The following is a 922746-nucleotide window of genomic DNA, read 5'->3' on the forward strand; positions in this document are numbered from 1 at the left end:
CGATCGACGCGCCCGTGCCGGTCCAGCAGCACACCACGGCCTGCTCCGAGATCCCGGCGGACACGTCCCGCGCCGCCACCTCCGAGCACACCGCCCACTGCGGGTCGTCGCCGGGGCGCAGCGCGCCGTGGGTCACGACGTCGTGCCCGCGACCGCGCAGCTCCGAGACGAGGGCGCGGGCCACGGGTTCGTCCATGTCCGAGGAGACGGAGATCCGCATGTCCGGGAGCCTACTGAGCGGACACCGGTGCTGTCGCCCTCGGGAGCAGGGTGAAGTGGGGGCACCGGGTGACGTTGTCGCACTCAGAGCGGAGCGCGCACTTCACGAGGGCCCTTCGCGTTACCACGGCGACGCTGGTGACGTCGACCGCCCAGTACCGGCGCGAGCAGCACCCGTCTGGGTGACTCCGGGGCGGATCTGGACGACCCGGCCGGGCGCTGGACCCTGTCGAAGGACGAGCAGGGGTTCGTGTCCGGCAAGCGCGGTGCGACGCTCCTGGGCTTCGCCGTGCTGCTGCGGTTCTCTCCGCGGTACGGCTCGCCTCGTGGGCCGCGCAAGCCGCTGACCACCCGCATGCGGACCGTCAGCGGCTCGCCTGGTTCCGGGGCCGGCGGACTGTTCAGCCCGACACGGGCCGGCGCCCGCGGATCCGCGCACGGTGGTGATCGACCGTCCGACCGCTCCACTCGTACGCGTCCAGCTCGCCGGCGGGTACCGGCACCTTCCGGGCGACGCACTCCACCGCCTCGCCCGGCAACGCGAACCGGTCCCGGGGAAACCGGCGAGAGCGAGGGCGAGCCGCGTGGCATGGAGAACCCCACCCGTCACGACACCGACCCGGACAGCATCGGCGCTCTGGGTATCTGCGCGTCCGGTGGTTACGTCCCCTACGCCGCGCAGACCGACCACCGCGTCATGGCCGTCGCCACGGTCAGCGCCGTGGACCTCGGGCCGGTGTTCCGTGAGGGACTGGGCCGCACACAGGAACCGGCGATCCTTCAGGCCATGCTCGACCAGGCCGGTGCGGCGCGCACCACACAAGCACGTGGCGCACACCCGCAGTCGGCGGCGTGGATCCCCGACGACGCCGAGGAACTGCTGGAGACTGGAACCAAGCAGTTCCGGGAGACGTTCGAGTTCTACCGCACCCCGCGTGGCTACCACCCCCGAGCGATCCGGGGATGGGTACCGCGCAGCGTCGACCAGCTCGCCCAGTACGACTCGTACGCGATGATCGAGCTGATCTCGCCCCGCCCCCTGCTGATGATCGCCGGCTCCGAGGCGGAGAGCGCCTGCTTCAGCCGGGAAGCGATCGAGCAGGCGGCCGAGCCCAAGGAGTTGTTCGTCCTCGACGGGGCCACCCACATGGACCTGTACGACAAGGACGAATACGTCACCCTCGCCGTCGCCAAGCTCACCGAGTTCTACGGCAGGCACCTGGCCGACCAGCTGATCACCGACTTCAGTGACTGGCAGAGCCGCATCGGCAAGGCGGAAATCACCGCGACCTCCATGGCCGACGGCACCAAGGAACTGCTCGACGAGGCCGCCACCAGCATGGTCACCGGCGAGGAGGAGCCCTGCTCGCACACCGACCTGGTCGACTTCACGGCCAACATCGAGGGCGCACAGAAGGCGTCCGAGCTGCTGCTCAAGGCGGTCGGGCAGGAGAACGACACGGCGCTGGTGACCGAACTGGACCATCGCTTCGCCAGGCCGAACGCGATGTTCGACAAGTACCGCGTGGACAGGACGTCATACGGCTTCACGTCCTACGACAAGCTCGGCGAGGCCGACCGCAGGCAGCTGTCGGACGCGGTCAACGCGCTGGCGGAGCCGCTGTCGAGGCTCGCCGCCACCATCGCGAAATAGCCGATCGAGGGGCCGACCACCATGACGGACACGAATGCGGCCACGGGCCTGGTCGGCAACCCAGACGACGGCGGGGCCGCCTGGCGCTGTCACATTGCGTTGCAGTCCGAACCCCTCAGGTGTCCCACGGCGGAACGATGCTCTGACTGGGTTGTCAGTGTTGTGTGGATGGAAGTACGTAGAGGTTTGGCAGGTTGACGACGATGGCCTCTTGTGTGCTGCGGGCGATGACGACGACGGCTTCGTCGTTGGGGTGGGGGTTTTCTTCGCGGTGGGGGACGTGGGGCGGCACGAAGATGTAGTCGCCCGGTCCGGTGCGCAGGCGTACTTCTTCGGGTTGGGTTGTGTTGTCGGCTGGGTCGCTGAGGAAGACGAATTCGGGGTGGCCGCTGACGATGTAGATGGCGGTCTCGGAGTCACCGTGGTGATGGTCGGCGGAGGCGGTGGCGGGGGCGACCGTGGTCTGGCCCATCCATATCCGTTCCGAGCCGACACCAGCGCCGCTGATCGCGGCGAAGCGGCGCATGCCTTCGGTCTGTGCGGTGTGGTTGTCCAGGTCGTCGGCGCGGATGTGGTGGACTCGCCTGCGTGTCTCGGGCAGCGGGCTGGTCGTCGTGTCGGACAGGTCAGGATGGAAGCCATTGTGTGAGGTCACAGGAACAATCCTCGGGGTCGGGGAGGGGAGCGAAGGGAATGACGGTTACCGCGCCGGGTTCTCCTTGAGTTCTATTTCGACGAAGCTGAACTCGTAGGCGTTGATGTTGACGAGGCTGTGTGCGACGCCGGCAGAGCGCGTGTAAGAGACACCTGCCTCCATCTCCACCTCGCGTCCGCCGTCCGCGTCCTCCACCCGCACCGTTCCGGTGACCAGAGGAACCACCACATAGTCGTACGCATGAACGTGATGGCCCGTCTGTGCACCCGGCGCGAAGCACCACTTGGTGACCACTACTCGCTCCGAGTCGATCTGAACAGTCGGCTCCGCTTCCACGCGCAACCACCTCCCAGTTTCTGTGAACCGCCCAACTCCGTTAGAGAAGGTTAGAACTGGACGTGATCCAGCACACGCTCCAATCCGTACGACAACGATCCGCAGATTGTGCGAAACGGCGCTTGCAAACTGCGCGGAGTGGGGCGCCGGTAAGACAGCACACGTGCCCGTGCAGCGCGGTGAGGCAGGAAGCCCCCGTGACCGGTGTGATGATTCGGCCGTTCGCGATGTGTGACGACTCGGCCGTCTGTTCAACGACGTAGCCCGGCAACCGCTGCCCCTGGAGCTGGGGTTCGGCTCCGGACAGACCTGCCGGCGGCGCCTGGACCGCTGGCAGAAGGCCGGCGTCTTCGACCAGCTGCACCGCATCCTGCTCGCCGGACCCAACGCGGTCGGCGAACTCGACTGGTCCCGCGCGTGCGTGGACGGCTCCCACGTCCGCGCGAAGAAGGGGGAGCCTGATCCACGACGGACGCGGCACCCCGCTCAAGGTCATCACCACCGCAGCCAACGTCAACGACGTCACCCAGACCCTCGCCCTCGTCGACGGCATCCCGCTCCCGCAAGGGTTCCCCGAACATCCAGGGTCTGGGCAAACTCCGCCGCAGCCTCATCTACTGGAGGCGACTCAAGAAGGCCCGCTCGTGATCGGGTTACGAGCTCAACGCAAAGAGAAGGAATTTACTGACCTCAGGAGTTGATCCTGATAGTCCAGGTCAAGCCCTTGTAAATCTGAGAGAGACCATGCGACGCACATTCGGACGTCAGGGGCAAACACCTGGAGAGTAAGCCCCCAACGCGGAAATAAAAACTAATCCCCCGCACGCCACCATAAATGCGATCTGGAATTTACCTTTCAGTAGACAATACATCACCAAGGAGGCCATTCCGAGAGTGAGGGCAAATTGAACGATCGCTACCGCAGGGTTTCCACTAAGGCAATCCATTTCTTCTCGCCCCTTCCCCGTTTACCCATTCGCGCCACCGCAACAAGAATCGCACGGTCGCGGCTCATCTCCAAGCCGGCAGATTAATGAACATACAGGGCTCGAAGTCGTATTTTTAATGGTCGAAAACGGTTGGGGTGAGTACTGCGCTTGTCGGCTTTGCGTTCGTTCGGCTTGAGGCCGACCGCACCTCTCCACCCACATGGCCGGCGGCAACAACGTGTCCGAGTCCACCGGTCCGCCGCTGGCGCGGCAAGCTGATCACCCTCCTTGCCGCGCGGGCCCCGCGCCTGGATCGCGCCCTGTGGAAAGTCGCCGGGCAGGGCAGGGAAGTGGTCCTGATCGACGGCACTCTCATCCCCACCCAGCGCCGCACGGGAAAGGCAGACCGGCAGAACTTTTCCGTCCCGGCCCACCTGCGCGCCGTCGGCCTTGGGGCCCTCGCGGACCTCGGCTTCCGCGGCCTGGACAACGACATATCCGACCCCGTCGGTGTCCACCGGCTTCGCCCACATCAAAAACCGGCGAACTCCCACCAAACTTCGCTCACTCACCCCCATCGGCCCCATCAAGGCCAACAGCACCGCCGACCGGCTGTTCCCGGCCCTGCCGATGTTCGTGGCTACGGCGACAGAGCCGAACCGGCCCGATCAGCGGCCCGCGCACCCCACCCCACCGCACCGCACTCGGCGGTCCCCCGCCCCCGTGCGGGATCACCTCCCGTCGCTCCCCCAGGAACCCCTGGTCAGTCCCACCGGGTTGGCGGGCGGGACGATCCCCGAGTCCAGGACGGTCCGGGCCAGGGGGGTGAGCAGGTCGGCGAGGCGGGCGGTGGCCTCCGTGCCGAGCGCGTCCCAGGGCTGGGCGGCCGCGGCATCCGTGTCGGCCTCGATCTCGTCGCGGGCGGCCGCCCCCTCCTTGGTGAGGTGCCCGTCCTCGTCGAGCCAGCCGCGCGCACCCAGCCGGGCCCGCGCCGCCCGCCACGCTTCCGCGTCCCACTTGCGGGTCGTCCGCTGCGCCTCCTCGTCCGACTCCCCCGCCGCGCACTTCAGCACCATCGCCTCGACCGGCCCCACACCCCGCGCGACGAGGACGGCGACATGGCCGTCGCCGCGGTGTTCGCGCAGGGTGGTCAGGGCCTGCCAGAGTCTGATGTGCGGCTCGTCCGGGCGGGCGAGCGCCTGGTTGGCGGCGCCGAGCACCCGCCCCGCCGTGTCCGCCGCCTCGGCCGCCGCCCAGGCCAGATCGGCCGCCTCGGCCATCTCCTCGGAGGCGACGGCCTCCGGTCCGTAGACGCCGGTCATGGCGGCCCCGACCGCACGCGCGCGTGCCGCGAGCACGTCCGCCGGATCGGCGTACCCCCACGCGTCCGGCACGGCTCGGGTGACACGGTCGGGGTGGAAGACGTAGAAGCAGCTGGTGACCACCGAGGCGGGCGCGGCGCCGAGCGGAGCCGCGCGCAGGGCGAAGTACCCCATCCAGAAGCCCCGCAGACCCAGGTCGTCGGCGGCCCTGCGGACCTCGGGGGTGAAGTAGACCAGACCGTGGACCGGTTCGAACCGCTCCCACAGGCCGCGTGCGACGGTGTCCCCCACTGCGATCCTCTCCCGTGCGTCGATGACGGCTGCCGCTGGGCAGCATCCATCATGACAGCGGTCATAACAACCCCGCGGGGCGTTGTCGGTGGCCCCGGCTAGCCTGCGTCCATGACCGAGACGATCACCGACGACCGACGCTTCCCGCCCGCCCTGGCCGAGGTGGCCACGGCGGACTTCCCCTACGAGGACGGCGACGGCTTCGATTTCGAGCCGTACGACGCCTTCGACTCCGCCGAGGAGACCACCGACTGGATCCGCAGCTGGACCGGCAACCACGAACTCGACGGCACCGCCTACCGGGTGTTCGGCCAGGACGGTACGGGCGGGCTCGCCGCCCTGTGGTGTGTGCGCCCGGGGCTGCCGCTCACCGAGCAGCCGGTGGTGTTCCTCGGCTCGGAGGGCGAGGTCGGGGTGGTGGCGGGGAACCTGTCGGACTTCCTGTGGGTCCTCGCCGACGGCTACGGCCCGATGGAGGCCGCGATCCACCCGGACCGCGATGTCCGTCCCCGGCCGGAACTCGCCGAGTTGGCGGCGCGGCACGCCACCACCCCGCGCCGTCCCGCGCTCGCGGTCATCGAGGGGGCGAAGGCCGAGTTCCCGACGTTCGAGGACGACCTGTTCGCCCTGTGCCGCTGAGGTCGGTCGCCGCCGCCAGGAACGCCGAGACGGTGCCGGCGAATTGCGCGGAGTCGTCCAGCCAGGGGTAGTGCCCCGCTCCCGGCTGGACGACGAGAGCCGCGTCCGGGAACAGTTCGGCGAGCTCCGCGACCGAGCGGGGCGGGCTGTTGACGTCGAACTCACCGGCGAGCAGCAGGACCGGGGCGGAGAAGGCGGCCAGCGCGGCGCGGGTGGTCGCGGGGGTGAACGCCCCCTCGGCCCCGAAGCGGGCGGCGATCCGTTCGTCGGCCGGGCGCGCCCGCGCATGGTGCCGCCGGGCGGCCTCGTCCCAACGGCCGTGGAAGAAGGGGGCGATCGCCTCCGCGTCCGCGTGCCCGCCCCCGGTGAGCACCTCCAGGGCGGCGTAGGCCTGCGGGAACCACGGCTCGTCCTTCCTGAGCCGTGCGAGCTCACGCCGTGTCGCGCCGGTGATCTCGATACCGACGGCCCGGGTCCCCGGGGTGACGAGCGCGAGCCGCCCGATCCGCCCGGGATGCCGGGCCGCGTACTGCGTCACGACGTTCGCCCCGGCGGAGTGGCCGAGGAGATCCATCCGGGGCAGTCCGAGCTGCGCACGCAGGGCCTCGACGTCGTCGACGAGCCGGTCGCAGCGGTACGAGGAGGTGTCCTCGGGGATCGCGGACCGCCCCGTGCCGCGCAGGTCCAGGACGATCAGCCGGTGATACGCGGAAAGACCGCCGAGATCCCCGAGGTAGGAGGAGTCCGTGGGGCCGCCGGGGACACAGACGAGGGGGGTTCCGGTGCCCGTCTCTCGGTAGGCGAGCCGGGTGCCGTCAGGGGCGCAGAAAGTGGGCATGCGCTGGATCCTGACACTCATAACCTGGTTGTACAACCTGGTTATGGCGATCGGACACGAGCCGATCAGGGTGTATAACCGGGTTGTGGCAGGTGAGGAGAGCAGGGGCGGCGCGCCCGGGACGCTGACCGAAGAGCAGGCCGAGCGCATGCTCTCGGAGATCAACGAGGTCATCCGCGCGGGCGAGGAGATGCGTGCGCTGCGGGCCGAGATGATCCAGGTGTTCGCCGGGCTCGGCTGGACGCAGGACACCATCGCCCGGCTCGCCGGGATGAGCCAGCCGGCCGTGTCCAAGCAGATGACGAAACACCGGGACGCCCCGGCGGCCCCTCCGGCGCTCACCCTCGACCAGCCCGACGCCCCATGGCTCGAGGGACGCCTGTGGGGTCTGGCCGAGGAGATCTCCGAGCTCCTCGACGGCACGGCCCACTGCACCCGGCACCTCGACGCCCTCGGCCGAGGCAGGAAGCGCTTCACCCCGCAGCACGTCGACGCGCTGCGACGACTCGTCGAGGCCGACCTGAGGGTGAGCGCCACGGAACTGCCCCCCGGATTCCGGGCCGCGTACGACGTGATCAGCCGCGGACTCGACCTGCCCGCTCAGGGCGAACCTCCGGCCACCTCGGCCTCGGTGCGCCGTGCCCTGGCCAGGCGGCTCCAGCGCGACCGGCTGCGGGGCGACTGATCCGCGCACGCTTATGGACGGGTCTCGTGGGGCTGACCTAGGGTGCCGGACAGCAAGCGCTTTCTGGCATGCCCCTGCCAGGCACCAGCACCCGCCGTCCGCCGCACCGCACGGAAGGGAAAGCGTCTCGTGTCGCACTCCGCCCCCAAGGGCCCGTGGCCGTTGACCCGCAAGGCGTTTCTGCGCGGGATGGCCGCCGCCGGCGCCGCCCCCTTGCTCCCCGCCGCGCTTCCGGCGTCCCGTGCCGAGGCCGCGCCGGGCCGCCCGGACTTCGCACTCGTGCGGGACGGCAGCGCCGTCGCCCTGTATGTGGACGCGGCCGACGATCCGGCGGTCCTGCGTGTCGCCGGTGACCTTCAGGCGGATGTGGAGCGGGTGACCGGGGTCCGGCCGGAACTGCGGGACACCCTGCCGGACCGCGCCGCGGCCCTCGTCCTGATCGGCACTCTCGGCGCCAGCCCGCTCATCGACCGGCTCGTGGCGCAGGGGCGGCTGGACGTCTCCCGGGTGCGGGGCCGCTGGGAGGCCTCGGTCACCCAGGTGGTCGACCGCCCGGCGCCCGGTGTGGACCGAGCTCTGGTGATCGCGGGCAGCGACCGGCGTGGCACGGTGTACGGCGTGTACGACACCTCGGAGCGCATCGGTGTCACACCCTGGTACTGGTGGGCGGACGTACCGGTCGAGCGGCGGGACGACGTGACCGTGCCCGCCGGGCCGCTCGTACGGCTGGAGCCTTCCGTCCGCTACCGGGGTGTCTTCATCAACGACGAGCAGAATCTGACCACCTGGTCGCACCGCACCCAGGAGCCGGACAAGAACATCGGCCCGAAGACGTACCAGCGCATCTTCGAACTGCTGCTGCGTCTCAAGGCCAACTACCTGTGGCCGGCGATGCATCCGTACTCCGACTTCTTCAACGAGTACCGGGAGAACCCCGAACTCGCCGACCGGTACGGCATCGTGGTCGGTTCCAGCCACCCGGAGGCGCTGCTGCGCAACGGGGTGCACGAGTGGGCGCCCTGGGCGGAGGCGCACCGGGCCGCGGACGGGAGCCTGCCGGTCTACGACTACACGGTCAACCCGGCCGTGATCTCCGACTACTGGAGGGCCAGGGCCCGGGAGAACGCGGCCTACGAGAGCAGTTGGACGATCGGGATGCGCGGGCTGCACGACACCGCGCTGGAGACGAGGAACGCCACGACGATCCCGGAGAAGGTCGCGGTGATGAACGCCATCGTCGCCGACCAGCGCCGGATCCTCGCCGAGGAGGTCGGCGCGGCGGCCGAGCCGCAGATCTTCATCCCGTACAAGGAGGTCCTGGACCTGTACAACGCGGGTGTCGAGGTCCCCGACGACGTGACGCTGATCTGGCCGGACGACAACCACGGCAACATGCGCCAGCTCCCGGACGAGGCGGAACGCGCCCGGGCCGGCGGCAACGGGATCTACTACCACCTCTCCTACTGGGGGCGCCCGCGCAGCTATCTGTGGCTGGACACCACACAACTCGCCAAGGTCTGGCAGGAGTTGCGGCGGGTGTACGAGCACGGCGTGGACCGGATGTGGATCTTCAACGTCGGTGACGTCAAGTCGATCGAGACCGGGCTGTCGTTCTGTATGGACCTGGCCTGGGACGTCGACCGATGGGGCGCCGAAGACGTCGAGGGCTTCCTGGTGGAGTGGTACGGGCGGCTGTTCGGGCGGCGTCACGCGCGGGAGACGGCGGCGATCCGCAGCGAGTACTACCGGCTGGCGGCCGAGCGCAGACCGGAGTTCATCGACCGGAACGTCTTCTCGGTCGTCCACCACGGGGACGAGGCGGGACGCCGGATGGCCGCGTACGACCGGCTGCTGGAGCGGGTCCGGGCGGTCGGCGCCGAACTGCCGGACGCCTGCCGGGACGCCTACTACGAGCTGGTCGAATATCCGGTGCACGGCGCCTACTTGATGAATCTGAAGTACTACTGGGCGGACCGCAACACGCTCGCGGTACGACAGGGCCGGGGTGCCGGGGCCAACCGCCTCGCGGATCTCGCCGAGGCCGCGCACACGGCGGAGGCGGCGCTCACGGCGCGGTACAACTCCCAGGTGGCGGGCGGGAAATGGGACGGATACATCAATCCCTATCCCTCGCAGATCCCCAAGGCCCCGGGGCGTCCGGCCGTCACCCGGGTGGCCCGGCAGGAGACGTCCGGGCTCGGCGTGGCCGCCGAGGGGAACGAGACCGGCACGGCCCGTCCGCTCTCCTTCTCCTCCACCACCCGCGGCCGGCGGTTCGTGGACGTCTTCAACACCGGTTTCCTGCCGTTGACCTGGGCCGCAGAGGCGGACCGCCCCTGGGTGACGCTGAGCGCCACCGGTGGCTCGCTCACCGAGCAGACCCGGGTGTGGGTGGACGTCGACTGGTCGCTGGCCCCCGAGGGCACCCTCGACGCCGTGGTCGTCTTCACCGGTGCCGACGGGCGGTTCGAGGTGCCGTTGCGGGTGGTCAACGACGGAGAGCGGGCCCGGCGCAGGGCACGCGGGTTCGTGGAGGCCGACGGCTGTGTCTCGATCGACGCGGTGCACACCGGGCGGCGGGTGGCGCGGAGCGGGGCCGGCTGGCGGACCGTGCGCGGTCTGGGCCGTCGTACGGGCGCGGTGGAGGCGGTGCCGTCCACGGCGGCGGCGATCACCGGGGAGTACGCCGCGCGGGCCCCGGAGCTGCGGTACCGGGTGCGCTTCACGAGCACGGGCGTCTTCCCCGTCACGGTGTTCCGGCTGCCCTCGCTGGACGAGCGGGGTGCGCGACGGCTGGCGGTCGGCCTCGACGACGGGCCGGTGGCCGTGCTGACGGGGCAGAACGTGGCCACCGGCAACCGGGGGGACGCCTGGGCGCGCAATGTCGAGGAGGGGGTCGAGAAGCTGACCGCCACGGTGACGGTCGCCGAGCCCGGCGAGCATGTCCTGCGGATCTTCATGGTCGATCCGGGGATCGCCGTGGACCAGATCGTCATCGACACGGGCGGGGTGCCGACCGCCGCCTATCTGGCGCCGCCGGAGAGCTACCACCCGGTGTTCAACCCCGACCCGGACTCCGGGGCGGGCCTGGCGGCGCCCGACCTGTAGCGGGTTCCCGGCCCTCAAGCCGCGCCCGCAGCACCCGGGACAGTCCGAGCGCCGCCGTCCGCGCGGCGGGGGCGAGCCGGGCGGGGCGCCTCCGCCGGAAGGCGCGGCATGGTCGGCGGGCAGGAGGACATGATCACCGACGTCGCGCTGGGCCCAACGGCGCGGCCCTGAGCCGGTGTGCGCCCGGGGGCGCGGCCTGCTCGCCCGCTCAGTCGGCCGGGACCCGCTCCACGAAGTGGGCGAGGTGCTCGGGGGCCGGGCGCAGGACGCCGTCGCGGACCGCCAGGGCGGTGGCCTCGGCGCGGGAGGCGCAGCCGGTCTTGCGCAGGAGGTGCTCGACATGGCTGTGCACGGTGCGCGGTGACAGGTAGAGGGCCTGCGCGATGGCCTGGTTCGTCTGGCCGGTGGCGGCCCGGGTGAGCACCTCCAGCTCGCGCGGGCTGACGCCGTACGGCAGTGCGGCGGGCACCTCGGTGACCAGCACCGCCTCCCGCACGGGGCCGACGGCACGACGGCGCAGCACCACCCGGCACCAGTCGGCGCCGACCGGCCACAGCATCCGCAGCCGGAGCCCTCCGGAGGCCTCGAACGCCTCCGCGAGGCGCCGGAAGTCCGGGTCGTGCAGGACTTCGGCGCGTTCCCGGCCCGGCAGGTCGACGACCCCGCCCGCGGCGAACAGTGCGGCCCGTGCTCCCACGGGCAGGTCGCGCGGATCGGCCGGGTCGGCGAGGGCGCCGAGGGCGGGCAGCAGCGAGGCGAGCAGACGGCGCGCCTCGGTGTCGTAGACGTCCCGCCCCTCGGTGGACAGATGCACCAGGCCGACCAGCCGCCCGGCGTGCCGCAGTGCCCCGGTCAGGCCGTCGCGGAAGCCGGTCGGCCGGACCCGCTCGGCGTAGAACCAGCCCTGCCGGAAGCGCGGGCCCGGGGCGTCGTCGGCGTCCTCGGAGATGGACATCGGCAGATCACGGCCCACGACGTGGTCGTACCAGGGCGTGGCGACGAACTCGGTGGCCAGGGCCTGGGAACCCTCGGCGGTGTAGCCGAGGCCCGCGACCTGGACATGGGTGCGGGAGACGGGGTCGATGCAGAGCAGGGTGACCGCGTCGAGGGGCAGGGCCCGGCCCAGCTCCGCGACGGCCTCGGCGCAGGCGCCGGCGGTGTCCCGTTCCCGGGTGAGCATGCCGATGCGGGCGGCGGCGGCGATCTGCCGGTGACCGAACACGCGGGCCTCCGGGGAGTTCTCTGACGGGCGGGACTGGCGGGCAGGAGATGACCGGCAGGAGATGACGGGCGAGTTATTTGGACCCTAACGATAGGGGCGACGGGCGAGCCCCACAAGGTGTTCACGGGACCCGGCGCCGGTCGGTATTTCTACGGATGGCGGGGCGCGGCGCACGGGTCTTTCCTGTTCGGCACAGCCGACGCCCGCCGTGCCGGGCCGCCTTCCCCGGGAGTTCCGTCATGTCCAGATCCCCGTACGCCCTCACCCCCACGGCTTCCCGCCGCCGCTTCCTCGCCTGGTCGGCCGGTGCCGTGGCGACCGGGGCGCTCGGCGCCGCGGGCTGCTCGGCCCCCTCGGGCGCGAGCACGGCCGAGGCCGCGGGCACGCCCTCGGCGAGGACCTCGGAGCTGAAGCAGATCGGCCTCGACTACCCGTTCACCCAGCTCCCCCTCTACGCGACCCTCGTCAAGCTTTCCACCGCCGCCGCGAAGAAGCACGGCGTCTCCCTGCTGACCACGAGCGACGCGAGCAGCGCCGACACCCAGGCCGCCAACCTCACCACCTGGGTCTCCAGGAAGGTGCCGGCGATCGTGTCCTTCCCGATGGTCTTCGAGGCCGCCGAGGCGCTGGCGAAGCGGGCGCTGGACGCGGGGCTGATCTGGGTGACGTACGGCGGATCGCTCGAACACCAGAGCGCGGACATCCAGTTCAGCTTCCTGGAGGGCGGCCGGCTCCTCGGTGAGGCGGCCGCGACATGGGCCAACGAGACGCTGGGCGGCAAGGGCAAGATCGCTTTCCTCACCGACAGCACCATCCAGCTCGGCCGTGAGCGCACCAAGGGCATGGTCGACGCGTTCACCGCGAAGGCCCCGGGCGTGGACGTCGTCGCACAGGAGCAGGCCATCGACCCGGACACCGGTCTGTCGAAGACCCGGGCCGTCCTCGCCAAGCACCCCGACCTCAACCTCGTCCTCGGCGTCACGGACGCGGCGGCCTACGGCGGTTTCAAGGCGCTCCAGCAGACGGGCCGCAAGACGACCGACGCGAGGACGTTCGTCGGCGGACAGGACGGCGCCGCCCCCTCCCTCCTCGCGATCAAGCAGGGCACCTTCTACCGCGCCTCCGCCGCGCTCGCGCCGAGGGACATCGCCGACGCGATCGTGGACGTGCCGCTCGCGGTGGCCGCCGGGAAGGCGAACCCCGGTGTCCAGGTGCCGATCACCCTGGTCGGGCCCACCGACAGCGCGCGCATCGACGCCCTGCTCGCCCAGAACTCCTAGGTGCCGGCGATGACCGAACCCCATCTGCGGATCCGGGGGCTGACCAAGTCCTTCGGCGGTGTCCGTGCCCTGGACGGCGTCGACCTCACCGTCCCGGGCGGCCGGGTGCACGCGCTGCTCGGCCACAACGGCGCCGGCAAGTCCACCCTGATCCGCTGCCTCGGCGGGGCCTTCCCGCCGGACGCGGGCACCATCGAGGTGGGCGGCACCTCCCACACCCGGCTGAGCCCCCGCGAGTCGATCGCCGCCGGGGTGGCGATCATCTTCCAGACGCTCAGCGTCGTCGACTCCCTGACGGTGGCCGAGAACATCTTCCTCGGCCAGGAGTGGACCCGGCACGGCCGGATCGACCGCCGCGCCCAGGAGACGGTCGCCGCCGGCCTGCTCGAACGGGTCGCCGCCACCTGCTCCCCCCGCGCCCGTGTGGGCGAACTCCCCATGGGCCAGCGCCAGTTGGTCGAGATCGCCAAGGCCCTCAGCCGCAGCGCCTCGGTCCTGGTCCTGGACGAGCCGACAGCCGCCCTCTCCGGCGCGGAGAGCGAGGCCCTGGCCGAACGGGTGGAGGACCTGCGCACCCAGGGCCTGGCGATCGTCTACGTCACCCATCTGCTGGGAGAGGTGGAACGCCTGGCGGACGAGGTGACGGTACTGCGGGACGGAAGGGTCTCCCACCACGCACAGATGGCGGGCCAATCCCGCCGGGACTTGGTCACAGCGATCACCGGCCCCACCCGAAAGGGGCGCGGGGAACTGCGCGACCAGCCACGACGAGACCCGCACCCGCAGTCGAACCGCCTCACCCTCGACGCTCTGCGCGGCCCCCGCTTCGGCCCCATCGATCTCACCGTCGCCGAAGGCGAAATCGTCGCCCTGTACGGCCTGACCGGCTCCGGCCGCACCAGCCTCCTGGAAACGATCTACGGCAGACACCCCGCGACCGCCGGAACCATCCATGTCGGCACCCGGACCGTCCGCCCCTCCCGCCCCTCGGACGCCTTGGCGGCACGTATCGCCCTGGTCCCCGGGGACAGGCGCGGCCAAGCACTGTTCCCGATCCTCAGCGCGCAGGACAACGCCCTGCTCCCGAGCATCCGCCGAACAGCCCGGCACGGAATCCGCTCCGCCCGAACCGAACGCCGGATCTTCGGCACGCTGTCCGAGAAGGTCGCCCTGCGCCCGGCCCGCCCGGACCTCCCCGCCGCCTCCTTCTCCGGCGGCAACCAGCAGAAACTCGTCCTCGGCCGCTGGATCAACGAGGCACGCGAGGTGGACGTCCTGCTCCTCGACGAGCCCACGCAGGGCGTCGACATCGGCGCCCGCCAGGAGATCTACGGCGTCGTCCGCACCCTCGCCGCCGAGCGCGGCACCGCTGTGCTGTTCGCGTCCAACGACCCCGAGGAGGTCGTCGCGCTCGCCCACCGCGCTCTGATCGTCGCGGCCGGCCGGGTCGTCGGCGAGCTGAGCGGACCCGAACTCACCGAGACAGCGCTGCTGTCCGCCGTCCACGAAGGAGCAGCATGACCACTCTGACCGCCGCGCGGGTGAGGCCGTACGGGCGGCTCACCGCCGTACGCCGTCATCCGCTGCTCGCCGTCCTCGCCGTGATGGTGCTGGTCTTCCAGGTGACGACGGGCAGTTTCCTCGACGCGGGCAATCTGCGCGGCATCGCCACCGACGCGGCGACACTCGCCGTCGTGGCCGTCCCGCTGGCGCTGCTGGTGATCAGCGGGTATCTCGATCTGTCGGTGGGTTCCACACTCGCCCTGGGCGGTCTGGTGGCCGGCTGGCTCGCCGGGGAGCAGCACCAGTCTCCGGTGGTCGCGGTGCTCGGCGCGCTGGCGGTGGGCGCGGCGGTGGGCGCCGTGAACGGGGTGCTCTGCTGCCACCTGGGGCTGTCGGCGTTCATCGTGACGCTGGGCATGCTGACCGCCGTGCGCGGGCTGGCACAGCAGGTGTTCCCGCTGCCGCTGAGCGGTTTCGGGCCCGGGTTCGCCTGGCTGGGCGGCTCGCGGATCGCCGGGGTGGACGCGCCGGTGGTGATCGCCGCGCTGGTGCTGGCGGCGGGCGCGCTGTTCCTGGCGTTCACCCCGGCGGGGCGGCATGTCTTCGCGATCGGGGTGAACCGGGAGGCGGCCCATCTGTCGGGCATCGCGGTGCGCCGGGCGCCGTTCGCGCTGTTCGTGGTGACGGGGGTGGCGGCGGCGCTGGCCGGCGCGATCAAGGCGTCGGTGCTGGACAGCGCGGTGGCGGGGACGTCGGGGGCGGGCTTCGAACTGACTGTGCTGACGGCGGTGCTGCTCGGCGGGGTCGCGCTGAGCGGTGGCAGCGGCTCGGTGTTCGGGGTGCTGCTCGGCGTGCTGTTCCTCGGTTGTCTGCAGAACGGCCTCACCCTGTTGAACGTGCCCGCCTTCTGGCAGCAGATGGCCCAGGGCGTGGCCCTGGTGGCGGGTGCGGGCCTCGCCTTCCTCGGTCCCCGGACGACCCGGTGACCGCCCCCTCCTCCGACTGCGCGGAAAGGCCTCGCGTGAGCGACAGCACCCCCACCCTCGTCCTGACCGGCGGTCAGGTCCTCACCCTCGACGACGCGTTCACGGTCGCGGAGGGCGTGGCCGTGCGCGGCCGGGACATCGTGGCCGTCGGCTCGGACGCCGAGATGCGTGCCCTGGCCGGGCCCGGTACCCGGGTCGTCGACCTCGGCGGGCGGACCGTCCTGCCCGGCATCAACGACTCCCATCTGCACGGGGCCGCGTACGGGATGACGAAGCCCCCGTTCGCCCTGGACGTCGGTCATCCGGCCGTGCGGTCGATCGCCGACATCGCCGAGGCCGTCGGACGGGCCGTGGCCGCGGCCGGGCCCGGTGAGTGGATCGTGGGCCTGGGCTGGGACCCCGGCTATCTCGCGGAGTGCGTGAGCGATCCGGGGCGTTTCCCGCACCGCCGGGACCTGGACGCCGTGGCGCCGGATCATCCGGTGTGTCTCACCGACTTCTCCTCGCACATGGTGTGGGCGAACAGCGCGGCGCTGCGGGTGTGCGGCATCGACGCCGGGAGCGCGGTCCCGCCGGGCGGGGTCGTCGACCGGGACCCGGACGGCCGGCCCGGCGGGATCCTGCGGGAGGCCGCCCAGTCCCTGGTGCTGGCCGCACTGCCCTCCCCCACGGTCGCGCGGCGCCGGGAGGCCGTCCGGGCCGTCGTCGCGGAGCTGCACACGCGCGGCATCACCAGCTACACCGAGCCGGGGCTCGGGCCGGGCGGTGCCACGACCTTCTTCGGCGGGTTGAGCACCGACAACCTGACCGCGTACGCCGGCCTCGCGGCCGACGGCGAACTCGACGCCCGGGTCGGTGTGCTGCTGCTGCCCGCGCCGATGGGCGGCTCGGCCGACGACCTGCGCAAGGGCCTGACGGAGCTGGGCGCGCCGGGCACGGCCGATCCGCGCCGGCTGAACGTGCTCGGGGTGAAGATCTTCGCCGACGGGGTGCCGCCGAACCGTACGGCCTGGATGAGCGAGCCGTACACCGGCGGCGGTCACGGCGCGCTGTGCGTGCACGGCGACACGCCCGCGCTGCGGACCGAGGAGCTGCGGGAGATGATCCGCGTCGCGCACGGGGCGGGTTTCCAGCTGGGCGTGCATGTCACCGGCGATCTGGCGATCGACGCGGTCGTGGACGCCTTGGTCGCGGCCGACGCGGCCGTGCCCCGCCCGGACGCCCGGCACTATGTCATCCACGGCGACTTCGTCGGCCCCCGCTCGCTGGCCCGGCTGGCCGCCCACGGGTGGGGCGTCAACATGAACCCGGCGATCAAGTGGACCGTCTCGGACCTGATGGACGAGGTGGTGGGGCGGGAGCGGTCCGCCTACCAGTGGCCCGTGCGGTCCGCGCTGGAGGCCGGGGTCGCCGTCTGCGCCAGCTCCGACGCGCCGATCACCACGCCGGACTGGCGGCAGGGGGTGGCCGCGATGATGCTGCGGGAGTCGAAGGCGAGCGGCCGCGCCAGCGGTCCCGAGCAGTGCGTCGGTCTGGTCGACGCGCTGCGGGCGTACACCGTCCACCCGGCCCGGCAGGACTTCGCCGAGGAGTGGAAGGGGACGGTGCAGGCCGGGAAGGTCGCGGACCTGTGCGTACTGGACCGGCCGTTGCTCGGCCTGGACCCGCGCGGGATCACCGAGGTGGAGGTGGACATGACGGTGTTCGACGGGCGGGTCGTGCACGAGCGCTGAGTCAGCCGCGGGCGCGCTGGTGGACGCGGGCGAGGAGGAGGTTCGGGTCGTCCTGGTCGAGGTGGGAGGCGCTGGTCACGTAGGCGCTCCGGCCGCGGACGGCGACGGCGGTCGGGTTGGAGAGGCCGTCGTCGGCGGTCAGGACGACGGCGCGGCTGCCGTTCGGGGCGATCCGGACCACCTCGCCGCTGCTGAACAGGGCGGCGAGGACGGTGTCGCGGTGCCGCTCGACGAAGCCGAAGTCGTCGATGCCGGTGAGGCCGGTCGCCCGGGTGCGCACGGGTCCGGCGGATCCGTCCTCGCGGACGGGGATGCGCAGGAGCGTGCCGGCGTCGCTGTTGGACACCCATACGGCGCCGTGGTGGAACCTCAGTCCGTTGGCGCCGAAGCCCGGGGCGCCGGGGCCGGTCCCCGGGTCGAGCGCGGCACCCGTGGCCCAGGCCGTGCGGGTGCCGTCCTTGAGCGAGACGCGCCAGACGGTGCCCAGGACGGAGTCGGCGGCGTAGAGCACGCCCCGGCGCTCGTCGAGGGCGAGGCCGTTGGGGAAGCCGTCGGCGGGCAGCTCGGCGATCTGCCGCGGGGCGCCGCCGTCGTGTGCCAGGCGCCAGATGCCGGTCCTGCGGGTGCCGGTGGCGTAGTTGACGTAGAGGGTGCCGTCGTCGGCGCGGGCGATGCCGGTGACGACGGCGGCCGTGACGATCGGGGTGTGGGGGTCCGCCACGGCGGGCAGCGTGGCGAGGGTCCGGACGGCGCCGGTGCGGGTGACGTTGACGATCCTCCGGGCGAAGAAGAAGGTCAGGTCGGCGGAGCCGTCGGGTTCCAGGGCGAGGTTCTCGGGCGTCTGCCCCTTCGCGAGGTCGAGGTGGGCGATGACGCGCGGGTCGGACACGCTCGGTCCGCCGCCCGGCGCGGGTGCCGCCGCGAGCAGACCCAGGGCGAGGGTCACCGCGGTGACGCCCGCCAGGCGGGGAAGTCGGGGCATGGGCCTCTCCTTGGGGGAGCGCGGAAGGCGCCGGGGTGCGGCGCCTGACGAACATCGCGGCGGGCGGGTGACGGCGGCGGCAGTCGCGGCCGGGGGTTCCCCCGCGTGGCCCAGGGCATGAACCCGCCTGCCGCATGCGGGAGACTGGGCCGTGCACACGGGCACGGACCGGGAGGGGAACAGCCGCGTGATCATTTTCGGCACCAAGGGCTATCTGTACCAGTTGGCGATCCTGACGCTGGTGTGCGGCCGGTGCGGCAACCCGGCCGCGCACACGCTGCGCAAGCGGGTCACCAAGTTCACGCTGTTCTTCGTGCCGTTGTTCCCGGTCTCGACGAAGTACCTGACGCAGTGCACCTTCTGCGGCGCGGAGGAGAAGGTGACCGGGGAGCAGGCGGAGCGGCTGCGGACCCAGGGGTCCGTCACGGGCTGAGCCCGACCCGCTCACAGGCGGCCCGCACCGGTGGGACGCAGATCCGGTCGACCGTGTACACACCGTCCTTGACCAGGGTCCGTTCGATGTCGGCGGCCTTCACCGACTGCGGGGTGAGCAGGACGGCCGGGATGTTGCGGGTGGTGGGGCTGTCCACGGTGGTCGGCGCGTGGTCGCGGGCGTCCTCGCCGCGGCCCAGGGCGACGGCCATGGCGGCGGCCTCGGCGGCCTCCTCGCGGAACGGCTTGTAGACCGTCATGTACTGCTCGCCCCTGAGGATGCGGCGGACGGCGTCGAGGTCGGCGTCCTGGCCGGTGACGGGCGGCAGCCGGGTCACGCCGGCGCTCTTGAGGGCGGAGATGACACCGGCGGCGATGGTGTCGTTGGCCGCCAGGACGCCGTCGATCTCGTAGGGGCCGAGGGCGGCGATGGCGGCGGACATGTTGGCGTGCGCGGCCTGGGTGCTCCAGTCCTGGGTCTCGTACGACCTGGCGACGCGCACCTGGTCCTGGATGACGGACAGGGCGCCCTTGCGGTACCAGGTGGCGTTGGGGCTGGTCGGGTCGCCGTTCATCATCACGACGGTCCGGCCGTCGGCCCGCTTCTCCATGCCGTCCAGCAGCCCCTGGCCCTGGAGCCGGCCGACCTGGAGGGCGTCGAATCCGACGAAGCCGGAGACGGGGCCCTCGGCGAGCCGGTCGTACGCGACCACGGGGACGCCCGCCTTGCGCGCCTCCTGGATCGAGGAGCGCAGCGCGCGGGTGTCGGCGGCGTCGAGGATCACCACCTTGGCCCCCTTGGTGATCATGGAGGTCATCTGTTGCTGCTGCCGGGTGGCGTCGTTCTCGGCGTTGGCGTACGCGAAGCTGCACCGGGGACAGAGCTTCTTGACCTGCGCCTCGATCAGCGGCCGGTCGGAGTGCTCCCAGCGCGGGACGGACCGGCTGGGCAGGAGCAGGCCGACGGTGAAGGCGTCGGAGCCGGTGCCGGTGTCCCCGCCGCAGGCGACCGCGGGCAGGGCGAGGAGGGCGGCGGCGAGCACCGCGGTGACCGGCCGGCCGAGCCGTCTCATGGCACCCCACCGGCTTCCGCCCCGGCGACCGGTGCACGGCCGGGCCGGCCGTCGTGCCCGCCGCCGGGTTCACCGTCCGGTTCCGCTTCCGGGTCTCCGTCCGGTACGACGATCTCGCTCCACACCTGTTTGCCGCCGGCCACCGGGACCGAGCCGGAGGACTCCGACATCGCCTCGACCAGCATCAGACCCCGTCCGCCGGTGGACTCCCAGTCCACGATCACCGGTTTGGCGGGGGCGCGGGGCGAGGCGTCGCTCACGCCGACCCTTACCCGGTCCCCGCGCAGCACCAGGTCGAGCCGGACCGGTCCGGTGGTGTGCACCAGGGCGTTGGTGACGAGTTCGGAGACGACCAGCAGGACCGCGTCGCCGGCTTCCGCGACCTTCCACCGGCGCAGGGTGCGCGCGGTGAAGCGGCGGGCGTGCATGACGGCGTCGGGGAGCCGCCACACCATCCAGCCGGCCCGGATCGGGCGGGTCTCCATGGCGTCGTAGCGCAGGAGCAGCAGCGCCACGTCGTCCTCGCGGCGGCCCGCGTCGCCGAGCAGTTCGTCGGCCATCGCCCCCAGGTCGGCGGGGTCGGCGGCGGCGAGCGCGGTGCGGGTGCGGCGCATGCCCTCGTCGAGCGGCAGGTCGGCGGCCTCGACCAGGCCGTCGGTGACGAGGGCGAGCACGGTGCCGGGGGCCAGTGCGACGGAGGTCATGGGGAACTCCGCCTCGGCGAGGATGCCGAGCGGGGGCCCGCCCGCGACCTCCACCTCCTCGGTGCCGCCGTCGGGGTGGCGCACCAGCGGGGCGAGGTGTCCGGCGCGGACGAAGAGGGTGTTGCCCTCCTCCATGTCGAGCTCGGCGTAGCAGCAGGTGGCGAAGAGATCGGTCTCCATGCCGACGAGGAGCCGGTTGGCGTGCGAGACGACGACGTCGGGCGGGTGGCCCTCCATGGCGTACGCCCGGACCGCGGTGCGCATCTGGCCCATGATCGTGGCGGCTCCGGCGCTGTGGCCCTGCACGTCGCCGATGACGAGGGCGACCCGGTCCTCGGACAGGGCGATGACGTCGTACCAGTCGCCGCCCACCTGCAGTCCGCGCCGGGCGGGGAGATAGCGGGCGACGGCGATCCCGCCGGGCAGTTCGGGCAGCCGGCGGGGCAGCAGGCTGCGCTGGAGCATGGTGGCGAGTTCCTGCTCCGCGTCGTGGGCGTGGGCCCGCTGGAGGGCCTGGCCGACGAGGGCCGCGGTGGCGGTGAGCAGCGAGCGTTCCTCGGGGACGAAGTCGTGCGGGAGGTCCCAGCCGACCAGGCACACACCGGCGACCCGGCCCTTCGCGGGCAGCGGCAGGACGGCGAGTCCGCCGGGTCCGATGCCGGCGAGGCCGGGTTCGAGGGCGGTGCCCGCGGGCCACAGGTCCATCCGGCCGTCGCCCAGGGCGGCTTGCAGCGTGGGCAGGGCGCGGACTGGTGCGTCGGGCCACTCGGTGCGCCATTCGGCCCGCCAGGCTTCGGGCCAGGCGGCGGGCTGCGGCGGGTCGAGGACGGTGACCATCAGCCGGTCGTCCTGGAGGGCGGCGAGGGCGACCCGGTCGGCGCCCAGCGGCTCGCGCAGGGCCGAGACCACCACACGGCCGACGTCCCGGACGGTCACGGCGTCGTCGAGGGCGGCGGTCAGCCACTGGATGCGGGAGACGTCGTCGGCGCTGCGGCGCAGCACCGGGGTGGCGGTCACCACGCCCAGCACCTGTTCCGGCCGGTCGGCGGTGGCCGGTTCGGCCCGGCAGATCAGGCTGAGCCAGCGCATCTCGCCCGTGGGGCCGCGGACCCGGAACTCCAGTTCGCGTCGGCCGGAGGCCTGGGGGGACGGCTCCAGGACCGACATCAGGGCGTGCATGTCCTCCGGGAGGGCGTGGGCGAGGAGGGTGTCGGCCTTGCCGTCGAAGTCGTCCGCGGAGATGCCGACCAGGTCGAGCAGGGTGTCGTCGGCCTCGATCAGACCGGTGTCCGGGACCAGGACGAAGGAGCCGACGCGCAGGCTGCGCAGGGCGGGGTCCAGCAGCGAGGACGGCTCGGGCGGGCCCGTCACGGGCTGGAGGAGACCGGCGACGGCGTCGGCGTAGCGCTCCAGGAAGCGGCGCTGGTCGGCCTCGAAGCCGTCGGCCGAGGCGCCCGTGACGACGAGGCAGCCGAGTCGCCGGCCCTCCGCGTCGAGCGGCAGTGCGCCGAGTGAGGGGTCGGTGGTCAGCCACAGGGGGCGGTCGGTGAGGAAGGCGCGTGCGGCGGGCGAGTCACCGGGCAGGGGGAGCCGGACCGGTGGCCCCGGCTCGGAAGGGGTCCCTCCCGCCGAGTCCACCAGCCGAAGCTCTTCGTTCCCGGCCCCGGGCGTGTAGACCGCCGCCTGTGTCGCTCCGGCCAAGATCAGGGCCCGGTCGAGGCATGTCCGCAACGTACCTCCCGTCCCCGCCGCGGGTGCCGACAGGTTGAGAACGGGGCACCCACCCACCAGAATCGCATATACGAACCATCCCGACATACCTGCCGGAGCTTCTGCCGATCTCCATCGATCGCCACCATTGATCCCCACCATCGATCGCCACCTCGATCGCCACCATCGTCGTCTACATCAGGTACCACTCATGAAGGCCTGCATACGGGACACGGCCGCCGCCGTGACCGCGGTCTCGGCGGCCGTCGCCCTCGCGGCCTGCGGGGCGGACGCCGGGAACGACCCCGACGGGGGGACCGCGCCGAGCATCGGTCTGCTGCTGCCGGACGCCACCACGGCGCGCTGGGAGGCACAGGACCGGCCGCTCCTGGAGAAGAAGATCAAGGAACTGTGCGACACCTGCGTGGTCGAGCACGCCAACGCCAGGGGCGAGGTGGCCACCCAGCAGGAGCAGATGGACTCGATGATCACCAAGGGGGTGGACGCGATCGTGCTGGTGGCCGTGGACGGGAAGTCACTCGCCTCGTCGGTCGCGGAGGCCCACGCGGCGGGCATCCCCGTGATCGCCTACGACCGGCTCGCCCAGGGGCCGATCTCCGGGTACGTCTCCTTCGACGGCAGGGAGGTCGGCCGGCTCCAGGGCCGGGCGCTGCTGAAGGCGATGGGCGACGGGGCGGCGCAACCGCAGATCGTCATGATGAACGGCGATCCCGCCGACCCGAACAGCGCGCTGTTCAAGGAGGGCGCGCTGTCCGTGCTGCGCGGCAAGGTGAAGATCGGCAAGGCGTACGACACCCTCCAGTGGCGGGCGGAGACCGCGCACATGAACATGTCCGCGGCCATCGCGGCCCTCGGCGCCGACACCATCGACGGGGTCTACGCGGCCAACGACGGGCTGGCCGGCGGCAGCATCTCGGCGATGAAGGCGAACAAGGTCGCCCCGCTGCCCCCGGTCACCGGCCAGGACGCCGAACTGGGCGCGCTGCGGCGGATCGTGGCCGGCGACCAGTACATGACCGTGTTCAAGCCCTTCGGCCCGGAGGCCTCGGCCGGCGGGGCGATGGCCGTGGCCGCGGCCCGCCGGGAGGGCCTGGACCGGGTCGCGACCAGCGAGGTGACGCCGCGCGGCGGCGACCGGGTCCCGGCCGTGCTGCTCAAGCCGGTGCCCGTGACCGCCGACACCATCAAGGACACCGTGGTGAAGGAAGGCCTGCACACGGCCCAGCAGATCTGCACCCCCCAGCTCCGGCCCGCCTGCGAGGAGGCGGGGCTGATCTGACGGGCGCATCGCGCGACTCCGGACTGGTCCGGGTCCAGGGAAGGAGTTGGTTGCCGTGCCCGATGCCCCCTTGCTGGCGCTGCGCGGGGTGTGCAAGCGCTTCGGCGTGGTCGACGTCCTGACGGACATCGAGCTGGAGATCCACTCCGGTCAGGTCGTCGCCCTCCTGGGGGACAACGGGGCCGGCAAGTCCACCCTGGTGAAGGTGATCTCCGGGGTAGCGCCCGCGGAGAAGGGCGTCATCGAGTGGGAGGGCCGGTCGGTCCACATCAGACGCCCGCACGACGCGCGGGACCTCGGCATCGCCACCGTCTACCAGGACCTCGCGCTGTGCGGGAACCTCGACGTCGTCGGGAACCTCTTCCTCGGGCGGGAGATCCGCCGGTACGGGTTCCTCGACGAGATGGAGATGGAGCGCCGCACCCGGGAGCTGCTGGAGCGCCTGACCCGGCGGGTCCCCGATCTGCGCGGGCCGGTCGCCTCGCTCTCCAGCGGTCAGCGGCAGACGGTCGCCATCGCCCGCTCGCTGCTCGGCGACCCGCGCATCCTGCTGCTGGACGAGCCGACCGCGGCGCTCGGCTTCGAGCAGACCTCCGAGATCCTGGACCTCATCGACCGGCTGCGGGACCGGGGGCTGGGCGTCCTGCTGATCAGCCACAGCATGGGGGACGTGAAGGCCCTCGCGGACCGGGCCGCGGTGCTGCGGCTCGGCCGCAACAACGGCTTCTTCGATGTGAACACCGCCTCCCAGGAGCAGATCATCGCGTCCATCACCGGCGCCACGGAGAACGTGCCCCGCCGGCCGTCCCAGCGGGAGTCGGGGTGGTGAAAGGCATGCGCAAGGTGGCGGAAGGCACCCCGGCCGACCCTGTCGCACCCGGCGGCGGGGACCGCCCGCCGCAGCGCGAGCGGCTCGTCTCCCGGGCCGCGGAGGGCGGGGTCCGTGCCCTGCGCGGCGTGGTCGCGCTGCTGGAGCGCAAGGTGCGGGCGGGCGAGCTGGGCTCGCTGCCCGTGGTGCTCGTGCTGGCCGTCGTCTGGATCACCTTCCAGTCCCTGAACCCGAACTACCTGTCCCCGCGCAACCTGTCCAACCTCAGCGTGGACATCGTCGGCACCGGTCTGATCGCCGTCGGCATCGTCTTCGTACTGCTGCTCGGCGAGCTCGATCTGTCCGTGGGGTCGATCAGCGGCCTTGCGGCGGCCGTCTTCGCCGTGCTGAACGTGAACAACGGGGTCCCGGAGTGGCTGGCCCTCATCGTCGGCGTGCTCACCGGCACCGTCGCGGGCACCGTCCAGGGCTTCTCCATCGCCCGGACCCGGGTACCGGCGTTCGTCGTCACGCTCGCGGGGCTGCTCACCTGGAACGGCCTGATGCTCGCCGTCCTCGGCGACAGCGGCACCGTCAACCTCGACGAGAACGGGCTGGTCGCCAAGCTGACCAGCTACTACTTCACCCAGGACACCGTCGCCTACGGTGTGGCGGCGGTGGCCACGGGGGCGGTGTTCCTCGGGGCCGACCTGGACCGCAGGCGCCGCCGGGCGGTCGGCATGCCGCACCGCTCGTCGGCGGCCGTGTGGCTGCGCACCGCGGTCACGGCGGTGGTCGCGTTCGGGGTGGCCTATCTCCTCAACCGTTTCCAGGGGCTGCCGCTCGCCCTGCTGATCTTCCTCGTGATGGTGGCCGGCCTCGACATCCTGCTGCGCCGCACCCACTACGGGCGGCAGGTGTACGCCCTCGGCGGGAGCATCGAGGCGGCCCGCCGCGCCAGCCTCAGCGTGTTCCGGGTCCAGACCGCCGTGTTCGCGATCTCCGGCACGATGGCCGCGATCGGCGGGCTGTTCCTCGCCTCGCGCATCACGTCGGTGAGCCAGAGTTCGGGGTCGGGCGTCCTGCTGGTGAACGCCATCGCGGCGGCCGTCATCGGCGGCACCAGCCTGTTCGGCGGGCGTGGCACGACCTGGTCGGCGGTGCTCGGCATGCTCGTCATCCAGTCGATCTCCTCCGGCATGGCGATCACGGACACTCCCCCGGCGGTGCAGTTCGTGATCACCGGTGGGGTGCTGTTCGCGGCGGTGGTCATCGACGCGCTGTCCCGCCACTCACAGGAAGCACACGGCCGAGCGTGATGTGCGCCACATCACGCAACCTTCGCAACTTTCATTGAAAGTTTTGTCATCTAGGCTGACAAACCCTTCGGCCCCCAGCAGGCAACTGGAGCGTTCCTCCATGACCGACAGGTCCACTGCCGTCCCCGCTCAAGCCTCCGCGACCGCCGCGTACGCCCGGATCTACGAGGAGCAGCAGCCGCGACTCGTCGCCTACGCCCGCTCGCTCACCCGGAACGCCTGGACCGCCGAGGACCTCGTCGCCGAGGCGCACTTCCGGGTGTGGCGACGGCTGGCCGAAGGGCACGAGATCGAGAACGTGCCGGCGTATCTGAGGACGACGGTGCGGCATCTCGCGATCGCCTCCGGGACCGCGGTGCGCGAGACGCCCCGGGACCCGCACACGGACGAGCGGGCGGAGCCGGGCGGCACACACGAGGGCGACCCGGCCGAGCAGGTGTCCCAGGTCGATCTGGTGGTGCGGGTGCTGGGCCAGCTGCCCGAGCGCTGGGTCAAGGCGCTGTGGCTGGCCGAGGCGGAGGGGCAGCCGCTGGCCGCGATCGGGCCGCAGCTGGGCACCAAGGAGGGGGCGACGGCCGTCCTGCTGCACCGCGCGCGGGAGGGCATGAGACAGGCCTTCCTGCGCACCCAGACCGGCGCCCCGGAGGACCCGGCGTGCCAGGTGCACTGGGCCCGGATGCCCGCGTACGTCCGGGGCGCCGCGACCCCGCGCCAGGGTGAACGGCTGCTCGGCCATGTGGACGCGTGCGACGACTGCCGCGTCCGGCTCGCCGCGCTGATGCGCGCCAACGACCGGCTGCCGGCGATCGCCGCGCCCGCCCTGCTGCTGTTCGCGCTGGGCGGCACGGGCAAGTTCCTCATGACCTTCACCGCGGGATCCGCCGGCGCCGCGGCTGCGGCGGGCGGGCACGGGGCCGGTCTGCTGCACGGCGTGCGTCATGTCGCGGTCGGCGGCTCGAAGGCGCAGGCCGCGGTGGCGGCGGGCGCGCTCGTGGCGGGGGCCGCCGCGTTCGTCCTGGTCATCGGTTCGGGCGAGTCCGCTCCGATACCGGCCCAGCGCACCCCGATCGCCGACGCGCCCGTGCGCCGGCTGCCCGTGACGGAGGCGCCGGCGGATCCTCCCGTACAGGCCGCCGCGCCGGTGGAGGCCGCCGCGGACCGGTCACCGTCCGTGCGGGTGGCCGACGCCGCCGGGGGTGTCCGGACCGACACCGCGCCCTCGACGGCCGACACCGGGCGGCCCGCCACGACCGGTGACGGGAAGGGCACCGAGGAGCCCTCCCCCACCGCCACCCCGCCGGCCGAGGAGCAGACGCCTCCCCCTGCCGACGACGGCAAGGACGACGGCTCGGAGGAGACCCCGGCCCCCACGACACCCTCCCCCGAGACCCCGCAGCCCGAGCCGCCCCAGACCTCGACCCCCGACCCCGGAACCGGGGACGACGGCGACGACACCGGCGAGGCCCCCGGAGACGACGAGAACCCGAACTGCCCGTCCGGCGGCGACAACGACACCGACGCCGGCACGGAGACCGGCACCGGCACCGGCACCGACCAGGACTCCTCACACGGCAAGGGCCACCACGGCGACCACGGACACCACCGGGGCGGCCACTCCGGGCGGGAATCCGCCTGACGGGCCCGCACCGCCTCCGCACGCCACCGGGGGCCGGGCCCCTATGACACTCGTTACAGATCCCGGAGCAGCGCCGGGCGCCGGCCGGGACTCCGACGGACGCGGTTCCGGTGCCCGAGGCGGGCCGGTTCGCCCCGGCGGCCCGGGCCGGGTTCCGGGTGCACTTGCTGGAGCGCGAGCCGGACATGATGGCGATCGGCGGGCGCCTGCTCTCCACACCGGCCGAGGCGATCCGCGCGGCGATCACCGACTGACGCGGCACACCGAGGCGCTCTCCGCCGTCAGTCCGCGCGCCTGAGGGCACCCGCGAGCACGGCTTCGAGCTGCCGGGGCGAACCGGTCCAGCGGCTTGACACTGCGCCCGGCCCGGCACCTGGCGGTGGCTCCCTCGACGGCGGCCACGACCAGGGCCGCGAGTTCGGCGGCCTGATCGGGGGCGGCGCCGCGCACGCACAGTGCGTCGGCGGGCAGCCGCTCCCAGGTCGCGAAGGCCTCCGCGGCGGCGAGGGCGGGCGTCGCCGCCTCGCCCGCCACCTCGTCCGGAGGCTCCTCCACGGAGACGGCCAGCACGGGACAGCCCGCCCGGAAGTCACTCTCGACGACGATGCCGCGCCACAGCGATCGCTTCCCGGGCGTAGCTCACCGCCTCGGTCGCGAGTTGCCGCTTGCCACCGGCCACGCTGCGTTCCCGCGACGGCGCACTGGACTTGGTCACGACCGCGCTCTCTCCGGCCGCACCGATCCGGCCGTACACCCTTGGCTATAACGCTCGTCATAGTCCAGGCCCTGGAGACAGGGCCGCACCCGCGCCCCTTTCCCCGGGGCGCGGGTCTGGCCATGGATCAGACGTTACGGCGGTACTGGCCGCCCACCTCGAAGAACGCGTCGGTGATCTGCTGGAGCGAGCAGACCCGGGCGGCGTCCATGAGGACCGCGAAGACATTGCGGTCGTTCACCGCCGCGTCCTTCAGGGCGGCCAGGGCCGCGTGCGCCCGGTCGCGGTGACCGGCCTGGTAGTCGCGGACCCGTGAGAGCTGGGAGTGCTTCTCCTCCTCGGTGGCGCGGGCCAGTTCGACGGTGGCGGGTTCGGCGGTGTCGGCGTGCGGGTTGCGGAAGGTGTTGACGCCGATGAGGGGCAGGCTGCCGTCGTGCTTGCGCTGCTCGTAGAGCATCGACTCGTCCTGGATCCGGCCGCGCTGGTAGCCGGTCTCCATCGCGCCCAGGACACCGCCGCGTTCGTTGATCCGCTCGAACTCCTCGAGCACCGCCTCCTCCACCAGGTCGGTGAGTTCGTCGATGACGAAGGAGCCCTGGAGGGGGTTCTCGTTCATCGCCAGGCCCCACTCCCGGTTGATGATCAGCTGGATGGCCAGGGCGCGGCGGACGGATTCCTCGGTGGGGGTGGTGACGGCCTCGTCGTAGGCGTTGGTGTGCAGGCTGTTGCAGTTGTCGTAGATCGCGATGAGCGCCTGGAGGGTGGTGCGGATGTCGTTGAAGTCCATCTCCTGGGCGTGCAGGGAGCGTCCGGAGGTCTGGACGTGGTACTTCAGCTTCTGGGAGCGCTCGCCCGCGCCGTACTTCTCCTTCATCGCGACGGCCCAGATCCGGCGGGCGACCCGGCCGAGGACCGAGTACTCGGGGTCCATGCCGTTGGAGAAGAAGAAGGAGAGGTTGGGGGCGAAGTCGTCGATACGCATACCCCGGGCGAGGTAGGCCTCGACGTAGGTGAAGCCGTTGGCGAGGGTGAAGGCGAGCTGGCTGATCGGGTTCGCGCCCGCTTCGGCGATGTGGTAGCCGGAGATCGACACCGAGTAGAAGTTGCGGACCTTCTGCGCGATGAACCACTCCTGGATGTCGGCCATCATCCGCAGGGAGAACTCGGTGGAGAACAGACAGGTGTTCTGCCCCTGGTCCTCCTTGAGGATGTCCGCCTGCACCGTGCCGCGCACGTCCGCCAGGGCACGGGCGCGCAGCCCGGCCGTCTCCTCCTCGTTCGGCTCGCGGCCCTCGGCGGTGCGGAACCGCTCGGTCTGCTGGTCGATCGCCGTGTTGAGGAAGAAGGCCAGGATCGTCGGCGCGGGACCGTTGATCGTCATCGACACCGAGGTGGTGGGGGCGACCAGGTCGAAGCCGTCGTAGAGGGCCTTCATGTCGTCGAGGGTGGCCACCGAGACGCCCGAGGTGCCGACCTTGCCGTAGATGTCGGGGCGCTCGTCGGGGTCACGGCCGTAGAGGGTGACGGAGTCGAACGCGGTGGACAGGCGAGTGGCGGGCTGGCCCTCGGAGAGCAGCTTGAAACGGCGGTTGGTGCGGAACGGGTCGCCCTCACCGGCGAACATCCGGGCCGGGTCTTCGCCGTCGCGCTTGAAGGGGAACACCCCGGCGGTGAAGGGGAAGGAACCGGGCAGGTTCTCCGCGCGCCAGAACCGCACCAGCTCACCGTGGTCGGTGAACCGGGGCAGGGCGACCCGGGGGACCTTGTTCCCGGAGAGGGACTCACGGGTCAGCTTGGTGCGGATCTCCTTGTCCCGGACCTTCACCACCTGCTCGTCGCCGGAGTAGGCCGCGACGACCGCGGGCCAGTTCGCGAGCTGCTCGGTGATCTCGTGCGGGAGGTCGCGGCGGGCGCCGTCCAGCAGTGACTGGACGTTCGCGGCGTCGGAGCCGGCCGCGGCGAGTTCGCCCCGTACGGCGTCGAGGCGCTGCACGCGCCGGGCCGCCTCGGCCAGCCGGCCGGTCTCGGCGTGGTAGGCGCGCACCGTGTCGGTGATCTCGGCGAGATACCGCACCCGGTCGGCGGGGACCACCTGGCGGATGCCGGAGGAGTGACGTACGTCGACCGGCGCCAGCGCGCCCTGGACCAGCGGCAGCCCCTGTTCGCCCAGGGCGGTCCTCAGGTGCTGGTAGAGCGCGGTGACCCCGTCGTCGTTGAAGGTGGCCGCCGAGGTGCCGTACACCGGCATGTCCTCCGGCCGCTTGCCGAACGCCTCCCGGTTGCGGACCAGTTGACGGCCCACGTCACGCATCGCGTCCTTCGCGCCGCGCCGCTCGAACTTGTTGATCGCCACGACGTCGGCGAAGTCGAGCATGTCGATCTTCTCGAGCTGCGAGGCGGCGCCGAACTCCGGCGTCATCACATACATCGACGTGTCGACGAACGGCACGATCGCCGCGTCGCCCTGGCCGATGCCCGGCGTCTCCACGACCACCAGGTCGAACCCGGCCGCCTTGACCACGTCGATCACGTCCGACAGGTGCTCGGGCAGCTCACGGCTGCCCCGGGTGGCGAGGCTGCGGAAGAACACCCGGGCGCCGTCCAGGGAGTTCATCCGGATGCGGTCGCCGAGCAGCGCGCCGCCGCCCCGGCGGCGGGTCGGGTCGACCGCGATCACCGCGATCCGCAGCTTGTCCTGCTGGTCGACCCGGAAACGGCGCACCAGCTCGTCGGTCAGCGAGGACTTGCCGGAACCGCCCGTCCCCGTGATGCCCAGCACCGGCACCGTCCGGGCCGCCGCCGCGGCCCGCACCTGGGCGAGGAAGTCGCCGGGCAGCTTGCCCAGCTCCGCGCCGGTGATCGCGCGGGCGATCGCGAACCGGTCGCCCGCGAGGACGGCGGACAGATCGGCGGGCTTGCCGTCCCACAGGTCGAAGTCGCAGTCCGCGACGACCGAGTTGACCATCCCGGCCAGGCCCATCCGCTGACCGTCCTCCGGGGAGAAGATGGTCACCCCGCTCCCCCGCAGCCGGGCGATCTCCTCCGGGACGATGACCCCGCCCCCGCCGCCCACCACCCGGACGTGTTCGGCGCCCCGGGCGCGCAGCGAGTCGACCAGATACTCGAAATACTCCACGTGCCCGCCCTGGTAGGACGAGACCGCCACCCCGTGGGCGTCCTCCTCCAGCGCCGCGTCCACGACCTCCTGCACCGACCGGTTGTGGCCGAGGTGGATCACTTCCGCGCCCTGGGACTGGAAGATCCGGCGCATGATGTTGATGGACGCGTCGTGCCCGTCGAACAGGGCCGAGGCGGTGATCAGTCGAATGGGGTGCACGGGACGGTGCACTTCGCTCATGGGGACCTTCCCGGACGGGTCAGGGGTACGCCGACCCCGAGATACTAGGACGTCCTACTAATTTACCGCAGGGCGGGGCTCAGGGGTGGCGGTCGGGTGCAGAGGCAGCGGATCGGGCACTCCCGGGTGGCCACCATCGCCTGGACGGGGAGCGGTCCCGCGAGGAAGCCGCCCTGGTGAGCGGGCACGAGCGGGCACGAGCGGGCACGAGCCCGGGGAGGCCCTGCCCGCGCGCGACCCGCCCGGCAACAATTCGCTCGACCCTTGACTGTCAAAGTTCATACAAATACGCTGCGAGCGGTTCAGCAGGTCAACACGGTCTCTGCGGTGCAGTGGGGGGCTCTTGTGACAGACGCATTCGACGCCGACGTGGCGATCGTGGGCCTCGGCCCGGTCGGCGCCACGGCGGCGAATCTGGCCGGCGCCCACGGGCTGACCGCGGTGGCGTTCGACCGGGCCACGGCCGTCGAGCCACGGCCGCGTGCCATCGGGTTCGACCAGGAGGCCATGCGCACCTTCGGCGGCCTCGGCCTCGCCGACGCGCTCGCGCCGCATGTGATGCCGTACCGCCCGTCGGAGTACCGCAACCGCCACGGGCAGGTCATCAAACGGATCGACACCGCGCCGCCGCCCCACCCGCTGGGCTGGGCGCCCAACTACGTCTTCCTCCAGCCGGAGCTGGAGAAGGCCCTCCGGCACCGCCTCGCCGGGGCGGCCGGGGTCGACGTCCGGCTCGGCACCACGGTGACCGACGTGCGGACCGACGGCGAAGGCGCGACCGTCGCGACGGTGGACGGGGCGGGCCGCCGACGCACGGTCCGCACGCGGTACGTCCTGGCGTGCGACGGCGGCAGCAGCCCGATCCGGGCACGCGCGGGGCTGCCCCTGCGCGACCTGGAGTTCGACGAACCGTGGCTCGTGGTGGACGTCCTGCTGCACCCCGGCGCGGGCGAGGAGCTGCCGCGGACCAACGTGCAGTACTGCGAGCCGGCCCGGCCCAGCACCTTCGTGGTGGGGCCCGGCCGGCTCCGCCGCTGGGAGCTGATGATCAACAAGGACGAGGATCCGGAGGAGATGACCGAGCCCCGGGTCGTCCGTGAGCTCCTCTCCCGCTGGCTGGACCCGGCCGACTACGACCTGTGGCGGGCGTCGGCCTACCGCTTCCACGCCCTGGTTCTGCGACAGTGGCGTGCCGGGCGGCTGTTCTTCCTCGGGGACGCCGCCCATATGACACCGCCGTTCCTCGCGCAGGGCATGTGCCAGGGAATCCGCGACGCCTCGAACCTCGTGTGGAAGCTGGCCGCGCACCGGCACGGGGGTGCCGGCGGCGGGCTGCTCGACACCTACCAGCGGGAGCGCGAGCCGCATGTGCTCCAGGTGACGGCCACGGCGAAGGAGTTCGGGCGGATCATCTGCGAGCGGGACGAGGTGGCCGCGGCGTCGCGTGATGCGGCACTGCTGGCCGAACTGGCGGCCCGGCCCCTGGGCACCGTCCGCCAGTCCCTCATCCCGCCGATCCGCGCGGGCTTCCTCTCGCCCGACGGCTCCCCCGCGCGGGGCGGGATCCTTCCCCAGCCGCGCGTCATCGACAGCCGGGGAGAAAGCGGGCTGCTGGACGCGTTCACCGGCGACGCCTTCCGGCTGGTGCTCGGCGAGGACGCCGACGTCCGCGCCGCGGAGTCGGCCCTGCGCGCGCACGAGGCCGAGGGAGGGTTCCCCGTCCGGCTCGTACCTCTGCGGCCGTCGGACGGTCCGGCGCCCGGGGGAACGTACCGGGAGGAGGTGCCCGTCCTCGCCCCCTGGCTGCGGTCGCACGGCTGCGAGGCGGTGCTGGCCCGCCCGGACCACTATGTGTTCGGCGGAGTCCGACGGGCGGCGGAGATCACCGAGCTGCTCGCCGCGGCACGACGCCAGTGGTCGTCGCCGCCCTCCGCTGCCGGGGAGTGAGGCCGGCCGGTCAGCGGGTGGCCGCGGCGAGCAGTTCCTCCACGCGGCGCACGGGGAGCGGCACGCCGGGGGTCTCGAAGAACCAGCGCTGCCCCTCCTCCTGACCGAGGCCCTCGGGTCGCGGCGCCATGTACGGCTGCACATAGACCGGCGTGCCGGGCCGACTGCGCCAGCTGTCGCGGGCGGCCCCCATGTCCACCGCGTCGTAGCCGAGCAGGTCCAGCAGCCGGGCCACCTCCGCCTTGGCCGACGGGTCGTCGCCCGCGAGGGGCAGGGCGCTGCGGTCGGCGGAGCCGGCGGGGCGCGCGCTGGTGAGCAGCCGGCGGAAGTCGATGTTGTTGAAGGCCTTCACCACGTGCGCGTCGGGGAGCTGCCGCTGCACCAGCTCCGTGGACGTGACCTCACCCGTCTCCAGCGCGTCGAACCGGCCGTCGCGGTCCGGGTAGTAGTTCATCGTGTCGATCACCGTCCTGCCGGCGAGGGCGCGAGCGGGCAGCAGTCGGTAGTTCTTCAGCGGGATCGTCGCGACCACCAGGTCACCGGCCAGGGCGGCCTCCTCCGGCGTCGCGGCACGGGCCCGGCCGCCCAGTTCGGCGACGAGTCCGGCCAGTGTCTCCGGGCCGCGGGAGTTGCTCAGGACGACGTCCAGACCGGCGGCGACGGCAAGGCGGGCGAGCGCGCCGCCGATCATGCCGCTGCCGATGAGAGCGAGGGTTTTCATCACGATGTGCCTCTCCATTTCAATCATGGAACTCAGTGTCAGACTAGGAATGAAGAGCCAGCTCTGCAACCTTGTCTCGTACGCGGTACGATCCCGGCGTGAGCCGAGCAGCACGCAGCAGTACGACACGAGAGATCGCCCGGGCCGCCGTACGCGCCGAACTGGCCCAGGCCGCCTTCGGGCTCTTCCTGCGCGAGGGCTACGAGAGCGTCACCCTGGACGATCTCGCCGCGGCGGCCGGCGTCTCCCGCAGTACGTTCCTGCGGTACTTCGGCAGCAAGGAGGAGGCCGTCCTCAGCGCCTTCGACGCCCATGGGCGACAGGTCGCCGACGCCTTGCGCGAGCGCCCCGCGGCGGAGGACGACTGGGAGGCGCTCAGGCGCGCTTTCGACACCGTCGTCGGGAACTACCGCCGCGATCCGGCCAGCGCACTGCGGCTCACCCGCCTGGTCCTGGACACCCCGGCCCTGTGCGGGCGCCAGCTGGAGAAGCAGCGGGGGTGGCAGCCCGTGCTCGCCGACGCCCTGGCCGAGCGTTCCGGGCCCGGGCAGGGGGTGTCCGTCGCCCTGCATGTGCGGGCCGCCGCCGCACTGGACTGCCTGAACGTCGCCCTGGACCACTGGACGGCTTCGGACGGGCGTCTCGATCTCGAGGACCTTCTGGACCAGGCGTTCGGCGCGCTGAGCCCGAGCGGCCCGCCGCGCCACTGAGGGCGGGGCCCGGCGCGGCGGGTCAGGAGCGGGTGTGGTCCGGCGTCTCGTGGCGCGGCGACGCCGCGCCCGCGACCCGGCGTGCGGACGTGTCGACCGCGGGGGCCAGGAAGGCCGCGCAGGCGACGCAGCCGAGGACGACGAGCATGGCGGGGCGCAGGCCGATGTGATCGCCGAGGAAGCCCAGCCCGGGCGGGCCGACGAGGAAGGCGACATAGCCGATGACGGCCACCAGGCCGACCCGGGCCGTCTCGTCGGGACCGGACTCCCCGGCGGCGGAGAGCGCCAGAGGGAATCCGAGCGAGGCGCCCAGTCCCCAGAACAGCACGGCGGCACCGGCGAGGACGGGACTGTCGGAGACGATGACGATCAGCAGACCGAGCGCGCCGGACGCGGCACTGGCGCGCACGACGGTGATCCGGCCGAAGCGGTCGAGGACGTAGGTGCCGCCGAAACGGCCCAGCGTCATCGCGGCGGCGAACCCGGCGTAGACGAGGGAACCCGCGGTGGCGTCCATACCGTGTCCGTCGACCATCAGCAGCGGCAGCCAGTCGTTGGCCGAGCCCTCGGCCAACGCCATGGCCAGCACGATCGCGCCGATGAGGAGGAGCCGGCCGTCCTTCCACACCGCGGGGTGCCGTCCCTCGGCGTCCCCCTCCCGTCGTTCCCCGCGGACGACCCGGCCGGTGCCCGCCGGAATGGCGTGCGCGGCGAACAGCAGGAGCCCCGCGGCGAGCAGGACGACCGTCGCGAGATGCCAGTGCACCGGCACCCCGGCCGCCGTCGCCGCCATCCCGGCACCGGCCCCGAACACCGTGCCCAGGCTGAAGCAGCCGTGCAGCGCGGGCAGGGTGGTCGTCCCGCCGATCCGCTCGACGTCGGTGCCGTCGACGTTCACGGCCACGTCTCCGCCGCCCATGCCGGCGCCGAAGAGACACAGGCCCGCGGTGACCCCGGCGACCGACGAGGCGAGCGCGCCCGCGCAGATCACGGCCATCCCCGCGATGAGCAGCCAGGTCCCCCAGACGATCACCGGCCGGGTGCCGAACCGGGACACCAGCCGCCCCGAGCAGCTGATCCCGAGCATCGAGCCGAGCGACAGCCCGAACAGCACCAGCCCCATCTGGGCGGTGGACACCTCCAGCCGGTCCCGGATCGCGGGCGTGCGGGTCACCCACGAGGACATCGACATCCCCACGATCAGGAACACCAGGAAGAGCGCCCGACGGCGCCGGCGCACGGCCTGGTCCATGAGACTGCTCCTGTGGGGCTGCTCCTGTGGGGCTGCTCCGCCGAAGGAGCGGGAACGGCTGCTTCGAGGCCGCGTACGGTGCCCGCTCGACCCGGAAAATGTACCTGCTTGTCCACGGCAACGGGGAAGCGCTTTCGAGACCGGCCTGGACCGGCCTGGACCGGCCTGGACCGACCTGGAACGCTCCCCGTGGCCGCACGCCGTGCCGTCAGTCGGTCGACATGGCGGACAGCAGGGCGGCGGGGTAGCGGCCGCCCGCCGAGCCGCGGGGCAGGATCTCCGCGAGCCGTGCGAGGTCGGCGCCGGTGAGGTCGACGTCCGTGGCACCGGTGTTCTCCGCCAGGCGGTCGGCGTTGCGGGTGCCGGGGATCGGGACGATGTCGTCGCCCTGGGCGAGCAGCCAGGCCAGCGCCAGCTGGGCGGGGGGATGCCCTGCGCGGCGGCCAGCTCCTTGAGCTGCTCGGTGGCGTTCAGGTTGTAGGTGTAGTTCTCCCCCTGCCAGCGCTCGTCCCAGCTGCGCATGTCATCCGCCGGGTACTCGGCGGCGGGCTTGACCACACCGGTGAGGAATCCGCGGCCGAGCGGGGAGTAGGGCACGAGGCCGATGCCCAGCTCCCGCAGGACGGGCAGGGTCTTCTCCTCCACCTCGCGCTCGAAGAGCGAGTACTCGAACTGCAGGGCCGTGACCGGGGTGACGGCGTGCGCGCGGCGGATGTACTGCGGGCCGACGTTGCTGAGGCCGAAGTACGCGACCTTGCCCTCGGCGATCAGCTCGCCGACCGTGCCCGCGACCTCCTCGACCGGCACGTCGGGGTCGAAGACGTGCTGGTAGAAGAGGTCGATCCGATCGGTCCGCAGGTGGCGCAGGCTGTTCTCGGCGACCTTGCGGATGTTCTCGGGGCGGCTGTCGAACCCGGCGCCGAGCCGCTCGGCGGTCATGTCGAAACCGAACTTGGTGGCCAGGACCACCTCGTCCCGGAAGTCCCGCACGGCCTCGCCGAGCAGGATCTCGTTGCTCCCGGTGCCGCCGCCGTACAGCTCGGCCGTGTCGAAGAAGTCGACCCCGAGGTCATGGGCGCGACGGATGGTGGCGACGCTCTCCCGCTCGTCCGAGGAGCCGTAGGCGAGGGTCATCCCCATGGTGCCGAGACCGAGCGCCGAGACGCGCAGTCCCTGGGAGCCGAGGGTGCGGTGCTGCATGGGTTCTCTCCAGACATGGGTGCGGAGTCCGGCGGGCGCTTGCACCAAACCAGACTGTTTGGTTTGACCCTGCGCCTCACCCTCCGCAACACCAAACGAAACGGTTCGGCCACTTATCCTGTTCGTATGCGCCGTTCACCCAGCACCGACCAGACCGCCGAGCCCGCCGCCCAGGACGGCGCCGACTCGACCCGGGAGCGGATCGTCACCGCCGCGAGGGACGAGTTCGCCCGCCACGGCATCGCCGGCGCCCGGGTGGACCGCATCGCCAAGCAGGCCAGGACCAGCAAGGAGCGCGTCTACGCGTACTTCCGCGGCAAGGAGGCGCTCTACGCGCATGTGTCCGCCCGTGAACTGGCCCTGGTCGCGGAGGCCACCCCGATGGACCCGGCCGACCTGCCGGGGTACGCGGGCCGCCTCTTCGACCACTTCACCGTCGCCCGCCCCGACCACCACCGGCTGATCGCCTGGGGGCGCCTGGAACTCGCCGGCACCGCCGCCCCCGTCCAGGCGACCGTCACCCGCAAGGTCGAGCAGTTGCGCGAGGCGCAGCGGGCGGGACTCCTCGACCCGGCCTGGGACCCCGTCGACATCCTCGCCCTGGTGAACCAGATCGCGACGACCTGGGCGACCCAGACCGAGATCGGCGCCGTCGCGGCGGAGAAGGCCGCGGACCCGTCCCTCGACGCCCGCCGCTCCGCGCTGGTCGGCGCGGTGGAACGCCTCTTCCCCCGCGCGACGCGGTCCCCCGGACCACCGCCCACGTGACCTTCACCGCCACAAGGTCGATAATTCCCTCGGAGGAACCCAGCCTGCTCGTGTCAGTAGGAGGTACCCATGAAGATGTTGATCAACGTTCCGGAGACCGTGGTCGCGGACGCGCTGCGCGGGATGGCGGCCGCCCATCCCGAGCTGACCGTCGACGTGGAGAACCGGGTGGTCGTACGGCGGGACGCCCCGGTGGCCGGCAAGGTCGGGCTGGTGTCCGGCGGCGGGTCGGGGCACGAGCCGTTGCACGGGGGGTTCGTCGGACCGGGCATGCTCTCGGCGGCCTGTCCCGGTGAGGTGTTCACCTCCCCGGTGCCCGACCAGATGCTGCGCGCGGCGGCCGCCGTGAACAGCGGCGCGGGCGTGCTGTTCATCGTCAAGAACTACACCGGCGACGTGCTCAACTTCGACATGGCGGCCGAGCTCGCCGAGGACGAGGGCATCCAGATCGCCAAGGTCCTGGTCAACGACGACGTGGCCGTCACCGACAGTCTGTACACGGCGGGGCGCCGCGGTACCGGCGCGACGCTGTTCGTGGAGAAGATCGCGGGCGCCGCCGCCGACGAGGGGCAGCCGCTGGAGCGGGTCCAGGCCGTCGCCCGTCAGGTGAACGAGAACTCCCGCAGTTTCGGTGTCGCGCTCAGCGCGTGCACCACCCCCGCCAAGGGCAGCCCGACCTTCGACCTGCCGGCCGGCGAGCTGGAGCTGGGCATCGGCATCCACGGCGAACCGGGCCGGGAGCGGCGGGCGATGATGACGTCCGGGGAGATCGCCGACTTCGCCGTCCAGGCCGTCCTGGACGACATGCCCCCGCGCAATCCCGTCCTCGTGCTGGTCAACGGCATGGGCGCCACCCCGCTGCTGGAGCTGTACGGCTTCAACGCGGAGGTGCAGCGGGTGCTGAACCAGCGCGGGGTGGCCGTCGCCCGGACGCTCGTCGGCAACTACGTGACCTCCCTCGACATGGCCGGCGCCTCGGTGACGGTCTGCCAGATCGACGAGGAGCTGCTGCGCCTGTGGGACGCGCCGGTGAGCACACCGGGCCTGCGCTGGGGCATGTGAGGGGAGATCCTGTGCTCGACGCCGACTTCTTCCGCCGTTGGATGACGGCGACCGCCGCATCCGTCCACCGCGAGGCGGAACGGCTCACCGCCCTCGACTCCCCCATCGGGGACGCCGACCACGGCAGCAACCTCCAGCGCGGGTTCACCGCGGTGACCGCCGCGCTGGCGAAGGAGGAGCCGGATACCCCGGGCGCGGTCCTCATCCTCGCCGGACGCCAGCTCATCTCCACCGTCGGGGGCGCCTCCGGCCCGCTGTACGGCACCCTGCTGCGCCGGACCGGGAAGGCGCTCGGCGACGCGGCCGAGGTGAGCGAGGCGGAGTTCGCCGACGCGCTGCGGGCGGGGGTGGACGCGGTGATGCAGCTCGGGGGCGCCGCGCCGGGCGACAAGACGATGATCGACGCCCTGGTGCCGGCGGTCGCCGCGCTCGGGGACGGTTTCGGCGCCGCCGGCACCGCCGCCGAGCGGGGCGCCGAGGCGACGACACCGCTGCAGGCCCGCAAGGGCCGGGCCAGCTACCTCGGGGAGCGCAGCATCGGGCACCAGGATCCGGGGGCCACCTCGTCCGCCCTGCTGATCGCGGCGCTCGTCGAGGCCGACGGGAAGTGAACGGGAAGTGAGGCGACGGTGAGCGACGAGAAGCTGGTCGGGATCGTGCTGGTCTCGCACAGCGCGGCGGTGGCGACCGCCGTGGCCGAGCTGGCGAAGGGCCTCGCGGGCGGCGGCGCGGCCGTCCCCGTCGCGGCGGCGGGCGGTACCGAGGGCGGCGGGCTGGGCACGAGTGCGGAGCTGGTGTCCGCCGCGGCCGCCTCCGTGGACCGGGGCGCCGGTGTCGCCCTCCTCACCGATCTGGGCAGCGCCGTCCTGACGGTCAAGGCGCTGCTCGCCGAGGGCGACGAACTCCCCGCGTCCGCCCGCCTGGTGGACGCCCCGTTCGTCGAGGGCGCGGTGGCCGCGGTGGTCACCGCGTCGACGGGGGCCGACCTCGACGCGGTCACGGCGGCCGCGTCCGAGGCATACGACTACCGCAAGGTGTGACCCGGCCGCGCCGTTCGACCGCCGGGCGTACGACGCCCCGGCGGTGGCTCACTTCAGGCCCTCTCCTACGACGGTGAGGGCCGCGCGGATGGCCCGGGCCAGTTCGGTCCGGGCCGCCGCCGGGTCGGGGGCGCCGTCGGTGGCGTGCCAGGCGTGCTGCTCCACGGCGGCGCGCAGGGCCGCGTTGAACATCGCCGCCTGGATCGCCGGGCGCAGCGCGTCCGCGGGCAGCCCGGACCGCTCGGCGAGGGCGCGCGCGAACGCCGGTTCGGCCTCGTCGTAGGTCTGGAGCCAGACGGCGCGCAGGCCCGGTTCGGTGCGGGTCAGCCGGACGAGCGCCCCCACGGTGGCGGGGTCGGGTCCGACGACGATCCGCTCGTCGGCCTCCAGGATCCGGACCAGGGCGTCGCCGAGGGCGGTGCCCGGGTGCCACTCCCGCAGACAGGCCGCGAGGGTGTCGATGCCGGCCGTCAGCAGGGGCCGTACACAGGCCTCCTTGCTCGGGAAGTACCGCCAGACCGTGCGCGCGGAGACGCCCACCGCCTGGCCGATCTGCTCGCCCGTGGTGGCCGCGACGCCCTGGGCCACGAAGAGGTGCACCGCGGCATGGGCGATCTCCAGCCGGATCTCCGCCTTCCGCGCCTCGGTCAGGGGCGGCCGGCCCGTGCGTCCACGGGATGTCGTCATCCAGTCGTCCTCCGGTCCGGGTCGCCGCCCACAAGATCCTCCGTGCCTTCCGAATTCTCCCCCACGAATTTATGTCACTCACAGACATTAAGTCGTAGGGTGTCGCCATCAGCGCGGACAGCGCGCACAACGCAGCTAGGAGCACCCCATGGCCACTGGACTGGAAGGCCGCAGCGTCGTCGTCACCGGAGCGGGCTCGGGCATCGGGCGCGCCACGGCCCTGGCCTTCGCCGCGGAGGGAGCGCGTGTGCTGGTGGCCGACCTCAACGCGGACGGCGCGCAGGCCGTCGTCAAGGAGATCGAGGAGGCGGGCGGTACGGCCGTCGCGGTCACCGGGGACCTCGGCGAGCAGTCCGTCGTGGACGAGGTGGCGAGCACCGCGGTCGAGCGCTTCGGCGGCATCGACGTGCTGGTCAACAACGCCGGGATCATGGACCGGATGTCGGCCCTGGCGGACGTCACCGACGCCGAGTGGGAGCGGGTCATCCGGGTCAATCTCACGGCGCCCTTCCTGCTGACCCGCGCGGTGCTGCCGCACATGCTCGCCGCCGGCAAGGGGGCGATCGTGAACACCGCCTCGGAGGCCGGCCTGCGGGGCAGCGCGGCCGGCGCCGCCTACACGGCCTCCAAGCACGGCATCGTGGGACTCACCAAGAACCTCGCGGTGATGTACCGGAGCAAGGGCATACGGGCCAACGCGATCGCGCCGGGCGGCACGAAGACCGCGATCGTCGTCGACGCCGACCAGGGGGCCCACGGTCCGGCGGCGCTCGGCCCGCACTTCGTCAACGTCGGCCGGCTCGCCGAGGCGGAGGAGCAGGCCGCCGCGATCGTGTTCCTCGCCTCGGACGCGGCGAGCAACATCAACGGCGTGGTCCTGCCGGTCGACGACGGCTGGTCGGCGGTCTGACCCGGGGCCGCCGCGGCGCGGACCTGCTCCGGCCGGGGCGGCCGCTCCGGCACCCCTACTCCTCGCCCGCCTCCGCCCCGGTCGCCTCGTCCGCCTCCTCGTCCGTCCCGGCGTCGGTGGCCTCCGGGCTCTCCTCGGTGCCCTCATCGCCCTCGGCCTCCTCGGCACCACGGCCGTCCGGCTCCTCCGACGTCGCCTCCCCTGCGGCCCGGGCGTCCGGGTCGGCCTCGGACCGTTGGTCCGTGCGGGCCGCCGAGCCCCGGCCCGCCGGGGCACCCGGAGGCCGGTCCGCCGCGCCTCCGCCCGCCGCGCCCGGCCCCTGCGCCGCCCGGTCGGCCGACCGCACGAACGAGCGGGCCAGCCGTTCGCCCACCTCCACCGCGGACTCGTGGCTCTCGATCGGGGTGGCGCGGGAGTTCCTGAAGACGATGTAGGTGACCCCGGAGGGCGCGCCGCCGCCGTGCGGGTCGGGGCGGATGCCGAGGGCCGCGGCCGTGGCGTAGGACGCCTCGCCGATAATATCGGGCGGGCCCACGTCGCCGACGACCGCGTACTGGACCCGGTCGCGGTAGACGACCGCCGCCACCGCGCCTCCGCCCACCCCGTGATCGCGGGGGTTCCAGAGGTCGCTCGCCTCGGGCACCACGATGTACGGCAGGGTCTCGGCGCTGAGGTAGCGGCCGTCGGACTGGGGGAACGCGGTGGCGTCGGAGAACAGCGGGTCGGTTCCGCTGTTGCAGTGCGCCCCGGGGCGACCGTCGCAGTCGATGTCCATGTCGGCCGTCCAGTACACCGCCTCGCGGGCGCCGCAGACGGGCACGGTGGCGGGCGTCCCGTCGTCCGTGCGGTAGCGGCCCCGGGACACGGGGGCGCAGTCGCGCACCCGGGCCAGCAGGTCTGCGGCGCGGACGGCGCCCTCGTGGCGTATCCCGGGTGCACCCGGGCTGCCCCGGTCGTGGCGGGCGGCGACGGAGCCGGTGGTCGGGGCCAGCAGGACGAGGCCGGCCGCGGCCAGGGTCAGCGACTGGGCGCGCACGTGGGGGGACCCTCTCGTGGGACGGTGACGGACACTCAGCCCAATCTGGTGGGAGCGGCCTGCCCAGGCCAATCCGAGGGGGCCGTACGGTGCACGCTTCTGACGGCCCGACAGGGGGCGGGGGGCCGGTGCCCTCTCGGCTCCGGCCCCCCGGCCCGCTGCGCCGGCGCGGGATCAGCGACGACAGCGGTCCGCGCCACCGGCCGGAACTCGACCTCCCTCAAGGAGAGTTCGGGCCGGGAGGAGGTTCAGCATACGTAACTTTCCTGAGCCGTCACGCAACCCCCGGAGCCCAGCGGCCGTCTTCATGAGCTTGCCGTCTTGCCGCGCCCGCACTCTCACGCCATATTGGTCCGGACCAATATGGCCGTGCGTCGGTCCCGGGAGGCGAAGCCGTGCGCCGTGTGCTGCTCTGCGGGCTGGCGCTGGCTTTGGCGTGCGGGTGTTCGGCCGACGGCGGGGGCGGGGAGCGGCCCCCGGGCGCTCCCACGGGGGTGACCGCGCGGGCCGGGAGCGCGACCAGCGTGCACGTCATGTGGAACGCGGTCGCCGCCGATCCGCCGGTCGACGTCTACGAGGTCTACCGGGGCACGGCGAAGGTCGCCGACGTGCCCGGCTCCGCGCACATGCTGGACGTCGTCCGGCTCGCGCCCGCCACCTCCTACGTCTTCACCGTGCGGGCCCGCGACGGCGAGGGCCGGCTCGGGCCGCCCGGCCGACGGGTGCGGGTGACGACCCCGGCCGCGGCTCCGGCGGACACCTCGCCGCCGACCCGCCCGGGCCGGGTCACCGGCCGGGCCGCCGGGAGCCGCGCGGTCCAGCTGTCCTGGTCGGCCTCGACGGACGACCGGAAGGTGGTGTCGTACGACGTCTGTCAGGGCGGTGCGCGGATCCACACGGTCGGCGGGGGCCAGACGGCGACCGTCGTCACGGGGCTGCGGCCGGGCACCGCGTACGCGTTCACCGTCCGGGCCCGGGACGCCGCCGACAACCTGTCCCCGGCGGGCCCGGCCGTCCGCGTGACCACGCCGGCCGGCGCCGGGGAGGGAGCGGGGACGGCGCCTTCCGGCTTCCGCGCCACGACCCATCGCGCGGCCGACGGGGCGTACTACCTCGACCTGTCCTGGGTGGCGCCCCCGGTGGACGGTGTGGTCACGGAGTACGGGATCCGGCTCGACGGCTCGACGGTCACCTCGCTGGTGTGGGGCGGGGCACCTCCGCGCGGCAGGGCGGCGTACAGCTTCTACCTGGGACGAGAGAAGGGGGTCGCGCACCGGGTGCGGCTGCGGGCGCGGCTGCCGGACGGGACGTGGGGGGCGTACTCGGCCGAACGGTCCGTCACGACCGGGGCGCGCGGCTGACGTCCGTCGCCTGGGCCGTCCGAAGGAATCCGTCACCTGCGCGGATGCGGTCCGGGTGCGGGCCGGTCCGGGGGCGCATTGGCTGCCCCTGAGGCAGCACGGGCGTACCCGACCCTCGGCGGCGCAAGGGATGTACCGCCAACCGTGCCGCCGGAGGGCATCCGATGCGCACTTCCCGTCTTCTTCTCCGCTCGGGACCGGCCGTGGCAGCCGCCGCCGTGCTGCCGCTCGTCCTGACCGCACAGCCGGCGGCCGCGGTCTCCGGCATCTCCGTGAGCACGACCGGCTCCACGGTGTCGGTGGTGACCAGCGCCTGCACCCAGATCAACGGCAGTTGGGGCACCGCGGCCCTGCTGGGCAGCGGTCAGGCGAGCTTCTCCCAGGGGCGCCAGGTGGCGCTGTCAGGGACGAGCGTCAGCCAGTCCGCCGCCTGGTCCGGCGTCTCCCCCGGCACCTACACCGTCGTCGTCATGTGTTCCAACGGGACCACCGCGGGCACCCAGTCCGTGATCGTGTCGGCCCCGTCCACCCCGACGATCTCCGCCACCGCGTCCGCGTCACCGTCGCGGGGTGTGATGGGCGGGCTCGGCGGCGCGGCCCGGGACGTCGGTCCGGTGACGATGGGGGTGGGCGGTGCGCTGGTGGGCGTCGGGGTGATCGCGGCGGCCTGGTTCCTGCGCCGCCGCGCGAAGCCGTACCGCCTGTAGCGGCCGTACCGCCCGAGAAGTCCTGTCCCCCTACGGGATGTCCTCCACGACCGGCAGGTTCTCCAGTGCCTCGGTGAGCCACTGGATCCAGAAGGTCTCCAGTTCGATGCCCGCGCGCAGGACCAGGTGCTGGAGCCTGGCCTGCGCGCTGTCGTCACCGGGCGGGAAGTCGCGCTTCTCGATCTCCTCGTACTCGGCCAGCTGCCGCCGGTGCAACTCCCGGTGGCGGCGCAGGTCGGCCTCCAGGCCGGCGGTGCCGACCACGGCCGCGGCGCGCAGCCTGAGCAGCAGCGCGTCGCGGAGCGGCTTGGGATCCTGCGACGCGGCCGTCCACCGCGCCAGTTCGGCACGGCCCGCGGGCAGGACCTCGTAGGCCTTCTTCTGTCCCCGGGCCGGCTGTGCGGCGGGCAGCGCGCGGATATGGCCCTCGGCCTCCAGTTTTCCCAGCTCGCGATAGATCTGCTGGTGCGTCGCCGACCAGAAGTACCCGATCGACCTGTCGAACCGGCGGGTCAGATCCAGCCCCGAGGACGGCTTCTCGAGCAGGGCGGTGAGGATCGCGTGCGGGAGTGACATGACGTCATCCTAGGGAGGGGCCCCTACGGGCCTACAGTGCCGCCGCCAGCTCGGTGCCCTGCTTGATGGCGCGCTTGGCGTCGAGTTCGGCGGCCACGTCGGCGCCGCCGATGAGGTGCGCCTTCGTCCCGGCGGCGAGCAGGGCCTCGTAGAGGTCGCGGCGCGGGTCCTGGCCGGTGCACAGCACGACGGTGTCGACCTCCAGGACCGTGCTCTCGTCACCGACGGTGATGTGCAGGCCGGCGTCGTCGATACGGTCGTAGCGCACGCCCGGGACCATGGTGACGCCCCGGTGCTTGAGCTCGGTGCGGTGGATCCAGCCGGTGGTCTTGCCGAGGCCGGCGCCGACCTTGCTGGTCTTGCGCTGGAGGAGGTGGACCGTGCGCGGCGGGGCGGGGCGCTCGGGGGCGGCGAGGCCGCCGGGGGCCGCGTACTCCATGTCGACGCCCCACTGGCGGAAGTACACCGCCGGGTCCTCGCTCGCGCCGTCGCCGCCGTCGGTGAGGAACTCGGCGACGTCGAAGCCGATGCCGCCCGCGCCGAGGATCGCCACCCGGTCGCCGACGGGCGCGCCGCCCTGCAGGACGTCGAGGTAGCCGACGACGCTCGGGTGGTCGACGCCCGGGATGTCGGGGGTGCGCGGGGCGACGCCGGTGGCGACGACGACCTCCTCGTAGCCCGTCAGGTCGCCCGCCGCGACGGGGGTGTTGAGGCGGACGTCCACACCGTGTGCGTCGAGCTGGTGGCGGAAGTAGCGCAGCGTCTCGTCGAACTCCTGCTTGCCGGGGACCTTGCGGGCCACGTTGAGCTGGCCGCCGATCTCGTCCGCCGCGTCGAACAGCGTGACGTCATGGCCGCGTTCGGCCGCCGACACCGCGCAGGCGAGGCCGGCCGGTCCGGCGCCGACGACCGCGACGCGCTTGCGCAGCCGGGTCGGGGAGAGGACGAGTTCGGTCTCGTGGCAGGCGCGCGGGTTGACCAGGCAGGAAGTGATCTGTCCGCTGAACGTGTGGTCGAGGCAGGCCTGGTTGCAGCCGATGCAGGTGTTGATGGCCTCCGGGGTACCGGCCGCGGCCTTGTTCACGAAGTCGGGGTCGGCGAGCATCGGCCGGGCCATGGAGATCATGTCGGCGCGGCCCTCGGCGAGCAACTGCTCGGCGACTTCGGGGGTGTTGATGCGGTTGGTGGTGACGAGCGGGATGCTCACCGCGCCCATCAGCCGCTGCGTCACCCAGGTGTAGGCGCCGCGCGGCACGGAGGTCGCGATGGTGGGGATCCGGGCCTCGTGCCAGCCGATGCCGGTGTTGATGATCGTCGCGCCGGCCTCCTCGACGGCCTGCGCGAGGGTGACCACCTCGTCCAGGGTGGAGCCGCCGGGCACCAGGTCCAGCATGGACAGCCGGTAGACGACGATGAAGTCCTCGCCGACCGCCTCGCGCACCCGGCGCACGATCTCGACGGGGAAGCGCATGCGGTTCTCGTACGAGCCGCCCCAGCGGTCGGTGCGGTGGTTGGTCGGGGCGGCGATGAACTCGTTGATGAGATAGCCCTCGGAGCCCATGATCTCGACGCCGTCGTAGCCGGCCTGCCGGGCGAGGCGGGCGGTGCGGGCGTAGTCGTCGACGGTGCGCTCGACCTCGGCGTCGGTGAGCTCACGGGGCGGGAAGGGGCTGATGGGCGCCTGGAGGGGACTCGGGGCCACCAGGTCCCGGTGGTAGGCGTAGCGGCCGAAGTGCAGGATCTGCATCGCGATCCGGCCGCCCTCGCGGTGCACGGCCTCGGTGATCGCGCGGTGCTGCTCCGCCTCCTCCTCGGTGGTGAGCTTGGCGCCGCCCTCGTACGGGCGCCCCTCGTCGTTGGGGGCGATGCCGCCGGTGACGATCAGGCCCACTCCACCGCGGGCCCGGGCGGCGTAGAACTCCGCCATGCGCGCGAAGCCGCGATCGGCCTCCTCCAGGCCGACGTGCATCGAGCCCATCAGGACGCGGTTGGGCAGCGTGGTGAAGCCCAGGTCGAGCGGGCTCAGCAGATGGGGGTAACGACTCATGGCGGCGGCCTCCGTGCGCGGCGGTGTTCGCCTCCAGTTCTAGAGGACCGCGCACGGTTTATGCAACTAGTTGCAAAACAAGTTCAGGGGTGACGTGCGGCACTCACCTGCTCTCCAGGAGGACATGCAGTTCGCGTTCCTGGTCCCCGGAGACCGAGGTCAGGTCGCGCACCGAGAACATCGAGTCGAGCGTGGAGCGCAGCCGCTCGATCGCCCAGTAGCCGCCCTGGGCGTCGGCCTCGACGGAGGCCGAGAGCCGGGCGGGCGGCGGGCACTCGTGGGCCTCGGTGACCTCGAAGGTGCCCAGCCACACCATCGGGCGGGTCTCGTGGAGCTGCTGCGGCACCTCGTCGGGGCCGCGGTCGGACTCGAAGCAGGCGCAGAGGGTGTCGAAGACGATCCGCGCGTCCTCCTTGCTGCATCCGCTGATCTCGAGGGAGACGGGCTCCTCGTGCGGTCGTGCACGGTCCATCGCGATCGCTCCTCTCGTGCGTCGTGGCGGGGCTGCGCGGGTTCCCCGCACACCGCGCCACAACCCCAGAAAAGCACCACTCCGGTCTTGAGGCGAACGGCGTCCGCCCGCGTACTGGAGGAGCATGGAGAAGTACGCCCCGGTCCGTGGGAGAAAAGGATTGAGCGCCGTGGAACAGGGGGAGTCGGCACGGGGGACAGCGTGCCTCGGCGAGGTGCGGAGGCGGTGCGTGGCATGAGTGCGGCAGCCGGATCGTCCACCGCCGCGGGCGGCGCCCCCGCCCTGCCCAGCGGGCTGCTGGACGTGCTGAACGTGGCCTCGGTGGTGCTCGACACCAAGGGGCGCGTCGTGCTGTGGAGCCCGCAGGCCGAGGAGCTGTTCGGTTACACGGCGGACGAGGCGCTGGGGCGGTACGCGGCCCAGGTGATGATCCACGAGCGCCATGTCGACCTGGTCGTCAAGCTGTTCGCCGACGTCATGGTGACCGGCCAGAGCTGGGCCGGGGCCTTTCCCGTCCGCCGCAAGGACGGGTCCACCCGGATGGTGGAGTTCCGCAACATGCGGCTGGTCAACGACCAGGGCACGGTCTACGCCCTGGGGCTCGCCGCGGACCAGTCGACGGTGCGCCGGCTGGAGCGGGACGTGGCGCTGTCCACGCGCATGGTCGCCCAGTCCCCCATCGGTCTGGCCGTGGTCGACCCGGACCTGCGGTTCGTCTCGGTCAACCCTGCGCTCGCCCGGATCAACGGCCTGCCGCCCGAGGAGCACCTCGGCCGCCGGATCCGCGAGGTGCTGACCTCGGTGGACGCGGACGCGCTGGAGGCGGCGGTGCGGGAGGTGCTGCGGACCGGGGAGCCGCTCGTCGACCGGTCCACGGTCGGCCGGACCCGGGCCGACCCGGACCGCGACCACGCGTGGTCGGTCTCGCTGTACCGGCTGGAGGACTCGCGCGGCACCGTGCTGGGCGTGGCCGCCTCGGTCGTCGACGTCACCGAGCAGTACCGGGCGGGCCTGGAGGCGGAGGCTGCCCGGCGCAGGCTCGCGCTGGTCGCCGACGCCTCGGCCCGCATCGGCACCACCCTCGACCTGGAGCGCACCGCCCACGAACTGGCCGAGGTGACCGTGCCGGAACTGGCGGACGTGGCCTCGGTGGACCTGCTCGACGACGTGGTGGCGGGCCGCCCCTACGGTCCGCACCCCACCGAGGCGGCCGCCATCCGCTCCCTGGCGGTCCGGGCCGTCGACGCGCCCGAGGCGCTGCGCGCCGCCGACCCGGCCGGAGAGGTGGTCCGCTACGCCCCCGACCAGCTCGTCACGGAGTGCGTCCGCACCGGGCAGCCGGTCGTGATCGCGCAGGTCGAGGAGGCGGACCTGGCCCGGATCGCGCCCTCCGCCGAGGCGGCCGGGCTGCTGGCCCGCGCCGGGGTGCACTCCTGTATGGCCGTCCCGCTGATCGCCCGCGGCGAGGTGCTCGGCGCGCTGGACCTCAAGCGGATCCACAACCCACTGCCGTTCGGCCGGGACGACCTGCTGCTCGCCCGGGAACTGGCGGCCCGCGCGGCTGTGCAGATCGACAACGCCCGCTGGTACCAGAACGCCCGTACGACGGCGCTCACCCTCCAGCGCAGCCTGCTGCCCAGCCATCCGCCGGTCACCGGCGGCCTGGAGGTCGCCTCGCGCTACCAGCCGGCGGGCGCCACCACCGAGGTCGGCGGGGACTGGTTCGACGTCATCCCGCTCGAGGACGGCAAGACCGCGCTGGTGGTCGGCGACGTGATGGGCAGCGGTATCGACGCCGCCGCGACGATGGGCCGGCTGCGCACCGCGACGACCACCCTGGCCTCGCTCGATCTCGACCCGGCGGTGCTCCTGGAGCACCTCGACCGGATCACCCAGGGCCTGGACCACTCCATCGCCACCTGTGTGTACGCCGTCCACGACCCCCGGCTGGGCCGCTGCCGCATCGCCAACGCCGGGCATCTGCCGCCGGCCCGGGTGCGCCCGGGGGTGCCGCCGGAACTGCTGGAGCTGCCCACGGGCGCCCCGCTGGGCGTGGGCGGGGTGGCCTTCACCTCGACCGACGTCGCGTTCACGGCCGGCGACCAGCTGGTGCTGTACACGGACGGGCTGGTGGAGACCCGGGTGCACTCCCTCGACGAGCGCCTGGACACGCTGCTCGCGCTCCTGGACGACCCCCGGCGCCCGCTGGAGGAGCTCTGCGACCATCTGCTGACCGAGCTGCACCACCCCGACAACCACGACGACGTGGCACTTCTCGTGGCTCGGGCCCGCGACTGAGAACCGGGCCGCCCGATTCACAGGGATTTATTACCGCTTCCTTATCGCGCCGATCCGACAATCACAGGGAGGAGTGCCAGCCGTTTCCAGCCGCGCCCGCCGGCCGGGCCGAGGAAGGTGAGCCGTGATGCAGGAGCAAGAGCAGCCGGAAGAGGTCGAGGTGCTCTCGGGGCCGGGCGGCGAGGAGCGCGAGCCGGGATCGCCGGGCGCGCGCCGGTGGCGCCGGTCGACGCGCGGGCGGGCGGTGATCGCGGCCACGACCGTCGCGGTGCTCGCCCTCGGCGGCACGGTCGCCTACGCGGCGGCCTCGGGCGGCTCGTCCGCCGGCTCCCCCTCGTCGTCCCCGTCGGCCTCGTCACCGTCATCGCCGTCGTCGGAGGGGCCCGGCGGCGGCCACGGGCGTGGCGGCCCCTGGTTCGGTTTCGGGTTCGGCGGCGACGCGGCGCACGGCGAGGCGACCGTGAAGGACCGCGACACCGGCAAGTGGGTCGTCCGGGTCTGGCAGCGCGGCACGGTCGAGAAGGTGGACGGCGACCGGGTCACGGTGAAGAGCGAGGACGGCACCTCGTGGACCTGGACGGTCGGTTCGGACGCGACGGTGCGCACCGACGGCGGCTCCGGTTCCGGGGCGTCCGCGCTCAAGAAGGGCGACACGGTGGTCGTCGTCGGCTCCCGCTCGGGCGACACCTACACGGCGGCCCGGGTCGTCTCCGGCGACTTCTCCGACGTCCGCGGCCGTGGCCCGGACAAGGACGACCGGCACGGCGGCTTCCCGGGGCACGGCCCGTGGAACCGCGGGGACGACAGCTCCCCCGGCCCCACGGGCAGCGGCGCCGCTACCTGACCCTGGTCCCCAGCACGACGTGGGCGTACCGCTCCTCGTCCTCGGCCGGACGGACCGTCAGGCCGGCGCGGGCGAAGGCCTCGACGGCGGCGGGGGCCTGTGGCCCGCTGGTCTCCACCAGGAGGATCCCGCCGGGCGCCAGCCACTCGGGCGCCCCGGCGGCGACCCTGCGCAGCACGTCGAGTCCGTCGCCGCCGCCGTCGAGGGCGGTGCGGGGCTCGTGGTCGCGGGCCTCCGCGGGCAGCAGGGGGACCTCGTCGGTGGGGACGTACGGCACGTTGGCGGCCAGGATGTCGACCCGGCCCCGCAGCCGGCCGGGGAGTGCCTCGAACAGATCGCCCTGATGGGCGTGGCCGCCGTGGGCGGCGACATTGGCGCGGGCGCAGCGCACCGCCGCCGGGTCTATGTCGGCCGCGTGCAGTTCCACCGCGCCGAGCGCCGCGGCCAGGGCGGCGCCGACCGCGCCCGAACCGCAGCACAGATCCACGACGACCGCGGCGTGCGGGGCGTGCGCGAGGGCCTGTTCGACGAGGAACTCGGTGCGGCGGCGAGGCACGAAGACGCCTGGTTCCACGGTGATCCGCAGACCGCGGAACCCGGCCCAGCCGACGACGAGTTCAAGCGGGTGCCCGGCCACACGGCGGGCCACCATGGCGTCGCGTTCGGCGGGCGTACGGGCGGTGGAGAGGATCAGCTCCGCCTCGTCCTCGGCGAAGACGCACCCGGCACCGCGCAGCGCGGCGACGACGGCGTCACGGGAGGAGGAGGAAGGAAGAGAGGAGAGAGACATCGAAGAACGAACACCTTTCGGGGAAACGAACGGCGGTAATCGGTCTCACCTCCTCGCGTCGCACGGGCCGTGAGGTCCACGGCCGATCGATCACATTAGCACCCCCACGGCTGGAGTTGTAGAATGCAACCAAGAACGTTGAGGGAGCCCCCATGCAAGCAGCCGAGGCCGTGGAGACCATCCAGCGGGAGATGACGGTCTTCGCCCGGCGCGCCCGCGCCTCCGCCGGCCGGCTGCATCCCGAGCTGTCGCTGGTGTCGTACACCCTCCTCGGGCATCTGGAGGAGAGCGGCGGGTGCCGGGCCACCGACCTGGCCGCGCTGCACGCCCTGGACAAGTCGACGGTCAGCCGCCAGGTGGCCGCCCTGGAGCGGGCGGCCCTGATCGAGCGCCGGGTCGACGCCGAGGACCACCGCGTCCAGCTCCTCCATCTCACCGACGCCGGCCGCCGCATCCTCGGCCAGGTCACCGAGAGCCGCCGCGCGGCTTTCCGGGAGCGGCTCGCCGACTGGCCGCAGGGGGACCTGGAGCGGTTCGCGGAGTATCTGGTCCGGTACAACGCCTGGGGCACCCCGCCCGTCGGCTGACCGGCCCGGCCCCGGATGTCAGTGCCGTGCGGTTCACTTCCTCCTGTACGTCACTCTTGCACCGCATCCCGGGAGTTCGCCCATGTCCGACGCCCACCCGACCCCGACCGCCGACGCCTGGCGGGACACCCTCGCCCAGGCCCTCGGCGAGGTGGTCGGCCGACCCCTCTCCTCGTTCCCGGACGTTCCCTACGGCGCCTACTACACGGGCAACTTCCTCGCCGAGAGCGAGATGGACCGGGAACCCGCCTGGGTGCAGCGCGCGGCGCTGGCCGGTGAGGAGCCCGTGCGCCTGGACCACCTGCTGCTGACGCCGCCCGGTGACTGCGACGAGACGGTCCTGGTCTTCGACGCGAGCCGGTCCCTGTTCACCGTGGTTCCGGGCGCGTTCCCCGCCGGGCTCGCCGAGGAGCTCGCCGCGCTCGGAGCGGACCACGACGACGTGCTGTCCGGCGCCGAGCTGGGCCGGCTCGCCGCCCGGCACGGCGTCGACCTCGCCGCCGCGGGCCTGCCCGGCAAGGCCTGGACCGTGTGGGAGGCCCGGATGGCCTCCGGCGACAGCCTCCTCGACGCGCTGCGCGCCGCCACCGGGCTGCACGCCGCGACCGGCCCCCACGACGTCCCCGCCGGCCTCGGTGACGCGGCCGACGAGGTCGACGAGGAGGCGCACGAGCGGGTCGCCGCCGTCCGGGACGACGCGCTGCGCGACTACCTGGCCGCGTTCTGCGACCCGGAATCGCACGCCCTGGCCCTGAGCCTCCACGCCATGGCGGACGCGGAGGCCGATGACGCGCTCGTCGTCCAGTGGGAGGGCGCGGTCGACCAGTACGAGGTCACCGTCCGGCGGGCGGACGCCTGACCCTGCCGACGGGAGTCCGACGGCCCTCGGTCACGGCACCAGCGCCCCCGGCCGCTCCGGTGTCCGCGCCGCCAGGAAGGCGGTCCTGCGGCGCAGTCGGAAGCCCAGCGACTCGTAGAGGCGGATCGCGCCGGTGTTGCCGGCGCCGGTGTGCAGGAACGGGGTCTCGCCGCGGGCGCGGATGCCATGGGCGACGGCGAGGATCAGCCGGGTGGCGAGACCCTCACCCCGGTGGGCCGGGTCGGTGCAGACGGCGCTGATCTCGGTCCAGCCCGGCGGGTGGAGCCGCTCGCCGGCCATGGCGATCAGGGCGCCGTCGCGGCGGATGCCGAGATAGGTGCCCAGTTCGACGGTGCGCCGCTCGAACGGTCCGGGCTGGGTACGGGCGACCAGATCGAGCATCTCGGGGACGTCGGCGGGACCGAGCCGGACGGCCTCCGGATCCGGGGCCGCCGCGAGGCCGTCGTCGACGAGCTGGACCCCCTCCACCCGGAAGGTGATCTCCCAGCCCTCAGGGACCTCGCCCCGGAAGCCGGGCAGCGGCACCTCCGCGCCGGGACCGGCGAGGGCCGCGAGGTCCGCCCAGTCGTCGGCGTCCGGTTCCTCCGGAAGGGCCAGCCAGGGCGAGACGTCCACCGGGTAGCGCAGCACCCGGCCCCGGCGCTCGGCGAAGTGCGCGTGCGGCCCGGTGAGGGAGGCGAGCGCGGGGTTGTCCAGGATGTGCGCGCTCATCCGGCGACCTCGATCACTATCTTGCCCTGCGCGTGCCCGCTCTCGACCTCGCGCAGGGCCTCGTCGGCCCGCTCCAGCGGGAAGGTCCGGGTGATGTGCGGGTCCAGGGTTCCGGCGACGACCAGGTCCGCGACGGCGCGCAGGACGTCCGCGCTGCGGGCCCGGAGCACCCGGGCGCCGCCCAGCGCCTCGACCTCCTCGGCCGGCGCACCGGCGGTGATCAGTTTCGCGGGGTCCTTCACCAGGGCGGCCGCGGTGTGCAGCGCCTCGCCGCCGACGAGGTCGTAGACCCCGTCGACCCCGTCCGGGGCGGCGGCGCGGACGCGTTCGTCCCAGCCGGGGCCCGAGGGGACGTGGACCACGCCGAGCGACTCCAGGAGGGCCTTCTTGCCCTCGCCCGCGACCCCGACGACCCGCACTCCGAGGGCGCGGGCGATCTGCACGGCCGCCACGCCCACGCCGCCGCCCGCGCCCGTCACCAGGAGCGTCGCACCGGCGGGCAGGCCGAGCTGGTGGACGCCGTCGTAGGCGGTCGCGGCGGCCACGGGGAGGGTGGCCGCGGCGGCGAAGGACAGGGCGGCCGGCCGGTGCGCGGTGATGTCGGCCGCGAGCAGCGCGTACTCGGCGTAGCCGCCCGCGACCGCGGTGCCGAACACCTCGTCGCCGGGCGCGAACCCGGTGACGCCCTCGCCGGTCTCCTCGACCACGCCGGCCACCTCGTTGCCCAGCACCGAGGGGAACACCCGCTCGGCGCCGTCACCGGGGCGCCGGTAGCCCTGGCGGAGCTTCCAGTCGACCGGGTTCACCCCGGCGGCGCGCACCGCGACGAGCACCTCCCCGGGGCCGGGGCTCGGCCGGTCCACGTCCACGAACGCCTCGGTCTCCGGTCCGCCGTACCGCGTGAAGACGTACGCCTTGGGCATCTTCTTCCTCACTCTCCTTGCGCTGCGTCCGGAGCACGGGCCCCGGCACCGATCGCCAAGGAGCGGCGCCCGGCGGCTATTCCCCGTGCCGCGCAGTGTTCATACGGCCGCAATGATGGGTGCGCTGACCTGGGACGGAGCACCCTCGACCACAGCGTACGGTGGAAGCATGAACGTCACCCGAGGCTTCACCGGGCGCGCCCGTGTCGACCACCCCGGTCTTCCGCCGGGGCAGTACGACGCGGGCGACGACTGGCCCGTGCTCTCCGCCGAGGTCACCCCGGACCTCTCCCCCGCCGACTGGACCTTCCGGATCGACGGGCTGGTGCGGGAGCCCCGTACCTGGGACTGGGACGAGGCGCACGCGCTGCCGGGGTCGGCGTACGAGGGTGACATCCACTGTGTGACCAGCTGGTCGAAGTTCGGGGTGCGGTTCGGGGGTGTGTCGCTGGACGCCTTCCTCGATCGGGTGGGGGTGGACGCGTCGTCGACGCACGCCGTGGCGTACGCGCACACCGGGTACACCACGAACCTGCCGCTGGCCGATCTCACCGGCGGGCGGGCCTGGATCGCCTGGGAGTACGACGGCAAGCCGCTCGCCGCGGAGCACGGGGGCCCGGCGCGGCTGCTGGTGCCGCATCTGTACTTCTGGAAGAGCGCCAAGTGGATCGCGGGCCTCAGACTGCTCGACCACGACGAGCCGGGGTTCTGGGAGCAGAACGGCTATCACGAGCGGGGCAACCCCTGGGAGGAGCAGAGGTACTCCGGTGACTGAGACCACCGCCTCGCCCTCCTTCGTCCCGCCGACCCGGTTCGCCGTGCCCGGCCGGATCGCGGTGAGCAACCGGGCCGCGGCCGTGTGGCAGACGGCCACGCTCACCGAGATCCGGCGCGAGACCCCGTACGCGGCGACCTTCCGGTTCGCGGTGCCGGCCTGGGCGGGGCATCTGCCCGGCCAGCACCTGATGCTGCGGCTGACCGCCGGCGACGGCTACACCGCCCAGCGGCACTACTCGCTGGCCTCCGCGCCCGACGACGGGGGGCACGTCGAACTGACCCTGGACCATGTCGAGGGCGGCGAGGTCTCCGGCTGGTTCCACACGCGGGCACGGCCGGGCGACCGGGTCGAGGTGCGCGGGCCGCTCAGCGGCTTCTTCGCCTGGCCCGGGGACCGGCCCGCGCTGCTGATCGGCGCCGGCTCCGGGGTCGTCCCGCTGATGTCGATGGTCCGGCACCGGCGGGCGCGCGCCCTGGACGTGCCGCTGCGGCTGCTGGTGTCCGCGCGCGGCCCCGAGGAGCTGATCTACGCACACGAGTACGGCGCCGAGACCACGCCCGTCTACACCCGGCGGGCCCCGGCGGGCGTGCCCGTGGGGCGGCTGGGCGCCGCGCATCTGCGGCCGGCGTTCGAGGAGCTTCCGGCCGGCGGCTGGGAGGCGTACGTGTGCGGGTCCAACGCCTTCGCCGAGCACGCCTCGCGGCTGCTGGTGGCCGCCGGACAGCCGGTGGACCGCATCCGGATCGAACGCTTCGGCTGAGCGGACCGGCGCGACGGTACCCCCCGTGCGTCCGGCCCCGGGTCGCGGATGCACTCCAATGGGGGTACCACTTTCATGTGGGCACTCGCGTGACGGCGAGGAGGTCGACATGCGAAGCCGGATGCATGGCTGGCGGTGGCGGAAGAACCCGCTGCGCCGCCGGTCGGACGTGGTGGAGGCGTGGACGGCGCTGGCCGTCGCCCTGCTGCTGCTGGTGGCCGTGCCGCTGGCCGGGGCGGTGGCCGGCCTGTGGGCCCATGACGAGGCCCGGACCGTCGCGGTCCAGCAGCGCGCCGAGCGGCACCGGGTGCGGGCCGAGGTCGTCGGCCGGGTGCCCGAGAACCTGCCCTCGGCGGACGGGGTGCGGCAGCGGACGTACCGGGTGACCGTGAGCTGGACGCCGCCGGGCGGGAAGGCGCGCACGGCCGAGGCCCGGGTGCCCGAGGGCACGCACAAGGGCGATCTGGTGGACGTGTGGTTCGACGCGCACGGCCGCAGCGTTCCGCCGCCGCCGACCGGTACGGCGGTCTGGCAGCACACCCTCACCATGGGCGCCTGCGCGGCGGGCGGGACCGCCGCCCTGGTGCTGCTCGGCCACGCCGTGATCCGCCGGACGGCGATGCGGCACCGGCTCGACGAGTGGGACCGGGAATGGGCGCGCACGGAACCGGAGTGGACGCGGCGCAGGCCCGCCTGACGAGGACGGCGGCGGGGCCGGCGACGCGGTCTGGCGAGGCCCGCCGAGGGGCACGTACGGTGTGATCATTCGTATGGCCACTTAACAAAAGGCGGTCCTTCATGGCCCTGTTCGACCTGTCCCTCGAGGAGCTCCACGAGTACCGCAGCGAGTCCGCCGAGCCGCAGGACTTCGACGCCTTCTGGTCCAAGACGCTCCAGGAGGCCCGCGAGCACGACCTGGACGCACGCTTCGAGCGGGTCGAGACCGGCCTTGCGACGGTCGACGTGTACGACGTGACGTTCGCGGGGTACGGCGGGCACCCGGTGAAGGGCTGGCTGAAGGTGCCGGCCGCCACCAAAGGGCCGCTGCCGCTGGTCGTGGAGTTCATCGGGTACGGCGGCGGGCGCGGGCTGCCGCACGAGAACCTGCTGTGGGCGTCGACCGGCCGGGCCCACTTCGTGATGGACACCCGGGGCCAGGGCAGCGCCTGGGGCGGCGGCGGTGGCACCGCAGACCCGGTGGGCGGCGCGCCCTCCTACCCCGGTTTCATGACCCGGGGCATCGACGCGCCGGAGCACTACTACTACCGCCGGGTGTACACGGACGCGGTGCGCGCGGTGGAGGCGGCCCGCTCGCACCCGCTGACCGACGCGAGCCGCACCGTGGCGCTGGGCGCGAGCCAGGGCGGCGGCATCACGATCGCCGTCGGCGGTCTCGTACCGGATCTGGTGGCGGTCGCGCCGGACGTGCCGTTCCTGTGCGACTTCCCGCGCGCGGCGACGCTGACGGACCGTCACCCGTACCGTGAGATCGGCCTGTTCCTCAAGACGCACCGGGGCCGCACCCAGGACGCGCTGCGCACCCTGTCCTACTTCGACGGTGTCCACTTCGCCGCGCGCGGCGCCGCGCCCGCCCTGTTCTCGGCGGCGCTGGAGGACCAGACCTGCCCGCCGTCGACGGTGTTCGCCGCGTTCAACGCCTGGGCATGGGAGGACAAGGCGATCGAGGTGTACGACTTCAACGACCACGAGGGCGGCGGCCCCTACCAGGAGGCGGCCAAGGTGAGCTGGCTGCGCGCGTACGCCTGAGCCCTCGGCACGCCCCTTCCCTCCAGTCCGACCAGTCGGTACGTTCAGGGAGCCCGGGCCGCAGGGTCGCGGTCCGGGGTTCCGGCGTACCACGGAGGGCCCCATGTCCGAGCACGTGCCCCAGGTCCACGGCCATTGCGACGCGCGTTTCGCGGCGGTGCGCACGGCGTTCGAGGAGAACTTCCGCGACCGGGACGAGCTGGGCGCCGCGGTCGCCGTCACGGTCGACGGGGTGCCGGTGGTGGACCTGTGGGGCGGCTGGGCCGACGCGGCGCGCACGCGCGCGTGGGAGCGGGACACGCTCGTCAACGTCTGGTCGACGACGAAGGGGCCCACCGCGCTGTGCGCGCACATCCTGGCCGACCGGGGGCTGCTCGACCTGGACGCGCCGGTCGCCGCGTACTGGCCGGAGTTCGCGGCGGCGGGCAAGGAGAACGTGCCGGTACGGCATCTGCTGTCGCACCGGGCAGGGCTGTCCGGGCTGCGCGAGCCGCACTCGCTGGAGGAGTTCTACGACTGGGGGACGACCACGGCCCGCCTCGCGGCGATGGAGCCCTGGTGGGAGCCGGGCACCCGGTCCGGCTATCACGCGTTCACCTACGGCTTCCTGGTCGGGGAGGTCGTCCGGCGGGTGTCGGGGCTGCTGCCGGGGGCGTTCCTGGAGCGGGAGGTGACCGGGCCGCTCGGCATCGACTTCACCATCGGGCTGCCGGAGAAGGAGACCGGGCGGGTCGCCGAACTGGTGCCTCCACAGGCCCCGCCGGCCAGTGAACAGGCCGCCGTGTTCGCCCAGTTGGCGCCCGCGGCGCTCGCCGCCCTGGCCAATCCGCTGGTCGGCGCCGCCGAGGCCAACTCACCCGCGTGGCGGGCCGCCGAGATCCCCGCGGCGAACGGCCACGGAACGGCCCGCGCGGTCGCCGCGCTCTACGGTGTGGTGGCCGGGCGCGGCTCCCACGGGGGTCACCGGGTGCTCTCCGCCGAGGCTGCCGAGCGGGTGCGCGAGGGGCAGGGGGCCTGCCTGGACCTGGTGCTGGGGGTCGGGCTCGGCCACGACACGGAGATCGCGCTGGGGCTGTGGCTCAGCGGCGCGAGCGGCTCCTACGGACCCAATCCGCGGGCGGTCGGCCATGACGGGTTCGGCGGGTCCTGCGGGCTCGCCGATCCGGAGGCCGGGGTGTCGCTCGGCTACGTCATGAACCGCATGGGGCCGAGGATCGCGGACGATCCGCGCAAGATGGCCCTGGTCGACGCCCTGTACAGCGCCTTGTGACCGCCCCGGCCCGGCGATCACGCCACCCGGCGGGCCTCGACCATACGGACCCGTGGGCTTCCGTCGCCGCGCGTGCCGAACTCGGGCAGCGCGCGGAGGTCCACGCGGAACCCGGCACGCTCCAGTTCCCGCCGTACCTCGCCGAGCCGGAAGGCGCGGTAGTACATCACGAACGGCGGCCGCCACACGGCGTTGCGCACCCGCATCACGGCGTCGAAGCCGAGCAGCATCCAGAAGGCGGGGTCCGTGGGGCGGGGCGGGGCGAGCACGGGGAAGGCGAAGCGTCCGCCCGGCCGCAGCACCCGGTGCACCTGGGCGAACAGACCGGGCAGTTCGCGCGGCAGGAAGTGCCCGAACGCGCCGAAGCTCACGACCAGGTCGAAGGCGGCCGTGAACGGCAGGGCACGGACGTCGGCGCGCACCCAGGAGACCCGCGCCCCCGTCCCGGGTGCGCGTCCACGGGCCTCGTCGAGCATGCCCGCGCTGAAGTCGACACCGGTCGCGCTGCGGGTGCAGACGCTCGCGAGGACGTCCAGGCCGGCGCCCGTGCCGCAGCACAGGTCGAGGCCGTCGTCGTAGGGGCCGGACTCCTTCAGGGCGGCGGTCACGGCGGACAGCACCGAGTCCGGGGTGCGGAACGGGGTGTGGTCGAACTTGGGCGCGAGGAGGTCGTAGCCGTGCTCGACGGACGACAGGGCCTGGACGGCGAGTTCGCGCAGGCTGGGACCTTCGGGACTGAACATCGCCCTCAGCCTACGGCGGCCCGGCGCCCGATGAGCACGCTCGCGCGCTCGCACCAGCGGATGTTCTCCTCCTCGAAGCCGATCCCGGCCATCAGGGTCAGGTACGGGCCGATCCGGTCGGCCTCGGCCAGGTACGCCTCCTCGGTGCGCCCGGCGAGCAGCCGCTCCCGGACGCGCCGGTAGCGGGCCAGCTTGGCCCGGGACCAGCCGAGCCGCTCCTCGATCAGCGCGAGGCCCGCTGCCGGGTCGACGCAGTCCACCGCCTGGATCTTGATGAGGAGCTCGTCGCGGATCGCGGTGGGTCTGCGGGGCGCGGTGGCGGCGAAGGCGTCCAGGTCCGTCCGGCCGGCCTCGGTGAGGGTGAACATCCGCTTGTTGGGCCGGCGTTCCTGCTCCACCACCCGTGCCGCGATCAGCCCGTCCTGCGCGAGTCGCTCCAGCTCGCGGTAGAGCTGCTGGGGGGTCGAGGACCAGAAGTTCGCGAAGGAGACGTCGAAGAGCTTGGACAGCTCGTAGCCCGAGGCCTCGCCTTCCAGGAGGGCGGCAAGGACGGCGTACTTGAGGGACATGTGGACACGGTAGCAGCGGGTGATTATTGTCAGCCGCACCTAGTAAACAAATTGACTATGAATCTCTGTGGGGTGATCCGATGCGCGCGTTCCGTGCGGCGGTCGAGGCCGGCGATCTCGGGGCCGTCGAGGCGCTGCTGGCCGAGGACGTGGTCTTCAGCAGCCCGGCCGTCTTCAAGCCGTACCCCGGCAAGGCCATCACCGCGGCGATCCTGCGCGCGGTGTCGGAGGTCTTCGAGGACTTCCGGTACGAGCGTGAGCTCACCGGCGGCGAAGGGCTCGACCACGCGCTGGTGTTCACGGCGCGGGTGGGCGGGAAGCAGCTGACCGGCTGTGACTTCATCCATCTGAACGAGGAGGGGCTGATCGACCAGCTGACGGTCATGGTGCGGCCGCTGTCGGGTCTTCAGGCGCTCGCGGCGGCGATGGGGGAACGCTTCGACGCCATCACGCGGGAGGCGGAGGCCCGGTCGGCCTCCGCCTCCTGATCGTCCGCTTCCCGGGTCAGGCGACCGTGAGGGTGAGCGCGCCGGTGTAGGTGCTGCCGGGGGTGATCGCGGTGACCGTGCCGTCCACGGTCAGGGTCACCGCCTTGCCGCGCGGCGCCTTCACGGCCGCGTCGGCGGCGAGGGTGAGGGAGGTCAGGTACGAGGTGCCGGTGACCGTCCAGGTGGAGCCGCCGGCCAGGGTGACGATCGCGCCGTTGTTGACGGCGGCCTGGACGGTGTTGGTGACGATGCCGAGCTCGTAGAAGGTGGAGGCGTCGATGGACGCCACCCGGTGCTTGGTCCGTGTCGCCGAGATCACGCCTTCGAGGGTGGCGCCGTCGAAGGTGAGGACCATGTTCTTGCCCTTGCGCATGCCGTTGTAGAAGTCGCCCTTCAGCTTGATGTCCGTGAAGGTGGCGGCGCCGTCGGAGGAGTGGACGGCGGTGACGTCGAAGGAGGAGTCCTTGGCGGGGTCGGTGGTCGGCTCGGTGTAGACGCCGACGTTCATCATCTTGCCGTTGACGTTGACCGGGCCCGGGTCGTCCAGCTCGATCATCTGCAGGATGACCCCGTCGGCCGGGTTGAGCCGGGCGCCCTTCGAGCCGTCGACCGTGATGGCGGTCTGCTGGCCCTTGTTGAGGAACGTGGCGCGCTCGGAGTTGATGACGGTGCCGCCGTCGAGGGTGAGGGTGCCGGCGCCGAAGAACATGTAGCCGAAGTGGCCCGAGTTCACGACCGTGTTGCGCACCGGCAGCGCCTTCAGTTCGGCCGCCGACAGACCCAGTTCCAACTCGGTGTTGAGCGCGGCGACGGCGTCGCGGGTGCTGTCGCCGTAGTGCACGACGGCCGCGGGGCCGGCGATGATGGTGGCGTAGCTGCCGACGTCGAAGCGGGAGCCGAGGACGCGGACGGTGGCGTCGCCGATGGCGTAGGTGCCGTAGCCGTACTCGCCGGTGTTGCCGACATGACTGTTGACCGCCGTGAGCTTCAGCCCGCTGCCGCCCTCCACCGACAGGGCGCCCCAGGTCTCCGAGAAGACCGTGGAGTTGAGGTAGGTGGCCCTGCTGTTCTTCCCGATGAGGTTGGTGGCGCGGACGTTGCCGTCCAGGCCCAGCATCCACGGCACGGACTGCATGTACGGGGTCTCGACGGTGGCCTGGTAGTCGCTGGGCAGCGTGCCGTTGCGGGTGCGCAGGTACGAGTCCTTGACGACGACGTTGGCGCCGTCGTTGGAGATGACCGCGGTACGCACCACACCCCTGGTGCTGATCCGGGCGCCCTCGACGACGAGGGTGGTGGCGGAGCCGTCGCCGACGACGGCCGCGCCGTACCCGGCGAAGTCGCACCGGCCGTTGCCCGTCAGGGAGATGACGGGCCGCTGGAGCGTGTACGTGCCGTCCTGCACGAAGACGCCGTCGAAGCACTCACCGGTGGAGGTGATCGACACACTGCGGGCGAGGGTGTCGGTGAGCCTGCCGCCGAGCACGGCCGCCAGCACCGACTTGTCCTTCACCACGCCGTCGGCGTCGACGTACACCGCCTGCCGGAACGGGAAGGTCAGGGTCTCGTAGGTGATGTCGTTCGCGACCGCCACGGTCAGGACGACGTCCCCGCGGTAGGTGCCGGGCCGGACGACGGTGGCGGTGCCGCCGGTGGCGGTCAGCTGCTGGCCGGTCTCGACGCCGTCGACGGTCAGGGTGAGGCCGTATCCCTCGGGGGCGGTGAGCGTGCCGCCGTCGGCCAGGGTCAGCCGGTTCAGCCGGGTGGTCGCGGCGACCTCGTACGTCTCGCCGGAGCCCACCGTCAGCTGCCGCCCCGACGTCACCGGCGCGGCCTGCACGGAACCGACGGGCACCAGCAGGGCGCCGGCCGTGGCGGTACCGGCGATCAGGAGGGAGCGTCGGGTCATCAGCGTCATGACTTGCCTTTCCACGGATTCGAGTACACCGTCACGCGATGTGACGAACCGGCCGCCGGACAGGGGGCGGCAACGGTTCCGCGTGGGGCACCTGGGGTGCGTACGAGGGAGTGAATCAGCCCTGGAAATAGGCGAATAGGCCTGGCGCACACCCATTCCGGAACCCGATGCCTTGGATCGGGCGGATGGGTTGACAGGGATCACACAGCGTGGCGAAAGCACGAAGGGGGCGGTGTGACACCGCCCCCTTCAGCATGTCCCTCCGGTCTCCGTTCAGGCCGGTGCGATCATCCCCGCCGACAGGTCGATGTCGGCGCCGCACAGCCCCGGCATCGCCAGCATGGCCACCAGGGCCTGGGCGACCTCGTCCTCCTCGACCAGGCGGCCCAGCGCCGCGCGCGAGGCGAAGTCGTGCTCGGCCTCCTCGACCGTGCAGCCGGTCAGTTCGGCGGTGAGCCGGAAGTTGCGGTCCATGCGCGGGCCCCGGACCGGTCCCGGGGAGAGCGAGTTGACCGCGACACCGCTCGGGCCGACCTCCCCCGCGAGGGTGCGGGTCAGGCCGAGCAGGGCCATCTTGGAGGCCGTGTACGGGGTGCGGTGCAGCAGCGGGCGTTTGCCGCTCACAGAGGCCACGTTGACGACGTCGCCGCGGCCGGCCGCCAGCATCGGCGGGAGGAAGGCCCGGCACATCAGATAGACCCCGCGGACGTTGGCGGCGAACACGTCGTCCCACTCGTCGGGTTCGATGTCCGTCAACGGCTTCACCGGGCCCGCGACTCCGGCGTTGTTCACGAGCAACGAGACGTCCTCGTCGGCGAGTTCGGCCGCGAGCGCACGCACCGCGCCCGGGTCGGAGACGTCACAGACCGCCGCACGGGCGGCACCGCCCTCCTTCTCCACCCGGGCCGCCGCCTCCGCGAGCGCCTGTTCGTTCCGGCCGGCGAGGACCACCCGGGCCCCGGCCGCCGCCAGGGCGAGCGCGAAGGCCCGCCCCAGCGGCCCGCCGCCGCCCGTGACCAGTGCCGTACGGCCGTCGAGGCTCATACGGTGTTCCAGGGAAGGTCGTCGCCCGCGGCCTTCGCGGCCCGTACGTCGCCGGAGCGGGCGTGCCCCTCGAACAGCTCCACCCTGGACGCGCGGCCGCACAGCCGGCCCAGCAACGCCTGGGAGCCGGTGTCGGTGACCTCCTGGTAGGTGACCGTCTTGAGGTACTTCCCCACCCACAGGCCGCCGGTGTAGCGGGCGGCGCCACGCGTCGGCAGGACGTGGTTGGTGCCGATGACCTTGTCGCCGAAGGAGACACAGGTGCCCTCGCCGAGGAACAGGGCGCCGTACTGGGTCATCCGCTCCAGGGCCAGACGCGGCTCCCGGGTGAGGACCTCCACGTGCTCGAAGGCGAACTCATCGGCCAGCGCGTACAGTTCGTCGGTCGAGTCGACGACGTGCACCTGCCCGTGGTCGCGCCAGGCGGGCTCCGCGAAGTCCCGGGTCGGCATGCCGGGCAGCAGGCGTTCGACCTCGGCGATCGTCTTCTCGGCGACCTCGCGGGAGGTGGTGATCAGGACGGCGGGCGAGTCGGGGCCGTGCTCGGCCTGGGAGAGCAGGTCGACCGCGCAGACGAAGGGGTCCGCGGCGTCGTCGGCGAGGACGAGGATCTCGGTGGGGCCGGCGAACAGGTCGATGCCGATCTCGCCGAAGAGCTGGCGCTTGGCCTCGGCGACATAGGCGTTGCCGGGGCCGGCGATCAGGTTCACCGGGCTCATGGTGCCGGTGCCCACGGCCATCGCGGCGACCGCCTGGACCCCGCCGAGCAGCCAGATCTCGTCGGCGCCCGCGAGATGCATGGCGGCGACGGTCGCGGCCGGTATCTCGCCCCGGATGGGCGGGGTGCAGGCCACGACCCGCGGTACTCCGGCCACCTTGGCGGTGACGATGGTCATGTGGGCGGAGGCGGTGAGCGGATAGCGGCCGCCGGGGATGTAGGCGCCCGCGGCCTGCACCGGGATGTGCTTCTGACCGAGCCTCACCCCGGGCAGGGTCTCCACCTCGAACTCACCGAGGGAGTCGAGCTGCCGGCGGGCGAAGGCCCGCACCTGGTCCTGCACGAAGCGGATGTCGTCGATGACCTGCCGGGGCACCGAGACCACGATCTTCTCGATCTCCTCCTCGCTCAGCCGGAAGGAGTCGGGGCTCCACCGGTCGAACTTCTCGGAGTACGCGCGCACCGCGTCGTCCCCGCGCTCGCGGATGTCCGCGACCACGTCCGTCACGGTCGCGCGCACCTGGTCCAGCGAGGCGGTGACCTCGGCCTTGGGCACGGCGTGCTTCAGGATCTCTGCCACAACTGCGGCCTTTCTACGAGTGATCAGACGGGCGGCGCTTCGAAGAGCACATCGGGGTCGTTGAACTGCTCCTTGGCGACCGACTCGCTCATCGGGTCGGCGGTCCCCCACTGGTCCTGGGTGATCGGGTCGTCCACGTCGTGGCGGCCGGGGTGCCACAGGTCCTCTTCGAGGACGGCGAGTTCGGTGGTGTACTCCACGGTGTTGCCGTGCGGGTCGTGGAAGTACGAGAAGGTGTTGTCGCCCGCGAGATGGCGGCCGGGGCCCCAGGTGAGCCGGGTTCCGGCGCGCAGCGCCCGCCCGGTGCCGCGCATGTACTCCTCGACGCCGCGCATCTCGAACGAGGCGTGGTGCAGCGAGACATGGGGGCCGCGCGCGATGGCGAAGGAGTGGTGCAGGGGGCTGCACCGCAGGAAGTACATGAGGTCGCCCATGTGCGCGGAGTACAGGGTGTCGGTGAGCCGGAAGCCGAGGTGCTCGATGTAGAAGTCCCTGAGCCCTTCCGGGTCACGGGAGTTGATCACGCAGTGCGACAGGCGCACCGGGATCGCCTCGCGTTCCTCGATCCTGCGGTGGGTGCGGGTGGCGACCTCGGCCGACACCTCCACCACCCGGCCGTCGGGGTCGAAGAACCGGATGCCGTAGCCGCCGCCCGGGGTGTCCAACGCCTTCGGCTCGTGGACGAGTTGTACCCCGGCCCGGCCGAGCCGCAGGGCCAGTTCGTCCACGGCCGCCGCCGAGACCGCGCCGAAGGCCACCAGGTCCATGCGCTTGCGCGCGTCCTCGCGGATCCGGACGACGTAACTCTCGGGACTGCCCTCGGCGGCGAAGAAGGCGAGCCCGCTGTCGTTCGCGATCTCGGTCAGGCCCCAGGTGTCGCCGTAGAAGGCACGCTGCTTCTCGAAGTCGGGGACGGCCAGGTCGACATGGCGCAGATGGCTGATGGGCTGGAAGGTCACAGGGCGCTCCTGACGTTGTTGCGCTGCCGGCCCAGGCCCGTGATCTCCGCCTCCAGCACGTCACCGGGCTGGAGGAAGACGCCCCAGTGGGCGCCGTTCCCGGCCGGGGAGCCCGTGAGGAGCAGATCGCCGGGGCGCAGGGTGGTGGTCGTGGAGACGTAGGCGATGAGGCGTGGGATGTCGAAGATCATGTCCTTGGTGGACTCGTCCTGCCGGACGGTCCCGTTGTGCCGGAGGGTGATCCTCAGGTCGTCGGGGTCGCCGACGAAGGCGGCCGGGACGAGGAAGGGGCCGGTCGGCAGGAAGGTGTCGGCGTTCTTGGCGGTGAACCAGTCGGTGCCGATGGCCTTGAGATCGGGCCGGTAGAGGCGGTCGCGGGTGGTGAGGTCGTTGCAGATCGTGTAGGCGGCGACGTACTCCATCGCCTCCTCCTGCGGGATGTCCTTGCCCGGCTTGCCGATGACGAGGGCGAGTTCCAGCTCCCAGTCGTGCTGTTCGCCGAGCGCGGGCAGCACGATGTCGTCGTAGGGGCCGCACATCGCGCGCGGGGAGCCGAGGAAGACGTACGGGACTCCGTTGCGGATCCGTTCGTCCATCATCCGCTCGGCGTCCGCGCGGGCCTCCTCGGGGGTGGCGCCGTGCACGCTCTCCTTCTCGGCGGCGACCAGATCGACCACATGCCTGCGGTAGTTGGCGCCGCTCTGGAGGATCTGGCCGGGCTCGATCGGGGCGAGGACCTGCAGGTCGGCCAGATCGTGCCAGGCGCCCCCGGGGTCGTCGGCCAGCTCGTGCAGTCGGGGCAGCCAGGCGTCCCAGTCCTCGACCAGGGCGCGTACCGACGCCACCAGGCCGGAGAGGTCGCGCACCCGCGCACCCGTGACCAGGCCGGGGAAGGCGGCTGCGCCGCCGCGGAAGGTGCCGAGCGCGAAGGGGCCGGCAAGGGAGGGGGAAGGTTCGGGCACGGGCGGCTCTCCTCGTACGGATGGGGGCTCGCCATCCGACGCTAGGCACCTCGGCCGGACGGCGGAAATGGCCATCCGCGATGCCAGCCATCACCCGGGCCCGCGGGCCCGGCCGGCCGCCTGCCCGCGCCCTGCCTGCGGCGATGTACGGCCGCCCGGCGCCGCCGCCATCGCCGTCCGGGATGGATGACGTCCCCCTTGCCGATGACTCGATCCGTTGACCCTGCACGGACCGCCGATCAGGCTCGGAGCCACCCCGAACCGAGGAGTACGCCGTGATCGTCGAGCATGCCGAGCTGACCGTCGAGGAAGGCCGGGAGGCGGAATTCGAGGAGGTCTTCGGCAAGGCCCGCGAGGTGCTCGCCGAGGCGGACGGGTTCCGCTGGGCGGAGCTGCTGCGCGGCGCGGAGCGGCCCCGGACCTATCTGCTGCTCGTCGGCTGGGAGTCGGTCGAGGCGCACACGGTCGGATTCCGGGAGTCGGAGCGGTTCGGCCGCTGGCGGGCCCTGGTCGGGCCGTTCTTCGCCGCCCCGCCGGCCGTCGAGCACTACCACGAGCTGGGCCCGCGCTTCACCGGCTGACCCCCCACTGTCGTCTTTCTACTTTCGCAAGGACTGCCCATGCCCGTTCAGAAGGTGCTCGTCGTCGGCGGCGGCATCACCGGAAGCGTGCTGTGTCTCGCTCTCGCCCAGCGCGGGGTCGAGGTGGAGCTCGTCGAGATCTCGCCCCAGTGGTACGGAGTGGGCCATGGCATCACCGTCCAGGGCAACGCCCTGAAGGCCCTGCGCTCCGTGGGCGTGCTGGACCGGGTGCTGGCCCGGGCGGTGCCCTTCGACATCATGCGGCTGCGGCGGGCCGACGGCTCCCTGATCACCGAACTCGCCACCCCGCACACGGGTGGCCCCGATCTGCCCTCGACCGCGGGTGCGCTCCGCTCGGACCTCCAGGGCGCGCTGTGCGACGCGGTGCGCGCGCACGGGGTGACCGTCCGTCTCGGCCTGAGCGTCGAGCGTCTCGACCAGTCCCCCGACCACGTCGACGTCACCTTCAGCGACGGCACCACGGGCCGCTACGACCTGCTCGTCGGCGCCGACGGCATCAACTCGGCCACCCGCGCCCTCATCGGCCTCACCCAGCGGCCCCGGCCCGTCGGCATGTCCATCTTCCGGGTGGTCGCCGACCGGCCCGCCGAGATGGACTGCGCCGAGGTGTACTACGGCGGCCCCCGCTTCAAGGCCGGCTACAGCCCGATCTCCCCCGACCAGTGCTACGCCTACCTCCTCGACGAGAACCTGGACGCCTCCCTGATCGGGCCGCGCGCCCCGCTGGCCCTGCTGCGCGAGCGCGGCGCCGGCTACGGCGGCACCTGGGGCGCGATCCTCGCCGCCCTGCCCGACGACACGGCGGTCGACTACCGCTGGATCGAGGCGGTGCTGGTCGACGAGGACTGGTACCGGGGCCGGGCGGCGGTCATCGGCGACGCGGCGCACGCCTGTCCGCCGCTGATCGCGCAGGGCGCCGCGATGTGCATGGAGGACGCGGTGCTGCTGGCCGAGCTGGTGACCGGCGAGGAGCCGCTGGAGAAGGCGCTGGAGCACTTCATGTCCCGGCGGCTGCCGCGGGTGCGGATGGTGCTGGAGAACTCCCTCCGGCTCGCCGACTGGGAGATCCACCCGGGTACGCCCGGCGCCGACCCCGCCCGGATCATGTCGGAGACGCTGCACTCGCTGACGGCGGCGGCGTGAGGCCGCCCGAGAGCGGCCGCGTCATCGACTTCCACGGCCATCTCGCCGTCCCCGCCGCCGCGGCCCTCGTCGCGGGCGCGCCCGGCTTCGCCGCCGAGCTGGCCGCCGAGCAGCGCGCCCACTCGCCCGCCTCCCTGGCCGTCAACCGGGCCCAGCTGGAACGGCTGCAACCGAAGCTGACGGACGTCCCCGAACGACTGGCCGACCTGGACGCGATGGGCGTCGACATCCAGGTGGTCGGGCCGATGCCGATGCACCACTACTGGACGGCCCGGACGAGCGCGGTGCGCCTCACCCGTACCGTCAACGAGGCCGTCGCCGCCCACTGCGCCCTGGCGCCGCACCGGCTGTACGGACTCGGCACAGTGCCGCTCCAGCACCCGGACCTGGCCGTCGCGGCGCTGGAGCACGCGGTCACGGACCTCGGGCTGTACGGCGTCAGCGTCTCCACGAGCGTGGACGGACGCGAGCTGGCCGACCCGGCGCACGACCCGGTGTGGGCGGCGGCCGAGGACCTCGGGGCCGTCGTGTTCGTGCACCCGTGGGGGTGCTCGCTGGGCGAGCGGCTGGCCACGCACTACCTGGGCAACACGGTCGGGCAGCCGGTGGAGACGACGGTGGCGCTGTCGCGGCTGATCTTCACGGGCGTCCTGGACCGGTTCCCCCGGCTGAAGCTGGTGGCGGCGCACGGAGGCGGCTATCTGCCGACGTACATCGGGCGCTCCGACCACGCCTGGCGGGTGCGCGAGGACGCGCGCGGCTGTGCCGAGCCGCCGAGCGCCTATCTGCGGCGCATGTGGTTCGACGCGCTGGTCTACACCCCGCGCGCGCTGCGCCATCTGGTGGAGGAGGTGGGTGCGGACCGGGTCGTGCTCGGTACGGATCACCCCTTCGACATGGGTGTCGACGACCCGCTGGCCCGGCTGGACGCCGCCGGTCTGGCCCCGGCCGACCGGGCCGCCGTCGCGGGCGGCAACGCTCTCGACCTGCTGCTGAAAGGACGTACCCGATGACTGCCGGCCGTACCCTCGGTCCCATCGAGGAGGAGCTCGCCAAGGCCCGCGCCGCCTACCGCAACTGGGGCCGGTGGGGCGAGGACGACGTGCTGGGCACGCTCAACTTCATCGACGACGCGATCCGCGCCCACGCGGCCGGGCTGGTCCGGCGGGGGCGGTCCTTCTCCCTGTCGCTGGAGTTCAACGAGTCGGGTCCGCAGCGCGGCTTCCGGGGCCGGATCAACCCGGTGCACTACATGAAGGACACCGGCTCGGACGCGGCGGCGGGTACCCAGGGCTTCCCGCACGGGTTCGGCGGCGCCGACGACCATGTGGTGATGCCGTTGCAGGCGTCCACGCAGTGGGACGGGCTCGGCCACATCTACGACAACAAGCAGGCGTGGAACGGCCGTCCGTGCACCATCGTCAACGGCGACGGAGACTCGGTCACGGGCATCGAGCACATGCGGGACGCGTTCACCGGGCGGGGCGTCCTGCTCGACGTGGGCCGGGCCGTCGGCGACGAGCACGGTGAACTCCCGGACGGCTTCCCCATCAGGGAGGAGCATCTGCGGGCCACGATCGAGGCGCAGGGCGCGACGTCGGGCGTACGGCGCGGCGACCTCGTCCTGCTGCGGACCGGCCAGCTCGGCCGGGTACGGCGGCTGGGCGAGTGGGGCACGTACGCCGCCGGTGACGCGCCCGGTCTCTCCTTCACCTCGCTGGGCTGGCTGCACCGCACCGAGCTGGCCGCCATCGCCTCCGACACCTGGGGCCTGGAGGTACGGCCGTACGAGTTCGCCGAGCCGGCGATGTCCCCGCTGCACCAGATCGCGATCCCCAACATGGGTCTGCCGCTGGGCGAGATGTGGGACCTGGAGGCCCTCGCGCAGGACTGCGCGGCCGACGGCGTGTATGAATTCCTGCTGGTCGCGGCGCCGCTTCCGGTGACCGGAGCGGTCGGCGCCCCCGTCAACCCGATCGCGGTCAAGTGAGGACGCGTATGAACAGGTTCTCCGGCACTCTGCACCTGCCCGGTGACGACGGCTTCGAGGAAGCCGTCCTCGGCCGGGTGTTCAACGCGCGCCGCCCGTCCGACCGCAGGCCCGCGGCCGTGCTCATGGCCGCCTCCGAGGAGGACGTCGTCGAGGGCGTACGGCTCGCCCTGGAGCGCGGCTGGCAGGTCGCCGTCCGCTCCGGCGGGCACAGCTGGGCCGCCTGGTCGGTGCGCGCGGACGCGCTGCTGATCGACCTCGGCGGCCTGCGTGAACTGGCCTACGACCCGGACACCGGGATCGTGACCGCCGCGCCCGGGGTCAAGGGCGGCGACGAACTCAACCCGTATCTCGCCGGGTTCGGCCGGTTCTTCAACGGCGGGCACTGTCCCTCCGTCGGCATCGGCGGCTTCCTGCTCCAGGGCGGGCAGGGCTGGAACGCGCGTGGCTGGGGCTGGGCGGCGGAGAACGTCGTGGCGATCGACGTCGTCACCGCCGAGGGCGAGCTGGTGCGCGCGGACGAGACGAGCAACAGCGATCTGTTCTGGGCGGCGCGCGGCGCGGGTCCCGGGTTCTTCGGGGTCGTCACCCGCTTCCATCTGCGCACCCGCCCCCTCCCCCGGCACCTCGCCCACACGGTCCACGCCTACCCGCTGGATCTGTTCGACGAGGTCATGACCTGGCTGCACGGGATGCACCACACGGTGTCCGACCTGGTGGAGATCGTCGCCCTCACCCAGACCCCGCCGGGCTCCGACACGCCCGTGCTGCTGGTCACGGGGGTGTCGATGACGGACACCCCCGAGGAGGCGGCCGAGGCCCTCGCCCCGCTGCACGCCAACCCCTTCGCGGACCGCGCACTGTTCCGGGTGGAGGCCGAACCCACCACGCTCGCCGCCCAGTTGGAGAACCAGCGGACCGCCAACCCGGAGGGCCACCGCTACCTGGTCGACAACGCCTGGCTGACCGGTGAGGCGGCCGAGGTGGTGCCCGCGATCCGCAAGGCGTTCACCGAACACCCCACCCCGGGCACCTTCACCATCTGGTTCTCCATGGCCCCGCTGCGCCGGCTGCCCGACATGGCCTTCTCGTTGCAGTCCGAGATCTACTGCGCGACCTATGTCGTCCACGACGAGCCGGCGCGCGACGGCGAGCTGCGCGCCTGGCTGGACGCGGCGATGGCGGCGATGCAGCCGGTGACCGCCGGCCAGTACCTCGGCGACTCCGACTTCACCGTGCGGCAGCTCAGGTTCATGGGCGACACGCAGTGGCGTCGGCTCCAGGGGATCCGGGCCGCCCGCGACCCCAAGGGCGTGTTCGCGGGCTACCTCAGCGCGGGGACCGTCACCAACACCAACCACTGGGAGCAGTGAGGCATGCGTTTCGCGACATACGCGTACCAGGGCGTGGAGCGCGCCGGGGTGGTCAGGGACGGGATCGTGCACCCGCTGCCCGAAGGCGTCACCGTGCTGCGACTGCTGGAGGACGGTGTCCTGCACGCCGCCGGGACGGAAGCACTGTCCCTCGGCAGTGAGTTGACGGTGGATCAGGTGCGGCTGCTGCCGCCGCTCCAGCCTCCCTCCCTCCGTGACTTCGTGGGCTTCGAGGCGCACATCGAAGGCGTGTCGAAGTCGCTGGACGGTCTGGAGCACGTGCCCGAGGAGTGGTACCGGGCGCCCAACTTCTACTTCACCAACCCGCACGCCGGGCACGGCGCCCACGACGACGTCCGGATCCCGGCGGGCTGCTCGGTGCTGGACTTCGAGCTGGAGGTCGGGGCGGTCATCGGGCGGTCCGGGCGGGATCTCACCCCGGAGCAGGCACGCGAGCACATCGCCGGGTATCTGGTCTTCAACGACTGGTCGGCCCGTGATCTGCAGAAGCCGGAGAAGAACCTCGGGCTGGGGTTCTCCAAGGGCAAGGACTTCGCGAACACGCTGGGCCCGTGTCTGGTGACCGCGGACGAGGTGGAGGACCGGCGCGACCCGGACGGTTTCCTGGACCTGGAGATGACCGTCACCCTCAACGGGAAGCTGATCGGTCGCGACAGCCTGGCGAACGTGTCCTGGACCTTCGAGGAGATGGTGGCCTACGCCTCCCGGGACGCCTGGGTGCGGCCGGGGGACGTCCTCGGGTCCGGCACCTGCGGCTGGGGCGCGCTGGCGGAGCACTGGGGCCGGCTCGGGGAGCGGGTGCCGCCGCCGCTCACCGCCGGTGACGTGGTGGAGCTGACCGTGGAGCGGCTGGGCACCCTGCGCAACCGGGTGGTGCCGGGCCGTACGGACGCCTATCTGCCGCGGGCCCGCAAGCGGGGCCGCACTCCTCGGCCTTAACGTTCTTGACCTGCGGGTATCCAGGGATCCGATGGCTGCTATCGGATCCCTGTGAGTTGCGTCCCGGTGTCTTCCTCGCCGCCGCCCGCGGTGGTTACTCTCCGATGCAACCGAGCTTCAAGGACGCGGCGCGGCCGGAAGGGGACATTACGTGGGTCTGGGAGCGATCGACCTGAATCTTCTGGTGGCGCTGGAAGCCCTCCTGGAGGAGAAGAACGTCACGCACGCGGGGGTGCGGCTGTCCACCAGCCAGTCCGCGATGAGCGGCTCGCTGGCGCGGCTGCGCCGGCACTTCAACGACGAGCTGCTGATCCGGGTCGGCCGCGAGTACGAGCTGACGCCCCTCGCGGAACGGCTGCTGCCGGTCGTCCAGGCCTCGCTGCACAAGGCCGAGGAGGCGCTCTCGCTGACCCGGCACTTCGACCCGGCGCGCAGCCGCCAGCGGTTCTCCGTGGTCATGTCCGACTATGTGATGACGGTGTTCGTGGAGCCGCTGCTGCGGGTCCTCGCGGCCGAGGCGCCGGGGGTGCGGATCGACTTCCATCCGATCATCGACGGCCAGCTGGAGACGGAGACGCATCTGCGCTGCCACGATCTGATGATCGTGCCGCTGGGCTACCAGCTGCCGGGGGTCAGCGAGGCGGTGATGCACGACCGGTTCGTCTGTCTGGTCGACCCGGCCAACCCGCGGCTCGTGGACGGGCGGCTCAGCCTGCGCGACCTCGCCGAGATGCCGCACGCCGCGTGCGCCATCGGCAAGAGCCACACCCCGGCCGACCGCCAGCTGGAGACCCTCGGTATCACGCCGAAGGTGCAGGTCAGCACGCCGGGCTTCAGTGTGCTGCCGTTCCTGGTGAGCGGCACGGACCTGGTGGCGCTGGTGCCGGAGCGGCTGGTCCGCCGCTACGACGGGTTCGCGCGCTGTGCCGTGGTGGAGCCGCCGTTCCCGGACGTCCCGCTGGTGGAGGCCATGTACTGGCACCACAACCGGCACGCCGACCCCGCGCACCGCTGGCTGCGGGAGACCGTGCGCAGGGTCGGGGCCTCGCTGGACGAGCCGGTGATCGCCGAGGTGGATGACAGCCATGGGGAACGCGCGTTTCCGGAGCTGTCCGCGGCTTCCTAGCGTGGACGGGTGGGAACCCGTACCGACCCTGGAGGAGCCGTGAGCCGTACCCGTCTGGCCGGACGCACCGTCGTCGTCACCGGAGCAGCGCAGGGGCAGGGGGCCGCGGAGGTCGCGGCGGCCGCCCGGGAGGGCGCGCGGGTGATCGCCACAGACGTCCTGGACGAGGCCGGTGAGAAGCTGGCGGCCGCCCTGCGCGCCGACGGTCTGGACGTGTCGTACCGGCGTCTGGACGTGTCCTCGCCGGACGACTGGGCCGCGCTCGCGGGCGGGCTCGATGTCGTGCACGGCCTGGTGAACAACGCCGGCATCCCGATGCGGGCCCGCCTCGGCGAGGTCGCACTCGCCGACTGGGAGCGGGCGTTCGCGGTGAACACCACGGGCGCGCTGCTCGGCATCCAGGCGCTCACGCCGCTGATGCCGGCCGGTTCGTCCATCGTCAACGTGGGTTCCGTGGCCGCGCTCACCGCCCATCACGCGGTGGCGTACACGGCCAGCAAGTGGGCGCTGCGGGGGCTGTCGAAGGTGGCGGCGCTGGAGCTGGCGCCGCGCGGCATCCGGACGAACCTGGTGCACCCCGGCTATATCGAGACCCCGCTGATGGCCACCGCGAACCCGGTGTTCGTCGCGGCGCACCTGGCGATGACGCCCCAGGGCCGGGCGGGCGCGGTGGAGGAGGTCGCCCCGCTCGTGGTCTATCTGCTGTCGGACGAGGCGTCGTACGTCAACGGCGCGGAGATCACCGTGGACGGCGGATACGCGGCGCACGGCGGGGTGAAGGCGATCACGAACGCGCTGGACGCGCCGGTGGCCGACCGCTGACGCGGTACCGGCCACCGTTGCGCGGCCGACACGGCGGCCCTGGCGGGGACCTCACTCCTTGAGGTCCGCCAGGGTCGTCCTCGTGTCCGTCCTGAGCATGTCCGAGACCTCGTCGAGGGTCGGCGGGTCGGTGTCGTCGTCGTACGAGGAGTAGTAGGCGCTGTAGCTCATGGTGTACGTCACCCAGCCGTCCCGGACGGCGAGCGTCGCGTAGAGCGAGCCGCTCGACGAGCCGGAGGTGGTGTCGTTGCTGACGAGGTAGGCCTCGTCGCCGATGCCGGTGACGGTCTCCACGTCGTAGCCGGTGTGGCTGTCGCCGTAGTTCTTCCAGGTGGCCGTGAACTCGGGCCCCGGATCGGTCTTCTTGTGCAGGTCCAGCTGGGTGTAGAGGTACGCGTCCGCGTAGGTCGACGTGCTCTTCTTCAGGCTGAGGCTGCACAGGCCCTCGTCGAGGGCGTCGTCCTCGAGCCGGTTGCGGGTCGGGGAGCCGTCGTTGTCGGGGTACTCCTCCTTGAAGGACGAGTAGTCGATGGCGTTGCACAGGTTCGACGGCGCGGTGTAGCCGGCCAGGTCGGCCTTGTCGCCGCCGGCGATCAGGAAGACACCGGCCGCCCAGGCGGCGGAGGCCACCAGCGCGCCGAGGGCGGCCCACAGGACGGCTCTGCCGGCGCCGCCGCCGCGGCCGCCGGGCGGCGGACCCACCACGGGGTACGGGCCCGGCTGGAGGTAGGGGTTGCCCGGCTGCGGCTGGGGCTGCTGGCCCGGCTGGCCGGGCTGCGCGGGGACGCCGACCAGGGTCGGCTGGGCGTAGACGCTCTGCGGGGCGCCCTGGGGCGCGGGCGCGGCGGGCGGGAATCCCAGCGGGCCGCCGGGGCCCGGCGTCTGCGGGTTCGGATAGGGGTACGCGCTCGGCGGGGCCGGAGCGTCGGACGGCGGTGTGGGCTGCTGCGGAGGCTCAGGCGGCGTGGACATGACGTGAAGATAATGGTCTGATGACAGTCAAGTCCCTTGACGTGACATATCGTTACCCTCTAGGGACATCTGCCGTAAACATCGGAGAGGCCGGGTTTTCACCCGGCCTCTCCTGTGCTGTGCGGTGCTGCGGTGGATCAGGCGGACGCGGTCTGCACCGGGGCCGTCACCGTCGCGCGGGCGGTGTTCTTACGGACCAGCAGCAGGGTGACCAGCGCGCCCAGCAGGGAGGCGCAGCCGCAGATCACCACACCGAGGGACATGCCGTGGGCGAGGGCGGTCTGCGCGGCGGCCCTGGCGCTGTCGCTGCCGGCGTTGACGACGGCGAGCGGACCGGCCGCCGCCTCCATGCCGGCGTCCGCGCCGCTGAGCTTGCCGACCAGCGCGGAGGACGCGGCGCTCATCGCGACCGTGCTGATGACGGCGGGGCCGAGGCCCTGACCGAACTCGCGGACCAGGCTGGTCGCGCCGCTCGCCATGCCGGTCATGTGGAGCGGTACGGCGTTCACGGCGGCGGAGGTGAGCGAGGAGACGACACAGATGAAGCCGATGCCGAGCAGCAGCACCGGGCCGATGAAGGCGGCGAGGGAGGTGGTGGTGATGGGCAGGGCGGCGATCCAGAACTGGCCGGCGGCCATGGGCAGCAGACCGCCCATGAGGAGCCAGCGGGGCTCGACACGGGTGAGCATACGGCTCAGGACCGGGGCGAGGAGCAGCGGGACCAGCTGGAGGATCACGAACGGCATGCCGGCCCGCAGAGGGCTGAGGTGCATGACGGCGCCGAGGCGGATGGAGACGCAGTAGGCGGTGCCGATGAAGCCGAACATGCCGGCCAGGGCGACCACGGCGGCCGCGGCGAACGAGGGGATCTTCAGCAGGTCGAGGTTGAACATGGGCGACTCGGCGCGCTTCTCGGCGACGACGAAGGCGACCAGGGCCACGGCGGCGAGGCTGAGGGCGCCGACGATGGCCGGGCTGCTCCAGCCCCGCTCACCGCCCTCGATGACACCCCAGAGCAGGGCGGTGAGACCGACGGCGACGGTGATCTGTCCGGGCCAGTCCAGGGCGCGGCCCTCGGGGGCCTTGGAGTCGGTGACGAGGAGCTGGCTGGAGACGGCGACCGCGAGGCCGAGGACGACCGGCGGCACGAACGCCCAGCGGAAGTCGGCGACCGTGGCGAGCAGACCGGAGGACAGCGGGCCGACGGCCGAGGCGAGGGAGATGCTCAGCGCCCAGGTGGACACGGCCTTGGCCCGGTCCTTCTCGCCGGGTGTGGCGGCCGCGATCACGGCGAGGGAGCTGGGGAAGAGCGCCGCGGCGCCGACACCGGCCAGGGCCTGGCCGATCCAGAGCATGGTGATGTTCTGCGAGAGGGCGTTGAGGAGTTCACCGAGCGCGAGGACGAGTCCGCCGAGGACCAGCAGGCGCTTGCGGCCGAACAGGTCGCCCACCACACCGAAATTCAGCTCGAGAATGGCGGTGGGAAGAATGAACGCCGAGGTGACCCAGGCGACCTGGGAACCGGAGGCGCCGAATGCCGCCTGGATTTCTCCGTTGATGGGAGAGGGGACGGTAATGCACAACTGTGCGGCGGCAACGGCCAGACAGCAGGCTATGAGAGTTCCCCTGTCGAGTCTTTTCAGCACGCTTGTCATTCCGTACTCCGTCGCTCTATGAGTTCGATGAGATTTCCCTCGGGGTCGGTGACCCAGGCCATGCGTACGCCGGGCTCGGGGGACGGTCCGGGGGCGAGTGCCTCGCCCGCCCCGAGCGCCCGCAGGGCGTCGTGGACGGGGTCGAGTTCGGGGGTGGTGACCGCGAAGTGGCCGTAGCCCTCCGTGAGAACGGCGGTCACCGGATCAGGGGCCCTGAGGCCCGGGGCGGAGCCGGCTCGGGCCAGCAGTTCCAGCCGCCAGCCGTGCGGGTGCTCCAGGACGACACCGCTGAGGCCGGGTCCGTCGAGATGGAACTCGAAGACGGACTTCAGCCCGAACGCGGCCTTGTACCAGGCGGTCTGGGCGGCGAGGTCGCGGACGTTGACGCCCACGTGGTCGAGTCGCGTGTCCATGCCGGCTCAGCCCGCCATGGCGCTGTCGCCGCCGTCGACCATGAGGTTGGCGCCGTTGACGAAGGCCGCCTCGTCGGAGCAGAGGAACGCGGCGACCCGCGCGATGTCCTCGGGCTGGGCGATCCGCCCGACCGGGATCCGGGCCTCCAGGTGCGCCTTCGGGCCCTCGGGATCGTCGAGGAAGGGCGCCGTGGCCGAGGTGCGGGTCATGCCGGGGGCGATGGTGTTGACCCGGATGTGGTGCGGGGCGCCGGCCGCGCACAGGTGCTTGCTCATCGCGAGCACCCCGCCCTTGGCCGCGCCGTGCGGCACCATCGGCAGGAACGGGGCACCGCGTACGGCGGCCACGGACGCCACGTTCAGGACCGCGCCGCCACCGCGCGCGACGAGGTGCGGCCAGGCCGCCTGGGTGCAGAAGTAGGGGATGTCCAGCTCGTTCTTGATGGTGAAGTACCAGTCCTCGGCCGGCATGGACGCGAAGGGGCCGTTCCGCAGCGCGGAGGCGTTGTTGTAGAGGATGTCGATCCCGCCGAAGGCCGCGATCCCGGCCTCGATCCACTCCCGAGCGCCGTCCTGGGTGGACAGGTCGACGGGGGCGAGGGAGCGCATGACTCCCCCGGCCTTCTCGACGAGCTCCACGGTCTCGGCCGCGCTCTCCGCGTCGATGTCACAGCCGAATACCAGCGCACCCTCGGCGGCGAATACCTGTGCCGCGGCCCGGCCGATTCCGGCTCCTGTTCCACTGATGAAGGCGATTTTCCCGGCCAGTCGACCCATGATGGAGAAGTCCCTTGTTCATGCCGCCCGAGTGCGGTGGTGGCAGCGTAGGGAGGGGATATCGCCGGAACAAGAAATGTGTCAGGCCGGGGGCATCGGGGGTTCGTATGGCTGGTATGCGGCGGACGCCCCCAGGGCGGTGCGGAGGGTCTGCGCGAAGCCCTTCGACGGTGCGGGGCGTGGTGCGCCCGGCGGCGAGATCACCACCCGCACCGGCCTGCCCCAGAGCGCGGTGTCCGGCTGCGTGGCCCGGCTGAAGGACGTGGGGTCGGTCCTCACCGCCCCGGATCCCGCCGACCGGCGCCGGACCCTGCTGCGCCGCAACCCGGAGGTCTCGGAGCGGCGCGCCGAGGTCGCCGCCACGCCCATCGAGGCCGCGCTCGGCGCGGCCCTCGGCACCGCGGACACCGACGAGATCGCCCGGACCGTCACCCTGCTGGAACAGCTCGCCGCACTCCTCTCCCTCGACGTTCTCGGTCGACTCCGCTAGGGAGTACGTGGTACAGTCCCACCAGTACCTGTGTAAGTCCCCGTCGGGGCTCGGTACCGATTCTTCTTCAACCAGCTGATCCGCCGCCGTTCTTCCGGCCGGCGCAGTGGCTTTCCCGCACCACCTCGCCGGCGGCTCCGTGCCGCCGTACCCGAGGTGCTGCTTCTCGCCGCCCGAGGTGCGCGATGCGCCCTCCCCTCGCGGCCGCACCCCCTCCTTCGCATGCCTCATGCCTTCCGTCCGTGAAAGGACCGACCCTCATGACCACCACACTCGAACACCCCCCTGTGCAGCAGCCCCCGGCCCGGGTCGCCTCCGGTGTCCTCGACATCGACGGCAGCGGGAAGGGGCACCTGCGTGCCGCCGACTGCCTGCCCACGCCCGCCGACCTCCAGGTCCCGGCCGCCCTGATCCGCCGTCACGGACTGCGCAAGGGCGACCTCGTCGAAGGGGTGCGCGGCACCCAGCGCGCCCTGACCGAGGTGGCGCGCGTCAACGGCCGTACACCCGAGGCCCTGAACGGCCGCCCGCACTTCCGTGACCTCACTCCCCTCCACCCCCACCGGCGACTTCGCCTCGAACACCCGGCCGCCGGACTGGCCGGACGGGTCACCGATCTGATCGCACCCGTCGGCAAGGGCCAGCGCGGGCTGATCGTCGCGCCGCCCAAGACCGGCAAGACCGTGCTGCTCCAGCAGCTCGCCGCCGCCGTCGCCGGCAACCACCCCGAGGCCCGGCTGATGGTGCTGCTGCTCGACGAACGCCCGGAGGAAGTCACCGACATGCGGCGCTCGGTGCGCGGCGAGGTGTACGCCTCCACCTTCGACCGGGCGCCCCGGCAGCACATCGCCCTCGCCGAACTCGTCGTCGAGCGGGCCAAGCGGCTCGTCGAGGCGGGCGAGGACGTGGTGATCCTCCTCGACTCGCTGACCCGGCTGTGCCGGGCGCACAACAACGCGGCCGCCGCCGGGGGCCGCACCCTCAGCGGTGGCGTCGACGCGACCGCGCTGATCGGCCCCAAGCGGTTCTTCGGCGCCGCCCGGGCCGCCGAGGAGGGCGGCTCGCTCACCATCCTCGCCACCGCGCTGGTCGAAACGGGCTCCCGCGCCGACGACTTCTTCTTCGAGGAGCTGAAGAGCACCGGCAACATGGAGCTGCGCCTCGACCGCGAACCGGCCTCGCGCCGTGTCTTCCCGGCCGTCGACATCAACGGCTCCGGCACCCGCCGTGAGGAACTCCTCCTCTCCCCCGCCGAGTTGAGCACGGCCCGCGGACTGCGCCGGGCGCTGCAGACCCGCGACGGCCAGGCGAACCTGGAGACCCTCCTGCAGCGGCTGCGGGAGACCCCCGACAACGCGACCTTCCTGCGCCGGATCCAGCCGACGCTGCCCTCGGACCGCTGAACGTGCGGCATCCGGGTGCTCACTGACCGGCGCACGGCACGGGCAGCACGGGGAACGGCTCACCCATTCCTACGTTGATCATATGAAGATCGGATTCCCTTCTCGGGTCGGACTGTCGGCCTGTGTCTTCTGTGCGGCAGGTGCCCTGGCCCTCGGGCCCACCGCGGCCGCCGCCCCCGCCGGAACCGGCCCCGGCCCCACGGCGGTACGGACGCGGACGCCGGAACGGGCGCACACGCCGAAGCCGTCGCTCCTCTTCCGCCCCGGTACCCAGGTCAGACCCCGCCGCGGCGCCCCCGAGGTCCCGGACCTCTCGGCGCTGTCCTGGCTGGTGGCCGACGCCGGGAGCGGCGAGGTGCTCGCCGCGGCGAACGCGCACCGCAGGCTGCCGCCCGCCAGCACCCTGAAGACCCTGTTCGCGCTCACCGTGCTGCCGGTCCTGCCCGCGGGCCTCCGGCACGAGGTGTCCGACGAAGAACTCGCGGACATCGGGCCGGGCAGCAGTCTCGTCGGGGTCGCCGAGGGGCAGACGTACTCGGTCGCCGATCTGTGGCGCGGGGTGTTCCTGAACTCCGGCAACGACGCCGTGCACGTGCTGGCCGCCCTCAACGGCGGCTGGCGGGCGACGACCGCGCGGATGCAGGAGAAGGCGCGGGCGCTGGGCGCGCTGGACACCCATGTCCGCTCCCCCGACGGCTACGACACACCGGGCCAGGTGTCCTCGGCGTACGACCTGGCGGTGTTCGGCAGGGCCGGGCTGCGCCGACCGGACTTCTCTCGGTACTGCGGCCTGGCGGAGGCGACCTTCCCGGGGCGGAGGGGAGGGTCGTACGGCATCGCGAACACCAACCGGCTGCTCACCGGGCACGACGGCGTCGAGCCGTACCCGGGGCTGATCGGCGTCAAGAACGGCTACACGAGCAACGCCGGCAACACCCTGGTGGCCGCCGCCCGCCGGGGCGGGCGCACCCTCCTCGTCACGGTGATGAACCCGCGGCAAGGTGGCGGGCACGCCGTCTACGAGGAGGCGCGCGAGCTGCTCGACTGGGGGTTCGCGGCCGGCGGGCGGGTCGAACCGGTGGGGTCGCTGGACGCGCTGCGCGCCCGGCCCAGGCCCGCCGCCGGGCCCGTGGCCGATCCCCCGGCACGGTCGGTGGCGCACTCGGCGGCGGCCGTGCCCGTCGCCGTCGCGGCCGGGCGGCCGGGCTGGTCGCAGGCGGCGGCGATCGCGGCGGCGGCCGTGCTGGGCGGGTCCGTCGTCACGCTGGCGCTGTGGCTCGTGGGGCGGCGCTCGGCGCGCGACTGACCGACCGGCAGGAACAGCAGCAGGCCCAGCGTGACCCAGGTGTAGGTGTTGCTGCCGAGGAAGCCGTCGACGCCGGACGCGTCGTCGAACCAGAGCCACACCACGCTGGTGCAGAGCACCGCGTACAGGGCACCCGCCACGCGCGCGTGCCCCGCACGCACCAGCACGGCGAACGACGGCAGCAGCCACACCAGGTGGTGCACCCAGGTGACCGGGCTGACCAGGCAGGCGGTGACGCCCGTGAGGGCGAAGGCCGCCTGCCAGTCCCCCGCGCCCACCGCCTGCCGGGCCCGCCGGGCCCACACGCACAGCACCACCAGGACCAGCACGGCCCACACGGCCTTGCCGTCCACCCCGAGCCGGGCCAGGACGCCCTGGAGCGACTGGTTCGACACATAGCCCAGCCGGCCCACCCGGCCGGTGTCCCACAGCGCCTGCGTCCAGTAGAACCGGGACGCGTCCGGGGCGACCAGCGCCGCGCACCCCGTGGCGGCGAGCGCGACGGCCGTCGCGACGGCGGCCGCGCGCCGTCGGCCGGCGACCAGCAGCAGACCGATGAAGACGGCCGGGGTGAGCTTCACGGCCGCCGCGAGCCCGATGCCGACCCCGGCCCAGCGGCCCCGGCCGCCCGCCAGCAGCCAGGCGTCGGCCAGGACCAGGGCCAGCAGGAGCAGGTTGACCTGGCCGAAGCTGAAGGTGTCCCGCAGCGGTTCGAACAGGGCGAGGACACAGGCCGCCAGGACCACGCCGTACCAGCCGTGCCGCCGCCAGCCCGGCCCCGCCAGCACACGGACGACGACGGCCAGCGCGGCCAGGTTGAGCAGCAAAGCAACCGCGATCGCGGTCCGCAGCCCGACCAGCGCCATCGGCAGCATGGTGACGGCCGCGAACGGCGGATAGGTGAAGCCGTACGGCGTCCCCGGCACCCGGTAGTCGTAGACGCGGCCGCCGTGATGGATCCAGGTGTTGACCGTGCCGTAGTAGACGCGCAGGTCGAACCAGTCGCGCAGCAGCGGGACCGTGGCGGTGAACAGGGTGACGGCCGCGACCAGGCAGCCGAGCAGCAGCAGACGGCCCCGGTCGGTGGCGGGTGCTCTCATGCCGTACGTCCCGGCGCGGCCGGCGCCCGGGCCGCGAGGTGGGCCTGCCAGAGGACGACCACGGCGAGCGCGCCGCCGCAGACCGCGAGAAGCAGCCGGCTGCCGTCGGCGGGCCCGCCGTCCGGGAGGACGGCGAGGGCGAGGACACCGGCCACGGCCGCCATGCGGTGCCGTACCGAGGTGCTGGGGGCCGCCGCGGCCATGAGGAACAGGCCCCAGAGCGCGTACCAGGGGCGGATCGCCGGGCCGAACGCGGCCACCGTGGCGAGGCTCAGCCCGAGCGCGTACACCGGGCGGGGGCGCAGCCGCCACCATATGGCGACCAGGGCGACGGCGGTGACGGCCAGGCCGAACGCGTGCCAGGCGGGGACGGCCAGCGGGGCGAGATCGCTGCCGAGGTGTTCCAGGAGGGCGCCCGTGGCGCGGCCGAGAAGGCTGGTGAGGGCCCAGTTCTGCGGGGAGACCGGAGTGTTCAGGGCGGCTATCCAGCCGTAGCCGGTGCCCGCGAGGGCGGTCGCGGCGACCGTGGTGGCGGCGCAGGCGGCCAGCGTGGTCAGCACGGCCCGCGCGGGATGCCGGCCCGCGCGCACGGCCAGCAGCACGACCGCGGCGAGCCCGAGGATCGCGGGGGCCTTGACCAGGGATGCGAGGGTGACGAGGACGGCCGCCGGGACCGGCCGCCGGGCGAGTGCGGCGACCAGTCCGATGCCGAGCAGGCCCAGCATGATGGCGTCGTTGTGGGCGCCCGCCACGAGATGCAGCAGCACGAGGGGGTTGAGGACGCCCAGCCACAGGGCGGCGGCCGGGTCGGCGCCGCTGTGCCGGGCGAGCCGGGGCAGCGCGGCGGCCATCAGCGCGACCCCGCACAGCGCGACCAGCCGCATGCCGAGCAGCCCGGCGGGCAGTTCCCCGTGGGTCAGGCCGTACAGCGCGGAGGCGACGGCCATGAAGACCGGTCCGTACGGGGCTCCGGTGTGCTGCCACAGCGGGGCGACCTCGGCCGCGAGCGGGCCGCCGAGCTGGGCCGGGCCGTGGGTGTACACGTCGATGTGGGCGTCCACCATCGCGCCCTGGGCGAGATAGCTGTAGACGTCCCGGCTGAACAGCGGCGGCCCCACCACCAGGGGCGCCGCCCACACCGCGAGGACCAGCACCAGGGCGCGCGGCGTCGGCGGGTCCGGGCTGCGGACGAGCCCGCCCAGCAGGACCCAGGCCGCGGTCAGCAGCACCAGCCCGAAGTACACGCCGACCAGACCGAGGACGGCGTGCACGGAGGACGGGGCCAGGAGTTCCCGCGCGGGCAGCGCGCCGGCGCTCTCGCCGCCCAGCGCGAGACAGGCCGTACCGGCCAGACCGATGACCTGGCAGCGACGGAGATCGACGGGGAAACCCATGGCCAACACTCGGTCAGGGTGTCAACGCGGGGTGGCCGGAACCTGACGTGCCGCCCTCCGCCCGGGGACCTGCGCGTGACCAGTACGTTTCCCCGGGCGCCGGGCGCCAGGCGCCGGCTCAGAACACCGAGAGGCCGGTCAGGGTCGTGAAGCGGTCCAGGGCCGCGACGCCCGCCACCGAGTTGCCGCGTTCGTCGAGGCCGGGGCTCCAGACGCACAGGGTGCAGCGGCCGGGCACCACGGCGATGATGCCGCCGCCGACGCCGCTCTTGCCGGGGAGCCCGACGCGGTAGGCGAACTCGCCCGCCGCGTCGTAGGTGCCGCAGGTCAGCATGACCGCGTTGACCTGCTTGGCCTGGCTGCGGGTCAGCAGCCGGGTGCCGTCGGCGCGGATGCCGTGCCGGGCGAGGAAGGTGGTGGCGAGAGCCAGGTCGGCGCAGGACGCGGTGAGCGAGCACTGGCGGAAGTACTGGTCGAGGAGGGCCGGCACCGGGTTGTCGATGTTGCCGTAGGACGCCATGAAATGGGCGAGGGCGGCGTTGCGGTCGCCGTGCGCGGACTCGGACGCGGCGACCTCCGCGTCGAAGTCGAGCGCGGGGTTGCCGCTCTCGGCGCGCAGGAAGGCGCGGAGCGCGCCGGACGCGTCTCCGGTACGGGTCTGGAGGCGGTCGGTGACGACGAGGGCGCCCGCGTTGATGAACGGGTTGCGCGGGATGCCGTGCTCGTACTCCAGCTGGACCAGGGAGTTGAAGGGGTTGCCCGAGGGCTCGCGGCCCACGTGCTCCCAGAGCGCGTCGCCCTCGCGGGCCAGGTCGAGGGCGAGGGTGAAGACCTTGGTGATGGACTGCGTGGAGAACGGCTCGCGCCAGTCCCCCACGCCGTACACCGTGCCGTCGAGCTCGGCGACGGCCATGCCGAAGCTGCGCGGATCGCGGGCGGCGAGCGCCGGGATGTAGTCGGCGGACCGGCCGCGCCCCGGGGTGTGCTCCATCTCCTCGGCGATGCGCTCCAGGACCGGCTGGAAGGCGAGGGACGACGTCGTTGTCATGATCACCATTGTGCCTCCGGGCCGGTCCTGGTGCGTCACCGCAGGTCAGGAAGGGGTCACAGCTGGGGTGCTCCGCTGCCGGCCAGCACCTCGGGGCGCAGCAGGTCGGCGAGCCGGTCGGCGGGCAGCAGGCCCTTCTCCAGGACGAGTTCGGCGACGCCCCGGCCGGTGACGAGCGCCTCCTTGGCGATGTCGGTGGCCGCGGTGTACCCGATGTGCGGGTTGAGGGCGGTGACCAGACCGATGGAGTTCTCGACGGTCGCGCGCAGGGCCTCGGTGTTGGCGGTGATGCCGTCCACGCAGCGCTCGGCCAGGGTGAGGCAGGCGGCCCGCAGATGCGTGATGCTCTCCGACAGGGAGTGCAGGATGATCGGCTCGAAGGCGTTGAGCTGGAGCTGTCCGGCCTCCGCGGCCATCGTGATGGTGACGTCGTTGCCGATCACCTCGAAGGCGACCTGGTTGACGACCTCGGGGATCACCGGGTTGACCTTGCCGGGCATGATGGACGATCCGGCCTGCACGGGCGGGAGGTTGATCTCGCCGAGGCCCGCGCGCGGACCGGAGGACAGCAGGCGCAGGTCGTTGCAGCTCTTGCTCAGCTTGACCGCGATCCGCTTCAGCACGCCGGACATCTGGACGAACGCGCCGCAGTCCTGGGTGGCCTCGACCAGGTTGGCGGCGGTGACCAGCGGGAGGCCGGTGATCTCGGCCAGGTGACGGCGGGCGGACTCGGCGTAGCCGGCGGGAGCGTTGAGGCCGGTGCCGATGGCCGTGGCGCCCAGGTTGATCTCATGGATCAGCTGGACGGCCTCGTCAAGACGGTTGCGGTCCTCGTCAATCATGACGGCGTACGCGGAGAACTCTTGACCGAGCGTCATGGGGACCGCGTCCTGCAACTGTGTACGGCCCATCTTGAGCACACTGCGGAACTCGACGGCCTTACGGGCGAAGGAGTCCTGCAGTACAGCCATCGCCTTGAGCAGTCCACGGACCGCGAAGACCGTCGCGATCTTGACGGCGGTCGGGTAGACGTCATTGGTGGACTGACCGAGGTTGACGTCCTCGTTGGGGTGCAGGTACTGGTACTGCCCCTTCTCGTGGCCCATCAGCTCCAGGGCCCGGTTCGCCACGACCTCGTTGGCGTTCATGTTGGTGGAGGTGCCGGCGCCGCCCTGGATGACGTCCACGACGAACTGGTCGTGCAGCCCGCCCGCGCGGATCTCACGGCAGGCGGCGACGATCGCGGCGGCCTTCTCGGGCGCCAGCAGTCCGAGTTCCTCGTTGGCGAGGGCGGCGGCCTCCTTGACGGCGGCGAGCGCGTCCACGAGGTGCGGGTAGGCGGAGATGGTGGCGCCGGTGATGGGGAAGTTCTCGGTGGCGCGCAGGGTGTGGACGCCCCAGTACGCGTCGGCGGGGACGTCCCGGTCGCCGAGCAGGTCGTGTTCGCTGCGGGTGGCTGCGGCGGTCATGGGGTGCGGGTCCTCTTTCTGAGGGTGATGAGGGTGAGGGGGAACCGGCGACGGCGGGTGGCACGGGGGCCGGCTCGGACGGAACGGGGTACGTCCGCCCGAGCCGGCCGGAACACCGGCCCGGTGGTGACCGGACCGGCGGGTTCGGGGCCGCCGGGGTGGGTGCGGCCGGCGCTTCGGGGCAACGGCCTCGCGGATCCGGACGCGCGGACCAGGCCGTCGTACGACCGGATGAAGCCGTCGTACGAACGGATCGGGCCGTCCGCCGGTGGCCACCGCGCACACTCGGTGGCCACCGGAGTCGTCAGGCGCAGGCGCGGACGGTCACCGGGTCCAGGGCCCGTACCGGGCGGACCGAGCCGACCGGTTCGCCGCCGCCGAGCAGCGCCTCGCCCGCGAACTCCGTGAGAAGGGCGGGGTCGACGCCCGCGCGGGCGAGGGCGGCCGCGGCGACCGGGATCCGGGCCCGGTTCGCGCCGTCGGAGATCTTGACGGCGACGGCCCGGCCGTCCGGGAGGGCGGCGACCTCCACGCCCTCGAAGCCGTCCTTGGCGAGCAGACCGGGGACGGCCCGCATGAGGGCGGCCACGTCCCGGCCGGCGCCGGAGGCCATCTCGGCGTGGTCGCGCATGGCGTCCGCGACCCGGGCCTCGGGGGTGCCGGGCGCCGCCGTGGTGATCCGGGCGGCGGCCCGGGCGAGGCCGTGCAGCGAGACGGAGAAGAGCGGGGCGCCGCACCCGTCGACGGTGACCCGGGCGATCCGCTGTCCGGTGAGGTCCTCGACGATCTCCGCGATCGCCTGCTGGAGCGGGTGCTCCGGGGCGAGGTAGTCGTCGAGGGACCAGCCGTTGAGCTTGCAGGTGTACAGCATGGCCGCGTGCTTGCCGGAGCAGTTCTGCGCGAGACGGGAGGGCTCGCGGCCCTCGCGTATCCAGGTGTCGCGGACCGCCGGGTCGTACGGCATGTCCTTGACGTTGCGCAGGTCGTCCTCCGTGACGCCGGCCAGCTCGAGGATCCGCCGGCTTCCGGCGAGGTGGCGTTCCTCGCCGGAGTGGCTGGCGGCGGCGAGCGAGAGCAGCTCGCCGTCGAGCGGCAGTCCGGCCCGCAGCATTGCGACCGCCTGCACGGGCTTGAGCGCGGAGCGCGGGTAGAAGGCGGCCTCGATGTCGCCGAGCTGGAAGGCGACGTCACCGTTCGTGCCGAGGACGACGACCGAGCCGTGGTGGACGCCCTCGGTCACTCCGCCTCGGACGAGGTGGGCGACGGGCGCGTGGAGGGGTTCACGGATCACGGGGGCGTCCGCGAGGGAACTGCTGTACATCACTGCCTGGATCACTTGGGGGTTGTCGTGGGCCGGCGCCGGGTTCACGCGTCGGCCTTGGCCGAGGTGCGCTCGCGGTTGCGGCGGATGGCGTACCAGCCGGCGACGAGCGCTGCGACGATCAGCGGCAGGCACAGCACGGTGGTGCGTCCGGCGCCGCCGTCGGCGTACATGAGGACCAGGACCGAGGCGAGGAAGAACAGGGTGACGAGTTCGGTCCAGGGAGAGCCCGGGAGCTGGTAGCCCGGGCGGGTCAGCTCGCCCTTCTGGGTCTTCTGCCAGAAGAGCAGGTGACAGATCATGATCATGCCCCAGGTGGAGAGGATGCCGATCGCCGCGAAGTTCAGGACGATCTCGAAGGCGTCCGCCGGGACCACGAAGTTGAGGCCGACACCCAGGACGCAGATACCGCTGGTGAGCAGAATGCCGCCGTAGGGGACCTGGCTGCGGCTCATCCGCGCGGTGAACTGCGGGGCGGAGCCGTTGACGGCCATGGAGCGCAGGATGCGGCCGGTGGAGTAGAGGCCGGAGTTCAGGGAGGACATGGCCGCGGTGAGGACGACCAGGTTCATCACGCCGCCGGCCGCGGGGACGCCGATGTTGGACAGCACGGTGACGAAGGGGCTCTCGCCTGCCGTGTACTTGTTCCACGGGAGCAGCATCGACAGCAGGACGACCGAGCCGACGTAGAACAGGCCCACGCGCCACATGATCGAGTTGATCGCCTTCGGCATGATCTTCTCGGGGTTCTCGGTCTCACCGGCGGCGACGCCGACCAGCTCGACGGAGGCGTAGGCGAAGACGACGCCCTGGATGATCAGCAGCATGGGCAGCAGGCCGTTGGGGAAGACGCCGCCGTTGTCGGTGATCAGGGAGGGGCCGGGGGTGGTGCCGTCCACCGGGTGCTGGGTGACCAGCAGGAAGATGCCGATGACCATGAAGACCACCAGGGCGCTGACCTTGACGATGGCGAACCAGAACTCCAGTTCGCCGAAGATCTTCACCGAGATCAGGTTCACGGTGAGGACCACGGCCAGGGCGATCAGGGCGATCACCCACTGGGGGATGTCGGAGAACATGCCCCAGTAGTGGGTGTAGGTGGCGACCGCGGTGATGTCGGCGATCCCGGTGGTGGCCCAGTTCAGGAAGTACATCCAGCCGGCCGTGTACGCGCCCTTCTCGCCGAGGAACTCCCGGGCGTACGACACGAAGGCGCCGGAGGAGGGGCGGTACAGGACGAGTTCGCCGAGCGCGCGCACGACGAGGAACGCGAAGACGCCGCAGACGGCGTACGCGACGAAGAGGGAGGGCCCGGCGTCGGCGAGCCGGCCGCCCGCGCCGAGGAAGAGGCCGGTGCCGATGGCACCGCCGATGGCGATCATGTTGACGTGCCGGTGCTTCAGCGACTTGCTGTAGCCGTGGTCTCCGGCGTCGATGTGACCGGACGAGGGGCGCGTCTCGTCTTTGAGGTGCTGTTCGCTCACGCCTCGGGTCCGCCTTCCAGGGGAGTGGTCGTGCCAGGGGAGCGCACGATGTCGGTGAGGGTCGTCTCGACGCGGTCGAGGTGATGGCTCATCGCCTCCACCGCGTCGTGCTCGGAACCGTCGATCAGCGCCTCGACGATGGCCCGGTGCTCGCGGTTGGACTGTTCACGCCGGCCGCCCAGCTCGTTGAGGAAGGCCGACTGACGCGCCAGTGCGTCCCGGATCTCCTCGATGACCCGGCGGAAGACCGGGTTCTGGGCGGCTTCGGCGACGGCCAGGTGGAAGAGGGTGTCCATCGCGACCCACGCGGTGGTGTCCGTCTCCCGTTCCATGCGGTCGAGCAGATGGGCCAGGTGGTCCAGGTTCTCCGGGGTGCGACGCGCGGCCGCGTACCCGGCGACCGGGATCTCGACGTGCCGGCGCACCTCCAGCAGATCGCTGGCCGCGTAGTCGCCGAAGGTGGGGTCCTCGACGGTGTTCGCGACGACGAAGGTGCCCTTGCCGGTCTTGGAGACGGTCAGGCCCATCGTCTGCAGGGCCCGCAGGGCCTCGCGCAGAACAGGCCTGCTGATCTCCAGGGTGCGGCACAGCTCCGCCTCGGAGGGGAGCTTGTCGCCAATGGCGTACTCGCCGCGCTCGATGGCGGTACGCAGATGCGCCAGCACCGCTTCCATGGCGCTCACACGCCGCAGCGGCTGTCCGGCTGTCGGGCTGTCTGACAGGTTCACGGGAGTGATGCTGCGGGTGACGCAGGGGTGATGTCAAGGGAGGTGAAATGAGAAATTCAGCGGACGGGAGACCTGAATGGCCTCCCGTCCGGGCGGTCAGGCGTTCAGCGCGCCCGTGGCCAGCAGTCCGAAGAGCGCCGCGCCGACGACGATCCGGTAGATCACGAAGGCGTTGAAGGAGTGCTTGGCGACGAACTTCAGCAGCCAGGCGATGGAGGCGTACGCCACCACGAAGGAGACGGCGGTGCCGACGGCCAGCGGGGCCGCGCCCGCGCCCGTGCCGAGCGCGTCCTTCAGCTCGTACAGTCCCGCGCCGGTCAGGGCGGGGATGCCGAGGAAGAAGGAGAGCCGGGTGGCGGCGACCCGGTCCAGGTCCAGGATGAGCGCGGTGGACATGGTGGCGCCGGAGCGGGAGAAGCCGGGGAAGAGCAGCGCGAGGATCTGGGAGCTGCCGACGAGCATGGCGTCCTTGAACGAGGTGTCGTCCTCGCCCCGCTTGTGCCGGCCCATCTGGTCGGCCGCCCACATCACCCCGCTGCCGGCGATCAGCGACCCCGCGACGACCCACAGGGAGGCCAGCGGACCCTCGATGAGCGGTTTGGCGGCGAGGCCGACGACCACGATCGGGATCGTCGCGTAGATCACCCACCAGGCGAACTTGTAGTCGTGGTGGACGCGCTCCTCGCGGTGCCGCAGACCCCGGAACCAGGCCGACACGATCCGCACGATGTCCTTGCGGAAGTACACCAGCACGGCGGCGATCGCCCCGACCTGGATCACCGCGGAGAAGCCGACGACCGCGTCGTCGTCGACCGGGATGCCCATCAGGCCCTCGGTGATCTTCAGATGGCCGGTGGAGGAGACGGGGAGGAACTCGGTCACTCCCTCGACGGCTCCGAGGACGACGGCTTGGCCGACGGAGATGGCGCTCATGGAATCCAGTTCTGAGGAGACGATTAGGTCGACAGTGCTGTAGACGGTCGAGTGGTGTACACAGTCCTACCAGGCGCGGACGCGAGGCCGGACCGCCTACGGCCAGACCGCCTGCCCTATCGCGACCCCGGCGAACGCGGCCCCGAGACCCGCCACCAGGCTCCCGAGGACGTTGGCGGCAGCGTAGAGGCCCGCGCCGGTCTCCGTCAGCCGGAGCGTCTCGTACGAGAACGTCGAGTACGTGGTGAGCGCCCCGCAGAAGCCCGTGCCCAGGAACAACCGCAGGTCGGGGCCGAGGGAGGCGGCTCCGGTCAGGGTGCCGAGGATCAGACAGCCCGTCACGTTGACGACGAGGGTGCCCCAGGGGAACACCGAGTCGTGCCGGGACTGCACCGCGCGGTCGGCGAGATAGCGCGCGGGGGCGCCGATCATGCCGCCCACGACGACGACCAGCCAGTTCACAACGACTTCTTACCCTTCGTGTCCGGTTCATCCTGGTTCCTGGCGCGGCCCTCGTACCTGATCACATGGCACTCGTCGAGCACGGCCAGGCCGTCGACGACCAGCTCGTCGAGTTGCGGCAGGAAGGCCTGCACCCGCTCCTCCGTGTCCACGACGACGATCGCGACCGGCAGGTCCTCGCTGAGCGAGAGCAGCCGCGAGGTGTGGATCCGGGAGGAGGCGCCGAAGCCCTCGACCCCGTGGAAGACACTGGCGCCGGCGAGTCCGGCCGCGTGGGCGCGGTGGACGATCTCGCTGTAGAGGGGCTTGTGGTGCCAGGTGTCGTTCTCGCCGACGAAGACGGTCAGGCGCAGGGCGTTGCCGGTGAGTCGGGTCATCGCGGCCTCCGGCCGAGGAGACGACGTGTCGTGGTGGCGGCGACCCACACCGCGCCGAGGGCCGCGCACAGGGTCGCGGCGAGGTAGGCGAACGCGGTGCCGGGGCGGCCCGCGTCGACCAGCCGCTGGATGTCGACGGTGTACGTCGAGAAGGTGGTGAAGCCGCCGAGGACCCCGGTGCCGAAGAAGGGGCGCACCAGCCGGTGCACGGTCAGCACCTCGGTGATCAGCACCAGGAAGACGCCGATCACCGCGCAGCCGACGACGTTCACCCAGAAGGTCGTCCAGGGGAAGCCGCCGGTGGCCGTGGGCCACCCCAGCGCGGCCGCGTAGCGGGCGGCGGCGCCGATCCCACCGCCGACGGCGACGACCGCGACCACCGGGAGCTGACCGGTCCCGGTGGTCCCGTGCGGGGTCCTGGTACGGAGGCTCTCGGCCTCGGAGGCTGACATGTCGCACCAGCGTAACGCCGTCTCACATGGTCGAGGGCGCCTCACAGACGGCGATGCCGGGCTCCCGCAGGCTGCCGAGGACGAGTCGGCCGCCCGTCTCGCAGACGCTGGTGACCATGCGATAGCCCGAGTGGCGGCGGGTGAGGTGGGCGAGGGTCCGGCCGTCGTCGTCGAGTGCGAGGACCCCGACCGTGCCCGAGGGGCGGTACGGCGCGCGCAGGGCCGCACGGGCGGCGCGTCGGCGTACGGCGGGGCCGGCGCGGTGCAGGAGGTCGAGCGGGGGGACGCGCGGGCCGGCCAGGGCGACCCAGATCGGGCCGTCGGAGGTGCCGCGCCACAGGTTGTCGGGGAAGCCGGGCAGGTTCTCGACGAAGGGTTCGGCCTGGCCGGCGCGGGGGCCGGTGAGGTGGAACCGGGTGAGACGGCGGGCGCCGGTCTCGGCGACGACCAGGAACGTGTCGTCGGCGCCGCGGGCGATCCCGTTGGCGAACTGGAGCCCGTCCAGGACGACCTCGGCGTCGTCCGCGCCCGGGGCGAGGCGCAGCAGCCGTCCGGTGCCGGTGTGTTCGACGAGGTCGCCCATCCAGTCGTTCAGCGGGTGGGCGCGGTTGGAGACGGTGAAGTAGACCGTGCCGTCGGGCAGGGCGACGACGTTGCTGCAGAAGCGCAGCCGCTCCCCCGCCGCCGTCCTGGTGAGCACCCGGACGTTGTCCGAGCCGCCCTCGGGGTCGACGCGCAGCAGGGCTCCCTCGGCGTCGCACACCAACAGGTCGCCGTCGGGGAGGAGTTCTAGGCCGAGCGGGCGGCCGCCGGTCTCGGCGACGCAGGTGACGCGGGTCGTGGACGGGTCGTCCAGGCCGTCGATCCGCAGGATCCGTCCGTCGGCCACGCCGGTCAGCACCCGTCCGGCGGAATCGGCCACGACGTCTTCGGGGCCGTGCCCCGGGAGAGTGAGGTACCTGATCGGAACGAGGGCCGTCCGTCGGTCCATGAGGGTCCGCCTTCCTGGAGGAGACGGCCATCCTCGCAGGTGCTCGGGCGTCCTTTGCCGGGGGCCTTCACCATCCCTTCTCGAACATGCGCGCCACCTCGGCGATGCGTATCTCGTCGCGCCGGTAGTACAGACGCCGTTTGATGCGGGTGGCGCGCAGCAGGCCGATGTCGGTGAGCAGGGCGAGGTGGGTCTCGGCGACCTCGCGGCGCACCCCGAGTCTCGCCGCGATCGCCTCCGCGGTGACGCCGTCCTCGACCAGGTCGGCGTGCCGCTGGGGCGGGAAGTGCCGGTGCGGCTCCTTGAGCCATTCCAGGATGACCAGTCGTTTCTCGCCGACAGGAGTCCTCAGCATCGTCGTCCCCCTAGGTCCGGGCCTCCTCGTGTGCTGCCGTCCCACTCTTCCGCAGTCGGGGGTGCCGTGTCCCGGAGTCCGCAAGCCTTGGCCGGGATCGAACAGCCGTGCCGCGCGGGGTCGTTCGGGCGGGGAGGGGCGGCGGCACGGCGTGCGGGCCCGGCCGCGGGGTGCGGCCGGGCCCCTGGTTCACCGGGTGGCGGGGGTCAGCGGTGGCTGAACCACGCCATCGAGGACAGGGCCTTGTCGTCGTAGCCGAACAGGGCCTGGTTCTCCCAGCCGTTGCCCGAGGTGGCGTCGGCCGGGTCCCAGCCGTTGCCGGTGACGGCGGTCCAGGTCGCCTCCCAGTGGAAGACGCCGAGCCCGCGGCCGTTCGGCACCGCCTCCACGATGTTGGCGACGGCGTTCATCCAGGCGAGCTGGCCGGCCGCGGTGGCCGGGTAGCCGGTGACCAGTTCACCGGTGGTGTCGATCTGGTTGGTGAGCGAGTCGTCGCTGTCGAGACGGAAGGGGTAGGCCGTCTCGGCGATGAACACCGGCTTGGCGTACCGGGAGGCCACGTCGTCCAGGGTGGTCTGGGCGGCGGCGAGCGAGCCGTGCCAGTAGCCGTAGTACGACAGGCCGATCACGTCGTAGGTGATGCCGTACGTCTTGGCGTTGTCGAACCACCAGCGGACGGTGGCGTCGTCACCGGCGTTGGCGAGGTGCAGGGCGACCGTCGTGCCGGAGGAGACCGCCTTGACCGCGCTGTAGCCGGAGTTGAGCAGCCCGGCGAGCTGCGACCAGTTGTCGGTGGAGCCCTCGGACCACAGCATGCCGCCGTTGATCTCGTTGCCGACCTGGACCATGTCGGCCGTGGTGCCCTGCGCCTTCAGCGCGTTGAGCACGTCGTACGTGTGGTTGTAGACGTCGGTCTTCAGCTGGCTGTAGGAGTGGCCGGACCAGGCGGCGGGCTTGGTCTGCTTGCCGGGGTCGGCCCAGGTGTCCGAGTAGTGGAAGTCGACCAGCAGCTTCATGCCGGCGGCCTTGATCCGCTTGGCCATGGCCAGGACGCGCGTCTTGTTGTTGTAGCCGTCGGCGGGGTTCACCCAGACCTTCAGGCGCGCGTAGTTCATGCCGGCGTTCTTCAGGATGGTGACCGCGTCGCCGGTGGTGCCGGAGCTGGTCTTGTAGACACCGCCGTAGGCCTCGCTCTTGGCGAGGGAGGAGATGTCGGCACCCTTGACGGACAGGCCGGTCGATCCCGACGTGAAGGTCAGGTCGTCCACATTGATCCAGTTGCCGGCGTTCGCGTCACTGTTGACGCTGATGGTGCACTGGTTGTTCGTCACATTGACCGACGTGACGATCCGGACCCAGCTGCTGGTGGACACCGGCAGATCGGTGCGCTGTTCGGAACTGCCGCAGTTCTTCAGCGCGAGGTAGGCGGAGTTCTGGCCGCCGCCGGAGCGGACCCAGGCGGTGAGGGTGTAGGTCCCGTTGGTCAGCCCGGAGAGGTACTGGTACGTCTCCACCTTGTAGGCGGTGGACGCCCAGTGGGTGAGGCGGTAGCTGCCGGCGTGACCGCCGGACTCGGTGAAGGAGGCGGAGTTCTGGCCCGCCGCCGAGTAGGTGGACCAGCCCGTGGGGGTGGCGGTGCCGGTGCCGTCGGACTCGAAGCCGCCGTTGGTGAGCGTGCTCGCCGCCTGCGCGGTCTGCGCGGGCAGGGCGGTGAGGGCGAGCCCCGCGACCAGCGGCAGCAGCAGGGCTCTGAGGGTGCGTCTGGGATGGAACATCGTCGTCCGTCGTCCCTTCGACGTATGGGGTGGGGATCCCTCGGATGAGGGAGAGACCCCCTCCGCCCGCGGCTCGCGGCTCCACGGGCGGAGGGGGAGTCGGCTCAGCCGTCGAGCCGGACGACCCGGACGGCTCCCGCCGGGACCGCGAGGCGGCCGGCGGCGCGTTCGCCCGTCAGCAGCTCGGTGCCGGAGGTCTCCAGCGGCACCTTGGCGTCGGCGGCGGTGTGGTTGAGCGCGAAGAGGTAGCTGCCGCTCTCCCCGGAGCGGCGCACGACCTCGACGTCGTGGGGCAGATCGGCGCGCGGGTCGAGGCGCGCGTCCTCGGCGGCCCAGCCGAGGAGGGCGTCCAGTCCCTCGTGGCCGAGACGGGTGGAGACGTACCAGGCGGTGCCCTCGCCGAGGCGGTGCCGGGTGACGGCCGGGTGGCCGGCGGTGAGGCCGTCGGCGTACGTCCAGACGGTCTCGGCGCCGTGCGGCACGACGAACTCGGTCCACACGTCGCCGCCGAGTTCGGAGCCGTCGGGGCCGGTCAGCCGGACGCTCTGGCCGGCCAGCAGCGGGGAGAACTCCTCGACGGTCAGGCCCAGGACGTCGCGCAGCGCGCCGGGGTAGGCCCCCTCGTGGACGCAGTCGTGCTCGTCGACGATGCCGGAGAAGTACGACACCACGAGGGTGCCGCCGTTCTCGACGTACTCCCTGAGGTTGTTCCCGGCCGCCTCCGTCATCAGGTAGAGCGCGGGCACCACGACCAGGGGGTACGCCGACAGATCGGCCTCGGGGTGGGCGAAGTCGACGGTGAGGTGGCGGTCGTAGAGCGCCTCGTAGAAGGCGTCGGCGCGCTCGCGGGCGTCGTGGTCCTCGCTGGGGCGCCAGGCGAGGTTCTGCGCCCACCAGGAGTGCCAGTCCCACAGGACGGCCACGTCGGCCTCGGTGCGGGTGCCCCGGAGGGTGGCCAGGGAGTCCAGGGACGCCCCGAGTTCGACCACCTCGCGCCACACGCGCGTGTCGGTGCCGCCGTGCGGGACCATCGCCGAGTGGAACTTCTCGGCGCCGCGCCGGGACTGGCGCCACTGGAAGAACATCGCGCCCTCGGAGCCGCGGGCGACATGCCCGAGGGAGTTGCGGGCCATCTGGCCGGGGGCCTTGGCGGGGTTGCGGGGCTGCCAGTTGATGCCCGAGGTGGAGTGCTCGAGGAGGATCCAGGGGGCGCCGCCCGCGACGGAGCGGGTGAGGTCGGCGGCCATCGCCAGGTTGACGTGGGTGCGGCGGCCGTCGGTGATGAGGTAGTGGTCGTTGGTGACGATGTCGACCTCGCGGCCCCAGGCCCAGTAGTCGACGGAGTCGCACTGGCTGAGGGCCGTCATGAAGTTGGTGGTGACCGGGACGTCCGGTGCGAGGCGGTGCAGGATGTCCCGCTCCGCGCAGAAGTTCTCGCGCATGGTGGCGTCGGCGAACCGCTTGTAGTCCAGGGCCTGGCCCGGGTTGCCGACGGTGGGGGTGGCGCGCGGTGGGTTGATGTCCTCGAGGCTCGCGTAGCGCTGGCCCCAGAAGGCGGTGCCCCAGGCCTCGTTCACCGCCTCGACGGTGCCGTACGTCGTCGCGAGCCAGCGGCGGAAGTGGGCGGCGCAGGAGTCGCAGTAGCAGGCCGAGACGGGGACGCCGTACTCGTTGTGCACGTGCCACATCGCGAGGGCGGGGTGGTCGCCGTAGCGCTCGGCGAGCCGGGTGGTGATGTTCGCGGCGGCCGCGCGGTAGTCGGCGTTGCTGTGGCAGATGGCGCCGCGCGAGCCGAACTCCAGGCGCACGCCCTCGGCCGTCACGGGCAGGGCGTCGGGGTGGGCGCGGTAGAACCAGACGGGCGGGACGACGGTGGGGGTGCCGAGGTCGACCCGGATGCCGTGCTCGTGGAGCAGGCCGATGATCCGGTCCAGCCAGCCGAAGTCGTACTCCCCGGGGGAGGGCTCGAGCAGGGCCCAGGAGAAGATCCCGACGCTCACCATGGTGACGCCGGCCTCCCGCATCAGGCGGACGTCCTCCTGCCAGACGTTTTCCGGCCACTGCTCGGGGTTGTAGTCCCCACCGAAGGCGAGCCTGGTGAGGCCCCTGGGGGTGGTCTCCGGCATGGATTTTCTCCCGTTTGATCGAACATTTGGGAACGTGCACACATCGGGATGGCGGTGCGGGCCCAACATAACCGCACAGCAACAACCATTGACAAGTGTCCGGGATGTTTCTCTACTGTGAACGCTCACAGACACCAGGACCCAGGTCAGGGGAGAGATCCATGCCCAACACGAAGCGCCGTCGCCTCGTGGCAACTGCGGTTGCCGTCGCTCTCGGCAGCACCGCCCTCGCCGCTTGCGGCTCGTCCGACGACGACAGCAAGTCCGAGTCCGGTCCGGTCTCGCTCACGTACTGGACCTGGACGCCCGGCATGGACAAGGTCGTCGACCTCTGGAACAAGGGCCAGGGCAAGAAGGACCGGATCACCGTCACGGTGAAGAAGCAGGCGTCCGGCGACACGCTGGTCACCAAGATCCTCACCGCGCACAAGGCGGGCAAGGCGCCCGACCTGGTGCAGGCCGAGTACCAGGCGCTGCCGACGCTGGTCAGCAATGACGCGCTGGCGGACATAGCGAAGAACGTGGGCGACGCGAAGAGCAAGTTCGCCGACGGCGTGTGGCAGCAGACGACGCTGGGCACGGACGCGGTCTACGCGGTCCCGCAGGACATCGGCCCGATGATGTTCTACTACCGCGCCGACCTCTTCAAGAAGTACGGCCTGACGGTCCCGACGACCTGGGACGAGTTCGCCGAGACCGCCCGCGCGCTGAAGAAGAAGGCGCCGCAGACGGACCTGACCACGTTCTCCGCCAACGACTCCGGTCTCTTCGCGGGCCTCGCCCAGCAGGCCGGCGCCAAGTGGTGGACCACCTCCGGCGACAAGTGGCAGGTCGGCATCGACGACGCGGCCACCCAGAAGGTCGCCGACTTCTGGGGCGGCCTCGTCAAGGAGGGCGCCATCGACAACCAGCCGATGTACACCCCGGCCTGGAACAAGGCCCTGAACACCGGCAAGCAGATCGCCTGGGTGTCGGCCGTGTGGGCGCCGGGCACCCTGACCACCGCCGCGCCGGACACCAAGGGCAAGTGGGCCATGGCCCCGCTCCCCCAGTGGTCGGCCGGCGACAACGTCACCGGCAGCTGGGGCGGCTCCTCCACGGCCGTGACGACGGACTCCAAGCACCAGGAGGCCGCCGCGAAGTTCGCCGCCTGGCTGAACACCGACGGCACGGCCCTGACGGCGCTGGCGAAGGAGAGCGGCATCTACCCGGCCGCCACGAACGCCCAGACCAGCGGCGCCTTCGCCACCCCGCCGGACTACTTCTCGACGCAGCCGGAGTTCTACACCCTGGCCGCCAAGATCGCGAAGACCACGGCGCCCTCGGCCTGGGGCCCCAACGTGAACGTCGCCTACCAGACCTTCAACGACGCGTTCGGCGCCGCCGCCAAGAACAAGTCGGACTTCTCCGCCGCCCTGAAGACCATGCAGGACGCCACGGTCGCCGACCTCGAGAAGCAGGGCTTCGAGGTCTCCGAGTGACCACCGCACGCCGGAGGTCGTACGGGGTCAAGGGGGCCCCGTACGCCTTCCTCCTCCCCGCGACGCTCCTCTTCTCCCTGTTCTTCGCGCTGCCGATCGGCTACGCGGTCTGGCTCAGCTTCCACAAGGTGCACGTCTCCGGCCTCGGGCTGGGCAAGGGGGCGCGCAGCGAGGTCTGGGCCGGCATCGAGAACTACACGGACGCCTTCACCGACAGCGAGCTGCTGGACGGCACTTTGCGCGTCCTCGGCTACGGCTGCATCGTCGTGCCGGTGATGCTGGGCCTGGCCCTGCTGTTCGCGCTGATGCTGGACTCCGAGAAGGTGCGGCTCGCCCCGTTCACCCGGCTCGCGATCTTCCTGCCGTACGCCATCCCCGGTGTGGTGGCGGCGCTGCTGTGGGGCTTCCTGTACCTGCCGGACGTCAGCCCCTTCTACTTCGTGCTGGAGAGGCTGGGCCTGCCGCAGCCGGACCTGCTGGACGGCGGCCCGCTGTATCTCGCCCTCTCCAACATCGCGGTCTGGGGCGGCACCGGCTTCAACATGATCGTCATCTACACCTCGCTCCAGGCCATCCCGGCGGAGGTGTACGAGGCGGCGAAGCTGGACGGCGCCACCCCGCTGCAGATCGCCCTGCGGATCAAGATCCCGATGGTGGCGCCCTCGCTGGTGCTGACCTTCTTCTTCTCGATCATCGCCACGCTCCAGGTGTTCAACGAGCCGATGACCCTCAAACCCCTCACCAACTCCGTGTCCACGACCTGGAGTCCGCTGATGAAGGTGTACCGGGACGCGTTCGGCACGGGCGACATCTACCAGGCGGCCGCCGAGGCCGTGATCATCGCCCTCGCCACGCTGGTGCTGTCGTTCGGCTTCCTGAGGGCCGCGAACCGTCGTAACAAGCAGGAGGCAGCACGATGAGTTCTCTTGCCGTGCAGAAGGCGTCCAGTGCGGCCGGTACGACCGGCGCGGCACAGAGCCGGCCGCCGCTGCGCAGCCGTGTCGCCTTCGTCCCGACGGTCACCCTCCTGCTGGGCGCGCTCTACTGCCTGCTCCCCGTGGCGTGGGTGGTGATCGCCTCCACCAAGTCCGGCCGCGAGCTGTTCTCCACCTTCACCTTCCTGCCGGGCACGGGCTTCACCGACAACGTCAGGCAGCTCACCGCCTACCGCGACGGCGTCTACTGGACGTGGATGGGCAACTCCGCCCTGTACGCCGTCCTCGGCGCGCTGCTGTCGACCGGCGTGTCGGCGTTCAGCGGCTACGCCCTGGCGACCTACCGCTTCCGCGGTCGCGAGTCGGTGTTCAACGTCCTGCTCGCGGGCGTGCTGATGCCGCCGATCATCCTGGCCGTCCCGCAGTACCTGCTGCTGGCCAAGGCGGACCTCACGGACTCGTACTGGTCGGTGCTGCTGCCGCAGATCCTCTCGCCGTACGGCGTCTACCTGGCACGCATCTACGCGGCGGCGGCCGTGCCCGCCGACGTGGTGGAGGCGGGCCGGATGGACGGGGCGAGCGAGTGGCGGATCTTCACCCGGATCGCGCTGCCGATGATGGTGCCCGGACTGGTCACGGTGTTCCTGTTCCAGTTCGTGGCGGTGTGGAACAACTTCCTGCTGCCGTACATCATGCTCAGCGACGACGAGAAGTTCCCGATCACGCTGGGTCTGTTCACCCTGCTGGAACAGGGCTCGAACCAGCCCGCGCTGTACACGCTGGTGATCACCGGGGCGTTCCTCGCGGTCATCCCGCTGGTGGCGCTCTTCCTGGTCATTCAGCGGTTCTGGAGCCTGGATCTGCTGTCCGGGGCCGTAAAGTCATGACCATGAGCAATGCGGGGGGCCGGCGCAGACCGCCGACGATCCACGACGTGGCGCGGGAGGCAGGGGTCTCCCGGGGCACCGTCTCCCGGGTGCTCAACGGCGGGCACTACGTCAGCCCCGCGGCGGCGGAGGCGGTCAACGCCGCCATCCGCAAGACGGGGTACGTCGTCAACCGGCATGCCCGCTCGCTGATCACCGGCCGTTCGGACTCGGTGGGATTCCTGCTGACCGAGCCCCAGGAGCGGTTCTTCGAGGACCCGAACTTCAATGTGCTGCTCAGCGGCTGCACCCAGGCGCTCGCCGCGCACGACATCCCGCTGCTGCTGATGCTGGCGGGCACCAAGGACGAACGGCGGCGCATCACGCGCTACATCACCGCCGGGCATGTCGACGGGGTGCTGCTGGTCTCCAGCCACTCCGGCGACCCGGTCGCGGAGGAGCTGCGCGCGGCGGGGGTGCCGCTGGTCCAGTGCGGCAAGCCCATGGGGCTGCGCTCCAAGGTGAGCTATGTGGCGGCGGACGACCGGGACGGCGCGCGGGACATGGTGCGCCATCTGCTGTCGCTCGGCCGGCGCCGGATCGGCATGGTCAGCGGCCCGCTGGACACCCCGGGCGGTGTGGACCGGCTGGCCGGTTACAAGGAGGTGCTCACCGAGGCGGGCGTCGAGATCGACGAGCGGCTGGTGGTCTCCGGAGACTACAGCCGGGCCAGCGGGGAGGCGGGCGCCGAACGGCTGCTGGCGCAGGCCCCGGATCTGGACGCGATGTTCGTCGCCTCCGACCTGATGGCGCGGGGGGCGCTGACGGCGCTGCGCCGGGCGGGGCGCCGGGTCCCCGAGGACGTGTCCGTGGGCGGCTTCGACGACTCCGTCGCGGCGACGGAGGCGGTGCCCGCGCTGACCACGATCCGCCAGCCCTACGACCGGGTCAGCGCCGAGATGGTGCGCGTTCTCCTCGCCCAGATAGGGGGCGAGGACCCGGCGGCGGTGATCCTGCCGACGGAGCTGGTGAAGCGGGACTCGACCTGAGAGGTGGCGTCGGTCGGTCAGGATCGGAGAAGCGCGCTCCCCGTTCCCCGGCCTAGCGTGAGACCACCGGCACATCCCGCCGGAACCACGCGAAGACCGAGGAGTGACCGGCCATGACGACCACCACCGGTGTGCAGACGATCATCTACCCCGTCAAGGACCTGGAGCGGGCCAAGGCCGTGTTCGGCGCGCTGCTCCAGGTCGAGCCGTACGCCGACGCGCCCTACTACGTCGGCTACAAAGCGGCCGGCCAGGACGTCGGCCTCAACCCGAACGGCCACGCCCAGGGGCTGACCGGAGCGGTCCCCTACTGGCACGTCGGCGACATCCGCGGGCGGCTCGCGGCCCTGGTGGAAGCGGGGGCCGAGGTGCTCCAGGACGTGCAGGACGTCGGCAACGGCCGGCTGATCGCCGCCGTGAAGGACCCGGACGGCAACCTCGTGGGGCTGCTCCAGGACGCGTCGTAGGAAAATGCTTGCACCCGCACTAGTTGCACACTCAACAAATGCTCGAACGGGTGTTACCGTGCGGGTATGGCAGCGAAGACGGCCGGGGCGGGCCTCGAGGAGCGGTGGCGGGACATCCTGTCGGTGCACGCGCGCACGATGTGCGAGATCGACCGGGCCCTCCATCCGCACGGCCTCGGCGCGAGTGACTTCGAGGTGCTCGACATCCTCGCCGCCGAGGCGCCCCGGGAGAGCGAGCAGTGCCGGGTGCAGGACCTCGTGGGCCGGGTCCACCTCAGTCAGAGCGCGCTGTCCCGGCTGATCGGGCGGCTGGAGAAGGACGGGCTGGTGGCCCGGGCCGTCTGTCTGGAGGACCGGCGGGGGGTGTACGTCACGCTCACGCGCAGGGGCCGTGACCTGCACGCGGAGGTGCTGCCGTTGCAGCGGGGCGTGCTGGAGCGGATGCTCGGCGGTTCCTGAGCGTTCGGCTGCGGCGCCGTTGTGGCTGGTCGCGCGGTTCCCCGCGCCCCTAGGGGGGCGGTTTGCGGTCCGCCGGGCGGTGGGGTGGGATCGGGGTGGAGGGGAAGTCCCGGGGGCCCGTCCACAGGGCGGGGACCGCGTCGCAGCGGCGGCACAGTTCGTAGCCGACCGCCTCGTAGTTGACGCGCCAGCCCCGGAAGTGCGGCCAGGCCTCCTCGGAGCCGCGTTCGGCCCGGAAGCCCGTCGACTCCAGCATCGACACCGCCGCCTCGAACTCGACGTAGGTCAGCCGGACGGGGCCGTCCGGAGCGGGGTCGGAGTCGAAGGGGAAGCGGATCGAGCGGGCGATGTCCCGCAGCGCGGTGAACCCCGCGCGCAGCACCAGCCGGGCCTCCGGCGGCGCGGAGCGCGGGGACAGCGCGAGCTGCATCGCCGCCGCGTCCATCACCGCGATCAGCCCGACCAGCCAGCTGCGCTGCGGGCGCGGGGAGCGGAACGCCAGCAGCACCGGGTACGTCGCATGGCTCTCCCCCATGTCCGAGGCCAGCCGCTCCCAGGCGCGGTACAGCTCGGGCAGCGCGGTCTCGGTGTCGACGAGCCACTGCCGGGCGAGGATCTCGGGGCCCCAGGCGGGTTCGCCGGCCCGGGACTGGAGCAGGGTGACCTCCAGCTCACGGCGGTTGTAGGCGGCGTACAGGGTGGGCAGATAGGCGATCTGGAGGGCGATGACGACCGGACCGGTGATCGCGGCGGCGAAGTCCAGGACGGACAGCCGTACGCGCGCGCCACCGGCGAAGCCGAGGGTGAACAGGCTGGAGCCGGCCTCCCGGAAGGAGGTGGTCCAGTCGAGCGGGGACAGCGCGTACAGCAGCAGCCCGTATCCGGCCAGGGCGCCGAGCAGCCAGATCACCAGCATGCCGACCAGGATCAGCGGGGCGAGCCAGGTCTGCCACCGGTCGACGGCCTCGTACCCGCGGCGCAGGGCGGCGAGGTGCAGCAGCCGGCGCAGGGTCCACCACAGCCGGTACACGACCACGGAGTACAGACCGCGCGGGACGACGAGGGTGCGCAGGACGCTCCCGAGCACCAGTGCGAGCACGAGTGCGCCGGCCGCACCGGAGAGCCAGATCATGGGGTCATTCTGGATCACGGGCGGCGGGCGCGGGCCGGCCGGTGGCGGGTCAGCGGGCGAGCAGGGTGCGCACTCCCTCCGAGGTGAGCGTCAGCGGATGGTCGCCGGCGGCGTCTATGGCGAGCGAGAGTTCCCCGGTGGGCCACTGCGCGGCGAGCGCGCCGAGGGGCACCAGCCGGTAGCGGTCGATCCCGGGCAGCAGTCCGGCCATCTCGGGTTCGGAGGTGAACACCGGGACGACGGGTGCGCCGCCGGGGTTGTCCAGTACGGGCAGGGCCACCCGGGCCGGGTCGCTCACGTCCTCGTCGGTGGCGTCGTCGGGCACCGGCACCAGGACGTCGCAGTGCGCGAGGGTGTCCAGGGCCACCGTGTCCTCGGTGTCCCGGGCCAGCGCGTCCAGCGCCCATCGGGCGGGGTTGGCGTTGCGGTCGTGGGCGGGCGTCTCCATGACAGTTCCCCTTGTCGCGGCGGTCGTACGGCCCGCGCCGGAAGGCTTCTTTCCGGGCGCGGTTCCGGCCTCGCGTACCCGGTCGGGCGGGGATCATGCGCCGACGGAGCGGCCCGTCGCGGCAGGGGGAAGCGGTCGGGGCGACGGCGTGGCGTGCGGCGGGCGGGGCGCGTCACGCGGGCGCGCCCCGGCCTCGTGGTCCGCGCCGCGGCTGTCGCGCACCGGTACCGCGAAGCCCGCCCGGTCGGCGCTGAGCGTGCCCCGGACGGCGGCGCAGCCCTCCCTGCGGACCTGGGCCAGGCAGGCCGAGCACCGCGCCCTCGGTGATGACCGCCGGGGTGGAAGGGCCCTGGGTGTATGGACCTAGGACGTGTGCCGGCGGGCCGACTCGTTCTCCTGGGCCATGCGTCTGAGCGCCATCAGGGCGGGTTCCAGGAGGACGGTCAGCAGCAGGGCGCGCTCCGCGGTCTCCAGCGGGTCGTCCAGTCCTTCGAGCTGGTCGAGGTCGAGGACCGCGGTGCGTTCGGCGAGCCGGGCGTACGGCAGGAGGGTCCGCCAGTCGAGCGGGACGCCCAGGGCGCGCAGGGAGGCGAGGGTCTCGGCGAGGGTGGCCCGGGCGGGCGCCGAGGCGTGCACGTCCCAGTCCAGCTCCTCGACCAGCGCCTCCACCTCGGCCGCCTGCGCGGTGTCGTCGCAGGGCTGCTCGCCCACCCGGATGGAGCCCAGGGCGAGGCCCAGCAGACGGTGGGTGTCGCCGGAGTACTCCGTGAGGGCGTCGAGCACCTCGCGGGTGGTGCCGACCGACAGTCCGCGCACCCCGGTCAGGGCGCGGATCAGACGGAGCCGGCGCAGGTGCTGGTCGTCGTACTCGGCCTGGGTGGCGGCCGTCTGACGGCCCGGCGGCAGCAGTCCCTCGCGCAGGTAGTACTTGATCGTCGTCACGGAGACACCACTGCGGCGGCTCAGTTCGGAGATGCGCATACGGTTCGGCTCCGATTCGTCCGGCCCCACACTTGAAAACTGGATACCTCTACTGTCTAACATAGATAGTAGAGGTATCCAATATTCCTTCGCGCCGCCGGAGAGAAGGCCGCAGCCATGCCCACCCTGCGCTGGACGACAGTCAGCACCCCCGCTCCCGACACCGAGGCGTTCGTGATGGCGTCCCGGCTGGAGGTCCGCTCACTCAAGGACGTACCGCGCTTCTTCCTGAAGTCGCTGGCCGCGTGGAAGCAGGTCTGCGGCGCGCCGGGGGCGTACGGCGCCTCGCTGATCGCCGAGCCCCTCAAGCGCACCTTCTGGACGCTGTCGGCCTGGGAGGACGAGGCCGCGCTCCGCACGTACACGAAGACCGAGCCGCACAAGTCGATCATGAACGGGCTGCGGCCCACGATGAAGGACTCGGTCTTCACCTTCTGGCAGGTCCCCGCCGCCGGTCTGCCCATCGACTGGACGGACGCCCGGCGCCGCCTCGCCGAGCAGGAGCGCACCGGTGCCTGACACCCCTCACCCCACCCCTGACCCAGGAGAGAGCCCCACCATGACCCTGTCCGAAGAGAGCCCGGTCCTCGACGACCCGGCCGCCTCCGCCCCGGCGGCCGCGGGCCGCCGGACACCCCTCTGGCTCGCGATCGTCGCGGCGAGCGTGCCCATGTTCATGGTCGCGCTGGACAACCTCGTCGTCTCCACGGCCCTGCACACCCTGGCCGTGGACCTGGAGGCGGACACCCAGGAACTCCAGTGGTTCGTCAACGCCTATGTCCTCGGCTTCGCCTGTCTGCTGATGACCGGCGCCGCGCTCGGCGACCGCTTCGGGCGCCGGAAGGTGTTCGTCGCCGGCATCGCCCTGTTCACGCTGGCCTCCATCGGCTGCGGCCTGTCGGACACCAGCGCCCAGTTGATCGCCTTCCGTGCGATCCAGGGCTTCGGCGCGGCCGCCGTGATGCCGCTGTCGCTCACGCTGCTGTCGCAGGCGGTCCCGGAGCGGCTGCGCGGCATGGCGCTCGGCGTGTGGTCCGGGGTGAGCGGGCTCGCCGTGGCGATGGGCCCGGTCGTCGGCGGCGCGGTCGTGGACGGCCTGGACTGGCAGTGGATCTTCTGGATCAACGTGCCGGTGTGTGTGATCGCCGTCCCGCTGGTGCTGTTCGCCCTCGAGGAGAGCTCGCTGCCCGGCATCCGGCTCGACCTGGTCGGCATGGTGCTGGCGGCGGCCGGACTGTGCGCCGCGGTGTGGGCCATCGTGCACGGCGAGCCCGACGGCTGGGCCTCCGGCAAGGTGCTCGGCGCGTTCGCCGGCGGCGCGGTGCTGCTGGCCGCGTTCGTCGCCTGGGAGGCCCGGACCGATGAGCCGATGCTGCCGCTGTCCTTCTACCGGGTGCGGGCCTTCACCCTCACCAACGTCGTCTCCGCGACCATGTACTTCGGGGTCTTCGGCTCGCTGTTCCTGCTCGCGCAGTACCTCCAGATCGTGCCGCCGCGCACCCCGCTGGAGGCCGGTGTGCGCACCCTCGCCTGGACGCTGATGCCGATGTTCGTCGCCCCCGTCGCCGGACTGCTCACCGACAAGGTCGGCGGCGGCCGGCTGATGGCCCTCGGGCTCTTCCTCCAGGGCGTCGGGCTGGGCTGGATCAACCTGGTCGCCGACGTCGACACGGCCTACTCGGCCCTGGTCGGCCCGATGATCGTGGCCGGTGCCGGCATGGGCTTCGTGTTCGCGCCGACGGCGGCGGTCGTGCTCGGCTCGGTCGCCAGGGACCACGCGGGCAAGGCGTCGGGCGCCAACACCACCGTGCGCGAGGTCGGCGGCGCGCTCGGCATCGCCGTCCTGAGCACGGTGTTCGTGGCACACGGCAGCACCGAGGGGCCCCGGCAGTTCGTCGACGGTCTGCACCCCGCGGTGTGGGTCGGCGTCGCCGTGGTGTTCGCCGGAGCGCTGTGCGCCCTGGGGATCCCGCGCGGGCAGCAGGCCCCCGAAGAGGCCTGATCGGCCTCCTCTCCCCCGTCCCGCACACCTGAGCGCACCCCCGCTTGAATGATCAGAGGGGCATCGGGTTAGCATCTGAGCGCCACCTAGCTCGAAAGATAGGCCCGTGACGCTCAACGACGATTCGTTCACCCACTGGAAGAACCGCGAGGAGATCGCGGAGTCGATGATCCCGATGATCGGGAAGCTGCACCGCGAGCGGGACGTGACGATCCTGCTGCACAGCCGCTCCCTGGTGAACAAGTCGGTGGTCAGCATCCTCAAGACCCACCGGTTCGCCCGCCAGATCGCGGGCGAGGAGCTCTCGGTCACCGAGACCCTGCCGTTCCTCGAGGCGCTCACCACGCTCGACCTCGGCCCGTCCCAGATCGACATCGGCATCCTCGCCGAGCGCCACCGCGCCGACGACCGCGGTCTGTCGGTCCTGGACTTCACCGCCGAGGCCGTCGCCGGCGCCACGGGCGGCAACAAGATCGACCGCCGCGAGCCCCGCGACGTCGTCCTGTACGGCTTCGGCCGCATCGGCCGGCTCGTCGCCCGGCTGCTCATCGAGAAGACCGGCTCCGGCAACGGCCTCAGGCTCCGCGCGATCGTGGTGCGCGGCGGCGGGGAGCGGGCCGCCGAGGACATCGTCAAGCGCGCCTCGCTGCTGCGCCGCGACTCCGTCCACGGCCAGTTCCAGGGCACGATCACGGTCGACGAGGAGAACGGCACGATCGTCGCCAACGGCAACGAGATCAAGGTGATCTACGCCGACAGCCCGGCCGAGATCGACTACACGGCGTACGGCATCGACAACGCCATCCTCATCGACAACACCGGCAAGTGGCGCGACCGCGAGGGCCTCTCCCAGCACCTGCGGCCGGGCGTCGACAAGGTCGTGCTGACCGCGCCCGGCAAGGGCGACGTCCCGAACATCGTGCACGGCGTCAACCACGACACGATCAAGCCGGACGAGCAGATCCTGTCCTGCGCCTCCTGCACCACGAACGCGATCGTCCCGCCGCTGAAGGCGATGAACGACGAGTTCGGCGTCCTGCGCGGGCACGTGGAGACCGTCCACTCGTTCACCAACGACCAGAACCTGCTGGACAACTACCACAAGGCCGACCGCCGCGGCCGCTCGGCGCCGCTGAACATGGTGATCACCGAGACCGGTGCCGCGTCCGCCGTCGCCAAGGCGCTGCCCGACCTCGAGGCCCCGATCACCGGCAGCTCCATCCGGGTGCCCGTGCCGGACGTGTCGATCGCGATCCTCAGCCTGCGCCTCGGCCGCGAAACGACCCGCGACGAGGTCCTGGACCACCTCCGCGACGTCTCGCTGACCTCGCCGCTCCGGCGCCAGATCGACTTCACCACGGCCCCCGACGCGGTCTCCATGGACTTCATCGGCTCGCGCCACGCCTCGATCGTCGACGCCGGCGCCACCAAGGTCGACGGCGACAACGCCATCCTCTACCTCTGGTACGACAACGAGTTCGGCTACTCCTGCCAGGTCGTCCGCGTCGTCCAGCACGTCTCCGGCGTCGAGTACCCGACGTACCCGGCGACGAGCGCCTAGCCGACGCCCGCACGCACGCCCCTTCCCGGCCACCGCGGACCGGGAAGGGGGCCGGGCCGGTGCGGCACCCGGGGGGACAAACGTTTTCCGGCTTCCCGGAAAGGCAGTTCGCCCGTCGCGCACCCCTCCGGAGACCCCCGGATGCAGTAACGTCAAGCCGTGACGGATCACACCACCGGAGACAGCGCGGGCCGGCGGCCCGCGGGCGGGGGCCGGCGACGGCGCGGCACCGCGGGCCAGGACAAGCCCGCCACCATCCGCGACGTCGCCGCCAGGGCGGGCGTGTCGGTGGCCACCGTGTCCCGGACACTGGCCGGGAACTACCCGGTCGCCGAGACGACCCGGGCCCGGGTGACGGCAGCGGTCGAGGCACTCCACTACGTGGTGAACGTGCACGCCAAGGCGCTCTCGGGCGGCGTTCCCGGCCCGGTCGCACTGGTCCTCCACGACATCACCGGCCCCTCCCTCGCCCATGTGGCGGCCGGCGTGGAGCAGGAAGCGGCGATGCGCGGCCGGCTGAGCCTGGTCTGCGCCACGCACGGCGATCCGGCCCGCGAGAACGACCTCGTGCAGCTGATGCGCGAACAGCACGCCGCCGCGGTGGTGCTCGTCGGCGGCGCGGAGGTCGACGACGCGTACCACGAGCGCATGGCCGGATACGCGCACGGCCTGGCCTCGGCGGGGTCCCGGCTGGTCCTGGTCGGCCGCCCGCCGCTGCGCGCCGAGGTACCGGCCACGGTGATCGAGTACGACAACCGCGGCGGCGCCTTCCAGGCCGCCACCCATCTGCTCACGGCCGGGCACCGCCGTGTGCTGTTCCTCGGCGGCGAGACCAGGTTCGCCACCGCTCAGCAGCGCCGCGCGGGGCACCTCGACGCGCTGCGGGCGCACGGGGTGCCGTACGAGGAGGAACTCGACGTGCCGGGGCCGTACACCCGTACGTCGGGCTATCTGCGCATCCGTGACGCCCTGCGCGCGGGGCTGGAGTTCACGGCCGTCTTCGCCGGCACCGACATGGTGGCCCTCGGCGCGCTGGCCGCGTTGCGCGAGGCCGGGCTGAGCGTCCCGGACGACGTCGCCCTGGTCGGCTACGACGACGTGCCCTTCGCGGCGGACCTCACCCCCGCGCTCACCACCGTCCGGGTGCCGTACGAGGATCTCGGCCGGTCCGCCGTACGGCTCGCGCTGGAGCGGGAGGAACGGGTCTCCGGGGACGACCACGTGGTGCTGAGCACCCAGTTGGTCATCCGGCAGTCCGCGGCACCCCGGGGCTGACCGCACCGGTCCGGTGACGGTCACGGTCGTGGCGGCGCGAGGCGCCCTTACGGGTGGACGCGGTGTGCGGCTGTGTCGCCCTGGACCCGGCCGGCCCGGACGGCTGGTGGCCGTACGGACCGGCGGACGCGGCACCGGCCCCGGTGGGGGCGGCCGTCGGACTGACGGCGGTGCCGTACTACGCCTGGGCGAAGCGGGGACCGGGCGGTATACGGGTCCGGGAGCCGGTCACCGCGGCGCCGTAGGGCCGGCTCAGGCCTGGGTCTCCGGGCGGCCGTCCTGCGCCCAGTGGGTGTGGAAGGCGCCGGGGCGGTCGGTACGGCCGTACGTGTGGGCGCCGAAGTAGTCGCGCTGGCCCTGGAGGAGGGCGGCGGGGAGCCGGCCTGCGCGCAGGGTGTCGTAGTGGGCGAGGGCCGCCGAGAAGGCGGGGACGGGGATGCCCCGGCGGGCGGCGGAGGCGACCGTCTCGCGCCACGGCACCTGCGCGTCGGTGATCTCCATGGCGAACTCCATCTCGCCGAGCAGGCTGACCAGTTCGGAGTCGGCGGCGTACGCGGCACGGATGCGGTCGAGGAAGGAGGCACGGATGATGCAGCCGCCGCGCCAGATCTTGGCGACCGCGCCCAGGTCGATCTTCCAGCCGTACTCGGCGGCCGCGTCCTGGATCATCTTCCAGCCCTGGTCGTAGGCGATGACCTTGGAGGCGTACAGGGCGTGCTCGACCTGGGAGGTGAAGCGGGCGGCCTCGGTGCGGCTGAGCGCGGGGGTGGTGCCGCCGGGCAGCCCGGCGTAGGCGGCGCGCAGTTCGCGCTGGCCGGAGGCGGCGCGGGCGAAGGTGGCCTGGGCGATGGCGGTGACCGGGGAGCCCAGGTCCAGGGCGGTCTGCACGGTCCAGCGGCCGGTGCCCTTCTGGCCGGCCGCGTCGGTGACGATGTCGACGAACGCGAGGCCGGTGGTGGCGTCGGCGTGGGCGAGGACCTCGGCGGTGATCTCGATCAGATAGGAGCCGAGGCGGCCCTCGTTCCAGGTGCGGAAGACGTCGGCGATCTCGGCGGGGGTGTAACCGGCGACCTGGCGCAGCAGGTCGTACGCCTCGGCGATGAGCTGCATGTCGGCGTACTCGATGCCGTTGTGGACCATCTTGACGAAGTGTCCGGCGCCGTCGGTGCCGACATGGGCGGCGCAGGGCTCGCCGTCGATCTTCGCGCTGATGGACTCGAACATCGGGCCGAGGACGTCGTACGACTCACTCGATCCGCCGACCATGATCGACGGCCCGTGCAGGGCGCCCTCCTCGCCGCCGGAGACCCCGGTGCCGACGAAGTGGATGCCCTGCTCGCGCAGCGCGGCCTCACGGCGGCGGGTGTCGGCGAAGTGGGCGTTGCCACCGTCGATGATCATGTCGCCGGGCTCCAGGAGCGGGGCGAACTCGTCGATGACGGCGTCGGTGACCGCGCCCGCCTGCACCATGATCATCAGACGGCGGGGGCGTTCGAGCGCGGCCACGAACTCCTCGGCCGACTCGGCGGGGACGAAGGCGCCCTCGTGGCCGAACTCCTCGACGAGCGCGCGGGTACGGCCGGCGGAGCGGTTGTGGACGGCGACGGTGTAACCGTTGCGGGCGAAGTTGCGCGCGAGGTTGCGGCCCATCACGCCGAGGCCGGTGACGCCGATGGCGGCGGTTGCGTTCACGAGGTACGTCCCTTGGATCGTTGGCGTGTTTCGAAGGGGGGCGGGCAGCCCCGTACCTCCAGGTACGCGCGCCGGGCCGGTTCTTCTCGATCCCGGGCCGAACGAACTGCCGGAACGGGTGTTCCGGGTACGGCGGACCCCTGCGTCAGCGGCGTCGCCAGGGCAGCACCGCCGGATCGGCCTCGGTGCTCTCGGCGCGGTGCAGCGCGTCGCTGATGGCCTCGCCGATCTCGGCGAACTGCCGTATCTGTTCGGGGGTGAGGACGTCGAACACCGCGCGGCGGACGGCCTCGACATGGCCGGGGGCGACCTCGACCAGCAGCGCCTTGCCCTCCTCGGTGAGGAAGGCGAGCTGGCCGCGGCCGTCGGCGGGGTCCTCCCGGCGGTCGACGAGGCCGACCTCGCGCAGCCGGTTCACCGCGTGGGTGAGCCGGCTGCGCGTGATCTTCAGCCGCTGGGCCAGTTCGGACATTCCGAGGACGCCGTCGGGGGCCATGGAGAGGTAGGCGAGCAGGCTGTAGTCGGAGTGCGTCATGCCCGCGTCGCGCCGCAGCTGCCGGTTGAGGTAGTCGGCGAGCAGGGTGGAGAAGTCGACGTAGGCCAGCCAGGCCCGTCGTTCCTCGGCGTTGAGCCAGCGCGGCGTCGTGGACATGGTCACACTTTACCCAGATCACCCTTTGTTTGAAATATCAAATACAGGGACGAGCTCCTTGCCCGTGAGCGGGCCGTGGTGGACGGGGCGCGGCGGACCGTCCGGCCGGCCGACGCGCGGGGTCGGCCGGCCGGAGGATCGGCGTGTCAGGTGGTCGTGCAGGCGCTGCCGTTGAGGGTGAAGGCGGTCGGGACGGTGTTGGTGGTGCCCTTGGCGCCGATGAAGCCGACGGTGACCGAGCCGCCGACGGGGATGGTGGTCGTGTACGAGGCGGGGGCGACGGTCACCGAGCTGCCGCTCTGGGTCGGAGTCCCGCCCCACATGTTCGTCACCGTCTGCCCGTCGGCGAAGGCGAAGGCCAGCTTCCAGCCGTTGATCACGGCGGTGCCGGGGTTGCCCAGCACGATCTCGCCCTGGAAGCCGCCCGGCCATTCGCCCACGACGCGGTAGCGCACGGAGCAGGGGGTGGCGGGTGCGCTGCCCGTCGTGACGGCGACCGTGCCCGAGCGGGCGGAGCGGTTGCCGGCCGCGTCCCTGGCGTAGACCGCGAAGGTGTACGCCGTACTGGCGCTGAGGCCGGTGACGGTCACGCCGTTGGTGGTGGAGGCGGCCACGGCGGACTCGGTGCCGCCACTGACCCGGACGATGTCGTAGCCGGTCACGCCGACGTTGTCGGTCGCGGCCGTCCAGGTGAGCGTCGCGGAGGTGGCCGTCACGGCGGAGGCCGTCGGGGTGCCGGGGGTGGTCGGCGCCTGGCTGTCGGCCGGGGTGCCGCCGCCGTACACCGTGGCTTCCTTCGCGGTCTGGGCGATGCCGTTGACGCCGTTGAAGACACGCTGGCCCCAGGAGCTGAGCCGCGTGGGGTCGAAGGCGGTCGCCAGGTCGAGGACCGGGTCGGTGTTGCCGCTCCAGGACCAGGCCAGATAGCCCAGGTTCAGCTGCTGGGCGGTGGCCATCATGGTGTCCTCGTCCGGGTCGCCCCACTGGTCGGCCGGACCGCCGAACTCCCCGATCAGGATCGGCAGTTCGGCCGTGACGAAGGCGTTGAGGTAGTCGGTGATCTCCGCCGCGGTGTCGAAGACGCTGTACATGTGGATCGAGAAGATCAGGTTGCCGGTGGTGTCGGCGGCGTACACGGACTGGGCGTTGGCGCGCATGACGCCCTGCCAGTCCTGGCCCCAGTTGGGCGCGTCCACCATGATCGTGTGCTGGAATCCGGCGTCGCGCAGTTTCTTGACGGCGGCGATGGTCGGGGCGGTCCAGCCCTCGGGGTTCGTGTTGCCCCAGGGCTCGTTGCCGATGTTGATGACGACGTGGTTCTCCTGGCCGGCCAGGACGTCCTTCAGGCCGATCCAGTAGTCGGCGGCCTGGTCGAGGGTGCCGGCCGCGGAGTCCTCGCCGTAACCGGTGGTGTCGTGCACCTCCAGGACGCAGATGAGCCGGTTGGCCTTGCACTGGGCGATGACGTTCGCCACGTCCGAGGCGCTGTTCGCGCTCCAGCGGTGGCCGTCGGCGAGGACGACGCGGACGGTGTTGGCGCCGAGCGCCTTGATGTCGGCCAGCGACTGGAGTTGGCCGGGGTACCAGGTGTGGGCGTGGTTGACGCCGCGCATGACGAAGTCGTTCCCGTTGGCCTCGACCAGGCGGCCGTCGGCGATGTGCAGGCCGGTGGCGGCGAGGCGGTCGGGGCGGGCCTGGGCCTGGGCCGGGGCGAGGGCACCGAGGGCGACCAGGCCGAGGAGGACGACCAGCCTGGTCAGCAGGGCGGGCACGGAGCGCTTCCGTGACAGGCTGCCGGGCCTGCTCGGCGTCCTTCGCGTCGTGCCGTTCGTCGTGCTTCTTGTCGTTCTCACTGCGACTCCAGGAGTGAGGCCAAGAAGGCGGGGGTGGGTGGGCGTGCGGGTCTGCAGGAGCGTGGGAGCGCTCCCATCAAGCCACCGTGCCCCGTACACGTCAAGAGATCGCGCAGGGCTCCGCTACCGTTTCGCGAGAACCCTCACGCACGGACGGTCCCCAGTGCTTGCTGAACTCGCCCCGATCGTCGCCGCGACCACGCTGTGGCTGACGCGCGCCTTCCCCGCCTCCGGTGGCGCGCTCGCCGCGGCCCTGTGCGAGGCGCAGGCCCGTCAGGCGGTCACCGTCGCGGCCTGGCTGCGTTACCCGACGCCGACGGGCTCGGCGCCGGGCGGCTCGGCGGGGCTCGACCGGCTGAGCGGCGCCGGGGAGGACCCGGACGACCCGGCCTGGCGCTGCTGGGTCGACGAGGTCGTGGCGAGCTGGGCGGCCGGTCTCCTCACCGACCCGGACCTGGCCGCGCGTGCGGTGGCCCGCCTCACCAGGGGCGCCCGGACGCGCGGTACGCCGGTGGAGTACCGGCGCCTGCTCGCCCCCGACGACCACGACCGCCGGGCGGCGGTCCTGCTGCGCCACCCCGACCTGATCGGCCCCGTGGCGGCCCTCCATCACGAGCGACTGCTCGAACGGCTCGGCGCGGGGCGGGGGTTGACGGCCTGAGGCGCGGGCGGCCGGGCGGCACCGGTCGGGTGAGCAAGCGATTACGGAAGTGTTTGAAAGCCTGAGCACACGCGACGACTCGGCTAGCCTCGTTGCTCCCGCTCTAGAACGAACAGGCGTACGCCGAACATCACTTCGGGAGTTCCGTGACTCACCAGCGGCCGACCCCACCGACGGCCATGGCGGCCGAGGCCGCCGCACTGCGGCAGACCGGCGCCTCACCCCTGCGGGTCGGCGATCCGGGCCGTGTCGGCCCCTATGTGCCGCTGGCACTGCTCGGCAGCGGCGGGATGGGACGGGTGTATCTGGCCCGGGCCGCCGACGACGGGCCGGGGCTGTTCGCGGTGAAGGTGATCCGGCCGGAGTACGCCGAGGACGTCCGCTTCCAGCGCCGTTTCGAGCGTGAGGCGGCGGTGCACGCCCGGCTGGGCCCGCCGTACGCGCCCCGGCTGTGCGGTACAGGGTTCGAGGACGAACTGCTGTGGATGGCCACCGAGTACATCCCGGGGCTCGATCTGACGGAGGCCGTCCGCGGGGGCGGCGCGCTGCCCGCGGCCACCGTGTGGCGGCTGGTCGCCGATCTGGGGCGGGCGCTGGCCGCCCTGTCCGCCGCCGGGGTGGTCCACCGGGATCTCAAGCCGTCCAACGTCCTGTTGTCCGTGCAGGGCGCGCATCTGATCGACTTCGGGATCTCCAAGGCCGCGGACGCCAGTGCGCTCACCGGCACGGGAAACCGGGTGGGCACCCCGGCCTACATGTCGCCGGAGTACCTCAGGACGGGCCAGTGCGACGCCTCCTCGGACGTGTTCTCGCTGGCGGGGACCCTGGTGTACGCCGCCACCGGGCGGGCTCCGTTCGGGGACGGCACCGGGGTCGACGTGATGCATCGGGTGGCGTTCGAGGAGCCCGATCCTCAGGTGACCGGCGCCGTCGGCGCGGCCGACCCCGAGCTCGCCGCGCTGCTGGCCCAGTGCCTGGCCAAGGAGCCCGCACTGCGCCCCACCGCCGGTCAACTGGTCGCGCGGGGCACGGTGCACGCCGATGCGTTCGGCTGGCCCGAGCCGCTGCGGGGTGAGGTGCTGGCCCGGCAGGGGGCGTACGAGACGCTGCACCTGATCCCGGTGGAGCGAGGGGTCCAGCTCCTCCCCGCGGGCCGGCCCGCCTCGGCCCCCCGTACACCCGCCCCGGGCCCGGTGAGCCGCCCGGCACCCGCCGGCGTGGCCGCCGTACCGGCGGACCGGCTCGATGCCGCGCACGGGATGCCGTCCGACGTCGGCCGGGCCCCGCTGTCCTCGTCCGCGCCGTACGATGCCGCCGCCTCCTCTGCGCCGTACGATGCCGCCGGCTCCCCGGTGCCGTCCGGAGTCGATGCCGGGTCGGCGCCGTCTTCGGCTCCGTCCGGAGTCGCATTCGTGCCGGCGGCCTCGTCGGCGCCGTCCGGCGCCGGTACCGCGTCGGCGCTGTCGGCCGCCGGTTCCGGGTCGGCGCTGTCCGCTGCCGCTACCGAGTCCGCGCTGCCCCCCGCCGGTTCCGGATCAGCACTGCCCCCCGCCGGTAGCCGACCGGCTCCGTCCGCCACCGATGCCGAGTCGGCCCTGTCGGCCGCCGGTGCCGGGTCCGCGCTGCCCGGCGCCGGTACCGGATCAGCGCTGCCCCCCGCCGGTAGCCGACCGGCTCCGTCCGCCACCGATGCCGAGTCGGCCCTGTCGGCCGCCGGTGCCGGGTCCGCGCTGCCCGGCGCCGGTAGCGGGTCGGCCCTGTCCGGAGCCGGTGCCGGGTCGTTGGATCCGTATGCCCCGGTCGGCGCTCCCGCCGGGTCGGCCGACCCGTCGGCTCCGTCCTCGGCGCCGGGCGCGTCCGACCAAGCCGCCGCGCTCAACCATGACGTCGCCCCCCACCATGGCGTCACGCCCGGTCAAACCCCCGCGTCCGGGCAGGTCGCCGCGTCCGGTGTCTCCGGGGTGTGGTCCGGGGGCGGGGCCGCGGCCGGGCAACCGGCCCCGGACGCGCCCCGTGAAGCGGCGTCAGAAGTCTTACCGCCGAACGGATCCCGTCGGTGGACCCGTCGCAGGCGAGGGCTGGTCGTGGCGGCGGGGGTCGCGCTGTGTGCCGTCGCCGCCGGTGGGCTCGTCCTCATGCAGCCGGACGGCGGGACGACCGCGGCCCCTCCCGGGGACGTCGAGACGGCGAGCGGCGCCGTGCCCGGCGGTCGGCCCGGCAACGTCGCCCTGCCGGGGGTGTCCGGGGCGCCCGACCGGGCCTCGGTGGCGGGCTCCGCGGACGGGCGGGCCGATGACGACGGCAGCCGTGACCCGGCCCAGCCGGAGGCCTCCGGTGCGACGACCGCCGGCAGTACGCCCGGCGCCCCCGTCTCCACCAGCACCGCCGGAACGGGCACCGGTACCGGAACCGGTAGCGGCAGCTCCGCCGCTCCGAGCACGGATCCCACGACCCCGGCGGCCGAACCGCCCGCCTCGCAGCCGTGGAACACCGACTGCACCTACTACAACGGCAACGGAAAGACCGGTGAAGGAGACAGCGGCAAAAAGGTGCTGCAGGTGCAGTGCATGCTGACGAAACGCGGCTACGGCGTCGGAAGCGGCGGTGTGAACGGTGAGTTCGGCCCCGAGACGACGAGCGCCGTGCGGGCCTTCCAGGGCGACAAGGGCCTGTCGGCCGACGGTGTCGTGGCCCACGACACCTGGGTGGCGCTGCGCGGCAGCGACTGAGGGGCCCGCACCCCGAATGGCGTAAACCATCTCAAAAGGCGATGATGACAAGGAAGTCATGACCATCCGCGCACACCCGTCGTAGCGGACTTTCGGCCCGAGTAGGCCGAGGAGGCAGACCATGACGACGGAACTCCGCCCCCAGCGCGCCTCGGACTACCTCTCCCAGCTGACGCGCGCCGCCCGGCGCTACACGGACCGCACCGAGCGGCGCGACCGCAACAAGGCGGTGCTCGCCACCAGCGGTGTGCTGTACGCCGACGATCCCGAGCGGGTCGGGAAGCGGCTGGCCCGGCTCGGCGCCGACTGGTCGCTGGCCCGGGCGATCGAACGGACGCCGTCGGATCCGGCGGCCACGGCGGGAAGCACCCTGCTGCTGCCGCCGGACAGCTTCGGCCGCGACGCACTGGGCCTGGAGCGGCTCATCGGGCGCAACGACCTCACCCCCGTCGCGTTCCTGGAGGAGGGTGTCCTCGCCGCGCGCCCGGTCGGCCGGATCACCGTCAGAGGGCCGGGCGGCGGTCACGGCACCGGCTTCCTGGTCTCCCCCGCACTGCTGCTGACCAACCACCACGTGCTGGGCGACCCGGAGGAGGCGGCCCGCAGCGAGGTCGCGTTCGCCTTCCAGGACGGCGTCGGCGGCGGGCCGCTCGTACCGGCGGTGTTCGGGCTGGAGCCGCAGCGGTTCTTCGTCACCGACGAGCGGCTGGACTTCAGCCTGGTGGCGGTGGCGCCGCGCGGCACCCGCGGCGAGGCGTTGTCGTCGTTCGGCCGGCTCACGCTCAGCGAGGCGCAGGGCAAGGTCGTCATCGGGGAGTTCGTCAACATCGTCCAGCATCCACGGGGCGAGCCCAAGCAGTTGGCGCTGCGGGACAACCAAGTCGTGGATGTGCTCGACGACTTCCTGCACTACGAGTGCGACACCCAGCCGGGGTCCTCGGGTTCTCCGGTCTTCAACGACCAGTGGGAGGTCGTGGCCCTGCACCACTCGGCGGTGCCGAAGACCGACGAGCAGGGCAGGCCGCTGAGCGTGGACGGCACGGTCTGGCAGCCGGACATGGGCGAGGCGCGGCTGGCGTGGAAGGCGAACGAGGGGGTGCGGATCAGCCGGGTGCTGGGCGCCCTGCACACGATGAGCCCGGGTGGGGAGGCGGCAAGGCTGCGGGACGAGGTGTTCACCGCGGGGCCCGCCGTACCCGCCGTACCCGCCCTACCCACTGCCCCCGGGGCACCGCCCGAGAGTGCGCCGGCGGCACCGGCCGCCGCCAACGGGGCCGCGGCCGGGACCAACGGTTCCCGCGCGGCGTACGTCGCCGACGGCACCGCGCGGCTGACCGTCCCCCTGTGGGTCACCGTCGGCCTCGGTCCGTCAGGGTCCCCGCCGGTGGCCGTCGGCGTCGGCGGTGCGCAGCCCGTTCCCGCGTCCCCTCCCCCGCCGCCCGCGCCCCCGGCCGGTCCGCCGCCTCCCGTGGCGGCACCGGGCGCCGCCGCCCCCACCTTCGCCCCGTCGGACACGGCCTCGGCGGTCGGCAGGGATGTGACCGCCGCCCTGGTCAGCCTGCGGCTCGCGCAGGACCGGCCCTACTACGACCGGACCGCCGACCAGGCCGCCCGCGACGCCTACTACGCGGGCGTCGGGGACCTGAGCGGCGACGCGCTGCGCCGCGCGCTCACCGGTCTGCTGGAGCGGACCCACACGCCCCGGCCGAGGTACCAGCCGATCCGGCTGGTGTACCCGTGGGTCGACCTGCACCAGGACGGGCGGCTGCACAGCATCTACTCCGGGCGGGATTTCGCGCCGGAGGAGTTCATCCGGGCCGACGCCGTCGTCGCGGAGAGCCGGCTGACCCGCGTCCGGGAGCTGCTGCTGCACGAGAGCACGGCCGGCCCGGCGGAGTTCGAGGCCGAGTTCGACGCCCTGGAGGAGGCACTGCCGTTCAACTGCGAACACGTGGTGCCGCAGTCGTGGTTCGCCAAGCGGGAGCCCATGCGGGGCGATCTGCACCATCTGTTCGCGTGCGAGTCCGGATGCAACAGCTTCCGCGGCAACTTCCCCTACGTCGACTTCCCCGACGTCCAGGAGGCGCTCCGGGACGCCTGCGGAAGGCGTGAGCACGAGGGGTTCGAGCCGCAGCAGGGCAAGGGGACCGTCGCCCGGGCCACCCTGTACTTCCTGCTGCGCTACCCGGGACTGGTCGGCGACGCCCCGCAGGAGTTCCCCGCCGAACGGCTGCCCACCCTGCTGACCTGGCACGACGGCGATCCGGTGAGCGAGTACGAGCAGCACCGCAACGCGGCCGCCGCGGAGATCCAGGGCAACCGGAACCCGCTGATAGACCACCCCGACTGGGCGCACCGGATCGACTTCGCCGGCGTCTGGCACGCCTGAGGGGTCACTGCTGAGAGATCACTGCTGAGAGATCACCGCTGAGGGGTTCCCGCGGGGGATCCGTCCCGCCCCGTCCCCGAGGTGCGTACGGCGAGCAGGGCGGCGCCCAGGTCCGCCGTCGTACGGGGGTCGGCGAGGGAACGGCCGGTCAGTTCCTCGACGCGGCGCAGCCGGTAGCGGACGGTGTTGGGGTGGACGAAGAGGGTGCGGGCCGTGTCCGCGGCGGAGCCGGCGGCGGCGAACCAGTGCTCCAGGGTGGTCAGGAGCCGGGCCCGTTCCGCGGCGGGCAGCGCGAGCACCGGCCGCAGGACCACCTCCGTCAGGTGGGCCGCCTCGGCCGGCGCGGCGGCGACCAGCATGGCCAGCGGGTTGTCGTCGAAGCGGGCGACGCCGGGGCCGGTCCCGGGCAGTCCGGCCAGGGCCAGCCGGGCGAAGCGCAGGGCCTGCGGGGTGTCGCGCAGCGAGGGGAAGCCGGGGCTGACGCCGACCCGGGCGTGGGCGCGGCGCAGGGAGCGCAGGCAGGTGTCCTCGGCCCCGGGGCCGGCCAAGGCCACCACGCCGATCTGCTGGTGGGGCAGCAGCCGCCAGGCGGAGGGCAGATGGGCCTGGCGCAGTGCGGCCTCGATCCCACTGAGCGGCTCCTCGCCGGGCGCGCCCGCGGCCGCCGCGACGACCGCGAAGGGGCCCTGTTCGGGCAGGCCCAGCTCACGGGCGGCCTCCCACAGCGTGGTGCGGTCGGCGAGGACACCGGTGAACAGGGCCTCCACCAGCGCCGAACGTCGGGCCTCGCGCTGGAGGGTCAGTTCGGCGGCGGTCTCCCGGTGGGCCGCCGCCACGGCCTCCGCGTACCGGCCGAACAGCGCCCAGATCTCCGCCGACCGGGTGACCAGCTCGGCGTCGGTGACCTCGGGGTGGGTGCGGGACTCCTCGATGATCTCCGACCACAGGAGTTCGAAGCCGATCCGGTAGGCGTGCAGGGTGTCCGCGAGCGGCATGCCCTGCTCGGCGCGGACCCGGCCGGTCTCCCGGGCCGGGCGGGGATCGGGGGTGTCGGTGCGGTGGAAGTGGCTCAGGACGAGGTCGGCGTTGGCGGTGCAGGAGCGGCGCAGCGAGTCGAAGGGGATCAGTGACTCGTCCTGGTAGGCGGGGACGGCGGAGCGGATGCGCTGCGCCATCCGCTCGCCGAGTTCCGGCAGCCGCGCGTGGAGCGCCGATGTCACACCCGAGAGGTCCATTGCCGCAGCTTAGACGGGCCTTCTTGTCCCTGCGAACAAACCGGGTGCGCAGACGCTGTGCCGCCGCCCATAGGTGGTCGGCGGATGCGCCAGCACCATGTCGTGCACGTGAACGGCGGATTTCAGCGGTGAGATGCGTGGAGGCGGGCATGGCCAATCTGGCGGGCTTTCTGGTGGACACGGCGGAGCGGCAGCCGGACCGTCCCGCCCTGCGGCTGGGCGAGCGGGTCGTGACGTACGCGGAGCTGGACGGGGCCAGTGCCCGCGCCGCCGCCCTGTTGCGGGCGGAGGGGGTGCGCCCGGGCGACCGGGTGGCGCTGATGCTGCCCAACGTCCCCGAGTTCGTCGTCCTGTACTACGGCGTGCTGCGTGCCGGAGCCGTCGTCGTCCCGCTGAACCCGCTGCTGAAGGAGCGGGAGACGGCCTACCACCTGACGGACTCCGGGGCGAGCCTGCTGTTCGAGTGGCACCAGGCGCCGGGCGAGGGCGCGCAGGGCGCGGCGGCGGCCGGGGTGCGGCAGCTGGCCGTGGAGCCCGCCGCCTTCGCCGGGCTGCTGTCCGGGCACGAGCCGCTGCCGGACGTGGCGGAGACGGACGACGCGGACGTGGCCGTACTGCTGTACACGTCGGGCACCACGGGCCGCCCCAAGGGGGCCGTGCTCACCCATGGCGGGCTGCGCCACAACACCGAAGTCAACACGGTCCATGTGCAGCGGATGACCTCGGACGACGTGGTGGTGGGCTGTCTGCCGCTGTTCCACATCTTCGGCCAGATCTGCACCATGAGCGTGGCCGTCCGCGCCGGGGCCTCGCTCACGCTGGTGCCGCGCTTCGAGCCGCAGGCCGTGCTGGACGCGATCGCCCGCGACCGGGCCACGGTCTTCGAGGGCGTGCCCACCATGTACGCCGCGCTGCTCCAGCATCCCTCGGAGGCGGACGTGTCGACGCTGCGGCTGTGCGTCTCGGGCGGCGCCTCGCTGCCCGTGGAGATCCTGCACGGCTTCGAGCGGCGGTTCGGCTGCGCGATCCTGGAGGGCTTCGGCATGTCGGAGACGAGCCCGGTGGTGACGTTCAACCACCCCGACCGCCCCCGCAAGGCCGGGTCCATCGGCACCCCGATCCAGGACGTGGAGGTGCGGCTGCTGGACGAGAAGGGGCAGGACGTCCCGGCGGGCGAGGTCGGCGAGCTGGCCGTCCGGGGCCCGAACGTGATGAAGGGCTACTGGAACCGCCCCGAGGAGACGGCGGCGGCCGTTCCCGACGGCTGGCTGCGCAGCGGCGACCTGGCACGGCAGGACGAGGACGGCTACTTCTACATCGTCGACCGCAAGAAGGACATGATCATCCGGGGTGGCTACAACGTCTACCCGCGGGAGATCGAGGAGGTCCTCCACGAGCACCCGGCCGTCGCCCTGGCCGCCGTGGTGGGCGTCGGCCACGCCCACCTGGGCGAGGAGATCGCGGCGGCCGTCGTCCTGCGCCCGGGCGCCGGGGCGACCCCGGACGAGCTGCGCGAGTTCGTCAAGGAGCGGGTGGCGGCGTACAAGTACCCCCGCGAGATCTGGCTGATGGACCAGCTCCCGACCGGCCCGAGCGGCAAGATCCTCAAGCGGGAGATCACCGCCCCGGCCTGACCCGCGCCGCCCCTCCAGGTTTATTATTTGGTCTCAAACCAAATGGGATCACGCCTCTCCCGAGGGGGCGGGGGGAGAAGCCAGGTGCGCGCACTCGTCATCCAGCACGACCACGTCACGGAGCCGGGCCTGGTGGGCGCCCGGCTCCGGGAACGCGGGTACGGCCTCACCGCGGTGACGATCGTGCCCGAGGACCGGCATCACGCCCCGGACGTGGCCTTCGACTTCCCCGACCCCGCCGACTGGGACGTGATCGTGGCGCTCGGCGCCCCCTGGTCGGTGTACGACCGGACGGCGGTCGGCCGCTGGATCGACGGGGAGCTGGCGCTGCTGCGCAAGGCGCACCACCTCGGCATACCCGTGCTCGGCGTCTGCTTCGGCGCCCAGGCGCTGACGACGGCGCTCGGTGGCGCGGTCGAGGAGGCCCCGCGCCCCGAGATCGGCTGGGTCGAGGTCGACACCGACGAGCCCGCCCTGATCGGCCCCGGCCCCTGGTTCCAGTGGCACTACGACCGCTGCGTCCTGCCGCCGGACGCCGAGGAGCTGGCCCGTACCGCCGTGTGCGCGTAGGCCTTCCGGGTGGGGAGCAGCCTGGGGGTGCAGTTCCATCCGGAGATCACCGCCCGCATGGTGCGCGGCTGGCTCGACCTCGGGGGCGCCGAGCAGTGCCTGCGCCAGGGGGTGGACCCCGACGACCTGGCGGCCCGCACCCGCGCCCTGGAGCCCACGGCGCGGGCGAACACGGCCCGCCTGGTCGACGCCTTCCTGGACGGAACACCGGGCGCGCCTGAATAGGCGGTGCCTTCGTGCGTGCATTCGGGTGGTCCGCACCCCCCACCGCCCGCCGTGCGGCACTGTCGTGCGGGCCGGCTCGTACCCTCGGCGGAAACGGCGCCTGCCCGGCTGCGGACCACTGCGACCCAGGCCACATACCCGCGGGATTCCGGGATCTCACCGGCGTCGCCCATCGGCCCCGAGCCCCGCAGGGAGCAGCAGATGACGTCGTCGACCGCCGTCCCGAGGTTCTCCGTCTTCACCCCCAGCCACCGCCCGCGTTTCCTCGACGAGTGCCTGGCGACGCTGCAGGCGCAGACCTGTCCGGACTGGGAGTGGATCGTCCTGCTCAACAACGGCGCCCGCTGGCGGCCGGAGTACCCCGACGAGCGGATCCGGGTGGTGGTCGCGGACGATGTCTGCGGGGTCGGCGCCGCCAAGCGCCGGGCCTGTGAGCTGGCCCGCGGCGAGATCCTCGTCGAACTCGACCACGACGACCTGCTGGCGAAGGCGTGTCTGGCGGAGCTGGGCAAGGCGTTCGACGCGCATCCCGAGGCCGTGTTCGTGTACAGCAACACCGCGCAGATCACCGAGGACGGGGGGCGGGACGAGACGCGCTTCGACGAGACCTGCGGCTGGCAGTACGAGGACGTGAGGGTCGACGGCCGTACGCTGCTTCAGGTCGTCTCCATGGCGCCGACTCCGCACAACGTCGCCTACATCTGGTTCGCGCCCAACCATGTACGGGCCTTCCGCAGGAAGAGCTACGAGAAGGCCGGCGGGTACGACGCCACGCGTACCGTCCTGGACGACCAGGACCTGATGTGCCGTCTGTTCCACATCGGCGACTTCCACCACGTCAACCGCTGTCTGTACCTCCAGCGGATCCATCCCGCGAACACACAGAGCGAGCCCGAGATCAACGCACACATCCAGCGTGAGACCGTCGCCCTGTACGACAAGTACATCGAGGCCAACGCGCTCGCCTGGACCCTGCGGCACGGACTGATCGCGCTGGATCTCGGCGCGGCGGACCGGAAGCCGCCGGGGTACGTGGGGGTGGACCGGCGGTCGGGAGCGGGGGTCGACATCGTCGCGACCCTGCCGGAGAAGCTGGATCTGCCCGACGACTCGGTCGGTCTCGTACGCGCGGTGAACTTCCTGGAACACGTCCCGGCGAAGGTGCCCCTCATCAACGAGCTGTACCGTCTGCTCGCCCCCGGCGGAATGCTGCTCGTGAGCACGCCGAGCTCCGACGGCCGTGGCGCGTACCAGGACCCGGGTCACGTCGCCTACTACAACGAGAACTCGTTCTGGTACTACACCGACGACCAGTACCGGGCCTTCGTGCCCGACCTGGAGGCCCGGTTCCAGAGTTCACGGCTGGCCACCTACTTCCCCTCCGACTGGCACTCCGAGAAGAACATCTCGTACGTCGTGGCCAACCTCATCGCGATGAAGGAGGGTGCCGCACGCTGCGGTGGAAGGCTCCTGGTCTAGCCGGCCCCACCGCCTAGGACCCCGACCGGCTCTCCCAGGCCCAGGCGGCTTCGGGCGAGCCGCAGGTTCTGCACCACGCGTTCGCGGTGGTCGAGGGGCACCTTGCCGCTCTCCAGCAGGCGTTCACAGCAGTCCTTCGACTCCTCGTACTCCCCGACCCAGAAGGCGGACACCGCGAGTTCGTCGAGCGCCTGCCACTCGTGCCACCCGACTTCGACGAGGAGGGCGCCGGTCGGACACGGGATCCGGGCCGCCTGACGCGCGAACATATGGGCGAGAGGCCAGCGTTGGCCGCCGACCCGGCACAGCCGGGCCAGTTCGCCGAGCGCTTCGGCGCGCGAGGGTCTGCCCTCGTAGGCACGCAGATAGCGGTCCATCACCTCGGCCGGGGGCCGTTCGAGCCTCTCGGCGAGCCGCGCGGCCCAGAGGCGCGCGCAGTAGACCTCCTCCTCCCAGCCGCCCATCGCGGCCCGGCGGTCGTAGGCCTCGAGGGCCTTCTCGGGTTCTCCCGCGTCGCGCCAGCTCTGGGCGAGGTAGTAGGCGTAGCGGGGATTGTCCGGTTCCTCGGCCAGACCCGCCTGCAGGGTCTCGGCGTCGCGCAGGTACTTCGCCCGCACGCCCTCGGTCCTGTGCCGTCCCCCGCCTCCGACGATCACCATGTCGGCGCCGGTGAGCGCCCCGACGCTGTACGGCAGGCCGCAGTCGAGGTACTCGTGCAGGACGCCGACATACCGCCAGGGCAGGCGTGTCGACACCAGGGCGGGGCGCCAGTAGAGGACGGACCCGAAGCGGATGGTGACGTGGTAGGCCTCGTGGGTCAGCTCCGGCATGCGGAAGCCGGGCTCGGTCTCCATCACGTCGTCGGCGTCGATGAAGAACAGGTAGTCCGCGCGCTCGCGGGCGAGTTCGATCGCCTCCGTCCGGCTCCCGTCGTATCCCTTCCAGGGCCGCTCGTACAGTTCCCCGGGCAGATCGGCGTAGACCTCGCGGATGACGTCCTGTGTGCCGTCGGTCGAGCCGGTGTCCACGATGACCCATGTGTCGATCAAGGGGCGTACCGATTCGAGACAGCGCCGGATCACCGGGGCCTCGTCCTTGACGATCATGTTGAGGCAGACCGTTGGCTTCACTTCTTCTCCTGGGGGATCCATGCCGGCGGGGACACGCCGGACGGCGCCCGCGAAACCGAGGCTCCGGGGCGCCGTCGCTCACTTCACCGCGAGGTCACGGCGTCGTGTCGACGCAGATCACGTAGGCCGTGATCGTCTGGTTGGCGGTGGTGCTGACCGTCCACCCGGTGGCCGGCGGACCCCCGGTCGGGGCGTTGCTGCGCGCGGATCCCTGCTCGAGAACGAATCCGCCGCCGATGACGGTTTCGCCGGCCAGGCAGGACGCGGTCGCCGTCTGCGTGTTGCTCACGGTGTTGCTTCTGACGGTGATGGTGCCCACCGTGCCAGGGGCTCCGGTGGCGCCCTGAGCACCCGTGGCACCCTGAGCGCCCGTCGCCCCCTGGGCACCCGTCGCACCCTGGGCACCGGTGGCACCCTGAGCGCCCGTCGCACCCTGAGCGCCGGTCGCACCCTGAGCACCCGTCACACCCTGACCATCGGCGCCGGTGGCCCCCTGGGCACCTGTAGCACCCTGAGCACCCGTAGCACCCTGAGCACCCGTAGCACCCTGAGCGCCGGTCGCACCCTGGGCGCCGGTCGCACCCTGGGCGCCGGTCGCACCCTGAGTGCCCGTCGCACCCTGAGCACCCGTAGCTCCCTGCACTCCATCCGCACCCTGGGGTCCCGTCGCGCCCTGTGGGCCGGCCGGGCCCTGGGGGCCCGGCTTGCCGGGCCTGCCCTCGTGCCCCTTCGGGCCTTGCGGACCCCGCGGACCCTGAGGGCCGCGCGGCCCCCGCTGAACGTGCGGCTTGTGGGGGTCCCGGTCCCCGCTCGAGTGCGCGTCGCCATACGGGTGCACCGTCGCCTCACCCTGGGCCCCGGCCCGGCGGACGGCGTCGGCGACGGCAGCCTCGGAGACGGTCTCGGGGACCGTCATCACCGGGCGGCGCGCCTCCGGCCTCTGCACCGCGTCGGCGATGGCCTGCGCGGTCGGGGCCATGCTCAGCGCCACCGCTGCCGCGCTCGCCGTCACCAGAGTGGCTGACTTCAAGCGCGAGATTCGGATCGTTCTTCGGTTCAAGAGAACCTTCCTCACATAGGACAGGGATCAGACGGCGGCGCGGCACTGTGCGTGCGTCGGTCCGCCATGAACGACCTCATCCCTTCCACCGCTATGAAAAAATGACGAACGGACGACCCGTCTCGACCATGAGGATCACCCGAGCAGCGTCACAGACCTCCCCGGAATGCCACGCATTCCTCGAAGGACGGCAGCAGCCCCTGCCGCTCGGCCTCCGCCAGATTCGGCGCCGCCGCGTCCTTGTCGGAGAGGACGGGGGTGAGGTCGCCGGGCCAGGCGATCGCCAGGGCCGGGTCGAGCGGGTTGATCCCGAATTCACGGTCCGGTGCGTATCCCTGCGAACAGAGGTAGACGACGGTGGAGTTGTCCTCCAGAGCCATGAAGGCGTGGCCGAGCCCCTCCGAGAGATAGACGCAGCGGTGTGTCGTGTCGTCCAGGCGCACCGCCTCCCAGGTGCCGAAGGTCGGCGAACCCAGGCGGATGTCGACCACCACATCGAGGACCGCGCCACCGACGCACGTGACGTACTTCGCCTGGCCGGGCGGGACGGCCGCCGCGTGGACACCGCGGAGCGTGCCCCGCACGGAGCGGGAGCAGTTCGCCTGCTCGAACGTGAACCCGTGCCCGACGGCGGCACGGAAGGTCGCGCTCCTGAACCACTCGTGGAAGCGGCCCCGGTCGTCCGCGAACACCCGGGGCGTGTCCACCCACGCCCCTTCGATCCCGAGCGCTCTCATGTGCCCGCCTTTCCCGCGGCGCCGAGCCCCTGGTCCGACCGGGCCGTGACGAGGGGCCGGCCGTCCTCCAGCAGCCCCAGCAGATAGTGGCCGTATCCGCTCTTCAGCAGCGGCCGGGCGAGTTCGCGCAGCCGGTCGTCGTCGATCAGGCCGGCCCGCCAGACGGCCTCCTCGACACAGCCGACCTTGAGGCCCTGGCGTTCCTCGATGACGCGGACGAACTCCGAGGCCTGGACCATGGAGGCGAACGTCCCGGTGTCCAGCCAGGCGGTGCCCCGGTCGAGCCGGGTGACCTGGAGTTCGCCCGCGTCCAGATAGACGCGGTTGAGGTCGGTGATCTCCAACTCGCCCCGGGCGCTGGGCCGCAGGGTGCGGGCGATGCCGGCGGCGCGGTGGTCGTAGAAGTACAGGCCGGGGACGGCGTAGCGGGACCGGGGGCGGGCCGGTTTCTCCTCGATGGACACCGCCCGGCCGTGCGCGTCGAACTCCACCACGCCGTACGCCGAGGGGTTCGCGACCTGATGGGCGAACACCCGGCCGCCGACCGGATCCTCGTGCCGGGCCAGCCGGGTGCCGAGTCCGCTGCCGTGGAAGATGTTGTCGCCCAGAATGAGCGCGACGGATTCCCCGCCGATGAATTCGGCGCCCAGGACGAATGCGTGGGCAATGCCTTCCGGGCGTTTCTGTGCCAGATATTCCAGCCGCAGTCCGAGGTGGCCTCCGTCGCCGAGCAGGCGGCGGAACTGGCCCTGGTCCTCGGGGGTGGTGATGACGAGGATCTCCCGGACTCCGGCCATCACGAGCGTGGACAGCGGGTAATAGACCATGGGTTTGTCGAAGACCGGCAGCAGTTGTTTCGACACCGAACGGGTGAGGGGCCAAAGTCGCGAGCCGGTACCTCCGGCCAACAGGATTCCGCGCACGGGTTCACCCTAGGCCAGCTATCCGGAAGTACCGGCATTTAACACGATGTACGACATCAGCAGATGCGCGGCAGTTGCTCCCCGATCGGCAGGTCGACCACACGGGTGCCGCCCAGCCCGGTGCGCGCCACGACCATGCCGGGGTGGGCCTCGACGGCCTCGCCGACGACCACGGCGTCCGCGCCGAGCGGATGGGCCCGCATCGCCGCGAGGACCGCGTCGGCGTGCTCGCGCGGGACGAAGGCCACCAGTTTGCCCTCGTTGGCGATGTACATGGGGTCCAGGCCGAGGATGGCACAGGCGTTGGCCACGGGCGGTGGGACCGGGACGGCGCGTTCCGTGAGGACCACCCCGGTCCCGGAGGCCACCGCGATCTCGTTGAGCGCGGCGGCCAGACCGCCCCGGGTGGGGTCGCGCAGCACATGCAGATCCGGGGTCACGGCGAGCATGGCCTCGACCAGGCCGCCGAGCGGGGCGCAGTCGCTGGCGATCTCCACGCCGAACTCCAGGCCCTCGCGGACGCTCATGATCGCCACTCCGTGGACGCCGATGGCGCCGCTGACGATCACGACGTCCCCGGGGACGACCCGCTGCGGACGCAGGTCCACGCCCGCCGGGACGACCCCGATGCCGGCCGTGTTGACGAAGATGCCGTCGCCATGGCCGGCCTCCACCACCTTGGTGTCCCCGGTGGCCACCTCCACGCCGGCGGCGCGCGCGGCCGCGCCCATCGCCCGGGCGACCCGGGTGACGGTGTCGAGTTCGACGCCCTCCTCCAGGATGAACCCGCAGGAGAGGTACGCGGCACGGGCGCCGCTCATGGCGAGGTCGTTGACGGTGCCGTTGACCGCCAGGTCGCCGATGCTGCCGCCGGGGAAGAACAGCGGGCGCACCACGTAGGAGTCGGTGGAGAACGCCAGCCGGGCGCCGCCCAGGGAGAGGACGGCGGAGTCGCCGAGCTGGGCGAGCGCCTCGCCGCCGAAGGCCGGGGCGAAGATCTGCTGGACCAGTTCGGCGGAGAGGGCCCCGCCGCCGCCGTGGCCCATGACGACCCGGGGCCGGTCGCGCAGGGGTGCCGGGCAGGTCCACCCCTCGACGTCCAGGGCGGGGAGATCGGTGGTGTCAGACAACGGGGGTCGCCTCCCGGACCGCAGCGGTGGCCGGCAGGTCCAGCCGTCGGTAGAGGTAGTACGCCGCGCAGGCGCCCTCGCTGGAGACCATCGTGGCGCCCAGCGGGGTCCGCGGGGTGCACAGGGTGCCGAAGGCGGCGCACTCGTGCGGCTTGAGCAGGCCCTGGAGGACCTCTCCGCTGCGGCACTCGGCCGGTTCCCGCGTCCGGATGTCCTCCACGGAAAAGCGGTGCTCGGCGTCGTGGTCGCGGTACTTCGGGGACAGCCGCCAGCCGCTGCCGGGGATCACCCCGATGCCCCGCCAGGCGCGGTCGGTGACCTCGAAGACGTCCTCCAGCATGGCCCGCGCGGCCGGGTTGCCGTCCGCGCGGACGGCCCGGGCGTAGGCGTTGTCGACGGTGTGCTCGCCGCGCTCCAGCTGCCGTACGGTCCGGCGTACGCCTTCGAGGATGTCGAGCGGCTCGAAGCCCGTCACGACGATGGGCACCCGGAAGCGCTCCGCCAGCTCCGGGTACTCCCCCGTGCCCATCACACTGCACACGTGCCCGGCGGCGAGGAAGCCCTGCACCCGGCAGCTCGGCGAGGACATGATCGCCTCGATGGCGGGGGGCACCCGGACGTGCGAGACCAGCATGCTGAAGTTGCGGATGCCCTGCTTGCGGGCCTGGTGGACCGTCATGGCGTTGGGCGGCGCCGTCGTCTCGAACCCGATGCCGAAGAACACCACCTCGCGGTCCGGGTTCTGCTGTGCGATCCGCAGTGCGTCGAGCGGCGAGTAGACGACGCGTACGTCCCCGCCCTCGCCGCGCACCTGGAACAGGTCCCGGCCGGTGCCCGGCACCCGCAGCATGTCGCCGAAGGAGCAGAAGATCACCTCGGGGCGGGAGGCGATCGCCAGTGCCTTGTCGATGACCTCCAACGGGGTCACACAGACGGGGCAGCCCGGTCCGTGGATCAACTCAACCTGTTCGGGAAGGAGTTGGTCGATGCCGTGCCGGATGATGCTGTGGGTCTGGCCGCCGCAGACCTCCATCAGCGCCCAGGGCCGGGTGACCGTGGCGTGGATGTCGTCGAGGAGCCGGCGGGCCAGATCGGGGTCCTGGAACTCGTCGATGTACCTCACTGCCCCGCCTCCCGTACGACGTCCTGGCCCGCCTCGGCCGCCGCCATCTCCCAGGCGTCGCCGAACTCCTCCTGCAGCATGCCGAGTTCGGCGAAGAGTTCGAGGGTCTGCTGGGCCGACTCCTCGTCGAGCCGCTGCAGGGCGAACCCCACGTGGACGATGGCGTACTCGCCGACCCGGAGGTCGGGGAGGTACTCCAGGCACACCTCCTTGACCACGCCGCCGAAGTCGACGGTGGCCATCCGGGTGCCGTCGCGTTCCTCGATGTCGAGCACTCTGCCGGGTACCGCCAGGCACATGGGCCTCTCCTCGCTGTGGATGTGGTCAGTCGGTGTGCGTCGTCCGCGCGGCCACCATCAGCTGGCCCAGCGCCAGGCCGCCGTCGCCGGGCGGCACCAGACGGTGCCGCAGGACCGTGAAGCCGTCCTCGCGCAGGGCGGCCGAACAGGCCGTCGAGAGCAGCGTGTTGACGAACACGCCGCCGGTGAGGGCGACCGTGTCGAGACCGTGCCGTTCCCGGGCCAGCGCGCACATCCGGCGCACCAGGGCGGTCACGCCCCGGTGGAAGCGGGCCGCGACCGGGGCCGCCGGGTGCCCGGCGCGCAGATCGCGGACGACGGCCGCGAGAACGGGCGCGGGATCGGCCCGTACGGCCCCGTGCTCGCCCCGCTCGGGTACGTGCAGGGCGAAGTCGTAGGCGCTGGTGTCCCCGGCGGGCGCGCGCAGGGCGGCCGCCTCCAGTTCGACGGCGGCCTGTGCCTCGTACCCGGCCTCCTGGCACACACCGGCGAGGGAGGACACCGCGTCGAAGAGGCGGCCCATGCTGGAGGTGGGGACACAGTGCAGTCCGCGCTCCAACTGCCTTTCCAGGATGCGGAGTTCCTCAGGCGGGCAGACCGCAGTGCAGGGCAGGTCGGCCGACCGGTCGAGGCCTGCGGCCCGCAGATGGGACAGCGCCATGCGGTACGGGCGGCGCACCGCTGCGTCCGCGCCGGGCAGCGGGACGTACGCGAGGTGCCCGAAGCGGCTGAAGCCGTCGTAGTCGGCGAGCAGGAACTCCCCGCCCCACACCGCCCCGTCGTCACCGTGGCCGGTGCCGTCGAAGGCGACCCCGATCACCGGACGGGTGCCGTCGAGGCCGTGCTCGGCCATCGTCGCGGCGACATGGGCGTGATGGTGCTGGACCCGGGTCACGAGCCGGTCGCCGGCGTTGCGGGTGGCCCAGCCGGTGGAGCGGTAGCCGGGGTGCCGGTCGGCGGCCAGGAGTTCGGGCCGTACGCCCGTGATCGACTCCAACTGCCCCACCGCGCCCTCGAACACACCCTGGGTGCGCAGATCGTCCATGTCGCCGATGTGCGCCGACAGCCAGGCCCTGCGGCCCGCCCCGAGACAGAAGGCGTTCTTCAGGTCCCCGCCGACGGCGAGGGCGGGCCGGACGGGCAGGGGCAGGGCGACGGGCAGCGGCGCGTACCCGCGCGAGCGGCGGATCACCAGGGGTTCGCCGTCGCAGACGCGCACCACGGAGTCGTCGCAGGGCACCTGGATGGGCCGGTCGTGGACGAGCCAGGCGTCGGCCAGGTGTGCGAGCCGCTCCAGGGCCTCGATGTCGTCGGTGACGATCGGTTCCCCGGACACGTTGCCGCTGGTCATGACGAGCAGCCGGGGGCCGTCCGGATCGCCGGGCAGGCCCAGCAGCAGATGGTGCACGGGGGTGTACGGCAGCATCACGCCGAGGTCGGGACTGCCGGGCGCGACGGCGTCGGCGGGCCGCGGGTCCCCGGTCGCGTACGCCGGGTCGGGGCGTCGGCGCAGCAGGACGACGGGCCGGACGCCCCCTTCGAGCAGGCGCCGCTCCTCGGGGCCGAGCCGGACGAGGTGCTCGACGTCGGCCGTGCCGCGGGCCATGACGGCGAAGGGCTTGTCGCCGCGCGCCTTGCGACGGCGGAGCAGGGCGACGGCCGTCTCGTTCGTGGCGTCGCAGGCCAGGTGGTAGCCGCCCAGGCCCTTCACGGCGAGGATCGCGCCACCGCCGAGCAGGTCACGGGCCCCGGTGATCGGATCGCCTGGCGCGCCCGGGGCGATCAGCCGCAGCCGTGGCCCGCAGGCCGGGCAGGCGACGGGCTGGGCATGGAAGCGCCGGTCGGCCGGATCGCCGTACTCCCGGGCGCAGTCGGCGCACATCGGGAAGCCGGCCATGGTGGTGTGGGCCCGGTCGTAGGGAACGCCGGTGACGATGGTGAAGCGGGGGCCGCAGTGGGTGCAGTTGACGAAGGGGTGGCGGTGGCGCCGGTCGGCGGGGTCGGCCAGTTCGGCGAGACAGCCGGCGCAGGTGGCGGTGTCCGGGGAGACGAGGGTGCGGGCGGGGCCGCCGGTGCGGGAGGCGAGGATGGTGAACGCCTCGCCGCCCGTGAGGGGCACCTCCTGGTGATGGACGGACTCCACCACGGCCAGCGGGGGCGCCTGGACCGCGAGGCGTTCGCAGAACCGGGTCACGGCCGCGCCGCTGCCCTCGACCTCGGCGACGACGCCCTCCGGGGTGTTGGTGACATGTCCGACCAGGGCCAGTTCGGTGGCGAGTCCGTAGACGTAGGGCCGGAAGCCAACGCCCTGCACCACGCCCCGGACGACCACCCGGCGGCGCAGCGGCCCGTCGCCGGTGACGGCGGCCGGGGTGGACGGGGGAGCGCTCACGGGTGGGTGCGGGCCAGGGCGTCGGCGGCGTCGCCGTGCGGAGGAGCGCCGTCGTGGGAGTGGGAATGGGAATGGGAGTGGGAATGACCGTGTGCATGGCCGTGCCCATGGCCGTGCGTGTGCGTCTGACGGGCCATGACCGGCGTATGGACGGGTGCGCCCTCCGCCGCGGCCAGCGCCCGGTCCAGCAGCGCGCCGACGCCCTTGCCCCGGCGGGCCGAGGTCATCACGATCTCCACGCCCGGGTTGACCTGCTCCACGTGCGCCCGGAACGCGATCTCGTCGAACTCGACGGCCTCGGCGAGGTCGGTCTTGGTGACCACGACGAGCTGGGCGAGCCCGAAGGCGGTGGGGTACTTGAGGGGTTTGTCCTCGCCCTCGGTCACGGAGGCGAGGACGACCCTGAGGGTCTCCCCCAGGTCGTAGGAGGCCGGGCAGACCAGGTTGCCGACGTTCTCCACGAACAGCAGCCGGACGTCCTCGGGCAGCCAGCCGTCCAGGTGCCCGGCGAGCATGCCCGCTTCCAGATGGCACAGTCCGTCGGTCAGCACCTGTTTGACGGGAACGCCCGAACGGGCCAGCCGGGCCGCGTCGTTCTCGGTGGCGAGGTCGGCGGTCAGCGCGGCGACGGACACCGACCGCTCGCGGGCCCGCAGCAGTTCCTGCTCCAGCAGCGCGGTCTTGCCGCTGCCGGGGCTGGAGAGCAGGTTGACGACGGTGGTGCCGCCGGCGGTGAGACGCTCGCGCAGGGTGTGGGCGCTCGCGTCGTTCTTCGCGAGCACGGCCTGCCGCAGGTCGACGACACGGCACATGGTTCAGCACTCCTCGTGGATCGGTTCACCGGTGGGCACGGGGGCGGCGGTGCCGCCGTCGTCCCACTGGACGGAGGCGATCTGCAGGTCCCGTCCGGCACACAGGTCGGTCCGGGTGCCGCCGCAACCGGGACAGGTCAGCCGGGGTGGCATGCCGACGGCCCATTCGTGGGCGCAGGCGGTGCAGCGGGCCCGGCCCGGCACGGGCTCGGTGACGAGTTCGGCGCCCTCCAGCAGGGTCCCGGCGCAGGCCAGTTCGAAGCAGAAGGAGAGCGCGTCGGGGACGACCCCGGCGAGTTCGCCGACCCGGAGCCGGACCGAGCGGACCGCCGTGACGTCCCCGGCGCGCTCGGCGGCCTCGGTCACCTGGTCGACGACGGCCAGCGCGACGGACATCTCGTGCATCGGTCTCGGACCTCCCGGGCGTGGGCGTGCCCCCCCGCCGGCCTTCATTAGAGGCGGGGGCACCCGGGCGCACGGCCCGCCGCGCCGTCGCCGGTCGGCGGCTACGCCCGTTCGACGCAACCGCGCGGATCGGCGGGGCGTCCCGGGTCACATGCGGCGGATCCGCAGATAGCGCCGGAGGTCGGGGAACAGCTCGGCGGCGACGGCGGCGGTGGCGGCCATGGCGGCGACGGCGGCTCCACCGATGACGATCTTCTTCATCCGTCTCTCCTTCATCTCGCCGGCGGGGCCTCGGCGGCCCCGGCCGGTGCCGAGGACGGCACGCCGTCCCGCAGCAGCTCTTCGATCAGCCGTACGGCTTCGGGCACGGCGTCGGACACCGGCGCGCTGAGTCCGATGCCCTCCTCCACACAGGCCGGTTCGCAGCCGATGATCACGGTGCGCCGGGGCGGGTGTCCGCCGGTGCCCGCGCAGAGGGTGTCCAGCAGGGCCAGGACGGTGTCGGGGGTCATCCGGTGGCCGTCGATGGCGGGCACCACGCCGGGGTCGGCGCCGCGGCCGTCGTACTCGATCACGTAGAGCGTCCCCGGTGCCTCGCCGCGGGCCGTGGCGTCGACCAGAACGAGGGTGTCGTAGCCGTCGAGGAGCCGGTAGGCGAGGTGCACCCCGCGGACGCCGATGTCGGCGACCTCGACGTGCTCCGGCAGCCGGGCCCCGGCGAGCCGGCGGGCGGTCTCGACGCCGAAGCCGTCGTCGCCGAGGAAGATGTTGCCGATGCCGGCCACGAGGGTGCGGGTCATGGTCCGGCCTCCAGCGGTACGACCTCGTCCGGCTGGAAGTAGAGATAGCGGCCCTGTTCGCGGCGGATGTCGGCGCCGGGGTCGCCGTCGACGGTGACGGCGAGGTGCACGGTGCCGTCCACGTCGTGCAGCACGGCCTCGACGGTCGCCGCCCTGCCGTGCAGGAACAGGTCCTGGGCGTCGGTGTGCCGCAGACCGGGGCGCAGTTCGACGCGGCTGCCCTTGCCGACGGGCCGGTCGTCCACGACGACGGTGTCGTGGTCGGGGTCGAATCCGGCGTCGCTCGCCGGGTCCCACCACGGCGTGTCGGGGCGCGTCACCCCGTCCTCGTCGGGGAAGCCGGTCTCCCCGGTGACCTCGCGCAGGCCGCGCACGGCGCCGTGCAGGCGTTCCAGCACCTCGGCCGGCATCGAGTCCGCCAGGTCGATCACCGCGGCCGCCCGTGGGTCGGTTCCCCGGGCCTCGCGCTTCTCCTCGTCGGTGAGGGCGGCGGTGCGCAGGGCGAGGATCTCGTCGATCTCGGTGGCGTCGTAGAGCGCGCCGGGGCTCTCGGGAGCGATGGCCGGGTGGTCCTCCAGGATGATCGGGGAGGACAGCACGAGGTCGGCGCTGCCGGGTTCGCCGGCGAGGACGGGCCAGGTGTGCAGATTGCGGCAGGCGGCGACGGCGCCCCTGGCCCATTCCGGCGGATCGGTCATCGACAGGAACGATCCGGCGCTCAGGGCCATGAGGAGGTGGGTGGCCACCAGGGAGTGCGGCAGCGCCGCGTCCCGGTCGGCCGCCCGGCCCTGAGGGGGCACCCAGCCGCTGGTGTTCTCCACGACGGCGGTGAGCCGCACCGTCCGGTAGGGGCCGTCGAGTTCACGGGCGGACAGCCGGACGCTCCCGTGGATCTCCTCGGACCGCCGGAGCAGCCGGCCGACGGTACGGCCCGTCCCGTCCAGGACCGCCTCGGTGTCCTCGCGGGCCGGGAGCCGGAAGGGATGCGTGACGCCGTCGCCGAGCAACTCCTCGACCGGTACGACGAGTTCGACGCGTTCCTCGCCTCCCTCGTCCCAGGGCACCAGCACCCGGTCGTCGAGGCGGAGTTCGGCAACGGTGTCCCAGCCGCCGTCCGGGAGGGCCCGCTGGACGGTGCGCCGACGGGCGTGCAGGAAGCGCAGCTCGACGGAGAGCGTGGCGCCCTTCCTCGGTTCCATCAGGCACTCGGTGTGCTGGAAGTCGTGCTCCTCGCACCCGGCGCCCCAGGCGGGCGGCACGAGCACCCCGAACTGCCAGCGCAGCCGGTTCTTGGCGGCGGAGGCGCGGTACGGGTAGAGCACATAGCCCTCGAAGAGGACGGCGTCGGCCACCTGCCGGGCGAGGGCGAAGCGCTCCTCGGTCCCGGGGGCGAACGCGGTCACGGTCACGGGTCGGTCCTCCCGGTCAGGGCGGTGAGCGCGCGCAGCGGGTCGCGGCTCGCGGGCTGCTCCCGAGCGCCCCCGTCGAGCAGTGCCGCGACGGTCGCCTCCCAGGACGGCAGGGCGTGCCGGGAGCGGTAGGCGAGGAGGGCGTCCATGGTGGCGCGGGGCAGCCGGATCCAGCCGCAGCCGGGGAAGTGCTGCTCGACCATCTCCCGCCAGACGGCGACCGGCATCCGGAAGGGCGCCTCGCGGTCCCAGGGGACGGGTTCGACGCGGAAGCCGCCGGAACCGGTGAAGGCGGTGCCGGAGAACAGCATGAGCAGCGGGACCTCGCCGTCGGTGAGGGCGGCGAGATAGCGGGTGGCTGCGATGTCCAGGTCGTAGGTGCAGGGGACGACGAGGTCGGCCTCGGTCTCCCCGGTGAACGCGGTCACCATCAGCGGGACCTGGGCGAACTGCACCGGGTTGAGGGTGGTGCCCCAGCGGGAGCGCTCGCCGAACAGGTCCTTGATGCCGTCGGCCTCCCGGTCGTCGTAGCCGCGCCGGGCGGGTTCGATGCGGATCTGGCAGCGCAGCGCGAGGGCATGCACGGGGGTGTCGCCGGACGCGGTGACGCGCAGCCGGAAGACGAGCGTCGGCCCGGCCGCGTACCGGTCCGCGCGCACGCCGGTGCAGGTGAAGGAGAACTCCGTCATGGGCGGCCCGCCTCCTCCAGGGCCCGGGCGCGGCGCGCCACGTCCGTGAAGAACGCGTCCAGCGCGGCGCGCGCCTCCCGGCCGCCGTCGAAGCCCTGCCACAGCAGGCGCATCCGGCCGACGAGTTCGTAGCAGACGTCGATCGGGACGAGGTGGCAGTCGACACGGTCGTCGGTGCGGCGCAGCAGCAGTGCCTCCACGTCGGGTTCGAGGAGACCGGCGAGCCGGCTGCCGCCGAGGACCGCGGTCCAGGTGTCCGGGTCGAGTTCGCTCTCGGTGGCTCCGGCCGGGCTCGGGTAGAGGGCGACCAGCCGGTCGAGGGCGGCGTTGCGGAAGAAGAAGGCGACGCCGACCGGGATCCCGAGCCCCTCCCAGGCCCGCTCGTCGAGACGGTGGCCGGGGTCGGCGAGGTAGCGGGCCGGGACCGCGCGGAAGCGGCCCGCGGCGGCGCCGGGCTGTTCCATCAGCATCGCGCAGGCCGTGCACGCGCAGGCGAGGGACCGCCGCTCGGTGTCGACGAGATGGCGGTGGTCCCCGGGCACCACGGCCGCGCACAGTTCGCACCGCTCCGGCTGCGGCGGACGGTCGGTGAGGAACCTCCGCAGCCCGGGGGTGGTCGTGCTCATCGCGCCCCCGTCGGTGACGTGCCGATCTGCAGGAGGGTGGGTCCGGAGGGCGCGGTCTCCACGTCCACCGCCCTGACCTCGGGGGCGAGGCCGGCGAGGGCCGTCTCGGCGGCCCGCGCGGCGTCCGAGGCGGAGCCGCAGCCGCAGCCGCCGCCCGCCCGGGCGCGCAGTCGCAGGGTGCCGCTGTGCTCCTCGAAGCCCATCACCTCGAGGCGGTGGTCGCGGACCCCGTCGAGGGCGCGGGCGATCCGGGTGTCGCGGTCCTCGGGGTGCAGGTCGTGCAGGACGAGCAGGCTCGCCACGAGGTCGTCGTCGAGCAGCTCGGCGAGGGGATCGCCGGGGGCGGAGCCCACCAGTTCGACGACGCGGGCGAGGCCGGTGCCGTAGAGGTCCATGAGGGAGCGGACGAGTTCCTCGGCGGCGGCCGCGGCGGCGCCGTCGCCGCTCGCGGCCAGCCGGTCCAGGACCTCCTCGATCCGGCGCCCGGTCCGCTCCGCCGTGACGGGGGGCGCGGCGGTGGGCGCGCTCATCCGCCGAGTCCGCTCAGGCCGGTGGGCACGTGCATCGACTTCACGGTCTTCCCGCCGCCGACGTACATGTGGACGCCGCAGGGCAGACAGGGGTCGAAGCTGCGGACGGCGCGCATGATGTCGATGCCCTTGAAGTTCTCCGGGGGGTTCTCCTCGAAGATCGGCGTGTTCTGTACGGCGTCCTCGTACGGGCCGGGGGTGCCGTAGGAGTCGCGGACGCTGGCGTTCCAGGGGGTGGGCGGGTACGGGTGGTAGTTGGCGATCTTGCCGTCGCGGATCACCATGTGGTGGGAGAGGACACCGCGCACGGCCTCGGTGAAGCCGCAGCCGATGCTCTCGTCCGGGACCTCGAACTTCTCCCAGGTCTGGGTGCGTCCGGCGCGGACCTCCTCCAGGCCCTTCTCCGCGCAGTGCAGGGCGACGGCGGCGGCGTAGGCCTGGAAGTAGGTGCGGGCGCGGTTGCGTTCCAGGGCGTTGGACCACTTCGGGATCTTCCACTCGAAGGTGGTCTCCGGCTTGGTCAGGGTGCGCGGCAGGTTGATGACCACGCTCTGCCCGGTGGCCTTGACGTACCCGATGTCGACGAGCCCGGACAGGGCGGTGGACCACAGTCGGGCGAGGGGGCCGCCGCCGGTGTCCAGGGCGAGGTGGTCCTTGCCGTCGAACCAGCGCGGGGACATCACCCAGCTGTACTTGTCGTCGAAGTTCCGCTTCTGCGGGGCGGGGATGGTGTGCTGGTTCCACGGGTGGCGCGGGTCGACGGGGTTGCCGAGCGGGTCGTGGGTGACGAACTGCTCCTGGCCCTGCCAGTCCTCGTAGTAGGAGCTGCCCAGCAGGATGCGGATGCCGAGGTTGATCGCGGTGAGGTCGTTGGTGACGAGCTTGCCGTCCACGACGATGCCGGGGGTGACGAACATGCGCCGTCCCCAGTCCGTCATGTTGGCGTAGGTGAAGTCGCAGTGCTCGGGGTCGTTGAGGGCGCCCCAGCAGCCGAGCAGGACACGCCGGCGGCCGACCTCCTCGTAGCCGGGCAGGGCCTCGTAGAAGAAGTCGAACAGGTCGTCGTGGAGCGGGACGACGCGCTTCATGAACTCCACGTACCGCATGAGGCGGCTCAGGTAGTCGGTGAACAGCTGCACGGAGGCGACCGTGCCGACGCCGCCCGGGTAGAGCGTGGAGGGGTGCACATGGCGGCCCTCCATCAGGCAGAACATCTCGCGCGTGTACCGGCTGACCTGGAGGGCCTCGCGGTAGAACTCGCCCTCCAGCGGGTTGAGCGAGCGCATGATGTCGGCGATGGTGCGGTAGCCGTGCTCGGCGGCGTGCGGGGCCTCGGTGCGCTCGGCGAGTTCGAGGACGCCGGGGTTGGTCTCCTTGACCATCTTCTCGCAGTAGTCGACCCCGACCAGGTTCTCCTGGAAGATGTTGTGGTCGAACATGTACTCCGCGGACTCGCCGAGGTTGATGATCCACTCACCGAGGTGCGGGGGCTTCACGCCGTACGCCATGTTCTGCGCGTACACCGAGCAGGTGGCGTGGTTGTCGCCGCAGATGCCGCAGATGCGGCTGGTGATGAAGTGGGCGTCGCGGGGGTCCTTGCCGCGCATGAACACGCTGTAGCCGCGGAACACCGACGAGGTGCTGTAGCACTCCGCGACCCGCTTCTGCTTGAAGTCGATCTTCGTGTGGATGCCCAGGCTGCCCACGATCCGGGTGATCGGGTCCCAGGACATCTCCACCAGACCGGTGCCGTCTCCGGCCGCCTTCGTCCTTGCCATGGTCGTTGCCGTGCCCTTCGTTGCGCGGGGGGGGTTCGGGTGTGGGGGGTGCACGAAGCAGAAGCGGGTCACACGGGGTCAGCTGCGGGAGGGCGTCACCACGGCGGCCGGTAGCCGGTGGTGATCTTCTCGCCGCTCCGGCGCCACTTGGGTTCCTTGTCCACGGTCTTGGCGGTGATGTCGCGCAGCCGGCGGATCACGGCGCCGTACGCGCCGCTGGCGGTGCTGGAGACCTTGGCGCCGGGGGGTTCGTCCATGAACGGCATGAACTTGTCGGGGAAGCCGGGCATGGTGCAGGCGATGCAGATGCCGCCGACGTTCGGGCAGCCGCCGACGCCGTTCATCCAGCCGCGCTTGGGCACGTTGCACTTGACGACCGGGCCCCAGCAGCCGATCTTGACCAGGCACTTCGGCGAGTCGTACGTCGTCGCGAACTCGCCCTGCTCGTAGTAGCCGGCCCGGTCGCAGCCCTCGTGCACGGTGGCCCCGAAGAGCCAGGTCGGACGCAGCTTGTCGTCCAGCGGGATCATCGGCGCGGACCCGGCGGCCTGGTAGAGCAGGTAGGTGAGGGTCTCGGCGAAGTTGTCGGGCTGGATGGGGCAGCCCGGGACGCACACGATCGGGATGCCGGCCTGCGACTTCCAGTCCCAGCCCAGGTAGTCCGGCACGCCCATGGCGCCGGTCGGGTTGCCGGCCATCGCGTGGATGCCGCCGTACGTGGCGCAGGTGCCGATGGCGACGACGGCGAGGGCCTTGGGCGCGAGGCGGTCGATCCACTCGCTGGTGGTGATGGGCTGGCCGGTCTCCGGGTTGTCGCCGAAGCCGCACCAGTAGCCCTCGGGCTTGATCGCCTCGTTGGGGATGGAGCCCTCGACGACCAGCACGAACGGGTCGAGTTCGCCCCGCTCACCCTTGAAGAACCACTCGATGAACGTGTCGGCGCCGCCGACCGGACCGCACTCGAAGTCGATGAGCGGCCAGTGCACCTGGATCTTCGGCAGGCCGGGCAGCACACCGAGGACGATCTCCTCGATGCTGGGCTGCATGGCCGCGGTCAGCGCGACCGAGTCGCCGTCACAGCTCAGCCCGGCGTTGATCCACAGGACATGGATCGTGGGCGTCTCTTCGGCGGGCGCGCCTGTGGCGTCCGCAGCGCCGACCGTGTTCGGCGTCGCCTGGCTCATGGGGACCGCCTCCTGGGGAGGTAAGGGACGAAGGCCTGCATTTCGGCCATCAGGATTCTTCGTATCAGTGGTTCGGCCCGGACGAGACACCATCGGGGGCCATTCCGGTGACATCGGCCGCGGAGGGGATCGGCCCGGGTCGCGCAACCGGGGCGAGGTGCGGCGGGGTGCGGGCGGGGCGCTTCTTGTGCACGAACGCCCGGCGCAGGGCGTGGTAGGGGGCGTCCGGGTCGTCGAACGTCTCCCGCATCCGGGCGAGCTCCCGGTCCCGGAAGCCGGACAGCGGGGTCAGGCTCCGGAGCCGGTCCAGTTCCGCCTTCTTCGCGGTGATCCGGTCCGCCGTCGCGGGCAGGGCGGCCACGCGGGCGGCGAGTGCGGCGACCTCGGGGGCGAAGGCGTCCGGGGCGCGGTCGAGGACCCGGTCGACGAGCCCGAGGCGGCGGGCGGCGGCCGCGCTCACGGGGAGGGCCTCGCTCATGAGGCGGGCGGCCACGGCGCGGCCGACCCTGCGCGGGAGGGTGTGGGTCCAGTACTCCGAGCCGTACAGGCCCATCAGGCGGTAGTGGGGGTTGAGCACGGCGCCGGAGCGGCACCAGACCTCGTCGGCGGCGAGGGCGAGCATCACCCCGCCCGCGGCGGCGTTGCCCGCGACGGCCGCGACGGTCAGGCGGTCGGTGGTCGTCAGGACCGCTTCGACCAGGTCGTCGATGGCGTTGATGTTGGCCCAGGACTCGGCGGCCGGGTCGGCGGCGGCCTCGATGACGTTGAGGTGGATGCCGTTGGAGAAGAAGTCGCGCGCGCCGCCCAGCACCAGCACCGAGGTGGGCCGGTCGCAGGCCTCCCGGTAGGCGGCGAGCAGCCGCCGGCACTGCTCGGTGCTCATGGCGCCGCCGGGGAAGGAGAAGGACAGGAAACCCACCGTCCCCTCCTCCCGGTAGCGGATGTCCGTCCAGCCGGGCTCCCGGGCGTCGGGCAGCCGGGGCGGGGTGTGGTCGGGCAGCGGCGGCAGCCGGTCGCCGAGGGCGCGCACGGCGGGCAGTTTGAAGGTGGGCGGCGCGCCGCGCAGCCGCCGCAGTCTCAGCTCGGGGATCCACACGGCGCCGTCGGCGGTGGCCCGGCAGATCGCCCCGGCCCGGGTGGCCAGCAGGTCGCCGGGACGGCCGCGCAGCCGGTCCTCGGGGTGGCCGCCGTGCAGGTACCACTCCTCGCCGAACAGCACGTCCAGGACACCGGGCTGGGAGTCCGCCGCCCGCAGCTTGCGCAGCACGGTCCGGGTGGAGTCCTCGGCCCAGTCGATCCGCCGGACGCCCTGGTCGAGGTAGGGGCGCGTCCGCAGCCGGGGGTCGGGCGCGCCCGCCGGGTCCTGCCGGAGCGGTACGTACGTCCCCTCGGCGAAGCGGTCCACCGCGAGCAGGACGGCCCTGAGCGCGGCGTCGGCGATCTCGCCCCGGTACAGGTCGCTCTTGGCCACCTCGGGGACGGGGCAGGGCACGCAGGCCCAGACGTCCCCGGCGTCCATCTCCGCGTCGGCCCGCAGGACGGTGACGCCCCAGGTGTCGAAGCCCTCGTGGATGGCCCAGTCCAGGGAGGACGGTCCGCGGTCGCCGACGGGGCCGGGATGGACGACGAGACAGGGGTACGCCGTCCACACCTCCTCGGGGATCGCCGTGCGCAGCATCGGCGCGAGGATGAGGTGCGGTGCGTGGCGCCGTACGGCGTCCGGCAACGAGCCGTCGGGCAGGGCGAGTTCGACCGCCACCGTGTGGCCGCGGTCGCGCAGCTCGGCGTGGACGCGCTGGGTGAGGCTGTTGAACGCGCTGGCTACGAGCAGGATGTGCACGACTGCCTCCGGGCGGACGGGCGGCAGGCGGGGATGACCGCCGGGGGCGATCCTCCGTCAGGTCCGTCCGCCGTCCCCGGCGACAGACGGCCGGGTCATCCGAAAGCGGCCGCGGCTCGGCCGTCCGGGCTCACCGGGCGGACGGCCGTCACCCGGCCGCGCTCGGGTGACGCGTCGCCTGCGGGCCACGGCCGACGGAAGTCACCGCCCGCCGCAGGCGGGACGCGTCCTCGGCAGGCGCCGGACGAAGCCACCGCCGCACCGGCCGACCGCAGGCCGGACACCTCCTCGACAAGCGCCGGGCCAGACCACCGTCACACCGGCCGACCCCAGGCCGAACGCCTCCTCGACAAGCGCCGGGCCAGACCACCGCCACACCGGCCGCCGCTGGCCGGACACATCCTCGGCGGACGCCGGGCGAGGCCATCGCCACACCGGCCGACCACAGGCCGGACACCTCCACGGCAAGCGCCGGACGAGGCCACCGCCACACCGGCCGACCCCGGGCCGGACACCTCCTCGGCGGGTGTACACCGCGGTGGTGTCCGCCGTGCCCTGGGGTGATCGGTGCCGCCGGGCGGCAGGGCTCGGCGGGCGTCAGGGGCGGCGCAGGCCGCTGGTGATGCGCTGCCAGGGGGTGCGGGTGGCGCCGAAGTGGGTCTCGTGGTCCCAGACATAGGTGCACGACGGGCACTGGAGGTGGAGCAGGCTGCCGACGTTGGAGAGCAGATAGCGCCAGTGGGTGGCGCAGGTGCGGCGCTCCTCGCAGGTGGCGCAGCCCTGGTGGTCGTTGCAGCGCGGGCAGGCCACCCAGGCGCGGCGGCCGGGGTCGGCCTGCGGGTCAAGCGGCAGCATGCCCGTCTCCCCCGGACGGGAGCACCCCCGCCGCGACGAGTTCGTCGTGGATGCGCTGCTGTTCGGGGCTGAGTCCGGAGTAGAGCAGTGCGTACGCCGCCTCCTCGCCGCGCAGCGCCTCGACCGGGTCCCAGTCGGCGCCGAGGGCGTCCATGACATGGGCCCGCCGGAGCATTTCGTGCGCGCTCAGGTCGACCGACCAGTCGAACGGTGCGCCGGGAGGGGTGGGGCCGTGGTGGGACATGTCTTCGAACGTAGGGAAGCGTTCCTTGCGCGGGCAAGAGCAGGTGGGGGATGTCACAGCAGGTCGGAGCGGGTCACGGCGGTGCCGCTCCGCTTGCGGGGGTCCCTGGGGGCAGGCTAACGTACAACCAAATGGTTGTAGATGAGAGTGCCTCCGGCAGCCTCGACCGGCTCTTCCACGCCCTGGCGGACCCGACCCGCCGGGACATACTCCGGCGCTGCGCCGACGAAGGTCTGTCGGTGTCGCGGCTGGCCGCCGGCTACCCGATGAGCTTCGCCGCGGTGCAGAAGCACGTGGCGGTGCTGGAGCGGGCCGGACTGGTCGGCAAGCGGCGCCGCGGGCGGGAGCAGCTGGTGCGCACCGAGCCCGACGCGCTGGCCCGGGCCCGGCAGGTCCTCGACGACCTGGAGGCACTGTGGCGCGGCAGGGTGGAGCGGATGTCCGGCCTGCTGGCGCCGGAACCCGGTACGGAAGCGCACGATCACCAGGAAGGACCGAACCGATGACTGTGACCAGCGTGGACAAGGACTTCGACAGCCTCACCCTCACCGTGGTCGCCGACTTCGCCGCCCCCGTCGAGGCGGTGTGGCAGCTGTGGGCCGACCCCCGCCGGCTGGAGCGCTGGTGGGGACCGCCGACCTACCCGGCGACCGTCGAGACGCACGAGCTGACCCCCGGCGGCGAGGTCGCCTACTTCATGACGGGCCCGGAGGGCGACAAGCACCGCGGCTGGTGGCGGGTCACCTCCGTCGCCCCGCCCACGGCCCTGGAGTTCACCGACGGCTTCGCCGACGAGGAGGGGAAGCCGGACACCGCCCTGCCGACCACGAGCGTGCGGGTACGGCTGACCCCGCACGGGGACGGCACGCGCATGGAGATCCGGTCCGCGTTCGAGACCCGCGAGCAGATGGACCAGCTCGTGGAGATGGGGATGGACGAGGGCCTGCGGGCGGCGGTCGGCCAGATGGACGCGCTGCTCAGCGGCTGATGTCCTGCTCGGCCCAGATGATCTTCCCCTCGCCCGTGTACCTCGATCCCCACCGGTGGGCGAGCTGGGCCACCAGGAACAGGCCGCGGCCCCCCTCGTCCAGGCTGCGGGCGTGCCGGAGCCGGGGGGCGGTGCTGCTGGCGTCGGAGACCTCGCAGGTCAGCCGGGTGTCGCGGAGCAGCCGCAGGCGGATCGGCGGGGTCGCGTAGCGCACGGCGTTGGTGACCAGCTCGCTGACGATGAGCTCCGAGGTCATCGCCAGGTCCGCCAGCCCCCAGGCCTCGACCTGGCGGGTGGCCCGGGCCCGGACGTCGGCGACGGCGGCCGGGTCCGCGGGCACGTCGAAGGAGACGACCTGGTCGGGGCCCAGGCCGTGGGTGCGGGCGAGCAGCAGGGCGATGTCGTCGGGCTGCGGCACGGGCACCAGCCGCCGCACCGCCGAGGTGCACAGGGTGGCGAGGTCGGCGTCGGACCCGGAGAGCAGGGCGCCGAGCCGCTCCATGCCCCGCTCCATGTCCTGGTCGGTGCCCTCCACGAGGCCGTCGGTGTACAGGCCGATCAGGCTGTTCTCGGCGAGCTCGATCTCGGCCGCCTCGAACGCCATGCCGCCGAGGCCGAGCGGGGGGCCGGCCGGGGGCTCCGGGAAGGACACCTGCCCGTCGGGGGTGACGACGACGGGCGGCGGATGCCCGGCGCGGGCCATCCGGCAGCGCCGGGTGACGGGGTCGTAGACGGCGTAGAGACAGGTGGCGCCGAGGAACGCGGTCGTGCCCTGCGCGGGCGACGCGTCGTCGGTCCGGTCCGCGCTCAGCCGGAGCACCAGGTCGTCCAGGTGGGCCAGCAGTTCCTCAGGAGGCATGTCCATGTCGGCGAGGGTCTGCACCGCCGTGCGCAGCCGGCCCATGGTCGCCGCGGCGGCGATGCCGTGCCCCACCACGTCGCCGACGACGAGGCCCACCCGGGCCCCGGACAGCGGGATCACGTCGAACCAGTCGCCGCCCACCCCGTCGCTGGGGTCGGCCGGCAGATAGGAGGAGGCCACCTCCAGCGCGGTGCCGCCGGAGAGGGCGTCGGGCAGCAGACTGCGCTGGAGGGTGACGGCCGCGGTGTGCTCCCGGGTGTAGCGGCGGGCGTTGTCGACGCACAGCGCCGCCCGCGCGACCAGTTCCCGGGCGAGCAGGACGTCGTCGGGCCCGAACGACACGGGGTTGACCGAGCGGATGAACGTGGTGAGACCGAGGGCGGTGTGCCGGGCCCGCATCGGCACGGAGATGAGCGAGTGCAGTCCGAACGCGCGGATGGTCGCCGCCCGTGCGGGCTGCCGGCTGGTCCACAGCTCGTCGGTGGGGTCGAGGACGGGGATGAGGATCGGCTCGCCGTCGATGAGGAGGTGCGCGTCGTGCGGCGGAGGCAGGAAGTCCACCCGGTCGCCGACCTGGGCCACGGCCTCCGGGCAGCCTTCGCGGACCGAGCTCATCCCGGCGCGGCGCATCGCCGGCCGGGCGGGCGCCGGGCCGGCGTCCGTCAGCCAGGCGCCGTGGCCCTCGGTGCTGAGCACGGGCTCCAGGAGGTCGACGACGACGAAGTCCGCGAAGCGCGGCACGGCGAAGTCGGCGAGTTCCTGGGCCGTCCGCAGCACGTCGAGGGTGGTGCCGACCCGGGTGCCGGCCTCGTTGACCAGTGAGAGCAGCCGGCGGGCCGTCCACCGCTCGGTGACGTCCTGGACCATGTAGCAGACGCCGGTGACGGAGCCCTCGGCGTCGACCAGGGGGAAGAAGGACGTGGAGTAGGCGTGCCGGCGGTGCGGGTCGGCCCAGCTCCACCCCAGATACTCGTGGTCGGTGACCGGGACGCCGGTCTCCAGGACCTTGCGCATCAGGCCTTCGAGGGCGGTGGCCTGGAGGCCGGGCAGCAGCTCGCTGAGCCGGTGTCCGAGCCGCTGTTCCCGGGGCACCCCGCCGAAGCGTTCCAGCGTGTCGTTGAGCCACACGTAGCGCAGTTCGAGGTCCATCACCGCCATCCCGACCGGGGAGCGGGTGAGGAATCCGTCGAGGACGGACTGGTCGACCGTCCAGTGCGGGCTGTGCGGGCGGGCCGAGATCAGGAAGCACTCGTCCGCACCGATCCGGAAGGACGCGGAGACCCGCAGGTCCACCTCGAGCGAGCGGCCGTCGTGGTGCCGTACCGACAGCCGGCCGCTCCACCCCGTGCCCGCGCGGCAGTGGGCGGCGACGCCGGCCACCCGGGCCGGGTCCCCCGGGGTCGCCACGAGCCGCGCGGCGGAGCGGCCCACCACGTCCGCCGCCGGGCGGTCGAGCAGGGCCGCGGCACCCCGTGTCCAGCCGACCACGACACCGTCCGCCCGCACGACGGCCGCCGCGTCGGTCGACGCGTCGAGGAGGTCACGCGGCTGGGCCGGAGCGGTGCCGGGCGCGTCTCGCGCAGCGTCCATGGCTTCTCGCGCAGAGTCCATCGGGCCATCCTTTACACGACCCATGGTGCTGCCTGTCCGACGGATGCGCACGGTCGCGTGCCGCCCGGGCCCCCGGCGCTTTCCGGACGGCGCCGGCGGGGGCAGCATGGAGGGGAGGAGGTGGGCGATGACAGCGGAACCCTTCCCCTCCGAGCAGGACGTGTACGGCGCCGAGGCCGCTCAGGCACCCCCGCCCACCGGTCTGCTGGACATGCTGAGCGTCTCCGCGATGGTGCTGGACGCCGACGGACGGATCGTGTTCTGGACCCCTCAGGCGGAGGAGTTGTTCGGCTACACCGCCGAGGAGGCCCTCGGCAAGTACGCGGCGCGGCTGTTCATCCACTCCCAGCATCTGAAGGCCGTGGTACGGCTGTTCGCGGAGGTGCTGGAGACCGGCCGGAGCTGGGCCGGTACCTTCCCCATCCGGCACAAGGACGGCAGCAGCCGGCTGATGGAGTTCCGCAACATGCGGCTCCAGGACGACCTCGGGGACGTGTACGCCCTCGGCATCGCCGCCGACCACACCCTCCTGCAGCGGGTGGAGACCGACCTCGCGCTGTGCGAGCGGCTGATCGACCAGTCCCCGATCGGACTGGCGCTCCTCGACCCCGATCTGCGGTACCTGCTGGTCAATCCGGCGCTGGAGCGCATCGACGGCATTCCCGCCGAGGAGCACATCGGCCGGCGGCTGCGGGAGACGCTGCCGCTGCCCGACGTCGGGACCATCGAGTCCGCGCTGCGGCAGGTGCTCACGACCGGGACCCCGCTGCTCGACCAGTACCACGTGGGCCGGCCCCCCGCCGATCCGGACCGCGAGCACGCCTGGTCGCTCTCCTTCTACCGGCTGGAGGACCCCGGCGGGCGGGTGCTGGGCGCGGCGGCCTCGGTCGTCGACGTCACCGAACGGCACCGGGCGGCGGCCGAGGCCGACCGGGCCCGGCGGCGGCTCGCCCTGATCGCCGAGGCCTCGACCCGGGTCGGCACCACGCTGGAGGTGGAACAGACCGCCCGTGAGCTGGCCGAGATCGCCGTCCCCCAGCTCGCCGACGTGGTCGCCGTGGACGTCCTCGACTCCGCCCTGGCCTGCCGCCGCTCCCGCAGACCGGACGACGGCCCGGAACTGTTCCGCGCCCTCGCCCTGAAGGCGGCCCACCCGACCGTGGCGCTGCGGGCCGCCGACGCTCCCGGGAACGTGGCGGCGTACGACGGGGACCGGCTGGTCACCCTGTGCGTCCACACCGGCCGGCCGGTCCTGGTACGCCATGTCGGCACCGCCGACATCCCCCGCATCGCCCGGGACGCCGAGGCCGGCGCCCTGCTGGCACGGGCCGGTGTCCACTCGTATCTCGCGGTGCCGCTGATCGCCCACGGCGAGGTGCTGGGCGCCCTCGACCTCAAGCGCACCCGCAATCCGCTCCCCTTCGACGAGGACGATGTCGTCCTGGCCGGTGAGCTGGCCGGGCGGGCCGCCGTGGCCATCGACAACGCCCGCTGGTTCGAGAGCGTGCGCAACACCGCGCTCACGCTCCAGCGCAGCCTGCTGCCCGACCACCCGTCGCACCACGCGGGTCTCGACCTGGCCTCCCGCTACCAGCCTGCCCAGGCCACCAGCGAGGTGGGCGGCGACTGGTACGACGTCATCCCGCTGACCGACGACAAGACCGCGCTGGTCGTCGGGGACGTCATGGGCAACGGCATCGACGCGGCCGCCACGATGGGCCGGCTGCGCACCGCGACGTGCGCCTACGCGGATCTCGATCTCGATCCCGGCGAAGTGCTCCAGCACCTGGACAAGATCACCTGCGATCTGGAGCACTACATCGTGACCTGCCTGTACGCGGTGTACGACCCCCGCACCCGGCGGTGCCGGATCGCCAACGCGGGACACATGCCGCCCGCGCTGGCCGGTCCCGGCCACGCCCCCGTGCTGCTCGACCTGCCGCCCGGCGCCCCGCTCGGGGTCGGCGGGATCCCCTTCGGGACGACCACGACCGAGCTGGCGCCCGGCGACGCGCTCGTCCTGTACACGGACGGTCTGGTCGAGACCCGGCACCACTCCATCGACGACCGCCTCGAGGTGCTGCTGACCTTCCTGGACGAACCCGACCGGCCGCTGGAGGAGATCTGCGACCTCCTGCTGTACGGCCTGCGCCATCCCGACGACCACGACGACGTGGCGCTGCTCGTGGCTAGGGCGCTGTAGCCGGGGGCGGGGAGCCGAAGCAGTGGTGGGGCGGGGTCGGCGAGGTGTGCCGCAGCCAGCGGGCGTCGATCACCCGGCCGTTGCCGAGCCGGTGGCGCGGCGGCCCGTCGGCCGGGACGAAGCCCGCCCTGCTCAGGGCCTGCTCGCTCGCGGTGTTGGCGGGCTCGTACCCGGCCCGCACCACGTCGAGTCCGCGGTGGTCGTGGCCGAGCAGGGCGGCGGCCCGGAACAGCTCGGTGCCGAGTCCGAGGCCGCGGGCGTGCGGCGCCAGCCAGCCGCCGATCTCGCCGGTGCCGGGGGCCAGTTCGGTGCATCCGGCGTAGCGGCCGTCGTCGAGGCGGACGGCGACCAGGACGTCGGCCTGGTCCGGGCGGGGTTCGAAGGGCCGGGCCAGCAGCTGCGTGATCCCCGGGAGCGGAGGCCGCGCACCGGCGTCGGCGGGGCGCAGCCGGACCAGGGTCTCGCGGACGCGCTCGTCGGCCGGCACACCGAGGTCGTCCCAGCCGAGCCAGCGCTGGGCCTCGGGGTCGGCGCCGGCGGCCCGGCAGACCACGAGGTCCAGATGGGTCTCCGGGGTGTACAGCAGGAGGCGCTCGGTGCGCAGGGTGTGCCGGCGCTGTCCGCATCCACCGGGCAGCGGAAGCCTCGGCGCCGCCCGCCCGCGCCGCAGCCGTGACCAGATCATGGGTCCCCCTCGCTCGTCTTCCCCGCGGCAGGTCGCCGTCCCCGAGCCGTGTCGTCCGCCTGGGGACGCTCCGGCAGCCGTTCGGCCCCGCACGGCTGTCGCTGTGAGCGTAGGCCGCCGTGGCGGACCGTCAACGGGTGGCCGCTCGCGGGCGTGCGGCTGGGCTGCGGCCCGCACGGGGTCGGCCGACAATGGGTGGCGGGGCGCGTGTGCGGCCCGCCCGCGATGCCTCGGGGGCGTCGGCCCGAGAGGAACGTGCTCATGCGCGCTGAGGCTTCGCCGACCGCCCGGATCGGCACCCGCCCGGCCGACGCGGGGTGGTCGGGCATCCTGCACCGGTCGGTGCGGGTGACCGTGGCGTCGGCCACGGGCTTCTACCTCTTCCTGTACGGCCTCGACGAGCCGGTCCTGGCCCTGTACGCGCTGTTCGCGCCCATCGCCCTGGGGCTGCTGTCCGCCGTCCCGGGCTCCGGGCGCCAGCGCGCCGAGGTGATGCTGAAGGCGCTGCCGGTGGGCCTGGCGCTGGTGGCGCTGGGGACCGCGCTGGCGGTGCGGACCTGGGCGGCGGTGCTCGGGATGCTCGTCGTCGGCTTCCTCCTGGCGTTCGCCGCCGTCGCGGGGCCGCGTCCGGCCGGGGCGGCGCCGGGACTCCAGCTCTTCTACATCCTGGCCTGCTTCCCGCCGTACGCACCGCAGACCCTGGGGCTGCGGCTGGCGGGGCTCAGCACGGGGGTGGTGCTGCTGGCGCTGTGCGAGGTGGTCCTGCTGCCGCAGCCCGGGGGCCCGGCATACCGCTCGGGCGTCGCGAAGGCCGCGGCGATCGCGGGCGACACCCTCGCCGGCCGGATCCGGCTGCCGCCCGGGGCGCTGCGGGCCGAGGGCGAGCGGCTGCGGCTGTCGGCGTTCCCGCCCGCCGAGCGTCCCGCGGGCCCGGGCCGTGCGGTGCGGGGCCTCGCCCAGGCCGGTTCGGCGGCGCGCCGGCTGCTGGAACAGCTGGCCCGGCTGACGGAGACGGGGCAGCTGCACCATCTGCTCCGCAGCGGCGGCCCGTCCGGCGACCGGGCGTCGCGGTGGCTGCTGCCGCAGGTGGCGGCGCGGTGCGCCGAGAGCGCGGAGGCGCTGCGCACGGGACGCCTCGCCCCGGTACCGCGGCGGCTGGACGAGGCGATCGGCGCCTTCCAGCGGATGCGGATACGGCAGGGGGCGCGGACCGGCGCCGGGGCGCCGGGGACGGCGGCGGTACTGCGCCGGCAGGCCGCCCTGCTGGGCGTGGCCGAGTCGGTGCGGGCGCTGGAGATCTCCGTACGGGTCGGCCTCGACGGGCGGCGTACCGCGCCGATCGAGCCACGGGAGCTGTTCTGGTACACGAACGCGCCGACGGTGCGGCTGTGGGTGCGCCGGTTCGCCGGCAATCTGACGGTCCGCTCGGTGCAGTTCCACAACGCGCTGCGGATCGCCCTCGCCCTGGGCGCGGCCCGGCTGGTGGCCGGGTCGCTCGATCTGACCCACGGGTTCTGGGTGCTGCTGGCGGTGCTGACGCTGAGCCGGACGACCGTCGGGGAGACGTGGGCGGCCATGCGGCAGGCGGTGGCCGGGAATCTGGTGGGCGCCGTCGCGGCGGGCGCCCTGCTCATCGGCCTCGGCGAGCACACCGACGCCTATGCGGCGATCCTGGCGCCGGGCATGCTGATCGCGTTCTCGGTCGGGCCGCTGCTCGGCATCGCCTGGGCGCAGGCGCTGTTCACCCTGGTCGTGGCGTCGGCGTTCGCCCAGATCACCCCGGCCACCTGGCGGCTCGCGGAGGCACGGATCGTGGATGTGGTGACGGGCAGTCTCATCGGTCTGCTGTGCGCGCTGCTGGCCTGGCCGTCGGGTGCCCGGCGTGAGGTGCGGCGGACCATGGCCGCTCTGCTGCGCGAGTGCGCGTCGCTGATCCGGGCCACCGCCGCGGCGCTGGCGGCGGTGCCGCCGGGCTCCGCGCCGCCCCCGTCGACGTTCCACGCCCTGCACCGGATGCGGCTGGCCGAGTCGGCGTACGCGCAGTTCCGCAGTGAACCGGCCGCCCGGGCCGACCCGGGCGCCGACTGGCACGGGGTCCTCATCGCGACCCATCAGATCCTGCTCGGCGCCCACTGGCTGCCCCGCTTCGACCTGCCCGCGACCGGTCTGCCCCCGGACGCGGTGCGGCGGGCGTGGGCCGATGCCCGGGCGGCGGCCGGGACGGTCGACCGGCTCGCGGCCCGGTGCGACGGGAAGCGGCCGCCGCCGAAGGAGGCACGGCCCGCGCCCGCGCCGGCGCCGGCCCCGCCCCTGGTGCCCCTCGTCGACCTGGAGGTCTGGCTGCTGAGCCTGACCGCCCAGCTGTCCCGTGTCGAGGCGGGCCTGCCGGGCGCGGCCGGTCCGCACGAGCGCGGAAGGTAGGGGCGCGCCGTGTCCCGCGAGAGCCTCGACGCCGCGCTGCGGACGCCGTCCCCGCGGCGAGGGTGGGTGTGGTGGCTGCCGCTGATCGCGGTGGCCGTCGACGTCCTGCTGGAGGTGATCGTGCGGGGCCAGGAGCCGGTGAGCTTCATCCTGATCGCCGTGCCTCCGCTCGCCGCCGCGACGCGCGGCCCGCGCGGCACCGCGCTGTCGACGGTGGTCTGTCTGGGCCTGCAGATGTGGATGGCGGCCCGCCGTCCCGGCCACTTCGCCGAGCAGCACCATGTCGCCGTGTACGTCGGGACGTTCCTCATCGGTGTCGCCAGTGTCGCGCTGGCCTGGCAGCGGGAGCGGACCCGGCAGCATCTGATCCGGGCCCACTCGGTCGCGGAGGCCATGCAGCGGACCCTGCTGCGGCCGGTGCCACGCCGGCTCGGTCCCGTGCACGCCGCCGGGTTCTACGCGGCCGGGGAGGGCGGCACGCTGGTCGGCGGGGATCTGTACGACCTGTGCGAGACGCCGTTCGGGGTGCGGGCGATCATCGGTGACGTCCGGGGCAAGGGGCTGGGCGCGGTGCAGACGGTCGCGGCGGTGCTGGGCAGCTTCCGGGTGTCGGCCCACGAGTGGCGGAGCCTGAGCGGCCTGGCCGAGCGGCTGGAGCTGAGCATCGCCCGCAACGGTCCGGCCGGCGAGGACGGCGACCCCGAGCTGTTCGTGACCGCGCTGGTGCTGGAGTTCCCGCCGGGCGGCGGTGAGGTGCGGATCGTCGACCGCGGGCATCCGCCGCCGCTGGTGGTCGGCGCGCGGGCGGCCCGCCGGCTGGTCACCGACCCCGGGCTGCCGCTGGGCCTGGGGACCCTGGCGGCGGGCGGGGCCGCGACGACCGTGCATCGGCTCGCACCCGGCGAGGTGCTGCTCGTGCACACGGACGGGGTGAGCGAGGCGCGCGACGCGGACGGTGCCTTCTATCCGGTCCTGCGTCGGCTGGGCGAGCACTTCCGCGGGGAGTGCGCCCCTGATCCGGAGGCTGTCGTGACCTTCGTACGGTCCGACTCGGAACGCTGGTCCGCGAGCACCGACAACGACGACCGGGCCGTGCTCGCGCTCCGCCTGGACCCCACGGCAGCGGTTCCGGACCCTGAGGACCCGGCCCGCCGGGACGCGGCCGGCCACCCCTCACCCGGCTCGGCCCCCGGCCGCCGCCCACCGGATCGCCTCCAGTGAGCGCGCCACGTCCTCGTCCGTCGTCGACAGTTGCTCACGGAGATCCGCAGGACGTGCCGCCCCCGCCACCGGGAGCCGCTGATCCAGGTCGTGCCGTCGGCGAGCAGCCGGTCGGTCACCCGGTCGGTGCGTCGGTCGTCGCCGAACTCGGCGCAGACCTGGGTGAAGACGACGTCGTTGAGGACGCTCGCGCCGTCGATCGCGGCGATCCCGGCGGCGAACGCCGAGGCGTGCGCGCACAGCCGCTCGACGAGGGCGGCGACACCCGACCGGCCGAGGGAGCGGAGCGCGGCCCACACCGGGAATGCCCGCCCGCACCGGGAGAGCTCGGGAACCTTGTCGACGGGGTCGCCGCGCGCGTCGTGGATGAGGTAGTCGCCGCGCAGGCCCATCGCCGCCCGGAGCACCGCCGGGTCGCGTACGAGGGCGAGCCCGCAGTCGTAGGGGACGTTCAGGGTCTTGTGGGCGTCCGTCGCCCAGGAGTCGGCGTCGGCGCAGCCCGCCGTGAGGTGCGCGTACTCCGGGGAGGCGGCCGCCCACAGCCCGAAGGCCCCGTCGACATGCACCCAGGCACCGGCGTCACGGGCGGCCCGGATCGCCTCACCGAAGGGGTCGAAGGCGCCGGAATGGATGTCACCGGCCTGGAGGATCACGATCGCGGGACCGGGACCGCCGGTCGACAGGGCGCGGCGCAGGGCCGCGGGCTCGATGCGTCCCTGGTCGTCCGCGGGCACCAGGTCGGGTGTGCCGAGCCCGAGGTAGCGCAGCGCGAGGTCGACGGACAGGTGCCGGTCCGCGCCGGCGACGACGTGGACGGCGGGTCCGCCGGTGAGGCCGTCGCGGGCGGCGTCGTGCCCGGCGCGCCGCAGCGTCTCGTCGCGGGCGGCGGCGAGGCAGGTGAAGTTGGCCATCGTGGCGCCGGTGGTGAACCCGACCGCGCTTTCCCCCGGCAGGCCGAGCAGGTCGAGCAGCCAGGCCCCGGCGATCTCCTCCGCCGCCGCGTACGCCGGGGACACGGCACGCATCACACAGTTCTGGTCCCAGGCGCTGACCAGCCAGTCGGCGGCCAGGGCGGCCGGTTCGGTGCCGCCGACGACGAAGCCGAAGAAGCGGCCGCCGGGAAAGGCGGTGAGTCCCGGCTCGCACGCGGTGGCCAGCAGGTCGACGACCTCGGCGGGCGGGGCGGGGCCGTCGGGCAGCTCGGCGCCGAGCGCGCGCACGATCGCGTCGACCGAGGCGCGGGCGGGGACCGGACGGCCGGACAGGTCCGCCAGCCGGCGGACGGCGTGGTCGTGTGCCTGTCGCAGCGCCGCCTCGCGCGCGTCCATACCTCGGACTGTGGAACAGCGACCGGACCGGTGCAAGCCGCGCCCCGTCGCGCTCACGCCTTCGCGGGCACCGGGCGCCGCAGCAGATAGCCGGCCGCGACCGTGACGAGTACCGCCATGCACGCGATGAACACCAGCCCCGCGCCCTCCAGACCGAGGGGGACCGTCAGCACGCCCACCCCGATCACCGGCACCGAGATACCGGCGTAGGCCACCACGAACAGGGTGGAGATGACCGCCGCGCGCTGCTCCGCGGGCGACGCCCCGGCCACCGCGGACAGCGCCCCGCGGAAGGCAAGTCCCTGTCCGAACCCACCGACGACCGCGCTCAGCACGATCAGCGCCAGCAGGTCCCAGCGCAGGGCGCCCGCGAGCAGGGCCAGCCCGGCGAAGAGCACGGCGCAGCCGAGCGGCAGCGACCGTCCCGCCCCGACCCGGCCGACGGCCAGCTGTCCGGCGGTCGAGGCGAAGAAGGCCAGGGCGACGACCGCCCCGCTCACGGCGTGGTCATGGACGTCCAGGGACTCGGCGAGGAACGCCGGGCTGACCGAGGTGAAGACCCCGAAGAGAGCGAACCCGGCGAAGGAGGCGATCGCCGCGGGCACGAACACCGGCCGCACCCGCCGGGGCAGTCCGGGCCGCTGCGGTCGTACGGTGCTCAGGGGCCGTGGCTCGCGCACGGTCTCCGGCAGCCACATCAGCGCGACGGCCGAGGCGGCGACCAGGACGAGGTGCACGGCGAACGGCAGATAGAGGGGCCAGGACGCGTACTCGGCGAGCACTCCGGCGAGCAGGGGGCCACAGCCGAGCCCGCCCATGTTGGCGGCCGTCGCCACGAACGTGGCCCGTGAGGAGCCGCCGGGCGGTGCGAGGTCCATCACGTACGCCGTGGCCGCGCCGGTGAACAGTCCGGCGGAGAAGCCCGACAGCAGCCGCCCCGTGTACAGGGCGCCCAGCCCGCCGGCGAGCAGGAAGCACACCGCGCCGGCCGCCGCGCAGCCCAGCCCCGCCAGCAGGACCGGGCGTCTGCCGACGGTGTCGGAGGCGTTGCCCGTCAGCAGCAGCACGCCGATGACCCCGAAGGCGTACACGGCGTAGACGACGGTGACGGTCAGCTCCGAGAACCCGAACTTCTCCTGATAGAGCGGGTAGAGGGGGGTCGGCAGCGTGGTGCCGGCCATACAGACGGCGAACACCGCCCCGCTGAGCAGACACGGACCCCACCCTCGGCGATTACCGTCCACCCGCCGACGGTAACCCGGGGGGCCGCCCCGGCCCGGGCCGACGTGCCGGGGCGGCCCGGCCCCGCCCTCCGCACCATTGAATGTTTGATTCAACGACTCTAGCCTCATTCGGTGACTTCAATCACCTCACCTCCCCCACACCTCCCCGGACCCCGGTACCGGGGCCGTGCCCTTCTGCCGGCCCTGGCCCTGCTCCTGGCCGCCCTGCTCCCCGTGTCCCCGTCGGCCGCCGCCACCCCGGCACCCCAGATCTGGCCGACGCCCCGTCATCTCGAGGCGACCGGCCACCGGATCACCGTCCCCGACCGCGTGGTCGAGGTCGTCGGCCCGCGCACCGACCCCGCCGCCCGCAGGGTCGTCGAGGCCGCCCTGCGCGCCGCCGGGGCCGACCGGATCGTCACCGTCACCGCCGGAGACCGTCCGCCGCCCGCCGCCGGTCTGACCGTCGCCCTCGGCGGGCCGGGCGAGAACCCCGCCACCGCGGGGGTGCTGAAGAAGCTGGGCGTCGCCTCCCCGGCCGGGCTGCCCGCCGAGGGGTACGTCCTGGCCTCCGGCCGCCACGCCGGGCGCGCCCTGCTCGCCCTGTCCGGCGCCGACACCACCGGCACCTTCTACGCCGCCCAGACCCTCCGTCAGCTCCTGACCGGACCGCGGCTGCCCGAGGTGACGGTCCGGGACTGGCCGACGGCCCGGCTGCGCGGGGTCGTCGAGGGCTTCTACGGCACCCCCTGGTCGCACGAGGAGCGGCTGAGCCAGCTCGACTTCTACGGCCGCACCAAGCAGAACGTGTACGTCTACTCCCCCAAGGACGACGTGTACCTGCGGGAGCGCTGGCGGGACGCGTACCCGGCCGCTGAGCTGAACCGGCTGCGCGCCCTCGTCGACCGGGCCGGCGCGAACCACGTCCGCTTCACCTACGCCCTCTCCCCCGGTCTGTCGGTCTGCTACTCCTCGGCGTCCGACACCGCCGCGCTGGTCCAGAAGTTCGCCTCGCTGTACGACATCGGGGTGCGCTCCTTCGCGGTCCCGCTCGACGACATCAGCTACACGAAGTGGAACTGCCCCGAGGACGGGAAGGAGTTCGGCAGCGGGGGCGGCGCGGCCGGTGCCGCCCAGGCCCGGCTGCTGAACCGGGCCTGGCAGGACTTCTCGGCCGGCCGCACCGGACTCCGGCCGCTGGAGACGGTCCCCACCGAGTACTCCGACCTCGCCGACTCCCCGTACAAGAAGGCCCTGCGCGAGAAGCTGGACCCGGACGTGGTCGTGGAGTGGACGGGCGTCGGTGTGATCGCGCCGACGGTCACCGCGGCGCAGGTGCGGCAGGCCCGGGAGGTGTACGGCCACCCGATCCTGCTGTGGGACAACTACCCGGTCAACGACTACGTCACCAGCCGGCTGCTGCTCGGCCCCTACACGGGCAGGGAGGCGGACGTGGCGCGCGAGGCCGTCGGGGTCACGGCCAACCCGATGGTCCAGGGCGAGGCGAGCCGGCTCGCGCTGTTCACCTCGGCGGCCTACCTGTGGAACCCGGACGGCTACGATCCCCGGGCCGCCTTCCTCGCCTCGGTCCGCGACCTGGCGGGCCCGGCGTCCGGGGCCGCGCCCTGGCTGCGGATCCTCGCCGAGAACAACTACTCCTCCGCGCTGGACGCCACCGAGTCCCCGACCCTCGCCCGGCTCCTCGCCGCGTTCCGCACGGCGTACGGGACGGGCAGCGGACTGGGGCGCGCGACGGTCGCGCTGCGGTCCTACTTCACCGCGATGGCGGCGACACCGGCGCGGTTGCGCAACCGTCTCGCCAACCCGGGCTTCCTCAACGAGACATCGGCCTGGCTGGACAAACTGGGCGCGTACGGCACGGCCGGCCTGACCGCCGTGGACCTGCTGCTGGCCGACCGGCGCGGCGACACCGGGGCCGTGTCGGCGTACTGGAACCGGCTGCGCGACGAGCGCAGGGCGCTGGACGCGATCCCGCAGCAGGTGTCGCCCGGCGTGATGGACCGATTCCTCTACACGACGGCCGTCGAGAACGCCCCCGACCCCGGCGTGGACCCGTCCTTCTCGCCCGCCTCCGTCTCCCTGAAGCCCGGGGCCAGCACCACGGTCACCCTCGCCTTCACCGACAGCCGCTCCACCGCCGCGCGGTCCGTCGACTGGCGGCTCGCCCTGCCCGCCGGAGTGACCGCCTCCCCGGAGGGCGGCACGGTCCTTGTCCCGGCGGGCGGCGGCGCCACGGCCGACGTCACCCTCACGGCCGCCCCGGACGCCTCGGCGGGCGTCCGCTCGGTCGTGGTGTCGGGCGGCTCCGGGGTGCTCACCCGGGCGCTCCCCGTCCGGGTGGCCGACGGCACCGGGACCCCGCGGGCGCTGACGGCGAACTTCAGCGGCGCTTCGGTCAGTTCGGTGGATCCGGCGACCGGCGCGAGCACCCCGGTCAAGGTCGGCGCCAACCCCGGCGAGGTGGTGGTGAGCGCCGACGGCAGGACCGCGTACGCGGCGAACCAGGGGTCCGACACGGTCAGTGTGATCGATGTGCCGAGCGCGACGGTCACCGGCACGGTCGCGGTGGGCCGCGTCCCGTCCGGGCTCGCCCTCACGCCCGACGGCACCACGCTCTGGGTCGCGAACTACACGGACGGCACCGTGCAGCCGATCGACACCGCGAGCCTCGCCGCGGGCCCGGCCATCGCGGTGGGCGACGGCCCGGAGAACATGGCCGTCACGCCCGACGGACGCACCCTGTACGTGGCGGACATCCATGACGCCGCGGTCACCCCGGTCGATCTGACGACCCGTACGGCAGCGCCCGCGATCCCGGTCGGCCCGTCCCCGTTCAACGTGGTCGCGGCGCCCGACGGACGGACGGTGTACGTGTCGAACTCCGGTGGCTCGACGGTGACTCCGATCGACACCGCGACGAACGGCGCCGGGCCCACCCTGCTGGTCGACGGTCAGGCGTACGGCCTGGCGCTCTCCCCCGACGGCCGCACCCTGTGGGTCAGCCCGAGCAACGGCGACGCCGTGACGCCCGTCGACACCGTGACGGGAGCCCCGGGACAGCGGGTGACCGTGGGCAGGTCGGCCTTCGACATCGGCCTGGACTGGAGCGGCACCACGGCCTACGTCACCACGGCCGACGGCGACGCCCTCGTCCCGATCGACGTGGCGTCGGGGCGCACCGGAACCCCCCTCACCACCGGCGCCTATCCCCTGGCGGTGGCCCTGACCCCCTGAGCCGCGCCGGGACCGCGCCCGTCAGCTGGCGGTGCGCCGGATCCTTCCGGCGTACCGCTTCTCCAGTTCCAGGTTGCCCTCGAAGCCGCCGGGTACGTTGGCGGAGACGTAGACCGGGGGGCGGTCCCCGGAGGCGAGGAGGCGGGCCGCCGTCTCGGCGACGGTCTGCTGGACGAGGAGGACGCCGGTCAGGGTGGACAGGGCGCAGACCGCGCCGCCGCCGGGGAGTTCGAGGAGGGCGTCGCCGCGCGGGGCCGCGTTGTCGAGGACGACGTCGGCGAGGTCGGCGAGCTTGCGGCCGCTGGGGTGGGCGGCCGGTACGGACCGGCTGTGGGTGAGGGAGGTGACGGCCAGCAGCCGGTGGCCCCGCTCCTTGGCGTGCAGGGCCATCTCGACGACGACGTTGTTGACGCCGGAGTTGGAGATGACGACGAAGAGGTCCTGCGGACGGGGTGCGGCGAGTGCGTAGAGGCGGGCCGCGATGCCGGGTGCGCGTTCCAGCAGCGGGTCGTCCAGGACCGCGGGGTCCTCGCCGCCGTAGAGGACGAGGTCGGCCATGCTGAGCCGGTTGGTGGGCACGAGGCCCCCCGCGCGTCCGGCGAGTTCGAGGACCAGGGCCTGGGAGTGGCCGGTGCCGAAGGCGTGCACGACCCCGTCCTCGCGGACGCAGCCGGCGATCAGGGTGGCCGCGGCGGTCACCTCGGCGCGCGAGGACTCGGAGAGGCGGTGCAGGACGGCGAGGCTCTCGCGCGCGAAGGTCTCGGCGCTCACGGACTCGACGGACACGTCAGTCACACTCCCCACTGGTGGATTGAACCACCTCATACACAGATATCGGTGAATCAATAAATCATAGGGGGCAGGTCACGGGCAACGGGACCGCCCCCGGTCAGCCTTTCGATCCCGTATCCGGTCCTGGTATCCAAGGAACACCGGATCGGGTGGCTGATACCTTCTGAGCATGCCCTCGACCGATGTCACCACCCTGATCCGCACCGAACTGCCCCGGCTGGCCGGCTCCCTGCGGAAGGTCGGCGAGCTGATCCTGGAGGATCCGGCCGCCGTCACCCACTGCTCGGCCGCGGAACTGGGCCGCCGCACCGGGACCTCGCAGGCCACCGTCACCCGGTTCTGCCGCGCCATCGGCCTGGACTCCTACCAGCATCTGCTGATCGAACTCGCCCAGGAGCGCGGCCGGGGCGAGTCCTCGGACTGGGGCAGCGCCGAGATCGGCCCGGACATCTCCCCCGACGACAGCCTGGAGCGGGTCGTGCAGGTCGTCGGGACCGCCGATCTGCGGGCCGTCCAGCAGACCATCGACCGGATCGACCTGGACGCGATCGAGCGGGCGGCCCAGGCCGTGGCGCGCGCCCGGCGGATCGACGTGTACGGCGTCGGCGGCAGCGGCGCGGTCGCCCAGGAGACCGAGACCCGGCTGTTCCGCATCGGCTGCGCGGTGCGCGGCTGGACCGAGGTGCACGCGGCCACCACCTCGGCCGCCCTGCTCACCCCGGCGGACGTGGCGATCGGCATCTCCCACTCCGGCGCCACCCGGGAGACCATCGAGCCGTTCGAGCTGGCCAGGGAGCGCGGCGCCACCACCGTCGCACTGACCGCCGACCCCCGGTCCCCGCTGGCCCGCGCGGCCGACGTACGGCTGATCTCGTCGTCCTCGGAGACCAGTTTCCGCACCGGCAGCATCGGCGCCCGGCACTCGGTGCTGATGCTCATCGACTGCCTCTACGTCCGGGTCGGCCAGCTCTCCTACCAGCGGGCGAGCGCCTCCCTGGCACTGACCGACCACATCGCGGGGGCGCACGCGGTGAAGTCCCGGCGGGCCCGCTGAGCGGTCCCGAGCGGATCCCGAGCGATCCCGAGCGATCCCGAGCCGTCCGGGAATGCATGGATGAACCAACCAAGACAACAACAGATGGTTGATTGAACCACCCCGCGATGCCAGGATGGGGCTCCCCCGCGCACTCCTAGGAGCCCCATGCGTGTCATCTCCGTCGCGTCGACCGAGCTCTTCACCGGCACCGAGGACCGGCCGCACCAGGTGGTCGCCGTGGAGGTGGAGCACGAACCGGGGCGGCCGGTCCGGCTGGGCGTGAGCGGCCCGGACGTGCACGGCGTCGGTGAGAGTGTCGTGACCGCCGGCGAGGACGGCACCGTGCGCGCGGAGATACCCGTGGCCGCCGAGGGCCTCGCCCCCGGGGACCGCCGCGAGATCACCGTCACCGCCGAGGACGGGAACGAACGCGCCCGGCACACCGCGGAGTTCACGGCCGCCGAGCCCGGCTGGACCATGTTCATGGTCAGCCACTTCCACTACGACCCCGTCTGGTGGAACACCCAGGCCGCCTACACCGAGACCTGGGACGTCGCCGACGACCCGGCCGTCACCGGACTGCCCGCCCGCACCTTCGACTCGCGCGGCCAGTCCGGGATGAGCCTGGTGCGGGCCCACTGCGACCTGGCCCGGCGCGACCCGGCGTACACCTTCGTGCTCGCCGAGGTCGACTACCTCAAGCCCTACTGGGACGCCTTCCCCGAGGAACGCGCCTTCCTGCGTCAGCTGATCCGCACCGGCCGGGTCGAGATCATGGGCGGCACCTACAACGAGCCCAACACCAATCTCACCGGCGCCGAGGCCACCGTACGCAACGCGCTGTACGGCGACGGCTTCCAGCGCGGGATCATCGGGGCCGCGCCGGAGACGGCCTGGCAGCTCGACGCGTTCGGGCACGATCCGCAGTTCCCCGGGCTGATGGCGGACGCGGGGGTCACCTCCAGTTCCTGGGCGCGCGGGCCCTTCCACCAGTGGGGGCCGACCCTGTCCGTGTTCGGGGAGGAGCCGCGCGACCCGCGGCGGATGCAGTTCCCGGCGGAGTTCAGCTGGATCGCCCCCTCCGGGCGCGGGCTGCTGACCGCCTACATGGTCAACCACTACGGCGCCGGCTGGGCCATCGACAACGCGCCCACCCTCCCCGCGGCGGAGGCCGCCGCGCTGAGACTCTTCCAGGGGCTGAAGAGGGTCGCCCTCACCCGGAACGTCCTGCTGCCGGTCGGCGGCGACTACGCCCCGCCGTGCCGCTGGGTGATGGGCATCCACCGCGACTGGAACGCCCGGTACGTCTGGCCCCGGTTCGTCAGCGGGATCCCGCGCGACTTCTTCGCCGCCGTCCGCGCCGAGCTGGAACGCGAGGGCCGCACGGCGTCCCCGCAGACCCGGGACATGAACCCCGTCTACACCGGAAAGGACGTCTCCTACATCGACACCAAGCAGGCCCAGCGGTACGGCGAGACCCTGCTCGCCGACGCCGAGGCCTGGGCGACCCTCGCCTCGCTCGTCACCGGGCACCCCTACCCGGACGCCGCGCTCGACAAGGCGTGGCGGCAGCTGATCTACGGCGCCCACCACGACGCGATCACCGGCTCCGAGTCGGACCAGGTGTACATCGACCTGCTGACCGGCTGGCGCGAACTGCACGACCTGGCGCGGACCGTGCACGCCGACGCCACCGAGGCACTGGCCCGCCGGGTGGTCCCGCTGCCCGGAGGCGCCCCCGACCTGGTCGTGTTCAACGCCGCGACCTGGCAGCGGCGGGACGTGCTGACCGTGCCGGACCCGGGCCTGGTCCCCCTGGACGTCACCGGGCTGCCGCTGCCCGCGGTGCGCGAGGACGGCGAACTGCGGGTCGTCGTACCGGAGGTGCCCGGCATGGGCCTCAAGGCGCTCTCCCTCGCGGACGGGCGGGTGCCCGGCTGGACGGCCGGCGAGGGGACGACCATCCGCAACGCGTTCTACGAGGTGACGGTCGACCCCGCGCGCGGCGGCGGCGTCAGCAGTCTGCGCGCGCTCGCCGAGGGCGGCCGGGAGCTGCTGCGTCCCGGGGACATCGGCAACGAGCTGGTCGTGCAGGAGGAGTACCCGAGACATCCGCGCTTCGGCGAGGGCCCCTGGCATCTCACGCCGACCGGGACCACGGCCGCGAGGAGCCGTGACGTCACGGCTGACATCGATGTCGAGCACTCCCCGGCGGGCTCCCGCATCACGGTCCGCGCCGACCTCGGCCTGTTCCGGTACACCCAGCGGCTCACGCTGTGGGCGGGCGTCGACCGGCTGGACGTGACCACGACCGTCGACGGCTACGACGGCGCCGACCGGCTGATCCGGGTGCGCTGGCCCTCGGACGTGCGGGGCGGGCTGCCGGTGCACGAGGTGGCGGACGCGGTGATCGGACGGGGCTTCGGGTTCGTGGAGGTGGACAGCGAGCGGTTCCCGTGGACGCTGGACAACCCCGCGAACACCTGGTTCGGCCTCGGCTCCACGGCCCGGATCGCCGTGCACGACGGCTCCGGGGCGCTCCTCGGGCACCGCTCGATCGGGGTGGCCGAGCTGGTGTTCGCCGACTGGTGCGCCGCCGGTGAGCTCGGCACCCCGCTGGCCGCCGCGCTGGTACGGGCGGGCGTCACGGCCACCTCGACGATCGCGGGCGGCCCGCGCTACGGCGACCTGGAGGTCGACTCCAATCTGCCCGACGTACGGATCGCGGTCGGCGGGCCCGAGCGCAACGCGCTGGTCGCCGAAGCGCTCGGCTGGGATCCGGCGGCGGCCCGGGAACTGCGCCGGCAACTGGACGCGGACGGCCTGGCGGCCGTCTGGGTGGCGCCCCGGGCGTCGCTGCGCGAGGAGTGGGTGCCCGGTGCCGATCTGCGCGACCTGGAGCGGCTGCCGCTGCTCGTGGTAGCGGGCGCCGAGGACGACGCGAAGGCCGTCGACGCACTGGTCGCCGATCTGGACGACGCGACCGTACGGGCCACGGCGGCGGGCGGCGGCGAGGCGCTGCCGCCGGGGGACGCCTGGGACGGCCGGGGCCTGGCGATCCTCAACCGGGGCACCCCGGGCTGTGTGGTCACCTCCTCCGGCGACCTCTACCTGTCCCTGATGCGCTCGTGCACCGGCTGGCCCTCCGGCATCTGGGTCGACCCGCCCCGGCGCACCGCCCCGGACGGCTCCGCGTTCCAGTTGCAGCGCTGGTCGCACACGTTCGAGTACGCGGTCGTCGCGGGCGAGGGCGACTGGCGCGAGCTGGGCTGGCCGGCCGCCGGGCACGCCTTCAACCATCCGCTCACCGCACGGCTGCGCCCGTCCGGCGACACTCCGGGCGACCTGCCGAGGACGGCGGCGCTGCTCACGCTCCAGCCGGAGGGCCGGGTGCTGCTGGACGCGCTGAAGCCGGCCGGTTCCCCGCTGGCCCGGGGCGGCGCCGAGCCGGTGGACCCCGCCCGCGGGGTGGTCGTACGGGCGCACGAGGTGGACGGACGGCCGGTGCGGGCGCGGCTGGCGGGCCCGGCGGAGTGGGCGGCGGGTGTGCGGGCCGATGTCCTGGAGCGGCCCGGTGAGCCGGTGGCCCCGGGCCCGGACGGCGCGCTGGAGCTGGAGCTGACCGGCTTCGAGGTGGCCACCGTGCTGGCCTCGCCGTCGGCCGCGCGGGGGCCCTCGGGGCCCGGTGTCGCCGCGCACGAGCCCGCGCAGCCGGTGCACACCCGCTACTGGCTGCACAACTCCGGTCCCGCGCCGCGCGGAAACCTTCCGGTCGCCGTCTACCTCTCCCCGACGGTGCTGACGGCCGACGGCCCGGTCACCGTCACCGTGCGGGTCTCCTCCGAGCTGACCGACGCGCCCGTCTCGGGCACGGTGGCCCTGGAGGTGCCGCCCGGCTGGACCGCCGAGCCCGCCGAACTGCCGTACGCGCTCGGCCCGGGCGGCTTCATGCTCACCGAGATCACCGTCACTCCGCCGCCGGACCCCGTACCCGGCCGCCACCGGCTCGCCGCCCGGCTGGCGTACGGCGGACAGGTGTACGAGGACGTGGTCGCCCTGGACGTGCCGGGTGCGCCGGCGCAGGACGGGACCGACGGGCGGACCGGGCCGGGTCTGCTGCTGGACCTGGGCGTCGACCGGGTCCAGGTGCGCCGGGGAGAACGGGTGCGGGTGCCGGTGCGGGTGCGCAACACGACCCGGGGGCCGGTGCACGGGACGCTGTGGGCGGTGTCGTCCTGGGGCACCTGGGCCGGGGTCGCGCCGGGCTGCCAGGGGTTCGCCCTGCCGGGCGGGGAGGGCGCGGTGTACGAGGTGGAGGTGGACGGTTCGGCGGTGCCGCCGGGGTCGTACTGGCTGATGACGAAGGCCGGCTGGCACGGCTGTGTGGCCTACACGAAGGCGGTCGTGCTGGAGGTGACGGAGTGAGCGGGGTGAGTGAGGTGAGTGAGGTGAGTGAGATGAGCGGAACGGGCGGAGTCGGCGGGCACGCGACGGCCACAGGCGAGCACACGACGGTCGTGAGCGCGCACGCCGCAGCCGTGGGCGGGGACGCGAGGGCCATAGCCGGACACACGACCGCCGTGAGCGGCCACGCGGCAGCCGCAGGCGAGCACGCAGCCGCCGTAGGCGGGCACGCAGCCGCCGTGAGCGGGCACGCGGCAGCCGCAGGTGGGCCCACGACGGCCATGAGCGAGCACGCCGCAACCGTCGGCGGCCACACGACCGCCGTGGGCGGGCACACGGCCGCCACAGGCGGACACACGACCCCCGTGAGCGAGCACGCAGCCGCCACAGGCGGACACACGACCCCCGTGGGCGGGCATGCGGCCCCCGTGGGCGGGCGCGCGGCCGCCGTGGGTGGGGACGTGGTGTCGGTGGGGCGGGTGGACGCGCTGCTGGTCGCCGTGCCGGCCCGGGACCGGGAGATCCGGCCGGAGGCGCTGGCGCGGGCGGAGCGGCAGCGCAGACGGTGGGCCACACAGGTCGTGGTGGTCGACGAACTCGCCCGCCGGGCCTGCGCCGAGCGCGGTCTCGCGCCGCCGCCCCAGGTGTCCCCGGCGCGGGTGCTCGCGGTGTCCGGGACCGATGTGGCCGATCTCGGCAGCATCGTCGCCGTGGCGCTCGCCCACTCCCCCGCCGCACGTGCGCTGCTGTCCGCGCTGGAGGCCGAGCGGACGGTCCCGGAGCGGGCGGCCCGGGACTACTACGACCGCAACCAGGACCGCTTCCTCACCGCGGACGCGCTACGGCGCGGTGTCGACCCCTACTACGTCCTCCAGCCCTCCGATGTCCTGCCGTACGACGAGGTCCGCGACCAAGTGGTGCGGGAGCTGCGCAGGGCGCTCGGCCGACAGGCCTTCTTCGACTGGCTGGACGGTGCCCGGGCGGGCGTGGAGTACGCGCCGGGCCATGAGCACCCGGGCGATCCGGGCCACCCGGACCACGAGCACCGGCACTGAACGCCCCGGTAACCACACGGAACCGAAACGCAACACGGCAAGCCATTGACCTCCGATGAATTCTGGTCCACCTTTTCATCAATCGGAGTCGAAGTTGGTGATTTAAACCAACATTCAGGAGGCGACATGCGTGCGGGAAGACTGACCGGAACCATGGCGGGCGTCATCGCCCTGGCCCTGACCGCCGCCGGCTGCGGGCTGTCGGGCGGCTCCGACGGCGGGGACGCGACGGCCGGCGGCTGCAAGGTCGACCAGGGCAACGTCGGCTCCGGAAAGCTCACCGGCAAGGTCGAGGGAAAGATCACCTTCCAGACGACGAATCTGAAGAAAGACTTCGGTGATTTCTTCAACGGAGTGATCAAGGCCTTCGAGAAGGCCCACCCCGGCGCCTCGGTCAAGTGGATCGACGACCCGGGCGACAACACCTTCACCCAGCGCACCGTCGCCGACGCCCAGGCCTGTACGCTCCCCGACGTCGTCAACCTCAACTCGGAGACGGCGACCGCCCTCACCAAGGCGGGCTACCTGATGAACATCGGCGTCAAGGACCCGGACGCGGAGAAGCCGTTCGTCCCGGCGTTCTGGAACTCCAGCACCATGAAGGACGCCTCGGGCATGCCCGCCCACACCGTGCTGCCCTGGTACACGGGCGGCATCGTGCTGACGTACAACACGGATCTGCTGGAGGAGGCGGGCATCGACCCGGACAAGCCGCCGACGACCCTCTTCGGGCTGTTCGCCGACTACGAGAAGATCGCCAAGGCGTCGGACGGCAAGTTCTACGCGACGATGGCCAATCCGGTCTGGCGGATCCCGGCCGACTTCGACCAGATGAACATCAAGGTGCTGTCCGACAACGGGAAGACCGCCGTGTTCGGCGACGACCCGAGGACCACCCAGTGGGTCGAGTGGATGGCGAAGCTGTACAAGGAGGGCGCGATGCCGAAGGACTCGCTGTCCTCGAGCAACGACCCCTCCACGCTGTACAGCCAGGGCAAGGTGGCCTACGGCTCGACGAACCCGAGCTTCGTCCGCTTCGTGAAGCAGAACAGCCCGTCGGTGTACGCGAAGACCGGTGTCGGGCAGCAGCCGTTCGACGCGCTCGGCCACACCACCGGCGCCCCGCAGTACATGGGCGTCGCGGCGACCAGCAAGCACGCGCCCGCGGCGCTCGCCTTCGCCGAGTTCCTCACGAACGCCGAGAACCAGACGGCCTGGTGCAAGGACCCGAACGTGGTGATCTTCCCGACGACCACGGCCTCGCTGGACGACCCGTTCTTCCAGAAGGTGTCCGGTGACGACCCGTTCTCCGAGGCCCGCAAGCTGGTCGCCGAGCAGCTGAAGACGGCCACCGCCGACCAGACGAACCTCTCACCGGCGGTGCAGAACGCGATCGTGGCCCAGGTGCAGCTCGCCATGCAGGGCAAGAAGACCCCGGCGCAGGCCGTGCAGGACGCCCAGGCGAAGGCGAACGAGCTGCTGAAGCAGGCGGGTTGAGCGTGGCGACCCAGACCGTGAAGCCGGTGTCCGTGCCCGGCGCGGAGCGCGCCTCCGTGCCGGGCCCGGCCCCGTCCCGTCTGCGCCGCCTGGGCCGGGCCCTGCTACCCGGCCCCGCTCCCGGCGCCAACGGGGCCGCGCTGTACCGCCGTTGGTGGCTGCCCTGGCTGTGGACCGCGCCCGCGATCGGCTGCGCGGCGGTGTTCGGGGTGTTCCCGTTCCTCAACACCGTCCTGCTGTCGTTCACCGACGCCAAGCCGCTCGGCGGCGCCGCGGGCTTCGTGGGGCTGTCCAACTACACGCGGATGCTGGACGACCCGGACTTCTGGCTGGCGACCCGCAACAGTGTCCTGTACGCGCTGATCGTGGTCCCGCTGATGGTGCTGCTGCCGCTGCTGCTGGCCGTGCTGGTGGAGAGGAACCTGCCCGGCATCGGCTTCTTCCGCTCGGCGTTCTACACACCGGTGCTGGCCTCCAGCGTGGTGGTGGGGCTGAGCTGGCAGTGGCTGCTGGCCGACGACGGGCTGGTCAACACCTGGCTGGAGAAGGCCCATCTGATCAGGGGCGCCATCCCGTTCCTGTCGGACTCCTGGCTGATCCTGCTGTCCGCGATGGGCCTGACGCTGTGGAAGGGCCTCGGCTGGTACATGGTGTTCTATCTGGCCGCGCTCGGGAACGTGCCCAAGGAGCTGCACGAGGCCGCCGCGATGGACGGCGCCGGTGCCGCGCGCCGCTTCTGGCACATCACCGTGCCGGGCGTACGGCAGGCCATGATGCTGGTCGGCACGCTCACCGGCATCGGCTCGCTGCGGGTGTTCACGGAGATCTACATGCTGGGCGGCTCCACCGGCGGCCCCGGCGGCGCCGACCGCACCCTGCCGTTCTACATCAAGGACGTCGGCCTCGACCCGCTCACCGGCAACGCGGGGTACGGCTCGGCGGTCAGTGTCGCCCTGTTCGCGCTGACGCTGGGGCTGACCCTGCTGGCGCAGCGGCTGACCAAGGAGGACGCGTCATGACGACCGCCGTCGACAGGCCCCGCCGCGCGCTCCCGCGCTGGCGGGAGTACGGCCGCCCGCGCGAGCTGGTCGTCCGCTATCTGCTGCTCCTGCTGGTGCTCGGGCTCACCGTGGGACCACTGGTCTGGCAGTTCCTGGCCTCGCTGAAGAGCACGGGCGAGGACGTCTTCGGCTCGGACGCCACCCTGCTGCCGCGCCATCCGACGCTGCGGGCCTACCGCGAGGTGTTCAGCCAGGTGCCGGTCGCGACGTACATCCGCAACAGCCTGATCGTGGTCGTGCTGTCGGTCTCCAGCCAGCTGCTGTTCTCCACGACGGCCGGCTACATGCTCTCCAAGCCCGGCTGGAAGGGCCGCCGGGCGGTGTGGGTGGTGCTGGTGGCGTCCATGATGTTCCCCTTCGAATCGATCATGGTGTCGCTGTTCCTGAGCATCCGCGACCTGGGTCTGGTCGACAGCGTGGTGGGCGTGTGGCTGCCCGGGTTCGTCGGCGCCATCAACGTGCTGCTGATGCGCGGCGCGTTCCTCGCCGTACCGCGCGAGATCGAGGACTCGGGGATGCTCGACGGCGCGAACGAGTGGCAGCGCTTCCGCCATCTGTATCTGCCGTCCGCGTGGGGCGCGATCCTGGTGGTCACCGTGAACACCTTCATCAGCGCCTGGGACGACTTCCTCTGGCCGCTGATCGTGCTGCGCTCCGAGGACCACATGACGCTGACGCTGGGTCTGTCCCGGCTGACCAGTTCGTCGTTCGGCTACGACCAGCGGGTGGTGATGGCCGGTTCGGTGATCTCCGTGATCCCGGTGCTGGTGCTGTTCGTGATCACCCAGCGGTGGTTCTACAAGGGCGTCTCGTCCGGGGCCGTGAAGCTCTGATCGCTCCCCCCGTACACCAGCGGGACGACGGTGAGCGCCTCGCGCGCGGACGCGGCGATCCTGAGCTCCACCGCCTGCTCCGGTACGACCGTCTCCAGATCGGCGCCGACCAGCTCCAGTTGGTCGGCGCCGAGCCGTATCGCGACCGTGCGGCACTCCCCCGGCGCCAGCTCCACCCCTTCGAAGGCGCGCAGTTCGAGGGAGCGCGGCCACACGGGCGTGCGCAGCCGGCGGACGTAGAGCTGGACGACCGCGCGGCCGGGCCGGGTGCCCGTGTTGGTGACGTCGACCTCGACGGTGCGCCCGGTGAGCCGCGGCGGGCCGTGGTGGAAGGTCGTGTACGACAGCCCGTGCCCGAAGGAGTAGAGGGGGCCGGCGTCGCCGTCGGCGTAGCTGCCGTACTCGGTGTCCTTGTGGTTGTAGTGGACGGGGAGCCGGTCGGCCGAGCGGGGCACGGAGACGGGGAGACGGCCGGCGGGTTCGGTGAGCCCGAGGAGGACCTCGGCGATCGCCTCCCCTCCCCAGGGGCCGGGATACCAGGCGGTGAGCAGGGCGCCGGCCCGGTCCGCCGCCTCCGGGACGGCGTGCGGGCGGCCCTGGACGAGGACGACGGCCGTGGGGGTGCCGGTGGCGGTGACGGCGTCCAGGAGCGCGTGCTGGGCCGCGCCGAGCCGGAGTCCGGCGAGGTCGACGCCCTCGCCGCAGGTCATCTCGGACACGGCGGTCCGCGCGGCCCCGTTGGCGTGGAACGCGGTGTCGGGCGTACGGGCGCTGCTCCCGCCGAGTACCAGCACGGCCAGGTCGCAGACGGCGGCCGTGGCGACGGCCGCGGGGATACCGGTGCGGTCGTCGCCGGTGAGGGCGGCGCCCCGGGCGTGCCGGATCTCGGTGCCGGGCGGGGCGAGGCGGCGCAGCGCGTCGAGGACGCTCACGCCGGTGCCGGGGCGCTGCGGTGCGGTGTAGTCGCCGAGCTGGTGGGCGGCGGTGGCGGCGTGCGGGCCGAGGACCGCGATCCGGCGGACGGCGGGGCCGACCGGAAGCACCCCGTCGGTGTTGTGCAGAAGGGTGACGCAGGCGCGGGCGAGCGCGGTGCTCAGGGCGCGTCCGCCGTCGGGCATCGGTGTGCGCCGGGTGTACGGCCGCTCGAACAGGCCGAGGCGGAACTTCAGGCGCAGGACGCGGGCGACGGCGGTGTCCACGGCGGCCTCGCTCACCAGCCCCCGCTCGACGGCCTCCTCCAGATGGGTGAAGCCCTCGTCCCAGAGGCTGAGGTCGACCCCGGCGTCCAGGGCGAGCGCGCCCGCGGAGACCTTGTCGCCGGTGATGCGGGCGAGCCGGTCCACGGCCAGGCCGTCCGCCATGACCAGGCCCTGGAAGCCCCAGCGTTCCCGCAGGAGCCCGGTGAGCAGGGCGCGGTTGCCGGAGCAGGGCAGTCCGTCGACCTCGTTGTAGGCGGCCATCACGGCGGCGGCCCCGGCGCGGACGCCGGCCCGGGCGGCCGGGAGGTGGATCTCGTGGAGCTCGCGGGGGCCGAGTTCGGACTCGGCGGAGTTGCGGCCGCCGACCGTGGCGCCCTGACCGGCGAAGTGCTTGAGGACGACGGGTGCCCTGTCGTCGGCGAAGCAGGAGAGGTCGGCGGGGTGCTCGCCGGTGCCCTGCATGCCGCGCACGAGGGCTTCGGTCAGCCGGGCCGCGAGGCAGGGGTCCTCGCCGAAGCACTCCTCGGTGCGGCCCCAGCGCGGGTCCCGGGCGATGTCCAGGGCGCAGACGAGGGCGACATGGCCGCCCCGGGCGCGCAGTTCGGCGGCGGCGTGGGCGGCGGCCCGCTCGTACAGGGCGGGGTCCCAGGTGGCGCCGACGGCCAGGTTCACCGGCAGGACCGTGCCGTCGAGGGCCATGTGCCCGTGCGGCACCTCCTCGACGAACAGGGCCGGGATGCCCAGGCGGCTCGACTCCAGGACATGGCGCTGGACCAGGTCGGCGAGGTCGGCGCTGTCCGCGGCGCCGGGCCCGTCCCCGTGGCCGACGCCGGACCAGGCGTCGGCGCGCATCAGCCCGTACAGGGCGCCGAGCCCCGCGAAGCGCTCGGTCTCGGCCCGCAGCGCCTCGGTGATCCGGAAGTCCCCGTCCGGGGTGCGCCGGTAGGCGTGCCAGCCGTACATCCGCTGGTTGAGCTGGCCGGTCTTCTCCCGGAGGGTCATCCGGGAGAGGAGGTCGGCCACGCGGGTGTCGAGGGGGGCGGCCGGGTCGAGGTAGGGGTGCCGGTGCCGGGTGACCGGGTGGTGCGGGAGCGGCATGGGGCGTCCTTGTCGGCGTGCGTCAGGGTCTGGGGCCGGGCTCGAGGGCCGCGAGCCGGGCGAGGGCCACGGCGCCCGGGGAGCCGTCCGCCACGGGGGTGACCGTGAGGCCGAGGGGGGCCAGGGTTTCGGTCAGGGGGAGGAGCAGGGGGCCGTGCGGGGCGAGCAGGCCACCGGTGACCACGAGGGGTTCACCCGGGCGCGGCGTCAGCGCTGACACGGTCTCGGCCAGCCGTCGCGCGGCCTCCCGGAGGATCTCCGCGGCGACGGTGTCCTTCTCCTGCGCCGCCGCCACGACGAGGGGCGCGTGGTCGGCCAGCCGGACCGGCGGCCGGTCCGTCAGGGCGGGCAGGAGATGCGCGCGGTAGGCGGTGCGCAGGGTGGCGCTCCAGCGGACGGTGTCCGTGACGCCGTACCCCCGCGGGGGCAGGATGCCCGGTGGGAGTCCGAGTTCCCGGCCGACCGCCCGCACCAGGGCCGTGGGGGCGCCCCGGCCGTCGGTCGCGCGCAGGGCGGCCCGGACGGCGGCGCGGCCGATCCAGAAGCCGCTGCCGTCGTCGCCGAGGAGCCAGCCGTCGCCGCCGGAGGTCGCGGCGGGCACCCGTGCGGCGATCCGGGCGGCGACCGCGCCGGTGCCGGCGACGAGGACGAGACCGTCGGCGGGGTGGCCGGGGGCGGCGGCGAACGTGGTCTCGATGTCGCTGTGGACGTCGACGGTGCGGGCGGTGATGCCCAGCTGGGCAAGTGCGGTGGACAGGGCCGTGCGGGCCCGCACCCGGCCGGGCTCGTCGGTGCCCTGGGCCTGGTGGCCGGCCCCGGCGAAGCCGCCCGCGACCGCCGCGACCCGCGCGCGCAGGGGTGCGGGCACGGCCTGCGCGAGGGCCTCGGTGAGGTGGTCGGCGAGGTCCGGGCCGGGCACGGTCAGCGCGTTGCCGGGCCCTGACGCGCCCTCGCCCCGGGGGCGGCTGTCGCCGAGGTCCGCGAGGACGGCACGGGTGCGGGTGCCGCCGGCGTCGAGGCCGACCACGAAGGCCTGATTCAAATCACTATTCATTGCCCACCATGGTGGTTGATACATTCGTCACTGACAAGGTCCGGCTCCTGAGGAGGACGTCATCGACACGCCCGCGCTTCGCTTCGGGGTCAACTACACCCCACGCCGGGGCTGGTTCCACGCCTGGCACGACTTCGATCCCGGGCTCGCCCGCGAGGACCTGGCGCAGATCGCCGGACTGGGCCTGGACCATGTCCGCGTGTTCCCCCTGTGGCCCCTCCTGCAGCCCAACCGCGCCCTGGTCCGCCCGGCGGCCGTGGACCAGCTCGTGGGTCTGGTGGACCTGGCGGGCGAGTGCGGGCTGGACGTCCTCGTGGACGGCGTCCAGGGCCATCTGTCGAGCTTCGACTTCTATCCGGAGTGGACGCGCAGCTGGCACCACCGCAATGTGTTCACCGACCCCGGGGCCGTCGAGGCCCAGGCGCTGCTGCTGCGCACCCTGGGCCGCGCCCTGTCCGGCCATCCGCGGCTGATCGGCCTCCAGCTCGGCAACGAACTCAACAACCTCGTCGAGCACAACCCGGTGACCCCGGCCGAGGTGGACCACTACCTGGACACCCTGCTGGCCGCGGCGCGGGACGGGCTGGGCGCGGGCGGGGGGCTGGTCACGCACTCGGCGTACGACGCCGCCTGGTACGGCGACGACCACCCCTTCACCCCGCAGGCCTCGGCCCGCAAGGGCGATCTGACCACCGTCCACCCCTGGGTGTTCTCCGCCGACTGCGCCCGCCGCCACGGCCCGCGCTCGCCGCAGGTGCACCACCTCGCCGAGTACGGCACGGAACTCGCGGCGGCCTACGCCACCGACCCGCTCCGGCCGGTCTGGGTCCAGGAGACGGGCGCACCCGAACCCCACATCCCGGCGGCGGACGCCCCGGAGTTCGCCCGCGCGACCCTGCGCAACGCGGCCGGCTGCGCCCGGTTGTGGGGGGTCACCTGGTGGTGCTCGCACGACGTCGACCGCGCCCTGGCCGACTTTCCCGAACTGGAGTACACCCTCGGCCTGTTCGACTCCCTCGGCCGCCCGAAGCCGATCGCCGAGGCACTGGCCGCGACGGTGGCCGAGCTGCGCACCGCCCGGACGCCGCCCCCGCCCCGCGCGCAGGCCCTGGTCCTGGACTGCACCGCGTCCACCCGTTCGGTCTCCGGTCCGGGCGGGGCCTTCTTCGACGCGTGGATGCGGTGGCGCGCGGAGGGCGCCCGCCCGGCGGTGGTCCTGGCGGAACGGGCCGAGGACGAGGCGTACCTGGCGGCGCGGGGGATCACGGAGCTGATCGGGGCGGAGTGAGCGGGGACGGGCGCTCCGGGGCCGGCCGGGACTCCGGCCCCGGACCACGTCCGCGCGGGTCAGCCCGCCCGCCCCGTCAGCACCTCCGCGACGGCGCGCAGGTTGACCCGCCCCCGGCCGTACGCGCACACCGCGCCGCCCGGCTCCGGCAGCCCGGTGGAGACCAGCAGGGCGTCGGGCCGTACGCCCGTCAGCGCGTCCCTCACCCGCCCCTGCCAGGGATGCAGCTCGGCATCGCAGGTGGCGACGACCAGGGGCCGCCCGTCCGCACCGAGCAGCGCCTTGGCCACGACCGACGCGAGGGTCCGCTCGTCCTCCGGCTCCCCGGCGACGACCGTCCCGGTGGCCGCCGGGTCGAGGGCGCGCACCTCGCTCAGCAGGTCCTCGCCGCCCCAGTTGAGAGCGGGGTGGGGGGCCGGGAAGAGGTCGACGACATGCGCGCCCGGTACCGCCGCCGGCAGCGGCTCACCCCCGCGCACGGCCCGCCGTGCCGCCGTGAGCCCGGCCCCGCCGTCCCACGCGGCCACCGCTTCCGGCCGAGGGGGGACGGCGTACCGCCGGGCCAGCCGCCGTACCCGCTCCGCGGCCTCGGTGACCCGCTGCGCGGCCAGCTCGCCCGTGCCGAGGGCGTCGAGCACGGCGTCCCGGCAGGCGAGGGTGACCTCCAGGTCGGGTACGGCGACGATGACCTGGTCCGCTCCGGCGGCGAGCGCGAGACGCGCGCCGGCCGCCTCGCCGTAGCGGTCGGCGATGGCCTTCATCTCCAGCGCGTCGCTCACCAGGACGCCCTCGAAACCGAGTTCGCCGCGCAGCAGGTCGGAGAGGATGCGCGGGCTGAGGGTGGCGGGGCGCTCGGGGTCGAGGGCGGGGAAGACCACGTGGGCGCTCATCAGCAGGGGTACGCCCGCGTCGACGGCCGCCCGGAAGGGGGCGAGGTCGAGACGCTCGTACGGCCTCGGGTCGACGGCGAGTTCGTGGTGGCTGTCGGTGACGGTCCCGCCGTGCCCGGGGAAGTGCTTCGCGCAGCTCGCCACACCGCGTGCCTCGGTGGCCGCGATCCAGGCCCGCAGCTGCCGGGAGACCAGCTCCGGGTCGCCGCCGAAGGCACGGGTGCGCACGATCGGGTTCGCGGAGCGGCTCTGGACGTCGGCGACGGGGGCGTAGGAGGCGGTGATGCCGAGCGAGAGCAGATGCCCGGCGAGCGCGTCGGCGCACGCGGCGGTCAGCGCGGGGTCGTCGACGACCCCCAGCGCCCAGGACCCCGGCACCTCGGGTGCCCCCGCCGCCACCAGATGCCCGATCCCCCCGCCCTCGTTGTCGATGGCGACCACCAGATCGGGCCGCAACGCCCGCAGGCTGTCGGTGAGGTGCCGCACCTGCCCGGCGTCACGGACGTTCCGCGTGAAGAGGATGACTCCCCCCAGCCCGCGGTCGATCAGCCGCTTCAGCGGGTCGGGAACACCGGTCGTACCGTCGAACCCCGCGACCAGACAGCGGTGCGCCGCCTCGTCGAGGGCAGCGGGGAGTACCGGACCGGGGGCCCGGGAGGCAGAGGACGTCACCCTCGGATCCTCTGGCTCGCCGAGCCATAAGTCAACCTGTTCATGAATTGTTCAACCCGTCGGGCAGTCCCGGCGCCCGGCGAGCAGTCCGAGGAGTGCGACCGTGCCGACGACCAGGGCGACGGCGACCGACGACGAACCTCGTGCATCGGTTTGCGCGTGGTGTTGTCGATCGCCGCACCGGGGTGAACCACCCGATGATGTCCAGGGTCGGCACGAAGGCGGCCATTCCCCCCGGCTCTCGCCCATTCCTCACGGGCATCGGGGGGAGACTTCCTGAGGAGACGGTTGCACATCCCACCTTTCTGCCTGCCCCCCGGCGAGCGGCTGGGCCGCGTAGGTGATGCGGATGACGCCGTCGGGGTGGCGTTCCGTGGTGCCGCGGACGCCGAAGACGTCCTGGAGGACGTCCGGCGTCAGGACCTCCAGGACGGGGCCCGCGGCCACCACCTCGCCCCCGTGCAGCACGACGAGACGGTCGCAGAGTCGGGCGGCCAGGTCGAGGTCGTGCAGGACGGCGAGGGTGGTGATGCCGGTGCCGCGGATGAGATCGAGCAGTTCGAAGCGGGCGCGGATGTCGAGGTGGTTGGTGAGTTCGTCCAGGACGAGGAGCCGGGGACGCTGGGCGAGGGCACGGGCCAGCAGGACGCGCTGGCGTTCGCCGCCGGAGAGGGTGGCGTGCGCGCGGTGGGCGAAGGGGGCGACCCCGCAGCGGGCGACCGCGTCGGCCACCGCCTCGCGGTCCTCCGCCCCGTCGCGGCCCAGCAGCCCGTGGTGGGGCGTGCGGCCGAGGGCGACGATCTCGGTGACGCTGAGCCCCGTGGCGGCACCCGCGTCCTGGAGAACGGCCGCGGTACGCCGGGCGGCGGTGCGCGCGGACAGCTCCCACACGTCGTCGCCGCCCACCCGGACCACCCCGCCCGCGGGGCGCAGCGAGCGGTAGACCGTGCGCAGCAGGGTGGTCTTGCCGCTGCCGTTCGGGCCGACGAGCCCGACGACATCGCCCTTCTCCGCCTCCAGGGTGACCTCGCGCAGGATGGGCCTGCCGTCCAGGGTGACGCGGAGGTGATCGACCGTCAGTCTCATGCGGAGTCCATGCCTTTGTCGCGGCGCAGCAGCCACAGGAAGAAGGGGGCGCCGAGCAGGGCGGTGAGGATGCCCAGCGGCAGTTCGTTGGGGCGGTTGACGGTGCGGGAGAGCAGGTCCACGACCACCAGGTGGACCGCGCCGAGGAGGGCGGTGAGCGGCAGGAGTCTGCGGTGGTCGGCGCCGGTCGTGAGGCGCACGAGGTGGGGGATCATCAGGCCGACGAACCCGATGCCGCCCGCGACGGCGATGACGGTGCCGGTGAGCAGCGCGCTGATCACCAGCAGGACGGTGCGCAGCCGGTCGACGTCCACGCCGAGCGCGGTGGCGGACTCGTCGCCGGCGAGCAGGGCGTTGAGCCGTCGCCCGAACAGGGTCAGCAGGACGGTGCTGGTCAGGACGACCACCGTGACGGTGGGCAGCCGGCTCCACTGCGCGCCCGCGACACTGCCCAGCATCCAGAACATCACGGTCCGCAACTCCGTGGGTGTCGCGAGGAGTTGGACGAAGCTGGTCACGGACAGCAGGACATAGCCGACGGCGACCCCGGCCAGCACCAGCCGGGTCGGGGCCAGGCGTCCCCGCCGCTGTCCCAGGACGAAGACCAGCCCCCCGGCGGCGAGGGCGCCAACGAACGCCGCGCCCGAGACACCGAGTCCGCCGAGGGCGGCCCCGCCCAGGGTGATGACCAGCACGGCGCCGAGCGAGGCGCCGTAGGAGAAGCCGAGCACGACCGGGTCGGCGAGCGGGTTGGAGACGAGGGTCTGCAGGACGGCCCCGGTGACCGCGAGGCCCGCGCCGACGAGCGCGGCCAGCGCGACACGCGGGGCGCGGAAGGTCCAGACGATCTGGTCCAGGGCCGGGTCCCCGGTGGCGCCCCGGCCAGTGACGTGGTGCAGCAGGATCCGCCACACGTCGGCCACCGGGACGGTGACCGCACCGATGCTCACCGCCACCACCATGACGGCGGCCAGCACCACCAGCAGCCCGGCCACCGCGACCGGCAGCCGCAGCCGGCTCAGAACCGGTCCGGGTGCAGCGTCTCGGCGATCCTCGCCACGGCCAGGTCGTTGCTCGGGCCGAGGTACATCGAGTCCGACAGCGCCACGTACGTCTTGTTCTTCGCGGCCGGCCACTGGGGGAACTCCTTCAGCAGTTTCTCGGCGTAGGCCGCCGGGTCGGGGTCGTTGTAACCGATGACGACGAGCGCGTCGACGTCCGTGGCGGCCACCTTCTCCTTGCTCAGATCGGCGAAGGAGGTCTCGGAGGCGGACGCGAAGACGTTGCTGCCGCCGGCCTTGGCGAGGATGTCGTTGTAGATGCCCTGGGCGACGACGGAGCTGAAGTCGTTGCCGCCCATGGCCATGTTGGAGAACAGCACCATGACCTTGGGCCGCTTCTCGCCCTTCACCCCGGCCGAGACGGCCGCGATCTTCTTCTCGGAGGCGGCGATCAGCTGCTCCGCCTTCTCGCCGACGCCGAAGATCCTGCCCATGTCGCGCAGGAGCTGGTAGCTGTCGGCGATGGTCATGTGCGAGGTGTCCTGGTCGCAGCCCTGTGGCGAGACGTAGGAGTGGGCGCCGACCTGCTGGAGCTGCTCCCGGGTCGCGAACCCGTTCTTCTCGTCGAAGCCGTACGACGTCGTGGACAGCACCAGGTCCGGGCGCAGCCCGATCATCGCCTCGCGCGGGATGTCGTAGGCGTCGTTGAGTGTCACGTCACCGGTGGGCAGGGCCTTGATCGCGGCGGCGCGGCCGGCCACCTCGGACATGCCGTAGCTCTGCTGGTTGGCGACGATCCGGTCCCCGAGGCCGAGGGCGAGCAGGGTGGAGACCTCGGCGACCGAGGCGCCGTTCATGACGACGACCCGGCCGGGCGCCTCGGTGAACTTCTCCGACACCCCGCAGTTCTTCAGGGTCACCGGGTAGCCGGACTTCGCGGCGACGGCGGACGCCTCGTCACCGGAGGCGCCGCCGGTCAAGGAGCCGGCGCAGGCCGTGGTGACCAGACAGAGGGCGCCGGCCAGGGCGACGGCGGCCGGCCGTTTCTTGGACATGCGGATACTCCTTGGTTCGGGGTGCTGGGGTGCTGTTCCAGTAGTCGGAGGGCGGTGCCGACGAGTTCCCGGAAATTCCCAACTACCTTGCGGATGAGGGAAGTTGCTCATGACGTCCGGTAGGTGCGGGGAGCAGTCCGGTCGTCACGAGGCGGTCCAGGTAGCGGAAGACGAGGTCGCGGTCGACGGGCGGGAACGTGATGCCGCTGTCGCGCAGGCCGGCCGCGACGTGGTCGCAGCGGACCCGTCCCAGCCGTAGGTCGGTGCCCCCACCCGAGGTGTCGAGGGAGTCGAAGAAGGCGAGGATGGTGGCCGCGACGCCGGACGCGGGCGCGAGCCGGGAGCGCCACTCGGCGAGGGGCACCCGCCGCAGGGGGTAGCCGTACTCCCCCAGCCAGTCGTGGACGTCACTCAGCCGCACCGGGGCGCCCACGGTGTGGTGGTAGACGGCGGGCGCCCCCCGGTGCCGCAGGACGAGGTGCACGAGGGCCCCGGCGACCTGGTCGACCGGGGTCCAGGTCTCCTCCTCGAAGAGGTCGGGGACGACCCCGGCGGGAATCCCGGCGCGCAGCACGCTCCACAGGAAGTCGCGCTCGTCGACGTATCCGGTGGTGCGCGGTCCGACGACCCGGCCGAGCCGGTGCACGGTGACCGGCAGCCCCCGCTCGGCCGCCTGTTCCAGCAGCCGCTCCGCCGCCCACTTGGACTGCTGGTAGCCGTGACGCAGTCCGGCGTGGGGCGCGAGGAACGCCTCCGGCACCTCGGGCGCGAGGCCGAGCGGGGGCGCGACGGAGAGCGTCGAGACGAAGTGCAGGGGGATCGAGCGGCGGGCCGTCAGGCGGAGCAGTTCCCTGGTCGACTCGGTGTTGGCGGCGCGCAGGGTGGCGTAGTCGCGCAGGACGCTGACCGTGGCCGCACAGTGGAGGACCGCTCCGCAGGAGTCGGCCAGTCCGCCGAACTGCTCGTCGTCCAGGCCGAGTCGGGGACGGCTCAGGTCGGCCGGGAGGGCGGTGACGCGGGCCTGTGGGGGGAGGTGGATCCGGTGGGTGTGCAGCGCCTCGCGGAGCCGGGCGGTGGCTTCGGCGGGGCCCTGCGCGCGGACGGTGCAGACGATCTCCGCGTCGGTGCGCGCGACGAGTTCGGCCAGCAGGTGGACGCCGACGAAACCGGTCGCGCCGGTGAGCAGGATCCGGTCGGGGGCGCCGGCCGCCCGGGGTCCGGCGCCGGGGCGGATGTCCGGGTCGAGGACGGTGTCGGTGAGCAGGGTCGCCGGGAGGTCGCCGGTCACGGACGGCCGTGGCTGCCGTGCCAGCCGGTCCGCGAGTCCGGCCGGGGTGGGGTGCTGGAACAGCCAGGCGACCTTGACCTCCCGGCCCAGGGCGGTGCCGAGCCGGTTGGCGGCCTGGATGGCCTGGAGCGACTGGGCGCCCAGGTCGAACACGTCGTCCGACACGGAGACGGCCACCAGGCCGAGCACCTCGCGCCACACTCCGGCGACGACCTCGGCGACGCCCTCGACCGCCGTACCGGACGGCCCGGCGGGCGTCTGACACCGATCGACGGACGTGCCGGACGTATCGGCGGTCCCCCGAGCCCCCTCCGCGAACGCACCGGACGCACGGACGGGCCCCCGGCACCCCTCCGCGGACGCACCCGACGAACCAACGAGCCCCCGAGACCCCTCCGCGAACGCACCCGACGAACCAACGAGCCCCCGGGAGGGATCGGCGGGCGTTGCGCGCAGCGGCGTGGCGGCGAGTGCCCTGCGGTCGGTCTTCCCCGTGCCGGTCCTGGGCAGGGCGTCCAGGAACTCGATCGCCGAGGGGACCGTCGCCGCCGGCAGCGCCGCCCGCAGGCGCTCCCTGAGCAGGGCGGGGGCCGGGGCGGGCCCGTCCGGGACCAGGTAGGCGGCCAGGCGGCGCGTGCCGTCCGGCAGCACCTGTCCCACGACGGCGGCGTCCCGGATTCCCGGGAGGGCGAGGAGGGCGCACTCGACCTCGGCCGGGTGCACCCGATGTCCGCTGATCTTGAACTCGGTGTCCGTGCGGCCCAGATGGCGCAGTTGCCCGTCGTCGCCGACGCGGACCAGATCGCCGGTGCGGTAGGAGCGGGGCGCTCCGGGGAGTGCGGGCAGCGGTGCGAAGCGGGCGCCGTCGGGGTGGTCGCCACGGTAGCCGAAGGCCAGGTTGCCGCCGAGGAGATGGAGTTCGCCGTCCACCACCGCGGCGCGGGTGCCGGGCAGCGGCCGTCCGATGGGGACGTCTCCGGGGGCGAGGGCGGGGTCGTGGAGGTCGGCGACCGTGGCGACCACGGTAGCTTCCGTCGGGCCGTAGGTGTTCAGCAGCCGGACCGCCGTGCCGACCGTCCCGCGCCAGCGGTCGACCCGCTCGGGCAGGGCGGGCTCCCCGCCGATGACGACGGTGCGCACCCCGGCGGGGAGGGCGGCCGTGCCGGTCGAGACGGCGTGGGCGAGTTCGTGCCAGTAGGCCGTGGGCAGGTCGAGGAAGCTGATCCGCAGCCGGGCGCAGGCCGCCAGGAAGCCGGGGACCGAGTCGGTCATGTCGTCGGTGCGTAGGACCAGGGTGGCGCCCGCGCACAGGGTGAGGAAGATTTCCTCCACGCTGGTGTCGAAGTGCAGCGGGGCGAACTGCAGGACGCGGTCGGTGGGCCGGAGGCCGTAGCGGGGAGTCGCCCCGGCGACGAAGCGGGCCAGGGCGCGGTGGCCGATCTCCACGCCCTTGGGGCGGCCGGTGGAGCCCGAGGTGTGCAGGACGTAGGCGAGGCCGTCCGCGGCCGGTGCGGCGGGGCCGGGCTCCGATGGGGAAAGCCCCGTGTCGGTCAGGACGAGCCGGGGCCGTGCTCGCGCCAGGAGTTCCGCCCGGCGGGCGGCGGGTGCCGTCGGGTCGAGGGGGCAGTAGGCCGCCCCGGAGAGCAGGACGCCGAGAACCGCCGTGATCGCGTCGATGCCGCGCGGCAGGACGACGGCCACCAGGTCCCCGGCGCCCACGCCCCGATCCGTCAGCCGGCGCGCCAAGTCCGCGGCCTCGCGGAGGAGTTCCGCGTACGTCACCTCGCGGCCCCCGTGCTCGACGGCGACCGCGCCGCCCTCGCGCCCGGCCCGTTCGGCGATCAGGTCGAGGACCGGGCGCGCGGGGCCGGGCAGCGGACCACCGTCCAGGACGGGCACCGGCGCGGCGACGGCACCCGGGGTGGACGGGCGGTCGGCGAGGGCCCGGTCGGGGGCGGTGACGGCCCGGTCCAGCAGGTCGAGCAGCCCGTCGCGGAACGCGGTGACGTCGGCCTCGGCGTAGAGGCCGGGATGGGCGTCCACGGCGAGGCGCAGGCCCGTGCCCTCGGACCGGTCGTAGACGTTGACGGAGAGATCGTCCACGGGCCCGGCGGAGACGTTGTGCACGGTGCTGCGGTGTCCGGCGAACCGCAGATCGTAGGCGAAGGGCATGATGTTGACGCCGGGGCCGGACAGCCGGCGCCGTCCTCCGACGAGCCGGAGGTCGCGCCGCAGTCGTTCGTAGCGGTAGCGCTGGTGCGGCAGGGCGGCGCGCAGTTCGCAGGAGATCCGGCCGGCGAGGTCGCGTGGGCTGTCCCGGTCCGTGACGGGGACGCGCAGGGGCAGGATGTTGCGGACCATGCAGGGGACGCGCAGGGAGACGGAGCCGAGGCGGCCCATCGCCGGGAGGCTGAGGACGATCTCCGGTGCGCCGGTGGCGCGGTGCAGCCGGGCGGCGGTCACCGCGAGCAGGATCTCCGACCAGGTGACCTTCAGCTCCCGGGCGGCCGTGCGGAGGGCCTCCGTGCGCTCCGCGCCGAGGTCGGCGGTGCGCCGGTGGAAGGCGGGGGCGGGGAGGGCCGTACGGCCGGCGGGGGTCGCGACGGGCGGCCGGTCGGCGAACCGGCCGGTCCAGTAGGCGCGGTCGCGGGCGAAGGCCGCCGACTCCCGGTAGGCGCGCTCCTCCTCGCGGACCGAGGCCAGGGTGCCGAAGCCGCTGTCCCCCACCGGTGCGCCCGTCGCCAGGGCCGTGTAGACCTCGGCGACGCGGCGGGCGACCAGCGACAGGCCGTAGCCGTCGAGGGCGATGTGGTGCACGCGGTGGTACCAGAGGTACTCCTCGTGCGCGATCCGCAGGAGGGCGTGGCCGAAGAGCGGGCCGTGGGCGAGGTCGACGGGGCGGGCGAGGTCCTGGTGCATCCAGGCCAGGGCCGCCGCGCGGGGGTGGGGTGCGGTGGTGAGGTCGGCCGTGTGGAGCCGCCAGCCGTCGGCCGGGGCGGGTGTCTCCCAGGGGCGGCCCCGGGCGTCCGCGCCGTAGACGACGTTCAGGGCCTCGGTCTCGGCGACGACGTGGTGCAGGGCCGTGTCGAAGGCGGCGGTGTCCACCGGGCCGTACACGTGCAGGTACTCGGCGGTGTTGTAGGCGGGGCTGTCGGGGTCGAGCCGCTGGCCGGTCCAGACGGCCTCCTGGGCGGCCGGCAGCGGACGGCGCGGGGTCACGGGGTGTCCCCCCGCCGTGCCGCGAGCAGCTGCCACCACTGGGCGAAGGAGGTGCGTTCGGCGAGTTCGACGAAGGTGATCTCCACGCCGGTGGCGCGCCAGCGCTCCATGAGGGTGGTGATGCGCAGGGAGTCCAGCCCGGCATCGAGGGGGTTCTGGTCGAGGTCCACGTCGTCGGGGCTCTGGTACAGGTACTCCGCGAGGTCGGCGCGGAAGCCGTCCAGGGTGAGGGGAGCAGGCATGTCGTTCTCTCTCCGTGGGGGGGCGGTCAGTTGACCTTGCGGGCGGAGTCGCCCCAGAAGCGGTCGCGCAGGGCGCGGCGCAGGATCTTCCCGCTGGGGTTGCGGGGCACGCTGTCGAGGAACTCGTAGCGCGCGGGCAGCTTGAAGCTCGCCAGTCTCGGGACCAGGTGGGTGTGCAACTCCCTGGGGGTGGGAGGCTGTTCGGGGTCGTCGGGTACGACGAAGGCGTGTACGTACTCGCCCCAGCGCTCGTCGGGGGCGCCGACGACGACGGCCTCGGCGACGCCGGGGTGGCCCTCCAGGGCGTTCTCGATCTCGGCCGGGTAGACGTTCTCGCCGGCGACGAGGACGGCGTCCTTGATGCGGTCACGGATGAAGACATGACCGTGCTCGTCGAGGTGGCCGGCGTCTCCGGTGTGGATCCAGCCGTCGACGAGGGTCTCGGCGGTGCGGTCCGGCAGTCCCCAGTACCCGACCATTGCGGCCGGGGTGTGCAGGCAGACCTCCCCGACCGCGCCCGGCGGGAGTTCCCGTCCGTCGCCGTCGACCACCTTGACGCGTACGCCCGGATACGGCCGTCCCGCCGCCTGCATCAGCGGTCCGCCCGGGACGTGGGCGGCCGGGGGCAGGCAGACGGCGGTGTTGCCGGTCTCGGTGAGGCCGTAGATCTGGGCGAACTCGCAGTCCAGGACGGCGAGGCTCTCCTCCAGCAGGGCCTCGGAGATCGGGGAGCCGCCGTAGACGGTCTTGCGCAGGGTGGTGAAGTCCTCGGTGCGCACGCCGGGTTCGGTGAGCATCATGCGGAGCATGGCGGGGACCACACAGGCGGTGGTGACGCCCAGGTCGCGGATGAGGTCCACGGCCCGCCGGGCGTCGAAGGCGCGCATCGCCACGACCGTCGTCCCGGCGTCGAGGTTCTGGGTGGCCCACCACAGGCCGCCGATGTGGAAGCCGGGGATGCCGATCAGCGCGATGTCGCCGTCGCGCCAGTCGATCCAGTCCAGGCCCGCGTCCGCCAGGGCGTCGCGGATCGCGAAGAAGCTGCGGTGGGCGAGGACCACGCCCTTGGGCAGTCCGGTGGTGCCGCTGGTGTAGAGCTGGGCGACGGGGGTGTCGGGGGTGGCTTCGAACGCCGTGTCGTGGTGCGGGTGCGATGCCCGCCATCCCTCCAGGGAGCCCAGGTGTACGACGGTTTCGGGCTCCGACTCGACGGCCGACGCGAACTCCTCCTCCACGAACAGCAGCCGGGTGCCGGAGTCCCGCAGGATGTGGCTCACCTCGGGCGCGGTGAGCCGCCAGTTGACGGGGACGAGGACCGTGCCGCTCTTGGCGCAGCCGAAGAGGATCTCGTAGTAGTGCTCGGACTCCTTGCCCAGGTAGGCGACCCGGTCACCCGGGGCGAGCCCGGCGGCCCGGATCGCGTGGGCGACGCGGTTGCTCTCGCGGTGCAGTTGTCCGTAGGTCAGGGTGCGGCCCTCGCAGAGCACGGCCGCCTGGTCCGGTCGGTGCTCGGCGTGGTGGCGGGTGGTCCGGACGAGTGTCTTCATGGCGAACCCTTCGGCGGTCGGAGGAGGTTGACGAACGCGAGGGTCGCCTCGCCGTCGCAGCGGCCGTCACCGGCGTCCCGGTAGCGGAACGCGGTCTCGGCGTGCAGGAAGGGCGGGCCGCCGCCGGGGCCGCGCCGGGTGACGGAACGGAATTCCATCTCCCCGGAGAAGGACCGCGGATCGACGGGCCGCCGGAAGGCCGACGAGAAACGGGCGATGAGAATGTCCGGCAGCTGGTGCTGGAAGAAGTCGTCCAGCGTCCAGTCGGCGAACACCGGAATCAGCCCGTCCCGCACGGACACGGCGACGAGGTAATACATCATCTGGTTGTAGCAGATGTTCACCTCGACGGAGTTCAGATGGCCGGTGTCGTCGATGTAGCAGGACTCGGATATCGCGAAATCGCCCTGGACGGCGGTCGGTCCGTCGTCCCGCACGGTCACGTTCGCGGACCGCAGATAGCGGCAGTGGGCCTTGTAGGGCGCCAGCACCCGGGCGAGCAGGGCCGCGTCGGTCATGCCGCCCCGATCCCGTCGTGCAGCCGGCGCTCGTCGTGCACGGTGACGCGGTAGGAGACGGTCGGCTCGGGGGCGGTGGTGTGCCGGGCGCGGTGGACGAGGCTGCGGTTGTCCCAGACCAGCAGGTCGCCCTGTGCGAAGCTCTGCAGATGGATGCCGGGGTGCTCGAAGGTCTCGTCGAGCTGGCCGGTGGCCTCGAACAGCCGCTTGAGCAGCTCCTCGTCGAGCGGTGCGCCGTCCTCGTCCTCGATGCCGACGGTGAAGCCCTCACTGACGTAGAGGACCGGCTCCCCGGTCATCGGGTGGGTGAAGACGGTCGGCTGGACGACGGCCGGCGTCTTGCGCTCGACCTCGTCGAGGATCTCGGACAGGGGCCGGTAGACGTCGTGCGGCCGGATCTTGAAGTACTTGCGCACGGAATGCCGGCACCGTGTTCCGGCGATCTCCTTCTTCAGGTCGTCGGGCAGTTCCCGGTAGGCCTTTCCCATGTCGATGAAATAGGTGCCGCGGTTCTTCGCCGGAACGACCTGGGGGTGGATGAGGGTGATACCGAAGGGGTCCGGCATGAACTGGTAGTCGGCGTGCCAGAATTTCCCGGTCTTCGGCACGCCGATCTGCCGTCCGTTCTCGGGGACGTTGGAGGAGACGAATATCTCCGGGACCTCCGGGTGCCGGTACATCGGCTCGTAGTACGTCTCCGGGCGGCCCAGCCGCCTGCCGAGCGCGAGGAATTCCCGGGGGGAGAGGTCCTGGTCCTTCAGGACGGCGATCTTCTTCGTGTAGACGGTGTTCTTCAGGGCGGCCAGGTCGGCGTCCGAGGCCGTGCGGTGGTCGAAGCCCTCGACGGTCGCGCCGATCGCGCCGCCGGGCTGGTCCTTGATCTGCATGGGTGTGTTTCCTTCCGTGGGGTCGGGCCCGTGGGGTCGGACGGTGGTGGCTCGGCGGGAGTCGACGAGGGCGGCGAGGGCGCCGAGGGTGAGGTCCGGCCGGAGTTCGTCGTCGCCGACGTCCACACCGAGGTCGCGTTCGACGCGGATGCCGATCTCGACCGTGGTCAGCGAGTCGACGTCCAGCTCGCCGAGGGTCGCCTCGGGCCGCACGAGGGCGGGCGGGATGTCGTGCAGCGCGGTGAGGAGGTCGGCGAGTCGTTCATAGGTGTCGGTCATGGTGCGATCCGTTCCGGTAGGGGGAGTTCGGGCCAGGTCAGGAGGCAGGAGCCCCAGGTGAGGCCGCCTCCGAAGGCGGTGAGCAGAAGGCGGTGGCCGGGCCGGAGCGTCCCGGCGCGGGCCGCGTCGGCGAGGGCCAGCGGGATGGACGCGGCCCCCGTGTTGCCGACGGACTCGACGTGCGTGACGCACCGCTCGCGGGGCAGGGCGAGCGCGTCCGCCACCGAGTGCAGGATCCGCAGATTGGCCTGGTGCGGTACGAAGCGGTCGACGTCGTCGGTCCGCCAGCCGGCCCCGGACAGCGTGGCCCGCGCCGACGCGGCCATACGGGTCACCGCGTGCCGGTAGACCTCCCGGCCCCGCATGGCGAAGTGCCGCTCCTCGCGGCCGGGTTCGCCGGGCCGGGAGCGCTGCCGTGAGCCGCCGGCGGCGACCGTGATCAGGTCCTCGTGGGCGCCGTCGCTGCCGAGGTCGAAGTGGCCGACCGCGCCCGGCTCGTCGGGCCGGCCCGCGCGCAGGACGACGGCTCCGGCACCGTCGCCGAAGATGATCGCGTTGGCCCGGTCCAGCGGGTCCACGATCGTGGAGTAGGTGTCGGCGCCGATGAGCAGCACCCGTTCGGCGACCCCGGCCGCGATCAGTCCGGCGGCCGAGGCGAGCCCGTAGACGAAGCCGGTGCACACCGCGCCCACGTCGAAGGCGGCCGCTCCCGGCTGGCCGAGCCGTGCGGCGACCGCGGGTGCGGTGGCGGGGCAGGGGCGGTCCGGGGTCGTCGTGGCCACCAGCACGGCGTCGACCCGGTCCGCACCGGCCGAGGCCAGCGCCCGGCGGCCGGCCTCGACGGCCAGGTCGGAGGTCGCCTGCCCGGGCTCGACGACGTACCGCCGGCGGATCCCGGTCCGGGTGCGGATCCAGGTGTCGTCGGTGTCTAGCCGCCGGGCGAGGTGCCCGTTGGTCACCGCACGGGCGGGCAGCCGTCCGCCGAGCCCGCACAGCACGGCGGCCACGGGTGCGGAAGGACCGGCGGGGGTGGGGAACATGAGGGCTCCAGGGCATGACGGAGGACGGCCGGGCGGCCGGACACGGGGAAGGGGGGAGGCGGTGAGGAGGGGTGGGGTTACGGACTCGGGGTGCCGCGGCGGACGAGCAGCGCCAGTGCGCCGCAGCCGATACCGGCCGCCGTGGCGAGGACGGCCGTACGGATGCCGTCGAGCAGTCCGGGGCCGGAGGCGCTCTGCCCGACGCCCCCGGCGAGGGCGACCAGGACGGCGAGGCCGACCGCGCCGCCCACCTGGAGGGTGGTCGAGGCCAGACCGGAGGCGATGCCCTGGTCTCCCGGGGCCACCCCGGCGGACGCGGTGATCCACATCCCCGTCCAGGCGGCGCCCTGGCCCAGGCTCAGCAGGACGATCCCCGGCAGGAGTCCGGCGTACGAACCGTCGGGGGTGAGCGCCGGACCGAGGGCCGCCGCTCCGGCGGCGCCCAGCACCAGGCCTCCGACCAGCATCCGGCGCACGCCCACGACGGCGACGGCCCGTTCACCGGCCCGGGTGCCGGCGGCGACCACCACGGCCGGCACGAGGAACGCGAGGCCGGTGGCGACCGCGCTGTAGCCCTGGACGTTGCGGAAGTACAGGGTGAGGAAGTACGGCACCGAGCTGAACGTCGCGTTGAACAGGGCCGTCACCCCCATCGCGGCCGGCAGGCCGCGCCGGGCGAACAGCCGCACCGGGACGAGCGGGTCGCGGGAGCGCCGCTCCACGACGACGAAGAGGGTCAGCAGACCGGCGGACAGCGCGGCGCTCGTCAGGGCGGCCGGGGTCCCCCAGCCCTGGGCCGGGGCCCGCACCAGCAGGAACACCAGCAGGGTGACCCCGCCCGTCGCGGTCAGCGCGCCCGCGAGGTCGAAGCGGCGTGTGCGGTCGCGCGGTCCGTCCGCGGGGAAGAGGCGCCGTCCGGCCACGGCGAGGGCGCCCGCCACGGGCACGTTGACGAAGAACACGGACGGCCAGCCGGAGGCCTCCACCAGGACCCCGCCCAGCAGGGACCCCAGGCAGAGCCCGCCGGCCCCGGCCGCGCCCCACACCGCGAGGGCCCGGTTCCGTGCCGGTCCCTCCTCGTACAGGGTGTTGACCAGGGACAGCGTCGCCGGGAAGAGCAGGGCTCCGCCGACGCCCTGGACCGCCCGCACCGCGACCAGCACACCGGGGGTCTGGGCCAGACCGCCGACGAGGGACGAGCCCGCGTAGAGCAGGGCCGCGAGGACGAACATCCGGCGGCGGCCCAGCAGGTCGGCGGCCCGCCCGCCCAGCAGCAGGAAGCCGCCGCCGGCCACGACGTAGGCGCTCACCACCCACTGGAGGTCGTGGTCGTCGAATCCCAGCCCGGCGCCGATGTCGGGCAGGGCCACGTAGACGATGTTGTAGTCGAGGGAGATGACGAGCTGGGCCAGCGCCAGCACGAGCAGAGCCATGGTCCGTCGCCCCCCGCCGTCAGCTCTCGCCCAGCAGACGGCGGATCTCCGTGAACAGCGCGGTCAGCGCGCGCCGCTCCGGGAGCGTCGTCTCGGGGTGCCAGAGGTCGAGGAGCAGACAGGTCCTCGGGCGGGCGCCCTCGTTGCGCGCCTCGTGCTCGAAGGAGTAGTCGAAGAGCAGGCACCTCCCCTCCTCCCAGGACCGGGTCTCCCCCGCCACCGTGAGGCGGCAGCCGTCCGGGATGTCCACGGCGAGATGCAGGTTGATGCTGAAGTTCCACAGGTCGCAGTGGGGGGCGATCACCGCGCCCGGCAGCAGGGTGGAGAAGTGGCATTCCAGGAGCGGGCAGATCTTCTCCGTCTCCACGGCGGTCTCCCTGACCACCCGATGGGCGGTGGGCGCGAGCACCGCCGACTCCGCGACGAGCGCGCCGTCGCGGAAGAGATGGAGGGCCTGCCAGTCCTCCTGCCGGGTCAGATAGTGCTCGTAGTCCGAGAACGCCTCGCGGCGCGCGACCCAGGCGGCGTCCAGCTCCCGCTTGATCGCCTGATGGTTCGCTTCCAACGCGTGGACGACGGGGGCGAGTTCGGCGTGGGCGTACGGATCGTGCCAGGGCGTGGGCGAGAGCCCCGGCAGGATCCACTTGGCCGCTCTCCGCAACGGATGCCGATCCTTCCCGGCGCCCGGTTCCAGCATCCGTTCGACCCGCGCGAGCGATACGGCGCCGAACTCGGCGCGGATCGCCTCGAAGGCGGTCTCTGTCTCTGGTGTCACGAACCAGTAGTCGGTCGCGGACGCCGTCGAGTTCCCGACTTCTTCGCGTCAATTTCCTTATGTAGAAGGGGAGTTGACGACTGTCGCACATCAGTGCCCCATGTCGTCCATGCCGTCCATGCCGTCCATGCCGTCCGTGGCACCCATGTCCCCCGTCTGCGAGGACCCGGTCGGCACGGTCCCCGTGCTCACCCCGGGCGCGGGCGTCGCGGGCGCCTCGGGCCTCAGGGCGGAACCGGTGGCGTACGACACCGTGAACACCAGCGCGAGCAGCAGCGCGAAGCCGCAGAGAACGGGCAGGGGGGAAGTGCGGGACTCGTCCATCAACCGTCGCTCCAGGTCGGCTCGCACGGCGTCACCGGGTCGCGCCGCACCGATGCAGTAGTCGCAGCGGCCGGGGGCCGGGTTCCCGGGACGGCCCTGTGGTGCGCGTCACTCCCCGCTCCGTGCGGGCGGCGCGGTCGTCCCCCGTACCTCCAGGGTCGGCGTCGACAGGACGGTCCGCTTCGGGCGGGCCGGGTTCTCGATGCGGTCGAGGAGGTGCTGCGCGGCGCCGCGGCCGACGTCGTGGCCGGCGTTGTCCACCGTGGTGAGCCAGAGGTGGCGCAGCCGGGAGAGGTAGGTGTTGTCGTAGCCGACGAGGGAGAGGTCCCGGGGGACCTGGAGGCCCGACTCCTCGGCCGCCGACAGGGCGCCCACGCAGGCGATGTCGTTGAAGGCGAAGACGGCGGTCGGCCGCTCGGGGGTGCTGAGCAGCCGGACCATGGCCCGGTAGCCGCCCTCCTCGGTCAGGTCGCCCTGCTCCACCGTCGCGTCCGCCGCGAGCCCGTGCTCGCCCATGACCGTCTCGAAGCTGCGCCGGCGCAGTGCGCCGACGACGCCCTGCCCCGCGATGTGGGCGATACGGCGGTGGCCGAGGGCGATGAGGTGCTCGGTGGCCAGCCGCGCGCCGTGCTCGTCGTCGCCCGCGACGACGTCGACCCGGGGCAGATCCGGCTCGCGGGCGCCCGCCACCACGGTGGGGATGTGGGTGGCGGCGGCGCGCAGCGCCTCGGAGGGGGGCAGGGTGCCGACGGCGACGAGTCCGTCGACCCGCAGTTCGGTGAAGGTGCGGGTGAGATCCTCGCCGAGGCGGCGGTTGAGGTGGCCGTCGGCGAGCAGCATGCGCAGCCCGTTGTCGTGGAGGCGGGAGTTGAGACCGTCCAGCAGTTCCACGAACCAGGGGTTGCGCATGTCGTTCAGAAGGACGCCGACCGAGCGGGTGCGGCGCTCGCTCAGACTGCGCGCGGCGGCGTTGGGCCGGTAGCCGAGGTCCTCGACGGCGGCCAGCACGGCCTGCCGCTTCTCGGGGCGGACCTGTTCGGAGCCGCGCAGGACGAGGGAGACCAGGGACTTCGACACACCGGCGCGTTCGGCCACGTCGCGGATCGTCGGAGGTCTCATGGTGTGGACCGTTCCACAGGGTGACCGGCTTGTCAAAGGGTGGTCCTGGGGTTGACACCTGTGGATTCGAGCCCCAGGGTGAGGCAGGTCGCTGTGTGGAACGGTCCAAAACGAAGAGGTGTCATGGCAAGCACGCTCGGTGTCGCCGTCGTCGGGTTCGGCTGGATGGGACGGGTGCACACCCAGGCGTACGCCCGGATCGCGCACCACTATCCGCGGCTGGGCCTGCGCCCGGAGCTGATCCGGGTCGCGGAGGAGGTGCCGGGCCGGGCGGAGGAGGCGGCGGCGCAGTTCGGCTTCGCCTCGACCACCCGGGACTGGCGCGAGGTGGCCGCGGACCCGCGGGTGCGGGCGGTCAGCATCACCGCGCCGAACTTCCTGCACCGGGAGATCGGCGTCGCGATGGCCCGGGCCGGCAAGCACATCTGGATCGAGAAGCCGGTGGGTCTGACCGCCGAGGACGCCGGGGCGGTCGCCGACGCCGTCGCCGCGGCGGGGGTGCAGGGCGCGGTCGGCTTCAACTACCGCAACGCGCCCGCCGTGGAGGCCGCCCGCGAGCTGATCGCCTCCGGGGAGATCGGCACGGTCACCCATGTCCGCGTCCGGCTCTTCAGCGACTACGCGGCCCATCCCGAGGGCGCCCTGACCTGGCGCTACGAGCGGGCGCGCGGCGGCAGCGGGGTCCTGGGCGACCTCGCCTCGCACGGGGTCGACCTGGCCCGCTTCCTCCTCGGCGACATCGTCTCCCTCACCGCCGACACCGCGGTCTTCGTCTCCGAGCGGGCCCGTCCGACCGGCGCGACGGCCGGCCACAGCCGCGCCACCGGCGGTGAGCTGGGCCCGGTGGAGAACGAGGACTACGTCAACTGCCTGCTGCGCTTCGCCTCCGGCGCCCGGGGCGTCCTGGAGGCCTGCCGGGTCTCGGTCGGCGAGCAGAACAACTACGGCTTCGAGGTGCACGGCACGAAGGGCGCGGTGTTCTGGGACTTCCGCCGGATGAACGAGCTGGGCGTCAGCCGCGGTACGACGTACCAGGACCAGCCGGTGAGCACGGTGTACGTGGGCCCCGGCGCGGGCGAGTTCGGCGCGTTCCAGCCCGGCGCCGCCAACGGTATGGGCTACGACGATCTGAAGGTCGTGGAGGCGTACCGCTTCCTGCGCTCGATCGCCGAGGGCACGCCGTACGGCACGACGCTCACGGACGCGGTGCGCAGCGCCGTCGCACTGGAGGCGATGACCCGGTCCGCCGCGACGGGCACCTGGGTGGACCTGGCCTGAGCGACCTGCATGCCTGGGGCGTGGAGACATTCTGCGCCCCTCACGCCCGCGCCCCTCACGCCCGCGCCCGTCGCGTCCCGCCGCCCGCTGACGCCGGCGGCGGCGGCCTGGTGGCCTCGGCGGTGGCCGACCCCGTCGTCACGCCCCTGCGCGGCGGCGGCACGACCGTCGAGGTCCGGATCCCGGAGATCCGGGCGACGTCCGCGCCGTCCGTCCTCCCCACCGCCCTGCCCGAGCGCAGCCTTGCACCGCACCCGTCAAGGCTTCAGCGGTACCCGCCACACCAGTGACGTGCCGCCGTCGGCGGGCCCGGTCGGCTCGAAGGTGCCGCCGAGCTGTTCGGCGCGTTCGGCCATGTTGCGCAGCCCGCTGCGGCGCCCGCCGTCCGGGAGGCCCACGCCGTTGTCCGTGACCGACAGACGCACCTCACGGCCGTCGGTCGCCAGGACGACCTCGGCGCGGTCCGCGCGGGCATGGCGGGCGATGTTGGTGAGCGACTCGGAGAGGACGGCCACGACGTGGTCGGCGACCTCCTTCGGGACGTCGGTGTCGAGGAGTCCCTCCATCCGCACACTCGGGGCGAAGCCCAGGACGGGGGCCGCCTCGCCGACCACCCGGACCGCGCGGGCCCGCAGTCCGGTGCCGGCGGCCCCGTCCCGGGTGCGCAGGCCGAAGATCGTCGACCGGATGATCTTGATGGTCTCGTCGAGGTCGTCGACGGCCCGGGCGACGCGCTCGGAGGCCTCGGGATGCTCGATGAAACGGCCCGCGCTCTGGAGGGTCATCCCGGTGGCGAACAGCCGCTGGATCGCCAGGTCGTGCAGATCGCGGGCGATGCGGTCGCGGTCGGTGAGGACGGCGATCCGCTCGGCGTCCTGCCGGCGCTCCGCCAGCTCCATCGCGATCGCCGCCTGGCCCGCGAACACCTGGAGCGGCTCGGTCTCCTTCTCGGTGAAGGGGGTGTCCCCGGACGCCCTGACCAGCAGCACGACACCGCGTACGCCGCTGTCCCCGGTGCCCACCGGGACGGCCACCGCCGGGCCGAGCCCGGTGAGGCGCAGGGGCCCCGCCGGCATCCGCTCGTCCTCGGTGACGTCCGCGCTGATCACGGCGGCCACCGTGGAGAACGCCTCGCCGATGAGGTTCCCGCCGGCCGGCAGGACCAGGCCCCGCAGCGCCTCCGCCTCCGCGCCGAGGGCGAGTTCCACGGTGAGGGAGCCCGTCTCCTCCATGGGCATGGCGACCACGGCCAGCGCCGCCCCCGTGATCTCCCGGGCCCGCCCGGCGATCAGACCGAGCACCTCGGCCCGCTCGGCCCCCGACATCAGACTGTGGGTGATCTCCGCGTTCGCCCCCAGCCAGCGCTCCCGCAGCCGGGACTCCTCGTAGAGCCGGGCGTTGTCGATGGCCACACCGGCGGCCACGGCCAGGGTGAGCGTGACGGAGACGTCCTCCTCGTCGAACTGGCCGCCGCCCCGCTTCTCGGTCAGATAGAGGTTGCCGAACACCTGGTCGCGGACCCGGATCGGGACACCGAGGAAGGTGTTCATCGGCGGGTGGTGGGGCGGGAACCCGTACGACGAGGGATGCTCGGAGAGCTTCGCCAGCCGCAGCGGCTCGGGGTTGCGGATCAGCTCCCCCAGGATGCCGTGCCCCTCGGGGTACGGGCCGATGCGGGCGATCTCCTCCTCGGAGACCCCGACGGTGTGGAACGCGGACAGCCGTCTGCCGTCGGGGCCGATCACCCCGAGCGCCGCGTACTCGGCGTCCACCAGCACCGCCGCCGCCTCCACGATACTGCGCAGCGCCTGCTCCAGGTCCAGCTCCCGGCCGACCGAGAGCACCGCCTCCAGCAGGCTGTGCACCCGGTCCCGGGTGCCCCGGGCGGCGTCCAGCCGTGCCTGCAGTTCCTCCAGCAACTCGTCGAGCCTCAGTTGAGGCAGCCGTACCCGGGCCTCCTCGGGGCTTCCCACCTGCGCTCCTCCAGGTCCCCTGACCATGCCGGACACCCACCGGTCCGATCATGTGCCACGGTAGTGCCCGGCGCACCGGGGCGGAACCAGTGGGGTCCCGGTCCTCCGGTCCGGCCGGCCCCGAGGGCCGGGACGGCGTCCGGAGCGGGACGTTCGGCACCTGGGCAAAGGGAGCTTTCTGTACGACCCTGGGAAGCAGGAGCGGCACCGATCCCCCGCGGTGTCGCTCCGTCGCCGTGTCACCCGGCCGGGACCTCCGTCTCCGCGCGCCGGCCGATCCGGCGTCCGGTGACGGCGTACGGCTGGATCCGCACCCATACGTCACGCCGGCCGCCGGCCCACGGGGTGCTGTGGACCTGCCGTGCCAGGCGCTGCGCCTCGCCGAGGTCGGTCACCATGCGGGCGTGGCCGCGCACCAGCACGCTCCAGCCCTCGCTGAACACGTCGTCGATGCGGTCGACCTCGAAGGCGACGGGGCAGCCGACCGCCAGGGACGGCGTCGCGCCCCGCGCCGTCCTGAAGACGATCACGCCGTCGACGACGCTGTAGTTGACCGGCACGATCACCGGCGCCTGGGCGGTGGGCACCGCCAGCCTCCCGACGCCGTGCGTGGCGAGCAGATCGCCGCACTCGGTCCGGGTCAGCTCGGTGAACTCGGGCGTGTGCCCGGCCTGTCCGGCACCGGGCGGGAGGTCGGCGTCGCCGCCGGTGAGGGCCGACACCGTGGTCCCCAGCACACCCGCCAGGCTGAGCAGGGCGCCCCTGTTCGGGGCGGCTCCGGGGTGCCGCTCCAGATGGGCCAGGTAGCTGGGGGCCATGCCGGCCCGGTCGGCCGTCTCCCGCAGCGACAGTCCCAGCACGGCCCGCCGCGCGGCGAGCCGGCGGCCCAGATCGCCGGCGGGCGGCCCTTCCGAGACCTGCGTCGGTGTCTGTTCGGCCATGGCCGTCACGTCCTTTCGCGGCTGCTTGGGTGCGTGGGGTGCGCGGACGCGTCGAAACGTCCTACGAGCGGTTCAGTTCATGGGCGATCCCGTCCGCCCAGGTCTCGATCGCGGCGAAGTCCCGGAAGTCGCCGCCCTTGCCCGAGCGCAGGATCATCCCGGCCACCCGGCCCTTGGCGCCCTCTTCGAGGCATCCTCCGAACGTGATGTGCTCCCGGGCGTCCAGCCCCGTCATCGCCCGCCGCACGCCCCGTACGGGCGGGATGTCCTTCTCGGACGCCGAGGGGTCCAGCGGTCCGCTGCTGAAGAGCCAGACGGGGCGTCCGGCCAGCATCCGGCGGTGGCGCCGGACGAACCGGCGGGCGTCCTTGTGCCAGCGTCCGGCGTACAGCCCGCCGCCGACCACCACGGCGTCGTACGCGGCCACGCTCGCCACGTCGCGCGCCGGGCGCGCCTCGGCGGACAACCCGTCCTTGCGCAGTACGTCGGCCACCGCTTCGGCGATCTCCGCCGTCGAACCGTTGGTGGTCCCGTACGTGACCAGCACCTTGTCGGTCATGACGGTTCGCCTCCTCCGTGATCGGCTCCCGCGTCCGACGACACTCCGCGGGACCCTTCGATCCTCGCGCGCCGCGGCGGGCGCCGGCAGGGGCCGCTCGGCCCCATCCGGCGCCGATGGTCCCGCCGGTCCCGCCGGTCCGCCCCGGGGCGGGTAGCGTGACGTCCCATGGCCGGCAAGAAGGCGGCGGAGCTGCCGCGCAAGGTGTACGAGAAGGAACTGCTGCGTCTCCAGACGGAGTTGGTGAAACTCCAGGAGTGGGTGCGGGCGAACGGCGTCCGGCTGGTGGCGGTCTTCGAGGGGCGGGACGCGGCCGGCAAGGGTGGCACGATCAAACGGGTGGCCGAGCACCTCAACCCGCGGGTGGCCCGGATCGCCGCTTTGCCGAAGCCGACCGAGCGCGAGCGCACCCAGTGGTACTTCCAGCGGTACGTCGAGCATCTTCCGGCCGCCGGGGAGATCGTGCTGTTCGACCGGTCCTGGTACAACCGGGCCGGCGTCGAGCAGGTGATGGGTTTCTGCTCGAAGGAGGAGCACGAGCTGTTCCTGCGCCAGTGCCCGATCTTCGAGCGGATGCTGATCGAGGACGGCATCCTGCTGCGCAAGTACTGGTTCTCGGTGAGCGACACCGAGCAGCAGGAGCGGTTCCGGCGCCGGCTGGAGGACCCGCTGCGGCGCTGGAAGCTGTCGCCGATGGACCTGGAGTCGATCACCCGCTGGGAGGCGTACTCCCGGGCGAAGGACGAGATGATGGTGCACACCGACATCTCCGAAGCGCCCTGGTACGTCGTCGAGAGCGACGACAAGCGCACGGCCCGGCTGAACATGATCGCCCACCTGCTGTCCACGGTGCCGTACCGCGAGGTGCCGCCGCCGGTGCTGGAGCTGCCGCAGCGGCCGCCGTCGACCGGCTACCAGCGCTCGCCGCGCGATCTGCGGACGTACGTCCCCGATCACGCGGCGGATCTCTGAGCGCCCCCGCCCCTCACTCCGGCTCGGGCACCACGGCGACGGTGCAGTCCGCCCGGTGCAGCACCCCGTGGGCGACCCGGCCGAGCTGGAGCCCGAGGTGCCCGTGCGTGCGCCGCGCGCCGACCACCAGCAGGCCGGCGTCCCGGGAGGCGTCCAGCAGGACGTCACGGGGCGGGCCCTCGACGGTGCGGCGGCGCAGCTCGACATCGGCCGGGACGTCCGCCAGGGCCTCCTCCAGGGCCTCGGCGGCCCGCTCCTCGTGCAGGCGCGCGGGCTCGCCGGTCAGCAGGGGGTGGTCCGCGCTCTCCCTCGCCGGGCGGCGCCAGGCCCGTACGGCGTCCAGGGGCACCCCGCGCAGTCTCGCCTCCGCGGAGGCGAAGCGCACCGCCGCGGAGTCCTTGCCGTGCGCTCCGACGCCCACCACGACCGGGCCGTGCGGCTCCGTGCCGAAGCCGTCGCCGCGGACCACGATCACCGGGCAGTGCGCGTGCGCGGCCACGGTGAGGCTGACGGAGCCGAGGAGCATCTCGCGGACGCTGCCCCGGCCCCGGGTGCCCAGCACCAGCGCGCAGGCGTCGCGTCCCTCCCGCACCAGGACGTACTCGGGTTCCTCGGCCACCACCTCGGCCGAGACCGTCAGCTCCGGCCGGCGCTCGCGGGCCCGGCGGGCGGCCACCGCCACGATGTCGTCGGCGCGGACCTCCTCGTCGGGCTTGTGCTCCCCGGCGAGCGCCGTGCCCTCGTAGCGCTCCCAGAGGGAGGCGTACACCACCCGCAGCGGCGCCTGGCGCAGCGCGGCCTCGTCGGCGGCCCGGTCCACGGCGCGCAGGCTCGGCCCGGACCCGTCCACGCCGACGACCACCGGCCGTTCGTCGTCGGTCCTCACCGGCCCGCTCCGAGGTCGAAGACGATCCGGGCCTTGACCTGGCCGCGCAGCACGGCCTCGATCGACTCGTTGACGCTCTCCAGCGGGCGGGTCTCGTGGATGACCCGGGTGCGGCCGGCCGCGTGCAGCCGGAACACCTCGGCGAGGTCCTGGCGGGTGCCGACGATCGAGCCGATGACGGAGGTGCCGTTGAGGACCGTGTCGAAGATGGGGAGTTGGACCGTGCCGTGCGCGGGCAGGGCGACCATGACCAGCTTGCCGCCGCGCCGCAGACCCGCGTACACGGCGGAGAAGGCGGCCTCGTTCACGGCCAGCGCGATCGCCGCGTGGGCGCCGCCGTACCCCTTGAGCACCTGGCCGACGTCCTCCTTGCGGGCGTCGATGAGGATGTCGGCGCCGAGGTCGGCCGCCAGGTCGAGCTTCTCGTCGGTGACGTCGATCGCGGCGACGGTGGCGCCGGCGATCTTCGCGTACTGCACGGCGAGATGGCCGAGCCCGCCGACGCCGGAGATCGCGACGAGCTGCGCCGGCCGCACGTCGGCGACCTTGAGCGCCTTGTACGTCGTGACGCCCGCGCAGGTCAGCGGGGCGGCGTCGAAGGGGCTGACGCCGTCGGGCACCGGCTGGGCGAAGTCGGCCCGGGCGAGCATCTTCTCGGCGTACCCGCCGTCGCAGCCGTAGCCCGTGTTGACCTGCTGCTCGCACAGGGTCTCCCAGCCGGACAGACAGTGCTCGCAGCGTCCGCACGCCGTGCCCAGCCAGGGCACGGCGACCCGCTGTCCGAGGGCGAGGTGGGTGACGCCCTCGCCCAGCTTCTCGACCAGGCCGACGCCCTCGTGGCCCGGCACGAACGGCGGGCTCGGCTTCACGGGCCAGTCGCCGTGCGCGGCGTGGATGTCGGTGTGGCACAGCCCGGAGGCCTCCACCCGGACCCGGACCTGGCCCGGGCCGGGTTCGGGGTCGGGGCGCTCCTCGATGACCAGGGGCTCGCCGAACGCTCGGACGACCGCTGCCTTCATGGGGTGACTCCTGCGGATGACGGGTCAGTCGTGGGGGACCACGGCGACGGGGACGGTGGCGTGGTGCAGGACGGCGTGGGTGACATGGCCGATGTGGCTGCCCACCGGGTTGCGGCGGGCGCGCCGGCCGACGACGACCAGGGAGGCCTCGTGCGAGGCGTCCACCAGATGGACCGCGGGGCTGCCGTAGCGGGTGACCTCGACGGTCTCCACGCCCGGGAACCTGCTCCGCCAGGGGCTGAGCGCCTTGGCGAGCTCCTCGGCGGCGTTGAGGGCCAGTGCCTCGTGCAGCGCGGGGTTGGCGGGGGTGCCGTAGGCGTAGTAGGGCGGCGGGTTCCAGGCGTGGACGACCCGCAGCGAGGTCTGGCGGCGCAGGGCGGCGTCGAAGGCGAACGCGAGGAGCGACTCGTCGGGGTGCGCGGTGTCGAGGCCGAGGACCACCGGCCGGAAGGGGGTCGCGGCGGACGGGATGCCCACCGGGTCCGGCTCGTGCTCGTCCGCGGCCTGTTCCAGCGCCCGGACCAGCACGACGGGGCGCTCGGCGTGCGCGACGACCGACAGGCCGACCGAGCCGACCATGAACCCGCCGAGGCCACCGAGGCCGCGCGAGCCGAGGACGAGCAGTTCGGCGTCCTTCGCCGCCTCGGCGAGGACGTCGCCGGGGTGGCCGTAGAGCTGCTCGGTGATGACCTCGAGGCCGGGGTGGCGCAGCGTGATGCCCTCGGCGGCCTCGCGCGGGATCCGCTCGGTCCAGTGCTGCTGGGTCTCCGCGCCGAGGAGCGGGGCCTGGGCCATCGGCTCCGGCACCGGCTCCCAGACATGGACGAGCTTGAGCGGCAGGCTGCGCAGGGTCGACTCGCGGGCCGCCCACTCCGCGGCGGCCCGGCTCTCGGGCGAGCCGTCGAGGCCTGCGGTGACAGTGCGGAGCATGATCTCCACCTCCTGGGGCAAGGGATCGGATTCCAGCGTGGTTTCCCGGGGGCCCGGGCGGCAGGGGCCGGTGGTCCCGGGTGGGGTCCGACCGGCCCGGCCGGCGGGCCCGGGCGGGGTGCCGCCCTCAGTCGTGCGGTACCACCGCGACCGGTGCCGAGGCGTGCTGCAGGACGGCGTGCGTCACGGGGCCGATGCGGCCGCCGACCGGGGTGCGGCGCGGCGCGCGGCCCACGACGACCAGGGCGGCGTCCCGGGAGGCGTGCACGAGATGGCGGCCGGCGCCGCCCACGACCGCCTGTTCGTGGACCTCGACGCCGGGGAACTTGTCCCGCCAGGGCCGCAGGACCTCGCTCAGCCGGTGCCGTGCCTCCTCGGCCAGCTCGGCGTCGAGACCGGCGTCCAGGACGGCGCCGTAGCCGTAGACGGCCGCCGGGTTCCAGCCGTGCACGACCCGCAGCCCGCCGGCGCGGCGACGGGCCGCCTCGAAGGCGAACTCGAGGACGGCGGAGGCCGGGTTCGCGACGTCCAGGCCGAGCACGACGTCGCGGTACGGCGTGGTCTGCGAGGCGGCTCCGGCGGCGTCCGGCAGATGCTCGTCCTCCGCGCGTTCCCCGGCCCGGACGAGGACGACGGGCCGCTCGGAACGTGCCACGACGGCCAGGGCGACGGAGCCGACCAGGAACCCGGTGACCGTGCCGAGGCCGCGGGACCCCAGGACCAGCAGGTCGGCGTGTGCGGCGGCGTCCAGCAGGGCGGGCACCGCCTCCTGCCGGGTCTCCTCGGCGGTGATCCGCAGATCGGGGCGGCGCCGCGCGAGCCGGGACTCCGTCTCCCGGAGCAGGTGCGCGGCCCAGTCACGCTGCCCGGCGAGCACACCGGGCGCGGAGATGCCGCCGAGCGGCGCGTACAGGGGGACCACCGGTTCCTCGGCGTGGACGAGCCGCAGGAGCGCCTCCTGCTGGGCCGCCTCGCGGGCGGCCCAGTCCGCGGCGGCGAGACTCTCGGGCGAGCCGTCGAGACCGACGGTGATGACGGACATGTGCGGACCTCCTTGGGGGATGCACCGCAAGTCTCCGGTCCGGTGCCCCCGGGACGGCAGGGGCCTGAGGTCCTTACCGGGGGCCGAACGGCCCTACGGCCGATACTCCATGACGGTCCGTCAGCCGAGCCGTCGGCCGAGCCGTCAGGCGTGCAGAAGGCCGGCGAGGGAGTGCGGTTCGGGGAGGTGGATCCAGCCCTCGGTGCGCGCGGGTCCGGCGTCCTCGGCGGTGGGCCACGCGGTGCGCCCCAGGCCGATCGCGCGGGCGGTCAGCGAGGCGATGAGCGCGTCGTAGGCGTCCCGGTCGGCGGCGTACGTCTGCCGTGCCGGGCCGGTAAGGCGCAGCCAGGGTGCCGCGGCGGTCAGTTCGTCCACGGTGCCGAGGGACAGCCCCCATCGGTGCCGGGCGGCGGCCGGGTACACCTCGGCCACCCGGCCGGCCCCCGTGCGGTCCACCGGGTGGCCGAGCCGTGCCAGCCGCGCCTGGAGGCGGGCCCAGCGGGCGGCGACGGAGCCGAGCTTGTCGAAGGAGACCGACAGCGGGAAGCGCGGGGCGTGCCGGGCGACGAGCAGATCGGTGCGCCGGTAGCGCAGGGCACGGAGATCGTCGTCGCCCTCGGCGTCCCGGCCCGGCCAGCCGGGGTGCGGTGCGGCGTGGGCGGCCATCGCCTCGACGAACGCGACGGGCCAGCCGAACGGACAGTCCACGCCGGCCCGGTCCCCCTCCCCCAGCGCGGTGAGCAGCTCCAGCAGGCGTTCGTCCGTGCAGCGCAGGACCGGGGCGTGCACGACGGCCCGCTCCCCGGACCAGTCGATCACGGACACGGCGGTACGACGGGGGCGCGCGGAGAGGTCCACGCCGACGGTGCGCATGCCCTCAGCATGCCCTGTCCGGGGCCGGGGCCGACCGGCCGGGACCGGGTACCGGACGGCCCATGGCCCGCCGACGGGCGCCGGGAACATGCTGGACATGGCAGATCCCGCCGACCCGCCCGGAGGCACGCCATGATCGACATCCCTGCGCCCAGCATGCTGCGCGCCCTGCCCGCCGAGCACCGTGAGCGGCTCCTGCGCGTCGCCCGCGAGGTGTCCTTCCCGCAGGGGACGAGGCTGTTCGAGGAGGGCGGCCGGGCCGACCGGTTCTGGATCGTCCGTACCGGCACCGTCGACCTCGACATGCATGTGCCCGGCCGTCGCGCGGCCGTCATCGAGTCCCTGCGGCACAACGAACTCGTCGGCTGGTCCTGGCTGTTCACCCCCCACGTCTGGCATCTGGGCGCGGAGGCGGCGACACCGGTGCGGGCGTACGAGTTCGACGCCACGGCCGTCCGCATGATGTGCGAGGAGGACCCGGAACTGGGCCGGGCGGTCGGCCAGTGGGTCGGGGACGTCCTCGCCCACCGGCTGCGCTCCACCCGCACCCGGCTGCTCGACCTGTACGCCCCGTGGGGCGCCGACAGCGCCGTCTGATCCCGCACCGCACCCGGAGGGCCCCGCGACACTCATGTCGCGGGGCCCTCCGCCCCGTCCCGCTCCGTCCGGCGGTCCGTTTCGGCTGCCCAGAACAGGCCGTCCGGCCCTACCGGGACCCGACGGCACGTCCCACGATGGACGGATGGTTCAGAACGATGCCTTTCGCGTGCTCGACCGACAGGAGTGCCTGCGCCTGCTGGCGAAGGTGCCGGTCGGCCGTGTCGTGTACACCCGACACGCGCTGCCCGCGGTCCTCCCCGTGAACTTCACCCTCGACCCGGACGCCTCCGTCGTGCTGCGCACCTCGGCCGCCTCCGACCTGGTCCGTGCGATCGACGGCGTCGTGGTCGCCTTCGAGGCGGACGAGTGGCACGCGGCGACCCAGTCGGGCTGGAGCGTCGTCGTCACGGGGCAGGCCGCCGTGGTGACCGACCCGGCCGAGCACGACCGGCTGTCCGAGAGCGGTCCCACCTCGTGGATGCCGATCAGGGACGGCGTCTTCGTCCGGATCGAGCCCGGCATGGTCACCGGGCGCGAGGTGATCGGGGCCCGGGAGAGCGCCTGAACACAGCGGTACGGCAAGGGGCCATGGGTCCCTTGCCGTACCGGGCGGAACGGGTGCGCGGGCGCGGGCGCGCGGGGGCAGTGCCCCTTCTGCCTCAGTTCCCCTTCTGCCGGAGCCGGTCCTGGGCCTGGGTGGCGATGACGGCCGCCTGGATGCGCCGTTCCACGCCGAGCTTGGCGAGCAGCCGGGAGATGTGGTTCTTGACCGTCTTCTCGGCCAGGTACAGCCGCTGTCCGATCTGCCGGTTGGTCAGCCCCTCGCCGATCAGGGCCAGGATCTCGCGCTCCCGCTCCGTCAGGCCCGGCAGGGCGTCCGGCTCGGGCTCCGGCTCCTGGCCCTGACGCAGCCGGGCCATCAGCCGGGTGGTGGCGCTGGGGTCGAGCAGCGACTGCCCGGCGGCGACGGTGCGGACCGCGGACACCAGGTCCGTGCCCTGGATCTGCTTCAGCACATAGCCCGAGGCGCCGGCCATGATCGAGTCGAGCAGGGCCTCCTCGTCGTCGAACGAGGTCAGCATCAGACAGACCAGCTCCGGCATGCTCGACCGCAGCTCGCGGCAGACGGTCACGCCGTCGCCGTCCGGCAGCCGTACGTCGAGCACGGCCACCTGGGGGCGCAGCGCGGGCACCCGTACGAGGGCCTGCTCCACGGTGCCCGCCTCGCCGACCACGGTGATGTCCGGCTCGTCGTTCAGCAGGTCGCGCACCCCGCGCCGGACCACCTCGTGGTCGTCCAGCAGGAAGACCCGGATCGGGCTCTCGGGTTCGGGACGCTCGCCGTCCGCCATCGGATCGCTCCTCGTTCATGCCGTGGGACGCCTGGGCCGGCCCCGCCCCGTACGCGGGGGTGACCGGTCCTGGCCTTTATGGAGATCTTGCGCCATCCGGGACCGCAGGGCCAGGGCCTGTCGGCCCTACTGCGCCCGGTCCCCGGGCCGAAGGGCGGTCGTGTCCCGGCGTACGGCCCGGCGGCCGGGCCGCCCGCCGGGCCGATGTTCCCGGACTCCCGGGGCCATTGGTCCCCTTTTCGCCCTCGACGGCCGATCGGGCCCCGAATCCGGGATTTCGCCTGCTAGACAGAGGTGCGCCGCCCCGAACCGAAGCGGCGCCCACCCTTAGCTCACGCCCTGCCCGGGAGGCTCCATGCTGTCCGCAGAATCCGCCGCCGTGGTCCGTGCCACCCTGCCCGCGGTCGCCGGAGCGCTCGACGAGATCACCACACGGTTCTACGCCACGATGTTCGGCGACCGGCCCGAACTGCTGGACGGGATGTTCAACCGCGGCAACCAGGCGAGCGGCGCCCAGCGGCAGGCCCTCGCCGCCTCGATCGCCGGGTTCGCCACCGCGCTGCTGGACGCCCCGGACGCCCGTCCCGACCTGCTCCTGGACCGGATCGCGCACAAGCACGCGGCCGTCGGGGTCACCGACGACCAGTACACGATCGTCCACAAGTACCTGTTCGGCGCGATCGCCGAGGTGCTCGGCGACGCGGTCACCCCTCAGGTCGCGGCCGCCTGGGACGAGGTGTACTGGCTGATGGCGGGGGCCCTGATCGGGCGGGAGGCCCGGCTCTACCAGGACGCGGGGGTCGCGCCCGGCGAGGTGTGGCGGCCCTGGACGGTCGTCGAGCGCCGGGAGGAGACCGCGGACGTGGCGTCGTTCCTGCTGCGTCCCGCCGACGGCGCGCCGGCGCCGCACGCCCGGGCGGGCCAGTACGTGAGCGTGCGGGTCCGGATGCCCGACGGGGTGCGTCAGCTGCGGCAGTACAGCCTGTCCTGTGACCCGGGCGGCGAGCTGCGGCGGATCACGGTCAAGCGGGTCGCGGGGTCGGTGGACGGACCGGACGGGGAGGTCTCCACCCTGCTGCACGACCAGGTCCGGGCGGGGGACGAGCTGATGCTGTCCGCGCCGTTCGGCGACGTCTTCCTCGACGAGCCGGCCGACGCCGGCACACCGGTGGTCCTGGTCTCGGCGGGCATCGGCTGCACGCCCATGACCGGCATCCTGGCCCACCTCGCCGCCCTCGGCTCGACCCGCCCGGTGCTGGTCCTGCACGCCGACCGCTCCCCCGCCGAGCACGCGCTGCGGGCCGAGACCCGCGACCTCGTGGAGCGGCTGCCGGGCGCCCGTGCCACGTTCTGGTACGAGCGCCCCGGAGCGGAGGAGCCCGCCGCCCGGGCCGGTCTGATGGACCTCGACGGGATCGAACTGCCCGCGGACGCCACGGTGTTCCTGTGCGGACCGGTGCCCTTCATGCGGGAGGTGCGGGGCGCTCTGCTGCGCGCCGGCGTCCCGGCCCGGCGGATCCGGTACGAGGTGTTCGGCCCCGACCTGTGGCTGCCCGCCCCGACGGCGTGAGCCCGGCCCCTCCCGACGGCTCCGGCCGGGTTCACAGGTGGTGCACCCGGGCGGAGCCGTCGACCCAGTGCCAGTTCACCGGGGCGTACTCCTTCTTCCAGGCCGTCCGCCCGCGGGCGTAGCTCTTCAGCGCCGCCTCCACCGCGGCCGCGAGGCCGTCGAGGTCCTCCGGGACGGGCACGCGGAGCAGCAGGTGCTGTTTGCGGTGGGCGAGGAGGAGTTCACCGGCGGGTGTGGCCTCCAGGAGGGTGAAGTGGGTGAGCGCCTTGTACGGCTTGTCCTCGGTGGACATCCGCGCGCGCAGCCGGCCGTCGGCGCTCCAGGCGTACAGGCCGAAGCGGTTGAGGTGGAAGGCCCGGGCGCGGTACGGGTCGCCGACCACGGTGAAGCAGAAGCCGGTGAACGGGCTGTCCTCGTAGCGGTGGAGCCCTTCCAGGCGGCCCCGGACCGCGCCCCGGTCGTCGAGGAGCGCGAAGGTGAAGACCTGGCCCCGGTTGCCGGAGCGGTGGAGGCGTCCGAAGACGGGGACGACGAACAGGTCGTCGCCCAGCGCCGCCGGCCGTCCCAGCGTGCAGTCGTGGTAGTCGAAGGAGCGGGCGGAGTCCCGGGACACGATCTCCGTCAGCGACGGTGAGGGGCGGTTGTCGCGGCCCACCGGCGCGCCCCGGAAGCGGACGTGGGGGTACAGGTCGGCGTCGGTCTGGCGGTGGGTGCGTGCGTCGTGGGTGGCGAGGGCGCGGAGCGTGGCCTTGGAACCGGGGGCGAGCGGCTCGCCGGGCTCGGTGAGGGCGACGACGTTGGGGTGGGCGCCGGCGGAGTTGCTCAGCCCGTACTCGGGCGTCACGCACAGCAGCCGGCCCGAGGGCGTGACGGATATCGACGCGGCGTAGGGGTCGCCGTTGCGCTCCTTCTCCTCCTGCCAGCCCCAGGGCATCCGCCAGGAGGCCAGGACCCGGCTGAGGTCCGCGGAGATCAGATGGGTGCTGCCCGGCTTCGAGCTGACGGCCACGGTTCCGTCCGGGAGGACCGCCAGCGTCGGCTCGGTGCCCTCCTCGATCGCCGAGGGCGTGCCGTCCGGCCGCGGCTGTCCGTGGAGGGCGACGGCGACGGGCCGTCCGTCGGCGCCGTAGCGGGTGATGAGCTGACAGCGGAAGTTCCGTTCGGCGGGATCCGTCGTCCCCTCGGCCTCCCATCGATAGCGCCCCGCCCCGGACACCACGTAGGTGTCGCCCGCGGGCGTGGCCACGGCGTGATGGGTGACGAATCCCCATCCGTCGCCGGTGGGATCGACCCGGCGGGCGGCCGTCAGGGAAGCGGGCAGGGTCAGCGGCGAGGTCAGGGGCGACGTCATGATCGGCATCTTCCTCCGGACCACTGACAACGCCCGGGGCGGCACGGGTCAGGAGAAGATCCGCAGCTCCGGGTAGCGCTCCGGAAGGCGGTCGAACGCGCCCTCGTCGCCCCGGCGGCCGAGCCGGCGGTCGAAGAAGGCGGTGAGGCAGGCCCGTTGGGCGGTGATCGCCCGGTGCGGGGCGAGGGTGCCGATGTTCTCCTCGACGGTCGCGCGCGGCAAACCCAGCCGGTGCGCGATCCGGGGGACGAGCGGCTCCGCGTCGGTGTACGTCCCGTGCGCGGCGCCCCGCAGGATGAGGCCCTGGCGCGGACCGCGGCTGTGCCGACAGGGATCGCCAGGACGGCACCGTGCCGAGGTCGTTGCCGTCCTTGCCGAGGAGGAGGAAGGGGCGGTCGAGGCCGTCGGCTGCGACGGTGGAGGGATGACCGGTGGTGCCCTCCTCCTGGACGTGGGCGAGCACCCCGTCGAGGTTGGCCGCCGCCGCGAGACGCGGGTCGTCGTGCAGGGCCTGGAGGGCCGTGAACCCGCCCGCCGGACTGGGGCGCGAGCGTCCGGGAGGCAGGGCCGTGTCCTCGACGCGCTGCTGGGCCGGGCCGGGGCGGCAGTCCTGGACTGCTCCTGCGGGATCGGCACCCGGGCCGTCGGCCTCGCCCTGCGCGGGCACGAGGTCACCGGGACGGATCTCAGCCCCCGGGCCGCCCGGGAGGCCGCGCTCAGGGAGGTCCCGCTGCGCACGGCCGCCGCCGGCCTGCGCCGACTGCCCTTCGCGAAGGCCCGCTTCGACGCCGTCGTCTGCGCCGACAACTCCCTGCCGCGCCTCCTGACGGCCCGGGACGTGGACACCGCGCTGACGGAGACGCGCCGTGTCCTGTGTCCCGGCGGCCGGCTGCTGCTCAGCACCCGCCCCTACGACGACCTGCTGCGCGACCGACCCGCGTCGACACCTCCGCAGGTCCACCGGGCCACGGGCGGGGCGGAGCGGACCGTCTCCTTCCAGCACTGGCACTGGCACGAGGACGGCGAGGACTACGACCGGGACCGTCTGACCGCGCTGGTGACCGACGCGGGTTTCCTGGCCCCCGGGTGGCGGACGCCGGAGGAGTCAGGATTCCAACCGCTGCTCACCGCACGCGCGGCCCCGTAGGCGACCGCGGTGACCGCCCCTCATCGCTGCATCGCGCGGCGCAGCACCTCGAAGTCCGCCACGGCCAGCGGCAGCAGCCCGAAGCGCAGTCCGTAGCCCCAGGTGCGCTCCCGGGTCAGGAGCAGCTCGTGGGTGACGGTGTGCAGGCCGACGGCGTGCACCTGAGCGAAGTCCACGGTCCGCCGCCAGGGCCTCAGGATGCCTCTCGCGCCCATGTCCACCATCTCGTCGGCGAGATGGGGCTCACCGTCGGCGACGGTCCCCAGCGCCGTGAAGGCGCGCAGCTTCGCCCGGTCGCCCCTGCGCTCGGTGGGCGAGTAGATGACGAACCCGTCCCCCCGGCGCAGCCGGGCGAGGTTGCGGCGGTCGCCGTGGTTGAGCTGGATCCAGCCGTGCCGGCTCGCATGGCGGGCGTGCTCGGCCGACACCACACCGAGCCAGGCCCGCTCCGGCGGAACGGCTCCGTCGCGGGCTGCTTCCTCACACCCCAGGGGGATGACGGTCTGACGGCTGTGCACGGGGACTCCTCATGTCGGGGAACGTCGTCCTGGCCCGCCCATGCTTGCCGCCATACCTGTCATGTTCCGTCATGTTTTCCCGGCGGGCGCACGGACCGGCGGACGACCAGCTGGGTGCTGAGGATGACGTGGTCGTCGCCGGTCATGCGCTCGGTCCGCTCCAGCGCCAGCCGGACGGCCGTACGGCCCAGTTCCTCGTACGGCACCCGCACCGAGGTGAGCGACGGGATGAGGTCGGCGGCGAAGGGGACGTCGTCGAAGCCGACCACCGAGACGTCGCCGGGGACGTCCCGACCGGCGTCGCGCAGTGCGGCGAGCGCGCCGAGCGCGACCATGTCGGTGCCCGCGACGACCCCGGTGAACTCCACCCCCGACCTGAGCGCGTCCCGGGTGCGCTGGTAGCCGGAGACACGGGTGTAGAGACCGGGGACGTCCAGTTCCTCCTCGTACGGCAGCCCGTGCGCGCGCAGGGCGTGCAGATGGCCCTCCCGCCGCTGGATCCCGGTGCTCAGCCCGGGATCGCCGCCGAGCAGGAGGACGCGCCGGTGGCCCTGGGAGAGGAGATGGTCCGCGGCCTGGAAGGCCCCGCCCCGGTTGTCGTAGTCCACGACGGTGACCGGGAGGTCCGCCGGCAGCGGCGGGCGGCCCACCAGCACCAGCCGGGAGCCGGCGGCGTCCAGGGCACGCGCGTACTCGGCCATGCGCCGGAAGTACGCCTCGTCCTGCACGGCGCCGCCGACCAGCACGACCGCGGCCGCGTGCTGCTCGCGCATGAGCTGTACCAGGTCGTTCTCGCGCGCCGGGTCCCCGTGGGTCGCGCAGACCAGGCTCAGCCGGCCCCGCAGCGCCGCCTCCTGCTCCACCCCGGCGGCGACATGGGCGAGCGAGGGCCCGGTGATGTCCCGCAGCACCAGGGCGATGGGCCCGGCGACCTGCCCGGAGAGGGCCTTGGCGTGCACGTTGACGACATAGTGCAGCGACTCCACCGCGGCCATGACCCGTTTCCGGGTGGCGGCGGAGACCGGGTAGTTGCCGGCCAGCGTCCTGGAAACGGTTGCTACCGAGACCCCGGCCCGCTGGGCCACCTCACGGATCGTGCTCGGGCGGTCGCCGCCTGCGATGTTCTTCCGTCGACGCTTGGCATCCCTGGGCTCGGGGCCCGCGCCGGAGTCATTTCCCGTCAGCATCACACCGCGACGTTACTGCATCGGTCACTCACCTGAACCCTCGGAAGTCCTCGCCGACCCCTCGATTCCAGCAAACGGTTACTATCACTTCCTTCCCCTGCGCATCCCCGGATCCGGGGTCGAGCACGGTTCACCCGTCCCCGTGACTCCTCGGCTGAACGTTCACATAGGCCGGTTTTCCCGTTCCGGGCGCCTGACCTGCGCGTCTCATCGACGATGGAGGGGCCATGACCACCACTGCTCCGCGTATCTCCATCGTGCGCCCCCGTGATCTGACCGCCGCAGACCTCGACCACTGGAACGAGCTGCGGGCCGCGACCACGACCGCCGCCAACCCGTTCATGAGTGCCCAGTTCAGCCAGGCCGTCGGCCGGGTACGGCACGACACCCGGGTGGCGGTCCTGCGCCGCAACGGCCGTACGGTCGGCTACTTCCCGTACCAGCAGGGCCGTTGGGGCTGCGGCCGGGCCGTCGGCCTGGGCGTCTCCGACTGCCAGGGCGCCGTCCTGGACCCCGGCCTGCGCGTGGACCCGCACCACCTGATGCGGGCCTGCGCCCTGAACACCTGGGAGTTCAACCACCTCGAAAGCGGCCAGGACCTCTTCCTGCCGTACGCGACGGGCCAGTTCGCCTCCCCCGTCGTCGACCTCACCCAGGGGTTCGCGCACTACGAGCACCATCTGCGCGCCCACGCCCGTGGCTTCCTGAAGACGGCACGGGCCCAGGAACGCCGGATGACCCGGAACATCGGGCCGGTCCGCTTCGTCCACGACGACCGGAGCCCGGCGGCCCTGCGCACGCTCGTCGCCTGGAAGTCCGCCCACTACCGCCGCACCGGCCGGCGTGATCCCTTCGCCCAGCCGTGGATCGCCCGGCTGGTGGACGGCCTCGCCGCGACCGAGGCCCCGGACTGCTCGGGCACCCTCTCGGTGCTCTACGCGGCCGGCCGGCCCGTCGCCGCCCACTTCGGCCTGCGCTCGCGCACCGTCCTGTCCTGCTGGTTCCCCTCGTACGACCGGGCCCTCGCCACGTACTCACCGGGCCGCATCCTCTATCTGCGGATGATCGAGGCCGCCGCCGAGTCCGGCATCCGGCTCGTGGACTTCGGCCGGGGCGAGGCCCCGTACAAGAACTCCTTCAAGACGGGGGACCTCCTGGTCCACGAAGGAGCCCTGAGGACGGCGGACCCCGCCGCGGCCCTGCACTGGCTCCGCCACGAGCCCCTGCGCGCCGCCCACCGCGTGGTGCGCGGCCACCCCGCCCTGAAGAACGGGGCGGTCCGCGTCCTCAGGGCCGTCGGCACCCTGCGCCACCGGTGACCGGGCGCCGGTCCGGCAGGGCTCTGCGGAGGCGTCCTCGGAGACGTCGTGGCGGGCGATCTCGGCGCCGCCCGCCCGGTTGACGCCCCGGATGAACGCGTTGCGCACCTGGCCGAAGCTCTGCCCCCCGTTCTCCGCGTCATGGATGACGGCAGTGGGACGCCCGGGTCCCGGATGGGTAGAGAGCTTGCAGTGTTGCGCACATCTCAATGACCGGAGGGCCTTCATGCGGCGGATGCGTGAGGCCGACCTCCGGCTGGGGGCCGCGATGGCCGAGGTCGAGGGGCTCTACGCCGCGGTGCTGCGGGCCGGCACCTCCGGGCGCCGCCGCCGGCTCCAGGCGGAGCTGTCACGTGCCGCCGGCCGGCTCGCCGACCTCGCGGCTCCGCCGTCGGCCCCGCGGGCGCGGACCGCCGTACGGCGCTCACGCCGGGACCGGCGACGCGCCCTCGCCGAGCGGGGCGCCGAGCGGATCATCGCGCGGTACGGGAGGCGCGCGGGCTGACCGCGTTCCGCGGGGCGCGGGCGCGGCGATCGCGCTGGGTCTCGGCTCGGTGTCCAAGCCGGTGATCTCGCACCAGACGGACCCGCTGCCGCACCGGCTGGGCCTGCCCGCCGCGCTCAGTCACGGCGCGGCCTTCGCCGTGGCGATGATCGTGGTGGTGTTCCAGCACATGGTCGGCGAGATGGCCCCCGGGTCCTGGCCCATCGCCCACTCGGAGCGCTCGACGCGCTGAGCAACGCGCTCGTGCGGCTGTGCCCGGTGACCCCGGAGCGGCTCGGCCTGATCAGCAAGGACGACTCCGAGTTGATCACCAATGCGCCGACCGAGCCCCGGACGCGGCCGCGCCTTCGAGGAACTGCGGCGTCGGCGGGTCTCGCCGTTCGTGGTGCGGGAAGCGTCGGGACTGCTCACCGGTCCGGTCACGCTCGACGACCTGCCGGCCCGGCTGCCGCGGCCGCGGACGGTCCGAGTCCGCGGACCCGCTCACCTTCGCCGGGCGTCAGCCCGGGCGGCCGGAACAGAGCTTGCCGGAGGGGACGGGTGAACTGCCGAGCTTCTCCTGGACCTCGTCGAGGGCGTCCAGGAGCGGGGTGGGATCCGTCGTCGCGTCGGTGGCGTAGTCGAGGACGGCCCGGTAGAAGGCGGCCGACACGTCCGGGGTCATCGCGTCGGCGGCGCCGAAGCAGAGCGTGTGGCCGGAGCCGGGCCGCAGCAGCCCGGCGATCCGCCGCTGCACGCGGTCGCGGTAGGTGACCCGGCTGTCGGCGGAGAACGCGGCCCCCTCCCCCTGGTTCACCCAGGCCTGCTGGGCCTTGGTCCCCGCGAGATAGGCGATGAACGTCTCGGCGCTCGGGTTGTCGTCGGTGAACATGCCGACGAAGTCCGCCGAGACCTCCAGCCGACGCGTCGAGGAGTACGTCGTGTAGTCGTGGCTCTGCCCCTTCTTGAAGCCCATGGCGGACAGCGCGCCGTGGGTGAGGGAGCAGGTGGGGGGCTCCGCGGTCATCCCGGCGGCCGCCTCGGCGAAGTTGCGGACGGCCGCGTCCCCGGCACCGGTCCCGACGAGGTGCCGCCAGGTGGTCCAGGCCTCCTTGAGCGGGGCCGAGTTCCACGGCAGACGGCCCGTGAGCCACCGGGTGTAGGCGTCGCCGTTCCCCTGGGCGAGCAGCAGGTCGGCGATCCAGTCGGCGCCCGGCCAGCCGGAGGTGGGGCCGGACTCCAGTCCGAGGCACCACGTCCCGGACGTCCGCAGCACCGCCGGTGACGGCCGCTCGGTGACCGTCGGGTCGAACCAGACGAGACTCTTGACGTCCACCTTGGCCGGCACCGCGTAGACCCCGCCCCGCACCTCGGCCAGCCCGCGGAACGGCTCCAGATAGGTGCTCGTGGGGACGTGCAGCGGTCGCAGCTCCCGGTCCTCCTCCCGTTCCTCGTCCGCGTACCGGTAGATGGCTCCCAGGCTCGGGAGCATGGCGAGGTCGGGCGGCGCCCCGGCCGCCACCGCGGCGTCCAGCTGCTGGGTCAGGGCCCGGGTGACCTGGACGTCCACCTGGATGCCGGTGTCGTGCTCGAAGGACTCGACGACCGAGTAGAACGCCGTGAACTCGGCGCCGGACCAGGGAATCATGATCGTCACCCGGCCGTGCCGCGGCCCGCCGCCGCAGCCGGCCGCGGCGAGCAGCAGACCGAGCACGAGGACGCAGCGTGTGATCCGGGCCGTCAGGGCGGTCATGACCGCGGGAACCGGTACTCGGCGAGGCGGGGCCGGTAGCCCAGGTGGGCGAGCACCCCGGCGGCCGTGAGCAGCCCCAGGGCGAGGGCCGTCGTCGCCCAGTGTCCGACCAGGGGGTCCCGGGCGAGCGCCTGGGCGTCGTGCCGGCACAGCAGGCTCGTGGTGATGCCGACCCCGGCGGTGGCCTGCAGTGCGGCCGGCAGCGACGGGCCGACGCGGCGGCGGAAGTGACGGGCGATCACCCGGCGGGTCGCGAGGACGCACAGCAGCAGGGCGACCGCCGGTCCGACGAGCAGGGACCAGACGTGGACGGGGTCGAGCCAGTACGACCGGCGCTGGACGTCGAGGGCCTGGCGCTGCATCTCCTCCAGGTCGGAGAGCGAGGCGGTGAGGCCGCCCGTGCCGGGGATGGGCGCTCCGGTCCCCGGCTCCTTGGCGCGAGGGGCGGTGAGTGCCTGGCGGGCGGAGTCCAGGCCGGCCCGGCCGCTGCGGGCGTTGTCGCGCACGGCGGTGTTGGCGAGCTGCACACAGGTCGTCAACTGGCCCTGCACGAACTGGAACTGGGCCCGGCCCCGGCTGCCGGCCGCGTTGCCCTCGGCGGCCGAGGTGACGAGCGAGTTGACCCGCGCGGTGTCGTTGGCGAAATCCGTGCCCGTGCCGATCAGGGTGACCTGTCCGGTGTCGGCGGCCTTCGCGAGCGCCTCGTCGGCGGCGACGGCCGTCCGGCGGGCCCGGGCGATGTCCGCGATCGCGTCGCCGGTGCGCCGCGCGGCGGCCAGCTGGGCGTCGGCCCGGGTCGAGACCAGCAGGAACATCAGCGCGGTGGCCAGCACCATGGTGAGCGCGCCGGCCCGGAACCAGCGCAGCCGGCGCACCGGGTGGACGGCGCGGGCGCGGGTTCTCCAGCGGGTCGCCGTCTCCCGGAGCGGTCCGCGGGGGACGCCGGCCGACGCGCTCACGGGGCGTCCACGGACGTACCGCCCGTAGCCGCTTCGTCGAAGAGGCCGCCGCACTCCTCGCAGAACCTCGCGCCGCGGGCCGCCGTCGTCGCCCCGCACCGCGGGCAGCGGCGCGGGGCCGTGCCGTCGGCGGGCGGGAGGTCGGCGGCGTCGAGCGGTGGGACGGTGGTCCTGGTCGACCTCAGTCCGAGGCGCTGCATCTCGCCGCGCGAGGCGTCGCGGCGCACCCGCGGCCGGCCGTCCGGGCCGGTGACCGCCACCGAGCGCAGCAGCCGCAGACGCACGGTGTCCCTCAGGTCCTCGGCGAGTCCCAGGGCGAGGTGCAGTTCACGGTCCGCGCGGGCGAAGTCGCCCCGTTGCTGGGCGTCGGCGCACGCCCGCATCGCCATGCCCAGTTCGTGCTCGTTCTCGACCCGGGTGAGGTCGGCCGACGGCGGGATCCCGAATCCGGGGGTCGAGCGCCGCCGTACCACCATGGCCCGGGACTCCGAGCAGGGCGCGCGGGTCCCGTCGGGCTGTTCGGCGTAGAGCGTGAGGCGGGCGGCGCGCAGGTCCTCGTCGACGGTCAGCGTCTCGGGGTCGAAGCGCAGCGACACCTGGTACTGGCGGGTCTCCGGCGGCCAGGCGCCGAGCGGGACGTGGAGGGTGCCGTCCTGGTGCGGGCGGGCCGTCAGTTCCGCCTCCACGGGTCGGGTCTGGCGTACGAAGCCCAGCCGGAAGCGGTGGTTGAGGCGCAGACCGAGGTAGACGCGGGCCACGACGAGGCGCTGGGCCTGCCGCATGATGCGGGTGAAGTCCTCGGTGAGGTCGGAGACGGTGACGACCGCCTCGGCGCTGCCGTGCAGGGCCTGGGTGATCCGCAGCAGTTCGGCGTAGTTCCAGTCCTCGCCGAGGCCCCGCGCGTCGCACACGAAGCGGTCGGCGCAGGCCCGGAGCACGCCGTCGAGCTGCTCGGGCGTCTCGTGCTCGTCCTTGCCGTCCGTGTAGAGCACCGCGTGGCGCACGGTGCCGGGGGCCCTCACCTCGGTGAAGAGCCGGTCGGCGCAGGCCAGCCACTGTCCGATCGCCGTTCCGCCCTCGGCCAGTTGGCCGGCGATCCGGCTCTTGGCCTCCTGTCTGACCGCGGCGTCGACGGTGGCCAGGCCGCCGGTGGCCGGGTAGACCACGTGGGCCTTGTGGTTGCCCGCGACGACCCCGAGGAGGGTCCCGTCGCGCAGGGTGTCGACGGCGGCGCACATGGCGCGTTTCGCCTCGTCCAGCTTGCCGCGGCCCGCCATGGACAGCGACTTGTCCATGATGAGGACCTCGGCCGCCCGCGTCGGGGGCGGCGGCTGGGCGACGGGGTGCGCCCGGACGGTGACGAGGGCGTCCGCGCGGGTCCCGTCGTGGGCCAGGTCGGACGGGGCGTCCACGTCGACCTCGAAGCTGAGCCCTGTTAAGTGCGGCCTGTCCCCCACCGGCACTACCCGACCGTGTCCCGTGTGTCGCTGCGTGTCCCTGCGCGTCCTCTGTGTAGCGGACTAGGAGCGTAGCGTGTCGGGCTTCGCTCCGATACGGGAAGGACCGGTTCGGGCACGCCTGCGTGGCCATCTCCGCTCCAGCACCGGGCGCAGCCGGTTCGCCAGGTCCACCAGGGCCGTGTACTCCTGTTCGGTGGCGGCGTGCGCGCCGAGTTCCCGCACCGCTTCGGACAGCGCCAGCCCGTCGTGGGGGCCGCCATGGCTGCCGTCGTCGGCGCCGAGGAACGCCGCGTACTGGATCTCGGCGCGCAGGGCGGTGGTCACGGCGTCGTCGGCGTGCAGTCCGTCCAGGGCCGTGCGGGCCCGGGTGAGGTCGTCCTGGGCCGCCCGGACGGCGGGCGGTGCGCCGGGGACGGCGATGAGCAGCCGCACGGCGGCGACGCGCGCCTCGCGTTCGTAGCGGAACTCCTGGGTCAGCCGCTCGGCGGTGGCCACCGCCTGCGCGCGCCGTCCGGCGAGCAGGTGCACCCGGGCCAGTCCGAAGCCCGCCGCGCCGAGCGCGGGGGTGGTGTCGAAGACCGTGCCGTAGTGGGAGCGGGCGACCTCGAGGTCGTCCAGGACCTCGGCGCACAGTCCGAGCGCGAGCTGCGGGATCAGTTCGCCCGGCAGGCTCCGGCGCACCTCGGTGAAGTGGCGGACGGCTCGGGGCACGTCCGCGCGGGCCAGGGCGAGCAGACCGGAGTACCAGGCGTGCAGCCAGTGCCAGTCGGGCAGCCCGGAGCGGGCGAGGGCCCGGGCGGCCCGGGTCTCGTCGCCGCGGCGCAGGGCGAGCCGGCTCTCGGCCAGCGCGGTGCCGGCCGGGTCGCCGACGCGTGGATCGTCCGGGTCGGAGAGCGGGGTGGGGAGCGCGGCGGCGACGGCGCGCGGGCCGGGGCAGGAGAACGGTGCGGGCAGCGTCGGCCAGGTGTCGCCGAACGCCGCCCGGACCCAGTGGCCGAGCGGCCGGGCCGCCCCCAGCCCGCCGTGCAGCGGCTCGGTCATCGGGCCGAACAGCGCGGAGGGGCGGGCCACTTGGCGGGCGGTGGGCGGGGCCGCCACGATCTGCCGGACCACTCCGCTGAGCTGTTCGCCGAACTGTCGTGCCGAGACGAACCGCCGCTGGGGCACCGCCGTGTCCGTGGCGCGTTCGATCAGCAGCAGGAGGGAGTCGACGCCGGGGGCGGCGCGCTCGGTCCCGTACGGGCCGCACACCTCTTCCAGCGTCCGGCCGAGTCCGTACAGATCGAAGCCGGGGGTGGGGCCCAGGTGTTCCGGATCGCCCTCAGGGGGCGCGTACGCCTTGGTGTAGGCGACCACCGGGCCGGCTTCCTCCTGGGAGCGCACCGCGCCGAAGTCGATGAGGCGGACCCGGTCGAGGGGCCGGGCGGAGCCCGCGGACCCCTCCTCCCTGAACCGGATGATGTTCAGGGGTTTGACGTCGCAGTGCAGCAGGCCCCTGGCGTGGAGGTAGTCGAGGGCCTGGAGGATGCGCAGGCCGTGGCCGAGGAGGATCTCGAGCCGGTCGTCCTCCCGGGCGCAGAGGGGAGCGCCGGGGACGTACTCGAGGACGAGGTGCGGGCCTTCGGGTTCGTAGCCGAGGATCCGGACGATGCTGTCGTGCCGGAGCCCGACCAGGACGTCCCGCTCGTGCCGGGCCGTCCTGGCCACCGATCGGTGCAGGGCCTTGAGGACCACCCGGGTCTCGAGGTTCCGGTCGTGGACGAGGTACGCCGTCCCGTACGCCCCGGAGTCGAGGAGGCGCTCGACGTCGTAGCGGCCGGCGATGGTGAGGCCCTGGAGCTGGGCGAAGTCGAAGCGGGTGCCGCAGCGGGCGCAGAACCCGGAGGTCCGGCCCGGCTCTCCGTCGTGGCCCCGGCCGACGGGGCGGGCGCACACCGGGTTGAGGCAGAAGCGGTGCTCCTCGGCGACGGGGCCCGCCGGGGCGGGCCGTTCGTCCGGGGGGTCGGGGGCGTGGTCGGCGTCGATCAGGCCGAGGCCGTACCAGGGGTCGGGGCGGACCTGCGCCACGCCGACGCCGGCCCCGGGCGCGGGATCCGCCGCGGCGGGCCGGGGGGCGGGGCGGCCGGCCCGCAGGGGCCGGTGGTCGCACTCCGGGCAGAATCCGTCCTCGTCGATCTCGCCCCGGCCGCAGTCGGGGCGGTTGCACAGCGGCACGGCGTCACCCTTCTTCGATCCTGCGGTCGACCTCGTCGGTGTACTGCCTGACCAGCGTGCGGGCGGTGGTGAGGTCGATCGGCACGGTCTGCAGCGCACGGGCGGCGGGGGCGTGCAGCTCGGCGAGCCGGCGGTCCTCGTCGCCGAAGAACCGTGCGGCGCGCACGCGGTGCAGTTCCAGGGCCGCGCTGAGGTCCGCATGGGTCTCGACGAGCCGCCGCAGGGCACGGTCGAACCGGGCGACCTCGGCACGGGCGGTGAGGGCGCGGTCGTGGACCGCGGCGAGTTCGGGGTGGGGCTCGGTGGTCCGGGCCACGGCCAGCCGGACCCGTAAGCGGGGGGCGACGCTGTGCGGCAGTCGGGGGGCGGCGAAGAACTTCTCGCCCCAGCGGGTGCGCAGCAGCGCCGCCGCGTCCTCCTCGGCGGCGAGCCGCCCGACGGCCGTCTGCACCTCCGCCGAGGTCACGCGCCGGAGGGCGGAGCCGCCGATCGGCGCGGGGTCGAGGGAGACGTCGTGGACGAGACCGGCGGGGGGCCGGTCCTCGAAACCGAGGACGAGGCGCAGGCCCCGCGCGCGGGCGCGGCGGGCGAGCGGCCCGAGCAGGTCCCGCAGGAGTGCGTCGGGGTCCTCGGCCCGGTCGACGCGGCCGACCACCAGACAGGCGGGCGGGCGGCGGCGCACGAGCCGGCGCACGGCCTCACGGTCGTTGTCGGCGCGGAGCCCGAACCGGCCCAGCAGATAGTCGCGGACCTCGGCGACGGACCGGCCGCAGGCGTCGTAGGCGGCGTCGATGGAGCCGAGAGCGAGGACGGTGTCGCGGGGTGCTCCGGTCAGCTCGGCGTCGGACACGGTGGCCCGGGCCGCGGGGTCGGCGGTGCGGACGAGGCGCACCAGCCAGGAGGAGCCCGCGCCGACCGAGGCGTCGGTGCCGACGACGACGGTGCCGGACCAGTCGCCGTCGAGCAGCCGGGTGAGTTCCTGGGTGAGGGCCAGCCGCAGCGGGTCGCCCAGCACGTCCGTGGGCAACGCGGCGCCGGAGGGCCCCAGTTCGTCGGCGCGGTGGCCTTCGGTGAACTCGGCGATGCCCGGCAGGTACGTCAGGAGTGTCTCGGTCGGCAGGATCCAGGCCGCCCTGGAGTCGCCGTTGACGTGGTCGGCGACCACGACGCCGACGACCCTCCCCCGGTGCTCGCCGTCCAGCGCCACCGCCCCGGCGCCGGAATATCCCGGCTCGACCCATGGATCACCGGTGCGGATGCGCCTCAACTGCCCCCACTCGCCCCGGCGTCCGCCGGATCCCGCCAGTTCCGCCTCGGTCCAGATGCCGTACGGCTCGGCCGCCGGGAAGCCGTACATGCGCACCCTGCCGCCGGAGATGGGGGCCTTCCACAGGGCGGTCCTGGTCCCGCAGTCGACGGGGGCGTCGAGGGCGAGCAGCGCCACGTCGCCGCGCAGGGTGCCGGGCTCGTACACCCAGGTCCCCGGAACCACCCGCGCGGTACGCGTCCACTCCGGACCGCACGCCATGCTCCTGATCCGCACCCCGTCCGCGGGTCCCTGCGGCTCCGCACCGGCGAGCCGGACGACATGCGCGCAGGTCAGCACATGCAGATCGTCGAGCAGCACCCCGGCACCCCGCGGCTCTCCACGCTCGTCGTCCACTCTGACCCGCCAGGGGGCATCGCTGTGGTGATGCAGCGCCATCCCTCAACAGTATGGCAACTGCCTTTCCATGGACCCGACTTGGACCGGCCTCGCCTGCGGACCGTTCGGCCGCCGCCCGCATGACGGGAAGTCGAATCGCCCGTGTACGGGCGGCGACTGTGCCGAAAGAGCGCGCAAACTCTGGACACGCCCCGGGTAACCAGCGGTAACTTCCGCCATATTCAAGTCCGCAACCGCTTTCCCCCCCCCAGGAGACACACCCCATGCGCAGACTCCTCGCCAGCCTGGCGGCGACGGCCGCCGTTCTCGGCGGGCTCGCCGTGGCCGCCCCGCCCGCCGCGGCAGCCGACTCGGGCACCTTCAGCGTCCTCAGCTACAACGTGGCCGGACTGCCGGAGGCCCTCTCCAGCGCGCCGACGCCCCGCCAGTCCAGCACGACCACCATCGGCGAGCGGATCGCGCCGTACGACATCGTGCATGTGCAGGAGGACTTCAACTACCACGCCTACCTGTACGCGGCCGACACCGCGCACGCCTACCGCACCCCCACCAGCGGCGGCGCCGGGATCGGCAGCGGGCTCAACACGCTGTCGAAGATCTCCTACGACGCGGACGACTTCGAGCGGGTGGGCTGGAACTCCTGCCAGCTGGACTCGGGCGACTGTCTCACCCCGAAGGGCTTCACCTTCATGCGCGAGCGGCTCGCCGAGGGGGTGTACGTCGACTTCTACAACGTGCACACCAACGCCGGGACCAACGACGGCGACCTCGCCTCGCGCGCGGACAACCTGGCGCAGCTCACCACGTTCATCTCGACCCACTCCGCCGGGAACGCGGTCGTGGTGATGGGCGACACCAACACGCGCTACACCCGCTCCGGCGACACCATCGCCGAGTTCGCCGCCGCCAACGGGCTGACCGACGCCTGGGTCCAGCTGATCCGCGGCGGCTCGGCGCCCGCCAAGGGCAGTGACGCCCTGGTCTGCGACCAGTCCGGGGCGACCGTCCCCAACACCTGCGAGGTCGTCGACAAGGTCCTCTACCGGGGCAGCAGGCTCGTCTCGCTGAACGCCACCGCGTACAACAACGAGCACGCCAAGTTCCTCACCTCCGACGGGCTGATGCTCTCCGACCACGACCCGATCACCGTCGGCTTCAGCTGGTCGCGCAACTCCGCCTTCCAGCTGAGCGACCAGTTCGGCGGCCCGCACGGCGACTACTACAACGACATCAACAGCGTGCCGGCCGGCGCCCGCGCCTCCACCGTCGCGCTGCGGGCGGGTTCCCGGGTCGACCAGCTGAGCGTCACCCTGTCGAACGGCACCACCCTCGCCCACGGCGGGACCGGCGGCACCGCCTCCTCGCTGACGCTGGGCAGCGGTGAGTACGTGACGACGGCGTACCTGTGCCAGGCCGTGAAGGACGGTCACACCCGGATCTTCTACGCCAGGTTCACGACGAACCTCGGCCGCACCCTGGCCGGCGGCACCACGACCTCGGACTGTGTGACCCGCACCGCCCCCAGCGGCTGGCAGATCGCCGGGTTCCACGGGCGTTCCGGCGACGAGGTCGACAAGGTCGGGTTCATCTACACCCAGCGCTGACCCGAGCCCTCCCGGTTGCGCACCCCTCCCCACCCAAGATTAGGTTAGGCTAAGCTAATAAAATCTTGGGGTCAGTTCCGTGCGGTACGCCGCCAGGGGGAGGGATGCGCCCGTGGGTTCGCCGACCGTCGACGCCTACCCGACGCCCGACCGCTCCTCCCTCCCCGGCCCGCGCGTCCCGTGGCGGATCGATCCGGCGCGTGCTCGATGACCCTTGGGGAACGGCGCGACGCGTGACCACACCGGGACACCGCACAGGGGAGCGAACATGACCGCAGGGGCCGCAGACGTGACCACCGCCGTCGCGGAGCGCACGCACAGTCAGTTCTCGGCCGGTGGACTCCGGCCGCCCGAGGAGCTCCGGGGCAGCACGGTCGTCGTGAAGTACGGCGGCAACGCCATGGTGGACGGGAGCCTCCAGCGGGCCTTCGCCCAGGATGTGGTGGAGCTGTGGCACGCGGGTCTGCGCCCGGTCGTCGTGCACGGCGGGGGCCCGCAGATCAGCGCGATGCTCGACCGCCTCGGACTGGAGAGCCGCTTCGAGGCGGGCCTGAGGGTCACCACCCCCGAGACCATGGACGTGGTGCGCATGGTGCTGACCGGCAGGGTCCAGCGGGATCTGGTCGGGCACATCAACACCCACGGGCCGTTCGCCGTCGGGATCACCGGCGAGGACGCCCACACGATGACGGCCGTGCGCCGGCCGGCCCGGGTGGACGGCCGTCCGGTGGACATCGGCCTGGTCGGCGACATCGTCGACGTGAACCCGGGTGCCGTGCGGGCCCTCCTGGAGCAGGGGCACATCCCCGTGGTCTCCCCGGTGGCACGCGGCGAGGACGGAGAGGTCTACAACGTCAACGCGGACCTCGCGGCGTCCGCGCTGGCCGTGGCGCTCGGCGCCGCCCGGCTGGTCGTGCTCACCGACGTGGCGGGGCTGTACGCCGACTGGCCGCGCGGCACCGAGGTGATCGAGCGTCTTACCGCCGACGAACTCGATCTCCTGCTGCCGGAGTTGGCGACCGGGATGCTGCCGAAGATGGAGGCCTGTCTGCGGGCCGTCCGGGCCGGTGTGCACCGGGCCCGGGTGCTGGACGGGAGGGTGCCGCACGCGCTGCTGCGGGGCCTGCTGGGCGAGGAGAGGTCCGGGACGACCGTGGTCGCCGACGACCGTCTCCCCGAGCACCGGGGCGGGTGAGCTGCCGCACGGACGGCGGGAGCCCACCCGATGGCGGGCTCCTCTACACCGCCCGCCCCAGGACCCGGGCGTCACGCCGCGGGTCCAGGGAGCACACCCAGTCGCCCGTGCCGGACGGGGACCCGTCGGTGTGAAGCCGTGGCGCAGGAAGAGGCCGCCCCCGCCGGTCGTCGCCGTGAACAGGGCGGCCAGGGACAGGGTGCGGGCCCGGGCCAGGGCCGCCTCCAGCAGGCGCGCCCCGGTTCCGCAGCCCTGCCGGTGCCGGGCCACGCAGAAGTTGTAGAGGACGCCGGCCGGGCCGTGCTCGCCGTCCGGATGCACCCGCAGCCCCAGACACCCCTCGAGCGTGCCGTCGAGGGCCTCCACCACCAGGAAGTCGCCCGCGTGGGCGGCGTACAGCGAGAGGGGCCGCTCCCGCAGCGCCCCCGAGCGCACGAACGGACGGGAGAGCGCGGCGAGGGCGGCGGCGTCCTCGGGACACGCGGTGCGTACGAGCGGTGCCCCTAAGGGGTGCGCGTACGGCGGGACGGGGGGGGCGGCACAGCCGTGGTCAGAGTCACGAGAGATAAGGCTAGCCTTACCTAATCGCCTGATCCAAGGTGGCGGCGGTCACGCGTCCATGGACGCGGCGAGGGAACGCGGCCGCAGGTCGGTCCAGTTGGTCTCGATGTACTCCAGGCACGCTTCCCGGGTGGTCTCGTCGAGGGCGACCGTCCACCCTCCGGGCACCTCGGCGAAGGACGGCCAGAGCGAGTGCTGGCCCTCGTCGTTCACCAGGACCAGGAAACGGCCGTCGGCGTCGTCGAAGGGGTTGGTGCTCATGCTGAGTGCCTCCCGGAATGGTCAAGATTAGGTTAGCCTCGCCTAATTAGAATGAGCCTAACCTCTCCCCCACCCCCCTCACAAGGAGACGTTCATGCGGGGCCACCCGGCCGAAATGACAGACGGCTTCGCCGAGTTCGGGCTGCCCGGCACACCCGGCACCGACGCGTTCTGGGCGGCGGCGGGTGCGCCGGCGTCGATCCCCGCCGAGGACGGCGGCTGGCGCACCCTGTTCCTGTGGCGCGGGTCCGCGGCGAGCGTCGGTTTCGAGAGCTGGTCGCAGCCGGTGCCGCTGCGCCGGTGGGGCGTCTCGGACTGCTGGTACGCCGAGGTCCGCATGCCCGCGCGGCTGCGGGTGACGTATCAGTTCCTCGCGGGTGACGAGACGTACGCCGACCCCTTCAACCCGGTCGCCGCGGGCGGTGACCGGTCCATCGCCGCCACGCCGGACGCCCCCGCCCAGCCGCACTGGCCCGAGATCGGCGCGGACGGGGTCCTGCCCGTGCCGCTCGCCCGGATCCGCTGGTCCAGTGCCCGGCTCGGCGGGCGGCGGACCGTCCGGATCCACCCGGCGGGGGGCGGCGGACCGGTCGTCCTGCTGCTCGACGGGGACGACTGGCTGTATCTGCACCCGGCCATGACCGCGTTCGACTCGGCCGTCGCCGCCGGTGAACTGCCCCCCGTCACCCTCGTCTTCCTCCCGGCCCGGGACCGGGTCGCCGAGTTCACGGGCCGGCCCGGGCTGTGGCAGGCGGTCCGCGACGAACTGCTGCCGCTGGTCACGGAGTCCGGGGTGCCCGCCGACCCGGAGCGGCTGGTGGTCGCCGGACAGAGCCTCGGCGGGCTGAGCGCGCTGTACGCGGCCCTGGAGTTCCCGGAGCTGGTGTCCCGCGTCGCCTGCCAGTCGGGGTCGTTCTGGTGGTCGCCCGACGCCCTGGACCTCGCCGACCCGCTGGGCGGCCCGGTCGGCGGCGCCGTCGCCGACCGGCTGCGCGAGCGCCCCGATCTCTCCGGCCTGCGGATCGCGTTCGACGTCGGGGAGCACGAGCGGCGGATGCTGCCCCACTGCGAACTGACCGAGACCCTGACCCGGCAGGCCGGCGCCACCGTACGGGTCTCCCGGTCGGCGTCCGACCACGACCGCGCGGGGTGGCGCCACGCCCTGCTCAGGGATGTCGCCTGGACCCTCGGCTGACCCACCCGGCCACCCCGCCCGCGAGACCCTGACCCGGCAGGCCGGCGCCACCTACGGGCCTCCCGGTCGGCATCCCACCACGACCGCGCGGGGTGGCGCCACGCCCTGCTCAGGGATGTCGCCTGGACCCTCGGCTGACCCACCCGGCCACCTCGCCGCGGCGAGCCGGGCGGCCGTCCGCCCGTCGCGGTACGGCACCCCGCCCCCTGCCGCCGCGCCGCCTGTGCCGGCGTTTCACCGCCGACCGCGACGGCTGTGGCTCGCCCGCTTCCGCCGACCCGGGACGGCTCACCTGGCCACGGCCGCGCAGTACTCCTGATCCGTCGCCAGCAGGTTGCGGTGGGTGTCCTCGGCCGTGATGACGCCGTCGTCCAGGACGAGGACGCGGTCGGCGGCGTCCAGCAGGGCCGGGCTGCTGGTGATGACGAGCGTGGTACGGCCCCGGCGCAGCTGCGCGACGCCCCGCGCGATGAGCTGTTCGGTCACCGCGTCCACGGCCGTCGTCGGGTTGTGCAGCACCAGGACCTCGGTGTCGGCGGCCAGGGCGCGGGCCAGGGACAGCCGTTGGCGCTGCCCGCCGGAGAGGTTCGCGCCGCGGTCGCGGACGCCGTAGTCGAGTCCCTCGCGGTGGAGGGCCACGACATCGGTGAGCATGGACGCCTCGACGGCCTCGGGGACCAGCCGGCTGGTGCCCGACGGGTCGATGTTGGTGCGGAGGGTGCCCGCGAAGATCTCCCCGTCGTAGGGGTTCACCAGCAGGTGCGCGCGGAGCGCCTCGATCGACAGCTCCGCCAGCTCCTGCCCGCCGACCCGTACCACTCCCTCGTACGCCTGCGGCGGGACGTTGACGGCCAGGACCGACGCGAGATCGGCGGCCGTACGCGGCTGGTAGGCGGCGATCGCCACGAACTCACCGGCGGACACCTGGAGTTTCAGCCGGCGCAGGGACCCGTACCGCACACCGTCGATCTCCAGTCCCCCGCCCTCGGCCGGGAGCTCCGGCCCCGGGACCGTCACCGGCGGCGCGGCCAGCACCAGCGCCATCCGCTCGGCCGAGGCGCGGGCGATCATGACGTACTTGGGCATCTCCGAGAACAGCTTCAGCGGGTCCATGATGAACTGCGCCAGCCCCACGGCCATGACGAGTTCCCCGATGTCGATCCGGCCCTCGAAGGCCAGCCAGCCCGCCGTCAGGGTCACCGCGCCGGCGAGGACCGCGTTGAGGGCCAGCGCGGTGCCCGCGTAGGCGCCGTTGACCTTGGCGACGGTGACCGCCTGGCGCTTCGCCTCGGTGCTGACCGTCCGGTAGGAGCGGAACGCCGCGTGGTTGCCGCCGAAGCCGTGCAGCGGGCGCAGTCCGGTGATCAGATCGGCGACCTTCGCACCCGCCCGCGCCACCCGGGCCTGCTGTTCCTGGGTGCTGGAGCCGATCCGCCGGGACAGCACGCTCAGGATCGACATGATCGCGACGGTGCCCACGATCACCAGCAGACCGAGCCGCAGGTCGGCGAGGCCCAGCGCGACCGCCGCGACCACCACCGCGACCAGCGAGCTGATCAGCAGCGGCACCACCTCGATGATGTCGGCGGTCTGGTCGGCGTCCTCGGTGGCGATGGTCAGCACCTCGCCGGACTTGAGGTCGACGTCCCGGGCCACCGGCTGGAGTCCGCAGGCCGCGACCTGCACCCGCCAGCGGTGCGCCTCCGTGGTGTTGGCCTTCTGCAGGACGCGCATGCCGAACCGCCACGACAGCGACACCGTCGTGATGATCACGGCCAGTGCGGCGACGGACAGGCCGAGCGAGCCGAGGCTGCGGTGGCGCATGGTGTGCTCGACGATCAGGCCGAGCGCGATCGGGAACGCCGTCTCACCGGCCTGGTACAGGCCCATGAGGAGGGTGCCCCCGGCCATGGCGCCGAGGTTGCGGCGCAGGGCGGTGCGCAGGATGTCGGACCCCGTGCGGGGCCGCTGGGTGTCAGGAGTGGTCATCGAGGTGGCGGGCAATCGCTTCCGGGGTGCGCAGGGTGAACAGGTCTCGGATCGTGATGACGGGGCCGAACTCACGGCGGAGCAGCCCGTTCAGCCGTACCGCCAGCATGGAGTGCCCCCCGAGGGACACGAAGTCGCTCACCGCGCTCACCTCGTCGTCGTCCAGGTCCAGTGCCTCGGCGAAGAACTCGCACACCACGGTCTCGGTCTCGGTCGCGGGGCCCCGCTCCCCCGCCGTGGTCAGCGCGCCCAGCGGCCTGGCCTCCGGGAGTGCCTTCGTGTCAGCCTTCCCGTTCACGGTCAGCGGGATGCCGTCGACCTGGGCGTAGTGCGTCGGGCGCAGGAAGTCCGGCAGCCCGGCTCCGACCTCGGCGGCGACCGACGCCAGGTCCGCGCCGTCCAGCACGAGATAGGCGGCCAGCCGGTGTGCGCCGTCGACCTGCGGGTCCGGCTGGGCGACCGCGGCGACGAACCGCACCGCCGGGTGGGCCGCGAACACCGCCTCGACCTCGCCGAGTTCGACCCGGTGACCCCGGATCTTGACCTGCTGGTCGGTGCGGCCCAGGTACAGGAGGTTGCCGTCGGGCCGGCGGACCACCAGGTCGCCGGTGCGGTACATGCGCTCGCCGGGCTCGCCGAACGGGCAGGCGACGAACCGGTGCGCGGTCTGGGCGGGCTGTCCGAGATAGCCGCGCGCGATGCCGACGCCCGACACGTACAGCTCACCGGGGACCCCGTCCGGCAACGGCCGCAGCCAGGGGTCGAGGACGTACACGTCGGTGTTGTCGATGGCCACGCCGACCACCGGGTCCGCGCACTCGAAGGTGCCGACGCCGAGGGTGTTGATGGTGTACTCGGTGGGCCCGTACAGGTTGTAGCCGACCGTCCCGGGGGTCTCCGCGAGCCGCTGCCACAGGGTCGGGGTGACGGCCTCGCCGCCCAGCAGCACCAGCGCCGGGCGCCGGGCCGGGTGGTCGAGCAGTCCCTCGGCGACCAGCTGCTGGGCGTAGGTCGGCGTCACGTTGACGACATCGATGCCGTGCTCCAGGCAGTACGCGACCAGCCGGGGCGCGTCCCGGCGCAGTTCCTCGTCGCAGATGTGCACCTCGTGGCCGTCGGCGAGCCACAGCAGCTCCTCCCACGACATGTCGAAGGCGAACGACACGGTGTGCGCGATCCGGAGGACCCGGTGGCCGTGGTCCGCCAGCACCGGCTCGAAGATCCGGCGCTGATGGTTGATCAGCATGTTGGTGAGACCGGCGTACTCCGTCACCACGCCCTTGGGCTTCCCGGTCGAGCCGGAGGTGTAGATCGTGTACGCCGGGTGCCTCAGCCGGTCCGGGTCGCCGGGCGCGAACGTCCGGTACGGCTCGGCCGCGGGGAGCGGACGGTCCAGCTCGATCAGCTCGCCGGGCATGCCCGTCAGCCGGGGTGCCACCGAGCCGACGGTGAGGACGACCTCCGGGCGGGCGTCCGCGACGATCGCGGCGATCCGCTCGTCCGGGTGGTCCAGCTCCAGCGGCACATACGCGGCACCCGTGCGCAGGACGGCGAACAGGGCCACGATCGAGTCCAGGGAGCGCGGGATCGCGAGCCCCACGGTGGTCTCGGGGCCGATGCCGCGCCCGGCGAGCACCCCGGCCACCGCGCGGCTGCGGTCCCGGAGCCCCGCGAAGGTCAGGGTCGCGCCGTCGGCGACCAGCGCCACCCGACCGGGGTCGCGGTCGGCGGCCCGGTCGAACCGGTCGACGACGGTGTCCGTGCCGATGTCCGTGCGCGCCTCGCGCATGGGCTGCGCCCCGAGCCCGGGCAGCGCGCCGACCCGTCCGGTCGCCCCGGCCAGGTCGTCCAGTACGCGCAGATAGTCGTCGAGGAGCCGGCGGGCGCCCTCGGCGTCGCCGTCGCGGTACTCCAGCTTGACCGTGAGCCGGTCGCCCGGCGTGACGACCCAGGTGTACGGGTAGTGGGTGGAGTCGTCCGCCTTGACCGAGGTGATGCCGTGCCGGGCGTTCATCTCGGCGAAGGCGTCCAGGTCCAGGAAGTTCTGCAGCACGAACAGGTTATCGAACAGGGTGTCGTGCCCGCTGGCCCGCTGGATCTCGCCGAGCCCCAGGTGCTCGTGCTCCATCGCCTCGACCCGGGCCGCCTGCACGGCCGACAGGTAGGCGCGGACCGTGTCGTCCGGCCGGGCCCTGGTCCACATCGGCACGGTGTTGAGCAGCACGCCGACGACGTCCTCGAGTCCCTCGCCCTCGCGGCCGGAGACGGTCACGCCGAACACGGCGTCGCCGCGGCCCGTGCGGGCGCCCAGCAGCAGGCCGAACGCGCCGGTCAGCACGGAGTTCAGGGTGACGCCGTGCGTCCTGGCGGCCTCCGCCAGCAGCGCCGACTGCGCGGCGGTCAGGGTGTGCACCAGAGCGCGCGGCAGGTCGTCCGAGAACACCGGGGCCGGTCCGGCGAGCAGTGTCGGGCCGGGCAGTGCCGCCAGGTGCTCCGCCCAGAAGCGTTCCGCCGCGGCACCGTCCCTGGCGTCGAGTGCCCGGGCGTGGTCCTCGAAGCTCGGCACGGCCGGCACCGGGACCGGCGACTCGCCCGCGACGACGGACTCGTAGGCGTCGAACAGGTCGCGCAGCACGATCTCGCGGGACCAGCCGTCCCACAGCAGCAGGTGGTAGCTGAGCAGCAGGCCGTCGCGGCCGTCGGGCAGCCGGACCACGGTCAGCCGGATCAGCGGCGGCTCGGCCGGGTCGAAGCCCGTGTCGCGGTCGCGGTCGCGCAGCTCCTCGACCTCGGCGTCCGTGGCGAGTTCGAGGGTGCGGACCCCGACCCGGCGGCCCGCCCCGAGGACCTGCACCGGGTTGCCGTCGTCGTCGGTGGTGAAACCGGCGCCGACGACCGGGTGCCGGGCGATCACGTACGCCATCGCCTCGGCGAGCGCGTCCGGGTCCAGGCGCCGGTCGAAGGTGAACCAGCTCTGCGCGACGTAGTGCCCGGCCGATCCCGCGAGCTGCGCCTGGAAGTACAGGCCCCGCTGGAGGGGGGTGACCGGTGCCGTGCGCTCGGCCGTCGCGGAGACGTCGGCGAGATGCTCCAGGGCGTCGCGCCAGTGGCCGAGGATCTCGTCGGGGACGCCCTCGGCGAGGGTGAAGGCCGCGTGCAGGCTTCCGGTGGCGGCGTCGAGCCAGGCGTTCACCTCGACGGCGTACGGGCTGCTGCCCTCGTCGCCGCCGTTGATGTGCACCGCCTGGGACTCGCTGCCCCGGCCGAGGTAGTTGAACAGCACCTGCGGACGGGCGGTCAGCAGCGGGGCCGTCTGCGGGTCGAGGTACCTGAGCCGGCCGTAGCCGGCGTGCGCCCGCTCGTCGGGCCGGCGTTCGAGGAGTTCACGCGCCGCGGCGACCGGATCGGTATGCGCGGTGAGCCGTACGGGCGCGATGGCGGTGAACCAGCCGACCGTGCGGGTGTAGTCGTGGTGTTCCTGGACCGGGACCCGGCCGTGCCGCTCCAGCTCGATCGCCAGATCCGTGGGCTCGGGCTGGACGCGGGTGAGGGCGGCGCGCAGCGCGCCGCACAGCAGTTCGGTGAGGCCGATGCCGAGCGCGGTGGGCGCGAGACGGGTCAGCCGGTCGGTCGCATCGGGCGCGAGGACGACCGTGCTCGCGCGGAGCCCGTCGACGGCGGGGAGCAGCGGGGGCGCCTGGAGCGTGGTGATCCAGTGCCCGAGGTCGTCGGTCGTGCGGGCGGAGTCGAGGGCGAATGCCTCGGCGTACTCGGCGTACGAGGTGGTCGGCGGCGCCAGGGGCTCCGCGCGCAGGGCGGCCGCCAGATCGTCCAGCAGGATCAGCCAGGACACCGCGTCGACGGCGAGGTGGTGCACGGTGACCACCAGGGTCCGGTTCCGCTCCAGCCAGGAGAACGCGACGACCTCCCCCGTCTCGGGGTCGAGCCGTCCGGCGGCCTCGTTCGCCGCCGTCGTGGCGTCGGTCGTGTCCGGCCGTACGACGGTGATCTCGCCGGGGGGTTCGGTCCGCAGGGTCCAGACGCCGTGCTCGGTCCTCAGCCGGAGCCGGAGGGCCGGATGCGCGGCGACGACGGCGCGCGCGGCGCGCTCGGCGTCGGCGAACCCGGTGCCCTCGGGGGCCACCAGGGTCCGGGCCTGGGCGAACCGGGCGAGGGAGCCGCCGAGTTCGCGTCGGCGCAGGATGATCGGCGTCGGTGTCAGCGGGCCGTCCTCATGGCGGTCGGGCGCGGGGGCCGCCGTGACCTGCGGTGCCCTTGCCGTGAGTTGTGCGGCGAGCGCGCGCGGGGTCCGGTGCAGGAACACGTCGCGAGGTGCGATCGGCAGGCCGAGCGCCCTGGCGCGGTTGATCAGGGTGATGGCGACGATGCTGTCGCCTCCGGCGCGGAAGAAGTCGGTGTCGGCGTTCACCTCGGCGTCCTGCAGCGCCTCGGTGAAGACGGCGATCAACGCGGCGAGCGCGACGTCTTCGTGCGCGGGTGCGTCGTGGCCGGTCGCGCCCCGCGGCGGAGCCGCTGATGGACACAGCCCCGCGCCCCTGGGGGGCGCGGCGGCCGCGCCGGCCGCCAGGGCCTCGCGGTCCAGCTTGCCGTTCACCGTCAGCGGTAGGGCGTCCAGCGTCAGCACCCGGGCCGGCACCATGTGCGCGGGCAGTTTCGCCGACAGCAGGGCGGTGAGGTCGCCGGGCGCCCGGCCCACGACGTGCGCCACCAGGTGGTCGCCGTCGGCCGCGACCGTGACGGCCGCGTCGACCACCCCGTCCAGTTCCCGGACCGCTGTCTCCACCTCGCCCAACTCGATACGGAAACCCTTGAGTTGGACCTGGTCGTCGGCGCGGCCGGTGAACTCGAGCTCGCCGTCGAGGGTACGGCGGGCGAGGTCGCCCGTGTGGTACATGCGGGAGCCGTCGTCGGTGAACGGGTTCGCCACGAACCGGCCCGCCGTGAGCCCGGGACGGCCCAGATAGCCGAGCGACACCTGGTCGCCGGCCACGTAGATGGCGCCCACCTTCCCCGGCGGGACCGGCCGGAGCCGGTCGTCGAGGAGATAGGTGGCCAGGCCGGGGATCGGTCCGCCGATGGGGCTGACGTCGTCGCCCCCGGCGAAGTCCTCGTCGGTCAGCACCCGGTGGGTGACATGGACGGTGGTCTCGGTGATGCCGTACATGTTGACCAGTTCGGGCGTGGCGGTGCCGTGCCGTTCCACCCAGCCGCGCAGCCGTCCGAGGTCCAGCGCCTCACCGCCGAAGATGATCCGGCGCAGCGCGGGCAGCGGTTCGCCCGCGTGCCGGTCGGCCTCGATGAACTGGTAGAACGCCGACGGCGTCTGGTTGAGCACGGTCACCGCGCGCTCGCGGACCAGCCGGTGGAAGTCGACCGGGGAGCGAGTCAGCGCGTACTCCGGCACCAGCAGCTCACCGCCGTGCGCCAGCGCGCCCCACAGCTCCCAGACCGCGAAGTCGAAGGAGAAGGAGTGGAACTGGACCCACACGTCCCGTGGGCCGAAGTCCATGTCGGGCCGGGTGTTGCCGAGCAGGGCCACCACGCTGGAGTGCGGGACGACGACGCCCTTGGGCCGGCCGGTGGAGCCGGAGGTGTAGATCACGTACGCCGGATCGTGCCGACGGGCCTCGGGAACCGGCGCGGCGGTGGCCTGCTCCGGGTCCGGTGCGTCGCCCAGCACCAGCACCCGGGCCTGGATGTCCGCCCGGGCCAGCAACCCGGTGAAGCGGTCGCGCTGGTCGCGGTCCACGAGGACCACCTGGGGAGCGGCGTCCGCGAGGATGTACTCCAGCCGTTCGTCGGGGTACGCGAGGTCCAGCGGCACGTACGCGCCGCCCGCGCCGACGATCGCGACCAGGGCGACGACCTGCTCGACGGAGCGCGGGACGGCGACGGCGACCCGCCGGCCCGGCCCGACCCCGGCGGCGCGCAGTGTCGCGGCCAACCCGTCCTTCTCGGCGGCGAGTTCGCCGTAGGTCAGGGAGCGGGTGGCGCCGTCGAGGGCGCACTGGGTGACGGCGGTGGCGGCCGGGTCGCGGCGGGCGGCGGCGTCGAAGAGTCCGCCGAGGGTCAGCGGTGTGAGGGGCGCGGGAGGCCGGTCGTCCACCGGTGCGAGGTCGGTGACCAGGGCGTCCGGCCGGGTGAGCAGAGCGGTGAGGGTCCGGGCGAAGGCGTGCAGCAGCGACCGGGCGCTCGTCTCACGGATCAGCTCACCGTCGTGGATCAGGTTGAAGCGGGCGCGGCCGTCGGCGGTGCGCTCGACGACCAGCGTCAACGGGTAGTGCGGCGCCCCCTCGTTGACGATGCCGGTGACGGCCAGGGTGTCGCCGGGCCGTCGCAGGCCCGCCACGTCGGTGGCGACGTCGAACACCACCAGGGTGTCGAACAGGGAGCCGGCGCCGGCGAGCCGGCCGATCCTCGCCAGCGAGAGGTGCTGGTGCGCCAGCACCGCGCTCTGGTGTTCCCGCACGGAGGCGAGCAGCTCGTGCGCGGTGGTGGTCGCGGCCCAACGGGCCCGCACGGGGATCGTGTTGATGAACAGGCCGACCATGTCCTCGATGCCGGGCAGATCGAGGTCACGGCCGGACACCGTGGAGCCGAACACCACGTCGCTGCCGTGCAGGACGGAGCCCAGCGTCACCGCCCAGGCACTGTGCACGGCCACGCTGAGCGGCACCCCGGCCGACCGGGCGGCCGCGTCGATGTCGTCCTCCGGCTCCAGGACGGCGTCCGCGAACCGGTCGGAGGGGGTGTGCCCCTCGGCGACCAGGGAGGTGCCGGGCAGGTCGGTGAGCTGTTCGCGCCAGACGCGGTCGCTCTCGTCCTCGTCCTGTCCGGCGAGCCGGCGCACATGGTCGGGGAAGCCGCCGAGGGGGTACACGGTCCCCGGCGCGTGGTACTCGGCCAGCAGTGCGCGGAGCATCGGCGGCACCGACCAGCCGTCGGCGACGATGTGGTGCACGGTCTGCACCAGGACGTCACGGCCGGGGCCCCCGCGGACGAGGGTGTACCGCATCAGCGGGCCGGTCGCGAGGTCGAACCCGGCGCGGCGGTCCCGCTCGGCGAACTCGCGCAGGGCGGCGTCGGTGATGCCGGGGCGGTCCAGCGTGCGGAAGGGCGCCCGCACCCCGCTCTCCAGGACGGAGACCACCCGGCCGTCGGCGAGGGCCGTGAACCGGGCGGCCAGGTTGGGGTAGAGCGTGAGCAGCCGGGTGGCCGCCGCCTCCAGCCGGTCCGCGTCCACCTCGCCGTCGAGCGTGAGCAGTTGCTGCTCGACATAGGAGCCCGCCGAGTCGTCGTCGAAGACGGAGTGGAAGTAGAGGCCTTCCTGGAGCGGGGTCAGCGGCAGGACGTCCAGCAGCCGGGGGCCGTCGAGGGCGTCGACGTCGGCCTGGGTGAGCCGCACCAGGTCGAAGTCGCTGGGCGAGTGGCCGCCTTCGTCCAGCGCGGCGAGTCCGGCCAGGGCCGTCCGGTAGTACGCGCCGAGGGCGGTGATGTCGTCCTCGGTGAACATCCCCTCGGGCCAGGAGACGGTGGTGAGCAGTTCGTACGCGCCGTTCGCGGCGGGTTCCGCGATGGCGTTGAACTCCAGGGGGCGCGGCAGACGCATCTCCGGATCGCGCTTCTCGCCCAACTGGCCGGTCGTGTGCGCGAGTTGCCAGTCGCCGGGGGCGCCGGCGTCGAAGCGGCCCAGGTAGTTGAAGAGCACCTGGGGGGCGGGCGCGTCGAACTCGGCCTGGGCCAGGTACCGCAGGGCGCCGTAGGACACGCCGTTGTCGGGGACCCGGGCCAGGTCCTCCTTGACCGCCTTGAGCGCGGCGGCCAGATAGGAGGGCGCGGTGAAGTCGGCGGTGTCCCCGGGGTCGACGGTCACGGGGAACAGGGTGGTGAACCAGCCCACGGTCCGGGACAGTTCGGGCTCGAAGCCGGCGGAGGGCGCGACGAACGGGGCCTCGCGGCCGTGGCCCTCGAGTTCGATGTGCGCGAAGGTCTGCCGCTGCCCGAGGTCACGGCGCCACCGGGCGAGGGCGACGGCTAGTGCGGTCAGCAGCACGTCGTTGACGCCGGCGTGGAACTTCGCGGGGATCTCGCCCAGCAGCGCGGCCGTGGTCTCGGGGCCGACCGAGACGTTCCGCAGCCGCTCCTTGGCGACGGTGTCGGTCGCCGACAGGGCACGCCGGCCCACCGGCCGGTCCTCGCCCGGCAGGGGCCGCCGGTAGTACGCGCTGTCCGCGTCGAACGCGGCGCGTTCCAGGAGCTGGGTCCAGCGCCTGAAGGACGTGCCCCCACTGGGGAGTTCGGCCGGGGTGCCTTCGGTGTGCTGCCGCCATGCGGTGGCCAGGTCGTCCATCAGGATCCGCCAGGACACCCCGTCGATCACCACATGGTGGGCGACGAGGACCAGTTGGCGTGCCGCGCGGCGCCATACGGCCCGCAGCATCGCGCCGCCCGCCGGGTCGAGCGCGGCGGTGGCGAGGGCGACGCACGCGTCGAGCGGCCGGTCGCTCTCCTCCCATCCCGCGACGGCCCGGTCCGGCTCGGGGATCTCGAAGCCCCACCGCTCGCCACGCACCAGCCGGGCGCGCAGCATGTCGTGCCGGCGGACCACCGCGGTGAGGATCTCGTCGAGGGCGTCCGCGGTCAGGTCCGCGGGGGTGGTCAGCACCACCGACTGGACGAAGCCGTCGACGGCGTCGGTGGTCTCCCCGAGCCACTGCACGACGGGGGATCCCACGACGGAACCGGTGGCGACATCGCGGTGGTCGACGGCCGAGACGTCCTCACGGCTCGCCACCGCGGCCAGCGCGCCCACCGTGCCGTGGGTGAAGATCTGCCGTGCCGTGACATGCAGCCCGGCCTCGCGCAACGCGCTCAGCAGGGAGATCGCGAGGATGCTGTCTCCGCCGAGCTTGAAGAAGTTCTGGTCGACGCCGACCTCGTCGAGCCGCAGGACGGCCGCGACGGCCGCGCACACCGCGCGCTCGTCGTCGGTGGCGGGCCGCACGAGCGAGCCCGTGTCGAGCACGGGCTCGGGGAGCGCGGCCCGGTCGAGCTTGCCGTTGGCGGTGAGCGGGAACTCCGACAGGACGACGACATGGGCGGGCACCATGTACTCCACCATGTGCGCGGAGGCCCACACCTTCACGTCGTCCGCCCGCAGGTCCTCGCTCCCGGCGGCCGGGATGACGTACCCGACGAGGTAGGTGCCGCCCGCCGTGTTCTTCTTCGCGACGACGCAGGTGTGCCGGACGCCGGGGTGCTCCGCCAGCCCGGCCTCGACGTCCTCGATCTCCAGCCGCATGCCGCGGATCTTGATCTGGTTGTCGGCCCGGCCGAGGAAGTCCAGCGACCCGTCGGCGTTGAAGCGTGCCAGGTCACCGGTCCGGTACAGCCGGGAGCCGTCGGCGGCGAAGGGGTTCGCGACGAACCGGGAGGCGGTCAGGCCGGGCGCGTTGACGTATCCCCGCCCCAGGAGGAAGCCGCCCACGTACAGTTCGCCACCGGCGCCCACCGGGACCGGGCGCAGTTCGTCGTCCAGGACGTAGAGCTGGGTGTTCGGGTTGGCCCTGCCGATCGACGTCGTAAGGCGTTCGGCCGCGCCGCGGTAGATGACGTGCGAGACGCCGATGGTCGTCTCCGCGGGGCCGTAGCCGTGGTACATGGGGATGTCGAGCCTGGTGCGGAAGCGCTCGTACAGCTCCGGGGTCAGGACCTCGCCGCCGCACCACACGTGCCGCAGACTGTCCAGGCGCCCCGACTCGCCCGCGATCTCCAGCAGGACGTCCAGCATGGACGAGACGAGGTAGGTGAAGGTGACGCGCTGCTCGGCGATGACGCCCAGCAGATGGTGCGGGTCGCGTTCGCCGCCGGGCCGCAGCACGACCAGCCGGCCGCCGGACACCAGCGGCAGGAATATCTCGTTGATGGAGATGTCGAAGGACAGCGGCGCCTTGAACAGCGAGGCGTCGTCGTGGCCGAAGCGCAGGATCTCGTGCACCTGCCACAGCAGGCGCTCGCTGATCGCCTCGTGCCGGATCATCGCGCCCTTGGGCCGCCCCGTGGAACCGGACGTGAAGATGACGTAGGCCAGGGCCTCGCCGAGGACCGTGACGCCGGTCCCCCCGGTGGGGTGGGCGCCGAACCGCCAGTCGCCGAGGTCCACGGCCACGGCGTCCGGCTCGCCGGGGGCGGCCTCGCCCGAGGCGTCGAGCTGCAGGACGACCCGGGCGTCCTCGATGACGACGGCCCGGCGCGCGGCGGGCCACTGCGGGTCGAGCGGGACGAACGCGCCTCCCGCCTGGAGCACGGCGAGCAGGGCGACGACCATGTCGGCGGAGCGGCCGAGGGAGATGCCGACGACCTGCTCGGCGGTGAGGCCGCGTTCGATGAGATGGTGCGCCAACTGACTGGAGAGATCAGCAACCTGACGATAGGTCAGGGTTCGTTGTTCGTCCACGACGGCGACCGCGTCCGGGCGGGTGCGGGCCTGTTCGCGGAACATCTCCACGATGGTGGGGCGAAGGCGGTCGGCCCGGTTGTCGTTCCACTCGGCCAGGGTCGCGAGCCGCGCGGCCACGCCGGACGGGCCGATCGTGCCGAGGGGCCGGTCGGGGAAGTCGGCCAGGTCGTCCAGGGCGAGCTGGGCGTCGGCCCGGTGGACGCCGTCGGGGACGGTGATGCCGCGCCCGTCGGCGACGACCTCCCAACCGGTGGGCGCCGCACCGCCGTTGTCGACCCAGCCGAGGACGTCGGCGAAGAGCGTGCCGGGGGTGAGGTCGATGCCGTCAGGACTCAGGCCCGTCGCCCAGTACGACAGCCCGATGGCGCACGCTTCGGCGACGGTGCGGTCGCAGTAGTCGCCGATGCGCCGGCGTACGTCGGAAAGGCGATCGGTGGACAGCAGTACGAGACCAGCGCTCGATTCCATCGACGACTCAACGCCCCTTCTGAGCATGAAAGTTGCCTCACATAACGGAGGGCTGACCTGGCATGGGGCCGATCAACTGCCTTCTCGCCAGGCCCGCCACAGTCGTGCGTAGCGGCCGCCCACCGCCACCAGTTCGTCGTGTGTGCCCTGTTCGACCACGCGTCCCGCGTCCAGTACGGCGATCCGGTCGGCCGCCATGGCCTGGGTGAGCCGGTGCGCCACGAACAGGGTGGTCCGCCCGGAGCACGCGGCCAGGACGGCCCGCTCCAGTTCGGCGGCGCCCTCGCTGCCCGCCTCCGCGGTCGACTCGTCGAGCACGACCACCGGCGAGCGGGCCAGCACCAGCCGCGCCAGGGCGAGTTGGGCGACCTTGGTGACGTCCAGGCGCTCACCGCCCTCGCCGACGGCGGTGTTCAGCCCGTCGGGCAGCGCCTCCGCCCAGGCGCCCGCGCCGACCCGGCGCAGGGCGCCCGTCAGCTCGCCGTCGGTGGCCTGCGGGGCGGCCAGCCGCAGATCGTCGGCGAGCGGACCGGAGAACACATGGGTCTCCTGGGTCAGGATGCTCACCAGGGCCCGGGCCCCGGCCTCGTCCAGACCGGCGAGGTCGGTCGACCCGACGCGCACGGACCCGGACGTCGGGGTGCCGATGCCCGCGATCAGCGCGGCCAGGGTCGTCTTGCCGGCGCCGGTCGCGCCCACCAGGGCGAGCGAACCGCCGGCCGGGATCGTCAGGTCGACGTCCCTGAGGACGGGTTCGTCGGTGCCGGGGTAGCGGAAGGTCAGCCCCTTCACCGTCACCGGCAGCGGCGCGGGGTCCGCCGGGGCGACGGCCGGGTCGCCCACGAGCCGGCCCTCGGCGGCCTCCCCCAGTACACCGACCAGCCGGGTCAGGCTCGCGCCGGACTTCTGCGCCTCGTCGAAGGTGAACATGATGAGGCCCAGCGGGGTGAACAGCCGGTGGAACAGCAGCGGCGCCGCGGACACCTCGCCGAGGGTGGCGGCGTCCGCCTCCAGCAGGCCGTAGCCGACCAGGAGGATCAGGACCAGCCCGATGAACTCTGCGCGGTTCTCCCGGCCGACGAACCGGCCGAAGAACCGGAACACGTCGATGCCCAGGTTGCGCACCCGCCAGGACTCGGCGGTGACCTTCTCGCGGAAGGCGTCCTCGAGGCGGTAGGCCCGCACCGTGTCGATCCCGTTCAGGCCGCTGATCAGCGCCTGGGCGCGGTCGGCCTGGGCCGTCCGCTGCCGCTGGTAGAGGGGCGCGGAGCGCGGCAGGTACCAGCGCAGGGCCAGCGCGTACGCCGGCAGGGCCGCGGCGCCGGCCAGGCCCAGCCGCCAGTCCAGTCCGAACATGCCGGCCGTGGCGATGGTGACCAGCACCCCGGCGGAGAACACCGTGGGGACGGCCGTGCGGATGCCCTTGGAGATGACGGCCACGTCGTCACCGACCCGGGAGAGGACGTCTCCCCGGCCGACCTCCTCGATGCGTGCGCTCGGCATGCCGAGCACCGCGCGGACGGCGCCCTCCCGCAGCCGGGCGAGCAGGTCCGCGCCGAGCCGTCCGATCAGATAGGTCGACACCGCGGTGGCCGCCGCGCCGAGCAGCGCGGCGGCTCCGATCAGTACGCCGACGGTGACGAGGATCGAGCGGGACCCGCCCTCGACGACTCCGTCGACCACCCGGCCGAGCAGGAGCACGGGGAGCACCTGGAGCGCCGCCCCGGCCACCGTGGTGAGCACGGTGGCCGTGGTCAGCCAGGGCGCCTCGCGGCAGTGCGCCGTGACCCATCGGGTGGCCTCGCGTCCGGACGCGGTGCGCAGGGTCGCGGGGGCCACGCGCGTGTCGGTCGACATCTACTGGCCGGCCGCCGACTCGACGAGCTCGTCGATCGCGTACGGCATCGACAGCAGGGTGCCCTGGGAGATGGCCGCGCCGACCGCCGGGCCCTCGCTGTCCAGCAGGTAGGACACGTCGCCCTTCTTCACGGCGTCCAGGTTGGCGAACAGCTTGAACTTCTTCAGGGCGTCCGTGTCGGCCTTGTCGTTGATGACGAAGATGTGGTCGACGTCGACGAGGTCGACGCGCTCGGGCGAGAGCTTGGTGTAGAAGCTGCCGTCCGCGATCTTGTCGATCTCGGTCTGGTAGGTGAAGCCGATGCCGGTCACGAGCCGTCCGCGGACGTCGGTGGAGGTGAACGGCGCCACGGAGTTCTCGTACCAGGACAGCACCACGGCCTTCTGGTCGGCGAACTCGGGGTGCGCCTTCTTCGCCGCGTCGAGCTTGGCCTGGATGTCGTCGACCATCTTCTGGCCCTCGTCGGCCTTGCCGAGGGCCTTGGCGATCTGGAGGGCGTTGTCCTGCCAGGGCGCGCTGAACGGCTCCTTCTCGGTCTTGGTACGGCCCACCGTGGGAGCGATCTTGGAGAGCTTGTCGTAGGCGGCCTGGTCGACCTCGGAGTAGACCGCGATGATCAGGTCCGGGCGCAGGGCGGCGATCTTCTCGTAGTTGGGGCCGGAGTCACCGTTCTTCATGATGACCTCGGGCTTGGAGTCCCCCCACTTGTCCTTCACCCAGGGCCACTGGGTGTTGATGTCGGGGCTCTGGCCCGTGGGGTTCGGGTACTGGTCGACCATGCCGACGGGCTTGATGCCGAACGCCAGGACGGTCTGGTCGTCGGTGTAGCCGACGGTGACGACCCGCTCGGGGGCCTTCTTGACCGTCGTGCTGCCGAACGCGTGCTCCACGGTGACCGGGAAGGCTCCGGCCGCGGTGGTCGAGGTGGCGTCGCCCGCCTTGTCGGCCGTGTCCGTGTCCGAGCCGGAGCCGCACCCCGCGAGGAGGCCGACACCGAGGGCCGCGGCGGACAGGGTCGCCGCGAGCCGACGCCACGGCGTCCTGCGCGTCGTTCTGTGGAGGAGCATCCGTCATTCCCCTTGCTGTTCGCGCTGTCCAGTACGCCCCGGGTAAGGGCAGGCAAACCGTACCGCATTGAAGTAAGGTTAGCCTAGCCTAACTTACCCAACTTTGTTGGCGTCTAGTCCAGTTGGACGTGCGTACGCCCGATCGGGACGATGAGCGGCCGGTCTCCCACCGGGTCGTCGATCACCTGGGCACGCAGCCCGAACGCCTCGTGGAGCAGCTCGGCCGTGATGACGTCGCGGGGGTGGCCCTGCGCCAGGATCGCCCCGGAGCGCATCACGACGAGGTGGTCGCTGTAGCGGGCGGCCAGGTTGAGGTCGTGCAGCACCATGACCACGGTGCAGCCCGCGCCCTGGAGGTCGCTCACCAGGTCGAGCACGTCGATCGCGTGCGCCAGGTCCAGATAGGTGGTCGGCTCGTCGAGCAGCAGCAGGTCGGTGCCCTGGGCCAGGGTCATCGAGATCCAGACCCGCTGCCGCTGTCCGCCGGACAGGGTGTCCACCGCCCGGCCGGCCAGATCGGACACCCCGGTCATGGCGAGCGCGCGCTCCACCACGGCGGCGTCGTCCGAGGACCACTGCCGCAGCCAGCTCTGGTGCGGATGGCGGCCCCGGGCGACCAGGTCGGACACCGTCAGCCCCTCCGGCGCGACCGGCGCCTGCGGCAGCAGGCCGAGCTTCTTCGCCACGTCCCTGGTCCTGAGCCCGGCGATGTCCTCGCCGTCCAGCACGACGGTCCCGCCGGACGGTTTGAGCAGCCGTGCCAGGGTCCGCAACAGGGTCGACTTCCCGCAGCCGTTGGGGCCGATGATCGTGGTGATCACGCCGGGCGGTATCGCCACGTCGAGATCCTCGATCACGGTCCGCGCGCCGTACCCGACCGTGACACCCCGCGCTGCCAGCCTCGCGGCCGTATCGGTTGTATCGGTCCCGGTCTCGACGCCGGTGATGGACTGAGCGACCACAAGGCCCCCTTGTTCAGGCTTACCTAACGTAGTGTCAGCTATCTGCGGTTCGCCCGCACCAGCAGATGGACGAGGAAGGGGCCGCCGATCGCGGCGGTGACCACACCGACCGGGAGACTGACGGGCAGGGCCGTACGCGCGAGCAGGTCCGAGCCGGTCAGCAGCAGGGCGCCGACGACACCGGAGGCCGGCATCGGCGGGGTGGGGGACCGGGTCAGCCGCATCGCCGCCTGCGGGGCCACCAGGGCGACGAACGGGACCGGGCCCGCCGCGCTCACCGCCACGCCGGCCAGCAGGACCGCGCACAGCAGGAGGGCCGCCCGCACCGCCGAGTGACGGACCCCCAGGCCCGCCGCGACGTCGTCGCCGAGGTGCAGCGGCTTGAACTGGAACGACAGGCACGCCACCACGGCCAGGAGGGCGAGTGTGCCCCAGAGCGCCACATGGACCTCGCTCCAGGACCGGTTGTCCAGCGAGCCGACCAGCCAGGCCTGGGACTGGGCCACGTCCCTGATGTCGGCCGTGGCCAGCAGCCAGGTCGTGATCGCCTCCGCCACCGCGCTCACCGAGATGCCGATGAGGATCAGCCGGAAGCCGTCGATCCCGCGCCGCCAGGCCAGGAAGTACACCAGGAGCCCGGTGCCGAGACCGCCCACGAGCGCGGCCGCGGACACCCCCACGGAGTCGACGATCGCCGCGGTGGTGCCACCCGACACCGTCACCAGGAACACCGCGGTCGCCCCCGCGCCCCCGGTGATCCCGAGGATGTCCGGGCTGGCCAGCGGATTGCGTGCGACGGACTGGGTGATCGCCCCGGACACCCCGAGCGCGATCCCCACCACGATCCCGGCGAGGGCACGCGGCATCCGCAGATCCATGATCACGAACTCGTCGACCGGTTCGCCCCGGCCGAGGATCGTGGCGAAGACCCGGGGCAGGCCGATGGGGAAGTCCCCGACGCCGATGGACAGGCAGAACACCAGGAAGGTGCCCGCCGCCAGCAGCAGCGTGACCAGAACGAGCCAGGGCCGCCAGACGAACGACACCCCGCCGAGCCTGAGGCCCGGCGCCACCGAAGGCTTCACGTCCGTCCCGTTCATGCGTTCTTGAACTTTCCGAGCCACACCAGCCCCGCGAAGAACGGCGCGCCGAGCAGGGCGACGAGGACGCCCGCGTCCAGTTCCCCGGGGCGCACCACCAGCCGCCCCACGATGTCGCAGACCAGCAGGACGATGGCGCCGAGCAGTCCGGCGTAGGGCACCAGCCAGCGGTAGTCGGGTCCGGTGAGGTACCGGGCCACATGGGCCACCATGAGTCCGAGGAAGGCGATGGGACCGCAGGCCGCCGTCGCCGCGCCCGCCAGCAGGGTGATGGCGGCGATGCCGACCGTCCGGCTCAGCGCGATGTTCACGCCCAGCCCGCGCGCCACGTCCTCGCCGAGATTCAGCAGGTTGACGGTGGGCAGCGTGGTGAGCGCCAGCACGAGGCCGACCACGATGAACGCGGTCACCGGCCCGATGACGTCGAAGCCGATCCCGGCCACGGAGCCCGCGTTCCAGAACCGCAGGGCGTTCAGCGACTTCTGGTCGGACAGCGCGACCGCCGTGGTCATCGCCGCGAGGAACACCGTGACCCCCTGCCCGGCCAGGGCGAGGGTCAGGGGGTTGCCGGCGCCCCGGCCGATGCTGGCCAGGCCGAACACGACGACACCGGCGACCGCCGCGCCCAGGAAGGCGAACCAGACGTACTGGAAGGGGTGGGAGAACCCGAACACGGAGATCGCCGTGACGACGGCGAAGGACGCGCCGGAGTTCACCCCCAGCAGGCCCGTGTCGGCGATCGGGTTGCGGGTGTAGCCCTGGATCAGGGCGCCGCCCACGCCCAGGGCGATGCCCGCGACGATCGCGAGCACCGTCCGGGGCACCCGTACGGTCTGCACGATGAGCCGGATCTCGGTGAGCCGCCGGTCGGAGTCGGGCGCCGCGAACAGCCCGTGCCACACCTCGCCGGGACTCAACGCGCGCGCCCCCACCGCCAACGACACCACCCCCGCGGCGAGGAGAATCGCCAGCAGCATGCCGAGACCCACAACTCGCCTGCGACGGGCCTGTGTTGGGGCCTCGGACGTGGGTCGCTCCACTGCAGTCGTGCCCATGTCGACGTACGTTATCCCTTTGATCGGCCCGGCGTTGATCGGCCTAGCGCGCGGTGCTGCTGGTGCCGTCGGTGACCGCCCGCGCCCCGCCCGAGGGGACCGGCCCCCGGCCGACGAGCGAGTCGAGGATCTCGCCGACCCGGATGGCGGTGTTGGACAGCAGCGCCGAGGTGATGCCGTGCGTGTGCTCGGTGCCGCCCTGGAGGTAGATGCCGCAGCGCAGGCCCGGGTCGGTGGCGATGCGGTAGTCGCGCTCGACGCGGATCCGGCCCTCGTCGTCGCGCAGACAGCGGTCCGCGACCTCGCCGAGCAGGGCGACGGGGTCGGCGGGGCTGTAACCGGTGGCGAAGACCACGACGTCCGCGTCCAGGAGGATCTCCTCCCCGGTGACCAGGGAGGTGACGGTGGCCCGCACCTTGTCCTGCGCGTCCTTGACGTCGGTGAGCCGGGAGACGTTGAGGAAGCGCAGACGCTCGCTGCCGAGCACCTTCTCCTGGTACATCTGCCGGTACAGGTCGTCGATCAGGTCGATGTCCACCACGGAGTAGTTGGTGTTCCCGTGGTAGTCCATCAGCCGGCGCTTGACGTTCTCCGGCGCGGCGAAGAACTCGTCGACGGCCGCCGGGTCGAAGATCCGGTTGGCGAAGCTGCTGTCGTCGGCCGGACTGTAGCCGTAGCGGGAGAAGACGGCGCAGACCTCGGCCTCGGGGAAGCGCCGGTGGAGGTAGGCGACGTTCTCGGCGGCGCTCTGCCCGGCGCCCACGACGACGAAGCGGGAGGGCGAGCTGCCCGCCAACCCGTCGACTTTCGCCAGGAGTTCGGAGTTGTGCCAGACGCGCTCGGAGCGCTCCACGCCCTCCGGCATGAGGGGACGCAGACCGGTGCCGATGACCAGGTTGCGGGCGCGGTGGACCGCGAGCCCCTCCGCCGACCGGACCGTGACGTCCAGGTACTCCACCGCGCCGTCGCGGACGACGGGCATGACACCGACGACCTCATGGCCGTAGGAGACCATGTCGTCGACCTTGCGGGCGGCCCACTCGAAGTAGTCGTGGAACTCCACCCGCAGCGGGAAGAGGTTCTTGTGGTTGATGAAGTCGATCAGCCGGCCCTGGCTCTGGAGGTAGCACAGGAAGCTGTACTGGCTGGCCGGGTTCCGGAGCGTCACCAGGTCCTTGAGGAAGGACACCTGCATGGTCGCGTCGTCGATGAGCATGCCCCGGTGCCATCCGAAGCGCGGCTGCTGCTCGAAGAAGTGGGCGGTGACCGCTTCCTCGGGGACGACGCCTGCGTTGTGCTCGCTGAGCGCGATCGCCATGGCCACGTTGGACGGCCCGAAGCCGATACCTATGAGGTCGTGGATCAAAGGGGCGTCGCCAGGACGAGCCTGTGCCATGTCACTCCCATCGTGCGGGCGGCCGCCCTCGGGGAAGGCGGCCGTTGGTCGAGCATCGGGAAGTACGAGAAGGCGGGCACGCCGAAGAGCCGCGAGCCCGAACTTAGGTAAGGCTAAGCTGATCCCGTGGAGCCTGTCCATAGAACAAACCGGACAGTCGGAGAGTGACCGCCCGTCAACCCGTGCTTCCCTCGGCCCTGTTGACCACTTAGGTAAGCCTTGCTTTACTGGCCGGGCCCCATCCCTGGCCTGAGGAGGAACCCCATGCGGGTCGTCATGTTCGGTTACCAGACCTGGGGGCACCGCACCCTGCAAGCCCTCCTGGACTCCGAGCACGACGTGGTCCTCGTCGTGACCCACCCCAAGAGCGAGCACGCGTACGAGAAGATCTGGAGCGACTCGGTCGCCGACCTCGCCGAGGAGAACGGCGTACCGGTCGTCATCCGCAACCGCCCGGACGACGAGGAGCTGTTCGAGCGCCTGAAGGAGGCCGACCCGGACATCATCGTCGCCAACAACTGGCGCACGTGGATCCCGCCGCGCATCTTCGACCTGCCGCGCCGTGGCACGCTCAACGTGCACGACTCACTGCTCCCGAAGTACGCCGGCTTCTCCCCGCTGATCTGGGCGCTGATCAACGGCGAGCCCGAGGTGGGCGTCACCGCGCACATGATGAACGACGAGCTCGACGCCGGTGACATCGTGCGACAGGAGGCGGTGCCGGTCGGACCGGCGGACACCGCCACCGACCTCTTCCACAAGACCGTCGACCTCATCGCGCCGGTCACCATCGGCGCGCTCGACCTGATCGCCTCCGGGCAGACGGAGTTCACCCGGCAGGACCGCTCGCAGGCCAGCTTCTTCCACAAGCGGTCCATCGAGGACAGCCGTATCGACTGGAGCTGGCCCGCCGAGGACCTGGAGCGCCTGATCCGCGCCCAGTCCGAGCCGTACCCCAGCGCGTTCACCTTCCACCGGGGCAAGCGGCTGGAGGTCCTGGCCGCCGTAGTCTCCGAGGGCCGTTACGGCGGGACGCCCGGCCGCGTCTTCTACCGCGAGGGCGACGGTGTGGTGATCGTCGCCGGAGCCGACGCCCGCACCGGCCGCAACCACGGCCTGGCGATCACCCGCGTCCGCACCGAGGACGGCCGCGAGCTGCCCGCGGCCGAGTACTTCACCTCCATGGGCGGCTACCTGACCACCCGCCCCTGACCTCCGCCTCGCCCAGGTGTCCGTCACCGTCACGTTCCACGCGGCGGACCGGGGCCAGATCGTGGGCCACACCCTGACGAAGACCGGCACCGACACGCTCGCCCTGGAGGACGAGGGCAGCCAGGCAGCGGGCTCACCGTCCCGAGGCATTCGTGGAGCGCTACCGGGAGGCGGGGCTTCCGCTGCCCGCACGGCGGGTCGTGCACTCGGCCTGCGACACGGCGGTCGGCCGGGCGTGGCCAGATGACGCCCGGCGCTCCCGGGCTGGGCGCCGGTCAGGGCAGGGTCCAGAACCGGACCGTGACGAGATAGAAGACGGCGGCCCAGAAGGCCATCACCACCGCGATGACGCCGACGCCGCGGAGGTTGCTCCGCGCCGCCGGTTCGTCCGGCGGCGGCCGCAGCCAGCGCCCGAGGAGCGGGTTCACGTAGTAGGGCATGGTCAGGAAGCTCATCAGGAAACTCGACAGCAGGTTGCCGACGAGCAGACCGATCCAGAGCGGCAGGTGCAGCGGGAGCAGGGCGAGCGTCAGCAGGACGACGGTCGGGTACAGGCCGACCCAGACGGCGAGGGAGGTCCTGGTCTCGGAGGGCGGCGCCGATGCCACCTTGCCGTCGCCCTCGAAGGCGAACCAGCTGCCGAACGAGTTGTCGATCGTGCGCAGTCCGAAGTCGCTGAACTTCTCTCCCTCGGCCAGCATCTCCTGCCGTCGGCGTGACGTCAGCCAGGCGTCGAGGTGCTCGGCGCTGTCGTAGCGGTACAGCGTCGTCCATTCCTCCTGGAGCCCGGCGATGGGGCGGAAGAGCTCGGTCCCGCGGAACCCCTCGAACTTGCTCTCCTCCTGGACCATGCGCTGCTGCCAGTCGAGGAAGTCGTCGACGTGGTCCGGGTGGACCCGGTGGGTGACCACCACGGTGACCAGCGGATCCAGCGACCGGGTGCCGCTGCTGACGACCTGCTGGGTCGCCGGGCCGTCGAAGTACTGGGCGCCGACGTCGAGATACGTCTGCCGGGTCGCGCTGTTGGTCCACGCCTGCAGATGCGCCACCGAGTCGAACCGGTAGACGACGACCCAGTCGGGTTGCCGCGGTGTCGGCGGGGAGATCTCGGCGCCCAGGAAGCCTGGATAGCAGGCGGCCGCGGCGTTGAGGTCCTCCTGCCACGACTGGTACGCGCGCTCCATCCCGGGCAGGACCTTCTGACCGATGATCGCCGTCGCCGCGGCGGCTCCGTTATGCCCGTTCTGCCCAGTTTTCTCGGTTTTCCCGGTGTTCTCGGTGTTCTCGGTGTTCTCGGTGTTCATGGCGGCTCACCCCGTCGGCATCGACTGCTCCGCGGGGAGCCTGCCGTAGATGCGTTCGGGAGTCAGCGGAAGCGCCCGGTAGCGGACGCCCGTGGCGTCGTGCACCGCGTTGGCGAGCGCGGGGGCGACCGGGTTGATGCAGCACTCCGCCATCCCCTTCGCCCGCATCGGCCCCACCGAATCCGTCGAACCCACCAGGAGGACCTCGGTCCGGGGGATGTCGGCGTAGGCGGGGATGCGGTAGTTCCGGAAGTTCGGGTTGACCATGACGCCGCGGTCGTCGACATGGAAGTTCTCGGTCAGCACGAAGCCGATGCCCTGGGCCACGCCGCCCTCCACCTGTCCCCGCACCTGCGCCGGGTTGATGATCACCCCGGCGTCCGCCGCGTGCACGCTGTACAGAATGCGTATCTCCCCCGTGACGCGGTGCACGGCGACCCGGAATCCCTGGGTGTTGGAGGTGACGCTGCGGGGCGAGCCGTACGCCTTGCGCGCGGCGGTGAAACGGATCCCGCGTCTGCGGGCGAGTGCGATCAGCTCGGCGAGCGACACCCGCCGCTCCCCGCAGAGGACACCGTCGTCGTCCAGCGTGCACATCACGACATGGACGCCCGTGTACGCCGCGGCGAACTGGAGGATGCGGTCGCGCACCGCGTTGGCCGCTCTGAGGACCGCGTTGCCCGCCACGAACAGGCCCGCGCTGGCGAAGGCACCGGTGTCGAATCCCGTGCGGTCGGTGTCGGACTGCACCAGACGGATCCGCGACGGTGTCGTACCCAGTTGGCCGGCCGCGATCTGGACATGGGCCGTGGAGGTTCCCTCCCCGAACTCGACCGTTCCGACGGCCAGTTCGTAGATGAGGTCGTCACCCAGGGTGACCCAGGCCTCGGAAAGGTGGTCCGTCGGGGGCGCGGTCTCGTGCAGGGAGCTCGCCGTGCCGACACCGACGAGCCACCCGGGGCCCGGCGGCGGGCGGTCGGCCGTACGGGCCAGGGCGTCGTCCACCAGGTCGATGCACTCGGCGAGTCCGTCCTCGGTGAAGATCACGTCGTCGGGGCCGTCGTGCAGGGCGACCAGGGGCTCTCCCGGCCGCACGATGTTGCGCCGGCGCAGTTCCAGCGGGTCCAGGTGCAGGGCGCGGGCCAGTTCGTCCATCGCCGACTCCACGGCGAAGGCCGGCTGCGTCATGCCGTAACCGCGCAGGGCCCCGCTCGGCACGGTGTTCGTGTAGACGGAGTACGCGTCGTACCTCTTGTTGGGGCAGCGGTAGAGCATGACCGCGGCTCCGCCCGCGAACACGGTCTCGCCGCCGTGGTTGCCGTAGGCGCCCGTGTTGGACACGTTGCGCACCTGGACCGCGGTGAGCGTTCCGTCGGCCTTCGCGCCGAGTCGGACCGTCAGGGTCATCGGATGCCGCGGCGAGGCCGTGGTGAACTCCTCCTCGCGGGTGAACTCGAGGCAGGTGGGGCGCCCGGTGTCGAGGGTGGCGAGCGCGACCAGGTCCTCGGTGATCACCTCCTGCTTGCCGCCGAATCCGCCGCCGACGCGCCTGCAGAACACCCTGAGCCGGTCCGGACGCAGCGCGAACAGGTACCCCAGCTTGACCTTGGCGATCGACGGCGACTGCGAACTGGTGCGCACGTTCAGCCGGCCGTCCTGCATCCAGGCGATCGAGCCGTGCGTCTCCAGATGCGCGTGCTGGACCCGTGGTGAGGAGTACGTGCCTTCGTGGATCACGTCGGCCTCGGCGAATCCCGCGTCGACGTCGCCGATGTGCGAGTGGAGTTCGAGAAGGATGTTGTGGACGAGGTCGTGGGCGAAGGGGTCGTCGGGATCGTGCAGTTGGGGTGCCCCGTCCGCCATCGCGGCCTCCGGGTCGAACACCGCGGGCAGCACCTCGTAGTCGACGGTGAGACGACGGCAGCCCTCCTCTGCCGCCCCGACCGTGTCGGCCAGGACCGCGGCGACGCGCTGGCCGGCGAAGCGGACCGTGTCGTCGAGGACGCGGGTGTCGTCCGGGTCGACGAGGTGGTCGGTGTGGATCGCCGTGGTGAAGCGCCGGCGGGGTACGTCCTTCCAGGTGTAGACCCGGTGCACGCCGGGCACCGCGAGGGCGGCGCTCTTGTCGATCGAGCGGATCCGGGCGTGCGCGTGCGGCGAGTGCAGCACCTTGAGATGCAGCAGGCCGTCGAGCCGGGTGTCCAGGGTGAACTCGGCGTGCCCCGTCACCACGTCGTGGCCCGCGGGCGCGCCGACATTCGTGCCGACGGCCTTGCCCGGGGCCGCCGTCTCCACCGCGCCGACGCCCCGTACGGCGTCCTCGATCGCCCGGTATCCGGTACACCGGCAGAGGTTGCCCTTCAACGCCCTGGGCAGATCCGCCTTCTGCTCCTCGCTGAAGGCCGCCGACGTCATGATCATCCCGGCGGTGCAGAAACCGCACTGGAACCCCGGGGCCTCCTCGAACTGCCGCTGCACGGGATGCGGGGCGCCGGGCCGTCCGAGGCCCTCGATCGTGGTCACCCGGCGGCCCTCCGCACGGAAGGCGGGGGTGATGCAGCTGTGGACGGGTGCCCCGTCCAGCCACACCGTGCAGGCGCCGCAGTCGCCCGCGTCGCAGCCCTTCTTGACGCCGAAGTGGCCGAGTTCGCGCAGGAAGGTGCGCAGGCACTGGCCGGGGGCCGGCTCCCGGTCGAATTCCCCGCCGTTCACGAGGTAGTTCATGGCAGGTCCCCGTCCATGAGGTCGCGGCGTATCTCTTCGGCGAAGTGCCGGGTCAGATGACGGCGGTGGTCAGGGGTTCCGTTGGGGTCGTCGAACCAGACGCCGTCCGGTACGGCGTCGATGCTCTCCCGCAGCGTGCGGGCGTCGGGCAGCGAGTCGAAGACCATGCGGACCGGCCGTGTGGTGCCGGCGGTGAGGGTGAGCAACAGGTCGTCGGCTCCCGGCCGTTGCGTCCCGACGAGGAACACCGTCGACCGGCCCAGCCGGGTCAGGGAGAAGCGGCGGTGCGCGGTGCGTCCGCGCAGCGCGTGCTCGGGAACGGTGACGCGGCGCAGGATCTCCCCCGGGGCGAGCACGTTGCGGTGGTCGCCCGTGACGAAGTCGAGGGCGTCGATCCGGCGCACGGAGCCGTCGGGCGCCCACAGTTCGTACCGCGCCTCCAGCGCGACCGTCAGAGTGATCATCGGGCCGGCGGGCAGGGACATGCAGATGTTGCCGCCGACGGTCGCCGCGTTCCAGACCTTGAACGAGGACAGGAACGCCTCACAGCTCTCCCGGAAGAGCTGTCCGACGGGCCGGTCCTGCGGCCACGGGTACGCGTACAGGTCACGAATGGTGCAGGTGGCACCGATCTCCAGGCCCGCGTCCGTCGGGACGAGGGGGTCCCAGCGCAACGCCGTCAGATCGATCAGCCGTCGCAGGTCCGGCTGCTCCGTGGAGTAGAGCCACGTCCCGCCCGCGAGCCAGGCATCGCCCTCGCGCCAGTCCACACCCGGCCACTCGGACGGTCGCCGGACCACTTCGGTGATGGTGTTGAGGTCCATGGAGAACCCGCCTGCCCGACCAGCTTCCGGCCGCCATGCCCCACCGTCCGGGCGGCTGAGCCGTACGAGGGCGGCGAGCACGGACACGTTTGCCCCAGTTTATCGCGGCGGGCGGATGGCGTCCTTGCTCACGTTCCGGGGACCGGCAGTGTGACCGGGGCCGGCCGGAGCGCGGACACCGGCCGGGCCTCGTCGCCGGAGACAAGACACAGAACGGGCCGGGTGCCGTCGAGGGTGCGGGCAAGGACGGGCGCGGCCAGCGCGTGGGCGGCGCCGGAGAGGAGCCGCCCTCGGGCTTCCTCCCCCTGCTGTTCACCGCCCACGGCCTCGGACCGGCCGCCGTCGGTCTGGTCAAGGGCATCCAACCGGTCCGTGGCGGTGTCGCCCGGTTCCAGGGGCAGCGGCAGGACCGTGCCGCCGTCGCGGGCGGCGGCGAGGCCCTGCCGGGTCGCCGCGAGGTGGGAGGCGGCGGACCACAGGCGCCGTCGGGCGCGCGCCTCCTGGTCGGCGTCGGAGGTGGTGGCGTCAGGCCGGGCGGCGGGGACGACATGGGTGGCGTCGAGGTCGGAGAAGAAACGGGCCAGGGACAGCGGCACCCCGAGGAGCGCGACCGGGCCCTCGTCGCACACGCCCGCGTCGATGGTCGCCGTGTGCCGGAAGCGGTCGTCACGCGGGGAGTCGTCGGTGACGTACGGGCGGGCGGTCCGGGCGACCAGGCCGCCGAGCCCTTCCTCCATGTCCAGGCGCAGTTGCCGGAAGCGAGCGGCCACCGAGCCCGCGGTGACCCGCAGACAGGTGTCGCCGCGGTCCGGGTCGTTGAGGCTGAGGCAGGCGACGTCGGTGCCGGGCAGGGAGCGGGCACGCTGCGCGATCGCCCGCAGCACGGCGTCCGCGTCGCGCAGCCTCGCCACGATCGTGAGCCGTCTCGACCAGCGCCGACAGCCCGGCCTCCCGGCGGCGCCGGCCCTCCGGCTCGGCGCGCACGCGGCGCCGGCACTCTGGCCCGCTCCAGCGCCGCGACCTGCTCGGTCGGCCGTCCCTCGGCGCGGGCGAGCGACACCGGCCGCTCGTACGCCTCGGCGTCCGCGCTGCGGGCGAGCAGCTCGAGGAACGGCGCGTCGGCGGTGTCGAGGGCGGTCGCGCGCCTTCCGTGTGATCGCGGGACCGTGCCCAGGATCCCGCATGACCGGCTCGCTCGGTCAGCCCTGTGGACAACTCCGGCGGGTGGGCCGGCTCCGACGCCTCACTCGGCCGCCGTGGTCTCGAACCACGTGGGTTCGTCGGAGAGCGCCTGCTTGATGCGGAACACCTGGCGTTCGTGCATCGGCGGCAGCGCGTCCACCTCGAACCAGCCGACCTGGACGGACTCGTCGTCGTTGACCCGCGCCTCGCCGCCGGTCGCCCGGCAGCGGAAGGTGACGTCCATGAACTGGCACTGGTCGCCGTTGGGGTACTCGACCCGCCGCCCGGAACGGATCAGGACGATGCGTTCGGGCACGCAGTGCACGCCCGTCTCCTCCTCGACCTCCCGCACGGCGCAGTCCGCGGGCTGCTCGCCCGGGTCCGGGATGCCGGTGATCACGGTCCACTGGCGGTTGTCCGCGCGCTGTCCCAGCAGGACGCGTCCCCGGTCGTCGAAGACGACGGCGCTGACGCCGGGGAGCCACAGGAGCTGGTGGCCGGCGGAGGCCCGGATCTCGGTGATGAACTCAGGAGTCGGCATGGGACCGACCCTAACCGGACCGGTCCCCCGCCTGACTACGCCTGGGTGCCGACACCCCGCCGGGCGCGGACGCCCGCGGCGACCGCCCAGCCCAGACCGCCCGCGGCGACGAGCACGAGGGCGATCTCCGGGAGGATCCCGAGCCGGGTCGCGGGCGTCTCGGAGGACCGCAGCGGCACCTTCTGCACCAGGTTGTCCGCGACGAACATGCCGGTCTTCTGGGTGATCCTGCCGTCCGGCATGATGATCGCGCTGACGCCGCTGGTGACGGGCACGGTCACGGTGCGGCTGTGCTCGACGGCGCGGACGCGGGACATGGCGAGCTGCTGGTAGGTCATCTCGCTGCGGTCGAAGGTGGCGTTGTTGCTCGGCACGGAGATCAGCTGGGCGCCGTCGGTGACCTCGGAGCGCACCGCCCAGTCGAAGGCGGCCTCGTAGCAGGTGACCAGGCCCACCTTGGTGTCGTCCATGGTGAACACGCCCGGCTTGGTGCCCCGGCTGAAGTCCTGGCGGACCATCGAGGTCCACTCGCTGTTGATCGCGCCGATCAGGGAGCGCAGCGGGAGGTACTCGCCGAACGGCTGGATCTGCCGCTTGTCATAGGTCTGGGTGGGGCCCTTCTCGGGGTCCCAGAGGATCTGCTCGTTGTAGAGCTTGCCGTCGCGTTCGACGACTCCGCCGACCGAGATGGGCACCCCGACGGCCTTGGCGGCCTTGTCGATGACGGCGGCCGCGTCGGCGTAGGCGAAGGGGTCGATGTCGGAGGAGTTCTCGGGCCACAGCACGAAGTCGGGCTGCGGCTTCTTGCCCGCCCTGACCTCGGCGGCCAGCCGTTCCGTCTCGCGCGCGTGGTAGTCGAGGACGGCGCGGCGCTGGGAGTTGAAGTCCAGGCCGAGGCGGGGCACGTTGCCCTGGATGACGGCGACGGTCGCGGTGCCGTCCTCCGCCTTGTCGCTCACCAGGGCGCGCGAGGCCAGGGCGGCGCCGACGGGGACGGCCAGGCTGAGCAGGGCCACGGCGGCGGCGGACCTGCGGACCTCACCGGTGCGCCGGCGGTCCAGGACCAGCCGGACCGTCTCGTACAGACCGAAACCGCACAGGACGACGGCGAAACCGAGGACCGGGGTGCCGCCGAGCGCGGCGAGCGGCAGGAAGACACCGTCCGCCTGGCCGAAGGCGATCTTGCCCCAGGGGAAGCCGTTGAAGGGCGCACGCGCGCGTGCGGCCTCGCCCGCCGTCCAGAGGGCCGCCGCCCACACCGGCCAGGCCGGCAGCTTCGAGACCTTGGCGACTCCGACACCGACCAGGGCGATGAAGACCGCCTCGATGGCGACCAGGGCGAGCCAGGGGCCGGGGCCGACCTCGACGCCGGTCCACACGAGGAGCGGCAGCAGGAAGCCGAGGCCGAACAGGTAGCCGAGGCCGAGCGCCGCCTTCCAGGTACGGCCGCGCAGCACCCAGCCGAAGACCGCGAAGGCCGGCAGGGCCAGCCACCACAGGGTCCGGGGCGGGAAGCTGACGTAGAGCAGCACTCCGGCGAGCGCCGCCGCGGCGGCGGGCAGGAGGCGCAGCAGCCGCGCACGGCGGGAAACCGGCGTGGTCTGGGGCTCGAGCTGGTCGGGCTGGCCCACGGAAGTTGCGGTGACGGTCACTCCGGGAGTGTACGGCGGGTCACCTTTTGGCCGACAGCACGGTCCTCGGGGCGACCTGCGGACCGCTGTCGCGCACAACTCCGGCACAGCTCATCCACAAACCGCCCATCAGCCGTTACGGTGTGCCAGAACCCCGTTCGCACAGACGTCCGGGGGGGGCACTGGCCGGGGGGCGACCGGGTTCGGGGGGTCTGGTGGGGTCCACGGGTTCCACGGGGATGACATCGGCGGCGGCCGCGGACGCCGACGGGGAGAGACGCACCGTCTCCGACGCGGTCGGGGCGGCCGTGCTCGGGGCCTGTGCCGCGTGGTCGCTGGTCAGCGCGGCCGTGCACGGCGGCCGTCCGGAGGGCGTGCTGCTCGCGGTGCTGGCCGTCGCGGCCGGCTATGCCACGGGGCGGATCTGCGGGGTGCTGCTGCCGGTGGCCGCGCCGTGCGCCGCGGCCCTGGCCGGGCTCACCCTGACCGTGGCCCTGCCCCGGCTCGCGCCCGGACCGGAGATCGCCTCGCCCCTGGGCCACGCGGGTGCCACCGCCGCGGTGCTCTCGCTGTCGGCCGGTGCCGCGTGCTGCGCCGCCTGGGCGACGCCCGTGCCGCTGCTGCGGCTCGCCCTGCGGCTGGCGGCCTGCGGTGCGGTGGTGGCGGGGGCCGTACTGGGCTCGGTCGCGGCGGTCGTGACGTGCTGTGCCGTCCTGCTCTGCTCGCTGGCCGCGGGGCGGATGCGCCACCGGGGTCCGGCCCTCGCCGGTCTGGCCCTCGCCACGGCCGCGGTCACCGGTCTGACCTGGGCGGTCGCCGGGAAGGCACTGCCCGCGGACCTCGGCTCCTCGCTGGCCGACCAGCTCACACCGCACCGGGTCGCCCTCTGGCGGGACGCGCTGCACCTGGCGCACGACCACCCCGGGCTCGGTGTCGGGCCCGGCCGCTTCGGGGAGCTGAGCGCCACGGCGGCCCAGTCGACGCTCTCCGACGGCAAACCGCACTCGGCGCCCCTCCAGCTGGCGGCGGAACAGGGTGTCGTAGGGGTGCTGCTGCTCGCGGCGGCGTACTGCTGGGTGCTGTTCGCGCTGTGGCGCGCGCCCCGTCCGACGCCGGTCGTCCTCACGGCGGGCGCCGCGCTCACCGCCCTGGCGGCGCTCGCCGCCGTCGGCAACGCGCTGAGCTTCACGACGGTGTCGGTGGGTGCGGGCCTCCTGGCGGGCCTGGCGACGGCCCGGCCGCTGGCGGACGAGCCGGTGTCCGGGCCGCCGGCGGGCTCGCGCAGGGAACGCGACCGGCCTGTCGTCTGACGTCCGGGAGAGCCGGGGTCACAGCGCCGGGCCGGGCGTCCGCGACCGCAGCCTGTCCCTGATGGCCTCCACGGCGGACTCGGCGTCGTCCACGGTGATCGTGAACGTGTGCCCGTCCCACAGCCGCAGCACCACCCCCTCGCCACGGCGTACGACGACGGCGGTGCCCTTCTCGGGGCGCCAGCGGTAGCCCCAGCCGCCCCAGTGCCGCGGGGTGACACAGGGGTCGAAGTCGGCTCCGGCGACATGCGAGAGCGGGATCCGGCGGCGGGGCACGCCGACGTGGCCGCAGCGCACCTCCAGCGCGTCCTGGTCGAGCTTGAGGTCGACATGGACGAAGGCGAGGGTGCCGAAGAGAACCAGCAGTCCGGCGGCGATGCAGCCGACGACGGACATGACGAGGGGAACGGTGCCGGACGTCCAGGCGGAGTCGACGGCCAGCTCGATGCCGAGCGCCATGCAGGCGGCGCCGACCAGCGCGAGCAGCCACTGGAACCGGTTGGTGGCACGGCCGGTCCACACGTCGGCATGCGGGGTGTCCCCGCCCTCGCCCGGGGGGTGAACGTGGGAGTGGTCCCTCATATACATGAGGTTACTCAGGTTTCCCTGCGCGGGTAGGGCGTCGCACAGGGTGACTGCGCCGAGTGGGCGGCGCACGGGACCGGGGCTACGGGCGGTGACCGCCGGTCACGGGGCGGGAGTGACGGCCTGGAGCAGCCGGCCCTCCGCGTAGGCGAGGGCGGGCTGCGGGATGCCGCCCTCGCGGCCGCTGAGCAGCACGGTCACGGAGCCGAGGCCGGTCGTCCCGGGCTCGGGCGGGGCCCCGATGCGGCGCAGGGCCTGTGCGGCGACGGCACCGGCCGAGCCGTGCAGGACGAGGGGCGGCCGGCCGGGGCGCTGGACGGCGGCGCGGATGCGGTCGGCGACCAGCTCGTAATGGGTGCAGCCCAGGACGACGGTCGTCACATCCGCCGGGGTGAGGGCGGCCGCGGCCGCCACGGCGGAGGCGATCGCCGTCTCGTCCGCGTGTTCGACGGCCTCGGCGAGTCCCCAGCAGGGGACCTCGGCGACGGTGACACCGCCGGCGAACTCCTCGATCAGACCGCGCTGGTAGGGACTGCCGGTGGTGGCGGGGGTGGCCCAGATGGCGACCGGGCCGCCACCGGCCGCGGCCGGCTTGATCGCGGGGACGGTGCCGATGACCGGGATGCCCGGCTCGAGGCGGGCGCGCAGAGCGGGCAGGGCGTGCACGGTCGCGGTGTTGCAGCCGACGATCAGGGCGTCGGGGCGGTGGGCGGCGGCCGCCTCGGCGACGGCCACCGCGCGCGCGGTGAGGTCCTGCGGGGTACGCGGGCCCCAGGGCATGCCGTCGGGGTCGAGGGAGAGCACGAGATCGGCGTCGGGCCGCAGACGCCGTACCGCGGCGGTGGCCGCCAGCAGCCCGATTCCGGAGTCCATGAGCGCGATCTTCACCCGGCCACCATAGACGATGTGCTCCTGCGGACCGGCGGGGTGGGGCAGACTGCGCGGGTGAGCGCCGTCGTGTGGATCGCCGCCCTGTCCCTGGCCGCCTGGGTGCGGCTGTCGCTCTGTCAGGGCTTCTTCTGGCGCACGGACGTCAGGCTGCCGGCCCGGCGCGAACCGGAGGAGTGGCCGCCGGTGTGCGTGGTCGTCCCCGCGCGCGACGAGGCGGCGGTGCTGCCCGCGAGCCTGCCGTCGCTGCTCGCGCAGGACTACCCGGGGCGCGCCGAGGTGTTCCTCGTCGACGACGGCAGCTCGGACGGCACCGGGGACCTCGCGCGTGAGCTCGCGCGGCGGCACGGCGGGCTGCCGCTGACCGTCGGCTCGCCGGGCGAACCGCCCGCGGGCTGGACGGGGAAGCTGTGGGCGGTGCGGCACGGCATCGCGCTGGCACGCGCGCGTGGGCCCGAGTACCTGCTGCTGACGGACGCCGACATCGCGCACGCGCCGGACAGCCTGCGCGAGCTGGTCGCGGCGGCGCGCACCGGGGGCTTCGACGTCGTGTCGCAGATGGCGCGGCTGCGGGTGGAGAGCCGGTGGGAGCGGCTGGTCGTGCCGGCGTTCGTCTATTTCTTCGCCCAGCTGTATCCGTTCCGCCGGATCGCGCGGCGCGGGGCGCGGACGGCGGCGGCGGCGGGCGGCTGTGTGCTGCTGCGCGCCGAGGCAGCCGAGCGCGCGCGGATCCCGGACTCCATCCGGCACGCGGTCATCGACGACGTGGCGCTCGCGCGCGCGGTGAGGCGTTCGGGCGGCCACATCTGGCTGGGGCTGGCCGAACGGGTGGACAGTGTGCGCCCCTATCCGAGGCTGCACGACCTGTGGCGGATGGTCTCGCGCAGCGCCTACGCGCAACTGCGGCACAGTCCCCTGCTCCTGGCCGGTACGGTGCTCGGCCTGGCCCTGGTGTACCTGGTGCCGCCGCTGGCCCTGGTCACGGGGCTGGCCACCGGCGCCACGACCGTCGCGCTGCTCGGCGGACTGGCGTGGCTGGCGATGACGGGGACGTACGTGCCGATGCTCCGCTACTACCGGCAGCCGCTGTGGCTCGCGCCGCTGCTGCCGTTCACCGCCTTCCTGTACCTGCTGATGACGGTGGATTCCGCCGTCCAGCACCACCGGGGGCGGGGCGCGGCCTGGAAGGGCCGCACCTACGCCCGTCCGGACACCGTGACCGACGAGGGCTGACCCGCCGGGCAGGGGGCTATTTGCGGCCCGGTGTCCAGTTCATGCCCCAGTTGTAGACGCGGTCGACGGTCCGCTGCGGGCTGACCCCGCGGTCGGGCACGAGATAGCGGGCCTCGCGCTGGACGATCAGATCGTCTCCCTGCTGCGTGATCAGCGCGAGCGCGCACACGGTCGAGGGGACGGTGCACTCGTCGAGGGCGAAGTCGACCGGGGCGCCGAACTGGGGTTGCAGGGTGACCGTCGCGTGCAGGTCGGCGAAGGAGCGGGCTCCTTCGTAGATGGTGACGAAGACGAGGATGCGCCGGAAGTCGTTCCTGTGGTCGAGGTTGATGGTGAGGTTCTCGCCACTGGCGACGGCCCCGGTGCGGTCGTCGCCGTCGAGGTGGATGTACGGCGGCTGGTGCAGCGCTCCGAAGGCGTTGCCGAGGGCCTGGACGACGCCCTTGCGGCCGTCGGCGAGCTCGAACAGGGCGCACAGGTCGAGGTCGAGGTCGTTGTGGAGGGCGACGGCACGGCCGCGCTTGCTGCCCCAGCCCGAGAACTGCTTGCGCACCTCCCAGTTGAGGTTCACGCGCATGACCCCCGAGGTGCCGCCCTGTTTGGCGAGGGACACCGCGGGGGCGGCCTTGGTGAGCGTCACCTTGGTCAGCCGGACCGGGGCGGCGGGCGGGGCAGGCGGCGGGGGCGGCGCCGGGTGGACGGGCGGGGGCACGGTGACCGGCAGCGCGGGCATGGTCGGCTGGGCGGACGGGGGCGGCGGCGCCTGAACCGTGGGCGGCGGGGACTGGGGCTGCGGCGGGGCGGCGTGCTGCGGCTCGTCCACGGTGATGCCGAAGTCCGTGGCCAGTCCCTCCAGGCCGGTCGCGTACCCCTGCCCGACGGCACGGAACTTCCAGGCTCCCTGACGGCGGTAGAACTCGCCCAGCACGAAAGCGGTTTCGACCGTGGCGCCGGTGCTGTCGAACCGTGCGGCGACGGTGCCCTGCGCCGCGTCCCGCACCTCGATGTAGAGGTCGGGCACGCGCGCGAAGCTGCCGCCGTCGGCGGAGGCCGCCAGCACGACGGTCTCGACCGAGGGCTCCACGCGCGCGAGGTCGACGAGCAGCGTGTCGGTCACCCGGCCGCCCGCCGCGCTCTTGCCCTCGTGGCGGACCGCGCCCGAGGAGTGGGCCGGCTGGTTGTAGAAGACGAAGTCGGCGTCGGACCGCACCTTCCCGCCCACCAGCAGCAGCGCCGAGGCGTCCGCGTCGGGCACCCCGGGCCCCGAGCGCCAGCCCAGCTCGACCCGTAGCGCCGCGGTGGGCACCGGGGTGTTGGAACCCTTCGGCATCGACATGTCCGCCCCCTCGACTCTCGCTGCGCCGGGCCGCGTGCCGGCGCCTGTCGGTTGTCTACCCGGTCAACCTATTCCGCGGGATGGTCCAGGCCCAGGAAAGGCACAGGAACGACCCTTCCCGACCCGCCGGTAACCCGCCCGGAACTCGGCTTTTACACGATCAGGCCACTGTCCGACGCCCCTTTTCCCCACGTTCGCTCGCATTGGGGATCCGAGGGCACTGCCGACACGGAAATCAACCCTCTTATCGGTCTCCCCAACCAGCACATCGTGGGCTTAACTTATGTGCCATGACCTCCCCCCGCTCCACCTATGGCGGCTACTACTCCGCCTTCCCGGACACCCCGATCTACGACTCGCTCGTGGCTGAGCGAGGCACCCCGCAGATCGCCCCGATCCGGGTCCCCGCCGCCTACGACACGCCGAGCAGCAGCAACCTGCCCGCGCTGCCGTCGGCACTGCCCGCCCTTCCGGCGGGCCCGTCGCAGGCGTCGTACGGCTACCCGCAGGCGCAGCAGCCCTCGCCGCTGCAGCAGGCGCCCGCGGCGTACATCCCGCCGCAGGCCGCCGCGCCCCGCGGTTACCCGGGTCAGCAGATGCCGCAGATGGCCCAGCAGCCGCGCCCGGCGGCGCCCGGGATGGGGTACGAGGCCATGCGCCCCGCCGCTCCCCGGCCGGCCGCGCCGCAGTACCAGGACCCGTACAACAACCAGCAGTACCGCGGCTACTGATCCGCCCCGGGGTCGTCCCCGCCCACCTGGCAGGATGACCTCATGCGGAACGCGGAACTGCTGTCCATCCATCGCTATCCGGTCAAGGCGTGCCGGGGCCAGGCGCCCCGGGAGGCCGTCGTGGAGCCCTGGGGGCTGGCCGGAGACCGACGCTGGGCGCTGATCGACGACGGGGGAAAGGTCGTCACGCAACGCCAGCAGCCACGCCTGGCGCCGGTCGCGGTCGAGCTTCTGCCCGGCGGCGGCGTCCGGTTGTCCGCACCCGGGCTGGAGCCGCTGACCGTGGCGGTGCCCGAGCCGGTGGGGCCGGTCACGCTGGAGATCTTCCGGGACAAGGTGGAGGGGGTCCTCGCCGACGCCGAGGCGCATGCCTGGTGCAGCGCGTATCTCGGCGTCGACGTCCGCCTGGTCCACATGGACGATCCCGCGACCCGCCGGCCCGTCGACCCGGCGTACGCGCTGCCCGGCGAGACCGTCGGCTTCGCCGACGGCTATCCGCTGCTGCTCACCACGGTCGCCTCGCTCGACGCCCTCAACGCGCTGGTCGCCGACGGCGATCACGCCGCCGAGGGGCCGCTGCCGATGAACCGCTTCCGGCCGAACGTGGTCGTGGCGGGCACCGAACCCTGGGCCGAGGACGACTGGTCGCGGGTGGAGATCGGCGAGGTCGCCTTCCGGGTCGCCAAGCCCTGCGGACGGTGTGTCGTAACCACCACCGACCAGACCACCGCCGGGCGCGGCCGGGAACCCCTGCACACCCTCGGCCGGCACCGCCGGATCGACGGCAGGCTCGTCTTCGGCCAGAACCTGGTCCCCCTCCACCGCGGCACCGTCCGGATCGGCGACCCGGTCCGGGTGACCGGCTGAATCCGGCCGCGTTCCGCACCGCCTCGAGCGCGGGAACCTCCACCGGGTGCCCAAGCGTTGGGCTGTCGTGAGAAGTTCATGAAAGGCCCCGGGCGCGGGTGATTTCGCTCTCTCTTCGCCCGGGTTCCCGCGTGAACGGCTCCGGCGGGGGTTATCACGGAGCGGGAAGGGGGTGCGGGACGGTGCGAGCGATCGGTGGGATCTGGCGCTGGCGGCACAATCCGCTGCGCCGCGGGACGGATCTGGTCGAGGGTTGGGTGGCGCTGTCGGCGCTGCTGCTGATCCTCCTCGTCGCGCCCGTCGTGGGCTCCCTGACCGGCGCGGTCGCCCAGGACTCCCTGCAACAGGCGGTCCGTGAGCAGCGCCAGGCCCGGCACGAGATCACGGCCACCGTCGTGCGCAGGTCGGGCTCCTCGGCGCTGGAGGCCGATCCCGAGGCCGCCTCCGGGCGGGAGGCCCGCAGCCGGGTCGTCGCCGACTGGACCGCCCCGGACGGCACCGACCGGCACGGCACGGTGCTGGCCGCCCTCAAGACCCCCCACCGCGGCGACCACTTCGCGATATGGACGGACGCGCACGGCACGCTCGTGGCCCGTCCGCTGGACTCCGCCACCGCGACGACACACGCGGTGCTGGCCGGATTCGGCGCGGCCCTGCTGACCGCCGGGGCGGTCGAGGGCGGCAGACGGCTGATCGTCTGGCGCATGGTCCGCCGCCGGTACGCCCGCTGGGACCAGGCATGGGACCGGGCGGGCCCGGACTGGGGCCGTACAGGTACCGGTAGCTGACGTCGTTGGGTCAGTGGTCAACTCACCGCCCGCGCGCACGCTACGGTGGTCCGGCCGGATGATGCATGATTCGGCATCAAACCCGCGTACGACGAGGTGGGGGCACATCAACGCCATGGCACAGGGCACGGTCCAGGTGACGCACACCGGCACATCGAGGTGGCGCCGCCGCACGGGTGAGTACGCATCGCTCGCCGCCGCCCTGGAGGCCGCGGCCGAGGGCGATGTCCTCACCATCGCTCCCGGAACCTACCGGGAGAACCTCGTCGTGCAGCGGTCGGTGACCCTGCGCGGCCCCGAGGGCTCGCCCGGCTCCGTACGGATCGCTCCCGTCGACGGGGTGCCACTGACGGTGTGCGCGTCGGCGGTGGTGCAGGATCTGCATGTGGAGGGCCAGGACGCGGCCGCCCCGGCGGTCCTCGTCGAGGAGGGCACGCCCGAGCTGCTGGACCTGCGGATCGTCACACGGTCCGCCGCCGGCATCGAGGTGCGCGGCAACGCCCGTCCCACGGTGCGGCGGTGCACGGTCGACAACCCGGCGGGCATCGGGATCGCCGTGGTCGACGGCGGCGGTGGGGTCTTCGAGGAGTGCGAGGTCGTCGCGGCCGGACAGGCGGGCGTCCTGGTCCGCGGGGGCGCGCACCCCCGTCTCGAGCGCTCCCGGATTCATCACGCCTCCGGCACCGGGGTGAGCGTCACCGGCGACAACTCCGGCCTGGAAGCGGTGGGTTGCGAGATCTACGAGGTCCGGGGCAGCGGGGTGCAGATCACCGCGCGGGCCACCGCCCACCTCACCGACAGCGCCGTGCACCGCACCACCGCCGACGGGGTCACGCTCGACACGGACGCGGTGCTGACACTGGCCGACTGCCGTATCCACGACATCCCGGAGAACGCGATCGACCTCAGATCGCGCTCCGTGCTGACGCTGACGCGCACGACGGTGCGTCAGTTCGGCCGCAACGGGCTGTCGGTGTGGGACCCGGGCACCCGGGTCGACGCCAACCAGTGCGAGATCTTCGACAGCACCGGCGACTACCCGGCCGTATGGGTCAGCGACGGCGCGACCGCCGTCCTCGACTCCTGCCGGGTGCACGACGTGCCGGACGCGCTGTTCGTCCTCGACCGCGGCTCGCGCGCGGACGTCATCGACAGCGATCTGGCGCAGGTGCGCAACACGGCCGTGTCGGTGAGCGACGGCGCGACCGCCCAGCTCGACGACTGCCGGATCCGCGAGGCCGCGACCGGCGCCTGGTTCCGCGACCACGGCAGCGGCGGCACCCTCAACAACTGCACGGTGGACGGCGTCCAAACCGGGGTGATCGTCACCAAGGGCGCCGACCCCACGATCGAGCGCTGCACGGTCACCTCCCCCGCCGAGGCCGGTTTCTACGTCTCCGCCGGGGGCCGGGGCAGCTTCCTGAACTGCCGGGTCACCGACAGCGGGGGCTACGGCTTCCACGTGATAGACGGTTGCCGGGCGACCCTGCGCAGATGCCGCACGGAGCGCTGCGCCCGCGGGGGGTACGAGTTCGCGGAGACCGGGGCCGACGGGGCGCCCGGTGCGGGAGCCGTGGTCGAGGACTGCACCAGCGACGAGAGCGCCGGTCTGCGGACCGCGGCGAGCCGGGAGACGGCCGTGCAGACGACCCCTTCCGCGGTCGGTCTGCTCGGTCCGATCCCCGAGCAGCGGGTGACCGTGCCGGAGCCGCAGACGGCGTCGGCCGAGGCCGGGACGGAGGTGTCGGTGCGGACGTCGATCGACGTGCTGGGCGAACTCGACGCGCTGGTGGGTCTGGAGAGCGTCAAGCGCGAGGTGCGGGCGCTGACCGACATGATCGAGGTGGGCCGGCGCCGGCAGCGGGCGGGCCTGAAGGCGGCCTCGGTCAAGCGCCATCTGGTGTTCACGGGCTCCCCCGGCACCGGCAAGACGACGGTCGCGCGCCTGTACGGCGAGATCCTCGCCGCGCTGGAGGTGCTGGAGAAGGGCCATCTCGTCGAGGTCTCCCGGGTCGACCTCGTCGGCGAGCACATCGGCTCCACCGCCATCCGTACCCAGGAGGCGTTCCAGCGGGCGCACGGCGGGGTGCTGTTCATCGACGAGGCGTACGCGCTGTCGCCGGAGGACGCGGGCCGGGACTTCGGCAAGGAGGCCATCGACACGCTGGTGAAGCTGATGGAGGACCACCGGGACTCCGTGGTGGTGATCGTGGCGGGCTACACGGCCGAGATGGAGCGGTTCCTGACGGTCAACCCCGGGGTGGCGTCCCGTTTCTCACGGACCATCACCTTCGGCGACTACGGCCCGGACGAGCTGCTGCGGATCGTGGAGCAGCAGGCCGAGGAGCACGAGTACCGGCTGGCGCCGGGCAGCGCCGAGGCCCTGCAGAAGTACTTCACCGAGATCCCCAAGGGTGCCGCCTTCGGCAACGGACGTACGGCTCGCCAGACGTTCGAGGCGATGGTGGAGCGGCACGCGAGCCGGGTCGCGCAGCTCGCGGAGCCCAGCACGGACGATCTGACCCTGCTGTTCGTGGAGGACCTGCCCGAGCTGCCCTGACCCCGCTCAGGCGCGCTGCCCGGGCAGGTCCGGGCTCAGCCGGGCCAGCAGGCGGGCGCGTTCCTCCGCGAAGGCCGGGTCCGCCTGGTAGTCGGAGTGGCCGAGGACGGGCGCGGGCAGCGGGTGCTCGGCGGTGCGGCCGTACGCCAGGGGGTCCGCGAGGGGGGCGCGGTCCACCTCGGGGCCGCAGTCGTCGCCGGTCAGGCGCACCGGGCCGCCGATGGGGTCGGTGAGCCGGTACAGGTTGCGCCAGCAGTCGATGTCCCGGTGCAGGGCGGCGAGCGCGGCCGGGCCGAAGTGGGCGGGGAACCAGCGGCCGTAGAGGCGCTCGATCGGGGAGCCGTAGGTCAGCAGGGCGACCCGTCTGCGGTCGGACGGTTTCAGCTGCCAGGCGGCGGCCGCGGCGAGGACGCTGCCCTGGGAGTGCCCGGAGATGACGAGCCGGCCGCCGGTGGCCCGGGTCCAGCCGGTCATCCGCCAGGTGAGGTCGGGCACCGCGCGCTCGGCGTAGCAGGGCGGGGCGAAGGGGTGCGCGGCGCGCGGCCAGAAGGTGCCCACGTCCCAGAGGATGCCGATGGTGCGGCGTGCGGAGGCGTCCTTGTAGGCGCGCCGGCCCCAGGTGACGAACAGGATGAAGCCGAGGCCGATCAGCCAGGAGCCGAGGGCCTGCGCGGCCTGGGCGGCGCCCTGGACGAAGGGGCCGGCCGCCGCCGTCGCCCGGACCGGGGTCTCGCCGCTCGCGAAGGCTCCGACGAGGGCGCCCGCGCCGAGGAGCAGGGTCGAGCCGGCGGTCACGGCGACGAGGAGGGGGGCGCGGTCGGTGAGCGTGGCCATCGACCGGGTACGGGCGATACGGCCGGTACGGGCCGGGTCGCCGGGGTCGGCCCGGTACTCGCGGACCACCGCCGCCCGCTCGGCCCGGGTGAGCAGCCAGGTCCGCCGGCCGAGCAGCCCGCACAGCACCGCCAGGACGACGAGCAGCACGGGGATCACGGACGCCTGCCAGGTCAGCAGCACCGGCGGGCCGTCGATGGAGGTCCCGGTCCCGTCCAGCCAGTCCGAGACCCGCTGGGCCACCCCGCCGGACATCACCCCGCCCAGCGCACAGGCCAGCATCACGACGGCGGGCCCACCCAGCCCCCGCAACGCGGACCGCTCACCGCCCGCCGACCCGGCCCCGGCGGCCGGACCCACCGGATCCGGCCCCACCGCACTCCCGGCCGGGCCGTCCGACGCGCCCGTTTCGCCCGCACGCGGGACACCCGAGGCGAGGCGACCGGCCGGGGGTACGAGGGTACGGGCGGAGTGCGGGACGGGGTGAGCCGGGGATACGGCGAAGTCCGCCGCCGCTCCCCGCGGGGGCACGGCGGAGTCGGTCACCCCTCCCTGCGGCGGTACGCCAGAATCAGCCGCCCCTCCCTGCCGACGCAAGACAGCCTCGGCACCCCCTCCAGGGCCCGCGTCCCTCCCCCGTCCCGTGCCGGCCCTCGGGCCCCGGCGCAAGGCGTGGGCCACGGCTGCCAGGGCGAGGACGAGGGTGCCCTGGGCCACGGCGAGGGCCCCGAAGGTCGTGTCGCCCGCCAGGCGGCCGGAGGAGTGCCAGTCGGGGCGGCTCCAGGCGGCGTAGACGAGGGTGAGGGCGAGGACGGCGAGGGCGGTGAGGGGGAGGCGGTGGACCAGGTGGGCGTCGAGGGTGCGGTCGAGGCGGTGCTCGCTGCGGCCGCGCCGGCACACCACCCAGACCACGGCGAGCGCTCCGGCGGCCAGGGACACCTCCAGCAGCCGGCCGAGCACGTCCAGGACGGCCGGGCCACCGGGGCGGTGGTCCTCGCGGGCCGCCGCCGTACCGACCGCCGCCGCCACCGTGAACAGGCCCGCCGCGCTGTGGGCGGCGCGCAGTCGGGCGACGAGACGGCGGCCGTACCAGAAGCCGGGGCGGCTCAGCGCGGTGTGGGCGGGGCCGCGCTCCGGCTCGGGAGCGCGATCGAGGGGCTCCTGGGACTCGTACGCCCGCCAGGTGCGGTGGGAGAGGTACCAGAGGAGGCCGGTCAGGGCGGTCGGGACCAGGGCCGCGAGGGCGAGGCGGCGGCCCGGCGGGCTCCACCAGCCGCCGTGCGAGCCGCTGGGGGACAGAAAGCGCAGCCAGGAGTGGCGGACGGCGCACGCGCGGGTGCCGGCGCACTGCCAGGCGGTGAGGTCGAGGGCGACCTCGCAGGCCGCCGCGACGAGGAGGACCGTCAGGCTGAGGCCCGCGAGCCGGACGAGCAGGCCGTAGAGGCGGACCCCGCGGGTGCCCTCGCGGGCGGCCGGGCGCATCCAGTGGGCGAGGTTGACCACCATGAACGGCAACAGCAGCAGCCACAGTGCACGGGTGCCGTTGCCGGAGGTCAGGTTGGACCAGACGTACGCCTCCGGGACCGGACGCCCGACGTGATCGCCGGAGGGTGCGTTGGCGTCGGCCGCCGGGGCGTCCGCGTCGGCGTCCTCGGCGCGCCGGTAGACCGCCGCCGTCTCGTCGCCGGTGATCCGCACCGTGCGCGGATCGTTCAGCATCTTCTCGGGCGTGGCGCCACCGACGCCGTGGACCAGGAGTTCCAGGGCCGCTCCGCCCGTCGAAGAACATTCCACCGTTCGCACTTCCCCCATGACACGCCGCTTCCCTGTCCTCGTGCGGGCACAGGATCTCCGCTCCGGAGGGCGTCCACACCCCGGCACACCGAATCTCCCCGATCCGTGCGACACAGGAACATCACAGCCCCTGGCTGGCATGCACGCGTCGGGGTGCTGGCACGGTCGGGGTCCTGTCGTGCGAGGATGGGACGCCCGCGCACCCGGGAAGGGCGAGAATTCTCTCGTCGCAGCAGGTGAGCAGGCCTGTCGAGCCGTTCGAGGAAAGGACCGGAGCGTACGTGAGCGAGAATCAGAACCTCCTCGCGGAGCAGCGCCGCTCCCTGATCCTGGACGAGGTGCGCCGCCGGGGCGGCGTCCGTGTCAACGAGCTGACCCGCAAGCTCGGCGTGTCGGACATGACGGTCCGGCGTGACCTGGACGCGCTGGCCCGGCAGGGTGTGCTGGAGAAGGTGCACGGCGGCGCGGTGCCGGTGGTGGAGGCGAGCACGCACGAGCCCGGCTTCGAGGCGAAGTCGGGACTGGAGCTGACCGCCAAGGAGGACATCGCCCGGGCCGCAGCGGAGCTGGTCGCACCGGGGAGCGCGATCGCGCTGTCGGGCGGTACGACGACCTACGCGCTGGCGCACCAGCTGCTGGAGGTGCCGGACCTGACCGTGGTGACGAACTCGGTGCGGGTGGCCGATGTCTTCCACGTGGCGCAGCGCACCTCGGGTCCCCGGCAGGGCGCGGCGACGGTGGTGCTGACCGGTGGGGTGCGCACCCCGTCGGACTCGCTGGTGGGCCCGGTCGCCGACCAGGCCATCGCGGCGCTCCACTTCGATCTGCTGTTCCTCGGTGTGCACGGGATATCGACCGAGGCGGGGCTGTCCACGCCGAACCTGGCGGAGGCCGAGACCAACCGGCGTCTGGTGCAGTCGGCGCGCCGGGTCGTGGTGGTCGCTGACCACACCAAGTGGGGTGTGGTGGGCCTGAGTTCGTTCGCCGCCCTGGAGCAGGTCGACACCCTGGTCACGGACGCCGGGCTGCCGGGCGCGGCCCGTGCGGAGATCTCCGAGCATCTGCGGCGGCTGGTGGTGGCCGGCGAGAACGGTGCGGGGGAAGACATCTGACGGGGTGACGGCTAGGGTGGCGGGTCCGTCGACCGAGGGGGTCCGTGTCGCCATGGTCCGTCGTCTGCGTGCCGAGGGCCTCGACTTCGTCGGGGCCGCTCCCGTCCGGCTGGGTTTCACCCGTGACCTGTCCGCCGCGCCGGAGCGGGTCTTCCATGCGCTGGCCTCGGACGTCTCGGGCTGGGCCGTGTGGTTCCCGGCGGTCTCCTCGGCCGAGCCTCTCGACGAAGGGGCGGGGCGGGACGTACGGCTGCGGGGCGGCACACGGTTCCGGGAGACGGTCCTCGCGGCGAAGGAGCCGGAGCTGTACGCCTACCGGGTGGACGTCACCAACGCGCCGGGGGTGCGGGCACTGGTCGAGGAGTGGCGGCTCGCGCCGGCCGGGGCAGGGACCCGGGTGCGGTGGACGTTCGCCGCGGACGGGCCCGCGGTGGTGCGGGGTGCGCTGCGGCTGGCGGGGCCGGGGCTCGGACTGTCGTTCCGGGATGCGATGGGCCGGCTGGAACGACGGCTCGCGACGGGGTCGTAGGACGGCCCGCCCGGCTCATTCCGGCCAGACGCCGGTCGCCAGGAGCGACTCGATGGCCGCCGTGTAGGGCGCGATGTCCAGACCTTGTTCGGCCAGCCAGGCGTCGGAGTAGTACTTGTCGAGGTAGCGGTCGCCGGGGTCGCACAGCAGGGTGACCACGCTGCCGCGCCGGCCGTCGGCGACCATCTCGGCGACGATCTTGAGGGCGCTCCACAGCCCGGTGCCCGTGGAGCCGCCCGCCTTGCGGCCGATGGCCTGCTCCAGGGCCCGTACGGCGGCGACGCTGGCCGCGTCCGGGACCTTCATCATGCGGTCGATGGCACCCGGTACGAAGCTCGGCTCCATCCGGGGCCGGCCGATGCCCTCGATGCGGGAGCCGCAGTCGTAGGTGACGTCGGGATCGCCGGTGGTCCAGCCCTCGAAGAAACAGGAGTTCTCGGGGTCGGCGACGCAGATGCGGGTGTCGCGCTGGGTGTAGTGGACGTACCGGGCGATGGTCGCGGAGGTGCCGCCGGTGCCGGCCGTGGCGACGATCCAGGCGGGCTCCGGGAACCGCTCCGACTCCAGCTGACGGAAGACGGATTCGGCGATGTTGTTGTTCCCGCGCCAGTCGGTGGCCCGCTCGGCGTAGGTGAACTGGTCCATGTAGTGGCCGCCGGTGTCCGCCGCGAGGCGGGCCGACTCCTCGTACATGGTGCGCGGGTCGTCGACGAAGTGGCAGCCGCCGCCGTGGAACTCGATGAGGCGGATCTTCTCGGCGCTCGTGGTGCGGGGCATCACGGCGATGAACGGGACGCCGATCAGCTTGGCGAAGTACGCCTCGGACACGGCGGTGGAGCCGCTCGACGCCTCGATCACCGGGCGGTCCGGCCGGATCCAGCCATTGCACAGGCCGTAGAGGAACAGCGAGCGGGCGAGGCGGTGCTTGAGGCTGCCCGTGGGGTGGGTCGACTCGTCCTTGAGGTACAGGTCGACGCCCCAGCCGTCGGGGAGCGGGAAACGGAGCAGGTGGGTGTCGGCCGAGCGGTTGGCGTCCGCCTGGACCTTGCGGACGGCCTCTTTCAGCCAGTCGCGGTAGAAGGCGTCACTGTGGTCGACGTCGAGGGTGGCGCCGGTCCTGGTCTGCTGGGGGGTGGTCACGGCAGGAGCTCCTTACACACATCGCGCCGACGGACGCCCGAAGCGGCCGGCACACCGATCATAAGCACCTTCCGTACCGCTTCTCACCTGCATAAACATACCTTTGGGGGCCTCAAAGGCGGTCCTGGGGAGGCAGGGCGGGCGCACAGGGGGCGCATTCGCGCGAGTGCTCCTGAAGGCCGTGGTCGGCGGGTCGTACGCACTGGTGCTCGACGCCTGGCGCGGGCAGACTGCACCGGGCGGGACGCGGCTCCCGGTCGGGGCGTACGCCCCTGGGCGCGGCGCGGGTCCCGGACGGGGGCGCACACTGGATCACGGAGGCGACGAGTTCGCTCGCGCGAGGACGACCGCAAGGGGGCGGGAAGGCATGGCGGAGCCGGAGTTCACGGCGACGGGCGTGCGGATCGGGAAGAGACTGCGTTCGCTCACCCGGGCCGGGCAGGTCCGGATCAGCGGCGGCAGGCTGGAGCTGCTCACCAGCTACGGAAGTGAGATCGACAGTGCGCCGGTGCAGGCGGTCCGCGCCTCCCGGCCCTGGTTCGCCCCGGAGGACCGGGCGCTGGCGGACCTCAACGGCAACCGGTACCTGCTGACCCTGGGCGAGCACGACCCCGCGCCGGGTGAGCCGGGGCCGCCCGCGGCCCGCCGGTTCATCGAGGCCGTGCGGAAGGCGGCGGGTCACTCCCGCTGAGACGAGGCAGCCGAGCAGCCCCGGGCCGTGCGAGTTGCGCCGCGGGATCCCCTGAGTCACGCTGTTCTCACGTCACTCTGGGTTTACCGGCGATAACGCTGCGAACCAGCCCGCCGGCCACCGCAGCAGGCGGCCGCCTTGCGCAGCAGCTCTGCTCGATCGATCCGAACTCCGTGTTCTTCCGGACCTCAGTCGGGGAGTCGCAGCCGTGATCAGCAACCCAAGCAGGCACTGCACGGTGGAGCTCCAAGCCCTGCCGTCGCGGATCGGCCAGGTCCGCAGAATCGTATCGGCGCAGTTGCGCTACTGGCATCTGGATCCCCTCATAGACCGGGCCGCGCTCGGTGTGACGGAGCTGTTGACCAACGTCCACCTGCATGCCCGGCCCGACAAGACGTGTGTCGTGGAGATGGAGCTGCTGCTGGACCGGCTCACCGTCTCCGTCCGCGACCACGATCCGCGGCTGCCGGTCGCGGCGGAGGTCCCGGAGAGCGGGACCCTGACCACCTGCGGGCGCGGGCTCGCCATGGTGGCCGCGATGAGCGAGAGCTGGGGCGCGCGGCCGGACGGGGAGTCCGGCAAGGTCGTCTGGTTCACGCTGCCCGCGTCGGCCGTCGTGCCGGAGCGGTCGGCGCGTCCGCCGCGCCGTACGCCCCGCGAGCAGGTCGTGTCCCCGTTCCCCGAGGTGGTCGCGGTGGACGTCCACCGGGCCTCCCACGCTCCCGCCCGGTCCGCCGTCGTCGGCTGACCGGGCGGTGACCTGCCCGCACCGGGTGACCTCCCGCGAGGTCATTCGGTGGCGACGGCCCGCAGCACGTCCAGGCGGGCCGCGCGCCGGGCCGGGCGCAGTCCGGCGAGGGCCCCGGCGGCGAGGCCCACGAGGGCGACGACGGCGAGCCGGGCGGGCGGCAGCGCGAAGGCGAACGCGCTGTCGCTCGCCCCGTCGGCGGCCCGCACCAGCACCCAGCCGAGGAAGGTGCCGAGCGCCAGGCCGCCCGCCGTGCCGAAGGCGGCGACCAGGACCGACTCCCAGCGGACCATGGCCCGCAGCTGGGACCGGGTCTGGCCGACGGCCCGCAGCAGACCGAGTTCCCGGGTGCGTTCGTGGAGCGCCAGCGTCAGGGTGTTGGCGATGCCGAGGAGCGCGATCAGGACCGCGAGGGCCAGCAGGGCGTAGACGAGGGTGAGCATCATGTCGATGCCGCCGGCCGACGAGGCCGCGTACGCGTCGCGGGTCTGCACCTCGGGGTTGCCGTAGTGCGCGGCGACCTTCTCGACGGCCGCCCTGCCCCGCGCGCTGCTCACACCGTCCTTGAAGGAGACGGCGATCAGGGTGTCGGCGTCCTGGATGCGGTGCGGGGCCCAGGCGGCGCGGGTGATGACGTAGTCGCCGGCGAGTTCGGACTGCCCGTAGACCGCGCGGACGGTGAAAGTCCGCCGCTCCCCGTCGGTGAAGACGAGCCGGGCCGGGCCGCCGAGGCTCAGGCCCCGGCGGTCGGCTTCGGCGCGGGTGACGGCCAGTCCGTCGGTGCCGAGGGCGCGCAGATCGCCGCGTACGGTGCCGAGGTCGAAGGTGCGGGCCAGGGCCGCCGGGTCGGTCACGGTCAACGCCCGTCCCACGCCGTCGACTTCGGCGACTCCGCGGCCGAGCCCGACGGCGGTGTCGACCTCGGGCAGCGCGTCGATCGCGGGGGCCAGCCCCGGGCTCAGCCCGCTGCCGCCCGCACCGAAGGACGGGGTGCTGACGGCCACGTCGCCCGCGAAGGACCGGGAGACGGTCTGGTCCATGGTGGCCTTCAGCGAGGCCCCGAACACGGTGAACAGCGACACCACGGCCACGCCGATCATCAGGGCGCTCGCGGTGGCCGCCGTCCGCCCGGGACTGCGCAGGGCGTTGCGCCGGGCGAGGCCTCCGGTGACACCGCGCAGCCGGTCCAAGGGGCTGCCGAGGACGCGTACCGCCGTACCGGAGGCGGCGGGGCCGAGGACGACGAAGGCGACGAGCGCGAGGACGGCGCCGAGGCCGGCCGACCAGACGGAGGGGGAGACGAACACGCCGGTCAGGGTCGATGCGAGGGCCAGGACGAGCAGTCCGGCGCCGAGGACGGCACGCGGCCGGGAGGAGCCGGAGGTGTCGACGGCGCTCTCCCGGAGCGCGGCCAGCGGGGCGGTGCGTCCGGCGCGCACGGCGGGCAGCAGCGCCGAGCCCAGACAGACCAGGACGCCGAGGGCGAGGGGGATGCCCAGCGACAGGCCGCTGACCACCAGGTCGCCCTCGGGGAAGGGGAATCCGATGGCCGGGAACAGTGCCTGGAGTCCGGCCGCGATCCCGATGCCGCCGGCCAGTCCGGCCGCGGAGGCGGTCACCGCGACGGCGCCCGCCTCGGTGAGGGTGGCCGCGGCGACCTGGCGACGGGAGGCGCCGAGGGCGCGCAACAGGGCGTTCTCACGCGTGCGCTGGGCGACGACGATGGCGAAGGTGTTGTGGATGGAGAACGTCGCGACGAGCAGGGCGACTCCGGAGAACACCAGCAGGAACGTCGTGAAGACCGTGAGGAACCGGCTGGCGATCATGTCGGTGTTCTCACGCGCCGCCTCCTGCCCGGTGATGGCCTCGACTCCGCGGGGCAGGACGGGAGTCAGCCGGCGGACCAGCTCGGTCTGGCTCACTCCGGGGTCGGCGCGGACCACGATGCGCGTGGCCTCGCCGGGCCGCGCGGTGAGGTACTTCTCGGCGTCGGCCCGGGTCATGCCGGTGAAGGTCACCCGGGCCATGCCGTCCTCGCCGCCGAAGGTGGCGAGCCCGACGATCCTCACCCGCACCGGGTCGGGCGTGCGCAGGACGGTCGTGTCGCCGATCCTCAGGCCGCCCCTCTCGGCGGTACCGCGGTTGACGACGACCTCGCCGGACCGGGCGGGGACGCGGCCCTCGGCGAGCCGGTACGCATTGAGCCGCGGATCGGCGATCCAGTTGCCGGCGAGGGTGGGCGGGCCCTGGCCCCCGATCGGCCTGCCGTCGGCGCCGACGAGCTGGCCCGCGCCCTGGATGTCCGGGGCCGCGGCCGCCACGCCCGGCACCTTCTCCACCGCCGCGACGAGGGAGGTGCCGACCGGCCGCCGTACGCCCTGGCCCTCGCCGGGCGTGGTGATGGCGTCCGCGCCGCGGACGACGGCGTCGGTGCCGGCGGTGGCGCTGCCGAACATCGCGTCGAAGCTCGCGCGCAGGGTGTCGCCCATGACGAGGGTTCCGGCGAGGAAGGCCACACCGAGGAAGACCGCGAGGAAGGTGCCGGCGAACCGCCGCTTGTGGGCGCGCAGGGAGGTGCGGCTGAGACGCAGGGAGGCGTTCATGACGGCACCTCGAAGGCCTTCATGCGGTCCAGGACGCGGTCGGCGGTCGGGGACTGCATCCGGTCGACGAGCCGTCCGTCGGCGAGGAAGACCACCTCGTCGGCGTGGGCGGCGGCCACCGGGTCGTGGGTGACCATGACGACCGTACGGCCGGTGCGGCGCACGGTCCCGGCCAGCAGCCCGAGGACCTCTCCCCCGGTGCGGGAGTCGAGGTTGCCGGTGGGTTCGTCGGCGAAGACGACATCGGGACGGCCGGCGAACGCCCGGGCCACGGCGACCCGTTGCTGCTGCCCGCCGGAGAGCTGCGCGGGCCGGTGGTGCAGCCGGTCGCGCAGTCCGACGGTGTCGACCAGCGCGTCGATCCACCCGGCCTCGCCCGTCGCGCCCGCGAGATCCAGCGGCAGCCGGATGTTCTCCTCGACGGTCAGGGTGGGGACCAGGTTGAACGACTGGAACACGAAGCCGACCCGGTCACGGCGCAGGAGGGTGAGGCGGCGGTCGTCGAGGGTGCCCAGTTCGGTGCCGCCGATCCAGGCGGCGCCGGAGGTGAGCGTGTCCAGGCCCGCCGCGCAGTGCATCAGGGTGGACTTGCCCGAGCCCGACGGGCCCATGATCGCGGTGAAGCGTCCGGCCGGGAAGGACACGCTCACCCCGTCCAGGGCCCGTACGGCGGTGTCGCCGACGCCGTACACCTTCACGGCGTCGGTGACCCGGGCGGCCGTCGTGAGGGCGGTCGCGGTGGTCACAGCGCGCCCCCCTTCCGGCCGAACTGCTCGTCCAGGACGGACAGCCGGCGCCAGTACTCGTCCTCGTCGATCTCGCCCGAGGCGAAGCGCCGGCCGAGGACGGCCAGGGGCGAGTCGCCGGCGGGCCGGTCGACCGGGTGCCACGGGCCGCGCCGGCCGCGCCGGACCGTGCGGCGCAGCAGGGTGACGACACCGGCCACGACGGCCGCCCAGATCAGCGGGAGGAACAGGATCCAGGGGCCGGGGCCGCCGCCGTCCCAGTTCGCCAGGGTGTTCATCTCGGGTCATCTCCTCGGTGGGGTTCCTCGGTGCGCTTCCACGGCGCTGCGATGCCTCGAGAATCCCGCCGGGAGGGGGCCCGGGTCGTCGTGCGGCCGGCGGCAGTGCGGGTACCTCCCGGGGAGTACGCGCCGGGTCCCGGAGCTGCTCCGAGCCGAGTGCGCGGGTGGCCCGATCGTGTCGGTCCCTGTCCCGCCGGGGCGCTGTCGGCCGCCGTACGGTCCGCGAGCATGGCCGGTGACGGAGAGACCCGCGGGTGAGGAGTGGTGCGGTCATGGCCCTGGAGATGCGTGAGCGCTGCGAGCGCTGTACGACGGCCGCTCTGCCGCCCGAGGGGCCGGCGCTGATCTGCTCGTACGAATGCACGTTCTGCGGGCCGTGCGGCGAGGCCCTGCGGGGTGTCTGCCCCAACTGCGGCGGCGAGTTGGTGCCCCGGCCGCGCCGAGCCGCCAAGGTGTGACGGCTCGGGTCGCCGGCCCGGGGCGTTTCAGGCGGACGGCTTCTCGTCGAAGCTCGCGAAGTAGGCCGCCGCCATGTCCTCGTCGGCGTGACCCTGCGCGGCCGCCCGCTCCAGGCGTTCCGCGCTCGCGGCCGCCACGTCGAGGCGGACGCCGCCCGCGCGGCCGGCCTCGACGATCAGCCGGGCGTCCTTGGCCGCGGTGTCCACCGCGAACTGGGGCGGGGAGAGCCGGCCGTCGAGGATCATCGCGGCCTTGGCCCGCAGATAGACCATGTCCAGCGGGCCGCCCTCGATCAGCCCGAAGAACGCGGCCGGGTCGACCTCCAGCGACCGGGCCAGCGCCAGCACCTCGCCCGTCGCGGCGGTCGCGGCGATCACCCAGCTGTTGGCCACCAGCTTCAGCCGGGTGGCGCTGCCCGCGCCGCCGTCCTCGCCGGTCCACACGGTGCGCGCGCCGACCGCGTCGAAGACCGGGGCGACCGCGTCCCGGTGCGCGGCGGGACCGGCCGCGAGGACCGTCAGCTGCCCGGCCTCGGCGGGCTGGCGGGTGCCCAGCACCGGCGCGTCGAAGAAGACGAGCCCGTGCTCCCGGGCGAAGGCGGCCAGGTCGCCGATCGCCTCGATGCCGGCGGTGGTCGACTGCACCCAGGCGGCGCCGGGGCGCAGGGCGGGAGCGGCCGCGCGCAGGACGTCCAGGGCGGCGGGACCGTCGTAGAGCATGGTCAGGACGACGTCCGCGCCCCGGACGGCCTCGGCGGGCGTGTCGGTGACGGTGACGCCGTCGGCGGCCAGCGGCTCGGCCTTGGCGCGGGTGCGGTTCCAGGCGCGGACGGTGTGCCCGGCGCGGACGAGGTTGCGGGCCATGGCGGCGCCCATGATGCCGGTGCCGAGGACACTCACGGTGGTCTTGTCGGTCATGCCGTCAACCTACTGCGACGCGGCGCTCACGAGGCCGTCCAGCCAGGCCTGGTGACCGTTGAGCATCGGGTTGGGCCGCTCCTGCGCGAGCGCCGCGGCGGGCCGGCCGTGCTGGGTCTCCTGGGTGAGGACGCGGACCCGGCCGCCGGGCAGGTCCTCGACCAGCCAGGCGTGCAGGACGTCCAGCCGCTCCTCGGGTCCGCCGTCCTGCTTCGCGGTCCAGGAGAGCCGGCCGGGGACCCCGTCGCCGGGGGCCCAGAACTCGACGACGTGCGCGTCGAGGGGCGGGAAGCCGAAGGTGCCGAAGCGGAAGGCCAGGCCGTCCGTCAGCCGCGGGCCGCCGCCGTGGGGGAAGGAGATGTCGGCGACGTTGTCGTAGGAGCCCTCCCACTCGGAGGTGTCGGTCAGGAAGTGCCAGACCCGGGCGGCCGTGAGGCCCTGGACGATCACCTCGTTGGAGACGAAGTTGTCGCCGGTGCCGGGCAGGTACTGCTCGGGCCAGTCGATCGCGTGCTGCGTGGTCATCGGAGATCCTTGCGGAGTGCGGGTGCCGCCGGTCGGCGACATCCCCGACCCTAGGGAGGACATCCATCGGAAAACCAATAGGCAGATCGAGGTCTGCGATCGGGATGCCGATGTGTCCCTGCGGATAGGCTGGTCCGTATGACGAACCGCACGGCCGACCTCGTCGACACCCCGACCGGGGGCAGCCGACAGCTTCCGGCGCACACCGACCTGAACCTGCTGCGCACCTTCCTGGCCGTGTACCGCTCCGGCTCGTTCACGGCGGCGGCCCCGCAGCTGCGGCTGTCGCAGCCCACGGTGACCGCCCAGATCCGCACGCTGGAGCAGCAGGGCGGGCGTGAGCTGTTCACCCGGCTGCCCCGGGGCGTCGAGCCGACCCCGCTCGCGCACGAGCTGGCGGCGCGGGTGTCGACGCCGCTCGACGCGCTGGCCGCGCTGGAGGCCGGGGGCCCGTCGGCCGGGCGGACCGCGCCGGTGCACCTCGCGGGGCCGTCGGAGCTGCTGTGCGTACGGGTCCTGCCGGCGCTGGCGCCGCTCGTCGCGGGCGGGCTCCGGCTGCGGGTCGCGCAGGGGCTGACCGATCCGCTGCTGGAGGAGCTGCGGACCGGGCGGCACGACCTGGTGATCGCCACCCGCCGGCCGCGCGGCCGGGCGCTGGAGTCGGTGCCGCTGGCCGACGAGGAGTACGTCCTGGTGGCCTCCCCCACCTGGGCGGACCGCGTCGGCGCGGACGCCCGGGCCGGTGACCTGTGCGCCGCGCTGCGGGACGTGCCCCTGATCACCTACGCCGAGGACCTGCCGATCGCCCGCCGCTACTGGCGCACCGTCCTCGGCCGGCAGCTCACGGCGAGCGCGGCGGTCACCGTGCCCAATCTGTACGCGGTGCTGTCCGCGGTCAACGCGGGCGCCGGATACAGCGTCCTGCCGCACTCCCTGTGCCAGGAGCACCTGGACGCGGGCCGTCTCGTCCGGCTGCACGACCCCGAGGAGCCGCCGCTGAACACCCTGTTCCTGGTCCAGCGGCCCGGGGCCGACGCCGACCCGGAGGTGCTGCGGGTCCGCGACCGGCTGCGGGCCGCCGCCTCCGCCTGGTGACCGCCCGCGCGCCGGCTCAGACGACGGAGATGTCCACGGAGGGCCGCAGCCGGGCCGCCGCCGCCAGCGCCTCGTGCGCGGGATGGGTGTCGAAGGCCTTCACCAGCGCGCCGTCCGCCGGGAGTCCGGCGGCGGGGTAGGCGATCTGTTCGTAGGCCGCCTGGAAGCGCGGCCCCCAGCGGCGGGCGCCGAGCCGGGCCGTGCGCGAGCAGTTGTCGACCATGTACGCGACGTCCCGGGCGTGCATGTACGGCAGCAGGGAGTCCACGGCCTCGATGACGGACTCGTTGACGATCTCCGACCAGGGGTGCCCGCGGTCGGCGAACTCGTCGATCTGGGCGATCGTCGTCGCGACGAACACCCCGGCCGTGAACGGCTCGACGGGCAGCGGCCGTTCGCCCCGCCGGGCGTGGACGCGCGGGGCCACGGCCCACATCGGCGCACCGCCGATCCCGCTCATCGGGCGCCGCGCGAGCCGCCGTTCGGCCAGGACGACGCTGCGCAGCTCGGTGCCGTCGGCGACCTCGTCGTAGATCTCGGCGACGAGCTCGCGGGCCGGTGCGTACGTCGCCGTGTACGCGCGGTCGAAGACCTCCCGTCCGGCCGGGTCGAGGTCCTCGCGCACCGCCCGCAGCCCGGACCGGGAGATCGTGCGGGCGATCGGGCCGGTGACGTTCTCGCAGGACTTCTCGTACGCGGTGATCTCGTCGTCGCCCGCGAGCCGGTAACGGCCGTACAGGCTCTCGACGATGGCGTGCACCGCGCCGAGCAGCACGGCCCGTTCGCCGACCACGTCCGAGCGGTACTCGCTGCCGAGGGTGGTGCGGAAGGTGTACGGCGCCCCCAGCGCGACCGACCAGCCGAGCGCGAGGTCTCCCGCCCGGCCGTCGGGGTCGGCATGGACGGCGTGACTGCTGTTGATCCCGGCGCCGTTGGTCTCCACGCCCTGCCGGTAGAGGCGGCGCACGGAGTCACCCATGCCCTTGGGGCAGACGGCGATCACGGCGTGACCGGGCGGGAAGTCGCCGCCGCTCGCACGGAGATGGCCGAGCAGGAAGCCGTGGGACAGGCCGATGACGGCGCCGGGCTTCAGCGCCCGGAAGATCTCCTCGTGGTGGGCGGCGAGCGCGGCGTCGGCGATGAGGAGGATCACCAGGTCGGCCGCGGCGGCCACGGCGAGCCAGTCGCCGAGCGTGCCGTCCGCCTCGGTGAAGCCGTGGGCGCGGGCGTCCTCGGCCGAACGGGAGCCCGGGCGCAGTCCGACGGAGACGACGACGTCCGTGCCGGCGAGGGAGTCGCGCAGGTTGAGGGCCTGTGCCCGGCCCTGCGGCCCCCAGCCGAGCACGCCGATCCGGCGCACTCCGGCGAAGGCCCGCGGCAGCAGCGGGAAGAGGTGCCGGCCGCCGCGCAGGACCGTCTCGGTGCCGCCGGGCACGGCCATCGTCTCCAGGGGGAACACACGGGAGGTGAACGTCGTCGAGGTCATGGTCGAGTTGTAGGCTCCGGGCCGGTGTTGCGACAAGCGCAACTCCTGCAGCGGAGCGTTGCGCGAAGTGAAAGGTCGAGGTCATGCGGGACGACCATCGGGAGCTGCGGCTGTTCCTGCATCTGGCGCAGACGCTGAACTTCGGGCGGACGAGCCTGGACTGTCACGTCAGTCCGGCGACGCTGACCCGGACCGTGCAGCGGCTGGAGGCGGATCTCGGGCACCGGCTGCTGGACCGGGGGCCGCGCGGGGTGGCGCTCACGGCGGAGGGGCACCGGTTCCGCGCCTACGCGGTCCAGGCGCTGGAGTTGTGGCGCGCCTACCGTGAGGAGCACCCTGATCCGGCCGAACTCACCGGCCGACTGGCGGTGTTCGCGACGGTGACCGCCTGTCAGGCGCTGCTGCCGGACCTGTTGGCGCCGCTGCGGGCCGCGCATCCGCAGGTGCGGCTCGATCTGCGGACCGGGGACGCCGCGGCCGCGCTGGCCCGGCTGGACGAGGGCGAGGTCGACGTGGCGGTGGCGGGGATCCCGGCGCGGCTGCCGGAGGCGCTGGTGAGCCGGACGGTGGCGGTCACCGAGCTGGTGTTCGTGACCGCGCGGGAGCGGCCGGACGACGGGCTCGACGGGCCGTTCGTGCTGCCGCAGCGGGGGCTGGTGCGCGAGGCGGCCGACCGCTGGTTCCGGGCGCGCGGCCGCACCCCCGAGGTGGCCGGGGAACCGGACGGCCACGAGGGGCTGCTGGCACTCGTCGCCCTGGGCTGCGGCACCGGCGTGGTGCCCGCGCTGGTCCTGGAGCACAGCGCGGTGCGGGAGCGGCTGGCGGTGGTGCCGGCGGCCGGTCCGCCGCCGGAGCCGTTCCCGATCGGCCTGTGCGTGCGCCGGGCGGATCTGCGCCGCCCGGCGGTGGCGGCGCTGTGGAGCCTCACCGGTGTGTGAGGGAGACCGTGATTCAGGCCGCGCTCAGCGCCCCGAGGGGGTCGTCGAGCACCGGCTGCCAGGCCAGCTCGGCCGCTCCGACCAGGCTGTTGTGGTCGAGGGTGCAGGCGAGGATGGGGACGCCGCCGCTGCGGCCCCACAGGCTGCGGTCGGCGACGACGGCGCGCAGCCGGTCGGGGTCGGCGTCGAGGAGGGTGCGGTGCAGTCCGCCGAGGATGATCCGGTCGGGGTTGAGGATGTTCACCAGGCCCGCGAGTCCGAGGCCGAGCCGGTCGATGAGGGCCTCGGCGGCCGTGCGGACGACCGGGTCGCCGTACTCCTCGCGGATCAGCTCGTTGGCCTGGTGGAGCAGCGAGCCCTCGGGGCCGGGCTCGCGGCCGGCGGTCGTCAGCAGGGCCAGCGGGTCGGCCTCGACGTCGAGGCAGCCGCGGCCGCCGCAGTGGCAGGGGCGACCCTCGGGGTTGACGGTGAGGTGTCCGACTTCCAGGGCGAGTCCCGAACTGCCCGTGTGCAGACGGCCGTCGAGGACGAGCGCGCCGCCGACGCCCCGGTGCCCGGTGGCCACGCACAGCAGGTCGCGGGCGCCACGTCCGGCGCCGTGCCGGTGCTCGGCGAGGGCGGCGAGGTTGACGTCGTTGCCGACGAAGGCGGGGCCGGCGATCCCGGCGGCCCGGACACGCTCGGCGAAGACCTCCCGCACCGGCGCCCCCACCGGCCAGGCCAGGTGCAGGGGGTTGAGTGCCAGTCCCTCCGGTTCGGTGACGGCCGACGGCACGGCGAGCCCGGCGCCCACGCACCGGCGGCCGGTCCGCCGCAGCAGGTCGGCACCGGCGTCCATGGCGGCGCCGAGCACCTTCGCCGGATCGGCGTCCACGGCCTCGCAGCTGGGGGTGGTGGCGACGATCCGGCCGCCGAGGCCGACCAGCGCGGCCCGGAACCCGTCGGCGTGCACCTGGGCGGCCAGGGCGACCGGGCCCTCCTCGGCGAGTTCGAGCCGGTGCGAGGGCCGGCCCTGGGAACCGGCGGCGGCGCCGGGCCGTGCGTCGACCCGGATCAGCCCGAGCGCCTCCAGTTCGGCGGCGACCGCGCCGGCCGTGGCGCGGGTGACGCCGAGTTCCGCGGTGAGCACGGACCGGGTGGGCGCCCGCCCGGTGTGCACGAGCTCCAACGCGGGCCCGAGCGCACCGCGCCCCCGGTCCAACCGCGCCCTCGAGGTGGTTCCTTCCCCCGCCCGCCGGGGGTCCGCGTCGCCGCTCATGAGGGGGAGTCTCCCATGATCCGTTCGTCAGCCGCCGCCGGGGAAGCGGCCGGGTGCGTCGACCGGGTACGGGGGTGCGCCGGTGAAGCCGCTCACCCGCAGGGTGACGTTCAGCCGTCCCGTCAGGCCCAGCCCCGGCGGTGCCGTGCCCGGCAGGACGCGCGGCACTCCGTGGTGGGCGAGCCGGGACGCCCCGCCGAACACGAAGAGATCGCCGCTGCGCAGTTCCACGTCGGTCCAGGGCCGGGTGCGGGTCTCGGTGTTGCCGAAGCGGAAGACACAGGTGTCGCCGAGGCTCAGGGACACCACGGGCGCGTCGGACCGTTCGTCGGCGTCCCGGTGCAGACCCATGCGGGCGTCGCCGTCGTAGAAGTTGATCAGCGCGATGTCGTACGGCGCCGCGGTCGCCGCCCGGGGTCCCAGCGCGTCGGCCACCGCGCGCCGCCCCAGCTCGCCGAGCCAGTCCGGGAACGGCTTCACCGGCGTGCCGTCGCCGTCGACGACCGTGCGGGCGTAGGCGTACGGGTACCAGTGCCAGCCCAGACAGACCTGGCGGGCGGTCATCGTGCCGCCGCCGGGCGTGCGGACCGTGCGCAGGCCGGCCGGGGGTCGCGCCCACACGCGGCAGGCCGCGAGGAGGCCGGCCTGCCGGTCCGCGTCGAGCCAGTCGGGCACGTGCACCGCGCCCGGCGCGATCCGGGCCCGCTCCCGGGGAAACAGCTCGCCGTCCATGCAGCCATCCTCCCCCACCGCACCGACACCGGGTCTGAGCTGCGGCTGGGCTAGCCTTGGGGCACCATGAACGACCGTATGACGACGCCGTGGGGCGAGGTCGCCCTGGCCCGCTTCCCCGAGGATCCACGCGACCGGCTGCGTGCCTGGGACGCCTCCGACGCGTATCTGCTCCGGCATCTCGCGGAGCGGGACGTGTCCCTGTCCGGCACGGTCGTGGTGCTGGGCGACCGCTGGGGCGCGCTGGTCACGGCGCTCGCGGCACACCATCCGGTGCAGATCACCGACTCCTGGCTGGGGCAGGAGGCGACCCGGGCGAACCTCGCCCGGGCCGGTGCCGGACCCGGCGCGGTGCGGCTGCTCACCACCCAGGACCCGGTGCCCGAACGGATCGACCTGCTCCTGGTCCGGGTGCCGAAGAGCCTGGCGCTCCTGGAGGACCAGTTGCTGCGGCTCGCGCCCGCCGTCCACCCGGGCACGGTCGTGGTCGGCACCGGCATGGTCAAGGAGATCCACACCTCCACCCTGAACCTGTTCGAGCGGATCCTCGGCCCGACCAGGACCTCACTGGCCGAGCAGAAGGCGCGGCTGATCTTCTGCACCCCGGACGCGTCGCTGTCCCTCCCCGCGAACCCGTGGCCGTACCTCTACGACCTTCCCGGCGACGTCGGACCGCTGTCGGGCCGCCCGGTCGTCAACCACGCGGGGGTCTTCTGCGCCGACCGGCTCGACATCGGCACCCGGTTCTTCCTCGGGCACCTGCCGGAGACGGACGGCACGCGCCGGGTCGTGGACCTGGGCTGCGGCAACGGGATCGTGGGGACGGCGGTGGCGCTGGCCAACCCGCAGACCGAGGTGCTCTTCACCGACGAGTCGTTCCAGGCGGTGGCCTCGGCGGAGGCGACCTTCAAGGCCAACGGGGTGCCGGGGCACGCCGAGTTCCGGGTCGGGGACGGGCTGACCGGGGTGCCGGACGGCAGTGTGGACGTCGTCCTGAACAATCCGCCGTTCCACTCCCACCAGGCGACCACGGACGCGACGGCCCGGCGGATGTTCACGGGCGCCCGGCGGGTACTGCGGCCCGGCGGGGAGCTGTGGGTGGTGGGCAACCGCCATCTCGGCTACCACATGACGCTGAAGCGGCTGTTCGGGAACTGCGAACTGGTGGCCGGTGACCCGAAGTTCGTGGTCCTGAGGGCGGTCAGACGCGGATGAACAGCCGCAGGGTCCGCTCCACGGTGCGGGCCATCGCCTCCCGCCCCGCCGTCAGGTAGCGGCGCGGGTCGACGACGGCCGGTTCGGCGTCCAGGAACTCCCGGATCGCGCCCGTCAGGGCCTGGTTGAGCGCGGTGCCGATGTTGACCTTGGAGATCCCGCCCGCGACGGCCGCGGTGAGCTGGTCGTCGGGGACGCCGGACGAACCGTGCAGGACCAGCGGCACGTCGACGGCCTCGGCGAGCCGCGCCAGCAGGGCGTGGTCGAGGGTGGCCGTACGGGTGGTCATCGCGTGCACGCTGCCGACGGCGACGGCCAGGGCGTCCACGCCGGTGCCGTCGACGAAGGCGCGTGCCTCACCGGGGTCGGTGCGGGCCCCGGGCGTGTGCGCGCCCTTGCCGCCGATCTCCCCCAACTCGCCCTCGATCCACAGTCCTCGGGAGTGCGCCCAGCGGACGGCGGCGCCGGTCGCGGCGAGGTTCGCGGCGTACGGCAGGCGGGAGGCGTCGTACATCACCGAGCTGAACCCGGCGTCGGCGGCCTGGCGGAGCAGGGCGTCGCTCCGGACGTGGTCGAGGTGCAACGCGACCGGTACGGCGGCCTGTTCGGCGATGCCCAGGGCGGCCCGGGCCAGCGGCAGCAGTCGGTCCCGGCGGAACGTGACGGCGTTCTCGCTGACTTGGAGGACGACGGGCGCGCCGACGGCCTCGGCACCGGCGGCCACGGCCTCGACGTGCTCCAGGGTGATGATGTTGAAGGCGAGGACGGCGGTACCGGCCGCGCGGGCGCGGGCGACCAGCTCGCCGGTGGTGGTGAGGGGCACGGCAGCTCCCGGTCGGCCGGTCAGAGGATGACGGAGCGGGTGAGATGGCGGGGGCGGTCCGGGTCGAACCCGCGGGCGGCGGCGACGGCCACGGCGAGCCGCTGGGCGCGGACCAGTTCGGCGAGGGGGTCCAGGGCCCCCTGCACCCACAGTGTGCCGGTGTCGGCGGCCTGTCGGGCCAGCCCGTCGGGTGCCTCGCCGATCATCCAGGTGGCCGTGCCGGAGGTGCTGACGCTGATCGGGCCGTGCCGGTACTCCATGGCGGGGTACGCCTCCGCCCAGGCGCGTGCGGCCTCGCGCGTCTTCAGGGCCGCCTCGTGCGCCAGGCCGACGGTCCAGCCGCGCCCGAGGAAGGTGAACTGGCCGCATTCCAGGAGCCCTTCGGGCAGTGGCTCGGCGAGCGCGGTGCGGCAGTCGGGGACGGCGGTGTCGGGGTGCAGACCGAGGTGGGCGCGCAGGAGGGTGAGGGCGGTGGTCGCGAACCGGGTCTGCACGACGGAGCGTTCGTCGGCGTGGTCGAGGACGACGAGCCGGTCGGCCGTGTCGCCGACGGGGGTGTGCGGGTCCGCGGTGACGGCGGTGGTGGGCGTACGGCCCCGCAGTCGGGCGAGGAGGTCGAGCACCTCGGTGGTGGTGCCGGAGCGGGTGAGGGCGAGGACCCGGTCGTAGGGCCGGTGGTGGGGGAACTCGGAGGCGGCGAAGGCGTCCGTCTCGCCCTGCCCGGCGCCCTCCCGGAGGGCGGCGGCCGCCTGGGCCATGAAGAACGAGGTGCCGCAGCCGACGATCGCCACCCGCTCCCCCGGCCGGGGCAGCTCCCGCGCCCACCGGCCCGCTTCGGCCGCGGCCCGGGTCCAGCACTCCGGCTGGCTGCTCAGCTCGTCCTCGACGTGGGTCATGCCCCGCCTCCCGCCGACGGTGATTGTTCCTGCAAGATAGAGCCGGTTTTCGAACAACTTCAAGCATGCGAACGGAGACGGCCGATGTCACGCGACGCCCGCTGGAAGGCGCTGCTGGAGCTGCTGGTCGAGCGGGGCCGGCTGGACGTGGAGGAGGCGGCGGCCGAGCTCGGGGTGTCGGCGGCGACCGTCCGGCGGGACCTCGACCAGCTCGCCGAGCAGCAGATGCTGGTCCGTACGCGGGGCGGCGCGGTGGTGCACGGGGTGTCGTACGAGCTGCCGTTGCGCTACCAGACGGCCCGGCGCGCCACCGAGAAGCAGCGGATCGCGCGGGCGGTCGCGGATCTGGTCGGCTCGGGCGAGACGGTCGGGCTGACCGGGGGCACGACCACGACGGAGGTGGCGCGGGCACTGGCGGTGCGCGCCGATCTCGCGTCCGGCACCCCGGCGCTGACGGTGGTGACCAACGCCCTGAACATCGCGACCGAGCTGGCGGTGCGCCCCCAGTTCAAGATCGTGGTGACGGGCGGGGTGGCGCGGGCGCAGTCCTACGAGCTGGTCGGGCCGCTGGCGGACGGGGTGCTGGGGCAGATCACCCTGGATGTGGCGGTGCTCGGGGTGGTGGCCTTCGACGTGCGGGACGGTGCCGCCGCGCACGACGAGTCCGAGGCGGCCGTGAACCGGATGCTGTGCGAACGCGCCGGGCGGGTCGTGGTGGCCGCCGACTCCGGCAAGCTGGGGCGGCGGGCGTTCGCCCGGATCTGCGCGGCCGACGCGGTGGACACCCTGGTCACGGACACGGGAGCGGACGCGGAGACGGTCGGGCGGTGCGAGGAGGCGGGGATCCGGGTCGTCGTGGTGTGAGGCGGCCGGTGCGGACGTCTGTTGCGGGGCGGGGTGGCCGGGGCGGCCGGGCTGAAGGACCGGCACCCGAGTGGGGCGGATGCCGGTCCGCTCGTGAGGCGGCGCGGGGGCTACTCGCCCGCGTGGGCGAGTTCGATGTCGTGGTCGTCCACGTCACCGCCGCCGAGGCTGACCCCGGTCGCACGGGCCGGGTAGCCGGTCGCGATCACCGTGTACCGGCCGCCGTCCAGATCGCCGAACGCGTACGCGCCGTCGCTGCCGGTCGTCGTGGCGGCGACGACGTTCCCGGCGGCGTCCACCAGTGTCACCCGGGCGTCGCCGAGCGGGGCGCCCGCGCCGCGTACCGTGCCCCGGACCTGGGCGCCGAACCGCAGCTCGACGTCGACCCGGGTGAGACCGGTGGCGCCGATCTCCACGGGCAGCGCCAGGGGCGGGTGCTTGGGCGAGCCGACGGCTACGGTGACCGGTCCCGGCACCAGGTCCGCCACCGCGAACTCGCCCAAGCCGTCGGTCCGCACACTGGCCAGGACGTCCCCGCGCCTGTCCGTGACAATCACGACCGCCCCGGCGACCGGAGCGCCGCTCTCGGCCGAGCGCACCGCTCCGGCGAGTCCGCTGCTGCCGACGAGAAGGACGTCGTACGTCACCGGCGCCGCCCCCGCCAGGACGGTCGTCGCCTGCGGCTGGTGCCCCTCGGCGGCGGTGATCAGTACATAGCGGCCCTCCCCCGGCGCGTCGAGGGTGTAGGAGCCGTCGGCGGCGGTGACCGCGCGGCCCAGCTGCCGTCCGCCCAGCGAGATCAGGGTCAGCGCCGCCCCGGCGACCGGAGCGCCCTCCGCGCCCCGCACCCGCCCGCGCACGGGGTGCGCGCCGGCGCCCGGCTGCCCGTCGTCGAGCCCCGGCACCGTGGCGACCAGCTCGGCGACGGCGCGGGCCAGCGGGACGGCGACGGCCGCGCCGACGGCCCGCTCGTCCGGCCCCGCGGCCCGCGCCGTCACCGCGGCGGGCTCCTGCGCCGCGGGCCGCTGCCCGGGAAGGAACGCGGCGACCAGCAGCGCCAGCACCGCCGCCCCCGACCCCACCGCCATGACCACCTTGAAGCCGTTCTCGGAGGGCAGGGCGACCGTGCCGAAGGTGGTGGTCATCCGGGCCAGGATCACTCCGGCGACGGCGCTCGCGGTGGAGGTGCCGATGGAGCGCATCAGCGTGTTGAGGCTGTTCGCGGCGGCCGTCTCGGAAGGGTCCACCGCGCCCATGACGAGTGCGGGCATGGCGCCGTAGGCGAAGCCGATGCCGGCGCCGACGACGCAGGAGACCAGGACGAGCTGCCACACGGCGTCCATCAGCACGACGCCCAGTCCGTACCCGGCGGCCACGGTCACGGCCCCGATCATCAGGGTCGTCTTCGGGCCGCGCGCGCCGGACACCAGCGCGGACAGTGGCGCGGTGGCCATCATGACCAGGCCGGTGGGTGCCATGACGAGTCCGGCGGTCAGCAGCGACCTGCCCAGACCGTAGCCCGTCGCCTCAGGCAACTGGAGCAGCCGGGGAAGGACCAGGGACATCGCGAACATGGAGAAACCGAAGGCCAGGGAGGCGAGGTTGGTCACCAGCACCTGACGGCGGGCGGTGGTCCGCAGGTCCACCAGGGGCTGTCGGACGCGGAGTTCGAACAGGCCCCACAGGAGGAGCACCACGGCCGCCGCGCCGAACAGGGCCAGCGTGGTGGCGCTGCCCCAGCCCCAGTCCGCGCCCTTGGAGATGCCCAGCAGCAGACAGACCAGCCCGGCCGCCATGCCGAGGGCGCCCACGACGTCGAAGCGGCCGCCGGCGCGCACCGGCGACTCGGGCACGCACAGCGGGACGAGCACGGCGGCGACCACGCCCAGCGCGGCGGACGTCCAGAACAGCGCGTGCCAGTCGAAGTGGTCCGCGATCAGCGCGGCGGCGGGCAGCCCGAGGGCGCCGCCGACGCCCAGGGAGGCGCTCATCAGCGCGGTGGCCGAGCCGAGCCGCTCGGCGGGGAGTTCGTCGCGCATGATGCTGATGCCGAGCGGGATGACACCGGAGGCGAGGCCCTGGAGCGCCCGGCCGACGACCATCGGGGCGAGGGTGTCGCTGAGGGCGGCCGTGACGGATCCGGCGACCAGCATGACCAGGCCGACGAGCAGCATGCGCCGTTTGCCGTACATGTCGCCGAGCCGGCCCATGACGGGGGTGGCGACGGCGGCGGCGAGCAGGGTGGCGGTGACCGCCCAGGTCGCGTCCGAGGCCGACGCGTCCAGCAGCCGCGGCAGTTCGGGGACGATCGGGATGACCAGCGTCTGCATGAGCGAGACGACGATCCCGCCGAAGGCCAGCACCGCGACGACGAGACCCGGCCGCCGGGCGGCGGGCTCCCCCGTCTCCGCGGGTGTGGAGCCCCCCGCCGGGGCGGGCGTGGGATACGCGTGGGACATGGTGGGGGGCCTCCGTGGGGGGATGCGTTCCAGCACGAACTGCCCAGCATCGTAGGCCCAGTTGATTGACTCAACCAATCAGAATGTTCGGTGTGCGGGCGGTGAAGATTCCGGGCGGGGGCCGCCACGCCACCCCCGCCCAGAACTATGCGAAATCAACCGCAATCACCCGTCAACCGCTAGAGCGCGCGCTCCAGCCGTTCAGCGACGAGCTTCACGAACCGGCCGGGATCCGTCGGCCGGCCGCCCTCGGCGAGCACCGCGAGGCCGTGCAGCAGTTCGGCGGTCCCGGCGAGCCCGGAACGGTCCTCGCGCTCCTGGTAGGCCTGGTTCAGACCCTGCACCAGCCGGTGTCCGGGGTTGAGTTCGAGGATCCTCTGGGCCTTGGGCACCTCCTGACCCATCGCCCGGTACATGTTCTCCAGGGCCGGGGTGAGGTCACCGGTGTCGGAGACGAGGCAGGACGGGGAGACGGTGAGGCGCGAGGAGAGACGAACCTCCTTGATGTCGTCGCCCAGCTGCTCCTTCATCCAGCCGAGGAGAGCGGCGTACTCCTCGCCCTGCTTCTCCCGCTCCTCGTCGGCCTGTTCGCCGCTGTCGCCGTCGAGGTCGACCTCGCCCTTGGCGACGGACTTGAGCCGCTTGCCCTCGAACTCGCCCACCACGTCGACCCAGACCTCGTCGACGGCGTCGGTGAGCAGCAGGACCTCGATGCCCTTGGCGCGGAACGCCTCCATGTGCGGGGAGTTCTCGATGCTCTCGCGGGACTCGCCGGTGAGGTAGTAGATGTCCTCCTGGCCGTCCTTCATCCGCTCCGTGTACGCCGTGAGCGTGGTGAGCCCGTCCGCGGCGTGCGTGCTGGCGAACGACGCGGCGGCGAGCAGGGTCTCGCGGTTGTCGGAGTCGCTGAGCAGGCCCTCCTTGAGGACGGAGCCGAACTCCCGCCAGAACGTGGCGTACCGCTCCGGGGCGTTCTCCCGCATCTCCTTGACCGTGGACAGGAGCTTCTTGGTCAGCCGGCGCTGCATCATCCGGATGTGCCGGTCCTGCTGGAGGATCTCGCGGGAGACGTTCAGCGAGAGGTCCGCCGCGTCGACGACGCCCTTGACGAAGCGCAGGTAGGGCGGCAGCAGCGCCTCGCAGTCGTCCATGATGAAGACGCGCTTGACGTACAGCTGCACCCCGCGCTTGTAGCCCTGGGTGTAGAGGTCGTGCGGGGCGTGCGAGGGCACGAACAGCAGGGCCTGGTACTCGAAGGTGCCCTCCGCCTGGAGCCTGACGGTCTCCAGCGGCTCGCGCCAGTCGTGGCTGATGTGCTTGTACAGCTCGTGGTACTCGTCCTCGGACACCTCCTCGCGCGAGCGCGCCCACAGCGCCTTCATCGAGTTGAGCGTCTCGGCCTCGGGCGTGGCGCCGTCCTCGCCCGGCCGCGGGACGGTGCGGATCGGCCAGGTGATGAAGTCCGAGTACCGCTTGACGATGTCCTTGATCGTCCAGGCGGAGGTGTAGTCGTGCAGCTTGTCCTCGTCGTCGGCGGGCTTGAGGTGCAGGGTGACCGAGGTGCCCTGAGGCGCGTCGTCGACGGTCTCGAGGGTGTACGTCCCCTCGCCGCGCGAGGACCAGCGCGTGCCGTGGCTCTCGCCGACGTGCCGGGTCACGAGGGTCATCTCGTCGGCGACCATGAACCCGGAGTAGAAGCCGACGCCGAACTGGCCGATGAGCCCCTCGGCGCTGTCCGCGTCCTGGGCCTCGCGCAGTTCCTTGGCGAACTGGGCGGTGCCGGAGTGGGCGATGGTGCCGATGAGCCGGCCGACCTCGTCGTACGACATCCCGATCCCGTTGTCCCGCACGGTGAGCGTACGGGCCTCGGCGTCGGTGTCGATCTCGATGTGCAGGTCGGTGACGTCGGCGTCGAGCGCGTCGTCCCGCAGCTTGGCGAGGCGCAGCTTGTCCAGCGCGTCGGAGGCGTTGGAGACGAGTTCGCGCAGGAAGACGTCCTTGTTCGAGTAGACCGAGTGGATCATCAACTGGAGAAGCTGACGGGCCTCTACCTGGAACTCAAACGTTTCGGTCGTCATGATTCGGGTGTACCTCACGGGTTGCGGGGACTCCTGGACTGGTGAGGGCCACTTTACAAAGGGCAGGTCGGGCGGCGTTCAGTCTTGGCCGAGGTCGTCCGCCCGGGAGACCCGGATCTTCGACTGTCCGTGCGGGAGCGCCTCCCAGTCCGTCATGAAGCGGGCCCGCAGCCCGTGTCGCTCGGCGAGGGCGAGCAGGGTCTCGGTGCGGTAGTAGAAGTCCTCGCGCAGCACGTGGTGTTCCTCGCCCTCGGTGCGGTCGAAGGTGAAGTCGAACCAGCCGCCCGGCGCGAGGACCCGCCCGACGTGGGCGAGGCACTCCTCGATGACCGGCAGCGGCGAGTGCGAGAAGACGCTGTGCGCGTGGACGACGTCGAAGTGGGCGTCGGGCAGGAAGCGCAGGGTCAGGTCGCGCACCGGGGTCAGACACGGCAGCCGTTTCTCCAGGCCCATCTCCACGAGGGTGTCCTGGGCGGCGACGAGGATGTCGGGCGAGATGTCGATGCCGGTGTAGTGGCCGGGTTCCAGATGCCGGATGAAGCGCCAGCCGCCGCGCAGGTTGCCGCAGCCGATCTCCAGCATGCGGTGCTCGGGGCGCAGCCCGTGGCCGACCAGGTAGTCGAACTGGAGGGCGCCGAGGGCCAGCCAGCGCTCGCGGTTGCGGCTGCCGACCGCCGCGTCGGGGTCGGCGCGGGTGTCGGAGCGCATCACCGCGCGGTAGTAGGAGATGTGGTCCGGGTGGCGGTACCGCAGCCACAGATCGCGGGCGGCGCGGGCGAGATGCCGGGGGACCCGGTCGGGGTGGCGCAGGGCGTAGCCGACGCGGTGGCCGAGCGCGGCACGGTTGGCGGTGAGGTTCCTGGCGGGCACGGTTCGCTGCCTTTCCGAGGTGGCGTGGTGGTCCCTGCCAGCTTCGGCGCCCGGACGGCGGTTCCGTCCCGGCCGACCGGCTGCGGCGGCGGGGCGGTTCGGGCGAGGGCGATGTCAGCCGATCGGTTGATGCGTTCGTGTGCCGGGCGCGTTAGACACGGAGGATGAGACCCACCCCTGCGGAGGAGCGGCTGCTCGCGGCGGTCGTGCACGTCGCGTTCCTCCTGCTGCTCGGCTCGTCGTTCGTCCGCTTCCTGAGCCGCGACCGGGGCGGTCCGCGCACCGGGTGGGTGGTGGCGCTGTTCGCCGTCTTCTGCCTCCTGTACGTCCTGGGTGCGGTCCTCGCGCCGGCGCCCCGACCGGGCTCGGCGCCGACGGGGCGGCATCTGGTGTGGCTGGGCTCGGTGTCCGCGGTCTGGGTGATCCTGCTGGTGCTCGCGCCCAGCGCCACCTGGTGTGTGATGCCGCTGCTGTTCGCGGGGCTGCACGCGCTGCCGCCGCGGCTGTCGGTGCCGCTGGCCGCCGTACTCACCACGCTGGTCGTGGTCTCGGAGGTGCGGGTGGCCGAGGGCGCGCTCAACCCGAACATGGTCGTGGCCCCGCCCGCCGTCGCCGCGGTCGCCACCGCCGTCCTGGTGCATCTGCAGCGTCAGGGGGCCCGGCAGCGGGAGCTGATCGACGATCTGGTGCGCACCCGCCGGGATCTGGCGGCCACCGAGCGGCGGGCGGGCGTGCTGGCGGAGCGGCAGCGCCTGGCCACCGAGATCCACGACACCCTGGCACAGGGCCTGTCCAGCCAGCGGATGCTGCTCCAGGCCGCCGAGCGGGTCTGGGCGACCGACCCCGGGGCGGCCCGGGACCATCTCGGGAAGGCCGCCGCGATCACCTCCCGTTCGCTGGCCGAGGCCCGCCGTTTCGTCCACGACCTGACGCCCGCCGACCTCGACGGGCGCTCCCTGCCCGCGGCGCTCGGCGCGCTCGCCGAGCGGGAGAGCGGTCCGGGGCTGACCGTGGCGTTCCGTCTGGACGGCGAACCCGGTCCGCTGCCCGAGCGGGTGGCGGCGACCCTGCTGCGGATCGCCCAGGGCGCGCTGGCCAACGTCCGCGAGCACGCGGCCGCGACCCGGGCCGCGCTGACCCTGACCTGCCTGGACGACCGGATCTTCCTGGACGTCGCGGACAACGGCCGGGGTTTCGACGCCGGGACGGCCGTCCGGTCCGCCTCCGACGGGACGCGCGGGTACGGGTTGCCCGCCATGCGGATCCGGGCCCGGCAGTCCGGCGGCACGCTCACCGTGGAGTCCGCCCCGGGCGAGGGCACGGTGGTGTCCGTGGCGGTCCCGCTCGTCCTCGACGCGCCCAAGGAGCCCGTTCGGTGAATACGCCTGTACGTCTGCTGCTGTGCGACGACCACGCCGTCGTACGGGCCGGTCTGCGCGCGCTGCTGTCCAGCGCCGAGGGCATCGAGGTGGTCGGGGAGGCGGGCGGCGGCGAGGAGGCCCTCGCGCTGGCCGCGCGGCTGAAGCCCGACGTCGTCCTGATGGACCTCCAGCTCGGGCCGGGGACGGACGGGGTGACGGCCATCCGGCGGCTGACCGCCGAGGGCTCGTCGGGACCGCGCGTGCTGGTGCTGACCATGTTCGACACCGATGCCGACATCACCCGCGCCATCGAGGCGGGCGCCACCGGCTATCTCCTCAAGGCCGAGCGCCCCGAGGAGCTGTTCACGGCGATCCACCGCGCCGCGGCGGGTCGTACGGCGCTGTCGCCGCCGGTGGCCGACCGGCTGCTGGCCCGGATGCGCAGCCCGGCGCCCGCGCTCTCGGAGCGCGAGCACGAGATCCTCGGGCAGCTGGCCCGGGGTCTCGGCAACCGGGAGATCGCCCGGGCCCTGTTCATCAGCGAGGCGACGGTCAAGACCCATCTCGGTCGGATCTACGGCAAGTTGGGGGTGGAGACCCGGGCCGGGGCGGTGGCGGTGGCCAAGGAGCGGCGGCTGCTGCCCTGAGGACGACACCACCCGTCAACTGTCGACAGAATGGCCTCTTGGGGCGCTCACACCCCTTGACCCCCGCATACTGTCGACACTAAGAAGGAAGGGCGAGCCGCGCCGCGTCTCGTACGGACGTTGCGGGAAAGGGGTCCACGTGACCGGCAGGCTCTCCGGGAAAGTCGCTCTCGTCACCGGTGCGGGGGCCGGGATCGGGCAGGGCTGCGCCCTGCTCTTCGCGGAGCAGGGCGCGACCGTCGTCGGCTGTGACATCGACGCGGCCGCGGCCGAACGCACCCGCAAGGAGGCAGCCGACCGGGGACTGGGCGTCGAGGTGCTCGCCCCGTTCGACATGACGGACCCGGCCGACGCCCGGCGCTTCGCCGACGAGGCGTACGAACGGCACGGCCGGATCGACGTCCTGGTGACCGCCGGGGCGATCGCCCCGCACATGGCGACGACCGCCGAGATGGACTTCGGCGCGCAGTGGACGCCGACCATCCGCGGCGAGATCGATGTCGTCTTCCTGCCCGTGCAGGCCGCGTGGCCGCACCTGGCGGCCTCGGGCGGCGGCTCGATCGTCAACTTCGCGTCGGTGAACGCCTTCCGGGGCAGCGGGACCTTCGGGATGGTCGCGCACTGCGCGGGCAAGTCGGCGGTGCTCGGCCTGACCCGTCAACTCGCCGTCGAGGGCGGTCCGTCGGGCATCCGCGCGAACACGATCTCACCGGGCATGGTGCGCACCCCGGCCACGGAGTCCGCCGGCGCCCACGACGGCGCGGCCCGCGAGACCCTGCTCGCCCGGATCCCGCTGGGCCGGGTCGGGACCCCCCGGGACATCGCCTGGTGCGCGGTGTACCTGGCGTCGGACGAGTCGGCGTGGGTGACCGGCGGGAACTTCCCCGTGGACGGCGGAGTGCTCGCCAGGTGACGGGTCCCCACCGGCCGTCAGGAGGCCGTGCGCCGCCGCCGTGCGGGCCCCCGGCCGCGTCCCGACGCGTCCTGCTCCAGCTGCTCCTCCACCGCCCGCTGCGCCCGCACCGTCGCGCCCGCGATCAGCGCGGCGGCCAGCTCCCCGTCGCGCTCCTCGACGGCCTGGAGCAGCCGTTCCTGGTCGTCCACGCTGTAGGCGAGGCGGCCGGCGCGGGTGAGGCTGAGGTGCCGCAGCATCAGGGTGCGCAGCGCGAGGGAGTCCAGGATCTGCTTGAGCGTGGCGTTGCCGACGATCTCCGTCATCCGTTCCTGGAGCGTCACATGGCTCCAGAAGTACCCGTCCACGTCGCCGTCGTCGGCCAGTTTCCGCATCCGCTCGACCCGGGTGCGCAGCTCGGCGATCTCCTCGTCGCCCGCCCGCTCGACGAGCAGGCCCGCGAGCATCGACAGGAGGTTCTTGCGCACCTGGTAGATGTCCCGGATGTCCTGCGGGGAGGGTGCGGCGACCCGGGGCCTGCGGCGGGCCTTCATCTCGACCAGGCCCTCCTGCTCCAGGAGCATCAGCGCCTCGCGCACCGGGGTGCGGCTGGTGTCGAACCGGCGTGACAGTTCGACGCTGTTGAGGTCCTGCCCGGGTTCGAGCCGCCCCTCGATGATGCCCGCGCCGACCCATTCGGCGATCTGCGCGACCAGCGGCTCGCGCCGGTCCCGCAGCCGCAGGAGGCGCTCCAGCACGAGGTGCGTGTCCTGATCGGTCATGCGGCACTTCTCCCTGCCTGGTCCGGGCTCACAGCCGGTTCAACGGTGTCGACACTATCTCACCCCGCGTCGCGCCCGATACGGGATCCCCCGCTTCCTGTCGACTTCCAACATTCCTGTCAACACCCGACGCCCATCCACCGGAGGAAGAATGAAGCGCGTACGCATCCGCCCCTCGGGGCCCGGCAGACGGGCGGTGGTCGGCGGCGCCGCACTGGCCGCTCTCACGACGACCGGTGTCCCGCAGGGTACGGCCTCGGCGGGCGCCGCCGGGGAGTCGTCCGAGCCGTGGGAGCCCGTGCCGGTGCCCGCGCAGGTGCCGGTCACCGAGTACCGGGTTCCGGTCTCCGGCGGCGGCAGTCTGTGGTGCTGGGACACCGGGGGCGACGGGGAGGCCGTCGTGCTGCTGCATCCGGGCTCGGGCAGCGGCGAGAGCTGGCCGTACCAGCAGCCGGCGCTGGCCGGGGCCGGCTTCCGGGTGATCGGCTACTCGCGGCGCGGGGCCCACCTCTCGGTCGCCGGCACCAGGGCGGAGGCCGACACCGCCTCGGGCGACCTGGACACGGTGGCCGACCGGCTGGGCCTGGACCGCTTCCATCTGTCGGGCTCGGCGGCGGGCGGCCCGGTGGCGGTCGACTACGCCCTCTCCCACGAGGAACGGCTCCTCAGCCTCACGGTGTCGGGCAGCGTCATGGGCCTGCAGGACACCGTGTACCAGGAGCTGACCGCGGCGCTCCAGCCCGACCCGTTCGGTGACCTGCCGGTGGACTTCAAGGAGCTGGGCCCCTCCTACCGGGGCGGCGACCCGGACGGGGTCGCGGCCTGGCTCGCGATCCACGAACGGGCCCGCACCGCCGACGCGTTCGCCCAGTCCCTCACCCACACCCTCACCTGGGCGGCCCTGGAGACGCTCACGCTGCCGGTCCAGCTGATCACCGGGGACGCCGACCTGTACAGCCCGCCGTCGGTGATGCGCCTCAACGCCGGTCATCTGGCGGACGTGCGCACGCATGTCGTCCGGGAGGCGGGCCACAACCCGCACTGGGAGCAGCCGGCCGCCTGGAACCGCCTCCTGATCCGCTTCCTCCGGCGGCACGGCGGCTCCTAGCCGGGGGGCTGGACGTCCAGGGCGACCAGGAAGCGGGACACCATGTTGTACGCCGCGACGGTCGCCGTCAGTTCGACCAGTTCCGCGTCGGTGAAGTCGGCGCGCAGGGCGTCGAACAGCTCGTCGGGGACGTGGAGGTCGCGGGTCATCGCATCGGTGTAGGCGATGACCCGGGACGTCCGGCCGCCGAGCTCGGGCTTCTCCCGGCGCAGCTCGGCCAGTTCGGCGTCGCCGAGTCCGGCCCGCCGTGCCTCGGGTTCGTGGGCGATCCATTCGTACGGGGCGCGGTTGAGGACGGCGATCCTCAGGATCACCGACTCGCGCAGGTCCGCGCCGAGCCGGAGCCTGCCCCGGATGGCGCCCAGGAGGCTGTTCCAGCCGTCGGCGAGCTGGGGGCTGTGCAGCAGCATCCGGTCGAGGGGGCGCAGTGCGCCGCCCCGGCGGTCGCGGATGCGGGCGGCGATCTCACCGGTGCCTTCGGTGTCGGGAAGTCGTGCCATGGGGGGATCGGGGTCCTTTCACAGGGGGCGGGGGCAGCGGGCCAGCAGCCGCATCGCCTCGGGGCGTTCGACGCCTCCGAGGCCGACCCGCTCGCCGAAGACCATGACCTCGTCCCCGGTGAGGGCGGGCCAGGCGGGCAGCCCTCCGCCGTTGGGGTCGGCCGTCTCGACGAAGCGCGCCCAGGTGTCGGCCATGGTGCGGGCCAGTGCCCGGTCGGTCTCGGTCCAGGGCCAGGCGCGGCAGTCCAGGGTGTCGAGGGCGTAGGGGAGTTCGGCGGTGTGGTGGACGCCGTATCCCGGCAGGCCGTCCCGCGGAGGGGCGAGGACCAGGTCGTCGGGCAGCGGGGGCCTGCGCGTGAACCGGTACAGCCAGGTCGGCGCGGTCCGGCGGTGGGCGGTGGCCCAGTGCCAGACGGGGTAGGTGAAGCGGCTCTCCCCGGTGAACCGACGGGCCGTGCGGCGGGCCTCGTCCGTGTCCCGTACGGGGTACACCTCGTCGGTGCCCGGTTCCACGGGGAGCCGGCGCAGCACGTCCAGGGTCGTGTACACGGAGCCCTCGTCGGTGTTGCTGCCGACCAGGAGCGGTACCGGGTGCTGGCGTCCGGCCGCGAAGACCGTGTCGGTGGGCTCGATGAGGACCCGGCCGTCGACGACCGGTCCGAAGTGGCCCCGGAGGACCAGTTCCACCCCGTCCAGCCGCCGCAGTCCCGCGAGGTCGCGGTCGCCGAACGTCTCCGCCCAGCGCAGTCCCTGCTTCTGGGCCTCGCCGCGGTCGGTGAGGGGGCCTTCGGCGCGGCCGACGCCCGAGGCGCTCTGGCCGAGGGCGGCCCGGAACAGGGTCCGGGCCGACGGCGCCGCCATGAGGTGGCAGATGTGGGCGGCTCCGGCGGAGTTGCCGGCGAGGGTGACCCGGTCCGGGTCGCCGCCGAAGGCCGTGATGTTCTCCCGCACCCAGGTCAGCGCGGCGACGATGTCCAGCAGCCCGTAGTTGCCGGTGGCGTCCAGGTCGTCCTCGGCGGCCAGTTCGGGGTGGGCGAGGAAGCCGAGGGCGCCGAGCCGGTGGTTCGGGGTGACCACGACGAGGCCGCGGGCGGCCAGCGCGGCGCCGTCGTGGATCTCCTGGCCGCCGTGGCCGTAGCGGTTGCCGCCGCCGTGGATCCAGACCATCACCGGCAGTGCGGCGCCGGGCGCCGGGTCGGGGGTCCAGACGTTGAGGTAGAGGCAGTCCTCGCTCATCACCAGCGCCCGCCGGTCGGCGAAGTTGGTGTGGTACATGATCGAGTCGCGGGGCGGCTGCGGCTGGAGGGGGGCCGGGCCGAAGGCGTCCGCGCGCCGCTCGCCGTCCCAGCGTGCGGCGCGCCGGGGCGGTCGCCAGCGCAGGTCGCCGACGGGCGGCTCGGCGAACGGGATGCCCCGGAAGACGGCGACCCCGCCCTGCCACTCCCCCGTCAGCCGTCCGCCGTCCGTCCTGGTCCGGATCACGCGGGCGCCTTGTGGAGCCGGCCGTCCTTCATGATCGCCGTCAGCCGGTCGCGGTCCTGGAGGAGGGCGATGTCCGCCAGCGGATCGCCGTCGACGAGGACGAGGTCGGCGAGGAACCCGGGCCGCACGAGGCCGAGTTCGCTCTCCATGCCCATGATCTGCCCGCCGTACCGGGTAGCGGCGCGCAGGGCCTCGGCGGGGGTGAAGCCGAACCAGTCGACGAACAGTTCCAGGTCGCGCAGGTTGCGGCCGACCGGGTTCCAGGCGAAGCCGTAGTCGCCGCCGGGCAGGACCCGTACGCCCCGCCGCACCAGCTCCGGCACCACCTCGCGCACGGCCGCCGCCGTCGCCTCGACCTCCATGCCCGGCTCGGGTTCGCCGCCGGCCTCGTGGAGGTTGGCGTGGATGATGCCGGGGGTGGGGGCGACGAAGATCCGGTCGCGGGCGGCTTCGAGGAGGTCGAGGGCCTCCTCGTCGGCGAAGGTGCAGTGGTAGACGGCCCGGATGCCGTGCCGGACGGCCATCTTGACCGACTCGGCGGCATGGGCGTGCGCGGTGAGCCACACCCCGTGCTTGTCGGCGGTCGCGGCCGCGGCGGCCACCTCCTCGTCCGTGAACTGGACGATCCGTGAGGTGCCCTGGACGACCGCGCTCTCCCCGGAGAGGGACAACTTGACGATGTCGACGCCGCGTTCGGCCATGTCGCCGACGAAGCGGGCGACCGACGCCGGGTCGGAGGCGCGTCCGTCGACGCCCGGGAAGTCGTAGACACCGGGCTCGACCATGCCGGCCGTGCCCTCCCAGGAGGCGGCCTTCAGACGCGGTCCGGGCATCCAGCCCTCGGCGAAGGCCTTGCGGGCCGCGGTCTCGGTCCCGGGGAGCCGGTTGCCGCCGGAGTACGCGCTCGTGATGCCGTGGTCCAGGAGCACCCGGCCGGCGTGGGCGACGAGCAGCGCCTTCTCCTCGTCCGGCTCGTCGCGGCGGCGCGAGAGGTGTTCGACGGTGGAGCCGAAGCCGAGGTGGGCGTGGGCGTCGACGAGTCCGGGGAGCAGGGTGCCGCCGCCTCCCTCGATCACCCGGGCGTCGGTCCGCAGGTCGCGCGGGAGCCGGTCGGAGACCTCGGTGATCCGGCCGTCCTCGATCAGGACCTGGGCGGGGAAGGGGTCGCGTCCGGTGCCGTCGAAGACCTGGACGTCGGTGAAGAGGGTGCGGGTCATGCCGTCGTCGCCTTCCGGAAGCGGTGCCGCATCTCGCCGACTCCCCCGATACGGCTGACCAGTTCGTCGTCGGGCGTCAGGAACCGCCGGGGGGTGCGCCGGTTGCCGACGCCCGCCGGGGTGCCCGTGAAGATCAGGTCGCCGGGGAGCAGGGTGCAGAACTCGCTGAGGTACGAGACCAGTCGGGGGATCGGGAAGATCATGTGGGAGGTGCGGTCGTGCTGCACGGTGTCGCCGTTCAGCGCGCAGGTCAGTTCGAGGTCGTCGCGGTCGGGGACCTCGTCGAGGCTGACCAGCGCGGGCCCCACCGGCCCGAAGCCCGGATGCGACTTGGCGAGCGAGAACTGGGCCGGACGGCCCGCGAGTTGGGCGAGGCGCTCGGAGAGGTCCTGGCCCACGGTCAGCGCCACGACCGGCTCCCAGCCCTTCTCCACCGGCACCCGGTGCGCCTCCCGGCCGATGACCGCGACCAGTTCCAGCTCCCAGTCGACATGTCCGGGCGGCAGCTCGACCGTGGTGTACGGGCCGGTGAGACAGGTCGGGAACTTGGTGAAGACGAGGGGGACCTCGGGTTCCTCGTAGCCCGCCTCGGCGGTGTGGGGGCGGTAGTTGAGGGCGACGGCGAAGATCTGCCGGGGGGCGGGGACGGGCGTCTCCAGCTCCGACTCGTCGTAGGGGCGCCCCCCTGTGGCGTCCCTGGACCAGTCGAGCAGTTCGTCCCAGCGGTCGAAGAGCCGCCCCTCGAAGCCGGACGGGACGTCGAGGGCGCCGTCCTCGGTCAGCAGCACGGTACGGCCCGCGAGTCGTGCGATACGCATCGGCCACTCACACCCAGTTTTCCGCGGGCGGCTCTTCGGTGCCGTAGGCGTCGCGCCAGGAGATCACCTGGTTGCGCAGCACCCCGAGGCCCTCGATCTCCGCCTCGACCACGTCACCGGGCTTGAGGTAGTTGGCGAACGGGTCCTCGGTGCTCGCCGCGACGCCCGCGACGGTGCCCGTGGTGACGAGGTCGCCGGCGCTGTAGGTCTGCGGGGAGTGGTAGGCGACCAGTTGCGGGATCGACACCGACATCCGGGCGGTGTTGGACTTCTGCCGGACGTCGCCGTTGACCCTCAGCTCCATGTCGAGGTCGTGCGGGTCGCCGATCTCGTCGGCGGTGACGATGTACGGGCCGATCGGGCAGAACGTCTCGATCGCCTTGGAGAAGGAGAAGACCCCCGACTCCATCTCCTTGCGCTGGATGTCGCGGGCGGTGATGTCGTTGAAGACCAGATAGCCCGCGATGTGCTCGGTGGCCTGCTCGGCGGAGAAGAAGCGGCCCGGCTTGCCGATGACCACGGCGAGTTCGAGTTCGTAGTCGAGTTCGCGGGTCAGGTTCGCCGGGTACACGATCGGCTCGTCGGGGCCGATGATCGCATCGACGTTCTGGAAGAACACGATGCCCTTGTTGACGGGGTGGGACCAGTCGACGCGGACCAGGTCCTCGTGGTGCTCACGGAAGTTGCCGGCCGTGTGGAAGAACTTCCTGGGCACGATCGGCGCCCGCAGCCGTACGCCGTCCAGGGCGAACGTCCGCCCCGTCTCGCGGACCCGCCCCTCCCACTCGAAGAACACCCGGGTGGAGGGCACTTCCAGCTCCACCACGGTGTCCCCGTCGAGGCGGCCCACCAGAGCGGCCTCCGGTCCCGCGTCGAACGTCACCAGCTTCATCAGAACCTCCCTAACTGTCGACACTCAGCCTGCCGATCACACCGTAGACCGTCAAGAGGCGTGCAAAGTGTGGACACAAAAGCGGAGCGTGGCTTACGGTCCGGACATGCGGACAACGTGGGACTTCGCGGGTACCCGCGCCCTGATCGCCGGAGCCGGCGGGATCGGCGCGACGGTGGCCCGGGCACTGGCCGAGGCGTACGCGGACGTGGTCGTCCTCGACGTGGACAAGGACCGGCTCGACGAGATCGCCCAGGACGGGGTGACCGGCCTGGCGACCGACCTCACCTCGGCCGACGCCTGCCGGGCGGCGGTCGAGGAGGCGGCAGAACTCCTCGGCGGGCTGGACGTGTTCGTCCACGCGGTGGGCGTCAACGACCGCAGACCCGTCCTCGAGACACCGGACGAGGTCTGGGAACGGCTGCTCTCGGTCAATCTCAACAGCGCGTTCTGGCTGGGCCAGGCGGCCGGGGCGGTGATGGTGCCGCGCGGGTACGGGCGGATCGTCTACCTCTCCTCCGTCTCCGGGCTGCTCGCCCACCGCGACCACGCGCCGTACGCGGCCACCAAGGGCGGGGTGAACCAGCTGATGCGGGTGATGGCCCGGGAGTGGGCGGCCGACGGGGTCACCGTCAACGCGGTCGCCCCCGGCTACACCGAGACCGACCTCACCCGCGCGTACCTCGCCCGCCCCGGCGTCCGCGACTCCCTGGAGTCCCTGGTGCCCGCCGGGCGCCTCGGCCGCCCCGAGGACCTCACCGGGCCGGTGCTCTTCCTCGCCTCCGCCGAGTCCGCGTTCGTCACCGGACAGGTGCTCTACGCCGACGGCGGGCGGACCCTCGTATGAACTCCCCCGCGACAGCTCACCCCTCACGAACGGAGACCCCCATGAACCCCGTCCCCGAACGGTTCGCCGGCAAGACCGTCCTCGTCACCGGCGCGGGCACCGGATTCGGCGCCGAGATCGCCGTACGGGCCGCGAGGGAGGGCGCCGACATCGCCGTCCACTACCGCGGCTCGCGCGCGGGCGCGGAGGCGACGGCCGAGCGGGTCACGGCGCTGGGCCGCAAGGCGGTCCTCGTCCAGGCCGACATCGCCGAGCACGACCAGATCAAGCGTCTCGCCGACGAGGTGTGGGGGCACTTCGGGCGCCTCGACGTGGCGGTCAACAACGTCGGTGACGTGGCCCGTGAGCAGATGTCCTGGCGGGACATCACCGAGGAGTCCATCGACCACGTCCTCGCCGTGGACGTCAAGGGCACGCTGCTGTGCACCCATGAGTTCGGGGCACGGATGCTGGAGCAGGAGGGCGGCGGCGCCATCGTCAACATCGGCTCCACCGTCGTCGTCCGCGGCAGTGCGCGGGCTCCGCAGTACGCGGCCGCCAAGTACGGCATCATCGGGCTGACCAAGTCCTACGCGCACGCGTTCGCGCCGGCCGTGCGGGTGAACGTGTTCGCGCCGGGGTTCATCGAGACGGCCGCCACGCTGGGGCGCGAGGACTGGAAGGGCGGGCGGGGGGACGTCCTGCGCAACGCGACGCCGATGGGGCGCATTCCCGGGCCGGAGGAGCTTGCCGGAGCGGCGCTCTTCCTGGCGACCGAGGACGCCCAGCACATCACGGGTGGGTTCCTGGTGGCGGACGGGGGCTTCAACATGATCGGGGCGTAGCGCTCCGCGAGGGGGCTACGCCCCCCTCACAGACGCCGGCCCCCGGGAGATGGTTCGCATCCCGGGGGCCGGTTCCTTTGTGGTTACGCCACCGTCAGGGTGAGGGCGCCCGTGTACGTGGTGCCCGCCTTGAGGGTGGTGGTGGTGCCGTTGACCGCGAGGGTGACCGTCTTGCCGGAGGGGGCGGTGACGGTGGCGTCCGAGGCCAGGGTGAGGGCGCTCAGGTACGACGTCCCGGTGACCGTCCAGGTGGAGCCGGTGCCCAGGGTGACCAGGACGCCGTTGTTGACGACCGCGCTCGGGGTGTTGGTGACCTCGCTGATCTCGCGGTACTCGGCCGAGGTGATGGTGGAGACGCTGTGCTTGGCCGTGCTCGCGGAGATCACGCCCTCCACCGTCGAACGGGTGAAGGACAGGCTGAGGTTCTGGCCCTGGATGCTTCCGTTGCCGCCGCCCCAGACGGAGTTGTAGAAGTCGCCCGTCAGGTCGATGTCGGTGAAGGTGCCCTTGGAGTCGGTGGACTGCGACGACGTGGTCACCCAGCTGGAGGACCTGGTGGGCGAACCGGTGGGTTCGGTGTACGTACCGGTCGTCTCGGTGCTCCACGCCTTGCCGGAGACCGAGACGCTGCTCGGCCGGTCGGTGTCCATCAGCTGGAAGATGACGCCGTTGCCCGAGTTGATCGCTGCCCCGTCGGAGCCGTCGACGGTGACCGTCCCCGCGACCGCCTTGCTCATGAAGGTGGTCTCGCCGGTGTTGACCTGGGTGCCGCCGTCGATCGTGACCGAGCCCGCCGCGTACCACATGACCATGAAACGGCCGGCGTCGACGACGGTGGACTTGACCGGGAGGTCGGCCAGCTCGGCGCTGGTCAGGCCGAGTTCCAGGGACTCGTTGAGGGCGGCGACGGCTTCGGCGGTGCTGTCTCCGTAGTGGGCCGAGGCGCCCCAGTGGATGAGGGCGTAGTCGCCGACGTCGAAGGTGCAGCCCAGGAAGTGCTCGGTGACGTTGCCGATGGCGTACGAGCCGTAGCCCTGGCCTCCGGTGTTGGCGATGGTGCTGTTGATGGCGGTCAGGGTGCAGTAGCTGCCTCCGTCGACCGAGAGCGCGCCCCACTTCTCCGAGGAGATCGTGGAGTTGATGTAGGACGCCTTGGTGTTGGCGCCGAGCAGGTTGGTGGTGCGGACGTTGCCGGACAGGCCCAGCATCCACGGCACGGTGATCATGTACCGGGTGTCTCCGGTACCGGCCGTCGGGTACTCGTCGGGGACGACGCCGTCGGCGCAGTGCAGGGTGGAGTTCTTCACGATCACGTTGGCGGTCGCGTCGGCGATGACCGCGGTGCGGACCACGCCGACGTTGCTGATGGTCGCGCCGTCCAGGACGAGGGTGGTGCCCGCACCGGTGCCGACGACGGAGGCGCCGTACCCGATGAAGTCGCAGCGCCCGTTGCCGTCGAAGAGGATCTTCGGGTCGGTGAGGGTGTAGCTGCCGCCTCCGGTGACGTAGACGCCGTTGAACGCCTCGCCGTTGGAGGCGAGAGTGATGTCGCTCGCCCCGGTGTCGGTGACGGTGCCGCCGCTGACGTCGGAGGGGACCGACTTGGCCTCGTCCACGCCGTCCGCGTCCACGTAGATGGCCTGACGGAAGGGGAAGGTGAGGGTGCTGTAGGCGACTTCGGTGGCCTCGGCGACGGTGAGGACGATCGTCCCGCGGTAGGTGCCGGCCGCGATGGCGGTGGCCGCTCCGCCGTATCCGTCCGTCAGCGCGGCGAGTTCGCTGCCGGTCTCCACACCGTTGACGGTGAGGCTGAGGCTGTAGCCGTCGGGGACGGCGATGACGCCGCCCTCGGCGATGGTGAGCCGGGTGGCGGTGGTGGTCTCGGTCAGCGTCAGGGTCTCGCCGGAGGCCACGGTGATCCGCGTGCCGGCCTTGGTCGTCGCGGCCTGGGCGACGGCCGGCGCGGCGAGGGTGGGCGCGAAGGCGGCGGCCACCGCCACGAGCAGGGCGCGGGGGCGGTTCCGGTAGCTGATCTCGGGACCCTGCCTGCTGGTGGTGTGTGTCACGGTGAACTCCCTTGTTCTCGGTGTGCGGTCGGGGGTGCTGGGGGGTGTCCGGGGGATTCGGACGGGGATTCGTGCTGTTTTCGGGCATGCCGGACCGACGCGGGGCGTCGGCCGGTGGAGGGGGGTGGGTCTGTGGGGCTGCGCGCGGTGGGTCAGACCGCGCGGGGCGCCAGCTCGCTCTCGCCCCGGATCAACGCCAGGACGCGGGTGCGCAGTTCGGCGAAGCGGGGGTCGGAGCGGGTGGTGAGCTGGTCGCGGTCGGTGCCGAGGGGGATGGTGAGCGTGTCGAGCACGGCCGTGGGCTTCCCGCCGAGGACGACGACCCGGTCGCCGAGGTAGACCGCCTCGTCGATGTCATGGGTGACGACGACCACCGTGATGCCGAGCCTGCGGCGCAACTCCAGCGTGAGGTCCTCGAGTTCGAACCGGGACTGGGCGTCCACCGAGCCGAACGGCTCGTCCATGAGGAGCACGGGGGCGTCGTACGCCAGTCCGCGCGCGATCGCCACCCGCTGCTGCATCCCGCCGGAGAGCTGCCAGGGGTACTTGTCGCCGACGCCGGTCAGGCCGACGGCGTCCAGGCACTCCAGGGCGCGCCGCTTGCGGACGGCCTTCTTCACGCCCCGGCCCTGGAGCGGGAAGGCGACGTTGTCCCAGACGCGGAGCCAGGGCAGCAGGGAGCCGCGGTAGTCCTGGGAGACCACGGCGATGTCGGCGTGCGGCTCGGTCAGCGGCTGGTCGCCGTAGCGGACCCGGCCGGAGGTCGGCCTGGTGAGTCCGGCGAGGCAGCGCAGCAGGGTCGTCTTGCCCGCGCCGGACGGGCCGACCAGGCACACCGACTCCCCCGGGTCCACGCGCAGGGACAGTCCGTCGAGGACCCGGTGCGCTTGCGGTCCCTGGCCGAAGCACATGCCGAGGTCCTCGACGTGCAGGCTCGATCCGCGTGTCATACGACGACTCCGTTGCTCTTGACGCTGTCGGTGCTGTCGGTGGCCCCGGGCGGGACGGGGCGCGGTGAGCGCACTCGGGGAGCGCGCTGGTGGTACCAGCCCAGGAGGCGGTGCTCGACCAGCAGGAGCAGCACGCTCAGGCCGTAGCCGAGGACGCCGATCAGGACGGTGCCGGCCCAGGTCTCGGCGACGTGGAAGCTGGAGCCGCTCTGCAGGATGAAGTTGCCGAGGCCGATCGGGGAGCCGTAGATCTCGCTGACGACCATGAGGACGACGGCGACGGACAGGGCGACCCGGATGCCCGCGAGGATCTGCGGCAGCGCGCCGGGCAGGATGACGCGGCGCAGCCGGAGCGGCCAGGGGACGCGGTAGCTGCGTGCCGTCTCGTGGACGGCCGGGCCGATGGCCTGGACGCCGCTGACCGTGTTGAGCAGGATCGGCCAGACCGAGCCGAGGAAGATCAGGAAGATCTTCGGTCCGGAGCCGATGCCCAGGGTGAGGATGATGACGGGCACGAATCCGACGGTCGGGGTGGCGCGGGCGAAGTCGAGGAGCGGGGCGGTCGCCAGGCGCAGGGTGCGGATCTCGCCGATGACCAGCCCGGCGCCGACGCCGAGGACGGTGGCGAGCGCGAGACCGCAGAGGATGTTGCGGAGGCTGAACAGCAGGTCGTCGAGGAGGTCGCCGTGCACCAGCTCGCGCCACAGGGCGGCGAGGACCTCGGTGAGCGGGGGGAAGTAGAAGCTGGTGCTGCCGGCCGTCGACACGAGAAGGACGAGGAAGACCAGTGCCGGCAGCCAGAGTTGACGGAGGATCGGTTTCCAGGGCATGCGGCTCACTCCTCTCCGGCCCGGGTCGGCGGACGCCAGCGCAGCAGCCGGTGCTCGGCGAACTGCGCGAGCAGGGTGATCGTGTACCCGATGGCCCCTGCGGTGAGGATGTAGGCGTAGGCCCGGGCGGAGACGCCCGCCTGCTGCGACTCCATGATCATGTGGCCGATGCCGGGGAGCGTGGTGAGCACCTCGACGCCGATGGCGACCAGGACGGAGGTGGTCGCTGCCAGCCGCAGGCCCGTCGTGATGGACGGGACCGCGGCCGGCAGGACCACCCGGCGCAGCCGCAGCAGCCTCGGAATGCGGTAACTGCGCACGGTCTCGTGGACGGCCTGGCTCACCGCCCTCGCCCCGTACTGGGCCTGGAGCAGCACCGGGAAGACGCAGGCGAGGAAGACGACCGTGGCCTTCATCCCCGGGGTGGAGCCGAGGACCAGCAGGAACACCGGGAGCAGGGCGATCACGGGGAAGGACCGGAGGATCTCCAGGAGCAGCCGGGAGGACTCCTCGGCCGCCCGGTACACGCCGGTGAGCAGGCCGACCGGGATGCCCACGGCGATCGCCACGAGCAGTCCGGTGACCGCGCCGCGCAGGGTCTCCCCCACCGCCTGCCAGAAGCCGCCGCTGCCCAGGAGGTCCCCGAAGGCGACCAGGACGGCTCGCGGCCCCGGCAGCGCGGTCGAACTGACCACGCCGGCCGCGGTGACCAGCGCCCACAGCGCCAGCACGGCGGCGAGCGCGGCCAGTTGGAGCAGACGGACCTTGAGCACCGCTACTCCCCGGCCGAGGTCGGGGCCTGGTCCCAGTAGAGGGCGTCGTCCTTGGGCTCCTTGTCGAGCAGGTCGAACTCGTGCATCTTCGTGATCACCGTGCGCATCACGGTGGTGTTCAGGTTCTTGTCGTAGTGGTTGGTGTCGTGCTTGTCGATGAAGTCGGCGGGCACCTGGGTGTACTTCTTGTCGATGGCCTTGACGGCCTCGGGGTGCGCGTTGGCGTAGTCGATGGCCTTGGCGACGGCGTCGATGAACTTCTTGGCGGTGGCGGCGTTCTTGGCGAGGTACTCCTGGCTGGAGAACAGCAGGCCCTGGACCATGCCGGGCACGTCGTTCATGCCGTTGCCGATGGAGCGCAGTCCGCTGTCCTTGCCGGCGAAGTAGAACGGGCCGAAGGAGAAGATCGCGTCGGTCTTGCCGGAGGTGGCGGCGTCGGTCAGCGAAGTCGTCGGCAGGGCCACGAACTTGACCTTGGAGGGGTCGCCGCCGGCCTTCTGCACCAGGTACTCGCAGATGAACTGGATGGTGCCGCCGAGCGCGGAGATGCCGACGGTCTTGCCCTCCAGGTCCTTGAAGGACTCGATCTTGCTGTCCTTCTTGACCAGCAGTCCGTCGGTCGGGTCCGTCTTCGTGGTCGCGGACTGGAGTCCGGTGACGATCCGGATCGGCATGTCCTGGGCGGCGCCCTTGAGGAAGCCGGAGCTGTCCGTCATCGCGAACTGGGCCTCGCCGTTGAGGACGGACGGCGCGTTCTGCGAGGTGTCCTGGGCGCCGGCCTTGATCGTGACGTCGAGCCCCGCGGACGTGAAGTAGCCCTGCTGCTGGGCTATGTAGAGCGGCTCGAAGATGGCGCCGTTGGAGCGCAGGACGGTGACCTTGGCCTTGCCGTCGGCGGTGGTGTCACCGGCGGAGTCGCCCCCGCAGGCGGTGAGACCCAGGGAGGCGGTGACGGCGAGTGCGGACAGGACGATGAGACCACGACGCCGCGGGGTTCTCGAGGTTTCCATGAAACGGCTCTCCTTGATGACTCACGTACGAACCAGCCGGGTTCAGGTCGGCTGGTTGCCGGCTAGTGCGTCCGCGCGTGTCCCGCGGCGGCGTAGGCGGTGGTGGATTCCCCGGGGGTCATATAGGTGCGGAAGCGGCCCTCGGGGTCGTACACGGCCCGGATGTCCTCCAGGCGCGCGGCGTGGGCGGGGCTGAGCCCGTGGTCGAAGCGGTCGGCGAGGTTGTTGTCGGAGAACTGCAACCCGGCCGAGAGGTGCTGGAGTTCGGCGAGCCGCCCGTGCGCCCACCGTTCGTGGGCGAGGTCCTCGGCCGGGTCGGTCCAGCCCGCGTTGGGCGAGAGGTACAGCTTGGCCTGGCTGGACCAGCAGGCGTCCGGGCGCTCGGGGAAGCCGCCCCAGAGCATCCACAGGACATGGCTGGTGGTGTCGGGAATGGTGTCGAACAGCGGCCGGGCGGCCGCCAGGACCTTGTCCACGGGCTCGTCGGTCCAGATCCCGTCGAGCGCCCAGCGCATGCCGGGCGGGGTCAGCCGGTCGGCGTGCTCGTACAGCGCGGCCATGGTGGTCTCCCGCGCGACCAGCGCGCGGACCGCCCGGTCGCGGAAGGGGGCGTCCTCCAGCGGGGCGAGGGGATTGTCGTCGCCCTCGCAGAACGCGGTGGCGGTGACGGAGACCGTCTGCCGGTCGAGGCCGGGGGTGAAGCCCACCTTCGCGGAGAACTCCACCTCGGGGGCGAGGTGTTCCAGGGTGTCGTACGACCAGGTCAGTACCTGGTCGCGCAGCTCAAGCGGGTAGCTGTGCACGGTCCGCAGGAACCGCCGGGGCAGGTCGTGCGCGCTGAGGTGGAAGCGGGTGACCACGCCGAAGAAGCCGGGTCCGCTCCCCCGGGCCGCCCACAGCAGCTCGGGGTGGGTGGCGTCGGTGGCGTGCACGAGGGTGCCGTCGGCCAGGACGACGTCGACGGCGCGGATGCTCATGCAGGCGGGGCCGAGCCGACGGGAGTTCCAGCCGTAGCCGCCGCCGAGGAGGAAACCTCCGACGCCGACGGTGGGCGCGTGTCCCGTGGGGAAGAACAAGCCGTGTGGAGCGAGCTGTTCGAGCAGGGCCGGCCCCTTGACCGCGGGCTGGACCGAGGCCGTGCGCGCGACGGGGTCGACGGTGACGTCCTGGAGCCGGGAGAGGTCGAGCAGCATGCCGCCGTCCCGCACCCCGTTGCCCACCCAGCTGTGCCCGCCGGAGCGGATCCCGATGGCGAGCCCCTCGCTGCGGGCGAGTCGTACGGCGGCCACCACGTCCTGCTCGTCGGTGGCGAGCACGATGACCTCGGGGTACCGGTGGGGCTTGCGCTCGTTCCAGACGGCGTCGAGCCGGGCCTGTTCGTACGCGGCCTCGCCGCGCCTGAGCAGCCTGGCGGGGGGCGGCACAGCCATGGCGGTCCTCCTCTCAAGGGGTTCGAGTCGGGACACTACTGTCGACACTTTTGCCGTTCAAGGGAGGCGACAGGGAAAAACCTGTGGGTTTCTGCCGACACTATGAAACGGTCCGGTGCGCGGCGGGAAAGTCGAAGAGTTCCGCGGGGTTGTCGACCATCAGCCGCCGCAGATGGGCCGGGTCGGGCGCCAGGTGCTCGACGAGGTCGACGAGCAGCCCGTCGTCGGGGGCCTCGCCGGCGATGTTGACATGCGGATAGTCGGTGCCCCAGACGACCCGCTCCGGGGCGTACGCCACCAGGGAGGCGGCCAGCTCCACCGCGTCGGCGTACGGCGGCCCCTGCCGGGAGACCCGGTCGACGCCGCTGACCTTCACCCAGACGTTCCCGGTGTCGAGCAGGGCCCGCAGACTGCGCAGCGCCGGGCCGTCGCGGCCGGCCGCGAGGTCGACCCGTCCGATGTGGTCGACGACCACTCTGCCGGGGAGGGCCCGGACGAGGTCTTCGAGTACGGCGATCTCCTCGCCCCTGACGTGGAGTTGCGCGGCCCAGCCGAGGCCGTCCACCCGCTCCAGCACCCCGTCGATCTCGTCACGGGTGGGCGGGGTGCGCAGATGCGGCAGGAAGTTGAGCCGGAAGCCGCGCACACCGGCCCGGTGCAGCTCCTCGATCTCGGCCCGGGTGGTCCGCTCACCGATCAGCGCCACCCCGCGCAACCGCCCTTCGCCCGCCCGCAGGGCGTCCAGCAGCACGGCATGGTCCTGGCCGTGACAGGAGGACTGCACGACCACCGCCCGGTCGAGACCCAGGTGGGCGTGCAGGGCCCGCAGTTGCTCCTTGGGGGCGTCCAGGGGCGTGAAGGTGCGGTCCGGGGCGTAGGGGAAGACGTCGGCGGGCCCGAGGATGTGGCAGTGGGCGTCGCAGCTGTCCCTGGGCAGCGCCAGGGACGGGGTGCGCGGGGCGGGGTGCGGCGGGGGGCAGCCCGGGGACGGCACCAACTCCTGCTCGTGGACGGCGTGTTCAGTCACAGCGCGCCGTCATTCCACCGTCGACGACGATTTCGGTGCCGGTGACGAAGCGCGCCTCGGCGGAGGCGAGAAACAGCGCCGCGTACGCCGTGTCGCGGCCGTCGCCCATGAAGCCGAGCGGGATCCGGGCCTGCCGCTGGGCGAGCAGCTTCTCCACGTCGCCGCCCGCGCGCTGCCGGGCGAGCCGCGCCTCCACCATCGGGGTGTGCAGCTGTCCGGGCACGACGGTGTTCACCCGGATGTTGTCCGGCGCGAACTCCACGGCGGTGACCCGGGAGAGCTGGATGACCGCCGCCTTGGCCGCCGCGTAGCCGACCTGGGCCGCGCCGGTCCAGCGCAGACCGGAGGCCGAGGCGGTGTTGACGATGGCTCCGCCGCCCGCGCGCCGCATGGCGGGCACGGCGTACTTGCAGGCGAGGAAGGCGCTGGTGAGGTTGGTGCGCAACTGGCTCTCCCAGTCCGCCAGGCCGAGGTCGACCACGCCGCCGGCGCGCGAGCCGCCGACGTTGTTGACGAGGACGTCGATGCGTCCCGCGAGGCGCTCGCACTCGGCGAAGTAGTCCTGGACGGCCTCGGGTTCGGTCACGTCGAGGACCGCCGTGTGCGCGGTACCGCCCTCCTCGCGGATCTGCCGCGCGGTGACCTCCAGGGACTCCTTGTCCCGGTCGGCCAGGAAGACGGTGGCACCCTCACGGGCGAAGATCACCGCGGTGGCACGGCCGTTGCCCCAGCCCGGACCCACACTGCCGGCTCCGCCGATCACGGCGATCCGGCCCTCGAGACGGCCGAGCCGTGGTCCGGGCAGGTCGTCGGACAGGTCTTGAGTCATGGATGCTCCTCGCTCGAAGGGCTAAACTGTCGACAGTTCTAGCCAAGTGTCGACACGAAGTAAACATCCACGGCCGTTATGCGCAGGTAATGCTCATAGTGTCGACAGGTCATCTGCATGGCAGGGACAGGAATCCCTAAGGAGGCCCATGGACAAGCCAGCGGACCAGTCGGCGGACCGGCCAGTGGACAAGCCGGCGGACAAGCCACCCGTGTTCACCCCCGAGGAGATCGCCCGCTTCCGCGCGGAGCTGGCGGCGCGACGCACCCCCGGCGCCCACGAGCCCGGCCGCTGGTCGGTGAGCCCGCTCAACCGCCGACCGGACGTGGTGGGCCCCCTGCCCGCGTCGGTGCGGCTGCGGGACGCGACACTGCGCTCGGTGGAGACCCTGCCGGGGGTCGTGGCGACCGCCGGGGCGAAGGAGGCGTTCCTGCGCGGGCTCGTGGCCGGCGGGGTGGCCGAGGTCGTCACCGCGGGGCTCGGCGGCCGGACCGATGCCGCGCTCAAGGGCGAGGTGGAGCTGGTCAAGGGCACCGACGACGGGTGCCGGGTGATCTGCCCGCTGATGCGGTCCACGGAGGACATCGACCGCGCGGCCGCGGCCGGCTACGACGCCGTACAGGTGTGGGTGCAGGCGTTCGGCGAGGCGGCGCTGCTCTATCAGCCGCAGGCGTACGCCCGGGCCTGGAGCGGCGAGGAGTGGCGCACCGGGGACACCCCGCGCGACCGGGCCGCCGTGCTGGCCCGGGCCGCGCGGCTCGTGTCGTACGCCCGTGAGCGCGGTCTCGACGTCATCGTGCCGCTGCTGATGGTGTCGTACGCGACCGAGGAGAGCCACGAGGAGTCGGTCGCCGTACTCACCGCCGCCGGTGCGGGCGAACTCACCCTGTTCGACGGGCCGGGGGCGATGAGCCCGGAGGCGTACGCCCATCTGGTCCGGCTCACCCGCTCCCTCGCCCCCGAGGCCGAGGTGGGCCTCCATCCGCACAACACCTTCGGCCTGGCGGTCGCCTGCGCGGTCGCCGCCGTACGCGCGGGCGCCTGCGCCGTCGAACTCTCGGTCAACGGCTACTGCGGTGGCCCCGGCAACGCCGATCTGGCGGCCACGGCACTCGCCTTCGAGGCTCTGTACGGGGTGCGCACGGGAGTCAGGACGGAGCGGCTCACCGAACTGGCCCGGATGGGTGAGGAACTGACGGGCTATCACACCGCCTGGAATCACCCGATCACCGGCAGCCACGCCTTCTGCTGGGGCGGACTGGACTTCATCACCCAGGAGACGGAGGTCGACCCGCTCCTCCACAACTGCGTGGAACCCACCCTGGTCGGCAACGCCCGCCGGGTCCCCTTCACCCCCGACAGCGGCCCCTACACCCTCGTCGACAAGCTGGCCGCCCAGGCCGTCGACCTCGGCCGCGCCCAGGTGGACGACGTCCTCGACCGGGCCCGCGCACTGATGGCGCGCGAGGGCCGGTTGCCCACGGACGAGGAACTCGCCGCGCTGGCCGAGGAGGTGCGGTGAACCCGCGCCTGCGGCTGTTGCCTCCGGCCGAACTGGAGCCGGAGCAGAGGAAGTTGTACGAGGACATCACCGGCGGTCCGCGCGCCGCCGGTCCGCAGCACTTCGCGCTCACCGATGACGAGGGCTGCCTGCTGGGCCCGTTCAACGCCATGCTCCTCAGCCCCGCCCTCGGACGCTCGCTCCAGGAGCTGGGCGCCGCCATCCGCTACCGCACCGGGCTCACGGCCCGGGTCCGCGAGATCGCGATCCTCGTAGTGGCGCAGGCCTGGGACAGCGCCTTCGAACGGCACGCCCACGAGCGCGTCGGCGCCGCCGCGGGCCTGACCGAGGCCGAGCTGCTGGCCCTGCGGCAGGGGGCGGACCCGGAGCTGTCCGACCCTGCGGAACGGGCCGCCTGGACCTTCACCCGCGCACTGACCGACCGGTCCGGCGTCCTCGACGAGAAGCAGTACGCCGCCGCCCGCACCGCCCTGGGGGAACACACCCTCTTCGAACTGTCGACACTGACCGGCTACTACAGCACGCTCGCCCTCCAGCTGCGCGTCTTCGCCGTTCCGGCCCCGCCACCCCGAGAATCCCCACCTTGTCCGAAGCCCGGCGCGCCCCTAGCCTGAGTTTGTGCCGCCAATAAACAAACCCCGAACGCACAGTGCCGTGCCGGGCAACTCCCTCACCCGTCTCCGGATCGTCCTCACCGTCTTCTTCGCCCTCGACGGCTTCGTCTTCGCCGGGTGGGTCGTCCGTATCCCCGCCATCAAGGAACAGACCGACGCCACCGCCGGCACCCTCGGCCTCGCCCTGCTCGGGGTCTCCGCGGGGGCGGTCGTCACCATGACCCTGACCGGGCGGCTGTGCCGCCGGTACGGCAGCCATCCGGTCACGGTCGTGTGCGCCGTCCTGCTCTCCCTCGGCGTCATGCTGCCCCCGCTCACCCACTCCGCCCTCGCCCTCGGCCTCGTCCTCCTGGTGTTCGGCAGTGCGTACGGGGGGATCAACGTCGCCTTCAACAGTGCCGCCGTCGACCTGGTCGCGGCACTGCGCAGGCCGATCATGCCCACCTTCCACGCCGCGTTCAGCCTGGGCGGCATGCTGGGCGCGGGGCTCGGCGCGCTCGTCGCCGGGGCGCTGTCGCCCACCGTCCACCTGGTCGGCCTCGGGGTCGTCGCCCTGGCCGTGACGGCCGTCGCCGGACCGGCACTGCTGCGCCAGGCGCCGGCGCCGGCCTCGGGGTCCTCGACGGTGATCACCGTCAAGCCCACCTCGGCGGGACGCCCCACACAGGCCGGGGTGGCGGATGCGCCCGGGGATTCGCGGACACCGGCGGGACCGCCCGCCCCTGCGAAGCGGCCGCGCCCCACCGCGGAGCCGACCGCCCCGACAACGCTGTCACAGCCATCCGGGGAAGCAGCAGCAAGCACGACGCTCTCGCCGCCGCAGCCACCGTCCCCGACGCCGTCCCCGCAGGACGCCGACACCCCCACGACGGAACCGCAGCCCGCCCCTGCCCCGGCCGCCCCCGCAATGCCGCCGCGGCCCTCCCCGGACCCGGCCGCCCCCGTAACACCGCCGCAGCACACCCCGACTCCGACCGCCCCCGTAACACCGCCGCAGCCCACCCCAACACCGCTGCAGCCCACCCCGACTCCGACCACGTCCGTAACACTGCCGCGTCCCTCCCCCGCCCCGGCCGCCACCGCAACGCGGCGGCGATCCTCCCCCGCCCCGGTCGGCACCGCCACGCTGTCGCAGCCCTCCCCCGAGCCGGCGGCAGCCCCCCGCACCCGTCGGCTCGTTCTCGTCTTCGGGCTGATCGCCCTGTGCACGGCGTACGGCGAGGGCGCCCTGGCCGACTGGGGGGCGCTGCATCTGCGGCAGGACCTGGGCACCTCCGCCGGGGCCGCCGCGATCGGGTACTCGTGTTTCGCCCTGGCCATGACCATCGGCCGGCTGACCGGCACCACCCTCCTCGAACGGCTCGGCCGCACCCGCACCGTGGTGGCCGGCGGCTCCGTCGCCGCCGCCGGGATGCTGCTCGGCGCCCTCGCCCCCGCTCTGTGGGCGGCCCTCCTCGGCTATCTCATCGCGGGGCTCGGCCTCGCCAACCTCTTCCCGGTGGCCGTCGAACGCGCGGGCGCCCTGGCCGGCCCGAGCGGGGTCGCCACCGCCTCCACCCTCGGCTACGGCGGTATGCTCCTCGGCCCGCCCACCATCGGCTTCCTGGCCGAGTGGCTCTCCCTGTCCCTCGCCCTGACCAGCGTGGCCGCTCTCGCCGGACTGGCCGCACTGATCGGCCTCGGCACCCGGCGGGTGACCTGAACCCACGGACACCGGCCCCGGACCGCGCCGCGTCCGGCACACTCATCCCCATGGAGACTGCCGAGTTCATCAGCGCCCTCGACCAGGAGGGCCGTGCGCTGGCCGAAGCGGCGGCCGGGGCGGGCACCGGCGCCACGGTGCCCACCTGCCCAGGCTGGCGGGTCGGGGACCTGCTGCGGCACACGGGCATGGTGCACCGGTGGGCGCGGTCGTTCGTGGCGGAGGGCCGGACGGCGTACCACCCCGGCGAAGGCGAGCCGGACCTCGACGGACCCGAGCTGCTGGACTGGTTCCGCGAGGGCCACCTGAGGCTCGTCGAGACCTTGAGCAGCGCTCCGCCCGACATCGCGTGCTGGCATTTCCTGCCCGCTGCGTCACCGCTGGCGTTCTGGGCCCGACGGCAGGCGCACGAGACGGCCGTCCACCGCGTGGACGCCGACTCGGCGCTGGGCCGCACCCCGCAGGAGAGCGCGCGGAGTCTGCCCGCCGCCTTCGCCGCCGACGGCATCGACGAGTTGCTAAGCGGGTTCCACGCCCGCGACAGGAGCAGGGTGCGCACCGAGAAGCCCCGGGTGCTGCGGGTACGGGCGACGGATCTCGAGGAGGACGCCGTGTGGACCGTACGGCTGTCCCCCGAGCCGCCCGTGACGGAGCGCACCGCCGAAGGCGACGCGGACTGCGAGATCACCGGACCGGCGGCACTGCTCTATCTGGCGCTGTGGAACCGCCTGCCGTTCCCCGCCGTCACCGGCGACACGGAACTGACGACCCTGTGGCGGGAGACGTCCGCCGTCACGTGAAGCCAGGCCGGACACGACCTAGGGGGCGTCCGGCTGCGCCAGCATGCGGGTGAGCACTGCTCGCTGCACCGGCAGGACGTCGCCGTGCAGTGCCCGCCCCTTGCCCGTGAGCGCGACCCGGACGCCTCGTCGGTCCTCGGCGCACAGGCCGCGTTCGACGAGGCCGTCCTTCTCCAGCCGTGCGATCAGCCGGGACAGCGCGCTCTGGGTGAGATGGACGCGCTCGGCGATCTCCTGGACGCGGTAGCTGCACGCCGCGTTCGCGGTCGACTCGGCGAGGACGTCCAGCACCTCGAAGTCACTGGCGCACAGGCCGTGCCGGTGCAGCACCCGGTCGAGTTCGCACTGGGTCCGGGCGTGCAGGGCCAGCATGTCCCGCCACTGCTCGACCAGCGCCCGCTCGGCTCTGTCCACCTCGCCGTTCTTCGCCGCCATGGCCCGCACCGTAGCAGAGAAACGATTTTGTTGCATCGGAATTAAATGCACTTGCATTCGATGCATATGCATGTACTGTCTTCGATATGACCTCTCCGCTCACCTCACCCGTCCCCGGCGTGCCCGAGGGACGCTGGACCTCCCGGCTGTGGGGCACCCTGCTGGTGCTGTGCGCCGCGATGTTCCTGGACGCGCTCGATGTGTCGATGGTCGGCGTCGCCCTGCCGTCCATAGGCTCCGACCTGGGCCTCTCCACCTCGACGCTGCAATGGATCGTCAGCGGCTACATCCTCGGCTACGGCGGACTGCTGCTCCTGGGCGGCCGAGCCGCCGACCTGCTCGGCCGACGCCAGGTGTTCCTGGTCGCCCTCGGTGTCTTCGCGCTCGCCTCGCTGCTGGGCGGGCTCGTCGACTCGGGCCCGCTGCTGATCGCCAGCCGCTTCGTCAAGGGCCTGAGCGCGGCGTTCACCGCGCCGGCCGGACTGTCGATCATCACGACGACGTTCCCCGAGGGACCGCTGCGCAACCGGGCCCTGTCCATCTACACCACCTGCGCCGCCACCGGCTTCTCCATGGGCCTGGTCCTCTCCGGCCTGCTCACGGAGGCCAGTTGGCGTCTGACCATGCTGCTGCCCGCGCCGATCGCCCTGATCGCGCTGCTCGCGGGGATGCGGCTGCTGCCGCGCAGCGAGCGCGAACGGGAGCACAACGGGTACGACGTTCCCGGCGCCGTCCTCGGCACACTGTCGATGCTGCTGCTGGTGTTCACGGTCGTCCAGGCACCGGAGGCGGGCTGGGCGTCCGCGCGCACACTGCTCTCGTTCCTCGCGGTCGCCGCACTGCTGACGGTGTTCGTGCGGGTCGAGCAGCGCTCCGCCGGACCGCTCGTCCGGCTCGGTGTGCTGCGCTCCGGCAGCCAGATCCGCGCCCAGCTCGGCGCGATGGCCTTCTTCGGGTCGTACGTCGGCTTCCAGTTCCTGGCCACGCTCTACATGCAGTCGCTGCTCGGCTGGTCGGCGCTGCACACGGCGCTCGCGTTCCTGCCGGCGGGTGCGCTGGTGGCGGTGTCCTCGACCAAGGTCGGCGCGATCGTGGACCGGTTCGGCACGCCCCGGCTGATCGCGGCCGGCTTCGCCCTGATGGTCGCCGGGTACGCGCTGTTCCTGCGCGTCGACCTCGACCCGGTGTACGCGGCCGTGATCCTGCCGACCATGCTGCTGATCGGCGCGGCCTGCGCGCTGGTCTTCCCCTCGCTCAACATCCAGGCCACCAACGGGGTGGCGGACCATGAGCAGGGCATGGTGTCCGGTCTGCTCAACACGTCCGTGCAGCTCGGCGGCGCGATCTTCCTCGCCGTGGTGACGGCGGTGGTGACCGCGGGCGCCCCGGCCGACCCCACCCCGCAGGCCGTCCTGGACAGCTACCGCCCCGGCCTCGCGGTGGTGACCGCCATCGCCGCCGCGGGTCTCCTCATCACCCTTCCCGGTCTGCGCGCCCGCCGCGCCCGCGGCTCGGTCGTCGTCGCGGGCTCCACGGTGGAGACGGCGCCGGACCGCGTGCCGGTCGGCGACTGAGGGATTCACTTCGGGACCGAGGGTTTCCCTTCAAGCGTGCGCCCGGCGGGGGTGGTTGCCCCGCCGGGCGCACGGCGGCGAGAATCACGGGATGAGCGGTCACGGGGGACGGCGGAGCCGGGCGGAGCGGGATGCGATCACCGTGGAGATCGGATACGCGCTGTTCAGCGCCGCCTTCGCGGCGGCGGTCGCCTTCTGCGCGGTAGCCGGTCCGGTGCTGCTGTTCGAACTGCCGGAGTCCGTCGACCGGTTGCTGCCGGGCGCCGGGCTGGTGCTGGCCGCCGCGCTGTTCGTGGTCCGTGTGGTGAGCGTGCTGTGGCGGTTCTCCCGGGCGGCTCAACCCAGCCAGCCCGGTCGCACCAGGCCCGACTCGTAGGCCAGGACGACCAGTTGGGCGCGGTCCCGGACGCCCAGTTTCACCATGGTGCGGCTGACGTGGGTCTTGGCGGTGAGGGGGCTGACGACCAGGCGGCGGGCGATCTCCTCGTTGGACAGGCCGATGCCGACCAGCGCCATCACCTCCCGCTCGCGTTCCGTGAGCCGGCCCAGCTCCTCCGCCGCGGCGGGCTCCTTGGAGCGGGCGGCGAACTCGGCGATGAGCCGACGCGTCACACCGGGCGAGAGCAGCGCGTCACCGGCCACCACCGCCCGCACGGCGCGCAGGAGTTCCTCGGGTTCGGTGTCCTTGACCAGGAAGCCGGAGGCGCCCGAGCGGATCGCCTCAAAAACGTACTCGTCGAGTTCGAACGTGGTCAGCATGACCACCCTGACCCGCGCGAGCGCCTCGTCCCCGGTGATCCGGCGGGTGGCCGCGAGACCGTCCAGCCGGGGCATGCGGATGTCCATCAGGACCACGTCCGGGCCCAGTTCACCGACTTTGCGCACGGCCTCCTCGCCGTCGGCCGCCTCCGCGCACACCTCGATGTCCGGCTGCGCGTCGAGCAGCGCGCGGAATCCCGCACGGACCAGGGACTGGTCGTCAGCCAGCAGTACGCGGATCACCGCTCCTCCCCGCCTTCGCCCGTCGTCGCCCTCGCCGTCGCCTGCACCGGCAGCACGGCGAGCACACGGAAGCCTCCGTCGGCGCGCGGTCCCGCCTCGATGGTGCCGCCGAGCGCCGCGGCACGCTCCCGCATCCCGGCGAGACCGTTGCCGCTGCCGCCCGCGTCCGCGCCGGTCGCCGGACCGTCGTCGTCGACACGCAGCCTCAGCGTCGCACCGTCCTCGTCGAGCCGTACGCGCGCGTGCCGTGAACCGGAATGGCGTACGACATTGGTGAGGGCCTCCTGGAGGATCCGGCACGCGGCGAGATCGGTGCCGGGCGACAGCCGGGGCGGCTCCCCCGTCACCTCGACGGTGAGCCCCGCGCGTGCCGCCTGCTCGACCAGTTCGGGGTGCCGGTCCAGGCCGGGTGCCGGGGCGCGCGGCGCGTCTCCCCGGGTACGGAGGGTGTCGAGCACCTGGCGCACCTCGCCGAGCGCCTCCTTGCTGGCGGACTTGATGGTGGTGAGCGCGGTACGTGCCTGATCCGGGTCGGCGTCGAGGAGGGCGAGGCCGACGCCGGCCTGGACGTTGATGACGGAGAGGCTGTGCGCGAGGACGTCGTGCAGTTCACGGGCGATCCGCAGCCGCTCCTCGTCGGCGCGGCGCCGGGCGGCCTGTGCGCGCTCGGCCCGCTCCCGTGACCACTGCTCTCGCCGGGCCCGCGCCAGTTCCGCGACGGCCACGATCGCGACGACCCAGCCCGTGACCACGATCTCCTGCCCGAGGGACGCCGGCTCGTCCCCGGACGGCGGCAGCCACCGGTACAGCCCGTACGCGACCAGCAGATGTACGGCGCACAGCAGCCCCAGCGCGGTCCACGCGGCCCGCCGGTGTCCGGCGACCACGGCCGAGAAGCAGGCCACGGCCACCGTGAAGAACACCGGGCCGTACGGATAGCCCGCCCCCAGGTAGAGCGCGACCACGACCGCGGTGCCGAACACGACGGCCACCGGATACCGTCGCCGCCACAGCAGCAGCGCACAGGCGGCGAGCAGGAGGACGCGGGCGAAGGGGTCCAGCTCGGCCCGCTCGCCCTGCTGCACATGGGCGGCGAAGGTCGAACCGGCGAGGACGAAGGCGGTCAGCAGCAGGGTGGACCGCCAGGGCCGGCGGCCGCCGTCGCCGTCCGCGCCTTCCCCCGCCCACCCGCGCGGCCAGGGCGGCCGGTGCCCCCGCCACCACCCCGGGCCCCCGCCCCCGCGCTCCTGCTCTGCGTCCATGTCGGCCACGCTAGACGTCGGGAGCCGCGCCGGACGTCCACCGGGCGAGGTGATCAGCCGTACTCCCCTGGAAGTAGGACCGCTCCCGGTCCCCCGCGCGGACGGTCTCCTCAGCGGACCGCGAGCGCCGCTTCCACGTTGCCCGCCATCACGGACAGCACACGCACGGTCTCCGTGTACTGCTCGCCGCTCAGACCGGTGAGGAGGGTGGCCCGGGTGGCCTCGACACCGGCCCGCAGCCGCGTGTGCGCCGCGCGCGCCGCGTCCGTGAGGGCGAGGTGTCCATCCGCGTCGGCGTGGATCCAGTGGCGGGCGGTGAGCCGCGCGAGTACCTCGTCCAAGGTGGGGCCGCCCCCCGTCCGGAACGGGGCGAGGGCGTCGGTGAGCCCGGCCCGGCCGACGGGGCCGGCCGCGGCGAGGGTGTTGAGCATGTTGAGCACCTGCCACTCGCGACGGCTCACGCCGAGACCCGAGAGCGTGGCGTCGAAGTGCTGTTCCAGGAGGTTGTCGAGGTGCTTGAGCCAGTAGCCGATGGGGCGGTGGGCGGGGACGGCGGTGGACACGGAGACCTCCCGAAGAGAGCGCGCAGCCGATTTCCATGTAAGGTGACATGTGGTTGTCTTTTACTATGCGCGGGAGGGCTCGTGAGCTGCAAGCCCCTTCCGGCGGCGGGTCCGGAGACGGCGGCGATCGAGCGGGCCGTCGTGGCCCTGCGGCGGGCGCAGCGGCGCCGGAACCTGGCTCGGCTCGCGGAGCGGCGCGGCGAGCGCGGCGGCGAGCGCGGCACTCTGCCCGACGGCGTCTTCGATCTGCTGGACGCGGTCGAGTCCGCGACGGAGCGGGGCGAGACCCTGACGGTGACCGAGGCCGCGGCCGCACTGGGCGTCGACCAGCCCCGCGCCAGCCGCCTCGCCGCCCAGGCGCTGAAGAGCGGACTGCTGCGCCGTGAGGCCGATCAGCGCGACGGCCGTCGGTCCCTGCTGGCCCTCACCGCCGACGGGCGCACGGCCCTCGCCCGCGTTCACGACTTCCGGCACCGCGTCGTCGCCGAGACCGTCGCCGACTGGCCGGTCGAGGACCGCGAGGCGCTGGCCCGGCTGCTGACCCGGTTCGTCCGGGGCTTCACCCACCTCACCGAGCACCCCGAAGGGGACTAGCGCAGCCCCACCCCGTACGCCAGGCGTGTCACCGCATGCCGGAAGAAGGGCTCGCGCTCCTCCACCATCCGGTTGAACTGGCCGAACAGCTCGAAGCCGACCAGGCCGTACAGCTGTGCCCAGGCCGCGACCAGCGCCGCGACCGCTCCCGGGGGCAGATCGGGGGCGAAGTCGCCCGCCATGCGCACGGCCTCCGGGACGAGGTCGTCGGTGAGCAGCGGCACCTCCAGGGCCTGCAGCCGGTGCGCGTCCCGGACGACGCCGATGAGGAGCAGACCGACCCGGGACGCGGCCGGCACCGTGGTCCGCGGGGCGCTGTATCCGGGGACGGGCGTGCCGTAGATCAGCGCGTACTCGTGCGGATGCGCCTGCGCCCAGCCGCGCACCGCCTCGCACACCGCCACCCAGCGCCGCACCGGCTCCGCCGCGGCGACGGCGGCGTGCGCGGCCTCCGCCCGCTCGCCGAGCGAGTCGTACGCGTCGATGATGAGTGCGGTGAGCAGGTCGTCACGGCTCGGGAAGTACCGGTACAGCGCGGAGGAGACCATGCCCAGCTCACGCGCCACCGCCCGCAACGAGAGCTTGGCAGCGCCCTCGGCGGCCAGCTGTCTGCGCGCCTCCTCCTTGATGGCGGCGGTGACTTCGATCCGGGCGCGGGCGCGGGCCCCCTGGGCGGCGTTGGTGCTCATGCTCCTCAGTCTCCCATGCGATCAGATCAGTGCACACATTCGAGAGCAACGCAAAAATTCGAGAGCAGTGCTCTTGCATTGGATCGCCGATCTCCGGCACACTCGAAGCAAGCGAGAGCACCGCTCTCTCAAATGACTGGGGTCACCGATGTCGTCGCAGCCGTACTACCTCAAGGGCAGCCCGATCAACGTCCGCTTCAACAGGGTCATCGGCTGGCTGGCCCGGCACGGGCTGAGCCTCATGGGCTCGGCGGAGATGTCCGTGCGGGGCCGCAAGAGCGGGCAGATGCAGCGCATCCCCGTCAACCCGCACACCTACGAGGGTGCGCAGTTCCTGGTCTCGGCGCGCGGGCACTCCCAGTGGGTGCGCAACATGCGGGTGGCCGGCGGCGGGGAGCTGCGGGTGGGGCGCAAGGTGCGCACGTTCACCGCGGTGGAGGTCCTCGACGAGGAGAAGCCCGCGATCCTGCGGACCTACCTGGAGAAGTGGGGCTGGGAGGTCAACCAGTACTTCGACGGGGTGACGGCGAAGTCCACCGACGAGGAGATCGCGGCGGCGGCCCCCGACCACCCGGTGTTCCGGATCACGGTCGAGGGCTGACCACCGCCCGCCCCGGCTCAGGCCTCCTCGGGCTCCTCGGCCGGTGTCGCGGCCAGCTCCTGCCTGCGGTCCATCAGGGTCAGCGCGCGCTGGGCCATCGGATGCGAACGGACCAGCTCACCGAGGGTCGTCCGGCCCCGGGTGATGTCGGCGAACGCCCGCCACGCCGGGCGGAAGCCGGTGAGAGCGGCGTGGAAGAGGCCGGGACGGCGCTCGAAGGCCGCCAGCATCCGCTTGCCGACGGCCATCTCCACACCGAGGCCCGCCTTGATCGCGAACGCGTAGTTCAGGGCCTGGCGGCGGGTGTCCACCGCGTCGTGCGCCTCCGCGATACGCACCGCCCACTCGCCCGCGAGACGGCCCGAACGCAGCGCGAAGGAGATGCCTTCGCGGGTCCAGGGCTCCAGCAGGCCCGCCGCGTCCCCGCAGACCAGGACGCGCCCGCGGGAGAGCGGCGAGTCGTCGGCGCGGCAACGCGTGAGGTGGCCGGAGGAGATGCTCGGCTCGAAGCCGGCCAGGCCCAGCCGTCCGATGAAGTCCTCGAGGTACCGCTTGGTGGCGGCACCTTCGCCGCGCGCGGAGATCACACCGACCGTCAGCGTGTCGTCCTTGGGGAAGACCCAGCCGTAGCTGCCGGGCATCGGGCCCCAGTCGATGAGGACGCGGCCCCTCCAGTCCTCGGCGACCGTGTCCGGCACCGGGATCTCCGCCTCCAGGCCGAGGTCCACCTGGTCGAGCTTCACACCGACGTGCGCCCCTATGCGGCTGGCGCTGCCGTCCGCGCCCACCACCGCGCGCGCCAGCACGGTCTCGCCGCCCTGGAGGACGATCGCGACCGTGCGCCGGTCGGGGACCGCCGAGCCGTGCTGCTCGACGCGGGTGACCGTGACGCCCGTCCGCAGTTCGGCGCCCGCCTTCTGCGCGTGCTCGACCAGCTGCTGGTCGAACTCGGGCCGGTTGATCAGCCCGAACAGCATCTGCCGCGAGCGGCGGGTCCGGGTGAAGCGCCCGTTGTTGGAGAAGGTCACCGCGTGCACCCGGTCACGGAAGGGCAGGTCGAAACCGGGGGGCAGAGCGTCCCTCGAAGGACCGATGATGCCGCCGCCGCACGTCTTGTAGCGGGGCAGCTCCGCCTTCTCCAGCAACAGGACACGCCGTCCCGTGACCGCCGCCGCGTACGCGGCCGAAGCCCCTGCGGGTCCCGCGCCCACCACGACGACGTCCCACACCTGCCGCACGTCGTCCGCCGAAGAGTTCTCGCTGCTCACGATGGTCTACTGCTCCCGATCAAGCCGCCTGCCGCACCTGTCCCCCGCATCCTACGGCGGAGATCGTCACGGCCCGATGACAGTCCGCTGTGCGAAGATCGGCGAGGCGCGCGACCCCATCCCGGCAGCGCGTACGCTCGCACGGTCCCCGAACGGACCAGTTCCACCCCGTACAACGTCGCACCCACAAGGAGCGTGCCCATGTCGTCGAATCCGGTCGCCGAGACCGTCGCCTCGCTGATGCCCAGGGCGAAGGCGGAGCTCACCGAGCTGGTGGCCTTCAAGTCGGTGGCGGACTTCGACCAGTTCCCCCGCAGCGAGAGCGAGGCCGCCGCGAGCTGGATCACCGCCGTGCTGGGCGCCGAGGGCTTCGAGGACGTGGCCGTGCTCGACACCCCCGACGGCACACAGTCGGTCTACGGCCGGCTGCCGGGCCCGGAGGGCGCCCGGACGGTGCTGCTCTACGCGCACTACGACGTGCAGCCGCCGCTGGACGAGGCGGGTTGGACCACTCCGCCGTTCGAGCTGACCGAGCGCGAGGGCCGCTGGTACGGCCGCGGCACCGCCGACTGCAAAGGCGGCCTCGTCATGCATCTGCTCGCGCTGCGCGCCCTGAAGGCGAACGGCGGTGTCCCGGTGCATGTGAAGGTGATCGTGGAGGGCTCGGAGGAGCAGGGCACCGGCGGTCTGGAGCGGTACGCCGAGCAGCACCCGGAGCTGCTGGCCGCCGACGCGATCGTGATCGGCGACTCCGGCAACTTCCGGGTCGGCCTGCCCACGGCCACCTCCACCCTGCGCGGTATGACGATGCTGCGCGTGAAGATCGACACACTCGAGGGCAATCTGCACTCGGGCCAGTTCGGCGGCGCGGCCCCCGACGCGCTGGGCGCCCTGATCCGCGTACTGGACTCGCTGCGCGCCGAGGACGGGTCCACGACCGTCGACGGTCTGACCGGTGGCGCCCGGTGGCAGGGGCTGCAGTACGACGAGGAGCAGTTCCGCGGGGACGCCAAGGTGCTGGACGGCGTCGGGCTGATCGGCTCCGGTACGGTCGCGGACCGCATCTGGGCCCGGCCGGCCGTCACCGTCCTCGGCATCGACTGCCCGCCGGTGGTCGGCGCCACCCCGTCCGTGCAGGCGAGCGCCCGTGCCCTGATCAGCCTGCGGGTGCCGCCGGGCGTGGACGCGGCCGAGGCGACGAAGCTGCTCCAGGCGCATCTGGAGACGCACACGCCGTGGGGTGCGCGGGTGAGCACCGAGCAGATCGGCCAGGGCCAGCCGTTCAGCGCCGACACCACCAGCCCGGCGTACGCGGCGATGGCCGACGCGATGGCCGTCGCCTACCCGAGCCAGGAGATGCAGTACGCCGGCCAGGGCGGCTCCATCCCGCTGTGCAACACCCTCGCGGCCCTGTACCCGGCCGCGGAGATCCTCCTCATCGGTCTGAGTGAGCCCGAGGCCCAGATCCACGCGGTCAACGAGAGTGTGTCGCCCCAGGAGTTGGAGCGGCTGTCCGTGGCGGAAGCACTGTTCCTGCGGAACTACGCGGCCGGATGAGCGGACACGTGCCGCCGCGCTGACGGAAGAGGGGGCCATGCCGCGCAGCCGGATCGCCGCCCATCACGCCGTCGCCTCGTGCCTGGACCGGCTGGACGACGGTGAGATCACCGCTCTCCTGTCCGGTGGTGTGCCGCTCGGGACGGGGATCGGGGGGCAGGTCCTGCGGGTGGAGGTGGGCGGGCGGACCGTGTTCGTGAAGCGGGTCCGGTTGTCCGACGCCGAACTGCGGCCCGGGTGGCGGAAGTCCACGGCCGATCCGTTCGGGCTGCCGCCCGCCTGCCACTACGGCATCGGCAGCCCGGGGTTCGGCGGGTGGCGTGAGCTGGCCGTTCAGGTGATGACGACCCGCTGGGCGCTGTCCGGGCGGTTCGCCGGGTTCCCGCTGCTGCACCACTGGCGGGTGCTGCCCGACGAGCCGCGTCCGCTGCCGCCCGAACTGGCGGACGTGGAGCGGACGGTGGCGTACTGGGGCGGCGGCCGGGGTGTGCGCGAGCGGTTGGAGGGGCTGCGGACGGCGACGACGGCCCTGACGCTGTTCCTGGAGTACGTCCCGGACACCCTCCACGGCTGGCTGGGCGGGCGGATGCGCAGATCGGACGCTGCGGCGGACGCGGCGTGCGCGCTGGTGGAGCGGGAGCTGTCGGCCCTGACGTCCTTCCTCCGCGGGCGTCGGCTGCTCCACTTCGACGCGCACTTCCACAACCTCCTCACGGACGGACGGCGGCTCTACCTCACCGATCACGGACTCGCCGTCTCCGCCCGGTTCCCGCTCGGCCCCGGGGAACGGGACTTCCTCGCCGAACACCGGGACTACGACCGGGCCTACACCCACTGCTACCTGGTGAAGTGGCTGGTCACCGACGTGTACGGGTATGTCGGCGAGGAACGTGAGGCCTTCGTGCGCGCCTGTGCCGAGGGGCTGAGGCCGGAGGGGATCCCCGGGGGCGCGGCCGCGCTGCTGCGCCGCCACGCCCCGGTCGCCGTCGTGATGGAGGAGTTCCAGCACCGGCTGGTGGAGGAGAGCCGCTCGACCCCGTTCCCGGCGCGGGAGGTGCGGAGCGCGCTCGGCCGAGGTGCGCTCAGCCCACCGGAACCCCGGCCTCCAGGTACAGGGCGGCGCCACGCTCCCGCGCCCTCAGCGCCCAGCACAGCCGCTCATAGCGGACCGGCGGCAGGAGATCGGCCGCCTCCGCCTCGGTGACGAACCGCCAGCCGCGCAGTTCGGGGCCGGGCAGCAGCAGCCCCTCGACGGCCGCCGTGTCGAGGCGGCCGCCGTCGAAGAGCAGGCGCAGTCCGCCGTAGCCGGGGGGTGCGGGCCGCTCCCAGTCGACGACGAGCAGCCGGGGTACCTCGTCCAGGTGGACGCCGGTCTCCTCCTCGACCTCGCGCATCCCGGCGCGGGCGGGTGCCTCGCCGGGTTCCACGACCCCGCCGGGGAACTCCCAGCCGGGTTTGTAGGTCGGGTCGACGAGCAGCACCCGGTCGTGCTCGTCGAAGAGCAGCACCCCGGAGGCGAGGGTCTCACCGGTGGGTTCGGGGGTCTGGACGATGTCGCAGGCGGGCACGGCGCCCGTGCCGACCGCGTCGGCTATGCGGACGGCGGTCTCGTACGGGGTGAGGTGGCTGGTGTCGACGAGGTGGGCGTCGGCCGTGAGCCAGGACGCGAGGGCGGCGCGGTAGGGCTCGATGTGGTCGTAGGACCACTGGCGGACGCGGATCTCGCCCTCGGGGAGGTCGGGCGGGACCTCGCGGCCGGCTATACGCCCGCGCAGGATCGTTTCCGCCGGGGCGAGGAGGACATGGCGGACCGGTATCCGGCGGGCGGCGAGGGCGCCGAAGATCTCGTCGCGGTACTCCTGCCGCAGCAGGGTCATGGGGACGACGAGGGTGCCGCCGACCTCGGCGAGGAGCGCGGCGGCGGTGTCGATCACGAGGCGTCGCCAGATCGGCAGGTCCTGGTAGTCGCCGACCTCGGCGAGGCGCTTGGGCGGCAGCAGGTGCGGGAGCGCTCCGCCGATCACCTCGGGGTCGAAGAGCGTGCTGTTCGGGATCAGGTCGATCAGTTCCCGTGCGGTCGTGGTCTTGCCCGCACCGAACGCGCCGTTGATCCAAACGACGGTCACATTTCCCCCTCTTCTGGTGGCCCCCTGTGGCTTGCCCGCTCCACCCTGCCATGGAAACCACCTCCGCGAAGAGGGCGCACGAAGGCCGTGGCGCCGGTGCTCCCGCGAGGGGGCACCGGCGCCACGGCCCGATGCGTGCGGCGTGCCGCGCCCCGCCGTCAGTCGCTCTGGCCCAGGGCGTTGTCGTCGATCGCCAGGCTCTCGCTGGCGATGGTGTGGTCGAGGCTGCCGACGGTGTCGCGGACGTTCAGGTCGTCGAGGTCGTCGGCGCCCAGGCCGTGGGAGGGGGTGATGGCCGCGACGACGAACCCGGTGGCGAGGGAGGCGATGGCGAGCATGCTGCGCTTCTTCATGCCCACTCCAACGGCAGGACACGACAGAGGTCACGCGCCGACCGCTCTCACGTCCCGACGACGGCCCGTCCGGCCGACCCGCTCCACCGGGCCCGCCGGGCCCGCCCGAACGTTCCTGCGGAACTCGGAACTGGAACGACAGGCAGAGCAGCACCGCCAGTGCCCGGCGCCCGCTCAAGACACGGCACCGCTCCCAGCACGCACCGCCGCTCTCCACCCAGAGCCCCGCACTCGGAGCCGAGCGCCGAACTCACGGCGGAGCATCTCCCTCACGAGGGAGCACTGCCCCCTGGGCCGAGCAGCACCCTCAGGACAGGGCACCACTCCCGCTCGGCATCCGGCCAGCCCCGGTCGACCAGCGGACGACTCCGGTCGACTCGCAGACGACTCCCGTCGGCTCGCGGGTCGACTCCCGCTGGCTCGCGGACGGCTCCGGTCGGCTCTCGGACGGCATCCGGCGCTCCGGTCGACTCGCAGACGACTCCCGTCGACTCGCGGGTCGACTCCCGCTGGCTCGCCGACGGCTCCGGTCGGCTCTCGGACGGCATCCGGCGGTCCGGTCGGCTCGCAGACGGCTCCCACCGGGTCGCGGACGACTCCCGTCGACTCCCGTCGGGTCGCGGACGACTCCCACTGGCCCGCGGTCGGCTCGCGGACGGCATCCGGCGCTCCGGTCGACTCGCAGACGACCCCGGTCGGCTCGCGGACGGCTCCCGTCAGCTCGCGGACGACTCCCACCGGGTCGCGGACGGCTCCCACTGGCCCGCGGTCGGCTCGCGGACGGCATCCGGCGCTCCGGTCGACTCGCAGACGACCCCGGTCGACTCGCGGGTCGGCTCCCGTCGGGTCGCGTCCGCTTCCGTCCGCTCCCCGAGCGCCGTCTCACACCTGTACCGCCCCCGCCTTCGCCAGTGCCGCGGCGGCCGCCCCGACCAGTCCGGCGTCCGTTCCCATCTGGGCCGGGACCACCTTCAGGCGCTGGACGAAGGAGAGGGTGGCGTAGTCGGCGAGGGATCGGCGCAGGGGGGTGAAGAGGATGTCGCCGGCCTTGCCGACTCCCCCGCCGATCACCGCGATGTCGATCTCGACGAGGGTCGCGGTGGCCGCGATGCCGGCGGCGAGGGCCTGGGCGGCGCGGTCGAAGGAGGCGACGGCCACCGGGTCGCCCGCGCGGGCGGCGGCGGCCACGGCGGCCGCGGAGGTGTCGCCGTCGGGACCGGGCCGCCAGCCGTTCTCGAGGGCGCGCCGGGCGATGTTGGGGCCGCTGGCGATGCGTTCCACACAGCCGCGCGCGCCGCACGGGCAGGGATCGCCGTCGAGGTCGACGCTGATGTGGCCGATGTGACCGGCGTTGCCGGTGGGGCCCGGGTGCAGGCGCCCGCCGAGGACCAGGCCTCCGCCCACCCCGGTGGAGACCACCATGCACAGGGCGTTGTCGTGGCCGCGGGCGGCGCCCTGCCAGTGCTCGGCGGCCGTGATGGCCACGCCGTCGCCGATCAGCTCGACGGGCAGGCTGCCGGTCGCGGCACGGACGCGGTCGACGAGGGGGTAGTCGCGCCAGCCGGGCACGTTGACCGGGCTGACCGTGCCGGCGGAGGCGTCCACCGGGCCGGCGCTGCCGATGCCGACGGCGTACACGCGCGGCCACAGCGGGGAGGCGGTCAGCTCCTTGAGCACCTCCTCGACGGCGGCCATGACGGTGTCGCCGTCCTCCTGCGCGGGTGTGGGCCGCTGTGCGCGGACCAGGAGCGTGCCGTCGCCGTCCACCAGGGCTCCGGCGATCTTGGTGCCGCCCATGTCGAGCGCGGCCACGAGGTCGGTCTGCATCAAAGTCTCGGTTCTCCCCGTCAACCTTGTAAGAAAGGGGCCGGCCGGCCTGTGGTGGGGGACGTGGGCCGGAGTTTGTCGCTGGACAGTCTCTCCCGCATCTGACAACGTTGTCCAGGCTCTATGCTCGACGCCACATCCTCATACAAACCCAGGGACCCCTCCACCCCGTCGGCAACATCTCCGCTCGCCGCCGTGGCCGGAAGTCCCGTGGACGACAGGAACAGGACTCCGCATCGTGCCCGAGACGCCGCGCCGCCCCGACAGCCGTTACGGCAACCGTCCCACCATGAAGGACGTCGCGGCACGCGCCGGGGTCGGTCTCAAGACGGTCTCCCGGGTGGTCAACGGCGAGCCGGGGGTCACCCCCGAGACCGAGCGCCGGGTCCAGGAGGCCATCGACGCGCTGGGGTTCCGCCGCAACGACAGCGCCAGGGTGCTGCGCAAGGGGCGTACCGCGAGCATCGGTCTGGTCCTGGAGGATCTCGCGGACCCGTTCTACGGCCCGCTCAGCCGGGCGGTGGAGGAGGTGGCCCGGGCCCACGGGGCGCTGCTGATCAACGGTTCCAGCGCCGAGGACCCGGACCGGGAGCAGGAGCTGGCGCTGGCGCTGTGCGCCCGGCGGGTGGACGGTCTCGTGGTGATCCCGGCCGGTGACGACCACCGGTATCTGGAGCCGGAGGTCAAGGCGGGCGTGGCGACGGTGTTCGTGGACCGGCCGGCGGGGCAGATCGACGCCGACTGTGTGCTGTCGGACAACTTCGGCGGAGCCCGCGAGGGCGTGGCCCATCTCCTCGCGCACGGGCACCGGCGGATCGGTTTCATCGGCGACATGCCGCGCATCCACACCGCCGCGGAGCGGCTGCGCGGCTACCGGACGGCGATGGAGGACGCGGGGATAGAGGTCGCGGACGCCTGGGTCTCGCTGGGCACCACCGATCCGGACCGGGTGCGCCGGGCGGCCGAGGAGATGCTGTCCGCTCCGGAGCCGGTCACGGCGGTGTTCTCGGGCAACAACCGGGTGACGGTCACGGTGATCCGGGTCCTCGCGGAGCGGGCCCGCCAGGTGGCGCTGGTGGCCTTCGACGATCTGGAGCTGGCCGATCTGCTGGAGCCGGGGGTGACCGTCGTCGCGCAGGACGCGGCGGCGCTCGGCCGGACCGCCGCGGAGCGGCTGTTCCGGCAGCTGGAGGGCACGCTCGTCGTCCCGGAGCGGATCGAGCTGCCGACCCGGCTGATCACCCGCGGTTCGGGCGAGCTGCCGCCCGCGGACTGAGGCAGACTGGGCACAGATGGACGAACGCCGGGAACACCGCACGCTGGAGGCGCTGGGTCTGGCTCGTGCGCCGCGCGACCATCCGCTCGGCTACCCGGGTGTGTGGCCGGCCGAGTCGGGTCTGCTCACCGGTGATCTGCTGCTGCCCCTGGACCGCCTCACGCATCCCGGCCGCAGCCCGGTCCTGGCCGTCGGTTCCAACGCCTCCCCGGGGCAACTGCGGCACAAGATGGCCGTGTTGGGGGTCACCTCACCGATCCCGATGGTGCGGACCCGGGTGACGGGGGTCGATGTGGGTGTCTCGGCGCACGTCAGCCGTCTGGGGTACATGTCCGCCTCACCCGTCGACTCCCCCGGTACGGCACGGGAGTTGTTCGTCATCTGGCTGGACGACGAGCAGCTCGCCGCCGTCGACGCGAGCGAGCCGAACTACGACCGGGTCGTCCTGCCCGCCCCCCGGTTCAGGGTTGAGCTGGAGAGCGGCGAGACACTCGACGAGGTGTTCTCGTACGTGAATCGCCACGGCGTCCTGCACAACGGCCGCGGCTCCCCACGCAGTCACCCCGGCCAGCGCCCCGTCATCACCGAACTCCTCTCCGGGTCAGCGGCGTTGAGACGGCTCTTCGGGACGACGCCGGAGGAGTTCGTGGCCCGGGCCCGGTCCGACGTACGGCTCTGCGAGCGTGGCACGCGACTGCTGGCGGAGGAGGACCGGGTGACGCACTCCGGGCTGGAACACCTGCGATCGCCGTAGAGGCCGGCTCGCGTACAACCCTCTTCCCTCCTCGTGTGTCTCCCCTGTACCCCGCACCACAAGATCAACGGGGACCGGCCCCGGCCGGTCCCGTGCGCACGCAGGAGACGCATGTTCACGCGCAGGATGTCCCGTCCGCTCCGGCTCGCTCTCGCGACCGCCACCGCCGTGTCCCTCACGGGCGGCGGGCTGCTGTCCCTCTCCGGGACGGCGGTGGCCGCGCCCGCGAAGTACGCCGACGACTTCAACGGCGACGGCTACCGGGACTACGCCCAGGCCTCCCTCGGCGGTTCCTTCACCGTGACGTACGGGACGGCGACCGGTCCCGGCACCGTGACGAAGACGTTCACGCAGAACAGCTCGGGCGTTCCCGGGACCGCCGGGGACGCCGGCGGCTACGGGGACGCCTTCGGGGAGGACCTGGCGGCCGCCGATCTCGACCGCGACGGCTATGCCGATCTCGCGGTCACCGACTTCACCGAGAAGGTGAGCGGCAAGGCCGGCTCGGGGGCGGTCACCGTCATGTGGGGTGCGAAGTCCGGCCTCGGCACCAAGGCGACGCGGCTCCCCGTCGGCGCGGTCAAGCAGCGGGGCTTCGGCAAGGCCGTCGAGACCGGTGACTTCAACGGTGACGGCAAGGCGGACCTGGCGGTCGTGGACGCCCTCAACACCACCTATGTGTTCCGGGGCGGCTTCTCCAGGTCCGGGACGACCGGCAAGGTCACCAAGCACCGCCTGCCCGCGAGCTCGCCCGACATCCTCGAACCCGCCGGGCTGGTCGCCGGGAAGGTCACCAAGGACAAGGCCACCGACCTGTACGTCCTGGGTCAGGGCTACCGCAACGGCAAGATGACCCTGGACGCCTGGTTCCTGCGCGGCGGCACCACCGTCAAGCCCGCCGCCAAGGTCACGCCGATCGACAACGCGGGCCCCGACTACAGCCCCACGGGTGTCGTCGCGGACTTCGACAAGAACGGTTACGGCGATCTGGCGGTCGGCGACACCCGCTACGGCAACGGCGCCGGCTCGGTCGTCGTCGTACGCGGCGGAGCGTCCGGTCCCACCACCAAGTACCGCCTCTCCCAGTCCACTTCGGGCGTCGCCACGGCCGCCACCAAGAACGACGGCTTCGGCGACACGCTCTCCGCCGGTGACACCGACCGCGACGGCTACCCGGATCTCGCGGTGAGCTCGGAGGAGGAGAAGGTCGGTTCGGTCGCGTCGGCGGGTGGCGTCCACATCCTGCGCGGTGGGACGAAGGGCCTGACCGGCGCCGGTTCGCTGTGGTTCACCCGCGCCACGTCCGGCGTCCCCGGGGACCCCACGGCGTACGAGAGGTTCGGGCTGTACCTCCGGCTGCGCGACACCGACCGGGACGGCGACGCGGACTTGGTGATCGGCGACAACGACTACGAGCAGACGAGCCTGCTCCTCCCGGGCGGCCCCTCCGGCGTCACCACCACCGCCGTGACCCCGCTGGGGGTGTGGCCGACCTTCCCCCAGTGACCCTGGGCGCGGTCGCGGGCGGATCGGGGGCTCGCAGGCATCGAGGTGCCCGTGAGACTGCCGTGCGGAGGCATTCCGCACATGTCGGATCCGGCCGGGCACGGGATGGAGATCATCACGCGCCCGTACACGTTCTCCGGGCGGTGACCCCTGAGCGCCCGGCCGGGGCGCGGTCAGGGTGCCGAAGCCGTCGGATCGCCTCGCCCAGGGGCCGCGAAGCCCTCCAGGGCCGCCCGGGACAGCCCGGTCGCGTCGGTCACCTCGGCGAGGTCGAGGGCGCCGCAGTCCAGGCCGCGCAGCAGATAGCCGCTGAGGGCCTTGGCGGTGGCCGGTTCGTCCATCACATCGCCGCCGGCCCGCCTCGCGTAGCGGGCGAGGCGTTCGGCGGCCCGGTCGAACCCCTCGCGGTAGAAGGCGTAGACGGCCGCGTAGCGGGTGGGGATGTGGGCGGGGTGCATGTCCCAGCCCTGGTAGTAGGCGCGGGCCAGGGCGCGGCGGGTGAGGCCGTAGTGCAGTCGCCAGGCCTCGTGGACCTTGGTGGTCGGGCCGACGGGCAGGACGTTGGTGGAGCCGTCCGAGACGCGTACGCCGGTGCCGGCCGCGGCGACCTGCATGACCGCCTTGGCGTGGTCGGCGGCCGGGTGGTCGCTGGCCTGGTACGCGGCGGAGACGCCGAGGCAGGCGCTGTAGTCGAAGGTGCCGTAGTGCAGGCCGGTGGCGCGGCCCTCGGCGGCCTGGATCATCCGGGCGACGGTCGCGGTGCCGTCGGTGGCGAGGATGGCCTGGCTGGTCTCGATCTGGATCTCGAAGCCGAGCCGGCCGGGCGGGAGGGCGTGCGCGTTCTCGAAGGCCTCCAGGAGCCGCACCATGGCGGTGACCTGCTCGGGGTAGGTGACCTTCGGCAGGGTCAGCACCAGGCCCTCGGGGAGGCCGCCGGCCGTCAGCAGGCCGGTGAGGAAGATGTCGAGGGTGCGGATGCCGCGGTCGCGGACGGCGGCCTCCATGCATTTCATGCGGATGCCCATGTACGGGGCGGCCGTGCCCTTGGTGTAGGCCTCGGCGACGAGTCGGGCGGCGCGGGCGGCGGTCTCGTCCTCCTCGGGGTCGGGGCGGGGGCCGTAGCCGTCCTCGAAGTCGATGCGCAGGTCTTCCACCGGCTCGCGTTCCAGTTTGGCCCGCACGCGGGTGTGGACGGGTTCGGCGAGGTGGTCGGGCAGACCGAGGCAGGCGGCGAAGGAGGCGGCGTCGGGGGCGTGTGCGTCGAGGGCGGCGAGTGCGCGGTCGCCCCAGGAGCGGACGGTGTCGCTGGTGAAGGCGTCCGCGGGGACGTAGACGGTGTGGACGGGCTGGCGGGTGCCGGGGTCGCCGGGGTAGCGGCGGTCGAGTTCGGCGTCGACGGGGGCGAGGGAAGCGCTGATCTCCTCGGTGACGGCGCTCGCGAGGCTCGTCACGACCGTCTCCTGCTGGCCCTGGCCCATCCCGCAGCCTCCTGTTTCCGTACGACTGTTTCCGTATGGCTGCTTCCGCACAGCTGTTTCCGCATGGCGGAATCAACAATCCGTAGAGCGAAGCTATCCATGGATGTTCCGGTGGGTCAACACCCCGTCCACGCCCTGGTCACCTCGCCCACACCGCCGTCTTGTGTGATCACCGGGTCACCATCCTGTGTGATCACTTCCGCACCTTCTCCCTCTTCCGCACAGACCCGCACACCTTCATCCTGGCTCACGAGGCGAGAGGGGACACATGACAGGCACCACCGGGCCGACGCGACGGACGGGACTGAGAGCGATGGTCGCGGCAGCGGTCGCGGTTCCCGTGTTCGCCGCGGTCGGGGCGGCCGAGCCGCGCCGGTCGGCACCGGCCCGGAAGCCGGAACCCGTGCCGCCGCTGAGGATCATGACGTTCAACCTCCGGGTCCCGGTCGACCAGGACGGCAACAGCTGGGTCCACCGCCGCCCGGTGATGCGGGCGCTGTTACAGCGGACCGCGCCGCATGTCATGGGCACCCAGGAGGGGCAGTTCCAGCAGCTGCAGGCCGTTCTGGCCGACATGGGCCCGCACTACGACTGGATCGGCACCCCCGGCAGCGGTGACGAGGAGTCGGTCGCGATCTACTACGACGTCCGTCGGCTGGAACCACTCGACCACGAGGTCTTCCGGCTCTCCGACACGCCGGACGTAGCGGGCTCCAACACCTGGGGGGCGGCCTACCCCCGGCTCGTGACCCGGGTGCTCTTCCGCGACCGGCGGGACCCGGGACGGGAGTTCCACGTCCTCAACACGCATCTCGACCACCGGAGCGCCTACGCGCGCCTGCGGGCGGCCATGCTGATCGCCGAGCGGATCAGGGAACTCGGTCCCTCCCGCCCGGCCCTGCTGACCGGCGACTTCAACGCCGTCGCCCACACGGACCAGGCCTACGCCACTCTGCTGGACTCCGGTCTCGTCGACACCTGGGACACCGCGCACAAGAACGGTCCGCTGTTCGGGACGTTCACCGGGTGGAAGGCGCTCGAGCCCGACGGGGACCGCATCGACTGGATACTGTCGACCCCCGGTGCCACGGTCCACCGGGCGTGGGCCGACCCGTTCACGGTGAACGGCCGCTATCCGAGCGACCATCTGCCGGTGCTGGCGTCGGTGAGCCTGAAGTGAACGCCCGCGGCCCCCGTGACCGCTGGGGTCACGGGGGCCGCGGGCGACTGCGCCGGTCGGGTGATCAGCCCTTGCGGGTCTTGATCTCCTCGGTGAGCTGCGGGACGACGTCGAAGAGGTCGCCGACGATGCCGTAGTCGACCAGGTCGAAGATCGGGGCCTCGGCGTCCTTGTTGACGGCCACGATGGTCTTCGAGGTCTGCATGCCGGCGCGGTGCTGGATGGCGCCGGAGATGCCGTTGGCGATGTAGAGCTGCGGCGAGACGGACTTGCCGGTCTGGCCGACCTGGTTGGTGTGCGGGTACCAGCCGGCGTCCACCGCGGCGCGGGAGGCGCCGACGGCCGCGCCGAGGGAGTCGGCGAGGGCCTCGATGATCGCGAAGTTCTCGGCGCCGTTGACGCCGCGGCCGCCGGAGACGACGATCGCGGCCTCGGTCAGCTCCGGACGCCCGGTCGACTCGCGCGGGGTGCGGCCGGTGACCTTGGTGCCGGTCGCGGCGGCGGAGAAGGTGACCGCGAGGGCCTCGACCGCACCGGCGGCGGGGGCGGCCTCGACGGCGGCGCTGTTGGGCTTGACGGTGATGACCGGGGTGCCCTTGGCGATACGGGACTTGGTGGTGAAGGACGCGGCGAACACCGACTGGGTGGCCACTGGGCCCTCGTCGCCGGCCTCGAGGTCGACGGCGTCGGTGATGATGCCGGAGCCGATGCGCAGCGCCAGACGGGCGGCGATCTCCTTGCCCTCCGCGGAGGAGGGGACCAGCACGGCGGCCGGGGAGACGGCGGCGACGGCGGCCTGCAGCGCGTCCACCTTCGGTACGACGAGGTAGTCGGCGTACTCGGACGCGTCGTGGGTGAGGACCTTGACGGCGCCGTGCTCGGCGAGCGCGGCGGCGGTGTTCTCGGCGCCCGCGCCGAGCGCGACGGCGACGGGCTCGCCGATGCGGCGGGCCAGCGTCAGCAGCTCCAGGGTCGGCTTGCGGACGGCACCGTCCACGTGGTCGACGTAGACGAGGACTTCAGCCATGGGATTGCTCTCCTGCGAAACGAAGTTGAGGGGGCGGTCGGCGTGTCGAGCCTTAGATGAACTTCTGGCTCGCGAGGTACTCGGCGAGCTGCTTGCCGCCCTCGCCCTCGTCCTTGACGATCGTGCCGGCGGTGCGGGCCGGGCGCGCGGCCGCGGTCTCGACCTTGGTCCAGGCGCCCTCGAGGCCGACCTCGTCCGCCTCGATGTCGAGGTCGGACAGGTCCCAGGCCTGCACCGGCTTCTTCTTGGCCGCCATGATGCCCTTGAAGGACGGGTAACGGGCCTCGCCCGACTGGTCGGTGACCGACACGACCGCCGGGAGGGAGGCCTCGAGCTGCTCGGAGGCGGCGTCGCCGTCGCGGCGGCCCTTGACCGTGCCGTCGGCGACGGAGACCTCGGAGAGCAGGGTGACCTGCGGGACGCCCAGGCGCTCGGCGAGCAGGGCCGGGACGATGCCGGCGGTGCCGTCGGTGGAGGCCATGCCGGAGATCACCAGGTCGTAGCCGACCTTCTCGATGGCCTTGGCCAGCACCAGGGAGGTGCCGATGGCGTCGGTGCCGTGCAGGTCGTCGTCCTCGACGTGGATCGCCTTGTCGGCGCCCATCGACAGCGCCTTGCGCAGCGCGTCCTTGGCGTCCTCGGGGCCCACCGTGAGAACGGTGATCTCCACGTCGTCGTCGGAGTTCTCGGAGATCTGCAGCGCCTGCTCGACGGCGTACTCGTCGAGCTCGGAGAGCAGACCGTCCACGTCGTCCCGGTCGACGGTCAGGTCATCGGCGAAGTGCCGGTCGCCAGTGGCGTCGGGCACGTACTTCACAGTGACAACGATCCTCAAGCTCACGCCGGCTCTCCTACTGCATCGTCAGTTCTCGGCTGCCTTCTTTCAGGCAGCATAGGCGCCACAAGCGGCCGATCCCGATCGGGGCGGCCCGCGCTCCGAACGAAATATTACTCGTCAGTACACCCAGTTCCTGCCCGCTAAGCAAGCGCTTTGAACTGTGACCTCTGCAACGCAGCGTAACCGGAACTCGACGGCTTCGCAGGAGAGCCGGACAGTGATCAATCCCGCAGAGCGGTGAACCGGCCCTGGTGATAGAGCAACGGCCGCCCCGCGCCCGCCGGATCGCCGAGGACGACCTCGGCCAGCACGATCCGGTGGTCCCCGGCGGGGACGCGCGCGACGACGCGGCACACCAGCCAGGCGAGGACGCCGTCGAGGACGGGGACGCCCTCGGGGCCCTCGCGCCAGGCGGTGGGCGCGGCGAACCGGTCGGCGCCGCTGCGGGCGAAGGTGGCGGCCAGCTCCTGCTGGTCCTCGCCGAGCAGATGCACGCCCACGTGCTCCGCCCGGGATATCGCGGGCCAGCTGGAGGCGCCCGTGCCGACGCCGAAGGAGAGCATCGGGGGTTCGGCGGAGACGGAGGTGAGGGAGGTGGCGGTGAAACCGACGGGGCCTGAGGCGCCGGGAGCGGTGATCACGGCGACTCCCGCGGCGTGCCGACGGAAGACGGAGCGCAGGAGGTCGGGCGAGGCGAGCCGGGAGGTGCCGAGGTCGGGCGAGGCCGTCATGGAGTTGTCGTCCTTCTGGAGGGAGCGGCGGGAGGGTCCGGGGGCGGTCAACGGCCCGGACAGCGCGCGCTCGCGGTACGGACCAGGTCGACGTGGACCCGTCCGTGGAGAAGGAGTTCCTCTGGCATGGGGTCAGGCTGACGATAGGTGGCGTGCCCAGTCAAGTACGTTCCGCAATCCGAAATCTGCCTCACCCTCACCCGACGGCAGGTCACACGGCCTCCCCCAGGGCGGCGATGACGTCGGCCCGGCGGGGCTGTCCGGTGGCGCGCCGGACGATCCGGCCGTCGGCGTCGAGGACCAGGACGGTCGGGGTCTTGAGGATGTCGAGGTCGCGGACGAGGTCCAGGTGTGCCTCGGCGTCGATCTCGATGTGGGTGACGCCGGGCACCATCTCCGCCACTTCGCCGAGGACCCTGCGGGTGGCCCGGCAGGGGGCGCAGAAGGCGCTGGAGAACTGCACGAGGGTGGCCCGCTCCCCCAGTGCGCCGCCGAGCCGGTCGGCATCGAGCCGCTTTCCGTCGTCGCGCCCGCGCACCCGCACTCTCCCGCTCCGCCGCCGCTGCAGCACTCCGTAGGCGCTCGCCGCCGCGAGCACCGCCACGCACACCACCAGTCCGGTCACCAGCTGCTCCAGCGTTCATGAGACTGCAAAGATTCCCCGCACCAAGAATCGTTTCTTCTGAGGAATGCTCGATCCATGGACATCGATGTGAGGGGCCCGCGCTTCGGGGCCGCCGTCACGACCGTAGTACTGGCGGTCGTTCTGGTGACCGGCAGTGTGTGGCTGCTGGCCTGGCAGACGCTGGCGTTCGCCCTGGGCGCCGCGGGCGGGGTGGGGCGTTCGCCGTACGGCTGGGCGTTCCGCAGGATCGTACGGCCGCGGATCGGGCCGCCGACGGAGTTCGAGTCGCCGGAGCCGCCGCGGTTCGCGCAGGCGGTGGGGCTGGTCTTCGCCGGGGTGGGACTGGCGGGCCTGGCGCTGGGGCCCGGCTGGCTGGGGCTCGCGGCGACCGGTGCGGCGCTCGCGGCCGCCTTCCTCAATGCCGCTTTCGGGTACTGCCTGGGCTGCGAGTTGTACCTGCTCGTGCGGCGGGTGACGGTCCGCGCGCAGTAAAGGCGGCTTAAAAGACCGAGGTGGATCACGGGGCGGAGTGACGAGGATCTCGTCGTGATGGGGCACGGGGACTGGCCCCCCGGCCGTTCTTCGGGCACGATCTGCGAGATGCCGTAAACCTACGGCAGCGTAACTTTGCCCGAGGGGAACCCCTTCCCGGGCAGAAGGAAGGGTCCGCGCCGCCCATGGCAGAGCTTGTCTACCGTCCCGCCGTCGGCCTCGCCCTGACGTTGTTCAAGGCCTGGGATCTCAAGATCGACTGCAAGGGGTCGGAGAACATCCCGCGCTCGGGCGGTGCCGTGCTGGTGAGCAATCACATCAGCTACCTGGACTTCATCTTCGACGGCCTGGCCGCGCTCCCGCAGAAACGTCTCGTTCGTTTCATGGCGAAGGAGTCCGTCTTCCGCCACAAGATCTCCGGCCCGCTGATGCGCGGGATGAAGCACATCCCGGTGGACCGCAACCAGGGTGAGGCGGCCTACCAGCACGCGCTGGCCTCGCTGCGCTCGGGCGAGATCGTCGGGGTGTTCCCCGAGGCGACCATCTCCCAGTCGTTCACGCTGAAGAGCTTCAAGTCGGGTGCGGCGCGGCTCGCGCAGGAGGCGGGCGTCCCGCTGATCCCGATGGCCGTGTGGGGGACGCAGCGGCTGTGGACGAAGGGCCACCCGCGCAACTTCAAGCGCAGCCACACCCCGATCACCATCCGCGTCGGCGAGGCGATCGAGGCGTCCAAGGACAAGTACGCGGGCGCGATCACCCGCCAGCTGCGCGAGCGGGTCCAGGAGCTGCTGGAGGCCGCTCAGCGCGCCTACCCGGTCCGCCCGAAGGACGCGAACGACACCTGGTGGATGCCGGCGCATCTGGGTGGTACGGCGCCGACGCCGGAGCAGGTCCGGGAGGCCGAGGCGCACTGACGCCCACCGGGGGGGGGGACGTCTCAGGCCAGCCCGGCCGGGAGCGTCCGCCAGAGGTACGGCCGGTCCGGGGCGGCCCTGAGCGCGTCCAGGACCGCCGGGTGCGGAGCCGCGTACAGCGTCGGCCAGTCCAGCTCGCCCGCCTCCCCGTCCGGGAGGAAGGCGAGCTGTTCGCCGTTCAGGGAGAACTGCGCGTCCACCCCCGGTTTGTTGCCCCGCGGGTCCTGGCGGTGCCAGGCGCCGTGGAAGCGCACGGCGACCAGTCCGTGCACGCAGTGCCCCGCACCGTCGTCGTGCGCGAGGCGCTGGTAGCACAGCGCCGTGGGGATGTCCTCGGCCCGCAGCAGCGCGGTGAGCGCGTGGGCCTTGGCGTAGCAGATGCCCGTGCCCTGCTCCAGGACGTCGGAGGCGCGCCAGGTGACGCGCAGGTCGCCGGAGTCGGCGGAGTGGGGGATGGTGTCGCGCACGAAATCGAAGGCCAGGCGCGCATAGGCATACGAGTCCATGGCGTCCTTGGCGAGCCGTGCGGCGGTTTCCCTGACGAGCGGGTGATGGTGGTCGATGACCTCGTCGGCGGCCAGATAGGCGGACAGGTCGGGGTTCTCCTGGATCAGCTCCATGATCGGAGAGCATAGGAACGCGGCCACCCGACAGTCAATGACTTTTCAGGTGACCGCATACCTATGCATGAAGCCCTGCCGGGCCGGCGTCAGTGCGCCATCTCCTCCTTGACCGCCGCGACGAACGCGTCCACGTCCTCCTCGGTGGTGTCGAAGGCGCACATCCAGCGCACGTCGCCCGCGGCCTCGTCCCAGAAGTAGAAGCGGAACCGCTTCTGGAGCCGCACGCTCACCTCGTGCGGCAGCCGGGCGAACACGCCGTTGGCCTGGACCGGGTGGAGGATCTCCACACCGTGCACCGCGCGCACGCCCTCGGCGAGACGCTGGGCCATCTCGTTGGCGTGCCGGGCGTTGCGCAGCCACAGATCCTTGGCGAGCAGTGCTTCCAGTTGCACGGAGACGAACCGCATCTTGGAGGCGAGCTGCATGGACAGCTTGCGCAGATGCTTCATCCGGCGGACGGCGTCCTGGTTGATCACGACGACGGCCTCGCCGAACAGCGCGCCGTTCTTCGTCCCGCCGAGGGAGAGGATGTCGACGCCGACCGCGTTGGTGAAGGTCCGCATCGGGACGTCCAGGGAGGCGGCCGCGTTGGCTATGCGGGAGCCGTCCAGGTGCACCTTCATGCCGTGGGCGTGGGCGTGGACGCAGATCGCGCGGATCTCGTCCGGCGTGTAGAGGGTGCCGAGCTCCGTGCTCTGGGTGATCGAGACGACCTGCGGCATCGCGCGGTGCTCGTCCTCCCAGCCCCAGGCCTGCCGGTCGATCAGCTCCGGGGTGAGCTTGCCGTCGGGCGTGGGGACGGTGAGCAGCTTCAGACCGCCCATCCGCTCCGGAGCACCGCCCTCGTCCACGTTGATATGAGCGCTCTCGGCGCAGATCACCGCTCCCCAGCGGTCGGTGACCGCCTGGAGCGCGACGACGTTGGCGCCGGTGCCGTTGAAGACCGGGAACGCCTCGGCCGTGGCCCCGAAGTGGCCGCGGACGATCCGCTGGAGGTTCTCCGTGTAGTCGTCCTCGCCGTAGGCGACCTGATGGCCGCCGTTGGCCAGGGCCAGGGCGGTCATCACCTCCGGATGCGCCCCGGCGTAGTTGTCGCTGGCGAAGCCGCGGACCTCCGGGTCGTGATGGCGACGGGCGTCGGTCTTCGGAGGGTTCACGGCTTCTCGGTGAGCCACAGACGCTGTCCGTTCACTTCGGGGGCGGGCTTCTCCCAGACACCGGCGATCGCCTCGGCGAGGTCGCTGACGTCGGTGAAGCCGGCGAACTTCGCGTTGGGCCGGTCCGCGCGCATCGCGTCGTGCACCAGCGCCTTCACCACCAGGATGGCGGCCGCGGAGGTGGGGCCCGCGGCGCCTCCGGCCTTGTGGAAGGCGTCCGCGAGCGCGAGGGTCCAGGCCTCGGCGGCGGCCTTGGCGGCGGCGTAGGCGGCGTTGCCCGCGGTGGGATTCGATGCGCCGGCCGCGCTGATCAGCACATACCGCCCGTGCTCGCTGCGCTGCAGGCCCTCGAAGAACGCCAGTGACGTGTGCTGCACGGTCTTGACGAGCAGCAGTTCGAGGAAGTCCCAGTCGTCCAGGCTCGTCTTGACGAACGTCTCGCTGCCGCGCCAGCCGCCGACGAGATGGACCAGTCCGTCGATCCGGCCGAAGTCCTTCTCCACGCGGTTCGCCCAGTCCCGGGTGGAGTCCAGGTCGAGCAGGTCGACGGTGTCGCCGGTGACGGTGGCGCCGCCGGCCTCGTAGCGGGCGTGGTCGACGGCCTCCGCCAGGCGCTCGGGGTCGTTGTCCGAGCCGACGACGGTCGCGCCCGCGCGGGCGAGTCGGAGCAGTGCCGCGCGGCCCGCGGGTCCGCCCGCGCCGGCCACCGCGATCACCGCACCGTTGAGAGCGCCGTTCCCCATGCTTGCCTCCTGCTGAGCGGTGTCCTTACGGTCGCTCACGCGGCGACCTTCTCCGCGCTGTCCGCCGTGATGCCCTTGGTGGAGGCGATCACGTTCTTGAGCTTCTTGGACAGTGCCTCATAGAACATGCTCAGCGGAAACTCGTCGGGAAGCACGTCATCCACGAGTTTGCGCGGCGGCTGCGAAAGATCCAGCGCGTCGGGGCCCTTGGCCCAGCGGGAGCCCGGGTGCGGGGAGAGATAGGCGCAGACCAGCTCGTAGCCGGCGAACCAGTGGACCAGCTTGGGGCGGTCGATGCCGTCGCGGTACAGCTTCTCGATCTCGGCACACAGCTCGTTGGTGACCTGCGGGGCGCGCTGCCAGTCGATGTGCAGCTGGTTGTCGGTCCAGCGGACGACGTCGTGCCGGTGCAGGTAGGCGAAGAGGAGCTGGCCACCGAGGCCGTCGTAGTTGCGGACGCGCTCGCCGGTGACCGGGAAGCGGAACATCCGGTCGAAGAGGACCGCGTACTGCACGTCACGGGCCTGCGGGACGCCGTCGGCCTCGAGCTTCACGGCCTCCTTGAAGGCGGTGAGGTCACAGCGCAGCTCCTCTAGGCCGTACATCCAGAACGGCTGGCGCTGCTTGATCATGAAGGGGTCGAACGGCAGGTCGCCGTGGCTGTGCGTGCGGTCGTGGACCATGTCCCACAGGACGAAGGCCTCCTCGCAGCGCTTCTGGTCGTGGACCATGGCGGCGATGTCCTCGGGGAGCTCCAGACCCAGGATGCCGACGGCGGCGTCGGTGACCCGGCGGAAGCGGGCGGCCTCGCGGTCGCAGAAGATCCCACCCCAAGAGAAACGTTCCGGCGCCTCGCGGACGGCGATGGTCTCCGGGAAGAGCACGGCCGAGTTGGTGTCGTAGCCGGAGGTGAAGTCCTCGAACTTGATGCCGCAGAACAGCGGGTTGTCGTAGCGGGTGCGCTCCAGGTCGGCCAGCCAGTCGGGCCAGACCATGCGCAGCACGACCGCCTCGAGGTTGCGGTCCGGGTTGCCGTTCTGGGTGTACATCGGGAAGACGACCAGGTGCTGGAGGCCGTCGGCGCGGTTCGCGGCGGGCTGGAAGGCCAGCAGCGAGTCGAGGAAGTCCGGCACCTCGAAGCCGCCCTCGGCCCAGCGGCGCAGGTCCTTCACCAGGGCCCGGTGGTAGTCGGCGTCGTGCGGGAGCAGCGGGGTGAGCTGCTCGACCGCGTCGACCACGTCCCGCACGGCCCGCTCGGCCGCGGGGCGCTCGGGGGCGTCGACGGCGGTGAAGTCGACCGATCCGTCCTTGGACTGCCAGGGGCGGATCCGCTCCACGGCATCCTTGAGCACGGGCCACGCCGGGTGCTCCACCACCCTGGTGCCGGGAGGAACCTGCTCCCCCGTCGCCGCCTGCACAAGAATTTCCGTCATGTCCCATCCTCCACGGGAGAACCTCGCGTATGGACACCGTATGCATACGAGGTTTCCCTCAGCAAGTGGGGTCACCGGAAATTATCCTGCGCACACACGGGTTCACGTGAGTTTTTCCTGTCCGACATCCCAGGAGTGACTGGTTCCGCTCAGAGCGGGTACACGGTGCGACCAACGGCATCTACACGTGTCCATGACGAGCCGGTGCCGTTAGGCTGCGGATCTGCGCACCCGCTCGTCGACGGAAGCGAGTCCCGTCTTGAACTTCGTCACCATCGGTCATCGCGGTGTCATGGGTGTCGAGCCCGAGAACACCCTCCGCTCGTTCGTGGCCGCCGAGGAGGCCGGCCTCGATGCGATCGAACTCGATCTGCATCTGAGCAAGGACGGCGCCCTGGTGGTCATGCACGACCCGGATGTGGACCGTACGACCGACGGGACGGGCCCCATCGCCGATCAGACGCTGGCGGAGCTGAAGACCCTGGACGCGGGGCGCGGGGAGCGGGTGCCGGTGTTCGAGGAGGTCCTGGACGCCGTGACGCTGCCGCTGCAGGCCGAGATCAAGGACGTCCAGGCGGCACGGGCGCTGGCGCAGGTGCTGCGCGAGCGGGATCTGGTGGGCCGGGTGGAGGTGTCCTCGTTCCATGACGAGGCGGTGGCCGAGATGTCCCGGCTGGTGCCCGGCGTGCGCACCGCGCTGATCGGCAGCCGCTTCGGCCTCGACATCGTTTCCCGGGCCGCGGACGCCGGGGCCGCGACCGTGTGCCTGAACCTGCGGCGCCTCACCCTGGAGATCGTCGAGGAGGCCCGCAGACGGGATCTGCGGATCATCGGCTGGGTCGTCAACACCCAGTACCAGCTGCGGCTGGTGCGCGCGCTGGAGCTGGACGGCGCGACCACCGACTACCCGGAGATCAGACGCACCGGGCGGTTCACCGCGTGAGGGATGTCCGCACCGCCTGAGAGGTGTCAGGACAGCGGCTTGACCAGCAGCTCGAACTGGAGGTCGTCGCGCTGCGGGATCCCGAAGCGCTCGTCGCCGTAGGGGAAGGGCGTCATCCGTCCGGTACGGCGGTAGCCACGGCGCTCGTACCAGGCGATGAGGTCGTCGCGTACGGAGATCACCGTCATGTGCATCTCGGTGGCGCCCCAGACCTCACGGGCCTGGCGCTCGGCCTCGGCGAGGACGATCCTGCCGAGGCCGCCGCCCTGGGCCGTGGGGCTGACCGCAAACATGCCGAAGTAGGCGTGCTCGCCGCGGTGTTCGAGCTGGCAGCAGGCGACGACCCGACCGTCCCGCTCGACCGTGAGCACCCGTCCGCCGGCCGACCCGATGATCTCCCGGACCCCCTGGGGGTCGGTGCGCTGTCCCTGGAGGATGTCCGCCTCCGTGGTCCAGCCCGCCCGGCTGGACTCCCCGCGGTAGGCCGACTCGACCAGCGCGACCAGCGCCTCCACGTCGGCGTCGGTGGCGTCACGGAAGGTGGGGGCGGTGGCGGCGGTGTCCATGCGGGCGGTCTCCGGAGTGTGGCGCGGCTGGGACTCGGACGAGGGTATCCCCACACGCCCCGGGCCCGTCCGGCCGCTCGGCACGGCGACAGGCCCTAGGCTCCCGGCGCATGGTGCATGTACTCAGCAGTAGGGTCCTTCTCCGCCCCACCGACCCCGAGCGTTCGCGTGTGTTCTACGGCGAGCAGCTCGGCCTCGGGGTCTACCGCGAGTTCGGTACGGGGCCGGAGCGCGGGGTCGTCTACTTCCTCGGCGGCGGCTTCCTGGAGCTGTCGGGACGCTCGCAGACGCCGCCGGACCCCGCCGTACGGCTGTGGTTGCAGGTCGCGGACGTGACCGCGGCCTACGAGGAGCTGAGGGCGAAGGGGGTCGCTGTCGTGCGGGCGCCGGTGAGGGAGCCCTGGGGGCTGGTGGAGATGTGGATCGAGGACCCGGACGGGACGCCGATCGTGGTGGTGGAAGTACCGGCGGATCATCCGATCAGGTACCGGCCGGGGCTGTGAGGGCCGCCCAGCGACACGGTGGGGGCCGTCCGGGGCGCGTGTGCGGGTTGCGTTGCGGCCGGTCGCGCCCGCACGGCGGAGCCGCAGCACGACCGGGCCCCGCGCCCCTACGAGGTTGTCGGCGCCCCCTGTCGACAGCGTGAGCGGATGCCGGGGCGCGGAGGCGGGCTTAGCGTGCTGGAGGGGTCCCCTTTTCTGGAGTTCTCCGGGGGTTTTCTGGGGGTTTCCTGGAAGTTTTCTGGAAGGAGCGTCATGAAGCTCGACGCGCCGGTGCCCGGTGGGCCCTGCTGGGCCGAGCTGGGGACCAGTGATCCGGAGGCGGCGAAGCGGTTCTACGCGGAGCTGTTCGGCTGGCGTGCGGAGACGGATCCCCGGCAGGAGGCCGGCGGCTACACCGTCGCGCACCTCGGCGAGGCAGCCGTCGCCGCGCTGACCCCCCTGTACCAGAAGGCGCAGCCGTGCGCCTGGAACGTGTCCTTCGCGGTGACCGACGCCGATGTCAGCGCACGCCTGGTCACCGAGGCCGGCGGCAAGGTGCTGGTCGGCCCGATGGACGTCTTCGACGTGGGCCGTTTCGTGGTCGCCCTCGATCCGGGCGGGGCCGCGTTCCAGCTCTGGCAGGCGCGGGCCTTTCCGGGCGCGGGACTGTTCAACGCGCCCGGTTCGCTCGGCTGGGTCGAACTGCTGACCCGCGACCCGGACCGGGCGGAGACCTTCTACACCACCGTCTTCGGCTGGACCGTGAGCTCCTCGGAGAACTATCTGCAGTGGGGGGTCGGCGGCGCCGACTTCGGCGGCATGGTCAGGATGGACGAGAAGTTCCCGCCCGAGGTGCCGCCGCACTGGCTGCCGTACTTCGCGGTGGCCGACGTGGACGCCTCCGCCGCCACGGCGACGACGGCGGGCGGCACCGCGCTGATGGAGCCCACGTCGGTGCCCGACGGCCCGCGGATCGCCGTACTGCGGGATCCGCAGGGCGCGGTGTTCGGGGTGTACCGGGCGGGGGACGAGAGGTGAACTCAGGTGCCCTGAAGGCCGGTTGACGAATCGGCCTCAGGCCCGGACGGTCCGCATGTGCCCTTCCAGACGGCTCAGCAACTCGCCCAGCAGCCCGGCCAGTTCGCCCTGACGGTCGCCGTCGAGGGCGGACAGTACGGCCCGCTCGTAGGCGAGTTGCTCGGGGAGGACGGCGTCGACGAGGTCACGGCCGGCATCGGTCAGGCGCAGATGGGCGACGCGGCGGTCACGGGTGTCGCCCCGGCGTTCCACCAGGCCGCGCTCGGTGAGCTGCTTGAGGCGTTTGGTGACGGCGGCCCCCGAGGAGAAGGTCTCCCGGGCCAGGTCGCCGGGGGTCAGTTCATGACCGGTGCGGCGCAGCGCGCCGAGCAGGTCGAACTCGGGGCGGCTCAGGCCCGCCCGGCGCAGGGGCGCGTCCTCGGCCTGCTGGAGCAGGGCTGCGCAGCGGTTGACGCGGCCGATGATCTCCATCGGCCCGGTGTCGAGATCGGGCCGCACCGCCTGCCACTGCCCCACCACCGCCGCGACGGTGTCCCTCCCCGCCCCGTCCCCGGCCGCCGCTGGTCCCCGCGTCGCCGTCATCGCCGTACGCCCTCCGCTCTCGTGGTCGCGTCCCGGCCCGGGGGCAGGCCCCGGTGCCGTACCGTCGCGGCGAGCGTACGGTGTCCGGACCGCTCGGCCGCCATGACCCGCTCCTCGGGCAGGGCGCGTCGCCACCACTCGCCGGACGCGGTGTCGGCGGTCGCCCGCAGGTCCACCAGCGCGGCGGCGAGGGCGCGGCGGGCGGACTCCAGGGCGGCCGCGGGGGCGGGCTGCGGCTGCGCCAGGAGGTGCGCGGCGCGGTCCCGGGCCTCCGACACCGCCGTCAGGGACTGCTCCAGGCGGTCGCCCGAGCGGCGGTTGGTGACGGCGACCGCGGCGACGAAGCCGACGGTCGCGCCGACGAGCGTGTCCACCAGCCGCTCGGTGATCAGCCGGCCCGCGTCCTGGTAGTGGGCGAACTCGGTGATGAGCAGGGCCATCGGGGTCACACAGACGCTGCCGAGCCAGTAGTTGCGGCTGATCAGCGCCTCGGCGCCGAAGTTGAGGGCGAGGCAGACCAGGACCAGGGCCGCCTGGTGGAGGTGGGCGAGGGGGACGAGCGCGGCGAAGGCGAGGACGCCGACGAGATTGCCGACGACGCGCTGGACGGCGCGGTTCCAGGTGAGGGTGACGTTCGCCTGGTAGAGGGAGGCGGCGGTGACGAGGGCCCAGTAGGGGCGGCCGACTCCGAGGGCGAGGGAGGCGTATCCGGCGAGGGCACAGCCGAGGGCGGTGCGGGCCGCGATGGGGGCGAGCGGGCCCAGCCTGCGCCGCAACGACGGTTGACCGGAGGCCAGTTCGGCGTCGATACCGAGGAGTTCGTCGTCGTCGAGGACTTCGCCGTCGGGGAGGCCGCCGTCGGAGAGACCGTCGTCGGAGAGGCCGTCGTCGGAGAGGCCGTCGGGGCGAGGGACGGGGCCGGCGCCACGCAGGGCGCCGGCCCAGGTGCGCAGGCGTTCCGGGTCGGCGTCGGCGGGCGCGGCAAGGGCGGTCTCGGCGCGGACGAGGAGCCGCTCCAGGGCACGGTGGGTGTCCCGGCGGCGGCCGGCGGCGCGTGGGCCCGGAAGGCGGGCGACGAGCAGGGTCTGCCAGGCCGCGTGGACGGCGACGGCAGCGGCGGCGCGGGCACGGCTCTCGGCAGGGCCATGCGGCGGCGCGGCCTGCGGCTCCGCGGTTCGTGCCCCCGCGGTTCGTGCCCCCGCGGTTCGTGCCCTCGCGGTTCGTGCCCCCGCGGTGTACGTCCCCGCCGTGTGCGGCCCGGACGGGTGCAGTCCCGCCGGGTGCGGCCCGGACGGGCGCGGCCTCGCCGTATACGGCCCGGACGGGCGCGGCCCTGCCGGGTGCGGTCCCGCCGGGTGAGCGGCGACGTACGCGGCGGTCGTGCGCAGGGCGTGGGCGGTGGCCCGGCGTTCCGGGCCGTGCGGGCGCAGCAGCCCCGGTGCCATGCCGATCAGCCAGGCCCAGGCGCCCGCGGCCAGTGCCAGGCCCAGATGGCCGGGGACCTGGCCGAGGGTCTGCGGGGTGAACAGCGCGGCGGAGCTGACGAAGGTGAGGACGACATGGGCGGGCGGTCCGAGGCGGGTGGCGTCACAGAGCGCCTTCTGGGCCGCGGCCAGCAGCGCGCCGACGGTGACCAGGAGGACCGGGTCGGCGGTGAGCGAGGCCGCGAGGAGCGCGAGGGCCAGGCCGCCGGTCATGCCCAGGACCACCAGGGCGAGCACCCGGGCGCGGGCGGCATAGGGGCGGTTGTGGGCGTACAGGGCGCACAGGGACCCGGCCATCGTGTACGCCGCCAGGTCGAGCCGGCCGAGCGCCAGCAGGATCAGGTTCGGCGGGGCGACCGCGGCGACGACGCTCAGGGCGGGCTTGAACCAGATGTCGGAGGGACGGCCGAGGCGCAGCACGCCGGCCAGCGGGAGGCGGGATCCGGGCATGTTCATCAATTTGGCATGTGTTTTACTCGTGAATGATTTTTGTGCCATATGCGGCAGGCAAACGCTCACCCGGTGTGCTCCCTCGCATGCTCCCCGTGTACATCGTTGCGCCGCGTGCGCGCCGCGTGCCGTGGGCATCGCAACTCTCGACGCGACCGTCGAGCGGGGAGGTGCGCGTGCACGGACCGACTTCGCCCGGCTGGCTGCTGGTCACGCTGTGTGCGGCGACCGGTGCCTACTGTCTGCTGCGGATGCGCAGCCGTGTGGAGGAGCAGCGCAGAGCTGCCGGGGGCGAGGCGCTCATGGGGTTCGGGATGGCGGTGATGGCGGTGCCGCCGTCGGTGTTCACCCCGCCCCCGTGGGCCTGGCCCGCCCATGCGGCGGTGTTCGGCGCGGCCACGCTGAGGGCTCTGTGGGCGGCGCGTACGCACACCCACCATCTGCATCACCTGGTGGGCACCTCGGCCATGGTCTACATGGCGGTCGCGATGGCCCTCTCACCGCCCGGGGCGCATGCGCACGGCGCGGCCGCCTCGGGCGTCCCGCTGCTCACGGGCGTGCTGCTGCTGTACTTCGCCGGATACGTCCTGCTCTCGGGGGCGCGGCTGCTGCCGCTGACGGAGGCTGCCGTGACCGGCGGGACCGGCGGGGCGGGGAGAGTTCCCGTGCCCTCCGGGGGCGCCGTCGGCTGGAGCGACCGTCCCGAGCTGGCACGGGCGTGCCGGCTGTCGATGGGGATCGGGATGCTGGCGATGCTGCTGACCATGTGATGCCGCGCCGCGTCCAACTCGGCCGTGGCCTGCGTCACTTTGCCGGGACAAGCCGTACCCCCGAGCAGTGCGCCGCTCATAGGGTGCTGTCCATGATGGTCCCCGCGGTCCTGCTGCTGCTCGGCGCCCTGACCGCGGTCGGAGCGCCCCGGCTGCTCGCCCGGGCCGACTGGCCGGACCGCGAGCCGGTGGTCGCGCTGTGGGCGTGGCAGTGCGTGGTGGCGGCGGTCCTGCTGTGCTGTGCGCTGTCGATGACACTCAGCGCGGCGGCGGCCTGGCAGGCGGTACGCGGTCATGTCTTCGCTCCGGCGCCGCGCGCGGTCGTGGATGCCTACGCCCTGGGTTCGACCGGCCCCTGGGCGGCGGCCACCGCGGTGGCCCTGGCCTGCGCGGGGCTGTGGAGCGGGGCGATGCTCGTACGGGAGGTAGCGCGCGCCCGGGCCCGCAGCCGGGCGCGCCGGGCCGAACTGCGGCTGCGCGCACCGCTGTTGCCGGGCGAGGAGCTGACGGCGGGACGGCTCGTCGTCCTGGAGGGCGAGCGGCCCGACGCCTGGTGGCTGTCGGGTGCGGCGCCCCAACTCGTGGTCACCACGGCCGCGTTGCAGCGTCTGAAGGGGCGTCAGCTGGATGCGCTGCTCGCGCATGAGCAGGGGCACGCGCAGGCCCGTCACCACTGGCTGCTGCACTCGTCGTCCGCACTGGCCACCGGGTTTCCGCAGGTGCCGGTGTTCGCGGCGTTCCGCGACGAGATGCACCGGCTGGTGGAACTGGCCGCCGACGACATGGCGTCCCGCCGGTTCGGCCGGCTGACCACCGCGCTGGCGCTGGTCGAGCTCAACGAGGACCGCGGGGTGTTCGGCCCCTCCCCGACCCCGCAGGCCCATGTCCCGCAGCGGGTGCACCGCCTCCTCACCCCGGCGGACCGGCTCTCCCCGGCCCGCAGACTGCGCCTGACGGCGGCGGCCTCACTGGTGCCGGTGATCCCGGTGCTGGTGGCCCTGGTACCGGGACTGAGGGCATTGGGCTGAGAGCAGTGGGCTCAGGGCAGTGGGCTCAGGGCAGTGGGCTCAGGGCAGTGGGCTCAGGGCAGTGGGCTCAGGGCAGTGGGCTCAGGGCAGTGGGCTCAGGGCAGTGGGCTCAGGGCAGTGGGCTCAGGGCAGTGGGCTCAGGAGCAGCTGGGTGGGACGCGGGCGTGGGGTGAGCCCGAGGCGCGGACCGCGCGTGTCGGCCCGTACACCTCGATGTCACCTCGGGTGAACCCCCGGGCCCGGCTCCACGACGCCCCGGGTTGGCCTCCGACCCCACCGGTCGGCGAGGATCGCATCATGCACACCCGGTCCGTCGACTCCCCGCCCGTCCCGCCGGCCCGGCGCACGGCCACCCGCCTCACCGCGGTCCTCGGTCTGTGCTCGGTCGTCCTCCTCGTCCTGGTCGCAGCCGCGTGGCACCCGCTGACGTCCGTCGACGGCGACCTCTCCCGCACCACCCACCGCTGGGCGCTGGCCGACCCCGGCCTCACGCACGTCTGCCGCATCCTCACGGACTGGGTGTGGGATCCGGTGACGATGCGGCTGCTGGGGGCCGCGGTGGCGGTGTGGTTGGTGTGGCGGTACGCGGCCTGGTGGACGGCGGGCTGGCTGGTGGTCACCTCGGCGGTGGGCACACTGGTCCAGCAGGGCCTGAAGGCGGCGGTCGACCGGGACCGCCCGGTCTGGCCCGACCCCGTCGACTCCGCCCACTACCAGGCGTACCCCTCCGGCCACGCCCTGACCGCAACGGTGGTGCTGGGCCTCCTCCTGTGGCTCCTGCACCGCCACGGCGTGAGCCGCCCGGTGTGGCGTGCGGCTGTGTCGGTGGTGGTCGTCTCCGTGGTCGGTGTCGGCCTGACCCGCATCTGGCTGGGCGTCCACTGGCCGTCCGACGTCCTCGGCGGCTGGCTGCTGGGCGGGCTGCTGGTGACCCTGGCCATCAGAGCGCACCAGCGCTGGCGCCCATGAGCGTGCCGCCGTACGCCCACATCGGGCCGTACCCCTACGTCGGGCCCGAGGACATCCTGCGCGTCGTCCTACCGGGCGCCGAGGGGTACGCCGTGCGCGACCTCGCCGGCCTGACCGCGTTCGGGGCGCGGGACGGGGAGCCGTACACGTACGTCGTCGGGCTCGACGGATGGCTGCGCCTGGCCCCTCGGCGCAGCGAGCACGTGGCCTGCGCGGGCGGGAGGGCCGTGCTCGGCGCGGGTGAGGTCTCGTTCCGGCGCGCCGGGCGCGGCTGGGAGGTCCACGAGGTCAGCAACCAGTCCACCGGCTACTGCCCCGACCCCGACTGCTGGCCGGCGGTCGCGGCCGCCCTGGACCGGGCGGGGGTCGCGCGGCCCGACGCGTTCACGTACGCCCTGGTGTTCCGGCGCTGCGAGCGGTGCCGGGAGATCAACGTGGTGCGGGAAGGGGTGTACGTCTGTGTGTTCTGCGAGGACGAGCTGCCCCTCTTGTGGAACGTGGCCCCGCGAGATCCTCCGGGTTCCTAGGATCAACCGCATGACCGCCGTTCTGTTCGACTTCTCCGGGACCCTCTTCCGGATCGAGTCCGCCGAGGCCTGGGTGCGTGCCGTGCTGGAGGAGGCCGGGGCCGGACTGCCGGAGGACGAGACGGCCGCGACGGCGCGGGCGCTGGAGGCGGCCGGGGCGCTGCCGGGCGGGGCGGCTCCGGGGCGGGTGCCCGAGGAGGTGGCCGGGGTGTGGCGGGTGCGGGACGAGAGTGCCGCGGCCCACCGGGCTGCGTACACCGGGCTCTCCCGTCAGGTGGCGCTGCCGGACCCGGGCCTGCACGACGCGCTGTACGACCGGCATATGACTCCGGCGGCCTGGACGCCGTACCCCGACGCCCTCGACGTGCTGAGCGCGCTGCGGGAGTCGGGGGTCGGGGTGGGCGTGGTCAGCAACATCGGCTGGGATCTGCGGCCGGTGTTCCGTGCGCACGGGCTCGACCGGTTCGTCGACGCGTATGCGCTGTCGTACGAGCACGGGGTCCAGAAGCCGGATCCCCGGCTGTTCGCGGCGGCCTGTGAGGCGCTCGGGGCCGATCCGCGCGCGGCTCTGATGGTCGGGGACGACCGGCGGGCGGACGGCGGGGCGGCGGCGCTGGGCTGCGCGGTGCACTTCGTGGACCCTCTCCCGGCGGCCGAACGGCCGGACGGACTGCGCCCGGTCCTGGACCTGGTGGGCCGCGGCCGGGACACCGGTGAGCGGTAACCGGGTCGGGAAGCGGCGGCCCGGCCAGAGAGCGGCGGCCCGGTCGGGAAGCGATGGCCCGGCCAGAGAGCGGCGGCCCGGTCGGGAACCGGCGGCCCGGTCGGAGAGCGTCGGCCCGGTCGGGAAGCGATGGCCCGGTGGGGAAGCGGCGGCCTGGCGGGGAAGCGGCGGCCCGGTGGGGAAGCGGTGGCCGACCCACCGCGCCAGCACAGGTCAGTAGCCCGAGGCCACCATCGGGGCGGAGGTGCGCCCACTCTGGACGATCCCCCGCGTCGCCCAGAGCGGGCGGTAGCCCGGACCCGCTCCATGCGGAGCCGTCCGGGATGTCCTGAGTATAGTTGGCTGATAGCCAGTCAACGCAGGAGTTACAGGATGTCCCCGCGCAGCGCCTCGGTCAATGAAGAATTGCGGCGGCGTTCGCGGGAGCGGCTGTTGCAGGCGGCCCTGGAGCTGGTGAGCGAGCGCGGGTACGAGGCGACGACGCTCGGCGACATCGCGGACCGGGCGGGTTCGGCCCGGGGGCTGGTGTCCTACTACTTCCCCGGCAAGCGGCAGTTGGTGCAGTCGGCCGTGCACCGGCTGATGCACCGTACGCTCGAGGAGGCCCTGGAGCGGGAGCCGTGCACCGAGGACGGCCGGGAGCGGATGGCGCGGGCCATCGACGCGATCCTCGGACTGGCCCGGGACCGTACGGTGCTGATGCGCCAGCACATGGCCGGACTGCTCCAGGCCGAGGGGTTCGTGCGGTGTCCTGAGCAGCAGCGGCTGGCCGAGCTGCTGCGCGAGACATCGGTCCGGCACGGCTCGCAGGACGTCGACCACGACTATCCGATGCTGCGTTCCCAGCTCATGGGCGCCGTGTACGCGCTGGTGCTGCCCAACGTGCCGTTGCCGCTGACCACGTTGCGCGCCGAGCTGTTCGAACGCTACCGGCTGGACTGGGAGTCGGGCCTCCCGCCGGACGCCGAGGCGCCCGGCGGGAGGTGCGACGCGGACCTGTCGCGCTTCTTCGCGACCGAGCCGACCGCCGAGGCCGGCGGGGATCAGTCGAAGTAGTCCGGCTGGGTCTGGACGTTGAGCTCGCGCAGATGGATCCGCTTGGCCGGATCCGTACGCCGGTCACTGAGCTTCAGCACATCGAAGCCCTTGGCGATGTCGTTGGAGTAGATGTAGCCGTTGTAGTAGTACGCCGACCACGCGCCGCCGACCGACAGCGTCGTCGTGCTGATCGGGCCGCGCTCGAACCAGGCGATCTCCTTCGGGGCGGAGGAGTCGGTGAAGTCCCAGACCGAGACGCCGCCCTGGTACCAGGCCTGGACCATGATGTCCTTGCCCTTGACCGGGATCAGCGAGCCGTTGTGGGCGACGCAGTTCTCGGTGTCCGCCTGGTGGCGGGGGATCTTGTAGTAGCTGCGGAAGACGAGCTTGCGCTTGTCGCCCTTGCCAACGATGTCGTAGATGCCGTCGGCGCCGCGGTTCGGGCCGATCGCCGCGTTGCAGGTGGCCGCCCCGCCGCCGCCCAGTTCGTCGGTGAAGACGACCTTGTCCGCCTTCTGGTTGAAGGTCGCCGAGTGCCAGAACGCGAAGTTCACGTTGTCCTGCACCTGGTCGATGACCTTGGGGTTCTCCGGGTCCTTGATGGAGAAGAGGATGCCGTCGCCCATGCAGGCGCCGGCCGCGAGGTCCTTCTCCGGGAGCACCGTGATGTCGTGGCAGCCGGTGGTCTTGGAGACGCCCGGGTTGGTGGGCGAGCCGGGGTTGCCGCCGCCGTCCGGTCCCTCGCCCGGGAAGAGGACGGGGAAGTTCACGACCGCGGCCGTCTCGGGCGCCTTGCGCGGCACCTTGATGACGGAGATGCCGTCGTGCGGGGGCTGGCAGTCGGGGTAGGAGGCGCTCGGCGAGTACGACTGGACGTAGATGTAGACGTTCTTGCGCTTGGGCACCAGGGTGTGGGTGTGCGAGCCGCAGGCGGTCTCGACGGCGGCGACGTACTTCGGGTTCCTGATGTCGCTGATGTCGAAGACCTTCATGCCCTCCCAGGAGGACTTCTCGGTCGCGGGCTGGGTGGTGCTGTTGCAACTGCTGTCGCTGCGCGAGGAGTCGGTGGAGAGGAAGAGCAGGTCTCCGGAGACGGAGATGTCGTTCTGCGAGCCGGGGCAGAGCACCTGGGTGACGGTCTTCGGGGACTTCGGGTCGCTGATGTCGAAGACGCGGAAGCCGTCGTAGTTGCCGGCGAAGGCGTACTTGCCCTGGAAGGCCAAGTCCGAATTGATGCCGGCCAGCGCGTCCTTGGGGATGTTGGTGAGGTGCTCGACGTTGTCGGAGTGGACGATCTCGTCCTGTCCGGGTATCTCGCCGTCGGCGATCGCCGCGGCGGCCTCGGTCTGGGCGCTGCGGGAGATCTCGCGCTGCGCGGCCGGTGCGTCCCCGGGGTCGGGGGTGGCGGCCGCCGGGACCGCCGTGAGCAGCGCGGCCAGGAGCCCGGTACAGGCGGCGGCGACGGTCAGCCGTCTGCGCCGCGTTCGGGGATCGTTCAACAGGGTCACTGCGTCCTCCCTTTGCCGTTCCTGTGGAACGGTTCACGGTTCCCTGAAGTATCGTCTTCATCATGCACATATCAAAGGCTGGCAACGCAGACGTAATGAATCTCTCCGCTGGGTAGTGCGATCATTCAAACTCCCGTGCCCCAGGAGGTCGTTGTGCCCCACCGCCGCGCATCCCTCGCCGCCGTGGCCGCGCTGCTCGTGCTCGCCCTCGCGGGGTGCGACTCCGGTACGCAGGACAAGTCGGCCGCGGCGAGCGGCCCTTCGGTGATCGCGCCGGGCAAGCCGGGCGAGGGCAACCGGACGCTCTCCGCACAGGAGGCGGCCGAGCAGCGGGCCGAGGACGACTCCCCCAACTCGGCGGACGTGTCGTACGCCCGGATGATGATCCAGCACCATGCCCAGGCCCTGGAGATGACCGAACTCGTCCCGGAGCGGGCCGAGTCGGCGGACGTCGAGCGCCTCGCGCTGCGCATCGCGGCCGCGCAGGGGCCGGAGATCGAGGCGATGAGGGCCTGGCTCGGGTCGTACGACAAGGCCGAGACCGGCGGTGCGCACGACCACACCGCGATGCCCGGCATGGCGAGCGAGGCCCAGCTGAAGAAGCTGCGCGCGGCGCGCGGGAAGGCCTTCGACGCCCTCTTCCTCAGCCTGATGATCACGCATCACGAGGGCGCGATCACCATGGCCACCGAGGTCAAGGCACAGGGCAACAACCTGCGGATCGAGGAGATGGCGGACGACGTCGTGGCGCAGCAGACGAGCGAGATCACCCGGATGCGGCAGATGAGCTGACCGGGGCGGGTTCCCCGGCCCGCGCTCAGCGCTTCGCGTGACGCGGTGTCAGATGGCCCGCGTCCCGCGCCCGGGCGATCAGCCGCAGGGATCTGCGGCGGCTGTGCCCTGTCGCGCGCATCACGGCGAGGACGGGGTCCACTCCCTGCTGCTGGGCCGCGCGGTACTCCTGGGCGACCAGCCGGCACCCCTCGCCGCCGCGCGGCCAGGCCGGGCGGGCGCGGCGGGCACCGCCCGGCGAGGCGGGGTCCTCCTCGCCCTCCCCGTTCGCCGCCCCGGTACCGCCCGCGCAGCTGTCGAGGAGTGGGCCCTCGATCCAGTCCGCGAGCTCCGCCAGGTCGACGAGGGACAGGGGCGGCCGGGCGTGGACGTCCTCGAAGGACACGCAGCCCCCGGACACCACGGCCAGCAGGTCCACCCCGGCCCCGTCGGCGAAGGCGAGCCGGACGTCGAACCAGGTCGCGGCGGAGTCGCCGTTCTCCCGCAGCTCCCACGCCGGCCGCACGGACACGGTCCCGTCCTCGGCGGAACGATCAGAAAGATTAAGGAAAGATGCTTCTAGCACACACGCAACGTAACCGCATGATCACTTTCCATACGAACGGACACGCACGCGGCTCGCGGTGACGGCACCCTGTCAGCGGAGCATCCGTGGTGCGATGCTGGAGGCACCAGCGCTCTCCTCCGTCGCACGGGTGTCGTGCGGGTAAGGGGTCACGCCGTGCTGCGTGTCGCCGTGGTCGGTTCCGGGCCGAGCGGGGTCTACACCGCCCAGAGCCTCGTCCAGCAGGATCCCGGGGTGCGGGTCGACGTCCTGGACCGGCTGCCCTGTCCGTACGGCCTGGTGCGGTACGGCGTGGCGCCCGACCACGAGAAGATCAAGTCGCTCCAGCGGAACCTGCGCACGGTGCTGGAGCACGAGCGGGTGCGGTTCCTCGGCGGGGTCGAGGTCGGCGCGGGCGGGGTGCCCCTCGCCCGGCTGCGCGAGCTGTACCACGCGGTGGTGTACTGCGTGGGCGCGGCGGCCGACCGCCGGCTGGGCATCCCGGGCGAGGAGCTGCCGGGCAGCTGGTCGGCGACGGAGTTCGTCTCCTGGTACAGCGCGCATCCGGACGCGGCGGGCGAGGGCTTTCTGCGGGGCGTCCGCTCGGCGGTCGTGGTCGGCGTGGGGAACGTCGCGGTGGACGTCACCCGGATCCTGGCGCGCGGCGCGGCGGAGCTGAGCCCCACCGACATGCCCGAGGCCGCGCTCACCGCGCTGGCCGCGAGCGGGGTCACGGACATCCACATGGTGGGCCGGCGCGGCCCCTCCCAGGCCCGCTTCACCACCAAGGAGCTGCGGGAACTCGGCGCGCTGCCGGACACGGACGTGCTGGTGGACGCGGCGGAGCTGGCGCTGGACCCGGCGTACGGCGATCCGTCGGAGCTGCCCGCGGCACAGCGCCGCAATGTGGAGGTGCTGCGCGGCTGGGCGGCCCTGCCCCCACGGGAGGTACGGCGGCGGATCCGGCTCCGCTTCTTCCTGCGGCCGGTGGAACTGCTCGCCGCCGGGGGCCGGGTGGGCGGGGTGCGGTTCGAGCGGACCGCGCCCGACGGCCGGGGCGGGGTGACGGGCACCGGCCGCCACGAGGTCGTCGAGGCGCAGCTGGTGCTGCGGTCGGTGGGCTATCGCGGGGTGCCGCTGGAGGGGCTGCCGTTCGACGCCGTGCGGGGCACGGTGCCGCATACGGCCGGGCGGGTGGTGCGCGCGGGCGCGGCGGCGCCGGGCGAGTACGTGGCGGGCTGGATCAAGCGGGGGCCGACCGGGGTCATCGGCACCAACCGGCCGTGCGCGAAGGAGACGGTGGCCTCGCTGCTGGAGGACGCCCCCGTGCTCGTACGGAAACCGGTGCCGGAGGATGTGCTGCCGTCACTGCGGGCGGCGGGGGCCGAGCCGGTCGGATGGCGGGGGTGGCTGGCGATCGAGCGGGCCGAGGCGGAGCTGGGTGCCTCGCTGGGGCGGGGTGTGGTGAAACTGCCGGACTGGGCGGCGTTGCGGACGGCCGCGGGCCGGGCAGAGATCGCCGACGACTACACGCAGCGGCAACACCTCGGAAATCAACAATCTGTTTAAGCGCCGTACCGTCCTGTGCTGTTCGGATGTCGCCCCGCTCAGACGCCCCGCTCAGGAGTGCCCATGGCCACGACCGCACCCGTTCACCCCGTCGACGAGGTGCCCCCCGTACGGCAGTTGGCCGCCTTCGGTCTTCAGCACGTGCTCGCGATGTACGCCGGTGCGGTGGCCGTGCCGCTGATCGTGGGCGGGGCGATGAAGCTGTCGCCCGCCGATCTGGCGTATCTGATCACGGCCGATCTGCTGGTGTGCGGGATCGCCACGCTGATCCAGTGCGTCGGGTTCTGGCGTTTCGGCGTACGGCTGCCGATCATGCAGGGCTGTACGTTCGCCGCCGTGTCGCCGATGGTGCTGATCGGGACGACGGGCGGCGGACTGCCCGCGATCTACGGCTCGGTGATCGTGGCGGGGCTCGCGATCGTCCTGCTGGCCCCGGTGTTCGGCCGGCTGCTGCGGTTCTTCCCGCCCCTGGTCACCGGCACGGTGATCCTGATCATCGGTCTCTCGCTGCTGCCGGTCGCCGGCAACTGGGCGGCGGGCGGCGCCGGTTCGCCGGACTTCGGGGAGCCGAAGAACCTCGCGCTGGCCGCGTTCGTCCTCGCCGTGGTGCTGGGGGTGCAGCGGTTCGCGCCGGCGTTCCTGAGCCGGATCGCGGTACTGATCGGCATCGTGGTGGGGCTCCTGGTCGCGGTGCCGTTCGGGTTCACCGACTTCGGTGGGGTGCAGGACGCCGACTGGCTGGGGATCAGCACGCCGTTCCACTTCGGGGCACCCTCCTTCGAGGTCTCGGCGATCGTGTCGATGCTGGTGGTGGCACTGGTGACGATGACGGAGACGACGGGTGACCTGATCGCGGTCGGCGAGATGACCGGCCGCCGGGTCGAGCCGCGCTCGCTCGCCGACGGGCTGCGCGCCGACGGACTGTCCACCGTCCTGGGCGGTGTCTTCAACACCTTCCCCTACACGGCGTACGCGCAGAACGTCGGCCTGGTCGGGATGACCCGGGTGCGCAGCCGCTGGGTGGTGGCCACCGCGGGCGGCATCCTCGTCCTGCTCGGTCTGCTGCCCAAGCTGGGCGCGGTGGTGGCGGCCGTGCCCGCGCCGGTCCTTGGCGGTGCGGGGCTGGTGATGTTCGGGACGGTCGCCGCGAGCGGAGTGCGCACCCTGTCCCGGGTCGACTTCCATGACAACCACAACCTCACCGTGGTCGCCGTGTCGGTGGCCGTCGGCATGCTGCCGGTCGGGGTGCCGACGGTCTACGAGAAGTTCCCCGACTGGTTCCAGACGGTCATGAACAGCGGGATCAGCGCGGGCTGTCTGACGGCGATCGTGCTCAACCTGGTCTTCAACCACCTTCCGGCGAAGGGCGGTTCGGCCCCGCGGACGGCGACACCGCCCACCGGCGGCGGGGAGGCCCGGGGAGAGGCCGCGTAGGCCACCAGGGCTCTCCGCGCGGGACGACCGCCCCGCGCGGAGAGCCGGGTTCACCCGACGGTGGCCCTTCCGGGCCTCAACCCACCGTGCAGGCGGCCCCGTTGAGGGTGTAGGCACCCGGTGCCGCGCTGTTGCCCGTGTGGTTCGCCTGGTAGCCGATGCTGACGCTCGCGTTCGGGGCGATGGTGGCGTTGTACGACGCGTTCGTCGCCGTCACCGCCCCGGCGGCCGGGGTGTACGTGGCGCCCCAGCCGTTGGTGATGGTCTGGCCGGACGGCAGGGTGAAGGCGAGCTGCCAGCCGTTGACGGTGGTGGCGCCGGTGTTGGTGACGGTCACCGAGGCGGTCAGTCCGGTGTTCCAGGCATTGGTCGTGACGGTCACCTTGCAGCCGCCGGGCTGGGGCTGAGGTGCCGGGCCGCCGCTGTCGAGGCCGAAGAACGTGAGCACGCGGGCCGCCATCCCGTAGGTGTACAGGTTGTGGCCGACGCCCTGGAGACTGATCGCCTCCACCGGGGCCTGGTCACCGGTGCCGCCGTAGCGGGTGCGGGTCCAGCCGGACTGCGGTGCGTCCGTGGCGGCCGGGGTCTGCCCGACGCCCCGCACGTTCGTCCACTGCTTGATCTCCTCCCCGAAGTTGGGGTAGCGCAGGACGTCGTCCTCGGTGCCGTGCCAGAGCTGCATCCGGGGTCTGGCGCCGGTGTACCCGGGATGGGCGGCGCGGGCGATGTCGCCCCACTCCTGCGCGGTGCGGATCACCGTGCCGCCGGAGCAGGCGCTGTTCCACTCGGAGCCGTCGGTGGTGGCGAAGCAGCCGAACGGGACGCCCGAGAAGGCGGCGCCCGCCGCGAAGACGTCCGGGTAGTCGCCGAGCAGGACGTTGGTCATCATCGCGCCGGAGGAGATGCCGGTCGCGTAGACCCGGCCGGTGTCGGCGGCGTAGTTCGCGGTCACCCAGTCGACCATGGACTTGATGCCGACGGGATCGCTGCCGCCGCCGCGCTTGAGCGCCTGGGGCGAGGAGACGTCGAAGCACTTGCTGCTGCGGGTGACCGACGGGTAGACCACGATGTACCCGTACTGGTCGGCCAGCGTGTCGTACTCGGTGCCGTTGTACATGTCCGGACCGGAGCCGGTGCACCAGTGCACGGCGACCAGAACGGCCGGGTGCGCGGTGACGCTCGCCGGCACATAGACGTACATCCGCAGACCGCTGGGGTTGGCGCCGAAGTCGGTGACCTCGGTGAGGGTGGCGGCCGGGACGGGTGCCGCGGCCTGCGGGCGGGCCGCGGCGGCGGGGGCGGCGAGGAGGGCCGCGGCGAGCAGGAGCGCGAGGGCTCCCCCCAGGGAGCGCAGCGCTCTTCGTAAGAAGTCGGTCACGTGCTTGTCCCTTTCTGGTGGGGGCTCGGGGGACGTCGTACGTGGAGTCCGCCTCGCATGGTGGCATGCGCCCGCTTTCCATGGAAGCGCTCCCACGGCATTCGCGTACGGCGGCGCGTTCTGCGCAAAGCGTTGACTAGAAAGCGCTTGCCCTCTACGTTCCGTTCAGCAGTGTGACCGAGCCACTCCGTATGACCCCCCAAAGGTCGCACTGCTGGCATTCCTCTGTTCAGATACAAGAACTTCATTCATGAATGCGTTCTCCCCACTTCCCTGAAGGGACGCATCCGCATGCGCGCAGGCCCCCCACGTACACAGGCGCAAAGGTCCGCTCTCGTCGCGGCTGCCGCCGCCCTCGCCACGACGGCGGTGCTCGCCCTCCCCCAGCCGGCCGGTGCGGCCGACACCTCACCGGTCGGGTTCGGCGCCGGGACGACCGGCGGCGGGAGCGCCACGGCGGTCACCGTCTCGACGCTGGACGCCTTCAAGGCGGCGGTGACCGGCAGCACATCGAAGGTGGTCAAGGTCAACGGCCTGATCACGCTGAGCGGTCAGGTCGACATCGGCTCCCACACGACCGTCCTGGGCGTCGGTTCGTCGTCCGGGTTCACGGGCGGCGGGCTGCGGCTGAAGAAGGTGACGAACGTCGTCGTCCGCAATCTGAACATCAGCAAGCCGCTGAAGCCGGCCGACGGCATCGAGGTCCAGGCCTCGACCAAGGTGTGGATCGACCACAACTCCTTCTCGGCGGACCGCGATCACGACAAGGACTACTACGACGGCCTGCTGGACATCAACCACGCCTCGGACTACGTGACGGTGTCCTGGAACACCTTCAAGGACCACTTCAAGGGCTCGCTCGTCGGTCACAGCGACAACAACGCCAGCGAGGACACCGGGCACTTGAGGGTGACGTACCACCACAACCAGTTCAGCGACGTCTACTCGCGCATCCCGAGTCTGCGCTTCGGCACCGGGCACTTCTACGACAACTACGTCGTCGGCGCCGAGACGGCCGTCCATTCCCGCATGGGCGCCCAGATGCTGGTCGAGAACAACGTGTTCCGCTCGACCGTGGTCGCCGTGACCACCAGCCGGGACAGCGACGTGGACGGCTACGCCAACCTCACCGGCAACGACCTCGGCGGAGCCGCGACCGAGGTGTCGCAGGTGGGGACCTTCACCGAGCCGCCCTACAGCTACACCGCCGAGCCCGCCTCGACCGTCGTCGCCTCGGTGACGTCCGGCGCGGGCGCCGGAAAGCTCTGACCACCCCCCACTTCGACCACCCCCGACGAGGAAGAAGGAATCGGGACATGACTTCTTCGGCACGTCCGCGCACCTTCGTGCGCGCGCTGACCGGCATACTGGCCGCCCTCGGCCTCTCGGTTGGCATGATCACGACATTGGGCTCGGCGCCCGCGAACGCCGCCACCTGGCCCACCGCGACCGGCAGCCAGGCGGTCTCCTCCACCATCTCCGTGTCCGGGACCAAGGACTACGGGTACCTCCGTCTCTACGGCACCGGCGACCTGGGCAGCAGCAGCCAGGACGAGGACCAGGGGCCGATTCTGGAGCTGGCCGACGGCGCCGTCCTCAAGAACGTCATCATCGGCGCCCCGGCCGCGGACGGCGTCCACTGCAAGGGCAGCTGCACCCTGCAGAACGTGTGGTGGGAGGACGTCGGCGAGGACGCCGCCACCTTCAAGGGCACGTCCTCGTCGAGCGTCTACACCGTCTACGGCGGGGGCGCGAAGTCCGCCAGCGACAAGGTGTTCCAGTTCAACGGCGCGGGCAAGCTGGTCGTCTCCAAGTTCGCCGTGCAGAACTTCGGCACCTTCGTCCGGTCCTGCGGCAACTGCAAGACGCAGTACAAGCGGACGATCATCCTCAACACCGTCGAGGTCACCTACCCGGGCGGCCGCATCGCCGGCATCAACACCAACTACGGCGACAGCGTCGCGCTGCGCGCCATCACCGTGGTCGGCGACAGCAGCAAGAAGATCATTCCCTGCCAGAAGTACATCGGGAACAACACCGGTGCGGAGCCGACCACCAACGGCACCAGCGCCGACGGCACGTACTGCAACTACACGGCGGCCGACATCACCTACCAGTAGCCCGTCCGCACAGTCGTCCCCCCACGGTGAAGGCGGCCGTACGAAGCGTCCCCGCACGGCGCTTCGCACGGCCGCCGCTCCTATGTCCGGGCGCCGAGGGCGATCCCGGCGAGCGTGCGGCGGTGGTGCTCGTAGGCGGTCCGCAGCGCCGGGCCCGGCCAGTCGGCGGGCAGCAGCGCGGGCGGGAGCACCGGGTCGGCCAGCAGATGGCGTACGACGGCGGCCAGGGCCGTGAAGAGCTCGGCCGGCCCGGGCGAGCGCTCCACATGGGCCAGCAGGGCCCGCGCCGTGCCCGCCCACGCGTCGAGCGGCCACAGGCCCGCTGCCAGCTCGGGGGCGGGGGCCGCCGGCCGGGTGGTGAAGCGCTGCAGGACCTGGTCGAGATCCCCGGGCCAGGACCGGCCCAGGTTCGCGGGACGCAGCCAGACGCCCTCGCGGAGTTCGGCGAGCCTGAGGGCGGTCAACCGGCTGCGCAGGTCGACGCGTTCGGCGGGACCCCGGCCGGTCGCGGTGATCACGGCCATCTCCCAGTCGCCCTCCCACGCGCGCGTGTCGGGACTGACGGCGTCGTCCTGCCGGCGCTGCCGCTCCAGCAGCCGGTCGCTGAGCCGGTAGACCGTGTCCGCGCGCCGCAGATCACCGGCGGCCACCATCCTGCTGAGCGCGGCCCGCACGGTCGATCCGCCCACCCCGAAGGGCTCCACACCGCGCACCAGGTCCCGCGCGGGCAGCTCGGGCGGGTGCGCCCCCAGCAGCAGGCTCAGCACCACCGACCGGGCCGACAGCGGGCGCAGATCGACCCCTCCGGGTTCCGCCGAGACGTTCATCCGCATGGACACGTACTGTACGTCCCCCAGGATGTTGCACTCTTGCTGCGGCCGAAGAGGAAGTGCAACATGGGTCGCATGACCTCGACACTTCCGCAGACCCCGCCGTACGCCACGCACGACGTGGCCAATCAGCCTCCGCCACTGTCCCCCTACGACGCCTGCGACGACACCGCCCTGCTGGAGGGGTTGCGGCGGGAGGGCGCCGGCTGGGCGGAGCCGGACGTGCGCCGGCTCGGGCTGCTGGCCGGCGGGGCCGCGGCACAGGAGTGGAGCGAGCTGGCCAACCGGCACGAACCGGTGCTGCGCACGCACGACCGGTACGGCCACCGGGTCGACGAGGTCGACTTCCACCCGAGCTGGCACGAGCTGATGCGGGTGGCGGTCGCCGAGGGCCAGGCGGGCGCGCCGTGGGCGGACGAGCGGCCCGGCGCGCATGTCGCACGGACGGCGGGCGGGCTGGTGTGGGGGCACACCGACGCCGGGCACGGCTGCCCGACGTCGATGACGTACGCGGCCGTCCCCGCCCTGCGCCGGCAGCCGGAGCTGGCGAAGATGTACGAGCCGTTGCTGACGAGCCGGGAGTACGACCCGGGGCTGCGGGTGCCGACGCAGAAGCGCGGGCTGCTGGCCGGCATGGGGATGACCGAGAAGCAGGGCGGCTCGGACGTCCGGACGAACACCACGGCGGCCGCGCCGACGGCGGAGCCCGGGGTGTACACCCTGCGCGGGCACAAGTGGTTCACGTCGGCGCCGATGTGCGACCTGTTCCTGGTGCTGGCGCAGGCCCCGGGCGGGCTGTCCTGCTTCCTGGTGCCGCGCGTGCTGCCGGACGGCACCCGCAACACGTTCCGCATCCAGCGGCTGAAGGACAAGCTGGGCAACCGCTCCAACGCGTCCTCCGAACCCGAGTTCGACGGGACCGTGGCCTGGCTGGTGGGGCCGGAGGGACAGGGGGTGAAGACCATCATCGAGATGGTCAACTGCACCCGGCTGGACTGCGTGATGATGTCGGCGGCTTTGATGCGCAAGACGCTCGTCGAGGCGGGTCATCACGTACGGCACCGGAGCGCGTTCGGGGCCCGGCTGCTGGACCAGCCGCTGATGCGGAACGTCCTGGCCGATCTGGCGCTGGAGTCGGAGGCGGCGACCACGCTGACGCTGCGGCTGGCCGGGGCGGCCGACCGGGCGGTGCGCGGAGACGACGATCAGGGGGCCGAGCAGGCCTTCCGGCGGATCGCCACCGCCGTCGGCAAGTACTGGGTGACCAAGCGGGGTCCGGCCTTCACGGCGGAGGCGCTCGAGTGCCTGGGCGGGAACGGCTACGTGGAGGACTCCGGGATGCCCCGCCACTACCGCGAGGCACCGCTGCTGTCGATCTGGGAGGGCTCGGGGAACGTCAACGCCCTGGACGTCCTGCGCGCGTTGACGCGTGAACCGGGGACCGCGGAGGCGCTGTTCGGTGAACTCGCCCTGGCGCAGGGGGCGGACGCCCGGCTGGACGCGGCCGTCGCGCGGCTGCGGTCCGACCTCGGCACGGCGACGCCGTCCGGGGCCCGTCGGCTGGTGGAGCGGATGGCCCTCACCCTCCAGGCCTCGCTCCTGGTCCGGCACGCCCCGCCCGCCGTGGCGGACGCGTTCTGCGCGACCCGGCTCGGCGGCGACTGGGGTCACGCCTTCGGCACGCTTCCCGACGGGGCCGACGTCGCCGCGATCCTGGAGCGGAGCCTTCCCGCAAGCCTTCCCGCCGTGAACTGAGGCTCCCCACCTGTGAGTTGTCGTCGGATTCCGCTTCGTTGTCGGTGACGTGGTGCAGACTCGTGATCGGTTGGCACTTCCGACACTCCGTCCGGGGGAGGACAACGTGCTCACGGGGATCGACCGCGTCGACTGGGCAGCGCTGCACCATGCCCACGGCAGCGCGCAGGACGTGCCCGGGCTCCTCAGAGGACTCGTCTCCGAGGAGCCCGGGACACGGCACGGCGCGCTGGACGGGTTGTACGACGCGGTGCACGGCGAGGGCAGGGTGTACGACGCGACGCTCGCCTGCGTTCCGTTTCTGCTCGCGCTGGCCGCCGACGAGCGGGTGCCGGAGCGGGACGGTCTGGTGGAGTTGCTGGTCAGCATCGGGACGGCGACCACAGGAGCGGGCGCCGCCGTGGGGGCGGGCGGCGAGGTGTTCGCCAGGCTGGCCGGGGATCCGGACCCCGGGGTGCGGCGGGCGGCGGCGGGGGCGGTCGTCCGCTTCCTGGACGAACCGGCGCGGGTGCTGGAGCTGTTGCGGCGGCGGCTCGCGGTGGAGCGGGACGAGCGGCTGGTGATCTCGCTGATCGAGTCCCTCGGCGCGTTCGCGCGCCGGGACTGCGGCAGGAGCGGCGAGGCGGTGGAACTGCTGGCCGGGCTGAGCGCCGCGCCGCACGGGCCGGGGCCCCGGCTGGCCGCGCTGGGGCAGCTCGCCGCCCGCGCTCCCGGGCGGCTGCCGACCGATCTGGTGCCCACGGTTCTGGGTCTGCTGGAGGAGCGCGCCCGGGATCGCGCCCGCCACGCGCGCGTGGCGGCGAGCGGTGCGGCGTACTCGCTCGTCGACCGGCTGCGTCGGCTGACCCCCTCGGACGAGGAAGGTGCCCGGCTGCTGCGCACGCTGCACACCGGGCTCGACGACCGGCTGACCGACCGGGTCGCGCTGCTGCGCGGGCAGCTGGTCGGCCCGGTCCCGGCCGACCGGTGCACCGCGCTGCCGCTGGCCGCCGCGCTGTTCCGGGAGTGGCGCGGCGACCACGGCGCGACGGTGGCGCTCATCGGCGAGGGCCTGCGGAGCGCGGCGGACGGGGAGCGGGACCGGTGGCGCGACACCGCCGTGTCCGTCCTGGAGGGCCTGTTCGCACTGGCCGCACCGGCCGCCGACGGGCTCCACGCGCTGGTGGTCGCGCGGCCCGACCTGTGGGTACGGCGGTGGCCGCCCGAGGCGCCCGTGCTGGGGGCGCCGCTGCGGGCCCTGGCCCGGGCCGGGGATCCCCGCGCGGTCCCGGTCCTGGCCCGGCTGGCGGAGGAACCCGTCCTGCCCCGGGACCTGGGTTCCGTCGTCGTTCACCTGGGCGCCCGCGCGGCCCTGCTCGCACCGGCCCTGCGATGCGCGCTCACCGCCACACCGCCGGGTACCCCCGGGCAGGCTCTGCCGCTGGTGGCGGCGGTGGGGGCGCTGCGGGACAGGGAGGCCGTGCCGTCGCTGCTGCGGCTGCTGAAGGACGTACGGGAGTACCAGGAGGGCGAGCACGCGCTCGCCGTGGTGGACGCCCTGTGGTCGATCGAGGGCGACGCGGGGGCGGTGCTGCCCGTCCTGCTGCGGGAGGCGGCACACGGGGACTCCCGGTGCCGGGCGCGCGCCGCCTCCGCTCTGGGTCGGCTCGGCGGTGCCGCGCGTGCGGCCCTCCCCGCGCTGCACCGGATGGCGTCCCCGGGGCGTTCCGGCCCGGAACGGGCGGCCGCCGCCTGTGCGGTGGCCCGGATCACCGGGGAGGTGGAGCCGGCTGTCGCCGCGATCCTGCGCTCCGCCTGGGCCGGGCACCCGCACACGCGCGTGGAGACCGCCGCCTGCCTGACCGCCCTCGGCCGCGGCGCGGCGCCCCTGCGGGACCTGGCCGTGGCGGAGCTCGCCGCACCCCGCCGGCACACCGCCCGCCCGGACGGCCACGGCAGCCATGACATCCCGAGGGACGAGGAGCTGCTGCGGCTGTGCCGGGAGGTGGTGGGCGGCGTCTAGACCGGTACGGAGGGCCGGCCGCGCGGGTGCCGGTCAGCTCATCGGCCGGCCCCGCAGGGCGTCGAAGCGGGCCCAGTCGGTGTCCCACTGTTCGATGCGACGCTGCTCCAGGCGTCCGCGCAGGAGCCGGCCGCCCGCGAAGGGCAGCGCCGCCGCGGCCACCCCGGCCAGACCGCCCACCATGGAGGAGCGGAGCCGGGCCTGGGCGGGGGTGGCGGGCTTGGTGACCAGACGGCCCCGGCGGTCCGTCCAGACGGTGACCGGCGTACCGCTGGGGCTGCCGGTCGCGACCCGGACCTGACCGGTGTGCGAGGAGCCGTCCGGGCCGGTCCAGCCGACCTTCGCCCAGACCAGGTCGCCACCGGCCGAGCCGGACTGCCCGCCGGCCTTCCCGGGCGCCGCTTCGGTCAGCCGGGCCTCCAGGGGACGCCACTCGACGCGCTCTCTGGCCAGCCCGTGTTCGACGGACCCGGCGGCCCCCCATCCCGCCAGGACCCCGACGAGGACGGTCAGTGCCCAGGCACCGAGCACGACCCAGGCCTCCACCGCGTCGGCGCGACGCCTGAGCGGGTTGCGCCGCCAGCGCCACAGCCACACCTTCGGACCACGGAACGCCATCGAAGGCTTCCTCCTCATGAGCGCACGAACATCCTTGGACCGCCCTCCCATACGGGGCGGGCGGTCCGGATGCTCAGGGCGAGTCCCACGTCACGGGGGCCGCAGGCGTCCCGGCGCCCCCGCGAGGGTCCGTCCGAACCGGGCCGAGGACCTGCCGCCGGGACCGGCACGACCGCTGTGACCTGCGGTGACGGGCTGCCCGGAGGTGACTGTCAGTGGCGGGGTGCAGACTGGCCGGTGTCCGGGACAACGAGGTCGAGGACACAGCGGAGGAGAGCGGCATGACCGAGGTACTGCTCGCCGTGGGCACGCGCAAAGGCCTGTTCATCGGGCGCCGGCGCGGCAGCGCATGGGAGTTCGACGAATCCCCGTACTTCAACGCACAGGCGATCTATTCGGTCGCCATCGACACGCGGGGCGAGCGGCCGAGGCTGCTGGCCGGCGGTGACAGCGCGCACTGGGGCCCGTCGGTGTTCCACTCCGACGACCTCGGCCGGACCTGGACCGAACCGGCCACGCCCGCCGTCAAATTCCCGCAGGACACCGAGGCCTCCCTGGAGCGGGTGTGGCAGCTGCACCCGGCGGCGGCCGAGCCCGACGTGGTCTACGCGGGGACGGAACCGGCGGCGCTGTACCGCTCGGAGGACCGCGGGGAGACCTTCGAGCTGGTCCGCCCGCTGTGGGAGCACCCGACGCGCTCGAAGTGGGTGCCGGGCGGTGGCGGGGAGGGCCTGCACACCGTCCTGACCGACCGGCGCGACCCCGACGCGGTGACGGTGGCGGTGTCCACGGCCGGGGTCTTCCGCAGCACCGACGGCGGGGCGAACTGGGAGCCCTCCAACTCCGGTGTCTCGGCGGTGTTCCTGCCGGATCCGCACCCGGAGTTCGGCCAGTGCGTGCACAAGATCGCCCAGGACGCGGCCACCCCGGACCGGCTCTATCTGCAGAACCACTGGGGGGTGTACCGCAGCGACGACACCGGCCGGAGCTGGACGGACATCGGCGCGGGCCTGCCCTCCACGTTCGGCTTCGCGGCCGCCGCCCATCCCACACGCGGGGACACGGCGTACGTCTTCCCGATCAACGCCGACGCGGACCGGGTCCCGGCCGGCCACCGGTGCCGGGTGTTCCGTACGGCGGACGCGGGCGCGAGCTGGGAACCGCTCACGGCGGGCCTGCCGCAGGAGGACCACTACGGCACGGTGCTGCGCGACGCGCTGTGCACGGACGACGCGGACCCGGCGGGCGTGTACTTCGGCAACCGCAACGGCGAGGTGTTCGCCTCGGCCGACGACGGCGACAGCTGGCGGCAGTTGGCGTCCCATCTGCCGGACGTGCTCTGTGTGCGGGCCGCGGTGACCGGATGAGCCCGGTGGGGGGACCGCAGGGCGTTGGCCACCGGTTGATCATCGTCGTGTGTACGGCAGTAGGGTGACGCCCGTGGCACCACGACCCTTGCATGAAATCGTCGAAGCGGGCTGGGCGAAGGCCCTGGAACCGGTGGCCGGACAGATCGCCGTGATGGGTGACTTCCTGCGCGCGGAGATCGCCGCGGGACGCACCTATCTCCCGGCCGGACAGAACGTTCTGCGGGCCTTCCAGCAGCCCTTCGACGACGTCCGCGTCCTGATCGTCGGACAGGATCCCTACCCCACTCCGGGGCACGCGGTGGGACTGTCCTTCTCGGTCGCGGCGGACGTCCGCCCGCTGCCCGGCAGCCTGATCAACATCTACCGGGAGTTGAACTCCGACCTCGGCCTGCCCCAGCCCTCCAACGGCGATCTGACGCCGTGGACGCGGCAGGGCGTGCTCCTGCTCAACAGGGCGCTGACCACGGCCCCGCGCAAGCCCGGCGCACACCGCGACAAGGGCTGGGAGGCGGTCACCGAGCAGGCGATCCGCGCGCTGGCGGCGCGCGGGAAGCCGCTGGTGTCCATCCTGTGGGGCCGGGACGCCCGCAATCTGCGTCCGCTGCTGGGCGATCTGCCCTCGGTGGAGTCCGCGCACCCCTCCCCCATGTCGGCGGACCGCGGTTTCTTCGGCTCGCGGCCGTTCAGCCGGGCCAACGACCTGCTGGTCCGGCAGGGAGGGCAGCCGGTGGACTGGCAACTGCCGTGACCGCCCCCGCGGATCCGGATCGCGGCCACGGCCACGGCATCCTCGCCGTGGACTCGGGAGGCTCGGGTCTGCGGGTGGCCGTGGGAACCTCCGGGGCCGGCGCCCTGGCCGAGCGTTCCTCACCCGTTCCGGTGCGCACCGGGGAGCGGGGCGTCGATCCCGGGCATCTGATGGCGCAACTGGTGCCGATGGTGCGGGCGCTGGAAGCACAGACCGGGGTCGCGGGGCCGGCCACGGCCGTCGTGGGGGCGGCCGGACTGGCCACTCTGGGGGACGGACTGCGGGACGCGCTCCCGCTCTCCCTCGCGCGCGAGTTCGGCGTCCGCACGACCGCGCTGGCCGCCGACGCCGTGACCGCGTTCAGCGGCGCGCTCGGTACGCGGGCGGGAGCCGTGGTCGCCGCCGGGACCGGTCTGATCGCCATCGGCACGGATCTGACGGGCTGGCAGCGAGCGGACGGCTGGGGCCATCTGCTGGGCGACTGCGGCGGTGGCGCCTGGATCGGACGGGCGGGACTGGAGGCCGCACTGCGCGCCCACGACGGGCGACCGGGCGGATCGGCCCGGCTGCTGGCCCGCGCAGAGGCGCGGTTCGGGCCGATGCCCGGGCTGCCGGGCCGGCTCTACCCGCGGCCTGACCGGGCGGCCGTCCTCGCCTCCTTCGCGCCCGAGGTGGCCGGGTGCGCCGCGCACGACCCGGTGGCCTCGGACATCCTGCGGGCGGCGGCACGGCACATCGCCGAGTCGGCCGCCGCGGTCTGCCCGCCGGACGGGCACCCCCCGTTCGCCCTCACCGGAGGCCTGGTGGGACTGGGCGCGCCCCTCCTCGTACCTCTGGCGCAGGAGGTGGCCCGGCTGCTGCCGCACGCGCGGCGGGTGGCGGCCGAGGGGGATCCGCTGCACGGCGCGGTGCGGATCGCCGCCGATCTGGCCGAAGGCCGACTCGCGCTGCCGGTCGACGGAGTGCTCCTGTCGGTGTCGTCTCGCACGTAGACGTGTGGTCGGGGGTGTGCGTAGGGGACGTACGGAGTGAAACGTACGGGACGAGTCGTACAGCGTTACCCAAAAGAGGGATTGCTCTCTTCGAGGGCAAGTCGCCCGGAAAACACGCTGATCACTTCTGATCCGTACGTAACTCATCAGACAAAACCGGACGGATACCGCTCACCTGCACCCTCCCCGAACAGGGGAGCCCAGGAAACAAGTAACATGCGGCGCCATGAGCTCCCCCACTGGGCCCGCGTCCGGCCTGCCCGTACGAATGCCGCGCCCCCGCCAGCCCGGGCGGCACCGGCGACCCGAGCCGTTGGCGGCTCCCGAAGGCGCGCCCGCGCTCGTCCTCGCGGTGCCCGGCACCCCGAGCGCGGCCACCCGCGGCATCGCCGAGGAGATCGTGAGCATCGCCCGCTCCGAGCTCCCCGGCCTCGACGCACGCATCGGTTACCTGGACGGGGACGACGCCGAGTTCCCCGCCCTCCAGTCCGTCCTCGCGCACGCCGCCGAGGAGCGCACCGCCCGCTACGAGCAGGCCCGCGCCGCCGGTCACGACGTCAAGGAGCCGGACGGCCCCGTCGGCGTCGTCGTGCCGCTGCTGGCCGGCCCCGACAGCGCGCTGCTGCGCCAGCTCCGTCAGGCCGTGATGGAGAGCCGGGTCGCCGCCGATCTGACCGATGTGCTCGGCCCGCACCCGCTGCTCGCCGAGGCGCTGCACGTGCGGCTGTCCGAGGCCGGTCTGGCCCGTGCCGACCGGGCCCGGCTGTTCACCGTGGCGACCGCCGCGGACGGCATCATCCTGGCCTCCGTGGGCGGCGACGAGGCCGTGCAGGCCGCCGGGATCACCGGCATGCTGCTCGCCGCGCGTCTCGCCGTGCCGGTGATGGCCGCCGCGCTCGACCAGGAGGGCTCCATCGCCTCCGTGGCCGAGCAGCTGCGCTCCTCCGGCTCCCAGCAGCTGGCGCTCGCGCCGTACCTGATCGGCCCGGAGATCGACGCCGCGCTGATCGAGGAGGCCGCCAAGGAAGCGGACTGCGCCGCCGCCGAGGCGCTCGGCGCCTACCCGGCGATCGGCAAGCTCGCGCTGGCCAAGTACACGACCGCCCTGGGCATCGCCCCACCGCAGCCGCAGGGCGCGCCGGTCCGCTGACCGGCCGACCGCCGAGGACGCCGCACCACCGTCAAGGACGCCGCACGACGCGAAAGGGCCCGCTCCGACAGAGGAGCGGGCCCTTCGCCGTGCCGGCACCCCGGAGGGGGCGAACGCGGGTCAGGGCACGAGCTCAGCCAAGAACCACACGGGAGGCGGCCCACAACGCCAGGCCAGCACGCCCGCACGCCGGGGCAGAGGCCAAGGATGAACCAGACAAGCCCCGGACCCCCGCCGCGCCAGGGCGCCGAAGAAGGCGGGCAACGGACACAGCCCAGAGCCAGCCCAGAACCACACCGGAGGCGGCCCACAACGCCAGCACGCCGGGGCAGGCCGGGGGCGAGGGCAAGCGTGAAGCAGGTAAGCAGCGGCCCTTCGCCGTGCCGTCGGCTCCCGACAGGGCGGGCGACGGTCACGGCCCAGGGTCAGCCCAGGACCACGCAGGAAGCGGCCGGGAGCGGTAGCGAGCCCGCGTGGTGGGGCAGGCCGGTGGTGGGGTCGAGGGTGAACCAGGCGACGTCGCCGGAGCGCTCGTTGGCGACGTAGAGGACCTTGCCGCAGGCGGAGACGGCCAGGTCCCTCGGCCAGTGGCCCGCGCAGGGGACCGTGCCGGCCGGCCGCAGCGCGTCGCCCTCCCCCTCGACGGCGAACACGGACAGCACGTCCTCGCCGCGCGTGGCGGTCCACACGAACCGGCCGTCCGGCGCGACGGCGATGCCCGAGGGGTAGGCGTCCCCGTCGGGAGCGCCGGGCAGCACCGGCACTTCCGCCAGGGGCTTCAGGAAGCCGTCGAGGGCGTCCCAGCGGCACACCGTGACGGTCGGGGTGAGTTCGTTGACGACGTAGGCGTACGAGCCGTCGGGATGGAAGGCGAGGTGGCGCGGCCCCGAGCCGGGGCGCAGGGCGTGCTCGCGGTGCAGGACGGGCGTGCCGTCGTGCAGGGCGCACACCCGCACCGAGTCCGTCCCGAGGTCCACGCTGACCGCCCAGCGCCCGCTGGGGTCGGCCTGCACCTGGTGGGCGTGCGGCCCCTGCTGGCGGCGGGTGTGCGGGCCGGAGCCGGTGTGGTGCAGGACGCCGGAGGCGGTCCGGGCGAGGCCGCCGTCCGCGTGGACGGGGACGGCGGTGACGCTGCCGGAGCCGTAGTTCGCGGTCAGGACGTGCCCGTCGAACAGACCGAGATGGGTGGGGCCGCTGCCGCCGACCGGCACGGGCGCCCCGGCCGCCTCCGGCAGATCACCGGTGACACGGTACGCGGCCACCGCGCCCTCGGTCGTCTCGCTGACCGCGTAGAGCGTGCCGCCGTCGGGCGACAGGGCCAGGTAGGAGGGGTCGGGCAGCGCGTCGAGGCTGCTGAGGGCGGTGAGTGCCCCGCTGTCCGGGTCCACGGCGGCGGTCACGATGCCGGGCCCGCCGGCCGCCGTGAACGAGCCGATGAACGCACGCCGGGTCCGTCCGCCGAGGTCTGCCACCGCTGTCCCCTCTCGGTCGCTGCTGTTCGGGGTGACGGTAGCAGTTGATCAGCGCAGGTCTAGACCAGACCCGCGCCGAAACGTCACGCCGGGCATCATGCCCCGACCAACGGCGATCCCGGCGGGGTCCGCAGCGGCTGGGCCAGTTCCGCCAGGGCGCGCTCCAGACCATGCAGGTGGGCCAGGGCGGGCTCGGTGACCGGGAGCCGTTCCACGGGGGCCGCCGCCGCGCTCTCGCCGTCGGTCAGGGCCTCCACGGCCGCCTGGACGCGCCAGCAGGCCGCGGCCAGCCGGGCGTCGTGCGAGGCCTCGGGGTCGGCGGCGACAGCGGCCAGACCGCGGCTCTCCCGGGCGCAGGCGTCGAGCAGGGCCAGCACCCGGCGGGCGCGCCGCTTGCGGCCGAGCATCGGGTTCAGGGGGTGCACGAGCGGCGCGACGGCGAGCCGGACCCGGCCGAGCAGCTGCTCCAGCTCGGCGGCCCGCCCGGCGGGGTCGGCTGACGGGTCGCCCGCGAGGCGGGCGGCGGCCTCGGCGGTGCAGGCGTGGACACAGCGCAGGGCGCGCTGGATCCAGGCGTCGGTGATCGTGTGCGTGGTGACCGGGAGGACGAACAGCACGGCCAGTGCGGCGCCGAGCGCGCCCACCCCGGTCTCGGCGAGGCGCAGCGCCAGCAGGCCCGGGGTGAGGACGCCGAGAAGGCCGTAGAGCAGCTCGGCGAGCAGGGTCACCCACAGCATCATCCAGGTGTAGGAGACGGCGGCCGTGTAGAAGATCCCGAAGACCGAGACGGCGACCAGGGCGGCGGTGAGGGCCGGGGCGCCGTTCACGGGGACGGCCACCAGGAGTCCGAGTCCGATGCCGATCACCGTGCCGAGGACCCGGCGGAATCCGCGCACCAGGGTCTCGCCGCGCGAGGCGGTGTTGACGAAGATCCACCAGGTGGCGCCGACGGCCCAGTACCAGCGCTGCCCGGAGACGAGCTGGCCGAGGACGAGGGCGAAGCCCGCGCCGGCGGTCGCCTGGACGGCCTGGCGGGTGGTGCCCCGGGCCAGGCCCCGGCCGCCCGGCGGGGCGGGCGCCGGTGCCGGGGGCGTGCGGCGCTCGTAGCACCACGCCCCGAAGCGCACCGCCGCGGCGGCCGTCAGGGACAGCGCGAGGGAGGCGTACAGCTCGGGGAGCTGTCCGGTCGTGGCGTGCAGGAACTGGGCGACGAAGAACATCATGAACGCGAAGACGCCCAGGCTGTGTCCGCGCGGCCCCCAGCGGCGGGCGTACACGCCCGCGCCGACGACGGCGAGGAAGGTGAGGTCGCGGACCGCGGGATGGTCGTGCAGGACGGCCGCCGCGGTGAGGACGGGCAGGCCGACGGCGGGCAGCAGCGCGGTGGTGACCGCCTGGCCGCGCACGGAGGGGTCCGCGACGGTGAACAGGGCGAGCAGGGCCGCGAGCCCGCCGGTGACGGTCCCGGGGAGCGCATGCCCGGCGAGACCGCACGCGACGACGGCCAGGCCGATGCCCAGGACGGCCCGGGCGGCGAAGCGCAGCCGGGTCCGCCCCGGGTCCGCAGCCGTGAACACCCTCTTCAGCACTGATTCCCACCCCTGTCGGACGCCCGCACGAAAAAGGCGCCGCGGGGTCCGCAGCGCCATTGACGCGTCCATAGGAACATCCGGTCGGCAGATGGTTCAACCCGCGCCGGAATCACTGGGCCATTGGCGCAACAGCGGCTCTCCACGGTCGGCCGGCAGGGTGCCATCGGACCATCGGAGGCGGTGATTCACCGGTCGGCCGCCGCGCGCAGGGCGCGCAGCACATCGGCGTCGGTGAGCTGGTCGAAGTCGTCGTACCAGAGGCCGACGGCCATGAAGGCGGTCGGCCGGTGCAGGCAGATCACGTCGTCCGCCTCGGCCCGCAGCAGGGCGACCGCCTCCGGGGCGCCGACCGGTACGGCCAGGACGGTGCGCCGGGGCCCCTCGCGGCGCAGGGAGCGCAGGGCGGCGCGGGCCGTGGCCCCGGTCGCCAGGCCGTCGTCGACCACGATCGCGGTGCGTCCGCGCAGGTCGGGGGCGGGGCGGCCGTCGCGGTAGAGCCGCTCACGGCGGTGCAGCTCGGCGCGCTCGCGCTCCACCACCGGGGCGAGGTCGCGCTCGGTGAGGCCGAGTCCGTGCAGGGTGGCCTCGTCGAAGAGCGGCTCGGCGTCGCCGACGAGCGCGCCGACTCCGAGTTCCGGCTGGAAGGGCGCGCCGATCTTCCGTACGACGAGGACGTCGAGCGGCGCGTCCAGCACGCGGGCGACCTCCTCGGCCACGGCGACACCGCCCCGGGGCAGGGCGAGCACGACGGGGTCGGGCAGTTCTCCGTTCTCCTGCCGGGTGCGCAGCACCTCGGCGAGCACGCGTCCGGCCCGGGCGCGGTCAGGGAACTGCATGGCGACCGCCCTTTCCCTCGCGGCGGTCCCCTTCTGTCTCTGCCGGCTCTGTCTCTGTCGGCGACTGCCGCGGCAACTGATCGACGCACCACCGCTCGGCCGCCCCGGCGACCTGCTCCAGGGCCCCGGGCTCCTCGAACAGATGGGTGGCGCCCGGTACGACGTGGAGGGTGCACGGCCCCCGCAGCAGCCGGGCCGCCCGCTCGTTCAACCGCAGCACCTCCGGGTCCCGGCCGCCCACGATCAGCAGCACCGGCGCCCGTACGGCGTCCAGGGCGGCCTCGGCCAGGTCGGGCCGCCCGCCCCGGGAGACCACGGTCAGCACCCGGCGGGGCCGCTCGGCCGCGGCCGTCAGCGCCGCCGCCGCGCCGGTGCTGGCGCCGAACAGGACGACGGGGAGCGCCGCGGTGTCGTGCCGTGCGGCCAGCCAGTCGATCACGGCGACCAGGCGCCGGCCCAGCATCGGTATGTCGAAGCGGTGCTCGCCCGTGGAGGCGTCCGTGCGTTCCTCGGGCTCGGTGAGCAGGTCGATCAGCAGGGTGCCGAGGCCGGCGGTGCGCAGCTGGGCGGCGACGCCGCGGTTGCGCGGGCTGTGCCGGGAGCTGCCGCTGCCGTGGGCGAAGAGCACCACGGCCCGGGCGTGCGCCGGGACGAGGAGGTCCCCGGTGAGCGCCGCGCCGTCGACGGGTACCCGGACTTGCTGGGAGATCATCACCGTCATCTTCTTCCTCGGGACGGCGGCGCCGCCGCATGTGCCTCCCCGGCGCCCGCACGGGTCCCGTGTATCCAGCATGGCACCGGTCGAGCGGGGTTACCGTGGGGGCGTGGACGGCGGCGCGGTGACGCTGTTCCTGTGCGGTGACGTGATGCTCGGGCGCGGCGTCGATCAGGTCCTCGCGCATCCCGGCAGTCCTCGGCTGCGGGAGGACTGGGTCACGGACGCGCGGGAGTACGTGCGGCTCGCGGAGGCGGCGCACGGACCGGTCCCGGCGCCCGTGGATCCCTCCTGGCCCTGGGGCGAGGCGCTGCGGGTGCTGGAGCGGAGCGGCCCGCACGTGCGGGTGGTGAACCTGGAGACGTCGGTCACGCGCCATGACACCTTCGCGCCCGGCAAGGCGATCCACTACCGGATGCATCCGGCCAACCTGGGGGCGCTGACGGTGGCCCGGCCCGATGTCTGTGTGCTGGCCAACAACCATGTGCTGGACTTCGGGCGGCCGGGACTGGCGGAGACGCTCGGCTCGCTGGCCGGGGCGGGCCTGCGGACGGCGGGGGCGGGACAGGATCCCGACGAGGCCTACGCGCCCGCGGTGGTACCCGTACCGGGCGGCGGCCGGGTGCTGGTGTTCGCGCTGGGGGCGCGCTCCGGCGGGATCCCGCCGGACTGGGCGGCGAGCCCCACGGTGGCCGGGGTCGCCTATCTGCCCGAACTGTCGGCGGCCACGGCCGACGCGGTGGTCCGGCAGGTGCGGCGGACCCGGCGCACGGGGGACCTCGTGGTCGTGTCGGTGCACTGGGGCTCCAACTGGGGGTACCGCGTGCCCCGCGACCAGACCCGGTTCGCGCATGCGCTGGTCGACGGGGGTGTCGACCTGGTCCACGGGCACTCGTCCCACCATCCGCGCCCCGTCGAGGTCTACCGCGGCCACCTCGTCCTGCACGGCTGCGGGGACTTCATCGACGACTACGAGGGCATCACCGGCCATCCGGAGTACCGCGACGACCTGCGGATCGCCTTCCTCGTCCGGCTCGCCGCGGACACGGGCCGGCTGGCGGGGCTGCGGATGGTTCCGCTGCGGGCCCGTCGGCTGCGTCTGGAGCCGGCGCCCGCGGCGGACCGGGCCTGGCTGCGGGCGACCGTGGACCGGATCAGCCCGGGCGTCCGGGTCACGGGTGCCCCGGACGGCTCGTTCACCGTGGCGCACCCGTCCCTCGCGCACGGGCCGGCGGCGGGCTCGTGAGCCGTTCGACCGGGCCGTTGGTACAGTCGGCGAAGATCAGTCCCGTACGAGGAGGCCGGGCGTCATGGCCGTCGACGAACTGGACACCCGCATCCTGCGGCTGCTGCTCGACCAGCCGCGCACCAGCGTGCGGGAGTACGCCAGGATCCTCGGCGTCGCCCGCGGCACCCTCCAGGCGCGGCTGGACCGGCTGGAGCGGGACGGGGTGATCACCGGCACCGGTCCCTCGCTCTCCCCCGCCGCTCTCGGTCATCCGGTGCTCGCGTTCGTGCACATCGAGGTCACCCAGGGGCATCTCGACGACGTGGGCGACGCGCTGGCCGCCGTACCGGAGATCGTCGAGGCCTTCTCGATCACCGGTGGCGGGGATCTGCTGACCCGGGTGGTGGCGCGGGACAACGCCCATCTGGAGGACGTGATCCAGAAGCTGATCAGCCTCCCCGGAGTGGTCCGCACCCGGACCGAGGTGGCCTTGCGTGAGCGGGTACCGCACCGTCTGCTGCCGCTGGTGGAGTCGATCGGCCGTGCGGCCCGGAAGTGACTCTCTCAACTTTCGTTCGTGTCAGACCCGTTGACGCCCTCCCGTCCCCCTTCTAACGTCTGGTCGACCATCCGCACACTGTTCGCAATTTCGAACAAATGGTTTCGGCCATATGCCGGCTCGAAAGAGTGCGAACACACCCCCCTCGTGGATCCAGAGGAGCAGTACATGGCACCTCCCCTCAGCAGACGGACCCTCCTCCAGAGCGCGATCCTCGCCGCCGCCGTCCCCGGCGTCGGCGCGGCGGTGGCTCCGGCGGCCTCGGCGGCCACGCTTCCGCCGCCGGCCTCCTGGGCGCTCCAGCCCTTCGCGCTCGAGGACGTGGCCCTCGGCGGCGGGATCTTCGCCACCAAACGGAAGTTGATGCTCGATCACGCCCGCGGCTACGACGTCAACCGGCTGCTCCAGGTCTTCCGGGCCAACGCCGGACTCTCCACACTGGGCGCGGTCGCGCCGGGCGGCTGGGAGGGGCTCGACGGCGAGGCCAACGGCAATCTGCGCGGGCACTACACCGGGCACTTCCTGACCATGCTGGCGCAGGCGTACGCGAGCACCGGCGAGCAGGTGTTCGCCGACCGGATCGCGACCGCGGTCGGCGCGCTGACCGAGGTCCGCGCGGCCCTGCGCACGGACCCGAAGATGCTCGCCGTCACCGGGAAGTGGGGCGGTGCGCTGGAGCTGGTGCGCGGCTCCTCCCAGTACGTCGAGCTGCCCGCCACGGTGCTGAACGGCGCCTCCGCGATCACTCTGTCGACCTGGGTCAAGCCCACCCATGACGCCAACTGGCAGCGGGTCTTCGACTTCGGGAACAACACCACCCGGTACATGTACCTGGCGAGCCGCAACGCGAGCGGTGTGCCCCGGTTCGCCATCACGACCGGCGGCGCGGGCGGCGAGCAGGGCCTCAACGGCACGGCCGCACTGCCGCTGAACCAGTGGAGCCACCTGGCGGTGACCCTCTCGGGCAGCACCGGCACCCTGTACGTCAACGGCACGGCCGTCGCCACGAACACGGCGATGACCCTCACCCCGGCGACGCTCGGCACGCTCACCAACAACTGGCTGGGCCGCTCGAACTATGCGGGCGACCCGCTGTACGCCGGCTGCTACGACGAGTTCAACGTGTGGTCGCGGGTGCTCACCCAGGCCGAGATCACCTCGTTGCAGACCAACGAGGCCAAGCTCTCCTCGCCCGGCCTCGGCAACCTCGCGTCGTACTGGTTCCAGGCCACCTCCGGCGGCACCTTCTCGGACGCCTCGGGCCGGGGACTGACCGCCACCCTGAAGCGCACCTGGGGCGGGCCCAGCCACCCCGGGTTCCTGGCGGCCTACCCGGAGACCCAGTTCATCCTGCTGGAGTCGATGACCGGCAGCGACTACACCAAGGTCTGGGCGCCGTACTACACCGCGCACAAGATCCTGCGCGGCCTGCTGGACGCCTACATCGCCACCGACGACGCCCGCGCCCTCGACCTCGCCTCCGGCATGGGCGACTGGATGTACTCCCGGCTGTCGGTGCTCCCCGAGGCCACGCTCCAGCGGATGTGGGGGCTGTTCTCCAGCGGGGAGTTCGGCGGGATCGTCGAGGCGATCGTCGATCTGCACGCGTTCACCGGACAGGCCGAACACCTCGCGCTGGCCAAGCTGTTCGACCTCGACTCGCTGATCGACGCGTGCGCCGCGAACACCGACACGCTCGACGGGCTGCACGCCAACCAGCACATCCCGATCTTCACCGGACTGCTCAGGCTGTACGACGCGACGGGCGAGGCCCGCTACCTGACCGCCGCGAAGAACTTCTGGGGCATGGTCGTACCGCATCGGATGTACGGCATCGGCGGCACCAGCACCGGGGAGTTCTGGAAGGCGCGGGACAGCATCGCGGGCACGATCAGCGCCACGAACGCGGAGACCTGCTGCGCGTACAACCTGCTGAAACTGAGCCGGACGCTGTTCTTCCACGAGCAGACGCCCGCCTACATGGACTACTACGAGCGGACCCTGCTCAACCAGGTCCTCGGCTCCAAGCAGGACACCGCCGACGCGGAGAAGCCGCTCGTCACGTACTTCATCGGGCTCACCCCCGGCCATGTGCGGGACTACACCCCGAAGCAGGGCACCACCTGCTGCGAGGGCACCGGCATGGAGAGCGCCACCAAGTACCAGGACTCGGTGTACTTCAAGGCCGCCGACGGCAGCGCGCTGTACGTCAACCTCTACAGCCCGTCCACGCTGACCTGGGCGGAGAAGGGCGTCACGGTCACCCAGACCACCGCCTACCCGGTGGAACAGGGCACGACGCTCACCTTCGGCGGGAGCAGCGCGTCCTTCGCGCTCAGGCTGCGGGTGCCGTCCTGGGCGACCGCGGGCTTCCAGGTGACGGTCAACGGCAGCGCGGTGAGCGGCACTCCGGTCGCCGGGAGCTACTTCACCATGTCCCGCACCTGGCAGTCCGGTGACGTCGTGCGGGTCACCGTGCCGTTCCGGCTGCGCGTGGAGAAGGCCCTGGACGACGCGTCGTTGCAGACGCTGTTCTACGGCCCGGTCAACCTGGTCGCCCGCAACTCCTCGACCGGTTACCTGTCGTGCGGGCTGTACGCCAACGCGGCGCTCTCCGGCGATCTGCTGCCCACGCTGACGCCGGTGAGCGGCAAGTCCCTCCACTACACGCTGAACGGCACCGAGTTCGCCCCGTTCTTCGAGGGGACGGAGGACCCGACGCACGCCTACGTCCGGCGTTCGGAACCGAAGGCCGTCTTCGGGACCGTCGACTCGGGGGTCGCCAATCCGGCGACGTCGGACGGCACCACCCTGCTCGACGAGGTGTGGGCGGCGGCGCCGTTCGCCTCCAAGGCCGCCCTCGTCGCCCGGGTGCGGACGGTGGTGGACGCGTGGGTGGCCGCCGGTCTGCTCACGTCCGCGGACGGGCAGAAGGTGGTGAGCACCGCCGACGCGGCGAGTTACGTGGCCTGAGCGGACGGGCGCGGCGGCCGCGGCCGCGGGCGCCTCGGCACCAGGACCGGCGCCGAGGCGCTAGGACCGGCGGCGGGGCTTGCCGCCGCCGGTTCCGCGCCGGCCGCCGCCCTTCGTACCGCCGCCGCCCTTCGTACCACCGCCGCCCCGCGTGCCGCTGCCGCCCTTGGTACCGCCGGCGCCCTTCGCCGTGCCGCCGGTCCTCGTGCCGCCGCTGCGGCCGCGGGCGCCGTCGGCGCTTCCTGCCGTCCTGCGGGGCTCGCGCTGCTTCGGCGGGGTCGGCTGGGTCCTGCCCCGGGTGCTGTTGACCGTGCGGCCCCGGACGATGCCGATGAGGTCCTCGACCAGGTCGGTGGTCGCCTCCTCGGGCCAGGACAGGGCGACCGCCGACTGCGGGGCGTCCACCAGCGTGCGGTAGGTGAGGTCGCGGCGGTGATGGAGGCGGGCCAGCGACTGGGGCACGATCAGGACGCCGATGTTCGCCGCGACGAGCTCGATCGCGTCCTCCGTGGTCCGCGGGCGCTCGAAGGCGGGCTCGCCGGGCGGCTCGGACCAGCCGAGGACGTCGTCGAGGGGGTGGATCACCACCTCGTCGGCGAGATCGTCCAGGGTGATCTCCTCGGCGGCGGTGATCACATGGTCCTTGGGGACCACGACGACCGTCGTCTCGGTGTAGAGGGGGATCGCGCTGAACACCGTACGGTCGACCGGCAGCCGGACGAAGGCCGCGTCGGCGGCGCCGCCGCGCAGGGCGTCGGAGGCCTCGGCCGGGGACACCTGGAGCAGGGTGAGCGGGGTGTCGGGCAGGCGCTCCTCCCAGATCCGCACCCACTTGGCGGGCGTCACTCCGGGAACGTACGCGAGCCGGAACGAAGGGGAATCCGCCTGGTCGGTCATCCCGCCAGGTTACCGGCTGTGGTCGGAGCTCTCCGCGGCGGCCGATACCCTGGACCGTATGAAGTCGCAGCAGACCACCCAGACGATGAAGCCCGCCACGGCGGCGAAGAAGCTGGGTGTGTACCTCCCCGCCACGCCCGCCGAGTTCCAGGAGGGCGTCGTCTCGCGCGCCGAGCTGAACGAGCTCCAGGCGAACCCGCCCGCATGGCTGCGGACGCTGCGCGAGAACGGCCCGCACCCCCGTCCGGTGGTCGCGGCCAAGCTGGGCGTGTCCATCGCGGGCCTGGCCCGCGGCGGGGTGACGGAGGCGCTCACCACCGAGCAGATCGACGCCCTCAAGGACGCGAGGCCGGAGTGGCTGGAGAAGGAGCGCGGCACCCAGGCCGAGGTCCGCAAGGAGGCGGTCCGCCTGAAGAAGCGGGACGCCGAGCGCGCCGCCGAGGACTGACGCCCGGCGTTCGAGCAGCTCAGCGAGGTGCGCCGCGCGCGGTGGAGCCCGGGAGTCGCCTGGGGGCGGTCGGTTTGACTACGATCTGGGCAGGTTCACCGAAGTGGGTGTTTCGAGGTTGCTGGGGGTTGGGATGGTTGCTGGTCGTGTGGTGCGCTTCGACAGCCAGCGGGGCTACGGGTTCATCGCGCCCGACGACGGCGGGGAGGATGTCTTCCTGCATGTCAACGACATGCTGATGCCGGAGTCGCAGGTACGGCGGGGCATCCTCGTCGAGTTCGAGATCGAGGACGGCGAGCGCGGTCCGAAGGCGTCCGGGGTCCGGCTCGCGCGGGGCGAGGACGGCAAGCCGCTCGCGGCCGACGACGACGTGCTGTGCGATGTGCTCAGCACCGAGGAGTTCGTCCGGGACGTCACCGAGGCCCTGCTGAGCGCGGCGCCCTCGCTCACCGGGGAGCAGATCGTGCAGGTGCGCGGCGGTCTCGCGCAGTTCGCCAAGAACCACGGCTGGGTCGAGGGCTGATCCACGCCCGCGGACACCGGGACCCCCGTCGGCACCGACGGGGGTCCCGTCGTTTTCTCGCCTCCGGACCGGACCCGCAGACCCTGTTCTCGACGGGGTCATGACAGGAATCCGCGCAGGTCACCACCTGTTCCGCCGTCAGATCGGCGTCTGCCGGGACCCGTTGTCAGTGGCCTGTTCTACAGTTCCCGTCACTTGATCGATGCGGGTGCGGGAGGCACGTATGGGGTGGGTGTCGGCCGGCGACTACGAGGTCGCCCTCGACGACGGCAAGGTGGTGTGCCGCAACGCGGCGGGGCGGTTGTTGAAGTCCGTACCGCCCAAGATCTCCGACGATCCGGCGGTGGTGGGACTGCGCCAGCTCGTCGAGTGGCTGGAGCGGCACGAGCGGCAGTGTCTGACCGATGTGGAGCGCTGGATGGTGCGCTCGCTGCCGGTGCCGATCGCGGTCGTCGCCCGGGTGTGGCCCGACCCCGCCTGGCAGGCCGCGCTGCGTGACCTGGTGGTCACCGGCGCCGACGGCGAGGTGGCCGGGTTCCTGCGGGACGCCGACCCCGAGCGCGGCCTCGGGCTGGTCGACCTCGACGGCGACACCGTGCGCATCACCCCCGACCTGGTCCGGCTGCCGCACCCGGTCCTCCTCGACGATCTGGAGGACCTGCGGGAGTTCGCCGTGGAGCTCGGTGTGGAGCAGCGCGCCCAGCAGCTCTTCCGCGAGGTGTGGCACCGGCCGGCGACGCTGGACGCCGAGGGCACCTCGGTCGAGGAGTACGCGGGCGGCGCGTTCAAGGAGCAGCGGTTCCTGCACGGGCGGGTGACCCAGCTCGGCTACCGGGTGCGCGGCGGCAACGCCGTGCACTCCGTCCTGGAGGACGGGCGCACGGTCGAGGCGCGGGTGTGGGTGGGCGACTACGAGAGCTACGAGGAGTCCGAGACCGGCCCCCTGACGTTCACCGATCCGGCGGGCCGGGTGCTGAAGCTCGGTCAGGTGGGGCCGGTGGCCTGGTCGGAGGGCATGCGCATGGCGGCCGCACTGTACGCGGGGCGCGACATCGAGGACGAGGAGCGGGCGGCATGACGACCTACGACGAGAACACCGCGGGCACCCTGCTCGACGCGGGCGCGGTCCTGCCGCAGGGCAGCACGGACCGCGAGGACGCCGACACGCTCACCGTCCGCACGTACACCCACCCCGGTCTGGACGACCGGCGGATCGTCCGGCTGGTGCCGGGCACTCTCGGCGAGGCCGAGGACCTCGCCCTGGACTTCCTCGGTCTGGTGCGGGACGCGGAGGTCCCCGAGGTGGGGCAGGTGCGCCGGGTCACCCTGGGCTTCCCGGCCTGGGCGCTGGTCAACGACCCGGCCAACGGCCATCACGCGCTGGCGCTGGTCAGGGACGTCGAGCGGCTCGCCCGCCAGGCCAAGTCCCGGCCCGGCACCGCCAAGGACGGCTTCGAGGAACTCGGCACCCGGCTCGGCCGGGCCGTGCCGCACTTCCTGCCGACGTTCTACGAGCAGGCGGCGCGGGTCTTCCTCCAGCACGAGAACACGACGTACGCCGCCGCCTTCTTCGGCAAGGCGCGCGAGGCCGAGCGGGTGCACGCGCTGACGGTGGACGAGGAGCGGCAGCGCGCCGTGTTCCTGGAGTTCGCGTTCGCGGGCGCTCTCACCGTCAAGGCGCTCAAGGAGCATGTGAAGGCACTCGCCGCGCGGCTCAGCCCGGCTGACGCCTGGACGCAGTTCCGGCAGCTCACGGTGGAGCGGTGCGCGGCCGGCATGCCGCCCTACGCGTCGCTGCCGCAGGACGCGCGCGGGCTGATCAAGGCGGCGGGTCTCGACCGGGTCACCGAGGAGTGCGGGCTGGTCGGCGACCTGCTGGCGTCGCCCGCGGCCGTGCGGGCTCCGGCGTCCTTCTGGAACTCCTACCGGGCGACGCTCGTCGTGCTGGCCGAGCGGGAGCCGGAGGTGCGGCGCCGGCTGCTGGAGATCATGCCCGCCGGTCTCGGCCGGTCCGTCGGGGACGACGAGTTCTGGCTGGCGCTGCTCGTGGAGTGCGGGGCCGACCTGCTGCTGACCGGTGAGTCCGGTGCCCGGCCGGACGAGGCCGGCGCGGTCGACGCGGCGGACTGGCTGACCCGCTGGGCGCTGCATCGCAAGCACGGTGCCAACATCTGCGACCGTTCCGCGGCCACTCTCGCGCTCGTGGCGAGGATGGCCCCCCGGCTGCGGGCCCAGGGCAGGGCCGTCGACATCGTCACGGGACGCTGGCACGCAGGTGCCGACCTCGACCTGCTCGATCTCTGCCTGGCCGAGGGGATCCCGCTGGCGCCGCCCCCCGGGGACGAGGTCGTGTACCTCGGTCTTCAGCGCTGGCTGAGCGAGGACCGGGCCGGCCGGCGCGATCTGACGGCGACGGCGGCCGACGCACGCTTCCGGCGCCTGCTGTACACCGAGATCGGCACACAGAGCGGCAACCGCCCGGAGGCCGCACTGCTCCAGGGCATCGCCGCCCACCCGGTGCTCAGCGACGTCCTGCGCGAGTGGCTGCGGGACGCGGCCGGGGAGCTGACCGCCGCCGTCGGCCTGCCCGCCGCGCGGGCCGCGCTGGAGCGGATGCAGCCCTTCCGCGGTGTGGCCGCCGAGGTGGCCCCCGACGCCGTGGCGCGGGTCGCCGCGCACGAGGCCGCCCCGCTGCTCGGGCACACCCTGCGCGCCGGTCTCCTCGACGAGCTGGGCTGGCCCGCGCTCGACGAGGCGATGCGCCGGATCGAAGCCGAGACCAAGCCCCGGCGCGACCAGGACAAGACGGTGACGGTCCAGGAGGCCTGGCCGGCGCTGATCGTCCACCGGGGCCACAAGGTGTTCGTCGTCGGCCCCGAGGAGATCCTGCTGGAGCACGACCTGCGGCTGCCCGTGGAGCTGGGCCAGTGGAACCGTCCGTCGTTCCGCTACGCGGACGGCGAGCTGCTGGTGATGTGGCGGGAGGACGGCAGGCAGCAGGGCTACTGGTCCGCCCGCGCGGCCGATGTGTTCCCGCTCGGCGGCGAGGCGATCCCCTACTACTGGTACGGCTCCGGCCACGCGGGCGCCGCCTCGATCCCGCTGCCCGGCGGGGGCCGGGCCACCGGCGGGCGCACCCTGCACGCCGGCGACACCGTGCTGCCGGCGGGCCGCCGCATCCTGGGCGACGGCACCTCCTACTGGCGTCAGGGGCGGCAGGGCCGGCAGCAGGTGTGGCTGGAGTACGACCCGGCCACCGGCACGCACGGCCGCGCCTCGCTGCCCGGGTTCGTGCAGGGCGGTGTCCGGGAGGACGCCACGCTGAGCCCGCAGGACTGCGAGGTGCTGCCGCTCCAGCCCGGTCTGGAGCACAGCCCGTTCGGCACCGACGGCACGGTCCTCGGCCGCTGGGTGCGGACCGAGGGCGAGGGCGCCGAGGCGCGCACGGTGGTCGGCACACCGGACGGCCGGACCGTCGCCGTACCGCAGAGGGGCGGAGCGTCCGGCGTCCCGCTCGGCGCGCTGCGGCTGCCGGGCGGCGCCGAACCCGTCGTCGTGCGCAAGCAGCAGCACGTCGCGCTGTACGCGGGCGGCGACACCTCCGCCGCCGGTGAGCTGGGGTATGTGGCACCGATGCAGCACGGCAACGAGTTCGCCGCCGGCACCCGGTTCGTGCCGCCGGTCGAGTTCTGGCACGCGCTGCGCCCGCGCGACGAGCGGGCCTCCGCCGTGCTGCGCGCGCTGACCGACGAGCGCGTGGCCGAGGTGATGCGGGCTGGGGCCGAGGCACTGGCGGAGCGGCAGGCGCGGATAGCCGAAGCCGCGGCGGTCGACGGAACGGACGACGCCAAGGCGGTCGTCCCGGCGGCCGACGAGGTCCTGCGGACGGTGGTCTCGGCCGCCCTGCCCGACCTGGGCGACGAGCGGCTGGTCACCGGAGTGGCGGCGCTGGTGCGCGCGGCGCTGCGCTTCGACGAGTCGACCGCGGTGTACGTGAAGCCTCCGGCCGACCGGCCGAAGCAGGACCCCCGCCGCACCGAGGGCATGTTCGCGGACTACAGCCCGGAGTACGGCGACGACACCACGCTGAAGGAGGCGGTGAACGGCCTGGCGGGTCTGCACGGCTGGTGGGGCGGCACCCCGCGGTGGAGCGCGCTGCGGCAGATCCGCGCCGTGAACCATGTGCTGTCCGGCGAACCCGCCGACGGCAGGCCGCTGCCGAAGGCCCTGCGGACCACCGGGGCCCAGGACGGCTGGACCAGTGACGAGTTCACCGTCCCCGGCGACGGCGCGCAGTGGCTGTCCGTCCTGGACGAACTGCGCCCCCTCGCCTACCGGGCGGCGACCCCGGCGACGACCGAGACGCACCGGGCGGCGCTGCTCCTGCTGTTCGAGGCGATCGCGGAGGGGCCGCTGGCCGCTCCGGGCAAGCCGCTGCGGCAGGTCGTGCTGAGCGAGCCCCACGACAAGCAGCAGCGCGTCGGCCAGGTGCTGCGCCGGGCGGACCGCACGGTCGTCGTCATCGGCTCCCGCAACGTCGACGAGCACAACCGGATGCACTGGGTGGCCCTGGACCACGGCCCCGCCGACGACCGCGGCGCGATCGCCCACTTCACCCTGGAGCAGGAGCACGCGCATCCGGCGGTGTACCCCGCCGAGACGCTCGCCGCTGTCACCCGGCTCGTCCGGGACAAGGGCCCGGCCCCCTGGCAGCCGGAGGCGGTCGATGCGCTGATCACCGCGAGCCGGGGCGGACTGGGGCCCGTCCAGGCGGCCCTGCTGCTCGCGGGCCGGCCCTCGCAGCTCACCGACGAGGTGGTCGCGACGACCGGGCTGAAGCCCCGCCAGAAGGAGCTCGGCGACACCCTGCTGAACTCGCTGGAGCCGGGCAACTGGAAGCCGATGGTCGGCGCGCTGCTGCCCGAGAACCCCGCCGACCTGTGGACCAGCGGGCCTGACGCGGAGGCGGTGGGCCGCATCTGGAAGCGGTGCCTGGCCGACGTCGTCCGGCTGCCCGAGGACCTGGCCGCCGAGCTCTCCCTCGTCTTCCTGCCCCTCGGCTCCGCGTACGAGGTCCTCAACCCCCGGCACACCCCCTGGATCAGCCGCACCACCGTGCAGCGGGTCGACAAGGACGGCGCCCTGGTCGCGGAGGACCCGCAGGCGCTGCCCGGCCGGTACGGGTTCACGCAGGCCGTGCACGCCCTGGCCGGCCTCGCCTACGCGCTGCCGTACGGGCACCCGTTGCGGGCCGTGCTGCCGGAGAGCCTCGCCGCGCTGCGCCGCCGGGTCGCCGATCCGGGGCTGCTGCTCGACCTGGAGCTGGCCTGGACGGCGGACGCCGGACCGACCGCCGTCGCCCTGCGCAAGGCGTACGGGATGCCCGCCACCGGCGGCGCCGACCAGGACGGGTCGACCCGGGCGGGCGAGGCGCTCGTGTTGCGCCCCTGGTACGGGGACCAGGAGACGGTGCTGGTGCGGCCCGGCGCCCTCACCGGTGCCGACGACCCGGTGTTCGGACTGCTCGAAGGGATCGTCGGGCCCGGGCGCGGCCAGGCCATGGGAGCCCTGAAGACCCTCCTCGACGACGACCTCGCGCGCGCTCTCGCGGTCGGCGTCGACCCCGAGGGGCCCACGGGGCATGCGCAGGACCCGACGTTCAGCGTGCCCGCTCTGGTCGCCGAGGCCGCCGAGCGGCACGGTCTCGGCGCGGACGCCGCGGCGCTGTATCTGATGCTGCTCGCCCTGCCCGACCCGACGGACCGCAACTGCGCCCGCTGGACCGGTTGGAAGCCCGCGCGGATGAAGAAGGCCCGCGTCGAACTCGCGGCGACCGACCTGGTCGTGGAGGCCAAGCGGGCGCGCGCCGGACGCACCCTGTTCCTGCCGTGCGGCTGGCTGGACCTGAAGTCCAGGGGTGCGCTGCCGGTGGAGCTCTGGAAGCGGAGCCTCTACCCGCTCAGCGGATACGGACGCGCCGTACCGCTGCTGCCGGTGGCCGAGCTGTACGAGAGGGCCTGGGACCGGGTCCGCACGGGTGACGCCCCGGCGTACGAGGAGCTCACCACCCGCGCCACCCGCAAGGGCCGCCGCCGATGACCACCGTCCCGTCCCCCGCCGTCCCGTCCCACCTGGAAGAACGCACCGCGATGACCACCACCCCGTCCCCCGACACCGCCCGCCAGATCGTGCCTCCGGAGGAGCGGTACGCCGTCGAGCTGGCCTTCCTCGCCGCGTACGACGACGGTCCGCGCCCGCCCGCCTGGCGGCTCACCCCGCGCGCGGTCGTCACCTTCGTCATGGGCAGCGACGGCCGGGCCCTGAAGCTGCCCGACGACGCCGAGGCGCCCGCGGGGGTGCCGCGCCGGCTGGTCGTGGAGGGCAAGTTCGTCGGCGATCGCGCCCTGGTCGAGCGGTGTGTGGTCACGCTCGCCGGGGAGCGGGGTCTGCTGCTCGTCGGCGAGCCCGGCACCGCCAAGTCGATGCTGTCCGAGCTGCTGTCGGCCGCCGTGTGCGGGACCAGCGGACTGGTCGTGCAGGGCACCGCGGGCACCACCGAGGACCAGCTCAAGTACGGCTGGAACTACGCCCTGTTGCTGGCTCAGGGTCCCAGCCCGCAGGCGCTGGTGCCCTCGCCGGTGCTGACCGCGATGCGCCGGGGCGGTATCGCCCGGGTCGAGGAGGTCACCCGGTGTCTGCCGGAGGTGCAGGACTCGCTGGTGTCGCTGCTGTCGGAGCGGCGGATCGCGGTACCCGAACTGGCCGGCACGGACGACGCGTTGGCGCATTCGGCACCCGGCTTCAACCTCATCGCCACGGCCAACCTGCGGGACAAGGGCGTCTCGGAGATGTCCGCGGCCCTCAAGCGGCGCTTCAACTTCGAGACGGTCGGCCCGATCCCGGACCTCGACGCGGAGACCGCGCTGGTGCGCAGTCAGGCACGGGCCTCCGTGGAGCGGGCCGGGGCGCCGTTCCAGGTCGACGACGCGGTGCTGGAGGCGCTGGTCACGGCGTTCCGGGACCTCAGGGAGGGCCGGTCGGCGGAGGGCTGGGAGGTGGAGCGGCCGTCCACCGTGATGAGCACCGCGGAGGCGGTGTCCGTGGCGGGCGCGCTGGGGCTGGCCGCGGCGTACTTCCCGGGCGACCGTGATGTGCTCGGCCTGCTGCCGGGACATCTGCTCGGTGTGGTCCGCAAGGACGACCCGGCCGACGCGGCCCGGCTGCGCGGCTACTGGGACGGTCCCGTACGGCGCCGCGCCGAACAGGGCTCCGCCACCTGGCGGACCCTGTGGGACCTGCGCACGGTCCTGGAGGGCTGACGGCCGTGTCGCACTCCCAGGGGGTCGCCCCCGACACCGCGGCCGAGCCGGGCAGCGGGCCCGGCTCGCCCGACCGGGCGCTCGCCGCTCTCACCGGCCCCGGCGCGCCCTTCCTCATCGGGGTGCGGCACCACGCGCCGTCCCTGGCCGCGGCCGTGCCCGCGCTGCTCGACGCGGCGCGGCCGGACGTGGTGCTCGTCGAGCTGCCGGCCGAGATGCAGGAGTGGCTGCCCTGGCTCGGGCACGAGGAGACGCGGGCGCCGGTCGCCCTCGCCGCCGCGCCCGGGGACGGACGGGGCGGCTCCGGGCCGGCCTTCTATCCGTTCGCCGACTTCTCGCCCGAGCTGGCGGCCGTGCGGTGGGCGGCCCGGTGCGGTGTCCCGGTGGTCGCCTGCGATCTGCCGCTCGCACACCGGGCCTGGGGTGAAAGGCGTGGTGGCGTGGCGTCCGGGGAGTCCCTCGGGCTCACCTCCGCGCTGCGGTCCCGGCTGACGGGGCGCCCCGGGGACGATCTGTGGGACAGGCTCGTCGAGGCCACCGCGCCGGGGTCACCGCCGGAGGCACTGCGCCGGGCGGCCCTGCTGACGGGGTGGGCGCTGCGTGAGGATGCGGCCGCCGCGGGCGGGGTGCCGGAGCTGGATCTGCGGCGGGAGCGGTGGATGCGGGCCCGGATCGCCGAGGCCACCGCGGGCGGCCGGCGGGCCGCTGTGGTCGTCGGCGCCTTCCACGCACCGGCGCTGACGGAGCCGGGCGGCGGGGAGGGAGGGGAGGGAACGGAGATCGACGCGGGCATCTCCGGCGCTTCAGGTGCCGGTGCCCCAACTGCTCGCGCCTCCCGTGCCGGTGCCCTCACCCCCACCGACTCCCCCGGAAGCACCCCTTGGACCACCTCCCTCATCCCCTACACCTACGCCCTCCTGGACGAGCGCTCCGGGTATCCGGCCGGTATCCGCGACCCGGAGTGGCAGGACTTGGTGCTGCAGGCGGGCGGGGAGCCCGCCGCGCTGGAGGAGGCGCTGACGCGGGCGGCCGTGCGGGTGTGCGCGGAGCTGCGAGGGCTCGGGCATCCGTCCGGGCCCGCCGACGCCCGGGAGATCACCCGGCTCGCCTCGGACCTGGCCCGGCTGCGCGGACTCCCGGCGGCGGGCCGGGGCGAGCTGGTCGAGGCGGTGCAGACGGTGCTGGCCCAGGGGGAGCCGTACGGGCGGGGCCGGGCCGTGGCACGGGCGATGGAGCGGGTGCTGGTCGGCACCCGCACCGGACGTCCGGCCCCCGGCGCTCCGCGCAGCGGCCTCGCCCCGGCGGTGGAGGCCGAGGTGACGGAGCTGGGCCTGCCCGGGCCGGAGGGCGGTCCGGGCACGGCCGCCAAGGATCTGCGTCTGGACCCGCTGCGGTCCTACCTGGACCGGCGCCGTGAGCTGCTGCTGCGTCGGCTGACGGTGTGCGGGGTGCCGTACGGGGAGGCGAAGGAGGTCGCCGCGGCGGGCGGTGCCGAGGCGCTGACCTCGCGCTGGGAGGTGCGCTGGACGCCGGCCACCGCGGCCATGCTGACCGCGGCCGGGGTGCGCGGGGTGACCGCCGCCCAGGCCGCCGAGGGGGTGCTGCGGGAGCGGCGGCGCGCGGAGCGGGACGAGGGCGGGTCGACGGGCGCCCAGGTGCTCGACGGGCTGGCGCGGGCCGCGGAGTGCGGACTGCCGACGCTGGCGGACGAACGGCTCGACGATCTCGCCGAGACCCTGCCGCAGGCCGGCACGCTGCCCGAACTCCTCGCCGGGCTGGCCCTGCTGGACCGGGTCCGCGCCGGTCATGTGGCCGGGCTCGGCGCCGACGACGGCCGTACGGCGCGGGCGGCGGCCGTGGCCGAGCTGCTGACATCGGCCGCGGTGCGGCAGGTGGACGGTCTGACGGGTTCCGAGGAGACGGCCGACGCGCACGCCCTGCTCGAACTCGCCCATCGCGCGGACCTGCTGGGCGGGATCCGGCTCGCCGACGCCCTCGCCCGGCTGGCCGCCGAGGGCTCGCCGCTGATGCGCGGCGCCGCCGGGGCCGTACGGGTGCTGCTCGGGCAGGAGGACGCGCGGGCGTTCGGGGACCGGGTGGCCTCCTGGGTGGACGGTGCCGTGGACACCGACGCGCGCTCGGCGCTGGCCGCCCGGCTGATGGGGCTGCTGACGGCCGCGGGGCCGTTGCTGGAGGCGGCGGCCGACGCCCTGGATCCGCTGCTGGGCCGGGTGGCCGAGCTGTCCGACCGCGCGTTCCTGGACCGGCTCCCGGCGCTGCGGGGCGGTTTCGACACGCTGAGCCCGGCGGCCCGGGACCGGCTCCTGTCGGCCGTGGAGGAACGCCTCGGCACCGACCGGGTGGCCGACACCGGCGGGGTGGACCCGGCGGCGCTGGCCGCCTGGACCCAGGCCGATCTGGCGGCCCACGCCGCCCTGTGCTCCCTCGGCCTGCTGCCCGCTCCGGAGCACGGAACCGAGGAGGTCACCGAGGAGACCGCCCCGGTTCGCCGGTTCAAGGAAGGCGAGCGACAGCTGTCCCCCGCCGACCGCTGGCGGCTCGTCCTGGGCCGGCGCAAGGAGCGGCTCTCCGCCTCCGCCGCGCCGCTCGCGACCGCGCTCGACGAGCTGTACGGCAGCGGGCGCGGCGAGGGCAGCCGGGGCGATCTCACGGGTGCGGGCGCCGGGGGCGGCCGGGAGGCGCCGTATCCCGGGGTGCGGGAGTGGTCGGAGGAGCTGGCGGCGCTGTTCGGGCCGGGCATCCGGGAGGAGGTGCTGGCGGCGGCCGCGGCGGAGGGCCGCAAGGACGTGCTGACGGAGCTGGACGCGTCCGCCGTGCGGCCCTCGGTCGAGCTGCTGCGCACGGTGCTGAGCCATGCGGGCGGGCTGCCCGAGGCCCGGCTGGCCGCACTGCGTCCGCTCGTCCGGCGGCTGGTGGACGCGCTCACCCGGGAGCTGGCCACCCGGCTGCGGCCCGCGCTGCACGGAACGGTCCTGCCGCGGCCCAGCCGGCGGCCGGGCGGCGGGCTGGACCTGCCCCGCACGCTGCGGGCGAACCTGGCGACGGCCCGGCGCGGCCCGGACGGCACGGTCCGGGTCGTCCCGGAGCACCCGGTGTTCCGCACCCGGGCACGCCGGGCCGCCGACTGGCGGCTGATCCTGGTCACGGACGTGTCGGGGTCCATGGAGGCGTCGACCGTGTGGGCGGCGCTCACGGCGTCGGTGCTGGCGGGGGTGCCGACCCTGTCCACGCACTTCCTGGCCTTCTCCACGGAGGTCATGGATCTCACCGGGCATGTCGAGGACCCGCTGTCGCTGCTGCTGGAGGTGAGCGTCGGCGGTGGCACGCACATCGCGGCGGGGCTGCGGCACGCGCGCGAGCTGGTGTCGGTGCCCTCGCGCACCCTCGTCGTCGTGGTCAGCGACTTCGAGGAGGGCTATCCGCTCGGCGGGCTGCTGGCCGAGGTCCGCGCCCTGGTCGGCGCGGGATGTCATGTGCTGGGCTGCGCGAGCCTCGACGACACCGGGCGGCCGCGCTACTCCACGGGGGTGGCGGGTCAGCTCGTCTCGGCGGGCATGCCCGTGGCCGCCCTCAGTCCGCTCGAACTCGCCCGCTGGGTAGGGGAGAAGATCGCATGAGCACGAGTCCGCAGCTGCCTGCGGTCGTCCCGTCCGTGACCGCCGAACTCGTCGAGGCGCTGTCGCCCCGGCTGCGCAAGCGGCTGGACGCGGGCGTCGCCAAGCTGGCGGGGCGTCCGGTCGTCCGCGACGGGGACACCGTGCGGATCGCGATCGACGACGACACCGATCTCGTACTGCACGCCCCCGACAACACGGTGACCGGCGTGGACGCCGTCCGCTGCGGTTGTCTGCTCGCCCCGGACTGTCTGCACCGCGCGGCGGCGGTCTCGGCGGCGCCGGTGGCGGAGGAGGTCCAGGCGGCGGCCGGGGAGACCGCGCGGCAGCCGTCCCCAGCGGCTCCGCAGCCGGCGCCGGAGCCCGAGAGTCCCTCTCCCGGCCAACTCGACGCCGTCCGTGCCGTCTTCGAGGCGGCGGCCGCCGTGCTCGAGGCCGGTACGGACGGGGCGGGGGCCGTGCTCCAGGCGGAGCTGCTGCGGGCCGCGCACACCGCGCGGCTCGCCGGGCTCCCCCGGGCCGCCTCGGCGGCGGTCACGGTCGTGACCGGGGTGCGCGCGGCGCGCTCCGCGGACCCGGCCTACCGGCTGCCCGACCTGGCGGAGGCGCTGCGGACGGTCCTGGGCGTGGCGCACCGGCTGCCGGGGGCGGCCGGGGCCGAGCTGGTGGAGCTGCGCGGGACGGTACGGCAGCCGTACACGCCGGACGGTTCGCTGCGGCTGTACGGGCTGTTCTCCGAGCCGGTACTGACGGCGACCGGGTACGCGGGGGCGGTCACCTGGACCGCGGACGCGGAGGGCCGGCTGTACACCGTGTCCGACGTGGCGCCGGGCGGTGCGGGCCGGGCCGCCGGCGCCGCCGACCGGACCGTGCGGATCGGCGACACGGCCCTGACTCATCGTGAGCTGTCGCGCGCGGGGCTCGCCGTGTCCGGCGCGACGGTGTCGCCGACCGGACGCCTCGGCGCGGGAGCGGGGGTACGGGCGGTCCGCGCGTCCGGCGTGGACTGGCGAGGGGGGCCGCTGGAGCGGCTGTGGGCGGTGCCCGTGGCCGAGCAGGTGCGCCGCGCCCTCGCCGGCGGGCCGCACGACCTGCTCTTCCTCGAGGTCACGCTCGTCGGCACGGTCCGGGAGGCCACGGGTGACTGTCTGGTGGCGGACTGCGAGGGGCTGGCGCTGCGGCTGGCCGCGGCGCACGACGATCCGGCGCTCCCCCATCGGGAGAACCTTCGGCTGCTGGCGTCGGCCGTCGGCAGCCGGCTGCGGGTGATCGCCCGGCTGGCGCCGGGGCCTCTCCCGCGTGCGCTGCTGCTGGCCGCCGAGCACCCGTCCCAGCCGGGCGTGCGGGTCGATCTCGGTCTGGACCGGCTCCAGCGGGCCGACCTGCCCGCTGCGGCCGGACCTCCCGCCGCCGCTCCCGTGCCGGACGAGGCTCCGCTCCACCTGCTGCGGCGCCGGGTGCACCAGGCGGTGTCCGGGGGGCGCCGGGTGCTGGCCTTCCCCGGCGGTGCGGCGGGCGATCCGGCCCGGTTGCGCCGTTCCGGGTTCGCCACCGGGGCGGCCGTGCTCGACGAACTGCACGCGACGGCGGCGGACCGCACCCGGGACGCGTTCGGCCGGCTTCTCCCGGCCGACACCCCGCGCTTCGCCCGGGCCTGGCTGGCGGCGGCCTGCTACACGGGAGAGGTGGAGCGCGACTTGTGCGCGACGGCGTGGGGATCGGGAAATTAGGTCGGGATCTGACCTCGATGGCTCCTAACGTGGTACTCGACCGCGGAACCACACGGGAGAAGAGGACCATGACCGACTCCACCGCCACCCCCGCCCAGGCCACCACCGGCGAGCGCGCCGACCTGCTCAAGGAGCTGGCCGCCGCCCGGCACTTCCTGCGCTTCACCACCCGTGACCTCACGGACGAGCAGGCCGGGCAGCGGACCACGGCCAGCGAACTGTGTCTGGGCGGGCTGATCAAGCACGTGACCTCGACGGAGCGCGGCTGGACGGACTTCATCGTCGAGGGTCCGTCCGCGCTGGGCGACTTCGACGCGATGACCGAGGCGGACTTCGCCCGGCGGGCCGACGAGTTCCGGATGCTGCCGGGCGAGACGCTGGCGGGCGTGCTGAAGGAGTACGAGGAGGTGGGCCGCCGTACGGACGAGCTGGTCGTGTCCCTGCCCAGCCTGGACGTGGACCACCCGCTGCCCAAGGCGCCCTGGTTCGAGCCGGGCGCCCGCTGGTCGGCACGCCGGGCGCTGATCCACATCATCGCCGAGACGGCCCAGCACGCCGGTCACGCCGACATCATCCGGGAGTCCCTGGACGGGGCGAAGAGCATGGGCTGACCTCGAAGAGATGGGCCTGCCAGGGCTCCAGGGCGACGAACAGGCCCGGGTCGGACAGCTCGTCGCCCTCACGGTCGTACGACCGCGCGGTGAGCAGGTCGGTCAGACGGTGGGCGTGTCCGCGCAGCCCGTCCCAGGTCAGGGGGATCCTCGCCTGGGACGGGCGGTCCGAGTGGTTGACGACGACCAGGTGGCGGGCGTCGGGGGCCGTCCAGGTCCAGGCGAGCAGCCGGGTGTGGGTGTCGTTGTCGGGCCAGCCGGTCGGGGTGAGCCGCCGCCACTCGCCCCGGCGGACGCGGGCCGCGGCGGGCAGCAGTCGGGCGTAGAAGTCGCGGAGCGAGGCGTCGACCGGTTCCTCGGGCGCACGACGCAGGAACACGGGGAGCCGTACCGCCCGCCCCTCGAACTGGCCCTCGTGCCAGAGCGTGGCGCCGGGCAGGGTCGCCACGGACACGGCCGCCGCGCGTCCCCGGCCGCCGGGCAGGGCGATGGCGGCGCGTGGCTCGTCGTGGTTCTCCAGGAAGCGGACCAGGCCCCGCTGGTAGGCGAGTTCGGCGCCGAGATGCGCGCGGACCGGTCCGGCGTCCTCGTGGACGAGCCGGTCGTAGAGCCGTTTGTCGTAGCAGTGGTCGAAGCCCTGCTGCTGGAGGGCCCATTCGAGGTCCCAGTACGCCTCCGCGACGAGGAGCAGGCCGGGGTGGCGGGCGCGCACCCGGGGAAGGACGTACGGCCAGAAGTCCTCGGCGGGCGCGGATCCCGCCCGCTCGCCCCAGGTCTTGGCGAAGACGTCGTTCGTCATCAGCATCGCCATGTCGCAGCGCACACCGTCCGCCTGGTCGCCGATGGAGACGAGCGTGTCGACCGCGGCCGCGCGCAACTCCGCACTGAAGGCGTCGAGTTGGACGACGTCCGGCCACGGCGGGAAGTACGGGTCGCGCCCCCGGGCGAACACCCGTCCCGCCGCCTCCAGATACCCGTCGGGGTCGCGGGCCAGGTCGTCCGCCGTGCCCCGGATCAGGCGTTCGGGGTGCGCGGCGAGCCAGGGGTGGTCGGGGGCCACGTGGTTGGGCACGTAGTCCAGGATCAACCGGAGTCCCCGGGCGGCCAGTTGGGCGCGGGCCCCGGCCAGTCCCGCGGGGCCGCCGAGGGACGGGTCGACGACGTAGTCGCGGACGCAGTACGGGGATCCGGCGATGTCGTCCTCGGTGAGATCGGGCAGGGCCTCGCGGAACGACCTCAGGAGGTGCTCGTCGCGCAGGGCGATCCGCAGGCCGGCCGGACTGCGCTCCCAGACGCCCATCAGCCAGACGGTGTCGACGCCGGGCCGGGCGATCTCGTCCCAGATCTCGCCAGGCACCTCGCCCAGGGTCACCCGTCGGCCGAGACGGCGGCCCAGTGCGTCGAGCCACACCAGGGTGTTGATCTCATGGATCACGGTCATGACAGCGGCTCCCCTCGCTCGCCCGGCGGGGGTTCGAGCGACGCGCGGCCGCCGCGCCGCCAGTCGTCGGCGTCGATGGTGTGGAACAGGGTGGCGATCGCCGCGACCAGTCCGGTCCAGCCGGTCTGGTGGGAGGCGCCGAGGCCGGCGCCGTCGTCGCCGTGGAAGTACTCGTAGAACAGGATCAGGTCCTTCCAGTGCGGGTCCTTGGCGAACTTGGCCTGGGCGCCGTGCACGGGGCGGTGGCCGTCGGCGTCGCGCAGGAAGGTGGCGGTGAGCCGGTCGGAGATCTCGCGGGCGACCTCGTAGAGGTTCAGCGACCGGCCCGACCCGGTCGGGCACTCCACGGTGAAGGTGGGGCCGTGGTAGTCGTGCAGGTTCAGCAGGGCGCGGATGATCAGGACGTTGACGGGGAACCACACCGGGCCGCGCCAGTTGGAGTTGCCGCCGAACATGCCGGTGTCGGACTCGGCGGGCAGATAGCCGACGCCGTACGTCTGCCCGTGCACCTCGAAGGTGTACGGGTGCTCGGCATGGTGGCGGGAGAGGGAGCGGATGCCGTACGGCCCGAGGAACTCGTCCTCGTCGAGCATCCGGGCCAGGACGCGGCGCAGCCGGTCCTCGCCGAACAGCGCGAACAGGTACCGGCCGTCGGCTCCGGACCCGAGGTCGTGCTGCTCGACGACAGCCTCCACGGCCGGGTGTCGCCGGATGAACTCCCGAGCCCCCTCGACGAGTTGGGGAAACGCGCGATCGGCCCGGCCGCCGATCACGCTGGTCGCCGCCAGCGGTATCAAGCCGACCAGGGACCGCACCTTCAGCGGGGTGGCGCTGCCGTCGGGCAGCCGCAGCACGTCGTAGAAGAAGCCGTCCTCCTCGTCCCAGAGGCTGGCGTTGTCCCGGCCCATGCGGTTCATGGCGACGGCGATCCACGCGAAGTGCTCGAAGAGCATCTGCGCCTGCTCGACGTAGACCGGGTTGTCGACGGCGAGTTCGATGGCGATGTCGAGGAGGTTCTGGCAGTACAGCGCCATCCAGGCGGTGCCGTCGGCCTGGTCGAGGTGGCCGCCGGTGGGCAGGGGCGCGCTGCGGTCGAAGACACCGATGTTGTCGAGGCCGAGGAAGCCTCCCTGGAAGACGTTGTTGCCGTCGGTGTCCTTGCGGTTGAGCCACCAGGTGAAGTTCTTCGTCAGTTTCTGGAAGGCGTTCTCCAGGAAGGCGCGGTCGCCGTGGCCGGTGCGGCGCTTCTCCAGTTCGTACACGAAGAGGACGGCCCAGGCGTGCACGGGCGGGTTGACGTCCCCGAAGTTCCATTCGTACGCCGGGATCTGGCCGTTGGGGTGCAGCGAGAGGCGGCGCAGCAGCAGGGCGAGCTGGTCCTTGGCGAAGGCGATGTCGACCATGGCGAGGGCGAGGGTGTGGAAGGCGAGGTCCCAGGCCGCGAACCACGGGTACTCCCAGGTGTCCGGCATCGACATGATCTCGTCGTGGACCATGTGGTACCAGCCGCTGTTGCGGATCCGGGGGTCGGCAGCGAGGGGGTCGACACCGTGTTCGGCGAGCCAGCGCTCGACGTCCAGGTGGTAGTACTGCTTGGACCACAGCATTCCGGCGAGCGCCTGGCGGACCATACGGCGTTCGTCGTCGCCCATGGCCTCGGGGGTCAGGGCGTCGTAGAAGACGTCGGCCTCGGTGCGGCGCGCGTCCATGACCTCGGTGAAGTCCGCCCAGGGAGCGGGCAGTTCGATGTCGGTCAGGCGCAGGCGGACGGTGGCGCTCCCGCCGCCGGGGACGGTCAGGACGTGATGGACGGCGGCCTTGGTGCCGGTGCGGGCCGGGTTGACCGCGGTGGTGTCGCCGTGGACGACGCGGCGGCCGATGCCGTCCTTGACGTACGGAGTGGTGTTCGGGCTGCCGAAGATCCGCTCGTCGTCGGTCTCGTTGTCGGTGAAGAGCGGCTCGCCGCCCTGGTGGTGGAGCCAGCGCGGGCCCAGGTCCTCGTGGTCGGCGCGGACGACGCCGTCGCCGGTCGCGCGCAGGGCGGGGACGGCGGTGCCGCCGGCCCAGGACCAGGTGTGCCGGAACCAGAGGGTCGGCAGCAGGTGCAGGGTGGCCTCGTCGGGGCCCCGGTTGTGCGCGGTGATCCCGACCAGCAGATCCTCCGGGCCGGCCTTGGCGTACTCGACGACGACGTCGAAGTAGCGGTCCTCGTCGAAGACTCCGGTGTCGAGGAGTTCGTACTCGGCGTCGCGACGGCCACGCGCCCGGTTGGTGTCGACGAGGTCGGCGTAGGGGAACGCGTTCTGCGGGTACTTGTAGAGGTGCTTCATGTACGAGTGGGTGGGCGTGTTGTCGAGGTGGAACCAGTACTCCTTGACGTCCTCGCCGTGGTTGCCCTCGGCGTTGGTCAGGCCGAACATCCGTTCCTTGAGGATGGGGTCGCGGCCGTTCCACAGGGCCAGCGCGAAGCACAGCCGCTGCTTGTCGTCGCTGACCCCGGCGATGCCGTCCTCGCCCCAGCGGTAGGCGCGGGAGCGGGCCTGGTCATGGGTGAAGTACGACCACGCGTCGCCGTCCGCGCTGTAGTCCTCGCGGACCGTGCCCCACTGCCGCTCGCTCAGGTACGGGCCCCAGCGCCGCCAGGGCGCCGCGCCTGCGTCGGCCTCCGCGAGCCGCTGCCGCTCGGCGTCGGTCATCGTCCGTCCTCCTCACGCACCGGCACAGGTCTCCACAGTCGGACGCAGCGGACCGGGCCGCAATGACTCGGAGGCCGTCGGTGAGACGGAGTGGGCCGTACGGCTGACACCGGCCGACGGAAATGGTGTGGCGGGCCGTGGCGACGATCCGTACGATCATCGCGATGACTACTCCTTCTGTTCGCAGATGGGGGGACCCGTCCGCGCAAGGTGAGTGCTGATGCCCACTCACACCGCGAACGGGGATTCCCGGCTCTCCTTCTGGCGGCGCGTGCGCGAGTTCGCCGTCCCGCCCTCCATGATCGACGCGGCTACCGCCCGCCGGCTGACCGGTGACTGGGCGGGGGCCTGTGCCGCCGCGGGCATCGACGTCGACTTCACCCTGCGTTCCGTGGCGCGGACCCATGGCCGCCCGCTGGCCGCCCGGGTCCGGGCGGACCTGCGCCGGCTGGCTCCCGACCTGCTGCGCTGGCACATGCCGAGGATCGCGCCGGACGGACTGCTCCGCCCGGCGCTGACCCTCTCGCTGGTCCGGTACGACCCCGAGGGACCCGGCGGTGCGCGCCCGGTGCATCTCGTGGTGCGGACGGCGCCCGCCTGGGCGGACGCCGGGCAGCGGATGAGCCTCGGCCTGTGGGACGGCTCCCGTCCGTTGGACCGTGCCTGGCACCATCCGCATCCCTGCCCCGACCGGCGCTTCCGACTCGACCTGCACCGGCATCTGTGGGACGCGGAGCGGGCCGGTGAGCTGGGGGCGCGGGTGCTGGGCGCCGGACCGGAGCCCGGTGTGGACCCCGCGCTGGTGCCGCCCGGGTTCGGCTGTGCCGTGGGCCGTTGGGCCGACGAGGCACGGCTGCTGCTCGCCGCCGAGGGACGGCCGGACGGGACGGGCACGGTCCTCGTACGGCTCGGCGGGCGGCGTCGGCTGGCCCTGGAACCGGCCGCCCACGCGGTCGGCGGCGGGCCGAACGCGCTGCGGATCACCGGGGCGCCCACCGGCGGCGGTGTGTCCGCTCTGCCGGTCCTGCCCGACGCGGCCACCTGGACCCTTCCCGACCTTGAGCTGCTGCGCACCGGCGCGCTCGACGCCGGACTGCTGCATCCCCTGGTCGCCGCGGCGCTCGTACCGGATCGTTCACCGCCGTCCCCGCCGCGGAGCGACGATCCGGTGGGGCGGGCGCGGCTCGTGGAGTGCCGGGGCGCCCGGCATCGCATCGGGCTCGTCGACGGCGTGCTCGCCGCGCTGGACCACGACCCGGACGAGATCCGGCGCGAGGAGCTGCTGGCCGCGCTGACCGGCACTCCCCTGCCCTGTCTCCAGGCCATCGACCGGGCGCACCGGCACCCCGACTGTCTCGACGGCGTCCGCGAGCGTCTGGCCCACGGGGACATCGCCGGTGCGCTGGCCGTGGTCGAGGGCCTGCTCGGCCCCGGGGCGCCGCTGCGGGACGGCGCGTTGCGGGACGCCCTGGAGGAGGCCGCCCGGCGGCGGATCACCTACGGGCTGTTCCGGGCGGGTCTCACCGGGCCCGGGCCCACCCGGGTCCGCCCGCGGGACCGGCGCCCCCCGCACCTGCGTGCGCATCCGCGTCACACCACCACCCGCTGATCAGAAGACCTTCCCTGTCCCTCTCCCCCTCGGCTCACCCCGACCCAAAGGTGATCACACTCATGCCCACGAGCACCCCCTTCGCCCTGCCCTCCGCCGACCCGGCCCACGGCTCCCGGCTCGACGTGGCCGCCGACCTGCTGGCCCTGCTGCGCGAGGCCGGCACCGAACCGCGCCCCGACATCCAGCTGGAGGCCCTGACGCTCGCCGTGGCGGCCGACCTGCCCGTCCTGCTGTGGGGCGAGCCTGGCATCGGCAAGACCGCCGCCCTGACCCAGCTCGCCGCCTCCCTGGACCTGCCGCTGACCACGGTCATCGCGAGCGTGCACGAACCCTCCGACTTCTCCGGGCTGCCCGTCGTCGGGGACGACCCCGCCGAGCAGGGCGTCCCGCTGGCCCCGCCGGACTGGGCGGTGCGGCTGGTGCGGGCCGGCCGGGGGCTGCTGTTCCTCGACGAGCTGTCCACCGCCCCGCCGGCCGTCCAGGCCGCGCTGCTCCGGCTGGTGCTGGAGCGGCGGATCGGCGCCCTGCGGCTGCCGCCGGGCGTGCGGATCGTGGCCGCCGCCAACCCCCGGTCCTCCGCCGCCGACGGCTGGGAGCTGAGCCCTCCGCTGGCCAACCGGTTCGTGCACCTCCAGTGGCACCACGACCACGAGGTCGTCGTACGGGGCCTCGGCGGGACCTGGCCGGAGGCGACCCTGCCCCGGCTCGACCCGGGGAAGCTGCCGCAGGCCGTGGCGTACGCGCGGCGGGCGGTGTGCGCCTTCCTCACCGCGCGCCCGCCGCTCGTGCACCGGCTGCCCAGTGGCGAGACCCGCCGGGGCGGACCGTGGCCGTCGCCCCGGAGCTGGGAGATGACCCTGCAGCTGATCGCCTTCGTGACGGCGGCCGGTTCCTCGCGGGACGTGCTCTCCCTGCTGGTCCGGGGCACGGTGGGCGACGGTCCGGGGCTGGAGCTGCTGGCGAGCCTGGACCGGCTGGACCTCCCCGACCCCGAGATGTTGCTCGCCGACCCGGCGGGCGCCGAGCTGCCCGAGCGCGGGGATCTGCGGCAGGCCGTGCTCGACGGTGTGGTGGCCGCCGTCCGGGAACACCCCTCCAAGTCCCGCTGGGACGCGGCCTGGGCCCTGCTCGTACGGGCGGTGGAGACGGGGGCGCCGGATCTGGTGGTGGTCCCGGCGACGAGCCTCGCCGCGCTGCGCTGCCAGGAGTGGCAGGTGCCGGCCTCCATCGAACAGCTCGCCGGGGTCGTCTCGCTGTCCCGGCGGGCGGACCGGGCGGCGGCACGGGCGGCGGCGCCGGCGAAGGCATGAGGGGGACACGGCCGATGAGGGACGTGCATGACGTGGATGACGGAGTGGTCACACCGGCGCCCCTGGACCGCGAGAAGCTCTTCAGCGCCCGGCTGCACGCCGCACGGGCCCGTCCGTACCTGGCGACGGCGCTCTTCGCCCTGCATGTCGTCGAGTCCCGGCGGGTGCCGACGATGGGCGTCGACCGGCACTGGCGGTGCTATGTCTCGCCCGCGTTCGTGGCGCGGATGCCGGTGGAGGAGCTGGCGGCGGTCTGGGTGCACGAGGTGTCGCACCTGCTGCGCGACCACCACGGGCGCAGCGACCGGGTGGCCCGGGAGCGCGGTCTGACCGGCCCCGGGGAACGGCTGCGGATGAACATCGCGGCGGACTGCGAGATCAACGACGACGCCTACGGCGACGGGCTGGTCCGGCCCTCGGGCGCCGTCGACCCGGAGTTCCTGGGGCTGCCCGAGGGCAGGCTGATGGAGGACTATCTGCGCTGCTTCACCCTGGGGGCACGCACCCAGGACCTGGCCTGGCTGGACTGCGGCAGCGGCGCCGACGGGCTGGCGCGGGAGTGGGACCTCGGCCCCGGCGGCGCGCACGGGCTGAGCGACCAGGAACGGGACGCCGTCCGGTTCCGGGTGGCGCAGGGCATCAAGGGCCGTCCCGGGAACGCGCCCGAGCAGTGGCAGCGGTGGGCCGAGGAGGCCTTCCATCCGCCGCAGCCCTGGCGGGAGTTGCTGGGTGCGGCGGTCCGCTCGGCCGCGTCGGGCGCGGGCGGGGGTGAGGACTACTCGTACGGGAGGCCGTCGCGGCGCTCGTCCGGGGTGCCCGGTGTCGTCCTGCCGAGCCTGCGGCGGCGGCCGCCTCAGGTGTCCGTGATCATCGACACCTCGGGGTCGGTCAGCGACGCCGAACTGGGCAGCGCGCTGCTGGAGGTCGCCGCGATCTGCCGTGCCGTGGGCGGGCGGCGGGACCTGGTGACCGTGCTGCCGTGCGACGCGGACGCCCCGTTCACGCACTCGCTGTGCCGGAGTGAGGGGATTCCGCTGGTGGGCGGCGGGGGCACGGATCTGCGCACGGGCTTCGCGAGGGCGCTGCGGACCCGGCCCCGGCCCGATGTGGTCGTGGTGCTGACGGACGGACAGACACCGTGGCCCGAGGCGCGCCCGGCGTGCCGTACGGTCGTGGGGCTCTTCTCGCGGCCCGGGGGCTCCTGGCGGGAGAACGACCCCGACTACGTGCCGGACGCGCCGCCCGAGTGGGCGCGGGTGGTGGACATCGGGTGAACGTGGAGCTGGAGCCGGGGTACGTCGAGGACTCCGGTGACCACTCCCGGGGCAAGGCGCCTGGTCCGCATCAGGTGTGACGTGGGAGCGTCCGCGCCCAGTGCCCGCGGAACGCCTCCTCCAGCCACCAGGCGCCCCGGTCCGAGGACCTGGTCGATCCCGGCCGCGACCAGTGCCCGCCCCACGGCCTCGGCGACGTTCACGCCCGCTCCACCAGCGCCAGCACCCGCGCGGGCGCCCCGGACCCGGTGACGATGGGCAGCGGCCCGGCGACGACCACGCTCCCGGTGGGCGGGAGCACGGCGAGGTTCCGCAACTGGGTCAGCCCGTACTTGTCGCTGCCCATGAGGTAGGAGTGGCAGGGGAACGCCGGGTCGAAGGAGTGCCCGGCCCCGGCGTCGGTGCCCACGGTCTCCACGCCGAGGCCGATCACCGGTGACTCCCGCGCCACCCAGCGGGCGCAGTCGGGGGACAGGCCAGGGGTGTGCGGGCCCGTCCCGTCCCCGTTGAGGAACGCCTCCTGGGAGTCCGCGCGGGCGTCCCAGCCGGTGCGCAGCCGGCTCGCGGGCACGGACGCCACGTCGGCGAGGTCCTTGCCGGTCACCCAGTGGTTCGGGGCGTCGAAGTGGGTGCCGGTGTGCTCGCCGCTGCGGAAGTTGCTCCAGTACCAGGCCGGTCCGCGGTCGTCGTACCTGCTGATCTCCTCCAGTTCGAACACCGCGGTCTGGCCGAACGCGGGCGGGAGCCGGATCACCGGGGTGGCGGACGACAGCGGCGCGGTCAGGTCGACGACATCGATCGACCCGCCGCGCAACCCCGCCACCAGCGCGGCGAGAACGGACGGCTGGGGCATGGCGCCTCCTGGGGGAACGCGCAACCGCCGCGGCACTCGCGGCTCAACTCACGGCATGGCACCCTGATGTGACGCCCATTCAGCGATCGACACGCGGGGAGGGACGTCATGTTCGCCAGGGGGACGGCCGCGGGCGCGGCGGCGGTGTGCGCGGTGGGTGTCCTGTCGTTGACCGGCTGCTCCTTCGAGGACCGCGGCGAGGACACGGCCGGAGCGACGGCCACCGCGAGCACGCCCTCGGCGAGCACGTCCTCGGCGTCCCCTCCCGCTCCTCCCCCTTCCTCGTCGTCACCTCCCGGCTCTCCCTCCCCCTCGCCCTCCGCGACGGCGCCCGCGCGCCGCACTCCCGTGCCCGTCACCGGTCCCGACCAGAAGCTGGTGACCATGACGATCACCGGCGGTTTCGCCGGGGTGCACCAGGAGGTGATCCTGCGGGGCGACGGCACCGTCCGCGTCACCGACAAGGGCACGTCCCGGGTCCGGCGGACGACCGCCGCGCAGTTCCGGTCGCTGCGCCTGCTGCTCGGGGATCCGGCGCTGGACGACGTCCCCTCGTTCACGATGAGCATGGGGACGTACGACGCGTTCCAGTACACGCTGCGGTTCGGCGGCCGTACGGTCATGACGGACCGGTCCGGCGAGGAGCCCGCGCTCGACCGGCTCATCGACGCCCTGGACGACTGGCTGCCGAGGACGTGAGCGCCGATCCCGCCTAGGCTGGAAGCCTCGCCGGAGCGGGTCGGGACAGGGAGGCTGTCATGACCGATGCCGACCGCTATCTGCCGATCGCCGAGCACGGGCTGATCGGAGATCTACGCAGTGTGGCCCTGGTGGGGACGGACGGCACGATCGACTGGTACTGCTGTCCCGCGTTCGACTCGCCGAGCGTGTTCGGGTCGGTCCTGGACGCCGGGCGCGGCGGCTCGTTCGAGCTGGCGGCGGCGGTGCCGGGCCGTACGAAGCAGTTCTACTTCCCCGACACCAACGTCCTGATCACCCGGTTCTTCACCGGGGACGGGGTGGGTGAGGTGCAGGACTTCATGCCGGTGACCGGCGGGTCCGCGGAGGCCGAGCGGCACCGGCTGATCCGGCGCGTGCTGTGTGTGCGCGGCGCGGTGCCGTTCCGCACCCGGGTGGCGCCCCGGTTCGACTACGGCGCCAGTGCGCACACCGTGCGCCTGGTCGAGGGCATGGCGGTCTTCGAGTCGGAGAAGCTGGCGCTCTCCCTCACCTCGACGGTGCCCCTGGAGTGCGACGGGCCGGACGTGCGGGCGGACTTCAAGCTGTCCGAGGGCGAGTCGGCGGTGTTCGCCCTCGACCAGGTCGGCGGCGAGGTCAACCCGCGGCGGTGCGCGCGCACGGAGGCCGAGGAGCAGTTCGCGGCGACGGTGACGTACTGGCGGCGCTGGCTGTCCGCCTCCCGGTACCGGGGCCGCTGGCGGGAGATGGTGCACCGCTCCGCGCTCACCCTGAAGCTGCTCACCTACGCGCCCACGGGCGCGATCGTCGCCGCGCCGACCACGAGCCTGCCCGAGCAGCTGGGCGGCGAGCGCAACTGGGACTACCGCTACGTCTGGGTGCGCGACGCCGCGTTCTGTGTGTACGCCCTGCTGCGGCTGGGGTTCTCGGACGAGGCCGAGGCCTTCATGGAGTTCGTGACCCGGCACATCACCCCGGGCGACGGCAAGCCCTCCGGGCCGTTGCAGATCATGTACGGCATCGACGGGCGCACGGATCTGTCCGAGAGCGAACTCACGCATCTGGAGGGCCACCAGGGTTCGGCCCCGGTGCGGGTCGGCAACGCCGCCGCGGACCAGCTCCAGCTGGACATCTACGGCGCACTGATCGACTCGGTCTATCTGTACGACAAGTGGGCGCGGCCGGTCTCCAGCGACCAGTGGGACGATGTGTGCGCCCTGGCCGACTGGGTGTGCGCCCACTGGGACCAGCCGGACGAGGGCGTCTGGGAGACCCGGGGCGGCCGCAAGAACTTCCTGTACTCGCGGCTGATGTGCTGGGTGGCGATCGAGCGGGCGATCCGGATGGCGAACCGGCGCGGGCTGCCCGCCGACCTGCTCCGCTGGCAGGAGGCCCGCGACACGATCTACCGGCGCATCCACACCCGCGGCTGGTCGCCGCGGCGGCGGGCGTTCGTGCAGCACGAGGACGGGGACGTGCTGGACGCGGCGGTGCTGATGATGCCGCTGACCAAGTTCATCGCGCCGACCGACCCCAAGTGGCTGTCGACGCTGGACGCACTCACCGAGGACCTGGTCTCCGACTCCCTGGTCTACCGTTACGACCCGCTGGCCAGCCCCGACGGGCTGCGCGGCGACGAGGGAACGTTCTCCATCTGCTCGTTCTGGTACGTCGAGGCGCTGGTGCACGCCGGGCGGGTGGACGAGGCACGGCTGGCGTTCGAGAAGATGCTGACGTACGCCAACCATCTGGGCCTGTTCGCCGAGGAGATCAGCCAGACGGGTGAGCAGCAGGGGAACTTCCCGCAGGCGTTCACCCATCTGGCGCTGATCAGCGCGGCCTTCAACCTGGACCGGGCGCTGGGCTGACGCTCACTTCCCCCAGATGGTGCGGTACGCCTGCCGGTAGCCCGTCGGGTCCCAGGAGGTGGTGCCGGCGCTGTTGTCGGCGGTGGCGATGTGGACGGGTGCCGTGTAGCCGCTGGCGGGTGTCCCGGAGAACGCGCGGTTGAACTCGTCGACGATCTGCCAGCCCTGGAGGGACAGCGGTTCGGGCACGGTGGCGGCCTGGTACTGGCGGCTGTTGATGCGCTGGAAGGCGGAGGGGTCGCCGTCGCCCGCGCCGATGTTGTACGGCGGCCCGGAGCCCTTCTTCCCCGCGGCGCGGAAGGCGGGGGCCGCGTCGGCGAAGTACAGGTCGTTGATGGCGACGGAGTGGGTCCACCGGGCGCCGAAGCGGGCGAGGAGGGAGGAGATCTCGCGCGGGGTGCGGCTGCCGGCGTCCGGGATCGGGATGTTGGGGTAGGCGAGGAGTCTCACGCCCGGGCAGGTGGCGAGCTCCTTCCTGATCAGTTCGGACTTGTTCCTGGCGAAGGGGATCGAGGCGTCGGTGATCAGGACGACCCCGGCGCGGCCCTGGGAGTGGGCGATGACCCAGCGCGCGCTGATCTCGGCCACCTCCTCGACGCGGGTGGTGACATTGGTGAACAGCTCGGGCCGGCGGCTGGGGCCGGGGGCGGCGAGGGCGTGCCAGCCGACGAGCGGGATGCCGGCCCGGTTGGCCCGCGCCACCTGTCCCGAGGTCGAGTTGGGGTCGAAGCCGCCGATGACGATGCCGGAGGGCTTGAGGGCGACGGCCTCGCTCATCGCCGACTGGAGGCCCGCGGGGGTGCCGCCGCCGTCGATGACCCGGACGTTCCAGCCGATGACCCGCGCGGCGTCCCGTACGCCCTTCGCGACGCCCGCGACCCCGGGGTTGGTCATGGTCTGGGCGACGTAGACGAGGGTCTTGCGGGGCACGGCCCTCGGTCCCGTGGTCGGCCCGCCCCAGGGGACGTCGGTCTGCTCGGCCCTCAGGACCGAGGCCTGGGCCGTGGCGTGGACCTCGGGACAGCCGTCGGTGCCCGTGGGGGTCTCCCCCGAGGTGTCCGAGGAGCCGCGCTGGCAGCTGGCGAGGACGGTGACCGCCGCCAGCAGCAGCGCACAGGAGCCGGTCCGGGCGGTGCGGGCGCCGGGGGTGGCTCTGCGGTTGCCGTGCACGAGTACTCCTCGCGGGAGGGGAACAGGCGGGGAACTACGGGGAGGGTGCGGGGCCGGCCGGTGCGTCGCGGGCGGCGTGGACACCGCCGCTCAGCCGGCGGCGGGCGGCGTATCCGGCGAGGCCGACGGCGAGGAGCAGGGTGCCGCCGTAGAACAGCGGGACCGTCCAGAAGTCGGCGCCGAGCTGTCCGATGCCGGTGAGGCCGACGGCGAGGACGGTGACGGCGACCAGGGTGCCGAGGGCGTTGGGCCGGCCGGGCTTGATCGCCGTGGCCCCGAGGAGCGCGCCGGCGAAGGCGGGCAGCAGGTAGTCCAGGCCGACGCTGGGGTTGCCGAGCTGCTGCTGGGCCGCGAGCAGCACCCCGGCGATGCCGACGATCAGTCCCGACGCGGTGAAGGCGTAGACGGTGTATCTGCGGGTGGGGATGCCGAGGAGGTCGGCGGCGCGGGGGTTGGAGCCGACGACGTACAGGTACCGGCCGAGGGGCAGCCGTTCCAGGACCAGCCAGAGGGCGGCGGTGAGGGCGAGGACGTAGAAGGCCGGGACCGGGAGGCCGAGGAAGGTTGAATCGTAGAGGTCGGTGAAGGCTGGCGGGAGGCCCTCGGGGCCCGGGACGATCCGGCCGCCGTCGGTGACCCAGCCGGTCACGGCGTAGAGCATGCTGCCGGTGCCGAGGGTGGCGATGAAGGAGTCGATCCGCCCGTATTCGACGATCACCCCGTTGAGGACGCCCACGGCGGCCCCGCCGGCGATCACCGTGAGCGCGGCGAGCGGCCAGGGCCAGCCCTCGTTCACGATCAGCTCCATCACCATGACGTGGGCGAGGCCGAGCGCGTAGCCGAGGGAGAGGTCGAACGCGCCGGTCACGATGGGGATCGTGGCGGCGAGGGCGAGGATCGCCGGGATCGACTGGGTGGACAGGACCGAGTCGAGGGTGTCGAGGGTCGGGAACGTGCGGGGCAGGGCGAGGGAGAAGACCAGGACGAGCAGGACGGTGAGGGCGAGCAGTCCGTAGGCGCCGACGAGGTGCCCGCCCGGTCGGCGGGGGCGGGACGGGGCGGGGGCCGTCATGGGCCCGTTCCCGTCCGGGGCGGGGGCGCGGCGGAGGCGGAGCGGGTCAGCTCGGCGACCGTCAGGGCCGCGCCGCTCGGCTCGGCCGTCACCGCGCCCCGGACGAGGACCAGGGCGCGTCGGCACACACTGACGACCTCGTCGAAGTCGGTGGAGATCAGCAGGACCGCGAGGCCCGCGGCCAGTGCCTCGTCGAGCAGGTGGTGGACGGCGGCCTTGGCGCCGATGTCGACGCTCGCGGTCGGCTCCTCCAGGATCAGCAGCCGCAGGTCCGCGCGCAGCCAGCGGCCGATCATCACTTTCTGCTGGTTGCCGCCGGACAGGGTGGCGAGGGGGGCCTCGGTGTCCTGGGGGCGCACCGCGAACCGCTCGACGAGGGCTGCCGCCTCGGCGCGTTCCCGGCGGGGGCCGATCCAGCGGGGGGCCGGGCGGCCTCCGGCGGCGGGGTTGGCGAAGAGGTTCTCGCGCACGGTCAGCTCGGCGAGGCAGCCCTCACGCAGCCGGTCACCGGGCACGAGGCCGACGCCGTGCCGCACGGCGTCGGCGACCGTACGGGGGCGGTACGTCCGTCCGCCGAGCCGGGCCTCCCCGGCGAGCAGCGGCTGTACCCCGGCGAGTGCCCGACCGAGCTCGAGATGCCCGGCACCGGAGAGACCGACCAGAGCGAGGGCCTCCCCCGCCCGAAGCACGAGATCGACCGGGCCGACGCCGGCGGTCGACACGGCGTGGAGGGTGAGGAGGGCGGGGCCTGGGCGGGGGGACGGGCTGGGGGCCGGGCCGGGGGCCTGGCTGGGGGCTGGGCCGAGGGCCGGACCGGGGACCTGGCCGGGAGCCGGACCGGGGACCTGGCCGGGAACGGGACCGGGGGATGTACCGAGGGCCGGACCGGGAGCCGGACCGGGGGCTGGACCAGGAGCCTGGGGCGGAGCCTCTTCGGAGCCGGAGGCTTGGCCGGCCTGCTGCCCGCGCGGCTGGTCACCCGTTCGCTCGGCCTCCTGGACACCCGGTCCCTCAGCCCGCTGGACGCCCGGTCCCTCAGCCCGCTGGACGCCCGGTCCGTCGGCTCGCTGCTGGGCCAGATGGTCGACCGCGTGCTCGGTCGGCTGCTCGCCCCGTGGGTGGGCTGCGTGGTCGGTCGTACGGTCGGCCGGATCCGGGCCCACGATGTCCCGCACCAGGCGGGCCGGGCTGTGGTCCGCCAGGGGGCCGTGGCTGACGAGGCGGCCGTCGCGCAGGACGGCGAAGGTGTCGGCGACCTCGTAGACCTCGTCCAGGCGGTGGCTGACGTAGAGCACGGCGTGGCCGCGGTCGCGCAGGTCGTGCAGGACCCGGAAGAGCCGGGCGCAGTCCGGGGCGGGCAGACGGGCGGTCGGCTCGTCCAGGACGATGAGCCGGGCGCGGGCCGCGAGGGCCCGGGCGATGGCGACCAGGGACCGCTCGGCGGGCGCGAGCCGGGCGACCGGGGTGTCGGGATCGAGGTGGGCGGCGACGGTGCGCAGGGCGTCGGCGCACCGCTCGCGGGTGCGCCGCCAGGAGACCAGTCCGGCGCGGCGTGGATACCCGGTGCTCAGGGCGATGTTCTCGGCGACCGTCATCCACTCCACGAGGCCGAGGTCCTGGTGGATGAAGGACATGCGGTGGGCGGCGGCGTGGCTGCCGAGGGGATGCCCGTCCACCGTGATCCGTCCCGTGTCGGCGTGGTGGACGCCGGCGAGGATCTTGATGAGGGTGGACTTCCCGGCGCCGTTGGGCCCGAGGAGGGCGAGGACGCTGCCCGCGTGCACGTCGAGGTCGACCCCGGCCAGCGCGAGGGTCCCGCCGAACCGTTTGCCGAGCCCGCGGATGCGGACCAGGGGCTCCGACGCGAGGGGCGCGGCCGCCGGGGCGGACGGGTCGGAAGCGCACATGAGGCGATCCTATCCGGATCATTCACGCCATTTCAGACATTGGACTCTTCGACTCGGGCGGTGCGCCTCAGACGCCGTCGAGCGCGCACTCGGCCCAGATGACCTTGCCCTCCGGGAGGTAGCGCGTGCCCCAGGTCCGGGACAGCTGGGCGACGAGGAAGAGACCGCGTCCGCCCTCGTCGGTGCTGGCCGCCCGGCGCAGATGCGGGGCCGTGTTGCTGGCGTCGGAGACCTCGCAGATCAGGGAACGGTCGTGCAGCAGCCGTACCCGCACGGGCCCGGCGCCGTGCCGGATGGCGTTGGTGACCAGCTCGCTGAGGATCAGCTCGGCGGCGAAGGCGGCCTCGTCGAGTCCCCAGTCGGCCAGCTGCCTCATGGCCGCGGCGCGGACCTCGCCGACGCGGGCGGGGTCGGCGGGCAGCTCCCAGGTGGCGATCCGGTCGGGGTCCAGGGCGTGGGTGCGGGCGACCAGCAGGGCGATGTCGTCGCACGGGTGGGCGGGAGCCACGGCGTCCAGGATCGCCTGGCAGGTGTCCTCCGGGGTGCGCTCGGGATGGTGGGCCAGGGCCCCGCGCAGCTGGTCGAGGACCAGGTCGACGTCACGGTGCCGGTCCTCGATGAGCCCGTCGGTGTAGAGGACCAGCTGGCTGTCCTCGGGCAGGTCGATCTCCACGGCGTCGAAGGGCAGTCCGCCGAGGCCGAGCGGGGGTCCGGCGGGCAGGTCCGGGTAGGTCACGCTGCCGTCGGGGTGGACGAGCGCGGGCGGCGGGTGTCCGGCGCGGGCCATCACACAGCGCTGCGAGGTCGGGTCGTAGACGACGTACAGACAGGTCGCGCCGATGATGCCGACGCCCTCGCCCTCGGGGTCCTCGCGGTCGAGGCGGCCCACGAGGTTGTCGAGGTGGACGAGGACCTCGTCGGGCGGGAAGTCGAGTTCGGCGAAGCTGCGGGCGGCGGTGCGCAGCCGGCCCATGGTGGCGGCGGAGAGCATGCCGTGGCCGACGACGTCGCCGACCAGGAGGCCGATGCGCGCGCCGGAGAGCGGGATGACGTCGTACCAGTCGCCGCCCACGTCGGCCTCGGCGGGCAGATAGCGGTGGGCGACCTCGACGGTCTCCTGGTCGGGCAGTCCGTGCGGGAGCAGTCGGCGCTGGAGCGCCAGGACCATGGCGCGCTCGTGGGTGTAGCGCCGCGCGTTGTCGATGGACAGGGCGGCGCGGGTGGCGAGTTCCTGGGCCAGCGAACGGTCGTCGTCGCCGAAGGGGGCGGGTTCCTGGGCGCGGTAGAAGCTGACGACGCCCAGCACCACGCCGCGTGCCACCAGAGGGACGGCGATGAGCGAGTGCACATGCGTGAGCAGGGTCCCGGTGTGCTCGGGGTCCTGGGCGAGCCAGCCCGCGGCGCTCGCCAGATCCGGTTCCAGCACCGCCTGTCCGCCTGTCAGCGCGCGCCGCTGGGGCGCGGTCGGGCCGAAGTCGGTCCGCTTGCCGACGGGGGTGAAGGGGAGGTCGCCACGGAGGCCGTGGATCACCGTCCGGCGCAGGTCGCCGACCGGATCGGCGGACTCCTCGCCGCGCAGGACGGCGTCGGGCAGGTCGACGGTGACGTAGTCCGCCAGCCGGGGGACGGCCGTCTCGGCGAGTTCCTCCGCGGTGCGGCGGACGTCCAGCGTGGTGCCGATACGGGCGCTGGCCTCGGAGAGCAGCTCCAGTCGGCGGCGCGCCGCCAAGGCGTAGGCGCCGACCTGCGGCTCCCCGACCAGGACGAGCCTTCGGGCCGAGGGCGGCGGCTCGGGGGAACCGTCGGCGGCGACACCGGTGCCGTCGCCTCCGTCGCCGTCGGTTCCGGCCATGCCTCCTTCGACCCCGGCCCCGCCGACGGCGACCGCTCCGGCCCCGACCCCACCGACCGCGCCTCTTTCGGCTCCAACGCCGCCGACCGAGCCTCCTTCGGCTCCGACACCGGTGGCCGCGCCTCGTTCAGCCCCGACACCACCGACCGTGGCCCCTTCGGCTCCAACACCGCCAACCGAGCCTCCTTCGGCTCCGACACCAACGACGGTGGCTCCTTCGGCTCCGACACCGGTGGCCGTGCCGCGTTCGGCCCCGACACCACCGACCGTGGCCCCTTCGGCTCCAACGCCGCCAACCGTGGCCCCTTCGGCTCCGACGCCGGTGGCCGTGCCTCGTTCGGCTCCGGCACCGCCGACCGCGTCTCCTTCGGCTCCGGCACCGCCGACGGTGGCCGCTTCGGCTGCGGCGCCCGTGAGGGTGGCACCTTGGGCCCCGGTGCCGTCGGCGGTCACGCGCCCGGCTCCTGCGCCGTCGACCGCGTCGGCCTCGGCATCGAGCGCGGCGGCTTCGGCGCCCTCGGCCCCGACTCCGTCCAGGCCCGACGTGCGCCCCGCCGGTGGCGTGACGGAGAGCCGTGTGAGCCGCGAGACGGCGGCGACGACGGCCGGCTCGACGGGGAATCCGACGGGGCGCCCCGGCAGCCGCTCGGCGTCCCGGCCCGGTACGACGAGCGGCTCCCTGGAGGCGAGGCGCTCCCCGGGCGAGGAGCCGGGCAGCACCGCCTCGATGACGACGCCCTCCACGCCCGACGCGCTCCGCATCGGGCGGCTCACGAGGGTCACCCGGCGGCCGTCCGGCAGCGGCACGTCCACGGCGGCCCGCTGGGCACGGGAGATCAGCTCGGTGGCCTTCTCCATCAACAGTGCCCGGTCACCGGGGCGCAGCCGCAGGACCGGCGCACCCCCCTCGGGGCCGTCGGCCGTGTCCGCTTCGGCTTCTGCGGCCAGGTACGCCCGCAACAGCGCGCGCTCCCGGGCGGAACTCTGTCCCAGCAGCCGGCGTTCCATCGCGCGGGCCGCCTTGCGGATCACGCCGCCGAGCGCCGGGGTCTCGAATCCGCGCGGGTAGCCGAAGCACAGGACGCCCTCGATACCGCCGCTGAGCGGATCGCGCACGGGTAGCGCGACACAGGCGCTCGCCTGGGAACGCTCGGCGAAGTGCTCGGCGCCGTAGACACGGATGAGCCGGCGTTCGGCGAGGGCGAGACCGATGCCGTTGGTGCCGGCGACCCGCTCGGCGAACACGAAGCCCGGCACGCGCTGGATCGCCGGAAGGCTCTGGGCCATCGAGGCCTCGCCGAAGCGGCGCAACAGGACCGTCCCGTTCCCGTCGGCGACGGAGATATTGATCTTGCTGCCGGAGAACAGGGACTCCAGCCGGTCGAGCACCGGCACGGCCGCGCGGACGATACGGCCGTCCGCCTCGAAGTCGTCCCGGAAGGGGAGGTCGGCCTGGTCCGGCGAGAGCCCCAGGGTCCGGCAGCGCTGCCAGGAGTCCAGGATCGACAACCGTACGCCCCGCTCGACCGACTCGCCCTGCAGGAACCGCTCACGGAAGCGCGCGGGACCCCTGCCGTCCGTCGCACGCCCGACCGCAGCCTGTTCTCCTCCGGATCGAAACACGCCTCGCCTCACTCGCGCCCGCGTTCACTCGCCCTGTACCCCGCTCCCCCTTCAGTCAGCAGATGACCAGATCAGCAATTAATCCGATATTGAAGAGCATACGGACATACGAGGCGTGAGTCATGGGCCGCCCGCCCCTGGGGGCCCGGCCGACCACCAGGGCCCCTCACCTGCGGTGACGAGCGGATGGCGGGCCGTCACAGGACAGCGACGGGGGTGACGGGGGAACCCGTCCCGCCGGGGATGTGCAGCGGCGCGACGACAAGCAGGAAGGCGTACCGGCCTGCCCCGGCCGTCGCGGCCGACAGTGCCTCCAGGTCGAGGTTGTCCAGCAGCGGCACGCCCATCGCGGTGACGGCCAGGACATGCACGGGCGAGTGCACGTCCACGACGGGCGAAGGCCGTACATCGCTGTCGCCGTCCCCTCCCAGCAGGGCGACACCCCGCCCGGCCAGCAGCGGTATGGCGTCCACGTGGAAGCCCGCGCTCAGCGCGCCGGAGTCCCACGGTCCGCGTTCCGTACGGCGGCGGACATGCCCCGTGCGCAGCAGCACCGCGTCGCCCTCGCCGATCGTCACCCCGAGCGCCTCTTCCGCGGCAAGGACGTCGCGGGCGTGCACCGCCTGCCCCGGTTCCAGCCAGGGGACCCCGAGGACGGCGGGCAGATCGAGCAGCACCCCCCTCGTCACCAGGGGCCCCAGCGCCGACACCGCGCCGAAGCGGGCGCCACCGGCGTCGACGGCCTCGCGTGCCGGGCGGCCGCCGTAGAGCAGGCCCCGGTAGGCGATGTGGGAGAGCGCGTCGAGATGGGTGACGCCCCTGCCGTGGTAGTCGACGGCGATGAAGTCCTTGTGGGCGGCGGGCTCGGGGCTCTCCACATCGCCGAGGTCGGTCATGTGGTGGAGGGCCGGCTTGGGGTTGTCGGGGTCGGGCCGGGTGTTCCAGGGAAGGGCCATCGGGACGACGGTCCCGGACCGCGCCTCGGCCAGGGCCCGCCGCACCTGCTCGGCCGTCACCCGGTTCCAGGCCCCGCGGTCGGCCCGGTCCTCCCAGTCACCCCAGGTCCGCACCGTCTGGAAGAGCGCGTCGAACTCCGCGCGGGAGACGGCAGGCCCGGATGTCGGGGACATGCCTCCAGCTTGGCACCGGCGCACCGGCCTCGCAGGGCGGTCCCGTACGAAGCGATCCTCACTCGCGACAGGGCCGATCGGAGCCGCTCAGCACAAGCGCCGCGGTGAGGATCTGGGGCGGCTTCGTCGACATCAGCTGCTGCCGGTCGAGCAGCGCCAGACGCTTGCGCAGCCGTACCTCGAGCTCGTCAGCCTTGCGGTGGAGGCTCGCGGAGGACTCCTTGGGCTTCTCGCCCCTGTGTTCCTTCTCGGAGGCCGCCGCGGCATCGAGGCGCAGCCGCTCGCTCTCCGAGGTCAGGCGCCTGGTCACCAGCTCACGGGTCCTGGCCAACTCCGCCAGGCGGCGGGGCTGGACCTCGGCCAGGTACGCGGGCAGCCGGTTGGCGATGATCCAGCTGGTCGCCCTGGCCTCGGCGTCCGCGAGCCAGGGAAGCCCGCACGCGATGTCGACCGCTGCGCGGTCGGGCGCCTCGGAGCAGTCGAGGTAGGGCGCGGGGCCGGCCGGCCGCACCGTGCCGCGGCTGTCGACGTAGGCGTAGGCGAACCGTCGGGCCACCGACGCACCGGTGGCGTCCACGACCTCTTCGACCACCCCGACGAGAAGGTGCGGTTCCTCGAGGGCGGCCGAGACGAGGACGGCGCCCCGGTTGAGGGCGCCGCCGAAGTTCCGGACGGTTTCGGCCATCACGGCGTCGTGCAGCGGGTGGCCGGGAACGAGCAGGTCGGCATGGGCACGGTCGTCAGGCCGGACACGGCCGAGGTCGAAGGTGACGTGGTCGTACCGGGTGGCGATGGGCCCGTTGCCTGCCGCGCGGACGTGCTGCGGCACGTTGGCTATCTCGTAACGGCCCTGTTCGCGCTTGACGATCCGGCCGCCGAGCCGGGTGAAGGCGTCCTTGAAGGTCGACTCGATGTCGTGTGGCGCAAGACGTCGGGCGCGGGCTTCGTCCATCGCGGCACGCAGGGCGCGCAGGTCGGCGTCCGAGAAGTGCTCCACAGCGAGCGCACGTTCGTCCAGGAGACCCTTGAGGCCGTCTCCGACGGTGGTGTCGATGACCTCGTACATCCGGTCCTTCACCGCCGGCTGCTCACCGTACTGGATGGCGTCGAGGAGCAGGTCCCGCAGCGGGACCTCGGCGAACGCCTCTCCCAGAACGTCGAAGACCTTCCCCCCGTATGTCTGGCGCATCTGGTCGAGCTTCTCCAGCAGGCGCGTGAACACCTCGCCCTCGCGGGTGTTGGAGGCGACGAGGTTCCAGAGCCGGCAGACCTCCTCCTGGCCGATGCGGTGGATGCGGCCGAAGCGCTGCTCGATGCGGTTGGGGTTCCAGGGCAGGTCGTAGTTGACCATCAGGTGCGCGGCCTGAAGGTTGAGCCCCTCGCCGGCGGCGTCGGTGGCCAGCAGGATCCGAACGTCGCGGTTCCTGGTGAACTCCTCGGTGATCTGCCGCCGTTCCGCCCTGCGTACGCCGCCGTGAATGGCCTTGACCGCATCGGGCCTGCCCAGCAGCGACCCGATCCTGCCCTGCAGGTACTGAAGGGTGTCGCGGTGCTCGGTGAAGACGATGAGTTTCCGAGGCCGGCCGTGGGAGTCCATCTCCAGCGCGTGGTCCCGGAGGAGGGCGGACAGCTCGGTCCACTTGCGGTCCGTGCCCGCCTCTCGGACCCGCTGCGCCGTCTTCACCAACGCCCTCAGCTCGATGAGCTCGACCTCGAGTTCCTCGACCGTCTGCGCCGCCGTCGCGGCATCGAGCAGTTCCTCCTCGGCCTCCTCGATCTCTTCGGCATTGAGCTCGCCCTCGTCGAAGTCGGCGAGGTCGACGGCGGTCATCGTCTCGCGACTGGTGCCGTCGAGGATCTCCCGCTTCCTGCGCTCCAGGCGCTCGGTGCGCCGCACCAGGCTCTTGTAGATCGCCTCCGGGCTGGAGGCCAGCCGTCGCTGCAGCACGGTGAGCGCGAAACCGACGGTGTTCTTGCGCTTGCCCCCGATGCGGTCGGCGCGGTTCATCCCCTCGCGGACATAGTGGGTGACGTCCTCGTAGAGGTCGTACTCAAGTGCCGTGAGTTCGTAGGGGACGGTCTCCGCGATGCGCTCGGGGAAGAGCTTCCTGCCCTCGAAGGTGAGCAGATCCTCCTTGATCATGCGCCGCATGATCCCGCTGACGTCGGCGCTCCTCTTCTGCCTGCCCTCGAACCGGTCACGGTCCAGCAGGGTGAGGAAGAGCTGGAAGTCCTCCTCCTTTCCCGAGTGCGGGGTCGCCGTCATCAGGAGCAGATGGCGAGTGATCCCACCGAGGATCTCGCCGAGCTGGAACCGTTTGGTCTTCTCCACCTTGCCACCGAAGTAGTGGCCACCCATGCGGTGGGCCTCGTCCACGACGATCAGGTCCCACTCCGTCTCCTGGAGCTGCGCCTTCAGGTGCTCATGACGAGAGAGCTGGTCCATGCGGGCGATCAGAAGGGGATGGGTCTCGAAGACGTTGAGATGGAGCTGGGAGTCGGCCAGCTGGTTCGTGAGCAGGTCGAAGCGGAGGCCGAACTTGAAGAAGAGCTCGTCCTGCCACTGGTCGACCAGGCCTCCCGGAGCCACGACGAGGCACTGCTTGACGTCATCGCGCAGCAGGAGCTCCTTGATGTAGAGCCCGGCCATGATCGTCTTTCCCGCGCCGGGATCGTCGGCGAGCAGGAAGCGCAACGGTGTACGGGGCATCAGCTCGCCGTACACGGCGCGGATCTGGTGCGGGAGCGGCTGGACGTCGCTGGTCGCCACGGCGAGCATCGGGTCGAACAGGCCGGCCAGTGAGATGCGCTGGGCCTCGGCAGCCAGGGTGAAGTCACCGGCGGGCGCGTCGAAGGCGCGGCCGCCGCGCTGGGCGACGCTCAGCCCGTCCTCGTCCTTGCGGAAGACGACCCGCTGGTCGAGGCCGCCCGCGGCGGTCTTGTAGGTCAGCTCGACCGCGTTCGCACCGTGCCACTGGGCGGCGATGACCGTGACCGCTTCCGCCGGTGCGAGTCCGTCGATCCGCAGCCCCGGCTTGAGCTCCTCGAGCAGCACGTACACAACCTCCTGCTGGGCGGCCTGCGAACGCTACTCGGACGTTCCGGCGATTTCATGATCCCGTCGACTTCGTCAACCGGGGTCGCTAATCTTCCCAGAGGTCATGCGAGTCGGCGGGGGCAATGGAGCGCGAAGCACGTCAGCACCTGCGTGGTGTGGTGGAAGAGATCAGCGGGTGGCGCAAGCTCGCGGTGGGGATCACCGAAGGACGTGAGCGCGTCGAGACGGCGGCGGAGGACGCCGCCGGGCAGTTCCTCGGCCGCGTGACCTCGCTCGGGACCGGGACGACCACCGCTTGGCGCGTACTGCAGCTCACACCGTCCGACGCCGACCTGGTGACCTCCTTGGCCCGCCGTCGGGCCCTTCCGGCGCTCACCGCCCAGGCCCAACAGGGCATCCACCAGTTGACCGACGATGCCGGCCGGGCGCTGACCGCCGTCCGGGCGCTGTTCGGTGCCCGCCGCATCCTCTCGGGCAGGAGCCGCAAGGACGAAGCAGGGCAGGCTGCGGCCTACCTCGTCTCCCTTCACGAGCAGGCCGCGCGCACCCGACTCGTCACCGAGCTGGAGAGCCTGGCGGCTTGGGACAGGAGAGCCGTCCCGGCGGTCGGGCTCGGGGCCGTCCTCGATGACGCCGTCGGCTTCGGCCACCGCCTCGGCGCCCGAGCCGAACTCGTCGGACGGCATGAACTGGACGCCGCCAGGACCGCGCTCGGCGTGATCGATCGGGCCCTGCACCGCGAGAACGAGTTCAGAACGGCCGTCGACGCCGCCGGCAACGCCGTCCGGCAGGCCGAGGTGCGCAAGCTGGTCTCCGACATACCCGTCGAGCGGCTCAAGGACGCGACCAGCGGCCAACTGCGCATCACGGCGCTGCTCGACGCCGGAATCAGAAACGTGCAGCAGGTCCTCGACCAGAGATCACGGATTCGTTCGCTCCCCGGAGTCGGTGAGACGACGGGCAACCGGATGGTCGGCGCCGCGCAGACCATCTGGCAGACCACGCTGGACGAGATGCCGGTCCGCATCGACATCAAGAACCGGTCCCGCGCCACCACGGAGCTCCTCACGACGATGCGGGCCTGGGACGCGGCACGCTCGATCCGCGGTGCGACCGCGGACCTCGCCGCCGCCGACGCGGTACGACCGCTGCTCCAGAGTCTTGATCCCCGGACCTCCCACGTGGTTCTTGTCCCCCAGGCCCGGACCGTCGCCGAGTTGCGGGCCGCGCTGGCGGCCGTCGCGCGCCGCGGGGCGGTGCTCGACGGTGAGGCCGGCGTCGCGGGCGGTGATCCCTGGGAGGATTTCAGCGCCCGGCCGGCCGACTACTACGCGATGCTCGCGGAGCTCGGATTCCTGGCCGACAACGCCGAGAAGAGCCAGGGCGACCTGCCGGCCGAGATCGTCGACGCGGTCAGGGAACTCAAGCTCGACACCAGCCGTCTCAAGGCGTCCCTGCGCGGGTACCAGTCGTTCGGCGCCCGCTTCGCGCTCGTGCAGCGGAAGGTCGTCATCGGCGACGAGATGGGTCTGGGAAAGACGGTCGAGTCACTCGCCGTGCTCGCCCACCTGCGCGCCAAGGGCTCCTCCCATTTCCTGGTGGTGTGCCCCGCCGCCGTCGTGACCAACTGGGTGCGCGAAGTCCGGGCGAAGTCCGATCTGCACGCGTATCGCCTGCACGGGCAGGGTCGCGACGAGGCGCTGAAGTCCTGGGTCCGCAACGGTGGAGTCGCGGTCACCACCTACGACACCCTCGGCTGGATGGAAGGACGGATTCCCGAAGGCGCGCGACCCGCGTGCCTGGTGTTCGACGAGGCGCACTACATCAAGAACCCGGATGCCCAGCGAACCCGACGCTCCACGGCCCTCATCCACGCATCGGAGCGTGCGGTCCTCCTGACCGGCACCCCCCTGGAGAACCGGATCGAGGAATTCCGCAACCTCGTCGGCTACCTCCGGCCGGACCTGTCGATCAGTGCCTCGGAACTCGCACCCCGCCAGTTCCGGAAACAAGTGGCCCCTGCCTACCTGCGGCGCAATCAGGAAGACGTCCTGACCGAGCTCCCCGAGCGGTTCGAAGTCGACGAGTGGATGCCGATGTCCAGCGCCGACGAACAGCACTACCGTGCGGCTGTCGTCGAAGGCAACTTCATGGCCATGCGCCAGGCCGCTCTGCGCGCCGGCGCCAAGTCCGAGAAGATGCGGCGCCTCATCGACATCGTCCAGGAGGCAGAGGACAACGAGCGCAAGGTGCTGGTCTTCTCTTACTTCCGTGACGTCCTCGACGACGTGGCGTCGGCCCTTCCGGGAAAGGTGTTCGGGCCGCTCACCGGCTCCGTACCTGCCGCGAAGCGACAGAGCATGGTCGACGAGTTCTCCCAGGCCCGCCACGGGGCCGTCCTGGTCGCCCAGATCGTGGCAGGCGGCGTCGGTCTGAACATCCAGGCGGCATCGGTCGTCGTGATCTGCGAGCCGCAGCTCAAGCCGACGATCGAATGGCAGGCGATCGGCCGCTCCCACCGGATGGGGCAGCTGGATTCGGTACAGGTACACCGCCTGCTCTCCGAAGAAGGCGTCGACCAACGCATCGTCGACATCCTGGCGCGCAAGCATCAGCTCTTCGAGGAGTTCGCCCGCGTCTCCGAGACCGCCGACAGCGCCCCGGAAGCATTCGACATCACGGACGCCGAGCTGGCGCGGGAGATCGTGGCAGCCGAGCGCGAACGCCTGCTCACCGGCGGCTGACGGAGGAGAGACGTGCCCTTGCGGGGAGCACGCCTGTCACACCGCTACCCCAGGAACGACAAGCGCACCTGGCGCTCAGGATTGTCCTTGTTGGTGTCCACCAAACTCCGCAAAGACAACCCGCAGCTCAGCCGGGGCGCCTCCCATGATCGGAGGGCGGCCCACGCCGGCGGCATGACCCAGGCCGTCACCGATGCCGACGGTTGAGGCCACCGCAGATTCAGGCTCCGCCGGCACTGTACGTACTCGCGTCATGCGCCTGAAGGGACAGGACACAACGGCTGGGAGAAGCAGGGCAACTCCGCACTCGCCAGGCTCCCCGCCCCCTTCAAGATCGGCTTGAACCGCATTTCCGCCGCGCTTCACGCCCTCCTCGTGATCACACAAAAGTGATCTTCACTCGTAGAAGGGTAGATCGGAAGACCCCTGCTTTGGCCGGCCAAGCGGAAACGTAGGCACTTGCCGCTCGGTCCGTGGTTGCTGGACGGCCTTCCCGGCCCGGCGCCTACCTACAGGGAGCCATAAACCAGCCTAAAATGGAACAAATTATCCATCGATGATCGAGGGCAACGTGTCGACCAACGGTGTGGCGTCGAACTTGCACCCGTTCGGCGCCGCAAGTGTCGGCGAAGCGCCCGAGCGCGACGACGCGCTGGTCAGTGCCGTCGTCGGTGCCGTGGAGCTGACCGGAGCGCATACCGGAAGCGTGTTTCTGCTCTCCGGCGACCACCGCTCGCTCGTAGTGGCCGCGTCGTGCGGGACGCCGCCCTCCCTGCTCAGCGGGTGGCGTCGGATCCCGGTGAACAGCCGTCTACCGGTGGCGGAGGCCTACCGCTGCGGGCGCATGGTCCACCTGGCCGGCGCGAAGGAGACGATGCGGCGCTTCCCCCAGCTCTCGGTCGCCCTGCCCTACCCGTTCGGCTCTGCGTCGGTCCCTGTACGGGCGGGCGAGCGGACCTTCGGCAGCATGGCCGTGGTGTGGAGGGCCAGGCCGGACGGGAGAGGGCTGTCGAGGGCGCAGCGCCGGCGGCTGCGCTCCGCCGCCGACCGGCTGGGCACCACCCTCGCCGGACTGCGGGCCCGCGGCGCGTTCGGCGAGTACGACGAGCGGACACCCCCGGTAGTGGTCCCGCTGCCGTCCGCTCCGGTGATCCGGGTGGGCCTGTTCGACTGGAACCTCGACACCGGAGCCCTCACGGCCGACGACGAGCTGTGCGCGATCTTCGGAATGCCGCCCCGCGAGTTCGACGGACGGGCAGCCACCCTGGCGGCCATGATCGAGCCCGCGGATCTGCCCGGCTTCCGGTCCGCCGCCCGTGCCGCGGTCCAGGAACGCCACGTGCTGGCACACTGCCTGCGCATCCGGGACGGCCGCGGAGGCCACCACACCGTCGAGCTGTGGGGCCGGATGCCCGAGAGCCCTGACGGCCTGGAGGTCTCGGCCCGTCTGGTCGGCGCCGTACTCGACTCCGGGAGCCGCATGGCCGCCGTGGCGGCGATCGAGCGGCTCGCGGACGGCTTCTTCGCGCTCTCGCCCGACGGACGCCTCGCCTACGCCAACCACAGCGTGGAGAGTCTGTTGCGGATCCGTCTGGACGAACTGCTCGGCCGACGCCCCTGGGACGTCCTGCCCTGGCTGGCCGATCCCGTGTACGAGGACCGCTACCGGGCCGCCCTGGTCTCCCAGCAGCCGGTCTCCTTCCTGGTTCGCCGCCCACCGGACACATGGCTGGTCTTTTCCCTCCACCCGGGCGCTCAGGGCATGACGGGGTGGGTGGCACCGGTGCGACAGCCCGTACCGGCCGAGACCGGACCCGGGGCAATCCTCACGGAAGGGGGGCCGCCCGCCTCCTGGTCGGCCCCGCCCGCGGCCCCGCGCGTGGGTTCCCTCTACCGGGTGCTCACGCTGGGCAGCGCGCTCACCGAGGCGGTCACCGCGCACGAGGTGTTCGAGGCCGTCGCCGAGCAGCTGCTGCCCGCTTTCGGCGGCCAGAAGCTAGCGATCGCCGTGGTGGAGGAGCGGCGCCTGCGCCTGCTCGATCAGCGCGGCTACTCGAAGCGCTTTCTCGCCCGGTTCGAAGGCACTCCGCTGCATGCCCGGCTGCCCGTGACGGACGCACTGACCTCCGGGGCCCCGCTGTTCGTCGAGTCCCGTGAGGAGCTTCTCGGGACCTACCCCGGGATCATGGTCAGTCCATCCAACTCCTGGGCGTTCCTGCCCTTGATCGCCTCGAACCGCCCGGTCGGCGTCTGCCTGCTCGGCTTCGACGACGTCCACCGATTTCCCGACGAGGAGCGCGGAGTCCTCACCGCGCTGGGCGGCCTCATCGCCCAGGCCCTGGAACGTGCCAGGCTCTACGACGCCGAGTTCGCCCTCGCCCGCGGCCTGCAGAACGCGCTGCTGCCGCACCGGCTGCCCACACTGCCGGGCCTTGGTGTCACTGGGCGCTATCTTCCGGGCACCAGAGGGATGGACATCGGCGGCGACTGGTACGACGTCATCCCCACCGGCGACGAGGTCGCGCTGATCGTCGGGGACGTCGAGGGCCACAACGTCGCCGCCGCAGCCGCCATGGGCCAGCTGCGCAGCGCAGTACGGGCCTTCGCCACCGCCGGCCACCGGCCGAGCGACGTCGTCGCCAACACCAACCGGCTCCACATGGACCTCGACCCAGCGCTACTCGCAAGCTGCTGCTACGCCCGCCTCCATCCTCGCTCGGGGGTCGTGCGCATCGTCCGTGCCGGCCACCTCCCGCCCTTGCTGCGCCTGCCCGACGGGCAGGCCGAAATCCTGGATGTGCCCGGCGGCCCTCTGCTCGGCATCGACGCAGGGGCACACTTTCCGGAGTCGGAGCTGCGCCTCGTACCCGGGTCGGTCCTGGCTCTGTACACGGACGGACTGATCGAGAGGCGTGACTCGGACATCGGTTCCGACGTCGACCGGCTCCGCGCATCACTGGCCCGCATGGGCGGAGGCCGCCTGGAGGATCTGGCCGACGCGCTGCTGCGGGATGCCTGCCGGTCCGCCGACAGGGCGGACGACATCGCCCTTCTGCTCACCGAGTGCGCCCCGCCACCGCGGACGGCGACAACGCCGACGTCCGCACACGCCGGCTCCGGCCCGTCGCCGTGAGGCAGCAGGCTCTCCGACGCCGCTGTCACCTGCCCCAGATCTTCCGGTACGCCCCCTGGTAACCCGACGGGTCCCAGGTCCTGGCACTGCCCCTGTTGGCGGCCGTAGTGATGTGGAACGGGGCTACATATCCGCTGGCCGAACGGCCGGAGAAGGCTCGGTTGAACTCGTCCACGGTCTGCCGACCCTGCAGGGACAGCGGCTCGCGCAAGGTGGCCGCCTGGTGCTGCCCGCTGTACGCCGCCGAGGGCCAGGACGGCCGGGCCGTCGGCCGGGGGCCGTGGTGGGGCGGTGGTCAGCCGGTTCCTCGCCACTGATGTCGTGCACCATGCGGACAGGGGGTGGTCCGTCGGCGAGCCTTGGCCGACAAGGCTGACGAGGTGGCGCCACCAGGAGATCAGTCCGGCGCGGCGCGGATACCCGGTGCTCAGGGCGATGTTCTCGGCGACCGACACCAGCAACACCGCGCCACATCTGCGCCGAGCCCGCTCGCGCCGCTCCGGCGCGCCCGGGCCGTGGCCGTACCCGCCACCGCGCTGGCGGCCGGCGCCCGTGGCGGCCAGATCGAGGTGGGCGACAGCCATACCGGCGATGACGAACGGGACCCAGGTCAGGGCCGGACAGCCGCCCGTGAAAAACAGCGAGTCGAGGCCCTCTGCCTCGCCGACGACGGGGAACGAGGGGCCGCAGGCCTCCGGCTGCAGCAGGTTCGTTCGGGACGGAGAGGCCGTGGGTTCACATCCCGCCCCCATCGGTCGAGAGCAAGCAGGCGTCGGCGCGGCCTGTATCGTCAAGTCAAGTCGCCTTGCGAACAGTCAACTTGGGAACACCGGGCAAAACAGCAGCACCCCCACCCATGCAATCCACGTTCACCGCATCACTCGATGTCAGCTGCGGGCGGACTGCAGAGGCCAGACTCGTTTGGCGCGGCCGGACTTGAGACCTGCAGTCGGCACCCTCGTCACGCAAGGAACGACAACCGCACCTGCCGACGAGGATTGTCCTTGTTCGTGTCCACCAGGCACACCGACTGCCAGGTGCCCAGCTCCAGCCGCCCGGCCACGACGGGCAGGGTCGCGTGGGGCGGGACGAAGGCCGGGAGGACGTGGTCGCGGCCGTGGCCGGGACTGCCGTGGCGGTGCTGCCAGCGGTCGTCGGCGGGCAGGAGGGTGTGCAGGGCGGCGAGGAGGTCGTCGTCGCTGCCTGCGCCCGTCTCGATCACGGCGATCCCGGCGGTGGCGTGCGGGACGAAGATGTTCAGCAGGCCGTCCCGGTCGCCCGCGGCCTCCCGCAGGAAGGCCTCGCAGTCCTGGGTGAGATCGACGACCCGCTCCCGGGTCCCGGAGGCGATGTGCAGTACTCGGGTGGTGAACGCGTCTGACATGCCACCATCCTGACCCACGGACCGGTCGGGGGAAGATCCGCCCGGCCCGCACTGTTGGTTGAGGTGTGAACGACATACATGAGGTCGACGTCGTGGTGGTCGGCGCGGGCCAGGCGGGACTGGCCGCGGCATATCACCTGCGGCGCACCGGGTTCGAGCCGGAGCGTGACTTCGTGGTGCTGGACCATGCGCCCGGTCCGGGCGGCGCCTGGCAGTTCCGGTGGCCCTCACTGACGTACGGCAAGGTGCACGGGATGCACGCGCTGCCGGGCATGGAGCTGACGGGGGCCGATCCGGCGCGGGCGTCGTCGGAGGTGATCTCCGCGTACTTCGCCGCCTACGAGCGGACCTTCGATCTTCGGGTACGGCGTCCGGTGGACGTACGGGCCGTGCGCGAGGGGCTGGATGGGCGGCTGCTCGTCGAGACCTCGGACGGCGCCTGGTCGGCACGGGCCCTGATCAACGCGACCGGCACCTGGGACCGGCCGTTCTGGCCGCGCTATCCGGGCCAGGAGACCTTCCGCGGGCGGCAGGTGCACACGGCCGGATACCCGGGGCCCGAGGCGTTCGCCGGACAGCGGGTGGTCGTGGTGGGCGGCGGGGCCTCCGGGACCCAGCATCTGCTGGAGATCGCCCCGTACGCCGCCGCCACGACCTGGGTGACGCGGAGGCCGCCGGTGTTCCGCGAGGGACCGTTCGACGAGGATGCGGGCCGGGCGGCGGTCGCGCTCGTGGAGGAGCGGGTGCGGCAGGGGCTGCCGCCGAAGAGCGTGGTGTCGGTGACCGGACTGCCGTTGAACGACGCGATCCGGCAGGGGCTGGCGGACGGGGTCCTGGACCGGCTCCCCATGTTCGACCGGATCACTCCCCAGGGCGTGGAGTGGGACGACGGCCGCCAGGTGGACGCCGACGTCATCCTCTGGGCGACGGGTTTCCGGGCCGCCATCGACCATCTCGCGCCGCTCAGGCTGCGTGGTCCGGGCGGCGGGATCCGGCTGGAGGGCACCCGTGTGGCCGCCGATCCGCGGATCCACCTGGTCGGCTACGGGCCTTCGGCCAGCACCATCGGCGCGAACCGGGCGGGCCGGGCAGCCGTACGGGACATCGGACGGCTGTTGTCCGAGAGGGCCGGGGAGCCCAGGCCGGAGCCGGAGGCGGCCGCCGCCTGACGTCCTGTCGTGCCGCCTTGTCACCTTGTCGCCCTGCCACCTTGTCACCTTGTCGCCTTGGCCGACGCGCTCTGCCGGTTCCGGTTGAACTCGGCCACATTGCGCACGTGCTCCTGGTAGTTCGCGGTGAAACGGGTGTCGCCGGGCTTGACCGTGACGAAGTACAGCCAGTCGCCCGGGGTGGGGCTGACGGCGGCGTGCATGGCCTCCTCGCCGGGGTTGTCGATCGGCGTCGGCGGCAGCCCCATGCGCTGGTAGGAGTTGTAGGGGCTCTCGATCCGGGTGTCGCTCTCGGTGGTCCGCACCGTGGACCGGTTCAGGGCGTAGTTGATGGTGGAGTCCATCTGCAACGGCATGCCGCGCTCCAGCCGATTGAAGACGACCCGGGCCACCTTCCCCATGTCCGCCTTGGTGGCGGCCTCCGCCTGCACCAGACTGGCGATCGTGACGGCCTGGTAGACGTTCATCGCGTTGCGCTGGGCGCCCGCGGTGACCGGTGCCCCGTTGAACCGCTTGTTCGCCGTGTCGACCATGTAGGCCAGCAGCGACTGCGGCGTCGTCTTCCCGTCCAGCGGGTACGTCGCCGGGAAGAGGTAGCCCTCCGGGTTGCCGTCGGCGTCGTCCGGCAGCTTCAGACCGGCCTGGGGCAGGGACTTCCGGGTCGTGCCGGCGGGCAGGGCGAGGGCCTTGTCGACGGCTTCGTAGACCTGACTCGCGCGCCAGCCCTCCGGGATGACGAGGGCGGTGGGCTTCTTCGGCGCCTCCGGCGCCTTGTGCTCCGTGCTCAGCAGCGGCACCGCCACGGCGGTACCGGCCACGACGGCTCCGGTCGCGATGAGGGCGAGCCGGCCCCGGCGCGTCAGTCGAATCGTGCTCCGTGGCGGAGTGTTCATCTGCATGCGGGCACGGTAACCCTCATATCGTCATAAACCCGGCATAACCTGTCATAGGCTTGACTGTTGTCAGCTTGTCGGCTCCAGGCTGGCGTCCCGGCGCACCAGGGCCGCGTACCGCCCGTCCCGCTCCAGCAGTTCCTCGTGCGTCCCCCGTTCGACCAGCCGGCCCGCGTCGAGGACCACGATCTGGTCGGCACCGCGGATGGTGGACAGCCGGTGGGCGATCGTGAGCGTGGTGCGGTTGGCGGAGAGCGCGTCGATGGCCTCCTGGACGGCGCGCTCCGTGCGGGTGTCCAGGGCGCTCGTCGCCTCGTCGAGGACCAGCACCGGCGGATCGCGCAGGATGGTGCGGGCTATCGCCAGACGCTGCTTCTCACCGCCGGAGAAGCGGTGGCCGCGCTCGCCGACGACCGTGTCGTACCCGTCGGGCAGCGCGGCGATGTGGTCGTGGATCTGCGCCGCGCTCGCGGCGGCGTACAGCTCCTCGTCGGTGGCGTCGGGCTTGGCGAAGCGCAGGTTGTCGGCGACCGTCGCGTGGAAGAGGTACGTCTCCTGCGAGACGACGCCGACCGCGCGCGCGAGGGTGTCGAAGTCGAGGTCGCGGACGTCGACCCCGTCGAGGGTGACCCGGCCGCCGGTCACGTCGTACAGCCGCGGCACCAGATGGCCCAGGGTGGACTTGCCGGCGCCGGTCGGGCCGACGACGGCGAGACTTCCGCCCGCGGGAACGGTGACGTCGATGCCGTCGAGGACGGGTCCGCCCTTGTCGTCGTAGGCGAACGCGACCTTCTCGAAGCGGACTTCGCCCTTGACCTGGTCGAGGTGGACCGGGTCGGTGCGCTCGGTGATGTCGATCGGGAGGTCGAGGTACTCGAAGATGCGCTGGAAGAGCGCGAGGGAGGTCTGGATCTGCACGCCGGTGGCGAGCAGGCTGACGGCGGGGCGGAACAGGCCCTGCTGGAGCGAGACGAAGGCGACGATCGTGCCGAGGGAGACGTCGGGGCCGCCGAACCGGAGGGCCACCCCGGCCGTCCAGTAGATGACCGCCGGCATCGCGGCCATCACGATGGTGATCACGGCCATGCGCCAGCGGCCGGCCATGTTCGACCTCACTTCCAGGTCGACCAGCCGCTCGGACTCGTCGGCGAAGGACCGGGTGAGGGAGTCGGCGCGGCCCATGGTGCGGCCGAGCAGGATGCCGCTGACCGACAGCGACTCGGTGACGGTGGCGGCCATGGCGGCCATCTGCTTCTGGCGCTGGGTGGTGATCTTCTTGCGTTCGTTGCCGACGCGGCGGCTGATCCAGACGAAGACCGGCAGCAGGAGAAGGGAGACGACGGTCAGCCGCCAGTCGAGGGCGATCATCGCGATGATCGTGGCGACCACGCTGGTGAAGTTGGAGACCAGGGAGGTGGCCGTGGAGGTGACGGTGGCCTGCATGCCGCCGATGTCGTTGGCGATGCGGGACTGCACCTCGCCGGTACGCGTACGCGTGAAGAACGCCAGGGACATGCGCTGGAGCCGGCCGAACACGGCGGTGCGCAGGTCGTGCATGACGCGCTGGCCGACGGTGGTGGAGATCAGGGTCTGCAGGACGCCGAAGACGCTGCTGAGCACGGCGCTGAGGATCATGCCGAGGGCGAGCAGGCTCAGCAGCCCGGTGCGGCCCTCGGGGATGGCTACGTCGAGGGTCTCCTTCAGCAGGAAGGGAGTGGCGACGGAGACCAGCGACGAGGCGCCGACGAGGACGCCGACGACGGCGAGCCGGCCGCGGTAGGGACGGAAGAGGCCGACGATACGGCGGACCTGCCGGGGCTGGGCCTCGGTGTCGGCGGACGGGATCCAGGAGTCTGGTTTGTCGGGGTGCATGGGCTCCTACGGGAGGTGAGCGGGCGGATTCGGGCTGACCATAGCTCATTGTTACCTATACTCACAATGAACGGCATCCTGATATTGTTCCCGCATGACCACCCCCGATTCCGACAGCGTGCTCGCCGAGCAACTGCTGCGGTTCACCCGCCGTGTGCACCGGATCCAGAAGCGGCACATCGAGCAGTGCGGCCTCGGCGTGACCCCGGCCCAGTCCCGGCTGCTGCGCACCCTGGCGTGCTACGGCTCGCCGCCGCGCATGGCCGATCTCGCCGAGCGCCTGGAGGTGGTCCCCCGCGCGGTGACGACGCTGGTCGACGGACTGGAGGCGGGCGGCAAGGTGCGGCGGGTGCCGGATCCCACGAACCGCCGGGTGATCCGGATCGAGCTCACCGACGACGGCCGGGAGGCACTGCGCAAACTGCGGGGCGCCCGGCGGTCGGCGGCCGAGGAGATTCTGGCTCCGCTGTCGGGGGCGCAGCGGGAGGTGTTGGGCGACTTGCTGGACACGCTCGTGGACGGGGTGCCGGAGGGGCGCTACGGGTAGGGGCGGCGACGGTTCGTCGGCGGCCGCGGGTGCGTGGGGGTTGATCGCGCAGTTCCCCGCGCCCCTTTTAAGGCCGGACCGGTGGTCCGGCCTTTCAGGGGCGCGGGGAACTGCGCGATCGGCCACGAAGCACCCGCAGCCGCCCGCGAAACAGCACCACCCGGGCTATGGGGCGACCGGCGCCGACTCCTCCGGCACCGAGGCCTCCTCCTCGGCCGAACTCTCCCCGTCCAGCACCCTCTTCGCCCGTCCCAGATCCAGCGCCCCCTCCCAGCGGGACACCGCGAAGACCGCGACGCAGTTGCCGAGGAGGTTGGTGACGACCCGCATCGAGTCCATGATCCGGTCGACCCCGAGCAGCAGGGCGACCGCGCCGGCCGGAATCGCGCCCAGCGAGGACGCCGTCGCGGACAGGGCGAGGAAGGCCGACCCGGGAATGCCCGCCATGCCCTTGCTGGTCAGCATCAGCACCAGGATCACGGTGATCTGCTGCCCGAGGCTCAGATCGACGTCCACCGCCTGGGCGATGAACAGCGTGCCGATGGACAGGTACAGCGAGGCGCCGTCGAGGTTGAAGGAGTACCCGGTGGGCAGCACGAGACCCACCGCGTCGTCGCGGGCGCCCGCCTTGCGCAGCTTCTGCATCACGCGCGGCATGACGGCCTCGGTGGACGCGGTGCCGAGCGCGAGCAGCATCTCCTCACGGATGTAGCGCAGGAACTTCCAGAGGCTGAGCCCGGTCACCAGGCGCAGGGCCACGGCCAGCAGCGCGACGAAGAACGCCGCCGCCGCGTAACAGAGGACGATCAGCTTGGCGTAGGTCTCGATGACGCCGAGTCCGTAGTTGCCGATCAGCACGGCCATCGCACCGAACACCGCGATCGGCGCCAGTCGCATGACGAAGCCGACGATCGCGAAGATGATCTCCTGAGCCTGCTCGATCGCGGGCAGCACCTGCGGCACCCTGGTGTGCCCGAGGTGCAGCAGTGCGGCGCCCACCAGACACGCCAGGATGAGCACCTGGAGCAGGGAGTTCTCGGCGAAGGCGCCGATGAAACTGGTGGGCAGGGCGTTCACGACGAACTCGGTCGTCGAGGGCAGCGAGCCGCCGCCCGTCTTGGCGTCGACCGCCGAGGTGTCCAGGGTGGCCGGGTCGACGTGCATGCCCGAGCCGGGCTGGACGACGTTGGCGGCGAGCAGCCCGATGATCAGGGCGAGCGTGCTGGCGACCTCGAACCAGATCAGGGCCTTGAGCCCGATCCGGCCGAACGCCTTGAGGTCACCGGCCTTGGCGATGCCGACGACGACCACGCAGAACACCAGCGGCGAGATGATCGTCTTGATGAGCCGGGTGAAACCGTCGCCGAGCGGCTGGAGGTCCGTGGCCACACCGGGCCACAGCTTTCCGACGACGATGCCGAGCACGAGCGCGCAGGCGACCTGCGCGAAGAGTGAGGTACGCAGTATGCGTGCGACGCGTCGCGGCAGGGACGGGACGGACGGCGGCACGGGCACTCCTTGTGGGGGACGGCTTGTGGGGGACGACGGCATCGCGGAAGCCCCTGGGGACAAGGGACTTCTGCGATGCGGAAAGCGGCTTCCGTTGCGATCACTGTGAAGGTGTCGTTGATCGCGCACAAGACCGCCGTGTTTCGGCCGTGTAAATCCCGTCACGCGTGACGCGTCGCACGCCGCTCGGCTCAGCAGCCGTCGCGATCCTCCGTCAACACCCCCTGGACCGTGGTGAGTCGGCGGTCGTGGCAGCCGCCCGGGCCGCGGAGCCGGTAGTGCTCGCTCGTCGTGCCGACCGCGTGCCGCTGGTCGCGGGGCACGCCGACGGTGTACGTGGCGTCGCCGGTGTAGGTGTCGTCGAGCCGCGACCAGGCCGCGCGCCGGCCGTTCCGGGTCGTCACGGCGTCGGCCCGGTCGCCGAGCGTCAGCACGGTCCGCAGCCGGTCGTCCGCGCCGAGGGTGGTCGTGCCGTCCATCGTGTAGGTGCGGTGGGTCCGGGTGGTGACGGTCCGTCCGTGGCCGGCGACCGTGACCTTCTCGTCGTCCGTCCAGCTCGCGTCGAGGCCGTCCAGGCTCTCGCCGTCGGTCCAGCGGTGCGCGGAGGAGTGGGCCAGGGAGCGGGTGACGGTGGTCCGCACCCGGCCGTGCGAGGTGTCGAGGTACCCGGCGACGGTCAGCCGGTGACCTCCCTCGGTGTCGAGGCGGTGTTCCGTGCCGGGCGTGTAGACGGTGGAATCGGTCAGGTCGCCGGCCTCGCCGGTGAGCAGTTTCCCGGGGACGACCGCCCTGCCGTGGTCCCGCCAGACCAGCACGTTCACCGGTGTGCTCCAGCCGCTCTGCCCCTCGGGCACGCCGACGACGGACGTCTCGACGCGGTGCGGGCGCCCGTCGTTGAGGATTCCGGCGAACGGGGTCAGGTCGTATTCGATCGGCCTGATGTCGAAGGCGCGGGGGCCCGGGATCACGTACCAGAGGAAGGGGTTGGACCAGCCGCCGGTCCACACGGTCGGGAACGGGGTGGCGATTCCGGCCAGTTGCCCGTCGACCCTGACCTGTACCTCACGGTAGGGGCCGTCGTCGGCATGGCAGGAGTACGGCGCCTGCGCGGGCACCGTCAGATACCAGTACTCCTCGCAGCCTCCGCCCGAGCCGGTCGCGTACACCTCGGCGACGACGCGTTCGCTGTTGCGGGGCGTGGTGAGGGTCGCGCCGTCGGTCAGGGTGAGGACGCGGTCGGGGGTCGCGGCCGGTTCCTTTCCGGCGTAGAAGGTCAGTGTGACCTTGACGTCGAGCACGCCGGTGTAGGTGTCGTCGACGACGTTCCCGATGAGCATCTCGACGTCCTGGCCCCGGCGGAAGGTGTCGCTGTACCGGGTGACGTCCTTCTCCACGGACCAGGCGATGCCGTCGGGCGAGGGCTCCGGGGTCGACGTACGGAAGATCTCGACCCCGCCGACATGGAGATAACCGAGCCGGTCGAACTGCCGCCCCTTGACCTTGCCGTCGAGGCGCAGCACCACCTTGCTCCAGCGGTCTCCGCAGCCGTCCGGCGGGGTGTAGGTGCCCCGGTACGGGGTGAAGTCCCGGAACTGCGCCTCGGCGACGGTGACTTGGCAGTACCTGCCGGCAGGTCTGTCGACGGGGGGCGCCGCGGTCACCGGGTCGTGCCAGTTGCTGCCGAACTCGGCCGGGACATCGGCCGATCGGGCCGGAGCCGCCCCGAGGAGGGTGCTCACCAGGAGGGTCGCCCCGGTGAGCATGGACATGATTAACCGTCTCTTCATGGCCGGTGTTCTACGGGGAGTCGGCCCGCGCCCGCAATGACGCCTCCCCCGCCGGACCTACGCCTTCAGCGCGTCCCTGTCCCCCATCACCACCACGGGCTCCCGCTCCGGGTCCAGCGAGAGCAGCAGGTACTCCATCGCCTCCTTGGAGAGGCTGACACAGGCGGACGTACCGTTGCCATGGTCCAGATGCAGCCAGATCCCGCCGCCCTTCTCCTCCCCCAGCGGCTGCTCCCCGTCGTCGGGCGGTGTGCCCGGGACGCGGTTGTAGTCGATGGCGATGACGTAGTCGAAATCGTGCCAGTGCGATTCGTCCCACCAGCGCGGCGCCGCATAGTCCTCCGAGTGCGTGTACGGCAGCCTGGTCCCGGGATCGGCCAGGACCCCGCCCGCGGCGGTGAGCGTGAAGACGCCGACGGGGCTGCGGTTGTCGCCCAGGCGGTGGTCGGGGGTCCAGCCCTTCTTGCCGTTGTGCGCGGGCCAGCTGCGCACACGCTCCCAGACCCGGCCCCGTCTGGCGTACAGCACGGCGACGGACTCCACGGAGTCCGCCCCGTCGCCGTACACCGCCAGAACCTGGCCGGAAGTGGCCGGAATACGCTGGTGCAGCCGGTCGCCGACGTCCGGGATACGGGTGAGGGCGGGCGCCCTCGAGGGGGCACCACTCGCCGGGGCGGCGCTGCCCCCGGGACCCGCCGCCGCTCTACTGCCGCCACTCCGTCCCGTGTCCGCGCCGCCGCACGCGGACAGGGCCGCGAGGAGGAGAACTCCGGCCACCACCGCGGCCACCCGGGACCGCACACCGCCATGTCGCATCCGCCCATGCTTGCATCACTTTCTCGGCATATGTGTCAGATTCCGGACACCGGGGCCGTGTCGGACCGCTGCCGGAACCCTGCGCCCGCACCGGAAAACCAGTTGATTCCGACCACGCTCCGACGCGAACCTTTCACGGTTTGCTGCCGCGCCTCGCGGGTCCTTCCCCCACCCCTGACACGAGCCACTGGGACGTCATGCAGATCCAAGACCTTCCGTATCCCGACCCGGGTGTGCCGGACGCGCGCTCGGGACCCCGCTTCCTGTGGTGGCTCGGCCGCAACCAACTGGGCGGCCAGCTCAAGTCCCTGGCCTGGGGACTGCTGCACTTCGTCGCCGTCTCGGCACAGCCGTTCTGCGTCGGGTTCGCCATCGAGGCCGTGGTCGACCGCTCCGGCAGCCGCCTCGCCCTGGCCGGTGGGCTGATGGCCCTGTTCGGGGCGGCCACCGCGATCGGGGACACCTTCCTGCACCGCACCGCCGTCACCAACTGGATCACCGCCGCGGCCCGGGTGCAGCAACTGCTGGCCCGCCAGGCCGCCCAGCTGGGATCGGCGCTGACCCGGCGGGTCGCGGCCGGCGAGGTCGTGGCCGTGTCCACCGGTGACGTCGAGAAGATCGGCTGGTTCGTCGAGGCCGTCTCCCGCTTCACCGCCGCGGCCCTGACCGTCGTGCTGGTCTGTGTCGGCCTGGTCGTCTACCAGCCGGCCCTCGGCATCGTGGTCGCCGTCGGCCTGCCCGTCCTCGCGATCGCGGTGCTGCCGCTGCTGCCGCGCGCGACGCGCCGGGCCGACGACCAGCGCGAGAAGGCGGGACGCGCCACCGAACTGGCCTCGGACACCGTGGCCGGCCTGCGGGTGCTGCGCGGCATCGGCGGTGAGGACCTCTTCCTCGACCGCTACCGCCGCGCCTCCCAGGAGGTCCGGCACGCGGCCGTGCGCAGCGCCCGCATGTGGGCCCTGATCACCGCCATCCAGGTGCTGCTGCCCGGCCTGCTAATGATCGCGGTCGTCTGCTACGGCGTCCGTCTCGTCCACGAGGGCCGCATCTCCGTCGGTGAACTGGTCGCGGTCTACAGCTCCGTCATGGTCCTGACGTATCCTCTCCGGCACTTCGAGGAGATCGCGATGGCCTACTCCTTCTCGCGTCCCTCGGCCAAGCGCGCCGCCCGCGTGCTGTCGCTGGAGCGGGCCACGGACATCGGCGGATCGCGCACGGGGGACGTGCCCTCCGGCGACCTGTACGACCCGGCGACCGGACTGCTCGCCCCGGCCGGGCGGCTCACCGCGGTGGTCTGCGGCGACCCGGACGCGGCCGGACGGCTCGCGGAACGGCTGGGCGGCCACCCTCCGGAGGACGGTCCGTCGGTCCTGCTGGGCGGTGTCCCGCTGGACGAGCTCCCGCTGGAGGCCGCGCGCACGGCCGTCCTCGTCCAGGACAAGGACCCGGTGCTGCTGTCCGGTTCACTGCGCGAGCTGCTCGACGTGCCCGCCTCCGGTGAGGTGGAGGCGCCGGCCGCGCTGGCCGCCGCCCAGTGCGAGGACGTCCTGGAGGCCCTGGTGCAGGGCTCCCTGGACGCCGACGACCCGATGGACGCCCGGATCACCGAACGCGGCCGCTCCCTGTCCGGCGGCCAGCGCCAGCGGCTCGCCCTGGCCCGGTCACTGCTCACCGACCCGGAGGTGCTCGTCCTCGACGAACCCACCTCGGCCGTCGACTCGCACACCGAGGCCCGGATCGCCGAGGGCGTGCGGGGGCTGCGCACCGGCCGCACGACCGTGGTGTTCACCTCCTCCCCGCTGCTGCTCGACCGGGCCGACCGGGTCGCCCTGGTGCACGAGGGCGAGGTCGTCGCCGTCGGTGAGCACCGCGCGCTGCTGCACACCGAACCCCGGTACCGGGCCGTGGTCACCCGCGAGACCGACGAGGAGACGGCCGCCGGCCACACGCTCGCTCGGCCGGACGGCACCGAGCTCGACAAGACCGAACTGGACAAGACCGAGCTGGACAAGACCGAACTGGACAAACTGAACGAACTGGATGAACTGCAAGAGATCGAGGAGACCGCATGATCGGCGTGCCGCCACCCGCGTTCGACCCGGCGGCACCGACGACGGCGAACACGCTGCCCGTCGGCGCCCCGGCGACCGTCCGCGCCTACGTGGCCGAACTCCTGCGCCGGCACCGCCGCGCCTTCCTGCTCCTGCTGCTCGTCAACACCGTCGCCACCGTCGCCTCGATGGTGGGCCCCTGGCTCCTCGGCGACGTCGTGGAGCGGCTCTCCGCCGGGGACGAGGAACTCCATCTGGGGCTCGTCGCCGCGCTGTTCGTGTCCGCCCTGGTCGTCCAGGCCGCGTTCGTCCGTCAGGTCCGGCTGCGCGGCGCCATGCTCGGCGAGCGGATGCTGGCCGATCTGCGCGAGGACTTCCTCGTACGGTCGGTCCGGCTGCCGCCGGGCGTACTGGAGCGGGCCGGGACCGGCGATCTGCTGTCCCGCATCACCACGGACATCGACCGGCTCGGCAACGCCATGCGCGAGGCCGTGCCCCAGCTGACCATCGGCGTGCTGTGGGCCGCCCTGCTGCTCGGCGGACTCGTCGTCATGGCGCCGCCCCTCGCACCGGCCGTGCTGATCGCGGTGCCGCTGCTGGTGGTGGGCTGCCGCTGGTACTTCAAGCGGGCGCCGTCGGGCTACCGCTCGGAGGCCGCCGGGTACGCCGCCGTGGCCGCCGCGCTCGCCGAGACCGTGGACGCCGGCCACACCGTCGAGGCCCACCGTCTCGGGGAGCGCCGGATCGAGCTGTCGAAGCTGCGGATCCGGCAGTGGACCGCCTGGGAGCGCTACACCATGTGGCTGCGCTCGGTGCTGTTCCCGGTCATCAACCTGGTGCACGTCACCGTGCTGGGCTCGGTGCTCATGCTCGGCGGGGTGTTCGTCCTGCGGGGCTGGATCGGAGTGGGCCAGCTGACCACCGGCGCGCTGCTGGCGCAGATGCTCGTCGACCCGGTCAACCTCATCCTGCGCTGGTACGACGAGCTGCAGGTCGCGCAGGTGTCGCTGGCCCGCCTCGTCGGGGTGCGGGACATCGAGCCGGACGCCGGTGAGACCGGGCTGGCACCGGACGGGCGGGACGTGCTCGCCGAGGGGGTCCACTTCGGCTACCGCGACGGCGTCGACGTGCTGCGCAAGGTGTCCCTCGAGGTCGCTCCCGGCACCCGGCTGGCCCTCGTCGGCCCGTCGGGCGCGGGCAAGTCCACGCTGGGCCGGCTCCTGGCCGGCATCTACGCGCCGCGCGACGGCCGGATCACCCTCGGCGGCGCCGAGCTGTCCCGGATGACCGCCGAACGCGTCCGCTCCCACGTGGCACTCGTCAACCAGGAGCACCATGTCTTCGTCGGCTCCCTGCGGGACAACCTGCGCCTGGCCAGGACCGGTGCCGAGGACCACGAGCTGTGGGCGGCGCTGGGCTCGGTCGACGCGGAGGGCTGGGCGCGGGCCCTGGACCACGGGCTGGACACCGAGGTCGGCTCGGGCGGCGTCGCGCTCACCCCGGCCCAGGCCCAGCAGATCGCCCTGGCCCGGCTGGTGCTGGCCGATCCGCACACCCTGGTCCTGGACGAGGCGACCTCGCTGCTGGACCCGCGTGCCGCCCGCCACCTGGAGCGGTCCCTCGCCCGCGTCCTGGACGGCCGCACCGTCGTCGCCATCGCCCACCGCCTCCACACCGCCCACGACGCCGACCTCATCGCCGTCGTCGAGAACGGCCGCATCAGCGAACTGGGCAGCCACACGGAGCTGGTCACCGCGGACGGGGCCTACGCGGCACTGTGGCGCTCCTGGCACGGCTGAGACGGGCCAGGGGCGGGGGCTGCGCCTGCGACAGGGGCCGGGAAGAAGCCTTGACCGAGGGTCCCGGGCCGGTCCGAGGCCGGAGCCGGGTCGGTGGCCGCATCCGGGTCCGGGGCCAGGTCCGAGGCCGGGGCCGGAGCCTGGTCCGAGGCCGCATCCGGAGCCAGGTCCGAGGCCGCAGCCGGAACTGGAGCCGGGTCCGAGGCCGCATCCGGGTCCGAGGCCGGAGCCGGGTCGGTGGGCCGGGTGAGGGACAGGGCCCGGGAGGACGGCGCGGCAGCCCGGTGACGACCGCTTCGGGTCGTGGCACGGCCCGGGGCCCGTCGCCCCGTGCGGCCAGGGGGTCGGGGGCCCGGCGATCGTCTCAGGTGTGGCGCCCGGGGCTTCGGACCCGGCGGCCCCGTCTCCGTTTCGAGGTCGCTCTGGCGTTGCGCGGTGCCGAAGCGGGATGGAACGCTGGATACCGGCACCCGCGTGGGAATCGGCCCGGATCCGTCCGGTGCACGCCGGGCCAGGCCGGTGCCCCGTGCGGCGGTGCCCCACCGCCGACCGCGGTGAGAACGGGCCGGTCACCCCCTGGAGGTACCCGTGAAAAGCGTCGACGGATGGGGGGACGACGTCTACCAGCCCGACGCCTCCGACATCCAGGAGGACTCCGGACTGCTCGACACGGAGGACACACTCGTGGACGACGGTGTCTCGGACCCCCTCGACCGCGGCTGGTCCCCGCCCGAGCGGCCCTGGGCGGTGGAGCACAACGGGGTGACGGCCGCCGAGCGCCAGCAGGGCGAGACCCTGGACCAGCGGCTCGCCGAGGAGCTGCCCGACCTCCCCGTGCCCGACGGGGACGGCCTCGGCGACTGCGACGGCACCGACGGGGAACTCCTCGACAACGAGGTCGGCGCGGCCCGCTCGGGCCGGCTCGTCGCACCGGACGAAGGCGCCCACGAGGACGAGGAGAGCGCCATGGTCGCCAGCGACGTCGGCATCGACGGCGCGGCCGCGTCCGCGGAGGAGGCGGCCATGCACATCGTCGACGAGGACAGCCTGTCCGGCTGACCCGCCGCCCGAAAACGACGAGGACGAGGACGAGGAGCATCCATGCAGCAGGACAAGCAGCCCGGCTACCACCAGGTCGTCTTCCGCGACCGCGCCGCCGGCTACGCCTTCCTCACCCGGTCCACCGCCTCCAGCGACCAGACCATCGAGTGGGACGACGGCGAGACGTACCCCGTGGTGGACGTGGAGATCTCCTCGGAGAGCCACCCCTTCTACACGGGCAAGGCCCGCACGGTGGACACGGAGGGCCGCGTCGCCCGCTTCGAGCGCCGCTACGGCGAGGGCCGAACCGGCTGAGCCGTCGCCCCCGCCCGCGGCCCGCCTCAGAAGACGTTGAGCGCGGCCGCGGCGCCGACTCCACCGAGCAGCATGAACACCGGCATCAGCACCTTCAGCTCGACCCAGCTGCCCGCCCGGAACCGCATCGCCTTCGGCGGACCCAACGGGTACCAGCGCTTGCGCCCGATCGGGATGGGCCACAGGACCGGGCAGCCGGAGACGGTCAGCGCGTCGCCGATGTCGTGCACCAGGGCGCCCAGCACGATCGGCAGCCCCAGCCACAGGTACTCCTGGCCCGGGTCCGTGAACAGCCAGTCCGCGCCGTTGCCCGGCTTGTCCAGGACACCGGCGAGGATCCACGCGCTGGTCGCGGCCAGCAGCCACACCAGCACATCGCTGCTGGAGCCCCGCGCCGCCCGCCACAGCAGGCCCTCGATCGCCAGCACCATGTGCACGAAGAGGATCGCCAGGACCGCCCAGCGGCCACCGGCGATCGCCAGCGCCGAGGCGCCCGCGCCGATCATGACGGCCCACAGCCAGGTGTGGGTGAGGGTGCGGTGCCCGCCGGAGCGGCGCGGGTCGCCCTGCTTCCTCGTGGCCTTGTAGACGGCGTACGAGAGCTTGTCGACGATCTCGCACAGCCACCGGGAGACCGGGCCGAAGGAGCGGGAGATGGTGGCGGCCTTGTGGTCGAGGTCCGGTGCGAGCGCCGCACCGGCGCAGATCAGCGCACCGGAGAGGAGGACCGGCCAGGGCATGGTGTGCCCCGCCGCGGCGGCGGCCGCGCCGACGCCTAGCCAGGCGGCGGCGCCCGACAGTGAGTGTGCTGGTCCCATCATGGCCGTTGCCCGCCCTATTCCTCGTGTGCCGCTGTCCAGTTGACCGGGTGCGATGACGCTCCGTCGGCGACACAGCGTAGCGGCCGTGATCTTCGGGCCGGCAGCCGATTCCCCCATCGGGCTCGCGGGCAGGCAAGATGGGGTCGTGACCCTCATCGATCAGTTGCCGCCGACCGCAGATCCCGATGCCCTGTACGAAGCCTTCGAGTCCTGGGCCCAGGAGCGCGGTCTGACGCTCTACCCGCACCAGGAGGAGGCGCTGATCGAGGTCGTCTCCGGGGCGAACGTGATCGTGTCGACGCCGACCGGCTCCGGCAAGAGCATGATCGCCGCGGCCGCGCACTTCGCGGCGCTGGCCCGGGACGAGGTCACCTTCTACACCGCGCCGATCAAGGCGCTGGTGTCGGAGAAGTTCTTCGAGCTGTGCAAGATCTTCGGCACCGAGAACGTGGGCATGCTGACGGGCGACGCGTCCGTCAACTCCGACGCCCCGGTCATCTGCTGCACCGCCGAGGTGCTCGCCTCGATCGCCCTGCGCGACGGCAGGCACGCGGACGTGGGCCAGGTCGTGATGGACGAGTTCCACTTCTACGCCGAGGGCGACCGTGGCTGGGCCTGGCAGATCCCCATCCTGGAGCTGCCGCAGGCGCAGTTCGTCCTCATGTCGGCGACCCTCGGCGACGTGTCGTTCTTCGAGAAGGATCTCACCCGCCGCACCGGCCGCCCCACCGCGGTGGTCCGCTCGGCGACCCGGCCGGTACCGCTGTCGTACGAGTACCGCTACACCCCGCTGACGGAGACGCTCACCGATCTGCTGGACACGCGGCAGGCCCCCGTCTACATCGTGCACTTCACCCAGGCGCAGGCGGTGGAGCGGGCGCAGGCGCTGATGAGCATCAACATGTGCTCGAAGGAGGAGAAGGAGCAGATCGCCGATCTGATCGGCAACTTCCGCTTCACCACCAAGTTCGGCCAGAACCTCTCCCGGTACGTGCGGCACGGCATCGGCGTCCACCACGCCGGCATGCTGCCCAAGTACCGGCGTCTGGTGGAGAAGCTCGCCCAGGCCGGTCTGCTGAAGGTCATCTGCGGTACGGACACGCTGGGCGTCGGCGTCAACGTGCCGATCCGCACCGTGCTCTTCACCGCGCTGACCAAGTACGACGGCAACCGGGTGCGGACCCTGCGGGCGCGTGAGTTCCACCAGATCGCCGGCCGGGCCGGGCGGGCCGGCTTCGACACGGCGGGCTTCGTGGTGGCGCAGGCCCCCGAGCACGTCATCGAGAACGAGAAGGCGCTGGCCAAGGCGGGCGACGACCCGAAGAAGCGCCGCAAGGTGGTCCGCAAGAAGGCGCCGGAGGGCTTCGTCGGCTGGACGGAGAACACGTTCGACAAACTGATCGAGTCGGAGCCGGAGCCGCTGACCTCCCGCTTCCGGGTGACGCACACGATGCTGCTGTCGGTGATCGCCCGGCCGGGCAACGCCTTCGAGGCGATGCGTCATCTGCTGGAGGACAACCACGAGCCGCGGCGCCAACAGCTGCGGCACATCCGGCGCGCGATCGCGATCTACCGTTCGCTGCTGGACGGCGGGATCGTCGAGAAGCTCGACGAGCCGGACGCCACCGGCCGGATCGTCCGCCTCACCGTGGACCTCCAGCAGGACTTCGCGCTGAACCAGCCGCTGTCCACGTTCGCGCTGGCCGCGTTCGAACTCCTCGACCCCGAGTCGCCGTCGTACGCCCTGGACATGGTCTCCGTGGTGGAGTCCACCCTGGACGACCCCCGGCAGATCCTGGCCGCCCAGCAGAACAAGGCGCGCGGCGAGGCCGTCGCCCTGATGAAGGCCGACGGTGTCGAGTACGAGGAGCGCATGGAACGGCTCCAGGACATCACGTACCCGAAGCCCCTCGAGGAACTGCTGTTCCACGCCTACAACACGTACCGCAAGAGCCATCCGTGGGTCGGCGACCACCCGCTGTCGCCGAAGTCCGTCATTCGTGACATGTACGAGCGGGCCCAGTCCTTCACGGAGCTGGTGTCCCACTACGAGCTGGCCCGCACCGAGGGCATCGTGCTGCGCTACCTGGCGAGCGCCTACAAGGCCCTCGACCACACCGTCCCCGACGATCTCAAGTCGGAGGACCTGCAGGATCTGATCGCCTGGCTGGGCGAGATGGTGCGCCAGGTCGACTCCAGTCTGCTGGACGAGTGGGAGCAGCTCGCCAACCCGGAGGAGATGACCGCGGAGGAGGCCCAGGAGAAGGCCGACGAGGTCAAGCCGGTCACCGCCAACGCGCGGGCCTTCCGGGTGCTCGTACGCAACGCCCTGTTCCGTCGGGTCGAGCTGGCGGCCCTCGACCACGTCGTGGAGCTGGGCGAGATGGACGCCGAGTCCGGGTGGGACGCCGATGCGTGGGGCGAGGCGATGGACAAGTACTGGGACGAGTACGACGACCTGGGCACCGGCCCGGACGCGCGCGGTCCCAAGCTGCTGGTGATCCAGGAGGAGCCGCAGAACGCTCTGTGGCGGGTCCGCCAGATCTTCGACGACCCGAACGACGACCACGACTGGGGCATCAGCGCGGAGATCGACCTCACGGCCTCCGACGCGGAGGGCCGGGCGGTCGTGCGGGTCACGGACGTGGGCCAGCTGTGAGACCAGCGCGAGGCACAGGAGAAGCGCACCGATGACGAACCCCGCCGAGAGACTCGTCGACCTGCTCGACCTGGAGCAGATCGAGGTCAACATCTTCCGCGGTCGAAGCCCGCAGGAGTCCCTGCAGCGGGTCTTCGGCGGGCAGGTGGCCGGCCAGGCGCTGGTCGCGGCCGGCCGGACCACCGACGGCGACCGGCCCGTGCACTCGCTGCACGCGTACTTCCTGCGCCCGGGACGGCCGGGTGTGCCGATCGTGTACCAGGTCGAGAGGGTGCGGGACGGGCGGTCCTTCACCACGCGCCGGGTCACCGCCGTGCAGCAGGGCCGCACGATCTTCAATCTCACCGCCTCCTTTCACAAGCCTGAGGAAGGACCCTTCGAGCACCAGCTGCCGCCGGCCCGTGAGGTCCCGGACCCGGAGTCGCTGCCGACGGTCACGGAGGAGATCCGGCAGCATCTGGGCGCGCTGCCCGAGCAGTTGGAGCGGATGGCGCGCCGCCAGCCCTTCGACATCCGGTACGCGGACCGGCTGCGCTGGAGCGCCGAGGACGTCAAGGACGCCGAGCCGCGCAGCGCGGTGTGGATGCGCGCGGTCGGGCCGCTGGGCGACGATCCGCTGGTGCACACCTGCGCGCTGACGTACGCCAGCGACATGACGCTCCTGGACGCCGTCCGGTTGCCGGTGGAACCCCTGTGGGGGCAGCGGAACTTCGACATGGCGTCGCTGGACCACGCGATGTGGTTCCACCGGCCATTCCGCGCGGACGAGTGGTTCCTGTACGACCAGGAGTCACCGATCGCCACCGGCGGGCGCGGTCTGGCCCGCGGGCGGATCTACGACCTTCAGGGGCGCCTGCTGGTGTCGGTCGTCCAGGAAGGGCTGTTCCGCAAGCTGTAGCGGGTGGCTGTCACCTGTCAGGAGCCTCTGCGGCGCAGGAGGCTCAGCAGGCCGCGCCGGGGGCGCCGTGGCGTCCGTGGTTCCGCCGCGGGGCGTGGGGGCGGTGGTTCCTCGGCAGGGCGTGGGGGTGCCGGGCGCGGCGCGGGCCGGTGTGTGCGGGCTTCGTCCAGGGTGCGGTCCAGATCGGCCCGGAGCCAGGCGATCTCGTCCGGGTCGTCGGCCGTGACGATCTTCTCGACGAGGTGTGCGGCCGGGCTGCCCGGGGCGCCGTGGGCGGGTGGTCCGGGCCGGAACCGGTTCAGGTGGGTGCGCTCGTAGGGGTCCTCGAGGATCTCCGCGATCTGGAGCGGGTCGAGGAACGCGGCCAGGGCTCCGGCCCGTTGCCAGGGGTCGTCGCACTGCTGGAGCAGGAAGCCCAGGTGGCGCCCTCGCCAGTTCCGGGCCCTGAGATCGCAGCCGGCCGCCAGGTGGGCCCGCAGCGGCTCGGGGGTGCGGCCCTTGAGCAGGAAGGCGTTGTGCTCGTCGGCGGTGAACTGCTCCAGCTCTCGGGCCAGATACAGCCAGACGACGGCCCGATAGCGGTTCAGATAGAACTTCACCGGCACGACGAGTCCCACCCGGGCGAGGCGGGTGAACCGGGAGGCCGGTACCCGCATGAGGGCGGCCGCCTCGCCGGTGCCGACGACCCGCACGTGTTCCCGCAGGTCCTGCGTGGCTCCGAGCAACCGGTCGAGTTCCGAGCGGGGCACGACACGGCGGCCCCCTCCGCCTTCGTCGGGGACGGTCCTGATCCGCCCCAGGTGCACTGCGAGGTCGAACTCGCTTCGTTTCAGACCGAGTTCCCGCGCCGCGCGGCTCGCGGTGCACGACGGTGCCTGCTGTGGGACGACGGTGTTTCCGGACATGTTCGGTCTCCCCCGTGGAGTACGGCGGCCCCGCACGGTCCGCGGTGGCCTCGGAAAAACCGTAGCCGGAAGCGCGGATCTCGTGGCGGGCCTGTGGATAACTCCACGGGGGTCGAGAAAAAGGCAGGTCAGAGGTCTTCCAGCGGGGCCCGGTCGGGCTGCCGGGCGTCCACCGTGAGGTGCTCGCCGACCCGGCTGACGAGCAGCGTCATCTCGTACGCGATCTGGCCCATGTCGGCCTGCGCTCCGCTGAGCACGCACAGACAGCTGCCGGAGCCGGCCGCGGTGACGAAGAGCAGTGCCTCATCGAACTCGATCATGGTCTGGCGTACCTGGCCGGCGCCGAAGTGGCGTCCCGACCCCTTGGCCAGGCTGTGCAGTCCGGACGAGACCGCGGCGAGGTGCTCCGCGTCCTCGCGGCGCAGTCCGGTGCTCGCGCCCGCCACCAGTCCGTCGTTGGACAGGACCAGCGCATGGCGGACGTGGTCGACGCGCTCGGTCAGGTCGTCCAGCAGCCAGCCCAGCCCCTGGTTCTGCGCCATGTCTCCGTCTCCCCGCGTGTCGTTCCCCGTGAGATTCCCCCGTGTCCCCTCCGCCTCGCCGGAGGAAACGCCCGCCAGCCTTCCCCAGGAACGGGCGCCGGAGCAAGGAGGATTGCGGCATGGCGCAGAAGATGACCGACGACGAGTGGCGGGCGTTCGTCTCGAACGGCACCCGCACCGGAAAACTGTGCACGGTCCGGTCCGACGGCAGTCCGCACGTGGCACCCGTGTGGTTCCTGCTCGACGGGGACGACGTGGTGTTCAACACCGGCAAGGAGACGGTGAAGGGGCGCAATCTGGCGCGGGACGGCCGGATCGCCCTGTGCGTGGACGACGACCGGCCGCCGTTCGACTTCGTGGTGCTCCAGGGCCGGGCCCGGATCTCGGAGGAGCTCGACGAGGTCCGGTATTGGGCGGCCCGCATCGGGGCCCGGTACATGGGCGAGGAGCGTGCCGAGGAGTTCGGCGCCCGCAACGGCGTACCCGGTGAACTGCTGGTGCGGGTCGCGATCGAGAAGGTGCTGGCACGGAAGTCGATCGCCGGCTGACGGGTACCGCCTCAGCTCACCGAGTCGAGCAGCCGGGCGGTGTGCATCCGTCCGGCGTACTCGACGAGCCGGATCAGCACCTCCTTCCCCGAGGCGCGGTCCCGTGCGTCGCACAGCACGACGGGGGTTCCGCCGTCGAGGTCGAGGGCGCGCGAGACGTCCTGGGCTCCGTAGGTCCGGGCGCCGGTGAAGCAGTTGACGGCGACGACGAAGGGGATGTGCCGGTGCTCGAAGTAGTCGACGGCGGGGAAACAGTCCTCGAGGCGCCGGGTGTCGGCCAGGACGACCGCGCCCAGCGCGCCTTGTGACAACTCGTCCCACAGGAACCAGAAGCGGTCCTGGCCGGGAGTGCCGAAGAGGTACAGGGAGAGGCCGGAGCGGATGGTGATCCGGCCGAAGTCCATGGCGACGGTCGTGGTGACCTTGTGGTCCACGCCGTCGGTGTCGTCCACCCACTGGCCGGCTTCGCTCAGCAGTTCCTCGGTGCGCAGCGGTTTGATCTCGCTGACCGCGCCCACCAGGGTGGTCTTGCCGACGCCGAACCCGCCGGCGACCAGAATCTTCAACGCCAGGGGGGCCGTATCGCCACCTGTGGCATCGGAGTGCTCGGAGACCATGGATCACTTCTCTCGGGAGAGGACGGCTGCGGTGCAGGTGTGCGAAGTCAGCATCATGACAACTGAGGCCCCTTTCCGAGGGGTTCGACCGTAATCTGCCCGATCTGACCGCGCGGTGCGCGTTCGCGGTCGGAAGGTGTGCGTGAGCCTGTGCCAGGCGGGTCGGTTCCACGTCCGGGTCGGCTCGGGTGTGCGTCCGCAGGGGCTACAGGGCCCTCAGCCCCTCGATCACCTCGCGGAGGATGCGTTCGTCGGGCAGATGCGCGGGCGGGACCGGCCGGCTGACGGTGACGAGGCCGAGCTCCAGGAGGTCGCCGAGGAGGACCCGGACCACCCCCACGGGCAGGTCCGCGCCCGCCGCGAGTTCGGCGACCGACTGCGTCTCGGTGCGGCACAGGTCGATGAGCGCATGGTGCTCGGGTCCGAGTGCCGGGCCGTCCGCGTCGGGCGCCTCCGGGTCCAGGGTGACCAGGGCGATCAGATCGAAGCGCACTCCGGTGGGGCCCGGCTTGGTGCGGCCGCCTGTCATGGCGTACGGGCGCACCAGGGGTCCGGCCTCGTTGTCGTACCACTGGCTGCCCGGCTCGTGCGGGACGCCGGTCATGTCCTCGGTCATGTCGGCCGGTCGCTCTCTCGTCTCATCCGGCGGCGGGCGGCCGCGCGCCCGTGCGCGGGCCGGTGAAGAGGTGCTCGCCGACCCGTTTGACCAGCCGCGCCATCTCGTAGGCGACCAGGCCGATGTCGGCGGTGACGGCGGTGAGGAGGGCGAGGCAGGAGCCGTCTCCGGCGGCGGCCACGAACAGGAAGCCGTCGTCCATCTCCACCATGGTCTGCCGGACGCCGCCGGCGCCGAAGTGACGGCCGGCGCCCTTGGCGAGGCTGTGGAAGCCGGAGGCGACGGCCGCGAGGTGTTCGGCGTCCTCACGGCTGAGGCCGGTGGAGGCGCCGACGGCGAGGCCGTCGTTGGACAGCACCACGGCGTGCCGTACCGCGCTGACGCGCATCACCAAGTCGTCCAGCAGCCAGTCGAGTTCACCGGACCTCTGGGCCGGCCTCGTGCTCGGGTCCTGGATCATGCGGGGTCTCCTTCGCTGCTGTCGCTGCCGGGTGCGGGATGCGGGGCTCCGCCCCGGCCGGGTTGCCTGCCGCCGCCGCGTGCCCAGCCGGCCCGGTAGGCGGCCATCCGGTCGCGCACCAGTTCGGGGGTGCGCCCGTCGTCGCGCGGGCGGGTCTCCCGAGGCGGTTCCTCGGCGGGCGACCTGCGCAGTTGGGGGGCGAGGTGCGCCTGCCGGACCCGGCGCGGGAGGTCGTCCGATCCCTCGGCGTCGTCCGGCGGGCGATGCAGACGCAAGGCGGTGACTCCAGGAGGCGGGGGGTCGGCGACGGCCGGCTCGGCGGCGGCGCGGACGGGGGCGACCAGGGCGGGCCGGTCGGCGGGCGCGGATACGGCCTCCGGTCCGGGGACGGCCTCCGGCCCGGGCATCGGCCGGTCGGGGACGGGCACGCGCGCGTACTCGCGTGCCGTGGACTCCTCGGCCTCCGCCGCCTCCAGGGCGGAACGTTCCGGCTTCCCGCCGTGCAGCAGGGCCGTCGGCAGCAGGACGACCGCGGTGGTGCCGCCGTAGGGCGAGGTCCGCAGATGCACCTTGACGCCGTGGCGGGCGGAGAGCCTGCTGACGACGAACAGCCCGAGCCGGTCGCTGTCGAACAGGTCGAGCGCCTCGGACTGCGCGATGCGCCGGTTGGCCTCCGCGAGGGTCTCCTTGCCCATGCCGAGCCCGCGGTCCTCCACCTCGACGGCGTAGCCGTTGCCGACGGGTTCGCCCGTGACGCGCACGCGCGTGTGCGGCGGGGAGAACTGGGCGGCGTTCTCGACGAGTTCGGCGAGCAGATGGGTGAGGTCCGCAACGGCGGCGCCTACGACGGAGGTCTCGGGAAGCTGCCGTACCTCCACGCGCGCGTAGTCCTCGACCTCGGAGACCGCGGCGCGGACCACGTTGGTCAGGGAGACCGGCATACGCCAGGCGCGGCCCGGGGCCGCTCCCGAGAGGATGATCAGGCTCTCGGCATGGCGCCGCATGCGGGTGGTGAGATGGTCGAGCCGGAAGAGGTCGCTCAGCTCATCGGGGTCGTCGGAGCGGCGCTCCATGCTGTCCAGGAGGCTCAGCTGGCGGTGGACGAGGACCTGGCTGCGGCGGGCGAGGTTGACGAAGACCCCGGAGATGCCGCTGGCGAGTTCGGCACGCTCCACCGCCGCCCGCAGCGCGGCCCGGTGCACGGTGGTCAGGGCCTCGGCCACCTGGCCGGTCTCGTCCTCGGCGGCCGGTCCGGGCGGCGCCTCCGCGCGGATGTCGATCTCGTCCCCGGCGCGGAGTCGGCGCATGGCCTCGGGAAGTTTGCGCCGGGCGATCTCCAGGGCGCTGTTGCGCAGGCTGACGAGTTCCACGACGAGTCCGCGTCCGATGCGTACGGAGATCACGAGCGACGCGACGACGGCGGCGAGACCGAAGAGGACCGCGGCGCCCGCGGGGGTGAGCGCTCCCCGGGTGAACGGGTCGGCGCGGTCCGCGACGTCGCGTCCGGCGGCCGACTCGATTCCGCGCAGGTCGTCCCGCACGCGCGCGTGGGCCTTGTCCCAGGTGGCCCCCGAAGCGGCCGAAAGCGCTTTCGCGCCCGATCCGCCCGCCAGCACGCGGTCCTCGGTGGCGGCCAGAGCGGTGTAGGCGCTGCCCGCGGCGAGGCGCTGCCAGGCGGTGCGTTCGGGTCCGCGCAGGTCGGCGGCGGCCGACTCGGCCAAGGTACGGCGGGTGGCGACGGCGCCGGTGAACAGCCGCAGGCGCTCGCCGTCCAGGCGGCCGGTCAGACGGGCGCTCGCGAGGACGGTGTCCTCCTGGGCGAGGGCCTCGCCCGCGCGGGAGAATTCGAGCAGCACGCGCGCGTCGGAGCCGAGTTCGGCGTCCTGGATGCCGGAGAGCGCGCCGTCGACCTGGAACGCCGCCGAGAGGGTGGCGGTGTACCGGTCGTAGGCGTCCCGCCAGTCGGCGTCGCCGTCGAGCACGGCGGTCCGCAGCGGGTGCAGGGCCTCGGCGCCGGAGACGAAGGTCTCGAGCCGCCGGGCGACTCCGGCGGGCAGGTCCTGGCCGTCGGCGACGGTGCTGTGGTCGCCGAGGCGGAGCCGGGCCACGGCCGCGTCCGTGCGCTCCGCGAGCCGCCCGAGGTCGTCGTCCTGCCCGGCCGCGGGTTCGGTCGCGTACCGTACGGCGGCCGCCCGCTCGTTCTGCAGGGCGGCCACCGCCGCCGCGACGGGCGTACGGACCTGGGAGTCCACGCGCTGCAGCTGGCGCAGCCGGGAGATGTCCTGGGCGGTGCTGACGGTGGCGTACGCCCACAGGGCCAGCAGGGAGACGACCGGCACCATCAGCAGGCAGATGATCTTGGCCCGTACGGTGCGCGGCCGCAGGTGCCGACGTCCCGCGCGCGGGGGTGTCGCGTCGGCCGGCGCGCCCGGCTGTTCGTCCGGGCCCTCGTCGGCGGGGGGCCCGGCGTGGGCGCGCCGCCCGCGCACCGGGGGCGGCGTCTCGGCGCCGGCGGTGGGGGTCCTACGGGGTGTACGCATGGCCTCCTCGCTCGGAAGAAGTTCGGGGGACGCGCCGTCCGGAACGGATCGGGGCGTGCGGTCCGGCCCGGTCACACGGTCCGGGCCGGACCGCGGACGGCACCGCTCTCCAGCGGCTGCTGGGCCGAGGCTGATGCCTCGCGCTCGCCCGTGGTGGGCGACAGCGCGACGAAGGCCGAGGTCAGGAAGAGATAGGACCCGAGGCCGACGGCGAGGGGGAAGATGAACTGCATCGCCGTGGCCCCGGGCAGCACCGCTCCGGAAGGTGTGACGTGCACGTTCACCGCGAACATGCCGGTGTAGTGCATGCTGCTGACCGCCGCGCCCATGACCAGCGAGGCGACGGTGACCGCGATCGGCGACTTGATGTTGAGCGCCGCCCACAGGGCCGCGGTCGCGGCGACGACGGCGATCAGGACGGAGAGGGCGACGCGCGTCGGATCGTAGGAGACGTCGCCGTGCAGTCGGACCGCGGCCATGCCCAGGTAGTGCATGCTCGCCACGCCGACCCCGGTGGTGAGCCCGCCGATCAGCAACGCGCGCGTGCGGTCACGGCCGTATCCGACGGCGAAGACACCGGCGCAGACGACGACCATGGCGACGAGAAGGCTGAGCACGGTCAGCGGAACGTCGTAGCGGATGTCGGTGCCGCCGACGGCGAAGCCGAGCATGGCCACGAAGTGCATGGTCCAGATGCCGGTGCCGAGCGCGGAGGCGGCGGTGATCAGCCAGTTGCGCCGTGAGCGCCCGGTGGCGCCGAGGGCGCGCACGGTGCAGCGCAGCCCGAGGGCGGCGCCTATGCACGCCATCACGTACGACAGTACGGGGGTCAGCCAGCCGAAGGCGGCGTGGTCCAGGTGTCCCATGGCCAGGGGACGCTAGTGGGGGCACGGGTGCACAAAGGGGGCGCATTTCGAAAGGTGATGGAATGTGACACATAAGTGCGCCGACCTGATCGTCACGCGCTCGAACCTGCGCACAGCGACATCCTCCCTGACGGTGAGGGATCATGCGGACCATGAGCGACGACCACACACATGTCCAGGAGTTCTTCGGCGCGCGGGCGGCGGACTGGGACACCCGCTTCCCCGACGACGGCCCCGTCTACGCGGCGGCCGTCGACGAGCTCGGACTGCGGGAGGGCAGCCGCGTGCTGGACGCCGGCTGCGGCACCGGACGGGCCCTGCCGCCGCTGCGGACGGCCGTGGGGCCCTCGGGAGTGGTCGTCGGGGCCGATCTGACCCCGGCCATGCTCCAGGCCGCCGTACGGGCCGGACGTGACCGCGCGGGGCGGCTGCTGCTCGCCGACGTCGCCGCGCTCCCCCTGCGGGACGAGTCGCTCGACGCGGTGTTCGCGGCGGGGCTGATCGCCCATCTCCCCCGGCCGGCGGAGAACCTGCGGGAGCTGGCCCGGGTGGTGCGCCCCGGCGGCGTCCTGGCGCTGTTCCATCCGATCGGACGGGCCGCCCTCGCCGCACGCCAGGGACGGCAGCTCACGCCGGAGGACCTGCGCGCGGAGCCGAACCTGCGCCCCCTGCTGGCCGGTTCCGGCTGGCGCATGACCTCGTACGTCGACGAGGACACCCGATTCCTCGCCCTGGCCGTCCGGGACGGCTGACGGCTCACACGGCCGCGGCGACCTCCCGGGCGAGCACACCACTGCGTTCGCCATGGAGAGGGACATGGTCGGCGTCGACGAAGACTTGACGACCATCCGCCACGCGCACAGACAGTGCCGGGCCCGGGAAGTCGAAGCGGCCGACGAGACGACGCGGCAGCGCTCCGCACGCGGCCGGGAGCAGCCGCCTGCCACGGCTGAAGTGGGCATGCCCTTCTCGCATGCTTGTCGGTCGAGGTCACACCATGTACTTCTCCGCCCACACGAAGAAGAGCCCGATGAGGCCGGTGCCGATGCCGTAGCAGGCCCCGCGCAGGAGATGGGTGAGCGCGGTGCGCCGGCGGCGGGCGAGCCAGGCCAGGGCGGAGGTCCGCCGTTTCCTGCCGGTGAGGGGTGGGTGGGGGCTGGGGCTCATGGGAGACGTCCCTTTCCGTTGGCGTCGTGGTGGGGAGTCCGTCCGGCCGGTGGCCTTGGAACCGGTGGCCGGGAGGGGACTCCCCGTTTGCTTGTGGCGCCGGGCCGGGTCAGCGGCTGGCGGTGAACTCCTGGAGGCTGTCGACCAGTTGCTGGTCGGGCCGGGCGACGATGACGGAGGCGTCGGGTGTGCGTGCGGCGAGGCGGTCGACTTCGTTCTCCAGACGGCCGGTCGGGGGCAGGGCACGGGAGCCGTTGATGCGGACGTAGCGGGCGAAGATCTCCAGGCCTTCGAGGAAGGTGGCGTCGGGCGGTGTGGTGTCGGCCATGGAGTGGGTGAGCTGGTGGAACCAGTGCCAGGAGCGCTTGGACTCCCCTAGGGCCAGGTGGTGCAGGTGCAGGCAGTAGGCGGCGGCACGGCTTCCGGCGCCGGCGGCGAGCTGCCACCAGAACTGGGCGGATTCGGCATGGCCGGTGAGGTAGAGCAGGCAGGCGAAGACGAGGGCGCCGTCGACGTCCATATGGGCCTCGGTGAGCGGCCCGCGGTCGGGGTCTTCGGCGATCTTGGCGACATGGTCGGCGGCAGCGGGTTCGTTGAGGACCCACCGGCACACGATGCCCAGGCGCTGACCGGCCTGGGCCGCGCGGGCGATCTCGGTGGTGGGGGTGGAGCGGGAGGCGTCGGCGGCGAGGCGGCGCAGGCCCGCGGCGACGTCGAAGCGGCGCGGGGCGGTGACCGGCAGGCGGGCGTCGTCCAGGAGGGTGTCGAGGGTGGTCACGGTCCTTCTCCCTTTCGCTTGGGCCTCTTGCGTTCGTCGGGCAGGCCGAGCTTGATGCGCAGGCGTTCCTTGCCGCGGCGCAGGTGGTGGCCGACGGTGCGTTCGTCGATGCCGACGTACCAGGCGACCTTGGCGGTGGGGTAGCCGAGGATGTAGCGCAGGACGATGACCTCGAACTGGCGGTTGGGCAGCTCGGCGATCGCCTCGTACAGGCCGCTGCTGGACTCCATCCTCTGCAGCTTGTCCCGGGCGGTGACCAGGGCCTTGTCCATGGCCTGGGTGATGGGGCCGTTGATGACGAAGGCCGGCGCGCGCCCTTCCAGTTCGAGGCGGTCGTGCACGGCCCGCCGCACGATCGCCCAGGCCCCCTGCTCGAGGTTGCCCGCGCTCAGCAGTTCGGTCCACCCGGCGTGAATCTTGAGGAACACCTCGTGGATGACGTCTTCGGCGGCTTCGCGGGTACCGAAGTGGACCTCGGCGTAGGCGTGGAACACCTCCTGGTGGCCGAGGTAGAAGGCCTCGAAGTCCAGCGGCAGGTCCAGCGGCAGGTACATGGACTGCGCCAGCCCGGCCCCCTGAGCGGGGGGCGGCGCTCCCTCCGCGGCGTCGTCGTGGCTCATGCGGGCCTCCCGTCGGCACGGCACATGGTCAGGCTGTTCCTCTCCATCGTGGGTCGGCTGAGGCCGGTGCCAACTGGTGTGCACCGGCAGCCCGTTGGGCCTGACACCTACCTAAGTGATTCGGCGGACGGATCACTCATGGCCGCCTCAAAAAATCACCGAGCGTCCCGATCCACCGGTACAGTGCAGGCTTCAACAAGCACCGCTAGTTACCCTCTGTAGCCCTCTGACCAGCCCTAACCCGTCCGGGTGACGTTGCGAACACTTCTGCCCATACCTGCCGTGTTCTGTGTCACACCAGGACTTTCATGGGGCGCACGCCCCGCGCGCGCACCCCGACCCACCCCCAAAGCATCACCCAGGGTGATCACGGTCCGTTGACGGCGAGAATCCAGGAACCGGACGGTGCGTGACGGCACAGTCGTGGCCAAGCCGGTTGGCCTCCGAGGCGGCTCCGGTCGGCGGTGGGCCAGGGCGATGGCCACGGAACCCATGCTGTGGGCGACGAGTTCCGCACCGCTCACCCGTGCCGCGTCCAGGGCGGCCGCCAAGGCGTCGGCGTGCTCCTCGGGGGTGTACCCGAAGTCCTCGGGACGGTCGCTGATGCCGTGCCCGGGAAGGCCGACGAGCGCGAGCACAACATCACCGACGAAATCCGCTGGTGCACGGACCTCACCTTCCTGCGGTGCCGGGACGACCCCGCCGCGCAGGCCACGGTGACGGTGACCGGCCCCTGCGCGCCGAGGAACTCGACGACCCGTTCCGGCGGGGTGTGCTGACCATCGCCCCGGCCACCTCGGCGGCCGAGATCAGTCGGCTGCGCGAGACCCTGGACTCACTCGGCGGCCGACTCGCCCCTGGCATGCCGTACCGGACAGCCGCGCAGCCCGGGTACCGGGCGGGTGCCCAGATCCTCCAGGCGGTAGCCGTTCGGATAGCCCTTGATCTCCCAGTTCTGCCGCGCGTAGTGGGGGCCGCGGCGGGGCGGGAGCAGTCGCACCGCCCGTCCACGCGCGCGTACGGCCCCGCGGACCAGCGCGCGGACGGCCGGGCTCGGTGGGCTGTAGCGGAAGGCCGTGAGGAGCGGCTCGTCGAGCAGGGCGAGGGTGGCGGTGCGCAGGACGGGGGCGAGCACCCGTGGATACCAGGAGGCCATCAGGTCCAGCGTGGCGTCGGAGACCCGGCGCGCCTGCTCGTCCCAGGCGAAGTGGGCCTTCTCGTAGGCGTCGAGACAGTCCTCGAACTCCTCGTAGGTCTCGGGGATGCCCCGGATCCCCATGAGGCGGCCGAGCGTGCCGTAGTGGACGGTGGAGGCCACGATCTCGTGGCGGGACATCCGCCGCCAACCGTAGGCGTCGGTCCACCGTTTGGGCATGACGACGAACGTGCAGAGCACGTACCGCAGGTCGTCGTTGCCGATGTCGTAGCTGCGGTGCATCTGGTTGATGCGACGCACCGCCGTCCGGCCCCGCTCGCTGTCGAATCCGTGCTCGATGACGGCGTCCAGGAGCAGGGACGTGTCGTCGTAGCGCTTCTGGGAGCGGTCGGTGAGCTCCGCCGTCTCGGCCAGCAGCCGGCCGATGCCGGGCACCGCGTAGGTGCGGTAGAGGGCGAGTTCGAGGGCGCGGGTGAAGTCCCAGGGGAACTCGTACGCCGCGGAGAGCCGGTAGATCTCGTAGGCGTCCCGGTACGGGTCCATGCGCCGAATCTGCTCGAGCCGCTCGAATCGCTTCACCGTAGGGTTCCCTTTCTGTCGCCGTGACTCTAACCAGATCCGTTCCGCCCGGCTCTCCCTTCCGGGATTCACCCCGTGTTCTCGGGCCTCTCCAGGGCGGACCCCGGTGTCCGCTGCGCGAGGAGACCCGCCTGCGCGGCCAAGAACCGGGTCAGCGGTTCGGGCGCCGAGTAGAACGGCGAGTGGTCGCAGTCGAGTTCGAGGCGTGCGGTGGCGCGCGCGGCGCAGCTGCGCTGGGCGTCCGGCCGGACCGCCCGGTCGCCGGTGCACACGACGTAGGCGCTGGGGACGGTCAGCCACGCGGGGTCGTCGAGGGGGGTGTCGGGCACCCGGCTGCGCATGGGCCGCCAGAGTGCCGCCGCGCGTTCGGCGTGCTGCGCGGGCGTGGCGGAGTAGAGCGACTCGCGGGCGCGCGGCAGCAGGGTGACCGTGCCGTCGGGAGCTGTCCGCAGTGCCTGGCGGAAGGCCGGGTCGTTCCATCGAGGCGTCGACCGGGCCGGTGACTCGCCGGGCAGCGGCATCCGCGCGGCGATGTAGGCCAGGCGGGCCGCCGCGTGGCCGCCGGCCGAGACCGGCAGGCCGGCGTAGCTGTGGGCGACGAGCAGGACGGGGCCGTGCCGTGCCCTGGACCGGACCGCGTCGCGCACCGCTTCGGTGTCGTCGGTGAAGGAGGTGAGCGGGAGGTCGACGGCATGGCTGCGCAGGCCCGCCAGGTGCAGCCGCTCGGTGACTTCTTGCCAGCACCAGGAGCCGTGGTGGGCGCCGTGGACGAGCAGGACGAAGGGCTCGCGCCTCGATGACCGGCTCACGGCAGGCTCCCGGGGTGCGGGTCGGGTGCGACGGGCTGGTTGTTCAGGTCGACGGAGAGGAAGATGTCGTTCGCGACCGGATGCCGCATCTCTTCGGCGAGTTGGCCGATCAGCCCTGCCGTGCGGGCCAGCAGCGCGAAGCCGCGCAGCAGCGGGATGGGCAGGTCGAGGTCGGCCAGTGCGGCTCCGCACACCCCGGCGCCGTTCAGCGGCAGGGTCTTGCCCAGGACCTGAGGGTGCGTCCGGCCGATCGCGGCGAACAGGGACAGATGGGGGCCGAACTGATTCTCCTCTGCGGCGATCTCCAGGAGGCGGGGGGTGCGCGGGTCGCCGTCCTTGTGGACGTGATGGCCCAGGCCCGGCACGAAGCGTCCGGCCGCCCGCTGTGCCCGGACCGTTTCGAGGGCGAGCGCGTCCCATTCCGCCTCGTCGCACGGCAGAGGGCCGGTGTGGCGTTCCAGCACGTCGTGCAGGAAGGTCCCGGTGTCCTCGGTGACCCCGAGGAAGCGGGAGCCACCGCCCAGCAGCCCGGCGGCCAGCGCGCCCTGTACCGAGTCCGGCGCCGACAGATAGGTGAGGCGGGTGACGATCGCGGTGGGGGTGAAGCCGTGATCGGCGAGCGCGGCCAGTACGGCCTCGAACACCCGTACCTGGCCGCGGGTGGGGCGGCGCTGGGTGGCGAGCCAGTAGGCGAGTTCACCGAAGCCGACCTCGCCCATGACGTCGCGGGCGAGATCCTGGCCGAGCAGCGTGATCGAGGTGCGGGAGGAGGCGCCCAGTGCCGTGGGGTAGGAAGCGGGCTCGTCAGCCATGGAGGCCATGGACGCCCTCCTGTGCCGTCTGCGCGGCTTGTGGTGTCGCCAGCCACTTGCGCAGTTCGGGTCCGTGCTCGTCGAGTTCGGGAGGCGGCAGCTCGTAGCGGGCCGGGGTCGTCGAGAACGTGATGGGGTGACGTGCCATGGGTACGGCCCGCTCGCCCTCGCCCACCTCGACGACCGGGTCGAGTCCGAAGCGCTCCGCCTGGGCGAATCCCCCGTCGATGGTGTTGATCGGCGCGGCCGGCACCCCCGCCGCGACGAGCGCGTCGAACCATTCGGCCGCGCCGCGCGTGGCCAGCCGTTCCACCAGCAGCGGACGTAGTTCCGCACGGCGGGCGGTGCGGTCCTTGTTGCGCGCGAATCTGGGGTCGTCGGCCGTCCCGGGAATGCCGAGGACCTCGCACAGGCGCCGGAACTGCCCGTCGTTGGCGGCGGCGACGATCAGGTCGCGGTCCGCGGTGGCAAAGGGCTCGTAGGGGAAGACGCTCGGGTGGGCGTTGCCCATCCGGTAGGGCACGGTGCCGCCGGCCACGTAGGCGGAACTGTGGTTGACCAGGCCGGACAGTGCCGAGGACAGCAGGTTGACCTCGACGTGCTGACCCCGGCCGGTCGCGTCACGGTGCCGCAGTGCCGCGAGGATGCCGATGGCGGCGTGGTTGCCGGCCATCACGTCGAAGACGGAGATGCCGGCCCGGTAGGGCTCGCCGTCCGGATCCCCCGTGAGACTCATCAGGCCCGATATCGCCTGGACCATCAGGTCGTAGCCGGGCACGTGACGCCCGGCTCCGGAGCCGAAGCCGCTGATCGAGGCGTAGACCACCCCGGGGTTCGCGGCCGCGACGGCACCGAAGTCCAGGCCGTACTTGGCGAGCGTGCCCGGCTTGAAGTTCTCGATCACGACGTCCGCCCGGTGCGCGAGCTCACGGGCCGCCGCGGCGTCGTCCCCCGCGCGCAGGTCGAGCGCGATGGAGCGCTTGTTGCGGTTGACGCCGAGGTAGTACGTCGACGTCTCGCCCCGGGTCGGCGGCATCCACGTCCTGGTCTCGTCTCCGCCGGGCGACTCGACCTTGACCACCTCGGCACCGAGGTCCGCCAGGAGCATGGTCGCGTACGGGCCTGCCAGCACCCGGGAGAAGTCGGCGACCAGCAGTCCCGACAGTGGCCCGGGGCCCTGGCCCGATACCCCCGATCGAGCGGGCATCTTCATGACATCATCCCTCCGACCGCACAGCGGACACTTGTCCGCCAAATCGGAAGTGTGGCATGCCGACCCCCTAGCGGCACAGGGCACAGAGCAACTTCACGGCCGGCGCAGGGTCGCTCGGGGCAGCGGGGAAGGGTCAGGGCCGAGGGGTGGCCATCGCGTGCGGGACGGCGGCCAGCCGGGCGAAGTCACAGCTGATGTCACCCGCCACCTGCAGAACGAGCGGCAGGTGGTCGTCCAGGAGGGTGCGCACCGAGGTCTCGGCGGCATGGACGTTGACGTTCACCGCCGCGATCACCCGGCCCTCCCCGTCGCGCAGGGGCACGGCGACGGAGCGGATGCCCAGCGCCAGATCCTCGTCGGCCAGGGCCCAGCCGCGGGCCCGCACCTCGCGCAGGGCCGCGTTCCGCTCGTCCGGGCCGGGCCGCCACCGCGGGACGAGCCCGGAACGGGTCGGGATCGCCAGCGTCCTCTCCAGTTCCTCCGGCTCCAGCGCCGCCAGCAGCACCTTGCCCAACGAGGTCTGCAGCGCCGGGAAGCGGGTGCCGATCTGTACCGCGAGCGTCACGATCTTCGGAACGGCGACGCGCGCGACGTAGACGATGTCGCTGCCGTCGAGCTGCGCGACCGAGCAGGACTCGCCCGTGCGGGCCACCAGACGCTCCATGTGCGGCCGGGCCACGTCCCACAGTCCGAGCGAGCCGATGTACGCCGCGCCGAGGTCGAGCACACGAGGGGTGAGCGCAAAGCCCTTGTCCGAGCTCCGCACGTAGCCGAGTTCCTCGAGCGTCAGCAGGATTCGCCGGGCCGTCGGCCGGGCGAGACCGGTCGTCGCCGCCACCTCGGACAGCGACATCACCGGCCGCTGCGGGGCGAAGGCGGCGATGACCTCCAGCCCTCTGGCCAGCGCTTCGATGAAATCAGGCCCGGTGCCCGTACGCGGCATCTGCTGCGCCCCTCGGTCGCTCCACTGATGGGTGTCCAGGTTACTGCCGTCTGTCCGCACTCCGGCCCCTCCTCCGGCAGCGGGCCGCCCTGGGCGCGATCAGCCCTCCCCAAGGCTTGACGCCGGGAGCCTCAGGGCAGAAGGTATCGACCAGTGACCGCACAGCGGACAGATGTCCGCCACATGAATCCTCTCCCCGGCGACCTTCGCGTCCAGGGAACTCAAAGGAGAGTCGACGATGACTCAGGTTTCCTCCGCCTCCGCCTCCTCCGCCTCCTCCTCTGAAGTCGCCGCCGCGGCGCTGCCGTCGCGGCTGCACCACAACGCCTACGTCACGCGCGACCAGGAGGCGACCCGGGCCTTCTACGAGGACCTCATCGGCCTGCCCCTCATCGCGACCTGGAAGGAGGCGGACGAACTCTTCGGCGCGGTCCGCACGTACTGCCACACCTTCTACGGCCTCGGCGACGGCAGCGCCCTCGCCTTCTTCCAGTTCGCCGACCCCGAGGACCAGAGGCAGTTCGGTCCCGAGATGCCCCACTCGCCGTTCCAGCACATCGCGCTCAAGGTCACCGAGGAGGTGCAGAACGCGATCGCCGAACGGCTGGAGACGGCCCGCTGGCGGCCCGACGAGACCTACGTCCTGGAGCACGGCTACTGCCGCTCCCTCTACACGAGCGACCCCAACGGCCTGCTCCTCGAATTCACCCACGACGCCCCCGGGATCCACGAGAGCGACGCGGACCGCCGGCGCACCGCCCACGCCGACCTCGCGTCCTGGCTCAAGGGCGAGCACACCAGCAACAACACCTACCGCTGACCCCGCCTGTCGATCAGAACCACTCGGGCCGGCAGTCCCCCGCGGTCAGGTCCAGGCTGTCCAGCAGGTCGAACTGCGGTCCGGTCCGCGGGAGTTCCACGCGGAAGAAATACCGGGCCGCCTGCCGCTTGCCCTGGTGGAAGCCATCCGTCCTGTCCCCCAGCGCGAGGAACTGCTCCAGCCAGATCCAGGCCAGCACCACATGACCGACGGCTTCGAGGTATACGGAGGCGTTGGCCAGCGCGGTCGCGGGGTCTCCGGTGGACCACAGCGTGGCGGTGGTCCGCGCGACACGGCCCGCGGCCCGTTCCAGGTGGGCGGCCAGCTCGGCCGCCTCACCACCGGCCGCCGTGGCTCGGGCGACGGTCGCCGCGAGGGTCTCCAGGAGGAGCTTCAGCCCCGCGCCGCCGTTCATGACGGCCTTGCGGCCGAGCAGGTCCAGTCCCTGGATCCCGTGCGTGCCCTCATGGATGGGGTTGAGACGGTTGTCCCGGTAGAACTGCTCGACGTTGTACTCACGGGTGTAGCCGTAGCCGCCGTGCACCTGGATGGCGAGGTCGTTGGCGGCCAGGCACCACTGCGCCGGCCAGCTCTTGGCGATGGGCGTCAGGATGTCGAGCAGCAGTCGGGCACGGGCCCGCTCGGGCTCCCGCTCGGCGGTGCGCTCCTCGTCGAGGAGGCGGCTGCAGTACAGGCTGAGCGCGAGGGCGCCCTCCGCGTAGCTCTTCTGGGCCAGCAGCATCCTGCGGACGTCGGCGTGTTCGATGATGGGTGTCTGCGGGGCGTTCGCGTCCTTGCCCGTCAGCGGGCGGCCCTGAGGGCGGGTGCGGGCGTAGTCGAGGGCGTGCAGGTAGCCGGTGTAGCCGAGTGCGGTGGCGCCGATCCCGACGCCGATACGGGCCTCGTTCATCATGTGGAACATGTACGCGAGCCCGTGGTGGGCCTCGCCGACCAGGTGGCCCACCGCGCCCGGAGCACCGCCCGGGGTGTACCGGCCTTCACCGAAGTTGAGCAGGGTGTTGGTGGTGCCGCGGTAGCCCATCTTGTGGTTGAGGCCGGCCAGCACGACGTCGTTGCGCTCCCCCGCCTCGCCGTCCGCCCCGACGAGGAACTTCGGCACGACGAACAGCGAGATGCCCTTCACGCCCGCCGGTCCGCCGGGGATCTTGGCGAGCACCAGATGGACGATGTTCTCGCTGAGTTCGTGGTCGCCGGCGGAGATCCACATCTTGGTGCCGGTGATCCGGTACGTCCCGTCGTCCTGCGGCACGGCCCGGGTGGTGATGTCGGCCAGCGAGGAGCCGGCCTGCGGCTCGGAGAGGCACATGGTGCCGAAGAAACGGCCCTCGACCATGGGCCGCACATAGGCGTCGATCTGCTCCTTGCTCCCGTGCGCCTGGAGCAGGTTGGCGTTGCCGATGGTGAGGAACGGATACGCGGCGGTGCCGACGTTGGCGGCCTGGAACCAGGCCATGCAGGCGTTGGCGACCACGGTGGGCAGTTGCTGCCCACCGACCTCGTAGTCCATGGCGGCGCCGGTGAGCCCGGCCTCGGCGAAGACGCGCAGGGCTTCCTTCACCTCCGGGATGATGTGCACCCGCTCCCCGTCGAAGCGGGGCTCCTCCGCGTCGTTCTTCTTGTTGTGCGGGGCGAAGTGCCGGGTCGCGATGGCCTCGCTGAGGTCCAGCACGGCGTCGAAGGTGTCCCGGTCGTGGTCGGCGTAACGGGACCGGCGGGTCAGGGCCGTGACGTCCAGCCAGTCATGGAGCAGGAAGTCCAGGTCGCGGCGGGAGAGCAGCAGGGAGTCCATGGGGCGTATCCGATCGGGGACGGCATTCGGGCATGCTGCGCAAGCCAGCACCGGTCACAGACTAAGCAGTCGCTTAGTTCACGTCAACCAGAAGTCCGCTCAGCGGATCACCGGCCGGGCACGGTCCGCGGCAGACACGTCCTGCTCCAGGTTGGGTAAAGGGAGGTGAAAGGACCGGTGCAAAGGCGTACCGCCATCTCGGGGAAGGTCGTCACCATGTTCGACAGGATCCGCAAGGCCGGTGCGAGGCTCTTCGGAGCGCGGAGCACACCGTCGCCCGACGGCCCCGGCAGGTCACGGCCCGCCTCCGGGAAGGGTTCCGCCGCCGCGAAACGCCCGCACAATCTGTTCGAGGCGGCCGCGGTGTACGTCTCCGCCCGCGCGGAGGACGATCAGGACCGGATCGAGGAGGCGGCGGGCTGGGTGTCGCCGGAGGCGCTGTCCTTCGGGGTCAATGAACTCGCCTGCCGTGCCGTCGTCGCCCTCGCGCGGGAGCGCGACCAGTCACCCGGGACCGTGGCGCGGGCGCTGCTGGGGCTCCCCGGCGTGTGACAGATCGGTGAAGGGTGGCCGTTTCGCCCCGTCAGGCCGGAAAACAGCAGCTCCGGGTATGCCGGGGAGTCGTGACAAGCCCCTTCCCGCCGCACTAGGGTGCGCGCCGTTGGACCAACGGATGGGGAGGCTGGGATGGCCGGGACGGACGAGGACACCGTCGCCGCCGCGGACGACGCGCTCTATGTGCTCACGGCGGCGCTGCTGACGCCGGCGAAGTTCCCGGCGGCGCTCGGGGACGACTACCCGGAGGCCTGCGCGGCGCTCGACCTCGCGCCGCTGGCCGAAGGCTACGGCCTGGTGCTGGGCCAGGACGGCGAGGGCGCGCGATGGACGGTCGTCATCGACGACGTGTCGCTCGTGGCGGTCGCGATCGCGTCGTGGGACTGCGGCATGGAGCACGAGCTGTCGCCCGACGAGCGGACGGTGGTCGCGGCGCTGCCCGGGTGGCCCTTGGACGTCGCCGTCGCGGCGCCCGGTGTGCCCGCACCGCACGATCCCGCCCCGGAGATCACCGACGGGCCCGCGCTGACCCCGCCGGACACCTCCGTGTGGGGTCCGGCCACGCGGCGCCTGGGGGCCGACGAGATCGCGGTCCAGTGGACCCTGTGGCGGGACCGGATAGACGACGCCGACTTCGTCACGGAGGCCGACACGGCGGGGCGCGCCGAGGGCTCCGGCCCGGTGGACGCCGAGGCCGGGGCGGACGCGGCGGAGCAGGACGGCGGCCCGAACACGGAAGGCGGCAGCGACCGGGACGCGGACGGGACCGAGGCCGGGCAGACCCCGCCGACAAAACACGGCGACATCCGGCGGGTGCTGGCCGAGGCCCGTGCCTATGTGGAGACTCCACCGCCACCGGGTCGCGTACGGTCGTCGTTCGCGCCCGGCGATGCCCGCACCCTGCGCGCCGACGGCCCCGGCTGGTCGCTCGTGGCTCGGACCGACGACATCGCGTTCCTCCTGTTGGACACGCGGCCCGGCGAGGTGCTCCCGGTCGGCCGGGGACCGGAACTGCCGGGACTCCTGAAAGCGCTGGACGACATGGCCGTACGCCCGTTCTGAGGCGGTGCGAGAGCCGCGGTGAGGCGCTCTGCGGGGGCGTCACGCCCCGCCCGTCCCACCGGGACGCGCGCCCACCGCGGTCCTCGCACCCGGTGGCTCCCTCGTCGGCTCTCCGGCCCGGCTCTGCCAACAGCCCTGTCAGCGACCGAGCTCCTTGCGGGTGACGCGGCGCAGCCTGCGCCGCTGTGCGGGATCCAGCGTGAGGTAGGCCGCCGCCGGAACCCCCAGGACGATCAGCAGAGCCGCCCACCAGGGCAGCCAGATCAACAGCAGAATCCCGACCGCCACACCTCCGGCGGCGATCTTCGCGTTCCTCGACATGTGCGTCGCCTCCTTCGCGGCCCCTGCCGCTCTCTGTCATGAAAACGGGTCCGCGCCGCGCGCGGTTCCGGAACCGACCCTGAAACGTCCCTGACCTCCACCCCGAGGCAGCCCTGAGGCGGCTCTGAGGCGGCCCTGGGAATGCTGTACCCTCGGCGACCCCGACCCGGCTAGTCAAACTTGAGAAGTGCACTCACCGCTGCGCAGAGGGTTCCCGTGGAAACAGTGTCCGAGATCTCCGAACTGGCCGGGTGCCAAGCCGTGTTCGTGCCCGCCGTCCCGGCGCGCACCGGCGCCGTCGCGTTCTGGCGACCCGACCGGGGCCGGCTCCCTTCCCGTCTCTCCCCGGCCTCGGCGGCCGTCGAGGATCTGCCGGTCGTCCGGCCCGCCGATGTCGGCGTGACCCTCACCCGCGTGCGTGCCGTCCGGATACCGGTGCGGGAGGCCCTGCCGGTTCTCGCACACGCGCGTGTCGCCCAGGAAGGGCACCGGGCGACTGTGTTCTGGGGCGCGGCATCGCTGCTGGCGCTGCGGTTCGTGGCGCGGGGGCAGCTGCTGCCCGGCCTTTCCCCGGACGACCACGACGCCTGGCGGATCGGCCCCCTCGGCCCGGACGACGTCGAGGCCGTCCGCCGACTGGCCGCCTCCATGCCGCCCGAGGCGCACGCCGTGCCCGTGGACGCCGCCGCGCCGCTGCGGCTGCCGGATCCGGAACGGCTGCTGCGGGCCTTCCTGGACGCGGTCGCCGACGCGCTGCCCCGCTCCCCCGCGGCGCCGCTCGTGACCGGCGGACCGGCCTACGCGGCACCTGAGCCACGCCGGCTGCCGGAACTGCGTGCCTGGGCCGACGATGTCGCCGCGGGCCACGACGCGGGCGTCCGGCTCTCGCTGCGCGTCGAGGTGTCCGGGATCGAGCCCGGAGAGTCGGAGCCGATGCCCGACGCGTCTGAGGCACGGTTCCGGGCCGTGCCCCAGATGCACAGCGTCAGCGATCCCGCGCTCGTCGTGGAGGCCGCCGAGATCTGGGGTGAAGCGGGGGCCGTGCAGGGTCGCTTCGGTCCACGCGCGCGCAGGGACGCACTGCTCGCGCTGCGCCGCGCGGCCCGGGCCTGGCCCGCGCTCACACCGCTGCTGTCCGCCGCCGTGCCGGACGCCGTCGGTCTCCTCGAGGAGGAGATCGCCGAACTGCTCGGGGAGGGCTCGCGGGCGCTGGCGGCCGCGGGGGTCGAGGTGCACTGGCCGAGGGAGCTCGCCCCGGCCCTGACCGCCCGCGCGGTGGTCGGCCCACCGGAGGACGGCACGGAGGGAAACGGCACGGAGGGAGTCGGCACGGACGGAAACGGCTTCGGCCCGGACACCCCGTCGTTCCTGTCGGCGGACGCCCTGCTGTCATTCACCTGGTGGTTCGCGTTGGGCGACCAGCGGCTCACGCGCGAGGAGCTGGACCGGCTTGCCGAGGCCAACCGGCCCCTCGTCCGGCTGCGCGACCGGTGGGTCCTGATCGACCCGGAGGAAGCGCGCCGGGCCCGCGCGCACCAGGACGGCAAGGTGACGCCTGTCGAGGCGCTGGGCGCCGCGCTGGCCGGGTCCACCGAGGTGGACGGCCAGGTGGTCGAGGTACAGCCCACGGGGTGGCTCGCGGGCCTGCGGGAGCGGTTGACGGACCCCGGGGCGCAGGAGCCGCTCGACCAGCCCCCCGCGCTGGACGCGACCCTGCGCGACTACCAGCGGCGCGGCCTGGACTGGCTGGCGCGGAACACCTCGCTGGGGCTCGGCTGCTGTCTGGCCGACGACATGGGGCTGGGCAAGACCATCACGCTGATCAGCCTTCATCTGCACCGCCAGTCGGACGCCGCGGCGGCCGGTCCGACTCTGGTGGTCTGCCCGACGTCCCTGATGGGCAACTGGCAGCGGGAGATCGAGCGGTTCGCCCCGGGCACTCCGGTGCGCCGGTTCCACGGACCGCGGCGTGCGCTGGACGCCCTGGCGGACGGGGAGTTCGTGCTGACGACCTACGGCACCCTGAGGCTGGATGCGGACCGGCTCGGCGAGGTGCCCTGGGGTCTGGTCGTCGCGGACGAGGCGCAGCATGTGAAGAACCCTTACTCGGCGACCGCACGCGCCCTGCGCACCCTCGGGGCACGCGCGCGTGTGGCGCTGACGGGCACACCGGTGGAGAACAACCTGTCGGAACTGTGGGCGATCCTGGACTGGACGACACCGGGTCTGCTGGGCCGGCTGGGCACCTTCCGCAGACGGTACGCGCGCGAGGTGGAGGGCGGCGGGGATCCGGCCGCGGCGGAGCGGCTGTCCCGGCTCGTGGCGCCGTTCCTGCTGCGTCGGCGCAAGTCGGACCCGGGGATCGCGCCGGAGCTGCCGCCCAAGACCGAGACCGACCGACCGGTGTCGCTCAGCACGGAGCAGACCGGCCTGTACGAGGCGGTGGTGCGCGAGACGCTGGCGGCGATCGCCGGGGCCGACGACATGGCGCGGCGCGGGCTGATCGTGAAACTGCTGACCGGCCTCAAGCAGATCTGCAACCATCCGGCGCAGTACCTCAAGGAGGATCGGCCGGGGGCTGCCGGGCGCTCCGGGAAGCTGGAACTGCTGGACGAGCTCCTGGACACGATCCTCGCCGAGGGGGCGGGCGTCCTGGTGTTCACGCAGTACGTGCGCATGGGGCGGCTGTTGGAGCGGCATCTGGCGGCACGCGGTGTGCCGACGCAGTTCCTGCACGGCGGGACTCCCGTGGCCGAGCGCGAGGCGATGGTGGGGCGGTTCCAGGACGGGGAGGTGCCCGTGTTCCTGCTGTCGTTGAAGGCGGCCGGGACCGGCCTCAACCTCACGCGCGCGGAGCACGTCGTGCACTACGACCGCTGGTGGAACCCGGCTGTGGAGGCGCAGGCGACCGACCGGGCGTACCGCATCGGGCAGACCCGGCCGGTGCAGGTCCACCGGCTGATCGCCGAGGGCACGATCGAGGACCGGATCGCGGACATGCTGCGCCGCAAGCAGGGACTGGCCGACGCCGTGCTGGGGTCCGGCGAGGCGGCGTTCACGGAGCTGACGGACAGCGAACTGGCGGAACTGGTCGAGCTGCGTGGGGGCGTGCGATGAAGGCACACGAAGGCGATCCGGAGCGTACGTTCGCGGCGTTGCCTCCCGCGCGCGGGAAGGGCTTCGCGCAGAGCTGGTGGGGCCGGGCGTGGCTGGCCGCGCTGGAGGACGGCGCGCTGGTCTCGGAGAGCGTGCGGTCGGGGCGCCGGCTGGCGCGGGCGGGTGCCGTGGGGGCGGTGTCGGTGCGGCCGGGGCGCATCACGGCCGTCGTACGGGAGCGCGACCGCACGGCGCATCGGGCCGATGTGATGCTGGAGGAGCTCTCCGACCCGGAGTGGGACCGGTTCCTGGACCTGGCGGCGGAGCGGTCGGGGCATGTGGCCGCGCTCCTCGACCGCGAGATGCCGCCACATCTGGTGGAGGACGCGGAGACGGCGGGGGTCGCCCTGCTGCCGGGGCTCGGCGAGCTGGAGGCCGAGTGCGACTGCGGGGCCTGGGACCACTGCGGTCACACCGCGGCACTCTGTTACCAGGTGGCGCGGCTGCTCGACCAGGATCCGTTCCTCCTGCTGCTGATCAGGGGACGCGCCGAGCGGGCCGTACTGGACGCGCTCCAGGCCCGTGGCGCGGCCGCTCCCGCAGCGGCGGAGCCCGCTCGGCCGGACGGGGTGGACGCGGCCGAGGCGTATGCGGCGGGGGACGTCCTGCCGCCGTTGCCCGCCCTGCCCGAGGTTCCCTCGGAGCCGGGTGTTCCGCCCTCGTGGGACACGGACGTCCCGGCGCCGCCCGGGGTGGAGCCGGCGGCTCTGCGGATCCTGGCCGCCCGGACGGCCGCAGCCGCCCGTCTGCGGCTCGCGGAGGCCCTGCGCGAGGGAGCGGGCGCACTTCCCCCGGCGGAGCGGCTGACGGCCGCTCAGGACGCGGTGCGGCTGGCCGCGGGCGAGTCCGGCGAGACGGGGGCCGACGCGGTGGGCGAACGGCTCGGCGCCGGGTCGGGGCGCGGCCGGGAGCAGTTGGCGCGGGCCGTACAGGCCTGGCGGCACGGCGGTGCGGCGGCCCTGTCGGTGCTGGAGGAGGAGTGGACGGTGGAGGGCGAGGCGCTGGCACGCGCGCGTGCGGCGCTGGAGTCGGCCTGGGAGGAGGACGAACGACCGGTGCTGCGGGCGCGGGGCAACCGGTGGACGGTGGTCGGCGAGTCCGGTCAGGTGCGGCTCGGGCGGGACGGTCGCTGGTGGCCGTACCGCAAGGAGGGCGGGCGCTGGGTTCCGGCCGGGATCGCGGCACGGGACCCGGCGACGGCCCTGGCTGCGGCCCGGTCGGACGAGGAGGGGGAAAGAGGCGAAGGGGACGAAGGGGGCGGGGAAGCGCTTTCCCTAGCTCGGAAGGGGTGAGGCGGCGGTCCGTCGGGCGGCGGACGCCCCGCGTTCACCGGAACGTCGTGTCCCGTTCGGCGGGTGCGCCAACTCTGGCCGCTGTCACCGAACTTGCCCTTCAGGAGGCTTGATGTCCCCGCACCCCGTCGGCCGGCGCCGCGTCCACCGTTCCCTCGCGGCGGGCGTGCCGCTCGCCGTGCTGGCCGCTCTCGCCCTGGCCGGTCCGGCGACCGCGGGCACCGCGGCCGGGCAGGCGCGTGTGACGCGGACCGCCACGCTGGGCGACCTCCCGCTCGGGACGTTCAGCAACGGTTTGCTGCCGGGCACGGTGGACGACGACCGGGGCGTGGACCTCGGCGGGATCGGCAGCGACATCTACCCGACGGGCCGCAAGGGCGAGTTCTGGACGATCACGGACCGCGGGCCCAACGGCCAGATCAAGATCGACGGGAAGAAGCGCCGTACGTTTCCGGTCCCCGGCTTCGATCCCGCGATCGTGCGGATCCGCGTGAGCGGTGACACGGTGAAGGTGCTGGAGGCCATCCCGATCACCACGTCGTCCGGGAAGCCCGTCACCGGTCTGTCGAACCAGGAGGGCCGCGACGAGGCGCCGTACTCCTACGACGCGCGGACGCCCCTGTCGTACCACCTGAACGGGCTGGACACCGAGGGCATCGTGCGGGCCGCGGACGGGAGTTTCTGGCTCGCCGACGAGTACGGCCCCTCGCTGGTGCACGTCTCCGCGCGCGGGAAGGTGCTGACCCGCTATGTGCCCAAGGGGCTGAACCTCACGGGCGCGGACTACCCGGTGGTGGAGGCGCTGCCCTCGGTGCTGCTGCACCGCAAGATCAACCGGGGCTTCGAGGGCCTCGCCCAGCTTCCCGGCGGGGACCTGGTGCTGGCCGTACAGAGTCCTCTGTCGCTGCCCGACACGGACGCCGGGGAGGCCTCGCTCACCACCCGGCTGGTGCGTTTCTCGCCCCGGAAGAAAGCGGTCACCGCCGAGTACGCGTACCGCTTCGACCCGGTGGACGTGGTCGACCCGGGCGAGGACGACACCTCCGAGCTGAAGATCTCCTCCGTGGTCGCGGTGGGCGGCGACCGGCTGCTGGTCGAGGAGCGGACGGACAGGGCCGCGCGGTTGCAGGTGGTGCGTCTGACGCGGGGCGCGGACATCCTGGGCGGCCGGTGGGACGACGACACGACCTCACCGTCGCTGGAGCAGCTCGCCGACCCGGCGGCCTCGGGTGTCCCGGTGCTCGCCAAGCGGCTGGTGGTCGACCTGGGCAAGGTCGCGGGAGTGCCCGGGAAGATCGAGGGCGTCGCGCGCGTGGACCACGACACGCTGGCCCTGATCAACGACAACGACTTCGGGATGACGGACGGCGCGGGCGCGTTCGACGCACAGGGCCGGCTGGTGGACAGCGGCATCGAGACGACCGTGACCTACATGCGGCTGCCGCGGGGCATCTGACGCCGTACGCGCGCGTGGAGGCTCGTGTGCCTCCACGCGCGCGTACGGGCTAGGGCAACAGCGCCGTCAGGGACGGCAGCAGCGAGTCCAGGTCGCTCGGCAGCTCCGTCGGCAGAGTGCTCGGGAGCTGGGACGGCAGCTCGCTCGGCAGGGTGCCGGGCAGTTCCGTCGGCAGGCTGATCGAGGGAGCGGGCGTGGTGCCGGTCCCGCCGGTCGGCTTGTCGTCCGGGGAGTCGTCGCCGGACGAGGCCATCAGGACGACGACGAACACGGCAGCGGCGGCGACGAGCAGCACGAGCACCGCGACGAGCGGGTTCCGGCGCCGTCGGGGGCCGCCGGGGCCGTAGCCGGGGGCGGGCGGTCCGAAGCCGCCGTGCGGCGGTGTGTCGCCCGGCGGGCCGGGCGGGTGAGGCGGAACGGGTGGCGTGGCCATACGTCCAGCGTCCCCGCGAACAGGGCCGGGAACGACCTCCGCACGGAAGTTGATACCGGCTCATGCCGTGGAGGGCATGATTCCGGCGTATTCCGTACGGAGGCCCGGTCCGGGGTCCGGCCCAGGAGTCCGACTGAGGAGTCCGGCTGAGGAGTCCGGTCAGGAGTCCGGACCGGAGTCCGGACCGGAGCGGGTCAGCCGCGGGCGCCCAGGAGGTGGTCCATGGCGAGCTGGTCGAGGCGCTCGAAGGCCATGCCGCGGGCGGCGGCCGCGTCGGCGTCGAAGTCCTCGAACGCGGTCCGGTCGGCGAGCAGGCCCTGCAGACCGTCGGCGGCGGTCGCCTGGGCCAGCTCGTCCAGGCGGGAGGCGCGCAGGGCCTCCTGGACCTCCGGGTCGGCGCGGAAGGCGGCCGCGCGCTCCTTGAGGATCAGGTAGTTGCGCATGCAGCCCGCTGCCGAGGCCCACACGCCGTCGAGGTCCTCGGTGCGCGGCGGCTTGAAGTCGAAGTGCTTCGGGCCCGCGTAGCCGGCGCTCTCCAGCAGGTCGACCAGCCAGAACGCGGAGCGCAGGTCGCCGGCGCCGAAGCGCAGGTCCTGGTCGTACTTGATGCCGGACTGACCGTTGAGGTCGATGTGGAAGAGCTTGCCCGCCCACAGCGCCTGCGCGATGCCGTGCGGGAAGTTCAGGCCCGCCATCTGCTCGTGGCCGACCTCCGGGTTGACGCCGTACAGCTCCGGGCGCTCCAGGCGGTCGATGAACGCGAGCGCGTGGCCGACGGTGGGCAGAAGGATGTCGCCGCGCGGCTCGTTCGGCTTGGGCTCGAGGGCGAAGCGCAGGTCGTAGCCCTGGGAGGTGACGTACTCGCCGAGGAGGTCGAACGCCTCCTTCATGCGGTCGAGGGCGACGCGCACGTCCTTGGCGGCACCGGACTCCGCGCCCTCACGGCCACCCCAGGCGACGTAGATCTTCGCGCCGAGCTCGGCGGCCAGGTCGATGTTGCGGATCGTCTTGCGCAGGGCGTAGCGGCGCACGTCGCGGTCGTTCGCGGTGAACGCGCCGTCCTTGAAGACGGGGTGCGTGAAGAGGTTGGTGGTGGCCATCGGCACGGTCATGCCGGTGGTGTCCAGGGCCTGACGGAAGCGCTTGATGTGCTCCTCGCGCTCGCTGTCGGAGGACCCGAACGGGATCAGGTCGTCGTCGTGGAAGGTCACGCCGTAGGCGCCCAGCTCGGCCAGGCGCGTCACCGTCTCGACCGGGTCGAGGGCACGCCGCGTGGCGTCGCCGAACGGGTCCCTTCCCTGCCAGCCGACGGTCCACAGGCCGAAGGTGAACCTGTCCTCAGGGGTGGGCTGGTAGCTCATTGCCGCGGCTCCTTGTTGTGCAGAGGGGTTGTGCAGAGGGTCGTGCGATCGGTGGCGATCAGTTGGCGATCGGTGGCGAACTATTTCGTCATGGCCGTTTACAAATTAGTATGCGAACGCATCTCTGGGAAGACAGATCCCGCGGAGCCGCGGAAAAACTTGAGGGAGAACCCGATGTCAGCAGCCGAGGGTCCGCTCGTCGTCGGGGTGGACTCGTCCACCCAGTCCACCAAGGCGCTGGTCGTCGACGCGGGCACCGGCGAGATCGTCGCGAGTGGCCAGGCGCCGCACGCGGTCTCCACCGGGGCCGGCCGGGAGAGCGACCCGCGCCGGTGGTGGGACGCGCTGCACGAGGCGCTGCGCCAGTGCGGTGAGCCGGCACGCGAGGCCGCCGCGGTGTCGATCGGCGGGCAGCAGCACGGCCTGGTGACGCTGGACGGGCACGGTGAGCCGGTGCGGCCCGCGCTGCTGTGGAACGACGTGCGCTCGGCCCCCCAGGCCCGGCGGCTGACCGAGGAGCTGGGCGGGGCGAAGTTCTGGGCGGAGCGCACCGGATCCGTCCCGGCCGCGTCCTTCACGGTCACCAAGTGGGCGTGGCTCGCCGAGAACGAGCCGGACGCGCTGCGTGCCACGAAGGCGGTACGGCTCCCGCACGACTACCTGACCGAGCGCCTCACCGGTGAGGGCACCACCGACCGCGGCGACGCCTCCGGCACCGGCTGGTGGGCGTCGGCGACGGAAGGGTACGACGAGGGGATCCTCGCGCGCGTGGGGCTCGACCCGGCGCTGCTGCCCCGCGTGGTGCGGCCCGGCGAGATCGCGGGCACCGTGCGCGACAGCCATGACCTGCCGTTCGCCAAGGGCACGCTGGTCGCCGCGGGCACCGGCGACAACGCGGCGGCCGCGCTGGGCCTCGGGCTGCGTGCGGGCACCCCGGTGCTCAGCCTCGGCACGTCCGGCACGGTGTACGCGGTGTCGAAGCACCGGCCGGCCGACCCCACCGGCACCGTGGCGGGCTTCGCGGACGCCCACGGCGACTGGCTGCCGCTGGCCTGCACGCTGAACTGCACGCTCGCCGTGGACCGCCTCGCGGCCCTGCTGGGCCTGGACCGAGAGGCCGTGGAGCCCACCTCGGACCTCACGCTGCTGCCCTACCTGGACGGCGAGCGCACCCCGAACCTGCCGAACGCCTCGGGTCTGCTGCACGGCCTGCGCCACGACACCACCGCCGGGCAGCTGCTGCAGGCCGCCTACGACGGTGCCGTGCACTCGCTGCTCGGCGCGCTGGACCTGGTCCTCGACGAGGACGCGGACCCGTCGGCTCCGCTGCTGCTGATCGGTGGCGGCGCGCGGGGCACGGCCTGGCAGCAGACCGTACGGCGGCTGTCGGGGCGGCCGGTGCAGATCCCCGAGGCCAAGGAGCTCGTCGCGCTGGGCGCGGCGGCCCAGGCGGCCGGGCTGCTGACCGGCGAGGACCCGGCCGCGGTCGCCCGCCGCTGGAACACCGCGCGCGGCCCGGTCCTCGACGCCGTGGAGCGGGACGACGCGACGCTGACCAGGATCGCCGGGGTACTCTCCGACGCGGCCCCGCTGCTGGAGCGGAGCACGCACACCGGCTGAGCCGCGACCTATCGGCTCATCAATGAATCGACGAAGCAACGAATCGACGGAGGCATGACCGCACCGCTGCACGAGGCCCGCGCCACCGGCCCGGGGCGCGCGCTGCCCGACACCCAGCAGGGCATGCGCCGCCGCAACCTGGCGCGGGTGATGCACACCGTGAGCGCCGAGGGGCCGCTGTCCCGGGCGGCGGTCGCCTCACGCATCGGTCTGACCCGTGCGGCGGTGTCGACCCTCGTCGACGAGCTGATACGCACCGGACTGCTGGAGGAGCTCGGCCCGGAGCGGCCCGGCCGGGTGGGCCGGCCCGGGTCGGCGCTGGCGGTCAGCGGGCGCGGCCCGGCCGGGCTGGGCGCCGAGGTCGGCGTCGACCATCTCGCGGTGTACGTCGTCGATCTGCGGGGCGAGGTACGCGCGCGTGCCGTGCGGCACGGTACGAACCGGGGCCGTTCCCCCGAGCCGGTGATCGAGGAACTCACCGGGCTGCTGCGCGAGGCCGTCGCGGAGGCGGAGGGCGCGGGGCTGTGGCCGGCCGGGCTGGCCGTGGCCGTCCCCGGCCTGATCGCCCGCGACGCCCGGACCGTCGTACGCGCCCCGAACCTCGGCTGGCACGACACCGATCTCGGCGCCCTGCTGCCCGCCGACTGGCCGCTGACGGTGGACAACGAGGCCAACTTCGGCGGACTGGCCGAGCTCTGGCTCGGCGAGGACACCCCGCAGGACTTCCTGCACGTGTCGGCGGAGATCGGCATCGGTGCCGCGGTCGTCGTGGACGGCAGTCTGCTGCGCGGCACCCGCGGCTTCGCGGGCGAGCTGGGGCATGTGCCGGTCCACCCCGACGGGCCGCGGTGCGGCTGCGGCGGCCGGGGGTGTCTGGAGCAGTACGCCGGCGAGGAGGCGGTTCTGCGCGCGGCCGGGCTGGAGCCGGGCGGCGACCGGGTCGGCCTCCTCGCGGGCCGGGCCGCGGACGGCGACCCCGAGGTACGGCGCGCCTTGCACGAGGCGGGCGAGGCCCTCGGTATCGCCCTGACCGGTGCGCTCAACCTGCTGGACCCCGAGAGCGTCGTGCTCGGCGGCGCGCTGGCCGGGCTCGCACCGTGGCTGCTGCCGTCGCTGGAGTCCGAACTCGCCCGGCGGACGGCGGGCCCCGCCCGCCCCGTCTCCGTCTCCCGGCTGGGCCCCGAGGGGCCGTTGCTGGGGGCGGCGCACTCCGTTGTCCGGGCCGTGCTGGACGATCCGGCGGCGGTGGCGAGGGACGGCTCCTGACCCCGTCTGCAACCGGAACTACGCGTTCGAGTGAGCGAGTTGTCCCCATGCAGCCTCCTGTCCACCGAACCGCCCGACGTCCCACGGCCCGACCGGTGATCGCCGTAATGTGATCGACGCGGGGGCAGCCGTCGGCCTCCGCGGAACGGAGAGCCAGCCATGACCCCGCACGTGTCCCTTCCCACCCGGCGGCGGCTGCTGCGGGGCGCCCTGCTCGCGGCCGTCCCCTACTCCCTGCTCCCGGACCCGCCGGCCGGTGCGCAGACCCAGGCCGTCGACTACCGCCCCGCCGAATGGCAGCCGGCGACCACGGCCAACTACACGGCGGCCGACCGCCCCACGTCCCATCCGGTCGACCGGGTCGTCATCCATGTCACCCAGACCGAGTTCGCCAAGACCGTGACCGTCTTCCAGAACCCGAGGAAGAGAGTGTCGGCGCACTATGTCGTGCGGTCCGCCGACGGGCATGTGGCGCAGTGCGTACGGGAGTCCGACATCGCCTGGCACGCCGGGAACTGGGAGGTCAACACCCGCAGCGTCGGCATCGAGCACGAGGGCTGGGTGGACCGCCCCGCCTATTTCACCGACGCGCTCTACGAGCGTTCCGCCCGGCTCACGGCGTCGGTCTGCGAGCGGTACGGCATCCCCCGGGACCGTGCGCACATCATCGGCCACTACGAGGTCCCGGGCACCGACCACACCGATCCCGGCCCGAACTGGGACTGGGCGCGCTACCTGAGACTCGTCAACGGCATCTGACGGGCGAAGGGCGTCCGACGGGCGGCGCTTCCCGGTCCGGACCGGGAACCGGATGCGCAGCTTCGGACGATCCGCGTCCAAATGGTTGTCGCTCCGCACACCCGGAGTGACGATGTCCCCAGCCGATATCCCCTGCCGATGCCGCCTGGCGACGTCCCCAGCGGATGCCGCCGGCCGATGTCCCAGCCGTGTCGTCCCCCGGGAGGGCGAGTTGTCGAGCGATCCATGGGTGGCCCTGGAACCGGGGGCCGACCCTGCCGAGCGGGCACGGATCCTGCGCCGGGCGTACCAGACGTTCACCGAGGCGGGGACCGTCCCGAGACCGGTGCGGTCGGTCGTGGCCGACTCGTGGCGGCGGTCGGCGCGGGCCGGTGTCGGTCCCGACGGCACCGCGAGTGTGGAGCTGACCGACGGCGATCTCGGCAGCTACCGGTCCGAGCATCCGCTGGCGCGGGTGATGCCGCTGTTCCGGGAACTCATGGGCACGTTCGCCGCCGACGGGGAGCATCTGCTCGCGGTGTGCGACGCGCACGGCAGGCTGCTGTGGGTCGAGGGCCACGCGGCGACCCGCAAGCAGGCCGGGACGATGAACTTCGTGCCGGGGGCGCGGTGGGCGGAGAGCGCCGTCGGGACGAACGCGCCGGGCACGGCGGTCGCCCTGGACCGGCCGGTGCAGGTGTTCGCCGCCGAGCACTTCATCCGGCAGGTGCAGCCGTGGACGTGCGCGGCCGCGCCGGTGCACGATCCGCGGACCGGACGGGTGCTGGGGGCGGTGGACATCACCGGCGGGAACGGGCTGGCCCATCCGCACAGCCTGGGATTCGTCCAGGCGGTCGCTCGGGCCGCGGAGTCCCAGCTCGCCCTGCTCGCCCCCGAGTTGCCGCAGCCCGACGCACTGGAGCTGACCGTGCTCGGCCGGGACGAGGCGCGGCTGGTCGCCGGTGGCCGCAGTGTCCGGCTCAGCCGCCGGCACAGCGAGATCCTGGTGCTGCTGGCCCGTCATCCGGAGGGCCTGACCGGCGACGAGTTGCTGTGCGCGCTGTACGAGGACGAGACGGTGACGCCGGTGACCCTGCGGGCGGAGCTCGCCCGGCTGCGCGGGGTGCTCGGCCCCGGGCTGCTGGCCTCGCGCCCGTACCGGCTCACGGTTCCCCTGGAGTCGGACGTGGCGATCTTCGAACGGCGCCTGGCGTCGGGTGCGTTGACGGCCGCCGCAGCGGGGTACTCCGGGCCGCTGCTGCCGGCGTCGCAGGCCCCGGCGGTCGTAAGGCTGCGACAGCGCCTCGCCGACGGGCTGCGTGCCGCGCTGATCGCCGGCCAGGATCCCGACCTCCTGGCGGACTGGGCGCACGCGCCGTGGGGCGAGGAGGATCTGGACGTCTGGCGGGCGCTGGCGGCGGCCCGCCCGACGGCGGCGACACGGGCACGGCTGGCGGCGCTGGAAGCGGAACTGAGGGCGCCGGACGGCTGGGTCCGCCCCGGGCCGGGTGCCGAGGGGATCACCGCAACGTTGCTGCAACGTCCGGGTCCCTAGCCTGCCGCGCAGAGCCGCCCAACGGCGGGCGGCCCTGCTGAGGGAGGCACACCGGCATGACCCGTTACGCGGCGCCCGGCACCGAGGGCGCGATCGTCTCCTACCAGGCGCGCTACGACCACTTCATCGGCGGCGAGTACGTGCCGCCGGCCCGCGGGCAGTACTTCGAGAACCCGTCTCCCGTCAACGGGCAGCCCTTCACCGAGGTGGCCCGCGGCACGGCGGAGGACGTGGAGCGGGCGCTCGACGCGGCACACGCGGCCGCGCCGGGGTGGGGGCGTACGTCGGCGACCGAGCGGTCGGACATCCTGCTGAAGATCGCGGACCGTATGGAGGCCTATCTGGAGCCTCTCGCGGTCGCGGAGAGCTGGGAGAACGGCAAGCCGGTCCGGGAGACGCTGGCGGCGGACATCCCGCTGGCCATCGACCACTTCCGCTACTTCGCGGGGGCGGTGCGCGCGCAGGAGGGTTCGCTCAGCGAGGTCGACGACGACACGGTGGCGTACCACTTCCACGAGCCGCTCGGGGTCGTCGCGCAGATCATCCCGTGGAACTTCCCGATCCTGATGGCCACATGGAAGCTGGCGCCGGCGCTCGCGGCGGGCAACGCGGTGGTCATCAAGCCGGCCGAGCAGACCCCGGTCTCCCTGCACTACTGGATGAGCCTGGTCGCGGACCTGCTGCCGCCGGGCGTGGTGAACATCGTCAACGGCTTCGGCCCGGAGGCGGGCAAGCCGCTCGCGTCCAGCCCCCGGGTGGCGAAGGTGGCGTTCACCGGCGAGACCTCCACGGGCCGGCTGATCATGCAGTACGCCGCGGAGAACCTGAAGCCCGTCACGCTGGAACTGGGCGGCAAGTCGCCGAACATCTTCTTCGACGACGTGTGGGACAAGGACGACGACCTGCGCGACAAGGCCCTCGAAGGGTTCACGATGTTCGCGCTGAACCAGGGCGAGGTGTGCACCTGTCCGTCGCGCGGTCTGATCCAGCGCGGGAACTACGGCGACTTCCTCCAGGCGGCCGTCGCCCGCACCGAGCTGATCAAGCCGGGCAACCCGCTCGACACCGACACGATGATCGGCGCGCAGGCGTCCAACGAGCAGCTGTCGAAGATCCTGTCCTACATCGACATCGGTCGCCAAGAGGGTGCCAAGGTGCTCACCGGCGGTGAACGCGCCGAGTACGACGGCGAGTTGAAGGGCGGCTACTACGTCCAGCCGACGATCTTCGAGGGCGACAACCGGATGCGTGTCTTCCAGGAGGAGATCTTCGGACCGGTCGTCTCGGTGGCCTCCTTCGACGACTTCGACGACGCCATCAAGATCGCCAACGACACCCTGTACGGCCTCGGGGCCGGCGTGTGGACCCGCGACATCAACACGGCGTACCGCGCGGGCCGGGCGATCCAGGCGGGCCGCGTCTGGACCAACTGCTACCACGCCTACCCGGCGCACGCCGCCTTCGGCGGGTACAAGCAGTCGGGGATCGGCCGGGAGACGCACAAGATGATGCTGGAGCACTACCAGCAGACGAAGAACCTCCTGGTGTCGTACTCCCCGAAGAAGCTGGGCTTCTTCTAGGAGTAGAAAAAGGGCGCCTGACCTGGGCAGATGCCCGTCAGGCGCCCTCCTCGGCGCGCATCCAGGCGGCGAATCGAAACACGCCCTCACTCCCGATATCTCCCGCCCGTATCCCCGCTCTGACCAGCAGTTCCGGGGCATTTCCGGGCCAAGGTCCCGCTAAGGCGCTCTCCGTTTCGTCTTCGTCCGTCGCCTCCTCCCCTCACCGCATCGAGTCTTCGAGCCGCAGGTCCCGATGCAGCCCGAACCGCATTACGTCGATCGCCAAAGCCGTCCTCGCCCTGGAGCGGCACAGCTGAAGAAGCTCATGGTTTCGCTCCAGCGAGTGGATGATCCAGCGGCTGTGGGGAGGGGCCGTCGTCGGGTCGTTCGACGAGGCGGCCGCGTTCGAAGCGAGTTCCGGCGCGGACGAGGGCGACGAGGTGAGGAGCGTTCACGGCCCGCCACCGCTGCTGGGCGGACTTCGGGAAGGCGGGTCTCGGGGAACACCTCGGCCAGGGCCGTCCGGAAACCGAGCGCACCGTCGCCGACCGCCAGGACGGGGGCGTGCATCCCGCGCCGCTGGCAGTCGCGCAGCAGGTCGGCCCAGGAATCGGCTGACTCGCGGTAGCCGTCGCTCATGGCGATCAGTTCCTTGGTGCCGTCCGCGCGCATGCCCATCAGCACGAGCACGCACGACTTCGCCTCCCGTAGGCGGATGCGCAGGTGGATGCCGTCGCCCCCTACGTAGACGTAGTCGCCGGCGGACAGGTCGCGCTCGCCGAACGCCCGGTGGTCGGCCTGCCACTGCTGGGTGAGCCGGGTGATGGTCGCCGGTGACGGACCCGCCGAGCTGCCCAGGAACTGCTCCAGGACGGGCACGAAGTCGCCGGTGGACAGACCGTGCAGGTAGAGCAGCGGCAGCACCTCACTGATCTTCGGGGACTTGCGGCACCACGGCGGCAGGATCGCGGAGGCGAACCGCTTGCGCTCCCCCGTGGCCTCGTCGACGCGCTTGTCGTTGACCCGTGGCGCCGCCATCTCGACCATACCGGCCGCGGTGGTGACCTTCCTCGGCTGGTGGTAGCCGTTGCGCACCGCCGGACGGCGCCCGTCGTCGTCGCACTCGTCGGTCAACTCGGCTATGCAGGCGTTGACTTCAGCCTCCAGCGCGGCGGCCCGCATCCGCCTCGCGCCCTCCCGGACCATCTCGTCGATCAAGGAGGAGCTGTTTGGGTGGCGCCGTCGTCGTTCACTACGCCGAGCACGGGCGTGCCTGCCCGACCCGCGCGGCAACGCGGGCCTACTCGAAACCAGTCGATCGACCGCTCGGGAAGGTACGCCTTCCCGAACTGATCGACGGGATCTGAGCGTTGCTCCGCCGGAGGAACCCTGTCGTGCGTTTGTCCATAGCGCCGGACCCTGGGCGACGAGAACACAGCCCACGCACAAGGAAGTTGAAAGCTTTCCCATCGGTTCACCGACGCGACTGCGGCATCTGCGACCGCTCGCCAGAGGCACGCCCCGAGCCAATTCTATACAAACTCTTGACGTTACTTCGTTGAGATGTAGATTCTGGCGCACTGCCTCTCACCCGTGCCCACTCAGGAGCTGCCATGGGTGCTGTCTCTCTCATCCCTCTCACCAGAACCGTCGCCGCACTGGCCGTGGCCGCTCTGGCGCTGTCAGGCTGCGGATCGAGCATCGACCAGTCGGGCGGCGCCGGTTCCGCCTCCGGCACACCCTCCGAAAACGTCAGGATCGGACTGCTGGTCCCTCTGTCAGGGGTCTACGCCCCCCTCGGCGAGGACATGCGCAGCGGTTTCCAGCTCTACCTCGACCAGCACGACGGCAAGCTCGGCGGGCGCAAGGTCAAGCTCGTGACGGCCGACGAGGGGGAGGGCCCGCAGACCGGTGTCCCCGCCGCGCAGAAACTCGTCACCCAGGACCAGGTCACCGCCGTCGCGGGTGTGGTCAACTCGGCCACGGCCCTGGGCCTGCGCGACTTCTTCGACGAGTCCAGGAAGCCGCTGCTGATCGCCAACGCCGGAGCCGACGACATCACCGGAGCCCGCAAGTCCGACTACGTGTGGCGGACGAGCTTCAGCAACGGCAAGGTGTCCGCCGCCCTCGGACCGACCGTCGCCAAGAAGGTCAAGGGCAAGGTGTACCTCATCGCCTCCGACTACGCGGCCGGCAAGGAGATGGTCGCCGGGTTCCGCAAGAGCTTCGAGGCCGCGGGTGGGAAGGTCGCGGGCGAGAAGTACACGCCGTTCGGCAAGACCCAGGACTTCCAGCCCTATCTCTCGGCGATCCGCGAGTCCGGAGCCAAGGCCGTCTACAGCTTCTACGCCGGCGCCGAGGCCGTGAACTTCGTCAAGCAGTACCAGCAGTTCGGGCTCGCCAAGAAGACACCCCTGTACGGCACCGGCTTCCTCACCGAGGGCGGTGTGCTCGCGGCACAGGGCAAGGCCGCCCTCGGAGTGCAGACCTCGCTCCACTACTCCACCGAGCTGGACAACCCGCGCAACAAGGCGTTCGTGAAGGCCTACAGCGAGAAGACGGACAAGCCGCCGACGGTCTACGCCATGCAGGCCTACGACACCGCGGCCGTCCTCGACAAGGCGCTGGCGAAGGCCAGGAGCGACAGCGGCGAGGACCTGGTGGCGGCGCTCGGCGGCATCGGAACGGTCGACAGTCCCCGAGGGACGTGGACCTTCGACGCCGACCACAACGTGCAGCAGAAGTACTACCTGCGCGAGGTCCGGTCCAGCGCGGGGACGATCGTCAACGCGGTCGTCGGCGAACTCGGCTGAGCGGGGCCGGGATGGCGATCTATCTGGTGAGCGTCCTCAACGGACTGGCGATGGGGTCCCTGCTGTTCGGGATCGCCCTGGGGCTCTCCCTGGTGTTCGGCATGATGGACGTCCTGAATCTCGCCCACGGGGCCGTCTACCTGGTCGGGGCCTATGTCCCGGTGGCGCTCGTCGCGGACAGCGGGAGCGTGCTGGCCTTCGTCCTGGCGGTGCTGGCCGCCGCCATGGCGGGTGCCGTGCTCGGCGGTCTGCTGGCGGCCCTGACCCGGGCGACCGCACACCATCTCGACCAGGCCCTGCTCACGCTCGGCGTCGCCCTGGTCGTCGCCGAACTGCTGGCCCTGGCCTTCGGCAACGACGTGCACTCCATCGCCGCCCCCGCGCCGGTCGGCGGCGCTGTCACGGTGCTCGGCGAGACGTACCCCGTCTACCGGCTGCTCGTCATCGGGTTCGGTGTGGTGCTGGCCGTGGCCGTGTACGTCCTGGTGGAGCGCAGCCCGCTGGGCTCGGTGATCCGGGCCACGGTCGCCGACCGCGCCATGGTGGCCGCACTCGGCATCAACACCGGCCGGGTGCTGGTCGGGGTCTTCGCCGCGGGCGCGGCACTGGCCTCGGTCGGCGGGGTGCTGGCCGGCCCGATCCTGGGCGCCCAGCCCGGCCTCGACGAGAAGGTGCTGCTGCTCGCGCTGGTCGTGGTGGTCGTAGGCGGCCTGGGTTCGGTGCGCGGCGCTCTGCTGGGCGCCGTGCTGATCGGGCAGGTACAGACGCTGGGCACCGCGCTGCTGCCGCAGTACGCGTCGTTCCTCGTCTTCGCCGCGATGGCGCTGGTGCTGCTGGTGAGGCCTGCGGGCCTGCTGCCCGCAGGAAGGGCGGTGCACCCGTGAAAGCGGTCGACGCGGTGCAGGCCGGCACACACGTCCCAGAGGGCCCGCTCACCGATGAGGGGCCCTGCCGGACCCGAAGCGGAACCGGCGGCGGCACACGCCGGCCCGGCCGGTGGGCCGCCGTCACGACGGCCGTGCTGCTGCTGGCGGTGGCTCCGCTGGCACTCAGCCCTTATCCGGTGTCCGCGATGACCCGGATGCTGGCGTTCGCCGTGCTGGTGATCGGCGTCGACCTGCTGACCGGGATCACGGGGCTGCCGTCGCTCGGTCAGGCGGCCTACTTCGGCGTCGGCGCCTACACGGCCGTCCTCGTCGGGGTGCACATCACCCCGGACGCGATGGTGCAGACGCTGGCGGGCCTGGTCATGGGCCTGGTCGCCGCTGCGGTCACCGGATGGGTCGCCGTACGCGCCCGCGGCATCGTGTTTCTCATGCTGACGCTCGCGATCGGCGAGTCGGTGCACCAGATCGCCGACGGCTGGCCGGCCGTGGGCGGCAGCAACGGACTCGCCGGGATGCCCCCGATCACCCTGCTCGGCGGGCCCCCGCTGCTCGCCGCGGGGTTCGTCTACTGGTGGGTGCTCACCATGGCGGTGCTGGTGTTCGCGGCGGTCGCGCTGATCGTCCGCTCCCCCTACGGAAGGACCCTGCGGGGCATCCGCGACAACGAGGCCCGGATGCGGGCGCTGGGCTACCGCCCTGCGCTGGCCCGGTACGGCGTCTTCTGTCTGGCGGGGGCCGTCGCGGGAGTGGGCGGTGCGCTGTGGGCAGCACAGGCAAGGTTCGTCTCGCCCGGAGACCTGGGCTTCGAGGTCGCGGCGCTGGCTCTGCTCAGCGTGGTCATCGGCGGCCCCGGCAGCCTGTGGGGGCCTTGCCTGGGAGCCGCGCTCGTCCTGTTCGTCCGGGACAACCTCTCCGCGTCGATCGGCGGCCACGGCCCATTGGTGCTGGGCGCGGTGTTCGTCGCCGTGGTCCTGCTGATGCCGCACGGCCTCGCGGGCCTCACCAGTGCACGCTCGAGGGTGCTCGGCCGTGTTCGCCGCCGGAAGGAGAGCGCCTCGTGACGGCCCAGCTCGAACTGCGCGGACTGACCCGCTCCTACGGTTCGCTCACCGCTGTCGACAGCGTGGAGCTGACGGTCGCCCGGGGCGAGCGGCATGCGCTGATCGGTCCCAACGGCGCCGGAAAGTCGACCTTGTTCGCGACCGTCGCCGGGACGCTGCGCGCGTCGAGCGGCAGCGTGCTACTGGCCGGGCAGGACGTCACTTCGTTGACGGAGGCGGACCGTGTCCGGCGCGGCATGGTCCGCACGTACCAGCACTCCAGTCTGTTCCTCGACTGCTCGGTGCTGGACAACGTCGCCCTCGCCGCGCAGCGCGTGCACCGCGTGGCCCATCGCTTCGACCGGGCGGCCCGGCACTTCCGGCGCACCGAGTCCGACGCGCTGCGCCATCTGGACTCGGCCGGGCTCTCCGGGCGGGGCCGGGACAAGGCGTCCGCCCTGTCCCATGGTGAGCGGCGGCAGTTGGAGGTGGCGATGGTGCTCGCCACCGAACCCTCCCTGGTGATGTTCGACGAGCCCACGGCCGGGATGTCGGCCGCCGAGACCGAGCGGTTCGTCGCCCTGCTGGAGCGTCTCCCCGGGGATCTGACCGTGGTCGTCGTCGAGCACGATCTGGACGTGGTGTTCCGCCTGGCCGACCGGATCACCGTGCTGCACCTGGGCCGGGTCCTCGCCTCCGGGCCACCGGAGGCGATCCGGGCCGACGAGGCCGTGCGGCGGGCGTATCTCGGTTCCGCCAGGACCGAGGACCTGTTCACCGATGCCGGAGGATCTCGATGACCGATCTGCTGAGCGTGCGCGATCTGCGCGCGGGACACGCGGGCACCACCGTGCTCGACGGTGTCGACCTCACCGTCCCGGCCGGTGCCGTGGTGGCGCTGCTCGGCCGCAACGGCGTCGGCAAGACCACCTTCGTCCACACCGTGATGGGGATGCTCAGGCCGTACTCCGGCAGCATCCGCGTCGGCGGACGCGAACTCGCCGGGGCGGCGGCGCACACCGTCGCACGCCACGGCGTCGCGATCGTGCCCCAGGGCCGCCGTGTGTTCGCACCGCTCACGGTGGAGGAGAACCTGACCATCGCGGCCCGGGCGTCCAGAGACCGCCCCGGCTCCTGGACCACGAGGCGCGTCTACGAGCTGATGCCCCGCCTCGCCGAGCGGCGCGCCAACAGGGGCGACCAGCTTTCCGGCGGGGAGCAGCAGATGCTGGCCATCGGCCGGGCGCTGCTGAGGAACCCTCGGCTACTGCTCCTGGACGAGCCCTCGGACGGCCTCGCGCCCGCGGTCGTCGACCGGATCGCCGAGGTGCTGGAGGGGCTGCGCGGCGAGGGCATCGCGGTCGTGCTGGTGGAGCAGGACCTGCATCTGGCCTTCCGGCTCGCCGACGAGGTGGCCGTCATGCAGAAGGGCCACATCGTGCACCGCGGTTCCACCGCCGAGTTCCGTCAGAACCGGCAACGCGCCCACAGCCTCCTCGGCGTGGGCTGATCCGTACAGGGGCCTTGTGCCACACCACGCGAACTGCACCTCACGGGAAAGGAAAAGAGCTGATGCACCCCCCACGTTCCACTGCTCGTTCCTGGTCGGCCGCGCTCACCGGCCTCGCCCTGGCCATCGGTCTGACGGTGGTGGCTCCTGCGAGCCGGGCGGCCTCCCCTCCCGTCGGTGAGCCGGTCAGAAGCTGCGCCAGCCTGACCGGGCTGACCTTCACCGACGGCACCCGCGTCACCAGCGCCGCGGAGGGTTCCGGGACCCCCGCGATCTGCCAGGTCCGCCTGACGGTTCCCGAGAGCGTCACCATCGCGGTGTCCCTGCCGACGCACGGCTGGAACGGGCGTTTCCAGGGCGTCGGAGGCGGCGGTTACGCCGGCGTCCTCGCGCCTCCCGACGACGCCGCGAAGGCGGGCTACGCCGCGGCGGCCACGGACACCGGCCACAGCGGATCACCGGCCTCCGGCGCCTGGGCGTGGTCGCCGACCGGGATGAAGCAGAACCTCATCACCGACTTCGCCAACCGATCCGTCCACGAGATGACCGTCAAGGGCAAGGCGGTCACCGAGGCCTACTACGGCCGCGAACCGGCCCGTTCCTACTGGAACGGCTGTTCCACCGGCGGCCGGCAGGGCCTGATGGAGGCCCAGCGCCATCCCGAGGACTACGACGGCGTTCTCTCCGCCGCCCCCGCCATCAACTGGGACCGGTTCATCCCGTCGGAGCTGTGGCCGCAGATCGTGATGCGGGAGAGCGGCCATGTGGTCAGCTCCTGCGCCTTCGAGGCGGTCAACCGGGCGGTGGTCGCCGCCTGCGACGGCAGAGACGGTCTGACGGACGGGGTCGTCGACCCCCGGACCTGTCCCTTCGACCCGTCGACACTGATCGGCAGGAAGACCCCCTGCGGCACCATCACCGCGAAGGACGCGGCCGTGGTCCAGAAGATCTGGCAGGGGCCGCGCCGCCGCGACGGCTCCTTCCTCTGGTACGGGCTGGCGCCGGGCGCCGCGTTCGACGGACTCGCCGGCAGTACCCCCGCCGGGGAGGCCGCGCCGTTCCCGATCACCACCGACTGGTTCACGTACTGGCTGGCCAAGAACCCGGACTTCGACTGGCGCACCATCGGCACGGCGGGGTTCGCCGACTGGTTCGACCGTTCCCGGGCCGAGTACCACGATGTCCTGGGCACCGACGACGCCGACCTCCGCGCCTTCCGCGACGGGGGCGGCAAGCTGCTCATGTGGCACGGCTGGGCCGACCAGCTGATCTTCCCTCAGGGCACGATCGACTACTTCCAGCGGGTGACCGCGAGGATGGGCGGACTGCAGCGCACCGAGCGGTTCGCGCGGCTGTTCATGGCCCCGGGCGTGGCGCACTGCGCTGGCGGCCCCGGCGCCGCTCCGGCCGATCCGCTCGCCGCGCTGGTGAAGTGGGTGGAGAAGGGCGACGCCCCGAAGACCCTCCTGGGCCGTAACGGGGACCTCACACGCCCGCTGTGCCGCTGGCCCGCCGTTGCGCGCTACACGGGCGGCGACACGGACGACGCCGCCGACTTCCGCTGCTCCGCGACGTACAGCCGGTGACGCGGCGGACCACCCCCTTCAATGTTCTACAGAAGCTTGACGCATTTCGTTTCTTCTGTAGAAGATTAACCCAACGGTATCCGTGCTAGCGCGAGGAGGCGCTCGTCATGGTGGTGGTGTCCTTCGACCGGAGTCCGGACGCGTACCGGCACTGGAAGCTCCGTACGGACGGTCCGGTCGCATGGCTGGAGATGGACGTCGACGAGCAGGGCGGACTGGTGCCCGGCTACGAGCTGAAGCTCAACTCCTACGACCTGGGCGTGGACATCGAGCTGTACGACGCGCTGCAGCGGCTGCGGTTCGAGCACCCCGAAGTGCGGTCGGTGGTGGTGACCAGTGCCAAGGAGAAGGTGTTCTGCGCCGGGGCCAACATCCGCATGCTCGCGGCATCTCCGCACCACTGGAAGGTGAATTTCTGCAAGTTCACCAACGAGACCCGCAACGGCATGGAGGACGCTTCGGAGCACTCGGGGCTGACCTTCATCGCGGCGGTCAACGGCGCCTGCGCCGGGGGCGGTTACGAACTCGCCCTGGCATGCGACCGCATCCTGCTGATCGACGACAACTCCTCGGCGGTGGCCCTGCCCGAGGTCCCCCTGCTGGGTGTGCTGCCCGGCACCGGCGGACTGACCCGGGTCACCGACAAGCGCCGTGTGCGCAAGGATCTGGCCGACCTGTTCGCCACGCGCAGTGACGGCGTCAAGGGAAAGACCGCAGTGGACTGGCGGCTGGTCGACGAGGTCGTACCCCGCCGGGACTTCCGCACGATCGTCGAGCAGCGCGCCCTGAAAGCGGCCGAGCACAGCTCCCGCCCCTCCGGCGCGCAGGGGATCGCGCTGACCCCACTGCGCCGGGAGGTCACCGAAGAAGGCATCTCCTACCAGCACGTACACGCCCGGTACGACCGCTCGCTCGGCCTGGTGAACATCACGGTGCGGGGCCCCGAAGGGGACGCCCCTGCCGATGCCGCCGCCCTCCACGCGCAGGGCGCCGCCGGCTGGCTGCTGGCCCTCACCCGCGAACTCGACGACCTGATCCTGCGGCTGCGGACCAACGAGATCGAGCTGGGCACGTGGGTGCTGCGCACGGAGGGCGACGCAGGCCTCGCCCTCGCGCACGAGCAGGTGGTGTTGGGCGCGGCGGCCGACGGTGACTGGCTCGCGGGCGAGATCCTGCACTACTACAAGCGCACCCTGAAGCGCCTCGACGTCACCAGCCGCAGCCTGATCGCGCTGATCGAGCCAGGCAGTTGCTTCGCCGGGCTGCTGCTGGAGCTGGCCCTGGCCTGCGATCTGCAGTACATGCTGGACGGCCCGCCGATCGACGACCCCGACAGCGACGAGCGCGCCCGGCTCACTCTTTCCGAAGCCAACTTCGGCCCCTTCCCCATGGGCAACGGCCTGACGCGTCTCCAGTCCCGCTTCTACCAGGAAACCGATCACCTCGACTGGCTGCGCCGCGAGGCCGGACAGCCCCTGAGCCCCGCCCAGGCCCGCGAACTCGGTCTCGTCACCGACGCGCCCGACGACATCGACTGGGAGGACGAGGTCCGTATCGTCCTGGAGGGCCGGGCGGCCCTGAGTCCCGACGCGCTGACCGGGATGGAGGCCAACCACCGGTTCGTCGGCCCGGAGACCGTCGAGACCAAGATCTTCGGCCGGCTCACCGCCTGGCAGAACTGGATCTTCATACGCCCCAACGCCTCCGGCCCCGAGGGCGCACTGCGCCGCTACGGCACCGGTCAGAAGGCGGTCTTCGACCGGAAGCGAGTGTGACCCCGATGCCCACGAACATCGACTACGACTCCAGGATCCCCAACAACGTCGCCCTCGCCGACGACCGCCGGCTCCAGCGTGCACTGGAAGGCTGGCAGCCCAAGTTCCTCAACTGGTGGGGCGAAATGGGCCCCACCCTGGAGAACCACGGCGTCTACCTGCGCACCGCCGTCTCGGTGGGGCGCGACGGCTGGGCCCACTTCGACCATGTCAACGTGCCCGACTACCGCTGGGGCATCTTCCTGGCCGAGCCCACCGCGGACCGCCGGATCGCCTTCGGCGAGCACAAGGGGCAGCCGGTCTGGCAGCAGGTGCCCGGCGAGTACCGCGCCGACCTGCAACGCCTGATCGTCATCCAGGGTGACACCGAACCCGCCTCCGTGGAGCAGCAACGCCTGCTGGGCCTGACCGCGCCGAGCCTGTACGACCTGCGCAACCTCTTCCAGGTCAACGTGGAGGAGGGCCGGCACCTCTGGGCCATGGTGTACCTGCTGCACGCCTACTTCGGCCGGGAGGGCCGCGAGGAGGCCGAGGCACTGCTGTACCGCAACTCCGGCAGCCCCGACTCGCCGCGCATCCTGGGCGCGTTCAACGAGGAGACCGCCGACTGGCTGGCCTTCTACATGTTCACGTACTTCACCGACCGGGACGGCAAGTACCAGCTCGGCTCGCTCAAGGAGTCCGCCTTCGACCCGCTGTCGCGGACCTGCTCCTTCATGCTCAAGGAGGAGGCGCACCACATGATGGTCGGCACCACCGGCGTCGACCGCGTGGTGACCCGCAGCGCCGAACTGGTCCGCGAGCACGACACCCTGGACATCGCCGCCTGCGGCGGCATCCCGCTCGACATCATCCAGAAGTACATCAACTTCCACTACACCGTCTCTCTCGACCTCTTCGGCAGCGAGACCTCCACCAACGCGGCCAACTACTACACCGCGGGGCTCAAGGGCCGCTGGCAGGAAGAGCGCCGCAAGGACGACCACAGGCTCACCGACGACAGTGCCTTCCTCGACAAGCCGGAGACCCACGGCACCTGGACCCAGGACGAGGTTCCCGCGCTCCTCGCCCTCAACCTGGATCTGCGGGACGAGTACATCGCCGACTGCGAGAACGGCCTGAAGCGCTGGAACCGCATCCTGGAGGATCACGGCATCGCCTTCCGGCTGAAACTGCCCCACCCTGGTTTCAACCGGGCCGTCGGCCTCGCCGCCGGCCACCATGTCACGCCCGACGGCACGATCGTCGACGAGCAGACCTGGGAGATGAGCCGCCATCACTGGCTGCCCACCGCCGAGGACCTGGCGTTCGTCCGGTCGCTGATGCAGCCTGTGTACGAACGCGGCAAGATCGCCCACTGGGTCGCGCCGCCGGTCAACGGCATCAACGGCAAACCGTTCGACTACGCATACGTGCGACTGGTGTGAGGTGAGCGGAATGCCCGAGGTGTTCAACACGACGGACCACCTGGTCGACCGGCACCTGCGGGAGGGCAACGGCGCCCGCACGGCCGTCGTCACTCCTACCCGGACCCTGACCTACGAGGAACTGGCCGGCGAGGTCCGCCGGGTGGCCGCCGGTCTGAGGGCCCTCGGCGTACGTCCGGAAGAGCGCGTCCTGATGTGCATGGCGGACGACATCGAACTCTTCACCGGCATTCTCGCCGCCTTCCGTATCGGCGCCGTGGCCGTCCCCGCCTCGACCATGCTCACGGGTGGCGAGCTGGCCAAGCTGATGGCCGACTCACGTTGCCGGGTGGTGCTGGGCTCCGCCGAGTTCGCCCCGGTGGTGAAGGCCGCGCTCAGGGACGCGCCCGAGGTCGAGTACGCCGTCCTGACCGGTGACGACCGTGGTGGACTGCCGGCCCGGGTACAGGGCAGGAGTTGGCAGGAGCTGCTCAACGCGGGCACGGACGACGGGCCGTACACCACCTGGCCGGACTCGCCCGCTCTGTGGCTGTACACCTCGGGCACCACGGGCACCCCCAAAGCGGCGATGCACCGTCACCTCGACATCAAGGTCGTCGCCGAGAACTACGGGCGACAGGTGCTGGGCATCGGCGCCGAGGACCGCTGCCTGTCCGTCGCCAAGCTCTTCTTCGCCTACGGCATCGGCAATTCGCTCTTCTTCCCTCTCGCGGCGGGCGCCACGGCCCTGCTGGAACCCTCCAGACCCTCCCCGGCGCTGTTCGCCAAGCGTGCGGCCGGCGACCGGGCCACCATCCTGTTCGGCGTGCCCGGCTTCTACGGGCCGCTGCTCGCCAGCGCCGACATCCCCGACGACGCCTTCGCCACGGTTCGTGTGGGCGTCTCGGCAGGCGAGGCGCTGCCCGCGCGGATGTTCGACGCCATGCTGAAGCGGTTCGGCGTGGAGGTGCTCGACGGCATCGGTTCCACCGAGATGCTGCACATCTTCGTCTCCAACCGCTCGGGCCGCGTCCACCCGGGCTCCTCCGGCGAACCCGTTCCGGGGTACACCGTGGAGCTGCGTGACGTCGAGGGCAACGTGGTGGAGGGCGACGGCACCCCCGGCGAGCTCTACGTCCGCGGGGAGTCGGCCGCCACCGGCTACTGGTGCCGCGCCGAGACCACCCGGCAGGTCTTCCTCGGTGACTGGGTGCGCACCGGCGACACCTACCTCCGCAACGTCGACGGCACCTACACCTGCATGGGCCGCACCAACGACCTCCTCAAGGCCGGCGGCATCTGGGTCTCACCGGCCGAGGTGGAGGAACGGCTGCTCGCCCATCCGGACGTGGCCGAGGTCGCCGTGGTCGGCGCGCCGGACGCTGACGGGCTGGAAAAGCCCGTCGCGTGTGTGGTGCCCAAGCCGGGCCACGAGGTCGATCCGGACGCCCTCGTGGCGTGGTGCCGAGAGGGCCTCGCCGCCTTCAAACGCCCGCGCGAAGTGATCGGGCTGCCCGAGCTGCCCCGCACGCCCACCGGCAAGATCCGCCGCAACGTCCTGCGTGCCATGGTCCGTGACGGTTCCTGGGCGGAGACGCCTTCAAGCTGAGGGCCTCCCCGCCCGCTCCTCGTCAAGGAGGACACATATGTCCCCCCAACCGGCTGCCCACAGCACCGACCTGCTCATCGTCGGTGCCGGCCCGACCGGTCTCTTCGCCGCCTACTACGCAGGGTTCCGGGGTCTGTCCGTCACCGTCCTGGACTCGCTGCCCGAGCCCGGCGGCCAGATCAACGCCATGTACCCGGAGAAGCAGATCCTCGACATCGCCGGCTTCCCGGCGATACGCGGTCGCGAGCTGGTCGACCGGCTCCTGGAGCAGGCGGCACCGTACGCACCGCGTTACCTGCTCGGCCACCGGGCGGAGACACTGGAACGGACCGCCGAGGGCGCCTTCGCCGTGACCACGCGCCAGGGCACGGCGGTCCGGGCCAAGGCCCTGCTCGTCACCGGTGGCATCGGCACGTTCACCCCGCGCCCGTTGCCGGCCGCCGCCACGTACGAGGGGGCCGGACTGGCCTACTTCGTGCGCCGGCCCGACGACTACGCCGGCCGGGACGTCGTGATCGTCGGGGGCGGCGACAGCGCCTTCGACTGGGCCCTCGCCCTCCATCCGATCGCCGCCTCCGTCACCCTGGTCCACCGTCGCGACTCCTTCCGCGCGCACCCCGCCACCGTGGCCGCCGTCCGGGCGTCGGGCGTGGAGATCATCACCGAGGCCGAGCTGACCAAGGTCATCGACGACGGGCGCGGCATGGACGCGGTGGAGATCACCCGTCGTGACGGACAGACCCATCTCCTGCCCTGCGGCGGGATCATCGCCGCCCTCGGCTTCACCGCCAACCTCGGCCCGCTGCTCGGCTGGGGCATCGACATCACCCACCGGCGGCACGTCCCGGTCGACTCCGCCATGCGCACCTCCGTGCCGGGGATCTACGCAGCCGGGGACATCAACGACTACCCCGGCAAGGTGCGGCTCATCGCGGTCGGCTTCGGGGAGGCGGCGACCGCCGTCAACAACGCCGCACACCACATCGACCCCGAGCAGCCGGTGTTCCCCGGCCACTCCACCGACGTACCGGCGGCGTCCCCGGCCGCCGCGTAGCCCGAACCCGCGCCCAGGAGGACCGAGCACCATGCCCTACGTCATCGCAGAGCCGTGCATCGACATCATGGACCGCTCCTGCATGGAGGAGTGCCCCGTCGACTGCATCTACGAAGGCGACCGCAAGCTCTACATCAACCCGCTGGAATGCATCGACTGCGGCAACTGCGAGCCCGTCTGCCCGGTCCAGGCGATCTCCCAGGACCGCCGCGTGCCGCCGGAACTCAAGGACTTCGTCGCCGACAACAAGCGGTTCTTCACCGAGCCGCTGCCGGGCCGCGACGCGCCGATCGGCGCACCGGGCGGCGCCGCGGGCCACGGCCCGACCGGCACGGACACCGAACTCGTCACGGCCTACGACCCCCGCGGCTGAACAACCGGGGACCTGACGAGGACTGAGTCCGATCCCGCTCCGCGGCCGGGCGGGTCCGCGTCCTCACTCGGCGTCGTAGCGGCTGCGGGCGTCCTGGATCTGCGCGTGGTGGTCCGTGACCCAGTGGGCCAGCGCGCGGACCGTGCCACGCAGACTTTCACCGAGGGGGGTGAGCCGGTACTCGACGCGCGGGGGAGGGTGAGCAGGCGCTGGGAGATGCCCGGGCTCCCATCCCTACGGGTGGGGTTACGCACTCATCGTGACCGGGCGAGGTAGCTGTACGTCTTCGACGTTTCCCACCATCGCCGTCGTCGGCGCGGGGCCGGGCCTGGGCCGCGCGATCGCCCGCCGCTTCGGCGCCGCCGGACACCCGGTCGCCCTGGTCTCCCGAGACGCCGGCAAGCTGCAGAGCATCGCCGACTCCCTGACGGCCGAGGGCGTCACCGCCCGCGTCCACCCGGCCGACATCACCGACGTCACCGACGACACCGACAACAAGGCGCTGACCGGCGCACTTGAGGCGGCCGTCGCCGACCTGGGGAGGATCGGCGTCCTCGCCCCCCACCTTCCCGAGCGAGGCCGGACAGGTGCCCGACCTCAAGGCGCTGGGAATCACCCCGGCCGTCGAGACCACCCGGGACTCCGTGCGCCCCATGTTCGACATGTTCGTCGGCGGCGCTCCGACAGGCGGCCTCCGCGGTCCTGCCGGCGATGCGTGAGGCACGTGACGGCGCCCTGCCGTTGACCACCGGCACCACCGCCATCGTCCCCATCCCGGGCATGAGCAACTCCGGTATCGCCCTGGCCTGGCAGCGTTCCTGGGCCCAGGGCCCGCACCACGATCTTGCCGGCGAGGGCGTCCACGTCGGCCACCTGTCCATCGGCGTGCCGATCATCCCCGGCTCCGGCGAGGGCGACCCCGGTGGCCTCGCCGACCGTTGGCACCGGCTCGCCCAGGAACGCCGTACCTTCGAGACCACCGTCGGATTCTGACCGCGGCTCACGCCGCACCCGGCCGGCTCAGTTCCCGCCGTGCCCTTCGGTCAGTTCGTCCCAGCGCCGCAGCGCCGTGGAGCTCCAATCGGCGTGTCGGCTGTGGAAGAGACCGGCCGCCTTGGCACCGCTCCAGCCCGCGGGCAGCAGCTTCTCCGGCAGGCGCGGGTCGAGGAAAGGGAAGCGGCGCCACTCGTGCACCAGCATGGTCTGCGCGTGCAGCACGGCGTCGTCGTCGGCCGGACTCAGACCGGTGAACTGGTCGATGAACGCCTCATAGCGCTCCTCCACCTCACTGAGATCCCAGGCACGGGCCACCATCGCCGCCTCGCTCCCGATGGTCCCGTACCTGGCGGTGAAGGACATGGCTCCGTCGGCGAGACCGAGTTCCTTCAGCACACCCAGAGCCTCCGTCTCCCGGTCGGCGCGCGGTGTGATCCACACACCGGGCTCCGGGGAGCCGAACCCGGCCCAGGTGAGCCGGGTTCGCACCTTGTGCCGGAGATCCCGCTTGGTCTCCGGCACCGAGACCAGGACCACCAGCCAGGTACCGTCCCAAGTGCCTTGCCCGCTGCCGAAGTCGTAGATGCGCTGCGCGCCTTCGGTCAGCAGCCGCCGCCCCGGCGGGGTGAGCTCCCAGCGCACCCGGCGGCCCGCCCGCTCCGAGACCAGCCAGCCCTCGGCGGCGGTGCGGGCGAGCGACTGGCGGGCCGACTTCTCCTCCACACCGAACACCGCCAGCGCCTCCACCAGCGCCGATGTCCACACCGGGCGGCCCTTCGGGAGAACGTATTCACCGAGCATGGTCATCAGCAGCGACCGCGCGCTGACGTCGCCCACCTCCCGGCGCCGACTGACCACGGGCCGGGTGTTGCCCGCCGCGCTCCGGCTGACACGTGTCCTGCGCGCCGGTCCGCGCGATACGCCCTCCACCATGGTCCTTCACTTCCCTCATCCGCGGCCGTTCCGATGTGTCACGCGGTCGCTGTGTCACGCGGTCGCTGTGTCACGCGGTCGCGCCGGACAGACCCCTCAGCCTATCCGGGTGTCCTGGCCCGGCCGCGCAGACCCGCACGTTCTTTCACATTATATTGTCGTTCCGGAAAATATCAGTAGAGTATTGCTCGTCGGTCGACGACCGACCGGCAGAGATGAGCGAGGTGGCAGCCATGCCGGTCTACGCCCTCGGCCCCGATGAGCCGGACATCGACCCCAGCGCCTTCGTCCACCCGGACGCCGTGGTGATCGGGCGGGTGTCCATCGGCGCGGAGGCCAGCGTCTGGCCCGGCGCCGTACTCCGCGGCGACCTCGGCGGACGCATCGAGGTAGGTGCCCGTACCAGCGTCCAGGACGGCTCCGTGCTGCACACCACCGAACAGTGGCCGACCGTGATCGGCCCGGACTGCGTGGTCGGCCACCTCGCCCATCTGGAGGGCTGCACGGTGGAACGCCGCTGTCTCATCGGGTCCGGCTCCATCGTCCTGAACCGGGCCGTCGTGCGCGAGGGCGCCGTCGTCGGCGCCGCCGCGTTGGTACCCGAGGGCTTCGAGGTCCCGCCCGAGACCATGGCCCTCGGCGTCCCGGTACGGCTGCGCGGGACGAAAGTGGACTCCTCCTGGGTGGAATACGCCGTACGCACCTACCGGGACGCCGGGCTGCGGTACCGCGGCGGCCTCCGGCGTGTCGACAACTGAACCCCGAGCAGCGAACCGTGTTTCCCCGAACCGAAAGGCGGACCGTCCGTGGCCGCGAAACTGCGAAGCTACCTGGCCGGTGGCTGGTACGAGGCTCCCGACGAAGGCCGCCCCCTGCTCAACGCGACGACGGGCGTCGAGGTGGCCCGGCTCTCGCAGCGGGCCGTCGACGGCACGGCCGTGCTGCGTCATGCCAGGCAGGTGGGCGGACCCGCGCTGCGCGAGATGGGCTTCCACCAGCGCGCGGGGCTGCTCAAGGCGCTGGGCGGACATCTGAGCGCGTACACGGACGAGTTCCACTCGCTGTCGACCCGCACCGGGGCGACCCGTCGCGACTCGGTCCTCGACATCGACGGCGGCATCGGAGTGCTCTTCGTCTACGGCTCCAAGGGCGTCAAGGAACTGCCCGACGGCCATGTCCTGCCCGACGGCGAGATGGAACCGGTCGGCAGGCGGGGCACCTTCGCCGTGCGTCATCTCCATGTGCCGCGGCAGGGCGCGGCCGTACAGATCAACGCGTTCAACTTCCCCGTGTGGGGCATGCTGGAGAAGCTCGCGCCGGCCCTGCTGGCGGGTATGCCGTCCGTGGTGAAACCGGCGGGGCAGACCGCCTATCTGACCGAGCTGGTGTTCCGCCGGATCATCGAGTCCGGCATCCTCCCGGAAGGCGCAGTGCAGTTGGTCTGCGCACCGCCGGACGGCCTGCTCGACGCGCTCAGCGGGCAGGACGTGCTCAGCGTCACCGGGTCGGCGGCCACCGCCCGCACCCTGCGCGGCCATCCGGCGGTCGCCGAGCGTGCCGTCCGGTTCAACGCCGAGGCCGACTCCCTCAACTGCGCCGTTCTCGGCCCCGACGCGACCCCCGGCACCGAGGAATTCGATCTGTTCATCCGGGCTCTGGTCACCGAGATGACGGTCAAGGCCGGGCAGAAGTGCACCGCGATCCGCCGCGTGCTGGTCCCCGCCGGCCTCATCGACTCCGTGCAGCAGGCGGCGTGCGCCGAACTGGACGAGGTGTGCGTCGGCAACCCCTTGGACCCCACGGTCACCATGGGTCCGCTCGCCGGGCTCGGACAGCGGGAGGAGGTGTTGCGCGCGCTCAAGGCACTCACGTCGGCCGCCCGTGTCGTCCACGGCGACCCCGACCGCTTCGAGGTCCTGGACGCCGACCGGACCCGCGGAGCCTTCCTTCCCCCGCTGCTGCTGCGCTGCGACGACTCCGACCGGGCCGAGCCGCACGAGATCGAGGCCTTCGGTCCGGTCGCCACCCTGCTGCCGTACGACGGAACCCCCGCCCACGCGGTCGCCCTCGCGGCGCGTGGCGCGGGCAGCCTCGTCGGCTCGGTCGTCACCCATGACCCCGGCTTCGCCCGAGAAACCCTACTCGGGGCCGCCCCCTGGCACGGCCGACTGCTCCTGCTCGACCGTACGGACGCCGCCGAGTCCACCGGTCATGGCTCGCCCCTCCCCCACACCGTGCACGGCGGCCCCGGCCGGGCGGGCGGCGGAGAGGAACTCGGCGGTGTCCGGGGCGTGCTCCACCACATGCAGCGCACAGCCGTCCAGGGCCCGCCCGGCGTCCTGTCCCTGCTCACCGAACCGGCCACCGGGCAACGCCCGTGAAACAGCTCGCTCCCAGCCCGGTGTCACGGCACCGGAGTGGGGGCGAGCGACAGACGTCGACGTCGGGGTTCCCAGGACCTGTCGGTCGGCACGGCCGCCGTCGGCGCACCGTCCGATACGCGTCCGGCAGCGACTCCGTCACCGTGTTGCCCGCCTGGTCGACCAGCGTGGTCTTGAGGCCGACCGCGGCGGGCGCGGCGGGGTGCGTGAGTGTCACCGAGCGCTTGCCGTCGGCCGCGGTGGCCACCTTCGCCGGCTTCCAGGTGCGGCCGCCGTCGTACGACACCGCCACCGTCAGCGACTTCACGGCGCCCTGTTTCGCCGCCGGGCCCTGAAAGCCGATCGGCACGGTGAGCTTCGTGCCCGTCTTCGCCGTGCTGGCCAGGGAGAGAGCCGGGGTCGACCGGCTCGCCCAGGCTGCCATGGGCCGCCTGGGCCCCGATGATGTCGACGCCGCGGGCGAAGATGTCGGGCTGCAACGCCGTGTCGGCGTCGGGGCCTCGGCTGGAGAAGTCGGCGAGGTGGTCACCGGAGTCCGCGGCCGCCACGGTGAGCGCGGCGGCGGCGACACCGGGGGACTCGACCGTCCCAGGCTCCGGGCCCGAGTTGCCCGCGGCGATGACGAACAGAGCTCCGGAGGACGCCGAGAGGTCGTTCACCGCGATTCCGGCCCTCGGCCGCGGCACCGGGCAACGACACCCCCTTGGCCCGCACCTGACGGTGAGGAAGGGGAAACGGTGCGGTGCTCGCCATGCGGGTGGGCGCGCCACGCCCACGAGCAATCCACCACCCAGCAAAGACCAAGATCCGGACCATACCCGGGCCAAGACCTCCGCCGAGCCGTCCGTGGGCGCCATGTACGCAGGTCAGCGACACGTTGCCGCTGTACCACCAGCAGACGAAGAACCTCCTCGTGTCGTATTCGCCGAAGAAGCCGGGCTTCTTCCAGCCCCAGAGACAAGGGCGCCTGACCTCGGCGGTTACCCGTCAGGCGCCGTCGTCGGCACGCATCTGAGCGGCGCGTCGAAACGCGCCCCTGCTCCCGATGTCTCCCACCAGAACAAGAAGCCAGCGTGCCTCGGGTCGTAGGGACGCTTCGCCGACTCGAGGGCGTGCTCGTCGAGCGTAAGGACTGGACCTCGGCGGCAGAGCGGACCTGGCCGAACGTGGAGCCCGTCGGCGGCGCCGCGGACGACGAGCGTGGGCCGCTGCGCGAGCCACAGCCGGACCGGTTGCGGCAGGGTGAGCGGATGTTGGCGTCCCTGGGGATCGTGAGCGGCTCGGCCCCGTCGTCGCCCTGCAGCAGCAGGAACAGGTACGGCTTCCTGGAGGTGGCGCTTCGGATGCCGTCGGCCGACATCCGGATGTGCCAGTCGCCGATCACCCGCTCACTCGCGGGCGCGGCCACCGACCGGATCTCGTGGGCCGCGCAGACCTCGATGACGCCGCCGAAAGCCATGGAGGCGAGGACGCCGATGACCTGACAGAGGCAGGGGTCGCGGAGCAGATGGCTCCCGAAGCCCCGCTACGCCGCCAGACACAGCATCGCGCCGGCCACTACGCCGGTCACGGCCAGGAGCACTTGCCCTCGGCCCACCGCCAGCGGAACCACGCCGACGAGGGTGAGCGCAACGCCCAGCGCACGGCAGGTTCCCGGCCTGTTCCGGCCGCCGCTCCAGGGCAGCGCCATGGGGGACGGGCGGTCGGCCAGGCCCGCGACGGCGAACAGCATCGACACGATCAGCCCGAGCCTGCGGTTCAGCGATGCGATCACCCCGGCGCCCGTCTGGTGTCACCGCCGTACGACCCAGCTCACGCGGACCCCGCCCGACGCCCGACCTGGAGGGAAGCAGGACACCAGCCGGAACGCCGTGAGCAGCCTCAGCAGGGGCCGACCCGATGACCCGCATCGCCCTGGGCATCGCTCGCAGCCGGCGGCGCGCAGCGTCCGGATGCCAGGTGCCCTGCGGATCGCCGAAGGCAGCCGGTGCGAAGGCGTCCAGGAGGTGCTCCGCGATGTGATCGTCGGTGGGGAACCGCCCGGCGTCGAGGAGGTCCGCGGGATCGCGGCGCCGGTCCCCGTACACGGTGCGGGCCAGGGCCACCATCAGCGGTGAGCCCAGGACCTCGGACAGCGGTGCGGCGGGAGCCGCCAGAACCGGCGTCCAGACGGTGGAGCCGTCGTCGCGTGAGGGTGTCGTGCACTCCAGAAAGGCACGCACGGTCGTGAAGTCCAGCGGACGCAGTTCCACGACCTCGGCGGCGGTCACCACGTCGCCGCCGTGCACGGCTCGGGCACAGTCGGTGGTGCGGCAGGTGAGCAGGACGGGCAACCGGTCGTCGAGTTCGGCGCTCAGGCGCCGGCACGCACCCCCCGCCGCCGTTGCCCAGCGGCCGGTACTCCGCGGCCAGCCGTTCGGCCAGCCACTCGCGCAGCCCGGCGGAGCACGGGTCCCAGCTCGCGAGGGCGAACAGCACCGGCACGCGGTCGCCCGGCCGCCGCGCGGCGAGCGTGCCCAGCAGGAACTGCTTGGCGAGGGCGGTCTCCCCGCCCCCGGACCGCCCAGAACGACCAGTCGGCGGGAGGGAACGCTCCTGAACGTCTCGACGATCCGCTCGAGACACTGGTCGCCCTCGCGCGGCTCGGGCAGCACAAGCCCGCGCCGCACGTTCCGCCGGTGGTCCGCGAGCGGTGGGCCCGGGCGGGACCAGCGGACGCTCAGCGGCTCCGGGTCCTGCAGCCGCCGTAGCCGGGCCTCGGCCGCCCACTGGGCCCGAACCGCCTCGGCGAGTTCATCGGCTCTCCGCCGCCGTTCGCGCCGTGTGCCGTCACCCGCGGGGATCCGCAGCAGGTCGGCCACGAAGGCGCAGGCCGAGACGAACGCCGAGATCGCGGAGATCCACATCGACGCCTGGTCACTGTCGCCGTCCCCGCTCGCCAGTACCGCGGTGAGCGCGACGAGTGCCGCCGCGCGGTTGCACTGCCCCGCCGAGTACCGGTGCGGAACGAGGCGCACGGAAGCACCACCAGCCCACTCGTCACATAGAGTGCGCATGCGCTCCCTTTAAGTTACTGTCTGATTGGTTGTCGACGGGAGGAATGCCATGAGCTACACACTGTTGCGCGGCTTGTTCGTCATCCGCTATCCCGACCTTCCGCGGCAGGGGCCGGAGCCCGACGGCGACACGGTCAAGTTCAAGCCGGACACACCCGCCCTGGTCGAGGGCCTGCCCCGGCCGTCGGGTACGCCGCCGGACATCAACGCCCGGGGCATCTCGGTGCGGCTGGAGGCGATCGACGCGCTGGAGACGCACTTCGGCGAGACCCACCAGGAACTGGACGGCGCCAACCAGGCCCGTGACAGGCTGCTGCAGCTCCTCGGGTTCACCCACGTCACCTTCTTCGAGGACCTTCCGAACAAGGTCAAGTCGGCCGACCAGGACAGCATCCGCGGATACGTGCTCTCCAACGGGATCGACGCCGACGGCCGCATGATCGGGTTCGTCTACCCGGGCGACCCGACGGAGCCCGACGGAACGGACGTATTCCTGGACGAGGCCAGGGTGGACCAGTCCGCGAACGCGACACTGCTCACCGAGGGCCTGGCCTACCCTGCGTTCTACGCGACCCTGCCCGCTTCGCTCCGTACCCACCTGACGACGGCATCCCGGGCGGCGCGGACAGCGGGGGCGGGGGTGTGGCCCCGCTCCAAGGCCGACCCGAACGGCAAGGCCAACGTCCCGGATCTCGACGCGCTGCAGCGGTTGGTGATGTGGCCCAAGCTGTTCCGGCGGATCGTGCCCTACCTCGCGTCGGGAGCCACCGACTTCAACGGCTTCGACGCCTGGCTGCGGAGCGACCCGGTCCACCGCGACGATCCCCTCTTCCTCCTGGACCGGGGCGAGTACGGCAACCTGCACGACGTGATCGAAGCCGCGGGCCAGGACATTCAACTCACGGTCTGGCCGGAGGACTTCATCATCACCCCCGACCCGGCACCGCCGGGGGCGACCACCCACCCCTAGAAGCAGCGGTCGTCACTGGAAGCCTGGATGTGCCGGGTGAGGACGAACGCGACGAGCGTCAGAGCTCCGAGGAAGACCAGGCCGCCGGTGGCCGATCCGGTGGATCCCTTGGCCCAGCCGATGGCGTACGGGCCGAAGAGGCCTCGCCGGTTGCCCCCGGAGTTGCCGAAGGCGGCGACGACGTACGGGAAGGCACTGAGTGAACCCGATCGACGTGTTGCTAGCGTTCGGCGCATGACGGAGAGACGGGCGGAACAGCAGGCGCAACGGCTGGAGCAGCGGCCGAGGGAGCGGCGCGCGATCCTCGGCGGTTCGACGTTCGAGGAGCGGATCGGCTACGCCCGGGCCGTGGTGGACGGCGACTGGGTGCACGTCTCCGGGACGACCGGTTTCGACTACGCCGCCATGACGATCTCCGACGACGTGGTGGAGCAGGCCGAACAGTGCCTGCGCACCATCGAGGCGGCACTGGCCGAGGCGGGCTGCACCCTCGCCGACGTGGTGAGGGTGCGGTACATGTTCCCCGACCGGGAGGACTTCGAGCCGTGCTGGCCCACCCTGCGCCGCGCCTTCGGCGGGATCCGCCCGGCCGCGACCATGCTGGTGTGCGGCCTCGCCGACCCCCGGATGAAGATCGAGATCGAGGCGTACGCCCGGCGGGCGCCGACCATGTGACGGCCCGCGTGACCGGCAGAACCCCCGCGCGTGGCGAGGCTGATCGACGACCATCACCCCTGTCCGTGTCCACCGGCCGGTGGCTCCCCTCCTCCAGCGAGGCCTGCGTCACCGAGGTGACGCCCCTCGGAGTCCCGCTGGTCCGGCTGCTCGGCGGCTCCCGGCTGAGGGTGCCCACGGACGTACGTCCTGGCGTCGGCACGGTGGACACCGTGAGCACGGCGGCGCGGAGCCGGGTCGCGGAGGGATTCGCCGTGCTGAAGGTCAAGGCCGGCACGGACGCGGCCGCGGACGTCGACCGCGTGACGGCGGACCGCCGGGCGGTCGGTCCCGAGGCGAGGATCCGTCTCGACGCCAACCAGGGGTGCACGCCCCACGAGGCAGTGCGGGTCATCCGCTCGCCGGAGGACGCCGGCGCGCGGCCGACCTGGTCGACGTCGAGCCGGCGAAGAGCGGCGGACCCGGCGCCGCGCGCACCCTCCTCGAACTGGCACGGGCCCAGGGCACGGGCACCCTCCTCGGCTGCATACCGGAGAGCGAGATCGGCACCGGCGCCGCGACCGGCCTGGCAGCCGTCCATCCGCCTACGCAAGCGCCGCGGTCGTGCCGCCCGACGCACCGGGGCTGGGTGTCTCCGGCCCGGTCGCCGCAGCGGACCGGGAAGCCGGTACGCCCCCTTGTCACTCCCACCGCATAAACCTAGACTCTGGAGCTCTGACATGAACTGAAGTTAGTTCAGCCGCTGCGGAGTTTCGTTTCGGCGGAAGGGAGCGGGCGGTGGACGGTTCCCTGGAGGGACGGGTCGCTCTGGTCACCGGCGCGGGCCAGGGCATCGGCCGGGCCATCGCGGTGGAGCTGGCCCGGCAGGGGGCCTCGGCCGTGACGGTCGCCGACCTGAGGGAGACGGCCGTCGGCGAGACCGCCGAACTGGTGCGCGCCGAGGGGGCGAAGGCCGAGGCGGTCGTGTGCGATCTGCGGGTGCGGGACGACATCGAGGCCATGGTGACGCGGACGGCACAGCGCTTCGGCGGACTGGATGTGCTGGTCAACAACGCCGGAGTGATCGACACCGCGTTCACGGCCGACCAGGACCACGGGGTCGGTTCGCTCCCCGAGGAGGTCTGGGACGCCGTCTACGAGGTCAACCTCAAGGCCGTCTGGCTGACCACCAAGTTCGCGGCGCCCCATCTGCGGCGTTCCACCCGTGGCCCGGCCATCGTGAACAACGCCTCCGTCTCCGGCCTCGTAGGCTTCCCCAACTGCCCCGCCTACGGCGTCACCAAGGCCGGTGTCATCCACCTGACCAAGGTCACCGCGATCGACCTGGCCCCGGTGCGCTGCAACTGTCTCTGCCCCGGCGTCATCGACACCCAGCTGACGCGGGACTACTTCGCGGCCGCCGAGGATCGCGAGGCGATGGCACGGGAACTGGTGGCCCCGCAGTTGGTGGACCGGCTGGGGCGCCCGGAGGAGGTGGCCCGGCTCGCCTGCTTCCTGGCCTCGGACAGCGCGGCGTTCATCACCGGCGCCGCCCATGTGATCGACGGCGGCGCGCTGGCCTGGCGCGGCGTCAAGGGCTGAGGGAGGGACGGGTGTGACCCAGGCGAGACTGAGCGGCCGGGTGGCCCTGGTGACCGGCGCGACCGGAGGCATCGGCGACGCCGTCGTACGGCGGCTCGCGGCCGAGGGCGCCACGGTGGTGGTGACCGACGTCGACGCGGAGCGCTGCGAGAAGCTCGCCGACGAGGTCGGAGGCGGGGCACTCGGGCTGGCGCTGGACGTCACCGACGAGTCGGCCTGGCAGGCGGTCGTCGACCGGGTGACCGGCCGGCTCGGCTCCCTGTCCGTGCTCGTGAACAACGCCGGCATCGCCGCGATGCGTACCGTCGAGACGGAGACCCGGGAATCCTGGGACCAGGTGATCGCGGTCACCCAGACCGGCGTCTGGCTCGGCATGAAGCACGCCGGTGCCGCCATCGAGGGTTCGGGGGGCGGCTCGATCGTCAACGTCGCGTCGATCTTCGGGACGGTCGGCGGCTTCGGCTCCCAGTTCTCGTACCACGCGGCCAAGGGCGCCGTCCGTCTGATGACGAAGAACGCCGCGCTGCACTGGGCGAGGCGCGGGGTCCGGGTCAACTCCCTGCATCCCGGTTTCATCGGGACGCCCCGCTCCCGTGAACTGTGGCGGGACACACCGCGGCTGGCGGCCATGCTCGACGGCACACCCCTCGGCCGGCTCGGTACGCCGGAGGAGGTCGCGGCGGCCGTGGCGTTCCTCGCCTCCGACGACGCGAGCTTCATGACCGGCTCGGAGGTGTACGTCGACGGAGGCTGGACGGCACGCTAGCCGGCGGGCGCGGTGTAGTGGTCGACGCCGTCGCCCGACCGTGTGCGCCGGACGTGACCGCGGGCGGCCAGCACGTCGAGGTGGGCCGCGGTCTCGTTGACCGCGAGCATCTGGTTGAAGGCGTTCAGGTCGGCGAAGGCGACCTTGCGCCGCGTCCACCCCAACTCCCCTGCCACGTCGTGGGCGTTGAGCGTACGGTCGCCGAGGACCGCCAGGGTCCGGGCGAGCCGGTCGTCGTGATGGGCCAGCAACTCGCCGACCCGGGTGTGCACGCTGTCGCCCACCGGACCGTGCGCGGGCAGCAGCCGGGCGTCGGTGAGCGTCGTCATCATCCGCAGCGAGTCGAGATAGTCCCCCAACGGCAGGTCGGACGGGCCGAGTTCGAAGCCGATGGACGGGGTGATGTGCGGCAGGACGTGGTCCCCGGAGAACAGCAGGCCTCGGGCCTGGTCCAGGTAGACGACATGTCCCCGGGTGTGCCCCGGGGTCGGGACGACCTGCAGCCTCGCCTCGCCGAAGCGGAGTTCCTCCGCCTCCAGCCAGCGATCGGGAGCCTCCCACACGCTCGGGTCGAAGGCGCCGTGGTCCATCGCGGCCACCCGCGCGGCGAGTTCGCCCGCACCGGCACGGGTCAGCGTCTGCAGCGAACCGGCCGGCCGCGTCGTACGCAGTGATCCGAGCAGTTCCAGGCCTCGGCGTTCGCCGGCGCCCAGGTAGACCCGGGAACCGAGCAGCCTGCGCAGGGCGACGGCCTGGGTGTAGTGGTCGCGGTGGATGTGGGTGACCAGGATGTGGCCGATCTCGCCGAGGTCGTGGCCGAGGTCGGCGAGCGCGTCCTCCAGCGCCTTGCGGGACTCGGGGACCGACCAGCCCCCGTCGATCAGGACCAGCCCCTCCGTGAGGCCTTCCAGTACATAGACGTTGACCGCCCGCAGCCCGTCGTCCGGCAGCGGGAGCGGGATGCGGTGGACCCCGGGCCGTACGGTCTCGGCTCCCGCTCGCGACCACCGGCCGCGGTCGAAGCGGGGGGCACGGGTCGCGGGGCCGGTCATGCGTCTCCTTGCCGGTGCGGTTGCCGGGCCGCCGGTTCCGGGGCGAGCCGGGCGTGCAGTGCGTGTCCGAGCCTGCGGGCTCCGGAGCGGTCGAGCTTGCCCACGGTGGTCTGGGGCAACTCGGCCACGGTGAAGGCGTATTCGGGCCACTTGGCCTTGGACAGGCCGGTGCGGTCGAGGTGTGCGGTGATGTCGTCGAGGCCGATGCCGTCATGGCCGTCCTCCGTGACCACGAGCACGGCCGCCCGTTCGCCGAGCAGCGGATCCGGCACGGGCACCACACACGCCCGGGCGACACCCGGGTGGGCGGCGACGGCGCGTTCGATCTCGGTGATGTCGAGGTTGCGGCCGCCCCGGATGATGACGTCCTTCTCCCGGCCCATGACGGTGACCGTGCCGTCGTCACCGGTCACCAGCAGGTCCCCGGTGGGGAAGAAGCCGTCCGGGGTGAGGGCGGGCGGCTCGACCTTCCCGTCCCGGGCGTACCCCAGGAACAGGGAAGGGCCGCGGACCTCGGCACGGCCCGTCAGACCGGGGCCGAGGACGGTGCCGTCGGCGGCGACGGCGCGCAGCTCGGTGCCGGGGAAGGGGCGTCCGTCCCGGCCCAGCCGGATCTCCTCGGGATCGTCCGGCCGTGGGGAGGTGTGCCCGAGGCACTCGGACATGCCGAAGACACGCAGGATCCTGGTCCCCAGCGAGCGTTCGGCCCGGGCGAGGGCGCCGCGGTCCATGGGCCCCCCGCCGACGGTGAGGGAGCGGACGCCCGCGAGGACCCGTGATCCGGCGGCCGCCGAGCCCATCTGAAGGGCCATGGTGGGCACGCACATGCTCCATCGCACATCGTTGGCGGACATCCGCGCCGACGCCTCCTCGCGGTCCCACCGGCCGCTCAGGACGAGAGGACCGCCGAGCATCAGGGCCATGCAGACGCCGAAGCAGTACGCGGCGGTCGAGGAGAGGGGCACGACGGCGGCCACCGCGTCACCGTCTCCCAGCCCGTTGATCTCCGCGGTGCGGACGCACGCGTAGCGCAGGGCGCTCTCGGACTGGACCACCCCTTTGGGCCGCCCCGTGGAGCCGGACGTGAGGCCGATGAGCGTGCCGCCGGACCAGCGGGAGACATCGCGCGGGCCGTGGCCGACGAGGACCTGCCAGCCGTCGAGGGCCTCGGCCGTCCGCGCACCCGAAACACCCTCCCCGGCACGCACAACGCCCTCCCGCGCACCCGAAACGGCCTCCCGCACCTGCCATCCCTCGGCCGCGGACGGTTCGGCGATGACGACGTCGGGGCGGATGTCCTCCAGGGCCACCGCGAACTCGGCCGGGGTCGTATGCCGGTTGACCAGCGCCAGCACACCGCCGGTCAGCCCCACGGCGAGGGTCGCGGCGACGGTGCGCCAGGAGTTGTCGGCCTGGAGCAGGACGGTCCCGGCCGGTGATCCGCCCGGTGATCCGCCCGGTGCCATGGCGTCGGCCAGTTCGGCCGCGCGCGCCAGCATCTCGCGCGCGCCGTGCCGGCCCGTGTCGTCGACGACGGCTGTGAAGTCGGCGCTCTCCGCGCGTTCGTGGAACTCCCGCACTGTCTGTCGCATCCGCTGCTTCCTCGCCTCTTCGCGCGAAAGGTGGTGGTGACTGTCCGTCCCGGACGGGCGTGATCAGCCCGGGTGCATCTCCCTCTCGCCGCCCATGACGGCGATCCGCCGGCCCCGCATGTCCCCGACCTGGGCGACCGCGGCCGCCCACTCGGGGCTGTCCAGTGCCGTGCGCAGGTCCTCGGCGGTGTCGAAGCCCAGCACGGAGACCCCGTCCCAGCCCTCGGAGCGCGGTTCGAGGGCCGCGTCGACGTCGGTATGCCGCCAGGACCGCAGGCCGGGCAGGGCGCGGGTGAGTGCGGCGTGTTCGCCGCGCCACCAGCCGATGAACCTCTCGTGCGTCCACTCGGGCGGGCGGGCGGCCAGCAGGACCAGGGTGTACATCGTGCCCTCCTCGGGGTCTCAGGTGAACAGCACCTCGGGCGAGCGTCCGATCATCAGCCGACGCAGCCGGCCGGCGCCGTCGAGCCGGGCGCCCGCCACGAAGGTCGCCTCCGGCACCCCGGAGCGCCGTACCTCGCCGAGGAACAGCTCGTCCCGGCCGACGGCGCCCGCCGTGAGCAGGTGGTGCGTACGGACGCCCACCGCGCGCTGGGCGAGATAGCCCTCCAGCTCGGCCCGGCCGCCGTGGAAGTCGGTCGCGCCGCCGCCACCGGTCGAGAACAGGATGGAGAACCGGAAGTCGTCGCTGATCAGGTCCAGGACGCGGTCGGCGTCCTCGCTGTCGAGGAGGGCGAACCACCGGGTCAGGAACGCCGCGGTGGACGGCGCGGCCGGGGCGGTCACGGCCGGTCCACGAGGTCGAAGCCGGTGGTGAAGAAGGACTGGTAGCGGGCCATCAGCCCGTCGGGCGAGACCTGTACGGCGGACAGGAACGCCCCCGTGGTCACGCCCTTCTCCACGACGAAGCCGTACGCCGTCTCGACGTCGCCGTCGACCGCGTACCTCTTGATGTCATGAACCCGGTCCACGGCCGCGCGACCGGCGATGTACGCGGCGAACTCCTCGCGCGACGTCCCGCTCCGCTCACCGCCGGGAAGGGCGATGAGGAAACGGAATCCGGGCTCCACCAACTCCAGGGCCTTCTCGGGGTCCCGGCCGTCCATGCGGGCCATGTACTCGCGAAGCACCATTGCCGATCCCTCTCCCTCACACCCCTCGAAACAAGCTGAGTTCAGTTCAGTTTGACCCCAAGGCGACTGCCCCGACAAGAGGCGGGACGGAGCCGGGGGTCATTCGGCGACCATGCGCACCACACAGCCCTCGATCATCTCGCTGATCTCGGTCAGGGGGATCGCCCCGGTCGGGCGGTACCAGCGCCAGACGCTGACGATCATGCCGAGCACGGCCAGGCCGAGCGTGTGCGCGTCCCGCAGCGGGAAGGCGCCCTTGGACATGCCCCTCATCAGCAGGTTCGTCCAGTCCCGTTCGACCATCTGCACCAGCTGGCGGGCCGCGATCCGCTCGGTCTCCTCCCGCTTGGACTTGCGCGGGTTGGCCAGCAGGGACATGTTCGCCTGCAGGATGCGCATCTGGCGGATCTCCTGCTCGGTGACCGCGAAGGCGGAGCGTACGGCCGCGCGCACCTCCTCGACCGGCTCCGTCACGTCCTTCGTGGCCTCGACGAACTGGTCGTGGGATCGCTGGAGCTCCAGACGCATGATGGTGAGCAGGCAGTGGGCCTTCGACTCGAAGTAGTGGTAGAGCGCGGTCTGCCCGATGCCGACCCGGTCGGCCACCTCGGACCACTTGGTGCTCTCGTAGCCGTCCTCCCCGAACCGCTCCACCGCGGCCACCAGGATGGCCGCACGCTTCGACCTGGGCCCCTCCTCCGGATCCACGATCCGTGCCCTTGCCATCGTCTCTCCCTCTGTTCCACGGCCGGTTCCGATCACCGTCCGGTCGTCCGAGAGTAGACCCAAGTTCAGGTTGGCTCCGAATCACCGGGACGCGAGGTCGTGGGCACCGCCGCTCGTCACCGTGTCGCCGCACGCGTGAAGTCCGCCCGCCGCCCGCCGAGGAACGCGGCCAGGCCCTCGCGCCCCTCCCCGGACACCGCGGCCGTGGCCAGTCGGCGGGCCTCCGCGTCGAGGTGTTCGTCCAGTCCGGCCGCGTACGCGCCGGCGACCAGCCGCCGTGTCACGCCGTACGCCCCGGTGGCCCCGCGCGCCAGTGTCCTCGCGGCAGCCGCGGCCTCCTCACGGAGCCGCTCCGGTGCGACGACCCTGCTCACCAGCCCGATCTCCAGGGCTTCCCCGGCGGGCACCCGCCGGTTGGTCAGCAGCAGGTCCAGCGCCCGTCGGGGCCCGACGAGACGGGGCAGCCGCCAGCTCACCCCGGCGTCCGGCGAGTACCCGATCGCGGTGTACGCCGCCGTGAAGTGGGCGTCCGCCGCGGCGAACCCCAGGTCGGCGGCCAGGGCGAGCCCGAGTCCGGCCCCGGCGACGGCCCCCTGCACGGCCGCCACCAGCGGTGCGTCGAGACCGGCGAGGATCCGCAGCGCCCCGTGCAGCGCGTCGGTGACGTCGGTGAGGTGCCCGCCCAGCCGCCCCGCGGGCAGGGCACCGAACTCCTTCAGGTCGCCGCCCACGCAGAAGGAGCGCCCCCGCCCGGTGAGCAGCACCGCCCGCACCCGGGCCGCCTCGCACTCCCGCGCCGCCGCCAGCAGCCCTCGGGCCGTCGCGAGGTCGATCACGTTGCCCGCACCCCGGCACAGCTCGACGCGGGCCACCCCGTCGTCGTCGATCCCGGTCGTGACCCTCTCGGTCGTGATCACCGTGCCGTCCACCCGCCGTCCACCGTGAGCACCTGGCCGGTGCAGTACGAGGACGCGTCCGAGGCCAGGTAGAGCAGCGCTCCGTCGAGCTCGCCCGGTGCGCCGCCGCGCCCGAGCATCGTGCCCCGCTCCACCCACCGCCGGGACCGCTCGTCGGCGAACAGCCCGTCGGTCATCTCGGAGCGGAACCAGCCGGGGGCGAGGGCGTTCACCCGGACCCCCGTCCGTCCCCACTGCCCGGCCAGCTCACGTGTCAGCCCGAGGAGTCCGGCCTTGGAGGCGGCGTAGGCGGCCCCTCCGAGCGGGGCGCCGGAGACCAGTCCGAGGACGGACGAGACATTCACCACCGATCTCGTACGGTCGTGATCGCGCCGTGCCTCGGCGAGCAGCCGGGCCAGGTGGAACGGTGCCACGAGGTTGACGGCCAGGACTCCCTCGAACGCGCCGGGGCTCTCGTCCTGCGCGCGAACCGCGCCCGGCGCTCCCGCGTTGTTGACCAGGATGTCCAGCCCGCCGCCGTACGCGAGGGCGGTCTCGGTCAGCCGAACGCGGTCCGCTTCTCTCGCCACATCGCAGACGACCGGGTGAATGCGCGGGTCCTCGCCGGCGAGTTCCTGCAGCCGGTCCGGCCGTCGGGCCGCCGCGAACACCGTGGCCCCGGCTGCCGCGAGCACCGTGGCGAAGCGTGCGCCCAGCCCCGACGAGGCGCCGGTGACCACGGCCGTCCGGCCTTCCAGCGAGAACAGGTCCACGGTCGCGCCGGTCACCCTTCCACCCCGATCGGCAGCACGGTCGCCCCGCCGTCCAGGACGAGCGTCTGCCCCGTCATCCAGGACGAGGCCCCGGACGCGAGGAACACCGCCGCGTGCGCCACGTCCTCGACCGTGCCCAGCCTGCGCAGCGGCAGTCTCGCGGTCAGGATCGGCTCCCTCGGCTCCCAGACGGCCCGCGCCAGTTCGGTCTTGATCAGGCCGGGCGCGATCGCGTTGACGCGGGCGTGCGGCCCGAGTTCGTAGGCGAGTTGCCGGGTCAGATGGAGCATCGCCGCTTTGGTGGCGTTGTACCAGCCGATGTACGGATCGACGACAAGCCCGCCGACGGAGGCGATGTTGACGACCGCTCCCCCGTGTTCGCGCATCCACGCCCGCCAGGCGTACCGGGTCCAGGCGACCAGGCCGTACTGGTTGACCTCCACGGTCTTCTGCGCACGAGGCGGGTCGAGGTCGAGGAGAGGGCCCATGTACGGGTTGGTGGCCGCGTTGTTGACCAGGACGTCGAGTCTGCCGAACCGTCCCATGGTCTCCTCGACGCACCGCTCGGCGTCCTCCGGCCGGCCCGCGTGGGCGGTCACCCCGTACACCTCGCCGTCGCCCTCGACCCGCAGCAACTCCGCGCGGGCGGCGGCCAGTCCGTCCGGCTTCCGGGCGGCGATCACCACATGGGCGCCCGCCTCCCGGTACGCCTTCGCGATACCGAGTCCGATCCCCCGGGAGCCGCCGGTGATCACGGCCACCCGTCCGTCCAGCGCCTGTCCGTCCCGTGCCCGGCCGTCCCGTGCCTGTGCGTTCATGCCGACTCCCCGGGATATCCGGCCAGTTCGCGCCGGGCGACGGTGCGCAGGTGCACCTCGTCCGGGCCGTCCGCGATCCGCAGCGCCCGCGTGATGGCGTACAGCCGCGCCAGCACGGTGTCGTCGCTGACCCCGGCCGCCCCGTGCGCCTGGACCGCCCGGTCGACGACCCGGTGGGCCACCTCCAACGCGGCCACCTTGATCGCGGCGACTTCGGTGCGGGCGGCGGCGTTGCCCGAGGTGTCCATCAGCCAGGCCGACTTCAGGACCAGCAGGCGCAGTTGCTCGATCTCGATCCGGCTGCGGGCGATCCACTCGCGCACCACGCCCTGCTCGGCGAGCGGCCCGCCGAACGCGGTACGGGTCAGCGCGCGCCGGCACATCAACTCCAGGGCGCGTTCGGCGAATCCGACCGCGCGCATGGCGTAGTGCATACGGCCGGGCCCCAGCCGCCCCTGGGCCAGTGCGAACCCCTCGCCCTCGCCGCCGAGCAGCGCGGACACCGGCACCCGTACGTCCTCGAAGAGCACGTCGCCGTGGCCGCAGCGGTCGGTGTAGCCGAACATCGGCAGATCGCGCAGCACGGTGATACCGGGGGTGTCGCGCGGGATCAGCAGCATGCTCTGCCGGCGGTACGCGGGCGCGTCCGGGTCGGTGACCCCCATCAGGATGATCAGCCGGCAGTCCGGGTCGAGGATTCCGGACGTGTACCACTTGTGTCCGTTGACCACGTACGCGTCGCCGTCCCGGGTGATGCGGGTGCGGATGTTGCGTGCGTCGGAGCTGGCCACCTCGGGCTCGGTCATGGCGAAGCAGGAACGGATCCCGGCGGTCAGGAGCGGTCGCAGCCAGCGGTCCTGCTGTTCGGGTGTGCCGAAGAGGGCGAGCAGTTCCATGTTGCCGGTGTCGGGGGCCGAGCAGTTGAACACCTCGGGCCCGATGACGGAGCGTCCGGCCAGTTCGGCGAGCGGGGCGTATTCGAGGTTGGTGAGGCCCGCGCCCCATGCGTCATGGGCGAGGAAGAGGTTCCACAGTCCCTCGGCGCGTGCCTTCTCCTGCAACTCCCGCATGATCGGCGGAAGTCGGTGCGGGTCGTCCGCCTCGGCGAGCTGGCGGTCGTAGACGGGTTCGGCGGGCAGGACGTACTCCGCCATGAACGCGGCCATCCGCGAACGGAGTTCGTCGGCCCTCGGCGAGAGTCCGAAATCCATGGTGCGGCTCCTTCAGGACCGTCGGGACCGTGGGGCGAGGATGCCGGTGGCCGTGCGGATCATCGCCGCGATGGTCGGGGGCAGCCGTTCCTGGTCGGGGTCGTGGTGTGTGCCCTCGCGGTGCCTGCGCAGGTTGTGACCCATGATCGCGGCCATCTTGGTGCGGGCCAGGGCGCGGAACCAGTCGAGGGCGGGAGGTCCGGGGCGGCCGTCGAGGTAGGCGGCCAGCAGCTCTTCCTCGGTGGGCAGACCGGGCACGGCGCGGCCGAGGCGGGGGAAGTTGCGGTGGTCGGCGAAGAGGAGGAACCACGCGAGGTCGATGCGCGGATCGCCGTACCCCCAGATCTCCCAGTCGACGACGGCCGTCGGCCGCTCCCCGCGGCACAGCACGTTGCCGAGGCGGAAGTCGCCGTGGGTGAGGGTGGGGGCCGCGCTGTCGGGAATGCGGGCGGCCAGTGCCGTCAGCAGGTCCTCGGCACCGGGGCGGAGTTCGCGCGGGACCGCCCGCATGGTGCGGCTCCACCGCTCCAGCTCACCGGCCGGATCGAGAGCGGGGGAAACCTCCACGCTCGCCGTCCCGTGCAGCTCCCGCAGCACATCGGCCAGGGCCAGCATGCGGGCCCGGCACAGTCCGGGATCGAGGCGGTGCGTGTCGAGCACCGGCTCGACGGCCTCGCCGTGCACGAACTCCATGGCGAACCAGGCGGGTTCGGTCTCGTCCACGGCGACGACGGCCGGAACGGGCACGGGTGACCCGGCGAGGGCGCGCAGGATCCGGGCCTGCCGGAGCACGTCGTTGCGGCCGACGGCACGCTGTCCGGGCGGTACGGCCTTCACGACGTACGAGACCTCGCCCGCCGTGAGGGAGTAGGTGAGGCCCGAGTGCCCGCCGGGCAGGGTGCGCAGCTCGCCCGGCGGTTCGCCCGGGTGCCGGTCGGCGAGCCGTTCACGGACCCGCCGCCCGAGTTCGGCCACTTCGGTCGTCGTACTCAACTCCGCTCCCCCTTGGGTTCCTTGGGCAACCGGAGCACGCGCTCCGCCAGGATGTTGCGCTGGATCTCGTCGCTGCCGCCGGCGATGCGGTAGCCGGGAGCGCCGAGCAGATGCTCGGTCCAGGCGAAGGTGCCCCACTCCCCCGTGTCGGCGGCCAGTCGCGGTCCAAGGAGTTGCTGCACGAGGTCGGTGGTGGCGCGCATGGTCGCGGTGGCGTGGAGTTTGCCGACCGAGGCCTCGGCGCCCGGCTCGCGGCCGGCCGCCAGGGCCGCCGTCACGCGGAGTCCGGTGAGCTGTTGGACGAGGCCGCGGACGTACAGCTCGGCCGCCTGCCGCTGTTCCGTGCCGGTGAGCGGGCGGGGCAGCTGCCGGGCGAGGTCGAGGGCGCGCTCGGCGTTGTCCAGGCCGAGGCCGCCGGAGTCGAGGCGTTCGGCGGCGAGCACGGTGAGGGTGACCCGCCAGCCCTCGCCGACCGGACCGAGCCGGTCGGTGTCGGGCACATGGACGTCGTCCAAGTAGACCTCGTTGAAGCTGGAGCCGCCGGTCATCTGCCGGATGGGCCGTACCGTCACGCCCGGCGCGTCCAGACGGACCAGGAAGACCGTGATGCCCGCGTGCCGGGGTACCTCGGGATCGGTACGGCAGACGGCGACACCCCAGGTGGCGACGCGGGCACCGGACGTCCAGACCTTGTGGCCGCGCAGGACCCAGCCGTCGCCCTCCCGTACGGCGCGGGTACGGACGGCGGCGAGGTCGGAGCCCGCTTCCGTCTCCGAGAAGAGCTGGCAGGCGAGTTCGTCGGTGCGCAGCAGGGCGCGCAGCCAGCGGCGCTTCTGCTCCGCCGTACCCCAGACGCGGATGGCGGGGGCGACGAGCTGCTGGGTGACCGGGAAGATCTCGGTACGCCGGGGCACGTCGAAGGCGGCCTCCTCGGAACGGTACAACTGCTCGTAGTACGCGGGCAGTTCCCGGCCGCCGTACTCCGGCGGCCAGTCGAACGCGCCCCAGCCCTGGTCGTACCGGGTGCGCTCCCAGGCCCGGATGCGGTCGGTGTGCGCGCGTTCCTCGGCCTCGGTCCAGTTCTCGAAGACGGCCACCGAGTCGTCGCCCTGGCCCCATTGCCGGTGTGCGGCGCGCTCTTTCGTCACGCCGGCCAGCCAGTCGCGGGCCTGGGCGCGGAACTCGTCCGGGCCGGGTATGCCGTCCATGGTCCTCCCGTCAGCGGGTCAGTACGGTGCAGGCGCTGACGCCCGGTGCTCCGTACACATGGGTGAAGCCGGCCGCCGGATCACCCGGCACCTGGCGCTCGCCCGCCCGGCCGCGCAGCTGCTGCACGACCTCGTGGACCTGGCGCAGCCCGGAGGCGCCGACGGGTTCGCCGTTGGCGATGCAGCCGCCGTCGGTGTTGACCGGCAGGGAGCCGTCGATCGCGGTCGCCCCGAACGGGATGAGCGACTCCTGTTCGCCGTGTGCGCAGAACCCGCACTCGGCCAGGTGCATCACCTCGGCGCCGCTCTCGGTGTCCTGGAGCTGGCACACGTCGATGTCACGGGGGCCCAAGCCGGCTTCCTCGAAGGCGCGGTGTGCGGCGTCGGCGCTCACACTGGTCGGGGTTCCGGGCGGCGCCCAGGGGCTGAACACCTCGAAGGAGCCGAACGGGCGGGTCCGTACGACGGCCGCCCGCAGTGTGACCGGCGTGCCGCCGAGTTCGCGGGCCACGGCGCGGCCGCACAGGACCAGGGCGACCGCGCCCTGGCCGGGTGAGCAGAACATGTACCGGGTCAGGGGGTCGTTGACCATGCCGGACGCGAGGATCTCGTCGGCCTTGAGCGGCTTGCGGCGCCAGGCGTGCGGGGTGAGCGCGCCGTTGGCGTACGCCTTCTCGGCGACCAGGGCGAGGGTGCGGGGGCTGATGCCGTGGTCGTGCAGGTACCGCTGGATCTTCAGGGCGAAGAACTGTGTGGTGACCATCAGCCCGTCGCGGCCGTAGGACTCGTCGAGTCCCCAGTCGGCGGGCCGTGGGGCGAAGGCGCCGCGCGGGTGCTTGTCGAAGCCGACGGCGAGGGCCACGTCCGCCGCTCCCGACCGGATCGCGTGGACGGCCGACACGAGAGCGCTGCCGCCCGTCGCGCAGCCGTTGCGGACGTTGGTGAACGGCAGTCCGGTCAGGCCGAGTTCGGAGACCAGGGTGTCGGCGTTGCCGGCGGCCTCGCTGCCGCCGTACGCGGCCCGCACCCGCGACCACGGCAGTCCGGCGTCGTGGAGGGCCGCCCGTACGGCCTGCACGGCCAGCTCCCGGCCGGTCGCCTCCGTCCGTGCGAAGGAGGTGATCCCGGCGCCGCAGACGAGAACGTCCTCCGCGCTCATACGGCGGCCCCCGTGGCCCTCGGCACACCGTCCCCCGCCGTGATCGTGACCGGCATGCCGATCTCCGCGTCCTCGGGCCGGACGTCGAGGACGGCCAGCACCCGTACGCCTTCGGGGAGTTCGACGTATCCGACGGTGAACGGGGTGAACCCGGAGGGGGGCGGGACGTACGGCGGTGACTTGGGCGCGTACCGCTGCACGGTCCAGGTCCACAGCGTGCCCGTGGCGGAGAGCAGGACCGGTTCGGCCGGTCCCCCGCAGCGGGGGCACCCGGGTTGGGCCGGGTAGGCGGCCACGGCGCAGTCGGCGCACCGGGAGCCGTGCAGTCGGCGGCTCCCGGTGCGGGCCGCGGGGCTCAGCGGCCCTTCCACTGCGGCTCCCGCTTCTCCAGGAAGGCCGCCACGCCCTCCGCCGCGTCCTCGGAGTTGAGCATCACCCCGACGGCGAGGTGTTCCATGACCATCAGGGACTGGATGTCCGCGTCGAGACTCCGGTCGATGGTCATCTTGGTGATCCACATGGTGAACGGACTCTTGTCGACCAGCTGGTCGGCGAACTCCTCGACGGTGGCGTCGAGTTTGTCGGCGGGCGCGGAGGCGTTGATGAGCCCGAACTCGGCGGCCTCGACCCCGGTGAGCAGCTTGCCGGTGAGCATCAGCTCCTTGGTCTTGCGGACGCCGATCATGCGCGGCACCCGGTAGATCGGCCCCGCTCCGCCGAACAGGGCGCGGCGGATGTGGAAGTCGCCGATCAGGGCGTCGTCCGCGGCGATCGCGAAGTCGCAGGAGATCATCAGCTCGAAGCCGCCGGCGGTGACATGCCCTTCGAGGACGGCGATCGACGGAGTCTTCATCGAGTACAGCCGGTCGCAGACCCTGGCCGACAGCACGGCGACGTCGATCGCGTTGGACCGTCCGACGTAGTCGGCCTTGAGGCTGTCCAGGTCGAACCCGGAGCAGAAGGTGTTGCCGCGCCCGCGCAGGACCAGCACGCGCAGCTCGGGGTCCGCGTCGACCTCGGTGATGATCCCGTCGAGGCGGTTGAGGATCGGCACGGTCACACAGTTCTTCTTGTGCGGGCGGTTCAGCCAGACCCGCGCCACATGCCCGTCCCGCTCGAACTGGATCTCGTCTTCGACTGCCATGAGTCCTCCAAACTGAACTGAATTGAGTTCGATACTGCGGGCGGTGGATGCCCCTGTCAATGGTCGGGAAGATCGACGGCGGGCGAGTGGTCAGTCGCCCTGGCCGGTCAGGCCGAGCTGACCGGCGAGACGCAGGCCGTGGTCGTCAGCCGTGCCGAACAGTGCTTCGTCGGCCCTGGCGCGGCGCAGGTAGAGGTGGGCCGGATGCTCCCAGGTGAAGCCGATCCCGCCGTGGAGCTGGACATATTCGGTGGTGGCGAGCCGGTACGCCCAGGTGCAGGCGACCGCCGCGGCACTCGCGGCGACGGGCAGCTCCGGCCGTCGCGCGGCCAGGCAGGCGGACGCGTACGACGATGCGGATCGGGCGCCCTCGACCGCGACGAGGAGGTCGGCCAGCCGGTGCTTGATCGCCTGGAACGAGCCGATGACACGACCGAACTGAGTTCGGTGGGATACATGGTCCAGGGTGGCGTCCAAGGCGTGCGCGCTGCCTCCGACATGCTCGGCGGCCAGTGCCGCCCGTCCGGCGTCCCGTACCGCGGCGGCGATCGCCGGGGCCTGCCCCGGCTCGCCGACGGGCTCGGCGGCGGCGCCCGCGAGGCGCAGGTGCGCCTGACGCCGGGTGGGGTCGAGTACGCGCCGGGCGGTACGTCGGCAGGTCGCGGTGTCCGGGGCGCAGGCGAACAGGCGCGCGCCGTCCGGGGCACGGGCGGCGACCAGCAGCAGCTCGGCGCCCTCGCCGTCGGGCACGAAGTCCGCCGCGCCGCGCAGCACCCAGCCGTCGGGGCCGCGCTCGGCCGTCACCTGGGCCGGGTGCAGCACTCCGGCGACGGTGGCCGTGCGGGCACCGGAGGCGACACCGGGCAGCCAGCGGGCACAGGCCCGCCGGTCACCGCTCGCCAGCAGGGCCTCCCCGGCCAGCACGACGGTCGGCAGCAGCGGCGCGGGACACAGGACGCGCCCCGTCTCCTCCAGGGCGACGGCGAGTTCGGCGAAGGTGTACCCGGCGCCGCCGTACTCCTCGGGAACGGCGAGGCCGTGCACGCCGATCTCGCCGGCGAGCCTGTCCCACAGCGCCCGGTCGAATCCGCGCGGACTCCCGGCCTGGTCGCGGACCTGCCCGGGCCCGCAGGCATCCGTGAGCACATCCCGTAGAACCGCCCGTAGCTGGCGCTGCTCCTCGGTCTCCAGAAGCAACCCGGGGTCGACATCGAGCCTGGCCATCCGAACCTCCCTCACACCGTGAACCGGCCACCGTTGGCCAGCAGGACCGCGCCCACGAGATTCGCCGCGTCCTCGCTCGCCAGGAACAGCGCGATGTCGGCGATCTCCTCCGGCGTCGCGTAGGGGCGGACCCGCGGGTCGGCCAGGCCCCGCCGGAGCGGCGCGGGCGTGCGCGCCGCCATGCCCGTCTCCGTCGGCCCCGGCGCGACCGTGTTGACGCGGACGCCGAACGCGATCGCCTCCTTGGCGACGGCCTGGCTCAGCGCGTGCGCGCCCGCCTTCGACGCCGCGTAGTGCGGATAGCCGGCCACCGTGTCGAAGGCCGAGGAGGAGCCGATCGTGACGACCGCGCCGGACCTGCGGGGCACCATGACGCGCAGGGCGGCGCGCAGCACATGGAAGGTGCCGTCGAGATTGACCCGCAGCACCCGCCGCCAGGCGTCGTCCCCCAGTCGCGCGGTCACCTCGGGCGGCCGGTCGTCGAGCAGCGCCCCGGCGATCCACTCCTTGGCGACGGGGTCGTCGACACCGGCCGCGTGCACCACCACGTCCAGCCGCCCGTGCGCCGCGGCCGCTTCCGTGAACGCCCGGTCGACCTGTGCGGGGTCGGCGACGTCCATGGCCAGCGCGCGGGCGCCGGGCAGTTCCCCGGCCACGGCCGCGACGGCGGTGCCGTCGATGTCGGCGGCGAGGACCTCCGCGCCCTGGTCCGCGAGTCGCCGGGCCGCCGCCGCCCCGATCCCGGAGCCCGCACCGGTGACCAGAGCGACGCGTCCGCCGAAGCGTCCCGCCCTCCCGGCACCGAGTTCGCCCTGCATACCGGCCACCTCACTCCCACTCTACTGAACTGACTTCATTTTTGTTAGCGTCTCGACCATGTCAACAGGCAGGACAAGAGCGGTCCGGCTGACGCGCTGGGGCGGGCCACCCGTCCTCACCGAGCTGCCGCGACCTGTACCCACGGGCGAGGAGGTGCTGGTACGGGTCGAGGCGGCCGGGCTGTGCCGGTCGGATCTCCATGTCGTCGACAGCGCTCCGGGCGGCCTCCCCTACCGCGTGCCGTTCACCCTCGGCCACGAGGTCGCCGGCCGGGTGCTGGAGCGGGGCCCGCGGGCCACCGGTCCGGCCGTCGGCGAACGGGTGGTCGTGTACGGGCCATGGGGCTGCGGGCGGTGCGCGCACTGCGCCACGGGCGCGGAGAACTACTGCGACCGACGCACGGCTCTCGACCGGGAACGGACCGGCACCGGGGCGGGACTGGGCCGGGACGGCGGCATGGCCGACACACTGCTCGTGCCGTCCGGCCGGTTGCTGGTCCCGGTGGGCGACCTGGACGCGGTCCAGGCGGCGCCGCTGACCGACGCCGGGCTCACCGCCCACCACGCCGTCACCGCCGCAGGGCACGCGCTCGCCGACGGCGCGGGGGTGGTCGTCCTCGGCGTCGGCGGCCTGGGGCACCTCGCCGTCCAGATCCTGCGGGCGACGACGTCCACGCAGGTGCTGGCCGTGGACGTACGACAGGAGGCGCTGGCCCTGGCCGACGCGTGCGGCGCGCACTTCGCGACGCTCCTGCGGCCCGACACCGCCCGGGTCCTGCGGGCCAGGACGGGCGGGGCCGGGGCGGCGGTCGTGCTCGACTTCGTCGGCAGCCGCTCCAGCCTGGCACTCGCCGTCGCGGCAGTGCGGGCGGGCGGGGAGCTGGTCGTGGTCGGCAGCGGGGGCGGTGAACTGACGGTCCGCAAGCCCGGGGCGCTCCCGCCGGGAACGCGGATCTCGCTGCCCTTCTGGGGAACCGTTCCCGAGCTCGAACGGGTCGTCGCCCTGGCCCGCGAGGGCTCCCTGCGCGTGGAGGTCGAGCGGTACGCGCTGTCGAGCGCCCTGGAAGCGTTCGAGAGGCTGCGCGCGGGCGCGGTGCGGGGGCGCGCGGTCGTCGTCCCCGACTGACCGACCACCGCGCCGGCCCGGCCGAAACCGTACCGCCGCAGCACACCCACACCAACCTCTCGACTGCAGAAGTGAGTTCAATTAGCGTCTTGTCCCACTCAGTGACGCAAAGGCGGTGGACTGCCCATGGGCGCGGACACAGTGGATCTGCTGGTGATCGGCGGCGGCATGGCCGGACTCTCGGCCGCCGCCCGGGTGGCGGCCGAGGGCGGCTCGGTGGTGCTGGTGGAGAAGGCGGAGCGCACCGGCGGGTCGGCACGCTTCGCCGGCTTCATCTGGACCGCCCCGACGACCGGGGAGTTGCGCCGGGTCAATCCGGAGGGCGACCCGGAGCTGGGCGCCGCCCTGGTCGACGGGTTCGCCGACGGCGTGTCCTGGGTCCGGTCGCTCGGTGTGGAGTGCAGGCCGCCGGTGCCCGTTCTCGGCTTCGGCCGCGGGCACCAGGTGGACACCCACCATTACCTCGACACCTGCGAACGGCTGGTCCGGGACCGGGGCCAGGAGGTGCTGACCGGCACGTGGACCCGGGCTCTGCTGACGCAGAACGGCAGGGTGACGGGGGCCGAGTGCCTCCTGCCGGACGGCTCGGTCCGCCGGATCGAGGCCACCTGGACCCTGCTCTCGACCGGCGGCTTCCAGGGTGATCCCGGCCTGCGCGCCCAGCACCTCCACCCGCAGGCCGCGGACATCGGCCTGCGGGCCAACCCGCACAGCCGCGGGGACGGACTCGCCCTCGGCCGGGCGGCGGGTGCGGAGTTCGGCAAGAAGGACGCCGGCTTCTACGGCCATCTGATGCCGGCGGGCGTCTCCCTGGCCGACCCGGCGCGCTTCGTCGACCTCGCGCTCTACTACAGCGAGCACGCCCTGCTGTTCGACACGACGGGTGAGCGCTTCGTCGACGAGACGATCGGCGACCACCTCACCGCCATGGCCCTGCTGGACCGGCCGCGGGCCCGCGGTCTGCTCGTCGCGGACGCGCGCGTGCACCGGGAGTGGATCAGCGCCTCGTACGTCGAGGGCATCCCGGGCGTCGACAAGTTCCAGCTGTGCCATCGCGCCGGGGCCCGCTGCGCGGTGGCGGACGATCTGGAGGACTTCGCGGCGATGCCCGAGGAGTGGGGCTATCCCGGCGCCGTGATCCGCGACCGTGTCGAGGAGTTCAACGCCACCGCGGGAGCGGGCCGCGCCCCGGCGCCCGGCCGTCTGCTGGACCCTCGCCCCCTGGACGAACCGCCGTACTACGTCATCGAGGCCGTCCCGGCGGTCACGTTCACCTTCGGCGGCCTGCTGATCGACGCCGAGGCCCGGGTCCTGTCCGGGCAAGGGGACACGGGCGCCGCCGGGTGCCGTCCGGTCCCCGGACTGCTCGCGGCCGGCGCGGACGCGGGCGGGCTGTACCGGCGCGCCTACGCGGGCGGCCTCGCCCCCGCCCTGGTCTTCGGGCTGGCGGCGGCTCGTACCGCGCTCGCCGGGAAACCCACGGCCGACGGCCGCTGAGACCGCCCGGGGCGACCCTGAACGGCCCCGGGCGGCCCTCGGCAGCCCTCGGCGGTCCACAAATCCCGTGCACGAGTCTTGCCCGCCCGACGCCCCCCTGCCTAGCGTACTGAATTGAGTTCACTTTGATTTAGCGCCGCCCACGGTACCCATGCATCCGGCACGCGTGGCGCGAAACGCGCTCTTCCCCGAGGGAGGGACTGTGAGTCAGTTCCTGCTTGTCCTGGTCAGCGGTGTGGCGAGTGGAGCCGTGTACGGCCTCATGGGCCTCGGGCTGGTCATCATCTACCGGGCCACGGATGTCGTGAACTTCGCGATGGCGTCGCTCGCGACCCTGGGCCTGTACGTGGCGGTCTCGCTCCACGACCGCGGGGTGGCGACGGTGCTCGGCCTCCTCGCCGCCATCACGGTCACCGTCGCGGCGGGCCTGCTGGTGCGCGAGACCGTGATCCGGCCGCTGGGTCAGGGACAGCTGTTCTCCGCGCTCGTCGTGACCATGGGCGTCTCGCTGATCGCCGAGAACCTGGCGGGATCGGTGTGGGGCGAACAGCCCAGGGACTTCCCCAACCTGGTGGACAGTACCGTGCGGTGGTCGGGCGCGGCACTGCCGGTGCAGAGTCTGGTGACGATCGGCGTCGCCGCGGTGGCGATGGCACTGGTGGGCTATCTGTTCTCGCGCACCACGCTCGGCTCGGCCATGCGGGCCGTGGCCGAGTCGGCCGAGACGGCCCGGGTCGTCGGCCTCGGCGCCCAGCGTCTCGCCCGGATCTCCTGGGCCCTCGGCCTCGGTCTGGCCGCGCTGGCCGCCTGCCTGTACGCGCCGCGCTCCGGGCTGGCCACCACGGCGCTCACCGCACCGCTGTTCCGGGCCTTCGCCGGGATCTTCCTGGGCGGTCTGACCAGCATGTACGGCGCCGTCGTCGGCGGGCTGGCGATCGGCGTCCTGGACAACCTGGCGGCGAACTACGTCTCCGCCAGCTTCCGCGACACGTTCGTGTTCTCGTTCACCGTGCTGGTGCTGCTGATCCGCCCCCAGGGGCTGTTCGGCGCCCGCACCTTCCAGCGCGTCTGAGGGGTCGCATCCATGGTCTTCAACCGTTCCGTCCTGGCGCGGGCCGCCCTGGGACCGGCCGCCGGCGCGGTGCTCATGATGTTCATGGCGGCCGGCGCGATCCCGGCGTACCAGATGTACTCGGTGGCACTGGCGGCCGTGTACACGATCGTCGTCCTGTCGGTCGGCCTGCTCGCGGGCTGGTCCGGCATCTGGTCGGTGGGCCACCCCGCGTTCTTCGCCATCGGCGCCTACTTCGCCGCGTACGGCAGCGCGCACGGCTGGGCCCTGGAGACGGCCGCCCTGGGGGCGGTCGCCGCCGGCGCCGCCCTGGGCGCCTTCCTCGGCTACGCGGGCGCCCGGTTCTCGGTGCTCTACATCGCCCTGCTGACCCTCGCCTTCACCACGGTGACGCTGGAACTGGTCAACAGGTGGAGCAGCGTGACCGGCGGCGACCAGGGAGTCCCGGTGCTCGACCTGCGCAGCGCCCTGGGCCTGGGCACGTTCGCGGCCGGCGGCACACAGCCCCAGTACCTCGCCGTCGGCGCGGCGGCCCTGGTGCTCGCCCTCGCCGTGCCCGCCCGTGCCTCGGCCCTGCGGATGCGGCTGGTGGCCGCCAAGTCCCATCCCCTGGCAGCCCGTACGGTCGGAATCGCGCCGGAGGCGCAGTCCTCGCTGTCGTTCGCGGTGAGCGGCGCGTGCACGAGCCTCGCGGGCGTGCTGCTCGGCCTGATCACCGGGTTCGTCAGCCCGGACCCGTTCTCGCTCTCCTTCGGCATCTCACTCATCGCGGCGTGCGTCCTCGGCGGGGTCGGCTCGGTCCTCGGGGCCGTGGCCGGCGGCGTCTATCTGACGTGGAGCCCCTCGCTCTCGTCGGCCGTGGGGACGCCCCAGCCGGTGGTACAGGGCATCGTGCTGATCGCGGTCCTCCTCTTCCTGCCCGGCGGAGTCGTACCGTCCCTCGCCGCGCCCGCGCGAGGCGTCCTGCGGCGCATACCGCGACGGCCGGGGGCCGGACACCCGCCCTCCCCCGGACGCCCGGCAGCGCTCCCGCCGGTCGATCCCTCGTCCGGGACGGCGGGCGAGGGTCCTGCCCTCCTCCGCCTGGAGCACGTGTCCGTCTCGTACGGCGGGCTCAAGGCCCTGGAGGACGCCTCGCTGTCCGTGCGGCAGGACGAGATCCTGGCCGTCATCGGTCCCAACGGGGCGGGAAAGACGACGCTGTTGAACGTCCTGTCCGGACTGACCGGCACGGGACGCGTGAGCGGGACGGCCGACTTCGCCGGCCGGCCGCTGCTCAGGGCCAGGGCCACCGCGCGCCGACGGCTGGGAATCGGCCGTACCTTCCAGCACGCGGAGGTCTTCTCCGAACTCACCGTCGCCGAGAACGTGTTGTGCACCCGTCGCCGTATCAGGGCCCGTGACCGCGACGCCGTGGCGCGGCTGCTGCACTCCGTGGGCCTCGCGGACGTGGCCGACCGTCGCCCCACGGAGCTGCCCTTCGGCCTGCAGAAGCGCCTCGACCTCGCGCGGGCGATGGCCGAGAGGCCGCGGCTGCTGATCCTGGACGAACCCTTCGGCGGGCTCGACGCGGGTGAACGGGAGCTGCTGGCCGAGCACATCAGGAGGCTCAACGCCGACGGCACCGCCGTGATCGTCATCGACCACGTCCTCGACGACCTCTTCTCCGTCGCCCACCGGGTGCTCGCGTTCGACTTCGGACGCACCATCGGCGACGGCACCCCGGACACCGTGCTCCAGGACCCGAAGGTGCGGTCGTCCTACCTGGGGACGGTCGGCGACCGGGCCCGACTGCCCGCCGCCGTGGGCGAACGGAGCCTGATCCGGCTGCGCGGGGCCGGTCACTCGTACGGCGGCGTGGTCGCCCTGCGGGACGTCGATCTCGATGTCCGCGAAGGAAGCGTGCTCGGTGTCGCGGGGGCGAACGGCGCGGGCAAGAGCACCCTCGCCGGCATCCTGCACGGCTCGCTCCGGCCCGGCCACGGCGCACGGGAGCCGGTCGGCGCCGTCCGTACGAGTCTGGCTCCCGAGGGCCGCGGACTGTTCAGGACGCTGTCGCTGCGCGAGAACCTGGAGGTCGCCGCGTACGCGGCCGGCATCACCGGCTCGGCGCTGCGCGAACAGCTGGAGCAGACCGTCCAGTGGCTGCCGGTCCGGCTGCGTGACCGGATGTCCGCGCCGGCCGCCGGACTGTCGGGCGGCGAACAGCAGATGCTCGCCATCGCCCGCGCGCTGATCGTCCGGCCGGACGTCCTGATCGTGGACGAACCGGCCCTCGGGCTGGCCCCCGCCCTGGTGGACGAGGTCTACGACCGGCTGGTCGGGCTGACCCACGACGGTCTGACGGTGGTGCTGCTGGAGCAGTCGCTCAGCCGGGCCATGGCCGTCTGCCACGAGGTGGCCGTCCTGCACGAGGGGGTCGTCGCCGCTCAGGGACGGCCGGGCGACCCGCAGTTCGCGGCCCTCGCGGAATCGGCGTACTTCAGCGGCGGCCCGGTGGCCGCTGCGACCGCGGCGGCCCCCGCCCGGCCCTCCCAAGTGAAGTGAACCCCGTTGTAACCGTTTTGACCGTTGTGAACGAGGTGGACCATGTTCCGGACAAACAGTAGATTCCGTCGCGCGGCGGGAGCGACGGCCGTTCTCGCCGCGATGGCGTTGACCGCGAGCGCGTGCGCCGGTCAGGACTCGGCGTCGGCAGGCGGCGGCAGCGGCTCCTCCAAGATCCACATTGGCGCGTGGCTGCCCCTCACGGGCTCCACCGCCACGTACGGAGTGGCCGAGAAGGCCGGCGCCGACGCGTACTTCAGGATGCTCAACGCGCAAGGGGGCATCAACGGCCGCAAGGTCGAGTGGACCGTCAAGGACAACGCGGCCGATCCGCAGCAGACCGTGCAGATCGCGCGTGAACTGGTCGGCCAGGACAAGGTCGTGGCCATCGTCAACGCCAACGGCACCTCCCAGGCGGAGGCAGCCTTCCCGTTCGTCCTCAACCAGTCCAAGGTGCCGGTCCTCAACGAGGTGGGCGGCGCCGAGAACTGGTACAAGCCGCCGCGCGCCGGCCTGTTCGGCACCCAGACCCTGTACGAGGACCAGGCCGCGGCGGTCGCCGCGTGGGCGGTGCAGGACGGCGCGAGGAAGATCCTCGTCGTGCACAGTGACCCGGCCGCGTTCGTGAACGTGGCCGAGCAGGTGGCGCCGGTGGCGAAGAAGGTGGATCCCTCGGTCGAGGTCGACCGGCTGCCGGTCAAGTACCAGACCACCGACTACACACCGGTGATCAGCAAGGTGAAGTCGGCGAAGCCGCAGGCGGTCGTCCTGATCCTCACCTCCCCCGAGGCGGCCGCCTTCCTCAAGGAGGCCGAGCTGCAGGGCCTCTCGCTGCCCACCTATGCCTACGCCCCGGTGGCGGCGGAGTCGACGATCGCCCTGGCCAAGGGTGCCGCCGAGGGCGTCAAGGCCGTCCAGCTGGTCAAGGCGCCCTCGGACGACGACCCCGCGGTGCAGGAGTTCCGGACCGCGATGGCCGAGTACGAGCCCGGCCAGACCGCGGGTTTCCTCGCCCTGTGGGGCTGGAGCAACGCCAAGGTGTTCGCCGAGATCGCGAAGACCGTGAAGGGGCAGGTCACGGCCCAGTCCCTCACCGCCGGTTACCAGAAGGCGACCAAGGTGGACCCGGGGGTGTCGCCGGTCATGAGCTTCAGCGCGGGCAATCACCTGGGTACGCGCAGTGTGCAGAAAGTGGAGGTGAAGAACGGCGTCTGGACGTCCGTCGGCGACTTCTACACGCCCCCGGCACGCGACTGACCACCTGTCCCGACGCGGTGGTGCGGCCCGAGGCGACCGGGCACGCCGCACCACCGCGCATGACGGCCGGAGCGGTGCCCGCCGGTGCGATCCGCCCCTGGGCCCTGGCCTTCCGGTGGCACGGGAGCGGCTCCGTTCGCCCTGGCGATCTTGCCAGCTCAGGCTCGTCCCGCTGAACCCGCTCCGTCGTCTACTGGACGCCGAGCGCACCGATGAAGGTGATGGCACCGGCCAATCCGGTTGCCCCAAGAGCGGCCCCCGTGACGGCCGTCCACAAGCGACCTGTACCCAGGCGAGCGTAGTAGACACCCGCGGCGCCGAAGGTGACGGAGAGGGCGCCGGCAAGGATCGACCACGGGAACACGGCGAACACGAACGCCGGCCATGCCCCCACTGCAGAGATGGCCCCGAGCATCAGCGCCGTGGGCCCCAAGGCGACGGCGGGTGTGTCACTTCGGTCGGGGGTGGCGGACTCGGGCACGCAATCCTCACTTTGAACGTGTTCAAATCGGAGCCTGATCGTAGCAGGCACGGCACGCCGGTCGCTACGGAGACATGACAAAGCCCTGTCGGCACAGACAGGTGGCTCATGATCGTCGGCCGACGATGCCGGTGCCGAGGCGGGTGAGCAGCCAGAAGGTGACAGCCGTGCCTGTGCCGTAGGCGACGTGCGCGCCGAGATCCCAGGCCACGATCTTGATGTCGTACTGCCAGATCGGCTTGTAGAGCCCAGCGATCGGCAAGGTGACGTAGTCACCGGCGAAGACCGCGGCGCCGAAAGGCACGCCGTACACGGGGTGGGGCCTGGGCAGTGATCCGGCCACGATGCCGTACGCAGCGCCCGCCGATGATCCGTAGGCCCAGTGCGCGACGGTGCTCGTGAGCCAGGCGGACCCATCAGGAAGCCGGCGCCGGGTGAAGCCCTCGATCAGCCGCTTCGCCACCTGGCCCGGATCAGGGGCCTCCTGCCATGTCTCGACCGGTGCGAATTCCCAGGCGAGCGGGCGGTCGCTGCCGCCTGCGCGACGGTACTTCAGGTAGTGGACGGCATCCAGACACACCGTTCCCACCGCCCCGGCCAACAGGCCGGCCGTCACCGCGGCGAGGGGGGTCAGCGGGTTCCTTCGGGAGCGCATGACAAGATCCCCTCCTCGTCGGTCGGGGCCGGGAAGGCCGATGCTCCTCAGCGCCCGTACCGCGGTTGGCGGGCATGGGGCCCGCATCGAGTATCCGGCGGCCCGGGCACGCGCGCATGGGGAGCGCTGAGCGGTACGGGACCCACAGCGGTGCGGCCACTCTGAGTAACTTCGTCCGGACGCCGGGGATCCACGTTGGCTTCGGCGTCACGCGGTTTCGGCAGGGCGCCCCTGCTTCCGCGTCGGCGCTGCCCCGTCCGTCCACTGTGCGGGCACCTGACCCTCGACGGTCAGCATCCCTGTCGCCAGCACCCGCAAGGCCCCGGCGAAGAGCGCCGGGCTGCGCAGGAACTCCATGTGCATGCCGGGGAACTCCACCCACGGCACACCGATCCGGCGGGCGATCTCGATGGACGGCCGCGCGTAGTACGCACCCCGGTCGGCGGCTCCGGCACCCAGCACGACCGGGAAGGGCACGGCCCGCAGCGCCGCCGCATCGGGCCGGAAACCGGCGAAGCCCGGCCACTCCGTGCCGAACAGATGGTCCCGGTTGTCCAGGAACCGCTTCCACAGGTCCTCCGGCCAGCGGTACGTCCCCTCGCCGCGCGTGGTCGCGGCGAACCGGCGTCCCGCAGCCGCCGCGCCGCCCTCGGCATACAGCCCGGCCATGTCGTCGAAGAAGCTCCGATCCGGATCGCCGTCGGGCAGGACGTTCACGGCGGGCGGCTCGTGCGCGACCAGACCGGCCAGCACCTGAGGGTGCAACGCGGCCAGCGTGAGGCCGATGATCGCGCCCGCGCTGTTGCCGAACACGAGAGCCCGTCCGCCCGCCACCGACTCGATCAGCCGGCGGGCGTCGGCCGCCTGCTGAGACAGGTCCGCCGCCGAGGCGGATCGGCCGGTACTGCGGGAGTTGCCCCGCCGGTCGTAGGTGATCACGGTGAAGGCGTCGGCCAGATCCTCGGCGACCGCCGTGTAGTACCCGGCGTCCCCTCCCGCACCGCTGATCATCAACAAGGCGGGCCCGTTGCCGCGCACCTCGTGGTACAGGCGCGCTCCGTCGGTCTCCAGCACATCACTGCGCACCGCAAGGCTCCGTCCCTGGTTGGAGGCGTCGATCGCGTTTCCCGAAGGCGGTCCGTCCACCGCACGGCCCCGGATCTCGTGTCGCTTGACGAGAGCACCGGCGCCCGGTGACCGCCCCGCCGGTGTCAAGACCGGGCAAGGCGGGGGAAGAGGAGCTCGGCGTTGCCCCGGTTGACGGCGTCAAGCTGCCCGGCATCCCAGTGGGCGTACTCCTCCAGCCCGCGGTCGAAGCCGAGGGCCCATTCCTCGGGAAGCATGGGGAAGTCGCTGCCGTACAGGACATGTCCGGGTGCGGCGAAGGCGAGCAGTGAGGGCAGGGCCGCCGGGCCGGCGGACAGGGCGGTGTCGAAGTAGAAGCGCCGGAGCTCGCCGAGGAGGCCGACGGTGGTGAAGCCGGGGCTGAGCCGTGCGGCGACCGCGAAGCGCTCCGCGGCGTACGGCAGGAACCCGCCGGCATGGGGAAGGATCATCCTGATCCCGGGATACCGACCCGGCACGCCGTTCAGCGCCATGTGCACGGCCGTACGGGCCGTGTCGTAGGGGAAGTCCACCAGTGGGCCGGGCAGACCGGGGACGGGGGCGACCGGGGGCGCGGTGGGATGGACCAGGACGACGGCGGCACGCGCGTCCAACTCGGCCCACAACGGCTCGAACACCGCATCGCCGAGGTAACGGCCCTGCTCGTTGGAGAGGACCATCACCCCGTCGGCGTTCAACTCGTCCAGGGCATGCGCGGCCTCGGCCACCGCGGCGTCCACGTCCGCCAGCGGCACCACGGCGAAATGCCCGAAGCGGTCCGGCCGGTCCTTCACCACCTCAGCGGTGTACTCGTTCACCCTCCGCGCACCGGCACCCGCCCCGGCGGCGTCGTCCGCAGCCGTGACCGGGGCGGGAAACGACAGGATGCCCGTGGCGATCGACCTGCGATCCATCATGGCGACCGCGCTGCGCACGTCCCATGCGGGAGCGGGCCACCCCAGGGCCACGGCCCGGCGCCTCATCGTCTCGCCGAACTCCGGTGGAATCAGGTGTTGGTGCACATCGATGCGCGCGGGGTCCGGCGACATGGCCGTCCGAGCCTCCTCGGGTAGCGGGGGACAGGAGCGAAGACCGCGTGGGCACGGCCCGCCACCATGAGACAGCCCCCGGCGAACAGCTGCGGGCAGACCGGCCGACCCCGCCCCCGGACAGCGGACGCGTGCGGCCCGGAAACAACTCGAACAGGCCAGTCCAACGCGGCCACCCCGGCGACACCTGGCCGTCGACGGCGTCCTCGCGGCGGAAACCCGTGCGCTCCGGATTTCCTGGGCGGGGCGGTTCGGCGGCGAGCACCCTGCCCGTGTTCTTCGGGCGAGACCGGGGAGCGGGTCGGTCCCCCGGCGGCTTCAGGTGGTCCGTGAGGCAGGCGAGGTGGAGGGCGAGCGTGGTGTGGTGGACGCGCAGGGCGGCTGCGGTGCGGACCAGGCTGTGGCCGCTCTCGCTCCAGGCGGCCGCTGCCGCTCCAGGCGGGCAAGGGCCGCGGAACGTAGCGGACCACGGCTGATACCGACACGCGCCGTCGGCCGCCCGTTCGCCCGGCATGGGCGGACCCGTGACGTCAACGTCGGACCCTGGACCGCCGGATGGCTTCCCTCGCGGTGGACAGGCCGGGGCGCCAGGGCGGGTTCGCGGGCCCGAGGCGCCGGGGGGGAAAGGTGGGGGAAGTGTGCGCCAGGGTGTCCTCGTGGCCCCTCGACATCGGCGCTCGCCGGTGGGGCCCGTGTGATGGTGGATGCGGTGGCCGTGGGCGAGGTGGCCGCGGCGCCACTCGGTCCGTCCTCCTCCACCGCGCTCTGAAGAATGTGCGGACGACGTGAGTCATGGCCGCGTTCGCTCAGCTCAGCTCAGCTCAGCTGGGAGCGTTGGTCCAGGTCACCGGCGTGGCGCCATGACGAGGGGGCCAGGCCACTGGGGGCCGGGGTGCGCGTGCGGGTCGTGCCTGCGGTGTGAGAGGGCAGGCCGTCCGGGACGGCCTCGTGGTCGCCGAGGTCAGGGGTCTCCTCCGGGGACCACCCGCCCGGCGTCGTCGGTTCGGACCAGGTCAGGCCCGCGGCGCGCTGGAGCCGGGTGACCGCCACGACGGCGAGAGCCGCACGCAGGGTGCACAGACCGCGCAGCCCGTCGAGGCGCTGGCCGGTGAGCATGCCGATCCGCTGGAGGCGTCGGTCCAGCGTGTTGCGGTGGACGCCCAGCCGCTCGCAGGCACGGTGACGGACCCCGTCGGCGGCGATCAGGGCGGTCAAGGTGTCCCAGAGGACGGGGTGTTCGTTCAGCGGGGCGACCATTTTGAGAAGCCGCTCGGACACGGCCGGGGTCTCCGTCGCGCCGTACTCCACCAGGACGTCGTCGAGTCCGTACACCCCGGGCGGACATTCGAGGGCGAGGAGCGTGGCACAGATGCCGTCGGCGACCGACACCCCGCCTCCCTCCGGCACCGCCCGTCCGCCCGGTGTGCCGGGGCCGGGGTCCTGCCAGTGGACGGCGATCCAGACATCGCCGGGAAGGTCCTTGTGGGCTTCCCGGGCGAGGGAGACGGCCTCCTCCTGGTCGGCGGCCCACAGCAGGACGTGGGCTCCGTCCTCGGACGTCGGCACCACGGCCGCGGCCAGACCCCGGAAGACCCGGTCGATGTCGGCGATCGTGCAGGACAGGGCACGTACGGCCAGCACCGCGCGTGCCTCGTCGGACGTCTGCCGGGTGCGCGGCGCGGCGACCTGGCGGGGAGGCTCGGGGGCGCCCTCACCGCCGATCCCCACTTCGAAGAAACCGCAGTTGAGTTCACGGCCCACCAGCCTGCCGGCGTCACCGAGCCGCAGCACCATCACCTCGTGCGTCATGGCGTCCTGGTCATGGGCGCCGACGGTGCAGCGGTTGATGAGCTGGCGGGTCATACCGCCCACCATGGCGAGCAGTTCGTCGAGGGACCGGCCCCGTCGCGCCCAAGCCCGGCCCTCCGCGCGGATGCGAGCGGCACTCTGCCAGCTCCAGTCGCCCTGGCCGGACACCACCTCGGTCAGGGCCGAGAAGATCTCCCACCGGACTCTGCGGCGTACTTCGTCGACAACCTCGATCCCCTCCGACGCGAAGAGTGGGTGAAGGTCGGGTATCGGCTCCGCGTGTGTGGTCATGTCAGGACAGGAAAGTCCACGAACTTCAGAGATACATCAAAGTCCGCTCAGAGCACGATCGGAATACGATCCGATGGATCATCCCTGTGCCATCATGACAACGACAGCCCTGATCCCGTCTTCCTCGATTCCGCGGGCAGATCTCGACAACAATGGGTTCTTACCGACTTCATGGTGCGCACACGATGATCCAGAGCGACACGTCCTCGAAAACGACCGTGCTCGTCGTGGAGGACGAGTCCAGCATCGCCTCCATGCTCACCATGGCGTTGCAGTTCCTCGGATTCGAGGTGGTCACCGCCGACCGGGGAAGCAAAGCGCTCGCCCTGGCGACCAGCCGTGCCCCCGACGTCGTTCTGCTCGACGTCGTCCTGCCCGACATGGACGGGTTCGAGGTCTGCCGCGGCCTGCGGGGCGCGGGCGTCAACGCTCCCGTCCTGTTCGTGACCGCCCGGGACGCGGTGGCGGACAAGGTCCGCGGACTCGAACTCGCCGACGACTACGTCACCAAGCCGTTCGACCTCAATGAGGTGGTGGCCAGGATCCGGGCCGTCATGCGCCGCGGACGTGAGCTGACTCCGGCCAACGGCCGCAGGCTGCGCGCCGGTTGGGTGGAGCTGGACCAGGACACACGCGAGGTCTGGAGACACGGCCGGCCCGTGCAGCTGTCGTCGACGGAATTCGCGTTACTGCGTTATCTCCTGGAGAACGCCGACCAGGTGATCTCCAAGGCCCAGATGCTCGACAACGTCTGGAGCTACGACTTCCGGGGTGAGTCCGGAATCGTCGAGACCTACATCTACTATCTGCGGCGGAAACTGGGCGACACCGACCAGACTCTCATCCACACCGTGCGCGGGGCGGGCTATCTGGTGCGCTCGGCCCCTCCCGGACACCTCACGGAGGACTGAGGATGTCCACCCCCGCGTGCCTCTCCCCAAGCCGTCGAAAGGACCGGGGGGCCCGCTCCCGTCCGGCCCCCTCCAAGTCCTTGGCACGCAGGCTCGCCTGGGGTTTCCTCGTCATCGCCGCGGTCGGCGTGCTCGGTGCCGACGTCTACTGCGTGAGCACGCTGTCGTACCGCCTCCGGGAACGCACGGACCAGCAGATCGTCCAGAGCCACCGCTTCCGGATGGAGGCACTGCGCGCCGGGCGGAGCTGGTACCCGGCACAGGGCGAGTCCGCGTCCGTGGTGACCGACGACCGCGGCATCGTGCGCCTGCCGACCGAGGCCACGTCCCTGCTCGGCAGGCTTCCGATGCCGGCGGCGCTGTTGCGGGAGCGGGCCGGGACGGAGCAGCCCCAGCCGGTGCCGGGCCGAGCCGCACGAGCCGTGGTGGACCGTCTGCCGGACGGCGGCTATCTGGTGACCGCCCGGTCGACGGCCTCCGACGAGGCGACCGTACGGACGCTCATGGGTATCGAGACGGCCACCGGCGTCCCGCTGATCGTCGCGCTGGCCGTGGGGGCCGTGTGGAGCACTCGTCGGGCGTTCGCCTCCCTGCGGGAGATGTCGGCCGACGCCCGGCGTATCGCGGAAGGCAGCGAGGAACCCACGGAGCGTGTCCCGGTCACGACGCAGCCGCCCAGGGAGCTGCGGAGCACCGCCGACACGTACAACTACCTGCTGCGGCGCATCCAGGAGGCAGCCCTGCGCCGCCGGCAGGAGGAGAACAGGCTGTGCGATCTCGTCGAGGCCGCCAGTCATGAACTGCGCACCCCCCTCACCACCATCACCGGATACACCCAACTGGCCCTGATCCGGGCGCTGGACGACCCGCGCCGACTGGACGAGGCCATGGGGCACGTCCAGAAGGAGACCCGGCGTCTGATCAGCCTGGTCGAGGACATGCTGCTGCTGGCCCGGCTGGGGCACGGCGGCATGCTCGAACAGCGTCCGGTGGACCTGGCCCAGGTCTGCCTCCAGGCGGTGGACCGGGCCCAGGCCCCCGGAACTCCACGCACGCTGCGCTGTGTGGTCGAGTCCTTCCCGCACTGGGTGGAGGGCGACCGGCAACGGCTGGAGCAGGCCATCGACAACCTGCTCTCCAACGTGCTGGCCCACACCCCCGAGGAGACCTCGGCCCAGGTCCGGCTGGGGCTGGACGGTGACCGCCATGTCATCGACGTCATCGACGACGGGCCCGGGATCGCGGGAAGCGTGCGGGACCGGATCTTCGAGCCGTTCTTCCGCGCGTCGAGCTCCTCTCCCCCGGATCCGGACCTGCCCCGACGCCCTGGCCGCGGGCTGGGGTTGAGCGTGGCGGCGGCGGTGGTCACCGCGCACGGCGGCTCGATCGATCTCGAACCCTCCGAACGGGGCGCGTGGTTCCGGGTCAGCCTGCCCGCCGGCGCGGGACGCCGCCTCGACCCCGCGTCACATCAGGCACTGCCCTGAACCGCAACGACGCCCCACGGAGCGGCAGATGGGCCACCGGTGCCGCCCGCACCACGGAGGCGGCCGTACTCCCCCCTCACGGCCGACACATGCGGTCGTACCGGCCCGTCCAGCGGTGATCGCACGACGGCACGCAACGGCACGCCACGACGGGGGACACGACCCGTCCGGGCCCGACGCGGGGCGTACCGAGGACCTTCCGCGCGGCCACCGTCCGTGCCGATCAGATGGCGCTCGGCACAGGCACCCGACCCGTGTCGCGCACCTCCGCGAAAACCAGGGATTCCCCTAGATTCACGGGGCGGGAGTTCGTCACGACCGGATGCGCTCCTTGTTCCCCGGCTGGGGCGCCGAGCCGGAGGGCGGGTGGCCGCGCACCTGGACGCTTCCGTGCCCTACGACACCCATTGATCAGTGCTTTTCCCACGGTGCCCGGAGCCGCCGCAGCCGACGGCGGGGCCCGCCCGGTCGGCCGGGACGCCGACCCGGCTCCCCGTCCGGGCCTCGGAGGCGGCGGCGCCGCGACTCGGCGGCGCATCGGCCGCCGGTCCTCCTCCAGCCCTTCCCACCTGGTACGACCATCCTGTCGACATCGATAGCGCGTGGTAACAACCTCGTCACGCGGAGACTTGCCGACCGGAGAGGGCCCTTGGGTATCGTGCCGCCAAGCAAGGCTTGTTTTCGTCGCGTTGGCGCAGGGCACCCTGATCGGGCGGTGAGGTGTATCTTCGAGAGACCCACGAGGAGACCGCGGTGTCGGTGCCTCGCCCCCTGAACACAGCGTGGACCCTGCACGGTGGTGCGGCGGTCGGCGCCCTCTCTCTCATGGTGCTCCTTCTCGTCCTGTCCGTCGGGCCGATGCGGGACGCAGGGCCGCCACCGCCGGTCAGGCCGGCCACGACGAACGCGACGGCCCTCCACACGGTCGCCGCCGGTGGCGGACGCGAACGGGTGGCCGTGATCCGCAGCGGCGAACACAGCATGGGGGTCATGGGCCCGACGGCGTCCCTGCGCACCCCCGGCTCACGGGCGCTGCTCAAGCTGGCCTTGCTCCTCCTGCCGCTGTTGGCGGCGGTGGGGCTCGGCACTCAACTGCACCGGGACCGCGGACAGCGCCGCAAGGCCGAGCAGCGCATCATGGCGTTCGTGGCGACCGCGTGCCACGAGTTGCGCACTCCGCTCACCGCCATCTCCGGCTACGTCCAGTTGGCCCGGCTGGGCGGCCTGGCCGATCTGGAGAAGTTCGACCTGGTCATGGACCGTATGAGCGACGAGACGCGCCGTATGTCCGCGCTCCTGGACGAGTTGATGCTCCTCGCCAGGCTGGACCTCGGCCAGCCGCTGCGCAGCGAGCCGGTCAACCTCGCGCAGCTGTGCCGGGAGGCGGTGGCCGACGCCCAGGCCTGTTCCGCGCACCATCCCATCCGGCTCACGATCCTGCCGGGCACCCACGCGGTCATCGGCGACCGGGACCGGCTCTACCAGGCGGTCGCCAACCTGCTGGCGAACGTGCGGCATCACACGCCCGGCGGCACACGCACCGCGCTGGGGCTGGGCACCGAGGACGGTTTCCGGGTCATCGAGGTGATCGACGACGGGCCCGGCATCCCCGTCGAGTTGCGGCACTCGGCCTTCGAGCGGTTCGTCCACGGCGGTCGGGCGTCGACGCGCGCACCGGTCGCGGACACGGGCGGCGGGAACGGTCTGGGGCTGAGCGTCGTGGCGGCCATCGTCACCGCGCACGGCGGGACCGTGTCGTTGGAACCCGGCCGCCGGGGAGCGTGGTTCCGCATCCGGCTGCCCGTCTGAGCCGGCCCGCCGCACGGCTCCCCCACCGAGAAGGCGTCGCGCACGAGAAGAAAGACCCCCGGGACGGCCCGGCCGCTCACGGGAATTGCCGCGCGGGCGATGCCGCAAGGCTATCCACCGGCGCTATTGACTTGAATTCCAGGTGATTCACTAGTCTCGTTCCATTCACACCCGCTCCACATCGACGCGAATTGGATGAACCGGACGCAATACGCACCTCAGCAGGCACTTCTGGCCTTTCCCGGGCGCCGCCGCAGCGCCCGGCCGGGCATTCCGCTCACTGCGCCCTTCACATCACACACATGTCGACAGTGTGTATCGGCTACAATCCACAGCGTTGTGTGTGTACCAACTGTGAACCGAGAAGAGAGCGCTGAAAACCGCTTACAAAGCGGTGAACGCGCCCGCCCTTCACCCCTTGGGCGACCTCGAGTTCCGCCCTCCCCGTGCCGTTGTGCCGCCCCCCGCGGCCCGGCTCCCCTTTTCCCCGCGTCTCCTCACAAAGCCCATCAAGTGTCCGTCCCCCACAGAACATTCGGTGGCCCCGTGAACCTCACCTCGGCCTTACCGGCCCCTCGATCACCGCTCACGAGTGACACCCCGGCCGAACCCCTGGTGGGCAGATCCACCTTGCTCTCGGCACTCATCCGCCGTATCCCCGGGACCGAATCCGGACCCTCCCCCGGCGTGATGCTGACCGGACCGGCCGGAGTCGGCCGCAGCGCGCTGCTGCGGGCCTTCTGCGACCTGGTGGGGCCCTGGGCGTCCGTGCTGCGCGCCGGCCCGCCTGACGGCACCTGGTACGACGCGGCCGGGGCCGTACACGGTGAAGCGGCCCGAGCCCGATCCCCGCTCGACGAGACCCCTTTGACGTGTCATCAGCTCCACGAGACGGTGCTGGAGCTCTGCCGGCGCGGGCCCGTGGTCCTCGCCATGGACGACGCGCACCTGCCCCGCCCCCGGTCGCTGCGCGCACTCGACTACGTCCTGCGCAGGTCCGTCGGCCTGCCCCTGCTGCCGGTGATCACGGTGCCCCCCGTCGCCGAGCCACCGGCCCTCGCCGCCCTGCTCACCCACCACCCCTGGACCGTACGGGAGTTGAGCCCCCTCAACGGCACCGAGATCTCCGAACTGCTCTTCCGGAGACTGGGGCACGAACCCTCCACGGCCCTGCTGCGCGGGTGCGAGGAGCGGTCCGAGGGCATCCCCTCGGCCGTCCACGCGTTCGTCGACCGGCACACCGGCACAGGCGACGCGACGGGCGGGGCGACAGGAGGAGACCGCACGACGCCGCAGGGCGCCGGTCAACTGCCCTCCTCGGCCTCCGCCGTCCTGTCCGCGGTGGCCGTACTCGGCTGCGCCGAACCGGAGTTGGTCAGCGAACTGATCCGGATGCCGCTGCCGACCGTGCGCCGGGCTCTGGACCAACTCGCCGACCGCCGGATCCTGCCGCTCGACGGTGCGCGAGCCGGATCCCACGATCCCGCCGACGACGTACCGGCCGGCCTCTCGAGCGACGACCTCATTCCGCTGTACGCCCGCGCCGCCCGGCTGCTGGAGGACGCGGGCCGCCCCCCGACCCAGGTGGCGCAGGTACTCCTGCGGATCCGGTTCGGGGCCGAACCGTGGATGCTGGAGGCCCTCTACAGCGCGGCCCTGGCCACCGACTCCCCGAAGACCGCCGTACGGTACCTCTCCCACGCCCTGGACATCGGCGCCGGGGAGAACACCCGCACCCTCCGCCGGATCAGGGCGCTGCTGGCCGACACCCTCAGGACCGTCGCACCGGATCTGGCCGTCCACCATCTGAGCATGCTCCTCGCGAGCAGCACCGACGGACACGAACTCGCCGAGCTCGCCCTGCGGTACACCGACACGCTCGTCCCCCTCGGCCGCGGTGACGAGGCGGCCCGGCTGCTCGCCGGCATGCTGGACCGCCGGCCCGGATCGTGGCAGGCCGTCGTGCCGCAGGAGTGCCGGGCGGCTCTGGAGTCCGCCCTGCTGCTCAGCGGAGCACTGGAACCGGGGACCGTGCGCTGGGTCAAGGAGCGCCTTCGGACATCGAGCGAGCCCTGCGACGACGGCCCCGGCAACCGTCGGCTGCGGCTGGCCCGCGCCGCTCTGTCGGTGCTCAGCGGCCGCCCGGTGCCCGAGCACCCCGGCCTGACCGCCGTCGGCATCCCCGGCACCCCCGGCACTCCGCTGGACGATCTGTCGATGATCGCCTCCGCCGTCGTCGCGAACCTCAGCGACGACAACACCACGGCACTCGCCACGCTCGACCGGCTCCTGCTCCACCCGCTCCGCGGAGAACTCGACCCCAGCCGGATCCAGGCCTTCACGGTCCGGGCCCTGGTGCTGAGCGCGACGGGCGACCTGCCCGCGGCCGAGCGGGACAGCCGACGGGCCCTGGAGCTCGAGCGCCGACGCGACGACGGACCCGCCGTCACGTCCGCCGTCGTCTTCGCCTACGTCCTCGCCCAGCGCGGCGCCTTCGCCGCCGCAGCGGCCGTCCTCTCCGACGTCGGCTGCGCCGACCTGCGCCGGCTGTCGCACATGCACCCCCTGTACTGGTGGGCGACGGCGGCCGTGCGACGCGCCCACGGCGACCTGGGCGGCGCCTTGGTGGCCCTGCGCGCCGGCGGCCGTTCCCTCGGTCCGCAGAGTGCCGAGTCCCCGCTGGTGCTGCCGTGGTGGCTGGAGACGGCGGGCCTGCTGACGGAGCTGGGCCGACCGGCCGAGGCACGGCAGGTGGCGGCCCAGGGCGCCGCGCACGTCGGCCGTGGCGACACCCCGCGCAGCGCCGGACTGACGCTGCTGGCCCGCGGGCTGGCCACTCCGGGCCGGGCCGGACACCGGCTCCTCGACGACGCCTGCGCCCGTCTGGCCGAATCCCCGGCGCGGTTGTTGCGGGCCCGCGCCGAGTACGCGCTGGGGGCCGCCCTGCTGGACGCCGGCGACCCGCTGGCCGCCCGGCCCCGGCTACGGACCGCGCTCGACCTGACGATCGGGTGCGGGGCCGGCAACGCCGCGACAGGCATCCGGCTCCGGCTCGCCGAGGCGGGCGGGCGGCCCCGCCAGCTCAGCGGCCGCCCGGACGACGCCTTGACGGCACGGGAGCGCAGAGTCGCCGCCCTGGCGATGGCCGGCCGTTCCAACCGGGAGATAGCCGAGACGCTGTACATCACCCGGCGTACGGTCGAACTGCATCTGACCCACGCCTATCAGAAACTCGGCGTGAGCGGCCGGGAGGATCTGGTGGGCGTCCTGCGGGCCACCGGGACCTGCGCGTCCCCGTCGGATGACGGAGACCGATGAGTGCCGCACCGGACGGCCGGACGGCGCCCTCCACTCCGTTCCCGCTCAAGCCGCCCTCCCTGGACGGCTTCACACCGCTGTACGGGCGCGAGGCCGAACAAGCGGTGCTGTTGCACATGATGAACCGGCTCGCCGCCGGGCATCCCGGCGTGACGGTGATCCACGGCGGCCCGGGCGCCGGACGCAGCCGCCTGCTGCGGCGTGGCACGGCCTTCGCCCGGGCCGCCGGTGTCCAGGTGCTGACCGCGGTGGGCACGGCGCCGTCCTCGCCCGCCCCGTACTCCTTCGTACGACAGCTGCGGCCGGGCCGGTCCCCGGTGGGCGGTGCGGTCCTCGGCGGTGAACCGTCCGCGAAGGACTCCGTGCAGGGGTGGTGCCGCTCCCTCCTGGCCGCCGCGCACCGGCCGACGCTCGTCGCCCTGGACGACGTCCAGTGGGCGGACCCGGAATCGGTGCAGGTCGTCGCCGGACTGCTGAGGAGGCTGTCCGCGGCGCCGCTCGGGGTGCTGCTGACCGTCACCAGCGCCCACGGCGAGTTCCCCGACGCCTGCGCCGGGCTCCTCGACCAGGCGGCCGCCTCCCCCGACAACCGGGGACTGCTGCTGGAACTCGGCCCGCTCGGCGTGCCCGAGGTCCATGCGATGTGCACCGCCTCGGGGCTGCCCGTCCCGCCGGCGTCCGACGACGTCTGGTGGGCGGACGTCAGCCGCCTCACCGGCGGCAGTCCCTGGGTGATGCTGCGGTCCGTGGACAAGGTCCGCCGTGATCCCGCGCTGGTGTCCTCCGTGGGACTGCGGACGGCGCTCTCCCAGGAGATCGAGGCCGCGCACCGGGACCGGGCGAACGAGTCGGCCGCACAGCTGGTGGCGGGTCCGCTCGCGCTGCTCCGCGGGCTGGCGGTCTGCCGGGAGCTGTTGCCGGTGGAGCGGGTCGCCGCTCTGGTGAAGCTGGACGAGGCCGAACTGCCAGGCGCCCTGCGGACGTTGCGGGTACAGGGCCTGATCGGCGACGGCGATCCACCGCGGCTGCGGATGACGGGCTGCACGGCCGGTCTGCTGACCGGCCTGGAGAGCGACGAGCGCAAGCGGCTGTACGCGCAGGCGGCCCGCGCGGCGCACCGCTGTGACGCCGACGAGGAGGCGCTGGCCGTTCTGCTGCTGACCACGGTGCCGCTGGGCGAGCCCTGGGTGCCGTCCGTGCTGCGCCGTACCGCCCGCACCCTGCTCACGCGCGGCCGTCACGCCGAAGCGGCCGTCCTGCTGGAGCGCGCGCTGCGCGAACCGCTGAACGCCGAGGAGCGCGCGGAAGTGCTCCTGGAGGCCGCCGAGTCGTACACGATGACCGCGCCCGAGGCCGCGGACCGCAGGATCGCGGAACTGCTGTCCGGATCGCAGGCGCGTCCGCAGGTGCGCGCCGCCGCCGAGGACCTCCTGGTCCGCCGCGGCCCCCATGCCCTGCTGACGGTGTCGCACGGGACGTACGGCGCGGGCCCCGCGGAGATCCTCGAGGCGGGCGCCGAGCATCCCGGGCCGTCCGGGGGATCCAGGGCCCGGCCGACCGCACACGACGCGTCCGGTTCTCCTCCCGGTCCGACCCCGCTCGCCGCGCAGGCGTGGCGCCAGACGGTGCGCGGCCACGACGCGGCCGCGGTGCGCGAGCTCTGCCGGCAGGCCCTGCGGGCGCCGCTCGACGAAGCGCTGCTCCCCCGGTTCTCCGCCTGCTGCGCCCTGTCCGTCGCGGACGCCCACGACGCCGCACGTGATGCCCTGGACGTCGCCCTCGCCGAGGCCGGACGCCGCCGCAGCCCCGCACTGGTGGTGTGGGGGCGGTTGCTGCGGGCGCAGCTCAACCTTCAGGCCGGTGCCCCCGACACCGCCGTGCACGACCTCGCCTCCTGCCGGTCCCTGGCGCCGGCGGAGGTGTGGGATCCCACCCGGCTCACCCTGCTGCGGTCGCTGGAGATCCGTCTCCTGGTGGCGCGGGAGCGGTACGCGGAGGCGGACCGGCTGGCCCGTGAGGAGCTGACGCCCGGGGCCGACGAGAGCGACGCCTCGATCCATCTGCTCTACGCCCGCGCCCAGTTGTACCTCTGTCAGGGGCGTCCCCGGCAGGCGCTGGCGGAGGCCGAGGAGTGCGGCCGGCGCATGGCTGCCCGGGGGTGGGCCAACCCGGGGCTGGTGGCCTGGCGCTCGCTGGCGGCGTTGGCCCACCTGGGCTGCGGGGCGAACGACCGGGCGGCGGAGCTGTTCGCCGAGGAGTCGCGGCTGGCCAGCCGGTGGGGCACCGACTCCGCCCTGGCCTGGACCGACCTGCGCCGTGGCCTCGGCTCACCGGCGCCGCAGGCCGCGCGGCTGACCGAACACGCGCTGCGCCGACTGGGCCACACCCCCGCGTCCCGGCGATTCGTCCAGAGCGTGGTCGCCCGGGAGGCCGCCGGAGCGCGCTGCGGGGTACGGTCGGGCACCGCGTCGGCCGGACCGGGGAACCAGGACGGCGGGATGTCGATGGGCCCTTGACGCCGCGCACTCCATGTACCTCGCATCCACCCCCTCACGCTCCATCACACCGCGCAAGGAGGCCGCTGGCATGTTGCTCGAGCGGCAGAACGAACTGAAAGTGGCGGCCGAGGCCCTCCGGCTCGCCGCACACGGCAACGGATCCATGGTCGTGATCAGCGGGCCGCCCGGAATCGGCAAGTCGGCCGTCCTGTCGGAGATCGGCGAACTCGCCGTGCGCCTGACCACCGGCCCGACGGCCGGGTCGGCGGCGCTTCCCCGGCCCCTGGTGATGCGTGCCTACGCCGCCCCCGCGGAACGCTCCTTCGCTCTCGGTGTCACCCGGCAACTGCTGGAGCCGGTGATCAAGTCGGGTACGTTCGTGGGCCGATGGTGCGCCGGCCCCGCGCGGCCCGCGCTCGGCTTCCTCCAGGGCGACCCTGAGTCGCCCCGGCAGCACACCGCGACGACGGTGCGGGCCCTGCTGTCCCTGGTGGAGAACATGAGCCAGGACCGCACTCCGGTACTTCTCATCGACGATCTGCACTGGGCGGACGAGGGCACCCTGGACTGGCTGGACCAGCTCGTGCAGCAGGTGCCCCACCGGGGAATCCTGGTCGCGGCGACGGTCTGCGAGGGAGAGCCCGCGGCGGAGCCGCCCTCGGTCCGTCCGGTCGCCGCCGCGGAGCACACACTGTTTCCGGCCCCGCTGGGCACGGCGTCGGTCGACGCCCTGATCCTGCAGCGCCTGGGCGTACCGCCCGACGCGGAGTTCACGGCCGCGTGCCACCACGCCACACGCGGGAATCCGCTGCACCTCGTGTCGCTGCTCCAGGAATGCCGGTCCCGCGGCATCGCCCCGGTGGCGGCCGAGGCGGCCGAGGCGGCCACGCTGGTGCCGCCCGCGCTGCGTCGGCGGCTGATGCTGGGGCTTCAGGAACAGCCGCCCTCCGTCCTGGCCGCGGCGCGTGCGCTGCAGGTCCTCGGGGACGGTGCCGACCCGCACGTGGTGGGCGAACTGGCCGGACTGGACCGGGTGGACCGGGAGGCGGGTCTGTGGCGGCTGCGCAGGCTGACGCTGGTCGTCCGTGAGGGCACCGGTCTACGGCTGGCGCATCAGGCGGTGCACGAGGTGATCGAGGACGGCATGCCGCCGGGCGAACGCAACCGCCTGCACCTGAGAGCCGCCGCGCTGCTGCGTTACCGGGGCAGCACGCCCGAGCGGGTGGCCGGTCATCTCCTCGCCAGTACCGCCCCGTTGGACGACGAGTCGGTGGCGGCGCTGCGTCACGCCGCCGACGCCGCGGTGCGGCGCGGCGCCCCGGAAGCGGCGGCCCGCTATCTGCGCCGGGCGCTGCTCGACGTCCCCCCGCACAGCGAGGCGCGGGCCGTGTTGCTGGTCGAACTGGCGACCGTGGAGCGCAGTTTCGCACCGTCGGTGGCCGTCCGGCACATCACCCAGGCGCTCCCGCTGCTGTCCGGTGCGCGGGCCCGCGCCGAGGCGCTGCTGACACTCACCCCGGTGGCGACCGGCGCCACACTGCTGTCGCTGGGCGACGCGATGCGGCAGGCGGCACGGGAACTGACCGCCGCGGAGGTGCGGCCGGCCGACCGCCGACTGCTGGAGCTGCGTCTGGAGGCCCGGCTCCACCACCTCTGCGATCTCGATCCGTCGGTGCTCGCGTCGGCCGCGGACCGGCTGGCCGGGCTGGGCGGGCGACCGGAGATGACGCATCCGGGGCAGCGGGAGTTGCTGGTGGCGCTCACGTACACCGCGACGGTCTCCGCCGCGCTGCCCGCCGCGCGGGTCAGTGCGCTCGCGGGCCGGGTCCTGGAACACGAGCCGGCGCGCGCGGCCCATGTGCACACCGTGCTGCCGCTGGTGGTACCGGTCGCGGTCACCGCGGACTCGGTCGGCGGACTGATGTCCTGGCTGGACACGGCACTGGCCGACGCGGAACGCCGGGGCGGACGGCTGGAGCAGTCGGTGGTGCTCAGCGAACAGGCGCTGGTCCTGCTCGCCCAGGGCAGGCTGACCGCCGCGCGGGACCGGGCGGTGCGGGCCCTGTCGGTGTCCGGCCCCGAGGAGGCGAGCACGCTCTCGGTCATCGCCTCGGTCATGGTGGCGCTGCGGACCCGCGAGCCGGACCTGGTCGAGGCGCTGCCGGAGCGGATCCGCGGCGTGCACGAGAACTGTGTGCTGGCCGGACTGCTCGTCATGGTGCGGGGGATGCAGGCGGAGTGGCGGCATGAGCCGGGCATGGCCGTGGAGCACTTCCTCGACGCGGAGTACGGCCTGGACCGGGCGGGGTGGCGCAACCCCGTCCTGGCTCCGTCGGCGTACTGGGCGGCGCGTACGTTGCACCGCATGGGCGACTCCGAGCGTGCCGAGCAGCTGGCCGAGCGGCATCTGGAACAGGCGAGGGCCTGGGGCGCCCCGTCGGGCCTGGGGCGCGCGCTGGCCCTGCAGGCCACCGTGACGGGCGGGTCCTCGGCGCCGAAACTGCTGCGGGAGGCCGCCGGGGTGCTGGAGGCGTCCGGCGACCTGCTCACCCGGGCGTCGGTCCTGCTGCGGCTCGCGGAGGCGGTGGCACCTCGTCATGCGGCGGAGGCGGAGGCGGCGTTGCGCACGTCGTACGAGCTGGCGGTGGAGTGCGGAGCCACGCGGATCGCGGTCCGGGCGCAGGAGTTGCTGGGACCGGCGGCGGCCGGCGTCCCGACGCGGGGGCGGCTGACGTCGACCGAGCGGATGGTGGCGCGGATGGCGGTGGAGGGTCTGACGAACCAGGCCATCGCCGACGCTCTCGGGGTCTCCCGGCGGGCCGTGGAGAAGCATCTGACGAACTGCTACCGCAAGATGTCGACGTCCGGCCGTTCCGGGCTGGCGAGCGCGCTCGAGGACGCGGGCCTGTTCGAGGCGCCGGGCACGTCGGCTCCGCCCGCCGAAACGATCCGCCCGCAGGGAGCGGCCTGACCGCGGGCCGGGTTCGGGACGGCCGGCGGCCGCGCGGACCGGCATCCCCGGTCAGGTGGCCCGCGGTGCGGTCCGCGCGGTGAAGTGCTCCTCGAGCAGCTTCAGCACCTCTGCGGCACGGCTGTTGAGGTAGAAGTGGCCGCCGGGCAGGATGCGCAGGTCGAAGTCCGCGGTGGTGTGCTTCTCCCAGTCCCGGGCCTCGTCGATCGACGTCTTGGGGTCGCTGTCGCCGACGAGCGCGGTGACCGGGCAGTCCACGGTGGCGCCCGGAGCGGACCGGTAGGTCTCCACGGCCCGGTAGTCGCCGCGCAGCGCGGGCAGGATCATGCGGATCAGTTCCTCGTCGCCCAGCAGCCGGTCGTCGGTGCCGCTCATCGACTTGATCTCGGCGATGATGCCGTCGTCGTCGCGGCGGTGGACGTTCTCGTCGCGGTAGCGGGAGGGGGCACGCCGGCCCGAGGCGAAGAGCCGTACCGGACCGCCGCCCTCCCGCTCGAACCGCCGGGCCACCTCGAAGGCGACGAGCGCGCCCATGCTGTGACCGAAGAAGGTCAGCGGGCGGTCGTCCCAACCGCGCAGCACCTCGTGCACCTGGTCCGCGAGCGTGCCGATGTCGTCGATCAGCGGCTCGTTGCGCCGGTCCTGACGGCCGGGGTACTGCACGGCGACGACGTCGACGCGCGGACTGAGCGCGGTGGCGACGGGGAGGTAGTAGCTGGCCGAGCCGCCGGCGTGGGGGAAGCAGACCAGGCGGTGGGCGGCGTCGGGGGCCGGGTCGAACCGTCGGCACCACAGTCCGTCGTCTGCGGGGGAAACACTCACGCTGTTCGTCCGTCCTGTGTCAGCGGATTTCGGTGGGCTGGATCACTGGCGTGCTCCTGAAGGTGTGCCGCCACTATCCGGCACCGCCCGGGCCGGACGGCCTCGGCTCCCCGAAGTCTGGGCGTTTCCCCTGTCCTTGGAGCCGGGGGGCGGCTGCCCGTTGTGCGGCGGGACGGCACGGTGGCATAAAGCTGAGCGCCGGACGCGTATCCGAGGCTCCGGCCCCCCAGCGAGGAGTTCCCATGCCCACCACCACGGTTCCACGGCCCGTCCCGGGCGCGGCGCGGAAGCGGTGAGCCCCGTCCCGGGCGGCAGGCTCTTCGCGGTCAGTGACCTGCATGTCGCCTACGAGCAGAACCGCGCCGTGGTGCGGCGGCTGCGCCCGTCCGATCCCTCCGACTGGCTGATCGTCGCCGGTGACATCGGGGAGCTGACGGCGGACGTCGAGTGGGTGCTGCGGCTGCTCGCCGAGCGGTTCGCGACCGTGGTGTGGGTGCCGGGCAACCACGAGCTGTGGACGCATCCCGACGATCCGGTGCCGCTGCGCGGTGCGGCCCGCTACCGCGGGCTGGTCGAACTGTGCCGGTCACTGGGGGTGCTGACCCCGGAGGACCCCTATGTCCAGTGGCCGGGGCCGGACGGGCCGGTGGTGATCGCGCCGCTGTTCCTGCTGTACGACTACTCGTTCCTGCCGCCGGGTGCCACCGGCACCGCCGATGCGCTGGCCCGGGCGGAGAAGGCCGGGGTGGTGGCCACCGACGAGTTCCTCCTGCACAGCGACCCCTACCCGGACCGGGCGGCCTGGTGCCGGGCCCGGCTGGAGTACACCCGCGAGCGGCTGGACGCCTGCCCGTCCGATCTGCCGACCGTGCTGGTGAACCACTTCCCGCTGGTGCGCGAACCCACCCGCATCCTCCGGTACCCGGAGTTCGCCCTGTGGTGCGGGACCACCGCGACCCACGACTGGCACCGGCGCTACCGGGCGGCAACCGTCGTCTACGGCCATCTGCACATCCCGCGCACCACCTGGCACGACGGGGTACCGCATCGCGAGGTGTCGCTGGGCTACCCGCGCGAGTGGCAGGCCCGCGGCATGCCCGATCCGCTGCTGCGCGAGATCCTGCCCCGGCGAGGTGCCCGGTGACGCCGCTGATGCGCCGCCTGCTCCCGGAGGCGGTCGAAGTGACCGAGGTGCGCGGTGAGTTGACGGGTCCGCCGCTGTTCCCGGAGGAGGAGGCGGTGGTCGCGCGGGCGGTGGACAAGCGCCGCCGCGAGTTCGCCACCGGCCGGCGGTGCGCCCGTCTGTCGCTGGCCGCGCTGGGGCTTCCCGCCGTACCGCTGCTGTCCGGTCCCCGGGGAGAACCCCGCTGGCCCGCCGGGGTGGTCGGTACGGTGTCCCACTGCGACGGCTACCGGGTGGCGGCGGTCGCCCGCGCCACCGATCTGGCGGCGCTCGGCGTCGACGCCGAGACGGCGGCCCCGCTGCCGGACGGTGTCCTGGAGGCGGTGTCGCTGCCCGAGGAGCGCGCCGATCTCGCCCGGCTGCGGCGAGCGGCACCGCACGTGCCCTGGGACCGGCTGCTGTTCAGCGCGAAGGAGTCGGTCTACAAGACGTGGTTCCCGCTCGCCCGCCGACCGCTCGGTTTCGAGGAGGCCCGGCTGCGCTTCACCCGGGAGCGGGACCCCGCCGGTGCGGCGCGCGGCACGTTCGACGTCACGCTGCTCGTGCCGCTGCCCCCCGGGTTCGCCGGTCGGGTGGGCGGTGCGGAGCTCACCGGCCGATGGCTCGTGGACGGGGGGCTGGTGCTGACCGCGCTGGCACCCGTCGTACACCGCCCGGGCGGGGCCGTGTCCGGCGCACCGCTCACGCGGTCGTCCGCACCCGGGGCGACGGCCTTCCCCGACGCCTCCCGCCCACCGCGGTAGGCCGATCCCCATGGGCCGCACCGGCTGCCGTGGGGCGTCTCGAACCGATGACGATCCGATGGAGAGGCAGCGATGCCCCAGCTCAACACGACCGGACCCGAGTCCGACAGCGAGGCGCTCCTGGCCGCGCGGCTGGCCGTCTCCGCGACGGCCGAGGGCGGCGAGGTGATGTCCGACGTCGCGTTCTTCGACTGGTTCGACCAGCGCCGCCGCCGGCACAGCCAGGTGGTCCGCCGCACCACCTTCGGTGAGATGGCGGGGTGGGACTTCGTCGCGGGCAGCGGCGATCTGGCGCATCGCAGCGGGAAGTTCTTCACCGTGCGCGGTGTGCGGGTGCGCACCGACTCCGGTCCCGTGCCGGAGTGGACCCAGCCGATCATCAGGCAACCGGAGATAGGCATCCTCGGTCTCGCGGTGCGCGAGTTCAACGGGGTGCTCCACTGTCTGATGCAGGCGAAGTCCGAGCCGGGCAATGTCAACGGGGTGCAGCTGTCCCCGACCGTGCAGGCGACCAAGAGCAACTACACCCGGGTGCACGGCGGTGCGTCGGTGCCCTATCTGGACTGCTTCCGGGAGCCGGAGGCCCGCGGCCACCGGGTGCTGGCCGATGTGCTCCAGTCGGAACAGGGCTCGTGGTTCTTCTGCAAGCGCAACCGCAACATGATCGTCGAGGTCGGTCCGGAGGTGGAGGCGGGCGAGGACTTCTGCTGGTTGACACTGCGGCAGGTCAACGCGCTGCTGCACTACGAGAATCTGGTGAACATGGACGCGCGCACGGTGCTCTCCTGTCTCCCCGACTGGCACTACGGGACCGGCCCGGCCGCCGGCATCCACCCGGACGTGGCGATCCGCAGCTGGATCACCACCCAGCAGAGCGAACGGGACGTCAGCGCCGCCCTGTTGCCCCTGAGCGAGGTGGAGGGGCGGGACTGGTTCCGCACCGAGGACCGCATCTCCCACCGGGGAGGCCTGTTCTTCAGCATCGTGCCGGTGGACGTCCTGTCCAACCGGCGTGAGGTGACGTCCTGGTCGCAGCCGCTGCTCGAACCGCACGGCATCGGGATCTCGGCGATGCTGGTCCGCCGGGTCGACGGGGTGCCGCACTGTCTGGTGCAGGCGCGGGTCGAGCCGGGCTATCTGGACGTCGTCGAGCTCGGCCCGACCGTGCAGTGCACCCCGGAGAACTACGCCCATCTGCCCGCGTCGGACCGCCCCCGCTTCCTCGACCTGGTGACCGGGGCCCGCCCGGAGCAGGTGCTGTTCGACACGGTGCTGTCCGAGGAGGGCGGCCGCTTCCTGAACGCGCAGAACCGGTACCTGATCATCGAGGCGAAGGACGACGTCCCCGCCGAGATCCCCGCGGACTACCGGTGGGTGACGCTGCGTCAGCTCGGTGAGCTGCTGAAGTACAGCCACTATGTCAACGTGCAGGCACGGACGCTGGTCGCGGCCTTGCGCAGCGTCACCGGACTCCCCTCCGGCCTGCCCGCGGCAGGAGTCCGCGGTACCGGGGCCGTCGCCCCGGGCAGGGGAGGCAGCCGTGCGGATCATCGGTGACGGATTCCTGGCCCGCAATCTGGCCGAGGCGTTCGGGGACCGCTTCCCCGGGGTGACCACGATCGCCTCCGGGGTCTCCAGCACGGCCACCACGGCCGTGTCGGAGTACGACCGTGAGGCCCGGCTCCTCTACGAGGTCCTGGACGCGTGCCGGCGGGACGGCCGACGGCTCCTGTTCCTCTCCACCGCCTCGTTCTCCCTGTACGGCTGCACGGACGACGAGGTGAGCGAGACGGGTCCGCTCCGGCCGCCGACGGCGTACGGACGGCACAAGCTGGCCCTGGAGAGCGTGGTGCGCTCCTCGGGCGTCGAGCACCTGATCCTGCGGGTGAGTCACGCCGTGGGCCATCACCAGCGGCCGCACCAGTTGCTGCCCACCCTTGTGCGGCACGTCTCACAGGGCGAGGTGACGGTCCATCAGGGAGCGCACCGGGACCTGCTGGACGTGCGGGATCTGGTGCACGCGGTCGGCAGACTCCTCGAGGACGACGTCCACGGCGAGGTGGTGAACGTCGCCTCGGGGGTCCCGCAACCGGTGGAGGCGATCGTGACCGCCGTCGAGGAGCGTCTGGGCGTCACGGCCCGGCGCGTACACCGTCCCGGCCCGACCGCCGTCACCCGCGCGTCCGTGCGACGACTGCGGCGGCTGGTGCCGGACTTCCGCGCCGCGACCCCCGATGCTGCCTATCTGGGAGCGCTGCTGGACGCGTATCTGCCGTACTACACCGCCCAGCCGCGGGATCTGACGGGGCTGCCCTCCCGGTGACCGCGCCGCAAAACTGGGGGAACCCTTAGACATGTCCTCCTGGGCACGGGCTGGAAGCGGTGGCTCCGCCTAGCGTGGAGGCATGATCGAGCTTGCGGGAGTGACCAAACAGTACGGCGAGAAGGTGGTGGTCGACGACCTCACCTTCAGCGTCCGGCCGGGCTGCGTCACCGGATTCCTCGGCCCCAACGGAGCGGGCAAGTCCACCACGATGCGGATGATGCTCGGTCTGGACCGTCCCACGGCGGGCCGCGTCCTCATCGACGGCGAACCCTACGCCCGGCTCAGGGAACCGCTGCGCCGCATCGGCGCGCTGCTGGACGCGAAGGCGATGCACGGCGGGCGCAGCGCGTACGACAACCTCCGGTGCCTCGCCCTCAGCAACCGGATACCGCTGCCGCGGGTCGACGAGGTGCTCCAGGAGGTCGGTCTGAGCGAGGTCGCCAGGAAGCGGCCCAGGGGCTTCTCGCTCGGCATGGGGCAACGGCTCGGCATCGCCGCGGCGCTGCTCGGCGACCCGGAGATCGTGATGCTGGACGAGCCGGTCAACGGTCTCGACCCGGAGGGCATCCACTGGATCCGCACGCTGATGAAGCGGCTGGCGGCGGAGGGCCGCACGGTGTTCGTCTCCAGCCATCTGATGAGCGAGATGGCGCTGACGGCGGACCATTTGGTCGTCATCGGCCGCGGCAGGCTGCTCGCCGACACCGGTATGCAGGAGTTCATCGACCGCAACTCCCGTTCGTCCGTGCGGATCCGCACCCCGGAACCGGAGAAGCTGCGGGACGCCCTCGCGGCGGCCGGCATCACCGCCGCCGAGAGCGCCCCGGGGGTGTTCGAGGTGACCGAGGCGCCGGTGGAGCGACTCGGCGAACTGGCCCTGGAGCACCGCGTCCTGCTGCACGAGCTGAGCCCGCAGCACGCCTCCCTGGAAGAGGCGTTCATCGCTCTGACGGGTGAGGCGGCCGAGTACCGCACGGGGGCGTTCGCCCCCGCCCCCGACGCCGCGTCGAGCGTCGGTACGAACGCGCCGCAGACCACCGGAACGGAGTCCTGACCCATGTCCGCACCCACAGCGACCCTGCGCTCCGAGTGGGCCAAACTCACCACGGTCCGCTCCACGGGGTGGACCCTGTTCGCCGCCTTCGCCGTCACCGTGGCCTTCGGCACGCTCGTGAGCGCCCTGTCCAACTCCGACTACGACAGCCTCTCGGAGCAGGAGAAGCTCTCCTTCGACGCCGCCGGGACCAGCTTCACCGGCGGTCTCCTCGGCCAGTTGGCGATGATCGCGTTCGGTGTCATGGTGATCGGCTCCGAGTACAGCACCGGCGCGATCCGCAGCTCCCTCGCGGCGGTCCCCCGGCGCGGGGTCTTCTATCTCAGCAAGGTGGCGGTGGCGACCGGTGCGGCCTTGGCCGTCAGTCTCGCCACCACGTTCGTGACCTTCTTCGCGGGGCAGGCCGCACTCGGATCGCACAGCACCACGCTCGGCGCGCACAACGTCCTTCGGGCCACGTTCGGCGCGGCGCTCTACATGACGCTGATGGCCGTGTTCTCGATGGGCGTGGCCACCATGCTGCGCAGTTCGATGCTGTCCATGGGCATCCTGATGCCGTTCTTCTTCCTCGTCACACAGATCCTGGCCTCCGTGCCGGGCGCCAAGAAGGTGGCGGAGTACCTTCCCGACCAGGCCGGTGCGGCGATGGTGCGGGTGGTGCCCAAGTCGGACCTGCCGTACGGGGCGGGGGGCGGGCTCGCCATCATGCTGGCGTGGGTGGCCGCGGCCCTGCTCGGCGGGTATCTCGTGCTGCGCAACCGGGACGCGTGAGCCCCGGGCCCGGCCGCGGAAAGGACCCGGCGCCACGGGACGTGGTGCCGGGTCCGGCGTTCTCCGGGCCGCTGCCGTGGGCACGGGGCCAGGGGCCTCAGGGCCGGGCCCAGTCCGGGATCTCCAGGATGGTGAGCACGGCCGAGGTCGAGACCCAGCCGGCCGCCGACGTCGTCATCAGGACATTGTCGCCGGGGGACACCAGCCCGTTGGTGAGCAGGTGGTTCAGGGAGACCGCCATGTCGCAGGCGCCCATGTGACCGTATTCCTTGCCGAAGTGGGCGGTGGAGCGCGACATCGGCAGACCCAGCGGCTGCATCTTCGTCTGCTCGACCATGAGGGAGTCGCTGTTCGCGGCGACCACCCAGCGCAGGTCCGACGCGTTCAGCCCCGCGTCCACCAGCGAGCGGTGCACCAGGTCCAGCTCGAAGTCGCGGATCATCTCCATGCACTTGTCGAGCGGCATCACGTGCTGGTTGAAGTACATCAGCAGGTCCATCGTGCCGGAGGCCTTGCGTTCCTCCCCGCGGAACGGCAGCAGCGACTCCTGCCCGCGGTGCCACTGCTCCAGCTCCGGCATGGTCGCGGAGTTCACGGCCCGCAGCGCCGCGAATCCGCCCTCGCCGCTGAGCAGGACGGCGGCGCCCCCGTCGCTGGCGGTGAACCCGGTGCCGAAGCCGCGCCACCGGTCGATGAGCGGGCTGGTGAAGTTCTCCGCCGCCGTCACCAGCGCGGTCTCGGCACCCGCGGCTCCCGTCAGCTGTCCCACGGCGACCTCGATCCCGGCGAGCAGCCCGTTGGAGTGCTGGCGCACGTCCGTGCTCGCCACCCCGCTCGCACCCAGCTCGCGCAGCACGTAACCGGGCGGGTAGAACCCCTCGGGGCCGTGCTGCACGGCGGTGCAGTGGACGTGGAAGTCGAGGTCGTCGATCTCGTTGCCCGAGCGCCGGAACGCGTGCCGGGCGGCGAGCACGGCCATGTCGAGCGCGGGCAGGTCGCCCGCGATGTAGGCGGCGGTGAGCCCGGTCGCGTACTGGATGGAGAACTCGTCGTAGAGCCCCTGCTCGACGGCCTCCTCGACGGTCACCCGCTGCTCCGGGATGTAGACCCCGACCGTGTCGACGTAGACGCCGTTCGTCTTCATCTGTGGCTGTTCTCCTTGAGTGTCGTGTCGTGTCGTTCGGGATGTGGTGTCGGAGGTCGGCCGGCCGACGGGCGGGGACGCCCGTGTCACCCGCGCAGCAGCTCTTCCCTGAGGCGCTTCACCAGCAGGACGGGGGTGTCGGCCTCGAACAGCAGGGCGGCGGGCAGCCGCAGCCCCGTGGTCTCACGCAGCCGGTTGCGCAGGGCGAAGGCGGTGAGCGAGTTGAGACCGATGTCCCGGAAGGCCCGGGTGTCCTCGACGGCTGCGGGCGAGGGGTAGTCGAGCACCGCCGCCACGTCGGTGCGCACGAGGTCCATGAGAACGGCGTCGCGTTCGGCGTCGCCGAGACCTGCGAGGCGGCGCCGGAGCATACTGAGCGCACCCGCGGATCCCGGCCGGCCCGCCCGGCGCCGGGCCGGTACGCCGGCCAGGTCGCGCAGGGGGGCCGGCAGGCTAGCGTCGCCCGCGCGGCCGAGGAGCGTCCCGGTGTCCGGGCGCAGCAGAACGGCGGTGGGCGCGTCCTGGGCACAGGCCGCGTCGAAGAGGTCCCGGCACGCGGTCCGGGGCAGCCGCCCGACTCCCGGGGGCAACGCGCTCCCGGCCCGGTCCTCGCCCTCCCAGGGGCCCCACGCCACCGACAGCCCGGGGAGCCCCGCGGCACGGCGGCGGAGCGCCAGGGCGTCGAGGAAGGCGCCCAGGGCGGCCTCGTCGCCGTGTCCGGCGGCTCCCAGCGTGCCGGCCGCGGACGAGAGGAGGACCAGGGGCACCGCGGCGGATCCGGGCCGCTCCGGTGTCGTCAGCTCGGCGAGGTGCAGGGCCGCGAGCAGTTCCCCGTGCAGCCGGTCTCCCCCCGCGGCCGCCGCGCCGTCGGTCTCCGGGCGCCGCGGCGCCCCGGCCGCGTGCACGACAGCCGTCAGCGGGTGTGCCGTCGGCACCGAGCCCAGGAGCGCGGCCAGTGCCGCGCGGTCGGCCGGGTCGCACGCGGCGAGGGTCACCTCGGTGCCCGGTTCGGCCAGTTCGTCCCGCAGCAGCCTCTGCGCCTCGCCGGGTGCCGGGGCGACGAGCAGCAGCCGGCGCACGTCCGGCCGGCCTGCCAGGTGCCGGGCGATCTCGGCGCCGGCCGGCCGGTCTGCGCCGGTGACCAGGACGGTCCCCTCGGGTCCGGCCGGCAGGCCCGCTCCGTCGGCGATGGCGGTCGCGGCGGTCACGGCGGTCAGCCGTGGGACGCGTACCGCCCCCTGGACCAGGGCCAGTTGCGGCTCGGGAAGGGTCAGTGCCGCCGGCAGGGCGCGCCAGGAGGCACGCTTGCCGTCCAGGTCGGCCAGCACCAGCCGGCCCGGATCGGCCAGTTGGGCGGAGCGGATCAGGCCCCACACCGCGGCGACGGCCGGGTCCGGCGCCCGGGTGCCGTCGGCGGCGAGTGAGCCGCAGGTCAGGACGGCCAGCCGGGTGTCGGCGAAGCGGTCGTCGGAGAGCCACTCCCCGGTCAGCGCGGCGATGTGCCGCACCGCGGCGGCACCGGTGGGGTCCCCGAGGGCGGGCACACAGCCGGCCAGGACCGCCTCGGGCACGGCCGCGCCGGAGTCCAGTGCCCCGGCGAGCGCGGCCAGGCCGTCGTACGCCTCGGTGTAGACGCCCGCCCTCATCAGGGCCGCGCGGGCCCCGAGCGGATCGGGTCCGACGAGTGCCCAGCGGGGTTTGTCCGTGGGCGCCGGGCACTCGGTTGCGGGCCATTCCAGCCGGAACAGCGGACCGTGGTGTGCGGTGCGGGCGCCGGTGAGCCGTGCCGGATCGGCGGCACCGAGCCGTATCTCGCCGATCGACACGACGGGCAGCCCCGTGTCGTCGGCGGCCTCCACGGCGACGGTGTCGCTCCCGGTACGCGTCAGGCGGACGCGCAGCGCCGAGGCGCCGACGGCGTACAGCTCCGTCCGGTGCCAGGAGCCGGGCAGGGCCGGTCCGCCGGTGCCGGCGGTCTCCCGGGTGCCCGCGAGGGTGCTCAGGGCAGTGTCCAGCAGCGCCGGATGCAGGCAGTACGAGGCTCCCCGCGGCCGCTGTCCGTCGGTGAGGGCGACCTCGGCGAACAGGTCGTCGCCACGCCGCCACAGGCCCCGAAGGCTGCCGTCGGCCGTCCCGGGCAGTCCGGTGAGGTCGGCGGGCTCGGCGTCGGCGGGCGGCCAGAGTTCGAGGTCGAAGGAGGCCGGTCCGGCTGCGGGGCACAGCACCGCCCGGGCGTGACACGTCCAGGGTGTACCGGGCAGGGCGCCCACGCGCCGGGAGTGGACGCGCAGGACGCGTTCCCCCGCGGCATCCGCCTCGCCGACCGTGACGCGCAGCGCGACCTCGTCCCGCTCGGGCAGGACCAGCGGATCCTGGGACGTCAGTTCGAGGACGTGGTCGCAACCGACCCGTTCGCCGGCCTGGACGGCGAGTTCGACCAGCACCGACCCGGGCACGGCCCCGGTGCCGGAGTCGGCGGCGGGCCACAGTGCGGCGCGGGACAGCGCGCCGGTCAGCAGCAGCCCGCCCGGCTCGGGCAGTTCGACGGCCGAGTCCAGCAGCGGGTGCCGGCCCGCCGGGCCGGTGGCGGGGGCGCCGGCGCCGGGATGCGGGGCGGGGGCCATCCAGTAGTGGCGGCGGTGGAAGGCGTATGTCGGCAGCGGGGTCCGACGTGCCCCGGACGGCGCGAGCAGGGTGCTCCAGTGGATGTCGACGCCCCGGACGTACAGCTGCGCGAGGAGGGTCACGAGGCCGGGTCCGTCCGGTCCGGTGAGCGGCAGCAGGTCGACGTGCGCGTCCGGCGGGGTCCCGTCGTGGGCCTGCTCTCCGCCCCGGTCCGGGGCGCCGAGGACGACCAGCGTGCGGTGGCCGCTGTCCAGCAGCGCCCGCAGCGCGTGCCCGGGCCGTGCGGAATCGCCCGCGAGGCCCGCGGCCCACGGGGCGGCCTCGGTCTCGTCCCCGTCGAGCCAGCCACCGGTCGCGGCCGAGCAGAACGGCGTGTCGGCGGGCCCGAAGCGGACCGGGGGCAGGTCCTCCCGCGTGGTTCGGCTGTGGTGCACGGCGAGCCGGGCGCCGGTCTCCAGCGGGAGCAGCCCGGCGGCACAGGCCGCCGCGATCTCGCCGAGCCCCTGGCCCGTCACCGCCGCGGGCTCGATGCCGTGCGCACGCAGCAGCGCGGTCACCGCGACGGCCACCGCCCAGCCGAGCGGTCCGGCGATCTCGGGACGGTCCGGCCAGTCGGGGGCGGTGCGTCCGGCCAGTACGTCGGCGGGTGTCCAGCCGACCAGCCCGGACAGGGCCCGTCCGCAGGCCGCGAGGGTCTCGGCGAACACCGGGGCGGCGTCGGCCAGCGGTGCGGCACCCGCCGTCCACCGGGCGTCGGCGGCCGGGAAGACGAACACGACGGGGGGTGCGGCGCGGCCGGTGGGGGCGGTGCCGCTGACGACGGCGGCGCCGGGCGCGGTTCCGTCCGCCAGGGCCTTCAGGGCGCCCAGCGCGCTGTCGCGGTCGGGGACGGTGAGCACCGCCCGGTGTTCCAGGGCGGAGCGGCCGGTGGCGAGCGACAGGGCCACGTCCGCCAGCCCGGGCGCCGGCTCCTCCGTCAGGAAGGCGTGCAGACGGGCCGCCTGGCCGCGCAGCGCCTCGGCGCTGCGTGCGGACAACGGCAGCGGCAGCGGCAGCGGCAGCGGGATGCCGTCGGCGGCGGGGGCATCGGCAGCGGTGTCGTCGCCGTCGGCGTGTTCCCCGTCCCCGGGCGGTTCTTCGAGGATGACGTGGGCGTTGGTGCCGCTGATGCCGAAGGAGGACACACCGGCCCTGCGGGGGCGGTCACCGGGCGGCCAGGCCACGTCCGTCCGCAGCAGTTCCACGGCGCCCGCCGACCAGTCGACATGGGGGGAGGGCGGGTCGGTGTGCGGGGTGCGGGGCAGGACGCCATGGCGCATCGCCATGATCATTTTGATGACGCCGCCCGCGCCCGAGGCCGCCTGGGTGTGACCGATGTTCGCCTTCATCGAGCCCAGCCACAACGGCCGTTCCCGGTCCTGCCCGTAGGTGGCGAGGACCGCCTGCGCCTCGATCGGGTCGCCGAGCGGGGTGCCCGTGCCGTGGGCCTCGACGGCGTCCACGTCGGCGGCGCGCAGTCCGGCGGAGCGCAGCACCTGGCGGATCAGCCGCTGCTGGGCGGGGCCGCTGGGGGCGGTCAGTCCGTTGGAGGCACCGTCCTGGTTGATGCCGCTTCCGGCGATCCTGGCGAGGACCGGGTGACCGCGCCGACGGGCGTCGGAGAGCCGCTCCAGCAGCAACAGGCCCACCCCCTCGGCCCAGTTGGTGCCGTCGGCGGCGGCCGAGAACGGCTTGCACCGGCCGTCGGCGGCGAGGGTGCGCTCCCTGCTGAAGGCCACGTACGGGTCCGGCTGCGACATGACCGCCACCCCTCCGGCCAGCGCCAGGTCGCACTCCCCCGCGCGCAGCGCCTGAGCCGCCAGGTGCAGGGCGACCAGGGAGGAGGAGCAGGCCGTGTCCACGGCCACCGAGGGGCCCTCGAGCCCGAAGGCGTACGACACCCGGCCCGCGGCCACGTTTCCGGCCGTGCCCATCTGCATCCCGGAGGCGTAGTCGTGATACGTCACGCCCGCGAACACGCCGGTACGGCTGCCCTTGAGGGAGGCGGGTGCGATCCCGGCCCGCTCGAGGACTTCCCACGAGGTCTCCAGCAGCAGCCTCTGCTGGGGGTCCATGGTGAGGGCCTCGCGCGGAGAGATGCCGAAGAGCTCGGCGTCGAACTCGCCCGAGTCGTACAGGAACCCGGCCTCGCGGACATAGGTGGTGCCGGGGCGGTCGGAGTCCGGGTGGTACAGCGCGTCGAGGTCCCAGCCGCGGTCGGCCGGGAACGGGCCCAGTCCCTCGGCTCCCGCGGCGACCAGGCGCCACAGCGCTTCGGGGGAGTCCGCTCCGCCGGGGTAGCGGCAGGCCATGCCGACGACCACCACCGGGTCGTCGTCGGGTACGGCGTGGTCGGGGCGGTCGGGGGTGTCGTCGCCGTCGGGCCGTCCCCCGTCCAGGCCCAGTTCCGCGGCCAGGTGCCTGATCAGGGCTCCGGAGGTGGGGTGGTCGTAGACGAGGGTGGCGGGCAGGCGCAGTCCGGTCTCCTGGCCGAGCCGGTTGCGCAGGTTCACGGCGGCGAGCGAGTCGAAGCCCAGCTCCTTGAACGGCTTGTCGGGGCCGACGAGGTCGGTGCTGTCGTAGCCGAGGAGCGCGGCGACCTGGCCGGTGACGAGGTCGGCCACCGCGCGGTGCCGCCGGGCCCGGGGCAGTGCGGCGAGCCGCCGGGCGAATCCGCCGCCCTCGCCGGACGCGCCGGACGCGCCGCGCCGGACGGTGACGCGCAGCAGTCCGCGCAGCATCGGGGGGAGTTCCCCGGCCTCGGCGCGTGACCGCAGGGCGCGCGCGTCGAGACGCATCGCGAGCAGCAGCGCCCGGTCGGCGGCGGTGCCGGCGTCGAACAGGCTCAGGCCCCGCTCGGCGGAGAGGGGAACGACTCCCTGGGCGGCCGTCCTCGCGGTGTGGGTGGGGTCCAGGGCGGCCGTCATGCCCGCGAACCGCTCCCACGGCCCCCAGGCCAGTGAGGTCGCCGGCAGTCCTGCCGCGCGACGGTGCCGGGCGAGGGCGTCGAGGAAGGTGTTGGCGGCGGCGTAGGTGGCCTGGCCGGGATTGCCGAGAAGACCCGCCGCCGAGGAGAACACCACGAAGGCGGACAGGTTCGCGTCCCGGGTCAGCTCGTGCAGATGGGCGGCGGCGGTCGCCTTGGCGTCGAAGACCGTTGCGAGGCGCTCGGGCGTGAGGGAGGTGAGCAGGCCGTCGTCGAGGACACCTGCGGTGTGCACCACCGCGCTGACCGGGTGTTCGGCCGGTACGGCGGCGAGCAGGGCGCTCAGCGCGGGACGGTCGGAGACGTCGCACGCCTCGACCGTCACCTCGGCGCCGAGCGCGGTGAGCGCGTCGCGCAGCGCGGCCGCGCCCGGTGCCGCGGGCCCGGACCTGCTGACCAGCAGCAGCCGCCGTACGCCGTGCTCGGCCACCAGATGGCGGGCGGTCAGGGCGCCCAGTCCGCCGGTGCCGCCGGTGATCAGCACCGTGCCGTCGGGGCCGAACCCGGGCGGCGCCGCTTCGGCGGGGCGAGGCGCGCGCACGACCCTGGGCGCGAGCAACGCTTCGTCACGGACGGCGAGTTGGGGTTCCTCGCCCTGCAGGGCGGACAGCGGGAGCGAGTCGGGCGTGTCACGGTCGACGAGCAGGAAGCGGCCGGGGTGCTCCGACTGAGCCGTGCGGACCAGTCCCCAGACGGGGGCGTGGGCGAGGTCGGGCACCCGGTCGTCCGGGGCGGCGGCCACGGCGTGGTGGGTGAGCACCGCCAGCCGGGATCCGTCGAGGCGCTCGTCGGCCAGCCATTCCTGGAGGGTGGCCAGGACGGCCTCGGTGGCGTCCTGGGCCGCGGCGGCGAGGCTCGTGCCGTCGTCGGAGCGGTCGGCGGAGGCGACCGGCAGCAGCACGGTCGTGGGCGCGGCGGTGCCCTCGTCCAGGGCGGCCCGCAGCGCGGCGAGGTCGTGGTGGACGCGGACGACGACACCCCGCTCGGCGAGACGGGCGGCGAGCGCCGCGCCGTCCTGGGCGAGGACTGCCCAGCCGCCGTCCCCGCGGGCGGGGAGTCCCGTCTCGGGGGCCTGCCCGGACGTCGGCGCCCACTCCAGCGCGTACAGTCCGTCGACCTGCGGATCGGTGACCAGCGCGTCGACGGCGGGGTAGGACAGGGAGACGGAGTCGACGGTGGCCAGCGCCCTTCCGTGGGCGTCCGCGAAGGTGAGCGAAACGCGGTCGGTGCCCGCGCCCGTGACCCGCAGCCGGGCGGTGGCCGCTCCGCTCGCGTGCACGGTCACGCCGTGCCAGCCCTGTGGCAGCGCCACGCGGCCCTCGCCCGCCTCGGGCGCGGCCCACAGGGCGGTCTGCGCCGCGGCGTCGAGCAGCACGGGATGAAGGCCGAAGGCGGCGGCACCCGCCTCGCGCGGCTCGTCCGGTACGGCGAGTTCGGCGAAGAGCTCGCCGCCTCGGCGCCACAGGGACCGCACGGCGCGGAAGGCCGGGCCGCAGGAGTGTCCGCGCAGCGACAGCTCGTCGTACAGATCGTCCACGTCGACGGGTTCGGCCTGCTCGGGCGGCCAGACGTCGGTCCCGGACGCGTTCTCGGCGAACTGGGCGCCGGCGCTGTCGGTGATGGCGGCCAGGGTGCCCTCGGCGTGGCAGCGCCAGGGCCGGTCGCCCTCGTCGTCGTCCGGCCGGGAGTGGACCGTCACCGTGCGCCGTCCCGTGTCGTCGGCGGCTCCGACCAGGATCTGCATCCGGACCCCGCCCCGTGGGGGCAGCGGCAGCGGGTCCCGCAGGGTCAGCGTCTCCAGGGCGGTGCAGCCGGCCTCGTCTCCCGCCCGCACGGCCAGCTCGACGAGGACGGACTCGGGTAGCAGGGCGCTGCCCGCGGTCTCCCGTTCGGCGAGCCAGGCGTGGGAGCGCGCGGACAGCCGGCCGGTGAGGAGGACGCCCCCGGCGTGGGCGAGTTCGACGGTGGCGCCGAGCAGCGGGTGGCGCGCGGCTCCGAGACCCGCGGCCCGGATCCCGGCGGCGCCGGACGGTGCGGCGGGCAGCCAGGCACGGCGCCGCTGGAAGGCGTACGTCGGCAGCGGCTCGGGGGGCTCGGCGGGCGCGCCCGTGTCCGTACCCGTACCCGTGCCGGTGCTCGGGCCCGCACCGGTGAGGAGGCCGGTCCAGTCGACGGCGGCGCCCCGGGTGTGCAGGGCGGCGAGGGCGGTCTCGAAGGCCCCGGGTCCGGGCTGGTCCTTGTGCTGGGCCGGAACGGCGAGCACCTCGTCCTCGGCCGGCAGGTTCTGCGCCGCCAGGGCGGACAGGGTGCCGTCGGGCCCCAGTTCCAGGCAGCGGGTGACGCCGAGACCGGCCAGGGTACGGACGCCGTCGGCGAAGCGGACCGCGTGCCGCACGTGCCGCACCCAGTACTCGGGGGCGGTCAGGTCGTCGGGGTCGGCGGGGCGACCGGTGAGGTCGGAGACGACGGTCAGACGTGGCGGGTGGAACTCCACCGACTCGGCGACCCGCCGGAAGTCACGCAGCATCGGTTCCATCAGCGGCGAGTGGAAGGCGTGACTCACGCGGAGCGCGGTGGCGCGATGGCCGTTCGCCCTGGCCTGTTCCGCGATCTCCCCGACCTCGGCGGCGACGCCGGCGATCACCGTTGCGCGGGAGGCGTTGACGGCGGCGATGCCGACCCGGTCGGTGCGTCCTTCCAGCAGGGCCAGCACCTCGGGTTCGGGGAGCTGGAGGGAGAGCATGGCGCCGCCCTCGGGGAGCGCCTGCATCAGCCGTCCGCGGGCCGCCACCAGGCGGCAGGCGTCGGCGAGCGACCACACCCCCGCCACGTGCGCGGCGGCCAGCTCGCCGATGGAGTGGCCGAGGACGACGTCGGGACGTACGCCGAAGGACTCGGCGAGCCGGAACAGGGCGACTTCCAGGGCGAACAGGGCGGGCTGCGCGTACTCGGTACGGTTCAGCAGGTCGGCGTCCGTGCCGAACACCACGTCCTGGAGGGGGTGTTCGAGGACGCTGTCGACCTCGGCACACACCTCGTCGAAGGCGTCCGCGAACACCTCGTACGTCGCGTGGAGTTCACGCCCCATGCCGGGGCGCTGAGAACCCTGCCCGGCGAAGAGGAAGGCGGTCCTGCCGCTTCCGGAGGCGGAGCCGGTGACGAGGCCGGGCCGGGCGTGACCGGCCGCCAGGGCGTCCAGGCCACGCAGCAGGTCCTCGCGGTCGGTGCCGAGCACCACGGCTCGTTCTTCGAAGACGGACCGGGTGGTCAGCAGCGCGGCGGCGGTGCGCGCCGGATCGGCGGCCGGGCCCGAACGTACGAAGTCGGCGAGCCGACGGGCCTGCTCGCGCAGGGCGGCCGGGGTTCGGCCGGTGACCAGCCAGGGCACCGCCGCGGACGGCAGCCGCAAAGCCTGCGGGGCGGGAGGAGGCGTGCCGGGGTCCGCGGCGGGCTCCTGAGGGGGCTCCTGAGGGGCCTGCTCCAGTACGACGTGGGCATTGGTGCCGGAGACGCCGAAGGCGGAGACGCCCGCCCGGCGTGGACGGTCCGCCTCCTGCGGCCAGTCGGTGTTCCCCTGGAGCAGCCGGACGGCACCGGCCGTCCAGTCCACCTGGGAGGTGGGCTCGTCGGCGTGCAGGGTGCGCGGCAGCACACCGTGCCGCATCGCCAGCACCATCTTGATCACACCGGCGACACCGGCAGCGGCCTGGGTGTGCCCGATGTTCGACTTCACCGACCCAAGCCACAAAGGCCGTTCACGATTCCGGCCGTACGTCGCCAGCAGCGCCTGCGCCTCGATCGGGTCACCCAGGGCCGTGCCGGTGCCGTGGGCTTCCACCGCGTCCACGTCCGCCGTTTCCAGCCCACCGGCCGCCAGCGCCGCCCGGATCACCCGCTGCTGCGACGGACCATTGGGTGCGGTCAGGCCGTTGGACGCGCCGTCCTGGTTGACCGCGCTGCCCCGCACCACCGCCAGCACCCGATGCCCCAGGCGCCGCGCATCCGACAACCGCTCCACCACCAGCACACCGACACCCTCACCCCACCCCGTACCGTCCGCACCCTCCGCGAACGCCTTGCACCGCCCGTCCACCGCAAGCCCCCGCTGGCGCGAGAACTCCACGAACGCACCCGGCGTCGACATCACCGTCACCCCGCCGGCCAACGCCAGATCACACTCACCACCCCGCAACGCCTGCACCGCCAGATGCAACGCCACCAACGACGAGGAGCAGGCGGTGTCCACCGTCACCGCCGGACCCTCCAGACCCAGCACGTACGACACCCGCCCCGACAACACCGACGCCGTGATGCCGGTGGTCAGGTGGCCGTCGGACTCCTCCGGCCGGTCGAGCATGAGCGCGAGGTAGTCCTGGCCGTTGGTGCCGGTGAACACGCCGGTGCGGCTGCCGCGCAGCGCGGCGGGGTCGATGCCGGAGCGTTCCAGCGCCTCCCAGGAGGTCTCCAGCAGCAGCCGCTGCTGGGGGTCCATGGTCGTGGCCTCGCGAGGCGATATGTCGAAGAAGGTGGAGTCGAACAGCGGTGCGTCGTAGAGGAAGGCTCCCTGGCGGGCGTACGTGGTGCCGACGCCGCCTGCCGCGTCGAAGACGCCGTCGAGGTCCCAGCCGCGGTCGGCGGGGAAGCCGGCGACGGTGTCACGCCCCTCGGCGAGCAGCCGCCAGAACTCCTCCGGTGTGTCGGCTCCTCCGGGGAAGCGGCAGCCGAGGCCGACGATCGCGACGGGCTCCTGGCGGCCCGTCTCGGCGTCATGAAGACGCTTGCGGGTCTGGCGGAGGTCCGCCGTCACCCTTTTCAGGTAGTCCCGCAGCTTCTCTTCATTGCTCGCCATCGTGCTCCACTCCTCGCGCAAAAGCCGTGAACGGACCCGTCGCACGGGCCGGGTGGTCAGATCCCGAGTTCCTTGTCGATCAGGTCGAACATCTCGTCGTCCGTCGCCCCGTCCAGCTCCGCGATCGCGTCGTCCGACTCGTCGGCGGCGTCGGCGCCGGTCCACAGCGCCAGCAGTCCCCGCAGCTTCGCGGTGATCTCCGGGCCGGTCTCGCCGCCGGCCCCGGCCTGGGCCGCGAGGGCCCCCGCCAGCCGGTCGATCTCGGCGACCAGCCCGGACCCCGCACCCGGGTCACCGTCCGGGCCGACGAGTTCGCCCTCCAGGTACCGGGCGATGTCCACCGGGGCCGGGTAGTCGAACACCAGGGTCGCCGGCAGCCGGAGTCCGGTGACCGCGCCGAGCCGGTTGCGCAGCTCCACCGCGGTCAGCGAGTCGAATCCGGCCTCGCGGAACGCGCGGCTCGGGTCGACCGCCTCGGACCTGGCGTGTCCGAGGACCACGGCGGCCTGTTCCCGCACCACCTGGACGAGGGCCGCCGACCGTTCGTCGCCGCCCAGTCCCGCAAGCCGCTGCCGCAGCGCGTCGGCGTCCGCCCCGGAGGCGGCGTCCCGCAGCGCGGCGTCGGCCTCCGGGATCTCCCCCAGCAGGGCGGTACCCCGCCCGGCGGTGAAGGCGGGGGCGAAGCGCGTCCAGTCGACCCGTGCCACGACGGCGACGGGATCGCCGGAGCCCACCAGTCGCTCCATCGCCGCCAGGGCGGGCTCGGGGTCCAGCCCGGTCAGACCCCGGCGGCGCAGATACTCCTCGACACCGCCGTCGGCCGCCATGCCGTCCTGCGCCCACGGTCCCCACGCCACGGACGTGGCGGGAAGCCCGGCCGCCCTGCGCCGCTCGGCGAGGCTGTCCAGGTAGGCGTTGGCGGCGGCGTAGTTGCCCTGGCCCGGCGAGCCCACGGCGCCCGCGAAGGAGGAGAAGAGCACGAACGCCGACAACTCCCGGTCCCGGGTCAGCAGGTCGAGGTTGCGGGCGGCGACCGCCTTGGAGCGCAGGACGGCCGCGAAGCGCTCCGGGGTGAGCGCCTCCACGAGCCCGTCGTCGAGGACACCCGCGGTGTGCACCACCGCGTCCACGGGGTGCTCGGCCAGCAGGGCGGCCAGGGCGTCCCGGTCCGCCGCGTCGCAGGCGGTCACGGTCACCCGTACGCCCGAGGCGGCGAGTTCGTCGCGCAGACCCGGCGCGCCGGGCGCGTCGAGGCCGCGCCGGCTGGCCAGGACGAGGTGCTCGGCTCCCCGCGCGACGGCCCAGCGGGCCACCCGGGCGCCGAGCGCACCCGTACCGCCCGTGATCAGCACGGTGCCCGAGGGACGCCAGCCCGCGCCGAGCTCACCGGGTGCCGCACGGCCGAGCCTCCGGCCGAGGACACCGGTCGCGCGGATCGCCACCTGGTCCTCTCCCGAGCGGCCCAGGAGCACGCCGACGAGGCGGCCCACCGTGCGCCGGTCGACGAGCTGGGGAAGGTCGACCAGACCGCCCCAGCCCTCCGGGTGTTCCAGCGCGGCGACCCGGCCCACTCCCCAGACCGCTCCCTGTGCCGGGTCGGGCGGCAGGTCGGACCGGTTCACCGAGACAGCGCCTCTGGTCAGGGCCCACAGCGGACCGGCGATACCGGCGTCCCCCATGGCCTGGACCAGTGCGGCGGTGGCGGCGGGGCCGGCCGGAACATCGCCGGCGTCCTCGTCGTACGGCTCGGACAGTGCCAGGAAGGACAGGACACCGGCGACCGGCCCGTCCGCCGCCGCCACGGTCAGGAGCGTGGCGAGCGCGGCCCGGTCGGCGCCGGGCTCCCGCACGACCTGTACGAGCTCGGCCCCGTACGCCGCAAGCCCCTCCAGTACCGCGGCGCCCCACGCGTCGTCGCGCAGCGAGGCGGGGAGCACGGCCAGCCAGCGGCCGGGGAGCCCGCCACCGGACACCGCGCCGAGCGGTTTCCAGTTCATGGAGTAGAGCCAGTCGTCGACCCTGGACTGCTCCTGCTGCCCCCGCCACCACGACGACAGGGCCGGCAGCAGCCCGTCCAGCGCGTCCGGGGCCACACCGAGCGAGTCGGCCAGCGTACCGGCGTCGCCCCGCTCGACGGCGGTCCAGAACGCGGCGTCCGCGCAGTCGGAGGTGCCCGTCGCGGACGGACCGCCCAACCTGGCGCCGTCGGGCCAGAAACGCTCGCGTTCGAAGGCGTAGGTAGGCAGGTCCACCACGGTCGCCCCGGCCGGAGCGTAGACGGCGGCCCAGTCCACCTGCCCGCCGTGCAGATGCAGCCCCACGACCGCCGAGAGGAGTGAGTGGGCCTCGGCGCGGTCCTTGCGCAGGGCCGGGGTCAGCAGAAGCCCCCGGTCCTCACTGTCGAGAACACCCTGAGCCAGCGCGGTCAGCGTTCCGTCCGCACCCAGCTCCACGAACCGCGACACACCCTGCTCGGCCAACCGCCGCACCGCACCGGCAAACCGCACCGGCCGACGAACATGCTCCACCCAGTACTCCGGCGAAGCCAGCTCCTCGACCGTGGCCACCTCCCCGGTGACGGTCGAGACGATCGGGACCCGCGGCCGCCCATACGACAGACCCTCGGCCACCACCCGGAAATCCTCAAGCACCGGCTCCATCAACGGCGAGTGGAACGCATGACCCACCCGCAACGCCGTCACCTTGCGGCCCCGGCCACGGAAACCCTCCGCGATCCCCTCCACCGCCTCCGCCGCACCCGAAACCACCACCGACTGCGGCCCGTTGACCACCGCGATACCCACCTCGTCACCGAGCAGCGGCAGCACCTCGTCCTCCGTGGCCTGCAGCGCGACCATCGCACCGCCCTCGGGCAGCGCCTGCATCAGCCGACCGCGCGCCACCACCAGACGGCACGCGTCCGCCAGCGACCACACCCCCGCCACATACGCGGCGGCGATCTCACCGATGGAGTGCCCGGCGAGAACGTCGGGACGCACACCCCACGACTCCAGCAGCCGGAACAGCGCCACCTCGAGAGCGAACAGGGCGGGCTGGGTGAACTCCGTACGGTTCAGCAGCTCGGCATCCTCGCCGAACACCACCTCCCGCAGGCTGAAAGGCAGTTCCGCATCCACGGCGTCGAAGGCCTCGGCGAAGACAGGGTAGGAGTCGTGCAACTCCCGCCCCATACCGAGCCGTTGCGAGCCCTGCCCGGCGAACAGGAAGGCGAGCCGCCGGCCCGAGCGGCCGGGTGTGCCGGTGAGGACGGAGGGATCCTGCTCGCCGACCGCCAGTGCGCGCAGTCCACGCAGCAGTTCGGCGCGGTCGGCGGCGAGGACCGTTGCGCGGTGCTCCAGCCAGGGGCGGAGGGACGTCGAGAGACCCAGGTCGCTCGGGCGGAGTCCGGGGTCGGCGTCGACCTGGGCCCACAGCCGTTCGGCCTGGCCGCGCAGGGCGCCCTCGGACGCGGCGGACAGTGCGATCGGCGTGAGCGGCAACTCGTCCGCCGCGGTGCCCGGTTCGGAGCTGTCGGGCGCCGTGGGGAGGGGGTCGGGGGACTGCTCGATGATGACGTGGGCGTTGGTGCCGCTGATACCGAAGGACGACACGCCCGCGCGCCGCGGACGGCCCTGGGGCTCCGGCCACTCCGCGTTCTCCGTCAGCAGGGTGATGTCGCCGGCCGTCCAGTCGACGAACGGCGACGGCTCCTCGGCGTGCAGGGTGCGCGGCAGGACGCCGTGCCGCATCGCCATCACCATCTTGATCACACCACCGACACCGGCCGCCGCCTGCGTGTGACCGATGTTCGACTTCAACGAACCCAGGAGCAGGGGATGTTCGCGGTCCTGGCCGTAGGTCGCCAGCAGCGCCTGCGCCTCGATCGGGTCACCCAGCGGGGTGCCCGTGCCGTGCGCCTCGACCGCGTCCACGTCGGCGGGCGCGAGCCCGGCACCGGCCAGCGCCTGCCGGATCACCCGCTCCTGCGACGGACCGTTCGGCGCCGTCAGGCCGTTGGAGGCGCCGTCCTGGTTGACGGCGGAGCCGGCCACCACCGCGAGGACCCGGTGACCGTTGCGGCGCGCGTCCGAGAGCCGTTCCAGCACGAGCATGCCGATGCCCTCCGACCAGGCCGTGCCGTCGGCTCCGGCCCCGAAGGACTTGCAGCGGCCGTCGGAGGCGAGGCCGCGCTGCTGGCTGAAGTCGACGAAGGTGTCCGGCGTGGACATCACCATGACGCCGCCGGTCAGGGCGAGATCGCACTCGGCGGCCCGTAGCGACTGGGCGGCCAGGTGAAGGGTGACCAGCGAGGAGGAGCACGCCGTGTCCACCGTCATCGCCGGGCCCTCCAGGCCGAAGGTGTAGGCGATACGGCCGGAGTGGACACTGCTGGTGTTACCGGTGAGCAGGTAGCCGTCGGAGTCGTGCTCGCCCTCGCGCAGGCAGGAGTTGTAGTCCTGCCCCATGACACCGGCGAACACCCCGGTGCGGCTGCCGCGCAGCGCGGTCGGGTCGACGCCCGCCCGTTCCAGGACCTCCCAGGACACTTCCAGCAGCAGCCGCTGCTGCGGGTCCATCGCCAGCGCCTCACGCGGCGAGATCCCGAAGAGTCCGGCGTCGAAGGACGCGGCGTCGTAGAGGAAGCCGCCCCGGCGGACATAGGTCCTGCCGAGCCGGCCGGGCTCGGGGTCGTACAGCGCCTCCAGGTCCCAGCCGCGGTCCGTCGGGAAGTCACCGATCGCGTCGCCGCCCTCGCTGACCAGTCGCCAGAGGTCCTCGGGCGATTCGACGCCGCCGGGGAAACGGCATGCCATGCCCACGATGACCACCGGGTCGTCGTCCACTCCCTTCCAAACGGGCAGTCCCCCGCCCCGGGCCTCGGGGGAGTCGCCGCCGAGAGCGGCCAGCAGATGCCGGGCGAGCGCGACGGGCGAAGGGTGGTCGAAGACGAGGGTGGCGGGCAGCCGCAGCCCGGTCGCCGCGTTGACGCGGTTGCGCAGTTCGACCGAGGTCAGTGAGTCGAAGCCGAGTGTCCTGAAGGCCTGGCCGGGTTCCACGTCGGCGGCGGAGGCGTGGCCGAGTACCTGGGCCACCAGACCGGCGACCTGCTCCAGCAGGAACGGTTCGCGTTCGGCGGAGGGGAGGGCCAGCAGCCGGTTCCGCAGTGCGGCGCCGCCGGTGCCGTGGCCGCCGGTGTGCGCGGTGCGCCGGGCCGGGCCGCGCACCAGGTGCCGCAACAGGGCGGGGACTTCGGGCAGTTCGCGCAGTGCACGCAGGTCGAGTTCGACCGGGAGCAGGAAGGAGGGCTCGGCGTCCTCGAGGACGGCGTCGAGGACGGCGTCAAGGACGGCGAGGCCCTTCTCGACGGCGAGCGGCCTGACGCCTCCGCGCGCCATGCGGTTCAGCTCCGCTTCGGAGAGCTCCGCGGTCATGCCCCTCCCCGGTGCCCAGGGGCCCCAGGCGAGCGAGACCGCGGGCAGACCGAGGTTCCGGCGGCACCGGGCGATGGCGTCCATGTAGGCGTTGGCGGCGGCATAGTTGGCCTGTCCGGCGCCGCCGAAGGTGGCGGAGACCGAGGAGAACAGGACGAACGCGGCCAGGTCCAGGTCGCGGGTGAGCGCGTCGAGATGTTCGGTCGCGTCCGCCTTGGGACGCAGCACCGTGAGCAGCCGTTCCCCGGTGAGGGACGTCAGCACACCGTCGTCGACGACACCGGCGGTGTGGATCACTCCGGTCAGCGGACGGTCGGCCGGGACCGACGCCAGCAGGCTCTCGAGTGCCTGCCGGTCGGCCACGTCGCAGGCCGCGACGGTGACGTCGGCGCCCAGATGAGTGAGTTCGGCGGTGAGTTCGGCCGCGCCCGGTGCCCCGGGTCCGCGCCGGCCCGCCAGCAGCAGGTGGCGTACGCCGTGCTCGGTGACCAAGTGACGTGCGATCAGGGAGCCCAGTCCGCCGATGCCTCCGGTGACGAGGACGGTGCCGTCCGCGAGGCGCACGGTGCTGTCCGCGAGGCGCACGGTGTTGTCCTCGCCGGCGAGGTGGGCACCGTCGGTGGCGGGGGCGGGCAGGGGGGCGGGGACCAGCCTCGGAACGAGTACCTCGTCCCCGCGGACGGCCAGCTCGGTCTCGGCGGCAGGGAGATCCGGTCCGGCGAGCAGGGCGACCAGGGTGTCCCAGGCTCCGGGGGTGCCGTCCAGGTCGGCCAGTGCGAAACGGCCGGGGTTCTCCGTACGGGCCGAGCGCACCAGGCCCCACACAGCGGCCAGCACCGGATCCGGCTGCTCCTCCGGCCGTACCGCCACGGCACCTCGGGTGACGACGACGAGCCGGGCCTCGGCGAGTTCGTCGGCCGCCAGCCAGTCCTGTACGAAGGCGAGCGCGGCCGCGGTGACGCCGTGGGCCACGGCGGAGGAACCGGCCGGCGAGGTGCCCGCGGGGCCGCTCCACGGCAGCAGCACGGTCCGGGGGACGGGACCGCCGTCGTGCACGGCCCTCGTCAGCTCCGCCCAGGTACGGGTGAGCGTGGCGGGGCGCACGGCGGCCGGGTGGTCGTCCGGGGCCGCGTGGTCCGTCAGCAGCACCGTACGGCCGTCCCCGGGCGCCGCCGCATCGGCGGGGTCCGGAGCCGGGGCCGTGAAGGGCAGCGCGGTCCAGTCGATCCGGTACGTCCCGGTGGGGGCGGCCGGGCCCGAACCGCCCGCCCCTTCGGTGGGCGCCTCCCGCAGCGCCAGCGATTCGACGGCGGCGACCAGGCCGCCGGACGGGTCGGCGACGTACAGGGACACCTCGTCGGGTCCGGCGGGTACCACCCGTACCCGCAGGGCACGCGCCCCGCCCGCGTACAACGACAGCCCGCGCCACGCGAACGGCAACCGTCCGGGGCCCGTGTCGCCGAGGGGACCGAACAGGACGGCGTGCAGGGCGGAGTCGAGCAGGGCGGGATGCACTCCGAAACGGCCCGCGAGTGCCTCGTGCTCCTCCGGCAGGACGACTTCGGCGAACACCTCCTCGCCGCGTCGCCACACCCGCCGCAACCCCTGGAACACCGGGCCGTACACCAGCCCGGCAGCCGCGAACCGGTCGTACACGTCGGTCACGGGGCGGGGCTCCGCGCCCGGCGGAGGCCACTCGGCGAGGGCGGACGCCGCGTCGTGGTGTGTTTCCGCCGCCGTGTGCGCGGCGAGCACGCCGTCGGCGTGCAGCACCCACGGGGTGTCGTCCGAGGCGTCCTCGGGGCGTGCGTGCATCTCCACGGTGCGGCGTCCCGCGTCGTCGGCCACGCCGACGGTGACCCGCAGGCGGACCATGCCCGGTTCCGGCACCAGCAGCGGCACCGCGATCGTCAGCTCCTCGACCCGCGTGCACCCCACCTGGTCGCCGGCGCGCAGCGCCAGCTCGGCCCAGCCCGTACCCGGGAAGACGACCGCGCCCAGGACGTCGTGGTCCCGCAGCCACGGGTGTGACCTCAGCGCGAGGCGCCCGGTCAGCACCGCTCCCCCGTCGGCGAGTTCCACGGCGGCGCCCAGCAGCGGGTGCGCGGCCACGTCGAGCCCGGCGGCGGCCAGGTCGCCCGGGTTCTGCGACGGCTGTGGCCAGAACCGCTTCCGCTGGAAGGCGTACGTCGGCAGCTCGACGAGGCGGGGGCCGTCGGCCGGGAGGACGGCACGCCAGTCCACATCGGCGCCCGCGGTGAACAGGGTGGCGAGGGCGGTGAGGGCGGACGGTGTCTCAGGCCGGTCCTTGCGCAGCACCGGCGCCAGCACCGTGGCCTCGGTGTCGTCGAGGGAGGCCTGGGCGAGGGCGGTGAGGGTGCCGTCCGGGCCGAGTTCCACAAAGCGGCCGGCGCCCTGCCCGGCGAGTGTTTGGACGGCGTCGGCGAAACGCACCGGGCGGCGCACATGGGCGACCCAGTAGTCCGCCGACATCAGCTCGTCCGAAGTGGCGCTCTCACCGGTCACCGTGGAGACCAGGGGCAGCTTCGGACGCTCGTACGACAGACTCTCCGCGACCTTGCGGAAGTCCGCCAGCATCGGCTCCATCAAAGGTGAGTGGAAGGCGTGACTGACCCGCAGCGCGGTGACCTTGCGGTCCTGGACGCGGAAGCGGTCGGCGACCTCCTCGACAGCTTGCCTCGTACCGGCGATCACCAGCGCCTGAGGGCCGTTGACCGCCGCGATACCCACCTCGTCACCAAGGAGAGGCAGCACCTCGTCCTCGCCGGCCTGCAGGGCGACCATCGCGCCGCCGGACGGCAGGGCCTGCATCAGCCTGCCCCGCGCCACCACCAGACGGCACGCGTCCGCCAGCGACCACACCCCCGCCACATAAGCCGCCGCGATCTCACCGATGGAGTGCCCGGCCAGCACGTCCGGCCGCACACCCCACGACTCCAGCAGCCGGAACAGCGCCACCTCGAGAGCGAACAGGGCCGGCTGCGCGAACTCCGTACGGTTCAGCAGCTCGGCATCCTCACCGAACACCACCTCCCGCAGACCGAAAGGCAGTTCCGCATCCACGGCATCGAAGGCGTCCGCGAAAACGGGATAGGTGTCATACAACTCCCGCCCCATGCCGAGCCGTTGCGAGCCCTGCCCGGCGAAGAGCAGTGCCGTCTTCCCTGCACGTGTCTGCCGACCGCGGATGAGACCCGGTGCGTCATCCCCCTCCGCCAGCGCGCGCAGGCCCGTCAGCAGGTGGTGGTGGTCGGCGGCCAGGACCACCGCACGCTGTTCCAGGACGGTCCTGGTGGTGACGAGCGCCCGGGCGGTGCCGGGGAGGGAGAGGTCGGGGTGTGCCTCCACGAAGGCCGCCAGATTCCCGGCCTGAGCCGGCAGACCGCCGCCGGCCGCCGACAGCACCCACGGCAGCACCGACACCTCGTCGCTTTCGGTGCTCTGCGCAGCCACCCCCATGTCGGGAGCCTGTTCGAGGATGACGTGGGCGTTGGTACCGCTGATACCGAAGGACGAGACACCGGCCCTGCGCGCACGGTCCGTCTCAGGCCATGCCCGCTGCTCCGTCAGCAGCTCGACCGAACCAGCGGTCCAGTCGACATGGGAGGACGGCTCCTCGGCGTGCAGGGTCCGCGGCAGCACACCGTGCCGCATCGCCATCACCATCTTGATCACACCACCGACACCGGCGGCCGCCTGCGTGTGACCGATGTTCGACTTCAACGAACCCAGCAGAAGCGGGTGTTCGCGGTCCTGACCGTAGGTAGCCAGCAGCGCCTGCGCCTCGATCGGGTCCCCCAACGGGGTGCCCGTGCCATGCGCCTCCACCGCGTCCACGTCGGCAGGCGCGAGCCCGGCACCGGCCAGCGCCTGCCGGATCACCCGCTGCTGCGACGGACCGTTCGGCGCGGTCAGTCCGTTGGAGGCGCCGTCCTGGTTGACGGCAGAGCCGGCCACCACCGCCAGCACCCGGTGACCGTTGCGGCGCGCGTCCGAGAGCCGCTCCACCAGCAGCAGGCCCACACCCTCCGACCACGCCGTGCCGTCCGCACCGTCCGAGAACGCCTTGCACCGGCCGTCCACCGCCAGCCCCCGCTGCCGCGAGAACTCCACGAACATCTCCGGCCCCGCCATCACCGTCACCCCACCGGCCAGCGCCAGATCACACTCACCCGACCGCAACGCCTGCACCGCCAGATGCAACGCCACCAACGACGACGAACACGCCGTATCCACCGTCACCGCCGGACCCTCAAACCCGAACGTGTACGCGATACGCCCCGACGCCACACTGCCCGTCGAACCGGTCAGCAGATAGCCGTCGGAGTCGTGCTCCCCGGCGCGCATGCAGGAGCCGTAATCCTGTGTGATCGCGCCGGCGAAGACGCCGGTGCGGCTGCCGCGCAGGGTCGCCGGGTCGATACCCGCCCGCTCCAAAACCTCCCACGACGTCTCCAGCAGCAACCGCTGCTGCGGATCCATCGCCAACGCCTCACGCGGCGAGATCCCGAACAACGAGGAATCGAACAGAGCCGCGTCGTACAGGAACCCGCCCTCACGGACATAGGTACGACCAGGCGTCCCCGGCTCCGGATCATAGAGACCATCCAGATCCCAGCCACGGTCGGACGGGAAACCACCGATGGCGTCACCGCCCCCGCTGACCAGCCCCCACAGATCCTCCGGCGAACCCACCCCACCAGGGAACCGGCACGCCATCCCGACGATCACCACCGGATCGTCACCCACACTCGTCAGCGCGGGCAGCGCCGGCGCCATGTCGACGGTTTCCCGTTCGTCCGACAACTCGGACAGGAGGTGCCGTGCCAGGGCGGCCGGGGTCGGGTAGTCGAAGACCAGAGTGGCCGGGAGCCTCATGCCGGTCGCCGTGCTCACACGGTTGCGGAGCTCCACCGAAGTCAGGGAATCGAAGCCGAGGGCCTTGAAGGCTTGGTCGGCCTCCAGATCGGCGGGGGACGCGTGGCCGAGGACTGAGGCGGCCTGCCCGCGCACGAGGTCCAGCAGGAACTTCTCGCGCTCGGCCTCGGGAAGCCCCCTGACCCGTCGACCGATGTCGGCCACTCCTCCGACCACGGCCTGGGCCTCCGCGGCCCGACGTGCGGGCGCGCGCACCAGAGCCCGCAGCAGACCGGGTACCGGTCCTCCCCTGCGGAGCGCCGCGAGGTCGAGGTTGATCGGCAGCACCGCCGCCCTTTCGAGCGCCGGGCCGATCTCCAGGGCAGCGTCGAACAGTTCGAGGCCTTGCTCGGGGGCAAGCGGCCGCATGCCCTCCCGCGCCATGCGCCGCAGGTCTGCCTCGGTCAGTTCGGCGGTCATGCCCGCACCGGGCGCCCACGGGCCCCAGGCAAGGGACACCGCCGGGAGACCCGACGCACGGCGGCGGGCGGCGAACGCGTCCAGGAAGGCGTTCGCGGCCGCGTAGTTGGCCTGGCCCGCGCTGCCGAACGTCCCCGCGACGGAGGAGAAGACCACGAAGGCGGACAGGTCGGCGTCCCCGGTCAGCTCGTGCAGATGCGTGACCGCGTCCGCCTTCGGCCGCATCACCGCGGCGAGTCGCTCCTCGGTCAGGGAGGACACCACACCGTCGTCGACGATGCCTGCCGTGTGCACCACGGCAGTCAGCTGACGTCCAGCCAGCACGGCGGCCAACTGGTCACGGTCGGCCACGTCCAGTGCCGCCACCTCAACCTCGGCACCCAAGTCACTGAGCTCCGCCACGAGTTCGGGGGCACCCGGGGCGTCGAGTCCACGGCGGCCGGCCAGCAGCAGATGCCGTACACCGTGCTCGGTCACCAGGTGGCGGGCCACCAGCGCACCCAGACCACCCGTGCCACCGGTCACCAGGACGGTCCTGTCCGGATCCAGGGATGCCGGGACGGTCAGCACGACCTTGCCCACATGGCGGGCCTGCGACAGATAACGGAACGCCTCCGGAGCCCTGCGCACATCCCAGCACGTCAACGGAAGCGGCTTGAGCACCCCCGCCTCGAACAGAGCCACCAGCTCGGCCAGCATCCGGCCGATCCGCTCCGGCTCCACGTCCATCAGGTCGAACGCCCGGTACATCACACCGGCGTGCTCAGCGGCCACCGTCTGCGGATCACGGACATCGGTCTTGCCCATCTCCAGGAACCGGCCGCCCCGCGGCAGCAGACGCAACGACGCGTCCACGAACTCACCCGCCAGCGAGTCCAGTACGACATCCACACCGCGACCACCAGTAGCCGCCAGGAAAGCCGACTCGAACTCGGTGTCCCGCGACGAAGCGATATGCCCCTCGTCCAGACCCAGCTCCCGCAGGGCATCCCACTTGCCCGCACTCGCCGTACCGAACACCTCCGCACCCAGATGCCGCGCCAACTGCACAGCAGCCATCCCCACACCGCCCGCAGCCGCGTGCACCAGCACCGACTCACCGGACTGCACAGCCCCCAGATCGGCCAGCGCGTAATACGCCGTCAGGAACACCACCGGCACCGACGCCGCCTCAGCGAACGACCAGCCCTCCGGCACCCGCGCCACCGTCCGCGCATCCGCCACCGCCACCGGCCCGAACGCACCCGAGAACATCCCGAACACCCGGTCACCCACCGCCAGCCCCGACACCCCAGGACCGACCTCGGTCACCACACCCGCACCCTCCAGACCGAAGTCCTTCGCATCACCGGGATACATACCGAGCGTGTTGAGGACGTCCCGGAAGTTGACACCCGCCGCACGCACGGCGATACGCACCTGCTGATCCGCCAACTCCTCGGAAGAAACACCGCGCAGGGCCAGCCCCTCCAGCGTGCCCTTCTCCACGATGTCCAGCCGCCACCCGGACTCCCCCGCCGGAACCGCCAGCACCCCACCGGACACCGCACGCACCAACCTCGGCACGAAAACGGACCCGGCGCGCACCGCGAACTCGGCCTCACCAGAGGCCAGCGCACCGCCCACCACAGCCCAGGACTCCTCCGTGCCGTCCACGTCGACCAGCACGAACCGCCCCGGATTCTCCGCCCGTGCCGCCCGCACCAGACCCCACACCGCCGACAGCGCCGGATCCGCAACCCCACCGTCCCACGCGACCGCACCCTCGGTGACGACCACCAGACGCGCACCCTCGAACCGCTCCTCCGCCAGCCACTCCGTGAGGAGGCCGAGGACCCGTGTGGTCAGCGCGTGGGTGGCCTCGGCGGTGTCGGCGGCGGCCGGGCACTCGACCCGGAGGAGCACATCGGCGGGCAGGCTCTCGTCGGGTTCCGGCAGAGCGGTGTGGGCGGCCGCCGGGGCGGGCCCCGGGCTCGCGGGGACCTTCACCCAGTCGGTCTGGAAGAGGCTGTCGACGTGACGGGTGTCCGCGTTCGCCAGCTCGCCGGACGCCTCCCGAAGCACGAGCGACTCCACCGACGCCACCAACCCACCAGCCGGATCGGCAAGTTCCAACGCCACCGCGTCCGACCCCAGCACTACCATCCGCACACGCACCGCACGCGCACCCGACGCCCACAACGACACCCCGGACCACGAGAACGGCAACCGCGCCCGCCCCTCACCGAACACCGACGTGAACATCACCGCGTGCAACGCCGCATCCACCAACGCCGGATGCGCCCCGAACCGCTCCGCCCCTTCCTCGTGCCCCTCCGGCAGAGCGACATCCGCGAAGACCTCGTCGCCGCGCCGCCACACACCGCGCAAGCCCTGGAACACCGAACCGTACGACAACCCCAACCCGGCGAAACGCTCGTACACCCCCTCCACCGGCTCCGGCACCGCGTCCCGCGGCGGCCACACACCGAAATCGAAACGGTCGGCGGGCGGCACGTCCGAGGACGCGGACAGCGCACCGGTCGCATGGAGCGTCCACGGATCGGAGTCGAGAGCGTCCTCGGCCAGGGAGTGGATCTCCAGGCTGCGGCGGCCTGCGCCGTCCACTGCACCCACCCGCACCTGGACCCGGACCCCACCCCGCTCCGGCACCACCAACGGCACCGCGACCGTCAGATCCTCCACCCGGTCACAACCCGCCGACTCACCCGCCCGCAACCCCAACTCCAGGAAACCCGTCCCCGGAAACACCACCACACCCGCCACCACATGATCCCGCAACCACTCCTGAACGCCGCACGACAAACGCCCCGTCAGCAGCAGACCATCACCACCCGCCAACTCCACCGCCGCACCCAACAACGGATGCCCCGCCGCACCCAACCCCACCGCACCCAGATCCCCGAGCGTCGAGCCCGTGTCCCGGGACCAGAAGCGGCGCCGCTGGAACGCGTAGGTGGGCAGGGGCACTTGCTCCTGGTCGGGAGCGGTGGGCTCCTCCTGGGGGAACGCCGTCCGCCAGCGGACCGGAAGACCGCCGACGTGGAGCTGGGCCAGGGCCTCGAGCAGGGTCTCGGGCTCCGGGCGGTCCTTGCGCAGGACGGTGGCGAAGACTTCGGAGCCGCCGTCCAGGCAGCTCTGGGCCAGGGCGGTCAACTGGCCGTCGGGGCCCAGTTCCAGGAGTCGGCCGGCCTTGCGTTCCGCCAGTGCCCGTACGCCGTCGGCGAAGCGGACCGGTTGGCGGACGTGCCGCACCCAGTAGTCGGGAGAGGTGAGTTCGTCGCGTTCGGCCGGGCGGCCGGTGACGTTGGAGACCACGGCGATGCGCGGGGCACTGTAGGTGAGCGTCTCGGCCACGGCCCGGAAGTCGTCGAGCATCGGTTCCATCAACGGCGAGTGGAAGGCGTGGCTGACCCGCAGCGCGGTGACCTTGCGGTCCTGGGCGCGGAAGTGGTCCGCGATCTCCTCGACCGCCTCCGCCGCACCCGAGATCACCACCGACTGCGGGCCGTTGACCGCCGCGACACCCACCTCGTCACCGAGGAAGGGCAGCACCTCGTCCTCCGTGGCCTGCAGCGCGACCATCGCCCCGCCCTCGGGCAGCGCCTGCATCAGCCGACCGCGCGCCACCACCAGACGGCACGCGTCCGCCAGCGACCACACCCCCGCCACATACGCCGCCGCGATCTCACCGATGGAGTGCCCGGCCAGTACGTCCGGACGGACGCCCCACGACTCCAGCAGCCGGAACAGCGCCACCTCGAGGGCGAACAGCGCCGGCTGTGCGAACTCGGTTCGGTCCAGCCGGTCGGCGTCCTCGCCGAACACCACCTCCCGCAGGGCGAAGGGAAGTTCCGCGTCCACGGCGTCGAAGGCGTCGGCGAAGACGGGGTACGCCTCGTACAACTCCCGTCCCATGCCGAGCCGTTGTGAGCCCTGGCCGGTGAACAGGACGGCCAGTCGTCCACCGGGCCGGACGGTTCCCGTGATGGTGTGGGGATGGGGCTCGCCGGCGGCGAGGGCGGTGAGGCCGGTGCGGAAGTCGTCGAGGGTTCTGCCGGTGAGTACGGCCCGGTGTTCGAAGGTGGAGCGGGTCGTGACCAGGGCGTGGCCGATGCGGGCCGGGTCGGGGTGGGGTCCGTCGTCGAGGTGGGCGAGCAGGCGTGCGGCCTGGGCGTGCAGTGCGGCGCGGCTGCGGGCGGAGAGCACCCAGGGCAGGAGGTGGTCGCCGGTCGGCTGCTTCGGGGCGGCGGGGGAAGCGGCGTGCGAGGGTGCCGGTTCCGCCTGGCCGGTTCCGTCGAGGGGCTCCGGCGCGGGCGCCTCTTCGACGATCATGTGGGCGTTGGTGCCGCTGATACCGAAGGAGGAGACGGCCGCGCGGCGGGGTCGGTCGTCGTGGCGGGGCCAGGCCTGTTCGAGGGTGAGCAGGCGCAGGTCGGCGGCGGTCCAGTCGATGTGCCGGGACGGCTCGTCGGCGTGCAGGGTGCGGGGAAGCAGGCCGTGGCGCATGGCCAGGACGAGCTTGATGACCCCGGCGACGCCGGCTGCGGCCTGCGTGTGTCCGATGTTGGACTTCACCGAGCCGAGCCACAGGGGGCGGTCCTCGGGGCGTGCGGCGCCGTAGGTGGCCAGCAGCGCTTCCGCCTCGATGGGGTCGCCGAGGGGGGTGCCGGTGCCGTGGGCCTCGATGGCCTCGACGTCGTCCGCGGACAGGCCGGCGTCGGCGAGGGCGGCGCGGATGACCCGTTCCTGAGCCGGGCCGTTGGGGGCGGTCAGGCCGTTGGACGCGCCGTCCTGGTTGACCGCGCTGCCGCGGATCACGCCGAGGACGGGGTGCCCGTTGCGGCGGGCGTCGGAGAGGCGTTCCAGGAGCAGCATGCCGACGCCCTCGGCGGGCCCGAAGCCGTTGGCGGCGGCGGAGAACGCCTTGCAGCGGCCGTCGGCGGCGAGCGCGCGCTGCCGTCCGAAGTCGACGAACATCTCGGGACCGGACATGACGGTCACACCGCCGCCGAGCGCCAGGTCGCACTCGCCTGAGCGCAGGGACCGTACGGCGAGGTGGAGGGCCACCAGCGAGGACGAGCAGGCCGTGTCGACGGTGACGGCGGGTCCCTCCAGGCCGAAGGAGTAGGCGATACGGCCGGAGGCGACGCTGATGGTGCTGCCGGTGAGCAGATGGCCGCCGAGGTCGGCCTGGGAGTCGTGGGAGCGCGGCAGGTAGTCCTGGGCGATGGCGCCGACGAACACTCCGGTGGCCGAGCCGCGCAGGGAGGCCGGGAGGATGCCCGCGCGTTCCACGGTCTCCCAGGAGGTCTCCAGGAGGAGCCGTTGCTGCGGGTCCATGGCCTGGGCCTCGCGGGGCGAGATCTCGAAGAACTCCGCGTCGAACAAGGGCGCTTCGTGCAGGAAGCCGCCTTCGCGGACGTAGGAGGTTCCGGGGCTGTCGGGGTCCGGGTCGTACAGCGCGTCGAGGTCCCAGCCGCGGTCGGCCGGGAAGGGGGTGACGGCGTCGGTGCCGGAGGCCAGGAGCCGCCACAGGGCCTCGGGGCTGTCTGCCCCGTCGGGGAAGCGGCAGCCCATGGCGACGATCGCGACGGGTTCCTGCTGCTGTTCCTCCAGGTCCTGCAGACGTTTGCGTGTCTGACGAAGGTCGGCCGTGACCAGTTTGAGGTAGTCCCGCAGCTTCTCTTCGTTGCTCGCCATTCGATGCCACTTCCTTGGAGGAGCCCCCGAGGGGATCCGGAGACGTCGGGTCCTGAGCGGTCCGGGGTCGGTCGGGGTCAGGAAATGCCCAGCTCTTTGTTGATGAGGTCGAACATCTCGTCGTCCGTCGCGGATTCGAGTCCGGTGACGGCCGTCGTGGTGCCACCCGTGCCACCCGTGCCACCCGTGTCGCCCGTGCTGCTCGTCCACCGGGTCAGCAGTTCCCGCAGGCGGGCGGTCACCTTGTCATTCAGCTCGGCGTCGTCCGTGCCGTCGGCCGCGGGGTGCGTGCCGGCCATGACGGACTCGAGCCTGTCGAGTTCGGCGAGCAGGACGTCGGCCGGTCGTTCGTCCTGGGGGGCGCACCGGTCCAGCAGATGGCGGGCGAGGACCGCGGGGGTCGGGTAGCTGAACACCAGCGTGGCCCGCAGGGTGAGTCCGGTGGCCGTGCCGAGCCGGTTGCGCATCTCGACCGCGGTGAGCGAGTCGAAGCCCAGCGACTTGAACGGCCGGTCGGCGTCGACGGCTTCGGGGTCGGAGTGCCCGAGGACCGCCGCGGTGTGGGTGCGGACGAGGTCGAGGGCGGCCCGTTCCCGTTCCTCGGCGGGCAGCGGCCGCAGCCGCTCCGTGAACGACACCGGCGTACCGTGCCCGTCGTCCTGGCCGTCGGCCGGGGTGCCGGTGGTGTCGGCCGCCGCCCGCCGGACCGGGGTCCGGGCCAGCGCCTTGAGCAGCGCGGGCGGTTCGGTGCCGCGGCGTTCCGGCCCGGCCGGGTCGAGTCGGGTGGGCAGCAGCAGGGCCTGGTCGGCGGCGAGGGCCGCGTCGAACAGGGCCAGGCCCTCGTCCGCCGGGAGCGGGGCGAGACCCATCCGGCCGATGCGCCGCAGGTCGGCGGCACCGAGGGTGCCCGCCATGCCGTCGTCGGTGTCCCACAGGCCCCAGGCCAGGGAGAGCGCGGGCAGTCCCCGTGCCCTGCGGTGCTGGGCCAGGGCGTCGAGGAAGGCGTTGGCGGCGGCGTAGTTGGCCTGTCCCTGGCTGCCGAAGGTGGCGGCCACGGAGGAGAAGAGGACGAACGCCGACAGGGGCAGGTCGTAGGTCAGCTCGTGCAGGTTCCATGCGGCCTGTGCCTTCGGGCGCAGGACGCGGTCGACGCGTTCGGATGTCAGGGCGTCCAGGATGCCGTCGTCGAGGATGCCGGCCGCGTGGACGACGGCGGTCAGCGGACGCTCGGCGGGGATCTCGGCGAGCAGTCCGGCCAGGGCGTCGCGGTCGGCCATGTCGCAGGCGGCGACGGTGACGGTGGCGCCCAGCCCGGTCAGTTCCGCGGCGAGTCCGGCGGCGCCGGGGGCGTCGGGGCCGCTGCGGCTGGTGAGCAGCAGATGGCGGACCCCGTGCCGGGTCACCAGGTGCCGGGCGAACAGTCCACCGAGGGTGCCGGTGCCGCCGGTGACCAGGACGGTGCCGTGGGGGCGGTGCGGGGCGCGTCCGTCGCGGGTGTGCTCCGCGGTGTGTACGGGGTGCGCGTCCTGCACGGTGTGGGCCAGGTCGACGGGCAGCTCGGGGACGGTGAGGACGATCTTGCCGGTGTGCCGTGCCTGGCTGAGGTACCGGAACGCCTCCGGGGCCCGCCGTACGTCCCACGTGGTGACCGGGAGGGGACGCAGTGCCCGCTGTTCGAACAGCGCGAGTACGGCCGTCAGCATGGCGGCGGTGTGGTCGGGGTCGACGTCCCGCAGGTCGAACGCCCGGTAGACCACGCCCGGATGCTCGGCGGCGACGGTCGGGGCGTCCCGCAGGTCGGTCTTGCCCATCTCGACGAAGCGGCCGCCGCGCGGCAGCAGCCGGAACGACGCGTCGATCAGTTCCCTGGCCAGGGAGTTGAGGACGACGTCCATACCGCGGCCTTCGGTGACCCGCAGGAACTTCTCCTCGAAGTCCGTGTCGCGCGAGGAGGCGATGTGGTCGTCGTCCAGGCCCATGGCCCGCAGCGTGTCCCACTTGGCGGGGGCGGCGGTGGCGAAGACCTCGGCACCCAGGTGCCGGGCGAGCTGGACGGCGGCCATGCCGACGCCGCCGGTGCCCGCGTGGACGAGGACGGCTTCGCCGGGACGCAGATCCGCCAGGTCCACCAGGCCGTGGTAGGCGCTGAGGAAGACGATGGGCGCCGCGGCGGCCTCGGTGAAGGACCAGTCGTCCGGCTGCCGGGTGAGCAGACGGTGATCGGTCACCGCGACCGGGCCGTACGCCCCGGAGAAGAGGCCGAGCACCCGGTCACCGGGGGCGAGCCCGGTGACACCCGGGCCGGTCTCCAGGACCACGCCCGCGCCCTCGCGGCCGGGCACCTCGCGGTCGAGCATTCCCAGGCAGACCAGGACGTCACGGAAGTTGACGCCGGTGGCCCGCATCGCCACCCGCACCTCGCGGGGGGCGAGCGGTCCGGTGACCTCGGGGCAGCCGACGAGGGCCAGGCTGTCGAGGGTGCCGGGCGTGGTGACGTCCAACCGCCACACGGACTCACCGGACGGCGGAAGCAGCGCGCCGCCGGTGTCCGCCGGGGCCAGCCGGGGCACGAGTACGACCCCTGCGCGCAGGGCGAGTTGGGGTTCGCCGGAGGCGAGTGCGGGGGCGGGGTCAGCCGGCCGGTCGGTGGAGCCGGCATCGCTGCTCTCCTGCCGGGCGGCAGCGGCAACGTGATCGGGGGCGACGGGTGTGTCAGGGGCGAGGTCGAGCAGGACCAGGCGTCCGGGGTGCTCCGACTGCGCGGAGCGGACGAGACCCCAGACGGAGGCGGCCACCGGGTCGGTGAGCGCCCGGTCGCCGTCGGCGGGGACCGCGCCCCGCGTCACCAGCACCAGTCTGGCGGCGCCGAGGCGGTCGTCCGCCAGCCAGTTCTGCACCAGGGCGAGGACGTCGTGCAGCACCGCCTTGGTGACATCCACCGTCGAAGCCGGCAGCGCCGGTGTCCCGGTCGCGGACGGGTCGCAGGCGACGAGTACCGCGCCCGGCGTCGGTGTTCCCGCGGCGACCGCCTCGGCCAGGGCCGTGACGTCGGCGTAGTGACCGGCCGGCGCGTCCGGGAGCCCGGCGATCTCCGGTCCGACGACGGCCCACCGTCCGTCCTGGTCGGGGAGGGGACCGGACGGCGCGGGCAGCGCGCTCCAGTCCACCCGGAAGAGTGTGTCCTGCCGCGCCGACGGGCCGGCGGCGGGGGCCAGGGCCTCCCCGCTCAGCTCACGGAGGGTGAGGGCGTCGACGCGGGCCACGCTCCGGCCCTCGGCGTCGGCGACGGCGAGCGTGATCGTGTCCTCGTCCACCGGCGCCAGCCGCACCCGCACGGCGGACGCGCCGACCGCGGTCAGCGAGGCGCCGCTCCATGCGAACGGCAGCCGCACTCCGCCGTCGGCGGGTGCCTCGCCGGAGGCGTCCGTCGGCGCCCGTCCCGCGGCGAGCCAGGCGTGCAGCGCGGCGTCCAGCAGGGCCGGGTGCAGACCGTGGCGCCCTGCCTCGTCCTGCTGCCGGCCGGCGGGCAGCCCGACCTCGGCGTAGACGTCCTCACCCTGCCGCCAGACGGCACGCAGGCCCTGGAACACCGGGCCGTAGGCATACCCCTCGTCCGCGAGACGGTCGTAGAAGCCGTGCAGCGGGACGGGGGTCGCGGCTGTGGGCGGCCAGTCCTCGAAGGGGCCGGCGCCGTCCGTCTCGTCGGTGACGTCGGCGTCGAGGACGCCACCGGCGTGACGTACCCATCCCCCGGCTGTGGCCTCGGCGGAGTCGGCACGGGAGTGGACGGACACGGTCCGCCGTCCCGACGCGTCCGGACCGCCCACGGCGACCTGGATCCGTACGGCGCCGTGCTCGGTGAGCACGAGCGGCGTTTCGAGCGTCAGGTCCGCCAGACGTACGCAGCCCACGCGGAGACCGGCCTGGAAAGCCAGTTCCAGGAAGCCGGTGCCCGGGAAGAGGACCGTGCCCCCCACCGCGTGGTCCCGCAGCCAGGGATGGGTCGTGAGGGAGAGCCTGCCGGTGAGCAGGGCTCCACCGCCTTCCGCCAGCGCGACCTCGGCGCCGAGCAGCGGGTGCCCGGCGAAGGTCAGTCCGAGACCGGTCGCGTCACCGGCCGTGGCGCCCGGGGCGTCCGGCCAGAAGCGCTGCCGCTGGAAGGCGTACGTCGGCAGCTCGGCCCGGAAGGCGTCGCCGCCCTCGAACACGGCAGGCCAGCGCGGTTCGGCACCACGGACGTACAGCTCGGCCAGGGCGGTCAGCAGTGCGGCGCGTTCGTCGCGGTCCTTGCGCAACGCGGGTACGAGGAGGATCTCCTCCGCGGGGTCGGCGTGCACCACTTCGCGCGCCAGCGCGGTGAGCGTGCCGTCCGGTCCCAACTCGAGCCAGCAGGACGCTCCTTCGGTGCTCACCCGGCCCACGGCGGCGGCGAAGCGTACGGCGTGGCGGACATGCCGCACCCAGTAGTCGGGCGTCATCAGGTCGTCGGCGTCGGCGAGGTCGCCGGTGAGCGCCGAGACGACGGTCAGCTGCGGACGTGCGTACGCCAGGCCTTCCGCGACCGTACGGAACTCGGCGAGCATGGGTTCCATCAACGGCGAGTGGAACGCGTGGCTGACCCGCAGCCGGGTGGCCTTGCGGTCGAGGCCCCGGAAGTGCGCGGCGATCGCCTCGACGGCTGCCTCGGTGCCCGCCACCACGGTCGCCTCCGGTCCGTTGACGGCGGCGATGCCTGCCTCGCTCTCCCGGCCCGCCAGCAGCGGCAGGACCTCGTCCTCCGATGCCTCGAGCGACACCATCGCCCCACCGGCCGGAAGCGCCTGCATCAGCCGCCCCCGCGCCACCACCAGACGGCACGCGTCGGCCAGGGACCACACCCCCGCCACATGCGCGGCCGCCAACTCACCGATCGAATGACCGAGCACCACGTCCGGCCGCACACCCCACGACTCCAACAGCCGGAACAGCGCCACTTCCAGCGCGAACAGCGCGGGCTGCGCGTACTCCGTCCGGTTCAGTACGTCCGCCTCGTCGCCGAACACCACCTCCCGCAGCCGGAACGGCAACTCGGCGTCCACGGCGTCGAAGGCGTCGGCGAAGACGGGGTAGGTGTCGTACAACTCCCGCCCCATGCCGAGCCGTTGCGAGCCCTGCCCGGCGAACAGGAAGGCCGTGCGGCCGTTGGTCTGCGCGGAGTTCCGTATGACGTTGGGCTCCGTACGCCCCTCGGCGAGCGCGCGAAGTGCTTGGAGCAGCTCGTCGCGGTCGGCGGCCAGGACCACCGCCCGGTGTTCCAGGGCGGTCCTGGTGGTGACGAGCGCCCGGGCGGTGCCGGGGAGGGAGAGGTCGGGGTGTGCCCCCACGAAGGCCGCCAGATTCCCGGCCTGAGCCGGCAGACCACCGCCGGCCGCCGACAGCACCCACGGCAGCACCGACGTCTCGTCGTTTTCGGTGCTCTGCGCAGCCACCGCCGTGTCGGGAGCCTGTTCGAGGATGACGTGGGCGTTGGTACCGCTGATACCGAAGGAGGACACGCCCGCGCGCCGTGCACGGCCCGTCTCGGGCCATGCACGCTCTTCGGCGAGCAGCTCGATGTCGCCGGCCGTCCAGTCGACATGGGAGGACGGCTCCTCGGCGTGCAGGGTCCGCGGCAGCACACCGTGCCGCATCGCCATCACCATCTTGATCACACCGCCCACACCGGCGGCCGCCTGCGTGTGACCGATGTTCGACTTCAACGAACCGAGGAGCAGGGGGTGTTCGCGGTCCTGGCCGTAGGTCGCCAGCAGCGCCTGCGCCTCGATCGGGTCACCCAACGGGGTGCCCGTGCCATGCGCCTCCACCGCGTCCACGTCGGCGGGCCTGAGCCCGGCACCGGCCAACGCCTGCCGGATCACCCGCTGCTGCGAGGGACCGTTCGGCGCGGTCAGTCCGTTGGAGGCGCCGTCCTGGTTGACGGCGGAGCCCGCGACCACCGCGAGGACATCGTGGCCGTTGCGGCGTGCGTCGGAGAGCCGTTCCACCAGCAGCAGGCCCACACCCTCCGACCACGCCGTACCGTCCGCACCGTCCGAGAACGCCTTGCACCGGCCGTCCACCGCGAGCCCCCGCTGCCGCGAGAACTCCACGAAGGTGTCCGGCGTGGACATCACCGTGACACCACCGGCCAGCGCCAGATCACACTCACCCGACCGCAACGCCTGCACCGCCAGATGCAAGGCCACCAACGACGACGAACACGCCGTGTCCACCGTCACCGCCGGACCCTCAAACCCGAACGTGTACGCGATACGACCCGACGCCACACTGCCGGTGTTCCCGGTCATGAGGTAACCGCCCGCGTCGAGCTCGCCCAACCGGAGGAAGGAACCGTAGTCCTGGGCCATGGCTCCGGCGAAGACACCGGTACGGCTGCCGCGCAGGGTCGCCGGGTCGATGCCCGCCCGCTCCAGGACCTCCCACGACGTCTCCAGCAGCAACCGCTGCTGCGGATCCATCGCCAACGCCTCACGCGGCGAGATCCCGAACAACGAGGAATCGAACAGAGCCGCGTCGTACAGGAACCCGCCCTCACGGACATAGGTACGACCAGGCGTCCCCGGCTCCGGATCATAGAGACCATCCAGATCCCAGCCACGGTCGGACGGGAAACCACCGATCGCGTCACCACCCCCGCTGACCAGCCCCCACAGATCCTCCGGCGAACCCACCCCACCAGGGAACCGGCACGCCATCCCGACGATCACCACCGGATCGTCACCCACACTCGTCAGCGCGGGCAGCGCCGGCGCCATGTCGACGGTTTCCCGTTCGTCCGACAACTCGGACAGGAGGTGCCGTGCCACGTCAGCCGGGGTCGGGTAGTCGAAGACCAGAGTGGCGGGGAACCTTGTGCCGGTCGCCGCGTTCAGCCGGTTGCGCAGCTCGACCGAGGTGAGCGAGTCGAAACCGAGGTCCTTGAACGTATGGTCGGCGTCGACCTGTTGCGTCGACCCGTGCCCGAGCACCGAGGCGGCCTGCGTCGAGACGAAGCCCCGGAGGAAGCGCCCACGCTCGCCGGCCGGGAGCGCGAGCAACTGCTGTCGCAGGGTCGTGGCCTCGCCCGCCGTCCCGATCCCGGCCTTGCGGCGGCCATGGCCGCGCACCAGGGCCCGCAGCAGCGGGGCCACGTCCTCCGGTGCCCGTCGGCGGAGCGCCGCGATGTCCATGTGGACCGGCAGCACGCAGGGCCGTTCCAGACCCATGCCCAGGTCCATCACGGTGTCCAGCAGTCCGAGGCCCTGGGCGGGCGTGAGCGGGAGCATCCCGTTCCGCGTCAGACGCCGTTGGTCCGCCTCGGTCAGTTCGGCGGTCATGCCCGCACCGGGCACCCAGGGGCCCCACGCGAGCGCGGTGGCGGGCAGGCCGGCGGAGCGGCGGCGGGCGGCGAAGGCGTCCAGGAAGGCGTTGGCGGCCGCGTAGTTGGCCTGACCCGCGCCGCCGAACGTCCCCGCGACCGAGGAGAAGACCACGAACGCGGAGAGGTCGGCGTCCCGGGTCAGCTCGTGCAGATGCGTCACCGCGTCCGCCTTCGGCCGCATCACCGTCGCGAACCGCTCAGGAGTCAGGGCGGAGACCACACCGTCATCCAGAACGCCCGCCGCATGCACCACGGCGGTCAGCGCATGCCCCTCCAGCACGGCGGCCAGCTGGTCTCGGTCGGCCACGTCCAGGGCCGCCACCTCGACCGAGGCACCCAAGCCGCCCAGTTCCGCGACGAGTTCGCGAGCGCCAGGGGCGTCGAGTCCACGGCGGCCGGCCAGCAGCAGATGCCGCACACCGTGCTCGGTCACCAGGTGGCGGGCCACCAGTGCGCCCAGACCACCCGTGCCACCGGTCACCAGGACGGTCCTGTCCGGATCCAGGGATGCCGGGACGGTCAGCACGACCTTGCCCACATGGCGGGCCTGCGACAGATAACGGAACGCCTCCGGAGCCCTGCGCACATCCCAGCACGTCACCGGAAGCGGCTTGAGCACCCCCGACTCGAACAGAGCCACCAGCTCCGCCAGCATCCGGCCGATCCGCTCCGGCTCCACGTCCATCAAGTCGAACGCCCGATACATCACACCGGCGTGCTCAGCGGCCACCGTCTGCGGATCACGGACATCGGTCTTGCCCATCTCCAGGAACCGGCCACCGCGCGGCAGCAGCCTCAGTGACGCGTCCACGAACTCACCCGCCAGCGAGTCCAGCACGACATCCACACCGCGACCACCAGTAGCCGCCAGGAAAGCCGACTCGAACTCGGTGTCCCGCGACGAAGCGATATGCCCCTCGTCCAGACCCAGCCCCCGCAGGGCATCCCACTTGCCCGCACTCGCCGTACCGAACACCTCCGCACCCAGATGCCGCGCCAACTGCACAGCAGCCATCCCCACACCGCCCGCAGCCGCGTGCACCAGCACCGACTCCCCCGGCCGCACAGCCCCCAGATCGGCCAGCGCGTAATACGCCGTCAGGAACACCACCGGCACCGACGCCGCCTCAGCGAACGACCAACCCTCCGGCACCCGCGCCACCTTGCGCGCGTCCGCCACCGCCACCGGCCCGAACGAGCCGGAGAACAGACCCATGACCCGGTCACCGACCGCCAGCCCCGACACGCCAGGACCGACCTCGGTCACCACACCCGCACCCTCCAGACCGAAGTCCTTCGCATCACCGGGATACATACCGAGCGTGTTGAGGACGTCCCGGAAGTTGACACCCGCCGCACGCACGGCGATACGCACCTGCTGATCCGCCAACTCCACAGACGCAACACCACGCAGGGCCAGCCCCTCCAGCGTGCCCTTCTCCGCGATGTCCAGCCGCCATTCCGGCTGCCCTGCGGGGACGGTCAGAGCCCCACCGGACGCGGCGCGGACGAGCCGGGGCGCGTAGGCCGTGCCACCGCGCAGCGCCAGCTCCGGCTCGCCGGAGGCGAGCGCGGCGGACACCAGGGTCCAGGACGCGTCGGTGCCCTCCACATCCAGCAGTGCGAACCTGTCCGGTGCCTCGGCGCGTGCCGCGCGGACCAGGCCCCACACCGCCGCCAGGGCCGGATCGGCGGACGACGCGTCGATCGTGACGGCCCCTTCGGTGACGAGCACCAGACGTGCGCCCTCGAATCGCTCCTCCGCCAGCCAGGCCTGGACCTGGGCAAGTACCTGAGCCGTGACCTCGTGCGCGGCCTCGACCGCGCCGCCGACCGGCCGCCGCACCCGCACCAGGACGTCCGTCCCGGGCTCCACAGCAGCGTCGGGGAGACCGACGGGGAGGGCGCGGGCATACGTCGGGCCAGCGACGGACGGGTCAAGCGGAACGGGGGCCCAGTCGGTCTGGAAGAGGCTGTCGACGTGACGGGTGTCCGCGTTCGCCAGCTCGCCGGACGCCTCCCGAAGCACGAGCGACTCCACCGACGCCACCAACCCACCAGCCGGATCGGCAAGTTCCAACGCCACCGCGTCCGACCCCAGCACCACCATCCGCACACGCACCGCACGCGCACCCGACGCCCACAACGACACCCCGGACCACGAGAACGGCAACCGCGCCCGCCCCTCACCGAACACCGACGTGAACATCACCGCGTGCAACGCCGCATCCACCAACGCCGGATGCGCCCCGAACCGCTCCGCCCCTTCCTCATGTCCCTCCGGCAGAGCGACGTCCGCGAAGATCTCGTCGCCGCGCCGCCACACACCGCGCAAGCCCTGGAACACCGGACCGTACGACAACCCCAACCCGGCGAAACGCTCGTACACCCCCTCCACCGGCTCCGGCACCGCGTCCCGCGGCGGCCACACAGCGAAACCGGGGGAAGCGGCGGACGGGGCCTCCGCAAGGGCGGCCAGTACACCCGTCGCGTGCAAGGTCCAGGGCAGATCGTCCGGCAGCTCTTCGAGACGGGAGTGGATCTCCAGCGTGCGGCGGCCGGCATCATCCGCCGCACCCACCCGCACCTGGACCCGGACCCCACCCCGCTCCGGCACCACCAACGGCACCGCGACCGTCAGATCCTCCACCCGGTCACAACCCGCCAGCTCACCCGCCCGCAACCCCAACTCCAGGAAACCCGTCCCCGGAAACACCACCACACCCGCCACCACATGATCCCGCAACCACTCCTGAACGCTGCACGACAAACGCCCCGTCAGCAGCAGACCATCACCACCCGCCAACTCCACCGCCGCACCCAACAACGGATGCCCCGCCGCACCCAACCCCACCGCACCCAGATCCCGGGTGTGCTGGGCCGAGGCAGCGGGCCAGAAGCGGCGCCGCTGGAACACGTACGTCGGCAGGTCGACGGGCGTCGCAGCAGCAGCCGTACCGGTGAAGACGGCGCTCCAGTCGAGCGCGGTGCCCCGTGCGAACAGTTCCCCTGCCGTCGAGAGGAGTGAGTGGGCCTCGGCGCGGTCCTTGCGCAGGGCCGGGGTCAGCAGAAGGCCCCGGTCCTCACTGTCGAGAACGCCCTGAGCCAGCGCGGTCAGCGTTCCGTCCGCACCCAGCTCCACGAACCGCGACACACCCTGCTCGTCCAACCGCCGCACCGCACCGGCGAACCGCACCGGCCAACGAACATGCTCCACCCAGTACTCCGGCGAAGCCAGCTCCTCGACCGTGGCCACCTCCCCGGTCACGGTCGAGACGATCGGGACCCGCGGCCGCCCGTACGACAGACCCTCGGCCACCACCCGGAAATCCTCAAGCACCGGCTCCATCAACGGCGAGTGGAACGCATGACTCACCCGCAACGCCGTCACCTTGCGGCCCCGGCCACGGAAACCCTCCGCGATCCCCTCCACCGCCTCCGCCGCACCCGAAACCACCACCGACTGCGGCCCGTTGACCGCCGCGATACCCACCTCGTCACCGAGCAGCGGCAGCACCTCGTCCTCCGTGGCCTGCAGCGCGACCATCGCACCGCCGGACGGCAGGGCCTGCATCAGCCGGCCGCGCGCAACCACCAGACGGCACGCGTCGGCCAGGGACCACAGCCCCGCGACGTGCGCGGCCGCGATCTCACCGATGGAGTGCCCAGCCAGCACGTCCGGCCGCACACCCCAGGACTCCAGCAGCCGGAACAGCGCCACCTCGAGAGCGAACAGGGCGGGCTGGGTGAACTCCGTACGGTTCAGGCGTTCGGCGTCCTCGCCGAACACCACCTCCCGCAGGCTGAAAGGCAGTTCCGCATCCACGGCGTCGAAAGCCTCGGCGAAGACAGGGTAGGAGTCGTACAACTCCCGCCCCATACCCAGCCGTTGCGAGCCCTGCCCGGCGAACAGGAAGGCCGTACGGCCGTTGGTCTGCGCGGAGTTCCGTATGACGTTGGGCTCCGTACGACCCTCGGCGAGCGCGCGGAGCGCTTGGAGCAGCTCGTCGCGGTCGGCGGCCAGGACCACCGCCCGGTGCTCCAGGACGGTCCTGGTGGTGACGAGCGCCCGGGCGGTGCCGGGGAGGGAGAGGTCGGGGTGTGCCTCCAGGAAGCCCGCCAGATTCCCGGCCTGGTCCGGCAGGCCACCGCCGGCCGCCGACAGCACCCACGGCAGCACCGACGCCGTGCCCTCTCCGGCTTCCTCCGGGCTGGCCGCCGTGTCGGGAGCCTGTTCGAGGATGACGTGGGCGTTGGTACCACTGATACCGAAGGACGAGACACCGGCCCTCCGCGCACGGTCCGTCTCAGGCCATGCCCGCTCCTCCGTCAGCAGCTCGACCGAACCAGCGGTCCAGTCGACATGGGAGGACGGCTCCTCGGCGTGCAAGGTCCGCGGCAGCACACCGTGCCGCATCGCCATCACCATCTTGATCACACCACCGACACCGGCGGCCGCCTGCGTGTGACCGATGTTCGACTTCAACGAACCCAGCAGAAGCGGGTGTTCGCGGTCCTGACCGTAGGTCGCCAGCAACGCCTGCGCCTCGATCGGGTCCCCCAACGGAGTGCCCGTACCGTGCGCCTCGACCGCGTCCACGTCGGCGGGCCTGAGCCCGGCACCGGCCAGTGCCTGGCGGATCACCCGCTGCTGCGACGGACCGTTCGGCGCCGTCAGACCATTCGACGCACCGTCCTGGTTGACGGCAGAGCCGGCCACCACCGCCAGCACCCGGTGACCGTTGCGGCGCGCGTCCGAGAGCCGCTCCACCAGCAGCAGGCCCACACCCTCCGACCACGCCGTGCCGTCCGCACCGTCCGAGAACGCCTTGCACCGGCCGTCCACCGCCAGCCCCCGCTGCCGCGAGAACTCCACGAAGGTGTCCGGCGTGGACATCACCGTCACCCCACCGGCCAGCGCCAGATCACACTCACCCGACCGCAACGCCTGCACCGCCAGATGCAACGCCACCAACGACGACGAACACGCCGTGTCCACCGTCACCGCAGGACCCTCAAAACCGAACGTGTACGCGATACGACCCGACGCCACACTGCCGGTGTTCCCGGTCAGCAGGTAGCCGTCGGCGCCTTCGGAAGTGCCGCGCAGCGACGAGCTGTAGTCCTGGGCCATGGCGCCGGCGAAGACGCCGGTGCGGCTGCCGCGCAGGGTCGCCGGGTCGATGCCCGCCCGTTCCAGGACCTCCCACGACGTCTCCAGCAGCAACCGCTGCTGCGGATCCATCGCCAACGCCTCACGCGGCGAGATCCCGAACAACGAGGAATCGAACAGAGCCGCGTCGTACAGGAACCCGCCCTCACGGACATAGGTACGACCAGGCGTCCCCGGCTCCGGATCATAGAGACCATCCAGGTCCCAGCCACGGTCGGACGGGAAACCACCGATCGCGTCACCACCCCCGCTGACCAGCCCCCACAGATCCTCCGGCGAACCCACCCCACCAGGGAACCGGCACGCCATCCCGACGATCACCACCGGATCGTCACCCACACTCGTCAGCGCGGGCAGCGCGGCAGTGGCTGCTTGCTCGTCTCCTCCCACCAGCTCCGTTCCGATGTACCGGATCAAGGCAGCAGGGGTGGGGTAGTCGAAGATCAGGGTGGCGGGGAGCCTCATGCCGGTCGCGGCATTCACGCGGTTGCGGAGCTCCACCGAGGTCAGGGAATCGAAACCCAGTTCCTTGAAGGTGTGGTCCACCTCGATGTCGGCGGTGGAGGCGTGGCCGAGCACGGCGGCCGCAGCACCCTGGACCAGGTCGGAGACGAGCCGGTCCCGGTCTGCCGACGGAATCGCCGCCAGCTGTGCCTTGAGGTCCTGGTGCCGCGTTCCGCTTCCCGTTCCGGCCTCGGCCTTGCGACGGGCACGGACCCGGACCAGGGCACGCAGCACGGCGGGCACTTCCTCCGCCGGTCGCCGACGCAGCCCCGCGAGATCGAGGTCGATGGGCAGTACCGCCGCCCGCTCCAGCCCTGGGCCCTGCTCGAGTGCCGCGTCCAGCAAACTGAGGCCTCGCTCAGGAGCCAGCGGCCGCATGCCCTCGCGTGCCATGCGCCGCAGATCCGCCTCGCTCAACTCGGCCGTCATGCCGGCCCCCGGGGCCCACGGACCCCAGCCCAGGGAGACCACGGGCAGCCCCTCCTTCCGACGGAAGGAGGCGAAGGCGTCGAGGAAGGCGTTGGCGGCCGAGTAGTTGGCCTGTCCCGCACCTCCGAAGGTGCCCATGACCGAAGAGAAGACGACGAACGCGGACAGGTCGGCGTCCCGGGTCAGCTCGTGCAGATGCGTCACCGCGTCCGCCTTCGGCCGCATCACCGCGGCGAGTCGCTCCTCGGTCAGGGAGGACACCACACCGTCATCGACGATGCCTGCCGTGTGCACCACGGCGGTCAGCTCATGCCCGTCCAGCGCGGCGGCCAGCTGGTCACGATCGGCCACATCCACCGCCACGACATCCACTTCGGCGCCCAACGCGGTGAGCTCCGCGAGGAGTTCACCGGCTCCTGGCGCATCAGGGCCACGCCGGCTGGCCAGCAGCAGATGCCGTACGCCGTGCTCGGTCACCAGGTGGCGGGCCACCAGCGCGCCGAGACCACCCGTGCCACCGGTCACCAGGACGGTCCTGTCCGGATCCAGCGGCACCGGGACGGTCAGCACGACCTTGCCCACATGGCGGGCCTGCGACAGATAACGGAACGCCTCCGGAGCCCTGCGCACATCCCAGCACGTCAACGGAAGCGGCTTGAGCACCCCCGACTCAAACAGAGCCACCAGCTCGGCCAGCATCCGGCCGATCCGCTCCGGCTCCACGTCCATCAAGTCGAACGCCCGGTACATCACACCGGCGTGCTCAGCGGCCACCGTCTGCGGATCACGGACATCGGTCTTGCCCATCTCCAGGAACCGGCCGCCCCGCGGCAGCAGCCTCAGTGACGCGTCCACGAACTCACCCGCCAGCGAGTCCAGTACGACATCCACACCGCGACCACCAGTAGCCGCCAGGAAAGCCGACTCGAACTCGGTGTCCCGCGACGAAGCGATATGCCCCTCGTCCAGACCCAGCCCCCGCAGGGCATCCCACTTGCCGGCACTCGCCGTACCGAACACCTCCGCACCCAGATGCCGCGCCAACTGCACAGCAGCCATCCCCACACCGCCCGCAGCCGCGTGCACCAGCACCGACTCCCCCGGCCGCACAGACCCCAGATCGGCCAGCGCGTAATACGCCGTCAGGAACACCACCGGCACCGACGCCGCCTCGGCGAACGACCAGCCCTCCGGCACCCGCGCCACCGTCCGCGCATCCGCCACCGCCACCGGCCCGAACGCACCCGAGAACATCCCGAACACCCGGTCACCCACCGCCAGCCCCGACACCCCAGGACCGACCTCGGTCACCACACCCGAACCCTCCAGACCGAAGTCCTTCGCATCACCGGGATACATACCGAGCGCGTTGAGGACGTCCCGGAAGTTGACACCCGCCGCACGCACGGCGATACGCACCTGCTGATCCGCCAACTCCTCGGAAGAAACACCGCGCAGGGCCAGCCCCTCCAGCGTGCCCTTCTCCACGATGTCCAGCCGCCACCCGGACTCCCCCGCCGGAACCGCCAGCACCCCACCGGACACCGCACGCACCAACCTCGGCACGAACACCGTGCCACCACGCACCGCCACTTCCGGCTCGCCGGACGTCAACGCCGCCGCCACGACGGCCCACGACTCCTCCGTGCCGTCCACGTCGACCAGCACGAACCGCCCCGGATTCTCCGCCCGCGCCGCCCGCACCAGACCCCACACCGCCGACAGCGCCGGATCCGCAACCCCACCGTCCCACGCGACCGCACCCTCGGTCACGACCACCAGACGCGCACCCTCGAACCGCTCCTCCGCCAGCCAGACGCGCACCGTTTCGAGCGCGGTGCGGGCGACGGAGTGGGCGGCTGCCGGCTGATCGCCGGCAGGACGATCGAACCGCACCAGCACGTCGCCGGCCACGGCCTCACCCGGTTCGGGCAGCCCGGTCCTCACCTGCGGGGCGGGTCCGGTGGCCGCCGGGATCCGTACCCAGTCGAGTTGGAACAGGCCGTCCCGTCCACCGTCGACCGAGGCGATTCCCCCGGCCACCTCCCGCAGGACCAGTGAGTCCACCGAGGCCACCGCGGTGCCGGCCGTGTCCGCGAGGTCGAGCGTCACGGCGTCCGGGCCCGCAGGGGCCACGCGCACCCTCAGCTCACGCGCACCCGCCGCCCACAGCGACACGCCGCTCCAAGAGAACGGCAGTCTCAGCGAGCTCTCGGCGCCGAAGGTTCCGAGCAGGACGGCGTGCAGCACGGCGTCCAGGAGTGCAGGATGCATCCCGAACCGGTCCGCGGGTGCCCCCGGTGCCTCGGGGAGGGCGACTTCGGCGAACACCTCGTCGCCGCGCCGCCACATCGCGCGCAGGCCTCGGAACGCCGGGCCGTACGACAGCCCCAGCCCGGCAAGCGCCTCGTACGCGCCCCCGACCGGCTCCGCCACCGCGTCCCGCGGCGGCCACACCGTGAAACCGGCGTCGAGGGAGCGGTCCGGGTACGGAGTCTCGGTCCGGTCGCTCACCACGCCTGTGGCGTGGAGGGTCCACGCCTCGTCCTCAGCCGCGCCGTCCGCCCGCGAGAAGACGCCGACTCCCCGACGGCCCGAGTCGTCCGGGCCGTCGACCAGCACCTGGACCCGCGCACCACCGTGCTCGGGGAGTGCCAGCGGGACGGAGATCGTCAGTTCCTCCACCCGGTCGCAGCCCACCTGCTCGGCGCCGCGGAGGACCAGTTCCAGGAAGCCGGTGCCGGGGAAGAGCGCCACTCCGGAGACGACGTGGTCCCGTAGCCAGGGGTGGCTCCGAAGCGAGAGAACACCGGTGAGGACCACCCGGTCCGAGTCGGCCGGTGCCAGCGCCGCTCCGAGCAGGGGGTGATCGGCGGCCGAGAGGCCGAGTCCTGAGAGGTCACCGTCGAACCTTTCCCGGGCCTTGGTGGGCCAGTAGGTCTTGCGTTGGAAGGCGTACGTGGGCAGTTCGACCGAACGGGTCCCGGTCCGTGCGACGACCGCGCGCCAGTCCACGTCATCGCCACAGGCGAACAGGGCGGCGACCGCGGCCAGTACCGTTTCGGCCTCAGGGCGGTCCTTGCGCAGGGCGGGCTGCAGCAGCGGCACGTCCCCCTCGCCGTCCAGGCACGCCTGCGCGAGCGCGGTCAGCGTGCCGTCGGGACCGATTTCCACGAACCGCGCGACGCCCTGTCCCGCGAGTGTGCGCACGGCGTCGCCGTAGCGGACGGCCTGGCGCACATGCCGTACCCAGTAGTCGGGGGTCATGAGCTGCGCGGGTTCCGCGGTGGTACCGGTGAGCGCGGAGACGAGGGCCAGACGCGGTTCGCCGAAGGTCAGCGTCTCGGCCACCGCCCGGAAGTCGTCCAGCATCGGTTCCATCAGCGGCGAATGGAACGCGTGGCTCACCCGCAAGGCCGTCACCCTGCGCCCCTCGCCCCTGAAGTGCGCGGCGATCTTCTCCGCCGCCTCCGCGGTACCGGCGATCACGACCGCCCGTGGGCCGTTGACCGCTGCGAGACCGACCTCAGCGCCGAGCAGGGGCAGCACCTCGTCCTCGGAGGCCTGCAGCGCGACCATGGCACCGCCGGACGGCAGGGCCTGCATCAGCCTGCCGCGCGCCACCACCAGACGGCACGCGTCCGCCAGCGACCACACCCCTGCCACATAAGCCGCCGCGATCTCACCGATGGAGTGCCCGGCCAGCACGTCCGGCCGCACACCCCAGGACTCCAGCAGCCGGAACAGCGCCACCTCGAGAGCGAACAGGGCGGGCTGGGTGAACTCCGTACGGTTCAGGCGTTCGGCGTCCTCGCCGAACACCACCTCCCGCAGACCGAAGGGAAGTTCCGCATCGACGGCGTCGAAGACCTCGGCGAAGACGGGGTAGGTGTCGTACAACTCCCGGCCCATGCCGAGCCGTTGGGAACCCTGACCCGCGAAGAGCAGTGCCGTCTTGCCCGCACGTGTCTGCCCCCCGCGGATGAGACCCGGTGCGTCGCCGTCCTCCGCCAGCGCGCGCAGACCTCGTAGCAGGCCGTCCCGGTCGGCGGCCAGGACCACCGCACGCTGTTCCAGGACGGTCCTGGTGGTGACGAGCGCCCGGGCGGTGCCGGGGAGGGAGAGGTCGGGGTGTGCCTCCACGAAGGCCGCCAGATTCCCGGCCTGAGCCGGCAGACCGCCGCCGGCCGCCGACAGCACCCACGGCAGCACCGACACCTCGTCGCTTTCGGTGCTCTGCGCAGCCACCGCCGTGTCGGGAGCCTGTTCGAGGATGACGTGGGCGTTGGTACCACTGATACCGAAGGACGAGACACCGGCCCTCCGCGCACGGTCCGTCTCAGGCCATGCCCGCTGCTCCGTCAGCAGCTCGACCGAACCAGCGGTCCAGTCGACATGGGAGGACGGCTCCTCGGCGTGCAAGGTCCGCGGCAGCACACCGTGCCGCATCGCCATCACCATCTTGATCACACCGCCCACACCGGCCGCCGCCTGCGTGTGACCAATGTTCGACTTCAACGAACCCAGCAGAAGCGGGTGTTCGCGGTCCTGACCGTAGGTCGCCAGCAACGCCTGCGCCTCGATCGGGTCCCCCAACGGAGTGCCCGTGCCATGCGCCTCCACCGCGTCCACGTCGGCGGGCGCGAGCCCGGCACCGGCCAACGCCTGCCGGATCACCCGCTGCTGCGACGGACCATTCGGCGCCGTCAGACCATTCGACGCACCGTCCTGGTTGACGGCAGAGCCGGCCACCACCGCCAGCACCCGGTGACCGTTGCGGCGCGCGTCCGAGAGCCGCTCCACCAGCAGCAGGCCCACACCCTCCGACCACGCCGTACCGTCCGCACCGTCCGAGAACGCCTTGCACCGGCCGTCCACCGCCAGCCCCCGCTGCCGCGAGAACTCCACGAACATCTCCGGCCCCGCCATCACCGTCACCCCACCGGCCAGCGCCAGATCACACTCACCCGACCGCAACGCCTGCACCGCCAGATGCAACGCCACCAACGACGACGAACACGCCGTGTCCACCGTCACCGCCGGACCCTCAAACCCGAACGTGTACGCGATACGACCCGACGCCACACTGAGGGTCGTGCCGGTGAGGACATAGCCGTCCGACTCCTCGGCGGCGGCGCGCAGGCAGGCTCCATAGCCCTGTTCCACGAGCCCGGCGAAGACACCGGTACGGCTGCCGCGCAGGGTCGCCGGGTCGATACCCGCCCGTTCCAGGACCTCCCACGACGTCTCCAGCAACAGCCGCTGCTGCGGGTCCATCGCCAACGCCTCACGCGGCGAGATCCCGAACAGTCCGGCGTCGAAGGACGCGGCGTCGTGGAGGAAGCCGCCCTCGCGGACGTAGACGCGGCCCGGAGTGCCCGGCTCAGCGTCGTACAACCCGTCGAGGTCCCAGCCACGGTCGGTCGGGAAGCCACCGATGGCGTCACCGCCCCCGCTGACCAGCCCCCACAGATCCTCCGGCGAACCCACCCCACCGGGGAACCGGCACGCCATCCCGACGATCACCACCGGATCGTCGGCCACGTGCGCCGGTGCGGACGGGAGTGGTTCGGAGGCGGCTACGCCCGAGAGGCGCCCGTCGAGGTATCCGGCCACGGCGTCCGGGGTCGGGAAGTCGAACAGCAGGGAGGCGGGCAGGGGCAGGCCGGTCGCGGCCTTGAGCCGGTTGCGCAGGTCGACGGAGGTGAGGGAGTCGAAGCCGAGGTCCTTGAACGTGCGGCGGGGCTCGACCTGGTCCGCCGACTCGTGGTCGAGGATGGTCGATGCGTGAACGCGCACCAGGTCCAGCAGGGCCCCGTGCCGGTCCCGCGGGGAGAGGCCGGCCAGGTCGTCGTGCAACGGCGAGACCACGTCGTCGATGTCCTGGGCTGCGGCGGCGGTCATGTCCTCGGCGTCTTCCGGAGCCGCCACGGACGTCACGGACGTCACGGACGTCGGGGTCCTGTCTGCGGCGGCATCGGGCAGCCAGTAGCGGCGGCGCTGGAAGGCGTAGGTCGGCAGTGCGGTGGGCCGGGCCCGGCGCACGGCGAAGAGGGGGGTCCAGTCGACGGGGAGGCCACGGGTGTGCAGGCCGGCGAGGGCCGCGAGGAAGGCCGTCGCCTCCGGGCGGTCCTTGCGAACGGCGGGAACGGCGAACGTCTCGTCGTCCTGCAGGCTCTGCTCGGCGAGGGCCGTCAGGGTGCCGTCCGGGCCGAGTTCCAGGAAGCGGCGGGCGCCCTGCTCCTCCAGTGTCCGGATGCCGTCGGCGAACCGTACGGGCTGCCGGACGTGCTGCGTCCAGTAGTCGGGGGACGCCAGCTCCTCGGCCGTCGCGAGGCGGCCGGTGACATCGGAGACGATCGGGAGGGTGGGCTGCCCGTAGGTGAGGCCGGCGAGGACGGCGCGGAACTCGTCCAGCATCGGTTCCATGAGCGGGGAGTGGAAGGCGTGACTGACGCGCAGGGCCGTCACCTTGCGGTCGCGGGCCCGGAAGTGCGCGCCGACCTGCTCGAGGGCTTCGGCCGTGCCCGACACGACGACCGCGCGGGGGCCGTTGACCGCCGCGATGCCCGCCTGGTCGTTCAGCAGGGGAAGCACCTCGTCCTCGGTCGCTTCGACGGCGACCATCGCGCCGCCTGCGGGGAGGGCCTGCATCAGGCGTCCCCGGGCGAGGACGACACGGCAGGCGTCGGCCAGCGACCAGAGGCCGGCCACGTGCGCCGCCGCGATCTCGCCGACGGAGTGGCCGAGCACGACGTCGGGGCGTACGCCGAAGGACTCGGCGAGGCGGTAGAGGGCGACTTCGAGGGCGAAGAGGGCGGGCTGGGTGTACTCCGTCCGGTTCACTACGTCCGCCTCGTCGCCGAACACGATCTCCCGCAGCGGGAACGGCAATTCGGCGTCCACGGCGTCGAAGGCCGCGGCGAAGACGGGATGGGTGTCGTACAACTCGCGTCCCATGCCCGGCCGCTGGGAGCCCTGGCCGGCGAAGAGGAAGGCGGTGCGGGCGGGTGCGGCTGGGGCGGCGGTGGCGTCGGAGGCGGTCGGGGGCGTCGTCGGGGTGGGCTGGGAGACACCGGTGACGACGTCGTTCGACGGGGTGCCCGCCACGAGGGCGGTCAGGCCGCGGAGCAGTTCGTCGCGGTGCCCGCCCACGACGACGGCACGGTGTTCGAAGCGGGTCCTGGTCTCGGCCAGGGAGTAGGCGATGTCGGCCGGGTCGGCGTCGGGGTCGTTCTCCAGGCGGGTGAGCAGTCGGCGGGCCTGGCCGCGCAGCGCCTTGCGGGTGCGGGCGGAGACGATCCAGGGGAGCGGTGAAGGGGTGTCGCCTGGCTCGGCCGCTTCCGAACCGGCGTGGGTTGCCGGCGTCACAGAGTGCGGTGTCCCGGCGTCGGCGGGCGCCGGGGCGGGCCATTCCTCCAGCACGACGTGGCAGTTGGTGCCGCCCATCCCGAAGGAGCTGACGCCGGCCCGGCGTGGGCCGTCCTGGTCGGGCCACGGCTGGGACTCGGCGGCGACGCGCAGGTTGAGGGCGTCGAGGGGGATGGCGGGGTTCGGCTTCTGGAAGTTGAGGCTCGCGGGGATCCGCCGGTGGCGGAGGGCGAGGACGGTCTTGACGAGCCCGGCGACGCCGGCCGCGCCTTCCAGGTGACCGATGTTGGTCTTGACCGAGCCGACGAGCACGGGGGTGCCGTCGGGGCGGGCGCCGCCGACGACCGTGCCGAGGGCGGCGGCCTCGATGGGGTCGCCGAGCCGGGTGCCGGTGCCGTGCAGTTCGACGTACTGGACGTCGGCGGGGTTCACGGCGGCCTGGCGGTAGGCGAGGCGCAGCACGTCCTCCTGCGCCTCGCGCAGGGGTGCGGTCAGGCCGTCGCCGCCACCGTCGTTGTTGGTGGCGCTGCCACGGATGACGCAGTGGATGCGATCGCCGTCGGCGAGGGCCCGGGCGAGGGGTTTGAGGAGGACCAGGGCGCCGCCTTCGCCGCGTACGTAGCCGTTGGCGCGGGCGTCGAAGGTGTAGCAGTGGCCGTCCGGGGAGAGCGCTCCGAAACCGGCGGAGGCGAGGGCGCTGTCGGGGGCGAGGGTGAGGTTGACACCGCCGGCCAGGGCGAGGTCGGACTCGCCGCGCCGCAGGCTCTCGCAGGCCAGGTGGACGGCGACCAGGGAGGAGGACTGGCCGGCGTCCACCGTCAGGCTGGGGCCGCGCAGGCCGAGGACGTAGGAGAGGCGGTTGGCGATGATGCCCCGGTTGAGGCCGCTGAGGGTGTACCGGCCGACGGTCTCGGGGCCGAGGCGGCGGGCGAGGGTGGCGTAGTCGTCCCAGATGGCGCCGACGAAGACCCCGGTGCGGCTGCCGCGCAGCCGTGCGGGGACGACGGCTGCTTCTTCCAGGGCCTCCCAGCCGAGTTCGAGGACCAGGCGCTGCTGGGGGTCCATGGCCGCGGCCTCGCGCGGCGAGATGCCGAAGAAGCCGGGGTCGAAGCGGTCGACGTGGTCGAGGTGGCCGCCGCGGCGTACGGTTCCGGAGGTGGCCGGGCCGGATGCGGCCGACGTGTCCCGGCGGCTGTCGGGGGTTTCGGTGACGGCGCTCCCGCCCTCGGTGAGGAGGCGCCAGAAGGCGGCGGGATCGGGTGCCTGGGGGAAACGGCAGGACACGCCCACGACCGCCACGGCGTTGTGGAGCGCCGTCGCGTTGCGGGGTTCCGACGAGATACGGGGGTCCGACGAGATACAGGCCGTCTCCTCCGGCAGGAATGCGGGCCTTCGAAGAGAGGCCTCTTCCTGATGGTTCTCGGGTCCCTGAAGGGATTCCGACGCGTTTTCCCGTGCCTGTGCGTCTTCTGGCAACACGGCCACTGCCTCCGCCCTACGGATCCGGCTCTGCTTCCGGCCGCGTGTTCCGGCCGGATCCGACTCCCGCGCGACCTGCGGGACGATCGATGGTTGCGATGCGATCGGTGGTTCCGGTGTTCGTCATCCTGGCGGCTGCCGCGGGGATCAGTCCCGCGCGCACACCGCGATCTAGGGAGACTTCTACTTCTTCCGCCCTGGTCAGCGGCGTTCAGCGCCTGCGGCGGGCGACCATCTCGAGGCCGCCGCGGGGCTGCAGGGTGATGTCGCTGGCGACCCGGACGGGCCCCTTGTCGACGGGCTCGAACTCCCAGTGGCGGCTGAGGGTCGCCAGTGCCATGACGCCTTCCATCTGAGCGAAGACGTTCCCGATGCACTGCCGGGGTCCGGCGCCGAAGGGGAGGTACGCCAGCCTGGGGCGGCCCGCCGCCTTGGCGTGACCCGCCAGCGGGTCGGACGGGTCGGGCTCGGGCAGGAACCGCTGGGGCGCGAACCGCTCGGGCTCGGGCCACCAGGTGGGGTCGCGGTGCAGGACGTAGGGGCTGCAGATGACCACGCTGTTGCGGGGGATGTGGTAGCCGTTGGCCGTGTAGTCCTCCAGTGAGCGCCTGACGAGGTTCCAGGCCGGGGGATACAGACGCAGCGCCTCGGAGTACACGGCGTCGGTGTACTTCAGGTCGGGCAGGTCCTCGACGGTGGGCAGCCTGTCCCCGAGCACCTCGTCGACCTCCGCGTGCAGCCGCTCGCGTGTCTCGGGGTTGGTGCCGAGGAGCTGGTACGCCCAGGTCAGGGCGCCGGAGGAGGTCTCGTGTCCGGCCATGAGCAGGGTGACGGCCTCGTCGCGCACCTCCAGGTCGGTGAGGTGCTCGCCGGTGTCGGCGTCGGTGACGGTCAGCAGGACGGACAGCAGGTCCGCACCGTCCCCGGACCCCTGGCGCCGTTCCTCGATCATGGCGTAGACGATGTCGTCGATGTTCCGCAGGCCGCGCTTGAGCTGGCGGTTGGCGGGCAGCGGGAGGCGCAGCAGGATCTTGCCGAAGGGGCTCAGCTCCCAGCGCAGCGGGCCGCCTTCGCGGGGGAAGGCGGTGCGGATGCTTTCGGCGGCCTCGCTTTCGAGCGAGACGTCGAAGAGGGTGCGGGTGACCATGCCGAGAGCGAGTTCGTACATGGACTCGTGGAAGTTGAACTTCTCGCCGTCGGTGAACTTCTCGGAGGCCTCTTCGGCGATGGCGGCGAAACTGGAGCCGTATCCGGCGATGCGCTTGCGGTGGAAGACGGGCTGGATGAGCCGTCGCTGCCGGCGGTGGTAGGTGCCGACGCTGGTCACCAGGCCCTTGCCGAGGACGTTGCGGCCCAGGATGGTCTCAAGGTTGGCGCCCCAGTCGTCGGGGCCGGGGCCGGTCTTCTTGGTGTCCTTGTCGAAGCGGCGGCTGGACGCGACGATGACGTCCTGGACGACGTCGAAATCGCTGAGGAGGAAGACCTCGTCCTTGCCCATCGGAATGCGGACGACCGGGCCGTGCTTGTCGCGCAGGCGGGACATGTAGCCCGGGATGTTTCGGATGACCTCGCGCATCTCCTTCAGCCCCAGGGAGTCCGGTGTGGGGATGGACTCGGTCGGCGCAGCCGACTCGGGAGTCGTTTGAACGTCGGTCACGGATGTCTCCTGGTCTGCGGAGGCTGAAGGGCTCGGTGCGCCGGGCGGCGGTGGGCGGATCGGACGTCCTGCGGCCACGGCGAAAAGGACATATCCGCCCGGTGGAGCTGGCGCCCGACGCTAGCACCGAGGAGGCGGCAGGCCGTCAAGTGCCGCTGAGTTCTAGGGAATTCCAGCGTGTTGGCACGATGCGGTGGGTGCCGGCGGGACCGTGGCGGGGGTCGCCCGTACGCTGTGCGTGTGCCGGACCGCCTCGGCAAGAGGGCGACCCGGCTCGTGTTCCGTACCGCCCCCATCGGACGGAGAACTCATGACCAGCGGCCACATCCCCCACCCGGAACAGCACCCGCGCACCGCGTCCGGGCCACCCCTGCTGCTGACCGTCCTGGTGGACCTCGGCATTCCCATCGGGTTGTACTACGGGCTGACGGCGGCCGGTGTGAGCGATGTGCTCGCGCTGACCGCCGGGGCCGTGGTGCCGGGGGCGGCGACGCTGGTGCGGTTCGCGAGGACGCGGCGGGTGGACGTGCTCGGCGCGTTCGTGACGACGATGCTGGTGCTCAGCATCGTCGTGTCGCTGGCCGGGGGGAGCGCGCGGCTGCTGCTGGTGCGCGACGGCTGGCTGACGGCGGTGGCCGGGCTCGGCTTCCTGGTGTCCCTGCGCGGCAGGCGGCCGCTCGCGTTCGGTTTCTCCCGCCGGCTGCTGGAGCGGCGTACCTCCGGTGGCCGGGACTGGGACGAACTGTGGGAGGAGGAGTCCGGCTTCCGGCGGATCTGGCGGGTCACCACGGTGATCTGGGGCGTCGGGCTGCTGGTGGACTCCGGAATCCGGACGCTGATGGCGTACACGCTGCCGGTGCATGTGGTGCCCGCGCTCAACGGCGCCCAGTACGGCGTCTTCACGCTGCTGATGCTGGTGATCGTCAACATCTACCACGCGCGTGCCGGTCTGTGGCCCCTCCTGTCGCCGCAGCCCGGCATCTCCACGGCCGGCGGCCCGGACACCGGGGCCGGCCCTCACTCACGAGGATGACCACGTGTTGCACACTCAGCTGGGCCGGACGGGTCTGCGCGTCAGCAGGCTGGTCCTCGGTACGGTGAACTTCGGTGGCCGGGTGGAGGAGCCCGAGGCGCACCGTCTGATGGATCACGCCCTGGCCGAGGGCATCAACTTCGTCGACACGGCCAACACCTATGGCTGGCGGGTGTACAAGGGGCACACGGAGGAAGTCATCGGCAGATGGCTGGCCAGGCGGCCCGCCCGGCGTGACGAGGTGGTCGTCGCCACCAAGGTCGGGGACCCGATGGGCGACGGTCTCAACGCGCACGGGCTGTCGGTGCGCAACATCGTCTCCGCCTGTGAGGCGTCGCTGAGGCGGCTGGGCACGGACTGGATCGACCTCTACCAGATGCACCACGTCGACCGGACGGTGGGCTGGGACGAGGTGTGGCAGGCGATGGACCTTCTCGTCGCCCAGGGCAAGGTGCGCTACGTCGGCTCGTCGAACTTCGCCGGCTGGGACATCGCGTCCGCGCAGGAGGCGGCGCGGCGTCGCGACACCCTCGGTCTGGTGTCCGAGCAGTGCGTGTACAACCTCGTCACCCGGCACGCCGAGCTGGAGGTCATCCCCGCGGCGCAGGCCTACGGCCTCGGCGTACTGGTGTGGTCCCCGCTGCACGGCGGTCTGCTCAGCGGTGTCCTGCGGAAGTTGCGGGAGAACGACGCGGTGAAGTCGGCCCAGGGTCGTGCCGCGGAGGCCCTCGACCAGTACCGCGACACCATCGAAGCCTACGAGAAGCTCTGCGCCGACCACGGTCTCGATCCCGCGGAGGCGGGGCTGGCCTGGACGCTGTCGCGCCCCGGTGTGACGGGCGCGGTGATCGGTCCGCGGACGGAGCGGCATGTCGACGGGGCGCTCGCCGCGCTCCGTTCCCCTCTGCCGGAGTCCTTCGTGGCGGGGCTCGAGAACCTCTTCCCGCCCATCGGCCGCGGCGGCCCGGCCCCGGACGCCTGGCTGTCCTGACGGGCCGCGTGCACCGTGCGGTCGGCCTGGGCACGCCGTCCGTCCCGCGGCGGGCCCAACGGCCCGGCCCGGCCCGCCACTCGGTCGAGGGCCGGGCCTTCGTCCGTGACGGGCTCCGGGATCCTGGCAGGTCAGGTCCCCTGACGGGCCCGTGACGGGCCCGGGCCGCCAGGCGATGTCCGGTGGATCTCGCCGGCGTCGCAGGGCCCGGGTCGGCCGGAGGCCGCTGTTCCTCCGGCCGGCCCGATCCACGGACACGCTCTAGCCCGCCGGGGCCTCCGTGGGCATCCCCGTCCACACGGTCTCGTTCTCGACCAGGGGCCGGAGTTGCTGGACGGCGCGTGGCAGGTTGACCGCGACGGCACCGCGGACCCGGTCCTGGACGCAGTAGACCGCGGTGAATTTCCGCTCGGCGGGGCTGCCTTCGACGAGGTGGCAGCGGTCGGTGCCGGCGATCTCCCCGAACACCTGGATCCTCAGGTCGTGTTGGTCGGTCCAGAAGTACGGCGGCGTCGCGACGGGCCGGGCCCCGGCGCCGGCGAGCAGGTTGCGGGCGACCGCGAGCGCCTGGTCGGTGGCGTGCGTACGGTGCTCCCACCGTCGGCGCCGTCCCGTGCGCGGGTCGGGCCGGTTGGCGACGTCGCCCGCGGCCCACACCCCGGGCCGGGCCGCGCCCAGGTCGTCGCAGAGGACTCCGTCCCCGACCTGGACCCCGCTGCCCGCCAGCCACTCGGTGTGGGGGAGGGAACCCGTCGCGACCAGGACCACGTCCGCCGGCAGGTGCGTTCCGTCGGCCAGCAGGACTCCGGTGGCCATGCCGCCCGCGCTCACCACCGCGCGCACCCTTCCGCGCCGAAAGCGCAGCCCGAGATCGCGGTGCACGGCGGCGACCAGTCCGGCCGCCTGCGGTCCGAGGAGGTCGAGCAGCGGTACCGGGTCGCCGCCGACCAGCGTGACGTCCGCCCCCAGGCCGCGGGCGGCGACGGCCGCCTCCGTGCCGAGCAGACCGGCCCCGGCCACGACCAGGCGGCGCCCTGCGCCCAGGGCCGCGCGCAGGGCGAGGGCGTCGTCGAGGGTGCGCAGGACGTGGACACCGGTCACTCCCTCGGTGCCGGGCAGTGTCCGGGGCCGTACGCCGGTCGCGATCACCACGGCGTCGGCGTGCAGCCGACCGCCGTCGGCGAGTTCGACGGCGCGGTCGGCCGGGTCCAGGCGGGCGGCGGCGGTCCCCAGGCGCAGGTCGATGCCGAGGCGGTCGTAGACCTCGGGCCCGCGCAGTCGGACGCGGTCGGGCTCCCACCGGCCGGCGAGGATCTGCTTGGACAGCGGCGGCCGGTCGTACGGCGGATGGGGTTCGCCACCGACGAGGGTGAGGCGGCCCTCGTACCCCTGGCGTCTGAGGGTCTCGGCGGTGGTGGCGCCGGCGGCGCCCGCGCCGACGACCACGATCTCGTCCAGGCTGCTCAACGGGTCATCTCCACGGTCTGTTTCAGCGGCTCCCACCAGGACCGGTTCTCGCGGTACCAGGCGACGGTCTCGGCCAGGCCGGTGGCGAAGTCCTTGCGCGGCCGGTAGCCGAGCTCGTCGCGGATCTTGGACCAGTCGACGCAGTAGCGGCGGTCGTGGCCCTTGCGGTCCGCGACGTACTCGACGCGGTCCGGTCCGGCGCCGCACGCGTCGAGGAGGAGGTCGGTCAGGCGGCGGTTGGTGAGCTCGGTCCCGCCGCCGATGTTGTAGACCTCGCCGGGGCGGCCGCCGGTGCGGACGAGTTCGATGCCCTGGACGTGGTCGTCGATGTGCAGCCAGTCGCGTATGTTGCCGCCGTCCCCGTACAGCGGCACCTTGCGGCCGTCCAGGAGGTGGGTGACGAACAGCGGGACGACCTTCTCCGGGTACTGGTGGTGACCGTAGTTGTTGGAGCACCGGGTCACCCGTACGTCCAGGCCGTGGGTGCGGTGGTGGGCCAGGGCGAGCAGGTCGGAGGAGGCCTTGGAGGCGGAGTAGGGGGAGTTGGGCAGCAGCGGGCTCTCCTCGGTCCAGGCGCCGGTGTCGAGGGAGCCGTACACCTCGTCGGTGGAGACGTGCACGAAGGTGCGGACGCCGTGGCGCAGCGCCGCGTCGAGCAGGGTCTGCGTGCCCAGGACGTTGGTGCGGACGAACTCGGCGGGATGGAGGATCGAGCGGTCGACGTGGGACTCGGCGGCGAAGTGCACCACCTCGTCGTGGCCGGCCATGAGGTCGTCGACGAGTTCCCGGTCGCCGATGTCGCCCTTGACGAAGGAGAACGCGGGATGGTCGCGCACCGGGTCGAGGTTGGCGGGGTTGCCGGCGTAGGTGAGGTTGTCCAGGACGGTGACGGTGACGCCGGCCGGGCCGCCGGGTCCGAGCAGGGTCCGCACATGGTGGGACCCGATGAAGCCGGCGCCGCCGGTCACCAGGATGCGGGCGGTGCCGGTGAGGCCGGCGGGCGGGGCGGGACGCGGGCGGGTCATGAGGAGATCTGCACCCGCCCGTGGTCGCCGATCACCAGCCGGTGGGTGGCGGGCACGCGGGGGCCCAGGGAGACCCGTACGTTGCGTCCGACGAGGGAGCCCTCCACCCGGCGGATGCTGTCGAACCGGGACTCCCGCAGGATGATCGAGAACTCGATCTCGCTGTCGCGGATGACGCAGTCCTCCGCGATGGACGTCGACGGGCCGATGTAGGAGTTCTCGACCACGGTGCCGGGACCGATGACGGCGGGCCCCACGATGCGTGAACCGCGGATGACGGCTCCCGCGTCGATGCGCACCCGGCCGACGATCTCGCTGGTGTCGTCGACGTCCCCGTCGACGCGGTACTCCAGCAGGTCCAGCAGTCTGCGGTTGACGTCGAGGATGTCCGCGGCGTTGCCGGTGTCCTTCCAGTAGCCGGTGATCACGGTGGTGCGGACGTCGTGGTCGCGCTCCAGCAGCCACTGGACGGCGTCGGTGATCTCCAGCTCACCGCGTGGGGAGGGGCGGATGGCGCGCACCGCCTCGTGGATCGCGGGCCCGAAGAGGTACACGCCGACCAGCGCGAGGTCGCTGCGGGGCTGCGCGGGTTTCTCCTCCAGACGCACCAGGCGTCCGAGGTCGTCGAGTTCGGCGACGCCGAAGGCGGACGGGTCGGGCACCCGGGTGAGCAGGAGCTGGGCGTCCGGGCGCTCCTTGCGGAAGGCGTCCACGGAGTCGGTGATGCCTCCGAAGACGAAGTTGTCGCCGAGGAACATCACGAAGTCGTCGTCGCCGAGGAAGTCCCGGGCGATCAGGACGGCGTGGGACAGGCCCAGCGGGGCCTCCTGGCGCAGGTAGGTGACGTCGAGGCCGAAGCCGGAACCGTCGCCGACGGCCTGCCGGATCTCGTTCTCGGTGTCGCCGACGACGATCGCGACCTCGGTGATCCCGGCGTCCGCGATCGCTTCCAGGCCGTAGAAGAGGATGGGCTTGTTGGCGACCGGCACCAACTGCTTGGCGGAGGTGTGGGTGATCGGCCGCAGCCGGGTGCCCGCACCGCCCGAGAGCACGAGAGCCTTCACGGATTGATCCCGTCTGACTGGTGTCGTGGGTGAGGGGGAGGGCCGTCAGGACTGCAGCTCGATCGCGCCCGAGGGGCAGATCAGCTCCGCTTCGGTCACGGCCTCGCGCAGGTCCTGCTCCGGCTCGGGCCGGAGCAGCTCCACGAGGCCGTCCTCGCGGTTCTGCTCGAACACGGCGGGGGCGGCCAGCACGCACTGACCGGCTCCGACGCAGCGCTCACGGTCCACGTTGATCTTCATGGGGATTGTCCTGTTCTTTCGTTCTTTCGTCGGGTTCGGTTCTCGGTGCGGCACCGGGCCGGCGGGGCGCTCAGCGCGCTTCCGCCAGGCGCTCCAGGGCGGGCACCAGGTCGTGCGGGCTCGGCATCGCCTCGGCCTCGGTGCGCAGCCGCCGGGCCGCCTCCCGGGGCTCCGGCTCGCCGACGAGCCGCCGTACCCCGTCGCGGACCTTCTCCACGGTGGCGTCGCCGTGGCGCAGGTACACGCCCGCTCCCCCGCGTTCGAGCGCCCCGCCGCGCTGCTCGTGGTCGGCGATCAGGGTGGAGAGCATCATCTGGGGCACTCCGGCGACCATGGCGGTGGCGAAGGTGCCGTAGCCGCCGTGGTGGATGACGGCCGAGCAGCTCGGCAGGAGCGTGCTCAGGGCGACCGAGTGGACGGCCCGGGCGTTGTCGGGGACGGTGCCGAGCTGCTCCAGCTGGGCGGGCAGCAGGGCGGCCACCACCTCCACGTCCTCGTCGGCGAGGGCGTCGAGGATCCGCGGTACGGAGACGTAGTCGCCGCCGTAGTCCTCGGTGTTGGAGGTACCGAGGCTGAGGCAGACCCGAGGCCGTTTGGGCGCCTCCCGCAACCAGTCCCACACCACGGCACGGCCGTTGTAGGGGACGTACCGCAGGGGCAGTTCGGGGGACGCGGACGGGATCGACAGGGAGGGGGGCAGGGTGCTGATGGTGGCCTGACCGTGCAGCAGTTCCTCGTCGCAGGAGAACCCGAAGGGCTCCGACCTCGCGGCCATCCAGTCGGCGAGCGGGTCGGCCCGTTCCGCCTCGGGCTGCTCCCGCATCAGCTCCAGATACGTCTGCCGGGTGCGGCCCCACACGTCGGAGCACCACATCAGGCGGGCGTGGGCGGCCCCGCTGATCCGGGCGGCGAGGGCACCGGCGTACGCCAGCGGGTCCCGGATCACCAGGTCGGGCCGCCAGCCCTGGGCGAACGCGGCCAGGTCGTCGATCATGGAGTCGTTGTAGGGGGCGAACGCGTAGGGGACGCTCAGGGCGAAGCGCTCCTTCAGCTCCGCCCAGTCGACCTGGTCGCGCTCGCAGCGGCTCCAGTTCGCGGTCGCGTAGTCCTGTGACTCCCGGTAGGCCGACATGTCCCGGTGGACACCGTGGTCGGTGCCGACGGGGACGGCGGTGAGGCCGGCGCGGGTGATGGTCTCGACCGCCAGGGGATGGCTGGCCACCCGGACGTCGTGCCCGGCCGCGGTGAGCGCCCACGCCAGCGGGGTCATCAGATAGATGTGGGATTTCTCGGACAGGCTGACGAACAGGACCCGCATCATGCTCCCTCGGTCGGTCGGGCCGGTTCGCGGCCCGCGGTGTGCGATGGCAGTGCCGTGGCGATCCAGTCGGCGAGGGCGCCCGCCGTGGTGGCGGCGTGGGACTCCATCATCGTGAAGTGGTTGCCGGGGACCTCCAGGACGCTGTCCGCGCCGTCCCAGGAGCTCTGCCACTCCCCCGGCGCGAGCGGCGCCTGTCCGGCCACGGCGACGGGCGGTTCGGCGGGCCGCACCAGCAGCACCGGCACCGGCAGCTCGCCCGGGTCCCACTCGCCGATCATCCGGATGTACCAGCTCATGGCCGAGAGCCGGTCGGTGTCCATGGCGGCGAACATCGACTCCCGGTCGAACATCCCGCCCAGCATCTCGGCCGAGAAGCGGGTGAACGGCGAGTCGGCGCGCGGCATGTAGGTGTCGAGCAGGGCCACACCCAGCGGCGGATGCCCCGACCGTTCCAGCCGGCGGGCGGCCGCGAGGGCCAGGATGCCGCCGGACGACGACCCGGTCAGGACGAACGGCCTGCCGTTCGCGCAGCGCAGCACCCACTCGGCCTGCGTCCTGGCCACCACGTCCAGCGTGGCGGGCAGCGGCTCGCCGCGCCCGAAGCCGGGGGTGGGGAGCGCCCACACGTCCTGCCGGCCGCGGAACGCGGAGGCGAACCGCGCGTACTGGTGGACACCGGCCAGCGCCACGTAGGAACTGAAGCAGATCACCGCCGGGCCGTCGTCGCCGGCGGCCAGCCGCAGTCCGGCGGCGGACGGGCCGGTGAGAGCGGACGGGGACTCGAAGACCGGGCGCAGCTCGGCGACCGCCTGCAGCAGGGCGAAGCCGTCGTCGATACGGCCCTGCCGGCAGGCGGTGCGGAACAGCGCGCCCACGGTGTCCTCCGGGCGGGCGGCGGGCCGGGCCGTGCCGTCGTCGCCCCGGGACGCGCCGGGGTCGTCCGGCCCGGCGGAGTCCGCCTCCCCGAGCCGTTCGGCCAGTTCGGCGGCGAGCGCGTGCGGGGTGTCGTGGTCGAAGACGAGGGTCGGAGGCAGCCGGAGTCCCGTGAGGGCCGCGATCCTGTTGCGCAGTTCGACGGCGGTCAGCGAGTCGAAGCCGAGTTCCGCGAAGTGCCGGTCGGGGAGCACCTCGTCCGTCGAGTCGTGCCCGAGGACGGCGGCGACCTGGTCGCGGACCGTGTCCAGCAGCGCGGCGAGCCGCTGCGGACCGGAGAGACCCGCGAGCCGCCCGGACAGCGCCCGTCCGCCGTCCGCCGGCGCGCCGGAGGCCGCGGTGCGCCGCGCCACCGTACGGGACACGGGTTCCGTGGACCGGCTCGCGACGGCGACCAGGGCCGCGTCGGGAGCGGCGACGGCGGCGTCGAAGAGGGCGAGGCCGGCGTCGGCGGTCAGGGGCAGCATGCCGTTCCTGGCCATCCGCTCGCGGTCGGCGGCGCCGAGTCGTGTGGTCATGCCGCTCTCGGCCGCCCACAGTCCCCAGGCGATGGAGGTGGCGGGCAGTCCGTGCGCCCGGCGGTGCCGGGCGAGTCCGTCGAGAAAGGCGTTGGCCGCGGCGTAGGCGCCCTGTCCGGCGGCGCCGAAGGTGCCGGCCGCGGAGGAGAAGACCACGAACGCGGCCAGATCCCGGTCCTGCGTCAACCGGTGCAGATGCCAGGCCGCGTCGGCCTTGGGCCGCAGGACCGCGTCCGCCTGGGCGTCGGTCAGCGAGGTCAGGGTCGCGTCCCGCACGACACCGGCGACGTGCACGACGGCGGTCAGCGGGTGCTCGTCGGGTACGCGGGCGAGCAGCTCCGCCAGCCGGTCGGGGTCGGCGACATCGCAGGCGACGAGCGTCGTCTCGGCGCCCTGCGCGGCCAGCTCGGCGAGCAGGGCGTCGGCCCCCGGCGCGTCCGCTCCCCGCCGGGACACCAGCAGCAGCCGACGTGCTCCGTGCGCGGTGACCAGGTGCCGTGCCACCAGGGTGCCGAGGGCTCCGGTGGCGCCGGTGACGAGGACGGTGCCCCCGGACGCGAAGGGGGCCGTGGGCCCGGTGGCGTCGTCGGGCGCCGGAACCGGTGCGGTGAGGTGGGGCACCAGCAGTGCTCCGGCCCGTACGGCGGCCTGCGGGAGGGCGGCGGCGATCGCGGCCGCGACGGCGCCGGGTGAGCCGTCGTCGTGCGCCGTGGTGGACGGGGCGAGGTCGAGGAGCCGCACGCGGTCGGGGTGCTCCAGCTGGGCGGACCGGGCGAGTCCCCACAGCCCGGCGGCGGCGAGGTCGCCGACGTCCTCGGCCTCGGTGGTGGCGAGGGCTCCGCGGGTGACGAGGACCAGCCGGGAGTCGGCGAACCGGTCGTCGCCGACCCAGTGCCGGACGAGACCGACGGCCCTGGCCAGCAGTTCCCGCGTGGCCTCGGGGGCAGGTCCGGCGGAGGCGGTGCAGGCGGTGAGGACGACCTTGGGCGCGGTGGTGCCGGTGTCGACGGCCGCCGCGAGCGAGGCGAGGTCGGCGTAGCACTCCAGGTGCACCCCGGCCGCGTCGAGTGTCTCGGCGAGGCCGCCGTCGCCCTGCCCGATCAGCGCCCAGCGCACGGTCTCGGGGGCCGGGGCGGCGGGCTGCGGATCGGCGCGCCGCCAGCGCTGCACGAGCAGGGGCTGGACAGCGGGAGCTGTCGCGCCCTCGGGGGCCTCGCGGAGCCGGCCGGCGTCGATCCCGCGCAGCAGCAGTCCGTCCGCCGTGGCCACCGGCCGGCCGTCGGGGTCGGCGACGGCCACCGTGTACTCGTCCGGGCGGCCGGTGGGCGCCAGATGGACGCGCAGCGTGCTCGCTCCGGTCGCGTGCAGGGAGAAGCCGCTCCAGGCGAACGGCAGGGTCGCCGCCGCCTCCTGGTCGCCCGGGGCGTCCAGTGCCCTGACGAGCAGGGTCTGTACGGCGGCGTCCAGCAAGGCAGGGTGCAGCCCGTACTGGGCCGCCTCGGCACGGTGGGACTCCGGCAGCGCCACCTCGGCGAACAGGTCCCGGTCCCGCCGCCACACACGGCCGAGCCCTTGGAACGCGGGCCCGTAGTCGAACCCTCCGGCGGCGAACAGGTCGTACCAGTCGCCCTCCCCCGCCGTGTCCGGTACGACCGGGACGGCATCCGGCGGCGGCCAGGAACCGGCGTCCCACGGCACCGGCTCGGACTGCTCGGCGAGCAGCCCCTGAGCATGACGGGTCCATGCCCCGTCGGCGTCAGCGGCCCTGGAGTGCACGCTGAACGGCCGCCGCCCGTCCTCGGTCTGTCCGCCGAGGGCGAGTTGGAGCTGCACGGCACCGCGCTCGGGCAGCACCAGCGGGGTCTCCAGGGTCAGTTCGGCGACCTGCCCGAGGCCGACGTGGTCACCGGCGTGCACGGCGAGTTCGAGGTAGGCGGTGGCGGGCAGGATGGCACGGCCCAGCACACAGTGGTCGGCGAGCCATGTGTGCCCCCGGGCCGACAGCCGCCCGCTGAGGACGAGTCCGCCGGTGTCGGCGACCCTGACGGCGGCCGAGAGCATCGGGTGCCCGGCGCGCTCCAGCCCGGCCGCGGTGACATCACCGGTGTGGTCGGCGGCGTCCAGCCAGTAACGGCGGCGCTGGAAGGCGTAGGTCGGGAGCAACACCATTGCGGTGGAGCGGAGTTGAGCTGCCCAGTCGAGGTGGGCCCCGTCGGTGAACAGGGCGGCGAGGGCGCCGAGGAGTGATGCGGTCTCGGGTCGGTCCTTGCGCAGCACCGGCGCCAGCACCGTGGCCTCGGTGTCGTCGAGGGAGGCCTGGGCGAGGGCGGTGAGGGTGCCGTCCGGACCGAGTTCCACAAAGCGGCCGACGCCCTGCCCGGCGAGCGTTTGGACGGCGTCGGCGAAACGCACCGGGCGGCGCACATGGGCGACCCAGTAGTCCGCCGACATCAGCTCATCCGAAGTCGCGCTCTCACCGGTCACCGTGGAGACCAGGGGCAGCGTCGGACGCTCGTACGACAGACTCTCCGCGACCTTGCGGAAGTCCGCCAGCATCGGCTCCATCAAAGGTGAGTGGAAGGCGTGACTGACCCGCAGCGCGGTGACCTTGCGGTCCTGGACGCGGAAGCGGTCGGCGACCTCCTCGACAGCTTGCACGGCACCCGCGATCACCAGCGCCCGGGGGCCGTTGACCGCCGCGATACCCACCTCGTCACCAAGGAGAGGCAGCACCTCGTCCTCGCCGGCCTGCAGGGCGACCATCGCACCGCCGGACGGCAGGGCCTGCATCAGCCTGCCCCGCGCCACCACCAGACGGCACGCGTCCGCCAGCGACCACACCCCCGCCACGTGCGCGGCGGCGATCTCACCGATGGAGTGCCCGGCCAGCACGTCGGGGCGCAGGCCCCAGGACTCCAGCAGCCGGAACAGCGCCACCTCGAGAGCGAACAGGGCGGGCTGGGTGAACTCCGTGCGGTTCAGCAGCTCGGCATCCTCACCGAACACCACCTCCCGCAGACCGAAAGGCAGTTCCGCATCCACAGCATCGAAAGCGTCCGCGAAAACGGGATAGGTGTCATACAACTCCCGCCCCATGCCGAGTCGTTGCGAGCCCTGACTGGCGAACAGGAACGCGGTGCGTGCGTCACGGCGTGCGGTGCCGGTCGCGGCGTTGGGTGCTTCCTCACCGGAAGCGACCGCCTCCAGCGCCCGCAGCAGCTGCGCACGGTCCGAACCCCAGACCACCGCCCGATGCTCGAACAACGACCGCGACCGCACCAGCGCCCCACCGACCTCGACGACACCCAACGTCTCGTCATCGGTCACGAACTGCGCCAGCCGACCCGCCTGGGCCCGCAGCGCCCCACCCGTACGGCCCGACACCACCCACGGCACCACACCACCATCAACCCGCTCGGGCCCCTGCTCCACCACGACCGGCGGCTCCTCCAGCACCACATGCGCGTTCGTGCCACTCAGCCCGAACGACGACACACCGGCACGCCGCGTCCTTCCCTCCACACGCGGCCAGTCGGCACGATCGGTGAGCAGCTCCACCGCCCCCGCCGACCAGTCCACATGCGACGACGGCTCATCCACGTGCAAGGTCCGCGGCAGCACACCGTGCTGCAGAGCCAGCACCATCTTGATCACACCAGCCGCACCCGCCGCCGCCTGCGTGTGACCGATGTTCGACTTCACCGACCCCAGCCACAACGGCCGTTCACGATCCTGACCGTACGCCGCCAGGATCGCCTGCGCCTCGATCGGATCCCCCAGAGCCGTGCCCGTCCCGTGCGCCTCCACCACGTCCACATCGCAAGACACCAGCCCGGCACCGGCCAGCGCCTGCCGGATCACCCGCTGCTGCGACGGACCGTTCGGCGCCGTCAGACCATTCGACGCACCGTCCTGGTTCACCGCACTGCCCCGCACCACCGCCAGCACCGGGTGACCGTTGCGCCGCGCATCCGACAACCGCTCCACCAGCACCAGACCCGCACCCTCGGAGAACCCGGCCCCATCAGCCCCGTCCGAGAACGCCTTGCACCGACCGTCCGCAGCAAGACCCCGCTGCCGACTGAAATCCAGGAACAACCCCGGCGTCGACATCACCGTCACACCACCGGCCAACGCCAGATCACACTCACCCGCACGCACCGCCTGCACCGCCAGATGCAACGCCACCAGCGCCGACGAACACGCCGTGTCCACCGTCACCGCCGGACCCTCCAGACCGAGGGTGAACGACACCCGCCCGGACATCACGCTCGCGGTGTTGCCCGTCCCCAGGTGGCCCGCGACCTCCTCGGCCGTGGCGGGGTCGAGGGGGCGGGAGGCGTAGTCCTGGTAGTTGGTGCCGGCGAAGACGCCGGTGCGGGAGCCGCGCAGGGTCGTCGGGTCGATCCCGGCCCGCTCGAACGCTTCCCACGCCAGCTCCAGCAGCAACCGCTGCTGCGGATCCATCGCCAGCGCCTCCCGCGGCGAGATCCCGAAGAAGCCGGGGTCGAAGTCGGCGACGCGATCGAGGAATCCGCCACCGCGGGTGCTGGCGCGGCCGGGGACGCCGGGCTCGGGGTCGTAGAGGGCGTCGACGTCCCAGCCGCGGTCGTCGGGCCAGGCGGTGATGGCGTCGGTGCCGTCGGCGAGCAGCCGCCAGTACTCCTCGGGTGTGTCGGCCCCGCCGGGGAAACGGCAGCTCATCGCGGTGATGACGATCGGGTCGTCGTCGGTGGCGCGCGGCAGGGGGAGGGCGGCGTGCGGTGTGTTCCCGGTGGCCGGGGCGAGGGCGGCGCGGAGGTGTGCGGCGAGGGCGGTGGGGGTGGGGTAGTCGAAGACCAGGGTGGCGGGCAGGGGGCGGCCGACGGCGGCGCTGAGGGCGTTGCGGAGTTCCACCGCCGTGAGCGAGTCGAAGCCGAGTTCGCGGAAGGAGCGGGTCGGTTCGACGTCCTGCGGGCCGGCGTGGTTGAGGACGACGGCGGCGTGGGCGCGGACGAGCTCTTCGAAGGCGGCGCGTTGTTCGGTTTCGGGGAGTGCGGCGAGTCGCCGCATGAGGTCGCCGGTGTCGTGGGGGTCGCCGTCGGAGGTGTGCCGGGGGTCGTGGTCGGGTCCGTGCCGGGAGGTCAGGGCGCGCCGGGCGTCGGGCAGGTCGTCGAGGAAGGGACGGGGCCGGGCGGTGGTGTAGGCGTGGGCGAACAGGTCCCAGTCGATGTCGGTGACGGCGAGGGTGGTGTCCTCGTGGTCGAGGGCCTGTTGCAGGGCGCCGAGGGCGAGGTCGGGGTTCATGGGGTGTACGCCGTGCCGCTGGAGGCGTTCGCCGACGGAGCCCTCGGCCATGCCGCCGTGGGCCCAGGGTCCCCAGGCGATGGCGGTGGCGGGCAGTCCGCGGGAGCGGCGTTGCTGGGCGAGGGCGTCGAGGAGGGCGTTGCCGGGTGCGTAGTTGGCGTGGCCGGGGGCGCCGATCGTGCCCGCGGTCGAGGAGAAGAGGACGAACGCGGAGAGGTCGAGCCCGGTGGTGAGGGCGTCGAGGTTGCGGGCGCCGCCGACCTTCACGCGCAGCACTTCGGCGAGCTGGTCGGGGGTGAGGGTGGTGACGACGCCGTCCCGCAGGACGGCGGCGGTGTGGAAGACGGCGGTGAGGGGCCGTTCGGCGGGGACGGCGGCCAGCAGGGCGGCGAGCTGGTCGTGGTCGGCGATGTCGCAGGCGGCGATGTCGACGTGTCCGGCGCCGAGTGCGGTGAGTTCGCTGCGGAGTTCGGCGGCGCCGGGGGCGTCGGCGCCGGTGCGGCTGACCAGGAGGAGGCCGGGGGCGCCCTGGCGGGCGAGTCTGCGGGCGACCTGGCGGCCGAGGGCGCCGGTGCCGCCGGTGACGAGGACGGTGCCGGTGGGTGTCCAGTCCCGGCCGTTGCCGAGGCCGCCCGTCGCGGCGCGGGTGAGGCGGCGGGCGAGGAGGCCGGTGTCGCGGATCGCGAGCTGGTCCTCCAGGCCGACTCCGGCGAGGGCGGCGGTGAGGCGTTCGGCGCCGACGGGGTCGAGGGTGGGGGGCAGGTCGATCAGGCCGCCCCAGCGCTGGGGCTGTTCGAGGGCGACGACGCGGCCGAAGCCCCAGACGAGGGCCTGTTCCGGGGTGTCGACGGTCTCGGTCGCGCCGGTGGCGACGGCGCCGCGGGTGGCGAACCAGACGGGTGCCTCCTGGCCGAGGTCGTCGAGCGCCTGGACGAGGGAGACGGTGGCGGCGAAGCCGCGGGGCAGGCCGGGCAGGCCGTCGTACTCCTCCTCCTCGAGGGCGAGCAGCGACAGGACGGCCTGTGGCCGGTCCGGGCCGGTGGCCTGCAGGGCTTCGGCGATGCGGTCGCGGCCGTCGTGGGGGGCGACGGCGACGGTGACCGGGTCGGCTCCCGCGCGGGCGAGGGCGTCGACGACGGCGGCGGCGAGGGGGTGGCCGGGGTGGTCCGGGTCCTGGTGGGCCGCGGGCAGGGCGACGAGCCAGCTGCCGCGCAGGACGGGTGCCGGGGTGGCGGGCAGGGGTTTCCAGGTGACGCGGTACCGCCAGGCGTCCACGGTGGCGTTCTCGCGGCTGCGTCTGCGGTAGTCGCTCAGGGCGGGCAGGACCGTGGCGAGGGTGTCCTGGTCGAGGTGGAGTGCGGCGGCCAGGGGGGCGGTCTCGCCGTTCTCGACGGTCTCCCAGAAGCGGGCGTCGAGGTCCGTGCCGGCGGCCGTCGCGGGATCGGCGAGCTGGGCGGGGGTGGGCCAGTAGGTGCGGCGCTGGAAGGCGTAGGTGGGCAGGTCGACGCGGGTGCCGGGGGCGATCGGGGCCGTGTGGTCGGCGGGGGTGGCGCCGCGGACGCTCAGCTCGGCGAGGGAGGTGAGGAAGCGGCGGGGTCCGCCTTCGCCGCGGCGCAGGGTCCCGGTGACGACGGTGCCGGTGCGGTCGTCCTGGTCGAGGGTGTCGCGGACGGCCGCGGTGAGCACGGGGTGCGGGCTGGACTCGACGAAGGCGCGGAAGTCCTGGGCGGCGAGGGCCCGTACGGCGTCGGCGAAGCGGACGGTGCGGCGCAGGTTGTCGTACCAGTAGGTGGCGTCGAGGCGCTCGGTGTCGAGCCAGTCGCAGCTGACGGTGGAGAAGAACGGCACGTCGGCGGTGCGTGGCCGGACGGCGGCGAGGTCGGCGAGGAGCCGCTCGTGGATCTCCTCGACCTGTGCGGAGTGGGAGGCGTAGTCGACGGGGATCTGCCGTGCCTGTGCGCCGGCGGCGGTGAGATCGGCGCACAGGTCGCGTACGGCGTCGGCGTCGCCGGAGACGACCACGGCCGCGGGTCCGTTGACGGCGGCGACCGACAGCCGGCCCTCCCAGCGTGCCAGCCGTTCCCGGACGTCGGTGACCGGCAGCAGCACCGAGGCCATGCCGCCGCGTCCGGCGAGGGCGGTGATGGCCCTGCTGCGCAGGACGACCACGCGGGCCGCGTCGTCCAGGGTGAGGCCGCCGGCGACGCAGGCGGCCGCGATCTCGCCCTGGCTGTGGCCGACGACGGCGTCGGGGCGCACACCGCGGGACTGCCACAGCCGGGCCAGCGACACCATGGTCACGAACAGCAGGGGCTGGACGACGTCCACGCGGTCGAGGGTGGGGGCGTCGTCTGCGCCGCGCAGGACGGCTTCGACGGACCAGTCGACGTGGCGTTCGACGGCAGTCGCGCAGGCGGTGAAGTGGTCGCGGAACTCCGGGTCGGCGTCGAGGAGTTCGGTGGCCATGCCGGGCCATTGAGGGCCCTGGCCGGGGAAGACGAAGACGGTGCGGCCGTCGACGTCGGCCACGCCCTGGACGAGACCGGCCGCCGGGGAGCCCGCCGCCAGCGCCTCCAGGCCGCGCAGCAGTTCGGCGCGGTCGTCGGCGAGCAGGACCGCGCGGTGTTCGAACGCGGACCGGGTGGCCGCGAGCGACCGGGCGAGGTCGTGCGGGGCCACCGTCTCGTCGGTGCGCAGCCGGGCGTGCAGGGCGGCGGCCTGGGCCCGCAGGGCGGTGGCGCTGCGGCCGGAGACGGCGTAGGGAAGCGTGCGCGACGGCGCGGGGGGTGCTTCGGCGGGGGTCGCCGGGGCGGCCGGTTCGGGGACGGGTTGTTCGAGGATGACGTGCGCGTTGGTGCCGCTGACGCCGAAGGAGGACACGGCGGCCAGGCGCGGCCGGTCGGCGGCGGGCCAGGGGCGTGCCTCGGTGAGGAGTTCGACGCGGCCCGCCGTCCAGTCGACGTGGGTGGTGGGCCGGTCGACGTGGAGGGTGCGGGGCAGCAGTCCGTGCCGCATGGCGAGGACCATCTTCATGACTCCGGCGACGCCGGCGGCGGCCTGGGTGTGGCCGATGTTGGACTTCACCGAGCCGAGCCACAGGGGCTGTTCGCGGTCCTGCCCGTAGGTGGCGAGCAGGGCCTGGGCCTCGATCGGGTCGCCCAGCGTCGTCCCGGTGCCGTGCGCCTCCACGGCGTCCACGTCGGCGGTGGTCAGCTGCGCGTCGGCGAGGGCCTGCCAGATGACGCGTTGCTGGGAGGGGCCGTTGGGGGCGGTCAGTCCGTTGGAGGCGCCGTCCTGGTTGACGGCGCTGCCCCGGACGACGGCGAGCACCGGGTGCCCGAGGCGGCGGGCGTCGGCCAGCCGTTCCACCAGCAGCATGCCGGCGCCCTCGGCCCAGCCGGTGCCGTCGGCGGCCTCGGCGAAGGCCTTGCACCGGCCGTCGGGGGCGAGGCCCCGCTGTCTGCTGAACTCCAGGAAGAGGCCGGGTGTCGACAGTACGGTGACGCCGCCGGCGAGGGCCAGGTCGCACTCGCGCGACCTGAGCGCCCGTACGGCGAGGTGCAGGGCGACCAGGGAGGAGGAGCAGGCGGTGTCGACGGTGACGGCGGGGCCCTCCAGGCCGAGGGTGTAGGAGATGCGGCCGGAGACGACGCTGGCGGCGTTGCCCGTGCCGACGTGGCCCTCCAGGCTCTCCCGGGAGGCCAGCAGCAGCGCCGGGTAGTCCTGGCCGTTGGTGCCGGCGAAGACGCCCGTGCGCGAGCCGCGCAGGGTCGTGGGGTCGAGGCCCGCCCGCTCGAACGCCTCCCAGGAGATCTCCAGGAGCAGCCGCTGCTGCGGGTCCATCGCCATCGCCTCGCGCGGCGAGATGCCGAAGAAGGAGGCGTCGAAGTCGCCGGCTCCGGCGAGGGCGCCGCCGGACGTGCTGTACGTCTTCCCGGGGCGGCCGGGTTCGGGGTCGTAGTGGTCGGCGAGGTTCCAGCCCCGGTCGGTGGGCCACTCGGTGACGGCGTCGCCGCCGGCGGCGAGCAGCCGCCACAGTTCCTCGGGCGAGTCGGCGCCGCCGGGGAAGCGGCAGCTCATCGCGACGATGGCGACCGGTTCGCGGGAGGCGGACTCGGCCTCCCGCAGCCGCCTGCGGGTCTCGTGCAGGTCTCCGGTGACCTTCTTGAGGTAGCTGAGGAGCTTTTCCTGCTCGTTCACGCGTACTCCCCCAGCGGGCAGGTCGGGTCGGTCGTGGCGGTGGCCGTGCTGGTGGTGCCGGTCATGACAGGCCCAGGTCGTTGTCGATGAGGGCGAAGATCTCCTCGGCGCCGGCGGACTCGATCCGGTCCTGGAGGTCGCCGCCGTCGTCGTCCGTCGGCTCGGCGGGCGGTTCGCCCTGGCCGTTCCAGCGGGTGGCGAGCGCCAGCAGGCGGGAGGCGATGCGGTCGCGCCCGGCGTCGTCCTCGGCGAGCCCGGCGAGCGCGGCCTCCAGCCGGTCGAGGGCGTCCAGCGCGGGCGCGCCGCCGCCTTCGGCCGCGGTCAGGGATCGCAGGTGGCGGGCGAGGACGCGCGGGGTGGGCTGGTCGAAGAGGAGGGTGGCGGGCAGCTGGAGCCCGGCCGCGACACCGAGCCGGTTGCGCAGTTCCACCGCCATCAGCGAGTCGAAGCCGAGTTCGCTGAAGGCCCGGTCGGCGTCGACGGCCTCGGCGGAGGCGTGTCCGAGCACGGTGGCGACCTGGCCGCGGACCAGGTGGATCAGCAGCCGTTCCTGCTCGGCGTCGCCGAGCCCGGCCAGCCGGGTCCGCAGGGCGTCGCTCTCCGTCCCGGCACCGCCGTCCCGTTCCCGTGTCTGCCGGGACAGGGCCTGGGCTTCGGGCAGTTCGGCCAGGAGCGGGGCGGGGCGCACGGCGGTGAAGGCGGGCACGAAGCGGTCCCAGGTCAGCTCGGCGACGGTCGGGGCGGCGTCCTCGCCGGCCACCGCCCGGTCGAGGGCGGCCAGCGCGGTGTCCGGGTCGAGCGGGACGATCCCGCCGCCCCGCAGGCGTGCCTCCGCGTCGGGGCCGCCGGCGGCCATTCCGCCGCCGGCCCACGGGCCCCAGGCCACGGAGGTGGCGGTCAGGCCCTCGGCGCGGCGCCGGGCGGCGAGGGCGTCGAGGTAGGCGTTGGCGGCGGCGTAGTTGCCCTGGCCCGCCGAGCCGACCGTGCCGGCGAAGGAGGAGAACAGGACGAACGCCGACAGGGCGCGGTCGCGGGTGAGCAGGTCGAGGTTGCGGGCGGCGGCCAGCTTCGGCCGCAGCACCGCCTCCAGCCGCTCGGGGGTGAGCGTCTGGAGCAGTCCGTCGTCGAGGACTCCGGCGGCGTGCACCACGGCGTCGACCGGGTGTGCGGCCAGCAGGGCGGCCAGGGCGTCGGGGTCCGCGGCGTCGCAGGCGGCCGTCGTCACGGTCGTACCGTGGGCGGCGAGTCCGGCGCGCAGTGCCTCGGCCCCTTCGGCGTCGGGGCCGCGGCGGCCGACCAGCACCAGGTGCCGGGCGCCGCGTTCGGCGAGCCGGCGGGCGACCCGGGCGCCGAGTGCTCCGGTGCCGCCGGTGATCAGCACGGTCTCGCCGGCGCAGTTCCACTCGGGTGCGTCGGTGGCGGTGTCGGCGGGTCGGGCGTGCGCGAGGCGGCGGGCGAGGACTCCGGCGGCCCGTACGGCGGTCTGGTCCTCTCCCGTGGTGCCGGAGAGCAGGGCCGCGAGCCGTTCGGCGGTCCGCCCGTCGAGGGTGGCGGGGAGGTCGACGAGACCGCCCCAGCGTTGCGGTTGTTCCAGCGCGGCGACCCGGCCCAGGCCCCAGGTGGCGGCCTGGGTGGGCGAGGTCACGCTCTCCCGGTCGGTGGCGGCGACCGCGCCGACGGTGGCGGCCCACAGCGGGGCGCCGATCTCCAGGTCGCCGAGCGCCTGGGTGAGGGCGAGCAGCGCGGCCAGGCCGGCGGGGGTGACCGCGCGGTCCGTGGTGGCCACCGGCTCCTCGTCGAGTGCCAGCAGCGACAACACGCCTTGTACGGCGTCCGGTTCGGGGAGCTTGCGCAGCTGGTCGGCGAGGGCGGTCCGGTCGGTGAGCGCGCAGTCCACGACCAGCGGCACGACCTTTGCGCCGTGCGCGGTCAGGCCCTCGGCGAGGGTGTCGGTGAAGGGGTCGTCGGCGCGGGAGGCGGGCAGGGCCAGCAGCCAGGTGCCCGACAGCACCGGCGGCGGGCCGTCCGGCACCGGACGCCAGAGCACCGTGTAGGCGTGGGAGTCGAGCGTGGCACGCTCACGGCGGCGCCGCCGCCAGGTCGACAGCGCGGGCAGCAGTTCGCCGAGCGGGGTGTCGTCGCCGAGGTCGGGGCGTTCGGTCAGCCCACCGAGGTCGCCGCGCTCCACGGCGGCCCAGAACTCGTCGTCGACGCGGTCGCCGTCGCCCGGCGCCCCGGTCGCGGCGGGCCGGGCGGCCGCGAGCCAGTAGTGGTCGCGCTGGAAGGCGTACGTCGGGAGGTCCACGGTGTGGGCCGGACCGGTCGGTCCGGTCGGCGCGGTGGCGAGCCCGCGCACGTGCAGGGTGCCCGCGGCCAGCAGGGCGGCGACCGGCTCCGGCCGGCCCCGGCGCAGCACGGGCACGGCGACGGCCGCAGCGGCCGGCTCCTGCGGGTCGTGGTGCGCGGACTCCGCCAGGCTGTCGAGGGTCATCGCGGTCAGTGAGCCGTCCGGCCCGAGTTCCACGAAGGTGTCGACGCCGTCCTGGCGCAGGCGGCGCACGCCGTCCGCGTAGCGCACGGTCTGCCGCACATGCCGCACCCAGTGGTCCGGCGAGGTCAGTTCGGCCTCGGTGGCCCGGTCGCCCGTCACGTTGGAGACGATCGGGATCGCGGGCGCGGCGTAGCGCACGCCGCGTGCGACCTCTTCGAACTCCGCAAGCATCGCGTCCATATGCGCCGAGTGAAACGCATGGCTGACCCGCAAACGCCTAGTCTTTCGGCCCAGCGCGGCGAAATGCCCCTCGATGTCACGGACGGCGTCCTCGTCACCGGAGACCACCACCGACGCGGGGCCGTTGACGGCGGCGACCGCGATGTGCCGGTCCCGTCCGGCGAGCAGCGGCGCCACCTCGTCCTCGGACGCCTGTACGGCGGTCATGGCGCCGCCCTCGGGCAGCGCCTCCATCAGCCGGCCGCGGGCCGCGACCAGGGCGCACGCGTCGGGCAGCGACAGCACTCCGGAGACATGGGCGGCGGACAGTTCGCCGATGGAGTGCCCCATCAGCGCGTCCGGCGCGACCCCCCAGGAGCGCACCAGTGCGTGGAGCGCCACGTGGACGGCGAACAGGGCGGGCTGGGTGTAGGCGGTGCGGTCCAGCAGGCCGGCCCGCTCCGTGCCCTCGGGGGCGAGGACGACGTCGGCCAGCGGTACGTCGAGGTGCGGGGCGAACGCGGCGCAGACGCGGTGGAAGGCCTCGGCGTACACCGGGAAGTGTGCGAGGAGTTCCCGGCCCGTGCCGGGCCGCTGGGAGCCCTGGCCGCTGAACAGGAACGCCGTGCGGCCCCCCGGTCCGGTGCGCCCGCGGACGACCGCGGCGGTGTCCTCGCCGCGGCCGAGCGCGGCCAGCGCGGCCAGGAGCGCGTCCCGGTCCTCGGCGACCACCACGGCCCGGTGTTCGAAGGTCGCGCGGCCGGTGGCGAGGGAGTGCGCCACGTCGGCGGGGGTCGGTTCGGGGTCGGCGGTCAGGCGGGCGCGCAGCCGCTCGGCCTGCCCGCGCAGGGCGGCGGCCGACCGTCCGCTCAGCGTCCAGGCGACCGGTCCGGCGGTCCGCGGTTCGAGGGGCTGCGGCTCCCCGGGGAGGTGTTCCCCGATGCCCTCCTCCAGGACGACATGGGCGTTGGTGCCGCTGATGCCGAACGAGGAGACCGCGGCGCGCCGCGGGTGTCCGGTGTCCGGCCAGGCCACCGGTTCGGCGAGCAGTTCGATCCGGCCGGCCGTCCAGTCGACGTGGGTGGTGGGCCGGCTGAGGTGCAGGGTGCGCGGCAGGGTTCCGTGCCGCATCGCCAGCACGGTCTTGATGACGCCGGCGACACCGGCGGCGGCCTGGGTGTGGCCGATGTTGGACTTCACCGACCCGAGCCACAGGGGCTGTTCGCGGTCCTGCCCGTAGGTGGCGAGCAGGGCCTGGGCCTCGATCGGGTCGCCGAGCGCGGTGCCGGTGCCGTGCGCCTCCACGGCGTCGACCTCGGCGGGGGTGAGCCCGCCTGCCGCCAGCGCGGCGCGGATGACGCGCTGCTGCGAGGGCCCGTTGGGCGCGGTGAGTCCGTTGCTGGCGCCGTCCGAGTTGACGGCGCTGCCGCGGACCACGGCGAGCACCGGGTGGCCGTTGCGGCGGGCGTCGGAGAGCCGCTCCAGCAGGAGGATGCCGGCGCCCTCGCCCCAGCCGGTGCCGTCGGCGTCGTCCGAGAAGGCCTTGCAGCGGTGGTCGCCGGCGAGCCCGCCCTGCCGGTCGAACTCGGCGAACGCGCCCGGCGTCGCCATCACCGTCACCCCGCCGGCGAGCGCCAGGTCGCACTCGCCGGACCGCAGCGACTGGGCCGCCCAGTGCAGGGCCACGAGGGAGGACGAGCAGGCGGTGTCCACGGTGACCGCCGGGCCCTCCAGGCCCAGCACATAGGCGACGCGGCCGGAGGCCACGCTGGCGGCGTGCCCGGTCAGGAGCTGTCCCCGCGCGTCCTCGGGGACGTCGTGCGCGGCGGATCCGTACCCCTGGTAGTTCGTGCCGACGAACACTCCGGTACGGGATCCGTGCAGGCCGCGCGGGTCGATCGCGGCCCGCTCCAGCGCCTCCCAGGAGATCTCCAGCAGGAGTCGCTGCTGGGGGTCCATGGACACCGCCTCGCGCGGCGAGATCCCGAAGAAGTCCGCGTCGAACTCGGCGGCGTCGTAGAGGAATCCGCCCTGGACGCCGTCCGTGTGCCAGCCGCGGTCGGCGGGCGGTGCCCCGATCGCGTCCACGCCGTCGGCGAGCAGCCGCCAGAAGTCCTCCGGTCCGCGTACGCCACCGGGGAAGCGGCAGCCGATGCCGACGATCGCGATCCGCGCGTCGTCGTCGGCCGGGTCGGCGGCACGGACGGTCGCGGGCGCGCCGACGGTCGCGGCCGGCGGTTCGGTGTCGAGGAGTCCGGCGCCGATGTGGCGCGCGAGCGCCTGCGGCGAGGGGTAGTCGAACACCAGCGTCGCCGGCAGTCGCAGTCCGGTCGCCGCGTTGAGGCGGTTGCGCAGTTCGACGGCGGTCAGTGAGTCGATGCCGAGGCCGCGGAAGTCCCGGCCGGGCTCCACGGTGTCCGGGCCGGCGTGGCCCAGCACCAGGGCCGTCTGGGTCCGTACGAGGTCCAGGACCGCCGTCTCCCGTTCGGGCCGGCCGAGCGCCGCGAGTCGGGTCCTGAAGCTCGGCCCGGCGTCGGAACCGGCCGCCGTGGCCGCCGTGCGGCGCGCCGGGGTGACGGCCAGGCCGCGCAGCATGGCGGGCAGGGCCGCCACCGCCTGCCGGTCCCGCAGCACGCGCCGGTCGAGCGCGAGGGCCACGAGGACGGGTTCGGTCCGTCGCAGGGCCGCGTCCAGGGCGCCGAGGCCCTGGGCGGGGGCGAGCGGCCGCATACCGCCGCGGGCCATGCGCCGCAGGTCCGCCTCGGTCAGCTCGGCGGTCATGCCCGCGCCGGGCGCCCAGGGGCCCCACGCGAGGGACACCGCGGGCAGACCGGCGGAGCGGCGGCGGGCGGCGAAGGCGTCCAGGAAGGCGTTGGCGGCCGCGTAGTTGGCCTGACCCGCGCCGCCGAACGTCCCCGCGACCGAGGAGAAGACCACGAACGCGGAGAGGTCGGCGTCCCGGGTCAGCTCGTGCAGATGCGCCACCGCGTCCGCCTTCGGCCGCATCACCGTCGCGAACCGCTCAGGAGTCAGGGCGGAGACCACACCGTCGTCCAGGACACCCGCCGCATGCACCACGGCGGTCAGGGAGCGCCCAGCCAGCACCGCGGCCAACTGGTCTCGGTCCGCCACGTCCAGGGCCGCCACCTCGACCGCGGCACCCAAGCCGCCCAGCTCCGCCACGAGTTCGCGAGCGCCAGGGGCGTCGAGTCCACGGCGGCCGGCCAGCAGCAGATGCCGTACACCGTGCTCGGTGACCAGGTGGCGGGCCACCAGCGCGCCCAGGCCGCCGGTGCCACCGGTCACCAGGACGGTCCCCTGCGGGTCGAGCGGCGCCGGGACGGTGAGGACCACCTTGCCCACGTGCCGCGCCTGGGACAGGTGGCGGAACGCCTCGGGGGCCTGCCGTACGTCCCAGCAGGTGACCGGAAGGGGTTCGAGCACCCCCTCCTCGAACAGGGCGACCAGGTCGGACAGCATGTGGCCGATCCGCTCCGGACCGGCGTCCCACAGGTCGAAGGCGCGGTACGTCACGCCCGGGTGCTCGGCGGCGACGGTCTCCGCGTCACGGATGTCGGTCTTGCCCATCTCCAGGAAGCGGCCGCCGCGGGGCAGCAGCCTCAGCGACGCGTCGACGAACTCCCCGGCCAGGGAGTCCAGGACGACGTCCATGCCGCGGCCGCCGGTCGCGGTGCGGAAGGCCGACTCGAAATCGGTCTCGCGGGAGGAGGCGATGTGCGCGTCGTCCAGTCCGAGACCGCGCAGCGTGTCCCGTTTGGCGGCGCTCGCCGTGCCGAACACCTCGGCGCCCCGGTGCCGGGCCAGTTGGAGGGCGGCCATGCCCACGCCGCCGGTCGCCGCGTGCACCAGGACCGACTCGCCGGCCCGCAGGTCCGCGAGGTCGTGGAGGGCGTAGTGCGCGGTCAGGAACACGAGCGGCACCGACGCGGCCTGCGCGAACGTCCAGCCGGCCGGGATCCGGGCCACCGTGCGGGCGTCCGCCACGGCCACCGGTCCGAACGAGCCGGAGAACAGTCCCATCACGCGGTCGCCGACAGCCAGCCCGGTGACCCCGGGACCGGTCTCGGTCACCAGTCCGGCGCCCTCCAGACCGAAGTCCTTCGCGTCGCCGGGATACATGCCGAGCGCGTTGAGCACGTCACGGAAGTTGACACCGGCGGCCCGCACCGCGACGCGGACGTGACCGGGCGCCAGTTCCGCTTCCGCCTCCAGGGCGGGCCGCAGGGCCAGTCCTTCCAGGGTTCCCTGCTCCGCGATGGCCAGCCGCCAGGCCGACTCGCCCGCGGGAGGCGTGAGGTCGCGGCCGGTCGCGGCCGGGGCCAGTCGCGGGGTGAAGACGGTGCCGACTCGTATGGCGGCCTCGGCCTCACCTGAGGCGAGCGCGGCCGGGACGACCGCCCAGGACTCGTCGGCACCGTCCACGTCGATGAGCGCGAACCGCCCCGGGTGCTCCGCCCGTGCCGCCCGCACCAGACCCCACACCGCGGCCAGGGCGGGATCGGGGGCCGGCGCGTCGAGCGTGACCGCGCCTTCGGTGACCACCACCAGCCGGGCGCCCTCGAAGCGCTCCTGCGCCAGCCAGGCGCGCACCAGCTCCAGCACGTGCGCGGTGGCCGTGTGCGCCGCCTCCCCGGGGTCACCGGCCGGGGGTGCCACGCTGATCAGCACGTCCTCTCCCGCGTCGGCTCCGGTCGTCGGCAGAGTGGTCGGGAGGGATGACGGCAGGGGTGCCGACGACACCGCGGAGGGTCCGTCCAGCGGGAGCGGCGTCCAGTCCACCTGGTGCAGCAGTTCGCCGTGAGGGGTTTCCACGGTCTCGCCGGCCGGTGCGGTGAGGGCGCGCAGGGTGAGGGATCCGATGGTGGCGACGGGTGCGCCGGACGGATCGGCCAGGTCGAGGGCGACCGAGCCGCTGCCGGTGGTCCGCAGCCGGGCGTGGAGCCGTGACGCGCCGGTGGCGTGCAGGGTGACGCCGGTCCACGAGAAGGGAAGGCCCGGGGCGGGCTCCCCTGCCGCCGTGCCGCCGGGGGCCGGCGGGGCGGCTCCAAGGGCGTGCAGCACCGAGTCCAGCAGGGCGGGGTGGATGCCGTAGCGGCGGGCGTCCGGGGCGGCCTCGTCGGGCAGGCCCACCTCGGCGAACAGGTCGTCACCGTGCCGCCGGAGGGAGGTCAGTCCGCGGAACAGCGGCCCGTACGACAGACCGGTCCCCGCCAGCTTCTCGTAGAGGGCGTCCGTGGGGATCCCGACGGCGTCGGCGGGCGGTCGCGCGCCCGCTTCCGCAGCCGGTACGGCGGGCTCGGGCAGCAGGGTGCCGCTCGCGTGCCGGATCCACGGCTCGTCGTCGGGTCCGTCGGCGTCGGAGCCGTCCGCGGGGCGGGAGTACACGCCGATCTCGCGCCGCCCGGCGGGATCGGGGGCGCCGACGGTGACCTGGAGCTGGGCGGCTCCCTGGGCGGGCAGCACCAGCGGTGTGTGCAGCGTGAGTTCCTCCACCTGGGCGCAGCCGACGCGGTCCGCGGTGTGGAGGGCGAGTTCCAGGAAGGCGGTGCCGGGCAGCAGTACGGAACCGGCGACGACGTGGTCGGCCAGCCACGGCTGGAGCCCGGTGGACAGCCGTCCGGTGAAGAGCGCGGCCCCGCTGTCGGCGAGGGTGACGGCGGCGCCGAGCAGCGGGTGACCGGCGGCGGACAGACCGGCCGAGCGCAGGTCGCCGACGTGTCCGCCGGCCGGGCGCGGCCAGTGGCGGCCGTGCTGGAAGGCGTAGGTGGGCAGCTCGGCGGGGCGCTCGGCGGGGAAGAACGCGGACCAGGTGACCTCGGCGCCGTCCGCGAAGAGGGTCGCGGCCGCCACGAGCAGGGTCGCGGGCTCGGGGCGGTCGGGGCGCAGGGCCGGGACCGCGACCGGTTCTCCGTCGGTGAGCGAGGCGTGGGCCAGTGCGGTGAGGGTGCCGTCGGGGCCCAGCTCCAGGAACCGGGTGACGCCCTCGGACTCCAGGGCGGCCACCGCGTCGGCGAAGCGGACCGGCCGGCGGACGTGACGGACCCAGTAGTCGGGGGAGCACAGCTCCTCGGCCGTGGCGGGCTCGCCGGTGACCGTCGAGACGAGGGGCAGGTGGGGACGCTCGTACGTCAGGCTTTCCGCGACCTCGCGGAAGCCGGCCAGCATGGGCTCCATCAGCGGTGAGTGGAAGGCGTGGCTCACCCGCAGCGCCGTGACCTTGCGGTCCTGGGCACGGAAGCGGTCCGCGACCTCCGCCACTGCTTCGGCGTCTCCGGCGACGACCACCGCCCGGGGGCCGTTGACCGCGGCGATCCCGACCCGTGTATCGTCCAGGAACGGCAGGACCTCCTCCTCGGTGGCCTGGAGGGCCACCATCGCCCCGTCCTCCGGCAGCGCCTGCATCAGCCGGCCGCGCGCCACCACCAGCCGGCACGCGTCCGCCAGCGACCACACCCCCGCCACATGCGCGGCCGCGATCTCACCGATGGAGTGTCCGGCCAGTACGTCGGGACGGACGCCCCACGACTCCAGCAGCCGGAACAGCGCCACTTCCAGCGCGAACAGGGCGGGCTGGGTGAACTCGGTGCGGCCGAGCGCCTCCGTGTCGTCCCCGAGGACGATCTCCCGCAGCGGGCGCGGCAGTTCCGCGTCGACCTGTGCGCACACGGCGTCGAAGGCGTCCGCGAACACCGGGTACGTCTCGTACAACTCCCTTCCCATGCCAGGACGTTGGGCGCCCTGGCCCGCGAAGAGGAACGCCGTACGGCCGTCGGGCCGGGCGCGGCCGGTGACGCCGCCGAAGCCGGGCTCGCCCCGGACCAGGGACGTGAGGGCGGCCAGCAGTCCGGCCCGGTCGGCGCCCAGCAGGACGGCACGGTTCCCGAGCCCGGTACGGGTGGTGGCGAGGGCGAGGCCGAGGCCCGCGGCGGTGAGGCCGGGCCGGGCCTCGACGTGGGCGAGGAGCCGTTCGGCCTGCTCGCGCAGGGCGTTCTCGGACGCGCCGGAGATCACCCAGGGCAGCGGGCGTCCGGCCCCGGCCTCCTGCCGCGCGGCGTCACGCGGCTGGTCGTCGGCCGGCGACCGGTGTTCGTCCCCGGGCTGTTCGACGATGACGTGGGCGTTGGTGCCGGAGACGCCGAAGGCGGAGATTCCGGCGCGGCGCGGCCGGTCGCCGCCGGACCAGGGCGTGCTCTCGGCGAGCAGTTCCACGGCGCCCGCCGACCAGTCGACATGGGTGCTGGGGGCTTCGGCGTGCAAGGTGAGCGGCAGCACGCCGTGCCGCATGGCCATGACCATCTTGATGATGCCGGCGACACCGGCGGCGGCCTGGGTGTGGCCGATGTTGGACTTCAACGAGCCCAGCCACAGGGGCTGTTCGCGGTCCTGACCGTAGGCGGCCAGCAGCGCCTGGGCCTCGATCGGGTCGCCCAGGGTCGTCCCGGTGCCGTGCGCCTCCACCGCGTCCACCTCGGCCGGGGTGAGGCCGGCGTCGGCCAGGGCGGCGCGGATGACCCGCTGCTGGGCCGGTCCGTTGGGGGCGGTCAGGCCGTTGCTGGCGCCGTCCTGGTTGACGGCGGAACCGGCGACCACCGCGAGGACCGGGTGCCCGTTGCGGCGGGCGTCGGAGAGCCGCTCCACGACGAGCACGCCCACGCCCTCGGCCCAGCCGGTGCCGTCGGCGTCGTCGGAGAACGCCTTGCACCGGCCGTCCGCCGCCAGCCCGCGCTGCCGGCTGAACTCCAGGAAGGCGCCCGGGGTCGACATGACGGTGACACCGCCGGCGAGGGCGAGGTCGCACTCGCCCGCCCGCAGCGCCTGCACCGCGAGGTGGAGGGCGACGAGCGAGGACGAGCAGGCGGTGTCGACGGTGAGGGTCGGTCCTTCGAGGCCGAGGACGTAGGCGATCCGGCCGGAGACCACGGCGGCGGCGTTGCCGGTGCCGAGGTAGCCGTCCCCGGCGTCGGGTGTGCTGAGCAGCAGGGCGGGATAGTCCTGGCCGTTGGAGCCCATGAACACGCCGGTACGGCTGCCGCGCAGGCCGCCGGGGGCGATGGCGGCGCGTTCCAGCGCCTCCCACGAGGTCTCCAGCAGCAGCCGCTGCTGTGGATCCATGGCGACGGCCTCGCGCGGCGAGATGCCGAAGAAGTCGGGGTCGAAGTCGGCGACTCCGGTGAGGAAGCCACCGTGCCGGGTGTAGCTGGTGCCGGGGCGGCCCGGTTCGGGGTGGTAGAGCGCGTCGAGGTCCCAGCCGCGGTCGGTGGGGAACCGGGTGATCGCGTCCCGTCCGGTGGCGACGAGGTCCCACAGCTCGTCGGGCCCGGTCACGTCGCCGGGCAGACGGCAGCCCATGCCGACGACGACGACCGGGTCGTCGGCCGCGCGCTCCGCGCGTGCCGCGCCACCCGTGCCGTCGGGGTGTGCGGGCCTGGTGTCGTCGAACAGCTCGCCGTGCACGAACGCGGCGAGGTCGACGGGGGTGGGGTGGTCGAAGACGAGCGTGGCGGGCAGGGCCAGGCCGGTCTCGGCGGCGAGGCGGTTGCGCAGTTCGACGGCGGTCAGGGAGTCGAAGCCGGAGTCGCGGAAGGCGCGCCGGGTCTCCAGCAGCCCCGCGTCGGCGTGGCCGAGGACGGCGGCGGCGTGGGTGCGGATCAGCTCCAGGAGGGCGCGGGTGCGTTCGGCGGCCGGGCGGCCCGCCAGGCGTCCGCGCAGGGCCGCGGCGGCTCCGCCGTCGTCCGGGTCGGTCCGCCCGGTGCGCAGCGCGTCCCGTGCCTCGGGCAGGTCGGCGAGGAGCGGGCTGGGACGGGCGCTGGTGAAGCCGGGGGCGAACCGTGACCAGTCGACGTCGGCGACGACCTGGCCGGTGGCGCCCTGCTGGAGGACGCGGCGGAGCGCGGCGAGGGCCGTGTCCGGGTCGAGGGCGGCGAGGCCGCGTCGGCGCAGATACTCCTCGGCCCCGTCCTCGGCGGCCATGCCGCCGTCGGCCCAGGGTCCCCAGGCGATGGAGGTGGCGGTGGCGCCGCGGGCGCGCCGCTGTTCGGCCAGGCCGTCGAGGTAGGCGTTGGCGGCGGCGTAGGCGGTCTGGCCTCCGCTGCCCCACACGCCGGCGATGGAGGAGAACAGCACGAACGCGTCGAGCGGGCGGTCGCCCTGGGCCCGCAGCACCGCGTCGAGGTGGGCGGCGCCGTGCGCCTTGGCGGCGAGGACCGGGCGAAGGCGGTCGGCGTCGGCCTCGGGCAGCGGCAGGGTGTCGGTGACGCCGGCGGCGTGGACGACGGCGTCGACGGTGTGGCGGGTCAGCAGGTCCTCGACGGCCGCGCGGTCGGCGATGTCGCAGGCCTCGATGGTCACGCGGGCGCCGAGCGCGGTGAGCGCGGCCGTCAGATCGGCGGCGCCGGGTGCGTCGGGGCCGCGTCGGCCGGTCAGGACGAGGTGCTCGGCGCCCTGTTCGGCGGCCCAGCGGGCGACCCGGGCACCCAGCGCGCCGGTGCCGCCGGTGATCAGGACGGTGCCGCGCGGCTGCCAGCCGTCCGCGCCGGTGTGCGGGGCAGCCGGGTCCTCGGCGTGCAGCAGACGGCGTACGAAAACGCCGGAGGCGCGGACGGCGAGCTGGTCCTCGTCGCCGGGCCGGGCCAGCACCGCGGCGAGCCGTGCCGCGGCCCGCCGGTCGACGGTGGGCGGCAGGTCGACGAGGCCGCCCCACCGGCCGGCCAGCTCCAGTGCGGCCACCCGGCCCAGGCCCCACAGCGCGGCCTGCGCCGGCTCGGGGGCGTCGTCGGAGCGGGCGGTGGCCACCGCGCCGCGGGTGGCGAGCCACAGCGGTGCGGTCACCTCGGCGTCGCCGAGGGCCTGCACCAGCCGGAGCGTGCGCAGCAGTGTGTCGGCCGGTGACGCCTGATCGCCCTCGACGGGCAGGGCGAGGACGCCGGCCCAGGGGCCGAGGCCGGTGAGCCGGGCGGCGAGTTCGGCGCGTTCCTCGTCGGGGGCGTACTCCCGGAGCACGGCTTCGGCCCCGCCGGTCGTCAGGGCGTCGGTCACGGCTCCGGCCGGGGGGCCGTCGCCCGTTCCGGCGGGGGCGAGGACGAGCCAGCGTCCGGTGAGCGTGCCGCCGGCGGCCGGATCGAGGGGGTGCCAGGCGACGCGGTACCGCAGCCGGTCGACCCGGCCGAGCTCCCGTCGTCCGCGCCACCACGACGACAGGGCGGGCACGAGGGGCCGTACGAGCCCTTCGTCGACGTCCAGGGTGTCGGCCAGAGCGGCGATGTCCTCGTCGGCGACGGCCGTCCAGAAGCCCGTGTCCCCGGCGCCGGTGTCGCCCGGGTGGCCGACGGCGGCGGACGGCGGAGTGGGCTCCAGCCAGAAGCGTTCCCTGCGGAAGGCGTACGTCGGCAGGTCCACGTCCCGGGCGCCGGTCCCCGCGAACACGGCCGGCCAGTCGACGGGCGTGCCATGGGCGAAGGCGCCTGCGACCGCCGCCATCAGCGCGGCGGGCTCCGGCCGGTCCTTGCGCAACGTGGGTACGGCGGCCGGCGCCTCGCCCTCGAAGCAGCCCTGCGCGAGGGCGGTGAGGGTGCCGTCGGGGCCCAGTTCGACGAAGCGGGCCACCCGGCGCTTGGCCAGCAGCCGTATCCCGTCGGCGAACCGGACGGGCTCGCGGACGTGCCGGACCCAGTAGTCAGGTGAGCACAGGTCGGCGGGGCGGGCGGTCTCGCCGGTCACGTCGGAGACGATCGTCAGCCGGGGCGGATGGTAGGTGAGGGTCTCGGCGACCGCCCGGAACTCCTGGAGCATGGGCTCCATCAGCGGGGAGTGGAAGCCGTGGCTGACCCGCAGGGCCGTCACCTTGCGTCCCTGGGAACGCATGTGCGCGGCCGCCTCCTCCACGGCGTCGGCGGCACCGGAGATCACCACCGCGCCGGGCCCGTTGACGGCGGCGATGCCGACCCGGTCGTCGAGCAGGGGCAGCACCTCCTCCTCGGTGGCCTGGAGCGCGGCCATCGCACCGCCCGCGGGCAGGGCCTGCATCAGCCGGCCGCGCGCCACCACGAGTCGGCAGGCGTCCGCCAGCGACCACACCCCGGCCACATGCGCGGCCGCCAGCTCGCCGACGGAGTGGCCCAGCAGGAACTTCGCGGTGACGCCCCAGGACTCCAGCAGACGATGAAGGGCGACTTCGAGGGCGAAGAGCGCGGGCTGCGCGTACTCGGTGCGGTTCAGCCGGTCCGCGTCCTCGCCGAAGACGATCTCCCGCAGGCTGAAGGGCAGTTCGGCGTCCACGGCGTCGAACGCCGCGGCGAAGACCGGATGGGTGGCGTACAACTCACGGCCCATGCCGAGCCGTTGGGATCCCTGACCGGCGAACAGGAAAGCGGTGGCGCCGCGCACGGTGCGGCCCCGGACGGTCGCGGTGCCGGCGGAACCGTCGGCGAGCGCGGTCAGTTCGCGTACCGCGGTGTCGTGGTCGGCGGCCAGGACGATCGCGCGGTGTTCCAGAGCGGCCCGGGTGGTGGCGAGCGCGTGGCCGACGTCCAGCGGGCGCGGCGGCTCGCCCTGGTCCCGCAGCCGGTCCAGCAGCCGGGCGGCCTGTGCCCGCAGGGCCTCCTCGCTGCGCGCGGACACCGGCCACGGCACGACGGGCAGGGTCCGGGGCTCGGCGGCGGGGGTCGGCGGCTCCGCGGCGGGCGCGGCGGGCTCGTCCGGTCCGGCGGCGGGAGCCTGCTCGATGACGGCGTGCGCGTTGGTGCCGCTGATACCGAAGGAGGACACACCGGCGCGGCGCGGGCGGCCCGCCTCCGGCCAGTCGACGGGCTCGGTGAGCAGGCGCACGGCCCCGGCCGACCAGTCGACGTGCCGGGACGGCTCGGAGACGTGCAGGGTGCGCGGCAGCACGCCGTGCCGCATCGCCTCGACCATCTTGATGATGCTGCCGACGCCGGCGGCCGACTGGGTGTGCCCGATGTTGGACTTCAGGGATCCCAGCCACAGCGGCTGTGCACGGTCCTGGCCGTAGGCGGCGAGCAGGGCCTGCGCCTCGATCGGGTCACCGAGCGAGGTGCCGGTGCCGTGCGCGTCGACGGCGTCCACGTCGGCGGGGGCGAGTCCCGCGTTGGCCAGGGCCGCGCGGATGACCCGCTGCTGGGACGGGCCGTTGGGGGCGGTCAGGCCGTTGGAGGCGCCGTCGGAGTTGACCGCGGTGCCGCGGACGACGGCCAGGACCGGGTGGCCCAGGCGGCGGGCGTCCGAGAGCCGCTCCACGAGCAGCATGCCGGCGCCCTCCGCCCAGCCGGTGCCGTCGGCGTCGTCGGAGAACGCCTTGCAGCGGCCGTCGGCGGCCAGACCGCGCTGGCGGCTGAACTCGTAGAACATCGCCGGGGTGGCCATCACGGCGACACCGCCCGCGAGCGCCAGGTCGCATTCGCCGCGGCGCAGCGCCTGGCACGCCCAGTGCAGGGCGACGAGCGAGGACGAGCAGGCCGTGTCGACGGTGACGGTGGGCCCCTCCAGGCCCAGGGTGTAGGCGATGCGGCCGGAGGCGACCGAGGTGGCGTTGCCCGCCAGCAGCAGGCCCTGCACCCCGTCCGGGAACTCGCTCACGCCGGCCCCGTAGCCGGAGGTGGCGGCGCCGACGAAGACGCCGGTGCTGCTGCCGCGCACCGAGGCCGGGGCGATCCCGGCCCGCTCGAACGCCTCCCAGGAGATCTCCAGCAGCAGCCGCTGCTGCGGGTCCATCGCCAGCGCCTCACGCGGCGAGATCCCGAAGAAGTCCGCGTCGAAACGGGACGCCTCGTGCAGGAAGCCGCCGCCGAGCGCGTAGAAGGTGCCGGGGTTGTCGGGGTCGGGGTCGTAGCCCGCCTCGACGTCCCAGCCGCGGTCGGCGGGGAAGCCGGAGATGGCGTCCCCGCCCTCGTCGACGAGCCGCCACAGCTCCTCCGGGCTCTCCACCCCGCCGGGGTAGCGGCAGCTCATCGCCACGATCGCGACCGGTTCCCGGTCGCGTTCCTCCACCTCCCGCAACTGCCTTCGTGTCTGCCGCAGTTCGGCGGTCAACCGCTTGAGGTACTCGACGTACTTGTCGTCCGTCTTGCCGTCTTCAGCCACCAACGCCACATCCCTGAGCCGATGCCGACGGTTTCCCGCGGCTGATCACGACATCCCGAGTTCTTTGTCGATCAGGTCGAACAGCTCGTCCGCCGTCTCGACGGAGTCCAGTCCCCCGTCGTCGACGTCGGCGAGTGCCGCTCCGGAACCCCCGGAGCCGGTGCCGTTGTCGTGTCCGGCACCGCCGCCCTTCGTTGCGCTCTCCTGCCACTTCGCCGTCAGCCGCTGGAGCCGGGAAGTGATCGTCGCGTGGTCGTCCCCGCCGACCGCGGCGGCGCCGAGCGCCGCCTCCAGCCGGTCCAGTTCGACCAGGAGCGGCGCCGCCGGCACGGCCGCGCCCGGGCCCTCGCCCGCACCCGTGCCGGACGCCTCCGGCACGGTGATCCCCTCCAGCAGATGCGCCGCCAGCGCCGTCGGCGTCGGGTGGTCGAACACCGACGTCGCCGGAAGCCGCAGCCGGGTGACCGCGTTGAGCCGGTTGCGCAGTTCGACGGCGGTGAGCGAGTCGAAGCCCAGCTCCTTGAACGCCTGGTCCGGTTCGATCTCGTCCGCCGAGGCGTGGCCGAGGGTCGCCGCCGCCTGGGCACAGACGAGATCGACGAGGTACTGCTCCCGGTCGGCCGGCGCGAGCGCCGCCAGACGGGCCTGGAGATCCTCCCGCTCCGCGCCGACCCCGGCCGCCGTCCGCGCGGCCCGCCGCGCCGGGGCCCGCACCAGGCCGCGCAGCAACGGCGGTACGGCCTCGGCGTGCGCCCGCAGCGCCTGGAGGTCAAGGTTCACCGGCAGCAGCAGAGCCCGGTGGGCGGGGGCCGTGAAGGCCGTGAGCCCTGCGGAGTCGAGGAGTGCGAGCCCCTGTTCGGCGGTGAGCGGCCGCATACCGCCGCGGGCCATGCGGCGCAGGTCCGCCTCGGTCAGATCGGCGGTCATGCCCGCACCGGGCGCCCACGCACCCCACGCGAGGGACACCGCCGGGAGACCCGACGCACGGCGGCGGGCGGCGAACGCGTCCAGGAAGGCGTTCGCGGCCGCGTAGTTGGCCTGACCCGCGCTGCCGAACGTTCCGGCGACGGAGGAGAAGACCACGAAGGCGGACAGGTCGGCGTCGCGGGTCAGCTCGTGCAGATGCGTGACCGCGTCCGCCTTCGGCCGCATCACCGCGGCGAGTCGCTCCTCGGTCAGGGAGGACACCACACCGTCGTCGACGATGCCTGCCGTGTGCACCACGGCAGTCAGCTGACGTCCAGCCAGCACGACGGCCAACTGGTCACGATCGGCCACATCCAGGGCCGCCACCTCAACCTCGGCACCCAAGTCACTGAGCTCCGCCACGAGTTCGGGGGCACCCGGGGCGTCGAGTCCACGGCGGCCGGCCAGCAGCAGATGCCGTACACCGTGCTCGGTCACCAGATGACGGGCCACCAGCGCACCCAGACCACCCGTGCCACCGGTCACCAGGACGGTCCCCTGCGGGTCGAGCGGCGCCGGGACGGTGAGGACCACCTTGCCCACGTGCCGCGCCTGCGACAGGTGGCGGAACGCCTCGGGGGCCTGCCGTACGTCCCAGCAGGTGACCGGAAGGGGTTCGAGCACCCCCTCCTCGAACAGGGCGACCAGGTCGGACAGCATGTGCCCGATCCGCTCCGGACCGGCCTCCCACAGGTCGAAGGCCCGGTACATCACACCGGAATGCCCGGCCGCCACCGCCTCCGGGTCACGGACATCGGTCTTGCCCATCTCCAGGAACCGGCCGCCCCGCGGCAGCAGACGCAACGACGCGTCCACGAACTCACCCGCCAGCGAGTCCAGTACGACATCCACGCCCCTGCCGCCGGTCGCCGCGAGGAACGCACCCTCGAAAGCCAGGTCACGCGAGGAGGCGATGTGCCCCTCGTCCAGACCCAGCTCCCGCAGGGTGTCCCACTTGCCGGCACTCGCCGTACCGAACACCTCCGCACCCAGATGCCGCGCCAACTGCACGGCAGCCATCCCCACACCGCCCGCGGCCGCGTGCACCAGCACCGATTCGCCGGACCGCACAGCCCCCAGGTCGGTGAGCGCGTAGTACGCGGTCAGGAACACGATCGGCACCGACGCCGCCTCGGCGAACGACCAGCCCCGAGGCACCCGGGCCACCGTCCGCGCGTCCGCCACCGCCACCGGCCCGAAGGAACCGGGGAACATGCCGAACACCCGGTCACCGACGGCCAGCCCCGACACACCAGGACCGACCTCGGTCACCACACCCGCACCCTCGCCGCCCAGCAGGCCGGCTTCGCCCGGATACATACCGAGCGCGTTGAGGACGTCGCGGAAGTTGACGCCCGCCGCGCGTACGGCGATACGGACCTGTCCCTCCGTCAACTCCGCCGCGGCCTCGGGGAAGGGGATCAGGGCCAGGCTGTCCAGGGTGCCCTTCTCCACACTGTCCAGGTGCCAGGCCGGTGCAGCCGCCGGGAGCGGGAGTCCCTCCCCGGCCGGGACGCGGCCGAGGCGGGGCGCGTGCGGCACGCCGTCCCGCAGCGCGAGCTCCGGTTCGCCGGTGCCGAGGGCCTGGGCGAGCGCTGCGCGAGACGCTTCCGTACCGTCGGTGTCGAGCAGGGCGAACCGGTCGGGTGCCTCGGCGCGCGCGGCCCGCAGCAGGCCCCACACCGCGGCCAGGGCCGGATCGGGAGCCGTTCCGTCGAGGGCGACCGCCCCCTCGGTGACGATCACCAGGCGTGACTCCTCGAACCGCTCGTCGGCGAGCCAGGACCGTACGGCGTCCAGGACGCGACCGGTGACGGCACGGGCGGCGACCGCCGTGTCACCGTCCGCGCCGCTCAGGCCGCTGCCTGCGGCGAACAGCACGGTCGCGGGGACGGCGGCAGGCAGTTCGGCCAGGGTCGGATACGACGCCGCGCCGGGTACGGGACCGACGGCGCCCACCGCCGCGAGGGCGCCCGCCGGGGACGCGTCCCGCTCGGGCGGCGACACCTTCGTCCAGTCCACCTGGAAGAGGCCGTCGCGGTGACCGTCGGCCTCGGCGCGAGCGGCGAGGTCGCCGGAGACCTGGCGCAGCAGCAGCGACTCGACGTCGGCGACCCTGCCGCCCGCCGGGTCGGCCAGCTGCAGGGCGACGGCTTCCGGACCGGCCTGCACCATCCGGACGCGCAGGGCCCGCGCGCCGGACGCACGCAACGACACCCCGTTCCAGGAGAACGGCAGCCTGCCCTGGCCGGCGTCGGCCAGTGACACGAACATCATCGCGTGCAGGGCGGAGTCCAGGAGCGCCGGGTGGAGACCGAAGTCGCCTGCGAGCCGATCGTGCTCGTCGGGCAGCCCGACCTCGGCGAAGACCTCCTCACCGCGCCGCCAGACCGCGCGCAGCCCCTGGAAGACCGCCCCGTAGGCGAATCCCGCCTCGGCGAAGCGGTCGTAGAAGCCCTCCATGGGGACGGCCTCGGCGTTCGGCGGGGGCCAGGCGGTCAGATCGGGGTCCGCGGTGTCGGGCGCCGGGTCGGCGGCCAGCGAGCCGCTGGCGTTCAGTGTCCACGGATCGGTGTCGAGGGCGTCCTCGGCGCGCGAGTACACCTCCACGGTGCGCGTGTCCGACTCGTCGGGCGCGCCCACCCTGACCTGGACGAGCCGTCCGGTGCGCTCGGGCACGATCAGCGGGGCGGCGATGGTCAGTTCGTCGACGCGGTCGTAGCCGAGCCGTCCGGCGGCGCACAGGGCGAGTTCGAGGAATCCGGTGCCCGGGAAGAGGACCGTGCCGGACACGGCGTGGTCGCGCAGCCACGGATGCGACCGGAGGGAGAGCCGCCCGGTGAACAGCGCCTCCTCGCTGCCGGCCACGCGCACGGCGGCGCCGAGCAGCGGGTGTTCGGCCGAGCCGACGCCCGCCGAACCGAGATCGCCGAGGGTGACGCCGGTGAAGTCCGGCCAGTGACGGCGGCGTTGGAAGGCGTACGTCGGCAGGTTCGGGGTCGGGCCCCGGTCGGCGCCCGTGAAGGTGCCCCAGTCGGCGTGGGCGCCGTGCACGAACAGGGTGGCGAGGGCGGTGAGGGCGGACGGTGTCTCGGGCCGGTCCTTGCGCAGCACCGGCACGAGCACCGTGGCCTCGGTGTCGTCGAGGGAGGCCTGGGCGAGGGCGGTGAGGGTGCCGTCCGGGCCGAGTTCCACAAAGCGGCCGGCGCCCTGCCCGGCGAGTGTTTGGACGGCGTCGGCGAAACGCACCGGACGGCGCACATGGGCGACCCAGTAGTCCGCCGACATCAGCTCGTCCGAAGTCGCGCTCTCACCGGTCACCGTGGAGACCAGGGGCAGCTTCGGACGCTCGTACGACAGACTCTCCGCGACCTTGCGGAAGTCCGCCAGCATCGGCTCCATGAGCGGTGAGTGGAAGGCGTGACTGACCCGCAGTGGGGTGACCTTGCGGTCCTGGACGCGGAAGCGGTCGGCGACCTCCTCGACAGCTTGCACGGCACCGGCGATCACCAGCGCCCGGGGGCCGTTGACCGCCGCGATACCCACCTCGTCACCGAGGAGAGGCAGCACCTCGTCCTCGCCGGCCTGCAGGGCGACCATCGCGCCGCCGGACGGCAGGGCCTGCATCAGCCTGCCCCGCGCGACCACCAGACGGCACGCGTCCGCCAGCGACCACACCCCCGCCACATACGCGGCGGCGATCTCACCGATGGAGTGCCCGGCCAGCACGTCGGGGCGCAGGCCCCAGGACTCCAGCAGCCGGAACAGCGCCACTTCGAGAGCGAACAGGGCGGGCTGTGCGAACTCCGTGCGGTTCAGCAGCTCGGCATCCTCACCGAACACCACCTCCCGCAGACCGAAAGGCAGTTCCGCATCCACGGCATCGAAAGCGTCCGCGAAAACGGGATAGGAGTCATACAACTCCCGCCCCATGCCCAGGCGTTGCGAGCCCTGCCCGGCGAACAAAAACGCGGTGCGAGCGTCACGGCGTGCGGTGCCGGTCGCGGCGTTGGGTGCTTCCTCACCGGAAGCGACCGCCTCCAGCGCCCGCAGCAGCTGCGCACGGTCCGAACCCCAGACCACCGCCCGATGCTCGAACAACGACCGCGACCGCACCAGCGCCCCACCGACCTCGACGACACCCAACGTCTCGTCACCAGTCACGAACTGCGCCAGCCGACCCGCCTGGGCCCGCAGCGCCCCACCCGTACGGCCCGACACCACCCACGGCACCACACCACCATCAACCCGCTCGGGCCCCTGCTCCACCACAACCGGCGGCTCCTCCAGCACCACATGCGCATTCGTGCCACTCAGCCCGAACGACGACACACCGGCACGCCGCGTCCTTCCCTCCACACGCGGCCAGTCGGCACGATCGGTGAGCAGCTCCACCGCCCCCGCCGACCAGTCCACATGCGACGACGGCTCATCCACGTGCAAGGTCCGCGGCAGCACACCGTGCTGCAGAGCCAGCACCATCTTGATCACACCAGCCGCACCCGCCGCCGCCTGCGTGTGACCGATGTTCGACTTCACCGACCCCAGCCACAACGGCCGTTCACGATCCTGACCGTACGCCGCCAGGATCGCCTGCGCCTCGATCGGATCCCCCAGAGCCGTACCCGTCCCGTGCGCCTCCACCACGTCCACATCGCAAGACACCAGCCCGGCACCGGCCAGCGCCTGCCGGATCACCCGCTGCTGCGACGGACCGTTCGGCGCCGTCAGACCATTCGACGCACCATCCTGGTTCACCGCCGAACCGGCGACCACCGCCAACACCGGCCGCCCCGCAGCCCGCGCGTCCGACAACCGCTCCACCAGCACCAGACCCGCACCCTCGGAGAACCCGGCCCCATCAGCCCCGTCCGAGAACGCCTTGCACCGGCCATCCGCAGCAAGACCCCGCTGCCGACTGAAGTCCAGGAACAACCCCGGCGTCGACATCACCGTCACACCACCGGCCAACGCCAGATCACACTCACCCGCACGCAGGGCCTGCACCGCCAGATGCAGGGCGACCAGGGCGGCTGAACACGCCGTGTCCACCGTCACGGCGGGGCCCTCCAGGCCGAGCGTGTAGGACACCCGGCCGGAGACGATGCTCGCCGCGTTGCCGGTGCCGAGGTGGCCCCCGACGTCCTCGCCGGAGGCGACGAGGAGAGGGGTGTAGTCGTTGCCGTTGGTGCCGGCGAAGACGCCGGTGCGGGAGCCGCGCAGGGTCGTCGGGTCGATCCCGGCCCGCTCGAACGCCTCCCACGCCAGCTCCAGCAGCAACCGCTGCTGCGGATCCATCGCCAGCGCCTCCCGCGGCGAGATCCCGAAGAAGCCGGGGTCGAACGCGGCCATGTCCCGAAGGAATCCGCCTTCGCGGGCGGTGCAGGTGCCGGGGTGGTCGGGGTCGGGGTGGTAGAGGCCGTCGACGTCCCAGCCGCGGTCGGCCGGGAACGGTGCGATGGCGTCGGCGCCGTCGGCGAGCAGCCGCCAGTACTCCTCGGGCGTGTCGGCCCCGCCGGGGAAACGGCAGCTCATCGCGGTGATGACGATCGGGTCGTCGTCGGTGGCGGGCCGGGTGGCGGCTGACAGGCGGTCGTCCGCGGATCCCGTGCCGTCGGATGCCGTACCGAGTTCGCCGAGCAGCATCCGCGCCAGTTCGGCGCAGTTCGGGAAGTCGAAGACCAGTGTGGCCGGCAGCCGCAGCCCGGTGATCTTGTTCATGCCGTTGCGGAGTTCGACGGCGCTGAGCGAGTCGAAGCCGAGGTCGCTGAAGGCGCGGGTCGGCTCGACCGCCTCGGGCCCGGGGTAGCCGAGCACGGTGGCCACATAGCCGCGGACGACGTCGAGGACGGCGTCCGCCCGTTCGTCGGCGGGGAGGCCGGCGAGGTGGCGGCGGAGCGGGGGCTGGTCGGCGCCTCCGGCGTCGCCGCCGAAGGGCTCGCCCGCCGTCGGGCCGGAGGCGGTGGCGCGGGCCGGTGCGAGAACGCGCCGGGCGTCGGGCAGGTCGCGCAGGAGCGCGCTGGGCCGGGAGCCGGTGAAGGCGGGCGCGAACCGTTCCCAGCCGATGTCGGTCACCGCGAGGTAGGTCTCGCCGTGGTCGAGTGCCTGCTGGAGGGCCTGGCAGGCCAGTTCGGGCCGCATGTCGTACACGCCGTAGCGGCGCAGGCGGTCGCCGACCGCGCCGTCGCCCATGCCGCCGTCGGCCCAGTGTCCCCAGGCGACGGCCGTGGCGGGCAGGCCGAGGGAGCGGCGCTGCTGGGCGAGGGCGTCGAGGAAGGCGTTGCCGGGGGCGTAGTTGCCGAGGCCGGGTCCGCTGATCGTGCCGGAGGTGGAGGAGAACAGGACGAAGGCGGACAGGTCGAGCCCGGCGGTCAGTTCGTGCAGGTTGACCGCGGCGGTGGCCTTGGTACGCAGCACCGGATGCATACGGCCGGGGTCGAGTGCGTCGATGACACCGTCGTCGAGGGAGCCGGCGATGTGCAGCACGGCGTCGAGCGGGTGTTCCTCGGGGATCGAGCCGAGCAGCTCGCTCAGGGCGTCGCGGTCGGCGACGTCGCAGGCGGCGAGGGTGACGCGGCCGGCGCCGAGCGCGGTCAGTTCCGCGGACAGTTCGGCGGCGCCGGGCGCGTCGGCGCCCCGGCGGCTGGTGAGCAGCAGGTGGTCGGCGCCGAGGGAGGCGAGCCAGCGGGAGATGTGTCCGCCGACCGCGCCGGTGCCACCGGTGATCAGGACGGTGCCGCGGGGCCGCCAGGTCTCGCCGGGCGGTGTGGCGCCGTCGAGCGGGGCGCGCAGCAGGCGGCGGCCGTAGGTGCCGGAGGCGCGGACGGCGGTCTGGTCCTCGCCGTCGGGCCGGGCCAGCAGGGCGCACAGCCGGTCGCCCGCCCGGCGGTCCAGGGTGGCGGGCAGGTCGATCAGGCCGCCCCAGCGGTCGGAGTGCTCGAGGGCGGCGACCCTGCCGAAGCCCCAGACGAGGGCCTGTGGTGCGCTCAGCACGGTCTCGGAGGCGGTGAGGGCGACGGCGCCCCGGGTGGCGCACCACAGGGGTGCGCCGATGCCGAGGTCGCCGAGGGCCTGTACGAGTGTGAGCGTGCCGGCGAGCCCGGTGGGCACCGACGGGTGGTCGGGGCGCGGGGTCTCGTCCAGGGCGAGGAGCGAGAGCACTCCGCCGAGGTCGGCCGGTTCCAGGGCGGGTTCGTCGTCGGTGGCGTCGAGCGCGGCGGTCAGCAGGCCGGCCAGTCCCTCGCGGTCGGCGTCGGGTGCCGCGCCGTCGACGGTCACGGCCCGGACGGTGACGCCGTGGCCGGTCAGCGTCCGCCGGGTGGCGTCCGCCAGGGCGTGGCCGGTGGCGGGCAGGACGAGGAGCCAGGTGCCGGACGGGGGCGCGGCGGCGGTGTCCTGGGTGAGCGGGGTCCAGCCGACGGTGTAGCGCCAGCTGTCGACGGTGGACTGCTCCTTGCTGCTGCGCCGCCAGGCGGACAGCGCGGGCAGCACCTCGCGCAGCGGGGTGTCGCCGCCGAGGTCGAGGGTGGCGGCGAGGGAGGCGAGGTCCTCTTCCTCCACCGTCCGCCAGAAGCGGCTCTCCACCTCGTCGGAGGCCTGCGTGCCGTCCTCGGCGGCGGGCTCCGCGTCCCGCAGTTCGGGCCAGAACCGCAGCCGCTGGAAGGCGTAGGTCGGCAGGTCGACGCGGTCGGCGCCGGTTCCGGCGAAGACGCTGTGCCAGTCGACGGGGACGCCCTGGACGTGGGCTTCGGCGAGGGAGGTCAGGAAGCGGTCCAGGCCGCCCTGGTCGCGGCGGAGCGTGCCGAGCACGACGGCGTCGGCGCCGGTGTCGTCGATGGTGTCACGGAGGCCGAAGGCGACGACGGGGTGCGGTCCGACCTCGATGAAGGCGCGGTGTCCGGCGGCGAGCAGGCCGCGGATCGCGTCCTCGAAGCGGACGGTCTCCCGCAGGTTGGTGTACCAGTAGGCGGCGTCCGGGACGGTGTCCTCGTCCAGCCAGTCGCCGGTCACCGAGGAGCGGAACGGGATCTCGGCGGGCGTCGGCCGCAGTGCCGCGAGGACGTCGAGGACCTGCTCGCGGACGGGTTCGACGTGCGCGGAGTGGCTGCCGTAGTCCACGGCGACCTTGCGGGCCTGCACCCCGTCACCGGTCAGTGCGGTGAACAGGTCGTCCAGGGCGTCGGCGGCGCCGGAGACGACGACCGAGCCGGGGCCGTTGACGGCGGCCACGGCGAGCCGGTCGCCGTACGGTTCGAGCCGGGTGCGGACCTCGTCGGCGGGGAGCGGGACGGACATCATGCCGCCGTCGCCCGCGATGGCGGTGATGGCCTTGCTGCGCAGGGCGGCGACGCGGGCGCCGTCCTCCAGGGACAGGGCGCCGGCGACGACGGCCGCGGCGATCTCGCCCTGGCTGTGGCCGACGACGGCGGCGGGCTCGACGCCGTAGGAGCGCCAGAGATGGGCGAGGGAGACCATGACGGCCCACAGGACGGGCTGGACGACGTCCACCCGGTCGAGGTCGGGGGCGTCCGGGCCGCCGCGCAGGGCGGCCGTCAGCGACCAGTCGACGTAGGGCGCGAGCGCCTGCTCGCACTCGGCGATGCGGCGGGCGAACTCGGGTGCGGTGTCGAGGAGTTCGCGGCCCATGCCGGGCCACTGGGCGCCCTGGCCGGGGAAGACCAGCACGGGCCCGGTGCCGCGCCGGTCGACGCCGCGGACGGCCTCGCTGAGCATGCCGTCCTCGGCGAGGCCGCGCAGTCCGCGCACCAGGCCCTCTTCGTCGCCGGCGAGCACGACCGCCCGCTGTTCGAAGGCGGTGCGGGTGGTGGCCAGGGACAGGCCCAGGTCGGCGAGGCCGAGTCCGGGGTGCTCGCGCAGATGGGCGAGGAGCCGGCCGGCCTGGGCGCGGAGTCCGTCGGTGGTGCGGGCGGACAGGGGGACGGGGACCGCGACGGGGGCGGTCGTGTCCTCCTGCGGCGTCGCTGGCGTGTCGTGCTCCGCCACGTCGTCGGGGGCCTGCTCGATGATGACGTGCGCGTTGGTGCCGCTCATGCCGAACGAGGAGACGCCCGCGCGGCGCGGCCGGTCGGTCCGCGGCCACGGCACCGGGTCGTTGAGCAGCCGTACGGCGCCCGCGGACCAGTCGACCTCGGGGGTCGGGGTGTCGGCGTGCAGGGTCGCCGGGAGCAGGCCGTTGCGGAGGGCCATGACCATCTTGATCACGCCGCCGACGCCGGCCGCGGCCTGGGAGTGGCCGATGTTGGACTTCAGCGAGCCCAGCCACAGGGGGTGGTCCTCGGCGCGGTCCTGGCCGTAGACGGCGATCAGCGCCTGGGCCTCGATCGGGTCGCCCAGCGTCGTTCCGGTGCCGTGCGCCTCCACGGCGTCGATGTCGGCCGGAGCGAGCCCGCCGCCGGCCAGCGCGGCACGGATGACGCGTTGCTGCGAGGGCCCGTTGGGCGCGGTCAGTCCGTTGGAGGCGCCGTCCTGGTTGAGGGCGCTGCCCTGGACGACGGCGAGGACGGGGTGTCCGCCCCGCCGGGCGTCGGACAGCCGTTCGAGTACGACCATGCCGACGCCTTCGGCCCAGCTCGCTCCGTCGGCGTCCGCGGAGAACGGCTTGCAGCGGCCGTCCTCGGCGAGCGCCCGTTGCCGGCTGAACTCGATGAGGGAGCCCGGCGTCGACATGACGGTCACACCGCCGGCCAGGGCGAGATCGCACTCGCCCTGCCGCAGCGACTGCACCGCGAGGTGGAGGGCCACCAGGGACGAGGAGCAGGCGGTGTCGACGGACAGCGCCGGGCCCTCCAGGCCGAGGGCGTAGGCGATGCGGCCGGACAGGACGCTCGGCGAGTTGCCGGTGCCGATGTAGCCCTCGAAGCTCTCCTTGGCGGCGCCGAGGATGCCGATGTAGTCCTGGTAGGTGACGCCGGCGAAGACACCGGTGAGGCTGCCGCGCCGGGACGCCGGGTCGATGCCCGCCCGCTCCAGTGCCTCCCACGACGTCTCCAGCAGCAGCCGCTGCTGGGGGTCCATGGCCAGCGCCTCGCGCGGGGAGATGCCGAAGAAGCCGGGGTCGAACTGGCTGGCGTTGTGCAGGAAGCCGCCCTCGCGGGCGTAGCAGGTGCCCGGGTGGTCCGGGTCCGGGTGGTAGAGCGCGGCGAGGTCCCAGCCCCGGTCTGCCGGGAGCGGGGAGATGCCGTCACCGCGGTGCGCGACGAGGTCCCACAGTTCCTCGGGGCTGGTGATGCCGCCCGGGTAGCGGCAGGCCATGCCGACGACCACGATCGGATCGTCGTCGAGCCGGGTCCGCGAGGCCGCGGGCGCGGCCGCGTCCGCCCGGGTGCCGAACAGTTCCTCGTCGAGATGTGCGGCGAGCGCGAGCGGGGTCGGGTGGTCGAAGACCAGGGTGGCCGGCAGCAGGACGCCCAGATCCGCGCTGAGCCGGTTGCGCAGTTCCACCGCGGTGACGGAGGCGAAGCCGAGGTCCTTGAAGACGCGGGAGGGCTCCACCTCGTCGAGGTCGACGTAGTCGAGCACGGCGGCCACCTTGCGGCGCACCAGGTCCAGCAGCACGCGCCGGCGCTCGGCGGCGGACCGCCCGGCCAGCCGGTCCAGCAGGCTCGCCTCCCCGGCCTCGTCACCGGGGTCGGCGGCGCGACGGCGTCCGGGCCGCGCCGGGGCGGCGGGACGTGCGGGATCGGCGGCGTCACCGGCACCCGTGTGCGTACGGTCTCCCACGACGGCGGTGTCCGCACGGTCCCCCGCGGCCTCGGTCGCGGCCTCGGTCGCGGTGGCCGGGCCGGAGGCGGCGGGACGCAGCCGCAGCGACTCGACGGTGAGCACCGGCTGCCCGGAGGCGTCGGCGGCCCGGAGGGTCACCGCGTCCTCGCCGCACCGGGCCAGCCGGACGCGCAGGGTGGCGGCTCCTTCGGCGAGCAGGGACGCCCGCTGCCAGGCGAAGAGCAGGAGCCCCTCCCCCAGTCCTTCCGGCAGGCCGAGACCGAGCGGATGCAGCGCCGCGTCGAGCAGGGCCGGGTGCAGCCCGAAGCTCCGCGCCTGTTCGCGGGTCTCCGCGTCGAGGGCGACCTCGGCGTACACGTCGTCCCCGTGCCGCCATACGGCGGTGAGGGCGCGGAACGCCGGGCCGTACTCCAGACCGGCGTCGACCGCCAGCCGTTCGTACAGGTCGCCGACGGCGACCGGTTCAGCCCCGGCCGGGGGCCAGACGGCGAAGTCGGCTTCCCGGCCCGCCTGGGCGTCCCGCGGAGCGGCAGCGGAGCCGGCCGGGGCGAGCAGGCCGGCCGCGTGGCGGGTCCAGCCGGGACCGTCGGACTCCGGGGCGTCGGACCGTGGGTCGTCGGGTCGCGAGTAGACGGCGAGGGCACGGGTGCCCCGGGCATCCGGCTCTTCGATACGGACCTGGAGCCGGACCGCGCCCTGCTCGGGCACCGTCAGGGGCGCCTCCAGGGCGAGTTCGCGCACCTCGTCGCAGCCGACCTGGTCGCCCGCGCGGACGGCGAGTTCCAGGAAGGCGGCGCTGGGCATCACGGCGGCCCCGGCGAGTCGGTGGTCGGCCAGCCACGGGTGCGAGCGCAGCGACAGCCGTCCGGTCAGGACGACCGCGTCGCTGCCCGCGACCGGTACCACGGCGGCGAGCAGCGGATGACCGGTGGCGGCCAGCCCCAGCGCGGAGGCGTCGCCCGCGGCGACCGGCACCTCCAGCCAGTAGCGCCTGCGCTGGAAGGCGTAGGTGGGCAGAGAGACCCGCCGCGCCCCGGACAACGTCGGCAGGGCCTGCGTCCAGTCGACGTCGACGCCCTGGGTGAACAGGGCGGAGACGGCCGTGAGCAGGGTGTGCGGCTCGGGACGGTCGTGCCGCAGCACGGGCACCTGCGGACCGTCCGTGGTGGGCAGGCAGGACTGGGCGAGCGTGGTCAGGGTGCTGTCGGGGCCGAGTTCCACCCAGCGGGTGACGTTCAGCCCGGCGAGGGTGCGGACGCCGTCGGCGAAGCGGACCGCGTCGCGCACGTGCCGCACCCAGTACTCCGGGGAGGTGACCTCCTCGGCGGTGGCGGGGGCGCCGGTGACGTCGGAGACGAGGAGGATGTCCGGCGCGGCGTAGGTGACGCTCTCGGCGACGGCGCGGAAGCCGGCGAGCATCGGTTCCATCAGCGGGGAGTGGAAGGCGTGGCTGACCCGCAGCCGCCGGGTGCGCTTGCCGAGCGCCTCGACGGCCGCGGCGATCTCGCTCACCGCGTCCTCGGTGCCGGAGACCACCACGGACAGCGGTCCGTTGACGGCGGCGATACCTGCCTCGCCCTCCCGGCCCGCCAGCAGCGGCAGCACCTCAGCCTCCGACGCCTGGAGCGACACCATCGCCCCACCGGCCGGAAGCGCCTGCATCAGCCGACCGCGCGCCACCACCAGACGGCACGCGTCGGCCAGGGACCACACCCCCGCCACATGCGCGGCCGCCAACTCACCGATCGAATGACCGAGCACCACGTCCGGCCGCACACCCCACGACTCCAACAACCGGAACAGCGCCACTTCCAGCGCGAACAGCGCGGGCTGCGCGTACTCCGTCCGGTTCAGTACGTCCGTCTCGTCGCCGAACACGATCTCCCGCAACGGACGCGGGAGTTCGGTGTCCAGGTGCGCGCACACGGCGTCGAAGGCATCCGCGAACACCGGATACCCGTCGTACACCTCACGCCCCATGCCCAGGCGTTGCGATCCCTGACCGGCGAACAGGAACGCCGTACGGCCGTCCTGGAGCACGGAGCCGGTGACGGGGCCGGGGCCGGGGCCGGGGCCGGAACCCTCGGCCGGCTCACCGTCCGCGACCGTCCGCAGTGCGCGCAGCAGGTCCTCGCGGTCCCTGCCCCACACCACGGCCCGGTGCTCGAACGCCTCGCGGGAGCGGACGAGGGCAGCGGCCACCTCGACCGCCGTCGCCCCGGGACGGCCGGCGACATGGTCGGCCAGCCGCGAGGCCTGGGCCCGCAACGCGGCCCTGCTGCGACCGGAGACCACCCAGGGCAGCAGGGCGGCGGGCTCGGGCCGGGCACCGTTCACGTCGTCGTCGGTCGCGGCGGAGGGCTCCACGGGAGCCCGTCCCGCAAGGGCGAGTTGCTCCGGGGCGGGCTGTTCCAGGACGACGTGCGCGTTGGTTCCGGACACGCCGAACGCCGACACGCCGGCTCGCCGCGGCCGTCCCTCGGTCTGCGGCCACTCGGTGTTCTCGGTCAGCAGCCGCACCTTGCCCGCCGACCAGTCGACGTGGCTCGACGGCCGGTCGGCGTGCAGGGTGCGCGGCAGCAGGCCGTGGTTCATGGCCAGGACCGTCTTGATGACGCCGGCGACGCCCGCGGCGGCCTGGGTGTGGCCGATGTTGGACTTCAACGAGCCGAGCCACAGCGGCTGTTCGCGGTCCTGGCCATAGGCGGCGAGGAGGGCCTGGGCCTCGATCGGGTCGCCCAGTCTCGTGCCCGTGCCGTGCGCCTCCACGGCGTCGACATCGGCGGGCCGCAGCCCGGCTCCGGCCAGCGCCTGGCGGATGACCCGCTGCTGGGCGGGCCCGTTGGGGGCGGTCAGGCCGTTGCTTGCGCCGTCCTGGTTGACGGCGGAACCGGCCACCACGGCCAGCACCTGGTGCCCGTTGCGGCGGGCGTCGGAGAGCCGCTCCACGACGAGCACGCCCACGCCCTCGGCCCAGCCGGTGCCGTCGGCCTCGTCGGAGAACGCCTTGCACCGGCCGTCCGCCGCCAGCCCGCCCTGGGAACTGAACTCGACGAACGCCCCGGGGTCGGCCAGCACGGTCACACCGCCGACCAGCGCCAGGTCGCACTCGGCGGAGCGCAGCGACTGCGCCGCCAGGTGCAGCGCCACGAGGGAGGACGAGCAGGCGGTGTCCACGGTCACGGCGGGGCCCTCGAAGCCGAAGGTGTACGCGACGCGGCCGGAGACCACGCTGCCGGCGACACCCGTCAGCAGCTGTCCGCCGAGCCCCTCGGGCACCTCGCGGAGTCCGGCGCCGTAGCCGGAGCTGCCGGCGCCGACGAACACGCCGGTACGGCTGCCGTGCAGCGAGCCGGGCCTGATGTCCGCGTGTTCGAGGGCTTCCCAGGACGTCTCCAGCAGCAGCCGTTGCTGCGGGTCGACGGCGAGGGCCTCGCGGGGCGAGATGCCGAAGAAGGAGGGGTCGAACTGTCCGGCGTCGTAGAGGAATCCGCCCGCACGGGTGTGGCTGCGGCTCGGGCCGCCGTCCGGGGAGGAGGCGTTCAGGGCATCGAGGTCCCAGCCGCGGTCGGTGGGGAACGCGGAGATCGCGTCGGCGCCCTGGGTGACCAGCCGCCACAGGTCGTCCGGGCCCTCGACCTCGCCGGGCAGCCGGCAGGCCATGCCGACGATGACGACCGGGTCGTCCGTCGTGACCGCCAGGGCGGGCACGGGCGACAGCGCGTCGGTTCCGCGGTCGGCGGCGCCGTCGGCGAACAGTTCCTCTCGCAGGAGCCGTACCAGAGCCGTCGGCGTCGGATGATCGAAGACGAGGGTGCTGGGGAGCTTCAGGCCGGTCTCGGCGGCGAGCCGGTTGCGCAGCTCGACGGCCGTGAGGGAGTCGAAGCCCAGGTCCCGGAAGGACCGTGTGGCCTCCACCGCAGCGGCGTCGGCGTGGCCGAGCACCGCGGCGACAGCGGCGAGGACCGATTCCAGCAGGGCACGGTCGCGTTCGGCCGCGGGCAGTCCGGCGAGGCGGTCGCGCAGCCCCGAGCCGGCCGCTTCACCGGTGACGGCCGCGGGTGTGGTGAGGGTGGTGTGTGCCTCGGGGAGCCCGGCCAGCAGCGCGCTCGGGCGCACACTCGTGAACGCGGGAGCGAACCGCCCCCACTCCACATCCGCCACGACCACGACCGCGTCGTCGCCCCCCACGACCTGCCCCAGCGCCCGCACCGCCCGCTGCGGATCCAGCGCCACCAGACCCCGCCGCCGCAACGCCTCCACCGCACCCTCATCCGCAGCCATCCCCCCACCGGCCCACGGACCCCACGCCACCGACGTCCCCACCAACCCACGCGACCGACGCGCCTGCACCAACCCGTCCAACGCCGCATTCGCCGCCGCATACCCCGCCTGCCCCCCACTCCCCCACACCCCCGCGATCGAGGAGAACACCACAAACGCATCCAGCACACGATCGGCCAGCACCGCGTCCAGATGCACCGCACCCGCGACCTTGCCCGCCCACACCTCCGCCAGATCCCCCACCGACACCTCAGCCAACGGCACATTCACCACCGCACCCGCCGCATGCACCACCGCATCCACCGCACACCCGGCCAGCAACGCCTCCACCGCCCCACGATCAGCCACATCACACGCCTCCACACTCACCCGCGCCCCCGAAGCGATGAGCTCATCCCGCAGCTCCACCGCACCCGGCGCCCCAAGACCCCGACGACTCACCAGCACCACACGCTCAGCACCCTGAGCCACCACCCACCGCGCCACCCGCGCACCCAACGCACCCGTACCACCCGTCACCAACACCGTCCCCCGCGGACGCCACACCGACCCCCCACCACCCACAGCAGCACGCACCCGCTCCAAACGACGCCCGAACACCCCCGACGCCCGCACCGCCACCTGATCCTCAACACCCACACCCGCCACAACAGCCACCAGTCGGCCTGCGGTACGGCGGTCGATCGTGGCAGGGAGGTCGATCAGACCGCCCCATCGGCCGGAGGCCTCCAGGGCCGCCACCCGGCCCAGACCCCAGACCGCGCCTTGTGTAGCGTCCACGGCGCCGTCGGAACGGCCCACCGCCACCGCTCCCCGGGTCAGCGTCCACAGCGGAGCGCTCACCCCCGCGTCGCCCAGAGCCTGGACCAGCGCCAGCGAACCCGACACCCCGACCGGCACTCCGTCCTCGGAGACGTCTTCAGAGAGGGCGAGCAAGGACACCACTCCGCCGACCGGCGCCGTGCCTTCCAGCCTCGCGGCGAGCCGGGCCCGGTCCATGGTGGCCTCGTGGGCGACCCGCTCCACCTCGGCACCATGGGCCGACAGCGCGTCGAGCACCGACTGCGCCCAGGGGTCCACGGCGAGTCCGGCCGGCTCCACCACCAGCCAACGGCCCGACAGCCTCCCCGTGCCGGGGACGTCGGCCAGCGGCCGCCATCCGACCCGGTACCGGGAGCGGTCGACCTCGGCCTGTTCCTGGCTCTGCCGCCGCCAGGAGGTCAGCGCCGGCAGCACCGCCCCCACGACCTCCTCCCCCAGCTCCAACTCCCCCGCCAGAGCCCCCAGATCCTCCCGCTCGACCGCCTCCCAGAAACGGGCGTCGATCTCACCGCCCGTACCGGAGGTCTGTTCCGGACGCACGACATCCGGCCAGTACCGCCCGTGCTGGAAGGCATACGTCGGCAGCTCCACCCGGCCACCGGCAGGCACCAGGGCAGACCAGTCCACCTCCGCACCACCGGTGAAGGCAGCCGCCACGGCGGCCACCACCGCACCGGCCTCCACCCCGTTCCTGCGCAACACCGACACGAACACACGATCTCCGTCGGCAACACAGTCCTGGGCCAGCGTGGCGAGCGTGCCGTCGGGACCGAGTTCGAGGAAGCGGGTGACGGTCTGCTCGGCGAGGGTGGCCACGGCGTCCGCGAAGCGGACCGTGTGGCGGACGTGTTCCACCCAGTACTCCGGGGACATCAGCTCGTCGGCAACGGTCGCGCCGGTCACCGTGGAGACGACGGGAAGCTGCGGACGCCCGTAGGAGAGCTCTTCCGCGACCGCCCGGAAGTCGTCGAGCATCGGCTCCATCAGCGGGGAGTGGAAGGCGTGGCTCACCCGCAGCGCCGTGACCTTGCGGCCCTGATCACGGAAGTGCCCGGCGATCTCCTCGACCCACTCGACGGCACCCGAAACCACCACCGATTGCGGGCCGTTCACCGCCGCGATGCCCACCTCGTCACCGAGCAGCGGCAGCACCTCGTCCTCGGACGCCTGCACCGCGACCATGGCGCCCGCCTCGGGCAGCGCCTGCATCAGCCGGCCCCGCGCCACCACCAGACGGCACGCGTCGGCCAGGGACCACACTCCCGCCACATACGCCGCCGCGATCTCGCCGATCGAATGCCCGGCGAGCACGTCGGGGCGTACGCCCCACGACTCCAGCAGCCGGAACAACGCCACCTCAAGGGCGAAGAGCGCGGGCTGCGCGTACTCCGTACGATTCAGAAGCTCCGCATCCTGCCCGAACACAAGCTCGTACAGCGGCACTTCGAGTTCCGCGTCCACATGGGCGCACACGGCGTCGAAGGCATCCGCGAACACCGGATACTGCTCATACAACTCACGGCCCATACCCAGCCGTTGGGATCCCTGACCGGCGAACAGGAAAGCCGTACGGCCGCCTTCACCCACCTCGCCCGTCACCACCCCGGCAGCCGGCTCACCGGCCGCCACCGCACCCAGACCCGCCAGCAACTCCCCACGGTCCGCACCCCACACCACGGCCCGGTGCTCGAACACCGACCGCGACCGGACCAAAGACCCACCGACCCCCGCGACATCCAACACACCGGCACCGGCCACGAACTCCGCCAGCCGACCGGCCTGCGCCCGCAACGCGGCCCGACTACGCCCCGACACCACCCACGGAACCACCGGCGACACCGGCTCCTCGGTGCCGGGCGAGGCAGGAACCTCCTCAGCGACCGGCTGCTCCAGGACGACGTGCGCATTCGTACCGGACACACCGAACGCCGACACGCCTGCCCGTCGGGCACGCCCCGCCTCGGGCCACTCCCGCTCCTGCGTCAGCAGCTCCACCGCACCCGCCGACCAGTCCACGTGCGACGACGGCTCATCCACATGCAACGTGCGCGGCAGCACACCATGCTGCATCGCCAACACCATCTTGATCACACCCGCCACACCCGCAGCCGCCTGCGTGTGCCCGATGTTCGACTTCACCGACCCCAGCCACAACGGACGCTCACGACCCTGGCCATAGGTCGCGAGGAGCGCCTGCGCCTCGATCGGATCACCCAGAGCCGTGCCGGTGCCGTGGGCTTCCACCGCGTCCACATCCGCCGCCGACAACCCCGCACCCGCCAGCGCCGCCCGGATCACCCGCTGCTGCGACGGACCATTCGGCGCCGTCAGACCATTCGACGCACCATCCTGATTGACCGCACTGCCCCGCACCACCGCCAGCACCCGATGCCCGTTGCGCCGGGCATCCGACAACCGCTCCACCACCAGCACACCCACACCCTCACCCCAGCCGGTGCCGTCGGCCTCGTCGGAGAACGCCTTGCACCGACCGTCCACCGCAAGCCCCCGCTGCCGCGAGAACTCCACAAACGCACCCGGCGTCGACATCACCGTCACCCCACCGGCCAACGCCAGATCACACTCACCCGCACGCAACGCCTGTGCAGCCAGATGCAACGCCACCAACGACGACGAACACGCCGTATCCACCGTCACCGCCGGACCCTCCAGACCCAGCACATACGACACCCGCCCCGACAACACCGACGCCGCGTTGCCCGTGCCCACATGGCCCTCGAAATCCTCACCCGAAGCCAGCAGCAGACCCGTGTAATCCTGACCGTTCGTCCCCGCGAACACCCCCGTCCGACTCCCCCGCAACCCACCCGGAGCAATCCCCGCCCGCTCCAACGCCTCCCACGACGTCTCCAGCAGCAACCGCTGCTGCGGATCCGTCGCCAACGCCTCCCGCGGACTCATCCCGAAGAACCCCGCGTCGAACCCACCCACACCCTCCAGAAACGCACCCACGTCGACCAACGTGGTTCCGGGGCGCTCGCCCTCCGGGTCGAACAGGGTGGCCAGATCCCAACCCCGGTCGGCGGGGAACGGGCCCACCGCGTCGGCGCCCCCGGACAGCAGCCGCCACAGCCCCTCCGGATCCCGCACACCCCCCGGGAACCGGCACGCCATCCCGACGATCACCACCGGATCCTCGGCGACCACCACACCCCCTGCCGCCGGCACCACGGCCTCCGCACCGGGCGCATCGCCCAGCAACTGCTCCCGCACGTGCCGTGCGAGTGCCAGCGGCGTCGGATAGTCGAACACCGCCGTCGCGGCCAGGCCGGTGACACCCGTGAGGGCGGAGAGGCCGTTGCGGAGTTCGACCGCGGTGAGGGAGTCGACGCCCAGGTCACGGAAGGCACGCTCGGCCGGGACGGCGGCCGCCCCCGCGTAACCGAGCACGGCGGCGGCGCAGGACTGCACCGTCTCCAGCAGGACGCGGTCCTGTTCGGTGTGGGTGAGCCCGGCCAGCCGGCCGAGCAGCCCGGCCCGGTCGTCGATCGCGGTGCGCCCGGTGCCGGTGGCGGCGGCTTCCAGGGCCGCGTGTGCCTCGGGGAGCGAGGCGAGCAGCGGGTTCGGGCGGGTCAGGGTGAGAGCGGGGGCGAACTCCGCCCAGTCGAGGTCGGCGACGACGACGGCGGGTGTGTCGGACGCGACCGCGCGAGCGAGGACGTTCGTGGCGGCCTCGGCGTCCAGGGGGAGGACGCCGCCCCGGCGCATCCGTGCGGCGGAACGGGTCTCGTCCGCCATGCCGCCGTCGGCCCACGGACCCCAGGCGATCGACGTACCCGGGAGTCCGGCCGCCCGGCGTCGCTGGGCGAGCGTGTCGAGGAAGGCGTTGGCCGCGGCGTAGTTGCCCTGGCCCGCCGCTCCGATGCTTCCCGCGAAGGACGAGAAGAGGACGAAGGCGTCGAGGTCGCGGTCACGGGTCAGTTCGTCCAGATGCAACGCGCCCAGCGCCTTCGCCCGCAACACCGCCGCGAACCGCTCCGGCGTCAACGCGTCGATCACACCGTCGTCCAGCACACCCGCCGTATGCACCACCGCATCCACCGGATACTCCGCCAACACCCCCGCCAACGCCCCCCGATCGGACGCATCACACGCCACGACCGACACCCCCACCCCACCCGCGGCCAACTCGTCCCGCAACCCCACCGCACCCGGAGCGTCAAGACCCCGACGACTCACCAGCACCACACGCTCAGCACCCTGAGCCGCCACCCACCGCGCCACCCGCGCACCCAACGCACCCGTACCACCCGTCACCAACACCGTCCCCCGCGGACGCCACACCGACCCCCCACCACCCACAGCAGCACGCACCCGCTCCAAACGACGCCCGAACACCCCCGACGCGCGCACCGCCACCTGATCCTCGTCGGCGAGTCCGCCGGCGAGGACCGCGGCGAACCGGCCGGCCGCGCGGCGGTCCAGGACCTCGGGCAGGTCGATCAGACCACCCCACCGATCCGGATACTCCAGCGCCGCCACCCGGCCCAGACCCCACACCGCACCCTGCACCGGATCGGCCGGACCGTCCGAACGGCCCACCGACACACCCCCACGCGTCAGCACCCACACCCGGCCACCCACACCCGCGTCACCCACCGCCTGCACCACCGTGGCCACCACGCCGCACGCCTGTGCCGCGTCCGCGGCGGCGCCGGTGTGGAGGACGATCCCGGAGACTTCATCGGCGGAGAACGACGCCAACCGCGCTGCCACGGCGGCACGTTCGGGCGCGGCGGGCAGGTCGACCACGACGGGGTCCGCGCCGCGCGCGGCGAGCTCCGCCGTGATGGTGCCGGAGCCGGTGTCGGTGTCGGTGTCGTGTCCGGCGGCTTCGGGCCGGAGTACGAGCCAGCGGCCGGCGAGCGGCGTGGCGGTCGACGGCTCAAGCGGCTTCCAGTGTGCCCGGTAGAACCACCGGTCCGTGCGCGAGCGTTCCAGGCGACGCCGCCGCCAGGACGACAGGGCCGGGACGAGCCCGTTCAGGGACTCCTCGGCGAGGCCCAGTGAGTCGGCCAGGGAGCCGAGGTCACCCCGCTCGACGGCGTTCCAGAACTCCGTATCGGCGGCGCCACCGGTGCGCTGTTCGCCCTCGGCGCCGCTGGCTGCGACCGGGCGGCCCTGGTCGGCCAGCCAGTAACGCTGGTGCTGGAAGGCGTACGTGGGCAGTTCCACCCGGCTGCCGCCGGGCAGGACGGCATCCCAGGCGACCGTGGCGCCGTGGGCGTGGAGACGGGCGAGCGCCGTGACCGCTTCGGCGGCCTCGTCCCGGTCCCTGCGCAGGAGGGGTGTGAACAGGACGCCACCGGTGTCTCCGGCGGCGAGCGCCTCCGGGCAGTCCTGGGCCAGCGCGGTGAGGGTGCCGTCGGGGCCGACCTCGAGGTAACGGGTCGTGCCACGCGCGGCGAGGACGCGCACGGCGTCGGCGAAGCGGACCGCCTGGCGGACATGCCGCACCCAGTGGTCCGGGGAGCGCAGTTCCTCGGCGGTGGCGACCGTGCCCGTGAGGGTGGAGACGATGGGGAGGTTCGCTTCCGCGTACGCGAGGCCCTCGGCAACGGCGCGGAAGTCGTCGAGCATCGGCTCCATCAGCGGGGAGTGGAAGGCATGGCTCACCCGCAGCGCCGTGACCTTACGGCCCTGATCACGGAAGTGCCTGGCGATCTCCTCGACCGGCTCGGCGGCACCCGAAACCACCACGGACCGCGGCCCGTTGACCGCCGCGATGCCCACCTCGTCACCGAGCAGGGGCAGCACCTCGTCCTCGGACGCCTGCAGCGCGACCATCACGCCACCCGACGGCAGTGACTGCATCAGCCGGCCCCGCGCCACCACCAGACGGCACGCGTCCGCCAGCGACCACACCCCCGCCACATACGCCGCCGCGATCTCACCGATCGAATGACCGGAGAGAACGTCCGCGCGCACCCCCCACGACTCCAGCAGCCGGAACAACGCCACCTCAAGGGCGAAGAGCGCGGGCTGCGCGTACTCCGTACGGTTCAGCAGTTCCGCGTCCGCACCGAACACGATCTCGCGCAGACCGAACGGCAGCTCCGCGTCGACCGCGTCGAAGGCTTCGGCGAAGGCCGGGTACTCGTCGTAGAGTTCACGTCCCATGCCGAGCCGTTGGGAGCCCTGTCCCGCAAAAAGGAAGGCCGTACGGCCGTCCGGCTGGGCGGTGCCGGTGACGATGCCCTCGGATCGGTCACCGGCGGCGAAGGCGGTGAGCGCGTCGGCGAGCCGGGCGTGGTCGGAACCGATGACGGCGGCCCGGTACGGCAGTGCCGATCGGTGCGCGGCGAGCGACCAGGCGATGTCGAGGGGCTCGGCGCCGGGGTGTTCCCTCAGGTGCGCGAGGAGACGGGTGGCCTGGGCGGGCAGGGCTTCGGGGGTACGGGCGGACAGGACCCAGGGCAGCACCCGGGGGGCCTGGTGCGGCAGCGCGCGGGAAGCGGCGGCTACGGTGTCGCCGTCGGCGGGTGCTTCCAGGTTCTCGGGAGCTGCCAGGTTCTCGGGAGTTTCCTCCCGGGGTGCCTCCTCGAGGATGGCGTGGGCGTTGGTGCCGCTCACACCGAAGGCGGAGACTGCGGCGCGGCGCGGCCGGTCCTCTTCCCCGGCCCACTCCCGCTCCTGCGTCAGCAGCTCCACCGCACCGGACGACCAGTCCACGTGCGAGGACGGCTCATCCACATGCAACGTGCGCGGCAGCACACCATGCTGCATCGCCAACACCATCTTGATCACACCCGCCACACCCGCAGCCGCCTGCGTGTGCCCGATGTTCGACTTCACCGACCCCAGCCACAACGGACGCTCACGACCCTGGCCGTACGTCGCCAGCAGCGCCTGCGCCTCGATCGGATCACCCAGAGCCGTGCCCGTGCCGTGGGCTTCCACCGCGTCCACATCCGCCGCCGACAACCCCGCACCCGCCAACGCCGCCCGGATCACCCGCTGCTGCGACGGACCATTCGGCGCCGTCAGACCATTCGACGCACCATCCTGATTGACCGCACTGCCCCGCACCACCGCCAGCACCCGGTGACCATTGCGCCGGGCATCCGACAGCCGCTCCACCAGCAGCATGCCCACACCCTCGGACCACCCCGTACCGTCCGCACCCTCAGCAAACGCCTTGCACCGCCCATCCACCGCAAGCCCCCGCTGCCGCGAGAACTCCACGAACACCCCCGGCGTCGACATCACCGTCACCCCACCGGCCAACGCCAGATCACACTCACCCGCACGCAACGCCTGTGCAGCCAGATGCAACGCCACCAACGACGACGAACAGGCCGTATCAACCGTCACCGCGGGACCTTCGAGGCCGAGCACGTACGAGACGCGTCCGGAGACCACGGAGGTGGAGTTGCCGGTCAGCAGGTGGCCTCGTACGTCGTCGGGGATGTCGCCGAGGCCCGCGCCGTACTCCTGGTTGCTGCATCCGACGAAGACGCCGGCGCGGCCGCCCCGCGCGGACTCGGGGTCCACGCCCGCATGTTCGAACGCCTCCCAGGACGCCTCCAGCAGCAACCGCTGCTGGGGGTCCATGGCGACGGCCTCGCGCGGCGAGATCCCGAAGAACGCCGGGTCGAAGTCGCCGGCGTCGAGGACGAAGCCGCCTTCACGGGCGTAGCTGCCGTCCACCCGCCGGGCTTCCGGGTCGTACAGCGCCTCCGTGTCCCAACCGCGGTCCGTGGGCCATGGGGAGATGGCGTCGGCCCCGTCGGCCAGGAGCTGCCAGTAGTCCTCGGGGGACCGCACCCCGCCGGGGAACCGGCAGCTCATGCCGACGATCGCGATGGGCTCGTCCTCGCGGGCCTCCAGCTCCTGGAGCCGCCGACGTGTCTCGGCCAGGTCGGCGGTGACCCACTTGAGGTAGTCCCGGAGCTTGTCTTCATTCGCCATTGGAACTTGCCCCATACGTCGTATCGGTAGGAACGGTTCGGCCTGCTGTGACACGGGCGCTCAGGACCGGCCGAGTTCCCGGTTGATGAAGTCGAAGATCTCGTCGTCCGAGGCCGCCTCGAGGTGCTGGGAGACGGAGGCCCTGGGATCGCCCTCGCCCTGATCACCCAGCTCGGTCAGCATGCTGCGCAGGCGTGCCTTCGCGAGAGTCCTGGCGCTGTTATCTGGGGAAAGCCTTGAAATCGTGGAGGCCAGCCGGTCGAGTTCGGCGGCAAGGACGGTCTCGGGGTCCGTTTCGTCGGAGCCGAACAGCTCGGCGTCGAGGAAGGCCGCCAGATGGCGCGGGGTCGGGTAGTCGAAGACGAGGGTGCTGGGCAGCTTCAGCCCGGTCTCGGCGGCGAGCCGGTTGCGCAGCTCGACGGCGGTCAGTGAGTCGACGCCGAGTTCCCTGAAGGCCTGTCCCGGTCCCACCTCGCCGGTGTCGCCGTGTCCCAGTACCTCGGCCGCCCGCCTGCGGACCAGGTCCAGCAGTGCCTGGCCTCGCTCGTCCGCGGACTGCCCGCCCAGCTTCTCCCGCAGCCCGGGGTCCCGTTCGCCCTCCCTCCCGGTGACGGGCTCGGAGGGGGTGGTGTGTGCCTCGGGGAGCCCGGCCAGCAGCGCGCTCGGGCGCACACTCGTGAACGCGGGAGCGAACCGCCCCCACTCCACATCCGCCACGACCACGACCGCGTCGTCGCCCCCCACGACCTGCCCCAGCGCCCGCACCGCCCGCTGCGGATCCAGCGCCACCAGACCCCGCCGCCGCAACGCCTCCACCGCACCCTCATCCGCAGCCATCCCCCCACCGGCCCACGGACCCCACGCCACCGACGTCCCCACCAACCCACGCGACCGACGCGCCTGCACCAACCCGTCCAACGCCGCATTCGCCGCCGCATACCCCGCCTGCCCCCCACTCCCCCACACCCCCGCAATCGAGGAGAACACCACAAACGCATCCAGCACACGATCGGCCAGCACCGCGTCCAGATGCACCGCACCCGCGACCTTGCCCGCCCACACCTCCGCCAGATCCCCCACCGACACCTCAGCCAACGGCACATTCACCACCGCACCCGCCGCATGCACCACCGCATCCACCGCACACCCGGCCAGCAACGCCTCCACCGCCCCACGATCAGCCACATCACACGCCTCCACACTCACCCGCGTCCCCGAAGCGATGAGCTCGTCCCGCAGCTCCACCGCACCCGGAGCGTCAAGACCCCGACGGCTCACCAGCACCACACGCTCAGCACCCTGAGCCACCACCCACCGCGCCACCCGCGCACCCAACGCACCCGTACCACCCGTCACCAACACCGTCCCCCGCGGACGCCACACCGACCCCCCACCACCCACAGCAGCACGCACCCGCTCCAAACGACGCCCGAACACCCCCGACGCCCGCACCGCCACCTGATCCTCAACACCCACACCCGCCACAACAGCCACCAGGGCGTTCCCCGCGGTGTCGTCGAGGTCGGCCGGAAGGTCGATCAGGCCGCCCCATCGGCCGGAGGCCTCCAGGGCCGCCACCCGGCCCAGACCCCAGACCGCGCCTTGTGTAGCGTCCACGGCGCCGTCGGAACGGCCCACCGCCACCGCTCCCCGGGTCAGCGTCCACAGCGGAGCGCTCACCCCCGCGTCGCCCAGAGCCTGGACCAGCGCCAGCGATCCCGACACGCCCACCGGTACGCCGTCCCCGGTCACCCCGTCCGAAGTGGCGAGCAAGGACACCACTCCCGCCACCGGCGGTACGTCCTTCAGCCGGGCGGCGAGCTGCGCACGGTCCGCACACGGATCGCACGTCCAGCACTCGACGTCGGCGCCCGCCGCGGCGAGGGCCTCCCGGACCGAGACGATCCAGGGGTCCGCCTCGAGGCCGTCCGGTACGACAGCCAGCCAACGGCCCGTCAGTGCCGCATCACGGGGGACGCCGGCCACCGGCTCCCACCGCACCCGGTATCGGGAGCGGTCGGCCTCGGCCTGTTCCTGGCTCTGCCGCCGCCAGGAGGTCAGCGCCGGCAGCACCGCCCCCACGACCTCCTCCCCCAGCTCCAACTCCCCCGCCAGAGCCCCCAGATCCTCCCGCTCGACCGCCTCCCAGAAACGGGCGTCGATCTCACCGCCCACACCCACGACCGGCTCCGGACGCGAGGCATCCGGCCAGTACCGCCGGTGCTGGAAGGCATACGTCGGCAGCTCCGCCCAGCCATCGGCAGGCACGAGGACGGACCAGTCCACCTCCGCACCACCGGTGAAGGCAGCCGCCACGGCGGCCACCACCGCACCGGCCTCCGCCCCGTTCCTGCGCAACACCGACACGAACACACGATCTCCGTCGGCAACACAGTCCTGGGCCAGCGTGGCGAGCGTGCCGTCGGGACCGAGTTCGAGGAAGCGGCGGACGTTGTCCTGTCCGTCCAGGGTGCGTACGGCGGCGGCGAAGCACACCGTCGCGCGGACGTGCTCCACCCAGTACTCCGGCGAGGTCAGCTCCTCGGCTGTGGCAGCGGCTCCTGTGACGGTGGAGACGATCGGTGTCCGCGGCGGCTCGTACGCGAGGCCCTCGGCGACGGCGCGGAAGTCGTCGAGCATCGGCTCCATCAGCGGGGAGTGGAAGGCATGGCTCACCCGCAGCGCCGTGACCTTGCGGCCCTGATCACGGAAGTGCCCGGCGATCTCCTCGACCGGCTCGGCGGCACCCGAAACCACCACGGACCGCGGCCCGTTGACCGCCGCGATGCCCACCTCGTCACCGAGCAGGGGCAGCACCTCCTCCTCGGACGCCTGTACCGCGACCATCACGCCACCCGACGGCAGTGACTGCATCAGCCGGCCCCGCGCCACCACCAGACGGCACGCGTCCGCCAGCGACCACACCCCCGCCACATACGCCGCCGCGATCTCACCGATCGAATGACCGGCAAGCACGTCGGGGCGTACGCCCCACGACTCCAGCAGCCGGAACAACGCGACCTCAAGGGCGAAGAGCGCGGGCTGCGCGTACTCCGTACGGTTCAGTACGTCGGCGTCGTCACCGAAGACCACCTCGCGCAACGGACGCGGCAGTTCGGTGTCCAGGTGGGCGCACACGGCGTCGAAGGCATCCGCGAACTCCGGATACTGCTCATACAACTCACGGCCCATACCCAGCCGTTGGGATCCCTGACCGGCGAACAGGAAAGCCGTACGGCCGCCTTCACCCACCTCGCCCGTCACCACCCCGGCAGCCGGCTCACCGGCCGCCACCGCACCCAGACCCGCCAGCAACTCCCCACGATCCGCACCCCACACCACGGCCCGATGCTCGAACACCGACCGCGACCGAACCAAAGACCCACCAACCCCCGCGACATCCAACACACCGGCACCGGCCACGAACTCCGCCAGCCGACCGGCCTGCGCCCGCAACGCGGCCCGACTACGCCCCGACACCACCCACGGAACCACCGGCGACACCGGCCCGTCGACACGGACGGCCGGGCGTTCCTCGACGACGGGCTGTTCGAGCACGACGTGGGCGTTGGTGCCGCTCACACCGAAGGCGGAGACTGCGGCGCGGCGCGGCCGGTCCTCTTCCCCGGCCCACTCCCGCTCCTGCGTCAGCAGCTCCACCGCACCCGCCGACCAGTCCACGTGCGACGACGGCTCGTCCACATGCAACGTGCGCGGCAGCACACCATGCTGCATCGCCAACACCATCTTGATCACACCCGCCACACCCGCAGCCGCCTGCGTGTGCCCGATGTTCGACTTCACCGACCCCAGCCACAGAGGCCGCTCACGACCCTGGCCGTACGTCGCCAGCAGCGCCTGCGCCTCGATCGGATCACCCAGAGCCGTGCCCGTGCCGTGCGCCTCCACCGCATCCACCTCGGCCGCTTCCAGCCCACCGGCCGCCAACGCCGCCCGGATCACCCGCTGCTGCGACGGACCATTCGGCGCCGTCAGACCATTCGACGCACCATCCTGATTGACGGCGCTGCCCCGCACCACCGCCAGCACCCGATGCCCGTTGCGCCGGGCATCCGACAACCGCTCCACCACCAGCACACCCACACCCTCACCCCACCCCGTACCGTCCGCACCCTCAGCAAACGCCTTGCACCGCCCATCCACCGCAAGCCCCCGCTGCCGCGAGAACTCCACAAACGCACCCGGCGTCGACATCACCGTCACCCCACCGGCCAACGCCAGATCACACTCACCCGCACGCAACGCCTGCACCGCCAGATGCAACGCCACCAACGACGACGAACACGCCGTATCCACCGTCACCGCCGGACCCTCCAGACCCAGCACATACGACACCCGCCCCGACAACACCGACGCCGCGTTGCCCGTGCCCACATGGCCCTCGAAATCCTCACCCGAAGCCAGCAGCAGACCCGTGTAATCCTGACCGTTCGTCCCCGCGAACACCCCCGTCCGACTCCCCCGCAACCCACCCGGAGCGATCCCCGCCCGCTCCAACGCCTCCCACGACGTCTCCAGCAGCAACCGCTGCTGCGGATCCGTCGCCAACGCCTCCCGCGGACTCATCCCGAAGAACCCCGCGTCGAACCCACCCACACCCTCCAGGAACGCACCCACGTCCACATAACTCGTGCCCCTGTGTTCGGCGTCGGGGTCGTACAGGGCCGTGAGGTCCCAGCCCCGGTCGGCCGGGAACGGGCCTATCGCGTCGCCGCCCTCGGACAGCAGCCGCCACAGCCCCTCCGGATCCCGCACACCCCCCGGGAACCGGCACGCCATCCCGACGATCACCACCGGATCCTCGGCGACGACCGCACCCCCTGCCGCCGGCACCACGGCCTCCGCACCGGGCGCATCGCCCAGCAGCTGCTCCCGCAGGTGGCGGGTGAGCAGAACCGGCGTCGGGTAGTCGAACACCAGGGTTGCGGCCAGGGGGACACCGGTCGCCATGGCGAGTGTGCCGCGGAGTTCGACCGCGGTGAGGGAGTCGACGCCCAGGTCACGGAAGGCACGCTCGGCCGGGACGGCGGCCGCCCCCGCGTAACCGAGGACGCCGGCGGCGCAGAAGCGGACGACTTCGAGGAGCACGCGTTCCTGTTCCGCGGGGGTGAGCCCGATGAGCTGGTCGCGCAGGACGGAGCCGTCGCCGCGCCCGAAGCGTTCGGAGGCGGCCCCGGCGTGCTCGACGGCCGCGCGCGCCTCGGGCAGCGACTCGATCAGCGGGCTGGGACGAGTGACGGTGAAGACGGGGGCGAACTCGGCCCAGTGGATGTCCGCGACCATGACGACCGGCCTGGACTCGCCGACGGCGCGATGCAGCGCCAGGACGCCGAGGGCGGGCTGGAGGGGCAGCACGCCGCCGCGGTGCATGCGCCAGTGCACGACCTCCTCGTCGGCCATGCCGCCGTCGGCCCAGGGCCCCCACACGATCGAGGTGGCGGGCAGTCCGGCCGCCCGGCGTCGCTGGGCGAGCGTGTCGAGGAAGGCGTTGGCGGAGGCGTAGTTGCCCTGGCCCGTGGTGCCGAGGGTGCCGGAGATCGACGAGAAGAGGACGAAGGCGTCGAGGTCGCGGTCACGGGTCAGTTCGTCCAGATGCAACGCGCCCAGCGCCTTCGCCCGCAACACCGCCCCGAACCGCTCCGGCGTCAACGCGTCGATCACACCGTCGTCCAGCACACCCGCCGTATGCACCACCGCATCCACCGGATACTCCGCCAACACCCCCGCCAACGCCCCCCGATCGGACGCATCACACGCCACGACCGACACCCCCACCCCACCCGCAGCCAACTCGTCCCGCAACCCCACCGCACCCGGAGCGTCAAGACCCCGACGACTCACCAGCACCACACGCTCAGCCCCCTGAGCCACCACCCACCGCGCCACCCTCGCACCCAACGCACCCGTACCACCCGTCACCAACACCGTCCCCCGCGGACGCCACACCGACCCCCCACCACCCACAGCAGCACGCACCCGCTCCAAACGACGCCCGAGGACGCCGGAGGGCCGGAGCGCCACCTGATCCTCCGTGCCGCCGCCGAACAGCACGCCCAGGAGACGCGTGACGGCGCGGCGGTCCAGGTCCTCGGGCAGGTCGATCAGACCACCCCATCGATCCGGATACTCCAGCGCCGCCACCCGCCCCAGACCCCACACCGCACCCTGCACCGGATCGGCCGGACCGTCCGAACGGCCCACCGACACACCCCCACGCGTCAGCACCCACACCCGGCCACCCACACCCGCGTCACCCACCGCCTGCACCACCGTGGCCACCGCAGAGGGGCCGAGGGGCAGCCCGTCGGGGTCGGCTCCGGCGAGTGCCGCGAAGGCCAGGACACCCGCGACGGGGTGGCCCGCCGTGGCGTCACGCAGTCGGCCGGCGAGTGCGGCGCGGTCGGCGGCGGCCGTGGCGACGACGGTGGTGACGCGGTCGGGGCCGCCCAGGGCCGTGGTGAGGGCGGTGACCGCCGGGTCGTCGCCGTGGGGTCCGGCCGGGAGGACCAGCAGCCAGCGGGCGTCGGGGGTGTCCGGGGCGGTGGCCGGTTCGATGGTGGCGGGCTTCCACACCACCTCGTAGGAGAGGGCTTCGACGGCGGTCTCCTGCTGCTGCCGCTTCCGCCAGGAGGCCAGCGCCGGGACGACCGCGCCGATCTCCTCGGCCGGGAGCCCCAGGGTCTGTGTCAGTGCGTCGACGTCCTCGCACTCGACCGCTTCCCAGAACCGGTCGTCGGTGGTGTCCGCCGCGGTCCGGGCGGATTCCCCGGTCCCGACCGTGGCGGCCGTGCCGTGGTCGAGCCAGTAGCGTTCGTGCTGGAAGGCGTAGGTCGGCAGGTCCGCGGCCCGGGTGGTGGGGGCGGCGCCGAGCGCCGGGGACCAGTCGACGTCGACGCCGTGGACGTGGAGCCGGGCCAGGGCGCCGTACAGACCGGCGACCTCGGGGCGGTCCTTGCGCAGCGCGGGGACGAGCAGCGAGCCGGTACCCGTGGACGGGTCGTCGGAGAGGCAGGTGCGGGCGAGGGCGGTGAGGGTGCCGTCGGCGCCGATTTCGAGGTAGCGGGTGACACCCTGCTCGCGCAGGCGTCGTACGTCGTCCGCGAAGCGTACGGGCTGGCGGACATGCGCCGCCCAGTATCCGGCCGCGCAGAGTTCGCCGGGGTCGGCGAGGGTGCCGGTGACGTCGGAGACGACGGGGATCTGCGGGCGGTGGTAGGTGAGGCCTTCCGCGACGCTCAGGAAGTCCCGCAGCATCGGTTCCATCAGGGGCGAGTGGAAGGCGTGGCTGACCCGCAACGGGGTGGTCCTGCGCCCGAGGGCCCGGAAGTGTGCGGCGATCCCCGACACACGGTCCTCGCCGCCGGAGATCACGACGGACTGCGGTCCGTTGACGGCGGCGATGCCCACCTCGTCACCGAGCAGGGGCAGCACCTCCTCCTCCGAGGCCTGCAGGGCGACCATGGCGCCGCCCTCGGGCAGCGCCTGCATCAGTCGGCCACGGGCCGCGACCAGGAGGCAGGCGTCGTCCAGGGACCAGACTCCCGCGACGTAGGCCGCGGCCAGTTCGCCGATGGAGTGGCCGGCGAGCACGTCGGGGCGGACACCCCATGACTCCAGGAGCCGGAACAGCGCCACTTCGAAGGCGAAGAGGGCGGGTTGGGTGAACTCGGTGCGGTTCAGGGCCGCTTCGTCGTCACCGAAGACGATCTCCTTGAGCGACCGCCCGAGTTCGTTGTCCAGGTGGGCGCAGACGGAGTCGAACGCCTCCGCGAACGCCGGGAAGGTTCCGTAGAGTTCACGGCCCATGCCGAGCCGTTGGGAGCCCTGTCCCGCGAAGAGGAAGGCGAGGCCGCCCTCGGGGCCGGCCGTGCCGACGGCCGCGACGGGCGAGGGCTCGCCCCGGCCGACGGCCCTGAGGGCGGCGAGGAGGTCGTCGCGGTCCGCACCGACCACGGTGGCGCGGTGCTCGAACGCGGACCGGGAGGTGGCGAGCGCGTGGGCGACCACGGCGGGGGTCAGCTCGGGGCGGGACTCGAGGTGCTCGGCCAGCCGGGTGGCCTGGGCGCGCAACGCCTCGTCGCTGCGGCCGGAGATCAGCCAGGGCACCGTGGCAGACGGGGGGTTCGGGGCGGGCGTGAGTTCCGGGGGCCCGGCGGGGAGCGGTTCCTCCAGGACGACATGGGCGTTGGTGCCGCTGAGCCCGAAGGCGGAGACTGCGGCGCGGCGCGGCCGGTCCTCTTCCCCGGCCCACTCCCGCTCCTGCGTCAGCAGCTCCACAGCACCCGCCGACCAGTCCACGTGCGAGGACGGCTCATCCACATGCAACGTGCGCGGCAGCACACCATGCTGCATCGCCAACACCATCTTGATCACACCCGCCACACCCGCAGCCGCCTGCGTGTGCCCGATGTTCGACTTCACCGACCCCAGCCACAACGGACGCTCACGACCCTGGCCATACGTCGCCAGCAGCGCCTGCGCCTCGATCGGATCACCCAACGTGGTCCCCGTACCGTGCGCCTCCACCGCGTCCACATCCGCCGCCGACAGCCCCGCACCCGCCAACGCCGCCCGGATCACCCGCTGCTGCGACGGACCGTTCGGCGCCGTCAGACCATTCGACGCACCATCCTGGTTGACCGCACTGCCCCGCACCACCGCCAGCACCCGGTGCCCGTTGCGCCGGGCATCCGACAACCGCTCCACCAGCAGCATGCCCACACCCTCGGACCACCCCGTACCGTCCGCACCCTCAGCAAACGCCTTGCACCGACCATCCACCGCAAGCCCCCGCTGCCGCGAGAACTCCACGAACACCCCCGGCGTCGACATCACCGTCACCCCACCGGCCAACGCCAGATCACACTCACCCGCACGCAACGCCTGTGCAGCCAGATGCAACGCCACCAGGGAGGAGGAGCAGGCGGTGTCGAGGGTGACGGCGGGGCCCTCCAGGCCGAGCGCGTACGCCACCCGGCCCGAGGCCAGACTCGCCGCGCTGCCGGTGAGGAGGTGGCCTCGTACGTCGTCCGGGACCTCGCCGGACGTCGCGCCGTAACCCTGGTGGCCGCAGCCGACGAAGAGACCGGTGCGGCTGCCGTGCAGTGAGCGCGGGTCGAGCCCGGCCCGCTCGACGGTCTCCCAGGAGACCTCCAGGAGCAGCCGCTGCTGGGGGTCGATGGCGACGGCCTCGCGCGGCGAGATCCCGAAGAAGGCGGCGTCGAAGGCGTCGGCGCCGGACAGGAAACCGCCCTCGTTGACGTAACTGGTGCCGGGGCGTGATGAGTCGGGGTCGTACAGCGCGTCGAGGTCCCAGCCGCGGTCGGCGGGGAAGGAGCCGACGGCGTCGCCTCCTCGGGCCAGGAGGTCCCACAGTTCCTCCGGCGAGGTGATGCGGCCGGGGAGCCGGCAGGCCATGGCGACGATGGCGATCGGTTCGTCGTCGCCGTGGCCGCCTGCCGGGAGCAGGTCCGTGCCGGGCGCGCGGTGGGCGGACGCCAGGGTGCCGTCGTCGAGTTCCCGCACCAGGTGTTCGGCGAGGGCGAGGGGTGACGGGTGGTCGAACACCAGGGTCGTCGGCAGGGTGAGCCCGGTGGCGGTGGCCAGGAGGTTGCGCAGTTCGACGGCGGTGAGCGAGTCGAAGCCGCAGTCCTGGAAGGCGCGGGCGGGCTGGATGCTCTCCGGGGTCGGATGGCCGAGCGCGGTGGCCGCGCTGTGGCGTACCAGCTTGAGCAGCAGCTGCCGGCGTTCTACGGCACCCAGCGGGGCGAGTTCGGCGCGCAGGCCGCCGCCCTGCCCGACCGTCGCGTCGTGGGCCGCCGCCATGCCGTGGACGGCTTCCGGGATACGGCTCAGCAGGGCGCCGCCCGGCAGTCCCCGGCGCCCGGCGGCGATCCTGGCCCAGTCGACGTCGCAGACCAGCGCCCAGGTGTCGTCGTGGGCCAGGAGGCTGCCGAGGGCGGTGAGCGCGGGTTCGGCCTCCATCGGGGTCAGGCCCGCGCGCCGCAGCCGGTTGAGTACCGCGGGGTCGTCGGCCATGCCGCCGCCGGCCCAGGGCCCCCACGCGACGGAGAGGGCCGGGAGCCCGGCGGCGCGGCGCCGCCGGGCGAGGGCGTCGAGGTGGGCGTTGCCCGCCGCGTACCCGGCCTGTCCCGCCGAACCGAGCGCACCGGCGATGGAGGAGAACAGGACGAACGCGGTGAGGGGGGTGTCCAGGTCCCGGGTGGCCTCGTCCAGGTTGTCGGCCGCGCGCAGCTTGGCGCGCAGGACGGTGGCGTACCGCTCGGGGTCCATCGCGCTGAGCGGCGCGTCGTCGAGGACGCCGGCGACGTGCAGCACCGAGGTCAGCGGCCGGTCGGCCGGGACGGTGGCGAGCAGCGCCCGCAGCGCGGACCGGTCGGCGGGGTCGCAGGCGGCGACGGTGACCCCGGTGCCCGTCTGCTCGAGTTCGCGGCGCAGCTCCTCCGCGCCGGGAGCCGCCGGGCCTCTGCGGCTGACGAGCAGGAGATGCTCGGCGCCCTCCCGGGCCAGGTGGCGTGCCACATGGGCGCCGATGATTCCGGTGCCGCCGGTGACGAGCGTCGTTCCGGTGAACCGCGGTGCGGGACGGGCCTCGGCGCCGTCGCGGGTGACACGGGTCAGTCGGCGGGCGAAGACGGCCGAGTCGCGGACGGCGAGCTCGTTGTCGTTCCCCGGCTGCGCGACGAGCGCCACCAGCCGGGCGAGCGCCCGCGGCTCCGGCCGCTCCGGCAGGTCGAGGAGGCCGGCCCACAGGTCGGAGTGTTCGACGGCCGCGGTCCGGCCGAGGCCCCAGGTGGTGGCCTGCGTCGGCCGGGTGAGCCGGTCGGCGGCGCCGACGGACACCGCCGACCGGGTGGCCGCCCACAGCCGTGCGCGGATGCCGGTCTCGGCCAGCGCCTGCACCAGCAGGGTGTTGAGGTGCAGCCCCAGAGGTACGTCGGGGTGGGCGGTGTGAGGGGTCTCGGTGAGGGCGAGCAGTGACAGGAGCTGGAGCGGACCGCCGTGGCCCGCCGCGGCCCGGGTGAGCGTCTCCATGAGCCGGGTGCGGTCGGCTTCGGCGGTGACGGGGAAGGGGTGGGCGTCCGCGCCGGCCGTGGTGAACGCCTCCGCCAGGGCGTCGGCGGTCGCGGCGGCGTCCGGGTCCCCGGTGCAGAAGGGCACCAGCCAGACGCCGGCCGGGGAGCCTGTGGGGGACGGAAGGGGTGTCCACGTCTCCCGGTACTGCCAGGAGTCGGCGGTGGCGCGCCGCATGCTGTCGTGGTGCCAGGAGGTGAGGGCGGGGAGCACGGGTGCCAGGACGTCCGGGTCGAGTGCCAGCCGTTCCGCCAGGTCGCGGACGTCGCCCCGGCGGACGGCGGACCAGAACGCCGAGTCGACGGCATGCGTGGGGCGCCCCTCCTGGTCGGAGGCCGTGTCGGCCGGCCAGTACCGGACGGGCTGGAAGGCGTAGGTGGGCAGGTCGACGTGGCGTGCTCCGGGGCACAGCGCGGACCAGTCCGGGCTGTGCCCGTGGGCGTGCAGCGCGGCGACGGCGTGCAGCAGCGTCACCGCTTCCGGCCCGTCCTTGCGCAGCGCGGGCGCCAGAACGCTCTGCTCGTCGTCGAGGAACGTACGGGCGAGCGCGGTGAGGGTGCCGTCCGGCCCGAGTTCGAGGCAGCGGGTGACGTTCTGGTCGGCGAGGGCGCGGACGGCGTCGGCGTACCGGACCGTGCCGCGGACGTGCCGCACCCAGTGGTCCGGGGACATCAGTTCCTCGGCGCTCGCGGTCTCTCCGGTGAGCGTGGAGACGACGGGCAGCCTGGGACGCTCGTACGTCAGGCTTTCGGCGACCTCGCGGAAGCCGGCCAGCATCGGCTCCATCAGCGGGGAGTGGAAGGCATGACTGACCCGCAGCGCCGTGACCTTGCGGTCCTGGGCACGGAAGTGCCCGGCGATCTCCTCCACCGCGTCGCCGTCCCCTGCGATCACCACGGATCGAGGGCCGTTGACCGCGGCGATGCCCACCGTGTCGTCCAGCAGCGGCAGGACCTCCTCCTCCGCCGCCTCGATCGCGGCCATCGCCCCGCCGGCGGGCAGCGCCTGCATCAGCCGGCCCCGCGCCACCACCAGACGGCACGCATCGGCCAGCGACCACACGCCTGCCACGTGCGCGGCGGCGATCTCACCGATCGAATGACCGGCCAGTACGTCCGGGCGCACACCCCACGACTCCAGCAACCGGAACAGCGCCACTTCCAGGGCGAACAGCGCGGGCTGCGCGAACTCCGTACGGTTCAGACGCTCCGCGTCCTCACCGAACACCACCTCCCTTATACCGAAGGGCAGTTCGGCGTCCACGGCGTCGAAAGCCGCCGCGAAGACGGGATACCTCTCGTACAACTCCCGCCCCATGCCCAGGCGCTGGGAACCCTGCCCCGCGAACAGGAACGCCGTACGCCCCCGCAGCGCACCACCCCGCACCACCCGCGCATCCGCCTCACCCGCCGCCAACGCGGCCAGCCCCGACCGCAGTTCGTCAAACCCGGCGCCGACGACCACCGCACGGTCCTCCCACACCGACCGCGTCACCGCCAACGACCACCCCACATCCACAGCGGAACCCTCCACCGCCTCCAGCAGCCTCGCCGCCTGCGCCCGCAGCGCCCCCTCACCACGCGCCGACACCGGCCACAACACCACCCCACCATCACCCGCACCCGGCCGAGCGGCCTCCTCCACCACCTCCGCCTCCGCCTCCTCCAGCACCACATGCGCATTGGTGCCGGAGATACCGAAGGAGGACACACCGGCGCGGCGCGGGCGGTCCTCGGTCCGGGGCCAGTCCCGTGATCGGTCCAGGAGGCGCACGTCGCCCGCCGACCAGTCGACGTGGGTGGACGGCGTGTCGGCGTGCAGGGTGCGCGGCAGCAGGCCGTGGCGCAGTGCCAGCACCATCTTCATGACGCCCGCCACCCCGGCGGCGGCCTGGGTGTGTCCGATGTTGGACTTCACCGACCCCAGCCACAGAGGCTGTTCGCGGTCCTGGCCGTAGGTGGCGAGCAGGGCCTGTGCCTCGATGGGGTCGCCCAGTGTGGTGCCGGTGCCGTGGGCCTCCACCGCGTCCACGTCGGCGGCCGTCAGCCCCGCGCTCGCCAGGGCGGCCCGGATCACCCGCTGCTGCGAGGGCCCGTTGGGGGCGGTGAGGCCGTTGGAGGCGCCGTCCTGGTTGACCGCGCTGCCCCGGATCACGGCCAGCACCCGGTGACCGTTGCGCCGCGCGTCCGACAGCCGCTCCAGCAGCAGGAGGCCCGCGCCCTCGCCCCAGCCGGTGCCGTCCGCCGCGTCCGCGAAGGGCTTGCAGCGGCCGTCGCCGGCCATGCCGCCCTGGCGGCTGAACTCGACGAAGGCGCCGGGGGTGGACATGACGGCGACACCGCCCGCCAGGGCCAGTGAGCACTCCCCGGCCCGCAGGGCGTGTGCCGCCAGGTGCAGGGCGACCAGGGAGGAGGAGCAGGCCGTGTCCACCGTGACGGCGGGGCCCTCCAGGCCCAGGGTGTAGGCGACCCGTCCGGAGACGACGCTGCCGGTGTTGCCGGTGAGGATGTGGCCCTCGACGCCGTCGGGGACGTCGCGCAGTACGGAGCCGTACTCCTGGTTGCTGGCGCCGACGAAGACGCCGGTGCTGCTGCCGCGCAGGGCGGCGGGGGCGATGCCCGCGCGTTCCACCGTCTCCCAGGCGACCTCCAGCAGCAGTCGCTGCTGCGGGTCCATGGCGAGGGCCTCGCGCGGTGAGATGCCGAAGAAGTCGGCGTCGAAGCGGTCGGCGCCGTCGACGAAGCCGCCCTGGGCGGCGGCGCTGCCGGCGCCGGTGCTTTCGGGTCCGAGAAGTGCGTCGAGGTCCCAGCCGCGGTCGGTGGGGAAGCCCGTCATGGCGTCCGTGCCGTCCGCGAGGAGCCGCCAGAAGTCCTCCGGGGTGTCGGCTCCGCCCGGCCAGCGGCAGGCCATGGAGACGATGGCGACCGGCTCGGTCATCGCCTCCTGCAACCGCTGGTTGTGCTTGCGCAGCCGTTCGTTCTCCCGGAGCGAGGCACGGAGGGCTTCGACGACTTTTTCGGAGGACATGCTCAGCTCCACACTTCGCGCTTCGATGAAGACAGATGAAGACAGGGGTCCGGTCGGGGCCGGACGGATCGGGACGGGGGGCGCGGACGCTCAGTCGCCGGCGCCCAGGGCCATCCGGACGAGGTCGTCCACGTCCATGTCGTCGACGTCCACGTCGGTGCCGTCGGCCGGGGTCGGCGGCTCCTGGCCGGGTCGGGCGGCGGCGGATTCCGACGCGAGATCCATGAGCGCGTCCAGCAGCCCGGACTCGCGGAACCTGGTGATCGGGATGGACGTCAGCAGCTTGCGGAGGGCCGCCTCGTCGGGTTCGCCCGGCCGGGGGGTGGCCGTGCCCGGCGCGCTGGGGGCCGGGTCCGTTCCGGCCGCGAAGTGCTCCCGCCCCAGATGGTCGGCGAGCGCGGCCGGGGTGGGGTAGTCGAAGACCAGGGTGGCGGGCAGCAGCACTCCGGTGGCCGCGTTGAGCCGGTTGCGCAGTTCGACGGCGGTGAGGGAGTCGAAGCCGAGTTCCTTGAAGGACTGCTCCGGGTCGATCCGGGTGGCGGAGGCGTGGCCGAGGACGGCGGCGACCTGGCGGCACACCTCCTCGGCCAGCCTGCGGTGCCGGTCGGTGGCGTGGAGCCGGGTCAGTTCGGCGGCGAGGTCCCCGGCGGCGCCCGGCCCGGCGGCGGGGGTCCGCCCCGCGACGGTGCGTCGGGTCCGGGCCAGGCCGGCCAGCAGGGGCGGTACCGGGCCTTCGGCCCCGAGGCGCGTCGTGTCCACCGCCATCGGCAGGCACACCGCCGCGGGCTGGTCCAGGGCTTCGGTGAAGAGGGCCAGGCCCTCCTTGGGGGCGAGCGGCGGCAGTCCGGCGCGTTCCATGCGGCGGACGTCGGCGTCGCCGAGGCCACTGGTCATGCCGGTGGCCTGGGACCAGGGCCCCCAGGGCAGGGACAGGGCGGGCAGGGCCAGGGCGCGCCGGTGTTCGGCGAGGGCGTCGAGGAAGGCGTTGGCCGCGGCGTAGTTGGCCTGGCCGGGGGCGCCCAGGGTGCCGGCGACCGAGGAGAACAGGACGAAGGCGCTCAGGTCGAGGGGGCGGGTGAGCTCGTGGAGGTGGACCGCGGCGTCGAGCTTGGGGCACAGTACGGCGTCCAGCCGCTCGGGGGTGAGGTGGTCCACGACGGTGTCGTCGAGGACACCGGCGGCGTGGACGACGGCGGTCAGCGGATGCCCGTCGGGTACCGAGGCGAGCAGGGCGGCGACCTGGTCCCGGTCGGCGACGTCCGCGGCTCGCACGTGTACCTCGGCGCCGAGCTCCTCCAGTTCCGTGACGAGCGGGGCGGCCTCGGGGGCGGCGGCTCCACGGCGGGAGGCGAGCAGCAGGTGACGTACCCCGTGCTCGGTGACCAGGTGGCGGGCGAGCAGGGCGCCCAGGCCGCCCGTGCCGCCGGTGACCAGGACCGTGCCGTGCGGGTCGAGCGGTGCGGGGACGGTGAGGACGACCTTGCCGATGTGGCGGGCCTGCGCCATGTGGCGGAAGGCTTCCGGTGCGCGGCGCACGTCCCACGGGGTGACCGGCAGCGGGGTCAGCGCTCCGGTCTCGAACAGGCCGACCAGGGCGGTGAGCATCTCGCCGATGCGGTCGGGTCCGGCCTCGACGAGGTCGAACGCCCGGTAGTGGACGCCGGGATGGCGGGCGGCGACGTCGTCGGGGTCGCGGACGTCCGTCTTGCCCATCTCCAGGAACCGTCCGCCGGGGGTCAGCAGCCGCAGGGAGGCGTCGACGAACTCGCCCGCCAGGGAGTCCAGGACGAGGTCGACGCCGCGGTCGCCGGTCGCGGCGCGGAAGGCGGTCTCGAAGGACAGGTCGCGGGAGGAGGCGATGTGCTTCTCGTCCAGTCCGGCGGCGCGCAGGGCATCCCATTTGCCGGGGCCGGCGGTGGCGTACACCTCGGCGCCGAGGTGGCGGGCGAGCTGGGTGGCGGCCATGCCGACGCCGCCGGCCGCCGCGTGCACGAGGACGGTGTGGCCCTCGGTCACGCCGCCGAGGTCGACGAGGGCGTAGTAGGCGGTGAGGAAGACGATCGGTACGGTCGCCGCCTGGGCGAAGGTCCAGCCGTCCGGGACACGGGCGACGGTGCGGGCGTCGGCCACCGCCACGGGTCCGTAGGCGGCGGGGAACATGCCCATGACGCGGTCGCCGACGGCGAGGCCGGTGACACCGGGGCCGGCCTCGGTGACCACTCCGGCTCCCTCCAGACCGAAGTCGCGGGCCGGACCGGGGTACATGCCGAGGGCGTTGAGCACGTCCCGGAAGTTGACGCCGGCGGCGCGGACGGCGATCCGTATCTCGCCGTCGGCGAGGGCGCGTTCGGCGTCCGGGGCGGCGACGAGGTCCAGGCCGTCGAGGGTGCCCTTGCGGACCATGTCCAGCCGCCAGGCGGTGCCCGGGGTGGCGTGCGGGGGGCGCAGGGCGGCGGCCGGGTCGGTGCGGGCGATGCGCGGGAGGTGCACGGTCCCTTCGCGCAGGGCCAGTTGGGCGTCGGTGCGGGCCAGCGCGGTGGGCAGGGCGGCGAGTGAGTCGGCCGCGGTGTCGGTGTCGAGGAGGACGAACCGGCCGGGGTGCTCGGACTGCGCCGAGCGGACCAGGCCCCAGGCCGCTGCCGCCGCCGGGTGGCGCACCCCTGGTCCGGCGGGTCCGTCCGGCAGGAGCGCCTCGCGGGTCACCAGCACGAGTCGGGTGGCGTCCAGCCGTCGTTCGGCGGACAGGTGACGGACGAGGGCGAGGGCGTGGCGTGCCGCGGCGTGTCCCGCGCGGTCCAGCGGGCCGTCGTCGTGGGGCAGGACGGCGAGGAGGGTGCCGGGCGCGGGGTCGGCTCCGGCCGCCGCCAGGGCGGCGAGGTCGGCGGCCTCGGTGACGTCGGCGGGGACTCCGGCGGCGGCGAGCAGGGCGGCGAACTCCCGGCCGGCGGCGTCGCCGAGGACGGTGAGCGGGTCCTGGTGCGGCCGGTCGCCGGTGGCGGGCTGCGGCTGCCAGTCGAGGCGGAACAGGTCGCCCGCGCCCCGGTCGGGCCGGGCGCGCAGCCGTTCGGGGTCGATCTCGCGCAGGGTGAGGGATCCGACGGAGGCGACGGGCCGCCCGGTGGCGTCGGCCACGTCGAGGGCGACGGTGTCCTCGCCGCGCAGGGTGAGCCGGACGCGTACGGCGGTGGCGCCGGTGGCGTGCAGGGTGACGTCCCGCCAGGAGAACGGCAGCCGGCCGGGCGTGGAATCGTCGAGCGGCAGGAAGGCGGTGGCGTGCAGGGCGGCGTCGAGCAGCGCGGGGTGCAGACCGTAGTGGGGGGCGTCGGCGTGTGCCTGCTCGGGCAGGGCGATCTCGGCGTACACGTCGCCGTCGAGCCGCCAGGCGGCGCGCAGCCCCTGGAACACGGGTCCGTAGTCGAACCCCGCGGCGGCGAGGCGGTCGTAGGTGTCGTCGACGGGCAGTTCCTCGGCTCCCGCGGGCGGCCAGTCGGCGAGCGGGGCACCGTCGGGTTCCGGACCGGCGCCGGGGGCGAGGATGCCGTCGGCGTGCAGGGTCCAGGGCCGGTCGGCGGGGGCGTCGACGGGCCGGGAGTGCACACCGAGCGGGCGGTTGCCGTCCGTGTCGGGGGCGCCGACCCTCAGGTGCAGGGTGACTGCCTGCCCGTCGGTGAGCAACAGCGGTTCGACCAGGGTGAGTTCGGTGATGCGGTCGCATCCCGCGCGTTCGGCGGCGAGCAGCGCCAGGTCGAGGTGGGCGGTGCCGGGCAGGACGGTGGTGCCGCCGACGGCGTGATCGGCGAGCCACGGCTGGTCGGTCACGGAGAGCCGGCTGGTGAAGACGTGGCCCTCGGCGTCGGCGAGGTCGACGCGGGCGCCGAGCAGCGGGTGTCCGGCGTCGGCGAGGCCCGCCGCGGCCAGGTCTCCCGTGCTCCGGCCGGCCGAGGCGGGCCAGTAGCGCTCGCGTTGGAAGGCGTAGGTGGGCAGGTCGACGGTCCCGCCGGTGCCGCCGGTGGCGGCGCTCCAGTCGACGTCGACGCCGTGGGCGTGGGCGCGCGCGAGGCCGGCGAGCAGGGCGGCGGTCTCGTCCTGGCCGGGGCGCAGCAGGGCGACGGCGGCCGTGCCGGCGGGGTCGGTGACGGCATCGGCGACCAGGGCGGTGAGCGTGCCGTCGGGGCCGATCTCCAGACAGCGTCGGACGCCGGCCTGCTGGAGGGTGCGCACGCCGTCGTGGAAGCGGACGGCCTGGCGCACATGCCGGACCCAGTAGTCGGGCGAGGCGAGTTCGTCGTGTCCGGCCGCCCGGCCGGTGACGTCGGAGACCACGGGGATGAGCGGCTCGTGGTACTCCAGCGTGGCGGCCACCTCGCGGAAGTCCTGGAGCATGGGCTCCATGAGGGGCGAGTGGAAGGCGTGGCTGACGCGCAGCCGCTTGGTGCGCCGGCCCAGCTCCTCGATACGGGCGGCGACCTCCCGTACGGCGTCCTCCTCGCCGGAGACCACCACCGAGCGGGGTCCGTTGACCGCGGCCAGGCCCACCCGGTGCTCGCGGCCCTCCAGCAGGGGCAGCACCTCCTCCTCGGTGGCCTGGAGGGCGACCATGGCGCCGCCGGCCGGGAGGGCGTCCATCAGCCGGCCGCGGGCCGCGACCAGGGCGCAGGCGTCGCCGAGGGTGAGGACTCCGGCGGCGTGCGCGGCGGCCAGGGAGCCGATGGAGTGGCCGAACAGGTGGTCCGGGGTCACGCCGAGGCCGCGGACGAGCCGGTACAGGGCGACCTCCAGCGCGAACAGGGCGGGCTGCGCGTATCCGGTGCGGTCCAGCAGCGCTCCGGCGTCGCCGAGGACGGCGTCGCGCAGCGCGGTGCCGAGGACGTCGGCGCCGAAGTGGGCGCACACCTCGTCGAAGGCGTCGGCGAAGACCGGGAAGGCGGCGTACAGGCCGGCGCCCATCCCGGGGCGTTGGGCGCCCTGCCCGGTGAAGAGGAAGGCGGTGCGCCCGCCGCGCGCGGCGGTGCCGGCCGCGTCGGACGGGGTCGTGCCGGAGGCGAGCCGGGTCAGCCCGGCGAGCAGGTCGTCGCGTCCGGTGCCGAGCAGCACCGCGCGGTGTTCGAAGGCGGGGCGGGTGGTGGCCAGGGAGTGGCCTAGGTCGGCGGCGGACAGTTCGGGGTGCCGGACGGCGTGGTCGAGCAGCTTCCCGGCCTGGGCGCGCAGCGCCTCGGGGGTGCGGGCGGACAGCGGCCAGGCGGTCGTCGTGTGGGTGACCGGCCGTGCGGGGGTCTGCGCGCCGGGGCCGGGTGCGGCCGGGTGCGACGGGGCCTCTTCCAGGATGACGTGGGCGTTGGTGCCGCTGAATCCGAAGGACGAGACGCCCGCGCGCCGGGGGCGGCCCTCCTCGCGCTGCCAGGGCCGGGCTTCGGTCAGCAGGTGGACGGCGCCGGAGGCCCAGTCGACCCGGCTGGAGGGCCGGTCGGCGTGCAGGGTGCGGGGCAGTTCGCCGTGGTGCAGCGCCAGCACCGTCTTGATGACGCCGGCGACGCCGGCGGCGGCCTGGGTGTGGCCGAGGTTGGACTTCACCGAGCCGAGCCACAGGGGCCGGTCGTCGGGCCGGTCCCGGCCGTAGGTGGCGAGGAGCGCCTGGGCCTCGATGGGGTCGCCGAGGACGGTGCCGGTGCCGTGTCCCTCTACGGCGTCGACATCGGCGGGGGTGAGCCCGGCGTCGGCCAGCGCGGCCCGGATCACCCGTTCCTGCGAGGGACCGTTCGGCGCCGTCAGGCCGTTGCTGGCGCCGTCGGAGTTGACGGCGCTGCCGCGCACCACGGCCAGGACCCGGTGTCCGTTGCGCCGGGCGTCGGACAGCCGCTCCACCAGCAGCATTCCGGCGCCCTCGCCCCACCCGGTCCCGTCGGCGTCGTCGCCGTAGGCCTTGCAGCGTCCGTCGGGAGCGAGACCGCGCTGGCGGCTGAACTCCAGGAACGCGGCGGGGGTCGACATCACGGTGACGCCTCCGGCGAACGCCAGGTCGCACTCCCCCGCGCGCAGTGCCCGGGCCGCCCAGTGCAGGGCGACCAGGGAGGAGGAGCAGGCGGTGTCGAGGGTGACGGCGGGGCCCTCCAGGCCGAGGGTGTAGGAGATGCGGCCGGAGACGACGCTGGCGGCGTTGCCGGTGCCGACGTGGCCGTCGACGTCGTCCGCGGACGTGCGCAGCAGCGTCGGGTAGTCCTGGCCGTTGGTGCCGGCGAAGACGCCGGTGCGGGAGCCGCGCAGGGTCGTGGGGTCGAGGCCCGCGCGCTCGACGGCCTCCCAGCACACTTCGAGGAGCAGCCGCTGCTGCGGGTCCATGGCCAGGGCCTCGCGCGGTGAGATGCCGAAGAAGGCGGGGTCGAACCGGTCGACGCCGGGCAGGAAGCCGCCGGTGCGGGTGTAGCTGGTGCCCTCGTGGTCGGGGTCCGGGTGGTACAGCGAGGTGAGGTCCCAGCCGCGGTCGTCGGGGAATCCGGTCAGGCCGTCGCCGCCGGAGGCGAGCAGGTCCCAGAGCCGCTCGGGCGTGTCGGCGCCGCCGGGGAGGCGGCAGGCCATGCCGACGACGGCGATGGGTTCGTCGCCGGCGCCGTGCGCGGGGCGGGGCGTGGTGGTGGCGGGCCGGGCGGATCCTTCATCGGGCGACAGCGAGCGCAGCAGGTGCTCGGCGAGTGCGGCCGGGGTGGGGTGGTCGAAGGCGGCGCTGGGCGCGAGCCGCAGGCCGGTGCGGCGTTGCAGCGCGTTGCGCAGGTCAACGGCGGTCAGCGAGTCGAATCCGAGGTCGCGGAAGGCCCGTTCGGGGTCGGCGGCGGGGGCGTCGGGGGCGTGGCCGAGGACGGTGGCGATCTCCGTCTGCAGGAGGCGGAGGACGGCGCCGGGCCGCTCGGCCACCGGCAGCGCGGTGAGGGTACGGGCGAGGCGTCCGCCCGAGGTGGCGGCTCGGGCCGTACGGCGCACGGAGGCGGCGGGGTCGCGCAGCAGGGCCGGGGTGGGGGTGGTGGCGGCCCGCGCCGCGGCCAGGTCCAGCCGGATCGGCAGCAGCACCGGGCGGTCCTGTGCCGACGCGAGGTCGAGCAGGCGCAGGGCGTCGGCGGTGGGCAGCGGTGCGATGCCCGCACGGGCCATCCGGGTGCGGTCGGTGTCGCCGAGGCCGGCCGTCATGCCGCTCTCCTCGGCCCACAGGCCCCAGCCGAGGGCGAGCGCGGGTCGTCCCTGCGCCCGCAGGGTGGCGGCCAGCGCCTCCAGGAAGGCGTTGGCGGCGGCGTAGTTGCCCTGTCCGGGTCCGCCGAAGGTGGCGGCGGCGGACGAGAACAGCACGAACGCCGACAGGTCCAGGTCCCGGGTCAGCCGCTCCAGATGCACGGCGGCGTCCGCCTTGGGCCGCAGCACGGCCGACAGCCGGCCCGGGGTCAGGGCGGGGACGACCCCGTCGTCGATCACCCCGGCGGCGTGGAAGACCGCACCGAGGGGATGTGGTGCGGGTACGGCGTCCAGGAGCGCCGCCAGCGCGGCCGGGTCGGCCACGTCGCAGGCGGCCAGCGTCACCTCGGCTCCGGCCTGTTCGAGGTCGGCGCGCAGCTCCGCGGCTCCGGGCGCGTCGGGGCCGCGGCGGCTCGCCAGCAGCAGGTGCCGTGCTCCGTGCGCGGTGACCAGGTGCCGGGCGACGGCCGCGGCGACGGTGCCGCCCGCGCCGGTGATCAGCACGGTCCGCTCCGGATCGAGGAGCGGCCTCGCGGCGGTGTCCGGGTGGTGCCGGACCAGGCGGGCGGCGTGGGCGCGGCCGGCCCGCAGGGCGATCTCCGTCTCCCCGGTGCGCGCCGCGTCGCGGACGGCGGCGAGGAGCGTCTCCGGGTCGGTGGCGGAGTCGGTGTCCACGAGCAGGAAGGACCCCGGGTTCTCCGACTGTGCCGAACGCACCAGACCGCGTACGGCGGCGGCGGCCAGGTCGTCGACCGGCTCGCCGGGCCGGACGGCCACCGCGTTCCGGGTGAGCAGGACCAGCCGGGCGCCGGCCGTGCGCTCCTCGGCCTGCCAGCGCTGGAGGAGTTCCAGGGCCGCGGCGGCCGACTCGTGCACGGCGGCGGGCGGTTCCGCGTCACCGCTTGGCCAGGACACGAGGACCAGGTCCGGCACGGGCGCGCCGGAATCGTCGAGGGCGGTGAAGAAGGCGTCCGGGTCAGGGTGGGGGTCGGCGTCCGCCGGGGCGGGTCCGGCGCCCACGAAGGCCGCCGTCGGCTGGGGCGCGGGCGCGGCGGGCGCGGGCAGTACGGTCCAGTCGACGGCGAACAGGTCGTCACCGGCCGGGGACGTGGCGGGCGGGGGCAGTTCGTCCAGGGGGGTGAGGGCGACCGCCCCGACGGTGGCGACCGGGGTGCCGGACTCGTCCGCGAGGTCGAGTCGCAGGGTGCCGTCGGAGCGGGGCCGGAGCGCGACCCGCAGCGTCTCCGCGCCGGCCGCGTACAGGGCGCAGTCCCGCCAGGTCACGGCGAAGCCGCCGGGGTGGCCGAGGGCGGGCGCCGTGTGCAGGGCCGCGTCGAGGAGCGCCGGATGCAGCGCGGCCCGCAGGGCGTCCGCCCGGAACTCCTCCGGTACGGCGACCTCGGCGTACGTCCGGTCCCCGGCCCGCCACACCGCGGTGAGCCCGCGGAAGGCGGGGCCGTGGTCGAGGCCGAGGTCGCGCCACGCCTCGTGGATCTCCTCGATCTCGTCGGCGGTCAGGGCCTGGGCGCCCGGCGGCGGCCAGGCGTCGTCCGGTGCGGCCCAGGGCCGCTCCGGCGTGGTGGCGGACTGTGCGAGGGCACCGCGTGCGTGGCGGGTCCAGGGCCGGTCGGCCGCGTGCGCGTCGTCCTGCGTCCGGTCGGCGGCCGGGACGGGCCGGGAGTGGCAGGAGAACGCCCTGACGCCGTTCTCGTCCGGGCTGTCGAGGACGACCTGGATCTCCACGGGCCGGTGGCCGTCGAGAACGAGCGGTCGCTCCTGTTCGAGCTCGACGAGGTGCTGCCGGTCGGCGATCGCGCCGAGATGCAGGGCGAAGTCGACGTAGGCGGCGCTGGGCAGCACGGTGGCGCCCGCGGCGGTGTGGTCGGCCAGCCAGGGGTGTGTGCGGGTGGAGAGCACGGTGGTGGACAGCACGGACGAGGAGTCCGCCAGGGTCACGGCGGCACCGAGCAGCGGATGACCGCCGGCGCGCCGTCCGGTGCCGGGCATCGGGTCGAGCCAGAGGCGTCGCTGCTGGAAGGCGTAGGTGGGGAGGTCGACCGTCCGGCCGGCGGGGAACAGCGCGGACCAGTCCGGGCTGTGCCCGTGGGCGTGCAGCGCTGCGACAGCACGGAGCAGCGTCACCGGCTCCGGGGCTTCCTTGCGCAGCGCGGGCGCCAGAACGCCCTGGTCGTCGTCGAGGAACGTACGGGCGAGCGCGGTGAGGGTGCCGTCGGGCCCGAGTTCGACGAAGCGCGTGGCCTTGTTCCGTACGAGGGTGCGGACGGCGTCGGCGTACCGGACGGTGCGGCGGACATGGCCCACCCAGTGGTCCGGGGACATCAGTTCCTCGGCGCTCGCGGTCTCTCCGGTGAGCGTGGAGACGACGGGCAGCCTGGGACGCTCGTACGTCAGGCTTTCGGCGACCTCGCGGAAGCCGGCCAGCATCGGCTCCATCAGCGGGGAGTGGAAGGCATGACTGACCCGCAGCGCCGTGACCTTGCGGTCCTGGGCACGGAAGTGCCCGGCGATCTCCTCCACGGCCTCCGCCGCACCCGAAATCACCACCGCCTGCGGCCCGTTGACCGCCGCGATGCCCACCTCGGCACCGAGCAGGGGCAGCACCTCGTCCTCGGACGCCTCGATCGCGGCCATCGCCCCGCCGGAGGGCAGCGCCTGCATCAGCCGGCCCCGCGCCACCACCAGACGGCACGCATCGGCCAGCGACCACACCCCCGCCACGTGCGCGGCGGCGATCTCACCGATCGAATGACCGGCCAGGACGTCCGGGCGCACACCCCATGACTCCAGCAACCGGAACAGCGCCACTTCCAGGGCGAACAGCGCGGGCTGCGCGAACTCGGTGCGGTCCAGCCGGTCGGCGTCCTCACCGAAGACGATCTCCCGTATACCGAAGGGCAGTTCGGCGTCCACGGCGTCGATAGCCGCCGCGAAGACGGGATACCTCTCGTACAACTCCCGCCCCATGCCCAGGCGCTGGGACCCCTGCCCCGCGAACAGGAACGCCGTGCGCCCCCGCAGCGCACCACCCCGCACCACCCGCGCATCCGCCTCACCCGCCGCCAACGCGGCCAGCCCCGAGCGCAGTTCGTCAAACCCGGCGCCGACGACCACCGCACGGTCCTCGAACACCGACCGCGTCACCGCCAGCGACCACCCCACATCGACAGCGGAACCCGCCACCGCCTCCAGCAGCCTCGCCGCCTGTGCCCGCAGCGCCCCCTCACCACGCGCCGACACCGGCCACAACACCACCCCACCATCACCCGCACCCGCACCCGCACCCGCACCCGGCCGAGCGGCCTCCTCCACCGCCTCCGCCTCCTCCAGCACCACATGCGCATTGGTGCCGGAGACCCCGAAGGCGGACACGCCCGCGCGGCGCGGCTGACCGCCTTCGGTCCGCGGCCACTGCTGAGCGTCGGCCAGAAGACTCACCCGGCCCGCCGACCAGTCGACGTGGTGGGAGGGGGCGTCGACGTGGAGCGTGCGCGGCAGCAGCCCGTGCTGCATGGCCATGACCATCTTGATGACGCCGCCCACACCGGCGGCGGCCTGGGTGTGCCCGATGTTCGACTTCAACGAGCCGAGCCAGAGCGGTCGTTCACGGTCACGTCCGTAGGTGGCGAGCAGGGCCTGTGCCTCGATGGGGTCGCCCAGTGTGGTTCCCGTACCGTGGGCCTCCACCGCGTCCACGTCCGCCGTCGAGAGCCCCGCGCTCGCCAGGGCCGCCCGGATCACCCGCTGCTGCGAGGGCCCGTTCGGAGCGGTCAGTCCGCTGCTGGCGCCGTCCTGGTTGACCGCGCTGCCCCGGATCACGGCCAGCACCCGGTGACCGTTGCGCCGCGCGTCCGACAGCCGCTCCAGCAGCACAAGGCCCGCGCCCTCGCCCCACCCGGTGCCGTCCGCCGCGTCCGCGAAGGACTTGCAGCGGCCGTCGGGGGAGAGTCCGCGCTGGCGGCTGAACTCGGTGAAGGTGACCGGCGTGGACATCACCGCGACACCGCCCGCCAGGGCCAGTGAGCACTCGCCCGCCCGTAGCGCCCGGCACGCCAGGTGCAGGGCGACCAGGGAGGAGGAGCAGGCCGTGTCCACCGTGACGGCGGGGCCCTCCAGGCCCAGGGTGTAGGCGACGCGGCCGGAGGCGATGCTGCCGGCGCTGCCGTTGCCGAGGAAGCCCTCGAGACCGGGCGGGGGGACGTCGAACCGGGAGCCGTAGTCGTTGTACATGACACCGACGAAGACGCCGGTGGGACTGCCGCGCAGGGTGCCGGGGTCGAGTCCGGCCCGCTCCAGGGCCTCCCAGGAGATCTGCAGCAGGAGCCGCTGCTGCGGGTCGGTGCCGAGGGCCTCGCGCGGCGACATGCCGAAGAAGTCGGGGTCGAAGTCGGCGGCGTCGTGCAGGAAGCCGCCTTCGCGGGTGTAGCAGGTGCCCGGGTGCTCGGGGTCGGGGTGGTAGAGGGACGCCACGTCCCAGCCGCGGTCCTCCGGGAAGGGTGTGACGGCGTCGGTGCCGTCGTCGACCAGGCGCCACAGGTCCTCGGGGGTGCGTACGTCGCCCGGGTAGCGGCAGGCCATGGAGACGATCGCGATGGGCTCGCGGTCCTTGGTCTCCAGCTCGCGCAGACGGCTGGTGGTGCGGTGCAGGTCGGCGGTGACCCGCTTCAGGTAGTCCCGCAGGCGGTCTTCGCTCACAGCTCGGCCCCCAGACCCGGGTCGCGCACCACGGCGGAGAGCGGTGGCAGGCCCGCTGCGCTCGGAACGGTAGACAGCACCGGAATCTCCTCAGGCTCGGACACCCACGCTCACGGCATGGCTCCTCGAACACCTCGAACGCGGCCCAGTCTGGGGGCGGCCGGGCGGTCCACGGCCGCTTGACCTCCGACTCTGAAAAATCCCCTAGTTGCCCACGGCACCGGCCCGGTGCCGGCCGGACCCGCGCCCGGCACCACTCGGCACCGCCGGGCACCGCCCGGCACCGGCAAATCCCTAGAGTTGCGCGGCTCTTCTGGCCTTCGTTCGGCCCGGCGTGCTGCGCTGAGGCCGCTCCCGGCCCGCCTCCTGTGCGGCCCGCCCTATGAGAGGGGTTCCCGATGACAGCCGTGCCCGCTCCTGCCGGCCCCGAGGTGGCCGCGCCGCCCGAGGTCGGTCTCGACGGCGGTGCGACCCTGCTGGCCTGGCTGCGGCGGATGCGCGACGAGCAGCCGGTGTGGCGCGATCCGGAGGGCCGCTACCACGTCTTCCGCCACGAGGACGTCCAGCGGATCACGGCCGATCCCGCGGCCTTCTCCTCGGACACGGTGACCCGGCTGTCCGGCGGTGAGCGCCAACCGCCGGGCGGAACGCTGCTGTTGCTGGACCCGCCGCGGCACGGCAAGCTGCGGCGGCTGGTGAGCAAGGTCTTCACCGCGAAGATGATCAACGAGCTGACCCCGCGCATCACCGAGGTGGCCACCGGGTTGCTCGACGGCCTGGACGGCGGCGACCGCTTCGACCTGATCGAGGCGTTCGCCAACCCGCTGCCGGTCATCGTGATCTCCTCGATGCTCGGGGTCCCGCCGTCCGACCGCCCGCTGTTCCAGGTGTGGGCGGACAACCTGCTCACCGTGGACTGGGAGACGCCCGAGGGCGCCGAGGTCATGGGCAGGACCGTGCAGGAGCTGGACGCCTATCTGCGCCAGCACGTCGCCGAGCGGCGGGCCCGCGAGTACGACGACCTGATGAGCCTGCTGGTCCGCGCCGAGGTCGACGGGGAGAGCCTGAACGACGACGACGTGGTGAGCTTCGCCGCGCTGCTGCTGCTCGCCGGCCATGTCACCACCGCCGTGCTGCTCGGCAACATGCTGCTGACCCTGGATCTGGAAGAGGGTCTGCTCGCCGAGTTGCGCGCCGACCGGTCGAGGATCACACCGTTCACCGAAGAGGTCCTGCGCTGCCGGCCGCCGTTCCTGAAGGTCGAGCGGGTGCCCACGGCTCCGGTGGAGATCGCCGGGGAGAAGGTGCCCGAGAACGCGATGGTGTACCTCTGGCTGCTGTCCGCCAATCGCGACGAGCGGATCTTCCCCGACCCGGACCGGTTCCTGCCCGGCCGGTCCAACGCCAGGCAGCTCGCCTTCGGGCACGGCATCCACTACTGCCTGGGCGCCCCGCTGGCCCGTATGGAGGGGCAGATCGCGCTCAACCTGATGCTCGACCGCTACACCGACATCCGGGTCGACCGTGACGCACCGCTGTCCTACTTCGACAACCGTGTCAACGTCTTCGGTCTTCGGCGGCTGCCCCTCACGGTCCGCCGTGCCTGAGCGGCGCATCCGGGCGGACGGAACCCACCAGACGGAGGACTCATGGCCTACGAGCCGAAACCACCGGTGATACCCACCGATCGCACCTGCCCCTTCGACCCCGATCCGGAGTACCGCCGGCTGCGCGAGGAGGAACCGATCAGCCCGGTCAGGTTCGACATCGCGCCGGGCCGCGACGACGGCTGGCTGGTCACCCGGCACGACCATGTGCGGGCCATCATGACCGACCCCCGGTTCAGTCACCGCGCCGAGCTGCTGGCGCTGGTGGCGTCACCGCCGTTCGAGGTGGAGAAGTACGAGCCGCAGCCGTCGGGGCCGGGTTCGTTCGTCCGGATGGACGCCCCCGACCACACGCACTACCGGCGGCTGCTGACCGGCTTCTTCACGGTCCGCAAGATCCAGGAGTACGAGCCGACGCTGGCCGGCATCATCGACGACGTGCTCGAGGAGATGGCCGGCCTCCAGCCGCCGGTGGACCTGCTGCCGGCGTTCGTGCAGAAGGTCGTGTACCGGTCGGTGCACTCGGTGATGGGTGTGCCGGAGGAGGACATCGCCGAGCTCGACCGGCACTTCTCGGCGATCATGCGGATCGACTACACGCTCGAGGAGTTCATCGAGCACAACACGGCGCTGGATCAGACCCTGGCCCGGGTCGTCAAGGACCTGTTCGCCGAGCCGAACGACAAGCTGCTCGGCAAGCTGGTCAAGACCGGGGAGCTGACCGAGGAGGAGCTGGCGAACATCGCCTGGATCACCATCGGCGGCGCCCTGGACACCACGCCGAACATGCTGGGCCTCGGCACGTTCGCCCTGCTGGAGCATCCGGAGCAGCTGGCGAAGGTCCGCGAGCGGCCCGAGCTGATGGAGCGGGCCGTGGAGGAGCTGCTGCGCTATCTGACGATCTCCCACATGGGCGCGAGCCGGGTGGCGCTGGAGGACGTGGAGATCGGCGGACGGACCGTCGAGGCCGGGCAGACCGTGGTGCTGTCCCTGCCGGCCGCCAACCGGGACCCGGAGCAGTTCGAGGACCCGGAGGTCTTCGACGTCACCCGTCCGTCCCGTCGCCACCTGGCGTTCGGCTTCGGCATCCACCAGTGTCTGGGGCAGCATCTGGCCCGGGCGACCCTGCGCATCGGTTTCCAGAAGCTCTTCGACCGTTTCCCGGACCTCCGGCTGGCGGTCGAGCCGCGGGAGGTCCCGCTGCGGGACAAGGCGATGCACTACGGCGTGTACGCGCTGCCCGTGACCTGGGGGTGAGCGCGCCCCGGACACGGACCGCGGGCCGTCCCGGGAACGGGGCGGCCCGCGGTTCCCGCTGTGGCGCCCGGACGGGCCGCGGGGGCGGCCGGGCAGGCGCTCAGCTCAGGTGGGACATACGGGGCCAGGTGGTGCGCCAGGGCCGGCGCAGTCCCTCGCAGACCCAGATGGGGGTGCCCCAGTTGAGGTTGTGCACCCGGTCGGCGTTGGTGACCGTGCCGCGCCTGCGCACGCTGGTGAAGAACCGCCGCAGGGAGCGGGCGTCCCCGCCGACGAAGACCACGGTCGCGGTGTCGTCGGCCGGGCGGCGCAGGTACCAGTAGCCGCGGTGGCCGCTGTAGGGCCGCGGCAGGCCGAGCGCGGGGCCGTACCGGTCGAGGGCGCCGGCCTGGTCGTACCGGTCGGTGACCAGCAGGGCCCGGCGGCGCCGGTCGGCGGGCAGGCCGCGGTGGACGCGGGCCACGGCGGCGGCCAGGTCGGGCCAGCCGACGCTCTCCATCGCCAGCCGGTCGGCGGAGGAGCGGGTGAGCCGCTGGACCGGGTAGACCGGCAGTACCTGGACCACCAGGACCGCCGAGACCAGGTAGACCACGGCCGTCGACCAGACGCGCGGGCGGGTGGCGCGCAGGCGCTGCAGTGCCGTGGCGCCCGCCGCCCACAGCACGGCGAACAGTCCGGCGACGTAGTAGGGCCGTCCCTGGACGACGAGGTAGCAGGCGCACAGCCCGGCGAAGGTCAGCCCGAGGAACCGGTAGGGGCGCGCCCGGCGGGCGATCAGCAGCCAGGCCAGGCCGCAGCACAGGAGGAGGGCGCCGGCCAGTCCGGCGGCCGAGAGGACGGTGGGCAGGAACACGGCCCGGCCGCCCTCCTCGGCGGCGACCTCCCGGGCGATGACGCCGGTCATGGCCAGTTGGGGCCAGCCGGCGCGGGCCTGCCACAGCAGGCCGGGCACCGCGGTGAGCAGGGCTCCCGCCGCCGAGACCCACAGCAGCGGGCGGCGCAGCAGCTCCCGGGGGCCGACGAGGAGCAGCGCCACCAGCAGCACGGCCCAGAGACCGACGCTGAGGAACTTGACCTGGAGGGAGACGGCGGCGGTCAGGCCGAGCAGGGGCAGCAGCCGGTCGCGCCGGGTGCGGACCCAGCGCACCAGCAGCCAGACGCCGACCGTCGTCAGGAAGATGTCCAGGGTGGCGGTGATGAGCAGATGGCCCATCTGGAGCATGACCGGTGAGACGGCGTACGCACCGGCGGTGGCGAGCTGGGCGGCCCGTCTGCCGCCCAGCTCACGGGCGGTCAGGGCGGCGGTCAGCACCCCGAGCGCGGTGAGGGCCACGGCCGGTGCGCGCAGCACCACCAGTGAGCCGGGCGCCAGGGCGTCGAGGGCGTGGGTCAGCAGGGGCAGCAGCGGGGGCTGGTCGGCGTAGCCCCACGCGGGGCTGCGGCCGGCGGCGAGGAAGTACAGCTCGTCGCTGAAGTAGCCGAAGCGGTCGGCGGTGAGCAGCAGCAGGGCCGCGGTGACGCAGGCGACGGCGCACACCGGCAGCAGGGCCAGGGGTGGGAGCGAGGCCGCCGGCGGGGCGGCGGCGGGGGTGCGGGCACGGGGGGTGGCCCCGGGAGGTCGGTACCCGCCGCGGTGGTGGGTGTCCTCGTCCCGGGCTGTGGGGGGCATCGTCGCTTCCTCGTTCCTGTCGGGTTCGCGATGGGAGCACCGCGCGGGCTTGCGCTGCGAACCTACGGTCGGGGACCGATGCCGGAACGGCGTGTTCCCTTTTCCGGGGCCGGGAGTAGGGGCGATTCCCTAGTCTTCGGCGCCCTTGGTGGCCGTGGCTGTCGCGGCTGTGCTGGTGTGGGGTTTCCGGACCGCCCGGGGGCCCACGCGCCCCGTGGCGGTTCGGCCCCCTTCCCGGCCGACCTGCGGTGGACGCGTTCCCAGCGCCCTGTCACTCCCACGGCCCGGCCTCGATCCCTCAACCGATCACGGAGAGACGACAGTCGAGTGATGGACCTTCAGTTCATGTGCGGCGGGGCCGGTTCACGGCCCCGCACGGTCAGGGCGTGCGCGTCATGACGGCGGCGATCGTCGCGGACGGCGTCCGCAAGCGGTACGGGGACATCCAGGCCGTCGACGGAGTCTCGCTGCACATCGAGGCGGGCGAGTTCTACGGCATCCTGGGTCCCAACGGCGCGGGCAAGACGACCACTCTGGAGATTCTGGAGGGCGTCCGCGAGCCCGACGAGGGCCGGATCGAGCTGTTCGGCGAGAGCCCGTGGCCGCGCAATCCCAAACTGCTGAAACGGATCGGCGTGCAGTTCCAGGCGTCGTCGTTCTTCGACAAACTCACCACGCGCGAGACGATCTGCCTGTTCGCCTCCTTCTACCGGGTCGGCGTCCGGCAGGCCGACGCGATGCTGGAGCGGGTCGGCCTCACCGAGTTCGGCGCCGTACCGGCCGACAAGCTCTCCGGCGGGCAGGCGCAGCGGCTGTCGATCGCCTGCGGTCTGGTGCACGACCCGGAGATCGTCTTCCTGGACGAGCCCACGGCGGGTCTTGATCCGCAGGCCCGCCGCAATCTCTGGGATCTGCTGCGGGACGTCAACGACGAGGGCCGCACCCTGGTCCTCACCACGCACTACCTGGACGAGGCCGAGATGCTCTGCGACCGGGTGTCGGTGATGGAGAAGGGCCGGGTGCTCAAGACGGGCGCGCCGGCGGCCCTGGTCCGGGAGCTCGACGACATGGTGCGGGTCAGTGTGGAGTCGGGGCTGGTCAAGGCGGACGCGCTCCGCGGCCGGCTGGCGTCGGCCGGGGTGGAGAACGCGGTGGTGGAGGACGACGGGATCACGCTGTCGATCGCCACCCACTCCCCGGGGCCGGTGCTGTCGATCCTGGCGGACCACCGGGCGCTGCGCAGCCTTCAGGTGCGCGGCGCCACGCTGGAGGACGTGTTCCTCCAGCTGACCGGACGGGAGTACCGCGCGTGAGCATCGACGAGACGTCCTCCCGTTCCGCCGGGACGGCCGCGAAGGCCTCGGCGGAGCCGGAGAAGGCGACGGTCACGGCCGGTCCGGGGCGCGAGGGCCCCGTCAAGGACAGGCGGCTGAACCCGGTCCGCGAGCTGGCGCGGGCGATGATCCTGAGCGTCCTGCGGGACAAGGGCACGATCTTCTTCCTGATGATCTTCCCCATCCTGTTCCTGATGTTGTTCGGCACGCTGTTCAAGAGCGACGGGACCTCGCACATCAAGGTGGCGCAGGTCGGCGAGGTGCAGGTGCTCGACTCCCTCACCGGGGCACAGCGCGACCAGCTCTCCAAGGCCGCCACGATCACCAAGGTGACGAGCGAGTCGGCCGCGCTGGCGAAGGTGCGCGAGGGGGACTACGACGCGCTGGTCGAGCAGGACGGGGACACCGTCGTGCTGCGCTACAGCGTCTCCGACTCGGTCAAGGGGGCCTCGGCCCGTGCGACGCTGAACGCGGTGCTGGAGCAGGCCAACCTGGCCGCCACCGGCATGCCCGCCAAGTACACGCTGAAGGCCAGTCAGGTCGAGGACGAGTCGGTCAAGCCCATCCAGTATCTGACCCCCGGTCTGCTGGGCTTCGCCATCGCCACCAGCTCGGTGTTCAGCACCGCCCTGACACTGGTGACGCTGCGGCGCAAGAAGATCCTCCAGCGGATGCAGCTGTCGCCCATCCGGCCCTGGGAGGTGGTGGCCGCCCGTATCTCCATGACCATGCTGATGGCGTTGACGCAGACGGCCCTGTTCCTGGCGGTGGCGACCCTGCCGTACTTCGGTCTGCGGCTCACCGGGAACTGGTGGCTGGTGGTGCCGCTCGTGGTGTGCGGGACACTGGCCCTGATGTCGCTGGGTCTGCTCATCGGCTCGCTCACGAAGACGGAGGAGTCCGCGGGCGGTCTGGCCCAGCTGCTGGTGCTGCCGATGTCCCTGCTGTCGGGGTCGTTCTTCTCGCTGGACAGCGCCCCGGAGTGGGTCAGGGCGGTCTCGTACGTCATGCCGCTGCACTACCTGGTGGAGGGCGGCGAGTCGGTGCTCAGCCGGGGCGGCGGTGTCCTGGACGTCCTGCCCACGATGGGCGGCATGCTGGCCTTCGCCGCCGTGGTGACGGGGTTGACGCTGCGGTTCTTCAAGTGGAACGAAGGATGAGCCGGCGCTGACGGACGACGTCCGGGGCCCTCCGCCGCATCTCGGCGGAGGGCCCCGGACACGTTTTCAACCCCCAGGGGGCGTCAGGCGCGGTCGCCGCCCTGCCAGCCGTCGTGGTGCAGGACCTCGTCGAGGGGCCGCCGCGGCCCCGGGCGGAAGGCGGTGCGCAGCGGATACGCCGTCGGCAGCAGCGCGCCCTGGCGGACGGTGGGCGGCAGGCCCAGCAGCTCGGCCATCTCCCGCTCGCGGTCGAGATGGACGGCAGTCCAGGCGGTGACCAGGCCCCGGCTGCGGGCGGCCAGCGCATAGCTCCAGGCAGCGGGCAGCAGTGATCCCCAGACACCGGCCTGGTTGCCCTCCGGCAGCCGGCCGTCGGGCAGTTCGAGGCACGGGACGACGAGCACGGGCACCCGGTGCAGCCGCTCGGCCAGCACCCGGGCGCCGCTGAGCACGGAGCGGGTTCCCGCGGGCTGCTCGTCCAGCCGTCGCAGGGCGGCGCCATTGCGGTCGTGGAAGGCGGCCCGGTACACCTCGGCGACGCGGGCGCGGATCCGTGGATCGGTGAGCAGCAGCCAGTGCCATCGCTGGCGGTTGTTGCCGTTGGGGGCCTGCAACGCGATGCGCAGGCAGTCCTTGACCAGCTCCGGGTCCACGGGGCGCTCCAGGTCGAGGCCTCGCCGCACGGAGCGGGTCGTGGTCAGCAGCTCCTCGCCCGACAGGGAAGGCGGAGTGGTCACGGCAGCAGCACCGCCCGGACGGCCAGGGCGAGGTAGGTGGTCACGACGAACCCCATCGCGGTGAGCAGGGGCCAGCCTCCTCGGCGCGCGGTCAGGAACCGCCGGGCGCCCCAGGCCGGCAGAACCACCGTCAGACAGGGAAGCAGCCCGAGGACGCCGTCGGGCGCGAACAGGACGACCTGGCAGCCGACCGCCCCGGCCGCGAACGCGGTGGTGACGGCGGCGCTGCCCCTTGGGCCGAGGTCGGCCGAGTACAGGCGGGCGCCCGGCTCCGCCTCCCAGGCGGTCTTGCGGGCGAACTCGAAGTGCAGGAAGACACCTGCGCACAGGGCGAGCAGCAGTGCTCCGCGCCGGTCGGCGGTGACGGTCCCGGCGGCGGCCAGCGATCCGTACACATAGACGCCGAGCAGCACCTGCACCGGGTAGGTGACCGCGAGGTTGAGCAGTTGCCGGTCGCGGACGGCCGCCGAGAGGTGTTCCAGGACGGCGAGGAACACGCCGTAGCCGAGGGCTGCCAGGATCAGCAGGACGGCCGTGGCGGACAGCGCCGCGTTCAGGCCGGCCACCACGGCGGTGAGGGCGGCCATCGCGCCGCGCAGTTCGGCGACGGTGATCGCGCCGGTGACCAGGGGCCGGTCCGGGTGGTGCACCCGGTCGTACGCGAGGTCCTTCTGCTCGTCCAGCATCCTCAGGAACAGCAGCGCGAGGACGACGCTGAGGACCCGCACCCAGGTGGCGCCGGTCGGCCGCCATGCGGTGCCGGTGAGGGCCACCGCGGAGCCCTCCAGGGCCAGGACCCACAGCAGGCCGTAGGTGGCGTAGACGTGGGGCCGGAACATGCGCAGCACGAACCGGCCCAGCCGGCCGGGGATGCGGGGCACGGCGACGGTGCTCACTGAGGGGTGTCCCCTGTCTCGGGTGCGGGTTCTGATGGGGTGCGTCATCGGGCGGTTCAGCGGTTCAGCGGTTCAGCGGTTCAGCGGTGCGCGTGGGACGGCGGGCCCGCGAGCGCGCCGGCCAGGCCGACCGTGGTCCGCTCGGCGAACCCGACACGGGCCTCGGCGACCAGGGCTCCGGGCTGGTGCAGGGTGCACTCGATGTCGGCGCCGGGCACCACGGGAGCGGTCCGGCACTGAAGGGGCAGGTCCATCTCGGCGAAGCAGCGGAACCGGGCCCGCAGGCGGACCGGCAGCGCCATGGGCGCGCGCACCGCGCCCTCGTCCACGGCGGCGATCAGGGCCAGTTGCCGGAAGGCCTCCAGTTCCAGCATGCCGGGAACGTGGTCGACCCAGTGGTCGTAGAGGGTGGGGTGCGTGGTCTCGGCGACCAGCCGGGCGGTGCGGACGCCGTCGGGCGAGGTGTGCGGTGGTGTGATCACCGCGTTGGCCCGGTCGCGCCGGCCGACCCGGCCGGGGTCGACGGGCTGTCCGGGCAGCGCGACGGGCGGATCGCACAGGCCGAGGTCCCGGCGCTGCCCGGCCCGCAGCCGGGTCCACTCCTGCGGTGGCATCCACGAGTAGTCGATGCGGGCCAGCAGGGCCTTGCGTGCGCCGATGGCCGCGGTGAAGCGCAGCCGCAGGCCCGTCACGCCGGTCCGGTTGCGGATCCGGTGCTCGACACGGACGCCGATGACCACTTCGGCGGGGGTGTCCCCGCAGACCAGGGCGTCCGGATCGGGCACCTCGTACTCGACCGTCCGTAACAGGAACTTGTGGCCCAGGGGTACGTCGAGGTAGCGGTGGGCGACCACGAAGATGCCCTGGCGGCAGGCCTCCAGCAGCAGCAGGGGGTCGTGGTGGCTGCGGAGGGCGAGCGCGTCGCCGTAGAAGGGGTGGCGGCGGGGAAGCTGCGCGGCCAGCCGCACCTCGTCCTCGCTGAGGCGCTCCGCGTCGGTCAGGAAGACCTCCGCGATCGCTGCCCGGTGCACCAGCTCCTTCGGGAGTGTCCGGGCGAACTGCATGGCTGCTCCTCGTTCAGATCAGGGCGCCCCGGACGGTGTCCAGGTGGTGACGCCACTCGTCGGCGCCGGCCCCGTCGAGCACCGGGGCGCGACCGGGCTGGCGCATCGGGAGCACCGCGGATCCGACGATGACCGCGTCCCAGGGGTCGATGTCGATGCCGTGCTCCCAGGCGTGTTCCAGGAGGTGACGCGGGGTGGCGTCGGGGTCGAGGCCGGGCCGGCCGGAGAGCGCGGCGCGCAGTCGTTCGGCGGCGGGCTCGAAGTCGAGGTCGCGGGGCTTGGTGGCGGCGTACAGCCGGTCGGCCAGGTCGCGGGCGTGCCCGGCGCGGTCCTCGTCGGCCAGCGCGGAGCGGAAGAGCCGGTCGCGCTCCGCGTGGTCGAAGTGCACGGCCAGCTCGCGCAGCACGTCGGCGGGTTCGTCGGGGGTGTGCACGAGGTTGAGCAGGTAGCTGTAGCGGCCGAGCAGGTGGCGGAGCTGGCCGGGCACCCGGGCTTCGGGGTCGGTGGGGCCCTTCAGCCCGGTGAGGTGGACCGAGGCCGGGATGTCGCTGTCGCGGCCGGGGCGGACGAGCAGGACGAGGGCGTCCGCGTCCTCCAGGAAGAGCGCGGCCAGGCGCCTGCGGTGGGGGGTGGCGAGGTTCCACTGGAAGTACCACAGGGAGCGGATCATGGTCCGGGTCAGCCGGGTGGTCGCCGCGCCCACGATCCGGTAGTCCTGCTCGGCCAGCCACTCCAGGGCCGCGTCCAGCCTCCGGGCCACCACGGCGTCGGGTTTCAGCAGCAGTGCGGCGTGGCGGTGGGCGAAGCCGGTGACGTCGTCGGTGAGGGCGGCGAGCTGTTCGTGGCTCTCCTGGTAGTAGGTGTCCGCGCCGTACAGCCGCTGTTTCTCGGGGTGGCAGGTGAGCAGCGGTGAGACCGGGATGCCGTGGACCGGCTCGGGGTGGGCGGTGTGGTCGGTGTGGGTCGTCACGGGGTGCTCCCGTCCGTCGGGTTCGCGGCCGGCTCGCGGGGCGGAGGCGCGCCAAGGTAGCCGACCTTGAGGCAGTGGTCGAGGAGGCGGCGCAGGTAGGGGCGTCCGCTCAGGGGCACCCGGCGGCCGCTGAAGGCGGCGGCTCGGCTGTCGTCGAAGCGGATGCGCCGCTGGAGGTAGGTGTCGTAGAGGGAGACGACTCGGTCGTAGTAGGGGCGTTCGCGGTCGGGCAGGGCCGACGCGGAGAACGTGGTCGGCGGGACGAACCGCGTCACCTGGAAGGACGGGTACTCGGCGAGGACGTCGGAGAAGTCGCGCAGGGTCAGCAGGTGGCCGACCGCGTGCAGGGTGAGGCCTTCGGCGTCCTCGAAGCGGGTGGTGACCTCAGTGACCAGGTCGGCGACGTGGTCGACCGGCACCAGGTCCAGCGCGGCGTCGTAGTGGCCGGGCATGGTGCGCACCAGCCCCCGGGTCATGATCTTGAGTATGGGATAGACGGTCTTGAAGTCGCGGCAACGGCCCGTGCGGGAGGCCCCGGTGACGATGCTGGGACGGACCACGGCCACCGGCAGGCCGTCCGCGGCGGCCTTGCGGACCATGGTCTCCGCGGCCAGTTTGCTCTTCTCGTAGACGTTGCCGAACCGCTGTCCGACGTCGAGTTCGTCCTCCAGGGCCACGCCGTCGCGGACCCCGCACACATAGGCCGTGCTGACCTGCACCAGTGGGGTGCGGTGGGCCAGGGCGAGGTCCAGGACGTGCCGTGTGCCGTTGACGTTGATGCTCTCGTACCGCTCGTCGGGCAGTCCGAAGTCGGTGACGGCGGCGCAGTGCACGATCCGGTCGGCGGTCGCGGCGAGCCTGCGGTCGTCCTCGTTCAGCCCGAGGCCGGGACGGGTGACGTCACCGGTGATGGGGGTGAGGGTGCCGGGCCCGGGGGCGAGTTTCCTGCCGTCGTTGCGGAGGATGTCGCCGTTGCGGTGCATCAGGGTGAGTACGGTGTGGCCCGCGCCGGTGAGCCGGGCGGCCACCTCCGCGCCCACGAAGCCGCTCGCGCCGGTGACCAGCACCGTCATCGTGTCAGCCATCGGTCATTCCTCCGTGAGGGGGCGGGGGATCAGGCGGCCTGGTGGGGCTGGGCACCGTTGCTGGCGACCAGGTCGCGGGCTTCCTCGAGGGGGAGTTCCGCGTCGAGGTGGGCGCCGATGCGCACCCAGTCGTAGCTGAGCTCCAGCGTGGCCCGCCAGGTGTCCGCCGAGTCGAAGGAGAGGGGGAAGGCGTCGGCGCCCGCGGTGCCGCGCACCTGGGCGATGTAGTCGCGCAGATCGGCGAGGAGGTCGTCACCGTGCTCCACCGAGGCGACGGTGCGGCGCAGCAGTTCCTCGGCGCGCGTCCGGATCGCGAGGGTGGCGGGCGGCAGCAGGTCGATACGGCGGACCAGATCGGTGTCGGCGGGCAGCGGGTTGACGCCGTACGCGCTGAACAGGCCGCGCAGCGCGGCGTGCACGGCGCGGCGCGCGGTGAGTTCGGCGACCCGCCACTGACCTCGCTGGAGCGCGCCGGTCAGGTCCTCGACGGCGTTCTCGACGACGACGTTGGACCACACCAGGGCCATGGTGGCGGCGGCGAACCGTTCGGCGGGCAGCGGCACCAGGTCGACGGCCCCGGGGCCGCTGACGGCCGCGCCCCGCACCGACAGCAGGGGCCGTGCGGTGGACGGCGGCGGGGTGACGGGGCCGGGCGGCGCGGCGAGCGGCAGCGCCGGGGTGACGGTGCCGCCGCCCTTCCAGGCCAGCCGGATCAGTCCGTAGCGCACGAACGTGGCCAGGAGCCTGCCCGGTTCGGCGACACCGGTGTCCGAGGCGGCGGCCAGCACCTGGGGCAGCGGCCGGCCCAGGACCAGGGAGCGCCAGACCGCTCCGGCGTGCTCGCCGAGGGCGAACACCTCGCGCCGCGCGCGGACGACGTGCACGCGCGCGTCGGTCTGCCAGGTGGTCACTCCGGCCACGCGTTCCACGGTGAGCCGCTCGGGACGCGCGCAGACACCGGTGAGGCCGAGTTCCCCGGCGAAGGCGAGGCAGGCGGTCAGGCAGGCGCGGGCGGCGTCGGCGTCGCCGGGTGCGGGGACGGTGGTCTCCAGCTCCCAGTACCTGTCGCGTACGGAGGGTTGGTCGGCTCGGTCGAGCTGCATGGACAGCCACTTGGGTTCGAGGTAGGTCTCGCCCTGTCCGGCCGCCCAGAACTTGATCGTCTGGACGAGTCCGGCGCGGGTCCAGTCGACCGCCTCGTCCGGCTCGCCGAGGCAGAGCAGCGCCGTCGCGTGCCGCAGGGACTGCCGGGCCCGGTGCGCCCACCAGTCGGCGGCGATCCGGGCGAACCGCTCCCTCGGCATCAGGGCCTTGACCCGGTCGACCAGGGCGTGCCCGCGCAGCGGGTGGCTGTTCAGCAGCCGCTGGCACCGGTTGAGCAGATCCTCGGAGAGCCGGCCGGGGCGGCCGGCGCCCTTCTCCAGGGCGCGGAACTGGTCGGTGAGCTGGCGCACCGACCGGGTGCGGATCTCCACCCTGCGGCCGTCGACGAAGAGCAGCGACGGCATGGTGGGCAGGTCGTCCTCGGACGGGGCGATGAGCAGGAAGTCGATGTCGGAGGAGGGGTTGCCGAAGCCCTCCGCGATGGAGCCCTCGAGCACCACGGCCCAGTCTGCGCCCGGGGGGAGTTCGGCGAGCGACTTGTCGAGCAGGTCCTGCAGTTGGTCCTCGGTGAGGATCACGGATGTGTCTCCGTCCTGGGAGTGTCCGGGTTCTCGGCGAACGCGCCGCCGTCGGGCGGGTCGGCGAGTACGGTGACCGTGCCGGCGGCGCCGTCGACGCGCAGGAGGGTGCCGGTGCGGATCTCGGTGGTGACGTTCCTGACCTGCACCACCGTCGGGATGCCCAACTCCCGGGCGACGACGGCGACATGGGTCAGCGGGCTGCCGCGTTCGATGACCAGCGCGGCGGCCGAGGGCAGGGCGGCCACCCAGCCGGGGTCGGTGCGGTAGGTGAGCAGGATGCCGCCGCCGATGTCGCGGGGCGTGTCGGTGACCACCGCGGGTCCTTCGACGACTCCGGGGCAGCAGGGGGTGCCGCGCAGTTCGCGGGCGCCGCTGCGGGCGGCGGGCCCGCTGCTCCAGCCGGCCCGTTCCAGGTTGCCCGACCAGTAGGGGGCGCCCCGGGTGGTGAAGCGGGCCGGGGCGTGCAGGGCCGCGTCCGCCGCGAGCCGGGTGCGCCGCAGGGCGGCCAGGTCCTTCAGCTCGGTGTGGGCGATCATGCCCTCGTAGGCGCCCCGGACCTCCTCCAGGCGCAGCATGAACACGTCGTCCCAGGACGTGAGCGCGCCGGCGCGGGCGAGGTCGCGGCCCAGGGCGCGCAGCATGCGTTTGGCGGCGCCGAAGGCGCGGGTGCGGCAGAACCGGAGCCGTTCGCGGTCGGTGAGGGCGGCGCGGGCCTTGCGCCGTACCCGCTCGTACACCCAGCGGCGGGGGCCGCGCAGCTGCCGGTCGAGGTAGGCGTCGGCCTCGCCCAGGTGCTCGCCCGCGCCGCCGCCCCGGTTCTCCGGCAGGGCGTCGCGCAGCAGGGTGAACAGCCCGGCGGGGTTCTCGTACAGGTCGGGGACCTCGAGCTTGAGTTCGTCGGGGCTGCGGTAGCCGTAGGAGGCGACGTAGGCGTCGACGGCGGCGACGATGCCGGTGTGTCCGGCCTCGACCAGCGCCTGGTAGGCGTCGGTGTCGGGGGTGTGCTCCAGCAGGTGCCGCGCCGCGTCGTCGGCACGCACCGTCGTGGCCAGTTCGGCGAGCGCCCAGGCCGGTTCGGCGGACTCGACGTCGCCGCCGGGAGCGGCCGCGGCCCAGGTGAACCACTCGGGGGCGTCGGGCAGCCAGCGGCGGGTGAGCAGGGCCAGCAGGCCGACCGAGAGCAGGATCGTGGCGTCCAGGGCCTGCAAGGGGCCCCATTTCTCGATGAGTTCCTTCTGCAGCCGGCGGAAGCGGCGGTAGGTCTCGTCCCCGGGCAGCGCGTCGTAGTCGACGTTGTTGAAGACCTCGTACGCCCGGTAGAAGTCGCGGTGGAAGGTCTCCACCGACTTGCCGATGGTCAGGAAGCGCCGGGCGAAGACGGCCGTTCGGGCCAGGTGGGAGAGGCGGCCGCGCAGCCCGGGCCGGGGGGTGAAGGGGTGCAGCCGGTCGGCGGTCTCGTCGGAGATGCTCTCCGCGACGCCCAGCGATTTCTCCAGGACCCGGCGGTTGAGCGGATACAGCGGTGCCAGGCGCACCATCCGGTACCAGTGGTACAGGTTGTAGTAGACGCGTCCGTGGACATAGCCGAGCAGGTGCGGGGTCCACTCCTGGACCTCGCGGAGCCGGTCGCCCCGGACGCCCAGCGCGCGGGCGTAGCTGTCGTACACCTTGGCGTAGGTGTCGGCGGCGAAGCTGTAGGTGAGCGGGGAGACGACGCCGCTGAAGCTTTCGATGATGTTGGAGTTGTCCCAGATCCGCAGCTCCCCCTCGGGTTCCGGCTCGGTGCCGGGACGGGGGCCGAGGGTGGTGACGGGGCGGCTCTGCAGGAGCCACAGGGTGCCGTCGGCGATGGCCCATTCGATGTCCTGCGGGGCGCCGTAGTGTGCGGTGGCGCGCACCCCGGCGGCGTGCAGCAGGGCCAGGTCGTCGGCGGTCAGGGCGGGCGCCTCGCGGTCCGCGTCGGTGACCGGCGACACGGTGCAACCCGCTCCGGTGCCGGCGTCGTAGCGTTCCTGCTTGTCGCCGATGACCGTGCTGAGCGGTTCGCCCGTGGTGGCGTCGAGGACGACGGTGTCGGCGTCGACCGCGCCGGAGACCAGCCCCTCGCCCAGCCCGTGGACGGCGCTGACCACGTGGCGGTCCGTGCGGCCTGCGGTCGGGTCGGCGGTGAACAGCACGCCGCTGCGCTCCGCGGGCACCATGCGCTGGACGACGACGGCGACGCCGCCGGTGCCGGGTGGCAGTCCGCGCTGCGCGCGGTAGCGCAGGGACCGTTCGGAGAATCCGGAGGCCCAGCACCGGCGGACATGGGCGGTGACCTGGTCGAGGCCGCTGACGTTGAGGAAGCTGTCGAACTGGCCGGCGAAGGAGTGCTCGGTGCCGTCCTCCTCCTGTCCGGACGAGCGCACGGCCACCAGGTGGCCGCCGGCCTGCCGGTAGGCCAGGGCGACGGCCGAGGCGGTGTGCGGGTCGAGGGGGGTCTCCTCGATCAGGGCGGCGATCCCGGCGGCGACCTGATCGGCCGTGGTGTCCCAGCCGTCGGCGAGCAGCCGGGACAGACGCTCCTCCAGTCCGCTTCTGCGGGAGAAGCCGGCGAAGACGTCCAGGCCGATCACCGACCAGTCCGGCACCTGGAAGCCGGCCGCGGTGAGCGTGTGCAGGTTTCTGCCCTTTCCACCGGCGTACCGGGTGATCAGGGACTCCTCGCTGGAGGGCGACAGAACGCCGAGGGACTGGTGTTCGGATTCCGTGGTGAGCGACAACGTGCTTCCTCCGCATGGCTCGCGCTGGACCTCACCGGAAGTCTCACGGCGGGACCGGGCGAGACCTTTCGAGTCGGGCGCCGCAGCGACTTCGCCGGAAAACGCCGGTCGTTCGGTTCAGGTCAGGACGACCGGCAGGCTGTGGTGGCCGCGCAGGACGAGCCGGTCACGGCGGACCGGCCCGTCCCCGGGGGCCGGGCGCAGGGCGGGGAACCGCGCGAGCAGCCGGCCGAAGGCGGTGACCGCCTCCAGCCGGGCCAGCATGGCGCCGAGACAGTGGTGCGCTCCCCCGCCGAAGCTGAGCGGCTGGACGTCCTTGCGACGGGGTTCGAAGCGGTCCGGGTCCTCGTAGCGGGCCGGATCGCGGTGGGCGGCGCCCAGCAGCAGCACCACATGGCTGCCGGCGGGCACCGGTACGCCCGCGATCGAGACCCCGTCGGTCAGCACGGCCCGGTTGCTCAGCTGCACGGGTGAGTCGTACCGCAGCGCCTCTTCGACGAACTGCTCCACCGCGAGGGTTCCGTCCCGCAGGTCGGCCGCCGTCGCGGGATGGTCGAACAGAAGCTGCAGGCCGTTGCCGAGGAGGTAGGTGGTGGTCTCGAAACCGGCCAGCAGCAGGCTGGCGAGGTTGGCGACGAGTTCCTCGTCGTCCCGCAGGGTCCCCTCGTCGCGTGCCCGCACCATGGCGGTGACCAGGTCGTCACGCGGGTCGGCCCGTCGTGCCCCGGCCAGCTCGGTGAAGTACCGGCCGACCTCGACCGCCGCCCGGTCGGCGGCCTCGAGGCCAAAGGGGTCGGCGAGCAGTTCCAGCGTGGCCATCAGATCGGCGGCGTAGCCCCGGAAGCGGAGCCGGTCCTCGACGGGGACCCCGAGCAGGTCGCAGATGACATGGGCGGGCAGCGGGAACGCGAAGGCGTCCATGAAGTCCACCGGGGAGGAACCGGCCTCGGCGAGGGTGTCGAGCAGGGCGTCGGTGACACCGGCGATCCCGGCTTCCAGGGCCGCCACCCGTCGGGCGGTGAACACCTGGGACATCGCCGAACGCAGCCGCCCGTGGTGGGGCGGGTTCGCGACCAGGAGGGACCGGCTCAGCAGGGCCAGCGACGGGTGTACGGCCGGGTCGGCGCCCCAGGTCACCAGGTTGATGTCGGCTCCCAGGCCGGGACTGCGCAGCGCCTGCCGGCAGGCGTCGTAGCCGCTGACCAGCAGCAGACCGTCCCCGGCCGGAACGGCGGGTCCCAGTTCGAGGGCGCGCCGGTACAGCGGGTAGGGATCGGCTCGTCCCTCGGGCGTCAGCAACTGGGCGACGATCGACTGCGCGTCCAACGGTCCTCCTGGTGGCCTGGTTCCGGGGCTTCGGGCGTCGCTCGGCGGCCCTGCGGTCAGGGCGTGCCGGCCTCGGTCCCGGCGGAGGCGGCCGCGGGTTCCGGCGACGCCGTCGGGGGCGGGGCCAGGTGGGGCCAGACCAGGGCCATCGACCCCCAGGTGAGGCCGCCGCCGAAACCGGCCAGCACCACCCTGTGCCCGGGGCGCAGCTCCCCGGAGACGACCCCGTCGGCCAGGGCCAGGGGAATCGAGGCGGCGACCGTGTTGCCGCGCGTCTCGATGTTGGAGAGGAACCGCTCCGGAGGCAGGACGAGTCGCCGGGCGACCGCTTCCAGGATCCGGGCGTTGGCCTGGTGCAGCACGAAGGCGTCGATCTCCGCCGGGTCCCATCCGGTCCGCCGGGCGGTCTCCTTCACCGACTCCGCCATCCGCCGCACCGCCTGCGCGTAGACGGCCTGCCCCTGCATGGTGAAGTAGGTGTCCTCGGTCTTGGCCGGCAGCCCCGTGGAGCGCTGCCGCGACCCGCCGGCCGGCACCTCGATCAGATCGCTGAGGCTGCCGTCACTGCCGAGGTTCAGCCCGGTGAGCGCCCCGGGTTCGGTGGGCGACCCGGCGCGCAGCACCACCGCGCCGCCGCCGTCCCCGAAGATCACCCGGGTCGCGCGGTCGTCCGGGGCGAGGAGCGTGGAGAACGCGTCCGCGCCCACCACCAGCACGGTCTCGGCGGCGCCGAGGGCGACCATGCCGGCGCCCGTCGCGAGGGCGTACACGAAACCGGTGCACACCGCCGCCACGTCGAACGCCGGGACCGGCCCGAGTCCGAGCCGGGTGGCCACCTCGGGCGCGGTCGCGGGGCAGTGCCGGTCCGGGGAGCTGGTGGCGAGGACGACCGCGTCCACGCCCTCCAGCCCGGCGGAGGCCAGCGCCCGCCGCCCGGCCTCCACGGCCAGGTCGCCGGTGGACTGCCCCGGTGAGACCCAGCGGCGCTCCCGGATGCCGGTACGGCGGCGGATCCACTCGTCGCTGGTGTCGAGGACCTCCGCCAGTTGGTCGTTGCTGACGACGGTCGGAGGTACCCAGCCGCCGAGTCCGGCGAGGACTGCCGCTCGTTCCATGGCCTCCAGCTCCTTTCACAGCCCGATGGCCGCCCCGGGACCGAAGGGCGGCCCCGGGGCAACGATTCACCGAACACCACCTGCCATGGGCCGATCGCGGCCTCTGTTAGGTGAAGTCCTATATCTGGCAGCTCAATTGACGCTCCGTCAGGGGTGACGTGCGGGTGTCCGAGGGAGCCGCACGCCACCGCTCACGCGGACCCGAACTGCTGGTCGATGAAGTCGAAGAGGTCGTCGTCGCTGGCCGCGTCGATCCGCTCCTCGACCGCCGCCTGCGGGGACCCGCCGTGACCGCCGGGACCGGCCCCGCCGGAGGGGACCGTGGTCCCGGCGGCCGCGGCCGTGTCCAGCGTGGACAGCAGACCGCGCAACCGCCCGGCCAGCGCGGAGCGCACCTCCTCGTCCCCGGCGATCTCGGCCAACGCGCCCTCCAGCCGGTCGAGTTCCGCCAGCATCGGCCGCACGGCCGCCGCGGCGCCCGGCGCGGTCTCCGCCCGCAGGTGGCGGGCCAGCCCGAGGGGCGTCGGGTAGTCGAACAGCAGCGTGGCGGGCAGCCTGAGCCCGGTCGCGGTGGTGAGCCGGTTGCGCAGCTCGACGGCGGTCAGCGAGTCGAAGCCCATCTCCAGGAAGCCGCGTTCGGGGTCCACCGCCTCGGAGTCGGCGTAGCCCAGCACGGCCGCCGCATGGTCGCGGACGAGGTCCGCCAGCACCGCGAGGCGCGCCTCGGCGTCCAGTTCCGCGAGCCTGCGGCGCAGCCGCTCGGCGGGCGCGCCCCCGTCGGCCCCGGCGGCGGCGCGGCGGCCGGGCGCGGGCTTGACGAGGGACCGCAGCAGGGCCGGAACCTCCCCGTCGGGCGTCCGCAGCCCGGCCGTGTCGAAACGGGCCGGGACCAGCACCGCCCGGTCGGCCGCCACGGCGGCGTCGAAGAGGCCGAGGGCCTGCTCGGACGGCATCGGGACGACACCGCCGCGCGCCATCCGCACCAGGTCGGCCCGGTCCAGCTTGCCGGTCATCGCCGACCGCTCCTCCCACAGGCCCCACGCCAGTGACTGGGCGGGCAGTCCGTGGGCGCGCCGCTGCCGGGCGAGGGCGTCGAGGAAGGCGTTGGCCGCCGCGTAGTTGCCCTGCCCGGAGCCGCCGAGGACGCCGGCCAGCGAGGAGTAGAGCACGAAGGCGCGCAGCTCGCTGTCCCGGGTCAGTTCGTGCAGGTGCAGCGCGGTGTCGGCCTTGGCGGCGAGCACCGTGTCGAGCCGTTCCTGGGTGAGGGTGCCGATGACACCGTCGTCGAGGACGCCCGCGGTGTGCACCACGGCGGTCAGCGGGTGCCGCGCGGGGACCGTGGCGAGCAGCGCGGCCAGCGCCTCCCGGTCGGAGGTGTCGCAGGCGACGAGTTCGGCCCGGGCACCGAGCGCGGTCAGGTCGTCGAGGAGTTCCCGGGCGCCCGGCGCGTCGGGGCCGCGGCGGCCGACGAGCAGCAGGTGCCGGGCCCCGTGCCGGCCGGCCAGATGCCGGGCGACGAGGCCGCCGAGCGCGCCGGTGGCCCCGGTGACCAGGACGGTGCCGTCCGGGTCGAGCAGCGCGCCGGTGTCGCCGTCGGCCTGCTGGGTCGGCCGGGCACGGACCAGCCTCGGCACCCGCAGCTCGCCCTTGCGGAGGGTGACCTGCGGTTCCTCGTGGCGGGCCGCGGCGGGCAGCGCCCGGTACGACTCCTCGGCGCCGTCCCAGTCGAGGAGCAGGAACCGGTCCGGGTTCTCGGTCTGCGCGGTGCGCACCAGGCCCCATACCGCCGCGGCCACCGGGTCGGGCGCCCGGTCGCCGTCGTGGACGGTCACGGCGTGCCGGGTGACCAGCACCAGGCGGGTGGCGTTGAAGGTGTCGTCGGCGAGCCAGTCCTGGAGCAGCCGCAGCACCTGACCGGTCACCCGGCGCACGGCGGCGGCCGTGTCGGCGCCGTCCGGCAGCCCCGCCTCGGCGTCACCGAGGCCGGGCACGGCGGCCAGCACCGTCCCGGGCGCCGGGAGGTCGCCGACGGCGACGGCGCGGGCGAGGCCGTCCAGGCCGGGGTGGGGTGCGGCGGCGAGCCCGACGGCCGTCAGGGCCTCCCCGAGGGAGGGGTCCATGTCGCAGTCCAGGACGGCGAAGCCGTCGGAGACGGGCCGGGCGGGGGCGGCGCTGGCGCCGGTGGTGTGCGGGGTCAGCCACTCCAGTTCGTACAGATGCCGGGCGGCGGTGCGGGCGTCGCCCCCGAGGTGCCCGGCGGGCAGGGGTCGCAGGGTCAGTCCGCTCACCGTGACCACGGGACCGCCCGCGGGATCGGTGACGGTCAGCGCGACCGTGTCGGGGCCGGCCGGGACGAGGCGCACCCGCAGCGCGCCGGCTCCCGGCGTGTGCAGCCGTACGCCGGTCCAGCTGAACGGCATGAGCGCGGGACCGGACGCGGCGCCCGGGGTCAGTCCGACGGTCTGCAGGGCGGCGTCCAGCAGGGCCGGGTGCAGTCCGTAGCCACCGGCGTCGGCGGCGATCCCGGTGGGCGGCTCGACCTCGGCGTACACGTCCTCGCCGAGCCTCCAGGCGGCGGTCAGCCCCTGGAACGCGGGTCCGTAGCCGAAACCGCTCGCGGCGAAGCGGTCGTGGAGCCCGTCGAGGGCGATCTCCTCGGCGCCCTGCGGCGGCCACGGCCCGAGCGGGGACTCGTCGGCCGGGTGTGCCGTGGCGCTGAGCTGACCGAGCGCATGGCGGGTCCACGGCTCGCCGTCCGCCGCGTCGTCCGGTCGGGAGTGCACGGTCACGGCGCGCACTCCCTGCTCGCCGGGCTCGCCGACGGTGACCTGGAGGTGGACGGCGCCCTGCTCGGGCAGCACGAGCGGTGCCTCCAGGGTGAGTTCGTCGACGGCGGTGCCGCCGACCCGGTCGGCGGCCAGCAGGGCCAGTTCCAGGAAGGCGGTGCCGGGCAGGATGGCGGTGCCGGAGACCGCGTGGTCGGCGAGCCAGGGGTGGCTGCTGAGTGAGAGCCGTCCGGTGAGGAGGTAGCCGTCGCCGCCCGCGAGGGCCGTGCCCGCGGCGAGCAGCGGATGCTCCCCGGCGGAGAGCCCGGCGGCGGCGAGGTCCGGGACGCCGGGGTCGGCGTCGAGCCAGTAGCGGGCGTGCTGGAAGGCGTACGTCGGCAGCTCGGCCCGGCGCACCGGACGACCGGCGAAGTACCGGGCCCAGTCGGGGCTCGCGCCGTGCACGTGGAGCGTGGCGAGGGCGGTCGTGACCGCGGTCTCCTCGGGCCGGTCGCGGCGCAGCAGCGGGGTGACGACGGCGGCCTGCGGGTCGGCGAGACAGTCGCGGGTCATGGCGGTGAGCACCGCGTCGGGACCCAGTTCGAGGTAGGCGGTGACGCCCTGCCGCTCCAGGGTGGCGACGGCGTCGGCCCACCGGACCGTGCCGCGCACATGGCCCACCCAGTAGTCGGCGCCCTCCAGCTGCCCGGAGTCGGCGAGTTCGCCGGTGAGGTCGCAGACGACGGGCACGCTCGGGGGGGTGTACGTCGTCGCGCGGGCGACGGCCGCGAAGCCGGCCTGCATCGGTTCCATGCGCGGCGAGTGGAAGGCGTGCGACACCGTCAGCCGCTTGGTGCGCAGCCCCGCCTCGCGCCATGCCTCGGCCAGCTCCTGCACGGCGTCCTCGTCACCGGAGACGACCACGGACGCCGGGCCGTTGACGGCGGCGACGGACACCCGGTCCTCGTAGTCGCGCAGGGCTTCCACGACCTCCGTCTCGCCCGCCTGCACGGCCAGCATGGCGCCGCCGTCGGGCAGTCGCTGCATCAGCCGGCCCCGGGCGGCGACCAGACGGCAGGCGCCGGCGAGGTCGAACACGCCGGCGACATGGGCGGCGGCGAGTTCGCCGATGGAGTGGCCGACCACGATGTCCGGCCGCAGCCCCCAGTGTTCCAGCAGCCGGAACTGGGCGACCTCCAGAGCGAACAGCGCGGCCTGGGTGTAGGCGGTGCGGTCCAGCAGCTCGGCGTCGGGGGTGCCGGCAGGGGCGAACAGCACTTCCTTCAAAGGCCGTTCGAGCTCCCGGTCGAGTTCGGCGCACACGGCGTCGAGGGCGTCGGCGAAGACCGGGTGGGCGGCGTACAGGTCACGGCCCGCGCCCGGCCGCTGGCTGCCCTGACCGCTGAAGAGGAACGCGGTGCGGCCGCCTCGGCGCCGCTCCCCGCGCACCAGTCCGGGAGCCTCCCGTTCCTCGGCCAACGCCCTGACACAGGAGATGAGTTCGTCCTGGTCGCGGCCGACGGCGGCCGCGCGGTGGTCGAAGCCGGTGCGCCCGAGGGCGAGGGTGTGCGCGATGTCGAGGGGCGGGGCGGTGCGCTCCGGGTCCTCCACGTGCGCGAGCAGCCGCACGGCCTGGGCGCGCAGGGCGTCGGCGCTCCGTGCGGAGAGCACCCAGGGGACCACACCACCGTGGACCGGAGGTTCGGGAGCCTCGGCGGACGGCTGCGGGGACCGGGCCGGCGGCCGGGGCGACTCGGCGGGCGGCTGCTCCAGGATCACATGGGCGTTGGTGCCGCTGATGCCGAAGGCCGACACGCCGGCCCGGCGCGGACGTCCCGCGCTCTCCGGCCACTCGACCGCCTCCGTCAGGAGCGCCACCGCCCCCTCGGTCCAGTCGATGCGGGTCGAGGGCCGGTCGGCGTGCAGGGTGCGCGGCAGCACACCGTGCCGCATCGCCAGCACCATCTTGATCACACCGCCGACACCGGCGGCGGCCTGGGTGTGCCCGATGTTGGACTTCAGGGCGCCGAGCAGCAGCGGCCGGTCCTCGGGCCGGTCCTGACCGTACGTCGCCATCAGCGCCTGCGCCTCGATGGGGTCGCCGAGCCGGGTGCCGGTGCCGTGGGACTCGACGGCGTCGACATCGGCCGGGGAGAGCCCGGCGGCGGCCAGCGCCTGACGGATGACGCGCTGCTGTGCCGGTCCGCTCGGCGCGGTGAGGCCGTTGCTGGCGCCGTCCTGGTTGACCGCCGAACCGGCGAGCACCGCGAGAACGGGGTGGCCGCCCCGCCGGGCGTCGGAGAGCCGCTCCAGCAGCACCACGCCGACGCCCTCGGCCCAGCCCGCGCCGTCGGCGTCGTCGGAGAACGCCTTGCAGCGGCCGTCCGCGGACAGGGCGCGCTGTCGGCTGAACTCGACGAACGTGTCCAGCGAGGAGATCACCGTGACCCCGCCGGCCAGCGCCATGGTGCACTCACCGGAGCGCAGTGCCTGCGCGGCCATGTGCAGGGCCACCAGGGACGAGGAGCAGGCGGTGTCGACGGTGACGGCCGGGCCCTCCAGACCGAAGGTGTAGGAGATCCGTCCCGAGGCCACGCTGCCGGCGCTTCCGGTGGCCAGGTAGCCCTCGAAGCCCTTCGGGGCGTGCTGAACCCGGGAGCCGTAGTCGTGGTAGTTGGAGCCGACGAACACCCCGGTGGCGCTGCCGCGCAGCGTCCTGGGATCGATGCCGGCCCGCTCGAACGCCTCCCACGACGTCTCGAGCAGCAGCCGTTGCTGCGGGTCCACGGCCAGCGCCTCGCGCGGGCTCATGCCGAAGAACTCGGGGTCGAAGTGGTGCGCGTCGTACAGGAATCCGCCGCCGCGGGCGTAGAAGGTGCCCGGACGGTCCGGGTCGGGGTCGTAGGCGCCCTCGAGGTCCCAGCCGCGATCCTCGGGGAAGGCGGACACGGCGTCACCGCCCTGTGCGAGCAGCCGCCACAGGTCCTCCGGGCCGTCCACCCCACCGGGGTAGCGGCAGCCCATCGACACGATCACCACGGGGTCGTCGTCCGTCGCGACGGGCCGGAGCGAGCCGGCCGGTGCCGGGTCGGCCTGAGCCTGGTCGGCGGGCATGCCTGCCGTGCCGAACAGGTCCTCGTGCAGCTTCGCCGCGAGCGCGAGGGAGGTCGGGTGGTCGAAGACCAGGGTGACCGGCAGCCGGAGTCCGGTGCTCTCGGCGAGGGTGTTGCGCAGGGCCACCGCGGTGAGCGAGTCGAAGCCGAGGTCGCGGAAGGCCCGCTCCTCGTCGACCTGGTCGGCGCCCGCGTACCCGAGCGCCGCGGCCGCCAACGTCCGCACCAGAGCGAGGAGTTCACGCCGCTGGTCGTCGTACGCAAGGCCTGCCAGGCGCCCCGTGAGCGCGTTGGCGTCGCCGCCGTCCGCCACGGGCGCGCCGCGCGCCGCCAGGGCCGCCCGAACCTCGGGCAGGTCTGCGAGGACCCGCGGGGCGCGGTCGGAGTGGGCGAACGCGTACGTCTCCCACCGTACGTCGGCCAGCGCCAGCACGGGTTCACCGGCGGACACGGCCTGCTGAAGCCCCGTCAGGGCCGACTCGGGCTCCATGGCCGGCATACCCGCCCTGGCCAGCCGCTCACCGGTCTCCCCTGCGGCCAGTCCTCCGCCGCCCCAGGCACCCCAGGCGACCGACGTGGCGGGCAGCCCGTCGGCGTGCCGCTGCCGGGCGAGCGCGTCGAGGAAGGCGTTGGCGGCCGCGTAACTGCCCTGGCCGGGGCCGCCGAGCGTGCCCGCGAGCGAGGAGAACAGCACGAACGCGTCCAGTTCCAGGTCCCGGGTCAGCTCGTGCAGGTGCAGCGCCGCCGCCACCTTGGGCCGCAGCACCGTCTCGGCACGCTCGGGAGTGAGGCCGTCCAGCACGCCGTCGTCGAGCACCCCGGCCGCGTGCACGACCGCAGTGAGCGGCTGGTCGCCGGGTACGGCAGCCAGCAGCGCGGCCAGCTGATCCCGGTCGGCGGCGTCGCACGCGGCGAGCGTGACGCGGGCGCCGAGTCCGGTCAGCTCCGCCTCCAGCTCCGCCGCGCCGGGCGCGTCCGGGCCCCGGCGTCCGACCAGCAGCAGATGGCCGACGCCGTTGCGGGCCAGCCGACGGGCGACCTGAGCCCCCACACCCCCGGTTCCGCCCGTCACCAGCACGGTGCCGGTCGGCGTCCAGAGGGCGGGCGCGGGATCGGGCAGCGCGGCCCGCTCCAGCCGCCGCGCGAACAGCCCGGAACCCCGTACGGCCACCTGGTCCTCCTGCGCGGCCCCGGACAGGGCCGCCACCAGCCGGACGAGGGCACGGTCGTCCAGCTCCGGCGGCAGGTCCACCAGCCCGCCGAAACGCTGCGGGTACTCCAGAGCGGCGATCCGGCCGAGCCCCCACGCCTGCGCCTGGACGGGGGCGGCCGGCCGGTCGGCACGGCCGGTGGACACCGCGCCGCGGGTGGCGATCCACAGCGGCGCGGCCACGCCCGCGTCACCGAGGGCCTGCACCAGGGCCGTGGTGAGGGCGAGCCCGTTGTCGAGGGCGGTGCCGGGAGCGTACGGCGACTCGTCCAGCGCGAGCAGCGACAGCACCCCTGCCGGCCGCAGGGCACCGCCGTCGTCACTCACGACCGTACCGAGCAGCGCGGTGAGCCGCTCCCGGCCGACACCGGCGGCCACCTCCAGGGTGGTCACCTCGGCCCCGTGGGCGGCCAGACCGTCGGACAGGGCGGTGACGAGTGCGGTGTCGGGGTGTCCCTGCGGGACGACGAGCAGCCAGGCGCCGGTCAGGGCCACGTCCCGGATGTCCCGGCCGACCGGCTTCCAGACCACCTTGTACCGCCAGCCGTCCACCACCGACCGCGTCGCCTGCTCCCGGCGCCAGCCCGACAACGCGGGAAGGACCCCGGCCAGCGACTCCCTGTCGGACACGCACAACGTCTCCGCCAGCGCCTCCAGGTCCTCGCGCTCGACCGCCTCCCAGAAACGGGCGTCCACCGCCTCCTGCCCCGAGGCCGAAACCGCCAGGGGAGCCGTCTTCTCGAGCCAGTAGCGGCGGTGTTGGAAGGCGTAGGTGGGCAGCGGGACCGTCCGCGCATCCTGGCCCGCCAGAACAGCCGTCCAGTCCACCGGGATACCCCGTACCCAGGCCTCGGCCAGCGAGGTCAGGACACGATGAGCATCACCCTTGTCACGGCGCAGCGTTCCCACCACGACCGCGTCCGGCGCCGCCTCCTGCACCGCCATCCCCAGCACCGGATGCGAACTCACCTCCACGAACGCCCCATACCCCTGCTCCACCAGACCCTGAACGGCCTCCGCGAAACACACCCGCCGACGCAGATTCCGGTACCAGTAACCCCCGTCCAGACGGGCCGTGTCGACGACCTCCGCCTCGGTCGTGGAGAAGAACGGCACCTCACCCGAACGGGGCTCGACCGCCGCCAGCACCCGGGCCAGCTCGTCCTCGATCGCCTCGACGTGCCAGGTGTGGGAGGCGTAATCCACCGGAACACGACGAGCCCGGATCTCCTCCGCCCCGCAATGCGCCATCAACTCATCCAGCGCGTCCGCGTCCCCGGCCACGACCACCGAAGCCGGACCATTCACCGCCGCCACATCAACCCGCCCCGACCACGACGTCAGCAACTCCTCCACCTCGGCAAGCGGAAGAGGAACCGACACCATGCCCCCACGCCCCGCGATCGCACGGATCGCCCGCGAACGCAACGCCACCACCCGCGCCCCGTCCTCCAACGACAGACCACCCGCCACCACCGCAGCCGCGATCTCCCCCTGCGAATGACCCACCACCACCGACGGCACCACACCACACGCAGCCCACACCGCAGCCAACGACACCATCACCGCCCACGACACCGGCTGCACCACATCCACATCCACCAACTCACCCCCACCCCGCACCACCTCACTCAACGACCACCCCACAAAAGGAGCCAACGCCCGCTCACACGCCTCCATCGACGCCGCGAACACCGGCGAGACACCCCACAACTCCCGCCCCATCCCCACCCACTGCGCCCCCTGACCCGGAAACACGAACACCACCCGATCAGCACCACCACCCGCCACCGCACCCCGCACCACACCGGAGCCGACCACCCCACCAGCAGCCAACACATGCAGCCCGCCGACGAGTTCCGCAGACCCACCACCCAGGACCACAGCCCGGTTCTCAAACGCCGAACGCGTGGCGGCCAGTGACCACGCCACATCCACCGGCCGCACCTCACCCACGACCGACGCCAGACGGCCCGCCTGACCCGCCAGCCCCTCCCCACCACGACCCGACACCACCCACGGCACCACACCACCACCCACGAACACCGGTGCCACATCCACATGGCCGGAGCCGGCCTCCGACAGAACCGGAGCCTCCTCCACCACCACATGCGCGTTGGTGCCGCTCACTCCGAAGGACGACACACCGGCGCGGCGCGGACGGCCTTCGGCCTGCGGCCACTCCACGGCCTCCGTGAGCAACGACACCGCCCCCGTCGACCAGTCGACATGCGGAGTCGGCTCGTCGACGTGCAGTGTCGGCGGAAGGAGCCCGTGCTGCAGCGCCAGCACCATCTTCATCACCCCGCCGACACCGGAGGCTGCCTGGGTGTGACCGATGTTGGACTTCAACGAGCCCAGCCACAGCGGTCGTTCCGGGTCCCTGCCCTGGCCGTAGGTCGCCAGGAGCGCCTGTGCCTCGATCGGGTCGCCCAGCGTGGTCCCCGTGCCGTGCGCCTCCACCGCGTCCACGTCAGCCGCCGACAGCCCGGCCTTGGCGAGGGCCGCCCGGATCACCTGCTGCTGGGCGGGGCCGCTGGGGGCGCTGAGGCCGTTGCTCGCACCGTCCTGGTTGAGGGCGGTGGAGCGGACCACGGCCAGCACGGGATGGCCGTTGCGGCGGGCGTCCGAGAGCCGCTCGAGGAGCACCATGCCCGCTCCCTCGGCGAGCCCCATGCCGTCGGCGGCCTTGGCGAACGCCTTCGACCGGCCGTCCTTGGCGACGCCACGGGTCCGGGCGAAGCCGATGAAGCCGATGGGTTCGACCATCACGGCGACGCCGCCCGCCAGAGCCATGGAGCACTCTCCGGAGCGCAGCGCCTGGACCGCCATGTGGAGGGCGACCAGAGAGGAGGAGCAGGCGGTGTCGATGGTCACCGCGCTGCCCTCCAGGCCGAGGGTGTAGGCGATCCGGCCGGACAGCACGCTGGTGGCGCTGCCGGTGACGATGTGTCCTTCGACGCCCTCGGGCAGGTTGTCCAGGCCGCCGAAGCCCTGGTTGGCGGCGCCCACGAACACGCCTACGGGAGTGCCGCGCAGCTCCTCGGGCACGAGCCCGGCCCGTTCCAGCACCTCCCAGGAGGTCTCCAGCAGCAACCGCTGCTGGGGGTCCATGGCGACGGCCTCGCGCGGCGAGATCCCGAAGAAGCCGGGGTCGAAGTCGCCCGCGTCGTAGACGAAGCCGCCCTCGCGTGCGTAGCAGGTGCCCTCGCGGTCCGGGTCCGGGTCGTACAGGGCCTCGAGGTCCCAGGCGCGGTCGTCGGGGAAGGCGTCGATGACGTCGCGGCCCTCGGCGAGGATCCGCCACAGTTCCTCGGGGCTGTCGGCGCCGCCCGGGTAGCGGCAGCTCATGGAGACGATGACGATCGGGTCGTCGTCCGCGGCGGCCCCACGGTCGGGGGCCATGGGCGTGGCCGGCACGGGAAGGGCCGCCGGGTCTCCGAGCAGTTCCTCGCGGACGTGCCGGGCCAGGGCGGTGACCGTGGGCCGGTCGAAGATCACGGTGACGGGCAGACGCAGGCCGGTGGCGGCGTTCAGCCGGTTCCGCAGCTCAACCGAGGTCAGCGAGTCGAAGCCCAGCTCGCGGAATGCCCGGCCCACTTCCACGCTGTTCGGGCTGCTGTGCCCGAGCACTCCGGCGACCTGGGCACGTACCAAATCCAGTACGGCCTGCTGCTGTTCGTCGGGGACCATGCCGCGCAGCCGGTCGACGAGACCGGAGCCCGCCGCGGCCGATGTGTCCTGGCGGGTTCGTTCTTCCTCGGCGCGCAGCAGCTCGGCGACCTCGGGCACCTCGGTGAGGAGGGGGCGGGGGCGGGCAGCGGTGAAGACGGGGACGAAACGCTCCCAGTCGATGTCGGCGACGGCGACGAAGCACTCGTCGCGGTCCAGGACCTGCTGCATGCCCCTGACCGCGAGGGCGGGGTCCATGAAGGGGATGCCGCGCCAGCGCAGTTGCTCCTGGACGATGTCGAGGGCCATGCCGCCGCCCTCGTCGCTCCAGATGCCCCACGCGATGGAGGTACCGGCCAGGCCGCGGGCCCGCCGGTGCTCGGCGACCGCGTCGGCGTAGGCGTTGGCCGCCGCGTACGCTCCGTGGTCGCCGCTGCCCCAGACTCCGGCGACGGAGGAGAACACGACGAACGCGTCGAGCCGGTCGTCGGGGAAGAGCGCGTCGAGATGCGCGACGCCCGACAGCTTGGCCTCGGCCCCGTCGGCGAACTCCTGGAGGGTGGTGGTGGCCAGCGGGATGAGGATGCCGACGCCGGCGGTGTGCACGACGGTGCGGATGGGCGGCCCGTCGGCCTCCACCCGCTCGACGAGCGCGGCCAGGGCGTCCCGGTCGGCGATGTCGCAGGAGGCGAGGGTGACGCGGGCGCCCAGCTCCCGCAGCTCGGCCTCCAGTTCGGCGGCGCCCGGGGCGTCCGCTCCACGGCGGCTGACCAGGACCAGGTGCTCGGTTCCGTTGCTCGCGAGCCAGCGGGCCGTGTGGCCGCCGAGGCCACCGGTGCCGCCGGTGATCAACGCGGTGCCGCGCGAGGTCCACGTACCGTGACCGCCGTCCGACACCCCGGCGGGGACCCGGGTCAGCCGGCGGATCAGGACGCCGGTGCGCCGGACGGCCACCTGGTCCTCGGCACGGGAGCCGGAGTCGGCGAGGATCCCGCACAGCCGGGTGGCGGTGCGCTCATCGGGCTGCTCCGGGAGATCGACGAGGCCACCCCAGAACTCGGGGTGCTCCAGTGCGGCGACCCTGCCCATGCCCCAGGTGCCGTTCTGTACGGGGTTGCGCAGGGGGTCGCTGTCGCCCGTGGTGACGGCCCCGCTGGTGGCCAGCCACAGCGGGGCACGCACACCGAGGTCACCGCACGCCTGGATCAGCGCCAGCCCGGCCACCAGACCGGACGCGAGTCCCGGCTGTCCGGGGTACGGGTGCTCATCGAGCCCGAGGAAGGAGAGCACACCGTCGAACCGGACGGAGTCCACGCCATGGTGCTGTGCCGTCTCGGTCAGCAGGGCCGCCAGCCGCTCGCGGTCGGTGTCGGAGGAGTCGACGAACAGGGGGACGGTCTGAGCCCCGTGCGCGGCGAGCCCCTCCAGGCAGACCCGGACGAGTTCGGTGCCCGCGTGGCTCGCGGGAACGACGACCAGCCAAGTCCCTTCCAGTGTGGTGGACGTGGAATCGGCCGTCGGCCGCCAGGCGAGGCGGTAGCGCCAGGAGTCGAGGGTGGACGCGGCTCGGCGGCCCCGGCGCCAGGCCGACAGCACGGGCAGCGCCTGGGCCAGCGCCTCCTGCCCGGTGTCCCCTGCGACTTCGAGGACGCCGGTCAGCGCTTCGACGTCCTGCTCCTCGACAGCCGCCCAGAATTCGGCGTCCGCCGGGTCCTGAACACCGCCGGTGGCGGCGACCGGGTGCGGGCGGTCGGGGTCGAACCAGTAGGGGCGGTGCTGGAAGGCATACGTCGGCAGCGCCACCGTCCGGGCCCCGTGGCCGGCCAGGACCGCCGTCCAGTCCACCGGGATCCCCCGTACCCAGGCCTCGGCCAGCGAGGTCAGGACACGATGAGCGTCACCCTTGTCACGGCGCAGGGTTCCCACCACGACCGCGTCCGGCGCCGCCTCCTGCACCGCCATCCCCAGCACCGGATGCGAACTCACCTCCACGAACGCCCCGTAACCCTGCTCCACCAGACCCTGGACGGCATCCGCGAAACGCACCCGCCGACGCAGGTTGCGGTACCAGTAAGCTCCGTCGAGGCGGGCGGTGTCGACGATCTCCGCCTCGGTCGTGGAGAAGAACGGCACCTGACCGGTTCGCGGTTCGACGGCCGCCAGCACCCGCGCCAGCTCGTCCTCGATCGCCTCGACGTGCCAGGTGTGGGAGGCGTAATCCACCGGAACACGACGAGCCCTTACGTCACTGCTCTCGCAGTACGCCATCAGCTCGTCCAGCGCGTCCGCGTCCCCGGCCACGACCACCGAAGCCGGACCGTTCACCGCCGCCACATCAACCCGCCCCGACCACGACGTCAGCAACTCCTCGACGTCGGCGAGCGGAAGCGGGACAGAGACCATGCCGCCGCGCCCGGCGATCGCACGGATCGCCCGCGAACGCAACGCCACCACCCGCGCCCCGTCCTCCAACGACAGACCACCCGCCACCACCGCAGCCGCGATCTCCCCCTGCGAATGCCCCACCACCACCGACGGCACCACACCACACGCAGCCCACACCGCAGCCAACGACACCATCACCGCCCACGACACCGGCTGCACCACATCCACATCCACCAACTCACCCCCACCCCGCACCACCTCACTCAACGACCACCCCACAAAAGGAGCCAACGCCCGCTCACAAGCCTCCATCGACGCCGCGAACACCGGCGAGACACCCCACAACTCCCGCCCCATCCCCACCCACTGCGCCCCCTGACCCGGAAACACGAACACCGTGCCGTCGGGAACCACGTCGAAGCTGCCGGTCACCGCTCCGGGAGCCACACCGGCGTTGGCCGCCAAGTCCCCGAGTCCTGAGATGAGTTCATTTCGCTCCGTACCGAGGAGGACCGCCCTGTTCTCGAACGCGGCTCGGGTCGCGGCCAGTGACCACGCCACATCCACCGGTCGCACCTCGTCACCGGCGGACTCCACAGACGACGCCAGGCGACCGGCCTGGCCCGCCAGCCCCTCCCCACCACGACCCGACACCATCCACGGCACCACACCACCAGCCGCGAACACCGGTGCCGTGGTGTCGTCGACGGTCTCCGGTTCCCTCACCTCGGGGTCGGACTCCGGCGCCTGTTCGAGGATCACATGGGCGTTGGTGCCGCTCCCGCCGAAGGAGGAGACGCCCGCGCGACGGGGCCGACCGGTCTCGGGCCACGCCTCGTTCTCGGTGAGGAGTTCGACCGCGCCGGACGACCAGTCGACGTGCGGGGTGGGCTCGTCCAGGTGCAGCAGCTTCGGGAGGACGCCGTGATGCATGGCGAGCACCATCTTGATGATGCCGGCGACACCCGAACTGGCCTGCAGATGGCCGATGTTGGACTTCAGGGAGCCCATCCGCAACGGTGCCTCGCGGTCCTGCCCGTAGGTCGCCAGGAGCGCCTGTGCCTCGATCGGGTCGCCCAGTGTGGTCCCCGTGCCGTGCGCCTCCACCGCGTCCACCAGATCGGCGCCCAGCCGTGCGTTGGCGAGGGCCGCCCGGATCACCCGCTCCTGCGCGGGACCGTTGGGCGCCGTCAGACCATTGCTCGCCCCGTCCTGGTTCACCGCCGAACCACGCACCACCGCCAGCACCGGATGACCGTTGCGACGAGCGTCCGACAGCCGCTCCAGCAACAACACCCCCACACCCTCACCCCAGCCGGTACCGTCCGCCCCCGCCGCGAACGGCTTGCACCGACCGTCCGGCGCAAGCCCCCGCTGCCGACTGAACTCCACGAAGTTCCGGGGGCCGGCCATGACGGTGGCTCCGGCGGCCAGGGCGAGGCGGCACTCGTCCTGGCGCAGGGCCTGGACGGCGAGGTGCAGCGCCACCAGCGACGAGGAACACATGGTGTCGACGGTGACGGCGGGACCCTCGAAGCCGAGGGTGTAGGCGATGCGGCCGGACAGCACCGCGCCGGAGCCGCCCGTCAGCATGTGTCCCTCGACGCGGTCCCGGGCCCGGGCGGCAGCCGCCCCGTACCCCTGGTCGCTGCTGCCGACGAACACGCCGGCCTTCTCGCCGCGCAGGGTGCCGGGGTCGATCCCGGCCCGCTCCAGCGCCTCCCACGAGGTCTCCAGCAGCAGCCGCTGCTGCGGGTCCATCATCGTCGCCTCGCGCGGCGATATACCGAAGAACGCGGGGTCGAAGTCGGCCGCGTCGTAGAGGAACGAGCCGGAACGGGTATAGCTGGTGCCCTGGTGTTCCGGGTCGGGGTGGTACAGGTTCTCCAGGTCCCAGCCGCGGTTCGCGGGCAGCTCGGAGACGGTGTCGGCGCCTGCCACCAGCATGGCCCAGAAGTCCTCGGGAGTGTGCGCGTTGCCGGGGAAGCGGCAGCTCATCGAGACGATGGCGATGGGCTCCTGCTGCCGGGCCTCGACCTCCTGAAGGCGACGGCGGGTCTGCCGAAGGTCGGTGGTGACCAGCTTGAGGTAGTCGCGGAGCTTGTCCTCGTTAACCATGAGCGTCATCAGTCCCTAGAGGATGGGGCGGTGGGGCAGTGCGGTGGGGTGGTGCGGTGGGGAGGGGGGCAGCCGGACGGGGCGACCAGGGGGAGTACGCCGCCCCGCCGGCGGTCTAGTTGAGGCCGAGTTCCTTGTCGATCAGATCGAACATCTCGTCGTCCGAGACGGCCTCGAGCAGTGTGTCGTCGGGGTCCCCGCCGACCGGCGTCTCCGTCGCACCGTCCGACAGACGCCACAGCAGCGCTTGCAGCCGGGTGGTGATCCTGGTGCGGGAGACGTCATCGCCGGGGTCGAGCACGGCGACGGCCGCCTCCAACGCGTCGAGCGGTGAGAGATCCCCCGCGTCCGTCCCCGACGTCTGCGGGGCGAGTTCGGACAGCAGCCGTTCGCCGAGGGCGGCCGGGGTGGGATGGTCGAAGACCAGGGTGGCGGGCAGGCCGAGACCTGTGGCCTCCTTCAGCCGGTTGCGCAGCTCCACCGCGGTCAGGGAGTCGAACCCCAGGTCACGGAACGCATGCCCGGGGCCGATGGCACCGGTCCCGTCATGGCCGAGAACCGCCGCGACCTGTGTCCGCACGAGTTGGAGTACGGTCCGTTCCCGCTCGGCCCGGCTCACGCCGGCCAGCCGGTCGGCGAACGACCGCGCCGGACCGGGCAAGGCCCCGGCGTCTGCCTCGGCCGCCCGGTCGGCGACCTGCGCGGCGTCGAGGAGCCGGGCCTCCGGGATCTCGTCGAAGAGGCGCCGTCGGCGGGCTGCCGAGTAGGTCGACGCGAACCGTTCCCAGATCACGTCGGCGACGACCAGGACGGTCTCGTCGTGGGCGAGGGCCTGCTGTACGGCGCCCACGGCCACCTCGGGGTCCATCATGGGTACGCCGTAGCGGCGCAGCCGGTCGCCCTCGGCCGCGTGCACCATGCCGCCGCCGGCCCAGGCGCCCCACGCGAGGGAGGTGGCCGTCCGGCCTCGGCCGCGGCGCCACTCGGCGAACGCGTCGAGGTAGGCGTTGGCCGCCGCGTAACCGGAGTGGCCTCCGTCGCCCCAGATGCCCGCGCCCGACGAGAACAGGACGAAGGCCTCCAGCGGACGGTCGCCGAGCAGCGCGTCGAGGTGCAGGGCGCCCGCGATCTTCGCGCGCATCACCTCGTGCAGGGCGTCGAGGTCCGTGTCCCCGATCGCGACGGCCGGCGGCTCGGCGCCCGCCGCGTGCACCACGGCGGTGACCGGTGCGTCCTCCGGCACTCCCGACAGCAACTCGGCCAGGTCCTCCCGGTCGGTGATGTCGCAGGCGGCGATGGTGACACGGGCGCCGAGCGCGGTGAGTTCCCGCTCCAGTCCGTCCGCGCCGGGAGCGTCCGGCCCGCGGCGGCTGACGAGCAGCAGATGCCCGGCACCGGTGGCGGCCAGCCGTCGGGCCAGGTGTGCGCCGAGGGCTCCGGTGCCGCCGGTGATGAGCGTGGTCCCGGTGAAGCCGACGGTGCGCCGCTCGCCCGCCTCGGTGTCGACCGGCTTGCGGACCATGCGGCGTACGTACAGACCGTCCTCGCGCACGGCGAACTGGTCCTCGTCCTCGTCGCCCGCGAGAGCGGTGAGGAACCGGTCCCGGGCGCGGGCGCCGAGTCCCACGACGACGTCACCGGGCGCGTGCTCCTCGCCAGGAGGTGCGGGGAGGTCGATGAGGCCGCCCCAGCGGCGGGGATGGTCGAGCCCGTAGACCCGGCCGAGACCCCAGACGGCCGCCTGCTCGGGCAGCGGAGAGGCGGCCTGCGGCGCGGCGGGGCCGAGCACGCCCACCGCCCCCCGGGTAACCGTCCACAGCGGTACGTCGGCCTTCGTGTCCGCGAGGGCCTGCATGAGCAGGAAGGTGGACGTGACGGCCTCGGGCACGCCGGAGGGGCACGGCTCCGCGGAGGGGCGGTCACCCCGAGGCGCCAGGGGAAGCAGATTGAGTACGCCGCCGATGAGCGGGTTCCGTTCGAAGGCCTCGTGGAGACGGTCCGCCAGAACTGCCCGGTCGGCCCGCGTCACGTCGAGGGCGACCGTGACGACGTCGTCGACCTCCCCGTGCCCGCGCAGCCCCTCCACCAGTTCCTGAGCGGTGTCCTCGGCGGTGGCGTCGTCGCCGGGCAGCACGACCAGCCAGTGCGATGCCAACGGGCCGGGCCCAGCCACCGATGCACCGGCCGGCCGCCATGTCACCGCGTACCGCCAGGAGTCCAGCGCGGCGCTCTCCCGCCTGCGTCGGCGCCACTCCGCCAGAACGGGCAGCACCGGTTCCACCGTGTCGAGCGTGTCGCGCCGTTCCGGCGCCAGGTCGAGGGTGTCGACGAGGGCTTCCAGGTCCTCGCGTTCGACCGCCTCCCAGAAACGGGCGTCCACCTCGTCGACGGAGTGGCTGCCGGGGGCGGGTTCGGGGGTCTCGAGCCAGTAGCGCCGGTGCTGGAAGGCGTACGTCGGCAGCGCCACCGTCCGGGCATCCTGCCCTGCCAGAACAGCCGTCCAGTCCACCGGGATCCCCCGTACCCAGGCCTCGGCCAGCGAGGTCAGGACACGATGAGCATCACCCTTGTCACGGCGCAGAGTTCCCACCACGACCGCGTCCGGCGCCGCCTCCTGCACCGCCATCCCCAGCACCGGATGCGAACTCACCTCCACGAACGCCCCGTACCCCTGCTCCACCAGACCCTGAACGGCATCCGCGAAACACACCCGCCGACGCAGGTTGCGGTACCAGTAACCTCCGTCGAGGCGGGCGGTGTCGACGACCTCCGCCTCCGTCGTGGAGAAGAACGGCACCTCACCCGAACGGGGCTCGACGGCCGCCAGCACCCGCGCCAGCTCGTCCTCGATGGCTTCCACGTGCCAGGTGTGGGAGGCGTAATCCACCGGAACACGACGGGCCCGGATCTCCTCCGCCCCGCAATGCGCCATCAGCTCGTCCAGCGCGTCCGCGTCCCCGGCCACGACCACCGAAGCCGGACCGTTCACCGCCGCCACATCGACCCGCCCCGACCACGACGTCAGCAACTCCTCCACCTCGGCAAGCGGAAGAGGGACAGAGACCATGCCGCCGCGCCCGGCGATCGCACGGATCGCCCGCGAACGCAACGCCACCACCCGCGCCCCGTCCTCCAACGACAGACCACCCGCCACCACCGCAGCCGCGATCTCCCCCTGCGAATGACCCACCACCACCGACGGCACCACACCACACGCAGCCCACACCGCCGCCAACGACACCATCACCGCCCACGACACCGGCTGCACCACATCCACATCCACCAACTCACCCCCACCCCGCACCACCTCACTCAACGACCACCCCACAAAAGGAGCCAACGCCCGCTCACACGCCTCCATCGACGCCGCGAACACCGGCGAAACACCCCACAACTCCCGCCCCATCCCCACCCACTGCGCCCCCTGACCCGGAAACACGAACACCACCCGATCACCACCACCCACCACCGCACCCCGCACCACGCCGGAGCCGACCACCCCACCCGCAGCCAACACATGCAGCCCGCCGACGAGTTCAGCGGACTCACCACCCAGGACCACAGCCCGGTTCTCAAACGCCGTACGCGTGGCGGCCAGTGACCACGCCACATCCACCTGCCGCGCCTCACCCACGACCGACGCCAGACGACCGGCCTGACCCGCCAGTCCCTCCCCACCACGACCCGACACCACCCACGGCACCACACCACCACCCACGAACACCGGTGCCACATCCACATGGCCGGAGCCGGCCTCCGACAGAACCGGAGCCTCCTCCACCACCACATGCGCGTTCGTCCCACTGATCCCGAACGACGACACACCGGCACGACGAGGACGCCCCTCGCCCGACGGCCACTCCACCGCCTCCGTGAGCAACGACACCGCCCCCGCCGACCAGTCGACATGCGAGGAGGGCGCGTCGACGTGCAGGGTGCCGGGCACGAGGCCGTGCCGCATGGCGAGCACCATCTTCATCACGCCCGCCATACCGGAGGCGGTCTGGGTGTGGCCGATGTTCGACTTGAGCGAACCGATGAACAGCGGCCGGTCGGCGGGCCGGTCCTGACCGTACGTCGCCAGCAGGGCCTGCGCCTCGATCGGATCGCCCAGCCGCGTGCCCGTGCCGTGCGCCTCGACGACATCCACCTCGGGGGCGGTGAGGCGGGCATCCGTGAGGGCTGCACGGATCACTCGTTGCTGCGCGGGACCGTTGGGCGCGGTCAGGCCGTTGCTCGCCCCGTCCTGGTTGATCGCCGAACCTCGCACCACGGCCAGCACCGGATGACCGTTGCGACGGGCGTCCGAGAGCCGCTCCAGCAGGATCACCCCCACGCCCTCGGCGAGGGAGAAGCCGTCGGCGGCTTCGGCGAAGGGCTTGCACCGGCCGTCGGGGGCGAGGCCCCGCTGCCGGCTGAAGCCGACGAACGGCGCCGGATCGGCCATGACCATCGCGGCACCCGCCAGCGCCATCGAGCACTCGCCGGACCGCAGGGCCCGTACCCCGAGATGCAGCGCGACCAGCGACGACGAGCACGCGGTGTCCACGGTCACCGCAGGTCCCTCCAGACCGAGGACGTAGGAGACGCGGCCCGATGCGACGGCGGTCGAGGCGCCGGTGACGAGATAGCCCTCGGTGCCGTCGGCGCCGCGGCCGAGCAGGGTGCCGTAGTTCTGGTCCGTGAGGCCCGTGAAGACGCCGGTGCTGCTGCCGCGCAGGGTCCTCGGGTCGATGCCGGCCTGCTCGAAGGCCTCCCACGACGTCTCCAGGAGCAGTCGCTGCTGCGGGTCCATGGCCGCCGCCTCGCGCGGCGAGATCCCGAAGAAGGCCGCGTCGAACTCCCCGGCGTCGTGAAGGAACCCTCCCTGCCGGACGTAGCTGGTGCCGTTCCGGTCGGGGTCGGGGTCGTAGAGCCGGGTCGTGTCCCATCCCCGGTCCGTGGGGAAGCCGGTGATCACGTCCTCGCCGTCGACGACGACGCGCCAGAGGTCGTCGGGGGACGCGATGCCGCCCGGATAGCGGCATCCCATGCCGACGACGGCGATGAGGTCGTCGTCGGGGAGAGGCGTATGGGACGCGGCCACGGAGGCGAGCGACTCCGAGTCCTGCCGCGGTACGGCGTGGTCCCCGACGGCGAGAAGGCGGAGGTGGGAGGCGAGGGCGAGCGGAGTGGGGTGGTCGAAGACGACGGTCGTCGGGATCCTCAGACCCGTACGGGAGATGAGGCGGTTGCGCAGTTCGACGGCGCTGACCGAGTCGAAGCCCAGCTCTTTGAAGGCGTAGGCGGCGTCGACGGCGTCCGCCGAGTCATGACCGAGCACGGCGGCCGCCTCGGACCGGACGAGGTCCTGTACGAAGCGGTCGTGGTCGACGGCGGGCAGCGCTCCGAGCCGCTGCGCCAGGGTCGAGGCCGCCGGGTCCGTGCCGTGTCCGTCCCGTTGCCCGGCACGGGTCCCCTCGCCGTCGGCGGTCTCGTCCTTCGGTGCCAGTGCGGCGATGAGCGGGGCGGGTCGGGCGGCGCTGAAGACGGGGACGAAACGGCCCCAGTCGACGTCGGCGACGGCCACGACCGTGTCACCGTGGTCGAGCGCTTCCTGCAGGGCCACCATCGCGGGTTCCGCGGCGATGACGGGGATGCCTCGGCGGCGCAGCGGATCGCGCATGTCCTCGGCGATCATGCCGCCACCGTCCCAGGGCCCCCAGGCCACCGAGAGCGCCGGGAGCCCACGGGTGCGGCGTACCTGCTCGGCGAGGGCGTCCAGACAGGCGTTGGCGGCGGCGTAGGCCGCGTGGTCGGCGACGCCCCAGACGCCGGAGATCGAGGAGAAGAAGATCAGCGCGTCGGTCTCGGCCGGGTCCAGGGCCTCGGTGAGGTGCCGTGCCCCGGCGACCTTGCCGGCGGCGACCTCGGCGAACTCCGCCAGGCTGAGGTCGGCTAGCGTTCCGAGGGTGCCGACACCGGCGGCGTGCACCACCGTACGAACCGTACGTCCGTCGGCGCGCAGGGAGCTCAGCAGCTCCCCCAGCGCGGCGCTGTCGGCCACATCACAGGCCGCGACGGTCAACCGGGCTCCCAGATCTGCGAGTTCGGCCTCCAACTCCGTCAGGGCCGTGTCGTCGGACCGGTCTCGTCGGCCGACCAGTACCACGTCCTCGGCACCGCCACGCGCCAGCCACCGGGCGACATGCGCACCGAGCGCACCGGTCCCGCCGGTCACGAGGGCCGTACCGCGGGGCGTCCAGTGCCGCCGCCCGGCTCCCGGGTTCCCGCTTGCCGAAAGCGAGGCCGGAACCAGTCGCCGTACGAAGGTGCCGTGGGCGCGCAGCGCCACCTGGTCCTCGGCGCTGTCGCCACGTGAGGCCAGGACGGCGCACAGGGCACCGGTTTCCCGACCGTCGAGCCGCTCGGGAAGGTCGACCAATCCGCCCCAGCGTTCCGGGCATTCGAGGGCCGCGACCCTGCCCAGCCCCCATACGGCCGCCTGTGCCGGCCGGGCGACCGGTTCCTGGTCCCCGACGGCCACGGCGCCTTGCGTGACACACCACAAGGGCGCGCCCACCCCGGCCCGGCCGAGCGCCTGGAGGAGGGAGACGGTGAGTGCGGCCCCGGTGGACAGCACAGGGTGATCGGGCAACGGGTCCTCGTCCAGCCCGAGCAACGACAGCACACCGCTGAACGGCACCGCCAGGTCGGCCGACGCCTCATCGAGCGCGGACGTCAGGGCCTCGGACTCCGCATGTCGCGCGGTGAGTTCGAGGAGACGCACCTCGGCGCCGTGGGCGGCCAGACCGTCGGACAGGGCGGTGACGAGTGCGGTGTCGGGGTGTCCCTGCGGGACGACGAGCAGCCAGACACCGCTCAGACCCGCCGACCGTATGTCCCGGCCGACCGGCTGCCACGCCACCTTGTACCGCCAGCCGTCCACCGCCGACCGCACCGCCTGCTCGCGGCGCCACCCCGACAACACGGGAAGCACACCCGCCAGCGCCCCACTGTCCGACACACGCAACGTCCCGGCGAGGGCCTCCAGGTCCTCGCGTTCGACCGCCTCCCAGAAACGGGCGTCCAACTCGTCGACGGAGTGGCTGCCGAGGGCGGGGTCGGGGGTCTCGAGCCAGTAGCGCCGGTGCTGGAAGGCGTACGTCGGCAGCGCCACCGTCCGGGCCCCATGGCCGGCCAGGACCGCTGTCCAGTCCACCGGGATCCCCCGCACCCAGGCCTCGGCCAGCGAGGTCAGGACACGATGAGCATCACCCTTGTCACGACGCAGAGTTCCCACCACGACCGCGTCCGGCGCCGCCTCCTGCACCGCCATCCCCAGCACCGGATGCGAACTCACCTCCACGAACGCCCCGTACCCCTGCTCCACCAGACCCTGGACGGCCTCCGCGAAACGCACCCGCCGACGCAGGTTGCGGTACCAGTAACCCCCGTCCAGGCGGGCGGTGTCGACGAACTCCGCCTCCGTCGTCGAAAAGAACGGCACCTGACCGGTTCGCGGTTCGACCGCCGCCAGCACCCGCGCCAGCTCCTCCTCGATCGCCTCCACGTGCCAGGTGTGGGAGGCGTAATCCACCGGAACACGACGAGCCCTTACGTCACCGCTCTCGCAGTACGCCATCAACTCATCCAGCGCGTCCGCGTCCCCGGCCACGACCACCGAAGCCGGACCGTTCACCGCCGCCACATCAACCCGCCCCGACCACGACCTCAGCAACTCCTCCACCTCGGCAAGCGGAAGAGGAACCGACACCATGCCCCCACGCCCCGCAATCGCACGGATCGCCCGCGACCGCAACGCCACCACCCGCGCCCCGTCCTCCAACGACAGACCACCCGCCACCACCGCAGCCGCGATCTCCCCCTGCGAATGACCCACCACCACCGACGGCACCACACCACACGCAGCCCACACCGCAGCCAACGACACCATCACCGCCCACGACACCGGCTGCACCACATCCACATCCACCAACTCACCCCCACCCCGCACCACCTCACTCAACGACCACCCCACAAAAGGAGCCAACGCCCGCTCACACGCCTCCATCGACGCCGCGAACACCGGCGAGACACCCCACAACTCCCGCCCCATCCCCACCCACTGCGCACCCTGACCCGGAAACACGAACACCACGTCACCAGCGGCACGAGCGGTCCGCCCGCGGACCACGGACGACGGGCTCGCACCGTCGTCCGCCATGAGCCCCTTGACCGCGAGGATCAGATCGTCCGGTTCAGCGCCCAGGACCACAGCCCGGTTCTCAAACGCCGTACGCGTAGCGGCCAGTGACCACCCCACATCCACCGGCCGCACCTCGTCACCGGCAGACTCCACGAACGACGCCAGACGACCGGCCTGGCCCGCCAGCCCTTCCCCACCACGACCCGACACCACCCACGGCACCACACCACCACCCACGAACACCGGTGCCACATCCGCATGGCCGGAGCCGGCCTCCGACAGAACCGGAGCCTCCTCCAGCACCACATGCGCGTTCGTCCCACTGATCCCGAACGACGACACACCGGCACGACGAGGACGCCCCTCGCCCGACGGCCACTCCACCGCCTCCGTGAGCAACGACACCGCCCCCGCCGACCAGTCGACATGCGGAGTCGGCTCGTCGACGTGCAGCGTCCGCGGAAGGACCCCGTTCCGCATGGCGAGGACCATCTTCATCACACCGACCACGCCGGCGGCAGCCTGGGTGTGACCGATGTTGGACTTCAACGAACCCAGCCAGAGCGGTCGTTCCGGGTCCCTGCCCTGGCCGTAGGTCGCCAGGAGCGCCTGTGCCTCGATCGGGTCGCCGAGCATGGTCCCCGTGCCGTGCGCCTCCACCGCGTCCACGTCAGCCGCCGACAGCCCGGCCTTGCCGAGGGCCGCCCGGATCACCCGCTCCTGCGCGGGACCGTTGGGCGCCGTCAGACCATTGCTCGCCCCGTCCTGGTTCACCGCCGAACCACGCACCACCGCCAACACCGGATGACCGTTGCGACGAGCATCCGACAGCCGCTCCAGCAACAACACCCCCACACCCTCACCCCAGCCGGTACCGTCCGCCCCTGCCGCGAACGGCTTGCACCGACCGTCCGGCGCAAGCCCCCGCTGCCGACTGAACTCCACGAAGATGCCGGGCTCGGCCATCACCGTCGCACCCCCGGCGAGCGCGAACGAGCACTCGCCGGCACGCAGCGCCTGGACCGCCAGATGCAGGGCCACCAGCGACGACGAACACGCGGTGTCCACGGTCACCGCCTGTCCGCGTAGCCCGAGGACATAGGCGATCCGCCCGCTGGCCACGCTGGAGGACGTGCCGGTGAGGAGATAGCCGTCGACGGAATCGGGGGCGCGGTGCAGTCCGGGACCGTACTCCTGCTGCATGATTCCCACGAACACTCCGCCGTCGCGCTCCCGGAGCGTCTCCGGGTCGATCCCGGCCCGCTCCAGCGCCTCCCACGAGGCTTCCAGCAGCAACCGCTGCTGCGGATCCATGGCGACGGCCTCGCGCGGCGAGATGCCGAAGAAGCCGGGGTCGAAGTCACCGGCCCCGTACAGGAACGAACCCGAGCGCGCGTACGTCGTCCCGTGCTGCTCCGGGTCGGGGTCGTACAGGTGGCCCAGGTCCCACCCACGGTCGGTGGGAAAGCCGGAGACGGTGTCGCCACCGGCGGAGAGGAGTTCCCACAGCTCTTCCGGTGTGCGGATGCCACCGGGCAGACGGCAGCCCATGGCCACGATGGCGATGGGCTCGTCCTCAGTGGCGGGCGTCGGGTTCACGGAGGCCTCGAGGGCCGGGGCGCTGCCGCCGTCGAGCAGCCCGCGCAGGTGAAGGGCCAGTGCCTGCGGGGTGGGGTGATCGAACAGAACGGAGGCCGGCAGGGAGAGCCCTGTGTCCCCCACCAGCCGGTTCCGTAGTTCGACCGAGGTCGCGGAATCGAAGCCCAGCGCCTTGAAGGTAAGGGTCGAGTCGACGTCACCTGCTGCGGTATGCCCCAGAACGGCGGCGGCATGGGCCCGGACCCGCTGCACCCAGTCGTTGCGCCGCTCCGGCACCGGAACGACGTCGGCTTCGAGCGCAAGACCACGGGTTGCGCCGCCATCGAACCAATGGCGCCGTCGTTGGAAGGCATACGTCGGCAGCGCCACCGTCCGCGCATCCTGGCCCGCCAGAACAGCCGTCCAGTCCACCGGGATACCCCGCACCCAGGCCTCGGCCAGCGAGGTCAGGACACGATGAGCATCACCCTTGTCACGGCGCAGAGTTCCCACCACGACCGCGTCCGGCGCCGCCTCCTGCACCGCCATCCCCAGCACCGGATGCGAACTCACCTCCACGAACGCCCCATACCCCTGCTCCACCAGACCCTGAACGGCATCCGCGAAACACACCCGCCGACGCAGATTCCGGTACCAGTACCCCCCGTCCAGACGGGCCGTGTCGACGACCTCCGCCTCCGTCGTCGAAAAGAACGGCACCTGACCGGTTCGCGGTTCGACCGCCGCCAGCACCCGCGCCAGCTCCTCCTCGATCGCCTCCACATGCCAGGTGTGGGAGGCGTAATCCACCGGAACACGACGAGCCCGGATCTCCTCCGCCCCGCAATGCGCCATCAACTCGTCCAGCGCGTCCGCGTCCCCGGCCACGACCACCGAAGCCGGACCGTTCACCGCCGCCACATCGACCCGCCCCGACCACGACGTCAGCAACTCCTCCACCTCGGCAAGCGGAAGAGGGACAGAGACCATGCCGCCGCGCCCGGCGATCGCACGGATCGCCCGCGAACGCAACGCCACCACCCGCGCCCCGTCCTCCAACGACAGACCACCCGCCACCACCGCAGCCGCGATCTCCCCCTGCGAATGACCCACCACCACCGACGGCACCACACCACACGCAGCCCACACCGCCGCCAACGACACCATCACCGCCCACGACACCGGCTGCACCACATCCACATCCACCAACTCACCCCCACCCCGCACCACCTCACTCAACGACCACCCCACAAAAGGAGCCAACGCCCGCTCACACGCCTCCATCGACGCCGCGAACACCGGCGAAACACCCCACAACTCCCGCCCCATCCCCACCCACTGCGCCCCCTGACCCGGAAACACGAACACCACCCGATCACCACCACCCACCACCGCACCCCGCACCACGCCGGAGCCGACCACCCCACCCGCAGCCAACACATGCAGCCCGCCGACGAGTTCAGCGGACTCACCACCCAGGACCACAGCCCGGTTCTCAAACGCCGTACGCGTGGCGGCCAGTGACCACGCCACATCCACCTGCCGCGCCTCACCCACGACCGACGCCAGACGACCGGCCTGACCCGCCAGTCCCTCCCCACCACGACCCGACACCACCCACGGCACCACACCACCACCCACGAACACCGGTGCCACATCCACATGGCCGGAGCCGGCCTCCGACAGAACCGGAGCCTCCTCCACCACCACATGCGCGTTCGTTCCGCCCATGCCGAAGGCGCTCACCCCGGCGATGAGGGGCGCGGCGGGGCGTGGCCAGGGGCTGCTGGTGTTCTGGACGCGGAGACGGAGGGCGTCGAGAGGGATGTCGGGGTGAGGTGTCAGGTAGTTGAGGCTGGGCGGAAGTTCTCGGTGCTGGAGCGCCAGGACCGTCTTGACGAGGCCGGCGATTCCGGCCGCGCCCTCGAGGTGGCCCACGTTGGTCTTGAGGGAGCCCACGCGCAGGGGCTCGTCGGAGGGCCTTCCCTCGCCCAGGGCCGCGCCGAGGGCGGCCGCCTCGACCGGGTCGCCGACCGGTGTCCCGGTTCCGTGGAGTTCGACGTACTGGATGTCGTGGGGGGCCGTCCCGGCGTTGCGCAGGGCCCGGCGGATCACGTCTTCCTGGGCGCGCGGGTCGGGAGCGGTGAGCGTGTCACCACCGCCGTCGTTGTTGACGGCGCTGCCACGGATGACGGCGCGGACGGGGTCGCCGTCGGCGAGGGCCCGGTCGAGCGGCTTCAGGAGGACGAGGCCGCCGCCCTCGCCGCGCACGAACCCGTTGGCGCGGGCGTCGAAGGTGTAGCAACGGCCGTCGGGCGAGAGCGCGCCGAAGCGGTGGGGGTAGAGGCTGCTCTCCGGGGCGAGGTGCAGGTTCACGCCACCCGCGAGGGCGATGTCGCTGTCGCCGCTGCGCAGGCTTTCGCAGGCGAGGTGGACGGCTACGAGCGAGGACGACTGCGCCGAGTCGAGGGTGAGGCTGGGGCCGCGCAGGCCGAGCAGGTAGGAGAGCCTGTTGGCGACGAGGGCGCGGTGCGTGCCGGTGAAGGACTGGTGGGTGACCGCCTCCGGTCCGAGCGCGTGGAGCAGGGTGGCGTAGTCGTCGTGGGCGGCACCGATGAACACGCCCGCGCTGGTGGAGCGGAGGCGTTCGGGCAGGATGCGGGCGTCCTCCAGGGCTTCCCAGGCGAGTTCGAGCACGAGACGCTGCTGGGGGTCCATGGCGTCCGCCTCGCGTGGCGAGACACCGAAGAAGCCGGCGTCGAAGCGGTCGACCTCGTCGAGGAGTCCGCCCCAGCGGGGTACGCCGCCCTCGGACCCGTCCTCTGCCGAGGCCGCGGCGGACCGGGGGCGGTCGGCGGGAGCCGGGCGCACGGCGCTGTCACCGTCGCGCAGGAGGCGCCACAAGCCGTCGGGGTCGGGCGCTCCGGGCAGGCGGCAGGCCAGGCCGACGACGGCGATGGCCCGCTGGGGGGCGGCGTTGAGCCCGTACCGTGTGCGTTCTGACTCGCTCATTCCACTCCACCAGCTTGTTGGCCCAGCCCGTGTGGACCGCAGACGTCGGGTACGGCGTACGGCGCACGGCGTAGTCGGCGGCCCGCACCGGCCCGCCAGGGGTCGGGCAGCGGATCGCGGACCGCCGGGCTACTCACGCTAGGGGCGCATGGACTAGGGCGGCCCCTAGATTCATGGCGGGTGGCGGGGTGCGGGGGCCGCCCCGGGGCGGTGTGTTTCGGGAAACGCCCAGACATGGCCCGGGGCCCGGTGCCGGGTGTTGCGCTCGTCCCGGTTCTCCCGTCTGAATGATCTGAATGAGGCGACACCGCCCCCGGGGGTGCGGCGGTGATGTGTCCGGGTCTGGGGTCGGCGTGCGCGACGGCGCTTCGGCCGGTCCGGAGGAGACGGAGGAAGGCCATGACGAACGCGGAACTCGCAGACATGCGCGGTGCCCTGGTCAGGCTGCGGTGCAGCCTGGAGTCACTGCGGCTGGCGGACGGTGACTCGCCGTACGTCCGCAGACTGATGAACGATCTCGACCGCTTCCAGCTGGACATGGAGGACGTCTCCGGTGCCGGAGTCCGCTCGTCGGCGCTGTGCGGGAGCAGGCGTGGACGGGAGGTCGTACGGATCAGCGACGGGCCGTACCAGCATCTGCCGTGGCAGGACGCCGACGACGAGGGCATCGGGGGTCACCGTCGCTGAGGGTGCGGGGTCCGGTCCCGGTGACGTCGCCGGGACCGCGGACTTCACCGGGGATCGCCGTGGAAAAGGGCCGGACTCCCCAGGCAGGCCTGGGGAGTCCGGTGGCGGCACACGGTGCCGCGGGGTCACTTCACGTACTCGGGCACGGCACGGGGCGGCCAACTGCCGACCGTGAGGACACCCATCGAGTAGGCGCGGGAGACGAGCGCGGCACGGTTGGGGGCCTTGAACCGGCGCAGCATCAGACCGACGTGGTACTCCACGCCCTGTCGGCTGAGGTAGAGGCGCGAGGCGAGTTGGATGGTCGAGGCGCCGGTGGCCACGCCCTCCAGGATGCGGGCGTCCAGGGCGGTGAGCACCGGCGTCGGTTTGGCGGGGCGCTCCGCCGCCTCGGCCGGCTCGTCCTCGGGGCTCATCAGGACGACGACACCTGACAGGTCGTCGCCCTCTCCCTTGACGGCTATGCCGGTGATCTCCGCGGAGAAGACACGGTCGTGCCCGCGCATGGCGACCACTCGCTCGACGAAGCGGCTGCCGTGGCCGTTCGAGAGGTGGGTGAAGTGCTTGGGCAGGATGTTGCGGGCGCTCGGATGCAGGACGTCGTAGATGCTGCGTCCGCAGATCTCCGTCGAGGGCCGGGCGACATGGCGGAAGAAGTCGGCGTTGGCCGCTTCTATCTTGAGACCGGAGTCCAGACTCGCCATGCAGGTGACGTGGTGCGGGGCGCTGTGCCGCCGGTCTCCACGGCGGGCATTGCGCGATGCTTCGGGAAGGCCACTGACCATTGCCGACCTGTCGGCGTAGGGGAGCATGGAATTCCTCTCCTGAACGTCAACGCGGAACTTTTACTTCGCCAGCGGAAGGCAGAGCAGAAAGCCGCTGCGACGAATATTCCCATTCTTTTTCTGCACCGCTGTCGGCGACAGTAGGTGGGCCGTGTGCGAGGAGTCAACGACGGTCGGGGCCGGCGGGGAAATACTGCGGTGCCCCCGTGCGGCGGGTTCGGTCATCGCGCGTAGCTTCGTTCGGTGGGCCGGTTCGGTACGGTCACACATGCACAGCGCGGCGCAGTACGCACACCCGGAGGCCGTGTTGCGCCGGCGTGGCGGGGATGTGTCCCGGACGGGCCCGGAAAGGCCGGCGCAACACTCCCGTCTGCGCTTTCCGTCGAAGATCGGACAACCGTAACGCGAGCACCCACATGCGGCAACGCCGCCCTCACTGTCCACCGAAGGCCCGATGTCACGATCCGATAACGACATGGCGATCACGGTTTGAACGCGGAGAAACAGGGGCTCTCGTCGTCTCCCGCAGGCGGGAGACTCGGCCTCCACCCCGCCTCATGGCCATTCCGGGAAGCGAAGAAGTACACCGTCGGGGAGGCGTTCCATTCCGTTCTCACATGCGGTGCGTCGAAAGATTTCACGGCAGGGATAAACCGCGCGGATATGAGGGGACGCGCGGCACCCGGGCTTTTTCGCCACGTCCCCCCGCCCCGTCGGCCGCGTCATGCCCCCTCAGCGACCCTGCCTCTCGAGGTGCAGCGCCGATACGGCGGGAGTTGTACACACCGTCGGGCTACCGCGTGGGGTCCATCCGGAGTTCCACCCGGGGCGGGACGCAGTTCCGCACCGCTGTCCCTACCGTCGTGGCACAGCGCATCGCTGGTCGTCATCGACGAAGGGACAGAGCAGAGCATGGAAGGCATTGCCAAGCACCACAGCCGGATACAAGCCGCGTTCGCGGTGTGCGCCGTCATGGCCACCGTCGTACTGAGCGCGGATCCGGCGCAGGCGAGCGGGACCTACAGCGGTCGCGCCTACATCTACGGCGGTGGCGACTGGGTGGGCGACTGGGGCGACGAAGGAGACCTGTCGACCGGCACGAACACGTACTCCAACGCCACCTGTCTCTGGCAGACGATCCTGTCGGCCGATGGGTATCTCTCCGTCTCGGACGTCGACGGCATCTTCGGCTCCAAGACCAAGGCGGCGACCAAGTTGTGGCAGGACTGGAAGAATCTGGACAACGACGGCGTCGCCGGCAAGAACACCTTCGACAAGGCCGACGACAAGCTCGAGTACTTCGACTCGCCCGACGACACGCTCAGGTTCTACTACAACGGCAAGTACTGGCAGCCGACCATCATCCGTGAGGCCAGCGGCAACTACGGCTTCTACGACGCCGCCGGGACCTACCGGCTGGCCGGCTACAACTACCGGACCTGCAGCTGACATCGAGGCCGTCGTTCATTCGCCCGGGGTCACGAGCCCCGTCTCGTAGGCGACCACGACGGCCTGGGCGCGGCTGTCCAGGCCGAGCTTGGTCATCGTTCGGTTCAGATGGGTCTTGACGGTGGCCTCGCTGATGCCGAGGCGACCGGCGATGTCCGCGTTGGACAGACCCCGGGCGGTCCATCGGAGGACCTCGGCCTCGCGTGAGGTCAGTAAGGCCAGGCCTGGCGGCACGCCGGGGAGGGCGGGCTTCGGTGGCCGGGCGAAGGCCTCGATCAGACGGCGGGTGACGCTGGGCGCGAAGAGGGCGTCACCGCCGTCGACCGCGGTCACCGCGGCGAGCAGCCGTTCGGGGCCGGAGTCCTTCAGCAGGAACCCGCCGGCACCGGCGCGCAGGGCCCCGTACACGTACTCGTCGAGGTCGAAGGTGGTCAGCACGAGGATGCGGGGCGGTATGCCGGAAGCCTCGGCGAGGATGCGCTCAGTGGCCTCGATGCCGTTGGTCCCGGGCATCTGAATGTCCATGAGAATGACGTCCGGTGCGGTCTCGGCTGCCAGCCGTACCGCTTCGGAGCCGTCTGCGGCCACTCCCACGACCTCGAATCCCGGTGCCGCCTCCAGCAGTGCGGCCAGGCCGGCGCGGATGAGGAACTGGTCATCGACGACAAGCACTCTGATCATGTTCTGCGCTGGTCCCCTTGCCGCATGGTCGACGCCGAGGTCGGCAGGGCAAGCTCTACGGCGAAGCCTCCCCCGGCACGAGGGCCGAGGCTGATTGTCCCACCGTAGAGCTTGGCGCGCTCGCGCATGCCGATCAGACCATGTCCGACGCCGGCCGCCGGGCGCGGGCCGGGAGTCACCCCTTCTCCGTCATCGAGGACACGGACCGTCAACTCCTCATGCTCATAACAGAGTTCAACACGGGCCTGAGCCGGCCCGGCATGCTTGATGACGTTGGTGAGGGCCTCCTGGACGATGCGGTAGGCGCACAGCTCCACACCGGGGGCGAGTGGGCGTGGCGTACCTTCGACCACCAGCTCCGCCTCGACTCCGCCGGCTCGGACCCGTTCCACCAGCTCTGCCAGCCCGGCCAGGGCGGGCATCGGGGCTCCTTCGAGGCCGTCCGGTCCCTCGTCCCTCAACACCTTGAGCATGCGCCTGAGTTCCTCCAGCGCCTCGCTGGTGACGTCCGCGATGGTGCCCAGCGCGCCGCGTGCCTTGTCCGGGTCGGAGGCGAACACGAACCGGGCCAAGCCGGCCTGCACGGATATCACCGACATGTGATGGGCGACCACGTCGTGCAGCTCCCGCGCGATCCGCCCGCGCTCCTCGGCGACCGCCCGTCGGGCCCGCTCCGCCTGCTCCTCGCCCAACCGGCGGGCGAGTTCGGCGGACCGACGGGTCAAGGTACCGAACCAGAGCAGCACGGAGCAGTAGAGCACCGCCTGAGTCAGGACGGCAGCCGTCGAGGGACTGTTGCCGGCCCATCCGCCGTACCCCCAGACGGCCACCGTGCACAGCCCGCAGACGACGCCGGTCCGCGGCGAGCAGTGGGCGGCAATCGTGTAGAGGGCCAGCATCGGGCCGAACACACAGGCGACGGGCCAGTAGCCGAAAGAGACATAGACGACCGCGGCAGCCTGCACGACCACGAAAACGACGACCGGCCACCGGCCTCGCAGGGCGACCGGCACATGCGCGAGGGCGATCAGGGCATGGGCGCGCCCGTCAGGTTCGGGCCACGTCTGGGCGGCTCGCGAGACATGCGCGAGCAGCACGGCCACCCCGCCGAGCGCGAACGCCATCAGCGCGTCTACGACCGCCGTCTCATCGGCGTACGGGCGGAACATCCTCCAACGCATCGCCGCAGCCTAGTACTCCCGCAGCGTTTCACTGTATGGCCTGGTCGCGGGCATCGCCGGGGGTGTGGGCCGCCTTCATGACCGACTGGGGCCGCACCGTGCCGCTCTCGCCGCGTTCCTGACGTTTGTGCTCGGACCGGTGAGGAAATCTCTCCCCCACGCGTCCGGTTTCGCGAGATCGCGAAACAGGGAGGACGCCGAAGGAGGCAGTCATGCGCCGTATCCGTGTGAAGAGCAGGACCTTGAAGACGGACACTCGGCGCATCCGTGAGGAGGCCGACGAACGTCCCGTCGAACGCCCCGAGGTGCGTAAGGACATCGCACGCACCTGGTGGCCCTGAGCGACCGGGCTGCCCACGCGGGCGTGACGGGCCGTGGGGTGTGGTCGCTGCCGATGCCCGAAGAACCCAGGTGGACACCGGGGTCGGCGCGGTGAGGGTGACGCCGGCTCGGCTCAGGTGAGGGCGAAGTGCCTGGTCGGGGACGATGCTGGTCGCCGTTCCGCCGTGCGTGACGATCCCCTGGACAGGGGAGCCCTCGGCCGGGTTGCCGGTGGCGTGGGCGGTGCGGCCCCGGAAGGCGACCCGGTACTGCTCCTGGGCGGTCAGCGGCGCCCGCACCCAGTCGTGGACGCCAGGATGGAACATCAGCGCGGCGCCCAGGCCGACGGCGATCAGGTTGTGCCCGCAGGCGTGTCCGGGGCCGGGCAGGGCGTCGCACTCCTGCAGCGGCGCGAGGCCCCGCGAAGGCGGTCTCGGGGTCACCGGAACCGCGCGGGGGCCGGGAGCCGGTGCCGATCGTCCTGATCATGATCGTGGTGGCGCCGGTCGCGGTCGGACTGATCCGCATGGTGGTGATCCTCATCGCGTGACGCCGTCAAACCCGAGCGCCCACGGGAGTCACGGTCCCGTTGCGGTTCTGACGGATCCATGAATTGCAAAATTTTGCAACTCCATACATGCTAAGACAGCTGAGCCCGTTCCCGCGGGCAGACGGGCGTATGGGGCAAGGAGGCCGAGGGACCGTGTCCGTTCCGCTGTACCAAGCCAAAGCCGAGTTCTTCCGGATGCTGGGGCATCCCGTACGGATCCGGGTGCTGGAGCTGCTCCAGGAGGGACCGAAACCGGTGCGGGAGCTGCTGGCCGCCATCGAGGTGGAGCCGTCGAGCCTGTCGCAGCAGCTGGCGGTGTTGCGCCGCTCCGGGATCGTCACCGCGACCCGGGAAGGCTCGACCGTCGTCTACGAGCTGGCCGGCGGGGACGTCGCCGACCTGATGCAGGCCGCGCGCCGGATCCTCACCGAGATGCTCGCCGGGCAGGGCGAGCTGCTGGCCGAGCTGCGGGAGAACGAGGTCCCCGCGCGATGACCCTGCCGATCGGCCGGGCAGCGGCCCGGCTCACCGCACTTCTGCCCACCCGTGCCGACCTGGCGGACATGCGACGCGATCCCCGACGGGACCTGCTCGCCGGCCTCACCGTGGCCATCGTGGCCCTGCCGCTCGCGCTCGGATTCGGCGTCTCCTCCGGCCTCGGCGCGCAGGCGGGACTGGCGACCGCCGTGGTCGCCGGCGCGCTCGCGGCGCTGTTCGGCGGGTCCAATCTCCAGGTTTCGGGGCCCACCGGGGCCATGACCGTGGTACTGGTGCCGATCGTCGGCACGTACGGTCCGACGGGCGTACTGACCGTCGGACTGATGGCGGGCGTCATGCTCGTGGCGCTGGCCGCGCTACGGGCCGGCAAGTACATGCAGTATGTGCCCGCGCCGGTGGTCGAGGGCTTCACGCTGGGGATCGCCTGCGTGATCGGACTGCAGCAGATCCCGGCCGCGCTGGGCGTGCCCAGGCCCGAGGGCGACCGTGTGCTCGTCGTCGCCTGGCGGGCCGTCGGGGAGTTCGCGCGGCATCCGAACTGGACGGCGACCGGATGCGCGGTGTCGGTGGCCGCGGTCATGCTGATCGGCGCCCGACGGCGGCCGACCGTCCCGTTCTCCCTCCTCGCGGTCGTCGCGGCCACGGTCGTCGCCCGGGTCACGGACCTGGACGCGGCGACGCCCATCGGTGACCTGCCGTCCGGGCTCCCCGCGCCCTCGTTCGGTTTCCTGGACCTCGGCTCGCTCGGCACCCTGCTGGCCCCGGCCGTGGCGGTGGCGGCGCTGGCGGCCCTGGAGTCCCTGCTGTCCGCCTCGGTCGCGGACGGCATGACCGTGGGGCAGAAGCACGACCCCGACCGCGAGCTGTTCGGCCAGGGACTGGCCAACATCGCCGCCCCGCTGTTCGGCGGAGTGCCCGCGACCGGCGCGATCGCCCGGACCGCGGTCAACGTCCGCACGGGCGCCGGCTCCCGGCTGGCGTCCCTCACCCACGCCGCGATCCTCGCGGTGATCGTCTTCGCCGCGGCGCCCCTGGTCTCGACGATCCCGCTCGCCGCCCTCGCGGGCGTGCTGCTGGCCACCGCGGTCCGCATGGTCGAGGTCGGCTCGCTGAAGGCCATGGCGAAGGCCACCCGGTCCGACGCGCTGATCCTGGTCCTCACCGCGGCGGCCACCCTCGCCCTCGACCTCGTGTACGCGGTGGTCATCGGCCTGGCCGTGGCCGGCGCCCTCGCCCTGCGCGCCGTGGCCAAGCAGGCCCGATTCGACCAAGTGCCGCTCGACCGGGGCGACCACAGCGCCGAGGAACACGCGCTGCTGGCCGAGCACATCGTGGCGTACCGCATCGACGGTCCGGTCTTCTTCGCCGCCGCGCACCGCTTCCTGCTGGAGCTGACCGACGTGGCCGACGTACGGGTCGTCATCCTGCGCATGTCGCGGGTGTCGACCATGGACGCCACCGGCGCGCTGGTCCTCAAGGACGCCGTCGAGAAGCTGAACCGGCGCGGCATCCTCGTCCTGGCCTCCGGAATACGCACCGGCCAGCGCCAGGTCCTGGACTCCGTCGGCGCTCTGGAACTGCTGCGGCACCACGGCCGGGACTACGCCACCACCCCGGAGGCGATCCAGGGCGCCCGCCACCACTTGGAGCTGGCGGGGGTGCTGCCCGCGAGGGCCGCCCAGCGGCAGAAGCCGGTCGCGAACCCCGCCACCGGCCCCGAGTTCAGCAAGGAGTCCGGGCGATGAGCCCAATCTATGAGACTCATTGACTCACAACGCGACTTCGGTACATGATGTCTCACAGATCCGGGAAACAGTCACCGAAGGAGCCAGGTCATGTCCGCCACCGAGAACGCCGTCGCCCTCCGCTTCACCGACCGCGCCGCCGCCGACCGCGCCTTCGACGACCTCATGCGCCTCGCGCCCGCCCGCACCGAAGTACGGGGTGCGGTCCTGATCGAGCGCCTGGAGGACGGCACCGTCCATGTCCCCGCGGTTCTGGAGACCGCCCCGGGGCCCGACGCGACGGCCGACGGACTGGTCGGCTCACTGATGGGACTCCTCGGCGGGCCCCTCGGCGTGGCGATGGGGTGGGGCATCAGCGCGGCGATCGCCGGGGGGCGCCACGACCGGCGGGCCGAGGGCGCCCTCGGTGTCTTCGCACCGCACTTCCCGCGCGGCGGAGTGGCCATCCTCGCCGAGGCCGCCGAGCACGACCAGGAGGCCCTGAACCTGCTGGCCATGACCTACGACGCCGTACTGGAGCGCCGCCCGGCGGACACCGTACGGATCGAGCTGAACGCGATGCAGAAGGAGGCCGAGCTGATCCGCGAACGGCAGCGTGAGGCCGCGGGCGTGCCGCTGCGGAAGCTCGCCGCGTGATCGCCGCGAGCCCCGGGGCGGCCGAAGCCGCTGCCGACCCCCGCGCCCGGCGTAGCCGCGTCGCAGCCCTGGCGGCCGCCACGGAGCTTCTCGTCGAGGCCGGCCCCGAAGGCGTCACGCACGCCGCCGTGGCCGAGCGCGCCGGCATCGGGCGGGCCACCGTCTACCGCCACTGGCCCGATCTGCAGTCCCTGCTCCTGGACACGCTGGCCACCGACGTCCGTCCCCCGCTCCGGCTCGGCGACGGCCCGATCCGCGACGAACTGATCAGCGGACTCCGGCAGCAGATCGAGTGGCTCAACCAGCCCGTCGCCGCCTCGGTCATCGCCGCCGTCGTCGAGCGCTCCGCACGGGACGAGGGCGTACGGTCCATCCGCGAGGAGATGTTCGGCCGTGCCGACGAACACCTCACCGCCGTCCTCGACGCCGCCGTCGACCGCGGCGAGCTCCGCCCCGGCATCCGGCACGACGCACGCGAACTCGTCTCCCGCATCGTCGGCCCGCTCCTCTTCCAGCGCTTCATGCTCGGCATGCGACCCGACGCCGGGACGGCGGTCCGCACGGTCGACTCGGCACTCGCACCCTGGCTGCCGCACGGCTGACGACGGCGCCGGCGCCGGCGCCGCTGCCGCTGCCGGGGAGCCATGACTACCCGGGATCCCGACCGGGCGGTCGGCCCCGGTCCGTCGCGGCCAGCTCCGTGCCGTGCGCGAGCATCCGCTCGCGGTCCGGTTCCCGCCCGGTGAAGAGCCGGAAGGCGTCGGCGGCCTGGAAGACGAGCATGCCGACACCGTTCAGCGCGACGCAGCCGCGGGCGCGCGCGGCGCGCAGCAGCTCGGTCTCCAGGGGCCGGTACACGATGTCGACGACCCACAGACCCGGATGCAGCAGGTCGGCCCGGAGGGGAAGTCCGGGGTGGGTGGCCATGCCCGTCGGGGTGGCGTGGACCAGGCCGTCGGCCCGGGACATCAGCGGCGCCAGGCCGTCCGGGGTGGAGGTGCCGGCCCGGCCGTCGCCGAAGCGCCGGTTGAGAGAGCCGGCGAGTGCCCGGGCACGGTCCGTCAGCGGGTCGACCACGGTGAGGTGTCCGCTGCCGGCGCGGAGCAGGGCGTGCGCGACGGCCGCCCCGGCTCCCCCGGCACCCAGCAGCACCACACGGTCCCGCGGGGCGTCGGGGAGTTCGCGGTCGAGGAAGGCGGCGAAGCCGGTGACGTCGGTGTTGTGTCCCACGGCCCGGCCGGCGCCGTCCCCGCTCTCGAAGACCACGGTGTTGACGGCGCCGATCTCCTCGGCCGGTGCGCTGAGCGCGTCCAGATGGCCGAGGACGAGTTGTTTGCAGGGGTGGGTGATGTTGAGACCGCGGTAGCCCATGCCGCGCGCCGCCCGCAGCAGTTCACCGACCTTCTCGGGTCCGGCGCCGATGCGGTCGAGGTCGATCAGCCGGTAGAGGTGGCGCAGGCCGTGCCGGTCCGCCTCCCGTTCGTGGAGCCGGGGGCTGAACGAGCCGCCGATGCCGGAGCCGACCAGACCGACGAGACACGAGTCCCGGGCCTCGTGCGCGGGCGGCCCGTTCACAGGCCCAGGTAGATCTGGCGGACCCGCGTGTCACGGCTCAGCTCCTCGGAGGTGCCCTGCATGGCCACGCTGCCGTTCTCCATGACGAGGCAGTGACTGGTCGCCCCGAACGTGAGCTTGGCGTTCTGCTCGACCAGCAGGAGGCTCAGGCCCTCCGCCCGCAGCCGCCGCAGGGTGTCGAGGATGAAGCCGACGAGTTTGGGCGACAGCCCCATCGACGGTTCGTCGAGGAGGAGGATCCGGGGTCTGGCCATCAGGGCGCGGCCGATCGCGAGCATCTGCTGCTGTCCGCCCGAGAGGGCTCCGGCGAGGCGTCCGCTCATCTCCCGCAGTACCGGGAAGAGTTCGTACACCGTGTCGAGGGCCGCGTGGGTCTCGTCGTCCCAGCGTCGCGCGTAGGCACCGAGCAGCAGGTTCTTCTCCACGGACAGGCCGGGGAAGACGTGCCGGCCCTCGGGTACGTAGCCGATGCCGTGGCGCACCATGTCGCGGGCCTTGACCCGGGTGAGGTCGCGCTCGCCGAGCAGGACGCGTCCGCCGCTGCGCGGCACCAGGCCCATCAGCGCCTTGAGCGTGGAGGTCTTGCCCGCGCCGTTGGCGCCGATGATGCCGATCGAGGCGCCCGGCTCCACGCTGAAGCCGATCGAGCGGACCGCGCACACCCCGCCGTAGTGCACGGACAGGTCCTCGACGGTGAGTGCGGCGGCGGTCGCGGCCCGGGGGGTGGGGGTCGTCGTCACCGGCTTGCCTCCTTCGGAGCGGGGGCCGACGCCGGGCCCGGCCGGGGGAGGTCCGCAGGCTCGGAGTCCCCCAGATAGGCCTCGACGACCTCGGGTGCGGCGACCACCTCGGCGGGCGTGCCCTCGGCGATGACCGCACCCCCGGAGAGCACCGTGACCCGCTCGCACAGGGACATGACCAGCCCCATGTGGTGTTCGATGAGCACCACGGTCACGCCGCTGTCGCGGATGGAGCGCACGAGGCCGGCGAGCTGGCGCACCTCTTCGCCGTTCAGTCCGGCGGCCGGTTCGTCGAGCAGCAGCAGCCGCGGCCGTACGGCCATCGCGCGGGCGATCTCGATACGGCGCTGGATGCCGTACGGGAGCGAGCCCGGCGCGCTCTCGGCGTAGTCGGTGAGCCCGAAGCGTTCCAGGAGTTCCGCGGCCTGGCGGCGCAGTCGTCGCTCTCTGCGCACGACGCCGGGCTGCCACACCACGTACTCCCAGATGGTGTGCGTGCGGGTGCGGTCGAGCGCGACGAGGATGTTCTCCCGGACCGTCAACTGGCCGAACAGGCGCAGGTTCTGGAAGGTGCGGGCCATGCCCAGGAGGGACAGGGTGTACGGCCGGGCGGTCGTCGTGTCGCGGCCGGCGAACCGCACCTGTCCGGAACTCGCCCGGTAGAAGCCGCTGATGACGTTGAACAGGGTGGTCTTGCCCGAGCCGTTGGGACCGACGATGCCGCGGATCTCACCGGCGGCGACCGTGAGGGAGACCTCGTCCAGGGCGCGCAGGCCTCGGAAGTCCTTGGTGACGGAGCGGATGTCGAGGAGGGGTCCGTCCGTGGACACGGGCGGATCGACCGCCTCGTAGGGCTGGAAGGGGCGCAGTTCGGCCCGGTCCGTGCCGCTGCCGCGCCTGCGGTCCCGGAACTCCACGAGCCGGGACGGCACTCCGGCGAGTCCGGTGGGCGCGAAGACGACCATGAGGACGACCACCACGCCGTATCCGAGCTGCGCGTAGGCCGAGAAGTCGGAGAGCCACTCCCGGACGAGGGTCAGGCCTATCGCGCCGACCACGCACCCGACCAGGGAGCGACGGCCGCCGATGATGACCATCGCCAGCAGGATGAACATGTTGCCGATGGAGAAGGTCTCCGGGGCGACGTAGCGGATGAGTCCCGCATACAGGATTCCGGCCAGGCCGCCGTACACGCTGGCGAGGACGAAGGCGGTCATCCGCAGGAGCGGGATCTCGGCGCCCATCGCGCCCGCGGCCAGGGAGTCGTCGCGCATCGCGCGCAGCCGCCGCCCCAGGGACGTACGGACGACGAAGAGTCCGAAGCCCAGGCCGACCGCGCAGACGACCAACTCCAGGTAGTAGTAGAGGTATTCGCTGGAGAGGTCGATGCCGGGCAGGGTGGGGAGCGGGATGCCGGAGATGCCGTCGGCGCCACCGGAGACCGAGGCGTTGGTGATCCAGTTGACGAAGCCGAGCGCCAGGCCGAGGGTGACGATGCCCAGGTAGTGGGACTGCATGCGCAGCGCGGGGACGCCGACCAGGAGACCCGTGGCGGTCGTCGCGAGCAGCGCGAGCACGGCCGCCGTCCAGAATCCGTACCCGGAGTGGGTGGTGAGGATGGCGAGGGTGTAGGCGCCGACGCCGAAGAACGCGACCTGGGCGAGGTTGATCTGCCCGGAGACGCCCATCGCCAGGCCCATGCCGATCGCCAACAGGGCGTAGATCAAGGCGATGTCGACGACGTGGATGGAGTAGCCGCCCAGCCCGTACGGCAGCAGCCAGCAGGCCACGGCCAGGGTGCCGAGGGCGGCGATGCGGACCTTCACGCGCGGCTCACCGTCCTCTCCCCGAAGACGCCCGTCGGGCGGATCATGATGGCCACGGTGAAGATCAGGAAGGTCACGAGCACCGAGTAGCCCTGGAAGTGGCCGGCCGCGTAGGAGTCGAGGACACCGATCGCGAGTCCGCCGACGACGGCTCCGGGAATGGAGCCGAAGCCGCCGAGCATCGCGGCGGCGAAGCCCTTGATGCCGAGGGCGCCGCCGAGGGAGGCGTCGACGTAGAGCATCGGGCCCACGAGCCCGCCGGCCAGGGCCGCGAGGCCGGCGCCGATGGAGAAGGCGAGGGCGTTGCTGCGGCCGACGTCGATGCCGACGGCGGTGGCCGCCTCGTGGTCCATGGCGACGGCCTGCATGGCCGTGCCGCGCTTGGTGCGTGCCAGGAACCAGGCGAGGCCGACCACGGCGAGCGCGGCGACGCCCATGACCAGCAGGTCGTAGGTGCGCACACGCACGCCGAACACGTCGAGCGGAGCCGACCGGACGGGTGAGGGGACCGCCCGTCCGGTGGTGCCCCAGATGAGGATCGCGACGGCCTGCAGGACGATGCCGAAGCCGATGGTGCCGATCAGCATCAGGTCGAAGTCCTTGTTCTCCAGCGGGCGCAGGACCCGCTCGATGACCAGACCGATGGCCGCGGTGACGACGATCGCCACGGCCATCGCGACGGCGAAGGGCAGCTTGGACGTCAGATAGAAGGTGGAGGCCGTGTACGCGCCGATCATGGCGATGTCGGCGTGTGCGAAGTTGACCAGGCCCATGGTGCGGTAGACGAGGGAGAATCCCATGGCGACCAGGGCGTAGACGGCCCCCAGGCTGAGGCCTCCGACGAGTGTCTGCAGTGTCTCCTGCACGGTGTGCTCCCGATGCCTACGGCTGCGCCACGAGCTTGCCGTCGCGGATGACGCCGATGCTGGTCCGGGTGATGCCGACGCCGGTGTCGTCGTAGGCGAAGTCGCCGAGCAGGCCCTGGTACGCGGTGGCGCGGATGGCGTCCGCGAGGTCCTTGCCGGTCGCGCCCTTGCTGGTCTTGAGGGCGGTGAGCAGGATGTTCGTCCCGTCGTACGCCTTGGCTCCGTGCAGTTCGGCCTCCTTTCCGTAGGCGGCCTGGTAGGCGGCGGCGAACGTCTTCGAGGCCTCGCTCGTGTCGTTGCCGAGGTAGGGCGAGCTGACGATGGTGCCCTCGACGGCGGCCTTGCCCGCGGTGTCGATGAAGACGGGGGTGCCCTGGGGCGCGGCTCCGGCGAAGGGGGCGGTGATGCCGAGGTCGCGGGCCTGCTTGACGATCAGCCCGGCCTCGACCTCCTCCGAGCCGATGAAGACGACGTCGGGTTTCGTGGAGCGGATCTTCGTCAGCGCGGCGCTGAAGTCCTTCTGGTCGGTGGTGACGACCTGGTCCGTGGTCGGTGAGACGCCCAGGTTTTCGGCCGCTTTGAGGAAGGCGTCGTGTTCGCCCTTCCCGAAGGATCCGTTGTTGGTGATCATGGCGATCTTCTGGTGGCCCTTGTCCTTGATCAGGTACTGGGCGAGGGTCGAGTCGTAGGTGGTGCTGGTCGGCCCGTTGAGGAAGAGGTACGGGCTCTTCAGTGCGACCAGGCCGTCGGACTGTCCGGAGGTGATGTTGGGGATCTTCGCCTGCTGGAGCACGGGCGCCATGGCGATGGTCACCGCGCTCTCCGCCGTACCGATCATGGCGACGTACTTCTCGTCGGCCAGCTTGCGGGCGATGTTGGTGCCGGTGGTCGGGTCGCCCTGGTCGTCGAAGAGCTTGAGCTGGATCTTGCGGCCGTCGATGCCGCCCTTCTTGTTCCACTCGTCGACGGCGAGCTTGGCGCCCTTGTACTCCCAGTCGCCGAGCGAGCTGAGCTGTCCGCTCTGCGCGTCGACGACGGCGATCTTGATGGGTCCGGAGGAGTCCTCGCTGTCGTTGCCGGAGTCGCCGGGCGCGCTGCACGCGGCGAGGGCCAGGGTCAGTACGGCGGCCGTGCACACGGCGGCACCGGGCGCGGCGGGCAGTCTGGGGATGCGGCTCATGAAGGTCACCTCGTGTCGTGAGGAGTGAGGAGGCGTCGGGATCTCGGTCCTGATCTCAGTCCGCGAAGGAGCCGCGGTAGATGTCCTTGATGTTCCAGTGACCCGGCGTCGGCACGGGTTCGTTGACCATCGGTACGTCGATGACGGCGGGCCTGCGTCGGGCGACCGCGTCGGCGAGCGCCTTGGACAGGTCGGCGGCACAGGTGACGCGGTATCCGTCGGCGCCGCAGGACTGTCCGAGGGCGGCGAAGTCCGGGCTGTACGGCTGCCCTTCGGCGTCCGTGAACGCACAGCCGTAGGACCGCCCGAACGACGCGTTCTGGAGGTCGGCGATGGTGCCGTGGGCCCGGTTGTTCATCACCACGAACACGACGGGCAGCCCTCGCTCGACGGCCATCGGCAGGGCGGGCAGCTGCGCGCTCATCCCGCCGTCGCCGATCAGCGCGACCACCACGCGCTCCGGCAGGGCGATCTGCACACCGACCGCCGCGGCGGGGCCGAAGCCCATGGTGGAGGCTCCGCCCGGGGTGATGAGCCGCCCGCCTTCGGGGAGTTCGTAGCACTGGGCGACGCCGTTCTTGTTCCAGCCGACGTCGGTGACGAGCACCGCGTCGTCGGGGACCGCGTCGCGCAGGTCGGCGAGGATGCGCTGGGGGCGCAGCGGGAAGTCGTCGGAGCGGCCGGCCTCGCGGGCGGCGGCGAAGACGGTCCGGCGGGCGGCGGCGATGCCCTCCCGCAGGCCCGGCCTGGCCAGGGGCTCGGGCCGGGCCGAGCGCACGGCCGCGCCGATGGCCCGCAGCGCGTCCCCGGCGTCGGCGACGGCGCCTGTCTCGACCGGGTAGTTGCGGCCGATCTCGGCGGGGTCGATGTCGATCTGGATCAGTCTGCTGGGCGGGAAGTTCCACGTGTACGCGGGATCCCACGAGCTGGCGTCGGTCTCCGCGAACCGGGTCGCCAGGGCCAGGACCACGTCGGCGCCCTTGGTGTGTTCGTGGGTGGTGGCAAGGCCCCAGAAGCCGGGCATGCCGAGCAGCAGCGGGTGGCTGTCGGGCACTGTGCCCTTGCCCATCAGGGAGTGCGCGAGGGGGATGTCGAGGTGCTCGGCGAGGTCCAGCAGGGCCTGCCGGGCGGCCGGTTCGCGCAGTCCGCCGCCGAAGTAGATCAGCGGGCGTTCGGCGCCGAGCAGCGCCTCGGCGATGCGCTCGGCGGTGGTGCGGTCGATCGCCGGCAGCGCGGAGTCGCCGGGCAGGGGATGGTGTCCGGTGTACGGCTCGACCTGCCGGTTGAAGAGGTCCATCGGTACGTTGACGAGCACGGCGCCCGGCCGCCCGGAGGTCGCGGTCCAGAACGCCCGTTCCGTGGTGCGGGCCAGGTCCTGGACCCGGTGCACGTTCCAGGCGCGCTTGGTGAAGGGCCGGTAGATCGCGGTCTGGTCGGCGTCCGCGTGGAGGTTGACCTCCTGGTGCGGGTGACGGCCGGAGTAGTAGGAGGGGATGTCGCCGGAGACGACGACCAGCGGGATCGAGTCGAGGGCGGCGGTGGCCACGCCGGTGACCGCGTTCATCATGCCGGGGCCGACGTGGGTGAGCAGCACTCCGGGCTTTCCCGAGGCGCGGGCGTAGCCGTCGGCGGCGTGCGCGGCCGCCTGTTCGTGGCGGGCGATCACGAACTCGATCGGGCTGGGGCCGAGTGCGTCCAGCAGGGCGATGTTGGTGTGGCCGCAGGTGCCGAAGACGTACTCGACTCCGTAGGACTCCAGTTGGGTGACCATTGCCTGGGCGGCGCTGACGGTCATGCCTCGCTCCCCTCGGCCGCCTCGTCCGGGGTGGTCGTATCGCCCCACACGGACAGGCCGCGCAGCATGAGGGTCTTGACGACCGTGTAGTCCTCGATCATCGAGCGGGGGGTCTCGCGGCCGAACCCGGAGTCCTTGACCCCGCCGAACGGGACGTGGTCCAGGCGGTAGTTGGAGCTGCCGCCGACGATCAGCGCGCCGGTCTCCAGCTCGCGCCAGGCGGTGATGACGCGCCCCAGGTCGCGGGTGAACAGGCCCGCCTGGAGGCCGTACCGACTGGCGTTGCAGGCGTCGAGGACCGCGCCGAAGTCGTCGTACGGGAGCACTGCGACCAGCGCCCCGAACACCTCGTGGACGACGACCGACGCGGACTCGGGCGGGCCGGCGACCAGGGTGGGCGCGGCGGTGGCGCCGTCCCGGGTGCCGCCGCGCAGCACGCGGGCGCCGTCGGCGGCGGCCTCGGCGGACCAGCGCACCACGCGTTCGGCGGCGTCCTCGTCGACCATCGAGCCCACGTCGGTGTCCGGGTCGAGCGGGTCGCCGACCTTCAGGGTGTCGACGGCGGCGGAGAAGGCGTCGAGGAACTCCTCGTAGCGGGAGCGGTGGACGTACACGCGCTGGACGGAGATGCAGCTCTGTCCGGAGTTGCTGTATCCGGTGCGCACGCACTCCTTGGCGGCGGAGGCGATGTCGGCGTCCTCGCAGACGATCGTGGCCGCGTTCCCGCCGAGTTCGAGGACCAGTCGCTTCGCCCCGGCGGCCTGTGCCACGGCCCGGCCGCTCGCCGCGCTGCCGGTGAAGCTGATGACGGCGACCTCGTCGGCGGCGCACAGTAACGCGCCGACCTCGGCTCCGCCGTGCAGCAGTTGCACGGCCTGCGGGGGCATTCCGCACTCCAGGAGCAGCGCCACGATCGCGGCGGTCGCGGCCGGTGCCTGGGGCGGGGCCTTGACGAGGGTGGTGTTGCCCGCGGCGAAGGACGCGCCCAGCTTGTGGGCGAGGAGGTTGGCGGGCGCGTTGAACGGTGTGATGGCCAGGGCCACCCCGGCCGGCGCGCGGTAGGTGAGGGCGGTGTTGCCGACGCCCCGTGCCCAGCCCGCGACGGGCAGCTGCTCGCCGCCGATGTGCCGGGCTTCCGACGCGCACACCGCCAAGGTGTCGGCGACCCGGTCGATCTCCCCGCGTCCGTCCTTGAGCGGTTTGCCCAGTTCCAGGGCGAGCAGCCGGGCCAGTTCCTCGCGTCGGGCCGAGGCCGCGCGCGAGGCCCGGTCCAGGATGTCGGCCCGTGCCGCGGGGGCGAGCCGGGCCACGGTGCGGGCGGAGGCACGGGCGTAGGTGAGGGCGCGGGAGACCTCCTCGCCCGTCGCCGTGGTCGTACGGCTGACGACGCGGCGCAGATAGGGGCCCGTCCGGGCGGCCGAGGGGCCTTCGCCGCCCCACCGACCCGCGATGTACCCGGGCGCCTCGGCGACTCCCGCGTCCGCGCCGGCCTTCAGGAGTGAATCCAGCATGAAGCCTCCAGGAAACCGCTGAGTGGTACCGGTGGACTGCTGTGTGGTTCGGCGTGTAACGTACGGGCGCCAACTCTCGGTGACAAGAGGGCAGTTCGAGGAAGTTTCCGAGGCCTGTCCATGGGACGGGCCCGGCACGGAGGGAGAGGGCGCGTGGACGGGACCGAGCGGGAGCAGCAGGAACCGGCGGAGGCGACCGGGGTACGCAGTGTGCGCAGGGCACTGGACATCCTGGGGTTGCTGACCGAGGACCGGCCGACGGCCACCCTGAGGGAGATCGTCGACGCCACCGGTCTGGCCAAGACCACGGTGGTCCGGCTGGTGCAGACCCTGGAACAGTGCGGGCTGTTGTGGGACACCCCGGCCGGCTACACCGCGGGTCCCGGGTTGTGGCGCTGGGCCCATCTGGCGCACGCCAGCTGGGAACTGCCCCGTGAGACCCGCAAGTTGATGCGCGAGCTGGCCGAGGAGCAGCAGGAGACGGTGAACCTCTTCATGCTGCGGGGCCTGGCCCGCGTCTGTGTCGCGCAGCAGGAGAGCCCGCAGCCGCTGCGCCATGTGGTGCGGGTCGGCGACGCGCTCCCGCTGTGGGCCGGCGCCTCGTCCAAGATCCTGCTGCGCACGGCGCCCGACGGTCTGCTGCGGCGGATCGCCCTGGACTCCCCGCACGGCGAGGGCCACGCCCGGCAGTTGCGGGTGTGGGCGGACCTGGCGGCGGAGCGCGGATTCGCCGTCAGCCGGGGCGAGCGTGACGAGGGCCTGACGGCCGTGGCCGTGCCGGTCGTCGGGCGCACCGGGGCCGTCGTCGCCGCGCTGTCGCTGAGCGGACCCAGCCAGCGCTTCCCCGAGAGCGCCGTCCAGCGCTTCGCCGCCGCGCTGACCGCCGTCTCCCGGCAGATGTCCGAGCAGGGCTTCGACCACCCGCTCAGCCCCACGCGATAGCCGCCGAGACCGCCGACGAGACCGCCGACGAGACCGTCCTGCCCCGCCCGAGGAAGCCGCCGTACCAGTGAATTCCGCTGAAGTTCCGCTGAGTTCCGCCCACGGACCGCCGAAGAAGGAGCCGGTGCATGCCCGAACGACCGCTCTCAGGAATCCGCGTACTCGATCTCACCAATGTGCTCGCAGGACCGTACTGCAGTTATCACCTCATGCTGCTCGGCGCCGAGATCGTCAAGGTCGAACAGCCGGGCCGGGGCGATCTCGCCCGGAGCCTGGGTCCCGACCCGGAGCTCAACCGGGCCGGCATCGGCGCCTCCTTCCTCGCCCAGAACGCCGGCAAGAAATCCCTCGCCCTGGATCTCAAAAACCCTGACGACCGGGCCGACTTCGAGGACCTGGTGCGCGGCGCGGACGTCCTGCTGGACAACTTCCGGGCCGGGGTCCTGACCCGGATGGGGTACGGGGCCGACCGGCTCGGGGAGTTGAATCCGCGGCTGGTGAGCTGTTCGATCAGCGGTTTCGGGCAGTCGGGGCCGATGAGCGCGGCGCCGGCCTACGACCAGATCATCCAGGGCCTGTCCGGGATGATGAGCATCACCGGCACCACCGACACCGCGCCGCTCAGGGTGGGGTTCCCGGTCTGCGACTCGCTCGGCGGGCTCGGCTCGGCCCTCGCGATCAGCGCGGCACTGCTCGGGCGGGAGCGGACCGGACGAGGGGTCCGGCTGGACGTCTCCATGCTGGAGGTCTCCCTCTCCGCGATGGGCTGGGCCGTCTCCAACTACCTGGTCAGCGGGGTGGATCCGGAGCCGATGGGCGACCAGAACGCCACCGCCGCACCGTCGGGAACCTTCGAGACCGCCGACGGGGGGCTGAACATCGCGGCCAACCGGCAGGAGCAGTTCGTCACGCTGTGCCGTCTCGTCGGGCTGCCCGGTCTGCTCGACGACGAGCGGTTCGCCGAGCGGGAGGCACGCAAGCGGCACCGGCGGGAGCTGAACACCGAACTGAACGCGGCGCTGCGCCGAAGGACCGCCCGGGAGTGGGAGGAGATCCTGTCGGCGGCCGGAGTGCCGGCCGCCCGGGTGCTGACCGTTCCGGAGGCCGTCGAGCTCGAACAGCTCGGGCACCGCGGCTTCTTCACCGACCTGCCCTATCCCGACGGCTCCGGCCGCTCCCTGCGGGTCAGCGGCAACGGCGTGCTCGTGGACGGCGAGCCCCTCCCCCCGACCTCCCCGCCGCCGCTGCTGGACCAGCACGGCGCGGAACGCGCGACGCTCGTCGCCGACTGGCGGGCGCGGGGGCGTGCCACCGCCGAGGCTCCGGCCTCATGACCGCGGGCCCTCAGGACGGCCTGGTCGCCCAGTGGTGGGCCACCGCCGTCAGCAGGATCGAACCCGGCGTCATCGAGCTGCGTGAACATCCCGTCCAGGACCTCATCGGCACCACGACCTTCGTCGAGACGATCTGGCTGCTGCTGCGCGGCGAACTCCCCCGCCCCGAGCAGGCCGCGCTCCTGGAGGCCGCCCTGGTGGCGGGCGTCGACCACGGTCCCCAGGCACCCTCGATCGCCGCCGCCCGGATGGCCGCCACCTGCGGTGTCGGGCTCAACAGCGCGATGGCCACCGGGGTGAACATGCTCGGGGACGTGCACGGCGGAGCCGGTCAGCAATGTGTACGGCTGCTGGGCGAGATCGGCGAACGGCACGCGCGGGTCAACGAGTTCGACCGCGCCGTGGCGGAGGTCGTCGGCGAGTGGCGGGCCCGCTCCCCCTATCTGCCGGGGTACGGCCACCGCTTCCATCCCCGCGACCCACGCCGGGATCCGCTGCTCGCCCTGGTGGACCGCGCGGTGGCGGACGGCGTCGTCCGGGGCGCTCATCTGCGGGCGGCCCGGGCCGTCGAGACGTACCTCAACCGAGGGCGCGAGGGACGGAAGCCGGTACCCATGAACATCGACGGCGCCACCGCCGTCATCTACGCCGAGCTGGGCTTCGAAGCGCCCCTGGCCCGCGGCCTGTTCGTGCTCAGCCGCAGTGTCGGCATCCTCGCCCACGCCTGGGAGGAGACGGGGCAGGGCCGGCGCAACAAGAGCCCCATGCCGCCCACCATGGTCCCGGTCCACCTGACGGCACCAACTTCCCTCGATTAGCCGTCGGTTGGGAAGAGCGTCACACGAACCTCCTGCCATACGTCTTGCCTTGGGGCGCCGCCGTCCCTAACGTGGCGCCCCATCACGCCAACCCATTCCACGGGTTGAGCGAACCATCTGGTGGACCTTGATCGAATCGAGGGGACTCAACGATGGAAAGACGCTCCTTCCTCCTCACGGCCGCAGCGGGCGGCGCGGCCACGGTCGCCTCCCTGACCTCCGGCGGCGAGGCGGCCGCAGAGGGCGCCCGCCTCGCGCTGCCCGTGCCGCCGCAGTCCGCCGCGCTCGGCACCGCGGGCTCCGACTGGCCCAAGGTCGGCGGCAATTACGGGAACCAGAACCACTCCACGCTCCGCGGCATCACCCCGAAGAACGTCAGGAAGCTCGGTGGGGCCTGGCACGTCAACCTGGAGGGCGGCTCGACCTCGGCCTACCAGCAGTGCACCGTCGTCGTGCAGGACGGGGTGCTGTACGTCGAGACCACCCAGCAGAACGTCTTCGCCGTCGACGGCAGGACGGGCGAGGTGATCTGGAGGACCAGCCTCGGCACCGAGACCACGAACATGCGCGGGGTCGCGGTCGCCGAAGGCAAGGTCTTCAGCATCTCGGGCGCCAACATCGTCTACGCCCTCGACCGGCGGACCGGCGCGGTCGTCTGGCAGAAGCCCCTGATCGTGGACGACAACGGCGGGGACGACGGCTGCTCCAACGACAGCGGCCAGTGCGGCGGCAACAGCGGTGGACTCGCCGGCGCGGTCGTCCACTTCGACGGCCTGATCTACGTCGGCACCGAGGGCTCCACGGCCGGGGCGCGGGGCCGGGGCTACGCCCTGGACGCCGCGACCGGTGACGTCGTGTGGACGTTCTGGGGACCGCCGGGCCCCGGTGAGTTCGGGCACGACACCTGGGAGGGCGACTCCTGGAAGACCGGCGGCGCGGTCCCCTGGATCCACCCGGCGGTGGACCCCGAACTGGGCCTGGTCTACTGGACGTTCGGCAACCCGTACCCCCGTACGGACGGCTCCTCGCGCGGTGGCGACAACCTCTTCGCCAACTCGATCGTCGCCATCGACGCCAAGACCGGCAAGCGGCGCTGGCACTTCCAGTCCGTGCACCACGACATCTGGGACGCCGACAACGTCATGGCGCCGGTCCTGGCCGACCTGCTCGTCGACGGCAGGAAGCGCAAGGTCGTCGTCTACGGCTCCAAGACCTGCATGTTCTACATCCTGGACCGGCGCACCGGTGAGGCGATCCACGGCGTGCAGGAGCGCGCGGTCCCCCAGCACGCCGACCAGAAGACCTCGCCGACCCAGCCGTTCCCCGGCGGGGAGCCGTTCACCGACCCGTACCCGCGCTTCGACAAGACGACCAGGCCCGTGCCGTTCTACCCGGCCGGCGGTCTCTACACGGTCTTCTGGGACCGGGCCACGATCATCTTCCCCGGCGCGGGCGGCGGCGGGGACTGGGGCTTCCCCTCCTTCAGCCCGAAGACCGGATACGTCTACATCGGCTACGGCCTGGTCAACTCCTCCTACTCCAACACCCACGGCGGCCGGGTCAACACCGCACGTCCGCTGGGCGAGTTGTTCGGCGGCGGTCTGGTCGCCATGGACCCGCGCACCAACACGGTCGCCTGGCGCAAGGAGGGCGACTGGTCCCTCGCGCACGGCAACGGCATCCTCACCACCGCGGGCCGGGTCCTCTTCCAGGGCCGCCCGGACGGCGTCCTCGAAGCGATGGACGACACCGACGGTACGACCCTGTGGACCTGGCAGTGCGGCGCCGGGGTCAACACCATCCCCGTGTCGTACGAGATCGACGGCAAACAGTACGTGGCCGTGCTCGCCGGGGGCAACGGCCTGCCCTTCCCCGACATCCCCAAGGGCGACCACCTGTGGGCCTTCAGGCTCGGCGGGACGCTGGCCGAGGCTCCGGCGCCGACTCCGCCGTCCCGCCGCAACCAGATCCGCACGACGGCGGTGACCGGCGAGCGCGCGAGGAACACGGTCACGCTCGGCCGGATCTGGGACACCGGGACCGGCGCTCCCGGCACCACCGAGAACACCGTCGCCCAGACCGCCATGGCGCCCCAGCACCTCACCGTCCCCGTCGGCACCGAGGTCACCTTCGTCAACCCGGCCGACAACAAGCAGCCGCACGGCGCGGCGGCGTTCTTCGACGCCGAGTTCGACACCGGGCTGCTCATGCCGGGCCAGTCGGCCACGCACACCTTCGCGAAGGCCGGCGAGTACTTCTACAACGATCCGGCCTTCCCGCAGTCCACCGGCAAGATCGTCGTACGGTGAGAGGAGCGACCCTCATGACGGCAAGAACCCGCACCCCGCTGGCCGTAGCGCTGGCCGTCGCCCTCGTCGCCCTGGCCGCCTTCTTCGGCGGCCGGTACGAGGCCTCCGCCCAGGCGCGGGCCGCCGGCGCCCAGGAACTCGGCGACCCCGACTACGGCGTCTGCCGCGGCACCAGCCCCCGCTGCTACCACGACTGGGGCAACTTCACCCCGGCCACCGACGGCTACCGGGTACTGCTCTACACCCGCACCGCCGGCCCGCGCCACGCCAACCTGGGACCGGCGCTCGGGACCGGCCTCGACCCGGCGCTCAGTGCCGCCAACGTCGTACAGAACGCGGTCGTCAAGCTCGGCCAGGACAACGGTTTCACCGTCGACTGGACCGAGGACGTGTCCCAACTCGCCTCTCCCGCACAGCTGTTCAAGTACAACGCGGTCGTCTTCTACTCCACCAGCCGTGACACCCTCGACGACGCGGCGCAGACCTCCCTACGCCAGTACATCCGGGGTGGCGGAGGCTTCGCGGGCATCCACAACGCCTTCGGTACGGAGTACAACTGGCCTTGGTACGAGGGTCTGTTGGGCGGCGCCAACTACTACGACCACGGTCCGGAACAGACCGGCACCGTCGTCGTCCAGGACCGCCGTGACTCCTCCACCGCGGGGCTCCCGGCGCGCTGGACCTTCAGCGACGAGTGGTACAACCTGGTCCCCGCGCCCTCCCGGGTCCGTGTCCTGGCCACCGTCGACGAGTCCACCCTGGCCAAGGGTGTCACCGGCAGCATGGGCCACCCCGGGCACGGCGGGGCCCACCCGGTGGCCTGGTGCCAGTACTACGACGGCGGCCGGGCCTGGCTCACCACCCTCGGCCACGACGCCAAGGACTTCGCCACCGACGGCTCCTTCCCCGGCGCCGAGGAGTACCAGCGGCTCATCCTCGGCGGCATCGAGTCCGCGATGGGCAAGGAGCCGTTCTGCCGCTCCCGTTGAGACACGGATGAAGGAGGCGTGGTCACGCCCCAACGGCTCACGGCTTCGTACGGGCGCCGGACTCTCTCATCGCACCAATAGAGAGCATACCCCGCTATTAGGGCGTTACGGTGGTTTGGTTCACTTCATCCGCACCCTCTCGACCGAGGGGAGGCCAGGGCCGTGACCGTCGCTCTGTCCCGGACGGGGAACCTGCCCTGGGCATTCACCACGTTCGTCGGCCGGCGGCGCGAGGTCGCGGATGTCTGTCGGCTGCTCGGGGCGACACGGCTGCTGACGCTCACCGGGATGGCCGGCATAGGCAAGACGCGGCTCGCCCTGGAGGCCGCCGTCGCGTCGGCGGAGTCGTTCCCGGACGGGGTCTGGCTCGTCGACCTGGCACCCGTGAGGGAGCCGTCGGCGGTGGCGAGCGCCGCCGCGACGGCTCTCGGCGTACCGGACCAGGACCCCAGGCCCGTCATGGAACAGCTCGCGGTACGGCTCGCCGGGCGGCGGGCACTGATCGTGGCAGACAACTGCGAACACCTGATCGACGCCTCGGGTGAGCTGATCAAAGGGATCCTGTCGGCCGCCCCCGAGGTACGTGTGCTGGCGACGAGCCGGCAGAGCCTGGGCATCGTCGGTGAGCACATCCATACCGTTCCGCCTCTGCTGGAGCAGGACGCGGTCGAACTGCTGCGGGACCGGACGACCGCGGTCCGGCCGGAGTTCCGGATCACCGAGAGGACCAGCGGCGCGGTTTCCCGGCTGTGCACCGATCTGGACAGGGTTCCGCTGGCGATCGAACTCGCCGCGTCACGGCTGCGTGTCCTCACCGTCGACCAGATGCTGGAGCGGCTGAAGGACCGGTTCGAGTTGCTGACCAGCGGCAGCCGCACCGCCACGCCGCGTCAGCGCACACTGCGGGCGGCGATCGAATGGAGCTACGAGCTGTGCTCCCCGGCGGAGCGGCTCCTGTGGAACCGGCTGTCGGTCTTCCCGGAGAGTTTCACGCTGGAGGCGGCCGAGGGAATCTGCACGGGCGACGGCCTCGAAGCGCACGAGGTGCTGGATCTTCTGGACCGGCTCGTCGCCCAGTCCGTCGTCCTCCCGGTCGAGAGCGAGGGCCAGGCCCGCTATCGGCTGCTGGACACCATCCGCGAGTACGGCGGGGCGCGGCTCGCCGAGTCCGGCCGAGCGGGGTGCCTGCGGCTGCGGCACCGCGACTACTATGTCGCCCTCGCCCAGCGCATCGCCTCCTCCTGGTACGGGCCCGGCCAGGTGGAGGCCCTGGTCCTGCTGCGTGCCGAGCACAGCGATCTGCTGACGGCCCTGGACTGTCCCGGTGACCCGCAGATCACGCTGGCGCTGGCCGCCGCGCTGCGCTATCACTGGTGCCTCGGCGGCTTCCTCGGCGAGGGGTGCCGCAGACTCGAGCAGGCCCTGGCCGCCGCGCCCGAACCCACCCCGGTCCGGGTCGAGGGGCTGTGGGTCACGGCCTGGGCGACGGGGCAGTACGGCGACTACGCGGCCTGCACGCGGTGGCTGGACGAGGCCGATGAACTGGCCGAACGACTGGCCGTCCCGTTGGCCTCCGCACACGTCCGGGGCCTGCGCGGCATTCTCGCCCTGTTCCAGGGGCGCACCCTTGAGGCGCTGGACCGGTTCGAGGAAGCGGTCGCCCTCCACAGGACACGGACCGACGGATCCGAAGTCGTGCCCGCCCTGGTCGCGTTGGCCAACGCCCAGACCGTCGTGCGGAATCCGCGCGCGGGCGAGACCGCCGCGCAGGCACTCGCCGTCGCCGAGGCACTCGGTGACCGGTGGGGCCGCGCGCACGCGATGTGGGCACACGGCGCCAACGCCTTCGAGCAGGGAGAACTGGCGGCAGCCATCGAATGGACCCGCGCCGCGTTGCAGCTCGAGCGGGGTTTCAACGAGTGCACCCTGACCGCGGTCATGATCGAACACCTCGCCTGGATGACCGCCGCGGCCGGCGACCATGAGCAGGCGGCACGGCAGCTGGGCGCCGCCGCCACCCTGTGGCGGGACCTCGGTACCGCCGACTTCGCCCCGTACCCGCCGCTGGCCGCGGGCCACGCCCAGTGCGAGGAAGATGTCGTACAGGCCCTGGGGCGCACCGCGTACGAGCGGGCGGTCGCGGTCGGCGCCATGGCCGACGGCCCCCTCCAGGCCATCGCGGTCGCCTTGGACGACGACGCCGCAGGAGCGGCGCCCGCCCCGCCGCCGCCGTCGTCCGAGGCGAGCCGGCTCACCCCCCGGGAACGCGAAGTGGCGGCCCTGGTGGCCGAAGGCATGAGCAACCGGCAGATCGGCACCGCGCTGAAGCGGTCACCGCGCACGGTGGACGGCCACATAGAGAACATCCTGAGCAAACTCGGTTTCGGCAGCCGTGCGCAGATCGCCGCCTGGTGGGCGAGAAACCAGTCGGCATCCTGACCTCCACGGGCTCTCGGCGCTACCCCGTAGAACTACCCATGGCCCCGCCCCTGCCCCGTGTTGATCCTTTTCTCATGGAACACACAGCGAGGCGACCGGCGGCGGATCCGCATCCCGGTCCGCCTTGTCGGGAGAGGGTGAGAATGAGACCAGCCACAAGATCCAGACGTCTCGCCGGAGCGCTGATCGGGGCCTCCGTCATGGCGGTCCCCCTGATCAGTCCCGTCTCCTCGTGGGCGGCCGACACACCGGCGCCGAGGACGACGTCGTCCGACGCGCGCCACGTACGTCCGAGCCAGTCCCAGTGGGTGCAACTCGACAAGGTCTCCAAGAAGCACGCCGCCCTCGGCGTCTTCGGCGCCGAGGGCGAATACGCGCCGGTACTGACCCTGCCCGCGGGCACCACCGCCGACCAGAAGGCCAAGGCCGCCGCGGATGTCCCGGACGGGCTCAAGGTCTCCATCCGCACCAGCAGGTTCACCAAGGCCCAGGTGGACAAGGTCCAGAAGGAGGTCATGGCCGGCAAGTGGCACAAGGACGGGAGCACGTACGACCTCGGCTCGTTCTATGACGGCGAGCTGGACAAGATCGTGGTCAACACGGACGCGCCCCGGTCCGTGGTCTCCGCGCTGAAGAGCGCCTACGGCGACAAGGTCGAAGTGGTCCCGTCGCGCTTCGAGCAGCAGGCGGACCGGTTCAACGACCAGGAGCCCTTCTACGGAGGCGCCTCACTCCTCGCGAACAACAGTCTGTGCACGGCCGGTTGGAAGATTCACATGGTCAATCCCGAGACCAACCAGCAGGCCTACTTCCTCACCACGGCCGGGCACTGCTACCACATGCACGACCTCGTCAAGAACAGGGGCAACAGCGCCTGGATGGGCTGGATCAAGAAGGTCGGGCCGTCCGACATCGAGGCGATGGTCGGCTACCAGTACGACAACCAGATCTGGACAGGCGGCTACACCACGAGCCAGGCGAGACTGACCTACACCGGCCTCGGGGGCATGGTGATGGGCAGCCAGGTCTGCGTGAGCGGGCAGACGACGTTCAACCACTGCGGCCACCCCATCAGCAGTACGTCGTACTCCTTCAGCTGGAAAAACGGGCAACAGTCGGGTGTCACTCCCGCGCAGTACGGCTTCACCTACAGCAGGGGAGGAACCAACGCCGCCCGCAACAACGGCACGATCACCCAGGGCGGCGACTCGGGTGCGCCCGTCTACATCCTCGGCGGCAACGCGTGGGCGGTCGGCTCCCACGCGGGCATCGTCGACTGGCTCGACACCGCGCCGAACGGCTGCCACTGCTACCAGTGGCGGATGTACGGAGTGAAGATGCAGGCGATCTACAGCCAGTGGCATGGCGTCCTGTCACAGGAGTAACAGGACCAGCAGGACCAGCAGGACCAGCAGGGCCGAGGGCACCACGACCGGATGGACATAGGGCGGGCCGGCCGCGCCGCCGAGCGCGGCCGGATCCCCGCCCCCCGGGCCCGCCCCTCCCGCATCGCACGCCACCGCACCGCAACACACCTGGAGCCCGACCATGTCTCCCACCACTTCAGCCTCTCCGGCCCCGATGGACCAGAACGCCGAGCCGGGTGCCCGCGCCCTCACCCGATTCGGCCGATGGCTGAGCGCCGGAACCGGCCAGCTGGCCGTCCTGACCGCGCTCGGCGGCCTGCTGGTCACCCTCGCCTACGCCATCGACGGCTGGCAGCTCAACACCTCCTCGGTGAGTGTCGTGGGTCAGAACTTCTCCTGGCTGCGGCCCGCCAGCTGGGTCATGTCCATGTTGCAGAGCGGCAATCTCGTCCTGGACATCCTGGGCCTGGCCGTCGCCCTGTACACCGCCTACGGGATAGCCGGCCGGCCGACCCTGGCCCCCGCCTTCGCGGGCGGTCTGACCGCGGTGACCCTGAACACCGGCTGGCTCGGGGGACTCACCGCCGGCGTACTCGCCGGCGTCGTCACACGAGGGCTCCGGAAAGTCACCGTTCCGGATCGGTGGCGCCCCCTCATGGTCAACGCGGTCATCCCGCTGCTGACCACCATCGTCACCGCGATCGTGTTCTTCTCCGCGATCGTCGCGCCCCAGATCGCCCGATTCGACTCGTGGCTGTACGGGAAGCTGGTCACGCTGGAGCTTTCGGGCCACCACCTCGCACTCGGTGTCGTGCTCGGGCTGATCGCCTGCTTCGACTTCGACGGAATCCTCTACAAGACCGCCTACGGTTTCGGTCTCGGGGGCATCCAGTCGTATCAACCCACCCCGGACCACCTGACCTTCATGGCCGTGGTCGCGGCGGTCGGTATGGCACCGTCGGTGGGCCTGTCGCTTGCCACGCTGGTCCGCGGCAGGCTGTTCACCGAAGCCGAGCGGCACTACGGCAAGGTGGCCTGGCTGCTCGGTCTGGGCGGTGTCACGGCGGGTCCGGTCCCCTTCGCGCTGCGCGACCCCCTGCGGGTGATCCCAGCCTGTCTGGCCGGAGGCGCCGTCACCGGAGTGCTGACCATGACCTTCGGCGCGGGCATGGGTGTCCCCCACGGCGGGCTCTTCGCGGCCGGCCGGATCGACAAGCCCCTGCTGCTCGTCGCAGCCGTCGCGGCCGGCGGCCTCGTCACCGCAGCGGTCACCGTCGGCCTCAAGAGCATGCGCAGGGAACCGGCCCCGGCACCCGCGCGCACCGCGAAGGGCGCCCGCACCAGGGTGGCCGCGGCCCGCTGACCCCTCGCGCACCGTGCGCGTGGTCCACCAACGAACAGGAAAGAAGGATGTGGCACATGCGAAGAATCAAGTCCAGGACACTGCTGGTGAGCGCGATCCTGTCCGTGTCGCTCGCCTGGGGCGCCGCCGCCCCGTCGTACGCGCAGATGGCCCCGTCGGACGCGGGGATCAGCGACGCGGACTGGGCGCTGATGGTGGAGATCGCCGAATACAACAACGCCTACACCGAGTATGTGAGCGACTCGGGTGAGGCCACCTTCGTGATGACAGGGGGCACCGCCGCCAACGACCTGGAGTGGCCGTCCGACTTCACCGGGTTCTCCGACCCGAATCTGCTCATCTACCTGGAGTACAGCCAGTTCTCCACCAACGACGAGATCAACGCGATCCTGGACGACACCGTCACACAGATACAGAACGCCGGCTACTCCGCCGCCGCGGTGTACGACGAGGACACGGACAAGGTGGACGTGACCACCCTCGCCCCGTCGTCGGTCACCGGCCCGCTCGTCAGCACCTACGACACCAAGATCAACATCATCGCCGCCGATCCGACCTCCCAGGATGCCCCCGGTGGCACCGCACACGGCTCCACGAAGAAGCACGGCACGAAGAAGCACGACGCCAAGAAGCACACCGCCAAGAAGAAGGTGACGAAGAAGAAGGTGACGAAGAAGAAGGCCTCCGCGAAGGAGACGGCCGGTTCCACCACCACCCCGCAGTTGGTCAAGGTCGCCGTCACACCGCCCACCAAGTGACGCGTTCACGCTGCGCCTGACACCCAGCCGTCGGCGGCCCGGTTCGCACGGGCCGCCGACAGACGGCCTGCGGCACCCCCTCGATCGCAGGCCGGCTGCGTGCGTGAGGCCGCTCCTCGTCAGGCCGGTGTCACCTCGACCGGCAGCTTCTTGATGCCGTTGACGAAGTTGGAGCGGACCCGCGGCACGTCCCCGGTCAGTCTGATGTCCGCGATCCGCGGGATCAGCTCCTCGAACATGATCCGGATCTCGGTGCGGGCGAGCAGATTGCCCAGGCACAGGTGCGGGCTGCCCTTGCCGAAGGTGACGTGGTCGTTGTGCTGCCGGGCGACGTCGAAGTCGTACGGGTTGCCGAAGACCTCCTCGTCACGGTTGCCGGAGGCGTACCACATGACGACCTTGTCGCCCTCCCTGATGTTCTTGCCGCCGAGCTCCACGTCCCGGGTCGCGGTGCGGCGGAAGTGGTAGACGGGGGAGGCCCAGCGCAGGAACTCCTCCACCGCCGTCGGGATCAGGGAGGGGTCCTTCTGGAGACGGGCGAGCTGCTCGGGGTGCTGGAGGAGGGCCAGCATGGAGTGCGAGATGGTGTGGCGGGTGGTCTCGTTGCCGGCGACGACCAGCAGCAGGAAGTAGTTGTCGAAGTCCTGCGGGGAGAGCGGCACCCCGTCCTTCGGGGTGGTGTTGACCAGCTTCGACACCAGGTCGGAGCCGTCCTTGCCGCGCCGCTGCCGGGCCAGCTCACGGCCGTACTCGAAGACCTCCAGCGACGCCGGCGAGCGGAAGGGAAGATCCCGGAATCGCTCGCTCTCGGCGCTGTGCAGCAGCACATCGGCGTAGTCGGGGTCGGTGTTGCCGATGATCCGGTTGCCCCAGTCGATGAGCTGCTGGTTGTCCTCCGGCGGCACGTCCAGGAGGCGGGCGAGGACGTTGATGGGGAAGTCCGCGGAGACCTCCTTGACGAAGTCGAAGCTTCCCTTCGCCAGCGCCGCGTCCAGCGTGGAGGCGGTCAGTCCGCGCAGGAAGTCGGTGTAGCCGTTGATGACGTTCGCGCCGAACTGGCGCTGGATCAGGCTGCGCAGGACGCGGTGGCGGACGCCGTCCAGCTCCAGGATGGAGGCCCGCTTCTTGATCTGGTCGTCGTCGACCTCCTCGAGGTTGACGAACCTCGTCGAGGTGAAGGTCTCCGCGTCCCGGTCGACGCGGGCGATGTCGGCGTGCCGGGTCACCGCCCAGAAGCCCTTGTTCGGGGCCTCCTCGGGCTGCCAGTGGACCGGGTCCTCATGGCGCAGGGTGTGGAACATGCGCCACGGGGTGACCCCGTCCGTGAAGTTGTCGAGGTTCGCGAGGTCGACGTCGGCGAGCGGCATGGGCTCGACGGCGGCCGGAAGAGCAGTGGTCACGTGATGGCTCCCAGACGTCACAGGTGGTAGGCGTACTCGGTGAACTCCCAGTCGGTGACGTGCCGTTGGAAGCGTTCGGTCTCGTTGCGCTTGTAGCTGAGGTAGGAGGCGGTGAAGTCCTTGCCGAGGACCTCGGCCAGGGCGGTGTCCGCCTCCAGCTCGTCGAGGGCGGCGGGCAGGCTCATCGGCAGCACGGCCGCGCGGGCGGTGTCGTAGCCGTAGCCCTCCAGCGGGGCGGGCGGCTCCTCACCGGCCTGGACGCCGAGCAGGGCGGCGGCGATCGTTCCGGCGATCAGCAGGTACGGGTTGGCGCCGGCGTCGCCGAGCCGCAGCTCCAGGCGGGCGCCGCCGCCGCGCTCGGGCGGGATGCGGACCATCGCGCTGCGGTTGTCGAGGCCCCAGTCGATCAGCCAGGGGGCGAGGGTGTCCGGGCCGAAGCGCTTGTACGAGTTCACGGTCGGGTTGGCGAGCGCGGCGAGTGCCGGGGCGTGCGCGAGGACACCGGCGATCGCGTGGCGGGCGGTGGCCGAGAGGCCGTACGCGCCCGTCGGGTCGTCGAAGGCGTTGCGGGCACCTTCTTCGTCGGAGGCCTCGCAGGAAAGATGGAGGTGGAAGCCGGAGCCGCCCGCGTCGTTGAACGGCTTGGCCATGAAGGTGGCGAGCCGTCCTTCCTTGCGCGCGACCTCCTTGACGGCGGCCTTGAAGAGGAAGGCGCGGTCGGCGGCCGACAGGGCCTCGGAGTGGGTCAGGTTGATCTCGAACTGGCCGCCGTCGAACTCGTGGTTGCCGTTGGTGACGCCGATGCGCAGGTCGCGCAGCAGGCGCAGGGTGCGCAGCAGGTGGTTGTCGGGGTCGCCGCGCAGACCCGCCGTGTAGACGACACCGGTCGCTCCCGAGTAGCGCTTCCAGCCGCTCGCGGACGCGGGGTCCTCGTCGCACAGGAAGTACTCGAGTTCGGGTCCGACCACCGGGCGCAGCCCCTGTTCGGAGCACCGGGCGAGTACGGAACGCAGCAGGTCGCGGGGGGACTCGGCGGCGGGTGCGCCGGTCGCCGGGTCGATGGCTTCACCGAGACAGGCGGCGACGCCGGGCTCCCAGGGCAGGGCGACCAGGGTGTCGAGGTCCGGGCGTACGTGGATGTCGGGCAGGCCCGCGTCCAGACCGCCGGCCACGGGGACCACGTCCCCCTGGGGCGAGGTGTGGTAGACCGCCCGGCAGAAGGCCAGCCCGTGCCCGCAGGCCGTCGGCAGCTGGTCGAGCAGGACGTCACGCGCGCGGTCGGTGCCGATGAGATCGGGATAGGTCACCCGGACCACGTCGACGCCCTGGGCGGCGAGCCGCTCCTGATGCTGACGGATGTCCGGTGTTTCGGATGCGCTCACCGTTGTCTCCTCGGCGGCTGGTGGGGAAGTGCCCCCGGGCGGCGAGAACCTCGACCGGGTTGTTTGACGTCAAACGATAAGAACGCCTTCACCGGCCCGCAAGAGGCCGGCCCGAAATAATTATCCACCTGGACAGGTATTGACCAGCACTGGGCGACTCCCTATGTTATTTGAAGCCAAACGAGTTGGGGGTCCCGGTGCTCGGACCTCCTGGCTGGGGCCCGGCCGCACCCGGGCCGGGCCCCTCTTCCCCCCTCTGCCCCGACGCCCTCACCTCCAGGAGGACCGGCCATGAAGGTCGTCGTCGACATGAACAAGTGCCAGGACCACGGCCAGTGCGTCTTCGCGGCTCCCGACGTCTTCCAGCTCGACGACAACGGCCGGCTGGCCTACGTCAGCGACCCCGACGACGCGCTGCGCGACGAGGTCGAGGAAGCCGCCGACGTCTGTCCGCTCCAGGCCATCCGGATCGAGGCCCGACCGTGACGTCGAAGCATGCACGCATCGTCGTGGCCGGCGCCTCCATGGCAGGCCTGCGCGCCGCCGAGCAGCTGCGCTCGGCCGGCTGGACCGACGCGATCACGCTCGTCGGCGACGAGCCCCACATGCCGTACAACCGGCCCCCGCTCTCCAAGGAGGTGCTGGCCGGCAAGGCTCCCTTCGAGTCGCTGGCCTTCCGCCCCCGCGCGAGCGTCGCCGACGTCGAATGGCGCCTCGGCACGAAGCTCGTCGCCTCCCGCCTCGCCGAGCGGATCGTCGAGTTCGACGACGGCGAGGCGCTCTCCTACGACGGACTCGTCGTCGCCACCGGTATGCGCCCCCGGCGCCTGCGCTGCCCCGGTCCGCTCGCCGGCCGCCACACGGTCCGCACCATCGACGACGCCCAGGGCCTGAAGGACGAGCTGAGCCGGCCGGGCGTGCGGGTGGTCGTGGTCGGCGCCGGGTTCATCGGCTGCGAGGTCGCCGCCACCGCCGTGGGCCTCGGGGTCCGCGAGGTGACCGTCGTCGACCCGCTGCCGCTGCCCATGGTCGGCCCGCTCGGCGAACTGCTCGGCAGGGCGCTGCTGAAGCGGCACGAGGAGCGCGGGGTGCGGTTCGCGCTCGGCACCGGGGTCGACGGGTTCGAGGGCGACGACCGGGTGACCGGGGTCGTCCTGAGCGACGGCACCGTACTGCCCGCCGACGTGGTGGTCGAGTCGGTCGGTTCGCTCGCCAACACCGAGTGGCTGGAGGGCAACGGCCTCGACCTGACCGACGGCGTGCTCACCTGCGAGCGGCTGCGGGTCGGCGGGCGGCCCGAGGTCGTCGCGGTCGGGGACGTGGCCCGCTTCCCCAACGCCCGCTACGACGGCGTCCCGCGCCGCGTCGAGCACTGGTGCATCCCCACCGACACCGCCAAGCACGCGGCGAAGTCGCTGGTCGCCCATCTCACGGACGCCGAGGACGAGTGGGCGCCGTTCGCGCCGCTGCCCACCTTCTGGAGCGACCAGCACGAGTTCCGGCTGCAGTCCTTCGGCGCCCCGGTCCTCGGCAAGGAGGACATCCGGGTCCTGGACGGCGACCCCGACGGCGACGTCCTGGTCGGCTACCACACCGGCGGCCGGCTGGTCGGTGTGGTCGCGCTCGGCGGGCCCTCCGCCGTGTCCGCAGCCGCCCGCTACCGCGCCGACCTGCTCAAGCAGCCCGCCCTCACCGCGTAAGGAACCTGCCATGTCCGCTGTCCGTGGTTACTTCTCCCCCAAGACCGCGACGGGAGCCTCGTCGCTGATTCCGTCGCCGCCGTGGCGTTACTCGGGCGACCTGCTCACCGTCGAGTACCGCACCGATCCCGCGCGGGTGCGCGAACTCCTGCCCGAGCCGCTGGAGCCTGCGGACGAGGACCCGGGCGCGGTGGCACTGATCTGGGCCGACTGGCAGTCGTGTTCCGGGTCGGGAGGCGAGCTGCTGGATCCGGTGCTGTCGCAGTACAAGGAGGCGTTCGCCGTCGTCCGCTGCACGTACAAGGGACAGACCTACAGCCGCTGCGTCTACATCTGGGTCGACAAGGACTTCGCCATCGCCCGCGGCCTGCACCAGGGCTACCCGAAAAAGCTGGGGTCGATCCACCAGACCCGCCCCCACCCGTACGGCCCCGCGCCCCGCATCGAGGCCGGCGCCCGCTTCGGCGCCACCCTCGCGGCCGCCGACCGACGGCTCGCCCAGGCCGTCGTCACCCTGCGCGAACCGTCGGAGACCAACGGCTTCGTCAACGGCCACCCCATGGCCCACCACCGCTGGCTGCCGTCGATCGAGAACGGCAAGGGGCTCGCCCTCGACGAGCTGATCGAGTCCGGCGCGGCCTCCGGCGAGGGCGGACAGGCCTGGGTCGGGGACGCCGAGCTGGAGCTGTTCGAGGCGCCCACCGAGGAGCTGGCCCGGCTGGAGATCCGGGAGCCGATCGCCGCGTACTACCGCCAGGTCGGCGTGGTCTGGGACGGCGGGCGGCTGCTGGAGTCCGGCACGTCCGGTGCCGAGTGACCCCCCTACGCATCGAAGGACTTGGAGACCGGACATGACCGAGCACACACTGACGGTGGCCGGGGTCGCCGTCGACACCCGGCACTGGATCGGCGGCGAACGCGTCGCCTCCACCGAGACGTTCACCGATGTCTCGCCGATCGACGGCAGCGTCATCGGTGAGATCTCCCGCGGTACGGCGATGGAGGCCGCGGCCGCCGTCGCCGCCGCGAAGGCCGCGTTCCCCGCGTGGGCCGCCACCTCCCGCGCCGAGCGCGCCCGCATCCTGCACGCCGTCGCCGACGGGGTCGAGAAGCGGATCGAAGAGCTCGCCATCGTCGAGACCACCGACAACGGCGCCCTGCTGCGCTCGCACCGCCGCGGTGTCATGCCTCGCGTCGCGCACAACTTCCGCTTCTTCGCGGACTGGCTGCTGACGCTCGACCACGAGGACTTCGAGACCCGCGGTCACACCAACCAGGTGTCGTGGGACCCGGCGGGCCCGTCCGTGCTGATCACACCGTGGAACGCGCCGCTGATGCTGTCGACGTGGAAGGTCGCCCCGGCGCTCGCCGCGGGCAACACCGTGATCCTCAAGCCCGCCGAATGGACCCCGCTGACCGCGTCCCTCCTCGCCGACATCGCCGCCGAGGCGGGCCTGCCGGCCGGGGTGCTGAACGTGGTCCAGGGCTACGGCTCCGAGATCGGCGACGCCCTCACCTCGCACCCGGACGTGCGCCGGATCAGTTTCACGGGCTCGGTGCCCACCGCCCAGCGCATCTCCGGGTCGGCCTCGGGCAACCTCACCCCGCTCAGCCTCGAACTCGGCGGGAAGTCGCCCCTGTTGGTGTTCGCCGACGCCGATCTCGACCTTGCCGTGGACCTCGCGGTCGAGCAGTACGACAACGCCGGACAGGTGTGTCTCGCCGCCACCCGGTTCCTCGTCGAGGAGTCGGTGGCGGAGGAGTTCACTCAGCGGTTCGTGGCGAAGGCCGCGGCCCTCAAGCAGGGTGACCCCCGCGAGGAGACCACCGACATCGGGCCCAACATCCATCCGCGTCAGCTGGAGAAGATCGACGGCTTCGTGCAGCGGGCGCTCGCCTCCGGAGCCCGTGCGGTCATCGGCGGTCACCGGGGGGACGGCCAGTACTACGCGCCGACCCTGCTCACCGATGTCGCCCAGGACAGCGAGATCGTGCAGGAGGAGGTCTTCGGGCCGGTCCTGACCCTGCAGACCTTCCGCGACGAGGAGGAAGCCGTCCGGCTCGCCAACGACACCCGCTTCGGGCTCGCCGCCACCGTCGCCACCGGCGATCCCGAGCGTGCCGCACGCGTGACCGCGCAGCTGGTGGCCGGCACGGTCTGGGTCAACTGCTTCTTCGTCCGCGACCTTCAGGCGCCCTTCGGCGGCTCCCGCCACTCCGGCGTCGGGCGCGAGGGCGGCACCTGGAGCTTCGACTTCTACTGCGATGTGAAGAACACCGTCACCGCGCCCACCGGTTGGAGGAACCATGGGTGAGATCGTCGGGGCCGGGCTGCTCGCCCACGTCCCCACCATCGTGCTCCCGGAGGCCGACCGGCTGGAGCTCAACGAGGGCAAGGAGATCACCCTCGTCACCGGCCTGAGGGAACTGCGCCGGGAGGTGTTCGAGCGCGACGACTACGACACCGTCGTCGTCCTCGACTCCCACTGGGCCACGACGGTCGAGTTCGTCGTCACCGCACAGCAGCGCCGGGCGGGGCTGTTCACCTCCGAGGAGCTGCCGCGGGGGATGTGCCGGATGCCGTACGACTTCCCGGGCGATCCCGAACTCGCCCGTAACGTCGAGAAGTTCGCGGACAAGCACGGGACCTGGATCACCGCGATCGAGGACGCGTACCTGCCGATCTACTACGCCACCATCAACCTCTGGAAGTTCCTCGGCGAGGGACTGCCGGACAAGCGGTGGGTGACCATAGGTGTCTGCCAGACCGGCGACATGGAGGACCATCTGCGCCTGGGCCGGGCACTCGCCGACGGCATCGCGGCCACCCCGGGCCGTCGTGTCCTGCTCATCGCCTCCGGTGCGCTGTCGCACACCTTCTGGCCGCTGCGCGAACTGCGCGACCACGAGGCCGGCGACCCGGTGCACATCTTCACGCCCGAGGCGCGGGAAGCCGACCACGAGCGCATCGCCTGGTTCAAGGAGGGCCGGCACGACAAGGTCCTCGACACCATGGACGCGTTCTGGAAGTACAAGCCCGAGGCGAAGTTCTTCCACTACCTGATGATGGCCGGCGCCCTGGGCGAGCGGGCCTGCGTCGCCAAGGGCCGCCAGTACGGGGAGTACGAGAACTCCATCGGCACCGGTCAGGCGCATCTCTGGTTCGACCGCCCGGCCGACGGCTGGACCGGCACCGGCCTGCCCACCCCGAGCAACCCTCACAGCCGTCTCTAGGAGCCCCGCCATGCCCGAATACCGCCGTATCCTCCTGGACGGCGCCGCCGTCCAGGTCACCGTCGAAGGGGACGAACTCGTCGCCGGGGACGGCCGCCGCGTCAAGACCGAGGAGGCGCAGCACCTGCCCCCGGTCGTGCCGTCCAAGGTGATCGCCGTCCACCTCAACCACCGCAGCCGGGTCGACGAGTTCATGATCGACCTCCCGGACACGCCCACCTACTTCCACAAGCCGACCTCGGCCCTCAACTCCCACAAGGGCGCCGTCGTGCGCCCCGAGGGCTGCAAGTGGCTCAACTACGAGGGCGAGGTCGCCATCGTCATCGGGAGGACCGCGCGGAACATCTCCCCGGCCGAGGCCGGTGAGTACATCGCCGGCTACACGATCGCCAACGACTACGGCCTGCACGACTTCCGTGACACCGACGCCGGTTCCATGCTCCGGGTCAAGGGCTCGGACACCCTGTGCCCGCTCGGCCCGGGCCTGGTCACCGACTGGGACTTCCATGGCAAGAGCCTGAAGACATACGTCAACGGCGAGGTCGTCCAGGACGGTTCGACCGACGAGATGAAGTGGGACATGCACTACCTCGTCGCCGACATCGCCCGCACCATCACCCTGTACCCGGGCGACGTCCTGCTCTCCGGCACCCCGGCCAACTCCCGGCCGGTGCAGCCGGGCGATGTCGTCGAGGTCGAGGTCGAGGGACTCGGCAGGCTGACGAACCACGTCGTCACCGGCCCGACGCCCGTCCGCACCGACGTCGGCGCCCAGCCCACCGAGTCCGAGGAGGTCCTCTCCACGGCCCTCGGCGGCGACTGGGAGTTCCGCGGCATCCGCCCGCCCAGGCGCTGACACCGGCCGCGAGACGACCCCCGGAGCATCGGTCCCCGGGGGTCGTCCCTTGACGAGTCGCCGCACCCGCCTCGTCGCGGCCCGGCGTACGGCTCCTGACATGCGTTCGGCACCCGGGCATCGAGCGGCAGCGGCCCGCCCGCGCATGCGACAGGTACTGTCAACCTCATGACCGACTCCGCCGAGACCCCCCAGGACACCCGCACCCGCCGCAAGAGGCTGGGCTACGGAGAAGGCCGGGAGGCCCTGCTCAACGCCGCCGTACGCGTCGTGGCGCGAGGAGGCCTGCGCAAGCTCACCTACCGGGCGGTCGCCGAGGAGGCGGGTGTCACCCATGGTCTGGTGGTGCACCACTTCGGCTCCCGTGACGCGCTGATCGAGGAGACCCTCGCCCACACGATCCGCACCTCGCTCAGCACCAGCGCACTCGAACCGGGCACCGGCAAGGTCGCGGACTTCTCGGTCGGGCTCTCCGAGATGGTCACGGCCGATCCCGCCACCCAGGCGTTCCAGTACGAGCTGCTGCTCGAGTCGCGCCGCCGTCCGGAGCTGCTCCCCCAGATCCGCGCCCTGTACGACGAGTACTTCGACGCCACCGGCCGCGAGCTGCGGCGCATACTTCCCGACGGCGCCGACCCGGCGCTGACCCGGCTGGTCTTCGCCGCCCTCGACGGCCTCGTCCTGCACCAGCTCGTGCTGGGCGAACCGGAGGTCACCGATGCCGCTCTGGAACAGCTTCGTTCCCTTCTGCGGCTTCTCCACGCCGACGGCGAGAGCACCGGCGAATAGCTCCTGACCTGCCCTTTCCAAGGCCCCGGACGCCCAGCGTCCGGGGCCTCGTTTGATTCCGTACGGGTAAAGAGTCGATGACGAGTTCCTGAAGCATTGACGTAGCTGTCCGAATGGATAATTCTCGGCTCATGGGACCGACCCGTTCGAGGTCGCCATGTATCCCGTTCCCGAGGAGATCCCATGACCACCGAGGCGCCCGCCGTCGACCTGCTCCCGTTCCGCGCCCCCGAGTACCGCGCGGACCCCACCCCGTACTACGCCCGGCTCCGCCAGGAGGCCCCGGTCTACCGGCACCCGATGGGGGTGTACGTGGTCTCCCGCTACCAGGACGTCGCGAAGCTGATCCGCAACCCCACCCTCAGCGTCCGCAGACTCGACTTCGGCGTGGCCGAGCCGCTGCACGACACGGTGCTGGGCCAGGACGCCCCCGACCACACGCGGCTGCGCCGCATCACCAACCGCTGGTTCACACCCAAGGCCGTCGAGGGCTGGGCGAAGGTGATGCAGGCCTCCGTGGACGCCGTACTCGACGAGGTGGCCAAGGGGGACGGCACCCTCGACGCGGTGAACGACCTCGCCCTGCGCTCCACCTTCGACACCATCTGCCACATCTTCGGCGTCGAGCCCGCCAGGATGCTGGAGATCCAGAAGGCCACCTACGACATCGGCCTGAGCCTCGGCCCGGGCTCCGACGAGGAGGACTGGCGGATCACCGGCGAGGCCTTCGAGTGGTACGAGGAGCACATCCGCGAACTCGTCGCCCACAAGCGCGCCAACCCCGGCGAGGGCCTGATCGACGCGTTCCTCGCCGAACAGGACGCCGGGAACATGAGCGAGAAGGAGGTCGTCTTCTCGATCCTGCTCTTCTTCGCCGTCGGCCACCTCGACATCAAGCACCTGATCGTCCAGGGCATCCGGCAGATGGCCGAACACCCCGAGTACATCGACGTCTACCGCCACCGGCCCGACGCCCGGCCCGGCTTCATCAACGAGGTGCTGCGCATCGAGACGCCCGAGCAGATGGTCGCGCGGCTCACCACCCAGGACACGCCCATCGGCGACGTCACCGTGCCGGCCGACGAGGTCCTGATCCTGCTGATCGGATCGGCCAACCGCGACCCGGAGACCTTCCCGGACCCGGACCGCTTCGACCACACCCGCCCGGCGGCCGCCAGCCAGCACCTCGCCTTCGGCTCGGGCCAGCACGGCTGTGCCGGCCAGGTGCTCGCCCGCGCCCAGGCCGACATCGTCTTCACCACCCTGGTCGACCGCTTCGGCTCGATCGAACTCGCCGGCGAGCCCGCCTTCACCCACACCGAGTTCCTGCGCAGCATCGCCCGGCTGCCGATCCGCCTGAGCTGACCACACCCCGCAACACCGGCAAGGAGCACACCATGCGTGTCGAAGTCGACCTCAACAAGTGCCAGGACCACGGCCAGTGCGTCTACGCCGCCCCCGACCTCTTCGCCCTCGACGAGCAGGGCCGCCTGACCCTGCGCACCCGGGCCTCCGACGTGTACACGGCCGAGGTCGACGAGGCGAGCGCCGAGGAGATCCAGGAGGCCGCCGACGTCTGCCCGCTCCAGGCCATCACCGTCCACGAGTAGACCGGCTCCGAAGGGCCACCGCTGTCCGGCAGACCGCCGGACCGACACCGGGCGCACCGGCGGACACGCCGCACTGTTACATGCTGGTAAGAAGCGCGGAAGCGGCCGAAGAATCATGGCCCACCCCCTTGCCATGTGGATAGTTCCGCCTCAGTATGAGGCAACTCGTTTGGCTCAAAACAACCTCCTCTTCCCTTTCCCTTGGCAGGTGATCCGCGTGGACAGTCAAACGGTCCCGAGAAACCAGACCGTGCAGGACGAGCCCACCGCAGGCCGACTCAAGCCCAACTCGCTCGGCGTTCTGGGCATCCTCTTCTTCGTCCTCTCCGCGCAGGCACCGCTGACGGGCATCGCCGGGGCCGTGCCCATCGCCGTGGCCATCGGCAACGGGTCCGGCGCTCCCGCCGCCTATCTCGCGGTCGGCGTCGTGATCCTGCTGTTCTCCGTCGGCTTCGTCGCGATGGGGCGCCATGTCGTGGACGCCGGCGCCTTCTACGCGTACATCGGCAAGGGGCTCGGCCGTGCGACCGGCTCCGGCAGTGCCGGTGTCGCCCTCTTCTCCTACTGTGCCGTCCAGGCCGCGATGTACGGGCTCTACGGCGCGACCGTGAGCGGACTCGTCGAGCACTACACCGGCCTGCACGCCGCATGGTGGGTCTGGGCCCTGATCACCATGGTGATCGTCCAGATCCTCGGTGCGACCGGCATCGAGATGGGCGCCAAGGTGCTGGCCGTGTTCGTCCTCGCGGAGTTCAGCATCCTGATCGTCTTCGCCCTGGTCACCCTCTTCAACGGCGGCGGGCCCGAGGGACTCGGCATCGGCGACAGCTTCTCGCCGCACGCCGCGCTCCAGGGCGCTCCCGGTGTGGCCCTGATGTTCGCCGTGGCGTCGATGTTCGGCTTCGAGGCCACCGCCATCTACGGCGAGGAGGCCAGGGAGCCCAAGAAGACGGTGCCGCGCGCCACCTACCTGTCGGTCACGGTGATCACCGGCTTCTTCGCCTTCGTCTCGTGGATGCTCGTCTCCGCGCACGGCGCCTCCCAGGCCACGGCCGACGCGGGCAAGGCGCTGGCGAGCGGTGACGCCACGAGCTGGGTCTTCGCCCCGATCACCAGCCAGTTCGGCGGCTGGGTCGGCGACGCCCTGCCGATCCTGCTCGCGACCTCCCTCTTCGCCGGCATCCTCGCCTTCCACAACTCCGCCAACCGCTATCTGTTCTCCCTCGGCCGCGACGGCCTGCTGCCCCACGGTCTGACCGCGATCAACCGCCGCCACTCCCCCTGGGTCGCCGGTACCGTCCAGACCGTGATCTCGCTGGCCCTGGTCATGCCCTTCGCCCTGGCGGGCAAGGACCCGGTGCTGACGCTGTTCTCCTGGTTCAGCGGGGTCGCCGTGCTCGGGATCATGCTCCTGTACTTCCTGACCTCCGCCTCGGTGGTCGTCTTCTTCCGCCGCTCCCAGGCCGACACCCGGCCCTGGAACACCCTGATCGCCCCCGTCCTCGGTGCGCTCGGCATCGCCGGCGCGATCTGGCTGATCCTCGACAACTTCACCACCCTCATCGGCGGCGACTCCGCCACGGCGGCCTGGCTGGAGATCACCGTCCCCGCGGTGCTGATCCTCGGTGTCCTCACCGCCCGCGTGACGCGCGGCAAGGCGAGAACCGACGTCTGACGAGGCCCCGCCCGACGGGTGGCCGGTCCCGCTCCTCCGTGGCCCGGGACCGGCCGCACCCGCTCCCCACCGGCCGACGGAGAGTTCACATGAGTACCGGGTACGTCCGGCACGAGCTGTTCGGCTGGGCCTACGGCGGAAGCGGCGCCTGCACGAACTCGTCGCCGTCTCCGGAGGAGCTCCTTCGGGTCCGCACACCCGAGCACGTCACCCGGAGGCTACGTCCACCAGGACGGCTGCTTCCCGCACGACTCGGGGCACATCACCGAGCGCGGCGGACCCTCGGCCCCGGCCAGCGCGATCAACATCCCGCTGCCGCCCGGCACCGGCGACTTCGGTCACCTCCCGCCGGCAGCCGCTGCAGGTCGCCGCGCCGGTGCCGCCGCACGACCTTGCTATCGTTTGAGCCCAAAACATATCCCTGGAGGTCCCGTATGCCGGCCATCACCCACGAGGAGTGGCAGCGTCGCGCCAAGTCCCTGGATCTGTCCGGCCCGCATCACATCGACGGCGCCGACGAGGGCGGTGCGGGAGCCGCCTTCGCCGCCGTGTCACCCCGCGACGGCCAGGTGCTGACCCAGGTCGCGGACGGGGGGACGGCAGAAGTGGACGCGGCCGTGGCCGCCGCCCGCCGCGCCTTCGACTCCGGCCCCTGGCCCCGGCTGGCGCCCGCCGAGCGGGGCCGCGTGCTGGCGCGGATCGCCGATCTGCTCGAAGAACGACGTGCGGAACTGGCGCTCACCATCAGCCTGGAGATGGGCAAGCCCGTCACCGACGCCTACGAGATCGAACTGCGCGCCCTCATCACCACGTTCCGCTGGTACGGCCAGTTGGCGGACAAGCTCACCGACGAGTCGCCGCACACGTCGGCGCAGGCCCTGGCCCTGGTCACCCGGGAGCCGGCCGGCGTCGTGGGAGCCGTCGTCCCGTGGAACTTCCCGCTGACGCTGGCGGGCTGGAAGGTCGCCCCGGCCCTCGCGGTCGGCTGCACCGTCGTGCTGAAGCCCTCGGAGAACTCCCCGCTGTCCGCCCTCCTGCTCGGCCGCATCGCGACCGAGGCCGGTCTGCCGCCGGGCGTCCTCAACGTTGTGAACGGCAACGGCCCTGTCGCGGGGCGGGCGTTGGGCCTCCACCCCGACGTGGACGTCCTCGCCTTCACCGGCTCCACCGCCGTCGGGCGCCACTTCCTCCGCTACTCCGCCGACTCCAACCTCAAGCGCGTCTGGCTGGAGCTGGGCGGCAAGTCGCCGAACATCGTCCTTCCCGACGCCCCCGACCTGGAGAAGGCCGCCGCGACCGCCGCCTGGGGCATCTTCTTCAACCAGGGCGAGATGTGCACCGCGCCCTCCCGGCTCCTGGTGCACTCCTCGATCGCGGAGCAGATCACCGAGGCGATCATCGCCCGGGCCCGGGAACTGCGCGTCGGTGACCCGCTCGACCCGGCCACCGAGATGGGCGCCCTGGTCGGCGAGGCCCATCTGGAACGCGTCCTGGACCACGTCGGCACCGGCCTCGACGAGGGCGCCCGGCTGCGCGTCGGCGGCGGGCGCACGCTGGCCGGGACCGGCGGCAGCTATCTGCGGCCCACCGTCTTCGACCGGGTGGACCCCGGGATGCGGCTGGCCCGCGAGGAGATCTTCGGTCCGGTGCTGTCCGTGCTCACCTTCGACGACCTCGACGAGGCGGTACGGCTGGCCAACGCCACCGAGTACGGCCTCGCCGCCGGCCTGTGGACCTCCGACCTGTCCACCGCCCACAAGGTCTCCCGCGCCCTCAAGGCCGGCACGGTCTGGGTCAACTGCTACGAGGAGGGCGACCTCACCGTCCCCTTCGGCGGCATGAAGCAGTCCGGCAACGGCCGCGACAAGTCCGTCCACGCCATCGAGAAGTACACCGAACTGAAGACCACCTGGATCCAGCTGTGACCCGGCCCCTCATCGCGATCCCCGCCCGCTTCTCCGCCACCACCTCCGCGCTGCGGTACGCCGCCGAGGTCAACGCCCGCGCCCTGATCGAGGCCGTGTGGCGGGCGGGCGGCGAGCCGACGAGCATCCACCCCGCCGCCGAGGACACGGCCGAGCGCCTGGCCCGCTTCGACGGGGTGCTGCTGCCCGGCGGCGGGGATCTGTCCCCGCACCGGTACGGCGCCGCCGAGGCCCACTCCGCCGTCTACGACGTCGACGAGCTCCAGGACGTCTTCGACCTGGAAGTCGCCCGGCAGGCGCTCGACCTGGGCCTCCCCCTGCTGGCGATCTGCCGCGGCCTCCAGGTCGTCAACGTGGCCCTCGGCGGCACCCTGGAACAGGACATGGGCGGCCCCGACCGCGAACACCGGCACGTCGTGCACCCGGTGGCGATCCAGCGGGGCACCCTGCTGGAGCAGGCCACCGGCGCGCAGACGGTCGAGGCGTCCTGCTACCACCACCAGCGGGTGGAACGGGCCGGCGTGGGACTCACGGTCACCGCGCGCGCCGCCGACGGCACCGTGGAGGGGCTCGAACTCCCCGGGGTCCACGGCTGGTTCACCGCCGTCCAGTGGCATCCGGAGGACACCGCCCACGAGGACCCCGCCCAGCAGTCTCTCTTCGACGCCCTCGTCCGAGCCGCCCGCGACAGACACTGAGCCCGCCATGGCACTCTTCGGAAAGAGGAAAGGGCCCCGCCTGGCCCCGGAGCTCGACGACACCGCGCTCGGCCGCGTCCTGCGCGGCGTCGTCTCCTCCCGGGGCCCCGGCCCGCAGGACCTCGCCATCGCCCAGGTCGAGCAGCTGCTGAAGGAAACCGGGGACGACTGGGACCGCCGCTGTCACCGCGTCGCCGTACTCGCACGGTCCGCTCCCGCGCTGGCCCGCGGCTGGCGGGCGAGACGACCGGGCAACCCGGACGCGCTCGTCCTGCACGCCTGGTCGGAACTGGCCACCGATCCATGGGCGGCGCTGGCGACGTGCCGTCTCGCCGCCGCGGCCCACCCGGCCGACCCCACTCCCTGGGTCGCGGCGCTGGCCGCCATGCGGTCGCTGGGACGGCCCCGGACGGAACTGGCGTCCCTGTGGGAGGAGATCAGGGCCCGTGACTCCTGGCACCGGACGGCCCACCTGCAGATCCTCGGGTATCTCTCCCCGGAGGAGCAGGGCAGCCAGGCCGCGGTACGGGAGTTCCTGGACGACATCATCGCCGTCATGCCGCCCGGCACGCCGACCGCCGGTCTGCCGCTCACGGCGGCCGTACGGCAGTACCACCGCGACCTGGACGGCGGCGGCATCCAGGCGCTGGGGGCGAACCACTACTGGTCCCAGCCGCACGTGACCGTCCTGCTCGACCAGGCGCTGGCGCAGTGGCTGCCTCCCGGACGCCTTCGTCACGCCGATGCCGTGGCGGACCTGGGGTTGCTCGCCTACGCCCTGGCCAGGGCGGTGCGGCGCACCGACGCGGCCGCCGTCTTCGCGGCGACGGACGGGCTGGTCACCTCCTGGCCGTGGGAGCACGACGGCGATCCCGTCGAGCGCTACGCCTACTGGAGCCGCGTGTAGGCGTGCGTACGGCTGGGCGGCCCCGGGCCGGGACCCGCGCTGATGGAGCGGGAGCCACGGGGCCAGTCCCGTCACCGGGCCGATCGCTGTCCTGGTCGGCCCGGAGGCGGCGATGACGGTGTCAGCCGCGTTCGGCGGCTTCCACGATGTTGGTGAGCAGCATGGCCCGGGTCATCGGCCCCACACCGCCCACCGGAGGGGCCAGCGTGCCGGCGACCCGGTCCACGTCCGGGTGGACGTCCCCGAGGATGCCCTCCACGGTCCGGGTGATGCCCACCGACAGGACGGTGGCCCCCGGCTTGATCCAGTCGGGCTTGACGAGGTGGGCCACGCCGGCCGCGGCCACCACCACGTCGGCGACGCGGGTGTGGGCCGCGACGTCCTGGGTCGCCTCGTGGCACAGGGTCACGGTGGCGTGCTCGGTGCTGCGGGTCAGCATCAGGCCGAGCGGACGGCCCACCGTGATCCCGCAGCCGATGACGCAGAACTGCCGTCCCGTGATGGGCACCTGGTGGCGGCGCAGCAGGTCGATGATGCCGCGCGGTGTGCACGGCAGCGGTCCCGGGATGCCCAGGACGAGGCGCCCCAGGCTCGTGGGGTGGAGCCCGTCGGCGTCCTTGGCGGGGTCGACGAGCTCCAGGACGGCGTGGGTGTCGATGTGGGCCGGCAGCGGGAGCTGGACGATGAAGCCGGTGCAGGCGGGGTCCGCGTTGAGTCCGAGCACCGCGACCTCGACGTCGGCCTGGGTGGCCGCGGCGGGCAGTTCGACACGGATCGACGCGATGCCGACCTGGGCGCAGTCGCGGTGCTTGCCGCCCACGTAGGAGTGGCTGGCGGGGTCGTCGCCGACCAGGATGGTACCGAGGCCGGGGGTGATCCCCTGGGCCTTCAACTCCTCGACCCGGACGGTGAGTTCACGCTTGATGGCGGCTGCGGCGGCCTTGCCGTCGAGCAGCGTCGCGGTGGTCATGGTCGTACGTACCTCCCGGATCAGGCGAAGACGACGGTGCGCGAGCCGGTCAGGACGACCCGGTCCTCGGCGTGCAGCCGCACGGCCCGGGCGAGCACGATCCGTTCGACGTCACGGCCGATGGCGACCAGTTCCGGCGCCGTGTGGCGGTGTGCCACGCGGACCACGTCCTGCTCGATGATCGGGCCCTCGTCCAGGTCGGCGGTGACGAAGTGGGCGGTGGCGCCGATGAGCTTGACCCCTCGCTCGTGGGCCTGGTGGTAGGGCTTGGCGCCCTTGAAGCCCGGCAGGAAGGAGTGGTGGATGTTGATGACCCGGCCGGACAGCCTGCGGCACAGGTCGTCGGAGAGGACCTGCATGTAGCGGGCGAGGACGACGAAGTCGACCTCGTGCTCGGCGACCAGGCGCAGCAGTTCCGCCTCGGCCTCGGGCTTGGTGTCGCGGGTGACCGGGAGGTGGACGAGCGGGATGCCGTAGCGCTCGGCGATCGGGGCGAGATCGGGGTGGTTGGAGACGATGAGCGGGATGTCGACGGGCAGTTCGCCCAGGTTCCACCGGTAGAGCAGGTCGACCAGACAGTGGTCGAACTTCGACACCATGAGCAGGGCCCGGCGGCGCTGCTCCTCCGGCCGCAGGGTCAGCACGGGGTCGAACCGGGACAGCCGCAGGGAGAGTTCGTCACGCAGGCCCTCGGGGTCGGCCCCGGGCGTCTCCAGGAGCACCCGGATGGTGAAGGTGCCGGTGCCGGGGTCGGAGAACTGGGCGCTCTCCAGGATGTTGCCCTTGGCCTCGGCGACGGCTCCGGACAGGGCGTGGACGATGCCCGGCTGGTCGGGGCAGGACAGGGTCAGGATGTGGCGCTGCATGGCTGCGGTGTCCTTCTTCTGCTCAGGCCCGCACACGGGCGCGCTCGGGGTCGTACACGGGCGTGGGCCGGACGGTGGCGTCGGCCTTGGAGCCGTCGGCGGACACCGCGGTCAGGGCGGTGCCGGACTTCACCGCGTCGCGGTGCACCCGGGCGAGCCCCAGCGTGGCGCCGTCGAGCGCGGGCGAGGGCACGGCCATGGTGATGTGGCCGATGTCCCGGCCGTCCAGCTCCAGACGGGCGCCCTCGGCGCTCTCGGGAGCGGCGTCCACGACGACGCTGACGACGCGCCCCGTCGCGCCGTCCTTCTTGGCGAGCAGCGCGTCCCGGCCCTGGAACGGGCCCTTGTCGAAGTCGACGGCCCAGCCCATCCGGCACTCGAAGGGGGTGACGGTGTGGTCGTACTCCAGCTCCCCCATGATCATTCCGGCCTCGGTACGGCAGGTCAGGAGGGCGGCGGCGCCGAAGGGCTTGACGCCGAGGTCCGCACCGGCCTCCAGGACCGCGTCCCACAGGTGCAGCGCCGACTCGCGCGGCACCTGGATCTCGTAGCCGAGCTCGGCGGTGAATCCGAGTCGGCCGACCTGCGCGGCGACGCCCGCGACGAGCGTGTTCTGGAGAAGCGCGTAGTAGGGGAAGGCCTCAGGGGAGACGTCGGCGTGGGTGAGGCGCGCGAGGACCTCGCGACTGCGCGGCCCCTGCAGGGTCAGCACCGCGACCTCGTCACGGCGCTCGGTGACGGTGGTGCCGGCGGGGGCGTGCGCGGCCAGCGCCTCCTGGGTGGCGGGGTTGCCGCCGGTGACGACCACGTGGTCGGGCGCGAGCACGCCCACGGTCACGTCGTCGAGCATGAACCCGTCGGCATCGACGACGACCCCGTACGCGATGCGCCCGGTGGCGATGGAGCGGACACTGCGCGAGAAGACCGCGTCGGCCGTCGCGACCGCGCCCTCGCCCTCGACATGCCACTTGTAGAGCATCGAGTACTCCGAGGCGCCGGCCGCCGTGCGGATGGCCTCGTACTCCTCGGCCGGATCACCGATGGCCAGCGGCACCGCGTGGCCGTAGACGTCGATCCACTCCTCGACACGGTCTTCGTAGCGCGGGGCGAACGGGGTGCTGCGCAGTCCTTCGGGCACGGCCATGGGAACTCCAGGGAGGCGGAGGAAGTGAGGCGCGACCGAGCATCTATCCAAACGGATAACTTGTCAATAGGATAGATTCGCCCTGGCAGTACGGACCCGAACCGACAGGGGGGCGCATGACAGCCGTGACCAAGGCCGCGCATCAGGCCGCTCAGGATGCCCGGCCCGGGTACGGAAAGGGGCGGGACGCACTGCTGGAGGCGGCCGTCAGGGTCGTGGCCCGTGGGGGCCTGCGCAAGCTGACGTACCGGTCCGTCGCCGCCGAGGCCGGAGTGACCCACGGGCTGGTCGTCCACCATTTCGGTTCGCGCGACGCCCTGCTCGAGGAGGCCCTCGGCTGGGCCGTCACACGCAGTATCGAGACGTCGTCGCTGGTCCCGGCCAGCGGGCGGCTGGAGGACTTCGCCGCCACACTGCCCGCATTCGTCGGCGCAGACCCGGATCTGCAGGCCTTTCAGTACGAACTGAAACTCGAAGCCGGACGCACACCCGAACTGCGGCGGCACGTCGACGCCCTCTACGACGCCTACCGCACGGCCGTCAGCGAGGCGCTGACCCGCTTCGGCGTCTCGCAGGACCTGGTGGAAATCGTCTTCGCCGCCCTGGAGGGCCTCGTCTTCCACCAGGTCACCTCGGGCGATCCACGGCGCACCGAGGAAGGCACCGCGGCCCTGCGCCGGCTTCTCGCGGCGCACCGCGAACAGACGCCGTCCGCGCCGTCCGGCAGCACATCGAACTGATCGGGACCCCCATCCACCTCGGCACGGCCGTCGGGAGGGAGTTCGGCACACCGCTGGAGGAATCCGGCGCGGCACTGCTGCCGGTCCGCGTGCACCTCCCCGCGCCGCCGACGGCTCAGGCCCGGTGGGGGCCGACGCCCGCTGCGACGTGGTGTCGCAGGGGCGCCGTCGAGGAGGGTCGGACCCCGGTGAGCGTGCCCTTGGAGTACTCAGAAGGGGTAGTGCGGCTGCTCCGTGGAGACGGTGACCCAACGCGTGTTGGAGAAGGACTCGATGCCCCACCGCCCGCCGAACCGGCCGTAACCGGAGGCCGCGAAACCACCGAAGGGGGCTTGGGGTTCGTCCCCGACCGACTGGTCGCCGACATGGACGATGCCGGTGCGGATACGACGGGCCACCTTCAGGCCATGGGTGGCGTTCTCGGTGATGACGCCGCAGCTGAGACCGTGCTCGGTGTCGTTGGCCAGCGCCACGGCTTCGTCGTCGTCCTCGAACGACCTGATGACGACCACGGGGCCGAAGGCCTCCGTGTGGTGCAGTGCCGCGTCCTCGGGGACATCGGTCAGGACCGTCGCCGGATACAGGGCGCCCTCGGGCGCACCGCCTCCGGTGAGCACCCGCGCGCCTCGTGCCCTCGCGTCCGCGACGAGGCCGGCGACGCGTTGCGCGGCCGCCTGGTCGACGAGCGGGCCGACGACGGTGGCGGGCAGACCCGGGTCGCCGCTCGGCAGGGCGGCGACCTTCGCGGTGAACCGCCGGGTGAACTCCTCGGCCAGGGAGGCGTGCACCAGGATGCGGTCGGCGCACATGCAGATCTGGCCGGAGTTCATGAACGCGGCGAACGCGGCGGCGTTCACGGCGTGGTCGAGGTCGGCATCCTCCAGCACGACCACGGAGTTCTTCCCGCCGAGTTCGAGCACGGCCGGCTTGAGGTGGCGGGCGGCGAGGGTGCCGATGATCCGTCCGACGCCGGTCGAGCCGGTGAAGTTGACGGCGCGCACGCGCGGGTCGGCTATCAGCGTCTCGGCGATCTCGGCGGCGTCCGCCTTGTCGTTGGTGATGACGTTGAGGACCCCGTCGGGCAGCCCGGCCTCGCGCAGTACGTCGGCGACGAGCAGGGCGCAGGCGATCGGGGCGTCCTCGCTGGCCTTGACCACGACGGTGTTGCCCGCGGCGAGCGCGGCGGCGACCGCGCGGGTGCCGAGGATGACCGGTGCGTTCCATGGCGCGAACGCGGCGACGACGCCGAGCGGTTCACGGACGGCCAGGCTCAGCCCGCCCGCCTCCTGGGTGGTGAGCACGTCCCCGCGCGGGGCGGTGATCGCCGCGGCGGCCTCGCGCAGGAAGTTCGCGGCGACCATGACGTTGAACATCGACCACAGCCGGGTCCCGCCGGCCTCGCCGGCCATCGCCTCCACGGCGAGTTCGACGCGCTGCTCCATGAGCGTGGCGGCGTCCGCGAAGATCTTCCGCCGGGCGAAGGGCGCGAGCGCGGCCCACTCGGCGAAGGCGGCGTCCGCCGCGTCCACCGCGGCGCGGACGTCCTCCGGACCGGCGGCGGCGACGCTGGCGAACACCTCGCCCGTCCAGGGGTTGGGATCGGCGGTGGTCCGGCCGGACGCGGCGGGGATCTCCTTGCCACCGATCAGGAGACTGCGATTGATCGTCATGGTGTCATCTGCCTTCGTCAAAAAAAGGGGGGTTGTCCCGTTGCCCGGTCGTCAGGCGCCGATCATGTTGAATCCGCCGTCGGCGTTCAGATAGGCGCCGGTCATGTGGGAAGCGTCGTCGGTGGCCAGGAAGAGGGCCGTGCCGGCCAGCTCGGCGGGACCGGGGATGCGGCCCAGCGGCGTCTTGGAGATCAACTCCTCCCGGCGGCCGGACTTCCAGTCCTGCCGGGTGAGGGTGGCCTCGGTCTCGATGAATCCGGGCGCGAACGTGTTGACCCGCACCGCGGGGGCGAACGCCTGCGCGTAGGACTTGGTGATGCCGAGCAGGCCGTACTTGGCGGCGGCGTACTGCGGGGCCCGCGCGCTGCCGCGGACGATGACGGTGGAGCCGATGTTGACGATCGCGCCGTGGCCCTGGTCCAGCATCCGGGCGCCGAACTCGTGCACGCAGAGCATGGTGCCCTTGATGTCGACGGCGAGGACGTGGTCGATGGACTCCTCGGTCACGTCGCGCCAGGACATCTGCTCGCGGGCCACGTCTCCGACGTTGTTGACCAGGACGTCCAGGCCGCCGAAGCGGGTGAACACCTCGTCGGCCATCCGCTGGATATCCTGGTGGCCGGTGATGTCCGCCTGCACGGTGAAGGCGTCCTCGCCGATCTCCTTGACGCGGGCGACGGTCTTCTCCGCACCGGCTGCCGAGCTGCGGTAGTGGACGGCCACCCGCGCTCCTTCCTGCGCGGCCCGTACGGCGATCTCGGCGCCGAAGCCGGTGCCCGCCCCGGTGACGAGGACGGTTCGGCCCTCGAAGCGGCGGGGCATGCTCTGCTGGGTCATGGTGTGTCCCTTCAAGGGTGTACGGCGGTGAAGTGCTGGCGGATCTCGCCGATGCCCTCGATCCGGGTGACCAGTTCATCGCCCTCGGTGAGGTAGCGGGGCGGGGTGCGGCGGTTTCCCACGCCGGCGGGAGTGCCGGCGAAGACGAGGTCGCCCGGGAGCAGAGGGACGACGGCGGACAGGCGCGCGACGAGTTCGGGGACCGGGAAGATCATGGACTTGGTCCGGTCGTGCTGGACGACCTCACCGTTGAGCAGAGCGGTGATCTCCAGGTCGTCCGGGTCGTCGAACTCGTCCGGGGTGACGAGGACCGGGCCGGTCGGACCGAAGCCGGGAAACGACTTCCCGAGGCTGAACTGAGCCGGTTTTCCCTGGAGTTGAGAGACCCGCTCGGACAGGTCCTGGCCGATGGTGAGCCCGGCGACCGCCTCCCAGGCCCGTTCCCCGGACACCCGATGGGCGTGCCGGCCGATCACCGCGACCAGTTCGGCCTCCCAGTCGACCTTGCCCTCGGGCAGCTCGACGGTGGTGCGCGGGCCGGTCAGACAGGTCGGGAACTTGGTGAACACCAAGGGCTCGTCGGGCGGGGTGAAGCCGGCCTCGGCGGCGTGCGGCGGGTAGTTGAGGGCGACCGCGAACACCTGCCGGGGACGCGGCACGGGGGCCCCGAGAGCATCCGGGTCGACCTCGATGTCGTACGCCTCGTCGGACAGGCTCGCCTCCAGCACCCGCAGCATGTCCCACTGCTCCAGCAACTCCATCGGGTCGGAGGGCAGCCGTCCCCTGGAGGCCACGCGGACACCCGCGGCGCGGTCGCCGCGGATCAGGACCGCGCGGCCGTCGAGAACTCCGAGCCTCACCAGTCCACCTTCTCCGGTACGGGCGTGCCGTGGCCCTCGGTCCAGCTGACGATGCGGTTGCGCAGCACGCCGAGGCGCTCCACCTCGGCCTCGATGACGTCACCGGGCTTGAGGTACATCTCCGGGTCGCCGCTGAAGCCCGCGACGCCCTGGACGGTGCCGGTGGTGATCAGGTCGCCGGCGCTGTAGCCCTGCGGGGAGTGGTAGGCGACCAGGTGCGGGATGGAGACCGACATCCGGCTGGTGTTGGACTTCTGCCGCACCACACCGTTGACCCGCAGCTCCATGTCGAGGTTCTGGGCGTCGGGGATCTCGTCGGCGGTCACGATGTACGGACCGACGGGGCAGAAGGTGTCGATGGCCTTGCAGAAGGAGAAGACCCCGGACTCCATCTCCTTGCGCTGGATGTCGCGGGCGGTGATGTCGTTGAAGACGACGTATCCGGCGATGTGGTCGGGGGCGTCGTCCACGCCGAAGAACTTCCCCGGCTTGCCGATGACGACGGCGATCTCCAGCTCGTAGTCCAGCTCGCTCGTGAGGTGTTCGGGGTGGATGACGGGCTCGTCGGGGCCGACGATCGCGTCCACGTTCTGGAAGAAGACGATGCCCTTGTGCATGGGGTGGGACCAGTCGACGTTCTTCGACTCGTCCTCGTGCTCACGGAAGTTGCCCGAGGTGTGGAAGAACTTCTTCGGCACGATCGGCGCCCGCAGGCGGACGTCGTCCAGGGCGAGGCGCTCGCCGGTCTCCCCGACCTGTCCGTCGCGCTCGAAGTACTCGCGGGTCGAGGCGGTCTCCAGGGGGAGCACGAGGCGCTCCTCCAGTTCCAGCCTGCCGACGCGTCCGTCGTCGAAGGTGACCAGTTTCATGATGTCCCGCTTTCGGAGTGGAGTGAGAGGTGGGTGACGGCCCCGGGCCGGCCGGCGGGAGGTCCTTCCCCGGCGAACACCCGCAACTGGAGGGCCAGGAGGGCGTAGTAGCCGACCAGCGTGGTGAGTTCGAACAGGCCGCGCTCTCCCCAGGCGGCCACCGTGTCGTAGTACTCCCGGTCGCTCAGGGTGCCGGCCCGGGTCAGCGCGACGGCCGCCCTGAGGGCCGTACGCTCGTCCGGGTCGGCAAGATCCGGCAGCCGGCCGGCGCGCAGGGCGCCCATCTCGGCTTCGGTGAGGCCGCAGTTGCGGCCGACCGCCTCATGGGCCTCGCGTTCGAAGGCGCTCCCCCACTCGGCGGCGACGGCCAGGATCGCCAGTTCGCGCAGGCGGTCGGGCAGGACCGACTCGTAGCGCACCGCCGCCCCGACCGCCTGGACGGCGTGTCCCAGGGGCGGGCTGAGCAGCATGGCGTTGAACGGGCCCCGCAGCCGGCCCTCGTCGTCGGTCAGGGCGAACGCCTGGGGTCCGGCCGCGCGGGGTCCGCCGGTGATGGCCCGGTAGACCTCGGCCTGCTCGTCGTTCAGCTCTCCGGGCGGCAACCCGGCCAGTCTGACGGTCATACGCGTGTTCCTTCCGGTGAGCAGGGCGTCAGACGAGCGTGCGGCCGCCGTCTACGTAGAGGACCTGCCCGGTGACGAAGGACGCCCGGGCGGAGGCGAGGAACAGCACGGCACCCGCCACGTCCTCGGGGGTGCCGAGCCGCCCGGCGGGGACGAGGCCGGTCATCTGCTCGCGCATGCCGGGCTTGGCCAGGTAGGCGCTGGTCAGTTCGGTCTCGGTGTAGCCGGGGGCCACCGCGTTGACCGTGACGCCGTCGGCGGCCCACTCGCGGGCCATGACCTTCATCAGCTGGTCCAGGCCGCCCTTGGAGGCCGCGTACGGGGCGTGGTGGAGGTGGGCGAGGCGGGAGGAGACGGACGAGAAGAAGACCATGCTGCCGCCGGACTCCCGCATCAGCCGGCCCGCGGCCCGCCCGGTCCAGAACGCGCTGGACAGGTTCAGGGTGACGATCCGTTCCCACACCTCGTCCGGTGTGTCCACCACGGGGCGGCGGTCGTTCGTGCCCACGGCGTGCACCAGGACGTCCAGTCCGCCCAGTTCGGCGTGCGCCGTGGTGACCGCCCGCTCGCACTCCTCGGAGGTGGTCAGATCCGCGGCGAGGGTCCGTATCCCGGCGTCCGCCAGGACCGGGTCCTCGCACAGGTGCTTCAGCCGGGCCTCGTCGGCGTCGACGACCACGAGCCGTGCCCCGGCCTCCGCGAGTGCCTGGATGCAGGCGGTGCCCAGTCCTCCGGCTCCCATGACGAGGGTGCGCCGTTCCTCAAGCCCGAGCCATCCCATGGCGGGCCTCCGTTCCTTGGTGGTTGAGTGACATGGACATCAGGCGAGTTCGATCCCGGCTCCGGTGGCCGCGCGCGCGTAGTCGGCGGCCGCGTCCCGCAGGCCCAGGCCGAGCAACGTGTCCACCTGGGCGTTTCCGGTGTCGCTGAGCGCCCCGTCGTGAATGGACAGCGCCTGGCGGGGTGCGACCTCGCGGACGTAGTCGATGAGTTCGCCGATCTTGGACCACGGTCCGTGGACAGGCAGCAGGAGCGTGTCCACCGGACGCGCGGGCACGGTGAACGCGTCGCCCGGGTGGAAGACCGTCCCGTCCACGAGGAAGCCGACGTTGGTGACCTGCGGGAGGTCCGGATGGGTGGGCGCGTGGAGTTCGCCGTGCGCCTCGACCCTCACGCCCTCGATGTCGAAGGTGTCCCCGTCCCCGACCACGGTCACCCGTCCGCCCAGCCCGTCGAGCCGGCCCGCCACGGACCGGTTGGCCCAGATCCGCAGCCTGGGATCCGCGTCGGCCGCCGCGCGCAGGGCGGGCTCGTAGAAGTGGTCCACGTGCTCATGGGTCACGAGCACCGCGTGGGCGCCGTCGAAGACGTCCGGGTCGGTGTAGTTGCCGGGGTCCACGACGATGACCACACCGTCCCGCTCCAGCCGTACACACGCGTGTCCGCACCTGGTGAGTCGCATGGCAGGTCTCACTTCCGCAGTTCACTGTCGGGGACCCAGGTGCCGTGGAAGCCGTACCGGAGCCGGAAGGGGATCTTCACCGTGGCGACGGGGCCGGCGGCGATGTCGAGGGCGTCGAGGACGACCAGGTCGTGGCGGGACTGGTCGCGTCGGCCGACCAGCACCAGCAGGTAGCCCTCGCCCTCGCCGGAGTCGGCCGACTTCGGCACGAACACCGGCTCCTCGGGGGCGGAGTGCTCGCTGGGCGCCCAGAAGGCCGTCGCGCCCGTGGCGTCGTCCCGGTGGATGACGGAGTTGAAGGGCGGGCCCATCGGTCCGAGTTCGCCCTTCGGCAGGTCGGGGTGGAAGCCGCCCACCCAGGCGTGCCGGTTCTTCTCCATCAGCACGCGGGGGTCGACGCGGGGCATGTCGCCGGGCGAGGCGAGGAGCTGCTCACTGCGGTAGGTGTCCACCGCGTCGTCCCAGTGGGCGGCGCCCTGGGTGAGGTCGAAGGTCCAGCGGTGCAGGAACGGGGGCTGCTCGGGCAGCAGGCCGACGGTCGTCTTCGGGAACTGGGAGAACCAGCCCGACTTGGTGGTGAAGTGGTCGGCCACCAGGGTGTCGCCGTCGGTCCAGGCGTTGAGCGAGTGCGTCTCCATGAGCTGCTCGCTGCGGAACCACTTGATGCCGCTCACGCCCTCGTCGCGGGGGATGATCGCGACGTAGGTCTCCTTGTTCGGGTCCCAGACGAAGTACTGGGCCTCGTTCCGCAGTTGCTCCGGGTCGGCGACCATGGGCGAGATGGTGAAGACGAAGTGGTCCCGGGTCACCAGCCAGTCGTGGACCATCGAGGAGTACGGCACCTCGAAGGTCTGGGAGCGGGTGACCTTGCCCTCGGCGGAGATCTCGTAGATATGGATCTGCTTGTCGGGCAGGCCGCTGGCGTTGTACGCGAAGGCGATCAGCTCGCCGGTGCGCGGGTCGTGCTTGGGGTGGGCGGTGAAGGTACGCCCGGGGATCTGGCCGGAGAAGTCGTGGATGCCGCGCGTCTGCAGGGTCACCGGGTCCAGTTCGTACGGGAGCGCCGCCTCCTTGAGCGCGAGCAGCTTGCCCGCGTGCCAGATGATCGAGGTGTTGGCGTTGCCGTCGTCGATGCCGGCCACGGACGGGTCGTCGGTGTAGGGATTGCGGTAGGCGCCGAACAGCGCCTGGCGGGCCTGGCGTTCGAGCTCGAAGCGCTGGGTGCGGACGTACCGGGTCTTCAGGTCGGCGTGCCCGTTCTCGAACCGCACCATGTGGATCATGCCGTCGCCGTTGATGTACACGTCGTTCGGGAACCGCGGCGGGTACTGGGTGTCGGCGGCGGCGCGGTAGAAGGCGCCGGACAGCTCCGGGGGTATACGGCCCTCGACCTCCAGGTCGTACACGTCCGCCTCGATCCGCGACGGGGCGAAGAACCCGCGGAACTTCGGTGTGTCCGGGAACTGCATGGTCTCCGGGGGCGGCTGGGTTCCCACGGGCTCCCGGCCGGGCGTGCCGTCGGGCTGCGTCGTTGCAGTGGCCATGGTTCTCTCCCCTATGGCAAGGTTGGATCAAACGAAGAATGTGATGGATGAGCGCCGAGGATCCCCTTCCCGCGCGGGATTCAGACCCCGAGGGGGCGGCTCTTACCAGCCATACTGCTCTTCCTTCGCTCGCAACGTCCAACACTGAAACATGCATGAAATGATCGGAGTCTTCGATGGATCTGCGGCAGATGGAGTACGCGGTGGCCATCGCGGACGAGCTCAACTTCACCCGTGCCGCGACGCGCTGCCGGATCGGCCAGTCCGGGCTCAGCCATCAGATCTCCCAGCTGGAACGCGAGGTCGGGACGCTGCTGTTCGAGCGCACGAGCCGCAGTGTGCGGCTGACACCCGCCGGCCAGACGTTCGTCGCCTGCGCCCGGCGGGTGCTCACCGCGGTGCAGGAGATGCACGCCGAGATCGCCTCGTTCGACGGACCCGTGCGGGGACGGCTGCGCTTCGGCGCGGTGACGCTCACGGCCGGCAATCTCGACCAGCTCGGCCTGCTGCGCGAGTACCAGGAGTCGTTTCCCGCGGTCGAGTTCACGCTCTTCGACGTCGACGGGGCGGAGGCGGGCACCCAGTTGCTCACCGGCGACATCGACGTCGCCCTCGTCGCCCTGCACGAGCACCAGCTGCCGCCGGGGATCGCGTACCACCTGCTGCGCCTGGTGCCCCTCGTGGCCGTCGTGGGGCGGCAGCACCGCCTGCGCGGGACCGGCGCCGCCGGCCTGGGACAGCTGGCGGACGAGCGCTTCCTGGAGTGCTTTCCGGACACCGGTCTGCGCATGCAGGTCGATGCCGCGTTCAACCGGGCGCGGGCCCGGCGCCGGGGCGTGTGCGCGCTGCGCAACGCGGGAGACCTCGCCTCGCTGGCCCTCGAGGGGATCGGGGTGACCGTCGTGCCGCGTCCGGTGGCGGACGCCGTCGTTCCCGCCGACCACGCCGACTGTGTCGTAAGCCTCGAAGACCCGCAGGCACTCGCCCCGCTGGCGCTCGCCCACCGCGACCCGGCGCCGACCTCGCCCGCCGCCCAGGCCTTTCTGCGCCTGGCTCTCGCCCGGCTTCCGGGCAGTGGACCGCATCCCCTCGACGACACTCCCTCGTGACGCCGGGGGCCGTCTCCTCGGCATGCACGCCGGCCTTGTCCACGAATTCGGTCCCTTCCACCGGACGAAACGGACTCGAAAGCGCCCCTGGAATGCGCTGGCTTGTTCTTCCGAATCGCGATGTGTCTAATCTGACCCACATCAGATAATCCGGGAAATGAATTCTCTGCATACCAGTCATTCACTGCCTGAATAAGGCCGCCATACGGCGGGCCGCGGAGGGCCGGTAGCTGCTCTGCGGTGTGCGGGTCTCAGCCAGCCTGCGATGCGTGCCGCGCGCTGGTGCGGCGCGGTCCGGCCGTCCGGAGCGACGCGGTGGCCGCGCGCGTCATGGAACCCCCCTACGAGGCGCCACCGCTCCGGGAGGCGACGGCCTCCTCGGGTAGGCTCGCCGGGCGGTGGTCCCGGAGCCGAGTGTGGACCCCGTCGTTCCGTCTGCCGTGGAGGGGTGCTCCGGCGAGGCGACGGGCCGTCCGCGTGAAGGGAGTGGCTTGGAGGACTCGCGCTTCGATCTGCGGCGGTTCGATCTGAACCTGCTCGTGATCCTCGACGCACTGCTGACCGAGCGTCATGTCACGCGTGCGGGACAGCAGTTGCATCTGACCCAGTCCGCGACCAGCGCCGCGCTGCGCCGGCTGCGACGGGCCTTCGACGACCCGCTGCTCGTCGCGCACGGGCGCGAACTGCAACTGACGCCACTGGGCCTGAGCCTCGTCCGGCCGGTCCGCGAGGTCCTGGCCGACATCCACCATCTCATCAGGGAACCGGTCCTGCCGGACGCCGGGCTGCGCGACCGCACGTTCGTCATCCAGGCCAGCGAATACGTCGGCATGGTGCTGCTGCGTCCGCTGCTGGAGGTGCTCGCCGAACGGGCTCCCGGCACCACGCTGCGGATCGAGACGATGGACGACACCTACGAGGACCGTCTCCAGCACAACGACGTCGACCTGCTCATCGCCCCGATGCACACGATCATCGCGCACCGGATCCGGCACTTCCCGCACGAAGGACTCTTCCCCGACGAGCTGGTCGCCGCCGTGTGGAAGGACCATCCGACCGTCGGTGACCGGATCACCAAGGAGGACCTGAGGTCCCTGCCCCATCTGCAGCACGCCATCCGCAGCGGTGACCAGGTCGGTTCCATGCTCGCCCAGGAACTGGCCGCCCACGACATCTCGCACACCGTGCAGGCCACGACATCCAGCTACACGCTGCTGCCGCTCCTGCTCCAGGAGACCCGGATGGTCGCGTTCCTCCCCCGGCTGCTCGCCGAGGCGCTGGAGAGCTCGGCACAGCTGCGGATCCTGCCCTCCCCCGTGCCGCTGCCCGCCCCCGTGGAGACGATGTACTGGCACCCTGACCGCGACCGCGGCGACCCGGCGCACGTCTGGCTGCGCCGCCAACTGCGCACGCTCGCCGCCACGTTCGCCCGGGAACCCGGCGACCGGATCTGAGAGCCGCCTCCCGCGCGACATGACCGGCGGCACGGGGTCGGCACGGCCTGGCCGGCGCTCCGTACTCGGGCGCGGGCCAGGTCCCGTTGCCTCGGGGCCGGCCTCGGCGGAGCCGGTGCGGTTGCCCCTGGGGGACGGTCACCGGTGAGGATCCGCAAGTCGGGGAGTGATCAGCAGGTCACACCGGTTCCGCATGCGTTCTCCGCCTATCGGACCGCCGCCTCCACAGGTGCTCCGGTGACGGCCCGGAGATCGTCGAGACCGACGCCCGGGGCGAGTCGGTGCGCAACCAGTCCGCCGGCGGTGACGTCGAGGACGGCGAGATCGGTGATGACCCGGTGCACCACGCCCAGTCCGGTGAGGGGCAACGTGCACTCCGACACGATCTTCGGCGAGCCGTCCTTCGCCACGTGATCGGTGAGCACGACCACCCGGCGGGTGCCGGCCACCAGGTCCATGGCGCCGCCCATACCCTTGACGAAGCTGCCCGGGACCGTCCAGTTGGCGAGATCCCCGGTGGCGGACACCTGGAGCGCGCCCAGGATCGCGATGTCCACATGACCGCCCCGGATCATCGCGAAGCTGGTGGCGGAGTCGAAGACCGATGCCCCGGGCACGGCGGTGACCGTCTGCTTCCCGGCGTTGATCAGGTCCGCGTCCTCCTCGCCGTCGTACGGGAAGGGCCCCATGCCGAGCAGACCGTTCTCACTCTGCAGCAGCACGTTCACGCCCTCGGGGAGGTGGTTGGCCACCAGTGTCGGAATACCGATGCCCAGGTTGACGTAGTCACCGTCCCTGAGTTCGCCCGCGGCGACGGCTGCCATCTCGTCTCTGTTCCAGGGCATGTCAGACCTCCTGTCCGACGGAAGCAGGCTGCCTCACCGTGCGTCGCTCGATCTCCTTGGGCCGGTCGGCGGCCCGGACCAGGTGATCGACGTAGATGCCGGGAGTCATCACGTCGTCCGGGTCCAGGTACCCGTCGATCACCACTTCGGCCTCGACCACCGTGACCCGCCCGGCCGTCGCCACCAGCGGGTTGAAATTGCGGGCTGTGCGGCGGTAGCGCAGGTTGCCCGCCGCGTCGGCGGTGTGCGCGTGGACGAGCGCGAGGTCCGCGACGATGCCTCGTTCCAGGACATGGGTCCGGCCGTCGAACTCCGCATGGGGCTTGCCCTGCGACACCGACGTGCCGACACCGGTACGGGTGTAGAAACCGGCGATCCCCGCGCCGCCGGCCCGCAGCCGCTCGGCCAGCGTGCCCTGGGGGCAGAACTCGACCTCCAGCGTCTCGTCCAGGTACTGCTGGGCGAACAGCTTGTTCTCCCCGACGTACGAGGCGACGACCTTGGACACCTGCTTGTTCTCCAGGAGCAGCCCGAGGCCCTTCCCGTCGATCCCCATGTTGTTCGAGACGATCGTCAGGTCGCGTACGCCCGAGTCGCGCACGGCCTCGATGAGATCGAAGGGGTTGCCGGAGAGCCCGAAGCCGCCCACCGCGATGGTGATCCCGTCGCGGAGCGTTCCCGCCAGGGCGTCCTCCGCACTGGCTCGCACCATGGTCATGGCCGCCTACCCTTCACAAGATGGTCAAGGACTGTCCGTTCAGTGGGCATTCCTCTTTATGACAAAAGAGCTGGTGAATGGTCAACGAGTGAGGTCAAACCTCCCACTCGGTAGACTGTTCAGTGGTGATCCGTCCACTGAGTGGACGCGAGGGAGAGCAAGGACGAGGACAGCGAGGCAAGATTCATGGGCCCCATGAGTGAATCGCCGAGTGTCGTGGCGCGCGTGGCGGCACTGCTGCGGGCACTGTCCCGCCGCACCGCGTCGGGTGCCACGACGACCCAGGTCGCCGAGGAGACCGGCCTGCCGCGCGCCACGGCGCACCGGCTGCTCGAATCTCTGGCGACAGAAGGGCTGGTGGACCGCGACGCACGTTCGGGACGCTGGTTCCTCGGTCCGGAGACCTATGTGCTCGGCATGGCGTCGGCGGCACGCTACGACCTCACCGAAAAGGCCCGTGGCAGCCTGCTCCGGCTTGCGCGGGAGACCGGTGAGAGCGCGTTCTTCTCGGTCCGCCGCGGTGACGAGACGGTGGTACTCCTGAGGGAGGACGGCGATTTCCCGATCCGCTCCTACGTCCTCCACGAGGGCGCCCGCTTCCCGCTGGGTGTCGCCTCGGCCGGTATCGCGATCCTGGCCTACCTCCCGGACGGCGAAGTGGACGACTACCTGCCGAAGGCGGACCTGGCCCGGGAGTGGGGCGACGCGTATGTGGATGCGCGGATCAGGGAGCGGCTGGCGGCGACCCGCGCACACGGCTGGGCACTCAACCCCGGGTTGATCGTCGAGGGGTCGTGGGGCATGGCGGCCGCGGTGTTCGACAGCACAGGGGCCCCGGGCTGGGCGCTGACGCTCACCGGAATCGAGCCGCGTTTCCGCCCCGACCGTCAGGAGATACTGGGCCGCCTGCTGCTGGAGGAGGCCCACCGGCTCACGAAGTACGCGAACTGAAGGACCCTCGCCCGTGCCCGGTACCGACGGCACTCCTGGCCGAGAGAGCGTCGCGCGGCTCCGTCGACGCCGGATCCGCCACAATGGAACGGTCCGCCACATGGTTCCGATGGAATCGATCGGTCAGAGAGATCAGATGGACCTTCGCCACTTGAGGTACTTCCTCGCCGTCGCCGAGACGCGCAACTTCACGCAGGCCGCGGCGAACTGTTACGTCGCCCAGTCCGCCCTGAGCCAGCAGGTCGCCCGCCTGGAGAAGGAGGTCGGCTCCCAGCTGTTCAGCCGGACCAGCCGTTCCGTACGCCTGACAGCCGCCGGTGAGCTCCTCGAACCCCTCGCCCGACGCATCCTCGCCGACGTCGACAACGCCCAGGCCGCCCTCGACGCCCTCTCCGGGCTGCGGCGCGGCCGGCTGCGTCTGGGGCTCATCCAGACCCGCGCCTCCCTCGTCGACCTCGTCGAGGTGATGGCCGACTACCACGCCCGGTATCCCGGCATCGACTTGCAGGTGACCACCTCGGCCAGTTCCGCGATGGCCGCGGCAGTCCTTGCCGGGGACCTCGACATCGCCGTCGTCGGCCTCACCCCGCAGCAGATCCCCGACGGCCTCGACCACCGCGTCCTCGCCAACGACCCGCTCGTCCTCGTCGTGCCCGCCGGCCACTCCCTGGCCGACCGCGAGGTGATCGGTCTGGCCGACCTGCCGGACAGCCACCAGCTCATCCAGTTCACCAAGGGCACAGGACTGCACCGCCAGGTCGAGGCGGCCTTCGCCCGCGCCGGGGTGGAACCCGGACAGCACTTCCAGGTCGGTCAGATCTACGACATGATCCGGCTGGCCGCGCGGGGCATCGGCGTGACGGTCGTACCCCGCTCCTCCGTCTTCGGCCCGGGCTCCCTCCTGGGCCCGAACCCCGGCGACACCCTGCCGTACGGCGCCCACGCGCTCCGCCTGGCCGACCCGGCGGCGGTGCACACCATCTGCGCGGTCCACGACAGCAAGCGGCTCGCACCATCCGCCGCCGCGTTCCTCCAGGTGGTCGGGCAGCACGCCGTGACGGAATAATCGGCAGGACCGATCGCTGCGCCCGCATCCACATGTTGGACGGAACGATCCCGCGGCAGGAGGCTGGAGACCGGTTCCCGGAAGGAACCACTCCACTCTCCCCCCTGCGGATCGGAGCACCACCATGCCTGCCGCGCCACGGGACGCCTGGACGCCCCCTCGTCCCCGACCTGAGGGACCGCCACGGCCTGCTCCCTCCACTCGACGTCCTTCGCAGCAACCCGGCCCTGCCGCTGTCGGCAGCGGCCACGGTCACCGCATGCGAGCTCACCCGCTCCGACGCGGCGTGGACGTACCCCCCATGACCCGCGAAAGGCCCGCCCACCAGCGCACCCTCCACTCCGCCCTGCTCGAGTTCGCCCTCACGGCGCTCATGATGTTCGTCGTGGTCACCACGACCCGCTGGCTGCTGGGCACCCTCGACACCACCGGGGGCGGCTGGTGGAACACCCCCGAGGGCCGGTTCCTCGTAGTCGCTCCCGTCTCCGGCGGCACCGTCACCGCGGTCATGCTCTCGCCATGGGGCAGGGTGACCGGAGGCCACGTCAACCCGGCCGTCACTCTCGCGATGTGGCGCTACGGCCGCACACCGGGCCGTGACGTCGCCCCTTTCATCGCCGCCCAACTGCTCGGTTCGGTGCTGGGTGTCGCGCTCGCCGGCCTGGCCTGGGGACCGGTGATCGCCTCGCCGGCCGTGAACCACGCCGTCGTCCGGCCCGCATCCGGCGTGCCCTGGCCCGCCATCGCCGCGGTCGAGGCCGCCACGATGTTCGTCATCGTCGTCGTCGCGGGAATCGGCATGGCCGGCACCCGCTCGGGCCCGCTGGTCCCCTGGGCCGTCGGGACCCTGATCACCGCCCAGATCATGGCCTTCGGCACGACCACCGGCGGAGTCGCCAACCCCGCCCGCGCGTTCGGCCCCGCGCTCCTCGCCGGCGACCTCTCGCTTCTGCCCGTGTACATGCTCGCGCCGCTGGTCGGGGCCCTGGCCGCGACGGCCGCGGTACGACACGCCGGCGCACGCGGCCGAACCACCGTGACCTGAGTGGATCCTGCGCCTTGGCAAGCCCCTCGTCCCCCGCTCGACCCCGGGTGCCCTTGCGCAATTGACGATCCAGCAGCCTTCGGAGGCCGTGCCGCCCCGCGGCTGTACGCCTCGACAAGGGGAGGTTGCCCGGCACGACCAGCAGCGACCAGTCACCGGAACCTTCTGTGTCCAGGTCGGCTTCGCCTGGCGCACCCGGGTCACCGCCCTGCAGACGGAGCATCACAGCAAGGCCGAGACCAGCGACGACGGACCTGGATTCCCGCGGCATGCCCGCGCCACGAATGCCGTTCGCCCCGGCCGCGGCGGCCGGACGCACAGCGGGACCCGGTCCGGCGGGCCGGAGCCAGCAGCTCGGGCACCGCCGCGACCGGGTCCGGCCCGGCAAGGTCACCGTCGGCCACACCGGTGCTCGTGAACCAGATCCAGGACTCCGTCCCCAGGCACCGGTCAACACCGACGCCCCCAAGTCCGTCATGGAATCAAGGGAGCGGCGTCCGGTGCGTGGGTACGTGCTCTCGGCGTGCCGGGCATGTGTCCCGGTACGGGGCGTACCTGGGCTCACGCGCGGCGCGGCGAGTGGGGGTCCCCCCTCTGGGGGAGCGTGCCGGGCGTCGCGAGCCCTAGGGCGTGTTGCGAAAGTCCCGCCTGCCGCCCTCCGGGCGGACGACGGGACTTTCGCAACACGCCCTAGACCCCGGCCTCAGGCACGGGCGTACCACGATCCTCGTCCCGGCCGACGACAGGCGTACGCGCCGCTTTGCGCTGATGCGCCAGGAGTCCGAAGAACGCGGCGGCGAAACCGCTGATGAGACCACTCACGGCGTGATGGGCCGCGTTGGCCGCCGCGCTGTTGGGCACACCGACGAGCAGGTAGTTGATGAGAGCGCTCACCACCGCCCCGATCACTCCCGCCATGAGGCCGGACCTCAGCGAGGAGCGCACGACGGACGGTGACGCGATCCTGGGTTTCGGGGTGGAGGGCGTGGTCATCGTCGGCTCTTCCTTTCCATCCGGTCAAGGCGTGACGAAGCCGGCAGTCGGCCGACCGCACGCTGGACGCCGCGCGCGACGAGGCCACCGCACCGGCACTGACGTGGTCACCGGGAAACCGATGACGACGGACGCCGACCGCGCCCGCCGCGTCCTCACCGCCGGTGACCCCGGCGAGGTCGGCTCCGTGCCCGTCGAGCGGAAGTGCTCCCGAGCGGCGGAGGCGATGGGCAGGTCCACCGCGCGCGGGAGGGAGCCCGAAGGCCGGTCCCCGGACAGCGCTCGGCTGCCGCGAGACCGGCCCTACAGGCTTCCCGGGGCGCGTTCAGGGACGGACGCCGAACTCGCCGTAGAGGTCGGCGAGGAACGTCGACAGGTGGGTGAACTCGCTCTGGAGGTGGACGAACAGTTCGTAGGCAATGCCGTGGCCGAACGCCCGGCCCGCCTCGTCATCGGCGTCTATGCCGGGGCCGCCGCGGTCGAAGATGAAGCGGCTGCGGACCTCGAAGCCGTCGTCGGTGTCGCGAGCCAGGTGGATCATGACACCCCCCTCGATGGCCGCGCACGCGTAGGCGTGGTACCCGGCCTCCTTGAAACGGCTGGTGTCCAGGCCCAGTTCGGCCGGGTCCACGAAGTTCGCGACCAGCTCCATACGCTGCGAGCCGAGGTACTCGACGATGTCGTGGGTGTTGCCGACGATGCGTTCGAAGTCGGTGAGGCCGGGCTGGGTCAGCACGTCCTGGTTCCGGGGAACGGCCTGCACGTGACAGTAGGGGTGCCACAGGGAGTAGCGCTCGGACTCGACGGAGTGCCACCACATCCACCAGGTGAACATCTCCGCGGTGCAGCCCGGGAAGCGGTTCAGGCCGGCGACGTAGGGGTGGCCGGACTCGGTCAGGCCGAACCCCATCTCCCGTCGGTGGTATCCGGGGTCGAGGAGCGTGTTGAGGTCCTCCGGTCCGGAGGACAGTGTGTCCGCCGGGTCCAGGGCCTCTTTCAGGTACGGCAGGACTTCCTCGCGGAGCCGCATGTCGCCGCTGAAGTACTTCGCGTAGGGCTTGTCCTTGATCCGTTCGGCGTTCGACCGGAACAGCTCCTGCGTGACGACCGGGTAGTAGGTGACCGGATACGGCGGCGGCGTCTTCGGTGCGGACATGTGCGTCACCTTTTCCTGAAGGGGAGGGGGTGGGTTTCGAACCCTGCTCCATCACGATAACATGAACCCGAATTTGGATTCAACTTTTTCGGAGGTGCCAGAATGCACGGTGTGACCAGTGAGAACGTGCCGCGCCCCCCGCAGCAGAAGCGAAGCCGCGCCGCCATGGAGCGCATCCTGCAAGCCGCGCAGACGCTGATTGCCGAGCGCGGCACCAGCGCCCTGACCCTCGCCGACGTCGCGGAACGCGCCGGTGTCTCGGTCGGCAGCATCTACAGCCGCTTCTCCGGCAAGGAAGCGCTCATCGCCGCGACGCAGGAACAGTGGCTGGACCACGTCACCGCGTACCAACAAGCCCTGTACGCCGACGCGGCGGCGCGGTCGGACGACTTCGAGGACTTCGTCACCGGACATCTCACCGCGATGACCGCCGCGTTCCGACGCGACGCGGACCTCATCCGGGAATTCGCCGTCCGCGCCATCGGCCAGTCAGGCACCAGCGACACGGCCCGGCGCAGGCTCCAGGACGCTTTCGACCAGGGATGCGACGCGATACTCGCCCACCCCGGCAGGCCCCCGCACGTCAGCCACGTCCAGGTGTCGTTGGCCTTGCGAGCGGTACAGGCGATCCTCGAGTGGCGGGTGACGACGCCGACCGCCGACGCTCCCGACAACGACTGGGATCTCCTCACCGCGGAACTGCCGAACCTCGCGCTGTCCTATCTGCGCAAGGCACCCTCGTAGGTCCGCCGAGGGAGGGCGGGCAGTCGTGGTGCCCGCCCTGACCCGAGCGCCCTCACCGACGCTTCGAACGGCTCACACCCACTCCTGCTTCTCGACGAGATCACGCAAGGAGAGCAACGCCTCCACGCACTCCTCCTCGCGCCCGTGGAAGCGCTGGGCGGGCATGGGAACGCTGACCGCCATCATCTGACCCGCGACCCTGACGGCCACGCCGACCGCGCAGATTCCGTCGCTCTGCTCCTCGTAGTCGTAGGCGACGGCGCTCTCGCGCACCTCCGTCAGCTGTTCGAGCAGCTCGGGAAGCCGGGTGATCGTGCGCGACGTGAGAGACGGGAGCCTCGCGGGGAGGAGTTCGCGCATGCGGCTCGGCGGAAGCGCGGCGAGGATCGCCTTGCCCGGAGCGCAGGAGTGCAGGGGGAAGCTCTCCCCCACCGCACTCGCGGCGCGCAGCCGGTGCGGCGCGTCCACCTGGTCGATGAACCTGATCTCGCCTCCGTCCAGCACCGACAGATCGACCGTCTCCGTCAGACGGGCCGAGAGGTCGGCCAGGAAGGGGTGGACGAGCCTGACGACGTCCCGGGTACCCGCTTCGGCGAGGCGCAGGATCTCCGGCCCCAGCCGGTAGCGTCCGCGAGGGCCCGGCCCCGACGTGACGAGTCCCTCGTCCTCCAGGGCACTCAGGATCCGGTGGATCGTGCTCCGGGGAAGGCCGAGCCGCTCGGCCAGTTCGGACTGGGTCAGTCCGCCCGGCGACTCACGGATCGCACGCAGCATCTGACCCGCCCGCGCGATCACCTGGATGCCGCCGGCCTGACGCGCGCTCGTCTCGTCGGATGGTGTAGTCATGCCTCTATCCTGCCGTCCTTCGGGGACCGGCCGGGATGTGCCGGCCCGCCCGGCGCCCGCACCGCCCGCGGCGTGGTGCCGCTGTGCGGGGAGGGCGGCACGGGCTCATGGGCGCCGCGGCAGCCCCAGCAGGGCCTCGGTCTCGGCGACCGAGGCGATCTGCAGGTCCAGGCCGCGCGCGAGCTGGACCGTCCGGGCCACCAGCGGCTCGTTGCCCTGGGTGAGCTCGCCCTTGCGGAGGTAGAGCGTGTCCTCCATCCCCGCACGGGCGTTTCCGCCCAGGGACAGCGCCATGGCCGTCAGGTTCAGGTTCTCCCTGCCGATGGCGATGATCTGCCAGATCGCGCCCTCGGGAAGGCGGCGCACCAGGGTGAGGAGGTTGTCCGCGGTGGCGGCCGCCCCGCCGGCGACCCCGAGCACGATGCTGAACTGCAGGGGGCCGTCGAGGAGTCCCTCGTCGCGCAGGCGCAGACAGGCGTCCACGTGCCCGGTGTCGTAGATCTCCAGTTCCGGTTTGACGCCCAGCTCCTGCATCCGGGCCGCGAGCCGCCGGACCCCGTCGGGCGGATTGCGGAACTCGCCGGCTCCGAAACTCATGCTGCAGGGGTTCAGGGTCGCCATCCGGGGACGCAGCTCCACGAGCTTCTCCCGCTCCTCGAACGGCACCTCCAGCCCCACGCCCGTGGAGAGCTGGATGAGGATCGGGCACCGCTCCGCGATGAGATCCATGGCGCGCCGGGCGATGCCGAGATCGGCGGTGGGGCGGTCCTGCTCGTCGCGTACGTGGATGTGGGCGACGGAGGCACCGAGGCGGTACGCCTTCTCCACGGCCTCGGCGATCTCGTGCGGCTGGGTGGGCAGCGAGGGGTTGTCGCTGCGCCGGGCGATCGGCCCGGTGGGGGCGACGGTGAGGACGACACTCATGGCCTGCCTCCGGGGGTCGGATGGGCGATGACGACGAGCAGACGGGCGCCGGCACCGGTTCGGTTCTCCAGAGACCGCACGGTGCCGCGGGGCAGGTGGACGGAGTCGCCCGCGCCCAGCGTCTCGGCGGTGCCGTCCTCGACGGTGAGCGTGAGTTCGCCGTCGAGGACGTAGTAGACCGTCTCCTCGGCGGTCGGCGAACTCTGCGCGGCACCGCCCGGGTGGTAGTAGGACTCCCCCAGCCAGAAACGGCCGGTCGGTCCTGCCTCGTGGCCCTGGAGCCGTCGGGCGTCGACTCCGTCGTGCAGGGGCGGGAAGTAGGCGGGGGCGGACTCCCCCCGGATGATGCGAGCAGCCACGGGCCCCTCAGCCCCTCTCGATGCGGTAGGTCCCCGTGGGGTCCGCGATCGCCACGAGACGGACGATGCAGCCGTCGCCGCCCACCCAGCGCCAGGGGAAGGCCGCGAAGGTGAGCCGCTTGCCGGTCACCTTGTCGAGGTCGCCGCCGATGTTCTCGAAGCCGTAGATGCCGGCGTTGAGGATCGCGTTGTGGCAGGGCTCCCAGTACGGGAAGTCCTCCTTGACCGACCGGCCCGTCTCCTCCTCGTACTCACGCACCGCCCACGGGAGCAGGCCGCCGGTCTCCTCACTGGGACCGTGCGGGCCGATGGCCGTGCCCAGCGGGTGGTCGAGCGCCTGGCAGTCGGAGCCGACCGCCTTGACCTGGCGTTCCACGAACCACTCGCCGGCCTCCTTGTAGAAGCCGGGTGAGTACGCGTAGTACTCGGCGCTGTCGGCGTACCTGCGGTGCCAGCCGGTATTGACGATGACGAAGTCGCCCGGCCGGACCTCGGTGACCGACGCGGCCTTCTCCAGGTCGTCGGCGGTGACGACCTCCCACTTCTGCTTGGGGATGTCGAGCACCACGCCGGTGCCGAAGAAGTTCCGCAGCGGGATCTCGTGGAGGAGCGGAGTGCCCTCGATGACGTGCCCCGGCGCGTCGATGTGCGTGCCCGAGTGCATGACCGTGGTGATCTTCTGGGTCAGCACCCGGCTCTTGGCCATGCCGTGGAGCCGCTCGATCTTCACGTCCTCGAAGTACGGCCAGGCGGGCACGCCGTGTCCCCAGGGGTGCGAGAGGTCATAGAACTGGAGGTCCTGCTCGTTGGGGCCTTCCGCCCAGGTGTACGTCATGGTCTGTCTCCTTCGTGATGTCCGGGTACGGGGTACGGGGTGCGGGGTTCAGGAGTGTCGTGCGGCGAGTTCCGACGCGACATGGGCGGCGAGCGCGGCGCCGGCCGCCTGCCGGGCCCCCGGGGGCCAGACGAAGAGGCCCTGACCGGTCTTCGCGCCCAGGTGGCCCGCGCGGATGAGGTCGTCGAGTGCGGGGTGGGGCGTGACCGAGCGGTCCAGGACGGGGAAGACGGCCTCGTGGATGGCCCGGGTGAGGTCCAGTCCCACGTAGTCGGCGTTCGTCAGCGGGCCCATCTCGCCCAGCCGCAGGCCGATGGTGTCGCGGACCACCAGGTCGACGGTTTCGGCATCGGCGACGCCCTCGGCGACCAGCGCGATCGCCTCACGCCACAGGGCGTGCTGGAGGCGGTTGCCGACGAAGCCCGGAACGTCCCTGCGCACCCAGACCGGCCGCTTGCCGAGGTGGTTCAACAGGGCCATCACGTCCGCGACGACGCCGAGGCTCGTGCTCTCGCCCTGGACGACCTCGACGATCGGGATGAGGTCCGGGGGATTCCACCAGTGGGTGCCGACGGCCCTGCTCGGATCGTCGATGCCCGCGGAGATCGCCGAGATGGGGAGGACGGAGGAGTTCGAGGCGAGCACGGCGGTCTCCGTGAGCCCGGCCATCCGTGCGAACAGCGCGCGCTTGAGGTCGAGGTTCTCGGCCACGGCCTCGGTGACCAGGTCCGCTCCGTCGAGGGCCTCCTCCAGACGTACGGTGGTCCGGACCTCGCCAGGGTGGTCGCCCCGTGTGCGCGCCAGGTGCTGTGCCTCGCGGCCGGCTTCGGGAAGGACCGACGGGTCCGTGTCCGTGAGGGTGACTGCGAGCCCTCCCGACGCCAGGACCCCGGCGAGGCGCCGTCCCATCAGACCGGCCCCCACGACGGCGACCGAACGGAAGCGGGAGTGGTCCCCGGCGGGAAGCGTCGCGGGTGTGGCGTCCGGGCCGGGGGGCGGCGAGGTCAGCATGAGGTGTAGCCGCCGTCCAGATACAGGACCTGACCGGTGAGGAACGCCGAGGCGTCGCTGAGCAGGTAGACGAGCGCGCCGGAGAAGTCGTCCGGCTCGGCGAGCCTGCCCAGCGGGATGCGGCTGAGCATGGTCTCGCGCGTCGCCGTGCCCTTGTCGTCGTCGGCGTACATCCACGCGGTCAGTTCCGACCGGAACACGGTGGGGGCCAGGGCGTTGACCCTGATCCCGTCCTTGCCCCACTCCGCGGCCAGGCTCTTGGCGAGGAGGTCGACAGCGGCCTTGGACGGGGAGTAGGCGCTGTAGCCGGCGGGATGCCCGAGCCTGCCGCGGGTCGACGAGACCAGCACGACGCTCCCGCCCTCTCCCTGCGCGAGCAGTTGGCGGCCGACGGCCTGACACGTCAGCCACGCGCCGCGGACGTTGGCGTCCATGACGGTGTCGAAGTCGGCGACGGGCATGTCGACGATGGGGGCGACCTTGTTGACTCCGGCCGAGGCCAGCACGCCGTCGAGACGCCCGAACGCCTCGACCGCGCGGGCCACCATCGCCTCGGCGTCGGCGGGGCTGTCGGGACGCCGGTGGACGGTGGCCACCCGCTCCTTCGGCAGTTCGCCGGCCAGGAGCTCCAGTGCGTCCGCGTTACCACCGGCCAGCACCACGTTGGCGCCGGCTGCGGTGAGGGCGCGCGCAGCCGCACTGCCCAGGGCGCCGGAGGCTCCGGTGATCAGAACCGTCCTGCCTTCGACATCGAACAGATGGAGGGGGGATACGACGCTCATCACTTCCTACTTCCACGATGCGGGTCGTTTCGACCGCGTTACGGGACATTAAGTCGACGGCTGGGGCAGGGTCAAGGGACGACGCGAGAGACGGACACCACTCCCCGGAGAGCGGCGAAGCCCGGGACGGCCGGTCGGGCAAGGGGAGGCCGGCGTTCACGGCGGACCTGTCACCGTCCGGGCGCCGGGGGGGGAGACCCTGAGATCCGTGGACGATCGGGTCGGTTTGAGCGACATCCTGCCATAGACAGTCTGTTCTCCCCGGGGTGTGCTGATGCGTGGGATCAGCCGGTCACGAACACGAGGAGCCACGGTCATGGCCGAGGAACACATCACCTACGAACTCGACGGCAACGTGGCGTTGATCGGGATCAACCGCCCGGAGAAACGCAACGCCCTGACGGAGGGCATGCATGCCGAACTCGGCCGCCTGGCGGAGCGGGCCGGTCAGGAGGCGAAGGCCGCCGTCGTCTTCGGCGTGGGCGCCCACTTCTCCGCCGGCCTCGATCTGGCCGAGCTCATGAAGGAACTCCACAGCGGTCGGGGGCCGCAGCCGGCCCTGGGCCGGCACATCCCGCACGTCGCCTTCGACCACATCGCCCGCGGACGGATCCCCTTCATCGCGGCACTGAGCGGTGCGGTGGTCGGGGCGGGGCTGGAGGTGGCGGCGTCGGCGCACATCCGGGTCGCCGACGACACCGCCTTCTTCGGACTGCCCGAGGCACAGCGCGGCATCTTCGTCGGCGCCGGCGGCTCCGTTCGCATCCAGCGGCTGATCGGCAACGCCAGGATGACGGACATGATGCTCACCGGCCGCGTCCTCGACGCCGACGAGGCCCTCGCCCAGAACCTGGTGCAGTACCGGGTGGGGGCTGGTGACGCCCTCGACAGGGCCCGTGAGATCGCCAGGGCCGTCGCCGGCAACACCGCCCAGTCCAACTGGGCGATCACCCAGGGCCTGAGCCGCGTCAACGACATGTCCTACGACGACGCCCTGTTCGTGGAGACCCTCGTGGCCCGCAACTCCGTCTCCGCCGGCTCGGACGACCGGCTGCGCGACTTCGTCGAGAAGCGCGCCAAGCCGCTCGACCGGCCTGCCACCCCCAAGCGCTGACACCCGGAAGAGGAAGCCTTCGATGAGGAAGCCTTCAATGACGAAGTCCTCGACGCGTGCAGGTCTTTCGGCCGCCGGAGACCCGGGGCCGGTCGCCAGGGTGCTCGCCCCCCGGTCCGTCGCGATCGTCGGGGTGTCCGCGAAGCCGGGGTCCCCCGGCCGCCGTCTCCTCGACGCCTTCGTGCGCGACGAGTTCCGCGGTGACATCTACCTGGTCGGACGCTCGGGCGGGCAGGTCGCCGGGCAGGTCGTGCTGCCCCGTGTGGACGACCTGCCCAAGGGCGTGGACCTCGCCCTGATCGTCCTGCCCGCGACCGGCGTCAGGGAAGCGGTGGAAGCCTGCGTCCGCAGGAGCGTGGGCGCGGCCATGGTGTACGCCGCCGGCTTCGCCGAGTTCGGCGACACGGGGCGCGCCGAGCAGGCAGAGATCACGCGGGTGGCCCGCGAGGGCGGCATGCCCCTGGTCGGCCCCAACTGCGTCGGCAACACCAACTACGTGGACCGGCTCAGCACGGTGTTCCTGCCTCAGCCGCCCACCGAGCGGCTCCCCGAAGGGACGACCGGCGCGATCGCCGTGCTGTCCCAGAGCGGCGGCCTGATGGGCATGATGAGCCAGGGCCTGCAGACCCGGGGGCTCCCCATGTCGTATCGGATCTCGACCGGGAACGAGGCCACGCTCACCCTCGCCGACTACCTCGACCATCTCGCGGACGACCCCGCGACCGGCGGCTTCGTGATCTACGCCGAGGACATTCGCGATCCGCAGGGTTTCCTGCGTGCGGTGCGCAAGGCGCGGTCGCACGGCAAGTCGGTCGTCCTGACCCACGCGGGCCGCAGCGAGCGCGGGCAGCGGGCGGCGGCCTCCCACACCGGGGCGCTCGCCGCGGACTACGGCGTGATGAGGACCCTCGCCACCCAGGCAGGTGCCTGTGTGGTCGAGTCCTTGGAGGAGCTGCTCGACGTCACGGAGATCCTCGCCCGCTATCCGCAGCCGCCGACCGGCGGCATCGGGGTCGCCACGACCTCGGGGGCGTTCTGCGCGATCGCCCTGGACGCCCTCGGACCGCACGGCATCGACGTGCCGGAGTTGTCCCCGCGCACGACGAAGGCCCTGACCGAGCGGCTGCCCTCCTATCTGAAGCCGGACAACCCGCTGGACCTCGGCACGGAGCCGGCCACCGACGTCGAGCTGTGCAACGACGCCCTTGTCACCCTGCTGGCCGACGAGCGCATCGGCTCGGTCGTGCTCGCCCTCCCGTTCGTCGCCGCCCGTACCAACCAGGCCGTGCTGGAGCAGGTCGCCCGGGCCGCGCCCGGACAGCCCAAGCCGGTCGTCACCACGTTCTTCGGCGATGTCGCGCCGATACCCGAGGACTTCCGGGGCTATGCCGTCGAGCACGCGATGATCGTCTCGACCTCGCCGGAGCGCATGATGCGCGCGATGGCCACCGCCACCCGCTACGGCCGGTCACTCGCCAGGATCGCCGACGAACACGGCACGGACCGACCCCCGCAGGGCCTGCCGGAGCTGATGCCCGGCCCGCAGCCGGAGTGGCTGGGCAAGCGGCTTGCGGCCGCGGCCGGCGTGCCCGTCCCGGACGGCGCACTGGCCACAACGGTCGAGGAGGCGGTCGCCGTGGCCGCGAAGGTGGGCTACCCGGTCGCGGCGAAGGCCCAGGCGGCCGAGCTGCGGCACAAGACGGAAGCGGGCGCTCTGGTGCTCGGCATCAGGGACGAAGTCGAACTGCGCGCCGCCTGGGAGCGACTGACCGCGCGGGCCGCGGCCGCGGGTGTGCGGACCCTCGACGGCGTTCTCGTCGAGGCCATGGCCTCGGGAGGCGTCGAGCTGATGGTCGGGGCCAGACGGCACCCGGCATGGGGGCCGGTCGTGATGGTCGGTCTCGGCGGTGTGTGGGTGGAGGCCATCGGGGACGTACGGCTGATCCCGCCGGGGCTCTGCGAAGAGGACATCGTGACGGAGCTGCGCGCGCTGCGGTCGGCGAAACTGCTGGACGGTTTCCGCGGCGCTCCCCCGGCCGACCTCTCCGCCGTGGCCCGAGTCGTGGCCACGGTCGGGCAGCTGATGACAGCGCACCCGGAGATCCTCGAACTCGACATCAACCCGCTGCTCGCGGCGCCCGACGCCGCCACCGCACTCGACGTGCTGGTCGTGTGCGCATCCGAGGAAGAGCCGAACGGACAGGCGGTGGACGGGACATGAGCCGGAACGAAGAGACGACAGGGGCCCCCGCCGGGGAGGCGGAGGTCCTGGAGTACGTGCGGCGGGCGCACCGACTGGCCGGGCTCCTCCCGGGCCTGCCCGAGGTGGGCGAGCACTGGCGGCCGGGCCGGGCCGCGGTGGTGGGCGCCGGCACCATGGGCGGCGGGATCGCGGTGGCGCTGGCCAACGCGGGCATCCCCGTCGTGCTCGTCGACCGAAGCGGCGAGGACGTGCGGCGGGGACTGGCGAAGATCGAGGACACCTATGCGGTGAGCGTGCGCCGGGGACGCCTGGAACAGGCCGTGGCCGACGAACGCACCGCCCTGATCACCGCGGCCGACGACCTGGCCGCGGTGGCGGACGCCGACATGATCGTCGAGGCCGTCTTCGAGGACCTGCCGCTGAAGCTGGAGGTGTTCGCGGGCCTCGACCGGTACGCGAAGCAGGACGCGGTCCTCGGCACCAACACCTCGGCGCTCGACATCGACGCCATCGCCGCCGCGACCAGCCGGCCCGAACAGGTCATCGGCACGCACTTCTTCAGCCCCGCGAACGTCATGCGCCTGCTCGAGGTCATCCCCGGCACGAAGACGGCACCACTGACCGAGGCCCGCGTGATGGCCCTCGGCCGGCTGCTGGGCAAGGTGCCGGTCCGGGCCGGCAACCAGTACGGGTTCATCGGCAACGCGATGCTGATCGACTACCTGCGCGAGGCGGACTTCCTGGTGGAGGAGGGTGCCTTCCCCAGCGAGGTCGACCGCGTCCTGAAGGAGTTCGGCCTCGCGATGGGCCCGTACACCATGGGTGACATGTCGGGACTCGCCGTCCTCGCGGACGTCAAGCGCAAGGAAGCCGCGGCGCGGGCGCAGGACCGTCGGCACAGCGATCTCGCCCTGCTCCCGGTCGGCCTCGGCCGGCTCGGGCAGAAGACGGGCGCCGGCTGGTACCGGTACGAGGAGAACGACCGGACACCGCACCGGGACCCCGAGATGGACCGGCGGATCGTCGAGTACTCGGAGCGGATCGGGGTGGAGCGCCGGGTGATCGGCGACGAGGAGATCCTCAAGCGCTGCCTGTACGCCCTGGTCAACCGGGCGGCACACCTGCTGGAACAGCGGGTCGCGACCCGTCCCGGCGACGTCGACCTGGTCTGGGTCACCGGTTACGGCTTCCCTGCCGACAAGGGCGGCCCGCTGTACTGGGCCGACAGGATCGGGCCGGCGGAGGTGCTGGCCGATGTGCAGCGCCTGCACGAGGAGCACGGCGCGTGGTGGGAACCGGCCCCGCTGCTGGTGCGGCTCGGCCGCACGGGCGCCACGTTCGCCTCCCTGGACCCGCTGAACTCCCCGGACTCCCCGGACTCCCCGGCCGCGAGCGCGGACGGAGCGTCGTCATGACCGCCTACCGGCCCGCGATCGACCTCGGCGCGATCACGGCGCTCGACATGCACACCCACGTTCACGCCTCCGTGAAAGCGCCCGAGGACGAGCCGGACGCGGAACGCACGGCCATGGCCTCGTACTTCAAGACCGGCCAGTCGCTGGCCGGGACGCTGCCGGGCCTCGCCTCCTACTACCGCGACCGGGGCATCGCGGCCGTCACCTTCACCGTCGACCGGGGCCCGGCCAGGCCCGAGCCCACACTGACCAGCGACGAGATCGTCGAACTGGCGGCGGCCAACAACGACATCGTGATCCCGTTCGCCAGCGTGCACCCCGACCGCGGCGAGGAGGGCGCCCGCCTCGCGGAGCGCTTCATCGTCGAGGGCGGGGTCCGCGGGTTCAAGTTCCATCCGAACGGACAGGCCTTCTTCCCCAACGACCGCAAGGCGTACGCCCTGTACGAGGTCCTCAACGCCCATCGTGTTCCCGCGCTGTTCCACACCGGGCAGAGCGGGGCCGGAGCGGGCGCCCCGGGCGGTGGCGGCTTCCGGCTCAAGTACTCCAACCCGCTGCACCTGGACGACGTCGCGGCCGACTTCCCCGACATGCCGATCGTGCTGGCGCACCCCTCCTTCCCCTGGCAGGAGGAGGCGCTGGCGGTCGCCGTGCACAAACCGCAGGTGTACATCGAGCTGTCCGGCTGGTCACCGAAGTACTTCCCGCCGATCCTCGTCCAGTACGCCAACACGCTGCTGCGCGACAAGGTCCTCTTCGGCAGCGACTTCCCGCTGATCACCCCGGAGCGCTGGCTGGCGGACCTGGAGAAGACCGACATCAGGGACGAGGTCAAGCCCGCACTGCTCAAGGACAACGCCGTACGGCTCCTGGGACTGTGAGCCGACGCCCCTCCTCTTCCTCCCCCGTCCCCCGCCAACACCCTGAGAGGGCCGCAATGATCGACTTCTCGCTCTCCGAAGAGGAGCGTGCCGTACGCGACACGATCCGGCAGTTCGTCGACCGCGAGCTGAAGCCGTTGGAGGAGACCATGCTGCGCAACGAGCGGCAGGGCCTCCCGTCGCTCGAGGCCGGTGTCCTCGCCGACATCCAGCAGAAGGCCCGTGTCGCGGGCTACTGGGGACTGGCCGTCCCCGAGGAGTACGGCGGCATGGAACTCGGTGCCGTCATGCACGCCATCGTCGAGATGGAACTGGGGCGCACCTTCGTCCCGTTCGAGTTCGGCGGGAACGCCGACAACATCCTCTTCGCCTGCACCGAGGAGCAGGCGGAGACCTATCTGCTGCCGGTCGTCGCGGGCGAACGCCGTGCCTGTTTCGCCATCACCGAGCCGGGGGCGGGCTCCGACGCCCGCAACATCCGCACCTCGGCCCGCCGCGACGGCGGCGACTGGGTGATCAACGGTGAGAAGACCTTCATCACCGACGGCTCCGAGGCGGACTTCTGCATCCTGTTCGCCCGCACCGAGGACGGCGTCACGGCCTTCCTGGTGGACCGGGGTCTGGGCTGGACGTCCTCGCCGATCCCGCTGATGGGCGACTGGCCGGCCGCATCGCTGTCCTTCGAGGACGTACGGGTGCCGGCCGGGAACGTGCTGGGCGAGGTCGGGGGCGGCCTCGAACTCGCGCTGTCCTGGATCGGGCAGAAGAGGTACCTCATCCCCGCCCGTGCGGTGGGCGCCTCGGAGCGGCTGCTGGGGATGGCCGTCGAGCACGCGCGCATACGTGAGTCGATGGGCCGGCCGATCGCGGACTACCAGGCCATCCAGTGGCAGATCGCCGACAGCCAGGTGGAGATCGAGTCCGCGAAGTGGCTCACCCTGCACGCGGCCTGGCGGGCTCAGCAGGGCCTGGACGCCCGGCACGCGACCGCGATCGCCAAGCTCCACGGATCGGTGATCGCCAACCAGGTCGTCGACCGGGTGCTGCAGATCCACGGCGGCATGGGCTACACCAAGGAGCTGCCCGTGGAGCGCTGGTACCGCAACCTGCGGGTCATGCGGATCTTCGAGGGCACGGACGAGATCCAGCGCCGTACCATCGCCCGCAACCTGCTGAAGGGACACGTCTCTCTGGGCACCATCGGCGAGTGAGCCCGCCCCCTGACCGTCTGCGTATCGCCGAGGACGAAGCCGGACTGCCGCACTGCCGGGCGGTCGTCCGGCCGGCCCGGCGTAGCCGGTCACCGCGTACGGGAAGTGCCCGGCCGGGGTGGCGTACCCGACCACGGGACCGTGGGCGCGGAGCCTCGCTCGTGTGTCCCGAGGGCAGGTGGCCCCTCGGGAGGACGGCGCCGTCAGCCCCGCCGCGGGTCCGCCAGGCCGCAGGCAGGCGTCGGCGTACGCCTTCGCGGCGGCGGGTTCAGCCGACGCCGCCGCGTTCGGACCGGCACCGGGAGCGGTACTCGCGCGGCGCGCACGTCAACGCGGCACCGAACGCCCGGCGGAACGCTGCCTCGCTGCGGTAGCCGACCGCCGCGGCGATCCGGTCGACCGGGGTTGCGGTGGTGGCGAGCAGATTCGCCGCGGTCGCCATGCGCCAGTCGCCGAGGTAGGACAGCGGCGTCTGGCCGACGGCCGTGGCGAAGCGGGCCGCGAACGCCGAGCGGGACAGTCCGCAGACGGCCGCGAGGGAGGCGACCGTCCAGGCCCCACCGGGGTCGGCGTGCATGGCCTTGATGGCGGGGGCGACCAGCGGGTCGCCCAGGGCGCGCATCCCGGGCCGCCCGGACAAGTCGTGCGCCTGCTCGCGGAGGACCAGAATGAGCAGGATCTCCGAGAGCCGGCTGATCACGCGGGTGCTCGCGGGCCCCGGTGCCGCGCTCTCCGCGATCATCATGTCGGCGACCCGTCCGAGCTGACTGGTGCCGGCAGAGTCCGCGGCCGGGATGTGGATCAACGGCGGCAGGTTGTCGAGGAGCCGTCCCCGTGGTGCGTCGCCCAGTCGCATCATGCAGCACACGAACGAGGTGACGGGATCCCCATGGCTCAGCCGCAACGGGGCCGGTGCCGCCGCGACGTCGGGCGGGAGCCTGAACTTCCAGGTGGGGGTGGCGGGATGAGACCCGTCGTGCAGGTAGCCGCCGACGTCGCGCAGGTAGACGACCAGGTCGCCGGGTCCCAGAACCACCTCCTCGCCGTCCGGGTGCTGTGGCACGAGATGGCTGCGCCCGGAGGCCTGGACGAGGATCGCGAGCAGTCCACTGGACTCTCCGTCCACCCGCCACGGCGGTGTCAGGTCGACCCGTCCGGCGACGACGGTCCGCAGCCGGTGCACGTCCAGCAGTGAGGCCAGGACGTCGACGCTGTCGGAGTCGGTCATGCGGGGCCTTCCCGTACCGGATGCCCTTCCGTGTCGAACACGCAGGGACCCATGGACGCCGAGGTCTGTTATGGCTTCATTCTGTCATGGATAGTCCACTCTCCTGGGCTGCGCGACGGATCTCCCGCTTGAGGATCTTGCCTGTGCCGGACTTCGGCAGGGGCTCGGTGCGCACGTCCACGGACTTGGGCACCTTGTAGCGGGCGATGCGCTCACGCAGGTGGTCGATCAGCTCGGCCTCCGTCAGGCCGGACCCGGCGTCGGTGACGACCACGGCGTGCACGCGCTCGCCCCAGCGCTCGTCCGGGACACCGACGACGGCGACCTCCTGCACCTGCGGGTGGGCGTCCAGCACGCGCTCCACCTCCAGGGAGTACACGTTCTCCCCACCGGTGATGATCATGTCCTTGATCCGGTCGACGAGGTACACATAGCCGTCCTCGTCGCAGTATCCGCCGTCGCCGGTGCGGTACCAGCCGTCCACCAGGACGCGGCCGGTCTCCTCGGGGAGGTTGTGGTAGCCGAGCATGACGTTCGGGCCCCGGACCCAGACCTCGCCGACGGTGCCGTCCGGGACCGGGCGGGCCTCCGCGTCCCGGATCTCCAGTTGCACGCCGGGCAGCGCGTACCCGACCGAGCCCAGCCGCTCCGGGTGGTCCCCGTCCAGCGCCTGGCGGTGGTCCTGGGGCGAGAGGACGGTGAGCCCCGGGCTGGTCTCCGACGTTCCGTATCCCTGGACGAGTTCGCAGCCCAGTGCGGTGATCGCCCGGCGCAGCTGCTTCTCCGACATGGGGGAGGCGCCGTAGTGCAGCAGGCGCAGGCTGCCGAGGTCCGCGGGACGGGCGTCGAGGTGGTCGAGGACCATGTGGATCATGGTGGGTACCAGGAACGCGACGGTGGCCCGGTGCCTGGCCACGTCCTCCACATAGCCCCCGGGAGTGAACCGGGGCGTCAGCACATGGGTGCCGCCGACCCAGGTGACCGCGTGGATCATCTGTGCGCCGGCCGCGTGGAAGAACGGCGGGGCGTGCAGGACGACGTCGTCGCGGGTGAACCCGTCCTGGTGCCAGAGCGCCTTGCAGTTGGCCAGGATGTTGGCGTGGCTGAGCATCACGCCCTTGGAGCGTCCGGTCGTGCCTCCGGTGTACAGGAGGACGGCGAGGGAGTCGGAGTCGAGTTCGGGCGGTGCCACCCCCTCGGCGGCCAGGAGCGACTCGTAGGGCGCACAGTCGTCCGGGCAGGCGCCGTCGCCGACATACAGCAGGCGTTTGAGCCCGAGAACGCGCTCGCGTACGGCGCGGCCCGCATCGAGGTTCAGCGCGTCCACGATCAGGGTCTCGGCGCCGCAGTCCTCCAGCATGGCGGCCAGCTCCGGTACGGCCAGGCGGGTGTTGAGGCTGGTGAACACGCGCCCGTACGCGGGCACCGCCAGCCAGGCCTCCATGTGTTCCAGGGTGTTCGCGAGCAGCACCGCGACGACCGCGCCGGGTGCGATGCCCGCCTCGTCGAGGCCGGCCCCGAAACGCCGGACGCGCTGGTGCAGTTCGTGGTAGGTGAGGCGCCGCTCCCCCTCGATGACGGCCGTCCGTGCGCCGTGGGAGCGGGCCGCGCTCTCCAGCGGCCAGGCCAGTGTTCCCTGCATTCTGCGATCTCCTTCGACAGCAGAGGCGTCCAGCGCGCTGGGCCTTCTGACGTGTTGTCCATGAACAGTGCAGTGGTCGGGTCGTGGGGTGGTCGGGTACTGGAGCACCTGTGAGCGGCACTTGAACCGCTCAGGACCGCTCAGGACCGCTCAGGACCGCTTCTCCGCGAGGTAGCGGTTGCGCAGGGCGCCGATGCCCTCGACGCGTGCCTCGAACTCGTCGCCGTCACCCAGCAGTCGGGGCGGCCGCCGGACGACACCGACCCCGGACGGGGTGCCGGTGAGGATCAGGTCACCGGGCTCCAGGGTGAGGAACGTCGAGAGGTACGTGACCAGTTCGGTGACCCCGAAGACCATGCTGCTGGTGCGGTCGTCCTGCATGACCTCGCCGTTGAGCGCTCCGGTGATCCGCAGGTCGGGGCGTACTCCTCCGAGCCGCTCCGCGGGGACGACGACCGGCCCGAGCGGGGTGAGTCCGTCCCACGCCTTCCCGGCGGTACGGCCCCGGGTGTGGGCCTGGTAGTCGCGTACGGAACCGTCGTTGGCGACGGTGTAGCCGAACACGACGTCGGCCACCTGCCCGGCGGGCACACGGCGGCAGCGTCTGCCGATCACGACGGCGAGTTCGCTCTCGAAGTCGACCTGGTCCGACTCCGGTGGCAGGGCGAGCTCGGCGCGGGGGCCGGCCAGCGCGTTGTCCCACTTGGGGAACAGGTCCGGGTAGGGCGGGGCGGCGGCGTTGCCCGTCTCGCCGATGTGGGCCGGGTAGTTCTGCCCGACACAGATGATCTTGCGCGGGCGGCCGACGGGGCTCAGCAGACCGGTCTCGGCCAGCGCGACCGCCTCGCCCGGTTCGATGCGGGCGGCGTCGCCCGCGGCGGCCTCCAGCAGCGGGGGCAGATCGGCGAAGGCCGCCCCGTCGACCGTGGCGAGATGCGCCGAGTCGGCCCCCGGCCGGTACAGCACCATGGCGGCGCCGTCCGGCAGGTCCGCTCGGCCCAGGCCGACGCCGTCGGCCCATGCGCGTTCCGTCATGACCACTCTCCTCGTACCCGGCCGGTGTCCGCCCGGGCATCGGTGCCCACGGCCGTCCCGGCGTCGGTCGGTTCCTCAGGGGCTCCGCACCCTGCCCGCCGCACCCGGAGCCACCTGCCCGCTTTCAGCCCCGCAGGACGTCCATGGCGTGGGCGAGGGCCGCGATCTGGTCGTCGGGAGTGCCGCCGACGATGCGGTTGCCCAGGCCGAGATGGGTCGCGCCGGCCTTGGACCATGCGTCCAGGACATCGCGCCACTTGTCCTCGGGCACCACCTGGGTGAGCAGCCTGGCCTCGACGCCGACCGCGTCCGCGGGCCGTCCCGCTTCCCGTACGTACCCGCGCAGCCGGTCCACGGTCTCGTGCGCCTTCTCCGGGTGCAGGCCGAGCGGAGCGATCATCTTGTAGCCGTCGGCGAGCCGCGCGATGCGGCGCAGGGCCCGGTCGGTGGGAACGCCGTCCGTGGGCGCACCGCGCGCGAACCCGCCCGCACCCATCCACACCGGGATACGCCGGTTCGGCCGAGGGTGGACGGCGACCCCGGTCAGCCGGTGGAACCGGCCCGTGTAGGTCACGTCGGGCCCGGCCCACAGCAGGCGCATCACCTCGACCTGTTCCTCCAGTCGCGCGCCACGCTCGCGGGGGTTCTGACCGAGGGCGGTCACCTCGCGCTCGTTCCAGCCGACGGACACGCCGAGGCGCAGCCGCCCGCCCGACAACAGGTCGACCTCGGCGGCCTGCTTGGCGGCGAGCACCGTGGGGCGCAGGGGCAGCAGCATCATCGAGGTGGTGATCTCGATGCGGCTGGTGACGGCGGCGACGTAGGCGGCGAAGGTCATGGCCTCGTGCCAGGGGTCGTCGTGGGAGAAGCCGGGCGGCAGCGGCGTGTCGGTGGTCACCGCCACGTGCTCGGAGAAGCACAGGCTGTCGTAGCCCAGTTCCTCCGCCGCCTGGGCGACGTCCCGGATGGCCTCCGGTGCGCCGAAGTACGCCAGGTCACAGCTGAGTCCGACGGTCAAGGGGCACTCCTGGACGGGTCGTGGTGCACGGCGGGGGGCGTCGCGTCGGGAGCGGCGGTCGGCACGGCGTGCGTGCCGAACGCCCGGCGGTGGTAGGTGAGGGGTGCGGTGTCCCGGCAGGCGGCGGAACTGACCGTGCCGAGGGCCACGAGGTGGTCGCCCCCTTCGACGAAACGGGTCACCTCGCAGGCGAGCCAGCCGATGACGCCCCCCAGCCGGGGCAGCCCGCAGTCCTCCCACCAGGCGATCCCGGCGAACCTGTCGGCTCCCTTGCCCGCGAAGTTCAGCGCCAGGTCACCCTGGTCGGCACTCAGGACGTTGAGGCCGAACCTGCGGGTGTGCTCCAGGATCGACAACAGCGCGGAACCGCCGTCCAGCGCGAGCATGACCATCGGCGGGTCGAGGGAGAGCGCCGAGAAGGCGCTGACCGTGGTGCCGTGCGGCCGGCCCTCGGTGACGGCCGTCGCGACGGCGACGGGGGTGCACACCGATCCCATGACGCGTCGGAAGAGGTCGGCGGGCACACCGCCACGGGCCGGAGGCGCGGGCTGCGAAGGAGCGGTGGTTCTCATGGGGACCGCCTTCTCGGACGTGGCGTGAACGGTACGTCGGGCGACCTCTACAGCGTGGTGCTGATGTGTCACCTAGGTCAAGCTGATGTTTCATATTTTCGTCCGACGGAAGGACGAGCCGAGACGGAGAGGCCGTGTCCGACCTGTTGACGCCGCCCACGCCGCAAACCTAGCTTGTGAAATATCAGGCGAGATTCTCTGCCACAGCAGAAGCCGCGTGACGCGGCAGCCCTCCGGCTCCTACGCCGGTGTCTCCTCTTCCGAAGGGGTTCCCGCATGCAGGTCGAGCTCTTCTCTCCCGTCAGGTACTACGGCAAGCTCGAAACACCGGAGCACTGGCCCCTGCGGCCCCGGTGGTACGACAGCGAACAGGGCACGAGGTCCGTCCGGCTCGGCCTCGAACAGATGGAGGCCGCCCACGAGGCCGGGTTCGACCAGCTCAACGTGGCCGAGCACCACTACACGGCGCAGCTCACGCCGGTTCCGCACCTGTTCGCCGCCGCGATCGGTGAGCGGCTGCCCGACGCCAGGATCGGCGTCATGGGCACGGACCTCCCCCTGCACAACCCGGTCCTGGTCGCCGAGCAGTACGCCACGCTCGACACCATGCTGGGGGGCCGGCTGCGGTTCGCCCTGCTGCGCGGCACCCCGAACGAGTACATGACGTACGGCACCAACCCCTGGGAGTCCCGGGAGCAGTTCGAGGAAGCCGTCGAGCTGGTCATCCGGGCCCTGACGGAGCCCGAGCCGTTCGGCTGGGAGGGCAGGTACTACCGCTACCGGAACATCGCCCTGTTCCCCCAGCCGGTGCAGAAGCCCCACCCGAGGATCCTGCTGTCGGCCAACAGTCTCGCGTCCGCCCGGTTCGCCGGACGCATGCGCTGCGACGCCGGTTTCAGCTTCATGGCGGCGGAGGAGGCCGTCCCTCTCGTGGCCGCGTATCGCGAGGCCGCCGAGGAGGCCGGGTGGACGCCGACGGCGGACAACATCCTCTACCGGCAGGGCGCCTACGTCGCCGAGACCGACGAGCAGGCCCGGCTCGACACCGGCGACCGGTGGCCGTGGGGAGCGGGGATCGCGTCCACCGACAACCTCGAGGTCTTCCTCACCGTGGCCACGGCGGGGGCGGCGATGGCCGGGGCCCCCAAGGGGGCGCCGCTGGACCCTTCGATGGCGCCGCAGTTCGGGCCGTCCTTCCTGGGCGGCCCGGAGACCGTGCTCGAACAGATCCGGGAGGTGGAGCGGCACGTCGGCATGGGGCGCGTGGAGCTCGTCCTCGTGGATCCCAGCGGTTCGCTCGACCATGACCAGGTGATGCGCTCCATCAAGCTCATCGGCCGGGAGCTGATCCCCGCCCTGCACGCCGACGCCCCGACCACCGTCTGACCGCTCAGGAGCCGCAGATGACAACCGCGACAACCACCGAGCCCGGCACGGGCTTCACCACGCACTCGGTCGAGGCCGACGGCTTCACCGTCCGGTACCACGAGGCCGGAGAGGGCGTCCCGCTGGTCGTGCTGCACGGCGCGGGCGGACCGGCGTTGTCCTTCGCGCTGGATCTGCTCGCCGAGCGTTTCCGGGTGCTCCTCCTCGAAATGCCCGGCTTCGGCGAACAGCCCAACGACCGTCATCGGTCGCTCGCCGAGATGGCCGCGACCGTCGACGCGGTCACGGCGGCTCTCGGCCTGGACGCCTACCACCTGCTGGGCACCTCGTTCGGAGGCGCCGTCGCCACCTTCCTCGCGCTGGAGCACCCGCAGCGGCTGGTCTCCCTGGTGCTGGAGGCCCCGGCGACCTTCCGGGAGGGCGAGACCCGGCCCTCCCCCGACCTGCCCCCGGACGAGATGCGCCGCATGTTCCGCCGGAACCCCGAGCGCGTCCCTGCCTGGCGGCCCCCCGACCCGGCCGGCATGGCCCGCTCCTGGCCGCTGGTCGGACGGTTGCTGGGTGCGCTGCCGCACCGTGACGAGCGGGTGGTGGCCCGTCTCGCGGAGTGTCAGGTGCGCACGCTCGTCGTGTACGGCGACTGCGACGGGGTGATCCCGCCGGAGAACGGGCGCACGTTCAAGGCCGCCATGCCGAACTGCAACTTCGTCCTCATCCACCGGGCGGCTCACGACGCCCAGGCGGACCGGCCCGAGGCCTTCGCGGACCTGGTCGGGGACTTCCTCAGCCGGGGCTGGGCGTTCCTGCTGCCCGAGGAGTCCACTCTGATCAACCCGTGAACCGGGGCACCGCCCCATGATCCCGCGGCGGCCGGTCGCGGCGGCGGACGACGGACGGACGTACCGTGTCCCGCCCCGCGGCCGGCCGCCGCGCCGTCACGCGCCGACGGCGGCCGGGGCTCCGGGGGCGTGCCGCCACCCGGAGCCGGTCACGCGTGCCCTCGCGTGCCCTCATTCGTCCGCGACGCTGGACCGCAGCCGCGTGTCCAGGTGGTGCCCCGTGGTGCGCTCCCGCTCGTAGTGGTCGGCGAGCAGGTCGTGGCCGAGGTCGTTGCGGTAGTCCCGCCACATGGAGTGGACGTGGTTGCCGTTGTCGATGGCGTTGTCGAACTCGACCAGCAGGGACGCCCCTTGGATGCGGAAGTAGTGGGGCGTGCCGGGTTCCTGTCCCCCGGCCCAGCAGAAGTAGAGGTTGTCCAGGCCCTCCCGCTCGACCCGGGCGAGCTGCTTGAGCGCCAGTTCGTCGGGCATCCGGCGCAGGAAGGTCGCGACGAGCGCCACGAGCGCGTCGCCCTGTCCGCCGCCGAGGTCGCTCCCGCACACGCCCTTCGGGTCGTCCTTGCTGAACTTCAGGGCCTCACGGTCCTCGTCGGTGATGCGGTACCAGGGAATGCCCAGGTCCTCGTGGTCGGGATACTCCACCTTGCCGATGAACGGCACCTGCCGGGTGACGTAGTCGGCGGGCGCCACCGTGTGGATGACCGTCCGCTCCCGCTGCGCCGGAGTGAGCGAGCGCAGCAGCGCGAAGGCCTGGTCCTCCTCGTGCGCCAGCGGGGCGAGGACACCGGCGCGCGCGGGCTGGGCGCCCAGGTTGCACGGGGTGACGGTGAGCCAGCGCTGGCCGACGACGGTGTAGCTCAGGGAGACATGGTGCCCGAGGAAGCGCCAGCCCCAGGTGTCCTCGAAGCCGGGCCGGCCGTAGAAGGCAAGGAAGTACTGGTCGCTGTTGCGGAAGTCGCCCGTGGGCGCGCCCAGCGCCTGCTGCTCACGCTCGCGCAGGATGTTCTCCATCGCCATGACCTGCAGTACCTGGGTGTAGCCCTGCTCGCTCAGCGAGGCCGCCAGGAGGCTGTGCACGAGGGTGCGCTGATGGGGGTTCAGCCGGGCGAGCGGTATGCCCTGGCGGTCCGGCTTGGGGATGAAGTCCCAGTCGGTGCGGCCCGGATGGTCCATCGGGAACTCGCACTCGCGACGCTGGGAGCCGTCCAGGCTGTACAGCAGTGCCCAGGTGGTCACGAGCATCCGGCGGATGGTCTCCGGGGCTTCGTACGTCTGCGTCGCGGTGTGGGCCTCGATCGTCATGTCAGACCGTTCCTGGCCGGCTGCCGCGGTGGCCGTGGGGCGGGGAACCGTGCGGCAGCGGCCCGTGTCAGGGCCGCGGACGTGATCCGGCGGCCACGGTGAATGCCTTCTGACGCCGCGGGGAGTGGGCGTGCGCCCGGATGCGGCCCCGCCCGCGGAGATCCACACGGAGGTACACGACTCGCCCCTCCTTGTGATATGTCAGACATTAGGTCTGACATATCAGAGTGTCAAGACTCCTGCCGCTCCGGTGGCCTGCCCAGCGGAACGACCTCGGTCGCGATCACGGACGGCCAGCGGGCGAGGGTACGCAGGACCCGGTTGTGGGACTGCTCGATGTGCTGCCGCATGGACTCCGCGGCCCGGTCCCCGTCGCGGTGCAGAAAGATGTCCTTCCACGTGTCCAGATGGAGGAGCGGATCGCCGTAGTCCAGGAGTTCGGAGTCGATGACCAGGGTCCACACCCGCGAGAGCTCTCCGGACAGCCGGGCGCCCGTGGCCGTCAGGTACTCGTTCCCGGTCGCCGCGGCCAGCACGGTGAACATCTCGTCGGTGAGCTCGACCGTGCGCTGGACCACCTCGCGGGAGTGGCCCCGCTCCCTGGTGAGTGCCACCATCTCCTCGCTGAGGGCGATCATCCGGTCGAGCTGTCCGGCGGTGGCTCCGGCCACACCACGGCGGCCCACCTCCGGGCCGATGAGGGACCAGAAGTCGAAGAGGTCGTCGACCGCCTTGATGGTGAGCGGCTTGACCTGGTAGCCCTTCCTCGGCAGGGTGCGCACCAGCCCCTCGTGGTCGAGGCGGGTCAGCGCGTCCCGGACCGGTGAGATCCCGAATCCCGTGTCGGCGGCCAGCCGCCGTTCGGTGAGCCGCGCGCCCGGAGCGAGCCGGCAGCTGATGATGTCACCCCGGATCCGCAGATAGGCGGACTCCCCCAGGGGCACGGCATCGGGTCGGGGTTCGCTCACGGGTCCTGGTCCCTCCTCACGCCTGCACGGGCTGCGGCGCTCGCCGCGACGCAGCCTACCGGATGCATCGCACAAGGGACTCTGTGACATATCAGGAGGCGGGCCCACCCCCGGCGCTCTTCGGGCCACGGGCGACGAACGCGTCGACCAGCGTCTTGGCCTCGGTTCCCCCGACCGCCCGGGCGATCACCCTGGCCTCCTCCCGGCCCGTCTCCTCCCGGGTCGGATGCTGGGAGCGCAGCAGGAGCCGGGTCTGTCCGAGGGCGTGAGCCGGTCCCGCGGCGAGCCGTTCGGCGAGCCGTACGGCCCGTGCGTCGGCGGACTCGTCGTCCACGACCTCGCTGACCAGCCCCCAGTCGGCGGCCTCCGCCGCCGTGAGCACCCGGCCGGTGAGGGCGAGTTCGAGTGCGCGCTGCTGTCCTATGGCCCGCGGCAGGAGGTGGGAGACCCCGCAGTCGGGTGTCAGCCCGATGTCCGCGTACGCCATGACGAACTTCGTCGAGGCGCCCGACACGATCACGTCGCAGCTGAGCATCAGCGCCAGGCCCGCGCCCGCCACAGCCCCCCTGACCCCCGCCACGACCGGCTTGGGCAGGGCGGCCAGCCTGCGCAGGACCTCGTCGAACTCCGTGGCCAGCCGCTCCAGGTACGCGGGCCGGTCGGGCGCGGCGGCCATCGCCGCCACATCGCCGCCGGCGCAGAACCTCCGGCCCTCCCCCAGGACGACGACGGCGCGCACATCGTCGCGGGCCGCCCGGTCGACCGCCGCACCGAAGGCGCGTGCGGTCGCCAGATCGACGGCGTTGGCCCTCTCCGGCCTGGCGAGAACGATCCGGACCACTCCCTCCTCGTACTCACAGCGGACGGGATCGGTCATGGGGCACTCACTCCTTCCTCGGATGTGCCGGGGTGGGTCACACACGGCGGAACAGGGCCGCGAGGGCCTGTCCACCGCCGATGCACAGGGTGACCACGCCCAGTTCCAGGTCGCGACGGACCAGGTCCTTCGCGACGCGCAGGGTGAGGATCGCCCCGGTGGCGCCCACCGGGTGGCCCAGGGCGATGGCACCCCCGTACGGGTTGACCTTCTCCGGATCCAGCCCGGCGTCCCGGATCACGGCGACGGCCTGCGCGGCGAAGGCCTCGTTCAGCTCGACCGTGTCGATGTCGGAGGGAGAGGTGCCGGTCCGCTCGAACAGCTTCCGCAGTGCGAGCACCGGTGCGTAGCCCATCAGTTCGGGTTCCATCGCGGCGGTCGCCACCGCCTCCAGGGACACCAGCGCGGGCAGGTCCCGCTCGGCCGCCACGGACTGTCCGGCCAGCACCAGGGCGGCGCCCGCGTCGTTGATGCCGGAGGAGTTCCCGGCGGTCACCGTGCCGCCGGGCTGGAACGCCGGGCGCAGACCGGCCAGGATCTCGACCGTGGTGTCCGGACGCGGGTGTTCGTCCGCGTCCACCGTCCGTGGCGCGCGGCCGCCGACCTCGACCGGGACGATCTCCTCGGCGAAGGCGGCGCGGGCCGCCTCGGAGGCGGCCCGCCGCTGGGACAGGGCCGCGAACTCGTCCTGCTCCCGGCGGGAGACGCCGTACTTGGCGGCGACGTTCTCCGCGGTGACGCCCATGTGGACGCCGTGGAAGGGGTCGGTCAGCATCAGCACCGTGCCGTCGTGGAGCGTCCGGTCGCCCAGGCGGTAGCCGGAGCGGGCGCCGAAGTCGTAGAACGGCATGCGGCTCATGTTCTCGTCGCCGCCGGCCAGCGCGATGTCCACCCCGCCCCAGCGCAGCTGCATCGCCGCCGACCAGACGGCCTGGAGGCCGCTGCCGCACAGCCGGTTGACGGTGTACGCCGGGGTGGCGACGTCCAGACCGGCCGCCAGGGCGACACGGCGGGCGTTGTACGCGTCCGGCCCGGCCTGGCCGATGCACCCCATCACGACCTCGTCGACCTCGCCGGGCGCGACGCCCGCCCGGGTCAGCGCCTCGCGTGCCGCGGCGGCGCCGAGTTCGTGTGCGGGAACGCCGGCGAACGCGCCTCCGAAACCGCCAATGGGCGTGCGCGCCCCGTCGAGGACGAGGATCTTCTCCTGCTCCGTCACGGGTTGTCCTTCCGTTGCCTACGGCTCTGCGGCCCGTCGTGTCGCAGGGCCGACGGGCCCCTTCAGGTACTGCGATGTCCCATGCCCGCGCGGGCTCCGACATCCGTGCTGTCGCGGTGGTCGTTGACGCTCTTCAGGAACCGGGCCCGGTTGCGGGCGGCGAGCGCCTTGAGGATGCGCTCGTGCTGGGCGACCGTCTGCCGGCGGTGCTCCCGTGTCGCGTAGTCGATCGCGATGAACGCGTCCGCCAGCATCCACAGCCGCCGTACCTCGTCCAGCACCAGTCCGAGGGGAGAGAGCCCGAAGATCCGCAGGTGGAACGCGTGGTTGAGGGCCACCATCTCGACCCACTCGGGCCGGTCCACCAGCCGTGCCATGTCCTCGTTGAGCGACCGCAGTTCCGCGATCACCTCGTCCGAGGGCCATACGACGGTGCGCGCCAGCTCGTTCTCGAGGAGCGCGAGCATGAGGCCGATCTGGGCGAGTTCCTCCGGAGAGCGCTTGGTGACGAAGTACCCCTGGTGGGGGCGGTGCGTCAGCTGCCCCTCGCTGGCCAGCACACTGAGCGCCTCGCGGACCGGGACCCGGCTGATCCGGAGCTGCTCCGCGATCTCCTCCTGCCGGATCTGCTCGCCGGGCAGGAGCCGGCCCTGGAGAATCTGGTTCCGCAGTTCACGCACCGCCCGCTCGGCGCTGGCGCCTTCCTTGGCCAGAGTGCGCCGATGGGTTTCCGTCACGCGATCACTCCTGGAGGTTGAATCCAATTTTGCAGGCAGTATAAGGATCACCACATCCACGGCCTCGTCTACGGCAGCAGCGTTCGCGCGTTGTCCTTCAGCCATTCCCGCAGGGTGAGCGGTCTGCGCCCGAGCGTGCGCTCGACGAAGTCGTTGCGGGCCCAGACGACCTCGTTCTCCTCCTCGTAGGTGAAGAAGTCCCAGAGCTCCGACGACGGGCGCACGCCGAACCAGTCGTACGCCTTCAGAAAGCCGTCCCTGCTGCCGTCGTGCGTGATCTCCTCGCCGAAGACCTCGCTCATGAGCTCGGCGACATCGCTGTAGCGCTTGAGGTCGTGGCCGTTGTTCAGGGTGTGGAACTGGCCGATGTGCCGGTGGTCGTCCGAGAGGAACAGGCGCCCGGCGACCTCCGCCACGTCCCCGGGGTGGATCCACGGGATGAGGCGGTCGTGCCAGACGAGCTTGCGCTCACGCCGCAGACCCTCCTTCGTGCGCATGAGGTTGTCCATGAACGTGGCGCCGATGTTCAGGTACGTCACGGGCAGACCGCTCTCGTCGAGGATCCGCTTCGCGAGGGGGTGCTGGGTGGGCAGTCCGGTTCCCAGGTCCCGTATGTGCTGCGGGAGACGGTGCGGGTTGGCCTCCGGCTGCATGCCGAGCACACGCAGGACGTGTACGGCCGTACCCGCTGCCCCGACCGCGCCGACCAGGTTCGTCATGGCGGTCTGCTCGTCCGTCCCGGTCGGGGCGATGACGAAGACGCCCTCCATCCCCTGTGCGGCCACCTCCAGCGAGGCGAGGTCGGCGTAGTCGGCGTGGACGGCTTCGGCGTACGGGAAGGCGCTCTGGAGCGCTTCGACGCGCTCCCGGTCGCTGGTCGCCACACGCAGCCGGATCCGCGGTGCCTCCTGGTGCAGGAACTCCACCAGTGGCCTGCCGATCCGGCCGGACGCGCCGAAGACGAGGACGCTGCGCGGAACGGGTTTCCTGTTGCTGTCGCGGGACATCGGAACTCCTCTCTCAGGGGGTGTCCGCCGAGGGCGCCGTCAGTGGCCGGAGCGGTCCCGGGTCTGGAGCGTGTGGTAGCCGGCCGCGGCGCGGGCCTCGGTCAGCGAGGTGCCCTGCTCCACCTCGGCCCGGATCCGGTTCTCCGCGTCCCTGATCCGCCCGGCCGCGGCGATCACCTCCTCGGCCCGCGCCACCGGGACGGCCACGACACCGTCGGCGTCGCCGAGCAGCAGGTCACCCGGTTCCACCCGGACACCGCCGACGCTCACCGGCACCTGGTAGCCGTCGACCCGGACCCGGTCCTTGCCCGTGCGCATCCAGCGGCCCCGGCTGTAGACGGGGTAGCCGAGTTCGAAGGCCCGGTCGGAGTCGCGGCAGACGCCGTCGACGACGGTGCCGCCGAGCCCACGCCGGGAGGCGGTGGCGGTCAGCAGGTCGCCCCACACCGTGACGTCCAGGCGGCCCGCGTTGTCGAGGACGACCACGGTGCCCGGGTCCAGGTCGTCGATGTAGTCGCCGACGGTGCCGGGGTCGGTGCCGACGGGACCGTAGCGCACGGTGAAGGCCGGTCCGGCCAGGCGGAAGGCACGGTCGAGGGGCATGACGCCCAGGCACTGCCCGGCGATGCCCAGCCGGTCCAGGGCGTCGCTGACATGGCTGGTGTCGAGGTCGCGGAGCGCCTTCACCAGGGACTGCGTCGTGTCCGTCGTCTCCGTCATCGTGACGCTCCTCCGTCCAGCATGGTTTCGTAGTCGGCGGACATCACCTCGGCCAGGGCGTGACCGGCCCGGACCCGCGCGACCATGGCGCGTTCCCTCGCCGTGATCGCCTCGGCGGTGGCGAGCACCTCCTCGGCGTGCGCGACCGGGACGAAGACGACCCCGCTGGCGTCGGCGATGACCAGGTCGCCGGGGTACACGGGTACGTCGGCGATGTCGACGGGGACGTTCCAGGCGCGTTCCACGACCCGGCCCCGGGCGGTGACCGGCACGCCCGTGGTCGCGTAGAGGGGCAGGTCGAGTGCGCGGGCCTCGTCCACGTCACGGCAGGCGCCGTGCACGACGACGCCCTCCACGCCGTTGCGTTTGGCGCCCGCGGAGAGCACGCCTCCCCAGCCGGCCGCGTAGGTCCTGCCGTGGTGGGCGACGACGATGACGTCGCCGGGACCCGACGCGTCGACGGCCGCGGTGCCGAGGTGGCGCCCGGCGGTCACCGCGCCGGGGCGGTCGTCGACCAGGTGCACGGTGACCGCGCGTCCGGCGATGCGGCGCGGCGCGGCCAGCGCGCTCAGGCCCAGGGCCGCACCCGGCAGCCCCAGCTTGTCGAGCGCGTCGGAGACGGCGCAGGCGTCCAGCCGGGCCAGCCGCGTCACCGCCTCGTCCGTGGCCTTGTCCCTGGCTTCGTCCCTGGCTTCGGCCCCGGCCGGGGCCGGACGTGCCGCGCCGGTCATGCCCACAGTCCGAAGGCCAGGCCGACGCCGGTGCCGGCGGGGGTGCGGTAGGCGGGCAGGTAGTCGACCCACTTGGTGGCCAGGTGGGCGCCCGCGCCCGCCGCGGTGATCCAGTTGCGGATCTCCGAGGTGCCCGAGTCCATCCGGTGGGCGGGCAGCCCTCGGAGAGCGGCGGCGTCGTGCTCGGACATGGCGTCGAGCAGCGCGCGGTCCAGTTCGGCGTCCACCACGAAGTGGCTGAGTCCGCCGGAGGCGACGACGGCCACCCGGGCGTCGCCGGGAAGGGCCTCGACGGCCTTGCGCAGCGCCGCGCCGAGGTCGTAACACCGGGCGGGGGTGGGCTGGTTGGGTTTGAAGTAGGTGTTGAGGAGGATCGGCACGGACGGGATCGTGTGCCCCTTCAGGAGCCGTCCCGCGACCCAGGCGAAGGCGTGCCCGAATCCGGTGTCCGGGGCGGTGGAGTCGCTGGAGGAGATGTCGAAGCCCTGGTCGACCAGGCTCTCGATGATGTGGCGGCCCAGCTTCGCGTCGGCCGGGTAGGTCTCGCCGTCCATGCCGAGGCGGCGCTGCACCTCGATGATCTGGGGTCCGAGGCCCATCTCGACGGGGTGGTGGGTGGTCATCTCCTCGCCGTGGTAGACGGCGATGGAGGGCAGGTTCTGGTGGGAGAAGAGCTCGTCCTGGTCGTCGCCGACGATGACGACGGCGTCCAGGTCGAGCGAGACGAGGTCCTCGGCCAGCCGCTTGATGTCGGCCTGCGCCTGGCCGAACTTCCGGTCCCAGATCTCGGGCGACAGTTCGCCCAGATAGCGGTCGCCCGCACGCTCGGCGATCTCGTCGTACGGCCGGATCACGCCGTCGGTGTCGTACAACTCGGTGTTGGACTTGTCGTGTTCGGCCCGCAGGGCCCACATCTTCGCCGGCTCCATGCCGAGCATGGGGCTGTGCGAAGTGCCGGCCACGGCAACGATGTTCGCCATTGTCGGACTTCTCCCTTCAGCCGTTCAGCCGCGTGTAGACGTGCCGGGCGTTGCCCTCGAACACCGCGCGCCGCTCGTCGTCGGACAGTGTGGGGATCTTCTCGATGACGGGCTTGAGGTCCTCCAGGCTGCCGCCGCTGCCCGGGCGTTCGGTGCCGAACAGGACGCGGTCCGCGCCGACGACGGCGATGAGCAGTTCCAGGGCTTCCTGCGTGTAGAGGCAGGTGTCGAACCAGAACCGCTTCAGGGTCTCGACGAAGGTCTCGCGGTCGCCCGTGCGGTCGCTGAGGATGCCGCGGTCGTGGGCGATCCACCGGCCGAGCTGGTAGGGGACCGAGCCGCCGCCGTGCGGGACGACGATCTTCAGGTCGGGGAAGTCCCGGAAGACCCCGGACCGGATCATGCTGTTGATCGCGAGGCTCTCCTCGGTGATGAAGTGCTCGCTGTAGCTCTCGCGGCCGTAGCAGGCCGCGGGGTGCAGCAGGGCCGGGACATCGCGTTCGACGAGGCGCTCGTACAGGGGGTACCAGTACGCGTCGCCCATCACCGGCGTGGTTCCGGCGCCCTCGCTGGGGTCGGGGTTGAGCAGGACGCCGACGAACCCGCGCTCCAGGTTGCGGTCCAGTTCGTCGAAGACCGTGGTGATCGGTTCACCGGCGACCTGCGGCAGGGCGCAGACGCCGCGCAGCCGGTCGGGGAAGGCGGCGACCTGGGTCGCGATGGCGTCGTTGTTCGCCTCGATCCACCAGTGCACGGTCTGCGCGGAGCGGGCCGAGTGCTTCAGCAGGAACGGACGCGGCGAGGTCAGCTGGATGTCGGTGCCGACCTCGTCCATCAGCGTGATCTGCCGACGGGCGGAGGTGAGCAGGTCCTCCTCCGTGGCCTTGGAGGGAAGGCGTCCGTGGTAGGTGCCGGCCGCCTCCAGGAACGTCCACAGACCGTAGAAGGAGTCCGGAGCCACCAGATGGGCGTGGCTGTCGATGATCACGAGTGCTCCTCGGGGAGTCGGGTGGGCAGGACGGCGGTGATTTCGCACTGGATCAGCAGCGGGGGCTGGAGCGCCGAGGGCACGGTGTGGCGCACCGGCCGGTCGTCCGGGTCGGGGAACATCGCCACCCACTGGGCGTTCAGCGGCTCGCGGGACTGGCCCTCGCCGAGGAGGACGGTGACCTTGGCGATGTCGCCGGTGCCGGCTCCGGCGGCGTCCAGGATCCGGCGGATGTTGGCGAACACCCCGGCGGTCTGTGCCTCCAGTCCGTCGGGGACCTTCCCGGTCCCGGGGTCCATGCCGTGCACGGCGCTGGAGACCAGGAGGTTGTCGATCCGGACGGCGAGCGGGAAAGGGGCTCCGCCGTGGTGCACTCCGGGTACTTCGATCGGCTGCCTGCGGCTTGCGGTCATCGGTCGTCGCTCCTGTCTCAGTGCCAGCCGTAGAGGTCGAGGGTCCGCTCGCCCGCACGGATACGGCGCATCAGCTCGGCCTCCTTGGCGTCGCGCTCGGCGCCGGCCTTCACCACGGCCTCGGCGTCCGCCCCGGGAATCACCACCACGCCGTCCGCGTCGCCGACCACCAGGTCGCCCCGCTCGACGAACACGTCGCCGATGCGCACGGACGCGCCCAGGGAACCGGTGGCGTCGAAGTCCTTGCCGGTGCCGCGGATGCACAGTCCGGCGGAGAACACCGGAAGGCCGAGGTCCGCCAGGGCCTCCCGGTCCCGCACCCCGCCGTTGATGACGAGGCCGGCCAGCTCCCGGGCCAGGGCGGCGGTGCTCAGGATCTCGCCCCAGTAGCCGAACTCGGTTCCGCCGCCGACATCGACGACGAGTACGTCGCCCGGCTCGGCGGCGTACACGGCGCGGTGGATCCAGAGGTTGTCGCCCGGCGGGGAGGCGACCGGGAAGGCCGGGCCCGCGACGCGCGCCCCGGCGAAGACGGGACGGATGACGGACGGCAGCGCTCCGATCCGGCCCGCCGCCTCGTGCAGCGTCGCCGAGGACAGAGTGGCGGCTGTGGTGCTCCGCATGGCGGTGTCCCGTCCTTCCTTGGTCCGGGGATGCCGCCCACCGTAGACGGATGCAAGATTGAATTCAATCTCTCGCTCCATTTTGGCTTCACTATTGCATTCAATCTTTCGGCGGCTCTACCTTCTGTCCAGACGCACCAGTCCGCCTGGCAAGGGAGCCGACGTGATGAGCAGTCCCCCCCACCACGAGCCGGAAGTCCTGATCGTCGGAGGCGGCCCGGCCGGACTCGGCGCGGCCGTCCTGCTCGGCCTCAAAGGGGTCGACGTCCTGCTGGTGGAACGGCATCCGCAGGCCTCGTCGCTGCCCCGCGCGCATCTGCTGAACCAGCGCACGATGGAGGTCTTCACCGAGATGGGGGTGGCCGACACGGTCTACGCCCTCTCCCCTCCGGAAGACCGATGGCACCAGGTGGCCTGGCACACCACGCTCGCCGGACCGGTCGCGCCCTTCGGACAGATGATCGGGGCGCTGCCCGCCTGGGGCGGCGGAGCGGACGCCGAGCGCTACGCGCGGGCCAGCCCCTGCCGGTACGCCAACGTGCCCCAGATGCGCCTCGACCGGCTGCTGCGGGCTCGCGCCGAGGAGGTGTGCGGAGCCGAGAACATCCGCTTCCACCACGAGCTGACCGCCCTCGCCCCCGACCCGGACGGCGGTGGGCAGGGGGCGAGGGCCACCGTGCGGGACCGGGACAGCGGCACGCCGTACGAGGTGCGCGCCCGCTACGTCGTCGCGGCGGACGGGGGACGCACCTGCGCGGACCTGCTCGGCATCGAGCTGGACGGCCCCACCGGGCTGGTCGACATGGTCACCGCGCACGCCACCATCGACCTGTCACCGTGGATCCAGGACAACGAGACCCTGCTCCATTACTTCGTCAACCCGGACGGCCGCGGCTCCTTCGCGGGGGTCCTGTGCGCGATGGGCCCCGACACCTGGGGCCGTGACTCCGCCGAGTGGGCCGTGCACACCGCCTTCCGCACCGACGATCCGGCGCGGTACGACCGGGAGGCGGTCCTCGCCCGCTTCCGCCGGATGCTCGGTGTGCCGGACCTGGACATCGAGGTGCACGCCGTCAGCCACTGGGAGCTGGAGGGCGTGGTCGCCCGGCGCCAGCGGCTGGGCCCCGTCTTCCTGGTCGGCAACGCGGCCCATCGGCACCCCCCGACCGGCGGCCTCGGACTCAACACCGCGGTCCAGGACGTGCACAACCTCGCCTGGAAGCTCGCCGCCGTACTGTCCGGCGAGGCCTCCGACGCGCTCCTCGACAGCTACGAGAGCGAGCGGCGCCCGGTCGGCGCGTTCAACGTCGACCACTCCCTCAACAACGCCGGTGGCCACGCCCGGATCGCGGCGGCCCTGGGCCTGCGGGCCGAGCAGCCCGAGGAGGAGGGCTGGGCGGCCATCGGCTCCTGGCTCGCCGAGGGGCCGGACGGCGAGACCCGGCGCGCGGTCGCCGAAGCGGTGGCGAGCAACGCGGACGACTACAGCCAGCTCGGGGTGGAGCTGGGCTACCACTACGAGTCCGGCGCGCTCGTCCCCGACGGCACCCCGGCGCCCGAGGGCAAGGACCCGCTGCGCGACTACGTGCCCAGCACCCGCCCGGGCCACCACCTCCCCCATGTCTGGCTCGACCGGGACGGCGTCCGGGAGTCGGTGCACGGCACGGTCGCCCCGCGGGGCCTGACCCTGCTCGTCGACGCCGCCCACGCCGGCCCCTGGGCCGAGGCCGTCCGGGAGCTGGCCGACACCGGAGCCGCCGTCCGGCTGCGCGCCATCGGTACGGGCTCCGCATGGACCGACCCGGACGGCGCATGGGCGGAGGTCCGCGGGATCGGCGCGCGGGGCGCCCTGCTCGTACGCCCGGACCTGCACGTGGCCTGGCGGTCGGCCGACCGGTCCGCCGACAGCCCCGCCGAACTCCGCCGGGCCGTGTGCTCGGTGCTCGCCCTCCAGCCGTCGCACACCCCCACCACGGCCACGCCCTGACCGACAAGGAGCGACATGTTCAACGACGAACTCAGCCGACGGATCGCCCGGGTCCGCAGCGCGTCTCTGGGCGACCTGCTGAGCCGCTCGGCGGCCCGGGTCCCGGACCGTACCGCGGTCGTCCACCGCGATCTGCGGCAGACGTACGCGGCATTGGACGAGACCGTCAACCGCACGGCGAACGCGCTCGCCGCCCGCGGTGTCACGAGGGGCGACCGGATCGCCCTGTTCAGCCACAACAACCACGCCTACGTCGTGCTCTACTTCGCTCTCGCCCGACTGGGCGCGGTGTCCGTGCCGGTCAACTTCATGCTGACGGCGGGCGAGGTCGGCTACGTCCTCGGCCACTCCGGCGCGACGGGTCTGGTCGTCGAGGACGCCCTGCTGCCGGTGGCGGAAAAGGCCCTGCGGGAGGACGACGCCCTCGCCGCCGCGGTCACGGTCCGCGGGGTGATCGCCGACAGCGGGACGCCGGCACCGGCGGGCTGGGAGTCCGTCGAGAGCTGGACGGCGTACGACGACCCCACCGCTCCGGACGTCTTCGTGGGCGACGACGACCTGGCGCAGCTGATCTACACCAGCGGCACCGAGTCCCGCCCCAAGGGCGCGATGCTCTCCGCGCGAAGTCTCCTGGCGCAGTACGTCACCTGTGTCGTGGACGGTGAGATGAGCGGGGACGACATCGAGATCCACGCCATGCCGCTGTTCCACTGCGCGCAACTGCACTGCTTCCTCACCCCGGGCATCTACCTCGGCGCCACCAACATCGTGCTGCCGGGGGCGGACGCCGAGACGATCCTGCGGACGGTGGAGGAGGAGCGGGCGACCAAGCTGTTCTGTCCGCCGACCGTCTGGATCGCGCTGCTGCGCCACCCCGACTTCGACAAGCGGGACCTGTCCTCGCTGCGCAAGGGCTACTACGGCGCTTCCATCATGCCGGTGGAGGTCCTGAAGGAGATCGGCGAACGACTGCCGGAGGTCCGGCTGTTCAACTTCTACGGGCAGACCGAGATGTCCCCGGTGGCCACGATCCTCAAGCCGCAGGACCAGGTCCGCAAGGCCGGCTCGGCGGGACGGCCCGGCCTCAACGTCGAGACGATCGTCGTCGACGACGACAACCGCCAGGTGCCGCCCGGCCGGATCGGCGAGATCGTGCACCGCAGTCCGCACGCCATGCTCGGCTACTGGAACGACCCCGAGCGGACCGACGACGCCTTCGCGGGCGGCTGGTTCCACAGCGGCGACCTCGGCGTGGTGGACGCCGAGGGCTACCTCACGGTCGTCGACCGGAAGAAGGACATGATCAAGAGCGGTGGAGAGAACGTCGCCAGCCGCGAGGTCGAGGAAATCCTCTACCAGCACCCCGCCGTCGCCGAAACGGCCGTCTTCGGCCTTCCGCATCCTCAGTGGATCGAGGCGGTCACCGCCGTCGTCGTCCTGAGGCAGGGCGAGACGGCGACCGCCGAGGAACTCGTCGAGCACTGCCGCAAGAGCCTGGCCGGCTTCAAATCCCCCAAGCACATCGAGTTCGCCGAGCAGCTGCCGAAGAACGCCAGCGGCAAGATCCTCAAGCGCGAACTGCGTACCGGGGCACGGGCCCCCTGGATGTCCGTGGACTGAGGCCCCTGCGGACACCGGCAGGGGAACGGGCCGTCCCGCGGTGCGGGACGGCCCGGCCTCGGATCCCCTGCCCTCTCAGGAGAGCGTGATGTTGTCGAGTTCGGCGTACCCGGTGCCTCCCGAGTAGCCGGGTGATCCCTTCGCGAGGCGGATCATGTTGTAGCCGGCGTTGAGGTTGACGTTGACGCTGACGGTGCCCGTCGGGTTGCCCCAGCCGGAACCGGTCGCCGGGTAGGTGACACTGGACCAGGCGCCGCCGTTGTAGGCGAGGCCCTGGGTGGAGTTGGCCCCGGTCGCGTTCGCGTACTTGATGGTCATCGTGTACGAGCGTGCCGTGGGGACGTTGACGAGGAAGTCCACGAAGCTGTCGTTGCGCATGTCGGTCTTGTTGTCGATCTGACCGACGTAGCCGCCGTTCGAGGCGCTGGAGGAGCTCAGCCGGTTGGCGTTGACGACCGTCGCGTTCTCCGCCTCGTAGGTCTGCTGCCAGGTCGGCGTGCCCGACGTCGGCGTGATGAGCAGCTGGTACGCCTTCACGGCGTCCATACCGCTGACCGGGACGCTGATGCTGCCGTCCGAACCGACCGTGTAGGTCGCGGTCGAGACGGTCACCGGGGCGGCTTGGTTCGTGGTGCGGCCCGTGTTCTCGGTGCGCGAGAGAGTCACGCTGACCTGGGAACCCAGGACGCCGAGGCCGTTCACCTTCACCGTGTTGGCGCCGCTGTCGCCGCCGAAGACCACGTTGACCTGCTTGCGGCTGGCATCGTAGGAGGCGACACCGTCGAGGTACGACTGGGGAACCGTCTCGACGATGTTGCCGGACTGGTCGCCGTACCACTTGTACGCCCAGTAGGACGCCGTCGGCTGGTTGTTGTAGAGGAGGCCGTTCATCGTGCCCGCCTCGTACCAGTAGGCGCGTTCGGCGTCGTGGATGCCGGCCCGCTCCAGCGAGGCCATGTAGTGCACGCCGATGCTCGGCTGGTCGACCTGGCTCGGGGACGCGTACTCGTTGATCGAGATGGGCCGGTGCGAGAGGCCCAGCGAGGTCTCGATGGCGCGGAAGTCGTCGACGTGTGCCTGGATGTTCTGGTAGCCCAGGTTCCCGAGCTCGTGCCACACCGCGACCGTCGGAACCGTGTTGGTGTTCTTGGCGTTCTGCATGAAGTCGAGCATCCAGGCGTGGTTGTAGCTGCTCTCGCCCGGCCCGACGATCGGCGTGCTCGTGTCGATGGCCCGGATGTCCGCGTAGGTGCGCGTCCACGCGTCGTTGAACGCGCCCGCGTTACCGCCTGTGCTGGTCGTCCAGTTCAGGTCCGGCTCGTTCCAGATCTCGTAGCCCGCGATGTTCGTGGTGCCGGTGGCGTTCATCCGGGCCTGCACCATCGTGCGGACCTTCGACTCCCAGTCGTCCCAGCTCACCCAGTTGTAAGGGAAGCTGCTGAAGATGTCGGGCAGGCGGACGTACTGCTGGCCGCCCGCATTGATGATCTTGCTCCCGACCAGGAGCGCGTCACAGCACGGCGATGTCGCCCCGTTGCCCAGCTGCTGGGTGCCCGGTGGGGGCTGGGTGAAGCTGTTGACGTGCAGCGGATACAGCTGGCTCAGCGGCGGGGTGGTGCCGGTGTCGACACCGTAGAGCCCGCCCGCCGCCACATGGGTGACGGGCCGCACCACCGTGCCGACGTTGACCGTGAGCGTGTTGCCGGAGGCGTGGGCCGGGGCCGCCGTGAAGAGGCCGAGCAGCGCCGTCAGCGACGCCATCGCGGCGGTGACCGCCGTGCGGCGCTTCGGGCCACCGCGTTGCACGGGTGACGGTGGGGTCCTGCGCGAGAGCGACGACGCCGGTCTGGGGCGTCGCGTCATGGAGGTGTACCGGAGCACAGAGGGTCCTTCCCTTGCAAGAAATACGCCAAGTGCGGGATTTTGAGGAAGCGCTTCCTCATTGCTGTCCGCCTTGCCGGCGATGCAGCGCGGGGGGAGATCACAGCCTCACAGAGGGTCACTCGGGGGCTGGGGCTTCAGAATGGCCAGATCACCGTGGACTCTGGAGGAGCCGATGTTGCGGCGATATTTCCGCAAGGTGAGAGCGCTGTCAAGAGAGTCGGACCCCCACATACCGTCGACGGGGGCACGTGATGAGGTAACGCTTCCTCACATGACCGCAGGGCCCTGCGCGCCTACGCGGGGCAACGGCGTCAACGAGGCGTCAACAGGGCGTGGTCGACTCCCGCACCACCAAGGTGCAGGCGTGCAGCCTCACACCGCCCCCGACCGGCTCACCGTCGATCATGCCGAAGAGGTCGCGCACGGCCGCCGCGCCGAGCGTCTGCAGGTTCAGGTCGACCGTCGTCAACGGCGGATCCGTCTCCAGGGCGAAGACCGGCCAGTTGTCGTATCCGGTGATCACGACGTCGTCGGGCACGCTCCGGCCGGAGGCCCACACGGCCTCCGCCGCCCCCGCGGCAAGCTGATCGGAACCACAGATGATCGCGTCGACGTCCGCAACCCGCGTCAGCAGTTGCTCGGCGGCGGCCCGCCCCGACCGTTGCGACCACCGCGTGTGCAGGACACCGTGCGCCAGCTCGAGCCGACGCGCCCGCAGAGCGGCGTGAACGCCCTTCATACGTTCGACGACGGCTCGCCCGGACTCCGGGCCGGTGATCACCGCCACCCGGCGGCGGCCCAGGTCGAGGACGTGCTCCGTCACGGCCCGGGCGCCGGCCAGGTCGTCCGGCACATGCACCACATCGTTTCCGCCGGTCTCCCCGTACACATAGGCAACCGGTGGGTCGATCCGGCCGATCCTCGGTGTGGGCGCGTTGTTGTCCCCGACGACGAGTACCCCGTCGACCTTGCGCTGATGGAAGCGGTCGACGATCTGCAGGAGCCGCGCCTCGTCACCGCGGGCATCGCTGATGATCATGCTGAGATCGATCTCGCTGAGCGCCTCCTCCGCACCGAGCAGGATCGGCAGGGCGAACCGCTGCGCCAGGCTGTCCACCACCACGAGCCCGACCGTCCCGCTGCGCCCGGTGATCAGACTGCGCGCTATGCGGTTGGGCGTGTAGGAGAGTTCACGGGCGGCTTTGAGTACGCGGTGACGCGTCTCGTCGGAGACCCTTGCCTGACCGTTGATGGCTTTGGACGCGGTCGTCAGTGACACGCCCGCTCGGCGCGCCACCTCGGTAAGGGTCACTGCCCGGGCTGACTGCATGCGCTGATTGTGGCAGGTCAGGGGCGGGACCGGCACGGGGCCGCGGGCAATCCGTCCGCAGCGCGCCGGCCGTCGCCGGGCGGTCGGCCGATGCGAAACCGCCGCGCGCCCTCAGTCCCAGCACTTGTTCAATCTATCGAATCTCGATAGGTTTCCATCGCAACTCGATGGAAGGACGAGCCGTGGGAAAGCTGACGGTGTATGCGCTGCGTGGTGTGCTCGTGGTGGTGCTCGCCGGCACCGTGTGCGTACAGGCGTTGATGATGTGGGTGCTGGTCAGCGGGAACGACCCGGAGGACGGATCGCTCCCCCTGACCCCGCTGCGCGTGATCACGGTCCTGGGCATGGCGACGGCCCAGGTCGCCCTGGTCTGCGTCTGGCGACTGGTGACGATGGTGCGGCGCGGAACCGTGTTCTCCCACGCCGCCTTCCGGTACGTGGACGGTGTGATCGGCGCGATCGTGGCGGCCGCCGTCCTGTGGTTCGCGGTCACGGCCGTCAACGCGCCGGGCCAGCGCGACGATCCGGGCGTCACCGTCATCATGGGCGGGATCGGCGTGGCCATCCTGGGAGTCGCGCTCATCGTGCTCGTACTGCGGATGCTGCTGACCCAGGCCGTCGCACGGGACGGCGAAGCGGCGCGGATGCAGGCCGAGCTGGACGAGGTGATCTGATGCCGATCGCCGTCGACATCGACGTCATGCTGGCCCGGCGGAAGATGTCCGTGGGCGAGCTCGCGGACCGCGTGGGGATCACACCCGCCAACCTGGCGGTCCTCAAGAACGGCCGCGCCAAGGCGGTGCGCTTCGCGACGCTCGCCGCGCTCTGCGAGGTGCTCGAGTGCCAGCCGGGCGACCTGCTGCGCTGGGAGGCCGAGGACACCGTGGGCTGACGGCATGCCCCGGGCGGGCGGGAAGACACCTGACCCGACCGGCCTGTGCCGCGACCCGCGCACGCACCCTCCCCACCGCGAACCCCGTCCTTCCCGCACGGAAGGACGGGGTTCGTCGCGTCCGGGTGCCGATCCGATGAGAGTGCTGTCGATCAGTCCACGAGAAAAGGCTTTCTCTACCGGCGGCCGAGACCACGCCGGTCGCCATGCGGGGGCGTTGCGACACCGCAGACCGGATCCCTTGGTGTGACGCGCATCACTCCCTCCCCTGTCCGCCCAGCCCAAGTGCCCATTTGCCTGGCGCGCACGAGACGCCGGAATCGATCACCCCGGATGAGGTCACCCAGGGGGTTTACGTAGAGGTCTCGATAAGTCAGGATGACGCAGCGAAAGTGAGCAAACATTTTCTCAACGATGTCGCAGACGCGCACCCCTGCCGAGCCTGGCGCGACTCTCCATGAGCGGCAGCCACTGTCCGGCGCCCATCTCGACGACCATTGATCGATATTCCGAACAACGTGGATTCATTCGCCCAGACCTTTCGAGAGCGTGAAGGACGGCCGGTGCAGGCAGAACACGACGAATCGACGAGTCTCCCTCCCTGTGTCATCGGGGTCGACTTCGGCACCCTTTCGGGACGGGCCCTGGTGGTCCGGGTCAGTGACGGCGCGGAGCTGGGGGTGGCGGAGCACCCGTACCGGCACGCCGTCCTCGACCGGCACCTGCCGGACGGCACGCCGCTGCCGCCCGACTGGGCGCTGCAGGTGCCCGCCGACTACATCGACGTCCTGCGCCATGCCGTGCCCGAGGCGTTGGAGCAGGCAGGCGTACGTCCGGACCAGGTGATCGGTCTGGGGACGGACTTCACCGCCTGCACGATGCTTCCGGTCCTGGCCGACGGCACGCCGCTGTGTGAACTGCCCGAGTACGCCGCGCGCCCGCACGCCTACGTCAAGCTGTGGCGCCACCATGCCGCCCAGGGGCAGGCCGACCGGATCAACGCACGCGCCGCCGAGCGCAAGGAGCCGTGGCTGGAACGCTACGGCGGCAAGATCTCCTCGGAGTGGGAGTTCGCCAAGGCGCTGCAGCTCCTGGAGGAGGATCCGGAGGTCTACCACCGGACCGAGCGCTGGGTGGAGGCGGCCGACTGGATCGTGTGGCGGCTGTGCGGGACGTACCTGCGCAACGCCTGCACGGCCGGCTACAAGGGCCAGTACCAGGACGGCGCCTACCCCTCCCGGGACTATCTGGCGGCCCTGCATCCCGACTTCGCCGGCTTCGTCGCCGACAAGCTCGACCAGCCGATCGGCCGACTCGGTGCTCCGGCCGGGCGGCTGACGGCCGAGGCCGCCGCCTGGACCGGACTGCCGGAGGGCATCACGGTCTGCGTGGGCAACGTCGACGCCCATGTCACCGCCCCGGCGGCAGCCGCTGTGGAACCGGGCCGGATGGTCGCCATCATGGGCACCTCCACCTGCCACGTGATGAACTCCGACCGGCTCGGCACCGTGCCCGGCATGTGCGGAGTCGTCGACGGCGGCATCCTGCCCGGGCTGTGGGGCTACGAGGCCGGTCAGAGCGGCGTCGGTGACATCTTCGGCTGGTTCGTCCGGAGCGGAGTGCCCGCCGGGTACACGGAGCGGGCCATGGGTCTCGGGCGAACGGTGCACGAGCATCTCACCGCCCTCGCGGCGGAGCAGGAGGTGGGCGAGCACGGCCTGATCGCTCTCGACTGGCACAGCGGCAACCGCTCCGTCCTGGTCGACCACGACCTCAGCGGTGTGCTGGTGGGCCTGACGCTGACGACCCGCCCGGAGGACGTCTACCGCGCCCTGCTGGAGGCGACCGCCTTCGGCACGCGCACCATCATCGAGGCCTTCGAGGAAGCCGGCGTGCCGGTGGGAGAACTGGTCATCGCCGGTGGGCTGACGAAGAACGCACTGCTCATGCAGATCTACGCCGACGTCACCCGCCGCCCGCTGAGCGTCATCGGCTCCTCGCAGGGCCCGGCACTCGGGGCCGCGATGCACGCCGCGGTCGCCGCCGGGGCATATCCCGACATCCGGGTCGCGGCCGAAGCCATGGGCAAGGTACGCCGGAACGTCCATCTGCCCGATCCCGAGCGCGCCGCGGCCTACGACCGTCTGTTCGCCGAATACCGGCTGCTCCACGACTACTTCGGCCGTGGGACGAACGAGGTCATGCACCGGCTGCGCCGCATCCGCGCCCAGGCGTCGTCCCGGCCGGCAGCCGAGGTGACTCCGCTCCCCGATTCCGCTTGACGTGAAAGGCAGAACCCCGACATGACGACACCGGTCACGACCTACGACAGCCAGGAGATCTGGTTTCTCACCGGCAGCCAGGGCCTGTACGGCGACGACACCCTGGCTCAGGTGGCACAGCAGTCGCAGCGGATCAGCGAGCGACTCGGCGCGGCGGAGGAGATTCCGTTGCGGATCGTGTGGAAGCCGGTCCTCACGGACGCGGAGTCGATCCGGCGGATGTGTCAGGAGGCCACCGTCTCCGACCGTTGCGTCGGGGTGATCGTGTGGATGCACACCTTCTCCCCGGCGAAGATGTGGATCGCGGGTCTGAGCGCGCTGGACCGGCCCGTCCTGCATCTGCACACCCAGTACAACCTGTCCCTTCCCTGGTCGTCCATCGACATGGACTTCATGAACCTCAACCAGGCAGCGCACGGGGACCGCGAGTTCGCGCACATCGAGGCACGCCTGGGCATCCACCGCAAGGTGGTCGCCGGGCACGCCACGGACGCGAGGGTCGTGGGCCGCGTCGGAGCGTGGGCGCGGGCCGCGGTCGGCCGGCACGCCGCGCGCACACTGCGCCTGGCCCGCTTCGGCGACAACATGCGTGATGTCGCGGTGACCGAGGGCGACAAGGTCGAGGCACAGATGCGGTTCGGGTTCTCCGTGAACACGTACGGAGTGAACGACCTGGTCGCCGTGGTCGACGCGGTCAAGGACAAGGAGAGCGCCGAACTCGCCGCGGAGTATGTCGAGTCGTACGACATGGCTCCCGCGCTACGGCCGGGCGGCATCCGCCACGACTCCCTGCTCTACGCGGCCCGGCTGGAGCTCGGCCTGCGGGCCTTTCTCACCGAGGGCGGCTTCACCGCCTTCACCACCAACTTCGAGGACCTGGGCGGGCTGCGCCAGCTGCCCGGACTGGCCGTGCAACGGCTGATGGCCGACGGCTACGGATTCGGCGGCGAAGGCGACTGGAAGACCTCCGCCCTGCTCCGCACGATGAAGGTGATGGGGCTGGGTCAGAGCGGTGGCACCTCCTTCATGGAGGACTACACCTACCACCTCGGCCCGGGCACCCCGCGCGTCCTGGGCGCCCACATGCTGGAGGTCTGCCCGTCGATCGCCGCGTCCCGCCCGAAGTGCGAGATCCATCCGCTGTCCATCGGCAGCCGTGAGGATCCCGTCCGGCTGGTGTTCGACGCCGCTCCCGGCCCCGCCCTGGTGGTCGGCCTGTCCGACCTGGGCGAACGGTTCAGACTGACCGCCAACACCGTCGACGTCATCGCCCCCGGCCAACCGCTGCGCAGCCTGCCGGTGGCCCGTGCGGTGTGGCAGCCGCGCCCGTCCTTCGCCGAGTCGGCCGAGAGCTGGCTGATGGCCGGCGCCCCGCACCACACCGTGCTCAGCTCCGCCGTCGGCATCGAGACGCTGAGCGACTTCGCCGCCATGACCGGTGTGGAACTGCTGACCATCGACGAGCACACCACGTCCCAGCAGTTCGCCAGGGAAATCCGCTGGAACGCCGCCTACCACCGCCTCGCCCAGGCCCTGTGACCACCATGACCGCCACGACCGAAACGACCGGCACGACCGGCACAGAAGGAGCGCAGCAGCGATGACCACGACCGTCCCGGACGGCCTGCGGCAGGAGGTCCTGGAGGCCAACCTCGCCATCCCCCGAGTCGGCCTGGCGACCCTGACCTGGGGCAACGTCAGCGGTGTCGACCGGGAGGCAGGGGTGTTCGTCATCAAGCCGTCCGGAGTTCCCTATGCGGACCTCACGGTGGAGGATCTGGTGACGGTACGGCTGTCCGACGGCGAGGTCGTCGGCGGCGACCTGCGCCCCTCCACCGACACCGAGACCCATCGCTGCCTGTATCTGGCGTTCCCGTCCATCGGCGGGGTCACTCACACCCATTCCACCCACGCCGTGGCCTTCGCCCAGGCCCGCCGGGACATCCCCGTCCTGGGCACCACCCACGCGGACACCTTCAACGGCCCCGTCCCCTGCACCCCCGACCTCAGCGCGGAGCAGTGCGCGCGGGACTACGAGTACAACACCGGCCGTGTCATCGTGGACATGCTCGAAAGCGACGATCAGAAGGCCATCGAGATCCCCGCCGCCCTCGTCGCGGGCCACGGCCCGTTCACCTGGGGCCCGGACGCCCGCAGGTCGCTGGAACACGCCATCATCTGCGAGGCCGTGGCCGACATCGCCCTCCACACCCTCGCCCTGGGACCCGCGGGACCGCCGCCCCAGCACCTGCTCGACCGTCACTACACGCGCAAACACGGCCCCGACGCCTACTACGGCAATCCGGAGCCCGGGGTGACCGCGGCGGTGTGACCAGCGGCATCCTCGGCCCCCTGGGGCGGCCCCACCGACGTCCCAGGGGCGACGGGGCCGCCCCTTCCCCGCTGCCGAGTCATCGAGAGCGCGGGCGGTACAGGGGCGACGGGGCCGGCCTCTCCGGCGGGCACGCCCCACGGGGCAGCCGTGCGGTTTTCGCCGGCGTCACACATCGCGGGCAGTCGATCGGTTCGGCGCCCGGGCGCGCCTCGTGTCTCCCCACAGGGCCAGGCCTGTCAGGACGGTGGACGCGGGCCGGGACACGGCCACCCGCCCCCGACCGGAACGGGACGAGCACCGCGGGCAGCTGATTCCGGCGTGTCCGGCACCCTCCGACCCGCGCGACCCTCGCGACCGCTCAGGTGGAGTCGCGGACGACGAGGCGACAGGGAACCGTGTGCAGGCCGGGCGACGGCTTCGAGCCGATGGCGTCCAGCAGCAGCAGGGCGGCCCGGCGGCCGATCTCGGGGAGGTCCGTGTCGATCGTGGTGAGCGGCGGACGGGAGGCCAGAGCCATGATGTCCCAGTTGTCGTAGCCCACGACCGCCACCCTGCTGGGGACGTCCAGGCCGTTCTCGCGCAGGGTGTCGGCGACGCCACGGGCGATCTGGTCGTTGCCGCAGAAGAAGGCGTCCGTGTCCGGCGCGGTGCGCAGCACCGCTTCGGCCGCGCGGCGCCCCCATGCCTCGCTCCACTCCCCGAAGTGGACCCGGCCGGTGGCGAGCTCCAGCGAGGAGCGCTCGAGCAGCTCGACGGTGTGGCGGGCGCGGTCGCCGGCGGCCGCGTGGTGTGCCGGGCCGGTGATGTGCGCGATCCGGGTGCGGCCGGTGGCCAGGAGATGCTCGACGGCCAGCCGGGCTCCGCTCCGGTCGTCGGACACGACGGACATGTCGTCCGGGTCGGTGGACGGTGAGAGGGCGTAGACCGTCGGTACCGGCTCGACACCCTTCAGGGGCGGACGCGGGTCGGTCCTCCGGCCGGTCACGATGATGCCGTCCACCCGGCGGTCCATCAGATTGCGCAGATGGTGCTGCTCGCGAATGGCATCGCCACGGGTGTCGCACAGCAGCACGGAGATCTTTCCGGCTCCGAGCGCGTCCTCGGCTCCGAGGAGCACGGGAGTGCTGAAGCGGCCGATGCCGTCGGTCGTCATCAGCCCGACGGTCCAGCTACGGCCGGTGTGCAGGCTCTGCGCATGCTGATTGGGCCGGAAGTCGAGCTCCTCGACGGCGTCCAGAACCCGCTGCCGGGTCTCCGGCCGCATCCTCCCGCTGCCGTTCAGTGCCTTGGAGGCCGTCCCGACACTGACGCCGGCCAGTCTGGCGACGTCCGCGAGCTTCGCCCGCCCGGCAGGTGGAGGGCCTGGAACGACGGTCACGCGCAATCCTTTTCCTGGACGATGTCGACAGGGGGCATCCTGACACTGTTGGCGGCTGCTGGCCAGCCCCGACGAGGGGGCAGGAAATTCTTGCGCGTACCCCTTGACGCGCACTCGCCTGCCTTTCTACCTTTCCCGGCAGAAAAACGTTTTCCCTGTCGGGCCCCAGAGGCGGAGCACCGCCTGTCATCTCCAGGACGCCGCAACGCCCCCCGCGCACCGGGTCCCCGACCCCGCTTCCCACCTACCTCTTCGGAGAGCCATGCCCCGCCCACGTTCCCTCGCGCCCTCCGCCCTCTCCTCGGCCTCGCCCGAACAGGGCGGCACCTCGACGGGGCCGGTCCGCCTCGGACCGGGAGCCAAGGCCGCACTGGCCACCGCCACCGTCGAGGTGCGCGCCGGCTTCTGGAGCACCCGCCGCGAGGTGAACGCGCGTACCTCCATCCCGCAGGGCCCCGGTCTGCTGGAGAGAGCGGGGAATCTGCACAACCTGCGGGTGGTGGCGGGCGCCGCCGAGGGTGAGTTCGAGGGCGCGTACCCGTTCGTGGACTCGGACGTCTACAAATGGCTGGAGGCCGCGTCCTGGCAGCTCGCCCAGCCGGCGCACGAGGACCTCCAGGGCTCCCTCGCGGACGACGTGGAACGCATCGTCTCCCTCGTCGCCGACGCACAGCAGCCCGACGGCTACCTGAACACGTGGTTCCAGCTGCTCAAGGGGGGCGAGCGCTACCAGGACCTGCGCTGGGGCCACGAGCTGTACTGCGCCGGGCACCTGATCCAGGCCGCGGTGGCCCATCACCGGGCCACCGGACGTACCGAGCTCCTCGACGTGGCCGTGAAGTTCGCCGATCACATCGATTCCGTCTTCGGCCCACCGAGCAGCGGCAAGCCCATCGACGGCATCGACGGTCACCCCGAGGTCGAAACCGCCCTGGTCGAGCTGTACCGGGAGACCGGCGAACGCCGCTACCTGGACCTGGCCGGCTACTTCGTCGACCGTTTCGGCCACGGCCTCCTCGGCGGCGAGGCGTACTGCCAGGACCGCGTCCCGCTGCGCGAGGCGGACAACGTCGAGGGGCACGCCGTGCGCCAGCTGTACCTGCTGGCGGCCGCCGCCGACCTGGCCACCGAGACCGGGGACGCCGGACTCCGGTCGGCGGGCGAGAGACTGTGGCGGGCGATGGCCGCCACCAAGACCCATCTCACCGGCGGGCTCGGCGCCCACCACGACGAGGAGGACTTCGGCGACCCGTACGAGCTGCCCAACGAGCGTGCCTACTGCGAGACCTGCGCCGCCATCGCCTCCATCCAGTGGAGCTGGCGCATGGCCCTGCTCACCGGCGAGGCCCGCTACTCCGATCTCATCGAACGCACCCTCTACAACGGCTTCCTGGCCGGGGTGTCGCTGGACGGCGAGGGCTGGTTGTACGTCAACCCGCTCCAGGTCCGCGACGGTCACACCGACACCGGCGGGGACCAGTCGGCCCGCCGCACCCGCTGGTTCCGCTGCGCCTGCTGCCCGCCGAACGTGATGCGGCTGCTGGCCTCCCTGGAGCACTACCTCGCCTCCGGCGACGGGGACGGCCTGCAGATCCACCAGTACGTCACCGGGAGGTACTCCGCCGACGGGATCACCGTGCGCGCCGAGACCGACTACCCCTGGCAGGGCACGATCGCGTTCACCGTCGAGGAGAGCCCGACGGACCGGCCCTGGACGCTGTCGCTGCGCATCCCGCAGTGGTGCCGCGACTTCCGGGTGCGGTGCGGGGAGAAGACGTACGACTCCGCCGTGGACGACGGCTGGCTGCGCCTGGAGCGCACCTGGTCGCCGGGCGACCAGGTCGTCCTCGACCTCTCCATGGAACCGCGCCTCACCGTCGCCGACCCGCGCGTGGACGCCGTCCGCGGCTGCGTGGCCATCGAGCGCGGCCCCCTCGTCCACTGTCTGGAGGGGGTCGATCACCCCGGCGGCGGCCTCGACGACATCGTCATCGACATCACCCGCCCGCTCGCCGTGAAACACCGCCCGGACCTGCTGGGCGGTGTGACCACGGTGGTGGCGGCCGGACACCGCCGCGGTGTCGCCGCCCCGGGCTGGTGGCCGTACACCGCCGCCGACAGCGAGGCACCGGAGACAGACGGTGCCCCGGTCGAGCTCATCGCCATCCCCTACTACGCGTGGGCCAACCGCCAGGACGGCAGCATGCGCGTCTGGCTCCCCACCTCCTGAGTCCTCCGAACCCGCCGAACCACCTGTTTCCCCCGCCAACGAGCCACACCAAGACAACGAGGTCACCGTGAGAAACACCCGCCGCACCCTCATCACCGCCATCGCCGCCATCGGCGCGCTCACCTCCGTCGCCGCCTGCGGCGGCGGTTCCGACTCCTCCGCCTCCGGCTCCGGCAGCACCGGCGGGACGTACACCTTCTGGGACCCGTACCCGCAGTTCGACGCCTCCTCGGCGTGGGGCAAGCTCGTCGGCAAGTGCGGCACCGACGCCGGGGTCAAGATCAAGCGCACCGGCATGGACACCACGGACCTGGGCAACAAGGCGCTGCTGGCCGCTCAGCAGGGCAACGCCCCCGACGTGATGCTCGTGGACAACCCGGTCGTGTCCACGCTGGTGGAGGCGGGGATCCTCAACAAGACCGACGACCTCGGCCTGGACACGTCGGCCATCCAGAAGAACATCCTCGGCGCGGGCACCATCGACAACGCGGCCTACGGGGTGCCGATCGGCGCCAACACGCTCGCGCTCTACTACAACAAGAAGGTCCTGACGGCGGCCGGCGTCGACCCCGCGTCCATCAAGGACTGGGACTCGCTCACGGCGGCCCTGAAGAAGGTGAAGTCGGCCGGGAAGAAGGGCATCACCTTCTCCGCGATCAACACGGAGGAGGGCAGCTTCCAGTTCCTGCCCTGGTTCTGGGGCGCGGACGGCGACCTCACCAAGCTCAACTCGGCGAACGGTGTCGCCGCCCTGTCCCTGTGGAAGCAGTGGGTCGACGAGGGCTACGCGCCCAAGGACGTCCTGCAGAACACCCAGACCACCAGCTGGCAGGAGTTCGCCACCGGTGACTACGCGTTCAGCGAGAACGGCACCTGGCAGCTCGGCAACGCGGACAAGGCCGGATTCGAGTACGGCGTCATCAGCATCCCGGGGCGGAGCGGCGGTGCGGCGCCGGTGCCGACCGGCGGTGAGTTCGTCACCGTGCCGGTGCAGAAGGACACCTCCCGCTACGACGTCACCAAGAAGATCGTCGCCTGTCTGACCAGCTCCGCGAACCTCCTGTCCACGGACACGACCCTGGCGTACGTGGCACCCACCGCCGAGGTGCAGGCCCAGCAGGTGCAGCAGAACCCCGAGCTGAAGCCGTGGATCGGCGCGGTGGCCGCGGCGCGTGGGCGTACCAGCGGCGGTCTGGGCACCAAGTACCCGACCATCTCCCAGCCGATGTGGACCGCGGTGCAGTCCGCCCTGTCCGGTGGCCAGAGCCCGCAGGCGGCCCTCGACGCCGCTCAGAAGGCCGCGGACAAGGGCAAGAGCTGACACCCGGCCCCGCCCGCCCCTCCGAAGGAACGCCCCGCGACCGCGGGCACGCCACCGGCCCGGACCCGCCACCCGCATCCAGGAGTACGCATGACCATCGCCCGTGTCGACCGCCGCTCCCAGCGGTCCCCGGCCAGGTCCGGGGCGACCGGCACCGAACAGCGGACGGACGCGTCGGCACTGCGGCGCCGTGAGCGCCGCAGGAGCCGGCTGACCGCGCTGGCCTTCCTCGCCCCGCTGGTCGTCTACCTCGCCGCCTTCTACCTCTATCCCCTCTACCGCAACCTCGACCTGAGCCTGCGCAACTACACCGTCCGGTCGTTCGTGGCGGGCGACGCGCCGTTCTCCGGGCTCGACAACTTCAGGACCGTCCTCGACGATCCCACCTTCGGCCCGGCGATGCGCCACACCATGATCTTCACCCTGGTGTCGATCGTGTTCCAGTACGCGGCCGGGCTCGCCCTCGCCGTCTTCTTCAACCGGCACTTCCGGCTGGCCGGCACCCTGCGGGCGCTGTTCCTGATCCCCTGGCTGCTGCCGCTGATCGTGTCGGCCTCGACCTGGTCGTGGATGTTCAACAGCGAGTCCGGTGTCATCAACTACGCCCTGCACCTCGCGGGCGTGGCCCCGGTCGACTGGCTCAACTCCCCGGACTGGGCGCTGACCTCGGTCATCATCGCCAACGTCTGGATCGGTATCCCGTTCAACCTGGTCATCCTCTACAGCGGTCTGCAGAACATCCCGGCCGAGCTGTACGAGGCCGCGTCCCTGGACGGGGCCGGCGCCTGGCAGCAGTTCCGGCGCATCACCTTCCCGCTGCTGCGCCCGGTCTCCGCGATCACCCTGCTGCTCGGGCTGGTCTACACGCTGAAGGTGTTCGACCTGATCTGGATCATGACCAAGGGCGGTCCCGGAGACGCCTCCTCCACCCTCGCCACCTGGTCCTACCAGCTCGGCTTCGGCACCCTGCTGCCCAAGTTCGGCCCCGGCGCCGCCGTCGGCAACATCCTCATCCTCATCGCCCTCGTCTTCGGCCTGCTGTACATCCGCGTCCAGAGGAGGCAGGAAGCATGAAGTCCCCCAGGGGAAAGCGCCGTTACACCGTCATCGGCGTCCTGCTCACCGCCGTGATGCTGTTCCCGGTGTACTGGATGCTCAACGTGTCCCTCACCCCGCAGCAGGACATGCGCAAGAGCCCACCCGACCTGCTGCCTCTGCACCCCACCTTCGAGGGCTACCGCGCCGTCCTGAACGACCAGATGCCCTACCTCGGCACCAGCCTGCTCATCGGTCTGGGCACGGTCGTCCTCACCCTGCTCCTCGCCGCCCCGGCCGGCTTCGCGCTGGCCAAGCTCCGGCCCCTCGGCGGAGGAGTCCTCGGCCTCGCCCTGCTGGTCGCCCAGATGATCCCCGGCATCGTCATGGCGATGGGCTTCTACGGCGTCTTCCTCGACCTCGGCCTGCTCAACTCCTGGTGGGGCCTGATCATCGCGGACTCCACCATCGCCGTGCCCTTCGGCGTCATGATCTTCACCGCGTTCATGTCGGGCATCCCCGGCGAGCTGATCGCCGCCTCCCGCATCGACGGCGCGGGCACCCTGCGCACCTTCTGGTCGATCGTCCTGCCGGTGAGCCGCAACGCTCTCGTCACCGTGTCGCTCTTCAGCTTCCTGTGGGCCTGGTCCGACTTCGTCTTCGCCACCACCCTCGACGGCGGCGGCGAGCTGAGGCCGATCACCCTCGGCATCTACCACTACATCGGCAACAACAACCAGGAATGGAACGCGATCATGGCCACCGCCGTCGTCGCGTCGATCCCCGCCGCCGTGCTCCTCGTCCTCGCCCAGCGCTATGTGGCAGCAGGCGTGACCGCGGGCGCGGTCAAGGACTGAACCGCGATACCCGCCGCCCATGCGGCACTGGACGACACCGGCTCCCGGGACCATCGCCGAGATGGTCCCGGGAGCCGGTCCGTTTCCTCCTCCCGGCCCTCGGAGGGTGTCATTGACCTCGTTCATGTGTGCCATCGACAGGTTTCGTTTCCCCGACGGCCATCGGATTCCTACGGTGGCACGAACGGACGTGGTCCGGTTCGCCGTAGGTTCGCCGGGCGACCTCGGGTCCTTCTCCGAAGACGCACCATCTCCGTAACCTGATCACCGGCTGGGACGGCCGGTGACTCGTCGTTGACGAAGGCGGTTCACTTGACAACCACTCCTGACCGGTTCGCCGCTGCTCCGGTCCGCTTCCCCGACACGATCGTGTACCGCGGCTACTTCGCTCCCTCCCGGATCGAGGCCGACGTCTACGACCTGGAGGTCGAGGGCGAGATCCCGCGGGACCTGGACGGGGCGTTCCTGCGCAACGCCGCCGACGCCCAGTACCCGCCGAACCACCCCCTGGACATCTTCCTCAACGGCGACGGCATGGTGACCAAGATCCGCATCAAGGACGGTCACGCGGACCTGCAGACCCGGTTCGTGCGCACCGAGCGGTTCGTCGCCGAGCGCAAGGCCCGGCGGTCCCTGGTCGGCGCCTACCGGAACTGGTACACCGACGACCCGTCGGTCGCCGGCATCCAGGCGGACAACAACGCCAACACCGCCATCGTCTGGCACGCCGGCAAGATGCTCGCTCTCAAGGAGGCCGGTCTCCCCTACGAGCTCGACCCGCACACACTGGAGACGAAGGGGATCTACGACTTCAACGGGCAGATCACCGGGAAGACCTTCACGGCCCACCCCAAGATCGACCCCCGTACGGGGCAGATGATCGCCTTCTCGTACTTCCCCAGCGGCCGGCCGGACAACGACATCATGCTGTTCGAGATCGACCCGAAGGGTCAGGTCACCAGGACCGAGCAGTTCATCGCCCCCTACTCCTCGTCCGTACACGACTGGATCGTCACCCGCGACCATCTGATCTTCACCTTCGGGCCGTTCATCGCCGACGCCGAGCGGCTGAAGACCGAGCCGCAGTACTTCATGTGGGACCCGCGGGAACGCTCGCACATCGCGGTCATCCCCCGGGAGGAGGGCGTCGCCGGCATCAAGTGGTTCGGCGTGGACGAGGTCATCATGGAGGGCCACACCATCAACGGCTGGTCCAACGACGACGGCACCATCACCCTGGAGCACTCCGTCGCGGCCAGCGGATGGTTCTCGCAGTTCCCCAAGACGGCGACCGGCGAGGAGATCCCGGAGGCCCCGCCGTTCATGGAGCGGTGGGTCCTCGACCTCAGGCACGGCAGCGACAGCCCCGTCATGGACGGCGGCAACCAGCACACCGCCAGCCGGCTCTGGCAGTTCCCCGCCGACTTCCCCCGCATCGACCCCCGGGCCATCATGTCGAAGCACCGGCACACCTGGCTCGGCACGTTCAACCCCACGCTGGGCCCGCTGCCCGAGTTCGGGCCGATGGGGCCGCCGTTCAACAGCATCGTCCACCTGGACTCCGAGACCGGTAAGCAGACCAGCTACTACCCCGGCGAGAACTCGGCGCCCGAGGAGTCGGTGTTCGTCCCCAGGAACGACGACGCGGACGAGGGCGAGGGCTACCTCATGGCGCTGGTCAGCCGCCGGAACGAGATGCGCACCGACTTCGTCATCCTGGACGCGCAGGACGTCGGTGCCGGGCCGATCGCCACCGTCCGGATTCCCTTCCGGCTCCGCTACGGCTTCCACGGCACCTGGATCCCGGGCGCCGAACTCGAACCGAGCTGACCCGATCGTGTCATGAGCTGCGAGCCGTGCGTCGTGAGACCGGCTCGTCCTCACGCGGGCCCGAGCGGACGCCGGCGGTTCCGGAGCCGGCGTCCGCGACGGCCCCCCTCAGATCCCGTCTCGCGTGGCGTCCCGGCGCCACGCGCAACCCCGAGAGGTGCAGTCAATGACGACATGCCTCCGTATGGATCGCTCTTCGCCGGCTGTGCGCCGCGCTGACCCGGGCCGGTCGCGCCTTGGGCGCCTCAGGGGAGGCTGCCGACGATGACCGAACCGAACGCCGCGCTTCCCACCCGCAAGCCGCCGTCCGCCGTGCGCATCGCACTGAGACCAGGTCTGGTCGGTGGAATCGTCGGGGCGGTGCTGAGCGGTCTCATCAACTACGTGTTCATCGGTGTCCCGAGTGGCGCGGCACAAAACGCGGTCAACCATGCCGTGAGCGGCCTCATCAGCGGTTTCACCGCAGGGTTCTTCGGCCTGCTGGGCTACCGGCGCAAGGCGGCCGCGGCGGTGGAGAACCCACGGGAGGCTCCGGTCCGGTCGGGCCGGGTCGACGGCCCCGAGACGGTCGACCTGCCCTGACGTCCGATTCCCCCCTGTCCACGGCCCGCCACCATCTCCGGAGGAACCGCACATGTCTGTGTACGCGAACAACAAGCCCGTCCCCCGCAGCATTCTCGTCTTCGGCGCGAACGGAAAGACCGGCAGGGTACTGACCGACTTCCTGCACCGTGAGGCGCCGCAGATCGAGCTGCGGCTGGCGAGCACCAAGGCGGCCGGAGTCGACGCTCTGCGCAAGGACTTCCCGTACGCCGAGGCGGTCGAGGCGGACTACTTCGACCTTCCCTCGCTGGAGACCGCCGTGGAGGGAATGGAGGGAGTCTTCGTCATCGCCACCGGCGGCACGGACGAGAAGACCGCCATGACGAACCTCGTGTCCGCCCTCAAGAAGGCGGCCTGCGCGGTGCACGTCCTGCGCCTGCTGGGAATGCAGCCGGAGGCCAACGCACGGCGCATCCCGAAGTCCATGCGGGAAGCGGGGGTCGGCCTGCCCGTGCAGCATCCGATGGCCAAGCGGATCCTCGACGAGAGCGATCTGCCGGTGACGTATCTCAACATCGGTGCCGCCTTCACCGACAATTTCCTGTGGATGAGGGAGGGCCTGCGCCGCGAGCGCAAGCTCATCTGGAACGACCGGCTGGTTCCGTTCATCGACCGGCGGGACATCGCCGAGGTCGCGGGGCGCCTGTTCCTCTCGGACAACCACCGTCACATCGGGCAGTTCCACACGCTGAACAACGGTCATGACCTGCTCCGCCACAGCGATGTCGCCGAACTGATGACCGAGGTGTTCGGCGAGAAGATCACGCACGACGGCAGCGAGGAAGGCTTCTACGAGGCGTATCCCCCACTGAAGGCCCTCAGGCTCTGGGACTTCTTCGAGTACGAGCAGGAGAACGAGGTGGTCTGGGCCCGTAACGACTTCGTCGAGCGCACCCTCGGACGCAAGCCGATCACCGTGCGCGACTGGCTGGAGGAGAACAGGCACGCGCTCCTGGGGTGACCGGACGAGCGGAGCTGCACCTGGCAGCGCCGGGGATGTTCGGAACACTCCTGGCACCTGTCGGGTCAGCTCACGTCTGACGGCTGTCAAGAAAGTTCGTCACGTCTTTCACCAGGAGAATCCGGAAAGTGGCGCCCGAGCCGGGGGCCGAGTCGACCTCCACGCGCCCCCCGTGGGCGGCGATCAGGGAATCGACGATGGACAGGCCGAGCCCGGCGCCGCCGGTGGCACGGGTGCGGGAGGTGTCGGCACGGTAGAACCGCTCGAAGATACGGCCGCGCTGTTCCTCGGTGAGACCCGGCCCCTGGTCGGCGACCTCGAGGACGGCGTGGTCCCCGACCGTTCCGACGCCGATCCGCACGGGAGTGCCGGGCTTGGTGTGGGTGACCGCGTTGCCGACGAGGTTGCTGACGACCTGGCGCAACCGTGCCTCGTCGGCGAGGGCGGGCGCGGGTGCGGGCGGTCCGGCGCCGTCGGGCCCGGTGAGCGTGACGGTGCGGGACGGGTCCAGGGCCCGTACGTCGTGGAGCGCTTCGGCAGCGAGGGTGCGCAGGTCGGCGGGGGCCACGTCGAGGTCCGGCGGGGCACCGGGCGCCCCGGGTCCCGGCGACCGGCCCGCGGTTCTCAGCGTGTGCTCGTCCAGGCGGGCCAGCTGCAGCATGTCCTCGACGAGCCGGGCGAGCCGTTCGGACTCGCGGGCGATGCGGTCCATCGTGGCGTCGACGTCCGAGCGGTCGGGGAGCGCCCCCATGCGGTGGAGGTCGGTCAGCCCTTTGATGCCGGCGAGGGGAGTGCGCAGTTCATGGCTGGCGTCCGCGACGAACCGGCTCATCCGCGCCTCGGACTCGGCACGCGCGGCGAAGGCGGACTCCACCTGCCCGAACATGCCGTTGAGCGCCGCCGCCAGTCGGCCCAACTCGGTTCTCGGGCCCGCCAGTTCCGGCACCCTGCGCGAAAGGTCCCCAGCCGCGAAGCCGGCGGCGGTCTGCTCGATGCGGGACAGCGGACGCAACCCTGAGCGGACCGCGAACCAGCCCGCCCCGGCCAGCGCGACGAGCAGGGCGAGTCCGGTGCTCTCGTAGATCCGCCACATCCGGTCGACCGTGCCGTCCACCTTGGACATCGTCGTCGCCACCAGCACACTGCCGGACGGGGAGGCGGCCGTCGCGTTGACGCCCGGCACACGGGCAACGGTGACCTGCGGCACGGCGATCACCCGCCAGCGGGTGTCCCCGGTCCGGCTGCCCACGGTGAACGGACGGCCGCCGTGGGCGGTGACCGCGGCGCGGTCCATCCGGGGCAGCTCCGGACCTCGCGCACGGTCGGTGCGGCCGGTGCCGCCGAGGGAGTCCACACTGGTCTCGACGTCACCGGAAGCCGTGACGTACGTGATGACGGGGTTGCCGAGGACATCGGTACTGAAGTCGGCGAGCCCGGCCGGGGGTGTGCGGGTGGCGCCGCTCTCCGCCGCCGCCTGCGGCAGCAGGGCGAACACCTGTGCGGCGGCCCGGAGTTGGGCGTCGACGCGGTCCTCCATATAGCCACGCAGCGCGTTTCCGGTCACCAGGCTGAACGCCGTGAAGCCGACCGTCAGCAGGGCGACGGCCGGCAGGAGCACCCGGCTGCGCAACGATGCCCTCGCCCACACACCGGGCAGCCGGGGCCCGGTCATGATCTCGAACCCCGCAGCACGTATCCGACACCGTGCACGGTGTGGATGAGCTTGGGACCGCCGTTGTCGATCTTTCGGCGCAGATAGCTGATGTAGGTGTCGACGATGCCGGTGTCACCGTTGAAGTCGTAGTCCCACACCCGTTGACGGATCTGCGCCTTCGAGACCGTGCGCCCGGCGTTGGTCATCAGGTAGTGCAGCAGCCGGAACTCGGTGGGGGACAGTCTGAGCGGCTCCCCCGACCGGGCCGCCTGGACGCCGTCGGGGTCCAGCTCGAGATCGGCCACCCGCAGCACGGCGGTCGGGTCGCCGCTGGTGCGGCGCAGCACCGCGCGCACCCGGGCGATCAGTTCCTGGAGGTCGAACGGCTTCGTCACATAGTCGTCGCCGCCCAGCACCAGCCCCTCGATCTTGTCCTGGGTGGCGTCCCGGGCGGTGAGGAACACCACGGGGACATGTCCGGTGCGGGACACGGAGGCGGGGCGGCTCTGCCCGCGCAGCCGCCGGATCACCTCGAAGCCGTCCAGGTCGGGCAGCATCACGTCCAGCAGGACCAGATCCACCGGCGCCTCCCTGGCCCGGTCCAGCGCCTCCTGGCCCGTCCCGGCCGCGGCGACCGTGAAGCCGGCATGCCGCAGGGCCGCGCACAGCAGTTCCCGCACGGTCGGCTCGTCCTCCACGACCAGCAGGGTCACCTCGCCGACGGCCGTCCTGCCGAAGTCTCCTCCGGCACCGGGCGGCACGGCATGTCCAACGGGCTTCAACAGGGCCTCCAGGCGGCCGGGAACATCTGCGCAGGATACGGACGGGGGCTGTCTTCAGCGCGTAAGGGACGGGGTCGCTCCGGTGCGTCCGGAACGTCCGCGGGCCGCCGCCAGCAGGCTTCCGCCGAAGCCGGCCAGGGCGCCGAGGAGCAGTCCGAAAAGGATCGTTCGCAGGACGCTGCCGGTCAGCTCGGCCCGGGTGCCGCCCATCTCGCTGCCGAACATGCTGATCCCGAAGTGGCCGGATGCCGAGACCAGCCAGGCGGTCACACCGAGGAGGAGCGCCGTGACGATGCCGAACCGCTGCGCCAGGCCGATGTGGCCGGCCAGCGGACCCCGGTAGGGGTGCAGCGGAACCCGGTGGGCAGGGTGCGTGACACGGGCCGTACGGTAGGCGCAGCCGACCAGGACGAGACCGGTCACCGCGAGGGCGACCGGCCACAACGGCCAGCCGCCCACCGAGAGCGAGCCCAGGTGCTCGGTACGGTCGGTTTGCAGAGCGCCGCCCGTGGTGCCCGGATTCTGTCCCATACCGCCCAGCAGAGCCGCCAGCGGGTTGCCGCCGCTGTCGCTCCGCGCCGGATGCACCGCGGCGGTCCAGGACGATCCGACGCCCAGGGTCAGGAACACCGCGACCGCGTTCGGGGCCAGCAGCAGGGCGGCGCCGGCGGCCGTTCCGACCCGGCCGCCGGCCACCGCCCCGGCGGCCGTCAGGACCACCAGTGGTACCGCCGCCAGGACGACGACCGTACGCACGACGGTCGACGCGCTCCGCCCCCACCCGGTGCGCAGCCCGTCCAGCGCCCCGCCCAGCGGCAGGCGTGCCCGTCGGCTGACGAGGAGTCCCAGACCGAGGACGACGGCCACCCACAGCACCCCGCCGAAGCCGGTCGACCCCACGCCCACGTGGTACGCCACGGTCGGCTCGGTCCCTGATCCGCCGCCCAGCAACTCGCCCAGGCCACCGCCGCCGAACCCCTGCGCGGAGCCGGCATCGCCCATCCCGCCCATCCCGCTCGTCGCGGACTCCGGCATGGTGGCCGACCCCTTGGCGAGTCCGGCCACGATCAGGAGGGTGCTGCATGCCGCGGTCGCCGCTCCCGCCGCCCGGACGGCCAGTTCACCGGAGGTGAGGGATCGCCGCTCCCCCTGCCGCAGCCGCCGGGAGAAGGCGAACCACAGCACGACGGAGCCGACGAGCGTCACGCCGAGCGGCACGACATCGGCCGCACCGCTCATCGACGGGCTCAGGCCGCCCCCGCCACCGAAGAGGGAGGCCAGGCCGCCCATCGAACCGGTGTCCCCGGAGGCGTCGGAACCCGCGGTGACCGAGCCTCCGACAGCCATGGACGTCAGGGCCATGGTCAGTGACCAGACCGACCCGAGGGAGCCGGCGTCGAGGAGGAGCAGCGCGAGCGCGCACACGACGGCCATGGCGACCAGCGCGCACAGCGCGGCCGCCGCGCCTTCCAGGGCGTTCCGCCACGGGCCGATCCGGACGGGCTCGGTGCGGCGTGGGGGCCGGGACGTGGTCCGGGCCCGGGGGTGGTTCGTGGTGGCAGTCATACAGGCGACTCCGCTTGACTCGTACGGGGCGCGCGGCGCCGGGAGGGGAGCCTTCCGGCGTCGCGCCTGCGGGACCCGCACACAGTGGCGGTCGCGTGGAGGACTTTCGCGAGAGGTTCTGGGAGAGTTCTGAGAGGCGGGCCAGGAACGGCGCAGGTCACCGGCTGTGCAGGAGCGGGACTCCGGCCGGGTTCTCAGAAAGTTCCCAGAACCGCGGCCCTCACCATCGACTGCGACTGCGACTGCGACCGCGACCGGCCTCGCCGGAGTCGGCCCGGGTCATCCCAGAGGATGACCGGCGGAGCCGGTGCGGCGGTACCCCGGTACCACCCGCCCATCGAAGTGTCCCCTGTGGTCCCACGGAGCCGACCGCTGTCGCTCGTAACGTCGAACACACGCAGTCCGGCCCGCATCAGCGGCAGGGGCAGAGGCGAGAGAAGGACCCCATCCCATGATCGAAACGCGTGAGCTGACCAAGCGGTACGGCGACAAGACCGTCGTCGACAACTTGAGCTTCACCGTCAAGCCGGGTGAGGTGACCGGCTTCCTGGGGCCCAACGGCGCGGGCAAGTCCACGACCATGCGCATGATCGTCGGACTGGACTCCCCCACCGCGGGTTCGGTCACCGTCAACGGACGCGCCTACGCCAGGCACAGCGCGCCGTTGCAGGAGATCGGCACCCTGCTGGAGGCCAAGTCCGTCCACCCCGGCCGGACCGCGGTCAACCACCTCATGGCCCTCGCGTACACCCATGGCATCCCGCGGCGCCGGGTGGACGAGGTCATCGAACTGGCCGGACTGACGAGCGTGGCCGGCAAGCGGGTGGGCGCCTTCTCGCTCGGTATGGGCCAGCGGCTGGGCATCGCCGCCGCGCTGCTCGGCGACCCGGCGATCGTCATGCTCGACGAACCGGTCAACGGCCTCGACCCCGAGGGTGTGCTGTGGGTGCGCAACCTGCTGCGCTCCCTGGCCGACGAGGGCCGGGCCGTGATGCTGTCCTCGCATCTGATGAGCGAGACCGCGCTGATCGCCGACCACCTCGTCATCATCGGGCGCGGCAGGCTGCTCGCCGACACCACCGTCGACGACTTCACCCAGGAGGCCGGTGGCGGAGGTGTGCGGGTCGTCACCGGTGACGCCACCAGGTTGCGCGCGCTGCTGGCCGGGCCGGACGTCACGATCAGTTCCTCCTCCGCCGAGGAGCTGCTGGTCTCCGGGCGCGAGGCTCGCGAGATCGGGACGATCGCCGCCCAGCACGGGGTGGCGCTGTACGAACTGACCCCGCAGGCCGTCTCGTTGGAGGAGGCGTTCATGCAACTCACCCACGACGCCGTCGAGTACCACAGTGCTCCGGCCGAGACCACCCGAAAGGCCGCCTGATGACCACCACCACGCCTGCCGCGGTCCCCGAATTCCAGGCCCCCGCCAAGACCTCCTACAAGGTGACCGGGCTGCGGGTGCTGCGCTCGGAGTGGGCCAAGTTCTGGTCCCTGCGCTCCAGTTGGATCACCCTCGCCGTCGCGGTCGTGCTGCTCGTCGCACTCGGCGCCATCGCCTCCGCGACGTACAGCCCCGACGCCGTCGTCCCGCAGAACGGCCCGGGCTCCGGCACCCAGGACGCGGTCAGCCTCGCCCTGCTCGGCGTGACCTTCGCGTCCCTGGCCGTGGGTGTGCTCGGGGTGCTGCTGTCCGCCGGCGAGTACTCCACGGGCATGATCCGCTCCACCCTCGCCGCCGTACCCCGGCGCCTGCCCGTCCTGTGGTCCAAGGCCGCCGTGATCGGCCCCATCGCCCTGGTCCTCACGACCATCGGCGCGCTGGCCGCGTTCCAGTTGGGCACCCTCGGCCTGGACGGCGAGAAGATCGCGCTCTCCCTGAGCGACGACGGCGTGCTGCGCAGCCTGGTCGGCGCCGGTGTCTACCTCGGTCTGGTGGCCGTGTTCGGCGTGGCTCTGGGAGTCCTGCTGCGCTCCTCCGCCGGGGCCATCGCGGTCCTGGTCGGCGTTCTGCTCATCCTCCCCGGTCTGGCCCAGCTGCTGCCCGACTCCGTGTACGACAACATCAACCCCTACTTCCCCAGCAACGCCGGCTCCGCGATCTACGCCCTGCACCAGTCCTCCGACGCCCTCTCGCCGGGGGCGGGCCTGGCGGTCTTCGCCGGCTGGGTGGCCCTCACGCTCGCCGGGGCGGCCTTCCGCCTGGTCCGCGACGACGCCTGAGAGCGCACACCACGACGATGGAGACCATGAGCCCACCCTGCGCGGCAGGCTCCGCAGAACCTGCCCGGGGGACGGCGTCCGAGCCGTCCCCCGGGCTGGACGCGGACTGGGCACACCCGTTGCTCGGCCGGATGGTGCGGGGCCAGAACCACCGGCGCGAACTGGACCGACGGCATCCGTGGGTGCGCGACACCGCGGTCGTGCTCGTCGTCGCCCTGGTCAGCCTGCCCGACCTCCTGTCCCACGCGAGTCACGGACCGTTCGGGGAGGCGGGCAACCGGCATCTGCCGACCGCGGTCCTGTTCCTCTTCGCCGCGGGACAGATCCTGCCGCTGTGGTGGCGCCGCAGGGCACCGGCCGTCACCTACTTCGTGATCGCGGCGGTGGCGCTCGTCCAGTGGTCGCTGGACGTCTGGCAGCAGGCCGGCATCAGCGCCCTCGTCGCCCTCTACGGCCTGGCCCTTCGCGGCTCCCTGCGGGCCCTGAAGTGGGCGGGCGCTCTGACGGTGGCCCAACTCGCCCTGGCGGTCTGCCTTCTGTCGCCGCTCGAACATCCGCTGCTCGGTCTGTTCTTCCTGCTGGGAACGGCCTGCGCCGCGATCGCCACCGGTCTGACGCTCCGTATCCGCCGCCTCTACCTGGCGGCGCTGGAAGACCGCGCGACCCGCCTGGAGATCGAACGCGACCAGCGGGTCCGGCTCACGGCGGCCGCCGAGCGCTCCCGGGTCGCCCGCGAGATGCACGACATCATCGGTCACAACCTCTCGGTCATGGTCAGCGTCGCCGACGGCGCGGCCACCCTCGCGGCCCACAACGGGGAGAAGTCCGCCGAGGCCCTGCGCATCCTCGGCGACACCGGCCGTCAGGCCATGAGCGAGCTCCGCCGCGTCCTGGGCGTCCTGCGCGAGGACAAGGACGAGGAGCGGATGCTCAGCCCGCAACCCGGCGTCCGGGACCTCGACTCCCTCATGGAGCGGGTCCGCGCGGCCGGCCTCGCGGTGCGGTACCGGACGACGGGCGATCTCAGCCCGCTGGGCGACGGCGTACAGCTCACCGTCTACCGCATCGTCCAGGAAGCTCTGACGAACTCGCTCAGACACGCGGGGACCGGTACCTCCGCCGAGGTCGTGATCAGCGCCGAGTCCGGCACGGTGCGGATCCGGATCACCGACACCGGCACACCCCCGGGAGCGCCCGAGCCGACGAGGTCCCCCGCACAGGACGGCGAGCAGGGACACGGACTGGTCGGCATCCGTCAACGAGCGGCCATGTACGGCGGCACCGTCACCATCGGACCGCTCGTCACCGGCCACGGCTGGCTCGTGGACGTGGCGCTCGACGTACCCCCGGGAGAGCAGACGCGATGACCACCGTGCTGATCGTCGACGACCAGCCCCTGCAGCGCATGGGTGTCCGCATGCTCATCGAGGGCACCCCCGGTCTGGAGGCCGTCGGTGAGGCCGCGCACGGCGCCGAGGCGGTCCGCCTGGCCGCCGAGCTCCGCCCCGACGTGGTCCTCATGGACATCCGGATGCCCGGCATGGACGGCATCGAGGCCACCCGGCGCATCACCGCCACCGGCGCACGCACCCGCATCCTCATCGTGACCACCTTCGACCTCGACGAGTACGCCTACGAAGGCCTGCGGGCCGGAGCCAGCGGATTCCTCCTCAAGGACGCGCGTCCGGAGGAACTCGTCGTGGGCATCCACGCGGTCGCCACCGGCGACGCCGTGGTGGCCCCCCGTCTCACTCGCCGCCTGCTGGACGCCTACACCCACCGGGCCCTCGCACCGTCCGGCGGCCCCGCCCCCGAGGACCCGCGCCTGCGCGCCCTGACGGACCGCGAACGCGAAGTGCTCGTCGCCATCGGCCAGGGCTGGACCAACACCGAGATCGCCGAACGCCTCGTCCTCACCGAGTCCACCGTCAAGAAACACGTCGGACGCGTCCTCGCCAAGATCGGCGCCCGCGACCGCATCCAGGCCGTGATCACGGCGTACGACGCCGGCCTGGTCAGGGCGAGGTCGTAGCCCCCGGCCCGACGCCCGTTCCCTTTGTTCTTCTTGTTCTTCACCTCAGGAGCACGTTGTGAACGACCCGACCCCGGCGGAGGCGCCGAAGGAGCCGGACTCCTTCAGCATTCCGCACAACTTCGGCCTCATCTTCTCCGCCCTCATGGCCGCCATGCTGCTCTCCTCCCTGGACCAGACGATCGTCAGCACCGCGCTGCCGACCGTCGTCGGAGAACTGCACGGTGTGAACCACATGGCCTGGGTGACCACCGCGTACATCCTCGCGGCCACCATCGCCATGCCCGTCTACGGCCGTCTCGGCGACCTGATCGGCCGCAAGGCCCTGTTCCTCGCCGGCATCGGCGTCTTCCTCGCCGGTTCCGTGGTGGCGGGCTCGGCCCAGGACATGACGATGCTGATCGTCGGCCGTGCCATCCAGGGGCTCGGCGGCGGCGGGCTGATGATCACCTCGCAGGCCATCATCGCCGACCTGGTGCCGCCCCGGCAGCGCGCGAAGTACATGGCGCCCATCGGCGCCGTCTTCGGTCTCTCCTCGGTCGCCGGGCCGCTGCTCGGGGGCTGGTTCACCGACAGCGTCGGCTGGCGCTGGGCCTTCTGGATCAACCTCCCGATCGGCGCGCTGGCCCTGGCGGTGGGCGCGTTCGCGCTGCGGCTGCCGCGCCGGGCCGTCAAGGTGGCCTTCGACTACACCGGCTTCGCGCTCATGGCGTCGGCCGTGGCCTGCACGGTGCTGGTCGCCGAGTGGGGCGGTACCGACTACGGCTGGTCGAGCCCGGTCATCCTCGGCATGATCGCCGGCGGTGTGCTGGCCTGGGTGCTGTTCTTCCTCTCCCAGCGGCGCGCCCCGGAGCCGATCATCCCCCTGTGGCTGTTCCACAGCAGGATCTTCAACACCGCCACCCTCATCGGGCTCCTGGTCATCGGCATCGGCATGTTCGCGATCATCGGCTACCTGCCGACGTATCTGCAGATGGTCTACGGCGTCAGCGCCACCGAGTCCGGTCTCCTGCTCATCCCCATGGTGGTCGGCATCATGGCGACCGCCATCCCGTCCGGCCGACTGATGAGCAGCACCGGGCGCTACAAGCCCCTCCCGATCGCCGGCACCGTCGCCGTGGCCACGGCCGCGCTCCTGATGTCCACCCTCGACACGGAGACCTCGCTCGTCCTGGTCTGTGTCTACGTGTTCGTCCTGGGCGCCGGCCTCGGTCTGACGATGCAGCCGCTGGTCCTGGCCGTGCAGAACGACTTTCCCCCCTCCGACGTGGGCACCGCGACCTCCGCCAACAACTTCTTCCGCGAGATCGGCGCGACGCTCGGCACCGCGGCTGTCGGCTCGGTGTTCACCCACCGCCTCACCGAGCAGCTCGCCGCACGGCTGCCCGCCGATGCCACGGGCGCGGTGGGCGACGCCCACTCGCTCACCCCGGCCCTGGTCCACTCGCTCCCCCAGAGGATCCAGGACGCGGTGATCCTGTCCTACCAGCACGCTCTGACGCCCGTGTTCCGCTACCTGGCCCCGGTGTTCGCCCTCGGCCTCGTGCTCGCCCTGCTCCTCCCCGACAAGCAACTCGCCGACGGCAGCGATCCCGCTCCGGAGGACGCGCTGACGCCCCCCGGGGAGACGGGACCGGAGAGCACCGGCAGGGCGGCCCTGACGGGCAGCTGACCGAGCGTCCCACGGAGAGGGCGGGGGCGGGCCCGGATGGGGTACGTCCCCGCCCTCTCGGGCGCTGTGCCGGTCCGGTACGACGAGGTGTGGTCGCGGCTGACGGCCGGGTTCACTCCCGCGGTTGGCGCCCCGTCGCGAGAAGCCCGCTGACCACGAGTTCGGCGAGCCGGTCCGCCCTCGCGGTGAGCCCGTGCGGCGCGGCACGGGTCTGCCACGACGCTCCGTCCGAGGAGCGCGCTCCCGGCACCCGAGCACAGCGTTGCGGAGACGGAACCCGGCCCTGACGGCGACGGAATGCTGCCGCGCGGGTTCGCCGACGGCGGCGTCAGGGCGTCAGGCGCCAGTTCTGGATGTAGCCCACGTCGATCGACGCGTGGTCCTGGACTCGCAGCTTCCAGGTGCCGGTGAGCGGCTGGGCCGAGGCGTTGACCGTGAAGGTCTGGTCGATGCCGTCGGTGTTGTCGCCGCTGACGGTGCGCAGCGAGTAGACCGTGCCGTTCGGGCCGACGAGGTCCACGCTCAGGTCACCGCGGTACGTGTGGACGATGTTGACGTACACCGAGGTGGTGGCGGAGGCGTTGCCGTCGCGGCCGGTGATGGTGATCGGGGATTCCACGGCGGGGCCGTTGTCGGGGATGTCGACGTGGGCGGTGCTGCCGTAGGTGTTGCCGATCTGCCAGGTGAAGGTGTCCGAGGCGGAGGCACCGGTGCTGTCGGTGACCGTGACGGTGACATCACCCGCGCCGGCCTCGGTGGGCGTACCCGTGACGAGGCCGGTCGGGCTCATGCTCAGCCCGGCGGGCAGTCCGGCCGCCTCGTAGGTGAGGGCGGCGTCGGAGTTGGTGCTGTAGGCCCCCACCTGGACGCTGACGGGTTGACCGATGCCGGTGACCTGGTCGGCCACGGGTGCGATGTTGACACCCGGAGCCATCCGGCTGCCGACGTTGACGGCGGCCCAGGCGTTCGCCACGGCACGGTAGGCGGGGCTGTAGAGGCCGAACAGGTCGGTGGCGGCCGACAGGGTGGCGGTGCGGGCGCCGGCGTAGTTGGTCGCCGAGGTCATGTACGTGGTCAGGGCGCGGTACCAGACGGCGGCGGCGTTCTCCGTGCCGATTCCGGTGACGGGCAGGCCGTCGTAGGTCGGACTGTCGTAGGCGACACCGTTGACCGTCTTGGCGCCGCTGCCCTCGGCGAGCAGATAGAAGAAGTGGTTCGCGGGGCCCGAGGAGTAGTGGACGTCGAGGTTGCCCAGGTAGACGTCCCAGAAGTCCCGGGAGGAGCCGTCCTTGGAAGGCTTGTCCATGAAGCGCAGCGGGGTGCCGTTGCCGCGGATGTCGATCTTCTCGCCGACGAGGTAGTCACCGGGGTCGGCGGCGAGGTTCTCGTGGAACTCGACCGCGGCGGCGAAGATGTCGGAGGTCGCCTCGTTGAGGCCGCCGGGCTCACCGCCGTAGACGAGGTCGGCGGTGGCGGAGGTGACGCCGTGGCTCATCTCGTGGGCGGCCACGTCGAGGGCGGTCAGAGGCTTGGTGTTGCCCGAGCCGTCGCCGTACGTCATGCAGAAGCAGCTGTCGTCCCAGAAGGCGTTGACGTAGCCGTTGCCGTAGTGCGCGCGACTGTAGGCGGCGACCCCGTCGTTGCGGATGCCGTTGCGGCCGTGGACCTCCTTGAAGTAGTCCCAGGTGGCGGCGGCGCCGAACGCCACGTCGACACCGGCCGACTGACGGTCGGCGCTGGTGCCGTCGCCCCACACGTCGTCGCCGTCGGTGAAGAGCGTGCCGGTGCCGACGGTCCCCTGGTTCAGGTCGTACGTCCGGTGCCCGGCGCGGTCGCCGTCGACGAGCTGGTACGTCGATCCGGACCGGGTCGTGCCGAGCGGGACCGTGCCGCTGTACTGGCCGGTTCCCGTACCGGTCTCCACCTGCTGGGCGGCCAGGAGCTGCTTGCCCGTGGTGGCGTCGGTGACGACCTGGAGCCTGCTCGGGGTGCCGTCCTCCTGAACGCCCCCGACGACCGTGTCCCATGCCAGCACGGGCCGGCCGCCGCCGGCCCAGACGACCAGCCGGGGCTCCTTCTCGGCCCTGGAGCCCTCCACCTCGGCCTTCCTCGAAGCGGCGAGGGCCCTGCCCGTGGCCTTCGCCGCCGTCAGCTTCGCGGTGCGGGACGGGATCTCGAGCGTCGCCTCGCTGCCCTTCGTCACGGTTGTCCGACCGTCCCGGTCGTGCACGACCATGTCGCCGCCGAGGACGGGCAGCCCGCCGTAGGTGCGCTCGTAGCGCGTGTGCGTGGTGCCGTCGGCGTCCGTGATGACGTCCTTGGCGAGGAGTTTCTCCTGGGCGCCGAGCCCCAGCTCTTCGGCCGTCGCACCTGACCGGGACTGCGCGCTCTTGATCAGCGCGGCACGACGGTCGGGAGACAGGGGCGTCTGGAAGGCGCCTGCCCGGGGTGTGGCCAGGATCCTGGCGGGACCGGGACCGGGACCGGCCGGTGCGGTGTCGGCTGCTGCCGGGAGGGCGCCCAACGCCACCAGGGCACCGACGGTGGTGAGAGCGAGAACGGCCGTACCCCTGTACCCGGGGACGGGGCGATGCCGTCGGGACAACGGGGTCTCCTCTGCGCTGGCCGGCCCTGAACTCGCCGAGCAGAGTGTCAGCCCACCCACATATTTGTCATGGGCGCGACGAAAGTTCGGCCGGAAACGACCGCGCCGCGCTCGGAATCCGGGGCTTACTTGACACACGTCAGATTCACGCTAATCTGACATGTGTCAGGAGGTTCTCCGTGGTCAAGGAGACGGCATCCACCGCCACTCCATGCCGGACCGGACGGTTCCTCCACCGCGCATGCCTCGATCGTTTCCCTTGCTTGGAGTTCCGACATGTCCCAGATCACAACCGAGCCGCCGAGCGGGGCCACTGAGAGCACCCCGCCCGCCGCTGGTGCGTCGCGTCATCGCTGGTGGATCCTGACCGTGATCGGCGTGGCCCAGCTGATGGTGGTGCTGGACGCCACCATCGTGAACATCGCCCTTCCCTCCGCCCAGACCGACCTCGGCTTCTCCGACGGGGACCGCCAGTGGGTCGTCACCGCCTACGCCCTCGCCTTCGGCAGCCTCCTGCTGCTCGGCGGCCGCATCGCCGACCTCTTCGGCCGCAAGATGACCTTCCTCGTCGGACTCGTCGGCTTCGCCGGCGCCTCCGCGATCGGCGGCGCAGCCCAGAACTTCGAGATGCTGGTCACCGCCCGAGCCGTCCAGGGCCTGTTCGGCGCCCTTCTCGCGCCCGCCGCCCTGTCCCTGCTCACCGTGACCTTCACCGACGCCAAGGAGCGCGCCAAGGCCTTCGGCGTCTACGGCGCCATCGCCGGTGCCGGCGGAGCCGTCGGTCTCCTCCTCGGCGGCGTCCTGACCGAGTACCTCGACTGGCGCTGGACCCTCTACGTCAACCTCGCCTTCGCCGCGGTCGCCTTCGTCGGCGGCGCCCTCCTGCTCCAGCGCACCACCCGCGACAAGAGCGCGAAGATCGACATCCCCGGCGCGCTCCTCGTCGGCAGCGGCCTCTTCTGCCTCGTCTACGGCTTCTCCAACGCCGAGAGCCACGACTGGAGTTCCGTACAGACGTGGGGTTTCCTGGTCGCCGGTGCCGTCCTGCTCGCCGCCTTCACCGTGTGGCAGACCAAGGCCACGCACCCCCTGCTCCCCCTGCGTGTCCTGCTCGACCGCAACCGCGGAGCCTCCTTCGTCTCCGTCCTCATCATCGGGGCGGGCATGTTCGGAGTCTTCCTCTTCCTGACCTACTACCTGCAGCAGAGCCTCGGCTACACCCCCGTCAAGACCGGCCTCGCCTTCCTCCCCATGGTCGCCGGGCTGATGCTCACCTCCACCCTGTCCTCCACCGTCCTCATCCCCCGCTTCGGCCCCAAGCCGGTGGTCCCGCTGGGCATGGGCATCTCCGCCGCCGCCATGATCTGGCTCACCAACCTCGACCTCACCAGCGGCTACGCCGCCGACATCATGCCCCCGCTGATCGTCGCCGGCCTCGGCTTCGGCCTCGTCATGGCGCCGGCGATGTCCCTCGCCACCGACGGCGTGCGCACCGAGGACGCCGGCGTCGCCTCGGCCGCGGTCAACACCATGCAGCAGGTCGGCGGCTCCCTCGGCACCGCACTGCTCAACACCCTCTTCGCCAGCGCCGTCACCAACTACCTCGACGGCAGGAACCCCAAGGACCCGATGGTCCTGGCCCACGCGAGCCTGGAGGGCTACTCCACCGCGTACTGGTGGTCCGCCGCCTTCTTCGCCGCGGGCCTCGTCATCAGCGTCCTCCTGTACCGGCGCGGCGCCCCCGTCCACAACCCCGACGCCGCACCCGTCGTCCACATGTGAGACGGAGCAGGCAGTCCACCTCCCGAGCGGCGGCCCTCACCGGGCCGCCGCTCGGCCCGTTTCACCGACCGAACCCCCTTACTTGACACCCGTCAGATTCGGAGTAATCTGACAGTCGTCAGAGGCTCTCGGGCGGCACATGCCAGGCCTGCCCCCGCGATCCCCTCGGGGTCCGCCCGCACGGATCCCGTCCGATCGCGACACCCCACTTCGCGGCATCCGACGACACCTCGCGCCGACGGCCACCGCACCATCCCGGACAGGAGAGAGAGACATGACCGCATCCCCCACATCCCCCGCATCCACTGAGCCGACGGCCGGCCCGGAGGCACCACACCGTCGGCCCGGTCCTCGGAGGGAGCAGATCGCACGCCTGCTCACGGCGGGAGATCCCCTCGCCGACGCGGTCACAGCCGAGTTGGACCGCTACGGCACGGCAGCACGCCAAGCTCTGGAGACCGGTCTGAGGCGAGGCCTGGCGAGTCTGCCCGAGCGGCCTCCTGAGGCTGTCGCCGCCCTGCTCGAAGAGGTGGAGCGTGTCCCCTCCCAGGGAGACCCGCTGAAGCTTCGCCGGGGCGATGTCGTCAGCATGTCCGTGCCTCCTCTGTGGTTCGGACTCTGCTCGGTCACCGGCGCGCTCGCTCAGACCTACTCCTCCCCGGCCACCGCCCGCGTGGCGGCCCGGTCCGGCGTGTCGACGCCCGACGCCACGCGTCGCCTCGCCGGCATGGGGGTGTGGGCCCGGCAGGTCGTACGACCTGGAGGCCTGTTGCGCGGCGCCCCCGGTTACGTGGCCACCGTCGGACTCCGGCTGCGCCAGGCGCGTATGCGGGCCGCGTCCCTCACCGAATGGAACGAAGGCGCGTCCGGTCTGCCGGTCGGTCAGCTGGACCTGGCGCGGACCTGGCTCGGCTTCACCTGCACGTCCTTGCGGGCGCTGGCGGCGGTCGGCGTCGCGATCAGCACGGAGCAGGAGCACGACCTCTACGAGCACTGGTCGTACGTCGCCCGGTTGCTGGGCATCGACCAGAGCCTCCACACGGACGTGCGCGACCACGCCGACGCCTGCCGACTGCGGGACCTGCTGTGCGCCACGACAGCCGGCCCCGACGCGAACTCGACGGCGCTGACCAGTGCGCTCGTCGACGCGCAGGCCCGCGCGACGGCGGCGGCACCGGGCACGATCCTGACCGAGGCGGCCCTGCGGGACGTGCTCCATGGCGTGCTCCGACGGGCCCTCGGAGACGACACCGCGAACCGCCTGAACATCTCCGCGCCCTCGGTGTCGCGCCTGATGCCCTTGGTCAGCACCCTCGACCGACAGGCGCGTCACTGGCAGACAACGGCCCCCGTCTGCGGCCCCGGTGACGGTCCGTCTCCGCGGGAGGCCGGCTCAGGGCGGGCCGCCGTGGTCGCGCTGCCGCTCGACGTCGCCCCCGGGCCGGGCGCGAACGCCACACGCTGCGGCGTCCCGGCGGCCTGACCCCGTGTCGCCGCCCTGTGCGCCACGGTCCCGTGCCGGGTCACCGCCGGCCTCGTCGTCCACGGCCTCCGACCTTCTCGGCTCCGCCGCCTCACCCGGACCGATGTCCCCCGTGCAGGAGTACGACGATGCGTAACGCCACCCGCGCAGCCATCGGCATGACGTTCACGGTCGGCATCGGGGTCGCGCTGCTCGGGGCATCCGTCCTGCCCACCGCGGAGAGCCCGGCCCGGGACGATTTCAGGATCTGCTCCGTCGCGAACCGGGATGTCCTCGGCGCCGTGCGTCCCGCAGCCGATCCGGCCCCCGCCGGGAAGGCACTGGTCACAGTCATCCGTTGACGGCGGCGACCGCCCCGGACGGCAGGCCCCCGCGAGCTGTCGTCCTGCTGCTGGTCGCCTTCGGCGCCCCGTGGCCGTCGTGATCCGCATCGGCGACGGTGGGGCCGCTCCCCCTTGCCGGCCCCACCGGGCGCTCGGCCCGTGCCGTGCTCACCCTCTCCGGTGTCCGGACTCAGCAGCTGGCGAGCCACTTGTGGGACAGCACCTTGAGGCCGGGGCCGCCGCTGACGCCCGGGCCCTTCACGCCCTGCCCTATGCAGCCGAGATACCCCGAGTAGCCCGCTCCGGAATAGAGGCCGACCCCCTCGTACGAGGAAGAAGTCCCGTGGTTGTAGACCGACTTGACGTTGCGGTCGTCGGCCCATGAACACGTCACGGTCCCGCTGGTCCAGTCACTGTCGGCGTTGCTCCAACTGCAGCGGTTTCCCGTGTAGTTGATTTGGTCCCAGACGCACAGGCTGCCGGAAGGGCAGTCACTCGCGGCGGCTTCGGCCGAACTCGGTGCGAACAGGCCCAGAGCCGCCACCGTGGCGGCGACGACGGTCGCGCTCAGAGTCCTGCGGACGGTGCGTGTTGTGACGTTCATTCATGGTCCTTTCCCGTGAGTGATCCTTCCGGCGGAGAACACGTCTCGGGCCGGCCCCTCGGCGGTGCGTGCACGGATCGTGGAATACCGACCTTGTCCCGACCTGGCCGAAACCTTGTCCGACCGGTACGCGCCTGCTGCGCCGAATCCGCACCCCAGGTGATGAAGCCCGCGCCGTAAGCATCGCTCACCTACCGACTCAGACCACCGCACAACTTGACGCACGTCAGATTACGAGTAATCTGACGTGCGTCAGATCATCACCGGGAACCGGTCGCCGCCCGGCGCACCGCCCCCGGGACCGGTGCACCCTAACCGCCCGACCCGCGTCGAAGGCGCCGTCGTACGGCCGCAGTCGCCCTCCGCGCCGCGCGAGGGACTGCCACCGACAACCGGGCCATCACCTCGGCCACCCGCCCTGCCCGTACCCAGGAGGAGCCCCATGAACGACGTCAAGACCACCGCCCTCAGGGCGTGGAGCGAGCTCATCGGCGACAAGGACCCCTCCGCCGTCGACCGCTGGATAGCTCCCGACTACATCCAGCACAGCCCCACCGCCGGCCCGGGCCCCGAGCCTCTGCGCCAGCTCATCGCCGGCATCCCGGACGGCTTCCGCCACGAAGCCCACCGTGTCCTCGCCGACGGCAACCTCGTGGCCATCCACGGCACTTACCACGGCGTCGGCCCCGTACCGCTCGTCGCCTTCGACGTCTTTCGCTTCAACGCGGACGGCCAGGCCGCCGAGCACTGGGACGCGCTCGCTCCCCGGTCGCCCGCCACGGTCTCCGGCCGCACCCAGACCGACGGTCCCACCGAGATCACCGACCTCGACAGGACCGAGGCCAATCGCGACCTCGTCACCGCCTTCGTCAATGCCGTCCTCATCGGCGACGACCCCACCACCGCCGCCGACTACATCTCCACCGACACCTTCCACCAGCACAGCCCCGACATCGCCGACGGGCTCGACGGACTGACCGCCGCCGTCGCGAAGTGGACGGCGGAAGGCAGGACGGCCCGTTACCGCAAGCTCCATCTGGTCGTCGCCGAGGGCAACTTCGTCGTCACCCTGTCCGAGGTCGACTTCGGCGAGCCCGCCGCCTGCTACGACCTCTTCCGCGTCGCCGACGGCAAGATCGTCGAACACTGGGACGTCGTCATGCCGGTCCCGGCCCAACTCCCCCACGACAACGGCCTGTTCTGACCGGACGGCACCGCCCCCCTCGGTGTCGAGGTCCTCGCCGTCAGCGAGGACCTGGTCGCACGCGTCGCCCTCCGTCTCGACGACTCGCGCCGGTTCGTGCGTGAACGCGGAGGTGGGAGGCGACTGGTTCGACGTGGTCCCGCCGCCCGGCTCACGGGTCGGGCTGGTCGTCGGAGATGTCGTGGGGCACTGCATCCCTGTACGCCGTCTACGCCCCGGTGACCGGCACATGCACACGGGCCCCCGCGGGACACCCGCCGCCGGTCCTGCTCACCCCCGACGGAATCGCGCAGGTGGTCGACGCACCGGTCGGACCTCCGCTCGGCTACGAGCAGCTCGTCGACGGGAAGCGGCTGTCTGATGAGACAGGCCGCGACGGAGTTGACCAGTGATTCAACCTGTCTCATACACTGCTTTGGAGGACATGGACGAAAGAGGTACGACGATGCCCCCGGCCCAGGACGACCCCCGAGCCCGCCGCAGCCGCGCGGCGGCCCTGACTGCCGCCACGGAACTCCTTGTCGAGGGCGGACCCGAGGGAGTCACGCACGCCGCCGTGGCCACCCGTGCCGGTATCGGTCGGGCCACCGTCTACCGTCACTGGCCCGACCTGCAGTCCCTGCTCCTGGACACCCTGGCCGCCGACGCCCGCCCTCCGCTCAGGCTCGGCGACGGCCCGTTCCGCGACGAGCTGATCACCGGACTCCAGCAGCAGATCGAGTGGCTCAACCAGCCCGTCGCCGCCTCGGTCATCGCCGCCGTCATCGAACGCTCCGAACGGGACAAGGACGCGCGACGCATGCGCGAGGAGATGTTCGGCCGCGCCGACGAGCACCTCGTCACCCTCCTCGAAGCGGCCGTCGACCGCGGCGAACTACGGACCGGCATCCAGGACGACGCGCGCGAACTGATCTCCCGCGTCATGGGCCCGCTCCTCTTCCAGCGCTTCATGCTCGGCGCCCGACTCGACGAAGACATGACCATCCGCACGGTCGACGCGGCGCTCGCACCCTGGTTGCCGGACCCGCGAGCCCAGGGCGTCCGAGCAGGCAGTTGAGGAACATCCGCTCCACGGACCCGCTGATCAACAGGAGGGCCGACGTGCCGTGCGGGACGGAGAACGGATCAAAGCGCCCCGAGGCGTCCGGCGAGTTCCTTGGCTTCTGCGGCGGCATCCTCGAAAGCCCTCGCACGCGACTCCTCGGCGAGCGGAATCAGGTGCCGGAAGTCAGGAATGAGCGCGGCCCCGGTCAGATCCACGACGATGAATCGGGGATCCATCTCGAGGATCACCGAGAGCACTGATTCCAGGTAGTTCAGCACGTACTCGTGCGGTTCCATCGGGGTGCCCGGAGCATAGGAGCCGCCACGGCTGGACACCACGACAACGCGGACGCCCTTCACCTTCGAGTCCTGGGAGCGCGCCGTGCGCCCCATGAGAATCACGTTGTCCAACCACGCCTTGAGGGCCGAGGGGATCCCGAAGTTGTACATCGGCGCGCCGATCAGTACCGCGTCGGCGCTTTCCAGCTCCTCGACGAGCTGCAGGCGCTTCGCGAAGGCAGCGGCCTGCGCCTCGGTGTGCTCGGCCGGATCCAGCCCGCCCGCCTTGTAGGCGTCGGCGGTGATGTGCGGGATCGGATCGGCGGCGAGGTCGCGGTAGATCACCGTGCCTGTGGGGTGCTGTTCCTCCCAGGCCAGGCGGAACGCGTCGGTCACGGCACGAGAGGCGGAGGCCTCTCCCGAGAAAGCAGAGGAATCGAGGTGCAGCAAGGTCGCCATGGGTGGTCTCCGTACCGAGCGGTAAAAGCACTTCCGCCGACGACGCTAGCGCCCTGGTTACAGTAGGTACCTATAGGAAAGTAATGGCGAAGGAGGGGTGTGTGGCACAGGACACACAGCAGGCGGTGACTCGGCCGAAGACGGACGCACCCCCGGAGAACGCATGCCCCATCACTCCCGTCGTGGAGGTGCTGTTCAGCCGCTGGACGGCTCCGATCCTGTGGATGCTCCACACATTCGGACGGCAGCGTTTCAGCGAACTCGAAAGCCGCATCGCCGTGATCACTCCGAAGGTACTGACCCAGCGACTCCGGCAGTTGGAGCGTGACGGCCTCATCACCCGCACCTACCACGCCGAAGTCCCGCCGCGGGTGGAGTACGAGATCAGTGCACTGGGGCTCAGCCTGGGGAGCCTGTTCATGCACCTGAACGAGTGGGGAACCGCGCATCTGCGCGAAGTGGAGGACGCGCGCGGGCGCTACGACGCGGCCCTGCCCGGCAACCGCTGACCGCAGCTGATCCCGGTTGAGCCTTCAGAACATCCGGGGAATCCACTCACGCGGTCCCCGGGATCAGTTCGGTGCGCTCGAACTCCATGACGGGAAGGCCCTGTTCAGGAGTGGCGACGGCCCGTACGACCGTCACCCGCGCTCCGACGGCCAGCATCAGCGGCGAGACGCCGGTGAACTCGCAGAGCACGTTGAAGCCCTCCTGCATCGTCACGGACACCGTGTTCCGATGAGCCGGACCGTACAGGCGGACGACGACCCCCACGCCGGTACTGCGTTCCGTGGTGAATTCCGCGGAACCGCAGGTCCGGCAGAACGAGCGGCGGTAGGACGCCGTGCCGCACCAGAGGCAACGCTCGAACAGGAGGCCACGGCAGTCGGAGGGGTTGGGCGTCGCGCGTTCACCGGCGGAGATCATGCCGGTCGTGGCTCCCCGTGCCGCCCCTCGCCCAGGTCGACGACGAACTTGCCGAGCGCGGTGCGCTTCTCGACGGCACGGAGCGTATCCGCCACGTCGGTGAGCGAGCAGGTCGCCTGGACGACCGGTCGGAACTCTCCCGAGACGATGTACGGCAGCATCTGCGCCCACTGTTCGGCGAGGTGGCCGGGGTTCAGCCGTACGTACTCCGCCCATGCCACGCCGAGCACACCGGAGTTGCCGAGCAGGAGCCGGTTGGTGCGCACGGTGGCGATGTCACCGGAGGCGAAGCCGAGCACCAGGAGTCTGCCCTCCGGTGCGAGGGACCGGACCGAGTCGGTGAACCTGTCTCCGCCGACCGGGTCGACGACCAGGTCGACGCCGTGCCCCCCGGTCAGTGTCCGGACGGCCTCGCGGAAGCCGTCCGGGGACACGACCTCGTCGGCGCCGCAGCGACGGGCGAGTTCGGCCTTGGCGTCGCTGGAGGCGACTGCGATGACCCGGGCTCCCCCCGCCCGGGCGACCTGCACCGCGGCGGTCCCGAGCCCGCCGGCGGCGCCGTGGACCAGCACCGTCTGTCCCGGCCGCAGTCCACCGCGCCGGCCGAGTGCGAAGTGCGCCGTGCAGTGGTTGACGACGAGCGCGGCGCCGGTCACGAAGTCGGTCCCGTCCGGGAGCGGCACGACATGGGCCGGGTCGACGGAGACGACCTCGGCGAAGCCGCCGAAGGTGAGGAAGGCCGCGACCCGGTCTCCGGGGCGGAAGGCGGAGCCGGCCGGGGCGTCGAGCACGACGCCCGCCACCTCCAGGCCGGGGGCGAAGGGCAGTTCGGGCTTGACCTGGTAGAGCCCTCGGGTGACGAGGAGGTCGGGGAAGGTGACGCCGGCGGCCCGTACCGAGATACGCACCGCATCCGCGTCGTACGGGGGTTCGTCGACCTCCCGTACGACCAGTGCGTCGGGGCCTTCGTACGCCGTGACCAGCGCCGCGCGCATGGTCCGGGCGGGTGCGCTCATCGGGCGGTCTCCTCTCGCCGGAGTTCGAGTTCCTTGATGCGGGCGCGCTCGGCGCGCCGCTTGCGCTTCCTGGCCGTCCACGAGGACAGCCCCACGGCGATGAAGAGCACGGCGCCGTTGAACACCGGCTCGACCCACAGCGCCACGCCGATCTGCTGGAGGCCGGCCACGGCGACCCCGACGACGTACACCGCGACCAGGGTGCCGACGATGTTGAAGCGTCCCGGGGTGATCGCCGTGGCGCCGAGGAAGGCACCGGCGAAGGCCGGGATGAGCAGGGCGTTGCCGGTGTCGGGGGTGGCGGCCCCGATGCTCGCGCCGAGGAGGACCCCGCCCACCCCCGCGAGCAGGGACACGCCGACGAAGGTCAGCATGATGTACCGGCCTGCCGGGATGCCGGAGAGTTCGGCGGCCCGCCGGTTGCTGCCCGTGGCGTAGAGGCGACGGCCCAGCGGCATCCGGTTCATGACGACCGCGAGCGCCAAGACGGTCACCGCCGCGTAGACCACCGGCAGTTTGAGTCCGAGGAGTTCGCTGCGCGAGAGGTCGGTGAGTGCCGTGGGGGCGGCGCCGTAGACGCTCTCACCCTTGGAATAGGCCAGTGTGGCACCGCTGACGATGCTTCCACTGGCCAGTGTGGCGATGAAGGAGTTGATGCCGAACCGGGTGATCGCGATTCCGTTGGCGAGGCCGACGAGGGCCGACATCACCAGGGCCGCCGCGATCGCCGCCACGACCGGTACGCCGTGCTGGAGCACCAGGCCGACCGTCAGCATCTGCGAGAAGCCGAACGTCGACGCCACCGAGAGGTCGAACTCGCCGACGACCAGCGGCAGGGTGACGGCCATCGCCAGGAAGACGACGGTGACCTGGTTGTTGAGCACGGCCCGGAAGTTGTCGAGCGTTCCGAACGAGTCGGGTCGCGCCACGGAGAAGCCGACGAGCATGACGACGAGCACGCCGACGAGCGAGTACGCGCCCAGTCCGTCGGGGCCCGTCAGGCGGCGCCGCGGAGCCGGCGCCTCGCCCGGGGGAGGGTCTGCGGGGGCGGGGGACGCGGAGGGCGTGGAGGAGGACATGGCATGCTGGGTCGTCATCGTGGCTGTCCTTCGCGTGAGCCGTTCGTCAGGGCGGTGAGCTCGTCGAGGGTGAGGTCGTCGCACCGGCGCTCGGCGACGACCTCGCCGTAGCGCATCACGAGGACCCGGTCGCTGAGCTTCAGCGTCTCCTCCAGGTCCGAGCTGGTCAGAAGCACCGACATGCCGGTGTCGCGGGCCGCGCGGACGCGGGTGTAGAGGTCCTCGCGGGCGCCGATGTCGACGCCGACGGTCGGCTCGGCCAGGACGAGCAGCCGGGGTTCGGTCGCCAGCCACTTGGCCAGCAGCACCTTCTGCATGTTGCCGCCGCTCAGTGTCGACAGTGTGGTCTCCGGGTCGGCGGGGCGGACTCCGCTCTCCGTCAGCAGGGCTGCGGCGTGCCGTGCTTCCGCCTTGCGGCCGAGCCGCTCGTTGGACACCGGTGTGCGTCCGTCGAGGTAGAGGTTCTCGCGTGCGGTGAGGTCGACGGCGAGCCCGTCGCGCACCCGGTCCGGTGGGACGTAGGCCACCCGGTCCGAGCGGTAGCGGGGCCGGGCCGCCGGGCGGTAGGGCGATCCGTCGAGGAGCAGTTCGCCCCCGTCGGCGCCGGCGGCGCCCGCGACGATCTCGCCCACCAGCAGATGCCCGGAGTCGGGCAGACCTGTCACTCCGACGACCTCGCCGGGTGCGACGTCGAACGTCAGGGGGACGAGCCGTTCGTGGCGGATGCCGCGGACGCGCAGGCGTGGGGTGGTGGAGGCCGGGAGTTCGGGCCGGTCGTGCCGGTCGGTGGTGACGTCCTGTCCGACGACCAGCGCGGCCAGTTCTCGGCCGGTCAGGCCGGCCGCCGGGCGGCTGGCGACGACGGCGCCGTCACGCAGGACCGTGACGTGGTCACAGATCGCCAGGCACTCGTCGAGGGCGTGGCTGATCAGGACGCAGGCGACGCCCTGGGCGGCGAGGCCGCGGATCCGGTCGTAGAGGAGCCGCGCGTCGACCGCGCCGAGGTTCGCCGTCGGCTCGTCGAGGATCAGCACGCTCGCGCGCTGGGCGAGCGCCCGGGCGATCGCCACGAGGGTCTGCTCGGCGATCGGCAGATCGGAGACGAGGGTGCCGACGTCGGTGCGCAGACCGACGCGGTCGAGGGAGGACTGCGCGAGCTCGCGCAGCGCGGCCTGGTCGATGAGGCGGCGCCGCCGTGGGAAGCCCACGACGAGCGCGATGTTCTCGGCGATGGTGAGGCCCGGGCACAGGGCGCGGTCCTGGTGGATGATCGCCAGTCCGAGTGCCGCGGCGGCGGCCGGCCGGTGGTGGGGCGGCAGTGTCACCCCGCCGATCGTGACGGTGCCGGCGTCCTGGGGTACGGCGCCTGAGACGATCTTGACCAGGGTCGACTTGCCCGCGCCGTTGGCCCCGAGCAGTCCGTGGACCTCCCCGCGGCCGACCCGGAGGTCCGCGTCGGCCAGGGCGACCTCGCCGCCGTAGACCTTGGTCACTCCGGTCACCTGCAGCGCGGGGGCGGCGGCGTCTCCCATCTCAGGAGACCCCCCAGATCTTCCTGTACTCGGCGGCGAAGTCGACGATGCCGCTCCACTTGTCGATGTCGGTGTCGGCCGGAACGGTCGCCTTGTCGAAGGTCACCACACCGAGACCGGTCTTGTCCCCGGCGAGATACGGCTGCTTGGCCAGCCCGCGCACGACCTGGTCGACGGCCGCCCAGCCCGCCCAGGCCGGGGAGGCTCCGGCGTTGTAGAGGATCTGACCGCTCTTGAGCGCGTCGAGCCCGGCGGAGTCGGCGTCCTTGACGAGGATCTTGACCTGGTCCGACTTGCCCGCCGAGGCGACCGCCTGCACGACCGCCGGCAGCCCGACGGAGTAGGGGACCGTCAGGGTCGTCGCGGTCGGGTTCTTGGCCAGGGCCCCCGCGATGATCGCGTTGACCTTGGTGGGGTCCGCCGCATCGGTGATCTTCCAGCTCACGTCGGTGGTCCGGCATCCCGAGCAGGTCGCCATGACCTTCTTGTACTGGCCCATCGCCTCGATGAGCGAGGGCGCGGACGGATCGGTGAGCACGATCGAGTTGGCCTTGCCGTCGGTGCGTGCGATCTCCGCGTACGCCAGCAGCGACTCCATCAGCGGCATCCGGAACGACACGTACGCGTCGTACAGCTCGCCGGACTTGGGCTGGGTGTCGCCGTTGACGACCGTGACGATCCCCTTGGATCTGGCCTCGGCGAGCTTGTCGCCGACCGCGAGGGTCGGGACCGCTATGCCGATGATCGCGTCGGGCTTGCGGCTCATGGCGGTGTCGAACGCCTGGGAGTATCCCTGGGGTGTGCCGCCGCCGTCGATGATGTCGGCGGTCCAGCCGAGGGCCTTGGCCGCCGCGACGACGCCGTTGGCGGAGGCGACGCAGGCGGCGGCTCCCTTGGTGCAGACGATGACCTGGATGTCGGCCTTGGCGGCCGGCTTCGGCGCGGTCTTCGGCCCGTTCCAGGTGGTGTAGGGGGTGATCTGGTCGGGCGCGGTCGGGAAATCGCCGGCGCTGTAGGAGAACTTGCCCATGGTGCTCGTGACGAGGTCCGCCGCCTTCTTCGCCAGGCTGCTGGTCGCGGACTTGTCGAGGTCGGTGGACGTGCTCGTGCTCGATCCCGAGGAGCAGGCGGTGAGCAGGACGGCCGCCGCGGAAACGACGCCGCCGAGAACCAGGCGGCCGGTACGTCGGGCGGTGTGCCGTCGGGGCAGGGATGGTGCGTTCATGCGATCTCCTCCTTGAGATCCACAAAAGACGAACCGCGGTGAGCGATATCTCCGGATGGATTTCCGACCGATCTCAGCCATTTACGAACAGCGGTTAGCCTGCGTTGTGGAGGCTAGGTGTGGGTCAAATCACCTGTCAAGGACCATGCAGGGAAAACCTGACCCCGCTGTTTTCGGTCATCCCTCGAACGATGGTTCGTCCTGCGACGACAGCCCGATGCCGCGCCACTCGAAGTCGTCCGGGTTCACGCGTCGGGTCATCGCGAAGTAGTCGACGATGCGCCACGGCGAGGCGGCCACGACACGGCCCGCGGCGTTGCGGTACCAGTTCGTCATCTTGGGATGCACCCACACGAGCTGGGCGTGGGCCGCGTCGACGGCCGCGTTGTACGTCTCGTACACCCCGGGCCGGCACTCCACGGTCCTCGCCCCCTTCGCCTGCAGCAGTTCCAGGGCCTCGACGACGTAGCGCACCTGCCACTCGACGATGGTGAAGAAGCTGCCGCCGTGCCCGAGCCCGGTGTTGGGGCCCGACAGCACGAACAGATTGGGGAAGTCCGGCACGGTCATCCCCAGATAGGCGCGCGCGTCATGGTCGCCCCACACATCGGTGAGCAGCCGCCCGGACCGGCCTCGCACGGACATCGGGTGGAGATAGCGGGTGCTCTCGAACCCCGTGGCGAGCACCACCACGTCCGCCTCGTGATGCCGCCCCGCGGTGTCGACCAGCCCTGTCGGCGTGAAGGCGCCGACGCCCTCGGTGACGAGGTGGACATCGTCCCGGCGCAGGGCCGCGTACCATCCGTTGTCCAGCAGCATGCGTTTACCGAACGGCGGGTAGTCCGGGACGCACTTCTCCAGCAGATCCGGCCGGCCGCGCAGCTGTTCCTCCATGTAGCGCGTGTAGAAGCGGCGGTGACCGTCGTTGACGGCGTTGACGGACCGGCCGCCGGTGTCCCAGTCCGGGTCGATCCGGAGCGTGGGGTGCACGCGGTCGTTGAAGATCCACCCGAGCTTCGCCCGGTACCAGCGCGCGTAGCGGGGGACGTTCTCCATGAGCCAGTGGACGCCCGGTTCCACGGGGCGGAAGTAGTCGGCGTTGGGCGCGATCCACTGGGGCGAGCGCTGGAAGACGGTCAGCGAGCGCGGCCTTCCGGCCACGGCCGGCACGATCTGCATCGCACTGGCACCGGCACCGACCACGGCGACCCGGCGTCCGGCGAGGTCGATGTCGTCCGGCCAGCGCGCGGAGTGGAAGAGCTCGCCGCCGAAGTCGGCCATGCCGGGCAGGTCGGGCACCTTCGGACGGTTCAGCACCCCGACGGCCGAGATCACCGCGTCCGCCCGCAGGGTGGTGACCGTGCCGTCGGCCGCGCGCAGGGTCGCCGTCCAGCCGCCGTCGGTCCCGTCGTGCTCGAGCCCGGTGACCTCGGTGCCGAAGACGATGCCGCGCCGCAGGTCGTGCTCGTCCGCGAACGCCTCCAGATAGGCCTGGACCTCGTCGCGCTTGCCGAAGTACGTGCTCCAGCGGTGCGGCCGGAACGAGTACGAGTAGAGGAAGCTGGGCGTGTCCACGCCGCACCCGGGATAGGTGTTCTCCCACCAGCCGCCGCCGACCTGCAGGTTCTTCTCGACGACCGTGTGCTCGATACCGGCCTCCCGCAGCCGCAGGCTCGACAGCAGCCCGGCCACTCCGGCTCCGACGACCAGGACCTTCGTCCGCCGGGCCCGCGGGCGGGGCGGCGACGTCACCGGTGACACGGTCGGGCGGTGGCCGAGGAACTCGGCCATCATCGGTTCGAACTCGCGCGGTACGTCCTCGCCGTTGACGAAGGTGAGCAGCTCCGTCAGCAGGGCGCCCGAAGGGCTCGGCACCGCGACGGGAGCTCCTCGGCTCCAGGCGGTGACGGCGGCGGCGGCACCGCGCCGCACCTCTTCCTGGACCTCCTCCGGGAGGCCGCCGGTGGCGTTCTCGTCCATTCCGGCACTGCGCGTGGGCCGGTAGCGCGAGGACAGCCAGACGCGGTCTCCCGTGAGCTGGAAGGTCACCGCCAGGAGCACCGGGATGTTCGCGAACCGCAGCGCGGAGTCGAGCTGTGCCGGGTCGAGGACACGCGACTCGGGGGGCAGGGTATGGGTCATGCCGGCCGATACTAACGACGGATAGTCTCGGTTCACCAGAGGCGTTCACCGATGAGCGCCCTTCCGGCGAAAAAACCGGTGAAAAGCCGCGATGTTCGACGGCAAGACGGTTGACATGGGACGGAAGACGTACGCAGGATGCCCCTCGACAGACTAACGCCGGTCAGTTCCGGCTTGGCTGGACCGAAGGGTGAGATCATGGACCTGATCGAGGCGATGGTCAGCACCGGGACCTGCCGCTACTACAGCGACCGGCCCGTACCGGACGAAGCGCTCTACACGGCGTTCGAGGCGGCGCGCTGCGCGCCGCAGGGCGGCAACCGCCAGCCCGTGCGTTTCGTCGTGATCCGTGACCAGGACACCAAGCGGGCGCTCGCGGAGCTCTACCAGCCGATGTGGCGCGCCTACTACGACGGGATCCACTCCGGCGACGTCCAGGTCACCGCCGTACCGAAGACCGTGGAGGCGGCCGACCATTTCGCCCGCAACCTGGCGAACCACCCCGTGCTCGTGGTGGTCTGCGCCGAGATCGGCAGTCTGCACGCCACCGACGCGGGGCTCGACAGGATCGGCGTGGTCGGCGGGGCCTCGATCTACCCGTTGGTGCAGAACTTCTGCCTGGCCCTGCGCAACCAGGGCATCGCGTCGGCGCTCACGACGCTGCTGTGCTCCGTCGAGCCGGATGTCACCAAGCTGCTCGACATCCCGGACGGCTTCCTCACGGCCGCCCATCTCGCCGTCGGCTACCCCGCCAGGCCCTTCCCCCGCAAGCTGACCCGGACGCCGGTCGAGGAGTTCGTCTACCTCGACAGATTCGGCTCGCCGCTCTTCCGGTCCTGATCCCTGCGACTCCCCGGAGGCCCTGATGACCGATCTCCCCCCGGTCCATCGCTCACCCCTCGGCCGCGCCACGATCGGCGACCAGCTGCGCCGCCACGCCCGCAACCAGCCGGCCAAGACCGCCGTCGTGTCGTACGGCCCGGCCGGTGAACGGCTGGACACCACGTACGCCGCACTCGACCGGTGGGCCAACCGCCTCGCCCACGCCTTCCTCGCCCACGGCGTGGGCCGCGGCGACCGCGTCGCCGTGATGTCGCGCAACCGCGTCGAGGTGATCGTCGCCTACTACGCGGCGCTCAGGATCGGCGCCAGCTTCACCGGCATCAACACGATGTTCCGCCCCGACGAGGTGCTGCAGCAGCTCGTGCACGCCGAGCCCGCGGTGCTGGTCGTGGCAGCCGAACTGCTCCCCGTCGTGGACCCGGTGCTGGACGAGGCGCCCCCGGCTCTCGCGGTGGTCCTCGGCGCGACCGGGAACGAGACCGGAAACCAGGCCGAGAGCCAGGCCGAGAACCAGGCCGGCGGACGCTGGATCTCCTGGGCGGCCCTGGAACAGGGCCGGCCGGAGACCGAGCCCGACACGGACGTCGACGAGCACGACCTCGCGCTGATCGTCTACACCAGCGGCACCGAATCCGCCCCCAAGGGCGTCATGATCCCGCACCGCAACTACATGGTCTCGACGACGCCGTCGTGGACCTGGGGACTGCGCGTGACCCCGGACGACGTCTGGCTGTTCGCCATGCCGTTCCACACGATCGCCGGCATCGGCAGCCTGACCTCCCTCACGCTCATCGGCGCCACGGTCGTCCTGCCGAGCACACTGGAGCCCGGCGCGACGCTCGCGACGATCCGTGACGAGGGGATCAACGTCGTGGCGCAGACACCGACCCTCTTCCTCTCCCTGTGCCGCCACCCCGACTTCGGTCCCGGCACGGTCGGCCGGGTCCAGCGCTGTCTGACCTACGGCGGCACGTTGTCACCGTTCGCCACCGACGCCTGGGGGACGGCCGCGCCCGACATGGTCTGGGGGACGTACTGGGGCCAGGGCGAGCTGACCCAGCTGGGATCGGTCGGGTTCTTCAAGTCCCTCGCCGAGGTGCCCGGCCAGGACCCGACCTGGATCGGGAAGGCGGTCCCGCACCTGGAGACACGGGTCGTCGGCGCCGACGGCGAGGACGCGGAGATCGGCGAACTGTGGTGCCGTTCGCCCTCGGTGATGCTGGGCTACTACAAGGACCCGGAACGCACCGCCGCGGTGATGGCCGACGGCTGGGTCCACACCGGGGACATCGTCCGCGTCGACGCCGACCGCAACCTGTTCTTCTACGATCGCAGCAAGGACGTCATCAAGACCGGGGGGATGAACGTGTCCTCGCAGGAGGTGGAGCGGGTCCTGCAGAAGCACCCGTCCGTCCTGCGGGCCGCGGTGGTCGGTCTGCCGGACGACTACTGGTCCGAGGCCGTCACGGCGTTCGTCATCCTGAGCGACGCCTTCCCCGCCGGGGAGGCCGACCTGATCGCCCATTGCAAGGCGTCGATGGCGTCGTACAAGGCCCCCAAGGCGATCCGGATCGTCGAGGAGTTCCCCACCGACGCGCAGGGCAAAGTGCTCAAGCGCGAGCTGCGCAAGATCCGTCCGACGGAGGAAGCCCGATGACCGCGCCCGAGAGAGCTCGCAAACTCAATTCCCTGGAATCGGTGAAGCCGGCCGCGCCGGCCGGGAAGCCGACCCGCCGCGACGAGATCGTGACGGCGGCGGCCAGTTTCTTCGCCGAGAGCGGCTACCACACCGCCGGCATGCGTGACGTCGCCGAGGCCGTCGGCATGCGGGGGGCCAGCCTCTACAACCACTTCGGGTCCAAGGAGGAGATCCTCTACCAGATCGCGCTGCTGGTGGTCCGCAGCTCGGTCGAGGGCTATATGACCGTCCTCGACGAACCCGGCACCCCGGCGGAGCGCCTCGCGGCACTGAGCCGCGGCCATGTCATCCATGTCGCCTCGCGTCGCGTCGAGTACCGGGTCGTGTGGACCGAGGTCAAGGCGCTCAGCCCGGAGCACCGCCAGACCGTGGACGACTACATGCGCTACTACCAGCGGCGGGTCCGCGACGTCGTCATGGCGGGGGCGAGGAAGGGCGAGTTCAAGGTCGTCAACCCGCGTCGCGCGTCGGTGGCGCTGATGGACATGCTCAACGGCATCAGCGGCTGGTTCACCCCGTCGATGGACTGCGACGAACTGGCCGGCGACTACATCCGCTTCGGCATCGGCGGGGTGCTGCACTACGAGGGCGACATCGACGTCCTGTGCGCCACCGCGAAAGAGATGACCGACTCGCTGGGCTTCGTGGCCCTCCCCCCGGTCTCATGAACGGCGGTCCGCTGACCGGCCTGCGGGTCGTGGAGTTCGCCGGCATCGGCCCCGGTCCCCATGCCGCGATGCTCCTGGCAGACCTCGGTGCGGAGGTCGTACGGCTCGAAAGGCCCGGCAAGAGCGCGGAGCCCGACCAAGTCGTCGGCCAGGACACCATCGTCAGGCGCGGACGTCTGACCGTGCCCACCGACCTGAAGAACCCCGAGCGTCTGGCGTGTGTGCGCCGGCTGCTGTCCGTGTCGGACGTCGCCATCGAGGGGTATCGCCCCGGAGTGATGGAACGCCTCGGGCTCGACCCCGCCGGCCTCGTCGCCGAGAACCCCCGCCTCGTCGTGGCCCGGCTGACCGGCTGGGGCCAGGACGGCCCCGAGGCACAAGTCGCCGGGCACGACCTCAACTACCTGGCGGCGACCGGGGTGCTGGACGCCATCGGCCGCCCGGGCCGGCTTCCGGTGCCCCCGCTCAATCTCGTCGCGGACTTCGGCGGGGGCTCCATGTTCGCTCTCCTGGGCATCCTGTCGGCGATCGTCGAGCGTGAGCGCTCGGGGCGCGGACAGGTCGTCGACGTCTCCATGACGGAGGGGACGCTCACCCTCTCGGCGATGATCTGGTCCTGGCGTGCGGCGGGCCGCTGGCCCGGCGGCCGAGGCACCAACATCCTCGACGGCGGCGCGCCGTTCTACGACACCTACGCCTGCGCCGACGGGCGGCTGGTGGCCATCGGGGCGCTGGAGCCCAAGTTCTACGCACTGGCGCTCAAGGGGCTGGGGCTCGACCCGCAGTCCCTGCCCCGGCAGTACGACCGCACGGGGTGGCCGCAGCTGCGCCGCGCGATCGCGGCGGCCTTCGCGCGCCGGACGCAGGCGGAGTGGGCCGAGACGTTCGAGGGCTCCGACGCGTGCGTCACGCCGGTGCTGAGCTTCGACGAGGCGGTCCGCCACCCCCATCTCGCGCACCGGTCCGCGTTCGTGTCCGTGGACGGCCTGACCCAGCCGGCGTCCTCACCGCGCTTCTCCCGGACCCAGCCCGCACCGCCCGCGCCGGAGACCTTCGGCGCGCTGGAGGACATCCTCGGCCGCTGGGAGACGGCCGGCGTCCCGGCGGCGGACGCGAGGACGGCATGACGAGCCTCGCGGCCTTCCTGGAGGACACGGCGGCTCGGCACGGCGGCCGGACGGCCGTCGTGGCGGGCGGCGAGAGGATGACGTACGACGTCCTGGACCTGCGCGCCTCGCAGTTCGCGACCCTCCTGAGGGACAAGGGCGTGCGGCCCGGGGACCGGGTGGCCCTGTCGTGCACGAACGTGCCGTTCTTCCCTGTCGCGTACTACGGCATCCTCAAGGCGGGCGCCGTCGTCGTACCGCTGAACGTGCTGCTGAAGGGCGGTGAGGTCGCCTATCACCTCCGGGATTCGGGGGCGGTGGCCGTGGCCTGTGTCGGCGGGGACGCGTCCCTGCCCGTCCACACGACCGTGCGGGAAGGGTTCGAGGCCGTCGAGGAGTGCCGGGAACTCATCCTGATGGATCCCCCGGCCGAAGGCCGCCCGTCGCGGTTCCTCGCCGGTCTCGACGACCGGGACGGGAGCCCGCGCGCGGTGGAACGCGCCGACGACGACACCGCGGTCATCCTCTACACCAGCGGGACGACCGGCCGGCCGAAGGGCGCCGAGCTGACCCACGCCAACCTCCGCGGCAACGCCGCGATCTCCGCCCCGCTGTTCGGGGCGGACGAGGACCGGCCCGACACCTACCTGTGCGTCCTGCCGCTCTACCACTCCTTCGGGCAGACGGTGGTGATGAACTCCGCCGTACGCTTCGGCGGCACGGTCGTCACGCTGCCGCGCTTCGAGCCGAAGGCGGCACTCGACGCCCTCGCCGAACACGACGTCACCTTCTTCGCCGGTGTGCCCACGATGTACTGGGGCATGCTGCGGGCGCTGGCGGAGCGGCCGGGCGACGGACCGCCCGCCCCCGCCCTGCGGGTGGCGCTGGCCGGGGGCTCGTCGATGCCGGTGGAGCTGGCGCGGGAGTTCCACGCGCGGTTCGGGCTACGGGTGCGCGAGGGTTACGGCCTGTCGGAGACGTCACCCGTGGCGTCCTTCGCGCCCCCGGACGCGGTCCCGCGCCCGGGCTCGATCGGTCTGCCCGTCCCCGGCGTGCGGATGGCGCTGATCGCCGACGACTGGACGCGCGTCGAGGGGCCGGACACGGTCGGCGAGATCGTCATCAGCGGCCCCAACGTGATGAAGGGCTACCACGGACGTCCGGACGCGACCGCCGAGGTGATCCGGGACGGCTGGTTCCGCTCCGGCGATCTCGCGCGCCGTGACCGGGACGGCTACTACTACGTCGTCGATCGCGTCAAGGACATGATCATCCGAGGTGGGTTCAACGTGTACCCGAGGGAGATCGAGGAGGTCCTGATGGCACATCCCTCGATCTCCCTCGCCGCGGTCGTCGGCGTCCCGGACGCCCGGCACGGCGAGGAGGTCAAGGCGTACGTCATCCCGCACAAGGGTGCGGCGCTCACCCCGGACGACGTGGTGGCGTGGTGCCGCGAACAGCTGGCCGCCTACAAGTACCCCCGTCTCGTGGAGTTCCGTGACGATCTGCCGATGACGTCGACCGGCAAGATCCTCAAGCGGGAGCTGCGGTGACGGCGCCCCTGCCCCGGCCCTGGGTGCTGGGCGACTTCGAGGTGGGACAGGTGTTCGTGACCCAGGGACGCACCGTCACCGAGGCGGACATCGTGTCGTTCGCCGCCACCACCTGGGACACCAACGAGGTGCACACCGACGCCGCGCGCGCCGCGGAGGGCCGCTTCGGGGAGCGGATCGCCCACGGGCTGCTCGGTATGTCGATGGCGATGGGACTGGTGTCGCGGCTCGGCGTCTTCGAGGGGTCCTCCGTCGCGCTGCTCTCGGTCGAGGACTGGCGCTTCCTGGCGCCGATCCGCATCGGTGACACCCTGACCTGCCGGCTGGAGATCCTCGGTGTGCGGCGCACCCGCTCGGGGGACACCGGGGTCCTGGACCGACGGCTGACGCTGCTCCGCACGGACGGGACCGTCGTCCAGCAGGGACGCATCCCCTTGCTGGTCAAGGTGTGAGGGCGCGGTTCTCCCGGCATCCCGCCGAGTCGTGCTCCGGGCGCTCCGGATCCGGCTCGCGGGAGAGGCGGAGCGCAGGGGCGTGCACGAACAGGAAGCGTGACGCGCAGTCGAGTCCCTCACCGACGGTGTCGCAGTTGCCGACCACCAGGGCCAGGGGACCCGGCATCGACATGTTCTGACAGGCCGCCAGACGCACCGTGTCCCCGCGTGCCCCGTAGGTCCCCGGCCAACTGCGGGCCGGGGACCTACGGGTGCTGGTTCGCCGTGCGGGCCGGGCTTCACACGGCCGGCCGGGACAGGGTGCCGCCCGCCGCGGCCCGTGCGGCCTCGACCGCTTCCCACTGCTCGGTGCCGAGGTGGGCCAGCGCGGCCGGGAAGACGCCGTCCTGTTCCTTGAGGATGTGGTTCCGCAGCAGGGCCATCGCCTCCATCAGGCGGTCCGGCCAGGTCGGATCGGTCAGGAACGCGCCGTTCGCCTCGTCCAGCACCGCCTCGACGGTGCGGTGCTCCGCCTCCAGAGCGGCGATCTGGTCGGGGAAGTCACCGGCCAGAGCGGGAAACAGGCCCCGCTCCTCGACCTGGGTGTGCGGGCCGAGCACCTTCGCGATGTCCCTGGCGATCTCCGCGATCCGGATCACACCGCCTTCCCGGTGGGCGGGGCCGAGGTGGCTGATGAGGCGCACCACCTCATCGTGCTCCCGGGTCAGTTCGTCGATCGTCTCCAGCGCCTGGCAGCCGCAGTACTCGCACACCGGTGGTTCTCCTTCGTCCGTCCGTCGCCGTCCGTGGTCGCTCACACCGTGGTGTGGGCGGTGCGGTGCCGCTGCCCTCCGCCGGGGCGCGGAGCCCGGCCGCCGCCCTGGACGGCGGCGCGGACGGCGGTGAGGGTGTAGGCCAGGGCCGCGGCGGCCACGATCGCGAGCAGGGCGAGACCGGCGGCGTAGGTTTCGTACGCGCCGTAGAGCGAGCCCATCACCAGCGGGGGCAGGAAGCCGCCGAGCCCGCCCGCGGCGCCGACCACGCCCGTGACGGAGCCGACCCGCTCGGCGGGGGTCAGCAGGGCCACCAGGGCGAAGGTCGCGCCGCTGCCCGCGCCGAGGGCGGCGGCCATGGCCAGGAAGGCGATCGTGCCCGCCGGCGCCAGCGCCGGGGTGAACGACTGCGCCACGGCCCCGGCCACGACCACGGCCAGCGAACCGGCCAGCACCCGGACCGGACCCAGCCGGTCCGACAGCCAGCCGCCCATCGGCCGCATCGCCACCGCGAGGAGCACGAACCCCGCCATCCGGTTCGCGGCGTCCGCCTGGGTCAGGCCGTAACCGGTCTTGAGGTAGGTGGGCAGGTAGACGGAGAAGGCCACATAGCCGCCGAACGCCACCGCGTACAGCGCGGAAGCCTGCCAGGTGATCCCCAGCCGGAACGTGGCCGCCAGCCGGCGTCCCAGCGGCTCGGCCGGCACCGTCCGGCCCGGCGCGTCGCGCAGCAGCAGCGCCGCGGCCACGGCGTAGGCGGCGAGCGTCGCGGCGGTGATCAGGAACGGGGTCGCCATGCTGTGCGCGTCGACCAGCTTCACCGTGGTCAGGGCACTGATCGCGGTGCCGCCCATGCCGGCGCCGAAGACCCCGATGGCCAGACCACGCCGCTGCGGCGGGAACCAGGCGTTGACGAAGGGGACGCCGACGGCGAACGCCGTGCCGCCGATGCCGAGGAAGAACCCGCCGATCAGCAGAGCGGTGAGCGAGGAGTGCCCGGCCAGACCGAGGTAGAGCACCGGGACGATGGTGACCGCCGTCACGATCGGGAACATGACCCGGCCGCCGAACCGGTCCGTCAGCGCACCCACCGGGATACGGCCCAGGGAGCCGACCACCACCGGCACCGCCACCAGCAGCGACTGCTGGAACGACGACAGATCCAGACTCTCCTTGAACCGCGGACCCAACGGGCTCAGCAGCGCCCACGCCCAGAAGTTGACCGCGAAACCCATCGTGGCCAGCGCGAGCATCAGCCACGCCCGACCGGGCACCGACGGCCCTGACGGGGAGACCCCGTCCCTCGGCTTCGACTGCTCGACCATGTCGTCCGCCCTTTCCTCCGCGCGGTGTCCGCGCCACGGGGAGCGCTCGCGCATCGCAGGCCTCCTGGCCACGAAGCGGCGTCCCCTCACCACTCTCGTCATCGGGGCTCACCGAAGGCATGGGCCATCAGTCCCTGCCGACGGACGGACGGTCCCCGGGGCCGGAACCGACCGTCCCTCCCGGCCGTCCCTCCCGGCCGCCCCTCGACGGCCGGGAGGGACGGAGCGGATCAGCCGAAGAACACCCCGAACTCGTCGTACAGCGGCAGATCCACCGTCTTGTTGCCCGCCCCGGGCTCCGGCAGCGCGGTGCGGACGATCCGCGTCCCGCGCAGAGCCACCATCGTGCCGAAGTCCCCTTCCCGGACCGCGTCCACGGCGTGCAGCCCGAAGCGGGTGGCCAGCCACCGGTCGAAGGCGCTCGGGGTGCCGCCGCGCTGGACATGGCCGAGGACCGTGGTGCGGGCGTCCGTGCCCGTGCGCTGGGAGATCTCCCGGGCCAGCCACTCTCCGACGCCAGACAGCCGTACATGGCCGTACTCGTCCAGGGACCGGTCCTTGAGGATCTCCCGCCCCTCCCTGGGCAGGGCTCCCTCGGCGGCGACCACGATGGGCGCATAGTTGATCCTGAATCGGCTCCGCACCCACGCACAGACCTGGTCGATGTCGAACGGCCGCTCCGGGATGAGGATGACGTTGGCGCCGCCCGCGACTCCGGCGTGCAGCGCGATCCAGCCGGAATGCCGGCCCATCACCTCCACCACCAGGGTGCGCATGTGCGACTCGGCGGTGGTGTGGAGGCGGTCGATGGCCTCGGTCGCGATCCCGACGGCCGTGTCGAAGCCGAAGGTGTAGTCGGTGCCGACCACGTCGTTGTCGATCGTCTTCGGCACGCCGACCAGCCGGATCCCCTGCCGGCTCAGCTCGGCGGCGGCACCCAGCGTGTCCTCGCCGCCGATCACCACGAGCGCGTCGACCTCGTGCGCGGCGAGGGTGTCCTGGACGCGCCCCACCCCGTCCTCGTGCTTGAACGGGTTCGTGCGGGAGGAACCGAGGATGGTTCCGCCGCGCGGGAGGATCCCCCGCACGTGGGAGACGTCCAGCGGCACCACCTTGCCCTGGAGCGCGCCCAGCCAGCCGTCGCGCAGGCCGACGAAATCGAAGCCGTACTCCTGGACGCCCTTGCGTACGACGCTGCGGATGACGGCGTTGAGACCGGGACAGTCCCCGCCACCGGTCAGGACCCCGACCCTCATGGCGTCCTCCCTTCCATGGCGTCCTCCCGTCCATGGCGTCCGCCCTTCGCCGCTCCGGCATCAGTGAGTGATGTCGTCGTCAGTGAGCGATGTCGAGCACCTGCGACACGTCCCGGCGTGGGGTGCCGGGGCCCTTGGGGCCGTAGCCCAGACGGAGCACGACCTGGGTGGAGCCCGTTCCGGTCGCCGGATCGCGCAGGGGCCAGCGCAGATCCGTCCATTCGAGGGGCTGGGTGGCGAAGGAGGCGGACAGGCCGTGCAGGGTGGCCAGGAGCAGGACGCGTTCCATGGCCTGGCCGGCCCGGAGCCAGTCCTCGCGGCGGTCGTGGACCGTGCTGACGAGGGCCAGTTGAGGGCTCTGTTCGAAGTCCGCGACTTCCCGTCCCGCCGTCGGGCGGGACCCGGCGAAGTCGCGCATGGGGGCCCGGCCGCCGCGCATGCGCGGCCCGTAGGCGTAGCGCGGAACTCCCTCGCCGGCGCTGCCCACCGACACCGCGTCGCCGCCGGTCCACCGGGTCAGGTCCTGGTCGCTGCCGCGGTCGGTGCGGTTGCGGGCCTCCGCCTCCTGGAAGAGGTCCAGCACCTCCCGCAGATGCCATCCGGTGGGGAACGTCAGCGTCGCGCCCTCGGCCCGCGCGGCGGCGGCGAGCGCCTCCCGTACGGCTTCCGGGATCTCCCTCTCCTCGAACGGGTGACGGCTGGTGTGCCGCTGGTGGATCGCCGGATGCAGCGCGCCGAGGTCCCGTTCGCCGTCGTCCGCGTCGGTCAGCCGCACACTCGCGAGGAGTGCGCGGTCGGCGAGGTCGGGCAGCAGCAGGGTCTCGGGGCGCAGGCCCTCGTGGACGACCGCCACCCTCAGGTTCAGCAGGGCGGCGGCGCAGCCGAGATGCAGGGCCCGGGTGTCGGGGTCGGCGTGCGGCATGGTGCGCTCGAAGTCCGCGCGCAGCTCGAAGGTGCGGCTGTGCCGGAGATAGCGGAAGCGCCAGGGCTGCGCGTTGTGCATGGACGGTGCGGCAGCCGCGTCATGGACCAGGGCGGCCACCCGGTCGTCGGAGAGTGCTTGCCGGTTCACGGGGAACCTCCCTCACTGGACGCCTACGGCTCTTCTGCGGTGATCCTGCGGCCGGTGAGGCTCGTGGGCCGGATGGACACCCACATCTCGCGTGCACCGCCCGCCCAGGGCGGGGTGTGGGCGTGCTCGACGAGGCCGCGCACCGCCTCCGGCTCCGTGACGACGCTCGCGCGGCCTACGGCGAGCACGCTCCACCCCCGGCTCAGGGCGTCGTCCACGTGGTCGACCTCGAAGGCGACCTCGGTGCCGACGGCCGCCGCGGGCAGCGAGTCGGGGGCGGTCCGGAAGGCGATGGTGTCGCCGATGATCTCGTAGTTGACCGGTACGACCGCGGGCCGGCCGTCGGACGAGGTCACCGCGACGCGTCCCACGCCGTGGGTGGACAGCAGCACACGGCATGCGCCCTCGTCGAGATCCTCGAGGCGGGGGTGCAGCAGCGCGTGCGCCTGGCCGGGTGGCAGCCCGGTTCCGCCGCCGCGCAGCGCCGTGACGGTGGTGCCCAGGGCGTCGGCCAGCCGGATGAGAGCCGCCACGCTCGGATCGGCGGGGTGCTCCTCCAGGTACGACAGGTAGCCGGGCGACATACGGGCGCGGCGGGCCGTCTCCTCCAGGCCGAGTCCTCGTCTGCGGCGTTCGGCGGCCACGCGCCGGCCGAGGTCGCCGGGATCGGCCGCACCGGGCGACGGGACCTCTCCATGTTGTTCCAGATGTTGTTCCAGCCGGCCTTCCGGCTGGTGTTCCGGATGATGTTCCAGCTGGTGTTCCAGATGGTGAACGTGCGCGTCGGGCCCGGGGAACACGAGCGTCACCTCGTCCGTGTCCGACCAGCGCACGTCGTACGGCGGTGTGCCGTCCTCATGACGAAGTCCGACGATCTCGCCGTCGCGCCGGGGGGCGCCCGACGTCGTGCTCTCGATGACGAGCTGGTCGCCGAGGTGGGCTCGCATGGTGACCACCCCTCCTTCGGATGGTTCCGTGTCCGGACGTGTGTCGGCGAGCCGGGCCGCTTCACAGGAGCCAGCCGGCGGGCTGGTGTGTGCCCCGCCGCGGTGCGCCCTTCTCCTCGATGTCCCGCTCGGCGGCCTGCAGCAGTTTGCGGGCGAGGTCGTTCATCGCCCGGCCCGCCGCGAGCTCGTCGCCGATCTCCGGCACGTCACCGTCCGCCGGATGGCAGTGCGCGGTTCCGTGGCCGGTGAGTGCCGTGGTGCCGGTGTCCAGCACCAGATGCGCCTTCGTCGTTCCCTCGTCGTCCTCGAAGATATGGAGACGGGCCTTCCATTCCGCGGTGTGCGACATCGCCATCCTCCTCATCCGGCACGGACCGCGAGTGCCGTCGCGCCTCACCGTCCCCAGGGGCGGAACACCTGCGCGGGACCGGGTGCCGTGACGTTCACCGACGACAGCTTCCTCACCGGCCGGCCGTCGTACTCCACCATTTTGTACGCGGAGTCCCGGTACGGCGCGTCGGCCGAGTCGCCGGTCGCTCCCCCCTCCCGGTCCACCGTCGAACACCGGCGGGCTCCGGTCACCGGGCCGAAGGTCCCTCGTGGGCCGACTTCCGGCCCCGATACCCGTCTTTCTCTCCTCACCCAGCGTCCACATGCGCGGCGGAGGGGAATGGGGTACTCCTCGATAGGGGAGAAACGGAGGCCGCCGCCATGCAACCCGTCGTCACCGTGGGCCTGGACGGCTCACCCGAGAGCCTCGCCGCCGCCCGCTGGGCCGCCGACGAGGCCGAGCAGCGGGGGCTCACCCTGCGACTGCTGCACGCGTGGCCGCTGCTGGCGCCGGAACCGGCCCGGGTCGCCTCCGAAGTCGACCAGAACTACTGGGCGAAACGTCTCGTCCACACCGCGCAGGCCGAACTCCAGGCACACCATCCGGGGCTGACCGTCCTCGGGACCCTGGCCCCCGAGGACGCCCAGGAGGCCCTCGTCAGAGCCGCCGCGGAGTCCGAGATGCTCGTGCTCGGCTCCCGCGGACTGGAGTCCGTCGAGAGCTACTTCATGGGCGACATCAGCATGCCGGTCGTGGCGCGGGCCGGTCGGCCCGTCGTCCTGGTCCGCGCCGGGCAGGCCGACCGGGGACCGGCCACCGGACCCCCGAGCCGCGTGGTCGTGGCGCTGAAACTGCACACGCCGGGCGACGAGCTGCTCGACTTCGCGTTCCACTCCGCCGCGGCCCGGGGCGTGCCCCTGCTCGCCGTCCACGGCCACAGCGTGCCGCTCCACGCCCGCATGCCCTGGGGGACGGACCACACCGTCACCGAGGAGATCACGAAGAAGGCACGCAAGGAGCTGGGCAAGGCGCTGCGCCCCTGGCACGAGAAGTACCCGCAGGTGGAGGTGGTCGACAGCGTCCGTCTGGCGAGCCCGGCCAGGGCCGTCGTCCAGGCCGCCGAGGGCGCCGCGCTGCTGGTCGTCGGGCGGCGGGCGCACCGGCACGGGGTGGCACCGCATCTGGGGCCCGTCGCCCACGCCGCCCTGCACCACGGGCGCTGCCCGGTGGCCGTCGTCCCCCATGACTGATCGCGGTCACCCGGTGGGTCCGCCGCCCCGTGCGGAGGTGTGCGAGACCCACACCGCGATCCTGTTCTTCGCCGGCGACCGCGCCTACAAGGTCAAGAAGCCGGTGGATCTGGGGTTTCTGGACTACAGCTCGCCCGCGGCCCGCCGGACGGCCTGCGCACGCGAGGTGGCGCTCAACCGCCGCTTCGCACCGGACGTGTACCTGGGCCTCGGCGAATTCACCGGTCCCGACGCCGAGGTCGCGGAGCCTCTCGTGGTGATGCGCCGCATGCCGACGGACCGACGCCTCTCCCGGCTCGTGCGCACGGGCGCGACGCTCGACGACGTGCTGCGGGCCGTGGCCCGTCGGCTCGCCGCCTGGCACGCGGAGGCGCCCCGCGGCCGGGAGGTGGACGAACAGGGCACGCGGGACGCGTTGGCGGCGCGGTGGGAGGCGAGCTTCGCGCAGATCCACGCCTCGGCCGACGACGGCTCCCTGCCCGAAGGAGTGCCCGAGGGGATGCCCGAGGTCGAGCGGCTGGTGCGCCGCTATCTCGCCGGCCGCGAGCGGCTGTTCGACTCCCGCATCGCCCAGCGGCGGGTGGTGGACGGCCACGGTGACCTGCTCGCCGAGGACGTCTTCTGCCTCGACGACGGCCCCCGCGTCCTGGACTGCCTGGAGTTCGACGACCGGCTCCGGTACGTCGACGGTCTGGACGACGCCGCCTTCCTCGCCATGGACCTGGAACAGCTCGGCGCCCCGGAGGCGGCGGCATACTTCCTCGCCCGGTACAGCGAGTACTCCGGCGACCCCGCACCCCCGTCCCTGTGGCACCACTACGTCGCCTACCGCGCGTTCGTCCGCGCCAAGGTGTCGCTCATCCAGGCGGGCCAGGGAGCGCCGGGCGCGGAGTCGGCGGCACGGCGGCTGGTCTCGACGACCCTGCGTCATCTGCGCACCGCCGCCGTCGGCCTCACCCTCGTCGGCGGACTGCCGGGCAGCGGGAAGTCCACCCTCTCCGGTGCGCTCGCCGGTCGGCTGGAGGCCACGCTCCTCAGCAGCGACCGGCTCCGCAAGGAGCTCGCGGGCATCCCGCCGGAGCGGTCGGCCGCGGCGGCCTACGGCGAGGGTCTGTACACGTCCGAGTGGACGGCCAGGACCTACGCCACCCTGCTCGACCGCGCGGCCGCCCTGCTGTCGTCCGGCGAGTCCGTCGTCCTGGACGCCACCTGGTCCGCCGCCGAGCAGCGCACGGCGGCCCTGCGGATGGCCGAGCGCACCGGCGCTGACCTGACGGCCCTGCACTGCCGGGTCCCCGGCGAGGTCTCGGCGGCCCGTCTGAGCACCCGTGCCGCCGGTACGTCCGACGCCGGGACCGAGGTCGCCGCCGCCATGGCGGCCACGGAGCCGCCGTGGCCCGAGGCCGTCGCCGTCGACACCGGCGGACCGCTGGAGTCCGCCGTCGCCCAGGCGCTTGCGGCCGTACGACCGTGGGGCGCCGGCCAGGCCCCGGTCTTCCGCCGCCCGTACATGGAACCGGACTAGGCGTGTGGCGAGGACCGGACAGGGAACCGGAGGGCTGCCGCGGTGCGGCGAACCGCGGGACCGGTGGGCGCGCGCTCGCGGAGCGAGTCGGTCGTCGCCCCGCCGCCCGCCCGACGCCGACGGGGAGAAGCCGACGTGGAGAAGCCGCGTGCCACGCCCCCCGAACGCCTTCGTGGAGAGGCCGTCATGCCACGCCGCCTACGCCTCCCGATGCGCTGCCCGAGGCCCCGGACGACGACGGCCGGCGGGATGGGTGCGGGCAGGCCGGTTGGGGCCGACCGGCCCATGCGGCGTCCGCCGGTCAGGCGGAGAGTGGGGGGGGAGGAGGGGCCGCACACGACACGAGGAGGCGGGAACCATGGGGCACCGGATGGTGAGCGACCTCATGACCACATCGGTCGTCAGCGTGCGCCGGGACGCCGGCTTCAAGGAGATCGCCAAGCTGCTCGCCGAGCACGACATCACCGCCGTACCGGTCGTGGACGACGACGAACGCGTCGTCGGGGTGGTCTCCGAGGCGGATCTGCTGCGCAAGGAGGCGGGCCTGCTGGATCCGGCCGGCCTCTCGCCGGTACCGCGGACTGAGCCCGGCGACCGTGCGAAGGCCGCGGCCACGACCGCCGAAGGACTGATGAACAGCCCGGCCGTGACGGCCAGGCCGCAGTGGACGGCGGTGGAGGCGGCCCAGGTCATGGAGCGTCACCACGTCAAACGGATGCCGGTGGTCGACGAGGCCGACGGACTGGTCGGTCTGGTCAGCAGGGCCGATCTGCTGCGCGTCTTCCTCCGGGGCGACAGCGCCATCCGGGAGGAGATATCCGGGGAGGTGCTGGTACGCACCCTCGGTATCACCCCCGGCACCGTCACGGTGCGCGTCGTCGACGGGCGGGTGTCGCTGAAGGGCACCGTCGAGCGGAGGTCCCTCGTGCCGGTCCTCGTGCGTCTGTGCCAAGGCGTGGACGGGGTGGTCGACGTCTCCGCGGAGCTGCACCACCGGGTGGACGACACCGCGTCCGGCCTGCCGGAACCCGAGAGGTCACGCCGCGCCGGACTGGCCACCTGAGCGTCCCCCCGAGCGGGGCGTGAAGCCGCGCGTCCTGGTCGCCGCCGGCACGGGCCGTCAGGGCGGCCGGGAGCAAACGGGCCCGGCCGCCCGTGCCGATCACGCCGGGCCGGGCCGACCCGCGCGGCGCGCTCCGCCACGGATCCGCGACCGGCGCGGGCCGGTGCCCGACCGTGGCCCGGTCCCGTCGGCGGCGCCGGTGGCGGAGCAAGGGCTCCGGATCACCGGGAGGCGCTGCACCTGGCGTCGGGGCCCCGTGCCTCGGCCGTCTCGGGGGTGGGCCACGGCCGCCCGGTGAGGCGGAAGCGGAGCGGCAGTCGGTTCGGGATGTCGACCATGCCGTACTCCCAGGTCCAGCCGATGTCAGGTTTCGGCGGCCTTCCGTGGGCCGACCGGCCCTCTGGAGGGGACCGACAGCACCTGCCCTTCCGTCCGCGGCGGCCGGAGGCTGGAGACGTACCCCAGCTCGAAAGCCCCCAGCCCACAGTCCCGCAGCCCGACGGAGGAGACCCGCGTCATGGTCCGTTACGTGTACGACTTCGCAGAGGGCGGCCGTGACCTGGCCGGCCTGCTAGGCGGCAAGGGAGCCAATCTCGCCGAGATGACCCGGCTGGGCCTGCCGGTCCCGCCGGGCTTCACCGTGACCACGGAGGCGTGCCGGGCCTACCTCGCCACCGGCACCGAGCCGGCCGGTCTGGTCCGGGAGATCTCCGACCGTCTCACGGTGCTGGAGGACGCGGCGGGACGGCGGCTGGGACAGGCCGACGACCCGCTGCTGGTGTCCGTCCGCTCCGGGGCGCGGTTCTCCATGCCCGGCATGATGGAGACGATCCTCGACGTCGGGCTCAACGACGCGTCCGTGCTCGGCCTGGCGAAGGCCTCCGGCGACGAGCGCTTCGCCTGGGACTCCTACCGGCGTCTCGTGCAGATGTTCGGCAGCACGGTCATGGGTGTCGACGGCGCCCTGTTCGAGGGTGTCCTGGACGACCTGAAGCAGGCACGGGGCGCGGCGAGCGATCTGGACCTGACCGCCGCGGACCTGGCCGGGCTCGTCGAGTCGTACCAGGACCTCGTCCGCCGCGAGACCGGCGAGGACTTCCCGCAGTCCCCGGCCGAGCAGCTGGGCCGGGCGGTCTTCGCCGTCTTCCGGTCGTGGAACGGCGAGCGCGCCCGCGTCTACCGGCGCCGCGAGCACATCCCGGACGACCTGGGCACCGCGGTGAACGTGCAGACCATGGTCTTCGGCAACCTCGGCGCCGACTCCGGCAGCGGCGTCGCCTTCACCCGCGACCCGGCCACGGGCCGCCCCGGGCTGTACGGCGACTACCTGGCGAACGCGCAGGGCGAGGACGTCGTCGCGGGCATCCGCAACACCGTCCCGCTGACCGCCCTGGCCGAGCTGAATCCGGTGGCGTACGCGCAACTCCGCTCCCACATGGAGGCGTTGGAGACCCACTACCGGGATCTGTGCGACATCGAGTTCACCATCGAGCGCGGCCGGCTGTGGATGCTGCAGACCCGGGTCGGCAAGCGCACCGCCGAGGCCGCGTTCGCCATCGCCGCGGAGCTGGCGGACGAGGGCCTGATCACCCCGGACGAGGGTCTGGCCCGCGTCGACGGGGAGGGTCTCGCCCGGTTGATGTTCCCCCGGTTCGACACCTCGGCCGTAGGGGAGCCGCTCGCGCACGGGCTGCCGGCCTCGCCGGGCGCGGCCGTGGGCGCCGCCGTGTTCGACTCGGCGGAGGCGGTCCGCCGGGCCGCGGCCGGCGAGAAGGTCGTCCTCGTGCGTCAGGAGACCGCCCCGGACGATCTGCCCGGGATGATCGCCGCGCAGGCGGTGCTGACCAGCCGCGGCGGCAGGACCAGTCACGCGGCCGTGGTGGCCCGCGGCATGGGCACCGTCTGTGTGTGCGGCGCCGAGGCGATCGCCGTGGACACCGGGGCGCGCCGCTTCACGGTGGGCGACACCGTCGTCGAGGAGGGCACGGTCGTCTCCGTCGACGGCTCCGAGGGCACCGTGTACCTGGGCGCCGCTCCCCTGGTGGACTCCGCCGTGATGCGGTGGTTCGAGACGGGCGAGCGGTCCGGCGCGGTCGTCGATGCCGTGGCCCGCACCATGGAACGGGCCGACGGCGTACGGCGGCTCCAGGTGCGGGCCAACGCCGACACCCCCGAGGACGCGGCCCGCGCCCGGCGGTTCGGCGCCCAGGGCATCGGCCTGTGCCGCACCGAGCACATGTTCCTCGGCGAGCGCCGCAGGCTGGTCGAGGCGATGATCCTGGCCCGCGACGAGACGGAACGCGAGAAGGCGCTCGGTGCGCTGCTGCCGCTCCAGCGGCAGGACTTCACCGGCATCCTGGAGGCGATGGACGGCCTGCCGGTCACCATCCGGCTCATCGACCCGCCCCTGCACGAGTTCCTGCCCGACCGCACCGACCTCGCGGTGCGCATCGCCGCCGCCGAGGCCCGGGGCGAGCGGCCGGACCCGTACGACACCGCGCTGCTCGAAGCGGTGAACCGGATGCACGAGGAGAACCCGATGCTCGGGCTGCGCGGCGTGCGGCTGGGCCTGGTGGTGCCGGGGCTGGTCGCCATGCAGGTCCGGGCGATCGCCGAGGCGGTCGTGGCCCGGACGAGGGCCGGGGGCTCTCCCGAGGCGGAGATCATGGTGCCGCTGGTCGGCGCGGTCGAGGAACTGCGCATCGAGCGGGCCGAGGTGGAACGCGTCCTCGCCGAGGTCTCCGAGGAGTCCGGCATCCCGGTGCGCTGCCCGGTCGGCACGATGATCGAGCTGCCCCGCGCCGCGCTGACGGCCGGCCGGATCGCCGAGGAGGCGGAGTTCTTCTCCTTCGGCACCAACGACCTCACCCAGACCGTCTGGGGCTTCTCCCGGGACGACGTCGAGGCGGCCTTCTTCTCCGCCTATCTCGACAAGGGCATCTTCGCCACGTCACCGTTCGAGACCCTCGACCGCGACGGGGTGGGCCGGCTGGTCCGCCTCGCGGTCGACGAAGGCCGCGCCGCGCGCCCCGGTCTGACGATCGGCGTCTGCGGCGAGCACGGCGGCGACCCCGACTCCGTCCACTTCTTCCACGCGGCCGGACTGGACTACGTCTCCTGCTCGCCGTACCGCGTCCCCGTGGCGCGGCTGGAGGCCGGACGGGCCGCGCTCCCGCGGACCGGGACCAGTGACAGCAGGTGAGAAGGAGGTGGGGCGCATGGCCCGCATCGTCGGTGAGGTGATGACCCGTGAGGTCGTCCAGGCCCGCCGGGAGACCCCGTTCAAGGACGTCGTACGGCTGCTGGACCGGCATCGGATCAGCGGGATGCCCGTCGTGGACGAGGACGACAAGGTCGTCGGAGTGATCTCCGGAACGGATCTGATCCGCCATCAGGCGGGCCGGACCCCGGACGGCCGCCCCGTCACGGCCCGGCAGCTGATGTCGACGCCCGCGATCACCGTGCACCCGGAGCAGCGGATCGCCGACGCCGCACGCGTGATGGAGCGGCGCGGCGTCGAGCGGCTGCCGGTGGTGGACGAGGAGGACCGGTTGATCGGCATCGCCACGCGGCGTGACCTGCTGCGGGTGTTCCTGCGGACCGACGACGAGATCCGCCGGGAGGTCCTCGACGACGTGCTGCCCCGCGTCCTCGGCCGGACCGCCCCCGAGGTGACCGTCTCGGTGAGGGACGGCGTGGTCACGCTGCGCGGCCCCTGGGAGCACGGCGGAGACCTGACGCTGGCGCTCCGGCTGGCGTACCGGGTCGACGGGGTGGTCGGCGTCGTCAACAGGCTTGCACAGCCGCGCACTTCGGGGCCGTTCGGCCCGGTGCAGGGACCAACGGGACCTGCACCGGGACACCGCTGACGGGAGAGGCTGCCGGTGAGGCGGTACCGGTGCGCCGGCCCCGGCAGCACCGCTCCCGCCCCGCCCCGCCACCCGGACGAACGGCCCCTGACCCGACCACGGAGGCTCGCCCCCATGACCCGCCACGAACACCGCACCGAGGCCCCCGACGCCGTCGGCGCGCCGTCCGACATCACCCTCGCGGTGGACCGCCTGGTGGAGAACGGGCTCAAGGCGCTCACCGACTACGAGGCGCTCGACCAGGAACAGGTCGACCACATCGTGAAGAAGGCCTCGGTCGCCGCCCTGGACCGGCACACCGCGCTGGCCCGGCTCGCGGTGGAGGAGACCGGGCGCGGTGTCTTCGAGGACAAGGCCGCCAAGAACATGTTCGCCTGCGAGTACGTCACGCACAGCATGGGCCCGATGAAGACGGTCGGCGTCATCGCCCGCGACGACATCGACGACATGACCGAGGTGGCCGAGCCCGTCGGGGTGGTGTGCGCGGTCACGCCCGTCACCAACCCCACCTCGACCACGGTGTTCAAGGCGCTGATGGCGCTGAAGACCCGCAACCCGATCGTGTTCGCCTTCCACCCCTCCGCCCAGCGCTGCAGCGCCGAGGCCGCCCGCGTCGTGCGCGACGCGGCCGTCGCGGCGGGGGCGCCGGAACACTGCGTGCAGTGGATCGAGACGCCGTCGGTGGAGGCCACCGGCACGCTGATGCGCCACCCCGGTGTCTCGCTCGTCCTCGCCACGGGCGGCAACGCCATGGTCAAGGCCGCCTACTCGGCGGGCAAGCCCGCGCTCGGCGTCGGCGCCGGCAACGTCCCCGCGTATGTGCACCGCAGTGCCGAACTGCGGCGCGCCGTCAACGACCTCGTGCTGTCCAAGTCGTTCGACAACGGCATGATCTGCGCCTCCGAACAGGCCGTCGTCCTCGACGACGAGATCTACGACGACGCGCTCGCGGAGTTCCGCACGCTCCACGCGCATCTGGCGACCGCGGAGGAGAAGGCGAGGCTGGAGGCGTTCCTGTTCCCGGCGGGCACCGCGGGCGGGGGCTGCGAGCCCAAGGTCAACGCGGCCGCCGTAGGGCAGAGCCCCGAGTGGATCGCGGAACGGGCGGGGTTCCACGTGCCGGCCGGGACCTCGCTCATCCTGGTCGAGGCCGATCGGGTGGGCCCCGACGAGCCGCTCACCCGCGAGAAGCTCTGCCCGGTGCTCGCGGTGCTGCGCGCCCGCTCGGCGGAGCAGGGCTTCGACCTGGCCGCCGACATGGTCGCCTTCCAGGGCCAGGGGCACACGGCCGTGATCCACACCGGCGACCCCGCGCTGGCGGAGGCGTACGGCCGGCGGATGAAGACCGTGCGGATCATCGTCAACGCCCCGTCCTCACAGGGCGCCATCGGCGGCATCTACACCAGTCTACTGCCGTCGCTGACCCTGGGCTGCGGCTCCTGGGGCAGCACGTCGGTGTCCGACAACGTGTCCGCCGCCCACCTGCTGAACATCAAGAAGGTCTCGGTGCGCCGCAACAACCTGCAGTGGTTCAAGGTCCCGCCGAAGATCTACTTCGAGCCCCAGTCCCTCCGCTACCTCGCCTCGATGCCGGACGTCCACCGCGTCACGATCGTCACGGACGCGACGATGACCCGACTCGGACTCGTCGACCGCGTCGAGCGGGTGCTGCGCCGCCGCCGGGAACCGGTCACCGTCCAGGTCATCGACAACGTCGAGCCCGAGCCCAGCATCGACTCCGTGCGACGCGGCGCCCGCCTCATGGGCGACTTCGGCCCGGACACCATCATCGCCCTGGGCGGCGGCTCCCCCATGGACGCGGCCAAGGTGATGTGGCTGCTGTACGAGCAGCAGGCCGAGGGCAAGGACGTCGACTTCGCCGACATGCGGCACAAGTTCTCCGACATCCGCAAGCGGGCCTTCCGCTTCCCGGTCCTCGGAAAACTCGCCCGGCTCGTGTGCGTCCCGACGACCTCGGGCACCGGCGCCGAGGTCACCCCGTTCGCGGTCATCTCCGACCCCGCCACCGGCAAGAAGTACCCGTTGGCCGACTACGCGCTCACCCCCAGTGTGGCCATCGTCGACCCGCTGCTGACCACCGCGCTGCCCCGCGGTCTCGCCGCCGACAGCGGGTTCGACGCCCTCACCCACGCCATCGAGTCCTATGTGTCCGTCTACGCCAACGACTTCACCGACGGCCTCGCCCTGCACGCGATCCGGATGATCTTCGAGAACATCGAGGCGGCGGTCAACGACCGCGCGGCGAGCGAACGGGCGCGGGAGAAGATGCACAACGCCGGCACGATCGCGGGCATGGCGTTCGGCAACGCCTTCCTCGGCATCGTCCACGCCATGTCCCACACCCTGGGCGCCACCTTCCACATCGCGCACGGCCGCACCAACGCCGTGCTGCTGCCGCACGTCATCCGCTACAACGGCACCGTCCCGACCAAGCTCACGGGCTGGCCCAAGTACGAGAACTACCGTGCCCCCGAACGCTTCCAGGACATCGCCCGCACCCTCGGTCTGCCCGCCGCCACCCCCGCCGAGGGCGTCGAGTCCCTCGCGGCCGCCGTGGAGCGGCTCCGGGACTCCGTCGGCATCGAGCCGTCGTTCCGGGCCCTCGGCGTCGACGAGCGCGCCTTCCTCGACGCCCTTTCCCAGCAGGCGCTCAACGCCTTCGAGGACCAGTGCGCGCCGGCCAACCCGCGGATGCCGATGCTCGACGACATGCGCGCGCTGATGCGCACGGCCTACTACGGCGGTGACGTCCCCGACGCCGCCGTCCCGGCCGCCTGAGCGACACCGCGCCCTCCCCCGCCCTCCCCTCCCCTCCCTCATCTGTTTCGTTCCGATGGAAGGATCCCCATGACCACCGACAGCACACGGCTGACCCCGCCGGTCCGGCTGCGCTCCGACGGCGCCGTGGACGAGGCGACCCTGGCGTACGCCCGTACGAAGATCGACGCGATCGTCGGCCGGCCGGGACTGCCCTCCGTCACCGGCGAGGTGCGCATCGCACGGGCCTCCGCCCATCACGCCGGCCACCCGTGGTCGGCCACGGCCGACCTGCGCATCGGCGGTCGTCAGGTGGTCGCGGTGGCCGAGGAGGCCACAGGGACGGAGGTCGTCGACCGGCTCCAGGACCGGCTGCGCCGCCAGACCGACAAGGCGGCCCACGTCCAGGACGACGGCCGGGGCACGACGGCCCCGCCGTGGCGCGGCGGAAGCGGGCCCTCGCGTCCCGCGGCCGAGCCCGGCAACGCGGCACGGGACTGAGGGGCGGTCATGGCGAAGGCATACCTGGTGGGCGGCGGCATCGCTGCACTGGCCGCGGCCGCCTTCCTGATCCGCGACGGCGGCTTCGAGGGGTCCGACATCCATCTCTTCGAGGAGCAGCGGACCCTCGGCGGCAGCCTGGACGCGGGCGGCACGCCGGAGGCCGGCTACACCATGCGCGGCGGGCGGATGTTCGAGGCCGAGTTCCGCTGCACGTACGACCTGCTGTCCGGCATCCCCACCCTCGACGACCCCGCCGTCTCCGTGACCGAGGAGATCCTCGCCGGGCACGAGGACTTCGCCTGGGACGACATCGCGAGGCTCGTCGACGGCGACGGGAAGATCGTCGACACCTCGTCCATGGGCTTCTCCGAGCGCGACCGGCTGGAGCTGGTCCGCTGTCTGGCCACACCCGAGCGGCACCTGGACGACCGGCGCATCACCGACTGCTTCGGCGAGCACTTCTTCACCACGAACTTCTGGTTCATGTGGTGCACCACGTTCGCCTTCCAGCCCTGGCACAGCGCGATCGAGTTCCGCCGCTACCTGCGGCGCTTCATCCATCTCTTCCCCGAGTTCGCGTCGATGTCCGGCATCCACCGCACCCGCTACAACCAGTACGACTCGATCGTGCGGCCCTTGGCCGCGTGGCTGCGCGAGCGCGGCGTCACCGTCCACCCGGGCTGCCGGGTCACCGACCTCGGGTTCACCCCCGGCGTCCGCAGCGGCACGGTCGAGTCCCTGCACCTGAGCCGCGACGGTCACGACGAGACGATCCCGGTCGCGCCCGAGGACCTGGTCCTCGTCACCAACGGCTCGATGACGGACGCCTCCAGCCTCGGTTCGCACACCTCCGCGCCCCCGCCCGCTCCGGAGCGCTCCGACGCGTGGCTGCTGTGGCACCGGCTGGCCCGGGGACGCGAGAACTTCGGGAACCCCGGCGCCTTCGACAAGCGGGTCGAGGAGTCGCGCTGGGAGTCGTTCACGGTCACCACGAAGGAGCCCGCCTTCCTTCGGGCCCTGGAGGAGTTCAGCGGCCGCCCGACGGGCAAGGGCGGGCTGATGACCTTCACCGCCTCCCCCTGGCTGCTCACCGTCGTCGCCAACCGTCAGCCCGTCTACCGCGACCAGCCCGAGGGGGTCGCCGTCTGGTGGGGGTACGGCCTGTTCCCCGGCCGCGCCGGCGACCTCGTCCGCAAGCCGATGACGCAGTGCACCGGCCGGGAGATCCTCGAAGAGGTCCTGCACCACCTCCCGTTCGACGAGCGGACGACGGCGCGGATCCTGGCGGGCTCCACGGTGGTGCCCTGCGTGATGCCGTACATCACCAGCCAGTTCCTGGCACGCCGCGACGGCGACCGGCCGCGCGTGGTCCCGGAGGGGTCCGTCAACCTCGCCTTCATCGGGCAGTTCGCCGAGGTGCCGGACGACGTCGTCTTCACCGTCGAGTACTCGGTGCGCACCGCGTGGACCGCGGTGGCCCGGCTCCTGAAGCTGGACAGGCAGCCGCCGGACGTCCACAAGGGCCACCACGACCCCCACGTGCTGGCGGCGGCCCTGGAGACCATGCACCGCGGCTAGGCCACCGGAACGGTGCCCTCGTCGTACGGCCGTCCGCCCCGCCTCGTGGGTTCCCCGACGGCCGGATCCGGGCACCGATCCGCTGGGGTGGAACCGTGTGACCCGCTGCGCCGGAAGGGCCGACCGTGACGGAAGAAGTGATCCTTGCGTGTTCCGAGCGGTCGGCTCGCGGCGGTTCCGCGGCCGGCTGGGCCGAAGGCGAGGCCCGGCTGCGCGGTCTGCCGATGCGAGCGGTCTCCGGTCCCCCCGCGGACCCGATCCGGGCCAGGATGATCGTGTGCGAGGCCCCTCACCGGGCCGACGCCACGGGGCGGCCACCGGACTCCCGCGTGCTGTCGGCTGTCGTCTCCTCGGACCGGCCGCTCGTGCTCGTTCCGGACGGCTCCCTTTCCCCGCACGGCTCCGGGAAGGTCCTGCTCGGCGTGGATGCGCGCGCCCCTTCCGACGGTGCGATCGGCTTCGCCTTCGACAGCGCCCGGGTACACGGGGCACGTCTGCACGTCGTGCACGCCTGGTCGTTTCCGCCCTGCGCCGCCGCCTGGCCCTTGGGTGTGCCGGAGAAGGGGCGCGCTCAGTGGGAGGACCACGAGGGCGCGGGAGGTACCCGGAGGTACCGGTGCTCGAGGACGTGCTCCTCTTCGCTCCGGCGGCCGCCGGTCCCTCTTGGGTCGGGGGCGGCCTCCTTGATGTTGTACGCCAGCTTCAGCGCCTCTTCCAGCTTCGGTCGGGTCTTGCCCGGGTGCTGATCTTCTCGTGGAACTTCGTCGGACGGTCGCAGGAGGGGATCGAATAGGCTCGCGCGCGCCGGAAACGACCGGCCGGATCTGGGCCGAGGACCCACACACCGGAAAACGCCGCGATCTGGGACTCGAGGACGAACGCGCGTTTTGGACCTGGGCGGTGGTCGACATCCTGCGGGCCACCGGCATTCGCATCGAGGAGCTGCTGGACCTCAGCCACCACAGCCTGGTCCAATAGCGGCTGCCCACGACCGGTGAACTCGTTCCCCTCCTTCAGATCGTTCGGTCCAAGACGGACACCGAGCGGCTCCTGCTGGTCAGCCCCGAGCTCGCCGACGTCCTCAGCACGATCATCTGCCGAGTCCGGAACACCAGGCGCATCTGCGGCGAAGACCGGGTGTTCACCGACGAAACCGTCCGCACCATGCTGGACCAGGCGCTCATCGACACCGGACTGGCCGACGCCACGGGCGCCCCGCTCCGCTGCACACCGCACGACTTCCGACGGCTGTTCATCACCGATGCCGTGCTCAACGGGCTGCCGCCGCACATCGCCCAGGTGATCGCCGGGCACCAGGACATCAAGGTGACTCTCGGCTACAAGGCCGTCTATCCCGAGGATCCAGGCGCACCGGCTTTCCTGGCCCGCCGCCGGTCCCTCCGCCCCAGCGAGGAATACCGCGTCCCGTCCGACGATGAATGGCAGGAGTTCCTCGGCCACTTCGAGCGACGCAAGGTCTCCATCGGCGCATGCGGCCGTGCTTTCGGCACTCCCCGCATCCACGAGCACGCCTGTGTCCGCTGCCCGATGCTCTGGCCCGACCCCGCCCAGCGTGACCGACTCGTCGAGATCCGCGACAACCTCCTCGCCCGCATCGCCGAAGCCGACCGCGAAGGATGGCTCGGCGAGGCGGAAGGGCTACAGGTGAGCCTTGCCGGAGCACAGGAGAAACTCGCCCAGCTCGACCGACGCCCCGCCGGCCACAGCGTTGTCGACCTTGGCATCCCCACGATCACCACCCCCGCCGCCGTTCCATCAACGTGCTGGCCCTGACCACGGGTTCAGAGAGTCAACGGCGCGGCGGCAACTCCTGGTCCATCATTGCCGTCATGGACCTTGCTGGAATCGCGGCGATCCTTGCTCTCGCGGGAATACCGGTGAGTGTGCTTCTGGGAGGTGAACCACCGGAGCGCGTTAGAGCTGGCCCGCCACGGAGCTGAGGCTGAACGTGATCGGTGGCTGCTGAAAGCCCGACGTGCCGAGTATCGATACTTTCAGAACGCGTTGGGGCAACTCCGACGAGCACTGTCGTCGCAAGCCACTACCGAAGACGAACTGCGAGCAGCTTACGACGAGGTCCACGACAGCAGTCACCGCATCGCAGAGCTCGGCCCGGACGCGGTCGACGACATCGTCAGGGTCATTCGCCGCCAGTGCTACACGATTCCGATCTCATGGCGAGGCCCGGTGGAGCAGCGGAGGGAACTGTGGACAGAGACCGTCGCGCCTCTCCGCGTCGAACTCGATGCGGCCATACGTGCCGCCGTGGGCAGCCCGAGTCCGCCGGTCCAGGGCGACACTTTGCACCTACGTCGTCCTTGAAGCGGACTCCGAAAGCCTCGTCATCGACGAGACACAGGTTCTGCATGGGTTGTTGTAGATCTGCCGCTTACCGTATCCGGCACGTACACCCAGAACTGGCCCTGGTCAGATCAACCCCTCAGCTGTCAGGGGGCTCTTGGTCAACGCGCGATCGACTCCGAGCCACAGCGCACCGGCCATCTCCATGATCTTGGGCTGACCCATGATGTGTTGACTTATTGTCGTGAGGTCGCGCAAGTGGCGCTCTATGGGGCAGCGGCGGTAGATCGACGCGCTGCCTACCGTGTCCGCCAGGAGGCGCACTGCGTCGAGGCAGCTCCGGATCGTGTGCATGTACGCGCCGACGAGCGCCGCCCGTAGACGCAGCGACGGCTCGTCGCCCTTTTCCAGGACCGACCAGAGTTCGTCCAGGACGCCGTAGGTGTAGCTGCGAGCCGAGCCCACCATGGCATGGGCCTCGGCGACACCGGCCCGCACCCGCGGATCTTCCCGCGCGGGCCGCATCTCGGGCATGGTGAGCTTCGTGGCCAGGATGTCCTCGGCGTCCTCCAGGGCGGCGCGCGCGATGCCGAGCGGCACCCCGGGCACGTTCGCGAAGAACATGCCGGTCCAGCGGTAGAGCACGCCCTCACGGCGGCGCTCCCGCAGATCGCGAAGCCGGAAGGTCTGCTCGGCGGGAACGAAGGTCCCCTCGGTGCGGTAGTCGTGGCTCCCGCTGCCCGCCAGCCCGGTCGTATCCCAGGTGTCGAGGATCTCGAACTCTGCGGCCGGAAGCATGGCCACCCGCGTCTCCGGCCGGCCCTCCTCGGTCATCACCGGCTTCCCGTCCTCGTACACCACCGCGCCGCCGATGATCACATCCGCGTGGCTGCACCCGCTGCCGAACTGCCATTGCCCGCGCAGCCGGTACCCGCCGTCGATGCGGTGCAGCTTTCCCGCCGGAACGATCCAGCCGGCTGTGATCGCATCGAGGTCGGGATACAGCTTGCGGGCCACCTCGTCGTCGATCGCGGAGGTGTAGAAGCCCCCGTCCGAACCGATCATGGCGCACCAACCGGCAGCTCCGTCGGCTGCCGACAGTTCCTCCACGATCTCTGTCTGGGTCCGGATGTCGACCTCCGGGCCACCCCACGCCCGCGGCATCGGCATACGGAACACACCTGTCGAGCGCAGCGCCTCGACGGCCCGGTCCGTCAGCCGACGGCACCGCTCGCTCTCCGCGGCCTCCTGGCGCAGGATGGGTGCGACAGCGCGGGCGTTGGACAGAATCGTCCGGCCGTCCAGCGAGCCGGCGTCACTTGTCGAAGTCATGATCGACACCTTCTGTCAGGCCGGAACGGCTTCTATGACATGGAAGTCGGAGCGGGCGACGGCCACCGCGCGGTTCAGCTTGAAACCGGCGGCTTCGAGCAGACGCCGATACTCGTGCTCTGTTCGCTCCTGACCACCGGTCACCACCATCATGTGGAGGTCGAGCAGGAACGAGGTCGCGTCGCTGCGGCTTCCGGGGGTGACCTGTTGCGGCAGGACACGCTCCAGGACGAACACCCGGCCGTCGTCGGGGATGACGGTGCGGATGTTACGGAGGATGGTGGCGGACTCGTCGTCGTCCCAGTCGTGGAGGACCTGCTTGAGCAGATAGGCGTCGGCGTCGGCCGGGACCGATCTGAAGAAGTCGCCGCTCACCAGTCGGCACCGGGGCAGGACACCGGCGGCCGAGAGCGTGGTGGCCGCGGTCTCCAGTCCGGAGGGCATGTCGAAAACCATGCCCGTCAGGCCGGGGTGCTCGCGCAGGACATGCGCCATGAGGGTGCCGTCACCACCGCCGATGTCCACCACGGACCGGGACCGGGACAGATCGGCGGCCGCCAGGATTCCGGGCACCAGGTCACGAGTGTTCTCGGACATGGCCAGGTTGAACAGTCTGGAGGATTCCGGGTTGCTCGCGTAGTACTCGGCCCAGTCGAGGCCGTAAACCAGCTCCCAGGCCGTCTCGCCGGTCCGCACGCCGGTGGTCAACTCTCCCCAGCTCCGCCAGACTTCGGTGCCGCACATGGTGGATATCAGCCCGTGGACCGAGTCGGGAGCATCCGTCCTGAGCGGCTGCCCGAGGTCGGCGAGCGCGAAGCGCTCCGAGTCGACCGGGGTCACCAGCCCCAGTCCTGCCAGGGCTAGCAACAGCCGGTGCAGAGACGGCCCGTCGACACCGGTCCGCTCGGCAAGCTCGCCGCTCGTCAGCGGCTGTTCCGCGAGGACGTCGGCCAGGCCCAGCTCAGCCGCCGCATGGACGGACTTCGCGGCCATGGCCTGCACGACCATCCCCATCAGGTGGAGCGAGGCAGGTGGTGTCGGCCGGCTGGTCCGCTGTTTCCCCGCACCGCCGGGCTCAGCGCCGTCCGGGGCGGAATCGTCGGCGGAGTCGATCTCATCCGCTCTGCGCATGGTTCAGCCCCCCACGACCTCGACCGAACGCGTCTTCAACGCAGCGACATCGGCCGCGATTCTCCTCATCGTCACCTTCCGGTGGAAGTAGTGGTAGCTGCGGGAGATCGCGTAGTCGACGTGCTCTTCGCTGTCCGTCATGAAATACGTCACGTAATCGCATACGCTCTCGTCGCCCAAGAGGTGAAGAGGAGCGTGCCGGACAGGTATCGTACCGAAGTCCGTGAACAGCGAGAGGATTTCATGTCGGATCAGACCGGCGACGAAGTCGTACCCCTTCACGTGTGACAGGAGAGCGCAGTTCTTCATGATGATCCCCAGGAGGAGATCTCCCTTGTAGGACTGCTCGACAGCCACGTTGTTCACTTCGAGTATCTTTTTCCCGGAGGCTCCGGGTATCACTCGATGGAAAGCGGAGTCGCGAGCCGTCGGCGTCAGCCGGAAGATGGCCACGAGCTGCCCCCGGAACGAGACCCTGTAGCATTCCGAGGATGGTCGAGGCAGGAAATCCTCACTGAATAACCCCAGCGGCTTGAGGGCGTTTTCCAGGAACTCGCTGTACTCTCGGAGCTCGTTCACGCTCCCGATTTCCGATATCTGATACTTCCGCACTTCCTGAAGGACTTCCTCATCCTTCGGTGAAGCCGCGTACGTGATCGGCGATGCCATATCCAGATTGGCCAGTACGTCCTTGACGGTGAGTTGCACGACCCCTCCACTTGCCATTGTTCCGCACAGGAGTCGCCGGACTACGCCGCAGCAGCGAGGACATCCTTAAACATCTGGCTGTAGTAATGGATCGTCATCCGGCGTCCCTGGATGACCTCGTCCAGGTCGGTGTCCTTGATCAGGAAATCATTGACGGCTCTCTTGACGTCCTCGATGTGCTTCGCGTCGAAACCGGCGTGACTGTGGATGAATGTCACCTGGTTGCGCGCCATGCCGTATGTGTCCTTGAGTATCTCGGCCATCGATCCGCCCAGCTCGGCGCCAAGCCCTTCCGTAAGGCTGGCCACCCCGAGAATGCCCAGCGGACTGCCGTAGGTTGCCATGTAGTAGTTCTGTGAGACGAGACCCCAGGAGCCGGGCTTCGGCGGCACGGCGAGAACGGTCTCCGGGTCCTCACCGAGTTGCGTGAGATCCTTGATGCAGAACAGGTCGTGGTTGTTCTCCTCGTTGACCTGCTCGAAGAACCAGTCACGCAGTTTGCGGTAGTCGTCATCGAGCCTGGCGCCGGCCAGGGACAGCATCCGGGAGGTATGCCGCACCATGTGGTACGTCTCCCGCAGGTACGCGATGTAATGCTCCCGCTTCATCTTCCCGGTCGCCACGACTTCGATCAGCGGGTTCTGTTCGATCTCGGCCTTGAACTCCTTCTCCGTCGCGGTGAGGAGCTTTTCAAAGTTGTTCACGATCAACACACCTTTCGTCTGGAACGGGACAGGGGCATGGTTGTACCGTGAGCCGAGTATCAAGAACCGGCAGGTCAGATCCCCGTCGAGATTTTTTTCTCACTCTTCGGGAACGGGAAGAGGCGGAAGCTGCCGACCGAACGAGCAAGCAACCGGCCCTCGGCGTCCGTGAGTTTGGCCTCCAGGAACGCCGACTTCCCGTTCATGGAAGCGACGCACCCTTCACCGAATACATCGCCAGGAGCGATGGGCCTGATGAAGTCGGTGGTCATGGAGATGGTGACCGGTAGAAATTCAGCCTCGGTCAGTCCGACGATCGCCGACCCCATGCACTCGTCCAGCATGGCGTTGATGAAACCGCCGTGGACCGTTCCGCCGGGATTCGTGAAGTTGTCGGCCGCAGTAAAGCGCAGATGAATAGAGCGAGCGTCCTTGTCGAGTCTCAGCAACGTCCAGTTGATCATCGCCGCGACGGGCGGTCGATCACCAAGGTGATCGTATACCGTTCCTTCTTCTTTGAGGTATGTCTCGGACAAGGGGGTGGCGCTCCCGTCTCATTGCCGGCATCGAACGACAATCAACGCTTGCAGCCCGGCAATCGCGCGTCAAGTGCCCTGCACACCCCGACCCCTGTCTTTGAGGTGGCTGTGCGAAATGTATCCCATGCAGGCGACCGACCCGACGAATAAGCATATGCACATTCAATCCGAGTCGCCTGGGAGTGTCACTCGACCCGCACCGAACCGGCCAGATGGCGTGAATCGACCATTGCTCCGAAGTGGTTGCGGCGCCTAGCATCACACGACTCGGGACCGATCCATCGCCTGGTATCACTGCACAAGATTTTCTATGCCCCAGCTGTGAGCATACCGCCCGCTCCCGGAGGTTAGTCAGCAGTGAGTTCCTTCGACTTCTACATTTCGCCCGTTCCGAAAGAGATCTGGAACGTTCCCATGGCGGGTGATGCCCGATTCACCTGGGAATACGACGACGGTCGCGACCGGCTGCTGAACCTGTACCAAAAGGGCAAAGACAAGCAGTGGGACGCTCAATCGCGCATCGACTGGGACCTGGCGGTCGACCCGGACGACGTGGCGGGCCTGCCGGAACAGTTCAATCCACTGTTCGGCTCCGACATCTGGGACCGGATGACGCAGAAGGAGCGCAGCTCCTTCACACGCCACCAGGGGGCATGGCTGTTCAGCCAGTTCCTCCACGGCGAGCAGGGCGCGCTGAACGTGGCAGCCCGCATCGTGGAATCGGCTCCGGACATGGACTCCAAGTTCTACGCCGCGACCCAGACCATGGACGAGGCGCGGCACGTCGAGCTCTATTCGCGGTTCCTCCGCGAGAAGGTCGGCATGTACTACCCGATCAACCAGGACTTGGCCAAGTTGCTCGCCGAGTCCCTGGAGGACTCGCGGTGGGATCTTCCGTACCTCGGCATGCAGGTCCTCATCGAGGGCCTGGCTCTCGCCGCCTTCGGTCTGTTTCGGGACATCTCGACCACTCCGCTGGTCAAGCAGCTTCTCGCTTACGTCATGCAGGACGAAGCGCGCCATGTCGCCTTCGGGCGGCTTGCGTTGAAGGACTACTACAGCCAGCTGACCTCCAGGGAACGCGCCGAGCGCGAGGAATTCGTCGTGGAGGGCTGCTACCTGCTACGCGACCGTTTCAAGGGCAAGGAGGTCTACGAAC

Annotated in this window: 669 protein-coding genes and 26 pseudogenes (2 of these 695 only partly in view); 319 read left to right on the forward strand and 376 right to left on the reverse strand. The window is 72.6% G+C overall.

The features are described 5' to 3' along the window. Window positions 1–220 carry the 5' portion of an RpiB/LacA/LacB family sugar-phosphate isomerase gene (locus tag ACYQ8Q_RS02630; RefSeq protein WP_460061440.1) on the reverse strand. It extends 230 nt beyond the left edge of the window, so only the first 220 of its 450 coding nucleotides appear in the window; its start codon is at window positions 218–220; its stop codon lies beyond the left edge, outside the window. A gap of 588 nt (window positions 221–808) precedes the next feature. Between ACYQ8Q_RS02630 and ACYQ8Q_RS02635 the strand changes: the two genes are divergently transcribed. Continuing rightward, entirely contained in the window at window positions 809–1873 is a 1065-nt protein-coding gene (locus ACYQ8Q_RS02635; protein WP_460061441.1) for an imelysin family protein, read from the forward strand. Between the two features lie 154 nt (window positions 1874–2027). On the opposite strand, the gene ACYQ8Q_RS02640 is transcribed toward ACYQ8Q_RS02635, so the two are convergent. The 3 genes from ACYQ8Q_RS02640 to ACYQ8Q_RS02650 form a co-directional block, all read right to left on the reverse strand. Continuing rightward, entirely contained in the window at window positions 2028–2528 is a 501-nt protein-coding gene (locus ACYQ8Q_RS02640) for a cupin domain-containing protein (protein WP_460061444.1), read from the reverse strand. Between the two features lie 45 nt (window positions 2529–2573). Then, a complete protein-coding gene (locus ACYQ8Q_RS02645) occupies window positions 2574–2864 on the reverse strand; it encodes a cupin domain-containing protein (protein WP_460061446.1) in 291 nt (96 codons plus the stop codon). A gap of 1660 nt (window positions 2865–4524) precedes the next feature. After that, complete coding sequence (locus tag ACYQ8Q_RS02650) at window positions 4525–5406, reverse strand: SCO6745 family protein (RefSeq protein WP_460061449.1); 882 nt, start codon at window positions 5404–5406, stop codon at window positions 4525–4527. A 111-nt stretch (window positions 5407–5517) separates the two neighbouring features. Between ACYQ8Q_RS02650 and ACYQ8Q_RS02655 the strand changes: the two genes are divergently transcribed. Then, complete coding sequence (locus ACYQ8Q_RS02655; protein WP_460061452.1) at window positions 5518–6045, forward strand: SMI1/KNR4 family protein; 528 nt, start codon at window positions 5518–5520, stop codon at window positions 6043–6045. On the opposite strand, the gene ACYQ8Q_RS02660 is transcribed toward ACYQ8Q_RS02655, so the two are convergent. Beyond that, on the reverse strand, window positions 5981–6883 hold the full coding sequence (locus ACYQ8Q_RS02660) for an alpha/beta fold hydrolase (RefSeq protein ID WP_460061454.1): 903 nt from the start codon (window positions 6881–6883) through the stop codon (window positions 5981–5983). The two genes, ACYQ8Q_RS02655 and ACYQ8Q_RS02660, sit on opposite strands and share 65 nt — an antisense overlap. Window positions 6884–6968: 85 nt before the next feature. Here ACYQ8Q_RS02660 and ACYQ8Q_RS02665 point away from each other — a divergent pair, with 85 nt between their 5' ends. From ACYQ8Q_RS02665 to ACYQ8Q_RS02675, 3 genes are all read left to right on the forward strand, one after another. Continuing rightward, entirely contained in the window at window positions 6969–7568 is a 600-nt protein-coding gene (locus tag ACYQ8Q_RS02665; protein ID WP_460061455.1) for a sigma-70 family RNA polymerase sigma factor, read from the forward strand. A gap of 189 nt (window positions 7569–7757) precedes the next feature. After that, on the forward strand, window positions 7758–10676 hold the full coding sequence (locus ACYQ8Q_RS02670; protein WP_460073142.1) for a glycosyl hydrolase 115 family protein: 2919 nt from the start codon (window positions 7758–7760) through the stop codon (window positions 10674–10676). A gap of 108 nt (window positions 10677–10784) precedes the next feature. Further along, window positions 10785–10847 carry a hypothetical protein gene (locus tag ACYQ8Q_RS02675; protein ID WP_460073144.1) on the forward strand — a complete coding sequence of 21 codons (63 nt, stop codon included), beginning with the start codon at window positions 10785–10787 and terminating at the stop codon, window positions 10845–10847. A gap of 37 nt (window positions 10848–10884) precedes the next feature. Here the strand turns inward: ACYQ8Q_RS02675 and ACYQ8Q_RS02680 are convergent, their stop codons facing one another. Then, complete coding sequence (locus ACYQ8Q_RS02680; protein WP_460061457.1) at window positions 10885–11898, reverse strand: helix-turn-helix transcriptional regulator; 1014 nt, start codon at window positions 11896–11898, stop codon at window positions 10885–10887. A 239-nt stretch (window positions 11899–12137) separates the two neighbouring features. Here ACYQ8Q_RS02680 and ACYQ8Q_RS02685 point away from each other — a divergent pair, with 239 nt between their 5' ends. The 4 genes from ACYQ8Q_RS02685 to ACYQ8Q_RS02700 are packed head-to-tail and all read left to right on the forward strand — an operon-like array spanning window position 12138 to window position 17400. Next, complete coding sequence (locus ACYQ8Q_RS02685) at window positions 12138–13178, forward strand: sugar ABC transporter substrate-binding protein (RefSeq protein ID WP_460061459.1); 1041 nt, start codon at window positions 12138–12140, stop codon at window positions 13176–13178. 9 nt (window positions 13179–13187) lie between these two features. Further along, complete coding sequence (locus ACYQ8Q_RS02690) at window positions 13188–14699, forward strand: sugar ABC transporter ATP-binding protein (protein WP_460061462.1); 1512 nt, start codon at window positions 13188–13190, stop codon at window positions 14697–14699. Then, the gene (locus tag ACYQ8Q_RS02695; protein WP_460061463.1) at window positions 14696–15667 is read left to right on the forward strand and encodes an ABC transporter permease; all 972 of its coding nucleotides are present in this window, start codon (window positions 14696–14698) and stop codon (window positions 15665–15667) included. Before ACYQ8Q_RS02690 ends, ACYQ8Q_RS02695 begins: the two co-directional genes overlap by 4 nt. A gap of 35 nt (window positions 15668–15702) precedes the next feature. Then, a complete protein-coding gene (locus ACYQ8Q_RS02700; protein WP_460061466.1) occupies window positions 15703–17400 on the forward strand; it encodes an amidohydrolase in 1698 nt (565 codons plus the stop codon). 1 nt (window position 17401) lies between these two features. Here ACYQ8Q_RS02700 and ACYQ8Q_RS02705 read toward each other — a convergent pair whose 3' ends face one another. Beyond that, complete coding sequence (locus ACYQ8Q_RS02705) at window positions 17402–18382, reverse strand: SMP-30/gluconolactonase/LRE family protein (RefSeq protein WP_460061467.1); 981 nt, start codon at window positions 18380–18382, stop codon at window positions 17402–17404. A 187-nt stretch (window positions 18383–18569) separates the two neighbouring features. On the opposite strand from ACYQ8Q_RS02705, the gene ACYQ8Q_RS02710 reads away from it, so the two are divergent. Further along, on the forward strand, window positions 18570–18815 hold the full coding sequence (locus tag ACYQ8Q_RS02710; protein ID WP_460061468.1) for a zinc-ribbon domain-containing protein: 246 nt from the start codon (window positions 18570–18572) through the stop codon (window positions 18813–18815). Here ACYQ8Q_RS02710 and ACYQ8Q_RS02715 read toward each other — a convergent pair. Continuing rightward, window positions 18805–19887 (reverse strand): sugar ABC transporter substrate-binding protein, encoded by a 1083-nt coding sequence (locus tag ACYQ8Q_RS02715; protein WP_460061470.1) that lies wholly within the window; start codon window positions 19885–19887, stop codon window positions 18805–18807. The genes ACYQ8Q_RS02710 and ACYQ8Q_RS02715 overlap by 11 nt on opposite strands. Continuing rightward, window positions 19884–22322 (reverse strand): SpoIIE family protein phosphatase, encoded by a 2439-nt coding sequence (locus ACYQ8Q_RS02720; protein WP_460061472.1) that lies wholly within the window; start codon window positions 22320–22322, stop codon window positions 19884–19886. The genes ACYQ8Q_RS02715 and ACYQ8Q_RS02720 overlap by 4 nt, the downstream gene beginning before the upstream one ends. A gap of 190 nt (window positions 22323–22512) precedes the next feature. Here ACYQ8Q_RS02720 and ACYQ8Q_RS02725 point away from each other — a divergent pair, with 190 nt between their 5' ends. The 5 genes from ACYQ8Q_RS02725 (at window position 22513) to ACYQ8Q_RS02745 (ending at window position 27618) form a co-directional block, all read left to right on the forward strand. Then, on the forward strand, window positions 22513–23601 hold the full coding sequence (locus tag ACYQ8Q_RS02725; RefSeq protein ID WP_460061474.1) for a sugar ABC transporter substrate-binding protein: 1089 nt from the start codon (window positions 22513–22515) through the stop codon (window positions 23599–23601). Window positions 23602–23656: 55 nt separating this feature from the next. Further along, window positions 23657–24430 (forward strand): ATP-binding cassette domain-containing protein, encoded by a 774-nt coding sequence (locus ACYQ8Q_RS02730; protein WP_460061476.1) that lies wholly within the window; start codon window positions 23657–23659, stop codon window positions 24428–24430. Window positions 24431–24435: 5 nt separating this feature from the next. Then, window positions 24436–25728, forward strand: a complete 1293-nt coding sequence (locus ACYQ8Q_RS02735) for a sugar ABC transporter permease (RefSeq protein ID WP_460061478.1) — start codon at window positions 24436–24438, stop codon at window positions 25726–25728. 100 nt (window positions 25729–25828) lie between these two features. After that, window positions 25829–27364 carry a sigma-70 family RNA polymerase sigma factor gene (locus tag ACYQ8Q_RS02740; protein ID WP_460061481.1) on the forward strand — a complete coding sequence of 512 codons (1536 nt, stop codon included), beginning with the start codon at window positions 25829–25831 and terminating at the stop codon, window positions 27362–27364. 110 nt (window positions 27365–27474) lie between these two features. Continuing rightward, window positions 27475–27618: a hypothetical protein gene (locus tag ACYQ8Q_RS02745; RefSeq protein ID WP_460061482.1), complete on the forward strand. Its 144-nt coding sequence runs from the start codon at window positions 27475–27477 to the stop codon at window positions 27616–27618. On the opposite strand, the gene ACYQ8Q_RS02750 is transcribed toward ACYQ8Q_RS02745, so the two are convergent. Next, window positions 27608–27934 carry an LmrA/YxaF family transcription factor gene (locus ACYQ8Q_RS02750; protein WP_460061485.1) on the reverse strand — a complete coding sequence of 109 codons (327 nt, stop codon included), beginning with the start codon at window positions 27932–27934 and terminating at the stop codon, window positions 27608–27610. The two genes, ACYQ8Q_RS02745 and ACYQ8Q_RS02750, sit on opposite strands and share 11 nt — an antisense overlap. 272 nt (window positions 27935–28206) lie before the next feature. Beyond that, the gene (gene icmF / locus ACYQ8Q_RS02755) at window positions 28207–31437 is read right to left on the reverse strand and encodes a fused isobutyryl-CoA mutase/GTPase IcmF (RefSeq protein ID WP_460061487.1); all 3231 of its coding nucleotides are present in this window, start codon (window positions 31435–31437) and stop codon (window positions 28207–28209) included. Window positions 31438–31782: 345 nt separating this feature from the next. On the opposite strand from icmF, the gene ACYQ8Q_RS02760 reads away from it, so the two are divergent. Further along, on the forward strand, window positions 31783–33384 hold the full coding sequence (locus ACYQ8Q_RS02760; protein ID WP_460061490.1) for a bifunctional 3-(3-hydroxy-phenyl)propionate/3-hydroxycinnamic acid hydroxylase: 1602 nt from the start codon (window positions 31783–31785) through the stop codon (window positions 33382–33384). A 10-nt stretch (window positions 33385–33394) separates the two neighbouring features. Here the strand turns inward: ACYQ8Q_RS02760 and ACYQ8Q_RS02765 are convergent, their stop codons facing one another. Continuing rightward, window positions 33395–34105 carry an NADPH-dependent F420 reductase gene (locus ACYQ8Q_RS02765; protein WP_460061492.1) on the reverse strand — a complete coding sequence of 237 codons (711 nt, stop codon included), beginning with the start codon at window positions 34103–34105 and terminating at the stop codon, window positions 33395–33397. 98 nt (window positions 34106–34203) lie between these two features. On the opposite strand from ACYQ8Q_RS02765, the gene ACYQ8Q_RS02770 reads away from it, so the two are divergent. Continuing rightward, window positions 34204–34815, forward strand: a complete 612-nt coding sequence (locus ACYQ8Q_RS02770; protein WP_460061493.1) for a TetR/AcrR family transcriptional regulator — start codon at window positions 34204–34206, stop codon at window positions 34813–34815. Window positions 34816–34837: 22 nt separating this feature from the next. Here the strand turns inward: ACYQ8Q_RS02770 and ACYQ8Q_RS02775 are convergent, their stop codons facing one another. Continuing rightward, window positions 34838–36067 (reverse strand): MFS transporter, encoded by a 1230-nt coding sequence (locus ACYQ8Q_RS02775; protein WP_460061496.1) that lies wholly within the window; start codon window positions 36065–36067, stop codon window positions 34838–34840. Window positions 36068–36275: 208 nt separating this feature from the next. Next, window positions 36276–37267: pseudogene (locus tag ACYQ8Q_RS02780) on the reverse strand (aldo/keto reductase). 126 nt (window positions 37268–37393) lie between these two features. Between ACYQ8Q_RS02780 and ACYQ8Q_RS02785 the strand changes: the two are divergent. The 4 genes from ACYQ8Q_RS02785 (at window position 37394) to ACYQ8Q_RS02800 (ending at window position 40137) form a co-directional block, all read left to right on the forward strand. Further along, window positions 37394–38035, forward strand: a complete 642-nt coding sequence (locus ACYQ8Q_RS02785) for a TetR family transcriptional regulator (RefSeq protein WP_460061499.1) — start codon at window positions 37394–37396, stop codon at window positions 38033–38035. Window positions 38036–38104: 69 nt separating this feature from the next. After that, window positions 38105–39097, forward strand: a complete 993-nt coding sequence (gene dhaK, locus ACYQ8Q_RS02790) for a dihydroxyacetone kinase subunit DhaK (RefSeq protein ID WP_460061501.1) — start codon at window positions 38105–38107, stop codon at window positions 39095–39097. A gap of 11 nt (window positions 39098–39108) precedes the next feature. Continuing rightward, entirely contained in the window at window positions 39109–39708 is a 600-nt protein-coding gene (dhaL, locus tag ACYQ8Q_RS02795; protein WP_460061503.1) for a dihydroxyacetone kinase subunit DhaL, read from the forward strand. 18 nt (window positions 39709–39726) lie between these two features. Continuing rightward, the gene (locus ACYQ8Q_RS02800) at window positions 39727–40137 is read left to right on the forward strand and encodes a PTS-dependent dihydroxyacetone kinase phosphotransferase subunit DhaM (protein ID WP_460061504.1); all 411 of its coding nucleotides are present in this window, start codon (window positions 39727–39729) and stop codon (window positions 40135–40137) included. A gap of 48 nt (window positions 40138–40185) precedes the next feature. Here the strand turns inward: ACYQ8Q_RS02800 and ACYQ8Q_RS02805 are convergent, their stop codons facing one another. Further along, the gene (locus ACYQ8Q_RS02805) at window positions 40186–40824 is read right to left on the reverse strand and encodes a TetR/AcrR family transcriptional regulator (protein ID WP_460061507.1); all 639 of its coding nucleotides are present in this window, start codon (window positions 40822–40824) and stop codon (window positions 40186–40188) included. Between the two features lie 148 nt (window positions 40825–40972). On the opposite strand from ACYQ8Q_RS02805, the gene ACYQ8Q_RS02810 reads away from it, so the two are divergent. Continuing rightward, on the forward strand, window positions 40973–41734 hold the full coding sequence (locus tag ACYQ8Q_RS02810; RefSeq protein WP_460061509.1) for an SDR family NAD(P)-dependent oxidoreductase: 762 nt from the start codon (window positions 40973–40975) through the stop codon (window positions 41732–41734). 55 nt (window positions 41735–41789) lie between these two features. On the opposite strand, the gene ACYQ8Q_RS02815 is transcribed toward ACYQ8Q_RS02810, so the two are convergent. Further along, the gene (locus tag ACYQ8Q_RS02815) at window positions 41790–42770 is read right to left on the reverse strand and encodes a glycoside hydrolase family 75 protein (RefSeq protein WP_460061511.1); all 981 of its coding nucleotides are present in this window, start codon (window positions 42768–42770) and stop codon (window positions 41790–41792) included. A 395-nt stretch (window positions 42771–43165) separates the two neighbouring features. Here ACYQ8Q_RS02815 and ACYQ8Q_RS02820 point away from each other — a divergent pair, with 395 nt between their 5' ends. Beyond that, window positions 43166–44131, forward strand: a complete 966-nt coding sequence (locus tag ACYQ8Q_RS02820; RefSeq protein WP_460061513.1) for a fibronectin type III domain-containing protein — start codon at window positions 43166–43168, stop codon at window positions 44129–44131. A 164-nt stretch (window positions 44132–44295) separates the two neighbouring features. Then, window positions 44296–44838 carry a hypothetical protein gene (locus tag ACYQ8Q_RS02825; RefSeq protein ID WP_460061515.1) on the forward strand — a complete coding sequence of 181 codons (543 nt, stop codon included), beginning with the start codon at window positions 44296–44298 and terminating at the stop codon, window positions 44836–44838. A gap of 30 nt (window positions 44839–44868) precedes the next feature. Here ACYQ8Q_RS02825 and ACYQ8Q_RS02830 read toward each other — a convergent pair whose 3' ends face one another. The 3 genes from ACYQ8Q_RS02830 to ACYQ8Q_RS02840 all read right to left on the reverse strand — a co-directional run bounded on the left by ACYQ8Q_RS02830 (window position 44869) and on the right by ACYQ8Q_RS02840 (window position 47933). Beyond that, on the reverse strand, window positions 44869–45414 hold the full coding sequence (locus ACYQ8Q_RS02830; RefSeq protein ID WP_460061516.1) for a PadR family transcriptional regulator: 546 nt from the start codon (window positions 45412–45414) through the stop codon (window positions 44869–44871). 31 nt (window positions 45415–45445) lie between these two features. Continuing rightward, window positions 45446–47461 (reverse strand): FAD-dependent oxidoreductase, encoded by a 2016-nt coding sequence (locus ACYQ8Q_RS02835; RefSeq protein WP_460061518.1) that lies wholly within the window; start codon window positions 47459–47461, stop codon window positions 45446–45448. A gap of 103 nt (window positions 47462–47564) precedes the next feature. After that, entirely contained in the window at window positions 47565–47933 is a 369-nt protein-coding gene (locus tag ACYQ8Q_RS02840) for a hypothetical protein (RefSeq protein WP_460061520.1), read from the reverse strand. Window positions 47934–48167: 234 nt separating this feature from the next. Between ACYQ8Q_RS02840 and ACYQ8Q_RS02845 the strand changes: the two genes are divergently transcribed. Both ACYQ8Q_RS02845 and ACYQ8Q_RS02850 read left to right on the forward strand, forming a co-directional pair. Continuing rightward, window positions 48168–50231: a SpoIIE family protein phosphatase gene (locus ACYQ8Q_RS02845; protein WP_460061522.1), complete on the forward strand. Its 2064-nt coding sequence runs from the start codon at window positions 48168–48170 to the stop codon at window positions 50229–50231. A gap of 127 nt (window positions 50232–50358) precedes the next feature. Continuing rightward, window positions 50359–51075 (forward strand): hypothetical protein, encoded by a 717-nt coding sequence (locus ACYQ8Q_RS02850; protein WP_460061524.1) that lies wholly within the window; start codon window positions 50359–50361, stop codon window positions 51073–51075. Here ACYQ8Q_RS02850 and ACYQ8Q_RS02855 read toward each other — a convergent pair. After that, window positions 51068–51865 (reverse strand): putative protein N(5)-glutamine methyltransferase, encoded by a 798-nt coding sequence (locus ACYQ8Q_RS02855; RefSeq protein ID WP_460061527.1) that lies wholly within the window; start codon window positions 51863–51865, stop codon window positions 51068–51070. The genes ACYQ8Q_RS02850 and ACYQ8Q_RS02855 overlap by 8 nt on opposite strands. A gap of 152 nt (window positions 51866–52017) precedes the next feature. Here ACYQ8Q_RS02855 and ACYQ8Q_RS02860 point away from each other — a divergent pair, with 152 nt between their 5' ends. Together ACYQ8Q_RS02860 and ACYQ8Q_RS02865 are read left to right on the forward strand one after the other, a co-directional pair. Further along, window positions 52018–52452, forward strand: a complete 435-nt coding sequence (locus tag ACYQ8Q_RS02860) for a MarR family winged helix-turn-helix transcriptional regulator (protein WP_460061529.1) — start codon at window positions 52018–52020, stop codon at window positions 52450–52452. A gap of 82 nt (window positions 52453–52534) precedes the next feature. Then, on the forward strand, window positions 52535–53311 hold the full coding sequence (locus ACYQ8Q_RS02865; RefSeq protein WP_460061531.1) for a hypothetical protein: 777 nt from the start codon (window positions 52535–52537) through the stop codon (window positions 53309–53311). 30 nt (window positions 53312–53341) lie between these two features. Here the strand turns inward: ACYQ8Q_RS02865 and ACYQ8Q_RS02870 are convergent, their stop codons facing one another. Next, the gene (locus ACYQ8Q_RS02870; protein ID WP_460061533.1) at window positions 53342–54043 is read right to left on the reverse strand and encodes a GNAT family N-acetyltransferase; all 702 of its coding nucleotides are present in this window, start codon (window positions 54041–54043) and stop codon (window positions 53342–53344) included. Continuing rightward, window positions 54040–54966: an NADP-dependent oxidoreductase gene (locus tag ACYQ8Q_RS02875; protein WP_460073146.1), complete on the reverse strand. Its 927-nt coding sequence runs from the start codon at window positions 54964–54966 to the stop codon at window positions 54040–54042. The genes ACYQ8Q_RS02870 and ACYQ8Q_RS02875 overlap by 4 nt, the downstream gene beginning before the upstream one ends. Before the next feature lie 169 nt (window positions 54967–55135). On the opposite strand from ACYQ8Q_RS02875, the gene ACYQ8Q_RS02880 reads away from it, so the two are divergent. The 5 genes from ACYQ8Q_RS02880 (at window position 55136) to ACYQ8Q_RS02900 (ending at window position 59541) form a co-directional block, all read left to right on the forward strand. Beyond that, window positions 55136–55741: a sulfite oxidase-like oxidoreductase gene (locus ACYQ8Q_RS02880; RefSeq protein WP_460061535.1), complete on the forward strand. Its 606-nt coding sequence runs from the start codon at window positions 55136–55138 to the stop codon at window positions 55739–55741. Further along, window positions 55734–56504 carry a ferredoxin reductase gene (locus ACYQ8Q_RS02885; protein ID WP_460061536.1) on the forward strand — a complete coding sequence of 257 codons (771 nt, stop codon included), beginning with the start codon at window positions 55734–55736 and terminating at the stop codon, window positions 56502–56504. Before ACYQ8Q_RS02880 ends, ACYQ8Q_RS02885 begins: the two co-directional genes overlap by 8 nt. Window positions 56505–56613: 109 nt before the next feature. Continuing rightward, window positions 56614–57201 carry an Rv1733c family protein gene (locus tag ACYQ8Q_RS02890; protein ID WP_460061537.1) on the forward strand — a complete coding sequence of 196 codons (588 nt, stop codon included), beginning with the start codon at window positions 56614–56616 and terminating at the stop codon, window positions 57199–57201. A gap of 101 nt (window positions 57202–57302) precedes the next feature. Next, window positions 57303–58271, forward strand: coding sequence for an acetylxylan esterase (locus ACYQ8Q_RS02895; protein WP_460061538.1), 969 nt, complete (start codon window positions 57303–57305; stop codon window positions 58269–58271). 103 nt (window positions 58272–58374) lie between these two features. Beyond that, entirely contained in the window at window positions 58375–59541 is a 1167-nt protein-coding gene (locus ACYQ8Q_RS02900) for a serine hydrolase domain-containing protein (RefSeq protein WP_460061541.1), read from the forward strand. 17 nt (window positions 59542–59558) lie between these two features. Here the strand turns inward: ACYQ8Q_RS02900 and ACYQ8Q_RS02905 are convergent, their stop codons facing one another. Next, window positions 59559–60284 (reverse strand): class I SAM-dependent methyltransferase, encoded by a 726-nt coding sequence (locus ACYQ8Q_RS02905; RefSeq protein ID WP_460061543.1) that lies wholly within the window; start codon window positions 60282–60284, stop codon window positions 59559–59561. 5 nt (window positions 60285–60289) lie between these two features. After that, window positions 60290–60853 carry a PadR family transcriptional regulator gene (locus ACYQ8Q_RS02910; protein WP_460061545.1) on the reverse strand — a complete coding sequence of 188 codons (564 nt, stop codon included), beginning with the start codon at window positions 60851–60853 and terminating at the stop codon, window positions 60290–60292. A gap of 80 nt (window positions 60854–60933) precedes the next feature. On the opposite strand from ACYQ8Q_RS02910, the gene ACYQ8Q_RS02915 reads away from it, so the two are divergent. Further along, window positions 60934–61341: a nuclear transport factor 2 family protein gene (locus ACYQ8Q_RS02915; protein WP_460061547.1), complete on the forward strand. Its 408-nt coding sequence runs from the start codon at window positions 60934–60936 to the stop codon at window positions 61339–61341. A 16-nt stretch (window positions 61342–61357) separates the two neighbouring features. Here the strand turns inward: ACYQ8Q_RS02915 and ACYQ8Q_RS02920 are convergent, their stop codons facing one another. The 5 genes from ACYQ8Q_RS02920 to ACYQ8Q_RS02940 form a co-directional block, all read right to left on the reverse strand. Then, window positions 61358–63259 carry a hypothetical protein gene (locus ACYQ8Q_RS02920; RefSeq protein ID WP_460061549.1) on the reverse strand — a complete coding sequence of 634 codons (1902 nt, stop codon included), beginning with the start codon at window positions 63257–63259 and terminating at the stop codon, window positions 61358–61360. 273 nt (window positions 63260–63532) lie between these two features. Beyond that, window positions 63533–64303 (reverse strand): SDR family NAD(P)-dependent oxidoreductase, encoded by a 771-nt coding sequence (locus tag ACYQ8Q_RS02925; protein WP_460061552.1) that lies wholly within the window; start codon window positions 64301–64303, stop codon window positions 63533–63535. Beyond that, the gene (gene hisD, locus ACYQ8Q_RS02930; protein WP_460061554.1) at window positions 64300–65601 is read right to left on the reverse strand and encodes a histidinol dehydrogenase; all 1302 of its coding nucleotides are present in this window, start codon (window positions 65599–65601) and stop codon (window positions 64300–64302) included. The genes ACYQ8Q_RS02925 and hisD overlap by 4 nt, the downstream gene beginning before the upstream one ends. Window positions 65602–65624: 23 nt before the next feature. Then, window positions 65625–66560, reverse strand: a complete 936-nt coding sequence (locus ACYQ8Q_RS02935) for a VOC family protein (RefSeq protein ID WP_460061555.1) — start codon at window positions 66558–66560, stop codon at window positions 65625–65627. Further along, window positions 66557–67522 (reverse strand): fumarylacetoacetate hydrolase family protein, encoded by a 966-nt coding sequence (locus tag ACYQ8Q_RS02940; protein ID WP_460061557.1) that lies wholly within the window; start codon window positions 67520–67522, stop codon window positions 66557–66559. Before ACYQ8Q_RS02940 ends, ACYQ8Q_RS02935 begins: the two co-directional genes overlap by 4 nt. Window positions 67523–67797: 275 nt before the next feature. On the opposite strand from ACYQ8Q_RS02940, the gene ACYQ8Q_RS02945 reads away from it, so the two are divergent. The 8 genes from ACYQ8Q_RS02945 to ACYQ8Q_RS02980 all read left to right on the forward strand — a co-directional run bounded on the left by ACYQ8Q_RS02945 (window position 67798) and on the right by ACYQ8Q_RS02980 (window position 75538). After that, window positions 67798–68103 carry an antibiotic biosynthesis monooxygenase family protein gene (locus ACYQ8Q_RS02945; RefSeq protein ID WP_460061560.1) on the forward strand — a complete coding sequence of 102 codons (306 nt, stop codon included), beginning with the start codon at window positions 67798–67800 and terminating at the stop codon, window positions 68101–68103. A 39-nt stretch (window positions 68104–68142) separates the two neighbouring features. Continuing rightward, a complete protein-coding gene (locus tag ACYQ8Q_RS02950; RefSeq protein WP_460061562.1) occupies window positions 68143–69267 on the forward strand; it encodes an FAD-dependent monooxygenase in 1125 nt (374 codons plus the stop codon). Next, window positions 69264–70280 (forward strand): amidohydrolase family protein, encoded by a 1017-nt coding sequence (locus ACYQ8Q_RS02955; protein WP_460061563.1) that lies wholly within the window; start codon window positions 69264–69266, stop codon window positions 70278–70280. The genes ACYQ8Q_RS02950 and ACYQ8Q_RS02955 overlap by 4 nt, the downstream gene beginning before the upstream one ends. Beyond that, window positions 70277–71257, forward strand: a complete 981-nt coding sequence (locus ACYQ8Q_RS02960; RefSeq protein ID WP_460061565.1) for a cyclase family protein — start codon at window positions 70277–70279, stop codon at window positions 71255–71257. Before ACYQ8Q_RS02955 ends, ACYQ8Q_RS02960 begins: the two co-directional genes overlap by 4 nt. Window positions 71258–71265: 8 nt before the next feature. Continuing rightward, window positions 71266–72630: an FAD-binding oxidoreductase gene (locus ACYQ8Q_RS02965; protein ID WP_460061567.1), complete on the forward strand. Its 1365-nt coding sequence runs from the start codon at window positions 71266–71268 to the stop codon at window positions 72628–72630. Between the two features lie 3 nt (window positions 72631–72633). Then, the gene (locus ACYQ8Q_RS02970) at window positions 72634–73590 is read left to right on the forward strand and encodes a fumarylacetoacetate hydrolase family protein (protein ID WP_460061568.1); all 957 of its coding nucleotides are present in this window, start codon (window positions 72634–72636) and stop codon (window positions 73588–73590) included. A gap of 151 nt (window positions 73591–73741) precedes the next feature. Continuing rightward, the gene (locus tag ACYQ8Q_RS02975) at window positions 73742–74716 is read left to right on the forward strand and encodes a LysR family transcriptional regulator (RefSeq protein ID WP_460061570.1); all 975 of its coding nucleotides are present in this window, start codon (window positions 73742–73744) and stop codon (window positions 74714–74716) included. Window positions 74717–74755: 39 nt separating this feature from the next. Continuing rightward, window positions 74756–75538, forward strand: a complete 783-nt coding sequence (locus ACYQ8Q_RS02980; protein ID WP_460061572.1) for an SDR family NAD(P)-dependent oxidoreductase — start codon at window positions 74756–74758, stop codon at window positions 75536–75538. A gap of 51 nt (window positions 75539–75589) precedes the next feature. Here the strand turns inward: ACYQ8Q_RS02980 and ACYQ8Q_RS02985 are convergent, their stop codons facing one another. The 4 genes from ACYQ8Q_RS02985 to ACYQ8Q_RS03000 all read right to left on the reverse strand — a co-directional run bounded on the left by ACYQ8Q_RS02985 (window position 75590) and on the right by ACYQ8Q_RS03000 (window position 79355). Further along, complete coding sequence (locus tag ACYQ8Q_RS02985) at window positions 75590–76510, reverse strand: hypothetical protein (protein WP_460061574.1); 921 nt, start codon at window positions 76508–76510, stop codon at window positions 75590–75592. A gap of 137 nt (window positions 76511–76647) precedes the next feature. After that, window positions 76648–78165 carry an MFS transporter gene (locus ACYQ8Q_RS02990; RefSeq protein ID WP_460061576.1) on the reverse strand — a complete coding sequence of 506 codons (1518 nt, stop codon included), beginning with the start codon at window positions 78163–78165 and terminating at the stop codon, window positions 76648–76650. Then, entirely contained in the window at window positions 78162–78578 is a 417-nt protein-coding gene (locus tag ACYQ8Q_RS02995; RefSeq protein WP_460061577.1) for a VOC family protein, read from the reverse strand. Before ACYQ8Q_RS02995 ends, ACYQ8Q_RS02990 begins: the two co-directional genes overlap by 4 nt. A gap of 6 nt (window positions 78579–78584) precedes the next feature. Then, window positions 78585–79355 carry an SDR family NAD(P)-dependent oxidoreductase gene (locus tag ACYQ8Q_RS03000; protein ID WP_460061579.1) on the reverse strand — a complete coding sequence of 257 codons (771 nt, stop codon included), beginning with the start codon at window positions 79353–79355 and terminating at the stop codon, window positions 78585–78587. A 76-nt stretch (window positions 79356–79431) separates the two neighbouring features. Here ACYQ8Q_RS03000 and ACYQ8Q_RS03005 point away from each other — a divergent pair, with 76 nt between their 5' ends. From ACYQ8Q_RS03005 to ACYQ8Q_RS03015, 3 genes and pseudogenes are all read left to right on the forward strand, one after another. After that, window positions 79432–79845 carry a hypothetical protein gene (locus tag ACYQ8Q_RS03005; RefSeq protein WP_460061582.1) on the forward strand — a complete coding sequence of 138 codons (414 nt, stop codon included), beginning with the start codon at window positions 79432–79434 and terminating at the stop codon, window positions 79843–79845. A gap of 260 nt (window positions 79846–80105) precedes the next feature. Further along, window positions 80106–81248, forward strand: a complete 1143-nt coding sequence (gene rho / locus ACYQ8Q_RS03010; RefSeq protein ID WP_460061584.1) for a transcription termination factor Rho — start codon at window positions 80106–80108, stop codon at window positions 81246–81248. Window positions 81249–81330: 82 nt separating this feature from the next. Beyond that, window positions 81331–82182, forward strand: a pseudogene (locus ACYQ8Q_RS03015) (D-alanyl-D-alanine carboxypeptidase family protein); the annotation flags it as partial. Window positions 82183–82265: 83 nt separating this feature from the next. Here ACYQ8Q_RS03015 and ACYQ8Q_RS03020 read toward each other — a convergent pair. The 15 genes from ACYQ8Q_RS03020 to ACYQ8Q_RS03090 form a co-directional block, all read right to left on the reverse strand. Then, window positions 82266–83654 (reverse strand): glycosyltransferase 87 family protein, encoded by a 1389-nt coding sequence (locus tag ACYQ8Q_RS03020; protein ID WP_460061587.1) that lies wholly within the window; start codon window positions 83652–83654, stop codon window positions 82266–82268. Beyond that, complete coding sequence (gene mptB, locus ACYQ8Q_RS03025) at window positions 83651–85048, reverse strand: polyprenol phosphomannose-dependent alpha 1,6 mannosyltransferase MptB (RefSeq protein WP_460061588.1); 1398 nt, start codon at window positions 85046–85048, stop codon at window positions 83651–83653. Before mptB ends, ACYQ8Q_RS03020 begins: the two co-directional genes overlap by 4 nt. Before the next feature lie 118 nt (window positions 85049–85166). Beyond that, a complete protein-coding gene (locus ACYQ8Q_RS03030) occupies window positions 85167–86105 on the reverse strand; it encodes a glutaminase (RefSeq protein ID WP_460061590.1) in 939 nt (312 codons plus the stop codon). A gap of 47 nt (window positions 86106–86152) precedes the next feature. Beyond that, the gene (aspA, locus tag ACYQ8Q_RS03035) at window positions 86153–87565 is read right to left on the reverse strand and encodes an aspartate ammonia-lyase (RefSeq protein WP_460061592.1); all 1413 of its coding nucleotides are present in this window, start codon (window positions 87563–87565) and stop codon (window positions 86153–86155) included. 304 nt (window positions 87566–87869) lie between these two features. Then, window positions 87870–88886 (reverse strand): asparaginase, encoded by a 1017-nt coding sequence (locus ACYQ8Q_RS03040; protein WP_460073148.1) that lies wholly within the window; start codon window positions 88884–88886, stop codon window positions 87870–87872. Window positions 88887–88930: 44 nt separating this feature from the next. After that, window positions 88931–90370: an amino acid permease gene (locus tag ACYQ8Q_RS03045; protein WP_460061595.1), complete on the reverse strand. Its 1440-nt coding sequence runs from the start codon at window positions 90368–90370 to the stop codon at window positions 88931–88933. After that, entirely contained in the window at window positions 90367–91044 is a 678-nt protein-coding gene (locus ACYQ8Q_RS03050) for a FadR/GntR family transcriptional regulator (protein WP_460073149.1), read from the reverse strand. Before ACYQ8Q_RS03050 ends, ACYQ8Q_RS03045 begins: the two co-directional genes overlap by 4 nt. 150 nt (window positions 91045–91194) lie before the next feature. Then, window positions 91195–92031 (reverse strand): undecaprenyl-diphosphate phosphatase, encoded by an 837-nt coding sequence (locus tag ACYQ8Q_RS03055; protein WP_460061597.1) that lies wholly within the window; start codon window positions 92029–92031, stop codon window positions 91195–91197. A 96-nt stretch (window positions 92032–92127) separates the two neighbouring features. After that, complete coding sequence (gene crcB / locus ACYQ8Q_RS03060) at window positions 92128–92493, reverse strand: fluoride efflux transporter CrcB (protein ID WP_460061599.1); 366 nt, start codon at window positions 92491–92493, stop codon at window positions 92128–92130. Beyond that, a complete protein-coding gene (locus ACYQ8Q_RS03065) occupies window positions 92490–92870 on the reverse strand; it encodes a DUF190 domain-containing protein (protein ID WP_460061601.1) in 381 nt (126 codons plus the stop codon). Before ACYQ8Q_RS03065 ends, crcB begins: the two co-directional genes overlap by 4 nt. Then, complete coding sequence (locus ACYQ8Q_RS03070; RefSeq protein WP_460061603.1) at window positions 92867–93322, reverse strand: fluoride efflux transporter FluC; 456 nt, start codon at window positions 93320–93322, stop codon at window positions 92867–92869. The genes ACYQ8Q_RS03065 and ACYQ8Q_RS03070 overlap by 4 nt, the downstream gene beginning before the upstream one ends. Before the next feature lie 22 nt (window positions 93323–93344). Then, on the reverse strand, window positions 93345–94313 hold the full coding sequence (locus tag ACYQ8Q_RS03075) for an SMP-30/gluconolactonase/LRE family protein (protein ID WP_460061604.1): 969 nt from the start codon (window positions 94311–94313) through the stop codon (window positions 93345–93347). 67 nt (window positions 94314–94380) lie between these two features. Continuing rightward, entirely contained in the window at window positions 94381–94668 is a 288-nt protein-coding gene (locus ACYQ8Q_RS03080; RefSeq protein ID WP_460061605.1) for an ArsR family transcriptional regulator, read from the reverse strand. 206 nt (window positions 94669–94874) lie between these two features. After that, a complete protein-coding gene (locus ACYQ8Q_RS03085) occupies window positions 94875–96443 on the reverse strand; it encodes a glycoside hydrolase family 53 protein (RefSeq protein WP_460061607.1) in 1569 nt (522 codons plus the stop codon). Window positions 96444–96547: 104 nt separating this feature from the next. Next, window positions 96548–98569 carry a beta-galactosidase gene (locus ACYQ8Q_RS03090; protein ID WP_460061610.1) on the reverse strand — a complete coding sequence of 674 codons (2022 nt, stop codon included), beginning with the start codon at window positions 98567–98569 and terminating at the stop codon, window positions 96548–96550. 161 nt (window positions 98570–98730) lie between these two features. Between ACYQ8Q_RS03090 and ACYQ8Q_RS03095 the strand changes: the two genes are divergently transcribed. The 6 genes from ACYQ8Q_RS03095 to ACYQ8Q_RS03120 all read left to right on the forward strand — a co-directional run bounded on the left by ACYQ8Q_RS03095 (window position 98731) and on the right by ACYQ8Q_RS03120 (window position 103826). Continuing rightward, a complete protein-coding gene (locus ACYQ8Q_RS03095; protein WP_460061612.1) occupies window positions 98731–100050 on the forward strand; it encodes an extracellular solute-binding protein in 1320 nt (439 codons plus the stop codon). Then, window positions 100047–100970, forward strand: coding sequence for a carbohydrate ABC transporter permease (locus ACYQ8Q_RS03100; protein ID WP_460061614.1), 924 nt, complete (start codon window positions 100047–100049; stop codon window positions 100968–100970). Before ACYQ8Q_RS03095 ends, ACYQ8Q_RS03100 begins: the two co-directional genes overlap by 4 nt. Further along, window positions 100967–101872, forward strand: coding sequence for a carbohydrate ABC transporter permease (locus ACYQ8Q_RS03105; protein WP_460061617.1), 906 nt, complete (start codon window positions 100967–100969; stop codon window positions 101870–101872). The genes ACYQ8Q_RS03100 and ACYQ8Q_RS03105 overlap by 4 nt, the downstream gene beginning before the upstream one ends. Further along, a complete protein-coding gene (locus tag ACYQ8Q_RS03110; RefSeq protein ID WP_460061620.1) occupies window positions 101869–102900 on the forward strand; it encodes a LacI family DNA-binding transcriptional regulator in 1032 nt (343 codons plus the stop codon). The genes ACYQ8Q_RS03105 and ACYQ8Q_RS03110 overlap by 4 nt, the downstream gene beginning before the upstream one ends. Before the next feature lie 113 nt (window positions 102901–103013). After that, window positions 103014–103367: a VOC family protein gene (locus ACYQ8Q_RS03115; protein ID WP_460061622.1), complete on the forward strand. Its 354-nt coding sequence runs from the start codon at window positions 103014–103016 to the stop codon at window positions 103365–103367. A gap of 66 nt (window positions 103368–103433) precedes the next feature. Continuing rightward, window positions 103434–103826, forward strand: coding sequence for a MarR family transcriptional regulator (locus ACYQ8Q_RS03120; RefSeq protein WP_460061625.1), 393 nt, complete (start codon window positions 103434–103436; stop codon window positions 103824–103826). 49 nt (window positions 103827–103875) lie between these two features. Here ACYQ8Q_RS03120 and ACYQ8Q_RS03125 read toward each other — a convergent pair whose 3' ends face one another. From ACYQ8Q_RS03125 to ACYQ8Q_RS03135, 3 genes are all read right to left on the reverse strand, one after another. Continuing rightward, complete coding sequence (locus ACYQ8Q_RS03125) at window positions 103876–104958, reverse strand: hypothetical protein (RefSeq protein WP_460061627.1); 1083 nt, start codon at window positions 104956–104958, stop codon at window positions 103876–103878. Between the two features lie 49 nt (window positions 104959–105007). Continuing rightward, window positions 105008–105406, reverse strand: coding sequence for an SseB family protein (locus ACYQ8Q_RS03130; protein ID WP_460061629.1), 399 nt, complete (start codon window positions 105404–105406; stop codon window positions 105008–105010). A gap of 363 nt (window positions 105407–105769) precedes the next feature. Further along, window positions 105770–106387 (reverse strand): MerR family transcriptional regulator, encoded by a 618-nt coding sequence (locus tag ACYQ8Q_RS03135; RefSeq protein WP_460061631.1) that lies wholly within the window; start codon window positions 106385–106387, stop codon window positions 105770–105772. A 117-nt stretch (window positions 106388–106504) separates the two neighbouring features. Between ACYQ8Q_RS03135 and ACYQ8Q_RS03140 the strand changes: the two genes are divergently transcribed. From ACYQ8Q_RS03140 to ACYQ8Q_RS03160, 5 genes are all read left to right on the forward strand, one after another. Further along, window positions 106505–106906 (forward strand): DUF3291 domain-containing protein, encoded by a 402-nt coding sequence (locus ACYQ8Q_RS03140; protein ID WP_460061632.1) that lies wholly within the window; start codon window positions 106505–106507, stop codon window positions 106904–106906. 40 nt (window positions 106907–106946) lie between these two features. Next, window positions 106947–108389, forward strand: coding sequence for an MFS transporter (locus ACYQ8Q_RS03145; protein WP_460061634.1), 1443 nt, complete (start codon window positions 106947–106949; stop codon window positions 108387–108389). A gap of 106 nt (window positions 108390–108495) precedes the next feature. Then, window positions 108496–109950, forward strand: a complete 1455-nt coding sequence (locus tag ACYQ8Q_RS03150; RefSeq protein WP_460061636.1) for a glyceraldehyde-3-phosphate dehydrogenase — start codon at window positions 108496–108498, stop codon at window positions 109948–109950. A 159-nt stretch (window positions 109951–110109) separates the two neighbouring features. Next, window positions 110110–111225 carry a LacI family DNA-binding transcriptional regulator gene (locus tag ACYQ8Q_RS03155; protein ID WP_460061639.1) on the forward strand — a complete coding sequence of 372 codons (1116 nt, stop codon included), beginning with the start codon at window positions 110110–110112 and terminating at the stop codon, window positions 111223–111225. A 53-nt stretch (window positions 111226–111278) separates the two neighbouring features. Next, window positions 111279–111470, forward strand: coding sequence for a hypothetical protein (locus tag ACYQ8Q_RS03160; RefSeq protein WP_460061641.1), 192 nt, complete (start codon window positions 111279–111281; stop codon window positions 111468–111470). Between the two features lie 7 nt (window positions 111471–111477). On the opposite strand, the gene gndA is transcribed toward ACYQ8Q_RS03160, so the two are convergent. From gndA to ACYQ8Q_RS03175, 3 genes are all read right to left on the reverse strand, one after another. Beyond that, the gene (gene gndA / locus ACYQ8Q_RS03165) at window positions 111478–112917 is read right to left on the reverse strand and encodes an NADP-dependent phosphogluconate dehydrogenase (RefSeq protein WP_460061644.1); all 1440 of its coding nucleotides are present in this window, start codon (window positions 112915–112917) and stop codon (window positions 111478–111480) included. A gap of 145 nt (window positions 112918–113062) precedes the next feature. Next, window positions 113063–113569: a MarR family winged helix-turn-helix transcriptional regulator gene (locus tag ACYQ8Q_RS03170; protein ID WP_460061645.1), complete on the reverse strand. Its 507-nt coding sequence runs from the start codon at window positions 113567–113569 to the stop codon at window positions 113063–113065. A gap of 146 nt (window positions 113570–113715) precedes the next feature. After that, window positions 113716–115341, reverse strand: coding sequence for a cellulase family glycosylhydrolase (locus tag ACYQ8Q_RS03175; protein ID WP_460061647.1), 1626 nt, complete (start codon window positions 115339–115341; stop codon window positions 113716–113718). A 244-nt stretch (window positions 115342–115585) separates the two neighbouring features. Between ACYQ8Q_RS03175 and ACYQ8Q_RS03180 the strand changes: the two genes are divergently transcribed. From ACYQ8Q_RS03180 to ACYQ8Q_RS03195, 4 genes and pseudogenes are all read left to right on the forward strand, one after another. Next, complete coding sequence (locus ACYQ8Q_RS03180) at window positions 115586–116083, forward strand: hypothetical protein (protein WP_460061649.1); 498 nt, start codon at window positions 115586–115588, stop codon at window positions 116081–116083. 179 nt (window positions 116084–116262) lie between these two features. Next, window positions 116263–117306: pseudogene (locus tag ACYQ8Q_RS03185) on the forward strand (serine/threonine-protein kinase); the annotation flags it as partial. A gap of 912 nt (window positions 117307–118218) precedes the next feature. Beyond that, window positions 118219–118812 carry a peptidoglycan-binding domain-containing protein gene (locus tag ACYQ8Q_RS03190; RefSeq protein WP_460073151.1) on the forward strand — a complete coding sequence of 198 codons (594 nt, stop codon included), beginning with the start codon at window positions 118219–118221 and terminating at the stop codon, window positions 118810–118812. A gap of 121 nt (window positions 118813–118933) precedes the next feature. Further along, window positions 118934–121201, forward strand: coding sequence for an endonuclease (locus ACYQ8Q_RS03195; protein WP_460061651.1), 2268 nt, complete (start codon window positions 118934–118936; stop codon window positions 121199–121201). Window positions 121202–121233: 32 nt separating this feature from the next. Here the strand turns inward: ACYQ8Q_RS03195 and ACYQ8Q_RS03200 are convergent, their stop codons facing one another. After that, the gene (locus tag ACYQ8Q_RS03200) at window positions 121234–122436 is read right to left on the reverse strand and encodes a PucR family transcriptional regulator (RefSeq protein ID WP_460061654.1); all 1203 of its coding nucleotides are present in this window, start codon (window positions 122434–122436) and stop codon (window positions 121234–121236) included. A 149-nt stretch (window positions 122437–122585) separates the two neighbouring features. Here ACYQ8Q_RS03200 and ACYQ8Q_RS03205 point away from each other — a divergent pair, with 149 nt between their 5' ends. The 4 genes from ACYQ8Q_RS03205 to ACYQ8Q_RS03220 all read left to right on the forward strand — a co-directional run bounded on the left by ACYQ8Q_RS03205 (window position 122586) and on the right by ACYQ8Q_RS03220 (window position 126344). Next, entirely contained in the window at window positions 122586–124070 is a 1485-nt protein-coding gene (locus ACYQ8Q_RS03205) for a long-chain-fatty-acid--CoA ligase (protein ID WP_460061656.1), read from the forward strand. Window positions 124071–124154: 84 nt separating this feature from the next. Continuing rightward, on the forward strand, window positions 124155–124640 hold the full coding sequence (locus ACYQ8Q_RS03210) for a type 1 glutamine amidotransferase (protein ID WP_460061658.1): 486 nt from the start codon (window positions 124155–124157) through the stop codon (window positions 124638–124640). 9 nt (window positions 124641–124649) lie between these two features. Beyond that, window positions 124650–124865, forward strand: a complete 216-nt coding sequence (locus tag ACYQ8Q_RS03215; protein WP_460061660.1) for a hypothetical protein — start codon at window positions 124650–124652, stop codon at window positions 124863–124865. A gap of 201 nt (window positions 124866–125066) precedes the next feature. Next, on the forward strand, window positions 125067–126344 hold the full coding sequence (locus tag ACYQ8Q_RS03220) for a glycosyltransferase (protein ID WP_460061663.1): 1278 nt from the start codon (window positions 125067–125069) through the stop codon (window positions 126342–126344). Here the strand turns inward: ACYQ8Q_RS03220 and ACYQ8Q_RS03225 are convergent. The 21 genes from ACYQ8Q_RS03225 to ACYQ8Q_RS03325 form a co-directional block, all read right to left on the reverse strand. Then, window positions 126341–127474, reverse strand: a complete 1134-nt coding sequence (locus ACYQ8Q_RS03225; protein ID WP_460061665.1) for a glycosyltransferase — start codon at window positions 127472–127474, stop codon at window positions 126341–126343. The genes ACYQ8Q_RS03220 and ACYQ8Q_RS03225 overlap by 4 nt on opposite strands. A 94-nt stretch (window positions 127475–127568) precedes the next feature. Next, window positions 127569–127793 carry a hypothetical protein gene (locus ACYQ8Q_RS03230; protein ID WP_460061667.1) on the reverse strand — a complete coding sequence of 75 codons (225 nt, stop codon included), beginning with the start codon at window positions 127791–127793 and terminating at the stop codon, window positions 127569–127571. An 890-nt stretch (window positions 127794–128683) separates the two neighbouring features. Beyond that, complete coding sequence (locus tag ACYQ8Q_RS03235; protein ID WP_460061669.1) at window positions 128684–129271, reverse strand: dTDP-4-dehydrorhamnose 3,5-epimerase family protein; 588 nt, start codon at window positions 129269–129271, stop codon at window positions 128684–128686. Then, complete coding sequence (gene rfbA / locus ACYQ8Q_RS03240) at window positions 129268–130194, reverse strand: glucose-1-phosphate thymidylyltransferase RfbA (protein WP_460061672.1); 927 nt, start codon at window positions 130192–130194, stop codon at window positions 129268–129270. The genes ACYQ8Q_RS03235 and rfbA overlap by 4 nt, the downstream gene beginning before the upstream one ends. A gap of 56 nt (window positions 130195–130250) precedes the next feature. Next, complete coding sequence (gene hypE / locus ACYQ8Q_RS03245) at window positions 130251–131324, reverse strand: hydrogenase expression/formation protein HypE (protein ID WP_460061674.1); 1074 nt, start codon at window positions 131322–131324, stop codon at window positions 130251–130253. Continuing rightward, the gene (gene hypD, locus ACYQ8Q_RS03250; RefSeq protein WP_460061676.1) at window positions 131317–132447 is read right to left on the reverse strand and encodes a hydrogenase formation protein HypD; all 1131 of its coding nucleotides are present in this window, start codon (window positions 132445–132447) and stop codon (window positions 131317–131319) included. The genes hypE and hypD overlap by 8 nt, the downstream gene beginning before the upstream one ends. Continuing rightward, the gene (locus tag ACYQ8Q_RS03255) at window positions 132444–132746 is read right to left on the reverse strand and encodes a HypC/HybG/HupF family hydrogenase formation chaperone (protein WP_055637591.1); all 303 of its coding nucleotides are present in this window, start codon (window positions 132744–132746) and stop codon (window positions 132444–132446) included. Before ACYQ8Q_RS03255 ends, hypD begins: the two co-directional genes overlap by 4 nt. Window positions 132747–132771: 25 nt before the next feature. Continuing rightward, the gene (hypF, locus tag ACYQ8Q_RS03260; protein WP_460061677.1) at window positions 132772–135138 is read right to left on the reverse strand and encodes a carbamoyltransferase HypF; all 2367 of its coding nucleotides are present in this window, start codon (window positions 135136–135138) and stop codon (window positions 132772–132774) included. Beyond that, a complete protein-coding gene (gene hypB, locus ACYQ8Q_RS03265; RefSeq protein ID WP_460061679.1) occupies window positions 135135–135950 on the reverse strand; it encodes a hydrogenase nickel incorporation protein HypB in 816 nt (271 codons plus the stop codon). The genes hypF and hypB overlap by 4 nt, the downstream gene beginning before the upstream one ends. Window positions 135951–135953: 3 nt before the next feature. Continuing rightward, window positions 135954–136355 carry a hydrogenase maturation nickel metallochaperone HypA gene (hypA, locus tag ACYQ8Q_RS03270; protein WP_460061681.1) on the reverse strand — a complete coding sequence of 134 codons (402 nt, stop codon included), beginning with the start codon at window positions 136353–136355 and terminating at the stop codon, window positions 135954–135956. Window positions 136356–136502: 147 nt separating this feature from the next. Beyond that, window positions 136503–136616, reverse strand: coding sequence for a DUF6893 family small protein (locus ACYQ8Q_RS03275; RefSeq protein WP_443064618.1), 114 nt, complete (start codon window positions 136614–136616; stop codon window positions 136503–136505). Between the two features lie 11 nt (window positions 136617–136627). Then, window positions 136628–137155: a hydrogenase maturation protease gene (locus ACYQ8Q_RS03280; RefSeq protein ID WP_460061684.1), complete on the reverse strand. Its 528-nt coding sequence runs from the start codon at window positions 137153–137155 to the stop codon at window positions 136628–136630. Next, window positions 137152–138564: a hypothetical protein gene (locus tag ACYQ8Q_RS03285; RefSeq protein WP_460061687.1), complete on the reverse strand. Its 1413-nt coding sequence runs from the start codon at window positions 138562–138564 to the stop codon at window positions 137152–137154. The genes ACYQ8Q_RS03280 and ACYQ8Q_RS03285 overlap by 4 nt, the downstream gene beginning before the upstream one ends. Then, window positions 138561–139253 (reverse strand): DUF6084 family protein, encoded by a 693-nt coding sequence (locus tag ACYQ8Q_RS03290; RefSeq protein WP_460061689.1) that lies wholly within the window; start codon window positions 139251–139253, stop codon window positions 138561–138563. The genes ACYQ8Q_RS03285 and ACYQ8Q_RS03290 overlap by 4 nt, the downstream gene beginning before the upstream one ends. Further along, window positions 139250–139879, reverse strand: a complete 630-nt coding sequence (locus tag ACYQ8Q_RS03295) for a DUF5947 family protein (RefSeq protein ID WP_460061690.1) — start codon at window positions 139877–139879, stop codon at window positions 139250–139252. Before ACYQ8Q_RS03295 ends, ACYQ8Q_RS03290 begins: the two co-directional genes overlap by 4 nt. Beyond that, window positions 139876–140409 (reverse strand): hypothetical protein, encoded by a 534-nt coding sequence (locus ACYQ8Q_RS03300; RefSeq protein ID WP_460061691.1) that lies wholly within the window; start codon window positions 140407–140409, stop codon window positions 139876–139878. The genes ACYQ8Q_RS03295 and ACYQ8Q_RS03300 overlap by 4 nt, the downstream gene beginning before the upstream one ends. Further along, window positions 140406–142187, reverse strand: a complete 1782-nt coding sequence (locus tag ACYQ8Q_RS03305; protein ID WP_460061693.1) for a nickel-dependent hydrogenase large subunit — start codon at window positions 142185–142187, stop codon at window positions 140406–140408. The genes ACYQ8Q_RS03300 and ACYQ8Q_RS03305 overlap by 4 nt, the downstream gene beginning before the upstream one ends. A gap of 95 nt (window positions 142188–142282) precedes the next feature. Further along, window positions 142283–143371 (reverse strand): NADH-quinone oxidoreductase subunit B family protein, encoded by a 1089-nt coding sequence (locus tag ACYQ8Q_RS03310; RefSeq protein WP_460061695.1) that lies wholly within the window; start codon window positions 143369–143371, stop codon window positions 142283–142285. Window positions 143372–143435: 64 nt separating this feature from the next. Further along, window positions 143436–145211, reverse strand: coding sequence for an enoyl-CoA hydratase-related protein (locus ACYQ8Q_RS03315; protein WP_460061697.1), 1776 nt, complete (start codon window positions 145209–145211; stop codon window positions 143436–143438). Between the two features lie 597 nt (window positions 145212–145808). Continuing rightward, window positions 145809–146066: a hypothetical protein gene (locus ACYQ8Q_RS03320; RefSeq protein WP_460061699.1), complete on the reverse strand. Its 258-nt coding sequence runs from the start codon at window positions 146064–146066 to the stop codon at window positions 145809–145811. After that, on the reverse strand, window positions 146053–146310 hold the full coding sequence (locus ACYQ8Q_RS03325; protein ID WP_460061701.1) for a DUF6400 family protein: 258 nt from the start codon (window positions 146308–146310) through the stop codon (window positions 146053–146055). The genes ACYQ8Q_RS03320 and ACYQ8Q_RS03325 overlap by 14 nt, the downstream gene beginning before the upstream one ends. 131 nt (window positions 146311–146441) lie before the next feature. On the opposite strand from ACYQ8Q_RS03325, the gene ACYQ8Q_RS03330 reads away from it, so the two are divergent. Both ACYQ8Q_RS03330 and ACYQ8Q_RS03335 read left to right on the forward strand, forming a co-directional pair. Beyond that, the gene (locus ACYQ8Q_RS03330) at window positions 146442–146816 is read left to right on the forward strand and encodes an ArsR/SmtB family transcription factor (RefSeq protein ID WP_460061704.1); all 375 of its coding nucleotides are present in this window, start codon (window positions 146442–146444) and stop codon (window positions 146814–146816) included. Next, the gene (locus ACYQ8Q_RS03335) at window positions 146813–147298 is read left to right on the forward strand and encodes an SRPBCC family protein (RefSeq protein ID WP_460061706.1); all 486 of its coding nucleotides are present in this window, start codon (window positions 146813–146815) and stop codon (window positions 147296–147298) included. The genes ACYQ8Q_RS03330 and ACYQ8Q_RS03335 overlap by 4 nt, the downstream gene beginning before the upstream one ends. Here ACYQ8Q_RS03335 and ACYQ8Q_RS03340 read toward each other — a convergent pair. Continuing rightward, window positions 147288–149771: a SpoIIE family protein phosphatase gene (locus ACYQ8Q_RS03340; protein ID WP_460061707.1), complete on the reverse strand. Its 2484-nt coding sequence runs from the start codon at window positions 149769–149771 to the stop codon at window positions 147288–147290. The two genes, ACYQ8Q_RS03335 and ACYQ8Q_RS03340, sit on opposite strands and share 11 nt — an antisense overlap. A gap of 127 nt (window positions 149772–149898) precedes the next feature. On the opposite strand from ACYQ8Q_RS03340, the gene ACYQ8Q_RS03345 reads away from it, so the two are divergent. Further along, entirely contained in the window at window positions 149899–151974 is a 2076-nt protein-coding gene (locus ACYQ8Q_RS03345) for a SpoIIE family protein phosphatase (RefSeq protein ID WP_460061710.1), read from the forward strand. On the opposite strand, the gene ACYQ8Q_RS03350 is transcribed toward ACYQ8Q_RS03345, so the two are convergent. Beyond that, a complete protein-coding gene (locus ACYQ8Q_RS03350; protein ID WP_460061712.1) occupies window positions 151961–152659 on the reverse strand; it encodes a GNAT family N-acetyltransferase in 699 nt (232 codons plus the stop codon). The genes ACYQ8Q_RS03345 and ACYQ8Q_RS03350 overlap by 14 nt on opposite strands. Window positions 152660–152920: 261 nt before the next feature. On the opposite strand from ACYQ8Q_RS03350, the gene ACYQ8Q_RS03355 reads away from it, so the two are divergent. Both ACYQ8Q_RS03355 and ACYQ8Q_RS03360 read left to right on the forward strand, forming a co-directional pair. Continuing rightward, a complete protein-coding gene (locus tag ACYQ8Q_RS03355; protein WP_460061714.1) occupies window positions 152921–155080 on the forward strand; it encodes an FUSC family protein in 2160 nt (719 codons plus the stop codon). A 9-nt stretch (window positions 155081–155089) separates the two neighbouring features. Further along, a complete protein-coding gene (locus ACYQ8Q_RS03360) occupies window positions 155090–156301 on the forward strand; it encodes a PP2C family protein-serine/threonine phosphatase (protein ID WP_460061717.1) in 1212 nt (403 codons plus the stop codon). A 212-nt stretch (window positions 156302–156513) separates the two neighbouring features. On the opposite strand, the pseudogene ACYQ8Q_RS03365 reads toward ACYQ8Q_RS03360, so the two are convergent. Both ACYQ8Q_RS03365 and ACYQ8Q_RS03370 read right to left on the reverse strand, forming a co-directional pair. Then, window positions 156514–157629: pseudogene (locus ACYQ8Q_RS03365) on the reverse strand (pyridoxal phosphate-dependent decarboxylase family protein); the annotation flags it as partial. A 53-nt stretch (window positions 157630–157682) separates the two neighbouring features. Beyond that, complete coding sequence (locus tag ACYQ8Q_RS03370; protein ID WP_460061719.1) at window positions 157683–158873, reverse strand: MFS transporter; 1191 nt, start codon at window positions 158871–158873, stop codon at window positions 157683–157685. A 111-nt stretch (window positions 158874–158984) separates the two neighbouring features. On the opposite strand from ACYQ8Q_RS03370, the gene ACYQ8Q_RS03375 reads away from it, so the two are divergent. Further along, on the forward strand, window positions 158985–162107 hold the full coding sequence (locus ACYQ8Q_RS03375; protein ID WP_460061721.1) for a beta-N-acetylglucosaminidase domain-containing protein: 3123 nt from the start codon (window positions 158985–158987) through the stop codon (window positions 162105–162107). Between the two features lie 21 nt (window positions 162108–162128). Here the strand turns inward: ACYQ8Q_RS03375 and ACYQ8Q_RS03380 are convergent, their stop codons facing one another. Continuing rightward, window positions 162129–162893 (reverse strand): sugar isomerase domain-containing protein, encoded by a 765-nt coding sequence (locus tag ACYQ8Q_RS03380; RefSeq protein WP_460061723.1) that lies wholly within the window; start codon window positions 162891–162893, stop codon window positions 162129–162131. A 175-nt stretch (window positions 162894–163068) separates the two neighbouring features. Between ACYQ8Q_RS03380 and ACYQ8Q_RS03385 the strand changes: the two genes are divergently transcribed. The 6 genes from ACYQ8Q_RS03385 (at window position 163069) to ACYQ8Q_RS03410 (ending at window position 172785) form a co-directional block, all read left to right on the forward strand. Continuing rightward, complete coding sequence (locus tag ACYQ8Q_RS03385) at window positions 163069–163953, forward strand: MurR/RpiR family transcriptional regulator (RefSeq protein WP_460061726.1); 885 nt, start codon at window positions 163069–163071, stop codon at window positions 163951–163953. Window positions 163954–164100: 147 nt separating this feature from the next. After that, window positions 164101–168360: a glycoside hydrolase family 38 N-terminal domain-containing protein gene (locus ACYQ8Q_RS03390; RefSeq protein ID WP_460061728.1), complete on the forward strand. Its 4260-nt coding sequence runs from the start codon at window positions 164101–164103 to the stop codon at window positions 168358–168360. Window positions 168361–168392: 32 nt separating this feature from the next. Then, complete coding sequence (locus ACYQ8Q_RS03395) at window positions 168393–169394, forward strand: hypothetical protein (RefSeq protein ID WP_460061729.1); 1002 nt, start codon at window positions 168393–168395, stop codon at window positions 169392–169394. 126 nt (window positions 169395–169520) lie between these two features. Continuing rightward, entirely contained in the window at window positions 169521–170891 is a 1371-nt protein-coding gene (locus tag ACYQ8Q_RS03400) for an extracellular solute-binding protein (RefSeq protein ID WP_460061731.1), read from the forward strand. Between the two features lie 2 nt (window positions 170892–170893). Then, window positions 170894–171910: a carbohydrate ABC transporter permease gene (locus ACYQ8Q_RS03405; RefSeq protein WP_460061732.1), complete on the forward strand. Its 1017-nt coding sequence runs from the start codon at window positions 170894–170896 to the stop codon at window positions 171908–171910. Further along, window positions 171907–172785: a carbohydrate ABC transporter permease gene (locus ACYQ8Q_RS03410; protein ID WP_460061734.1), complete on the forward strand. Its 879-nt coding sequence runs from the start codon at window positions 171907–171909 to the stop codon at window positions 172783–172785. Before ACYQ8Q_RS03405 ends, ACYQ8Q_RS03410 begins: the two co-directional genes overlap by 4 nt. Here ACYQ8Q_RS03410 and ACYQ8Q_RS03415 read toward each other — a convergent pair. Both ACYQ8Q_RS03415 and ACYQ8Q_RS03420 read right to left on the reverse strand, forming a co-directional pair. Continuing rightward, complete coding sequence (locus ACYQ8Q_RS03415) at window positions 172749–175082, reverse strand: glycoside hydrolase family 3 N-terminal domain-containing protein (RefSeq protein ID WP_460061735.1); 2334 nt, start codon at window positions 175080–175082, stop codon at window positions 172749–172751. The genes ACYQ8Q_RS03410 and ACYQ8Q_RS03415 overlap by 37 nt on opposite strands. A gap of 22 nt (window positions 175083–175104) precedes the next feature. Next, window positions 175105–176136: an N-acetylglucosamine kinase gene (locus ACYQ8Q_RS03420; RefSeq protein ID WP_460061736.1), complete on the reverse strand. Its 1032-nt coding sequence runs from the start codon at window positions 176134–176136 to the stop codon at window positions 175105–175107. Window positions 176137–176144: 8 nt separating this feature from the next. On the opposite strand from ACYQ8Q_RS03420, the pseudogene ACYQ8Q_RS03425 reads away from it, so the two are divergent. Then, a pseudogene (locus ACYQ8Q_RS03425) lies at window positions 176145–177424 on the forward strand (glycoside hydrolase 5 family protein). A 59-nt stretch (window positions 177425–177483) separates the two neighbouring features. Here ACYQ8Q_RS03425 and ACYQ8Q_RS03430 read toward each other — a convergent pair. From ACYQ8Q_RS03430 to ACYQ8Q_RS03500, 15 genes and pseudogenes are all read right to left on the reverse strand, one after another. Beyond that, window positions 177484–178986, reverse strand: coding sequence for a glycoside hydrolase family 3 N-terminal domain-containing protein (locus tag ACYQ8Q_RS03430; RefSeq protein WP_460061738.1), 1503 nt, complete (start codon window positions 178984–178986; stop codon window positions 177484–177486). A 252-nt stretch (window positions 178987–179238) separates the two neighbouring features. Then, entirely contained in the window at window positions 179239–180072 is an 834-nt protein-coding gene (locus ACYQ8Q_RS03435; RefSeq protein WP_460061739.1) for an ABC transporter ATP-binding protein, read from the reverse strand. Next, window positions 180069–181034, reverse strand: a complete 966-nt coding sequence (locus tag ACYQ8Q_RS03440; protein WP_460073153.1) for a FecCD family ABC transporter permease — start codon at window positions 181032–181034, stop codon at window positions 180069–180071. Before ACYQ8Q_RS03440 ends, ACYQ8Q_RS03435 begins: the two co-directional genes overlap by 4 nt. Before the next feature lie 56 nt (window positions 181035–181090). Then, window positions 181091–182128 carry an ABC transporter substrate-binding protein gene (locus ACYQ8Q_RS03445; protein WP_460061740.1) on the reverse strand — a complete coding sequence of 346 codons (1038 nt, stop codon included), beginning with the start codon at window positions 182126–182128 and terminating at the stop codon, window positions 181091–181093. 82 nt (window positions 182129–182210) lie between these two features. Further along, window positions 182211–186635: an amino acid adenylation domain-containing protein gene (locus ACYQ8Q_RS03450; protein WP_460061742.1), complete on the reverse strand. Its 4425-nt coding sequence runs from the start codon at window positions 186633–186635 to the stop codon at window positions 182211–182213. Next, window positions 186632–186877, reverse strand: a complete 246-nt coding sequence (locus tag ACYQ8Q_RS03455; protein ID WP_460061743.1) for a phosphopantetheine-binding protein — start codon at window positions 186875–186877, stop codon at window positions 186632–186634. Before ACYQ8Q_RS03455 ends, ACYQ8Q_RS03450 begins: the two co-directional genes overlap by 4 nt. 26 nt (window positions 186878–186903) lie before the next feature. Then, the gene (locus tag ACYQ8Q_RS03460) at window positions 186904–188424 is read right to left on the reverse strand and encodes a long-chain-fatty-acid--CoA ligase (RefSeq protein WP_460061745.1); all 1521 of its coding nucleotides are present in this window, start codon (window positions 188422–188424) and stop codon (window positions 186904–186906) included. Continuing rightward, on the reverse strand, window positions 188421–188942 hold the full coding sequence (gene scoD / locus ACYQ8Q_RS03465) for a (2E)-enoyl-ACP glycyltransferase (protein ID WP_460061747.1): 522 nt from the start codon (window positions 188940–188942) through the stop codon (window positions 188421–188423). Before scoD ends, ACYQ8Q_RS03460 begins: the two co-directional genes overlap by 4 nt. Next, window positions 188939–189829, reverse strand: a complete 891-nt coding sequence (gene scoE, locus ACYQ8Q_RS03470) for a (3R)-3-[(carboxymethyl)amino]fatty acid oxygenase/decarboxylase (protein WP_460073154.1) — start codon at window positions 189827–189829, stop codon at window positions 188939–188941. Before scoE ends, scoD begins: the two co-directional genes overlap by 4 nt. 75 nt (window positions 189830–189904) lie before the next feature. Then, window positions 189905–190108: pseudogene (locus ACYQ8Q_RS03475) on the reverse strand (acyl carrier protein); the annotation flags it as partial. Continuing rightward, entirely contained in the window at window positions 190105–191148 is a 1044-nt protein-coding gene (locus tag ACYQ8Q_RS03480) for a beta-ketoacyl-ACP synthase III (protein ID WP_460061749.1), read from the reverse strand. The pseudogene ACYQ8Q_RS03475 and the gene ACYQ8Q_RS03480, both read right to left, overlap by 4 nt. 77 nt (window positions 191149–191225) lie before the next feature. Continuing rightward, window positions 191226–192581 (reverse strand): MFS transporter, encoded by a 1356-nt coding sequence (locus ACYQ8Q_RS03485; RefSeq protein WP_460061750.1) that lies wholly within the window; start codon window positions 192579–192581, stop codon window positions 191226–191228. Between the two features lie 19 nt (window positions 192582–192600). After that, entirely contained in the window at window positions 192601–193356 is a 756-nt protein-coding gene (locus ACYQ8Q_RS03490) for an aspartyl/asparaginyl beta-hydroxylase domain-containing protein (protein ID WP_460061752.1), read from the reverse strand. 90 nt (window positions 193357–193446) lie between these two features. Next, window positions 193447–193680 (reverse strand): hypothetical protein, encoded by a 234-nt coding sequence (locus ACYQ8Q_RS03495; RefSeq protein ID WP_460061754.1) that lies wholly within the window; start codon window positions 193678–193680, stop codon window positions 193447–193449. Between the two features lie 108 nt (window positions 193681–193788). Beyond that, complete coding sequence (locus ACYQ8Q_RS03500; protein WP_460061756.1) at window positions 193789–194799, reverse strand: LacI family DNA-binding transcriptional regulator; 1011 nt, start codon at window positions 194797–194799, stop codon at window positions 193789–193791. A 123-nt stretch (window positions 194800–194922) separates the two neighbouring features. Between ACYQ8Q_RS03500 and ACYQ8Q_RS03505 the strand changes: the two genes are divergently transcribed. Then, a complete protein-coding gene (locus ACYQ8Q_RS03505) occupies window positions 194923–196077 on the forward strand; it encodes a Gfo/Idh/MocA family protein (protein WP_460061758.1) in 1155 nt (384 codons plus the stop codon). A gap of 20 nt (window positions 196078–196097) precedes the next feature. Beyond that, window positions 196098–196367, forward strand: coding sequence for a hypothetical protein (locus ACYQ8Q_RS03510; protein ID WP_460061759.1), 270 nt, complete (start codon window positions 196098–196100; stop codon window positions 196365–196367). Here the strand turns inward: ACYQ8Q_RS03510 and ACYQ8Q_RS03515 are convergent. From ACYQ8Q_RS03515 to ACYQ8Q_RS03525, 3 genes are all read right to left on the reverse strand, one after another. Then, window positions 196335–198050: a sensor histidine kinase gene (locus tag ACYQ8Q_RS03515; protein WP_460061761.1), complete on the reverse strand. Its 1716-nt coding sequence runs from the start codon at window positions 198048–198050 to the stop codon at window positions 196335–196337. The genes ACYQ8Q_RS03510 and ACYQ8Q_RS03515 overlap by 33 nt on opposite strands. Before the next feature lie 239 nt (window positions 198051–198289). Next, entirely contained in the window at window positions 198290–198991 is a 702-nt protein-coding gene (locus tag ACYQ8Q_RS03520) for a helix-turn-helix domain-containing protein (RefSeq protein WP_460061763.1), read from the reverse strand. Between the two features lie 61 nt (window positions 198992–199052). After that, window positions 199053–199550 carry a flavodoxin domain-containing protein gene (locus tag ACYQ8Q_RS03525; protein WP_460061765.1) on the reverse strand — a complete coding sequence of 166 codons (498 nt, stop codon included), beginning with the start codon at window positions 199548–199550 and terminating at the stop codon, window positions 199053–199055. Window positions 199551–199718: 168 nt separating this feature from the next. On the opposite strand from ACYQ8Q_RS03525, the gene ppk2 reads away from it, so the two are divergent. Continuing rightward, complete coding sequence (gene ppk2, locus ACYQ8Q_RS03530; protein WP_460061767.1) at window positions 199719–200522, forward strand: polyphosphate kinase 2; 804 nt, start codon at window positions 199719–199721, stop codon at window positions 200520–200522. Window positions 200523–200535: 13 nt separating this feature from the next. On the opposite strand, the gene ACYQ8Q_RS03535 is transcribed toward ppk2, so the two are convergent. The 5 genes from ACYQ8Q_RS03535 to ACYQ8Q_RS03555 form a co-directional block, all read right to left on the reverse strand. Beyond that, the gene (locus tag ACYQ8Q_RS03535) at window positions 200536–201408 is read right to left on the reverse strand and encodes a universal stress protein (protein ID WP_460061769.1); all 873 of its coding nucleotides are present in this window, start codon (window positions 201406–201408) and stop codon (window positions 200536–200538) included. Beyond that, window positions 201405–202427 (reverse strand): zinc-dependent alcohol dehydrogenase, encoded by a 1023-nt coding sequence (locus tag ACYQ8Q_RS03540; RefSeq protein ID WP_460061771.1) that lies wholly within the window; start codon window positions 202425–202427, stop codon window positions 201405–201407. Before ACYQ8Q_RS03540 ends, ACYQ8Q_RS03535 begins: the two co-directional genes overlap by 4 nt. Before the next feature lie 24 nt (window positions 202428–202451). Next, window positions 202452–203357, reverse strand: a complete 906-nt coding sequence (locus tag ACYQ8Q_RS03545; protein ID WP_460061774.1) for a universal stress protein — start codon at window positions 203355–203357, stop codon at window positions 202452–202454. Between the two features lie 127 nt (window positions 203358–203484). Beyond that, entirely contained in the window at window positions 203485–204399 is a 915-nt protein-coding gene (locus ACYQ8Q_RS03550) for a universal stress protein (RefSeq protein WP_460061777.1), read from the reverse strand. A 144-nt stretch (window positions 204400–204543) separates the two neighbouring features. Beyond that, window positions 204544–205272, reverse strand: coding sequence for a DUF429 domain-containing protein (locus ACYQ8Q_RS03555; RefSeq protein ID WP_460061778.1), 729 nt, complete (start codon window positions 205270–205272; stop codon window positions 204544–204546). Window positions 205273–205404: 132 nt separating this feature from the next. Between ACYQ8Q_RS03555 and ACYQ8Q_RS03560 the strand changes: the two genes are divergently transcribed. Continuing rightward, the gene (locus tag ACYQ8Q_RS03560; RefSeq protein WP_460061780.1) at window positions 205405–205869 is read left to right on the forward strand and encodes a Crp/Fnr family transcriptional regulator; all 465 of its coding nucleotides are present in this window, start codon (window positions 205405–205407) and stop codon (window positions 205867–205869) included. A 145-nt stretch (window positions 205870–206014) separates the two neighbouring features. Next, the gene (locus tag ACYQ8Q_RS03565; RefSeq protein ID WP_460061782.1) at window positions 206015–206437 is read left to right on the forward strand and encodes a pyridoxamine 5'-phosphate oxidase family protein; all 423 of its coding nucleotides are present in this window, start codon (window positions 206015–206017) and stop codon (window positions 206435–206437) included. 94 nt (window positions 206438–206531) lie between these two features. Here the strand turns inward: ACYQ8Q_RS03565 and ACYQ8Q_RS03570 are convergent, their stop codons facing one another. Then, window positions 206532–207224, reverse strand: a complete 693-nt coding sequence (locus tag ACYQ8Q_RS03570; RefSeq protein ID WP_460061785.1) for a response regulator — start codon at window positions 207222–207224, stop codon at window positions 206532–206534. 355 nt (window positions 207225–207579) lie between these two features. Between ACYQ8Q_RS03570 and ACYQ8Q_RS03575 the strand changes: the two genes are divergently transcribed. Further along, window positions 207580–208794: a globin domain-containing protein gene (locus tag ACYQ8Q_RS03575; RefSeq protein ID WP_460061787.1), complete on the forward strand. Its 1215-nt coding sequence runs from the start codon at window positions 207580–207582 to the stop codon at window positions 208792–208794. A 31-nt stretch (window positions 208795–208825) separates the two neighbouring features. Here ACYQ8Q_RS03575 and ACYQ8Q_RS03580 read toward each other — a convergent pair whose 3' ends face one another. Both ACYQ8Q_RS03580 and ACYQ8Q_RS03585 read right to left on the reverse strand, forming a co-directional pair. Further along, window positions 208826–210145 (reverse strand): hypothetical protein, encoded by a 1320-nt coding sequence (locus ACYQ8Q_RS03580; RefSeq protein WP_460061789.1) that lies wholly within the window; start codon window positions 210143–210145, stop codon window positions 208826–208828. A 48-nt stretch (window positions 210146–210193) separates the two neighbouring features. Further along, the gene (locus ACYQ8Q_RS03585) at window positions 210194–210367 is read right to left on the reverse strand and encodes a hypothetical protein (RefSeq protein ID WP_460061791.1); all 174 of its coding nucleotides are present in this window, start codon (window positions 210365–210367) and stop codon (window positions 210194–210196) included. Window positions 210368–210682: 315 nt separating this feature from the next. On the opposite strand from ACYQ8Q_RS03585, the pseudogene ACYQ8Q_RS03590 reads away from it, so the two are divergent. Next, window positions 210683–211292: pseudogene (locus ACYQ8Q_RS03590) on the forward strand (class I SAM-dependent methyltransferase); the annotation flags it as partial. A gap of 20 nt (window positions 211293–211312) precedes the next feature. Here ACYQ8Q_RS03590 and ACYQ8Q_RS03595 read toward each other — a convergent pair. Both ACYQ8Q_RS03595 and ACYQ8Q_RS03600 read right to left on the reverse strand, forming a co-directional pair. Beyond that, window positions 211313–211810 (reverse strand): EVE domain-containing protein, encoded by a 498-nt coding sequence (locus ACYQ8Q_RS03595; protein WP_460061793.1) that lies wholly within the window; start codon window positions 211808–211810, stop codon window positions 211313–211315. A gap of 59 nt (window positions 211811–211869) precedes the next feature. Beyond that, window positions 211870–212997: a LacI family DNA-binding transcriptional regulator gene (locus ACYQ8Q_RS03600; RefSeq protein ID WP_460061795.1), complete on the reverse strand. Its 1128-nt coding sequence runs from the start codon at window positions 212995–212997 to the stop codon at window positions 211870–211872. Between the two features lie 227 nt (window positions 212998–213224). On the opposite strand from ACYQ8Q_RS03600, the gene ACYQ8Q_RS03605 reads away from it, so the two are divergent. Continuing rightward, window positions 213225–214316 carry a GNAT family N-acetyltransferase gene (locus ACYQ8Q_RS03605; RefSeq protein ID WP_460061796.1) on the forward strand — a complete coding sequence of 364 codons (1092 nt, stop codon included), beginning with the start codon at window positions 213225–213227 and terminating at the stop codon, window positions 214314–214316. Window positions 214317–214337: 21 nt separating this feature from the next. Here ACYQ8Q_RS03605 and ACYQ8Q_RS03610 read toward each other — a convergent pair. Continuing rightward, a pseudogene (locus ACYQ8Q_RS03610) lies at window positions 214338–214463 on the reverse strand (TerD family protein); the annotation flags it as partial. 79 nt (window positions 214464–214542) lie between these two features. Between ACYQ8Q_RS03610 and ACYQ8Q_RS03615 the strand changes: the two are divergent. Together ACYQ8Q_RS03615 and ACYQ8Q_RS03620 are read left to right on the forward strand one after the other, a co-directional pair. Beyond that, the gene (locus ACYQ8Q_RS03615) at window positions 214543–214821 is read left to right on the forward strand and encodes a hypothetical protein (RefSeq protein ID WP_460061799.1); all 279 of its coding nucleotides are present in this window, start codon (window positions 214543–214545) and stop codon (window positions 214819–214821) included. 49 nt (window positions 214822–214870) lie between these two features. Then, window positions 214871–215053, forward strand: a complete 183-nt coding sequence (locus ACYQ8Q_RS03620) for a hypothetical protein (RefSeq protein ID WP_460061801.1) — start codon at window positions 214871–214873, stop codon at window positions 215051–215053. 267 nt (window positions 215054–215320) lie between these two features. Here ACYQ8Q_RS03620 and ACYQ8Q_RS03625 read toward each other — a convergent pair whose 3' ends face one another. From ACYQ8Q_RS03625 to ACYQ8Q_RS03645, 5 genes are all read right to left on the reverse strand, one after another. Then, window positions 215321–216553: an extracellular solute-binding protein gene (locus ACYQ8Q_RS03625; protein WP_460061803.1), complete on the reverse strand. Its 1233-nt coding sequence runs from the start codon at window positions 216551–216553 to the stop codon at window positions 215321–215323. Further along, window positions 216550–217512, reverse strand: coding sequence for a hypothetical protein (locus ACYQ8Q_RS03630; RefSeq protein ID WP_460061806.1), 963 nt, complete (start codon window positions 217510–217512; stop codon window positions 216550–216552). Before ACYQ8Q_RS03630 ends, ACYQ8Q_RS03625 begins: the two co-directional genes overlap by 4 nt. Beyond that, the gene (locus tag ACYQ8Q_RS03635; RefSeq protein ID WP_460061808.1) at window positions 217509–218969 is read right to left on the reverse strand and encodes a vWA domain-containing protein; all 1461 of its coding nucleotides are present in this window, start codon (window positions 218967–218969) and stop codon (window positions 217509–217511) included. The genes ACYQ8Q_RS03630 and ACYQ8Q_RS03635 overlap by 4 nt, the downstream gene beginning before the upstream one ends. A gap of 63 nt (window positions 218970–219032) precedes the next feature. Continuing rightward, window positions 219033–221186: a tetratricopeptide repeat protein gene (locus tag ACYQ8Q_RS03640; protein WP_460061810.1), complete on the reverse strand. Its 2154-nt coding sequence runs from the start codon at window positions 221184–221186 to the stop codon at window positions 219033–219035. A 4-nt stretch (window positions 221187–221190) separates the two neighbouring features. After that, window positions 221191–222891 carry a S1 family peptidase gene (locus ACYQ8Q_RS03645; protein WP_460061812.1) on the reverse strand — a complete coding sequence of 567 codons (1701 nt, stop codon included), beginning with the start codon at window positions 222889–222891 and terminating at the stop codon, window positions 221191–221193. A 224-nt stretch (window positions 222892–223115) separates the two neighbouring features. On the opposite strand from ACYQ8Q_RS03645, the gene ACYQ8Q_RS03650 reads away from it, so the two are divergent. Both ACYQ8Q_RS03650 and argB read left to right on the forward strand, forming a co-directional pair. After that, window positions 223116–224456, forward strand: coding sequence for a jacalin-like lectin (locus ACYQ8Q_RS03650; RefSeq protein ID WP_460061814.1), 1341 nt, complete (start codon window positions 223116–223118; stop codon window positions 224454–224456). A 268-nt stretch (window positions 224457–224724) separates the two neighbouring features. Beyond that, entirely contained in the window at window positions 224725–225651 is a 927-nt protein-coding gene (argB, locus tag ACYQ8Q_RS03655) for an acetylglutamate kinase (protein ID WP_460061817.1), read from the forward strand. Between the two features lie 43 nt (window positions 225652–225694). Here the strand turns inward: argB and ACYQ8Q_RS03660 are convergent. Further along, window positions 225695–226218, reverse strand: a pseudogene (locus ACYQ8Q_RS03660) (GNAT family N-acetyltransferase). Between the two features lie 42 nt (window positions 226219–226260). Then, window positions 226261–226473, reverse strand: coding sequence for an MbtH family protein (locus ACYQ8Q_RS03665; protein ID WP_460061818.1), 213 nt, complete (start codon window positions 226471–226473; stop codon window positions 226261–226263). A gap of 94 nt (window positions 226474–226567) precedes the next feature. Here ACYQ8Q_RS03665 and ACYQ8Q_RS03670 point away from each other — a divergent pair, with 94 nt between their 5' ends. Both ACYQ8Q_RS03670 and ACYQ8Q_RS03675 read left to right on the forward strand, forming a co-directional pair. Continuing rightward, entirely contained in the window at window positions 226568–227668 is a 1101-nt protein-coding gene (locus tag ACYQ8Q_RS03670) for an alpha/beta hydrolase-fold protein (RefSeq protein WP_460061820.1), read from the forward strand. Between the two features lie 22 nt (window positions 227669–227690). Beyond that, a pseudogene (locus tag ACYQ8Q_RS03675) lies at window positions 227691–227806 on the forward strand (enterochelin esterase); the annotation flags it as partial. Between the two features lie 150 nt (window positions 227807–227956). Here ACYQ8Q_RS03675 and ACYQ8Q_RS03680 read toward each other — a convergent pair. The 8 genes from ACYQ8Q_RS03680 to ACYQ8Q_RS03715 all read right to left on the reverse strand — a co-directional run bounded on the left by ACYQ8Q_RS03680 (window position 227957) and on the right by ACYQ8Q_RS03715 (window position 248043). Next, entirely contained in the window at window positions 227957–229657 is a 1701-nt protein-coding gene (locus ACYQ8Q_RS03680; RefSeq protein WP_460061822.1) for an ABC transporter ATP-binding protein, read from the reverse strand. Continuing rightward, window positions 229644–240605: a non-ribosomal peptide synthetase gene (locus tag ACYQ8Q_RS03685; protein ID WP_460061824.1), complete on the reverse strand. Its 10962-nt coding sequence runs from the start codon at window positions 240603–240605 to the stop codon at window positions 229644–229646. Before ACYQ8Q_RS03685 ends, ACYQ8Q_RS03680 begins: the two co-directional genes overlap by 14 nt. 72 nt (window positions 240606–240677) lie before the next feature. Next, complete coding sequence (locus ACYQ8Q_RS03690) at window positions 240678–242462, reverse strand: ABC transporter ATP-binding protein (RefSeq protein WP_460061827.1); 1785 nt, start codon at window positions 242460–242462, stop codon at window positions 240678–240680. Beyond that, complete coding sequence (locus ACYQ8Q_RS03695; protein ID WP_460061828.1) at window positions 242463–243530, reverse strand: iron-siderophore ABC transporter substrate-binding protein; 1068 nt, start codon at window positions 243528–243530, stop codon at window positions 242463–242465. Window positions 243531–243643: 113 nt separating this feature from the next. Further along, window positions 243644–244492 carry an ABC transporter ATP-binding protein gene (locus ACYQ8Q_RS03700; RefSeq protein WP_460061830.1) on the reverse strand — a complete coding sequence of 283 codons (849 nt, stop codon included), beginning with the start codon at window positions 244490–244492 and terminating at the stop codon, window positions 243644–243646. A gap of 38 nt (window positions 244493–244530) precedes the next feature. Continuing rightward, complete coding sequence (locus ACYQ8Q_RS03705) at window positions 244531–245592, reverse strand: FecCD family ABC transporter permease (protein ID WP_460061833.1); 1062 nt, start codon at window positions 245590–245592, stop codon at window positions 244531–244533. Beyond that, complete coding sequence (locus tag ACYQ8Q_RS03710; protein ID WP_460061834.1) at window positions 245589–246647, reverse strand: FecCD family ABC transporter permease; 1059 nt, start codon at window positions 246645–246647, stop codon at window positions 245589–245591. Before ACYQ8Q_RS03710 ends, ACYQ8Q_RS03705 begins: the two co-directional genes overlap by 4 nt. Window positions 246648–246690: 43 nt before the next feature. Further along, window positions 246691–248043, reverse strand: coding sequence for a lysine N(6)-hydroxylase/L-ornithine N(5)-oxygenase family protein (locus tag ACYQ8Q_RS03715; protein ID WP_460061835.1), 1353 nt, complete (start codon window positions 248041–248043; stop codon window positions 246691–246693). 264 nt (window positions 248044–248307) lie between these two features. On the opposite strand from ACYQ8Q_RS03715, the gene ACYQ8Q_RS03720 reads away from it, so the two are divergent. Beyond that, window positions 248308–249255 (forward strand): methionyl-tRNA formyltransferase, encoded by a 948-nt coding sequence (locus ACYQ8Q_RS03720; RefSeq protein WP_460061836.1) that lies wholly within the window; start codon window positions 248308–248310, stop codon window positions 249253–249255. Window positions 249256–249530: 275 nt separating this feature from the next. On the opposite strand, the gene ACYQ8Q_RS03725 is transcribed toward ACYQ8Q_RS03720, so the two are convergent. The 6 genes and pseudogenes from ACYQ8Q_RS03725 to lnt all read right to left on the reverse strand — a co-directional run bounded on the left by ACYQ8Q_RS03725 (window position 249531) and on the right by lnt (window position 257482). Then, complete coding sequence (locus ACYQ8Q_RS03725) at window positions 249531–250559, reverse strand: antibiotic biosynthesis monooxygenase (RefSeq protein ID WP_460061837.1); 1029 nt, start codon at window positions 250557–250559, stop codon at window positions 249531–249533. A gap of 6 nt (window positions 250560–250565) precedes the next feature. Continuing rightward, window positions 250566–253283, reverse strand: coding sequence for a molybdopterin-dependent oxidoreductase (locus tag ACYQ8Q_RS03730; RefSeq protein WP_460061838.1), 2718 nt, complete (start codon window positions 253281–253283; stop codon window positions 250566–250568). Further along, on the reverse strand, window positions 253280–254107 hold the full coding sequence (locus ACYQ8Q_RS03735; RefSeq protein ID WP_460061841.1) for an FAD binding domain-containing protein: 828 nt from the start codon (window positions 254105–254107) through the stop codon (window positions 253280–253282). The genes ACYQ8Q_RS03730 and ACYQ8Q_RS03735 overlap by 4 nt, the downstream gene beginning before the upstream one ends. 368 nt (window positions 254108–254475) lie before the next feature. After that, a pseudogene (locus ACYQ8Q_RS03740) lies at window positions 254476–255284 on the reverse strand (GAF domain-containing protein); the annotation flags it as partial. Between the two features lie 66 nt (window positions 255285–255350). Then, entirely contained in the window at window positions 255351–255830 is a 480-nt protein-coding gene (locus ACYQ8Q_RS03745) for an NUDIX hydrolase (protein WP_460061842.1), read from the reverse strand. A 35-nt stretch (window positions 255831–255865) separates the two neighbouring features. After that, window positions 255866–257482 carry an apolipoprotein N-acyltransferase gene (lnt, locus tag ACYQ8Q_RS03750; RefSeq protein WP_460061845.1) on the reverse strand — a complete coding sequence of 539 codons (1617 nt, stop codon included), beginning with the start codon at window positions 257480–257482 and terminating at the stop codon, window positions 255866–255868. A 218-nt stretch (window positions 257483–257700) separates the two neighbouring features. Between lnt and ACYQ8Q_RS03755 the strand changes: the two genes are divergently transcribed. Continuing rightward, window positions 257701–258771, forward strand: coding sequence for an O-antigen ligase family protein (locus ACYQ8Q_RS03755; protein ID WP_460061847.1), 1071 nt, complete (start codon window positions 257701–257703; stop codon window positions 258769–258771). 18 nt (window positions 258772–258789) lie between these two features. Here the strand turns inward: ACYQ8Q_RS03755 and ACYQ8Q_RS03760 are convergent, their stop codons facing one another. Together ACYQ8Q_RS03760 and ACYQ8Q_RS03765 are read right to left on the reverse strand one after the other, a co-directional pair. Next, window positions 258790–259353, reverse strand: coding sequence for a hypothetical protein (locus tag ACYQ8Q_RS03760; RefSeq protein WP_460061849.1), 564 nt, complete (start codon window positions 259351–259353; stop codon window positions 258790–258792). Between the two features lie 105 nt (window positions 259354–259458). Continuing rightward, window positions 259459–260244, reverse strand: a complete 786-nt coding sequence (locus ACYQ8Q_RS03765) for a glutamate racemase (RefSeq protein ID WP_460061850.1) — start codon at window positions 260242–260244, stop codon at window positions 259459–259461. 39 nt (window positions 260245–260283) lie between these two features. Between ACYQ8Q_RS03765 and ACYQ8Q_RS03770 the strand changes: the two genes are divergently transcribed. Continuing rightward, complete coding sequence (locus tag ACYQ8Q_RS03770) at window positions 260284–261477, forward strand: glycosyltransferase (protein WP_460073156.1); 1194 nt, start codon at window positions 260284–260286, stop codon at window positions 261475–261477. Between the two features lie 16 nt (window positions 261478–261493). Here ACYQ8Q_RS03770 and ACYQ8Q_RS03775 read toward each other — a convergent pair whose 3' ends face one another. After that, a complete protein-coding gene (locus tag ACYQ8Q_RS03775; RefSeq protein WP_460073158.1) occupies window positions 261494–262807 on the reverse strand; it encodes a TerD family protein in 1314 nt (437 codons plus the stop codon). Between the two features lie 296 nt (window positions 262808–263103). Between ACYQ8Q_RS03775 and ACYQ8Q_RS03780 the strand changes: the two genes are divergently transcribed. From ACYQ8Q_RS03780 to ACYQ8Q_RS03795, 4 genes are all read left to right on the forward strand, one after another. Then, window positions 263104–263544, forward strand: a complete 441-nt coding sequence (locus tag ACYQ8Q_RS03780) for a DUF6643 family protein (RefSeq protein WP_460061851.1) — start codon at window positions 263104–263106, stop codon at window positions 263542–263544. 42 nt (window positions 263545–263586) lie between these two features. Then, the gene (locus ACYQ8Q_RS03785; RefSeq protein ID WP_460061852.1) at window positions 263587–264411 is read left to right on the forward strand and encodes an MOSC domain-containing protein; all 825 of its coding nucleotides are present in this window, start codon (window positions 263587–263589) and stop codon (window positions 264409–264411) included. Window positions 264412–264593: 182 nt separating this feature from the next. Beyond that, a complete protein-coding gene (locus ACYQ8Q_RS03790; protein ID WP_460061854.1) occupies window positions 264594–265199 on the forward strand; it encodes an Rv1733c family protein in 606 nt (201 codons plus the stop codon). A 115-nt stretch (window positions 265200–265314) separates the two neighbouring features. Continuing rightward, window positions 265315–267759 carry a right-handed parallel beta-helix repeat-containing protein gene (locus ACYQ8Q_RS03795; RefSeq protein WP_460061857.1) on the forward strand — a complete coding sequence of 815 codons (2445 nt, stop codon included), beginning with the start codon at window positions 265315–265317 and terminating at the stop codon, window positions 267757–267759. Between the two features lie 6 nt (window positions 267760–267765). Here ACYQ8Q_RS03795 and ACYQ8Q_RS03800 read toward each other — a convergent pair whose 3' ends face one another. Further along, window positions 267766–270405, reverse strand: a complete 2640-nt coding sequence (locus tag ACYQ8Q_RS03800) for a hypothetical protein (protein ID WP_460061858.1) — start codon at window positions 270403–270405, stop codon at window positions 267766–267768. Window positions 270406–270668: 263 nt separating this feature from the next. On the opposite strand from ACYQ8Q_RS03800, the gene ACYQ8Q_RS03805 reads away from it, so the two are divergent. Beyond that, a complete protein-coding gene (locus ACYQ8Q_RS03805; RefSeq protein WP_055634132.1) occupies window positions 270669–271499 on the forward strand; it encodes a DeoR/GlpR family DNA-binding transcription regulator in 831 nt (276 codons plus the stop codon). 52 nt (window positions 271500–271551) lie between these two features. Continuing rightward, complete coding sequence (locus ACYQ8Q_RS03810) at window positions 271552–272028, forward strand: SRPBCC family protein (RefSeq protein WP_460061860.1); 477 nt, start codon at window positions 271552–271554, stop codon at window positions 272026–272028. A gap of 15 nt (window positions 272029–272043) precedes the next feature. On the opposite strand, the gene cds1 is transcribed toward ACYQ8Q_RS03810, so the two are convergent. Beyond that, window positions 272044–273168 carry an L-cysteine desulfhydrase Cds1 gene (gene cds1 / locus ACYQ8Q_RS03815; protein WP_460061861.1) on the reverse strand — a complete coding sequence of 375 codons (1125 nt, stop codon included), beginning with the start codon at window positions 273166–273168 and terminating at the stop codon, window positions 272044–272046. Between the two features lie 367 nt (window positions 273169–273535). On the opposite strand from cds1, the gene ACYQ8Q_RS03820 reads away from it, so the two are divergent. Further along, window positions 273536–273859, forward strand: a complete 324-nt coding sequence (locus ACYQ8Q_RS03820) for a hypothetical protein (protein WP_055634135.1) — start codon at window positions 273536–273538, stop codon at window positions 273857–273859. Window positions 273860–274067: 208 nt separating this feature from the next. Then, window positions 274068–274607, forward strand: a complete 540-nt coding sequence (locus ACYQ8Q_RS03825) for an ATP-binding protein (protein ID WP_460061863.1) — start codon at window positions 274068–274070, stop codon at window positions 274605–274607. Between the two features lie 41 nt (window positions 274608–274648). Here ACYQ8Q_RS03825 and ACYQ8Q_RS03830 read toward each other — a convergent pair whose 3' ends face one another. Genes ACYQ8Q_RS03830 through ACYQ8Q_RS03840 form a run of 3 tightly spaced genes read right to left on the reverse strand, consistent with a single transcriptional unit; the run spans window position 274649 to window position 278234 of the window. Then, window positions 274649–277210: an ABC transporter permease gene (locus tag ACYQ8Q_RS03830; RefSeq protein WP_460061866.1), complete on the reverse strand. Its 2562-nt coding sequence runs from the start codon at window positions 277208–277210 to the stop codon at window positions 274649–274651. Further along, window positions 277207–277956: an ABC transporter ATP-binding protein gene (locus ACYQ8Q_RS03835; RefSeq protein ID WP_460061867.1), complete on the reverse strand. Its 750-nt coding sequence runs from the start codon at window positions 277954–277956 to the stop codon at window positions 277207–277209. Before ACYQ8Q_RS03835 ends, ACYQ8Q_RS03830 begins: the two co-directional genes overlap by 4 nt. Further along, on the reverse strand, window positions 277953–278234 hold the full coding sequence (locus ACYQ8Q_RS03840) for an SHOCT domain-containing protein (protein WP_460061869.1): 282 nt from the start codon (window positions 278232–278234) through the stop codon (window positions 277953–277955). Before ACYQ8Q_RS03840 ends, ACYQ8Q_RS03835 begins: the two co-directional genes overlap by 4 nt. 275 nt (window positions 278235–278509) lie before the next feature. On the opposite strand from ACYQ8Q_RS03840, the gene ACYQ8Q_RS03845 reads away from it, so the two are divergent. Next, window positions 278510–278695, forward strand: a complete 186-nt coding sequence (locus tag ACYQ8Q_RS03845) for a DUF1272 domain-containing protein (RefSeq protein WP_460061871.1) — start codon at window positions 278510–278512, stop codon at window positions 278693–278695. A gap of 27 nt (window positions 278696–278722) precedes the next feature. Here the strand turns inward: ACYQ8Q_RS03845 and ACYQ8Q_RS03850 are convergent, their stop codons facing one another. Continuing rightward, on the reverse strand, window positions 278723–279613 hold the full coding sequence (locus ACYQ8Q_RS03850) for an NAD(P)-dependent oxidoreductase (protein ID WP_460061874.1): 891 nt from the start codon (window positions 279611–279613) through the stop codon (window positions 278723–278725). A 9-nt stretch (window positions 279614–279622) separates the two neighbouring features. Beyond that, window positions 279623–280138, reverse strand: coding sequence for an SRPBCC family protein (locus ACYQ8Q_RS03855; protein WP_460061876.1), 516 nt, complete (start codon window positions 280136–280138; stop codon window positions 279623–279625). Window positions 280139–280276: 138 nt separating this feature from the next. Between ACYQ8Q_RS03855 and ACYQ8Q_RS03860 the strand changes: the two genes are divergently transcribed. Next, window positions 280277–281233, forward strand: coding sequence for a LysR family transcriptional regulator (locus ACYQ8Q_RS03860; RefSeq protein WP_460061878.1), 957 nt, complete (start codon window positions 280277–280279; stop codon window positions 281231–281233). A 16-nt stretch (window positions 281234–281249) separates the two neighbouring features. Here the strand turns inward: ACYQ8Q_RS03860 and ACYQ8Q_RS03865 are convergent, their stop codons facing one another. Continuing rightward, on the reverse strand, window positions 281250–282719 hold the full coding sequence (locus ACYQ8Q_RS03865) for a ketol-acid reductoisomerase (RefSeq protein WP_460061881.1): 1470 nt from the start codon (window positions 282717–282719) through the stop codon (window positions 281250–281252). A gap of 83 nt (window positions 282720–282802) precedes the next feature. On the opposite strand from ACYQ8Q_RS03865, the gene ilvY reads away from it, so the two are divergent. Further along, window positions 282803–283657, forward strand: a complete 855-nt coding sequence (ilvY, locus tag ACYQ8Q_RS03870; protein ID WP_460061883.1) for an HTH-type transcriptional activator IlvY — start codon at window positions 282803–282805, stop codon at window positions 283655–283657. A gap of 13 nt (window positions 283658–283670) precedes the next feature. Here the strand turns inward: ilvY and ACYQ8Q_RS03875 are convergent, their stop codons facing one another. Both ACYQ8Q_RS03875 and ACYQ8Q_RS03880 read right to left on the reverse strand, forming a co-directional pair. Further along, the gene (locus ACYQ8Q_RS03875; protein WP_460061884.1) at window positions 283671–284915 is read right to left on the reverse strand and encodes an ROK family protein; all 1245 of its coding nucleotides are present in this window, start codon (window positions 284913–284915) and stop codon (window positions 283671–283673) included. A gap of 27 nt (window positions 284916–284942) precedes the next feature. Next, window positions 284943–285647, reverse strand: a complete 705-nt coding sequence (locus ACYQ8Q_RS03880) for an alpha-ketoglutarate-dependent dioxygenase AlkB family protein (RefSeq protein WP_460061885.1) — start codon at window positions 285645–285647, stop codon at window positions 284943–284945. 78 nt (window positions 285648–285725) lie between these two features. Between ACYQ8Q_RS03880 and ACYQ8Q_RS03885 the strand changes: the two genes are divergently transcribed. Then, window positions 285726–286862: a methyltransferase gene (locus tag ACYQ8Q_RS03885; RefSeq protein ID WP_460073160.1), complete on the forward strand. Its 1137-nt coding sequence runs from the start codon at window positions 285726–285728 to the stop codon at window positions 286860–286862. Here ACYQ8Q_RS03885 and ACYQ8Q_RS03890 read toward each other — a convergent pair. Both ACYQ8Q_RS03890 and ACYQ8Q_RS03895 read right to left on the reverse strand, forming a co-directional pair. Beyond that, on the reverse strand, window positions 286849–287685 hold the full coding sequence (locus tag ACYQ8Q_RS03890) for a class II fructose-bisphosphate aldolase (RefSeq protein WP_460061886.1): 837 nt from the start codon (window positions 287683–287685) through the stop codon (window positions 286849–286851). The genes ACYQ8Q_RS03885 and ACYQ8Q_RS03890 overlap by 14 nt on opposite strands. Before the next feature lie 20 nt (window positions 287686–287705). Continuing rightward, window positions 287706–288581 (reverse strand): SIS domain-containing protein, encoded by an 876-nt coding sequence (locus ACYQ8Q_RS03895; protein ID WP_460061889.1) that lies wholly within the window; start codon window positions 288579–288581, stop codon window positions 287706–287708. 84 nt (window positions 288582–288665) lie between these two features. Between ACYQ8Q_RS03895 and ACYQ8Q_RS03900 the strand changes: the two genes are divergently transcribed. Beyond that, entirely contained in the window at window positions 288666–289445 is a 780-nt protein-coding gene (locus ACYQ8Q_RS03900; RefSeq protein WP_460061892.1) for a DeoR/GlpR family DNA-binding transcription regulator, read from the forward strand. Window positions 289446–289555: 110 nt separating this feature from the next. On the opposite strand, the gene ACYQ8Q_RS03905 is transcribed toward ACYQ8Q_RS03900, so the two are convergent. From ACYQ8Q_RS03905 to ACYQ8Q_RS03915, 3 genes are all read right to left on the reverse strand, one after another. Then, the gene (locus ACYQ8Q_RS03905) at window positions 289556–291904 is read right to left on the reverse strand and encodes an MFS transporter (protein ID WP_460061893.1); all 2349 of its coding nucleotides are present in this window, start codon (window positions 291902–291904) and stop codon (window positions 289556–289558) included. 179 nt (window positions 291905–292083) lie between these two features. Further along, window positions 292084–293982 (reverse strand): molecular chaperone HtpG, encoded by a 1899-nt coding sequence (gene htpG, locus ACYQ8Q_RS03910; RefSeq protein ID WP_460061895.1) that lies wholly within the window; start codon window positions 293980–293982, stop codon window positions 292084–292086. 78 nt (window positions 293983–294060) lie between these two features. After that, window positions 294061–294852 (reverse strand): class I SAM-dependent methyltransferase, encoded by a 792-nt coding sequence (locus ACYQ8Q_RS03915; RefSeq protein ID WP_460061897.1) that lies wholly within the window; start codon window positions 294850–294852, stop codon window positions 294061–294063. Window positions 294853–295016: 164 nt separating this feature from the next. On the opposite strand from ACYQ8Q_RS03915, the gene ACYQ8Q_RS03920 reads away from it, so the two are divergent. From ACYQ8Q_RS03920 to ACYQ8Q_RS03930, 3 genes are all read left to right on the forward strand, one after another. Next, on the forward strand, window positions 295017–296231 hold the full coding sequence (locus tag ACYQ8Q_RS03920; protein WP_460061899.1) for a sensor histidine kinase: 1215 nt from the start codon (window positions 295017–295019) through the stop codon (window positions 296229–296231). Then, the gene (locus ACYQ8Q_RS03925) at window positions 296228–296860 is read left to right on the forward strand and encodes a response regulator (protein WP_460061901.1); all 633 of its coding nucleotides are present in this window, start codon (window positions 296228–296230) and stop codon (window positions 296858–296860) included. The genes ACYQ8Q_RS03920 and ACYQ8Q_RS03925 overlap by 4 nt, the downstream gene beginning before the upstream one ends. A 139-nt stretch (window positions 296861–296999) precedes the next feature. Then, window positions 297000–297773, forward strand: a complete 774-nt coding sequence (locus ACYQ8Q_RS03930) for an SDR family NAD(P)-dependent oxidoreductase (protein ID WP_460061903.1) — start codon at window positions 297000–297002, stop codon at window positions 297771–297773. 17 nt (window positions 297774–297790) lie between these two features. Here ACYQ8Q_RS03930 and ACYQ8Q_RS03935 read toward each other — a convergent pair whose 3' ends face one another. Beyond that, a complete protein-coding gene (locus ACYQ8Q_RS03935; RefSeq protein ID WP_460061905.1) occupies window positions 297791–298534 on the reverse strand; it encodes a GntR family transcriptional regulator in 744 nt (247 codons plus the stop codon). Between the two features lie 151 nt (window positions 298535–298685). Here ACYQ8Q_RS03935 and ACYQ8Q_RS03940 point away from each other — a divergent pair, with 151 nt between their 5' ends. Then, window positions 298686–299642, forward strand: coding sequence for an alpha/beta fold hydrolase (locus ACYQ8Q_RS03940; RefSeq protein ID WP_460061907.1), 957 nt, complete (start codon window positions 298686–298688; stop codon window positions 299640–299642). Here ACYQ8Q_RS03940 and ACYQ8Q_RS03945 read toward each other — a convergent pair. Genes ACYQ8Q_RS03945 through ACYQ8Q_RS03965 form a run of 5 tightly spaced genes read right to left on the reverse strand, consistent with a single transcriptional unit; the run spans window position 299639 to window position 304551 of the window. Continuing rightward, window positions 299639–300142, reverse strand: a complete 504-nt coding sequence (locus tag ACYQ8Q_RS03945; protein WP_460061909.1) for a carboxymuconolactone decarboxylase family protein — start codon at window positions 300140–300142, stop codon at window positions 299639–299641. The two genes, ACYQ8Q_RS03940 and ACYQ8Q_RS03945, sit on opposite strands and share 4 nt — an antisense overlap. 18 nt (window positions 300143–300160) lie before the next feature. Further along, window positions 300161–301624 (reverse strand): carboxylesterase/lipase family protein, encoded by a 1464-nt coding sequence (locus ACYQ8Q_RS03950; RefSeq protein ID WP_460061912.1) that lies wholly within the window; start codon window positions 301622–301624, stop codon window positions 300161–300163. After that, window positions 301621–302841: an amidohydrolase family protein gene (locus ACYQ8Q_RS03955; RefSeq protein ID WP_460061914.1), complete on the reverse strand. Its 1221-nt coding sequence runs from the start codon at window positions 302839–302841 to the stop codon at window positions 301621–301623. The genes ACYQ8Q_RS03950 and ACYQ8Q_RS03955 overlap by 4 nt, the downstream gene beginning before the upstream one ends. After that, window positions 302838–303659 (reverse strand): fumarylacetoacetate hydrolase family protein, encoded by an 822-nt coding sequence (locus ACYQ8Q_RS03960; protein ID WP_460061916.1) that lies wholly within the window; start codon window positions 303657–303659, stop codon window positions 302838–302840. Before ACYQ8Q_RS03960 ends, ACYQ8Q_RS03955 begins: the two co-directional genes overlap by 4 nt. 7 nt (window positions 303660–303666) lie before the next feature. Then, entirely contained in the window at window positions 303667–304551 is an 885-nt protein-coding gene (locus ACYQ8Q_RS03965) for a fumarylacetoacetate hydrolase family protein (RefSeq protein ID WP_460061919.1), read from the reverse strand. A gap of 106 nt (window positions 304552–304657) precedes the next feature. On the opposite strand from ACYQ8Q_RS03965, the gene ACYQ8Q_RS03970 reads away from it, so the two are divergent. Then, a complete protein-coding gene (locus ACYQ8Q_RS03970; RefSeq protein ID WP_460061922.1) occupies window positions 304658–305398 on the forward strand; it encodes an SDR family NAD(P)-dependent oxidoreductase in 741 nt (246 codons plus the stop codon). Between the two features lie 41 nt (window positions 305399–305439). Further along, window positions 305440–306222 (forward strand): SDR family NAD(P)-dependent oxidoreductase, encoded by a 783-nt coding sequence (locus tag ACYQ8Q_RS03975; RefSeq protein WP_460061925.1) that lies wholly within the window; start codon window positions 305440–305442, stop codon window positions 306220–306222. An 83-nt stretch (window positions 306223–306305) separates the two neighbouring features. On the opposite strand, the gene ACYQ8Q_RS03980 is transcribed toward ACYQ8Q_RS03975, so the two are convergent. The 8 genes from ACYQ8Q_RS03980 to ACYQ8Q_RS04015 all read right to left on the reverse strand — a co-directional run bounded on the left by ACYQ8Q_RS03980 (window position 306306) and on the right by ACYQ8Q_RS04015 (window position 315137). Beyond that, complete coding sequence (locus ACYQ8Q_RS03980; RefSeq protein ID WP_460061927.1) at window positions 306306–308288, reverse strand: autotransporter outer membrane beta-barrel domain-containing protein; 1983 nt, start codon at window positions 308286–308288, stop codon at window positions 306306–306308. Between the two features lie 152 nt (window positions 308289–308440). Further along, window positions 308441–309238, reverse strand: coding sequence for an ABC transporter ATP-binding protein (locus tag ACYQ8Q_RS03985; RefSeq protein WP_460061929.1), 798 nt, complete (start codon window positions 309236–309238; stop codon window positions 308441–308443). Beyond that, entirely contained in the window at window positions 309235–310068 is an 834-nt protein-coding gene (locus ACYQ8Q_RS03990) for an ABC transporter permease (RefSeq protein ID WP_460061932.1), read from the reverse strand. Before ACYQ8Q_RS03990 ends, ACYQ8Q_RS03985 begins: the two co-directional genes overlap by 4 nt. 5 nt (window positions 310069–310073) lie before the next feature. Then, window positions 310074–310841 (reverse strand): ABC transporter permease, encoded by a 768-nt coding sequence (locus ACYQ8Q_RS03995; protein ID WP_460061934.1) that lies wholly within the window; start codon window positions 310839–310841, stop codon window positions 310074–310076. A 2-nt stretch (window positions 310842–310843) separates the two neighbouring features. After that, entirely contained in the window at window positions 310844–311851 is a 1008-nt protein-coding gene (locus tag ACYQ8Q_RS04000; RefSeq protein WP_460061936.1) for an ABC transporter substrate-binding protein, read from the reverse strand. 62 nt (window positions 311852–311913) lie between these two features. After that, complete coding sequence (locus ACYQ8Q_RS04005) at window positions 311914–313281, reverse strand: FAD-binding oxidoreductase (RefSeq protein ID WP_460061939.1); 1368 nt, start codon at window positions 313279–313281, stop codon at window positions 311914–311916. Between the two features lie 100 nt (window positions 313282–313381). Further along, on the reverse strand, window positions 313382–314308 hold the full coding sequence (locus tag ACYQ8Q_RS04010) for an amidohydrolase family protein (protein ID WP_460061942.1): 927 nt from the start codon (window positions 314306–314308) through the stop codon (window positions 313382–313384). After that, complete coding sequence (locus ACYQ8Q_RS04015) at window positions 314301–315137, reverse strand: SDR family NAD(P)-dependent oxidoreductase (RefSeq protein ID WP_460061944.1); 837 nt, start codon at window positions 315135–315137, stop codon at window positions 314301–314303. Before ACYQ8Q_RS04015 ends, ACYQ8Q_RS04010 begins: the two co-directional genes overlap by 8 nt. 148 nt (window positions 315138–315285) lie before the next feature. Between ACYQ8Q_RS04015 and ACYQ8Q_RS04020 the strand changes: the two genes are divergently transcribed. The 5 genes and pseudogenes from ACYQ8Q_RS04020 (at window position 315286) to ACYQ8Q_RS04040 (ending at window position 319775) form a co-directional block, all read left to right on the forward strand. Continuing rightward, window positions 315286–316659 (forward strand): hypothetical protein, encoded by a 1374-nt coding sequence (locus ACYQ8Q_RS04020; protein ID WP_460061946.1) that lies wholly within the window; start codon window positions 315286–315288, stop codon window positions 316657–316659. Beyond that, window positions 316656–317273 carry a carboxymuconolactone decarboxylase family protein gene (locus ACYQ8Q_RS04025; RefSeq protein ID WP_460061947.1) on the forward strand — a complete coding sequence of 206 codons (618 nt, stop codon included), beginning with the start codon at window positions 316656–316658 and terminating at the stop codon, window positions 317271–317273. The genes ACYQ8Q_RS04020 and ACYQ8Q_RS04025 overlap by 4 nt, the downstream gene beginning before the upstream one ends. 40 nt (window positions 317274–317313) lie before the next feature. Beyond that, window positions 317314–317884 (forward strand): annotated as a pseudogene (locus tag ACYQ8Q_RS04030) (MFS transporter); the annotation flags it as partial. Window positions 317885–318432: 548 nt separating this feature from the next. Then, window positions 318433–318975: pseudogene (locus ACYQ8Q_RS04035) on the forward strand (MFS transporter); the annotation flags it as partial. Window positions 318976–319025: 50 nt separating this feature from the next. Continuing rightward, on the forward strand, window positions 319026–319775 hold the full coding sequence (locus ACYQ8Q_RS04040; RefSeq protein WP_460061949.1) for a maleylpyruvate isomerase family mycothiol-dependent enzyme: 750 nt from the start codon (window positions 319026–319028) through the stop codon (window positions 319773–319775). An 18-nt stretch (window positions 319776–319793) separates the two neighbouring features. Here the strand turns inward: ACYQ8Q_RS04040 and ACYQ8Q_RS04045 are convergent, their stop codons facing one another. After that, entirely contained in the window at window positions 319794–320210 is a 417-nt protein-coding gene (locus ACYQ8Q_RS04045) for a MarR family winged helix-turn-helix transcriptional regulator (RefSeq protein WP_460061951.1), read from the reverse strand. Window positions 320211–320296: 86 nt separating this feature from the next. Between ACYQ8Q_RS04045 and ACYQ8Q_RS04050 the strand changes: the two genes are divergently transcribed. Together ACYQ8Q_RS04050 and ACYQ8Q_RS04055 are read left to right on the forward strand one after the other, a co-directional pair. Further along, window positions 320297–321784: an MFS transporter gene (locus tag ACYQ8Q_RS04050; protein WP_460061953.1), complete on the forward strand. Its 1488-nt coding sequence runs from the start codon at window positions 320297–320299 to the stop codon at window positions 321782–321784. Window positions 321785–321875: 91 nt separating this feature from the next. Continuing rightward, window positions 321876–322160 carry a DUF6332 family protein gene (locus ACYQ8Q_RS04055; protein WP_460061955.1) on the forward strand — a complete coding sequence of 95 codons (285 nt, stop codon included), beginning with the start codon at window positions 321876–321878 and terminating at the stop codon, window positions 322158–322160. On the opposite strand, the gene ACYQ8Q_RS04060 is transcribed toward ACYQ8Q_RS04055, so the two are convergent. The 3 genes from ACYQ8Q_RS04060 to ACYQ8Q_RS04070 all read right to left on the reverse strand — a co-directional run bounded on the left by ACYQ8Q_RS04060 (window position 322121) and on the right by ACYQ8Q_RS04070 (window position 324611). Then, window positions 322121–322786: a response regulator gene (locus ACYQ8Q_RS04060; protein WP_460061957.1), complete on the reverse strand. Its 666-nt coding sequence runs from the start codon at window positions 322784–322786 to the stop codon at window positions 322121–322123. The two genes, ACYQ8Q_RS04055 and ACYQ8Q_RS04060, sit on opposite strands and share 40 nt — an antisense overlap. Beyond that, window positions 322783–324048 carry a sensor histidine kinase gene (locus tag ACYQ8Q_RS04065; RefSeq protein WP_460061958.1) on the reverse strand — a complete coding sequence of 422 codons (1266 nt, stop codon included), beginning with the start codon at window positions 324046–324048 and terminating at the stop codon, window positions 322783–322785. The genes ACYQ8Q_RS04060 and ACYQ8Q_RS04065 overlap by 4 nt, the downstream gene beginning before the upstream one ends. A 110-nt stretch (window positions 324049–324158) precedes the next feature. Further along, window positions 324159–324611: a MarR family winged helix-turn-helix transcriptional regulator gene (locus ACYQ8Q_RS04070; protein WP_460061959.1), complete on the reverse strand. Its 453-nt coding sequence runs from the start codon at window positions 324609–324611 to the stop codon at window positions 324159–324161. A gap of 81 nt (window positions 324612–324692) precedes the next feature. Between ACYQ8Q_RS04070 and ACYQ8Q_RS04075 the strand changes: the two genes are divergently transcribed. Beyond that, window positions 324693–325205 carry a MarR family winged helix-turn-helix transcriptional regulator gene (locus ACYQ8Q_RS04075; RefSeq protein WP_460061960.1) on the forward strand — a complete coding sequence of 171 codons (513 nt, stop codon included), beginning with the start codon at window positions 324693–324695 and terminating at the stop codon, window positions 325203–325205. Here ACYQ8Q_RS04075 and ACYQ8Q_RS04080 read toward each other — a convergent pair. Next, a complete protein-coding gene (locus ACYQ8Q_RS04080; RefSeq protein ID WP_460061961.1) occupies window positions 325202–325894 on the reverse strand; it encodes a TetR/AcrR family transcriptional regulator in 693 nt (230 codons plus the stop codon). The two genes, ACYQ8Q_RS04075 and ACYQ8Q_RS04080, sit on opposite strands and share 4 nt — an antisense overlap. Window positions 325895–326042: 148 nt before the next feature. Here ACYQ8Q_RS04080 and ACYQ8Q_RS04085 point away from each other — a divergent pair, with 148 nt between their 5' ends. Then, window positions 326043–326495 carry a nitroreductase/quinone reductase family protein gene (locus ACYQ8Q_RS04085; protein ID WP_460061962.1) on the forward strand — a complete coding sequence of 151 codons (453 nt, stop codon included), beginning with the start codon at window positions 326043–326045 and terminating at the stop codon, window positions 326493–326495. Window positions 326496–326512: 17 nt separating this feature from the next. Here ACYQ8Q_RS04085 and ACYQ8Q_RS04090 read toward each other — a convergent pair whose 3' ends face one another. After that, window positions 326513–327763, reverse strand: a complete 1251-nt coding sequence (locus tag ACYQ8Q_RS04090; protein WP_460061964.1) for a geranylgeranyl reductase family protein — start codon at window positions 327761–327763, stop codon at window positions 326513–326515. 201 nt (window positions 327764–327964) lie between these two features. Between ACYQ8Q_RS04090 and ACYQ8Q_RS04095 the strand changes: the two genes are divergently transcribed. After that, a complete protein-coding gene (locus ACYQ8Q_RS04095; RefSeq protein WP_460061965.1) occupies window positions 327965–329320 on the forward strand; it encodes a M20/M25/M40 family metallo-hydrolase in 1356 nt (451 codons plus the stop codon). Between the two features lie 1082 nt (window positions 329321–330402). Here the strand turns inward: ACYQ8Q_RS04095 and ACYQ8Q_RS04100 are convergent. From ACYQ8Q_RS04100 to ACYQ8Q_RS04110, 3 genes are all read right to left on the reverse strand, one after another. Then, the gene (locus ACYQ8Q_RS04100; protein WP_460061967.1) at window positions 330403–331446 is read right to left on the reverse strand and encodes an NUDIX hydrolase; all 1044 of its coding nucleotides are present in this window, start codon (window positions 331444–331446) and stop codon (window positions 330403–330405) included. Window positions 331447–331604: 158 nt separating this feature from the next. Further along, window positions 331605–331799 (reverse strand): hypothetical protein, encoded by a 195-nt coding sequence (locus tag ACYQ8Q_RS04105; protein ID WP_358983513.1) that lies wholly within the window; start codon window positions 331797–331799, stop codon window positions 331605–331607. 882 nt (window positions 331800–332681) lie between these two features. Then, complete coding sequence (locus tag ACYQ8Q_RS04110; RefSeq protein WP_460061969.1) at window positions 332682–333626, reverse strand: ROK family protein; 945 nt, start codon at window positions 333624–333626, stop codon at window positions 332682–332684. A gap of 238 nt (window positions 333627–333864) precedes the next feature. Between ACYQ8Q_RS04110 and ACYQ8Q_RS04115 the strand changes: the two genes are divergently transcribed. The 3 genes from ACYQ8Q_RS04115 (at window position 333865) to ACYQ8Q_RS04125 (ending at window position 337162) form a co-directional block, all read left to right on the forward strand. Continuing rightward, window positions 333865–334902 (forward strand): LacI family DNA-binding transcriptional regulator, encoded by a 1038-nt coding sequence (locus ACYQ8Q_RS04115; protein WP_460061971.1) that lies wholly within the window; start codon window positions 333865–333867, stop codon window positions 334900–334902. Between the two features lie 16 nt (window positions 334903–334918). After that, entirely contained in the window at window positions 334919–335656 is a 738-nt protein-coding gene (locus tag ACYQ8Q_RS04120; protein ID WP_460061973.1) for a hypothetical protein, read from the forward strand. A 111-nt stretch (window positions 335657–335767) separates the two neighbouring features. Next, window positions 335768–337162, forward strand: coding sequence for an FG-GAP repeat domain-containing protein (locus tag ACYQ8Q_RS04125; protein WP_460061974.1), 1395 nt, complete (start codon window positions 335768–335770; stop codon window positions 337160–337162). Between the two features lie 173 nt (window positions 337163–337335). On the opposite strand, the gene ACYQ8Q_RS04130 is transcribed toward ACYQ8Q_RS04125, so the two are convergent. Continuing rightward, entirely contained in the window at window positions 337336–338640 is a 1305-nt protein-coding gene (locus ACYQ8Q_RS04130) for a DUF6986 family protein (RefSeq protein ID WP_460061976.1), read from the reverse strand. A gap of 421 nt (window positions 338641–339061) precedes the next feature. Here ACYQ8Q_RS04130 and ACYQ8Q_RS04135 point away from each other — a divergent pair, with 421 nt between their 5' ends. Then, window positions 339062–339820 carry an endonuclease/exonuclease/phosphatase family protein gene (locus ACYQ8Q_RS04135; protein WP_460061978.1) on the forward strand — a complete coding sequence of 253 codons (759 nt, stop codon included), beginning with the start codon at window positions 339062–339064 and terminating at the stop codon, window positions 339818–339820. A 64-nt stretch (window positions 339821–339884) separates the two neighbouring features. Here the strand turns inward: ACYQ8Q_RS04135 and ACYQ8Q_RS04140 are convergent, their stop codons facing one another. The 4 genes from ACYQ8Q_RS04140 to ACYQ8Q_RS04155 all read right to left on the reverse strand — a co-directional run bounded on the left by ACYQ8Q_RS04140 (window position 339885) and on the right by ACYQ8Q_RS04155 (window position 343041). After that, on the reverse strand, window positions 339885–340847 hold the full coding sequence (locus ACYQ8Q_RS04140; protein ID WP_358983527.1) for an electron transfer flavoprotein subunit alpha/FixB family protein: 963 nt from the start codon (window positions 340845–340847) through the stop codon (window positions 339885–339887). A gap of 52 nt (window positions 340848–340899) precedes the next feature. Further along, window positions 340900–341688, reverse strand: a complete 789-nt coding sequence (locus ACYQ8Q_RS04145; RefSeq protein WP_460061981.1) for an electron transfer flavoprotein subunit beta/FixA family protein — start codon at window positions 341686–341688, stop codon at window positions 340900–340902. Between the two features lie 218 nt (window positions 341689–341906). Then, the gene (locus ACYQ8Q_RS04150; RefSeq protein WP_460061983.1) at window positions 341907–342416 is read right to left on the reverse strand and encodes a flavin reductase family protein; all 510 of its coding nucleotides are present in this window, start codon (window positions 342414–342416) and stop codon (window positions 341907–341909) included. A gap of 211 nt (window positions 342417–342627) precedes the next feature. Beyond that, window positions 342628–343041, reverse strand: coding sequence for a TlpA family protein disulfide reductase (locus ACYQ8Q_RS04155; protein WP_460061985.1), 414 nt, complete (start codon window positions 343039–343041; stop codon window positions 342628–342630). Window positions 343042–343116: 75 nt separating this feature from the next. Here ACYQ8Q_RS04155 and ACYQ8Q_RS04160 point away from each other — a divergent pair, with 75 nt between their 5' ends. After that, complete coding sequence (locus ACYQ8Q_RS04160; protein ID WP_460061987.1) at window positions 343117–343533, forward strand: DUF4395 domain-containing protein; 417 nt, start codon at window positions 343117–343119, stop codon at window positions 343531–343533. Between the two features lie 185 nt (window positions 343534–343718). Continuing rightward, the gene (locus ACYQ8Q_RS04165) at window positions 343719–344447 is read left to right on the forward strand and encodes a lysophospholipid acyltransferase family protein (protein ID WP_358983537.1); all 729 of its coding nucleotides are present in this window, start codon (window positions 343719–343721) and stop codon (window positions 344445–344447) included. 23 nt (window positions 344448–344470) lie between these two features. Here ACYQ8Q_RS04165 and ACYQ8Q_RS04170 read toward each other — a convergent pair whose 3' ends face one another. The 4 genes from ACYQ8Q_RS04170 to ACYQ8Q_RS04185 all read right to left on the reverse strand — a co-directional run bounded on the left by ACYQ8Q_RS04170 (window position 344471) and on the right by ACYQ8Q_RS04185 (window position 348403). Beyond that, window positions 344471–345067 (reverse strand): transglutaminase-like domain-containing protein, encoded by a 597-nt coding sequence (locus ACYQ8Q_RS04170; protein WP_460061988.1) that lies wholly within the window; start codon window positions 345065–345067, stop codon window positions 344471–344473. Between the two features lie 89 nt (window positions 345068–345156). Continuing rightward, a complete protein-coding gene (locus ACYQ8Q_RS04175; protein WP_460061990.1) occupies window positions 345157–346227 on the reverse strand; it encodes a threonine aldolase family protein in 1071 nt (356 codons plus the stop codon). After that, entirely contained in the window at window positions 346224–346970 is a 747-nt protein-coding gene (locus ACYQ8Q_RS04180; RefSeq protein WP_460073162.1) for an SDR family NAD(P)-dependent oxidoreductase, read from the reverse strand. The genes ACYQ8Q_RS04175 and ACYQ8Q_RS04180 overlap by 4 nt, the downstream gene beginning before the upstream one ends. A gap of 35 nt (window positions 346971–347005) precedes the next feature. Then, window positions 347006–348403, reverse strand: a complete 1398-nt coding sequence (locus tag ACYQ8Q_RS04185; protein ID WP_460061992.1) for a DUF6421 family protein — start codon at window positions 348401–348403, stop codon at window positions 347006–347008. Window positions 348404–348662: 259 nt separating this feature from the next. Here ACYQ8Q_RS04185 and ACYQ8Q_RS04190 point away from each other — a divergent pair, with 259 nt between their 5' ends. Then, on the forward strand, window positions 348663–349346 hold the full coding sequence (locus ACYQ8Q_RS04190) for a glycerophosphodiester phosphodiesterase (RefSeq protein WP_460061995.1): 684 nt from the start codon (window positions 348663–348665) through the stop codon (window positions 349344–349346). A gap of 26 nt (window positions 349347–349372) precedes the next feature. On the opposite strand, the gene ACYQ8Q_RS04195 is transcribed toward ACYQ8Q_RS04190, so the two are convergent. Continuing rightward, the gene (locus ACYQ8Q_RS04195; RefSeq protein ID WP_460061997.1) at window positions 349373–349912 is read right to left on the reverse strand and encodes a GNAT family N-acetyltransferase; all 540 of its coding nucleotides are present in this window, start codon (window positions 349910–349912) and stop codon (window positions 349373–349375) included. Window positions 349913–350022: 110 nt separating this feature from the next. On the opposite strand from ACYQ8Q_RS04195, the gene ACYQ8Q_RS04200 reads away from it, so the two are divergent. Together ACYQ8Q_RS04200 and ACYQ8Q_RS04205 are read left to right on the forward strand one after the other, a co-directional pair. Then, complete coding sequence (locus ACYQ8Q_RS04200; RefSeq protein WP_460061999.1) at window positions 350023–350415, forward strand: VOC family protein; 393 nt, start codon at window positions 350023–350025, stop codon at window positions 350413–350415. A 252-nt stretch (window positions 350416–350667) separates the two neighbouring features. Further along, window positions 350668–351432, forward strand: coding sequence for a VOC family protein (locus ACYQ8Q_RS04205; RefSeq protein ID WP_460062000.1), 765 nt, complete (start codon window positions 350668–350670; stop codon window positions 351430–351432). A gap of 36 nt (window positions 351433–351468) precedes the next feature. On the opposite strand, the gene ACYQ8Q_RS04210 is transcribed toward ACYQ8Q_RS04205, so the two are convergent. Beyond that, complete coding sequence (locus tag ACYQ8Q_RS04210) at window positions 351469–352014, reverse strand: MarR family winged helix-turn-helix transcriptional regulator (RefSeq protein WP_460062003.1); 546 nt, start codon at window positions 352012–352014, stop codon at window positions 351469–351471. Next, window positions 352011–353948 (reverse strand): FUSC family protein, encoded by a 1938-nt coding sequence (locus ACYQ8Q_RS04215; protein ID WP_460062005.1) that lies wholly within the window; start codon window positions 353946–353948, stop codon window positions 352011–352013. The genes ACYQ8Q_RS04210 and ACYQ8Q_RS04215 overlap by 4 nt, the downstream gene beginning before the upstream one ends. Before the next feature lie 176 nt (window positions 353949–354124). On the opposite strand from ACYQ8Q_RS04215, the gene ACYQ8Q_RS04220 reads away from it, so the two are divergent. From ACYQ8Q_RS04220 to ACYQ8Q_RS04245, 6 genes are all read left to right on the forward strand, one after another. Continuing rightward, window positions 354125–354718 carry a DUF5134 domain-containing protein gene (locus tag ACYQ8Q_RS04220; protein ID WP_460062006.1) on the forward strand — a complete coding sequence of 198 codons (594 nt, stop codon included), beginning with the start codon at window positions 354125–354127 and terminating at the stop codon, window positions 354716–354718. 92 nt (window positions 354719–354810) lie between these two features. After that, on the forward strand, window positions 354811–355746 hold the full coding sequence (locus ACYQ8Q_RS04225) for a M56 family metallopeptidase (RefSeq protein ID WP_460062009.1): 936 nt from the start codon (window positions 354811–354813) through the stop codon (window positions 355744–355746). 297 nt (window positions 355747–356043) lie between these two features. Further along, window positions 356044–356715, forward strand: coding sequence for a phosphatase PAP2 family protein (locus ACYQ8Q_RS04230; RefSeq protein ID WP_460062011.1), 672 nt, complete (start codon window positions 356044–356046; stop codon window positions 356713–356715). Then, the gene (locus ACYQ8Q_RS04235; protein WP_460062013.1) at window positions 356712–357242 is read left to right on the forward strand and encodes a hypothetical protein; all 531 of its coding nucleotides are present in this window, start codon (window positions 356712–356714) and stop codon (window positions 357240–357242) included. Before ACYQ8Q_RS04230 ends, ACYQ8Q_RS04235 begins: the two co-directional genes overlap by 4 nt. 10 nt (window positions 357243–357252) lie before the next feature. Then, window positions 357253–357966 (forward strand): HAD family hydrolase, encoded by a 714-nt coding sequence (locus ACYQ8Q_RS04240; protein ID WP_460062015.1) that lies wholly within the window; start codon window positions 357253–357255, stop codon window positions 357964–357966. Window positions 357967–358338: 372 nt separating this feature from the next. Continuing rightward, window positions 358339–359022: a TetR/AcrR family transcriptional regulator gene (locus tag ACYQ8Q_RS04245; protein WP_460062018.1), complete on the forward strand. Its 684-nt coding sequence runs from the start codon at window positions 358339–358341 to the stop codon at window positions 359020–359022. On the opposite strand, the gene ACYQ8Q_RS04250 is transcribed toward ACYQ8Q_RS04245, so the two are convergent. Next, window positions 359010–360512, reverse strand: coding sequence for an LVIVD repeat-containing protein (locus ACYQ8Q_RS04250; protein ID WP_460062019.1), 1503 nt, complete (start codon window positions 360510–360512; stop codon window positions 359010–359012). The genes ACYQ8Q_RS04245 and ACYQ8Q_RS04250 overlap by 13 nt on opposite strands. 153 nt (window positions 360513–360665) lie before the next feature. Here ACYQ8Q_RS04250 and ACYQ8Q_RS04255 point away from each other — a divergent pair, with 153 nt between their 5' ends. After that, on the forward strand, window positions 360666–361304 hold the full coding sequence (locus ACYQ8Q_RS04255) for a DUF305 domain-containing protein (RefSeq protein ID WP_460062021.1): 639 nt from the start codon (window positions 360666–360668) through the stop codon (window positions 361302–361304). Between the two features lie 25 nt (window positions 361305–361329). On the opposite strand, the gene ACYQ8Q_RS04260 is transcribed toward ACYQ8Q_RS04255, so the two are convergent. Then, a complete protein-coding gene (locus ACYQ8Q_RS04260; protein WP_460062023.1) occupies window positions 361330–361815 on the reverse strand; it encodes a DUF6214 family protein in 486 nt (161 codons plus the stop codon). A gap of 210 nt (window positions 361816–362025) precedes the next feature. Here ACYQ8Q_RS04260 and ACYQ8Q_RS04265 point away from each other — a divergent pair, with 210 nt between their 5' ends. Further along, a complete protein-coding gene (locus ACYQ8Q_RS04265; protein ID WP_460062024.1) occupies window positions 362026–363417 on the forward strand; it encodes an FAD-dependent oxidoreductase in 1392 nt (463 codons plus the stop codon). A 63-nt stretch (window positions 363418–363480) separates the two neighbouring features. Continuing rightward, window positions 363481–364851: a nucleobase:cation symporter-2 family protein gene (locus ACYQ8Q_RS04270; RefSeq protein WP_460062027.1), complete on the forward strand. Its 1371-nt coding sequence runs from the start codon at window positions 363481–363483 to the stop codon at window positions 364849–364851. Window positions 364852–364927: 76 nt separating this feature from the next. On the opposite strand, the gene ACYQ8Q_RS04275 is transcribed toward ACYQ8Q_RS04270, so the two are convergent. Further along, on the reverse strand, window positions 364928–366229 hold the full coding sequence (locus ACYQ8Q_RS04275; RefSeq protein ID WP_460062029.1) for an extracellular catalytic domain type 1 short-chain-length polyhydroxyalkanoate depolymerase: 1302 nt from the start codon (window positions 366227–366229) through the stop codon (window positions 364928–364930). A 291-nt stretch (window positions 366230–366520) separates the two neighbouring features. Between ACYQ8Q_RS04275 and ACYQ8Q_RS04280 the strand changes: the two genes are divergently transcribed. Then, window positions 366521–367498 (forward strand): pectate lyase family protein, encoded by a 978-nt coding sequence (locus tag ACYQ8Q_RS04280; RefSeq protein WP_460062030.1) that lies wholly within the window; start codon window positions 366521–366523, stop codon window positions 367496–367498. 47 nt (window positions 367499–367545) lie between these two features. Then, complete coding sequence (locus tag ACYQ8Q_RS04285) at window positions 367546–368349, forward strand: pectate lyase (protein WP_460062032.1); 804 nt, start codon at window positions 367546–367548, stop codon at window positions 368347–368349. Between the two features lie 80 nt (window positions 368350–368429). On the opposite strand, the gene ACYQ8Q_RS04290 is transcribed toward ACYQ8Q_RS04285, so the two are convergent. Then, entirely contained in the window at window positions 368430–369182 is a 753-nt protein-coding gene (locus ACYQ8Q_RS04290) for a PaaX family transcriptional regulator C-terminal domain-containing protein (RefSeq protein WP_460062034.1), read from the reverse strand. Window positions 369183–369254: 72 nt separating this feature from the next. On the opposite strand from ACYQ8Q_RS04290, the gene ACYQ8Q_RS04295 reads away from it, so the two are divergent. Together ACYQ8Q_RS04295 and ACYQ8Q_RS04300 are read left to right on the forward strand one after the other, a co-directional pair. Further along, window positions 369255–370934 (forward strand): acyl-CoA dehydrogenase family protein, encoded by a 1680-nt coding sequence (locus ACYQ8Q_RS04295; protein ID WP_460062038.1) that lies wholly within the window; start codon window positions 369255–369257, stop codon window positions 370932–370934. Between the two features lie 106 nt (window positions 370935–371040). Further along, window positions 371041–372936, forward strand: coding sequence for a HEAT repeat domain-containing protein (locus ACYQ8Q_RS04300; RefSeq protein WP_460062039.1), 1896 nt, complete (start codon window positions 371041–371043; stop codon window positions 372934–372936). A gap of 33 nt (window positions 372937–372969) precedes the next feature. On the opposite strand, the gene ACYQ8Q_RS04305 is transcribed toward ACYQ8Q_RS04300, so the two are convergent. After that, on the reverse strand, window positions 372970–373554 hold the full coding sequence (locus tag ACYQ8Q_RS04305; protein WP_460062040.1) for an Rv1733c family protein: 585 nt from the start codon (window positions 373552–373554) through the stop codon (window positions 372970–372972). A gap of 215 nt (window positions 373555–373769) precedes the next feature. Between ACYQ8Q_RS04305 and ACYQ8Q_RS04310 the strand changes: the two genes are divergently transcribed. The 4 genes from ACYQ8Q_RS04310 (at window position 373770) to ACYQ8Q_RS04325 (ending at window position 377814) form a co-directional block, all read left to right on the forward strand. After that, entirely contained in the window at window positions 373770–374921 is a 1152-nt protein-coding gene (locus tag ACYQ8Q_RS04310) for a WD40/YVTN/BNR-like repeat-containing protein (RefSeq protein WP_460062042.1), read from the forward strand. A gap of 73 nt (window positions 374922–374994) precedes the next feature. After that, on the forward strand, window positions 374995–375672 hold the full coding sequence (locus ACYQ8Q_RS04315; RefSeq protein WP_460062044.1) for a uracil-DNA glycosylase: 678 nt from the start codon (window positions 374995–374997) through the stop codon (window positions 375670–375672). Continuing rightward, window positions 375669–376664, forward strand: coding sequence for an N-acetylglucosamine kinase (locus ACYQ8Q_RS04320; RefSeq protein WP_460062047.1), 996 nt, complete (start codon window positions 375669–375671; stop codon window positions 376662–376664). The genes ACYQ8Q_RS04315 and ACYQ8Q_RS04320 overlap by 4 nt, the downstream gene beginning before the upstream one ends. Window positions 376665–376890: 226 nt before the next feature. Next, on the forward strand, window positions 376891–377814 hold the full coding sequence (locus ACYQ8Q_RS04325; protein WP_460062049.1) for a sirohydrochlorin chelatase: 924 nt from the start codon (window positions 376891–376893) through the stop codon (window positions 377812–377814). Window positions 377815–378239: 425 nt separating this feature from the next. Here the strand turns inward: ACYQ8Q_RS04325 and ACYQ8Q_RS04330 are convergent, their stop codons facing one another. The 4 genes from ACYQ8Q_RS04330 to ACYQ8Q_RS04345 form a co-directional block, all read right to left on the reverse strand. After that, a complete protein-coding gene (locus tag ACYQ8Q_RS04330) occupies window positions 378240–379286 on the reverse strand; it encodes a lactonase family protein (protein WP_460062051.1) in 1047 nt (348 codons plus the stop codon). 95 nt (window positions 379287–379381) lie between these two features. Next, complete coding sequence (locus ACYQ8Q_RS04335) at window positions 379382–380875, reverse strand: FUSC family protein (protein ID WP_460062053.1); 1494 nt, start codon at window positions 380873–380875, stop codon at window positions 379382–379384. A 188-nt stretch (window positions 380876–381063) separates the two neighbouring features. Continuing rightward, window positions 381064–381714 (reverse strand): phosphoribosyltransferase, encoded by a 651-nt coding sequence (locus ACYQ8Q_RS04340; RefSeq protein ID WP_460062055.1) that lies wholly within the window; start codon window positions 381712–381714, stop codon window positions 381064–381066. Beyond that, window positions 381701–382426: a dienelactone hydrolase family protein gene (locus ACYQ8Q_RS04345; protein WP_460062057.1), complete on the reverse strand. Its 726-nt coding sequence runs from the start codon at window positions 382424–382426 to the stop codon at window positions 381701–381703. Before ACYQ8Q_RS04345 ends, ACYQ8Q_RS04340 begins: the two co-directional genes overlap by 14 nt. Window positions 382427–382538: 112 nt before the next feature. Here ACYQ8Q_RS04345 and ACYQ8Q_RS04350 point away from each other — a divergent pair, with 112 nt between their 5' ends. The 3 genes from ACYQ8Q_RS04350 (at window position 382539) to ACYQ8Q_RS04360 (ending at window position 387189) form a co-directional block, all read left to right on the forward strand. Then, window positions 382539–383675, forward strand: coding sequence for a CapA family protein (locus ACYQ8Q_RS04350; protein ID WP_460062059.1), 1137 nt, complete (start codon window positions 382539–382541; stop codon window positions 383673–383675). Window positions 383676–383739: 64 nt separating this feature from the next. Beyond that, window positions 383740–384216 (forward strand): Lrp/AsnC family transcriptional regulator, encoded by a 477-nt coding sequence (locus ACYQ8Q_RS04355; protein WP_460062062.1) that lies wholly within the window; start codon window positions 383740–383742, stop codon window positions 384214–384216. A gap of 168 nt (window positions 384217–384384) precedes the next feature. Then, the gene (locus tag ACYQ8Q_RS04360; protein ID WP_460062064.1) at window positions 384385–387189 is read left to right on the forward strand and encodes a beta-L-arabinofuranosidase domain-containing protein; all 2805 of its coding nucleotides are present in this window, start codon (window positions 384385–384387) and stop codon (window positions 387187–387189) included. Between the two features lie 60 nt (window positions 387190–387249). Here ACYQ8Q_RS04360 and ACYQ8Q_RS04365 read toward each other — a convergent pair whose 3' ends face one another. After that, on the reverse strand, window positions 387250–388086 hold the full coding sequence (locus ACYQ8Q_RS04365) for a LysR family substrate-binding domain-containing protein (RefSeq protein ID WP_460062067.1): 837 nt from the start codon (window positions 388084–388086) through the stop codon (window positions 387250–387252). Between the two features lie 58 nt (window positions 388087–388144). Between ACYQ8Q_RS04365 and ACYQ8Q_RS04370 the strand changes: the two genes are divergently transcribed. The 8 genes from ACYQ8Q_RS04370 (at window position 388145) to ACYQ8Q_RS04405 (ending at window position 402352) form a co-directional block, all read left to right on the forward strand. Beyond that, window positions 388145–388534 carry a DUF5997 family protein gene (locus tag ACYQ8Q_RS04370; protein ID WP_460062069.1) on the forward strand — a complete coding sequence of 130 codons (390 nt, stop codon included), beginning with the start codon at window positions 388145–388147 and terminating at the stop codon, window positions 388532–388534. 133 nt (window positions 388535–388667) lie between these two features. Beyond that, a complete protein-coding gene (locus ACYQ8Q_RS04375) occupies window positions 388668–389057 on the forward strand; it encodes a cold-shock protein (RefSeq protein ID WP_460062071.1) in 390 nt (129 codons plus the stop codon). 223 nt (window positions 389058–389280) lie between these two features. Beyond that, the gene (locus ACYQ8Q_RS04380) at window positions 389281–390135 is read left to right on the forward strand and encodes a DUF4132 domain-containing protein (protein ID WP_460062074.1); all 855 of its coding nucleotides are present in this window, start codon (window positions 389281–389283) and stop codon (window positions 390133–390135) included. Next, a complete protein-coding gene (locus ACYQ8Q_RS04385) occupies window positions 390132–395156 on the forward strand; it encodes a hypothetical protein (protein WP_460062077.1) in 5025 nt (1674 codons plus the stop codon). The genes ACYQ8Q_RS04380 and ACYQ8Q_RS04385 overlap by 4 nt, the downstream gene beginning before the upstream one ends. 50 nt (window positions 395157–395206) lie before the next feature. After that, window positions 395207–396376: an ATP-binding protein gene (locus tag ACYQ8Q_RS04390; protein ID WP_460073164.1), complete on the forward strand. Its 1170-nt coding sequence runs from the start codon at window positions 395207–395209 to the stop codon at window positions 396374–396376. A 5-nt stretch (window positions 396377–396381) separates the two neighbouring features. Further along, window positions 396382–400014, forward strand: coding sequence for a vWA domain-containing protein (locus tag ACYQ8Q_RS04395; RefSeq protein WP_460062078.1), 3633 nt, complete (start codon window positions 396382–396384; stop codon window positions 400012–400014). Beyond that, entirely contained in the window at window positions 400011–401741 is a 1731-nt protein-coding gene (locus ACYQ8Q_RS04400) for a hypothetical protein (protein WP_460062081.1), read from the forward strand. Before ACYQ8Q_RS04395 ends, ACYQ8Q_RS04400 begins: the two co-directional genes overlap by 4 nt. 68 nt (window positions 401742–401809) lie before the next feature. Then, entirely contained in the window at window positions 401810–402352 is a 543-nt protein-coding gene (locus tag ACYQ8Q_RS04405) for a DinB family protein (RefSeq protein ID WP_460062082.1), read from the forward strand. Here ACYQ8Q_RS04405 and ACYQ8Q_RS04410 read toward each other — a convergent pair. Beyond that, a complete protein-coding gene (locus ACYQ8Q_RS04410; RefSeq protein WP_460062084.1) occupies window positions 402312–403793 on the reverse strand; it encodes an alpha-amylase in 1482 nt (493 codons plus the stop codon). The genes ACYQ8Q_RS04405 and ACYQ8Q_RS04410 overlap by 41 nt on opposite strands. Further along, window positions 403790–406489, reverse strand: a complete 2700-nt coding sequence (locus ACYQ8Q_RS04415) for an MGH1-like glycoside hydrolase domain-containing protein (RefSeq protein WP_460062086.1) — start codon at window positions 406487–406489, stop codon at window positions 403790–403792. The genes ACYQ8Q_RS04410 and ACYQ8Q_RS04415 overlap by 4 nt, the downstream gene beginning before the upstream one ends. A gap of 220 nt (window positions 406490–406709) precedes the next feature. On the opposite strand from ACYQ8Q_RS04415, the gene ACYQ8Q_RS04420 reads away from it, so the two are divergent. The 3 genes from ACYQ8Q_RS04420 to ACYQ8Q_RS04430 all read left to right on the forward strand — a co-directional run bounded on the left by ACYQ8Q_RS04420 (window position 406710) and on the right by ACYQ8Q_RS04430 (window position 410685). After that, window positions 406710–408098 (forward strand): hypothetical protein, encoded by a 1389-nt coding sequence (locus ACYQ8Q_RS04420; protein WP_460062087.1) that lies wholly within the window; start codon window positions 406710–406712, stop codon window positions 408096–408098. Window positions 408099–408160: 62 nt separating this feature from the next. After that, window positions 408161–409411, forward strand: coding sequence for an AAA family ATPase (locus ACYQ8Q_RS04425; RefSeq protein WP_460062090.1), 1251 nt, complete (start codon window positions 408161–408163; stop codon window positions 409409–409411). 14 nt (window positions 409412–409425) lie between these two features. After that, the gene (locus tag ACYQ8Q_RS04430; protein ID WP_460062093.1) at window positions 409426–410685 is read left to right on the forward strand and encodes a vWA domain-containing protein; all 1260 of its coding nucleotides are present in this window, start codon (window positions 409426–409428) and stop codon (window positions 410683–410685) included. 199 nt (window positions 410686–410884) lie between these two features. On the opposite strand, the gene ACYQ8Q_RS04435 is transcribed toward ACYQ8Q_RS04430, so the two are convergent. After that, entirely contained in the window at window positions 410885–411538 is a 654-nt protein-coding gene (locus ACYQ8Q_RS04435) for a cyclase family protein (protein WP_460062095.1), read from the reverse strand. 108 nt (window positions 411539–411646) lie between these two features. Here ACYQ8Q_RS04435 and ACYQ8Q_RS04440 point away from each other — a divergent pair, with 108 nt between their 5' ends. Both ACYQ8Q_RS04440 and ACYQ8Q_RS04445 read left to right on the forward strand, forming a co-directional pair. Next, complete coding sequence (locus tag ACYQ8Q_RS04440) at window positions 411647–412237, forward strand: hypothetical protein (protein WP_460062098.1); 591 nt, start codon at window positions 411647–411649, stop codon at window positions 412235–412237. Between the two features lie 59 nt (window positions 412238–412296). Beyond that, window positions 412297–414105, forward strand: coding sequence for a glycoside hydrolase family 15 protein (locus ACYQ8Q_RS04445; RefSeq protein WP_460062100.1), 1809 nt, complete (start codon window positions 412297–412299; stop codon window positions 414103–414105). Window positions 414106–414108: 3 nt separating this feature from the next. Here ACYQ8Q_RS04445 and ACYQ8Q_RS04450 read toward each other — a convergent pair whose 3' ends face one another. The 6 genes from ACYQ8Q_RS04450 to ACYQ8Q_RS04475 form a co-directional block, all read right to left on the reverse strand. Further along, a complete protein-coding gene (locus ACYQ8Q_RS04450; RefSeq protein ID WP_460062102.1) occupies window positions 414109–415275 on the reverse strand; it encodes a substrate-binding domain-containing protein in 1167 nt (388 codons plus the stop codon). A gap of 34 nt (window positions 415276–415309) precedes the next feature. Then, entirely contained in the window at window positions 415310–416347 is a 1038-nt protein-coding gene (locus tag ACYQ8Q_RS04455) for an ABC transporter permease (protein ID WP_460062103.1), read from the reverse strand. Then, window positions 416344–418254 carry a sugar ABC transporter ATP-binding protein gene (locus ACYQ8Q_RS04460; RefSeq protein WP_460062105.1) on the reverse strand — a complete coding sequence of 637 codons (1911 nt, stop codon included), beginning with the start codon at window positions 418252–418254 and terminating at the stop codon, window positions 416344–416346. Before ACYQ8Q_RS04460 ends, ACYQ8Q_RS04455 begins: the two co-directional genes overlap by 4 nt. 67 nt (window positions 418255–418321) lie before the next feature. Then, window positions 418322–421729 (reverse strand): SpoIIE family protein phosphatase, encoded by a 3408-nt coding sequence (locus ACYQ8Q_RS04465; protein ID WP_460062107.1) that lies wholly within the window; start codon window positions 421727–421729, stop codon window positions 418322–418324. A gap of 197 nt (window positions 421730–421926) precedes the next feature. Further along, on the reverse strand, window positions 421927–422859 hold the full coding sequence (locus ACYQ8Q_RS04470) for a cyclase family protein (RefSeq protein ID WP_460062109.1): 933 nt from the start codon (window positions 422857–422859) through the stop codon (window positions 421927–421929). 58 nt (window positions 422860–422917) lie between these two features. Beyond that, the gene (locus ACYQ8Q_RS04475; RefSeq protein WP_460062111.1) at window positions 422918–425914 is read right to left on the reverse strand and encodes a DEAD/DEAH box helicase; all 2997 of its coding nucleotides are present in this window, start codon (window positions 425912–425914) and stop codon (window positions 422918–422920) included. A gap of 125 nt (window positions 425915–426039) precedes the next feature. Here ACYQ8Q_RS04475 and ACYQ8Q_RS04480 point away from each other — a divergent pair, with 125 nt between their 5' ends. Together ACYQ8Q_RS04480 and ACYQ8Q_RS04485 are read left to right on the forward strand one after the other, a co-directional pair. Beyond that, the gene (locus ACYQ8Q_RS04480) at window positions 426040–428661 is read left to right on the forward strand and encodes a DEAD/DEAH box helicase (RefSeq protein ID WP_460062114.1); all 2622 of its coding nucleotides are present in this window, start codon (window positions 426040–426042) and stop codon (window positions 428659–428661) included. Window positions 428662–429217: 556 nt separating this feature from the next. Next, entirely contained in the window at window positions 429218–431794 is a 2577-nt protein-coding gene (locus ACYQ8Q_RS04485) for a SpoIIE family protein phosphatase (RefSeq protein ID WP_460062116.1), read from the forward strand. A 25-nt stretch (window positions 431795–431819) separates the two neighbouring features. On the opposite strand, the pseudogene ACYQ8Q_RS04490 reads toward ACYQ8Q_RS04485, so the two are convergent. Together ACYQ8Q_RS04490 and ACYQ8Q_RS04495 are read right to left on the reverse strand one after the other, a co-directional pair. Then, window positions 431820–432029: pseudogene (locus tag ACYQ8Q_RS04490) on the reverse strand (substrate-binding domain-containing protein); the annotation flags it as partial. 726 nt (window positions 432030–432755) lie between these two features. Continuing rightward, a complete protein-coding gene (locus ACYQ8Q_RS04495; RefSeq protein ID WP_055638051.1) occupies window positions 432756–433178 on the reverse strand; it encodes a secondary thiamine-phosphate synthase enzyme YjbQ in 423 nt (140 codons plus the stop codon). Between the two features lie 65 nt (window positions 433179–433243). On the opposite strand from ACYQ8Q_RS04495, the gene ACYQ8Q_RS04500 reads away from it, so the two are divergent. Then, window positions 433244–434347 (forward strand): NAD(P)-binding domain-containing protein, encoded by a 1104-nt coding sequence (locus tag ACYQ8Q_RS04500; protein WP_460062119.1) that lies wholly within the window; start codon window positions 433244–433246, stop codon window positions 434345–434347. Between the two features lie 44 nt (window positions 434348–434391). Here ACYQ8Q_RS04500 and mltG read toward each other — a convergent pair whose 3' ends face one another. Together mltG and ACYQ8Q_RS04510 are read right to left on the reverse strand one after the other, a co-directional pair. After that, on the reverse strand, window positions 434392–435246 hold the full coding sequence (mltG, locus tag ACYQ8Q_RS04505) for an endolytic transglycosylase MltG (RefSeq protein ID WP_460062121.1): 855 nt from the start codon (window positions 435244–435246) through the stop codon (window positions 434392–434394). Window positions 435247–435309: 63 nt separating this feature from the next. Beyond that, complete coding sequence (locus ACYQ8Q_RS04510) at window positions 435310–437112, reverse strand: ABC transporter ATP-binding protein (RefSeq protein WP_460062123.1); 1803 nt, start codon at window positions 437110–437112, stop codon at window positions 435310–435312. A 94-nt stretch (window positions 437113–437206) separates the two neighbouring features. Between ACYQ8Q_RS04510 and ACYQ8Q_RS04515 the strand changes: the two genes are divergently transcribed. Then, the gene (locus ACYQ8Q_RS04515) at window positions 437207–437659 is read left to right on the forward strand and encodes a MarR family winged helix-turn-helix transcriptional regulator (RefSeq protein WP_460062125.1); all 453 of its coding nucleotides are present in this window, start codon (window positions 437207–437209) and stop codon (window positions 437657–437659) included. A 165-nt stretch (window positions 437660–437824) separates the two neighbouring features. On the opposite strand, the gene ACYQ8Q_RS04520 is transcribed toward ACYQ8Q_RS04515, so the two are convergent. The 3 genes from ACYQ8Q_RS04520 to ACYQ8Q_RS04530 all read right to left on the reverse strand — a co-directional run bounded on the left by ACYQ8Q_RS04520 (window position 437825) and on the right by ACYQ8Q_RS04530 (window position 441771). Further along, the gene (locus ACYQ8Q_RS04520; RefSeq protein WP_460062127.1) at window positions 437825–439168 is read right to left on the reverse strand and encodes a cation:dicarboxylate symporter family transporter; all 1344 of its coding nucleotides are present in this window, start codon (window positions 439166–439168) and stop codon (window positions 437825–437827) included. A 191-nt stretch (window positions 439169–439359) separates the two neighbouring features. Next, window positions 439360–440955 (reverse strand): peptide-N4-asparagine amidase, encoded by a 1596-nt coding sequence (locus tag ACYQ8Q_RS04525; protein ID WP_460062128.1) that lies wholly within the window; start codon window positions 440953–440955, stop codon window positions 439360–439362. Between the two features lie 57 nt (window positions 440956–441012). Continuing rightward, the gene (locus ACYQ8Q_RS04530; protein ID WP_460062130.1) at window positions 441013–441771 is read right to left on the reverse strand and encodes a L,D-transpeptidase family protein; all 759 of its coding nucleotides are present in this window, start codon (window positions 441769–441771) and stop codon (window positions 441013–441015) included. Window positions 441772–441968: 197 nt separating this feature from the next. Between ACYQ8Q_RS04530 and ACYQ8Q_RS04535 the strand changes: the two genes are divergently transcribed. From ACYQ8Q_RS04535 to ACYQ8Q_RS04550, 4 genes are all read left to right on the forward strand, one after another. Beyond that, the gene (locus tag ACYQ8Q_RS04535) at window positions 441969–443843 is read left to right on the forward strand and encodes an ABC transporter ATP-binding protein (RefSeq protein ID WP_460062132.1); all 1875 of its coding nucleotides are present in this window, start codon (window positions 441969–441971) and stop codon (window positions 443841–443843) included. Further along, entirely contained in the window at window positions 443840–445621 is a 1782-nt protein-coding gene (locus tag ACYQ8Q_RS04540) for an ABC transporter ATP-binding protein (protein ID WP_460062134.1), read from the forward strand. Before ACYQ8Q_RS04535 ends, ACYQ8Q_RS04540 begins: the two co-directional genes overlap by 4 nt. A gap of 588 nt (window positions 445622–446209) precedes the next feature. Next, window positions 446210–446680 carry a DUF5709 domain-containing protein gene (locus ACYQ8Q_RS04545; protein WP_460062135.1) on the forward strand — a complete coding sequence of 157 codons (471 nt, stop codon included), beginning with the start codon at window positions 446210–446212 and terminating at the stop codon, window positions 446678–446680. Window positions 446681–446722: 42 nt separating this feature from the next. Further along, window positions 446723–446977, forward strand: coding sequence for a type B 50S ribosomal protein L31 (locus ACYQ8Q_RS04550; RefSeq protein ID WP_460062137.1), 255 nt, complete (start codon window positions 446723–446725; stop codon window positions 446975–446977). Window positions 446978–447003: 26 nt separating this feature from the next. Here the strand turns inward: ACYQ8Q_RS04550 and ACYQ8Q_RS04555 are convergent, their stop codons facing one another. After that, window positions 447004–447798: a metal-dependent hydrolase gene (locus ACYQ8Q_RS04555; RefSeq protein WP_460062139.1), complete on the reverse strand. Its 795-nt coding sequence runs from the start codon at window positions 447796–447798 to the stop codon at window positions 447004–447006. 145 nt (window positions 447799–447943) lie between these two features. Between ACYQ8Q_RS04555 and ACYQ8Q_RS04560 the strand changes: the two genes are divergently transcribed. Both ACYQ8Q_RS04560 and ACYQ8Q_RS04565 read left to right on the forward strand, forming a co-directional pair. Continuing rightward, window positions 447944–450457 (forward strand): DEAD/DEAH box helicase, encoded by a 2514-nt coding sequence (locus tag ACYQ8Q_RS04560; protein WP_460062141.1) that lies wholly within the window; start codon window positions 447944–447946, stop codon window positions 450455–450457. Window positions 450458–450488: 31 nt separating this feature from the next. Continuing rightward, window positions 450489–451355: an acyl-CoA thioesterase gene (locus tag ACYQ8Q_RS04565; RefSeq protein WP_460062142.1), complete on the forward strand. Its 867-nt coding sequence runs from the start codon at window positions 450489–450491 to the stop codon at window positions 451353–451355. A gap of 17 nt (window positions 451356–451372) precedes the next feature. Here the strand turns inward: ACYQ8Q_RS04565 and ACYQ8Q_RS04570 are convergent, their stop codons facing one another. Beyond that, entirely contained in the window at window positions 451373–452260 is an 888-nt protein-coding gene (locus tag ACYQ8Q_RS04570; protein ID WP_460062143.1) for a DUF6397 family protein, read from the reverse strand. A 128-nt stretch (window positions 452261–452388) separates the two neighbouring features. Next, a complete protein-coding gene (locus ACYQ8Q_RS04575; RefSeq protein ID WP_359281882.1) occupies window positions 452389–452802 on the reverse strand; it encodes a roadblock/LC7 domain-containing protein in 414 nt (137 codons plus the stop codon). Window positions 452803–452921: 119 nt separating this feature from the next. Between ACYQ8Q_RS04575 and ACYQ8Q_RS04580 the strand changes: the two genes are divergently transcribed. After that, on the forward strand, window positions 452922–453350 hold the full coding sequence (locus tag ACYQ8Q_RS04580) for a PPOX class F420-dependent oxidoreductase (protein WP_460062145.1): 429 nt from the start codon (window positions 452922–452924) through the stop codon (window positions 453348–453350). An 11-nt stretch (window positions 453351–453361) separates the two neighbouring features. Here the strand turns inward: ACYQ8Q_RS04580 and ACYQ8Q_RS04585 are convergent, their stop codons facing one another. The 5 genes from ACYQ8Q_RS04585 to ACYQ8Q_RS04605 all read right to left on the reverse strand — a co-directional run bounded on the left by ACYQ8Q_RS04585 (window position 453362) and on the right by ACYQ8Q_RS04605 (window position 458449). Next, a complete protein-coding gene (locus ACYQ8Q_RS04585; RefSeq protein ID WP_460062147.1) occupies window positions 453362–453967 on the reverse strand; it encodes a GTP-binding protein in 606 nt (201 codons plus the stop codon). 205 nt (window positions 453968–454172) lie between these two features. Next, window positions 454173–454583 carry a DUF742 domain-containing protein gene (locus ACYQ8Q_RS04590; protein ID WP_460062149.1) on the reverse strand — a complete coding sequence of 137 codons (411 nt, stop codon included), beginning with the start codon at window positions 454581–454583 and terminating at the stop codon, window positions 454173–454175. A gap of 22 nt (window positions 454584–454605) precedes the next feature. Continuing rightward, window positions 454606–455043, reverse strand: coding sequence for a roadblock/LC7 domain-containing protein (locus ACYQ8Q_RS04595; protein ID WP_460062150.1), 438 nt, complete (start codon window positions 455041–455043; stop codon window positions 454606–454608). Then, window positions 455040–457583, reverse strand: coding sequence for a sensor histidine kinase (locus tag ACYQ8Q_RS04600; RefSeq protein WP_460062153.1), 2544 nt, complete (start codon window positions 457581–457583; stop codon window positions 455040–455042). The genes ACYQ8Q_RS04595 and ACYQ8Q_RS04600 overlap by 4 nt, the downstream gene beginning before the upstream one ends. Before the next feature lie 71 nt (window positions 457584–457654). Then, window positions 457655–458449, reverse strand: coding sequence for an MHYT domain-containing protein (locus ACYQ8Q_RS04605; RefSeq protein WP_460062156.1), 795 nt, complete (start codon window positions 458447–458449; stop codon window positions 457655–457657). 152 nt (window positions 458450–458601) lie between these two features. On the opposite strand from ACYQ8Q_RS04605, the gene ACYQ8Q_RS04610 reads away from it, so the two are divergent. Further along, complete coding sequence (locus ACYQ8Q_RS04610) at window positions 458602–459201, forward strand: class I SAM-dependent methyltransferase (RefSeq protein WP_460062158.1); 600 nt, start codon at window positions 458602–458604, stop codon at window positions 459199–459201. A gap of 238 nt (window positions 459202–459439) precedes the next feature. Here ACYQ8Q_RS04610 and ACYQ8Q_RS04615 read toward each other — a convergent pair whose 3' ends face one another. The 9 genes and pseudogenes from ACYQ8Q_RS04615 to ACYQ8Q_RS04655 all read right to left on the reverse strand — a co-directional run bounded on the left by ACYQ8Q_RS04615 (window position 459440) and on the right by ACYQ8Q_RS04655 (window position 466526). After that, window positions 459440–459616, reverse strand: coding sequence for a hypothetical protein (locus ACYQ8Q_RS04615; RefSeq protein ID WP_460062160.1), 177 nt, complete (start codon window positions 459614–459616; stop codon window positions 459440–459442). 109 nt (window positions 459617–459725) lie between these two features. Further along, window positions 459726–460394 carry a hypothetical protein gene (locus ACYQ8Q_RS04620; RefSeq protein WP_460062163.1) on the reverse strand — a complete coding sequence of 223 codons (669 nt, stop codon included), beginning with the start codon at window positions 460392–460394 and terminating at the stop codon, window positions 459726–459728. Next, the gene (locus ACYQ8Q_RS04625; RefSeq protein ID WP_460062164.1) at window positions 460391–461014 is read right to left on the reverse strand and encodes an RNA polymerase sigma factor; all 624 of its coding nucleotides are present in this window, start codon (window positions 461012–461014) and stop codon (window positions 460391–460393) included. The genes ACYQ8Q_RS04620 and ACYQ8Q_RS04625 overlap by 4 nt, the downstream gene beginning before the upstream one ends. 452 nt (window positions 461015–461466) lie before the next feature. Then, window positions 461467–461724: pseudogene (locus ACYQ8Q_RS04630) on the reverse strand (alpha/beta fold hydrolase); the annotation flags it as partial. 125 nt (window positions 461725–461849) lie between these two features. Continuing rightward, window positions 461850–462749, reverse strand: coding sequence for an oxygenase MpaB family protein (locus ACYQ8Q_RS04635; protein ID WP_460062165.1), 900 nt, complete (start codon window positions 462747–462749; stop codon window positions 461850–461852). Between the two features lie 68 nt (window positions 462750–462817). Next, on the reverse strand, window positions 462818–463558 hold the full coding sequence (locus ACYQ8Q_RS04640) for an alpha/beta fold hydrolase (RefSeq protein WP_460062168.1): 741 nt from the start codon (window positions 463556–463558) through the stop codon (window positions 462818–462820). Next, window positions 463555–464370 (reverse strand): citryl-CoA lyase, encoded by an 816-nt coding sequence (locus ACYQ8Q_RS04645; protein ID WP_460073166.1) that lies wholly within the window; start codon window positions 464368–464370, stop codon window positions 463555–463557. Before ACYQ8Q_RS04645 ends, ACYQ8Q_RS04640 begins: the two co-directional genes overlap by 4 nt. Next, entirely contained in the window at window positions 464363–465583 is a 1221-nt protein-coding gene (locus tag ACYQ8Q_RS04650; protein ID WP_460062169.1) for a CaiB/BaiF CoA transferase family protein, read from the reverse strand. Before ACYQ8Q_RS04650 ends, ACYQ8Q_RS04645 begins: the two co-directional genes overlap by 8 nt. Before the next feature lie 133 nt (window positions 465584–465716). Further along, complete coding sequence (locus ACYQ8Q_RS04655; protein ID WP_460062170.1) at window positions 465717–466526, reverse strand: IclR family transcriptional regulator domain-containing protein; 810 nt, start codon at window positions 466524–466526, stop codon at window positions 465717–465719. A gap of 238 nt (window positions 466527–466764) precedes the next feature. Between ACYQ8Q_RS04655 and ACYQ8Q_RS04660 the strand changes: the two genes are divergently transcribed. Further along, window positions 466765–467346, forward strand: a complete 582-nt coding sequence (locus ACYQ8Q_RS04660; RefSeq protein ID WP_460062172.1) for a VOC family protein — start codon at window positions 466765–466767, stop codon at window positions 467344–467346. 13 nt (window positions 467347–467359) lie between these two features. Here ACYQ8Q_RS04660 and ACYQ8Q_RS04665 read toward each other — a convergent pair whose 3' ends face one another. Beyond that, the gene (locus ACYQ8Q_RS04665; protein ID WP_460062174.1) at window positions 467360–469156 is read right to left on the reverse strand and encodes an acyl-CoA dehydrogenase; all 1797 of its coding nucleotides are present in this window, start codon (window positions 469154–469156) and stop codon (window positions 467360–467362) included. Between the two features lie 216 nt (window positions 469157–469372). On the opposite strand from ACYQ8Q_RS04665, the gene ACYQ8Q_RS04670 reads away from it, so the two are divergent. Then, on the forward strand, window positions 469373–469708 hold the full coding sequence (locus ACYQ8Q_RS04670) for a hypothetical protein (protein ID WP_460073168.1): 336 nt from the start codon (window positions 469373–469375) through the stop codon (window positions 469706–469708). Window positions 469709–469843: 135 nt separating this feature from the next. Further along, on the forward strand, window positions 469844–470773 hold the full coding sequence (locus tag ACYQ8Q_RS04675) for a hypothetical protein (protein WP_460062176.1): 930 nt from the start codon (window positions 469844–469846) through the stop codon (window positions 470771–470773). A gap of 138 nt (window positions 470774–470911) precedes the next feature. Here the strand turns inward: ACYQ8Q_RS04675 and ACYQ8Q_RS04680 are convergent, their stop codons facing one another. Further along, window positions 470912–471094: a hypothetical protein gene (locus tag ACYQ8Q_RS04680; RefSeq protein ID WP_358996930.1), complete on the reverse strand. Its 183-nt coding sequence runs from the start codon at window positions 471092–471094 to the stop codon at window positions 470912–470914. Between the two features lie 225 nt (window positions 471095–471319). Between ACYQ8Q_RS04680 and ACYQ8Q_RS04685 the strand changes: the two genes are divergently transcribed. From ACYQ8Q_RS04685 to ACYQ8Q_RS04695, 3 genes are all read left to right on the forward strand, one after another. Further along, window positions 471320–474211, forward strand: coding sequence for a DEAD/DEAH box helicase (locus ACYQ8Q_RS04685; RefSeq protein WP_460062178.1), 2892 nt, complete (start codon window positions 471320–471322; stop codon window positions 474209–474211). Beyond that, on the forward strand, window positions 474208–475542 hold the full coding sequence (locus tag ACYQ8Q_RS04690) for an SWIM zinc finger family protein (RefSeq protein WP_460062179.1): 1335 nt from the start codon (window positions 474208–474210) through the stop codon (window positions 475540–475542). Before ACYQ8Q_RS04685 ends, ACYQ8Q_RS04690 begins: the two co-directional genes overlap by 4 nt. Before the next feature lie 112 nt (window positions 475543–475654). After that, window positions 475655–476998: an esterase-like activity of phytase family protein gene (locus ACYQ8Q_RS04695; RefSeq protein ID WP_460062181.1), complete on the forward strand. Its 1344-nt coding sequence runs from the start codon at window positions 475655–475657 to the stop codon at window positions 476996–476998. A gap of 49 nt (window positions 476999–477047) precedes the next feature. Here ACYQ8Q_RS04695 and ACYQ8Q_RS04700 read toward each other — a convergent pair whose 3' ends face one another. Both ACYQ8Q_RS04700 and xylA read right to left on the reverse strand, forming a co-directional pair. Further along, on the reverse strand, window positions 477048–477431 hold the full coding sequence (locus ACYQ8Q_RS04700; protein ID WP_460062183.1) for a hypothetical protein: 384 nt from the start codon (window positions 477429–477431) through the stop codon (window positions 477048–477050). Between the two features lie 194 nt (window positions 477432–477625). Further along, on the reverse strand, window positions 477626–478792 hold the full coding sequence (gene xylA / locus ACYQ8Q_RS04705) for a xylose isomerase (protein ID WP_460062185.1): 1167 nt from the start codon (window positions 478790–478792) through the stop codon (window positions 477626–477628). A 174-nt stretch (window positions 478793–478966) separates the two neighbouring features. Here xylA and xylB point away from each other — a divergent pair, with 174 nt between their 5' ends. The 5 genes from xylB to exaC all read left to right on the forward strand — a co-directional run bounded on the left by xylB (window position 478967) and on the right by exaC (window position 485551). Then, window positions 478967–480412, forward strand: coding sequence for a xylulokinase (xylB, locus tag ACYQ8Q_RS04710; RefSeq protein WP_460062187.1), 1446 nt, complete (start codon window positions 478967–478969; stop codon window positions 480410–480412). 54 nt (window positions 480413–480466) lie between these two features. Next, window positions 480467–481678, forward strand: coding sequence for an ROK family protein (locus ACYQ8Q_RS04715; RefSeq protein ID WP_460062190.1), 1212 nt, complete (start codon window positions 480467–480469; stop codon window positions 481676–481678). Window positions 481679–481837: 159 nt separating this feature from the next. Beyond that, complete coding sequence (locus tag ACYQ8Q_RS04720) at window positions 481838–482437, forward strand: N-acetylmuramoyl-L-alanine amidase (protein ID WP_460062191.1); 600 nt, start codon at window positions 481838–481840, stop codon at window positions 482435–482437. Between the two features lie 211 nt (window positions 482438–482648). Next, complete coding sequence (locus ACYQ8Q_RS04725) at window positions 482649–483971, forward strand: GAF domain-containing protein (RefSeq protein WP_460062193.1); 1323 nt, start codon at window positions 482649–482651, stop codon at window positions 483969–483971. A gap of 56 nt (window positions 483972–484027) precedes the next feature. Next, complete coding sequence (exaC, locus tag ACYQ8Q_RS04730; RefSeq protein ID WP_460062195.1) at window positions 484028–485551, forward strand: acetaldehyde dehydrogenase ExaC; 1524 nt, start codon at window positions 484028–484030, stop codon at window positions 485549–485551. Window positions 485552–486022: 471 nt separating this feature from the next. Here the strand turns inward: exaC and ACYQ8Q_RS04735 are convergent. Further along, window positions 486023–486798: pseudogene (locus ACYQ8Q_RS04735) on the reverse strand (IS256 family transposase); the annotation flags it as partial. Between the two features lie 348 nt (window positions 486799–487146). Here ACYQ8Q_RS04735 and ACYQ8Q_RS04740 point away from each other — a divergent pair. From ACYQ8Q_RS04740 to fdxA, 11 genes are all read left to right on the forward strand, one after another. Then, the gene (locus ACYQ8Q_RS04740) at window positions 487147–488346 is read left to right on the forward strand and encodes an ABC transporter substrate-binding protein (protein ID WP_460062198.1); all 1200 of its coding nucleotides are present in this window, start codon (window positions 487147–487149) and stop codon (window positions 488344–488346) included. Between the two features lie 11 nt (window positions 488347–488357). Beyond that, window positions 488358–489230: a branched-chain amino acid ABC transporter permease gene (locus ACYQ8Q_RS04745; protein ID WP_460062201.1), complete on the forward strand. Its 873-nt coding sequence runs from the start codon at window positions 488358–488360 to the stop codon at window positions 489228–489230. Continuing rightward, a complete protein-coding gene (locus tag ACYQ8Q_RS04750) occupies window positions 489227–490294 on the forward strand; it encodes a branched-chain amino acid ABC transporter permease (protein ID WP_460062202.1) in 1068 nt (355 codons plus the stop codon). Before ACYQ8Q_RS04745 ends, ACYQ8Q_RS04750 begins: the two co-directional genes overlap by 4 nt. Further along, window positions 490291–491073 (forward strand): ABC transporter ATP-binding protein, encoded by a 783-nt coding sequence (locus ACYQ8Q_RS04755; RefSeq protein WP_460062204.1) that lies wholly within the window; start codon window positions 490291–490293, stop codon window positions 491071–491073. Before ACYQ8Q_RS04750 ends, ACYQ8Q_RS04755 begins: the two co-directional genes overlap by 4 nt. A gap of 5 nt (window positions 491074–491078) precedes the next feature. Then, window positions 491079–491783 (forward strand): ABC transporter ATP-binding protein, encoded by a 705-nt coding sequence (locus ACYQ8Q_RS04760; protein ID WP_460073169.1) that lies wholly within the window; start codon window positions 491079–491081, stop codon window positions 491781–491783. A gap of 62 nt (window positions 491784–491845) precedes the next feature. Then, a complete protein-coding gene (locus ACYQ8Q_RS04765) occupies window positions 491846–493369 on the forward strand; it encodes a tannase/feruloyl esterase family alpha/beta hydrolase (RefSeq protein WP_460062206.1) in 1524 nt (507 codons plus the stop codon). A 107-nt stretch (window positions 493370–493476) separates the two neighbouring features. After that, the gene (gene boxC / locus ACYQ8Q_RS04770; protein ID WP_460062207.1) at window positions 493477–495144 is read left to right on the forward strand and encodes a 2,3-epoxybenzoyl-CoA dihydrolase; all 1668 of its coding nucleotides are present in this window, start codon (window positions 493477–493479) and stop codon (window positions 495142–495144) included. Window positions 495145–495149: 5 nt separating this feature from the next. Continuing rightward, complete coding sequence (gene boxB / locus ACYQ8Q_RS04775) at window positions 495150–496571, forward strand: benzoyl-CoA 2,3-epoxidase subunit BoxB (RefSeq protein ID WP_460062208.1); 1422 nt, start codon at window positions 495150–495152, stop codon at window positions 496569–496571. Between the two features lie 10 nt (window positions 496572–496581). Next, complete coding sequence (locus tag ACYQ8Q_RS04780) at window positions 496582–498159, forward strand: benzoate-CoA ligase family protein (protein ID WP_460062211.1); 1578 nt, start codon at window positions 496582–496584, stop codon at window positions 498157–498159. A gap of 37 nt (window positions 498160–498196) precedes the next feature. Then, the gene (locus ACYQ8Q_RS04785) at window positions 498197–499213 is read left to right on the forward strand and encodes an NAD(P)/FAD-dependent oxidoreductase (protein ID WP_460062213.1); all 1017 of its coding nucleotides are present in this window, start codon (window positions 498197–498199) and stop codon (window positions 499211–499213) included. A gap of 31 nt (window positions 499214–499244) precedes the next feature. Then, window positions 499245–499586, forward strand: a complete 342-nt coding sequence (fdxA, locus tag ACYQ8Q_RS04790) for a ferredoxin (RefSeq protein ID WP_460062214.1) — start codon at window positions 499245–499247, stop codon at window positions 499584–499586. A 63-nt stretch (window positions 499587–499649) separates the two neighbouring features. Here the strand turns inward: fdxA and ACYQ8Q_RS04795 are convergent, their stop codons facing one another. Next, complete coding sequence (locus tag ACYQ8Q_RS04795) at window positions 499650–499739, reverse strand: hypothetical protein (RefSeq protein ID WP_460073171.1); 90 nt, start codon at window positions 499737–499739, stop codon at window positions 499650–499652. Between the two features lie 106 nt (window positions 499740–499845). Here ACYQ8Q_RS04795 and ACYQ8Q_RS04800 point away from each other — a divergent pair, with 106 nt between their 5' ends. After that, window positions 499846–500331: an SDR family NAD(P)-dependent oxidoreductase gene (locus ACYQ8Q_RS04800; protein ID WP_460062216.1), complete on the forward strand. Its 486-nt coding sequence runs from the start codon at window positions 499846–499848 to the stop codon at window positions 500329–500331. After that, window positions 500298–500579, forward strand: a complete 282-nt coding sequence (locus ACYQ8Q_RS04805) for a hypothetical protein (RefSeq protein WP_460062218.1) — start codon at window positions 500298–500300, stop codon at window positions 500577–500579. The genes ACYQ8Q_RS04800 and ACYQ8Q_RS04805 overlap by 34 nt, the downstream gene beginning before the upstream one ends. A gap of 27 nt (window positions 500580–500606) precedes the next feature. Here the strand turns inward: ACYQ8Q_RS04805 and ACYQ8Q_RS04810 are convergent, their stop codons facing one another. After that, entirely contained in the window at window positions 500607–501515 is a 909-nt protein-coding gene (locus ACYQ8Q_RS04810; protein ID WP_460062219.1) for a PaaX family transcriptional regulator, read from the reverse strand. 233 nt (window positions 501516–501748) lie between these two features. Between ACYQ8Q_RS04810 and ACYQ8Q_RS04815 the strand changes: the two genes are divergently transcribed. Together ACYQ8Q_RS04815 and paaZ are read left to right on the forward strand one after the other, a co-directional pair. Continuing rightward, a complete protein-coding gene (locus ACYQ8Q_RS04815; protein ID WP_460062221.1) occupies window positions 501749–502273 on the forward strand; it encodes a gamma carbonic anhydrase family protein in 525 nt (174 codons plus the stop codon). A 48-nt stretch (window positions 502274–502321) separates the two neighbouring features. Further along, entirely contained in the window at window positions 502322–503896 is a 1575-nt protein-coding gene (gene paaZ, locus ACYQ8Q_RS04820; RefSeq protein ID WP_460062226.1) for a phenylacetic acid degradation bifunctional protein PaaZ, read from the forward strand. Here paaZ and ACYQ8Q_RS04825 read toward each other — a convergent pair. Next, window positions 503865–504320 (reverse strand): hypothetical protein, encoded by a 456-nt coding sequence (locus tag ACYQ8Q_RS04825; RefSeq protein ID WP_460073762.1) that lies wholly within the window; start codon window positions 504318–504320, stop codon window positions 503865–503867. The two genes, paaZ and ACYQ8Q_RS04825, sit on opposite strands and share 32 nt — an antisense overlap. 34 nt (window positions 504321–504354) lie before the next feature. Continuing rightward, window positions 504355–504753: pseudogene (locus ACYQ8Q_RS04830) on the reverse strand (S8 family serine peptidase); the annotation flags it as partial. Window positions 504754–505008: 255 nt separating this feature from the next. Here ACYQ8Q_RS04830 and ACYQ8Q_RS04835 point away from each other — a divergent pair. Then, on the forward strand, window positions 505009–505380 hold the full coding sequence (locus tag ACYQ8Q_RS04835; RefSeq protein WP_460062229.1) for a hypothetical protein: 372 nt from the start codon (window positions 505009–505011) through the stop codon (window positions 505378–505380). A 41-nt stretch (window positions 505381–505421) separates the two neighbouring features. Here ACYQ8Q_RS04835 and ACYQ8Q_RS04840 read toward each other — a convergent pair whose 3' ends face one another. Next, on the reverse strand, window positions 505422–505670 hold the full coding sequence (locus ACYQ8Q_RS04840) for a hypothetical protein (protein WP_460062230.1): 249 nt from the start codon (window positions 505668–505670) through the stop codon (window positions 505422–505424). Between the two features lie 1331 nt (window positions 505671–507001). Between ACYQ8Q_RS04840 and ACYQ8Q_RS04845 the strand changes: the two genes are divergently transcribed. Continuing rightward, window positions 507002–507922, forward strand: a complete 921-nt coding sequence (locus ACYQ8Q_RS04845; RefSeq protein ID WP_460062232.1) for a thermonuclease family protein — start codon at window positions 507002–507004, stop codon at window positions 507920–507922. On the opposite strand, the gene ACYQ8Q_RS04850 is transcribed toward ACYQ8Q_RS04845, so the two are convergent. Next, a complete protein-coding gene (locus ACYQ8Q_RS04850) occupies window positions 507919–508158 on the reverse strand; it encodes a hypothetical protein (protein ID WP_460062235.1) in 240 nt (79 codons plus the stop codon). The two genes, ACYQ8Q_RS04845 and ACYQ8Q_RS04850, sit on opposite strands and share 4 nt — an antisense overlap. On the opposite strand from ACYQ8Q_RS04850, the gene ACYQ8Q_RS04855 reads away from it, so the two are divergent. From ACYQ8Q_RS04855 to ACYQ8Q_RS04870, 4 genes are all read left to right on the forward strand, one after another. Further along, window positions 508157–508597 carry a RidA family protein gene (locus ACYQ8Q_RS04855; protein ID WP_460062237.1) on the forward strand — a complete coding sequence of 147 codons (441 nt, stop codon included), beginning with the start codon at window positions 508157–508159 and terminating at the stop codon, window positions 508595–508597. The two genes, ACYQ8Q_RS04850 and ACYQ8Q_RS04855, sit on opposite strands and share 2 nt — an antisense overlap. A 212-nt stretch (window positions 508598–508809) precedes the next feature. Continuing rightward, window positions 508810–509325 (forward strand): enolase C-terminal domain-like protein, encoded by a 516-nt coding sequence (locus ACYQ8Q_RS04860; protein WP_460062239.1) that lies wholly within the window; start codon window positions 508810–508812, stop codon window positions 509323–509325. Between the two features lie 49 nt (window positions 509326–509374). Beyond that, window positions 509375–510178, forward strand: a complete 804-nt coding sequence (locus ACYQ8Q_RS04865) for an SDR family NAD(P)-dependent oxidoreductase (RefSeq protein ID WP_460062240.1) — start codon at window positions 509375–509377, stop codon at window positions 510176–510178. A gap of 13 nt (window positions 510179–510191) precedes the next feature. After that, window positions 510192–510944, forward strand: coding sequence for an SDR family NAD(P)-dependent oxidoreductase (locus tag ACYQ8Q_RS04870; RefSeq protein ID WP_460062242.1), 753 nt, complete (start codon window positions 510192–510194; stop codon window positions 510942–510944). Here ACYQ8Q_RS04870 and ACYQ8Q_RS04875 read toward each other — a convergent pair. From ACYQ8Q_RS04875 to ACYQ8Q_RS04955, 17 genes are all read right to left on the reverse strand, one after another. Next, a complete protein-coding gene (locus ACYQ8Q_RS04875) occupies window positions 510941–511996 on the reverse strand; it encodes an MBL fold metallo-hydrolase (RefSeq protein ID WP_460062244.1) in 1056 nt (351 codons plus the stop codon). The genes ACYQ8Q_RS04870 and ACYQ8Q_RS04875 overlap by 4 nt on opposite strands. Then, on the reverse strand, window positions 511993–513588 hold the full coding sequence (locus ACYQ8Q_RS04880; protein ID WP_460062245.1) for a class I adenylate-forming enzyme family protein: 1596 nt from the start codon (window positions 513586–513588) through the stop codon (window positions 511993–511995). The genes ACYQ8Q_RS04875 and ACYQ8Q_RS04880 overlap by 4 nt, the downstream gene beginning before the upstream one ends. Before the next feature lie 63 nt (window positions 513589–513651). After that, complete coding sequence (locus ACYQ8Q_RS04885) at window positions 513652–513972, reverse strand: EthD family reductase (RefSeq protein ID WP_460062247.1); 321 nt, start codon at window positions 513970–513972, stop codon at window positions 513652–513654. Between the two features lie 18 nt (window positions 513973–513990). Next, window positions 513991–514374, reverse strand: a complete 384-nt coding sequence (locus tag ACYQ8Q_RS04890) for a nuclear transport factor 2 family protein (protein ID WP_460062248.1) — start codon at window positions 514372–514374, stop codon at window positions 513991–513993. Next, on the reverse strand, window positions 514371–514721 hold the full coding sequence (locus ACYQ8Q_RS04895) for a nuclear transport factor 2-like protein (RefSeq protein ID WP_460062250.1): 351 nt from the start codon (window positions 514719–514721) through the stop codon (window positions 514371–514373). The genes ACYQ8Q_RS04890 and ACYQ8Q_RS04895 overlap by 4 nt, the downstream gene beginning before the upstream one ends. Window positions 514722–514820: 99 nt before the next feature. Next, window positions 514821–515447 carry a TetR/AcrR family transcriptional regulator gene (locus ACYQ8Q_RS04900; protein WP_460062251.1) on the reverse strand — a complete coding sequence of 209 codons (627 nt, stop codon included), beginning with the start codon at window positions 515445–515447 and terminating at the stop codon, window positions 514821–514823. Between the two features lie 116 nt (window positions 515448–515563). Then, window positions 515564–516364, reverse strand: coding sequence for an enoyl-CoA hydratase-related protein (locus tag ACYQ8Q_RS04905; RefSeq protein ID WP_460062253.1), 801 nt, complete (start codon window positions 516362–516364; stop codon window positions 515564–515566). Then, window positions 516361–517131, reverse strand: a complete 771-nt coding sequence (locus ACYQ8Q_RS04910) for an SDR family NAD(P)-dependent oxidoreductase (RefSeq protein ID WP_460062256.1) — start codon at window positions 517129–517131, stop codon at window positions 516361–516363. Before ACYQ8Q_RS04910 ends, ACYQ8Q_RS04905 begins: the two co-directional genes overlap by 4 nt. Then, window positions 517128–517934 (reverse strand): SDR family oxidoreductase, encoded by an 807-nt coding sequence (locus ACYQ8Q_RS04915; protein ID WP_460062258.1) that lies wholly within the window; start codon window positions 517932–517934, stop codon window positions 517128–517130. Before ACYQ8Q_RS04915 ends, ACYQ8Q_RS04910 begins: the two co-directional genes overlap by 4 nt. Then, window positions 517931–519145 carry an acyl-CoA dehydrogenase family protein gene (locus tag ACYQ8Q_RS04920; protein ID WP_460062260.1) on the reverse strand — a complete coding sequence of 405 codons (1215 nt, stop codon included), beginning with the start codon at window positions 519143–519145 and terminating at the stop codon, window positions 517931–517933. The genes ACYQ8Q_RS04915 and ACYQ8Q_RS04920 overlap by 4 nt, the downstream gene beginning before the upstream one ends. Before the next feature lie 12 nt (window positions 519146–519157). Further along, entirely contained in the window at window positions 519158–520138 is a 981-nt protein-coding gene (locus ACYQ8Q_RS04925) for a phosphotransferase family protein (RefSeq protein ID WP_460062262.1), read from the reverse strand. Then, window positions 520135–521346 (reverse strand): acyl-CoA dehydrogenase family protein, encoded by a 1212-nt coding sequence (locus ACYQ8Q_RS04930; RefSeq protein WP_460062263.1) that lies wholly within the window; start codon window positions 521344–521346, stop codon window positions 520135–520137. The genes ACYQ8Q_RS04925 and ACYQ8Q_RS04930 overlap by 4 nt, the downstream gene beginning before the upstream one ends. A gap of 10 nt (window positions 521347–521356) precedes the next feature. After that, window positions 521357–522505, reverse strand: coding sequence for a thiolase family protein (locus tag ACYQ8Q_RS04935; RefSeq protein ID WP_460062264.1), 1149 nt, complete (start codon window positions 522503–522505; stop codon window positions 521357–521359). Next, complete coding sequence (locus tag ACYQ8Q_RS04940; RefSeq protein WP_460062266.1) at window positions 522502–522876, reverse strand: Zn-ribbon domain-containing OB-fold protein; 375 nt, start codon at window positions 522874–522876, stop codon at window positions 522502–522504. The genes ACYQ8Q_RS04935 and ACYQ8Q_RS04940 overlap by 4 nt, the downstream gene beginning before the upstream one ends. After that, window positions 522861–523649 (reverse strand): enoyl-CoA hydratase/isomerase family protein, encoded by a 789-nt coding sequence (locus ACYQ8Q_RS04945; RefSeq protein WP_460062269.1) that lies wholly within the window; start codon window positions 523647–523649, stop codon window positions 522861–522863. Before ACYQ8Q_RS04945 ends, ACYQ8Q_RS04940 begins: the two co-directional genes overlap by 16 nt. Before the next feature lie 90 nt (window positions 523650–523739). Further along, the gene (locus ACYQ8Q_RS04950) at window positions 523740–524873 is read right to left on the reverse strand and encodes an acyl-CoA dehydrogenase family protein (protein WP_460062271.1); all 1134 of its coding nucleotides are present in this window, start codon (window positions 524871–524873) and stop codon (window positions 523740–523742) included. 11 nt (window positions 524874–524884) lie between these two features. After that, a complete protein-coding gene (locus tag ACYQ8Q_RS04955) occupies window positions 524885–525691 on the reverse strand; it encodes an SDR family NAD(P)-dependent oxidoreductase (protein WP_460062272.1) in 807 nt (268 codons plus the stop codon). 58 nt (window positions 525692–525749) lie between these two features. Here ACYQ8Q_RS04955 and ACYQ8Q_RS04960 point away from each other — a divergent pair, with 58 nt between their 5' ends. The 5 genes from ACYQ8Q_RS04960 to ACYQ8Q_RS04980 all read left to right on the forward strand — a co-directional run bounded on the left by ACYQ8Q_RS04960 (window position 525750) and on the right by ACYQ8Q_RS04980 (window position 533190). Then, window positions 525750–526817 carry an alcohol dehydrogenase catalytic domain-containing protein gene (locus tag ACYQ8Q_RS04960; protein ID WP_460062274.1) on the forward strand — a complete coding sequence of 356 codons (1068 nt, stop codon included), beginning with the start codon at window positions 525750–525752 and terminating at the stop codon, window positions 526815–526817. A gap of 126 nt (window positions 526818–526943) precedes the next feature. Beyond that, window positions 526944–528314 carry an FAD-dependent oxidoreductase gene (locus tag ACYQ8Q_RS04965; RefSeq protein ID WP_460062275.1) on the forward strand — a complete coding sequence of 457 codons (1371 nt, stop codon included), beginning with the start codon at window positions 526944–526946 and terminating at the stop codon, window positions 528312–528314. Window positions 528315–528516: 202 nt separating this feature from the next. Then, window positions 528517–529386 (forward strand): branched-chain amino acid ABC transporter permease, encoded by an 870-nt coding sequence (locus tag ACYQ8Q_RS04970; protein ID WP_460062277.1) that lies wholly within the window; start codon window positions 528517–528519, stop codon window positions 529384–529386. A 12-nt stretch (window positions 529387–529398) separates the two neighbouring features. Continuing rightward, window positions 529399–531933, forward strand: a complete 2535-nt coding sequence (locus ACYQ8Q_RS04975) for an ATP-binding cassette domain-containing protein (RefSeq protein ID WP_460062280.1) — start codon at window positions 529399–529401, stop codon at window positions 531931–531933. Window positions 531934–532035: 102 nt separating this feature from the next. Further along, window positions 532036–533190 (forward strand): ABC transporter substrate-binding protein, encoded by a 1155-nt coding sequence (locus ACYQ8Q_RS04980; RefSeq protein WP_460062281.1) that lies wholly within the window; start codon window positions 532036–532038, stop codon window positions 533188–533190. Between the two features lie 190 nt (window positions 533191–533380). Here the strand turns inward: ACYQ8Q_RS04980 and ACYQ8Q_RS04985 are convergent, their stop codons facing one another. The 5 genes from ACYQ8Q_RS04985 to ACYQ8Q_RS05005 all read right to left on the reverse strand — a co-directional run bounded on the left by ACYQ8Q_RS04985 (window position 533381) and on the right by ACYQ8Q_RS05005 (window position 538579). Beyond that, window positions 533381–533671: a hypothetical protein gene (locus ACYQ8Q_RS04985; protein WP_460062284.1), complete on the reverse strand. Its 291-nt coding sequence runs from the start codon at window positions 533669–533671 to the stop codon at window positions 533381–533383. Window positions 533672–533777: 106 nt separating this feature from the next. After that, complete coding sequence (locus tag ACYQ8Q_RS04990) at window positions 533778–534326, reverse strand: hypothetical protein (RefSeq protein ID WP_460062285.1); 549 nt, start codon at window positions 534324–534326, stop codon at window positions 533778–533780. 207 nt (window positions 534327–534533) lie between these two features. Next, a complete protein-coding gene (locus tag ACYQ8Q_RS04995; RefSeq protein WP_460062287.1) occupies window positions 534534–535412 on the reverse strand; it encodes an alpha/beta fold hydrolase in 879 nt (292 codons plus the stop codon). A gap of 125 nt (window positions 535413–535537) precedes the next feature. Next, on the reverse strand, window positions 535538–536479 hold the full coding sequence (locus tag ACYQ8Q_RS05000; RefSeq protein ID WP_460062288.1) for an amidohydrolase family protein: 942 nt from the start codon (window positions 536477–536479) through the stop codon (window positions 535538–535540). 816 nt (window positions 536480–537295) lie between these two features. Then, a complete protein-coding gene (locus ACYQ8Q_RS05005; RefSeq protein ID WP_460062290.1) occupies window positions 537296–538579 on the reverse strand; it encodes a helix-turn-helix domain-containing protein in 1284 nt (427 codons plus the stop codon). Between the two features lie 185 nt (window positions 538580–538764). On the opposite strand from ACYQ8Q_RS05005, the gene ACYQ8Q_RS05010 reads away from it, so the two are divergent. The 6 genes from ACYQ8Q_RS05010 to ACYQ8Q_RS05035 all read left to right on the forward strand — a co-directional run bounded on the left by ACYQ8Q_RS05010 (window position 538765) and on the right by ACYQ8Q_RS05035 (window position 551573). Next, window positions 538765–539490, forward strand: a complete 726-nt coding sequence (locus ACYQ8Q_RS05010; protein WP_460062292.1) for a response regulator transcription factor — start codon at window positions 538765–538767, stop codon at window positions 539488–539490. 80 nt (window positions 539491–539570) lie between these two features. Further along, window positions 539571–540977 carry a sensor histidine kinase gene (locus tag ACYQ8Q_RS05015; protein WP_460062293.1) on the forward strand — a complete coding sequence of 469 codons (1407 nt, stop codon included), beginning with the start codon at window positions 539571–539573 and terminating at the stop codon, window positions 540975–540977. A 759-nt stretch (window positions 540978–541736) separates the two neighbouring features. Next, window positions 541737–542786 (forward strand): sensor histidine kinase, encoded by a 1050-nt coding sequence (locus ACYQ8Q_RS05020; RefSeq protein WP_460062295.1) that lies wholly within the window; start codon window positions 541737–541739, stop codon window positions 542784–542786. A 195-nt stretch (window positions 542787–542981) separates the two neighbouring features. Further along, complete coding sequence (locus tag ACYQ8Q_RS05025) at window positions 542982–546104, forward strand: LuxR C-terminal-related transcriptional regulator (RefSeq protein WP_460062297.1); 3123 nt, start codon at window positions 542982–542984, stop codon at window positions 546102–546104. Continuing rightward, entirely contained in the window at window positions 546101–548620 is a 2520-nt protein-coding gene (locus ACYQ8Q_RS05030; RefSeq protein ID WP_460062298.1) for an AAA family ATPase, read from the forward strand. The genes ACYQ8Q_RS05025 and ACYQ8Q_RS05030 overlap by 4 nt, the downstream gene beginning before the upstream one ends. Before the next feature lie 70 nt (window positions 548621–548690). Next, on the forward strand, window positions 548691–551573 hold the full coding sequence (locus ACYQ8Q_RS05035; RefSeq protein WP_460062299.1) for an ATP-binding protein: 2883 nt from the start codon (window positions 548691–548693) through the stop codon (window positions 551571–551573). Between the two features lie 51 nt (window positions 551574–551624). On the opposite strand, the gene ACYQ8Q_RS05040 is transcribed toward ACYQ8Q_RS05035, so the two are convergent. Next, window positions 551625–552395 carry a thioesterase II family protein gene (locus tag ACYQ8Q_RS05040; protein WP_460062301.1) on the reverse strand — a complete coding sequence of 257 codons (771 nt, stop codon included), beginning with the start codon at window positions 552393–552395 and terminating at the stop codon, window positions 551625–551627. A gap of 292 nt (window positions 552396–552687) precedes the next feature. Between ACYQ8Q_RS05040 and ACYQ8Q_RS05045 the strand changes: the two genes are divergently transcribed. From ACYQ8Q_RS05045 to ACYQ8Q_RS05070, 6 genes are all read left to right on the forward strand, one after another. Next, a complete protein-coding gene (locus tag ACYQ8Q_RS05045) occupies window positions 552688–553539 on the forward strand; it encodes a metallophosphoesterase family protein (RefSeq protein ID WP_460062303.1) in 852 nt (283 codons plus the stop codon). Window positions 553540–553544: 5 nt separating this feature from the next. Then, window positions 553545–554321, forward strand: a complete 777-nt coding sequence (locus ACYQ8Q_RS05050) for a 4'-phosphopantetheinyl transferase family protein (protein ID WP_460073172.1) — start codon at window positions 553545–553547, stop codon at window positions 554319–554321. Between the two features lie 72 nt (window positions 554322–554393). Next, entirely contained in the window at window positions 554394–555878 is a 1485-nt protein-coding gene (locus ACYQ8Q_RS05055) for an NDP-hexose 2,3-dehydratase family protein (protein WP_460062305.1), read from the forward strand. After that, window positions 555862–556644 (forward strand): NAD-dependent epimerase/dehydratase family protein, encoded by a 783-nt coding sequence (locus ACYQ8Q_RS05060; protein ID WP_460062306.1) that lies wholly within the window; start codon window positions 555862–555864, stop codon window positions 556642–556644. The genes ACYQ8Q_RS05055 and ACYQ8Q_RS05060 overlap by 17 nt, the downstream gene beginning before the upstream one ends. Before the next feature lie 82 nt (window positions 556645–556726). After that, window positions 556727–557701 (forward strand): ABC transporter ATP-binding protein, encoded by a 975-nt coding sequence (locus ACYQ8Q_RS05065; RefSeq protein ID WP_460062308.1) that lies wholly within the window; start codon window positions 556727–556729, stop codon window positions 557699–557701. A gap of 3 nt (window positions 557702–557704) precedes the next feature. Continuing rightward, the gene (locus tag ACYQ8Q_RS05070; protein WP_460062310.1) at window positions 557705–558472 is read left to right on the forward strand and encodes an ABC transporter permease; all 768 of its coding nucleotides are present in this window, start codon (window positions 557705–557707) and stop codon (window positions 558470–558472) included. A 97-nt stretch (window positions 558473–558569) separates the two neighbouring features. Here ACYQ8Q_RS05070 and ACYQ8Q_RS05075 read toward each other — a convergent pair whose 3' ends face one another. The 11 genes and pseudogenes from ACYQ8Q_RS05075 to ACYQ8Q_RS05125 all read right to left on the reverse strand — a co-directional run bounded on the left by ACYQ8Q_RS05075 (window position 558570) and on the right by ACYQ8Q_RS05125 (window position 610620). Continuing rightward, a complete protein-coding gene (locus tag ACYQ8Q_RS05075; protein ID WP_460062313.1) occupies window positions 558570–559616 on the reverse strand; it encodes a ketoacyl-ACP synthase III family protein in 1047 nt (348 codons plus the stop codon). 86 nt (window positions 559617–559702) lie between these two features. After that, entirely contained in the window at window positions 559703–559987 is a 285-nt protein-coding gene (locus ACYQ8Q_RS05080; protein ID WP_460073173.1) for an acyl carrier protein, read from the reverse strand. Between the two features lie 255 nt (window positions 559988–560242). Then, window positions 560243–560824 (reverse strand): annotated as a pseudogene (locus ACYQ8Q_RS05085) (KR domain-containing protein); the annotation flags it as partial. 18 nt (window positions 560825–560842) lie between these two features. Further along, window positions 560843–561262: pseudogene (locus ACYQ8Q_RS05090) on the reverse strand (SpnB-like Rossmann fold domain-containing protein); the annotation flags it as partial. A 162-nt stretch (window positions 561263–561424) separates the two neighbouring features. Continuing rightward, window positions 561425–561886: pseudogene (locus ACYQ8Q_RS05095) on the reverse strand (polyketide synthase dehydratase domain-containing protein); the annotation flags it as partial. Between the two features lie 15 nt (window positions 561887–561901). Beyond that, window positions 561902–562240, reverse strand: a pseudogene (locus ACYQ8Q_RS05100) (hotdog family protein); the annotation flags it as partial. Between the two features lie 420 nt (window positions 562241–562660). Next, window positions 562661–566449, reverse strand: a pseudogene (locus tag ACYQ8Q_RS05105) (type I polyketide synthase); the annotation flags it as partial. Continuing rightward, a pseudogene (locus tag ACYQ8Q_RS05110) lies at window positions 566435–570073 on the reverse strand (type I polyketide synthase); the annotation flags it as partial. The pseudogenes ACYQ8Q_RS05110 and ACYQ8Q_RS05105, both read right to left, overlap by 15 nt. Window positions 570074–570171: 98 nt before the next feature. Beyond that, complete coding sequence (locus tag ACYQ8Q_RS05115; protein WP_460062315.1) at window positions 570172–586608, reverse strand: type I polyketide synthase; 16437 nt, start codon at window positions 586606–586608, stop codon at window positions 570172–570174. Window positions 586609–586685: 77 nt separating this feature from the next. Further along, window positions 586686–608783: an SDR family NAD(P)-dependent oxidoreductase gene (locus ACYQ8Q_RS05120; RefSeq protein WP_460062317.1), complete on the reverse strand. Its 22098-nt coding sequence runs from the start codon at window positions 608781–608783 to the stop codon at window positions 586686–586688. A 391-nt stretch (window positions 608784–609174) separates the two neighbouring features. Then, window positions 609175–610620 (reverse strand): cytochrome P450, encoded by a 1446-nt coding sequence (locus ACYQ8Q_RS05125; protein ID WP_460062318.1) that lies wholly within the window; start codon window positions 610618–610620, stop codon window positions 609175–609177. Between the two features lie 310 nt (window positions 610621–610930). On the opposite strand from ACYQ8Q_RS05125, the gene ACYQ8Q_RS05130 reads away from it, so the two are divergent. Both ACYQ8Q_RS05130 and ACYQ8Q_RS05135 read left to right on the forward strand, forming a co-directional pair. Next, window positions 610931–611653 (forward strand): VC0807 family protein, encoded by a 723-nt coding sequence (locus tag ACYQ8Q_RS05130; RefSeq protein WP_460062321.1) that lies wholly within the window; start codon window positions 610931–610933, stop codon window positions 611651–611653. A 4-nt stretch (window positions 611654–611657) separates the two neighbouring features. Next, window positions 611658–612644 carry an aldo/keto reductase gene (locus ACYQ8Q_RS05135; RefSeq protein ID WP_460062324.1) on the forward strand — a complete coding sequence of 329 codons (987 nt, stop codon included), beginning with the start codon at window positions 611658–611660 and terminating at the stop codon, window positions 612642–612644. 261 nt (window positions 612645–612905) lie between these two features. Here the strand turns inward: ACYQ8Q_RS05135 and ACYQ8Q_RS05140 are convergent, their stop codons facing one another. From ACYQ8Q_RS05140 to ACYQ8Q_RS05185, 10 genes and pseudogenes are all read right to left on the reverse strand, one after another. After that, a complete protein-coding gene (locus ACYQ8Q_RS05140) occupies window positions 612906–614111 on the reverse strand; it encodes an NAD(P)/FAD-dependent oxidoreductase (RefSeq protein ID WP_460062327.1) in 1206 nt (401 codons plus the stop codon). Beyond that, window positions 614108–615136, reverse strand: a complete 1029-nt coding sequence (gene rfbB / locus ACYQ8Q_RS05145) for a dTDP-glucose 4,6-dehydratase (RefSeq protein ID WP_460062328.1) — start codon at window positions 615134–615136, stop codon at window positions 614108–614110. The genes ACYQ8Q_RS05140 and rfbB overlap by 4 nt, the downstream gene beginning before the upstream one ends. After that, the gene (locus ACYQ8Q_RS05150) at window positions 615133–616200 is read right to left on the reverse strand and encodes a glucose-1-phosphate thymidylyltransferase (RefSeq protein ID WP_460062329.1); all 1068 of its coding nucleotides are present in this window, start codon (window positions 616198–616200) and stop codon (window positions 615133–615135) included. The genes rfbB and ACYQ8Q_RS05150 overlap by 4 nt, the downstream gene beginning before the upstream one ends. A 45-nt stretch (window positions 616201–616245) precedes the next feature. Beyond that, window positions 616246–616440 (reverse strand): ferredoxin, encoded by a 195-nt coding sequence (locus ACYQ8Q_RS05155; RefSeq protein ID WP_460062330.1) that lies wholly within the window; start codon window positions 616438–616440, stop codon window positions 616246–616248. Between the two features lie 70 nt (window positions 616441–616510). Further along, window positions 616511–617761, reverse strand: a complete 1251-nt coding sequence (locus tag ACYQ8Q_RS05160) for an activator-dependent family glycosyltransferase (RefSeq protein ID WP_460062332.1) — start codon at window positions 617759–617761, stop codon at window positions 616511–616513. Continuing rightward, window positions 617758–628698 carry a type I polyketide synthase gene (locus ACYQ8Q_RS05165; RefSeq protein ID WP_460062334.1) on the reverse strand — a complete coding sequence of 3647 codons (10941 nt, stop codon included), beginning with the start codon at window positions 628696–628698 and terminating at the stop codon, window positions 617758–617760. Before ACYQ8Q_RS05165 ends, ACYQ8Q_RS05160 begins: the two co-directional genes overlap by 4 nt. A 61-nt stretch (window positions 628699–628759) precedes the next feature. Continuing rightward, on the reverse strand, window positions 628760–644524 hold the full coding sequence (locus ACYQ8Q_RS05170; RefSeq protein ID WP_460073175.1) for a type I polyketide synthase: 15765 nt from the start codon (window positions 644522–644524) through the stop codon (window positions 628760–628762). A gap of 393 nt (window positions 644525–644917) precedes the next feature. Then, window positions 644918–669325 (reverse strand): annotated as a pseudogene (locus ACYQ8Q_RS05175) (type I polyketide synthase); the annotation flags it as partial. 6 nt (window positions 669326–669331) lie between these two features. Further along, complete coding sequence (locus ACYQ8Q_RS05180) at window positions 669332–683413, reverse strand: type I polyketide synthase (RefSeq protein ID WP_460062336.1); 14082 nt, start codon at window positions 683411–683413, stop codon at window positions 669332–669334. Window positions 683414–683503: 90 nt separating this feature from the next. After that, window positions 683504–695341 carry an SDR family NAD(P)-dependent oxidoreductase gene (locus ACYQ8Q_RS05185; RefSeq protein WP_460062338.1) on the reverse strand — a complete coding sequence of 3946 codons (11838 nt, stop codon included), beginning with the start codon at window positions 695339–695341 and terminating at the stop codon, window positions 683504–683506. Window positions 695342–695739: 398 nt separating this feature from the next. Between ACYQ8Q_RS05185 and ACYQ8Q_RS05190 the strand changes: the two genes are divergently transcribed. Then, window positions 695740–696948, forward strand: coding sequence for a cytochrome P450 (locus ACYQ8Q_RS05190; protein ID WP_460062340.1), 1209 nt, complete (start codon window positions 695740–695742; stop codon window positions 696946–696948). A gap of 42 nt (window positions 696949–696990) precedes the next feature. After that, on the forward strand, window positions 696991–698205 hold the full coding sequence (locus ACYQ8Q_RS05195) for a cytochrome P450 (protein ID WP_460062342.1): 1215 nt from the start codon (window positions 696991–696993) through the stop codon (window positions 698203–698205). Between the two features lie 100 nt (window positions 698206–698305). Here ACYQ8Q_RS05195 and ACYQ8Q_RS05200 read toward each other — a convergent pair whose 3' ends face one another. Next, the gene (locus ACYQ8Q_RS05200) at window positions 698306–699874 is read right to left on the reverse strand and encodes an ArnT family glycosyltransferase (protein WP_460062344.1); all 1569 of its coding nucleotides are present in this window, start codon (window positions 699872–699874) and stop codon (window positions 698306–698308) included. Window positions 699875–700269: 395 nt separating this feature from the next. Here ACYQ8Q_RS05200 and ACYQ8Q_RS05205 point away from each other — a divergent pair, with 395 nt between their 5' ends. Beyond that, window positions 700270–701187 carry an ABC transporter ATP-binding protein gene (locus tag ACYQ8Q_RS05205; RefSeq protein ID WP_460073177.1) on the forward strand — a complete coding sequence of 306 codons (918 nt, stop codon included), beginning with the start codon at window positions 700270–700272 and terminating at the stop codon, window positions 701185–701187. Next, a complete protein-coding gene (locus ACYQ8Q_RS05210; RefSeq protein ID WP_460062345.1) occupies window positions 701184–702368 on the forward strand; it encodes an ABC transporter permease in 1185 nt (394 codons plus the stop codon). The genes ACYQ8Q_RS05205 and ACYQ8Q_RS05210 overlap by 4 nt, the downstream gene beginning before the upstream one ends. 83 nt (window positions 702369–702451) lie before the next feature. Here ACYQ8Q_RS05210 and ACYQ8Q_RS05215 read toward each other — a convergent pair whose 3' ends face one another. The 11 genes from ACYQ8Q_RS05215 to ACYQ8Q_RS05265 form a co-directional block, all read right to left on the reverse strand. Continuing rightward, a complete protein-coding gene (locus ACYQ8Q_RS05215) occupies window positions 702452–703105 on the reverse strand; it encodes a nitroreductase family protein (protein WP_460062347.1) in 654 nt (217 codons plus the stop codon). Then, window positions 703102–704001 carry a UbiA prenyltransferase family protein gene (locus tag ACYQ8Q_RS05220; RefSeq protein WP_460062349.1) on the reverse strand — a complete coding sequence of 300 codons (900 nt, stop codon included), beginning with the start codon at window positions 703999–704001 and terminating at the stop codon, window positions 703102–703104. The genes ACYQ8Q_RS05215 and ACYQ8Q_RS05220 overlap by 4 nt, the downstream gene beginning before the upstream one ends. An 80-nt stretch (window positions 704002–704081) precedes the next feature. After that, window positions 704082–705065: a ScbA/BarX family gamma-butyrolactone biosynthesis protein gene (locus ACYQ8Q_RS05225; RefSeq protein WP_460062351.1), complete on the reverse strand. Its 984-nt coding sequence runs from the start codon at window positions 705063–705065 to the stop codon at window positions 704082–704084. Window positions 705066–705078: 13 nt separating this feature from the next. After that, window positions 705079–706035, reverse strand: coding sequence for a nucleoside-diphosphate kinase (locus tag ACYQ8Q_RS05230; protein WP_460062353.1), 957 nt, complete (start codon window positions 706033–706035; stop codon window positions 705079–705081). Beyond that, window positions 706032–707120, reverse strand: a complete 1089-nt coding sequence (locus tag ACYQ8Q_RS05235; RefSeq protein ID WP_460062355.1) for an SDR family oxidoreductase — start codon at window positions 707118–707120, stop codon at window positions 706032–706034. Before ACYQ8Q_RS05235 ends, ACYQ8Q_RS05230 begins: the two co-directional genes overlap by 4 nt. 29 nt (window positions 707121–707149) lie before the next feature. Next, window positions 707150–708802, reverse strand: coding sequence for a nucleotidyltransferase domain-containing protein (locus ACYQ8Q_RS05240; RefSeq protein WP_460062356.1), 1653 nt, complete (start codon window positions 708800–708802; stop codon window positions 707150–707152). Continuing rightward, window positions 708799–711567 carry a phosphoenolpyruvate synthase gene (locus ACYQ8Q_RS05245; protein ID WP_460062357.1) on the reverse strand — a complete coding sequence of 923 codons (2769 nt, stop codon included), beginning with the start codon at window positions 711565–711567 and terminating at the stop codon, window positions 708799–708801. The genes ACYQ8Q_RS05240 and ACYQ8Q_RS05245 overlap by 4 nt, the downstream gene beginning before the upstream one ends. A 117-nt stretch (window positions 711568–711684) precedes the next feature. Next, window positions 711685–712893 (reverse strand): cytochrome P450, encoded by a 1209-nt coding sequence (locus ACYQ8Q_RS05250; protein ID WP_460062359.1) that lies wholly within the window; start codon window positions 712891–712893, stop codon window positions 711685–711687. 56 nt (window positions 712894–712949) lie between these two features. Continuing rightward, window positions 712950–714008: a beta-ketoacyl-ACP synthase III gene (locus ACYQ8Q_RS05255; protein ID WP_460062360.1), complete on the reverse strand. Its 1059-nt coding sequence runs from the start codon at window positions 714006–714008 to the stop codon at window positions 712950–712952. Window positions 714009–714199: 191 nt separating this feature from the next. Next, window positions 714200–729271 carry a type I polyketide synthase gene (locus ACYQ8Q_RS05260; protein ID WP_460073178.1) on the reverse strand — a complete coding sequence of 5024 codons (15072 nt, stop codon included), beginning with the start codon at window positions 729269–729271 and terminating at the stop codon, window positions 714200–714202. Window positions 729272–729386: 115 nt separating this feature from the next. Next, window positions 729387–742049 (reverse strand): type I polyketide synthase, encoded by a 12663-nt coding sequence (locus ACYQ8Q_RS05265; protein WP_460062361.1) that lies wholly within the window; start codon window positions 742047–742049, stop codon window positions 729387–729389. A 399-nt stretch (window positions 742050–742448) separates the two neighbouring features. Between ACYQ8Q_RS05265 and ACYQ8Q_RS05270 the strand changes: the two genes are divergently transcribed. Next, window positions 742449–742736 (forward strand): hypothetical protein, encoded by a 288-nt coding sequence (locus ACYQ8Q_RS05270; RefSeq protein WP_460062362.1) that lies wholly within the window; start codon window positions 742449–742451, stop codon window positions 742734–742736. Between the two features lie 125 nt (window positions 742737–742861). On the opposite strand, the gene ACYQ8Q_RS05275 is transcribed toward ACYQ8Q_RS05270, so the two are convergent. After that, window positions 742862–743440 (reverse strand): helix-turn-helix transcriptional regulator, encoded by a 579-nt coding sequence (locus ACYQ8Q_RS05275; RefSeq protein ID WP_460062364.1) that lies wholly within the window; start codon window positions 743438–743440, stop codon window positions 742862–742864. 993 nt (window positions 743441–744433) lie between these two features. On the opposite strand from ACYQ8Q_RS05275, the gene ACYQ8Q_RS05280 reads away from it, so the two are divergent. Continuing rightward, the gene (locus ACYQ8Q_RS05280) at window positions 744434–744970 is read left to right on the forward strand and encodes a peptidoglycan-binding domain-containing protein (protein ID WP_460062366.1); all 537 of its coding nucleotides are present in this window, start codon (window positions 744434–744436) and stop codon (window positions 744968–744970) included. 15 nt (window positions 744971–744985) lie between these two features. Here the strand turns inward: ACYQ8Q_RS05280 and ACYQ8Q_RS05285 are convergent, their stop codons facing one another. Both ACYQ8Q_RS05285 and ACYQ8Q_RS05290 read right to left on the reverse strand, forming a co-directional pair. Further along, window positions 744986–745651 carry a response regulator gene (locus tag ACYQ8Q_RS05285; protein ID WP_460062369.1) on the reverse strand — a complete coding sequence of 222 codons (666 nt, stop codon included), beginning with the start codon at window positions 745649–745651 and terminating at the stop codon, window positions 744986–744988. Continuing rightward, complete coding sequence (locus tag ACYQ8Q_RS05290; RefSeq protein WP_460062370.1) at window positions 745648–746832, reverse strand: sensor histidine kinase; 1185 nt, start codon at window positions 746830–746832, stop codon at window positions 745648–745650. Before ACYQ8Q_RS05290 ends, ACYQ8Q_RS05285 begins: the two co-directional genes overlap by 4 nt. Before the next feature lie 212 nt (window positions 746833–747044). On the opposite strand from ACYQ8Q_RS05290, the gene ACYQ8Q_RS05295 reads away from it, so the two are divergent. Next, window positions 747045–747173: a hypothetical protein gene (locus tag ACYQ8Q_RS05295; RefSeq protein ID WP_460062373.1), complete on the forward strand. Its 129-nt coding sequence runs from the start codon at window positions 747045–747047 to the stop codon at window positions 747171–747173. A 129-nt stretch (window positions 747174–747302) separates the two neighbouring features. On the opposite strand, the pseudogene ACYQ8Q_RS05300 reads toward ACYQ8Q_RS05295, so the two are convergent. Next, window positions 747303–747569, reverse strand: a pseudogene (locus ACYQ8Q_RS05300) (amidohydrolase); the annotation flags it as partial. A 287-nt stretch (window positions 747570–747856) separates the two neighbouring features. On the opposite strand from ACYQ8Q_RS05300, the gene ACYQ8Q_RS05305 reads away from it, so the two are divergent. The 4 genes from ACYQ8Q_RS05305 to ACYQ8Q_RS05320 all read left to right on the forward strand — a co-directional run bounded on the left by ACYQ8Q_RS05305 (window position 747857) and on the right by ACYQ8Q_RS05320 (window position 751184). Then, window positions 747857–748198, forward strand: a complete 342-nt coding sequence (locus ACYQ8Q_RS05305; protein WP_460062374.1) for an ArsR/SmtB family transcription factor — start codon at window positions 747857–747859, stop codon at window positions 748196–748198. Beyond that, the gene (locus ACYQ8Q_RS05310) at window positions 748195–749946 is read left to right on the forward strand and encodes a SulP family inorganic anion transporter (RefSeq protein ID WP_460062377.1); all 1752 of its coding nucleotides are present in this window, start codon (window positions 748195–748197) and stop codon (window positions 749944–749946) included. The genes ACYQ8Q_RS05305 and ACYQ8Q_RS05310 overlap by 4 nt, the downstream gene beginning before the upstream one ends. A gap of 90 nt (window positions 749947–750036) precedes the next feature. Beyond that, window positions 750037–750582, forward strand: coding sequence for a hypothetical protein (locus tag ACYQ8Q_RS05315; RefSeq protein WP_460062378.1), 546 nt, complete (start codon window positions 750037–750039; stop codon window positions 750580–750582). Next, a complete protein-coding gene (locus ACYQ8Q_RS05320; protein WP_460062380.1) occupies window positions 750579–751184 on the forward strand; it encodes a TetR/AcrR family transcriptional regulator in 606 nt (201 codons plus the stop codon). Before ACYQ8Q_RS05315 ends, ACYQ8Q_RS05320 begins: the two co-directional genes overlap by 4 nt. Window positions 751185–751230: 46 nt before the next feature. Here the strand turns inward: ACYQ8Q_RS05320 and ACYQ8Q_RS05325 are convergent, their stop codons facing one another. From ACYQ8Q_RS05325 to ACYQ8Q_RS05355, 7 genes are read right to left on the reverse strand one after another with little or no spacing between them, the layout of a single operon-like run. Next, window positions 751231–752157 carry a shikimate dehydrogenase gene (locus tag ACYQ8Q_RS05325; RefSeq protein ID WP_460062382.1) on the reverse strand — a complete coding sequence of 309 codons (927 nt, stop codon included), beginning with the start codon at window positions 752155–752157 and terminating at the stop codon, window positions 751231–751233. Continuing rightward, complete coding sequence (locus ACYQ8Q_RS05330; RefSeq protein WP_460062384.1) at window positions 752154–752897, reverse strand: ABC transporter ATP-binding protein; 744 nt, start codon at window positions 752895–752897, stop codon at window positions 752154–752156. The genes ACYQ8Q_RS05325 and ACYQ8Q_RS05330 overlap by 4 nt, the downstream gene beginning before the upstream one ends. Next, on the reverse strand, window positions 752894–754723 hold the full coding sequence (locus tag ACYQ8Q_RS05335) for a branched-chain amino acid ABC transporter ATP-binding protein/permease (RefSeq protein ID WP_460062386.1): 1830 nt from the start codon (window positions 754721–754723) through the stop codon (window positions 752894–752896). Before ACYQ8Q_RS05335 ends, ACYQ8Q_RS05330 begins: the two co-directional genes overlap by 4 nt. Then, window positions 754720–755589 (reverse strand): branched-chain amino acid ABC transporter permease, encoded by an 870-nt coding sequence (locus ACYQ8Q_RS05340; RefSeq protein ID WP_460062388.1) that lies wholly within the window; start codon window positions 755587–755589, stop codon window positions 754720–754722. Before ACYQ8Q_RS05340 ends, ACYQ8Q_RS05335 begins: the two co-directional genes overlap by 4 nt. Window positions 755590–755605: 16 nt before the next feature. Next, window positions 755606–756769, reverse strand: coding sequence for an ABC transporter substrate-binding protein (locus ACYQ8Q_RS05345; RefSeq protein ID WP_460062389.1), 1164 nt, complete (start codon window positions 756767–756769; stop codon window positions 755606–755608). Window positions 756770–756824: 55 nt separating this feature from the next. After that, entirely contained in the window at window positions 756825–758564 is a 1740-nt protein-coding gene (locus ACYQ8Q_RS05350) for a thiamine pyrophosphate-binding protein (RefSeq protein WP_460062391.1), read from the reverse strand. Then, window positions 758561–760075 (reverse strand): aldehyde dehydrogenase family protein, encoded by a 1515-nt coding sequence (locus ACYQ8Q_RS05355; RefSeq protein ID WP_460062393.1) that lies wholly within the window; start codon window positions 760073–760075, stop codon window positions 758561–758563. Before ACYQ8Q_RS05355 ends, ACYQ8Q_RS05350 begins: the two co-directional genes overlap by 4 nt. Window positions 760076–760228: 153 nt before the next feature. On the opposite strand from ACYQ8Q_RS05355, the gene ACYQ8Q_RS05360 reads away from it, so the two are divergent. From ACYQ8Q_RS05360 to ACYQ8Q_RS05390, 7 genes are all read left to right on the forward strand, one after another. Then, window positions 760229–761017 carry an IclR family transcriptional regulator gene (locus ACYQ8Q_RS05360; protein WP_460062396.1) on the forward strand — a complete coding sequence of 263 codons (789 nt, stop codon included), beginning with the start codon at window positions 760229–760231 and terminating at the stop codon, window positions 761015–761017. 128 nt (window positions 761018–761145) lie between these two features. Beyond that, window positions 761146–762351 carry a CaiB/BaiF CoA transferase family protein gene (locus ACYQ8Q_RS05365; RefSeq protein ID WP_460062398.1) on the forward strand — a complete coding sequence of 402 codons (1206 nt, stop codon included), beginning with the start codon at window positions 761146–761148 and terminating at the stop codon, window positions 762349–762351. Then, complete coding sequence (locus ACYQ8Q_RS05370) at window positions 762348–763169, forward strand: citryl-CoA lyase (protein ID WP_460062400.1); 822 nt, start codon at window positions 762348–762350, stop codon at window positions 763167–763169. Before ACYQ8Q_RS05365 ends, ACYQ8Q_RS05370 begins: the two co-directional genes overlap by 4 nt. Before the next feature lie 152 nt (window positions 763170–763321). Next, complete coding sequence (locus tag ACYQ8Q_RS05375) at window positions 763322–765478, forward strand: outer membrane protein assembly factor BamB family protein (RefSeq protein WP_460062402.1); 2157 nt, start codon at window positions 763322–763324, stop codon at window positions 765476–765478. 14 nt (window positions 765479–765492) lie between these two features. Then, a complete protein-coding gene (locus ACYQ8Q_RS05380) occupies window positions 765493–766467 on the forward strand; it encodes a ThuA domain-containing protein (RefSeq protein ID WP_460062404.1) in 975 nt (324 codons plus the stop codon). A gap of 162 nt (window positions 766468–766629) precedes the next feature. Then, the gene (locus ACYQ8Q_RS05385; protein ID WP_460062406.1) at window positions 766630–768906 is read left to right on the forward strand and encodes a LuxR C-terminal-related transcriptional regulator; all 2277 of its coding nucleotides are present in this window, start codon (window positions 766630–766632) and stop codon (window positions 768904–768906) included. A gap of 143 nt (window positions 768907–769049) precedes the next feature. After that, window positions 769050–770291, forward strand: coding sequence for a chymotrypsin family serine protease (locus tag ACYQ8Q_RS05390; protein ID WP_460062408.1), 1242 nt, complete (start codon window positions 769050–769052; stop codon window positions 770289–770291). Here ACYQ8Q_RS05390 and ACYQ8Q_RS05395 read toward each other — a convergent pair. After that, window positions 770280–770426 carry a hypothetical protein gene (locus ACYQ8Q_RS05395; RefSeq protein ID WP_460062410.1) on the reverse strand — a complete coding sequence of 49 codons (147 nt, stop codon included), beginning with the start codon at window positions 770424–770426 and terminating at the stop codon, window positions 770280–770282. The two genes, ACYQ8Q_RS05390 and ACYQ8Q_RS05395, sit on opposite strands and share 12 nt — an antisense overlap. Before the next feature lie 28 nt (window positions 770427–770454). Between ACYQ8Q_RS05395 and ACYQ8Q_RS05400 the strand changes: the two genes are divergently transcribed. Both ACYQ8Q_RS05400 and ACYQ8Q_RS05405 read left to right on the forward strand, forming a co-directional pair. Beyond that, window positions 770455–771636 (forward strand): fructose-specific PTS transporter subunit EIIC, encoded by a 1182-nt coding sequence (locus tag ACYQ8Q_RS05400; protein ID WP_460062412.1) that lies wholly within the window; start codon window positions 770455–770457, stop codon window positions 771634–771636. Between the two features lie 56 nt (window positions 771637–771692). Continuing rightward, window positions 771693–772394 carry a hypothetical protein gene (locus ACYQ8Q_RS05405; protein WP_460062414.1) on the forward strand — a complete coding sequence of 234 codons (702 nt, stop codon included), beginning with the start codon at window positions 771693–771695 and terminating at the stop codon, window positions 772392–772394. Window positions 772395–772513: 119 nt separating this feature from the next. Here ACYQ8Q_RS05405 and ACYQ8Q_RS05410 read toward each other — a convergent pair whose 3' ends face one another. Both ACYQ8Q_RS05410 and ACYQ8Q_RS05415 read right to left on the reverse strand, forming a co-directional pair. Next, a complete protein-coding gene (locus ACYQ8Q_RS05410; RefSeq protein ID WP_460073180.1) occupies window positions 772514–773761 on the reverse strand; it encodes a cytochrome P450 in 1248 nt (415 codons plus the stop codon). 50 nt (window positions 773762–773811) lie between these two features. Further along, complete coding sequence (locus ACYQ8Q_RS05415; protein ID WP_460062415.1) at window positions 773812–775176, reverse strand: glutamine synthetase family protein; 1365 nt, start codon at window positions 775174–775176, stop codon at window positions 773812–773814. Between the two features lie 291 nt (window positions 775177–775467). On the opposite strand from ACYQ8Q_RS05415, the gene ACYQ8Q_RS05420 reads away from it, so the two are divergent. The 13 genes from ACYQ8Q_RS05420 to ACYQ8Q_RS05480 all read left to right on the forward strand — a co-directional run bounded on the left by ACYQ8Q_RS05420 (window position 775468) and on the right by ACYQ8Q_RS05480 (window position 788570). Beyond that, window positions 775468–775662, forward strand: a complete 195-nt coding sequence (locus ACYQ8Q_RS05420) for a ferredoxin (RefSeq protein ID WP_460062417.1) — start codon at window positions 775468–775470, stop codon at window positions 775660–775662. Between the two features lie 17 nt (window positions 775663–775679). Further along, window positions 775680–776876 carry an NAD(P)/FAD-dependent oxidoreductase gene (locus ACYQ8Q_RS05425; protein WP_460073182.1) on the forward strand — a complete coding sequence of 399 codons (1197 nt, stop codon included), beginning with the start codon at window positions 775680–775682 and terminating at the stop codon, window positions 776874–776876. 10 nt (window positions 776877–776886) lie between these two features. Beyond that, window positions 776887–777693, forward strand: a complete 807-nt coding sequence (locus tag ACYQ8Q_RS05430; protein ID WP_460062418.1) for an acetoacetate decarboxylase family protein — start codon at window positions 776887–776889, stop codon at window positions 777691–777693. 34 nt (window positions 777694–777727) lie between these two features. Then, window positions 777728–779191, forward strand: a complete 1464-nt coding sequence (locus tag ACYQ8Q_RS05435; protein WP_460062420.1) for an aldehyde dehydrogenase — start codon at window positions 777728–777730, stop codon at window positions 779189–779191. Continuing rightward, complete coding sequence (locus tag ACYQ8Q_RS05440) at window positions 779184–780110, forward strand: 3,4-dihydroxyphenylacetate 2,3-dioxygenase (RefSeq protein ID WP_460062423.1); 927 nt, start codon at window positions 779184–779186, stop codon at window positions 780108–780110. The genes ACYQ8Q_RS05435 and ACYQ8Q_RS05440 overlap by 8 nt, the downstream gene beginning before the upstream one ends. Before the next feature lie 10 nt (window positions 780111–780120). Next, window positions 780121–780966, forward strand: a complete 846-nt coding sequence (locus ACYQ8Q_RS05445; protein ID WP_460062426.1) for a fumarylacetoacetate hydrolase family protein — start codon at window positions 780121–780123, stop codon at window positions 780964–780966. A 168-nt stretch (window positions 780967–781134) separates the two neighbouring features. Further along, the gene (locus ACYQ8Q_RS05450; protein ID WP_460062429.1) at window positions 781135–781755 is read left to right on the forward strand and encodes a TetR/AcrR family transcriptional regulator; all 621 of its coding nucleotides are present in this window, start codon (window positions 781135–781137) and stop codon (window positions 781753–781755) included. 183 nt (window positions 781756–781938) lie between these two features. After that, complete coding sequence (locus ACYQ8Q_RS05455; RefSeq protein WP_460062432.1) at window positions 781939–783120, forward strand: cytochrome P450; 1182 nt, start codon at window positions 781939–781941, stop codon at window positions 783118–783120. 32 nt (window positions 783121–783152) lie between these two features. Next, window positions 783153–783365, forward strand: coding sequence for a ferredoxin (locus ACYQ8Q_RS05460; RefSeq protein ID WP_460062434.1), 213 nt, complete (start codon window positions 783153–783155; stop codon window positions 783363–783365). A gap of 217 nt (window positions 783366–783582) precedes the next feature. Further along, window positions 783583–785040 carry an APC family permease gene (locus ACYQ8Q_RS05465; protein WP_460062436.1) on the forward strand — a complete coding sequence of 486 codons (1458 nt, stop codon included), beginning with the start codon at window positions 783583–783585 and terminating at the stop codon, window positions 785038–785040. Window positions 785041–785474: 434 nt separating this feature from the next. Continuing rightward, the gene (locus ACYQ8Q_RS05470; RefSeq protein WP_460062438.1) at window positions 785475–786965 is read left to right on the forward strand and encodes an aldehyde dehydrogenase; all 1491 of its coding nucleotides are present in this window, start codon (window positions 785475–785477) and stop codon (window positions 786963–786965) included. Beyond that, window positions 786962–787663: a gamma-glutamyl-gamma-aminobutyrate hydrolase family protein gene (locus ACYQ8Q_RS05475; protein ID WP_460062439.1), complete on the forward strand. Its 702-nt coding sequence runs from the start codon at window positions 786962–786964 to the stop codon at window positions 787661–787663. Before ACYQ8Q_RS05470 ends, ACYQ8Q_RS05475 begins: the two co-directional genes overlap by 4 nt. A 7-nt stretch (window positions 787664–787670) precedes the next feature. Then, window positions 787671–788570 (forward strand): hypothetical protein, encoded by a 900-nt coding sequence (locus ACYQ8Q_RS05480; RefSeq protein ID WP_460062442.1) that lies wholly within the window; start codon window positions 787671–787673, stop codon window positions 788568–788570. Window positions 788571–788691: 121 nt separating this feature from the next. On the opposite strand, the gene ACYQ8Q_RS05485 is transcribed toward ACYQ8Q_RS05480, so the two are convergent. From ACYQ8Q_RS05485 to ACYQ8Q_RS05495, 3 genes are read right to left on the reverse strand one after another with little or no spacing between them, the layout of a single operon-like run. Continuing rightward, window positions 788692–789540: a bifunctional methylenetetrahydrofolate dehydrogenase/methenyltetrahydrofolate cyclohydrolase gene (locus ACYQ8Q_RS05485; protein WP_460062444.1), complete on the reverse strand. Its 849-nt coding sequence runs from the start codon at window positions 789538–789540 to the stop codon at window positions 788692–788694. A gap of 20 nt (window positions 789541–789560) precedes the next feature. After that, complete coding sequence (gene purU / locus ACYQ8Q_RS05490; RefSeq protein WP_460062445.1) at window positions 789561–790406, reverse strand: formyltetrahydrofolate deformylase; 846 nt, start codon at window positions 790404–790406, stop codon at window positions 789561–789563. Window positions 790407–790428: 22 nt separating this feature from the next. Continuing rightward, window positions 790429–791550, reverse strand: coding sequence for an aminomethyltransferase family protein (locus ACYQ8Q_RS05495; protein ID WP_460062447.1), 1122 nt, complete (start codon window positions 791548–791550; stop codon window positions 790429–790431). Window positions 791551–791666: 116 nt separating this feature from the next. Between ACYQ8Q_RS05495 and ACYQ8Q_RS05500 the strand changes: the two genes are divergently transcribed. Further along, window positions 791667–792290, forward strand: a complete 624-nt coding sequence (locus tag ACYQ8Q_RS05500; protein ID WP_460062449.1) for a TetR/AcrR family transcriptional regulator — start codon at window positions 791667–791669, stop codon at window positions 792288–792290. A 209-nt stretch (window positions 792291–792499) separates the two neighbouring features. On the opposite strand, the gene ACYQ8Q_RS05505 is transcribed toward ACYQ8Q_RS05500, so the two are convergent. The 8 genes from ACYQ8Q_RS05505 to ACYQ8Q_RS05540 are packed head-to-tail and all read right to left on the reverse strand — an operon-like array spanning window position 792500 to window position 800155. Then, a complete protein-coding gene (locus tag ACYQ8Q_RS05505) occupies window positions 792500–793960 on the reverse strand; it encodes an aldehyde dehydrogenase family protein (protein ID WP_460062450.1) in 1461 nt (486 codons plus the stop codon). Window positions 793961–794011: 51 nt separating this feature from the next. After that, a complete protein-coding gene (locus tag ACYQ8Q_RS05510; RefSeq protein ID WP_460062451.1) occupies window positions 794012–794797 on the reverse strand; it encodes an SDR family NAD(P)-dependent oxidoreductase in 786 nt (261 codons plus the stop codon). Between the two features lie 11 nt (window positions 794798–794808). Next, a complete protein-coding gene (locus tag ACYQ8Q_RS05515; protein WP_460062452.1) occupies window positions 794809–795657 on the reverse strand; it encodes a fumarylacetoacetate hydrolase family protein in 849 nt (282 codons plus the stop codon). After that, the gene (locus ACYQ8Q_RS05520; RefSeq protein WP_460062455.1) at window positions 795654–796526 is read right to left on the reverse strand and encodes a fumarylacetoacetate hydrolase family protein; all 873 of its coding nucleotides are present in this window, start codon (window positions 796524–796526) and stop codon (window positions 795654–795656) included. The genes ACYQ8Q_RS05515 and ACYQ8Q_RS05520 overlap by 4 nt, the downstream gene beginning before the upstream one ends. After that, window positions 796523–797149, reverse strand: a complete 627-nt coding sequence (locus ACYQ8Q_RS05525; RefSeq protein WP_460062458.1) for a carboxymuconolactone decarboxylase family protein — start codon at window positions 797147–797149, stop codon at window positions 796523–796525. Before ACYQ8Q_RS05525 ends, ACYQ8Q_RS05520 begins: the two co-directional genes overlap by 4 nt. A 28-nt stretch (window positions 797150–797177) precedes the next feature. Continuing rightward, window positions 797178–797930, reverse strand: a complete 753-nt coding sequence (locus ACYQ8Q_RS05530; RefSeq protein ID WP_460062460.1) for an SDR family NAD(P)-dependent oxidoreductase — start codon at window positions 797928–797930, stop codon at window positions 797178–797180. A 39-nt stretch (window positions 797931–797969) separates the two neighbouring features. Continuing rightward, window positions 797970–798611: an MBL fold metallo-hydrolase gene (locus ACYQ8Q_RS05535; protein ID WP_460062462.1), complete on the reverse strand. Its 642-nt coding sequence runs from the start codon at window positions 798609–798611 to the stop codon at window positions 797970–797972. A gap of 8 nt (window positions 798612–798619) precedes the next feature. Next, window positions 798620–800155, reverse strand: a complete 1536-nt coding sequence (locus tag ACYQ8Q_RS05540; RefSeq protein WP_460062463.1) for a carotenoid oxygenase family protein — start codon at window positions 800153–800155, stop codon at window positions 798620–798622. Between the two features lie 176 nt (window positions 800156–800331). Between ACYQ8Q_RS05540 and ACYQ8Q_RS05545 the strand changes: the two genes are divergently transcribed. Together ACYQ8Q_RS05545 and ACYQ8Q_RS05550 are read left to right on the forward strand one after the other, a co-directional pair. Beyond that, complete coding sequence (locus ACYQ8Q_RS05545) at window positions 800332–801264, forward strand: LysR family transcriptional regulator (protein ID WP_460062465.1); 933 nt, start codon at window positions 800332–800334, stop codon at window positions 801262–801264. Between the two features lie 491 nt (window positions 801265–801755). Then, window positions 801756–802718 carry a LysR family transcriptional regulator gene (locus ACYQ8Q_RS05550; protein WP_460062467.1) on the forward strand — a complete coding sequence of 321 codons (963 nt, stop codon included), beginning with the start codon at window positions 801756–801758 and terminating at the stop codon, window positions 802716–802718. Between the two features lie 206 nt (window positions 802719–802924). Here the strand turns inward: ACYQ8Q_RS05550 and ACYQ8Q_RS05555 are convergent, their stop codons facing one another. Together ACYQ8Q_RS05555 and ACYQ8Q_RS05560 are read right to left on the reverse strand one after the other, a co-directional pair. Further along, window positions 802925–803563, reverse strand: a complete 639-nt coding sequence (locus tag ACYQ8Q_RS05555) for a CoA transferase subunit B (RefSeq protein ID WP_460062469.1) — start codon at window positions 803561–803563, stop codon at window positions 802925–802927. 1 nt (window position 803564) lies between these two features. Next, window positions 803565–804281, reverse strand: coding sequence for a CoA transferase subunit A (locus ACYQ8Q_RS05560; protein ID WP_460062471.1), 717 nt, complete (start codon window positions 804279–804281; stop codon window positions 803565–803567). 195 nt (window positions 804282–804476) lie between these two features. Here ACYQ8Q_RS05560 and ACYQ8Q_RS05565 point away from each other — a divergent pair, with 195 nt between their 5' ends. From ACYQ8Q_RS05565 to ACYQ8Q_RS05575, 3 genes are all read left to right on the forward strand, one after another. Next, window positions 804477–805232: an IclR family transcriptional regulator gene (locus tag ACYQ8Q_RS05565; RefSeq protein WP_460062472.1), complete on the forward strand. Its 756-nt coding sequence runs from the start codon at window positions 804477–804479 to the stop codon at window positions 805230–805232. A 136-nt stretch (window positions 805233–805368) separates the two neighbouring features. Then, window positions 805369–806298, forward strand: coding sequence for a LysR family transcriptional regulator (locus ACYQ8Q_RS05570; protein ID WP_460062475.1), 930 nt, complete (start codon window positions 805369–805371; stop codon window positions 806296–806298). A gap of 301 nt (window positions 806299–806599) precedes the next feature. Further along, window positions 806600–807343 (forward strand): MIP/aquaporin family protein, encoded by a 744-nt coding sequence (locus tag ACYQ8Q_RS05575; RefSeq protein WP_460062476.1) that lies wholly within the window; start codon window positions 806600–806602, stop codon window positions 807341–807343. A gap of 690 nt (window positions 807344–808033) precedes the next feature. On the opposite strand, the gene ACYQ8Q_RS05580 is transcribed toward ACYQ8Q_RS05575, so the two are convergent. Beyond that, window positions 808034–808336 carry a hypothetical protein gene (locus ACYQ8Q_RS05580; RefSeq protein ID WP_460062477.1) on the reverse strand — a complete coding sequence of 101 codons (303 nt, stop codon included), beginning with the start codon at window positions 808334–808336 and terminating at the stop codon, window positions 808034–808036. 325 nt (window positions 808337–808661) lie between these two features. Then, on the reverse strand, window positions 808662–809492 hold the full coding sequence (locus ACYQ8Q_RS05585; RefSeq protein ID WP_460062478.1) for a DAPG hydrolase family protein: 831 nt from the start codon (window positions 809490–809492) through the stop codon (window positions 808662–808664). A 111-nt stretch (window positions 809493–809603) separates the two neighbouring features. Here ACYQ8Q_RS05585 and ACYQ8Q_RS05590 point away from each other — a divergent pair, with 111 nt between their 5' ends. Continuing rightward, on the forward strand, window positions 809604–810236 hold the full coding sequence (locus ACYQ8Q_RS05590) for a TetR/AcrR family transcriptional regulator (RefSeq protein WP_460062480.1): 633 nt from the start codon (window positions 809604–809606) through the stop codon (window positions 810234–810236). 72 nt (window positions 810237–810308) lie between these two features. On the opposite strand, the gene ACYQ8Q_RS05595 is transcribed toward ACYQ8Q_RS05590, so the two are convergent. The 6 genes from ACYQ8Q_RS05595 to ACYQ8Q_RS05620 form a co-directional block, all read right to left on the reverse strand. Continuing rightward, window positions 810309–811082 carry an IclR family transcriptional regulator gene (locus tag ACYQ8Q_RS05595; protein ID WP_460062482.1) on the reverse strand — a complete coding sequence of 258 codons (774 nt, stop codon included), beginning with the start codon at window positions 811080–811082 and terminating at the stop codon, window positions 810309–810311. 105 nt (window positions 811083–811187) lie between these two features. After that, window positions 811188–812006: a beta-keto acid cleavage family enzyme gene (locus tag ACYQ8Q_RS05600; RefSeq protein ID WP_460062484.1), complete on the reverse strand. Its 819-nt coding sequence runs from the start codon at window positions 812004–812006 to the stop codon at window positions 811188–811190. After that, on the reverse strand, window positions 812003–812365 hold the full coding sequence (locus ACYQ8Q_RS05605; protein WP_460062486.1) for a cupin domain-containing protein: 363 nt from the start codon (window positions 812363–812365) through the stop codon (window positions 812003–812005). The genes ACYQ8Q_RS05600 and ACYQ8Q_RS05605 overlap by 4 nt, the downstream gene beginning before the upstream one ends. Window positions 812366–812372: 7 nt before the next feature. Continuing rightward, the gene (locus tag ACYQ8Q_RS05610) at window positions 812373–813200 is read right to left on the reverse strand and encodes a cyclase family protein (RefSeq protein WP_460062487.1); all 828 of its coding nucleotides are present in this window, start codon (window positions 813198–813200) and stop codon (window positions 812373–812375) included. A gap of 48 nt (window positions 813201–813248) precedes the next feature. Then, complete coding sequence (locus ACYQ8Q_RS05615; protein WP_460062489.1) at window positions 813249–814211, reverse strand: 3-hydroxyacyl-CoA dehydrogenase family protein; 963 nt, start codon at window positions 814209–814211, stop codon at window positions 813249–813251. After that, window positions 814205–814993: an SDR family NAD(P)-dependent oxidoreductase gene (locus tag ACYQ8Q_RS05620; protein WP_460062491.1), complete on the reverse strand. Its 789-nt coding sequence runs from the start codon at window positions 814991–814993 to the stop codon at window positions 814205–814207. The genes ACYQ8Q_RS05615 and ACYQ8Q_RS05620 overlap by 7 nt, the downstream gene beginning before the upstream one ends. Before the next feature lie 316 nt (window positions 814994–815309). Here ACYQ8Q_RS05620 and ACYQ8Q_RS05625 point away from each other — a divergent pair, with 316 nt between their 5' ends. The 5 genes from ACYQ8Q_RS05625 to ACYQ8Q_RS05645 are packed head-to-tail and all read left to right on the forward strand — an operon-like array spanning window position 815310 to window position 821817. After that, window positions 815310–816107 (forward strand): crotonase/enoyl-CoA hydratase family protein, encoded by a 798-nt coding sequence (locus ACYQ8Q_RS05625; RefSeq protein ID WP_460062492.1) that lies wholly within the window; start codon window positions 815310–815312, stop codon window positions 816105–816107. A 37-nt stretch (window positions 816108–816144) separates the two neighbouring features. After that, window positions 816145–818328 carry an acetate--CoA ligase family protein gene (locus ACYQ8Q_RS05630; RefSeq protein WP_460062494.1) on the forward strand — a complete coding sequence of 728 codons (2184 nt, stop codon included), beginning with the start codon at window positions 816145–816147 and terminating at the stop codon, window positions 818326–818328. Beyond that, on the forward strand, window positions 818325–819725 hold the full coding sequence (locus tag ACYQ8Q_RS05635; protein WP_460062495.1) for a 3-hydroxyacyl-CoA dehydrogenase: 1401 nt from the start codon (window positions 818325–818327) through the stop codon (window positions 819723–819725). Before ACYQ8Q_RS05630 ends, ACYQ8Q_RS05635 begins: the two co-directional genes overlap by 4 nt. Window positions 819726–819742: 17 nt before the next feature. Further along, a complete protein-coding gene (locus ACYQ8Q_RS05640; RefSeq protein WP_460073184.1) occupies window positions 819743–820606 on the forward strand; it encodes an amidohydrolase family protein in 864 nt (287 codons plus the stop codon). Window positions 820607–820662: 56 nt separating this feature from the next. After that, window positions 820663–821817 carry an acyl-CoA dehydrogenase family protein gene (locus tag ACYQ8Q_RS05645; protein ID WP_460062497.1) on the forward strand — a complete coding sequence of 385 codons (1155 nt, stop codon included), beginning with the start codon at window positions 820663–820665 and terminating at the stop codon, window positions 821815–821817. 268 nt (window positions 821818–822085) lie between these two features. Here the strand turns inward: ACYQ8Q_RS05645 and ACYQ8Q_RS05650 are convergent, their stop codons facing one another. From ACYQ8Q_RS05650 to ACYQ8Q_RS05670, 5 genes are all read right to left on the reverse strand, one after another. After that, on the reverse strand, window positions 822086–823045 hold the full coding sequence (locus ACYQ8Q_RS05650; protein WP_460062499.1) for an AraC family transcriptional regulator: 960 nt from the start codon (window positions 823043–823045) through the stop codon (window positions 822086–822088). Window positions 823046–823121: 76 nt separating this feature from the next. Next, window positions 823122–824687 carry a class I adenylate-forming enzyme family protein gene (locus ACYQ8Q_RS05655; RefSeq protein WP_460062500.1) on the reverse strand — a complete coding sequence of 522 codons (1566 nt, stop codon included), beginning with the start codon at window positions 824685–824687 and terminating at the stop codon, window positions 823122–823124. A gap of 150 nt (window positions 824688–824837) precedes the next feature. Next, entirely contained in the window at window positions 824838–825722 is an 885-nt protein-coding gene (locus ACYQ8Q_RS05660; protein ID WP_460062502.1) for a fumarylacetoacetate hydrolase family protein, read from the reverse strand. A gap of 124 nt (window positions 825723–825846) precedes the next feature. Beyond that, window positions 825847–826740, reverse strand: a complete 894-nt coding sequence (locus tag ACYQ8Q_RS05665) for an LLM class F420-dependent oxidoreductase (protein ID WP_460062504.1) — start codon at window positions 826738–826740, stop codon at window positions 825847–825849. Next, on the reverse strand, window positions 826737–827312 hold the full coding sequence (locus ACYQ8Q_RS05670; RefSeq protein WP_460062506.1) for a flavin reductase family protein: 576 nt from the start codon (window positions 827310–827312) through the stop codon (window positions 826737–826739). The genes ACYQ8Q_RS05665 and ACYQ8Q_RS05670 overlap by 4 nt, the downstream gene beginning before the upstream one ends. Before the next feature lie 276 nt (window positions 827313–827588). Here ACYQ8Q_RS05670 and ACYQ8Q_RS05675 point away from each other — a divergent pair, with 276 nt between their 5' ends. Then, window positions 827589–828698, forward strand: a complete 1110-nt coding sequence (locus ACYQ8Q_RS05675; RefSeq protein WP_460062508.1) for an LLM class flavin-dependent oxidoreductase — start codon at window positions 827589–827591, stop codon at window positions 828696–828698. Between the two features lie 17 nt (window positions 828699–828715). Further along, window positions 828716–829537, forward strand: coding sequence for an alpha/beta fold hydrolase (locus ACYQ8Q_RS05680; protein ID WP_460062509.1), 822 nt, complete (start codon window positions 828716–828718; stop codon window positions 829535–829537). A 171-nt stretch (window positions 829538–829708) separates the two neighbouring features. On the opposite strand, the gene ACYQ8Q_RS05685 is transcribed toward ACYQ8Q_RS05680, so the two are convergent. The 12 genes from ACYQ8Q_RS05685 to ACYQ8Q_RS05740 all read right to left on the reverse strand — a co-directional run bounded on the left by ACYQ8Q_RS05685 (window position 829709) and on the right by ACYQ8Q_RS05740 (window position 840102). Continuing rightward, window positions 829709–830839 carry a DUF3500 domain-containing protein gene (locus ACYQ8Q_RS05685; RefSeq protein WP_460062510.1) on the reverse strand — a complete coding sequence of 377 codons (1131 nt, stop codon included), beginning with the start codon at window positions 830837–830839 and terminating at the stop codon, window positions 829709–829711. 230 nt (window positions 830840–831069) lie between these two features. Further along, on the reverse strand, window positions 831070–831807 hold the full coding sequence (locus ACYQ8Q_RS05690) for a GntR family transcriptional regulator (protein WP_460062513.1): 738 nt from the start codon (window positions 831805–831807) through the stop codon (window positions 831070–831072). A gap of 91 nt (window positions 831808–831898) precedes the next feature. Next, window positions 831899–832684, reverse strand: coding sequence for an enoyl-CoA hydratase/isomerase family protein (locus tag ACYQ8Q_RS05695; protein ID WP_460062514.1), 786 nt, complete (start codon window positions 832682–832684; stop codon window positions 831899–831901). A 37-nt stretch (window positions 832685–832721) separates the two neighbouring features. Next, window positions 832722–833903 (reverse strand): thiolase family protein, encoded by a 1182-nt coding sequence (locus ACYQ8Q_RS05700; RefSeq protein WP_460062516.1) that lies wholly within the window; start codon window positions 833901–833903, stop codon window positions 832722–832724. A 62-nt stretch (window positions 833904–833965) separates the two neighbouring features. Then, window positions 833966–834640 carry a GntR family transcriptional regulator gene (locus ACYQ8Q_RS05705; protein ID WP_460062517.1) on the reverse strand — a complete coding sequence of 225 codons (675 nt, stop codon included), beginning with the start codon at window positions 834638–834640 and terminating at the stop codon, window positions 833966–833968. Window positions 834641–834708: 68 nt separating this feature from the next. Next, on the reverse strand, window positions 834709–835647 hold the full coding sequence (locus ACYQ8Q_RS05710; protein WP_460062519.1) for an SDR family oxidoreductase: 939 nt from the start codon (window positions 835645–835647) through the stop codon (window positions 834709–834711). A gap of 39 nt (window positions 835648–835686) precedes the next feature. Then, window positions 835687–836367, reverse strand: a complete 681-nt coding sequence (locus ACYQ8Q_RS05715; protein WP_460062521.1) for an RraA family protein — start codon at window positions 836365–836367, stop codon at window positions 835687–835689. After that, window positions 836364–837098: an RraA family protein gene (locus tag ACYQ8Q_RS05720; protein WP_460062523.1), complete on the reverse strand. Its 735-nt coding sequence runs from the start codon at window positions 837096–837098 to the stop codon at window positions 836364–836366. Before ACYQ8Q_RS05720 ends, ACYQ8Q_RS05715 begins: the two co-directional genes overlap by 4 nt. Continuing rightward, on the reverse strand, window positions 837095–838078 hold the full coding sequence (locus ACYQ8Q_RS05725; protein ID WP_460062525.1) for a DODA-type extradiol aromatic ring-opening family dioxygenase: 984 nt from the start codon (window positions 838076–838078) through the stop codon (window positions 837095–837097). Before ACYQ8Q_RS05725 ends, ACYQ8Q_RS05720 begins: the two co-directional genes overlap by 4 nt. A gap of 16 nt (window positions 838079–838094) precedes the next feature. Then, on the reverse strand, window positions 838095–839066 hold the full coding sequence (locus tag ACYQ8Q_RS05730) for an amidohydrolase family protein (RefSeq protein ID WP_460062526.1): 972 nt from the start codon (window positions 839064–839066) through the stop codon (window positions 838095–838097). After that, window positions 839063–839479, reverse strand: a complete 417-nt coding sequence (locus ACYQ8Q_RS05735; protein ID WP_460062527.1) for a RidA family protein — start codon at window positions 839477–839479, stop codon at window positions 839063–839065. The genes ACYQ8Q_RS05730 and ACYQ8Q_RS05735 overlap by 4 nt, the downstream gene beginning before the upstream one ends. A gap of 17 nt (window positions 839480–839496) precedes the next feature. Further along, complete coding sequence (locus ACYQ8Q_RS05740; protein WP_460062528.1) at window positions 839497–840102, reverse strand: RraA family protein; 606 nt, start codon at window positions 840100–840102, stop codon at window positions 839497–839499. A gap of 166 nt (window positions 840103–840268) precedes the next feature. On the opposite strand from ACYQ8Q_RS05740, the gene ACYQ8Q_RS05745 reads away from it, so the two are divergent. Together ACYQ8Q_RS05745 and ACYQ8Q_RS05750 are read left to right on the forward strand one after the other, a co-directional pair. Further along, a complete protein-coding gene (locus tag ACYQ8Q_RS05745; RefSeq protein WP_460062529.1) occupies window positions 840269–842089 on the forward strand; it encodes an FAD-dependent monooxygenase in 1821 nt (606 codons plus the stop codon). A gap of 15 nt (window positions 842090–842104) precedes the next feature. Beyond that, the gene (locus ACYQ8Q_RS05750) at window positions 842105–843709 is read left to right on the forward strand and encodes an acyl-CoA synthetase (protein ID WP_460062530.1); all 1605 of its coding nucleotides are present in this window, start codon (window positions 842105–842107) and stop codon (window positions 843707–843709) included. Between the two features lie 75 nt (window positions 843710–843784). Here ACYQ8Q_RS05750 and ACYQ8Q_RS05755 read toward each other — a convergent pair whose 3' ends face one another. Continuing rightward, a complete protein-coding gene (locus ACYQ8Q_RS05755) occupies window positions 843785–845515 on the reverse strand; it encodes a carbohydrate-binding protein (RefSeq protein ID WP_460062532.1) in 1731 nt (576 codons plus the stop codon). Window positions 845516–845915: 400 nt separating this feature from the next. Continuing rightward, window positions 845916–846923, reverse strand: coding sequence for a LacI family DNA-binding transcriptional regulator (locus ACYQ8Q_RS05760; protein WP_460062534.1), 1008 nt, complete (start codon window positions 846921–846923; stop codon window positions 845916–845918). Window positions 846924–847105: 182 nt separating this feature from the next. Between ACYQ8Q_RS05760 and ACYQ8Q_RS05765 the strand changes: the two genes are divergently transcribed. The 5 genes from ACYQ8Q_RS05765 (at window position 847106) to araD (ending at window position 852429) form a co-directional block, all read left to right on the forward strand. Then, window positions 847106–847597, forward strand: coding sequence for a DUF2975 domain-containing protein (locus tag ACYQ8Q_RS05765; protein ID WP_460062535.1), 492 nt, complete (start codon window positions 847106–847108; stop codon window positions 847595–847597). After that, entirely contained in the window at window positions 847597–847815 is a 219-nt protein-coding gene (locus ACYQ8Q_RS05770; RefSeq protein WP_460062537.1) for a helix-turn-helix domain-containing protein, read from the forward strand. The genes ACYQ8Q_RS05765 and ACYQ8Q_RS05770 overlap by 1 nt, the downstream gene beginning before the upstream one ends. Window positions 847816–848378: 563 nt before the next feature. Beyond that, entirely contained in the window at window positions 848379–850097 is a 1719-nt protein-coding gene (gene araB / locus ACYQ8Q_RS05775) for a ribulokinase (protein WP_460062538.1), read from the forward strand. Between the two features lie 21 nt (window positions 850098–850118). Then, a complete protein-coding gene (gene araA / locus ACYQ8Q_RS05780; RefSeq protein WP_460062539.1) occupies window positions 850119–851636 on the forward strand; it encodes an L-arabinose isomerase in 1518 nt (505 codons plus the stop codon). Between the two features lie 61 nt (window positions 851637–851697). Further along, on the forward strand, window positions 851698–852429 hold the full coding sequence (gene araD / locus ACYQ8Q_RS05785; RefSeq protein ID WP_460062540.1) for an L-ribulose-5-phosphate 4-epimerase AraD: 732 nt from the start codon (window positions 851698–851700) through the stop codon (window positions 852427–852429). Window positions 852430–852790: 361 nt separating this feature from the next. On the opposite strand, the gene ACYQ8Q_RS05790 is transcribed toward araD, so the two are convergent. Continuing rightward, the gene (locus tag ACYQ8Q_RS05790; protein WP_460062541.1) at window positions 852791–853810 is read right to left on the reverse strand and encodes a LacI family DNA-binding transcriptional regulator; all 1020 of its coding nucleotides are present in this window, start codon (window positions 853808–853810) and stop codon (window positions 852791–852793) included. A 262-nt stretch (window positions 853811–854072) separates the two neighbouring features. Here ACYQ8Q_RS05790 and ACYQ8Q_RS05795 point away from each other — a divergent pair, with 262 nt between their 5' ends. From ACYQ8Q_RS05795 to ACYQ8Q_RS05825, 7 genes are all read left to right on the forward strand, one after another. Beyond that, window positions 854073–856040, forward strand: coding sequence for a glycoside hydrolase family 127 protein (locus ACYQ8Q_RS05795; protein WP_460062542.1), 1968 nt, complete (start codon window positions 854073–854075; stop codon window positions 856038–856040). A gap of 67 nt (window positions 856041–856107) precedes the next feature. Continuing rightward, window positions 856108–857361 carry a sugar ABC transporter substrate-binding protein gene (locus ACYQ8Q_RS05800; protein ID WP_460062543.1) on the forward strand — a complete coding sequence of 418 codons (1254 nt, stop codon included), beginning with the start codon at window positions 856108–856110 and terminating at the stop codon, window positions 857359–857361. Window positions 857362–857451: 90 nt separating this feature from the next. Continuing rightward, window positions 857452–858435, forward strand: coding sequence for a carbohydrate ABC transporter permease (locus tag ACYQ8Q_RS05805; protein ID WP_460062545.1), 984 nt, complete (start codon window positions 857452–857454; stop codon window positions 858433–858435). Next, on the forward strand, window positions 858432–859253 hold the full coding sequence (locus ACYQ8Q_RS05810) for a carbohydrate ABC transporter permease (protein WP_460062546.1): 822 nt from the start codon (window positions 858432–858434) through the stop codon (window positions 859251–859253). Before ACYQ8Q_RS05805 ends, ACYQ8Q_RS05810 begins: the two co-directional genes overlap by 4 nt. A 312-nt stretch (window positions 859254–859565) precedes the next feature. Next, window positions 859566–861083 (forward strand): carotenoid oxygenase family protein, encoded by a 1518-nt coding sequence (locus tag ACYQ8Q_RS05815; RefSeq protein WP_460062547.1) that lies wholly within the window; start codon window positions 859566–859568, stop codon window positions 861081–861083. Between the two features lie 264 nt (window positions 861084–861347). Beyond that, a complete protein-coding gene (locus tag ACYQ8Q_RS05820; RefSeq protein WP_460062549.1) occupies window positions 861348–861665 on the forward strand; it encodes a hypothetical protein in 318 nt (105 codons plus the stop codon). 52 nt (window positions 861666–861717) lie between these two features. Then, window positions 861718–862647: an NAD(P)H-binding protein gene (locus tag ACYQ8Q_RS05825; RefSeq protein ID WP_460062550.1), complete on the forward strand. Its 930-nt coding sequence runs from the start codon at window positions 861718–861720 to the stop codon at window positions 862645–862647. A 70-nt stretch (window positions 862648–862717) separates the two neighbouring features. On the opposite strand, the gene ACYQ8Q_RS05830 is transcribed toward ACYQ8Q_RS05825, so the two are convergent. From ACYQ8Q_RS05830 to ACYQ8Q_RS05840, 3 genes are all read right to left on the reverse strand, one after another. Next, window positions 862718–864319: a sensor histidine kinase gene (locus ACYQ8Q_RS05830; protein WP_460062551.1), complete on the reverse strand. Its 1602-nt coding sequence runs from the start codon at window positions 864317–864319 to the stop codon at window positions 862718–862720. Further along, on the reverse strand, window positions 864316–865062 hold the full coding sequence (locus ACYQ8Q_RS05835; protein WP_460073185.1) for a response regulator transcription factor: 747 nt from the start codon (window positions 865060–865062) through the stop codon (window positions 864316–864318). The genes ACYQ8Q_RS05830 and ACYQ8Q_RS05835 overlap by 4 nt, the downstream gene beginning before the upstream one ends. Before the next feature lie 75 nt (window positions 865063–865137). Further along, window positions 865138–866649 (reverse strand): streptophobe family protein, encoded by a 1512-nt coding sequence (locus ACYQ8Q_RS05840; protein WP_460062552.1) that lies wholly within the window; start codon window positions 866647–866649, stop codon window positions 865138–865140. A gap of 451 nt (window positions 866650–867100) precedes the next feature. Here ACYQ8Q_RS05840 and ACYQ8Q_RS05845 point away from each other — a divergent pair, with 451 nt between their 5' ends. Genes ACYQ8Q_RS05845 through ACYQ8Q_RS05865 form a run of 5 tightly spaced genes read left to right on the forward strand, consistent with a single transcriptional unit; the run spans window position 867101 to window position 872573 of the window. Beyond that, the gene (locus ACYQ8Q_RS05845; RefSeq protein ID WP_460062554.1) at window positions 867101–868030 is read left to right on the forward strand and encodes an ABC transporter ATP-binding protein; all 930 of its coding nucleotides are present in this window, start codon (window positions 867101–867103) and stop codon (window positions 868028–868030) included. Beyond that, a complete protein-coding gene (locus ACYQ8Q_RS05850; protein ID WP_460062555.1) occupies window positions 868030–868869 on the forward strand; it encodes an ABC transporter permease in 840 nt (279 codons plus the stop codon). Before ACYQ8Q_RS05845 ends, ACYQ8Q_RS05850 begins: the two co-directional genes overlap by 1 nt. Before the next feature lie 26 nt (window positions 868870–868895). Continuing rightward, window positions 868896–870236 (forward strand): sensor histidine kinase, encoded by a 1341-nt coding sequence (locus tag ACYQ8Q_RS05855; RefSeq protein ID WP_460062556.1) that lies wholly within the window; start codon window positions 868896–868898, stop codon window positions 870234–870236. Further along, window positions 870233–870901, forward strand: coding sequence for a response regulator (locus tag ACYQ8Q_RS05860; protein ID WP_460062557.1), 669 nt, complete (start codon window positions 870233–870235; stop codon window positions 870899–870901). The genes ACYQ8Q_RS05855 and ACYQ8Q_RS05860 overlap by 4 nt, the downstream gene beginning before the upstream one ends. 58 nt (window positions 870902–870959) lie before the next feature. Beyond that, a complete protein-coding gene (locus ACYQ8Q_RS05865) occupies window positions 870960–872573 on the forward strand; it encodes an MDR family MFS transporter (protein ID WP_460062558.1) in 1614 nt (537 codons plus the stop codon). Between the two features lie 328 nt (window positions 872574–872901). Here ACYQ8Q_RS05865 and ACYQ8Q_RS05870 read toward each other — a convergent pair whose 3' ends face one another. Further along, the gene (locus ACYQ8Q_RS05870) at window positions 872902–875178 is read right to left on the reverse strand and encodes a M4 family metallopeptidase (protein WP_460062560.1); all 2277 of its coding nucleotides are present in this window, start codon (window positions 875176–875178) and stop codon (window positions 872902–872904) included. A gap of 276 nt (window positions 875179–875454) precedes the next feature. Here ACYQ8Q_RS05870 and ACYQ8Q_RS05875 point away from each other — a divergent pair, with 276 nt between their 5' ends. From ACYQ8Q_RS05875 to ACYQ8Q_RS05885, 3 genes are all read left to right on the forward strand, one after another. Continuing rightward, on the forward strand, window positions 875455–876960 hold the full coding sequence (locus ACYQ8Q_RS05875) for an MFS transporter (RefSeq protein WP_460062561.1): 1506 nt from the start codon (window positions 875455–875457) through the stop codon (window positions 876958–876960). Window positions 876961–877234: 274 nt separating this feature from the next. Further along, entirely contained in the window at window positions 877235–878443 is a 1209-nt protein-coding gene (locus ACYQ8Q_RS05880; RefSeq protein ID WP_460062563.1) for an oxygenase MpaB family protein, read from the forward strand. A gap of 128 nt (window positions 878444–878571) precedes the next feature. Beyond that, window positions 878572–878784 carry a hypothetical protein gene (locus ACYQ8Q_RS05885; protein ID WP_460062564.1) on the forward strand — a complete coding sequence of 71 codons (213 nt, stop codon included), beginning with the start codon at window positions 878572–878574 and terminating at the stop codon, window positions 878782–878784. Between the two features lie 172 nt (window positions 878785–878956). Here ACYQ8Q_RS05885 and ACYQ8Q_RS05890 read toward each other — a convergent pair whose 3' ends face one another. Next, window positions 878957–879370, reverse strand: coding sequence for a peptidase inhibitor family I36 protein (locus ACYQ8Q_RS05890; protein ID WP_460062565.1), 414 nt, complete (start codon window positions 879368–879370; stop codon window positions 878957–878959). Between the two features lie 442 nt (window positions 879371–879812). On the opposite strand from ACYQ8Q_RS05890, the gene ACYQ8Q_RS05895 reads away from it, so the two are divergent. The 3 genes from ACYQ8Q_RS05895 (at window position 879813) to ACYQ8Q_RS05905 (ending at window position 881631) form a co-directional block, all read left to right on the forward strand. Beyond that, window positions 879813–880574 (forward strand): nuclear transport factor 2 family protein, encoded by a 762-nt coding sequence (locus ACYQ8Q_RS05895; RefSeq protein WP_460062566.1) that lies wholly within the window; start codon window positions 879813–879815, stop codon window positions 880572–880574. Window positions 880575–880750: 176 nt separating this feature from the next. Next, the gene (locus ACYQ8Q_RS05900; protein WP_460062567.1) at window positions 880751–880966 is read left to right on the forward strand and encodes a SpoIIE family protein phosphatase; all 216 of its coding nucleotides are present in this window, start codon (window positions 880751–880753) and stop codon (window positions 880964–880966) included. Between the two features lie 32 nt (window positions 880967–880998). Beyond that, window positions 880999–881631: a TetR/AcrR family transcriptional regulator gene (locus ACYQ8Q_RS05905; protein ID WP_460062569.1), complete on the forward strand. Its 633-nt coding sequence runs from the start codon at window positions 880999–881001 to the stop codon at window positions 881629–881631. Window positions 881632–881699: 68 nt separating this feature from the next. Here the strand turns inward: ACYQ8Q_RS05905 and ACYQ8Q_RS05910 are convergent, their stop codons facing one another. Then, window positions 881700–882356, reverse strand: coding sequence for an FMN-dependent NADH-azoreductase (locus ACYQ8Q_RS05910; protein WP_460062570.1), 657 nt, complete (start codon window positions 882354–882356; stop codon window positions 881700–881702). Between the two features lie 83 nt (window positions 882357–882439). Here ACYQ8Q_RS05910 and ACYQ8Q_RS05915 point away from each other — a divergent pair, with 83 nt between their 5' ends. Next, on the forward strand, window positions 882440–882865 hold the full coding sequence (locus ACYQ8Q_RS05915) for a winged helix-turn-helix transcriptional regulator (protein ID WP_460062571.1): 426 nt from the start codon (window positions 882440–882442) through the stop codon (window positions 882863–882865). A 46-nt stretch (window positions 882866–882911) separates the two neighbouring features. On the opposite strand, the gene ACYQ8Q_RS05920 is transcribed toward ACYQ8Q_RS05915, so the two are convergent. The 6 genes from ACYQ8Q_RS05920 to ACYQ8Q_RS05945 form a co-directional block, all read right to left on the reverse strand. Continuing rightward, on the reverse strand, window positions 882912–883283 hold the full coding sequence (locus tag ACYQ8Q_RS05920; RefSeq protein WP_460062573.1) for a zinc ribbon domain-containing protein: 372 nt from the start codon (window positions 883281–883283) through the stop codon (window positions 882912–882914). Beyond that, window positions 883280–884299, reverse strand: a complete 1020-nt coding sequence (locus tag ACYQ8Q_RS05925) for an NADPH:quinone oxidoreductase family protein (RefSeq protein WP_460062574.1) — start codon at window positions 884297–884299, stop codon at window positions 883280–883282. The genes ACYQ8Q_RS05920 and ACYQ8Q_RS05925 overlap by 4 nt, the downstream gene beginning before the upstream one ends. Continuing rightward, window positions 884296–885396 (reverse strand): ABC transporter permease, encoded by a 1101-nt coding sequence (locus tag ACYQ8Q_RS05930; RefSeq protein WP_460062575.1) that lies wholly within the window; start codon window positions 885394–885396, stop codon window positions 884296–884298. The genes ACYQ8Q_RS05925 and ACYQ8Q_RS05930 overlap by 4 nt, the downstream gene beginning before the upstream one ends. Continuing rightward, window positions 885393–886910, reverse strand: coding sequence for a sugar ABC transporter ATP-binding protein (locus ACYQ8Q_RS05935; RefSeq protein ID WP_460062576.1), 1518 nt, complete (start codon window positions 886908–886910; stop codon window positions 885393–885395). Before ACYQ8Q_RS05935 ends, ACYQ8Q_RS05930 begins: the two co-directional genes overlap by 4 nt. A gap of 1 nt (window position 886911) precedes the next feature. Beyond that, complete coding sequence (locus ACYQ8Q_RS05940; RefSeq protein WP_460062577.1) at window positions 886912–888135, reverse strand: sugar ABC transporter substrate-binding protein; 1224 nt, start codon at window positions 888133–888135, stop codon at window positions 886912–886914. Between the two features lie 177 nt (window positions 888136–888312). After that, window positions 888313–890277: a flavin-containing monooxygenase gene (locus ACYQ8Q_RS05945; protein ID WP_460062578.1), complete on the reverse strand. Its 1965-nt coding sequence runs from the start codon at window positions 890275–890277 to the stop codon at window positions 888313–888315. Between the two features lie 198 nt (window positions 890278–890475). On the opposite strand from ACYQ8Q_RS05945, the gene ACYQ8Q_RS05950 reads away from it, so the two are divergent. Genes ACYQ8Q_RS05950 through ACYQ8Q_RS05975 form a run of 6 tightly spaced genes read left to right on the forward strand, consistent with a single transcriptional unit; the run spans window position 890476 to window position 896598 of the window. Next, entirely contained in the window at window positions 890476–891117 is a 642-nt protein-coding gene (locus ACYQ8Q_RS05950) for a nitroreductase family protein (protein WP_460062579.1), read from the forward strand. 25 nt (window positions 891118–891142) lie between these two features. After that, window positions 891143–892777, forward strand: a complete 1635-nt coding sequence (locus ACYQ8Q_RS05955; protein ID WP_460062580.1) for a class I adenylate-forming enzyme family protein — start codon at window positions 891143–891145, stop codon at window positions 892775–892777. Next, on the forward strand, window positions 892774–893487 hold the full coding sequence (locus ACYQ8Q_RS05960) for a TetR/AcrR family transcriptional regulator (protein WP_460062581.1): 714 nt from the start codon (window positions 892774–892776) through the stop codon (window positions 893485–893487). The genes ACYQ8Q_RS05955 and ACYQ8Q_RS05960 overlap by 4 nt, the downstream gene beginning before the upstream one ends. Next, entirely contained in the window at window positions 893484–894614 is a 1131-nt protein-coding gene (locus ACYQ8Q_RS05965; RefSeq protein ID WP_460062583.1) for a CaiB/BaiF CoA transferase family protein, read from the forward strand. The genes ACYQ8Q_RS05960 and ACYQ8Q_RS05965 overlap by 4 nt, the downstream gene beginning before the upstream one ends. Beyond that, window positions 894611–896146, forward strand: a complete 1536-nt coding sequence (locus ACYQ8Q_RS05970) for a long-chain-fatty-acid--CoA ligase (RefSeq protein ID WP_460062584.1) — start codon at window positions 894611–894613, stop codon at window positions 896144–896146. Before ACYQ8Q_RS05965 ends, ACYQ8Q_RS05970 begins: the two co-directional genes overlap by 4 nt. Further along, entirely contained in the window at window positions 896143–896598 is a 456-nt protein-coding gene (locus tag ACYQ8Q_RS05975) for a MaoC/PaaZ C-terminal domain-containing protein (protein ID WP_460062585.1), read from the forward strand. The genes ACYQ8Q_RS05970 and ACYQ8Q_RS05975 overlap by 4 nt, the downstream gene beginning before the upstream one ends. Here ACYQ8Q_RS05975 and ACYQ8Q_RS05980 read toward each other — a convergent pair. The 8 genes and pseudogenes from ACYQ8Q_RS05980 to ACYQ8Q_RS06015 all read right to left on the reverse strand — a co-directional run. Continuing rightward, entirely contained in the window at window positions 896588–896767 is a 180-nt protein-coding gene (locus ACYQ8Q_RS05980) for a hypothetical protein (protein WP_460062586.1), read from the reverse strand. The genes ACYQ8Q_RS05975 and ACYQ8Q_RS05980 overlap by 11 nt on opposite strands. Window positions 896768–896879: 112 nt before the next feature. Then, on the reverse strand, window positions 896880–897353 hold the full coding sequence (locus ACYQ8Q_RS05985) for a hemerythrin domain-containing protein (RefSeq protein WP_460062587.1): 474 nt from the start codon (window positions 897351–897353) through the stop codon (window positions 896880–896882). A gap of 41 nt (window positions 897354–897394) precedes the next feature. Continuing rightward, a complete protein-coding gene (locus tag ACYQ8Q_RS05990; protein WP_460073187.1) occupies window positions 897395–898606 on the reverse strand; it encodes an MFS transporter in 1212 nt (403 codons plus the stop codon). A 302-nt stretch (window positions 898607–898908) separates the two neighbouring features. After that, window positions 898909–899934 (reverse strand): 6-phosphofructokinase, encoded by a 1026-nt coding sequence (locus ACYQ8Q_RS05995; protein WP_460062588.1) that lies wholly within the window; start codon window positions 899932–899934, stop codon window positions 898909–898911. Window positions 899935–900013: 79 nt separating this feature from the next. Next, the gene (locus tag ACYQ8Q_RS06000) at window positions 900014–901006 is read right to left on the reverse strand and encodes an Acg family FMN-binding oxidoreductase (RefSeq protein WP_460062590.1); all 993 of its coding nucleotides are present in this window, start codon (window positions 901004–901006) and stop codon (window positions 900014–900016) included. A 23-nt stretch (window positions 901007–901029) separates the two neighbouring features. Continuing rightward, window positions 901030–901953, reverse strand: coding sequence for a DUF1918 domain-containing protein (locus ACYQ8Q_RS06005; protein ID WP_460062591.1), 924 nt, complete (start codon window positions 901951–901953; stop codon window positions 901030–901032). Window positions 901954–902014: 61 nt separating this feature from the next. Next, window positions 902015–902302 (reverse strand): DUF1876 domain-containing protein, encoded by a 288-nt coding sequence (locus ACYQ8Q_RS06010; RefSeq protein WP_460062593.1) that lies wholly within the window; start codon window positions 902300–902302, stop codon window positions 902015–902017. A 59-nt stretch (window positions 902303–902361) separates the two neighbouring features. Next, a pseudogene (locus tag ACYQ8Q_RS06015) lies at window positions 902362–902496 on the reverse strand (nicotinate phosphoribosyltransferase); the annotation flags it as partial. A 168-nt stretch (window positions 902497–902664) separates the two neighbouring features. On the opposite strand from ACYQ8Q_RS06015, the gene ACYQ8Q_RS06020 reads away from it, so the two are divergent. The 11 genes from ACYQ8Q_RS06020 to ACYQ8Q_RS06070 all read left to right on the forward strand — a co-directional run bounded on the left by ACYQ8Q_RS06020 (window position 902665) and on the right by ACYQ8Q_RS06070 (window position 916645). Beyond that, window positions 902665–903534, forward strand: coding sequence for a universal stress protein (locus ACYQ8Q_RS06020; protein WP_460062594.1), 870 nt, complete (start codon window positions 902665–902667; stop codon window positions 903532–903534). Window positions 903535–903571: 37 nt separating this feature from the next. Continuing rightward, entirely contained in the window at window positions 903572–905059 is a 1488-nt protein-coding gene (locus ACYQ8Q_RS06025; protein WP_460062595.1) for a bifunctional aminoglycoside phosphotransferase/ATP-binding protein, read from the forward strand. 358 nt (window positions 905060–905417) lie between these two features. Continuing rightward, complete coding sequence (locus ACYQ8Q_RS06030; RefSeq protein WP_460062596.1) at window positions 905418–906122, forward strand: CBS domain-containing protein; 705 nt, start codon at window positions 905418–905420, stop codon at window positions 906120–906122. 517 nt (window positions 906123–906639) lie between these two features. After that, entirely contained in the window at window positions 906640–909324 is a 2685-nt protein-coding gene (gene ppdK, locus ACYQ8Q_RS06035; protein ID WP_460062598.1) for a pyruvate, phosphate dikinase, read from the forward strand. A 16-nt stretch (window positions 909325–909340) separates the two neighbouring features. Continuing rightward, entirely contained in the window at window positions 909341–909991 is a 651-nt protein-coding gene (locus tag ACYQ8Q_RS06040; RefSeq protein ID WP_460062599.1) for a CBS domain-containing protein, read from the forward strand. A 114-nt stretch (window positions 909992–910105) separates the two neighbouring features. Next, the gene (gene adhE, locus ACYQ8Q_RS06045; protein WP_460062601.1) at window positions 910106–912790 is read left to right on the forward strand and encodes a bifunctional acetaldehyde-CoA/alcohol dehydrogenase; all 2685 of its coding nucleotides are present in this window, start codon (window positions 910106–910108) and stop codon (window positions 912788–912790) included. A gap of 69 nt (window positions 912791–912859) precedes the next feature. Continuing rightward, window positions 912860–913270: a hypothetical protein gene (locus ACYQ8Q_RS06050; protein WP_460062602.1), complete on the forward strand. Its 411-nt coding sequence runs from the start codon at window positions 912860–912862 to the stop codon at window positions 913268–913270. Window positions 913271–913279: 9 nt separating this feature from the next. Continuing rightward, window positions 913280–914851 (forward strand): oleate hydratase, encoded by a 1572-nt coding sequence (locus ACYQ8Q_RS06055; RefSeq protein WP_460062603.1) that lies wholly within the window; start codon window positions 913280–913282, stop codon window positions 914849–914851. Window positions 914852–915120: 269 nt separating this feature from the next. After that, on the forward strand, window positions 915121–915597 hold the full coding sequence (locus ACYQ8Q_RS06060; RefSeq protein WP_460073188.1) for a universal stress protein: 477 nt from the start codon (window positions 915121–915123) through the stop codon (window positions 915595–915597). Window positions 915598–915604: 7 nt separating this feature from the next. Further along, complete coding sequence (locus tag ACYQ8Q_RS06065; protein WP_460062605.1) at window positions 915605–915829, forward strand: hypothetical protein; 225 nt, start codon at window positions 915605–915607, stop codon at window positions 915827–915829. 39 nt (window positions 915830–915868) lie between these two features. Then, entirely contained in the window at window positions 915869–916645 is a 777-nt protein-coding gene (locus ACYQ8Q_RS06070; protein ID WP_460073189.1) for a tyrosine-type recombinase/integrase, read from the forward strand. Between the two features lie 654 nt (window positions 916646–917299). On the opposite strand, the gene ACYQ8Q_RS06075 is transcribed toward ACYQ8Q_RS06070, so the two are convergent. The 5 genes from ACYQ8Q_RS06075 to ACYQ8Q_RS06095 form a co-directional block, all read right to left on the reverse strand. Beyond that, window positions 917300–918505 carry an acyl-CoA dehydrogenase family protein gene (locus tag ACYQ8Q_RS06075; protein WP_460073191.1) on the reverse strand — a complete coding sequence of 402 codons (1206 nt, stop codon included), beginning with the start codon at window positions 918503–918505 and terminating at the stop codon, window positions 917300–917302. Window positions 918506–918520: 15 nt separating this feature from the next. Next, complete coding sequence (locus ACYQ8Q_RS06080) at window positions 918521–919636, reverse strand: methyltransferase (protein ID WP_460062606.1); 1116 nt, start codon at window positions 919634–919636, stop codon at window positions 918521–918523. Window positions 919637–919639: 3 nt separating this feature from the next. Next, window positions 919640–920344 carry a hypothetical protein gene (locus tag ACYQ8Q_RS06085; protein ID WP_460062607.1) on the reverse strand — a complete coding sequence of 235 codons (705 nt, stop codon included), beginning with the start codon at window positions 920342–920344 and terminating at the stop codon, window positions 919640–919642. Between the two features lie 41 nt (window positions 920345–920385). Continuing rightward, window positions 920386–921048 carry a TenA family transcriptional regulator gene (locus ACYQ8Q_RS06090; RefSeq protein WP_460062608.1) on the reverse strand — a complete coding sequence of 221 codons (663 nt, stop codon included), beginning with the start codon at window positions 921046–921048 and terminating at the stop codon, window positions 920386–920388. A 74-nt stretch (window positions 921049–921122) separates the two neighbouring features. Next, the gene (locus tag ACYQ8Q_RS06095; protein WP_460062609.1) at window positions 921123–921584 is read right to left on the reverse strand and encodes a PaaI family thioesterase; all 462 of its coding nucleotides are present in this window, start codon (window positions 921582–921584) and stop codon (window positions 921123–921125) included. A gap of 360 nt (window positions 921585–921944) precedes the next feature. On the opposite strand from ACYQ8Q_RS06095, the gene ACYQ8Q_RS06100 reads away from it, so the two are divergent. After that, a protein-coding gene (locus ACYQ8Q_RS06100) for a ferritin-like domain-containing protein (protein WP_460062610.1) crosses the window boundary here: on the forward strand, window positions 921945–922746 show its 5' portion. Its footprint extends 317 nt past the window's final position; the window shows 802 of its 1119 coding nt (coding positions 1–802); its start codon is at window positions 921945–921947; its stop codon lies beyond the right edge, outside the window.

Source organism: Streptomyces sp. YKOK-I1, from assembly GCF_054660435.1.

Excerpts from the sequence above, each read along its gene's own strand:
- mptB (WP_460061588.1), bottom strand. The coding sequence starts at position 85,048 with ATGGGTTTCCCCGTCGATCTCCGTCGCTGCCAGGTCATCGGTCTGGCC.
- ACYQ8Q_RS05685 (WP_460062510.1), bottom strand. The coding sequence starts at position 830,839 with ATGACGATCGAGGCCCACACCGCGACGCAGACGTACGAAGCCCCGGAG.
- ACYQ8Q_RS03615 (WP_460061799.1), top strand. The coding sequence starts at position 214,543 with ATGCGGCGGATGCGTGAGGCCGACCTCCGGCTGGGGGCCGCGATGGCC.
- ACYQ8Q_RS03705 (WP_460061833.1), bottom strand. The coding sequence starts at position 245,592 with ATGAACGGGACGGACGTGAAGCCTTCGGTGGCGCCGGGCCTCAGGCTC.
- ACYQ8Q_RS03735 (WP_460061841.1), bottom strand. The coding sequence starts at position 254,107 with ATGGACCTCAACACCATCACCGAAGTGGTCCGGCGACCGTCCGAGTGG.
- ACYQ8Q_RS05235 (WP_460062355.1), bottom strand. The coding sequence starts at position 707,120 with ATGGCTGACACGATGACGGTGCTGGTCACCGGCGCGAGCGGCTTCGTG.
- ACYQ8Q_RS02925 (WP_460061552.1), bottom strand. The coding sequence starts at position 64,303 with ATGAGCCTCGACGGCCGTACGGCACTGGTCACGGGCGGCGGCGGGCCG.
- ACYQ8Q_RS04885 (WP_460062247.1), bottom strand. The coding sequence starts at position 513,972 with ATGTACACCCTGGTCCTGCTGGCCGCCCGCCCGCCCGAGTGGACGCAC.
- ACYQ8Q_RS03125 (WP_460061627.1), bottom strand. The coding sequence starts at position 104,958 with ATGATCTGGCTCTCCGGTGCGGCCGGCGCACTCGTGCTCGCACTGGTG.
- boxC (WP_460062207.1), top strand. The coding sequence starts at position 493,477 with ATGGTGGTGGTGTCCTTCGACCGGAGTCCGGACGCGTACCGGCACTGG.
- ACYQ8Q_RS03795 (WP_460061857.1), top strand. The coding sequence starts at position 265,315 with ATGGCACAGGGCACGGTCCAGGTGACGCACACCGGCACATCGAGGTGG.
- ACYQ8Q_RS02875 (WP_460073146.1), bottom strand. The coding sequence starts at position 54,966 with ATGCCCAAGGCGTACGTCTTCACGCGGTACGGCGGACCGGAGACCGAG.
- ACYQ8Q_RS03715 (WP_460061835.1), bottom strand. The coding sequence starts at position 248,043 with ATGGCACAGGCTCGTCCTGGCGACGCCCCTTTGATCCACGACCTCATA.
- ACYQ8Q_RS04435 (WP_460062095.1), bottom strand. The coding sequence starts at position 411,538 with ATGCCCCAGCCGTCCGTTCTCGCCGCGCTGGTGGCGGGGTTGCGCGGC.
- ACYQ8Q_RS03435 (WP_460061739.1), bottom strand. The coding sequence starts at position 180,072 with ATGAGACTGACGGTCGATCACCTCCGCGTCACCCTGGACGGCAGGCCC.
- ACYQ8Q_RS02920 (WP_460061549.1), bottom strand. The coding sequence starts at position 63,259 with ATGACGCTGATGACCCGACGCTCCCTCCTGATCGCCGGTACCGCCACG.
- ACYQ8Q_RS03555 (WP_460061778.1), bottom strand. The coding sequence starts at position 205,272 with ATGCGCACCGTCGGCGTGGACCTCTCCGCGCGCCCCCGTCGTACCGCC.
- ACYQ8Q_RS05585 (WP_460062478.1), bottom strand. The coding sequence starts at position 809,492 with ATGTCCGCACCGAAGACGCCGCCGCCGTATCCGGTCACCTACTACCCG.
- ACYQ8Q_RS04990 (WP_460062285.1), bottom strand. The coding sequence starts at position 534,326 with ATGCGCTCCCGAAGGAACCCGCTGACCCCCCTCGCCGCGGTGACGGCC.
- ACYQ8Q_RS04515 (WP_460062125.1), top strand. The coding sequence starts at position 437,207 with ATGACCACCCCCGATTCCGACAGCGTGCTCGCCGAGCAACTGCTGCGG.
- ACYQ8Q_RS05925 (WP_460062574.1), bottom strand. The coding sequence starts at position 884,299 with ATGAGCGCACCCGCCCGGACCATGCGCGCGGCGCTGGTCACGGCGTAC.
- ACYQ8Q_RS02765 (WP_460061492.1), bottom strand. The coding sequence starts at position 34,105 with ATGAAAACCCTCGCTCTCATCGGCAGCGGCATGATCGGCGGCGCGCTC.
- ACYQ8Q_RS04935 (WP_460062264.1), bottom strand. The coding sequence starts at position 522,505 with ATGAGCGCGGAGGACGTTCTCGTCTGCGGCGCCGGGATCACCTCCTTC.
- ACYQ8Q_RS04550 (WP_460062137.1), top strand. The coding sequence starts at position 446,723 with ATGCAGCAGGACAAGCAGCCCGGCTACCACCAGGTCGTCTTCCGCGAC.
- ACYQ8Q_RS03685 (WP_460061824.1), bottom strand. The coding sequence starts at position 240,605 with ATGGAATCGAGCGCTGGTCTCGTACTGCTGTCCACCGATCGCCTTTCC.
- ACYQ8Q_RS03855 (WP_460061876.1), bottom strand. The coding sequence starts at position 280,138 with ATGACCACGCAGCACGCGATCGACTGGCCCGAGCAGTACCTGCCCGGC.
- ACYQ8Q_RS03095 (WP_460061612.1), top strand. The coding sequence starts at position 98,731 with ATGCCCAACACGAAGCGCCGTCGCCTCGTGGCAACTGCGGTTGCCGTC.
- ACYQ8Q_RS02725 (WP_460061474.1), top strand. The coding sequence starts at position 22,513 with ATGAAGGCCTGCATACGGGACACGGCCGCCGCCGTGACCGCGGTCTCG.
- ACYQ8Q_RS04280 (WP_460062030.1), top strand. The coding sequence starts at position 366,521 with ATGCGCGCAGGCCCCCCACGTACACAGGCGCAAAGGTCCGCTCTCGTC.
- ACYQ8Q_RS02715 (WP_460061470.1), bottom strand. The coding sequence starts at position 19,887 with ATGAGACGGCTCGGCCGGCCGGTCACCGCGGTGCTCGCCGCCGCCCTC.
- ACYQ8Q_RS03105 (WP_460061617.1), top strand. The coding sequence starts at position 100,967 with ATGAGTTCTCTTGCCGTGCAGAAGGCGTCCAGTGCGGCCGGTACGACC.
- ACYQ8Q_RS03970 (WP_460061922.1), top strand. The coding sequence starts at position 304,658 with ATGCGGACAACGTGGGACTTCGCGGGTACCCGCGCCCTGATCGCCGGA.
- ACYQ8Q_RS03605 (WP_460061796.1), top strand. The coding sequence starts at position 213,225 with ATGACCACCACTGCTCCGCGTATCTCCATCGTGCGCCCCCGTGATCTG.
- ACYQ8Q_RS04720 (WP_460062191.1), top strand. The coding sequence starts at position 481,838 with ATGACCCCGCACGTGTCCCTTCCCACCCGGCGGCGGCTGCTGCGGGGC.
- ACYQ8Q_RS04005 (WP_460061939.1), bottom strand. The coding sequence starts at position 313,281 with ATGGCTGTGCCGCCCCCCGCCAGGCTGCTCAGGCGCGGCGAGGCCGCG.
- ACYQ8Q_RS05500 (WP_460062449.1), top strand. The coding sequence starts at position 791,667 with ATGACAGCCGTGACCAAGGCCGCGCATCAGGCCGCTCAGGATGCCCGG.
- ACYQ8Q_RS04015 (WP_460061944.1), bottom strand. The coding sequence starts at position 315,137 with ATGACTCAAGACCTGTCCGACGACCTGCCCGGACCACGGCTCGGCCGT.
- ACYQ8Q_RS05845 (WP_460062554.1), top strand. The coding sequence starts at position 867,101 with ATGATCGAAACGCGTGAGCTGACCAAGCGGTACGGCGACAAGACCGTC.
- ACYQ8Q_RS04510 (WP_460062123.1), bottom strand. The coding sequence starts at position 437,112 with ATGCACCCCGACAAACCAGACTCCTGGATCCCGTCCGCCGACACCGAG.
- ACYQ8Q_RS04085 (WP_460061962.1), top strand. The coding sequence starts at position 326,043 with ATGTCGTCGCAGCCGTACTACCTCAAGGGCAGCCCGATCAACGTCCGC.
- ACYQ8Q_RS04240 (WP_460062015.1), top strand. The coding sequence starts at position 357,253 with ATGACCGCCGTTCTGTTCGACTTCTCCGGGACCCTCTTCCGGATCGAG.
- aspA (WP_460061592.1), bottom strand. The coding sequence starts at position 87,565 with ATGACCGCCGCAGCCACCCGCAGCGAACACGACCTGCTCGGCGACCGG.
- ACYQ8Q_RS03350 (WP_460061712.1), bottom strand. The coding sequence starts at position 152,659 with ATGATCTGGTCACGGCTGCGGCGCGGGCGGGCGGCGCCGAGGCTTCCG.
- ACYQ8Q_RS03845 (WP_460061871.1), top strand. The coding sequence starts at position 278,510 with ATGGCCCTGGAGATGCGTGAGCGCTGCGAGCGCTGTACGACGGCCGCT.
- ACYQ8Q_RS02960 (WP_460061565.1), top strand. The coding sequence starts at position 70,277 with ATGACTGCCGGCCGTACCCTCGGTCCCATCGAGGAGGAGCTCGCCAAG.
- ACYQ8Q_RS05160 (WP_460062332.1), bottom strand. The coding sequence starts at position 617,761 with ATGATGCGGGTCCTGTTCGTCAGCCTGTCCGAGAAATCCCACATCTAT.
- ACYQ8Q_RS03330 (WP_460061704.1), top strand. The coding sequence starts at position 146,442 with ATGGTTGTAGATGAGAGTGCCTCCGGCAGCCTCGACCGGCTCTTCCAC.
- ACYQ8Q_RS05355 (WP_460062393.1), bottom strand. The coding sequence starts at position 760,075 with ATGCTGGATTCACTCCTGAAGGCCGGCGCGGACGCGGGAGTCGCCGAG.
- ACYQ8Q_RS03990 (WP_460061932.1), bottom strand. The coding sequence starts at position 310,068 with ATGCCCTGGAAACCGATCCTCCGTCAACTCTGGCTGCCGGCACTGGTC.
- ACYQ8Q_RS05825 (WP_460062550.1), top strand. The coding sequence starts at position 861,718 with ATGTCTGTGTACGCGAACAACAAGCCCGTCCCCCGCAGCATTCTCGTC.
- ACYQ8Q_RS02890 (WP_460061537.1), top strand. The coding sequence starts at position 56,614 with ATGCGAAGCCGGATGCATGGCTGGCGGTGGCGGAAGAACCCGCTGCGC.
- ACYQ8Q_RS03895 (WP_460061889.1), bottom strand. The coding sequence starts at position 288,581 with ATGACCCACGTCGAGGACGAGCTGAGCAGCCAGCCGGAGTGCTGGACC.
- ACYQ8Q_RS04470 (WP_460062109.1), bottom strand. The coding sequence starts at position 422,859 with ATGTCCCCGACATCCGGGCCTGCCGTCTCCCGCGCGGAGTTCGACGCG.
- ACYQ8Q_RS02865 (WP_460061531.1), top strand. The coding sequence starts at position 52,535 with ATGTCCGACGCCCACCCGACCCCGACCGCCGACGCCTGGCGGGACACC.
- ACYQ8Q_RS05600 (WP_460062484.1), bottom strand. The coding sequence starts at position 812,006 with ATGAGTGTCGTCCTCACCGTCGCCCCCACCGGGCCGATCGCCCGGCGC.
- ACYQ8Q_RS03730 (WP_460061838.1), bottom strand. The coding sequence starts at position 253,283 with ATGAACTACCTCGTGAACGGCGGGGAATTCGACCGGGAGCCGGCCCCC.
- htpG (WP_460061895.1), bottom strand. The coding sequence starts at position 293,982 with ATGACGACCGAAACGTTTGAGTTCCAGGTAGAGGCCCGTCAGCTTCTC.
- ACYQ8Q_RS03560 (WP_460061780.1), top strand. The coding sequence starts at position 205,405 with ATGATCGACATCCCTGCGCCCAGCATGCTGCGCGCCCTGCCCGCCGAG.
- ACYQ8Q_RS03335 (WP_460061706.1), top strand. The coding sequence starts at position 146,813 with ATGACTGTGACCAGCGTGGACAAGGACTTCGACAGCCTCACCCTCACC.
- ACYQ8Q_RS04185 (WP_460061992.1), bottom strand. The coding sequence starts at position 348,403 with ATGACGGAAATTCTTGTGCAGGCGGCGACGGGGGAGCAGGTTCCTCCC.
- ACYQ8Q_RS05430 (WP_460062418.1), top strand. The coding sequence starts at position 776,887 with ATGTCCGCTGTCCGTGGTTACTTCTCCCCCAAGACCGCGACGGGAGCC.
- ACYQ8Q_RS03000 (WP_460061579.1), bottom strand. The coding sequence starts at position 79,355 with ATGGGTCGACTGGCCGGGAAAATCGCCTTCATCAGTGGAACAGGAGCC.
- ACYQ8Q_RS04405 (WP_460062082.1), top strand. The coding sequence starts at position 401,810 with ATGACCGACTCCACCGCCACCCCCGCCCAGGCCACCACCGGCGAGCGC.
- ACYQ8Q_RS03900 (WP_460061892.1), top strand. The coding sequence starts at position 288,666 with ATGTCACGCGACGCCCGCTGGAAGGCGCTGCTGGAGCTGCTGGTCGAG.
- ACYQ8Q_RS05830 (WP_460062551.1), bottom strand. The coding sequence starts at position 864,319 with ATGACCGGGCCCCGGCTGCCCGGTGTGTGGGCGAGGGCATCGTTGCGC.
- ACYQ8Q_RS04160 (WP_460061987.1), top strand. The coding sequence starts at position 343,117 with ATGGACATCGATGTGAGGGGCCCGCGCTTCGGGGCCGCCGTCACGACC.
- ACYQ8Q_RS02900 (WP_460061541.1), top strand. The coding sequence starts at position 58,375 with ATGTCCGAGCACGTGCCCCAGGTCCACGGCCATTGCGACGCGCGTTTC.
- ACYQ8Q_RS03540 (WP_460061771.1), bottom strand. The coding sequence starts at position 202,427 with ATGAAGGCAGCGGTCGTCCGAGCGTTCGGCGAGCCCCTGGTCATCGAG.
- ACYQ8Q_RS05695 (WP_460062514.1), bottom strand. The coding sequence starts at position 832,684 with ATGACCGATCCCGTCCGCTGTGAGTACGAGGAGGGAGTGGTCCGGATC.
- ACYQ8Q_RS02910 (WP_460061545.1), bottom strand. The coding sequence starts at position 60,853 with ATGTCCCTCAAGTACGCCGTCCTTGCCGCCCTCCTGGAAGGCGAGGCC.
- ACYQ8Q_RS04235 (WP_460062013.1), top strand. The coding sequence starts at position 356,712 with ATGAGCGTGCCGCCGTACGCCCACATCGGGCCGTACCCCTACGTCGGG.
- ACYQ8Q_RS03455 (WP_460061743.1), bottom strand. The coding sequence starts at position 186,877 with ATGCCTGCTCCCCTCACCCTGGACGGCTTCCGCGCCGACCTCGCGGAG.
- ACYQ8Q_RS05995 (WP_460062588.1), bottom strand. The coding sequence starts at position 899,934 with ATGAGGGTCGGGGTCCTGACCGGTGGCGGGGACTGTCCCGGTCTCAAC.
- ACYQ8Q_RS03340 (WP_460061707.1), bottom strand. The coding sequence starts at position 149,771 with ATGGACTCTGCGCGAGAAGCCATGGACGCTGCGCGAGACGCGCCCGGC.
- ACYQ8Q_RS04370 (WP_460062069.1), top strand. The coding sequence starts at position 388,145 with ATGAAGTCGCAGCAGACCACCCAGACGATGAAGCCCGCCACGGCGGCG.
- ACYQ8Q_RS05070 (WP_460062310.1), top strand. The coding sequence starts at position 557,705 with ATGTCCGCACCCACAGCGACCCTGCGCTCCGAGTGGGCCAAACTCACC.
- ACYQ8Q_RS05350 (WP_460062391.1), bottom strand. The coding sequence starts at position 758,564 with ATGACCGTCAGCGCCGCCCAGGCAATGGTCACCCAACTGGAGTCCTAC.
- ACYQ8Q_RS03030 (WP_460061590.1), bottom strand. The coding sequence starts at position 86,105 with ATGGTGATCATGACAACGACGTCGTCCCTCGCCTTCCAGCCGGTCCTG.
- ACYQ8Q_RS03320 (WP_460061699.1), bottom strand. The coding sequence starts at position 146,066 with ATGCTGCCGCTTGACCCGCAGGCCGACCCCGGCCGCCGCGCCTGGGTG.
- ACYQ8Q_RS04975 (WP_460062280.1), top strand. The coding sequence starts at position 529,399 with ATGGTCTTCAACCGTTCCGTCCTGGCGCGGGCCGCCCTGGGACCGGCC.
- ppk2 (WP_460061767.1), top strand. The coding sequence starts at position 199,719 with ATGGCCGGCAAGAAGGCGGCGGAGCTGCCGCGCAAGGTGTACGAGAAG.
- ACYQ8Q_RS04140 (WP_358983527.1), bottom strand. The coding sequence starts at position 340,847 with ATGGCTGAAGTCCTCGTCTACGTCGACCACGTGGACGGTGCCGTCCGC.
- ACYQ8Q_RS02805 (WP_460061507.1), bottom strand. The coding sequence starts at position 40,824 with ATGACGACATCCCGTGGACGCACGGGCCGGCCGCCCCTGACCGAGGCG.
- ACYQ8Q_RS05910 (WP_460062570.1), bottom strand. The coding sequence starts at position 882,356 with ATGGCGACCTTGCTGCACCTCGATTCCTCTGCTTTCTCGGGAGAGGCC.
- ACYQ8Q_RS04480 (WP_460062114.1), top strand. The coding sequence starts at position 426,040 with ATGGAGCGCGAAGCACGTCAGCACCTGCGTGGTGTGGTGGAAGAGATC.
- ACYQ8Q_RS04485 (WP_460062116.1), top strand. The coding sequence starts at position 429,218 with ATGATCGAGGGCAACGTGTCGACCAACGGTGTGGCGTCGAACTTGCAC.
- ACYQ8Q_RS05950 (WP_460062579.1), top strand. The coding sequence starts at position 890,476 with ATGGACCTGATCGAGGCGATGGTCAGCACCGGGACCTGCCGCTACTAC.
- ACYQ8Q_RS05880 (WP_460062563.1), top strand. The coding sequence starts at position 877,235 with ATGACCGCATCCCCCACATCCCCCGCATCCACTGAGCCGACGGCCGGC.
- ACYQ8Q_RS05575 (WP_460062476.1), top strand. The coding sequence starts at position 806,600 with ATGACCCGCGAAAGGCCCGCCCACCAGCGCACCCTCCACTCCGCCCTG.
- ACYQ8Q_RS05980 (WP_460062586.1), bottom strand. The coding sequence starts at position 896,767 with ATGCCGGGTCCCCTGGCCCTGGTGGTCGGCAACTGCGACACCGTCGGT.
- ACYQ8Q_RS02905 (WP_460061543.1), bottom strand. The coding sequence starts at position 60,284 with ATGTTCAGTCCCGAAGGTCCCAGCCTGCGCGAACTCGCCGTCCAGGCC.
- ACYQ8Q_RS05885 (WP_460062564.1), top strand. The coding sequence starts at position 878,572 with ATGCGTAACGCCACCCGCGCAGCCATCGGCATGACGTTCACGGTCGGC.
- ACYQ8Q_RS04305 (WP_460062040.1), bottom strand. The coding sequence starts at position 373,554 with ATGGCGTTCCGTGGTCCGAAGGTGTGGCTGTGGCGCTGGCGGCGCAAC.
- ACYQ8Q_RS03725 (WP_460061837.1), bottom strand. The coding sequence starts at position 250,559 with ATGAACACCGAGAACACCGAGAACACCGAGAACACCGGGAAAACCGAG.
- ACYQ8Q_RS03145 (WP_460061634.1), top strand. The coding sequence starts at position 106,947 with ATGACCCTGTCCGAAGAGAGCCCGGTCCTCGACGACCCGGCCGCCTCC.
- ACYQ8Q_RS05280 (WP_460062366.1), top strand. The coding sequence starts at position 744,434 with ATGGAAGGCATTGCCAAGCACCACAGCCGGATACAAGCCGCGTTCGCG.
- ACYQ8Q_RS03420 (WP_460061736.1), bottom strand. The coding sequence starts at position 176,136 with ATGAATAGTGATTTGAATCAGGCCTTCGTGGTCGGCCTCGACGCCGGC.
- xylA (WP_460062185.1), bottom strand. The coding sequence starts at position 478,792 with ATGAGCTACCAGCCCACCCCTGAGGACAGGTTCACCTTCGGCCTGTGG.
- ACYQ8Q_RS03130 (WP_460061629.1), bottom strand. The coding sequence starts at position 105,406 with ATGGAGACGCCCGCCCACGACCGCAACGCCAACCCCGCCCGATGGGCG.
- ACYQ8Q_RS05635 (WP_460062495.1), top strand. The coding sequence starts at position 818,325 with ATGAGCCGGAACGAAGAGACGACAGGGGCCCCCGCCGGGGAGGCGGAG.
- ACYQ8Q_RS04945 (WP_460062269.1), bottom strand. The coding sequence starts at position 523,649 with ATGGCAGTCGAAGACGAGATCCAGTTCGAGCGGGACGGGCATGTGGCG.
- ACYQ8Q_RS03945 (WP_460061909.1), bottom strand. The coding sequence starts at position 300,142 with ATGGCACGACTTCCCGACACCGAAGGCACCGGTGAGATCGCCGCCCGC.
- araD (WP_460062540.1), top strand. The coding sequence starts at position 851,698 with ATGACCACGACCGTCCCGGACGGCCTGCGGCAGGAGGTCCTGGAGGCC.
- ACYQ8Q_RS05890 (WP_460062565.1), bottom strand. The coding sequence starts at position 879,370 with ATGAACGTCACAACACGCACCGTCCGCAGGACTCTGAGCGCGACCGTC.
- ACYQ8Q_RS05965 (WP_460062583.1), top strand. The coding sequence starts at position 893,484 with ATGAACGGCGGTCCGCTGACCGGCCTGCGGGTCGTGGAGTTCGCCGGC.
- ACYQ8Q_RS05545 (WP_460062465.1), top strand. The coding sequence starts at position 800,332 with ATGGATCTGCGGCAGATGGAGTACGCGGTGGCCATCGCGGACGAGCTC.
- ACYQ8Q_RS04020 (WP_460061946.1), top strand. The coding sequence starts at position 315,286 with ATGGACAAGCCAGCGGACCAGTCGGCGGACCGGCCAGTGGACAAGCCG.
- ACYQ8Q_RS04455 (WP_460062103.1), bottom strand. The coding sequence starts at position 416,347 with ATGACGGCCCCCGCCCCGTCCCGCCCCCGCCGACCGGGCGGGCACCTC.
- ACYQ8Q_RS03400 (WP_460061731.1), top strand. The coding sequence starts at position 169,521 with ATGCGTGCGGGAAGACTGACCGGAACCATGGCGGGCGTCATCGCCCTG.
- ACYQ8Q_RS04150 (WP_460061983.1), bottom strand. The coding sequence starts at position 342,416 with ATGACGGCCTCGCCCGACCTCGGCACCTCCCGGCTCGCCTCGCCCGAC.
- ACYQ8Q_RS04665 (WP_460062174.1), bottom strand. The coding sequence starts at position 469,156 with ATGGACTCCCTGCTGCTCTCCCGCCGCGACCTGGACTTCCTGCTCCAT.
- ACYQ8Q_RS03985 (WP_460061929.1), bottom strand. The coding sequence starts at position 309,238 with ATGACACGCGGATCGAGCCTGCACGTCGAGGACCTCGGCATGTGCTTC.
- ACYQ8Q_RS02860 (WP_460061529.1), top strand. The coding sequence starts at position 52,018 with ATGCAAGCAGCCGAGGCCGTGGAGACCATCCAGCGGGAGATGACGGTC.
- araA (WP_460062539.1), top strand. The coding sequence starts at position 850,119 with ATGACGACACCGGTCACGACCTACGACAGCCAGGAGATCTGGTTTCTC.
- ACYQ8Q_RS05420 (WP_460062417.1), top strand. The coding sequence starts at position 775,468 with ATGAAGGTCGTCGTCGACATGAACAAGTGCCAGGACCACGGCCAGTGC.
- ACYQ8Q_RS02740 (WP_460061481.1), top strand. The coding sequence starts at position 25,829 with ATGACCGACAGGTCCACTGCCGTCCCCGCTCAAGCCTCCGCGACCGCC.
- ACYQ8Q_RS02825 (WP_460061515.1), top strand. The coding sequence starts at position 44,296 with ATGCGCACTTCCCGTCTTCTTCTCCGCTCGGGACCGGCCGTGGCAGCC.
- ACYQ8Q_RS03960 (WP_460061916.1), bottom strand. The coding sequence starts at position 303,659 with ATGCGTATCGCACGACTCGCGGGCCGTACCGTGCTGCTGACCGAGGAC.
- ACYQ8Q_RS05155 (WP_460062330.1), bottom strand. The coding sequence starts at position 616,440 with ATGAAGATCAACGTGGACCGTGAGCGCTGCGTCGGAGCCGGTCAGTGC.
- ACYQ8Q_RS05760 (WP_460062534.1), bottom strand. The coding sequence starts at position 846,923 with ATGCAGTCAGCCCGGGCAGTGACCCTTACCGAGGTGGCGCGCCGAGCG.
- rho (WP_460061584.1), top strand. The coding sequence starts at position 80,106 with ATGACCACCACACTCGAACACCCCCCTGTGCAGCAGCCCCCGGCCCGG.
- ACYQ8Q_RS03275 (WP_443064618.1), bottom strand. The coding sequence starts at position 136,616 with ATGAAGAAGATCGTCATCGGTGGAGCCGCCGTCGCCGCCATGGCCGCC.
- ACYQ8Q_RS05630 (WP_460062494.1), top strand. The coding sequence starts at position 816,145 with ATGACGAAGTCCTCGACGCGTGCAGGTCTTTCGGCCGCCGGAGACCCG.
- ACYQ8Q_RS03200 (WP_460061654.1), bottom strand. The coding sequence starts at position 122,436 with ATGGACCTCTCGGGTGTGACATCGGCGCTCCACGCGCGGCTGCCGGAA.
- ACYQ8Q_RS05820 (WP_460062549.1), top strand. The coding sequence starts at position 861,348 with ATGACCGAACCGAACGCCGCGCTTCCCACCCGCAAGCCGCCGTCCGCC.
- ACYQ8Q_RS05680 (WP_460062509.1), top strand. The coding sequence starts at position 828,716 with ATGACAACCGCGACAACCACCGAGCCCGGCACGGGCTTCACCACGCAC.
- ACYQ8Q_RS04095 (WP_460061965.1), top strand. The coding sequence starts at position 327,965 with ATGTCGTCGAATCCGGTCGCCGAGACCGTCGCCTCGCTGATGCCCAGG.
- ACYQ8Q_RS03170 (WP_460061645.1), bottom strand. The coding sequence starts at position 113,569 with ATGTCCACGACGCCGCGCTGGCTCAACGCCGAGGAACGACGGGCCTGG.
- ACYQ8Q_RS04125 (WP_460061974.1), top strand. The coding sequence starts at position 335,768 with ATGTTCACGCGCAGGATGTCCCGTCCGCTCCGGCTCGCTCTCGCGACC.
- ACYQ8Q_RS04715 (WP_460062190.1), top strand. The coding sequence starts at position 480,467 with ATGACCGCACCGCTGCACGAGGCCCGCGCCACCGGCCCGGGGCGCGCG.
- ACYQ8Q_RS04345 (WP_460062057.1), bottom strand. The coding sequence starts at position 382,426 with ATGATCTCCCAGCAAGTCCGGGTACCCGTCGACGGCGCGGCGCTCACC.
- ACYQ8Q_RS06050 (WP_460062602.1), top strand. The coding sequence starts at position 912,860 with ATGACCACCGACAGCACACGGCTGACCCCGCCGGTCCGGCTGCGCTCC.
- ACYQ8Q_RS04000 (WP_460061936.1), bottom strand. The coding sequence starts at position 311,851 with ATGGAAACCTCGAGAACCCCGCGGCGTCGTGGTCTCATCGTCCTGTCC.
- ACYQ8Q_RS04200 (WP_460061999.1), top strand. The coding sequence starts at position 350,023 with ATGGTGCATGTACTCAGCAGTAGGGTCCTTCTCCGCCCCACCGACCCC.
- ACYQ8Q_RS03760 (WP_460061849.1), bottom strand. The coding sequence starts at position 259,353 with ATGAGGGACCACTCCCACGTTCACCCCCCGGGCGAGGGCGGGGACACC.
- ACYQ8Q_RS04595 (WP_460062150.1), bottom strand. The coding sequence starts at position 455,043 with ATGATCCAGGACCCGAGCACGAGGCCGGCCCAGAGGTCCGGTGAACTC.
- ACYQ8Q_RS03140 (WP_460061632.1), top strand. The coding sequence starts at position 106,505 with ATGCCCACCCTGCGCTGGACGACAGTCAGCACCCCCGCTCCCGACACC.
- fdxA (WP_460062214.1), top strand. The coding sequence starts at position 499,245 with ATGCCCTACGTCATCGCAGAGCCGTGCATCGACATCATGGACCGCTCC.
- ACYQ8Q_RS04325 (WP_460062049.1), top strand. The coding sequence starts at position 376,891 with ATGAGCTCCCCCACTGGGCCCGCGTCCGGCCTGCCCGTACGAATGCCG.
- ACYQ8Q_RS03020 (WP_460061587.1), bottom strand. The coding sequence starts at position 83,654 with ATGAGAGCACCCGCCACCGACCGGGGCCGTCTGCTGCTGCTCGGCTGC.
- ACYQ8Q_RS02735 (WP_460061478.1), top strand. The coding sequence starts at position 24,436 with ATGCGCAAGGTGGCGGAAGGCACCCCGGCCGACCCTGTCGCACCCGGC.
- ACYQ8Q_RS04425 (WP_460062090.1), top strand. The coding sequence starts at position 408,161 with ATGCCCACGAGCACCCCCTTCGCCCTGCCCTCCGCCGACCCGGCCCAC.
- ACYQ8Q_RS05850 (WP_460062555.1), top strand. The coding sequence starts at position 868,030 with ATGACCACCACCACGCCTGCCGCGGTCCCCGAATTCCAGGCCCCCGCC.
- ACYQ8Q_RS05445 (WP_460062426.1), top strand. The coding sequence starts at position 780,121 with ATGCCCGAATACCGCCGTATCCTCCTGGACGGCGCCGCCGTCCAGGTC.
- ACYQ8Q_RS03345 (WP_460061710.1), top strand. The coding sequence starts at position 149,899 with ATGACAGCGGAACCCTTCCCCTCCGAGCAGGACGTGTACGGCGCCGAG.
- adhE (WP_460062601.1), top strand. The coding sequence starts at position 910,106 with ATGACCCGCCACGAACACCGCACCGAGGCCCCCGACGCCGTCGGCGCG.
- ACYQ8Q_RS03920 (WP_460061899.1), top strand. The coding sequence starts at position 295,017 with ATGAGACCCACCCCTGCGGAGGAGCGGCTGCTCGCGGCGGTCGTGCAC.
- ACYQ8Q_RS05525 (WP_460062458.1), bottom strand. The coding sequence starts at position 797,149 with ATGACCGTCAGACTGGCCGGGTTGCCGCCCGGAGAGCTGAACGACGAG.
- ACYQ8Q_RS03080 (WP_460061605.1), bottom strand. The coding sequence starts at position 94,668 with ATGCTGAGGACTCCTGTCGGCGAGAAACGACTGGTCATCCTGGAATGG.
- ACYQ8Q_RS02670 (WP_460073142.1), top strand. The coding sequence starts at position 7,758 with ATGGCCGCCGCCGGCGCCGCCCCCTTGCTCCCCGCCGCGCTTCCGGCG.
- boxB (WP_460062208.1), top strand. The coding sequence starts at position 495,150 with ATGCCCACGAACATCGACTACGACTCCAGGATCCCCAACAACGTCGCC.
- ACYQ8Q_RS04585 (WP_460062147.1), bottom strand. The coding sequence starts at position 453,967 with ATGGTCTCCGAGCACTCCGATGCCACAGGTGGCGATACGGCCCCCCTG.
- ACYQ8Q_RS04210 (WP_460062003.1), bottom strand. The coding sequence starts at position 352,014 with ATGACGGCGACGCGGGGACCAGCGGCGGCCGGGGACGGGGCGGGGAGG.
- ACYQ8Q_RS03290 (WP_460061689.1), bottom strand. The coding sequence starts at position 139,253 with ATGACGGAGTTCTCCTTCACCTGCACCGGCGTGCGCGCGGACCGGTAC.
- scoD (WP_460061747.1), bottom strand. The coding sequence starts at position 188,942 with ATGACCGACGCGGCCCTGCTCGCCCGGGTGCTGGCGCCCTACAAGGCC.
- ACYQ8Q_RS04170 (WP_460061988.1), bottom strand. The coding sequence starts at position 345,067 with ATGGAGCTGATCCAGGAGAACCCCGACCTGTCCGCCTATCTGGCCGCC.
- ACYQ8Q_RS04080 (WP_460061961.1), bottom strand. The coding sequence starts at position 325,894 with ATGAGCACCAACGCCGCCCAGGGGGCCCGCGCCCGCGCCCGGATCGAA.
- ACYQ8Q_RS04815 (WP_460062221.1), top strand. The coding sequence starts at position 501,749 with ATGCCGGTCTACGCCCTCGGCCCCGATGAGCCGGACATCGACCCCAGC.
- ACYQ8Q_RS05080 (WP_460073173.1), bottom strand. The coding sequence starts at position 559,987 with ATGCTCCGGCGCCGCCTCGCAGGTCTCGGCGACGCCGAACGCGACGCC.
- ACYQ8Q_RS06080 (WP_460062606.1), bottom strand. The coding sequence starts at position 919,636 with ATGCGCAGAGCGGATGAGATCGACTCCGCCGACGATTCCGCCCCGGAC.
- ACYQ8Q_RS04950 (WP_460062271.1), bottom strand. The coding sequence starts at position 524,873 with ATGGCCAGGCTCGATGTCGACCCCGGGTTGCTTCTGGAGACCGAGGAG.
- ACYQ8Q_RS05450 (WP_460062429.1), top strand. The coding sequence starts at position 781,135 with ATGACCGACTCCGCCGAGACCCCCCAGGACACCCGCACCCGCCGCAAG.
- ACYQ8Q_RS05275 (WP_460062364.1), bottom strand. The coding sequence starts at position 743,440 with ATGGCGAGTCTGGACTCCGGTCTCAAGATAGAAGCGGCCAACGCCGAC.
- ACYQ8Q_RS02880 (WP_460061535.1), top strand. The coding sequence starts at position 55,136 with ATGAACGTCACCCGAGGCTTCACCGGGCGCGCCCGTGTCGACCACCCC.
- ACYQ8Q_RS04675 (WP_460062176.1), top strand. The coding sequence starts at position 469,844 with ATGGCCGGGACGGACGAGGACACCGTCGCCGCCGCGGACGACGCGCTC.
- ACYQ8Q_RS05650 (WP_460062499.1), bottom strand. The coding sequence starts at position 823,045 with ATGACCGACTCCGACAGCGTCGACGTCCTGGCCTCACTGCTGGACGTG.
- ACYQ8Q_RS04605 (WP_460062156.1), bottom strand. The coding sequence starts at position 458,449 with ATGGGACACCTGGACCACGCCGCCTTCGGCTGGCTGACCCCCGTACTG.
- ACYQ8Q_RS04165 (WP_358983537.1), top strand. The coding sequence starts at position 343,719 with ATGGCAGAGCTTGTCTACCGTCCCGCCGTCGGCCTCGCCCTGACGTTG.
- ACYQ8Q_RS05295 (WP_460062373.1), top strand. The coding sequence starts at position 747,045 with ATGCGCCGTATCCGTGTGAAGAGCAGGACCTTGAAGACGGACACTCGG.
- ACYQ8Q_RS03880 (WP_460061885.1), bottom strand. The coding sequence starts at position 285,647 with ATGGACGGCGAGCTGTTTCCCCGGGAGCGGGCCCGGATCGCGCCGGGC.
- ACYQ8Q_RS04645 (WP_460073166.1), bottom strand. The coding sequence starts at position 464,370 with ATGGCTGACGAGCCCGCTTCCTACCCCACGGCACTGGGCGCCTCCTCC.
- ACYQ8Q_RS05810 (WP_460062546.1), top strand. The coding sequence starts at position 858,432 with ATGAAGTCCCCCAGGGGAAAGCGCCGTTACACCGTCATCGGCGTCCTG.
- ACYQ8Q_RS03040 (WP_460073148.1), bottom strand. The coding sequence starts at position 88,886 with ATGTACAGCAGTTCCCTCGCGGACGCCCCCGTGATCCGTGAACCCCTC.
- ACYQ8Q_RS03410 (WP_460061734.1), top strand. The coding sequence starts at position 171,907 with ATGACGACCGCCGTCGACAGGCCCCGCCGCGCGCTCCCGCGCTGGCGG.
- ACYQ8Q_RS03710 (WP_460061834.1), bottom strand. The coding sequence starts at position 246,647 with ATGGGCACGACTGCAGTGGAGCGACCCACGTCCGAGGCCCCAACACAG.
- ACYQ8Q_RS04390 (WP_460073164.1), top strand. The coding sequence starts at position 395,207 with ATGACCACCACCCCGTCCCCCGACACCGCCCGCCAGATCGTGCCTCCG.
- ACYQ8Q_RS02785 (WP_460061499.1), top strand. The coding sequence starts at position 37,394 with ATGCGCCGTTCACCCAGCACCGACCAGACCGCCGAGCCCGCCGCCCAG.
- ACYQ8Q_RS05435 (WP_460062420.1), top strand. The coding sequence starts at position 777,728 with ATGACCGAGCACACACTGACGGTGGCCGGGGTCGCCGTCGACACCCGG.
- ACYQ8Q_RS04050 (WP_460061953.1), top strand. The coding sequence starts at position 320,297 with ATGACCTCTCCGCTCACCTCACCCGTCCCCGGCGTGCCCGAGGGACGC.
- ACYQ8Q_RS05460 (WP_460062434.1), top strand. The coding sequence starts at position 783,153 with ATGCGTGTCGAAGTCGACCTCAACAAGTGCCAGGACCACGGCCAGTGC.
- ACYQ8Q_RS04225 (WP_460062009.1), top strand. The coding sequence starts at position 354,811 with ATGATGGTCCCCGCGGTCCTGCTGCTGCTCGGCGCCCTGACCGCGGTC.
- ACYQ8Q_RS04120 (WP_460061973.1), top strand. The coding sequence starts at position 334,919 with ATGGACGAACGCCGGGAACACCGCACGCTGGAGGCGCTGGGTCTGGCT.
- ACYQ8Q_RS04540 (WP_460062134.1), top strand. The coding sequence starts at position 443,840 with ATGATCGGCGTGCCGCCACCCGCGTTCGACCCGGCGGCACCGACGACG.
- ACYQ8Q_RS05900 (WP_460062567.1), top strand. The coding sequence starts at position 880,751 with ATGTCGTGGGGCACTGCATCCCTGTACGCCGTCTACGCCCCGGTGACC.
- ACYQ8Q_RS03810 (WP_460061860.1), top strand. The coding sequence starts at position 271,552 with ATGGTCCGTCGTCTGCGTGCCGAGGGCCTCGACTTCGTCGGGGCCGCT.
- ACYQ8Q_RS04410 (WP_460062084.1), bottom strand. The coding sequence starts at position 403,793 with ATGACCGTGATCCATGAGATCAACACCCTGGTGTGGCTCGACGCACTG.
- ACYQ8Q_RS04290 (WP_460062034.1), bottom strand. The coding sequence starts at position 369,182 with ATGCGGATGAACGTCTCGGCGGAACCCGGAGGGGTCGATCTGCGCCCG.
- ACYQ8Q_RS03600 (WP_460061795.1), bottom strand. The coding sequence starts at position 212,997 with ATGCTGACGGGAAATGACTCCGGCGCGGGCCCCGAGCCCAGGGATGCC.
- ACYQ8Q_RS03500 (WP_460061756.1), bottom strand. The coding sequence starts at position 194,799 with ATGAGACCTCCGACGATCCGCGACGTGGCCGAACGCGCCGGTGTGTCG.
- ACYQ8Q_RS03055 (WP_460061597.1), bottom strand. The coding sequence starts at position 92,031 with ATGAGCGCCATCTCCGTCGGCCAAGCCGTCGTCCTCGGAGCCGTCGAG.
- ACYQ8Q_RS05380 (WP_460062404.1), top strand. The coding sequence starts at position 765,493 with ATGACGGCAAGAACCCGCACCCCGCTGGCCGTAGCGCTGGCCGTCGCC.
- ACYQ8Q_RS04740 (WP_460062198.1), top strand. The coding sequence starts at position 487,147 with ATGGGTGCTGTCTCTCTCATCCCTCTCACCAGAACCGTCGCCGCACTG.
- ACYQ8Q_RS03525 (WP_460061765.1), bottom strand. The coding sequence starts at position 199,550 with ATGACCGACAAGGTGCTGGTCACGTACGGGACCACCAACGGTTCGACG.
- ACYQ8Q_RS02835 (WP_460061518.1), bottom strand. The coding sequence starts at position 47,461 with ATGAGTCGTTACCCCCATCTGCTGAGCCCGCTCGACCTGGGCTTCACC.
- ACYQ8Q_RS05495 (WP_460062447.1), bottom strand. The coding sequence starts at position 791,550 with ATGGCCGTGCCCGAAGGACTGCGCAGCACCCCGTTCGCCCCGCGCTAC.
- ACYQ8Q_RS02690 (WP_460061462.1), top strand. The coding sequence starts at position 13,188 with ATGACCGAACCCCATCTGCGGATCCGGGGGCTGACCAAGTCCTTCGGC.
- ACYQ8Q_RS02985 (WP_460061574.1), bottom strand. The coding sequence starts at position 76,510 with ATGTCCACGCCGCCTGAGCCTCCGCAGCAGCCCACACCGCCGTCCGAC.
- ACYQ8Q_RS04965 (WP_460062275.1), top strand. The coding sequence starts at position 526,944 with ATGGGCGCGGACACAGTGGATCTGCTGGTGATCGGCGGCGGCATGGCC.
- ACYQ8Q_RS04980 (WP_460062281.1), top strand. The coding sequence starts at position 532,036 with ATGGCGTTGACCGCGAGCGCGTGCGCCGGTCAGGACTCGGCGTCGGCA.
- ACYQ8Q_RS04680 (WP_358996930.1), bottom strand. The coding sequence starts at position 471,094 with ATGTCGAGGAACGCGAAGATCGCCGCCGGAGGTGTGGCGGTCGGGATT.
- ACYQ8Q_RS04445 (WP_460062100.1), top strand. The coding sequence starts at position 412,297 with ATGACCGATGCCGACCGCTATCTGCCGATCGCCGAGCACGGGCTGATC.
- ACYQ8Q_RS03460 (WP_460061745.1), bottom strand. The coding sequence starts at position 188,424 with ATGAAGACACTCGTCCGGACCACCCGCCACCACGCCGAGCACCGACCG.
- ACYQ8Q_RS04530 (WP_460062130.1), bottom strand. The coding sequence starts at position 441,771 with ATGCGACATGGCGGTGTGCGGTCCCGGGTGGCCGCGGTGGTGGCCGGA.
- ACYQ8Q_RS04695 (WP_460062181.1), top strand. The coding sequence starts at position 475,655 with ATGTCCCCGCACCCCGTCGGCCGGCGCCGCGTCCACCGTTCCCTCGCG.
- ACYQ8Q_RS06055 (WP_460062603.1), top strand. The coding sequence starts at position 913,280 with ATGGCGAAGGCATACCTGGTGGGCGGCGGCATCGCTGCACTGGCCGCG.
- ACYQ8Q_RS04385 (WP_460062077.1), top strand. The coding sequence starts at position 390,132 with ATGACGACCTACGACGAGAACACCGCGGGCACCCTGCTCGACGCGGGC.
- ACYQ8Q_RS04555 (WP_460062139.1), bottom strand. The coding sequence starts at position 447,798 with ATGATGGGACCAGCACACTCACTGTCGGGCGCCGCCGCCTGGCTAGGC.
- ACYQ8Q_RS05750 (WP_460062530.1), top strand. The coding sequence starts at position 842,105 with ATGTTCAACGACGAACTCAGCCGACGGATCGCCCGGGTCCGCAGCGCG.
- ACYQ8Q_RS03480 (WP_460061749.1), bottom strand. The coding sequence starts at position 191,148 with ATGTTCCCCACCCCCGCCGGTCCTTCCGCACCCGTGGCCGCCGTGCTG.
- ACYQ8Q_RS05645 (WP_460062497.1), top strand. The coding sequence starts at position 820,663 with ATGATCGACTTCTCGCTCTCCGAAGAGGAGCGTGCCGTACGCGACACG.
- ACYQ8Q_RS03110 (WP_460061620.1), top strand. The coding sequence starts at position 101,869 with ATGACCATGAGCAATGCGGGGGGCCGGCGCAGACCGCCGACGATCCAC.
- ACYQ8Q_RS02660 (WP_460061454.1), bottom strand. The coding sequence starts at position 6,883 with ATGCCCACTTTCTGCGCCCCTGACGGCACCCGGCTCGCCTACCGAGAG.
- ACYQ8Q_RS04610 (WP_460062158.1), top strand. The coding sequence starts at position 458,602 with ATGAGCGACGACCACACACATGTCCAGGAGTTCTTCGGCGCGCGGGCG.
- ACYQ8Q_RS05375 (WP_460062402.1), top strand. The coding sequence starts at position 763,322 with ATGGAAAGACGCTCCTTCCTCCTCACGGCCGCAGCGGGCGGCGCGGCC.
- ACYQ8Q_RS04430 (WP_460062093.1), top strand. The coding sequence starts at position 409,426 with ATGAGGGACGTGCATGACGTGGATGACGGAGTGGTCACACCGGCGCCC.
- ACYQ8Q_RS05725 (WP_460062525.1), bottom strand. The coding sequence starts at position 838,078 with ATGGCGAACATCGTTGCCGTGGCCGGCACTTCGCACAGCCCCATGCTC.
- ACYQ8Q_RS05960 (WP_460062581.1), top strand. The coding sequence starts at position 892,774 with ATGACCGCGCCCGAGAGAGCTCGCAAACTCAATTCCCTGGAATCGGTG.
- ACYQ8Q_RS03085 (WP_460061607.1), bottom strand. The coding sequence starts at position 96,443 with ATGTTCCATCCCAGACGCACCCTCAGAGCCCTGCTGCTGCCGCTGGTC.
- ACYQ8Q_RS05315 (WP_460062378.1), top strand. The coding sequence starts at position 750,037 with ATGTCCGCCACCGAGAACGCCGTCGCCCTCCGCTTCACCGACCGCGCC.
- ACYQ8Q_RS05530 (WP_460062460.1), bottom strand. The coding sequence starts at position 797,930 with ATGGGATGGCTCGGGCTTGAGGAACGGCGCACCCTCGTCATGGGAGCC.
- ACYQ8Q_RS05000 (WP_460062288.1), bottom strand. The coding sequence starts at position 536,479 with ATGTCGCCGGACCCCGCGCGCATCGATGTGCACCAACACCTGATTCCA.
- ACYQ8Q_RS04365 (WP_460062067.1), bottom strand. The coding sequence starts at position 388,086 with ATGACCGACCAGGCGGATTCCCCTTCGTTCCGGCTCGCGTACGTTCCC.
- ACYQ8Q_RS04900 (WP_460062251.1), bottom strand. The coding sequence starts at position 515,447 with ATGGCAAGGGCACGGATCGTGGATCCGGAGGAGGGGCCCAGGTCGAAG.
- ACYQ8Q_RS03550 (WP_460061777.1), bottom strand. The coding sequence starts at position 204,399 with ATGTCCGTCATCACCGTCGGTCTCGACGGCTCGCCCGAGAGTCTCGCC.
- ACYQ8Q_RS05505 (WP_460062450.1), bottom strand. The coding sequence starts at position 793,960 with ATGACGATCAATCGCAGTCTCCTGATCGGTGGCAAGGAGATCCCCGCC.
- ACYQ8Q_RS04780 (WP_460062211.1), top strand. The coding sequence starts at position 496,582 with ATGCCCGAGGTGTTCAACACGACGGACCACCTGGTCGACCGGCACCTG.
- ACYQ8Q_RS05535 (WP_460062462.1), bottom strand. The coding sequence starts at position 798,611 with ATGCGACTCACCAGGTGCGGACACGCGTGTGTACGGCTGGAGCGGGAC.
- ACYQ8Q_RS04525 (WP_460062128.1), bottom strand. The coding sequence starts at position 440,955 with ATGAAGAGACGGTTAATCATGTCCATGCTCACCGGGGCGACCCTCCTG.
- ACYQ8Q_RS05540 (WP_460062463.1), bottom strand. The coding sequence starts at position 800,155 with ATGGCCACTGCAACGACGCAGCCCGACGGCACGCCCGGCCGGGAGCCC.
- ACYQ8Q_RS04615 (WP_460062160.1), bottom strand. The coding sequence starts at position 459,616 with ATGAGCCCCAGCCCCCACCCACCCCTCACCGGCAGGAAACGGCGGACC.
- ACYQ8Q_RS04670 (WP_460073168.1), top strand. The coding sequence starts at position 469,373 with ATGTTCGACAGGATCCGCAAGGCCGGTGCGAGGCTCTTCGGAGCGCGG.
- ACYQ8Q_RS02855 (WP_460061527.1), bottom strand. The coding sequence starts at position 51,865 with ATGTCTCTCTCCTCTCTTCCTTCCTCCTCCTCCCGTGACGCCGTCGTC.
- ACYQ8Q_RS03255 (WP_055637591.1), bottom strand. The coding sequence starts at position 132,746 with ATGTGCCTGGCGGTACCCGGCAGAGTGCTCGACATCGAGGAACGCGAC.
- ACYQ8Q_RS04600 (WP_460062153.1), bottom strand. The coding sequence starts at position 457,583 with ATGCGTACACCCCGTAGGACCCCCACCGCCGGCGCCGAGACGCCGCCC.
- ACYQ8Q_RS03325 (WP_460061701.1), bottom strand. The coding sequence starts at position 146,310 with ATGTCCCACCACGGCCCCACCCCTCCCGGCGCACCGTTCGACTGGTCG.
- ACYQ8Q_RS05055 (WP_460062305.1), top strand. The coding sequence starts at position 554,394 with ATGCCCCAGCTCAACACGACCGGACCCGAGTCCGACAGCGAGGCGCTC.
- hypA (WP_460061681.1), bottom strand. The coding sequence starts at position 136,355 with ATGCACGAGATGTCCGTCGCGCTGGCCGTCGTCGACCAGGTGACCGAG.
- ACYQ8Q_RS05610 (WP_460062487.1), bottom strand. The coding sequence starts at position 813,200 with ATGACGTACACCTGGGCGGAAGGCCCCAACGAGCAGGACCTCCAGTTC.
- ACYQ8Q_RS05840 (WP_460062552.1), bottom strand. The coding sequence starts at position 866,649 with ATGACTGCCACCACGAACCACCCCCGGGCCCGGACCACGTCCCGGCCC.
- ACYQ8Q_RS03440 (WP_460073153.1), bottom strand. The coding sequence starts at position 181,034 with ATGGTGGTGGCGGTGAGCATCGGTGCGGTCACCGTCCCGGTGGCCGAC.
- ACYQ8Q_RS03205 (WP_460061656.1), top strand. The coding sequence starts at position 122,586 with ATGGCCAATCTGGCGGGCTTTCTGGTGGACACGGCGGAGCGGCAGCCG.
- ACYQ8Q_RS03645 (WP_460061812.1), bottom strand. The coding sequence starts at position 222,891 with ATGGCGCTGCATCACCACAGCGATGCCCCCTGGCGGGTCAGAGTGGAC.
- ACYQ8Q_RS04785 (WP_460062213.1), top strand. The coding sequence starts at position 498,197 with ATGTCCCCCCAACCGGCTGCCCACAGCACCGACCTGCTCATCGTCGGT.
- ACYQ8Q_RS04855 (WP_460062237.1), top strand. The coding sequence starts at position 508,157 with ATGACGGAGAGACGGGCGGAACAGCAGGCGCAACGGCTGGAGCAGCGG.
- ACYQ8Q_RS02635 (WP_460061441.1), top strand. The coding sequence starts at position 809 with ATGGAGAACCCCACCCGTCACGACACCGACCCGGACAGCATCGGCGCT.
- ACYQ8Q_RS03070 (WP_460061603.1), bottom strand. The coding sequence starts at position 93,322 with ATGTCAGCCTCCGAGGCCGAGAGCCTCCGTACCAGGACCCCGCACGGG.
- ACYQ8Q_RS04340 (WP_460062055.1), bottom strand. The coding sequence starts at position 381,714 with ATGCAGTTCCCTGACCGCGCCCGGGCCGGACGCGTGCTCGCCGAGGTG.
- ACYQ8Q_RS05180 (WP_460062336.1), bottom strand. The coding sequence starts at position 683,413 with ATGTCCTCCGAAAAAGTCGTCGAAGCCCTCCGTGCCTCGCTCCGGGAG.
- ACYQ8Q_RS06005 (WP_460062591.1), bottom strand. The coding sequence starts at position 901,953 with ATGCGAGCCCACCTCGGCGACCAGCTCGTCATCGAGAGCACGACGTCG.
- ACYQ8Q_RS05905 (WP_460062569.1), top strand. The coding sequence starts at position 880,999 with ATGGACGAAAGAGGTACGACGATGCCCCCGGCCCAGGACGACCCCCGA.
- ACYQ8Q_RS03745 (WP_460061842.1), bottom strand. The coding sequence starts at position 255,830 with ATGCCGACTCCTGAGTTCATCACCGAGATCCGGGCCTCCGCCGGCCAC.
- ACYQ8Q_RS05030 (WP_460062298.1), top strand. The coding sequence starts at position 546,101 with ATGAGTGCCGCACCGGACGGCCGGACGGCGCCCTCCACTCCGTTCCCG.
- ACYQ8Q_RS04805 (WP_460062218.1), top strand. The coding sequence starts at position 500,298 with ATGCGTGAGGCACGTGACGGCGCCCTGCCGTTGACCACCGGCACCACC.
- ACYQ8Q_RS04575 (WP_359281882.1), bottom strand. The coding sequence starts at position 452,802 with ATGGCGCAGAACCAGGGGCTGGGCTGGCTGCTGGACGACCTGACCGAG.
- ACYQ8Q_RS05285 (WP_460062369.1), bottom strand. The coding sequence starts at position 745,651 with ATGATCAGAGTGCTTGTCGTCGATGACCAGTTCCTCATCCGCGCCGGC.
- ACYQ8Q_RS03755 (WP_460061847.1), top strand. The coding sequence starts at position 257,701 with ATGACATCGGCGGCGGCCGCGGACGCCGACGGGGAGAGACGCACCGTC.
- ppdK (WP_460062598.1), top strand. The coding sequence starts at position 906,640 with ATGGTCCGTTACGTGTACGACTTCGCAGAGGGCGGCCGTGACCTGGCC.
- ACYQ8Q_RS03445 (WP_460061740.1), bottom strand. The coding sequence starts at position 182,128 with ATGTCCAAGAAACGGCCGGCCGCCGTCGCCCTGGCCGGCGCCCTCTGT.
- ACYQ8Q_RS03975 (WP_460061925.1), top strand. The coding sequence starts at position 305,440 with ATGAACCCCGTCCCCGAACGGTTCGCCGGCAAGACCGTCCTCGTCACC.
- ACYQ8Q_RS04920 (WP_460062260.1), bottom strand. The coding sequence starts at position 519,145 with ATGGATTTCGGACTCTCGCCGAGGGCCGACGAACTCCGTTCGCGGATG.
- ACYQ8Q_RS04295 (WP_460062038.1), top strand. The coding sequence starts at position 369,255 with ATGACCTCGACACTTCCGCAGACCCCGCCGTACGCCACGCACGACGTG.
- ACYQ8Q_RS04420 (WP_460062087.1), top strand. The coding sequence starts at position 406,710 with ATGCCCACTCACACCGCGAACGGGGATTCCCGGCTCTCCTTCTGGCGG.
- ACYQ8Q_RS05190 (WP_460062340.1), top strand. The coding sequence starts at position 695,740 with ATGACAGCCGTGCCCGCTCCTGCCGGCCCCGAGGTGGCCGCGCCGCCC.
- ACYQ8Q_RS05715 (WP_460062521.1), bottom strand. The coding sequence starts at position 836,367 with ATGACGGAGACGACGGACACGACGCAGTCCCTGGTGAAGGCGCTCCGC.
- ACYQ8Q_RS04355 (WP_460062062.1), top strand. The coding sequence starts at position 383,740 with ATGGCCGTCGACGAACTGGACACCCGCATCCTGCGGCTGCTGCTCGAC.
- ACYQ8Q_RS04765 (WP_460062206.1), top strand. The coding sequence starts at position 491,846 with ATGCACCCCCCACGTTCCACTGCTCGTTCCTGGTCGGCCGCGCTCACC.
- ACYQ8Q_RS03955 (WP_460061914.1), bottom strand. The coding sequence starts at position 302,841 with ATGACCCGCACCCTCTTCACCGACGTCCAGGTCTTCGACGGCACCGGA.
- ACYQ8Q_RS02950 (WP_460061562.1), top strand. The coding sequence starts at position 68,143 with ATGCCCGTTCAGAAGGTGCTCGTCGTCGGCGGCGGCATCACCGGAAGC.
- ACYQ8Q_RS04700 (WP_460062183.1), bottom strand. The coding sequence starts at position 477,431 with ATGGCCACGCCACCCGTTCCGCCTCACCCGCCCGGCCCGCCGGGCGAC.
- ACYQ8Q_RS05595 (WP_460062482.1), bottom strand. The coding sequence starts at position 811,082 with ATGACTACACCATCCGACGAGACGAGCGCGCGTCAGGCCGGCGGCATC.
- ACYQ8Q_RS05310 (WP_460062377.1), top strand. The coding sequence starts at position 748,195 with ATGACCCTGCCGATCGGCCGGGCAGCGGCCCGGCTCACCGCACTTCTG.
- ACYQ8Q_RS04875 (WP_460062244.1), bottom strand. The coding sequence starts at position 511,996 with ATGACCGGCCCCGCGACCCGTGCCCCCCGCTTCGACCGCGGCCGGTGG.
- ACYQ8Q_RS02845 (WP_460061522.1), top strand. The coding sequence starts at position 48,168 with ATGAGTGCGGCAGCCGGATCGTCCACCGCCGCGGGCGGCGCCCCCGCC.
- ACYQ8Q_RS03965 (WP_460061919.1), bottom strand. The coding sequence starts at position 304,551 with ATGAAGCTGGTGACGTTCGACGCGGGACCGGAGGCCGCTCTGGTGGGC.
- ACYQ8Q_RS04845 (WP_460062232.1), top strand. The coding sequence starts at position 507,002 with ATGAGCTACACACTGTTGCGCGGCTTGTTCGTCATCCGCTATCCCGAC.
- ACYQ8Q_RS05805 (WP_460062545.1), top strand. The coding sequence starts at position 857,452 with ATGACCATCGCCCGTGTCGACCGCCGCTCCCAGCGGTCCCCGGCCAGG.
- ACYQ8Q_RS03065 (WP_460061601.1), bottom strand. The coding sequence starts at position 92,870 with ATGACCCGACTCACCGGCAACGCCCTGCGCCTGACCGTCTTCGTCGGC.
- ACYQ8Q_RS03050 (WP_460073149.1), bottom strand. The coding sequence starts at position 91,044 with ATGGAAGCGGTGCTGGCGCATCTGCGTACCGCCATCGAGCGCGGCGAG.
- ACYQ8Q_RS05115 (WP_460062315.1), bottom strand. The coding sequence starts at position 586,608 with ATGGCGAGCAACGAAGAGAAGCTGCGGGACTACCTCAAACTGGTCACG.
- ACYQ8Q_RS04625 (WP_460062164.1), bottom strand. The coding sequence starts at position 461,014 with ATGAGCCACGACGACGCCGCGGAGGGAGCGCCGCCCCCCGCTCAGGGG.
- ACYQ8Q_RS05260 (WP_460073178.1), bottom strand. The coding sequence starts at position 729,271 with ATGGTTAACGAGGACAAGCTCCGCGACTACCTCAAGCTGGTCACCACC.
- ACYQ8Q_RS04205 (WP_460062000.1), top strand. The coding sequence starts at position 350,668 with ATGAAGCTCGACGCGCCGGTGCCCGGTGGGCCCTGCTGGGCCGAGCTG.
- ACYQ8Q_RS04135 (WP_460061978.1), top strand. The coding sequence starts at position 339,062 with ATGACGTTCAACCTCCGGGTCCCGGTCGACCAGGACGGCAACAGCTGG.
- mltG (WP_460062121.1), bottom strand. The coding sequence starts at position 435,246 with ATGCAGATGAACACTCCGCCACGGAGCACGATTCGACTGACGCGCCGG.
- dhaK (WP_460061501.1), top strand. The coding sequence starts at position 38,105 with ATGAAGATGTTGATCAACGTTCCGGAGACCGTGGTCGCGGACGCGCTG.
- ACYQ8Q_RS04375 (WP_460062071.1), top strand. The coding sequence starts at position 388,668 with ATGGTTGCTGGTCGTGTGGTGCGCTTCGACAGCCAGCGGGGCTACGGG.
- ACYQ8Q_RS03235 (WP_460061669.1), bottom strand. The coding sequence starts at position 129,271 with ATGAGAGCGCTCGGGATCGAAGGGGCGTGGGTGGACACGCCCCGGGTG.
- ACYQ8Q_RS03195 (WP_460061651.1), top strand. The coding sequence starts at position 118,934 with ATGACGACGGAACTCCGCCCCCAGCGCGCCTCGGACTACCTCTCCCAG.
- ACYQ8Q_RS04495 (WP_055638051.1), bottom strand. The coding sequence starts at position 433,178 with ATGTCAGACGCGTTCACCACCCGAGTACTGCACATCGCCTCCGGGACC.
- ACYQ8Q_RS05405 (WP_460062414.1), top strand. The coding sequence starts at position 771,693 with ATGCGAAGAATCAAGTCCAGGACACTGCTGGTGAGCGCGATCCTGTCC.
- ACYQ8Q_RS05370 (WP_460062400.1), top strand. The coding sequence starts at position 762,348 with ATGACCGCGGGCCCTCAGGACGGCCTGGTCGCCCAGTGGTGGGCCACC.
- ACYQ8Q_RS05560 (WP_460062471.1), bottom strand. The coding sequence starts at position 804,281 with ATGACCATGGTGCGAGCCAGTGCGGAGGACGCCCTGGCGGGAACGCTC.
- ACYQ8Q_RS04055 (WP_460061955.1), top strand. The coding sequence starts at position 321,876 with ATGAGCGGTCACGGGGGACGGCGGAGCCGGGCGGAGCGGGATGCGATC.
- ACYQ8Q_RS04415 (WP_460062086.1), bottom strand. The coding sequence starts at position 406,489 with ATGACCGACGCCGAGCGGCAGCGGCTCGCGGAGGCCGACGCAGGCGCG.
- ACYQ8Q_RS03650 (WP_460061814.1), top strand. The coding sequence starts at position 223,116 with ATGCGCAGACTCCTCGCCAGCCTGGCGGCGACGGCCGCCGTTCTCGGC.
- ACYQ8Q_RS03680 (WP_460061822.1), bottom strand. The coding sequence starts at position 229,657 with ATGACCACTCCTGACACCCAGCGGCCCCGCACGGGGTCCGACATCCTG.
- ACYQ8Q_RS02870 (WP_460061533.1), bottom strand. The coding sequence starts at position 54,043 with ATGAGCGCGCACATCCTGGACAACCCCGCGCTCGCCTCCCTCACCGGG.
- ACYQ8Q_RS03570 (WP_460061785.1), bottom strand. The coding sequence starts at position 207,224 with ATGGCGGACGGCGAGCGTCCCGAACCCGAGAGCCCGATCCGGGTCTTC.
- ACYQ8Q_RS05195 (WP_460062342.1), top strand. The coding sequence starts at position 696,991 with ATGGCCTACGAGCCGAAACCACCGGTGATACCCACCGATCGCACCTGC.
- ACYQ8Q_RS03800 (WP_460061858.1), bottom strand. The coding sequence starts at position 270,405 with ATGGGGGAAGTGCGAACGGTGGAATGTTCTTCGACGGGCGGAGCGGCC.
- ACYQ8Q_RS05930 (WP_460062575.1), bottom strand. The coding sequence starts at position 885,396 with ATGACGACCCAGCATGCCATGTCCTCCTCCACGCCCTCCGCGTCCCCC.
- ACYQ8Q_RS04930 (WP_460062263.1), bottom strand. The coding sequence starts at position 521,346 with ATGGACGGCATACCCGGCCCGGACGAGTTCCGCGCCCAGGCCCGCGAC.
- ACYQ8Q_RS04960 (WP_460062274.1), top strand. The coding sequence starts at position 525,750 with ATGTCAACAGGCAGGACAAGAGCGGTCCGGCTGACGCGCTGGGGCGGG.
- ACYQ8Q_RS03395 (WP_460061729.1), top strand. The coding sequence starts at position 168,393 with ATGAGCGGAACGGGCGGAGTCGGCGGGCACGCGACGGCCACAGGCGAG.
- ACYQ8Q_RS04570 (WP_460062143.1), bottom strand. The coding sequence starts at position 452,260 with ATGTCCGGAAACACCGTCGTCCCACAGCAGGCACCGTCGTGCACCGCG.
- ACYQ8Q_RS05390 (WP_460062408.1), top strand. The coding sequence starts at position 769,050 with ATGAGACCAGCCACAAGATCCAGACGTCTCGCCGGAGCGCTGATCGGG.
- ACYQ8Q_RS02895 (WP_460061538.1), top strand. The coding sequence starts at position 57,303 with ATGGCCCTGTTCGACCTGTCCCTCGAGGAGCTCCACGAGTACCGCAGC.
- ACYQ8Q_RS05675 (WP_460062508.1), top strand. The coding sequence starts at position 827,589 with ATGCAGGTCGAGCTCTTCTCTCCCGTCAGGTACTACGGCAAGCTCGAA.
- ACYQ8Q_RS05860 (WP_460062557.1), top strand. The coding sequence starts at position 870,233 with ATGACCACCGTGCTGATCGTCGACGACCAGCCCCTGCAGCGCATGGGT.
- ACYQ8Q_RS05075 (WP_460062313.1), bottom strand. The coding sequence starts at position 559,616 with ATGAAGACGAACGGCGTCTACGTCGACACGGTCGGGGTCTACATCCCG.
- ACYQ8Q_RS03075 (WP_460061604.1), bottom strand. The coding sequence starts at position 94,313 with ATGGACCGACGGACGGCCCTCGTTCCGATCAGGTACCTCACTCTCCCG.
- ACYQ8Q_RS04895 (WP_460062250.1), bottom strand. The coding sequence starts at position 514,721 with ATGGTGCTTCGCGAGTACATGGCCCGCATGGACGGCCGGGACCCCGAG.
- ACYQ8Q_RS03665 (WP_460061818.1), bottom strand. The coding sequence starts at position 226,473 with ATGAGCACCAACCCCTTCGACGACGCCGACGGCCGTTTCCTGGTCCTG.
- ACYQ8Q_RS03905 (WP_460061893.1), bottom strand. The coding sequence starts at position 291,904 with ATGTCCCACGCGTATCCCACGCCCGCCCCGGCGGGGGGCTCCACACCC.
- ACYQ8Q_RS04180 (WP_460073162.1), bottom strand. The coding sequence starts at position 346,970 with ATGGGGAACGGCGCTCTCAACGGTGCGGTGATCGCGGTGGCCGGCGCG.
- ACYQ8Q_RS05480 (WP_460062442.1), top strand. The coding sequence starts at position 787,671 with ATGGCACTCTTCGGAAAGAGGAAAGGGCCCCGCCTGGCCCCGGAGCTC.
- ACYQ8Q_RS05455 (WP_460062432.1), top strand. The coding sequence starts at position 781,939 with ATGACCACCGAGGCGCCCGCCGTCGACCTGCTCCCGTTCCGCGCCCCC.
- ACYQ8Q_RS05010 (WP_460062292.1), top strand. The coding sequence starts at position 538,765 with ATGATCCAGAGCGACACGTCCTCGAAAACGACCGTGCTCGTCGTGGAG.
- ACYQ8Q_RS05795 (WP_460062542.1), top strand. The coding sequence starts at position 854,073 with ATGCCCCGCCCACGTTCCCTCGCGCCCTCCGCCCTCTCCTCGGCCTCG.
- ACYQ8Q_RS05955 (WP_460062580.1), top strand. The coding sequence starts at position 891,143 with ATGACCGATCTCCCCCCGGTCCATCGCTCACCCCTCGGCCGCGCCACG.
- ACYQ8Q_RS05255 (WP_460062360.1), bottom strand. The coding sequence starts at position 714,008 with ATGGAACGAGCGGCAGTCCTCGCCGGACTCGGCGGCTGGGTACCTCCG.
- ACYQ8Q_RS03940 (WP_460061907.1), top strand. The coding sequence starts at position 298,686 with ATGAAGCGCGTACGCATCCGCCCCTCGGGGCCCGGCAGACGGGCGGTG.
- ACYQ8Q_RS04535 (WP_460062132.1), top strand. The coding sequence starts at position 441,969 with ATGCAGATCCAAGACCTTCCGTATCCCGACCCGGGTGTGCCGGACGCG.
- ACYQ8Q_RS05735 (WP_460062527.1), bottom strand. The coding sequence starts at position 839,479 with ATGACCGCAAGCCGCAGGCAGCCGATCGAAGTACCCGGAGTGCACCAC.
- hypB (WP_460061679.1), bottom strand. The coding sequence starts at position 135,950 with ATGTGCCGTGTCGTCGACCTGCGGCAGGCCGTGCTCGCGAAGAACGAC.
- ACYQ8Q_RS04590 (WP_460062149.1), bottom strand. The coding sequence starts at position 454,583 with ATGACCGAGGACATGACCGGCGTCCCGCACGAGCCGGGCAGCCAGTGG.
- ACYQ8Q_RS02705 (WP_460061467.1), bottom strand. The coding sequence starts at position 18,382 with ATGCCCCGACTTCCCCGCCTGGCGGGCGTCACCGCGGTGACCCTCGCC.
- ACYQ8Q_RS05345 (WP_460062389.1), bottom strand. The coding sequence starts at position 756,769 with ATGAGCCGCATCCCCAGACTGCCCGCCGCGCCCGGTGCCGCCGTGTGC.
- ACYQ8Q_RS04825 (WP_460073762.1), bottom strand. The coding sequence starts at position 504,320 with ATGGCAGCCTGGGCGAGCCGGTCGACCCCGGCTCTCTCCCTGGCCAGC.
- ACYQ8Q_RS05200 (WP_460062344.1), bottom strand. The coding sequence starts at position 699,874 with ATGCCCCCCACAGCCCGGGACGAGGACACCCACCACCGCGGCGGGTAC.
- ACYQ8Q_RS03780 (WP_460061851.1), top strand. The coding sequence starts at position 263,104 with ATGACCTCCCCCCGCTCCACCTATGGCGGCTACTACTCCGCCTTCCCG.
- ACYQ8Q_RS02685 (WP_460061459.1), top strand. The coding sequence starts at position 12,138 with ATGTCCAGATCCCCGTACGCCCTCACCCCCACGGCTTCCCGCCGCCGC.
- ACYQ8Q_RS05400 (WP_460062412.1), top strand. The coding sequence starts at position 770,455 with ATGTCTCCCACCACTTCAGCCTCTCCGGCCCCGATGGACCAGAACGCC.
- ACYQ8Q_RS05875 (WP_460062561.1), top strand. The coding sequence starts at position 875,455 with ATGTCCCAGATCACAACCGAGCCGCCGAGCGGGGCCACTGAGAGCACC.
- ACYQ8Q_RS02655 (WP_460061452.1), top strand. The coding sequence starts at position 5,518 with ATGACCGAGACGATCACCGACGACCGACGCTTCCCGCCCGCCCTGGCC.
- ACYQ8Q_RS03840 (WP_460061869.1), bottom strand. The coding sequence starts at position 278,234 with ATGAACACCCTGGCGAACTGGGACGGCGGCGGCCCCGGCCCCTGGATC.
- ACYQ8Q_RS02840 (WP_460061520.1), bottom strand. The coding sequence starts at position 47,933 with ATGGACCGTGCACGACCGCACGAGGAGCCCGTCTCCCTCGAGATCAGC.
- ACYQ8Q_RS03005 (WP_460061582.1), top strand. The coding sequence starts at position 79,432 with ATGTGTCAGGCCGGGGGCATCGGGGGTTCGTATGGCTGGTATGCGGCG.
- ACYQ8Q_RS05855 (WP_460062556.1), top strand. The coding sequence starts at position 868,896 with ATGAGCCCACCCTGCGCGGCAGGCTCCGCAGAACCTGCCCGGGGGACG.
- ACYQ8Q_RS05990 (WP_460073187.1), bottom strand. The coding sequence starts at position 898,606 with ATGCTCGCGCTGGCCACGATGGGTTTCGCGGTCAACTTCTGGGCGTGG.
- ACYQ8Q_RS03885 (WP_460073160.1), top strand. The coding sequence starts at position 285,726 with ATGACGACGCCGTGGGGCGAGGTCGCCCTGGCCCGCTTCCCCGAGGAT.
- ACYQ8Q_RS03495 (WP_460061754.1), bottom strand. The coding sequence starts at position 193,680 with ATGGACGAGTCCCGCACTTCCCCCCTGCCCGTTCTCTGCGGCTTCGCG.
- ACYQ8Q_RS03385 (WP_460061726.1), top strand. The coding sequence starts at position 163,069 with ATGCCCTCGACCGATGTCACCACCCTGATCCGCACCGAACTGCCCCGG.
- rfbB (WP_460062328.1), bottom strand. The coding sequence starts at position 615,136 with ATGACCCGCCCGCGTCCCGCCCCGCCCGCCGGCCTCACCGGCACCGCC.
- ACYQ8Q_RS04655 (WP_460062170.1), bottom strand. The coding sequence starts at position 466,526 with ATGCCGCGTACGGGCACCGGGCCTGATTTCATCGAAGCGCTGGCCAGA.
- ACYQ8Q_RS05660 (WP_460062502.1), bottom strand. The coding sequence starts at position 825,722 with ATGACGGAACGCGCATGGGCCGACGGCGTCGGCCTGGGCCGAGCGGAC.
- ACYQ8Q_RS05205 (WP_460073177.1), top strand. The coding sequence starts at position 700,270 with ATGACGGCGGCGATCGTCGCGGACGGCGTCCGCAAGCGGTACGGGGAC.
- ACYQ8Q_RS05745 (WP_460062529.1), top strand. The coding sequence starts at position 840,269 with ATGAGCAGTCCCCCCCACCACGAGCCGGAAGTCCTGATCGTCGGAGGC.
- ACYQ8Q_RS05225 (WP_460062351.1), bottom strand. The coding sequence starts at position 705,065 with ATGCAGTTCGCCCGGACACTCCCGAAGGAGCTGGTGCACCGGGCAGCG.
- ACYQ8Q_RS03875 (WP_460061884.1), bottom strand. The coding sequence starts at position 284,915 with ATGAGCGGCGACGCGGACCCCCGGCGGGCGGGGGAAGGAACCACCTCG.
- ACYQ8Q_RS03860 (WP_460061878.1), top strand. The coding sequence starts at position 280,277 with ATGACGAACCGCACGGCCGACCTCGTCGACACCCCGACCGGGGGCAGC.
- ACYQ8Q_RS03135 (WP_460061631.1), bottom strand. The coding sequence starts at position 106,387 with ATGCGCATCTCCGAACTGAGCCGCCGCAGTGGTGTCTCCGTGACGACG.
- ACYQ8Q_RS04880 (WP_460062245.1), bottom strand. The coding sequence starts at position 513,588 with ATGCGACAGACAGTGCGGGAGTTCCACGAACGCGCGGAGAGCGCCGAC.
- ACYQ8Q_RS03300 (WP_460061691.1), bottom strand. The coding sequence starts at position 140,409 with ATGAGCGCGCCCACCGCCGCGCCCCCCGTCACGGCGGAGCGGACCGGG.
- ACYQ8Q_RS04195 (WP_460061997.1), bottom strand. The coding sequence starts at position 349,912 with ATGGACACCGCCGCCACCGCCCCCACCTTCCGTGACGCCACCGACGCC.
- ACYQ8Q_RS03565 (WP_460061782.1), top strand. The coding sequence starts at position 206,015 with ATGGTTCAGAACGATGCCTTTCGCGTGCTCGACCGACAGGAGTGCCTG.
- ACYQ8Q_RS03120 (WP_460061625.1), top strand. The coding sequence starts at position 103,434 with ATGGCAGCGAAGACGGCCGGGGCGGGCCTCGAGGAGCGGTGGCGGGAC.
- ACYQ8Q_RS05520 (WP_460062455.1), bottom strand. The coding sequence starts at position 796,526 with ATGAAACTGGTCACCTTCGACGACGGACGCGTCGGCAGGCTGGAACTG.
- scoE (WP_460073154.1), bottom strand. The coding sequence starts at position 189,829 with ATGCAGATCAAGGACCAGCCCGGCGGCGCGATCGGCGCGACCGTCGAG.
- ACYQ8Q_RS03580 (WP_460061789.1), bottom strand. The coding sequence starts at position 210,145 with ATGACGTCGCCCCTGACCTCGCCGCTGACCCTGCCCGCTTCCCTGACG.
- ACYQ8Q_RS05580 (WP_460062477.1), bottom strand. The coding sequence starts at position 808,336 with ATGACCACGCCCTCCACCCCGAAACCCAGGATCGCGTCACCGTCCGTC.
- ACYQ8Q_RS03545 (WP_460061774.1), bottom strand. The coding sequence starts at position 203,357 with ATGCTCCGCACTGTCACCGCAGGCCTCGACGGCTCGCCCGAGAGCCGG.
- ACYQ8Q_RS03305 (WP_460061693.1), bottom strand. The coding sequence starts at position 142,187 with ATGGCAAGGACGAAGGCGGCCGGAGACGGCACCGGTCTGGTGGAGATG.
- ACYQ8Q_RS02970 (WP_460061568.1), top strand. The coding sequence starts at position 72,634 with ATGCGTTTCGCGACATACGCGTACCAGGGCGTGGAGCGCGCCGGGGTG.
- ACYQ8Q_RS04650 (WP_460062169.1), bottom strand. The coding sequence starts at position 465,583 with ATGAAGATGCCCGCTCGATCGGGGGTATCGGGCCAGGGCCCCGGGCCA.
- ACYQ8Q_RS05770 (WP_460062537.1), top strand. The coding sequence starts at position 847,597 with ATGCCGATCGCCGTCGACATCGACGTCATGCTGGCCCGGCGGAAGATG.
- ACYQ8Q_RS05290 (WP_460062370.1), bottom strand. The coding sequence starts at position 746,832 with ATGCGTTGGAGGATGTTCCGCCCGTACGCCGATGAGACGGCGGTCGTA.
- ACYQ8Q_RS05570 (WP_460062475.1), top strand. The coding sequence starts at position 805,369 with ATGGACCTTCGCCACTTGAGGTACTTCCTCGCCGTCGCCGAGACGCGC.
- ACYQ8Q_RS04850 (WP_460062235.1), bottom strand. The coding sequence starts at position 508,158 with ATGCGCCGAACGCTAGCAACACGTCGATCGGGTTCACTCAGTGCCTTC.
- ACYQ8Q_RS03505 (WP_460061758.1), top strand. The coding sequence starts at position 194,923 with ATGGCAAGCACGCTCGGTGTCGCCGTCGTCGGGTTCGGCTGGATGGGA.
- ACYQ8Q_RS04440 (WP_460062098.1), top strand. The coding sequence starts at position 411,647 with ATGTTCGCCAGGGGGACGGCCGCGGGCGCGGCGGCGGTGTGCGCGGTG.
- ACYQ8Q_RS03415 (WP_460061735.1), bottom strand. The coding sequence starts at position 175,082 with ATGCCGCTCCCGCACCACCCGGTCACCCGGCACCGGCACCCCTACCTC.
- exaC (WP_460062195.1), top strand. The coding sequence starts at position 484,028 with ATGACCCGTTACGCGGCGCCCGGCACCGAGGGCGCGATCGTCTCCTAC.
- ACYQ8Q_RS05915 (WP_460062571.1), top strand. The coding sequence starts at position 882,440 with ATGGCGAAGGAGGGGTGTGTGGCACAGGACACACAGCAGGCGGTGACT.
- ACYQ8Q_RS05615 (WP_460062489.1), bottom strand. The coding sequence starts at position 814,211 with ATGCTGACCTCGCCGCCCCCCGGCCCGGACGCCACACCCGCGACGCTT.
- ACYQ8Q_RS05410 (WP_460073180.1), bottom strand. The coding sequence starts at position 773,761 with ATGCCGCTCGCCGACGTCGACCTCGCGAACCTCGACAACTTCACGGAC.
- ACYQ8Q_RS02830 (WP_460061516.1), bottom strand. The coding sequence starts at position 45,414 with ATGTCACTCCCGCACGCGATCCTCACCGCCCTGCTCGAGAAGCCGTCC.
- xylB (WP_460062187.1), top strand. The coding sequence starts at position 478,967 with ATGTCAGCAGCCGAGGGTCCGCTCGTCGTCGGGGTGGACTCGTCCACC.
- ACYQ8Q_RS04045 (WP_460061951.1), bottom strand. The coding sequence starts at position 320,210 with ATGGCGGCGAAGAACGGCGAGGTGGACAGAGCCGAGCGGGCGCTGGTC.
- ACYQ8Q_RS02810 (WP_460061509.1), top strand. The coding sequence starts at position 40,973 with ATGGCCACTGGACTGGAAGGCCGCAGCGTCGTCGTCACCGGAGCGGGC.
- ACYQ8Q_RS05655 (WP_460062500.1), bottom strand. The coding sequence starts at position 824,687 with ATGCAGGGAACACTGGCCTGGCCGCTGGAGAGCGCGGCCCGCTCCCAC.
- ACYQ8Q_RS03485 (WP_460061750.1), bottom strand. The coding sequence starts at position 192,581 with ATGGCTCTGCTCGTGCTGGCGCTGGCCCAGCTCGTCATCTCCCTCGAC.
- ACYQ8Q_RS05935 (WP_460062576.1), bottom strand. The coding sequence starts at position 886,910 with ATGGGAGACGCCGCCGCCCCCGCGCTGCAGGTGACCGGAGTGACCAAG.
- ACYQ8Q_RS04400 (WP_460062081.1), top strand. The coding sequence starts at position 400,011 with ATGAGCACGAGTCCGCAGCTGCCTGCGGTCGTCCCGTCCGTGACCGCC.
- ACYQ8Q_RS04285 (WP_460062032.1), top strand. The coding sequence starts at position 367,546 with ATGACTTCTTCGGCACGTCCGCGCACCTTCGTGCGCGCGCTGACCGGC.
- ACYQ8Q_RS04245 (WP_460062018.1), top strand. The coding sequence starts at position 358,339 with ATGTCCCCGCGCAGCGCCTCGGTCAATGAAGAATTGCGGCGGCGTTCG.
- ACYQ8Q_RS03280 (WP_460061684.1), bottom strand. The coding sequence starts at position 137,155 with ATGACCCGCACCCTCGTGGCCGGCATCGGCAACATCTTCCTCGGCGAC.
- ACYQ8Q_RS03220 (WP_460061663.1), top strand. The coding sequence starts at position 125,067 with ATGACGTCGTCGACCGCCGTCCCGAGGTTCTCCGTCTTCACCCCCAGC.
- ACYQ8Q_RS05940 (WP_460062577.1), bottom strand. The coding sequence starts at position 888,135 with ATGAACGCACCATCCCTGCCCCGACGGCACACCGCCCGACGTACCGGC.
- ACYQ8Q_RS04270 (WP_460062027.1), top strand. The coding sequence starts at position 363,481 with ATGGCCACGACCGCACCCGTTCACCCCGTCGACGAGGTGCCCCCCGTA.
- ACYQ8Q_RS02775 (WP_460061496.1), bottom strand. The coding sequence starts at position 36,067 with ATGGACCAGGCCGTGCGCCGGCGCCGTCGGGCGCTCTTCCTGGTGTTC.
- ACYQ8Q_RS03820 (WP_055634135.1), top strand. The coding sequence starts at position 273,536 with ATGGCGGAGCCGGAGTTCACGGCGACGGGCGTGCGGATCGGGAAGAGA.
- ACYQ8Q_RS02850 (WP_460061524.1), top strand. The coding sequence starts at position 50,359 with ATGCAGGAGCAAGAGCAGCCGGAAGAGGTCGAGGTGCTCTCGGGGCCG.
- ACYQ8Q_RS04955 (WP_460062272.1), bottom strand. The coding sequence starts at position 525,691 with ATGCAGGGCGAACTCGGTGCCGGGAGGGCGGGACGCTTCGGCGGACGC.
- ACYQ8Q_RS05130 (WP_460062321.1), top strand. The coding sequence starts at position 610,931 with ATGACCAGCGGCCACATCCCCCACCCGGAACAGCACCCGCGCACCGCG.
- ACYQ8Q_RS04690 (WP_460062179.1), top strand. The coding sequence starts at position 474,208 with ATGAAGGCACACGAAGGCGATCCGGAGCGTACGTTCGCGGCGTTGCCT.
- ACYQ8Q_RS04230 (WP_460062011.1), top strand. The coding sequence starts at position 356,044 with ATGCACACCCGGTCCGTCGACTCCCCGCCCGTCCCGCCGGCCCGGCGC.
- ACYQ8Q_RS03520 (WP_460061763.1), bottom strand. The coding sequence starts at position 198,991 with ATGGCCGAACAGACACCGACGCAGGTCTCGGAAGGGCCGCCCGCCGGC.
- ACYQ8Q_RS02990 (WP_460061576.1), bottom strand. The coding sequence starts at position 78,165 with ATGACAAGCGTGCTGAAAAGACTCGACAGGGGAACTCTCATAGCCTGC.
- ACYQ8Q_RS05565 (WP_460062472.1), top strand. The coding sequence starts at position 804,477 with ATGAGTGAATCGCCGAGTGTCGTGGCGCGCGTGGCGGCACTGCTGCGG.
- ACYQ8Q_RS03865 (WP_460061881.1), bottom strand. The coding sequence starts at position 282,719 with ATGACCTCGACGACGTTCACCTCCCGTGTGTTCCCCCTGGAGACGATG.
- ACYQ8Q_RS03625 (WP_460061803.1), bottom strand. The coding sequence starts at position 216,553 with ATGACCGCCCTGACGGCCCGGATCACACGCTGCGTCCTCGTGCTCGGT.
- ACYQ8Q_RS04565 (WP_460062142.1), top strand. The coding sequence starts at position 450,489 with ATGACGAACCCCGCCGAGAGACTCGTCGACCTGCTCGACCTGGAGCAG.
- ACYQ8Q_RS04110 (WP_460061969.1), bottom strand. The coding sequence starts at position 333,626 with ATGCAGACCGACCTCGTGGCCGCGCTCGACATGGGCGGCACCAAGATC.
- ACYQ8Q_RS05740 (WP_460062528.1), bottom strand. The coding sequence starts at position 840,102 with ATGCGGAGCACCACAGCCGCCACTCTGTCCTCGGCGACGCTGCACGAG.
- ACYQ8Q_RS03695 (WP_460061828.1), bottom strand. The coding sequence starts at position 243,530 with ATGCTCCTCCACAGAACGACGCGCAGGACGCCGTGGCGTCGGCTCGCG.
- ACYQ8Q_RS03355 (WP_460061714.1), top strand. The coding sequence starts at position 152,921 with ATGCGCGCTGAGGCTTCGCCGACCGCCCGGATCGGCACCCGCCCGGCC.
- ACYQ8Q_RS05710 (WP_460062519.1), bottom strand. The coding sequence starts at position 835,647 with ATGTCCCGCGACAGCAACAGGAAACCCGTTCCGCGCAGCGTCCTCGTC.
- ACYQ8Q_RS05485 (WP_460062444.1), bottom strand. The coding sequence starts at position 789,540 with ATGACCACCGCGACGCTGCTCGACGGCAAGGCCGCCGCAGCCGCCATC.
- ACYQ8Q_RS05470 (WP_460062438.1), top strand. The coding sequence starts at position 785,475 with ATGCCGGCCATCACCCACGAGGAGTGGCAGCGTCGCGCCAAGTCCCTG.
- ACYQ8Q_RS02695 (WP_460061463.1), top strand. The coding sequence starts at position 14,696 with ATGACCACTCTGACCGCCGCGCGGGTGAGGCCGTACGGGCGGCTCACC.
- argB (WP_460061817.1), top strand. The coding sequence starts at position 224,725 with ATGACCGCAGGGGCCGCAGACGTGACCACCGCCGTCGCGGAGCGCACG.
- ACYQ8Q_RS03935 (WP_460061905.1), bottom strand. The coding sequence starts at position 298,534 with ATGACCGATCAGGACACGCACCTCGTGCTGGAGCGCCTCCTGCGGCTG.
- ACYQ8Q_RS04105 (WP_358983513.1), bottom strand. The coding sequence starts at position 331,799 with ATGAAGAAGCGCAGCATGCTCGCCATCGCCTCCCTCGCCACCGGGTTC.
- ACYQ8Q_RS06075 (WP_460073191.1), bottom strand. The coding sequence starts at position 918,505 with ATGACTTCGACAAGTGACGCCGGCTCGCTGGACGGCCGGACGATTCTG.
- ACYQ8Q_RS04810 (WP_460062219.1), bottom strand. The coding sequence starts at position 501,515 with ATGGTGGAGGGCGTATCGCGCGGACCGGCGCGCAGGACACGTGTCAGC.
- ACYQ8Q_RS03190 (WP_460073151.1), top strand. The coding sequence starts at position 118,219 with ATGCAGCCGGACGGCGGGACGACCGCGGCCCCTCCCGGGGACGTCGAG.
- ACYQ8Q_RS06040 (WP_460062599.1), top strand. The coding sequence starts at position 909,341 with ATGGCCCGCATCGTCGGTGAGGTGATGACCCGTGAGGTCGTCCAGGCC.
- ACYQ8Q_RS04360 (WP_460062064.1), top strand. The coding sequence starts at position 384,385 with ATGGCACCTCCCCTCAGCAGACGGACCCTCCTCCAGAGCGCGATCCTC.
- ACYQ8Q_RS05035 (WP_460062299.1), top strand. The coding sequence starts at position 548,691 with ATGTTGCTCGAGCGGCAGAACGAACTGAAAGTGGCGGCCGAGGCCCTC.
- ACYQ8Q_RS03670 (WP_460061820.1), top strand. The coding sequence starts at position 226,568 with ATGCGGGGCCACCCGGCCGAAATGACAGACGGCTTCGCCGAGTTCGGG.
- ACYQ8Q_RS05720 (WP_460062523.1), bottom strand. The coding sequence starts at position 837,098 with ATGACCGGCGCGGCACGTCCGGCCCCGGCCGGGGCCGAAGCCAGGGAC.
- ACYQ8Q_RS05270 (WP_460062362.1), top strand. The coding sequence starts at position 742,449 with ATGACGAACGCGGAACTCGCAGACATGCGCGGTGCCCTGGTCAGGCTG.
- ACYQ8Q_RS06020 (WP_460062594.1), top strand. The coding sequence starts at position 902,665 with ATGCAACCCGTCGTCACCGTGGGCCTGGACGGCTCACCCGAGAGCCTC.
- ACYQ8Q_RS03775 (WP_460073158.1), bottom strand. The coding sequence starts at position 262,807 with ATGCCGAAGGGTTCCAACACCCCGGTGCCCACCGCGGCGCTACGGGTC.
- ACYQ8Q_RS04460 (WP_460062105.1), bottom strand. The coding sequence starts at position 418,254 with ATGTGCGCTTCCGACCCGTCCGCCCCGGCGGCCGCGCCCCTCGCGTCG.
- ACYQ8Q_RS03310 (WP_460061695.1), bottom strand. The coding sequence starts at position 143,371 with ATGAGCCAGGCGACGCCGAACACGGTCGGCGCTGCGGACGCCACAGGC.
- ACYQ8Q_RS06010 (WP_460062593.1), bottom strand. The coding sequence starts at position 902,302 with ATGTCGCACACCGCGGAATGGAAGGCCCGTCTCCATATCTTCGAGGAC.
- ACYQ8Q_RS04065 (WP_460061958.1), bottom strand. The coding sequence starts at position 324,048 with ATGGACGCAGAGCAGGAGCGCGGGGGCGGGGGCCCGGGGTGGTGGCGG.
- ACYQ8Q_RS03390 (WP_460061728.1), top strand. The coding sequence starts at position 164,101 with ATGCGTGTCATCTCCGTCGCGTCGACCGAGCTCTTCACCGGCACCGAG.
- ACYQ8Q_RS06030 (WP_460062596.1), top strand. The coding sequence starts at position 905,418 with ATGGGGCACCGGATGGTGAGCGACCTCATGACCACATCGGTCGTCAGC.
- ACYQ8Q_RS05510 (WP_460062451.1), bottom strand. The coding sequence starts at position 794,797 with ATGACCCAGCAGAGCATGCCCCGCCGCTTCGAGGGCCGAACCGTCCTC.
- ACYQ8Q_RS05265 (WP_460062361.1), bottom strand. The coding sequence starts at position 742,049 with ATGAGCGAGTCAGAACGCACACGGTACGGGCTCAACGCCGCCCCCCAG.
- ACYQ8Q_RS04915 (WP_460062258.1), bottom strand. The coding sequence starts at position 517,934 with ATGAACGCACAGGCACGGGACGGCCGGGCACGGGACGGACAGGCGCTG.
- purU (WP_460062445.1), bottom strand. The coding sequence starts at position 790,406 with ATGCAGCGCCACATCCTGACCCTGTCCTGCCCCGACCAGCCGGGCATC.
- ACYQ8Q_RS05620 (WP_460062491.1), bottom strand. The coding sequence starts at position 814,993 with ATGAGCGTCGTATCCCCCCTCCATCTGTTCGATGTCGAAGGCAGGACG.
- ACYQ8Q_RS05895 (WP_460062566.1), top strand. The coding sequence starts at position 879,813 with ATGAACGACGTCAAGACCACCGCCCTCAGGGCGTGGAGCGAGCTCATC.
- ACYQ8Q_RS04580 (WP_460062145.1), top strand. The coding sequence starts at position 452,922 with ATGGCGCAGAAGATGACCGACGACGAGTGGCGGGCGTTCGTCTCGAAC.
- icmF (WP_460061487.1), bottom strand. The coding sequence starts at position 31,437 with ATGAGCGAAGTGCACCGTCCCGTGCACCCCATTCGACTGATCACCGCC.
- ACYQ8Q_RS04130 (WP_460061976.1), bottom strand. The coding sequence starts at position 338,640 with ATGGGCCAGGGCCAGCAGGAGACGGTCGTGACGAGCCTCGCGAGCGCC.
- ACYQ8Q_RS03830 (WP_460061866.1), bottom strand. The coding sequence starts at position 277,210 with ATGAACGCCTCCCTGCGTCTCAGCCGCACCTCCCTGCGCGCCCACAAG.
- ilvY (WP_460061883.1), top strand. The coding sequence starts at position 282,803 with ATGCGGGACGACCATCGGGAGCTGCGGCTGTTCCTGCATCTGGCGCAG.
- ACYQ8Q_RS03115 (WP_460061622.1), top strand. The coding sequence starts at position 103,014 with ATGACGACCACCACCGGTGTGCAGACGATCATCTACCCCGTCAAGGAC.
- ACYQ8Q_RS02915 (WP_460061547.1), top strand. The coding sequence starts at position 60,934 with ATGCGCGCGTTCCGTGCGGCGGTCGAGGCCGGCGATCTCGGGGCCGTC.
- ACYQ8Q_RS05670 (WP_460062506.1), bottom strand. The coding sequence starts at position 827,312 with ATGAGAACCACCGCTCCTTCGCAGCCCGCGCCTCCGGCCCGTGGCGGT.
- ACYQ8Q_RS04040 (WP_460061949.1), top strand. The coding sequence starts at position 319,026 with ATGGAGACTGCCGAGTTCATCAGCGCCCTCGACCAGGAGGGCCGTGCG.
- ACYQ8Q_RS03090 (WP_460061610.1), bottom strand. The coding sequence starts at position 98,569 with ATGCCGGAGACCACCCCCAGGGGCCTCACCAGGCTCGCCTTCGGTGGG.
- ACYQ8Q_RS03720 (WP_460061836.1), top strand. The coding sequence starts at position 248,308 with ATGCGGGTCGTCATGTTCGGTTACCAGACCTGGGGGCACCGCACCCTG.
- ACYQ8Q_RS05555 (WP_460062469.1), bottom strand. The coding sequence starts at position 803,563 with ATGCCCTGGAACAGAGACGAGATGGCAGCCGTCGCCGCGGGCGAACTC.
- ACYQ8Q_RS02965 (WP_460061567.1), top strand. The coding sequence starts at position 71,266 with ATGAACAGGTTCTCCGGCACTCTGCACCTGCCCGGTGACGACGGCTTC.
- ACYQ8Q_RS05025 (WP_460062297.1), top strand. The coding sequence starts at position 542,982 with ATGAACCGGACGCAATACGCACCTCAGCAGGCACTTCTGGCCTTTCCC.
- ACYQ8Q_RS03690 (WP_460061827.1), bottom strand. The coding sequence starts at position 242,462 with ATGTCGACCGACACGCGCGTGGCCCCCGCGACCCTGCGCACCGCGTCC.
- ACYQ8Q_RS03785 (WP_460061852.1), top strand. The coding sequence starts at position 263,587 with ATGCGGAACGCGGAACTGCTGTCCATCCATCGCTATCCGGTCAAGGCG.
- ACYQ8Q_RS05920 (WP_460062573.1), bottom strand. The coding sequence starts at position 883,283 with ATGATCTCCGCCGGTGAACGCGCGACGCCCAACCCCTCCGACTGCCGT.
- ACYQ8Q_RS04380 (WP_460062074.1), top strand. The coding sequence starts at position 389,281 with ATGGGGTGGGTGTCGGCCGGCGACTACGAGGTCGCCCTCGACGACGGC.
- ACYQ8Q_RS05945 (WP_460062578.1), bottom strand. The coding sequence starts at position 890,277 with ATGACCCATACCCTGCCCCCCGAGTCGCGTGTCCTCGACCCGGCACAG.
- ACYQ8Q_RS03295 (WP_460061690.1), bottom strand. The coding sequence starts at position 139,879 with ATGAGCACGACCACCCCCGGGCTGCGGAGGTTCCTCACCGACCGTCCG.
- ACYQ8Q_RS05625 (WP_460062492.1), top strand. The coding sequence starts at position 815,310 with ATGGCCGAGGAACACATCACCTACGAACTCGACGGCAACGTGGCGTTG.
- ACYQ8Q_RS05065 (WP_460062308.1), top strand. The coding sequence starts at position 556,727 with ATGATCGAGCTTGCGGGAGTGACCAAACAGTACGGCGAGAAGGTGGTG.
- ACYQ8Q_RS02995 (WP_460061577.1), bottom strand. The coding sequence starts at position 78,578 with ATGGACACGCGACTCGACCACGTGGGCGTCAACGTCCGCGACCTCGCC.
- ACYQ8Q_RS05440 (WP_460062423.1), top strand. The coding sequence starts at position 779,184 with ATGGGTGAGATCGTCGGGGCCGGGCTGCTCGCCCACGTCCCCACCATC.
- ACYQ8Q_RS04745 (WP_460062201.1), top strand. The coding sequence starts at position 488,358 with ATGGCGATCTATCTGGTGAGCGTCCTCAACGGACTGGCGATGGGGTCC.
- ACYQ8Q_RS04215 (WP_460062005.1), bottom strand. The coding sequence starts at position 353,948 with ATGCCCGGATCCCGCCTCCCGCTGGCCGGCGTGCTGCGCCTCGGCCGT.
- ACYQ8Q_RS03575 (WP_460061787.1), top strand. The coding sequence starts at position 207,580 with ATGCTGTCCGCAGAATCCGCCGCCGTGGTCCGTGCCACCCTGCCCGCG.
- ACYQ8Q_RS06060 (WP_460073188.1), top strand. The coding sequence starts at position 915,121 with ATGATCGTGTGCGAGGCCCCTCACCGGGCCGACGCCACGGGGCGGCCA.
- ACYQ8Q_RS05970 (WP_460062584.1), top strand. The coding sequence starts at position 894,611 with ATGACGAGCCTCGCGGCCTTCCTGGAGGACACGGCGGCTCGGCACGGC.
- ACYQ8Q_RS05005 (WP_460062290.1), bottom strand. The coding sequence starts at position 538,579 with ATGACCACACACGCGGAGCCGATACCCGACCTTCACCCACTCTTCGCG.
- ACYQ8Q_RS04660 (WP_460062172.1), top strand. The coding sequence starts at position 466,765 with ATGACTCAGGTTTCCTCCGCCTCCGCCTCCTCCGCCTCCTCCTCTGAA.
- ACYQ8Q_RS05365 (WP_460062398.1), top strand. The coding sequence starts at position 761,146 with ATGCCCGAACGACCGCTCTCAGGAATCCGCGTACTCGATCTCACCAAT.
- ACYQ8Q_RS03850 (WP_460061874.1), bottom strand. The coding sequence starts at position 279,613 with ATGACCGACAAGACCACCGTGAGTGTCCTCGGCACCGGCATCATGGGC.